The sequence below is a fragment of the Streptomyces sp. NBC_00094 genome, from assembly GCF_026343125.1.
Lineage (GTDB): Bacteria > Actinomycetota > Actinomycetes > Streptomycetales > Streptomycetaceae > Streptomyces.
Genome location: NZ_JAPEMB010000001.1, coordinates 4635078 through 5546385 on the forward strand (window position 1 = coordinate 4635078; position 911308 = coordinate 5546385).

The following is a 911308-nucleotide window of genomic DNA, read 5'->3' on the forward strand; positions in this document are numbered from 1 at the left end:
GCCTTCCAGCCCAGTGGGGCGACGCGGAGGGCGGAGAAGAGGGACGAGGCGAGGAGGATGAGCAGCCAGAGCGGATCGCCGGCGCCGTCGCCGCTCGCCACGGCCTCGCTCACCCAGACGGTCATCCAGCCGAAGCTGTACGCGAAGCCGAGCAGGCCGAGCACGTACTGGACGATGGAGAGCCGGGTGTGCCGGGTCCAGCCGCGCTGCCGCATGATGTCGAGGGTGCCGCGGACCCAGCGTTCCCGCTGGCGCACGAGGTCGCCGAGGCGGGGCATCAAGTCCGTGTAGGCGACGACGTACTGGTTGGCGGTCACGCGCCAGCCCGCTTCCTTCAGGGCGAGCGTGGTCTCGTAGTCCTCGACGAGGTTGCCGCTGTGCTGCCAGAAGACCTCGTCGCGGGCGTCGACGAGTTCCTGGAGGGCGGCGGCGCGGTAGAAGGAGCCGGCGCCCGCCATGGTGTGCACGCCGCGTCGCGCCCGGGTGTGGGCGTACCGGCCGTACTCGATGATCTGCATGCCGGTCAGGAAGCGCTGCCAGGGGTTCCGCCACAGTCCGGTCCTGCCGTAGCAGGTGGCACTCACGCCGCCGAGGGTCGGGTCGGACTCCATGACGTGGCGGGCGCGGGCGACGAAGTCGGGGTGGAGGCTGGTGTCCGCGTCCATGACGAGGACGTACCTCGCGGTGTCGCCGAGCCGTCCGGTCTCCGCGCCGAGCCGGGCGAGCGCGTGGTTGAGGGCGCCGGCCTTCTTGTGCGGGTTGTCGGGGAGGTTCAGGACGCGGGTCGGCGGGGTGCCGGGCCGTGCGGCGAAGTCGAGGGCGGCCCGTTCGGTGCCGTCCGTCGAGTTGTTGACGACGACCACGATCAGGTCGGGCCGGCGGGTCTGGGTCGCGAGGGACTCCAGGGAGGCGAGGATCTCCGCCTCCTCGTTGCGGGCCGGGATCACGACGACGGTGTCGTGGAGGGCGGCTCGCGGGGCGGTGGCGGGGTGGGCGGGTAAGGCCGAAGCAGCCATGGGGAGACTCCAGTTGGTCGTGGATCGAAAGGTCCAGCACACGACGCTGTGCACCTGGTTCACCGGGCTGCATCCATGATCACACACCGGGGTGACTTGGTCCGTACCTGTCCCGGTATGCAGGATGGTGGGGCCATACGGCGTTCTTGTCCCGGCAACTTCCTTGATGGGGCCAGGAGTTCAGGATGGGGAGGAAGGGGTGTTTTCGGGCGTCCCGCACGGGGTGACGCCTGAAAGCTTTCGCTTTCCGTTCACCGGGCGGAATCACGCCCGGCGGTCATGCCCCGCGATCGCACCCGGGGTCACGCCCGGCGATGGCACCCGGGGTCACGCCCGGCGATGGCACCCGGGGTCACGCCCCGCAGTCGCGCCCCGCGATCACGCCCGCAAAATCATGCATGCGTGCTTGATTGTTCTTCGCGGTCCTGACAGGGTCTCCCCAAGTCGCACCGGTATCAGCGATCCTGGCGCTCGCCTTCCACCTCTCCCTCCCACCTCTCAGGGGGCTCGCATGGTGTTCCACAGCGCGTACGAGGACGTTCCGGCCGTATCCCTCGCCATCCACGACGCCGTGCTCGGCCGCGCCGCCGAGTTCGGCGACACCCCGGCCCTCATCGACGGGGCCGGCGAGCTGACCCTCACGTACACCCAGGTCGACGCCTTCCACCGGCTGGTCTCCGCCGGTCTCGCCGAGGCCGGGGTCCGCAAGGGGGACGTACTCGCCCTGCACAGCCCCAACACCGTGCTCTTCCCGATCGCCTTCTACGCCGCCACCCGCGCCGGGGCCTCCGTCACCACCGTCCACCCGCTCGCCACGCCCGAGGAGTTCGCGAAGCAGCTCCGGGACTCCTCCGCGCGCTGGATCGTGACCGTGTCGCCGCTGCTTCCGGCCGCCCGCGCGGCGGCCGAACTCGCGGGCGGCATCGAGGAGATATTCGTCTGCGACCAGGCCCCGGAAGGGGAGGGGATCCGGTCGCTCCAGTCCTTCCTGGCCTCCACCGGACCCGTCCCGGAGCCCTCCATCGACCCCGAGGAGGACATCGCGGCGCTCCCGTACTCCTCCGGCACCACCGGCGTCCCCAAGGGCGTGATGCTCACGCACGCGTCGATCGCCACCAACCTGGCGCAGTTGGTGCCGCTGGTCCCGATGGGCCCCGGTGACCGGATTCTTGCGGTTCTTCCTTTTTTCCACATCTACGGCTTGACGGCTCTCATGAACGCCCCGCTCCGCCAGGGCGCCACCGTCGTCGTCCTGCCCCGCTTCGACCTCGACACCTTCCTCGGCGCGATCCAGAAACACCGCATCAACGGCCTGTACGTGGCTCCACCGATCGTCCTCGCCCTCGCCAAGCACCCGGCCGTCGCCGACTACGACCTGTCCTCCCTGGAGTACATCGTCAGCTCCGCCGCCCCGCTCGACGCCGCTCTCGCCGAGGCCTGTTCGGCCCGGCTCGGGCTGCCGCCCGTCCGCCAGGCGTACGGGATGACGGAGCTCTCCCCGGGCACCCACGTCACCCCGCTCGCCGCCGAGAACCCGCCGCCCGGCACCGTCGGCAAGCTGCTGCCCTCCACCGAGATGCGGATCCTCTCCCTCGACGACCCGGCGAAGGACGCCGCCGCCGGCGAGGCGGGCGAGATCGCCATCCGGGGGCCGCAGGTCATGAAGGGGTACCTCGGCCGCCCCGACGCCACCGCCGCGATGATCGACGGCGACGGCTGGGTCCACACCGGCGACATCGGACGCGTCGACGACGACGGCTGGCTGTTCGTCGTGGACCGGGTCAAGGAGCTGATCAAGTACAAGGGTTTCCAGGTCCCCCCGGCCGAACTCGAAGCGCTCCTCCTCACGCACGACGGCATCGCCGACGCCGCCGTCATCGGCGTCACCGACGCGGAGGGTACCGAGATCCCCAAGGCCTTCGTCGTGCGCCAGCCCTCGGCGCCCGGCCTCACCGCCGAGGACGTCATGGCGCACGTCGCCGCACGGGTCGCCCCGTACAAGAAGGTCCGCAGCGTCGAGTTCATCGACACCGTGCCCCGGGCGGCCTCCGGGAAGATCCTCCGCAGGGAACTGAGGGACCGCGCATGACCACCACACTCGTCACATCGGCCGAGGACCGGGGCGTCACCACCCTCACCCTGAACTCCCCGGCGACCCGCAACGCCCTCTCCACCCACCTCGTCACCGAGCTCGCCGACGCCCTCACCGCCTGCGGCAAGGACCCGGCGGTCCGTGCGGTGGTCCTCACCCACACCGGCACCACGTTCAGCGCGGGCGCCGACCTGAAGGCCCCGCCCAGCCCGTACGCCTTCGTGGACCTGCTCCGGCAGATCGTCGAACTGCCGAAACCGGTCGTCGGCCTCGTCACGGGCCACGCCCGGGCCGGTGGCCTCGGCCTGCTCGGCGCCTGCGACATCGTGCTGGCGGGGGAGGCCGCGGACTTCGCGCTCACCGAGGTGCGGATCGGGGTCGCGCCGGCCGTCATCTCCCTCACCCTCCTCCCGAAGCTCGACCCGCGCGCGGCCGCCCGCTTCTACCTGACGGGGGAGCGGTTCGGCGTCCCCGAGGCGATCGGCATGGGTCTGGTCACGGCTCCCGCCACCGAACTCGACGGCATCCTCGACGCCCTGCGCGCGGGCTCCCCGCAGGGCCTGCGGGAGGCGAAACGGCTGGTCACCGCTAGAGTCCTGGAGACCTTCGAGCGCGACGCGGAGGACCTGGTGCAGAGGTCGGCCACGCTCTTCGCCTCCGCAGAGGCGCGCGAAGGGATGACGGCCTTCCTCGAACGACGGGACCCCGAATGGCGGCAGTGACCGCACCCAAGCAGGACAGGAGCCGCGCCACCCGGCAGCGGCTCCTGGAGGCCGCCGTGGCCTGTCTCGCCGAGCACGGCTGGGCGGGTTCCACGGTCGCCGTCGTCGCCGAACGGGCCGGCGTCTCCCGGGGCGCGGCCCAGCACCACTTCCCCACCCGCGAGGACCTCTTCACGGCGGCCGTCGAGTACGTCGCCGAGGAACGCTCCCAGGCCCTGCGCGCCCTGCCGTCCCGCGACCGCACCGAGGCCGTCGAGGCCCTCGTCGACCTCTACACCGGGCCCCTCTTCCGGGCCGCGCTCCACCTCTGGGTCGCGGCCTCCGACGAGGCCCAGCTGCGGGACCGGGTGACCGAACTGGAGGCCCGCGTCGGCCGCGAGTCCCACCGGATCGCCGTCGAGGTCCTGGGGGCCGACGAGTCCGTCCCGGGCGTCCGCGAAACGGTCCAGGGCCTCCTGGACATGGCCCGCGGCCTGGGCCTCGCCACCCTCCTCACGGACGACCGCGCCCGCCGGGAACGGGTGGTGGCCCAGTGGGCGCGGCTGGTGAACGAGGCCCTGGCGTGACGCCGCCTACAGCCCGGGGATCTCGCGCGCCTTGAAGGCGTTCCGTACCGCGTCCGCCGCGGCCTTGCCGTACATCCGCTCGGCGGTCGCGACCGTCGTCAGCGCCGCGTCCCGGAAGCTGGTGTCGGCGGCGAAGCCGAACTGCGCGTTGACGATGATCCGGTCGGCCGTGCGGGCGCCGAGCGAGGTGCGGATGTCGAGGAGCGCGCGGGACCAGATCTCGCCGTCGGCGTGGACCTCGCCCTCGCGGTCCGCGTACGTCTTGGTCCCGTCGATCCGGCGGAGGCAGTGCGGGGCCTCGCTGTAGCCGGTGGCGTCCCAGTCGGCCACGCAGGCCGCGTCGGCCTTCAGGGGCCAGTCGTACTTGGCGGCGGCGTTGGTGCCGACCGCGACGGCGAGGTAGTCGCCGAAGGCCTCGCCGATCGCGCCGGACTCGGCGTTCGTGCCGAAGCCGGGCACCTGGGCGTCGTGCACGGCGTGGCCGTACTCGTGGACGATCACGTCCGCGTCCTCGGCGTCGTCGACGCCGCCCTTGCCGAAGCGGATCTCGTCCTTCTTGTCGGTGAAGAAGGAGTTGTCGGCGCCCCACTGGTTGAGCCGGACGGGCTGGACGCGGTCGTTGGCGCCGGGCAGCTCGGTGCCGAAGCCGAGGCCCTGGAGGTACTCCTGCGCCTCGTTGACCCAGAAGTACGCCATGACCTGCTCGAACTGGTCGTCGGAGCGGTTGTACGAGCCGGCGTCGGCGACGACGGCGGGCTTGCCCGTCTCGGAGCGGACGGTCGCCCACTTCCCGGACAGGCCGCCGCTCGCGTCGAGGTTCCGCAGGGTGACGGTGGCGTAGGCGGAGGCGGGTACGTCGCTCACCGCGTCCTTGTGGTCGGTGAGGGACTGGTCACCGGAGGACTGCACCGGGTTCACCATGAAGACCCGGGCCTGCGGCGGCGCCAGTACGGCCGCGACGGCTCCCGAGGACGGGAGCAGGGCGGCGGCCGTGCCGGCGACGGCGACCGCGGCGACCAGGCCACGAGGGGTGCGGCGAGTCATGGACATCCTCCTGCGATGGGATGCTGCGACGGGAAGCTTGGCATGCGCGTGACACGCGTGGCGGTGATCTTCGCGCACACCGCCCGTTTTGGCCAGGGCCCCGGGAGTACGGGGGACACCCACGAGACGTGACGCGGACCACACCCTTCCGCGGCCCGCCGCAGTACGCTGTTCGCATGCCTACGCTCGTACGCCGTCGCCACGTGGACTTCGTCCGCGTCACGAGCATGAGCTGTCGCCGCTCCGCCTGACCCTCACGGCACCGGGGCCCCACACCGCGCCCCCGCCCCACGGGTCCCTCGTTCAGAGACCAAGCCGACCGGCTCCCGTGGCCCCCGCCCCACCCCTTGGCGGCCGCCCCGGGCACCCGTAGACCCCGCGGACGCACCCATGACTCGCAGCTCGTACTCCCCGCAGCCGACCCACAGCGCCCAGACCGGCGACACGCAGCCCCGTGACACGCGGCCCCGTGACACGCGGCCCCGCGGCGCGCGGCAGCCGACGCCCGGCTCGGAGATCCGCCCCTCCTACGCCTCGCAGCTCCCGATCGTCGACCTCTCCGCCGCCGACCGCGGCCCCCAGGCCCGGCGCCTGCTCCACGCGCAGCTGCACTCCGCCGCCCACGACGTCGGCTTCTTCCAGCTCGTCGGACACGGCGTGACCGAGGCCGAGACGCGGGCCCTCACCTCCGCCATGCGCGCCTTCTTCGCCCTGCCCGAGGCCGACCGGCTCGCCCTCGACAACATCAACTCCCCGCACTTCCGCGGCTACACCCGCATCGGCGACGAGCGCACCGCCGGCGCCCGCGACTGGCGCGACCAGCTCGACATCGGCGCCGAGCGGACCGCACACGCCCCCGCGCCCTGGGAAGCCCCGTACTGGTGGCTCGAAGGCCCCAACCAGTGGCCGGCCGCGCTCCCCGAGCTGCGGACCGCCGCCCTGCACTGGATCGACCGCCTGAGCGGCGTCGCCGAGCGACTGCTGCACGAACTCCTGACGTCCATCGGCGCGCCCGCGGACTACTACGACGACATCTTCGGCCCGCGCGCCCACCCGCACCTCAAGCTGGTGCGCTACCCGGGCAGCAGCGGCGAGGGCGACGACCAGGGCGTCGGCGCCCACAAGGACTACGGCTTCCTCACCCTGCTGCTGCAGGACCAGGTCGGCGGGCTCCAGGTCCAGCGCGAGGACGGGGAGTTCCACGACGTGCCGCCGCTGCCGGGCGCGTTCGTCGTCAACCTCGGCGAGCTGCTGGAAGTGGCCACGAACGGCTACCTCATCGCGACGAACCACCGGGTGGTCTCACCGCCCGGGGCGACCGAGCGCTACTCCGTGCCGTTCTTCTACAACCCGCGCCTGGACGCCCGGATCGCCCCGCTGACCTTCCCGTACGCCTCCACGGCCCCGGGCGTCACGGCCGACCCGGCGAACCCGCTGTTCGCCGAGTACGGCCGCAACGAGCTGAAGGGCAAGCTCCGGGCCCACCCGCTGGTGGCGGCCCGCCACCACGCGGACCTGCTGCTGCACCCGGAGGCGTACCCCGCGGCCCTGGCCTCCCCGGCTCGGCCGGCTCGGCCGGGTCAGCCGGCGATGTCGGCGTAACCCTCGATCTCGCGCGGGTCCCGCTGGCCGGGACCCGTGTAGCGGGCCGACGGGCGGACGAGCCGACCGGTGCGCTTCTGCTCCAGGATGTGCGCCGACCAGCCGGCCGTACGGGCGCAGCTGAACATCGACGTGAACATGTGCGCCGGGACCTCGGCGAAGTCGAGGACGATGGCCGCCCAGAACTCGACGTTCGTCGCCAGGATCCGGTCGGGGCGACGGTTGTGCAGCTCGTCCAGGGCGGCCTTCTCCAGCGCGGCGGCCACCTCGTAGCGCGGGGCGTCGAGCTCCTTGGCGGTCCGGCGCAGGACGCGGGCGCGCGGGTCCTCGGCGCGGTAGACGCGGTGGCCGAAGCCCATGAGCCGCTCGCCCTTGTCGAGCGCCTGCTTCACGTACGCGGTGGCGTCACCGCTGCGCTCGATCTCCTCGATCATGCCGAGGACGCGGGAGGGCGCGCCGCCGTGCAGCGGGCCCGACATGGCGCCGACGGCACCGGAGAGCGCGGCGGCGACATCCGCACCGGTGGAGGCGATGACGCGCGCGGTGAACGTCGACGCGTTCATGCCGTGCTCGGCGGCGGAGGTCCAGTACGCGTCGACGGCCTTGACGTGCTTCGGGTCGGGCTCGCCGCGCCAGCGGACCATGAACCGCTCGACGACCGTCTCCGCCTTGTCGATCTCGCTCTGCGGGACCATCGGCATGCCCTGGCCGCGCGCGGACTGGGCGACGTACGAGAGGGCCATGACGGCGGCACGGGCGAGGTCGTCGCGGGCCTGCTCGACGGAGATGTCGAGGAGCGGCTTGAGGCCCCACACGGGCGCGAGCATCGCGAGCGCGGACTGCACGTCGACGCGGATGTCACCGGAGTGCACCGGGATCGGGAACGGCTCGGCCGCCGGCAGGCCCGGGTTGAAGGCGCCGTCGACCAGCAGGCCCCAGACGTTGCCGAACGAGACGTGGCCGACGAGGTCCTCGATGTCGACGCCTCGGTAGCGGAGGGCGCCGCCCTCCTTGTCGGGTTCGGCGATCTCCGTCTCGAACGCGACGACTCCCTCGAGCCCGGGTACGAAGTCGGACATCAGGCGGCTCCTCAATCGATGATCGATCAACTGTGGCTGGTCGATGGTGGGAATCAACAGTCATCCAGCGGAAGAGTCTGTACGGTTCCGATGATGCGGGGAAGCGTGACATCCGGCACACTGCGCCGATTCGGCGAGAGAGGATTAGGGCCGGGCGGTGCCGGGCAGACTCAGCCGCTGCGGCAGGATGGCCCCGTGACCGATCCCGTGACGAACGCCGATCCCGCGCCCGACGCGCCCGACGCCGTGACCGACGCCCTGGATCCCGCCGACATGCGCGAGCAGTACCGCACCACGGAGCTGTCCGTGTCGGATCTCGCGCCCGAGCCGATCGCGCAGTTCACCCGCTGGTTCAAGGAGACCGCCGAGAACCCGGCGATCCACGAGCCGAACGCGATGATCGTCTCCACGGCGACCCCCGACGGCCGCCCGTCCTCCCGGACGGTCCTGCTGAAGCACTACGACGTGGCGGGCTTCGTCTTCTTCACCAACTACGCCTCCCGCAAAGGCGAGGAGCTGGCGGCCAACCCCCGGATCTCGCTGCTCTTCCCCTGGCACCCGCTGGCCCGCCAGGTCATCGTCACCGGCCGCGCGGTCCGCACGGGCCGCGACGAGACGGTCGCCTACTTCCGTACGCGCCCGCACGGCTCCCAGCTGGGCGCCTGGGCCAGCCACCAGTCCTCGGTGATCGCCTCCCGCGAGGAACTCCTCGCCCGCTACGAGGAGCTGGAGGCCCGCTACCCCGAGGGCGAGCAGGTCCCGGTCCCGCCGGAGTGGGGCGGCGTCCGGGTGGTCCCGGACACGGTCGAGTTCTGGCAGGGCCACGAGAACCGCCTCCACGACCGCCTGCGCTACGTCCGCGAGGGCGAGAACGGCGAAACCTGGCGCGTGGAACGCCTCGCACCCTGAGGGGCCTTCGCGGGCCCTGAAACCGGCTCCGCCAGGGAAAACGCAGACGACCGTGAGTCTGGTCCCGTCCGCCTAGGTTCGGACGGGAGCCGGCCGGACTTACCGGCGACTCACGGTCGGGTGACTGCGTTGTTCTTCGACAGACAGGCCTGCCGAGGTGCACAGAGTGCGACTGGCAGGCCTTAGCCCGCAGTCACCTCACGAGCCCGAAAAGAAATCATGTTTTCGGATCACCTCCTTTCGCGTGTACCCACACCCTAGGAAGCCTCCGGGATCCCGCTCAACCGATTTATTCGGAGGCCTGAGATCCCTGCGGCCCCGCACGCCCCATGACCCCCTCAACCCCCTCACGCCCCCCTGTCCCCACCCCGCATCCGCAACGATTTCGGGCGAAGGAGATGTGCTCTGCGTCACGTTCCAGTTGAATGGGTGCAGCATGGGGGGTTGCCGGATGACTGCTTTCACGGATGCCGCGAGTGACACCGCTTCCGTTCCGGGGGACGGGGCCGATCTGTTGGCCGCGTTGCTCGACGGGATGGACGCGGCGCTCTGCGCCTTGGACGCCGACGGGACGATCACGCACTGGAACCGCGAGGCCGAGCGGATCCTCGGCTGGTCCGCCGGGGAGGCCGTCGGGCGGCGCGGGTTCGGGGGGTGGGCGGCGCGGAGCGCGGACGCCGAGGAGATCCTCGGGCGGCTGATGGGGGCCATGAAGGGCCCCGGTCGGCAGGTCCACGAGCTGGCGCTGCTGCGCAAGGACGGCGGGCGGGTGCTCGTCCGGAGCCAGGCCGCCGGCGTGCGCGGCGCCGACGGCGGCCCCGCGGGCGTGTACTGCGCCTTCAGCGAGGTCCACGTACAGCTCGATCTGGAGCGTTCGGTCGCCCTGAGCGAGGCCCTGTTCGAGGACGCCTCCTGGGGGGTCGTCCTCGTCGACGCCGACCTGCGCCCGGCCGTCGTCAACGGCCACGCGGCGCGCGCCTTCGGGACGGGTCGTACGGCCCTGCTCGGGCGCCCGCTCGGTGATGTCGTCGTGCACGGCGCGGAGGAGCTGGAGGCCGCCCTCCAGTACGTCCTGGCGGACGGCAGCCCGCCCGCGCCCGCCGAGGTGTGGGTGACGCTGCGGAGCTCCGAGGGCGAGCGCCGCCGGTGCTGGCGCAGCGGTTTCCTGCGGCTGTCCTCGCCGATGGCGGAGGAGCCGGTGCCGCTGGGCGTGGCCTGGCTGTTCCAGGACGTGACGGAGGAGCGGCTCGCGACGCGCGAGGCGGACCGGCTGCGGTTCCGGTGGAGCCAGCTGCACCGGGCGGGCGTGGCGGCCTCGGAGTGCGAGGACCCGGAGGAGGCGGCGACGGTCCTGCTGGACTTCGCCCTGGCGGGCTTCGCGGACCACGCGCTCGTCGACCGGGTGGTGGGGGACCGCCGCCTGACCCGCGCCCTGGCCACCCCGCCGGGTGCCCCCGGCCCGTCCTCCCCGGTCGTGGGCGGCGGCATTCCGCTGCGGTACGGCCCGAGGCATCCGGCGCTCCAGGCCTGGGACCGCGCGGGCACGGTCCGGGCGAGCGCGGGCCGGACCGCAGAGGTGTGGGCGGAGGCCCACCAGTGGCCCGGCGGCGCGGCGCACGCGCTGTGCGTGGTGCTGCGCCTCCGCGGCCGGACGCTGGGCGTGCTGACGTTCCTGCGGGCCGCGTGCCGCGCGGGCTTCGAGCGGGAGGACGTGGTGTACGCGGAGACGGTGGCGTCCCGCGTCGCGGCGGAGCTGGGCCTTCCGCCGGAGGAGTGCGGAGTGAGGGTGAGGCGTGAGGGGTGAGAGTGGCGCAGGGGCCGGCGCCGCCGCGTAGGCCCCGGCGCCGCCGCGTAGCTCTCCGGCCCCGCCGCGTGCGCCCCGCCCCTCCCCGCTCAGTGCCGGAAGAAGATCCGGTCGCCGTACTCCGTCATCACGCGGCCGTTCCACTCGTGCCCGCCGTCCACGTTCCCGGAGCGCAGCAGCGGGGGCTCGATGCCCCGGCGTACGAGCTCCTCGGCGGCGGCCGCCATCGTGGCCTGCATGAGGGCGCTGGTGACGACGGTCGACGCCGGCGCGAACGGGGCCTCGATGCCCTCGTGGGTGAGCTCGGCGTCCCCGATGGCGATCCTGGAGTCGAGGACGATGTCGCAGTGGTCCTTGAGGTACGTCCCCGACACGTGCCGCGACTTCGTCTCCGTCGCGTACGCCACCGAGGTGACGCCGATGACGGTGAGGCCGAGCGCGCGGGCGTTCATGGCCATCTCGACGGGCAGGGCGTTGCGCCCGGAGAGCGAGATGATGATCAGGACGTCCCCGGCCTTGGCGGGGGAGGAGTCCAGGACCGCTCCGGCGAGGCCGTCGACGCGCTCCAGGGCCGAGCCGAGCGTGGCGGGCATGACGTCCACGCCGACGGTACCGGGGACGGCGAGCAGGTTCATGAGCGCGAGGCCGCCGGCCCGGTAGACGACGTCCTGGGCGGCCAGCGAGGAGTGCCCGGCGCCGAAGGCGAAGAGCCGGTTGCCGTTCGCGACGGCCTCCGCGATCGCGGCCCCGGCGGCGGCGATCTCCTCGGAATCCCCGTCGCGGACCTGCTGGAGCAGGTCGATCGCGGCGTCGAAGAACTGTCCGGCCAGCTTGCTCTCGCCCATGGCGGCGGCTCCTTCTCGTCGTGGTCGCGGATCACGGTGCGGTCTGGACCATTGCTCTGTCAATACCGCCTCGCCCCGGTGAGACCCGGTTGTCGGCGCGATGCGTCAGAATTGGGGCAGGGCCAGCGCACGACTCATCGAGGGGCACGTATGTCCGGACTGATCGACACAACGGAGATGTATCTCCGCACCATCCTCGAGCTTGAGGAGGAAGGTGTGGTCCCCATGCGTGCCCGGATCGCCGAGAGGCTCGACCAGAGCGGTCCGACGGTGAGCCAGACGGTGGCCCGGATGGAGCGCGACGGTCTGGTGGCCGTCGCGAGCGACCGGCACCTGGAGCTCACGGACGAGGGTCGCCGCCTGGCCACCCGCGTCATGCGCAAGCACCGGCTGGCCGAGTGTCTGCTCGTCGACGTGATCGGCCTGGAGTGGGAGCAGGTCCACGCGGAGGCGTGCCGCTGGGAGCACGTGATGAGCGAGGCCGTGGAGCGGCGGGTCCTGGAGCTGCTGCGTCACCCGACGGAGTCGCCGTACGGGAACCCGATCCCGGGTCTGGAGGAGCTGGGCGAGAAGGCGGAGGCCGAGGCCTTCCTCGACGACTCGATGGTCTCCCTCGCGGACCTGGACGCGAGCGGCGGCAAGACGGTGATCGTGCGCCGCATCGGCGAGCCGATCCAGACGGACGCCCAGCTGATGTACACGCTGCGGAGGGCGGGCGTGCAGCCCGGCTCCGTGGTCTCGGTGACGGAGTCGCCGGGGGGTGTCCTGGTGGGCAGCAGCGGCGAGGCGGCCGAGCTGAACGCGGAGGTCGCGGCGCACGTGTTCGTCGCGAAGCGCTGAGGCTGTACGGACGGCGAAGCGCGGAGCTCTTCGGAGTACGGAGCTCTGCGGAGCGCTGAGCTCTTCGGAGCGCTGAGCTCTTCGGAGTACGGAGTGAGGGGTGCCCCGCCGGTCGGTGGGGCGGCCCCTCTTCTCGGTTTCCGGGTCAGAGGTAGGGGATGAGCACGCCCAGCAGGCCGAGACCGAGGATCCCCAGCGCGAGGGTGCCGCCGAAGGCGTGCTTCAGCGTGATCATGAAGACCGTCTCGCGGGCGGTGTGGCGGGCCGGTTTCTCCGGGTCGTAGACGACGTGGATGTTCTCCGTCATGCGGTTGGGGGCGTCCTGGTTGTACTCGTTGCCGCTGGTGTCGGTGAACGTGTAGTAGCGGGCCTTCTTCCCGTTCGGGTAGTAGGCCCGCTTGGCCACGACGGTGATGCCCCGCCGGGCGAGGATCACCTTGTCGGTGACGCTCGTGACGACGGCGAAGGTGGCGGCCAGGCCGATGAGCAGCGCGAGCAGCCCGAAGAAGGCGGCGATGCCCATCTCGGCACCGTGGGCCGCGCCGGTCCACCAGACGTAGCCGATGTAGGCGGCCAGGATGGCCGCGCCGCCCGTCCACGCCTGCCACATCTTGAGGACGAACCCGACGTCCTCGGTGGTGACCAGGGCGCTGCCGGCCGGGTCCCGTTCCTCGGGCAGGGCGTTGGCGAGGGCGGTGACGAACGCGGCGGTGGCGTACGCGTTGCCGCCCTCGATCCGGTGGACGGCTCCGTCGGTGAGCACGACTTCCAGGGCCTTGTCGCCGCTCGGGCGGACTTCCCGGACGGCCGCCAGGGGGATGCGCGTGATCAGCCGGTCCCGCGTGACGGTGAGGCGGTCGGAGTCGAGGATCGCGTCGTCGTCGCCTTTGGCGAGGACCTGTGAACTGAGCATGACCAGATTGACCCGCGTCCGTCGGGTTTGGTTGTACGCGCACGGGTCACGGAGCCGGATCGATTCCGGGTCAACACCCCGCCGTGCGCCCCGGTTTACGCCGGAATGGCCACGCCCGCCCCTTCGGCGTGCCACGCTGGTGCGAGCCGGGCGTGGAGGGGGTGAGGTCGTGAGAGCTGCGGACGGCAGAGGGCCCCGGCGCCTTGCGGCGCCGGGGCCTGTCCTCCCCTGTGCTGACCTGGAGCCCCGAGCTCTCAAGGTCAATCCCGTCGGACCACTTTTCCCCGAGAGGTCCGCCTCCCGTTCAAGATCTCCCCTCGGCAGCGCGAGTCAATCCTTGAGTCCTGTCACTCGAACGAGGGGTGTTGGGTGGCAGGAGCGCATTTTCGAATGCGAGTTCGATAGTCTGATGCGGTTCGACGGGAAAGAGGGGGTGCCAGGGACATGGCGCGACGACTCGACGTCACCGGGGCCGACGGCGTACGCCTGGCGGCCTGGGACTACACGCCGCTGACCGGCGGCGACGACCGGAAGGCCACCCCGCGGCCGGGACCGCGCCCACCGGCCCCCCGGTCCGAGCCGGCACATGCCGCACGATCCACCCCGCACGCTCCCGCCCCCGGCGTCTTACTGCTCCACGGCCTCATGGGCCACGCGGCCCACTGGGCCCCCGCCGTCCGCTGCCTCACCGGCCGGCACCGCGTGGTCGCGCTCGACCAGCGCGGCCACGGCCACAGCCGGCAGCCGACCGCCGTCCCCTTCACCCGTGAGGCGTACGTGGCGGACGCGGCGGCCGCCGTCGAGCAGCTGGGCCTCGGCCCGGTCACCCTCATCGGCCACTCCATGGGCGCCCTCACCGCCTGGCAGCTCGCCGCCGAGCGCCCCGACCTGGTCCGCGCCCTCGTCATCTGCGACATGCGGGCCTCGGCCCTCGGGGCCGCCTCGCAGCGCGCGTGGCAGGACTGGTTCCGGGGCTGGCCGGCGCCCTTCGCGTCACTGGACGCCGTCCGCCGCTGGTTCGGCGAGGACGACCCGTGGGTGGAGCGCCCGAACCCCGCGAGGGGCGCCTTCTTCGCCGAGGTGATGGCCGAGCACCCGGACGGCTGGCGCCCGGTCTTCGACCCGGCGCAGATGCTGACGTCCCGCGAGACGTGGGTCCACGACGCCCACTGGGACTCGCTCGCCCAGGTCCGCTGCCCGACACTCGTCGTCCGAGGCCTCGACGGCGAGCTGGGCCGCGCCGAGGCCCAGGAGATGGTCAGGGTCCTGCCCCACGGGGCGTACGCGGAGATCCCCGACGCGGGCCACCTCCTCCACTACGAGCACCCGGAGGCCTGGAGCGAGGCGGTCGAGCCGTTCCTGAACGGCGTCCTGACGCCGTAGAACCCACGAGCCGGTTCGCAGGCCGGCCCCCGCGCCCGGCGGGTCGGCTCGAATTCCGCCCCGCCCACCGGCTCACCCGACAAACCCCCACAGCAAGCGCGTCCCGGACGCGGGGCACCCCGTCCGGTGGCCCGCTCCGGGCGGCGCGGTACGGTCCTCCCCGTGGCGCGTCGAGGCCTCTCCGCGCCACCTCAGGGAGGAAACGAATTGCGTACTTCACTGCTGAAGCGCCTGGCCACGGTGGCCACGGCGCTGGGGCTCACCTCGGCCGGTCTCCTGGGCGCGGGCGCGTCACCCGCGCAGGCCGCGATCAGCGACTGCCCCTCGGGCTACTTCTGCGCCTGGAAGACCGAGAACGGCACCGGCGCGATGTACAAGACGAGCGTGAACACGACGACGCTCGGTACCTGGGACAACACGTTCCGCTCGGTCGTCAACCGCACGTCCAAGTGGGCCTGCCTGTACGACGACCCGAACTACGGCGACGAGCCGGGCGGCAGCGCGCTTCCCTCGGACCCGGCGGGCACCGAGTGGGGCGGCCCCGGCAGCAACTCGGTCAGCTCGCTGAAGTTCGTTCCCACCGAGCGCGAGTGCGTCCTGCCCGCGTACCCGGAGTGGCACGCCTACACCGCTCCCAAGGCCGCCGGCTTCGGCGACATGAACGCCGACAGGAAGTCGGACGTCATCGTCCGCGACAAGGCCGGCCGTCTGTGGTTCCTGCCCGGCGACTTCAGCGGGCGCCTGATCGGCACCGGCGGCTGGAACGCCATGAGCGCCATCGTCCGGCACGGTGACTTCACCGGCGACGCCCGCGAGGACCTCATCGCCCGCGAGGCGGCCACCGGCAAGCTCTGGCTCTACCCGGGCACCGGCACGGGAGGCGTCGGCGCGCGCAAGCTGATCGGCAGCGGCGGCTGGAACGCCATGACCAAGATCACCGCGTTCGGTGACCTGACGGCCGACGGCCGCTCGGACCTGCTCGCCGTCGAGGCGTCCACGGGCAAGCTGTGGCTCTACCCGGGCACCTCGACGGGCACCCTGGGCGCGCGGAAGCTGATCGGCTCCGGCTGGAACGCCATGAACACGCTGGTCGCGCCGGGCGACATGAACGGCAACGGCCGAGCCGACCTGATCGCCCGCGAGCCGGCCACCGGCAAGCTCTGGCTCTACCCGGCCACCGGCACCGGCACCTTCGGCGCGCGTGTGCTCATCGGCTCCGGCTGGAACGTCATGGCCTCGTTCCTCGCGGTCGGCGACTTCAACGCGAGCGGCACCAACGACCTCGCCACGATCACCACCAGCAGCTACGAGGGTGAGGGATGTCGGGGCGTGGGCTGCCTGGTCCTCTACGGAGGCAAGGGCACGGGCGGGCTGAACGCCGGTCTCCCGGAGGCCGCCAACTGGTCGAGCCTGAACGGCGCGTTCTGATGCGGTGACGTGCGAGACGTGCGAGACGTGCGAGACGTGAAGGCCTCCGCCCCAGGGCGGAGGCCTTCACCGTTCGGCTCGCACGGGGTGACTTCCTCCTCCGCCTTGCGACCGCACGCGCCACCCCTAAGCCGGCTGCGGGGCGAGCGCTTCCGGAGCCGCCGTGACGTCGCGGGTCTCGCGCATGATCAGCAGGCCGTTGACCACCATCAGCGTCGCGGTCAGGCCGTGGACGCCGAGTGCGGTGGCCACGGAGCCGTGGTGGGCCAGCACGTTGGCCATGTCGCCGTACGCGGCGAATGCTTCCACCAGCAGCACCCAGCCCAGCGCCCGGCGGTGACCCGTCACCAGCAGGATGCCCAGGACCAGGGCCAGGACGACGTCGCGGATTCCCTTGATGACCAGGAAGCCGCCGCCGTCACCGGACGGCCAACTCGGCAGGCCGTAGCCCGGCGCCGTCGTCTCCGGGCTCAGGATGTACTCCGTCCCGAACCAGAGGATGAAGAGGATGAAGGTGGCGGCCAGGACGGTGTTGATCTTCTTCAGTGACATGGTTCTTCTCCACGCGAGTCTTCGTCGGCTTGGTGAGCTTCGAGCGGCCGTGCATGTCGGTGCGGCGGTGGCCCTCAGACGAGGGCGGTGACCAGCAGGGTGAACGCGGCGACGATGACGGCGACGCGGACGTAGTGGTAGCGCTCCCAGCGGTGCAGCTGCTCTTTCCAGTCGGCGGGCCGGTTCTCGAGGGTCCAGGTCTTGTTCCGGTTGTTGATCGGGACGAGCAGCAGGATCGACATGACCACGCTGAGGATCAGCAGTCCGGCGGCGATGACGACGAGTCCGGTGCCCTGGTCGTGCCATCCGGCGACGGCCCAGATCGCGCAGAGGACGAGCGAGCCGATGTACCAGAACGGCATCAGGGCGCCGAGCATCCGGCCGCCGTGGGCGTGGCCGAGCTGGCGGCTGTCCTCGGGGAGCGCGTCCAGGATCCGGCCCATGATGAAGGCGACGGAGAACTCCACCCCCACCATCAGGCCGACGGTGACGGTGGTGACGACCTCGAGTGCGTCGAGCATGACGATCCCTCCGTGATCTAGCGCTGCTAGGTGATGAGGCAACGCTAGTACTACTAACGCTCGGTTGTCTAGCGGTGCTAGGATCGACTTATGTCGGTAAAGGAACGCAAGGAGCGCGAACGGGCGGAGCGCGAGCGCCTCATCGTGGCGACAGCCCGCGAACTCGCCGAGCAGCAGGGCTGGGACGCAGTCACCACCCGCCGGCTCGCCGAGCGCATCGAATACAGCCAGCCCGTCCTCTACAGCCACTTCCGAGGCAAGCGCGAGATCATCGGCGCCGTCGCCCTGGAAGGCGCCGTCGAGATGGCCGCGGCGGTGCGTGCCGCGGCCTCCGGAGCGAACGGCCCGCGCGAGCGGGCCGCCGCCCTCGCCCGCGCCTACCTCGACTTCGCCGAGCGGAACCCGGCGGTCTACGACGCCTTGTTCCAGCTCGACGGCGGCCTGGCGTACGCGCGGGAGGACACTCCTGAGCAGCTGAAGGACGCCTTCGCCGCTCTGTTCGAGTGCCTCGCCGAGGTCGCCGGCGACGGCGTCCACCCGGGGATGTTCACCGAGGTGTTCTGGGCGTCTCTGCACGGCCTGGCGACCCTGACCCGAGCGGGCCGCCTGCTGCCCGAGGACGCCGAGCCGAGGGTGGAGCTGTTGGTGGACCGGCTCGCCGTGGCCTGACGCACCGACCGCTACAAAACGACTGTGCTGGCCCCCGCCATCGATGAACGGCGGTGACCAGCACAGTCGGAATGTCAGTCGAGGATCGCGTCAGGCGGCGTCTTCGCCGGTACCGGTTCGATCCGCGTACGGGTCAGGCGCCCGCTGCCACGGCCGTCAGCCAGGCGTTCCAGTCGCTCTCGTAGTCCAGCGAGGTGAGGAAGGAGCGCGCGGCGGCCCAGTTGCCGGCGCGGTAGTGGTTGAGCACGGTGGTGACGTCGGCGGGGTGCTTCTCGATCATGTAGCGGGTGGCGAGGTAGCCCCAGTTGTACGTGCGGTTGGAGTCGCTGATGGCGTAGGTGGTGTCGAACAGCGTCTTCAGGGAGTACGTGTGCTTGCCGGCCTCGGCCACCGCGTTGGCGTAGGTGACGCCGCGGTAGGAGTAGGAGACGTACTCCGCGATGCCCTCGCCCCACCACACGGTCGGCGTGGTCTGGCTGGCGCCGAAGTCGCCGTACAGGTCGAAGCGGCCGTCGAGGTAGTGGGTGTACTCGTGGTTGAGGTTCCAGATCTGCCAGCCGGGGCTCACGTCGGTGCGCTCGTAACATATGAACCGCGGCTGGTTGCCCGCCTGGGAGGGGTCGCCCTCCAGGTACATGCCACCGTTGTTGGTGTCGATGCCGTAGATCTTCCTCGCGTAGGACTTGTAGTCCGCGCTCGAGTTGAAGACGTCGACCTCGAGCTTGGTGTTGTAGTCGTTCGCGACCGGTCCCGAGTCCTTGACCACGCTGTGGAAGTAGGCGTCCTGGTTGGCCAGGCTCGCGCAGGTCGCCGTCAGCTGGGCGGCGGTCATCTCCTGGGCCCGGATCCGCAGCGACGGGCTGCAGTCGTGGACGATCGGCAGGATGCGTGACTCCAGCCCGCCGCCGGCGGTCGCGCCGGGGGCGCCGCCCTTGGTGTTGCCGTGGGCCGGGCGCTGGCTCGGGTCCGCGGAGGCGGCCTGCTCCGACTTGAGTGTGGGCTGGGCGGCTTGGGCGGCTTGGAGGGGGGCGGCCGCGATGGCCGTGATCAGCAGGGCGGTGACGAAGGCGCGCAAAATTCACTCCTGGGGATGGGAGCAGACGTCCCGTCGATGACGGGCTCGCAGTAAAATTGCACACGTCACATTGCTTTTCAATACTGTTCACATGTCCGGGGTCTCGACGTTCCGGATCGTGATGCACGCGGCGGGGGCGGTACGAGGCCCGGACGGGGCGGCGCGAGGCCCGCAGGGGGCCGCACAACGGCGACGGCCCCCGCCCACGAAGGGGCGGAGGCCGTCGGTGCGCTGCTGCTCGGGTGCGGTCAGAACAGCAGGTTGTACCGCTGCCAGCCCGCGCCGACCTTCACGCGAGCGGCGTACGGCTTCGACGCGACGCCCGTGCCCGCGTAGAACCAGAGCGTGCCCGAGGAGTCCCGGGCCACCAGGTCCGCCTTGCGGTCGCCGTTCAGATCGCCCGGCGCCACCATCGAGTTGTACCCCTGCCAGCCGTAGCCGACCTGCGTACGGCCTCCGAGGGGCCTCGTCGCCGCACCCGTACCGGCGTACAGCCACTGCCTGCCCGCCGTGTCGCGGGCCACGAGGTCGGCCTTGCCGTCACCGGTCACGTCGGTGCCGCCGACCAGCGAGTTGTAGATGCCCCAGCCGGCGCCGAGCCGCACGCGATTGCCCAGGGGCGTCGTGGTGTTGCCCGTGCCCGGGTACATCCACAGCACGCCGGCGGTGTCCCGCGCGAGCAGGTCCGCCTTCTTGTCGCCGGTCAGGTCCGAGCCGCCGACGATCGCGTTGTAGATGTTCCAGCCGGCGCCGAGCCGCAGCCGGGTCTCGGTGTAGATGCCGCCGTCACCGGACATCCGGTAGAACCACAGCACACCGCTCCTGTCCCGCGCGACGGCGCCGGGACCGGTGCTCTGCACGGTCACCGGGCCGAGCCGGGTCACCGCCGAGTACTGGTTCCAGTCGAAGGAACCGCCGACCGGGTCCGCCGAGTTGAGCACCGGGGAGGCCTTGCCCGTGCCCCGGTAGTCCCACAGCCAGCCCTCCGCGTCGCGGCCCAGGAGCCGGTGGCGCTCGATGACCGGGACGGAGCTGCCGATCGCGAAGTCCGAGGCCTTCTCCGGGTTGCCCGTGCCGAAGGTGAACACCTCGTACGTCGCCAGGTTCCGCACCCGCCACGCGGGCGCGTTCGCCGCGGCGCTCAGCCCGTAGGTGACCGTGTAGTCACCGGGCTGCGTGACGTCGCAGTCGATGCCGCCGCCGCCCCAGCCGATGTAGCCGGTCGAGTGGTCGCACACGGCACCGGCGGCACCGCCCGTGTCGGCGCTGACGATGCTGACCTTCAGCTCGTTCTCGTCCCAGCCGCGGTAGCCGGGCGCCTCGCCCAGGGCCATCGTCAGCCGGCCCTTGTCGACCGCGTGCAGCTTCACGGTGTGCTTCACCGAGCCGCCGGCGGGCAGCGTCGGTGTCGACATCGTGAGGGTGTTCTGCGCGACGTGCGCCCTGGTCTTGACCGTGATCGTCGCGTGCGCGCGACGCGTACCGATGGGCTGCGAGGCGGCGGTCTGCGCCTCCTTGACGCCCGCGTCGATGCTGGCACCGCGCGGCACGTAGACCAGGCTGTAGTAGGCCGTCAGCCCGTTCACCGCGGTGCTCGTCGCCGAGATGTCGGGCGCCGGGTTGCCCCAGCCCCTCAGGTCGCACAGGTACACGCCGGCCAGCCCGGCCTTGAGGGTGCAGCCGTCCGCCCGGTCCACCTTCAGACCGGCCGGCAGACCGCCGGACCAGGTGCTGCCCGTGAGGAGCGGCTTCTTGCTCAGCGCGTAGACGTACGTGCCGTCCGGCTCCCCGCTGTTCTGCCCGGTGGTGCTCGGCGGGGCCAGCCCGGTCCAGCCCTCGCCGGGCATCAGGACCTTGTCCTCGACCGGGGAGAACTCGAACGTCGGATCCCCGGCCGCCACGGCCGTTCCGGCGCCCACGACCCCACCGGTGACGAGCAACGCGGCCGCTATGCCCGCGCCCAAAATCTTGCGCAAAATACCCCCACATGTTCGAACAGTCGGCGGACGCTAACACGCCCGCCGCCGTCCGCCGCAGGCGGGCGAGCCTCCTGCCCGCCCGCCTGCGGAACATCACCCCTTGCTGACCGCCGCCAGGATCTCCGGCAGTCGCCGCGCCGTGCGCGGGGCCGCCAGCTTGAGGCCCGCCCAGACGAGCAGCGCGCCGTAGGCCATACCCGCCGGGAAGAGGAGCCACAACAGGGACCCCTGGTCGGACAGGTGGAGGTAGACCGTCACGCCGATCAGCGGGGCGCACAGCAGCGCGGAGCCGAACATGCCGCCGAGGATCGACATCCAGGCCAGTCCGCCCTGACCCGGCGCCACGTTCTTGTAGCCGCTGTCCTGGGGGATCGAGTACGGGAAGAGCGCCGAGGCCACCGCGCCCGACCCCACCAGCGCGCCGAGCAGCCCGAAGGACAGGCCCAGCGCCTCCGGGAACGCCGACCAGTCGCCGAGGACGGCCGCCGTCGCCACCGTCACCAGCACCGCGAACGGGGCGGTGACGGCCAGCAGGGCCATGGCCCGCGCCCGGAGCTCGGCGTACGCGTCGGCCGGCGTCGAGATGGTCTGCGCGACCATCCAGAACGCCGAGGTGTCCTGGCCGAACTGGTTGTACATCTGGACACCGAGCATGCCCGAGGCGAAGCACGCCCAGTAGATCGTGCCCGTGCCCTGGAAGGCGTTGAACAGCGGCACGATCAGACCCATGGCCAGCGAGGTCACCCACGCCGCCTTCGTCTTCGGGTCGCGCCAGATGTAGCGCAGGCTGCGCTCCATGACCGCGCCCGCGCGCCCGCCCGGCAGGAGCCGGCCGAGCAGCCCCGTACCACCCGACTTCTCCCGTACGTCCGCGCCGGAGGACGCGCCGATCGTGGAGCCGTCCGGTTCGACCATCAGCCGCACCAGGCTCCGCTGCCACCAGTGCACGAGCCCTGCCAGCGCCGCCGCCGTGAGCAGCAGCCGGGCCGCCGCCACCGCGTGGTCGCCGTTGCTCGCCGCGTCGACCGCGCCGATCGCGGCGGCCGGCGGCAGCCAGCCGATGACGGTCGCCGCCGGTTCGAGCGGGCCGAGGCCGCCGGCCTGGCCGAGGCGCTGGGCACCGAAGTTGACCAGCTGCATGCCGACCGCGATCACCAGACCGCTGAGCAGCGCCAGGTCCCGGCCCTTGCGGGAGGTCAGGAGCCGGATGTTGGCGGCGGCCACCGCCCGGGACAGCGCCACGCAGCCGACCGTGACGAGCGGGACCGCGAGGACGGCGACGACCACGCCGGAGGGGCCGTGCGCGACCGACAGGGCCGCGCCGAACGCCAGGAAGAGGGTGATGACCGGCCCGACGCCCACCAGGGACGCCACGAGCAGGGCCCGGACCAGCGGCCGGGGCCGCAGCGGCAGCATCACGAGCCGCGACGGGTCGAGGGTCTCGTCACCGCTCGGCACGAACAGCGGCATCACCGTCCAGGAGAGCGCGAGGGCGCCGATGAGGAGGACCGCGACCGTGTCGGCGTCCGCGCTGCCCCGCAGGAGGACGAAGGACAGCACTATCGCCGCGGCGAAGAGGAGACCGAAGACGATCGAGACGATGTACGCGGCGGTCCGCCCGCCCGACTGCCGCAGCCCGTTCCTCAGCAGCGACAGCTTGAGCCGTACGAAGACCGAGGTGAGCGACGGCACGGGAGGGGTGGGGGAGGTGGAGGAGGGAGGGGAGGGGGGAGAGGTGAGCGTGGCCATCACTTCGCTCCACCCACGGAGCCCGAACCCGAACCCGAACCCGCACCTGAACCGGAGCCCGAACCCGAGCCCGCCCCGCCGCCCAGCCAGTCCAGGGACTCCCCGGCCGCCTCGCGGCCGTTCGCCCCGACCAGCTCCAGGAACGCCGCCTGCAGCGAGGGCCTGTCGCCGCGGACCTCCGCGAGCGGACCCTGCGCGCGGATCCGGCCCGCCGCCATCACGGCGACCCAGTCGCAGAGCGACTCCACCAGCTCCATGACGTGGCTGGAGAAGACGACGGTCGCGCCGGACGCCGTGTATCGCTCCAGGACCCCGCGGATGGTCTGCGCGGAGACCGGGTCGACGCCCTCGAACGGCTCGTCGAGGAAGAGCACTTCGGGGTTGTGGAGGAGGGCGGCGGCGAGGCCGATCTTCTTCCGCATGCCGGTCGAGTAGTCGACGACCAGCTTGTTCTGCGAGCCGGTCAGGTCGAGTACGTCGAGGAGCTGCGCGGCCCGCTTGTCGACCTCGGCACCGGGCAGCCCCCGCAACCGCCCGCTGTAGGCGAGGAGTTCCCGGCCCGAGAGCCGCTCGAAGAGCCGCAGTCCCTCCGGCAGGATCCCGATCCGCGCCTTGACCTCGGCGACCGACTCCGGGTTCGCCCAGACGTCGTGGCCGGCGACCAGGATCCGTCCCTGGTCGGGCCGGAGCAGGCCGGTGATCATGGAGAGCGTGGTGGTCTTGCCCGCCCCGTTGGGCCCCACGAGCCCGATGAACTTCCCCGCGGGCAGGACGAGATCGATCCCGTTCACCGCGATCTGCTGCCCGAAGCGCTTCCACAGCCCCTCGACACGCACAGCGGGCACCGCACCGGTATCCGGTGCGGTGCCCGCTGTGGCGCCCGCCTGCTCGAAAACTTCGTCAAATGCCTGGTCAGGCATGGTCCGTCAACCCTTCGGTTGTCCCCGATTTTCTACGGGGACCACCATACGGGTGAGGCCTGACCCGGCCCCGGGATCACTGAGCCCGGCTCCGTGCCTCCGCGGCCTCCCGCCCGCACGCGTACGCGAGGGCGCTGATCAGCTCCTCCGCGTCCGGCAGCCAGCGGTTCGCCGGGGTGGGGCGCCGTGCCCACTGCACCGCGCCGACGCCGCCGATCCGGGTGGGCGGGGCCGCCACGTAGTGGCCCTCGCCGCGTGTGACGAGGTCGATGGCCGCCGGGACCCAGCCCAACTTCCGTACGAGATCGGGCACCTTGGTGGCGGCACCCGGCAGGACGAAGAAGAACATCCGGCGGTCCGGGGTGCAGGTCACGGGGCCGAGCGTCAGCTCCATGCGCTCCATGCGGGCGAGCGCCAGGAACCCGGCCGACTCCGGCACCTCGATCGCGTCGAAGGTGCGGCCGGTCGGCAGCAGGATCGACGCCTTCGGCGTCTTCGACCACATGCGCCGCGCCCCGACGCCGCTCCCGGTGGCCTGGGTCGACCAGTCGGGTTTGACCGCGTGCGCGCCGGGGACGGCGCACTCCGCGCCGCAGGAGCAGCGCTCCCTGCCCTCGACGGCCTCAAGCCAGGTCCCGGGGAACACGTCCCAGTGCCGCTCTTCCGCGTACCGCACGGCGCTGTCCAGCAGCTGCTCGCCTCGCTGCTGGGGGATCTGTGCGGCTTCCGTGACTCCGATGGTCTCTTCCACGGTGAACACAACTCCCCCCGCCACCTGGGGTTACGGGCGCGGAGGGGAGCGGTGTGACGCATCGATCCTGCACGTGGGGCGCACGGGTGCACCGGCGGGGGCGCGCGGGGGGCCGGGGAGCGGGGATGGGTACGGACAGATGGGGGCGCCGGCGGCAGCGTCGCGGCCGACGTGTCCGGTGTCGACTGTGCGCGCCGCGTATGCCACCGGCCTGTCCGGTTTCGCGTGTTCACATCGGCATTGACCGGATATCCACCGGGCAGTGATCACTTCTCGTGATCACCGCACCCGTGATCACCGCTCTGCCTCAGGGGGTTACTCATGGCAGCCAGGCCACTTGTCGCGCGCCAGCCGAACGAACGGCTCCAGGTACTCATCCAGGAGGCGGCCTGCTCGCACGCCGGCCTCGCCCGCAGGGTCAACATGGTCGGCGCGGAGCGCGGACTCGACCTGCGGTACGACAAGACGTCGGTGGCGCGCTGGCTGCGCGGGCAGCAGCCGCGCGGCCGGGCGCCCGGCATCATCGCGGAGGCGCTGGGCCGCAAGCTCGGCCGTACGGTCACGATCGACGAGATCGGCATGGCCAACGGCCGGAACCTCGCCGCCGGCGTGGGCCTGCAGTTCGCGCCGACCGTGCTCGGGGCGATCGAGCAGGTCTGCGAGCTGTGGCGCAGCGACGTGGGGCGGCGGGACTTCCTGACCGGCTCCACGGTGGCGGCCTCCGCGCTCGTCGAGCCCAGCAGGGACTGGCTGATCACCGGTCCCGACGCGCACGTGGCGCGGCTCGCGGGCGCGCGCGTGGGGGTCGCGGACGTGGCGGCGGTACGGGAGATGACGGCCGCGCTGGTCGACCTCGACCGGCGGTTCGGCAGCGGTCACGTGCGGCCGGTGGTCGTGCACTACCTCAACAGTGTGGTGTCGGGGATGCTCTCGGGCTCGTACCGGGAGGGCGTGGGGCGGCAGCTCTTCGCGGCGGCCGCGCGGCTCACCGAACTCGCCGGGTACATGGCGGTCGACACGGGCGAGCCGAGTCTCGCGCAGCGGTACTACATCCAGGCGCTGCGGCTTGCGCAGGCGGCGGGGGACCGGGGGTACGGCGGGTACGTCCTCGCCGCGTCGATGAGTCACCTCGCCGCGCAGCTGGGGAACCCACGGGAGATCGCCCAGTTGGCGCGGGCGGCGCAGGAGGGGGCGCGGGGGAAGGTGCCGCCACGGGCGGAGGCGATGTTCCTGGCGGCCGAGGCGCGCGGGCACGCGCTGCTCGGGGACGTCAGCGCCTTCGAGACGGCCGCGGGCCGGGCCGTACGGGCGCTCGACCGGGCCGATCCGGAGGCGGGTGACGACCCGGGGTGGATCGCGCACTTCGACCACGCCTATCTCGCGGACGAGCTGGCGCACTGTCATCGGGACCTGGGGCAGGCGGAGGCGGCGGCGCGGGCGGCGCGGGAGGCGGTCGCGGGGCATCCGGAGACGCGGGCGCGGCGCCGGGCGATCGGGCTCGCCCTGCTGGCCTCGGCGCAGGTGCAGCAGCGGGAGGTGGAGCTGGCCTGCCGGACGGGGACGCGGGCGCTCGAACTCCTGGGCACGCTGCGGTCGTCGCGGGGCGCGGAGTACCTGGACGATCTGCGGGAGCGCCTGGAGCCGTACGCGGGGGAGGCGGTGGTGCGGGAGTTCGGTGCGCGGATGGACCTGTCGGCGGCGTAGGCCTGTCCGGTCGGTCGGGGTCGGGGCCGCGGTGTGACCGGCCGGTCGGGCCCGGTTCCGTAGCGAGGTTGTGTAATCGGGCTCACACGTGTGTGCGGAGCCCTGGGCGTACCCGGTAGCGTGAGCCGACGATTCCGTAGGTCCATCAGTAGGAGTCCCGGTGACGCAGAACGGACAGGGTCCGGAGCCGCAGTACCCGGCGGCGCCCCCCGCGCACGACGGTGCCCACGGGGGAGCTCAGCCGTGGGGTGGCGCCTGGGGCCCCGCCGGTGGCCAGCCGGGCGGGCAGCCGCTGCCGCCCGCGCAGCCGCTGCCTCCGGAGGCAGCGCCGGGCGCCGCCGACATGCAGTCCACGCAGTACCTCGCGCCGGTCCCGCCGCAGCAGGGCATGCCGCAGCAGTTCCCGCCGCAGGGCCCGCCGCCGCAGATACCGCAGCAGTTCCCGCCGCAGCCCGGGTACGGCTACCCGGGCCCGGGCGGCGCCGCCGACATGCAGGCGACCCAGCACATCGCGCCGGTCCCGGGCGCGATGCCGCCGGTGCAGGCCCCGCAGCCCGGCTACGGCTACCCGCCGCAGGGCGCCCCGGCCTCCGGGGACATGCAGGCCACGCAGCACATCGCCGCCGTGCCGCCGCACCCCGGCGCGGGCTCCGACACCCGGTTCCTCGGGACGGCGCCGCTTCCGCAGCAGGGGCCCGGGCAGGCCTCGGGCGCCTCCGACGCGACCCAGTACATCGCCCCCGTACCGGCGCAGATGCCCGGCGAGCGGCAGCCGCCCGCCGAGTTCGACAACCTGTTCCGTACGGAGGCGCCGCAGGCCCCCCAGGCCCCGCAGACGCAGGCCTATCAGGCGCACCCCGCCCCGCCCGCGTACCAGCAGCAGCACCAGGCGCCCCCGCAGCAGGGGTACCAGCCGCCGCAGCCGCCGCAGCCGTACGCGTACCAGGACGCCTACTACGACGACGAGCCCGAGCCGCCGCGCCGCAAGTCGCCGGTCGCGCTGATCGCCGCCGTCGTCGTCGGCTGCGCGGTCGTCGGCCTCGGGGCCGGGATGCTGCTCAGCGGCGGGGACGAGGAGAAGGATCCGAAGACGGGCGGCCAGAACGTGGCGGCGAGCTCTGCCGCGCCCTCCGTCACCACCGAGGCGCCCACGGAGAAGCCGGTGGATCCGGCGGAGCCGCAGGCCAAGGAGCTGGACAAGCTCCTCGCGACCAGCAACAACAGCCGTGACACGGTGATCAGCTCGGTCGAGCTGATCAAGCAGTGCAAGAACCTCGACCAGGCGGCGACGGACCTGCGGGGCGCCGCCGACCAGCGCCGGGGCCTGGTGACCAAGCTCCAGACGCTCAAGGTGGACAAGCTTCCGAACAGCCCCGCGCTGACGGCCGCGCTGACGAAGGCCTGGCAGGCCTCGGCCTCGGCCGACGACCACTACGCGGCCTGGGCCGACCAGATGAAGGCCAAGAAGGCCTGCAAGGACGGCAAGGCGAAGACGACCAACCACCTCACCGAGGCGAGCAAGAAGAGCAGCGAGGCCAGCACCGCCAAGCGTCAGGCGGCCGGGTTGTGGAACCCGACCGCCACGAAGTACGGACTGGAGAAGCGGACGCCCACCCAGCTCTAGGGCCTGTCGTCAAAGTCCCGCCTGGGACGCGGCGCCTGGCCCCAGGGCAGGCGCCCCGGTGGTCACGGGGCGCTGAGGACCGTCTCGCCGACGTCGACGAAGCCGGGCTTCTGCGCCACGAGCCGCCCCTCGCGGACCACCTGGAAGGTCACCTCGCGGTTGACGATCCGGGGGTAGCCGGGGGCGCCGAGCAGGTCCTCGTACTTCCAGCGCAGGGCGGGCGTCAGGCCGCCGGTGTCGATGCGGGCGCCCCGGTCGAGGGCCTGGGTGATCTTCTCGGAGCTGATCCGGTCGCTGTCGAGGGACTCGACGACCGCCTTGAGGACCGTGTAGGCGATCCAGGTGGTCTGGACGCCCGCGTCGGCCGGGTCGACCCGGTTGTCGGCGAAGGCGTGCTCCTTGATGACCTTGCGCATCGGGTCCCAGCTCTTGTCGTCGGCCTCCGGGTACCAGCCGGTGACGTAGGCGCCCTCGAAGGGGCTGTGGGCGCCGCCGGTGCGGTCGATGACGGGTTGGCCGACGCTGCCGAGGACCGAGGAGATGCGGACGGCGTCGTTCTTGCGGTCGTCGGAGCCGCCCTTGTCCGTGCCCTTCGCGTCGTCCTTCGGGAGGCGCCGGAAGGAGTCGAAGAAGGTCTGGGTGCGCTCGCCGAGGACGGCGGTGACGCAGCCGTCCTCGTCGCCCGCCTTGTCGCGGGCCCGGCCGGCCTGCTCGGTGTACTCGGCGGCGTCCTCGACCGCCGGGATGTCGATCGCGCTGCGGTGGCTCGCCTTGCGCAGGCCGGAGTTGAGGAGGTCGGGGAGCCGGTCGCCGTCGACGGTGTCGGGCCGGACGAGGGAGACCTTGCGGCAGGACTCGGCGAGCTGCATGCCGTGTCCGGCGATGAGGGAGGCCTGGCCGCCGTTGACGGGGTAGGAGAGCGAGCTGTTGAACTCGTCCTCCGAGATGCCGTAGCCGCCGATGTACGGGATGCCGGCGGCTTCGAGCGGGGCGAGGAAGGCGCCGCCGTGCTGGCTGTACGAGCCGACGACGGCGACGGCGTCCTCGCGGACCGCCCGGCGGGCGCAGGCGGCGGCGCCCGCGGGGGTGTTCTGTTCGTTGCAGGTGAGGACGCGGAGTTCGTGGCCGTCGATGCCGCCCTGGGAGTTGACCCAGCGGGCATAGGCCTGCGCCATTGCAGGCATTCCGGGCATGTTGGTCGCTCGGGTCTGGTCGGGAGCCCACGTCATCACCGTGATGTGCTCCCTGGAGCCCCCCGTGGCCCCAGGGAGCACGCCGCACCCGGTGAGAAGCGACGCTCCGGCCGCGGTGGTCGTGACGTACGCGAGGAGTGAGGTCAGTCGCCTACCGGTCATGAACATGCACGTTTCCGCCTCATGGGTAACGCGGGAGTGAGCGCGGTTCAACGAAGGGTGACGTGAAGGTGAATTACCGGGGCTGGGCGGCGATGAGGAGGGGGCGGGTCCGCTTATGGGGCAAGGGAACGTACGATCGAAACGTGTCCAGTCCAGTCTCCGGTTCGGTGAACTCTTCCCGTCGTGGCCGTCGCTCCTCCACCATGGGCGGCATGCCGCTCAACGACTTGCCCTGGTGGCGCTGGCGCATCAACGTGCGCTCGGCGCTGCACATGCTCTCCGACCCGACGTTCCACGAGACGACCTGGCTGGCCGGCCAGGAGGGGTACGGCGACGTCACCGACGCCGTCTACCGCCTCGTCGAGGACACCTGGCTCGACAACTGGTCCGCCGAGAAGTACGTGGGCGCGGTCTTCCGCGACAGCGGTGAGGCCGCCCTCGTCGACGCCGCCGTGCTCCGCGTGCTGCGGATCATGCACCAGGTGGGCCCGGACGCGCCCGTCTCCGCGTACCTGGAGCACCAGGGCTGGCCCGAGGCCGTACGGGCCGCCCGCGAGGCACACGTACGGATGGCGCACGCCGACGGGGAGGACCCCGACACGCCCCCGCGCTCCCTCGACGTGCTCCGTATCATGACCCGGTCCTGAGCCGTTCCGCCTGCCGGACGGTGGACCTTCCGGGACCCCGGGTTGTGGCAGGCTGACGGGATGACCGACCAGTACGTCCTCACCCTCTCGTGCCCGGACAAGCAGGGCATCGTGCACGCCGTGTCGAGCTACCTGTTCATCACCGGGTGCAACATCGAGGACAGCCAGCAGTTCGGAGACCGGGACACGGGTCTCTTCTTCATGCGGGTCCACTTCTCGGCCGAGGCCCCGGTGAACGTGGAGAAGCTGCGGGCGAGCTTCACGGCGGTCGGTGACTCCTTCGGGATGGACTGGCAGATCAACCGCGCCGACCAGCCCATGCGGGTCGTGCTCATGGTCTCCAAGTTCGGGCACTGCCTGAACGACCTGCTGTTCCGCTCGCGGATCGGCGCGCTGCCGGTGGAGATCGTCGCCGTCGTCTCCAACCACACCGACTTCACCGAGCTCGTCGGCTCCTACGGCATCCCCTTCCGGCACATCCCGGTGACGAAGGAGAACAAGGCGGAGGCCGAGGCGGAGCTCCTCGACCTGGTCCGCGAGCAGAACGTCGAGCTGGTCGTCCTCGCCCGCTACATGCAGGTCCTCTCCGACGACCTGTGCAAGCAGCTCTCCGGCCGGATCATCAACATCCACCACTCCTTCCTGCCGAGCTTCAAGGGCGCCAAGCCCTACCACCAGGCGCACACGCGCGGTGTGAAGCTGATCGGCGCGACCGCGCACTACGTGACCGCGGACCTCGACGAGGGCCCGATCATCGAGCAGGAGGTCGAGCGCGTCGGCCACGAGGTGACCCCGGACCAGCTGGTCGCCGTGGGCCGCGACGTGGAGTGCCAGGCGCTGGCCCGCGCGGTGAAGTGGCACGCGGAACGCCGCATCCTCCTGAACGGCCGCCGCACGGTCGTCTTCGCGTAGCCCCTGGAGCCTTACAGGCGGCTCAGGGACGCGGCGGCCGAGAGGACGTCGCGGATGGCCTCGCGGTCGCCGTCCTGGCCCGCCGCGGCCTCCTCCGGGGAGATGTGGCCGGCCACCAGCTGGCAGAACTCCACCCCGTCCATCGCCACCTGCGCCACGGCCTGCTCCGGGGAGCCGATCGCCGCCGGGGAGTCCAGCGCGATGTACCAGTGGCCGCCGCCCGCGCCCTCGACCTCCAGATGGAGCGAACGGCCGGGCGAGCCCGCCGTGACGAGGTGGCGGGCCGGGGCGGCGAGACCGCTGCGGCGGCGTCCGGCCAGCGCCGCCGGGAGCAGCCGGGCCGCCAGGTCGATCATGCCGTGCAGATGCGCGCCGCTCGGCGGGGCGTACGGGTACGCCACCGCGTTCGCGATGTCGTCCGCGTGCAGCCAGCACTCGAACGCCCGCTCAAGGAGCGAGTCCCGCAGCGGCAGCGCGAAGTCCTTGTAGGTGACCGTGAGGTCGGCCACGCCACGCCCCGCGAACGAGACCGTGCGGATCAGGGTGTGCGTCTGGTCCCGCCAGGGCCCGCGCAGCGCGCGGTTCGGCGGCCGTCCGAGCGCCGACCAGAACGCCTCGGTCCGCTCCGACGGCGACATCTCGGGCACGCCGGTGCCCAGCGGGTCCTTCAGCCCGAGCGCGCCGGAGACCAGGCCGTCCACCGCCAGCAGGTGCCCGATGACCCCGGCGACGGTGGTCTTGCGCCGCACCACGTGGTCGTCCTCGTACCACTTGAGCCGCACGGGCGCGTGCCACTCCGACTCGCCGATGTCCCGCAGCAGCGCGTCGAGCCGGGCGGTCTCGGCGTCGTACGGGGTGACCCACTCGGGCACCGGTACGCGGGCGGGGCGCCGGCCCAGGCAGTTCTCCAGGACGCGGGAACGCAGCAGCGGGTCCAGGTCGAGGTCGCGGTCCTCGTGGAGCAGCGCGACGGCGTCCCGCAGCCGCAGGGCCTCGTCGGCGCAGGGGGCGCACTCGGTGAGGTGGTCCTCGACGGCCTTGGTCTCCCCGGCGGAGCACGCGGAAAGCGCCCAGGCCCCGAGGAGGGACTTGAGCACGCGGTGGGTGAGCTGGGGGACGTCCGGGGTGTCCGGGGCGAGGTCCGGGACGTCCGGGGTGTCCGGGGCGAGGTCCGGGACGTGAGGCGCGTCCGGGACGAGGTCCGGGACATGAAGCGCGTCCGGTGCGTCCGGCTCGGCGGGTTCCGTGTCGGTCTCCGCCGCCCCCGGCGCCACCGGGTACGCCGTCAGGTCCGCGTGGTCGTCCGCCGACCGGCGCGGTCCCGGTATCCACGGGGCGCGTGCGACGTCGTCCGCGTCGCCGTTCGCCCCGGTCACAGCGTGCGTCCGTAGCCGGGCGGCGAGGAGCCCTCCAGGGGGCGGGTGTTGGCCGAGGAGAGCAGCTGCAGCCCGAGCCGGAGGCGGCGCCGGGCCTCGTCCTCGGTGACCCCGAGGTCGGCGGCGGTCTGGCGGTAGTCGCGCCGCTGGAAGTAGGCCAGTTCGAGCGCGGCCCGCAGCGGGGCCGGCATCGAGGTCACGATGTAGTCCGCGCGGGCCGCGACGGAGGCCCGCCGCACCTTCTGCTCCAGCTCCTCGACGGAGCCCTGCCCGGTCTCCGCGTACGCCGTCGCCTCCGCCTGGCGCAGCCGGTACACGGCCTGTCGCTGCGTCAGGCGGGCGACCCACGAGCGCATGTTGCCCTGCTTGGGGTCGTAGTCGTCGGGGTTCTCCCAGATGTAGCCGAAGACCTCTCGGGTGATCTGGTCGGCCGCGGCGTCGTCGTCCAGGACCCGGTGGGCGAGGCTGTGCACGAGCGAGGCGAACCGGTCGTAGAGCTCGCCGAGCGCGGCGGCCTCTCCGCGCGCGAGCCGCTGCTGCATCTTGCGGTCCCAACGCGGTGGTGTCTCCATCGCCATGCGAATCCTCCGTCCCCTGCCGGTCCCCGGGCCCTTCCCGCCTTCTCCAAAGTAATGCGCCGCCTCGACGGCGCACGCCTGTTTGCCGCAAGTACGCCCTTTACCCGGGCTCGGATGGTAAGGAACGCGTCATCCCTCGGCCCGGGGGTTTCGACCCGACGTGTCGGGGCAGGCGGCGTCCGTGACGACGATCGAGGTCGACGAGGACGAGCACGGCCCCTGGACGGTACTGCGTGTCCGGGGGGAACTGGACCTGGTCACCTCCCCCGGGATACGCCGCCGCGTCCACGACGCCGTCGCGGGCGGCCGCCACGACCTGGTGATGGACCTGTCCGCGGTGCGGTTCTGCGACTCCAGCGGCGTCGGCGTCCTGATCGCCGCCCGCCGCCTCCTCCGCTCCTGCGGGGGCCGCCTCCGCCTGATCCTCCCGGGGGACGAGGGCGGCGACGGCCACGTCGACCGGGTCCTCTCCGCGCTCGGCGTCCGGCGTCTCTTCGACGTGTACGAGGACGTGCCGGCGGCGGTCAGCGGGCCGGGCCGAACCGTTCCCTGAGCTGGTACTTGAGCACCTTGCGCAGGGTCTCGTTGCGGGGGAGGGCGGCCACCACCTCCAGCTGCTCCGGGAGCTTGTGGACGGAGAGTCCCGCCTCGCGGAGGAAGCCGGTGACCGCGCCCAGGGTCAGCGGGGCGGCGCCCGGCGGCTGCTCGACGACCGCGCAGACGCGTTCGCCGCGCTCGGGGTCCGGGAGGCCTATGACGGCGGCGTCGCCGACGTCCGGGTGGCCGTGGAGGAGGTCCTCGATCTCCTTGGCCGAGATGTTCTCTCCCTTCCGGATGATGATGTCCTTGATCCGGCCCGTGAGGACGAGGTGGCCGCTCGGGGTCAGGTGCCCCACGTCCCCGGTGATGAGGAAGCCGTCCTCGTCGAAGGCGGCGGCGGTCTGGGCCGGGTCGAGGTAGCCCTGGCAGACGGCCTCGCCGCGGAGCCGGACCTCCCCGTCCCCGGTGCCGGTTCCGCCGCCCGTGCCGAGGCCGTCGCCGATGATCCGGATCTCCATGCCGGCGGGCGGACGGCCCTCGGTCGTGGCGAGGTTCTCCTCGGTGTCGTCGGGGTCGCCCATGGTGATCATCGGGACCTCGGTCATGCCGTACCCGTGCGTGAGCCGGCAGCCCAGCTCCTTCCGTACCGCGTGGTAGATCTCCGGCGGCTTCGGCGCCCCGCCGCCCGCGAGGAGCCGCAGGGTGGGGATGACCGGCTCGTCCGGCCGCTTGCGCTGCTCGGCGAGGAACATCGCGTAGAAGGCGGTGGAGCCGCCGGCGACGGTGACGCCGTGCGCGCGGTACTCGTCCAGCGCCTCGGGCAGCGCGAACTGTTCGAACATGACGGCGGGGAATCCGTACAGCAGGAGCATCACCGTGTAGTCGGGCCCGGCGATGTGCGCGTACGGGAAGGCCATCGAGCCGACGTCCTCGGCCGTCAGGCGCAGGGCGTGGGCGAGGCAGGAGCCGCCGGCCAGGAGTGAGCGGTCGGTGTGCAGGACGCCCTTGGGGTCGGAGGTCGTGCCGGAGGTCCAGTAGATCCAGCGGACGCCGGTGCCGGAGGCGGGCGGCGGCGGCAGGACCTCCGGGTCGCCGTCCGGGAGGGAGTCGTACGCCTCGAAGATCCCGCGCGCGCCGAGCCGCCGGGCCATCTCCGTGTGGTCGAAGCCGCGCCACACCCCGGGGACGGCGAAGTAGTCGGCCTTGGACTCGCGCAGCGCGAAGCCGACCTCCTTGTCCCGGTAGAAGGGGATCACGGGCGTCTGTACGGCTCCGATGCGGGCGAGCGCGAAGGAGAGCACCGCGGTCTCGATACGGGTGGGCAGCTGCCAGGCGACGACCGTGCCCGGTCGCACCCCCATCCCGTACAGCCCGGCGGCGCAGCGCTCGGCGCGCTCGCGCAGGCCGCCGAAGGTGAGGACGCGGTCGCCCTGGAGCAGGACGGGCCGGTCGGGGGTGAGGGCGGCGCGGCGTTCGACGAGCTCCCAGAGCGTGCGGGACTCGCCCAGGGCGTGCGCGGTCTGGTCCAGGGCCGTATCCATGACCGTACTCCTCTTGGCTGACGTTCCGTCAGATCGTGCGGAGAGCGTAGAGGTCCTGCGCTTGTCGGTCCAGGGGTGCGGGGCTAGCCTGATCCCGTCAGATCTGACGGGTCATCAGAAACGGCCCATCGAGTTCGGGAGAGGGTCCCATGAGCTCCAGCGCGGAACTGCCCCGCATCATCAGCGTCGACGACCACGTGATCGAGCCCGCCCACCTCTTCGAGACCTGGCTCCCGAAGAAGTACCGCGACCGCGGCCCCAAGGCCCTCACGGCCGGGATCGGCGAGCTCGCCTACGTCGCCGGCAAGTACCAGATCACGATGGACCCCGAAGGGCCGCCCACCGACTGGTGGATCTACGAGGACCTCAAGTTCCCGTACAAGCGCAACATCGCCGCCGTCGGCTTCGACCGCGACGACATGACCCTCGAAGGCATCACCCGCGCCGAGATGCGCCGCGGCTGCTGGGACCCCAAGGCGCGCCTCGCCGACATGGACCTCAACCACGTCGAGGCCTCGCTCTGCTTCCCCACCTTCCCGCGCTTCTGCGGCCAGACCTTCGCCGAGGCCCACGACAAGGAGGTGGCCCTCGCCTGCGTCCGCGCCTACAACGACTGGATGGTCGAGGAGTGGTGCGGCGACAGCGGCGGCCGGCTGATCCCGCTGTGCATCATCCCCCTGTGGGACATCGACCTCGCCGTCGCCGAGATCCGGCGCAACGCCGCCCGGGGCGTCAAGGCCGTCACCTTCTCCGAGATCCCCACCCACCTCGGACTCCCCTCCATCCACTCCGGCTACTGGGACCCCTTCTTCGCCGTCTGCCAGGAGACGGGGACCGTGGTCAACATGCACATCGGCTCCAGCAGCCAGATGCCCGCCGCCTCCCCCGACGCGCCCCCCGCCGTCCAGGCGTCCCTCAGCTTCAACAACGCCATGGCGTCGATGATGGACTTCCTCTTCTCCGGCGTCCTCGTGAAGTTCCCGCGCCTCAAGCTCGCCTACAGCGAGGGCCAGATGGGCTGGATCCCGTACGCCCTCGAACGCGCCGACGACGTGTGGGAGGAGCACCGCGCCTGGGGCGGCGTCCGCGACCTCATCCCCGAGCCCCCGTCCACGTACTACTACCGGCAGATCTTCTGCTGCTTCTTCCGCGACAAGCACGGCATCGCCTCGCTCGACGTCGTCGGCCGCGACAACGCCACCTTCGAGACCGACTACCCGCACGTCGACTCGACCTTCCCGCACACCAAGGAGGTCGCCCTCGACCACGTCCAGGGCCTCGACGACGAGACGATCTACAAGCTCATGCGCGGCAACGCCATCCGCATGCTGGATCTGGGAATCGTCTGATGGACCTCGCCCACAGCGAAGAGGAGGAGGAGTTCCGGGCCCGGCTGCGCGAGTGGCTGGCCGCGGTGCTGCCCACGCTCCCGGCCCGGCCCGACCCGCTCGACTGGCCGGCCCGGCGGGCGTACGACTGCGGCTGGCAGCGCCGGCTGTACGACGCCGGGTACGCGGACGTCCACTGGGACGCGTCACCGACCCAGCGGCTCATCTTCCTGGAGGAGACCGAGCTCGCCGGGGCGCCCTACGTCGGCGCCAACTTCGTCGGACTGCTCCACGCCGGCCCGACGATCGCCGCCGAGGGCACGGCCGGGCAGCGGGACCGCTGGCTGCCGGGGATCCTGCGCGGCGACGAGGTCTGGTGCCAGGGCTTCAGCGAACCCGAGGCCGGCTCCGACCTGGCCTCGCTCCGCACCCGGGCGGTCCGGGACGGGGACGCGTACGTCGTCAGCGGCCAGAAGATCTGGACCTCGCACGCCGAGGTCGCCGACTGGTGCGAACTCCTCGTCCGTACGGACCCCACGGCGTCCAAGCACCGGGGCATCAGCTGGCTCGCCATGCCCATGGACGCCCCCGGCGTCACCGTACGGCCGCTGCGCACCCTCGCCGGGTCCACCGAGTTCGCCGAGATGTTCCTCGACGAGGTGCGGATCCCCGTCGGGAACCGGGTGGGGGAGGAGAACGACGGCTGGCGCGTCACCATGGTGACCCTCTCCTTCGAACGCGGCACCGCGTTCGTCGGCGAGGTCGTCGCCTGCCGCCGCCTCCTCGGCGAACTCGCCCGTACGGCACGGAGGAACGGCACCTGGGACGACCCCGTCCTGCGGCGGCGGCTCGGCAGGCTCTCCGCCGAGTTCCAGGCCCTGTGGCGGCTCACCCAGGCCAACGTCAGCGAGGCCCAGGCGACGGGCGGGGTGCCCGGCGCCGGCGGCTCCGTCTTCAAGCTGCACTACTCGCACGCCCGCCAGGAGCTGTACGAGGCCGCCGCCGCCGTCCTCGGCCCGGACGCGCTCGACCTCGGCCGCGACTGGACCCTCGACCGGCTGTCCTCGCTCTCGTACACGATCGCCGCCGGCACGTCCCAGATCCAGCGCAACATCGTCGCCGAGCGCATCCTCGGCCTTCCGAAGGGACGGTGACCCCCGCCATGGACTTCCGACTCACCGAGGACCAGCGGGCGCTGCGGAAGGGGGTACGGGAGCTGCTGGCGCGGCTCTTCGGCCGGGAGGCGCTGCGGGCGGCCGTGGACGCGCCTTCGCCTTCCCTGGACCGCGAGCTGTGGCGGGAGCTCGGCGCCGCCGGGTTCTTCGCGCTGCGGCTGCCGGAGGAGGAGGGCGGGGTGGGGCTCGGGCTGCCGGAGGCGGTGCTGGCCTTCGAGGAGGCGGGGCGGTGCCTGGTGCCGGGGCCGTTGGTCGCCACGCATGTGGCGGCGGGGGCTGTGCCGGGGGCGGCGGAGGGTTCCACTGTCGTGACGGAGGTGGACGAGGGGCTGGTCCCGTGGCTGGACGAGGCGGATGTGGTGCTGGGGGATGTGGCCGGTGCCGCACCGATGCGATCGGTCGATCCGCTGACGCCCCTGCACAGGGTGCCGGGGCTCGTGGGCACAACGGGGGTGCCGGACACGGCGGACGTTCTGCCGGCAACGGGGGTCGCCGTCCTCCTCACCGCTGCCGAGCAAGTGGGGAGCGCGGCGGCGACTACCGAGATGGCCGTGCGGTACGCGCGGGAGCGGGAGCAGTTCGGGCAGGTCATCGGGGGGTTCCAGGCGGTGAAGCATCTCTGCGCCGGGATGCTCGTGCGGGTCGAGCTCGCTCGGGCCGCCGTGTGGGCCGCCTCCGTCACCGCCGATCCCGTCGAGATCGCCGGGGCCAAGCTGCTCGCCGACGAGGCCGCCACCGGGAACGCGCGCGACTGTCTCCAGGTGTACGGCGGCATGGGCTTCACGTGGGAGGCGGACGTGCATCTGCACCTGAAGCGGGCCTGGGTGCGGGCGGGACTGCGGCTGCCGGCCGCGCGGGCCGAGGAGGTGGTGGCGGCCGGGCTGTAGCGCTCCGCGTTCGCAGGGTCACGGAATGTTGATACCGGGTTGTGTCCTTCGCCGGGGCCGTCACGGCCCGGAGTCGGTCTCCGGCTCCGGTACTCTCCGTGGGATGCGCGTGCTCGTTGGCCCGGATCGTCCCGGTGTCGCCCCTGAGGTGACTCCGGGCCCGGGAATGCCCGCCGCTCGCGCCCGGCGTTCGACTACCCGCAGAGTGCGTCGCACAGTATGGGCCATGCGTACTCCTTCGCGCTGGAATATGCCCGAAGCGCTTGTTGCGGTGACTGTACGTCAACCATGCTGTCCCATAAGGGAATCACGTTCCGTGAAGGTGTGTCCGCCGGTTCGGATGGTGTGAGCGGTGCAGGTGCTTCAGGTTCAGTTGGAGGTCGGGCCCGACCCGGCGGAAGTGGGGCGAGCCCGGAGGTGGGCGCGGTCGCGGCTCGCCGGGTCGGGCATAGGGGACGACGAGCCGCTGGCGGAGACGCTGGTGCTGCTGATCTCCGAGCTCGTGACCAACGCCGTGGTGCACACCGGCTGCCCGGCCGTGCTGCGGATGCTGTTCGCGGCGGAGGGCGGGGTGCGGGTCGAGGTGGCGGACGCGAGTGACCGCCCGCCGCAGCCCCGGCACGCGGAGGGTGACGACACCAACGGGCGCGGCCTGGAGCTGGTGGACGGCCTCGCGGACCGGTGGGGCTGGCAGCCCGAGGGCGCGGGGAAGAGCATCTGGTGCGAGGTGGACCGGATGCCGGCGGAGGCGTCCGCGGCCGCCCGGAATCCGGGTGTCTCGGTGTCGCCCGGCCGGGTGCACTGTTGACGGTTCGTTCCGTTTTGCCCACTCTGGTGTGAGCGATTCGTGGCGAGGGGAGCCGAGGACCGTGGGTCCTCGGCCTGTGCGGGTCGTGTCCGGGTGGCGGCGGCGCGGCCGTGCCGTGCTCGGGGCGCGCGCGAGCGCGCCGCCGCCCGTGGACGTGGACGTGGACGTTGGCGTGGACGTTGGCGTGGACGTTGGCGTGCAGAGCTCAGAGGATCGCGACCGGGGCCACGGGTGTGCCCGTGCCGCCCACGAAGGGCTCCGGCATCGCGGAGAGCAGGAAGGCGTAGCGCCGCTCCTGCGCACAGGCTGTGGACAGCTCCTCCAGATTCCAGTTCTGCCCCTGGAGCATTCCCATCTCGACCAGGTCGAGGGCGTGGACGGGCAGCCAGAGGTCGTCGATCTCCGGCGGGAAGATCTCGAAGGTGAGCGTGTCGTTGGCGACGGCCGCGACGTCCCGGGCGTGGAACCACTCCGGCGTACGGACCGAGAGGCCCGGTGACGGGAACGCGTACCCGTGCTTGTCCCCGGCGAGGTACACCTGCATCTGTCCCGTCCGTACGAGGACGATGTCGCCGGACCCGACCGTGACCCCGCCGAACTCGGCCGCCTCGTCGAGGTCTTCGGGGGTGACGGCGTGGTCGCCGGGCAGCCGGTCGACGCCCTTGGCGGCGGCCACGTCGAGCAGGACGCCCCGTGAGACGACGTGGCGGGCGGTGTGGATGCCGCTGAACTCGGCCCGACCGTGCGGGGTGATGGTGTCGGCGGGGCGGCCGTTGTAGATCCGCCCGGAGTGCGAGGCGTGGGTCAGGGCGTCCCAGTGGGTGCCGGCCTGGAGGCCGAGGGTCACGGCGTCGTCGCTGGTGGCGACGGTGCCGGGGCCGAAGAGCTCCTGGTTGACCTGGACCATGACGTGGAGCGGGTTGACGCGGCCGGGGATCATGCCGGTCTGGACGCCGTCCTGCTTGAGGTCGACGGCGAGCGGGACGCGGCGGCCGGTGCGGACGGTCGCCACGGCGTTCCGTACGACCTCGTCGGTGACGAGGTTGAGGGTGCCGATCTCGTCGTCCTGGCCCCAACGGCCCCAGTTGTTGACGCGCTTGGCGATCTCGTGAAATGCGGCGGGCAGAGACATCGGGGCCTCCGGGGTCTTGTTTTCGGGTATCTGACGGACCGTAGAATCCTGACGACGAATGAATCTAACGGACCGTCAGAAACTGCGGGAGGGGCCGGACGTGGGGAACTTCTTGGCTGGCAAGGTCGTCGCCGTGACGGGCGCGGGGCGGGGTATCGGCCGCGCCGTCGCGCTCGCCTGTGCGGCGGAGGGCGCGAAGGTCGTCGTCAACGACTACGGGGTGTCGATCGAGGGCGGCGAACCGACCTCGGAGATCGCCCTCTCCGTCGTGAAGGAGATCGAGGCCGCCGGCGGCACGGCCGTCGCCGTTGCCGACGACATCTCGACGATGGCCGGCGGGCAGCGGATCGTGGACGTCGCCCTCGCGGAGTACGGGCGCGTCGACGGGGTCGTGTGCGTCGCCGGCATCCTGCGCGAGCGGATGCTGTTCAACATGTCCGAGGAGGAGTGGGACCCGGTCGTCGCCACCCACCTCAAGGGCACGTTCACCGTGTTCCGCGCCGCCTCGGCGGTGATGCGCAAGCAGGGCACGGGCACACTGATCGGCTTCACCAGCGGCAACCACCAGGGCTCGGTGGCGCAGGCCAACTACTCGGCGGCGAAGGGCGGGATCATCTCGCTGGTACGCAGCGCCGCCCTCGGCCTCCACAAGTACGGGGTCACCGCGAACGCGGTCGCGCCGGTGGCCAGGACCCGGATGTCCGCGAACGTCCCGATGGAGCTGAAGGAGATCGGGGAGCCGGAGGACGTGGCCGCGCTCGTCGTCTACCTGCTCTCGGAGCGGGCCAGGGCCGAGAAGATCACCGGCCAGGTGTACACGATCGCCGGCCCGAAGATCGCGGTGTGGGCCCAGCCGAGGGAGCTCCGGGCCGGGTACGCGGAGGGCGGCGCGTGGACGCCGGAACGGATCGCGGACTTCCTGCCGGGGACGGTGGGCGTGGACCCGATGCCGATGCTGGCACGGCTGGAGGAGATGGCCAGGGCGGCGGCCGAGGGATCCCGCCCGAACGCGTAACACCTGCAGGTTCGTCGCGGGACAGGGGCGCCCGCCCCCGTAGATGAGGAGTTGGCTCGTGCGTGGTGTCGTGTTCGACGGGAAGTCCGTGCAGGTCGTCGACGATCTGGAGGTACGGGACCCCGGGCCCGGGGAAGTGCTCGTCGGCATCGCCGCCGCCGGGCTGTGTCACAGCGATCTGTCCGTCGTCGACGGGACCATCCCGTTCCCGCCGCCCGTCGTCCTCGGCCACGAGGGCGCCGGAGTCGTCGAGGCCGTCGGCCCCGGCGTCACCCATGTCGTCCCCGGCGACCACGTGGCCCTCTCCACCCTCGCGAACTGCGGCGCCTGCGCCGACTGCGACCGGGGCCGGCCCACCATGTGCCGCAAGGCGATCGGAATGCCGGGGCAGCCGTTCTCGCGCGCGTCGACCGGGCAGGCGCTGTTCCAGTTCGCGTCCAACTCGTCCTTCGCGGAGCGGACCGTCGTCAAGGCCGTCCAGGCCGTGAGGATCCCGAAGGACATCCCGCTCACCTCCGCCGCCCTCATGGGCTGCGGCGTCCTCACCGGCGTCGGGGCCGTACTCAACCGCGCGAAGGTCGGCCGGGGCGAGACCGTCGTCGTCATCGGCACCGGCGGCATCGGCCTCAACGTCATCCAGGGCGCCCGGATCGCGGGCGCGCTGACGATCGTGGCCGTCGACACCAACCCGGAGAAGGAGGCGGTGGCCCGGCAGTTCGGCGCCACCCACTTCCTCGCCTCCACCGACGGCGTACGGGAGATCCTGCCCACCGGCGCCGACCACGTCTTCGAGTGCGTCGGACACACGGGCCTCGTCCGTACCGCGATCGACCTCCTCGACCGGCACGGCCAGGCGATCCTCCTCGGCATGACCGCACCGACGGCCGAGGCGAGCTTCCCGCCCGCCGCGATGTTCCTGGACAAGTCGATCCTGGGCTGCCGCTACGGCTCCTCCCGCCCCCAGAAGGACATCGCCCTCTACGCGGAGCTGTACCGCTCCGGCACCCTCCTCCTCGACGAGCTGGTGACCCGGACGTACCCCGTGGAGGACTTCGCACGGGCCGTCGAGGACGCGGAGCGGGGGAAGGTGGCGCGAGGGGTGCTCACTTTCTGAGGCGCGGGGTGTGCGCCTTCTGAGGCCGTACGGATGAGGTGGCGACGGGGACCTCGTCCTGGACCCCCCAGGGCACGTACTCGTTGCTGCCCCACCAGGCCCGGCAGACCCCCGCCCACGGCGCCAGCATCGCGACGAGGCCGAGCAGGAACCCCGTCCCACCGGACGGATGACCGAAGAGGAACGGCAGCAGCGCGGCGGCCCCCAGGCCGAAGGCGACGAGTGAGGGGAGATGGACGCGCCGCTGGTAGCGGCGCGCGTCGTCCACGGTGTCCAGGCCCATGTACATGCCGATGGTCGCGAACACCCCGCCGAAGCCGTTGAGCGCCCAGATCCACACGGTTCCGAAGGCCGAGCCCGCGTCGAACCCGATCGCCTCGGCCGTGCGGACGCCGAGGTCGGGCCGGTCCGGTGCGAAGGCCAGGCGCTCCTTCGTCCCGGGCTCCGGCAGTCCGGTGGTCTCCACCCCGTCGAGGGTGACCTGCCGGGCTCCGGCGGTGAACGGCACCGCGAAGACGATCGTCGACCGGTAGACGGTCACCTCGTTGATGCTCGTCCCCGTGTCGAGGGGGGTGCCGACCACCCGTACCACCGTGGCCGCGCGCAGCCCGCCGCCCGCCTGCGCCAGGGCCTGCTCCCACTCGGCCGTCGCCCGGTCGGGAAGCATGACCTGGGTCATCCCCGCCGCTCCGAGCACGGCCGTGCACCAGGCGAGGGAGAAGGGCAGCAGATACGAGGTCCGCCCGCCCTTCGGTCTCGGATCGCCCACGTACGGACGGGCCTTGTAGTGGGCCACCACCCACAGTCCGGCGGAGGCGACCGCCCCCGCGAGCAGCCCGAGTTCGAGCCATCGCGGCCGGTCGGGGCCGGGGTCGCGGAGCAGCAGCGTCAGGCCGAGCGCCCAGCCGAACGACATGCCGAGCCACCCGGTCAGCCGGGTCCAGCCGGAGCGGGCCGGTCTTCTGCTTCTCTGCCGCTTTTCCATGCGCCCGCCCCCAGGTGTGATGAGGGCGGCAGCATATGCGCCCGGTGGAATCCCCCTGGGCGTCAGGACCGCATGCGGGCTACGGTCATGGCCATGTCCTACCGCGAGCTGCCCGTCCGCCCCGTCCTGGCCTGGTCCGCCGTCACCGTCGCCGGGCGGCTGCCCATCGCCATGGCGCCGCTCGCGCTCGTCTTCCTCGTACGGGAGCGGCCCGGCGGCTACACGCTCGGGGCCGCCCTGGCCGCCGCGTACGTCATCGGCGAGATCGTCGCCGCGCCCGTCCTCGGTCTGCGGCTGAACGCCGAACGGGCCCGGCCGCAGCTCGTCGTCGGGCTCGTCGTCGGTGCCGTCGGGTTCGCCGGGCTCGGCCTCGCGCCCGACGCGCACCCCGTCGTCCTCGCCGCCCTCGCGCTGGTCGCGGGCGCCGGACCCGGGGCCGTACCCGGCGCCCTGCGCGCCCTGCTGACCAGCATGGTCCCGGAGCGGGCCGTCACCCAGGCGATGAGCATGGAGTCGATGCTGACCTTCGTGGTCTGGGCGGCGGCGCCCGCGCTCGCCACCGGTCTGGCGCTCGGCGTCGGCCCCGCCGTACCGCTGCTCCTCCAGGCCGCCCTCCTGGCGCTCTCGGTGGCCGGGATGTGGCTGCTGCCGGCCGGCTGGACCGTCGAGCCGCAGGAGAAGGGGACCTCCGCGCGACGGGCCCTGCTGCGGGCCTGGCCCGTGTACGTCCTCGGGGCCGCCGGGCTCGGCCTGCTCGCGCTCGCCGAACTCATCCTGCCCGCCCTGCTCGAACAGCGCGGGATCGCGATCGGCTGGGCCGGGCCGCTGCTCGCCGGATTCTCGATCGGCTCGGCGGTCGGCGCCTTCGTGTACGGCCTGCGGGGGCACTGGCCGGGCCCGCTGGCCGTCCAGTCGGTCGTCCTGCTCCTCGCGGTGTCCGCCGGCGTCGCCCTCGTCGCCGTCCTGCCCTGGACCGCCGCCATCGGCGTCGCCCTGGTCGCCGCCGGGCTCCTGCAGGCCCCCGCGATGCTCACCCGGAACCTCGCCCTGCGCCGGCTCCTCCCGCCGTCCGCGCTCGCCGCCGGGTACTCGGTCATGTACGCGGCCGTCGGCGCCGGTTACGCGGCGAGCGGCGCCCTCGCGGGCGGGCTGCTGAAGCTGGTGGCCCCGTCGACGGCGATCCTCTACGGCGTCGGCCTGACCGTGCTGCTCGCGGTGATCGGCACCGTGGGGGAGCGGCGGCTGAACCGCCGTACCGAGGCGGAGGCCGCCGCCGCTCAGGCGGAGGGCCCCGCCGTGGACGCGGTGGAGCGGAAGGTGCGCCGGTAGGCGGTCGGGGTCACCCCGATCGCGCTCATCAGGTGCACCCGCAGCGACTGGGACGTACCGAAGCCGGCGTCCTGCGCGACCCGGTCCACGGGCAGCCCGGTCGACTCCAGGAGGTGGCGGGCGCGCTCGACGCGCTGCTGGGTGAGCCACTGGCCGGGGCTGATGCCGACCTCGTCCCGGAAGCGGCGGGTGAACGTCCGTACGCTCATCGCCTCCTTCTCGGCCAGGTTCCGCAGCTGGATCGGCTCGTGGAGGTGGGCGAGCGCCCAGGCCCGCGCCGCGGTCGTGGTGTGGGTGCCGGCCTCGGGCAGGGGCCGCTCGATGTACTGGGCCTGGCCGCCGTCCCGGTGCGGCGGTACGACGGTCCTGCGGGCCACGTCGTTGGCGACGGCCGTGCCGTGGTCGCGGCGCACGATGTGCAGGCACAGGTCGATCCCGGCGGCCACGCCCGCCGAGGTCAGGACGTCGCCGTCGTCGACGAACAGGACGTCGGCGTCGACCCGCACGCTCGGGAAGAGACGCTGGAAGTGCTCGGCGGAGGACCAGTGCGTGGTGGCCGGGCGCCCGTCGAGGAACCCGGCGGCGGCGAGCACGTACCCGCCGGTGCAGATGGAGACGAGCCGGGTGCCCGGGCGGATGTGCGCGAGGGCGGCGGCGAGCTCCGGGGTGAGCCTGCCCTCGTCGTAGACAGGGCCGAGCTCGTACGAGGCGGGGACGACGACGGTGTCGGCGGTGGCGAGGAGCTCGGGGCCGTGCTCCACGTACACCGAGAAGTCGGCGTCGGTGGGGACGGGGCCCGCGACCGGGGCGCAGGTGACGATCTCGTACAGGAGCGTGCCCTCGGAGTCCCGGGCGCGGCCGAAGATGCGGTGCGGGATGCCGAGTTCGAAGGGGAGGAGCCCGGGCAGGGCGAGGACGGCGACGCGGTGCGGGGTCGGCACGGGCGGTGCTCCCTCCGGAAAATGGGTGGTGGTCCAGACCAGCTGCTGATACCTCTTCGTGTCCGTGACGGACAACACGTACAAGTCTGAGGCCGCCGAGCGGATTCCCGCCCCGGCCGAGCCGCCCGCACTGTGGAACCGTAACTTCCGGCTCTTCTTCGTCGCCCGCGCGGTCGCCGTCTTCGGCGAGGGCATGGTCCCGGTCGCCTTCGCCGCCGGACTCCTCGGCGCCGGCCACCCCGGCTCCACCGTCGGCTACGCGCTCGGCGGCTGGACCGCCGCCTTCGCGCTCTTCGTGCTTTTCGGCGGCGTCCTCGCCGACCGGTTCACCGCCCGCCGCATGATGATCCTCGCGGACCTGCTGCGGCTGCCCGCCTCCGGCGTCCTCGCCGTCTCCTTCGCCCTCGGCAGCCCACCCCTCTGGGCCGTCTACGCCCTCTCCGTCCTCAGCGGCATGGGCGCCGCCCTCTTCCAGCCCGGGGTCGCCTCCACGATCCCGCGCATCGCCCCCGACGTGCAGCGCGCCAACGCCGTCCTGCGGGTCGTCGAGGCCCTCATGATCATGGCGGGGCCGGCCGCCGCCGGCCTGCTCGTCGCCGTGTGGAACGCGGGCGCGGCCTTCGCCGTCATCAGCGTGACCTTCGCCGTCAGCGCCCTCTGCCTCGCCCTCATGCGGATCGCCCCCATCCCCTCCGACACCGTCCACCGCGACTCCCTCGGCGCCGAACTCGTCGGCGGCTGGCGTGAGTTCCGCTCCCGCAGCTGGCTGTGGGGGGTCATCGCCATCTGGACGGTGTACGGGCTGACCGTCGCGGGCCCGATGGTGCCGCTCACCGCGAGCCTGGTCACCGGGGAGCACGGCTCCGCCACGTACGGCGTGCTGATGGCGATCAACGGCGCGGGCAGCGCCGTCGGCGGCCTGCTCGCCCTCCGGCTGCGCCCCCGCCGCCCCCTCGCGGCGGGCGCGGTGGCCCTCCTCGGCCTCCCCGTGAACCTCTTCCTGCTCGGTACGGACGCGCCCGTACCGCTGCTCGGCGCGGGCCAGTTCATCGGCGGCGCGGCCTTCGCCTTCTGGCTGGTCATGTGGTCCACCGCCGTCCAGACGCACGTACCGCAGGAGGCCCTCAACCGGATGCACGCGTACGACGTGGCCGGGTCGCTCCTGATGATGGGCGTCGGCCGCGCCCTGTCGGGCCCGGTCGCGGTGGCCGTCGGCACGGAGGCGGTCCTGCTCACGGGGGCCGGGATCGCGGTGCTCGTGGTGGCGGCGCTGCTGGCGGTACGGCCGATCAGGACGCTGCCACGGCTGTAGGGGCTCTCGGGGCCGGCGTGTCCCGATCCGTGTGTCCCGATCGGTGTGTCCCGATCCTTTGGAAACGTGTCGTTCAGGCCAATGGCAGGGGATGCGGGCGCGGCGCGAAGCTCTGTGGCATGGCCCAGACAACCGACCCGCCCGCATCCGAACTCCCGCCCACCACGCGCCGGACGGGGGATGCGGGGGATGCGCCCGGCACCCCGCGTACCCCCCGTGTCCACCGCGCCTGGTTCGTCGCGGCGGTCACCTTCGTCACGATCATCGGCGCCGCGGCCTTCGCATCCCTGCCGGGCCTGCTGATCGAGCCGCTGCACGGGGAGTTCGACTGGTCGCGCGGCACGATCGGCTTCGCCGTCTCGGTGAACCTCGCCCTCTACGGCCTGACGGCCCCGTTCGCCGCCGCGCTCATGGACCGCTTCGGCATCCGCCGGGTCGTCGCCGTCGCGCTGACGATCATCTCCGTCGGCTCCCTCCTCACCGTGTGGATGACGGCCGCCTGGCAGCTCGTCCTCTTCTGGGGCGTCCTCGTGGGCCTGGGCAGCGGCTCCATGGCGCTCGCCTTCGCCGCGACCGTCACCAACCGCTGGTTCGTCGCCCGGCGCGGGCTCGTCACCGGCATCCTCACCGCCGCCGGCGCCTCCGGGCAGCTCGTCTTCCTCCCGCTGCTCTCCTGGCTGGTCGAGCACCACGGCTGGCGCCCGGCCGCCGTCACCGTCGCGCTCGCCGCGCTCGCGGTCGTCCCCTTCGTCTGGCTGCTGCTCCGCGACCACCCGGCGGACGTGGGCCTCGCCCCGTACGGCGGGGAGTACGCCGACAAGCCCGCCCCTGTCACGGGCGCCGCGCGCCGGACCGTCACCGTCCTCCTCAAGGCGGCCCGCACCGGCCCCTTCTGGCTGCTCGCCGGCACCTTCGCGATCTGCGGCGCCTCGACGAACGGCCTGGTCAAGACGCACTTCGTGCCCGCCGCCCACGACCACGGGATGCCCGTGACGGCGGCGGCGGGGCTGCTCGCGGTGATCGGCGTCTTCGACGTCGTCGGCACGGTCGCCTCCGGCTGGTTCACCGACCGCTTCTCCGCGCGCCGGCTCCTCGCCGTCTACTACGCGCTCCGCGGCATCTCCCTCCTCTTCCTGCCGATGCTGCTCGCGCCCACCGTGCACCCGCCGATGCTGTTCTTCATCGTCTTCTACGGCCTGGACTGGGTGGCGACGGTCCCGCCGACGATCGCCCTCTGCCGCGAGCACTACGGCGAGGACTCGGCGATCGTCTTCGGCTGGGTCCTCGCGTCCCACCAGGTCGGCGCGGCCGTCGTCGCCTTCGGGGGCGGAGTCGCGCGCGACGTCTTCGGCTCGTACGACCTGGTCTGGTACGCCTCGGGGGCACTCTGCGCGGCGGCGGCCCTGATGGCCCTGGTCATCCGGCAACCCCGGCCGGAGCCGGGGTCCCTGGCGGGAGCATGAGGGCGCGTGGGGCTCAGCCGGCCTTGTCCAGCGGCTCGAACCCGACGTGCAGGCGCATTCCCAGCGCGACGGCGAGGCGTTCGAGGAGGGGCAGAGTGGGCATGGTCCCGCCGGCCTCGAACCGGGCGACGGCCGGTTGCCGGAGCCCGGCGACACGGGCGAGCTGTGTCTGGGACATGCCGAGTTCCTCCCGGCGCGCCCGCACCGCCCTCCCCAGCTCGAACCGGACCCGGGTCGCCTCGTAGGAGGCTCGGGCCTCGGGATGCTCCAGGATCTCCTCGCGCAGCCTGTCCCATTCCGTACGGTCGCTCATCGAGTCACCCCTCGTCGACGGTGTGTTCCTGCGCGACGCACGCCGCCCACGCCCGCACGGCCCGGTCCAGTTCGGCGGCTTCGTGTTGCCGGGTCTTCCGGAAGACGGTCAGCAGGATGATTCTCCGGCCGGAAGCGATCCAGTACGTGACACGGACCGAGCTGCCGTCCAGATGGAACCGGAGTTCTCGGACCTTGCCGGACAGCTGCCTGGTGTACGGCTCCCCGAGGTGCACGCCGTGATCGGCGAGCAGGTCGACGTAGAACGCGACCGTACCGCGGTGGCTGTGGGTGAGTCCGAGGAACCACTTCTCCACCTCCGGCTCAAGTTCGACATGGCCCCATGACATAACAAGGACGTTATGGCGAGCGTACTCCGTCCGGGCGTCGATCGCCGGGGAGTACCCGAAAGGGTGAGAGTCGCGCCGAAGGGCGGGTGAGGTGTCCCTACGCGCTGAACCGCCCGAACCGCCCCCGGTGGAAGAGCAGGGGGTCCCCGGGCTCCGTCGCGCCGAGTGCGTCGACCCGACCCACCACGATCAGGTGGTCGCCGCCCGTGTGGACGGCGGTGATCGCGCAGTCCAGCCAGGCGGGGGAGCCGGGCAGGAGGGGGGAGCCGGTCGTCGGTGCCGGGGTCCAGTCGACGCCCGCGAACTTGTCGGCCCCGCTGACCGCGAAGGACCGGCACAGCTCGCCCTGGTCGGCCCCGAGGATGTTGACGCAGAACGTGCCCGCGTCCGCGATCCGGGGCCAGGTCGTCGACGTACGGGCGACCATGAAGGCGACCAGGGGTGGGTCGAGGGAGAGCGAGGCGAAGGACTGGCAGGCGAAGCCCGCCGGGCCGTCGGCGTCGAGGGCCGTGACGATCGTGACCCCGCTCGCGAAGTGACCGAGGACGCGGCGGAATTCGGCCGGGTCGACGGGCGGTCGCTCGTCCTCCCGTACCGCGCGCAGTACCGGTCGTGGCAGTGGTTCGACGGCCGTCGGCGAACCGGCCGCTCTCAGGTGTCGGACGGCGGTGGCCGCCATCCCCGCGTGTCCCATCACACCGACCATTGAAGCTGACGGTTCGTCAGATAGGAAGCCCCCGGGGCGACGGACGAGCGTCGCCCCGGGGGCTTCCGGGGTGGAGGGGGCAGGAGGGTCAGCCGAGGACCGCCGAGGTGGCCCGGGTCCACGCGACCCCGGAGTAGTGACCGGTCCGGTGGGCCGTGACCCGCACAGTGATCTTCGCCCCGCGCTGCGCCGACGTCAGCGTGAGCCAGGACTTCGTGGCTCCGCTGACGGCCCGCCCGTTCGCGTACCACTGGTAGGCGTACGAGGTCGGCGCCGGCGTCCAGGTCCCCCGGTTCAGGCTGAGCGTGCGCCCGACCCTGACCGTGCCCGTGGTGTACGGGGCGGCGGTCGCCCGCGGCGCGTAGCCCGTGCCGACGGTGTACCCGGCGGTCGTGTAGGCCCCGCTGTAGTGCCCGGTCCGGTGGGCCGTCACGGTCACCGTGAGCTTCTTGCCGAGGGTGGACGCGACGGGCACGTACGTCGACGAGGTGGCCCCGGAGATCGCCACGCCGTTGGCCCGCCACTGGTACGTGAACGACGTGGGCGCGGGAGACCAGCTCCCCACCACGGCCGTCATCTTGTTGCCGACCCGCGTGGAGCCGGAGACGTACGGCACCTTCGTCGGCTTGGGCGCGACGCCCTTGACCACGGCGGCCCCGCTGGTGGCCGTCACGACGGGGTGACCGGCCTTGCGGGCGGTCACCGCGAGCGACAGCTGCTTGCCCTGGAGCGTGGAGGGGATCGTGTACGTGGAGGCCGTGGCCCCCGCGATCGCGACGCCGTTGGCCCGCCACTGGTACGCGTACGACTCGGCCGCAGGAGTCCAGGAACCGGCGCCCGCCGTCACCTTGCCGCCGACGACGACGGTGCCGGTGATCTTGGGGGCGGCGGTGTTCCGGAGCGGGGCGACGACGGTGACGGTGCCTCGGGGGTACCCGTAGCCGTGATACGGGGACACTGTCACGTTCAGGGGACCGAGCGGGGCGTTCGTCAGGTCCAGGGAGACCTGCATGCTCCGCCGGTCGGGGGCGACGGAGACCGTCGTCGACCACGCGCGGAAACTCGCGGTCGTGTTGGCCAGGAAGACCACGTCCTGCTCGTGCAGGGCGGTGCCGGTGACCGTCATCGTGATCTTGCCCTTGGCGACCGTGGCAGGGCCGACCGTGCCGATGGTCCGCTCCTCGGACCCGCACAGCCCCCGTTCGCAGGTGAACTCGGCCTTCATCGCCGTGGTGGCCTGAGCGGGCGCTTCGGGCAGCCCGATCACGAGCGTGCTCGGCTGGGGCGTCCTCTCCGTGTCGCTCGGCAGGCGGCACGAGTAGCTCTGGCCCGCGCTGGAGAACTGCCCTTGGCAGCCGTTGACCAGGGGTGAGCCGCGGTACAGCCAGGGGGTCGGCATCTGCTCGAAGGTCCCCGCCGGTGTGAGCTTCAGGGCGAACATGTCGCCCGCCGCCGTCGGCAGCACCGCGCACACCGCCGTCTTCTGCTCGGACAGGGTGCCGACCAGCGGCCCGAAGCCGTAGCTGACGTTCGGGACCTTGACGCACTCGGGCGCGGGGCCGGAGGCCGTGCCGATCCGCAGGGCGTCGAGGCGGTAGGCGGGCGCGGGCGTCTCGTCCTCCCGGACCACGACGAGCGCCTGGTAGCGAGTGGAGCCGGTGACCGCGCATCCCTTGGTGAAGTAGCCGCAGAGACCGTCGCCGTTCGCGTCGTACACGCCGAGCCGTGCGGAGCTCCGCACGTCGCGAGCGTTCAGGTGCAGGGTGTCCCGTGCGTCGGCGGTCGTCACCTGGTGGCACAGGAAGGTGCCGGGCGTGGCCGGGACACCGGCCGTGGACGGGCCGCCGACCGCGGTGGCCGGGGTTGTCACGCACCCGAGCGCGGTGGCGGTGACGTCCCGACGGGTCAGGGCGAACTCGGCGGGGACGTCGTCGCCCTGGACGAGCACGGTGTGCGCGAGGCCGGGCGTCAGGTTGCACGTGGTCCAGGAGTTGTAGGTGCCGACCGTGCAGGCCTGCCTGCCGTTCGCGTCGAGGACGCTGACCGTGGCGTTCGACGTGCCCGCGACCCTCTGGATCTGCATGAGCTCGCGCGCCGAATGACCGTCCGCCGGAATGGTCAGGCAGTCGGCGAAGACGCCCTCGCCGGTCCGCACGCTCATGCGGGTCGGCTTCGTCGTGAAGTCGCCGGGCAGGAAGGTTCGGCAGTCGCTCGGGGCGTCCGTGCGATGGACGACGAGCCCGTAGCCGTCGGCCTCCGCGTACGGGTCCCTCTTGGCGACGAGCGCGCGGTACGGGGCGGTGCCGCCCAGAGCGCACGTGCCGTCCGTCAGGTCGCCCTCACAGAAGGCGGTGCCGTTCGCGTCGACGACGGTGACGTCGGCGGCGCGGTCGGTCAGGACGGCGACGTGCGCGTCCTGCGGCACCGGCAGGTGGAGACAGCCCACGGAGCCGGGCGCGCCGAACGTGCTCCGGTGGGTGACGGCGAGCGGGACGCCGCTCACGCAGCCTTCCGGTGAGGCGAGGTCCAGGACGCGCACGGCACGGTCGGTGACGACGGTGTACGGGACGCCCGCGTCGAGCGCGCAGGTCTTCTCGTACGCGCAGGCGGTGGTGCCGTCCGGCGCGTACACCTCGACGCCCTCGGTGGCCATGTCGCCGATCCGTACGTCGTACCGGCCGGTGGCGGCGGGGGTGAACGTCCGGCATCCGGTCTGTGGTGCGGCCTCGGTGGGCGCGGTGCCGTACGCGTTCACGTGCGCGGCCGCGCAGCCGACCGGGTTCGACAGGCGCCGGACCGTGAGGGTGTACGGGGCGGCGGAACCGTCCGAGGCGTGCTTGACGACGGCCAGGACGCGGTAGCCGGCGGAACCCTCGGGCAGGACGCAGCCGACACTGCCGTCGGCGTTCCAGGGCGGGCAGATCCGCTTGCCGGAGTGGTCGGTGATCCAGTACTGGTCGGCACGCGGGAGTTCGGCGGTGATCCGCTCGCCGGGGGCGGCGGTGAAGGCGTGGCAGACGACGCCCAGCGGCCCGACGCCCTGACCGGTCGCCGGGGCCGTGTCGTAGCCGGTGCCAGGGACGCCCGGGCAGCCCGGGGCGGGCATCAGCGGGACGAGGGAGACGCCGCTCTCCTGGGTGCTCCAGTCACTGTTGTAGAGCTTGAGCGTGTACGTCCCGACAGCGAGCTCGCACCAGGAGTCCCGGTAGGCGAAGTTCTCGCACACGACGGGGGTCTCACCGGAGTACAGCGACGGGTACGCGTGCTGGTTGGAGTAGAGCATCCGGTGCAGGCCCGGCTTCTCCACGGTGACCGTGAAGCAGGCGGTGCCGCGCCCCTCGACGGTGGCGCTGCCGGCCGCGTCGCCGGGGTCGCCCAGCGAGGTGAGGGGGAGGGCCGGGCAGGGGGTGGCCGTCTCTGTGGGGTCCGGCGTCGGGTCGACGGTCGGCGTCGGGTCCGGCGTCGGGTCGGTGGTGGCCGACGGCTCGGGCGCGGGCTCGGACGGAGCCTGGGCGACCGGGGTCGACGTCGATGCGGTCGGCGCGGGCGTCGCCGCGAGGGCCGTGCCCGTCGGGACCAGTGTGCCCAGGAGGGCCGTCAGCAGGGCCGGGACCAGAAGAAGGGATCTTCCGGATCTTCCGGATCTTTCGCGCGAGCGCGCGGAGTTGGGCATTCCGTTCCCCCCGGAGCGGCAGTGTGTGGCATATGCACGTCCCACACTACGGGCGGCCCCGGGCTCCGGTCGCGCGACTATTTCCCCTCGTACCGCGCCTCCCTCCGCTCCACGAAACTCGCCACCCCCTCCTGAGCGTCCCGCGTCGTCATGTTGAGCTCCTGGGCCGTCGCCTCCGTCGCGAAGGCGGCCGTGCGGTCCCCGTCCAGGGACGCGTTGACCAGCTGCTTCGTCAGGGCGAGCGCGCGCGTCGGACCCTGGGCCAGGCGCTCCGCCCATTCCCGGGCCGTCTTCTCCAGGTCCTCCGCCGGGACGACCCGGTTCACCAGGCCCATCTCCTTCGCCTCCGCCGCCGGCACCGCGTCGCCGAAGAACATCAACTCCTTCGCCCGCTGCGGCCCGATCAGCCGGGGGAGGAGATACGCGCCGCCGCCGTCCGGGACGAGTCCCCGCCGTACGAACACCTCGATGAAGCGTGCCGAGTCCGCCGCGAGCACCAGGTCGCAGGCGAACGCCAGATGCGCCCCGATCCCCGCCGCCGTGCCGTTGACCGCCGCGATCACCGGCTTCTCGCAGTCCAGTACGGCCCCGATGAACCGCTGCGCGCCGAGCCGGATCATCCGGGCCACGTCCCCCGCCACCCGCTCCGCACCGGACGACGGCGCTCCCCGCAGGTCCGCGCCCGCGCAGAAGCCCCGGCCCGTCGCCGTGACGACCACCGCCCGGACCTCCGGGTCGGCGGAGGCCTCGGCGAGCAGGGCGATGATCCGCTCCCTCTGGTCCCAGGTGACCGCGTTCATCGCCTCGGGGCGGTTGAGCGTGATCCATGAGACGCCGTTCTCGACGGCGTGGAGGACGTCGGTCATCGGTGCTCCTCTCGATTAGCGACAGACCGCGAGCGCGTCCAGGGCCACCGCTCCCTGCCCGCGCGGCAGCACCATCAGCGGGTTGATGTCCAGTTCGGCGAGCTCGCCGTCGAGTTCGAGGGCCATCCGCTGCACCCGCAGCACGACCTCGACGAGTGCGTCGACGTCGGCCGGCGGAGCTCCCCGCACACCGTCGAGCAGGGCCCGGCCCCGCAGTTCGGCGAGCATGGAACGGGCCTCCCGCTCCCCGAAGGGCGGAACGCGGACGGCCGTGTCGTTCAGGACCTCGACCAGGACCCCGCCGAGACCGACGGTGACGGTCGGGCCGAACAGCTCGTCGCGGGTCACGCCCACCACCATCTCGACCCCGCGCCCGACCATCTGGCAGACGAGGATCCCGTCGAGGTCGATCGATTCGAAGCGGGCGATGTCGGTGAGCTCGCGGTACGCGTCCCGGACCTGGCTGGCCGAGGTCAGCCCGACCTTCACGAGTCCCAGCTCCGTCTTGTGCGCGAGCTGCGCACCGGACGCCTTCATCACCACCGGGTAGCCGACGAGCCCCGCGGCCCGGACCGCCGCCGCCGCGCTCGTCACGAGCTGCTCGCGCGGCACCCGTATCCCGTACGCCCGCAGCAGCTGCTTCGCCGCGTGCTCGCTGAGCCGCCGGCCGGGCCGCATGAGGGCCTGGGCCTTGCGGAAGGAGGGGGAGGGGGTGCGGGGGGCCTCGTCGAAGGGGGAGACGTAGCCGGTGGTGAAGCGGTGGTGGTCGAGGTAGGCCTTCACGGCGCCGATGCAGTTGCCGAAGGTACGGAAGGTAGCGACGCGCGAGGAGCCCAGGAGAGTCGAGCGGTACGCGTCCTCCGTCCCCACCGGCGAGCCCCACACCACGCACACCAGTTTGTCGGTGGCCTCGGCGGCGTCGACCAGGTCCTGGGCGAGCTTGTCGCTCATGGGCGGGAACGGGCCGGTGATCGGACAGATGAGGACGCCGACGGAGGGGTCGGCGAGGATCGCGTCGATGATCTTCCGGCCCCGCCAGTCGCCCACCGGGTGCCCGCCGTTGTCGACGGGGTTGGCGACGTTCAGGTACTCCGGGATCCACTGGTGGAGTTCGTCCTGCTTGGCCTGCGGGAGGGCGGGGAGATCGAGCCCCGCCGCCGTGGCCAGGTCGGCGAAGTGGGCACCCGTACCGCCGGAGATCGAGTAGACGACGACTCCGTCGGCGAGCGGGCGGCGGGCGCGGGCGAGCAGCGCCGCGGTGTCCTGGAGCTCGTCGAGCCCGTCGACCCGGATGACTCCGTACTGCCGCATGGCCGCGTCGACGACCTGGTCCGCGCCGGTGAGCTTGCCGGTGTGGGAGGCGGCGGTCCGGGCCCCGGTCTCGGTGCGGCCGACCTTCACGGCGACGACGGGGACGCCCTGGCGTGCGGCCCGGTCGGCGGCGAGGAGGAAGGAACGGCCGTCCTTGAGCCCCTCGACGTAGCAGGCGATGGCCCCGACCTCGGGCAGTCCGGAGAAGTACGAGATGAAGTCGGCGGTCTCCAGGTCGGCCTCGTTGCCGGTGGGGGCCCAGTGGGAGAGCCGGACGCCGAGCTCCTGGAGGGTGAAGACGGGCCGCCCCTGGTGGCCGGACTGGGTGATGAGGGCGATGGCGGGGCCTTCGAGGTCGTCGCGGAAGCGCTCGAAGGCGTTGAGGTTGGTGTTGGGGCCGAGGAGCCGGATGCCGGAGCGGCGCACGGCGTCGGCGAGCCGCTCCTGAGCGGCGGCGCCGGCCTCTCCGGTCTCGGCGAAACCGGAGGCGAAGGCGACCGCGAACCGCACCTTCGTCTCGGCGAGTTCCTCGATGACGGGGAGCGGGTCGGCGACGAGGAGGACGGCGAGGTCGACGGGCTCGGTGAGCGCGCCGACGGACGGTACGCAGTCGATCCCGAACACGCTCGTACGGGTCGGGTGCACGGGCACGAGCCGGGCGCCGACCCGCTCGGCCCAGGCGAGGAGCTGCCGGGTGATCCCGGTGTTGGGCCGCCCCTCGGTGTCGGAGGCACCGACGACGGCGACGGACCCGGGCCGGAAGAACCGGTCGAGATCGGGTACGGGGGCGTGCAGCGGCCGCCCGCTGACGTCCTGGTCGCCGGGGGTGGCGGTGACACCGTGCACGACGACCGGGGGCGCCTCGCCGCAGGCGACCACGCGGGCGCGGAGATCGGTGGTGAAGGTGCCGTGAGTCGATCCAAGCATCGTTCCGCTCCACCTTCCGCCCATGACTACTGACCTGACGCACAGTCAGATTACAGAACTGACGGCCAGTCAGGAATGGTCGTGCGGGGGGATGTTCGGGAAACGGACGGATGGCGGGCGGGAATCGGACGGTTGGCGGTGGGAACTCGGACGCGGAGGGGCTCCGGACGTCCGTCGGGATGGACGGCGTGGAGGGGGCGCGGAGGTCCGCCGGGGCGGACGCGCGGTGGGTCTCCGTACGTCCGCCGGGGCGGACACCCCCTACCGGCCTCGCGCGATCCGCCGCGCGATCTTCTCCGCGTCCATCGCCAGCTCGCGGAACATCCCGCTGATCGGGTTCGTGAACCCCGTGAAGTACAGCCCCGGCGCCTCGCGCGGGCAGCGCGCCCCGTGGACCACCGGCCGCCCGCGCCCGTCGAGCACGCCGTCCAGGTGGCCGAGGAGCGGCTCCAGCGCGCGGAGGTAGCCGGTCGCCGCGATCACCGCGTCCGGGGCGATCCGGGTGCCGTCCGCGAGGAGCACCTCGCCGTCCTCGAAGCCCTCGACGGCGGCGACGACCTCGACCTTCCCCGCCCGTACGGCGTCGATCAGGCCGACGTCCTGCACCGGGACCGCCCCCTCCCGCTGCCGGGTGGCGACGCCCTTCTCCGGCCGGGGCAGCCCGTACGCCGTCAGGTCAGGCAGGGCGACCCGCGCCATCGCGGCGCCCATCCGGTCGACCAGGCCCGTCGGCAGCCGCCGCACCAGGATGCCGGTGCGCTGGGCGGCCCAGCCGGCCGTCGTACGGCGCACGATGTGCGGGACGGTCCGCACCGCGAGCCGCACGCGCCCGGCGCCGCCCTCGGCGAGGTCGGCGGCGATCTCGGCCCCGGTGTTCCCGGCACCCACGACGAGCACGTCCTTGCCCTCGTACGGCCCCGGGTTGCGGTAGGCGCTCGCGTGGACGAGCTCCTTGCCGTCCGCGGAGGTGTACGTGTCGAGGCCGGGCCACTCCGGCAGGCGCGGGGTGTGGTTGTACCCGGTGGCCACGACCACCGCGCCCGCGACGAGCCGCCGCCCGCCGGTCGCGTGCAGCACCCACTCCGTGCCCGCCCGCTCGACGCGGAAGACCTCGACGCCGGTCACGACCTCCAGCTCGTGCTTCTCGGCGTACTTCTCCAGGTAGCGCACGACGTCCGCGCGCGCGACCCAGCGGCCGAAGGCGCGGGGCATCCGCAGGCCGGGGAGGCCGGAGAGCCGGCGGGTGGTGTGGAGCCGCAGCCGGTCGTAGTGGCCGCGCCAGGAGGCGCCGACGGCGTCGGACTTCTCCAGGACGACGACCCGGACGCCGCGCTCGCGCAGGGCGGCGGCGACGGCGAGTCCGCCGGGCCCGCCGCCGACGACGTACACGGGGTGGACCGGCGGACCTTGGGGGGTGGTGGTGGCCATGAATGCTGAGCGTAATGACGTGTACACGCAGTGGGTCTCGACAGAGAGGGATTTCGGTTGCGAATCGGTCACGTCCGCCCACCCCTTGCGCGGGAGGCCCGCCCTGCGCTGAACTGACGTACCGTCAGATCAGACCCGTCGAGGGGACGCGCATGCAGACCGTCTGGCTCACCGGCGCCGAATGGCTCGCCGTCCTCCGCATCGGCCTCGGCCTGTGGTGGCTGGAGAGCTGGCGCCACAAGGACAGGAAGGGCTGGTTCGAGCGCGGCACCGGCATAGCCTGGGCCGCCGACGTCGCAGCCAAGCACAGATGGCCCCAGGTCAAGAAGGGTTTCGACACCGTCGTCGCCCCCCGCCCCAAGGCGATGGCGTATGTCGTCGTCTACGCCGAGCTCGCCCTCGGCCTCGGCCTGGTGGCCGGCTTCCTCACCCCGGTCGCCCTCGTCGGCGGCCTGCTCCTCAACCTCCTCTACCTCGTCCTGATGATCCACGACTGGGCCGAGCAGGGGCAGAACGCGATGATGGCGCTGATCTCCCTGGTCGCGCTCCTCGCGATGTCCTGGCAGACCTGGTCCCTCGACTCCGCGATCGGACTCTTCCTGTGACGGCCGCCGACCCCGACATCGACGCCTTCACCCGCCCCTACTGGGACGCCGCCGCCGACGGACACCTGCTCCTGCGCCACTGCGCGGCCTGCGACAGGACCCACCACTACCCGCGCGAGTTCTGCCCCCACTGCTGGAGCGAGGACGTCCGCTGGGAGCGGGCGAGCGGCCGGGCCACGCTCTACACCTGGTCCGTCGTCCACCGGAACGACCTCCCGCCCTTCGGCGAGCGCGTCCCGTACGTCGCGGCCGTCGTCGACCTCGCGGAGGGCCCGCGCATGATGACGGAGGTCGTGGACGTACCGGAGGCGGAGCTCCGGATCGGGATGGAGCTACGGGTCGCGTTCCGCGCGGAGGGCGAGGCGACGGTCCCGGTCTTCACGGGCGCCGCCTGAAGCCGCCGGGGCGGTCACTCCACGTAGGCCATGGCCAGCGACGGTCCCCGCCCGTCCAGGGTCAGTCCGGCCAGCCCCTCGCGGTACGGCAGCCGGTTCTCGTACCGGCAGACGGGCACCACCACCCCGAGCCGTACGAGCAGATCGTCCACGGCGGCCCACGCCCGCGCCTGTTCGCCGGTGTCCGCCGACTCCAGGGCCCGGTCGATCGCCGCGTGCAGGGCGGGGTCGTCGTACGCGCCGAGCCCGTGGCCCTGAGGCACGCGCGTGTCGAAGAGGCCGCGCAGGAACAGGGCCGGATCCGGCGAGTGCGTGGAGTGCGTCACCAGGCGTAGATCGACGTCGTCGTCGCCGGTACGGGTCGTCCCGGCGAGCGCCGCACTCCCCGGGGCCGTCGTCGCCCGCGCCCGGAACCCGGCCTTGTTCAGGGCGTCGACGACCAGCAGGGCCCGGGCGCGCGCCGCCGGGTCGCTCTGCTCGTACCCGACGACGATCCGGTACCCGGTCCCCCCGGCGTCCGCGAGCATCATGCGGGCAGCCTCGGGATCCCCGTTCCCTGCCGCCCCGGTGTCCTGGTATCCGCGCACCCCGGGCGGCAGGAGACGTGCGGCGGCGACGGCATCAGGAAGGACGACGGCACGGTCGTCCCGACCCGCCCGGACGACGCTCTCCCGCGGGAACGCCCGGACCAGCGCGCGTCGCACGGTCACGTTCTTCACCCGTCGTGTGTCGACGACGTAGAAACTCACGGCGGTGCTCGCGCCCCGCACGGTCCGCAGCGCGGGCGGGACGGCCCCGGCGGGCGCGTCGTGGTCGAGGCTCACCGCCGGACGCTCCGCGGTCGAGGCGGCGACGACCTGCGCCGGCGGCGCCCCCTTCGCGTCCCACTGTTCGAAGAAGAACCGGTCGGGGTAGGCCGCCCGGAGCGGATCGGTGGCCGCGTCCCAGTGCGGGTTCCGGGAGAGGACGGCGGACTGCAGGTCGCCGCCGCCGACGACGCTCCACTCGACCCGGTAGGGACCGCAGGAGGATGAGGTGATCGCCCCCTCTCCCACGTCCTTGGCGGACCGGACGGGCGCACCGGCCGGCCCGGCGAGAAGGTAGGGGAATCCGTGATCGGGCCGATTCAGCCGGTAGACGACCGTCCGGGTGCCGAGCGCCCAGACCCGCTGCACGGCCGTCACGAGCAGGCCGCCGAGGGGGCTCCGGTCCGTGTCCTGGTCCACGAGCCGGTGGGCGAGCACGAAGTCCGCCGCCAGGACGGCGGTGCCGTCCTCGTACCGGAGGTTCTCCTTCAGCGTGAACCCCCACTCCTTGCCGCCGTCCAAGGACAGCCCGGGATCGGTGGCGAGGTCGCCGACGAGCAGGAGCCGGCCGTCCCGGGTGCGCTTGAAGCCGGTGAGATGGCGGGAGACGAGCCGGCGGAGCTCGGCGACGGCCGACGACGACGGGAGGTCCGCCGGGTCGAACGAGTCGCCGAGGAGCGGACTCAGGACGACGACCTCCCCACCCCTGCCCGCCCAGGTGGGACCGAGGGCCGGACCCCGGGAGTCCTCTGCGGAGCCGAGGGGGATGTCGTACGGGCCGGGGCCGGACCCCTTCCCGGTCGGCTCGTCACCACCGGCGTCGTCGAGCATCCCCAGGGCCATGCCGCCACCGCCGAGGACCATGGCGCCGAGGACGGACAGGAAGCCGCGCCGGGAGGGCGGTTCGCCGGGCGGGGGGCCGTCCGCCGACGCCTCCGCGGGCGCCTCCGCCGACACCTCCTCGGACACCTCCTCGTACGCTTCGAACGCTTCCTCGTACGCCTCCGCCGACGCCTCCGCCGACGCCTCAGCGGGCGCCGGAGGGGCGATGCGGTACGAGGTGTCGGCCCGGGGCACGGGCACGGGCACGGATGCGGATGCGGATGCGGGTACGGGTGCGGACGCGACGGCCCCGGTCCCCGAGCCCGCAGCCTCCGACCCCGCGCCCCCAGCCCCTGACCCCCCAGCCCCAGCCCCTGACCCCGCAGCCCCCGCCCCCACCAGTGCATCAAGCCGCTCCGCCGCGGCCTTCGCGTAAGGCCGCCCCTCCGGATCCTTGGCCAGCAGCTCGGCGACCAGCTCCGCCCACCCGTCCGGCAGCCCCGGCCGGAGCCCACCGACCGCCGGAGGCGCCTCGTGCAGGTGGTGGTGGATCAGGGCGGCCGCCGAACCCGAGGTGAACGGCGGCCGCCCGGTGAGGAGTTCGTACAGAACACATCCGAGCGAGTACACGTCCCCGCGAGGGTCCTCGGGCCCGTCCTTGAACCGCTCCGGCGCCATGTAGTGGGCGGTTCCATTCGGCCAGTCGCCCGTGCGCGTGAGCCGGTGAGCGGTGATGTCGAGGAAGGTGGCGACCCCGAAGTCGAGCACCTTGACCAGGTTCTCTTCAGTGAGGAAGACGTTCGCGGGCTTGATGTCCCGGTGGACGACCCCCGCCCGGTGCGCGGTGGCGAGCGCCCGGCAGATCTGGGCGCCGACCCGCGCCACCTCGCCGGGCGGGAGCGGCCCCTCCTCGCGCAGCCGGGCCGCGAGGGTTCGCCCGGTGAGCAGCGGCATCACGAGGTACGGGACGTCCTGTCCGTCCTCCCCGACGGCCGTCCCGTGGTCGTGGATGCCGACGATGTACGCGCTCTCCAGGGCGGCGGCGGCCCGCGCCTCCCGGTGGAAGAGCGCGAGCATCCGCTCCCGGTCGGCGTCGGACGCGCCCTCGGGTGCGGCGAGCACCTTCACGGCGACGCGGCGGCCGAGCCGCGCGTCCTCGGCGCGCCAGACGACGCCCATACCCCCGGCGCCGACCCGCTCGGCGAGCTCGTACCGGCCGTCCAGAACCATGCCCCGCATGGAGTCAACCTAGCGGCGGGGTGGTGGAATTGTCGGATCAGACGGGGGAGACGTTCCTCCAGAGCTGGGTCTTGCTGCTCGCGTCGCAGGTGTACGACATCAGGAACGGCGGCCCGGCGACCATGCACTGGCCGCTGTTCATGTTCTTGATGGTGCTGCCGGCGGACGTCTTGGTGCCGATCTTCCACGACTGGAGGCTGGAGCCGTTGCACGCCTTGGCGGTGTAGCCGGGGGTTCCGCCCGGCTGGAGGCAGTGGCCGGACTGCTTGTTGACCAGTCGGAAGGTGCCGTTCGCGCCGGGGGAGTAGATCCAGGCGTAGGAGATCGTGCCGCCGTTGGAAGGCGGGCTGCCGCACGGGGCGGTGATGGCCAGGATGGTGTACCCGGGGTTGGACTCGGCCAGGCACTCCCCGTTGGAGACGCTCTCGATGGAGTACGTCCCCGAGGGCGCCGAGCCGCCGGTGGGGGGCGGGGGAGCGGGCTGGGTGGTCGTCCGCGAGGGCTGCGGGGCGGGCTGGGTGGTGGTCGACCCGCCGCCACCGCCGGGGCTGGTCGTGGTCGACCCGCCACTGCCCGGACTGGTGGTCGTGGACCCGGACCCGGAACCGGAGTCACTGCCGGAGCCGCTCCCCGACCCACTTCCCGAGCCGCTTCCCGATCCGCCCCCGGGTATCGCACCGGTCCCGCCCGCACCGCCGCCACCCGTGACGGGCGGCGGGACGGCGGTGGCGCCGCCGGGAGGAGCGGAGGAAGGCCCCTTGGAGGGGGAGGCGGGCGTGGAGGTGCCCGGCTTGGCGGACGACGACGTGGGGAGGGGCGCGGGGTTGCCGGGCGCGGGCTGCGAGGCCACCGCCGAGGGCGAAGAGGAGGTGCCGTCGGCCGCGCCGAGGCGGCCGATCTCGTACGGGCCGAGGGCGACGGTCAGGGTGGCGCCGGTCGTCACGACGACCGGCACGGCGAGCATGACGAACCGGTTGCGCCGCACGCGCCGCTTGCCGTCGGCGGCGGCTCCGGTGACCGCGAGGGCGTCGGGGGAGGCGGTCGCCGGCTCGCGCCCGGCCTGTGGGGTGAGGGAGGCGGTCGCGACGTCCTGGGCGGGCTCGATCCGCTCCAGCTCGGCCAGGTGCTCGGCCGTGGGGGCCTCGGCGGCGAAGGCCGCCCGCTCGCCGATGCGTTCGGCGACGGCGGCGGGCCACGCGGCCCCGGAGGCCCGCTCGTCGGCGAGGTCGACGAGGGCGGCGGCGGTCGGCCGGTCGGCCGGGTCCTTGGTGAAACAGGTCCGTACGAGCGCGGCGAGCTCGGGGTCGGTCTCGGTGAGCCGCCCGAAGTCGGGCTCGCCGTGGACGACCCGGTAGAGCAGGTCGGGCCCGGAGCCCTCACCGAACGGGGGCCGCCCGTTCGCCGCGTACAGGAGAAGGCTCCCGAGGGCGAACACATCGGCGGCACCGGTTAGTTCGCGTTCGGCGACGGCCTGCTCGGGGGCCATGTAGGCGGGGGTTCCGATGACCATGCCGGTCCTGGTGAGCCGGCTCTGGTCGGCGGCGCGGGCGACGCCGAAGTCGATGAGGGAGAGCCCGTCGCCGGTGAGCATGACGTTGGAGGGCTTGAGGTCCCGGTGCACCATGTCGGCGCCGTGCACGACCCGCAGCCCGGCGGCGGCGTCCCGCAGCAGCCGCCACAGGGCGTCGCCGGACAGCGGGCCGCCGTTGAGACGGATGGCCTCGCTGAGGGTGATGCCGGGGATGAACTCGGTCGCGAACCACGGGGGTTTGGCGGTGCGGTCGCTCGCGAGGAGCTTGGTGTTGGCGCCGGCGGGCAGCCGGGCGAGGTTGTCGAGCTCGTGCCCGAAGTGGCTCAGGAAGTCGGCGTCCTCGGCGAGTACGGGAAGGACCCGCTTCACCGCCGCGAACTTCCCCGGTACGGCGCCGAGATAGACCCGCCCCATGCCCCCGGACCCGAGTACGCCGAGCAGCCGGAACGCCCCGATCTGCCGGGGGTCCCCCGCTTCCAGTGGCATGGCCCCGCTGCCGTCCAGACCGCCCAGGCCCGTGTGGTCTTCCTGTTCCCCCTGCATGGGCCACACATTAGCTGAGGGTTATTCACATCTGTACGGAGGCCAAGTCGTCGATTCCGTAACGGGGTTGGCGGGTCCGAACGAGGCGTCCTTGGCGTTCACTCCCAAGCCATTGCAACAGCCGGATGTGAGATGTTGCGTTAAGTGTCATGGCGGTTGCAATGAAATAGCGGCTTTGACCTGCGCTAATGTAGATATAACGCAACGAGCATGTTGCTCGATCCTTGAACGCAACGTAGCGTTTGCGTTGTCAGAAACAAGCAGCGAAACGCTTCAGGGAGACACACCATGCAGAAGTTCGCCACCACCGCCGCGATCGCCACCGTCCTCGACATCCCCGCCGGCCGGATCCGGCTCATCGCCGCCGACCGCGCCGACGCCACCGTCGAGGTCCTCCCGGCCAACGCCGCGAAGAGCAGCGACGTGAAGGCCGCCGAGCAGGTCACGGTCGACTACACCGACGGCGTCCTGCGGATCGAGGCCGCACCGGCGAAGAACCGGATCGTGGGCAACTCCGGCTCGGTCGAGGTCACCGTCCAGCTCCCCGCAGGCTCCCGCGTCGAGGCCACGACGGCCGCCGCCGAACTCCGGGGCGTCGGACGCCTGGGCGACGTCACCTTCGAGGGTGCGCAGGGCACGGTCAAGCTGGATGAGACCGCGAGCGCCCGTCTGACCCTGCAGGCCGGTGACATCACCGTCGGCCGCCTGGGCGGCGCGGCGGACATCAGCACCCAGCAGGGCGACATCCACATCACCGAAGCCCACACCGGCACGGTCACCCTGACCACCCAGGCCGGGAACCTGACGATCGGCGCCGCCCGCGGCGTCTCGGCCTCCCTCAACGCCGCCACCACCTTCGGCCGCATCGACAACGCGCTCAAGAACACCGACGGCGCCGACGCCGCCCTGACCATCCACGCCACCACCGCCGCCGGCGACATCACCGCCCGCAGCCTCTAAGCCCCATACCTCCCCCTCCACACACACGGAAAGAAGGCCCACCATGACCGCTCTCACGCAGCCCGCCGCCTGGACCGGCATGGTCCCGGTCGACGACACCGCGCTCGCGGTGACCGACACCGGCGGCACCGGCCGCCCCGTGGTCTACCTCAACGGCTCCTACGCCGACCAGAAGCACTGGCGCCGCGTCATCACCGAACTCGGCGGCGGCGACTACCGCCACATCAGCTACGACGAGCGGGCCCGCGGCAAGTCCGACCTCGCCACGGACTACTCCTTCGAAGCGTGCCTGCGCGACCTGGACGCCGTCCTCACCGCCCGGGGCGTGGAGCGCCCGATCCTGGTCGGCTGGTCCTACGGCGCGATGCTCGCCGTCCACTGGGCCGCACGGAACCCCGGCCGGGTCCTGGGCGTGGTCTCCGTCGACGGCGCCCTGCCCCACGACTGGCTCGACGACGCCGCCAAGGTCCAGATCCGCAAGCTCTTCCGCCGCCTCAGCCCGGTCTTCCCCGTCGCCCGCCGCCTCGGCATGGCCGCCCGGATGAGCGCCGCCGAACACGCCGAGATCAACATCGAGGTCAACGAACTCTGCGCACCCGCCGCCCTCGACCCCGTCTTCGACCAGATCACCGCACCCACCCGCTACGTCCTGGCCACCGGCGGCAACCTCGGCGGCGACCCGGTCCTCATGGAGAAGATCCGCGGCAACCTCACCCCCGTCATCGCCCGCAACCCCCACATCCAGCTCAGCGCCAAGGTCCCCAGCAACCACTCCAAGATCCTCCGCAAGGACTTCCGGGCCGTCGCCACCGCCGTCCGCGAACTCACCACCACCCCCGACCACCAGGCCGGATGACCAGGCCCGTTCGAAGGGTCCCGTCCCTAATTGGTTTGCCGTCGCCGAATCCGGTCGGATAGGAATCCCTCATGCTTAAAGGCACCAAGGTCGGGCTCAGGGCCCGGCACGAGGACGACATCCCGATCCTGCTGACCGAGCTCTACGACGACGCGGTCATCGGCTCGCGGGCGGAAGGCGGGCCGTGGCGGCCGATCACGCCCGGCTCGAAGGATCCGCGGCTCGTGGTGGACGACAAGGACCAGACGAGCGTCCCGTTCTCCGTGGTGGAGCTGGAGGGCGGCACGCTGGTCGGCACCGCGAACTTGTGGGGCATCGACAACCACAACCGGTGCGCGCACATCGGCCTCGGGCTGCTGCCGGCCGCGCGCGGCAAGGGCTACAGCACCGACGTGGTCGCGACGCTGTGCCACTACGGCTTCGTCGTGCGCGGCATGCAGCGACTGCAGATCGAGACGCTGGCGGACAACACCGCGATGCTGCGCTCCGCCGAGCGCAACGGCTTCGTCCGCGAGGGCGTACTGCGCTCCTCGGCCTGGGTGCTGGGCGAGTTCCTCGACGAGGTGCTGCTCGGGCTCCTCGCCCAGGACTGGAAGCCGAACACTCCCTAGAGCGTGCTCCGCACCGGAGCCGCCGCCAGGATGTGCGGGGCCGCCTCCGCCAAAGTCCGGAAGTGCCGGTGGGCGCCGTCCACGAGGGCCGGGCCGTTGACCGACCAGACCGTCATCCCGGCCGCGAGCCCCGAGCGGACCCCGGAGGGCGCGTCCTCGATGACCAGGCAGTCCGCCGGGTCCGCGCCCAGCTTCTCGGCGGCCAGCAGGTACGGGACGGGCGACGGCTTCCCCTCGGCCACGGAGGCCGCGTCCACGATGAGCCCCGGCAGCGGCAGCCCGGTCCGCTCGAACCGCCCCCGCACCCGGTGCTCGTAGTTCGACGTGACCAGCGCCCACCGGTCGGCCGAGAGCCCGGCGAGCAGCTCGGCGGCCCCGTCGTACGCCGCGTACGTCCCCGTACGGACGTCCTCGTCCTCCAGCTCGTGCAGAAGGGCGAGGCACTCGTCCGGGTCCTGCCCCGGGGCGACGGCCGCGAAGGTCTCGACGGGCCGTGTCCGGAGCGCGACGGCGTACACCTCGTCCCCGTCGAGCCCGTACCGCGCGGCCCACTCGTGCCACATGCGGCGCTGGTCGGCGACGGCGTCCATGAGGGTGCCGTCGACGTCGAAGAGGACGAAGGTGCTGGTGGAGGTCACGCCCCGGATGCTACGGCGTGGCATCCGAGGCGCGAACCGGCCGTGACGGTCCTAAGGGGCCGTCACGACACCGACGTGAACTTCGTTCCCTCGCCCGCGTACAGCGACGTCACCGACTTCGTGAACGGAGCCGACCACGACCCCGTCCCCAGGAAGACGTGCGTCCCCGCCGCCCCGTAGGCGACGAGGTCCGGCCGCCCGTCGTTGTTCGTGTCGCCGGCGCCGACGAGCTGGCTGTAACCGCCCCAGCCCGCACCGACCTTGACCCGGGTCGCGAGCGTGCCGTCGCCCTTGCCCTGGTACAGCCACAGCACGCCCGAGGCGTCGCGGGCGAGGAGGTCACCGGCCGGGCCCCCGGCGATGTTCCCGACGGCGGTCAGCTGGTTGTAGATGCCCCAGCCGGGACCGAGCTTCGTACGGCCGGAGTAGGGCGCGCTCCAACTGCCCGTGCCCTTGTAGAGCCACAGCACGCCGGACGTGTCGGTGGCGAGGAGGTCGGCCTTGCCGTCGCCGGTGAGGTCGGAGCCCGCCGCGAGCTTGTTGTAGACGCCCCAGCCCGGACCGACCTTGATACGGGTCGCGAACGTGCCGTCGCCCTTGCCGAGGTAGTTCCACAGCACACCGGCCGTGTCCCGGGCGAGGACGTCACCGGCGGCGGCGCCCGCGTTGTTCCCGGCCGCCTCGATGATGTTGTACGTGTTCCACCCCGCGCCGAGCTTCACGCGCGGCTTCGCCGGCGTCACCTGGCCGCCCACCGGCCAGTCGAGCAGGTCGTCCCGCCACAGGACGCCCGCCGAGTCCCGCGCGAGCAGGTCGGCCGAACCGTTGTCGCTGTAGTCGTGCGGGTTCGTCTTCCGGACCACCTTGAACGTGCCGCTCGTGTACGACGGGGCCCCGATGGCGCTGGCCGACGTCAGGGTGACGTCCCAGGTGTAGTCGCCGTTCGGGGCGCTGATCCCGCCCGTCAGGCCGTCCCAGGTGAGCCGCGCGGGCGCCGAGGGCAGCGCCAGCCGCTTCGCGTACGTCTTCCCGGTCGCGGTGTGCCGCAGCCGGACGTCCATGTTCACGTTGTACCGGGAGAGCTGCCACTCCATGGCCACCTGACCGCCGTTGCGGTCGAGGTCGGCCACGGCGGGGACGGTGCTGCCGAGGAGCGTCGGCGAGGTCGACACGCCGGGCGTGGGCGCGACCAACGAGGCTGTCGGGTAGCCCGCGTTCGCGTCGACCTTGAACAGCCCCTCGCCGTCCACACCCCTCCCGCCCTGGACGAGGATGCTCCCGTCGGGCGCGGTGGACGTGGACGTGAAGTGGTCGAGCAGCGTCACCGTCGCGCCCGTGAGGAGGTTCTGCGCGGTCAGCGCGTGCAGCGGGTCGGGGGAGGTCGCGGTGAGCCCACCGGGCGCCCCGTACAGCATCCACTCCCCGGAGAACCCGACGACGACGCCCCGCGTGCCCCCGGTCACCGGGACGGTCTTGAAGGGCTTGGACTCGGTCCGCCTCTGCACGGCCACCCGAGTGACGCCGTCCACGTACTCCGTCCAGGCCAGGTAGTCCGGGCTGACGGCGGTGGTGACGGTGGCCGGGTCGAAGGGCGCGACGACCGACTCCGGCCTCATGAAGTTGCCCAGGAGGCTCGTCAGGGCGCGGTAGTACGTCGTCCCGCCCAAGGTGCTCGTCTTCCTGAAGAGGACGACCACGTCGGTGCCGGAGTGGGAGACGATCTGGTAGCTGTGGGCGTACGGGACGGTCGAGATCTGCTCCTGCTGCTGTACGCCGTTCACGCGGGTGAGCCGGTAGAGGTACTCGCCCCCGGAGGTGTTGGGCACGCGCAGATAGAGCGTCGAGCCGGCCGCCCCGGCGATCGTGTAGTTCGTGCCGATCCCGATCGGTTCCACGAACGACGTGAACATGCTGACGCTCATGTCGTACACGGAGAAACGGTTCCCCTCGCGGGTGATCACCGTGTCCGAGCGGGTCGGGGCGGCGAGCGTCCCCGGAATGTTCGTCCGGCTGCCGTCGGAGAACCGGATCCACGTCAGCGTGGTCCCACCCGCGCCGTCGTCCTTCTTCGTGAGGAACCCGGTGTTCCCGCCACTGACGAGCTTCTCGCCGGCCGGGAGGGTGACGGCGTCCTGTGCCGTGGCCGGGGCGGCCACTTCGGCGACCGCGGCGGGCGCGGTGACGAGCGTCCCGCCGACGGCGGAGACGGCGAGGACGGCGGTGACGGCCACGGCGAGTCTGCGGCCGCGTATGTGCGCGTGATTCATGGTGCGTGTCCCCCCAGGGAAGCGGGCGTGGTGTTACGCAACACCACGCCCGTTACTCATGATTGCGTTGTAGCCGCAGCGTACGAGACGAACGCCACCCAGGTCGCGGGGGATACGGCGAGCTGGGGTCCGAGGGGGGTCTTGGAGTCGCGGAGGTGGATGGTGGTGGGGTGGAGGGCGACTTCGAGGCAGTTGCCGCCTTCGCCACTGCTGTAGCTGGACTTCTGCCAGTCGTAGGCGACTTCGAGGCACTCGCCGCCCTCAGGGCCGCTGTAGCTGCTCTTGAACCAGGCCAGATCCGCGGTCTTCATCGTTCTCCCAGCCGTTTCTCGATCCAATCCAGGGACTCCCGCTTGGTGAGTGCCTGTGATCGCAGGATCCCATAGCGCTCGGAGTGCTGGCGTACCTCTTCCGGGTCGGTGATCAGCCGGGCGTGACCGTAGACCTCGGTGTAGGCGACCTCGCGTCTACCCTTAGGGGTAAGTAGGGTGAACGGGCTGCCCAGGTACGGGTGTTCCTCGGCGTCCTGGGGGAGGATCTGCAGCTCCACCGTGCGTCGCTGAGCCACCTCCTGGATGCGTAGGAGCTGCTCGCGGTGGACCTTGGGTCCGCCGAACGGTCGGAGCAGAACCGCTGCCTCCAGGACGAAGCTGATGGTCGGCACGGGCCATCGGTCGAAGATCGCCTGCCGTGAAATCCGGTCGGCCATCCGCTTCTCGATGGTCGCCTCGTTCAGCATCGGGCGACTGCGTTCGAAGAGCGATCCGGCATAGGCGGGTGTCTGGAGCATGCCTGGCACAGCCTGCACCGCGTAATAGTGCAGAGCGACTGCCTCCGCCTCCTCCTTCGCGAAGCTCCGGAACCAGTCCGGGTGCCGCACCCGCGCCTTCGCCTGCGCCTCCCGCAGGTCATCCACCGCCGCTACGAGCACCCCGCCCGCGTCGAGCACCGGGTCCGCCCGGAGCAGGAAGTCCGGCTGGGGAATCCGTACGCCCCGTTCGATCGCGGAGATCAGGTCCTCGCTGCAATGCGTGATCTCGGCGAGCTCCGCCTGGCTCAGGCCCGCGTTCTTCCGCAGCACCTTGATGATCTTCCCGAGCGCACGGAAGAGGTGCGCCGTCCCGTCTGCTTCGGACGGCCGTTCCGGCCGTTCCGCCTCGTTCTCCGACATCCGTACCGCCCTCTTGGCGCACCCGTACAGTGACTCAGCGTCGTCGCGTCGCTGCTGTTCAGCGTAGGGCGCGGCGGCCAGGCTCAGGGGCATGAAGTCCGAAACCACCACCCCAACCAGTGAGTTCACGCTCCGGCTCTCGGCGACGCGCCGGGGCGCGCGGCTCGCCCGACTACTCGCCGTGCAGCAGCTCCACGACTGGGGCGTGACCGGCTCCGCCGCCGACGCGGCAGAACTGGTCGTCGCCGAGCTCGCGAGCAACGCCGCCCTGCACGGCCGGGTGCGGGGGAGGGACTTCGAGGTACGGATGGAGCGCGCCGCCGACCACGTACGGATCGAGCTGTCGGACGCGCGCGGCGAGCGGCGGCCGTTACCGGCCCGGGAGCCCGATGAGGGCGGCTACGGGCTGCTGCTCGTAGCCGCCCTCGCCACCGCGTGGGGTGTGAAGGAGCGGTGCGTCGGCAAGACGGTCTGGGCGACCGTGCCGACGGGGGCGTCCGTCAGAAGCGGGTGACGGTACCGGACCCCCCCAGCCCGTAGGCGTTGTTGACGAGGGAGCGCGACGCGTACGGGGCGCGCCAGCTGCCGGTGCCCTTGTAGAGGTACGGCGCGCCGTAGATGTCGTACGCCATCAGGTCGGCGATGCCGTCCCGGTCGGCGTCGCCGAAGCCGAAGACGTCCGCGTACCCCTGCCAGCCGCCGCCGACGCGGATGCGGCTCGCGAAGGTGCCGTTGCCGTTGCCGAGGTACATCCAGAGGACGCCGGCCTTGTCGCGGGCGACGAGGTCCCCGGCGGGTGCTCCGGCGGCGTTGCCGACGGCGGTGACCTGGTTGTAGATGCCCCAGCCGGCCCCGACCCTCGTCCGGTTCGCCAGAGGGGCGGAGGCGTTGCCCGTGCCCTTGTAGAGGTACATGACGCCGGTCTTGTCGGTGGCGACGAGGTCGGGGCGGCCGTCGCCGGTGACGTCGCTGCCGGCCGCCAGCTTGTCGTAGATCTGCCAGCCGGCGCCGATCCTCACGCGGGGCGCGAGGGCGCGCACGGCGCCCGGGTGGAGCCAGAGCACGCCGCTCTTGTCGCGGGCCAGGAGGTCGGCCTGCGGGGAGCCGCCGAGGTTGCCGGGGGCGAGGAGGCGGTCGTAGACCTCCCAGCCGGTGCCGTCAATGCCGTTGCTGAGCAAGGTGGAGTTCAGCTCGGTTCTCGACGGGCCCAGCAGCTGGCTGCTGTCGTAGGCGCGCAGCTGACCGTCACGGTCCCGGATGAGCAGGTCCGAGGTGCCGTTGTCGTTGAAGTCGTGCGGCCTGACCGCGCGGGCCATCGTGAAGCCGCCGGTGCGCACGATGTCGGGGCCGATGCCGTTGGCGGGCTTCGCCGTCATCGTCCAGGTGTAGTCCCCGTTGTACGCGGGGAGGCCGCCGCTGAACGTGCCGTTCCACTCGAAGGCGTAGGGGACGCTCTCCGAGCGCGTCCCCCCGGACGAGGTCCATTGCTTGCCGGACGCGGTGTGCCTGATGGTCAGGAGCACCCTCGCGTTGTGCCGGACGAACGTCCACGACGCCTTCAGCGAGCCGCCGTTGCGGTCGCGGTCGATCACGCCGCTCGGCAGTGGGGTCTCTTCCTTGAGCACGAGGGCCGTGGGGACGCCGGTGGTCACCAGGAGGGATGCGGCGGGCGTGCCCGTCTCGTCGGGGGTGATCCGGTACAGGCCCTCGCCCTGCCCGACCGTGCCGCCGGTGGCGATCAGGCTCCCGTCGGAGGACTGGGTGGTGTTGGTCGCGTGGTCGAGGAGATCGACCGTCTCGCCGCCCTTCAGCGGGCGGGCGGTCAGCGTGTAGTCGGCGGTGCTGATGTTGGAGTCGACACCGCCGGTCACGCCGGAGACGACCCAGTCGCCCATCAGCTGGACGGTCGTCTGGTACGCCTCGCCCAGCGGCGTCCGCTCGACCTCCGTCCCGCCCCGCCGGACGACGGCGAGGGTCGCCTTGTTGTAGTCGGGCCACTCGATCCAGGCCACATGGGTCGGTGACACGGCCGAGGCTGAGTAGAGGGTGGTTTTGAGGGTGTCGTACGTCTCGATGACCGAGGCGGACGCGGTGTCCACGAGCGCCACCCGGAACTGGTCGACGCCGTTCGCCTGGGTGAGGTAGTGGACGATGACGGTGCCCGGCGTGCCGGCCGCGAAACGCAGGTACGTAGCACCCTCGGGCAGGCCGGTCAGCTTGTGATCGACGAGCCGGCCCTGGTCGTCCTGGCTGAACAGGTGCGGTTCTTCCTGGTTGTTCACGTTTGTCAACGCGATGAGCCCGGTGTCCAGGTACAGCTTCGGGGCGTAAGTCCCGCCGAGGGTGCTGGTGTCGTAGGTCATCAGCTCGGTGCCCGTGGACATGTCGATGTGGGTGCGGGTGGTGCCCATGGCCCGGATGACGATGTCCGTGCCGGCGGCTGCCCCGTACGGAGTACCGGGCAGCGTGGTCTGAGCGCCGTCCTGGTGCCGCGTCCAGGTGTAGACGCGGGTCGAGCCCTCCATGAAGGACGACAGGAAGCCCGTGGGCCCGCTGCCGGCGACCCGCACGCCCGCCGGCATGGTCAGGGCGTCCTGCTGGTCCGTCGCTTGGTCCGCACCCGCCGTGACAGAGGCGGGCGGTGCGGCCGCGACGGCGGGGGTGGCCAGTCCGGTGGCGGTGACGGCGAGCACGGCGGTGACGGCTGCGGCGAGCCGGTGCCGGTGCGTACGCGTGTGGAGCAAGAGCGTGCCTTCCTGGAACGAAGGAGGAGGAAAGAGGGAGGTCAGAAAAGGTTCACGGCACCCGTGCCGAGGTCGTCCGGGTTGTAGACCCCCTGGCGGGAGCCGAACGGCGCGCGCCAGTCGCCGGTGCCGTTGTAGAACGCGAGGGTCTCGTAGGTGCCGCCCGCGACGCCCTGCACGACCAGGTCGTTGCGGCCGTCGAGGTTGGTGTCGCCGACGCCGACGATGTCGCTGTACCGGTCCCAGCCGCCGCCGACGCGGATGCGGCCGGCGAAGGTGCCGTTGCCGTTGCCGAGGTACATCCAGAGGACGCCGGCCTTGTCGCGGGCGAGGAGGTCTCCGGCGCGGGCTCCGGCGATGTTGCCGGTGGCGGTGATCTGGTTGTAGATGCCCCAGCCCGCGCCGAGCCGCACGCGGTTGGCGTAGGGGGCGGAGGCCTTGCCGGTGCCCTTGTAGAGGTACATGACGCCGGTCTTGTCGGTGGCGACGAGGTCGGGGCGGCCGTCGCCGTTGAGGTCGGACCCGGCGGCGAGCTTGTCGTAGGTCTGCCAGCCGCCGCCGATCCTCGTGCGCGTGAGGAAGGTCGTGCCGGTGCCCTGGTAGAGCCAGAGCACGCCGGTCTTGTCCCGGCCGAGGATGTCGGCGTGGACGGAGCCCGCGATGTTCCCGGCGGCCGTGACGCGGTCGTAGATGTTCCACCCCGCGCCGTACCCGACCCGCTCCCGCTTGCTCGGGGTGCCCCAGTGCCCTGTCTCGTACAGGGTCTGGCGGGCGTCGTAGCCGACCAGGCGGCCCGCGCTGTCCCGGACGAGGAGGTCGGGGGAGCCGCTGTCGGAGAAGTCGTGCGGGGCGGGCTTGTTGGCGACCGTGAGCGCGCCGGTCTTCTCCAGCGTCGGGCCGATGCCGTCGGTGGGGCGTGCCGTCATCCGCCACGTGTAGGCGCCGTTGTAGGCGGAGGTGCGGTTGTCGAACATGCCGGTCCAGGTGACCCCGCTGACGTACGCCCTGTCCAGGAACGTGGGCTCGGAGTTCCAGCGCTTGCCGGACGCGGTGTGGGTCAGCTGGAGCCGGATCTCGACGTTCCCCCGGTCGACGTCCCACACCCACTCCGCGTCCTGGCCGCCGCTGAAGTCGACGACGGTGGGAACGGTCCGGGCCACCGCCCCGACAGCGGTGGGCTCGCCGGTGCGCGCCACGAGGGTGGCGACCGGGGTGCCGTCCGGGCCGGGGGCGATGCGGTAGATCCCCTCGCCGTGCGCGACGGTGCCGCCCCGTACGAGCTGCTTGCCGTCGGCCTCGCTCAGGACGCGCTGCACGCTGTCCAGGACCTTGACGGTCTTCCCGGTCGTCAGCGAGCGGGCCGTCAGTCCGTGGAGGGGGTTGGGCGGGAAGTTCGGGTTCCAGGTCACGCCTTCCGCGTTCACGCCGTACGTCACCCAGTCGTCGCCCAGCGGTTCGGCCTGGACGCTCCCGGAGCCGAGGGGGATGCGCGTGGGCGCGGTCGTGGTGTCGCCCCGCCGGGCCACGGCGAGGGTCACGGCACCCTGGCCGGAGATCTCGGTCCACACCACGCGGGTGGCGGAGGTGCTCACGTCGCCCTTGTCGGTGAGCAGCGGGAGCGCCCGGTCCTCGACGACGGTGCCGGTGGCGACGTCCACGAGGGCGAGGTGCCTCCCGGGCGTGCCCGGGAGGGTGTACGTGAGGATCAGGGTGTCGGTCGAGGACAGCTCGAACCTCTGGACCGAGGCGTTCGCGGGCAGGCCGGTGACCTTGCGGTTCAGGACCGTGTCTTCCGGCTTGCTCACGAGGTGCACGTCGGTGCCGCCGGTGGCGTTCGGCTTCCGCAGGACGAGGGCCGAACCGATCACCCGGCGGAGTGTCGCGTCCGGGCCGAGAGCGGTGGTGTCGATCACCACGTCGGCGCCCGTGGCCAGGTCGTGCAGCGTGTGGACGCTCCCCGCCGACGTGACGGCGAGGTCCGTCCCCGGGCTGCCGAAGTACGACCCCGGAGGCAGCGGGGTCGTGACGCCGCTCTCGTACCCCGTCCAGCGGAACTCGGGCAGCGCCGGTGACGTCGCCGGCACAACGGTCAGGAACCCCGAGGGGCCGAAGCTGGCCAGGCGCGAGCCGGCAGGCAGTGAGAAGGCGCCCAGGTCCTGCTCCGTCGACGCCGAGGCCGCGGCCACGGTGCCGGAGAGCGGGGCCGCCACGGCCGGGACGGTGATTCCGGCCGAGGTGACGGCGAGAACGGCCGTGACCGCCGCGGCGAGACGCCGTCGGGGTGTACGAACGTGGAGCAAAGGGATCCCTCCCCCAGAGGTACCGGCACGGCGGTGATCCGCCGTTGCGGAGGGGACTCATGGGGAAGGTGAATAGTTGTACGGGAAGGCCGAGGAGCTCCCCCTCTTTTCGGCGTAAGGCCGCCGGAAAGAGGGGGAGTTGTCAGCCGATGGGACGTTCTCAGCCGATCAGGTTGTACGGCGTCGTACCCGGCCGGTAGAGGTCGGTGACCGTCCGCGTGAGCGGCGCCGCCGGGTTGCCCGTACCGACGTACACGTACGTGCCGCTCGGCGCGTACGCCAGCAGGTCGTTGCGGCCGTCGCGGTCGGCGTCGCCGGTGCCGACCAGGTGGGTGAAGCCGCCCCAGCCGCCGCCGAGCCGCACGCGGCTCGCGAAGGTGGCGCCGCCCGTGCTCGGGTACAGCCAGAGGACACCGGCCGTGTCACGGGCGACGAGGTCGCCGTGCGGGGCGCCGGTGAGGTCGCCGACGGCGGTGATCTGGTTGAACGCGCCCCAGCCGCCGCCCACCCTCGTACGGCCGGAGTAGGGCGCCTTCCAGCTGCCCGTGCCCTTGTACATCCAGAGGACGCCGGAGGTGTCGGTCGCGAACAGGTCGGCCCAGCCGTCGCCGGTGACGTCACTGCCGCCGGTGATCTTGTTGTACGCGTTCCAGCCCGCGCTCACCTTCAGGCGGGTCGCGAACGTGCCGTCGCCCTTGCCGAGGTACGCCCAGAGCACGCCCGACGCGTCCCGGGCGACGACGTCGCCCGCCGAGGCCCCGGCGACGTTGCCGACGGCCTCGATCTGGTTGTACGCGTTCCACCCGGCGCCGAGCAGCTGGGGCTGGAGCGAGTGGATGTAGTCGGACATGTCGCCCTTGACGAGGTCGTCCCGCCACAGTCGGCCGGCGGAGTCCCGGAGCAGGAGGTCCGGGGTGCCGTTGTCGGTGTAGTCGTGCCCGGCGGGCTTGCGGACCACCGTGAAGTTGCCGGTCTTCCGCAGCTCCGGACCGATGCCGTTGAGCGGCTTGGCGCGGAACTCCCAGGTGTAGGCGCCGTTGTAGGCGGAGACGCCGACGAGCCTGCCCGACCAGTTGACCGTGACCTTGCTCGTAGTGAAGACAGTGCCGCCCTGGCCCGAGAACGGGAACTGCTCCGTCTTCCCGGTCCGGGTGTGCCGCAGCGTCACCGTGCCGGACACGTTGGGCCGGGACAGGGACCAGGTGAAGGTCGCCTTGCCGTCGTTCTGGTCGAGGTCGACGACCGCGGGGACGTCGGTGCCGGTGAGCGTGACCTCCGTCGGGGCGTCGGTGCCCGCGAGCAGGGTGGCGGCCGGGGTGCCGTCGGCGCCCGGGGCGATCCGGTAGACGCCCTCGCCGTGCTCGATCGTTCCGCCGCGTACGACGAGGGAGCCGTCGGGGGCGTCGGCGACGGTGGTGACGTGCTCCAGGAGCTTGATCGCCGGCCCGCCGGCGAGGGGGCGGGCGGTCAGCGGGTAGAGCACGGACGGGGAGTTGGCGGTGAAGCCGTACGGACGGGAGGAGGTCACCCAGCCGCCCACGAGGCCCGTGTGCATCCCGCCGCCGCCGTCCGGCAGGTATCCCAGATCGGTGTACGTGGGCGTGCCGCCGCTGCCACGCGGGGCCGTGGCGAGGCGGACCCGGTCGGGGGACACGTACTCGACCCAGGACCAGTGGGTGGCCGAGAGGGAGGCGTCGGCGATGGGCCGGGCGTTCGCCGGGAGCGTCTCCAGGACCTCGCCGGTGAACGTGTCCACGGCGGCGACGAAGTTCCGGGAGTCGCCGTAGGGGCCCGTCGCGTAGTGGAGGAGGACCGTGCCCGGGTGGGTCGCGGAGACCTTGCCGAGCCGTGCGTCGGTCGGGATGCCCTTCACGAAAATGGTGTCCGTCGACGTGCCCGACTTACGGAGCAGGATGATGTCGAGCACGCCGTTCTCGGTGGTCGACGCCACCAGCGACGAGCCGGCGACCCCGCGCACGTAGTGCGTGCCCGGGGTCGAGATGCCGGTCAGCATGCTGCTCGGCTGGGCCATGTCGTTGACCCAGTAGGTGGACTGCCCCTCCTTGCGGGAGAAGACGGTGTCCGACCCGTTGCCCAGGTAGGCGGTCTGCGGCTCCTTCAGGACCCGGGTCGAGCCGTCCTCGTAGTTCGTCCAGCGGTACTCGGAGCCGGTCGGGGTCCCGGAGGAGGTCAGGTACCCGGTGACCCCGGCGCTGACGACCTGCGAGTTCTTGGGGAGCGTGACGTCGGCCTGTGCGGTCTGCGGGGCCTGCGGGGCCTGTATGGCAGCGGTGGCCGGGGTCGCGGTCACGGCACCGCCGGCGGTGATGGCCAGGACGGTGACGACGGCGGCGGCGAGCTGCCGTCTGGGGGTGCGGGAGCGAGACAAAGGGATCGGTTCCTCTTCGATTCGTCTGCGATGCGTCACGTGACGTGGTTGATGCCGTAGCCCGAGCTGTTGATGACGAGGGCGTCGGTGGGGACCCGGGTCTGGAAGGGGGTGCGCCAGCTTCCGGTGCCCGGGTAGACGTACGAGGTGTTGTTCGGGCCGTAGACGTAGAGGTCGGCGCGGCCGTCCATGGTGGCGTCGCCGATGCCGACGATCTGGCTGTACTGGTTCCAGCCTCCGCCGACGCGGATGCGGCTGGCGAAGGTGCCGTTGCCGTTGCCGAGGTAGAGCCAGAGGACACCGGCCTTGTCGCGGGCGACGAAGTCCCCTGCGGCCGCTCCGGCGACGTTGCCGACGGCGCTGATCTGGTTGTAGATGTTCCAGCCGGCGCCGACCTTGGTGCGGTTGGCGAGGGGCGCGGAGGCGTTCCCGGTTCCCTTGTAGAGCCACATGACGCCGGCGGTGTCGGTGGCGAGGATGTCGGCGCGCCCGTCGCCGGTGACGTCGCTGCCGGCGGCGAGCTGGGTGTAGATGTTCCAGCCGGCGCCGATGCGGACCCGGTCGGCGAGTTCCTTCGCCTCGTCGCCGGTGCCCTGGTGGAGCCAGAGGACACCCGCGGCATCGCGTCCGACGACGTCGGGCGCGGTCGTCCCGGCGATGTCACCGACCGACTCGATCAGGGAGTAGCCCTGCCAGCCCCCGCCGATGTACTCGGCGCCCTCCCCCGGCACGACCTTGCGGTTCCAGGCGTCGTACATGGTGTCGAGGCGGTACAGGCTCCCCGAGCGGGCGCGGAAGAGCAGGTCCGGCGAGCCGTTGTCGTTGAAGTCGTGGATCTTGGGCTTGCGGACGACCTTGAAGTCGCCGGTCGCGTGCAGGTCCTCGCCGATGCCGTTGTTCGGCTTGGCGGTCAGCTTCCAGGTGTAGTCGCCGTTGAACGCGGCCTTGCCGGGTTCGCCCTCGCTGGTGGCGAAGTTGCCGCGCCAGAGGAAGCCGGTACCGCTGGAGGTGTCCGTCATGGCGTAGCGGTACAGCCGCCCGCTCTTCTTGTGGATCAGTTCCACGGTGACCGAGGCGTGGTCGTGTGACATCTCCCAGTGCAGATGGACCCGATTGTTCCCGGGGTCGAGATCGACGACGGGGCCGACGTTCGTCGAGAGGAGCGTCAGCGCGGTCGACTCTCCTGTTGCGGCGATGAGTTGCGCGGTCGGGAGGCCGTCCGCCCCGAGCGTGATCCGGTAGACGCCCTCGCCCTCGTCGACCGTTCCGCCGCGCGCGAGGAGGGTGCCGTTCGGAGCGGGCACCACGCTCGACACGCGGTCGAGCAGCTTGACCGTCTGGCCGCCGGTGAGCGGACGGGCCGTGAGCGGCAGCAGCGGGTCTCCGGCCACTCCCTCGCCGGTGCCGGTGGACCGGCCGTAGGCGACCCAGTCCCCGAACAGGCTCAGGACCTTGGGGTCGTCGGCCTGGCCGACGGCGATCGTCGTGTCCGTGCCGGACGCCCGGTCGGACACGACCAGGTTCTCGCCGTGCCACCGGACGAGCTTCGTGGCGGAGACGACGACGGGCTCGTACTCACTGGAGCCGCCGGCCGGGGGCGGGTACGTGCCGGTCACCGCGCCCGTGACCAGGTCGATCGCCAGGACGGTCTTGGACCAGTCGGTCCCGACCGGACGGTACGACACGACGGCCGTGCCCGGCGTTCCCGTCGCCGTGATCACGGAGTCGAGGTCGGCGGGGACGCCCTTGACCGTGACGTCGGAGACGGTGGTGCCGCTCTTGGAGACGAGGTGGAGTTCCTGCGACCCGCTCGCGGTCCGCACCTGGACGAGGAGGGTGGAGCCGTACGTGGCCACCACCTTGCGCGTGGAGCCCAGCTGCCTGAGGTCGATGACGACCGGAGCCGCGTCGGGCGCGGTCATGTCTCGCAGCCGGATGACTCCGTAGTCGTACGTGTCGGCGACCGGCACGATGTCGGAGACCAGGGCGTTGGGCAGCGCGGGCCCGGCGGAGTACGCCTCCGAAAGCAGGGTCGAGGTGCCGTCCGGCCGGTACCAGCGGTACTCGTAGCCGTACGTGCCATCGCGGTCGTAGTGCTCGGTCGTGCCGAGGAAGCCGCTCGTCCCCGAGCTGATGACCTCGGTCTTGGTCGGCAGCTTGGGCACGGGCAGGGGGTCTGCGGCCGGGGTCGCGGTGACCGCGCCGGTCGCGGCCGGGGTCGCGGTGGCCGGGACAGCGGTCACGGCGGTACCCGCGGTGACGGCGAGGGCGGTGATGACGGCGGCGGCGAGCCGGCGTCGTGCGGTGGGGGAGGGAGACAAGGGATCGTTTCCTCTCGGATGGGAGCGGCCAGGATCAGTCAGGAGTGGCCGGGAGCCGTCACATGACGTGGTTGATACCGAAGCCGCCGTCGTTGATGAGGACGTCGGTGGGCACCCGTCCCTGCAAGGGCCTGCGCCAGTCGCCGGTCCCCCGGTAGATGTACGAGGTGTTGTTGGGGCCGTAGGCGTAGAGGTCGGCGCGGCCGTCCTTGGTGGCGTCGCCGATGCCGACGATCTGGCTGTACTCGTTCCAGCCGGCGCCGATCCTGACGCGGGTGGCGAAGGTGCCGTTGCCCTTGCTGAGGTAGAGCCAGAGGACGCCGGCCTTGTCGCGGGCGACGAGGTCTCCGGCGGTTGCTCCGGCGAGGTCTCCGACGGCGCTGATCTGGTTGTAGATGTTCCAGCCGGCGCCGACCTTGGTGCGGTTGGCGAGGGGTGCGGTGGCTTTGCCGGTTCCCTTGTAGAGCCACATGACGCCGGCGGTGTCGGTGGCGAGGATGTCGGCGCGGCCGTCGCCGGTGACGTCGCTGCCGGCGGCGAGCTGGGTGTAGATGTTCCAGCCGGCGCCGATGCGGACCCGGCTCGCGAGGAGCCTCGACCACTCGGTTCCGGTGCCCTGGTGGAGCCAGAGGACACCGGCGGCGTCGCGGCTGACGACGTCGGGCGCGTTCGTCCCGGCCACGTCACCCGCGGACTCGATCAGGTTGTAGTTCATCCAGCCCGAGCCGATGTACTCGGGGGCCATCGCCGGCACGACCTTGCCTGCCACGGCGTCGTACGTGGTGTCGACGCGGCGCAGGCCCCCCAGGCGGTCGCGGAGGAGCAGGTCCGGGGAGCCGTTGTCGTTGAAGTCGTGGATCTTGGGCTTGCGGACGACCTTGAACTCGCCGCTCGCGCGCACGTCCTCGCCGGTGCCGTTGTCCGGGGTGGCGGTCAGGTCCCACGTGTAGTCGCCGTTGAACGGGTCCTTGCCTTCCCAGAGGAAGGAGAGCGCGCCGTAGTACCCGCCCTTGCCCGTGTGGACGGACGACCGTCCGCTCTGCTTGTGGACCAGCCTCAGGGTGTACGAGAAGTCGCTGCGCGTCAGCACCCAGTCCAGGCGGAGCCGCCTGTACCCGGCGTCGAGGTCGATGACGGGACCGAAGTCCGTCGAGAGGAGCCACAGGTGGCTCGACTTACCCGTGGAGAAGACCAGCTCGGCGGTCGGGGCGCCGTCCGCCCCGAGCGCGATCCGGTAGACGCCCTCGCCCCTCGCGGCCGACACGCCCTGGACGAGGAGGGTGCCGTCCGGACCGTGCGTGCCGTACGACGCGTGGTCGAGCAGCTTGACGGTCCGGTCGTCGGTGAGAGAGCGGGCCGTGAACGGCACCAGCGGGTCGCCGGGCGTTCCTTCGCCGGGGCGGGTCGCCTTGCCGTAGGCGACCCAGTCCCCGAGCAGGCCGAGCACCGCGGAGCCTTCGGGCCGGCCGACGGTGATCGAGGTGTCCGTGCCGGTGGCCCGGTCGGTCACGACGAGGTTCGCGTCCTGCCACAGGGCGAGCTTCGTCGGGGAGGACGTCCCGCGCCGGGGGGCGTCCTCGTAGGCCACGGGCGGGTACGCGCGGGTCACCGCGCCCGCGACCGGGTCGATCACGACCAAGGCGCGCTTCGCGGAAGCGGCGTCATCCGGCGGGCTGTACGTGACGAGCACCGCGCTGGGCCCACCCGTCGCCGTGAGCGCCTTGCCGAACGTGGCCGGGACGCCGGTGATCGTGCGCTCGGTGACGGTGGTGCCGCTCTTGGAGAGGAGGTGGAGTTCCTTGGGACCGTCATAGGGCCCCACCTCGGCGAGCACGGTGGAGCCGATCGTGGCCACGTAGCGGTAGTCGGAGCCCCGTGTGCCGAGGTCGATGACGACCGGTGCCGTACCGGCGGGCGCGGACATGTCGAGGAGCTCGATCACCCGGCCGCTCGGGTCGACTCTCGGCATGATGTCGGAGAAGGCGAGATTGGTCGGCATGGGGTCTTCGTAGGCGCGCTTCTGAATAAACGTCACGGTGCCGTCCGGCCGGTACCAGTGATAGTCGGTCATGAATCCGTCGTAGTCGCCGCGCGTGGTGGAGCCGAGGAATCCGCTCGGGCCCGAGCTGACGAGCTCGACGTCCGCGGGGTACTTGTACCCCGCTCGTACGTCCATGGCCGAGGCCGCCGAGGCCGCCGAGGTCGCGGAGGCCGTGCCGGCCGTGGTCGCGGTGGCCGTCGGGGCGGCGGTGACGGCAGTACCGGCGGTGAGCGCGAGGACGGCCGTGACGGCGACGGCGAGCCGGCGCCGGGGAGCGGGAGAGGGAGTCAAGAGATCGTTTCCTCTTGGGTCGGAGTCGTCGGGAGCTGTCACGTGACGTGGTTGATGCCGTAGTCGCCGTTGTCGACGAGGACGTCGGTGGGGACCCGGGTCTGGAAGGGGGTGCGCCAGCTTCCGGTGCCGGGGTAGATGTACGAGGTGTTGTTGGGGCCGTAGGCGTAGAGGTCGGCGCGGCCGTCCATGGTGGCGTCGCCGATGCCGACGATCTGGCTGTACTGGTTCCAGCCGCCGCCGACGCGGATGCGGCTGGCGAAGGTGCCGTTGCCGTTGCCGAGGTAGAGCCAGAGGACGCCGGCCTTGTCGCGGGCGACGAAGTCTCCTGCGGCTGCTCCGGCGACGTTGCCGACGGCGCTGATCTGGTTGTAGATGTTCCAGCCGGCGCCGACCTTGGTGCGGTTGGCGAGGGGCGCGGTGGCGTTCCCTGTTCCCTTGTAGAGCCACATGACGCCGGCGGTGTCGGTGGCGAGGACGTCGGCGCGCCCGTCGCCGGTGACGTCGCTGCCGGCGGCGAGCTGGGTGTAGATGTTCCAGCCGGCGCCGATCCGGACCCGGCTCGCGAGGAGCACCGACGACTCGCTGCCGGTGCCCTGGTGGAGCCAGAGGACACCGGCGGCATCGCGTCCGACGACGTCGGGCGCGGTCGTCCCGGCGATGTCACCGACGGACTCGATCAGCTTGTAGCCGTTCCAGCCCTCGCCGACCCACTGGGGGTCCTCCACCGGGACGACCTTGCCCTTCCAGGCGTCGTACATGGTGTCGATGCGCTTGAGGATCCCCCGGTGGTCGCGGAAGAGCAGGTCCGGGGAGCCGTTGTTGTCGAAGTCGTGGATCTTGGGCTTGCGGGCGACCTTGAAGTCACCGGTGGCGTGCAGGTCCTCGCCGATGCCGTTGTGCGGCTTGGCGGTCAGCTTCCAGGTGTAGTCGCCGTTGAACGCGGCCTTGCCCGGATCGGTCTCGCCCTGAGCGAAGTTGCCGCGCCAGAGGAACCTGAAGTTTCCGGCCCCCTGGTTCGACAGGGAGTGGACGTAGCGCCGCCTGCTCTCCTTGTGGATCAGCTCCACGGTGTACGAGAAGTTGTCGTGCGACAGGTCCCAGCTCAGGTAGGCCCGGTTGTTCTGGAGGTCGAGGTCGACGACGGGACCGACGTTCGTCGAGTCGAGGGTCAGCGCGGTCGACTCGCCGGTGGTGGCGACGAGTTCGGCGGTCGGCTCGCCGTCTGCACCGAGTGCGATGCGGTAGACGCCCTCGCCCTTCTCGGCCGTTCCGCCGCGCACGAGGAGAGTGCCGTCGGGTGCGTGCACGAGGCTCGACGCGCGGTCGAGCAGCGTGACCGTCCGGCCGTCGGTGAGCGAACGGAGCGTGAGCGGCAGCAGCGGGTCGCCGGCCGTTCCCCCGCCGGTGTCGGTGGACCGGCTGTAGGCGACCCGGTCCCCGAGCAGACCCAGGACCTTGGAGACGGAGAATCCGACGGTGACCGGCGTGGTCGCGCCGGTGGCCCGGTCGGTCACGAAGAGCTTGTCGCCCACCCACCGGACGACCTCGGTGGGGGAGACGTCGGCGGGCCGGGACTCCGGCCCGCTCTCGGCCGGGGGTGCGTACGTCTCGGTCACCGCGGCCGAGGCCAGGTCGATCACGGCCAGGCCGGCCCTGGATGCGTCGACGCCCTTCGTCTTGTACGAGATGAAGGCCGTGCCGGGCGTTCCCTTCGCCCAGGCCACCGATTCGATGTCGGCCGGGAGACCGGTGATCTTGCGGTCGGAGAGGCCGGTGCCGCTCTTCGAGACGAGGTGGAGCTCCATGGGGCCGCTCGCGGGCGTCACCACCGCGAGGACGGTGGAGCCGTACAAGGCCCGGGCGTAGTGCGTGGAGCCCAGCGTGCGGAGGTCGATGACGACCGGGTCCGCACCGGCGGACGCGGGCGTGGACATGTCGCGGAGCCGGACCACCCGGCTGCCCGTGTCGGCCGTCGCCACGATGTCGGAGACGAGGGCGTTGGGCAGCGTGGAGGAACCGTAGGAGAAGGCCTCGGTGATCAGGGCCGAGGTGCCGTCCGGCCGGAACCAGCGGTACTCGAAGCCCGAGTTGTTCTCCGAGTCGACGTGCTCGATGGAGCCGAGGAACCCGTTCGGGCCCGAGCTGACGACCTCGGTCTTCGCCGGCAGCTTGGGCACGGGCAGGGGGGCTGCGGCCGGGGTGGCGGGGACGGCGCCGGTCGCGGCCGGAGCGGCGGTGGCGGGGACGGCGGTACCGGCGGTGCTCGCGGTGACGGCGAGGGCGGTGATGACGGCGGCGGCGAGCCGACGTCGTGCGGTGGGGGAGGGAGACAAGGGATCGTTTCCTCTCGGATCGGAGTCGTCAGGAGCAGTCAGGGGCGGTCAGGAGCCGTCACGTGACGTGGTTGACGAGGAGCTCGTAGCCGTCGGCGTTGTCGATGAGGAGATCGGTGGGCACCCGTCCCTGCAAGGGCCTGCGCCAGTCGCCGGTGCCGGAGTAGATGTACGAGGTGTTGTTGGGGCCGTAGGCGTAGAGGTCGGCGCGGCCGTCCTTGGTGGCGTCGCCGATGCCGACGAGCTGGGTGTACTCGTTCCAGCCGGCGCCGATCCTGACGCGGGTGGCGAAGGTGCCGTTGCCCTTGCTGAGGTAGAGCCAGAGGACGCCGGCCTTGTCGCGGGCGACGAGGTCTCCGGCGGTTGCTCCGGCGAGGTCTCCGACGGCGCTGATCTGGTTGTAGATGTTCCAGCCGGCGCCGACCTTGGTGCGGTTGGCGAGGGGTGCGGTGGCTTTGCCGGTTCCCTTGTAGAGCCACATGACGCCGGCGGTGTCGGTGGCGAGGATGTCGGCGCGGCCGTCGCCGGTGACGTCGCTGCCGGCGGCGAGCTGGGTGTAGATGTTCCAGCCGGCGCCGATGCGGACCCGGTCGGCGGGGAACTCGTTCTCGCTGCCGGTGCCCTGGTGGAGCCAGAGGACGCCGGCGGTGTCGCGTCCGACGACGTCGGGCGCGGTCGTCCCGGCCACGTCACCGACGGACTCGATGAGCTTGTAGCCGTTCCAGCCCTTGCCGAAGGGCGAGTACTGCCCCGCCGGCACGACCCTCCGGGTCTCGGCGTCGTACGTGGTGTCGAAGGAGCGGAGGTTCCCCTCGATGTCGCGGGCGAGCACGTCCGGGGAGCCGTTGTCGTTGAAGTCGTGGATCTTCGGCTTGCGCACGACCTTGAACTCGCCGGTCGCGTGCACGTCCGGCCCGGTGCCGTTGTCCGGCGTGGCGGTCAGGTCCCACGTGTAGTCGCCGTTGAACGGGTCCTGGCCCAGCGTGCTCCCGGTGGGAGCGGAGGCGGCGTCCCAGGAGAAGGGGATCTTGCCGTCGTACCTGCCCCTACCGGAGTGGACGAACGGCCGGCCGCTCTGCTTGTGGACCAGCCTCAGCGTGTACGAGAAGCGGCGGTGCGACAGCGTCCAGTTCAGCTGGAGCGGCTTGCCCGGGTCGAGGTCGTTGACGGGGGCGATGTCCGTCGAGAGGAGCGACAGCGGAGTCGACTTGCCGGTGGAGGCGACGAGTTCGGTGGTCGGGGTGCCGTCCGCCCCGAGCGCGATCCGGAAGATGCCCTCGCCCTTCGTGGCCGACACGCCCTGGACGAGGAGGGTGCCGTCCGGACCGGACAGGCTCCGCGACGCGTGGTCGAGAAGCGTGACCGTCCGGCCGTCGGCGAGAGAGCGGGCCGTGAACGGCACCAGCGGGTCGCCGGGCGTTCCTCCGTCAGGTTTGGTCGCCTTGCCGTAGGCGACCCAGTCCCCGAGCAGATCGAGTATCGCGGAGCCTTCGTCCCGGCCGACGGTGATCGACGTGTCCGTGCCGGTGGCCCGGTCGGTCACGAGGAGGTTCTCGCCCTGCCACACCGCGAGCTTCGTCGGGGAAACGGCCATGCGCCGGTATCCGTCCTGGCCGTAGGGCAGGGTCGGGTACGCATGGGTCACCGCGCCCGCGGCCAGGTCGATCGCGAGCATGCCGGTCTCGACGCCGTCCGCCGACTCGTACCTGACGATGATCGTCCCGGGTATGCCCGTCACCGCGAACGGACGCCCGAACGTGGCCGGGAGGCCGGTGATCTCACGGTCGACGACGGTGTCTCCGCTCTTGGAGAGGAGGTGGAGTTTCCTGGGGCCGCCATAGGGCCCCACATCGGCGAGCACGGTGGAGCCGACCATGGCCATGTAGCGGTAGTCGGAGCCCAGCCGGTCGAGGTCGATGACGACCGGGGCCGTGCCGGCGGGCGCGGACATGTCGTGGAGCGTGAGCTTCCGACCGTACCTGTCGAGCATCGGCATGATGTCGGAGAAGAGGGCGTTGGGCACCGTGTAGTCGCTCCTGTCGACCCTGCTCAAAAAGGTCGCGGTGCCGTCCGGTCGGTACCAGCGGGTTTCGACCATGGGCCACTCGTCGTAGTCGTTGATGTAGCGGCTGACGATGCCCGCGAATCCGCTCGGACCCGAGCTGACGATGCTGACGTCCTCCGGGACCTTGTACCCCGCCGGGGTGTCCTCGGCCGAGGCCGCGGAGGCCGCGGCGGCCGTGCCGGCCGTGCCTGCCGTGGTCGCGGTGGCCGTCGGGGCGGCGGTGACGGCGGTGCCCGCGGTGATCGCGAGGACGGCCGTGACGGCGGCGGCGAGTCGGCGCCGGGGAGCGCGGGAGGGAGTCAAGGGAACGTTTCCTCCGAGAGATCTGGCGGTACGCACATGTGTACGTACCGCCAGATCAGACACTTCATCAGGAGAAAAGGTTGTACGCCTTGGTCGAGTCGAGCGACGTGATCTCGGGACCGTAGAACGGCGCGGACGCGACGCCCGTGCCGCGGTAGTGGTAGACGTGCTTGTTGACCGCGCTGCGCGTGAGCAGGTCGGGCGTGCCGTCACGGTCGGCGTCGCCGGCGCCGACGATGTCGGACAGGGCGTTCCAGCCGCCGCCGATCTTCGTCCGGGTGCCGAAGCTGCCGCGCCCGTCGCCCTGGTACAGCCACAGCACGCCGGCCTTGTCGCGGGCGACGAGGTCGCCGGGCGCCGTGCCGGCGATGTTCCCGGTGACGGTGATCTGGTTGTAGATGGCCCAGCCGGCGCCGACCTTCTGGCGGGTGGCGTAGGGCGCGGAAACGGAACCCGTGCCCTTGTAGAGGTACATGACGCCCGCCTTGTCGGTGGCGACGAGGTCGGCCCGGCCGTCGCCGGTCAGGTCGCTGCCGCCCGCGAGCTGGTCGTAGACCTGCCAGCCGCCGCCGATCCGCGTACGGCCCGTGAAGCTGCCGCGCCCGTCGCCCTGGTACAGCCACAGCACGCCGGCCGCGTCGCGGGCGACGAGGTCGCCGACCGTGGAACCGGCGATGTTCCCGGTGGCCTCGATCCGGTTGTAGATCCCCCAGCCCGCGCCGATCCGCGTCTGCTGCGAACTGATCTGCTTCGTGTACGGGTTGTCGAAGGTGCTGTCCCGCCACAGCACGCCGCTCGTGTCCCGGGACAGCAGGTCCGGGGACCCGTTGTCGTCGAAGTCGTGCGGATGCGCCTTGCGGGTGACGGTGAACGTGCCCTTGGCCGTCACCGGCGCGCCGATGCCGCTGAGCGGCTTGGCGGTGACCTCCCAGGTGTACTCGCCGTTGTACGCGCTCAGGTCCGGGCCCGTGCCGTTCCCGCTGCTGAGGTCGCCCTTCCACCCGAACCAGGCGACACCGTTCGTGGCCTGGATCTGCGACATCGAGATGCTCTTGCCGGTCCGGACGTGCCGGAGGGTCGCCTTGAAGTCCACGTTCCAGCGGTTCAGGTACCACCGGAAGTCGACGTTGCCGCGGTACCGGTCCAGGTCGGCGGTGACGGGCACGCCGGCGGGCTTCACGAACGCGAGCCCGGTGGTCTGCCCGGCGGTGGCGACGAACTCGGCGGCGGGCTTGGCGTCCTGGCCGAGGGCGATCCGGTAGAGGCCCTCGCCGTCCGCGATCCGGCCGCCGCGCACCAGCTGGCCGCCGTCGGCCGTGGCGACGGCCGAGGTGATGTGGTCGAGCAGCGGGAACTTTTCGGTGCTCGTGAGGCTGTGAGCGGTCAGCGCGTGCAGCGGCGAGGGCTCGACGGAGTCGAGGCCGCCGCGCTGCGAGGAGGTCAGCCAGTCGCCGACGAGACCGAGCTCGACGGCGCCGACCATCCAGGTCTCACCGAGAGGAACGAGGGTGTCCGCCGCGTTCGCGTCGCCGCCCCGGGTGCGGACGACGGCCCGCGCCGTGTGGGTGGCCGTGTCGTACTCGACCCAGGCGATCCGGGTCGCGGAGACGGCGACGTCACCGTACTCGGCGGCCTTGGGCGTCTCGTACGTCTCCGTCACCGAGGCCGTGGCCAGGTCGAGCAGCGCCCGGTGCCGCGCACCCGCGCTCGTGGTGTAGGTGACCAGGGCGTGCTCGGCGGTGCCGGGGCGCACGCTGATCGCCTTCGCGCCGGCGGGCAGGCCGGTGACGGTGGCGGGGCCCGCGTCCTTGCGGTGCCGGACCAGCGCGACGCCGTTGTCGGTCGTCACGGTGCTGAAGACCGCCGTGCCCGCGACCCCGCCGAAGGCGATGGTGGCGCCGCCGACGCCCCCGGGGCCGTCGATGGTCCCCAGCGTGATGCCGAGGACCGTGGCACCGGTCTTCATGTCGCGGAGCGTGGCCTTGTCGGCCTCGACGGAGACCACCAGGTCGCCGTCGAGGGCGCCCGTCGTGGGGACGCGCCCCGGCAGGGCGGTCGGCGCGCTGCCGTCGTACGGCGTCCAGCGGTACTCGGGGATGGCCTTGTCGTAGCTGAGGAAGCCGGTCGTACCGGACGCGATGATCGTGGCGGCGCCCGGGTAGGCGACGACGTCCGCGGTCTGCGCGGTCTGCGCGGTCACGCCGGCCGGGAGCGGCGCGGCCGAGGCCGCGGGAACGGCGAGCGCGCCCGCGCCGAGCGTCACGGCGAGGACGGTGGCGACGGATGCGCTGAGACGCCGCCGGGTGGAGCGTACGGAAGTCAAGGAAGTCTCTCCAGGGATACGGGTGTTCGGCCTCGCGGCCGGAAAGGGGTGCCGGCGTCTCACCGGGCACGGCGGGTGCCGTGCCCGGTGAGACGTGCCTGATCAGGACCAGTGGTTGTACGTGACGCCCTCGGAGCGGTACCCGGTGGCCACGCGGCCCTTGAACGGGGCCTTCCAGCCGCCCGTACCGGAGTACAGGTACACCTTGTCGCCGACCGGGCTGTAGGCGACCAGGTCGTTGCGGCCGTCGCGGTCGGTGTCGCCCACGCCGACGAGCTGGGTGTACTCGTTCCAGCCGGCGCCGACCCGGATGCGCGGCGCGAACGTGCCGTCGCCCTTGCCGAGGTGGAGCCAGAGGACGCCGGCCTTGTCACGGGCGACGAGGTCACCGGCGGCCGCTCCGGCGACGTTGCCGACGGCCGCGATCTCGTTGTAGACGCCCCAGCCGGTCCCGGCGCTCTTGCGCACGGCGGCGAAGGGGGCGGTGTCCTTGCCGGTGCCCTGGTGGACCCAGAGGACACCGGTCTTGTTGACGCCGAGGAGGTCGGGCCGGCCGTCGCCGGTGACGTCGCTGCCGCCCGCGAGGAGGTTGTAGGTGTTCCAGCCCGTACCGACCCGGACGCGGTTCGCGAGCAGGCCGTTGCCCACGCCCTTGTGCAGCCACAGGACGCCGGTCCTGTCACGGCCGACGACGTCGCCGACGGCGGAGCCGCCGAGGTTGCCGGTGGCCTCGATCCGGTCGTACACACCCCAGCCGGTGCCGACCTTCAGGGGGGAGCCGAGGCCCTGGCGGGTCCACAGGGTGCCGCTGCCGTCACGGGCGAGGAGGTCGGCGGAGCCGTTGTCGTCGAAGTCGTGCGGCTTCGTCTTCCGGGTGATCTTGAAGGTGCCGGTCTTCTCCAGGACGGGGCCTGCCCCCTCCTGGACGTGGACCGTCCAGGTGTAGTCGCCGTTGGGCAGCCCGTCCCGGCTCGGATCCTGCAGATCGATCACGGCCGGCATGACACCGCTCCACCCGACGAACACGATTCTCGACGCGCCGGTCTTCACGTGCCGCACCTCGACCCAGCCGTTGACCTCCGCGCTGAACGTCCACGAGATCTTGTACGGGCCGGGGCGGTCCAGGTCGGCCACGGCCGGCACGGTGTGCGCGAGTAGTTGGACCGGCGGGATCGGTGCCAGGGGCGCCACGAGGGTGGAGGCCGGAACCCCGTCGGCGCCGAGCGCGATCCGGTACAGGCCCTCGCCGGCCTTGCCGTTGCCCAGCATGAGCTGGGAGCCGTTCGGGTCGTTGGCGATCGAGGAGATGGAGTCCCAGAAGGCGACGGTGCGGTCGTCGGTCAGGTTGTGGGCGATCATGCGGCCGTGTCCGAGCGACGAGTACGTCACCCAGTCACCCATCAGGCCGACGTGGCTCGGCGAACCGGTCGTGTTGGCCGCGATGCGCCTCTGGGCGCCGGTGGCGCGCGTGGTGACGACCACGTCGCCGCCCTCGGACCAGACGACGACCTTCTCCGAGACGGCGACGTTGCCCGTGGTGGACTGCGGGACCTCGTAGGTCTCGACGACGCCGCCGGCCTCCAGGTCGACGAGACCCCGGTACCGCTTCTCCGTGCCGTCCGTCGTCGCGGAGTAGGTGACCACACCGTACGAGGCGTTGCCCGCCTGGACGGTGATGTCCGAGGCGTCCGCGGGCACGCCCTTCACCACGCGGGTGGTCGTGGTGGTGCCGGCCTTGGTGTGGATCAGAAAGGTGTTGTTCACGTTGACCGTGAAGATCGCGGTGCCGGCGGCGCCCACGAACGCGCGGATGGGCCCCGCGATCTGGCTGTTGACACTGAGCACCGTGGCACCGGTGGCCATGTTGACGAGACTGGACTCGAAGGCGTCGACCGCCTCCATGAGGTCCGGCGCGCCGGTGGCCTGCCAGTCGTGGCCGACGCCGCGCTCTGCCGTGACGCCGTCGTACCCGGTCCAGGTGCCGTTGCTGGCCAGGAAGCCCGTCGTCCCCGCGAGGACGACCTCGGCGTCCCTCGGGAACGTCGGAGTCGCGGCCGCCACCTGAGCCCCCTCAGCCGCCGACACCCCGCCGGCCGGGGCCGCGAACGCGGGGGCGTTCAGGGCGCCGGCGCCGAGGGTGACGGCGAGGGCGACGGTGACGGCCGTGGTGATCCGGCGACGGGATACGGCGGTGTCGATCAAGGTGAAACGTTCCTCCCCCGAGGAGGACGCGCGTGTCGTCAGCGGCGTCCTCTAACTGGTCGGCGGACGGAGACCACCGCACGCCGACCAGTCAGACACACGAGGACGTCGAATGGTTGCACTAGGTTTTCCGCTCCAACACACCTCGTACGTACGCCGCCTGACCCGCGTGCTGGAGGTCGTCCGCGATCACCGACACCAGCCTCACGCCGAGGGTGACCGGCGGGTCCCAGGAGGTGTCGACGACCCGGCCCAGGTCCGCGTTCGTCACCGTCCCGGCCAGCTCCACCGTCCGCGCGTGCACGGCGTCGTGGTAGCCGAGCAGCAGCTCCGCCGACGCGCGCACCGCGGCCACCTGGGCGCTCGACTGGCCGTATCCGGTGGCCCCGTCCGGGAAGGGCAGGGCGAAGCGGGCCGCCCAGCCGTCCGCCGTCCACAGCTGCTCCGTATCGAAGGCGCCCGCGAGGTGGTCGTCCTGGATCCGGGTGAGGTGCCAGACGAGCCAGGCGATCGAGTTGGCGTCCGGGTCGATCCGGGCGCCGAGCTCGTCCTCCGTCAGGCCCTCGACGGCTTCGTGGACGGCCTCGCGGACCCGCCCGAACGCGTCCACCAGCAGACCGGCGCTGTTCACGGGAGTCACGGGAGTCACGGGAGTCACCGGGGTCATGGGAGTCACGGGAGGTTCCTCTCCGCCCTCCAATGTGCCACCGTCGCCTCGACGTCGAAGGGCTTCAGGTTCAGCGGGGGACCGGCCGGCGGACGGAGCAGGGCCTCGGCGATCTTCGTGTTGATCTCGTCGAGGATCCGGCGGACCTGCCGCTCCGAGACGGCCGCGGCCACCGCCTTCTCCGCGTCCTCGGCCTCCTTGCGGAGGGCGAGCGAGGGCGGCAGCACGGACGCGCCCTCGCTGTGCATCTTGCCCTTGATCCACCACAGTTCGTCGTACGGCGCCGAGTCGTCGGCCAGGGGCTTCCCGAAGCCGGGAAGGCTCCGGAACTCCCCGCGCTCCGAGGCCTCGCGGATCTGCCTGTCGATGAACGACTCGAAGCTGACGCCGGGCGGTTTCCGTTCGGTCATGTGTCCAGACTACGTAATCGCCGTCGAACGGGTGTGGTGCTCGCGGTCTACTGCCACACGCGATCTTCCGGCACGCTGTGGTCCGTTCAACGCGCGTCGACCCGTGCGGCGACGCGCTGTCCACCGCTCCCCACATCCCCGTACCGGAGGACGCATGCGTGCCCGCATCACCCCGCTCGGCACCCTGCTCGCGCTCGTCGCGGGTCTGCTCACCGCACTCGTCACGACCACCCCCGCCCAGGCGGCGCCGCTCTTCAAGGCCCCCTACCCCTGCGGCCAGAAGTGGACCTACGGCCACCACTCCGCCGAGGTCCGCCAGGCCCTCGACTTCATCCGCGCCGACGGCGGTACGACGGCCGGCACCCCGGTCCTCGCCTCGGCCTCCGGCACCGCCTACCGCTACTCCCAGCCGACCGGCGCGGGCAACTACATCGTGATCGACCACGGCAGTGGCTGGAAGACGTACTACTTCCACCTCAACGCCTACTCCGTCGCCAACGGCGCCTGGGTCGCCCAGGGGCAGCAGATCGGCACCACCGGCACCACCGGCAACAGCTCCGGCGCCCACATCCACTACGAGCAGCTCTACAACGGCGTCGGCCAGCCCATCGTGATCAACGGCGTCTCCCTCGCGCCCTACCCGGGCTCGTACGGCTCCAAGTACCTGACGAGCGACAACGGCTGCTCGGGCGGCGGAGGCGGGAAGTACTGGGTCGACACCTTCGCCAACGCGACCGGCTACGCGCAGGCGAACACCAACGACGCCCAGGGCGTGCTGAACGCGGGCACGAACTACGTCTACTGCAAGGTCTGGGGCCAGGAGGTCCGGGACGGCTCGGGCAACTACAACCACTGGTGGCTCAGGACCGACCTCGACACCGTCTACGCCGGGAAGAACGGCAACGGAGCGTACGTGTCCGCCTACTACCTGTCGCGCTGGGGCAACGACGAGGCCCGCGACAACAACGGAGCGGTCATCCCCACGTGCTGAGCCCGTGCTGAGCCCGCCCTGAGCCCGTGCCGAGCCCGTCCTGGGCCCGTGCCGAGCCCACCCCGAGCCCGCCCGGAAAAGGGCAGGAGCCCCGCTCGTGCCTTCCGGCACGGAGCGGGGCTCCTTGGGTACTGCTCTAGTCCAGCGCTGACGCCGGCCCGGGCACTTTAGGCCGGGCTGACGTTCTCCGCCTGCGGGCCCTTCGGGCCCTGCGTGACGTCGAAGGTCACGAGCTGGTTCTCCTCGAGCGAACGGAAGCCGTTCGTGTTGATCGCGGAGTAGTGGACGAAGACATCCGGGCCGCCGCCGTCCTGGGCGATGAAGCCGAAGCCCTTTTCAGCGTTGAACCACTTGACGGTTCCGGTAGCCATAAGCCCTCCTTGGGCCAAAGGGTTGCCCTGCTCCAGAACCTGCAAACAAGTCTGAAAACTACAAAAGCCTGCGGGTCACATGCTCCGCAGGCTCTGTACTGCAAGGGAAACCAAACTGCAACTTGCGTTGAGCGTAGCACGCAGGACGCGGCGGGCGGTAGAGGGAAAGATCACGTCACCCGCATGTTTGATCTGCGGTTCCATGCTGACGTCCGACGTGCCCGAGGACGGCCTTGGACACCGTGTCGCGCGCCCCGGCGATGTCCGCCGTACGAGACGGGTCTAGCCTCACTATGTGGACAATGCAACCGATGACCACCAGCGCAGCCGGCCCCGCGTCGGACACATCCAGTTCCTGAACTGCCTGCCCCTCTACTGGGGCCTGGCGAGGACCGGAACGCTCCTCGACGTGGAGCTCACGAAGGACACCCCGGAGAAGCTCAGCGAGCGCCTCGTGCGGGGCGATCTCGACGTCGGCCCCATCACCCTCGTCGAGTACCTCCGCAACGCGCAGGACCTCGTCGCCCTCCCCGACATCGCCGTCGGCTGCGACGGGCCCGTCATGTCCTGCGTGATCGTCTCCCAGCGGCCCCTGCGGGAGCTGGACGGCGCTCGGGTGGCGCTCGGTTCGACCTCCCGTACGTCGGTACGCCTCGCCCAGCTGCTGCTCGCCGAGCAGTACGGCGTACGGCCCGACTACTACACGTGCCCGCCTGACCTGGGCGTGATGATGCAGGAGGCCGAGGCGGCCGTCCTCATCGGCGACGCCGCGCTCCGGGCCTCCCTGCACGACGCTCCCCGCCTCGGGCTCCAGGTCCACGACCTCGGCCTCATGTGGAAGGAGTGGACCGGGCTGCCGTTCGTCTTCGCCGTGTGGGCGGCGCGCAAGGACTACCTGGCGCGCGAGCCGGAGACCGTCCACGAGGTGCACCAGGCCTTCCTGGCCTCCCGGGACCTCTCCCTCGAAGAGGTCGCCAAGGTCGCCGAGCAGGCGGCCCGCTGGGAGACCTTCGACGCGGAACTCCTTGAGCGGTACTTCCGTACGCTCGACTTCCGCTTCGGCCCGGAGCAGCTCGCGGGCGTACGGGAGTTCGCCCGCCGCACGGGCCCGACGACGGGTTTCCCGGCCGATGTCCGGGTCGAACTGCTGGGCCCCCGGGCCCGATAGCCCGCGCCTTAGGCCGTCTCTTAGGCGGCCCCTTAGGCCGCCTCTTAGGGCGCGCCTTAGGGGCCGGGGGCGTCAGGGAATGCGCGCGAACCGAATCACGAGCCCGGCCGCGACCGAATCACGAGCCCGGGCGCGCACGAATCGCGAGCCGAATCCGGTACGCCCCCGATGCTCCCGACGCCCCTTTCAGGACGTTCCCGGAATGCCCCGCGCAATTCACCCGGCATTCGCACCGGGCCCCGCCGACCGACACCCTGCCGAAGCCGCGACAAGCGCTGGCGTACGCTGGTTCGGTCTGTCAGAACCCCCTCCGAAAGGGACGTACCCGGTGACCGAGAAGGCCGAACTCACGTCGCTTGATGTCGCAGCCGTTCTCGACCGCGCAGCCGCGGGTGGCCGGATCACCCCCGAGGAGGCGCTCGACCTCTACCGCTCGGCGCCCCTGCACGCGCTGGGCGCCGCCGCCGACGCCGTCCGCCGGCGCCGGTACGCGGGGACCGAGCACATCGCGACGTACATCATCGAGCGCAACATCAACTACACGAACGTCTGCGTGACGGCGTGCAAGTTCTGCGCGTTCTACGCGGCGCCCAAGGACACCAAGAAGGGCTGGACCCGCGACCTCGACGACATCCTGCGCCGCTGCGCGGAGACCGTGGAGCTCGGCGGCACCCAGATCATGTTCCAGGGCGGCCACCACCCGGACTACGGCGTCGAGTACTACGAGCAGCACTTCGCCGCCATCAAGCAGGCCTTCCCGCAGCTGGTCATCCACTCCCTCGGCGCCTCCGAGGTCGACCACATGGCCCGCATCTCCAAGGTCTCCGTCGAGGAGGCGATCACCCGCATCCACGCGGCCGGTCTCGACTCCTTCGCCGGCGCCGGCGCCGAGCTGCTCCCCGAGCGGCCGCGCAAGGTCATCGCCCCGCTCAAGGAGAGCGGCGAGCGCTGGCTGGAGATCATGGAGATCGCCCACAACCTGGGCGTCGAGTCCACCTCCACGATGCTGATGGGCACCGGCGAGACCAACGCCGAGCGGATCGAGCACCTGCGCATGATCCGTGACGTGCAGGACCGGACGGGCGGCTTCCGGGCCTTCATCCCGTACACGTACCAGCCCGAGAACAACCACCTCAAGGGCCGTACGCAGGCCACGCTCTTCGAGTACCTGCGCATGATCGCGATCGCCCGGCTCTTCCTCGACAACGTCGCCCACATCCAGGGCTCGTGGCTGACCACCGGCAAGGAGGTCGGCCAGCTCTCCCTGCACTACGGCGCCGACGACCTCGGCTCGATCATGCTGGAGGAGAACGTCGTCTCCTCGGCGGGTGCCAGGCACCGCTCGAACCGCCTGGAGATCATCGACCTGATCCGCAAGGCGGGCCGTGTCCCGGCGCAGCGCGCGACCACGTACGAGCACCTCGTCGTCCACGACGACCCGGCGAACGACCCGGTCGACGAGCGCGTCGCCTCGCACATCTCGTCCATCGCGATCGAGGGCGGAACGGCCCACCCGGAGCTGAAGCTCCTCGACGCCAACTGACGCGCCCGTGCTGACGATCCACGTCGCCGAGGCGTCGCCCGAGACCGCCGTCCTGGTCGACGGCGCCGTCATCGCCGCCGTCGGCCCGTACGAGGACCTGGCCGCGGTCCGCCCCGAGGCACGGGTGCGGCAGTGGCCCGGCATCCTCACGCCCGGGCTGCTCAACCCGTACGCGCCCGAGCTGCTCGAAGGCATGTACCACCCGGACCCCCGGGAGGCCGCGGGGTTCGGCACCGAGCCGATCACGGGGGAGCGGGCGCAGCGGATCTTCCGGATGGACGCCTCCCGCCGGGGCGCCTCCGCGCGCCGCGGCGTGCAGCGGATGCTCGCCCACGGGACGGTCGCCATCGCCGGCGAACTGCGCGGCCGGGCCGCCGTGGACGCCGTACGGAGGGCCGGTCTCGCCATCGGCCGCCGCCCCGAGGCGCTCCCCGGCAGTCCGTCCTTCTCGCCGGTGCCGCTGGTGCTCATGCCCGGTCTGGTGCCGGGAGGGCCCGCCCGCTTCGCCGTCTTCGACGTCCCCGACAGGGCGGCCCTGGTCCGCCTCGGCGCCTCGACCTGTGTGGCGACCGTCATCGAGGGGCGTCTCGTCCACCGCAGCCGCTGACGTCGCCACCGACCGGCAAGCCCCCGGTCGGTGGCCCCGCTCCGCCTGCGAGAATGGACGTGCCCGCCCGTACCCCGATTCTGCGAGGCCGAACGCCAGTGACCCGCGCCACTCTGGACAAGCAGCCGCACGAAGTCGCCTCGATGTTCGACGACGTGGCGGCGAACTACGACCTCACCAACGACGTGCTCTCCCTCGGCCAGGACCGACGCTGGCGCAAGGAGGTCGCGAAGGCGGTCGACGCCCGCCCCGCGCAGAAGATCCTCGACCTCGCGGCGGGCACGGCCACCTCCTCCCAGCCCTTCGCCCGGGCCGGCGCGTACGTCGTGCCCTGCGACTTCTCGATCGGGATGCTCCAGGTCGGCAAGAAGCGCCACCCGTGGATGCCCTTCACGGCGGGCGACGGCACGAAGCTGCCCTTCCGCGACGACGTGTTCGACGCCGTCACCATCTCCTTCGGGCTGCGCAACATCCAGGACACCGAGGCGGCGCTGCGCGAGCTGTACCGGGTGACGAAGCCCGGCGGCCGGGTCGTCATCTCGGAGTTCTCGCACCCGACCTGGGCGCCGTTCCGCACGGTGTACGAGGAGTACCTGATGCGCGCGCTGCCGCCGGTGGCCCGCGCCGTCTCCTCCAACCCCGACGCGTACGTGTACCTGGCCGAGTCCATCCAGTCCTGGCCGGACCAGCCGACCCTGGCGGGACTGCTCCAGAAGGCCGGCTGGTCGAAGGTGGCCTGGCGGAACCTCTCCGGGGGGATCGTCGCCCTGCACCGGGGGTTCAAGGCCTGAGGGGTTCCGGCCGGACGCCGGGGTGGCCCCTCGGGCAGGCGTCGGGGCGGCCCTCCGGGCAGGCGTCGGGGTGGCCCTCCGGTCGGCCCGTGACCCGCCCCCATAGACTGCCCCGGTACGTCCGTACCGCCCCCCTACCGTCGAGTCTTCGGGAGAATCCGCCGTGACCGAGCAGCCCCTCTCCGAGCACACCGCAGATGTGATCGTCGTCGGAGCGGGCCCGGCCGGCTCGACCACCGCGTACTACCTCGCCAAGGCCGGACTCGACGTCCTGCTCCTGGAGAAGACCGCGTTCCCCCGCGAGAAGGTCTGCGGCGACGGCCTCACCCCCCGCGCCACCAAGCAGCTCGTCTCCATGGGCATCGACATCTCCGAAGAGGCCGGCTGGCTGCGGAACAAGGGCCTGCGGATCATCGGCGGCGGCGTCCGCCTGGAGCTCGACTGGCCGGAGCTCGCCTCGTACCCGGACTACGGACTCGTCCGCAAGCGCGACGACTTCGACGAGCAGCTCGCCCGGCAGGCGCAGAAGGCCGGTGCCCGGCTGTACGAGCGCTGCAACGTCGGCGCCCCGATCGTCGACGACCGCACGGGCCGGATCACCGGCGTCCACGCCAAGCTCGGCGACGAGAAGCGCGAGGTCACCTTCCACGCCCCGCTCGTCGTCGCGGCCGACGGCAACTCCACCCGGCTCTCCCTCGCCATGGGCCTGCACCGCCGCGAGGACCGGCCGATGGGCGTCGCCGTCCGTACGTACTTCACGTCGCCCCGCCACGACGACGACTACCTGGAGTCCTGGCTGGAGCTGTGGGACCGGCGCGGTCCGCAGGACCGGCTGCTCCCCGGCTACGGCTGGATCTTCGGCATGGGCGACGGCACGTCCAACGTCGGCCTCGGCATCCTCAACTCCTCCTCCGCCTTCAAGGAGCTGGACTGGCGCGAGGTGCTGAAGGCCTGGTGCGCCTCGATGCCCGAGGACTGGGGCTACACCCCGGAGAACATGACGACGCCGATCCGCGGCGCCGCCCTCCCGATGGCCTTCAACCGCCAGCCGCACTACACCAAGGGCCTGCTGCTCGTCGGCGACGCGGGCGGGATGGTCAACCCGTTCAACGGCGAGGGCATCGCGTACGCCATGGAGTCCGGCCAGATCGCGGCCGACGTCATCGTCCAGGCGCACGCCCGTACGACCCCCGCCCAGCGCGAGCTGGACCTGCGGAACTACCCGCAGGTCCTCAAGGACACCTACGGCGGGTACTACACGCTCGGCCGCGCCTTCGTGAAGCTCATCGGCAACCCGAAGGTCATGAAGATCGCGACCCAGCGCGGCCTGACCCACCCGCTCCTGATGAAGTTCACGCTCAAGATGCTGGCGAACCTCACCGACCCGACGGGCGGCGACGCCATGGACCGCATCATCAACGGCCTCTCGAAGGTCGCCCCGAAGTCGTGAGAGAACGACTGTGCCCCCTCCGGAAGGTTCCGGAGGGGGCACAGCCGTGTCCGGGACCTTCCGGGCACAACGCCTGAATCAGGACGAATGCCGAAAGGCCGTCTCTCCCCCGAGGAGTGACGGCCTTTCCGCTGACGTGGTGCGCCGGATCAGAGGATCCGGACGGCGCCCGAGGGGGTGTCCCAGTCGAGGGAGCGCTCGACGACGCCCGTGGACGGGTTCTGCGCGCCGACGTAGTTGCCGCCGCCGACGTAGATGGCGACGTGGTACGAGCCGCTGCGGCTGCCCCAGTACAGGATGTCGCCCGGCTGGAGGTTGCTCAGCGAGACGGAGGTGCCGCGGCTCGACTGGTCGCCGGAGATGCGCGGCAGGTCGATGCCCGCGGCGCGGTAGGCGGCCTGGACGAGGCCGGAGCAGTCCCAGGAGTTGGGGCCGGTGCCACCCATGACGTACGCGTCGCCGATCTGGGCGCGCGCGAAGGCCACGATCGCGGCGGCGGAGCCGGAGGGGGCCTGCGTCTCGGTGCTGCTGCCGGCATTCCCCGAGGAATCAGAGGAACCGCTGTCCGAGGAGGAGGAGCCGGAGGAGCCGGAGACGGTCGACGAGGAGCCGCTGTCGCTCGTGGAGGTGGTGGAGAGCTGGGTGCGCGCGCGGTCGCGGGAGGCGCGCTCCTGGGCCTCCTGGCGCTCCTGCTCGGCCTTCGCCTTGGCCTCGGCCTCGGCGCGGGCCTTCTCGGCGCGCTCGGCCTCGGCCTTGCGGTCCGCCTCGGCCTTGGCCTTCTTGGCCTCCTTGGCGGCCTTCTGCAGGGCCGCGCTCTCCTGGGCCTCCAGGCTCTGGTCGAGGGCCTCCTGCTGGGACGCCTCGGCCGAGGCGGCGACGGCGCTCGCCAGGCCCGCGGTGTCGAGGGATCCGAGCGTGGGCATTTCGATGGTCTCGGTCACCGGCTCGGCATTGGCCGGCCCGGCAGCACCGGCCACCGCGATGGTGCCGAGGACGCCACCGGCAACTCCGGCACGGAGCGCGAGCTTCGAGGCGCTGCGGCGGGGCTTCCGGTGGCTGGGTATGTGAGCGGTGTGGGACATGGGTACAACCGCTATCAGGGCTTTGCGGTTCCCTTCAAGAAACGTGGTCTGCGCCACAGTTGCGCCAGGAGCGGCCGAATCCGCTTCCGTGGCGCCCTTATTGACGCCGTAACGGGCAAATCGGGCACCGTGCATTGAGCCCTTGATCATGGGTTTTCAATGAAACGCCCGAATTGCCCGTCACTTACCACCTCTTCACGTCTGTGGCCAAGCCCCGCTTTCCCGGACCCCTGTGTGGAGTGACGCAGGTCACATCCGAGCTCGTGAACGCGCGCACGTGTCCACCTCCGTACGCCGGACCCCCCGACCGGGCGATGCCGGGATCCTTTATCACCGGTCCGCGTCCATCGCCAATTTGCTTGTATGGGGAAACGCTTGATAGTGCGACACCCCCTCCGAGCAGCGACTTCCGGTACGGATGTCACATCTGGTGATCACCTGGGCGCTTCGCGCAACAAGATCACTGCTCATCCGACTTCATGATCCTTCGTCAGGTGGTGGAGATCACAAACTCGTTGCTGTACCCCGTGTCGCAGATCACAGAGGGGCGGGCATAAGATGCGGGGCAGCCGGGCTTGTGAACTGCCTCACATGGGGGCGATCTTTCACGGTCCGGTCGTGCGATCCAACGGTCAAGGACGACTGGAAGGAGCGAGGAGCGTGAATGCGTACGCGCCCGTCCTCGTGCTCGGTGCCCTGGGTGCGGGGTTTGCGATCTTCTCCGTGGTCATGGCCACGCTCATCGGGCCAAAGCGGTACAACAGGGCAAAACTTGAGGCATACGAGTGCGGCATCGAGCCGACACCCACGCCTGCCGGGGGCGGCCGCTTCCCGATCAAGTACTACCTGACGGCGATGCTCTTCATCGTCTTCGACATCGAGATCGTCTTCCTCTACCCCTGGGCCGTCACCTTCGACGCCCTGGGGCTTTTCGGGCTCGTGGAGATGCTGCTCTTCGTGCTCACCGTCTTCGTCGCCTACGCCTACGTGTGGCGTCGCGGCGGCCTGGAATGGGACTGAGGGGCTGAGGGGCACCTATGGGACTCGAAGAGAAACTCCCGAGCGGCTTTCTGCTGACGACGGTCGAACAGGCCGCGGGCTGGGTGCGCAAGGCGTCCGTGTTCCCCGCGACCTTCGGCCTCGCCTGCTGCGCCATCGAGATGATGACCACCGGCGCCGGCCGGTACGACCTGGCCCGCTTCGGCATGGAGGTCTTCCGCGGCTCACCGCGCCAGGCCGACCTCATGATCGTCGCCGGCCGCGTCAGCCAGAAGATGGCGCCCGTCCTGCGGCAGGTCTACGACCAGATGCCCAACCCCAAGTGGGTCATCTCCATGGGCGTCTGCGCCTCCTCGGGCGGCATGTTCAACAACTACGCGATCGTGCAGGGCGTCGACCACATCGTGCCCGTCGACATCTACCTGCCCGGCTGCCCGCCGCGGCCGGAGATGCTCCTCGACGCGATTCTCAAGCTCCACCAGAAGATCCAGACCTCCAAGCTCGGCGTGAACGCCGAGGAGGCGGCGCGCGAGGCGGAGGAGGCGGCGCTCAAGGCGCTGCCGACCATCGAATTGAAGGGTCTGCTCCGGTGAGTGACGAGACACCCAACCCCGAGAGGGAGCTGAGCGAGCAGAACCTGCCCGGCCAGCGCGGGGAGCACGGCGAGGAGGTACGCCTCCAGCGTGGCATGTTCGGCGCGAACAACGGCGGCGACACGTCCGGATACAGCGGCCTCGTCCGCTCGGTCCGCCTCCCCGGCCCGGCCAACCGCCCGTACGGCGGCTGGTTCGACGAGGTCGCCGACGAACTCGAAGGCGCGCTGGAGGAGCAGGGACTGCTCCCCGACAACGCCATCGAGAGGACCGTCGTCGACCGCGACGAGCTCACGTTCCACATCGAGCGCGAGCACCTCGTCCGGGTCGCCCGGACCCTCCGCGACGACCCGGCGCTCCGCTTCGAGCTCTGCACCGGCGTCTCCGGCGTCCACTACCCGGGCGACAAGGGCCGCGAGCTGCACGCCGTCTACCACCTGCGCTCGCTCACCCACGGCAGGCTGATCCGCCTGGAGGTCTCGGCGCCCGACGCCGACCCGCGCATCCCGTCCCTCGTCGCCGTCTACCCGACGAACGACTGGCACGAGCGCGAGACGTACGACTTCTTCGGCATCGTCTTCGACGGCCACCCCGCCCTCACCCGGATCATGATGCCGGACGACTGGCAGGGCCACCCGCAGCGCAAGGACTACCCCCTCGGTGGCATCGCCATCGAGTACAAGGGCGCCCAGATCCCGGCTCCGGACCAGCGGAGGTCGTACTCGTGAGCACTTCCCACGCGTCTCCCCGCGAGACGACAGAAGGCGCCGTCTACACGGTGACCGGCGGCGACTGGGAAGAGGTCGTCCAGTCCGCCGCCAAGGCCGACGACGAGCGCATCATCGTCAACATGGGCCCGCAGCACCCGTCCACCCACGGCGTGCTCCGCCTCATCCTGGAGATCGACGGCGAGACCGTCACCGAGGCCCGCTGCGGCATCGGCTACCTCCACACCGGCATCGAGAAGAACCTCGAATACCGGACCTGGACGCAGGGCACCACCTTCGTCACGCGCATGGACTACCTCACCTCGTTCTACAACGAGACGGCGTACTGCCTCGGCGTGGAGAAGCTCCTCGGCATCACCGATCAGATCCCGGACCGGGCGAGCATCATCCGCGTCCTGCTCATGGAGCTCAACCGGCTCTCCTCCCACCTGGTGTGCATCGCCACCGGCGGCATGGAGCTCGGCGCCACCACGATCATGATCTACGGCTTCCGGGACCGCGAGATGATCCTGGACCTGTACGAGCTGATCACCGGCCTGCGCATGAACCACGCGTTCATCCGCCCCGGCGGCCTCGCCCAGGACCTGCCGCCCGGCGCCGTCGACGCCGTCCGCGAGTTCGTGAAGACCATGAAGAAGAACCTGCCGGAGTACGACAAGCTCGCCACCGGCAACCCCATCTTCAAGGCCCGCATGCAGGACGTCGGCTACCTCGACCTGACCGGCTGCATGGCCCTCGGCGCCACCGGCCCGATCCTGCGCTCCGCCGGCCTCCCGCACGACCTGCGCAAGACCGACCCGTACTGCGGCTACGAGAACTACGAGTTCGACGTCCCGACCGCCGACACCTGCGACTCCTACGGACGCTTCCTCGTCCGCCTGGAGGAGATGCGACAGTCGCTGCGGATCGTCGAGCAGTGCCTCGACCGGCTCGCACCGGGCCCGGTCATGGTCGGCGACAAGAAGATCGCCTGGCCCGCGCAGCTCGCGCTCGGCCCCGACGGCCTCGGCAACTCCCTCGACCACATCAAGAAGATCATGGGCACCTCCATGGAGGCCCTGATCCACCACTTCAAGCTGGTCACCGAGGGCTTCCGGGTCCCCGCCGGGCAGGCCTACGCGGCCGTCGAGTCGCCCAAGGGCGAGCTCGGCGTGCACGTCGTCTCCGACGGCGGCACGCGTCCCTTCCGGGTCCACTTCCGCGACCCGTCCTTCACCAACCTCCAGGCCATGGCCGCGATGTGCGAGGGCGGCCAGGTCGCCGATGTCATCGTCGCCGTAGCCTCCATCGACCCGGTCATGGGAGGCGTCGACCGATGACGGAGAACGTAAGCCTCGGGATGCCTCAACTTCCCGCCCCCGAGTACCCGGCCGAGGTCCACGCGCGCCTGACCGACGACGCGAAGGCGATCATCGCCCGCTACCCGGACTCCCGCTCCGCGCTCCTGCCGATGCTGCACCTCGTGCAGTCGGAGGAGGGCCACGTGACCCGTACCGGCATGCGGTTCTGCGCCGAACTCCTCGGCCTGACCACCGCCGAGGTCACCGCCGTCGCCACCTTCTACACGATGTACCGGCGCAAGCCCTCCGGCGACTACCAGGTCGGTGTCTGTACGAACACGCTCTGCGCGGTCATGGGCGGCGACGCCATCTTCGAGGAGCTCAAGTCCCACCTCGGCGTCGGCAACGACGAGACGACCGAGGACGGCAAGATCACGCTCGAACACATCGAGTGCAACGCGGCCTGCGACTTCGCGCCCGTCGTGATGGTCAACTGGGAGTTCTTCGACAACCAGACCCCGGAGTCCGCCAAGAGGATGGTGGACGACCTGCGGGCCGGACGGACCGTCGAACCCACGCGTGGCGCCCCCCTCTGCACCTTCAAGGAGACCGCCCGCATCCTCGCGGGCTTCCCCGACGAGCGCCCCGGCGCCGTCGAGGCCACCGGCGGAGCCGGCCCGGCCTCTCTCGTCGGCCTGCGCCTCTCCAAGGGCGAGGCGCCGCACCACCGAATCGTTCACCCGCGCGGTGAGGCAACCCGTCAGGAGGGGGAGTGATGACCTTGGCGGCCGAGATCGACAACAGCAGCCCCGAGAAGCTTCTCGCCCCCGTCCTCTCCGCCTTCTGGGACCAGCCCGACTCCTGGACCCTGGAGACCTACGAGCGGCACGAGGGATACCAGGGCCTCAAGCGGGCCCTCGGGATGAGCCCCGACGACCTCATCGCGTACGTCAAGGAATCCGGGCTCCGCGGTCGCGGCGGCGCCGGCTTCCCCACCGGCATGAAGTGGCAGTTCATCCCGCAGGGCGACGGCAAGCCGCACTACCTCGTCGTCAACGCCGACGAGTCCGAGCCCGGCACCTGCAAGGACATCCCCCTCCTCTTCGCCAACCCGCACTCCCTCATCGAGGGCATCGTGATCGCCTGCTACGCGATCCGCTCGAACCACGCCTTCATCTACCTGCGCGGCGAGGTCGTCCCCGTGCTCCGCCGCCTCCACGAGGCCGTCCGGGAGGCCTACGCGGCCGGCTACCTCGGCAAGAACGTCCTCGGCAGCGGACTCGACCTCGAACTCACCGTGCACGCCGGCGCCGGCGCGTACATCTGCGGCGAGGAGACCGCCCTGCTCGACTCGCTCGAAGGGCGTCGCGGCCAGCCCCGGCTGCGCCCCCCCTTCCCCGCGGTCGCCGGTCTGTACGCCTGCCCCACTGTGGTGAACAACGTCGAGTCCATCGCGTCCGTTCCCGCGATCCTCAACCGGGGCAAGGAGTGGTTCACCTCGATGGGCAGCGAGAAGTCCCCGGGCTTCACGCTCTACTCGCTCAGCGGGCACGTCGTCTCGCCGGGCCAGTACGAGGCGCCCCTCGGCATCACCCTGCGCCAGCTCCTCGACATGAGCGGCGGCATGAGGCCGGGCCACCGGCTCAAGTTCTGGACCCCCGGCGGCTCCTCCACCCCCATGTTCACCGAGGAGCACCTCGACGTGCCCCTCGACTACGAGGGCGTCGGCGCCGCCGGATCCATGCTCGGCACCAAGGCCCTCCAGTGCTTCGACGAGACGACCTGCGTCGTCCGGGCCGTCACCCGCTGGACCGAGTTCTACGCCCACGAGTCCTGCGGCAAGTGCACCCCGTGCCGCGAAGGGACGTACTGGCTGGTCCAGTTGCTCCGTGACATCGAGGCCGGCAAGGGCGTCATGGCCGACCTCGACAAGCTCAACGACATCGCCGACAACATCAACGGCAAGTCGTTCTGCGCCCTCGGCGACGGCGCCGCCTCGCCGATCTTCTCCTCGCTGAAGTACTTCCGCGCGGAGTACGAGCAGCACATCACGGGCAAGGGCTGCCCCTTCGACCCCGCCAGGTCGACCGTCTGGGCCGACCGGCGCGCAGACCACACGGAGGTGAACGCATGACAGTCACCACGTCTGCCCCCTCCGGGGGCGGCGAGGCGGCGCTCCCGCCCCAGGACCTCGTCACGCTGACCATCGACGGCATCGAGATCTCCGTCCCCAAGGGGACGCTGGTCATCCGCGCCGCCGAACAGCTCGGCATCGAGATCCCGCGCTTCTGCGACCACCCGCTCCTCGACCCCGCCGGCGCCTGTCGCCAGTGCATCGTCGAGGTCGAGGGGCAGCGCAAGCCCATGGCCTCCTGCACCATCACCTGCACCGACGGCATGGTGGTGAAGTCGCAGCTGACCAGCCCGGTCGCCGAGAAGGCCCAGCACGGCGTGATGGAGCTGCTGCTCATCAACCACCCGCTGGACTGCCCGGTCTGCGACAAGGGCGGCGAGTGCCCCCTGCAGAACCAGGCCATGTCCCACGGGCAGTCCGAGTCCCGCTTCGAAGGCGTCAAGCGGACCTACGAGAAGCCCGTACCGATCTCCACCCAGGTGCTGCTGGACCGCGAGCGGTGCGTCCTGTGCGCCCGCTGCACCCGCTTCTCCAACCAGGTCGCGGGCGACCCGATGATCGAGCTGATCGAGCGCGGCGCGCTCCAGCAGGTCGGCACCGGCGAGGGCGACCCCTTCGAGTCGTACTTCTCCGGCAACACCATCCAGATCTGCCCGGTCGGCGCCCTCACCTCGGCCGCCTACCGCTTCCGCTCCCGCCCCTTCGACCTGGTCTCCTCGCCGTCGGTCTGCGAGCACTGCGCCGGCGGCTGCGCCACCCGCACCGACCACCGGCGCGGCAAGGTCATGCGGCGGCTCGCCGCCGAGGACCCCGAGGTCAACGAGGAGTGGATCTGCGACAAGGGCCGCTTCGGCTTCCGGTACGCGCAGCAGCGCGACCGGCTCACCACCCCGCTCGTCCGCAACCCCGAGACCGGTGAGCTCGAAGCGGCGTCCTGGCCCGAGGCCCTGGAGGCCGCCGCCCGCGGTCTCGTCCGCGGCCGCACCGGCGTCCTCGCCGGCGGCCGGCTGACCGTCGAGGACTCCTACGCGTACGCGAAGTTCGCCCGGGTCGCCCTCGACACCAACGACGTCGACTTCCGGGCCCGGGTCCACTCCGGCGAGGAGGCCGACTTCCTTGCCTCCGCCGTCGCCGGACGCGGCCGCGACCTGGACGGCCAAGGTGTCACGTACACCTCGCTCGAAGCCGCCCCGGCGGTGCTCCTCGTCGGCCTGGAGTCCGAGGAGGAGGCCCCCGGCGTCTTCCTGCGGCTCCGCAAGGCCTGGCGCAAGCACGGCCAGAGGACGTACGCGATCGCCGCCTTCGCGACCCGCGGCCTGGAGAAGTCGGGCGGCACCCTGCTGCCCGCCGCCCCCGGCACCGAGACCGAGTGGCTCGACGCCCTCACCTCCCGGGTCGGCCTCGAAGGCGACGGACCCGCCGCCGCCGAGGCCCTCCGCAGGGAAGGCTCCGTCATCGCCGTCGGCGAGCGCCTCGCGGGCGTGCCCGGCGCGCTGACCGCCGTCCTGCGGACCGCGGCTGCCACCGGTGCCCGGCTCGTCTGGATCCCGCGCCGCGCCGGCGAGCGCGGAGCGGTGGAGGCGGGCGCGATCCCGACGCTGCTGCCCGGCGGCCGGCCCGCGACCGACCCGCGCGCGCGGGAGGAGGTCGCCGCCGCCTGGGGCGTCCGCGAACTCCCGCACCGCTACGGCCGCGACACCGGCCAGATCCTGGAGGCCGCCGCCACCGGTGAACTGGGCGCGCTGCTCGTCGCCGGCGTCGACGTCGCCGACCTGCCCGACCCGGCACGCGCGCGTGCGGCGCTCGACGAGGCCTTCGTGGTCTCGCTCGAACTGCGGCCGGGCGAGGTCACCGACCGTGCCGACGTGATCCTGCCGGTCGCCGCCGTCGCCGAGAAGCCCGGCACCTTCCTCAACTGGGAGGGCAGGGCCCGGCTGTTCGAGGCCGCGCTCAAGCCCGAGCAGATGACCAGGCCGCTGGCCCCGACCGACGCGCGCGTGCTCCACATGCTCGCCGACGCCATGGACGCCCACCTGGCCCTGCCCGACCTGCGGTCCGTACGCCGGGAGATCGACCGGCTCGGCCGCTGGACCGAGGAGCGGGCCTCCGAGCCCGTCGAGCCCGGCCAGGCCGCGCCCCGGGCCGGCGAAGGGGAGGCCGTCCTCGCCGGACACCGCCTCCTCCTCGACCTCGGCCGCCTCCAGGAAGGCGACACCGCCCTGGCCGGCACCCGCCACGCGGCGGTCGCCCGGCTGTCGGCGGCCACCGCGGCCGACACCGGCGTCAAGGACGGCGACACGCTCGAAGTGACCGGCCCCGCCGGCTCCGTCACCTTCCCCCTCCAGGTCACCGAGATGCCCGACCGCGTGGTCTGGCTCCCGCTGAACTCGACCGGCGGCGGCGTCTACTCCGCCACCGGCGCCCACCCCGGCGACCTGGTCCGCATCGGCGCGGCCACCACGACGGAGGTCCAGGCATGAACACCCTCCTCGCCGCCGAAGACCTGTCCATGTTCGGCACGGACCCCTGGTGGCTCGTCCTGATCAAGGCCGTCTTCTGCTTCGCCTTCCTGATGGTCACCGTGCTCTTCTCCATCGTGTGGGAGCGCAAGGTCGTCGCCTGGATGCAGCTGCGCATCGGCCCCAACCGGCACGGCCCCTGGGGCATGCTCCAGTCCCTCGCGGACGGCATCAAGCTGATGCTGAAAGAGGACCTGATCGTCAAGAAGGCCGACAAGGTCGTCTACGTCCTCGCCCCGATCATCGCCGCGATCCCGGCGTTCATGGCGATCGCCGTGATCCCCTTCGGCCCCGCCGGCAACGAGGTGTCGATCTTCGGCCACCGCACGGCGATGCAGCTCACCGACCTGCCGATCGCGATGCTGTACGTCCTCGCGGTCGCCTCCGTCGGCATCTACGGCATCGTCCTCGCGGGCTGGTCCTCCGGCTCCACGTACCCGCTCCTCGGCGGCCTGCGGTCCTGCGCGCAGATGATCTCGTACGAGATCGCCATGGGCGCGGCCTTCGCCTCCGTCTTCCTCTACTCCGGGTCGATGTCGACCTCGGCGATCGTCGAGGCGCAGGCGGACCGCTGGTTCGTCATCCTGCTGCCGGTCTCGTTCATCATCTACATCGTCACGATGGTCGGCGAGACCAACCGCGCCCCCTTCGACATGCCGGAGTCCGAGGGCGACCTCGTCGGCGGCTTCAACACCGAGTACTCGTCCATCAAGTTCGCGATGTTCATGCTCGCCGAGTACGTGAACATGGTGACGGTCTCGGCCGTGTCGGTGACGCTCTTCCTGGGCGGCTGGCGGGCCCCGTACCCGGTCTCCACCTTCTGGGAGGGCGCGAACCACGGCTGGTGGCCGATGCTCTGGTTCGTCCTCAAGGTGCAGCTGCTCCTCTTCTTCTTCATCTGGCTCCGCGGCACCCTGCCCCGCGTCCGCTACGACCAGTTGATGAAGCTCGGGTGGAAGGTCCTCATCCCGGTCTCCGTGGTCTGGCTCATGCTCGTCGCCACCGTCCGGGCGCTGCGGAACGAGAACATCGCCTTCAGCAACATCGTCCTGTACGTGGCGGGGGCCGTCCTCGGACTGCTGCTGCTCTCCTTCGTCTTCGACGCGTTCCGCGACAGGAAGGCGAGGGCCGAGGCCGAGGCCCCCGAAAGCGCGCGCGCCTTCGACCCGATGGCCGGCGGCTTCCCCGTACCGCCCAAGCCCGGACAGTCCCTGCCGCCCGTGCCGCGGCGCAGGCCGCGGCACGACAAGGACCTCGTCGTCAGTGGCGCCTCCGACGCCGCCGCGGCGAGTGAGCGAAAGGAGACGGACGGTGTCTGACTTCCAGAATCCGGTGGCCGGCTTCGGCGTGACCTTCAAGGCCATGTTCAAGAAGCGGCTGACCGAGCAGTACCCGGAGCAGCCGAAGACGACGGCGCCCCGCTTCCACGGTCGGCACCAGCTCAACCGTCACCCCGACGGCTTGGAGAAGTGCGTCGGCTGCGAGCTGTGCGCCTGGGCCTGTCCCGCCGACGCGATCTACGTCGAAGGCGCGGACAACACGGACGAGGAGCGCTACTCGCCCGGCGAGCGGTACGGCCGCGTCTACCAGATCAACTACGCCCGCTGCATCCTCTGCGGGCTGTGCATCGAGGCCTGCCCCACGCGCGCGCTGACGATGACCAACGAGTTCGAACTGGCCGACTCCTCCCGCGAGAACCTGATCTACACCAAGGAGCAGCTGCTCGCGGGCCTTGAGGACACCATGGTCGACACCCCGCACGCGATCTTCCCCGGCATGACCGAGCAGGACTACTACCAGGGTCTGGTCACCGAGGCCGCGCCGGGGACCGTCCCGCAGGTGGCCGTCTCCAAGGGCGAGAAGGGCGAGCCGGAGGGGGCGGACGCATGAGCGCGAACCTCGCGGCCTACGCCACATCCTCGGGTGAGGCCTTCCAGTTCTGGGTCCTCGGCACCGTCGCCGTCGTCGGCGCCCTCGCCACGATCCTGATGAGGAAGGCCATGCACAGCGCGCTGTCGCTGGCCGGCACGATGATCGTCCTGGCGGTCTTCTACCTCGCCAACGGCGCGTACTTCCTCGGCATCGTCCAGATCGTCGTCTACACCGGCGCGATCATGATGCTCTTCCTCTTCATCGTCATGCTGGTCGGTGTCACGGCCGCGGACTCGCTGAAGGAGACCATCAAGGGGCAGCGTTGGTGGGCCGCGGCCTGCGGCCTCGGCTTCGGCGTCCTGCTGGTCGCCGGCATCGGCCAGGCCTCGCTCACCGAGTTCAACGGCCTCGGTGCGGCCAACTCGGCGCACGGCGGGAACGTCGAGGGCCTCGCCGCCCTCATCTTCACCAAGTACGTCTTCGCCTTCGAGATCACCGGCGCGCTCCTCATCACCGCCGCCGTCGGCGCGATGGTGCTCACCCACCGCGAGCGCACCGACCGGGCCCGCACCCAGCGCGAGCTCGCCGAGCAGCGCGTCCGCGAGGGCGTGCACCTGCCGCCGCTGCCCGCGCCCGGCGTCTACGCCCGGCACAACGCGGTGGACGTCGCCGGTCTGCTGCCCGACGGCACCCCGTCGGAGCTCACCGTCATGCAGACCCTGCGCAAGCGGGGCCAGATCCGGGACGTGTCCAGCGAGGCGCTGGCCGACCTCAAGGCCCTGGAGCAGCGCTCCGAGGAGCGGCTCGGCCGCGACCGGGACGAAGAGGAGGCCACCCGGTGAACCCCGTCAACTACCTGTACCTCGCCGCCCTGTTGTTCACCATCGGTGCGGTGGGGGTGCTGATCCGGCGCAACGCGATCGTGGTCTTCATGTGCGTGGAGCTGATGCTCAACGCCTGCAACCTCGCGTTCGTCACCTTCTCCCGCATGCACGGCAACCTCGACGGCCAGATCATCGCGTTCTTCACGATGGTCGTCGCCGCCGCGGAGGTCGTCGTCGGGCTCGCGATCATCGTGTCCGTCTTCCGTGCCCGCCACTCGGCCTCGGTCGACGACGCCAGCCTGATGAAGCTGTGAGGGGCTGACCCGTGGAAAATCTCATTGCGCTGCTCGTCGGGGCACCCTTGCTCGGCGCGGCTGTCCTGCTCTGCGGCGGACGGCGGCTCGACAAGACCGGGCACTGGCTCGGCACCCTGCTCGCGGCCGTCTCCTTCGCCATCGGCCTGGCGCTCTTCGCCGACATGCTCGGCAAGAGCGCCGACGACCGGGCGCTGCACCAGCGGCTGTTCACCTGGATCCCGGTGGAGGGCTTCCAGGCGGACTTCGCCTTCCAGCTCGACCAGCTGTCGATGACCTTCGTCCTGCTGATCAGCGGGGTCGGCACGCTCATCCACGTGTACTCCATCGGTTACATGGAGCACGACGAGCGCCGCCGCCGGTTCTTCGGCTACCTCAACCTGTTCGTCGCGGCGATGCTCCTGCTGGTCCTCGCCGACAACTACCTGCTCCTGTACTTCGGCTGGGAGGGCGTCGGCCTCGCCTCGTACCTCCTGATCGGGTTCTGGCAGCACAAGCCCAGCGCGGCGACCGCCGCGAAGAAGGCCTTCCTGGTCAACCGGGTCGGCGACATGGGCCTGTCGATCGCCATCATGATCATGTTCACCACCTTCGGGACCTTCGCCTTCGGGCCGGTCCTGGCGGCGACCGGCCAGGCCTCCGAGGGCACGGCGACCGCGATCGGTCTGATGCTGCTCCTCGCGGCCTGCGGCAAGTCGGCCCAGGTGCCGCTGCAGTCCTGGCTCGGGGACGCGATGGAGGGCCCGACCCCGGTCTCGGCCCTCATCCACGCGGCCACGATGGTGACCGCCGGCGTCTACCTGATCGTCCGCTCCGCCGACATCTTCAACGCGGCGCCGGACGCGCAGCTCGTCGTCACCGTCGTCGGCGGGGTCACGCTCCTCTTCGGTGCGATCGTCGGTTGCGCCAAGGACGACATCAAGAAGGCGCTCGCCGGTTCGACGATGTCGCAGATCGGCTACATGATCCTGGCGGCCGGTCTCGGCCCCATCGGATACGTCTTCGCGATCATGCACCTGGTGACGCACGGCTTCTTCAAGGCCGGGCTCTTCCTCGGCGCGGGTTCGGTCATGCACGGCATGAACGACGAGGTCGACATGCGGAGGTACGGCGGCCTGCGGAAGTACATGCCGGTCACCTTCGTGACCTTCGGTCTCGGCTACCTCGCGATCATCGGCTTCCCCGGTCTGTCCGGCTTCTTCTCCAAGGACAAGATCATCGAGGCGGCCTTCGCGAAGGGCGGCACCGAGGGCTGGATCCTCGGCGCGGTCACCCTCCTCGGCGCGGCCATCACCGCGTACTACATGACCCGCGTGATGCTGATGACCTTCTTCGGCGAGAAGCGCTGGCAGCCCGACGCGGAGGGGAACGACCCGCACCCGCACGAGTCGCCCAGGTCCATGACGATCCCGATGATCCTGCTGGCCGTCGGCTCGGTCTTCGCGGGCGGGTTCTTCAGCATCGGCGACCGGTTCGTGAGCTGGCTGGAGCCCGTCACCGGCTTCGAGCACGGCCACCCGCCGATCAGCGCCGCGGCCGTCACCACCGCCACCGTCGCCGTCATGGTGATCGGCGTCGGCGTCGCCTACCTCCAGTACGGGCGCAGGCCCGTCCCGGTGGTCGCCCCGCGCGGCTCGCTCCTCACCCGGGCCGCCCGCCGCGACCTGCTCCAGGACGACTTCAACCACGCCGTCTTCGTCACGGGCGGCACGCACCTCACCCGCTCGCTCGTCTACGTCGACCACTCCCTGGTCGACGGCGTCGTCAACGGCACCGCGGCGTCGGTCGGCGGACTCTCCGGCCGACTGCGCAAGCTCCAGAACGGCTACGCCCGCACGTACGCGGTCTCCATGTTCGGAGGTACTGCGGTGCTGATCGCCGCGACCCTGCTGATGAGGGCGGTGTAACTCCCATGTCCTTCCCGCTCCTTACGCTGACGGCAGCGGTGCCGGCGGTCGGTGCGATCCTCACCGCCGCCGTCCCCGCCGCCCGTCGCACCGCCGCCAAGTGGCTGGCGCTGCTCGTCTCGCTCGCCACGCTGGTGCTCGCCGCCGTCGTCTTCGTACGGTTCGAGCCCGGCGGCGAGCGGTACCAGCTGACCGAGTCCCACGCCTGGATCAAGGACTTCGGGGTCCGCTACGAACTCGGCGTGGACGGCATCGGGGTGGCGCTCATCGCGCTCACCGCGCTGCTGATCCCCTTCATCGTCCTGGCGGGCTGGCACGACGCCGACCCCCTGGAGACGCACTCCTCGCGCTGGCGTCCGACCCAGGGCTTCTTCGCCCTGATCCTCATGGTCGAGGCGATGGTGATCCTCTCCTTCGAGGCCACCGACGTCTTCCTCTTCTACGTCCTGTTCGAAGCCATGCTCATCCCGATGTACTTCCTCATCGGCGGCTTCGGCGACCGGGCGCACGCGGGCTCCGACGAGAACGCGGCGGCCCAGCGCTCGTACGCGGCGGTCAAGTTCCTGCTCTACAACCTGGTCGGCGGCCTCATCATGCTGGCCGCGGTCATCGGGCTCTACGTGGTCGCGGGGAACTTCTCGCTCACCGAGATCGCCGAGGCCAGGGCCAACGGCTCGCTGGAGATGGCGACCAACACCGAGCGGCTGCTCTTCCTCGGCTTCTTCTTCGCCTTCGCGGTGAAGGCGCCGCTCTGGCCGCTGCACACGTGGCTGCCGAACGCGATGGGGGAGGCGACCGCCCCGGTCGCCGTCCTCATCACCGCCGTCGTCGACAAGGTCGGCACCTTCGCGATGCTCCGCTTCTGCCTCGGGCTCTTCCCCGAGGCCTCGAAGTGGGCCACCCCGGCGATCATCGTGCTCGCCCTCATCAGCATCGTGTACGGGGCGCTGCTCGCCGTCGGCCAGCGGGACATCAAGCGACTCGTCGCCTACGCGTCGATCTCGCACTTCGGCTTCATCATCCTGGGCATCTTCGCGATGACCACCCAGGGCCAGTCCGGTGCCACGCTCTACATGGTCAACCACGGCATCTCGACGGCCGCGCTGATGCTCGTCGCCGGCTTCCTGATCTCCCGGCGCGGCTCGCGGCTCATCGCCGACTACGGCGGTGTGCAGAAGGTCGCCCCGGTGCTCGCCGGCACCTTCCTGATCGGCGGCCTCGCGACCCTGTCGCTGCCCGGACTCGCCCCGTTCGTCAGCGAGTTCCTGGTCCTGGTCGGCACCTACGCCCGGTACCCGGTGGCCGGCATCATCGCCACCACCGGCATCGTCCTCGCCGCGCTCTACGTCCTCGTCCTGTACCAGCGGACGATGACCGGACCGGTGAAGGAGGAGGTGCGGGGGCTGCCGGACCTGCGGGTGCGTGAACTGGCGGTGGTCGTCCCGCTGATCGCCGTCCTGATCTTCCTCGGTGTCTTCCCGAAGCCGTTGACGGACGTCGTCAACCCGGCGGTGGAGCACACCATGTCCGACGTCCAGCAGAAGGACCCCCAGCCCACCGTGCCCAACGTGGAGGCCGCCCAGTGAGTACAACGGCTGTCCACAGCCTGTGGACGACAGCGGCGGTCGAGCCGCTGAACAAGATCCCGGCACCGCACATCGAGTACGCGCAGCTCTCGCCCGTACTCATCGTGCTCACCGCGGCGATCCTCAGCGTCCTCGTCGAGGCCTTCGTGCCCCGCAAGGGTCGCTACCTGGGCCAGGTCTTCCTCTCCGTCCTCGGTCTCGCCGCCGCCTTCGCCGCCGTCGTCGGCCTGGCGGCCGGCGGCTACGGCACGACCAAGGCGCAGATCGCGGCCATGGGTGCGATCGCCGTCGACGGGCCCGCCCTCTTCCTCCAGGGCACCATTCTCCTCGCCTCGATCGTCGCGATCTTCACCTTCGCCGAGCGCAGGCTCGACCCGGCCGACCACGGCCACAAGGTCGACTCCTTCGCCGCCGAGGCCGCCGCGGTCCCCGGCAGCGAGCAGGAGAGGGCGGCCGTCAAGGCCGGCTTCACCACCACCGAGGTCTTCCCGCTCGCGCTCTTCGCGATCGCCGGCATGCTGGTCTTCCCCGCGGCCAACGACCTCCTGACGCTCTTCGTCGCCCTGGAGGTCTTCTCCCTCCCGCTGTACCTGCTCTGCGCCGTCGCCCGCCGCAAGCGGCTGATGTCGCAGGAGGCGGCCGTCAAGTACTTCCTGCTCGGCGCCTTCTCCTCGGCCTTCCTGCTCTTCGGGATCGCCCTGCTCTACGGCTACGCGGGCTCCGTCTCGTACGCGACGATCGCCCGGGTCGTCGACGGCGCGGTCGTCTCCGTCGACCCGGCGCTCGCCGACACCATGGGCAACGACGCCCTGCTGCTCATCGGCTTCGCCCTGGTCCTCGCGGGGCTCCTCTTCAAGGTCGGCGCCGTGCCGTTCCACATGTGGACCCCGGACGTCTACCAGGGCGCCCCGACCCCGGTCACCGGCTTCATGGCCGCCGCGACCAAGGTCGCCGCGTTCGGCGCGCTGCTCCGCCTGCTGTACGTGGTGCTGCCGGGCCTCACCTGGGACTGGCGGCCGGTCATGTGGGGCGTCGCGATCGTCACCATGCTGGGCGGTGCGATCGTCGCCATCACCCAGACCGACATCAAGCGGCTCCTGGCCTACTCGTCCATCGCGCACGCCGGGTTCCTGCTGGCCGGTGTCATCGCCGCCACCCCCGAGGGCGTCTCGTCCGTCCTCTTCTACCTGGGGGCGTACTCCTTCGTGACGATCGGTGCGTTCGCCGTCGTCACCCTGGTCCGGGACGCGGGCGGCGAGGCCACCCACCTGTCCAAGTGGGCCGGTCTCGGGCGTCGTTCGCCGCTCGTCGCGGCGGTCTTCGCGGTCTTCCTGCTCGCCTTCGCCGGCATCCCGCTGACCTCCGGCTTCTCCGGGAAGTTCGCGGTCTTCAAGGCGGCGGCGGACGGCGGCGCGGGCGCGCTCGTCGTGGTCGGCGTGCTCTCCTCGGCGATCGCCGCCTTCTTCTACATCCGGGTGATCGTGCTGATGTTCTTCAGCGAGCCGAAGGCGGACGGCCCCACGGTCGCCGTGCCCTCGGCGCTGACGACGCTCACCATCACGGCGGGCGTGGTCGTCACGCTGGTGCTCGGCGTCGCGCCGCAGTACTTCCTGGACCTGGCGAACCAGGCGAGCGTCTTCGTCCGGTAGGCGTCACCGCGCAGGGAGGGGCCCGGCTCGCTTCGAGCCGGGCCCCTCGCGTGTGGTCGGGGGAGCTTCACCCTCGGGTCGCAGCGGCGAAGGCCCGCAGGAGGGGGTGACGCATCGGAGGTGCCCGTGGCATCGTGGAAACCCCCGAATGGTCTGTACCAATCACCGGGAGAGAGGGCCACGATGCGCGGCACGACCGTCTTACCGGGCACTCCCTGCGCCGCCCCCCGGGCGGGCGACCCACCCGTCCACCGCCTGGAGGTGCGCCTGCCCGACGAGGTGCCGTTCGCCGCCGGGACCTTCGACGCCGTCGGCCCCCTCTCCAGGGCCGCCTTCCCGCACCGCCACACCTTCTACGAGGTCGTGCACGTGACCGCCGGGACCGGCACCCACGTCGTCGACCTGGCCCGCTGGGAGCTGCGCCCGCCCCATCTCGCCGTGATCGTGCCCGGACAGGTCCACCACTGGGAGGACGTCCGGGACCTCGACGGCACCGTCGTCCTCTTCACCGAGGACTTCCTCCTCGACCACCCCGGCGACCGCGAGCTGCTGCGCCGCCTCGGCGAGCGCCCCTGGCTCACCCTCGACGCGCCCACCCACGCCCGTACCGCCCGCCTGATGGCCGAACTCGCCGAGGAGTACGGGCACGGGGCCGCCGGCTTCGCGACCGTCCTGCGCTCCCTGTTGCGGGTCCTCCTCGTCCGTACGGCGCGGCTGCCCGGCGCCGTCGAGCCGCCGGCCGGCCGGGCGGGTGCCGTCGCCGAGGAGTTCGCCCGGCTCGTCGCCCGTGCCGGCGCGGACCGGTGGGCGGCGGCCCGGTCCGTACGGGAGTGCGCCGGGCGGATCGGGGTCACCCCCGGCCACCTCACCGAGGCCGTACGGGCCGCAACCGGCCGCACCCCCGGCGCGCTGCTCCGCGAGGCCCGCACCCGCGAGGCCCAACGACTCCTCGTGGGAACGGAGCTGTCGATCCGTCAGGTCGCCGACCGGGTCGGCTTCGACGACCCCGCGTACTTCTGCCGCTTCTTCCGCCGCGAGACGGGACGTAGCCCGGGGGACTTCCGAAAACACCACGACCGCCGTGTTCCGTCCCTCGAAGGCGACGGCGTGCCCGCCTAGGTTCGTTGCGACCCCAGGAGGTGTCCGGCGGATCGGGGTCGGGCGCCGCCCAGCCATCCCGGCACGAGGAGCAGGCAATGGACCACGAGACCAGTACCGGGCACGTCACCCGCAAGGCGGTGCTGCGCGCCGCGCTCGCCGCCGGCATGGCCGCACCCGCGGTGCTCATGGGCGTCCCGGCGCTCGCCCGTACCCTCACCACGGGCGAGGCGGCGCCCGCGCTCACCCCGGAGTGCGACGACGGCGACGACCCGACCCCGCCGCAGACCGAGGGGCCGTACTTCAAGCCCAACTCACCGCTGCGGACGAGCCTGTTGGAGTCCGGCACGGCCGGTGTGCGGCTGACCGTCAGCGGTTACGTCTTCGGACTCGCCTGCCGGCCGATAGCGGGTGTCCTGCTCGACTTCTGGCAGGCCGACACCAACGGCGCCTACGACAACACCGGCTTCCGCTTCCGCGGGCACCAATTCACCGACGCGCAGGGCGCCTTCACGCTCACGACGATCGTGCCCGGCCTCTACCCCGGCCGCACCCGCCACCTCCACGTCAAGCTCCAGGCCCCCGGCCGGCCCGTGCTCACCACCCAGCTGTACTTCCCCGGCGAACCCCGCAACGCCACCGACACGATCTTCGACCCGCGGCTGCTCATGACCGTGCGGGACGCCGGCGGCGCCCGCGAGGGCGTCTTCGACTTCGTCCTGAACGTGCCGCAGGACCCGGGCCCGAGCCCGACCCCCACGGCGACGTCCACGGGTTCTCCCGGCGGCACCTGGGCCGCCGGGACCGCCTACCGGGCAGGGGACGCCGTCACGTACGGCGGCCCGGGCTATGTGTGCCTCCAGGCACACACGGCCCAGGCCGGCTGGGAGCCGCCGAACGTCCCCGCGCTGTGGAAGGCCCGCTGAGGGCTCAGGCCGACGGAGCGATCCGGCCCCGGACCTCGCCGAGCGCCACCCGGGTCCCGTCCGGGCCCGGCGCCCAGGCCGTCAGCACGACCTCGTCGCCGTCCTCCAGGAACGTCCGCTTGCCACCGGCGAGGTCGAGCGCGTCCCGGCCGTTCCAGGTGAGTTCCAGCAGCGAGCCGCGCTGGTTCACCTCGGGCCCGGACACCGTCCCGGAGCCGTACAGGTCACCCGTGCGCAGCGAGGCGCCGTTCACCGTCATATGGGCGAGCTGCTGGGCGGCCGTCCAGTACATGGTGGAGAACGGCGGCTCGGCCACGACCTCGCCGTTGATCTCCACGGTGATCCGCACGTCGAAGCCGCCCGGCTCCTCCTCGGCCGCGTCGTCCAGGTACGGAAGCAGCGGGAAGTCCCGCGCGGGCGGGGCGGTACGGGCCGCGTCCAGCGCCTCCAGGGGCGTCACCCACGCCGAGACCGAGGTCTGGAACGACTTGCCGAGGAACGGGCCGAGCGGCACGTACTCCCAGGCCTGCACGTCCCGCGCCGACCAGTCGTTGAGCAGCGTCAGACCGAAGACGTGCTCCCGGAAGTCGCCGAGCGCGACCGGCCGGCCCAGCTCGGACGGGGTACCGACGAGGAAGCCGACCTCCGCCTCGATGTCCAGCTTCACGGAGGGACCGAAGACCGGGGCCGCGTCCGCCGGCGCCTTGCGCTGCCCGGAGGGGCGTACGACATCGGTGCCGGAGACCACGACCGTGCCCGCGCGACCGTGGTAACCGATCGGCAGGTGCTTCCAGTTGGGGGTGAGCGCGTCGCCGTCCGGGCGGAAGATCCGGCCCACGTTCGTCGCGTGGTGCTCGCTCGCGTAGAAGTCGACGTAGTCCGCGACCTCGTACGGCAGGTGCAGCGTCACCTCGTCCAGCGGGTACAGCAGCGGCTCGATGTCCGCGCGGTGCGCCGGCACCGTCACCCAGGCCGTGAGCGCCCGGCGCACATCGCGCCAGGCGGTCCGCCCGGCCGCGAGCAGCGGGTTCAGGCCGGGCTGCGCGAGCAGCGCCGCGTAGGGCGAGCCGAGCGCGTGCGCCGCGGCTCCCGCGTCCAGTACGTGCCCGCCGATCCGGACGCCGAGCCGGCGCCGCCCGGGCTCGTCGGCGGTGGAGAAGACGCCGTACGGGAGGTTGTGCGGGCCGAAGGGATCGCCCTCGGCCAGGTCGAGCGGGCTGTGCTCGGACATCTGTGCGTGCCTCGCTTTCCACGTGTGTGGGGGACACGTTACGGGGCGGGTCGCCGGGCGCTGATGACATGGATCACAGAGAAAGTGCGGCCTCCGTGGGCAACTGTCCGTATTCAGGCGCTATGTGGCCAAGATCTGTCGGAGGGCCGTCCCGGGCCGCGGAAACAGGGCTCCCGAAGAGGCTCTCCCGAGCCCTACGATCGCCGTGGCGTCGCGCCCGCGTGAAGTCCCCGCGGAGGCACGTCCCACCGTTCTCTCTCGCCTCTCCCTGACCAGGAAAAGGTCCGCATTGTGAAGATCCGACGCATTCTCGCCACCGCCGTGGCCGCCGCCGTGACCACCCCGGCCGTGTTCCTCTCCGCCGCGCCGGCGTTCGCCGACACCCCGACCGTCCCGGGCCAGACCGTCCAGGACACCGCCGGGAACGACGACCCGGACGGCGATGACTTCGCCGAGTACGAGAAGCTCCTCGCCGCCGTCGCCGCGGCGGAGGAGAAGATCGAGGCGCTCAACGCCGAGCGTGACGCCGTCGAGAAGAAGATCGAAGCCAAGGACGTCGGCGAGGCCGTGGCGACCGAGCTGACCGAGGCGAAGGCGGCCCTCGCCGCGGCCAAGGCGGCCAAGACGGCCGCCGACGAGAAGCTGGCCGACGCGAAGGACGCCCTGGCGGCGCTGCCCGAGACCGCCACCCAGGCGGACAAGGACGCCGCCGCGAAGGCCGTCGAGGACGCGGAGAAGGTCGTCGAGGCCGCGGTCGCCGCCCAGGAGTCCGCCCAGGAGCGGCGGGACGCCGCCGACGAGGCGTACGACGACGCCAACGTGGAGCTCTTCCGGCAGCTCTCGCGCATCGACACCAAGCTGGAGAAGGCCGAGCAGGAGCTCGCCGACGCCGAGGACGCCCTGGAGGAGTTCGAGGGCGGCGGTGAGATCTGCGAGGAGGAGGACCCCTCCCTCACGGTCGCGCTGAGCGGCCCGAAGACGATCACCGCCGGTACCAGCGCCGTCTTCTCGATGCGTGTCACCAACACGTCCGACCAGGCCCTGGGCGCGGTCGAGGCCTACGCCAGCGCCCTCCAGCTTCCGGGGCCCGACGAGATCATCGACGAGGAGACGGACTGGGAGAGCCACCTCATCCAGGTCGAGTGGTCCTCCGCCGACAACCTGGAGTGGACGGAGCTCTCCGAGGAGGTCGGCCCCGTCGAGATCGGCACCCTGGTCAAGGGCGGCTCCGCCGACGTGAAGCTGCGTCTCACGGTCGACGCGGACGCCCCCGCCGGCGAGGGCATGGCCTTCGCGGGCGGCGCGTACGAGACCAACGACGACGAGGACTGCGGCATGGGCGAGGACGTCGCGACCGCGTACTTCGACATCCTCGCGGCCAAGGACGACAAGCCGAAGCCGTCCCCGTCGACGTCCACCCCGGCGCCGTCCCCGTCGACCACGACGCCCACCCCGGCGCCGTCCGTCACCACGGGGAACACCCACACCACCCAGCAGGGCGGCTCGTCGAACACCCCGGTGAACAACGGCACCCTCGCCGCCACCGGCGCGAACGACACCCTGCCGCTCGGCCTCGCCGCCGCCGGAGCCGTCGTCCTCGGCGCCGGCGCGCTGGTCGTCGCCCGCCGTCGCAAGGCCGGCGCGAACGCGTAGGTCACGGCGAAGGCGCCCGTACCCCCGGCCGGGTACGGGCGCCTTCGCGCGTCCTCAGCCCGCCGTGCGCGGGATCCGCTTCTCCCACGTGCGGTGGAAGACGATCTCGCCTCCCTCCTTGCACACCACCTCGTTCGACGTGTGGAAGGCGTCCGCGTCGCAGGAGATCTCCGAGCGCGTGTCGACCGTGACGTCCCAGGCGAGCTCGGGCCGGTGCAGCCGGATCGACCACTCGGAGCGGGTCCGCGCGGACAGCGGGTCGCCCTCGTCGATCGTGTACGTCTCCACGGCGTCCTCGGTGAACTCCAGGCCGTCCGGGTACACCCGGGTGCCGCCGTACTTCGGATCGACCTCCAGCTTCCATTCGCCCTTCGCCACGTCCCTCACCACGACCCGCTCGGGGCGCGGCTCCTCCAGGGTCCGCGGGTAGGCGACGCCCAGCGGCTCGGACTGCTCCGGCTCCTCCCACTCGACGGCGTCCTCCGTGTGCCGGCGGACCGGCAGGGTGAGGGAGGAGCCCGCCGGGTCGAGCGTGAAGCCCGCCGCGTCCGGCTGCGGCCAGATCCACGGCCAGTACGCGGAGGAGACCGCGAGCCGCACCCGGTGGCCGGGCGGGAAGGTGTGCCCGATGCCGTTCAGCTCGAAGACGAAGCTCTCCCACTCGCCGACCTGCGCCTCCACGGCCCGGTCGCGGCCGTAGCGGGCGGAGAAGTTCAGCGCGCCGCGCGTGACGAGGGTCGAGGAGCCGTCCGGGGCGATGTCACAGAGCCGGGCGACGACCTGCCCGGTGGGGGCGGCCGCGCGCAGGGCGAGGCTCACGGACGGCCGGCCGAGGATCTCGATGGGGCCGCCGTCCTCGGGGACGGGGAAGTCGAAGCAGGCCGAGTGGGCGTCCTCGTCGCGCTGGTCCGGCGGCAGGTCGGCGTCGTTGCCGAAGGGGAAGAACCGGCCCGCGTCGATGCCGGTCTGCTGCGGCGATTCGACCACGACGGGTGCGCCCTGGAAGGCGTACGTGACGGGGGTGACGTTCGGGGAGGGCCAGGAGGGGTCCGTGACCCAGCGGCCCGGCAGCTCCTCGTACACGGTGGCCGGCGGGTGCGACTCGCTGATCCAGGAGCGGAGCAGCGGCTCGGCCATCACGTCGTTCTCGACGCCCTTGAGGTGGTGGTCCCACCAGCGCAGGGTCTCCTGGAGGAAGCCGATCGCGGGGCCGGGCGGCAGCCCGCGGTCCGGGTACTGGTGGGACCAGGGGCCGATGATGCCGCGCACCCGGTCCTGGGGGAGGTGCTCGGCGAGCCGCAGGACGGTGTCCCGGTACGGGTCGTGCCAGCCGCCGACGGCGAGGACGGCGGCCCCGATGGCGGAGTAGTCCTCGCAGACGCTGCCGTGCTGCCAGTACGCGTCACGGGTCTGGTGGGCGAGCCAGGTGTGGATGAGCGGGTCCACGGCCTCCAGGCGCTTCAGCCACCGCTCGCGCCACTCCTCTCCCACGTACTGCGGGTCGGGCGGCCGGCTGACGAAGGCGAGCATGGTGGCCGCCCAGGCGTGCATGTCGACGCCGAGGACCGAGCCGCCCATGTAGTGGACGTCGTTGTCGTACCGGTCGTCGGTGGAGCAGACGGTGACGATCGCCTTGAGCGGTTCGGGGGCGAGGGCGGCGATCTGGAGCGCGTTGAAGCCGCCCCAGGAGATGCCGAACATGCCGACCTTCCCCGTGCACCAGGGCTGCTCGGCGAGCCAGTTCACGACGGCCACGCCGTCGGCGAGCTCGACGGCGTCGTACTCGTCGCCCGGGAGGCCGTCGCTGTTGCCGTGGCCGCGGACGTCGACCCGTACGGAGGCGTAGCCGTGGCCCGCGTACCAGGGGTGGCGCTGCCAGTCGCGGGGCGCGGTCCAGTCGGTGAGGCGGTACGGCAGGTACTCCAGGAGGGCCGGCACGGGCTCGTCGGTGACCGGGCGCCAGATCCGGGCGTACAGCTGCGTGCCGTCCGGCAGCGGGATGCGGACGTCCTCGTTCCGGGTCTCGTACGGGAAGTCGGTGCGGATCTTCATCGCGGACAGGGCTCCCTAGTGGACGGGGTGCATGGTGCGGCGCAGCCAGGGCGCCAGGGCGATCACGGCGAGGCCGACGGCGACGGCCACGGCGCCGTTGACGCCGAAGTAGACCGGCTTGGAGATGTCGTCGTAGAGCTTCACGGTCTGGGCCTGGATGCCGTTGGCGAGCGCGAGGGACAGGAACCAGAGCGACATCGTCTGGCTGGAGAAGGCCTTCGGGGCGAGCTTGCTGGTGGCGGACATCCCGGAGGTCTCCAGGAGGACGTCGCCGAGGCCGAGGAGCAGATAGGAGCCGACGATCCACCAGGCGGCCATCTGGTACGTGTCGTCGGCGTGCCCGGAGGTCGGCAGGACCATCAGGAGGAAGGAGAGGCCGCCCAGGATCACGCCGAAGGCGATCTTGTTGGAGGCGTGCGGCTGCTTCGGGCCCATCCGGGCCCAGGCGGCGGCCACCACGGGGGCGAGGAGGACCTCGAAGGCGCCGAGGGCGGAGGCGTACCAGCTGGCCGGGAAGTCGAAGCCGAGGATGGTCGTGCGGGCGTTGGTTGAGGCCAGCAGCATCATCGTCGAGTACGCCTGGAAGAGGATGAAGTTGAACGCCACCGAGGCCAGGAAGAGCACGATGTACGGCTTGAGGCGGCCGCGCTCCTCGGCCGTGACCCGGGGGCTGGTGAACATCACCCAGAAGTAGACGACCGGCGCGATCACCGAGACCAGGGTCAGCAGGTCCACGAACCGGTCCATGGTCAGCCAGCCCGCGAGGGCGAGCCCCACGGCGGCGAGGGCCACCGCGACCGTGCCGACGACGATCAGCCGGACCGCCCGGCGCATGGCGTCCGGGGCGAGCGGGAACTCGGCGGCGTGCTTGCGCCCGGCCAGGTGACGGCGGCCCGCCACGTACTGGATCAGGCCGAAGGTCATGCCGATCGCGGCGGCCGAGAAGCCCCAGTGGTAGCCCTTGTGGTCGGCGAGCCAGCCGGTGATCAGCGGGCCGGCGAAGGCGCCGATGTTGATCGCCATGTAGTAGAGCGCGAAACCGGCGTCACGGCGGTCGTCGTCCGTCCGGTACAGCTTGCCGACCATGGTCGCCACGTTCGGCTTCAGGAGGCCCGTGCCGGCGCTGATCAGGCCGAGGCCCACCCAGGTCATGGCGGCGGTCGGCACCGCCATGGCGTAGTGGCCGCAGGCGATCAGGATGCCGCCCCAGAGGACCGCGCGGTACGAGCCGAGGATGCGGTCCGCGAGCCAGCCGCCGGCCACCGAGACGAGGTAGACCAGCGTGCCGTAGGCGGCGGAGACCGAGGCGGCGGTGCCCGAGGCCATGCCGAGGCCGCCCTCGGAGACGCTCGCGGCGAAGTACAGGACGAGGATCGCCTGCATGCCGAGGAACGAGAACCGCTCCCAGACCTCCAGACCCGAAAGGGTCAGCAGACCCCGGGGGTGTCCGAGGAACGCGTGGTCGTCCTCAGGGGGTGGCTGCTCGCCGTTCGTATCCGTGTCGATCGTCGTTCGGGACAATTCGCCTACTCCTGGTCGTATGAGCTGATCACGAACATACCGGGGGTGACGGGAAGGCGCCCACGGTGATCGAAAGGTGACCGGATACGCTGGCTTGAGTGAATCGAGCGACACATCGACAATCCGTGTGATCGTCAGCAGGCGTCAGCAGACAGGAGACCCCCTCGTGACCGTCGTCGGGCCGTTCGGTCTTAGCGTGCGGGACCAGGCTCTCGAAGCCGATGTCCAGACCGGGTTGGCGGCTGTGGAGGCGGGCCTCCTGGCCGCCACCAAGAGCGATGTCCCCTTCATCACGGAGGCCGCGCAGCACCTCGTCCTGGCCGGTGGCAAGCGGTTCCGCCCCCTGCTCGTGATGCTCGCCGCCCAGTTCGGCGACCCCTACGCGCCGGGCGTGGTGCCCTCCGCCGTAGTCGTCGAGCTCACCCACCTGGCCACGCTCTACCACGACGACGTCATGGACGAGGCCGACGTCCGGCGCGGAGTGCCGAGCGCCAACACGCGCTGGGGCAACTCGATCGCCGTCCTGACGGGTGACTTCCTCTTCGCCCGCGCCTCGCACACGCTCGCGGACCTCGGCCCCGATGCCGTACGAATCCAGTCCGAGGCGTTCGAACGGCTCGTGACCGGCCAGATCCTGGAGACCGCCGGTCCCAGCGACGGCCGCGACCCCGTCGACCACTACCTCGACGTCCTCGGCGGCAAGACCGGCTCGCTCGTCGCCGTCTCCTGCCGCTTCGGCGCGATGATGTCCGGCGCCGACGAGGCCGTCGTCGACATCCTCACCCAGTACGGGGAGCGGCTCGGCGTCGCCTTCCAGCTCGCCGACGACGTCCTCGACATCGCCTCCGACTCCCACGAGTCCGGCAAGACCCCCGGCATCGACCTCCGTGAGGGCATCCCGACCCTGCCCGTCCTGCGTCTGCGGGCCGCGGCCGCCGCGCACGGCCGCCCGGAGGACGTCGAGCTCGTCGCCCTCGTCGACGGCGACCTCACCGACGACGACCGGCACGCCGAGGTCCTGCGCCGGCTCCGCGTCCACCCGGCCCTGGAACAGGCCCGGCGGGACACCGTGCGGTACGCGGAGGAGGCGCGCGCGATGCTGGCGCCGCTGCCCGACGGGTACGCGAAGTCGGCGCTCCAGGAGATGTGCGACGCGGTGGTCCACCGCGCGCGCTGAGGGTCCGCCGGGATCGCCGGCCCTCCGCGGGTCCGCCGCGGGGGTGAGGGAATCTCAGGGTGGGGTCATCCCGAAGCAGTACGCGAGGTTGATCCCGGGGGCTGACGCTTCCGCGCCCCCGTTTTGGTCAGATGGAGTCATCGACCACTAGGGCGCACGGAGGAAGCGGAGACCATGGCAGACACCCGTAAGGCGAGCCGGTTCATCGTCCCGGTCGCGGTGGCAGGAGTGGCCGCGGCGACCATCGGGCTCGTCCCGGCACTGGCGGCGTCCGGTGACCCGGACCTGCCGGAGATCACGGCCCAGCAGCTCATCGAGAAGATCGCCGCGTCGGACACCCAGACCCTGTCCGGCACGTTCAGGATCTCCACCGACCTCGGACTGCCCCTCGGGGGCCTGGCCGACCTCGGAGGCCTCGGCGGGGACGGCGGGTCCTCCTCGGCGGACCCCACGGAGAAGCTCACCGAGCTCGTCTCCGGCACGCACACCCTGCGGGTGGCGGCCGACGGCCCCGACCGCCAGAAGCTGACGCTGCTCGACGGCTCCGACGAGTACAGCCTGATCCACAACGGCGACGACGTCTGGGCCTACGACAGCAAGTCGAACGAGGTCTTCCACGAGAAGGCCCCCGAGGGCGAGGGCGTCAAGGGCGAGGGAGCCAAGGGCGAGAAGCCGTCCGCGGAGCTGCCGGGCACGCCCAAGCAGCTCGCGGACGAGGTCCTGAAGGCGGCCGGCGACACCACGTCGATCACCGTCGACGGCACGGCGAAGGTGGCCGGCCGGGACGCGTACCAGCTGGTGATCAAGCCGAAGCAGTCCGGTTCGACGGTCGAGTCGGTGAAGATCGCCGTGGACGCGGCGACCGGCACCCCGCTGAAGTTCACCCTCGCCTCGGTCCAGGGCGGCAAGCCGGTCGTGGACGCGGGCTTCACGAAGGTCGACTTCGGCAAGCCGGCGGCCTCGGACTTCACCTTCAAGGTCCCGGAGGGCGCGAAGGTGACGGAGGGCGCGGCGGAGAAGGAGGCCGGGAAGCCGTTCGGCGACGAGCTCCCCGAGGGCTTCGAGAAGGGCTTCGGCGGCGACCTCGGCGGCTTCGCCGGCCTCGGCGAGGGCGACCTGAACGTCATCGGCGAGGGCTGGACGACGATCGCGAAGCTCGACACGGGCGCCCCGGCCCCGAAGACGGACGAGGCGCCGAAGGAGATCCAGGGTCTCCTGGACTCCTTCGGCGACAAGGTCACCGGGAAGTTCGGCTCGGGCACCGTCTTCAAGACGAAGCTGGTGAACGCGCTGCTCACGGACGACGGCACGGTCTACGTCGGCGCGGTGACGCAGGACGCGCTGGTGAACGCGGCCAACACCGGTAAGTAGCCCTCGGGTTGGGACCCCGGGCGGGTCGGGGGCGATGGTCACCGACCCACCCGGGAGCTTTCCGTGCCTTCCGGGGTTACGGGAAGGTCAGCTTGAAGCCGTTGATGTAGCCGGTGTCGACCGAGGCCTTGTCCTGGACGCGGAGCTTCCAGGCGCCGTTGGCGACCTCCGAGGAGGCGTTCACGGTGAAGGTCTGGACGATGTTGTCGGCGCTGCCGCCGGACCGGTTGCTCAGGCTGTAGACCGAGCCGTCGGGAGCGACCAGGTCGACGACGAGGTCACCGCGGTAGGTGTGGACGATGTCCACGCCGACGGCGAGGTTGGCCGGGGCGTTGCCGGTGATCCCGGTGACGTTGACCGTCGAGGTGACCGCGGCGCCGTTGTCCGGGACGGAGACGTCGGCGGTGTTCTCGAAGACCGTCCCGGTGGGCGGCGTCGTGGTGGTGCCGGACAGCGTCCAGATCGCGTGCGCGACAGCGTCGCTGTTGCGGTCGAGGGCGGTGTCGTTGATGTTCGACGTCGTGTCGCAGGACGAGTGGTAGCAGCGGTCGAAGGCCGTGGCCGTACCGCCCCACTTGGACACCTGGGCGCTGGTCTTGACCCGGCTCGCGCCCGTGAAGAGACCGCCGACGGGTATGCCGACGTTCTTGAACGAGGCGTGGTCCGAGCGGCCGTCGCCCTCGGTCTCGATCTCGGTGGGGACGCCGAGGCCCGCGAAGTAGTCCTTGAAGGTCTGCTCGATGACCGGGTCGTCGTCGTAGACGAAGTAGCCCGGGTTCGGCGAGCCGATCATGTCGAAGTTCAGGTAGCCGGAGACCTTCGCGCGCTCGGTCGTCGGCAGCTGGGCGACGTAGTACTTCGAGCCGACGAGGCCGAGCTCCTCCGCGCCCCACCAGCCGAAGCGCAGGTGCTTGGAGGGCTGGTAGCCGGCGCGGGCGACGGCGAGGGCGGTCTCCAGGACCGCCGCGGAGCCGGAGCCGTTGTCGTTGATGCCGGCGCCTGAGGTCACCGAGTCGAGGTGCGCGCCGGCCATCAGGACCTGGTTCGGGTCGCCGCCCGGCCAGTCGGCGATGAGGTTGTAGCCGGTGGCGCCGCTGGAGGTGAACTGCTGGATGGTGGTGGTGTATCCGGCCGCGTCCAGCTTGGCCTTCACGAAGTCGATGGACGCCTTGTAGCCGGTGCGGCCGTGGGCGCGGTTGCCGCCGTTGGCGGTGGCGATCGACTGGAGGTCCGTCAAGTGCTGCTTGACGTTGGCCAGCGGGATGTCGGGCGCGGCGGCGGCCGTCTGGGAGTCGGCGCCGGCGGTGCCGGTGAGACCGGCGAGTGCGAGGGCCGCGAGAGCGGCGACCGCGGTGACGCGTCTGGGCACGGAGAGAGTCATGTGGGGGCTCCGGATTCCGAACGGGGATGGGACGGAACGTGCGAGACGCCTCGGGCGTGGGTGCCACGAGGCGCTGGAGCTGTGCGAGTGCATGTGCTGTGTTCAGTTGTTCTGTCGTTCTGTTGTGCGTGCTGAATGTTCAGTGAGATTTTGACTCCGCGTCAAGAGCGGAAACCGGTCAGGTGCGTTCGCTCAGCGAACGCACTTCGGACGCAGGGGTGAAGCGGTGGCCTACGCTGCTGCCCGTGAGCGGAATAGACCTCGGAAACGGAATCGTCGGCGCCATCCTCGGAGTCGTCTTCGCGACCCTCTTCCAGCAGTGGACCCAGGAGCTGTGGTTCAAGGCCAGGCGCCGCTCCGCCGGGGTCGTCCGCAGCCTCACCTACCGGCAGGAGCCGGGCCGCGCCTGGACCGCGTTCTCGCTCGGCCCGCTGCACACCCCCGCCCTGATCGTCGAGGGCGACGGCGACCGGGCCATCGCCTCGGAATCCGTCCATGTCCAAGTCCTCGAAGGCGAAGTCGAGTTGCCGGAGGAGATGGCGGAGTGGCGCGCCGAGATCGAGGCCGAGGAGAACCGGGCCGCCGAAACCGGTGAGCGCCGGCCCGTCTGGAACGGGCCCCGGTACGCCGTCGAGTCCGTCGAGGTCTCCCGTACCGCCCTCGACGAGCAGTCCGAGGTCCACCTGCGGCTGCGCCCCACCGACTACTACACCTTCCTCGCCGCCCAGCAGCTCGACCGCCGCCTCCCCGACGGCACCACCCCGCGCGACCGCTACCTCGACCCGGACGCGCCGCTCGCCTCGCCCGCCTTCCTCCAGTGCAGCTTCGCCGTCAACGTCGCCGTGGTCACCGCCGACGACCTGCTCGTCGTCAGCCGTCGCAGCGACCGGGTCCGGATGGCCCCGGGCCTCTGGAACTCCTCGGTCAACGAGGGCCTCTCCCGCCACATCGACTCCGCCGGCCGCAACGCTCCGGAGCTGCACGCGGTCGCCCGCCGAGGCATGCGCGAGGAGCTGGCGATCGAGCCGCACGAGTACGGGCTCACGCTCCTCGCCTTCGTCCTCGACGTCAGCAAGCGCCACTGGAGCGCGCACTTCTACGCCCGGCTCACCGATCTCACCGGGGAGCAGCTGGAGGCCCGTATGGGCCGTGGTGTCGCGGACCGCTGGGAGCACGAGACGATCGAGTACGTCCCCTTCCGCACGGCCGACGTCACCCGCCACCTCCTCGCCCCGGACCGCCGTCACCGTTGGGCGCCGCTGGCCCCGTCCCTCTTCCACCTGGCCCTGGTCCACGTCCACGGCCGCGCGTCGGTGGAACGGACGGAGGCGCAGGTGCTGCGGAGGCTGTAGGGACGGAGCGCGCCGTCCGAATTCCGCCAGCGGGCTTCGCCGTGCCGCGTGACGCTGGCCCCATGAGCATCTACCTCGCACGCGCCATCTCGCCCGCCGCCCTCGCCCGGTTGCGCGTCACCGACGACGCCGGGCGGGCCTGTACGCCGTTCGTCGACGCCGAGGGCGGGAGTCCCCTCCGCTGCTGCCTGCGGCTCTCCGTCGCCGGCGAGCGGATCGCGCTCGTGTCGTACGCCCCGCTGCGGGGCTGGGCCGCCGAGACCGGGGCGGAGCCGGGGGCGTACGACGAGCAGGGGCCCGTCTTCGTCCATGCCGAGGAGTGCGGGGGCCCCGCGCCCTCGGAGGCGTACCCCTTCGAGCGGGCCGGGGCCCTGCGGACCGTCCGGCGATACGACGCGGGGGGCCGGATCGTCGGCGGGCGGCTCCTGGAGCTCCCGGAGGCCCCCGGGGAGGGCTTCGACCGGGCCTTCGCGGAGGCCTTCGCCGACCCGGCCGTCGCCCTCGTGCACGTGCGGGCGGTGGAGTACGGCTGCTTCCACTTCGAGGTGCGGAAGCCCTGACGGGGCGGGACGGTACGGGACGGCGTGGGACGGCACGCGCGTCCGGGGGCGACGTAGGGTCGGGCCGGGCCGTTGGTTTTCGGACATCAAGGAGCGTGCACGCCATGAGGATTGCCGTACTGGGAACGGGCGAGGTCGGCCGTCGACTCGCCACCAAGCTGGTCTCGCTCGGGCACGAGGTCACGATGGGTTCCCGCACCGCGGACAACGCCGAGGCCGTGAAGTGGGCCGAGGAACACGGCGGCGGGCACGGCACCTTCGCCGACGCCGCCCGCCTCGGCGAGCTGGTGGTGAACGCGACCGGCGGCCTCGTCTCCCTCGCCGTCCTGGAGGCCGCCGGCGCCGACAACCTGCGCGGCAAGGTCCTCGTCGACGTGTCCAACGCGCTCGACTTCTCGGGCGGCTTCCCGCCCGCGATCGTCACGCCCGACGGCGGCAGCCTCGCGGAGCAGCTCCAGAAGGCGTTCCCGGAGACCCGTGTCGTCAAGACGCTCAACACCATGACCAACACCGTGATGGTCGACCCCGGCCGGGTCCCGGGCCGGCACGACGTCTTCCTCAGCGGCGACGACGAGGACGCGAAGGCCGTGGTCGCCGACCTGCTCCGGTCCTTCGGCTGGCCCTCCGACCGGATCCTGGACCTCGGCGACCTGTCGAGCGCACGGGCCACCGAGCAGCTGATGCAGCTGTGGCTGCGCCTCTACGGGGTGCTCGGCACCGGCGACTTCAACTTCTCGGTCGTGACCGCCGGTTCCTGAACCAGCAGGTGGTCCAGCAGCCCCGCGGGCGTCGGATACGGCTCTTCCCGGGGCAGCAGCCGGCCGGCGGCGGTCAGGTCGCCGGCCCGGACGAGCGCGTGGACGTCGTGGGCGAGCGCGGTCACGTCGGTGACCGAGACCGTCCACTCGTCGGCGTACCGACGGGAGGCCTCGCCCGACAGGCCGAGCTGGAGCGAGCGGTACGGGAGCGGCCGCAGGCGCAGGTCACGCTCCGGGTCCCACTGGACGCGCGCCGGGGCCTGCCCCAACTGACGCTTCCAGGACGCCTGATCGGGGTGGAACCCGCGCACGTAGTGCGAGAGGCACGCGTGCCGCAGGGCCCACTCGAAGCCCTCGCGGGTGATCTCCACGGCGAGGACCGTCTCCTGGCCCTCCTTCGCGCCCCAGCCGCAGCGGTACATCATCCACAGGAACGACGGCTTGATCCACGTCATCCGGTCCCGTTTCCAGGCGGCCGGGAAGCGCCCGTCGCGGGCCGCGGGCAGGCCGATCCCGGGCGTGTACGCCTGGTAGACGGTGACGGTCTCCGGGGTGTGGACCGCCCGGATCCGGTACGTCGGTTCCTCCCCGGCTTCCCTGTCCGTCATGGCTGTCATCTCTGTCATGACAGGCAGGGTGCGTGAGTTTCCTCGGGGAGGGCCACCGGATATCGCGCCGCCGCACCCCTCAGACGCGCGCCGCCTCCTTCGCGTCGTACTCCTCGCGGGCCGCCGCGATCTCGTTCTGGTGCTGCTCGGTCCAGGTCACCAGGGAGCGGATCGTCGTGTGCAAGGTCCCGCCCAGGGGCGTGAGTTCGTACTCGACCCGGGGCGGGACCACCGGGTGGACGGTGCGCTTCACCAGGCCGTCGCGCTCCAGCTGACGCAGCGTCACGGTCAGCATCCGCTGACTGACGCCGTCGATCTCGCGCTTGAGCTCCGTGAAGCGCAGGACGCGGCGGTCGAGGAGGGCGATGACGAGGAGGGACCACTTGTCGGCGACGCGGTCGAGGATCTGGCGGACATCACAGTCCTCGCGGGTGTCCCACTGGAAGGGATCGGGGTCCCCGCCGGCTCCGTAGGTTCCCGCGCAGTGACTCGGTGACTTCGAAGTGCCTTCTTCCATGGGACCCGATGCTCCCGCAGGATTCAGGTGGTTACAAGAGGGAACCGACCCTCGGATCGGTAACCGGTCCGGTGACCTCACACCCCAACCCACCCTGCCCTGGAGACAGTTGTGTCCCTACGCGCCTGGAGTCTGCTCCTCGTCCTCTGCGGGACGATCTTCCTCGAAGGCATCGACGTCGCCATGCTCGCCGTCGCCGTCCCCACCGTCCGCGCCGACCTCGGCCTCACCACCGGCACCGCCGCCTGGGTCATGTCCGCGTACGTCCTCGGCTACGCCGGCTTCACCCTCCTCGGAGGCCGGGCCGCCGACCTGCTCGGACGGCGCCGGATGTTCCTCGGCTGGCTCACCGTCTTCCTGCTCTTCTCCGGCCTCGGCGGCCTCGCCGACGAGGGCTGGACCCTGATCCTGGCCCGCTTCATGACCGGTGTCGCCGCCGCCTTCATGACCCCGGCCGCCCTGTCGATCATCACCACCTCGTACGAGGAGGGGCCGCAGCGCAACCAGGCGCTCCTCGTCTTCGCCGGCACCGCCGCCGGCGGGTTCTCGCTCGGGCTCGTCATCGGCGGGCTGCTCACCCAGCTCGGCTGGCGCTGGGTCTTCTTCGCCCCCGTCCTGCTCGCCGCCGCGATCCTGGTCGCCGCGGTCAGGCTGATCCCGAAGGAGCCTCGCCCGGCCCGGGCGAAGGGCGGCTTCGACCTGGGCGGCGCGCTCGCCGCCGCCGGGACCATGCTGCTCCTCGCGTACGGGATCGTCCGCCTGGAGCACGGCTTCGACGGCTGGACGGTCACGGCCGCCGCGCTCGCCGCCGGACTCGTCCTCGCCGGGGTCTTCGTCGCCGTCGAGCGCCGGGCCGCCACCCCGCTGGTCCGGCTCGGCATCCTCCGTAAGGCCTCGCTCGTCCGCGCCGACCTGGGCGCCCTGCTCTTCGTGGGCTCCTTCTTCGGCTTCCAGTTCGTGGCTACGCTCTACCTCCAGGAACTGCGCGGCTGGTCGTCGCTCCAGACGGCGCTCGCCCTGCTGGTCATGGGCGTCGACGCGGTCCTCGCGCCGACGCTGACCCCGCGGCTCGTGGCACGCTTCGGCAACGCCCGGGTGATCCTCGGCGGCTTCGTCCTCGCCGTCGTCTCGTACGCGCTGTTCCTGCCGGTCGGCCCGGACTGGTCGTACGCGGCGATGTTCCCGACCCTGCTGCTGACCGGCCTCGCCTTCGCCCTCGCCTACGGACCGCTCACCATCGCCGGCACGGAGGGGATCGCGGAGGAGGAGCAGGGGCTCGCGAGCGGCCTGCTCACGACGGCGACCCAGTTCGGCTCGGCGGTCGGGATCGCGGCGGTGACCGCGGTGTACGGGATCGCCGGCGGCGGCCTCGGCGGCTTCCGGGCGGCGCTCGTCGTCCCGCTGGTGATGGTGGCGCTGGGGGCCGTGGTCACGGCGACGGGGGTGCGGGGGCAGCGGCCGGCGGACGCCGGGGAGGCCCCGGGCGGCACCTCCGAGGTCCCGAGTGGCGTCCCTGAGTCCCCGGGCGGCGTCCCCGAGTCCTCGGGTGGCGTCCCCGAGTCCTCGGGTGGCGTCCAAGGGGCTGCGACCAAGGTCACGGTCTGAACGCCCCGGTCCACCCCTAATGTGGGGGGATGAACGATTCGCCCGGCTGCCCGCTGACCGATGTCGCGACCACGTACATGCCCCGGCTCTCGGAGGTCACCTCCGAGCCGGGGCTCGCGGCCGCCGTCGACCAGCACGCCGCCGCGGTGCGCGACGCGCTCGTCCCGGCCCAGCGGGGCTCGCGGGGCCGGACCGTCCGGCGGGAGGAGCTCGCCGACTACGTCCTCGGGTTCACCGACTGGCTCTCCGAGGTCGACTGGACCGAGCCGGCCGGCCACGACTTCGCGACCCTGCGGCTGACGGCCGTCTGCTGGCTGATCCGGGAGCACGACCTCCTGGACGGGTGACGCGTCAGCGTCCCGGGCGGACCGTCGGCGTGGGGGTCGACTGTGCGGTGGCCGACTGTGCGGTGGCCGACTGTGCCGCCGCCTCGACCGAGGCGACCGCCTCCGCCGCCGCCGCTTCCATCGCCGCCCGGCTGCGGCGGGCCGTGCGCAGGGCGTCCCAGGTGAGGAGCGTCAGCGCCAGCCACACGAGCGAGAAGCCGGCCCAGCGCTCCGGGGGCATCGCCTCGTGGAAGTACAGGACGCCGAGCAGGAACTGGAAGGTCGGCGACAGGTACTGGAGCAGTCCGAGCGTCGACAGCGGTACGCGGATGGCGGCCGCGCCGAAGCAGACCAGCGGCACCGCCGTGACGAGGCCGGTGGAGACGAGCAGGGCCGTATGCCCCGCGCCCCCGGTGCCGAAGGCCAGGGTGCCCTGGGTGCCGAGCCAGATCAGGTAGCCGAGGGCCGGCAGGAACAGGACGGCCGTCTCGGCGGCGAGCGACTCCAGGCCCCCGAGGTTGAGCTTCTTCTTCACCAGGCCGTAGATCGCGAAGGAGGAGGCGAGGGTGAGCGAGACCCACGGCAGCTCCCCGTACCCGATCGCGAGGACGAGGACGGCCGCGAAGCTCACGCCGACCGCAGCCCACTGGGCCGGGCGCAGCCGCTCCTTGAGGACGACGACGCCGAGCGCGATGATGACGAGCGGGTTGATGAAGTAGCCGAGCGAGGCCTCCACGACACGGTCGTTGTTGACCGACCAGATGTAGAGGCCCCAGTTCACGCTGATGAGGGCGGCGGCGACGGTGATCAGGGCGAGCTTGCGCGGGCTGCGGACGAGCTCCCGTATCCAGCCCCAGCGGCGGAGCGCGAGCAGCGCGAGGCCGACGAAGGCGAGGGACCAGACCATGCGGTGGGCGAGGATCTCGACGGCTCCGGCGGGCTTGAGGAGTGGCCAGAAGAGCGGGACCAGCCCCCATATGGCGTAGGCGCCGAACCCGTAGAGCAGTCCTGCTCGTCCTTCGTTCTCGGTCTTCGTCTCCACCGGACCTCCCGCCCGCCCTGCGCCACGCTGTCCTGTCGAAGGTAGCGCCGCGCGAGGCGGGTTGTCATGCCCGTATCGCCATACGGTCATGACAATCAGGGAGGCGGGTCAGGAGGCGTCGAGCGCTTCCTTGATCGTCACCGCGATCGGGGTGGTGGGGCGGCCGATCAGCCGGGCCAGGTCGCCGGTCTGCCGGGCGAGCGCGCCGCGCTCGACGGCCCGGTCGACGTCGACCAGGATCTCGGCGAAGAACGGCGGGACCCCGGCGCCGGTGAGGATCGCGAGGTGGGCCTCGGCGGGGACGCTGGTGTACGCGATCTCCCGGCCCGACAGGGCGGCGACCTCGGCCGCGTACTCGGCGAGGGACCAGGCGGTGTCGCCGCTCAGCTCGTACGCCGTGTTCAGGTGCTCCTCGGCCGGGCCGGTCAGGACGGCGGCCGCGGCGGCGGCGTAGTCGGCGCGGGTGGCGGAGGCGATCCGGCCCTCGCCGGCGTTGGAGACGACGGCGCCGTGGGCCAGGACGGGGGCGAGGTTCGCGGTGTAGTTCTCGGTGTACCAGCCGTTGCGGAGGAAGGTGTACGGCAGCCCCGAGGCGAGGATCAGTACTTCGGTCTCCTTGTGCTCGGCGGCGAGGTCGAAGTCCGCCTCCGGGCCGCCGAGGACGCCGGTGTACGCGAGCTGGGCGACGCCCGCCGCCTTGGCCGCGTCGATCACCGCGGCGTGCTGTGCGACGCGCTGCCCGACCTCGCTGCCCGAGATGAGGAGCACGCGGTCACCGGCCCCGAAGGCCTCCGCCAGGGTCTCCGGCCGGCTGTAGTCGGCGATGCGCAGCTCGACGCCGCGCTCCGCGAGGTCGGCGGCCTTCTCCTTGTTCCGGACGACGGCGGCGACGGACTCCGCGGGGACGGTGGCGAGGAGGGCGTCGATGACGAGACGGCCGAGCTGTCCGGTGGCTCCGGTGACGACGATGCTCATGATTGCTTCCTTTTCCCGTGGGGTGCGGTGGGCGATGCACTCACCGTACGGCGGGCGCTTTCCTTTCGTAAGTACCCACTTTGAAGTAAGGTACTGGTATGGGAGTAAGTGAGGAACCGAAGAGCCTGCTGGCGGACGTCGACGGCGCCATGTGCCCGGCGCGCCTCGTCCTGGAGCACGTCACCAGCCGCTGGGGCGTCCTCATCCTGATCGCGCTGCGCGAGCGCTCGTACCGCTTCAGCGAGCTGCGCCGGCGGGTCGGCGGCGTCAGCGAGAAGATGCTCACCCAGACGCTCCAGACCCTGGAGCGCGACGGCTTCGTCCACCGCGACGCCAAGCCCGTCATCCCGCCCCGCGTCGACTACAGCCTCACCGTCATGGGCGAGGAGGCCGCCCGCCAGGTCGCGGAGCTCGCCCGCTGGACCGACCAGCGGGTCGCGGAGGTCGAGGAGGCCCGGGCGCGGTACGACGAGGCGCGTCGCGAGCGTGCCACGGATCCGTCCCAATGATGTTGTAAGCAGGGCGAGTTGTCGGTGCCGAGTCGTACGATCTGCTCACTGTTCGGGGGAAACCGTGAGGGACCGTGGGGGAACTGTGGCGTACGGGGACCAAAGGCTGCTGCGCGCGTGCTGCGCGGTGCTGGTGAGCGGGCTGATCGCGACCGGCTGCAGTAGCGGCGACGGGGAGAGACCCGACGGCAAGGGGAGTACGGGCACGGCACAGGGACCCACCAAGGCGCCGACCACCGCCCCGGCTCCCACCCCGACCGCCCTCGACTTCACCCCGGACCCGAAGCGCGCGCCGAAGACCGAGGCCGAGGCCCGGCGCCTCGCCCTCGCCGTCGTCGCCGGGCCCGACGCCTGGGCCCCGGGTTACGTCAAGCGCACCCCGTACCTCAGCGACCCGGACTACTGGCCCGTCCTCGGTGCCAACTGCTCCTGGGAGACCGGCAGTCGGCCGGCGGACGTCCTCGCCAGCGTCACCGCCTACAGCGAGATCCCCGCCACCGGCGGCAAGGGCGTTCTGCGGGTCGCCGCCACCGTCACCGTGCACCGCACCGAGTCCGACGCCGACTGGGAGATGGCGTCGACCCTCGAAGAGGCGCTGAACTGCCCCGACCAGAAACTGCGCGAAGGCGAGCGCGTCACCGGACTCATGTCGCTCGGCAACCCCTTCGGCGTCGGCGGCAACGCCACCGCCCACGACGCCCTCCGCGAGGGCGGCTCCTACCTCGACGACGCCGTGAAGGGGACGCAGTTCTACAGCTGGTACCAGTCCCGGCTCGGCCAGGTCACCGTCGCCACCGTCGTCAAGGGCGCCCCCGGCTACCAGGAGATGGGCGACGCCACGACCGTCGGCACGGCCCAGGCACAGGTCCAGGCCCTCGTCACCATGCTCCAACGCGCCGAGGACGAGCTGGAGGTCCAGTCATGAGCCCCACGACCCCCGAGTCCCAGCCCGAGCGGCAGCCCACGCCCCGGCCTGAGCCGCAGGGCCGGCCCGAGCCCGGAGCCCTTCAACCCCTCCTGCCCTCCGACCCGTCCTCGATCGCCGCCTACCGGCTCCTGGGCCGTCTCGGCGCGGGCGGCATGGGCGTCGTCTATCTGGGCCGTACGGCGACCGGCGAACTCGCCGCCGTCAAGGTCACCCACGCCGACCAGGCCGACCAGCCCGACTTCCGGGCCCGCTTCCGCCGCGAGGTCGAGGCCGCCCGCCGGGTCTCCAGCCCCTGGGCCGTCCCCGTCACCGGCGCCGACCCGGACGCCCCCGAACCGTGGATGGCCACCGCCTTCGTCGCCGGCCCCTCGCTCGGCGAGGCCGTCACCGCGCACGGCGCGCTGCCCGAGCGGAGCGTCCGCCTCCTCGGCTGGTCCGTCGCCCGCGCCCTCGCCGCCGTGCACGCGGCCGGACTCGTCCACCGGGACGTCAAGCCCGGCAACGTCCTCCTCGCCGTCGACGGCCCCCGCCTCATCGACTTCGGCATCGCCCGTGCCACCGGGGAGACCGCCCTCACCGCGACCGACATGGTCGTCGGCACCCCCGGTTTCCTCGCCCCCGAGCAGGCCGAGGCCCGCACGGACGCGATTGGCCCGCCCGCCGACGTCTTCGCCCTCGGCTGCCTCCTCGCGTACGCGGCGACCGGACGGCCGCCCTTCGGCACCGGCGCCGTCGACGCCCTGATGTACCGGACCGTCCACGACGAACCCGACCTCGCCGGCGTACCCGAAGGGCTGCTCGACCTCGTCCGGGCCTGCCTCGCCAAGGACCCCGCCGGGCGGCCCACCGCCGCCGAGATCGGCGTCCGGCTCGTCGAGGACAGCCCCGGCGACGGCGCCGAGTGGCTGCCCGCCCCCGTCGTCCGGACCATCGCCGAACGCTCCGCCCGGATGCTCGCCCTCCCCGAGATCGACGTCACCGAGGCCGGCGACACCACCGGGCCGGCAGCCCCCGAGAAGAGCAGGCGGGGCTTCCTTCTGCTCGCCTCGGGCGCCGCCGTGCTGGCCGTCGGCGGCGGCGCGGCGGCCGTCTGGGCGGGACTTGGGGACGACGACGGGGCGGACGGCAAGGGCGGCGGCAAGAAGCCCGCGCCGCCCCGCACCAGCTGGACCATCGGCGTCCTCGCCGACCTGTCCGGGCCCGCCAAGGACATCGGCCGCGCCCAGGAGCAGGGCGCGCGCCTGGCGGTCGAGCAGTTCAACGCCCGCAAGGACAAGCCCTTCACGCTCGACCTCAAGGTCGTCGACGACCGGGGCGACTCCTCCCGCGCCTTGCAGACCGCCAAGACCCTCACCACCGACCCCGGGGTCCTCGCCGTCCTAGGCCCCACCACCGACGCCGTCGGTCAGGCCGTCATGCCCGCCTTCGAGGAGGCCGGCATCCCGCTGATCACGGTCTCGGCCGGATACAACCTGCTCACCCTGCGGGCGGGCAGCGCGCGGAACGAGACGTTCCTGCGCGCCATCCCGAACCACATCAGCGCGGGCACCCACCTCTCCTTCGCCGTCACGCTGCTGCCCGACATCCGCCGCCCCGGAGTCCTGGAGGACCGGACAGAGGACCACTACAGCTGGCAGGCCACCGGCGGCGCGCGCTTCGGCTTCGGACAGGCCGGCATCGCCCCGCACTTCCGGGTCGTCCCCGCCCACGCCGACGCCGGCGCGTACCGCCGCGTGCTCGGCGAGATGATCGACGCCGGCATCGACGCGTACGTCCACTGCGGAGTCACCGAGACCGCCGTCCACGCCGCCCGCGCCCTCACCGAACTGGGCTTCACCGGACCGAGGTTCACCGGCCAGGCAGTCTTCGGCCGGGAATTCCTGCAGAAGGCCGGGGCCGCCGCCGAGGGCTGGTTCGTGTGCGCGCCCGTCGCCGACCCCGCGACCCAGAAGACGGCCGCCGCCTTCACCGCCGCCCATCGCAAGCGGTACGGGGCGGCCCCCGCGTACTACGCGGGCGAGTCGTACGACGTCGTCACCATGACGATCAAGCAGCTGACGGCCCAGGCGAAGGCCGGCGGCAGGCCCGCGCGCAAGGGCCTGTGGGCCGCGCTGCGCAAGCAGAAGTACACCGGCGTGATGGGCGGCTACCACTTCAACGAGTTCGGCGACCTGGGGCTGGGCGGCACCTTCGTCTTCGCGGTGCAGAACGGCGCGTACAAGCCGATCGGTTCCGCGCCCCTGCTGCCGAACAAGCCCGCGAAGAACGACAAGAAGGCCTGACCCGTGCAGCCGCTCCGCAAGGCCGATCCGTCGGCGCTCGCCGGCTACCGGCTCCTCGGGCGGCTCGGCGCCGGCGGCATGGGCGTGGTCTACCTCGCCCGTTCCGCCGGCGGGTCGCTCGCCGCGCTCAAGCTGATCAGGGCCGAGCACGCGGCCGACCCCGGCTTCCGGGAACGGTTCCGCCGCGAGGCCCGCGCCGCCGAGCGCATCACCGGCCGCTGGGTCGTCCGCGTCCTCGGCGCCGACCCGGAGGCCCGTGAACCCTGGCTGGCCACCGAGTACGTCCCCGGCCCCTCGCTCGCCGAGGCCGTCGGCCTGCACGGCGCCCTTCCCGAACCGACCGTACGGGCCCTCGGCGCCCGCCTCGCCGCCGCGCTCGCCGACATGCACGAGGCGGGACTCGTCCACCGGGACGTCAAGCCCGGCAACGTCCTCCTCGCCCTCGACGGGCCGCGCCTCATCGACTTCGGCATCGCCCGCTCCGCCGGGGCGACTGCGCTGACCGCCACGGACGCGATGATCGGCACCCCCGGTTTCCTCGCCCCCGAACAGGCCCGGGTCGCGGGCGCCGGTGAGGTCGGCCCGCCGAGCGACGTCTTCTCGCTCGGCTGCGTCCTCGCGTACGCCCTGACGGGGGAGCGCCCCTTCGGTACGGGCGCGGTGGCGGCCGTCGTCTACCGCACGGTCCACGAGGAGCCCGACCTGGCGGACGTGCCCGACACGCTGCTTCCGCTGGTCACGGCCTGTCTGGCGAAGGACCCGGCGGACCGGCCCACGGCGGCCGAGGTGCGGGCGGCACTGGGCGACGCCGACGGCCCCGCGGGCGACTGGCTCCCACCCGGCCTGCCCGCCCTGATCGCCCAGCGCTCCACCCGCGTCCTCGACCTGCCCGTCGCCGACCCGACCGTGTTCACCCAGGAGGAAAGGCCCGCGGGGGTCTCGCGGCGCCGCATCCTCATGGCCGGATCCGCCGCCGCCGTCGCGGGCGCCGGCGGCCTCACCGCCTGGCTGCTGACCCGCACACCGGGCGGGACGGGCACGGGAACCGGGGGCACCGGCACCCCGCTCGCCACGTACACGATCGGCGTCCTCACCGACCTGAGCGGCCCCACCAAGGCGGACGGGCGGGGGCAGGAGCGCGGCATCCGGCTGGCCGTGGAGGAGTTCAACGCCCGCGCGGACCGGCCCTTCGACGTGCGGCTCCGCGTCGAGGACGACGGGGGGAAGCCGGAGCGGGCCAAGGCCGCCGCCCTCAGCCTGCTCAAGGACCCCGAACTGGTGGGGGTGCTGGGGCCGACGACGGCACCGACCGCATTGGCCGCGGGGAACGAACTCGCCACCCGGCGCATGGGGTTGGCGAGCGTCATCGCCGACGTTCCGGCCACCCAGATCGGCGGCCAGGACACCAAGCAGACCTACTTCCAGCCGCGGTCCCTCCACGACATGATGACCATTCCCTTCGGTCGCTACCTCACCGCTCACGGTGCTGTCCGGACCGCCGTCGTGGAGGACCGGGCCGCCGGCCGGTACAGCTGGTACGCCGTCAAGAGCATGAACGAGTACCCGCCGTCGGGGGACAAGGGCGGGGTGGTGACCTCGCATCCCGTCGAGGCCGACAGTGAGGACTTCGGCCCCGCCGTACGGGCCGCCCTCGCGACCGACCCGCAGGGCGTGATGTTCGCGGGGATGTCGCCGCGCCGGGCCGCGCTGTGCGCCAGGGCCCTGCGCGACCAGGGCTACCGGGGGCCCTGCGGCAGCGTCGAGTACGTGCTTCAGCCGGAGTTCCTCACCGTCGCCGGCCCGGCCGCCGAAGGTTGGTACTTCGGCACGGGCTACGTCGACCCCGACTTGCTGCCGGAGGCGCGGAAGTTCACGGCCGCGTACCGGAAACGCTGGGGCCTGTCCGGCACGACCCCGGTCGAACGGTTCGCGACGGAGATGTACGACGCCACCAACTGGGCGCTCCAGGCACTGCGCACGGCGGCCGCGAACCATGCGGAGTCGGTGGCGTCGGGCGTCATCAACGGGCTGCTGCAGACTCCGTACGAAGGGATCGTCAAGACGTACCTGGCCCGTTCGGCCAGGAGCAGGACCACGGCCCTCTTGGGCCTCTACCTCTGGCAGGTGAAGGGCGGAGTGCCGCGGTTCCTCGGGAAGTTCGACGAGGCGGCGGCGAGGGGCACGTGAAAGGGGCCCGGCCGTTCGCACGGCCGGGCCCCTGACGTCGTGCGGGCGTACTACCCCGCCACCGTCCACGTGTCGTTCCCCGTGAGGAGCTGGCCCAGGTCGCCCTTGCCGTGCTGCTCAAGGGCTGTGTCCAGCTGCTCCGCCATCAGCGTGTCGTAGACCGGTCGCTCCACCGACCGGAACACCCCGATGGGCGTCTGGTGGAGGGTGTCCGGGTCCGCGAGCCGCGAGAGCGCGAAGGCGGTCGTGGGGGTGGCCGCGTGGGCGTCGTGGACGAGGATCCGGGACTCGTTCTCCGGGGTGACCGTGACGACCTGGAGGTCGCCGGTGGCCGGGTCGCGGACGACGCCCTTGTCGAGCTCGGCGCCGAAGCGGATCGGCTGTCCGTGCTGCAGGCGGATGACCGCCTCCTGGGCCTGGTCCTTGTCCTTGAGGACCTCGAAGGCGCCGTCGTTGAAGATGTTGCAGTTCTGGTAGATCTCGACCAGCGCCGTGCCGTTGTGGTCGGCGGCCTGGCGCAGCACCTCGGTGAGGTGCTTGCGGTCGGAGTCGACCGTACGGGCCACGAAGGTGGCCTCCGCGCCGAGCGCCAGCGACACCGGGTTGAAGGGTGCGTCGAGCGAGCCCATCGGGGTCGACTTGGTGATCTTGCCGACCTCGGAGGTCGGCGAGTACTGGCCCTTGGTCAGTCCGTAGATCCGGTTGTTGAAGAGCAGGATCTTCAGGTTGACGTTGCGGCGGAGCGCGTGGATCAGGTGGTTGCCGCCGATGGAGAGCGCGTCGCCGTCGCCCGTGACGACCCAGACGGAGAGGTCGCGGCGGGAGGTGGAGAGGCCGGTGGCGATCGCCGGGGCGCGGCCGTGGATGGAGTGCATCCCGTACGTGTTCATGTAGTACGGGAAGCGGGAGGAGCAGCCGATGCCGGAGACGAAGACGATGTTCTCCTTCGCCAGGCCGAGTTCGGGCATGAAGCCCTGGACGGCGGCGAGGACGGCGTAGTCACCGCAGCCGGGGCACCAGCGGACTTCCTGGTCGGACTTGAAGTCCTTCATCGACTGGACGGCCTCGGCCTTGGGCACGAGGTTGAGCAGCGGCTCACTCATCGATGGCCTCCTTGAGAGCGGCGGCGAGCTGCTCGGCCTTGAACGGCATGCCGTTGACCTGGGTGTGGCTGCGGGCGTCGACGAGGTACTTCGCCCGGACGAGGGTGGCGAGCTGGCCGAGGTTCATCTCGGGGACGACGACCTTCTCGTACCGCTTCAGCACCTCCCCGAGGTTCTTCGGGAAGGGGTTGAGGTGGCGCAGGTGGGCCTGGGCGATGGGCTTGCCCGCGACCCGGAGGCGGCGGACGGCGGCCGTGATCGGCCCGTAGGTGGAGCCCCAGCCGAGGACCAGGGTGCTCGCGCCGTCCGGGTCGTCGACCTCGATGTCCGGGACGTCGATGCCGTCGATCTTGGCCTGGCGGGTGCGGACCATGAACTCGTGGTTGGCGGGGTCGTACGAGATGTTGCCGGTGCCGTCCTGCTTCTCGATGCCGCCGATGCGGTGTTCGAGGCCGGGGGTGCCGGGCACGGCCCAGGGGCGGGCCAGGGTCTCGGGGTCGCGCTTGTACGGCCAGAACACCTCGGTGCCGTCGGCCAGCTCGTGGTTGGGTCCGGTGGCGAACTGCGTCCGCAGGTCGGGGAGTTCCCCGACGTCCGGGACGCGCCAGGGCTCGGAGCCGTTGGCGAGGTAGCCGTCGGAGAGCAGGAAGACGGGGGTGCGGTACGTGAGGGCGATCCGCGCCGCCTCGATCGCCGCGTCGAAGCAGTCGGCGGGCGTCTTCGGGGCCACCACCGGCACCGGGGCCTCGCCGTTGCGGCCGTACATGGCCTGGAGGAGGTCGGCCTGCTCGGTCTTGGTGGGCAGACCGGTGGACGGGCCGCCGCGCTGGATGTCGACGATGAGCAGCGGCAGTTCCAGGGAGACCGCGAGGCCGATCGCCTCCGACTTGAGCGCCACACCGGGGCCGGACGTCGTCGTCACGCCGAGCGAGCCGCCGAAGGCCGCGCCGAGCGCGGCGCCGATGCCGGCGATCTCGTCCTCGGCCTGGAAGGTGCGCACGCCGAAGTTCTTGTGCTTGGACAGCTCGTGGAGGATGTCCGAGGCCGGGGTGATGGGGTACGAGCCCAGGTAGAGCGGCAGGTCCGCCTGGCGGGAGGCGGCGACCAGCCCGTACGAGAGGGCCAGGTTCCCGGAGATGTTCCGGTACGTGCCGGTGGGGAAGGCCCGGGTCGCCGGGGCGACCTCGTAGGAGACGGCGAAGTCCTCGGTGGTCTCGCCGAAGTTCCAGCCGGCCCGGAAGGCGGCCACGTTGGCCTCGGCGATCTGCGGCTTCTTCGCGAACTTCTGGCGCAGGAAGGTCTCGGTGCCCTCGGTCGGCCGGTGGTACATCCAGGAGAGCAGCCCGAGCGCGAACATGTTCTTGCTCCGCTCGGCCTCCTTCCGGGGCAGGCCGAAGTCCTTGAGGGCCTCGAGGGTCAGCGTGGTCAGCGGCACCGGGTGGACCCGGTAGCCGTCCAGCGACCCGTCCTCCAGGGGCGAGACCGCGTAGCCGACCTTGGCCATGGCGCGCTTCGCGAACTCGTCGGTGTTGACGATGATCTCGCCACCGCGCGGTACGTCCCCGATGTTGGCCTTGAGCGCGGCCGGGTTCATCGCGACCAGCACGTTCGGGGCGTCGCCCGGGGTCAGGATGTCGTGGTCGGCGAAGTGCAGCTGGAAGGACGAGACGCCCGGCAGCGTTCCGGCGGGTGCGCGGATCTCGGCCGGGAAGTTCGGCAGCGTGGAGAGGTCGTTCCCGAAGGACGCCGTCTCCGAGGTGAAGCGGTCACCCGTGAGCTGCATGCCGTCACCGGAGTCGCCCGCGAAGCGGATGATCACCCGGTCGAGCCGGCGTACTTCCTTCTCGGTGCCCTGGTGGGCCGCCGGGGCGCTGCGCTGCTCCCCGAGCAGGGCCTCACCGGCCTCGCTACTGACCTGGCTGGTCACTGAACTGGACCTCCCTCGTGGCAAGGGGACTCTCCGCCGGAGGCGGGAGAAAGCTCGGGAGACGGCCGGCCGATCACCGGTCGTCCCGTGGCCCACCCTACGACGGTAAGGGGGGCCCTCCCGGGACTTCTCACATACCGGACCTCTTTTTGAGACGCCCTCTTGCCCTGAATTGTCACGTTCTGTCGCCACCCGGATTGTTCCGGAAGGTCGTCTTGCGCCTCATTCTTTGGATCTAGGACTCCCCGGCCGCCGGATGTCCGGAGGCCGGCCCGGTGTCGCCCTCGTGTCGCTCCGGGTGTGCTCGGGAAGGACTCGCGCCCACTGGATTCTGACAGGGTGTCAGATTTTCAGGACTTCAGATACGTCAACACCGCCAGGACCCGACGGTGGTCGCCGTCGCTCGGGGAGAGCCCCAGTTTCAGGAAGATATTGCTGATGTGCTTCTCCACCGCGCCGTCGCTCACCACCAGCTGCCGTGCGATGGCCGAGTTCGTCCGCCCCTCCGCCATCAGACCGAGGACCTCCCGCTCACGCGGGGTCAGGTTCGCGAGCACGTCCTGCTGACGGCTCCGGCCGAGCAGCTGCTGGACGACCTCGGGATCCAGGGCCGTACCGCCCCCGGCGACCCGGACGACCGCGTCGACGAACTCGCGGACCTCCGCGACCCGGTCCTTCAGCAGATAGCCCACGCCCCGGCTCGAACCGGCCAGCAGTTCGGTGGCGTACTGCTCCTCCACGTACTGCGACAGGACCAGGACACCGAGACCCGGGTACTCCTTGCGCAGCCGCACCGCGGCCCGTACGCCCTCGTCCGTGTGGGTCGGCGGCATCCGTACGTCCGCGACCACCACGTCCGGCAGCGCACCCTCGGCGGCGAGCCCGGCCACCAGCTCGACCAGGGCCTCGCCGTCGCCGACCCCGGCGACGACGTCGTGCCCCCGGTCGGTCAGCAGTCGGGTCAGACCCTCACGGAGCAACACCGAATCCTCGGCGATGACCACCCGCACCCGGTCCGCAACCTCTCGTACGACCACGTTCCGCAGCCCCCATGTCCTCATGTCCTGAGCTCGAATGCGACGCGCACAGCATCGCAGCAAGGAGGACGCGGAAGGAGGGGTACGGGTTCAGAGAGGGGCAAGGCTCGGGTCCGGGCACGGTCGGCGCCCCGGCGGCTTAGGGGACACCCCTGGGGGGTGGCGGGCTCGCGGGGGCGTGGCTGAGTGTGGCCGTGGGGTGGCTGGGTGTGTGGCCGGGCGTGGCCGTGGGGTGGGTGTGTGGCCGGGGTGGCCGAGGTGGCTGTGGGGCGACCGGGCGTGGCCGTGGGGTGGCCGGGCGTGGCCGTGGGGTGGCCGGGCGTGGCCACGCCCGCCCGCCCGGCCCCGTCCCGCCCCGTCCAGGGCTACGCCCGCCAGGGCAGCTCCGCCGTGATCGTCGTCGGGCCGCCGGCGGGGGAGTCGACCGCCAGTACGCCGTCGACCGCGCCGACCCGCTCCACGAGCCCCGCCAGGCTGTGGCCCGCCGCCGCCTCCGCGCCGCCCACCCCGTCGTCCCGCACCTGGAGCATCAGCCGGTCGCCCGCCCGCCACACGTCGACCCAGGCGCGCCGCGCCCGCGCGTGCCGGGAGACGTTCTGGAGCAGCTCCGAGACCGTGAAGTACGCGATGCCCTCGATCGACGCGACCGGCCGGGCCGGCAGGTCCACGTCCACCGACACCGGGACCGCGCACCGGGAGGCCACCGACGACAGCGCCGCGTCCAGGCCCCGGTCGGTCAGGACGGCCGGGTGGATGCCGCGGGCCAGGTCCCGCAGTTCCTGCAGGGCGACCTTCACCTCGCCGTGGGCCTCGTCGACCATCGCCGCCGCCGCCTTCGGGTCCTCCGCCAGCTTCTCCTTCGCGAGCCCCAGGTCCATGGCGAGCGAGGCGAGCCGGGCCTGCGGACCGTCGTGCAGGTCGCGCTCGATGCGCCGCAGGTCGGCCGCGGCCGTGTCGACGACCACACCCCGGTCGGACTCCAGCTCCGTCACCCGGGACGCGAGCCGCGACGGACCGAGCAGTCCGGAGACGAGCAGCCGGTCGACGGCGACGATCCCCCGCAGCACCCACGGCCCGACCAGCACGAACAGCAGCCCGATCAGGCTGGTCACCGCGATCTCGAAGGAGTTGTCGAGGTACATCTGGTGGGTGGCGTCCCCGTACAGCTGGATGCCGTCCTGCCCCACCCACGTGGGGAAGACCCACTGCCACAGCGGGTACGTGAAGAGGCTCCAGCCCCAGGCCCAGAGTGCCACCGTCACGGAGAAGCCGAAGACCGCCCAGGGCATGTGCAGGACCGCGTACAGCAGGTGGCGCCACGACGCCCCGCTCTTCAGCATGGCCCCCATCCAGGAGAACGCCCCGCCGGTCTTGCCGCGCACCGGCTCCGGCGCCTTCACGTCGAGGTCGAGCAGCGCCCGCGCCCGCGCCCGCTCGACCGCGCCGAAGCCCCGGCACATCGCGAGCGCCCCGGCGAGGATCGGCACCCCGAGGAAGGTGATGAGCAGCCCGGCGCCGGTCGCGACGAAGGCGACGGAGAGCGCGAACCAGCAGACGCCGAGCGGGAGCCCGATCAGTACGTAGCCGAGGGCGCGCCAGGTGCGGGCCTCGAACGGCGCGCGGATCGCGGCGGGGAGTCGGGGGGAGGCCATCACGGTCGTCCTTCTCTGCTCAGGGGGTGGGGGAGTGACGTGTTCCAGGTTTCCGTCTCGCCGCGCCCCGGACCATGAGGGGAGTGGGCGTCTCCGGCGGGGGGTTTTCCCTACCTGCGGGCCGGGACGGCCCGGGCGACCGGCTCAGGCGACCGACCGACCGACCGGCCGACCGCATCAGGCTCAGGCTCAGGCGAGCGGCCGACTCAGGATCGGGCTCAGGCGACCGACCGACCGCATCAGGCTCGGGCTCAGGCGACTGGCCGGGAGCGCCACGGCAGCTCCGCCGTGACCGTCGTCGGACCGCCCTCCGGGGAGTCGACGACGAGGAGCCCGTCCACCGCCCCCAGCCGCTCCGTCAGCCCGGCGAGCCCCGTCCCGCCGTCGAGCCGCGCCCCGCCGGCCCCGTCGTCGTGCACCTGGAGCATCAGCCGGTCCTCCGACCGCCACACCTCCACGGACGCGGACCGCGCCCGTGCGTGCTTGGAGACGTTCTGGAGCAGCTCCGAGACCGTGAAGTACGCGATGCCCTCGATCGCCTCGGCCGGCCGCTCCGCCAGGTCCACCGACACCTTCACCGGCACGGTGCAGCGCGCGGAGACCGAGGAGAGCGCGGCGCTGAGCCCCCGGTCCGTGAGGACGGCCGGGTGGATGCCCCGGGCCAGGTCCCGCAGCTCCTGGAGCGCGAGCTTCACCTCGCCGTGGGCCTCGTCGACCATCGCCGCCGCGCCCTCCGGGTCCTCCAGGAGCTTCTCCTTCGCCAGGCCGAGCCCCATCGCGAGGGCGACGAGCCGGGCCTGCGCCCCGTCGTGCAGATCGCGCTCGATGCGCCGCAGGTCGGCCGCGGCCGTGTCGACGACCACGCCCCGGTCCGATTCCAGCTCGGCGATCCGCCGCTCCAGCTCGTCGGAGGGCGAGAGCAGCCCCCGGACCATGCCCCGGTCGGCGTTGGACAGACCGCGGGCGATGAAGGGGAGGACGGGCCAGAGGACGAGGAGCGAGACCAGCGTGACGGTGAACGTCACGATCCCCCAGGGCAGCCGGATCAGCCCGTACAACTGGGTCCGCCAGGCCACCGGGTCCTTCAGCGAGGACCACAGCCAGGCGAAGAAGCCACCCCGTGCCGGCATCCGGGACGGTTCCACGATCCGTACGCCGAGGAGCCCGCGGGCCCGCGCCCGCTCCGACCAGCCGATCCCGCGCGCGCCGCCCAGCCCGAGGGCGAGCAGCGGCAGCCCGATCACGGTGACCGAGAGCCCCACGCCGACCAGGACCGTCACGACCGCGTAGACGAAACCGGCCACGGCCGTGAAGAGATTGGAGAGGAGGAAGGAGACCTCCTTCCACGTCTCCTTCCCGTAGGCGAACCGCACGGGAGGACGCGGGGCGACGGCGGAACCGGCGGAACCGGAGTCGACGGCAGGACCGGGGGATTCATGATCGGCGCTCATGGTCCCCAGACTGCCGGTCGCGGAGCGCGCGACGCCATGGGGGAGGTCGGTGAGCGGCGGTGGGGATATCCCTACCCGGGGACTGCTTACGCCCCTTTAACAGGGCCTAGACTCGCGTGCGTACAGAACAGAAGTGACCCATGAGACACCGAGACCGAGGGGCGGACGTGCGGGAACCGACCGTTGTCGCGGCCGACGCGGCGGACTACTTCCAGGCGTACTCCGTCGTCGGGCTGCTCGCCGTCGTCGGCGTGCTCTTCGTCGCCGTGGCGTTCGGCGCCGGGCGGCTGTTGCGGCCCGTCGTGCCGACACCCGAGAAACTGCTCACCTACGAGTGCGGCGTCGACCCCGTGGGGGAGGGCTGGGCACACACCCAGGTCCGCTACTACGTGTACGCCTTCCTCTACGTGATCTTCGCCGTCGACTCGATCTTCCTCTTCCCCTGGGCGACGGTCTTCGCGGCGCCCGGCTACGGCGCCGCGACCCTGGTCGAGATGTTCGTCTTCCTCGGCTTCCTGGCCGTAGGGCTGCTCTACGCGTACAAGAAGGGCGTCCTGTCATGGACGTAACACCCCTGCCCGCTCCGAAGCTGGGGACGCTCGCCCGTCTCGCCCCCGAGCCGATGAAGGTGGTCCTGAACTGGGGCCGCCGCTACAGCCTCTGGGTCTTCAACTTCGGCCTCGCCTGCTGCGCGATCGAGTTCATCGCGGCGTCGATGGCCCGGCACGACTTCATCCGGCTCGGCGTGATCCCCTTCGCGCCCGGCCCCCGCCAGGCCGACCTGATGATCGTCTCGGGCACGGTGACGGACAAGATGGCGCCGGCCGTGAAGCGCCTGTACGAGCAGATGCCCGAACCGAAGTACGTGATCTCCTTCGGCGCCTGCTCCAACTGCGGCGGGCCCTACTGGGACTCGTACTCCGTCACCAAGGGTGTCGACCAGATCATTCCGGTCGACGTGTACGTACCGGGTTGCCCGCCGCGCCCCGAGGCGCTCCTCCAGGGCATCCTCAAGCTCCAGGAGAAGATCGCGCGCGAGAGCCTGGCGGAGCGGTACGCGACGACCGCGTCGGTCGCGGAACTGACGAGCCCGCTGACGCCGCCGCCGGGAGGCAAGGCATGAGCGCGCAGAACTCCCCCTACGACTCCCTCCCCGGCGCGGTCACGGAGATCTTCGGCGAGGAGGCGACGGCGGAGCAGGCGTACGACCTGCTGACGGTCGACGTCCCGCCGGCCACCTGGATCACGGCCCTCACGACGGCCCGTGACGAGCTCGGCTGCACGTACTTCGACTGGCTGAGCGCGGTCGACGAACCGGGCACGGGCTTCCGGATCTGCGCGCACGTGGTCGCCCTCGCGCCCGGCCACGCCCCTCGCCGCCTCCTCGTCCGTACGACGGTCCCGCACGCGGCCCCCGCCCTCCCGACGGCGATCGGGGTGTACGCGGGCGCCGGCTGGCACGAGCGCGAGACCCACGAGATGTTCGGCGTGGAGTTCACGGGCCACCCGCACCTGGTGCCGCTGCTGCTCCCCGAGAACTTCGAGGGCCACCCGCTCCGCAAGGACTTCGTCCTGGCGGCCCGGGTCGCGAAGGCATGGCCGGGAGCGAAGGAGCCGGGCGAGTCCCACGACGGCGGAGGCCCGAAGCGCCGCCAGATGCTTCCGCCGGGCGTCCCGGACCCCAACGAGTGGGGCCCCCTCAAGGGCCAGCTTCCCCCGGCCCCGGCCCGCCCGGCCCGCGCGGCGGCGGGCGACCGCCCGGCCCGCCGCCCCCGCCCGACACCGGAGGACACGGCAGCCCAGCCGACCCCGGAGGCGGGCGCTCCGGTGCGCCGCTCCCGCTCGGTGACGGAGGGCTCCGCGAGCCAGCCGACCCCGGAGGCGGGCGCCCCGGTGCGCCGCTCCCGCTCGGTGACGGAGGGCTCGGCAAGCCAGACGGCCCCCGAGGCAGCCGCCCCGGCCGCCGCGGCGGAGCCCGGCCCGCCGACCGCCCCTGCGGCCCGCCCGCCGCGCCGCTCCCGCACGACGGCCGACGGCTCGGCGAGCCAGGCGGCCCCGGAGGAGACCGCGGCGACCCCGGAGCCGGGTACGGAGCCGGGCACCCCGGCCGCGCCCACCGCCCGCCCGCCGCGCCGCTCCCGCACGACGGCCGACGGCTCGGCGAGCCAGGCGGCGCCGGAGCAGGACGCGGCGACGGACGGCCCGACGGCCGCCACCCCGCGCACGCGCAGCTCGGACGCCCCCTGGCACCACGCCCGCCCCGCCTTCGACGAGAACCCGCCGGAGCCCGCCGCCCCGGCCACCTCGACACCTCCGGCCGAGCCGGCGGCAGCTCCCGCCGAGCCGGCAACCCCCGCCACCTCCGCGCCTCCGGCCGAGCCGGCAACCCCGGCCACCTCGGCACCTCCGGCTGAACCGGCGGCAGCTCCGGCCGCCCCGGCACCCCCGGCCGCGGCCGAGTCCCCCGAGGCGGGGGGCGACGACCCCGAGAGCGGGCCGCCCGCAGAGCGGGAAGACGCCACCGGCTCTACCGGCGCCACCGGCTCTACCGGCGCCACCGAACCGACCCGCGCGACTGAACCCACCGAACCGACCGACCCCACCGACCCCGCCGGAGGCGACCCCGCGTGAACGACGCACTCGACGTCGCCGTCCGGCTCCTGATCGTCTTCGCCGTGTTCCTCGTCCTGCCCCTCGTCGTCGGGCAGACCGAGCACAAGGTCATGGCGCACATGCAGGGCCGCCTCGGCCCCATGTACGCCGGTGGCTTCCACGGCTGGGCCCAGCTCGTCGCCGACGGCGTGAAGTTCGCGCAGAAGGAGGACGTCGTCCCGGCCGAGGCCGACCGCCGGATCTTCCAGCTCGCGCCGGCCGTCGCCCTCCTCCCGTACCTCCTCGTCCTCGTGGCCATCCCGATCGGCCCGAGCGAGGGCGCCGTCGGCCAGGTCGTCGACGCCGGCATCTTCTTCGTGCTGGCCGTGATGGGCGTCGGCGTGCTCGGCAGCCTCATGGCCGGCTGGGCGTCCGCCAACAAGTTCTCCCTGCTCGGCGGCCTCCGTACCGCCGCCCAGCTGCTCGCCTACGAGCTCCCGATGCTGCTCGCCGCCGCCTCCGTCGCGATGGCCGCCGGCACCGTCTCCCTCCCCGGCATCCTGAACGCCTTCGAGTGGTGGTGGCTGCCCTGGCAGATCGTCGGCGCGCTCGTCTTCTTCGTCGCAGGCCTCGCCGAACTCCAGCGGCCCCCGTTCGACATGCCGGTCGCCGACTCGGAGATCATCTTCGGCGCGTACACCGAGTACACCGGCCTCCGCTTCGCGCTCTTCCTGCTCGCCGAGTACGCGGGCATCGTCGTCCTCTGCGGTCTCACCACCGTCCTCTTCCTCGGCGGCTGGCACGGCCCCTTCGGCGCCGACGGCCTCGGCTGGGTCTGGACCCTCCTCAAGACGGCCGTCCTCGCCTTCGTCGTCATCTGGCTGCGGGTGACCTACCCGCGCCTGCGCGAGGACCAGCTCCAGAAGCTCGCCTGGACGACGCTCGTCCCGCTCGCCCTCGCGCAGATCGCGCTCACCGGCATCGTGAAGGTGGCGATCCAGTAATGCCCATCCCCGGCTCCGGCCTCGCCAAGGGCCTCGCCGTCACGCTCCGCACGATGACGAGGAAGACCGTCACCGCGCAGTACCCGGACGTCCAGCCCGAGCTGCCGCCCCGCTCCCGCGGGGTCATCGGGCTGTTCGAGGAGAACTGCACGGTCTGCATGCTCTGCGCCCGTGAGTGTCCCGACTGGTGCATCTACATCGACTCCCACAAGGAGACGGTGCCGGCCGCCGCCCCCGGCGGCCGCGACCGCAGCCGGAACGTCCTCGACCGCTTCGCCATCGACTTCTCGCTCTGCATGTACTGCGGCATCTGCATCGAGGTGTGTCCCTTCGACGCGCTCTTCTGGTCGCCCGAGTTCGAGTACGCGGAGACCGACATCCACGAGCTCACCCACGAGCGCGACAAGCTCCGCGAGTGGATGTGGACGGTCCCGGAACCGCCCGCGCTCGACCCGATGGCGGAGGAACCGAAGGAGATCGCCGCGGCCCGCAAGGCGGCGGAGAAGGCAGCGGAGAAGGCCGCCGCAGCCGCCGCCGAGGCCCAGGCCGCCGCCGAGGCCCAGGCCGCAGCCGAGGCCCAGGCCGCCGCCGAAGACCCGACCCAGGCCCAGTCCGACGCCGATGCCCAGGAGGAGGAGCAGTGATCCTGGCAGCGCAAGCGACCACCGCACCCCACGGCTTCCTCTCGCCCTCCGGCGTCGAGATCGCCTTCCTCCTCGTCGGCCTCGTCACCCTCGGCGCCGCCGTCGTCACCGTCACCACTCGCCAACTCGTCCACGCCGCGCTCTGGCTGGTCGTGGCGCTGGGCGGGCTCGCCGTCGAGTACCTGCTCCTCACGGCCGAGTTCATCGCCTGGGTCCAGGTCCTGATCTACGTCGGCTCCGTCGTCGTCCTCCTCCTCTTCGGCCTCATGCTCACCAAGGCCCCCATCGGCCGCTCCCCGGACGCCGACTCCGGCAACCGGCCGGTCGCCCTCGCCGTCGCGCTCGCCGCCGCCGTCGCCCTCGTCTGGGTCGTCGTCGACGCGTTCCGTACGACCTGGATCGATCTGGACGGGGCCGTACAGGGCTCCACCGAGGTCACCGGCGCGATCCTCTTCAAGCACTGGGTGCTGCCTTTCGAGGCCCTCTCGGTGCTCCTCCTCGCCGCGCTGGTCGGCGCGATCGTCCTCTCCCGCAAGAAGGAGCAGGAGCGCTGATGCACCTCGCCTACCCCGCGGTCCTCGCGGCCCTCCTCTTCTGTGTCGGCGTGTACGGAGTCCTCGCCCGCCGCAACGCGATCCTGGTCCTGATGTCCGTCGAGCTCATGCTCAACGCCGTCAACCTCAACCTGGTCGCCTTCGACGTCTGGCTCCGCGACGCCCTGCACGCAGGCCAGGCGCTCACCCTCTTCACCATCGCCGTCGCCGCCGCGGAGATCGGCATCGGTCTCGCGATCGTCCTGATGGTCCACCGCAACCGCGGCACCTCGGACGTCGACCGCCTCCGCGACACGGCCGAGCGGCCGGAGTCCCCGGACGACGCACCCGACGCCGACGCACCCGCAGACGACACGCCCCACGGCGAGAAGGCCGAGGCCACCGCGTGACCACCACGACCCTCGCCGTCCTCGTCCCCCTCCTGCCCTTCCTCGGCTCCGTCGCCGGACTCCTCCTGGGCCGCACCGCGCCCGGCTTCGTCCGCCCGCTCGCCGTGCTCCCGACGCTCGCCGCGGCCGTCCTCGCCGTCGTCGTCGCCGCACGCCAGGGCGGCGGCCGGGCGATCGACGCGGCCACCCAGCTCACCCCGACCGGCTCGGTCCCGATCGATCTGAGCCTCTACATCGACGGCTTCGCGGCCCTCGTCGCCGTCCTGGTCGGCGTCGTCGCGACCTGCGTGCAGATCTACTCGACCGGCTACCTCCGCGAGGACCCGCGCTACCCCTCGTACGCCGCGCTCGTCTCGCTCTTCACCTCCGCGATGCTGCTCGTCGTCTACTCCGGCGACCTGATGGTGCTCCTGGTCGGCTGGGAGATCATGGGCATCTGCTCGTACTTCCTCGTCGGCCACTACTGGGAGACCCCCGAGGCGCGGGCCGCCTCCCTCAAGGCCTTCCTCGTCACCAAGCTCGGTGACGTCCCCTTCCTCATCGGGATCTTCGCGCTCGCCACCGACGCCGGCACCTTCCGGATCACCGGCGTCCTCGGCGCCGTCGCGAGCGGCGGCCTCGACCACCCCACCCTGATCGCGCTGCTGCTGCTCGCCGGTGTGGCGGGCAAGTCCGCGCAGTTCCCGCTGCACACCTGGCTCCCGGACGCGATGGCCGGCCCCACCCCCGTCTCCGCGCTCATCCACGCGGCGACGATGGTCGCCGCCGGCATCTACTTCACGGCCCGGCTGCTCCCCGTCTTCGCCGCCTCCGCCGCCGCGATGACCGTCCTCGCCGTCATGGCCGCGATCACGATGGTCGGCTCGGCGCTCGCCGCGCTCGCGCAGGACGACATCAAGCGGGTCCTCGCCTACTCGACGATCGGCCAGCTCGGCTACATGGCCGGCGCCCTCGCCGTCGGCGACCGCGGGGCCGCCGTCTTCCACCTCCTCTCGCACGCCGCCTTCAAGGCGCTGCTCTTCCTCGCCGCCGGCACGGTCATCCACGCCGCCGGGACGAACTCGCTCACCGCGATGTCCCGGATGAGCGGCCTCGCGAAGCGCATCCCGGACGCGTACTGGACGATGACCGTCGCCCTGCTCGCGCTCGCCGCGATCCCGCCCTTCGCCGGCTTCTTCTCCAAGGAGGCCGTCCTGGTGGCCGCCGAGCACACCGCGCTCGGGGACCGGACCGTCGCCCCCGCCGGGGCCGGCTGGACCGTCCTCGTCGCCGGGCTGCTCACCGCCCTCCTCACCGCCGCCTACGCGCTCCGCCTCTGGCTGCGGACCTTCCGGGGCCGCGGCGCCGAAGCCCCCGACCACGGCCGCCAGCCGATCGCCATGACGACCGTCCTGTGGGTCCTCGCGATCCCCTCCCTGGGCTTCGGCCTGACCGTCACGTACCTCGACGACTGGTTCGACGGGCACGCCCTCACCCCGACCGTCACCACGGCCGTCCTCGGCACGGGCCTCGCCACCGCCGGAGCCGTGATCACGTACGCGGTCTGGCGCACTCTCACGGCCCGGACCCCGGTGGCGGGCCCCGCCCCGCACGTCGCCCACCCCGACGCCGACGCGGGTCTCGTCGAGGCCGAGGCGCTGCACCTGCCGCACCCCGCCGAGGACCCGGCCGACCCCGGCCGCGCCCTCCTGGGGCCGCTGCACGGCCCGGCGGCCGACGGCTTCCACCTGGACGCCGTCTACCGGACCGCCTTCGTCCGCCCCGTCCTCGCCGCCGCCTCCCTGGTCCGCTTCCTGGACCGCGAGGTCGTCGACACCTACGTCCGCGGCGCGGGCGAGTCCGTGAAGGGCCTCGGCTGGCTCGTCCGCCGCGCCCAGACCGGCAACGTGCAGACCTACCTGAGCGCCCTGCTCGCCGGCTCCGTCGTCCTGGCGATCGCCGCAGTCGCCTTCGCCAACGCCGTCGCCGGAGCGTGAGACGTGATCGATATCAGCGAATCCGTGATGCAGTTCCTTCTTGCGTCGATCGTCGTCGGCCCGCTCATCGGCGCGGCCGCCGCTCTCCTCCCGGCCCCGCCCGGACTGAAGGGGAAGTCCCCGGACCAGGCCGTGCTCCGCCACGGCGTCACCGTCACCGGCGTGATCCTGCTGGCCGCGATCGTCCTCGCGCTCGGCTTCGACCACGACCAGCCGTCGAGGATGCAGGCCACGACGGACATCCCGTGGATCCCCGCACTCGACGTGCGCATCCACCTCGGCGTCGACGGCATCTCCCTCCCCCTCCTGGTCCTGACCGCGCTGCTGACCTTCCTCTGCGCGCTGTACAGCTACTTCAAGATGCCCACGGGCCCGTCCCCGAAGGCCTTCGTCGCGCTCCTCCTGGTCCTGGAGTCCGGCACCCTCGCGACCTTCGCCGTCCTCGACCTCGTCCTGTTCTTCCTGGCCTTCGAGATGGTCCTCATCCCGATGTACTTCCTCATCGCCCGCTGGGGCGGCGAGGGCAGGCAGGCCGCCGCCTGGAAGTTCATCCTCTACACGCTGCTCGGCTCCGTCGTCATGCTGCTCGGCCTGCTCCTCATCGGCGTACAGGCGGGCACGTTCGACATGGTGGCGCTCGCCACCGACAACGGCCGGGGACTGACCACGTCCGTGCAGGTCACCGCCGCTCTCGCGATCGGTCTCGGGCTCGCGGTGAAGACCCCGATGTGGCCGCTCCACAGCTGGCTCCCGGACGCCCACACCGCCGCCCCGACCGTCGGCTCCGTGCTCCTCGCCGGCGTCCTGCTCAAGATGGGCACGTACGGCTTCGTCCGGATCCTCCTGCCGATCACCCCGGACGGGATGCGGACCTTCGCCCCGTACCTCGCCGCCTTCGCCGTCGCCGGGATCATCTACGGATCACTCGCCTGCCTCGCCCTCGCGCGCCCCGGCGCCAAGGGCGACCTCAAGCGCCTCATCGCGTACTCCTCCGTCGGCCACATGGGCTTCGTCCTCCTCGGCATCGCGACGATGACCCCCACCGGGGTCAACGGCGCGCTCTTCGCCAACATCGCCCACGGCCTCGTCACCGGCCTGCTCTTCTTCCTGGTCGGCGCCCTCAAGGACCGGTACGGCACCGCCGACCTCGACACCCTCGCGGGCGTCACCGGCGCGGCGCTCTACGGCCGCGCCCCGCGCCTCGGCGCCCTCCTCGCCTTCGCCGCCGTCGCCTCCCTCGGACTGCCCGGCCTGGCCGGCTTCTGGGGCGAGATGCTCGCCCTCTTCGGCGCCTTCGAACCGGCCGAGGGCCTCAGCCGCCCCGCCTTCCTCACCTTCATGGCGATCGGCGCCTTCGGCACCCTCCTCACCGCCGCCTACCTCCTCATGGTCGTCCGCCGCGTCTGCATGGGCGGCCCGCGACCCGCGGGGGAGACGCCGATCGCCGACGTCCAGGGCTACGAGTTCGCCGCCTGGACCCCGCTCGTCGCCCTCACCGTCCTCGCCGGACTCTGGCCCGCCGTCCTCCTCGGCCTCACCGACCCGGCCGTCCAGAAGCTCCTCGCCGGAGGCACCCAGTGACGTCGTCGCTCGTCCAGTCCGTCGACTGGCTCACGATCGCGCCCCCGACCCTCACGGCCGTGGTCGCCCTCGTCGTCCTCGTCGCCGACCTCTTCGTCCCCCCGGAGCGCAAGCGGCTCCTCGGCTGGACCGCGATCGGCGGTCTCGTCGCCGCCCTCGCGCTGCTCATCCCGCTGCGGGCCGGCGACCGCTCCACCTTCTGCCTCACCGCCGAGGCCCAGGCCCAGGCCCAGACCCAGTCCGGCGCGTGCAGCTACACCGCCGACCACTTCACCCTCGTCATCCAGCTGCTCGTCCTCGGCGGCGCGCTGCTCACCGCGCTCCTCTCCCTGGACGCGACCCGGGAGAAGCTCCCGGCCGGCGAGTTCTGGTTCCTGCTGCTCTCCTCGGCCGCCGGCGCCGCCCTGCTGCCCGCCTCCCGGGACCTCGCGACCCTCGTCGTCGCCCTCGAAGTGGCCTCGCTGCCGGCCTTCGCGCTCGTCGGTCTCAAGCGCGGCGACCGCATGTCCGGCGAGGCGGCGCTGAAGTTCTTCCTCTCGTCCGTCACCGCGACCGCCGTCACCCTGCTCGGCGTCAGCTTCGTGTACGCGGCGACCGGCACCCTCCACCTCACGGAGATCGCCCAGCGCCTGGACGACGTCCCCGGGCAGCTGGAGACGCTCGCCGAGGCGGGCGTGGCCCTCACCCTCGTCGGCTTCGCCTTCAAGACGGCCGCCGTCCCCTTCCACTTCTGGGTCCCCGACACCTACGTCGGCGCCCCGCTGCCCGTCGCCGCCTACCTCTCGGTGGTCGGCAAGGCCGTCGGCTTCACCGGCCTGATCCTCGTGACGGTCGTCGCCTTCCCCTCGTACGCGGACGTCTGGGGCCCGGCGCTCGCCGTCCTCGCCGCGCTCACCATGACCGCCGGCAACGTCGCCGCCCTCCGCCAGGTCTCCACGCGCGCGTGGAGCGCGGTCCGGCTGCTCGCCTGGTCCTCCGTGGCCCAGGCCGGCTACCTCCTGGTGCCGATCGCCGCCGCCGCGTACGCCGGCGGCGACCGGATCGGCGCCACCGTCGCGTACGCCCTGATGTACGCCGTCGTGAACCTCGGCGCCTTCGCGGTCGTCGCCCTCGTCGCCCGTACCCGCCCCGGGAACCGGATCGCGGACTACCGCGGCCTGTACGCGGCCAGCCCCGCCGCCGCCCTCGTCCTCGGGTTCTTCCTCCTGAATCTGGCCGGTTTGCCCCCGGGTATCATCGGCCTCTTCGCCAAGGTGACCGTCTTCTCGGCGGCCGTCGACGCGGGTCTCGGCTGGCTGGCCGTGGTGATGGGCGTCAACGTCGTGATCGCGCTGTACTACTACCTGCGCTGGACGGCGCTGTTGTTCCGCGCGCCGGAGGGGACCCCCGTCCCCCACAAGGCCACCGTGCCGGTCACCCTGGCGATCGCGCTGACCGCCGGCGCCGGAGTCGTGCTGTCGGGCTACCCGCAGTTCGCCCTCCGCTTCGCCGCGGACAGTCTTTTCTGACGCCCGCAGAGCCCCCATAGAGCCCCCCCCACAGAGCAATACCGAGGAGCAACACCCCGTGCTGAACGGATTCAAGGACTTCATACTTCGCGGGAACGTCATCTCGATGGCCATCGGTCTGGCCGTCGGAACGGCGTTCACGGCCGTCGTCACGGGCTTCAGCAAGGCCTTCATCACCCCGCTCATCGGCCTCGCCACCGGCTCCGTCGGTGACTTCAGCGAGGCGAAGTTCACCCTCGGCAAGACCGTCTTCCCCTACGGCCTCGCCATCTCCGCCGCCATAGCCTTCGTCATCACCGCCGCGGTCCTCTACTTCCTGATCGTCGCCCCGCTGGCGAAGGTCCAGGAGAGGTTCGCGCGGGAGGAGGCCGCCGACCCCAAGTCCGAGAAGCGCGACTGCCCCCGCTGCTTCACCGAGATCCCGGCGATCGCCTCCCGCTGCGCCCACTGCACCAGCGAGGTCGAGCCCATCGCCACCGGCCTGGAGAAGATCGGCGTCCCGGCGGCCCGCTGATCACCCGAACGGCCCACAGCCGCCCCGGTACGGCCGGGGGAACCCGAGCCTCCCGCCTGGCGTTGACCAGTACGGGAGGGTCCACTGGACGAGTGGACCACCACGAAGCAAAGGGTTCCCCTGCCGCACCATTTGGAGGGCGTACCGTGCACCGCCGGCACAACGGGCTGAGGACCGCCGTCCTCCTCGGAGGGCTCTCCGCCCTCATCATCGTCATCGGCAGCTTCTTCGGACGTACGGGGCTGATCGTCGCGCTCTTCGTGGCGCTCGGCACCAACGCGTACGCGTACTGGAACAGCGACAAGCTGGCGCTGCGGGCCATGCGGGCCCGCCCGGTCAGCGAGTTCGAGGCCCCCGCGCTGTACAAGATGGTGCGCGAGCTCTCCACGCAGGCCCGCCAGCCCATGCCGCGGCTCTACATCTCGCCGACCCAGGCGCCCAACGCGTTCGCGACCGGCCGCAACCCGCGCAACGCCGCCGTCTGCTGCACCGAGGGCATCCTCGCGCTCCTCGACGAACGCGAACTGCGCGGGGTCATCGGCCACGAGCTGAGTCACGTCTACAACCGCGACATCCTCATCGCCTCGGTCGCCGGAGCTCTCGCCTCCGTGGTCATGTTCCTGGTCAACTTCGCCTGGCTGATCCCCGTCGGCCGCTCCAACGACGACGACGGCCCGGGACTCCTCGGCTATCTGCTGATCGTCATCCTGGGCCCGATCGCCGCCTCGATCATCCAGCTCTCCATCTCCCGCTCCCGGGAGTACGAGGCCGACGCCTCCGGCGCCCAGCTCACCGGCGACCCGCTCGCCCTGGCCGGCGCCCTGCGGAAGCTGGAGGCGGGCACCAAGCAGCTGCCGCTGCCGGCCGAGCCCAGGATCGAGACGGCGAGCCACATGATGATCGCCAACCCGTTCCGCCCCGGAAAGGGCATGTCCAAGATGTTCTCCACCCATCCGCCGATGGCCGAGCGCATCGCCCGACTCGAACAGATGGCAGGTCGACGCCCGTGAAGACCATCCTCAACGTCATATGGCTGATCCTCTGCGGATTCTGGATGTTCCTGGGCTACATGCTCGCGGGCGTCCTGCTCTGCATCACGATCATCGGCATCCCCTTCGGTCTCGCCGCGTTCCGCATCGGCATCTACGCCCTGTGGCCCTTCGGGTACACGGTCGTCGACCGTCGCGACGCGGGAGCCCCCTCCTGCGTCGGCAACGTGCTGTGGCTGATCCTCGCCGGCTGGTGGCTGGCCCTCGGCCACATCGTCACCGGCGTCGCCCTCTGCATCACGATCATCGGCATCCCGCTCGGCATCGCGAACTTCAAGCTGATCCCGGTCTCGCTGCTGCCTCTCGGCAAGGAGATCGTCCCCACGGACCAGGCGTACGCGGCCCGCTGATGCGGCACCCCCGCTACGCGCTGGTGCCCGACGCGCGGACACCCGGCCCCGGCGCCCCCGGCCGTCACGTCCTGGCCCTCTGCACGGACGTGACGGGCCTCTTCGCCGAGCCCGCCCGCCCCGCCCGCGTCCGCTACGAGCTCCGCGGCTGCGAACCGCGCGGCGATCTCTCCCGGGCCGTCACCCAGGCGGTCGTGGAGGGCACCGCGCCGTTCGGCACGCTCGTCGTGGAGCTCCACGGCACGCCGTGGGCCCTCGCGGACACCCGGGTCCTCGGCATGCGCGGCGACGTCGTCACGGTCGAGGCGGCCGGCGAGCCGTACCGCGTCCACCACCCCGCCGACCCGGTCCCGTGCGGGAACCTGATCCGGGCGACCCCCGCCGTACCCGAGGAGCGGACCCACACCGACGTCACCTTCGTCGGCTGCGAACCGCGCGGCGAGCTCCGCGACGCCCTCGCGGCCGGCGCGGAGGAGTTCGGGGAGGTCCGCTACCAGGGCCTCACCCGGACCGGGAGCCGGCACCACGAGGGCGAGGCGGGCCGGATCACCGGCTGGGACCCCTCCGCCCGCCACCGCGGTCTCGTCGACCTCACCCTGTCCTTCCCCCGTACGCGCCTGGTGCCGCCCGAGACCGGCGCGATATGGGACCTGTTCTGGCACGACCGCCCCGCCGAGCCCGGCACCTGGCGGCGGTTCACCGGCGCGGCGCGCGGCGCGTGGCGGGACCGGGCCGCCGCCCACGGCTCGCACGGCGCCCCGGAGCTCGTCCCCGGTGCCACGTACCACCTCGACGGCACCGACGTGGTCGACGAGGACTCGTTCCACTGCGCGCTGGGGGAGGCCGTGCTCGGCCCCGGCCGCTGCTTCCGCGAGGCATCCGCCGGAGCGATCGGCGAGGAGCTGGCCGGCGCCACCCTCGTCTGGCACCACGCCGATGTGGCCCGCGCCTGTCTCGGGACCCCGCCCTACGCCGCCGGGCACCGCCCGGCGACGTTCCAGGAGATCACCGACGCCCTCACGGCCGCGGGGGTGCGGGTCGTCCTCGGCTGACCGCCCACGCCACGACCCCCACCGCGAGGACCCCCGCCCCCGCGAGGACGGACCCCAGCGGCAGCGCGAAGGCGAGCACGGCGCACCCGGCGAACCCGAGCGCGGTGAGCGCCCTGACCCGCCCTCCCAGGGTCCAGGCGGAGGCGTTCGCGATCCCGTAGTAGACGAGCACACCGAAGGACGAGAAGCCGATCGCGCCCCGCACGTCCGCCGTCGCCGCCACCACGGCCACCAGCGCGCCCACGGCGAGCTCGGCCCGGTGCGGCACCTTGAAGCGGGGGTGCACGGCGGCGAGCCCGCTCGGCAGGTACCCGTCCCGCGCCATCGCCAGGGTCGTACGGGACACCCCGAGGATCAGCGAGAGCAGCGAGCCGAGGGCCGCGACCGCCGCGCCCACCGTGACGAGCGGCACCAGCCACGTCGCGTCCGCCGCGCGGGCCGCGTCGGCGAGCGGCGCGGGGGAGTGGGCCAGGGCGGAGGGCCCCAGAACGCCGAGCACGCTCACCGCGACGGCCGCGTAGACGGCGAGCGTGATCCCGAGGGCCACCGGCACGGCCCGGGGGATCGTGCGGGCCGGATCGCGGACCTCCTCGCCGAGCGTGGCGATGCGCGCGTACCCCGCGAAAGCGAAGAAGAGCAAACCCGCGGCCTGGAAAACCGAGCCCGCGACGACCTCTCCGCCGAGCGTGAGCCGCGTCGCCTCACCGGCCCCGAAGGACACCACGGCCACACAGGCGAGGACGGCCAGGACCGTCGCCACGATGACCCGCGTGAGCAGCGCCGACTTCTGAACTCCCCGGTAGTTGACGGCCGTCAGGGCCACCACGGCGGCCACCGCCACGGCGTGCGCCCGCTCCGGCCACAGGTACGCCCCGACCGTCAGCGCCATCGCCGCGCAGGAGGCCGTCTTGCCGACGACGAACGCCCAGCCGGCCAGATATCCCCAGAACGATCCGAGGCGTTCGCGACCGTACACATAGGTGCCGCCGGAGGCCGGGTAGAGGGCCGCGAGCCGGGCCGAGGCCATGGCGTTGGCGTACGCGACGACGGCGGCGACCCCGAGCGCCAGGAGCAGCCCCGCCCCGGACCCGGCAGCACCGGCCGCCGGTCCGAGCACGACGAAGATCCCGGCCCCGACCATCGAACCGAGCCCGATCACGACCGCGTCGAAGACGCCGAGCGACCGGCGCAGTTCCTCTGCCATACGGGTCAGCCTAGGGGCCTGTCCGCCCACCCGGTCTCCCGCAGGGTGATGTTGAGCCGTCCGACCAGACCGAGCGCCGGATCGGCCGTCCCCGGGTACACGATGGGCACGCCGTGGTGCACCCACCGCGAAGCCCCGCCGAAAACAAAAAGATCACCGGAGGTCAGATCGACGTCCCGATAGGGCCGTCCACGGTTCTCCGCGTTCCCGAACCGGAAGACGCACCGGTCCCCGAGACTCAACGACACGACGGGGGCACCGGACCGCTCCTCCTTGTCCTGGTGCATGCCCATCCGCGCGCCGGGCCCGTAGAAGTTCACCAGCGCCGTGTCCGGCGCGAACCCCCCGAACCCGCCACCCTCCCCGTACGCCTCGACGAGCGCCTCCCGCCCCAACGCGACCAGCCAGCCGGGCAGTTCGACACCGACCGTGTCGAGATAGCGGTACGGCTCCCACTGCCGCCCCAGGCACAGCGACCGCACCGACATGACGCCCCCGCCCGGCAGCACGGTCCGCCGGTACGACACGGGTCCGCGCCCCCACTCCCGGCAGGCGTCCACCAGCTCCCGCTGCCGCGCGAGCGGAAGCCACCCGGGCACATGGACGGCCCCGGGCGCGACGTCGGCCCGCTCGCGCGGAAAGAGCCCCTCGCTCACACGGAACCCGCACGGCCCGCCGGCGCGCCCTCGAGCCCCAGCAGCCGCTCTTTCCGCTCAAGACCGGCGGCGTACCCGCGCAGGCTCCCGTCGGCCCCGATCACCCGGTGACAGGGCCGCACCACGAGCAGCGGATTGCGCCCGATCGCGGTGCCCACGGCCCGCACCCCGGCCCCGGACGAGCCGACGAGCCGGGCGACGTCCCCGTAGGAGACGGTGGTGCCGTACGGGATCTCCTCCAGGGCCCGCCAGACGCGCCGCTGGAACTCCGTACCGACACTCGGGTCGTACGGGACGTCGAACCGGTCCCGCTCACCGGCGAAGTACTCGCCGAGCTGCCGGGCGACCTCCTCGAACGCCCCGGGCGCGCAGGTCCAGCCGTCCTCGACCTCGACGCCGCCCTTCTGTCCCGGCAGGGACAGCGAGCGGAGCACGGCACGGCCCCCTTCGGCGAGCTGTCCGACCAGCAGCATCTCGCCCAGGGGGCCGTCGACGTACGCGTACACGGTCATGGCTGGATCCTCTCCCCGCACGGGTCTTCCACGATCCAGTGTGCGGGGCCCGCCGACACTCGGTCCGGCGGTTTTCGGACGTCGGCCTCGACGGGTCAGCGGTAGTTCACGTACTGGAGGGCGAAGTCGAAGTCCTTGCCCTTGAGCAGCGCCTGCACGGCCTGCAGGTCGTCCCGGCTCTTCGAGCTGACGCGCAGCTCGTCGCCCTGGACCTGCGCCTTGACGCCCTTGGGGCCCTCGTCCCGGATGGCCTTCGCGACCTTCTTGGCGTTCTCCTGCGAGATGCCCTCGACGACCGACGCGAAGAGCTTGTACTCCTTGCCGGACAGCTGCGGCTCACCCTCGACGTCCAGCGACTTCAGCGAGATCCCGCGCTTGATCAGCTTGGACTGGAAGATGTCGAGGATCGCCATGACGCGCTCCTCGCCGTTCGCCTGCATCAGGATCTTCTCGCCGGACCAGGAGATCGAGGCGTTGGTGCCCTTGAAGTCGTAACGCTGGGAGATCTCCTTGACGGCCTGGTTGAGGGCGTTGTCGACCTCCTGCCGCTCGACCTTGGACACGATGTCGAAACTGGAGTCGGCCATGACTCGTGGCTCCTTGTTCGGATGCTGTGGGGTACAGCCCAAAGCCTAGGGGGTTCACCGCGCCCCGAACGGCTGATCAATCCGGTGGCGAAGCACCCCCCGGGATCAGGTATTGTTTACGTCGTTGCCACGGAACACCGCGAAAGCGGCTCCACGGCAGCGATCTCATGGCGATGTGCCCGAGTGGCCAATGGGAGCGGACTGTAAATCCGTCGGCTTAGCCTACCCAGGTTCGAATCCTGGCGTCGCCACGTGAAGAAGGTCCCCGGTGCTTGCACCGGGGACCTTCACTCGTTTCCGGACCTTGTGGCGCCGGGTCAGTTTCCGGCCACGTCCTTCACCGCGACCGAGAGCGGCGTCGAGCCGCTGACCAGCTCCAGGGTCAGGCCCGCGGTCGCCGGCGTGTCGAGGAGTTCCGCGAGGACCGCGGCCACGTCGTCGCGGGGGACCATGCCGCGGCCCGTGTGGGCCTCCAGCCGGACCAGGCCCGTGCCCGCGTCGTTCGTCAGGGAACCCGGGCGCAGGATCGTCCACTCCAGGGCCGTACGGGAGCGGACCGCGTCGTCGGCGGCCCCCTTGGCCCGGAGGTACGCGTCGAAGACCTCGTCGCCCGCGTGCGCCGCGTCCGCGCCCATCGAGGAGACGACCACGTAGCGCCGTACGCCCGCCCGCTCCGCCGCGTCCGCGAAGAGCACCGCGGCCGCGCGGTCCACGGTGTCCTTGCGGCCCACCGAACTCCCCGGCCCGGCGCCCGCCGCGAAGACCGCCGCGTCGGCGCCCTGCAGGACCGCCGCGACCATCTCCACCGACGCCGTCTCCAGGTCCAGGACGACCGGCTCGGCGCCCGCCTCCCGTAGGTCGTCGCCCTGCTCGTGCCGGCGGATGATCCCCGCCACCTCGTGCCCGCCCGCCGAGAGCAGCCTCTCCAGGCGCAGGGCGATCTGTCCGTGTCCTCCAGCGATGACGATGCGCATACTCACGACCGTACGACGGGACCGGCCGGAGGGCTTCCCGGCTCGGGCGGCCGCTCCGGCCGCGCCTGCCTGGGCAGGTCCAGGGCGGCCGCCGAGTCGCAGTACTCCCGCACCGCGCTCGTCCGGGCCACCACCCGCCCCCGGTGCACCACGATCCGGCTGTACGCGAGGGACAGCACGCCCGCGAGCCGCTCGCCGCGCACCGCGAGCAGCTCCGCCGGGAAGCCCGCCTCCACCCGTACCTCCGGCAGCCCCATCGCCGTCCGCGCCTCCGCGCTCACCGCCGCGTACGCCTCCTGGGGCGGCAGGCCGCCGAGCGAGGCGAGCAGGTAGGCCGCCTCCAGCGGGTCCCCCCGCCCGACCGGGTTGGACACGTCCCGCAGCGACCCGCTGCCCGCCGCGACACGCACCCCGGCCGCCCGCAGCAGCCGGACGGGCGCCGCGCCGCGCAGCTCCGTACCGCCGCAGCCGCCCTGCGGCAGGCACATCACCGTCACGCCGGCCGCCGCCAGCTGGTCCGCCGCCCGCCGCGCCACGTCGGCGGGGAGCCGGCCGAGCCCGCCGCACGGCCCGATCGTCACCCCGGGTCGCAGGCCGCCGGCCATCGCCGCGAGCCGGGCGAGCCGGGCCGGGTCGTCCCCGTCGGTGTGCAGGTCGACCGGGCAGCCGTGCTCGGCCGCGACCTCCAGGACCGCCTCCACGTAGCCGGCCGGGTCGGGGTCGAGGTCCGGGCAGCCGCCGACCACACCGGCGCCCATCTTCACCGCGTCCCGCAGCATCGCGAGCCCGTCCGCGCCCGCGACGCCGGTGAGGAGCCGGGGAACGGCGACGGCCGTCAGGTCGGCGAGGCCGCGCAGCGAGCGCCGGGCCTGCAGCACGGCTTCGAGGGGCCCGAGCCCCTGCACGTCGCCGATCCGCACGTGCGCGCGCAGCGCGGTCGCGCCGTGGCCGAGCTGGAGCAGCGCGGCCTCGGTGGCCCGCCGCTGCACCTCCTCGGGGGCGTACGAGACGGGGCCGGGGGTGTCGGCGGAGAGGGCGGTGTCGGCGTGGGCGTGGGGTTCGGCGGCGGCGGGCAGCAGCAGATAGCCGGCGAGGTCGACGCGGGAGCCGCCGACGGCGCCGAGGCTGCCGGCGGTGCCCACGGCCTCGATCCGCCCGCCGACGAGCCGTACGTCCACGGTCCGGCCGTCGGTGAGGCGCGCGTGGGAGAGCAGGAGCGAGGTCGAGTCGGCTGTGGTGGCGGCTCCGTCCTCGGGCGGCTGGGGCTGCTTGCTGTCGGCTGCCATCGGCTCCTCAAGGCTCCTCAAGATCAAGATCGCGCAAGGTGGGGCCGAGCCTAGGGGCGCTCGGACCGACCTTCGAGGAGGAGGGCAATAGTCGTACCGATGAGTCCACGAGTGGCGTACGTGACGCCTGGTGAGGGCCGTCGCGGCGCCCCGGGGAATCGGATTTGGGTGATGGGCGGGAGACCGTGTAATGTCTTCCTCGCTCGCCCCAATAGCTCAGTCGGTAGAGCGTCTCCATGGTAAGGAGAAGGTCTACGGTTCGATTCCGTATTGGGGCTCTGGTGAGAAGGACCCCGCCTTCGGGCGGGATCCAGATCATCAAAGCGGTGTAGCTCAGATGGTAGAGCAAGCGGCTCATAATCGCTGTGTCACCGGTTCAAGTCCGGTCACCGCTACACACGGTAGCCGATTGTGGGGTCGGTCCTTCGATCGGCTACTCTTTTATGCGTTCATCCGTCCCATCCGTCCAAGGAGCACTCACGTGGCTGCCACCGACGTCCGCCCGAAGATCACGCTGGCCTGCGTGGAGTGCAAGGAGCGGAACTACATCACCAAGAAGAACCGGCGTAACAACCCGGATCGTATGGAGATGAAGAAGCACTGCCCCCGCTGCAACTCGCACACTGCGCACCGCGAGACGCGTTAATCAGGCTCGTACACGAGGCCGTCCCCACCAGGGGGCGGCCTCGTGTCGTTTGTCCGCGCGATCGGCGACACCGGCGCGATCGGCAAGACCGGCAACATCGGCAACATCGGCAATGAATCCAGGAGGTATCGAGTCCATGGCGCTCGACCAGTCCTTCGTGGGCCGGACCTATCCGCCCACCACGCCCTACGAGGTCGGCCGCGAGAAGATCCGCGAGTTCGCCGAGGCGATCGGTGACGCCAATACCGCGTACACCGACATCGAGGCGGCCAAGGCGCTCGGGCACTCCGATGTGATCGCCCCGCCCACGTTCGTGTTCGCCATCACGTTCAAGGCGGCGGGCGCCGTCATCGAGGACCCGCAGCTCGGCCTCGACTACAGCCGCGTGGTCCACGGCGACCAGAAGTTCGCCTACACCCGGCCCGTACGCGCCGGGGACCGGCTCTCGGTCACCTCCACCATCGAGGCGATCAAGTCCCTCGCGGGCAACGACATCCTGGACATCCGCGGCGAGGTCCACGACGCCTCCGGCGAGCACGTCGTGACCGCCTGGACGAAGCTCGTCTCCCGCGCACCCGAGGGGGCCTGACCATGACCGCCAAGATCGCCTACGACGAGGTCGAGGTCGGCACCGAGCTGCCCGCGCAGACCTTCCCCGTGACCCGCGCCACGCTCGTGCGGTACGCGGGCGCCTCCGGGGACTTCAACCCGATCCACTGGAACGAGAAGTTCGCGGTGGAGGTCGGGCTCCCGGACGTCATCGCCCACGGCATGTTCACCATGGCCGAGGCGATCCGCGTCGTCACCGACTGGGCCGGCGACCCCGCCTCCGTCGTCGAGTACGGCGTCCGCTTCACCAAGCCGGTCGTCGTCCCCAACGACGACCAGGGCGCCCTCGTCGAGGTCAGCGCCAAGGTCGCCGCGAAGCTGGACGACCGACGGGTGCGGGTCGACATCACCGCGATGAGCGCGGGCCAGAAGGTCCTCGGCATGTCGCGCGCCGTGGTCGAGCTCGCCTGACGGTCGCGTGTGAGCCCCGGTGCCCCACGGTGCCGGGGCTTCCGTGTCTCTCCTGCCGCGGTCGAAGGGGCCCGTACCCTTGAGCCCGTGCAGCCACTCCACGACGCCCCCCTCGCGCCCCTGACCACCTTCCGGCTCGGCGGCCCCGCCACCCGGCTCCTCACCGCCACCACGGACGACGAGGTGGTCGCGGCCGTCCGCGAGGCCGACGGCACGGGCACCCCGCTGCTGATCATCGGCGGCGGCTCCAACCTGGTCATCGGGGACAAGGGATTCGACGGCACGGCGCTGCGCATCGCCACCACCGGCTTCGCCCTGGAGGGCACGCGCCTGGAGCTCGCCGCGGGCGAGGTCTGGACGGACGCCGTGGCCCGCGCCGTCGAGGTCGGGCTCGCCGGGATCGAGTGCCTGGCCGGCATCCCCGGCTCGGCCGGCGCGACCCCGATCCAGAACGTCGGCGCGTACGGGCAGGACGTCTCCGCCACCGTCACCGAGGTCGTCGCCTACGACCGGCGCGCAGGGGAGACCGTCACCCTCACCAACGCCGAGTGCGCCTTCTCGTACCGGCACAGCCTCTTCAAGGACCACCCCGAGCGGTACGTGGTGCTGCGGGTCCGCTTCGAGCTGGAGGACGCCGCCGGGCTCTCCGCGCCGATCAAGTACGCGGAGACCGCCCGCGCCCTCGGCGTCGAGGCGGGGGACCGGGTGCCGCTCGCCCTGGCCCGCGAGACCGTGCTGCGGCTGCGCGCCGGCAAGGGCATGGTCCTGGACCCGGAGGACCACGACACCTGGTCCGCGGGCTCCTTCTTCACCAACCCGATCCTCACGGCGGGGGAGTACGAGACCTTCCTCACGCGCGTCGCCGGACGGCTCGGCCCCGAGGTCACCCCGCCGGCCTTCCCCGCGGGCGAGGACGGCGCCGTGAAGACCTCGGCGGCCTGGCTGATCGACCGGGCCGGATTCACCAAGGGGTACGGCACCGGGCCCGCCCGGATCTCCACCAAGCACACGCTCGCGCTCACCAACCGCGGCGAGGCGACCACCGAGGACCTCCTCGCCCTCGCCCGCGAGGTCGTCGCCGGGGTCCGGGACGCCTTCGGCATCACCCTCGTCAACGAGCCCGTCACGGTCGGCGTCGCGATCTAGGGGTGTCCTGCCGATCAGGCCGGGCTCGCGGGGACTCAGGCGGTGACCCAGTCGTCGATTCCCGCGAGCAGCTTCGCCCGGACGCCCTCCGGGGCCGCCGAGCCCCGGACCGACTGACGGGCCAGCTCCGCCAGCTCCACGTCCGTGAACCCGTGGTGCCGGCGGGCGATCTCGTACTGCGCGGCGAGCCGCGAGCCGAACAGCAGCGGGTCGTCCGCGCCCAGCGCCATCGGCACGCCCGCCTCGAAGAGCGTCCGCAGCGGTACGTCCTCGTGCCGCTCGTACACCCCCAGGGCCACGTTCGACGCCGGGCAGACCTCGCAGGTCACCCCGCGCTCCGCGAGTTTCCGCAGCAGCCGGGGGTCCTCCGCCGCCCGCACTCCGTGGCCGACCCGCGCCGCCCGCAGGTCGTCCAGGCAGTCCCGTACCGAGGCGGGTCCCGTCAGCTCGCCGCCGTGCGGGGCCGCGAGCAGACCGCCGTCCCGGGCGATCGCGAACGCCCGGTCGAAGTCGCGCGCCATGCCGCGCCGCTCGTCGTTGGAGAGCCCGAAGCCGACCACGCCCCGGTCCGCGTACCGCACCGCGAGCCGGGCGAGCGTCCGCGCCTCCAGGGGGTGCTTCATCCGGTTCGCCGCGACGAGCACCCGCATCCCGAGCCCGGTCTCCCGGGAAGCCGAGTCGACCGCGTCCAGGATGATCTCCATGGCCGCGATGAGCCCGCCGAGCAGAGGGGCGTACGAGGTGGGGTCGACCTGGATCTCCAGCCACCCCGAGCCGTCCCTGACGTCCTCCTCGGCCGCCTCGCGGACCAGCCGCCGGATGTCGTCCGGCTCGCGCAGGCAGGAGCGTGCGATGTCGTACAGGCGTTGGAAGCGGAACCAGCCGCGCTCGTCGGTCGCCCGTAGCTTCGGGGGCGTACCGCTGCTCAGCGCCTCGGGGAGGCGGACGCCGTACTTGTCCGCCAGCTCGATGAGTGTCGTGGGCCGCATCGAACCGGTGAAGTGCAGGTGCAGATGGGCCTTGGGCAGCAGGGTGATGTCGCGTGAATCGTGCTCCATCGACCGATCCTGCCGCACCCGAATGGCCGAAGGCACCCTCTTTCCCCGATCGGGACCTTGCTAGAACGCAAAAACGGGCCCCCGCTCCGAAGGGAGCGGGGGCCCGTCCGTCACACGATCAGTCCGTCGCCTCGGCGAGCAGCTTCTGGATCCGGGACACGCCCTCGACCAGGTCCTCGTCACCGAGCGCGTACGACAGACGCAGGTAGCCCGGCGTACCGAAGGCCTCGCCCGGGACGACCGCGACCTCGGCCTCGTCGAGGATCAGGGCCGCGAGCTCGCCCGACGTCGCGGGGCGCTTGCCGCGGATCTCCTTGCCGAGGAGACCCTTCACCGAGGGGTACGCGTAGAACGCGCCCTCCGGCGTCGGGCAGTACACGCCCTCGATCTCGTTCAGCATCCGCACGATCGTCTGGCGGCGACGGTCGAAGGCGGTGCGCATCTCCGCGACGGCGTCCAGGTTGCCCGAGACGGCGGCGAGGGCGGCGATCTGCGCGACGTTGCTCACGTTGGACGTGGCGTGCGACTGGAGGTTCGTCGCGGCCTTCACGACGTCCTTCGGGCCCACGATCCACCCGACGCGCCAGCCCGTCATCGCGTACGTCTTCGCGACGCCGTTGACCACGATGCACTTGTCGCGCAGCTCGGGCACGATCGCCGGCAGCGAGGTGAACTTCGCGTCGCCGTAGACGAGGTGCTCGTAGATCTCGTCCGTCAGGACCCAGAGGCCGTGCTCGACGGCCCAGCGGCCGATCGCCTCGGCGTCGGCCTCGGGGTACACCGCGCCGGTCGGGTTGGACGGCGACACGAAGAGGACGACCTTGGTCTTCTCCGTGCGCGCGGCCTCCAGCTGCTCCACCGAGACCCGGTAGCCGGTGGTCTCGTCGGCCACGACCTCCACCGGGACACCGCCGGCGAGGCGGATCGACTCGGGGTACGTCGTCCAGTACGGCGCCGGGACGATGACCTCGTCGCCCGGGTCGAGGATCGCGGCGAAGGCCTCGTAGATCGCCTGCTTGCCGCCGTTGGTCACCAGGACCTCGGAGGCGTCGACCTCGTAGCCGGAGTCGCGCAGCGTCTTGGCGGCGATCGCGGCCTTCAGCTCGGGCAGACCGCCGGCCGGCGTGTAGCGGTGGTACTTCGGGTTCCTGCAAGCCTCGACGGCCGCCTCGACGATGTAGTCGGGGGTCGGGAAGTCGGGCTCACCGGCGCCGAAGCCGATCACCGGGCGTCCGGCGGCCTTGAGGGCCTTGGCCTTGGCGTCGACGGCGAGGGTGGCGGACTCGGAGATCGCACCGATGCGGGCGGAGACCCGACGCTCGGTGGGAGGGGTAGCAGCGCTCATGCGGCCCATCGTCCCAGACCGGCTCAGGGCCGGGCACACAGGTTTCACGGACCGGACAGGAATGGTCATTCCCGGTCGTACGCGCGTCCTACGGCAGGTCGGCGTGGTTTCTGTTCGACGCGGACCCCCATCACCACGTATGCTCACTGCTCGTTGGCCCGCACAAACCACATCTCACGATGCGGTAGGTTGAGGGACACCAACAAAGGGTCGTAGCTCAATTGGTAGAGCACCGGTCTCCAAAACCGGCGGTTGGGGGTTCAAGTCCCTCCGGCCCTGCTACACACACCGCCAGGTGTTGTGCGCATGTACGTACTTCATTGCACCGCCGTGCGGCTCCACCCGGGCGCGGCACGGCCGACCCGGAATCAGGTGAGAGATCGTGACGGACGCCGTAGGCTCCATCGACATGCCTGATGCCGACGACGAAGCCGCGGACGCGAAGAAGAAGGCCCGCAAGGGCGGCAAGCGCGGAAAGAAGGGCCCTCTGGGCCGTCTCGCGCTCTTCTACCGCCAGATCGTCGCAGAGCTCCGCAAGGTCGTCTGGCCCACGCGCAGCCAGCTGACGTCGTACACCACTGTGGTGATTATCTTCGTCGTCATCATGATCGGCCTTGTCACCGTGATTGACTATGGCTTCCAGGAAGCAGTCAAGTACGTCTTCGGCTGACTTTTTGTTCCACCCCATCTGTATCGCAGGAAGAAGCAGCCACCGTGTCTGACGCGAACCTGAACGACGCCTTCGAGTCCGAGTCCGTCGAGGACGAGCTGGACATCGTCGAGGCCGCCGACGAGGACCAGGCAGACGCTGCTGACGACGCCGCTGACGAGGCCGCCGAAGAAGCCGCTCTCCACGTCGAGGACGAGGACGAGGACGAGCTGGAAGGCGACGAGGCCGAGGAGTCCGACGAGGACGCCGAGGTCGAGGCCGAGGAAGAGGCGTCGGACGAGTCCGACGAGGAGTCCGTCGAGGACGCCGAGGACGAGACCGAGGAGGAGGCCGAGCCGGCCGCCCCGGTCGACCCGGTCGCCGCGCTCCGTGAGGAGCTCCGCACCCTTCCCGGCGAGTGGTACGTCATCCACACCTACGCCGGCTACGAGAAGCGCGTGAAGGCCAACCTCGAGCAGCGTGCCGTCTCGCTCAACGTCGAGGACTTCATCTACCAGGCCGAGGTCCCCGAGGAAGAGATCGTCCAGATCAAGGGCGGCGAGCGGAAGAACGTCAAGCAGAACAAGCTCCCCGGCTACGTTCTCGTCCGCATGGACCTGACGAACGAGTCCTGGGGCGTCGTCCGCAACACCCCCGGCGTCACCGGCTTCGTGGGCAACGCCTACGACCCGTACCCGCTGACCCTGGACGAGATCGTCAAGATGCTCGCCCCGGAGGCCGAGGAGAAGGCCGCCCGCGAGGCCGCCGAGGCCGAGGGCAAGCCGGCTCCGGCCCGCAAGCTGGAGGTCCAGGTCCTGGACTTCGAGGTCGGCGACTCGGTGACGGTCACGGACGGTCCCTTCGCGACCCTCCAGGCCACGATCAACGAGATCAACCCGGACTCGAAGAAGGTCAAGGGCCTCGTCGAGATCTTCGGTCGCGAGACCCCGGTCGAGCTGAGCTTCGACCAGATCCAGAAGAACTGATCTCACCGTCTTCCGACCAGGTCAGAGTGGCTCTCGTAGCCGCTCTGACCTGCTCGGTTTTTAGCCGCACGTCCATACCCGTTATCGTTGTGCGGTATGCCTGCATCCGGATGACCGGAAGGCGGGCTGAACACTCTCACTAGGACCCGGAGAGAGCAATGCCTCCCAAGAAGAAGAAGGTCACGGGGCTTATCAAGCTCCAGATCAACGCCGGTGCGGCGAACCCGGCCCCGCCGGTCGGCCCCGCGCTCGGTCAGCACGGCGTCAACATCATGGAGTTCTGCAAGGCCTACAACGCCGCGACCGAGTCGCAGCGTGGCATGGTCGTGCCGGTGGAGATCACGGTCTACGAAGACCGCACCTTCACCTTCATCACCAAGACTCCGCCGGCCGCGAAGCTGATCCTCAAGGCTGCTGGTGTGGACAAGGGCTCCGGCGAGCCGCACAAGACCAAGGTCGCGAAGCTCACGGCCGCTCAGGTCCGCGAGATCGCCACGGTCAAGCTGCCCGACCTGAACGCCAACGACCTGGACGCCGCGTCGAAGATCATCGCCGGCACCGCCCGTTCCATGGGCATCACGGTCGAGGGCTGATCACCCCCCTCGTGACCTCAGTGGTAGGGCCGGCGCGGCCCGCACCACGACTCCATACCTGAACCAACAGGAGCAGAAGTGAAGCGCAGCAAGGCTCTCCGCAGCGCGGACGCCAAGATCGACCGGGAGCGGAACTACGCCCCCCTCGAGGCCGTCCGTCTTGCCAAGGACACCGCCGCCACCAAGTTCGACGGCACCGTCGAGGTCGCCTTCCGCCTGGGCGTCGACCCGCGCAAGGCCGACCAGATGGTCCGTGGCACCGTGAACCTCCCGCACGGCACCGGTAAGACCGCCCGGGTCCTGGTCTTCGCGACCGGTGACCGTGCCGAGGCCGCGATCGCCGCTGGCGCCGACATCGTCGGTTCCGACGAGCTCATCGACGAGATCTCCAAGGGCAACCGCCTGAACGAGTTCGACGCCGTTGTGGCCACCCCGGACCTCATGGGCAAGGTCGGCCGCCTCGGCCGCGTCCTCGGCCCGCGTGGTCTGATGCCGAACCCCAAGGTCGGCACCGTCACCCCCGATGTCGCCAAGGCTGTCAACGAGATCAAGGGCGGCAAGATCGAGTTCCGCGTCGACAAGCACTCGAACCTGCACTTCATCATCGGCAAGGTCTCCTTCGACGAGACGAAGCTGGTCGAGAACTACGCCGCGGCCCTGGACGAGATCCTTCGTCTGAAGCCGTCCGCCGCCAAGGGCCGCTACATCAAGAAGGCGACCCTGACGACGACCATGGGCCCCGGCATCCCGCTGGACTCCAACCGCACCCGGAACCTCCTCGTCGAGGAGGACCCGGCCGCGGTCTGAACCTCACCGGTTCACTGAGTGGTCGACAGGCCCTCGCCTCTCCTCGGAGAGGCGGGGGCCTGTTCTTTGTTACGGTTCGAAGAACCGTAAAGACGTTGATCAAGGGGTGGGGAACACTCATGAACAGGTCCGCATGGAAGCGCGCGGGAGTCGCGCTGACGGCAGCGGCGGTCGTGACGGGGGTCGCGGGCTGTCAGGACGGCGGCACGAAGGCGGCCGACAAGCCGCAGACGCAGAGCCTCGAAGACGTCACGAAGGTCATCCAGGCCGCGTACACCAAGACCTCGGCGGCCAAGTCCGCGAAGATCCGGATGACGATCGAGATGACGGGCGCCGGTCTGGGCTCCGGCACCACCACGATGACCGGCGTGCAGGGCTGGGACCCGGCCGCGATGGACGTGACGATGTCCGGCGGGATGTTCGCGAGCATGGGTGCCGCCGGGATGCCCGAGAAGATCCGCATGATCATGCGTGACGACGTCATGTACATGGACATGGGCGCCGAGCAGGCCGCCGGCATGGACGGCAAGCGCTGGATGAAGATGGACTTCGCCGCAATGGCGAAGGAGTCCGGCGACGCCGCCCTGCAGAAGCAGATGACGCAGGGCCTGGGCGGCATGAATCAGGACCCGGCCCAGCAGCTCGCGCTTCTCCTGGAGGCCCCGGGCATCAAGCACGTCGGCCCGGAGAAGGTCGAGGGCGTCGAGGCGCAGCACTACAAGGGCACGGTCGCCTTCGAGGACATGCTGAACGCCAACAAGAGCTTCGACGGTATGCCGAAGGCGGACCGCGACAAGCTCGTCGCGACCATGAAGGAATCGGGGATCAAGGGCTACGACACCGAGCTCTGGGTCAACGGCGACGGCTACCCGGTGAAGACGGTCGTCGGCATGAAGATGCCCGAGGGCACGATGGACATGACCGCCTTCTACTCCGACTACGGCACCGAGGCGACGGTCGAGGCCCCGCCGGCCAAGGAGACCTTCGACGTCATGGAGATGCTGGGAGCGCTCGGTCAGGGCTGATTTGCCCGAAGCCGTTGCGGTCGCGTACTCTTCCAGAGAAGCCAAAGACCGCTGGTCGTCACTGTGCCCATCAGGGTGCGGTGGCCGAAGGATTCGCTGAGATGCGGACGACCCGCGCAGGTGACTGTGGAAGAGTTCCCGCGTCCTCGTGATGTGGTCGAGCTAAGCCCCGTGCGCCTGCGCCGGGGCGTTTTGTTTTGTTCAGCCCCTTCGCGCGGTCCCATCACCCGGAAGGAGGCCGACGCTCATGGCAAGGCCCGACAAGGCTGCCGCGGTAGCCGAGCTCAAGGACAAGTTCCAGAGCTCGAGCGCCGTTGTGCTGACCGAGTACCGGGGTCTCACCGTCGCGCAGCTCAAGACGCTGCGTCGTTCGCTCGGTGAGAACGCCCAGTACGCCGTGGTGAAGAACACGCTGACCAAGATTGCGGCCAACGAGGCCGGGATCACCTCGCTCGACGACCAGTTCACCGGTCCGACGGGCGCTGCCTTCATCACCGGTGACCCGGTGGAGTCGGCGAAGGGTCTTCGTGACTTCGCCAAGGAGAACCCGAACCTCATCATCAAGGGCGGTGTCCTTGACGGTAAGGCGCTGACCGCCGATGAGATCAAGAAGCTTGCGGACCTCGAGTCCCGCGAGGTTCTGCTCAGCAAGCTGGCCGGCGCGTTCAAGGGCAAGCAGTCTCAGGCTGCCTCGCTCTTCCAGGCGCTGCCGTCGAAGTTCGTCCGCACCGCGGAGGCGCTTCGCGTCAAGCTCGCCGAGCAGGGCGGTGCCGAGTAATTCGGCTCGCGCATTGATCCGCGCCGCCTAGTGCGCGGGTCGCAGCGGGCCGTTACGCCCGCCTCTACATACATCCGGCACCTGCCGAATTAGTGGAAGGATCGCCCATCATGGCGAAGCTCTCTCAGGACGACCTCCTCGCCCAGTTCGAGGAGATGACCCTCATCGAGCTCTCCGAGTTCGTGAAGGCGTTCGAGGACAAGTTCGACGTCACCGCCGCCGCGGCCGTCGCCGTTGCCGGCCCGGGCGCCCCGGTTGCCGCTGAGGCCGCCGAGGAGCAGGACGAGTTCGACGTCATCCTCGAGGGTGCCGGCGACAAGAAGATCCAGGTCATCAAGGTCGTGCGTGAGCTCACCTCCCTGGGCCTCAAGGAGGCCAAGGACCTCGTCGACGGCACCCCGAAGCCGGTCCTCGAGAAGGTCGCGAAGGAGGCCGCCGAGAAGGCTGCCGAGTCCCTCAAGGCCGCCGGCGCCTCCGTCACGGTCAAGTAAGACCGTTTCGAGTCGCTGAAGCTGACTCCTGCCCCCGTGTAACGCGAGGGCATCGAAAGGCGATCACCCATCTGGGTGGTCGCCTTTCGGCGTTCCCGAGAGCGGGCGTGGCGAGGGTCCCGAGGGCCGTCGGAGGCGGAGTATGGTGATCTTCGCCGTGCGCCCCGCAGACCGGGGGGCCTTGACGAACCGCACGCAGCGCGCAATTCTCAGGACGCGTCGTCACAACGATCCGTATCCGAGGCATGGATCGACGACTGAACGGGCAGTATCGAGGTGCGCCGCATGGCGCGAGGTACCGCGGAGTTGAGAGCAACGAGGGTCGCGAAGAACTCGCCCTGGACATCAGTGAGCCAAGTGGCTACACTGACCCTTTGCGCTGCCTGTTAGCTGCCCCCTGCCCGTCACCAGGGGCATACCTTCGCATCCGCTTCGTGGACCGACCCCGTCTGACCTGGCCTTTTGGTCATTTCAGGAAATGTCTGCCGTGAAGCTTTGCTGGGGACCGGTACGCGCGTAGTGAGTCCGAGCCCTCGGAAGGACCCCCTCTTGGCCGCCTCGCGCAACGCCTCGACCAATACGAACAACGGCGCAAGCACCGCCCCGCTGCGCATCTCCTTTGCAAAGATCAAGGAGCCCCTCGAGGTTCCGAACCTCCTCGCGCTGCAGACCGAGAGCTTTGACTGGCTGCTCGGTAACGCCGCCTGGAAGGCTCGCGTCGAGGCTGCCCTTGAGTCGGGACGCGACGTCCCCACGAAGTCCGGCCTGGAAGAGATCTTCGAGGAGATCTCGCCGATCGAGGACTTCTCCGGGTCGATGTCGCTGACCTTCCGCGACCACCGCTTCGAGCCGCCGAAGAACTCGATCGACGAGTGCAAGGACCGTGACTTCACGTACGGCGCCCCGCTCTTCGTCACCGCCGAGTTCACCAACAACGAGACCGGTGAGATCAAGTCTCAGACGGTCTTCATGGGCGACTTCCCGCTCATGACCAACAAGGGCACCTTCGTCATCAACGGCACCGAGCGTGTCGTGGTGTCGCAGCTGGTCCGATCGCCGGGCGTCTACTTCGACTCCTCGATCGACAAGACGTCCGACAAGGACATCTTCTCCGCCAAGATCATCCCGTCCCGGGGTGCCTGGCTGGAGATGGAGATCGACAAGCGCGACCTCGTCGGTGTCCGCATCGACCGCAAGCGCAAGCAGTCGGTCACCGTGCTGCTGAAGGCTCTGGGCTGGACCACCGAGCAGATCCTGCAGGAGTTCGGCGAGTACGAGTCCATGCGCGCCACCCTGGAGAAGGACCACACCCAGGGCCAGGACGACGCGCTGCTCGACATCTACCGCAAGCTGCGTCCGGGCGAGCCGCCGACCCGTGAGGCCGCTCAGACGCTGCTCGAGAACCTCTACTTCAACCCGAAGCGCTACGACCTCGCGAAGGTCGGCCGCTACAAGGTGAACAAGAAGCTCGGCGCCGACGAGCCGCTGAACGCCGGCGTGCTCACCACCGATGACGTCATCGCCACGATCAAGTACCTGGTCAAGCTCCACGCGGGCGAGACCGAGACGATCGGCGAGAACGGCAACGAGATCGTCGTCGAGACCGACGACATCGACCACTTCGGCAACCGTCGTCTGCGTAACGTCGGCGAGCTCATCCAGAACCAGGTCCGCACGGGTCTGGCTCGTATGGAGCGCGTCGTGCGTGAGCGCATGACCACCCAGGACGTCGAGGCGATCACGCCGCAGACCCTGATCAACATCCGGCCGGTCGTCGCCTCCATCAAGGAGTTCTTCGGCACCAGCCAGCTGTCCCAGTTCATGGACCAGAACAACCCGCTGTCGGGTCTGACGCACAAGCGTCGTCTCTCGGCGCTGGGCCCTGGTGGTCTGTCCCGTGAGCGGGCCGGCTTCGAGGTCCGAGACGTGCACCCGTCCCACTACGGACGCATGTGCCCGATCGAGACCCCCGAAGGCCCGAACATCGGTCTGATCGGTTCGCTCGCCTCGTACGGCCGCGTCAACGCGTTCGGCTTCATCGAGACGCCGTACCGCAAGGTCGTCGACGGTCAGGTCACCGACGACGTCGACTACGTCACCGCCGACGAGGAGGACCGCTTCGTCATCGCGCAGGCCAACGCCGCGCTCAATGACGACATGCAGCTCACCGAGAACCGCGTCCTGGTGCGTAAGCGTGGCGGCGAGGTCGACTACGTCCTGCCGTCCGAGGTCGACTACATGGACGTCTCGCCGCGCCAGATGGTGTCGGTCGCGACGGCCATGATCCCGTTCCTCGAGCACGACGACGCCAACCGTGCCCTCATGGGCGCGAACATGATGCGTCAGGCGGTGCCGCTGATTAAGTCGGAGGCCCCGCTCGTCGGCACCGGCATGGAGTACCGCTGCGCCACCGACGCCGGCGACGTGCTCAAGGCCGAGAAGGACGGTGTCGTCCAGGAGCTGTCGGCCGACTACGTCACGGTCGCCAACGACGACGGCACGTACATCACGTACCGCCTGCACAAGTTCTCGCGCTCGAACCAGGGCACCTCGGTCAACCAGAAGGTCGTCGTCGACGAGGGCGACCGCGTGATCGAGGGCCAGGTCCTCGCCGACGGTCCCGCCACCGAAGACGGCGAGATGGCGCTCGGCAAGAACCTGCTCGTGGCGTTCATGCCGTGGGAGGGCCACAACTACGAGGACGCGATCATCCTGTCGCAGCGCCTCGTGCAGGACGACGTCCTCTCCTCGATCCACATCGAGGAGCACGAGGTCGACGCCCGTGACACCAAGCTCGGCCCGGAGGAGATCACCCGGGACATCCCGAACGTCTCCGAGGAGGTCCTCGCCGACCTCGACGAGCGCGGCATCATCCGTATCGGTGCCGAGGTCGTCGCCGGCGACATCCTCGTCGGCAAGGTCACGCCCAAGGGTGAGACCGAGCTGACGCCGGAGGAGCGCCTGCTCCGCGCGATCTTCGGTGAGAAGGCCCGTGAGGTCCGTGACACCTCGCTGAAGGTGCCGCACGGCGAGATCGGCAAGATCATCGGCGTCCGCGTCTTTGACCGTGAGGAGGGCGACGAGCTTCCCCCGGGCGTGAACCAGCTGGTCCGCGTCTACGTCGCCCAGAAGCGCAAGATCACCGATGGTGACAAGCTCGCCGGCCGTCACGGCAACAAGGGCGTCATCTCGAAGATCCTGCCGATCGAGGACATGCCGTTCCTGGAGGACGGCACCCCGGTCGACATCATCCTCAACCCGCTGGGTGTCCCGTCCCGAATGAACCCGGGACAGGTCCTGGAGATCCACCTCGGCTGGCTCGCCAGCCGCGGCTGGGACGTCTCCGGCCTCGCGGACGAGTGGGCGCAGCGCCTCCAGGTGATCGGTGCCGACAAGGTCGCCCCCGGCACCAACGTCGCCACCCCGGTCTTCGACGGTGCGCGTGAGGACGAGCTCGCGGGCCTGCTGAACCACACCATCCCGAACCGCGACGGCGAGCGCATGGTGCTCCCGACCGGTAAGGCGCGTCTCTTCGACGGCCGCTCCGGCGAGCCGTTCCCGGAGCCGGTCTCCGTCGGGTACATGTACATCCTCAAGCTCCACCACCTGGTCGACGACAAGCTGCACGCTCGGTCGACCGGTCCCTACTCGATGATCACCCAGCAGCCGCTGGGTGGTAAGGCCCAGTTCGGTGGCCAGCGCTTCGGTGAGATGGAGGTGTGGGCGCTGGAGGCATACGGCGCCGCGTACGCCCTCCAGGAGCTGCTGACGATCAAGTCCGACGACGTGACCGGCCGCGTGAAGGTCTACGAGGCCATCGTCAAGGGCGAGAACATCCCTGAGCCCGGCATCCCCGAGTCCTTCAAGGTGCTCATCAAGGAGATGCAGTCCCTGTGCCTCAACGTGGAGGTGCTCTCCTCGGACGGCATGTCCATCGAGATGCGCGACACCGACGAGGACGTCTTCCGCGCAGCGGAGGAGCTCGGTATCGACCTGTCCCGGCGCGAGCCGAGCAGCGTCGAAGAGGTCTGACGGGAGTCCGGTCCGGGGATTCGGTGAAGCATCACTGAATCCCCGGCCGGCCCCAGGACCCCCGTTCCAGACCCCAAGACTTACAACCCTGAGAGGGATTGACGCATAGTGCTCGACGTCAACTTCTTCGACGAGCTCCGGATCGGTCTGGCTACCGCTGACGACATCCGTCAGTGGAGCCACGGCGAGGTCAAGAAGCCGGAGACCATCAACTACCGCACGCTCAAGCCCGAGAAGGACGGACTCTTCTGCGAGAAGATCTTCGGTCCGACCCGGGACTGGGAGTGCTACTGCGGCAAGTACAAGCGTGTCCGCTTCAAGGGCATCATCTGTGAGCGGTGTGGCGTCGAGGTCACCCGCGCCAAGGTGCGCCGTGAGCGGATGGGCCACATCGAGCTCGCCGCTCCCGTCACCCACATCTGGTACTTCAAGGGCGTCCCGTCGCGCCTCGGATACCTGCTCGACCTCGCCCCGAAGGACCTCGAGAAGGTCATCTACTTCGCGGCGTACATGATCACGTTCGTCGACGACGAGCGTCGTACGCGTGACCTGCCCTCCCTCGAGGCGCACGTCTCCGTCGAGCGTCAGCAGATCGAGAACCGTCGCGACTCCGACCTGGAGGCCCGCGCCAAGAAGCTCGAGAACGACCTGGGCGAGCTTGAGGCCGAGGGTGCCAAGGCCGACGTGCGCCGCAAGGTGCGCGAGGGTGCCGAGCGTGAGATGAAGCAGCTGCGCGACCGTGCGCAGCGCGAGATCGACCGTCTCGACGAGGTCTGGGCGCGCTTCAAGAACCTCAAGGTCCAGGACCTGGAGGGCGACGAGCTCCTCTACCGCGAGCTGCGTGACCGCTTCGGCACGTACTTCGACGGTTCGATGGGTGCCGCGGCGCTGCAGAAGCGCCTGGAGTCCTTCGACCTGGAGGAGGAGGCCGAGCGCCTCCGCGAGATCATCCGTACCGGCAAGGGCCAGAAGAAGACCCGTGCGCTCAAGCGCCTCAAGGTCGTCTCCGCGTTCCTGCAGACCAGCAACAAGCCCAACGGCATGGTGCTCGACTGCGTGCCGGTCATCCCGCCGGACCTTCGTCCGATGGTGCAGCTGGACGGTGGCCGCTTCGCGACCTCCGACCTGAACGACCTGTACCGCCGCGTGATCAACCGCAACAACCGTCTGAAGCGTCTGCTCGACCTCGGTGCCCCCGAGATCATCGTGAACAACGAGAAGCGGATGCTCCAGGAGGCGGTCGACGCCCTCTTCGACAACGGCCGTCGTGGTCGCCCGGTCACGGGCCCCGGCAACCGTCCGCTGAAGTCCCTCAGCGACATGCTGAAGGGTAAGCAGGGTCGATTCCGTCAGAACCTGCTCGGTAAGCGTGTGGACTACTCCGCGCGTTCCGTCATCGTCGTCGGTCCGCAGCTGAAGCTGCACCAGTGTGGTCTTCCCAAGGCCATGGCGCTGGAGCTCTTCAAGCCGTTCGTGATGAAGCGCCTGGTCGACCTGAACCACGCGCAGAACATCAAGAGCGCCAAGCGGATGGTCGAGCGCGGCCGCACGGTCGTGTACGACGTCCTCGAAGAGGTCATCGCCGAGCACCCGGTTCTGCTGAACCGTGCGCCCACGCTGCACCGCCTCGGCATCCAGGCCTTCGAGCCCCAGCTGGTCGAGGGCAAGGCCATCCAGATCCACCCGCTCGTCTGCACCGCGTTCAACGCGGACTTCGACGGTGACCAGATGGCCGTGCACCTGCCGCTCTCCGCGGAGGCGCAGGCCGAGGCCCGCATCCTGATGCTGTCCTCGAACAACATCCTGAAGCCGGCCGACGGCCGTCCGGTCACGATGCCGACCCAGGACATGGTCCTCGGTCTGTTCTTCCTGACCACCGACGGTGAGCTCCGCGACACCAAGGGCGAGGGCCGCGCGTTCGGCTCGACGGCCGAGGCGGTCATGGCGTTCGACGCCGGCGAGCTGGCGCTGCAGTCCGAGATCGACATCCGCTTCCCCGTCGGCACCGTCGCCCCGCGTGGCTGGGTTCCCCCGGTCACGGAGGACGGCGAGGACAGCATCGCCGCCGGTGAGTGGCAGCAGGGTGACTCGTTCCGTCTGCGGACGACCCTGGGTCGCGCGCTCTTCAACGAGCTGCTGCCCGAGGACTACCCGTTCGTCGACTACTCCGTCGGCAAGAAGCAGCTCTCCGAGATCGTCAACGACCTCGCCGAGCGCTACCCCAAGGTCATCGTGGCGGCGACGCTCGACAACCTGAAGGCGGCGGGCTTCTACTGGGCGACCCGTTCCGGTGTCACCGTGGCCATCTCCGACGTCGTCGTTCCCGAGGCGAAGAAGGAGATCGTCAAGGGCTACGAGGCGCAGGACGAGAAGGTCCAGAAGCAGTACGAGCGCGGCCTGATCACCAAGGAAGAGCGCACGCAGGAGCTCATCGCGATCTGGACCAAGGCGACCAACGAGGTTGCCGAGGCGATGAACGCGAACTTCCCCAAGACGAACCCCATCTTCATGATGGTTGACTCGGGTGCCCGAGGAAACATGATGCAGATGCGTCAGATCGCCGGTATGCGTGGTCTGGTGTCGAACGCCAAGAACGAGACCATCCCGCGTCCCATCAAGGCGTCGTTCCGCGAGGGCCTCACCGTCCTCGAGTACTTCATCTCCACGCACGGTGCCCGTAAGGGTCTCGCCGACACCGCCCTGCGTACCGCCGACTCGGGTTACCTGACCCGTCGTCTGGTGGACGTCTCGCAGGACGTCATCATCCGCGAGGAGGACTGTGGCACCGAGCGCGGTCTGAAGCTGCGGATCGCGGCCAAGGACGAGACCGGTGTCCTGCGGAAGACGGACGACGTCGAGACCTCCGTGTACGCGCGGATGCTCGCCGAGGACGTCGTCGTCGACGGTAAGGTCATCGCGCCGGCCAACGTCGACCTGGGTGACGTGCTCATCGACGCCCTCGTCAACGCGGGCGTCGAGGAGGTCAAGACCCGTTCGGTCCTGACCTGTGAGTCCGCCGTCGGTACGTGTGCGTTCTGCTACGGCCGTTCGCTCGCCACCGGCAAGCTGGTCGACATCGGTGAGGCGGTCGGCATCATCGCCGCCCAGTCCATCGGTGAGCCCGGTACCCAGCTGACGATGCGTACCTTCCACACCGGTGGTGTGGCCGGTGACGACATCACCCAGGGTCTGCCCCGTGTCGTCGAGCTCTTCGAGGCTCGTCAGCCCAAGGGTGTCGCCCCGATCTCGGAGGCGGCCGGCCGCATCCGTATCGAGGAGACCGAGAAGACCAAGAAGATCGTCGTCACCCCGGACGACGGCACCGACGAGACGGCGTTCCCGATCTCGAAGCGTGCCCGTCTGCTCGTGGGCGAGGGCGACCACGTCGAGGTGGGCCAGAAGCTCACCGTGGGTGCCACCAACCCGCACGACGTGCTGCGCATCCTCGGTCAGCGTGCGGTCCAGATCCACCTGGTCGCCGAAGTCCAGAAGGTCTACAACTCGCAGGGCGTGTCGATCCACGACAAGCACATCGAGATCATCATCCGGCAGATGCTGCGCCGCGTGACGATCATCGAGTCCGGCGACGCGGAGCTCCTGCCGGGCGAGCTCGTCGAGCGCTCGAAGTTCGAGACCGAGAACCGTCGTGTGGTCACCGAGGGCGGTCACCCCGCCTCCGGCCGTCCGCAGCTGATGGGTATCACCAAGGCCTCGCTCGCCACCGAGTCGTGGCTGTCGGCGGCGTCCTTCCAGGAGACCACCCGGGTTCTGACCGACGCGGCGATCAACGCCAAGTCGGACTCCCTGGTCGGCCTCAAGGAGAACGTCATCATCGGTAAGCTCATCCCGGCCGGTACGGGCCTCGCCCGCTACCGCAACATCCGGGTCGAGCCGACCGAAGAGGCCAAGGCCGCGATGTACTCGGCCGTCGGCTACGACGACATCGACTACTCGCCGTTCGGCTCGGGCTCCGGCCAGGCCGTTCCGCTGGAGGACTACGACTACGGTCCGTACAACCAGTAAGTAGTGCGAACCGAAGGGCGGTCACCCCGATTGCGGGGTGGCCGCCCTTCGGCGTTTCAGCGTTGGGCCAGCTCCCAGACCGCGACGAGCACGCCGGCGCTCGCGGTGAGCGCGGCGATGCTGGTCAGCGGCCAGCGGGCGCGCTCAAGGGAGTCGAGCCGGGCCTCGTGGTCGGCCAGCTGCTTGTCGGTCTGGTCGCTGCGCTGTACGAGCAGCGCGAGCGAGCCGTCGACGCGGGCGAAGCCGGCCTCCAGGGTGCCCCGGAGGCGTTCCAGTTCGAGGGCGACGGCGACGGGGTCGTTCGGATCAGACTCGGTCATCGGCACCACCCGGGGTGGATCGGAGCCAGGACGGCAGCAGCTTCTGCGCCGCGTCGAGGGCCATCACCCGGGTCAGTCCGCCGGCGACGGCCAGCGCCCCGGCGACCCAGGGGAGGGTCGCGGGGACACCGGAGGCGTCGACGATCGCGGGGAGCACGACGGCGATGCCGACGGCGGACTGGAGGACGGTGCGGGCCGTGCGCTTGGCGGCATCGGACATCGGGGGTCTCCTCTCGTGCGGGGCTACTTCGTGTACGGGACCTTCAGCGCGCTCCAGGAGGCGGCGCCCGGGGTGCCGTCGGCGTCGGAGCCGCGGAATCCGAGCTTCTGCTGCCACTTGGCGTAGCTGCGCCGGTCGGCCTCGCTCCAGCGGGGGCCGGGGCCGACGACGTACGCGGAGCAGCCCTCGGCGACGAGACGGCGGCCCATCGCGGTGATGACCGGGGAGCTCGTCTCCCTGCGGAAGAACGAGGTGCCCGGGAAGGGCTGCAGGCGGGGCGGTGCGGGCTTCCCGCCGGCGGGCTTTCCGCCCGCGGGGGTGCTCGGGGCGGGGGCCTTGCCGAGGCGGGCCTGGACGCGGTCGCGCATCGCCGGCATGCCGAAGCCCTTGGGGTCGCTCTTCCAGTCGGACCATTCCAGGTGACCGATGACGGACCTGGCGCCCCAGTCGTGGGCCCGGCACAGGGCGGCGGAGACCCGCTCGATCGCGTCGCGCTGGGCGGCCGGCCAGGGGTCGGTGCCGTTGCCGAGGTTGACGCACTCGAAGCCGTAGAAGCGGGAGTTCCCGTCGACGGCGCCGGGGCTGCCCTGGTGGACGCGGGGGGCCGGGGGCCGGTCCCCGTACGTCTCGCTGATCACGGCCTGGAGGACGGACGGGTCGCCGCCGCCGGCGTGGTTGGCGCGGCCGTTGGCGACGAGGTGGACGGTGCCGTCCTTGGCGATGACGCCGTGGCAGAGCGGTCCGGGCAGGCCCTCGTACCCGTTGAAGCAGAGCTCGACGGAGGAGGCGGTCCCGGTGGAGACGGTGTGGTGGATCATCACGCCGGTGACCGGGCCCCAGGCGCCGGTGTGGTTCCGGTTGTGGGTGCGCCAGCCGGGGTGCTCGACGACGGTGACGCCTTCGGCGCGGAGTGCGGCGAGGAGCCGGTCCGCGGGGAGGGGAGTGGCCATCTGGTGTCCTCCGGACATGAAGAAGGCCCGCGCTCGGGCGGGCGTACGGGTGGGGTGCGGGCGGGGCGGCTACGCGGCGGATTCCGGGGTCTGCTCCGGGATCTCCGGTGCGGGAGCGGGGTCCGGCTCGGGCTCCGGTTGCGGCGCGGGGGCCGGGGCCGGGGCCGGCGGCGCCCAGGTCGCGCAGAGCGCGGCGTACGCGTCGCGTCGGCCCGCGAAGTCGGCGAGCGCGGCGGCCACGGCCCGCTCGACGGCGGACGGGTCGGGGACGACGGGGCTGCCGCCCTGCCCGTTGACGACGATCAGCCCGGAGCCGCGCAGGGCCGCGTCGGCGGTGCCGGCCTCGGTGACCTGGGCGGAGACGTAGACCGACGGGTACTCGCCGGTCATCGGGTCCTGTTCCAGGGGGCCGCCGAAGCTGTTGTCGTAGACGCGTACGTCGAGGGTGTGGCCGTTCTCGGTGACGGCGGCGCGGCCCGCGTAGTCGATGGCGACGCCCCAGGGCTGGGTGGGGTCGATGTTCATGGTGTGCTCCTTGCCGGCCTCGGAGGGCGGATCAGGTCTGGGTGCCGTACATCAGGACGGGCTGGGCGTAGACCGTGCCGCCCGAGGCCATGGCCTGGATCTCGACGGTCATGATCTTGCCGAACTTGGTCTGGATGTCGCCGGGCAGCAGGCCGGTGTGGTCGTAGGTCTGGCCGGCGGTGACGGTGGGGCCGAACGGCTGGCCGTCGACGAGGACCTTGACCTGGCCGGTCGCGCCGCTGGAGACCTTCGTGTAGACGGTCAGCCGCATCTTGGGCTGCCAGATGGGGTTGAAGGACTGGGCGATCATGGTGAACGCGGCGCTGGTGGTCGACGGCCACCGGGCCTGGTTCTGGTCCACCGGGGGCAGGAGCTGCAACCACGGCCGGGCGAGGCCGCCGGTCATGATGTCGTCCGCGAAGATCTCGTGACTGTAGCCGTCGAAGATCCGGATGACGGGCCTGACGGTGGTGGGGGAGCTGGCGCCCATCTGGAGGACGGGGGCCGTCGAGCCGTCGGCGTTGGTGCGCCGCACCGTGAGCTGGCCGTCGGCGACCTCGTTCATGGGCGGGCGGGTGTTGACCGCGGTGGAGAGGGCGGTGATCCGGCGTTCCATCTGGTTGAGCCGGTCGATGATGTCCTCGGGCAGCTGGGGCATCAGGCCTCCTCAAGGTAGAGCTCGGCGGTGTCGGGACGGCCGCGCTCGGGGGGTGTGACCTTGACGCCGATGATGCGGTAGCGGGCGTCGAGGCCGTTGGAGTACCACTCGTCCGTGATGCGGATGCGGGCGGTGCGGCCCAGGAGCGCGGGCGGGACGATCCCGCCGAGGTGGATGCTGATCGCCGGGATCACGACGGCGCCGCCGGCCTGGGCGAGTTCGGTGGCGGCGACCTGGTCCAGGGTGAGCTGGTCGGTGATCTCGTTGTGGTCCGAGGAGAGGTCGATCAGCGGCCAGCCGTCGGCGATGAGGTCGGTGGCGATCTGCTGGGTGGAGACGAGCGGCCGGGACTCGGCGGCGGCGTTGCTGTTGGTGGAGGCGCCCCGGGCGACGGCCGTGGTGCCGCCGCGGGTGGCGTCCCAGGGGAAGGAGTACGACAGGATCGTGCCCGGCCGGTCGAAGACCAGGTCGGTGGCGCCGGTACGGATCTGGGGCGCGCCGAGCCGGAGCTGCCGGATGCGCTTCCCGCTGACCGGGTCCCGGTACACCATGATCTGGTGCTCGAAGCCGTCCTGCAGGGCGGCGAGCTGGTCCAGCGCCTCCAGGTAGACGGTCTCGTCGCCGTTCCGCCAGGCGGCGGTCCGCTTGGTCGTGGAGGTCTCCTCGCCGAACTCGACGGTGAAGGCGTCCTCCTTCGTGAGCTCCGTCCACAGTCCGCGGGCGATGGCCAGCTGGTCGGTCGGCTGGTTGTACTCGATCTTGGAGCGGATGCGCCTGCGGCTCGCGTACGAGTCGAAGGTGGCGGCCTGGAGGGAGAGGGTCAGCACCCCGCGGCCGCTCGACTGCAGGGTGGTGGTCCAGACGATGCCGCCCCACCACAGGTCGCCGTCGCGCTCCAGGTAGACCGTGGTGCGGCCCTCGCGGACCTTCTTGACCCGGTCGGCGATCGCCTTGTCCGGGATGGGGATGGTGCCGGAGAGCGAGCCGGCCTTGCCGATGAAGTCGTCGAACTGGACGTCCCGCAGGGGCAGGATGTCGATGGTCTGATCGCTGGTCAGGTCACAGAAGATCGCCCGGTAGGGCGTGTCGAGTGCCATCGCGTTCCTCCTTACAGGACGTAGGTGGCGGTGATGTGCACGATCCGGCCGTTCGGGATGACGGCGGTCGGCGTCCAGGAGCGGAGCGAGACGATCCCGGTGGAGAAGATCGTGGCGCCGCCGGTGGCGAGGTAGTCGCTGGCCGGCGCCTCGTAGTTGGAGACGGGGCGCCAGCCGGTCGGCAGTACGCACATCTGCTGGTCGGGGATGGTGCCGGTGGAGCCCGCGGTGATGTCGGTGCCGGCGCGGGTCATGCTGACCCTGACCGTGGCGACGCCGCGGGTGCGGCGCGCGGTGAAGTTGGAGACCGTCCAGCCGCCGTACGTGTTCAGCGCGCCCGACGCGGTCTCGACTTCCACCGGCGGCTGGTAGTTCGCCCAGGTGGTGCCGTTCCAGCGCTGCAGGACACCGTTCGTCTCGCGGAACTGTCCGATGTAACTCCCCGTGGACAGCATGTTGTTGGGGGCGATGCCGCCGATCTCCCGGGGGTAGGCGACCCAGCTGGTGCCGTCCCAGCGCTGGAGGAAGTGCGAGTTGTCGTTGTCCTGGTACTGCCCCGGGTAGGCGCCCGGCACGGCCGCGTTGTTGTAGACGGGCAGGATGCCGCCGACGGAGGCGATCGTGGTGCGCAGGTCGGTCAGGATGCCGTCGGCCCAGCCGACGCCGCCGGTTCCCGCGGAGGCCCCGGCCTTCACCCTGACGGAGAACAGCGTGAGGGAGACCGGGGGCGGGGTGGGGGCCACCGGGACGGCCGCCGGTTCGCCGCGGACGATCTCGATGGCCGCCTCGTACTTCCCGAGGGCGTCGATGTCGTTGTCGTAGACGCGCAGCACGACGAGGTCGATGCGCGGGTTGAGCGGGTCGCCGTCGCCGAAGGTGATGGTGATGTCCTCGTCGAGGGCGACCGGGTAGGAGCCGTCGGTCGTACCGCCCTGGACGACGGCCCTGCCGTGGTAGACGGTGGCGGTCATCGGGCCGTTGCCGCTCATCCACAGGCCGCCGACGCGGTACTTGCCGTCGTACGTGCCGGGCAGGATGCCGGACCGGGAGGCGAACGGGTTGACGGGGGTGGTGGCGCCGATGCTGGTGATGCGGGTGTTCTGGCGGGTCTGACCGGTGGGCAGCAGCCAGCCGGAGCGTACGGGCATGGGTTCTCCTGGGAATCAGGGCGGCAGGACGGCGGTCCTGGTGGCTCAGTACTGCGGGGTGACCTGGATGAAGGAGTTGTCGAACCAGGCCCGCAGGGTCACGTGGGAGGTGCGGTAGTAGGCGGTGAGGGTGTACGAGGCGCCCGGCGTGAGGTTGCTGAGGCGCTGGATGGTCGCCGCGGACACGCCGTCCGACGGCAGGGCGGGCTTGCCGACCTTCGCGGCCAGCTCGTCCTCCACCTCGCGGACGAGGGTGGCGCCCTGTGTGATGCGCAGGCACATGAAGGCCGTGCCCGGGATGTTCGTCGTCTGGCCGGTGTCGAGGATGGTCTCCATCCGCGAGCCGAAGTTGACCAGCACGTTCTTGGACGGCGGTGCCGTGAACGTCAGCGCCAGCGGGTTCGTGGTGCGCTCGACCAGCGTCGTGACGAAGGTCGTCGAGGTCGTGTAGCCGGCGTCGAGCGAGTCGTTGAAGTACGGCCCCGGGAACGCCGGTGCCCACGCCGAGCCGCTCCAGCGCTGGAGGGAACCGCCGGTGGAGTCGCGGTACTGGCCGGTGTAGCCGCCCTGCGCCATGGAGACGGAGCCGGGGACGACGCCGCCGACCCCAGCCGGGTACGACACCCACTTGCCGCCGTCCCAGCGCTGGAACTCGCCGCCCGGGGTGTCCTGGTACTGGCCCGGGTACGTGCCCCGCTGCGTCGGGCCCTCGACCGGGAGGATGCCGCCGAGGGAGACGACCGGGGTGCGCAGGTCCTTGAGGGCGGTGTTCCACGGGATGCCGCCGTTGCCCGCGCTGGCGCCGGCCGGGACGGTCACCTCCCACAGGGGCAGGCTGAGCGACGGGGCGGCCGGGGCCTGCGGGGTCTGGCCGGGGACGCCCTGGATGACCTCGATCTTCGCCTCGTTGCGGTTCGACGAGTCGTACAGGTTGTCGTAGATCCTGGCGACGACCAGGTCGACGCGGTTGTACTGGGCATCGCCCGCCGCGAAGGTGACCACCTGGGAGGCCGGGAGGGTGACCGGGTAGGCGCCCCGGGAGATCGAGCCCTGGATGACGGCGCGGCCCTCGTGGACGGTCGCCGTCATGGCCGCGGCCTTCTCCATCCACAGACCGGAGAGGCGGTACTGCCCGTCGTACGAGCCGGGCAGGATGCCGGAGCGGACCTGGACGGTGTTGAGCGGCGTGGTCGCGCCGGTCTGGGTCAGACGGGTGTCCTCGCGGGTCTGGCCGGTCTCGGCGGCCCAGCTGCTGCGCAGGTTCATGGGTTCTCCAATGAGGGAGGTGCGGGAGGGGGGAGGGTCAGGACTTGAGCCACTCGGCGGTGAGGGTGCAGGCGTAGCCCGAGCCGCCGAGGGTCTTGATCGCCGCGGAGTGGCTCTGGAAGCCGGCCAGCTGGAGCGTGGTGCCGGCTTCGAGCCGGATCAGGCCCTGGCCGCCGACGCTGATGGCGCCGTTGCCCGCGGGGGTGAGCCAGGTCATCCGGGACTGTCCGACGCCGCCCGCCATGACGCGGGCGCCGCGCATGCCGGTCTGGCCGTCGTTGGCCCAGGTGGCCTGCCCGGAGACCCGCCACCAGCCGGAGCGCGGCACGACGTAGGTGTTGTTGCCGGCCCAGCCGCCGCCGTCGTCGACTTCGACGGTCGGCAGGTTGAGCACGGTCCACGTGCCGGGATCGACGCTCTGCATCTGGGCGGTCGTCCACTGGGTGGCGGCGAAGAGGATCTTCGTCCGGCCCTCGACGTACTGCCAGGCCGAGCCGTCCCAGCGTTCGAGGATCCCGGCGTTGTCCCGGTACTGCCCGGCGTAACTGCCGACGGACAGCAGGCTGCCGGGGGCGATGCCGCCGAGCGGCTTGGGGTACGAGACCCAGGTCGCGCCGTCCCAGCGCTGGAGCATCCCGGCCGCGTCGCGGTACTGGCCGACGTACGCGCCCTTGAAACCGCTCGTGGGGAGGATGCCGCCGAGCGCCACCACCGGCCAGTGCTGGGTGGTGACGCCGGAGCCGGTCCAGGTGATGCCGCCGGTGCCGGCGGAGGTGCCCTTCGGGACCCTGACGGTGTAGAGGGGCATCGTGCTGCCGGGGCCGCTCGCCGGGGCCACCGGCACGGTTGCCGGCACGCCCTTCACGAGGCGGATGACGGCGTCGGTGGTGCCGGTCTTGTCGTAGGCGTCGTCGATGACGGCCAGTTCGATCAGGTCGATCCGGTCGTACTGCGGGTCGCCGTCGGCGAGGGTGATCGTCTCCGGGGACACGGCGCTGACCAGGTAGGCGCCCTGGCGGGTGTCCTTGCCCTGGATGATCGCGCGCCCGGTGCCGATCGCGCACTGCATGGCGCCGGCCCCGGTGAGGACGAAGCCGCCCGGCAGGATGCCGGGCCGGGAGCGCAGCGGGGTCTCGTCGGGGCTCTGTCCGCTGGGGGTGAGCAGGGCGGCCAGCGTGAGGCGGGTGTCCTCACGGGTCTGGCCGGTGGGCAGGAGCCAGGCGGCTCGTACGGTCATGGTTCACCTCTTTCAGGAGGGGCGGGGGAGGCTGCCGGTCACCACTCGGCGCTGCGCCAGCGGACTGTCATCAGGGCTCCCAGGCCGGATCCGTCGGGCCGGAAGGACAGCTCGGTGCGGCCCGGTTCGAGGAGGAACAGCTCCTCGGGGCTGGAGTCGGCCATCGCGGTGTGGCGGCGGGACGCGGTGCTGTTGAGCATCACCGTCCCGTTGGCGGTGTCGACGGTGAGCTCGTCGCCGGCGGCCAGGTCGATCGCGTACCGCAGGCGGCGCATGCTGACCCGCTCGGTGACGGTCGGCATGGAGCACGGCCCGCGGAAGGTGATCACCGGGTGGGTGGCTGCCGAGCCGGTGTTCTCGGCGACGGTGTCGCCGGTGGACGTGGCCCGGCCCCAGTCGAGCGGCCACGTCAGGGGCCAGACCAGCCCGGGCTCGGGCTGCGGGGCGGTGGTGGTGGCGGTCTGCTCGTTGACGACGTACCGGCGGGGGTCGGCGGCCAGCCACTGGACGGACATGCGGGAGCTGCCCTGGGTGGCGAAGCCCTGGTCGGCGGGGACGACGCGCTGGGCGATCCGGGCCCGTACGGCGAGCAGTTCGCCGTGCAGCCGGACGGTGAGCCAGCGCTCCTCGTCGAGGAGGGCGAGCGCCTGGCGCAGCGCGCGGATGGCTTCGGAGGCCTGGTTCCACTCCGGCATCAGCACGATCGTGCCGCCGACCTTGCGCGGCTTGGCGAACCGGGAACCCGGCCAGGCTCCGTGGGAGGTCGGCCGGTCGGCGTCGGAGGAGTCGTACTCGGGCAGGTCCTCCCAGCCCGACAGGCCGGACTTGTCGATGGCGAACGGTGTGCCGGGCCCGATGAGGAGCCCGGCCCACTGGATCTGCCCGTCCTGGGTGATGAGTGAGCCGGGCGCGAGGTCGGCGATGAAGGTGTTTCCGGCGTATGTGGTGGTGGTCTCGGCCATGGGGGCCGTCACCTCACTTCTGGTGGGAGGTCGGCGGGTGTCACGCGCGGGCGGTCGCGAGGAAGAGCAGGTCCTCGGCGGTCGACCGGGGGCCGGCGCCCGGGGCCTCGTGGAAGTCCCGTACGCGGTACGGCTGTCGGGGCGGCTCGGTGAGCGCCGGGATGCGACGGTCCTCCAGGGCGGAGAGCGGGTCGATGCGCGGCGCGTCGGACGCGCCGGGGAAGACGACACCGCCCTCGGCGAGCATCGGGACCTTGTCGAGGTCGACGCCGAACTTCTTGCCGAGGAAGCTGAAGCTGAGCTTGTTGAGGCCGTCGATGATCCAGTTGGCGAAGGCGATCAGGCCGTTGATCGGGCCCTTGACGACGCCGAGGACGGTGTTCAGACCGCCCTTGACCAGGTCGCCGATGCCGCGCAGGGCTCCGGAGAACGCGTCCTTGGCGGTCCGGAAGAACCCGGGGACGGAGTCGGTGATCCAGGAGACGATCGGCTGTACGGCGTTCTTGATGCCGTTCATCGAGCCCGAGGCGATGCCGCGCAGCGCGTTCGAGGCCGAGGAGACGGCGGAGCCGATCTTCGAGATCCCGTTGACGGCGGCGCCGATGCCCTTGATCGCTCCGGTGATCAGGGTCAGGTAGCCCTTGAAGTAGATCCCGACCGCGGTCCCGATCGCCTTCACGAACGGGCTGATGAACTTCCAGACGGCCTGGACGCCCTTGAGGGCCTGGTCGAAGACCTGCTTCATGATCTTCTGGCCGGTCTCGGAGTTCAGCGCGAGCTCGATCAGATACGCCGCGACGGGCACGATGATGCCGACGACGAAGCCGAGCGGGTTGGCCCGCATGGCGACGTTGACGGCGGTCATGACGATCGAGGCGACGGTCATCACCGTGCCGTAGGTGTCCATCAGGCGGGTGACGACGTCGGCGACGGGCAGCAGCGGCAGGAGGAGGGCGAGGATGCCGCCGACCCCGGTGCCGATCTTGCCGGCGGCCGTCCTCGCCTTGTCCGCCGCGGCGCCGATCCGCCGGGTGCGGGCGGGCGCGGTGGACCTGCCGGTCCTGCCGAGGGAGCCGGCGGCCCCGGCGGCGTTGCTGCCGAGGGTCCGCACGGAGGTGCCGACGGTACGGAGGCCGGCGGCGAACTTGTCGATGCCGCCGCCCGCCCGCTGCACGTCCTGCTTGAGCCGCCGCAGCGAGTCGCCCGCCTGACCCACGCCCTGACGCAGGGAGCTCATCACCGGGGCGACGCCCCGGAACGGGTCGGGCATCACTGCCACGGCACTCATCCGCGTGCCTTCGCCAGGTACATGAGGGCGTCGGCGGTGGACTGCGGGTCGCTGTTCCGGGCGGCGTGGTAGTTCTCGATGTGCAGCCCGGGGCCGTTCGCACCGCCCGGGTGGCCCTGGGCCATGCGGGCCCGGCGGGCGGTGAGGGCGAGCAGCCGGTCCAGCTTGGAGAGCGGGAGGACGGCCTCGGCCTCGCCGGCCTCGGCGAGGATCGCCGGGACACCGCCGTGGCGGGGCATGACGACACCACCGGTGGCGAGCATGGGGATGGTCGGCAGGTTGACGCCGAAGGTCTTGCCGCCGACGACCGGAACCCAGCCGGGGACGCTGACCTTGATGGAGTTCAGTCGCCCGATCATCGAGTTGATGAGGCCGATGACGGAGTTGATCGGGCCCTTCACGCCGTTCTTGATGCCGTCGAACGCCCGGGACGCGATGTCCTTGAGGCCGTTCCAGATGGACGACATCTTGTCCTTGACGGCGCTGAACGCCTTGGGGATGGCGGTCTTGATCCAGTCGACGACCGGGGTGATGACGGCCTTGATGCCCTTCCAGACCGCGCCGACGACCGACTTGATCGCGTTCATCACCGTGGTGATGACCGTCTTCCAGATGGTCACGTAGGTCTTGATGACGGTCGCGACGGCCTTGACGACGGTGGAGACGGCCTTCTTGATGCCGTTCCAGACCGTCTTGATCAGGTCGCCCGCCTTCTTCATGATCGGGCCGATGGCCTTCATGACGGAGCTGATCACGGTCTTGATGGCGCCGAACGCCTTCTTCATGATCGTCTGCATCGTCTTCGAGCGGCTCGCCATCTCGACGATCTTCTCGATGAGCGGCATGAAGAGTTCGAGCAGCCGGGCGAGGATGTTGCCCTTCATGGACTTGTTGAGCTTGTCCTGGCCCTTGGCGGCCTTGCCCGCGCCGGACTCGTACTTGCCGAGCTTGCCGCCGGCCGACTGGGCGGTGTCGCCGGCCTTCTTCATGGAGCGCTCGGCCTGGTCCGAGGCGGTCTTGAGGTTCTTGAGCTGGGTGCCGGAACCCTGCGCGTTGGTGCGCAGGTTCTTGAGCTGGTTGGAGGCCGTGTTGCCGGCGTCCCCGACCTTCTTGACCGAGGTCCCGGCACCGGACGCCTGCGTCTTGAGGTTGCGCAGGGAATCGGACGCCTTCTTGGTGGAACTGACGAGACTCATGGGTTACCTCCTTTCGGGGTGGGTGGGGGTCAGGCGAGGGCCTGAGCGGTCTCCTGGGCCTTGAGCTTGAGGTTGTTGAAGGCCTGGGCCACGTCCCCGCCCGCCTTCGCGAGCCGCTCGGCGGCCCTGGCGGCCGACTCCAGGCCACGGGCCTTCGGGAGCTTCTTCGGGTCGAAGTGCCGCTGCGCGCTCGCGAGCTTCCCCGTCGCCGTCGCCATCGCCTTGATCTGCGTCGGGTTGGCGTCGACCATGGCCGCGTTGAGCTTCTCGATCTTCTTGGGGTCCGGGATCTTCTTCGGGTCGTAGTCCTTCACGGCCTCGATGAGCTTGCCGACGGCGGTCGCGACCAGCTCGGTCTTGGGCGGGTCGAAGGCGGCGACGGCCGTCTTGATCCTGTCGATCGCGTCGGCCGCCTTGGTCATGGCGCCGGCCTTCGGCAGGTCCTTGAACTTGGTCCTGAACGGGCCTGCCTGGGTGTTGAACTCCTTCAGGTGCGGGTTCAGCGCCTCGAGCTGCCGACGGAGGGGCTCGAAGTTCGCGTCGGCGGGGATCGAGGCCATTCCGCCGCCGGCGGCTTCCTCGCGCGCCCGGACCTGTTGGGCGTCCTGGAGGCGGGGGAGGGTGTTCCCGTCGTTGATCGCCAGGATGCGGCCCCGGGTGTTCACTCCCGGGATCTTGTCGATCAGGTTGAAGAACAGGCCCTGGACGGCCCGTTGGAAGTTGGTGAAATTCGTCAGCATCATGAGGCCGACCACGGGGACCAGGAAGCTCGCGACGGCTGCTCCGAGGTAGTAGCCCCAGTACTCGCTCTTCTCGTAGTACTTCTCGAGTGCCGCGGCGAAACCGTCCAGGCCCATGCCTTCCAGGAGCTCGGTCTTCTTCGCCTTGGTGAGCTCCTGGTGCATGTCGTCGATCTTCTTCTTGAGCTCCGTGAGGGGCCCGAGCTGTTCCTTCAGCCAGTTGGTGGTGGGCAGCCAGCCGCCGTCCGGTGTCCGCAGGTGATGCCTGAGACTGGCGATCTGGATCGAGAGTTCCTCGTTCGTTACTTCTGCCATGATTGCTCCGCTTCCGGCCGGTGACGGCCAAGCGCCGAAAAGCCCCTGCCGGTTCCGGCAGGGGCTCGTTCGTGCGGGGGCAGCCGGTGGCGGCTAGGCGTCCTCGCCTCGGCGGGGGCCGCGGCGCATCGCCGCGAGCGCGTCGTTCCAGCCCGCGGTGTACGCGAGGGTCTCGTAGCGGGAGACCTCGGCGTACAACGTGCCGAGCAGCGCCCTCTTGTCGAGGGCGACGGGTCCGTCGAGGAGCTGGCGGAGGCGGTCCTGGAGAGGGATCTGCGGTCGCGATGCCTCGGCCTGCTGGGTCATGGACGCCTGCCTTCCGGTTGCTTGCCCGTGCGGGTGTGGCGGCGCCGCGGAGTGAGGGGCGGGGGCACCACGTGTTCGAACTGTTGTGCGAACAGAGTGTGGAACATCTGTTCGATGTTTGTCGAGCGGGAAACGCCTGACGGTGTGTCTTCTTGCGCGTTTCCCGAACGCGTTGGCGGCTGAAACGGCCGTGAGTTCGACCGGGTAACCTGGAGGACGCGCCCTCCGTACCGGACCACCTCGGGGGGTGCGAGGGGCGCGAGGGGCGCGCGGGGACCCCAGGGGGCTGGAAGGCAGTACTGACGCATGGATACGGAGCCGGGCGCTGGTAGCCGGGAACGAGTCGTCGACTGGCTCGCGGCCCACCCCGATCTGCCTCATCTCTTCGCCTACCTCTCGGAGCTCGTCCACGTCTCCGGGTACGCCCCCGAGGAACTCGTCGTGATCCCCCGGGCCGAGGTCGACCGTCGGGAGACGACCGCCTTCACCTCCGGCTGGGCCGAGGCCGTGTCGGACGAACTGCCCCGCATCCGCCGGGAGTACGAGAAGCGCGTCGCCGACGCCTACGCACAGGGTCAGGGTGACGCGCGTGGAATCCGCCGCCCCCAGCGCCGTACGGACGCCGGCCAGGAGGGCGCCCGGGTGATCGCGCTGCCCTTCGCCCGGCTCCTCGAACCGCCCGCGGCCGTCGTCGAGGCCGAGGAGCGCGTACGCAGGGAACGCGAGCTGTTCGAACAGCGAGCCGAACCCGAACAGCGCCCGGCATCCGAGCAGCGCCTGACGCCCGGGCAGCGGTCCGAACCGGTGCAGCGGTCCGAGTCCGGGCAGCGGTCCGAGCCCGGGCCGGAACCCGAGCGGAAGGAGTCCGAGGCCGATCCGGAGCCGGACGTCCTCGTGACCGCCCAGGAGAACCGGGCCCGCCGGAACGCCCAGCCGGTGCGGAAGGTCGTGCGCGGCAAGGGCGGCCGGCCGATCGTCCCGCCGCTGGCCGGGGTGCCCGCCCAGGTCGGACCGCCCGTCGACCGGCGCGACGCCGATTCCGCCGAACCGGACGCGCGCGCGAGCAGAGGGCGGAGACTGTCCGACCGGGCCAGGGCCCTGGAGAAGGACATGACCGCCGAACGGGGACGGGAAGAAGCGCCCCCGGAGCCCGCTCCCTGACGGGAAGGGGCTCCGGGGGCCGCGGGATCACCCGAAGAACCGGGCGATGGCGTGGTGGGACGGCAGCGGGTTCTCCTCGGCGGGCGCGCTCTCCCCGCCCCGGACCGCGTCCGCCGCGTCCTCCGTTCCGTCCTCGTCCTCGGTGGGAACACCCGGACGGGGAACGGGCGTCGGAGCTTCCGGCGGATCGGAGTCCTCACCGGTGTTGACGCAGGCGAACATCCAGTTCGCCATGGCCATGTGGTCCACCGTGGCCGCGAGCAGATGGTCGGTGATCGACCACTCGGCGGCCTCGCCGTGGAGCTCGCGCTGTACGGCGCTGTCCCGCGGCAGGTGCTTGATCAGAGCCATGACCCGGCGGCTGGAGAGCGTGCCGCGGTGCCAGTCGAGCAGATCGGTGGAGTAGTAGCGGAGGAAGTCCGCTTCAAGGGCCTCGGCGTGTTCGTCGACGAACTCGACGAGGCTCAGTCTTCCCCCAGGCCGAGCCCGGTCTCCTTGCCGTAGGCCTCCAGGATGGCGGCGATGTCCTGCATGGTGGTGTCGTGCTGTTCGAAGCGGGAGAACTGCTCCTCACCCATCAGGAGCGCGAGCAGGCCGTCCACGTCGTTGTCGTCGAGCTTGCGCAGCGCCTTCGCGGTGCCACGGCTCAGCTCGGTGGGCAGGGTGTAGCTCTCGCCGTCCAGCTCGAAGGACCAGGCGCGGCCGTGGGCCTCCTGTCGCTGGGCGCGGGCGGCGTTGACGTCGAAACGGGCCATGGTGATGCGTACTCCTTGTTCGAGTGAGTGAAGAGGAGAGGGGTGGGGCGGGACGGCGCTGCGCCGTCCCGCCCCGGGTGGAGAGGGATCAGACGGTGGCGGAGTACTGGCTGTCCTTCATGAGGAAGGTCGCCAGCGGCTTGCCGTCGCCCTTCGACATGGCGGAGAAGGTGACGCCCAGCTGGGACGCCGCCTTGCGGGCCAGCTTGATGTCGTCGGTCGCGGTGACCTGGCCGCGCGGGATGATGAAGCGGTACCGCACCGCGGTCGTGCCACCGGCCTTGACGTCGGTGAACTCCAGGCCGAGGGCACGCACGTCGGCGAACGGACGCTCGGCGATCTCGTAGCGGTAGGTGTCGACGGCCGGCGTCGGCTCCGCCTTGACGGCGTCGCCGCCCATGAAGAAGGGCAGCGTGTCCTCGTTGAACTGGAGCAGCGAGAACTTCAGCGAGAGGTCACGGCTCGAGTAGATGTAGTGGATCGGGGAGACCGACTGCCACGAGTCGATGGCCTCCAGCTTGTCCTTCTTGGAGAAGGTGACGCCGTCGCCGGAGGTGAAGCCGAGATCCTTCCAGCCCGCGCCGGACCAGTCGGCGGCGGAGTCCGTGCCGAAGGTGGCCGGGGCGGAGGTGCCGGCGTCGGCCACGTAGAGCTTGCCGGTGCCTGCGACGCGGATCTCGGCAGAGTTGTTTCCAGCCATGGTGAGGTTCTCCTTGGGTTGGGTGAGGCGCCGCCCCGGGCGTCGGGCCCGGGTACGGCAAAGGCCCCGCCGGACGGCGAGGCCTGGTCTGTGGGGGAGCGCCCGTCAGGGAGCCGGAAGGGCTCGGAGGGCGCTCGGGGGGCGAGCGGCCCGGGAGCCGCTCAGGGGGCGAGCGGCTCAGAAGACGCTCAGGGAGAGACGGATGACGCAGAGGTAGCGGTTGGCGCCTCGGTAGAGGTAGTCGGGCATCCAGCGCGGCCCGTCCTGCTCCTCGACGTCGTGGACGAGGTTGTTGGCGCCGATCTGCTTGCCGATGGTGGCGAGCAGTGCCCGGCGGGCGCCGTTGGCGAGGACGTGGGCGGCGTTCTTGCTCGGCCCGTACACCTCGAACTCGATCAGCGGCATGTCGACGTGCAGGTCGCCGACCCAGGCGCCGCCGCGGCGGTTCACCAGGACGGCGCTCTGTGTGCCGTCGAAGCCGGCCGGCGCGTTGACGGCGACCGTGACGCCGGCGAGGGCGGGATCGGCCTTGAGGACGTCGACGACCAGCTTCTCGACGTCCGGGAAAGCACTCGGGGGAGTGGTCATGACGGTTCTCCTCGGTGGGAGGGACAGCAGGACGGGGTGCCGCCCGGGGCGCTCCGGCGGGAGGGGGCGGGGCGCGGCAGCGCACCCGGACGGCGAACGGCGGAGGCCGCGTCCCGTCCTGCGGGCGCAGCTCCGCCGCTGCACCAACTGTGACAGCGATCGTGCGCGCACGCAACTAGAACGGGAGGGGGATACGCCGGACCTTCCGCCGGACGACCCCCTCGATAGGTTGGCCGTCACCGAACCGAGGGAGCCGCCCGTGTCCGCCGACCGCCCCCACCTGCTCTATGTGACCGACCTGGCCTACCCGGCCCGGGGGCGCCGCTACTGCGACGAGGACATCCACCTCACCGCCCGGCTGCGCGCCGACTTCGACCTCGCCCTCTGCCACCCGCTCGACGCCGCCGCCCTCATGGAGGACTTCGACGCCGTCGTCGTCCGCAACAGCGGCCCGGTCCTCGGGTACCGCAAGGAGTACGAGGCCTTCCGCGAGCGCGCCCTGGTCCTCGGCACCCGCGTCTACAACCCCCTCCACGGGCGCGGCGACATGGCCGGCAAGCAGTACCTGCTCGACCTCACCGCCTCCGGTCACCCCGTCATCCCCACCGCAGACCGCCCCGAGGGCCTCGCCCTCCTGCCCGACGCCCCGGAGTACGCGGTCAAGCCCAAGGCCGGCGCCGACTCCATAGGCCTGCGCTTCGTGCCGCGGGAGGACCTCGCCGGCCTCACGTACGACGACGTCCTCGTCCAGCCGCGCATCGACTTCCGGTACGAGGTCTCCTTCTACTTCGTCGACGACCTCTTCCAGTACGCCCTGTACGCCCCGGACCCCCGGCAGCGCTGGGTCCTCGAACCGTACGAGCCCACCGGCGCCGACCTGCGCTTCGCCCGCCGCTTCGTCGACTGGAACACCCTCGACCACGGCATCCAGCGCGTCGACGCCTGCCGCACCCCGGAGGGCGAGCTGCTCCTCGTCGAGCTGGAGGACCTCAACCCGTACCTCTCCCTCGACCGCGTCCCCGAGCCCGTACGCGAACGCTTCGCCGACACCCTGGTCCGCTCCCTCCACACCTTCCTGACGGCATGACGGCATGACGAAGCGCCCCGATTCCGGATCCGGAATCGGGGCGCTTCGGTGAGGAACGATCAGACGGTACGCGTACGGCGACGGGCCAGCCGCTCCGCCGCGAAGACGTCCTCCAGGCGGAAGAGCTGCGCGCGGCCCGCCTTCCCCGCGGCCCGCAGATGCCCCAGCTGCACCCACTTGCGGATGGTCGCGGGGGCGACCCCGGCCTCCTCGGCGGCGAGCGGCCCGGGAATCAGGGCGGGAAGCGCGGGCAGCGCGGACAGCCCCGGCATCGCGGGTGAGCTCAGCATGCGGTCTCCTTCGTGTCGTCCATCGCCGCCTCGATCTCCTCGGTACGGGTCCCCGAGGCCTCCGTCAGCTCGTCCCACCGGTCCTCCGGCCACAGGTGCCGGTACGCGGGGTCGTCCTGGCAGCCGCAGGCCGCGTCCGTGCAGACGCACGCCGGGTTCACGCACAGCACCGCCCGCCGGTCCGGGAACGCCCGCAGCGACACGGAGTCGCACCAGGGGCAGCGCCCCGACACCCGGACGATCGTCTCGGCGTCGCCCAGCGTCCGGGCGCACCGGCGCGCCATCCGCCGGATCTCGTCCCGTACGTGCCGGGCGAGGTCCGGGTGTGCGGCGACGGCGTCGAGCAGTCCGACGATCCGGCGCAGCCGCTCGATCACCCCGGCCCGGCGCGGCCGCGGCAGGGTGAGCCGGGCACAGACCGCCTCCTCCAGCTCCACCACGCCGTCGGTGATGTCCCGGATGGCGTCGGAGATGTGCAGCCGGATCGGGGCGGCGCCGTGCCCGGGTACGGAGAGGCCGTGCCGCTGTTCGAGGAGCAGCGCCTCGCGCCGCTCCTCGCGGATCAGCTCGTCGCGGCCGGGGTGCGGGGCGGTGGGCGCGGTCCCGGCGGGGGAGCGGCGGCCGGGCGCCAGCTCCTCGGAGAGCTCGGGGAACTGCCGTACGAGGGAGGCGGTCCAGAGGGCGATGTCCCGCAGGACGAGCCGGCCGGTGTGGCCGGCGCCGCCGAGGGCGTCGGCGGTATCGATGCCGTGCGGGGCGCCGGTGCGGTCAGCCACGGCGGACACCTCCCGCCAGGGCGACCGCCTTCGCCACGCGCTGAGCGTCCGCCGGGCGGCCGTTGCGCCAGAGGCGGCCCGCGCAGACGCCGTCGAAGTAGCTCTCGGACGGGGCCACCGTCGCCTCGCACTCGCGGCGTACGGGGCAGTCGGCGCAGGCGCGCAGCGCCGGGGCGGCCTCCTTGGGCCGGCGGGCGAAGACGACGGACGGGGAGAGGCCGGCGCACGCGGCGGAGGCCTGCCAGGGGGATGGGTCGGGCTGGAACAAAAGGTTCTCCACGGTCCGAGGCCACCGGGGCGTCCATGGTGCCGATGGGGCTTCTGGGGCTCAGGGGGCCGACGAGTGCGGCGCCCAGCAGCCTGACACGTTGCGTGCGAGCGCGCAACAAACTTGTGAGGGTGCGCTGATCAGGCCTTCATCGATTCGACACGATTGCGTGCCCGAAAGCACGTAATTCCTTGCGCGCAAGCACGCTAAAGTGAGGCATCCGGAGGGTGGGGGAGCGAGGAGCGGTACACATGAGTAGTCAAGGACTCGACGAGTTCGCGGGCTGGGTCGAGGGTCTGATGAGAGCGCGCGGCTACGACATCGACAGTCCGCGCGGTGGCGGCAAGTCCCGGATCGCGGACGAGGCCGGAGTCCACCGTGCCGCCGTGACGCGTCTGCTGCAGCGGCAGAGCATGCCCGACCTGGAGACGATGCGCCGGATCGCCCCACTGCTCGGGGTCTCCGTCCGCGACATGCTGATCCGGTCCGGCCGGGTCACCCCCGAGGAGCTTCCGCTCGCCGCGGATCTGCTGCCGCCCAACGACTGGCAGCCGACCATGGAGGACTTCGCCCGCTGGCTCGGTGTGCCCGACGAGCGCCTGGGCGTCTTCGTCAAGGTCGTGAACCAGTTCCTGGAGCCCGACGAGGAGGGCGCGGACGCCGAAGGCGCCGTCGAGGCGCGGCGTACCGCGCGCGACTGACCGCGACCGCCTCGCCCGCCCGCCGGCCGACCGGCCAGCCGGGACCGGGTCCGCAGGGCCGCCCGGGGTGACCTTTCCCCGGGCGGGCCTCCCCGGGAGATCTCTCCGGAAGCCCCCAAGGCAGCCCCGCCAAGGGTTTCGACCCGCCCGGCGACGCCCGGGGCTCCATGCGCGTGGCCATTTGTTTTGACCGGAGTCCATGCGATAGGTACGCTCATGCCTTGTGCCTGGGGTGTGCCTGGGCTCGTGTGCGTGTCCTCAACCGCACGGCGAGTCCGCGAAACGGCCACCGTAATCCGCGCCTTTTCCGCCTTCGGCGGAGGTCCGCGAGATTCGACACACCCGACCGCGTGGGTCGGTAAATGTTCCAGGTTAGTTTGACGACGGCACACAGAAACCGGAGAAGTAGTGCCTACGATCCAGCAGCTGGTCCGGAAGGGCCGGCAGGACAAGGTCGAGAAGAACAAGACGCCCGCTCTTGAGGGTTCCCCTCAGCGTCGTGGCGTCTGCACGCGTGTGTTCACGACCACCCCGAAGAAGCCGAACTCGGCCCTCCGTAAGGTCGCGCGTGTGCGTCTGACCTCGGGCATCGAGGTCACGGCCTACATCCCGGGTGAGGGTCACAACCTGCAGGAGCACTCCATCGTGCTCGTGCGTGGTGGCCGTGTGAAGGACCTGCCGGGTGTTCGCTACAAGATCATCCGCGGTTCCCTCGACACGCAGGGCGTCAAGAACCGTAAGCAGGCTCGCAGCCGCTACGGCGCCAAGAAGGAGAAGTAAGAATGCCTCGTAAGGGCCCCGCCCCGAAGCGCCCGGTCATCATCGACCCGGTCTACAGCTCTCCTCTTGTCACCTCGCTGATCAACAAGATCCTGCTTGACGGCAAGCGTTCCACCGCCGAGCGCATCGTGTACGGCGCCATGGAGGGTCTTCGCGAGAAGACCGGCCAGGACCCGGTCATCACGCTGAAGCGCGCTCTCGAGAACGTCAAGCCGTCCCTCGAGGTCAAGTCCCGCCGTGTCGGTGGCGCCACCTACCAGGTGCCGATCGAGGTCAAGCCCGGTCGTGCCTCCACCCTCGCGCTGCGCTGGCTCGTCGGTTACTCCCGCGCCCGTCGCGAGAAGACCATGACCGAGCGCCTCCTGAACGAGCTCCTCGACGCCTCGAACGGCCTCGGAGCTGCGGTCAAGAAGCGTGAGGACACGCACAAGATGGCCGAGTCCAACAAGGCCTTCGCGCACTACCGCTGGTAGTCGCAACCCACATCGAGACCGAGAGAAGACTGAGCCGATATGGCTACCACTTCGCTTGACCTTGCCAAGGTGCGCAACATCGGCATCATGGCGCACATCGACGCGGGCAAGACGACCACCACCGAGCGGATCCTGTTCTACACCGGTGTCTCTTACAAGATCGGTGAAGTCCACGACGGCGCTGCCACGATGGACTGGATGGAGCAGGAGCAGGAGCGCGGCATCACGATCACGTCCGCCGCGACGACCTGCCACTGGCCGCTCGAGAATGTCGATCACACGATCAACATCATCGACACGCCGGGCCACGTCGACTTCACCGTCGAGGTGGAGCGTTCGCTGCGCGTGCTCGACGGTGCTGTCACCGTGTTCGACGGTGTGGCCGGCGTTGAGCCCCAGTCCGAGACTGTTTGGCGTCAGGCGGACCGCTACGGCGTTCCGCGTATCTGCTTCGTCAACAAGCTCGACCGCACCGGCGCCGACTTCCTGCGCTGCGTCGACATGATCGTGAACCGCCTCGGCGCGGTTCCGATCGTCATGCAGCTGCCCATCGGCGCCGAGATGGACTTCCAGGGTGTTGTGGACCTCGTCCGCATGAAGGCCCTGGTCTGGTCCGCGGAAGCCTCCAAGGGCGAGATGTACGACATCGTCGACATCCCGGCCGACCTCGTCGAGCTGGCGGACGAGTACCGCGCCAAGCTCGTCGAGTCCGTCTCCGAGAACGACGAGGAGCTCATGGAGCTCTTCCTCGAGGGCGTCGAGCCCACCGAGGAGCAGCTCTACGCTGCCGTCCGTCGCATCACCATTGCCTCCGGCAAGGGTGGCGGCGAGAAGACGGTCACCCCCGTCTTCTGCGGCACCGCGTTCAAGAACAAGGGCGTCCAGCCCCTGCTCGACGCGGTCGTGCGCTACCTCCCCTCCCCCCTGGACGTCGAGGCCATCGAGGGCCACGACGTCAAGGACGCGGAGCTGGTCGTCAAGCGCAAGCCGTCCGACGAGGAGCCCCTGTCGGCCCTCGCGTTCAAGATCGCGAGCGACCCGCACCTCGGCAAGCTCACCTTCGTCCGGATCTACTCCGGTCGCCTGGAGGCCGGCACCGCGGTGCTGAACTCCGTCAAGGGCAAGAAGGAGCGCATCGGCAAGATCTACCGCATGCACGCGAACAAGCGTGAGGAGATCGACTCGGTGGGCGCCGGCGACATCGTCGCCGTCATGGGCCTGAAGCAGACCACCACCGGTGAGACGCTGTGCGACGAGAAGAACCCGGTCATCCTGGAGTCCATGGACTTCCCGGCGCCGGTCATTCAGGTCGCGATCGAGCCCAAGTCCAAGGGTGACCAGGAGAAGCTGGGTGTTGCCATCCAGCGTCTCGCGGAGGAGGACCCCTCCTTCCAGGTGCACTCGGACGAGGAGACCGGCCAGACCATCATCGGTGGCATGGGCGAGCTCCACCTCGACATCCTCGTCGACCGTATGCGTCGCGAGTTCAAGGTCGAGGCGAACGTCGGCAAGCCGCAGGTCGCGTACCGCGAGACGATCCGTAAGGCCGTCGAGCGTCTTGACTACACCCACAAGAAGCAGACCGGTGGTACCGGTCAGTTCGCCAAGGTGCAGATCGCGATCGAGCCGATCGAGGGCGGCGACGCCTCGTACGAGTTCGTGAACAAGGTCACCGGTGGCCGCATCCCGAAGGAGTACATCCCTTCGGTCGACGCGGGTGCGCAGGAGGCCATGCAGTTCGGCATCCTGGCCGGCTACGAGATGACTGGCGTCCGCGTCATCCTTCTCGACGGTGGCTACCACGAGGTCGACTCCTCCGAGCTCGCGTTCAAGATCGCCGGTTCGCAGGCCTTCAAGGAGGCCGCGCGGAAGGCTTCGCCGGTCATCCTCGAGCCCATGATGTCCGTCGAGGTCACCACGCCCGAGGACTACATGGGTGAGGTCATCGGCGACATCAACTCCCGCCGTGGTCAGATTCAGGCCATGGAGGAGCGCAGCGGCGCTCGCGTCGTGAAGGGCCTCGTGCCCCTCTCGGAGATGTTCGGCTACGTCGGAGACCTCCGCAGCAAGACCTCGGGTCGCGCAAGCTACTCGATGCAGTTCGACTCCTACGCCGAGGTTCCGCGGAACGTCGCCGAGGAGATCATCGCGAAGGCCAAGGGCGAGTAACTCTTCCGAGTTCACGCTTTAGGCTTGACACCAGTCGCCGGGGCTCGACCCCCGAAACCCGAGGAATCGGGCCCCGGTGGATGGCATCCCAGCAAAGATCACCTGGCGCCGATGAAGCAAGGCGTACAGAACCACTCCGCAGGAGGATTCAGTGGCGAAGGCAAAGTTCGAGCGGACTAAGCCGCACGTCAACATCGGTACCATCGGTCACATTGACCACGGTAAGACGACCCTCACGGCCGCCATTACCAAGGTGCTGCACGACGCGTACCCGGACCTGAACGAGGCCTCGGCCTTCGACCAGATCGACAAGGCTCCCGAGGAGCGCCAGCGCGGTATCACGATCTCGATCGCGCACGTCGAGTACCAGACCGAGTCGCGTCACTACGCCCACGTCGACTGCCCCGGTCACGCGGACTACATCAAGAACATGATCACGGGTGCCGCGCAGATGGACGGCGCGATCCTCGTGGTTGCCGCCACCGACGGCCCGATGCCGCAGACCAAGGAGCACGTGCTCCTGGCCCGCCAGGTCGGCGTTCCGTACATCGTCGTCGCCCTGAACAAGGCCGACATGGTGGACGACGAGGAGATCCTGGAGCTCGTCGAGCTCGAGGTCCGTGAGCTCCTCTCCGAGTACGACTTCCCGGGCGACGACCTTCCGGTCGTCCGCGTCTCGGCGCTCAAGGCGCTCGAGGGCGACAAGGAGTGGGGCGAGAAGCTCCTCGGCCTCATGCACGCCGTGGACGAGTCGATCCCGCAGCCCGAGCGTGAGGTCGACAAGCCGTTCCTCATGCCGATCGAGGACGTCTTCACGATCACCGGTCGTGGCACCGTCGTCACCGGTCGTATCGAGCGTGGTGTCCTCAAGGTCAACGAGACCGTCGACATCATCGGCATCAAGACCGAGAAGACCACCACCACGGTCACCGGTATCGAGATGTTCCGCAAGCTGCTCGACGAGGGCCAGGCCGGTGAGAACGTCGGTCTGCTCCTCCGTGGCATCAAGCGTGAGGACGTCGAGCGCGGCCAGGTCATCATCAAGCCGGGCTCGGTCACGCCGCACACCAACTTCGAGGCCCAGGCCTACATCCTGTCGAAGGACGAGGGTGGCCGTCACACCCCGTTCTTCAACAACTACCGCCCGCAGTTCTACTTCCGTACCACGGACGTGACCGGCGTCGTGACCCTCCCCGAGGGCACCGAGATGGTCATGCCGGGCGACAACACCGCCATGAGCGTTGAGCTGATCCAGCCCATCGCCATGGAGGAGGGCCTCAAGTTCGCCATCCGTGAGGGTGGCCGGACCGTCGGCGCCGGCCAGGTCGTCAAGATCACTGCCTGATCTTGATCTGATCTGCCAGCTCCACGAGCTGCAAGAGGGCCCCGCACCGAAAGGTGCGGGGCCCTCTCGCGTTTCCCGGCCTCCTCGTGCTCCCGCCGAGGGATCTTCGAGATGTTCCGGGAATTACTGTCGTCCGATGTCGAGGCCGCGCCGGCGGCTCCGACTCAAGGGTGACGGCACGCCACAGGGGCGCGCAGGACGGGGAGGACACCCACATGAAGTACGTCGCGATGATCTACGGCAACCAGGCGAAGTGGGACTCCTTCCCGGCGGAGGCCTGGCCCGAGGCGATCGCCAAGCAGGAGGCCTTCAACCGGAAGTACCGCGAGAGCGGCGAGCTGATCGGCGCGTACGGACTCGCCGACGCGGCCGCCGCCCAGCTCGTCCGCCGCGAGGCCGGCGTCCCCGCGGTCACCGACGGGCCGTACCTGGAGACCAAGGAGTACGTGGCCAGCTTCTACCTGCTCGACTGCGACAGCCTGGAGCGCGCCCAGCAGATCGCCGCGGACATGCCCTTCGCGGACGTCGACCCCGTCGAGCTCTGGCCGGTCCTGCACGAGTCCGCGGCGGACGTGTGACCCGGCCCCACGACCCGAGGGCGGTCGAGGACCTGCTGCGCGCATGCGCGCCGCAGGTCCTCGCCCGGCTCGTCCGGCGCCACGGCAACTTCGACGCCTGCGAGGACGCCCTCCAGGAGGCGATGATCGTCGCCGCACGCCAGTGGACGGAGGACGGGATCCCCGACCACGAGCGGAGCTGGCTGCTCACCGTCGCGACCCGGAAGTACATCGACCAGCTGCGCAGCGACGTCGCGCGCCGGCGCCGCGAGGACGCCCTCGCGTTCGCCACCCCGGACTCCGAACTCGTGGCCCGGGCCGCGGACGCCCCCGACTCCGGCTGGGACGACTCCCTGGCCCTGCTCTTCCTCTGCTGCCACCCGGCCCTGAGCCCCGCCAGCCGGATCGCGCTGACCCTGCGGGCCGTCGGCGGCCTCACCACCGCGCAGATCGCCGCCGCCTTCCTCGTACCCGAGTCGACGATGGCGCAGCGGATCAGCCGGGCCAAGCAGACCATCAAGGCGACGGGCGGCTCGCTCGCCGTGCCCGAGGGGGAGGACCGGGCGGCCCGCCTCGCCGAGGTGCGGCACGTGCTCTACCTCGTCTTCAACGAGGGCTACACGGCCAGCGGCGGCGACGACCTCACCGTGCCCGAGCTCGCCACGGAGGCGATCCGGCTCACCCGGCTCCTGCACCGGCTGGTCCCGGAGGACACCGAGACGGCCGGCCTGCTCGCCCTGATGCTGCTGACCGACGCCCGCCGCCCTGCCCGTACGGGCCCGCACGGCGAGCTGGTGCCGCTCGCGGAGCAGGACAGGAGGCGGTGGGACGGCCGGCTGATCGCGGAGGGAGTCGAGCTGATCAGCCGCACGCTGCCGAAGGGGCAGGTGGGCCCGTACCAGCTCCAGGCGGCCATCACGGCCGTGCACGACGAGGCCGAGTCCGCGGAGGCCACGGACTGGCCGCAGATCCTCACGCTGTACGAGCTCCTGGAGCGGACCGGGCCGAACCCGATGATCACGCTGAACCGCGCGGTCGCGGTCGCGATGGTGCACGGCCCCGAGGCCGGCCTCGAACTGCTCACCGGTCTCGCGGAGGACAGGCGACTCGCCCACCACCACCGGCTCCTCGCCACGCGAGCCCACCTCCTCGAACTCCTCGGCGACAAGGAGAACGCGGCCGCCGCCTACCGCGAGGCGGCCCGCCACACGACGAGCGTCCCCGAACGGCGCCATCTGACGGAGCGGGCCCGGCGGTTGGGGTGAGCGGCTTCGGGGGTGCCACGGGCGCCCTGAGGCTTGCCCGTACGTGACGTGGGGTACAGTCTTCGCTCCCGATTGGCGGCCGGAAGGTCCCGTATGGCAGACTGTCGGGGTTGCTCGGTTGAGTGCCGATGCTGCGCGCCTCCCGTCGGGAGGACCGGAAGCGAGTCCCACAGTACTCGTCGCTCCTTTTCAGGAGCGGACGTACGGGAATCTTCCGGGAAGCGCCAGCGGGGTGCAGACCAGGCGCTCGGTGGGTGTTTTGCCCCCGACTCGCGGTTCTAGGGACCGCGCCCCCTTGGTTGGGAAATCCTTCGGGATTTCTGCGTAGAGGGAGCGCGACACGCCCGACCGCGTGGGTCGGAGGTGAAGGCCAGGAGAACCCCCGAGTCCAGAGCGTTACGAGAGACAGGACTACTAGTAGCCATGGCGGGACAGAAGATCCGCATCCGGCTCAAGGCCTACGACCACGAGGTCATCGATTCCTCGGCGAAGAAGATCGTCGAGACGGTGACGCGCACTGGTGCGTCGGTCGCGGGCCCGGTGCCGCTGCCCACTGAGAAGAACGTGTACTGCGTCATCAAGTCGCCGCACAAGTACAAGGACTCGCGCGAGCACTTCGAGATGCGCACGCACAAGCGCCTCATCGACATCCTCGACCCCACGCCGAAGACGGTTGACTCGCTTATGCGTCTCGACCTGCCGGCGGGCGTCGACATCGAGATCAAGCTCTGAGGGCGCGCGAGATGGCCAAGAACATCAAGGGCATCCTGGGTGAGAAGCTCGGCATGACGCAGGTCTGGGACGAGAACAACCGGGTCGTCCCGGTGACCGTCGTCAAGGCCGGCCCGAATGTCGTGACCCAGGTCCGTACGAACGACAGCGACGGCTACGAGTCGGTCCAGATCGCCTTCGGCGAGATTGACCCGCGCAAGGTGAACAAGCCCCTCAAGGGTCACTTCGCCAAGGCCGACGTCACCCCGCGCCGCCACCTGGTGGAGCTCCGCACCGCTGACGCCTCCGAGTACACGCTCGGCCAGGAGATCACCGCCGAGCTCTTCGAGGCCGGCGTGAAGGTCGACGTCACCGCGAAGAGCAAGGGCAAGGGCTTCGCCGGCGTCATGAAGCGCCACAACTTCCGTGGTGGCAAGGCGTCGCACGGTGCCCACCGCGTGCACCGTAAGCCCGGTTCCATCGGTGGCTGCGCCACCCCGGGCCGTGTCTTCAAGGGCATGAAGATGGCTGGTCGCATGGGCAACGAGCGTGTGACCACCCAGAACCTGACCGTCCACGCCGTTGACGCCGAGAAGGGTCTGCTGCTCATCAAGGGCGCCGTCCCCGGCCCTAACGGTGGCCTCGTCCTGGTCCGCACCGCGGCCAAGGGGGTTTGAGGAACCGATGAGCACCATTGACATCCTTTCGCCGGCAGGCGACAAGACCGGGACCGTCGAGCTCCCCGAGGAGATCTTCGGCGCCAAGGTCAGCGTTCCGCTGATCCACCAGGTCGTCGTCGCGCAGCTGGCTGCGGCCCGTCAGGGCACGCACAAGACCAAGCGTCGTGGCGAAGTCCGTGGTGGTGGCAAGAAGCCTTACCGCCAGAAGGGCACCGGCCGCGCCCGTCAGGGCTCGACCCGCGCCCCGCAGTTCGTCGGCGGTGGCGTCGTCCACGGCCCGCAGCCGCGTGACTACTCCCAGCGGACCCCGAAGAAGATGAAGGCCGCCGCCCTCCGCGGTGCCCTCTCGGACCGGGCCACCCACTCCCGTATCCACGTCGTCACCGGCGTGGTCGAGGGTGGCGTCTCCACCAAGGCCGCGAAGACGCTGTTCGGCAAGATCTCGGAGCGCAAGAACCTGCTCCTGGTCGTCGAGCGCTCCGACGAGGCCGCGTGGCTGTCCGCTCGTAACCTGCCCCAGGTGCACATCCTGGAGCCGGGCCAGCTCAACACGTACGACGTGATCGTCTCCGACGACGTGGTCTTCACCCAGGCCGCCCTCGAGTCCTTCGTGTCTGGCCCCCAGACCGCTGAGACCGAAGGGAGCGACGCCTGATGACTGAGGCCGTCGTCACCAGCAAGACCTTCTCGGACCCGCGTGACATCCTCGTCAAGCCGGTTGTCTCGGAGAAGAGCTACGCCCTGCTGGACGAGAACAAGTACACGTTCATCGTCGCGCCTGGCTCCAACAAGACCCAGATCAAGCAGGCCGTCGAGGCGGTCTTCTCGGTCAAGGTCACCGGGGTCAACACGATCAACCGCCAGGGCAAGCGCAAGCGCACCAAGGCCGGTTTCGGTAAGCGCAAGGACACCAAGCGCGCCATCGTGACCCTTGCTGAGGGCAACCGTATCGACATCTTCGGCGGTCCGACCGCCTAAGGGCGGTCTGGATCGTCCGGAATCGGACGAGGACTGAGAAATGGGAATCCGCAAGTACAAGCCGACTACGCCGGGCCGTCGTGGCTCTTCCGTAGCCGACTTCGTCGAGATCACGCGGTCCACGCCGGAGAAGTCGCTGGTCCGCCCCCTGCACAGCAAGGGCGGCCGTAACAACACCGGTCGGATCACGGTTCGACACCAGGGTGGCGGCCACAAGCGCGCCTACCGGGTGATCGACTTCCGTCGTCACGACAAGGACGGCGTGCCGGCGAAGGTCGCGCACATCGAGTACGACCCGAACCGCACGGCGCGCATCGCGCTGCTCCACTACGTGGACGGCGAGAAGCGCTACATCATCGCCCCCAAGGGTCTGACGCAGGGTGACCGCGTCGAGAACGGCCCCGGCGCTGACATCAAGCCCGGCAACAACCTGGCTCTCCGCAACATCCCGGTCGGTACCACGATCCACGCGATCGAGCTCCGTCCCGGTGGCGGCGCCAAGTTCGCGCGCTCCGCTGGTGCCTCCGTGCAGCTGCTGGCGAAGGAGGGCACGATGGCCCACCTTCGTATGCCGTCCGGTGAGATCCGTCTCGTCGACGCCCGCTGCCGCGCCACCATCGGCGAGGTCGGCAACGCCGAGCAGTCGAACATCAACTGGGGCAAGGCCGGCCGTAAGCGCTGGCTGGGCGTTCGCCCGACCGTTCGCGGTGTGGCGATGAACCCGGTGGACCACCCGCACGGTGGTGGTGAGGGTAAGACCTCCGGTGGTCGCCACCCGGTCTCCCCGTGGGGTCAGAAGGAGGGTCGTACTCGCTCGCCGAAGAAGGCTTCGAGCAAGTACATCGTCCGCCGCCGCAAGACGAACAAGAAGCGCTAGGAGCGGGTTTAGATGCCGCGCAGTCTCAAGAAGGGACCCTTCGTCGACGGACACCTCGTAAAGAAGGTGGACGTACAGAACGAAGCCGGTACCAAGAACGTCATCAAGACCTGGTCCCGTCGCTCGATGATCATCCCGGCCATGCTCGGCCACACGATCGCGGTGCACAACGGCAAGACCCACATTCCGGTGTTTGTCACCGAGTCGATGGTCGGCCACAAGCTCGGCGAGTTCTCGCCGACGCGCACCTTCCGGGGTCACGTGAAGGACGACCGGAAGTCGAAGCGCCGCTAGTAGCGGGGTGGAATGACCATGACAGACACTGGAAGGACAACCATGGAAGCCAGGGCCCAGGCGCGGTACATCCGCGTCACGCCCATGAAGGCCCGCCGCGTGGTGGACCTTATCCGTGGCATGGACGCCACGGAGGCTCAGGCGGTCCTGCGTTTCGCCCCGCAGGCCGCGAGCGTGCCGGTTGGCAAGGTGCTTGACAGCGCCATTGCCAACGCTGCACACAACTACGACCACACGGACGCCTCTTCGCTGGTCATCAGCGAGGCGTTTGTGGATGAGGGCCCGACCCTGAAGCGGTTCCGTCCGCGTGCTCAGGGCCGTGCCTACCGGATCCGTAAGCGGACCAGCCACATCACCGTGGTCGTCAGCAGCAAGGAAGGAACCCGGTAATGGGCCAGAAGGTTAACCCGCATGGGTTCCGGCTCGGCATTACCACGGACTTCAAGTCCCGTTGGTACGCCGACAAGCTGTACAAGGACTACGTCAAGGAAGACGTCGCCATCCGTCGGATGATGACGTCCGGCATGGAGCGCGCCGGCATCTCGAAGGTTGAGATCGAGCGCACCCGTGACCGCGTGCGGGTGGACATCCACACCGCGCGTCCCGGCATCGTCATCGGCCGCCGTGGCGCCGAGGCCGACCGCATCCGCGGTGACCTCGAGAAGCTCACGGGCAAGCAGGTCCAGCTGAACATCCTCGAGGTCAAGAACCCCGAGATGGACGCTCAGCTGGTTGCTCAGGCCGTTGCCGAGCAGCTCTCCTCCCGCGTCTCCTTCCGTCGCGCCATGCGTAAGAGCATGCAGGGCACGATGAAGGCCGGCGCCAAGGGCATCAAGATCCAGTGCGGCGGTCGCCTCGGCGGCGCCGAGATGTCCCGCTCGGAGTTCTACCGCGAGGGCCGTGTGCCCCTGCACACGCTCCGCGCGAACGTCGACTACGGCTTCTTCGAGGCCAAGACGACCTTCGGTCGCATCGGCGTGAAGGTCTGGATCTACAAGGGCGACGTCAAGAACATCGCCGAGGTCCGCGCCGAGAACGCTGCGGCCCGTGCGGGTAACCGCCCGGCCCGTGGTGCCGGCGCTGGCGACCGTCCCGCCGGCCGTGGTGGCCGCGGTGGCGAGCGTGGCGGCCGCGGCCGCAAGCCGCAGCAGCAGTCCGCGCCGGCTGCCGAGGCCCCCAAGGCCGACGCTCCCGCCGCCGCTGCCGCTCCGGCTGAGAGCACCGGAACGGAGGCCTGACCGAAATGCTGATCCCCCGTAGGGTCAAGCACCGCAAGCAGCACCACCCCAAGCGCTCGGGTATGAGCAAGGGTGGTACGCAGGTTGCGTTCGGCGAGTACGGCATCCAGGCCCTCACGCCGGCGTACGTGACCAACCGCCAGATCGAGGCGGCTCGTATCGCGATGACCCGCCACATCAAGCGTGGCGGCAAGGTCTGGATCAACATCTACCCGGACCGCCCCCTCACGAAGAAGCCTGCCGAGACCCGCATGGGTTCCGGTAAGGGTTCGCCGGAGTGGTGGATCGCGAACGTCAAGCCGGGTCGGGTGATGTTCGAACTGTCCTACCCGAACGAGAAGATCGCGCGCGAGGCCCTGACCCGTGCGGCTCACAAGCTGCCGATGAAGTGCAAGATCGTCAAGCGCGAGGCAGGTGAGCTGTGATGTCGGCCGGTACCAAGGCGTCCGAGCTGCGCGAGCTGGGCAACGAGGAGCTTCTCAACAAGCTCCGCGAGGCCAAGGAAGAGCTGTTCAACCTCCGCTTCCAGGCGGCGACGGGCCAGCTCGAGAACCACGGTCGGCTCAAGTCCGTCCGTAAGGACATCGCCCGGATCTACACCCTGATGCGTGAGCGCGAGCTGGGCATCGAGACGGTGGAGAACGCCTGATGAGCGAGAGCAACGTGACTGAGAAGACCGAGCGCAACGCTCGCAAGGTCCGCGAGGGCCTGGTCGTCAGCGACAAGATGGACAAGACCGTCGTCGTCGCTGTCGAGGACCGCGTCAAGCACGCGCTGTACGGCAAGGTCATCCGCCGTACGAACAAGCTCAAGGCTCACGACGAGCAGAACGCTGCCGGCATCGGTGACCGCGTCCTCCTGATGGAGACCCGGAAGCTGTCGTCGACGAAGCACTGGCGCGTCATCGAGATCCTCGAGAAGGCCAAGTAGGCATTTCGCGCAAGCGAAATCCAGTAACCGCAGCTTGAAGGGGTAACCCTTCGAGTTCGTTCCGCCAGGCTCGGCAGGGGCACTTCGGTGCCCCTGCCGGGAACCGGCAGACAATCAGGAGATAGACGTGATCCAGCAGGAGTCGCGACTGCGTGTCGCCGACAACACTGGTGCCAAGGAGATCCTTTGCATCCGTGTTCTCGGTGGCTCGGGTCGCCGCTACGCGGGCATCGGTGACGTCATCGTCGCCACCGTCAAGGACGCGATCCCCGGTGGCAACGTGAAGAAGGGTGACGTCGTCAAGGCGGTCATCGTTCGCACCGTCAAGGAGCGCCGCCGCCAGGACGGCTCGTACATCCGCTTCGACGAGAACGCCGCTGTCATTCTCAAGAACGACGGCGACCCTCGTGGCACCCGTATCTTCGGCCCGGTCGGCCGTGAGCTGCGCGAGAAGAAGTTCATGAAGATCATCTCGCTCGCGCCGGAGGTGCTGTAAGCATGAAGATCAAGAAGGGCGACCTGGTCCAGGTCATCACCGGTAAGGACAAGGGCAAGCAGGGCAAGGTCATCACGGCCTTCCCGCGCGAGAACCGTGTCCTCGTCGAGGGTGTCAACCGGGTCAAGAAGCACACCAAGGCCGGCCCGTCGCAGGCCGGTGGCATCGTCACGACCGAGGCTCCGGTCCACGTCTCCAACGTCCAGCTGGTCGTGGAGAAGGACGGCCAGAAGGTCGTCACGCGTGTCGGTTTCCGCTTCGACGACGAGGGCAACAAGATCCGCGTTGCCAAGCGGACGGGTGAGGACATCTGATGGCTACCACCACTCCGCGTCTCAAGACGAAGTACCGCGAGGAGATCGCGGGCAAGCTGCGTGAGGAGTTCTCCTACGAGAACGTCATGCAGGTTCCCGGCCTCGTGAAGATCGTGGTCAACATGGGTGTCGGCGACGCCGCCCGTGACTCGAAGCTCATGGACGGTGCCGTCCGTGACCTGACCACGATCACCGGCCAGAAGCCGGCCGTCACCAAGGCCCGTAAGTCCATCGCGCAGTTCAAGCTGCGTGAGGGCCAGCCGATCGGTGCGCACGTCACCCTCCGTGGCGACCGCATGTGGGAGTTCCTGGACCGCACCCTGTCGCTCGCGCTTCCGCGCATCCGCGACTTCCGTGGTCTGTCCCCCAAGCAGTTCGACGGGCGTGGCAACTACACCTTCGGTCTCACGGAGCAGGTCATGTTCCACGAGATCGACCAGGACAAGATCGACCGTGTCCGGGGTATGGACATCACCGTGGTGACCACGGCGACCAACGACGCTGAGGGCCGCGCCCTTCTCCGTCACCTCGGCTTCCCCTTCAAGGAGGCGTAAGCGAGATGGCGAAGAAGGCTCTCATCGCGAAGGCTGCCCGCAAGCCTAAGTTCGGCGTGCGTGGCTACACGCGCTGCCAGCGCTGTGGTCGTCCCCACTCCGTGTACCGCAAGTTCGGCCTGTGCCGCGTGTGCCTCCGTGAGATGGCTCACCGTGGCGAGCTGCCGGGCGTGACCAAGAGCTCCTGGTAATTCCCCACTGCCCTTTGGGCGTTGGGAATGACCAGAGACTCTCGGTAAGCACTGGGTTGGCGGCCGCCCATCTCTCCATGGCTTAGGCTAGGAGGGTTGGGCGTCCGCCGCCCGTACGACTTACTACGCCGTAGGTCCCCGCGCCGCACCCGTCCCGCCCCTGTGTGGGGAGAGGGATGGCGCATACAGGAAACCCCGGCGAGAGAGGCCGAAGGCCAATTCATGACCATGACTGATCCGATCGCGGACATGCTGACTCGTCTGCGTAACGCGAACTCGGCATACCACGACTCCGTGACGATGCCGCACAGCAAGATCAAGTCTCACATCGCGGAAATCCTCCAGCAGGAGGGCTTCATCACGGGCTGGAAGGTCGAGGACGCCGAGGTCGGCAAGAACCTCGTCCTCGAGCTCAAGTTCGGTCCGAACCGTGAGCGCTCCATTGCGGGCATCAAGCGGATCTCGAAGCCCGGTCTCCGGGTTTACGCGAAGTCCACCAACCTGCCGAAGGTTCTCGGCGGCCTGGGCGTGGCGATCATCTCCACGTCCCACGGCCTCCTGACCGGCCAGCAGGCAGGCAAGAAGGGCGTAGGTGGGGAAGTCCTCGCCTACGTCTGGTAGTCGGGAAAGGAAGGAAAGCTCATGTCGCGTATTGGCAAGCTGCCTATCCCGGTTCCCGCCGGCGTGGACGTCACCATCGATGGCCGCACGGTCACGGTGAAGGGTTCCAAGGGCACCCTGAGCCACACCGTCGCCGCTCCGATCGAGATCGTTAAGGGCGAGGATGGCGTGCTCAACGTCAACCGCCCGAACGACGAGCGTCAGAACAAGGCCCTCCACGGCCTGTCCCGCACGCTGGTGGCCAACATGATCACCGGTGTGACCCAGGGTTACGTGAAGGCGCTCGAGATCAGCGGTGTCGGTTACCGCGTTGCCGCGAAGGGCTCCAACCTGGAGTTCCAGCTCGGCTACAGCCACCCGATCCTGATCGAGGCGCCCGAGGGCATCTCGTTCAAGGTCGAGTCGCCGACCAAGTTCTCGGTCGAGGGCATCGACAAGCAGAAGGTCGGCGAGGTCGCCGCCAACATTCGCAAGCTTCGCAAGCCTGACCCTTACAAGGCCAAGGGCGTGAAGTATGCGGGTGAGGTCATCCGCCGCAAGGTCGGAAAGGCTGGTAAGTAAGCCATGGCATACGGTGTGAAGATCGCCAAGGGCGACGCCTACAAGGGCGCCGCCAAGAAGCGCCGCCACATCCGCATCCGCAAGAACGTGTCGGGTACGGCGGAGCGTCCGCGCCTCGTCGTGACGCGTTCCAACCGCGGTATCACCGCTCAGGTCATCGACGACCTCAAGGGTCACACCCTTGCGTCTGCGTCGACCCTGGACGCGTCGATCCGTGGCGGCGAGGGTGACAAGTCCGCGCAGGCCAAGCAGGTCGGTTCCCTGGTCGCCGAGCGCGCCAAGGCCGCCGGTGTCGAGGCTGTCGTGTTCGACCGTGGTGGCAACAGGTACGCCGGGCGCATTGCCGCTCTGGCTGACGCCGCCCGCGAAGCCGGGCTGAAGTTCTAAGCCCCGGTTCCGGGACTAACGGACGTAACAGAGAGAGGTAATCCAATGGCTGGACCCCAGCGCCGCGGTAGCGGTGCCGGTGGCGGCGAGCGGCGGGACCGGAAGGGCCGCGACGGTGGCCCTGCCGCCGAGAAGACCGCGTACGTTGAGCGCGTTGTCGCGATCAACCGCGTCGCCAAGGTTGTCAAGGGTGGTCGCCGCTTCAGCTTCACCGCGCTGGTCGTGGTGGGCGACGGTGACGGCACCGTAGGTGTCGGTTACGGCAAGGCCAAGGAAGTTCCCGCGGCCATCGCCAAGGGTGTCGAGGAAGCCAAGAAGAACTTCTTCAAGGTTCCGCGCATCCAGGGCACCATCCCTCACCCGATCCAGGGCGAGAAGGCCGCGGGCGTCGTCCTGCTCAAGCCGGCTTCCCCCGGTACCGGTGTTATCGCCGGTGGCCCGGTGCGCGCCGTGCTCGAGTGCGCCGGCGTTCACGACATCCTGTCGAAGTCGCTCGGCTCCGACAACGCGATCAACATCGTGCACGCGACCGTGGCGGCCCTCAAGGGCCTGCAGCGTCCCGAGGAGATCGCGGCTCGCCGTGGTCTGCCCCTCGAGGACGTCGCTCCCGCGGCTCTGCTCCGTGCGCGTGCTGGGGCGGGTGCCTAATGGCTCGCCTCAAGGTCACGCAGACGAAGTCGTACATCGGCAGCAAGCAGAACCACCGCGACACCCTGCGCTCGCTTGGCCTCAAGAAGGTCAACGACGTGGTTGTCAAGGAGGATCGTCCCGAGTTCCGCGGCATGGTGCACACCGTCCGCCACCTCGTGACGGTCGAGGAGGTTGACTGACATGGCGGAGAACAGCCCGCTGAAGGCCCACAACCTCCGTCCCGCCCCCGGCGCCAAGACCGCGAAGACCCGTGTGGGTCGTGGTGAGGCGTCGAAGGGTAAGACGGCCGGTCGTGGTACCAAGGGTACGAAGGCCCGTTACCAGGTTCCGCAGCGCTTCGAGGGTGGGCAGATGCCCCTCCACATGCGTCTGCCGAAGCTCAAGGGCTTCAAGAACCCGTTCCGCACCGAGTACCAGGTCGTGAACCTGGACAAGCTCACCGCGCTCTACCCGCAGGGTGGCGAGGTTACGGTGGCCGATCTGGTCGCCAAGGGTGCGGTTCGCAAGAACCAGCTCGTCAAGGTGCTCGGCACCGGCGAGATCACCGTGGCGCTGCAGGTGACGGTTGACGCCGTCTCCGGCTCCGCCAAGGAGAAGATCGCCGCCGCTGGTGGCACCGTCACCGAGCTCGTCTGAGTCTCGGTCGACAGCTAAGAGCCTGGCCGGTTCCCCTTCGGGGGAGCCGGCCAGGCTCTTTTGCGTGCCCGCCCGCGGGACTCGGGCGTACGTGGCCGTCCGCGGGCGCTACGGCGCCCCGGGGAGCTCTCCGACGCCGGAGGTGACGGACTCCGGGGGCTGCGGGGACGCCGGAGCCGCTTCTCCGAACCTCCCGGGAGAGCCGCGGAGACTGATCTGTTTCGGCCGGTCCGTCCGGAACCTTTCGAACAGTCTTCGGGGTGAGGGAAGGGGGATGTCCGATACGCGGAGTTCGCTTGTGACCTTTGCTCTGTTGACGTGCCTCGGAGACGTTTCCCGCTGACAGCAGGGGCGGGTATGGTAGCCGCTGATAGCTTCCCCGGCAGTCTGCGCCTATGGCTTGCGGCTGCCGTGTTCTGTACCTGCTCACATACAAACCGTCACCCTCACGCGCGTAACGCGGGGGTCGCAGGAGGCACCGTGCTCACCGCGTTCGCCCGGGCGTTCAAGACACCCGACCTGCGCAAGAAGCTGCTCTTCACGCTGGCCATCATCGTGCTGTATCGCCTCGGGGCTCACATCCCGGTCCCCGGCGTCAGCTACGAGGCTGTGCAGCAGTGTGTCAAGCAGGCCAGCGAGGGCAACAACAGCCTGTTCGGTCTGGTCAACATGTTCAGCGGCGGCGCGCTGCTGCAGATCACGATCTTCGCGCTCGGCATCATGCCGTACATCACGGCGAGCATCATCCTGCAGCTGTTGACCGTCGTGATCCCGCGCCTGGAGGCCCTCAAGAAGGAGGGGCAGGCGGGTACTGCGAAGATCACGCAGTACACCCGGTACCTGACGATCGCTCTCGCCATCCTCCAGGGCACCGGTCTCGTCGCCACCGCCAAGAGCGGTGCGCTCTTCAGCGGCTGTGTGGTCGCCGACCAGGTCGTACCCGACCAGTCGATCTTCACCATCGCCACCATGGTCCTCACGATGACCGCGGGCACCGCCGTCGTCATGTGGCTCGGTGAGCTCGTCACCGACCGTGGCATCGGTAACGGCATGTCGATCCTGATGTTCATCTCGATCGCCGCCGGCTTCCCGGGCGCGCTGTGGAAGATCAAGGTCGAGGGCGACCTCGCCGACGGCTGGATCGAGTTCGGCACCGTGATCCTCGTCGGATTCGCGATGGTGGCCCTCGTGGTCTTCGTCGAGCAGGCGCAGCGCCGCATCCCGGTGCAGTACGCGAAGCGGATGATCGGCCGACGTTCCTACGGCGGTACGTCCACATACATCCCGCTGAAGGTGAACCAGGCAGGTGTGATTCCTGTCATCTTCGCGTCGTCGCTGCTCTACATCCCGGCCTTGATCGCGCAGTTCTCGAGCTCCACCGCGGGGTGGAAGACCTGGATCGAAGCCCACTTCGTCAAGGGTGACCACCCCTACTACATCGCCACGTACTTCCTCCTGATCGTGTTCTTCGCCTTCTTCTACGTGGCGATCTCGTTCAACCCCGAGGAAGTAGCCGACAACATGAAGAAGTATGGTGGCTTCATCCCGGGTATCCGGGCTGGTCGACCTACTGCCGAGTACCTGAGCTACGTGCTCAACCGGATCACTTGGCCGGGCTCGCTGTACTTGGGTCTGATCGCTCTTGTGCCGACGATGGCGTTGGCAGGCTTCGGTGGCGCCAATGCCAACTTCCCCTTCGGTGGGACGAGCATCCTCATCATCGTGGGTGTGGGGCTGGAGACCGTGAAGCAGATCGAGAGCCAGCTCCAGCAGCGCAATTACGAAGGGTTCCTCCGCTGATGCGAATCGTCCTCGTCGGACCGCCCGGTGCGGGCAAGGGAACGCAGGCCGCGTTCCTTGCCAAGGAACTGAAGATCCCGCACATCTCCACGGGTGACCTGTTCCGCGCCAACATCTCTCAGGGCACGGAGCTGGGTCTGAAGGCCAAGGCCTTCATGGACGCCGGCGACCTGGTGCCCGACGAGGTGACCATCGGGATGGCCAAGGACCGGATGGCCCAGTCGGACGCCGTGAACGGCTTCCTGCTGGACGGGTTCCCCCGCAACGTGGCGCAGGCCGAGGCCCTGGACGTGGTCCTGAAGGCCGAGGACATGCAGCTGGACGCGGTCCTGGACCTGGAGGTCCCCGAGGACGAGGTCGTGAAGCGGATCGCGGGTCGCCGCATCTGCCGCAACGACAGTGCGCACGTCTTCCACGTGACGTACACCCCGCCGAAGACCGAGGGCGTCTGCGACGTCTGCGGCGGCGAGCTCTACCAGCGTGACGACGACTCCGAGGGCACGGTCCGCCGGCGCCTGGAGGTCTACCACACGCAGACCGAGCCGATCATCGACTACTACCGGGCGCAGAACCTGGTCGTGACGATCTCGGCGCTCGGCAAGGTGGACGAGGTCACGGCGAAGGCCATGGCCGCGCTGAAGAAGTAACCCCGGTTCGTTCGATACGGCCGCGGTGCCCTTGAGGGGCGCCGCGGCCGTATCGTTGTTCTGTCCCCGCGTACACGCAAGGAAAGGCCCGCCACGATGGTGCAGATCAAGACCCCGGAGCAGATCGCGAAGATGCGTGAGGCAGGGCTGGTCGTCGCCGCCATCCACGCGGCGACCCGCGAGGCGGCGGTGCCGGGTGCGACGACCCGGGATCTGGACGAGGTCGCGCGGAAGGTCATCGCGGACCACGGGGCGAAGTCGAACTTCCTCGGCTACGGGGGCTTCCCCGCGACCATCTGCACCTCGGTGAACGAGGTCGTCGTCCACGGCATCCCGGACGAGAAGACCGTCCTCAAGGACGGCGACATCATCTCCATCGACGCGGGCGCGATCGTCGACGGCTGGCACGGTGACGCGGCGTACACGGCCTTCGTGGGCACCGGGCACGCGCCCGAGCTCGTGGAGCTCTCCCGGGTGACCGAGGAGTCGATGTGGGCGGGCATCGCGGCGATGAAGCTCGGCAACCGGCTCGTGGACATCTCGAAGGCCATCGAGACGTACATCAAGCGGCAGCCGCGGCCGGCGGTCGGCGACCACAGCCTCGGCCGGTACGGGATCATCGAGGACTACGGCGGCCACGGCATCGGCACCGAGATGCACATGGACCCGCACCTGCTGAACTACGTCTCCCGCAAGCGCGGCAAGGGCCCGAAGCTGGTCCCCGGCCTCTGCCTGGCGATCGAGCCGATGGTCTCCCTGGGTACCCCCGCGACGGAGGTCCTCAAGGACGACTGGACGGTCATCACGACCGACGGCACCTGGTCGTCCCACTGGGAGCACTCGATCGCCCTCACCGAGGAGGGCCCGCTGGTCCTGACCGCGGTCGACGGCGGCAAGGCGAAGCTGGCGGAGCTGGGCGTCGTCGCGGCGCCGGACCCGCTCGCGTAGCCGTTCGCTTAATGATCTTCTACTGTGGGCAAACTTCCCGGATTCGTCTTTTCCAGGGGCCTGACGTAGACTGATGTGTCGGCTCTCGTGTACCCGTGTGTCCGCATACGGCGGCGAGAGTCGATCAAGGTAGCCGATTCGAAAGGCGAAGCGTGGCCAAGAAGCAAGGTGCCATCGAAATCGAGGGCACCGTGATCGAGTCCCTCCCGAACGCCATGTTCAAGGTGGAGCTCCAGAACGGTCACAAGGTCCTCGCGCACATCTCCGGCAAGATGCGGATGCACTACATCCGAATCCTTCCGGACGACCGGGTCGTCGTGGAGCTCTCTCCGTACGACCTGACGCGTGGCCGGATCGTCTACCGGTACAAGTAGATCTTGCCCGCACCTCGCGCCTCGCGCGCGGTGATGGCACTGACCCGGAGAACCTCACATCCCATGAAGGTCAAGCCGAGCGTCAAGAAGATCTGCGACAAGTGCAAGGTGATCCGCCGTCACGGCCGGGTCATGGTCATCTGCGACAACCTGCGCCACAAGCAGCGCCAGGGCTGACGCACGCCGACCGACCTGCATTTCGCAGTTCTTCGCGCGACGCATAGCAGTACGTACATACGCAGAGCCCGTCCGGTCGTGTTCCACGGCTGACGGCACCTCCGGCGGGGGCCGGGGACCCGGTCGTACCACCTCCCTGAATCCAGGGCGGTCGGCGGTCGGGATTGGTTCTGCAGCAGACCCCCGAGAACACAGGAGCCATTGAATGGCACGCGTTTCCGGTGTTGACATCCCGCGCGAAAAGCGTGTGGTGGTCGCACTCACCTACGTCTTCGGCATCGGGCGTACCCGGTCCGAGGAGATCCTCGCCTCCACCGGCGTGGACCCGTCCACCCGTGTCCGTGACCTTGCCGAGGAAGACCTCGTCAAGATCCGTGAGTACGTGGACGCCAACCTCCAGACCGAGGGTGACCTCCGCCGCGAGATCGCCGCCGACATCCGCCGCAAGGTCGAGATCGGCTGCTACCAGGGTCTGCGCCACCGTCGTGGCCTGCCCGTTCGCGGTCAGCGCACCAGCACGAACGCTCGTACCCGCAAGGGCCCGCGTCGCGCCATCGCCGGCAAGAAGAAGCCGGGCAAGAAGTAGTCCTCAGCGGACGCTTGACCAAGCGGTCTTCGCTGTAGGACCGACCACCTCCCGTAGGAGTAATAGATGCCCCCCAAGGGTCGTCAGGGCGCTGCCAAGAAGGTGCGCCGCAAGGAAAAGAAGAACGTCGCTCACGGCCACGCGCACATCAAGAGCACGTTCAACAACACGATCGTCTCGATCACGGACCCCTCGGGCAACGTGATCTCCTGGGCCTCCGCCGGCCACGTCGGCTTCAAGGGCTCGCGCAAGTCGACCCCGTTCGCCGCGCAGATGGCCGCCGAGTCGGCCGCTCGCCGCGCGCAGGAGCACGGCATGCGCAAGGTTGACGTCTTCGTCAAGGGTCCGGGCTCCGGCCGCGAGACCGCGATCCGTTCCCTCCAGGCCACGGGCCTCGAGGTCGGTTCGATCCAGGACGTCACCCCCACGCCGCACAACGGCTGCCGTCCCCCCAAGCGCCGCCGCGTCTGACGCACGGCTGCTTGACACAGGCTTCGGGCGGTACGGCTCTTCGGACCGTGCCGCCCGTACCCTTGTAGGTGCTAGATCCCGTCGGGCGTCAAATAGTGGGCGTCCACGAATGAAGGACATAGAGACATGCTGATCGCTCAGCGTCCGTCGCTGACCGAAGAGGTCGTCGACGAGTTCCGCTCCCGGTTCGTGATCGAGCCGCTGGAGCCGGGCTTCGGTTACACCCTCGGCAACTCCCTCCGCCGTACCCTCCTCTCCTCGATCCCGGGTGCCGCTGTCACCAGCATCCGCATCGACGGCGTCCTGCACGAGTTCACCACCGTGCCGGGTGTCAAGGAGGACGTCACCGACCTCATCCTCAACATCAAGCAGCTGGTCGTCTCCTCGGAGCACGACGAGCCGGTCGTGATGTACCTGCGCAAGCAGGGCCCGGGTCTGGTCACCGCCGCCGACATCGCGCCCCCGGCCGGTGTCGAGGTGCACAACCCCGACCTCGTCCTCGCCACGCTCAACGGCAAGGGCAAGCTGGAGATGGAGCTGACCGTCGAGCGCGGTCGCGGCTACGTCTCCGCCGTGCAGAACAAGCAGGTGGGCCAGGAGATCGGTCGTATTCCGGTCGACTCCATCTACTCGCCGGTGCTCAAGGTCACGTACAAGGTCGAGGCGACCCGTGTCGAGCAGCGCACCGACTTCGACAAGCTGATCGTCGACGTCGAGACCAAGCAGGCCATGCGCCCGCGTGACGCCATGGCGTCCGCCGGCAAGACCCTGGTCGAGCTGTTCGGTCTGGCGCGCGAGCTCAACATCGACGCCGAGGGCATCGACATGGGCCCGTCCCCGACGGACGCCGCGCTCGCCGCCGATCTGGCGCTGCCGATCGAGGAGCTCGAGCTCACCGTTCGTTCGTACAACTGCCTCAAGCGCGAGGGCATCCACTCCGTGGGTGAGCTCGTGGCGCGCTCCGAGGCGGACCTGCTCGACATCCGCAACTTCGGTGCGAAGTCGATCGACGAGGTCAAGGCGAAGCTGGCCGGTATGGGCCTCGCGCTGAAGGACTCGCCGCCCGGATTCGACCCGACCGCCGCCGCGGACGCCTTCGGCGCCGACGACGACGCGGACGCCGGTTTCGTGGAGACCGAGCAGTACTGATCCTCTTCCCGAGGATCGATCGACCTCTGCGGGCCGGTTTCGGCCGGCCGCGCAGTTCCCCGCGCCCCTAGGGGCGCGGGGTCTTCGACGGGCGACCGCCCGCTCGGACACTGACACCGGTACCTCATACGGCCGGTGCAGATCACTAGGAGAAACACCATGCCGCGTCCCGCCAAGGGTGCTCGTCTCGGTGGCAGCGCCGCTCACGAGCGTCTGCTGCTCGCCAACCTGGCGAAGTCCCTCTTCGAGCACGGCCGCATCACGACGACCGAGGCCAAGGCCCGCCGCCTGCGCCCCGTCGCCGAGCGCCTGATCACCAAGGCGAAGAAGGGCGACATCCACAACCGTCGCCTGGTGCTGCAGACGATCACCGACAAGGGCATCGTCCACACCCTCTTCACGGAGATCGCCCCGCGTTACTCGGAGCGTCCCGGTGGCTACACCCGCATCACCAAGATCGGCAACCGTCGTGGCGACAACGCCCCGATGGCCGTGATCGAGCTGGTCGAGGGCGAGATCGCCAAGAAGGCGACCGTCGCCGAGGCCGAGGCCGCCACCGTGCGCGCCGTCAAGGAGGCCGACGCGGCCGCCGTTGAGGCTCCGGCCGAGGAGTCGAAGGACGCGTAAGCGTTTTTCGTTTCTCTTGTGCGGGCCCGTACCCCCTGGGGTGCGGGCCCGCTCCCGTGTGTTTGAGAGGATTCCCGCGTGAGCGATGACGTGCAGGACGGGTTCGTACGAGTACGCCTTGATCTTTCGTACGAGGGCAAGGACTTCTCCGGCTGGGCCAAGCAGCCCCTGGGGCGGCGCACCGTGCAGGGCGAGATCGAGGCCGCGCTGCGGACCGTGACGCGTTCCACGGAGACGTACGAGCTGACCGTCGCCGGCCGGACCGACTCCGGGGTGCACGCCCGTGGCCAGGTCGCCCACGTCGACCTGCCCGTCGAGCTGTGGGAGGAGCACCGGGACAAGCTGCTCAGGCGACTCGCGGGCCGGCTCTCCCACGACGTACGGATCTGGTCCGTCGCCGAGGCCCCCAGCGGCTTCAACGCCCGCTTCTCGGCGATCTGGCGCCGCTACGCCTACCGGGTCACCGACAACCCCGGAGGCGTCGACCCGCTGCTGCGCGGGCACGTCCTGTGGCACGACTGGCCCCTGGACATGGACGCCATGAACGAGGCCGCGACCGCGCTCGTCGGCGAGCACGACTTCGCCGCGTACTGCAAGAAGCGCGAGGGCGCCACGACCATCCGCACCCTGCAGGTGCTGCGCTGGGAGCGGCGGCCCGACGGCATCCTCGAAGCGACCGTGAAGGCGGACGCCTTCTGCCACAACATGGTCCGCTCGCTCGTCGGCGCCCTGCTCTTCGTCGGCGACGGCCACCGGCCGGTCGACTGGCCCGGCAAGGTGCTCGCCGCCGGGGTGCGGGACTCGGCCGTCCACGTCGTACGGCCGCACGGCCTCACCCTCGAAGAGGTCGGCTACCCGGAGGACGCGCTGCTCGCCGCCCGCAGCAAGGAGGCTCGCAACAAGCGGTCACTCCCCGGGAGCGTTGGCTGCTGCTGACGCCTGGGTGCGGCCGCGGGCGTAGATCTGGTTGAAGGCGAAGGTGCCGAGGTCGTCGCTGGCCTGGAAGACGGGCTTGTCGGCCTTGGTGACCTTCTTGCCGTTGGCGAAGCCGGCCTGGGTGAAGTAGGCGTAGCGGCCGACCGAGTTCGCCCGGCGCAGGCAGATCGTGCCGTGACAGAACTCACGCACGCCCGCCCCCGCGAGCGGCGCGATGCCGCCGGTGGCCTGGGCCTTCGCCTTGGTGGCCGCCGCCTCGGAGGGGAAGACGGCCACGCCGACGGTGATCGCCACGCCGTCCTTCACGTAGGTGGCGCGCAGGACCTTCTGGCAGCCGTGCTTCTTGAGGACGGTGCCGAGACCGCCCTGGACGGCCGCCGCGCAGTTCGTGGTGGTGGCGGTCGCGCCCTTCTTGTACAGGCGGCCGTCCATGGTCAGCTTCTTGCCCGGGAAGAGGCCCTCCGCGCTGATCGGGGCCGTGTCCTTCTTCGGGTCCGAGATGTAGTCCTTCGGGTTCGGCGGGGGCGGCGGCGCCACCGAGGAGAACGTCGGCTCGGGGGTGGGGGAGCCGGTGGGGGAGACCGTGACGGTCGGGACCCCGCCGTTCTTCGCCTCGTCGTCCGTCTTGTTCGTGGTCACGACGGCCGTGGCGACGATCGCGCCCACCGCGAGGGTGGCCAGCACCCCGCCGCCGATCATCAGCCAGCGCTTGCGGCGGCCGCGGCTGGCGGAGGCGTCGGCGAGGGCGCCCCAGTCGGGGGTCGGTCCGCCGCCCTGCGCGCCGGGGAAGGGGTTCGGCTGCTGCTGCCCGTACCCGGAAGGCTGCTGCTGTCCGTACGCGGGCTGCTGCTGCTGTCCGTAGCCCGGCTGCCCGCCGTACTGCTGTCCGTATCCCTGCTGACCCTGCTGACCCTGCTGCTGCGGCTCTTGCGGCCACTGCGGTCCCCCGAAGCTCATGCCGCGCATCCTAATCCGGTTGGGCGAAGGGGATGCGTGCGGTGACAATGCACTCCATGGGACATGTCGAGGCCGCACATCTTGAGTACTACCTTCCGGACGGGCGGGTCCTGCTCGGGGACGCCTCCTTCCGCGTGGGGGAGGGCGCGGTCGTCGCCCTCGTCGGGGCCAACGGCGCCGGAAAGACCACGCTGCTCCGGCTGATCTCCGGGGAGCTCCAGCCGCACGGCGGCTCCGTCACCGTCAGCGGCGGCCTCGGTGTGATGCCGCAGTTCGTCGGCTCCGTGCGGGACGAGTCCACCGTCCGTGACCTGCTGGTCTCGGTGGCGCAGCCGCGGATCCGGGAGGCCGCGAAGGCGGTCGACAAGGCCGAGCACCTGATCATGACGGTCGACGACGAGGCCGCGCAGATGGCGTACGCGCAGGCCCTCAGCGACTGGGCCGAGGTGCAGGGGTACGAGGCCGAGACCCTCTGGGACATCTGCACCATGGCGGCGCTCGGCGTCCCGTACGAGAAGGCCCAGTTCCGGGAGGTGCGGACGCTCTCCGGCGGCGAGCAGAAGCGGCTGGTCCTGGAGTACCTGCTGCGCGGCCCCGACGAGGTCCTGCTCCTGGACGAGCCGGACAACTACCTCGACGTGCCCGGCAAGCGGTGGCTGGAGGAGCGGCTGCGGGAGACCCGTAAGACCGTGCTCTTCATCTCCCACGACCGCGAGCTGCTCTCCCGGGGTGCCCAGAAGATCGTCGCGGTCGAGCCCGGCCCGGCCGGCTCGGACGTGTGGGTGCACGGTGGCGGCTTCGCCACCTTCCACGAGGCCCGGCGCGAGCGGTTCGCCCGCTTCGAGGAGCTGAAGCGGCGCTGGGACGAGAAGCACGCCCAGCTGAAGAAGCTCGTGCTCAACCTGCGGCAGGCGGCGTCGGTCAGCCACGACATGGCCTCGCGGTACGCGGCGGCGCAGACCCGGCTGCGGAAGTTCGAGGAGGCGGGGCCGCCGCCGGAGCCGCCGCGCGAGCAGGACATCCGGATGCGGCTGCGCGGCGGCCGGACCGGTGTGCGGGCCGTGACCGTCGAGAACCTTGAGCTGACCGGTCTCATGAAGCCGTTCTCGCTGGAGATCTTCTACGGGGAGCGGGTCGCGGTCCTCGGGTCGAACGGCTCCGGGAAGTCGCACTTCCTGCGGCTGCTCGCGGGGGACCCGTCGGTCGCCCACACGGGCGACTGGAAGCTGGGCGCGCGGGTCGTGCCCGGGCACTTCGCGCAGACCCACGCGCACCCGGAGCTGACCGGGCGGCCGCTCGTCGACATCCTGTGGACGGAGCACGCCAAGGACCGGGGCGGGGCGATGTCGATGCTGCGGCGGTACGAGCTGGAGCGCCAGGGCGACCAGCCCTTCGACAAGCTCTCCGGTGGGCAGCAGGCCCGCTTCCAGATCCTGCTCCTGGAGCTGGCGGGGACGACGGCGCTGCTCCTCGACGAGCCGACGGACAACCTGGACCTGGAGTCGGCCGAGGCGCTCCAGGACGGTCTGGAGACGTATGACGGCACGGTTCTCGCGGTGACGCATGACCGGTGGTTCGCGAAGAGCTTCGACCGGTTCCTGGTGTTCGGGTCGGACGGGGTCGTTCGGGAGACGTCGGAGCCGGTGTGGGACGAGCGGCGGGTCGAGCGGGCGCGCTGACCTGGTGTCTCGCGGCGTTTTGACCCGTCGGGGGTGGCGCGGGTAGTGTTGCGGTTTGTTATGCGTATTGGCTCCGTCGCGCTCACGCGAAGGGCTCTTACGCAGGTTCCCTGGAGCAGTTACCAGTGGCTCGCATACGGGCGGTGTCCCGGCAGTGCAGGCCCCAGCTGCATGATCGCTTCAGGTGTGTCTGGACTCCATCCACTGAAGAAGCGAAGGCTACGAAGTGCGTACGTACAGCCCCAAGCCCGGCGATGTCACTCGCCAGTGGCACATCATCGACGCGCAGGACATCGTCCTGGGCCGTCTCGCGACCACGGCTGCGAACCTCCTCCGAGGCAAGCACAAGCCGGTGTACGCCCCGCACATGGACATGGGCGACTTCGTCATCATCATCAACGCTGACAAGGTCCACCTGTCCGGCAACAAGAAGACCCAGAAGCTGGCGTACCGCCACTCTGGCTTCCCGGGTGGTCTGCGCTCCGTCCGTTACGACGAGCTGCTCTCCAAGAACCCCGAGAAGGCCGTCGAGAAGGCCATCAAGGGCATGATCCCCAAGAACACCCTGGGCCGTCAGATGATCTCGAAGCTGAAGGTCTACGCGGGCGAGAACCACCCGCACGCTGCGCAGCAGCCGGTCCCGTTCGAGATCACCCAGGTCGCGCAGTAGTTCCGGCCACACCCCCTAAGAACGAAAGAAATCTGAGGAGCATCGTGGCCGAGACCACCCCCGAGACCCCCGTCGACGAGTTCGAGGGCGTTGAGGAGTACACCACCGAGACCGAGCTCGTCGAGGGTGAGTACACCTCCGAGTCGCTCGCGTCCCGCTTCGGCGACCCGCAGCCGGCCGCCGGCCTGGGCCGTCGCAAGAACGCCATCGCCCGCGTCCGGATCGTTCCGGGCACCGGCAAGTGGAAGATCAACGGTCGCACCCTTGAGGACTACTTCCCCAACAAGGTGCACCAGCAGGAAGTCAACGAGCCCTTCAAGGTGCTCGAGCTCGACAACCGCTACGACGTCATCGCCCGCATCGCGGGTGGCGGTGTCTCCGGCCAGGCCGGCGCCCTGCGCCTCGGTGTGGCCCGTGCGCTGAACGAGGCGGATGTCGAGAACAACCGCCCGGCGCTGAAGAAGGCCGGCTTCCTCTCCCGCGACGACCGTGCGGTCGAGCGCAAGAAGGCCGGTCTCAAGAAGGCCCGTAAGGCCCCGCAGTACAGCAAGCGTTAATCACGCCTGCTCGGACTGTTCTCGTACGCCCCGGCGGCACTGCCCGTGCCGTCGGGGCGTACGTTTTTTCATAGCCTTTTTCACCTTCACCTTCATCATCACGTTCATCTTTCATCGGCTTGGGCACGTATTTTCGGAGGACAGCTGTGGGACGACTCTTCGGCACGGACGGCGTGCGCGGCGTCGCCAACGCGGACCTGACGGCGGAGCTGGCGCTCGGTCTCTCGGTCGCGGCGGCGCACGTGCTGGCCGAAGCGGGCACCTTCGAGGGCCACCGGCCGACCGCCGTGGTCGGACGGGACCCGCGCGCGTCGGGAGAGTTCCTGGAAGCGGCCGTCGTGGCGGGTCTCGCCAGCGCCGGTGTCGACGTGCTGCGCGTCGGCGTCCTCCCCACCCCCGCCGTGGCCCACCTCACCGGCGTCCTCGGTGCCGACCTCGGCGTGATGCTCTCCGCCAGCCACAACGCGATGCCCGACAACGGCATCAAGTTCTTCGCCCGCGGCGGCCACAAGCTCGCCGACGACCTCGAGGACCGCATCGAGTCCGTGTACGAGGAGCACCGCACCGGCGCTCCCTGGGCGCGCCCGACCGGTGCCGGCGTCGGCCGCGTCCGCGAGTACGACGAGGGCTTCGAGACGTACGTCTCCCACCTCCTCGCCGTCCTGCCCAACCGTCTCGACGGTCTCAAGGTCGTCCTCGACGAGGCCCACGGCGCCGCCGCCCGCGTCTCCCCCGAGGTCTTCGTCCGGGCCGGCGCCGAGGTCGTCACCATCGGTGCCGAGCCCGACGGCCTCAACATCAACGACGGCTGCGGCTCCACCCACCTGGGCCTGCTCCGCGCCGCCGTCGTCGAGCACGGCGCCGACCTCGGCATCGCCCACGACGGCGACGCCGACCGCTGCCTCGCCGTGGACGCCGCGGGCAACGAGGTCGACGGCGACCAGATCCTCGCCGTGCTCGCCCTCGCCATGCGCGAGGCCGGCACGCTGCGCGGTGACACCGTCGTCGCGACCGTCATGTCCAACCTGGGCTTCAAGCTCGCCATGGAGCGCGAGGGCATGAACCTCGTCCAGACCGCGGTCGGCGACCGCTACGTCCTGGAGTCCATGAAGGAGCACGGCTACGCGCTCGGCGGCGAGCAGTCCGGGCACGTCATCGTGCTCGACCACGCCACCACCGGCGACGGCACCCTCACCGGCCTGATGCTGGCCGCCCGGATCGCCGCCACCGGCACGTCCCTCGCGGACCTCGCCGGTGTGATGGAGCGCCTCCCGCAGATCCTCATCAACGTCCCGGACGTCGACAAGTCCCGGGTGACGACCTCCGGCGACCTCGCCGCCGCCGTCACCGCCGCCGAGCAGGAGCTCGGCGCCACCGGCCGTGTCCTGCTGCGCCCCTCCGGCACCGAGCCGCTGGTCCGCGTCATGGTCGAGGCCGCGGACATCGAGCAGGCCCGCGCGGTCGCGCAGCGCCTGGCGGACGTCGTGAAGTCCGCGCTGGGATAGCCTTTCTGAAGCACCGTCATGCACACGGGGGAGGCCCCGTCGCGCCCGGACTCCGGGCGCGACGGGGCCTCCTCGTTCTTCCGGGTGCCGTCAGAGCTTCGGGGCGCGTCGCCAGCGGCCGCGCTGGGTGCGCCACAGCAGCTTCTGCCCGTACAGCGTCAGCACTCCGGCCAGCATGATGCCGAAGAGGTTGAGCGCCAGCTGCTCGATCGAGCCCCACATCTGGCCCACATCGCCGTAGCTGAGCGCCACCGCCGCGTTCGCGCCCGCCGGGATCGTCGTCACCGAGATCGCGACGCCCACCAGGAGGCCCGACTTGGAGGAGGTGAGCGAGAGCGTGCCGGCCACGCCCGCGAGCAGCGCCACGACGAAGGAGAACGGGTCCGGCTGCCAGACGAAGCTGGTGTTGGGGCGGTCCGCGTCCAGTTGGTCCTTGCTGAACAGGCCCAGTGCGTCCATCCCCAGGCTGAACACCGTCGTGGCCGCGATCGCCGCCGCGAAGCCGACCACCAGCGCGATCAACGAGCGCGCCGCCAGTTTCGGCGCGCGCTGCACCACCGCCGTACAGACCCCGGCGAGCGGGCCGAACTCCGGGCCGACCGCCATCGCGCCCACGATCAGGATCGCGTTGTCCAGGACGACACCGCAGGCCGCGATCATCGTCGCCAGGATCATGAAGGCGCTGTACGTGATCGAGAGCGTCGACTCCTCGTGCGTCGCCCCCGCCAGCTGCTCCCAGATCACCGCGTCCGCGGGCTCGCCCGGGGCCTCCTTCTCGGCCGCGTCCGCGCGCTTGGAGAGGGACAGGTCGATGTCCTCGACGGCGATCGAGCCGTCCTGATCGATCTTCAGCCCGCGCAGCCCGTTGAGGAGTTCATGGCCGGCCTCACGGGCCACGTCGCACATGACGACGTCACCGGCCGGGTTCCGGGCCGCGCCCGGCAGTACGACCAGGTGCGTCGTGCCGACCGTCGAGTCGATCAGGTCGACGGCGGCCGGGGTGAGGTCGGGCGGAACGATCATCCGGAGATGCAGCATGCGGAGAGCTTACGGAGGTCAGAGCTTGCGGAGGCTCAGCCGCTGCACCTTGTGGTCCGGGCCCTTGCGGACGACGAGGGTCGCCCGGCCGCGCGTGGGCGCCACGTTCTCCAGGAGGTTGACCTTGTTGATGGTCCGCCACATCGTGCGGGCGTAGTCGAAGGCCTCCTCCTCGGAGACCTGCGTGTACCGCCGGAAGTACGAGGACGGGTCCTGGAACGCGGTGTCGCGCAGCTTGCGGAAGCGGTTGAGGTACCAGCGCTCGATGTCCTCGGGCCGCGCGTCCACGTACACCGAGAAGTCGAAGTAGTCGGCGAGACCGACGCGGGTGCGGCCGTCCTTGCCGGGCAGGGCCGGCTGGAGGACGTTCAGCCCCTCCACGATGAGGATGTCGGGGCGGCGGACGGCGAGCCGCTCGCCGGGCACGCGGTCGTAGATCAGGTGCGAGTAGACCGGGGCCGTGACCTCCTCCTTGCCCGCCTTGATGTCCGCGACGAACCGGGTGAGCGCCCGGCGGTCGTACGACTCGGGGAAGCCCTTGCGGGACATGAGCCCGCGCGCCTTCAGCTCCTCCATCGGGTAGAGGAAGGCGTCCGTGGTCACCAGCTCCACGCGCGGGTGCTCCGGCCAGCGGGCGAGGAGGGCCTGGAGGAGTCGGGAGACCGTCGACTTGCCGACGGCGACCGAACCGGCGACTCCTATGACGAAGGGGGTGCCGCGCTGCTCCGCGCTCTCGCCGAGGAAGGTGTTGAGGGCGCCGCGGAGGCCGCTGGTGGCCTGGACGTACAGGTTGAGCAGCCGGGACAGCGGGAGGTAGACGTCGCGGACCTCGTCGAGGTCGATGACGTCCCCGAGGCCGCGGAGCCGCTCGACCTCGTCGGCGCTGAGGGGGAGCGGAGTCTTGTCGCGGAGCGCACTCCACTCGGCTCGGGTGAAGTCGACGTACGGGGTCGCCTCGGAGGGACGGCGGTGGCCGTTGCCGTTCCGGTGGCCGTCTCCGTTCCGGGGGCCTTCTCCGTTGGTGCTTCGTGGCGGCGAAGTGATCACCCCGCCATTGTCGGGGGTCGAGGGCGTCCGTGGGCCGTGGGGTCGGTCACGCGACAAAAGTCGTTGTCCGATCGCCGCTCTGAGGTGATCATGCTGATGCCGCGTGTTCTCTGATCTTCACGCGGGGGGAGCCGCCGCCTGGCGGCACGAAGAGAAGCAGAGAGTCACCACCGATGCGTACGTCCATGAGAAGCGCCGCCGTCGCCGCCACCGCCGTCTCGCTCGCGCTGCTCGTCACCGCGTGCGGTGGCGGGGAGAAGAGCGACGGCGAGGGCAAGGGCGCCGGGAAGGAGGCCGCTCCCAGCGCCTCCGCCACGAGCAGCGCGCCCGCCGCGAAGGCGCTGTCCGCCGCCGAGCTGGAGAAGCTGCTCGTCGAGCAGGCCGACCTGCCGGGCCACCAGGTCCAGAAGGCCAAGCCCGCGGACGTCGTCCCGGCCGACGCGATCTCCACCGACAAGCCGACCTGCAAGCCGCTCGCCGATGCCATGTCGTTCGTCTCCACCGGGAAGCCGGGCGCGACCGCGACGCGCAAGGCCATCGAGCTGCCGAAGACCGAAGGGGCCACGGCCTCGCCGGAGGAGGCCCTGGGAGCGCTGGCCGCTCCGGTGACGAGCGTGACGCTCGGCTCGTACGAGGGGCAGGGCGCCCAGGAGGCCTTCGCCTCGCTGAAGACGGCCGGCACCGACTGCGCCGGCGGTTTCACGCTGATCGGCGGCGGCGAGAAGACGAAGATCCTCAAGGTCGCCCCGGAGACGCTGGCCGCCGGTGAGGAGTCGCTCGCCTGGACGGTCACCACGGACGTGGACGGGGAGCCGTTCGTCACCAAGCTGGTCGTCCTCCGGCAGGGCAACACCCTGGCGACGTTCTCCACGCTCAGCTTCGGCGGCACGGTCAAGGCCCTGCCGAAGACCATCGTCGACGCGCAGGTCGCCAAGCTCGGCTGACACCACCCTTCGACATCACCCTCCAGGGGCCGGAAGGCCGGAGTTCGGCCGCCGACGCGCGGCCGCCGAACTCCGGCCTTCCGGCCCCCTTCCGCCCTAGGCTTTCCCCATGTGCGGAATCGTGGGATACGTCGGCGGGCAGTCGGCGCTTGATGTGGTGGTCGCGGGCCTCAAGAGGCTCGAATACCGGGGCTACGACTCGGCCGGTGTCGCGGTGCTCTCCGACGGAGGTCTCGCCGCGGCCAAGAAGGCGGGCAAGCTCGTCAACCTGGAGAAGGAGCTCGTGGACCGGCCGCTGGCCGGCGGTTCCGTGGGCATCGGACACACCCGCTGGGCCACCCACGGCGGGCCGACCGACGTCAACGCCCACCCCCACCTGGACAACGCCGGGCGCGTCGCCGTCGTCCACAACGGCATCATCGAGAACTTCGCCGCCCTGCGCGCCGAACTCGCCGAACGCGGCCACGACCTGCTCTCCGAGACCGACACCGAGGTCGTCGCCCACCTCCTCGCCGAGGAGTTCTCCTCCGCCGGGGACCTCGCCGAGGCCATGCGGCTCGTCTGCCGCCGGCTCGACGGGGCCTTCACCCTGGTCGCCGTCCACGCCGACCAGCCCGACGTCGTCGTCGGCGCCCGCCGGAACTCCCCGCTCGTCGTCGGCGTCGGCGAGGGCGAGAACTTCCTCGCCTCCGACGTCTCCGCCTTCATCGCCCACACCCGCTCGGCGATCGAACTCGGCCAGGACCAGGTCGTCGAGCTCACCAGGGACGCCGTCACCGTCACCGACTTCGACGGGGTGCCCGCCGACGTACGGGCCTTCCACGTCGACTGGGACGCCTCCGCCGCCGAGAAGGGCGGCTACGACTACTTCATGCTCAAGGAGATCGCCGAGCAGCCCAAGGCCGTCGCCGACACCCTCCTCGGGCGGATCGACGGAGCCGGCCGGCTCACCCTCGACGAGGTACGCATCCCCGACGCCGTGCTCCGCGAGGCCGACAAGATCGTCATCATCGCCTGCGGCACCGCCTTCCACGCCGGGATGATCGCCAAGTACGCCATCGAGCACTGGACCCGCATCCCCTGCGAGGTCGAGCTCGCCAGCGAGTTCCGCTACCGGGACCCGATCCTCGGCCAGAAGACCCTGGTCATCGCGATCTCCCAGTCCGGCGAGACCATGGACACCCTGATGGCGCTCCGGCACGCCCGCGAGCAGGGCGCCAAGGTGCTCGCCGTCTGCAACACCAACGGGTCGACGATCCCGCGGGAGTCCGACGCCGTGCTCTACACGCACGCCGGGCCCGAGGTCGCCGTCGCGTCGACCAAGGCCTTTCTGACGCAGCTCGTCGCCTGCTATCTGCTCGCCCTCTACCTCGGGCAGGTGCGCGGCACCAAGTGGGGCGACGAGATCCACGCCGTCGTCCGCGAGCTCGCCCGCATCGGCGACGAGGTCGAGCGCGTCCTGGAGACGATGGAGCCCGTCCGGGCCCTCGCCCGCTCGCTCGCCCACAAGGACACCGTCCTCTTCCTCGGCCGGCACGTCGGCTACCCGGTGGCCCTGGAGGGCGCGCTGAAGCTCAAGGAGCTCGCGTACATGCACGCCGAGGGCTTCGCCGCCGGAGAGCTCAAGCACGGGCCGATCGCGCTCATCGAGGAGGACCTGCCGGTCGTCGTCGTGGTGCCCTCGCCCAAGGGCCGCTCGGTCCTCCACGACAAGATCGTCTCCAACATCCAGGAGATCCGGGCGCGCGGTGCCCGGACCATCGTGATCGCGGAGGAGGGCGACGAGGCCGTCGTCCCGTACGCCGACCACCTCATCAGGATCCCGGCGACGCCTACGCTGCTCCAGCCGCTGGTCTCCACGGTGCCGCTCCAGGTCTTCGCCTGCGAGCTCGCCACCGCGCGGGGCAACGAGGTCGACCAGCCGCGCAACCTGGCCAAGTCGGTGACCGTGGAGTGAGTGGGAAATGATCATTGGGGTGGGGATCGACGTGGCGGAGATCGACCGTTTCGCCGCGTCGATCGAGCGCACACCGGGGCTGCTCCAGCGCCTCTTCGTCGAGGGGGAGCTGCTGCTCCCGAGCGGCGATCGGCGCGGGGTGGCCTCGCTCGCGGTGCGGTTCGCCGCGAAGGAGGCGCTGGCGAAGGCGCTCGGCGCGCCGGGCGGACTGCACTGGACGGACGCCGAGGTGTACGTCGAGGGCACCGGGCAGCCGCGCCTGCGGGTGCGCGGGACGGTGGCGGCGCGGGCGGCGGAGCTGGGCGTGAAGCACTGGCACGTCTCGCTGAGCCATGACGCGGGGGTGGCCTCGGCGGTGGTGATCGCCGAGGGGTGAGGTCGATGTGGTGCGTGTGGCCCGGGGCCCGGCCGTTCTCACGGTCGGACCCCGGGCCGTTTCACGCGCGACTGCCGGGGTCGGCTCGGGTGTGGGTGTCGCGCGCGTCTAGGGGGTGTCCTCTGCTGCCGTAGCTGCCGCTGCCGCTGCTCTGCGGCGACGGGAGAGGACGAGGGTCGCGGCGCCGAGGGTGGCGAGGCTCGCTGCCGCGAGGGTGACGGGGAGGGTGCGACTGCCGGTGGTGGCGAGACTTCTGGTGCTGCTGGTGCTACTGGTGGTGTGGGGGGTGGGGTTGGTGGATCCCGTGGATCCCGTGGCGTCGGTGGTGTCCGTGCCTTCTGTGGCTCCTGTGCTGCTCGGGGTGCTCGGGCCGGTGGTCGTCTCCGTGGACTCGTCCGTCGCTCCCGGCGTCGGAGTCGTGGAGTCCGTCGGTGTCGGTTCCGACGGGGGAGAGGCGGTCGCCGTCGGCGTCGGGGGCGTCGGCGCCGTGGTGGTCGGGTCCGTCGGCTCCGGAGTCGGGTCCTGTGTCGGGGTCGGGTCCGTCGGGTCCGTCGGTTCCGGGGACGGTTCCGGGGGTGCCTTCCGTGCCGTCTGGGTGACCGCTCCGCCCGCCACCGTGTAGAGCGTGTGCTCCTGCGGGTCCAGAGCCAGCGCCGCCGGGCGTTCACCCGTCGTGACCGTCTCCGTCACCTTGCCCGCGGCCACGTCGACGACCGCCACCGACGCGGCCCCGGTCCGCGCCGCGTACAGGGTCGCGGTCCCCGGGTCGTACGCGAGGGCCTTCGGGTTGCCGTCGACGGCGATCGTGCCGGTGACCTTCCGCTCCGCCAGGTCGACGACCGATACCGTGCCGGCCGCGAGGTTGGCCACGTACCCCGTGCGGCTCGTCGGGTCGACGGTGACGCCCATGCTGCCGAGGGCGGTCGTGCCGAGGCTGACCGTGCCGGTGAGGCGGCCTGTGGTGCCGTCGACGGCGTTGAGGACGTTGCGGTAGACGACGGAGCCGTTCTCGACGGCGCCGCCCACGTAGGTCGCGTACCCCGTGTGGTGGGTGGTGTCGACGGCGAGTCCGGCCGGGTGGAAGGGGAGGACGACGGGGTCGCCGACGGGCGTGCCGGTGGCCGTGTCGTACACCGTCACCGATGTGGCGGCCTGGTCGCCGACGTACAGCCGTCCCTGCCCCGGGTCGGCGGCGAGGTGCGTGACGCTGCCGTCGACCGGGACACGGTCGTCGGTGAGGGTGCGGCTCGCGGTGTCGTAGACGGCGATACGGGTCGACAGGCCGAGGTACAGCGTGCCGGCGGCGCCGAGGGCCATCACCGTGGCCGGCGCCGGGAGTTCGACCGGGTCGCCGACGGGGGTGCCGGTCGCGGTGTCGTAGGCCGTGAGGCGGTGGGCCGTGCCGTCGCTGCTGCTGACGTAGAGGCGGTCGGCGGCCGGGTCGACCTCGGCGTCGAGGGCGCTGCCGGAGGGCGGGGTGAGGGTGCGGAGGGTCTCGTGGAGAGTCTCGGGGAGGAGTGGTGGCGGCGTCGCCGCCGTGCTCGTGAGGGCGAGCACGGCGGCGGCCGTCAGAAGGGCGGTTCTCACTGGAAGGTCACCGGGACGTACACGTCGTACTTCCGGTCGGAGCTGTCGAAGTGGTCCGCGCGGGTGACGATCGCGCAGGTCACGCCCGCCTGGCCGCAGGTGACGGTGTCGGAGATCTTGGCCTTGACGTGGATCTGGACGGAGAAGGAGCCGAGGCCGCCGGACTCCGTGAACGGGGAGGAGTTGGACGGGGACATCCAGTACCAGTCGCTGTTCACCCAGTGCGAGGCGCCGGTCGTGCCGGTCTCGTCCTGGCCGCCGAGGCACGGGGTCGGCTTGCTGTTCCAGGTGGTGGGGTCGGCGGTGTTCACCCCCGCGGGTACCGCGCAGAGGCCCACGTAGACGCCCTGGTCGGGGTTGTAGCCGGAGCCGCCGACGGTGACGTTGGTGCCGGCGGCGGAGGCGGTGTTCGGGGCGGTGAGGGAGAGGTTGTAGGTGCGGGTGCCGTCGGTGACGGTGCGGCCGGCGGTGGCGGCGGAGGCGGTGGAGGCGAGGCCGACGGTGAGGGCGGCGGCGGAGGCGAGGGTGAGGGCGGTGCGGGCGAGGGTGCGGGTGCGGGGGCTGGTACGCATGGCGAAGCGGCCTTTCCAGGCGGTGGCTAGTTAGGTAAGGCAAACCTAAGTTGATCTATGAGGAGGCGTCAACCCTCGCCTTCGGGCGGGGGCTTGAGGTCTGCGGCAGACTGCTGGACATGCGAACCGCTCACCGCGTGGAGACCGTCAGGGCCGCCGAGGCCGCACTCATGGCCCGCCTCCCGGAAGGCGCCCTCATGCAGCGCGCCGCCGCCGGACTCGCCGCCGCCTGCCGCGGGTTGCTCCCGCGGGTGTACGGGGCGCGGGTCGTGCTCCTCGTCGGCAGCGGCGACAACGGTGGCGACGCCCTGTACGCCGGGGCCCGGCTCGCCCGGCGGGGCGCCGGCGTCACCGCCGTACTCCTCGGGGACCGGGCCCACGAGGGCGGCCTCGCGGCGCTCCGGGCCGCCGGCGGGCGGATCGCCGACGACCCCTTCGAGGCGCTGGCCGTCGCCGACCTCGTCCTCGACGGCATCACCGGCATCGGCGGGCGCGGCGGGCTCCGGCCCGACGCCGTTCCCGTCGCGCGGGCCGCGCGCGGCTCCGACGCGGTCGTCGTCGCCGTCGACCTGCCGAGCGGCGTCGACGCCGACACCGGGGAGGTCACCGGGGAGGCGCTGCGGGCCGACGCGACCGTGACGTTCGGGACGTACAAGCCGGGGCTGCTCGTCGACCCGGCGCGGGAGTACGCGGGGGCGCTGCGGCTCGTCGACATCGGCCTCGGCCCGTACCTCCCCGGGGTCCCGGAGACGGAGGCGCTCCAGCACGAGGACGTCGCGCGGCTGCTGCCCCGGCCGGGGGCCGGGAGCGACAAGTACCGGCGCGGGGTCCTCGGTGTCGTCGCCGGCTCCTCCCGCTACCCCGGTGCGGCGGTCCTCGCGGTGGCGGGAGCGCTGCGGGGCGGGGCGGGGGCCGTGCGGTACGTCGGGCCCGCGGGGGACGCGGTGCTCGCCGAGCACCCCGAGACGCTGGTGTACTCGGGGCGGCCCGAGCAGGCCGGGCGGGTGCAGGCCTGGGTCGTCGGGCCCGGCCTCGGGGAGGGGCCCGGGCCCCTCGTCGCGGTCGCCGAGGTCCTCGCCTCCGACGTGCCGGTCCTCGTCGACGCCGACGGGCTGCGGGGGTTGGACCCGGCGGTCGTACGGGCCCGCCGCCCGGCCGCGACCCTGCTCACCCCGCACGCGGGGGAGGCGGCGGCGCTGCTGGGCGTGGCCCGGGAGGAGGTGGAGGCGGGTCGGCTCGCGGCGGTACGGGAGCTGGCGGAGCGCTTCGGGGCGACGGTGCTGCTCAAGGGGTCGACGACGCTGGTGTACGGGGGGCCGGGGGCCGGGCCCGTACGGGTGAACCCGACGGGGACGCCATGGCTGGCGACGGCGGGGAGCGGCGACGTGCTGTCGGGGCTGGCGGGGTCGCTGCTCGCGGCGGGGCTTTCGGCGGTGGACGCGGGATCGGCTGCGGCGTACCTCCATGGGCTCGCGGCGCGGCGGGCGTCGGTCTCCGGCGGGCCGGGGGCTTCGGGGCCGGTGACGGCGAGCGAGGTGGCGGAGTCCCTGCGGGGGGCGTGGGGAGACGTGGCGGCGCCGGCGTAGGGAGTGGCCGACGGGTTCGCCCGGCGCCCACTCGGGCGAACGCGTTGCCCCGCCCGTGGGACCCGGCGTGCTCGGAGCGTCCGGCGGGGATTGGGTGGGTCGGGTGATCAGTCCGAGAAGTCGTACCGCGCCGCTGTCGTCCGTCCCCGCCGCCGTCCTTGCCGCCGTTCTCGCCCTCGGGTCCACCGCCGCTGCCGCGGACACGCCCGCGCCCGGTGCCGACACGCCCGAGCCTCCCGCCTCCACCGAACCCCTCGTGCCCGGGGTCGTCGGGGGCGGGCGGTCCGAGTATCCGATGGACACGCCCGACCAGGTGCTGCCGCCGCTGCGGACCGAGGGGGACGTGCCCGTGCCCGTGCCGGAGGAGGTGGTGGACGAGCTGGTCGAGTACCTGCCACGGAGTGTCGTCGGGGCCGCCTGCAGCGCGCAGGCCGGGACGTATCAGCGGCAGGTCGAACGGCTGCTGAAGCTGAAGGTGGACGGGAGGCAGTCGGCTGCCGACTGCAAGGCCATCAAGGCCTTCCAGACGAAGGAGAAGATCAAGCCCGCCAACGGATACGCCGGGCCCGTCACCTGGGCCCGTGCCGAGCTGCTCGCCGCGCGGAAGAACCTGGACCCGGGACGGCGCTGCCCCGCGAAGAAGTACGCCGTGGCCTGCGTCGACCTCGACCGGCAGCTCATGTGGGTGCGGAAGGACAAGAAGGTGACCTACGGGGTGGTGAACATCCGGAGCGGGCGGGCCGGGTACGCCACCCGCACCGGCTGGCACACCGTCTACTGGCGCCACAAGGACCACTGGTCGTCCATCTACGACACCCCCATGCCGTTCTCCCAGTTCTTCAGCGGCGGCCAGGCCTTCCACGCCGTCTACGGGCAGATCGCCACGCCCACCGGAAGCCGCGGCTGCGTCAATCTCGGCTACGGCAACGCCCGGAAACTCTGGGATGTCCTCCGCAAGGGTGACCGGGTCTACATCTGGGGGAAGCGGCCCGGTAGCTGACACCTGAGAGACTGGGCGCGATGACTGAGACACCTCCGCCCCGCAGAGCCCGCGCCGAGATCGACCTCGGCGCGCTGCGTGCGAACGTCCGCACGCTGCGCGCCCGCATCGCCCCCCACGTCCGGATCATGGCCGTGGTCAAGGCCGACGCGTACGGACACGGCGCCGTGCGCTGTGCCCGCGCCGCCCTGGAAGCGGGCGCGGACTGGCTCGGTACGGCCACCCCGCACGAGGCGCTCGCCCTGCGCGCCGCGGGGATCACCGACGTCCCCGTCATGTGCTGGCTCTGGACCCCCGGCGACCCCTGGGACCAGGGCATCGAGGCCGGTCTCGACATGTCCGTGAGCGGGATGTGGGCGCTGGAGGAGGTCGTCGAGGCGGCCCGCCGCACCGGTCAGCGGGCCCGTGTCCAGCTCAAGGCCGACACCGGGCTCGGGCGCAACGGCTGTCAGCCCGCCGACTGGCCCCAGCTCGTCGGGGAGGCGCTGAAGGCGGAGGCCGAAGGGCTCGTCAAGGTCACCGGGCTCTGGTCCCACCTCGCCTGCGCCGACGAGCCCCACCATCCCTCCATCGCCGCCCAGCTCGACGTCTTCCGTTCGATGCTCGACCACGCCGAGAAGGCGGGCGTCACGCCCGAGGTCCGGCACATCGCCAACTCGCCGGCCACCCTCACCCTGCCCGAGGCCCACTTCGACCTGGTCCGGCCCGGCATCGCCATCTACGGCGTCTCGCCCAGCCCGGAGCTCGGCACCTCCGCGGAGCTGGGGCTCCGGCCGGTCATGTCGCTCAAGGCGAGCGTCGCCCTGGTGAAGCAGGTCCCGGCCGGGCACGGGGTGAGTTACGGGCACCACTACGTCACCGGCGACGAGACCACCCTCGGTCTCGTCCCGCTGGGCTACGCCGACGGCGTCCCCCGGCACGCCTCGGGCCGCGGACCGGTCCTCGTCGGCGACACGGTCCGTACGGTCGCCGGGCGCGTCGCCATGGACCAGTTCGTCGTCGACCTCGGCGGGGACACCCCCGAGCCGGGCACCGAGGCCGTGCTCTTCGGCCCCGGCGACCGGGGCGAGCCGACGGCCGAGGACTGGGCGGTGGCCGCCGACACCATCGCGTACGAGATCGTCACCCGGATCGGCGCGCGCGTCCCGCGCGTCTACCTGGACGAATAGGGGTTTCCGTGGGCGAGTCCAGCAGTTGGCGGCGTGCCGGGTTCGCCGGGGCCGCGATAGGCGTCCTCGCCGCGGGCGCCGCCGCCGGAGTCGCCGTCGAGCGGCTCACGGTCGGCCGCTCCGTTCGGCAGAAGGCCCGGCTCGCCCTGGACGCCGCCGGCCCGTACGGCAGCCTCCGCGGCACCTCCGGCCGGGCGATCGCCGACGACTCGACCGTCCTCTACTACGAGGTGGACGAGGTCGAGCCGGAGACGCCGGCCGGGCGCCGGCGGCGGCTCTTCGGCCGCAAGGAACCCGCCCCCGTCACCGTCGTCTTCAGCCACGGCTACTGCCTCGGCCAGGACTCCTGGCACTTCCAGCGGGCCGCGCTGCGCGGTCTCGTCCGTACCGTCCACTGGGACCAGCGCAGCCACGGCCGCTCCGGCCACGGCGTCGCCCAGTCCGGTCCCGACGGGGTGCCCGTCTCCATCGACCAGCTCGGCCGCGACCTCAAGGCCGTCCTCGACGCCGCCGCGCCCGAGGGCCCGCTCGTCCTCGTCGGGCACTCGATGGGCGGCATGACGGTGATGGCGCTCGCCGAGCAGTACCCGGAGCTGATCCGCGACCGGGTCGTCGGCGCCGCCTTCGTCGGCACCTCGGCCGGCGGTCTCGGCGAGGTGTCGTACGGGCTGCCGCTCGTCGGCGTCAACGCGGTCCGGCGGGTCCTGCCGGGGGTGCTGCGGGCGCTCGGCTCCCAGGCGGAGCTGGTCGAGCGCGGCCGCCGGGCGACGGCGGACCTCTTCGCCGGCCTGATCAAGAAGTACTCGTTCGCGTCGAAGGACGTCGATCCGGCGGTCGCCCGCTTCGCGGAGCGGATGATCGAGGCGACCCCGATCGACGTGGTGGCCGAGTTCTACCCGGCCTTCGCCGACCACGACAAGGCCGCCGCCCTCGCCGCCTTCGCGGAGCTGCCGGTGCTCGCGCTCGCCGGGGACAACGACCTCGTCACCCCCAGCTCGCACACCGAGGCCATCGCCGATCTCCTCCCCGACGCGGAGCTCGTCATCGTCCCGGACGCCGGCCATCTGGTGATGCTGGAGCACCCCGAGGCCGTCACCGACCGGCTGGCCGATCTGCTCGTCAGGGTGGGGGCCGTCCCGGGGCCGGCGACGGTGAGGGCGGACGCCGACAAGAGTTAGGTTGGCTGCCATGGAAGCAGCGCACCCGCCCGTCTCCGGCGCCACCCTCGCCATCGACTCCCCCGAGCAGATGGGGGACCTCGGCCGCCGGCTCGCGAAACTCCTCCGCCCCGGCGACCTCGTCATGCTCACCGGTGAGCTCGGCGCCGGGAAGACCACGCTGACCCGCGGCCTCGGCGAGGGGCTCGGGGTGCGTGGTGCCGTCACCTCCCCGACCTTCGTCATCGCCCGCGTCCACCCGTCGCTGGTCGGTGGCCCGGCCCTCGTGCACGTCGACGCGTACCGCCTCGGCGGTGGTCTCGACGAGATGGAGGACCTCGATCTGGACGTCTCGCTGCCCGAGTCCGTGGTGGTCGTGGAGTGGGGTGACGGGAAGGTCGAGGAGTTGACCGACGACCGGCTGCACGTCCTCATCCACCGCGTCACCGGCCACACCGACGACGACCGGCGCACGGTCGTGCTGCGCGGGATCGGCTCGCGCTGGGCCGACGAGGACCTCGATCTCGGCTGAACCGTACGTCTGATCGTACGGACCTTCCGACAACGTGTCGGCAAGATGTTGCGTGGGCCGTACGAGCCGTGGTGACATGGATGCACAAGCTGGTTAGGTCTACCTAACCTACGGGAGGCATGCATGGCGACGCCACAGCGCGTGAACGCGGGATACGGCCGGGACCACGTCTCGATGGGCGAGCTCCTGGCCTCCTGCGCCGCGGCCCACACCCTGGCGACCCCGCCGCTCCGGCCCGAGCCCGCGCAGGGCGCGGAGGCCGAGGAGAGCGGCGAGGGGTACGCGGTGTACGAGGTCTATCAGGAGCCGACCGTGCGGCGGGACGCCGCCGCGTAGGCCGTCGGGGCCGCCGTTACGGCGGGCTCGGGTGACGACGGCCTTCGCCGGTCGTCACGGCGGGCTCGGGCGACGACTGCCAGGCGACCACCGATCAGTCGTCGACCGCTCGGGCCTCGGCCGCTCAGGCGTCTACCGCTCAGGCGACGACGACGACCTTCGCGCCGATCACCGCGAACGTCCACAGCGCGTCCCCGTCCGCCCGCTTCATGCGGATGCCGCCGGTCTTCTTCGACGGGTCCGGGGTCGGCGTCGAGCCGTCCACCGCCGCGCTGAAGCCGATCGCCACGTCCTCGGTCGTCGCGAACCGCACCACGTGCTCGATCTGCACCCCGTCCGAGCCGCGTACCGAACCCGACCGCGAGGTCACCGTGTAGGCACCGGGCAGCGGGTGCACCGTGCTCGGCATCACCGTGAACGTCCGGCTCGCCTTGCCCTTCCCGTCCACCAGCCACACCCGGCGGTCGGAGAGCGCGTACACGACCCGCTCACCCGTGCCCGAGCTCGCCGGGACCGCCAGCGGGTTCGGCGCCGGCTGCTTCGGACCGCCGCTCGGCGAGACGGAGGGGGCGACCGCGCCCGGCGTCCGCGGCTTCACCGACAGGTCGGCCGGGGCGCTCGCCGAGGCCTGGTACGCGAGGAAGCCGACCGCGGCGACGGCCGCCGCGGTGAGCCCGGCCACGATTCCCGAGCTGCTCCGTGCCACCGTGCCCACCTCTCGTACGAACGTATCGAAGGGTGACGGTAGCAGCCGGTGCCCCGAGGGGCCGGGCGCCGTGCCCGGTGGTGCCTCCGCCGGGACGGCACCCGCCCCCGGAGCCGTAGGCTGTTCGCGTGCTGTTGCTCGCCATGGATACCGCCACCCCCGCCGTCACCGTCGCCCTCCACGACGGCGAGGCCGTCGTCGCCTCGTCGAGCCAGGTCGACGCCCGCCGTCACGGGGAGCTGCTGCTGCCCGCCGTCGACCGGGTGCTCGAAGAGGCCGGGCTGACCCTCGACGCGCTCACCGGCCTCGTCGTCGGCGTCGGCCCCGGCCCGTACACCGGGCTGCGCGTCGGCCTCGTCACGGCCGCCGCCTTCTCCTCCGTGCTCGGCGTGCCCGTGCACGGCCTGTGCACCCTCGACGGACTCGCGTACGCCTCCGGGATCGACGAGCCCTTCGTCGTCGCCACGGACGCGCGCCGCAAGGAGGTCTACTGGGCGCGGTACGAGGACTCCCGTACGCGCGTGACCGACGCGGCCGTCGACCGGCCCGCCGAGATCGCCGACCGGCTCGCGGGCCTGCCCGTCGTCGGCGCGGGCGCCCGCCTCTACCCCGAGGCCTTCCCCGACGCCCGCGACCCCGAGCACCAGTCGGCCGCCGCGCTCGCCGCGCTCGCCGCGGAGAAGCTGGCGGCAGGTGGCGAGGGGTTCCTGGACCCGCTGCCGATGTACCTGCGCCGCCCCGACGCGCAGGTGCCGAAGAACTACAAGGTGGTCACACCCACGTGACCGGCGGCGTCGAACTGCGCGAGATGCGCTGGTGGGACATCGCCCCGGTGCTGGCCCTCGAAGACGAGCTCTTCCCCGAGGACGCCTGGTCGGAGGGGATGTTCTGGTCGGAGCTCGCGCACGCGCGCGGCCCCCGGGCCACCCGCCGCTACCTCGTCGCGGAGGACGAGCGGGGGCGGCTCGTCGGGTACGCGGGACTGGCCGCGGCCGGCGGGCTCGCCGACGTACAGACGATCGCCGTCGCCCGCGACCAGTGGGGCACGGGCCTCGGCGCCCGGCTCCTCACCGACCTGCTCCAGCACGCCACCGCCTTCGAGTGCGACGAGGTCCTCCTCGAAGTGCGCGTGGACAACACCCGGGCCCAGAAGCTCTACGAGCGCTTCGGCTTCGAGCCCATCGGTTTCCGGCGCGGCTACTACCAGCCGGGAAACGTGGACGCGCTCGTGATGCGACTGACCGTTCAAGGAACTGAGACTGATTCTGATGGCTGCTGACGAACCCCTCGTACTCGGCATCGAGACCTCCTGCGACGAGACCGGCGTCGGCATCGTCCACGGCACCACCCTCCTCGCCGACGCCGTCGCCTCCAGCGTCGACACCCACGCCCGCTTCGGCGGTGTCGTGCCCGAGTTCGCCTCCCGGGCCCACCTGGAGGCGATGGTCCCGACGATCGAGCGCGCCCTGAAGACGGCCGGGATCTCCGCGAAGGACCTCGACGGCATCGCCGTCACGGCGGGCCCCGGCCTCGCGGGCGCGCTGCTCGTCGGCGTCTCGGCCGCCAAGGCCTACGCGTACGCCCTCGGCAAGCCGCTGTACGGCGTCAACCACCTCGCCTCGCACATCTGCGTCGACCAGCTGGAGCACGGCAAGCTGCCCGAGCCGACGATGGCCCTGCTGGTCTCCGGCGGCCACTCCTCGCTGCTGCTCTCCGCCGACATCACCTCCGACGTGCGCCCCCTGGGCGCCACCATCGACGACGCGGCCGGCGAGGCCTTCGACAAGATCGCCCGCGTCCTCGACCTCGGCTTCCCCGGCGGCCCGGTCATCGACCGGCTCGCCAAGGAGGGCGACCCGAAGGCGATCGCCTTCCCGCGCGGACTGAGCGGCTCCCGGGACCCCGCGTACGACTTCTCCTTCTCCGGCCTCAAGACCGCCGTGGCCCGCTGGATCGAGGCCAAGCGGGCGGCCGGCGAGGACGTGCCCGTACGGGACGTGGCCGCGTCCTTCCAGGAGGCGGTCGTCGACGTGCTCACCCGCAAGGCCGTCCGGGCCTGCAAGGACGAGGGCGTCGACCACCTGATGATCGGCGGCGGCGTCGCCGCCAACTCGCGGCTGCGGGCCCTCGCCCAGGAGCGCTGCGAGCGGGCCGGCATCCGACTGCGCGTGCCGCGCCCGGGCCTGTGCACGGACAACGGCGCGATGGTCGCGGCGCTCGGCTCCGAGATGGTCGCCCGCAACCGGCCGGCCTCGGACCTGGAGCTGTCGGCGGACTCGTCCCTGCCGGTGACCGATCCGCACGTGCCGGGCAAGCAGGCCCACGGCCACTCCCACGATCACGATCACGTGCACGAGGTCAGCAAGGAGAACCTGTACCCGTGAGGCTCGCGCTCATGTGGGAGGCGCGGGCCGCCCAGGGCCGCGGCACCGAGCTCCTGGAGTGGGCCAGGGCCCAGGTCCTGGCGCACGAGCCGCTGCGCCGGGAGATCTTCCGCGCCCCGCAGGACCGGGTCCTGGTCCTCACCTGGTGGGAGGCGGAGGCCTTCGACGCCGAACTGCCCGAACTGCCCGAGCCGGAGGCGGACCTCATCACCCGTCCGGTCCATCGCTGGCGCTTCGAGGCGGTTTCCCCGGACTGACGCGCAACCCTCGGGCCCGCTCGCGCATCCCACAGGGCGTGGACAAGAAGATCGTGGTGTGGGCGGCGCTGACCGTCGTCGCTCTGCTGGTGACCGGCTGCACGGCGGAGGGCCCGGCCGCGGCCCCCGCCCCCGGCGGATCCGAGAGCGCCCCCACGGTGGCCCCCACCGCGGAGGGAAGCCGCGTCCCGGGGGACGAGGCCCCGGGCGGGCAGGGCGCCGGGGACACGGCCGCCGACGGGCGGGCCGCCGGAGCGCCGGGGGCCGCCGCGTACCGCGCCTGGGGGCTCAAGCCCTTCGCGGCACCGCCCGCCCCGCCGGCGACGAAGCCGGTCGTCCGGAAGCCCGGCGGCCCCGTCCCCGTCATCAGCGAGATCCCCACCGCCGAGAAGATCGTCTTCATCACGATCGACGACGGGGCCGAGAAGGACCCCGCGTTCGTGCGGATGATGAAGGACCTCAAGGTCCCGGTGACCATGTTCCTCACCGACTCGGCGATCCGCGGCGACTACCGGTACTTCGCCCCGCTCGCCGACCAGGGCCACGGCGTCGCCAACCACACCCTCACCCACCCGAACCTCCGCACGCTCTCCCGTGAGGCCCAGCGCCGGGAGATCTGCGGCCAGCAGACGAAGCTGGCGAAGGAGTACGGCACGACCCCGCGGCTCTTCCGCCCGCCGTACGGGAACTGGAACGAGGACACCCGGGCCGCCGCGGGCACCTGCGGGGTGGACGCGATCGTGCTGTGGCGCGAGTCCATGCAGATCAAGAACATGCAGTACCAGCGCGGGGACGGGAAGTTGCACCCCGGCGACATCATCCTGGCCCACTTCCGCGGCCCCTCCGAGCTCAAGGGCCGGACGATGACCGAGATGACGGCCACGATGCTGCGCCGCATCCAGGACCAGGGCTTCACCGTGGCCCGCCTGGAGGACTACGTCTAGGGCCTGTCCGGCGGCCGGACAGGCCACCGGAAGATTTCCCGGGCGTGGTGTCGATGCGGGCCCGGCCCGTTCGACGTATGTGTGGAAGGCGGGGAAAGGCCCCGCCACCGCACCACCGAGGAGTCGTCATGCCCCGCTTCCTGTCCCTCGTCCGCATCGAGGAGAACACCATCGACATGGAGAGCGCCGACCCCGGCTTCGAGGAGCGGATGGGCGCGCTCTTCGAGGAGATCACCAAGGCCGGCGCCATGGTGGACACGGCCGGGCTCAAGCCGACCGCCGAAGCCACCCGGATCACCTGGTCGGACGGGAAGCTGTCGTACACCGACGGACCGTTCACCGAGACCAAGGAGGTCGTCGGCGGCTACGCCATGCTCCAGTGCAAGGACATGGCGGAGGCGGTCGAGTGGGGGAAGCGCTTCCTGGCCGTCCACCCGCCGCAGTGGAAGGTCGGTCTGGAGGTCCGTGAGGTCGAGGAGATGCCGGAAGGCTGACCCGCGTGTGTGCTGTCATGTGAAGCGTGACGGTGGAGAGCACGTTGGAGACGGTCTTCCGGATGGAGTCGGCACGGATCATCGCCACCGTGGCGCGGATCGTCCGGGACGTCGGCATCGCCGAGGAGATCGCCCAGGACGCGCTCGTCGCCGCCCTTGAGCAGTGGCCGCGGACAGGGGTCCCGGAGCGGCCGGGAGCCTGGCTGACGGCCACCGCCAAGAACCGTGCCGTCGACCTCGTACGGCGTCGGGAGACGTACGCCCGGAAGCTCGCCGAGGTGGGCCGGACGCTCACGGAGGAGTCGTACGACCCCGAGCCGTCCGGCCCGGGCGACATCGACGACGACGTGCTCCGGCTCGTCTTCACCACCTGTCACCCGGTGCTCTCCGCCGAGGCCCGCACGGCGCTCACCTCGCGGCTCGTCGGCGGGCTCCGCACGGACGAGATCGCCCGGGCCTTCCTCGTACCGGAGGCGACGGTCGCGGCGCGGATCACCCGCGCCAAGCGGACGCTCGCGAAGGCGGGCGTGGAGTTCGAGGTGCCGTACGGGGAGGAGAGGGCCGCCCGGCTGGGCTCCGTCCTGGAAGTCGTCTACCTGATCTTCAACGAGGGGTACGCGGCCACCGCGGGCGACGACCTGCTGCGGCCCGGCCTGTGCGAGGACGCGCTGCGGCTGGCCCGTGGCCTCGCCGTGCTCATGCCCGGGGAGGGCGAAGTCCACGGGCTCGCCGCCCTCCTCGAACTCCAGGCCTCCCGTGCGGCGGCCCGTACCGGCCCCGACGGGCAGCCGGTCCTCCTCGCCGACCAGAACAGAAGGCGCTGGAACCGGCTGCTCATCCGGCGCGGGTTCGCCGCCCTGGAGCGGGCCGGGGACGGGCGCTCCTACGGGCCGTACGCCCTCCAGGCAGCGATCGCCGCCTGCCACGCGCGGGCCGCCTCGTACGAGGAGACGGACTGGGCGACCATCGCGGCGCTGTACGGGCGACTCGGCACCCTCGCCCCGTCCCCGGTGGTCGAGCTGAACCGGGCGGTCGCCGTGTCGATGACCGAGGGCCCCGCCGCGGCCCTTTCGATCGTCGACGCCCTCGCCGCCGAGCCGGCCCTGGCGCGCTACCACCTGCTGCCGAGCGTGCGGGGCGACCTGCTGGCCCGGCTGGGGCGGGCGGCGGCGGCCCGGGCGGAGTTCGAGCGGGCGGCCTCGCTCACCCGCAACGCGCGCGAGCGGGCCCTGCTCCTCGGCCGCGCCCGGGAGACCGGGGCTCAGTAGCGCAGGATCTGGCCGGCCGACGTACCGACGAGGACCGTGCCGTCGGGGGCCGCGTGCAGCGAGAGCGGACCGTACGGGGGCAGGGCGCGCCGGTCGAGGAGGGTGCCGTCGGCGGTGTCGACCGAGAGCAGGGTGCCGTCGGTGCACAGGGCGTGCAGGACACTCTCGTGCGCGTCGACGGCGATGACCTCGGAGTCCAGGGGGCGGGTCCAGACGACCTCTCCGGCGGGGAAGGTCCGGCGGACCAGCTCCGTCCGGCCGTGCAGGAGCGCGGGGCCCGCGGCGTCGGAGACGTACACCGCCCGGCCGAGCGGATGGTCGACCCTGAAGGGGTCCAGCGCGAAGAGGACCGTCTCGGCCGCGGAGCGGGGGTCGAGCGCGATCACGTCACGGCGCCGCCGCCCGTACAGCAGCTCGGGGCAGCGGCGGACGTGGATCGGGACGAGGTCGTACCGGTCCGGCTCGTGCACCCCGGCGAGCGGGGTGCCGTCGGCGGCGAAGACCCGGGTGTTCGGCGGGGCGGGGGGCTCGGTCTCGGAGCCGCGGTCGAACGTGTCCCGGATCGCCCAGACCCCGTCCGTACGGGCCGACAGCGCGGCCGGGAACGGCACCGACGGGCAGTCGAGGAGCGTGCCGTCGGAGAGGTCGACGAGCGGGAAGTCGGTCCGGGTACGGGAGTCGGGGCCGGCGACGGCGACGCGCGCCGTCCGCTCGTCGGCGGCGACCTCGATCCGGCTGCCCCCGGTCCCGGACGGCGCGGGAACGCTCCACAGCAGCGATCCGTCGGGGGCCCGGCACTCCACCGTGGCGCCGCCGCGGGTGGCGAGCACCCGGCCGTCGCTCAGCCCGGCCACGGCCCGGACCCCGCCGAGTCCGTCGTAGCTCCGGCCCGCGCGCTCGGCGAGCGCCTGGAGCAGCGGGCGCGTGGGCTCCGTGTCGAGGTACTCGACCAGGGTGTCAGGGGGGAGTGGCTGACGGGGGAGGGTGCGCAGGTCGAGGGCGTCGGGGGTGAGGCCGAGCCAGTCGTCGCGGACGACGGTGGCGCGGGAGCGGAGCTGCGCGCAGTCCGATTCCCAGGTGAAGAAGGTGAGTTCGAGCGTGCGGGCGTCCAGCCAGCGGATCGGCTCGATGCCCCACTCGGGGTCGGCGAAGTCGACGCGGTGTCCCGTGACCGGTTCGAGGAGGGTGAGGCCGCCCTCGCGCTGGTACGCGTCGTAGTTGTCCAGGCCGATGGCGAGGAGCGGGAGCGTGGGGTGGAACGCGATCGACTCGGCGTCCGTCGTGAAGGTCAGCAGGTGCGCGCAGGAGAGGTCGGCGGCGCGGTAGACGGCCACCCGGCTCAGGCCCTGCATCACCGAATTGACCGCGATCCACTGCTCGTCGGCGCTGACGATCACCTGGGAGGCGCATCCGAGCAGCTCGGGGAACGGCTCGTCGTGGAAGGGGGCGGCGCGGAAGGGCGCGTACGGGGTCGCCGTCGGCTCAGGCATGGTGCTCCGTCGTGTGGGTGAACGTCCCTTCGGATTCTGCCGCTTACGGCGCCCCGGTCACCGGCCCCCGCCCGCCGGGCGGCCGATCAGCATCGTCGGGGCCCCCGCGACCCGGGTGAGCAGTACCGTCGCCGCGTTGGGGCCCTTCGGCTTCACCTTGCGCCGGATCTCCTCGGGTTCGACCGCCGAGCCGCGCTTCTTCACGGTGAGGGTGCCGACCTCACGCTCCCGCAGCAGGGCCTTCAACTTCTTGAGATTGAAGGGCAGTTCGTCGGTGATCTCGTAGGCGGCGGCGTACGGGGTGGGGGCGAGCTCGTCGGCCGTGACGTAGGCGATGGTCTCGTCGATCAGCCCGCCGGACAGGTCCTCCGCGACCTCGGCGACGAGGTGCGCGCGGATGACGGCGCCGTCCGGCTCGTAGAGGTAGCGGCCGACCGGCCGGACCGCCGGGTCGGGCAGCCCCCGGCCGATGAGCCCGGCGCCCGAGGGCAGCAGCGTGGCGCGGCGGGCGCCCGGCTCCGTACCGAACCAGAGCACGGCCTCCTTCACGTCCCCGCCGTCCGAGATCCACTCGGCCTCGGCCTCTGCGGGGACGGCCTCGTGCGGGATGCCGGGCGCGACCTTCAGGGCGGCGTGCGGGGCCTTGCGGGCCGCCTCGACGGCCCAGGAGAGCGGCGGGGAGTACGCCTCGGGGTCGAAGATCCTGCCCCGGCCCCCGCGCCGCGCCGGGTCGACGAAGACCGCGTCGTACGGGCTCGTGTCGATCTCGGTGACGTCGGCCTCGCGGACCTCGACGAGCGCGGCGAGGCCGAGCGCCTCGGCGTTGGCGCGGGCGACCTCGGCGGTGAGCGGGTCGCGGTCGACGGCGAGCACGGAGATCCCGGCGCGGGCGAGGGCGATCGCGTCGCCGCCGATCCCGGAGCAGAGGTCCGCGACGCTGCCGACGCCGAGCGCCTTGAGCCGGGCGGCCCGGTACGTGCCGACCGAGGCGCGGGTCGACTGCTCGACGCCGTTGGGCGTGAAGTACATCCGGTACGCGTCCTCGGCGCCGAACTTCGCCACCGCGCGCTGGCGCAGCCGGGCCTGGCCGACCGCCGAGGTGACGAGTTCGGCGGGGTGGTCGCGGCGCAGCCGGGAGACGACCGCCAGCTCCTGTGCGGGGTCGTAGTCGCGCAGGGCGGCGAGGAGCGTCTGGCCCTCGGGGGTGAGCAGGGCGGTGAAGGAGGCGAGGTCGGTCACCCGTCCCATTGTGGGCCCTGTGGGGCTGTGGACCGGTCGGGGGACGGGCTGTGGGCCGGTCGGCGTAAGGGTGCGGGGCCGGTCGGGGGACGGTGGGTGTCGTACGGGGGACGGTGGGCGCCGTGCGGGCGGTTCGCGACTCCGAGGGGCGCCCGCGCTGACAGGATGCGGCGCCATACAGCTTGTACGACAAGAGGAAGAATTTATGGTGATCAGCGCGCACCCTCTCCGGCGGACCCTCGGGGCCGCTCTCGTCGTCGCAGCCCTCGCGTCCGCCGCCACGGCCTGTGGCGGGTCCGGCTCCGAGCCCGGCCCCGCCGCACCGGGGCGCGGCGCGCCCGCCCCCGCAGCCGGCCAGCAAGGCCGGGGGCCGGGCTCGGCCGGTGCGCTCGACGCGTACGTCGAGAAGGTCCGCGGGCAGCGGGCCGCCCGCGCGCTGGCCGCCAAGAAGTGGGGCCTCACCCGGCCTCCGCTCGACGCCCCGGCCCCGCCGAAGACCAAGCCGAGGATCACCACCCGCAAGGGCTTCGAGACGGACGGCGAAGGCCTGCCGCCCGTCTTCACCACCGTGCCGACCAAGGAGAAGATCGTCTTCCTGACGATCGACGACGGCGCCGAGAAGGACCCCCAGCTGCTGCGGATGATGAAGGAGCTGCGCATCCCCTACAGCGCCTTCCTCAGCGACTACGTCGTCAAGGACGACTACGCCTACTTCGCGAGGATGCAGAAGTCGCAGGAGTCCGGGGTCGCCCTGCACAACCACACGCTCAACCACCGCTACCTGCCGGGGCTCTCGTACAGCAAGCAGAAGCGCGAGATCTGCGGGATGCAGGACGTCATCGAGAAGCGGTTCGGCAAGCGGCCCCCGCTCTTCCGCCCGCCGTACGGCAACTACAACGAGGACACGCTGCGCGCGGCGAAGTCCTGCGGGGTCAAGGCGGTTCCGCTCTGGGCCGCGGAGGCCTTCCCCGACCACATGGAGTGGCGCGAGTGGGACCGGGACCTGCACCCCGGCGACATCGTGCTCACCCACTTCCGGGGCAAGGGCGACTGGAAGGGCACCATGCCCGACATGATCCGCCGGGTGATGAACGTGATCACGGCCAAGGGGTACGCGGTCGCCAAGCTCGAGGACTACGTGTGAGAGGACCGCGCGTGAGAGGGCTACGGGTGGGAGGGGCGCGGGTGAGAGGGGTGCGGGCGCGCCGCGTCCCGGCACGCCGGGCCCTGGCGGGCGTGGCGCTCGCCGGGGTGCTCCTCGGCGCCTCCGGGTGCGCGTCGGCGGTGGACCCGATCGAGCGCCTCGGGCGGAAGGCGGTGGAGCGGGGGAGGGGACCGGGGGAGGCGACGACGGTCGCGGACCGGGCGGCACGGCTCCTCCGGGAGGCCGTACGCCAGGAAGCCCGCGCACCGGAACACCGCGACCGGCACCGGGGCTGACGGCGGTTGCCCGGGCCGAGGGGCTGGGGTCGGCTGCCCGTGCCGGGTCGGCCGCCCGGGCCGGGTCGACCTCAGCCCGGGCTGGTGGCGACCGCCCGCACCGACGTCAGCCGCCCGGGCACTCGCAGGGGCCGCCGCCGCTGCGGCACACGCACCGCGCCTCGCCGGGCGTCGGCGAGACCGTCGGTCCCGGGGGCGCGGGGTGCGAGCGCGCCCACTCCTGTGTCCCGAAGGTCAGCGTGGCGATGCCCAGCAGCGCCGCCGCGAGGAACTGGCCTCCGGCCGTCCAGGGCCAACGGCTGCGCACCGACACCCACGCGAGCAGCAGCACGCCCCCCGTGATCCCGCCGAAGACCAGCACCGGCACCCAGTCCATGGGGGGCGGTGCCGAGGGCTGCGGATCGTAGGACTCGGCCCATCTCCGCATCCCCAGAGTGAAAGCGGCGATCGCGGCGAGCACGGTCTCCAGGACGAGGAGCAGAAGTCCGGACAGGAAGTCGGCCCAGGGGCGTACCGGGGGCGGGGAGGTCGGCATGGCCGCACCCTCGTACGGAACCTCGGGGTCCGCCACGGCGTTCGCCATACCGAGACCGGAACGACGCGCGACGGCACGGAATTGGCACTCCGCTTGACCGAGTGCTAATCGCGGTCATAGTCTCAGGTCTGGCACTCCCCCCTGGAGAGTGCCAACACAGCGACAGGCAGGTCCGGCACCCGCGACGACGGATCCACCTGGTCGCCACCTCAGACAGTTGACCCCGTAATCTCCGAAGGGGGAGGTCGGATCGTGACGACCACCAGCTCCAAGGTTGCCATCAAGCCGCTCGAGGACCGCATTGTGGTCCAGCCGCTCGACGCCGAGCAGACCACCGCCTCTGGCCTGGTCATCCCGGACACCGCGAAGGAGAAGCCCCAGGAGGGTGCTGTCCTCGCCGTGGGCCCGGGCCGCTTCGAGAACGGCGAGCGTCTTCCGCTCGACGTTCAGGTCGGCGACATCGTGCTCTACAGCAAGTACGGCGGCACCGAGGTGAAGTACAACGGCGAGGAGTTCCTCGTCCTCTCGGCTCGCGACGTGCTCGCGATCATCGAGAAGTAATTCACCGAAGCATCCGAAGTACCTGAAGTATCTGAAGCAGATGCTTTGAGCTGCGCCCCTTGACCCCGCACTGGGCGTCCGGGGGCGCCGTTCGTTCCACACGATTCCGAGAGGGCTGAACCGCTCCCATGGCGAAGATCCTGAAGTTCGACGAGGACGCCCGTCGCGCCCTTGAGCGCGGCGTCAACAAGCTTGCCGACACGGTGAAGGTGACGATCGGCCCCAAGGGCCGCAACGTCGTCATCGACAAGAAGTTCGGTGCCCCCACCATCACCAACGACGGTGTCACGATCGCCCGTGAGGTCGAGATCGACGACCCGTTCGAGAACCTCGGCGCCCAGCTGGTGAAGGAGGTGGCGACCAAGACCAACGACATCGCGGGTGACGGCACCACCACCGCCACCGTGCTCGCCCAGGCCCTGGTCCGCGAGGGTCTGCGCAACGTCGCCGCCGGCGCCTCCCCGGCCGCCCTGAAGAAGGGCATCGACGCCGCCGTCAAGGCCGTCTCCGAGGAGCTCCTCGCCACCGCGCGCCCGATCGAGGACAAGTCCGACATCGCCGCCGTCGCCGCGCTCTCCGCGCAGGACCAGCAGGTCGGCGAGCTCATCGCCGAGGCGATGGACAAGGTCGGCAAGGACGGTGTCATCACCGTCGAGGAGTCCAACACCTTCGGTCTGGAGCTCGACTTCACCGAGGGCATGGCCTTCGACAAGGGCTACCTGTCCCCGTACATGGTCACCGACCAGGAGCGTATGGAGGCCGTCCTCGACGACCCGTACATCCTGATCAACCAGGGCAAGATCTCCTCGATCCAGGACCTGCTGCCCATCCTGGAGAAGGTCATCCAGGCCGGCGCCAGCAAGCCGCTGCTGATCATCGCCGAGGACGTCGAGGGCGAGGCCCTGTCGACCCTGGTCGTGAACAAGATCCGTGGCACCTTCAACGCCGTGGCCGTCAAGGCCCCGGGCTTCGGCGACCGCCGCAAGGCGATGCTCGGCGACATGGCCACCCTCACCGGTGCCACCGTCATCGCCGAGGAGGTCGGCCTCAAGCTCGACCAGGCCGGCCTTGAGGTGCTGGGCACCGCCCGCCGCGTGACCATCGCCAAGGACGCCACCACCATCGTCGACGGTGGCGGCAACGCCGAGGACATCGCCGGTCGCGTCAGCCAGATCAAGGCCGAGATCGAGTCCACGGACTCCGACTGGGACCGCGAGAAGCTCCAGGAGCGCCTCGCGAAGCTGGCCGGCGGCGTGTGCGTGATCAAGGTCGGCGCCGCCACCGAGGTGGAGCTCAAGGAGAAGAAGCACCGTCTGGAGGACGCCATCTCCGCGACCCGCGCCGCGGTCGAGGAGGGCATCGTCTCCGGTGGTGGCTCCGCTCTGGTCCACGCCGTCAAGGTCCTCGAGGGCAACCTCGACAAGACCGGCGACGAGGCCACGGGTGTCGCGGTCGTCCGCCGCGCCGCCGTCGAGCCGCTGCGCTGGATCGCCGAGAACGCCGGCCTCGAGGGCTACGTCATCACCTCGAAGGTGGCGGAGCTCGACAAGGGCCAGGGCTTCAACGCCGCGACCGGCGAGTACGGCGACCTGGTCAAGGCCGGCGTCATCGACCCGGTGAAGGTGACGCGCTCCGCCCTGGAGAACGCCGCCTCGATCGCCTCCCTCCTCCTCACCACCGAGACCCTCGTGGTGGAGAAGAAGGAAGAGGAGCCGGCGGACGCGGGCCACGGTCACGGCCACTCCCACTGAGGCGTGTCGTAACTGATCACTGAGGCCCGGTGCCCCCGTCGCGGGGGCATCGGGCCTCGTGCTTTCTCCGTTCCGCTCCTACCCCTCCACGGCGCCGAGCTGCCCCATCAGGCCGAGCAGGTCGTACTGCCACCACCCCTCGACGATCTTCCCGTCGTCCCGGAAGCGGTGGATGACCGTGCCGGTCATGGTCACGTCCATGCCCGTCGGCTGGAGCCCCATGAAGTCCCCGGTGTGGCTGCCCTTCCACGTCCAGCGGGTGCAGAGCCGGTCGCCCTCGGCGATCTGGTCGTCGACGGTGAAGGCGAAGTCGAAGCCGCCCCGCCACATCTCCACCTCGCGCTGGACGGCGTCCATGCCGATGACGTCCTGCTCGTTGGTCGGATCGTGGTCGTGGTACCCCTCGGCCAGGATCTCGTCGAGCAGCGCGAGCTCCCGTTCCTGCGCGAACATGTCCAGGAGACGCCGGGCATTGCCCTTGTATAGTGCCTCGTCCCGGACCACGTCGAGATCGGTGAAGGTCGGCATCTCGTCACAGAGCGCGACCATCTCCCGGAAGATCCGGTCGGTCTCGGGGAGCTGCGAGTTCCGCATGGCCACGTCGTAGGAGGGGAACTCGACGATCTCCACGATGTGGGAGGCGTCGGACCGGTCCTTGCCGACGATGCTGTGGGTCGCGGTCCGTTTGCCCTTGGTCTGCTCGACCCACCGGTCCATGAGCAGATTCAGGTCGTCCACCCGACTGGTCTTGCAGTCGATTATCTGTACGAAGGTCATGGCGCCTCCCGACCCCGGTAGGACCCTTCCAGTCTAGGTTGGACGGATGGAGCGGGCAGGGGGAGAACGGTCGGTCACCGTCGACAACGGTTCGGGTGTCGTGGTGATCGGCGACGGAAACCGGATCGGAGTACCGGAACCGATGGCGGTCCGCTCCGGATACCGGGAGCAGGTCCGCCGGATCGCCCCCACGGAACTCGTCGACCGCGAAGTCGAGTTGGCCGAGCTCGCGGCCTTCTGTCTCACCGGCTCCCGTCCCGCGTACGTCTGGTGGCGGGCGGAGGCCTGGGCCGGCAAGACGGCACTGCTCTCCTGGTTCGCCCTCGACCCGCCGCCGGGCGTGCGGATCGTCCCCTTCTTCGTCACGGCCCGTCTCGGCGCCCAGAACGACGTCACCGCGTTCGTGGACGTGGTCCTGGAACAGCTGGCGGAACTGGCCGGCGAAGGGCTCCCGGCCCTCCTGACCGCCGCCACCCGCGAAGCCCACCTGCTGCGTCTGTACGCCACGGCCGCCGCGTCCTGCGCCGCGCGCGGCGAACGGCTGGTCCTCCTCGTCGACGGCCTCGACGAGGACCGGGGTGTGACGACAGGCCCGGACGCCCACTCGATCGCGGCCCTCCTCCCGTACGACCTGCCCGTCATCGTCTCCGGCCGCCTCAACCCGCCGCTGCCGGTCGACGTCCCGGAGGACCACCCGCTCCGCGCCCCGGAGGCCGTACGGCTCCTGGCCCCCTCCCCGAAGGCCCGCGCGATCAGGGCGGAGGCGGAACGCGAGCTGAAGCGGCTCCTGGAGGCGGGCGGACTCCCGTACGACCTCCTCGCCCTCCTCACGGCGGCGGGCGGCGGCCTGACGGCGGACGACCTCGCGGAACTGACGGACGACGTCCCGTACCGGGTCAAGGACGTGCTGCGTACGGGGCCGGGGCGGACGTTCGCGGTACGGGGGGACGCGTACCTGCTGGCGCACGAGGAACTCCGGCTGCAGGCGGGAGAGATGCTCGGTACGCGGGAACTCGGCCGGTACCGGAGCGCGGTGCACTCCTGGGCGGAGGGATGGCGCGCCCGGGGATGGCCCGAGGACACCCCCGACTACCTGCTGCACGGCTGGTTCTCCGAGCTGCGCGCGGCCGGTGATCCGGAGCGGATGACGCGATGCGCCCTGGACGAGGACCGGCACGACCGGCTCCTCGCGCGCACCGGTGGGGACCTGGCGGCGCTGACGGAGATCGAGGAGACGGAGACGGCGGTCATCGACGCGGGTGTGCCGGACTTCCTGGACTTCCTGCGCCTGGTGGTGGCCCGTGAACGACTCGAAGGCAGGAGCGACGGCATTCCGCCGACACTGCCGTGGGCCTGGGCGGTGCTGGGGCGGTACGGCAGGGCGGAGGGTCTCGCCCGGAGCATCAGGAGTCTCGACTGGCGGGCGCAGGCCCTGACGGACATCGCCCTCCGGCTCTTCGAGACCGGTGAGACGGACGAGGCCGTGGCCCTGTTGGCCGAGGCTCAGGACGCCGCGGCGCAGGCGGGGAACATGACGGGCGACGAGCGCGAGAAGGCGTTGGCCGTGGTCTGCCGGGCGTGGTCACGCATCGGACTGCTCGACCGGGCGGCGGCCGTCGCCCTCCTGGTGGAACACCCGCGGACGAGGTCGGAGCTGCTCTGCGAGCTGTCCCGCGCATGGTCGGCGGCCGGTATGCGCGAGCGGGCCGTCGCGCTGTGCCGTGTCGAACCGGACGCGCCGACCCGGGCGCGGGTGCTGGCGGAGACGGCTGTGGGCTACGCCGAGTGCGGGGACGTCGAGCAGGCCGTGAGGCTCGCCGCCGAGGCGGGGCCGGACGGCGAGGTCCTGCCGCTGGTCCGTATCGCGGGGGTCCTTTTGCGCGGCGGCGATGGCAGGGCGGCCGCGATCCTGGACCGGGTGGACGCGATGATCCGGGTGTCGCCGGTTCTCGCCGCCACGGTGGGGGCGCTGGCGGAGGCCGGCGAGTTCGAGCGCGCCATCGCCGCGGTGCGGTTGCTCGACAAGCCCGAATCGCGGGCCTGGGCCCTGCGTGACGTGGTCGGCGCCTTCGTGGCCGCGGGGCGGCGGGACCGCGCACAGGCGCTGGCGGAGACGATCGAGGCCCCGGAGGCCCGGGGGTCCGCCCTGCGTGAGGTCGTGGCCGGCCTGGCCGCCACGGACGACCTGGGGACGGCCGAGGAACTCGCCTGGTCCATCGACGACGAATGGGCGAGGGAACGGGCGCTCCGCGTGGTGGTGAACGCCCTGGTGGCGGCCGGCGCGCTCGACCGGGCCGAGGCCCTGGCACGCCGCGGTGACCCGTGGCGGACCTTGTCCCGGCACCTGCTTGCCGCGGTCGTGGAGGCGCTGGCCGTCTCCGGCGACCTGCGCCGAGCGCATGAGCTCGCCTCTGACGTGCCCTACGGCGAGGGTGGGCTCGCCCTGGTCCGTGGAGTGGTGACGGCCTGCTCCGAGGGCGCCGGGCCCGAGGCCCTCGCCGCGGCGGCGGGGCTGGTCGCGGAGGTGGAGGACCGGATCAGAGCGGAGTCCCGGGGAACGGCGGCCGACCCGTTCCACGCGGCACGGGCGCTGGCGGAGGCGGGGTTCGCCGACCTGGCCCGTGGCCTTCTGCGTGGTGTCGAGGACGGGCCCGAACCGGTGGGGGACGCGGCCGAGGGCGGGGCCGCCCCGATCGGCTGGCAGATCCGGGCGGGTTCGGCGGCCGAGGCCCTGGTCCGGATGGGGGAGTTCGCTCGCGCCGAGGCGCTCATGCGGCGCCTCACCGCCGTGCCCTCGGCCTTCCTCGCGGCGGTGGAGCTGGTGCGACGCCTGTGCGGCGAGGGGTTGTTCGAGGACGCCGAGGCCGTCGGGGAACGGCTGGACGGCCAGGTCGGGGAGCACCTGTGGCTCGTCCTGGCGGAGGGGGCCGCCGAGCACGGTGAGGTGGCGAAGGCGGAGTCGTACGCACGGCGGGTGACCCGCGCGGACGATCGTGTGCGGGCCTGGGCCGCGATCGCGGTGGCGTACGCGAGGGCGGGGGACGGGGAGCGGGCCGACGTCTGTCTGGACGAAGCGCTGTCCCACTTCGAGCAGGGGCTCCTTGTCTTCATGGCCGTCCCCGGCCTGGTTCGGGCGCTCTTCGAGCTCGGTGAGGAGGAGGCGGGGGACAAGCTGCTCGCCGAGGCCGCCGGGGGTGCCGGGTACGGCGCCAGGTGGATCAGCTCCGGGCACGTGTCGGAGATCGTGCGCGCCCTCGTGGCGGGGGGTGAGTACGACCGGGCGCGCGCCTTCGTCCGGTCCCTCCCGGACTCGGGCGACACCCTCCACGTGTGGATCGCTCTGGTCACGGCGCTCGCGGAGGCGGGGGAGCACGCCCGAGCGGCCGCCGAGGTGCGGGTAAGGGGACTGCCGGGCGAGTCGGAGGAGTCCGGGGACATGCCCTTCGGATGGGGCCGGCTGGTCCGGGTCGTCGAGCCCGGGCGGGGGCGGTTGCTGCTCGCGCGGCTGCTGCGGAAGCACAGTCTCGAGGATCTGCTCCCGGACGTCCTGTCCCTCGAACCGGCGGCCGCTCCCTTCGTCTTCGAGGTGTGCGCACGCGGGTCCGCGACGTCGCCGTGACCCGAGAGACCCCGCCCGGGGCCCCCGCCCGGGGCCCCCGGGCGGGGCCTCTCGGCGGGCGCCCTACGCCGAGTGCCGGAGGTCTGACGCCCTGACCTCCTCCGCGAACGGCTCGCCCCGCCCGTAGCGCGCCACCTCCTCGATCGCCTGGTCCGCCATGCGGTGGAGTTCGTTGCCCAGGGAGCCCGCCACATGGGGGGTGAGGAGGACGTTCGGGAGGGTGTAGAGCGGGGAGTCCGGGGGCGGGAGTTCCGGGTCCGTCACGTCGAGGGTCGCGTGGAGGCGGCCCGTGCGGAGGTGGGGGAGGAGGGCCGTCTCGTCGACCAGGGAGCCGCGGGCCGTGTTGATCAGGGTGGCGCCGTCCGGCATGGCGGCCAGCTGGCGGGCGCCGATCATGCGGTACGTGGACGGGAGTTGGGGCGCGTGGACCGAGACGACCGTGGAGCGGGCGCAGAGGTCGTCCAGGTCGGTCAGTTCGGCGCCGGGCGGCGGGACCGTCACGTACGGGTCGTACAGGAGGATCTCGAAGTCGAAGGGGCGGAGGAGTTCGACGACCCGGCGGCCGATGCGGGAGGCGCCGACGATGCCGACCGTGCGGCGGTGGTTGCCCCAGGCCGCGGACTCGGTCAGCCAGGCGTGGTCGGTGCGGAGTTCGGCGTACCGGTGGGCGGAGCGGAGGACCTGTTTGCCGGCGAAGAGGATCGCGGCGAGCGTGTACTCGGCGACCGGCAGCGCGTTGGCGGCGGCCGCCGAGGTGACGCGGAGGCCGCGGTCCCAGCAGGCGTCGGTGATGTGGTGCTTGACGGAGCCGGCCGCGTGGACGACGGCCCTGAGGCGCGGGGCCCGGTCGAGGACCTCGGGGGTGAGCGGGGTCGCGCCCCAGCAGGTGAGGAGGAGTTCGGCCTCGGCGAGGGCTGCGGCGGTCCGCGCGTCGGGGGCGGTGAGGTCGTGGGCGACGAGGTGCGGATCGGTGCGGGTGAGTGCCGCGAGGCGCTGCCGGTGGGCGTCGGTCAGCAGGCGTTCCGCGGTGTCCGGGCCCATCGCGAGGAGGAGCGCGGGGCGGTTGTCAGTGGTGGGGTGCATCGTGGGAGCAGGCCTTCCTCACTTGACGCTGCCGGCGGTCAGGCCGGCCTTCCAGTGGCGCTGGAGGGAGACGAAGGCGACGACGAGGGGGACGACGGCCAGCAGGGATCCGGTGACGACGAGGGGGTAGAAGTCGGGTTCCGCGTGGGCGTTGCTGTTCCACGCGTACAGGCCGAGGCTCAGGGGGTAGAGCTTCTGGTCCGAGAGCATCACCAGGGGGAGGAAGAAGTTGTTCCAGATGGCGGTGAACTGGAAGAGGAAGACGGTCACGAAGCCGGGCATGACCATGCGCAGACCGATGGACCGGAAGACGCGCAGTTCGCCGGCCCCGTCGATGCGGGCGGCCTCCAGGGCCTCGTCGGGGATGTAGCCGGCGCAGAAGACCCGGGAGAGGTAGACGCCGAAGGGGTTGACGAGGACGGGGATCAGGACGGCCCAGTAGGTGTTGACGACGCCGACCTCGCTGGCGAGGAGGTACATCGGCAGGGCGAGCGCGGTGGTGGGGACGAGCACGCCCAGGAGGACGAGGCCGAAGAGCTGCTCCTTGCCCCGGAAGTCGTAGACGTGGAAGGCGTATCCGGCGGCGACGCTCACCAGTGAGCAGGCGAGGGCGCCGAAGCCCGCGTAGAGGAGGCTGTTCAGGTACCAGTGGAAGTAGATGCCGTCGTTGTACTCGGCGAGCCGGGAGAGGTTGCCGCCGAGGTCGAAGCCCTCGAAGGAGAAGGCGTCTCCGGCGAGGAGCCCTCCGGCGTCCTTGGTGGCTGCGGTGATCAGCCACACGAGGGGGAAGAGCATGTAGACGACGGCGAGGAAGAGGGCGCCGTTGACGGCGGTCCCGGAGAGCCAGGCGGAGCGCGTACGGGGCTTGCTCATGCCATCGGCTCCTTCCGGGCGGTACCGGACTTCCGGCGGCCCGTCAGTCGCGTCACCGCGAAGGAGAGCAGCGCCGCCGTCAGGGCCAGGAGGACGGAGGCCGCCGCCGCGAGCCCGTAGTCGTTGCGGTCGAAGGCCGCGGTGTAGGCGTACATGTTGGGCGTCCAGGTGGAGGTGACGGCGGAGCCGGTGCCCTTGTTGAGGATCAGCGGTTCGGTGAAGAGCTGGAGGGAGCCGATGATCGTGAAGAGGCCGACCATCGCGAGCGAGGCCTTGACCAGCGGAATCTTGATGGAGAAGGCGATGCGCCAGGCGCCGGCCCCGTCGACGGTGGCCGCTTCGAGGACGGAGCGGTCGATGGCCTGGAGGGCCGCGTAGAAGATGACCATGTTGTAGCCGAGCCACTCCCACAGGGCGATGTTGACGACGGAGGGCAGGGCGCCTTCGGGGGAGAAGAAGTCGAAGCCGATCCCGCCGGCCTCCATCGCCTTGACGACCGGGCTGAGTTGGGGCGTGTAGAGGTAGACCCAGATCAGGGCGGCGATGATGCCGGGGACGGCGTGCGGCAGGAAGAGCGCGAGCTGGAAGAAGCGGCGGGCGCGGGCGAGCGCCGAGTCGAGCAGGAGGGCGAGGCCGAGGGCTCCGACGAGCAGTAGCGGGATGTAGGACAGGCAGTATCCGAGCAGGACGCCGAAGCCCTCGCGGAAGGCCCGGTCACCCAGCGCCGCGGTGTAGTTGTCGAGGCCGGTGAAGACGGTCTCGGTGCCGCCGAAGCCGAGTCCGGACTGTTTCTCGGTGAAGAGGCTGAGCCAGACCGCGTAACCGATCGGCACCACCATCACCGCGGTGAACAGCAGGAAGAACGGGGTCAGCAGGATCGCGGCGGCGCGGGTGCGGGCCTTCACGCGGTCAGCCCTCGACCTTCAGGCCGCGCTTGGTGAGTTCGGCGACGGTGGCGTCGTGCCCGGCCTTGACGGCCTCCGCGACGGTCGGACCACCCTTGGTGATCTTGCCGAAGTGGTCCTTGATCGTGGTGTTGGTGGTGCCGGTGGTCGGGCCCCAGGCCCAGTTGGGGTTGATGGAGGCGCCGGAGGCCTCGAAGAGGGCGTAGATGTCCTGGCCGCCGTAGTAGCTCGCGTCGAAGGCCTGCTTGGCGACCGGGCGGAGGCTCGCGGCGGCCGGGAAGGCGGAGGAGGTGCCGGAGGCGATGCGGGCCTTCACTCCTTCCTCGGTGGTGGACATCCACTCGGCGAAGGCGACGGCCGCCGCCTTCTGCTTGCTGTCCTTGGTCACGGCGAAGGAGGTGCCGCCGAGCATCCCGCTGGCGGGCTTGCCGTCCCAGCTGGGCATGGGCGCCACGGCCCACTTGCCGCTCTGCTCGGGCAGGGTGCCCTTGAGGACGCCCGCGCCCCAGGAGGCGCCGAGGTAGCCGATGGTGGTGCCGTTCTTGAGGGAGCCGGTCCACTCGGGGCTGAAGGAGGCGTTCTTGTGGACGAGACCGTCGTCGAGGAGGCCCTGCCAGTAGGCGGCGACCTTGGTGGTGGCGGGGTCGGTGGTGTCGATCTTCCAGGTGTCGTCACCGGCCTTGAACCACTGGGCGCCCGCCTGCCAGGCCATGGCCTCGAAGGTGGTCGGGTCGTCGGGGAAGAAGGTGGCGATACGGGTCTTGGCGTCGGCCTTCTTGACCTGCTCCGCGGCCTTCCTGAACTCGTCCCAGGTGGTGGGGGCCTGGACCTTGTACTTCGCGAACAGGTCCTTGCGGTAGAAGAAGGCCTGCGGAGCGGCGTCGAAGGGGACGGCCCAGGACTTGCCGCCGAGGGTGGTGAGTTCGACGCTCTGCGGGAGCAGCTTCGCGCGGTCGGCCTCGGTGAACTCGCCGCCGATGTCCTGGAGGGCGCCGGAGCTCACGAACTCGGGGAGCGAGGAGTACTCGATGGAGACGAGGTCGGGGGCGTTGCCGGCCTTCACGGCGTTGGAGATCTTGGCGTAGCCGCCGGCGGTGCCGGAGGGGATCTCCTCGAAGTTCACCTTGATGTCGGTGTGGGAGGCGTTGAAGGCGTCCACGACGTCCTTGGAGCCCTTGGCCCAGCCCCAGAAGGTGATGGTCACGGGCCCGTTCGGCTTGTTCGCCTTGTCCGGCTGGTTCGCGGTGTCGTCACCGCCGCCGCCGCAGGCCGTGAGGACGGCGAGGGCGGTGGCGGTGCCGGCTATGACGCGGGACGTTCTGCTCCAACTACGGGTCACGGCTCGGCTCCTGGAGGCGGGGCGGCTGGGAGGTTGTGGCCGTGATCCTGTGACCGTTCATGACCGAAGTCAAGAGCGAAAGATTGATTGATCGAAAAAAGATCAGATCGATCGTGCGGGATGCCCCGGGCGCGCTCCGCAGGAGGCCCGCACCCGCAGCGTCGGCAGCAGGCTCAGATGACGCCGCACCACCTCCTCGTCCGGCCCCGCGGCATCCTCGCCGAGTCGCTCCACGAGCAGCTCCGTCGCGTACCGCCCGACCTGCCGCTTGGGCGGGGCGACCGCCGTCAGCGGGGTGTCGGCGAGGGCCGCGACCTCGTCGTCGTACGCGATGAGCGCCAGGTCCTGCGGCACCCGCACGCCCAGCTCGGCCAGGCGCTGCACGATCTCGATCGCGTCCACGTCGTTGTGGACGAGCGCCGCGCCCGCGAGCCCCGAGCGGACCGCCTCGTACAGCGCCCGCACCGCCCGCTCGAAGCCCTCCGGATCCGCCTCCGCCGGTACGGAGTCGATGACCGGCCGGGGCTCCTCGAGGCCCAGCGTCCGCAGCGCCTCGGCGTACCCGGCGCGCACCGCGAGCGCGGTCGGGGAGTCCCCGCGGGCCACGAGCAGCGGCGTCGAGTGGCCGAGCCCGAGCAGGTGGCGCAGGGCGAGCAGGACGCCGTGCCCGTGGTCGGAGACGACCCGGTCCAGGCCGTCGAGCGGGCTGCCGGGCTCGGCCCTGCGCTCCAGGAGCACCGCCGGTACGGGGAGTTCGGCCAGCCAGTCGCCGTACGCGAGCCGGTCCTCGGGCCCGCGCCAGCCGGGCGCGACCAGCACGCCCTCGGCGCCGGCCGCGAGCAGGCCCTCGGTGCGGGCCCGGTCCTCCTCCGGCCGGTAGTCCGAGATGCGCAGCACCAGCCGGGCGCCGGCGCGGGCCGCCGCCTCGTGCGCCCCCCGGATGACCTCGGCGAAGTAGTACGTGGCGGAGGGGGCGAGCAGGCCGAGGACCAGGCCCTCGCCGGACCGCCCCGCCCCCGGGGCACCCTGCGCCCGGGGCCAGGACACCTGGCCGTGCACCCGGTCGAGCAGCCCCTGCGCGGCCAGCGCCTCGACGTCCCGGCGGGCGGTGACGGGGGAGACCCCGAGCCGCTCGGCCAGTTCGGCGACGCGGGCGGTGCCGCGCTCGCGCACCAGGGCCAGCAGTCGGTCGTGTCGTTCGGCAGCTGTCTCGCGCACGGCGCAGTTCCCCCTCGCGGTGGTGGTGGTCCCCCGACCCTAGTCCACGAATGATCGAACGACGGAAGTTTCGATCATTCGCTCCGGATCCCTTGACGTTCGATCGGAGCCTGTCCAGGATTCCGGGCGACGCAACCGTCACCCCAGGGAGCCCTCAGGGAGCATCATGCCCACGCCGCCCGAGAACCGTGAGCTCAGCCCGTACACCGGCTGGACCCGTGTCCACTGGGAGGCCGCGGCCGACCGGCTCCTCCTCGCCGTCCGCCCCCACGCCTCACCGCGCGGCGGCCTCATCGACCTCCCCGGCCCGCGCCCCAGCTGGTCCGGCGCCCGCTCCGACGGCCTGGAGGGCTGGGCCCGCACCTTCCTCCTCGCGGCGCTCCGCGTCGCGGGCGCCCAGGGGGAGGACCCCGCCGGCCATCTCGCCCGGTACGCCGAAGGCCTCGCGGCCGGCCCCGGGAGGCCCGGAGCCCCCGACCCCGACTCCTGGCCCCGCATGGCCGACACCCGCCAGGCGATCGTCGAATCCGCCTCGATCGCCCTCGGTCTCCGTCTCACCCGCCCCTGGCTCTGGGACCGCCTCGACGACCGCACCCGCCACCGGGTCGTCGACTGGCTCCGCCCCGCCCTCGGGCCGTCGCCCGTCGACAACAACTGGTGGCTCTTCGGCCTCACCGTCGCCGGCTTCCTCCAGGACGCCGGCATCGAGACCGACCACGCCGCCGCCACGATCGACCGCTCCCTCGCCCGCGTCGAGGAGTGGTACGTCGGCGACGGCTGGTACAGCGACGGCGACAACCGCGCCTTCGACCACTACAACGCCTGGGCGCTGCACTTCTACCCCGCCCTCCACGCCCACCTCGCCGGCGACCGGACGCTCCTCGACCGCTACGGCCCCCGCCTGCACCGCCACCTCGACGACTACGTCCACCTCTTCGACGCGAGCGGCGCCCCCCTCCCGTACGGGCGTTCCCTGATCTACCGCTTCGCCGCGGCCGCCGCCCCCTGGCTCGGCACCCTCACCGGGCACACCCCGCTCACCCCCGGAGCCACCCGCCGCCTCGCCTCCGGCACCCTGCGGTACTTCCTCGACCGCGGCGCCACCGACGAGCGCGGGCTGCTCACCCTCGGCTGGCACGGCCCGTACCCGCCGCTCGTCCAGGAGTACTCGGGTCCCGGCTCCCCCTACTGGGCGTCCAAGGGATTCCTCGGTCTCCTCCTGCCCGCGGGACACCCGGCCTGGACCGACCCCGAGGAGGCCCTGCCCGCCGAACGGACCGACACCGTCCGCCCCATCGCCCCGACCGGGCTGCTCGTCCAGACGACCGCCGCCGACGGACTCGTACGCCTCCACAACCACGGCAGCAACCACGTCCACAGCGCCGAGGAGGACGAGGACGACCCCGGCTACGCCCGCCACGCCTACTCCACGCGGACCGGCCCCAGTGCCGGTCCGGCCCCGGCCGACAACCACTTCGCCCTGCTGACGGAAGACGGCCGGGCCAGTACGCGCGGCCCCGCCCTCCCGGCGGGCACGGGCCCGGACTGGGCGGCCTCCCTGCACACCCCCCACCCCGGCGTCCGGGTCCTCTCGGCGACCCTCGCCCACGGCCGCGCGGAGGTCCGCGCGCACCTCGTGCTCGGCGCCCCGGAGGGGACTCCCGTACGGCAGACGGGCTGGGCCACGACCCCCGACGGGCCGCACGCGGAACTTCACCCGGTCCACGGCTACCCGGAGGCCGCGACGGCCACCGAACTCCCCACCGGGGAAACCCTTCAGGGTCCCGGCAGCCGGACCCTCGCCCTGGAGGGCGGCACGCACGGCCCCAAAAGCCTCTTCGTCGCCCTCGCCTCCCTCACCGCCGAACCCGCCCCGGCCCCCGCGGCCGGCCTCGCGCACGTCCGGGTCACCGGCCACACCCTGCACGTGACCTGGGGAAACGGCTCCACCGACGGCTCCGTCACCCGACTGGACCTCGCCGCCCTCGCCGCCCTCGTCCCGAACGGTCAGTGATCCCGTACGGGCGTCACTTCGGGCCGTACTTGCGCCCCGCCTTGGAGGAGACACCGCCGAGCAGCCCGCGCGGCGCCAGCTTCACCACACCCATCAGGGCCTTGTAGCGGGGGTCGGGGATCGACAGGGTCTTCCCCCGCTCCAGGTCCCCGAGCGCCGCCGTCACCAGCTTGTCCGCGTCGAGCCACATCCAGCCGGGGATGTTGTCCGTCCCCATCCCGGCCCGCTCGTGGAACTCGGTCCGCACGAAGCCGGGGCAGAGCGCCATCAGCCGCACCCCGCTGCCCGCGAGGTCCCGGGCCGCGCCCTGGGTGAACTGCACGACCCAGGCCTTCGACGCCCCGTACGTGCCGCGGGGCACGAAGGCCGCCACCGAGGCGACGTTCACCACCGCGCCCCGGCCCCGCTCCTTCATCGAGGCGGCGGCGGCGGAGGTCAGCCGCAGCACCGCCTCGCAGTGCACCGTGAGCATCTTCAACTCGTCGGCCATGGAGACTTCGAGGAACCGGCCCTTGTTGCCGAAGCCGGCGTTGTTCACGAGCACGTCGACCGGCTGCTTCGGGTCGGAGAGCCGCGCCTCGACGGCCGCGATGCCCTTCTCCTCGGCCAGGTCCGCCGAGAGGACCTCGGCCTCGATGCCGTGCCGGTCGTGCAGTTCGGTGGCCTGTTCCCGGAGCCGCTTCATGTCCCGGGCCACGAGCACGACATCGTGACCATCCGCCGCCAGCCTGCGTGCGAAGGCGGCCCCGATGCCCGCGGTGGCCCCCGTAATCAGTGCAGTCGTCATACGGGCACGTTAGTGCCCCGCCCGGCCGTACTTGTCCGCGTACTGGCGCGCGAGCGCGAGCAGCTCCGACTCCATCCACTCCGCGGCGACCAACGTGCCGGGCAGCAGCGCGCGTTCGACGGTCGCGGCGCGATGCAGCAGCGCGACGGTCACGGCGTGGTCCGGCCGGTGCACGACCGCGATCGGGTCACCGGCCCGCACCTCGCCCGGCGCGATCACCCGGAGCAGCGCGCCGGGTCCGGCCGTCGACCGCGTGAACCGCTTGACCCAGCCCCGCTCCTCCATGCCCCGCTCCTCCATGAACCCCGCGAACGTCCGGCACGGGATGCGCCCGCCGGTCACTTCGAGGACCACGTCCTCACCGATCCGCCACCGCTCCCCGATCAGGGCGCCGTTCACGTCGAGGCCGAGCGTCGTGAGGTTCTCGCCGAAGGAGCCGTTGCCCAGCTCACGGCCGAGCTCCCGCTCCCACCGGTCCAGGTCCTCCCGGGCGAAGGCGTACGCGGCCCGGTCGTCGCCGCCGTGGAACCGCAGGTCGCAGACCGCGTCCCCGGCGACACCGCTCGCCCCGGCACCGCGCGCCCCCGGGGCCTCGATCCGCACGGGCCCCGTGACGGGCCGCTTGTCGATGCCCGTCATCCCCGACGCGGAATCGGTGTAGTCCACCGCCCTGGCCCGGCCCGCATTCACGCTCAACAAGGTCATGCGGGCACTTTACGGGCGATACATCTCAAAGGATCGCCTACACATACGGCGCTTCACCCAAGATTCGCTTATGCTTGAACGCATGATCGAGGCACGCCATCTCCGCGTCCTGCGCGCCGTCGCCGCCACCGGCTCCTTCTCGGCCGCCGCGCGCGAACTCGGCTGCACCCAGCCCGCCGTCAGTCAGCAGATGAAGGCGCTCGAAACCTCCGCCGGCACCCCGCTGCTGATCCGTACCGGGCGCGAGATGCGCCTCACCCAGGCCGGCGAGGTCCTGGTGCGCCACGCCGCCGGAATCCTCGCGGGGCTCACCGCCGCGGAGGAGGAGGTCGCCGCCATCGCCGGGCTCCGGGCGGGCCGCGTCCGGCTGGTCTCCTTCCCCAGCGGCAGCTCCACCCTCGTACCGACCGCGCTCGCGGCCCTGCGCGCCGCGCACCCCGGCACCCGGGTCTCCCTCGTGGAGGCCGAACCGCCGCGCTCGATCGAGATGCTCCGGGAGGGCGACTGCGACGTGGCCCTCGCCTTCCGGTACGGGGCGGGGCAGGCCGAGTGGGACGACCTCGTCGTCCGCCCGCTCCTCGCGGACCGACTGGTGGGCCTGGTGCCCGAGGGGCACCGGCTCGCCGGAGCCGACTCGGTCGGCATCGCCGAGCTCGCGGAGGAGTCCTGGATCGCGGGCTGCCCGCGCTGCCGCCGCCAGCTCGTGGACGTCTGCGAGGAGGCGGGCTTCACCCCCCGCATCGACTTCGCCACCGACGACTACCCGGCCGTGGTGGGCCTGGTCGGCGCGGGGCTGGGCGTCGCCGTCCTGCCCGAGCTCGCCATCGAGTCCGTACGACCCAAGGGGGCGCGGACCGTGACCGTGGAGCCCGCCGTGGAGCGGGAGATCGTGGCCCTGACCCTGCCGGACCTGGCACAGGTCCCGGCGGTCGCCGCCACGCTCGACGAGCTGATCCGCGCCGCCACGCGCGCGTAGGCACTGCCCCACGTACGTACTGCCACGCGTCGGCATTGCCACGCGCGCGTGGGCGCGGGCTGTCTCGTGTTCCGTCTCAGACTCCGCCGTCTCTTCGGCTGTCTTTGGGGAAACGTTCCTTCACATGCGCTCCACGATCGGGCGGCTCGCTGCCGCCGCCGATGTCGTCATGGACGTCACGGACGTGACGGACGCGGGCGTCGGCGCCGCCGTGATCAGGCGGTTCCGGGCGCGTCCCATGAGCTCTTCGCGTTCGTCCTCGGTGAGGCCGCCCCATACGCCGTAGGGCTCCCGCACGGCGAGTGCGTGAGCCGCGCACTCCGCGCGTACCGGGCACCGCATGCAGACCTCTTTCGCCGAGTTCTCGCGCGCACTCCGTGCCGCGCCGCGCTCTCCCTCGGGGTGGAAGAACAGGGAGCTGTCCACCCCGCGGCAGGCCGCGAGGAGTTGCCAGTCCCACAGATCGGCGTTGGGTCCGGGAAGGCGGGAGAAATCTGCCATTGCGCTAGTCCCCTTGAAACCGTGTCGAACGGATAGGTGGGCGGGTGGATGGCTGATCGACCGGGGCTCCTCGGGCCCCGACGGGTCGGGGTAGTACAACTACTGTCGAAGTAGATGTAAATATGACTCATTGCGAATCTAGCCACAGACACTGCGAAAAGGGAAGAAAACCCGCTAAATGGGGCATAGCTTTTGATCAGGGACGGAAAGGTCGCGTCGCTCTCCTCCGCTTACGGGCCCTCACGTAGAGTGCGGAAGGCTGCCGTCCGACCCGTAACTCTTTCGAGTGACCGTCGTTGAGTGTGCGGAGGCGGTTGAAGGAACAAGCGATCGGGCAGGTGTCCGAGAGCGTCAATCGCACAGGTGACGATACGTACCAGCCCTGGAGGCTCAAGGTGACGCGCAACAGCTGCGAGAGCCACGGAGGTCAGTCATGACATCCGTCCTCGTCTGCGATGACTCCCCGCTTGCCCGAGAGGCGCTTCGCCGCGCGGTCGCGACCGTGCCCGGCGTCGAGCGTGTGACCACCGCGGCCAACGGCGAGGAAGTCCTCCGCCGCTGGGGCGCGGACCGCTCGGACCTCATTCTGATGGACGTGCGCATGCCCGGACTGGGAGGTGTGGAGACCGTTCGCAGGCTGCTCTCCGCGGACCCGGGCGCCCGCATCATCATGCTCACGGTCGCCGAGGACCTCGACGGCGTCGCGCTCGCGGTCGCCGCGGGTGCGCGTGGCTATCTGCACAAGGACGCCTCGCGCGCCGAACTGCGGGCCACCGTCACCCAGGCGCTCGCCGATCCGACCTGGCGGCTCGCCCCGCGCCGGCTCCGTTCGGCCGAGATGGGCGCCGCGCCCACGCTCACCGCGCGCGAGATCCAGGTCCTCGAAGGCATGAGCCACGGCCGGTCCAACGCGGAGATCGGGCGCGAGCTCTTCCTCTCGGAGGACACCGTCAAGACGCACGCCCGGCGCCTCTTCAAGAAGCTGGGCGCCTCGGACCGGGCGCACGCCGTCGCGCTGGGATTCCGCTGGGGCCTGGTGCGCTGAGTCGCAGGTCACCGGCCTTCTCCCCGTCCGCATCCACGTCCGTCGTGGGGTGGACGGGGCGGGCTTGTGTCACTTCCTCGCGGAATGCCGCATCCTTGAGATGTGGAGTTCCTCGGGGACGAGTCGGTCGAGCGGGAGGGGAGGGCGCGGGAGATGAGTTCCGGCGCACCTGCTCATAACGCTTCGGTGCACAACTACGGACGCGGTGCCGCGAACGCAGAGGCGTCGGGGCACCATGGAGCGATGCGCGACGACGAGACCGTGGGTTCCCCCATGCCTGCCGGGCAGGGGGACATCGGCGCGCTCGTGCGCCGCGCGGTCGAGGGCGACGCGCAGGCCACGCACGACCTTCTGGCGCGCGTGCACCCGCTCGCCCTGCGGTACTGCCGCACCCGCCTGAACCGGTTGCCCGGGGACGCCCGCCACTTCGTGGAGGACCTCGCCCAAGAGGTCTGTGTCGCCGTCCTGATGGCGCTGCCGCGCTACAAGGACACGGGCAGGCCCTTCGAGGCCTTCGTCTTCGCCATCGCCGGTCACAAGGTCGCCGACCTCCAGCGCGCCGCCATGCGACACCCGGGGTCCACGGCCGTGCCCTCCGACGAGATGCCGGAGCGGCCGGACGACTCCCTCGGTCCCGAGGAGCGCGCGCTGCTCAGCGACGACGCCGAGTGGGCCAAGAAGCTGCTCGCCAACCTTCCGGAGAACCAGCGCGAGCTGCTCGTGCTGCGGGTCGCCGTCGGGCTGACCGCCGAGGAGACCGGGCAGATGCTCGGCATGTCCCCCGGGGCGGTCCGGGTCGCGCAGCACCGCGCGCTCAGTCGGCTCAGGGCGCTGGCCGAGCAGTAGGTCTTGCGCCGCGAAGTAAGCGTTGCCGGGGCCTGTCGGCCCTTTCGTACACGTACAAACGTCCAAAGCTTCTGGCTGATCTTGATCGTGGAATGAGACACGGCTTCGGCCCGTTAGCATGGACATCCGCACCGATCAAGGCCATTTGGGGAAGGTGTCATGACTGCAAACGTCGACGGAGTGCCCGAGAAATTCGCGACACTCGGGCTGACCTACGACGACGTGCTGCTGCTGCCGGGCGCGTCCGAGGTCCTCCCGAACGCGGTCGACACCTCGTCCCGCATCTCCCGCAACGTGCGCGTGAACATTCCGCTGCTGTCCGCGGCGATGGACAAGGTCACCGAGTCCCGCATGGCGATCGCCATGGCGCGGCAGGGCGGCGTGGGCGTGCTCCACCGCAACCTGTCGATCGAGGACCAGGTCAACCAGGTCGACCTCGTGAAGCGCTCCGAGTCCGGCATGGTGACCGACCCGATCACCGTGCACCCGGACGCGACGCTGGCCGAGGCCGACGCGCTGTGCGCCAAGTTCCGCATCAGCGGTGTCCCGGTGACCGACCCGGCGGGCAAGCTCCTCGGCATCGTCACCAACCGCGACATGGCCTTCGAGTCGGACCGCAGCCGCCAGGTGCGCGAGGTCATGACCCCGATGCCGCTGGTCACGGGCAAGGTCGGCATCTCCGGTGTGGACGCGATGGAGCTGCTCCGCCGCCACAAGATCGAGAAGCTGCCGCTCGTCGACGAGTCCGGCATCCTCAAGGGCCTCATCACGGTCAAGGACTTCGTCAAGGCCGAGAAGTACCCGCACGCGGCCAAGGACGCCGAGGGCCGGCTGCTCGTCGGCGCGGCCGTCGGCGCCAGCCCCGAGGCGCTGGAGCGCGCGCAGGGCCTGGCCGCCGCGGGCGTCGACTTCCTGATCGTCGACACGTCCCACGGCCACAACAGCAACGCCCTGAACTGGATGGCGAAGATCAAGTCCAGCGTCGGTGTCGACGTCATCGGCGGCAACGTCGCGACGCGTGACGGCGCGCAGGCCCTGATCGACGCCGGTGTCGACGGCGTCAAGGTCGGCGTGGGCCCCGGCTCCATCTGCACCACCCGTGTGGTCGCCGGCATCGGCGTCCCGCAGGTCACCGCCATCTACGAGGCGGCGCTCGCCGCCCGCGCGGCCGGCGTCCCGGTCATCGGCGACGGCGGCCTGCAGTACTCCGGCGACATCGGCAAGGCGCTCGCCGCCGGCGCCGACACGGTCATGCTGGGCAGCCTGCTCGCCGGGTGCGAGGAGTCCCCGGGCGAGCTGCAGTTCATCAACGGCAAGCAGTTCAAGTCGTACCGCGGCATGGGCTCGCTCGGCGCGATGCAGTCCCGCGGCCAGGGCCGGTCGTACTCGAAGGACCGCTACTTCCAGGCCGAGGTGGCCTCGGACGACAAGCTCGTCCCCGAGGGCATCGAGGGCCAGGTGCCCTACCGCGGCCCGCTGGCCAACGTCCTGCACCAGCTCGTCGGCGGCCTCCGCCAGACCATGGGCTATGTGGGCGCGGCCACCATCGAGGAGATGGAGTCCAAGGGCCGGTTCGTCCGGATCACGTCCGCGGGCCTCAAGGAGAGCCACCCGCACGACATCCAGATGACGGTCGAGGCACCGAACTACAGCAGGAAGTAACACAGCGCGACGCGTGGGGGCGGTTCCGGCATGTGGCCGGAGCCGCCCCCCACGCTTGTGTCGGGGATACTGGTAGGCGCAGACGTAGAGGGAAAGGCCACACATCGTGACTGAGATCGAGATCGGGCGCGGCAAGCGCGGCCGCAGGGCGTACGCGTTCGACGACATCGCCGTCGTACCGAGCCGGCGCACCCGGGACCCGAAGGAGGTCTCGATCGCCTGGCAGATCGACGCCTACCGCTTCGAGCTCCCCTTCCTGGCCGCTCCGATGGACTCGGTCGTGTCGCCGCAGACCGCCATCCGTATCGGCGAGCTGGGCGGCCTGGGCGTCCTCAACCTCGAGGGCCTCTGGACCCGGTACGAGGACCCGCAGCCGCTGCTCGACGAGATCGCCGAGCTGGACGAGGAGACCGCGACCCGCCGTCTGCAGGAGATCTACTCCGCCCCGATCAAGGAAGAGCTGATCGGGCAGCGCATCAAGGAGGTGCGCGACTCCGGTGTCGTCACCGCCGCCGCGCTCTCCCCGCAGCGCACCGCGCAGTTCTCCAAGGCCGTCGTCGACGCCGGCGTGGACATCTTCGTCATCCGCGGCACGACGGTCTCCGCGGAGCACGTCTCGGGCGCGGCCGAGCCGCTGAACCTGAAGCAGTTCATCTACGAGCTGGACGTCCCGGTCATCGTCGGCGGCTGCGCCACGTACACCGCGGCCCTGCACCTGATGCGCACCGGCGCGGCGGGTGTCCTCGTCGGCTTCGGCGGCGGCGCGGCGCACACCACGCGCAACGTGCTGGGCATCCAGGTCCCGATGGCGACCGCCGTCGCCGACGTGGCCGCGGCCCGTCGCGACTACATGGACGAGTCCGGCGGCCGGTACGTGCACGTCATCGCCGACGGCGGTGTCGGCTGGTCCGGCGACCTGCCGAAGGCGATCGCCTGTGGCGCCGACTCGGTCATGATCGGCTCCCCGCTGGCCCGCGCCACGGACGCGCCCGGCAAGGGCCACCACTGGGGCATGGAGGCCGTCCACGAGGACGTGCCGCGCGGCAAGCTGGTCGACCTGGGCATCGTCGGCACCACCGAGGAGATCCTCGCGGGCCCGTCGCACATCCCGGACGGCTCGATGAACTTCTTCGGCGCCCTGCGCCGGGCGATGGCCACGACGGGCTACACGGAGCTCAAGGAGTTCCAGCGCGTCGAGGTCACGGTCGCGGACGCGCAGCACAAGCGCTGACCCGACGCACACGCGCGAGGGGCCCCGCACCGGGTGGTGCGGGGCCCCTCGCCGTGTGCGCGGCGGATTACCGGGCAGCCTTCTTCGCCCCTCCGGAGGGCGGCGGAACGGGCTGGCTCATGGCGCCGATCCCCCCAGGGACGGGTGAAGTGAGGTCGTACGGGAACGGGCGTCAGCCGATGAGTGCCGCGATGAGCGGCGCGAGGATCATGCCGAGTCCGACCAGGGCCGCCAGCCCGCCGGCCCAGCGGATGCCGTAGGCGGTGGCGATCCTGTCGGGCGGGCCGAGGTCCCCCCGGGCGTGTGCGCGCAGCTGGAGGTTGCTCAGCTGCCGGGCCTCCAGCCGGACGGCGCAGTTCTTGACGTTCAGCGCGAGGCACAGGCCGGCGACTCCTGCCGTCAGGAAGAACGTGACGAGCAGAAGGATGAGGAAGAACACGAAAGCCCCCGGGACGGTGCGCGCGTGGAACGGTGCGCGCGGAGGTCCCGGAGGCTAGCAGTGGTGCATGACGACGGCATAGGGGTTTCCGGGCCGGGGCCGGCCTCAGAGGCGGTGCGCGGCGCCGGCGGGGGTGGCGCCGCGAGTGTCGAGGAGGAGTTGGGCCTTGACCGAGAGGCCCTGGAGGTCGTACGTGCGGTGGTGCTGGAGCAGCACCGTCAGGTCGGCGTGGGCGGCGGCCTCGTAGAGGGAGTCCGCGCGGGGGACGGGGAGCTCCCGGACGCGCCAGTCGGGGACGTGCGGGTCGTGGTAGGCCACGGCCGCGCCGAGGTCCATGAGGCGGCGGGCGATCTCGTCGGCGGGGGAGCCCTGGCGGTCGGGGAGGTCGGGCTTGTACGTGATCCCGAGCAGCAGGATCCGGGCGCCGCGGGCCGACTTGCCGTGCTCGTTGAGGAGGGTGGCGGCGCGCTGGACGACGTACTGGGGCATCCGTTCGTTGACCTGGCCGGCGAGTTCGACGAGGCGGAGCGGGCGGTGGGCGCCGATCGTGTCGACGGAGGCGCCGTGGCCGCCGACGCCGGGGCCGGGCCGGAAGGCCTGGAAGCCGAAGGGCTTGGTCTCCGCGCAGCGGATGACGTCCCAGAGGTCGACGCCGAGCTCGTGGCAGAGGACCGCCATCTCGTTGACGAGGGCGATGTTGACGTGCCGGAAGTTGGTCTCCAGGAGCTTGACCGTCTCGGCCTCGCGCGGGCCGCGCGCACGGACGACCTTGTCGGTGAGCCGGCCGTAGAAGGCGGCGGCGGACTCCGTGCAGGCCGGGGTGAGGCCGCCGATGACCTTGGGGGTGCCGGCGAAGCCGTGCGTACGGCTTCCGGGGTCGAGGCGGCCGGGCGAGTACGCGAGGTGGAAGTCGCGGCCGGCGCGGAGTCCCGAGCCCGCTTCGAGGAGCTCGCGGAGGAGGCCCTCGGTGGTGCCCGGCGGGACGGGGGACTCCAGGAGGACGGTGGTGTGGGGGCGCAGCCGGGCGGCGAGGGCGCGGGCCGCGTCCGTGACGGCGGTGAGGTCGAGGGCGCGGTCGGGGCCGAGGGGGGTCGGCGCGCAGAGGACGGCGGTGCGGACGCGGCCGAGTTCGGCGGTGTTCGTGGTGGGCCGGAAGCCGCCCGCGAGCATCCGGCGGATCTCCGGCGCGGTGAGCGAGCCGTCGACCGGGGACCGGCCGGCGGCGAGTTCGGCGACGGGACGGGGATCGGTGTCGTAGCCGATGGTGTCGACGCCTGCGGCGGTGGCGGCCTGGGCGAGGGGGAGTCCGTGGTGGCCGAGGCCGATGACGGCGAGATCAGCGGGCATGGGGGTGGGCCGTCCTTCCCAGTAGCCGGAGGGAGCGCGACGCGCAACCCCGGTGGACAGAACGAGGTGAGCGCAATGTCAGACTAGGCGTAAATATGACCGATATGCGGCATTGTGGGGCCGAAGGTCATCGAGTGTTATCCACAGGGTGGCGGCGAGGCGGTGGCTGAACTCAACGGACCGGGCCAGAATCGAGGCGGGGGACGACGGGAGGCAGCAGCCGTGAGGACAGCGACACTGGGACCCGCCGAGCGCGCCGAGGCGCTCGCGGCCATGGCGGAGCGCGAGTTGGACGTGCTGGTCGTCGGCGCCGGAGTGGTCGGCGCGGGCACCGCTCTCGACGCCGTCACGAGAGGACTCTCCACCGGCATCGTCGAGGCCCGTGACTGGGCCTCCGGCACGTCGAGCAGGTCGAGCAAGCTCATCCACGGCGGCCTGCGCTACCTGGAGATGCTGGACTTCGCGCTCGTACGGGAGGCACTCAAGGAGCGCGGACTGCTCCTGGAGCGGCTCGCACCCCACCTGGTGAAGCCCGTCCCCTTCCTCTACCCGCTCCAGCACAAGGGCTGGGAGCGGTTCTACGCGGGCTCGGGCGTCGCGCTGTACGACGCGATGTCCCTCTCCTCGGGCCACGGCAGGGGCCTGCCCACCCACCGCCACCTCTCCCGGCGGAACGCCCTGCGGGTCGCGCCCTGCCTCAAGAAGGACGCCCTGGTCGGCGCCCTCCAGTACTACGACGCCCAGATGGACGACGCCCGCTTCGTCACCACCCTCGTGCGCACCGCCGCGGCCTACGGCGCGAAGGCCGCCAGCCGGGCCCGGGTCGTCGGCTTCCTGCGCGAGGGCGAGCGGGTCGTCGGCGCGCGCGTCCAGGACGTCGAGTCCGGAGGCTCGTACGAGATCAGGGCCAAGCAGATCGTCAACGCGACCGGCGTGTGGACGGACGACACCCAGGCCCTCATCGGCGAGCGCGGCCAGTTCCACGTCCGCGCCTCGAAGGGCATCCATCTGGTCGTGCCCAAGGACCGCATCCACTCGACCACCGGGCTCATCCTGCGCACCGAGAAGTCCGTGCTGTTCGTCATCCCCTGGGGCCGGCACTGGATCGTCGGCACCACCGACACCGACTGGGACCTCGACAAGGCCCACCCGGCCGCGTCCAGCGCCGACATCGACTACCTCCTGGAGCACGTGAACACGGTGCTCGCCACCCCGCTCACCCGGGACGACGTCCAGGGCGTCTACGCGGGCCTGCGGCCCCTGCTCGCGGGCGAGTCGGACGCCACGAGCAAGCTCTCGCGCGAGCACACCGTCGCCCACCCGGTCCCCGGCCTGGTCGTGGTGGCCGGCGGCAAGTACACGACGTACCGCGTCATGGCCAAGGACGCGGTCGACGAGGCGGTCCACGGCCTCGACCAGCGCGTGGCCGCCTGTGTCACCGAGGACATCCCGCTCCTCGGCGCGGAGGGCTACCGGGCCCTGTGGAACGCCCGGGCCGGAACGGCGGCCAGGACCGGGCTGCACGTCGTCCGGGTCGAGCATCTCCTCAACCGGTACGGCTCGCTGACGGAGCAGATCCTCGACCTGATCGCCGAGGACCCCGGGCTCGGGGAACCGCTCGCGGCGGCCGACGACTACCTGCGCGCCGAGATCGTGTACGCCGCCTCGCACGAGGGTGCGCGCCACCTCGACGACGTCCTCACCCGGCGGACCAGGATCTCCATCGAGACCTTCGACCGGGGCACGCGCAGCGCACGCGAGTGCGCGGAACTGATGGCGCCCGTCCTGGGCTGGGACGCCCACCAGATCGACAAGGAGGTCGAGCACTACGAGAAGCGGGTCGAGGCCGAACGCGAATCGCAGCGGCAGCCGGACGACCTGACGGCGGACGCCGCACGGCTCGGGGCGCCGGACATCGTGCCGATCTGACGGGACGTCCGTGACGGGGAGCCTTGGCGGGACGTCCGTGTCGTCCGGAATCCTGCGGGAACCTGAGGGGTGTCCGGGGGCGTCGTCATCCCGGAGTGCGGACCCGGGGGAGGCAGTGGTCCCGAGGTGAGGGACAATGGCCTCTCTTCCAGGGCGGGTTACCGCAGCACGCGGGAAGCGGCAGACGCGGCGAAGATCAGGGATCGCAGAGGGGACGCATGTCGGAGTCGGAGCAGTCGCGGGACACGGCGAGGGACCCCCGGCGGGACGCTGCCGTGGGGGCCGCGACCGACGGCGACCGAGGGGTCGTCCCGTCCGCGCGTGAAGCGGAGCGGGACCCGCGGGACGTGACGGACGCGCAGGTCACGGACGACGCGAAGGCCGCGCGGGACACCGTGGGAGCCGAGGGCTCGGGCGGTGCCGGCGGTGCCGGCGACGCCGCCGACGCGAAGGGCGCCACGGGGCCGGACGTCTCCCGGGAGGCCGCGGGCGCGGTGACCGACGGGACGGCGAAGCCGGACGCGGTCGCCGACGCGGTCGCCGACGAGTCCTCCGGCGCCGCGGGCCGGATGCGGGGCACCGAGCCGTCCACCGGCCGGGCCGGATTCGGCGCCGGGGACGGCGACGGCGAGAGCCGGCGCGCCGACGCGGCCGGCGCCGGACGCGTCACGCGGGCGTCCGGCGGCTCTGCCGGATCCGGCGGTGGTCTCGGCGGTGACCGGTTCCGCAAGGACCCGGTGACCGAGGGCCGGCTGCTCGCCGGCCGCTACCGGCTCGGCGTGGTCCTCGGACGCGGCGGCATGGGAACCGTGTGGCGCGCGGTCGACGAGACGCTCGGCCGTACCGTCGCCGTCAAGGAGCTCCGCTTCCCCACCAGCATCGACGACGACGAGAAGCGACGCCTCATCACCCGGACCCTGCGCGAGGCGAAGGCCATCGCCCGGATCCGCAACAACGGCGCCGTGACCGTGTACGACGTCGTCGACGAGGACGACCGCCCGTGGATCGTCATGGAGCTCATCGAGGGCAAGTCCCTCGCCGAGGCGGTGCGCGAGGACGGCACGCTCACGGCCCGCCGCGCCGCCGAGGTCGGCCTCGCCATCCTCGACGTGCTGCGCTCCGCGCACCGCGAGGGCATCCTCCACCGTGACGTGAAGCCGTCCAACGTGCTGATCGCCGAGGACGGCCGGGTTGTCCTGACCGACTTCGGCATCGCCCAGGTCGAGGGCGACCCCTCGATCACCTCCACCGGCATGCTCGTCGGCGCGCCCTCCTACATCTCGCCGGAGCGCGCCCGCGGCCACAAGCCCGGACCGGCCGCCGACCTGTGGTCGCTGGGCGGACTGCTGTACGCGGCGGTCGAGGGCAGCCCGCCGTACGACAAGGGCTCCGCGATCGCCACGCTCACGGCCGTGATGACCGAGCCGGTCGACCCGCCGAAGAACGCGGGACCCGAGCTGGAGCAGGTCATCTACGGCCTGCTCGCCAAGGACCCGGCCCAGCGCCTGGACGACGCCCGCGCGCGCGTCCTGCTGCGGGCCGTGCTCGACGCGCCCGACGCGGCGCCGGAGGTCTCTCCCGAGGTCACCAGGGTCGTACCGCTTCCGCCACACCCCGACCGGGCTCCGACGGGTCCGGCGGCCGACCGTGACAGGACGCCCGACGCCGCCGTCGCCGCCGACCGGGTACGCGGCGCCCTGAAGTCCGTGCGTAACGCGGCGGCCTCCGCGAAGGCCGAGCCGAAGTCGAAGCCGAGGCCGGAGCCGATCCAGGGCGGCGGCCGGCAGGCCCCGGCCCGCGCGCCGCTGACCGACGTCGTACCGCGCCGCACCCTGGTGATCATCGCCGCGGTCGCCGTCCTCGCCCTGCTCGGGACGATCCTCGTGGTCTCCCTCACCGGCGGCGGCGACGAGGGCAACGAGGGCAAGGGGACCGGCGGCACGACGGCCTCGGCCGGCGTGTCCGGCGGCGGTGCCGACGGGTCCGGCGGCTCCGGGGATTCCGGGTCCGGCGGGCAGTCGCCGGGCGGGCCCGGCCAGCAGGGCGGCGTACAGCCCGGGGACACCGGATCCAGCGGATCGACGGGCGCCACGGGCACGACCGGGACGACGACGGGGACCACGACCGGGACCACGACCGGGACGACCACCGGGACGACGGCCGGGCAGGGTGGCACCACGCCGACCGGCAAGCCCGGCGGCGGCACCGGCGCGCAGCTGCCCGCGGGCTACACCCTCGTCACCAACGCCAAGTTCCACTTCTCCATGGCGATGCCCGCCACCTTCAAGCTCCGCTCGATACCGGGATACGCCCTCGGCGGGATATTCAGCGAGAGCGGCGGCTTCCCGCGCGTCCAGGTCGACTTCAACGACAGCCCCAAGGACAACGCGCAGAGCGCCTGGGAGCTGGCCCGGGCCGGTGTGGCCGTCACCAGCGAGGACTACCGGCACATCGGCATCAGGTCGGTCTCGTACAAGGGCTACCCGACCGTCGCCGACTGGGAGTTCACGCGTACGCAGAAGGGCATGACCGTCCGTGTGCTCAACCGCGGCTTCAAGGTGGACGCCACGCACGGCTACTCCATCATGGTCACCTGCAAGGCGGACGAGTGGAACGGCGCGGAGTGCCGGACCCTGCGGGAGACGGCGTTCGCCACGTTCAGCCCCAAGGACTGACCGGCGCCACGTATCGTGAGAGGCCGTGGACCGTTCGCAGCCGACAAATGCCGCTAACTGCACGGTGCCGGACCGGAATTGACGGACTCGCGTGATCCGAAGGATCCGCGGGTCCACGGGGGACAGCGTGCGCGCGTGGGGAGGCGTCGTGGACGACTACGCGGGAAGGGTGCTGGCGGACCGCTACCGCCTGCCGCTGCCGCCGACCGGCACGGACGAGGGCGTCCACGGCTTCGCCGAGACGCGCGCCTTCGACACGTACAGCGGGCAGGAGGTCCTGGTCCGCCAGGTGCCGCTGCCGGAGTTCGTCGACGCCGAGGTGCTCGACGACGGGGACGGTCCCGCCCAGTCCTACGGTGGCGAGGGGCGCGCGACCCGCCGGCCGGCCGAGCCCGTCGTGCGGCGGGCGATCGAGGCCGCCCAGGCCGCCGCGCAGATCCCCGACCACCCGCTCCTCGACCAGGTCTTCGACGTCTTCGCGGAGGCCGGTTCGCTGTGGATAGTGAGTGAGGTCGTGGCCGCCAGGCCACTGGCGGCGCTCCTCGCCGAGCGGCCCCTCAACCCGTACCGTGCGGCCGAGATCGGCGCGGACGTCCTCACCGCCCTGCGCGCGCTCCACGCCCACGGCTGGGTCCACCGGAACATCACTTCCAGGACCGTGCTCGTCTGCGACGACGGCCGGGTGGTCCTCACGGGCCTCGCGGTGGGCGCCGCGGAGGAGGCCCTGTGTGGCTACGCGCCGGTGCCGGAACCGGAGGACGAGGGGCGGGAGTTCGGGTCGAGGTTCGGGGCGGGGACGGAGGCCGGGACGTCGGCCGGCTTCGCGTCCCGCGAGTTCGAGCCCGATTTCCCGCCCGCGCCGGAGCCCGAGTTCGCCGAGGTGTACAGCTCAGACCTCTACGAGGCCGAGGTCTACGGGGAGGCGGGCGTCCACGGGGAGGCGGGCGTCCACGGGGAGGCGGACGCCTATGAAGAGGCGGGCTTCCACGAAGAGGCGGACGTCTACGAAGAGACGGGCGTCTACGAAGAGGCGGTCGTCTACGAGGAGGCGGTCGTCTACGAGGAGGCGGTCGTCTACGAGGAGGCCGACGAGGCCTCGTACGGGGCGGACTCGGGCGAGGAGCCTCTCGGGGAGGTGGCCTACGGTCACGGAACCGATCCCGGGCCGGGCCCCGACGGCGAGACCGACGGATCCGACGCGTACGACGAGCACGAGGGATACGAGGGATACGACGGGTACGGGCGGGACCCCTACGGGGCCGACCCGTACGGAGCCGGGGCGAAGTCCGCTGCCGAGCCCAGGACCGGGGCCGAGCCCCGGGCCGTCGCCCCGCCGCCCACCGCCGACGTACGGGCCGCGCGGGCCGGGGCCATCGCCGCGTACCGGGCCGGGGCGCGCGCCGCGGCGCGGCTCGGCGAGACGGGGGCGCTCCCCGTCCAGCGCCCCGCGCCGACGGAGCCGCCCGAGGCCCCGGCTCCCGCGCCCGCACCGCCGCCCGCCCCCGTGCCCGCGTCCCGTACGCCCGAGCCGCAGTGGTGGTCGCAGGCGGCGGACGACGACGAGGGTGACGACGACGACGGTGACCTGACGTACGGCGGCGGCCCGCAGGCCGGGCCCCCGCCGCGCGTGCACCTCGCCGGCAACTGGAGCGACGGTCCGCATGCCGCGCGCGACGGTTCCGGGCCGATCCCCGCCGGTGGTTCCGGCCCCGGCCGCGGTCCCGTGCTGCCCGGTTCGGGCCGCCCGGCGCTGCCCGCCGGGTACACGGCCGCGACGCCGGACCCCGCGCGCCTCCCGGTCCCGGCCGGCGTCCCCGGGCCCGAGCGGGGCGCCGTACCGGCCCAGGTCCACCGCGGTCCCACCACGCGCCTCGCCGCCGAGCGGGCCCGTCAGACGAGGATCGCGGTCGTCGGAGCCGTCACCGAGCGCTGGGCACCCGAGCAGGCCGGCCCCGTGCACGAGAACTGGCGGCTCGCCCCGCCCATCGGCCCCGCCACCGATCTGTGGGCGCTCGGCGCACTCCTCTACCGGGCCGTCCAGGGCCACGCCCCCTACCCGGAGGACAGCGCCGCCGAGCTCGTCCAACTGGTCTGCGCCGAGCCGCCCGCCTTCGCCGAGGAGTGCGGGCCGCTGCGCCCGGTCGTGGAGTCCCTGCTCCGCCAGGACCCCACCGAGCGGCCCGACTTCGAGGAGCTGCGCGGCTGGCTGCGCTCCCTCGTGCGCTCGGCGCCGGAGCCGGAGGCCGGTGCCGGCGTCGTGCCGCTGCCGTCCTTCGACGAGACGCGGCTGCCGATCGTGCGCCGTCGCGGCGAGCTGGTGCGCAGGCGCCGCAAGGCGGCGGCGGCGGGCGCGGGGGCCGGCCGTCACCGTCACAAGCGGGGCAAGGACCCCCGCCCGGCCGCGGGCACGACGGCCCTCCACGAGAACGGGTACGAGGCCGCGCGGGATGCCGCGTACGAGACCGCGGACCAGGGCGCGTACGAGACCGCGAACCAGGGCGCGTACGCCGACGAGCGCATGGAGTTCCAGGAGGAGGTCCCGCAGCGCGCACCCCGTACGCCCCGGGCCCCTCGCGCACCCCGCACCCCCCGGAGCCCGGCTCGGGCCGAGGGCTCGCCGAGCTCCCTCGGCCGTACCCTGCTGCTCCTCGTCCTGCTCCTGCTCGGCGGGGCCGTGGCGTACGCCGTCTTCTTCCTGCCGGGCGAGGGGAAGGAGCCGGCGGCGGGCGCTCCGACGACCGGCTCGTCCCCCCGTACCACCGCGCCGAGCGCCGTACCCACGGGCGCTCCGTCCGCGACCACCGGGCAGCCCGCGGAACCGTCGGCCGAGCCGTCCACGACCCGGCCCGCGGCCGATCCGCCGGCGCCCGCCCCGGCCGCCGGGTACGCCCTGCGCCAGGACCCGGAGGGCTTCCGGATCGCGGTGCCGACCGGGTGGCGACGCAGCCCGATCAACGACGCCGGGCAAGTGCGCTACACCGACGGCGACTTCACGATGATCGTGGTCCCCGGCCGGGACGCCGTCCGCGACAACGGCTCGGACCCCCTGGAGTACCAGAACACCAAGGAGCGCGAGCTGGAGCCGGTTCGCACGTCCAGCTGGTCGGGCGCGGAGTCGACCCGCCGGGTCGTCATCGGCAACACGGCGACGGCCACGGGCAGCTACTGGTGGCTGGACGGCACCGGGCGTCAGGTCTTCGTCCGCAACCTCGCCCTGATCGACGGCGGCCGGTACCACGTCGTGCTGGTCATCGGCCCGAACAGCGAGCGCGACAAGGTCTCCGAGATCCACGAGGAGGCCACGAAGGCGTTCCGGCCGGGACGCTGAGCCGGACGGGAACGACGCGCTGAGCCGGACGGGAACGACGCGCTGAGCCGGACGGGAACGACGTGCTGAGCCCGACGCGACCGACGCGCTGAGCCGGACGGGTGACGCGCTGATCCGGGCAGGACCGACGCGCTGAGCCGGACGGGTGACGCGCTGATCCGGGCAGGACCGACGCGCTGAGCCGGACGGGTGACACGCCGGAGCAGTCGGGGTCGACACGCGGACCGGGCGGGGTGCCGCGGCGCGGGCGCCGGCCCGTCACCGTCCCCTGGTCACAGTGCTGTTCCTATGCGAGCCCCGAGGTTCCGCCGCCCGTACCCCCCTCCGTAACCTGACATCAGAAGGAACGGGCGGGGGCAAGTGGAACATTCTCAGAGCACAGGGGCGGGGTTGTTGCTCGCGGGTCGTTACCGGCTCGGCGAGTGCATCGGGCGCGGCGGCATGGGCAAGGTCTGGCGCGCGCACGACGAGGTACTGCACCGCGTGGTCGCGGTGAAGGAGCTGACGGCGGGTCGGTTCGTGGCGGAGGCCGACCGCCTCGTGCTGCACGCGCGGACGCAGAAGGAGGCCCGGGCCGCCGCCCGGATCACCCACCCGGGCGTGGTCACCGTCCACGACGTCCTGGAGCACGACAGCCGTCCGTGGATCGTGATGCAGTACGTCGACGGGCCCTCGCTCGCCGACGCCACCAAGGAGACGGGCGCGATCGAGCCCCGCGAGGCGGCCAGGGTCGGGCTGCACGTCCTCGGCGCGCTGCGGGCCGCGCACGCGGCCGGGGTGCTGCACCGGGACGTCAAGCCGGGCAACGTCCTGCTGGCGCGGGACGGACGCGTGCTGATCACCGACTTCGGGATCGCGGCGATCGAGGGGGACTCGACGATCACGCGGACCGGGGAGATCGTCGGTTCCATCGACTATCTGGCACCCGAGCGGGTACGGGGTGGCGATCCCGGTCCCGCCTCCGACCTCTGGTCCCTCGGGGCCACGCTGTACACGGCGGTGGAGGGCACCTCGCCGTTCCGCCGGACCTCGCCGATCAGCACGATGCAGGCCGTGGTGACCGAGGAGCCGCCGTACCCGGAGAAGGCGGGGCCGCTCGCACCCGTCATCGTGGCCCTGCTGCGCAAGGATCCGGATCACCGTCCGCGCGCGGACGAGGCCGAGCGGATGCTGCTCGACGCGATGGAGGGACGGACGCCGCAGGCGGCGCAGGCGTACGTGCCGACCCAGCGCGTGGCCAAGGACGACCTGACGGCGCTGCCGGACGGGAGAGGCGGGACGGCTCCGCACGACGGGGCGGTTGAGGGGCGCACGGCAGGCGAGGGGCGCACGGCCGGTACGGACGGCCCGGCGGGTTCGCACGGGGGGCCGCGTACGTCCACGGCGCAGTGGCCACAGTCGGCCCAGGGGGCGCAGGCATCCCAGGGGGCGCAGACGCCCCAGGGCCCGCAGTCGCCCCCCACCCTGGTGCCCACCACCACCCCCTCGGGCCGGGGCCGCTGGCGCGCCGCCGTCCTCGCGGCCGTGCTCGCCGGTCTCGTCGCGGGCGGTGCCGTCTTCGTCGCCATGAACTACGCGGGCGGCGACCGGAACGGCAACCGCACCTCCGGCACCTCGACCCCCACCTCCGGCACCACCCGGGGCACCGGGAGCGTCATCCCGGACGGCTGGCACCGCGTCGACGACCCGGAGGGCTTCAGCCTCCTCGTACCGAAGGGCTGGAAGCGGCAGACGGAGGGCGACCAGATCGACTACACCCCGGACAACGGCAACCACCGCATCCGGATCAGCATCGACCGGAAACCCGACTTCGAGAACCCGTACATGCACGCCCTCGACCTGGAGCGCGTCCTCGAGAAGCGGATGGACTACGCCCGGAACAAGCTCACCCAGACCACCTACCGCGACCAGGTCCGCTCCTGCCTGTGGGAGTTCACCTGGACCGAGAGGAAGAACTTCCCCGGGCCCCGGCACGCGATCGACCTCATGTACTACGAGGACGACGGCACGGAGTACGCCCTGTACATGTCCTCGCCGGAGTCGAGCTGGGAAACCACCCGGGAACAGTTCGACATCGTCCTCCAGCACTGGCGGGCGCCGGGCGACTGAGCCTTCGGGAAATCTCCGGGGAGGGCCTTCCCTCAGCCGTAAGCCCCTGATCAGGGCTTATGTGCCAGTGATCGCTGGCGCGATGTGTGCACCCGGTGAAAACGCGTTACCGACGGGTACCCAAAGGGCGGATCGCCGCCTACGCTCGCCCGTATGACGGACTCGCAGGCCCCCGTGGCCCTCTCGGTCGCCGACGCCCCCGCCACGCGGGGCGGAGCGGCGCCCGCCGACGCCACCAACCCGGTCGCGCCCGCGCCCGCCGGCGCCCGGACGGCCGCCGACGTCGTGACGCCCGAGGTGGTCGCCCGGCTCACCCGCGGTGTCGCCGGCTCCGGCCGGACCGCCAACCACACCCCCTTCACCGGGGAGCGGCTGGCGGAGCTGCCCGAGGCCACCCCCGAGGACGTCGCCGAGGCCTTCACGCGCGCCCGCGCCGCCCAGTCGGCGTGGGCCGCCACCCCGGTCAGGACCCGCGCCGCCGTCCTCCTCCGCTTCCACGACCTCGTCCTCCAGCGGCAGTCCGAGGTCCTCGACCTCATCCAGCTGGAGACGGGCAAGGCGCGCCTGCACGCCCACGAGGAGGTCCAGGCGGTCTGCGTCGCCGCCCGCCACTACGGCCGCAAGGCCGCCTCGTACCTGCGCGCCAAGCGCCACACCGGAGTCGTACCGACCCTCACCAAGGTCACCGAGCTGCGCCAGCCGCGCGGGGTCGTCGGCCAGATCGCGCCCTGGAACTACCCGCTCGAGCTCTCCGTCGGCGACGCGCTCCCCGCCTTCGTCTCGGGCAACGCCGTCGTCATGAAGCCCGACACGGAGACCGCGCTCACCGCGCTGTGGGCCCGTGATCTGCTCGTCGAGGCGGGACTGCCCGCCGAGGTCTTCCAGATCGTCCTCGGCGAGGGCCCGGTCGTCGGCCCCGAGGTCGTCAAGCACGCCGACTACGTCTCCTTCACCGGCTCGACCCGCACCGGCCGCGAGGTCGCCCAGGGCGCCGCGGCCCGGCTCGTCGGCGTCTCCCTCGAACTCGGCGGCAAGAACGCGATGCTCGTCCTGAAGGACGCCGACATCGAGAAGGCCGCCGCCGGAGCCGTCCGCGCCTGCTTCTCCTCCGCCGGACAGCTCTGCATCTCCATCGAGCGGCTGTACGTGCACGAGTCGATCGCCGACGCCTTCCTCGACCGCTTCGCCGCCCGCACCAAGGCGATGAGGCTCGGCAGTTCCCTCGCGTACGGGGCCGACATGGGCTCCCTCGTCGGCGACCGGCAGCTGGAGACGGTCACGAAGCACGTCGAGGAGGCCGTCGCCAAGGGCGCCCGGCTCGTCGCCGGCGGCGTCGCCCGCCCCGACATCGGCCCCCTCTTCTACGAGCCGACCATCCTCGACGGCGTCGAGGCCCCGATGGCCGTCTGCTCCGAGGAGACCTTCGGGCCGGTCGTCTCCGTCTACCGCTTCACGGACGAGGACGAGGTGATCGACCTCGCCAACGGCACGCCGTACGGCCTCAACTCCTCCGTCTGGACCAAGGACTCGCGCCGCGGCCACGCCGTCGCGGCCCGGCTCCGCACCGGCACCGTCAACATCAACGAGGGGTACGCGCCGGCCTACGGCAGCGTGCAGTCCCCGATGGGCGGCATGAAGGACTCCGGTCTCGGCCGCCGCCACGGCTCGGAGGGCATCCTCAAGTACACCGAGGCCCAGACCGTCGCCCAGCAGCGGGTGATGCCGCTCGCGCCCTCCTTCGGCATGGACGACGAGAAGTACGCCGCCGTGATGAGCCTGTCCCTGAAGGCGATGAAGGCCCTGCGCCTGCGCTGAGCCGCCGCGCCGTCCCCGCACCCCGACCGTCCCCTTTTCGTACGAGGAGAGCCATGACCGCGGTACCCCCTGCCCGGAATCAGGAAGCGAGCGGGACGGACGACGCGTACGACTACGACGTCCTCGTCGTCGGCTCCGGCTTCGGCGGTTCGGTCACCGCCCTCCGGCTCACCGAGAAGGGCTACCGGGTCGGCGTCCTGGAGGCCGGACGCCGCTTCACCCGCGCGACCCTGCCGAAGAACTCCTGGGACGTGAAGAACTTCCTGTGGGCCCCGGCCCTCGGTCTCTACGGCATCCAGCGCATCCACCTGCTGGGCAACGTCATGGTCCTCGCGGGCGCCGGCGTGGGCGGCGGCTCCCTCAACTACGCCAACACCCTCTACGTACCGCCCAAGCCGTTCTTCGACGACCCGCAGTGGAAGGACATCACGGACTGGCAGGACGAGCTGCGGCCCTACTACGACCAGGCGCAGCGGATGCTCGGCGTCCGGCTCAACCCGACGACGACCCCCTCCGACGTCCACCTCAAGGCGGCCGCGGAGGCGATGGGCATCGGCGACACCTTCCACATGGCGCCGGTCGGGGTCTTCTTCGGGGACGGCGAGGACTCCGACGGCACGGCGAAGGCGAAGCCGGGCGGCGAGGTCGCCGACCCGTACTTCGGCGGGGCCGGCCCGGCCCGGCGCGCCTGCACGGAGTGCGGCGAGTGCATGACCGGCTGCCGCCACGGCGCCAAGAACACCCTCAACGAGAACTACCTTCACCTCGCCGAGAAGGCGGGGGCCACCGTCCACCCCATGACCACGGTCGTCACCGTCACCGAGGACTCGCGGGGCGGCTACGCGGTGAAGACCCTCCCCACCGACAACCGCAAGAAGGGGAAGGGGCGGACGTTCCGTGCCCGCCGGGTGGTGATCGCGGCCGGCACGTACGGCACGCAGACCCTGCTGCACCGGATGAAGGACGGCGGCCTGCTGCCCCGGATCTCGCGCCGGCTCGGCGAGCTCACCCGTACCAACTCCGAGGGCCTGGTCGGCGCGCAGACCACCGACCGGCGCTACCGCAAGAAGCACGGCAAGGAGAAGGCCGACTTCACCCGGGGCGTCGCCATCACCTCGTCGGTCCACCCGGACGCGAACACCCACATCGAGCCGGTGCGGTACGGCAAGGGCTCCAACTCCATGGGCGGCCTCACCATCCTCCAGGTGCCCTACGGGGCCCACCGGGTGCGCAACTGGTTCCTCAACCTGCTCAGGCACCCGGCGCTCGCCGCCCGCTCGCTCTCCAACTGGCACTGGTCGGAGCGGACCATCATCGGCCTGGTCATGCAGTCCCTCGACAACTCCCTCACGACCTACCGCAAGCCCGGCGGCCTCGGGAAGGGCCTGCTCACGGCCCGCCAGGGGCACGGGGCGCCGAACCCGGTCCAGATCGAGGAGGCGACCCGGGCCGCCACCCTCCTCGCCGAGGAGATCAACGGCTTCCCCGGCTCCAACGTCGGCGAACTGATGGGCACCCCGCTGACCGCCCACTTCCTGGGCGGCTGCCCGATCGGCGCCGACGCGGAGTCCGGCGTCATCGACCCGTACCACCGGCTCTTCGGCCACCCGGGGATCTCCGTCGTCGACGGGGCGGCCGTCTCCGCCAACCTCGGCGTCAACCCGTCCCTGACGATCACGGCGCAGGCGGAGCGGGCGATGTCCTTCTGGCCGAACAAGGGCGAGGAGGACCCGCGTCCGCAGCAGGGAGAGGCGTACGTACGGCTCTCGGCGGTCGAGCCGAAGTCCCCCGCGGTCCCGGCCGAGGCCTTCGGCGCCCTGCGGCTGCCGTTCCTGGGCATCCCGACGGTCCCGCCGAAGAAGGCATGAGCCGGCCCGAGGCCCAAGAAGCCGAAGAAGGCATGAGCCACCCGAGGCCTGAGAAGGCATGAGCCGGCCCGAGGCATAAGAAAAGGCGCTGCACCCCCCTCCGAGTGCAGCGCCTTTCCTGCTTTTGGTGATGCTGCATAGATGACCAGCGATGGGTGGGATTGGTTGTAGCGGTTGCCCGGGATCTTGGTGTGACGCGCGTCACGTCGGGGGGAGGGTGCGGTCGCCGCACGCGCAAGGGCCCCGTGCCGCGATTCCGGTCGCGGTACGGGGCCCTTGCGTGGAGGGGGAGGAGGGGACGGGTTCGAGGGGTTCTCGTCTGTGCGGGAGGCCGCGGGGGGCCGCGGCCGACTGAGCCGGTTGCGGCCGGCCCCGGGCGTCCCCGGGGCCGACCGCCCTTTCTGGGTGACCGGGCTGCTGTCCCCTGCTGCCCGGTCACACGCGCTGGTGCGAGGTCCCACGGCGCACCAGAGGTGCGCCACACGCCCCAGCGAAGCCACGCGTGGTTTCTACGGGCCCGCCCCTGGCTGGCACGGACACCCGGACCAACGAAGCCGGGTCGCGGCCGGTCACGCGCCGTACGGGTGAGAGCGGGCCCGAACTCAGATCCGGACCCTCGCTCGCATGCGGGCCTTCGCTCAGATGCGGCCCCGGCACAGCTCCAGCATGGTCATCGCGAGGGCCGTGCCGGGCTTGCCCAGCGCGTCACGGTAGTGACCGAGGACCTCCATCTCGCGGGCCAGGTTCACCCGGCGGCCGCCGGAGGAGATCCGGGCCTCCTGGATGACGGCCGAGACGGCCACCCGTTCCTGGATGAGGCCGATGATCCGGTCGTCGAGCGAGTCGATGCGCTCGCGGGCGTCACCGATCAGCGTCGCCGCCTCCTCGGTGCGGGCGCCGGTCTTCTCGGTCGGGGTCATGGCGGTCACGGCGGTCATGTGGGGCTCCTGGTGTTGTCGGGGGTGCGGAGCCCCGGGGCGACACGGCCCGGAAACGACAGAACGCCCCGGGCCTTGTCGGCCCGGGGCGCCTGGGAAGTCGCTTGTCAGTTGCTCAAGCAGCACGACCATGGCAGCCGGACGGGCCGGTGCCATAGGTAAAGACGAAGGTCGGGAGCTTGCGCATGGCGACAGTATGGACCCCGCCGTGGACCCCGGGCCAACCCGGGTTCGGATGGTGAGACGAAAAGTGCTACCGGCGCGCCGGTAGAATCGACAAATAGCACCCCCCCTTCGGGGGACCCCCTCCTACCGCCGGAAGGCCGCCGTAGTGTCATCAGCGACCCCCGCTGCCGCGCCCGACGTCACCAACCCGGACGTAGTCCTCGTTGTCGACTTCGGCGCCCAGTACGCCCAGCTCATCGCCCGCCGCGTCCGTGAGGCCCGGGTCTACAGCGAGATCGTCCCGTCCACCATGCCGGTGGCCGAGATGCTGGCCAAGAACCCGAAGGCGATCATCCTCTCCGGCGGCCCGTCCTCCGTGTACGCGGAAGGCGCCCCCCGCCTCGACCGTGAGATCTTCGAGGCGGGCGTCCCCGTCTTCGGTATGTGCTACGGCTTCCAGCTGATGGCGACGACCCTCGGTGGCACCGTCGACAACACCGGAGCCCGCGAGTACGGCCGCACGGAACTGCACGTCTCCAAGGCCGGCTCGACCCTCTTCGAGGGAACCCCGGTCGAGCAGTCCGTGTGGATGTCGCACGGTGACGCCTGCTCCGCCGCCCCCGAGGGCTTCTCCGTCACCGCGTCCACGGACGTCGTGCCGGTCGCCGCCTTCGAGAACGACGAGAAGAAGCTGTACGGCGTCCAGTACCACCCCGAGGTGCTGCACTCCACGCACGGCCAGCAGATCCTTGAGCACTTCCTCTACCGGGGCGCCGGCATCGAGCCCAGCTGGACCACGGGCAACGTGATCGAGGAGCAGGTCGCGGCCATCCGCGCCCAGGTCGGCGACAAGCGCGCCGTCTGCGGTCTCTCCGGCGGCGTCGACTCCGCCGTGGCCGCCGCGCTCGTGCAGAAGGCCATCGGCTCGCAGCTCACCTGCGTCTACGTCGACCACGGCCTCATGCGCAAGGGCGAGACCGAGCAGGTCGAGAAGGACTTCGTCGCCTCCACCGGCGTCAACCTGAAGGTCGTCGACGCGCAGGAGCGCTTCCTCACCGCCCTCGCCGGCGTCTCCGACCCGGAGACCAAGCGCAAGATCATCGGCCGTGAGTTCATCCGCGTGTTCGAGCAGGCGCAGCTGGAGATCCTCCAGGAGGAGGGCCCCGAGGTCGCGTTCCTCGTCCAGGGCACGCTCTACCCGGACATCGTCGAGTCCGGCGGCGGCACCGGCACCGCGAACATCAAGTCCCACCACAACGTCGGCGGTCTCCCCGACGACATCGAGTTCGAACTCGTCGAGCCGCTCCGCCAGCTCTTCAAGGACGAGGTCCGCATGGTCGGCCAGGAGCTCGGCCTGCCCGAGGAGATCGTCCAGCGGCAGCCCTTCCCCGGCCCCGGCCTCGGCATCCGCATCGTCGGCGAGGTCACCAAGGAGCGCCTGGACCTGCTGCGCGAGGCCGACGCCATCGCCCGCGAGGAGCTCACCGCGGCCGGTCTCGACCGCGAGATCTGGCAGTGCCCGGTCGTCCTGCTCGCCGACGTCCGCTCCGTGGGCGTCCAGGGTGACGGTCGCACCTACGGTCACCCGATCGTGCTGCGCCCCGTCTCCTCCGAGGACGCGATGACGGCCGACTGGTCGCGCCTGCCGTACGACGTGCTCGCCAAGATCTCGACCCGCATCACCAACGAGGTCGCCGACGTGAACCGCGTCGTCCTCGACATCACGAGCAAGCCCCCGGGCACCATCGAGTGGGAGTAGCCCCTCCCGCAGGTGTGAGGCCGCCGTCCCGGGCAACCGGGGCGGCGGCTTCGTCGTGTCCGGGGAACCCGGGGCGGCGGCCTCGTCGTGCCCGGGAAACAGGGGGCGGCGGCTTCGTCGTGTCCGGGCTCTGGTGAGTTGCCCGGCCGGGCGTTACCTTCCGGCGCATGAGCGTGATACCGGACCCCGTCCCCGTCGATCGGCTTCATTTCGCCATGCCTCCCGTCCACGCGACGGCCGAGGAGGAGCGCACCCACCGCAGGCAGCGGCTCGCGGGCGCGCTCCGGCTCTTCGGGCGGCTCGGATACGAGGAGGGCGTCTCGGGCCACATCAGCGCCCGCGACCCGGAGTTCCCCGACTGCTACTGGGTGAACCCCTTCGGCGCGCCCTTCGAGGACCTCACCGCGAGCGACCTCATCCTGGTCAACGGCGAAGGGCAGGTCGTCCGGGGCGGCCAACACGTGAACCAGGCGGCCTTCACCGTCCACGCCCAGGTCCACCGGGCCCGGCCCGACGCCGTGGCCGTCGTCCACACCCACTCCCTTCACGGGCGGGCGCTCGCCGCGCTCGGCGAACTCCTCGACCCCCTCACCCAGGAGTCCTGCGCCTTCTACCAGGACCACGCCCTCTACGACGCGTACACGGGCGTCACCGTCGACGCCGAGGAGGGCCGCCGGATCGCCGTCGCCCTCGGCTCGTTCAAGGCGATCGTGCTGCGCAACCACGGGCTGCTCACCGTCGGCACCTCCGTCGACGCGGCGGCCTGGTGGTTCATCGCCATGGAACGCTGCGCCCAGGTGCAGCTGACCGCGCGGGCGGCCGGCAAGCCGGTGCCGATCGACCACCGGGAGGCGGTCGCCACCCGCGAACAGCTCGGCAGCGACCTCGTCGGCTGGATCAACTACCAGCCGCTCTGGCGCAGGATCAGTCGAGCGGAGCCCGAACTCCTGTCGTAACACCATCGCTTCACCCTTCTGTACGTCAATGCGATGGCGCGGCAATCACTCTCCGGCGGGGCGCACACGGCGACTCCGGGAGCCGCCGGTGCGACACAATTCCGGGGAATCAACGGCTGGTTGACCGTTCGGAACGCATCGGAGCGCACCGGGACGCAACGGAACGGGTCGTGAAGTGAGCTCGGGAAGTGAGCACCGTGGCGGTTCAAGAGGCGAGACAGTACGGCGAACACGCGACGGCCTGTGCCGGCTGCGCCCACTGCGGACAGGCCGGCCACCGACGCGCGGTCGCCGCCTTCCTCGCCCGGCGCGACGAACTCGCTGCCGGGCACGGCGTCCCCGCGGCCGTCGCCCATTCGCCGGTCGCCGCGCGCCAGTGGGTCTCGGACGAGCTGGCCCAGTCCGCCCGCGCGGTGGCCGCACGCGGCCGGGAGGCCGGGGTGGCCTGGCTCGACCGGGTACGGAGCGGGGGCCTCGGCGCCGTGTGGGGCGCCGTCCTGGCCCTCCTCCTCGGTCAGGCCCTCACCGCGATCGGGAGCGGCTGGACCGGTGCCCGTACGGCCGGGCTCTGCGCCGCCGTGGTCCTCGCCGTCCTGCTCAGCGTCGCCGCCCACGCCCACCGGACCCGCGGGGGCCTCCTCGCCCCGCTGATCGGTGAGGACAACCGGCTCTCCACGACCCGGGCCGTCGCCGCCGCCTGGCTCCTTCTCCTCGGCTTCACCCTCCTCTTCCTCGCCTTCCTGGCGTTCCGGTCCCCGGACCCGGGCGCCTTCGGTCTGGCCCGGGGCGCGGGCCTGCTCACCGTCTTCGCCCTCGTGTCGGGGGTCACCGTCACCGCCCGTCTCGTCGTCTCCGTCCGGATCGCGGCGCGCCGCCTCCAGAAGGTCCGCGCCGACCGTCCGCGCGCCGCCGACCTGCTCTGCGACGACAACGGCCGGGCCGGCCTCGCCGACGTCCAGTACCTCCTCGTCTCCTGTGCCGTCCTGGTGCTGACGGCCCTCGGTCTCGCCCGCGACCCCGGCAGGCTCCCCGAGGTGCCCTGGTCCCTCGTGCTCCTCCTCGCCGTCTCCGCGGCCTGGCAGCTCGCCGCGAAGTGCACGGAGGGCGTCCGCCCCACGATCCACTCCGTGGTCCGCTCCCGGGAGGCGGGCGACCTCGACGCCCCGATCCGTACCGGCGACGACATCGAGATCCGCGGCTGCGGCTTCGTCCCGCCCGGCGCCGCCGCTCCCGACCCGCTGACCCGGCTGGTCGTACGCATCGGCCCCGTCCACGCCCACGTCCCCCTGGTCCCGGTCCCCGGCGGTTTCGCCAACCCGACGGACACGGCCCTCACCGTCCCCCTCCCGGCGGACGTGGAGCCGGGCCGGGTGGAGGTCTCGGTCGTGACGGCGGCCGGCGTGGAGACCAATCGGGTCACGATCGACGTCGTCGACTGAGCGTCCGGCCCCCTCCGCGTATCCCCGGGGTGCAGGTCCGAGGAGAATCGTTCCGCGAACAGTCGTACGGGGCGTGGAGAGGTGACCGACGATGACGGGACGAGCGGACCGGCCGAACGACACGACAGGTGCCCCGGCCGACGGCCCGGCCGGGACCGGTGAATCCGGCCGCCGCGCCGAGCGGAAGGCCCGCTTCGCCACCTGGGAGGCCGCCTTCGTCCGATGGAAGGCCGTCGCCTCCCGCTACGCGCTCCTTCCGCTCCGGCTCTTCCTCGGCATCACGTTCGTCTACGCGGGTCTCGACAAGCTCACCGACGCCTCCTTCCTCGCCGACACGGGCAGCGGCTCCATCGGCGAGACGATGCGCGGGGTGCGGGACATCTCCGCGATCCCCGGCCTCGTCGACCTCGCCCTCAAGGACCCCAGCGCCTTCGGGTACGCCATCTCCTTCGGAGAACTCGCCGTCGGGATCGGAACGCTGCTCGGGCTCTACGCGCGCGTGGCGGCGCTCGGCGGCGCGCTGATCTCGCTGAGCCTCTGGCTGACCGTGAGCTGGCAGGTGAGCCCGTACTACCTCGGCAACGACCTCGTCTATCTGATGGCCTGGCTTCCGCTGCTGCTGGCCGGGGCATCCGTGCTGTCGCTGGACACGTTCCTCGCGGATCGGCGGCGCCGTATTCGATAGGCGACCCAGGTCGCGAGGGCGGCGGTGCCCAGACCGCCGCAGAGCACCGGGATCACCGCGTACCAGGGGGTCGTCCAGGCTCCGGCGAGATCGCCCGCGTAGACGGCGGCCAGGGCCAGGGCGGTGAGGCCGGCGAGCAGCCGGCCGGGGCGGAACTCATGGCGCAGCACGGGTGACCTCCACCTGTCCGATGCCGACCTCCAGCTGGAGGTCCAGCGTGCCGGCCGGGGCGGTCCCGGTCGGCGGGGTGATCGTGCGGTCCTCGACACGGTCCGGCGCGATGTCGATGTCCTCCGGCGCCTGCCCGGGCAGCTGCAGGTCACCGAGCCCCACCTCGGCGTGGAGCTTCACGACCGCGTCGTGCGGGACGATCACCTTGAGCTGCCCTGCGCCCACCTCGGCCTGGGTGGTGACGACCGCGCCCGTGGGGAGCGGGACCCCCGACAGGTCGAGCAGGCCGGCGCCGGTACCCAGCTCGTACCGCTCCTGCACCGCGGCGACGGAGGTCGGCTTCCAGGTCTCGCGGACCCACGTCGTGGTGATCCGGTCGGGGAGGGCGACCGCCCCGGCGAGCAGACAGGCGGTGAGGACGACCTGGACGATCGTCCCGAACCCGGTGCGGCCGAGGAAGCTGCTGACGACCAGGCCCAGACCGAACACCGCGAGGGCGGCCACGAGGCCCGTCGCCAGGCTCTTGCCCAGCGGCTGGGACTCCCAGGTCAGGGCGGTGCCGAGGACGGCCGCGACGATGGCGAGCAGATGGACGAGACCACCGATGGACACCGGGCTGCGCCGGACGGAGGGCTCCGGCCGGGCGGCGCGGGCCGAGGGATCCGGTCCCCACTGGCTTCCGGGCGTCGGCACGACGCCGTCCACCCGGCCCTCCGCGTCGACGATGCCGTGCGGCCCCCACAGGTAGCCCATCGCCAGCCTGCCGGTCGACCCGTCCTTGACGATCGGGTCCTTCCACCAGGACGGGAACTCGAGCACCGGCGGGGCCTTCGTCTCGGGCGGGGCCTCCGCGACCACATGGGCCGCCGCATGGTCCGTCCGGCCCTCCGTCTCACCGCCGGCGGCCCGGCGCCGCCGGGACCAGGCCGCCGCGCCGCACACCGCGCACGACAGCAGCAACGTGAAGCCCAGCATGGATCCGCTGCGCAGCATCGAGAGGAAGATCCCGCAGCCGACCATCGCCATGAGTATGGCCGCCAGGGTGGCCCCGGAGACCCGGCCGGTCAGCAGTCTGCGCCCCTCGTTCTCCTCCTCGCCCGCGAGCGGGACGAGCAGCCACGCGAAGCCGTAGAAGACCAGACCGACGCCACCCGTCACGGACAGCACGCCGACCGTGATCCGGAAGATCACCGGGTCGAGGTCGAAGTACCGGCCGAGGCCGGCGCAGACCCCGCCCACGACCTTGCCGCCCCGCGCACGCCGCAGAGGCAGTGAGGAATCGGCCTCCGCCGGCGGCGGGGCCTCGTGGGTCGAAGGCATCGAACTCGTCATGCGTCCATGGTGACGGCCGGTGACCCCGCGCGGCACCGGGATCGACCCTGGCCCGACCCTGATATTCGGAGGGGCGCTCTCCCTGAGGCGGTACCAGGGTCGATATCAGGGCCGACCCTGATGTCCGGGGCGGGCCGTACGTGTGACGATCGGTGCATGTCCGCAGCCGCTCGTGTCACCGAGACCGACGAACCGCCCGTGCGCAGGCTCTACCGGAGCGCCGACGGCCGGTGGCTCGGCGGTGTCGCGCGAGGCCTCGCGGGCCACCTGGGTCTGCCGGTCGTCTGGGTCCGGGCGCTCTTCGCGGTGCTGTTCTTCACGGACGGCCTCGGCGTCCTGCTCTACGCGGTCTTCTGGATAGTCGTCCCGCTCGGCGTCGGCGGCCGGGCCGCTCCCCGCCCCGTCTTCGAGACCACTCCGGACGGTCGACGCCGGCTGCGCAAGCCCGACCGGGGACAGGTCTTCGCCCTGATCGCGCTCCTGATCGGCGGCGCGGCCCTCGTGGGGACGGTCAATGTCGACAACGAGTCCGGGCGGTACGTCTGGCCGGTCCTCCTCATAGCGGTCGGTGTCGTCCTCGTCTGGCGCCAGGCGGACAACGCCCGCCGGGCGAGCTGGACCGACGCCGGGCGCCGAAGACGCGCGCTCCAGCTCGCCCGCGGACTCGTCGGCGTCGCCCTGGTCGGCACGGGCCTCGCGGTGTTCGTGGTGGTCCGCGGTTCCGTCGCCCAGCTCGGCACGGCCCTCACCGCCTCCGTCGCGGTCCTCACCGGGATAACGCTGCTCGCCGGCCCCTGGCTGGTCCGGATGTCGCAGGACCTCACCGAGGAGCGCACCATGCGCATCCGCGCCCAGGAGCGCGCCGAGGTCGCGGCCCACGTCCACGACTCCGTGCTCCACACCCTCACGCTGATCCAGCGGAACGCCGACGACGGGGGAGAGGTGCGCCGGCTCGCCCGTGCGCAGGAGCGGGAGCTGCGGAACTGGCTCTACAAGCCCGAGGGCACCGGCAAGGACGAGGAGCCCGCGACCCTCGCGGAGGCGGTGAAGAAGGCCGCGGCCGAGGTCGAGGACAAGCACGGAGTGCCTCTGGAGGTCGTCGTCGTGGGCGACTGCCCGCTCGACGAGAAACTGACCGCACAGATGCAGGCCGCGCGCGAGGCGATGGTCAACGCCGCCAAGTACGGTGGCGAGGGCGGTGCGGTGCAGGTGTACGCCGAGGTCGAGGGCCGCACGGTCTTCGTCTCGGTGCGGGACCGGGGGCCGGGCTTCGACCTGGACGCCGTGCCCGACGACCGGATGGGCGTACGAGAATCGATCATCGGGCGGATGCAGCGCAACGGCGGTTCGGCCCGGCTGCGGTCCGTGCCGGGCGGGGGCACCGAAGTGGAGCTTGAGATGGAGAGGGCGGACGGATGAGCGACGAGACCGGGGCAGCGACCGGGACCGGTGCGGCGGAGGAGGCGCCGGGCACGGAACGCAGGGTGCGGGTCGTGCTCGTCGACGACCACCGCATGTTCCGTACGGGCGTGCAGGCGGAGATCGGCAGGACCGAGGTCACCGGCGTCGAGGTGGTCGGCGAGGCCGCCGACGTCGACCAGGCGGTCACGGTCATCACCGCGACCCGCCCCGAGGTCGTCCTCCTCGACGTGCACCTGCCGGGCGGTGGCGGCGTCGAGGTGCTGCGCCGCTGCGCGAGCCTGATGGCGGCCGGTGAGGATCCCGTCCGCTTCCTGGCCCTGTCCGTCTCGGACGCGGCCGAGGACGTCATCGGGGTGATCCGGGGCGGCGCCCGCGGCTACGTCACGAAGACGATCACCGGTACCGACCTGGTCGACTCGATCTTCCGGGTCCAGGAGGGCGACGCCGTCTTCTCCCCCCGGCTGGCCGGGTTCGTCCTCGACGCCTTCGCCTCGACGGACGCGCCCCCGGTGGACGAGGACCTGGACCGGCTCACCCAGCGCGAGCGGGAGGTGCTGCGGCTGATCGCCCGGGGATACGCGTACAAGGAGATCGCGAAGCAGCTCTACATCTCGGTGAAGACGGTCGAGTCGCACGTCTCGGCGGTGCTGCGGAAGCTCCAGCTCTCCAACCGCCACGAGCTGACCCGCTGGGCCACCGCCCGCCGCCTGGTCTGACACCGTCCGGGCTGACGCCCTAGCTCACCCGGGTCGCGCCGGCGAAGGGCATCTCGTCGATCGGGGCGATCCGCACCGGGGCGCCGGGGCGGGGGGCGTGGATCATCTGGCCGCCGCCGATGTAGAGACCGACATGGCTGATCCCCGAGTAGAAGAAGACCAGGTCACCGGGGGCGAGCTGGGAGCGGGAGACCCGCTGCCCGGCGTTGATCTGGGTGTACGTGGTGCGCGGAAGGGAGACGCCGGCCGCGCGCCAGGCCGCCTGGGTCAGCCCCGAGCAGTCGTACGCGGACGGGCCCGTCGCGCCCCACACATACGGCTTGCCGAGCTGGGAGCGGGCGAAGGAGATCGCCTCGGCGGCCCGGTTGTTCGGGGCGGTCACCGGGGTGCGATCGCCCCCCGAGGAGCGGTCGGCGCGCGAGGGGGTCGAGACGCCGGTCCCGCCGCTCTCTCCGGACGTGTCCGTGCCGCTCGTACCGCCGGTGCCGCCCGACCCGCTGTTCCCCTGGGAGCCGGTGCCGTTCCGGGCCGCGACGGCGGCGTCGTACCGGGCGCGTTCCTCCGCGGTCAGCCGGGCGAGCAGGGTCCGCGCCGCCTCCAGCTTGCCGAGGACGGCCGTCTTCTGCCGCCGCAGCTCCGTCTCGTGCCCGCGCAGCGCGGCGAGGCTGCTCGCCGACTCGGCGCGCAGCTGCCGGATCGCGCCCAGCTCGCGCCGTACGGCGGTCACGGCCGCCGCCTGCCGGTTCCCGGCCTTCTCCGCGAGCGCGGCCCGCTCCAGGTACTCGTCGGGGTCGGAGGTGAGGGCGAGCTGTACGGCGGGGTCGAGGCCGCCCGAGCGGTACTGCGCGGCGGCCATGGCCCCGAGCCCGTCCCGTGCGGTGTTGAGCCGCTCGGTCCTGCGGGCGGCCTCGTCGCGCAGCCGGTCGAACGCCTCGCGCGCCTCGTCGGCCCGCTCCTTCGCCCCGTTGTACTTCTCCGTCGCGACCTCGGCCTCCTCGTAGAGGCGGTCGACCTTCGCCTTGACCTGGGCGGTGGTGAGCCGGGGGTCCGCGTGCCCGGAGCCCTCGAAGAGCGTCGCGGTCGCCGCGGAGGCGAGGGCGAGCGTGGCGGCGGTGCGGACCGCCTGACCACCGAGGGGGGACTGCCTGGGTTTTCGGTGCGCTGCCACGAGGGCGGGTCACATCCTCTGCCTGCGGGGGGACGGTGCCCGCCGGGCCGACGGCGGTCCGCACAGGGGAGACGGACCGCCGCCGGGTTTTCCTGGCGGGGATGACCGGCAGCCGCCGGGCGACCGGCGGTGGTGGGAGCCGGCCACCTGCTGGAGGACGCTAAACCTCGGGGTCACGCCCCGGCAGTGAGTTGACCGCTACTGGCGGCAGTTGTCGCACATGGACCGATCTCTTTCGCCCGGGACGACGATCCGGGGGACATTGCGGAGGACGACCGACCGAAGCGACGGAGGCGGTGGCCCCGCCCGCAGAGCGGTGCTAGGGGCCCGGTTAGGCTCCGCCCCATGGACGTACTCATCAATGTCTTCGTCGCCCTGCACATCATCGGCATCGCCTCCCTGCTGGGCGGATTCCTCACCCAGATGAAGGCGATGGGCGCCGGTACGGCCCGCTTCACCCCGGCCATGCTGCACGGCGCGCTGACCATGCTGATCACGGGCGTCGCGCTCGTCGGCCTCAACCAGGCCGACGACCAGACCGTGAACAACATCAAGATCGGCATCAAGCTGGCCGTGCTCGTCGTCGTCCTCGGTCTCGTCTACGTCAAGCGCGACGAGGAGACGGTCGACAAGGGCCTCTTCGCCGCCGTCGGCGGTCTGACCACGGCGAACATCTTCATCGCGACCCTCTGGGTGTGACCCGTTCCGCAGGCGGGTGACGAAGGCGGCTCCCCAAGGCGGACCCGGATGTCGGTGGGGCGTCCTAGACTCGTGAGGCGATGAGCAGCCTCTTTGACGACAGCTTCCTGGCCGGCCTCCAGAACCACTCCTCGGGGGAGGCCCCGCCCCCGCCCGAGGACCACGAGCACGGCGCCCCGGCCCCGGAGGAGGTCCCGCACGACCTCTTCGGGGAGCACTTCGACGCGCCCCCGCCCCGGGACGCGTACTACCGCGACGGCGCCGCGCGGCCCGTCGTGGACCCCGCCGCGCTCCTGGACGGGCTGAACGACGAGCAGCGCGCCGCGGTCGTGCACACCGACACCCCGCTGCTCATCGTCGCCGGCGCCGGCTCCGGCAAGACCCGGGTGCTCACCCACCGCATCGCCCACCTCCTGGGCACGCGGCACGTCCACCCCGGCCAGATACTGGCGATCACCTTCACCAACAAGGCCGCCGGCGAGATGAAGGAGCGCGTCGAGCAGCTCGTCGGACCGCGCGCCAACGCCATGTGGGTCATGACCTTCCACAGCGCGTGCGTCCGCATCCTGCGCCGCGAGTCGAAGCGGCTCGGCTTCACCTCCTCCTTCTCGATCTACGACGCCGCCGACTCCAAGCGGCTGATGTCGCTGGTCTGCCGTGATCTGGACCTCGACCCGAAGAAGTTCCCGCCGAAGTCGTTCAGCGCCAAGATCTCGAACCTCAAGAACGAGCTGATCGACGAGGAGTCCTTCGCCGACCAGGCCGTCGACGGCTTCGAGAAGACGCTCGCCGAGGCGTACCGGATGTACCAGGCGCGGCTGCGCGAGGCCAACGCCCTGGACTTCGACGACATCATCATGACGACGGTCCACCTGCTCCAGGCGTTCCCCGACGTCGCCGAGCACTACCGCCGCCGCTTCCGCCACGTCCTCGTCGACGAGTACCAGGACACCAACCACGCCCAGTACACCCTCGTACGGGAGCTCGTCGGCACCGGCTACGAGGACCTCGGCCCGGCCGAGCTGTGCGTCGTCGGCGACGCCGACCAGTCGATCTACGCCTTCCGCGGCGCGACCATCCGCAACATCCTCCAGTTCGAGGAGGACTACCCGGACGCGACGACGATCCTGCTGGAGCAGAACTACCGCTCCACCCAGACGATCCTCTCCGCCGCCAACGCCGTCATCGAGCGCAACGAGTCCCGCCGTCCCAAGAACCTCTGGACGAACGCGGGCGCGGGCGCGCAGATCACCGGCTACGTCGCCGACACCGAGCACGACGAGGCCCAGTTCGTCGCCGACGAGATCGACCGGCTCACGGACACCGGCGAGGCCAAGGCCGGCGACGTCGCCGTCTTCTACCGGACCAACGCCCAGTCCCGTGTCTTCGAAGAGATCTTCATCCGCGTCGGACTGCCCTACAAGGTCGTCGGCGGCGTGCGCTTCTACGAGCGCAAGGAGGTCCGGGACGTCCTCGCGTACCTCCGCGTCCTCGCCAACCCCGAGGACAACGTCCCGCTGCGCCGCATCCTCAACGTCCCCAAGCGGGGCATCGGCGAGCGCGCCGAGGCGATGATCGACGCCCTCGGCCTGCGGGAGAAGATCACCTTCCCGCAGGCGCTCAAGCGGGTCGACGAGGCGTACGGCATGGCCGCGCGCTCCGCGAACGCCGTGAAGCGCTTCAACGCGCTGATGGACGAGCTGCGTACGGTCGTCGAGTCCGGCGCGGGCCCCGCCGTCGTCCTGGAGGCCGTCCTGGAGCGGACGGGCTACCTGGCCGAGCTCCAGGCCTCCACCGACCCGCAGGACGAGACCCGGATCGAGAACCTCCAGGAACTCGCCGCCGTCGCCCTCGAATTCGAGCAGGAGCGCGGCGAGGAGCCCGCGACCCTCGCGGAGTTCCTGGAGAAGGTCGCCCTCGTCGCCGACTCCGACCAGATCCCGGACGAGGACGAGGAAGGCCGGGGCGTCATCACCCTGATGACGCTGCACACCGCCAAGGGCCTCGAGTTCCCGGTGGTGTTCCTCACCGGCATGGAGGACGGCGTCTTCCCGCACATGCGCGCCCTCGGGCAGGCGAAGGAGCTGGAGGAGGAGCGGCGCCTCGCGTACGTCGGCATCACGCGTGCCCGCGAGCGGCTCTACCTCACCCGCTCGTCGATGCGCAGCGCCTGGGGCCAGCCCTCGTACAACCCGGCCTCGCGCTTCCTCGAGGAGATCCCGCCCGCGTACCTGGAGTGGAAGCGGACCGGTCCGATGGCGAAGCCCGCCGGGCCGACCTCGGGCATCACCTCCTCGCTCTCCTCGTCCCGCGCGCGCTCCGGCCCCTCGGGCTTCGCCACCAGGCGCGCCGGTGAGAAGCCGGTGATCTCCCTGCAGATCGGCGACCGCGTGACGCACGACCAGTTCGGTCTGGGCACGGTGACGGCGGTGACGGGGGTCGGCGCGGACGCCCAGGCGACGATCGACTTCGGTGACGAGAAGCCGAAGCGGCTGCTCCTGCGGTACGCGCCGGTCGAGAAGCTGTAGGGGGCGTCCCCCTGGGGGGTGTCTTGCCGATCAGGCCGGGCTCGCCAAGACACCCCCTGGACCCGACGAGAGCGGGGCCCCGGCTGTGGCCGGGGCCCCGCTCTCGTACGGGGGAAGGTCAGCTGGTCGGGTCGAGACCGTGGCTGCGCAGCCAGGCCAGCGGGTCGATGGCGTAACCGCCGCCCGGGCGGACCTCGAAGTGGAGGTGCGGGCCGGTGGAGTTGCCGGTGTCGCCGGAGTACGCGATGACGTCGCCGGCCTTCACGTGACCGGAGCGGATCTTGGCGCTGCTGAGGTGGCAGTACCAGGTCTCGGTGCCGTCGGGGGCGGTCACGATCACCATGTTGCCGTAGGCGCTGTTCAGCTGGGTGCGGACGGTGCCGTCCGTGGCGGCCATCACGGGCGTGCCGGTCTGCACGGGGAAGTCGATGCCGGTGTGCACGGACATCCAGTTGACGCCGGACTGGCCGAAGCGCGCGCTGAGCCGGTGCAGCTCCACCGGCAGCACGAACTTGGGGCGCAGCGCCTCCTTGCGGGCCGCTTCCTTCTCGCGCTTCTTCTTCTCGGCGTCCTGGCGGATCCGGAGGTCGATGCGCTCCTGGGTGCGGCTCGCGCGGTCGCCGAAGTCGCGGGCGTCCTCGCTGAGCGCGGCGAGCTGGGTGTCCAGCGCGTTGTTGGCGGCGACCTGCTTGACGGAGCCGGGGTCGGCCGCGGCGAGGCTGGTGGTGTCGTCCTTCTTGCCGGCGTCGGTGGTGGTGCCGGTGAGGCCGCTGACGGAGGCGGCGGCGATGCCGGCGACGCCCATGACGCAGGCGGAGGGCACGGCGACGGTCAGCAGGGCGGACCGCTTGGCGGGGGTACGGCGCCGGCCGCGGCTGCCGCCGGAGGAGCGACGCACGGGGCGGGCGGCGAGCGGGGACTCCGTACGGAGCTCGTCGGCGGGCTCGTCGTCGGAGGGGGCGTCGGGGAGTTCCTCGGCGACGTCCTCGGTGTACGTGTACGCGGCCTCGGTATCGGCGGCGTCGGCCTCGACGGCGTCCGTGTCCGTGTCCGCCGCCGGCTCCGGGTCGAAGTCGAACGCGAACTCGGCGGTGTGCTCGATCTGCGGGCTGTACTGCTGGGGGACGACCGGCTCGGCCTCCGCGACAGCCTGGTTCCAGGCGGTCGCGTCGTAGGTGCCGGTCTCGGTGGCGAAGGCGGGGGCCGCCCACTGGCCGGTGGCGTCGTAGGACTCGTACCCGAACGTTCCCTGCGCGGCGTACGCGCCGGAGTGGACGGTCTCGTACTGGCCGGTCTGCTGGGCCTCGGTCCAGGCGGAGGCGTCCCACTGGCCGGTGGTGTCGTACGAGGGGGCGGCGTCGTACGGGGTGGTGGTGTCGTACGACGTGGCGGAGGCGTACTGCGTCGCCTGGTCGTACGGCGTTCCCTGGTCGTACTGCGGGGTGGCGCCGGCGTACGGGTCGATGTTCTGCCACTGGCCCGTGGTGTCCCACTGGCCCGTCGTGTCGTACTGCTGCTGCCCGGCGGTGGCGTACTGCTGTCCGCCGGTGTCGTACTGCCCTGTCGTGTCGTACTGACCGGTCATCCCGTACTGGCCGAACTCCCACTGGCCGCTGTGGTCGGCCTGGCCGGCGGCGTAGGCGCCGAACAGCGGGTCGACGGCGAAGCTGCCAGTGGCGTGGGTGCCGTCTCCGACGTACCCGGCGTGGGGGTGCTGGTCGTTCACCAACGTCTCTCTCGCCTCGGCAGCAGGACCAGTCCGGGGCGGGCCCGACGAGGGGTGTCCCGGGGGAAAGCAGTGGCGCGACTGTACCCGGCGGTATACGCAACCGACAATCTTCGGAGGGGTTTGCAGCCGTAGGAAACGGGCAATCGGCTGTGTTTCGCCAGCTCGCGGAGAGAGCTTTGGCCTTGTGTTCGAGAAACGTTCGAAGAACAGGGGGTGGTGCGCCGTCAGGCGACGGAGGCGGCGCCCGGATCCCCGTCCCGAGCCTCCTCTGCGAGCGGCCCGCCGGCGTCCAGGGCCTCCAGGACGCCGGCGACCACGGTCGGGTGGACGGGCAGCGCGAGATGGCCGATGCCGCTGACGCGCACGTTGTGCGCGAGGAGGTCGGGGTGGTCGAGCCGCGCGGTCTCCACCGGCACCATCACCTGGTCGAGATCGCTCCAGAAACTCACGAACCGGGTCCGGCAGCCGGGCGCCGGACCGGCCAGTTCCCGCAGCACCTCCGAGCCGGGGCGCATCTGCCGCACCAGCGGATGCGCGTCCGCGAGGGGGGCCACGGTGGTGCCGGAGTGCGGGGTGCCGAGCATGACCAGGGTGCGCACCCGGGTGTCACCGCCGAGACGCTGTACGTAATAACGGGCGACGAGCCCGCCCAGGCTGTGCCCGACGATGTCGACCTCGGCGTGTCCCGTACGCGCGCGGATCTCCTCCACCCGGCGCCCGAGCAGTTCGGCGGCGCTCCGCAGGTCACAGGTGAGCGGCGAGTAGTTGAGCGACTCGACGCAGTCGCGGCCGCCGTGCCGGGTGAGGGTGCGGCGCAGGAGGACGAACACGGAGCGGTTGTCGACGAAGCCGTGCAGGAGGACGACCGGGCGCGTACCCGGAGTGATCGTCGCGGAGGGGGCGAGGGGATCGCCGGGGTCGGTGCGATCAGCGGGGGAGGGGCGCTCGGCCGTGATTCCGGACGGGTAGAGGACGAGATGCCCGGTGAGGATCGCGAGCTCCAAGGCAGTGGCCTTCATCAGGGCGGTGACCTTGGAGAGCTCCATCGCCGACCTCCCGAGCGGCACGCGGGGCCGGGTGGTGCAGAGGCGCGCCGTACCTCCGCGCCGCACGGACGGCGGCACGGGGATACGGCGACCTCGTCGCGGCTCCCTTGCGACCGGCCCCCGCTTGCGGCTGGTGGGCCCAGGAGGAGGGCCCGAAAGCGGGGAACGGCGCAGAGCGAACATGTCCCACGTGTGATTTCCCCCTCGCTCGCCACCGCGAAACGGCCGCTTGCGGGATGCTGGCGATAACGTTCGTTCACCTCCCCGGCAATCAGGCGCGGGGGTCGCATGTGGAGGCAGTGATGGGTGTGACCGGTCCGATCCGCGTGGTGGTGGCCAAGCCGGGTCTCGACGGCCACGATCGCGGGGCCAAGGTGATCGCGCGGGCTCTGCGCGATGCCGGTATGGAGGTCATCTACACCGGTCTCCACCAGACGCCCGAGCAGATCGTCGACACCGCGATCCAGGAGGATGCCGACGCCATCGGTCTCTCCATCCTCTCGGGCGCGCACAACACGCTGTTCGTGAAGGTGCTGGAGCTTCTGAAGGAGCGCGACGCGGAGGACATCAAGGTCTTCGGCGGCGGCATCATCCCCGACGGGGACATCGCTCCGCTGAAGGAGAAGGGTGTGGCGGAGATCTTCACTCCGGGCGCGACGACCGCGTCCATCGTCGACTGGGTGAACGCGAACGTCCGCGTGGCGGTCTGATCCGCTTCCCGCACGTCGCTTGCCAGGGCCCTCCCTCCGGGGAGGGCCCTTCGCCGTATCGCGGCCCGTCTTCAGAGCGGGGCGATGCCGGGTGCCAAGTGCCCGGTGCCGGTGCCGGTGTCGGTGTCGGTGCCGGTGCCGGTGCACGGTGTCGGGTGCCGGTTTCAGGTGTCGGTTTCAGGTGTCGGTTCCGACGAGTTCGGCGCGCATGGCCGCTCGCAGCCGGAGCGTGGAGACCAGCCGCTGGAACGCCTCGGCCCAGTAGCCGCCCGCGCCCGGGGACGTGTCCGGTTCCTCGTCGGGCAGGGCCGTCAGCGGGTCGAGGCGCGCCGCGGCCTCCGGGGCGAGGCAGCGCTCCGCGAGGCCCATCACCCCGCTGAAGCTCCACGGGTAACTGCCCGCGTCCCGCGCGCTGTCGAGGGCGTCGATCACCGCGGCGCCCAGGGGCTCGGCCCACGGGACGGCGCAGACGCCGAGCAGCTGGAACGCCTCCGACAGGCCGTGCGCCGCGACGAAGTCGGCGACCCAGCGCGCCCGCTCGTCCGCCGGGACCGTCGCCAGGAGCTGGGCGCGCTCGGCCAGCGACGAGGTGCCGGGGCCCGTCGCCGGCGGGGTCGCGGGGGCGCCGAGCAACGCGCGCGACCAGGCCGCGTCCCGCTGCCGTACGGCCGCCCGGCACCAGGCGGCGTGCAGCTCGTCCTGCCAGTCGTCGGCGACCGGCAGCGCCACGATCTCCTCCGGAGCCCGTCCGCCGAACCTGGCCTGCCAGCACGAGAGCGGTGCGGCCTCCACGAGCTGGCCCAGCCACCAGGAACGCTCGCCCCGCCCCGTCGGCGGGGTCGGCGCGAGCCCGTCCCGCTGCATCGCCGCGTCGCACTCGTGCGGCGCCTCGACGGAGATCGTGGGCGACTCCGCCGTCCGGTCGAGGCCGACGCAGGTGGCGGCCCGCCCCGCCATGCGACCCGCGAGCGCCGAGGCCGGCAGGGCGGAGAGCAGCTCGGCGGCGGTGGCGCGGACGTTACGGCTGCGGTCGCCGAGGGCCGCCTCCAGGAACTCCTCGTCCGCGTCGGACAGCCCGGTCCGCAGCGAGTCGAGGAACATCAGCCGGTCCTCCGCCCGCTCGGCGGACCAGGTGGACGTGAGGAGCGCGAGACCGGCGGCCGGGTCCTCGGTCCGTACGGCGGCGAGCAGCGCGATCCGCTCGGCGAACAGGCCCTCGTCCCACAGGGTCCTGACGCCCTCGGTGTCATCGAGGCCCGGGAGCCGCCCGCCCGCGCCCGCCCCGCGCAGGGCGAACCGCCACTCGGGGTTGAGCCCCGCCAGCCACAGACCGCGCGGCCCGGCCAGCCGGAGGGCCAGGGGCCGCAGATCGGTACGGGCCCTGGCCGCGTCGAGCAGGGCGGGCAGGGTGGCGGGCGGCGCCTTGTACCCGCGCTCGTTGGCGAGGGCCAGCCACTGGGGGAGCAGTTCGGTGAGGTCGGGAGCGGCCCCGCGCCTTCCTGCGGGTGAGGGCGCGGCCCGTCCGGCGAGGAGCTGGTCGAGCCGTCTCCGGGCCGCCTCGGGCAGCGGCCGGCGCGGGTCCTCCGGTGCGGGCGCGGGCGGTGGCGCGGCGGGCCCGGGGCGCAGCCCGGCACGGCGCCGCACGGTGTGCAGCGCGGCGGTGTCGAGCAGCGCGGCGGCCCTGTCCGGTCGAGCCCCGTCCGGTCCAGCCCCGTCCGGTCCAGCCCCGTCCGGGCGTCCTGCCTTGTCCGCATCCGGCACGTGCGTGCTCGCTGCCCTGGCGGGCCCCGTGGGCGCTCGCCGGTCCGTGCCGAGCAGCGCGGAGGTGACGAGCTCCTCCCAGATGCGGGCGCCGTCGTCACCGTGGGAGGAGGTGCCGGGTCCGGCATCGGGGCCTGTGGAGTACGGGGTGGGGGTCGTCGCGCGCGTGGTCATCGGGAGCCTCCGTGCGGTCGGGGGAGGTGGCGGGCCGTCATATGAGGGGGACCGTCTCGGTCGGGGCCTCCGGCGACCAGGCGGCGAGGGGCGTGAAGCCCCGGTGGCCGCACTCTCCGAAGACGGTTACGGGCGCGCCGCCGGACAGGGCGACGAGCCGCCAGAGCCCGGGCCGGTTCTGGGCGGCGGGCGTCAGCGGCAGGGCCTCGCGGCCGTCCGCGTCGGCGAGCTGCCAGCCGTACTCCGCCCGTGCCGGTACGACCTGGCTCAGCGTCACGGGCCAGGAGTCCAGCCACGGGTCCTCGCTCAGCACCCGTCCGTACGCGTCGAGGGCCTCGCCCACCGACCCGCCCGGCGGCGGGGATACGCGGCCGTCGACCGGGACGAAGTGCTCGCCCGGCTCCGCGCGCAGCCGGCCGGCGCCCGCGTACGGCGTGAGTTCGCCGTCGAGGAGCGCGCCCACGGGAAGCGCCAGGCCGGGGGGTCTGCCGGCCGCGCCGAAGGAGAGGACGAGCGCCGTGCGGCCGCTCGTGGCGCCGTACAGCCAGACGCGCCGGGTGGTCAGCCGGGCGTCGGCCGTGTCGTACTGCGCGAGGACGAGCCAGTGGTCGCGCACCGGGACGCCGTCGGCCGGGGCGGTGAGGCCGACCCGGGTCCGTACGGTCGCGGCGAGGGCCGGGGGCAGCAGGTCGGCGGTGAGCCAGGCGCGGTCGAGGAGGTGCGTCAGCGCGCACTCCTCCAGGAGGCGCACGGGCCAGCCGGGCCCCGAGCCGGGGATCGCGCCCAGCTCCCGGACCCGGCCCGCGAGCCCCGGTGCCTGGGCGTCGACCATGCGGGCCGCGGTCTCCTCCCACAGGCCGTACCCGGCCTGCTCGGCCGCCGCCAGGCCGCCGCGCATCAGGTCGGCGAGCCGCTGCTCAAGCTCGAGCGCGCCCGCGGTGATCCGTGCCGCTCTGCGCTCGGCCCTGCGCCGCGCGGCCTCGGGGTCCGCCGTGGCCCCGGAGGCCCCGGAGGCCCCGGGGGCTCCGGGGCCTCCGGGGGCTCCGGGGGCTCCGGGGCCGGCAGGCCGGGCCGGGCTCCCGGCCTCTTCCCGCCGTTTCGCGAGCCACGGTCCCGCCCACTCCGGCGGGGTGCCGTCCGTGACCGCCGTCCCGTCGGACGCCTGGAGCAGCAGGAGTCCCAGCGCGTGCTTGCACGGGAACTTCCGGCTGGGGCAAGCGCAGGCGTACGCCGGCCCCGTGGTGTCGACGACCGTCTCGTACGACCGACCGCCGCCGCCCCTGCACCGCCCCCAGACGGCCCCCTCGCCCCGGCCCGTGTCCGACCACGGCCCGGCCGCGCCCAGCGCGCTCCCCGCTTGGCGTGAGGCGTCGTCAGGAGCCAGTGCCAGCACCTGTTCGACCGTCCAGCGCACCCCCATGGCATTCATGTCACCGACCGTAGACGCCGCCACTGACAACGCCCGGACCGTTCGCTCGGCGGACCGGTCGATCCGGAGAACGGACGGTAGGCGACTGGCCGGAACCCCCCGGGTGACCGAAAAAGCAACTTGACTTTACTCTTCCTTTACGGTTCTCTGCGCGGGACCGAAGATCCGCACACCTGTCCAGGGGAACCCCGTCATGAAGCGCACCGTCCGTACCGCCGTCTCGGCCCTGGCCGTCGCAGGGCTCGCCCTCGGCCTCGGCGCCTGCTCGGAGGCGGCCGAGAAGGCCGCCGACCAGGTCGACAAGACCATCTCCGAGTCCTACGAGGTCACGTACGAGGTCAGCGGCAAGGGCGTCGACTCCATCGACTACAACGCCGGTGACGGCACCGCCATGGCGCCGAAGGTCGAGACGGAGAAGAAGCCGGCCCTGCCGTGGAAGAAGACGGTCAAGCTGCAGGGCATCATGCCGCCGGCGGTCATGCCGATCTCGCTCGACCCGGCCGACCTCACCTGCAAGGTCATCTACCAGGGCAAGGTCATCAAGGAGGCCAAGGGCGAGCAGGCGATGGCGGGCGGCTGCGTCGCCGTCTCCCCGATCGTGGGCTGACCCACTCTCACCTCCCGCCCCTCGCGGCGCCCTTGACCAGCGGTGACGGCCGACTGTCAGTGGCATGGTGCACGGTGGATCGCACAACAGGTCGAGCGATCTGGAGGGGGATCCATGACCGTGCCCGAAACTGCCGCGCAGCCCGGTTCCGGTGTCGAGACGGACACCGGACCGGGCCTGCCCCAGGCCGCCGCGCCGACCGCCGCGCCGGCCACACCGGAGGCCGCAGCGAAGGCAGCAGCGGACGACGCCGCGGAGGCCGCCGCGGGCGCCCTGAGGCCGCACGCCGAGCACGCCTTCGCCGCCGAACTCACCGCACTCGCCGCCGCCGACGACCGGCCGCGGCCCGCCCGCTGGCGCCTCTCGCCCTGGGCCGTCGCCACCTATCTCCTCGGCGGCACGCTCCCCGACGGGACGGTGATCACGCCCAAGTACGTGGGACCGCGCCGCATCGTCGAGGTCGCCGTCACCACACTCGCCACCGACCGGGCGCTCCTGCTGCTCGGCGTGCCCGGCACCGCGAAGACCTGGGTGTCCGAGCACCTCGCCGCCGCCGTCAGCGGCGACTCGACCCTCCTCGTCCAGGGCACCGCGGGCACGCCCGAGGAGGCCGTCCGGTACGGCTGGAACTACGCGCGGCTCCTCGCCGAAGGCCCCAGCCGCGACGCCCTCGTGCCGAGTCCGGTGATGCGGGCGATGGCCTTGGGCATGACCGCCCGGGTCGAGGAGCTCACCCGTATGCCCGCCGACGTGCAGGACGCGCTCATCACGATCCTGTCCGAGAAGACCCTGCCGGTCCCCGAGCTGGGCCAGGAGGTGCAGGCCGTCCCCGGCTTCAACCTCATCGCCACCGCCAACGACCGCGACCGGGGCGTCAACGAACTCTCCAGCGCGCTGCGCCGCCGCTTCAACACGGTGGTGCTGCCGCTGCCCGCGACCCCCGAGGCCGAGGTCGACATCGTCGCGCGGCGCGTCGACCAGATCGGACGCTCCCTCGCCCTGCCGTCCGTACCGGAGGGCGCGGAGGAGATCCGGCGGGTCGTCACCGTCTTCCGCGAGCTGCGGGACGGGGTCACCGGCGACGGGCGGACGAAGGTCAAGTCCCCCTCGGGGACGCTCTCCACGGCCGAGGCGATCTCCGTCGTCACGGGCGGCCTCGCGCTCGCCGCCCACTTCGGCGACGGCGTCCTGCGCCCCGGGGACATCGCCGCCGGCATCCTCGGCGCGGTCGTCCGCGACCCGGCGGCCGACCGGGTCGTCTGGCAGGAGTACCTGGAGACGGTGGTCAGGGAGCGGGACGGCTGGAAGGACTTCTACCGCGCCTGCCGCGAGGTGAGCGCATGACACCCACCACCACGGTCCCGGGCCCGTCCCACGCGCCGGGCCCCGCCCCCGCCAGGGGCGCGGCGCCGGCCGTCGGGGGTGGGCGGAGCGGATGGCCCCTGGTGCTCGGGGTGCGGCACCACGGTCCCGGGTCGGCGCGGGCGGTGCGGGCCGCGCTGGAGGCGGAGAAGCCCGCCGCCGTGCTCGTCGAGGGGCCCGCCGAGGCCGACGCCCTCGTGGCGCTCGCCGGGGACGAGGCCATGCGGCCCCCCGTCGCCCTGCTGGCCCACGCCGTGGACGACCCGGGGCGGGCCGCGTTCTGGCCGATGGCCGAGTTCTCGCCCGAGTGGGTCGCGATCCGCTGGGCCCTCGACCGCGGCGCCGCCGTCCGGTTCATCGACCTGCCCGCCGCCCACACCCTCGCCGCCGCCGACCCCATCCGGTCCGACGGCGAGGAGACGGGGGGCGAGGACGCCGGCAGTGGCGGGCTCCGGATCGACCCGCTCGCCGAACTCGCCAGGGCCGCCGGACACGAGGACCCCGAGCGCTGGTGGGAGGACGCCGTCGAACTGCGCGACGACGCCGACCCCATCGCCCCCTTCGAGGCCCTCGCCGAGGCCATGGGGGCCCTGCGCGAGGTGTACGGGCACGGCGGCCACCCCCGCGACCTCGTCCGCGAGGCGTACATGCGGCTCCAGCTGCGCGCCGCCCGCAAGGAGTTCGGTGACGAGGTCGCCGTCGTCTGCGGCGCCTGGCACGTCCCCGCCCTCGTCCGGAAGACCACCGTCGCCGCCGACCGCGCCCTCCTCAAGGGCCTGCCCAAGGTGAGGACCGAGCTGACCTGGGTCCCCTGGACCCACCGCAGGCTCGCCCGCCGCTCCGGTTACGGCGCGGGCATCGACGCGCCCGGCTGGTACGGCCACCTCTTCGCCGCCCCCGACCGGTCGGTCGAGCGCTGGATGGCCAAGGTCGCCGGACTCCTCAGAGCGGAGGACCATCCCGTCTCCACCGCCCACGTCATCGAGGCGGTCCGCCTCGCGGAGAGCCTCGCCGCCCTGCGCGGCCGGCCGTTCCCCGGGCTCGGCGAGACGACGGACGCCGTCCGCGCCGTCCTGTGCGAGGGCTCCGACGTGCCGCTCGACCTCGTCCGCGACCGGCTCGTCGTCGGCGACGTCCTCGGCGAGGTCCCCGCCGGCGCCCCGGCCGTACCGCTCCAGCGCGACCTGAGTCGCCTCCAGCGTTCCCTGCGGCTCAAGCCCGAGGCGCTGGAGCGGGCGCTCGACCTCGATCTCCGCAAGGAGACGGACGGCGCCCGCAGCCGGCTGCTGCACCGGCTGCGGCTGCTCGGCGTCGACTGGGGCGCACCGGCCGCCGGACGGGCCGGCACCGGTACCTTCCGGGAGGCCTGGCGGCTGCGCTGGGAGCCCGAGCTGCACGTCCAGGTGGCCGAGGCCGGCGTCTGGGGCACCACCGTCGAGTCCGCCGCCACCGCCAAGGCCGAGTCACGGGCCAGGGCCGCGACCGCCCTCGCCGACATCACCGCCCTCGCCGAGCAGTGCCTCCTCGCCGGACTCGCCGACGCGCTGCCCGTCGTGATGCGCGCCCTCGCCGACCGGGCCGCGCTCGACACCGACGTCGCCCACCTCGCCCAGGCCCTCCCGGCCCTGGCCCGCTCCCTGCGCTACGGCGACGTCCGCGCCACCGACACGACGGCGCTCGCCGAGGTCGCCGCCGGGCTCGCCGAGCGGATCTGCGTCGGCCTGCCGCCCGCCTGCGCCGGACTCGACGCCGACGCCGCCGCAGCCATGCGCGAGCGGATCGACGAGGTCCACCAGGCGATCGGCCTGCTGCCGGACGCGGCGGCCCTGGCCGACCGCTGGGCGGGCGTCCTGCACCGGCTCGCCACCCGCGACCGGACGCCCGGCATCCTGCGCGGCCGGGCCGCCCGGCTCCTCCTCGACGAGGGACGGCTCGCCGAGGGCGAGGCCGCGCCGCTCATGAGCCGCGCCCTCTCGCCCGGCACCCCGCCGCAGGACGCCGCCGCCTGGATCGACGGCTTCGTCGGCGGGGCCTCCGGCGGCGGTCTGCTCCTCGTCCACGACGAGCGGCTGCTCGGCCTCGTCGACGCCTGGCTCACCTCCGTACCGGCCGGGGCGTTCACCGACGTCCTGCCGCTGCTGCGCCGTACGTTCTCCGGGTACGAGCCGGGCGTCCGCCGCACCCTCGGCGAACTCGTCGCCCGCGGCCCGGAGCGCGGCGGGCCGGGGCGCGCGACGCCCGGAGGCGTACCCGGCTTCGCCACCGGCCTCGACCGGGAACGGGCGGACGGCGTCCTGCCCCTGCTCCATCTCATCCTCGGTACGGAGGCCCGCACGTGAGCCCGCACATGGACAGCACTGCCGCCGCCGGCGCTCACGTCACGGCGGACGACGAGCGGCTGCGCCGCTGGCGCCTGGTCCTCGGCGGCGGGGACGCCGACGGCACCGGACACGCGCTCACCGGCACCGACGCCGCCATGGACGGCGCCCTCACCGCGCTCTACGGCAGCCGGAACCGAGGCCAGGACCGGGGCGACGGCCGGGGACGGGACCGCTCGGGCGGGCTCGGCGGATCCGCGCCCTCCGTCGCCCGCTGGCTCGGCGACATCCGCACGTACTTCCCCAGCTCCGTCGTCCAGGTGATGCAGCGCGACGCGATCGACCGCCTCGGCCTCGCCACGCTCCTCCTGGAGCCGGAGATGCTGGAGGCCGTCGAGGCCGACGTCCACCTCGTCGGCACCCTGCTCTCCCTCGGCAAGGCCATGCCGGAGACGACCAGGGAGACCGCGCGGGCCGTCGTACGCAAGGTCGTCGACGACCTGGAGAAGCGACTCGCCACCCGCACGAGGGCCGCGCTCACCGGTGCGCTCGACCGTTCGGCCCGGATCAGCCGCCCCCGGCACCGGGACATCGACTGGGACCGGACGATCCGCGCCAACCTCAAGAACTACCTGCCCGAATACCGCACCGTCGTCCCGGAGCGGCTCGTCGGCCACGGCCGCTCCTCGCAGGCGGTACGGAAGGAGGTCGTCCTCTGCATCGACCAGTCCGGCTCCATGGCGGCCTCCGTCGTCCACGCCTCCGTCTTCGGCGCGGTCCTCGCCTCCATGCGGTCGATCGCCACCCGGCTCGTCGTCTTCGACACGTCCGTCGTCGATCTGACCGACCGCATCGACGACCCGGTCGACGTCCTCTTCGGCACGCAGCTGGGCGGCGGCACCGACATCAACCGTGCCCTCGCCTACTGCCAGGCGAGGATCACCCGCCCCGCCGACACCGTGGTCGTGCTCATCAGCGACCTGTACGAGGGGGGCATCCGCGACGAGATGCTGAAGCGGGTCGCCGCGATGAAGGCCTCCGGCGTCCAGTTCGTGGCGCTGCTCGCCCTCTCCGACGAGGGCGCCCCCGCCTACGACCGCGACCACGCGGCGGCGCTCGCCGCGCTCGGCGTCCCGGCCTTCGCCTGCACCCCCGACCTGTTCCCGGAGGTCATGGCCGCCGCCCTGGAGAAGCGCCCGCTCCCGATACCCACCGACTGAGCGGGGCCGGCCCGGGGCTCGCACGGGAGAGCGGGCCGTCCCTCCGGCAGGTGCGGAATCCGTCGCCGAGGGACCACCCGCACGGGTGCTCCAGGGTGATTGAGGCCCATATCACATCGGGTTCGAGGAGGCCCTCACCCCGATCCCCGGCGCGTCGTGAGGGGCCGGGAGTCCAGTCCCCGCCTGCCGTGAGCCGCGCGCACCCCCTCCCCGAACCCCCTACGGACCGCCCCGTGGCCCCTACACCCTGTGACCCGTATCACCGCTCCGGGGGTAGCTGCGATTTAGGGACCTACGTCCCTCGGGGATAACCTGCGAGACGGACATGCCGCGTCCACGGACACCGTGTACGCCTCCCTTGTGACAGAGCAGTCACGTTGCCCTCCGCGGCACGCCCACGCAGAAAACGAACCGCGATCATCAGAAAAGGGACGGACGCGCGTGGACCTGTTCGAGTACCAGGCGAGGGACCTCTTCGCCAAGCACGGTGTACCGGTGCTGGCCGGTGAAGTCATCGACACGCCTGAGGCGGCGCGCGAGGCCACCGAGCGTCTTGGCGGCAAGTCGGTCGTCAAGGCGCAGGTGAAGGTCGGTGGCCGCGGCAAGGCCGGCGGCGTCAAGCTGGCCGCGAATCCGGACGAGGCCGTCGCCCGCGCGACGGACATCCTCGGGATGGACATCAAGGGCCACACGGTCCACAAGGTGATGATCGCCGAGCTGTCCCCGGAGATCGAGGCGGAGTACTACGTCTCGTACCTCCTCGACCGCACCAACCGCACCTTCCTGGCCATGGCCTCGGTGCAGGGCGGCATGGACATCGAGGAGGTCGCGGAGAAGACCCCCGAGGCCCTCGCGAAGGTCCCGGTCAACGCCGTCGAAGGCGTGGACATCGTCAAGGCCCGCGAGATCGTGGCCCAGGCGAAGTTCCCGGCCGACGTGGCCGAGGGTGTCGCCGAGGCCATGGTGACCCTGTGGGACACCTTCGTCGCCGAGGACGCGCTCCTCGTCGAGGTCAACCCGCTGGTGAAGACCAAGGACGGCCGCATTCTGGCGCTGGACGGCAAGGTGTCTCTCGACGAGAACGCCGACTTCCGTCAGCCCGAGCACGAGGCGCTCGAGGACAAGGCCGCAGCCAACCCGCTCGAGGCTGCCGCCAAGGCCAAGAACCTCAACTACGTCAAGCTCGAGGGCGAGGTCGGCATCATCGGTAACGGTGCCGGTCTGGTCATGTCGACCCTGGACGTCGTCGCGTACGCCGGTGAGAACCACGGCGGCGTGAAGCCGGCCAACTTCCTCGACATCGGTGGCGGCGCCTCCGCCGAGGTCATGGCGAACGGCCTGGAGATCATCCTGGGCGACCCGGACGTCAAGTCCGTGTTCGTCAACGTCTTCGGTGGCATCACCGCCTGTGACGAGGTCGCCAACGGCATCGTCCAGGCGCTGGAGCTCCTCGCCTCCAAGGGCGAAGAGGTCACCAAGCCGCTGGTCGTGCGCCTCGACGGCAACAACGCGGAGCTGGGTCGCAAGATCCTGTCGGACGCGAACCACCCGCTCGTGCAGCGTGTGGACACCATGGACGGCGCGGCCGACAAGGCCGCCGAGCTCGCGGCTGCGAAGTAAGGGACGAGGTCAGAACACCATGGCTATCTTCCTGACCAAGGACAGCAAGGTCATCGTCCAGGGCATGACCGGTGCCACGGGCATGAAGCACACCAAGCTCATGCTGGCCGACGGCACCAACATCGTCGGTGGCGTGAACCCGCGCAAGGCCGGCACGTCCGTCGACTTCGACGGCACCGAGGTCCCGGTCTTCGGCTCCGTCGCCGAGGCGATGAAGGAGACCGGCGCCAACGTCTCCGTCCTCTTCGTCCCGCCGGCCTTCGCGAAGGCCGCCGTGGTCGAGGCGATCGACGCCGAGATCCCGCTGGCCGTCGTCATCACCGAGGGCATCGCCGTCCACGACTCCGCCGCCTTCTGGGCGTACGCGCAGGCGAAGGGCAACAAGACCCGCATCATCGGCCCGAACTGCCCCGGTCTCATCACCCCGGGCCAGTCCAACGCCGGCATCATCCCGGGCGACATCACGAAGCCGGGCCGCATCGGCCTGGTCTCGAAGTCCGGCACGCTGACGTACCAGATGATGTACGAGCTCCGTGACATCGGCTTCTCGTCGGCCGTCGGCATCGGTGGCGACCCGGTCATCGGCACCACGCACATCGACGCCCTCGCGGCGTTCGAGGCGGACCCCGACACCGACCTGATCGTCATGATCGGTGAGATCGGCGGCGACGCCGAGGAGCGTGCGGCCGACTTCATCAAGGCCAACGTCACCAAGCCGGTCGTCGGCTACGTCGCGGGCTTCACCGCGCCCGAGGGCAAGACCATGGGCCACGCCGGCGCCATCGTCTCCGGCTCCTCCGGCACGGCCCAGGCGAAGAAGGAGGCCCTGGAGGCCGCGGGCGTCAAGGTCGGCAAGACCCCGACCGAGACGGCCAAGCTGGCGCGCGCCATCCTCGCGGGCTGACACCAGCAGTAAGCAGCACGCAGTACGCGAGTGGGCCCCGCCCTCCCGGGAAACCGGGCGGGGGCGGGGCCCACTCGCGTACGTACGATCCCGTCTCCGCCTACTCGGCCGACGGGATCAGCCGCTCAGGGCCCGGGTTCGGCTCGTGGCGGAGCTTCTCGCGGAGTTCGACGTCCTCCGGGCCGAGCTTCTGCGGGCCGCCGCGCACCGGCACACCGTTGACGGTCTCGCCGGGGACCTCCACGGGCAGGTAGCGCGTCGGCGCGGTCGCCGCCGTGAAGGCCGTCACGCAGATCAGGACCGCCGTCGCGCCCAGCACCCTCCGCGTCCACTTGCGGGTCCGCCGCTCGCTGCCCGTCCGGACCGCGCGTGCCGCCGGAAGGGTCGCCGTCGGCGCCTCGGAGACCAGTGAGTGGAGCCGCTGGTGCAGGGCCTCCGGTTCGGCGAGCTCGGGGATCCGCGTCCCGATGACCGTGCGGGCGTGCAGCAGCCGGTTGGCGGCGGCGGGGGTGCTCGCCTCGGTCTCGGCGGCCGTGTCCGGCAGGTCGAGGCCGAGTCCGTCGTAGAGCAGGACGGTACGGCGGTACGGCGGCGGCAGTTCGAGCAGCGCGGCGAGCAGCGCCCGGCGGTTCGCATCGGTCGGCGGCGAGTCGGGGTGCTTGTGGGCGCGCCGCAGCCGGTGCCAGGGGGAGAGGGCGTACTCGTACGCCGCCGCCCGCACCCAGCCCACCGGGTCCGCGTCGACGGCGACCTCGGGCCAGTGCTCCCAGGCGTGGTGGAAGGCGTACTCGACGGACTCGCGGGAGAGCCGGCGGCGCCCGGTGAGCAGATAGGTCTGGTGGACGAGGCCGGGCGCGGCGTACCCGTACAGCGCGTCGAAGGCCTCCGCGGGGGTGAGACCCGGCTCGGCGGCGGGCAGCGCGGGCTTTGCCGCGGGTGCGGGTTCCGGGGCCACGGCCCGGTCGGCGGGATCGGCCGTTCCGGCCCTCGGGGCGACGGTCGCCTCCACCTCCACCTCCACCTCCGCTTCCACCTCCGCCTCCGCCGGTTTCAGGCGTTCCTGAGGCTTCGGGGCGCCTTTGCGGGCGGCGCCGGGGGCGATCCTCGGAGCCGGTGAGGGGGCCTTGGGCGGCTTGGCCGCCCGCTTGACCGCGGCCTTGGGCCGGACGTTGGCGGAGGCCGAGCCGGCGGAGGCCGAGATGGCGGAGGTCGAGCCGACGGAGATCGAGCCGGCGGAGGCGGGGATCGGGGCCGACTGCGCCGCCGGGTCCGGGGCCGGGGCGGACGTGGTCGCGGACGTGGTCGCGGGCGCGGGAGCGGGCGCGGGAGCGGGCGCGGGAGCGGGCGTGGTGGGCTCCGGCGTGCCGGTGGCCGCGTCGGCGCTCCCGTACGAGCCGAGCAGCCTCGCGTACGCCTCGCGCTTGCGGCCGCGCGGCGCCGAGCGCCCGGTCTCCCAGGCCTTGACGGTGGCCTTCGTGACGCCCATGGCCTCGGCGACCTGCTCCTCGCTCAGGGCGAGGGCCTCACGCAACCTGCGCCGCTCCTTCGGTGTCGGCAGGGTGACGGAGGATGCGGAATCTGTGGTGCTCCGGCTCATCGGCGTCGACCTCCCGCAGAGCTGCTATGGGCGGAAAAGTACATAAACGTATCTTGAGCGACACAGCGGAGGTTTGCCTGTTACGCGGCTTAAGCGCGTGTCGTTGGCAGCATGGCCCCGTGACCCATTCGACCGAGTACCCCCTGGTCCAGGGCGGCCGTTCCGCCGCCCTCGCCACCGCCTGCGTCCGTGGCGGCGTCGCCGCCGGGCTCGGTCTCGGCGCCCTCGCCGTCCTGGTGACCGCGGCCTGGATCAGCTCGCCGTACCCCGACAGCGGCCCCGGCGACGCCCTGCACGTCGCCGCCGGGCTCTGGCTCCTCGCCCACGGCGTGGACCTGATCCGTACGGACACCCTGTCCGGCCTGCCCGCGCCCCTCGGCGTCGCACCGATGCTCCTCGCCGCCCTGCCCGTCTGGCTCGTCCACCGGGCCGCCCGCGACACCTTCGACCCGGGGGACGACAGCGACCGGCAGCGCCCCTCCGCGAGCGGCGCCGTCGCCGCGGTGGCCGGTGGATACCTGCTGGTCGCGGCCGTCGTCGTGGTCTACAGCGAGAGCGGCCCGCTGCCCGCCGACCTGATCACCGCCGGGCTCTGGCTGCCCGCCGTCGTCGCCGGCGCGGCGGGGGCGGGTGTCTGGACGGCGCTCGGCCGCCCGGTGCCCGGGCAGCGACAGGCGGCGGCCGCCCTGCGCGCCGTCGGGCTCGGACTCGTGACGCTGTGCGGCGGCGGCGCGGTGCTCGCGGCGGTCTCGCTGGCCTGGCACGCCGACGGGGCGCAGACCGCCTTCGCCGGCCTCGCGGGGGAGTGGTCGGGGCGGGTCGCGGTCCTGCTCCTCGTCCTGGCGCTGCTGCCGAACATGGCCGTGTGGGGAGCGGCGTACGGACTCGGGCCGGGCTTCACCCTCGGCACGGGCGCGCTCGCGACCCCGCTGGGCCTCGTCGGCGACCCGGCGGTGCCGCCCTTCCCGCTCCTGGCGGCGCTGCCCGCCGAAGGGCGCGGCACGTGGGTGCACTGGGCGGCCGCGGCGGTCCCGCTGGCCGCGACCCTGGTCCAGGGCCGGTGCGTGGGCCGCATGGCGCGGGGCTGGCCGGCCCGCGACGCCGCTCTGACGGCGCTGGCGGCCGCCTGGGGATGCGGGGCGGCCGTCGCCGTCCTCGCGGCCGCGGCGGGCGGTCCGCTCGGCTCGGGACGGCTGTCCGCCTTCGGCCCCGTGTGGTGGCAGGCGGGCGCCGCGACGGTGCTGTGGGGTGCCTGCGTCGGGGTGCCGACGGCGCTGGGGGTACGGGCCTGGGGGCGCCGAGCTCTCCGCCCGAAGCCCCTGCCGCTTCCCGTACCGGCACCGGCGCCCGCGACCGTACCGGCGTCGGCCGGAACGGGGGCGGCGCTCGGGGCGCCCTTCAGCGTGGAGGCCCTCTCGGGCACGGCTCAGGGCACGGTTCCGGACGGCCGGGCGCCGAAGGCCGCCGGGACCGAACCCGGCTCCCCGGCCGCCACCACGACCCCGGCGACTCAGGCTCAGGCCAAGGCTTCCACGGAGGCTTCCACACCGGCCTCCACACCGACCACCAAGACCACGCCGACCACCCCGGCTCCCGCCCCGATGCCCACCCAGGCCTCCACCCCGGCCCTGGAACTGGGTCTGGACGACGACCCGGGCTACGAGCCGTACGACTACCTCCCGGCGGCCTGGGAGTCCCAGCCGCCGGGCTCGCCCTAGGGCGGATCAGAGTCGGACAGGCCCTAAGGGGCTACTCCCGGACCCCGAAGCCCGCGCGCAGCGGCTTCGGCAGGAGGTCGTTGCAGGCGAGCTGGCCCGCGTGGGTCAGGGCGTCGTCGCGGCACTCGTAGAAGTCCCGGTAGACGAGCTGCATGGTGAAGCCGACCGCGACGATCATCAGGGACACGGTCGCCGCCACCACACCACTGATCGCGGCCGTCCGCATCGAGCGGACCGGCGCCGTGGCGGGAGCGGAGCCCGAGGCGGCACCGGCGCCGGACGCGCCCGTGTCCGAGGGCTCCGCCCCCGACCGCTCCGGCTGTGACGTCGGCGACACCTCGCCCTCCTGCTTCGGCTTCGTCCGCAGGGAGCTGATGCCCCAGTAGAGCGCGAGGGCGCCGAGCAGCAGCGCCAGCTCCGGGATGTCGAAGATGGCGAAGAAGAAGGCCCACATGCCCGCGAGGATCGCGTACCGCGCCCGTCGCTGCGCGGGGTCCGTCGGGTCCCAGCGCATGCCCTGGCCGCGCCCGGGACCGCCCGGCCCCGGGCCGCCGTCCGGGCCACCCCGGCGGTCGGCACCGCGGCCGAAGCCGTCCGTCGAACGGCCGGGCTGGCGCGGGCTCCAGCGGCCGTCGGCCGGTCCGGAGGAGCCGGACGAGCCGTTCGGTTCCGATCCCGAAGCGTCCGGCGACGCCGGGGAGTCGGAGGCGTCGTCGTCCCCGCCCTCCGGTCGCCGCGGCTGCCACGGCTGATCCGGCCGGCCCTCGGGCGGCGGCGCGAACGGGTTGTTGTCGTTCGTGGACTGGCGCTCCGGCATCTGCTGGACGTCTTCCCTCTGTCGTCGCGACCACGGCCGCACCCGCGGTCTCCGCTGCTGTCTCGTCTGCTGTTCGTCTGGCGTCGGACCCTGACGCTACCGCCCTGCTCCGCCCCCGTCCCGTGGGGGCCGTCCGGTGTGCCGGTATCGTTGCTGACGGTCGAGCCATTCGTAGGGTTCCCCGTATCGAGCGACACGATTCGTTCGTACGACCGTACAAACACCACGGAAAGAGTGACCCAGTGGCTGCCGCCCGCCTCGTCGTCCTGGTCTCCGGTTCCGGTACCAACCTGCAGGCCCTCCTCGACGCCATCGCCGCCGACCCCGAGGGGTACGGGGCGGAGGTCGTCGCCGTCGGCGCGGACCGCGACGACATCGTCGGTCTCGAGCGCGCCGAGCGCGCCGGGCTGCCCACCTACGTCTGCCGCGTCAAGGACCACGCCACCCGCGAGGAGTGGGACCGCGCCCTGACCGAGGCCACCGCCGCCCACGAGCCGGACCTCGTCGTCTCGGCCGGGTTCATGAAGATCGTCGGCAAGGAGTTCCTCGCCCGCTTCGGCGGCCGGGTCGTCAACACCCACCCGGCGCTGCTGCCCAGTTTTCCCGGTGCTCACGGAGTGCGCGACGCCCTCGCGTACGGCGCGAAGGTCACCGGGTGCACCGTCCACTTCGTCGACGACGGTGTCGACACCGGCCCGATCATCGCCCAGGGCGTGGTCGAGGTGCGGGACGAGGACGATGAAGCCGCTCTGCACGAGCGCATCAAGGAAGTCGAGCGCTCGCTGCTCGTCGACGTCGTGGGGCGCCTCGCCCGGCACGGCTATCGCATTGAGGGACGAAAGGTTCATGTCGGTGAACACGGACACCGTTAAGCCCATCCGCCGCGCGCTGGTCAGCGTCTACGACAAGACGGGTCTGGAGGAGCTGGCCCGCGGTCTGCACGAGGCCGGTGTCGAGCTCGTCTCCACCGGCTCCACGGCCGGGAAGATCGCCGCCGCCGGTGTGCCGGTCACCAAGGTCGAGGAGCTGACCGGCTTCCCCGAGTGCCTGGACGGCCGCGTCAAGACCCTGCACCCGCGCGTGCACGCCGGCATCCTCGCCGACCTGCGCCTGGAGTCGCACCGCGCGCAGCTCGCCGAGCTGGGCGTGGAGCCCTTCGACCTGGTCGTCGTGAACCTCTACCCGTTCCGCGAGACGGTCGCCTCCGGCGCCACCCCGGACGAGTGCGTCGAGCAGATCGACATCGGCGGCCCGTCGATGGTCCGCGCCGCGGCGAAGAACCACCCGTCCGTGGCCATCGTCACGAGCCCGGAGCGGTACGCCGACGTGCTCGCCGCGGTCGCGGTCGGCGGCTTCGACCTGACCGCCCGCAAGCGCCTCGCCGGCGAGGCCTTCCAGCACACCGCCGCGTACGACGTGGCCGTGGCCGGCTGGTTCGCCGACGACTACGCCGCCGCCGACGACTCGGGCTTCCCCGACTTCCTGGGCGCCACGTACGCGCGCAAGAACGTCCTGCGCTACGGCGAGAACCCGCACCAGGGCGCGGCGCTCTACGTCGACGGCACGGGCGGCCTCGCCGAGGCCGAGCAGCTGCACGGCAAGGAGATGTCCTACAACAACTTCACGGACACCGACGCCGCGCGCCGGGCCGCGTACGACCACACCGAGCCCTGCGTCGCGATCATCAAGCACGCCAACCCGTGCGGCATCGCGATCGGCGCGGACGTCGCCGAGGCCCACCGCAAGGCGCACGCCTGTGACCCGCTGTCGGCGTTCGGCGGCGTCATCGCCGTCAACCGCCCGGTCTCCGTCGCGATGGCCGAGCAGGTCGCCGAGATCTTCACCGAGGTCATCGTGGCCCCGGCGTACGAGGACGGCGCGGTCGAGGTCCTGGCCAAGAAGAAGAACATCCGCGTGCTCCGCGCCGACGGCGCCCCGGCCAACCCGGTCGAGGTCAAGCCGATCGACGGCGGCGCGCTCCTCCAGGTCACCGACCGCCTCCAGGCCGAGGGCGACGACCCGGCGAACTGGACCCTGGCGACGGGCGACGCCCTGTCCGCCGAGGAGCTGGCCGAGCTCGCGTTCGCCTGGAAGGCGTGCCGCGCGGTCAAGTCCAACGCGATCCTGCTCTCCCGTGACGGCGCCTCGGTCGGCGTCGGCATGGGCCAGGTCAACCGCGTCGACTCGGCGAAGCTGGCCGTCGAGCGGGCGGGCGAGGAGCGGGCGCGCGGCGCGTACGCCGCCTCGGACGCCTTCTTCCCCTTCCCCGACGGCCTGGAGATCCTGACGGCCGCCGGCGTGAAGGCGGTCGTGCAGCCCGGCGGCTCGGTCCGTGACGAGCAGGTCGTCGAGGCCGCGCAGAAGGCGGGCGTGACCATGTACTTCACCGGTACGCGCCACTTCTTCCACTGACACCTGCTCCGGCAGAGCCCTGGTGGGGGCGTACGGGCCGTTCGGTCCGTACGCCCCCACCAGGGTCGTTCCACGCGTCAGCAGTTGCGGCTGGTGACGGACTTCCACTGCTTGTCGGCGCCGGTGTAGGTCTTGCCGTCGAACTTCACCGGCTTGCGGTCCCGCTCGTGCGTGAGGGTGGCGCCCCGCTTGTAGCGCTGTTCGTAGTGCAGATGGGCCCAGCCGCCGGCCTTCCCGGAGGTGCCGATCCGGCCGATCTGCTTGCCCCGCGCGATGCGCTGGCCCTTCCTGACGTACTTGGTGGGGTCGTCCTTGAGGTGGTAGTAGGCGGTGAACCAGCCGTTGCCGTGGTTGATCTGGATCGTGTTGCCGGAACCCCTGTCCTTGTACGTCGCGGCGACCGTCCCCGTGGCGGACGAGAGCACCGCCTTGCCGGCGGACCCCGTGTTCCCCTTCACCACGACGTCCAGGGCAGGGCTGTGGGCCCAGGTGTTGAGCTGCCACTTGGTCCCGCACGTGAAGGGCATCTGGAAGTACGGGGTGCTCACGTAGTCGCCCGGTCCCGGCGGCTGCTCGCTCGCGCCGGCGGGGGAGCCCCCGCCGGCGACGGCGACAAGGACGGCACCGGTGACGAGTGCCGGTACGGTCCGGCGTACGAACGTGGAATTGCGCAGCATCTTCTGCTCCTTCGGAGCCTCGTGACGCCCACCCCCGTGGTGGCGTGAGTCCACTCTCGTGAGAGGGCGGGGCGGCCGGTACCTCGGAACTCCGAGGGTCAGCAGTTCTCCAGCCACCGGTGGGAGCGGGGCAGGACGGGCTTCTCGAAGGTCGTCCTCGTCCCCCGTTCGAGGCAGCCCAGGGGCTCCTTGTGGTTCTTCGCGGCGTAGTAGGCGACGTCGACGAGCCGGGCGCCCTGGGCGGGGCCGTTGCCGTTGTTGTAGGCCGACCGGACCGGCCGTTCGCGGGTCCAGGGGCAGCGGATGCCCCCGTCGAGCCAGGACACCTCGCTGTCGAGCCAGCGGCACATCTCGCCCCGGCCGTCCGGCTCGCTGAAGAAGCAGACCTTCCCCGCGTCGCACCGGTCGTATCCGGAGGCTTCGGCGCTGCCGCCGAGGGCGTTGAGGGTGAAGCCGAGGGCGGTGACCACGGCCGTCGCGGCGGCGGCGACGAGCGGGAGGCGGCGGCGTCTCCCGCGCGAGGCGCCTGAGGCGTAAGGGAAGCGTGGGGTGTACGGGAAGCGCGCGGAGGCGACGTACGGGAAGCGCCGGAGTCGCGGCGGCCGGGCGGTCCCCGCGGCGGCCGTCACGCGCCGCAGCAGCGCGTCCGCGTCGTGCGCCGCCCGTTCCGCGTGCGTACGGCTCAGACAGTCCGCGACGATCTCCCGCCACGCGGGCGGAAGCTCCGGCGACAGGCGCAGATCCTCCTCGCCCCGGGCGTAGCGCACGGCGGCGTCCCGGCGGGCCGCCGGGGTACCGCCGGGGAGGGGCAGGGAACCCGTGAGGACGAGGTGGGCGAGGACGCCGAAGGCCCAGACGTCGGCGGTGGCGCGTACCCGCACGCCCCGCTCGCCGATCTCCGTCCAGAGCAGCTCGGGCGGCGTGTAGTCGGGGGTGGCGAAGCCGGGGGCGTAGGCGTGCGTGCCGTCGAGTTCGCTCGCGGTGCTGAAGTCCCCGAGGCGGACGCTGCCGTCCCGCATCAGCAGGACGTTGCCGGGCTTGAGGTCGCCGTGCACCCAGCCCGCCGTGTGCAGCTGGTGCAGCCCCTCGCAGACCTGGACGAGCAGGGCCGGGCCGGCCGCGGGCGGTGCGGCGCCCGTGAGGAGTGCCTGGAGGGGACGCTCGGCCTCCTCCAGTACGAGGACGGTCGCGCCGTCCAGCTCGGGGAGGTCCGGGTCGTCGACGGTCAGCGTCTCGAACATCCGGATCAGACGGGGCGAGCGCAGTCGGCGCAGCAGCTCCACCTCGCGCTCGGCCAGCTCGCGCAGATGGCACAGCTGGCGCGGGGTGTGGGTGCCGGTCGGCAGGAACTTCAGCGCGACCCGGTCGGGGAGACCCTCCTCCGCGACCTGGTCGGGGAGACCCTCCTCCGCGACCTGGTCGGGGAGACCCTCCTCACCCTCGTGCCCGGGCCGGGACTTCGCGCGCCGGGCCGCGTACACACTGGCGAACGCCCCGGCACCCAGCGGCTGCTCGACCGTCCACGCGCCCACCCGGTAGCCCCGCGGAACGATCAGCGGGAAGGCGGTCACCGGGCGGTCGCCAGAGTCGCCAGATCCTCTTCCCGTACGAGGTCGAAGCGGAGCGCCAGCGAGACCAGGGCCTCCTTCTTGCCGTTGAGGCGCGGGCCCGTGTCGGCGCTGTCGGGGCCGGGCTTGAGCCGTACCTTCACGGCCAGGTAGTCGATGTTCCACTGCACGGAGGCGCGATTCACCGCGGGCCACAGCGGACGGAGCCGGTCCACGATCCGGTCGGCGGTCGGCAGGGGCGCGTGCGGTTCGCCGCGCAGCCGGGGCTCGCAGAGGGCGGCGAGCACGAGGAAGTACCGCTTCGAGCGGTCGAGGGGGAAGGCGAGTGCGGTGGGCTCGCCGTCCTGGGCGGCGTGGGCGCGCTCCACGTAGTCGTGGCGGGGCGCCCAGACCCCGAAGTCGACGAGGTCGTTGCCCGCCGGCAGGACGACCCGGGAGAACTCGAACGGCACCGGGGCGTCGACCCGGCCCGGCGCGATCTTGATGTGCTCCCCGGCGCCCTCGGGGTTCTCGACGACGTAGGTCGAGGCGGTGCTGAAGTTGCTCAGCGCCCAGTAGCTTCCGGTCGCCCTGATCTCCCCCGCGGAGCGGGAGATACCGGGGTGGGGGATGCCCAGGGAAGGGATGCCCGGAGTGGAGAAGTCCGGAGAGGGGAAGTCCGGAGTGGAGAGGTCCGGAGTGGAGAGGTCCGGAGCGGAGAGGTTCGGAGCGGAGAGGTTCGGAGCGGAGAGGTCCGGACAGGGAGCGGTGGCGGAGGAACGGCCGAACCGGAGGCTTTCGCCGGGCGCCAGCCTGACCTGGCTCCCGGGATCCGCGGCGTGTGCGGGCACCACGATGATGCTGAACATGACGCTTCCTTTCCCCGAGGTCTGCGCCGCCAGGTTAGGGAGCTCCGATAAACGAATGCAGAACGTCACGAGAGGCGCCCGGACCGTCACGCCCCCTGGCAGGGTCCTGTCCGGCACCTGTGGATCCGGCGGCGACAGATCCGCCGATCGGGTGGACTCTGGTCTAATGGGTTGCTCTTTTGTCGGCTGCCGGTAGTGGGGGACGTGGTGTTGGACGTACTGAACAGGCCCGCTACGGAAACCACCGACGCGGAGGCGCCGGAAGGGCTCTCCCCGGCGCCGCTCAGGCCCTACCTGATCATCGCTGTCGTCCTCTGCGGTCTGTACTTCCTCTACTCCTGGGTGCAGTACGCGTACTTCCGTACGCCCTCCTGGGACCTCGGGATCTTCGGGCAGTCCGTGCGGGCGTACGCCGAGTTCCGGGCCCCCGTCGTCGACATCAAGGGCCCCGGCTTCCACATACTCGGCGACCACTTCAGCCCGGTCACCGCGCTGCTCGCGCCCTTGTACTGGATCTGGCCCTCGCCCGCCTCCCTGCTCTTCGCGCAGGCCGCGCTCTTCGCCGCGTCCGCGGTCGTCGTCGGCCGCACCACGCAGCAGGTCCTCGGCAGCCGGGCCGCCGGCATCGGACTCACCGTGGCGTACGGGCTCTCCTGGGGGCTCCAGGAAGCCGTCAAGTCCGACTTCCACGAGATCGCCTTCGCCGTCCCGCTGCTCGCCCTGACCTGCCGGGCCCTGCTCCTGGGGCGCTGGACCGCGGCCGTCGCCTGGTCCGCCCCGCTCGTCCTGGTCAAGGAGGACATGGGGCTGACCGTCGCGATGGTCGGCGCGGTCCTCTTCCTGAAGGGACAGAAGCGGCTGGGCGCCGCCCTGGCCGGCTTCGGCGTGGCGGCCTTCGCCCTCACGGTCCTCGTCCTGATCCCGGCGGCGAGCCGGGTCGGCGAGTACGACTACTGGTCCAAGATCGAGAAGACGGGCCAGGGCGCGGAGACCTCCGTCGGGCAGGTCATCGGCGACGCCCTCGTCTCGGGCGAGCGCTGGGAGATGGTGATCTTCCTCCTCGCCGTCACCGGCTTCCTCGCCCTGCGCTCCCCGCTGATCCTGCTCGTCCTGCCGACGCTCGGCTGGCGCTTCCTGTCCCAGGACCCCAACCACTGGGGCATGCACTGGCACTACAGCGCGATCCTCATGCCGGTGGTCTTCCTGGCCCTCGTGGACGCGGTCAGGTCGGTGCGCACGTCGCCGCGCGCCTGGCTCGCCGCGTACGGGAGGGTCGCCGTCCCGGTCGCCACGGCGGTCGCGCTGGTCCTCGCCGCGAACCTGCCGCTGCGGGAGCTGACGAAGCCGGAGACGTACCGTACGGACGCCCGGGCCGAGCAGGCGCAGGCCGCGGTGGACGCGGTGCCGGAGGGCGTGAGCGTGGAGGCGGACGTCTCGCTCCTCGCCCACCTCACGGCGGATCACCGGGTCTACTGGGTGGGCACCTCGAAGGGCGCCACCCCGGACTACCTCGCCTTCGACCTGCGCGGCTGGTCGCAGCAGATCTCGGACCCGGCGCAGCTGGCCTCCCAGCTGCACCCGGAGGCGCGGTACGAGATCACGTACCGCTCGGACGGCTTCGCGGTGCTCAAGAGGGTGTGAGACACCGCCCCCCGGGGTTCGAGACACCGCCCCCGGAGGGTGAGGCACCCGCCCCGGGTGGGACGCACCCCCGGGTGTGAGACGCCGCCCCCGGGAACGGGCGAGGGCCGCCCGGCGGTGTGCCGGACGGCCCTCGGAGCGGCGGGAGGAACCCGCCTGAATCGTTACTTCTTGATGACCAGCGTGCCGGCGGCACGGTCGTGCCAGCCCTGCGTCTTGCCGGTGTTGTCGAAGAACGGCGACAGGTAGACCAGGACCTGGCCGATGCCGCAGAGGAGCGCGCCGGCCATCGGGATGATCCAGCGGATGAAGCCGCCGCCGGCGCCCGGCTTGCCGCCGGTGGTCTCCTTGACGACGCGCAGGCCCACGGCCATCTTGCCGAGGGTGGCGCCGACGAAGGAGATCATCAGCCACTCGTAGAGCATGGTGGCGATGAACATGAGGAAGAGGAAGCCGAAGAAGGCGGCGAAGATGCCACCCGCGGCGGCGGCCTGCTCGTTCACGCAGTCCGTGTAGGCCTGGGTCATCGGGTCCATGTTCGTGCAGTCCTCGATGGACTCGGCCGCACCGACCACGCCCGCCAGACCGATGAACGACAGGATCCAGACGATGGCGCCGATGGCCACACCGTCGATCAGGCGCGCGGCGAACCGCAGACCCATCGAGGCGACCTTCACGGTGCCGAGGCCGTGCACGCTGATGTAGCCGTTGTTGGCCTGAAGGGTGCCCGGAGCCTGCGGGTACGCGCCCGGCTGCTGCTGCGGGTAGCCGTAGCCCTGCTGCGGCACACCCTGCGGGGCCTGCTGCGGGTAGCCGTAGCCGGGCTGCTGCGGCTGCTGGCCCTGGGGCTGGCCGTAAGGGTTGTTCGGGTCGCCGAAGCTCATCGGGGATTTCCTCCGTGAAGATCTCTGTGCGGGGACGTCGCGGCCCGCGCGGAGGACTTTCACGGCATTTGAGCGGACTTCCCCCCGGCAGTTTCCGCGGTGCTGCGCCGGTCATCGTCGTCGCTGCGTCGCTTTCTTGTCCAGTCGGTATGTCCATGAGTTGTGCAAGTGCAATCTGTCCTGCCGCTGTCCTGCCGTATGACGGGCTGCCAGGCGGGAGCGAATTGGAACAAGTCGGGGGTCATCCGGGAGGATGTCTCCATGAGCGCCCAGATTCTCGATGGCAAGGCCACCGCAGCCGCGATCAAGTCCGATCTGACCGTCCGTGTGGCGGCCCTCAAGGAGCAGGGCGTCACGCCCGGCCTCGGTACGGTCCTGGTCGGTGAAGACGCCGCCAGCCAGAAGTACGTGGCGGGAAAGCACCGTGACTGCGCCCAGGTCGGCATCGCCTCCATCCAGCGCCACCTCCCGGCCACCGCCACGCAGGAGGAGATCGAGGCGGTCGTACGGGAGCTGAACGAGGACCCGACCTGCACCGGCTACATCGTCCAACTCCCGCTGCCCAAGGGCATCGACGAGAACCGCATCCTGGAGCTGATGGACCCGGCCAAGGACGCGGACGGTCTGCACCCGACCAACCTCGGCCGCCTCGTGCTCAACGAGCCCGCGCCGCTGCCCTGCACCCCGAACGGCGTCATCACCCTGCTCCGCGCGCACGGCGTGGAGATCGACGGCGCGGAGGTCGTGGTCGTCGGCCGCGGCGTGACCATCGGCCGTCCGATGCCGCTCATCCTCACCCGCCGTTCCGAGAACGCGACCGTGACCCAGTGCCACACCGGCACCCGGGACCTTTCGGCGCACCTGCGCAACGCCGACATCATCGTGGCGGCGGCCGGCGTGCCGCACCTGATCAAGCCGGAGGACGTGAAGCCTGGCGCGGCCGTCCTCGACGTCGGCGTCTCGCGCAACGGCGAGGGCAAGATCCTCGGCGACGTGGACCCCGGTGTCGCCGAGGTGGCCGGCTGGATCTCCCCGAACCCGGGCGGTGTCGGCCCGATGACCCGCGCGCAGCTCCTCGTGAACGTCGTCGAGGCCGCCGAGCGCGCGGCCGCGGCGCTCTGACATGGCCGCCGAGGGTGGGGTCTCCGGGGGCGATGCCATCGAGGGCGAGGCGGCCAAGGTGGCCAAGGCGGCCAAGCGGCGCCGGTTCGGCCTCACCACCGACACGGCGCGGCCCGAGGGCGGCGGCCGGGCGGCGCCCGGCGACGCCTCCGCGCCCGCGCGTCAGTGGCCCCTGCTGACCGTCCTCGTCCTCGCCGGCATCGGACTGGTCGTGGTCGGGGCGGACCCGTTCCCGCAGGCCTTCCGGGTGGGCACGATCCTGGTCGGGGCCGCGCTGCTCGTGGGGGCCGTGATGCGCCGGGTGGTGCCGTCCGTGGGCATGCTGGCCGTCCGGTCCCGTTTCACGGACATGATCACGTACGGGGTCATGGGTGGCCTGATCGTGCTGCTCGCGCTCATGGTGCAGCCGTATCCCTGGCTGCGGATCCCGTTCCTGGAGGACATCCTCCACCTCACGGTGACCTAGGTTCCCTCCGCGTACGGAGCCCGCCCTCTCCCCCGTGGGAGGGCGGGCTCCGCTGCGATCAAGGGTCATGTACGCGCCAATGTGGTTCAAGTTCCGGTGGCCCGCTGTGGCACGGAAGTGACCATTCCGCCACCTCGCCTCCGCATACGGACGCGGAACGCCGCCGGTTCATCCCCTGATCACCCCCGTATGGGCCCCACGTCACGCCCGGAGCTGCCATCCTTCGGGGACGCAGGGGAGGTCGTGGACAAGGGGGGCGCACATGCCTGGCTGGAAGGCGCTGTCGGACGAACTCGACCCGGACGTCCGTGCGTTCACGGAGCGGATCCGTCGGCTGATCGACCGCAGCGGCCTCGCCGTCACGGCCGTCGCCGAACGCACCGGACACGACCGGAGCGCGTGGGACGCGTACCTGAGCGCGCGTCTGCCCGTCCCGAGGAGCGCGGTCGCGGCACTCGCCGAGGTGACGGGCGCCGACCCCGGGGACCTCGCGCAGGCATGGGACCGCGCGGACCGTACGTGGCGACGGAGCGACGCACCGGGGGGCCGCCGCGACGGGGACGGCCCCGGCGGCCCTGACGACGGGGAGGCTCCTGGCGGCTCCGTCGGCCGGGACGGCTCCGAGGGTTCGTACGGCCCCGACGGCTCGTACGACCCCGGCGGCCTCGGTGACGACCGGACCATGCAGATCCGGCGCCTCGAACGGGCACCGTCCCCGCTCCCCGGCCCCCGGCCCTCCGACGGCTCGCTCTCCGACGACCCGCCCTTCGGCCCCCGGCTCTCCGACAGCCCCCACTCCGACGACCCGCCCCCCGGCTCCCCGCCCCCGCCCCGCCGGCGGTCACTGCTCCTCTACGGCGCCGGGGTCCTCGGCGCCCTGCTCGTCGTCACCGCCGCCCTCCTCCTCGTCGACCTGGGCGGTACGGACGGTACGGACGGCGGGGCCGCCGCCCCGCCCTCGTCGACGGCTCCGACCGCCGCGCCCCGCACCAGCCTTCCCGCCGGGGTGCAGTGCACCGGCCCCGGCTGCACCGGCCGGGACCCGGAGGCCATGGGGTGCGGCGGGCCCCTCGCCACCACCGTCGCCCGCACCCGGGTCGGCGCCGCCCTGGTCGAGGTCCGCCACAGTGCGACGTGCGCGGCGGCCTGGGCCCGGATCACCGGCGCGGTGCCGGGGGACGCCGTCGACGTGGAGGTCGCGGGTGCCACCCGGAGCGCCACGGTCTCCGCCGGGGCCGACACCGACGCGTACACCCCGATGCTCGCCGTCACCTCGGGCGCCGACGCGCGGGCCTGCGCCACGCTGGCCGACGGGCGCGAGGCCTGTACCGCGAACTGACGCGCCGTATGCCTCGGACGAGTGGCAGTGAGCCGGACCACAAGGGGGTGGGGGTTCGCGGGCCCCAGGGTCCGATAGCCTGACCGCTGGAAATCTCTTCACGTCGAGACACCGATCGATCACAGTGATCGATCGTCGATCGTCGATCAGGAAGGGGCGTCCAGTACCAGGGGCAGGGACCCCCACCGCCAGCTGTCTTACGGAGATCGCCATGACCCGCACTCCCGTGAATGTCACCGTGACCGGCGCGGCCGGCCAGATCGGCTACGCGCTGCTCTTCCGCATCGCCTCGGGCCACCTGCTCGGCGCGGACGTGCCGGTCAAGCTGCGCCTCCTCGAGATCCCGCAGGGCGTGAAGGCCGCCGAGGGCACCGCCATGGAGCTCGACGACTGCGCGTTCCCGCTGCTCAAGGGCATCGACATCTTCGACGACCCGAGCCAGGGCTTCGCCGGTGCCAACGTCGCGCTGCTCGTCGGCGCCCGCCCCCGCACCAAGGGCATGGAGCGCGGTGACCTGCTCGCCGCCAACGGTGGCATCTTCAAGCCGCAGGGCAAGGCCATCAACGACAACGCCGCGGACGACATCAAGGTCCTCGTCGTCGGCAACCCGGCGAACACCAACGCCCTGATCGCCCAGGCCGCCGCCCCGGACGTGCCGGCCGAGCGCTTCACCGCGATGACCCGCCTGGACCACAACCGCGCGCTGACGCAGCTGGCCCAGAAGACCGGCGCCTCCGTCGAGGACATCAAGCGCCTCACCATCTGGGGCAACCACTCGGCGACCCAGTACCCGGACATCTTCCACGCGGAGATCGCCGGCAAGAACGCCGCCGAGGTCGTCGCCGACGAGGCGTGGCTGGCCGACACCTTCATCCCGACCGTCGCCAAGCGCGGCGCCGCGATCATCGAGGCCCGTGGCGCGTCCTCCGCCGCCTCCGCCGCGAACGCCGCCATCGACCACGTCCACACGTGGGTCAACGGCACCGCCGCGGGCGACTGGGCCTCCATGGGTATCCCGTCGGACGGTTCGTACGGCGTCCCGGAGGGCCTCATCTCCTCCTTCCCCGTCACCTGCGTCGACGGTAAGTACGAGATCGTCCAGGGCCTGGAGATCAACGACTTCTCCCGCTCCCGCATCGACGCCTCCGTGCAGGAGCTGTCGGAGGAGCGCGACGCGGTCCGCGAGCTCGGCCTCATCTGAGCCGTGGCCTGACGGCCTCGCAATGCCCGGCGCCCCCGGCCCGTACGACCGACCGTACGGGCCGGGGGCGCCGTTTTTTCCGCGCCGACACGGAGTCCTCCCCTCCCCTATGCTGTCTCCTCGGTTCTCGGCCAAGTGGACCAAAAACAAGGACAGTTCCGCACATCGGGGGAGTTTTGACGCAGTCGTTCGTGCCTCAGCAGCCAGGGCAGCCACCCGCCACGCCACCGAGTGCGGCGCCCGGCACGCCACCGAACGCCCCGCCGAGCACGCCGCCCGCCGTCGACCCGCGCCGCTTACCTTCCGCCAGCGAGTCGACCCGCCTGCTCTGCGCCGGCACCTACCTCGACGACGGCTTCCGTGACGCCGTCATCGACCAGCTGTACGTCCACGAGGAGCGTTTCGCCGCCCCCTCGCTCGGCTTCGACGCGAGCCGCGTCCTCGCGCACGCGCTGCGCGCCCGCCGCGTCGAACTCGCCTGGGCCGCCGGCATCCTCGCCCTCTGGATCATCGCGATCCCGCTCACCAAGGGCCTGATCACCCTCCTGATCGTGCCGTTCCTGGTCCTCGGCCTCGCCCGCTGGGTCCGCGGCCGGTCCGCCTCCGCACCCGCGTACCGCACCGTCCCCGCCTTCCTCCTGCGCTGGTACGGGCGGATCGTGTTCGTCCAGTCGGCGCTGCTCCTCCTCTTCCTCGCCTTCGGTGACGACGAGTCCGGCTGGGAGTTCCTCGGCGAGGTCTCCGAGGCGGGCGAGTTCCTCGGCCTCGCGACGAGTTTCGCCGCCGAGTCGCTGTGGGGCATCGGCCCGCTGGAGGTGTGGATCACCATCGCCGTGCCGCTGCTCGTGGCCTGGGCGGTGGCGACCCAGCGCGGCCAGTTCGCCCGCGCGCTCACCGAGGAGCTCTCCAGGGAGCGCTTCCCCGACCTCCGCTCCGACCCGGCCGAGCAGACCGAGAGCGCCCGCTCCCGCCGCCTGCGCGACCGGATCCGCATCGAGCAGCACGCGCGCCTGGTCATGTACGGAGCCGACGACCCGTTCTGCGGAGCGGGAACGCCGTACGAGCCCTGGTCGCTCTCCATCGAGCTGCGCCCCCGCAAGAACCTCGACGGCGAGGCGCCCGAGCCGCTCGACAACAGCGCGATCATGCGGCACGTCGTGCCGCTGGTGGAGGCGCTGCGCGTGCCCTCCCCGCACGGTTCGCAGCAGATCCAGGCGGCCGTACGGGACCGGCTGCGCGAACTGGAGATCGACGAGGTCGTCTTCCTGCCGGTCGACGGCCTGCCGGCCCGCACGGCCGCCCCGTACACCCCCGAGGGGTTCGAGCTGCACCGCTCGGGCTCCATCGAGGAGGGCGGCGAGACCCGCCGTCACTTCCTCCGCATCCGGGTCGGCGGCTGGGGCGAGGAGGTCGTCGCCACCGTGTTCGTCCGCGTCCACACGCAGGGCGGCATGCTCATGCTGGAGGTCGCGCCGCACGTCCTGCGGCCGGTGAAGCCGCTCTACCGGTACGCCGACCGGATCGCCCACCGCTACCGGCGCAACCACCACTTCGGGAAGGCCGTCTGGGCCCTCGGCCAGACCCCGCGCTCCGCCTGGCAGGCCGTCGCCACGCTCTGGCGGGCGCTCGGCAACGGCTGGCGACTGCTCACGGCGGGCCACGCGAACGCGCTGCCCGAGGGGCCCGAGCTATCGGTCCGCGAGCTCGGCTCCGACGACGAGGCCTCCCTCTTCCAGGAGATGGACGTCAGCCGCTACCTGAAGAGCATTCAGGACCGGGTCGCGAACGGGGTGACCATCGCGCTGCGCGAAGCCGGTTACGAGACCGCCGAGTTCGAGCAGAAGATCGTCCACGTCGCCGAGGGCGGCACGTTCATCGAGAACACCAAGGGCAACGTCACCCTCGGCAACCACAACACCGTCACCAACAAGACCTTCACCACCTCGACCGGAGGCGACCGTGGCTGACACCGGCAACGACAGCAACGACAGGACCCGCGGCGGCATTCACGTCACCAACACCAGCGGCAACGTCACCATCGGCGACCACAACACCGTCACCACCACGGTGAGCGGCGCGCAGCCGGCCCGTGACCCCCAGCAGGAGGAGCTGCTCCAGGCCGTCCGCCGGCTCAGGGCCGACCTCGGCGGTGTCGTCGCCTCCGAGCAGACGACCGTCCTGGACGGCGAACTCGCCGACGCCGAGGACGAGATCGAGGGCACGGGACGTGCCGGTACGGGCCGGCTGACGCGGCTGCGCCAGGCGCTCGTGGACGCGGGGGCCGTGACCGGGATCCTCGCCTCGGGGGTGGCCGTCGGCCAAGCCGTCGGCGCCCTCCTCGGAGGGTGAGATGAGCACCCGCTGGAACGACGAGACGCAGAGCTGGGAGACGGGCGGGGGCGTCACGGGCCAGGCCCCCGTTCCCGCCCCGCCCCCCGTTCCCGTCGTGCCCCCGCCGCCGCCCTCGTACACACCGGAGTACGTACCGGAGACGGGGGAGTGGCAGTACCCCGTCTCCTCGGCCCCGGCCCCGGCCGGCCGGCCGCGTGCGCGCGGCGCGGTCGTGGCGGGGGTCGCCGTCGCCGTCCTGGCGGCCGGTTCGGTGGGCACGTGGCTGATCTGGGACGGGGGCGAGGGGGACAGGGCCGGGGTGGCGGGAGCGCCGCCGGCCTCGGTCACGGCCTCGCAGGAGACGACGTCCTCGGACGACACGACGGACTCCCCGACGGGCTCCCCGACGGACTATCCGTCGGACACGGAGACCTCGTACGGGACGGACTCCCCGTCGCCCTCCGACTCCGCCACCACCCCGCCCATGGACGACATCCCCCCGCCCGGCTACCACGCCGTCGAGGACATCAAGGGCTTCACGGTCGCGGTCCCCGAGGGCTGGGACCGCACCGAGTCCGACCAGGGCGTCTTCTACAACGCGCCGGACGGACGGAGCCTCCTCCAGATCTTCGTCATCGTCGAGCCGGGCATGACCCCGTACGAGGCCCTGCGCGGGGCCTCCGAGGACGGCAGGGCCAACAAGCCCGGCTACGAGGAGATCAGCCTCGACCGGGTCACCGGCGAGCCGGGCGCCCCGCCCGACGCCGCCGAGCTGGTGTACGCGTACTCCCGTGAGGGCGGCCGTCGCAAGGTCGTCGACCGCGCCTTCACGGCGGCGGACGGCAACCACTACGCCATCCTCTCCGCGGGCCCGGAGGCCGACTGGCCCAAGCAGCGGGAGGTCCTGCGCGTGGCGCTGGACTTCTTCCGCCCGGGCGCGCACTGACGGACCGGCTCCCCGGGGCGGCCCGCGCTCAGCCCATGAGCGCGCCGCCGTCCCGGAGCCCCGCCGCCAGGGCCGTCAGGTCGGCCGTGGCGCGCACGAGCAGGCCGTCGCCGAAGGTGACGCGGCTCGCGCCCAGCAGTCCCAGCTCGGTGCAGGACAGGCCGCCGGGGACGGAGAGGGCGTTGAGCGGCAGGTCGCCGAGCGCGGCGCGCAGGGCCGGCAGGTCGGCGGGCGGGGCCGCGATCGGGTAGACGCAGTCGGCGCCCGCCTCGGCGTAGAGCCGGGCGCGGGCCACCGCCGCGTCCCTCACCACGGTCCCGTCGGGCGCCCGCCGGATGTACACGTCCACGCGCGCGTTGACGAAGAGTCCGGGGCCCGCGGCCTCCCGTACCTCCGCCAGCCACTCCGCATGGGCCCGCGGGTCCCTGAGCCGGCCGGTCGGTCCCGTGTCCTCCAGGTTCACGCCGACGGCGCCGGACTCCCGTACGCGCTCCACCAGTTCGGCGGCCGGCAGTCCGTAGCCGCCCTCCAGGTCCGCCGTGACGGGTACGGAGACGGAGCGGACGATGCGCGCCACGGCGGCGAACATCTCCGCGGCCGGCGTCTCCCCGTCCTCGTACCCCAGTGCGGCGGCGATCCCGGCGCTGGGCGTCGCGAGCGCCGGGAAACCGGCCTCCTCGAAGGCACGGGCGCTCACCGCGTCCCACGGGCCGGGCAGCACCAGCGGATCGTCCGCGGCCCGGCCCCGGTGCAGGGCGCGCAGGACCTCGGCGGTCGCGTCCCCGCTCACGAGGCGCGCGGGGTGTAGTGGCCGGGGGTCATCCGGGTCGTCACGCCGATCCGGTTCCAGGCGTTGATGGTGACGATCGCGGCGATCACCCGGGCGAGCTCGGTCTCGTCGAAGTGCGCGGCGGCCCGCGCGTACACCTCGTCGGGGACGAAGCCGTCGGTGAGGACGGTGACGGCCTCGGTCAGCGCGAGCGCGGCGAGCTCCCGCTCGGTGTAGAAGTGCCGGGACTCCTCCCAGGCGGTGAGCTGCACGATCCGCTCGACGCTCTCGCCCTCCGCCAGCGCGTCCTTGGTGTGCATGTCGAGGCAGAAAGCACAGCGGTTGACCTGCGAGGCCCGGATCTTGATCAGGTGGTACAGGGTCGGGTCGACGTCCTTCGCGGCCGCCGCCTCAAGCCGGATCATCGCCCGGTAGAACTCGGGGACCCGCTCGGCCAGGGGGAGGCGGGGCGGGTGCTCGTGCGCGGTCTTCTCCGCTGCCGTGGTCGTCGTCATGCTTCTCACCGTAGGAGCCGGATGGCGCAGGAGTATGGTCCATTTCCATGCCGAACGACTGGGCCACTTTCGGGGCCGACCTCCATCTGGAGCTGCGCGGACCGCGCCTGCGCGCGGGCCTCATGGACGCGCTCCGGGAGGCGGTGCGGAGCGGGCGGCTGGAGGCGGGCACCCGCCTGCCGTCCTCCCGGTCGCTCGCCGCGGACCTCGGCATGGCCCGCAACACCGTTGCCGACGCGTACGCCGAACTGGTCGCCGAGGGCTGGCTGACGGCCCGGCAGGGCTCGGGCACCCGGGTCGCCCGGAGGGCCGCGCCACGCAGGGCCGCGCCCTCCTCGGCGGCTGCCCGGCCCTCGACGGCGGGACGGCCCCGACCGGACGCTCCGGCGCACAACCTGAAGGCCGGCACCCCCGACCTCGCCTCCTTCCCGCGCGCCGAGTGGCTCAAGGCGTACCGGCGGGCGCTCACCGCCGCCCCGAACGAGGCCTTCGGCTACGGCGATCCGCGCGGCCGGACCGAACTGCGCACCGCGCTCGCCGAGTACCTGGCCCGCGCGCGGGGCGTGCACGCCCGGCCCGAACGGATCGTGATCTGCGCGGGCTTCGTGCACGGACTGATGCTGCTGGGCGAGGTGCTGCGGGACCGCGGAGTGCGGGACGTGGCGGTCGAGTCGTACGGACTGGGCCTCCACGCCGACCTCCTGAGCCGGGCCGGACTCGGAACCCCGCCCCTGCCCTTCGACGGACGCGGCACGCGCGTCGAGGAGCTGACGGGGGAGTCGGGGGAGACCGAGGGGCCGGGGGAGCCGAGGGAGTACGGAGGGGTCGGGGCCGTCCTCATGACGGCGGCGCACCAGTTCCCCCTGGGCGGCGCGCTGCCCCCGGACCGGCGGGCGGCGGTCGTCGACTGGGCGCGCGGCTCGGGGGGCTTCGTCCTGGAGGACGACTACGACGGGGAGTTCCGTTACGACCGGCAGCGGGTGGGTGCGCTGCAGGGTCTGGACCCCGAGCGGGTCGTCTATCTCGGGACCGCGAGCAAGTCCCTGGCGCCCGGGCTGCGGCTGGCGTGGATGGTGGTGCCGGAGGGCCTGGTGGGCGAGGTGGTGGCCGCGAAGGGGGCCGTGGACTCGTCGTCGAGCGCGCCGGACCAGCTGGCGTTCGCGGAGTTCCTGGGCTCGGGGGCGTACGACCGGCACGTACGGGCCATGCGGCTGCGCTACCGGCGGCGCCGGGACCAGCTGGTGGCGGCGGTGGCCGCGCACTCGCCGCGGACCCGGGTCAGCGGGATCGCGGCCGGCCTCCACGCGGTCCTCGCCCTGCCGCCCGGCACCGAACAGGACGTCCTGAGGGCCGCCGCCTGGCACGGTCTCGCGGTCCAGGGCGTGAACCACTTCCGCCGCCCCGCGGTGGAACCGACCCTGGACGGCCTGGTCGTCGGCTACGGCACGCCCCCGGACAGCGGCTGGCAGGGGGCGCTCCAGGCCCTGTGCAGGGTGCTGCCCTGAGCGAAACCGCTGCGCGCGGTCAGGGCGTACGGGGCTCCCGCTCCGGTGCCGGCCCCGTGTCCGGGGTCGCGCCCGAGGTCACGTCCGGGGTCGCGTCCAAGGTCGCGTCCAAGGTCGCGTCCAGGGTCTTCGCCCCGCCGGCCACGTCCTCCGGCGGCGGCTCGCCGAAGCGGGCCAGGGCCAGGGAGCCCGCGACGGCCACGGCGAAGCCGGCGATCGCCAGCCACTCCAGCCCCTCCTTCGTACGGTCCCCGAGCCAGACCACCCCGACCGCCGCGGGTCCGATCGTCTCGCCGAGCACCATGCCCGCCGTCGCCGTGGTCACGGAGCCCCGCTGGAGCGCCGAGGTCATCAACAGGAACGCCGCCCCGCCGCCCAGGAGCAGCGCGTACCAGACCGGATCGGCGAAGTCGACGCCGTCGATCAGCCGGACCGCGACCTCCACCACCCCGAAGCCGAAGCCAGCCCCGAGGCCGAGGACGAGCGCGCGCGGCTTCTCCGGCAGCCGGCCCGCCCCCACACCCAGCAGCAGCACCCCGAAGGCGACGGCGAGGAGCGCCCACCGCAGCGCCTCCGAGCCCTCCCCGTGGCCCTCCTCCCCGGAGGCGAGCGCCAGCATCGCGAGCCCCGCGCACACCACGGCGACGGCCGTCCACTCCACCCGGCTCAGCCGCACGTGCAGCAGTCGCGAGGCGACGACGGCCGTGACCGCCAGGCTCGCGGCGAGCGAAGCCCCCACGGCGTAGATGGGCAGCGTCCGCAGCGCCACGACCTGCAGGGCGAAGCCCAGGGTGTCCATCCCGAGGCCGGCGATGTAGCGCCACTGCCGCAACGCCCGCCACATCAGCGCGACGTCGACACCTCCACCCGTCCCCGGCTCCGCGGCACGGGCCGCCATCGCCTGGAGGACAGAGGCCGTACCGAAGCAGAAGGCCGAAGCAAGCGCGCAAATCATCCCAAGAAGCACGAAGCGACTCTAGAGGTTGAGGCGTGAAACCACCGGCCTACACTGTGCGGTCGCGACTGTCGTGGCCACGACGGCCATGACCGCGAAGGGGAGGCGACGGACATGCGGAGGCTGAGGTCGAGCACGGTGGTGCTCGGCGGGATGGGTGTGCTCGCGGCGACGATCACCGCGTGCGGTTCGGAGCCGGACAAGCGGTGTGTGGACCCGCTGACCCGGGAGGAACTGCCCAGCTACCGGTGCGAGAGCGGCGGCGGCAGCGACGACGACGATGACGGCACCACGACCCGGGGCTCGTACTACTACGGCGGTTCCGTCCGGAGCGGCACGGTGAGCGGTGGCAGCTTCAACAAGACGGCCGTCGACACCGGCGGCTTCGGCTGCTCGGGCTCCGGCGGCGGCTGAGGAGGCCCGGCACATGAAGCGGCACACCATCGAGCCCCGGCCCGACTGGCAGCGGATCGTCGAGGAGCAGGGGGTCGTCTACCCCCTGACCCGCTACCCGGACGGTTCGCTGCGTCCGTACTGGGACGAGAGCGCGTACTACTCCTTCACCCTGCCCGAGGTCGAGGCGCTGGAGGAGGTCGTCGAGGAGCTGCACGCGATGTGCCTGGCGGCCGCCGCGCACATCGTCGAGCACGACCGCTTCGCCGACCTCGGGATCACCGACCCGAAGCTCGCCTCCCTGGTCGCCGAGTCCTGGCGGCGCCGCGCCGAACTCCCCTCCCTCTACGGGCGGTTCGACCTGCGGTACGACGGCACCGGCCCGGCCAAGATGCTGGAGTACAACGCCGACACCCCCACCTCGCTGGTGGAGGCCGCCAGCCCGCAGTGGTTCTGGATGGAGGAGCGGTTCCCCGGCGCCGACCAGTGGAACTCCCTCCACGAGCGGCTCGTCGACGCCTGGAAGAAGCAGGCGCACCTGCTGCCGCCGGGGCCCGTCCACTTCGTCCACTCGGACGGCGACGAGCTCGGCGAGGACCTGATGACGGTCGCGTACCTGCGTGAGACCGCCCAGCAGGCCGGGCTCGACACGGAGGCGCTCTCCGTCGAGGCGATCGGCTGGGACCGGCTCTCGCGCCGGTTCGTCGACGACCGGCTCCGCTTCATCCGCAGCTGCTTCAAGCTCTACCCGTGGGAGTGGCTGACCACCGACCGCTTCGGGAAGCACGTCCTCGACACCCTCGACAACGGCGGCGGGACCGGCACCACCTGCTGGATCGAGCCGGCCTGGAAGATGCTCCTCTCCAACAAGGCGCTGCTCGCGATCCTGTGGGAGCTGAACCCGGGCCACCCGAACCTGCTCCCCGCCTACCTCGACGGCCCGCGCGAACTCGCCTCGACCACGGGGTGGGTCGCCAAGCCGCTGCTCGGCCGCGAGGGCGCGGGCGTCACCCTGCACGAGGCCGGTACGGAGCCCTTCGTACGGGACGGGGAGCCCTGCTGCTACCAGGAGCTGGCCCCGCTGGCCGACTTCGACGGCAACCGGGTGGTGCTCGGCGCGTGGGTCGTCGAGAACGAGGCCGCGGGGCTCGGGATCCGGGAGTCCGCGGGCCTCGTCACCGACGAGTACGCCCGCTTCCTCCCGCACGTGATCCTGTAGGAGGTGTCTCCCCAGGGGCTACTCGGGGACGTACTCCCGCAGTGGCGCGGGCTTGAGTCCGGCCGCCTCGGCCAGGTCCAGGGCCCGCTTCAGGTCCTGCTCCAGGGTCTCGTTGAAGTGGAGCAGGATGATGTCGCCGGCCTTGAGGGCCGGTGTCGGAGGGGTCCACTGGCCCCAGGTGGTGAGGTCGTACGTCCACGTCACCACGGCCTTCGCCCCGCAGGAGCGGGCGGTGGTCCGGGTGGTCGCGTCGTACGTGCCGTACGGCGGGCGCAGCAGCCGCGGGCCGTCGCCGAACTGGGCGAGGTGCTGGTCGCGGGCCCCGCAGACCTCCGCCTTCTGGCCGGCGGCGTCGAGTGTGGTGAGGTCGGGGTGGTTGACCGTGTGGTTCTCGACGCGGGAGCGGCCCTGGTTCAGCAGGGTGTGGAAGTAGCCGGAGTCGTACGAGTAGGCGCCGGGCAGCAGGAAGAGCGAGGCGGGCACCCGGCGGTCGAGCAGCAGCTTCGCCGCCGCGGGGTCGTGGAACCAGCCGTCGTCGATGGTGATGAAGACGACCGGGTCGGTGGTCTCGACGTGCGAGACCACCGGGACGGGCTCGGGCCAGGCCGCCTTCGGGGCGGAGTGCGCGGGTCCCGTGAACGCGCCGAGGAGCGCGACCGGAACGAGGGCGGCGAGCGCGGCACGCAGGGCGTGACGCAGACGGAGTCTCGGCATGGCGGCATCATTGGCCTAGACCAACTGTCGTGTCAATGCCCCGAGTTGTCCCCTGGCCCGGCCCGCGCGGTGGCGCGGGCCGCCCCTACTCAAGTGGACTCGGTCAGTCCGACAGCACCCCCCTCAGCTGTTCGAGGCCCCAGTCCAGGTCCTCCTTCGAGATGACCAGCGGCGGCGCGATCCGGATCGTCGAGCCGTGGGTGTCCTTCACCAGGACCCCCCGCTCCATCAACTTCTCCGAGATCTCCCGGCCCGTGCCCCGGGCCGGGGCGATGTCCACCCCGGCCCACAGGCCGCGTCCGCGCACCGCCTCCACCGCGCCGCCGCCCACCAGCAGCCCCAGCTCGGAGTGGAGGTGCTCGCCCAGCTCCGTCGCCCGCTCCTGGAACTCGCCCGTCCGCAGCATCGCGATCACCTCCAGGGCCACCGCGCAGGCCAGCGGATTCCCGCCGAAGGTCGACCCGTGCTCGCCCGGCCGGAACACCCCGAGCACCGAACGGTCGGCGACCACCGCCGACACCGGCACCACCCCGCCGCCCAGCGCCTTCCCCAGGATGTACACGTCCGGCACCACGCCCTCGTGCTCGCACGCGAACGTCCTGCCCGTCCGGCCGAGGCCCGACTGGATCTCGTCCGCCATGAACAGCACGTTCCGCCGCCGCGTCAGCTCCCGGACGCCCGGCAGATAGCCGGCCGGCGGCACCAGGACACCCGCCTCGCCCTGGATCGGTTCGAGCAGCACCGCCACCGTGTTCTCGGTGACCGCGGCGTCGAGCGCCGTCAGGTCCCCGTACGGAACGATCTCGAACCCCGGCGTGTACGGGCCGAAGTGGTCGCGCGCCTCGTGGTCCGTGGAGAAGCTGACGATCGTCGTCGTCCGGCCGTGGAAGTTGTTCCCCGCGACCACGATCTTCGCGTGCCCGTCCGGCACGCCCTTCACCTCGTACCCCCACTTCCGGGCGGTCTTCACGGCCGTCTCGACCGCCTCCGCCCCCGTGTTCATCGGCAGCACCGCCTCCTTGCCGCACAACTCCGCGAGCTGCGTGCAGAACTCGGCGAAGCGGTCGTGGTGGAAGGCGCGCGAGGTGAGCGTCACGCGCTCCAGCTGCGCCTTCGCGGCCTCGATCAGCCGCCGGTTGCCGTGCCCGAAGTTGAGCGCCGAGTACCCGGCGAGCATGTCCAGATAGCGGCGCCCCTCGACATCGGTCATCCAGGCCCCGTCCGCCGAGGCGACGACGACCGGAAGGGGGTGGTAGTTGTGAGCGCTGTGCGCCTCCGCGGAAGCGATCGCGTCTTGCGTTCTCGACACGGGATCTCCGTTCGTCCTGCGGCTCATGGGGTGGCTCGTGGCTCCCCTTCTTATCGTCGCTCGTATGCCGGACGTGGAAACCTCGACGACGGCGCGCCCGCTAGTCTGGAAACACGCACGGCGACTGGCGTACGGGGAAGCGACCCCGGGGGAGCCGTGCGCGGCAGACCACACGAGGCGCCGCTCGCCTGGGCGTCACGGGACCCGACAGTCCCGCGTGGCGCCGCGCCTCTCACCGCAGTGTCCCGGGACCCGCCGCAACGCCCGGAGGACACCATCGTGACCACGCCCCAGCAGCACCCCGCCCTCGCCACGGCCGACCCCGAACTCGCCGCCCTCGTCGGCGCCGAGGAACGGCTCCAGGGCGAGACCCTCCGCCTCATCCCCAGCGAGAACTACGTCTCCGCCGCCGTCCTCGAAGCCTCCGGCACCGTCCTCCAGAACAAGTACAGCGAGGGCTACCCCGGCCGCCGCTACTACGAGGGCCAGCAGAACATCGACCGGGTCGAGACCCTCGCCGTCGAGCGCGCCAAGGCGCTCTTCGGCGTCGACCACGCCAACGTCCAGCCCTACTCCGGCTCCCCGGCCAACCTCGCCGTCTACCTCGCCTTCGCCGAGCCCGGCGACACCGTCATGGGCATGGCCCTGCCGATGGGCGGTCACCTCACCCACGGCTGGGGCGTCTCCGCCACCGGCAAGTGGTTCCGGGGCGTCCAGTACGGCGTACGCCAGGACACGGGCCTCATCGACCTCGACGAGGTCCGCGAGATCGCCCTCAGGGAACGCCCGAAGGTGATCTTCTGCGGCGGCACCGCGCTGCCCCGCACGATCGACTTCGCCGCCTTCGGCGAGATCGCCCGCGAGGCAGGCGCCGTGCTCGTCGCCGACGTCGCCCACATCGCCGGCCTCATCGCGGGCGGCGCCCACCCGTCCCCGGTCCCGCACGTCGACGTGATCTCCACGACCACCCACAAGACCCTGCGCGGCCCGCGCGGCGCGATGCTGATGTCCCGCGAGGAGCACGCCAAGGCCCTCGACAAGGCCGTCTTCCCCGGCCTCCAGGGCGGCCCGCACAACCAGACCACCGCGGCCATCGCCGTCGCCCTCCGCGAGGCGGCCCAGCCCTCCTTCCGTGACTACGCCCACGCCGTCGTCGCCAACGCCAAGGCCCTCGCCGAGGCACTCCTCGCCCGCGGCTTCGACCTGGTCTCCGGCGGCACCGACAACCACCTGATCCTGATGGACCTCACGCCCAAGCAGGTCCCGGGCAAGATCGCCGCGAAGGCCCTCGACCGGGCGGGGATCGTCGTCAACTACAACACCGTCCCGTACGACCCCCGGAAGCCCTTCGACCCCTCCGGCGTCCGCATCGGCACCCCCTCCCTCACCTCCCGTGGTCTCGGTACGGAGCACATGGCCCAGGTCGCGGAGTGGATCGACCGCGGTGTCGCCGCCGCAGGCACGGGCGACGAGGAAACGCTCGGCCTCATCCGCAAGGAGGTCGCCGACCTCCTCTCCACCTACCCGGCCCCGGGCCTCCCGACCTGACCTGACCCGACCCGACCCGGGCGGACCCGACCCGGGCGGACGCGACCCGGGCGGACGTGACCCGGTCCGGTCCGACGCGGTCCGGTCCGGCGTGACCCGACCCGGTCCGACGTGACCCGGTCCGGGCCCGGCGCGGTCCGGTCCGCGTGACCCGGCCCGTCAGCCGGTCGACTCCGCCGTCCGCCGGGCCTCCTCCGGGTCCGGTATGCCTTCCAGGCGGAAGGTGAGCGCGCCCCCGTTCCTCGTCCAGAGGAGCGTGGGGCCCGCCGTACGGACCTCGTGGGTCCACACCGAGCCCGTCCCGTCCGTCAGCGGGAAGGTCAGCAGGTGCGGCGCCGCGAACCAGTACCCCTGGGCGCCGTCCGGGAGGTCCACCCACCGCGGCTGCGTCCTGACCTCCTTGGCGAAGCCGATGTCGAGACGGGCCGGGAACTCGTCCAGCCGGACCGTCCGCTCCCCGTCGCGCCAGCAGAGGCTGATCACCGCCCGGCCCCCCTCGGCCGACCCGGTCACCGCGACCGCGTCCGGCGAGCCGAGGGAGCGGGGTATCACCGGCTCGAACCCGGCTCTTCGCCCGGCCTCCGTGAGGGCCACCGGGTCGGGGCAGCCCGGCACCACCCCGGCGGCCGGCGCGTGGCCGCCGTCCGCCTCGTACCGCACGGAGACCCCGCCGAAGCCGAACCAGTCCGCCACCGCCGCCCGCACGGGAGGGGTGAGCACCAGCACGATCAGCACCCCGGTCAGGCCCGCCACCAGCGCGCGCCACCGCTCGCGCACCCAGGCCCACCGTCGCCGCCGGACCGGCACGGACGGTGTCGGGACGTGCTCGGCGAGCAGCTGCGCGAGCACCCGCTCGGCCATGGACTCGCCGTCCACGTCCGGCAGTCGCAGCCGCCGCCCGAGCCCCCGCAGCTCCTCCGGCAGCCCCTCGGTGGAAGACCCGCGCTCCTCCACCCCGCGCTCCTCCTCAGCCACGCCCCTCACCTCCCTCCAGCACGCGTCCCAGCTTCTTCAGCGCCCGGCTCAGCCGCGACTTCACCGTCCCTCTCGGCCAGCCCAGGGCCTCCGCGGTCTCCCCCTCGTCCAGCTCCAGCAGATAGCGGTGGATCACCACCCGCCGATGGTCCTCGGAGAGGCCGTCCAACGCGTCGAAGAGCCGCCGGCTCCGCTCCCGCTCCTCCGCCGCGACCGCCGGATCCGCCGACTCCGGTATCCGCGGCTCGCCCCCGAGCAGGTCCGCCTCCCGCCCCGCGACGGCCCGCTGCCGACCCGCCGAGCGCACTGTGTTCCTGGTCTCATTGACGACGATCCGCAGCAGCCACGGCCGGAACGCCGCGCCCTCCTCGAAACGCCCCAGCGCCTGGTACGCCTTGAAGAACGCCTGCTGCACCACGTCCTCGGCCTCCGGGCCCGCGCCGCACGCCACGGCCGCCCTCAGCGCCACCGCCGTGTAGGCGCGGACCAGCTCCGCGTACGCCTCCGGCTCTCCGGCGCGCACCCGTGCGATCACCACGGCCTCGTCGTCGACCAGGCCCCCCTCCCGCGTCCTCACACCTTTGATACACCGGCAGTCGGGGATCGGTTCCCACACCTGAGAGAATGATGTGCATGGCCTCTGATCGTCCTCGCGCGCTCTCCGGAATCCAGCCCACGGCAGGCTCGTTCCACCTCGGCAACTACCTCGGTGCGGTCCGTCAGTACGTCGCACTGCAGGAGACCCACGACGCCTTCTACATGGTCGTCGACCTGCACGCCATCACGGTGCCGCAGGACCCCGCCGAGCTGCGGGCCAACACCCGCCTCGCCGCCGCGCAGCTGCTCGCCGCCGGTCTCGACCCGGACCGCTGCACCCTGTTCGTCCAGAGCCACGTCCCCGAGCACGCGCAGCTCGGCTGGGTCATGAACTGCCTCACCGGGTTCGGCGAGGCCTCCCGGATGACGCAGTTCAAGGACAAGTCCGCGAAGCAGGGCGCCGACCGCGCCACCGTCGGCCTCTTCACGTACCCGATCCTCCAGGTCGCGGACATCCTGCTCTACCAGGCCAACGAGGTCCCGGTCGGCGAGGACCAGCGCCAGCACATCGAGCTGACGCGCGACCTCGCGGAGCGCTTCAACGGCCGCTTCGGCGACACCTTCACGATCCCCAAGCCGTACATCGTCAAGGAGACCGGGAAGATCTACGACCTCCAGGACCCGACGATCAAGATGAGCAAGTCGGCGTCGACGCCGAAGGGCCTGATCAACCTCCTGGACGAGCCGAAGGCGACGGCGAAGAAGGTGAAGAGCGCGGTCACCGACACGGAGACCGTGATCCGCTTCGACCCGGAGAACAAGGCCGGCGTCTCCAACCTCCTCACCATCCTCTCGACCCTCTCCGGCACGAGCATCGCCGACCTGGAGAAGAGCTACGAGGGCAAGATGTACGGCGCGCTGAAGACGGATCTGGCCGAGGTCATGGTGGACTTCGTCACGCCGTTCCGGGCCCGTACCCAGGAATACCTGGACGACCCGGAGACGCTGGACTCTGTCCTGGCCAAGGGTGCGGAGAAGGCCCGCGCGGTCGCGGCGGAGACGCTGGCGCAGACCTACGACCGGATGGGCTTCCTGCCCGCCAAGCACTGAGTCCTAGGGCCCTGGCCACGAGGGTGGTGCAGGACGCACACTGGCGGCTGCACCACCACACAGCACCGACCGACCACTCGACGGACGACGGAGGAGAACGACGTGGGGACCGTAACGCTCGGCGTTTCGATCGCGGTCCCGGAGCCTTACGGCAGCCTGCTCCAGGAGCGGCGCGCGGGCTTCGGTGATCCCGCCGCGCACGGCATCCCCACCCACGTCACCCTCGTCCCGCCGACCGAGGTCGCCGAGGAGCGGCTCCCGGAGATCGAGGCGCACCTCGCCGGTGTCGCCGCCGAGTACCAGCCCTTCCCCCTCCGTCTGAAGGGCACCGGGACCTTCCGTCCGCTCTCCCCGGTCGTCTTCGTGAAGCTCAAGGAGGGCGTCCCCCTCTGCAACCGGCTCCAGCACCAGATCCGGGACGAGGCGGGACCGCTCGCGCGCGAGCTGCAGTTCCCGTACCACCCGCACGTCACCGTGGCGCACGCCATCTCCGAGGAGGGGATGGACCGGGCGTTCGAGGAGCTCGCGGACTACGAGGCGGCCTGGACGTGCCGCGCCTTCTCGCTGTACGAGCAGGGCCCGGACGGCGTGTGGCGGAAGCTGTACGACTACGAGTTCGGCAGCGGCCGCCCGATCTCGGCCGTCCCGACGCAGGGCGGCGCCCCGGTCCACGCACCGAGGGCCACCCCCGCCGGCTGATCCCGCCGGCCGAGCCCGCCCGGCCGCCGTCCGAGCCCGCCGGCCGAGCCCGCCCGGCCGCCGTCCGAGCCTGCCGGCCGAGCCCGCCCGGGCGCCGTCCGAGCCTGCCGGCCGAGCCCGCCCGGGCGCCGTCCGAGCCTGCCGGCCGAGCCCGCCCGGCCGCCGACTGATCCCGCCGGCCGAGCCCGCAGGCCCGCCCGCCGAGCCCGCAGTCCGAGCAAGCCGGCGCCGTACTCTCAGATCGGCAGGAGCCGGAAGAGCGGCCTCGGTACGTGTCGTACCGCCGCCATCACCATCCGCAGCGTCCCCGGCACCCACACCGTCTCCGAGCCGCGCCGCAGCCCCAGCTCGATCGCCGTCGCGACCGCCTCCGGGGTCGTCGCGAGCCGCGCCCCCGCCCGCCTGGCCGCCATCTCCGCCCGCCCGGCCGCCACTTCCGCCCGTCGGGCGACCGCCTTCCCGCGACCGCCCGCCGCCTCCCCGCGCCAGACCGCGGCCGCTCCGTACCCAGGCACGGTCGCTCCGTACCCAGGCACGGCCGCTCCGTGCCCGGCCATGGCGGCCACCCGCCCGGCCGCCGTCTCCTCGCGCCTTCCCGTCACCGCCCCGCGCCCGCCCGCGCCCCTCGCGCGCACCGACCCGGGACGGACGACCATGACGTGCACCCCGGTGCCGTACAGCGCGTCCCCGAGCCCCTGGGCGAAGACGTCGAGCCCCGCCTTCGACGAGCCGTAGAGGAAGTCGGCGCGCCGGGCCCGCTCGCCCGCCACCGAGGAGAGCACCACCAGCGAGCCGTGTCCCTGCGTCTGGAGCGCGCCCGCGCACACGAGCCCGGCCGAGACGGCGCCCGTGTAGTTGGTCTGCGCGACCCGGACGGCGGCGACGGGGTCGGACTCGTCGTGCGCCTGGTCGCCGAGGATCCCGAAGGCGAGAAGCACGATGTCGACGGCGCCCTCCGCGAAGATCTTGCCGAGCCGCTCCTCGTGCGACTCGGTGTCGAGCGCGTCGAAGGGTACGGCGCGCACGTCCGCGCCGAGCGCGCGCAGCGAGTCCGCGGCGGCGGCGAGCGCGGGGGAGGGCCGGCCGGCCAGCCAGACCGTACGGACGCCGCGGACGATCAGCCGTCGCGCGGTGGCGAGCCCGATCTCGGAGGTGCCGCCGAGGACGAGCAGGGACTGCGGGGTGCCGAAGGCGTCCTTCATGGTGGGGGTGCTCCTCAGAGGGCGGTGGGTCTCTTCAGCCTTGAGGGTGACCGTATAGCCGCTTCTGTCGCTTATGTCGTATTGCGTGGCGGTTCGCCGACATGGCCGTACGGGATGTCGGTCACGTACCCGCGCGCGGTGCCGGGGGATTCTCGTAACCGGTCCCTCGCGGACCGGACGGAACGGATCATCTGGATCTCACGGATCAACGGACCAAGGGGTACGCGCACGACATGGACTGGCTGACCAAGCTCCCCGTCATCGGCCCCATGGCCACCCGCCTCATGCGGACCCACGCCTGGCACTCGTACGAGACCCTCGACGAGGTCCACTGGAGCCGGCTCGCCGCCGCGATCACCTTCCTCTCCTTCCTCGCCCTCTTCCCGCTGATCACCGTCGCGGCCGCGATCGGCGCAGCGCTCCTCTCCCAGGAGCAGCTCGACCGGATCGAGGAGAAGGTCTCCGACCAGGTGCCCGGCATCTCCGACCAGCTCGACATCGACGGGCTCGTCGCCAACGCCGGCACCGTCGGACTCATCGCCGGCGTCCTCCTGCTCGTCACCGGCATCGGCTGGATCGGCTCCATGCGGGACTGTCTGCGTGCCGTGTGGGGCCTCGACGGCAAGGACGAGGGCAATCCGGTGGTCCGCAAGGGCAAGGACGCGCTCGTACTCGTCGGACTCGGCGGCGTCGCGCTCTGCTCGCTCGCCGCGTCCTGGCTCGGCTCCACCACCGTCGGCTGGACCGCCGACCGGCTGGGCATCTCCGGCGACGGAGCGGGCGGCTACCTGCTCCAGGGGGCCGCCGTCCTCGTCGGCGTCGTCGCCGACTTCCTGATCCTGCTGTACATCCTGACGCTGCTGCCCGGCGTGCAGCCGCCCCGCCGTCGGCTCGTGGTGGCCGCGCTCATCGGCGCGGTCGGCTTCGAGCTGCTCAAGCTGCTGCTCGGCGGCTACATGCGGGGCGTCGCGTCGAAGTCGATGTACGGGGCGTTCGGCACCCCGATCGCCCTGATGCTGTGGATCAACTTCACCGCGAAACTGCTGCTGTTCTGCGCGGCCTGGACGGCTACGGGTTCACGTCGGGATCCAGCGGCTCCCGGGAACGACGACGACGCGATCCCGGAGCGGACAGCGGCCAACGGCGGTTGACGAGGAAGACGGCGCCGGCGAGCAGGACGAGCACCCCGCCGGCGATGCTCAGCGCGATGCCGACCCCGCCGGACTTCTCCTCGGCCGCGACGGGGGCCGCCGAATCGTCCGGGGCGTTCTTGCCGGGCGCCGGCTCCGAACCGTCCTCGGCCGTCCCCGTCTCCGTACGGGCCGACGTGGGCGGCACCAGATCGCCCACCGGGGTCACCTTCCCGGCCGCCGCGAAGCCCCAGTCGAGCAGCCGGGCGGTCTCCTGGTAGACCGCGTGCTGCTCCTTCGACGACGGGTTCATGACGGTGACGAGCAGCACCTTCCCGCCCCGCTCCGCGACACCCGTGAAGGTGGATCCGGCATGGGTGGTGTTGCCGTTCTTCACCCCCGCGATCCCCTGGTACGGGGCGACGCCGAGGTCACCGGTCAGCAGCCGGTTGGTGTTCTGGATCTCGAAGGTCTCGCGCTTCTTGCCCGGCTTCTGCTCGCCGGGGAAGGCGGCGCGGGGCGTCGCCGCGTACTCCCGGAAGTCCTTGTTCTGCATCCCGCTGCGGGCGATGAGCGTGAGGTCGTACGCGGAGGAGACCTGGCCCGGGGCGTCGTAGCCGTCCGGGGACACCACGTGGGTGTCGAGCGCCTGGAGCTCGGCCGCGCGGTCGTTCATGTCCTTCACGGTCTGGCGGACGCCGTTGTTCATGCTCGACAGGACGTGCACGGCGTCGTTGCCGGAGCGGAGGAAGACGCCGAGCCACAGGTCGTGGACGCTGTAGGTCTGCTTCTCCTTGATGCCGACCAGGCTGGAGCCCGAGCCGATCCCGGCCAGGTCCTGCGGAGTGACGAGGTGGTTCGTCGTCCTGGGGAACTTCGGCAGCAGGGTGTCCGCGAAGAGCATCTTGAGCGTGGACGCCGGGGCGAGCCGCCAGTGCGCGTTGTGCGCCGCGAGGACCTTGCCGCTCTCCGCGTCCGCGACGATCCACGAACGGGCGGACAGCTCCTTCGGCAGGACGGGTGCGCCGAGGCCCAGCTGCACCTGCGTACCGGGCCTGCCCAGCAGCGTGCCGCCGACCGTGGACATGATCGCGGGCGGTTTCGGCTGCTTGTCCTTCTCGTCCTTCTTCCCGTCCTTCCCGTCAGCGTGAGCTGCGGGCGCGACGGTGACGAGCGGCAGGAGTACAGCAGCGGCGACCGCCCAAGCGGTCCTCTTCGAAACAGACACGGTCGAGAACGTACAGGCACGGAACAGGTATCCGAACCCCGCCGGGCGGTTCGTCCGGGCTCGTCCACCCGGACGCGGGGGCCGGGCCCGCTTCTCCTGGTTCCCGCTCGCGTTCGGGGCGTGGAGCTGGTTCATCTGGATCACCTTTTATACGTAAGCAACTGGGCACAGTCGGCGGCTGGCCGGGGGTGGGAGGTGGTTCACCCCTTCAAGACGTCGTCAGGCCCGGTCGGGATCCAAAAACTGTCCGCCCGGCTTTCGACGACTCATGGCCGCCGTGCGCCCGGCACGTACTCCGCCCGTACGGCCCTTACCGCTGCGCCCACCACGTCCCCGCTGCCCCGCCGGCGGTGGTGATCAGGGCGACGAGCCATCCGGGGATGCGCTGGACGGTCAAGTGCAGTCCGCCGACGCGGAGTTCGAGGGCGGGGCGTGTGGGTGTGGACGACATGGCGCTCTCCCTGTTCGACGAGATGAATCGACGCTCTGAGGGTGTGCCCACGTTGCGCTACGGATCATAACTATCCGTGCCAGCGCATGATCCGGTGCCAAGAGCACGGGGGGCGCACAGCCCGCTAGGCGAGGCGCATCCGGCTGGTGGGGCGGCCACAGTCGGCGGTTTTACTCGGAGACAGCACGCGCTCATCTGCTGTGGGCTGGTCGCGGCAACCATCCCCGACGCCCCCCGTACGGGTAGTCCGCTTGGTCGGTTCCCCCTCCGTGGCCGGTAGCCCCTAGCCCAGGTGCGGTGCGGTGCGGTGTTCCAGGAAGTGTCGGATGCGCAGCCGTTGCGTGTGGTGCATGGGAAGCGAGTCGAGTTCTTCGGGCGCCACGAAGCGGAGTTCCGTGCTCTCTTCCGAGATGGCCAGGACGCCGCCGACGACGCGGGCGGTGAAGCAGACGTTGAACTGTCGGCGTACCTCTCCGTCGCTGTACGCGATGACATGCCGGGGGTCGGTGTACGTGCCGACGAGTCCCGTGATCTCGACGTCCAGGCCGGTTTCCTCCTTGACCTCCCGTACGGCCGTGCCGGGCAGGGAGTCGTCCATGTCCATCGCCCCGCCTGGCAGCGCCCACAAGTCGTTGTCCCGGCGTCGTTGGAGGAGTACGCGGCCAAGCTCGTTTGTGACGACGGCAGAGGCTGCCACGACCAGGCTGTTCGGCTGGGGGGCGTCCGGATCGTCGTAGTACTCGGTTCGTGCCACGGCGCTCAGCTTTCCACGGGGCGGGCCGATTCCCATACGGCGTCGAAGCTCCCCGCGCAAGTGTCGAACATGCCCCCGTCGCCGTGGCGCCGAAGGTGCCACACCGGCGCACCGTAGGCGTTGACGCCCCACACATGCGCGTTGACCAGCATCTGATCGTCGGCGCGGTACAGGCTGTTGTAGAGGGTCGTTCCGTGCGTGCGCAGCTCGATTCCCGGCACGTCCGCGAGGGGCCGGTAATGCAGGAGAGCGAGACGGCAGCGGGATTCGATTCCGTGGCCGAACTTCTCTTCCCGTCCGCGCTGGCGGACGTTGGGATCGTCGGCGTCACCCACCGCGATGCGGACCGTACAACCATCACCAGCCCGTTCGCGCAAGAGGTCGTTGAGACGGGGGTACGCCTGGTGCAGGAAGACGGCCGCGTACACCAGCACGTCGATTCGCTTCCGCGCCTGGGAGAGGAGATCCACGAAGACCGACACGGGCAGATCCGCCCGCTGCCCGTAGAGGGCGACGAGTTCGGGGCTGACAGCGCGCGCGGCACGTGCCTGCCGGAGTTCCGGCCACAGGGCATGCACGTCTTCTCCGAGTGCTTCCGCTGCCTCCAGCGCGGTTGCCCGTCGTGGAGTACGCCCGAGATCGACCCACCGTTCCACGGACTTGGGGTCGACACCAGTGGCTTCAGCCAGGGCGGCGTGTGTCCAACCGCCTGCCTCCATGACGGCTCGAAGTCGCTCGTTCGGCACGCTTGCGCCCCTTGGCTTCCGGACGTTCTGAGGGACGTTCTACACGTGACGGGACGTCCCGAAGTGGGAAACGTACGAGGTTCCTCCGTCCTGACGACCGGCGCGACGATCACGCCATGAGTGAGCCCACGCGATACAGCACCCCACCGATCGAGCTGCCGCTGGACCTGGAACGAGAACCGGAGCCTGCCGACGGGTGCGCGGGGTGCGCCGAGCTGGAGGCCGTACGGGCCCGTGCCCGAGTCGTAGGCGACTGGACGACCGTGAGCGACTGCAACGTCTACGTGCGGCGCCACCCCGAGGGGCACTGATGGTCGTCCGCGCGGACATCGGCAAGCCGGTCAGGGACCACGCTGGAAGGGTCGGCATCCTGCGTGACGTGATCCGGGACTACGAGGACCCTGCCGACATGCCCGGAGAGCGCAGGAGGCGGCCGACGGCGTTCGTGTGGCCCGAGGGCGGGGGCCGTGAGTGGTTGGTCCCGCCGGACACCGTGACGCGTATCTGAGACCCCACCCCCGGTGAGGCCCAGTCGTCAGTGGTCCCGTCCAGCCGGGGACGGGTCCACTTCCTCGCGCCCCCCGTGGTGCCGGGGCTTTACTTCTTGCCCGCTCGGACGCCCCGGAAGCCGATCACGCCGACGGCCGTCCCTAGGATGAACGACGTGACAGCGAGGGCGAGGTGGACCCAGAAGTACGCAGTCGGGTTTCCCGCGTCGTCGAAGGCGAGACCGCTGCCGTCCTTCCAGAGGTTCTTCGCGAAGGTCGCCCAGATCACCCAAGACCACACGCCGAACGCGAGCAGGAACCAGGAGACGCGGCGGCTGAGCTTCATGGGGTGTCCTTCGGGGTGGGCTGGGCGTTCCCTGCCAGTATCGAACCGGCCCCGCCGGGCCTTACAGGTGGGGCTCTGTACGCTGGCGGTCAGCTGCGTATGGATCACCTTCATCGAGAACCTCCGGACCGACGCAAGCGGCGTCGCGTTCGACGACGCGGGTGACCCGACGGCCTGTATCCGGGTCCATCTGCCGCTCGCCGTCACGTCCTGTGTCCTGGGGCGGTGATCGGTGTGCTCGGGTTGCGTGGAGTGCGCGCCACGCGCCGCGACTCCGGTCACAGCTCCTAGTCCGCGAGAGAGAAAGAGGGGGTTCGGGGCGTGCTCGCCTTCCTGCTGGTCCTGGTCGTGGTCCTCGCCGTGCTTGTCGGGGTCCACTGGTACGTGTGGCGGCGGCTCGTGCGCGACGTGACGGTGCCGGGTGGCCTGCCCCGTCGGCTGGGTACGGCCGTGCTCGTCGCCCTGCCGTTGTTCTCGCTCGCGGCCCTGACCTCCGGGCGCCTCCGCGCGCCCTTCGGGTTCCAGCAGGCGGTGGCCTGGCCGGGCTTCATGTGGCTCGCCACGCTCCTGTACCTGACCCTCGCCCTGGTCGTCGGGGAGGCCGTGCGCCCCGCCCTGCGCGCCTGGCTCGCCCGCCGCGCGACGGCCGCGGCTCCGGCGGCGGAGGCCCCGGCGCCCGCGCCGGCCCCTGTTCCCGAGCCCGTCTCCGTACCGTCGTCTGCGTCTGCGTCTGCGTCTGCGTCCGCGTCCGAGACCGCGTCCGCGTCCGAGCCCGCGCCCGCCGCGGACACGGTGGCGGCCCCGGCCCCCGCCGACGCCTCCGCGACCCCCGCCGACGTCTCCCGCCGCCTGTTCGTCTCGCGTGTGGTCGGCGGCTCCGCCGCGGCCGTCGCGCTCGGGACCGTCGGGTACGGCACGTACGGCGTGCTGCGCGGCCCCCGGATCAAGCGCGTCACCGTCCCGCTCGCCAAGGTGCCGCGCGCCGCGCACGGCTACCGGATCGCCGTCGTCTCCGACATCCACCTCGGGCCGATCCTCGGCAGGGCCCACAGCCGGCGGATCGTGGACACGATCAACTCCACCCAGCCCGACCTGATCGCGATCGTCGGCGACCTCGTCGACGGCACCGTCGAGGACCTCGGCTCCGCCGCCGAACCGCTCGCCCGGCTCCGCGCCCGCCACGGCTCCTTCTTCGTGACGGGCAACCACGAGTACTTCTCGGGCGCCGACGCCTGGGTCGACCACGTACGCGAACTCGGTCTGCGCCCGCTGCGCAACGAGCGCGTGGAGATCGCGGCCGGCTTCGACCTCGCCGGCGTCGACGACGTCGCGGGGGAGAGCGAGGGCGAGGGCCCCGACTTCGTCCGCGCCCTCGGCGACCGCGACCGGGCCCGCGCCTCCGTCCTCCTCGCGCACCAGCCGATCGTCGTCCACGACGCCGTACGCCACGGCGTGGACCTCCAGCTCTCCGGCCACACCCACGGCGGGCAGCTCTGGCCGGGCAACTACATCGCCGAGCTGGCCAACCCGACGGTCGCGGGTCTCGAACGGTACGGCGACACGCAGCTGTACGTCTCGCGGGGCGCGGGCGCCTGGGGGCCCCCGGTCCGGGTCGGTGCCCCCTCCGACATCACGATCGTCGAACTCGCCTCGAAACAGGCTTAATCGGGAAACGTCACTCCCCGCGCCGAGGTCGATACGTGCTGCTCATCGGCTTAAATTCTCATATCCCGGACATATACCTGCTGTGTGAAAGTTTCCTCTTCCACTTGTGAAAGTCGTGTGATTGGCTGACGCCAATGCGGCGCTTTCGGGGGGCGTCGTGCCCTGGGGTGGTACGAAAAAAGGAAGCACGGCAATGCGGTCGACGGTCCGTCTACGGATCCTCATCACTTGTGGAGTACTGGTGGCCGCCGGAGTCGGGGGCTGGCAACTCCTGCCCTCCGACGACGTCCGGACGGATCCGATCAGCGTCGGCACAACCGACGAAGTCACTTCACTCGACCCGGCCGGCGCGTACGACGCCGGTTCCTGGGCCATGTACAGCAACGTCTTCCAGTCGCTGCTGACGTTCAAGCCGGGATTCACGACTCCGGTGCCGGACGCGGCAGAGAGCTGCAAGTTCGTGGGGACCAGACTCACCACGTACCAGTGCACGCTCCGCGACGACCTCACCTTCGCCAACGGGCGCAAGGTGACGGCCGAGGACGTCAAGTACTCCTTCGAGCGGATGCTGCGCATCAAGACGGACGTCGGTCCGCAGCCGCTCTTCCCGACGCTGAAGAACGTGGTGGCTGAGGGCCGCACCGTCACCTTCAACCTGAGCGGCCGGGACGCCACCTTCCCGCTCAAGGTGGCCACGGGCGCCGGCTCGATCGTCGACAAGGACCAGTACCCGGCCGACGGCCTGCGCACCGGCCTGGCCGTCGACGGCTCGGGCCCGTACGTCCTCAAGGAGTACAAGCCCGGCGAGTCCGCGCTCCTGGAGCCCAACCCGAAGTACAGGGGCGCCATCACCAAGGCCGGTGCACCGGTCCTCGTGAAGTACTTCGGCAAGTCCGAGGACCTCGCGACCGCGTGGAAGTCGAAGCAGGTCGAGGTCACGCACCGGCAGCTGCCGCCGAACTTCCTCTCGACCCTGGAGACCGAGGACGGGACCCGGCTCACCGAGGCGGAGAGCGCGGAGATCCGCAACCTCAACTTCAACGTCCGGCCCGGCTCGCCGATGGCCGACAAGTCCGTACGCCAGGCCGTCGCCGCGGTCATCGACCGCCCCGAGATCACCACGGGCGCCTACAAGGGCACGGTCGAACCGCTGTACTCCCTCATCCCGCAGGGCTTCGTGGGGCACAGCACCGCCTTCTACGACGTCAACCCCGCCCCGAGCGTGAAGAAGGCGCGGAAGCTCCTGAAGGACGCCGGCGTGCAGACGCCGGTGACGTTCACCTTCGGCTTCCGCCAGGACGCGACGTACGCCGCCGAGGCCGCCGAGATCAAGCAGCAGCTGGAGGAGACCGGCCTCTTCAAGGTCAAGGTCGTCGAGGCCGACTGGCAGAGCTTCCAGAAGGCGTACGCGCGCGGCTCCTACGACGCGTACACCGTCGGCTGGCTCCCCGACTTCCCGGACTCCGACAGCTTCACCGCGCCCCTCGTCGGCACGGCCAACACGCTGCACAACGGCTTCTCCAGCAAGCGGATCGACTCGCTGATCGCCTCGACGCAGCAGTACAGCGACCGGTCCCGGGCGACCGGGGACTTCCGGGCGATCCAGTCCGAGGTCGCCGACGACATCCCGCTCATCCCGCTGTGGCAGAAGAAGGACTACGTCCTCTCCACGGAGGCCGTCGGCGGCTCCCAGTACCTCACGGACGGGACCGGCATCTGGCGCCTCTGGGAGCTCGGCTGGATCTAGCGGGCCGGCGGGTGCCGACGGGCCGGCGGGCTTGAGGGCTGGCCGGTCGCCCGGCCGGCCGGCCGGGGCCCGGCCGGCGTCCGGCCGGTCATGGAGTCGGCGGCTTCGGGGTGGCCCGCTTGGGCTTGCCCGAGGCCGCCATCCCGGCCGCCGTCGGCATGAAGTCGGAGAGCAGCTCGTGCGTCTCCTTGACGAGCGGCCGGAGGATCCGGAAGCGGGAGAGCGAGATCGCGCGGGCCGTGACCGGTGCGAGCCGCTCCACGAGCCGCCTGCTGTTCGCGGCGTTCTCCGAGCGGTCGTACACCCAGAACAGCACCAGGCCCATCTGCTGGAGCCACAGCAGCTGCGGGAGCGCCTCGGCGAGCTCCGGGTCGACCTTCACCGAGGCGCCGGAGATGACCCTCCGGTGGACCTCGATCGCCGCCTCGCGCGGGCCCTCGGACTCCGGTGAGAACGGGCTGAGCGGGCTGTCCGGGTCGGCGGCGTTCTTGAAGAACTGGGACGCGAACTCGTGGTACGGCTCCGCGATGTCGAGCCAGCCGAGGTAGACCCCGCGGATCCGGGCCGTCAGGTCCTTCTCGCCGCCGGTCAGGATGGGCTCGACGGCCGCCTGGTGCTCCTCGGCGATCCGGTCGTAGAAGCCCTGGACCAGGTGCTCCTTGGACGAGAAGTAGTAGTACGCGTTGCCGACGGAGACCCCGGCCTCCTGGGCGATGGCCCGCATCGTCGTCTTGTCGTAACCGCGCTCCTTGAACAGCCGGAGCGCGGTCTCGAGGATGAGCGTGCGGGTCTGCTCGCTCTTCGGGGCCTTCTTCTCTTCCTTCACGTCCTTCACGGGGCCGAGCCTAGTCGGGTGGGCGGGGCGCCTCGCAGCGCCCGTCCTCGCAGGTCCCGTCCCCGGGCCCTCCGTCCCCGTGGTCCGGCCCCTTGAGGGCCTCGCGCCACTTCGCGGCGGCGAGGACGGTCACCCGGGCGAAGGGCTGCCCGGCGGGGGTGGCGAGCCAGTGGGCCTTGGCCCGGTGGTCGGCCAGCGCCCAGAGGCAGACGATCCAGGCGCCGGTCTCCCGGTAGACCTGGCCCCGGTCCCCGACCACGGTGATCTCCCGCAGGGTGGCGGAGTGGTCGAGGTCCGGGAAGCGGCGCACGGCCTCCCGTGAGCCGGCCGGGACGAGATCCAGCGGTACGAGCTGCCGCTGTCGCAGCAGCCAGTGCCGGAGGTGCACGCAGAGCGGGCAGTCGGCGTCGTACAGCACGGTCAGACGTCTCACGGGTGTCGTCACGGGGTGCGTCACGGGCCTCGGCCCGATCGGCGCCGGTGTCGCCATGGCCGGGGCCCCTCAGGCCTGCGGCGCGGGCGGGGCCCAAGGGCCGCCCTTGGGGGTGGTGGTCCAGCCCTGCGGGCCGACCGGCGGCACCTGCTCGCGCTCCATCACGCCCCGGCGACGGATCTTGTTGAGCACGTACACGTTGCCCAGGTGCATCACGCCGAGGACGAGCAGGACCACCCCGAGCTTGACGGAGAGGGCCTCGAAGAGCGCGCGGGCGTCGAGGACGGCCTCCTCCTGACCCAGGTAGAGGGCGACGAAGCCGAAGTTGACGAGGTAGAAGCCGACCACGAGGAGGTGGTTGACGGCTTCCGCGAGCTTCTCGTTCCCGTGCAGGACGTCGGCGAGGAAGATCCTTCCGTTGCGGCTGAGCGTGCGGGCGACCCAGACGGTCAGCGCCACGCTGATCAGCAGGTAGACGATGTACGCGATGACAGTGAGGTCCATGCCCCACCCTCCCTTGAACGCGTTCAAAAGCTGTTGGGCATGACTGTAGACCTACTCTTGAACGTGTTCAAGTCGCTTGTTCAAAGCAGTGGCCGCCCCCTGCCCACCCGCCCTAGGATCACCGGGTGACGCTCTCTCATGACCTGGCCGGCCAAGGCCCCTCGACCGTCGTCCTTCTGCACTCCGGGGTCTGCGACCGCCGCATGTGGGACGGGCAGTTCTCCGCACTCGCCGAGGCGGGCCACCGTGTCGTCCGCTGCGACCTCCGCGGCTTCGGCGAGTCCCTCATAGACGCCCCGCACACCCACGCCGACGACGTCCGGGACCTCCTGGACCACCTCGGCGTCGACAGCGCCGCCGTCGTCGGCTCCTCCTTCGGCGGCCGTGTCGCCCTGGAGTTCGCCGTCCGCAACCCCGACCGCGTCTCCGCGCTCGCCCTGCTCGCCTCCGCTGTCCCCGGCATGCAGCCGAGCGACGACCTGCGGGCCTGGGGAGCCCGCGAGGACGTGCTCCTCGAGGCCGGCGACATCGACGGCGCCGTCGAGCTCAACGTCGACACCTGGCTCGGCCCCGAGGCCGACGACGCCGCCCGCGCCCGCGTACGGGAGATGCAGCGCCGCGCCTTCGACATCCAGCTGACCGTCCCCGACGAGTTCTCCCCGATCCACCCCGAGGTCACCCGGGAGGACCTCGCCCGGATCGAGGCGCCCGCCCTCGTCGTCGTCGGCGGCCACGACGTGCCCGACTTCCGGGCGATCGGCGACGACCTCACGAGCCTTCTGCCCGCAGCCCGCCGGGTCGACCTCGACTGGGCCGGGCACCTGCCGGCCCTGGAGCGCCCGGACGAGACCGCCCGACTGCTCGTCGACTTCCTCGCGGAGACCTCCGCCCCGACCCCCTAGGGGGTCCCGGCGTAGGCGCCGCACCGCTCTTCGCGGCGCAGCGCCTGCGCGGCACCCACCGGATCACCGCTGGTGAACACCCTGACGCCACGGCCGAAGGGAACGGGAGCGAGCCCGATCGCCGACGTACGATCCCGTCATGCCGCTCCCCGAGGAACCGCGTGCCCCCCGCGAACCCCGTGACTGGACCGACGAGCACGTCGCCCACTGGCAGCCCGTCCTGCCCGACCTCGACCCCGTGGTCGAGGGCGCCGTCACCCGGATGAAGAAGCTCTCCGTCCACCTCCGCCGGGTCAGGGAGCAGTCCCTCGTCGACTTCGGCCTGGAGCGCCACGAGTTCGACACCCTCCACAGGCTCGCCGGCCGCGGCGGCACCGCCGCCCCCTCCGAGCTCGCCCAGGACCTCGACCTCGGCCCCGCCTCCGTCTCCGGCCGCCTCGACGCGCTGGAGAAGCGCGGACTCGTCCGCCGTACCACCGCCACGACCGACCGCCACAGGGTCGTCGTCGAACTCACCGACTCCGGTCACGGGGCCTGGCTCGGCGCGATGGAGGTCCTCGGCCGTGAGGAGGTCCGCCTCCTCGGCGTCCTCGCTCCCGAGGAGCGGGCTCAGCTCAACGACCTGCTGCGCCGGGTCCTGATCGAGACCGAGCGGACGGAGTGACCGAAGCCGGCGCCCGGCATCGCCGGGGTCGTGAACGGCGGGCTCCGCTCGGCCGCCCCGCCGGACACGACAAAGCCCGCTCCCGCACGCGCGGTGGCGTACGGAAGCGGGCTCTGGCAGCCGGCGGAGACGTCAGAAGCGACGCGTGATCAGCGCACGCTTGACTTCCTGGATCGCCTTCGTGACCTCGATGCCACGCGGGCATGCGTCGGTGCAGTTGAACGTCGTGCGGCAACGCCACACGCCGTCCTTGTCGTTCAGGATCTCCAGGCGCTGCTCGCCCGCCTCGTCACGCGAGTCGAAGATGAAGCGGTGCGCGTTGACGATCGCGGCCGGACCGAAGTACTGGCCGTCGTTCCAGAAGACCGGGCAGGACGACGTGCACGCGGCGCACAGGATGCACTTGGTGGTGTCGTCGAAGCGCTCGCGGTCCTCGGCGGTCTGCAGGCGCTCGCGCGTCGGCTCGTTGCCCTTGGTGACCAGGAACGGCATGACGTCCCGGTACGCCTGGAAGAAGGGCTCCATGTCGACGACAAGGTCCTTCAGCACCGTCAGGCCCTTGATGGCCTCGACCGTGATCGGCTTGTCGGGGTTGAGGTCCTTGATCAGCGTCTTGCAGGCGAGCCTGTTCTTGCCGTTGATCCGCATCGCGTCCGAGCCGCAGATGCCGTGCGCGCACGACCGGCGGAAGGTCAGCGTGCCGTCGACGTCCCACTTGATCTTGTGGAGGGCGTCGAGGACGCGCTCCTTCGGGTCGATCTCGATCTGGAAGTCTTCCCAGACCGAGGCGTCCGAGATCTCGGGGTTGAAGCGGCGGATCCGCATCGTGACCGTGATGTACGGGGAGGCGGCGGACTCCGCCTCGACCTTGTCCAGTACGGGGGTAGCCATCAGTACTTACGCTCCATCGGCTGGTAGCGGGTCTGGACGACCGGCTTGTAGTCGAGACGGACGGTCTCGGAGCCGTCCTCGCCGACCTCGCGGTACGCCATGGTGTGGCGCATGAAGTTGACGTCGTCGCGGTTCGGGTAGTCCTCGCGGTAGTGACCGCCGCGGGACTCCTTGCGCGCCAGGGCCGAGACGGCCATGACCTCGGCCAGTTCGAGCAGGTTGCCCAGCTCGATCGCCTCAAGGAGGTCCGTGTTGAAGCGCTTGCCCTTGTCCTGGATGGACACGTTCTCGTAGCGCTCGCGCAGCTCGGCGATCTTCTCGACGGCCGTCTTGATCGTCTGCTCGGTACGGAACACCATCACGTTGGCGTCCATGGTCTCCTGCAGCTCGCGGCGGATGTCCGCCACGCGCTCGTGACCCGTGGAGTTGCGCAGCTTCTCGATCGTCGCGACGACGAGGGACTCCGGGTTCTCCGGCAGCTCGACGTAGTCGTGCTTGGCGGAGTACTCGGCGGCGGCGATGCCGGAGCGCTTGCCGAAGACGTTGATGTCGAGCAGCGAGTTGGTGCCGAGGCGGTTGGCGCCGTGCACCGACACGCAGGCGACCTCGCCGGCCGCGTACAGACCCGGGACGACGGTGGTGTTGTCCGAGAGGACCTCACCCTCGACGTTGGTCGGGATGCCGCCCATGGCGTAGTGCGCGGTGGGCTGGATCGGGATCGGGTCCGTGTACGGCTCGATGCCGAGGTACGTACGGGCGAACTCGGTGATGTCCGGGAGTTTGGCGTCGAGCTGCTCCGGCGGAAGGTGCGTCAGGTCCAGGTAGACGTGGTCGCCCTCGGGACCGCAGCCGCGGCCCTCGCGGATCTCCGTGTAGATGGAGCGGGAGACGACGTCACGGGACGCGAGGTCCTTCATGACCGGCGCGTACTTCTCCATGAAGCGCTCGCCGTCCTTGTTGCGGAGGATGCCGCCCTCACCGCGGGCGCCCTCCGTCAGCAGGATGCCCATGCGCCAGATGCCCGTCGGGTGGAACTGGAAGAACTCCATGTCCTCCAGGGGCAGACCGCGGCGGTAGCACGCGGCCTGGCCGTCACCGGTCAGGGTGTGGGCGTTGGAGGTCACCTTGAAGAACTTGCCGGTGCCGCCGGACGCGTAGATCACGGCCTTGGCCTGGAAGATGTGGATCTCGCCGGTGGCCAGCTCGTAGGCGACGACGCCCGCGGAGTGCTTCACACCGTCGACCTCGACGATGAGCTGGTCCAGGACGTAGAACTCGTTGAAGAACTCCACACCCTCCTTGACGCAGTTCTGGTACAGCGTCTGGAGGATCATGTGGCCGGTGCGGTCCGCGGCGTAGCAGGACCGGCGGACCGGGGCCTCGCCGTGGTTGCGGGAGTGACCGCCGAAGCGGCGCTGGTCGATGGTGCCGTTCGGGGTCCGGTTGAACGGCAGGCCCATCTTCTCCAGGTCGAGGACGGCGTCGATGGCCTCCTTCGCCAGGATCTCGGCGGCGTCCTGGTCGACCAGGTAGTCACCGCCCTTGACCGTGTCGAAGGTGTGCCACTCCCAGTTGTCCTCCTCCACGTTGGCGAGCGCGGCGGCCATGCCGCCCTGCGCCGCGCCCGTGTGGGAGCGGGTGGGGTAGAGCTTCGTCAGGACGGCGGTGCGGCTGCGCTTCGTCGACTCGATGGCGGCGCGCATGCCGGCGCCGCCGGCGCCGACGATGACGGTGTCGTACTTGTGGATCTTCATGACGTGGATTACCTCAGCCCCGTGCCTAGCGGATGTTCGGGTCGAAGGTGAAGATCACCAGCGTGCCCAGAAGGATGGTGAACACCGTGGCGGTGTACAGCAGGCCCTTGAGCCACAGGCGCGTGTTGGCCCGCTCCGCGTAGTCGTTGATGACCGTACGGAGGCCGTTGGCGCCGTGCAGCATGGCGAGCCAGAGCATCAGCAGGTCCCAGACCTGCCAGAACGGGGACGCCCAACGGCCGGCCACGAAGGCGAAGCCGATCTTGGAGACGCCGCCGTCGAGGAAGAGCTGGATCAGCAGGTGGCCGAGGACCAGGACGACCAGGACCACGCCGGAGAGGCGCATGAAGAGCCACGCGGCCATCTCGAAGTTGCCGCGGGTCGCCTTCGGCGTCTTGCCGGTGCGCTTGCGCGGGGCCTCGATGTACGGCGCGGGGTTGTCCACGTCGTAGTGGGCCCCCTCGACGGGGCCGATCGCGGAGGTGGTGTCAGCAGACATATCTGGCGTCAGCTCCCGAACAGTTCACGTGCGGCGTGGCCGAGGACGGGGTACAACGAGCCCGCCATCAGCACGACCCAGATGCCCACGACGGTCCAGAGCATCTGCTTCTGGTAGCGCGGGCCCTTGGACCAGAAGTCCACGGCGATGACACGGAGACCGTTCAGCGCGTGGAAGAGGATGGCGGCGACGAGGCCGTACTCCAGAAGAGCGACGATCGGCGTCTTGTAGGTCGCGACGACCTCGTCGTACGCCTCGGGGGAGACGCGGACGAGAGCGGTGTCCAGCACGTGTACGAACAGGAAGAAGAAGATGAGGACGCCGGTGACTCGATGAGCCACCCAGCTCCACATTCCTTCCCGGCCGCGGTACAGCGTTCCAGCCGGCACGGAAAAACCCTCCGGGAGCGGGGATCAGGGTCGGCCGGCTTCTCTGTCGGTCTGACCCGGCCGGGTACGGTCCACCGGCCCCGGTCATCGTAGCGACGACTTGTCGGTTCGCTCGCGCGGGGGCCATCGGTGTGATCAAACAGGCACGGACGGGCTATCCCACAAGCCGAAATCGCCCTGTTCCGGTCGGAATCACGCTTCGGAGTGTCGGAGCGTGAGGCCCTCGGACAGACGGAAGGCCAGCCGGGCGCGGGCGAGCCGCCTCAGTTCGTCGGCGGCGATCACGCGCTCTTCCTCCGGTTCGTTGCCGAGACGTGACCGAATGCCTGCCAATACCTGGTCGAGACGCTCCCCGGGCCGCACTCCTTCGAGGCTGATCACGAACGCGTGTCCGAAGCTGCTCTCGTACGCGGCGTGGGCGGCCCGCAGCGCGGTCCGCGCCGCCGACGGGGCGTCGGGGTGCGGCAGGGCGGAGGACTCGGCGGCCAGTGCCCCGTCGAGGTCGGCGCGGGACAGGTCGTAACCGGCCTCGTCGGCGGCGGCGAGCAGGGCGTCGACGGTCGGGTACGGGCGGTGCGCCGCCACCCGTTCGGCCCAGCGGGGGCTGTGGCAGCAGGAGAGGAGCAGGGTCTCGGCCTCGGCGGGCGAGGCCGCGTTGAAACGCGTGAGCCCGTGGGTCGAGGCCTGGGGATTCGGGCCCTTGTTCTGGGCAGGTATGGCAGGCGTGTCCGTGGAGCCCGGTTTCCGGTAGGGGGCGTGGGTGTCGCTGGTCAGCGTGGGCTCCGGTACTCCGGGACGGGTGGGGTGGGCGTAACGCAACGTTATCGACGGGATGAGGGAAGTGTCCGACGGATGCGCGAATTTCACCCGGAAGGGAGAGTTTCGGAACACATGATGGACGATCGCGTTCCGGACCGTCCTGTCCCGCCCGGTTCCGTCCCCCGATTGGCCGGACCGCCATCCGTACGGGAGGATTCCGAATGATGCGGTACTCCATACGGGTGCCCCGCCGGGGCCCCGCACTTCTGGCGACCGCGGTGGCGCTGGCCACCGTGGCGGCCTGTTCGAACGGATCTCCGTCCGGAACGCAGCCGCCCTCCTCTCCCTCCGGCGGTACGTCGACGAGCGCCGCGCCCACCAGCGTGCCCCCGCCCTCGCCGACACCCACGCCGACGCCGACCCGGACGTACCCGCTCTCCTCGGCGCCCCGCACCGTCCCCGCCGTCCGCGACCACGAGGCCGCCCGCGGCCCCGGCTGGAAGCCCGCGCCCGCCGCCGGGATCGTCCTCGGCCCGAACAGCGCGGGCCTCGCCGACGAGGGGAGACTGCTCGCCGGCGAGCTCGGCGTCCCGTACCGCGGCGCCGTCGCCGCCGGACCCGGGGACGTGGAGCTGGCGCTGGGGGCGAAGGGCGCCCCCGAGTCGTACACGCTCGCCGTCCGCGACGGCCGGGTGCGGATCAGCGGGCCCGACGAGGCCGGGGTCTTCTACGGCACCCGCACGCTCAAGCAGTCGGTCAGGGCGACCGGCGCGATGCCCGAGGGGACGGTCACCGACCGGCCCGCGAAGCCGCAGCGCGGGCTCATGGTCGACATCGCCCGCAAGCACTTCACCGCCGCCTGGATCGAGGACCGCATCCGCGAGATGGGCGACCTCAAGCTCAACCAGCTCGGTCTGCACTTCTCCGACGACCAGGGCTTCCGCGTCGCCTCCGACAGCCACCCCGAGGTCGTCTCCGCCCAGCACCTCACCAAGGCGGAGGTGCGGCGGATCCTCGCGCTCGCGGCGAGCCGCCACATCACCGTCATCCCGGAGATCGACTCGCCGGGACACCTCGGCGCCGTCATCGCCGCCCACCCGGACCTCCAGCTCACCAGCGCGAGCGGGCGGGCCCCCCGCGGGGCCGTGGACATCTCCGACCCCGACTCGGCCCGGATCGTCGACGATCTGCTGCGCGAGTACACGCAGCTCTTCCCCGGCGCGTACTGGCACCTCGGCGCCGACGAGTACGTCGCGCTCATGTCCCAGAACCCGGAGGCAAGCTATCCGCAGCTGGCGAGCGCCGCCCGGGCGAAGTACGGGGCGTCCGCCCGCGTGCAGGACCTGGCCACCGGCTGGCTCAACGACCGCGCCGCCGTCGTCCGGCCCACCGGCAAGACCCTCAAGGCGTGGAACGACGGCTTCTTCCCGGGGGGCGTGGTGAGCGCCGACCGGGACATCGAGGTCGAGTACTGGACCGGCAAGGAGATCGGCGCCCGGCCGCCCACCGCGTACCTGAGCGCGGGCCGCAAGCTGGTCAACCTCAACGACGAGTACCTCTACTACGTCCTGGGCCAGCCCAACGACTTCACGTACCCCACCGGCCGCCGCATCTACGAGCAGTGGACCCCGCTCGTCGTCCGCGGCACGACCCCGGTCCCGGCGCGGTACGACCCCCAGATCCTCGGCGCCCGCTTCGCGGTCTGGTGCGACCTGTCGGGCGCCCAGACGCAGGCGCAGGTGGCGGACGGGATCCGGCTGCCGCTGGCGGCGCTGGCGCAGAAGGTGTGGGATCCGGCGAAACCGACGCTGACCTGGGACCAGTTCCGGGCGCTGGCGGCGAAGGTGCGCTGAGGCGACCTGACATTCCCCGTGGACGTGGCCGTTCCGGGTCGCGTACGTTCCCCCGGCGGCGGCCGCGCGGCCGCCGCCGGCGCCTCGGGGAGGGGCGCCGCACGTTCCTGGGGGGAACCGCACACCCATGCAGCTCCGCAATCCGAACGGCCTCTCGTATGCCGTGATCGTCCTGCTCGCGCTCAACATCGTCTTCGACCTGGTGCTCGCCGCCTCCGAGATCCGGGCGCTGTCCGGTCCGGACGAGGCCCTCTGGGCGACGACCTTCGTCGGGATCAACCTGAATCTCGCCTACAGCGTGGCCTTCACCCTGTACGTGGCGACCGGGATCGTCTTCATCGTCTGGTTCCACCGGCTGCGGAAGAACGCCGAGGTCTGGGCCGGTGACCTGCAGAGCCGGAAGCCGGGCTGGGCCATCGGCGGCTGGTTCATCCCCATCGCCAACCTCTGGATCCCGCGGGGAGTCGCCGTCGACATCTGGCGGGCCAGCCGCTGGCAGCCGCACGCCGCCGTCGGCAGGGGTGAGCTGGTGCTCCTCAACAGCTGGTGGACGGTCTGGGTCGCCTGCATGGTCGTGGACCGGATCGCTTCGCAGCTATACAAGCAGGCGGTGACCGCCGACGCCCTCACCACCGCCGCGACCTGGTCCCTCGCCGGTTATCTGCTGGACGCCGCCGCCGCCGTCCTCGCGATCCTCTTCGTCCGGCGTCTGACCTCTATGCAGCAGGCCAAGGCCACTGGCATGATTCCGGCCGCAGTGACGAAAACGCACCCCTCGGCGCAGTAGGGGACGTACTGCGTCCGCATACGGTGGCGAGGAGGCGTCCATGACGTCGGCGACGAGCCGGAGCCTGCTGGAACTGATCGACGGGGCCGACGAGCGAGGTCTGGCCGCGGCCGGTCTCGCCTGCCTCGACCGCTGTCTGCCGCTGCTCGCCGCCGACCGCGGGGACACCCTGCGGCCCGTGTGGGCGGCCGTCGCGCGCGGCGACGGGGGAGCGTGGGGCGAGGCCGCGGCCAAGGCCCTCGCCGAACTGGACGCCGAGGATGGCGAGGACGGCGACGGTACGGGAGGGGACGTACGCGCCATGCTGGCGACCGCCCCGCCCGACTGGACGGTCGAGGCCCTCCGCACCTGGGCCGGTGCCTGCTCCGTCACCGCCCTCGCCCTGCACGGCCGGTTCGACGCCGCCGGGGTGCCGGACGGGCTCGTCGAGCGCTGCCGCGCCGGGGACCCGACCGGTGCGGGCCCGCTGCTCGCCGGGGAGGTCCGCCGCCAGCAGGCCGTCCTCGAATCGGCCGCCCACGGCCCGACCGGTCTGCGCCGGGCCCGTGAACTCTCCGTCGAGGGCGGCCGGGTGCTGCGCGCGGTCGTCTCGCGCAGGGCCCGCACCGCCTGACCGGCGGCATGACAGGCCGACGGCCTGACGGTCCGACCGTCAGGTCGTCAGGTCGTCCGACCGTCAGGTCGACCGTCGGTCTCAGGACTCCTGGGCGGAGTCCGGGGCCGGGGTCTGGATCGTCACCGAGGCGATCGTCTCGGCGATCTCCCGCTCCGCCGTGGCCTTGTCGAGCCCGAGCCCGGTCAGTACGCCCGTGCCGTCCTCGTGCTCCAGGAGCGCCAGCAGGATGTGCTCGGTGCCGACGTAGTTGTGCCCGAGGCGCAGGGCCTCGCGGAACGTCAGCTCCAGGACCTTCTTCGCCGCCGCGTCGTACGGGACGAGCGCGGGCGCCTCGGCGACGGCCGGCGGCAGGGTCGCGGCGGCGGCCTCGCGGACCTGGTCGAGGGTCACGCCCCGCGAGGTGATCCAGTGCGCCGCGAGCCCCTCGGGCTCGGCGAGCAGGCCGAGGGCGAGGTGGGCGGGGAGGATCTCGTCGTTTCCGGCGGCCGTGGCCTCGTTCTGGGAGGCCATGACCACGTTCCGGGCCCGGGGGGTGAAGCGGCTGAACCCCGCGTTCGGGTCCATCTTCTCCGCGTCCGGCTCCTTGGGGACGAAACGCTTCTGGGCCGCCTGGCGGGTGACGCCCATGCTGCGGCCGATGTCGGTCCAGGAGGCGCCGGAGCGGCGGGCCTGGTCCACGAAGTGGCCGATGAGGTGGTCGGCGACATCGCCGAGGTGGTCCGCCGCGATGACCGCTCCGGAGAGCTGATCCAGGGCGTCCGGGTGGACCTTCTTGATCGCTTCGATGAGCTCGTCGAGACGGACGGGAACGTTCAGGCCGGCTGGATTCGTCATGAGGCAACCCTAGGTTGACACCCCCGCACTGTCAACCATCGGTTGACAGTGAAAAGGGTGCAGTGCGCCCAGCCCGTGCAGAGGGAGAAAGGGGGGAGGAGGTGAGGGGGAAAAGGGAGACGACCGGGGCCGCCACCCCCCACAGGAGAGGCCCCGGTCGTCATCCACGGAGCCGCAGCACGGCTCCGTACTCCATACAGCGCCAGGGGTGCGTTTTCTGTCACACCGGCACGTGCACCCGCACGTGCATGCGAGCCCGCCTCCGGAGGTTGCGAGTTGTACAAAGACTCGGGACTGCGTGGACGCGGTGCCGGGGCACGACGTAGCGTGCAGGTGCGCGAGGCAGCGTGGCGGATGTGACCAGCCGCGACGACGCGACGACGCGACCGACGAACAGGGTTTGGGGAGTGCTGGGGGACGACGCGGAGCTGACCGCCGCGGTGCTCGCTGCGCAGGACGGGGACGAGAACGCGTTCCGTACTGTGTATCGCGCCGTGCATCCTCGGTTGGTCGGCTACATACGCACACTGGTCGGCGACGGCGACGCCGAGGATGTCGCCTCGGAGTCCTGGCTCCAGATCGCGCGCGACCTCGACCGCTTCAGCGGTGACGCGGACCGGTTCCGAGGCTGGGCGGCCCGTATCGCCCGCAACCGCGCCCTCGACCACATCCGGATGCGCGGCAGGCGCCCCGCCGTGGGAGCCGACGAGACCGAACTCACCGACAAGCCCTCCGCGTCCGACACCGCGGACGAGGCACTGGAAGCCCTGGCCACCAGCCACACCATGCACCTGATCGCCCAACTCCCACAGGACCAGGCCGAGGCCGTCGTCCTGCGCGTCGTCGTCGGCCTCGACGCCAAGAGCGCCGCCGACACCCTGGGGAAGCGCCCCGGTGCCGTACGGACCGCCGCGCACCGAGGCCTCAAGAAGCTCGCCGAACTGCTCGGGGCCGACGCGGCGGCCGGCGCGGCGGCCGGAACGGCCGTCGGGGCTGCGGGTGGGGCGGCCGAGGAAGCCTCGGAGGGAGTCGCCGGCGGGACCGGCGAAGACGTCGTCCCCCTGGACGCCGTCCCTCCGCAACGCGGGCGCGGGCCGGGGCCCGGGAGCCCCGGCGGTGTGACGCATTCACGTCCGCGTACGCAGAAGGACATGTGATGGCCGACGAGCGCTACCAGTGGCTCGACCAGGAGGCCGCGGAGCGGCTGCTCCGTGGCGAGCCGGTCGACGCCCTCGACGACCCCGCGCGGTCCGAGGCCCGGCGCCTCGCGGAGGCCCTCGACTCGACCCGTACGCGCTCCGTGTCCCAGGCCGCTCTCGCCGCCCGGACCGAGCTGCCCGGCGAGGCGGCCGCGCTGACCGCCTTCCGCGAGGCCACCGCCGCCCGCGCCGCCCGCGCGACGGCCGTGGCCGCGGGCGGGACCGCCCACGCCGAACTGGGACGGGTCCGGCTCGCCCCCGTCACCGCGCCCGCGCGCCGCTGGGGACGTTCCGTCCGGTACGGCCTTGCCGCCGCGGTCGCCGCCGTCACGGTCGGCGGGGTCGCCGTCGCCGCCGGTACGGGCATGCTGCCCCTGACGGGCCCCGAACCCGCGTCCTCCGTCACGGCCGTGGACGGCCCGGACCCGGTCGCCTCCGGCTCGTCCGGCATACGGAAGGACCCCGAGGTGCCTTCCCGGGGACCTGACGGCGACGACGGCTCACCGGGCTCGTCCCCCTCGGCCCCGCACTCCTCCCTCACCTCTCCCTCCTCGACCGCGTCCCCCTCCGTCTCCTCCCCGCCGGACATCCGGCCCACCCCGGACCCGGGCAGGACGACACCGGCCCCGGGTGGCACCAAGGGCGGGTCGGACGTGAAGGAGAAGGCCCTCAAGGCCTGTCAGGACTACCGGGCGGGCCGGCTCGACGCCGAGGGCCGCCGGCAGCTCGCGAGCACCCTGCGCAGTGGCGAGACCCTGCGCAGGTACTGCGACCGCATCGTCTCCGGCGGTACGGGCGGTACGGGCGATTCCGGTACGTCCGCCGAGCCCCGCGAGGGCGGCAAGGACGACGGCAAGGACGACGGGAAGAGCGACGGGGACGGGGACGGGAACGGGAACGGCGGCGGCAGCGGTGACGCGCCGGTCGACGGCAGGCGTTCGCCCGCGGCCGGCGGCGTCGGCGAGCCCACGACCGGCGGCGCGGGCGACACCACGAACGGCACCGGCGAGCGCCGGGACAGCGGCGCCGAGGACCAGGACAAGACCCGCCGCTGAGCCCGTCCCGCTCCAGGTGTGACACTTTTCGGGCCGTCGGCGCAGTACTGAGTGAGCCGACTGGTCATCGGCCGCGCGACGAGCCGGGGTTCCCCCCGTACCTACGGCTCCGCGCACCGGCGCGGGTGGGGCACGTTCCCCCGGTCCCACCCGCGCCCCTTCTCCTTCCAGGGCCTGCCGGCCTCCTCGGACCTACCAGTGGACGACGACCTTGTCGCCGACCTTCACCTGGTCGAAGAGGGCCGAGAGCTTCGCCCGGTCCCGGACGTTGACACAGCCGTGCGAGGCCCCGTTGTAGCCGCGGGCCGCGAAGTCCGCCGAGTAGTGCACCGCCTGGCCGCCGCTGAAGAACATCGCGTACGGCATGGGCGTGTGGTAGATCGTCGACGTCCACGTACGGGCCTTCCAGCCCACGCTGAACGTGCCCTCGCGCGTCGGGGTGTTCTCCGAACCGAAGCGGACGTCCATCGACGAGACGACCTTGCCGTCGATCATCCAGGCGAGGGTCCGGCTCTCCTTGCTGATGCACAGCACCCGGCCGGTCATACAGCGCGCATCCGGGGTGTCCAGCTTGTTCGTGGTCGACGGCTTCAGCTCGTCGGCGGTCGGCTTCCGGCTGGCCGCGAGCAGCCGCTGCCAGGTCGTCTCGTCGACGGAGCCCGTCGGCGGCAGCCCCTGCTTCTTCTGGAACGCCGTGACCGAGCCCGCCGTCATCGTCCCGTAGAAGCCGGTGGGGGCCCGGTCGAAGTGGCCGAGCTGCCGCAGCCGCGCCTGGAGCTCGCGCACCTGCTCGCTCTCGTCGCCGTCGCCCATGAGGGCCTTGGGCGTCGGCGCCCCCGTGGTGGGAGTGGCGGAGGGGGACGGCGGCTTGCCGTCCGTCGTCGGAGTCGGCGCCGTCGTCGGGTCGGCGGTCGGTCCTGTGGACGTCGGGTCGGCCGTCGGGCCGGTCGTCGTCGGCGCCTTCGGCGACGGGCTCGCGCTGCCCCCCGGGTCGGACGCCTGCGGCGTACAGCCCACGGCGATCACCACCGCTGCCGCTGCCAGTACCGCTCTGTGTATGACCGACGAAGACCGCTTCATGGTTGCCCCCCGGGACGAGTCGTGTGTACGTAGGGATGCTTCCCGCGCGCGTGCGGTTGCGCACGGGTGTACGGAAGGCGGAAGCATGTACGCGGAAGGCGCCGGCGCGTACGAGGCAAGGGGAAGCGCGCAGGTTGTGAGCAAGGTCCCAGCGTGCTGCCCTCCACCGGCCGCACGCCCGCCGCTACAGTCCGTCGCGAGGGTCGGTACCGCTGAGCAGCAGGTCTATCGGGAGGCACAACACATGGCGCGCGAGTCGGAGTCGGGGCTGCCCATCGAGCCGGTCTACGGGCCGGAGGCTCTGGAGGGATGGGATCCCGCCGAGAAGCTGGGCGAGCCGGGTTCGTACCCCTTCACTCGCGGCGTGTACCCGTCGATGTACACCGGCCGGCCCTGGACCATGCGCCAGTACGCGGGCTTCGGCACCGCCGTCGAGTCGAACGCCCGCTACAAGCAGCTGATCGCGAACGGCACGATGGGTCTGTCGGTCGCCTTCGACCTGCCGACGCAGATGGGTCACGACTCGGACGCGGCGATCTCCTCGGGCGAGGTCGGCAAGGTGGGTGTCGCGATCGACTCGATCGACGACATGCGGGTCCTGTTCGACGGGATTCCGCTGGACAAGGTCTCGACGTCGATGACCATCAACGCCCCCGGCTCGCTGCTCCTGCTGCTGTACCAGTTGGTCGGTGAGGAGCAGGGCGTCCCGGCGGACAAGCTGACGGGCACGATCCAGAACGACGTGCTGAAGGAGTACATCGCCCGGGGCACGTACATCTTCCCGCCGAAGCCGTCGCTCCGTCTGATCGCGGACATCTTCAAGTACTGCAGGACCGAGATCCCGAAGTGGAACACGATCTCGATCTCGGGCTACCACATGGCGGAGGCGGGGGCCTCGCCCGCGCAGGAGATCGCGTTCACGCTCGCGGACGGCATCGAGTACGTCCGTACGGCCGTCGCGGCCGGCATGGACGTGGACGACTTCGCGCCGCGCCTGTCGTTCTTCTTCGTCGCCCGCACGACGATCCTGGAGGAGGTGGCGAAGTTCCGTGCCGCCCGCCGGATCTGGGCGCGCGTGATGCGGGACGAGTTCGGCGCGAAGAACCCGAAGTCGCTGATGCTGCGCTTCCACACGCAGACCGCCGGTGTCCAGCTCACCGCCCAGCAGCCCGAGGTCAACCTCGTCCGCGTCGCGGTCCAGGGCCTCGCGGCCGTCCTCGGCGGTACGCAGTCGCTGCACACGAACTCGTTCGACGAGGCCATCGCGCTGCCGACCGACAAGTCCGCCCGCCTCGCGCTCCGTACCCAGCAGGTCCTCGCCTACGAGACGGACGTGACGGCGACGGTGGACCCGTTCGCCGGCTCGTACGTCGTCGAGAAGATGACCGACGACGTGGAGGCCTCGGCCCTGGAGCTGATGGCCAAGGTCGAGGAGATGGGCGGAGCGGTCGCCGCGATCGAGCGCGGTTTCCAGAAGGGCGAGATCGAGCGCTCGGCGTACCGGATCGCGCAGGAGACCGACAGCGGCGAGCGGGTCGTCGTCGGCGTCAACCGCTACACGATCGACGTCGAGGAGCCCTACGAGCCCCTGCGCGTCGACCCGGCGATCGAGGCCCAGCAGGCCGAGCGCCTCGCCCGGCTGCGGGCCGAGCGCGACCAGGCGGCCGTGGACGCGGCGCTCGTGGAGCTGAAGAAGGCGGCCGAGGGCACGGACAACGTCCTCTACCCGATGAAGGACGCCCTCAGGGCCCGCGCCACCGTCGGCGAGGTCTGCAACGCCCTCCGCGAGGTCTGGGGCACCTACGTCCCCACCGACGCCTTCTAGGAGCTCTCCAGGCCCCGTAGACGCAGGTCACAGCGGAGTGTCGTACCCATGTGCGACACTCCGCTCCATGCTGGGTGTCATCGATCTGCCGACCTATCTCGCGGGACTCGTCCTCATCATCCTTCTGCCGGGGCCGAACTCGCTGTACGTGCTGTCCGTCGCCGCCCGCAAGGGCAGCCGGACGGCTTACAAGGCCGCCGCCGGGGTGTTCACCGGCGACGCGGTCCTCATGACGCTCGCCGCACTCGGCGCCGCCTCGCTCCTCCAGACCACCCCGCTCCTCTTCATGATCGTGAAGTACGCGGGCGCGGGCTATCTGACCTGGATGGCCATCGGCATGCTGCGGGCCGCCTGGAGCATGTGGCGCACCCGCCACGAGACGACGGACGAGGAGCCGGAGCAGGCCACCGTCGGCGCCCCCGGCGAGAACCCGTACCGCCGCGCGCTGATCATCAGCCTCTTCAACCCGAAGGCGATCCTCTTCCTGATCTCCTTCTTCGTGCAGTTCGTGGACCCGGCGTACGCCTACCCGGCCCTGTCGTTCCTGGTGCTCGGCACGCTGCTCCAGATCGGCAGCTTCCTCTACCTCACGATGCTGATATTCGGCGGGACGCGGCTCGCGGCCGCGTTCCGGAGCCGCCGGCGGCTGTCCGCCGGGGCGACCTCGGCGGCGGGCGCGCTCTTCCTCGGCTTCGCCGCGAAGCTCTCGTTCGGCAGCGCCTGACCCCCGACACGCAGCCTTCGCCTTGACCCTGACACGGTGTGAGGGCGTTCCGTAGGAGTCGTCATGTTCACCATCGGAGACTTCGCCCGGCACGGGCGGGTGTCGGTCCGGATGCTGCGCCACTACGACGCCATCGGACTGCTGCGCCCGACCCGGGTCGACCCGCACACGGGCTACCGCTTCTACACCGCGGAGCAGCTCGCCCGGCTCAACCGTGTCATCGCGCTCAAGGACCTCGGCTTCACCCTCGAACAGGTGGGGGCGATCCTCGACGAGCAGATCGACGCGGACGAGCTGCGGGGAATGCTGCGTCTGCGCCGGGCCGAGCTGGAAGCGGCCCTGGAAGCGGCGCGGGCCCGGCTCGCCCAGGTCGGCGCGCGTCTCCGAGCCATCGAGACGGAGGGACGCATGTCCACCCAGGACGTCGTCGTCAAGAAGATCCCCGCCGTGCGCGTCGCCGAGCTGAGCGCGGTCGTACCGAGCTTCGGCCCGCACGACATCGGCCCGGCCATCGGTCCGCTGTACGAGGAGCTGTGCGGCCGCCTGGAGGCCGCGGGCCTCACCGGCTTCGGTCCCGGGATCGCGTACTACGAGGACGCGGGCAAGGGGGACGGCTCGGTCGTCGTGCACGCCGCCATGACGGTCCCCGAGGGGACGTCCGTGGAGGGCGTCGAGGTGCGCGTCCTGCCCGCCATCGAGGAGGCGGCGACCATCGTCCACCGGGGCTCGATGGACGACATCCTGCCGACCGTGCAGACCCTGGCCCGCTGGATCGAGACGAACGGCTACGCGTCGGAGCACTACGCGCGCGAGCTCTACCTGGAGTGCCCGGACGACCGGTCGCGGTGGGTGACGGAGATCCAGGAGCCGATCGTCCGCGCCTGATCGGAGGCGGCCCCCGGGCCGTGGAGACGTACGGGCGAGCCCGGGACCCCCGCACGGGTCCCGGGCTCGCCGCTGTCGGGCCGCCGGCTCCTACTTCCGCAGTGCCTTGCGCAGCCGCAGGGCGCGGCGCGCCAGGCGGCGGACCCGCGGGTGCCGGGGGACGGGAAGACCGCCCGGCAGGTCGAGGACGGTGAGGCGCCGCCGGGTGAAGTGGTGCCGGGTGCGCTCGACGTGCGGGCCCGACAGGTGCCGTGCCGCGGCCTCCCACAGATCGGCCCGAATCTTCGGCTGCATCGCGAAGCCGACGGCCGCGACCAGGTCGTTCAGCGCGGCCACGTCCGGGTCCGGGCCGCCCGGCTCGTCCGTGCCGCCCTCCTCCAGGGGCGGGACGACCGCGTCCACGACGGTCAGCGGGATCCGGTTGCTGTTCTGGAACGGGGTGAGCCGCTCCAGGAGGGTCCCCGTGCCGACGCGGGCGACCGGCAGCCCGTAGAAGGAGCGTGCCGTGAGCAGCGCCGTCGAGAAGCAGCCGACGACGAGGGCGGGCCGCGCCTCGCGGTAGAGCACCTCGGCGAGGACGGGCCGGTCCTCGACGGTCAGTACGGCACCGAGCCGCTCCGCCTCGCGCACCAGCGTCCGCGACCCGGAGTCCGGGGCCGTCGGGTGTGGCTTGAAGACGAGCCGGCGGTGGCCTCGGGCGACCGCGCCGCGGACCATCCGGAGGTGCAGCTCCTCCTCCTCGGCGGCGGTGAGCAGGTTCAGAGCGGTGAGGTACTGGCCGAGGAGCAGCGCGGGGCCCTCGTCCGACGCCCCCGTGACCGGCCCGGACAGCTCCTCGACGACCTTGGTGAACGCCTCCGCCGGTACGGTCTCGGGCACCGCCCCGAACTCCGCGAGCAGCAGCGGCGTGAGCCCGGGGACGAGGTCGAGGTGGAGCAGTCGGCGCATCCGCCCGCCGATCAGCGGGTCGATCTTGTTACGGGTCGGCCCGTAGCTCATCAGACCGTCGGCGTACACGGTGACGGGCGCCTCGGGCAGCAGCTGCGCGATGGCGAGCGCCGGGGTCACCTGGGGGGACTCCAGGGCGAGTTCGACCCGGTCGTCGCCGAGCTCCCAGAGCCGCCGCAGATGGCGCTGGAGCATCGGCAGGTCGCTCGCGCGGGGGGTCCAGCCCGCGGGGTGGAGCGGGGAGATCGTCTCGTTCCAGGACAGTACGGAGTCGAAGCGGCCGCGCAGCCGCTCGAAGCCCTCGGCCTCCTGGACGGTCGGGGTCGTCTCGGGCACGGCCGCGTTGTCGGTGACGAGGAGGATGCGGCGGTCGGCCGGGCCGAAGCAGCCGCTGTCGAGCGCGGCGGCGAGCGTCGCCACTCCGTAGAAGGTGGAGGCGCAGAAGATCTGGGTGGTCCGACGGGCGCTCATGCCGCCACCTCCGGGGAGGCGTTCGCCGCAGTGGACACGGGGGCGGAGGCGGAAGCGGGGGCGGAGGGCGAGGTGGAGGCCGCCGTCACCGTCACCGAGACCGGCACCGGGTCCGGCGTCGCCGGCGGTGGCGCCGGACGCCTCCTCCGCAGCTTGCGCAGCATCGTCGCGCGGTCCCCGCCCATCGCCTTGAGGGCGTCGTCGAGGACCCCCTGCGGCATCCGTCGCAGCGCGCCCGCACTCATCGCCGTCAGCTGACGTGCCACCTCGGGCTCGAATCGTCCGATGCCGCCGATGTGATGGGAAATCAGCGCGCAATAGGTGCGAACGGCCTTGGGGAGAAGTCGGTCCGCGTCCGGGTCCTTCGATGTCTCCTCGATCACCTGGTCGAATGCGCGGATGAAATCCAATTGCCGGATGTCGCCGATCTGGGTGAGTGAGGTCGCGACCCCGCGCCGATAGAAGACGCCGAGCTCTCCGATCGCCGCGAACGATTCCGCCTCGCGGTGCAGCTTCCAGATCCAGGGCCGGTCCTCGGCGGTCCGCAGCCCGTGCGGGAAGTGGAGCAGCCCGCGTTCCAGGAGCCGCCGGTGGTAGATCCCGGCCCATGCGTACGGATAGTCGACCGAGGTCGTCCGGTGGGCCGGCAGTATCGCGTCGCGGGGGCTGAACACCTCGCCGCGGCGGGGGACCGGAGCCCGGCGGACGGCGCGGTCGCGGCCGGCGACGGAGACGTGGTCGGTGCGCAGGAAGTCGCAGCGCAGCTCGTCCATGGCGGCGACGAGCCGCCCGTAGTAGCCGGGGGAGAGCCAGTCGTCCCCGTCGAGGAAGGTGAGGTACTCGCCGCGGGCCGCGTCGAGCCCGGTGTTACGGGCCGTGGCGAGGCCCTCGTTGCGCTCGTGCCTGAGCAGGACGGCACCCGGGACGTCACGTACGGCCCGTTCGAGGATCTCCGGCGTGCCGTCCGACGAGCAGTCGTCGACCAGCAGGAACTCGAAGTCCTCGCGGGCGTTGGCACGCAGGCTTGCGAGGGTGTCGGGGGCATATGTCTGCACGTTGTAGAACGGCACGACCACGGAGAGCTTGACCACGCGGCCGACGCTAGGTGCCGACCCGGCATTCCCCCCGACCGGTGGGGGGACATTCGGTGAACACCAAGAGGCGGGCCGCTTAACCGCCTTTCGACAAAAGGGAATCGGGCCTTGATCATCGCGATTTCGGCCTTTGATCGACCTGCTTCAGAAGTCGGAGAGACGCTGTTCACCCGTTGTTGTGGCCCAGTTGGCACGGAAAGCGGAATGCCCTTCTAGCGTCCTCGGCGTGCCAGCAAGTACCCATGAAGCAGTACGGGTAGCCGTACTCGCCGACTCCGACACCCGGTGGAAATGGGGCGCCCTCACCGCGCGCCGCATCACCACGGCGACAGCCGAACCCACCGGATTCGTCCTCCGCGGACGGGCCACTCCCACCGCGCGCCAGCTCGCCGAGACCGGGGTGTCCACGACCGCCCCGCGCGAGGTGACGGGCGCGGAGTTCCTGCGCGCGGTACGGGACGCGGAGGCGCGCGGCGAGGGATACGACGTCCTCGTCCTCGCGCTCGTCGGCGGCACCGTCCGGGCCGTCCTCCAGGGTCTCGCCGACCTCGCCCTGGACCGGCGCCCGGTGATCGTCACCGGATACGTCGGGGTGGTCTACGAGAAGCTCACCGACGGGCTCCTCCTGCGCCACGGCGCCGATGTGGTCCTCGCCAACTCCCGTCACGACGCCGAGCGTTTCCGCGCCGTCTACGAGGGCGTGGGCGCCGGTGCCGACTCGGTCGTCGAGGCCGCGCTGCCCTTCCTCGGCGGAGCCCCGTACGCCCCCGAGGCCGGCCGCGACACCCTCGTCTTCGCCGCCCAGCCGTCCGTGCCCGCCACCCGGGCCGAACGGAGCCACGTCCTGGACCGGCTGATCCGGCACGCCCGCCTCCACCCGGGCCGCGAGGTACTCCTCAAGCTCCGCTCCAAGCCGGGCGAACACACCACGCACCTGGAGGAGTTCCCGTTCCAGAAGCTGGTCCGGGAGCTCGACCCGCCGGCCAACTTCCGCCTCGTGTACGGGCACATGGGCGAGGTCCTCGACCGCACCGACCTCCTGGTCACCGTCTCCTCCACGGCCGCGCTCGAAGCCCTCCACCGCCGGATCCCCACCGCGATCCTCACCGACCTCGGGGTCCGCGAGGCGCTCGGCAACCACCACTTCGTCGGCTCCGGCCTGCTGGCCTCCTTCGAGGCGCTCGACAAGGGGCTCGTACCGACGCCGGACGAGACCTGGCTCGCCCGGCAGGGCGTGGCATCCGCCAGTCCGTACGAGGCGGCCTTCGACGCGGCCCGCGACCGGGTCGCCGCACTCCTGGCGCTCCCCGCGCCGCCCCCGATCACCCCCTACTACACAGCGGAGACGGCCCCCGGCTACCTGCCCGGGATCCTCGCCCGCCACCGCCTGGACGTCACCGCGCAGGAGCCCCGCGAGAGCGGCCTCCGCCGGATCGTCCGGGAGGCGGCGCGGGGCGCGTACCGGCACGGCGTGCAGCGCGTGGCCCCCGTCATCCGCCGGCTGGGAGAACTCTGATGACGTCCACCGCCACCGTGCTCGCCGTGATCCCCGCGAGGGGCGGCTCGAAGGGCGTCCCCGCCAAGAACCTCACCCCGGTCGCCGGTGTCCCGCTGGTGGCCCGCGCCGTCCGCGCCTGCCTCGGCGCCCGGCCCGTCACCCACGTCGTGGTCTCCACCGACGACTCCGCCATCGCGGCGGCGGCCCGTACGGCCGGAGCCGAGGCCGTGCGGCGCCCCGCCGAGATCGCGGGCGACACCGCCACCAGCGAGGCGGCCGTCCTGCACGCGATGGACGTCTTCGAGGCCACCCACGGCCGCCCGGCCGACGTCGTCCTCCTCGTCCAGTGCACGAGCCCCTTCCTCACCTCCGCCGAGGTCGCCGAGACCGTCGAGCGCGTCACCTCGGGCGCCGCCGACACGGCCTTCACGGCCGCCCCGTCCCACGGCTTCCTCTGGCGCGACACGGTCACGGACGGCGCCACCGGCGTCAACCACGACAAGGCGCACCGCCCCCGCCGCCAGGACCGCGAACCCGAGTACCTGGAGACCGGGGCCGTCTACGCCATGGACGCGGCAGGCTTCCGTACGCACGGACACCGCTTCTTCGGCCGTACGGCGCTCGTCGTCACCGACCCCGCCCGGGTCCTGGAGATCGACGACCCGCACGACCTCGCCCGCGCCAAGGCCCTCGCGCCCCTGCTCGACGAGCCCGCCACCCCGGGCTTCGCCGACGTCGACGCCGTCGTCCTCGACTTCGACGGCACCCAGACCGACGACCGGGTCCATCTCGACGCGGAGGGACGCGAGTTCGTCTCCGCGCACCGTGGCGACGGCCTCGGCATCGCCGCCCTGCGCCGCGCCGGACTCCCCGTCCTCATCCTCTCCACCGAGCAGAACGCCGTCGTCGCCGCCCGCGCCCGCAAGCTCAAGATCCCCGTCCTGCACGGCATCGACCGCAAGGACCGGGCCCTCAAGGAGTGGTGCGAGGCCGAGGGCATCGACCCGCAGCGCGTGCTCTACGCCGGAAACGACGTCAACGACCTGCCCTGCTTCCGCCTCGTCGGCTGGCCCGTCGCGGTGAGCAGCGCCCACGACTCCGTACGGGCCGCTGCCCGGGCGGTCACCGAAACACCCGGCGGCTTCGGAGCGATCCGCGAGATCGCCGCCTGGCTCCTCGGACCCGAGCTCGACACCCCCGCACTCGACACCCCCGCGCCGGACACGTCCGCACGCGACACGTCCGGGCTCGACACCCCCGCACCTCACACCCCCGCCATCGGCACCCCCGCACTCAGCACCCCCAACGCGTAAGGAAAAGCACCATGAGCACCCGTCTGCGCACCTTCGGCGAGAAGACCGCCGGCCCCGGCCGCCCCGTCTACATCACCGGCGAGATCGGCATCAACCACAACGGCGAGCTCGAGAACGCCCTCGCGCTCGTCGACGTCGCCGCCGAGGCCGGCTGCGACGCCGTCAAGTTCCAGAAGCGCACCCCGGAGATCTGCACCCCGCGCGACCAGTGGGACATCGAGCGAGACACCCCCTGGGGCCGGATGACGTACATCGACTACCGCCACCGCGTGGAGTTCGGCGAGGACGAGTACCGCGCCATCGACGAGCACTGCAGGAAGCGCGGCATCGACTGGTTCGCCTCCCCGTGGGACACCGAGGCCGTCGCCTTCCTGGAGAAGTTCGACGTCCCCGCCCACAAGGTCGCCTCGGCCTCCCTCACCGACGACGAACTGCTCCGCGCCCTGCGCGGCACCGGCCGTACGGTCATCCTCTCCACGGGCATGTCCACCCCGAAGCAGATCCGCCACGCGGTCGAGGTCCTCGGCTCGGACAACATCCTGCTCTGCCACGCCACCTCGACGTACCCGGCCAAGGCCGAGGAGCTCAACCTCCGCGTGATCAACACGCTGAAGGAGGAGTACCCGAACGTCCCGATCGGCTACTCCGGCCACGAGACCGGCCTGCAGACCACCCTCGCCGCCGTCGCCCTCGGCGCCACCTTCGTCGAGCGCCACATCACCCTCGACCGCGCCATGTGGGGCTCCGACCAGGCCGCCTCCGTCGAGCCGCAGGGCCTCCAGCGCCTGGTCCGCGACATCCGCACCATCGAGACCGCCCTCGGTGACGGCGTCAAGAAGGTCTACGAGTCGGAGCTCGGCCCGATGAAGAAGCTGCGCCGGGTCCAGGGGCTCGTCGCCGCATGACCGGGCAGCTGGCGTTCGTCGAGAGCCCGGTCCAGCTCCTCAACGTCCTGGAATGGGCGCACACGCAGGCGCCCGACCGGGCCCCCGGCGAGGCGCCCGCGCCCGCCCTCACGGTCGTCGTCCTCTCGCCGACCGACCCCATGTCGCGGGGCCAGCTGCGCCGGATGGCCCAGCTGGCCCGCGACGAGGGCCTCACCGTCCGCTGGCAGGAGGCCCGCGGCGGCCGGGGCGCGCTCGTCCGCACACTGCGGCAGCTCGCCCGGCCGCTGCGCTCGGCGGAGCGCGTCATCATCGGCGACCCGTTCTCCCGCTACGTACAGCTGCTCCTGACGCTCTTCTCGCCCCGGCACCTGACGGTGGTCGACGACGGCACCGCCACCATGGAGTTCGCCGCCCAGCTCGGCCGCGGCGAGCGCCTGGTGCGCTGGCACCGCAAGGGCAGCCTGGGCCCGCGCGAGCTGGTCCTCGCCCCGGTGACCTCGATGGCCCGGCGGCGCCTCGCCCCGGCCCGGGGCCGTACGGTCGAGGTCTTCACCTCCCTGCCCGTCGAGGCCCCGGCCGGCATCCGGGTCACGGAGAACTCCTACGCCTGGACCCGGACCCGCTTCGGCCCCCCGCTGCTCACCGGCGGCGCGGACCTGGTCGGCACCTCCCTCGTCGAGACGGGTGTGGTCGACGCCGGGCACTACGCCCGGGTCGTCGCCGAACTCGCCCGTACGTACGGGGCGACCCGCTACTTCGCGCACCGCAGGGAGAGCGCCGAGAAGCTGCACGCGATCGCCGTCGAGACCGGCCTCCAGGTGGTCAGGCCCGACCTGCCCCTGGAGCTGATCGCCCGCCGCGGCCCGATCGGCCGCACGGTCGTCAGCTTCCCTTCCACGGTCGTCCACACCCTGCCGCTGGCCCTCGCCGGTACGGGGGTGAAGGTCGCCGTCATCGAGGTCGCGCCCGAGTGGCTGCGGGCGACCGCCTCGCCGCGCGCCCAGGGCTTCCTGTCCGGAGTGGCGGGCACGGCGGCCCACGACGTGGCCCGGCTCGAATTCGGCTGAGCGTACCCACACAGAAGGGGCTTCATGCCTGGCAAACCGAGATTCTTTCCCCTAAGGGGCTGAACTTTTCGTGATCAACGGGCAGTTGATCTCCGAAGGGGCCTACCCTTCAAAAGGTGAACCAGTTGAAGTCCCGTGAGCCAGGCTCCGTCACCCTGCCCGGAACGCTGTCCGCACCCCTGCGCGCCGAACTGATCGCCTTCCGCAGGGACTTGCACATGCACCCCGAGCTGGGCAACCAGGAGTTCCGTACGACCGCCGCGCTCAAGGCCCGCCTGGAGGCGGCCGGCCTCGCGCCGAAGGTCCTGCCGGGCGGCACCGGACTGATCTGTGACATCGGCACCCCGGACCGCCGCCGGCCGATGCTGGCGATCCGCGCCGATCTCGACGCGCTGCCCATCCCCGACGTCAAGACCGTCGCCTACCGCTCCACCGTGGCCAACCGCGCGCACGCCTGCGGACACGATGTCCACACCACCACCGTCCTGGGCGCCGGACTCGTCCTCGCCGACCTCGACCGGCAGGGCCTGCTCCCGAGCGCGGTACGGCTCCTCTTCCAGCCCGCCGAGGAAGTGCTGCCCGGCGGCGCCGCCGACGCGATCGAGGCCGGCGTGCTCGACGGGGTCGGCCGGATCATCGCCGTCCACTGCGACCCCAAGGTGGACGCGGGCAGGATCGGGCTCCGTACCGGCCCCATCACCTCCGCCTGCGACCGGCTCGAAGTGACCCTCGACGGCCCCGGCGGCCACACCGCCCGCCCGCACCTCACCACCGACCTCGTCACCGCCGCCGCCCGGATCGCCACCGACGTCCCCGCCGTCCTGGCCCGGCGCGTCGACGCCCGCTCGGGCCTCTCGGTCACCTGGGGGCGCATCGAGGCCGGTCACGCCTGCAACGTCATCCCGCAGCACGCCGAGCTCTCCGGCACCGTCCGCTGCCTCGACCTGCCGACCTGGCGCGACGCGCCGGACCTGGTCCACGCGGCGATCGACGAGATCGCGACCCTGCACCGGGCGAAGTCGACCGTGAACTACGTCCGGGGCGTCCCCCCGGTCGTCAACGACCCGGTCGTCACCGAACTGCTCGCCGACGCCATGACCGCCCGCCGCGGACCGTATGCGATCGAGGACACCGAGCAGAGCCTCGGCGGCGAGGACTTCTCCTGGTACCTGGAGCACGTCCCCGGCGCCATGGCACGCCTCGGCGTCCGCACCCCTGGCGACACCCGCGTCCGCGACCTGCACGCCGGCGACTTCGACGTGGACGAGCGCTGTGTCGAGGCCGCGGTGGAGCTCTTCACGGCCGCGGCCCTGATCGACGCAGGCTCGCGCCCCTGACCGGCGCAGGCTCGCGCCCTGACCGACGCCGCTCGTGCTCCCGGCCGGCGCCGGCTCGCGCCCTGGCAGGCGGGGCTCGTGTCCCCCCTCCGCGGCCGGATGGATGGCGGGCCCCGTCATCCGTCCGGCCCACAGCCCGGAGTGTCGTCCGTCCGGCCTCTGTCGGGGACCCCGTCCGGGGCGGTATAACCGGCGGTACCGGGCCGAACGCCCCCGGTCGCTTCGGCTGGCCGGTTCGCGACGATCCGATAACGACTCATGAACGGGTCTTTAACTGACATCTACGCGCGTTACGATCGCCGCGAAACCAGCGCCGGAAGAGGCGCTTTCGGTCAGTCTTGAAGGGACCCTCCTCTTGCGCCGGATCACCAGGATCACGACCGTGGGCATCGCCTCCGCGGCGCTCGCGCTCTCGGCCACCGCCTGTGGCAAGTCTTCGAACGACTCGGGCTCCGGCTCGGACTCGGCGTCGAAGGCCGCCATCGCGTACGACATCGGCGGCCGTGGCGACCAGTCGTTCAACGACGCCGCCTACGCGGGCCTGAAGAAGGCCGAGGACGAGCTCGGCGTCAAGGGCTCCGAGGCCGAGCCGTCCGAGGGCGAGGGCGACGCCGACAAGGTGCAGCGCCTCACCGCGCTCGCGCGCGCCGGGAACAACCCGGTCATCGGCGTCGGCTTCGCCTACGCGCCGGCGATCGAGAAGGTCGCCAAGGCCTACCCGAAGATCACCTTCGGCCTCATCGACGACACGTCGAAGACCGGCCCGAACATCGCCAACCTCGTCTTCAACGAGGAGCAGGGCTCCTACCTGGCCGGCGTCGCCGCCGCCAAGGCGTCCAAGACCGGCACGGTCGGCTTCATCGGCGGTGTCGAGGTTCCGCTGATCAAGAAGTTCGAGGCGGGCTTCGCGCAGGGCGTCAAGGACACCAACCCCAAGGCGAAGGTGCTCGTCCAGTACCTGACCCAGCCGCCGAACTTCGACGGCTTCGCCAAGCCCGACCTCGGCAAGGCCGCCGCGCAGGGCCAGCTCGACAAGGGCGCCGACGTGATCTACGCCGCCGCCGGTCTCGCCGGCTCGGGCTCGATCGAGGCCGCCGCGACCGCGGGCAAGTGGGCCATCGGCGTCGACTCGGACCAGTACAACCAGGCGGGTCTGGCCTCGTACAAGGACCACATCCTGACCTCGGTCACGAAGGACGTCTCGGACTCCGTCTTCAACCTGATCAAGTCGGTCAAGGACGGCAAGCCGCAGACCGGTGAGATCCGCTACGGCCTCGCCACGGACGGTGTCGGCCTGGCCGACTCCAACCCGGCGTACCAGAAGATGACCGATGTCACCGCCGCCGTGGAGAAGGCGAAGAAGGACATCGTCGACGGCAAGATCACGGTCAAGACCGCTCCGTAAGGACAGCAGGTCACGATCTGAGCCCGAGGGCCCGACCCCAGTGGCACCCCCACTGGAGCCGGGCCTTCGGGGCCCTCTCGTGCGGGTTCCGATCCGATTCCCGTACGGGTTTTCATTTTCCGGCAGCGCTACGCGTGTAGATGTCTCTCTGGCACGATAACTTCGCCCCGCCCTGCCCTCCCGCTCCCACTCCTTCCGGCCAAGGAGAGTGCGTCATCAACGCGTCCAGCCCCCCTGCCGTAGAACTCCACGGCATCACCAAGCGCTTCCCCGGCGTCGTCGCCAACAAGGACATCGCCATCACGGTCCGCAAGGGCACCGTGCACGCCCTCATCGGCGAGAACGGTGCCGGCAAGTCGACCCTCATGAAGATCCTCTACGGCATGCAGAAGCCGGACGAGGGCACCATCGCCGTCGACGGCGAGCAGGTCACCTTCTCCAGCCCGGGTGACGCCATCGCGCGCGGCATCGGCATGGTGCACCAGCACTTCATGCTCGCCGACAACCTCACCGTCCTGGAGAACGTCGTCCTCGGCGGCGAGAAGCTCTACGGCATCGGCGCCAAGGCGCGGAAGAAGATCCAGGAGATCTCCGACGCGTACGGCCTCGGGGTCCGCCCGGACGCGCTGGTCGAGGACCTCGGGGTCGCCGACCGGCAGCGTGTGGAGATCCTCAAGGTCCTCTACCGCGGCGCCAGGATCCTCATCCTCGACGAGCCGACCGCCGTCCTCGTCCCGCAGGAGGTCGACGCGCTCTTCGACAACCTGCGCGAGCTCAAGTCCGAGGGCCTGACGGTCATCTTCATCTCGCACAAGCTGGGCGAGGTCCTGAAGGTCGCCGACGACATCACCGTCATCCGCCGGGGCACCACGGTCGGCACCGCCGACCCGAAGACCGCCACCACCAAGCAGCTCGCCGAGCTGATGGTCGGCAGCGAGCTGCCCTCGCCGGAGACCCGCGAGTCGACGGTCACCGACGTCCCGATGCTCCAGGTCGAGAACCTGACGCTGGTCGAGAGCGGCGTCGCCGCCGTCCCGCTGACCACCGCCGCCCCGGCGGACCCGTCCCTCTCGGAGACCGTCCACGAGGAGGCCGCGGCGGGCCGCAGGCTCCTCGACGACATCTCCCTCACGATCCACAAGGGCGAGATCCTCGGCATCGCCGGTGTCGAGGGCAACGGACAGACCGAGCTCATCGAGACCCTCATGGGCATGTCCACCCCCGACGCGGGTGTCATCACCCTCGACGGCCGGGACATCTCCAAGGTCTCGGTGCGCAAGCGCCGCGAGGGCGGCATCGGCTACATCCCCGAGGACCGGCACCGCCACGGCCTGCTCCTGGAGGCCCCCCTCTGGGAGAACCGCATCCTCGGCCACGTCACCGAGGCGCCCAACTCCAAGCGAGGCGTCCTCGACCCGAAGGCGGCCCGCAAGGACACCGAGCGGATCGTGCGCGAGTACGACGTCCGCACCCCCGGGATCGAGGTCACCGCGGCCTCCCTCTCCGGCGGCAACCAGCAGAAGCTGATCGTCGGCCGCGAGATGAGCCACGCCCCGAAGTTCCTGATCGCCGCCCACCCCACCCGCGGTGTGGACGTCGGCGCGCAGGCGCAGATCTGGGACGCGATCCGGGACGCCCGCCGCGAGGGCCTGGCGGTGCTGCTGATCTCCGCCGACCTCGACGAGCTGATCGGCCTCTCCGACACCCTCCGGGTGATGTACCGCGGCAAGCTCGTCGCGGACGCCGACCCCGCCACCATCACGCCCGAGGAGCTGGGCTCCGCCATGACCGGCGCGGCCAGCGGTCACCTCGAAGGCAACGAAGAGCAGCCCGAAGACGGTGACGCCCGATGATGAAGATCGACAAGGACAAGCTGATCCTGGGCGCGGCGGGACCGGTGCTCGCCCTGGTCTCCTCGTTCGTGCTCACCGTGCTGGTGCTGCTGGCGACGGGCCTCGACCCGATCGAGCCGATCCAGCTGATGATCGAGAACGCCGGGTTCGCCGACATCCAGGTCCTGATCGTCAACCAGACAGGGATCTACTACCTGGCAGCCCTGGCCGTGGCCATCGGTTTCCGGATGAACCTCTTCAACATCGGTGTCGACGGCCAGTACCGTCTCGCCGCGATGGTCTCGGCCCTCGTCGGCGCCTCGATCGAGCTGCCCGGCCCGCTGCACATCTTCGTGATCGTCGTCGTCGCGATGCTGACCGGTGCCTTCTGGGCCGGCATCGCCGGCATCCTGAAGACCACCCGCGGCGTCTCCGAGGTCGTCTCGACGATCATGCTGAACGCCATCGCGACCTCGCTGGTGGCGTATCTGATCCTGCCGAAGAACTTCGGCGTCCAGCCCGAGGGCTCGAACAACCTCACCACCGGTGAGATCTCCGAGTCCGGCTGGTTCCCCGGCATCGACATGGGCGAGGGCAACGGAGTCATCTACGGCTTCACGTTCGTCGCGCTCGCGCTCGGCGTCGTCTACTGGTTCGTCCTCAACCGCACCCGGTTCGGCTTCGACCTGCGCGCCACCGGCGCCAGCGAGTCCGCCGCCCAGGCCAGCGGCGTCGACGCCAAGCGGATGATCCTCACCTCGATGCTGCTCTCGGGCGCGCTGGCCGGCCTCGCCGGCATGCCGACGCTGCTCGGCGAGTCCCACACGTACAGCCTCGACTTCCCGGTCGGTGTCGGCTTCACCGCCATCACCATCGCCCTGCTGGGCCGGAACCACCCGGTCGGCATCTTCTTCGCGGCGCTGCTCTTCGCGTTCCTCGACAAGGCGTCCTCGTCGCTGGACACCGAGGGTTACCCGAAGGAGATCACCAAGATCATGCAGGGCATCATCGTGATCGCGGTGGTCGTCTCGTACGAACTCGTCCGCCGTTACGGCATCCGCCGTCAGCAGCAGAAGGTCGGCGAGGAACTCGCCGCCGGCGGCGCCATCAAGACCGACAAGGAGGTGGCGGCGTGACCACCAGCACCGTTTCCAAGCCGAGCGCCGCGCCCAAGGGCGGCGGACGCCACAAGCTCACCCTGCCGTGGATCATGCTGATCGTCGCGGCCGGTCTGGTTCTCTTCTCCCTGGTCCGGGTCGTCTCCGGGGCCAACGACCTCACCTCCGTCGGTCAGGTCTCCGGCGCGCTCCAGCTGGCCGTGCCGATCGGCCTCGCCGGTCTCGGCGGTCTGTGGGCCGAGCGCGCGGGCGTCGTCAACATCGGCCTCGAAGGCATGATGGTGCTCGGCACCTGGTTCGGCGCCTGGGCCGGCTACCAGTGGGGCCCCTGGGTGGGTGTCCTCTTCGGTCTGCTCGGCGGCGCGCTGGGCGGCCTGCTGCACGCGATCATCACCGTCACGTTCAACGTGAACCACATCGTCTCCGGTGTGGCGATCAACATCCTCGCGGTGGGCTTCACGCAGTACCTGTCGAACTTCACGTTCGCCGAGGCCGAGGGCGGCTCCTCCAAGCAGTCCCCGCGCATCGAACCGATCACCAAGATCACCATTCCAGGGTTGTCCGACTGGCTGGCGGACCTCCAGGGCAAACACTGGTTCCTGATCTCGGACATCGCCGGCATCCTCGGCGGTCTGGTCACCAACCTGTCGCTGCTGACCGTCGTCGCCGTCCTGCTGATCCCGGCCACCTGGTGGTTGCTCTGGCGCACGGCCTTCGGCCTGCGGCTCCGCTCCTGCGGTGAGAACCCGGTCGCGGCCGAGTCCCTCGGCGTGAACGTGTACAAGTACAAGTACATCGCCGTCACCACCTCGGGCGCCCTCGCCGGCCTCGGCGGCGCGTTCCTCGCGATCGTCGCCACCGGCATCTACCAGGAGGGCCAGACCGGCGGCCGTGGCTACATCGGTCTCGCCGCGATGATCTTCGGTAACTGGATGCCGGGCGGCATGGCGCTCGGCGCGGGTCTCTTCGGCTTCACCGACAGCCTCAAGCTGCGCGGCGGCGCCGAGAACGTCCACGCGCTGCTGCTGCTCGTCGCCGTGCTGCTGGTGCTCGCCGCGGCCTGGCAGCTGTACAAGAAGAAGTACGTGGTCGCCGGGGTCTCCGCCGGCTTCTCCGCCACCTTCTTCCTCTGGTACGCGCTGACCGACGAGGTCCCGAGCCAGTTCGTCGACGCCGCCCCGTACATCACGACCCTGCTGGTGCTCGCCCTGTCGGCGCAGCGCCTGCGCATGCCCAAGGCGGACGGCCTGCCGTACCAGAAGGGCCAGGGCAAGTGACGACGGCCCTTCCGGAGGCCGACTGGGAGGCCCTGCGGGTCACGGCCCGCGAGGCCATGGCCCGCGCGTACGCCCCGTACTCGGACTACCCGGTCGGCGCGGCGGCCCGCGTGGACGACGGACGGACGGTGTCCGGCTGCAACGTGGAGAACGCCTCCTTCGGCCTGGGCCTGTGCGCCGAGTGCGGACTCGTCTCGCAGCTCCAGGCGACCGGCGGCGGCCGCCTGACGCACTTCGTGTGCGTGGACGGCCGGGGCGAGTCCCTGGTCCCGTGCGGCCGGTGCCGGCAGCTCCTGTTCGAGTTCGGCGGCCCCGAACTCATCCTGGAGACGCCCGCCGGGTTCCTGACCCTGGCCGAGATGCTGCCGCAGGCATTCGGCCCGGACCACCTTCGCAAGTAACACCTCGGAGCGGCCCTTCCGGCACGATGGAAGGGTCGCTCTCCCTTTTCCCCTCTATGCGCGTAGAAAGAGGCACCACCTCATGGACGTCATCTCCGTCATCCGCACGAAGCGGGACAAGGGCGAGCTGAGCCCGGAGCAGATCGACTGGGTCATCGACGCGTACACCCGCGGTGTGGTCGCCGATGAGCAGATGTCCGCCCTGGCCATGGCGATCCTTCTGAACGGCATGAACCGCGCGGAGATCGCCCGCTGGACCGCCGCGATGATCGCCAGCGGCGAGCGCATGAACTTCGACGCGCTCTCCCGCCCGACCGCCGACAAGCACTCCACCGGCGGAGTCGGCGACAAGATCACCCTCCCGCTCGCCCCGCTCGTCGCCGCCTGCGGCGCGGCCGTGCCGCAGCTCTCCGGCCGCGGCCTCGGCCACACCGGAGGCACGCTCGACAAGCTGGAGTCGATCCCGGGCTGGCGCGCGCTGCTCTCCAACGAGGAGATGCTGCACGTCCTCGACACCACCGGCGCGGTGATCTGCGCGGCGGGCGACGGCCTCGCCCCGGCCGACAAGAAGCTGTACGCGCTCCGCGACGTCACGGGCACGGTCGAGGCGATCCCCCTGATCGCCTCCTCGATCATGTCGAAGAAGATCGCCGAAGGCACCGGCTCGCTCGTCCTGGACGTCAAGGTCGGCACCGGCGCCTTCATGAAGACCATCGAGGACGCCCGCGAGCTGGCCTCCACCATGGTCCAGCTCGGCACCGACAGCGGCGTGAAGACGGTCGCGCTCCTCACCGACATGTCGACCCCGCTCGGCCTGACCGCGGGCAACGCCCTGGAGGTCCGCGAGTCCGTCGAGGTCCTGGCGGGCGGCGGCCCGGCGGACGTCGTCGAGCTGACGATCGCGCTCGCCCGCGAGATGCTCGACGCGGCCGGCATCAAGGACGCCGACCCGGCGAAGGCCCTCGCCGACGGCTCGGCGATGGACGTCTGGCGCCGGATGATCTCCGCCCAGGGCGGCGACCCGGACGCCACCCTCCCGGTCGCCCGCGAGCAGCACGTCGTCACGGCCCCGTCCTCCGGCGTCCTGACCCGCCTCGACGCGTACGACATCGGCATCGCCGCCTGGCGCCTGGGCGCGGGCCGCGCCCGCAAGGAGGACCCGGTGCAGGCCGGCGCGGGCGTCGAGCTCCACGCGAAGCCGGGCGACACGGTGACGGCGGGCCAGCCCCTGCTGACCCTCCACACGGACACCCCGGAGAAGTTCGACTACGCCCTGAAGTCCCTGACCGGCTCCTGGGACATCGCGGCGGCGGGCACGTCGTTCACGGCGAACCCGATCGTGATGGACCGCATCGCCTGACACCGCGCGCGACGGGAGCCGGTGGGCGCACGACTACACCGGCTCCCCGAGCAGCTTCGGCAGCTCCCGCATGTCGTCGAAGACCACCGTCCGCGGGCCCATCAGGCGATCGGCCCGCGTCAGGCCGCCGCAGTAGCCGAAGGCGCGCATGCCGGCCGCGCGGGCGGCCTGGACGCCGTACGGGCTGTCCTCGACGACCGCGCAGCGCTCCGGGGGAACGCCCATCGTGGCCGCCGCGTGCAGGAAGAGGTCCGGGGCGGGCTTGCCGCGCGCGACGTCGCGGGCGCTGAACATCCGGCCCTCGAAGCGGTCGAGCAGCCCGGTCCTGCCCAGGTTCTTCCTGATACCGGCGTGACTGCTGTTGGAGGCGAGGCAGTACGGGAGCGGCAAGGTGTCCAGGACGTGCGTGATGCCCTCCACGGCCGTCAGCTCGGCGTCCAGCACGTCGTCGTACTGCTGCTTGAAGGGCGTCTGCCAGCCGGGCTCCAGCGGGTGGCCCCGGCGCTCCTCCACGATCGCCGTGAGCATCTCGTGGGAGGAACCGACGAAGTGCTCGACCACCTCCGCCTCGGTGAACTCCGCCCCGAGGGAGGCGAACACCTCCCGGTCCACGCGGCAGTAGAGCCGCTCGCTGTCCACCAGAACACCGTCACAGTCGAAGATCACCAGTTCGACAGGCTCGTGAGTCATGATCCACAGCGTAGAGGCACGTGCGGGGGCGTCGGCGATGAGTTCCGCGTCCCGGGACGGTCTCAAGGCATGTGGATACCAGTCAGCCGCTCGTCCTGACCCTGCCCGCCCGCCCCACCGGGGACGAGGTGGCGCTCCTCTGCGCCGAGCTCGGCGCCGCCCCGCCCGGTGACGTCGTCTGCGAGGTCGGCGCCCTCACGCACGCCGACCTCTCGGCCGTCGACGCCCTCGCCCGCCTCAAGCTCGCGGCCGGCCGCCGGGGCCACCGCATCCGCTTCCACGGAGCAGGGCCCGAGCTACGAGCCCTGCTCCTGCTGACCGGCCTGGACGGAACCCTGGGCGTCTAGCCGCGCCGGCAGGTCGAAGAGCGGGAACCAGCGCTCGGTGTCCAGGAAGAAGTCCATCCCGGCGACCTTCCCGTCCCGCAGCTCCAGGACGATCAGCGCCCACGGGGCGAAGCCGCCCGCCGGGTCCGGGTGGTACTGCGCGAACGCCGGGGAGCCGTTCGCCACGGTCGGCACCAGCTTCGAGCCGGAGCAGACCTCGCCGACGCCCAGCATCCAGCCCACGATGTCGTCGTGACCCTGGAGCCAGAGGTCGTACGGCGGCATGGACATGGTCGCGTCCTCGTGGAGGAGCGCGGTCAGCGCCTTCATGTCGTAGCCCTCGAAGGCGGCGACGTACCGCTCCAGGAGCGCCTTCTGCTCCTCGTCCAGCGGGTTCGCCGGGTCGGAGGTGGCGGGCGCCTGCTCGGCCAGGGTCGCGCGGGCCCGCTGCAGGGCGCTGTTGACCGAGGCGACGGAGGTGTCGAGGAGCTCCGCGACCTCGCTCGCCTTCCAGGCGAGCACCTCGCGGAGGATGAGCACGGCCCGCTGCTTCGGCGGCAGGTGCTGGAGCGCGGCCACGAAGGCGAGCCGCACGGTCTCCCGGTGCACGGCGGTCTCCGCCGGGTCCGCGACGGAGGGCATCACCCGTCCGTCCGGGACCGGCTCCAGCCAGGTGATCTCCGGCTGCTTGACGAGCTGCGCCTGGGCGACCGGCGTCGGGGAGGTCAGGTCCATCGGCCGCGCCCTCTTGTTGCCCGCGTTCAGCGCGTCCAGGCACACGTTGGTCGCGATCCGGTAGAGCCAGGACCGCAGCGAGGAGCGGCCCTCGAAGGTATCGATGGCCTTCCAGGCCCGCACCATCGTGTCCTGTACCGCGTCCTCCGCCTCGAAGGAGGATCCGAGCATCCGGTAGCAGTAACCGGTCAGCTCCCTGCGGTACTTGTCGAGTTCGTCGGTCGTCGCCGTAGCGGCGTCACTCATCGGGTCCACACCCCACTCACCCCTCACCGGCACCCGTTCGGTGCCGGTGAGAGGGAAGCTACCGCAGCCGACTGACAGCCGGGGTCAGGTTCCCGGCTTGCGCCCGTAGACGAACACGTCGTCGCCGTTCCTGAGCAGGTTCCAGTACGCCTTGGCGTCGGCCGGGCGCATGTTGACGCAGCCGCCCGAACCCGGCGGGTTCCACATGGACTTGGTGGTCGAGTGGAAGGCCTGGCCGCCGTCGAAGAACTGCGAGTACGGCATCGAGACGTGGTAGATCGTCGACCAGTGGTTGATGTTCCGCCAGTAGATCTTCTTGGAGCCGGTACGGGTCTCCGTGCCGTCCTTGCCCGTACGCACCGGCACCGGGCCGTACTTGAGGCGCGATCCGTCCTGGATCCAGGTCAGCTGCCGCGTCAGGTCGACGCAGGCGATCCGGCCCCGGTTGGTCGGGCAGGCGCCCGAGCGGTTGGGGGTGGTGCCCGCGGCCTTCTGCTGGAGCATCGTGTTCATCGTGCGCCAGGTGATCGTCCCCGCGTACCCCATCGTCGGGGTGATGCCGTGCTTGCGCTGGAAGGCCTGGATGGCCTGACAGTCGCCGAGCGACTGGCGGCCGTCGACCGTCCTGCCGAGGAACTTCTCCACCTGCTTCTGGTACGGCCCCGTCGTCACGTTGCAGGACGCCGCATGCGCCGGGGCCGCACCGAGCGCGACCGTCATCGGCACCACCAGTGCCGTGAGACCGGTCGCGATTCCCGCTCTCTTCCCTATGCGGCTCGCGATTCTCTTCATGATCCTCAACTCCCCCTAGAGTCCTGTTGGTTAGGACGTCCGGGGGAGCGAGTCAGTTGCAGGCCGCGGAGAGCCGGGGCCGCCGCGCCGCGACCCGGGCGCTGTGGGTCCCGTACAGCGTCACCGAGACGACGCCGAGGACCGCGACCAGGCCGATCAGCACCGTGCCCGCCCAGCCGCCCGCGTGGAAGGCGATCGCGCCGAGCGTGCCACCGATGCTGCTGCCGAGGTAGTACGCGGACTGGTAGAGCGCCGAGGCCTGCGCGCGGCCCGTCTTCGCCGTACGGCTCACCGAGGAGGAGGCGACCGCGTGGCCCGCGAAGAAACCGGCCGTGATGAGGACGAGCCCCGCCAGGACCGAGGCGAGCGAGTCGGCGAGCGACAGCAGCAGCCCCGCCGTGGTGGTGGAGACCGCCAGGTAGAGCGCCCCGCGCCGGCCGAGCCGGCCGACGAGCCGGCCGGCGGCGGCCGAGGAGACCGTGCCGACCAGGTAGACCAGGAAGATCGAGCCGATCACGCCCTGCGGGAGCGAGAACGGAGCCTCGACCAGGCGGTAGCCGATCGCGGTGTACACCGCGCCGAAGACCGTCATGAACAGCGCGCCGATCACGTACAGCCGGACGAGCAGCGGGTCGGACAGATGCGTCCGTACGGAGCTCACCAGCGCCTTCGGGTCGAGCGTGCCCGGAGTGAAGTGCCGCGCCTTCGGCAGCAGCGCCCGGAAGGCGATCACGCAGAGCAGCGAGGTCAGGCCGACGGCGGCCAGACCCGCACGCCAGCCCCACATCTGGGCGACCCAGCCGGTCACGATCCGGCCGCTCATGCCGCCGATCGAGTTGCCCGCCACGAACAGGCCGATCGCCGCGATCAGCGCCTTGGGCCGGACCTCCTCGGCGAGGTACGCCATCGCGGAGGCCGGGAGCCCGGCGAGCGCGGCGCCCTGGATCGCGCGGAGGACGATCAGGGAATCCAGGTCGGGGGCGAACGGCACCAGGAGGGAGACGCCGACGGCGACCGAGAGGGAGGCGGTCATCATCGCGCGCCGGCCGAAACGCTCCGAGAGGGCGCTCAGCGGCAGGACACACAGGGCGAGGGCGCCGGTCGCGGCGGAGACCGTCCAGGAGGCGGCGGAGGCGGTGGCGCCGAACTCGGCCGAGATGGCCGGGAGGAGGGCCTGCGTGGAGTAGAGGAGGGCGAAGGCGGCCAGTCCGGCGGCGAAGAGCGCGAGGCTCGTGCGGCGGTAGCCGGGGGCTCCGGGGGAGAGGCGGGTGTCGGCGGACGCGTGGGTGGCGGCCGCCTTGGTACTGGCGGGAGGCATGTCACGAACGTAGGACGATCCGTTTCATGCGTCCAATGCACGGAACTGCTGTAATCGTTCCCATGGCGCATGAGTACAGGTCACAGCCTCGGCTGTCACCGAACAGTAACGAAGAAGACATGGGACTGCTGCTCGCCCCACGGCTCGCGTACTTCGCCGCCGTCGCCCGGCACGAGCACGTGACCCGGGCCGCGGCCGAGATGGGCGTCCCGCAGTCCACGCTCTCCCGGGCGATGGTCCGGCTCGAACAGGACCTCGGCGTCGCCCTCTTCGCCCGCCGCGGCCGCACCGTCTCGCTCACCCCGGCCGGCCGCCGCTTCCTCACCGCCGCCGACAAGGCGCTCGCCGAGGTGGAGCGCGCCGCCGACACCGTACGGGCCGACGCCGACCCCACCGCCGGCCGCGTCGCCTTCGGCTTCCTCCACACCATGGGCTCCGAGACCGTCCCCGGCCTCATCCGGGCCTTCCGCGTCGACCACCCGCGCGTCCGCTTCACCCTCGTCCAGAACTACGGCGAGGCCATGATCGAGCGGCTCAGGGCCGGCGACCTCGACCTCTGCCTGACCTCCCCGGTGCCGGACGCCCCCGACCTGGTGGCCCGGCGCCTCGACGAACAGCGGCTGCGGCTCGTCGTCCCGGACGACCACCGGCTCGCGGGCCGCCGGAGGGTCCGCCTCGCCGAGGCCGCCGACGAGACCTTCGTGACCCTGGAACCGGGGTACGGGCTCCGCCGCATCACCGACGACCTGTGCGCCGAGGCCGGCTTCACGCCCCGCGTCGCCTTCGAGGGCGAGGAGGCCGAGACCCTGCGCGGCCTGGTCGCCGCGGGCCTCGGCGTCGCCCTGCTGCCGCCGCCCGCGGTCCCGCGCCCCGGCGTCGTCGAACTCACCGTCACCGCCCCGCGCGCGGCCCGCGAGATCGGCGTCGCCTGGCTCGACGGCCACCCGGACACGGCCCCGGTGGCCGCCTTCAAGAAGTTCCTCCTGAGCCGCCGCGGCCATCTCCTGCCCTAGGTTCCGTCCGGCGGATCACGCCCATCACCCCACTCGTCCCGGATTCCGTCCCGGGACGTCCCACGAGCCTCCGGTGCGGAATCCGGCGCGGTTCGGGCCGCAGGATGTCCCCCTGAGGCCGCCCTCGGGCATGGTCCGAGCGATCTCCGAGGCAACGGCTCCTCATCACAGACACGGGGGTAGCAAGTGAAGAAGAACCGAATAGTCCAGGCGATGGTGGCCGCGGTGGCGATCCCGGCCCTGGCGCTGATGACGGCAAGCCCGGCAGCCGCCGATGGCAGGGTGCAGTGGAAGCACGCCCAGAGCGGATACTGCCTGAACGCCGTTCAGGGGGTCAGCGCCGTCCACACCTTCTGGAACTGCAATGCCGCCAACGGCGTGTGGTGGACCGAGATCCAGAACAGTGACGGCAGCTGGAACATGGTCGACCAGTGGGGTCGCTGCCTGACCGCGTACTGGCAGGACCAGGTGTACGTGGAGAACTGCTCGTCCGGTCGCGACCAGACCAACTGGTACCAGCGCTGGTGGGAGGACAGCACCAGCACCGGCTGGAAGCTCACCAACCGCATGACCGGTCGCGTCCTCGACAGCAACGGCAAGGGCGGCGACGTCTACACCCTCGGGAACAACGACAGCATCTACCAGCGCTGGCACTAGGACCGGCCCGGCCGCCGCGACCCAGCCATGATCAGGCCGGGTCGCGGCGCCTGGCACCGCTCCCTGAACCGGCCTGAGGGACACCCCCTAGGAACGCCGGTACGAGTCCCCGAACCCCGCCGCCAGCGGCATCCGCAGCCCCAGCGGCGGGGGAGCCGCCAGCGCGTCCGCCACCGGGCGGGCGACCGGCCGGGCGAAGAGCGCGCCGAGGACGAAGTCCGCGGTGAGGGCCTGGACCTCGGCCGCGTACTGGCGCAGCGCGTGACCGTCCGAGTGGACCTCGAAGCGGCAGGTGTCCCGGTTGGCCTTCTTCGCGCGCGCCGCGAACCGGAACGACAACTCCGGGTCCGTACGGGCGTCGTTGGTGCCGTGCGCGATCAGCACCCGGCGCCCCACCAGCTGCCGTACCGGCTCCGGCTCCGCCGCCACGTCGTCCTCCGGCAGCCACGGGGCCAGCGCGACGACCGTGCCGACCGCCTCGTGCCCGGCCGCCCGCAGCGCCGCCCGCGCCCCCATCCCGTGCCCGACGAGGCAGAGCGGGACGTCGCCGTACCGCCGTACCGCCTCCGCGACCGCCCAGGAGGCGTCCGCCGCGAGCTCCGCGTCCGCGCCGTTCCAGCCGCGCCCCCGGTAGCGCACCACATGGGCGGCGAGCCCCTCGGCCCGGCCGGCTCTCACGAGCGCGCGCCCCAGCGGGAGCAGGGCCGCGTGCGCGCGCGCCGAGGCACGCCGTGCGGACATCGGCTCGCCGTCCGGGAGCAGCAGCACCACACCGCCCACCGCCGACGACCGGGAACCTCCAACAGGGCGGCCGAGCCGGGGTCTCCGGGTCTCGGACGGCCCCACGAGTGCGTAGTGCGCCATGGTGGAACAGTCTCAGAAGCCGAGGTGTACGCCACCCATACGTGCGGTCAAATCGTTGTGAAGGATGCCTGGGTTCGCGGGAGGCGGTTCCCGCGAACGTTCACTCGTTGGTGGGAACGTCAAGACTTCGATCGCAGCATCGGAGGCCGCAAGCCACGTTCGACGGCATGGCGACGACAGTCACCGCTGAAACCGGACTTGCCCGGTGGACGTTTCGGTTACGTGTGTCGTCAACCGCGTTTGCTGCGTTGTCGGTTGAGTGGGACCGGTGTCGGTGGGTGTGGAACGAGTGCGTGGCCAAGTCCAAGACGGTGCACTTGCGCAACCTGGCCACCGGGGAGAAGCAGGAGTGCGGACCTGCACAGCTTGATCGATTACTGACTCAGGCCCGAGCAGGCACGCCGTGGTTGCGTGAGGGGTCGTCGATTCTGCAGCAGCAGATGATTCGGGACTTCGGTAAGTCCCGCGCGAAGGCACAGAAGGACATCAAGGCCCGGTTGCCCGTTGCGCGCAGGGCCGGGATGCCGAAGTACAAGAAGAAGCGCGAGGCACGCCCGAGTCTGAACTACACACGACGCGGCTTCCGGTTGAAGGACGGATGCCTCCATCTGGCCGGTGGCATCGTGCTGGCGGTGGTGTGGTCGCGCGAGCTTCCGGCCGCCCCGTCCAGTGTCCGCGTCTACCGGGACAGTCTCGGGCACTGGTACGCCAGTTTCGTCGTCCAAGCCTCGGTGGAGGCCTTGCCGGAGACCGGCCGGGTGATCGGCATCGACTGGGGTGTGAGGGAAACGGCGACCACCACTGTCGACGCTTACGACCTGCCCCATCCCGAGCACGGGCGGAATGCCGCGCAGCGGCTGGCCCGGTATCAGCGGATGATGGCCCGCCGCAGGCCGACCCAGGGGCAGGCCGAATCGAAGGGCTACCGGCAGGCCAGACACAAGGCCGCGAAGGCGCACAAGAAGGTGGCCCGGCAGCGGCAGGACACTGCCCGTAAGTGGGCCAAGAAGGTCGTCCGCGATCACGACGCGATTGCTGTGGAGGACTTCCGGCCGAAGTTCCTCGCCAAGACGACCATGGCCAGGAAGGCTGCCGACGCCGCCATCGGCGCCACCAAGCAGGCCCTGATCGAGATGGGCCGAAAGCACGGCAGGGCCGTGCATCTGGTCCACCCCGCGCACACCACGATGGACTGCGCGCAGTGCGGAGCGAGAGCCAAGCACGCACTGCCGTTGGGAATGCGCGTCTACACCTGCACCGCATGCGGAGCCTCGTCCCCGAGGGACAAGAACTCCGCACGCGTGATGCTCGTCCGGGCAGGTTTGAACCCGGCTGGTACTGAGGGCGTATGTCTTGTCGGGACGCTGTCCAGTCGAGCAGTCTGAGCCAGAAATCCCCACACCGCCCTGGTGGGGGAGCACTCAATGTTACGTATCGTCGGCGGCCGAACGGCCGCTCTTCCTAAGCCCGTTCGAACCGGGACACGCTCCCGACGACCTCGAAGCCCTTCCGCCGGTACCAGCGGTGCGGCCAGTCGTCCGGGCGTGCCGTCAGGAAACGCGTCGTGCAGCCCGCGTCCGCGGCCATGTGCAGCGCCGTGTCCAGCACGGCCCCGGCGTGGCCCTGTCCGAGGTGGGCCTCGGCCGTGACCAGGTCCTCGATCTGGGCGATCCCGGCCACCGGGTCCATGTAGAGGTCGACCCACGCCGCCACCTCCCCGTCGGCGGAGTGCGCGGCGAGGAACCGCACGAGCTCGGCGCCCCGCCGCCGGGCCGCCCGCCGTTCCACCATGTCGCGGACGTACTCCGGCGACGCCTGCGGTGCGAAGCGGCTCCAGGACGCCGTGGCAGGCTCCCGCAGCACGTCCGGGTCCACCTCCCGCGCGCCGCCGTGGGCGGGCACCGGGCCCCGGTGGCACATGACGAGGGAGGTCGAGTGCCCGTAACCGGCCCGCTGCATCGGCTCCCGGCAGGCCGCGGCGATCTCCTCGCCGAGGACCTGCACATGGCGGTACGGGAGGGAGCCCTGGACCTCGTCCGCGAGACCGGGCAGCGCCTGGGGGTCGACCGGCCCGTCGACCAGCAGGTGGTTGTTCCCCCGCGAGAGCGCGTACGCGTCGTCGAAGACCGCGAAACCACCGGGGAAGTCGACCGTGCGGGCCGCCTGCCGACGGCGGAAGCCGGACAGGAAGGCGTGGACGCAGGGCAGTTCGGGGTCGCTTGCCGGGGAGGTCATCCGGGCAGCCTAGGGGGTGTCTTGTCGATCAGCCCGGATCAGGGGGCGGTGCCAGGCCCCGCGAGCCCGGCCTGATCGGCAGGACACCCCCTGAGGGGTCACCCGGCGGGGACGACGGGCCGGACCTCCCGAGTGGGCAGGGGGCGCAGCCGTTCGGCGAGTCGTTCGCAGCGGGTTCCGAGGGCGACCAGGAAGGCCGTGGGGAGGAACACCGCGTCGCAGACGACCATGGCGAGCGACAGGAAGGGGATGCCCAGGACGACGGCGATTCCCAGGTGTTCGGCGATCATCACGGCCAGCAGGACGTTCTTGACCTTGCGGTTGGCCAGGGTGAAGGGGAAGGCCACCTGCACCATGACGGTGAGGTAGCTGAGTGCCAGGACCGTCAGCGTGCTGCCGGCGAGGAAGCCGGAGAGCGTGGGCCACGGGGTGAAGTAGTCGAGGTGGAGGGCGTAGTAGAGGGCACTGCCCTCCTGCCACCGGCTCCCCTGGATCTTGTACCAGCCGGCGGTCGCGTAGATGAGGCAGACCTGGGCCGCGATCGCGAGCATCGCGCAGTTGTGGAGCATCGAGGCCGCCGCGTCGAGCGCGGCCCGTGCCTCGTGCCGCGGGAACCGGAGCTCCGCCGCGTACCAGACGCCCTGCACCGCCCACAGGGTCCAGAAGACCAGGGACCAGCCCTGGGTGGGGTACGAGGACAGCGGGACGAGCACCGCCACCGCCGCCGCCCACAGGACCAGGCCGACCGGATCGTGGCCCGGACCGTGCGACAGGACCGTCCGGCGGCGCGCGCGGCGGGCGTCGAGCGACCACACCTGGGCGCAGCGGGTGAGGACCAGGTAGATGACCATGATCCGGACCACGTTGTCGCCGCCGTCCCCGACGAGCGTGTTGCGGTTGATGACCGACAGGACGCCCGCCATGAGCAGGACGGAGGCGCCGCGGGTGCGCCAGCCCAGGAGGACGGCGACCGCGGCGGCGATCGTGACGGTGTAGACCGTCTCGAACCAGAGGCCGCCGTCTCCCCACGCCAGCGCGGTGAAGGTGCGCTCCTCGCGGATCAGGACCTGGGCCAGATCGAAGGAGAGCGCGCTGTGGTTCCCGTACAGCACATGGCGGTTCGGCCATTCGTGCAGGAGGAAGGCGAGGACGACGGAGGAGAGGCCGATCCGGAAGAAGGCGGCCTGGTAGGGGGCCCGGACGGTGGTGATCGTGGTGAGGAGCCGGGTGAGGAGCCGGGTGAGGAGCCTGGCGAGGCGTTCGGCGGGGCGCGTGGCCGTGGGGGTGGTCATGTCACAGGCTCCTGTAGTCCTGATCGGTCACCTTCCACCAGGGCAGCAGCCGGTAGTCGGTGGTGTCGGACGGCTGCTCGGAGCTCCACGCCGGCGGGTCCACCATCGTGAACCGGCCTCCGACCTGGAGCGACACGATGCGCTCGCCCTTCCAGGTGCGCCCGAGGCGCTGGAGCACCACGCGCTTGAGGTAGTCGCGGGTCATCGTCCCGGTGGCGCCCTTGGGGCGGTCGTCCGTCACGCTGTGCGTGGCGATGTACGCGTCCCAGGCGCGGCGCAGCATGTTCTGGTCGACGTGGCTGGGGGCCGGGTTGCCGTGGATCGTCTCGATGTCCCGGTCCGTGAGGTTGATCCACTCGCTCGCGTGGGGGCGGCCGTCCGCGGCCAGGGTGTTCACCCGCGCCCCGACGGCTTCGTTGCGCTGCATCGGGTTCGGCGCGAACAGCTTCCAGTCCTGGCCGAACTCCGGCTGGACGTAGGCGTCGATGGTGTCGTGGTGCTCCACGCTCAGGGCGTTGGGCGGGGCGACGCTCAGGAAGATCATGCCCAGGTGCGTCACCAGGGCGCAGACCAGCAGCACGGCGGTCGCGGTCAGCGCGGCGACCGAGGCACGGGACCAGTGGGGGGCCTCGTCACGCGTGGGGGGCGCCGGTTCGCCGCCGTCCGGGCCCGGAGGGGGCGGAGACTGCTGCGGGACCGCGCCGGTCGGACGTACGGCGGTGCGCTCGCTGGAGGTTTCCATCACGTTCCTTCGGGGCGGCGGCCCGTCCCTCGGGCCGCCGCTTCTCGATCAGTTCAGCGGGCAGTTGTTGACGCGCACGCCCTGGTAGTTGATGTCGGGGTGGGCGTCGCTCAGCACGTCGGCGACCGCGTTGGTGTCGTCACCGCCGTACCACTGGGGGTTGTCGACGACCTCGAACAGGGTCGGGTCCACCGGGGCGCCCTGGGAGACCCCCAGGTTGGACCGGGTGGCCGGACGGCCGACCGCGGCCTCGAAGTTGTCGCTCGGGCTGTACCCGGTGGCCACCCACGAGTCCAGGTGCTGGTCCTGGCGCCAGTAGCCGGGCGAGCACCACTCGGCGGGCGGGGGCGGGGTGGTGGTGCCGGTCGTGCCCGTCGTACCGGTGGTGCCCGTGGTGCCGGTCGTGCCCGTCGTACCGGTGGTGCCGGTCGTGCCAGTGGTCCCGGTCTGGCCGGTCAGGCCGATGAGTCCGGTCGTACCGATGAGTGAGACGTCGCCCAGGATCTTCGGCGCGAAGCTCACCTTCTGCGTGCAGTAGCCGAACGTGCCCTTGCAGCTGTGGCTGAGGTTGTGCTTCGACTTGTCGATGACGACATGGTCACCGCCCTTGTCGTGGTCCTCTCCACCGCGCACGGAGGCCACCGTCGGAGCACTGCCGCCGAGGGCCTGCGAAGCACCGACCATGCCGATCGTCAGGGCACCTGCCGAGACTGCGACGAGCAGTCCGCGGATGTATCGCATGCCACGTCCTTCCTTGGTGTCGGCGGGATCGGGCTCCCGCCGTGAAGGCCCCACGTAACCGCGACTCGTCGGGACCGGGAGCATCCCGAGAAGGCGGAGTCGTCTCAACGGCCCAATAAGTCGTATGCGCGAAGGTCTGAACGCGGTTCCCTTACTCCCTGCGGTGTTGACGCGGTACGGGGTGAACCACGCGGCTCGTACCGCCGCGACCGAGGCGCGCTCTACGCGCGTAGGGGCTAGAGTGCGGCAATGACGAGCCAGACCCCCAACGTCCCCACCGCGGACCAGATCCGCCGTGCCCCGAAGGTGCTGCTCCACGACCACCTCGACGGCGGACTGCGCCCCGGCACGGTCATCGAACTCGCCCGTGACCAGGGCTACGAACAGCTTCCCGAGACCGAGCCCGACAAGCTCGGCATCTGGTTCCGCGAGGCCGCCGACTCCGGCTCCCTGGAGCGGTACCTGGAGACCTTCGCGCACACCTGCGCCGTCATGCAGACCCGTGAGGCCCTGGTCCGTGTCGCCGCCGAGTGCGCGGTCGACCTCGCCGAGGACGGCGTCGTGTACGCGGAGGTGCGGTACGCCCCCGAGCAGCACCTGGAGGGCGGCCTCAGCCTCGAAGAGGTCGTGGAGGCCGTCAACGAGGGCTTCCGGGAGGGCGAGCGGCAGGCCAGGGCCGCCGGCCACCGCATCCGGGTCGGCGCCCTGCTGACCGCGATGCGGCACGCGGCCCGCGCCCTGGAGATCGCCGAACTCGCCAACCGCTACCGCGACTCCGGCGTCGTCGGCTTCGACATCGCGGGCGCCGAGGCCGGCTACCCGCCCACCCGCCACCTCGACGCCTTCGAGTACCTCAAGCGGGAGAACAACCACTTCACGATCCACGCGGGCGAGGCCTTCGGGCTCCCCTCGATCTGGCAGGCGCTCCAGTGGTGCGGCGCCGACCGGCTCGGCCACGGCGTCCGGATCATCGACGACATCGAGGTCGCCGAGGACGGCTCGGTCCGCCTCGGCCGCCTCGCCGCCTACGTCCGCGACAAGCGGATCCCGCTGGAGATGTGCCCCACCTCCAACCTCCAGACCGGCGCGGCCGACTCGTACGCCGAGCACCCGATCGGCCTGCTCCGCAAGCTGCACTTCCGCGCCACCGTCAACACCGACAACCGGCTGATGAGCGGTACGAGCATGAGCCGGGAATTCGAGCTGCTGATCGAGGCATTCGGATACACGCTCGACGACATGCAGTGGTTCACGGTCAATGCGATGAAATCAGCGTTCATTCCTTTCGATGAACGCCTGGCCATGATCAATGACGTGATCAAGCCCGGTTATGCCGAGCTGAAGTCCGAATGGCTGTTCCAGCAGACCGCTGCGACCAGCGAAGCTTCCCGTATGGCGGGCTGAACGCCACCCCTGGTGAGGGGATCGGAGCGGCCGGGTGGGCACGACACCCGGCCGCTTTCCGGTGTTTGCGGAGGAACCATTCGCTGGTTAGGTTGCGGAGTCGCTCTGCATTCCCAGGATTTCCCCTCCCGGCTTTCCTCGAAGCCCCCGGATTCCCCAAGGAAGATTCTCAAGATGAAGCAGTCTGCCGCCAAGAAGCTCGGTGTCGCCGCCCTCGGTGCCGCTTTCGCCGCCGCCGCCGCCGGCACGGCCTCCGCAGCGCCGTCCCTGCCCGTCGGCGCCGACGCGCTGGGCACGGTGACCCAGGCCGTCCCGCTGGGCGACGGCCTCACCGAGCTCCCCGACGGCGCCGCCGAGTCCCTCGGCGCCGGCCAGGGCGCTCTCGGCCAGGGCCTCGACCAGGGTGTGAAGACCCTCCCGGCCGCGGCCGGCCAGGCCACCCAGAACCTCCCGCTCGACGCCGCGGCCGGCGGCCTCGGCGCCACGCCGCTCGGCGGCCTCCTCGGCGGCCTGCCGCTCCAGGGCCTCCCGCTCGGCTGATCGCAGCCGTACACGCCGAAGGGGCGCGCACCCGGTCTCCCGGGCACGCGCCCCTTCGGCGTGCGTACGGCCCCTCGCTACCAGGCCGTGCTCGCGGTCTTCTCGGCCGGCAGGAACACCCACAGCGCCAGGTAGAGCAGGAACTGCGGGCCGGGCAGCAGGCACGAGGCCAGGAAGATCACTCGCATCGTCGTCGCGGACGTGCCGAAGCGCCTGGCCAGCGCCGCGCACACTCCGCCGATCACGCGTCCGTCGAGGGGGCGGGCAAGTGCGGCCATGGTGGGCTCCTTCGGAGTCGTCTCCGGGAGCCGCTTCGTCGGGCTCCCGATGACTCCATACTGCTGCCGGGAGGGGTGTCGGGGCGTCGGTCTACCGGGCGATCGGGACCCTGGGAATCGTCGGGGTCGAACCCTGACCCGTCTCGTTCCGCAGCAGGGGAGAACCCTCACCCGGCCTGCTCCCCGCGGAGGACTCCCCCCGCCCCGCCTCCGACCTGCGGCGCAACCGGGCCCGCCCGGCCGGCACCAGGAGGAGATGGGCGAGCGCCACCCCGGCCGTGTTCAGGAGTACGGAGTCCACGTCCACGACCTGACCCGGCACGGCGGTCTGCAACAGCTCCACGGCCAGCGACACGAGCGCGCCGGCGGCGGTCGTCCGGGTGAGGGAGGCCCACCGGGAGACGTCGAGCCGGCCGTCGGCCATCGGCAGCAGTACCCCGAGCGGGGCCAGCAGCAGCAGTCCCTCGCCGATCAGCCGGGCCGCCTCGGCACCGCCCAGGGCCAGATCGGCCCGGAGGCCGGCCAGCGGGATCGTGTTCGGCGCGGTCACCCAGGCCACGTCCCGTGGTCGCAGACTGATCCAGGCGACGAGCAGCAGATGCGCGAGGAGGAGGACGAACCCCACCACGCGGACGACCACGGCGGCACTCCCGCCCGAACCTTGACGCTGCACGCCCCCCAAGACGCCCACCACGGCGGAATCGGTTCCGCCGGACCGGGATCCGGCCCGCGGGACCGCCGCCCGCCGAGCACCGGGCTCAGCCCGAGGGGGAGCCCGCGGGCTGAGCCCGAGGGGGAGCCCGCAGTGGAAGCCGACGGAGCCGACGGAGCCGACGGAGCCGACGGAGCCGACGGAGCCTACGGACCGCTAGGGCCGGCCGTCGGCGGGGCGGACTCCGGGCGTTCCCGCAGTTCGGTCGTGCACGCGTACCGCTTCGGCGGGTAGAGGCCCGGCCCGCCGAGGAGGACCGTGTGGTCACCCGCGCCCACGGAGCTCTCCGCGAAGGTGCAGACGAGCTGCGAGAGCGCGACGGGCGCGAGGTCCTCCGGCTGCCGGCTCAGCCGCAGCGTGCCCGCCGGGTCGCCCTTGCGCCCGCCGCCCACCACCAGCGGACCGCGGACCGCGGTCGTGAAACCGGCCTGCCGCTCGTCGTCCGAGGGCTCGGTGAGGAGCTGCGCGAGCAGCCCCGTGGCCGTCCGGACCGCGTCGCCGCCCGCCTTGTCCTCCGGCAGCAGGGTCCGCCGCTCCAAGGCCTCCAGCTGAGAGCCGCACACCAGGAACACCCGGACGGGCACGCCCCGCGTGACCGACCCCGACGACGACGCCTCCCCGGCCACGCTGCACGGGACCCGGGACGGGGCCGCGCCCGCGTCCACCGGCACGGACGTGGTCCTGATGCCGCAGCCGGTGACGAGCACGGAGACCGCGGCCGCCACCAGGGCGCCCGTACCGACTGATCGCCTACCGGTCGTACGACCGGAGGTGCGGCGCCTCACGCTTCCTCCACCTCACCCTGGCTGCTGCGGGTCTGTACCTCGCGCGTGATCCCCGAGGCGTCCAGGGGCAGCCGCAGCACGAACACCGCGCCGTCCACCGCCCCGTCCTCGCCGACCGAGTTCGCGGCCGTGATCGAACCGCCGTGGATCAGCGCGTTCTCCATGGCGATCGACAGCCCGAGACCGCTGCCGTCCGACTTCGGCCGGGACGCGCTCGCCTTGTAGAAGCGGTCGAAGACGTGCGGCAGCACCTCCTCGGGGATGCCGGGGCCGTGGTCGCGGACCGCGATGACCAGCTCGTCGTCCTCCGTACGGACCGAGACCCGCACCGGCGAACCGCCGTGCTTGAGCGCGTTCCCGATGAGGTTGGCCAGGATCACGTCGAGGCGGCGCGGGTCGAGCGGTGCCACGATCCCGCGCTCGGCGTCCAGATCGACCGCGTCGAGCCAGGCCCGCGCGTCGATGCACGCGGTGATCTGGTCGGCGATGTCCACCTCGTCGAGGACGAGCCGGGCGGTGCCCGCGTCGAAGCGGGTCACCTCCATCAGGTTCTCCACCAGGATGTTGAGCCGCCGGGTCTCGCTCACCACCAGCGCCACCGCCGGGGCGATCATCGGGTCGAGCGAGTCCTGCTCGTCCTCCAGGACCTCGGTGACGGCGGTCAGCGCGGTCAGCGGGGTCCGCAGCTCGTGCGACATGTCGGCCACGAAGCGCCGGCTGGACTCCTCCCGCGCGCTCATGTCCGCGACCTTCTTCTGCAGCGACTCGGCCGCGCTGTTGAACGTCCGGGTCAGATCGGCGAGTTCGTCCGCGCCGGTGACCCGCAGCCGGGTGTCGAGCTTGCCCTCGCCGAGCTGCTTGGCCGCCTCGCCGAGCCGGTGCACAGGACGCAGCACGGTTGTCGCCGCGCCCTGCGCGAGCAGCACGGAGCCGACCACCGCGAGCGCGGTCGCGATCCCCAACGACCAGGCGAGCGAGTTCAGATCGGCCTTCTCCGCGGCCAGCGACTTGAACATGTACCCGGCGGGCCCACCGCCGTCGATCCGCGTCCCGCCGACCAGGTACGGCGTCCCGTCCCGCTCCGTCCGCTGCCAGAACAGGTGGTACGGATACGGGTCGGCCTCCGTCACCGGCCGCTCGGTGTCCACGGCCTCCCGCAGGGAACGGGGCACGTCGGCCAGGGTGAAGTCGTCCGGGTCCGAGGCGCCGACGATCGGCTTGCCCACGGCCCGCTCGCCGAGCAGCAGCACCTGGTAGCCCGCGCTGCCGCCGGCCATCTGCTCGGCGGTCCGCCGCAGGTCCTCCTCGGTGGGCCGCAGCGGCAGCGTCGCCGCCCGGTTCTGCATCTCCTGCCGGAAGTCGTTGAGCGCCCCGTCCTGGGTGCGGGTGAGCACGGCCTCACGGTTGAGCCAGTACGCGATGCCGGAGGCGGCGACGGCCGCGGTGAGCGCGACCAGGGCGAAGACGACGACGAGCCGCAGCCGCAGGCTGGAGAGCCGCAGCCGCGCGAGGATCCCCTTGCTCACGCAGGAACGTCCAGCCGGTAGCCGACACCCCGGACCGTACGGATGAGCGTCGGCGAGGACGGCACGTCCTCCACCTTGGCGCGCAGCCGCTGCACACAGGCGTCGACGAGCCGCGAGTCGCCCAGGTAGTCGTGCTCCCACACGAGCCGCAGCAACTGCTGGCGGGAGAGGGCCTGTCCGGGCCGCCGGCTCAGCTCCAGGAGCAGCCGCAGCTCGGTCGGGGTGAGCTGCAGGTCCTCGCCGTTCTTGGTGACCGTCATCGCCGACCGGTCGATGACGAGCGAGCCGTAGGTCGCCGAGTCCGTCGACTCCCGTTCGCCGCGCCGCAGTACCGCCCGGATGCGGGCGTCGAGGACCCGGCCCTGCACCGGCTTCACGACGTAGTCGTCGGCCCCCGACTCCAGGCCCACGACCACGTCGATGTCGTCGCTGCGCGCGGTCAGCAGGATGATCGGCAACTGGTCGGTGCGGCGGATGCGTCGACAGACCTCGAAGCCGTCGATGCCGGGCAGCATGACGTCGAGCACGACCAGGTCCGGCCGCTGCTCGCGCAGCAGCAGGAGGCCGTCCTCACCGGTCGCGGCGGTGGCCACCCGGTGGCCCTGCCGGGACAGGGAGAGTTCGAGGGCCGTCCGGATGGCGTCGTCGTCCTCGATCAGCAGCAGAAAAGGCACTCGGTCATTCTGTCGCATGCGGCCGTCCGCGTACGACCGCTCGCGGACTCGCTTCTGTCTCGTCTCCTGTGACACGCCTGTGACAGTCGGCGGACACCGCCATGAAGTCCGGCGGGCAGTCTTCTTGGCACACGGACCGAAACACACTCCAACCGACGGGGGGCGCGAGATGAACGCACTGCACAGCACCACCTCAAGCGCAGTTGTCACGCGTCTCCACGACGTCGTACGGAGCACCGAGAAGTCCGGCGCGGACGGGGGCACCTCCCGAATCGGGGGAGGACGGGGGTGCGTCCGCAGCGTCGGGCGTCAGCGCAAGGCGCCGTACATGGTGGCCGTTGCTGACGGGGGAGCGGCGTACGGGGAGGTCACGGGGGAACGCACGGGCTGTTCGGAGGCCGAGTTCACGGCCTACGTCCAGGAGCGTCGTGCCTCCCTGTACGCCACCGCCTACCACCTGACCGGTGACCGTTTCGAGGCCGAGGACCTGCTCCAGAGCGCGCTGTTCTCCACGTACCGCGCCTGGGACCGGATCAGCGACAAGGCCGCGGTCGGCGGGTACCTGCGCCGGACGATGACCAATCTGCACATCAGCGCGTGGCGCCGCCGCAAGCTCAACGAGTACCCGACCGAGGAGCTGCCGGAGACGGTCGGCGAGTCGGACGCGATGCGCGGCACGGAGCTGCGCGCGGTGCTCTGGCAGGCGCTGGCCCGGCTGCCCGAGCTCCAGCGGACGATGCTGGTGCTGCGCTACTACGAGGGCCGGACCGATCCGGAGATCGCGGAGATCCTGGACATCAGTGTCGGCACGGTGAAGTCGAGCATCTGGCGCTCGCTGCGGCGAATGCGCGAGGACGAGGTGCTGAGCTTCGGCCGTGACGAGGAGGAGTCCTTCGGCGAGCTGGTGGCCTGAAGGTCGGGGGGAACGGGGGAAGGACCCACGGGGGCCCACGGGGGAAACGGGGGCCGTACGGGGTACGGGGGAAAAGGCGCGGGTCGAACGAGCCGGGGGGTCTCGTCCGATCCGCGCTTCCGCGTTTCCGCGTCTACGGGCGGGCGGCCGGCGTGCGGTGGCGGCCCGCCGCCGCGGCGGCCAGGCGGCCCAGGGCCTCGTCCCTGGCACAGGGGTGGGCACCCAGCTCCGCCTGATGGGCCACGATCGCCCGCTCGGCGCGCATCAGGCGCCAGCCGCGGCGCAGCAGGAACGGCACGGACTTGCGGCCCTCCCTGAGGTCCCGGGCGAGCCGGCGCCGGAAGGTCGTCGAGGGGCGGCCGCGCAGGCAGAGCGCGTCGGCGAGGACGTCCAGCTCACGGCAGCGGGAGACGATCTCGGCAGCGAAGATGCCCTCCGCCACGAAGAGCGGGGTCCGCTCGATGTCGAGCCGATCGTGGCCCACCCGGGAGCTGGTGGCGATGTCGTACACGGGGACGTCGGTCCGTCCCGTACGGCACAGCTCGACGATGGCGGCGACGGCGGCGTCCGCGTCCCAGGACCGTGGGGAGTCCCAGTCGATGTCCGAGCTGCCGTCGACGAGCGGGAGCGACGGGTCGTCGCACTCCTTGTAGAAGTCGTCGAGGCGCAGGACCGGGAGGCCGGTGACGGCGGCGAGGGACGACTTGCCGGAGCCGGAGGGGCCGGCGAGCAGGACGACGCGGGTCGAAATCGGTAGGGAACTCACGGGACACCAGTGTGAACCATTACCCCGTGCGGTGGACCCCCGAGGAAGGCCGTTGGTATCGAGCATCACACCTCAACTACTGTCGGTGTCCGCCCGATCACCCCCCGGAAGGACCATCATGGCGCGTCACGCAGAACCCCGGACCCCCCGCCGCAACGCCCTGCTCAAGGCCGGGCTGACCGTCACGGCCGCGGGTGCCGCGGTGCTCGGCGCGGGTGCGGCGGCCCAGGCGGTCGCCCCGGTGCCGCTGCCCGTCGACTCGCTGACCCGGACGGACGCCGCCGCGGCCGGGGCGGGCGCGCTGTCGGGCGTGACCCATGGCGTGGGCCCGCTGACCCGACTCCAGCTGGACCCGCTGGCCAAGACGGGCGTCGACCCGCTGGCCAACGGCCTCGGCACCCAGGTCGCCGACTTCAAGCCGGTCGGCACCAACCTGGTGACCGACCACCTGACGCAGGGCGGCGCGATCGCCGATCTGCCGGTGGCCGGTCCGCTGACGCAGGGGCTGCTTCCCGGTTAGGTCCGGAGGCTCAGCGCCGGGCGCGTCGCAGCCAGGCCGTCGCCGCGCTCGGCTGCTTCAGGCGCGCGCGCCACGGGCCGGCCGCCCGCAGCAGATGGACGAGGACCGGGCCCTCGGGCAGTGAAAGGCTCTCCCGGCGCCTGCCGATCTGGTTGATGTACGGCCGCAGGGAGTCCGGGAGGGTCGTGGGGTCGTCGTGCCCCGCCAGGTCGTAGGAGTCGACGATGAAGTTGCTGCTGCCGCGGTAGTGGAAGGCGACGTCGGTCGGCCCTCCCGTGTGCAGCAGGACGTTCGGGCCCCAGGACTCCATCGTCTCTTCCGTCAGGAGCTGGGCCGCCGCCAGCGGCAGGACCCGCGCCTGCCAGGGCCCGTCCGCTCTCAGCTTCATCCGGAGTCGTCCGGTCTCGGGGACGACGTGGAGCAGGCGGCCCCGGAAGTCCTGTTCCGTGCTGTTGACGAGGAGGTCCATCTCCTTGTTCTCCGGGCCGAGGGTCCACACGCCGGTGTAACCGTCGGTCTTGAGGGTGAGTTCGACCATGACCGGGCCCGGCGGGAGGTCCTCGACGTCGAGGACCGCGTTGCCCGGGCCGGAGAGCGTGCGCGGCTCGAAGACGGCCCCGAACGTCCAGCCGGACGGGCCTTGCGCGACGGGCGGGTACGCGTACGGGACGGGGTCCGGGGTCCGGGAAGGGACCTGGAGCTTGGCGGGGGCCGGGAGGGGGGTCGGAACGGGGGCCTGGGCCGGGACCGGGACCTGTGGCGCTTCCGGCGTCCGCGTCTCGGCCTCCGCCGCCTCCGCCTCCGCCGGGGAATCCTCCGGCGGTGCCTCCGCCGCCTCCTCCGCCACGTCCACGCCGTGGTCCGCCGCCAGGCCGACGAGGCCGTCCAGGTAACCCTGGCCCACCGCGCGGAACTTCCAGCCGCCCGCGCGCCGGTACAGCTCCGCGAGGACCATCGCCGTCTCGCCGCCCGCTTCGGTCACCTCGTACCCGACGACCGTCGTGCCGTCCGGCCCGAGGACCCGTACGGACAGGTCGCGTACGTCCCGCAGCGCGCCGCCCTCCGTCGACGCGACCACGAGGACGCGGGAGATCTCCTGCTCGACGCCCGTGAGGTCGGCGTCCACCCAGACCGTGCCGTCCTCGCCGCCGTCCCCACCGTCGGAGAGCCGTACGGCGCCCGACGGGTGGACCGGGGCGCCGTCGAAGACGATGTCCGCGTCCCCCCGGACCCTGCCCCGCTCCGTCACGAGCAGTGCCGCCACGTCGATGTCGTTCCGGACGGCGACGCGCAGCACGGCCGTCGGGACGAAGACGTTGTCTCCCTTGATCAATCCCCTCATCATGAGCGGATCTTGCAGTCGGCCGGGTGCGCGGGGCAAGAGCCGACGGCCCCCGGGTGCGTACACCCGGGGGCCGTCGTCGCGCTGTCGGCGGGAGCCGGACTAGTAGGAGGAGCCCGAGGCTCCCAGGCTGCCCGTCGGGTGCCAGACCGTCTTCGTCTCCAGGAACGCGGTCATGCGGTCCGTGCCGGGGGACTCCGCGAAGTCCTCGGTACGGGGGCGCAGCACGCGCTTCAGGTTGTCCGCCGCCGCGATCTCCAGGTCACGGGCGAGGTCCGCGTCCGCGGCGCCCGTCAGGTCGATCGCGTTGACGTCCTGGTGGGCCGCGAGGTGCGGGCCCATCTCGGAGGCCTTGCCGGAGAGGATGTTGACGACACCGCCCGGCAGGTCGGAGGTGGCGAGCACCTCGCCGAGCGAGAGCGCCGGCAGCGGGGACTTCTCGCTCGCGATCACGACGGCCGTGTTGCCCGTCGCGATCACCGGGGCGATCACCGAGACCAGGCCCAGGAAGGACGAGTCCTGCGGGGCCACGACCGTGACGACACCGGTCGGCTCGGGGGAGGAGAGGTTGAAGTACGGGCCGGCCACCGGGTTGGCACCGCCCACGATCTGGGCGATCTTGTCCGTCCAGCCCGCGTACCAGACCCAGCGGTCGATGGCCGCGTCGACGACCACGGCAGCCTTCGACTTCGACAGGCCCTCCGCGTCCGCGACCTCGCGGACGAACTGCTCCCGGCGGCCCTCCAGCATCTCGGCGACGCGGTAGAGGATCTGGCCGCGGTTGTACGCGGTCGCGCCGGCCCAGCCGCCGAAGGCCTTGCGGGCGGCGACGACCGCGTCACGGGCGTCCTTGCGGGAGGAGAGGGGCACGTTCGCCAGCCACTTGCCCTTGGAGTCCGACACCTCGTACACCCGGCCGCTCTCGGAGCGGGGGAACTTGCCCCCGACGTACAGCTTGTAGGTCTTGAAGACGCTCAGACGCGTGGTCGATTCAGACATCGAGGTAGGCCTCCAGGCCGTGGCGACCGCCCTCGCGGCCGAAGCCCGACTCCTTGTACCCGCCGAAGGGCGAGGTGGGGTCGAACTTGTTGAACGTGTTGGCCCAGACGACACCGGCGCGGAGCTTGGACGCGACCGCCAGGATGCGGGAGCCCTTCTCCGTCCAGATGCCGGCGGAGAGGCCGTACTGGCTGTTGTTGGCCTTCGCGACGGCCTCGTCCGGGGTACGGAACGTCAGCACCGACAGGACCGGGCCGAAGATCTCGTCGCGGGCCACCGTGTGCGCCTGCGTGACGCCCGTGAAGAGCGTCGGGGCGAACCAGTAACCGGCCGACGGCATGTCGCACGCGGCGGTCCAGCGCTCGGCGCCCTCCGCCTCGCCCTGCTCCACCAGCGAGGTGATGCGGGCCAGCTGCTCGGAGGAGTTGATGGCGCCGATGTCGGTGTTCTTGTCCAGCGGGTCGCCGAGGCGGAGCGTGGACAGGCGGCGCTTCAGGCTGTCGAGCAGCTCGTCGTGGATCGACTCCTGGACCAGCAGGCGCGAGCCCGCGCAGCAGACCTGGCCCTGGTTGAAGAAGATGCCCGTGACGATGCCCTCGACGGCCTGGTCGATGGGGGCGTCGTCGAAGACGATGTTGGCGCCCTTGCCGCCGAGCTCCAGGGTCACCTTCTTGTCGGTGCCGGCGATCGAGCGGGCGATGGCCTTGCCGACGGCGGTCGACCCGGTGAAGGCGACCTTGTTGACGTCCGGGTGCTCGACCAGCGCGGCGCCGGTCTCCCCGTACCCGGGAAGGATGTTGACGACGCCCTTCGGCAGCCCGGCCTGGCGGCAGATGTCCGCGAAGAACAGGGCGGTCAGCGGGGTCGTCTCGGCCGGCTTCAGGACGACGGTGTTGCCCGTCGCGAGGGCCGGGGCGATCTTCCACGCCAGCATGAGCAGCGGGAAGTTCCACGGGATGACCTGGCCGGCCACGCCCAGCGGGCGCGGGTTCGCGCCGTAGCCCGCGTGGTCGAGCTTGTCGGCCCAGCCCGCGTAGTAGAAGAAGTGCGCCGCGACCAGCGGGAGGTCCGCGTCGCGGGTCTCCTTGATCGGCTTGCCGTTGTCCAGGGTCTCCAGGACGGCCAGCTCGCGGCTGCGCTCCTGGATGATCCGGGCGATCCGGAAGAGGTACTTGGCGCGCTCGGAGCCGGGCAGCGCCGACCACTTCTCGAAGGCCTTGCGGGCCGCCTTCACCGCGCGGTCCACGTCCTCGGCGCCCGCCTGGGCGATCTCGGACAGGACCTCCTCGGTGGAGGGGGAGACGGTCTTGAAGACCTTGCCGTCGGCCGCCTCGACGAACTCGCCGTCGATGAACAGGCCGTAGGAGGGGGCGATGTCGACGACGGACCGGGACTCGGGCGCCGGCGCGTACTCGAATGCAGATGCCATGTTGATCAGTCCACCGTCACGTAATCGGGGCCGGAGTAACGGCCGGTAGCCAGCTTCTGGCGCTGCATCAGCAGGTCGTTGAGCAGGCTGGAGGCGCCGAAGCGGAACCAGTGGTTATCCAGCCAGTCCTCGCCGACGGTCTCGTTGACGAGCACCAGGAACTTGATCGCTTCCTTGGTGTTGCGGATGCCGCCGGCCGGCTTCACACCGATCTGCACACCGGTCTGCTCGCGGAAGTCGCGCACGGCCTCCAGCATGAGGAGGGTGTTGGCGGGGGTGGCGTTGACCGCGACCTTGCCGGTCGAGGTCTTGATGAAGTCGGCGCCGGCCATCATGCCGAGCCAGGAGGCGCGGCGGATGTTGTCGTACGTGGACAGCTCGCCGGTCTCGAAGATCACCTTGAGGCGGGCGCGGTCGCCGCACTCCGCCTTGATCGCGGCGATCTGCTCGTAGACCTTCAGGTAGTGGCCGGCGAGGAAGGCGCCACGGTCGATGACCATGTCGATCTCGTCGGCGCCGGCCGCGATGGCGTCGGCGGTGTCGGCCAGCTTCACGGGGAGCGCGGCGCGCCCGGCCGGGAAGGCGGTGGCGACCGAGGCGACCTTGACGCCGGAACCCGCGACGGCGGCCTTGGCGGTGGCCACCATGTCGGGGTAGACGCAGACGGCGGCGGTCGTCGGGGTCGTGCGGTCGGTCGGATCGGGACGGACTGCCTTGGCGGCGAGCGCCCGGACCTTGCCCGGGGTGTCCGCGCCTTCGAGCGTCGTCAGGTCGATCATGGAAATGGCCAGGTCGATGGCATAGGCCTTGGCCGTGGTCTTGATCGATCGGGTGCCGAGGGATGCGGCGCGCGCCTCCAGGCCGACGGCGTCGACGCCGGGCAGCCCGTGGAGGAAGCGGCGCAGCGCACTGTCGGACGCGGTCACGTCGGCGAAAGCGGAAGCTGCGGATGCAGTGGTGGGCATGGTCACCAGTCGAGCATATCTACGCGCGTAGCGACCTGTACAGGGGACAGGCTTCGCAGAGCCCGAGGTCACAGGCGGGCCGTCGGCGTGGTGACCCGCACCGGGCGGGTGGGGTGAGCTCCGTCACAGGCCCGTGACATGGAGCGGACAAGTCCTGAATACAAGATCAATAGATTTCTTCTTGCAGCCAGCCAGACCTCACCGGACACCACGACGGACCGAGAAAAAGCGGCATGCGACTCTCCCATCCACCTGCCTGAATCCACAGGAGTCGTTATGCGCACCGCCCTTCGCACCGCCATCGCCACCGCCCTCGTCGCGGGCGTCGCGATCACCGCCCCGGCGCTCGCCGCCGGAGCCGCCTTCGCGGCCGACGGTCCGGCCGCCGTCGCCACCGCCGGTGCGAATCCGTCCGTCCAGCCGTCCGGTCAGCCGTCGGTGGCGCCGTCGGTCCAGCCGTCGGTGGCGCCGACCACCGGGGCTGCCGCTCAGCCGGCCGCCCAGCCCGCCGCCCAGCCCGCCGCCCAGTCGTCCGCCCAGCCCTCCGCGGCGCCGACCGCGACGGCGTCCTCGGCCCCGTCCACGAAGCCGACCGGCACGCCCGCCTCCACGGCGCCCCGGCCCGGCTCGCCGGTGATGCTCGGAGCCTGCACCAGTGAGTGGATCATCCCGTCGGTGTTCGGCCATGGCTGGACGGTGACCCTCACCAACGACGCGAAGAAGGGCCCGAAGGCCGTCCTCCGGGACTCCGAGGGCAAGATCCAGGGCAGCGCCGACCGGGCGCACCCGTTCGACGGCTCCGTCGGTCTCAAGATCACCGGCGTCGACACCCGCACCCCGGGCTTCGGCCAGCGCACCCAGGGGGGCGACACGCCCTTCACGTGGAGCTCCTTCTCGGAGCTCCCCGCCGACTGCTACGGCGGCCCGCTGCCCGAGCTCTCCGGTCCGGTCAAGATCGGCGACTGCACCGTCCAGGAGGTCATCCCCGCGGTCTTCGGCCCGAACTGGCGGGTCGTCCTCACCAACGACCTGAAGTGGGGCCCGAAGGCGGTCCTCTTCGACTCCCACGGCAACATCACGGACTTCGCCAACACCGCCCACCCCGGCCGGAGCCCCTACGGCCTCCGGATCGAGGGCGCGAACACCCCCACCCCCGTCCTCGACCAGCGCACCCAGACCGGTGACACGCCGCAGGAGCGCCGGACCGACTTCCCGAAGCTCCCCGCGGGCTGCGGCGCGAAGGACGCCACCACGGCCCCCACGGGCAACGGCAACACCACCGTCAACACCGGGCAGACCTCGGTCATCCCGAAGGGCGGCGTCGCGGCCGGCGCCGAGTTCGGCGGCCCCGCCGACGACTCCACCGCGCTGATCGCGGCCGGTGCGGGTGCCGCCGCGGTCACCGCCGGCGGGCTCGGCTTCGTCGCCCTGCGCCGCCGGGCCGCCGGCCGCGTCTGAGTCGCCCTGCGCCGCCGGGCCGCCGGTCGCGTCCGATCCGTACCGCACGCTCCGCCCCTTGACCCGAGCGCGAGCGCATCACACCCCGAGGCCGGTCGCCGCATCCCACGCGGCGGCCGGCCGCACCCCGTACATCCCGTAGCCCGCGTACCTGCCGTACCTCTTCTCTGTCCGAAGGCCGCCCGTGAACCGTCGCCGTCACCCCGCCCGTACCGCCACCGCTCCCGCCCTCCTCCTCGCCGCCCTCGTCGCGCTCACCGGCTGTTCCGTCGGGGCCGCGTCCGAGACCCCGCCCGCGCGGATCTCCCAGGCCACCACCGCGCCCGCGCCGGCGCCGGCGAAGAGCGCCGGGCCCGTGACGCCGCTCGCGCGTTCGCTGCCCGTCCGGGTCCGGGTGCCCGCCGCCGGGGTCGACACCGGGCCGGTCCTGCGGCTGGGGCTCGCCGCCGACGGCACCGTCGAGGTGCCCTCGGTCGCGGACGCCGACCGCGTCGGCTGGTACGACAAGGGCGTCACGCCCGGCGAGACCGGCCCCGCCGTCCTCATCGGCCACTTCGACACGGCCCGCGGTCCGGCCGTCCTCAAGAACGTCTCGCGCGTCCGGGTCGGCGACGAGATCGCCGTGACCCGCGCCGACGGCAAGGTCGCCGTCTTCCGGATCAGGGAGCTGGAGCAGGTCGACAAGAAGACCTTCCCGACCGCCAAGGTGTACGGCGACACCACGCGCCCCGAGCTCCGGCTCGTCACCTGCGGCGGGGAGCTCGTCGACGGCCACCGCCCCGACAACATCATTCTGTACGCGGATCTCGTCGCCACGCGGGCCGCCTGAGCCGCCACCGGCCCGCTGAGGCAGAATCGGCGGCATGACGACCCCGGAGCCGACCCCCGAGCCGACCCCCGAGCCGACCCCCGAGCCCACCCCCGGTCAGCCGGCGGCCGAGCCGCAGTTCGCCGACCGTGTCTTCCGTTCGCCCCTCGGGATCGCGAGCGGGGTGTTCCTGCTGGTCCTCGCGGCGCTGTTCGGTGGCGACGCGCTGATCCGCGGTGAGGGCCGGTCGCCCTGGATCGCGCTCGCGGGGTTCATCCTCGCCGTCCCGCTGATCGTCGCCTTCACGATCCGGCCAGCCGTGTACGCCAACGACCACCGGCTCCGGATCCGCAACCCGTTCCGGACGATCACGCTGCCCTGGGCCTCCGTCGCCGACGTCCGCGCCGGGTACTCCAGCGAGGTCCTCACCCAGGACGGCGCCACCTACCAGCTGTGGGCCATCCCCGTCTCGCTGCGGCAGCGGAAGAAGGCGGCGCGACGGGCCGCCCGCGCCTCGCAGGACGACCCCCACGGCCGTACCTCCGCCACCGCCGACGTACGGGACAGCGGCTCCCGGTCCGCGTCGTCCGACCAGACCGTGGCCGATCTGCGCGAGCTCGCCGAGCGCCACGCGGGGAACCCGGGCGCGCAGGGCGAGCCGAAGGTGCGCTGGGCGTACGAGATCGTCGGCCCCGCGGTTGCCGGGCTGCTGCTCCTCGTGATCCTGATCGCGACGGGCTGACGAGCCCTGAGGGCCGTCTCCGTTCCGTGCCCCCGGACGGTGTCTTAGGGGCAACCGTCCGGTGAAGCGTGGAACCGGCAAATGGTTTACTGCCCAACCTTCACCCCTGTCTCATAGATTGCGCTTGCCGAGACTGTGGGGGTGGGGGCGATGACCAAGGACACCGGTGTGTCCGGGACGCGTTGTCTGGTCGACTTAGGGACCGACGGGCGGTACGGGTGGCGACTCGTCGCCCAGAACGGGCGGGTCGTCGCGCGGTCGGGGGGCTGCCACGACGACCATGCCGCATGCCGGGACGCCTTCCTGGCCCTGTGCGCCGGCCACGCGGTCATGGCCGGCGGGGTGCAGCACACCGCCGGCGGCAACGGCTGGGTCTGGCTGCTGCGCGACGCAGAGGGGCGGATCGCCGCCCTCTCCGGCCGCTCCTACGAGCGGCACTCCACCTGCCGGACCGCCTATCAACGCTTCCGGGCGCTGCTGGCCGCCGAAGGGCAGCGCTGGACGGCAACCACCGTATGGTGAACGGAAGTTGCCCCGCGCACTCCCCTCGTTCACGTCTCGTGGCGCGCATGTCAACCGGGCCGGACTTACGTCCTTCCCGTGACGACCGAGACCCTTGAGCCGCCGCCCGGACCGCCGCCGGGCAGACCGCCGTCCGGCAGGCCGGCGGACCCGCCGCCGGACACACCGAGACGGCTCCACGCCGACCCCGGCCTTCCCGACCGGGTCTTCCGCGCCGTCGCCCGAACCGGCGGCGGTCTCGTCCTCGCGGTCATGCTCCTCGTCGGCGGCTTCCTGCTCCACCGCGCCTGGCAGGCCCTCGACCGCGCGGGGCCCTCCTTCCTCACCACCGAGAGCTGGGAGCCGGACGCCGGACGCTTCGGGATCGCCGCCGTCCTGCTCGGCACCGTCCTCATCGCCCTCGTCGCGATCATCGTCGCCGTGCCGCTCGCCACCGGCGCCGCGCTCTACATCTCCGAGTACGCCGCGCCCCGGCTGCGCCGCACGCTCGTCTCCACCGTCGACCTGATGGCCGCCGTGCCGTCTGTCGTCTACGGCCTGTGGGGCGTCTTCTGGCTGGAGGAGTCGATCCTCCCGATCGCCCGCTGGATCTCCGCCCACCTCGGCTGGATCCCGTTCCTCCGGGTCGACGGAGCCGACCCGGACGACCCGCTCGCGCCGCCCACCGTCTACACCTCGTCGACCTTCGTCGCCGGACTCGTCGTCGCGATGATGGTCGCGCCCATCATCTGCTCGATCATGCGAGAGGTCTTCTCCCAGGCCCCGGCCGGCGAACGCGAGGGCGCCTACGCGCTCGGCGCCACCCGCTGGGGAATGATCCGCAGCGTCGTCCTGCCCTTCGGCCGGGGCGGCATGATCGGCGGCACCATGCTCGGCCTCGGTCGTGCCCTCGGCGAGACCATCGCCGTCTACATGGTCATCTCGCAGGTCTTCACCATCCAGTGGCACGTCCTGCAGACCGGTACGAGTTCGGTGTCCTCCCTCATCGCCCTGCGCTACGGCGAGGCCACCCCCTTCGGCATGTCCGCGCTCATGGCCGCCGGCTTCGCGCTCTTCGTCATGACCCTGATCGTCAACTTCGCCGCCTCGTCCATCGTCGCCCGCAGCCGCTCCGGCGCCTCCAGCGACGCGTAAGGGGACAAGAACATGACCATCGCCCCCGAGCGGCCACGGCTGAGCACGCCCGCCGTACCGCCCCCGTCGTCGCCCGGACCCGAGCGGCGGCGCGGCACCGGCGGCCCGCGCGCCACCGACGTGTACGCCCTGCTCGGCGCCGCGGCCGCCTCGCTCGCCCTCACCTGGTTGCTCTTCGCCCGTCTCCTGCCCTTCAGCGGCGCCGTCGGCTTCGTCCTCGTCGCGTACGTCCTCTTCCTCGGGCTCTACGCGCTCCTCGTCTCCTTCGACGAGGACGGGCCCGCCGTACGGGACCGGATCGCCGGCGTCGTCGTGCGGAGCCTGGGGCTCGTCCTGCTCGCCGTCCTCGTCTTCGTCGTCGCCTTCACCCTGTGGGAGGGCCGCGAGGCCCTCGTCCACCTCAACTTCTTCACCGAGGACATGAGCCTCGCGGGCCCCCTCGAGCCCCTCGACGTCGGCGGCATCCTGCACGCCGTGGTCGGCACCCTCGAACAGGTCGGGATCGCGCTCGCGCTCACCGTGCCCGCCGGGATCGTCTGCGCGGTCTTCCTCACCGAGGTACCCGGCCCCTTCGCGCGCCTGGTCCGCACGATCGTCGAGGCCATGACGGCGCTGCCGTCGATCGTCGCCGGCCTGTTCGTCTACGCGACCGTCATCCTCGCCCTGGGCACCGAGCGTTCCGGCTTCGCCGCCTCGCTCGCCCTCTCCGTGATGATGCTCCCGATCATCATCCGCGCCGCCGACGTCGTCATCCGGCTCGTCCCCGGCACGCTGCGGGAGGCCTCGTACGCCATGGGGTCCTCGCGCTGGCGCACGGTCTGGCACGTCGTCCTGCCGACCGCCCGCTCCGGCCTCACCACCGCCGTCATCCTCGGCACCGCGCGCGGGGTGGGGGAGACCTCGCCGGTGCTGCTGACCGCCGGCTTCACCGCCGAGCTGAACGCCCTGCCGACCTCCGGCGCCCAGGTCTCCCTGCCGCTCGCCACCTTCGAGCTCGTCAAGTCACCCGAACCGAACATGATCGCCCGCGGCTTCGGCACCGCCGCCGTCCTCATGCTGCTCGTCCTGTTCCTCTTCGTCCTCGCCCGGATCGCGGGCGGGCGCGGCCAGGGACGGCTGACGAAGCGCCAGGAGCGGCGCCAGGCCGCCGCGTCCCGGAAGGGCGCGGCCCGTGCGGCCGGATCCGTACCCGCACCGTCGAGGAGTACGCCGTGAGACCCGTGACCGCCACCCGCAGCCTCCTGGGGATCGCCGCCGCCCTGTGCGCGCTGCTCGCCCTCCTCGTCCACCCGCCCGCCGCCCAGGCCGCCGGATACACCAAGATCACCGGATCCGGCTCGACCTGGAGCTCCAACGCCGTCGAGCAGTGGCGCCGCAACATCGGCGCCAACATCGGACTGACCGTCAACTTCAACGCCAACGGCTCCTCCCAGGGCCGCGAGCAGTTCAAGAACGGCACCGTCGACTTCGCCGTCTCCGAGATCCCGTACGGCCTCAAGGACGGCAACGCCACCGACGTACCGCCGAGCCGCGGCTACGCCTACATGCCGATCGTCGCCGGCGGCACCGCCTTCATGTACAACCTCCGGATCGGCGGCCGGCAGGTCACCAACCTGCGCCTCTCCGGCTCCGTCCTGGCCCGGATCTTCACCGGGCAGCTGACCATGTGGAACGCGCCCGAGATCAAGGCCGACAACCCCGGCCTCACCCTCCCCGCCCGCCGCATCGTCCCCGTCGTGCGCTCCGACGGCTCCGGCACGACCGCCCAGTTCACCACCTGGCTCGCCAAGGAGCACAGCGCGGTCTGGGACGACCACTGCCGACGCGCGGGCCGCCAGGTGCCCTGCGGCATGACCTCGTACTTCCCCGTCGTGCCAGGCGCCACGGCCGTCGCCAAGTCCGGCTCGCTCGGGGTCTCCGCGCACGTCCGGCAGCCGCAGGGCGAAGGAGCCATCACCTACGTCGAGTACTCGTACGCGGTGAACGCCCACTTCCCGGTCGCCAAGATCCTCAACGCCTCCGGGTACTACGTCGAGCCGACCGCCGCCGGTGTCGCCGTCGCCCTCCTCCGGGCCCGGATCAACGAGGACAGGAGCTCGACCGACTACCTGACCCAGATCCTCGACGACGTCTACCGATCCACCGACCGGCGCGGCTACCCGCTCTCCAGCTACAGCTACATGGTCGTCCCCACCACCGAGACAGCCCCGCACACCACGGAGAAGGGCCGCTCACTCGGCACCTTCGCCCGCTACTTCCTCTGCGAGGGCCAGCAGCAGGCCGAGGAGCTCGGCTACTCGCCGCTGCCCAGGAACCTCGTCCAGGCGGGCTTCGAACAGGTCCGCCGGATACCCGGGGCGCCCACCGGCGCCGTCGACCTCTCCGACTGCCGCAACCCCACCTTCTCGGCGGACGGCACCAACACCCTCGCCAGGAACGCGCCGATGCCGAAGGACTGTGACAAGCGCGGGGCGACCCAGTGCGCCGACGGCACGGGCGGCGCGCGCGGCACGAGCACGCACGTGAACAACGGCGGGACGGGCGGGGCCGGGACGGCCACGGGCGGCTCCGGCTCGGGCTCCTCGACGGGCGGGACCGGCGGTACGGGTTCGGGCTCCGGATCCTCGACCGGCGGAGGCGGCGGTACGGGCTCAGCCACCGGCGGCACCGGCACCGGCAGAGGTACCGGTTCGGGCTCCGGGTCCTCGACGGGCGGGAGCGGTACGGCTTCGGGCTCGGGTTCCGCCACCGGCGGAGGCGGTACGGGTTCGGGCTCCGGCCACGCGGCCGGCGGGGTCGCCACGGCCGGGACCGGCGGCGCGGTCGTCGACCCCGACACCGGCGAGGTCCTCACCGGGGCAGCCGACGGCGGCGGCACGGGCGGCGGCACGGGCACCGGACAGGACTCCGGCGGCGGCATGATCGTCGGCACCCCCGTCACCCTCGCCGCCGACACCGGCGCCGGACTGCGCGGGCTGCTCATGGCCCTCTCCGCCGTTCTGCTGCTCGCCACCGTCATCGCACCCCCGCTCGTCGGCCGTGCCCTCGCGGCCCGCTCCCGGCGCGACGGAGGCACCCGATGAGGGCCGTACAGCTCCGCCGGGTCACGTCCCGGCGGCGTACCGCAGGCCTCGGCGCGCTCGTCGCCGCCGTCGCACTCGCCCTGCTCCCGCTGCCGCGGGACACCGTCGCGGTCGCCGCGGAGACCGAGAACTCGGCCATGACGAAGCGCGGTACGAAGGGCCCGTACGACGACTTCTCCGGCCTGGAGGTGACCGTCCATCAGACGAAGAACCTGCGGGCGCAGGGGCTGAAGGTGACGTGGAAGGGCGGGAAGCCGACCCAGGGGACCGCCACGGACTACCTCCAGATCATGCAGTGCTGGGGCGACGACCCGGCGGGCCCGAAGCGGGAGCAGTGCCAGTTCGGCTCCGCCGCCACCGGCACCGGCAACTACGGCACGCACATCACCCGGCGGGAGCTCGTGGTCGGCACCGACCCCCTGGAGACGGAGTACGACGAGGTGATCCCGGATCCGGAGTACCCGGGACAGACGACCAGCCCGTTCATCCCCTTCACGCCGGTCTCGGGTCCCCCGACGGCCAAGTCCGTCGACTGGACCTACTTCGGTCCCAACGACACCAACGAGGAGTTCTTCCTCAGGACCCAGTCCGACGGCACGGGCGAGGCGGCCGTCAACCTCCAGTCCACCAGGGAGGCCCCGCACCTCGGCTGCGGCGACCCCGTCGGCGCGGGCGGGAACGTGCGCGGCCGGAGCTGCTGGCTCGTCGTCGTGCCCCGAGGCTCACACGAGCCGGACGGCTCGGCCGGCAGCAACCACCGCCCCCACACCTCGCCGCTCTCCGCGACCAACTGGAACCAGCGGCTCGTCTTCCCGCTCGACTTCCTGCCGGTGCGCGAGGCGTGCCCGACCGACAAGGCCGAGCGTCGTATGACCGGCTCCGAGCTCGTCACGGACGCGATCACCTCCTGGCAGTCGGCGCTCTGCGCGGAGGGCACGACCCGCTTCACGTTCACCCAGCGAGGCGAGGACCTGGCCCGCGGCAGCCTGCTCGACCCCACCTCCACCTCACCAGGCCTCGCCTTCACCGTCGAGCCCGTGGAGGGCGGGGAGAAGGCGGGCTTCGTCCACGCGCCGGTCGCCGTCAACGCGCTCGCCGTCGGCCTCTACTGGGAGGCGGACAAGATCGGCCTCGTCAAGGACCTGAAGCTCAGCGCCCGACTGCTGGCGAAGCTGCTCACGTACTCGTATCCGTACGACATCAGGTCTCTCAGCAATACCGCCCCGGCGCCGGAGCATGTCAAGAACAATCCGCAGTCCATCGTCCGGGACCCGGAATTCCTGAAGCTCAATCCGGATTTCGCGGAGTTCCAGCAGTCGGTCATGAGCTATCCCGGCGGAATTCTGCTCTCCGCCGAACGCTCGGACACCACGCGGGTCGTCTGGAACTATCTGCGCGGCGACAAGGACGCACGCGCCTTCCTCGAAGGGAACCCGGACCCCTGGGGGATGAGGATCAACCCCTACTTCAAGGACCTGGGGCTCGCCACCGGCGGTTCCGACGAATTCCCGAAGGCCGATCCCACCGAGACGGAGCTCGAAGCGCTCGGCCACAGGATCAGGTACGGGATCACCGAACGCTCGCCCTACGCGATCGACATGCACGACGCCGCCCGCTGGGTGCGGCGAGGCACCAACAACGCCAAGGACCAGGCCGTGACGGACCACCTGACCGGCGGCCTGAAGCTCGTCGGCGTCGACGTCTCGCCCGGGAGCCGCCGTGCCTACGGCATCACCGACGCGGCCTCGGCGTCCCGCTACCAGCTCCAGGTCGCCGCCCTGCCGAACGCCGACGGCGCGTACGTCCGGCCCACGACCTCGTCCCTGCTCAAGGCCGTCGAGCAGTTCGGGGACTCCGCCGTGCCCGGCGTCCTCGCCCCCGACCCGGCGCGGGCCGAGAGCGGTGCCTACCCGCTGACGGTGGTGACCTACGCGGTGGCTTCCACCGGCCTTCCGGCCGACGCGCGCAAGGACTACGCGCGGGTGATGCGGTATGCGGCCGGTGCAGGGCAGGAGCAGGGCACCGCCCCCGGCGAGCTGCCCTTCGGCTACGCGCCGATGCCCGCGAAGCTGAAACTCCAGGCGGAGGCCGCGGCGGGCCGACTGGAGCGCGGAGTCCCGGCCGGACCGGGCACGACGGCCGGAGGCGCGGGAGCCGCCTCGGGCTCGGGAGCCGACGCGGGAGCCGGCTCCGGCTCCGGCGGTACGACGGGCTCCTCGGGTGCCGGCCTCGGTTCGGGATCCGGCGGTACGGGGGGTGCCTCGGGCTCGGCCACCGGCTCCGGCTCGGGCGGCGGGAGCGCGGCCGGTGGCACGACAGGGGGCTCGACGGCGAGCCCGTCCTCCACCCCGCCGTCCTCCGCGGCGCCGCCACCGGCCTCCGGCGGGGGCGGGAACGGCTCCGGGGGGCCCCCGGGGGAGAAGCTCGCCGACACAGGCAGCACCCCTTCCCAGGTCCTCGGCGTCATCCGCTGGGTCCTGCTCGCGGTCCTCCTCGTCGGCGGGATCGCCGGCCTCGCGGGACCGGCAGTCCTGGGGTTCGCCGGCCGACGCCGAATCCCCTTGGATTCACCTAGGACAGGAATTCGTCACCTGAAGAGCGACTGAACGCGGTGGTTCCCTGAAGCGCCCCTACGGAATTGTTGGTACCCGGCCGATCGACGGGTCGGCCGGGAAAACAATCCGGATTTTCTTGTGCGTCCATTCCATGTCATCCGTTTCCACGGAGGAGAACAGAAGTGAACGTCAAGTCCCGCGCTCGTATCGGTGCCGCCCTCGGCGTGGCCGCCCTCGGTCTCGGTGTCGCCCTCGCCCCGGCCGCACAGGCCGACCCGAACCCGATCACCCAGTACCGCACCCTGGCCGGTGTCGGCTCCGACACGACCCAGGACGTACTGAACGGCCTCGGCGACGTCGTCAAGAACGCCCTCGGTCAGAAGATCATCGCCTCCTGGAACGCCACCGGCACCGCCACGATCAAGACCAAGGCGACCGGCTGTGTGATCAACCGCCCGAACGGCTCCTCGGCCGGCATCGACGCCCTGCGCAACGCCGTGGACACCAACTCCGGCTGCCTCGACTTCGCCCGCTCCTCGCGCGGCCCGGCCGACCTCACTTCCACGGACCTGACCTGGATCCCGTTCGCCAAGGACGCGGTGTCCTGGGTGAAGCGCTCCGACAGCGCCCTGCCGTCCGACCTGACGGCGGCCCAGCTGAAGGACGTCTACGAGTGCAACCTCACCTCCCTCAACGGTGTGGCCCTCACCCCGATCCTGCCGCAGACCAACTCCGGCACCCGCCAGTTCTTCCTCTCCTCCATCGGCGTGACCGCGCCGGGCGCCTGCGTCCAGCAGGGGGTCCAGGAGAACGACGGGACCGTCCTCGACACGGCCGGTGACATCGCCCCGTACTCCGTCGCCCAGTACACGGCGCAGGAGAAGGCCGTCGTCACGGACCGCCGAGGCGCCGCCGTGCTCGGCTCCGTCGGCACCATCGCGCCCCGCAACGCCGACAAGACGCTGAACCTGTCCTTCCCCTTCACCCGTGACGTCTACAACGTCGTCCCGACCGCCAAGCTGACCAACGCCACGATCGCCGCGACCTTCGTCGGCTCCTCCTCCAAGGTCTGCGCGGCCGGCACGACGATCGCCGCCTACGGCTTCGGCACCCTCGGCACGGCCTGCGGCGCCACGACCGTCAAGGGCGAGCGCTGATCACCACGCACACGTCACCGCGCGAAGGCCGGGCACCCCAGGGTGCCCGGCCCCACGGCGTACCCGCGACCACCTGTACGCCACCGACTCGCACCACCGACTCGCACCACCGACTCGCACCACCGACTCGCACCACCGACCACCAGCCACTCGCCTCGGAGGACCCCGCCCCATGAACCGGCTCGCACCCCCCAGATCACCCGTGGCCCTGCTCACGGCACTTGCCCTCCTCTGCGGCACCCTGGCGATCGTCCTGGCCGTGTCCACGCCCGCCGCCGCCGTCACCCGGCACGGCACCTTCACGCTCACACCCGCCTCGGGCACCGTCGCCGCCGGTCCGACGGCCGTCACCGCGGGAGCGGCCTGCCCCGCGCCTGCCGAAGCCGACAAGCCGTACGTCAAGGGCGTCCTCGCCCTCGTCAACCCCGGCGACCCGACCGTCAGCGCGCCGATCGCCGAGGTCGTGCCCGGGGGCCCGCTCGGCACCACCCCGATATCCGGCCCGCTCACGGGCTCGGCCGCCGGTTACGCCACGCTCCGGGAGCGGTTGCTCGACCTCGTGCCCTCCGGGCCCCTCGACGGCCGATACGAGCTGCGGCTCTCCTGCGAGACGGCCGACTCCGAGGCACGCGCCGAGTACTTCTCGCAGATGATCGAGGTCACCGGAGAGGACTGGGCCGCCGTCGGCCAGCAGGCGACCAACCTGACGGTCAGCACCGACAACGAGGCCCCGCCCGTCAGCCGTCCCTTCCGCATCAGGGCCGAGGTCCAGCCGGCGACCGCCGCGGGCACGGTCACCTTCTCCACCCTCGTCGACGAGGAGCTCGTCGAACTCGCCACCGAGGAGCTCGTCGACGGCAAGGCGGAGATCACCGCCACCATGCACGACACGGTCAACGTCAACTTCCCCGTCCTGGCCCAGTACACGCCCGCCGACCCCGCCGCGTACACCGCCTCCCTGTACATCGCCACGTTCGTCGCGGGCCCGGCCGCCACTCCCACTCCCACCGGTACGCCCACAGGCACCGGTACACCCACCCCGAGCGGGACCCCCACCGGCACGCCTTCGGAGACCCCCACGGACGAGCCGACCGAGACCGGGCCCCCGTCCGGCACGCCCAGCGAGACCCCGAGCGGCACCGCAAGCCCGACCGGTACCGGCACGCCCTCCCCGACCGGCACCGCCGGCGACGACACCACGGGCGGATCCTCCGGCGGTTCCGGCGGCTCCGGTACGGGCGGCGGCTCGGGTTCCGGCTCCTCCGGCTCCTCCGGCTCCTCCGGCGGTTCCGGCTCCGGCACCCACACCACCACCAACGGCGGCAGCGGCTCCCTCGCCGCCACCGGTGCCTCCGGCGCCGCCTCCGCCGCGCTCGGCTCGCTCGCGCTCTGCCTCCTCGGCGCCGCGGCCGTCCTGCAGAACCGCCGTCGCCAGGCGAAGGCCCCGCGCCCGTGACGACCGCGCCGCCCCCCGTCGCCGCCCCCCGGGCCGGGCTCGCCCTGGCCGGGGCGGCGCTGTGCGTCCTCGCCGCGCTGCTCATCGGCTTCGCCGCCAACCTGACCGTCGTCGGCCACCTCCAGCACGCCCGCGACCAGGCCACCGCCTACGACGATCTGCGCGAGCAACTCGCCCTCGGCACCGCGCCCGTGGGCCAGTCGACGTACGACGGCAAGCCCCTCGCCCTCGGCGCCCCTGTCGCCCTTCTCCGCATCCCCGCGCTCGGGCTCCGCGAGGTCGTCGTCGAGGGCACCACCTCCGGCGTCCTGATGTCCGGGCCCGGCCACCGCCGGGACACGGCCCTGCCCGGCCAGGCCGGGGCCAGCGTGATCATGGGCCGCCAGTGGGGGTACGGCAGCCCGTTCAACGACGTGCACCTCCTGCCGAACGGCTCCCGCATCGAGGTGCGGACCGGCCAGGGCAAGGCGGTGTACGAGGTGACGGCCGTTCGCCGCCCCGGCGACCCCAACCCCGCACCCCTCGGCGCCGGCGAGGGGCGGCTCACCCTGATGACCGCGAGCGGCGGCGCGTACACCCCCGAGGACGTGCTCCGGGTCGACGCGAAGCTCCTCGGCGACGCGCAGCCCAGCCCCACCCGGCCGCTGCGCCCCGGCTGGATCACCGCCGCCGAGAAGCCACTCGCGGGCGAGTCCGACGTCTGGCCCGGGATCTTCCTCGGCGTCCAGGGGCTGCTCGCCGCCGCCCTCCTCACGGTCCTCGCCCGCCGCCGCTGGGGCGGCCGGCAGACCTGGGTCGCCGCCGTCCCGGTCCTCGTCGCGCTCGGCGCCCTCGTCTCCGGACAGCTGGCCCGGCTCCTCCCCAACCTCCTCTGAACGCAAGGGAGTCACCGCCCGTGACCGATCTCGCCGACACCGACACCGACACAGCCGACACCGTCACCCTCCCGCCCCTGCCGGGGGACGCGGGGGCGGACGCGCCGCTCCCGTCCCGCGCCGCCGCGCTCGAAGCGGATTCCGTCTCCGCCTGGTTCGGCGACCGCAAGGTCCTCGACCGGGTCTCGCTCGCCATGCCCGCCCGCGAGGTCACCGCGCTCATCGGCCCCTCGGGCTGCGGCAAGTCCACCTTCCTGCGCATCCTCAACCGGATGCACGAACTCACCGGCACCGCCTCGCTCGCCGGCCGGGTCCTCCTCGACGGTGCCGACATCTACGACCGGGGCCGCCGCATCACCCACGCCCGCCGCGAGATCGGCATGGTCTTCCAGAAGCCCAACCCGTTCCCCGCGATGTCCCTGTACGAGAACGTCCTCGCCGGCCTGAAGCTGGGCGGCATCCGGGCGGACCGGGACGCCAAGGACGACCTGGTCGAGGAGTGCCTCACCAAGGCCGGGCTCTGGAACGAGGTCAAGGACCGGCTACGGCAGCCCGGCGGGGCGCTCTCCGGCGGCCAGCAGCAGCGCCTCTGCATCGCCCGCTCGCTCGCCGTCCGCCCCCGGGTCCTGCTCATGGACGAGCCCTGCTCTGCGCTCGACCCGACCTCCACCCGGCGTGTCGAGGAGACCATCGCCGAGCTGAAGGCCGAGGTGACCGTCGTGATCGTCACCCACAACATGCAGCAGGCGGCCCGGGTCTCCGACTCCTGCGCCTTCTTCCTCGCCGAGCAGGGCACCCCCGGGGTGATCGTCGAACACGGTCCGACCGAGTCGGTGTTCGACTACCCGAGAGACCCGCGCACCGCGGACTACGTCAACGGCCGCTTCGGCTGACGCCCGGGGAGGTCGCCGATTTCACCCGTACGGACGAAAGGGCCGGTACGGGATCGCTCCCGCACCGGCCCTCCGGAGTACGTCCCTCGGGTCAGAGCCCCGCGGCCGCGCTCAGGTCCCGCTTGATCGCGGCCAGCAGCTCCGCGCCCTTCGCACGCGCCGGCGCCAGCTCGCGCGCGTCGGCGACCGGGACGACGACCTCCAGGTAGCACTTGAGCTTGGGCTCGGTGCCGCTCGGGCGGACGATCACCCGGGCCTTGTAGTCGCCCTCCAGGTGGTAACGCAGGCCGTCCGTCGGCGGCAGCGACTCCGTGCCCTTCGTCAGGTCCTCCGCGGAGACGACCGTCAGACCGGCGAGGGAGACCGGCGGACGCTCGCGCAGCGCGGCCATCGCGTTCGCGATGATCCCCAGGTCCTCGACCCGCACCGACAGCTGGTCGGTGGCGTGCAGCCCGTGGGCCACGGCCAGGTCGTCGAGCAGGTCGAGGAGCGTACGGCCCTGCTCCTTGAGCACCGAGGCCAGTTCGGCGACGAGCAGCGCGGCCGTGATGCCGTCCTTGTCGCGGACGCCCTCCGGGTCGACGCAGTAGCCGAGCGCCTCCTCGTACCCGTACCGCAGTCCTTCGACGCGGGCGATCCACTTGAAGCCGGTCAGCGTCTCCTCGTACCCGACCCCGGCCGCCTCGGCGATCCGGCCGAGCAGCGAGGACGACACGATCGACTCGGCGAAGACGCCGGTCGCGCCCTTGTGCACGAGGTGCGCGGCGAGCAGCGCGCCCACCTCGTCGCCGCGGAGCATCCGCCAGCCGCCCTCGACGGCGGCGTCCGGCACGGCCACGGCGCAGCGGTCGGCGTCGGGGTCGTTGGCGATGACGAGGTCGGGGTCCACGGCCCGGGCCGCCTCGAAGGCGAGGTCCATGGCACCCGGCTCCTCCGGGTTCGGGAAGGCGACCGTCGGGAAGGCCGGGTCGGGCTCGGCCTGCGCGGCGACGAGCGCGGGCGGCGGGAAGCCGGCGCGGCCGAAGGCAGCCGTCAGGACGTCCTTGCCGACGCCGTGCATGGCCGTGTAGACGGTCCGCGCGCTCCGGGGGGACCCGGGGGTCAGGACGGCGTCCGTACGCGCCAGGTAGGCCTCCAGGACCTCGTCGCCGAGGGTCTCCCAGCCGGCCTCCGGGCGGGGCACGTCCGCGAGGGAGCGGACCGCGTCGATCTCGGCGGCGATCTCCGCGTCCGCGGGCGGCACGATCTGCGAGCCGTCGCCCAGGTAGACCTTGTAGCCGTTGTCGCGCGGCGGGTTGTGGCTCGCGGTCACCTCGACGCCGGCGACGGCACCCAGATGCCTTATGGCGTACGCGAGGACGGGCGTCGGCAGCGGGCGGGGGAGGACGGCCGCGCGCAGCCCGGCGCCGATCATCACGGCGGCGGTGTCGCGGGCGAAGTCGGCGGACTTGTAGCGGGCGTCGTAGCCGACGACGACGAGGCCGGCCCCTCCTTCCCTCTGGGAGGCCTCCTTGGCCTTGAGGTACGCGGCGAGGCCGGCGGCCGCGCGGATCACGACCGAGCGGTTCATCCGCATCGGTCCGGCGCCCAGCTCGCCCCGGAGCCCGGCGGTGCCGAACTGCAGCGTGCCGGCGAAGCGGGCGGCGAGCTCGTCGGTGTCGCCGCTCTCGATGAGCTTCGCGAGCTCCTCGCGGGTCTCGGTGTCGGGGTCCTCGGCGAGCCAGGCCTGGGCCCTGGCGAGGAGGTCGTCCTGCGTCACGGTGTGCCTTTCGGGGTGCGGGGCGGTGCGGGAGGGTGCGGGGCGGTGGGGTGCCGCTGCGCGGAGCCTTCCCCCACCCCACCCCTTCCCGAAACCGGGGGCTCTGCCCCCGGGCCCCCGCGCCTCAAACACCGGCGGGGCTGAATCTTTCAGCCCGTCCGGCGTTCGAGGACCGGGGTCCGGGGCGGAGCCCCGGTTACGGGAAGGGGCGGGGCGGGGAAGAAGCCCCGCGCAGCGGCCCCCGCCGACGCTCAGATCCGGTCGAGGACCCGCGTCAGCAGCTCACCCATCCGCGCCGCCGAGTCACGGCCCGCCTGGAGGACCTCCTCGTGGTTCAGCGGCTCGCCCGAGAGCCCCGCCGCCAGGTTGGTGACGAGCGAGATGCCCAGGACCTCGGCGCCGGCCTCGCGGGCCGCGATCGCCTCGAGGGTGGTGGACATGCCGACGAGGTCGCCGCCGAGCACGCGGACCATGTTGATCTCGGCCGGGGTCTCGTAGTGCGGCCCGGGGAACTGGACGTAGACGCCCTCCTCCAGGGTCTCGTCGACCTCCTTGCACAGCGCGCGCAGCCGCGGCGAGTACAGGTCGGTGAGGTCCACGAAGTTCGCGCCGACGATCGGGGAGGCGGCCGTCAGGTTGATGTGGTCGCTGATCAGGACCGGCTGGCCGGGGCGCATGCCCTCGCGGAGGCCGCCGCAGCCGTTGGTCAGGACGACGGTCTTGCAGCCGGCGGCGACGGCGGTACGGACGCCGTGGGCGACGGAGGCGACGCCCCGGCCCTCGTAGAAGTGCGTGCGGCCGAGGAAGACCAGCGCGCGCTTCTCACCGATCTTGTACGAGCGGACGGTGCCGCCGTGGCCCTCGACGGCCGGCGGCGGGAAGCCGGGGAGCTCGGTCACCGGGAACTCGGCCTCGGGCGCGCCGAGCGCGTCGACGGCGGGCGCCCAGCCCGAGCCCATGACCAGGGCGACGTCGTGGTTCTCGACTCCGGTCAGCTCGCGAAGACGTGCGGCAGCGGCCTCGGCGGCCTCGTACGGGGTGGCAGTTGCGTTCACTGACTCTCTCGCCTCGGGGAGGGGGGTCCGAGGGGAGCCCCGGACGGATTTGGTACGCGCAGAAGCGTAGCCGGAGAATTCCTACGCGCGTAGATGACGATGCTGACGGACATGCGATCGTTGTCTTGTCGTTTCCGACGAATGGCGTAGGGGAGCCCCGCCGCCGTCCGTCGGGCGTTCGCACATCCCTGCCCGTCCCTCAGCAGGGACGCTTGCGCAACTCCATCACGTAGTCGTGCGGCGCGCCCGCCGACTCGGCCGCGTCCGCGACCTCGCCCAGGTACCGCGCGGACGGCAGCCCGCCCTCGTACCCGTTGAGGACGTACACCCAGGCCGGCTCCTCGCCGTCGAGCGTGTCCACCCGGACCCGCATCCGCCGGTAGATGTCGAGTCCGACGCCCTCCCAGCGGTCCATCGATTCCTCGTCCATCGGCGCGATGTCGTACAGCGCCACGAAGACCTGCGAGCGGGGAGCCTCCACGATGGTGGCCAGCGCCCCCTCCCAACCCATCTGCTCGCCACCGAAGGTGAGCCGCCAGCCGTTCAGCCAGCCGGTGCCGCGCAGCGGGGAGTGCGGTGCGCGGCGGCTCATCAGCCGCGCGTCGAGGTTGCCGGCGAAAGCGGCGTAGAGCGACATGGGACCGAGAGTACGGGAGGGGGCGGGGTGTACGGCGAACTCCGAGGTGGCGGCGGAGAGGAGGCCCCGGCGCGAGGCCACGCCGGACGTGCGGGAGAATGGGGTACGCACTTGAAGCGTGCGGGACAATGGCGTACGCACTGCACCCCAGCGGGGGGACCCCCCGGCAGAACGAGACGCGAGGCGTAGATCCCAGTGACCCGGATCGTGATCATCGGTGGCGGACCCGGCGGATACGAGGCGGCCCTCGTGGGCGCCCAGCTCGGCGCGGAGGTGACCGTCGTCGACTGCGACGGCCTCGGCGGCGCTTCCGTCCTGACCGACTGCGTCCCCTCGAAGACGCTGATCGCCACGGCGGAGGTGATGACCACCTTCGACTCCTCCTACGAGGAGCTCGGCATCATCGTCGCGGACGACACCCCGCACGTGGAGCAGGCCGCCCGCGTCGTGGGCGTCGACCTCGGCAAGGTCAACCGACGGGTGAAGCGCCTCGCGCTGGCCCAGTCGCACGACATCACCGCCTCCGTCACCCGGGCGGGCGCCCGGGTGCTGCGCGGCCGCGGCCGGCTCTCCGGCCGGCAGGCCGTGGACGGCTCCCGCCAGGTGATCGTCACCGCCGTCGACGGCACGGAGGAGACGCTCACCGCGGACGCCGTGCTCATCGCGACCGGCGGCCACCCGCGCGAGGTGCCGGACGCCAAGCCGGACGGCGAGCGCATCCTGAACTGGACCCAGGTCTACGACCTCAAGGAGCTCCCCGAGGAGCTCATCGTGGTCGGTTCCGGCGTCACCGGCGCCGAGTTCGCCGGCGCCTACCAGGCGCTCGGCTCCCGGGTCACCCTCGTCTCCTCCCGCGACCGCGTCCTGCCCGGCGAGGACCCGGACGCGGCGGCGGTCCTGGAGGACGTCTTCCGGCGCCGCGGCATGAACGTCATGGCCCGCTCCCGCGCCGAGTCCGCCAAGCGGGTCGGCGACCGGGTCGAGGTCACCCTCGCGGACGGCCGGGTCATCTCCGGCACCCACTGCCTGATGGCGGTCGGCGCGATCCCGAACTCGGCAGGCATGGGCCTGGAGGAGGCCGGGATCAAGCTGAAGGACTCCGGTCACATCTGGACCGACCGGGTCTCCCGCACCAGCGCCCCCGGCGTGTACGCGGCCGGCGACGTCACCGGCGTCTTCGCGCTCGCCTCGGTCGCCGCCATGCAGGGCCGCATCGCGATGTACCACTTCCTGGGTGACGCGGTGGCCCCGCTCAACCTGAAGACGGTCTCGTCGAACGTCTTCACGGACCCCGAGATCGCCACCGTCGGCTACACGCAGGCCGACGTGGACGCGGGCAAGATCGACGCCAAGGTCGTCAAGCTGCCGCTGCTCCGTAACCCCCGCGCGAAGATGCAGGGCATCCGGGACGGCTTCGTCAAGATCTTCTGTCGTCCGGGCACCGGCATCGTGGTCGGCGGCTGCATCGTCGCCCCGAAGGCGAGCGAGCTGATCCACCCGATCTCGATCGCGGTCGACAACAATCTGACGGTGGAACAGATCGCAAATGCTTTCACCGTGTACCCCTCCCTGTCGGGATCGATCGCGGAAGTGGCACGGCAGTTGCACACCCGAAAGTCGGCGGGCGAGGCGTAACAACCCCCCGCAGGGGTGCTCCCGCCTGCGGGAACGGTTCACCGACGTGGACAACCCCCGGCAAGGCAGGGCATAGCCCTGGACGGGACGAATCAACGACGGGGTCTCCCTTACCACTTGGAGACCCCGTCCGTGCGCATCTTCTGCAATTCGGCGCATAGTGCTGAAAACTATCGGCCGGTCACGTTACTGTCAGTTTCGTGTTCGCTGCAGAACGTCGCCAGTTGATCCTCGAAATGGTGCGAGCCAATGGGGCCGTGTCGCTCCGCGAGCTCGCCCGCGTCGTCCAGACCTCGGAGGTGACCGTACGGAGGGACGTACGGGCACTGGAGGCAGAAGGACTCCTCGACCGCCGCCACGGCGGTGCGGTGTTGCCGGGTGGATTCACGCGAGAATCCGGCTTCCCGCAGAAATCCCATCTCGCGACCGCGGAGAAGACGGCCATCGCCGACGTCGCCGCGAGCCTCGTCGAAGAAGGCGAGGCCATCGTCGTCGGTGCCGGGACGACCACGCAGGAGCTGGCCCGCCGGCTCGCCCGCGTGCCCGGTCTGACCGTGGTCACCAACTCCCTGCTCGTCGCCCAGGCCCTCGCCCACGCCAACCGGGTCGAGGTCGTCATGACCGGCGGCACCCTGCGCGGCTCCAACTACGCCCTCGTGGGCAGCGGGGCCGAGCAGTCGCTCCAGGGGCTGCGGGTCTCCCGGGCCTTCCTCTCCGGGAGCGGGCTCACCGCCGAGCGTGGTCTGTCCACGTCCAACATGCTCTCCGCGAGCGTGGACCGGGCGCTGGTGCAGGCGGCGGCGGAGGTCGTGGTCCTGGCCGACCACACCAAGCTCGGTGCCGACACCATGTTCCAGACGGTGCCGACGGACGTCATCACCCGGCTGGTGACCGACGAGCCCCCGGCCCATGACGAGCGGGCCGCCTCCGAGCTCCAGGCCCTCGCCGACCAGGGCGTGCAGATCGCCGTCGCGGGCACGGGCGCGGGGCCCGGCGCGGCCGGCGGTGACCAGCTCCCCCCGGGCGTCCGGCCCCGTCGTGACATGCCGCTCCCCGTCCAGCGCGGACGGATGGCGGCCGGTCAGTTCCGGGGGCCGGGTGGCGGGATGGCGGCGGAGACGCTGGAGCGGACGGCCCGGGTCGCGGACATGCGGCGCCGCTGAGCCGCCACGTCACCGGGGCACGCGTTCCGAGGGACCCTCCCCCAGGGGTCCCACGCCGCCGGTACGCCTCGGCCGCCGGTACTTCTCCGCCGTCCGTACGTCCCGACACTCCTCAGCCGCCCGTACGCCGGCACTCCTCAGCCCTTGAGTCCCCGCAGGGTCAGCGCGAGCAGGCGGTCCGCCAGCAGCGCGTCCTCCGGGCACTGTTCGGCTGCCAGCGCGATCGCGTTGGTGAGCTGCATCAGGTCGCCGATCGACACGTCGGCCCGTACCTGCCCCGCCTCCTGGGCGCGCCCGAGCAGCGCCTCGCCCGCCGCGCGCAGCGGCACGCTGCACGGGGCGAGCGCCGAACTCCGGTCGTACGAGGCGGACATCAGCGCGTGCGCGAGCCCCCGGTACTCGCCCGCGTGGGCGATCAGGGCCCGCAGCCACTCCACGAGCGCCCGGCACGGCTCGTCGGCCCCGGCAAGCTCGTGCGAGCGCCGGAGCAGTGCCTCCAGGGCCTCCTGGAAGACCGCGTTCAGCAGATCGGCCCGGGTGGGGAAGTGGCGGTAGAGGGTGCCGATCCCGACGCCCGCGCGGCGGGCGACCTCCTCCAGGGGCGCGTCCGTGCCCTGTTCGGCGAAGACGGCCCTGGCCTCCGTGAGCAGCCGCTCGTGGTTGCGGCGCGCGTCGGCTCGCATGGAGGTCCTCCCCTCGACGGAAGGGCCCGCAGGCTGCTGCCTGCGGGCCCTTCGTACCGTACGTGTGCGGCGGTCAGTCCTTGATGTCGCAGATGGTGGCGCCGGAGGTGACGGAGGCGCCGACCTCGGCGGACAGGCCCTTGACGGTGCCGGAGCGGTGGGCGTTGAGGGGCTGCTCCATCTTCATGGCCTCCAGGACGACGATGAGGTCGCCCTCCTTGACCTCCTGGCCCTCCTCGACCGCGACCTTCACGATCGTGCCCTGCATCGGGGAGGCGAGGGTGTCGCCCGAGGCCGTCGGGCCGGACTTCTTCGCCGCCCGGCGCTTGGGCTTCGCGCCCGCCGCGATGCCCTGACGGGCCAGCGTCATGCCGAGGGAGGACGGCAGGGAGACCTCGAGGCGCTTGCCGCCGACCTCGACGACGATCGTCTCGCGGCCCGACTCGTCCTCGTCCGCGTCCGCACCGGCCGGCGCGAACGGCTTGATCTCGTTGACGAACTCCGTCTCGATCCACCGGGTGTGGACCCGGAACGGGTCCGCGGTGAACGCCGGGTCGACGACGACGGCCTGGTGGAACGGGATGGCCGTGGCCATGCCCTCGACCTTGAACTCGGCCAGAGCGCGGGCGGCGCGCTGGAGCGCCTGCTCGCGGGTCGCGCCGGTGACGATCAGCTTGGCCAGGAGCGAGTCCCAGGCCGGGCCGATGACGGAGCCGGACTCGACGCCCGCGTCCAGACGGACACCGGGGCCCGACGGCGCGTCGAAGACGGTGACGGTGCCGGGGGCGGGCAGGAAGCCGCGGCCCGGGTCCTCGCCGTTGATACGGAACTCGAAGGAGTGGCCGCGCACGGCCGGGTCGCCGTAGCCGAGCTCCTCGCCGTCGGCGATCCGGAACATCTCGCGGACCAGGTCGATGCCGGTGACCTCTTCGGTGACCGGGTGCTCGACCTGCAGGCGGGTGTTGACCTCCAGGAAGGAGATCGTGCCGTCGGTGCCGACGAGGAACTCGACCGTGCCGGCGCCGACGTAGCCGGCCTCCTTCAGGATCGCCTTCGACGCCGCGTACAGCTCCGCGTTCTGAGCCTCGGACAGGAACGGCGCCGGGGCCTCCTCGACCAGCTTCTGGTGACGGCGCTGCAGCGAGCAGTCACGCGTCGAGACGACGACCACGTTGCCGTGGGAGTCGGCCAGGCACTGGGTCTCCACGTGACGCGGCTTGTCGAGGTAGCGCTCCACGAAGCACTCGCCCCGGCCGAAGGCCGCGACGGCCTCGCGGACGGCGGAGTCGTACAGCTCGGGGACCTCTTCCAGGGTCCGCGCGACCTTCAGACCACGACCGCCGCCACCGAAAGCGGCCTTGATCGCGATCGGCAGCCCGTGCTCCCGGGCGAACGCGACGACCTCGTCCGCGCCCGAGACCGGGTCGGGGGTACCGGCGACCAGCGGGGCACCCGCGCGCTGCGCGATGTGACGGGCCGCCACCTTGTCACCCAGGTCACGGATCGCCTGCGGCGGCGGGCCGATCCAGGTCAGACCCGCGTCCAGGACCGCCTGCGCGAACTCGGCGTTCTCGGAGAGGAAGCCGTAACCGGGGTGGATCGCGTCCGCCCCGGAGTCCTGCGCGGCCTGCAACACCTTGGCCATGTCCAGATAACTGGTCGCCGGAGTGTCACCGCCCAGAGCGAACGCCTCGTCAGCCGCCCGGACGTGCAGAGCGTCCCGGTCCGGTTCGGCGTACACGGCCACGCTGCCGATACCTGCGTCCCGGCACGCCCGGGCCACACGGACAGCGATTTCGCCACGGTTGGCGATGAGCACCTTGCGCACGATGGCTCCCTCCTTGAAACAAGCTGAGTTTAGGGACTGCCGACACGGCCTTTCGACCCGTCCCCAGTGGTGAGCTTGCCCACACGGAGCGTGACCCCGGGCCTGCTCGGGTCGTGAATTCCCTTGTCGCACCACGGTACGCAGGGTTCCTTTACGGCACAGTAGCTCCGAGGTGTGGCGCAGGTCTCTGTTAGTGCGGCCAGTCGCCATTCGGGTTTCTTTGTCGGGTCCCTACGAATGGCTCAACGATTCTTTGCCGAACGGCGGGCCGCCGTCTCCCGTGTGCGAACTCTTGTCCGGAGGTTTACCGGCCAGTAGCCTTCGCGCTGTCGATCGTACTGTCGGTAACAGGCGAATCCAGGGGGTGGCCGAGGTGGCCCGCAGACCGATAGCTCTCGTGACGGGAGCGGTGCTCCTTCTCGAGGCGCCCGGCATCGTCGCCGTCAACGCCGTCATGGCGGGCTTCGTGGAGGCCCAGTCGATGTCCCTCGACGGCATGGACCCCGACGCGATGGTCGCCGGTACGTGGGGGCTCGGCATCGGCTCCGGCGTCGCGCTCCTGCTCTGCGGCCTCGTCGCGCTCCTCGCGGGCATCCGCGACCGCCGCCCCGGCCGCGCGGGCCGGGGACTGCTCATCGGGTGCGCGGTCGTGCACGGCGTCCTCGGTGCGGTCGCCGTCGGGCTGATCGGCTGGGGCGCGTTCGCCTTCCTGATGGCGGTGGTCGCGCTCGTCGTCCTCACCCTGGTGGCGTACGGGAAGGATGCCGAGGCCGCCGAGCGGGTCCCCGCGCCCGCGTAACGCCTCGCGGCTCAGGCCCAGAGGTCGGTGATCCGCACGTCCAGCTTCCCGAGCAGGGTGCGCAGCAGCGGCAGCGACAGGCCGATCACGTTGCCCGGGTCGCCGTCGATGCCCTCGATGAACGGTGCCGAGCGCCCGTCCAGCGTGAACGCGCCCGCCACGTGCAGCGGTTCGCCGCTCGCCACGTACGCCGCGATCTCCTCGTCCGTCGGCTCGCCGAAGCGGACCACGGTGGAGGCGGTCGCCGACTCGTAGCGCTTGGCGGCCGTGTCGTACACGCAGTGACCGGTCTGGAGGATGCCGACCCGGCCCCGCATCGCCATCCAGCGGGCGGTGGCCTCCTCGGCGTCGGCCGGCTTGCCGAGCGCCTGCTTGTCGAGCTCCAGGACCGAGTCGCAGCCGATGACGAGCGCGCCGAACACCTCGGGCCGGGCGGCCACATGGGCGGCCTTGGCCTCCGCGAGGGCGAGGGCGAGCTCGGCCGGGGTCGGGGCGTGCACCTTGTCCTCGTCGACGCCGCTCACGATCACCTCGGGGGCGAGTCCGGCCTGCCGGAGCAGCCCGAGCCGGGCGGGGGAGGCGGAGGCGAGGACGACACGGCGCGGATCAGCAGTCATGAGGGCAGCGTAGCCGGGGCGGCACGCCCGGCGCGGGGCTCACCGCGCGCTGACCACGATCATCTCCACGACCATCGCCAGCGCGAGGATCACGCCCGCGCGGCGGAGCATCGTCTGCATCTCGCGCAGGAACTTCGGAGGCTCGTCCTCCGGGTCGGACCACAGCATGCTCCGATCCTCCGGGTGAGGCGGGCGGGGCGCCTGAGTACGGATACTCAAGCGCCCCGTACCGAAGGACTAATCGCGGCGGAACACCCCGGCGCGCGCGGCCGCGAGTGCCGCCGCCGCGGCCCGCTCGGCCACGTCCCCGGTGAGCTCCTCGTGGGTGACGGCGAAGCGGTAGTAGAGCGGCGCGGAGACGGCGCGGAGCAGCTCCACCGGGTCCGTTCCCGCCGGGATCTCGCCGCGCGCCTCGCCCCGGGCGACGACCGGGGCCCATTCGGCGAGCCGGGTGCCGTAGAAGCCGGCGAGCGCGCGGGCGCACTCCTCGTCGCAGGCCGCCGCGGCGATGACCGCTCGGAACACGGCGCCCATCCGGGGGTCGGTCAGGGTGTCCCGTACGAGTTCGGCGTTGGCCCGCAGGTCGCCCGCGAGGCCGCCGGTGTCGGCGGCGGGCAGGGACTGCTCCGCCATGTCGTGCAGGAGGTCGGTGACGAGGCCGACGGGGGAGCCCCAGCGGCGGTACACGGTGGTCTTGCCGACGCCCGCGCTCACGGCGATCCGGTCCATGTTCAGCGCGTGGAAGCCGCTGTCCGCGAGGGCGTCGAGGGTGGCGTCGAGGACGGCCCCGCGGACCTTCGCGGTGCGGCCGCCGGGACGCAGGGTGCCGGGCGAGGCCGGCTGGCTCTCAGTCAAACGGGACTCCTGTTCCATTAATGCCTTCGCCTCTGCTACGGTGCCGTCATCTTAACGGAACCAGCTTCCCATTAAGGGGTCGTCCGCATGGTCTCCCTCGATCTCCCCACCGCCTCCGCTTCCGCCTCCGCTTCCGCCTCCGCTTCCGCCTCCGCCTCCGCCTCCGCCTCCGCTTCCGGCTCCGCCACCGCCCCCGTCCTCCCCGACCGTATGACCGGCCGGATGCGGCTCGTCCTCGTCGTCCTCCTCCTCGCCCAGTTCATGCTGGCCGTCGACTTCTCGATCCTGAACGTCGCCCTGCCCGTCATCGGTCAGGGACTCGGCTTCACCCTCGGCGGTCTCCAGTGGATCGCCACCGCCTTCGCCCTCGCCGCCGCCGGCTTCACCCTCCTCTTCGGGCGTGTCGCCGACCTCGTCGGCCGCCGCCGCCTCTTCCTCGGCGGCATGGCGCTCCTCGGCCTCTCCTCCCTGGTCGGCGGCCTGGCCACCGGACCCGAGATGCTCATGGCCGCCCGGGTCGCCCAGGGCCTCGCCACCGCCGCCGTCACCCCCGCCGGGCTCTCCCTGCTCACCGCCTCCTTCCCGGAGGGCCCGCTGCGCGCCAAGGCGCTCGGCCTCAACGGCGCCCTCATGTCCGCGGGCTTCACCACCGGCGCGATCCTCGGCGGCGTCCTCACCGACCTGCTCTCCTGGCGCTGGGCCTTCCTCGTCAACGTGCCGGTGGCCCTCGCCGTCCTCCTCGTCGCCCCCGCCGTCCTGAGCGAGAGCCGCCCCGCCGTCCGCCCCCGCCTCGACGTCCCCGGCGCGGTCACCGTCACCGGCGGCCTCCTCGCCCTCGTCTACGGCCTCACGGTCGCCGGCGGACACGGCTGGACCGACCCCACCGCGCTTACCGCCCTCGCCGCGGGCGCCGCCCTCCTCACCGCCTTCGTCCTCGTCGAACGCCGGGCGGCCGCACCGCTCGTCCCCGTCCACGTCCTGAGGCGCCGCACCGTCGTCTGGGGCAACCTCGCCGGGCTCGTCGCCTTCGTCACCGAGACCTCGCTGGTCTTCCTGCTGACGCTGTACCTCCAGGACGTCCTCGGCTTCTCGCCGCTCGCCGCCGGGCTCTCCTTCGGCGTCCTCGGCGCCGGCACGGTCCTCGGCGGCGTCCTCGCCTCCCGCTTCATCGGCCGCTTCGGCGCCCGCTCCGCCCTCGTGGCCGGCGGCCTCGTCCAGGCGGCCGCCACCCTCTCCCTGTACGGACTCGGCGACGACCGCGGCAGCCTCGGACTGCTGCTCGCCGCGACCTTCGCCGGCGGCGTCGGCAACATGCTCGCGATCGTCGGCTTCATGGTCACCGCCACCTCGGGGATCCCCGACGGCGAGCAGGGCGCGGCGACCGGGCTCGCGACCATGACCCAGCAGGTCGGCATCACCATGGGCACACCGGTCATGAGCGCCGTCGTCGTCACCGCGCCCGTCCTCCTCGACGGCATCGGCCTCGCGGTCCTCGTCAACGCCGCGATCGTCGCCGTCGGAGCCGTACTCGCCGGCCTCTTCCTCCGCCGTACGTGACGGCGCGCGGCCCGAGGACGGCGCGCGGCCCGAGGACGGCGCGCGGCCCGAGGACGGCGAAAGGCCGGACCCCCCGCACACGGGGTCCGGCCTTTCGCCTTCCGCTCCTACACGGGCCAGTACGACCTGGCCCAGGCCCGCGGGCCCGGACGGTGCCGTACCGCCCGTGCGATACGGGAGGGATCCGACCACCCCTCCGGTACGACCGGGCCGCCGCCCTCGGCGGACGCAGCCGCCACTGCCGCGGCCCGGGCCTGAACCACCGCCAGTGCGGCGGCCAGCTCCTCGGGCGTCGGGTTTCCTCGTACGACCTTGATCACAACGGCTCCTTCAACGCTCGTACGCGGCTACAGCGGGATGTTGCCGTGCTTCTTCGGGGGAAGGGATTCCCGCTTGGTGCGCAGCTGACGCAGGCCCTTCACGATCTGCGGGCGCGTGTCCGACGGCATGACGACGCCGTCGATGTAGCCGCGCTCGGCCGCGATGTACGGGTTGAGCAGGGCGTCCTCGTACTCCTGCATCAGTCGCGCCCGCTCGGCGTCCTGGTCCTCGGCGGCGGCGATCGTCCGGCGGTGCAGGATGTTGACCGCGCCCTGCGCGCCCATGACGGCGATCTGCGCGGTCGGCCAGGCGAGGTTGAGGTCGGCGCCCAGGTGCTTGGAGCCCATGACGTCGTACGCGCCGCCGAAGGCCTTGCGGGTGATGACGGTGATGAGGGGGACGGTGGCTTCGGCGTAGGCGTAGATGAGCTTCGCGCCGCGCCGGATGATGCCGCCGTATTCCTGGTCCACGCCGGGCAGGAAGCCGGGTACGTCGACGAAGGTGAGGACCGGGATGTTGAAGGCGTCGCAGGTGCGGACGAACCGCGCGGCCTTCTCGGAGGCGTTGATGTCGAGGCAGCCGGCGAACTGCATGGGCTGGTTGGCGACGACGCCGACGGGGAAGCCCTCGACGCGGCCGAAGCCGGTCAGGATGTTCGGCGCGAACAGTGCCTGGGTCTCCAGGAACTCGCCGTCGTCCAGGACGTGCTCGATGACCTTGTGCATGTCGTACGGCTGGTTGGCCGAGTCGGGGATCAGCGTGTCGAGCTCGCGGTCCTCGTCGCTCACCTCGGTGTCGGCGACCTCGGGGAAGGCCGGGGCCTCGGAGAGGTTGTTCGACGGCAGGTAGGACAGCAGGGACTTCACGTACTCGATGGCGTCCTTCTCGTCCCCCGCCATGTGGTGGGCCACGCCCGAGGTCGAGTTGTGCGTGCGGGCGCCGCCCAGCTCCTCGAAGCCCACGTCCTCGCCGGTGACCGTCTTGATGACGTCGGGGCCGGTGATGAACATGTGCGAGGTCTGGTCGACCATCACCGTGAAGTCGGTGATCGCGGGGGAGTACACCGCGCCGCCCGCGCAGGGGCCGACGATCAGGGAGATCTGCGGGATCACCCCGGAGGCGTGGGTGTTGCGGCGGAAGATCTCGCCGTACATGCCGAGCGCGCTCACACCCTCCTGGATGCGGGCGCCGCCGGAGTCGTTGATGCCGACGACCGGGCAGCCCGTCTTCAGCGCGAAGTCCATCACCTTGATGATCTTCTGGCCGTACGTCTCGCCGAGCGCGCCGCCGAAGACCGTGAAGTCCTGCGAGAACACGGCGACCGGGCGTCCGTCGACCGTGCCGTAGCCGGTGACGACACCGTCTCCGTACGGCCGGTTGTTCTCCAGGCCGAAGTTGGTCGACCGGTGCCGGGCCAGTTCGTCCAGCTCGACGAACGATCCCTCGTCCAGGAGCAGGGCGATCCGCTCGCGCGCGGTCAGCTTGCCCTTCGCGTGCTGCTTCTCCACCGCACGCTCCGAGCCGGCATGGGTGGCCTCGTCGATACGGCGCTTGAGGTCCGCGATCTTGCCTGCGGTCGTGTGAATGTCGATCTCGTACTGCTCTGCCGGCTCGGACATCGGGATGCGGCTCCCTGCCTGGTCACGGGGGGTTCGTTGACTACGAATGGGCTAGTGCTGAGCTACTGACCCGTAGCGTATCGACGCCGATACGGTTCGGCACTGCGGTGTTTGCCACACCTAGTGTGGCTTGCATGACGACCTCTCAAGGCTCCGGCCGGCCCTGGTCCGACCTCGACCGGCCCCCGCTGAACGCCCCCGCCCTGCGCCGCGCCCTGGTCCGGCCCGAGGAGCTGTGGACCTCGCTCGACGTGGTCACCACCACCGGCTCCACCAACAGCGACCTCGCCGCCCGCGCCGACGAGCTGCCCGAGGGCGCGGTGCTCGTCGCCGAGGAGCAGACCTCCGGCCGCGGCCGCCTCGACCGCAGCTGGACGGCGCCCGCCCGCTCGGGCCTCTTCCTCTCCGTGCTCCTCAAGCCGGACGTGCCCGTGCACCGCTGGGGCTGGCTCCCGCTGCTCACCGGCGTGGCCGCCGCGACCGGCCTCGCGAAGGCCGCCGGCGTCGACGTTTCCCTCAAGTGGCCGAACGACCTGCTGGTTTCCGTCGGCGGCGAGGAGCGGAAGGCCGGCGGCATCCTCGCCGAGCGCGCCGGCGAGGACGCCGTCGTCGTCGGCCTCGGCATCAACGTCACGCTCCGTGAGGACGAGCTGCCCGTCCCGGCGGCCGGCTCCCTCCTCCTCGCCGACGCCGTCTCCACCGACCGCGACACCCTGCTGCGGGCCGTCCTGCGGTCCCTCGCCCACTGGTACGGGGAGTGGGTGCGGGCGGACGGCGACCCCGAGGCCTCGGGCCTCCAGGCGGCGTACGAGGCCGGCTGCGCGACCCTCGGCCGCCGCGTACGGGCCGACCTGCCCGGCGAGCGGATGCTGGAGGGCGAGGCCGTCGCCCTGGACGGCGACGGGCGCCTCGTGGTGGCCACGGAGGGCGGCGGTACGGAGGCGGTCGGCGCGGGCGACATCGTGCACCTGCGGACACCCGCCTGAGGGCCTCCGGCGGTGATCCGGCGGTGACGGGACGGGGTCAGGGGCCGGATCGGGCACGGGTCGGGCCCGGCTCCGGCGCGGTCCCGGGACGGCCACGGACGCCCTGGACCCCGGCCAAGGGACGGAATGGCTCGCCGTTCAGGCGTGAGCCATTCCACACCTGTCGTATCGTGGAGCGCGATCCAGGCGACAGATCGGCAGGACAAGTGGGCAGGGAACGGGCAGGAGGCGGCCGGTGACCGTCGACGACGCGAACGCGGACGGCGGGTCGGAGCCATCCCCGTACCCCGCGGCCGAGCCCTCCGCGTATCCCACGCCCCACCACGAGGTCGACCACACGGCCGAGCCGAGTGACGACCCCCTGGCGATCCGCCTCGAACAGCTCATCCTCGGCGCCGACCGCCGCTACACGCCGTTCCAGGCCGCCCGCACCGCGGGTGTCTCCATGGAGCTCGCCTCCCGCTTCTGGCGCGCGATGGGCTTCGCCGACATCGGCCAGGCCAAGGCGCTCACCGAGGCCGACGTCCTCGCGCTCCGCCGGCTCGCCGGCCTCGTCGAGGCCGGGCTGCTCAGCGAGCCGATGGCGGTCCAGGTCGCCCGCTCCACCGGACAGACCACCGCCCGGCTCGCCGAGTGGCAGATCGACTCCTTCCTGGAGGGCCTCACCGAGCCGCCCGAGCCCGGCATGACCCGCACCGAGGTCACGTACCCCCTCGTCGAGCTGCTCCTGCCCGAGCTGGAGGAGTTCCTCATCTACGTGTGGCGCCGGCAGCTCGCCGCCGCCACCGGCCGCGTCGTCCAGGCCGCCGACGACGAGGAGATGGTCGACCGCCGGCTCGCCGTCGGATTCGCCGACCTCGTCGGCTTCACCCGGCTCACCCGCCGCCTGGAGGAGGAGGAGCTCGGCGAGCTCGTCGAGGCCTTCGAGACGACCTGCGCCGACCTCGTCGCCGCGCACGGCGGCCGGCTCATCAAGACCCTCGGCGACGAGGTGCTCTACTGCGCCGACGACCCCGGCACCGCCGCCGAGATCGCGCTCCGGCTGATCGAGACCCTCGGCCACGACGAGACGATGCCCGCGCTGCGCGTCGGCATCGCCTTCGGCACCGTGACGACCCGCATGGGCGACGTCTTCGGCACCACCGTGAACCTCGCCAGCCGGCTCACCTCGATAGCGCCGAAGGACGCCGTCCTCGTCGACGGCGCGCTCGCGAAGGAGCTGTCCAGGACCGGGGACGCGCCCGTCTCCGAGGCGGAGGCGGCCGAGGAGGCCTCCCGCGCCGAGAAGGAGGGCCGCCCGGTCGCCACGTACCGCTTCGCACTCCAGCCGATGTGGCAGCGGCCCGTGCGAGGCCTCGGTGTCGTGGAGCCCTGGCTCCTGACCCGTCGTCCCACCTAGGATCCCGGTGAACGCCCGTTAACCACCGTTGACGGGCCCAGTCGGTCGGGAGGGCGTACGGCATGTCCGAGCAGCGTTTTGGTGAGTTCGTGGTGGTCCGGCGGGAGGGGCACGTCGCCGAGCTGGTCCTCGACCGGCCCAAGGCCATGAACGCGGTCTCCTCCGAGATGGCCCGCTCCCTCGGCGCGGCCTGCGAGGCGCTCGCCGCCGACGCCTCCGTCCGCGTCACCGTGCTGACCTCCTCGAACGACCGGGCCTTCTGCGTCGGCGCCGACCTCAAGGAGCGCAACTCCTTCACCGACGCCGAGCTCGTCCGCCAGCGCCCGACCGCCCGCGCCGCCTACACCGGCGTCCTGGAGCTGCCGATGCCGACCGTCGCCGCCGTGCACGGCTTCGCCCTCGGCGGCGGCTTCGAGCTGGCGCTCGCCTGCGACGTGATCGTCGCCGACGCGACCGCCGTCGTCGGCCTCCCCGAGGTCTCGGTGGGCGTCATCCCCGGCGGCGGCGGTACGCAGCTGCTCCCGCGCCGGGTGGGCGCGGCGCGCGCCGCCGAGCTGGTCTTCACGGCCCGTCGGGTGGAGGCGGCGGAGGCCCGTGAGCTCGGTCTTGTCGACCTCCTGGAGGAGGACGCGCGGACGGGCGCCCTGGAGCTGGCCGGGCGGATCGCGGTCAACTCGCCGGTCGGGCTGCGCGCCGCCAAGAAGGCGATGCGGCTCGGTCAGGGCCTGGACCTGCGGGCGGGCCTGGAGGTCGAGGACGCGGCATGGCGGTCGGTGGCCTTCTCGGGGGACCGGGCCGAGGGCGTGGCGGCCTTCAACGAGAAGCGGAAGCCGGCGTGGCCGGGGGAGTAGTCGAGTCGGCCATCCGATTTCCCTCCCATGTCACTTTCCGTGTCACTTTCCGTGACGTCTCGCAAGGGAAAACGGACTAATACTCCCTAAGCTGGAGGAATGGGTGAGGATGTGCGGCTGCGGGCCGTAGTGGCGCTGGCGCAGGGGATGGCGGCGGCGCACACACCACGGGAGTTCTGGCGGGCGGCGGCGCTCGGGTCCTGCGAGGGGCTCGACGGCAGCTTCGCGGCCCTCTCCGTCTGGGAGCGGGACCACGGTCGGCTGAAGGTCCTGGTCAACGCCGGGGAGCGGGTCGTGGGCGAGGAGGAGTTCCCGGACTCGGAGACGTATCCCGTGCACGAGTTCCCCGAGATCACCGAGTTCCTGCACGAGCAGTGGGCGGGCGGCGGGGAGCCGGACGCCTGGGTGGAGACCGCCGGTGACCAGGTCCCGACGGGCCGCGTGGCCGGTCTGCGCAGGCGGGGGCGGGGGTGCTGCGTCGTCGCCCCGATCGTGCTGCACGGGCGGGCGTGGGGGGAGCTGTACGTGGCGCGGCCGCCGCAGGCGAAACCTTTCACCCGCGCGGACGCCGACTTCGCGACCGTCCTCGCGGCGGTCGTCGCGGCGGGCATCGCGCAGGCCGAGCGCCTGGAGGAGGTCCGCAAGCTGGCCTTCACCGACCCGCTCACCGGGCTCGCCAACCGGCGGGCCGTCGACACCCGCCTGGACGAGGCCATCGAGCGCTACCGGGTGGACGGCTCCGTCGTGAGCCTCCTCGTGTGCGACCTCAACGGCCTCAAGCGGGTCAACGACACCCACGGCCACGCGGTCGGCGACCGGCTCCTCGAACGCTTCGGCTCCGTGCTCTCCCGCTGCGGGGCCCGGCTCCCCGGGGCGCTCGCGGCCCGCCTGGGCGGCGACGAGTTCTGTCTCCTCACGGTCGGCCCGACGGCGGACGAGGTGGTCGCGGTCGCGGAGGAGCTGTGCGTACGGGCGGCGGAGCTGGAGCTCGGCGAGGGCGTGGCCTGCGGCGTGGCCTCCACCGGCGACCCCATCGGCCCGCTCAGGTCGGCGCGGCGCCTCTTCCGGCTCGCGGACGCGGCCCAGTACCAGGCGAAGGCCGCGCGCTCGGCGAAGCCGGTCGTGGCGGGCCGCGACGGCACCGTCATCCGCCTGGCCGACGCCCCACCGGGCGCCCGCGACCGCCGCCGCTTCCGCGACGCACCACCGGTGGAGCCGCCGAAGGACGCGCTGCCGGTGGAGCCCCTGCCGGAGGGCCCGCCCCGGGAGGCGTGAGGTACGGCTGCGCACTCCGGGGCGCGGGGCCCGGCCCTCGACGCACGGCCGGAACAGCATGGGCCCGCGTGTACCGCCCCTGCTGTACCGGCCGACTCCAGGGCCACTTCGAGCCCGACGCCCGCTCAGTCGCCGAGCAGCCGCCACGCGGTGAGCGCGATCCTGGCCCGGGTCAGGCCGGTGGCTTCGGTGACGTCGATGTCCAGGGTCTTCGAGATCTGTTCGAGCCGGCGGGCGATGCTGCTGTGGTGCAGGTGGAGCAGGTCCGCGGCCCGGCGCAGCGAGCCGGTGGCGCAGTAGGTGTCCAGGGTCTCCAGATCCTCCGGGTTGCCCCCGGCGAGCCGGCCGATGGCGGCCACGTCGGTGTTGTCCCGCGCGGTGTCCTCGGGGACCTCGGCCAGGAGGGCCAGTGCGCCCAGGTCCGGGTAGCGGACGACGGGTTCGCGGGGGGTGGTGAAGCGGAGGGCGGTGCGGGCCTGCCGCCAGGACCGGTCGGGGCTTCCGGCGGCGCCGATGCCCGCGCGCACGCCCGCCGGGAACCGGGCCGGGTCCAGGACCGTGGCCAGGATGACGCCGACGTCGGCGAGGGGCGCCGCCTTCACCGGGCGGCCCGGGCAGACCAGGCCGCCGAGCCGGTCGAGCGGGAGCCGCGTCCGTACGGCGACGACGTGGACCGGCACGTCGGCGGCGAAGCCCAGGAGCCGTAACGCCCGGGCTCTGGCCGGTTCGTCGCTGTCGGAGCTGATGACCAGTTCGACGAGCGCGGGGTCGGCCATGGTGGTGCGCGCCGGGCCGTGCCGCTCGACGATCCCGGCGGCGGCGATGGCCAGCCGGTCGAGGAGCACGTCGTCGAGGGGGTTCGGGGAGCCGGGGCGTTCCAGCCACACCGTGCCGATCTCCTCCTCGTCGAGCGTGATCGGCGTCGTGGTGGACGCGGACGACGGTGGGCCGGACGCGGGCCTGCCGTCGGGTGCGAGGCGGATCACCCGGCCCGTGCCGTGGAGCCTGATCCCGGCCACGCACTCGGCCAGGCCCGCCGAGGCCCGGGTGAGCGCCGCCAGGTCCACACGCCGGCGCATCAGCGTGTCGTAGAACGCGATGATGCGGATCGCACCGTCGACGTACGGATCAAGTCCCGACAGCCGTACGGCCAATGCCTCCATGACCGAAGAGTAGAGGGAGAAGTGCCCGCCGATCGGCGCGAGTTCGGGGTGGGATGCGCGACGGACGGCGGATGACCTCTCCGGGTGCCGGCGCCGAGGATGGTCGTCATGGACCCCGAACTCGAACCGTTCATCCCGTTCCTCCCGCTCATGGACATGAGCGACCCGGTCGCCGGGCGCAAGGACTTCGCCGCTCGTGCCGCCGCCGCGCCGGCTCCGGACACCTCGCGCATGGAGATCGAGGACCATACGGTGTCCGCCCGGCCGGACGTGCCGGTACGGGTCTACCGCCCGGACGGGGCACAGGGCGCCGTCGTCTGGCTGCACGGCGGCGGCGGAGTCTTCGGCGACCTCGACACCGAGCACCCGTGGGCCGCCCGGATCGCCGGTCTCTCCGGGGCGGTGGTGATCTCGGTGGGCTACCGGCTGGCGCCCGAGAACCCGTTCCCGGCCGCCCTGGACGACGCGTACGCCGTACTGGCCTGGGCGGCCGAGCACGCGGGCCGGCTCGGCACCGACGCGGGACGGATCGCGGTCGGCGGTCACAGCGCCGGTGCGAATCTCGCGGCCGCGGTGTCCCTGAGGACGCGTGACGAGCAGGGCCCCGCGATCCGGTTCCAACTGCTCAACCAGCCGGGCCTCGACGACCGTTACGAGACGTGGTCGGCGCGGACCTTCACCGACACGCCCTGGTTCAACAGCGCCCAACGCGCCGCGGCCTGGCGGCACTACCTGGGCACCGAGGCCGCCACCCCGTACGCCGCCCCCGCCCGGGCCACGGATCTGTCCGGCCTGCCTCCGGCCTACATCGCCACTGCGGAGTTCTGCCCGAACCGCGACGAGGGCCTCGCCTACGCGCTGCGTCTGCTGCAGGCGGGTGTGCCGGTCGAACTCCACCAGTGGCCCGGCACCTTCCACGGATCGCAGGCGATCCTCTCCGCCGAGGTCTCACAGCGCCAGAACGCCGAACTCGGGGCGGCCCTGCGCCGCGCGCTCGCCGAGTGAGCCGAGCGCACCGCAACTCCCCATTCATGGACGGCGAAAGGTCGAACATCATGAAGCTCCGAACGGTGTTGTGCGGAACTGTGGCCGTGCTGGCCGCCTGCGCGGGAACGGTGGCCGCCGTTCCCGCGCCCCCCGAGGCGAGGGCCGTCCCGGCCGGCGCGACGAGCCCGTCGGCCGGCCTCGACGGCGGCCTCGGCCTCGACGGCGGCCTCGGCCTCGACCGCGCGGCGCTGCGGTCCGCCCTGGACGGTGTCCACCGCGCGGGGGTTCCGGGCGTGTTCGCCGAGGTGCGCGACACCGGCCGGACCTGGCGCGGCGCCTCCGGGGTCGCCGATCTCGTGACCGGCCGTCCCGTCACGGCGGACATGCGGCAGCGCGTCGGCAGCGTCACCAAGACCTTCACCGCCGCCGCCGTCATGCAGCAGGTCGAGCAGGGCCGGATCCGGCTCGACGCGCCGATCGGTGACTACCTGCCGCAGCTGGTGCCGGGGGAGCGCGGCCAGAGGACCACGGTCCGGATGCTCCTGAACAACACCAGCGGCATCCCCGACTACATCCCCTACGCGTTCCCGTCGCTCGGGGCGTTCCCTTCCCTGCCGGACGTGACGACCGAGAGCCTCGACGACAACCGGTTCAGGGAGTTCCGCCCGGCCGAGCTGATCGAGATGGGGCTCGCGGCGCCGCCCGCGAGTGAGCCCGGAGCTCTTCCGGGGGTGTACTCGAACACCAACTGGCTGATCCTCGGCCAGCTCCTGGAGGAGGTGACCGGCACCCCGGCGGAGGAGTACATCACCCGGAACGTCATCGAGCGCGCCGGACTCCGCGACACCGCGTTCCCGGAAGGGACGCGCATCGAGGGACCGCACTCGCGGATGTACGAGGCCTTCTACGGTCTGATCGATCCGCCGCGCGACTACAGCGTCTACAACATGTCGTGGACGGGGACGGGGGCTTCGCTCGTCTCGACCATGGAGGATCTCAACCGCTTCTACGCGGAGTTGCTGGGCGGCAGGATCGTCAGCCGGTCGTCGCTGGCGGAGATGCAGCGCACGGTCCCGGTCCGGGCGCTGGACGGGTCGATGATCGAGTACGGCTTCGGCCTGCGCAAGGTCGGCACGGACTGCGGCACGTTCTGGGGTCACGACGGCACGGTCTGGGGTGCCGGGACGATCTCCCTGACCCGGGCCGACGGCAAGCGGCAGATGTCCGTCGCGGTCAACCTCCAGCGGTGGAACGAGCCGGACTCCTCCGGGGTGCCGCAGCCCCACCCCATCGACGGCGCGCTGTCGACGCTGTACGGGCGGGCGCTGTGCGGCGGTGAGGCGGCGGGGATCACCCCGTAGCCGGGATCACCCCGTAGCCGGGGTGGGCCCGCCTCAGCAGCTCTGAGACGCGCCTTGCTGGGCCCCCGCGCATTCCGGGCACAGCGTCTGCCACTCGACGACCGGCCGGAACAGCATGGGCTGGGTGTGTCTGCCCGCGCACTCCTGTGCACCTTCGAGGCGCGGGGAGAGGCGGGGCGGCCCGGCCGGCGGCCCGGTCGGCGGGGCGGCCACGCGCAGGGGCGGTACGTGACGCAGCAGGTATCTGACCAGCCCGCCGGGCCGGTGTACGGGAGTCCCGGCACCGGGCAGGCCGCGCAGGACGTGCCCGTGGACGTCGGCGGAGGTGTGCCCGGCGGCGAGCCAGCGGGCGACGAGCAGGGCGAGTTCGTCGTGCATGCCGGGCGGGATGTGCCGGAGGGCGGGACCACGACAATCGGCGCCATCTGCGGAAACACCCGCTCGGCCCCGGCGCGGAAGGGGATGCTGCCGAAGATCTTGGCGGCTTCTTCGGCCCGCAGGGGAATGCTGGAGACGAGCTGTTGGGTGGCCCAGAGGCCTCCCTCTCCCTGGACGCGGCGCTCGTGCACGTACCCCTCGGTCTTGAGCTGCCGTTTGGCCTGGTTGAAGGAACGGGCCCCGATCCGGGCGTGCTCGGCGGTCTCGGAGAGGGTCTGGCGGGAGTGCCCGGGGAGGGAGAGCTGCCAGTTGAGGATCCGTGCGGCGTCGGAGTCGAGGCGCGGATGCCGAATGATGTCGTTGGTGATTTGGGTGAAGTCGCGTTCGGGCGCGATAAAGTTGCGGTAGATCACGGTGGAGTCGCATTCCGCTAGTGATTCAGGCCCTCGACGATGGTTCCAGCCATCGACGGGGGCCGTTTTGTTGCGAACGTACCGCACGGCATATGCCCGCAACGACACGCAGAGTGAAGACCGCCCGTACGAGTGAAGTGCGCCGCGAATTCGCACAGTTGCTCGCTGGAGTGAGACCGGTCAACCCGCCCGCCGACGCTTACGGTTGGGCCGACTCCGGCGTACGAGGCTGTCGAGGGCTCCCACGGACGCGCGGACGTGGGCCGGTTCGCGTGGGGTCCTCCCGCCCGCGCACCACCAAGAGAGTTGCCCGTCGACTTCTCGTGGATGCATGCCGATGCCGTGCTCGCCGCACACGGGCCAGGCCTGCCAGAGAAGCTCGATGACGGTGTCCTGCGCGGCTTCGGCTACGACCGCCAGGGCTCCGGCGGGGTCGTCCACCGAGGTCGAGTCCAGCGGATTACCGTGCCATTCGCCGTTGGGGAGGGCTACGTAGACGTTCTCGACCTCGTCCCCGTCCCACGGGGGAAGTCCCATCAGCGCCAGCGGGCCTTGCTCGGGCAGCGTCACCGCGAGGTCCCGGTTGACGAGGGCGAGAGCCTCGTCCCACAGCGGGTACGTGCCCAGCAGGATGCGGCCGGGCTCGGGAGGACCGAAGAACGCTCTCATGAAGCCATCCTGCACGGCGGCAGGCCCTGGGATGAACAGGACGATGGCCGCGACGGCCAGGACGAAGGCGACGGTGGGCAGCCACACGGTGGTTTTGCCCATCAGGACCAAGAACAACTGACGCAGCGCCGGCGGGCGCCGACGCCGCGATGCGCTTGCGTAGGCGTGGCCCGCCCCCGCGCCCGGCCCGCCGGGATGCGGATGCGCCGCCCGGGCCCTTAACTGGGAATTGCGGTCTCGCACGGAAGTAGCGTGACCGGCGAAGGAACATGCCCTGGGCCACGCGATCGGGAGGCTCCAGCACCGGCGGTTGACGGCAGCCAGCCGCACCGCAGCACCGCGTGCCTTCGCAGTCGCTCCCGGACATCTGGAACCGGCCCAGGCCACCGAACCTGATCCCCGTCCCCGCAAGGAGTGCACGTGAGCGACGCGTCGATCGTGACGTTGGACAACTTCGCCCAGGCGGAGACTGCGCACTACTTTCTCAAGCAGTTGGCGAAGGCACCGGTCAACCGGTACTTCCACGACCGGGAGCCGGTGAACGTCGACAGCCAGGTGGTCATCCGGTCGAACGTCGACCTGATCTACTCCTACGCCGTCGTCGACGTCACCAAGGAAGCCACCTTCCACGTCGCCGAGTCGGCGGAATTCCAGGTCGACCAGATCATCGACGAGAACCACTACACCGTCGGAGTGGTCTACCCGGGCGAGACACTGACCGTGCGCAACTCCGACCTGTCGAGCGGCACGCACGTCTACATCGCGGGCCGCACCGCGATCACCGGCGGCCTCGAGCACGCGCAGCAGCTGCAGGACGCTCGGCAGATCAGCGCCGCCACCGACCACCCCTATCAGCCGGCGGACTACGACACCGCCAGCCTGGACGCGGTGCGCGCGACGCTGGAGGCCCGCGCCGCGGAAGCCGATTTCAGCCAGGCGTTCGGGACACCCGAGAGCACGACACCCGACCAGCACACCCTCGGCGCGGCGCTGGGATGGGGCGGGCTGCCACCGGAGCACGCCCAGTACTTCCAAGCCCGCATCACCGCCTCCGGGCACGACGCCTGGACGTTCCCCGTGCCGCCGCTGGACTTCGACCACAACGGCTACTTCTCCGTCATCAAGTACGACAGCAAAGGATGGCTCGACGTCGCCCGGCCCGGACTGTCCGACAAGGAACTGGTCCGCAACGACGACGGCACGATCACCGTGTGGTTCGGCGACGAACGCACCGCAGGGAAACCGAACGTCATCGCCACCACCGAAGGCCAGGATTACTACTTCGGCATGCGCCTGTACCGGCCCAAAGACGTGGACGATACACGGAAGTTCATCGCCGACCTCAAGGCCACGCCCGTGAAGCCCGTGGCCCCGTAGAGTCCGGTCGGCCTCTGGCGCGCACCGCCAGCGGGTGACCGAGCTCGGGATGCGCGGTGGAAGCCAGCTCCTGCGCCGCCGGCTCGGCCGCGGCGTCCAGGACCGGCCGGGCCAGGATCGCTGTGGGCCGGCTCCACACGGATCAGCGCATCGGCGAACAGCGTGTCGAACTCGGCGATGCGCAGCGGCTGCTCCTCGGTGGGCAGCGTGCACGATTGCGGTACCCAGGTCACGGCCGGCCCTGGGACTCCGCTGTTCCGCCACCAGTTGTACGCGGCGCGGGCGGGCGCGGGGTGGGGTACTGGGGGTGGGCGTGCTTCGTGGGCTTCTGGTGGGACCGCCCTCTTTCCGAGAGTCGCAGCTTCCGCCGCCGCGTCAAGGGCAAGTCGGCGGAGCCGATGGCCTACGGCCACCCTTGACCCGGCGGCGGAAGCTGCGCAACAACTCTCGGAGGGCGGTCCGGGGGCCGGGGTCACACCGGGGCCCGGGCATCGGCCGGGGCGCGTGAGTGCCCTCGGGCCGGTGGGTGGGGGCTTGCCCACCGGCCCCAGCCGCTAGCCAAGCCCCCACCCGCCGGCCCGTCGGCCGCTCACGCGGCCGGAGCGATGCCCGGGCCCCCGCGCGGCCACGCCCCCGGCCGCCACACTCGGAAAGAGGGCGGCCGCACCAGAAGCCCACGAAGCAGGCCCACCCCCAGAGCCCCCCCGCTGCTCCCGTCGCCCCCGCCGGCTGTCGGCGCTGTGCTCTGTCTGTCCGGCTACGGGGTGCGGAGCCAAAGGGCGGCGCAGAGTGCGCCCACGGCGACCGCGATCAGGAAGAGGGCGGCGCGGGCGACGTACTGATGATGCGGACGGCCCCGCGCGGGGTCAGGCTCGCGCGTTCCTCCGGGCTTGCCGACCAGCAATGTTCGACCGCCGCTTCCCAGAGGTATCCGCTGGGGCGCACCAGGGTGAGCAGATTCCCGTGTACGTCCCGTACTTGCCCGGTGAGCGCCCGCTGCGCGTCGGTCACGACGTCGCCGACGCGGTACCTCACGGGGTGGGCCGGGCGGTGCGGAGGAGGGCGGTCAGCCGCTTGGCGCCGCCGAAGCCGATGACCCCGAGCCGTACCGGTGGATGTCTCCGCCGGGCGTGCGCGTCACGTCGCGGTAGAGGCCGTTGGTGGGGAGCCCGGCGGTGTCCATGGCGGCCTTGAGGTCGCGGTACACGCGGGCGGCTTCGGCCTCGGTGACGGGGCGGACGGGGGGTGTGGTGGTGGGCGTACGCATGGAGGTCTCACTTTCTGATGGATCTCCTCCGGAACAACTCCACGATGGCGTGACCAGCCCTACGCTTTGCAGGAGTTGAGTTCCATTGCGCAGGTGAGGAACGGGGCATATGCCAGGAGCGCAAGATCTGGACCCCGGCGACAGCATCGAGCAGTACCTCGGGAATGCCGTCCGCGAGGCGCGGCTGGCGCTGGGGCGAGAGTGGACGCAGGCGTACCTGGCGTCGAAGGTCTTCAGCAGCGGAACCCGGATCTCGGAGATCGAGCGGGGCGAGGAACCCCCGGACCGGGACTTGGCGAAGAAGCTGGAGGTCGTCCTCCAGCTCCCGCCCGACTCGTTGGTGAACCTCGTGAAGATCCTGAGTCAGCAGAGCGTCCGCGACTACGCGAAGACCTAACCTGCGCCGCCAACTCGAAGCCCACGCCATCCACGAGTTCTCGATCGTGGTCCCTGGCCTGCTCCAGACACAGCATCGGCCCGCCGACGGAGCTCACCGACATCCCCGGGTGCCCCGGTCGCGGATGCAGCCGGGTGGTCGTACCCCGATGGGCGGCCAGTTCCGGGAAGAGTGCCTCGACGTCAAGTGGCCGTGGCGGCGTGGTCCTTGTCATGGAAGGACTTTAGAAGTCATCTCCCGGGAGGCCTTCCTTTGCGGCTTGTCGCGACGGCGGTCAGGCCACGGAGTAGAAGCGGATGGCGACTTCGGAGTCGTCGCCGCGGGCGAGGCCGATGAAGAGGGTGCGGGCGAGCCAGAGATGGGCGGGGGCGGCGGTGCGGAAGACGGGGGAGGTTCGGTAGTACACACCTGCCTCGGACACCTGCAGGGCGCCGTCGTGCTGGGCGGGGGCGGTGGGGTCGTCCTCGTGGTAGTAACCGCGGTTGGTGATGTCGATGACTGCGCCGTCATCGGCTTGAAGGAGGTATCGGGCATCGAGCTGGTAGACCCCGCCGCGTCTGTCGCACCAGTCGCCGCCGCCGGCCAGGACAGTGCCGCGCAGGCGGGGGCCATCGACAGTGCCGCCGGTGATGGGGACGTACTCGGTGATTTCGCCGGCACCGTGCCCGATGTGCAGTGAGGGGGCGAGGAAGGCACGGACCTCGAAGGCGAAGTCGAGGGCGGGGGTGAAACCCGGCCCGACGGCGGTCTGCGGCTCTGGGGCAATCACGGCACTCCGTAAGGCTGCGGGGCTGGCGTGGCGGTATGCCGGATCCTAGACACGCCATGCTCAGCCCGGTCAACAGTGTTGACATAGCGTGGCTCTGCACCGTTGCAGCTCAGCGGCCATCGACCCCACAGGGCAGAACCCCCAGACCTCTCCGTCCTGGGCTGGTGCTCCGTACGTTTGAGAAGCCATCTCAATTGGCTCGGCACATCACTGCCTCCCGAATTTCTTGTGGACGGCATGTCGACTGACTCCCAGCTCGGTCGCGATCTCCTGCCGCGACCGGCCCTGGTGGCGCGCACTGGATCGGTCGGCGCCCGCCCCCTCCTGCGCCGCATCCTGCGCCGTCCAGGTTGTCGAGCGGCAGACTGGAATCCCCACCGGTGATCACCGGTCCGACGGTCATCGCCCGGTAAGGGTCCTTACCCCGTCGAGACGGTGACCCATCACCTAGTGACAGGTCGGTCTTCAATCCGTAGGGTGCTGAATATGGATATGCAGACAGTCGTCCTCGGCACGTCCGGCACGACCCCGCAGGACGTCATCGACGTCGCCCGCCACGGCGCCCGCGTCGAGCTGTCGACCGAGGCCGTGCACGCCCTCGCCGCCGCCCGGGCCGTGATCGACGCGCTCGCCGCCAAGCCCGAGCCCGTCTACGGGGTCTCCACCGGCTTCGGCGCGCTCGCCACCCGGCACATCAGCCACGAGCTCCGTGCCCAGCTCCAGCGCAACATCGTCCGCTCGCACGCCGCCGGCATGGGCCCGCGCGTCGAGCGCGAGGTCGTGCGCGCGCTGATGTTCCTGCGGCTCAAGACCGTGGCCTCCGGCCACACCGGCGTCCGCCCCGAGGTCGCGCAGACCATGGCCGACGTCCTCAACGCCGGCATCACCCCGGTCGTCCACGAGTACGGCTCCCTCGGCTGCTCCGGCGACCTCGCCCCGCTCTCCCACTGCGCGCTCGCCCTGATGGGCGAAGGCGACGCCGAGGGCCCCGACGGCGTGCTGAAGCCCGCCGGCGAGCTGCTCGCCGCACACGGCATCGCGCCCGTCGAGCTCAAGGAGAAGGAGGGCCTCGCCCTCCTCAACGGCACCGACGGCATGCTCGGCATGCTGGTCATGGCCCTCGCCGACCTCGACACCCTCTACAAGTCGGCCGACATCACCGCCGCGCTCTCCCTCGAAGCCCTCCTCGGCACCGAGAAGGTCCTCGAACCCGAGCTGCACGCCATCCGCCCGCACCCGGGCCAGGCCGCCGCCGCCGCCAACATGCTGGCCGTGCTCAAGGGCTCCGGCCTCACCGGCCACGCCCTCGCCGGCGAGGCCCCCCGCGTCCAGGACGCCTACTCGGTGCGCTGCGCCCCGCAGGTCGCCGGCGCCGGCCGCGACACCATGGCCCACGCCCGGCTCGTCGCCGAGCGCGAGCTCGCCGCAGCCGTCGACAACCCCGTCGTCCTCTCCGACGGCCGCGTCGCCTCCAACGGCAACTTCCACGGCGCCCCCGTCGCGTACGTCCTCGACTTCCTCGCGATCGCCGCCGCCGACCTCGGCTCGATCGCCGAGCGCCGCACCGACCGCCTCCTCGACAAGAACCGCTCGCACGGACTGCCGCCGTTCCTCGCCGAGGACGCCGGCGTCGACTCGGGCCTGATGATCGCCCAGTACACGCAGGCCGCCCTGGTCAGCGAGATGAAGCGACTGGCCGTCCCGGCCTCCGCCGACTCCATCCCGTCCTCCGCGATGCAGGAGGACCACGTCTCCATGGGCTGGTCCGCCGCCCGCAAGCTGCGCACCGCGATCGGCAACCTCAACCGGATCATCGCGGTCGAGCTGTACGCCGCGACCCGTGGCATCGAGCTCCGTGAGGGCCTCACCCCGGCCCCCGCCTCCCAGGCCGCCATCGACGCGCTGCGCGCGGCCGGCGTCGAGGGCCCCGGCCCGGACCGGTTCCTCGCGCCCGACCTGGCCGCCGCCGACACCTTCGTACGGGAGGGGAAGCTGCTCGCCGCGGTGGAGCCGGTCACCGGCCCGCTGGCGTAACGAGCGACGCGGTACGCGTGAGGGCCCGCCCCCGGATTCCGGGAGCGGGCCCTCACGCACGTACGGAGGACGGGGCGTCAGGACGCCCGGCCACGCCGCGGACGGAGCGTCAGGACGCCCGGCCGCGCCGCTGCATCGCCAGGGCCACGAACCCCGCGCCGACCCCGAGGAACCCCGTCCCGCCGAGCAGGTACGGCGTGGTGTCCGGGTTCCCGGTCTCCGCGAGGCGGGCGTCGCCGCCCGTGCCCGGATCGTCCTCGATGATCCCGACCCCGACCCGCACACCGCCCGGTTCGTCGGTGGCGTTCGCGGACGGTACGAACCACAGGGCGCACAGCAGCGTCCCCGCCGCGGTGGCGGTCAGAAGTGGGCGTCGGGCGGCGGACACGGAAATTTCGATCCCCCTTGCGGAAACCGCGCGTCGGTAGGTGTCCCGATGCTAATGAACACAGCGGGTCGCGGGAAAGCCGAGAGCCCGCCGACCCCTACGCTCCGACTCATGAGTACTTCCGAGACAGCGCGCTATGTACGGCTTCGTGTCGATGTGGTCCTGGAGATCGACGGCCCCGCCGAGCTGACCGAGGCCGCCGAGGGCCGCATCAACGGTGACGAGTTCATGCCCGAGGAGGATCGGGTGCAGGCCCGCGCCGCCGCCCGAGAGGACAGTGCCGAGGCCCTCGCCCATCTCGTCGAGCCCTTCGACCTGATCCGGGACGTCCCCGGGATCGAGATGGTCCAGGCGTCCTGGAGCACCGAGGAGATCGAGTACGACCCCGATGCGTTGGAGTGGGACCTCGGCGAGGAAGATGGGGACGAGGAAGAAGACGACGACGACCGGCCGTAGGGGCGAGGACCAGCCGTAAGGCCGGAAGACACCCTGTTCAAAGGCCTCGGGACACCGTCCCGGGGCCTTTCGCGTGGCCCCGGGAACCGGACGCTCCACCCGTGCGTGTCGATCAGTGGTGTTCCCCACAAACCGCCCGGTTCCGGAACCGGACGGGGTGTCATGGGTATTTAAGTAAGCGTTGGCAGGGAATCGGCGACGATGGAGATGCGTGTGATGACGGACGGCAAGCGCCGCAAGAGCCTGGCGGTCGCGGCCGCGGTGCTCGGCGGCGTATTGGTGCTCTCGGCGTGCAACGACGGCGAAAAGGGCGGCAGCGCCTCCGGTTCCGCGACGCCACAGTCCCAGGCCCAGGTCGACGAGGCGGCGGAGGCGGCGAAGACGTCGAAGGCGCAGATCACCATCGCGCCCAAGGGCGGCGCGCAGAACGTGTCCATCAACAACGACGCCAAGGTCACCGTCACCGACGGCAAGCTCACCGAGGTCACCTTGACCTCCGCCGAAGGCACGAAGGTCAAGGGCGAGATAGCGGCCGACGGCCTCAGCTGGAAGCCGAGCGAGCAGCTCGAGCGCGCCACGGTCTACAAGATCGCGGCCACCGCCACGGACACGGACGGCCTGGAGGCCCACGAGAACTCGTCCTTCACGACGGTCTCGAAGGCCAACAGCTTCATCGGGAACTTCACCCCCGAGGACGGCTCGACCGTCGGCGTCGGCATGCCCGTCTCGATCAACTTCAACAAGGCGATCACCGACAAGGCGGCCGTCCAGGGCGGCATCACCGTCACCTCCAGCACCGGACAGGAGGTCGTCGGGCACTGGTTCAACGCCCAGCGCCTCGACTTCCGCCCCGACGACTACTGGACCGAGGGCTCGACCGTCACGCTCAAGCTGGACCTCGACGGCGTCGAGGGCGCCGACGGCGTCTTCGGCGTCCAGCAGAAGACCGTCACCTTCAAGATCGGCCGCAACCAGGTCTCCACCGTCGACGTCGCCACCAAGACCATGACGGTCACCCAGGACGGCAAGACGATCAAGACCATCCCGATCTCCGCCGGCTCCCCGGAGAACCCGACCTACAACGGTCAGATGGTGATCTCCGAGAAGTTCAAGGAGACCCGGATGAACGGCGCCACCGTCGGCTTCACCGACGACGACGGCAAGGGCGAGTACGACATCAAGGACGTGCCGCACGCCATGCGCCTGTCGACGTCCGGCACCTTCATCCACGGCAACTACTGGGGCGCGGACTCGATCTTCGGCTCGGCCAACACCAGCCACGGCTGCGTCGGCCTGAACGACGCCAAGGGCGCCGGCGACCCGAACCAGCAGGCCGCCTGGCTCTTCGACCACTCGATCGTCGGTGACGTCGTGATCGTCAAGAACTCCAAGGACAAGACGATCGCCCCCGACAACGGCCTCAACGGCTGGAACATGAGCTGGGCGGACTGGAAGGCCGGCTCGGCGGTCTGATCCGCACCCCGGTCGTACGCGAAAGGGCCCCCTCCACGAGGAGGGGGCCCTTTGCGCTACGACCGCCCCTGCCCGCCGCTACGCCTTCCGTACGTCGGAGGGCTCGTCCACACCCCACTGCGCGAGCAGCCGCAGCGCGTCCGCCGAGGCCGACCCCGGCTCCGCGTGGTACGTCACCAGCACCAGGTCGGGATCGTCCCCGGCCACCTTCAGCGACTCGTACGACAGCGTCATCTCACCCACCAGCGGATGCCGCAGCCGCTTCGTGCCGTGCCCCTTGTCGGTCACCGTGTGCGCCGCCCACAGCGAGCGGAACTCCTCGCTCTTCACCGACAGCTCGCCCACGAGCGCGAGCAGCTGCGGATCGTCCGGATAGCAGCCCGCGTACAGCCGCAGCACGCTCACGACCTCGATCGCCTTGCACTCCCAGTCGATGTACAGGTCGCGCGCGTTCGGATCACGGAAGATCATCCGGGCCATGTTCCGCTCGTCCGGCTCCCACGCCGCGAAGTCACCGAGCAGCGCCCGCGCCATCCGGTTCCAGGCCAGGATGTCGAGACGGCGACCCAGGACGAAGGCCGGCACCCCGTCCATCGAGTCGAGAAGGTGCGCGAGCCCCGGCCGGACCCGCTGCGGACGCGCGATCGCCGCCCGCTGCCGCTTCTTCACCGTCGGCTTCGCCAGATGCGTCAGATGCGCCCGCTCGGTGTCGCTGAGCCGCAGCGCCCGCGCGATCGCGTCCAGCACCTCCATGGACACGTTCCGGCCGTTGCCCTGTTCGAGACGCGTGTAGTACGCCACCGACACCCCGGCCAGCTGCGCCAGCTCCTCCCGGCGCAGCCCCGGGACGCGCCGGTGCCGCCCGAACTCGGGCAACCCCACGTCCTGCGGCTTCAGCCGGGCCCGCCGGGAGCGGAGGAATTCGCTGAGTTCGGCACTGAGGTCCATACGACCCCATTATCGGCGCGGAGACGGGCGGACGGACGGACGTTCCTGACCCTGCCAGTGGTAGGCACGCCGGACGTAGGCAGAACAGGTGCCTGGGTGATGTCCGAGACCTCGGGCAGTCTGGGACCCATGACCACGAACGTCACCACCGTCCCCGCCTACGCCGCCCCCTCCGCGAACGCTCCGCTGGAGCGCACCACCGTGCCGCGCCGCCCCGTCGGCGAGCACGACGTCCTCATCGAGATCAAGTACTCCGGCATCTGCCACTCCGACATCCACCAGGCGCGCGACGGCTGGGGCGAGGGCATCTTCCCGATGGTCCCCGGCCACGAGATCGCCGGCATCGTCACGGAGGCCGGCCCGGGGGTCAGCCGCTTCCGGGTCGGTGACCGGGTCGGCGTCGGCTGCTTCGTCGACTCCTGCCGGGAGTGCGCGTACTGCCTGCAGGGCCTGGAGCAGTACTGCACGCAGGGCGGGACGGGGACGTACAACGCGCTCGACAAGAACGGCGAGCCGACCTACGGCGGCTACTCCACCCACATCGTCGTCGACGAGAACTACACCCTGCGCATCCCCGAGGGCATCGGCCTCGACGAGGCCGCGCCCTTGCTCTGCGCGGGCATCACGCTCTACTCGCCGCTCGCCCACTGGCAGGCGGGCCCGGGCAAGAAGGTCGCGATCGTCGGCCTCGGCGGCCTCGGCCACATGGGCGTCAAGATCGCCCACGCGCTCGGCGCCGAGGTGACCGTGCTCAGCCAGTCGCTGAAGAAGCAGGAGGACGGGCTGAAGCTGGGCGCGGACCACTTCCACGCGACGAGCGACCCGGAGACCTTCACCCGGCTCGCCGGCACCTTCGACCTGATCATCTCCACCGTCTCCGCACCGCTGGACTTCGGCGCCTACCTGAGCCTGGTCAAGACGGACGGCGCCCTGATCAACGTCGGCGCCCCCGAGGAGCCCGTCGCGCTCAACCTCTTCTCCCTCATCGGCGGCCGCAAGACCCTGGCCGGCTCGATGATCGGCGGCATAGCCGAGACGCAGGAGATGCTCGACTTCTGCGCCGAGCACGGCCTGGGCGCCGAGATCGAGGTCATCGGCGCGGACCGGATCAACGAGGCGTACGAGCGGGTCATCGCGAGCGACGTCCGCTACCGCTTCGTGATCGACGCGTCGACGATCTGACCCCTGCGTCCGGAGTCCCGGGGCATGACGTCAGGGGTAATCGACCCGCGCGCCGTGCCCCGGCAGGCTGGTCCCATGACCGCATACGCGATGGCCAACCTGCACCCGAAGCCCGTCCTCGACGAGGAGGTCTTCACCTACATGGAGCGCATCCAGGCCACCCTGGACCCCTTCGGCGGCCGCTTCCTCGTCCACGGCGCCCCCGACCGCGAGGTAGTGGAGGGCGCCTGGCCCGGCCGCCTCGTACTCCTCGGCTTCCCGACGTACGAGAACGCCAAGGCCTGGTACGCCTCCGAGGCGTACCAGGCCCTCATCCCGCTCCGCGCCCGCCACATCCCGGGGGACGTCCTCCTGATCGACGGCGTCCCCGAGAACTACGACCCGGCGGCGACGGCGGCCCTGCTGCGCGGGGCGGCGACCGACCAGGTCCGGTAGTCCGGCAGTTCTATTCCAGGTACTGCTGACTACACCAGTTCTCTTTGCGTAGCATTACTGATGCTCTTCGCAAAGGGGTGGGAAATGGACGAAGCGACGCCGGTGATCCCGGTGGTCTCGTACGCGCGTATCTCCGCCGACACGGCCAGAGATGGTCACGGTGTCGAGGACCAGCACAAGGTCAACGAGGAGACGGCGGCCCGCCTCGGCTGGACGATCGTGCGCCGCTACACCGACAACGACTTGTCGGCGGCCAAGGCGGCGGTGGTGCGCCCGGACTTCGAGGCCATGGTGAAGGTGCTCAAGTCGGGACACATGCCGGACGGGCAGCCCGTGCGCGGCGTCATCGTGGTCGCGGACGACCGGCTCACACGCAGGGCGGGCGATTACGAGCGGTTCGTGGACGCGCTCACGTACGAGGAGGGGCGGCTGTACGCAGACGCCAAGGGGTCGAAGAACCTCTACAGCGAGGATGTGGAGTCCATGGGGCTCTTCGGCGTCGTCATCTCCAAGATGGAGGTGCGCAAGATGCAGCGGCGTGCGCGCCGCTCGCACCGCGCTCGCGCCGAGCTGGGCATCCCGGTGGGCGGAAAGCGCCCGTTCGGCTGGAAGGGCGACAAACTCACCCTGGAGCCCGAGGAGGCAGCGTGGCTGGCGAAGGCCGCCCGTGAGGTGATCGCCGGCAAGTCGCTTCACTCGATCCTGCGTGAGTGGCAGGAGGCCGGCGTCCGCACGATCAACGACAAGGAGTGGGCGAGCCGCTCGCTCAAGCTCGCCTTGTGGAACCCGCGCCTCTGCGGCTGGCGGAAACACCATGGCGAGCTGGTGCGCGACGTCAACGGCGTGCCTGTCGTCGGTCTCTGGGAGCCCGTCATCACGCCCAAGGAGTGGATGGCCATCGACGCTGTCTTCTCGGCCCGTATCGGCCCCAACGTCAAGGCTGACGGGACGGTCACGGACTACCGCACCCCGTCGTACCTACTGACGGGAATCCTTCGGTGTGGAAAGCCGGGTTCGGACGGCCGGATCTGTGACTCGCCCCTCCGGGCGACCGCGCGGGCGGACCTCTCCGGGGGGTACCTCTACCAGTGCCCCAGTAAAGAAATGGGCGGATGCGGGGGCATCGGGCGTAACGGCGCCAAGATCGACGAATTCATCGGGGAGGCCGTGCTCGCGAAGCTGGAAGAGAGGGCGGCCAGGGCGACGTGCACCGACGAGAAGTGGGGAGGGGAAGAAGAGCTGGACCGCCTGATGACCAAGCAGCGCAAGTTGCTCCAGGCATGGCAGGAAGACCAGGTCTCGGATGAGCTCTTCTTTCCCGAGAACCGGAATATGGAAGCGCGCGTCAAGGAACTCCGTGCGGACAGGGCGCGTCACGCCCTGAGCCGGCAGCGGGCCGCCGAAGTCACTGGCGACGTACGCGAACACTGGACTTCGGGACGACTGGACCTGACCCAGAAGCGTGCGCTGATCCGGGAAGTGCTGCACGCGGTGATCGTGCTGCCGGTGGGGGGCGGAGGCCGCCGCCCGTTCAATCCTGACCTGCTGGTCCCGAAGTGGCGGGACTGAAGGGGGAGGCGAAACGGAAAGAGGCACCAGCCATCTGGCTGGCGCCCCCTAGTCCCGAGTGCATCGTCCGGCGCGTATGTACCGCGGAACGTGAGGCCGACGGGCGGACCCGTCGGCCGGCGTTCTCGCCACGGCCGCGCCGGCAGCTCGGGGATCAGGTCAGGGTCACTTGCCGTCGGCCGGAGCGACACCGATCGGGCAAGAAACGCCAGTCCCACCGATCCCGCAGTAGCCGTCGACGTTGCGGTCAAGATACTGCTGGTGATACGCCTCCGCCGGATAGAACGGGCGGTCCTCGTCGGCCGGGAGGACGTGGGTGGTGATCTCGCCGTAGCCGGAGCCCGTCAGGACCTTCTGGTAGGCCGCGCGGGAGGCTTCGGCCTTCGTGGCCTGGTCCGGCGTGTGGGTGTAGATCGCCGAGCGGTACTGGGTGCCCACGTCGTTGCCCTGGCGGAAGCCCTGGGTCGGGTCGTGGGACTCCCAGAAGAGCTTCAGGAGGGACTCGTACGAGACCTTCGACGGGTCGAAGACGACCCGGACGGCCTCGGTGTGACCGGTCAGGCCGGAGCACACCTCCTCGTACACCGGGTTCGGCGTGATGCCGCCCTGGTAGCCGACGAGCGTCGTCCAGACGCCCTCGGTCTGCCAGAACTTGCGCTCGGCGCCCCAGAAGCAGCCCAGCGCGAAGTCGGCGGCCTCCAGGCCCTCCGGGTAGGGGCCGAGGAGCGGGTTGCCGAGGACCGTGTGGCGCTCCGGGACGGAGAACTCCGGCTCCGGGCGGCCGCGCAGGGCCTGCTCGGGGGTGGGGAGGACGGGGGTGCGGGACAGGAACATGCTGCATCTCTCCTCGACGGTCGGCGCTTACGCACAACAAGGGAGGGCCGGGAGGGATTCCCCCTCCCGGCCCTCCCCGATGCCGAGCACCGATGCCGAGCTCCGAAAGCCGAGCCCCGAAAGCCGACGCGCAGGCCTCAGCGCGGCAGCGTCACCGGGCTGCCGCCGTTCGCCTCGTACCCCGCCACCGCCAGGTTCCGGAAGACCGTGTACTCCGCCGCCGGGTCCGCGCTCAGCGTCCACGGCACCGCGCCCACGTGCCCGTCGACCCGCACGAGCTGGTGCATGGCCTCGGCCCACCGCTCGCCGCGCACCAGGAACCAGATCAGCAGGTGGCGGACGTGCGCGAGCATCGGGTCGTCGGCCCGGGCCGAGTGGACCGCGTACAGCGCGCCCTCCGTCGCCTTGCTCACCACGGCCGTACGGAAGAAGTCCTGCACCAGCACCACGTCCGGCACGTGCTCGTACACCGCGAACAGGGGCAGCGCCGCGAGCAGCGAGCCCCGCGGGGCGCGCGCCGCGGCCGTCGTCGCGAAGTGGTCGGCCTCCTCGCGCGAACCGTGCCACTTCTCGCACCAGTAGTGCAGGGCCGCCAGATGCGCCCCCATGTGCTGCGGCGCCCGGTCGATGACCTTCGCCCACACCTGGTCGAACTGTTCGTGGCTGTAACCGAGGCCGCGCGCCACGGCCAGCTGCGTGATGTACGGGACGGGGTCGCCGGGCGCGAGCAGCGCCGCCTCGTCGGTGACCTTCCGGGCCTCCTCCAGGATGATCCGGAAGTCGTCGGTCCCGGCCGACGACGAGCGCCACGCCTGCTGCACCAGGAACTCGGCGTGCACGGCCGCGGCACCCGGGTCCTTCGGCGCCTCCGCCCGCCAGGCCCGCAGCCACGCCCCGCCCACGCCGGGCCGCTCCTGCAGTTCGAGGGAGGCGGCGCCCGCGAAGGCCTGGACGCGCTGCCAGCGCGTCTCGCTCTCCTTGTCGGTGTCGCCGAGCAGCCGCGAGGCCGCCCGCCAGTCCTGGGTGGCCTGGACGACGTCCAGGACGTGGAGGAGGTCGTCGTCGGCGCCGGGGAGCCGTACGTCCTGCTCCTCCTGCCGTGCGAAGCCGTACGCCTCCGGGTCCGCCGCGTCCGGTGCGCCGGGCGCGACCTGCCGGATCCCTCCGCCGCCGCGGCGGCGCAGCACGTAGGGGCCGAGGACGCCGAACAGCAGCCCCAGCGCGATCAGGAACCAGAGAATCTCCATGTGTCCATTGTCCAGGACACCCGGTGAGACCAACGAGGCGGCGGGGGGCGCTCAGTACTACGCTCCTGACCCATGAGCGACCAGCACTCTCACCAGAGCTTCGAGACCCGCGCGATCCACGCGGGCAACACCGCCGACCCGCTGACCGGCGCGGTCGTCCCGCCCATCTACCAGGTGTCCACCTACAAGCAGGACGGCGTGGGCGGGCTGCGCGGCGGATACGAGTACAGCCGCAGCGCCAACCCGACCCGTACGGCCCTTGAGGAGAACCTGGCGGCCCTGGAGGGCGGTCGGCGCGGTCTCGCCTTCGCCTCCGGCCTGGCCGCCGAGGACTGCCTGCTGCGCACGCTCCTCGCGCCCGGCGACCACGTGGTCATCCCGAACGACGCCTACGGCGGCACGTTCCGGCTCTTCGCCAAGGTCGTGCAGCGCTGGGGCGTGGACTTCTCGGTGGCGGACACCTCCGACGTCGACGCGGTACGGGACGCCGTCAACGACCGTACGAAGCTGATCTGGGTCGAGACCCCGTCGAACCCGCTCCTCGGCATCACCGACATCGAGGCGGTCGCGGGCGTCGCCCGCCAGGCCGGCGTGAAGCTCGTCGTCGACAACACCTTCGCCTCGCCCTACCTCCAGCAGCCGCTGGCGCTCGGCGCGGACGTCGTCGTGCACTCGCTCACCAAGTACATGGGCGGGCACTCGGACGTCGTCGGCGGCGCCCTCGTCACGGCCGACGAGGCGCTGGGCGAGGAGCTCGCCTACCACCAGAACGCGATGGGCGCGGTCGCCGGGCCCTTCGACTCGTGGATCGTGCTGCGCGGCATCAAGACCCTCGCGGTGCGCATGGACCGGCACAGCGAGAACGCGTCGAAGATCGTCGAGATGCTGACCCAGCACCCGAAGGTCACCCAGGTCCTCTACCCGGGCCTGCCGGAGCACCCGGGGCACGAGGTCGCGGCCAAGCAGATGCGCGGCTTCGGCGGCATGATCTCCTTCCGCGTGCAGGGCGGCGAGGAGGCGGCGGTCGAGGTCTGCAACCGCGCGCAGCTCTTCACCCTCGGTGAGTCGCTGGGCGGCGTCGAGTCCCTCATCGAGCACCCGGGCCGTATGACGCACGCGAGCGTCGTCGGCTCCGCCCTGGAGGTCCCGGCCGACCTGGTCCGTCTGTCGGTGGGCATCGAGAACGTCGAGGACCTGCTCGCGGACCTGCGCCAGGCCCTGGGCTAGTCGCCACCGGTCGGAGGGCCCGGGCGCCGCACGCGGGTGGCGCCCGGGCCCTCCGTCGCTCAGGTCCCGGGCAGCGCGTCCTTCAGCTCGGCCCGTACCTCCGCGCGGAGCTCGGGTGAATCCGTGTGCTCGTGGACGGAGACCATGTGCTCGGCGGCCGCCCGGACCACCTCTTCCTCTTCGCCCGAGATGTAGAGCGAACAGCCCGAGACGCTCGGGGTGTCCCGGCAGTCGGTTGCTTTCCTGGCCATGTCGACCTCCAGTCGGCCCCCACTCCAGGCTAGGCCGGACTTCACCACCCTTCGAGCGGTGGCGTCGTCCGCGTGGGCGGGACCTCCCACGGCCGCTCCGCCGACGCCCACACCGTGAACGCGAGCGCGGCGAGGACGAAGAGGGTCCACAGCACCCGGCGCGCCACCCGGTCGCGGCGGGCCCGCCGGGCCCCGAGTGCCTCGGCCCGTACGGCGAGGTCCGCGGGAACCGGCGGGTGCGGGGTGTCCATCATCCGCCGGACCGCCGCCTCCTTGTCCTCGTGCCGGGTCACGCGGCGCGCTCCCGGCCCGGGGCCCGACCGGGCCCCGGGGAGGTCCCCGTGGAGCGCGCCGAGGCCCGGAGCGCGGCGACCGAGCGCGCGCAGACCGCGCGGACGCGCGCCTCGGAGAGTCCGAGCAGCGCCGCGACCTGTTCCTCGGCCACGCCTTCGTACAGCCGCAGCACGACCACGAGGCGTTCCTGCGGGCCGAGCGCGGCGAGCGGGCCCCGGCCGCCGTGGTACCGCCAGGCCGTGCGGGCGAAGCGGGCGGCGAGGTCGCGGCGCGTGAGCTCGTACGGGTCCTCGTCGCGCAACCGCGTCCACACCGCGTAGGTATGGGCGAGGGCTGCGGTCAACAGGGCCCGGGCGTACGGGTTCGCGGTACGGGACTCGGCGGTCAGCAGGGTCGCGGCATGCAGGAGCCGTCCTGCCGCCCCGGCCACGAACGCCTCGAACTCCCGGGCCCGGTAGGTGTGTTCACCGCCCGGTCCACCACCCGATCCGCTGCCCGGTCCGCTGCCTCCGCTGCCCGTGCCGTTTCCTGAGTCGATCCGACGCTCTCGCACCTCCTCATGGGAGGGCAGCGGGAGCCCGGGGTCAAGAGGTCGGCGCGGACTCCGTCGCCGTGCCTCCGGAAGCTGTCACCGGATGTCCCGCGTGCGCCGACTGCCGTGCGGACAGGGCGGTGTTGAAGCGGGTGAGCAGGGTGCAGAAGGACTCGCGCTCGTCCTGCGTCCAGCCGTCCGTCACCTCCGCCATCAGCTCGCGGCGCGAGGAGCGGACCTCCTCCAGGCGGGCCAGGCCGCGTGGTGACAGCTGGAGGACGACCGCGCGCCCGTCCTCCGGGTGCGAAGTGCGCTTGACCAGACCGGTGTCGACGAGCGGGGCGACCTGTCGCGTGACCGTGGACGAGTCGATCCCCATGCCGGCCGCGAGCGCCTTGACGCCCATCGGGCCTTCCTGGTCGAGCCTGTTGAGGAGGAGATAGGCGGCCCGGTCCATGGAGTTGCGCAGCTGTCCCGTGCCGCCGAGGCGGGTCTGCTCGGCCCGGCGGGCGAAGACGGCCACCTGGTGCTGGAGGGCATCGAGGAGACCGGGGTCGAGCTCAGTCGTCATGTCCTGAGATGTGGGCATGGCTGTGGGTCTCTCTCGTGCGGGGGTCGGTTGGTGGGGGACAGAGTACGCGGCCCCGCCGGGGTCCGTACCGGGGCTGCGCAAACCGGGTTCGACGCCCGCTCGCCGAGCGGCCACGAGGGCCGTGAGCTGCGAGACTTGCTGTCATGACCTTCCGTACGCGAGACCCCTTGCACCACCTCATGCTGGACGACGTGCGCGGGGCGCAGAAGATGCTGTCCGGGGTGGCCCGGGTGACCGCGATGGAGGGCAGCCGTCACCTGTCGTCGCTGGTGGGGGCGCCGGTCCACCTCAAGTGCGAGAACCTCCAGCGGACGGGTTCCTTCAAGCTGCGCGGGGCGTACGTCCGGATCGCCGGGCTGCGGCCCGAGGAGCGGGCCGCCGGGGTCGTCGCCGCCTCCGCGGGCAACCACGCGCAGGGCGTCGCGCTCGCCTCGAAGCTGCTCGGTGTGCACGCGACGGTCTTCATGCCGGTCGGCGCCCCGCTGCCGAAGGTCGCGGCGACCCGGGAGTACGGCGCCGAGGTCCGGATGTACGGCCATGTCGTCGACGAGACGCTGGCGGCGGCGGAGGAGTACGCGCGGGAGACGGGCGCGGTCTTCATCCACCCCTTCGACCACCCCGACATCATCGCCGGACAGGGCACGGTCGGCCTGGAGATCCTGGAGCAGTGCCCGGAGGTCCGGACGATCCTGGTGGGCATCGGCGGCGGTGGCCTCGCGGCCGGCGTGGGGCTCGCGGTGAAGTCGCTGCGCCCGGACGTGAAGGTGATCGGCGTGCAGGCGGAGGGCGCGGCCGCCTACCCGCCCTCGCTGGCGGCCGGACACCCGGTGGTGATCGAGTCGCCGGTGACCATGGCGGACGGGATCAAGGTGGGGCGTCCGGGCGACGTGCCGTTCGCCCTGGTCCGGGAGTACGTCGACGAGGTCCGTACCGTCTCCGAGGACGACCTGTCCTCGGCGCTGCTGCTCTGCCTCGAACGGGCGAAGCTGGTCGTCGAGCCGGCCGGCGCGAGCCCGGTGGCGGCCATCCTCGCCGACCCGAGGGCCTTCCAGGGGCCCGTGGTGGCGATCCTGTCGGGCGGGAACGTCGACCCGCTGCTCCTCCAGCGGATCCTGCGGCACGGCATGGCCGCCGGGGGCCGCTATCTGAGCCTGCGGCTGCGGGTGACGGACCGGCCGGGGGCGCTCGCGACGCTCCTCGCGGTCCTCACGGTCGTCGACGCGAACGTCCTCGACGTGAGCCATGTGCGGACGGATCCGCGCCTCGGTCTGACGGAGGCGGAGGTCGAACTGCACCTGGAGACGAAGGGACCCGAGCACTGCCGGGAGGTGGAGGAGGCGCTGCGGGACGCGGGCTACACGGTCCTCGGCTGACGCGCGCCGCCTTGGTGGAGCCGTACCGCCCGGGCGAGCGTGGCCCCCAGACCGCCGAGCAGGGCGCCGGCCACGACCAGGCCGAGGGGCCGGACGAGGGGCCGGACGAGGGGCCGGACGAGGGGCCGGACGAGGCCCGGCGGGACGAGGTCCGCCCGCCCGGGCCCACGGCGGTTCCGCGCCGCCCCAGGGTGGCGCGGGCCGGGTGCCGGGACGCCGTCCCGCCCGGTCCCGGCCGACTCATGGGCGAGCGAGTGTTCCAGACGGAGCAGGAGCGGACGGGGGTCCTGCCCGGAGGCCGCGGCGAACTGCTCGACCGCGACCCGGGTCGGCAACTGCTTCTGGTTGAGGAACCGTTCCCAGGAGGAGCGGCTGTAGTGCGTGCGCTGTGCGAGCTTGCCGTAGCTGAGGTCCGTGTCGACCTTGATCCGGCGCATCTCGGCCGCCAGCTCCGCCCACGGCGTCGCCTCGCCGCCGACGTACCCCAGGTCACCGTTCGCAGCCATCCCCGTCTCCCCCGTCAGTCGTACCCGTTGCCAGGAACCACAGCCTCGCGCGGAGGTCCAACAGCGCTCCAACGAAACGCCAACGGGCGGGCGGAAGGGTAGGGGGGACGACGTGTTCCCGACACCCTCCCGCGTCCCAGGGACGCCGGCCCACGGCCACGCGGGACACCGGCCGCCGAAGCCGGGCGGACCGTCCACCCCGCCCATGATCATGTGGCGCGGGTCACACATTCACTGGGCGAGGCCCGCCCGACAAACCTAGGATCGGTAGGAAACGCCCGAATCTCTCCGGGAGAATCCCTATGCCAGGCGCGATCTACGCCGAGGGTCTGGTGAAGACCTTCGGTGACGTACGAGCTCTGGACGGCGTCGACCTCGACGTACCCGAAGGCACGGTCCTGGGCCTGCTCGGCCCGAACGGCGCGGGGAAGACCACCGCCGTGCGCGTGCTGACGACCCTCCTCCAGCCCGACAGCGGCCGAGCGGTCGTCGCCGGGGTCGACGTCCTCAAGCATCCCGAACAGGTCCGCCGCTCGATCGGCCTCTCCGGCCAGTTCGCCGCGGTCGACGAGTACCTCACCGGTCGCGAGAACCTCCAGATGGTCGGTCAGCTCTACCAGATGAAGGCCAGGGAGGCGAAGGTACGGGCCGGCGAACTCCTCGAACGCTTCAACCTCGCGGACGCCGCCGACCGCACCGCCAAGACGTACTCGGGAGGCATGCGCCGCCGCCTCGACCTCGCGGCGGCCCTCGTCGTCTCCCCGCCGGTCATGTTCATGGACGAGCCGACGACCGGTCTCGACCCCCGCAACCGGCAGGCCCTGTGGGAGGTCGTCAAGGAACTCGTCGCGGGCGGTACGACCCTGCTCCTCACCACCCAGTACCTGGAGGAGGCCGACCACCTCGCCCACGACATCTGCGTCGTCGACCACGGCAAGGTCATCGCCCGCGGCACCTCCGACCAGCTCAAGGCCCAGACGGGCGGCGAGCGCGTCGAGGTCGTCGTCCACGAGCCCGGAATGATCACGGGCGCGCGCGACGTCCTGGCCCGCTACGGCATCGCCGGCAGAGGGGTCGCCGAGGTCTCCGTCGAGCAGCACACCCGCAGGCTCACCGTCCCCGTCACCGGCGGCGCCAAGCTGCTCGCCGAGGTCATCCGCGACCTGGACGCCGTCGGCGTCGAGATCGACGACATCGGTCTGCGCCGCCCCACCCTCGACGACGTCTTCATCTCCCTGACCGGCCACGCGGCCGCGCTCACGGAGGAGGAGAACGGCGGACCCGCCGACAAGGACGGCCGAGGCCGCACGCGTACGAAGGAGGTGTCGAAGTGAGCAGCATGAACGATTCCCTGGTCATCGCCCGCAGGAACCTGATCCGCATGACCAGGATTCCCGAGATGATCCTGTTCGGGCTCGTGCAGCCGGTGATGTTCGTGGTCCTCTTCACGTACGTCTTCGGCGGCTCCATGAGCATCGGCGGCAGCACCGACCCGGACGTCTACAAGAACTTCCTGATGGCGGGCATCTTCGCGCAGACGGTCACCTTCGCCACGGCCGGCGCGGGCGCGGGCATCGCGGACGACATGCACAAGGGCCTCATCGACCGCTTCCGCTCCCTGCCGATGGCCCGGGGCGCGGTCCTCACCGGCCGTACCCTCGCCGACCTCGTACAGACGGCGCTGACCCTGATGGTCCTCGCGATCGTCGCGCTGCTCATCGGCTGGCGCCCGGGATACGCGGAGCCGACCAACTTCGCCAAGGTCATGGCCGGCTTCGGCCTGCTCCTGCTCCTCGGCTACGCCTTCACCTGGATCGGCGCGCTGATCGGCCTCTCGGTCCGCACCCCGGAGGCGGCGACGTCCGGCGGTCTGATCTGGCTCTTCCCGGTCACGTTCATCTCGAACGCCTTCGTGGACTCCAGCCAGATGCCGTCCTGGCTCCAGCCCATCGCCGAGTGGAACCCGTTCAGCGCCACCGTCCAGGCGTGCCGCAAGCTCTTCGGCGACCCGGGCGTCTCGCCGTCGGACGCCTGGCCGATGCAGAACCCGGTCTGGGCGTCGCTGATCTACTCGATCCTGATCGTCGCGCTCTTCCGCACGCTCTCGGTCCGCAAGTACCGCCGGGCGGACGGCTGACACCGGCCGGAGGTCACGGCAGATAGCCGGAGACGACCAGGCCGTCGGGGAGGGTGAGGAAGACCGCCCCTCCGGCGGCCAGCGCGTCTCCGGACGTCTGCGCCGTGACGCTGTCGGGCAGATTGGGCCGGTACTCCTCCACGTCGTCCCCGCCCCCGGGGCCGGAGGCCGGGTAGGAGACCACGCGCTCCTTGCTGCTGGTCACGACCCGGTCGCCCACGAGGTAGACGCGGTCCGCGGACTCTCCCGCCTCCCACCACCGCTCGCGCCCGCTCTCCAGGTCGTACGTGACGACCGTGCCGCCCCCGCTGACGACGGCGACCAGCCCGTCCGCGTTCACGGCCGGCCCGGCCGAGACCTCGGTGCCCAGGGTGCGGCGCAGCCGGAGCGTCGCAGGGTCGAGGACGCCGACGGTGCCGTCCTGCCGGTGCGTGCAGAGCACGCTGCCGCTCTTCTCGTGGACGACGAACCCGCCGCAGCTCTCCTTGCCGCGCGCCGCCTCCTTGCCCGTACGGGCGTCCAGGGCCACCGGCACGACACCGAGCGGGACGTAGACCCGCCCCGCCGCCGCGACCGGCTGCTCCGGCAGGGCGTCGAGCGGGGTCTGCCACAGCTTCTCGCCGTCGGCGAGCCGCACGGCGGTGACCAGGCCCGTCCGCTCGTCGCGCATGTTGACGTACGAGGAGTAGAGGACCCCGTCCAGCAGGTCGGTGCCCTTCACGGCCCAGTCGGCCCCGGGCCCCGGGATCCTGCCGCGCTCCTTCCCGTCACCGAGCCCGTACGAGACGACCCCGTCCGGCCCCGTCACGTACGCGGTGTCGCCGACGACCGCCGGGTACTGGGCGCCGCTGCGCAGCCCCTCGCCCCGGCCCGGCACCTTCCACAGCTGCTTGCCGTCCGCCGCGCTCAGCCCGGTGACCGCGCCGCCGGACCCGGGGCAGACGAGGACCTTCGGGGAGAGTGCGCAGGTTCCGATGCCCGTCTCCACCTCGGCCGTCCAGGGCGACCAGCCCGCCGGCCGGGAGGAGCGCTCCGTACCGGCCGCGCCGAAGTCGTTGGTACGGCCCGTGCCGCCGTACGGCAGGACGACCCGGCTCAGCGTGGCCGGAGCCGGATCCTCCGACGAGCCGGGTGTGGTGGGCGCCCCCGCGACCCCACCCGCGGACCCGCCGGACCCACCGGACCCACCGGACCCACCGGAATCGTCGGTCCGGTTCAGCAGCACCACCCCCGCCGTCGCGAGCACGGCCACCACCACCGCGCCCGCCACGACCGCGCCCCACGGCCGACGGCGCGGCTCCACGGGCGCGGCGGCCGGAGCGGCAGGCCGGTCCGTCATCGCGGTGGGGGAGTACGGCACGACCGGGCCGAGCGTCGGCAGGTCCGCGACGCCCGCACCGGAGGACGCCGCCTCCCCGACGCTCCGCGCGGCCTCCCCGTACTCGGCGAGCAGCGACAACACCCCACCGGGCCAAGGGAATACGGCGGACCGCTCACCGCCCTCGTCGAGCAGCGACGCCAACTCCCCGGCCGAGGGCCGCTCCGTCGGGTCGAGCCGCAGGCAGCGCTCCACCACGGGCCGTAGCTCCGGCGGAACCCCGGACAGTTCGGCGTCGGCCCGGGTGATCCGATAGATCACCGCGGCCATCTCCTCGTCGTGGAACGGCCCGTGGCCGCTCGCCGCGAACGCGAGCACCGCGCCCAGGCAGAACACGTCCGACGCGGGGACCACCGCCCGGCTGCCCACCAGGTGCTCCGGCGACATGAACCCGGGGGAGCCGACGACCAGGCCGGTCGAGGTGAGGGCCGTCGCCTCGAAGGCCTGGGCGATGCCGAAGTCGATCAGCTTGGGCCCGGCCGCGCCGAGCAGGACGTTCGCGGGCTTCAGGTCCCGGTGCAGCACCTCCACCCCGTGGACGTCCGCGAGCGCCCGGGCGAGCGCGCCCCCCAGGGCCCGTACGGCCGCGACGGGCAGCGCCCCCGACCGTACGACGGCCTCGGCGAGCGAGGGCCCCGGCACGTACTCCGTCGCCAGCCACGGCGAGGGCGCGTCGGCGTCGGCGTCCACGAGCCGCGCCACACCGGGCCCGTCCACGGTCCGCGCCGCCGCGATCTCCCGCCGGAACCGGGTCCGGAAGTCCCCGTCGACCTCCAGGTCCTCCCGGACGGTCTTCACCGCGACCATCCGGTGCGGATCGGCCGTCGGCACGTCGGCCCGGCAGGCGAGATGCACCTCGCCCATCCCGCCCGCGCCGATCCGGGCGAGCAGCCGGTAGGGCCCGACGAGCCGCGGGGGCTGTCCCGGGGGCAGAGCTTCCAGCATCGAACAGGTCCTTCCGGAACGTCACTTGGGGAGTTCGACCGACGCGACGACACCCTTGTCGAAGACGACGTACGCGATCCCGCCCACCGGCAGGACCTCCGGCGGCCGGATCTTCCTGGACTGCAACTCACCGTAGTCCGGGTCGTAGGACTCCTCCTCGGCGCGCGGCCCGGGCGCCCCCGGCACCGCCGTGACCCTGGGCGTGCCCGGCGTGCCGTCGGCGCCGAGCCGCACGGTGTGGAGCGAGGAGTAGTCGGCGTACACGATCCGGTCGCCCGCGAGCAGCGGCGCGGACCAGCTCTGGGCCAGACCGGCCGGAGCCGCCGTGAGCGGGAAGGAGGCGAGCGTCTCGCCGGTGCGCGGGTCGAGGATCCGCAGGCCCTTGTCCCAGGTCAGGACGGACCGCGGGCCGATCGCGGTGGGGACGGCGGTGCCGAGCGCGCCGGGCAGCGACGCCTTCGAGGCGAGGGTGCGGGCGTCGAGCAGGTGCAGGGAGGTTCCGGTGTCGGTGCCGTACAAGGCGTCGGCGCAGTACGCCGACGCGCCCACGATCTTGAGCTCCTTGCAGGCCTCGGCGTCCTGGTCGACCTGTCCGAGCTGGGTGCCCTTCCTGCCGTCGTACGCGACGAGCCCGCCCTGGCTGAGGGCGTAGACGACGCCCCGGGAGTAGGCCACGGGCTCGTACGCCTGGCGCTCGGCGAAGGAGATCTCCGCGTTGGTGAGCTCCTCGGACCAGAGCTGCCGCCCGTCGGCCAGGGCGAACGCCGTCAGGGCGGCCCGGACCTGGATGGAGTCCTCCGTCACCTTCGTCGCCACGAAGACGGTTCCGTCGGCGACGACGGGCCGGGTCTCGAAGCCGCCCTGCGGCCCCTGGGCCGGCTTCTCCCAGCGCACGGCCCCCGTGCGCGCGTCGCGCACCTGGAGGGAGCTCCCGGCGACGAGGACCACGCTCCCGTCGTGGACGGTGGGGCGCGTGGCGCTCCCGGCCGTGTGGGGGAACCCGTGGGAGGTGGTGTAGGTGTCGTGCGGTGTGTCCTCGGCGCGCGGGACGTCCCACAGCTTCGTCCCGCTCGCCGGGTCCAGCGCCTCGTAGCGCCCGTCCGTCGTCCGGCAGACCAGCACCTTCTCGCCGGCCGAGCAGCCGAGCGCCGGCGCGGTCAGCTTCGTCTTCCAGGACTTCCAGCCGGCCGGCCGCTGGGCCGTGTTCTGCGGGACGACGCCCGAGGCGTCGGCGAGGCCCCGGTCGTCGACGCCCGGGACGCGGGGCCCGGCGGGCGGGGCGGCCTTCGGCGGCGCCTGCGGCTCCTTCGCCACGCCCTCCGGCCACAGCAGGTACGCGCCGAGGCCGCCGGCCACGACCGCGAGGGCCAGCGCCGCGGCGAGCACCCGCCGCCTGCGCCCGCGCGCGGGCGGGGCGTCCGGCCGCGCGACCGGCCCCTGCGTCGGTACGGAGTGCAGCCCCGGCACCCCGGAGGTGACCACGGGCCGCCGGGGATCGGCCGCGGGCGCGACCTCCAGGAGCGGCCCGCCCGAGGCCACGAGCTGGGCGAGCTCCGTCCCGTACTCGCCGATGTGGTCCCGGATGCCCTCCGGCCACGGGAAGACCCTCCCCGTCTCCCCGCCGAGCAGCTCCGCGAGCCGCTCGGGCGAGGGCCGCTCCGCGGGATCCAGGGCGAGGCAGGCGGCGACGGTCCCGCGCAGCTCCTCCGGCACCCGGCTCAGATCGGCCTCGGCCTGCGAGACGCGGTACAGGACGGCGGCAAGGGGCCCGTCGCCGAACGGGTCCTCGCCGGTCGCCGCGTAACAGAGCAGCGAGCCGAGGCAGAAGACGTCGGACGCGGCCGTCACGCGCCGGGCGCCCGCCACGTGCTCGGGCGACATGAAGGAGGGCGTGCCGACCATGAGACCGGTGGCGGTCATGGTGGTGGCGGCGCTGCTGCGGGCGATGCCGAAGTCGATGAGGCGGGGCCCGTCGACGGAGAGCATGACGTTCCCGGGCTTGAGGTCCCGGTGCAGGACCCCGGCCGCGTGCAGGTCGGCGAGGGCGCGGGCGATCCCGGCGCCGACCGCGCGGACCGTGGCGACGGGCAGTGCGCCGCCGCGCCGCACGGCCTGGGAGAGGCTGGGTCCGGGGACGTACGCGGTGGCCAGCCACGGCACCTCGGCGTCGGCGTCGCCGCCGACGGGCGCGACGGCGTACGGGCTGGAGACGAGCCCGGCGACCTTGATCTCGCGGCGGAACCGGTCACGGAAGGCGGGATCGCCCGCGACATCACGCCGCACGGTCTTCACGGCCACGAAGACCCCGCGCTCCGAGGAACCGCGCTCCGAGACCCGGCCCTCCGGGGAGCCGCCCTCCGAGGAACCGCCCTCCGGGGAATCACCGCCCGAGGAGTCACCGCCCGGGGAGTCACCCCCCGAACCGCCCCCGGCCCCCCGTCCCAGGAAGACCTCGCCCATGCCGCCGGCGCCGAGCCGGGCCAGCACCTCATAGGGTCCGATCCGTCGTGGCGTGCCTTCACGCAGCGGTCCCAGCACTGTGCCCATCCCCCCTGATGACGCAACGTCAGGGCCGCATCATTGCATGTGCATGCAAGGCGAAGGGCCGGGCCCCGAGGGGGTCCGGCCCTTCACGCGAAGGCGGGGTGAGCGGCGCCTCAGCCGGTGTACGGCTTGGCGCTGAGGATCTTCACCGCGGCCTTCTTGCCGTTCGGCAGCTCGTACTCGGCGTCGTCACCGGCCTTCTTGCCGTTGAGGCCGACGCCGAGCGGCGACTGCGGCGAGTAGATCTCGATGTCACCGCTCGCGTACTCGCGGGAGGCGAGCAGGAAGGTCAGCGTGTCGTCCTCGTCGCCGTCGAAGGCGATCGTGACGACCATGCCGGGCTCGACGACGCCGTCGTCCGCCGGGGCCTCGCCGACCTTGGCGTGCTCGAGCAGCTGGGTGAGCTGGCGGACCCGGAGCTCCTGCTTGCCCTGCTCCTCCTTGGCCGCGTGGTACCCGCCGTTCTCGCGCAGATCGCCCTCTTCGCGTGCGGCGGCGATCTTGGTGGCGATCTCGGTACGCGCGGGACCAGACAGGTACTCAAGCTCTCCCTTGAGCTTGTCGTACGCCTCCTGGGTGAGCCAGGTGACGTTGTCGCTGGTCTGGGTCACAGGTGCTCCTCGTAGGTACTGGGAATACAAAGCATCGCCCTACACGGGAAGCAGGCGCTTCCCGGGTGGGCGAAACCACGAGCCTAACAATGAGTGGCGAAAAGCGGGAGGACATCAGTCATGAAGATGGCGTCACCCCAGGTCACGCTCATGACCCGCCGGGACTCGTCACCCGGTCCCTACCCACCGCTACCGAGCCGTACACCCCACGAGCTCGGCACTGGTCGCGAGCGCGGTCGTACGGAGCGTGAAGACGTCGTCGACCCGGCCGGCGGGGTCATCGATCCGGACGTCCTTGCGGGCCACCTCGGCGCCGTCCTCGGCGCGCGAGCGCAGCGTGCAGACGCCCTTGACGCCCTCGTCCTTGCGGATCTCCAGGTGCACCTGCACCTCGGTGGGGCTCACGACGTCGAACTTGATCATCTCGGCGCTGATCTTGCTGTCGACGACGTAGTGCCAGCCGAACCAGCCCATCATGCCGAGGAAGAGGACCCCGAGCACCGCTCCGGTGACCTTGAGCTTGCGGTCGGCCCGCTCGTCCGCGGAGCGCCCGTAGCGCCCTTCGGGCAGCTGCTCTCGCACCGCGCTCATGGTGGATCCTCTCGAAGCCGGGGGTGGCGGAATTTTCACTCCCCCGATTCCGTCACTATAGAAGCCTCCCTCCGCGTCGAATCACTGAGGATCGAGTCTTGACTGAGCAGCTGCGCCTGATGGCCGTTCACGCCCACCCCGACGACGAGTCGAGCAAGGGTGCGGCCACGATGGCCAAGTACGTGTCCGAGGGGGTGGACGTCATCGTGGTGACGTGCACGGGCGGCGAGCGCGGCTCGGTCCTCAACCCCCAGCTCCAGGGTGACGCCTACATCGAGGCGAACATCCACGAGGTGCGCCGCAAGGAGATGGACGAGGCCCGCGAGATCCTCGGCGTCTCCCAGGAGTGGCTGGGCTTCGTCGACTCGGGTCTGCCCGAGGGCGACCCGCTGCCTCCGCTCCCCGAGGGCTGCTTCGCCCTCCAGGACGTGGACGTGGCCGCCGGCGAGCTGGTCCGGAAGATCCGCTCCTTCCGTCCGCAGGTCATCACGACCTACGACGAGAACGGCGGCTACCCGCACCCCGACCACATCATGACCCACAAGATCACGATGGTGGCCTTCGACGGCGCGACGGACACCGAGAAGTACCCGGAGGCCGAGTTCGGCCCGTCGTGGCAGCCCCTGAAGCTCTACTACAACCAGGGCTTCAACCGTCCCCGCACGGTCGCCCTGCACGAGGCGCTGCTCGCCCGCGGGATGGAGTCCCCGTACGGCGAGTGGCTGGAGCGCTGGAAGGAGTTCCAGCGCTCGGAGCGGACGCTGACCACCTTCGTGCCCTGCGCCGACTTCTTCGAGACCCGCGACAAGGCCCTGATCGCCCACCGCACCCAGATCGACCCCGACGGCGGCTGGTTCCGGGTCCCGATGGAGATCCAGAAGGAGGTCTGGCCGACGGAGGAGTACGAGCTCAGCAAGGCGCTGGTCCCGACCTCCCTCCCCGAGGAAGATCTCTTCGCGGGCATCCGCGACAATGCCTGACATGAGCGCACACCTGGCACTGACCCAGCTTGTCCCCTTCGCCGCCGAAGAGCTGGACAAGAACAAGGTGACCCCCGGCGTCCTCGGCTTCGTCGTCTTCGCGGTCCTGGCCGTCGCGGTCTGGCTGCTGATGAAGTCGATGAACCGCCACATGGGCAAGGTCTCCTTCGAGGAGGCCCCGGACCCGGACGCCACCCCGGACACCCCGGCCGCCAAGGCCGGCGCCGCCGGGAAGTAGCCGGAGCGGCCGGAAGCAGCCGGAAAGCCGCCACAGGGCGGCGGACCGGCAGGTCACGCGACGCCCCGACGGCCCGCACCCCCGTGGTGCGGGCCGTCTGCGGCAGGATGGGCCCATGGCGAACCGACTGGCCCACGAGACCTCCCCGTACCTCCTTCAGCACGCCGACAACCCGGTCGACTGGTGGCCCTGGTCGGCCGAGGCCTTCGAGGAGGCCCGCCGCCGCGGCGTCCCGGTGCTGCTCAGCGTCGGCTACAGCTCCTGCCACTGGTGCCACGTGATGGCGCACGAGTCCTTCGAGGACGACGCCACCGCCGCCCTGGTCAACGAGCACTTCGTCGCCGTCAAGGTCGACCGCGAGGAGCGCCCCGACGTCGACGCCGTCTACATGGAGGCCGTCCAGGCCGCCACGGGCCAGGGCGGCTGGCCGATGACCGTCTTCCTCACCCCGGACGCCGCCCCCTTCTACTTCGGTACGTACTTCCCGCCGGAGCCCCGCCACGGCATGCCCTCCTTCTCCGACGTCCTGGAAGGCGTCCGCGACGCCTGGGCCGACCGCCGCGACGAGGTCGGCGAGGTCGCCGACCGCATCGTCAAGGACCTCGCGGGCCGCTCCCTCGCCTACGGCGGCGACGGAGTCCCCGGCCAGGAGGAACTCGCTCAGGCACTCCTCGGTCTCGTACGCGAGTACGACGCCACCCGCGGCGGCTTCGGCGGCGCTCCCAAGTTCCCGCCGTCGATGGCCCTGGAGTTCCTGCTCCGCCACCACGCCCGCACGGGCTCCGAGGGCGCCCTCCAGATGGCCGCCGACACCTGCGAGGCCATGGCCCGCGGCGGCATCTACGACCAGCTCGGCGGCGGCTTCGCCCGCTACGCCGTCGACCGCGCCTGGGTCGTGCCCCACTTCGAGAAGATGCTGTACGACAACGCCCTGTTGTGCCGGGTGTACGCACACCTGTGGAAGGCCACCGGCAGCGACCTGGCCCGCCGGGTCGCCCTGGAGACCGCCGACTTCATGGTCCGCGAACTGCGCACCCCCGAGGGCGGCTTCGCCTCGGCCCTCGACGCCGACAGCGACGACTCCACGGGCAGGCACGTGGAGGGCGCCTACTACGTCTGGACCCCGGAGCAGCTCGCCGCCGTCCTCGGCGAGGACGACGCCGCCCTCGCCGCCGCCCACTACGGCGTCACCGAGGACGGCACCTTCGAGCACGGCAGCTCCGTCCTCCAGCTCCCGCAGGGCGGCGGAGTCGCCGACGCCGACCGGATCGCCTCGATCGCGGCCCGCCTCCTCGCCGCCCGCGAGGAGCGCGAGCGCCCCGGCCGCGACGACAAGGTCGTCGCCGCCTGGAACGGCCTCGCGATCGCCGCCCTGGCCGAGACCGGCGCCCTCTTCGACCGCCCCGACCTCGTCGAGCGCGCGACCGAGGCGGCCGACCTGCTCGTCCGGGTCCACATGGACGAGACCGCCCGCCTGACCCGCACCTCCAAGGACGGCCGGGCCGGCACGAACGCGGGTGTCCTGGAGGACTACGCCGACGTCGCCGAGGGCTTCCTCGCCCTCGCCTCCGTCACCGGCGAGGGCGCCTGGCTCGAGTTCGCCGGCTTCCTCCTGGACATCGTCCTCGACCGCTTCACCGGCGAGGGCGGCGCGCTCTACGACACCGCCCACGACGCCGAGGCCCTCATCCGCCGCCCGCAGGACCCCACCGACAACGCCACCCCCTCGGGCTGGACCGCCGCCGCCGGCGCACTCCTCTCGTACGCCGCCCACACCGGCTCCGAGGCCCACCGCGCCGCCGCCGAAGGGGCCCTCGGCGTCGTCAAGGCCCTCGGCCCGCGCGCGCCCCGCTTCATCGGCTGGGGCCTGGCGGTCGCCGAGGCCCTCGTCGACGGACCCCGTGAGATCGCCGTCGTGGGCGCCCCCGGCGACGAGACCTTCCGGGAGCTGCGCCGTACCGCGCTCCTGTCCGCCGCCCCCGGCGCGGTGCTCGCGGCCGGCACCCCCGACAGCGAGGAGTTCCCGCTCCTGAAGGACCGGCCGCTGGTGGCCGGTGGGGCCGCAGCGTACGTCTGCCGTCACTTCGTGTGCGAGGCCCCGGTCACCGACCCGGCCGCGCTCGGCGAGCAGCTCCTCGGCTGAGTCCCGGCCGGAACGGGGACGGCCCCGCCACCCCTCCGAGGAGGGGCGGCGGGGCCGCCGTCGCCGAGCGTCGTCGCTCAGCTGTTGCCGGCGCCGTTGCCGGACAGCACGGGGATGTCGCTGAGGATGTGCGACAGCGGCTCGTCACCCTTGGCCTGGGTGGAGTTCTCGACGCACTGCTGGTTCTGCGGGGAGGACAGGACGTTGATGTCCTGGACCGCGATCGGGATGAGACCGACGATCGAACCGGCGTTGACCTTGGCCGGCAGGCCGACGCACGGCTTGTTCAGGGAACCCTGGACGAGCGCGAACTGCGGGCTCATGTTGCCGTACGTGGCGGAGTTGCCGAACTCCTGGTGGGCACCGTTGCCGCTCAGCGAGGTGGTGCCACCGTCGTCGGCGATCGCGAGCGCCTGTCCGGCACCCGCCGCCGTCGCGCCGACGACCGACGCGGCCACAGCAGCCGTAGCCAACAGCTTCTTCATTGTTCAGGCCTTTCGGATACTGGCTCGCTCAGTGCCGAGCCGTGCTGATCAACTGGTCAGAGGCCCGGAGGTTCCGGGAAGTCCACCGGACGGCCTACGGGCAGATGAGCGAAGACCCCGTGGCGGGCCGGTACGTGGCCGCCGGGATCAGGCTGGGCGCGACGTCCCCGGCGACCGGCAGCGGCCGGTCCTCCCGCAGCCGCCCGAAGACCTCCGCCGCCCCCTCCTCGTCCCAGGCGACCGTGGACCCGACGCCCTCGATGGCCGGGTTGAAGTCCCGTACGGGCACGGTCGCGAACTCCGTACGGTCCGGGGGCAGCTCCCGCAGCCGCGCGGCGAGGGTCAGCAGCTCCGCCGTCGAGATCGCGCGCTCGCCCTCCGCCGTCCCGCGCAGGGTCGCGGCGAACTCCCTCAGCCGCGCCGGATCGTCGAGGACACCTTCGTGGAGCTGCCGCAGCGTGTTGACGACGAACTTCTGCTGCTTCTGGATCCGGCCGAAGTCCATCTGCCCGTCCGCCTTTCGCGAGCGGACGTACTGGAGTGCCTCGCCGCCCCCGACGCGCTTGGTCCCGGGCTGCAGGTCGATGCCGGTGGCGGGGTCCTTGAGCGGCTGCGCCGTACAGACGGGGACCCCACCGTCGACACGGTCCACGGTGTCCATGAACCGCCGGAAGTCGATCTCCAGATAGCGGTGGACCGGGAGGCCGGTCATCGACTCGACGGTCTCCACGGCGAAGGAGGGACCGCCCTCCGCCCAGGCGCTGTTGATCTTCGCGGGATGGGCGCCGTGGACCTTGCCGGTCCGTCGGTCGCGGTGGTCGGCGGGGAAGGCGGTGAGCGAGTCGCGCGGCAGCCCCACGACGTCGACGCGGTCGTTCTCCGCGGAGACGTGGACCAGCATGATCACGTCCGTGCAGTCGCACTCCTGCCCGCCGAGCCGGAAGCGCTCCTTCTCCTCCTCGGTGACGCCCTTGCGGGTGTCGAGGCCGACCACCAGGAGGTTCAGCCCCTTCTCCGGGGAGGGGAGTTCGGTCGGGACGGCGGTCGCGGCGACGGCGAGGGCACCGGGAACGAGAGCGGCGAGAGCGGCGAGTGCCGCCGGGACGAGCAGCGGCCGACGGGGCCGCTTCGGGCGCGCGAATTTCATGCCCGCACGCTATTTCGACCTCTCTCGTACACAGATCCGCGACGCGACATGTGCAGAGCGAATCACTCTCCTGCGGCGCCTGTGTAATGATGCGTGAATCGCAGCGGAAGGAGCGAGGATGGCGCCGGATTCCGGGAAATGGGAACGGATGGCCTTCATTCCGAAGAGCCGTTATGTAAGTGACCCGACCCCCGCCGACCGCACGCCATTCCCGGTCTATTCCGCACTCGTGACGCAGTGGGTGCAGGCGGGGCGCACGGTGCCGGGAATGCCGGACCGGGAGTGGGAGCGGCTCGTCAACACCCCCGTCTGGCCGCACAGGTAGGACCGAAACGAAAGAGGCCGCCCCGGAGGGCGGCCCCTGACGTGTGAGCGGGACGTCAGTTGTTGCCGACGCCGTTGCCCGAGAGGACCGGGATGTCGTCGAGGATGTGCGACAGGGCCTCGTCACCCTTGGCCTGGGTCGAGTTCTCGACGCACTGCTGGTTCTGCGGGGAGGACAGCACGTTGATGTCCTGGACGGAGATCGGGATCGCGCCGACGATCGAACCGGCGTTGAGCTTGGCCGGCAGGCCGATGCACGGCTTGTTCAGCGAGCCCTGGACGAGCGCGAACTGCGGGCTCATGTTGCCGTACGTGGCGGAGTTTCCGTACTCCTGGTGAGCGTGGTTGCCGCTCAGCGAGGTGGTGCCGCCGTCGTTGGCGATGGCGAGCGCCGGGGTCGCCACCGCGGCGGACGCGCCGACGATGGAGACGGCTGCGGCCGCAGTGGCCATAACCTTCTTGATCACGGGAGTTCCCTTCTAGAACCGGCTCCGTGCAGGGAGCGCCCTGATCAACTGGCCCCGGACGTTTGGGTTCCGCCGTGTCACCCCCTTGGCGGAGCGCACTCGGCAGCGCGAAACGAGGTCCCAGTCGAACGAGTGAAGGGCCGGAACCAAAGCCCCCGGGCGCAGTTGATCCCGTCGCATCAATCAGGTCGATTGGTGGGAACAGGAACGGAATCACCGTGATCAAGAAGATTATGGCGGCTGCGGCTGTTACGGCCTCTGTTGTCGGCGCTTCCGCTGCGGCGGCCTCCCCGGCGCTCGCCATCGCCAACGACGGCGGCACCACCTCGCTGAGCGGCAACGGCGCCCACCAGTCGTTCGGCAACTCCAAGACCGCCGGTGACATGAGCCCCCAGTTCTCGGCCGTCCAGGGCTCGCTGAACAAGCTCTGCCTCGGCGCCCCGGTCAAGGGCAACGTGGGTTCCGTCGTCGGCATCCTCGTCCCCGTCGCCGTCCAGGACGTCAACGTGCTGTCCTCCCCGCAGAACCAGCAGTGCGCGGAGAACTCCACCCAGGCCAAGGGTGACGAGCCGCTGTCGCACATCCTGGAGGACATCCCGGTCCTCTCCGGGAACGGCGCCTACAACGGCTGATCCGCACCGCGCACGACAGGGCCGGAGAGAACGTTCCCGTTCTCTCCGGCCCTGCCGCGTACGGGCAATGGAGTGAAATGGGAGAGGCCGTCGTTGTTTCGGTTTCCTTTGTGAGGCGTGTTCGTTGTGTGGTGTGCAGCGGAAACGTATTCCGCCGAGGAAAGGATCCAGACGCAATGAACTGTAAGAAGGCTGCGGCCATCGTCGCCGGAATCGTCATGGCCATGGGTGTGGCGTCGCCCGCCTTCGCGGACGCGGACGCGCACGGTGCGGCCATCGGTTCGCCGGGCGTCCTGTCCGGCAACGTGGTCCAGGTCCCGATCCACATCCCGATCAACGCCTGCGGCAACAGCGTGAACGTCATCGGCGTGCTGAACCCGACCGTCGGCAACTTCTGCGGCAACTTCTGAGTCTACAGAGGCACGTAGGCGCAGGGGCCGGCCCCGGAGAGCACCCGCTCCCCGGGGCCGGCCCTCGGCTATGCCCCGACAGGGGCCTTCTCGCCCGTACGGGGCCTGCCCACCGTGCCGCCGCGTGCGCCCGCCCGCAGCCGCTGCCGCACTCCCTTCACCAGCCGGCCCGCCGTGTACTCGGCACCGAGGACGAACCGCATCGACGGCCCGTACGACGGCGCCGTGAGCAGCCCGGCGAGGAAGAGGCCGGGCCAGGAGGACTCGAAGAGGCCGTCGACCTCCGGGGCGCCGACCGCGCCGACCGTCCGCAGCGCACCACGCAGCGCCGGGTCGAGCATCCCGGCCCGGTCCAGGCCCGGGGTGAAACCGGTGGCGGCGACGACGTGGTCGGTCTCCAGGACCGTCGTCCCCTCGGGGCCTGCGACGTCGAGCCGGAGCCGCCCGTCCCCGGTCACGGTCGCCGAGGTGATCCGCTGCCCGAGCCGTACGTCCCCGACCGCCGCGAACCGCTCCCGTAGCCACCACGCGCCCGCCGGGCCCAGCGCCGAGTCGAAGATCCGCTCGCGGGTGGCGGCCGGCAGCCGCCGGAAGATCCCCGGGGTGTCCGCGTACAGCTTGTTGTGCCAGCCGCAGCCGAGGCCCGTGTGCGGGGCGCGCAGCGAGAGCCACGGGCCGCGGTCGAGGGCCGGTGGCGGGGTGTTCCAGTTCAGGCGGTCCGCGCGGGCGACGATCCGGACGGTGGCGGCGCCCTGCTCGGTGAGGAGCACGGCCGTCTCCAGGGCCGCCTGACCGGCTCCGACGACGGTCACGTCCTGCCCGGCGAAGCGGTCGAGCTCGCCGTGGTGGCTGGAGTGCGTGACGTACCGCCGGGGCAGCCCCCGCAGAGGTCCGGGGATCTCCATGAAGGGCAGGACCCCGACGGCGAGGGCCACCGTCCGGGCACGGAGGCACTCGCCGTCCTCGGTCAGCAGCTCGAAGCCCTCCGTGGCGGGGGCGACCGAGGCGATCAGGCGTCCGTCGAGGTCGGGCACCGCCTGGCGGGCGAACCAGTCGCCGTACGCGGCGAAGAAGTCGACCGGGAGGGGCACGCCGTGCTCGGCGCGGACGCCCCTCGTCACGGCGTACGCGTCGAGTCCGTACGCCCCCTCCGGGTCGGAGAGGTGGGAGGCCCACGGCTCCGACTTGAGGAACATGCCCGAGGGCATGGCGTGCCAGGACTCCATCGAGCGGCCGAAGGTCCGCAGGCGCAGCCCGTGGGCCGCCGCGTGCGCGGCCACGGACAGGCCGTAGGGTCCGGCTCCGACGACCACCAGGTCGTCCATCGACTTCGACTTCGACATCGCGCCTTCCGCCTTCTTCGTCTTCATCGTTCGCATCGCTGGGTGAGCTGGTCGCGGGAGGTGCGGGCCGGCGCCGGCAGGGTGGCCGGGTGCCGGACCCGGCCGGTCCCGAGCCGCCGGGCGGCCGCGCCGAGGGCCTTGCGCAGCAGGTGCGCCAGCCAGACGCGGCCCATCGCGAGCGCCGGCGCCGGGTCGTCGGCCGCGAACCAGGCGCGCTCGGTCCGCCGCTCCCACACGGTGTCCGGCCCGGCCGTGTACCGGCGGCGCGGGGAGGTGAGGAGCGACAGCGCCGCGTAGTTCTCCACGACGAACCGGCGGCCGTACGCGGGGGAGTGCGGCGGTACGGGACGGCCGGTGAGGTCCAGGTGCATGGCCCGGACGACGTCAAGACCGTCGGGATCGGTGAAGAGCCGGAACTGCGCGCCGGGCCGGGGGTTGAAGTCGAGCAGGTGGTACGCGCCCGTCGACCGGTCGAGCCGGAAGTCCAGGTCGCACACGCCCCGGTAGCCGAGAGCGTCGAGCAGCTCGCGCGCCGCGCGGTCCACGGCCGGGTTCGCCGTCCAGCGGCCCACGGCGGTGAGCCCCGCCCCGTCGGGCCAGGAGCGCTCCTTCAGCCCGGTGGCCCCGGTCACGCAGCGGCCGGCGGAGTCCACGTACCCGTGGAAGAACCAGTCCAGGTCCCGTCCCGCGGGCAGGAGTTCCTGGAGCAGCAGCCGGCTGCCGGCCTCCGGGGTCCGGGCGTACAGCTCCCGCACCTCGGCGAGGGACCGCACGATCGCGGTGCTGCGCAGTCCGCGGCCGGCCGGCAGCAGCCAGGGCCTGCTCCACTTGGCGACCACCGGGAGGCCGAGCGACCAGGCCATCGCGGCGGCCTCGTCGGCGCCGGTGGGGAGTTCGGTACGCGGATGGGGCAGGCCCAGGGCCGCGCAGGTGGTGGAGAGCGCGGCCTTGTCCGCGACCCGCAGCAGCTGCTCCTCGGTCTGCTCGGGCAGCAGGAAGCGGGGGGAGAGCTCGGCGCGCCGACGGGCCAGCGCGAGGGCGCTGACGTCGTCCAGAGGGATGGCCAGCACGGGATGTGAGGCCCCGTCGGGTACCCGGCCGTCGATGTCGTGGCTGATCTCGTCGGCGATTCGGACCAGCAGTTCCGTGAGCGCGACGGAGGACGGCGTGGGCGGGCCCGTGCGGGCCGAGCGGAGATATCGGGATCGGGAGACCGGGCTGGTGGTCGATTCGATGACGGCGTGGACCGGAATTCCCGCTCTTCCCAGCGAGCGCGCGGCGCCGAGAGTGCCGTGATGGAAGGGGTTCCGGTCGAGCCGTACGAGGACGGTGGGGACGCGGGTGTCGAAACTCTGACGGCGCGGCACGGCATGCCCTTCATCTCGGGTGCCCCAACTGGGCGATGAAATCCTCTAATGGACTACTGATCAGAGGGAAGCCGAGTCCACGGTCGGCTCATTAGGAATACTTTCGGAGTATCGGATTGACGGATCATCAAAAGGTGTACGACGCGAAGGAGCGGCCATGGCAGCTGCACATCGGAGAACATCGAGAACATGGCTGGGGGTGTTCACCGCCGGTCTCCTCGCCTCGGGCTCAGTCGTTCTCTCGTCCCCCGCGCATGCCACCGACTCCGTAACGACGAAGGACCCCGCGCCGTCTCTCTCCAGCGCCATGGGCGCGTTCCTCGACTCGGGCGCGCTCGGGGTCGCCCGCATCGGGCAGCTGCAGCGGTGGCTCGGTGGCCGTGAACTCCGCGTCGGCCACACCTACCTGCCGGGCGACCTCTGGAAGAACATCGAGGGCCCGCCCGGCTTCCTCGACGCCTGGGCGGACTGGCGCAACGAGAAGGACGACCGGCTCTTCGTCCTCAACGTCCCCATGCTGGAGCGGAACGAGGCCGGCGTCTCCGACTACGAGGTCCGCCGTCAGCTCCAGCTGGGCGCGGCCGGGTACTACGACCACCACTTCAAGACCCTCGCCGAACGCCTGGTCGAGCTCCGGGCGACCGACACCGTCGTCGTCCTCGGCTGGGAGATGAACGGCACGACGTACACCCACCGGTGCGCGCCGGACCCGACTGCCTGGAAGAAGTACTGGAACCGCATCGTCACCGCGATGCGTTCCGTGCCGGGTCAGGAGTTCCGCTTCGACTTCAACCCGAGCCGCGGCCGGGACGCCGTTCCGTGGACCGAGTGCTACCCGGGCGACGACGTCGTCGACATCATCGGCATGGACTCGTACGACCAGCCGCCGGGAATGAGTTTCGACCAGCACGTGAGCGAGCCGTACGGGCTCCAGAAGCAGGTCGATTTCGCCGCCGAGCACGGAAAGCAGATCTCCTATCCCGAATGGGGGCTCTTCCGGAACGGCGACAATCCTGTCTACATGCAGCGCATGCTGGAGTGGATGAAACAGCACAAGCCGCTGTACCACACGATCACGGATTACTGTCCGCACGGCGTCTGGCAGTGCGACGACAATCCGCGGTCGTCGCAGGTGTTCCGGCAGATGCTGTTCGGGGTGGAACCGGAAGTGCCGGAAGTGCCGGTGGATCCCGTGGACCCGGTGGATCCTGTCGACCCGGTGGATCCGGTGGATCCGGTGGATCCTGTTGATCCGGTTGATCCGGTTGATCCGGTGGATCCGGTGGATCCGGTGGATCCGGTGGATCCGGTGGATCCCGTCGACCCCGTGGACCCGGTGGACCCCGTGGACCCGGTGGACCCGGTGGACCCGGTGGACCCGGTTGATCCTGTCGACCCCGTGGATCCGGTGGATCCGGTGGATCCGGTTGACCCGACGGTCCCAGTGCCCAAGCCCGAACCGAAGCCCGAGCCGAAGCCCGAGCCGAAGCCCGAGCCGAAGCCTGAGCCCAAGCCGGAACCGAAGCCCGAGCCGAAGCCTGAGCCGAAGCCTGAGCCGAAGCCTGAGCCGAAGCCTGAGCCGAAGCCCGAGCCTGAGCCGAAGCCGAAGCCGAAGCCGAAGCCGGAACCGAAGCCGGAACCGAAGCCTGAGCCGAAGCCCGAGCCGAAGCCCGAGCCCGAGCCGAAGCCCGAGCCCGAGCCGGAACCGAAGCCCGAGCCCGAGCCCGTGCCCACACCCGTGCCCAAGCCCGACTGCTGGACCGTGAACCTCGGTTCGTGGGTCGAGAGTTGGATCGGCGGGCCCGTCTGTGTCCCGAAGGACTCCTGGAAGGACGAGGTCGACCTCGACTGGAAGGACGCGCTGCAGGGCGTCTGGCCCTTCTGACCGGACCCGGGCCGGACCGGATCCGAACGGCGGCGGCGGAGATCAACCGCCGCCGTTCGGTGTCCGGCCCGGGAGGCGGGTGAGTGCCCGTCCGACCCAGGCCCGTTCCCGGGCCTGGCGGGCCACCCAGCGGCGCCCGTCGGCCGCGCCCGCGCGCAGCCAGAGGAGCGGGGCCGTGGCGCGCCCCGCGAGCATCAGCCGCTGGTTGCGGACGGTCTCGGGCCGCCAGTGCTGCTTGTACGCCTCGGTGCCGCGCAGCATGCTCAGCGTGGCCCGCCCGCCGGTGCTGGTCTCGCGGGCCCCGTGGCGCAGCAGCATCGTCGCCACGTCGACCTTGCGGGCCCGCAGCTCCGGGTCGGCGCCGTACAGGTAGCCGCCGGCGAGCCGGGGGGACATCAGGGTCAGGTCGGCGGCCACCACGTCCCCGGCGAGCCGGAACTCGGTGACCATCGCGTCCCCGCGCTCCACCATGGGGCGTACCGCCCGCGCGAGGTGCTGGGCGAACCGCCGGCTCGTGTGCTCGGCGGTCACTCCCCGTCCCTGCCACTGGAGTTGATGGAGCTTCAGGAGCCGGTCGAGGGCGGCGGGGACCTCGTCCCCCGAGACGACGTGCGAGTCGATGCCGAGGGCGTCGAGCTTGCGGAGCTTGGCGCGGACCCGCTGGGCCTTCCCGGAGGGGATCCGTTCGAGCAGCCCCTCCATGGGGACGGCCGGCAGCTCCAGGCACAGCGAGTCGGGCAGCCGTCGGCGCGGACCGCGCCAGCGGGCGAGGACCCGCTCGGTGGCTGCCCCGGGCCGCACCTCCCGCAGGTCGATCACCGCGCTCCGGGCCGCCCTGGCGAGCGCGTGGGCCAGGGCGGGCGCCGCCTCGGGGCAGTCGTCGTCGAGCAGCACGTCCGTGAAGTCGGTGATCGTGCCGCCGAGCTGGGTGAGGACGGGCAGCGGCCCGCGGGCCCGCATCAGGGGTGCGGCGGCGACGAGTTCGCCGCTGTCCCGTCGTACGAGCACCACCCGCAGCGCACCCGGGCGGCCGTACGAGAGCCACCAGGAGTGCAGCCAGGAGTGGGACTGGAAGGGGGTCGCGGAGGAGCAGCGCCCGTACAGCGCCGTCCACTCGGCCGCCAGGCGCCCGAACCGCTCCTCGTCACGGCAGATCTCGGTCCGCAGGGCTCTCGGGGTCACACCGCCTCCGGTTCCGGCTGGTGCGAGGCGGCCGCGGGGGCGGGCACGGCGGCGGGCGGGGTGGAGGCGCCGGAGGCCGGTGCGGCGGTCTGCCGGGAGTGGCGGGCCTCGCCGCGCGCGGCGGAGCGCTTCGGGCGGACCAGCAGGACCAGGCCGCCGAGCAGCCCGCCGGCACAGGCGCCGACGAGCGCGGAGAGCGGCGCGGAGGGGGAGACCGGGGTGACCGGCTTGGTGGCGCGGGAGAACTGGACGACCTTCACGCCCGTGCTGCCGGCGACGTGCGTGCTGTTGAGGACGAGCGCGCGGGCCACCCCGTCGGCCATGGACACCGCCTTCGCGGGCTGTTCGGCCCGGGCGGTGATCGAGATCATCGGGGCGTCCGGGGAGGTCGCGGCCTGCACGCTCCTGCGCAGGGTGTCGGCGGTGACGCCCGCCCACACCTGGGCGTCGCCGGTCACCGCGATGTCGGTGGCGACCCGCCCGTAGGCCTGCGCGAAGCCGAGCGCCGCCGCGGGGTCGGACTTCTCGGCCGGTACGACGATGACGTAGCTGATCGCCGCGTACTGCGGGGTCTTCAGCGCTCCGTATCCGCCGCCGAGGGCCGCCCCGGCGAGGACGGCGGCGGGCAGCACCGCCCAGCGGCCGGGGCGGCGCAGACCGGCGGGCGGGAAGGTGCGGGATGGGGTGGTGTTCATGGTGCGGGCCTCACTTCGCGGGGGAGGGGGTGCCGTGGACGGCCTGGTCGTAGAGGGACATCAACTGCCCCGCGCTGTGCGCGATGTCGTAGCGGCGGGCGGCCGCCGGCTGGGGGAGCCGGGTGAGCCGGGCGTCCCGGATGCCGCGCAGCGCGGAGATCAGCTCGGGCACGGACTCGCCGATCCGGCGCGCACCCGGGGCCGCGTCCGGCGGCAGGTCGTCGATCGCCGGGCAGGCCACGTACAGCACGGGAAGGCCCGCGGCCAGCGCCTCGACGACCGCGAGTCCGAAGGTCTCGTCGGGGGAGGTCGAGACGAAGACGTCCATGGCGGAGAGCAGTTCGGGCAGCGAGGGTCCGATGGAGGCGACGGACGGCGGGTCCTCGCAGGCCCCGACGAGCAGCACCCGGTCGACGGCCCCGCACTCCCGGGCGACCCGCAGCAGTTCCTCGCGGTGCTCGCCCTCGCCGACGAGGAGCAGCCGGGCCTCCGGCACCGAGGCCACGGCCCGGACGAGCCGGTCGAACCGCTTCCCGGGCGTGAGCCGCCCCACCCCGCCGACGACATGGGCGTCCTCGGGGATGCCGAGGACGCCCCGGGTGAGGCGGCGGGCGCGGGCGTCGAAGGTGAACCGGTCGGTCTCGATGCCGTTGGGCACGACCCTGATACGGGCCGGGGGCACTCCCCAGTCGGCCAGCCGGCGGGCCACGCTCGGGGAGACGGCGACCGTGGAGGTGCCGAGCCGCTCGGACGCCAGGTACAGGGCACGGGTCCCCGCGGAGAGCGGGCGGCCCTCGATCTGGGCCTCGCCGAGCGAGTGCTCGGTGGCGATGACCCGGCGGACCCCGGCGAGCCGGGCCGCCAGCCTGCCGTACACGCACGCCCGGTAGAGGTGGGTGTGGACGAGGTCGTAGCGGCCCTGGCGGACGATCCGCGCGAGCCGGGGCAGCGCGCCGAGGTCGCGGTTGCCGGCCATGCCGAGATGGGTGACGGCGGTGCCGTCGGCCTCGATGCCCGCGGCGACCGCGCCGGGGTTGGTGAGGGTGACCACCCCGTGCTGGACGGGGAGATGGCGCAGCAGGAGCCGCAGCTGTTGCTCGGCGCCGCCGATGCCGAGCCCGGTGATGACGTGCAGGACCCTCATGGCGCACCGACCACGGCGGGTCCGGCCTGGGCCTGCGAGGGGAACACGTCGACGGGGTGGCGGCGGCGCAGCGGGTGCAGGACGCGCTTGGCGGTGAGCCGCCAGGAGGTGTCGTCCTCGCCGATGTGGACGCGGGGCAGGGCGTACGCGCCGGTGTGCGGGCCCGGGTCGATGGCGCAGGCGTGGCGGTAGCCGGCCTTCCGCACGGCGTGGATCACGCGCGGGTCGACCTTCCCGTACGGATAGCAGAAGCCGTCCACGGTGTCGCCGGTGATCTCCTCCAGGAGCTCCCGGCTGCGCCGGGTCTCGTCGGCGAGCGCCGCGTCGTCGGCCTCGGTGAGCGCGACGTGCGTGAGGCCGTGGGAGCCGATCTCCATGCCGGCCTCCGCGATCCGCAGGATGCCGTCCTCGTCGAGGAGCCGTTTGCGCGGGCCTTCGGTGTCCCAGGCGTTCTCGCCGCCGAGCCGGCCGGGCAGGACGTAGACGGTGGCCGTGAAGCCGTGGCGGCGCAGCAGTGGCAGCGCCGATTCGTGGAAGTCGGCGTAGCCGTCGTCGAAGGTGAGGCCGACGAGCCCTTTGGCGCGCCCGGCGGCGGTGGCGGCCAGCAGCTCCCGTACCGAGACCCCGCGCAGCCCACGGTCGCCGAGCCAGTGCAGTTGCCGGGCGAAGCGGACGGGGGAGACGGTCACGTGGTACGGGTCGTCACCGGGGTCCGTGATCGAGTGGTACATCGCCACCCACAGGGGCGGTTTCACCCACAGGGGCGGCTTCGGCAGCAGTCGGCGCAGCGCGGTGGGGGCGGGCATGGTCGGTCCTTCGGGAGGCGGAGCGGGGCAGGGGCGGAATCTCCGGCGCCTTGGCGGCGCAGGCGATGAAGATCAGGAAGATGCCGATGACGACCAGGCTCGCGACGGCGACGGAGAGGGCGGCGTGGTCGATGCCGACCGAGCAGATCCAGCCGGCGCCGGTGGCCCAGGCTCCGGCGGTGGCGAGCCGGAGGAGGCCCTCGCCGAGCCGGTCGACCTGGACGGGGACGGTCTGGCGGTGGGCGCCGCGCAGCAGCAGGACGGCGCTGCAGGTGATGCCGAGGGCGTTGGCCGCGGCGATGCCGACGGCGCCCCAGTAGTGGGCGCCGGGGATGCCGGCGACGGTCGTCGTGGCGAGGCCCGCGGCCATGGCGGCGGCCGGGTACCAGAGCGGGCGGGCGGCGGAGAAGTAGCAGCGGACGAGGGCGCCGACCATGGTCTGGCCGAGCAGGCCGAGGGCGTAGACCCGCATGACGGCGGCGGTGGAGACGGTGTCCGTGCGGTCGAACTCACCACGCTCGAAGAGGAGTTCGATGATCTTGGGGGCGGCGGCGATCACCGTCGAGGCACCGACGAGTACGACGACGGCGGCGAGCAGCAGGTCCCGCTCCACCCGGCGGCGGGCCGCCTCGGTATCGCCCGCTGCGAGCGCCCGGGCGACCACCGGGAAGCTGACCGTGCACAGCATCAGCGAGAGGATCATCGGCATCTGCGCGACCTTCTGCGCGTAGTTCAGATGCGAGATGGCCCCGGCGGGCAGCGGCGAGGCGAGGAACCGCTCGATCAGGGTCTGCGACTGGCGGCAGAGCGAGAAGGCGACCACGGGCGCGATCAGGCCGAGGACCAGGATGCGGCCCTCCTGCCCGCCCTCGGGGGCGAGCGCCGTCGGCTCCTCCTTCGGCACCGGACGGACGCGCAGCTCACGGAGGAGCGAAGGGGCCTGTACGAGCACCATCAGGACTCCGCCGACCGCGACCCCGGCCGCGGCGGACCGCACGCCCCACGGCTCGCGCAGCACCAGGATCGTGCCGATGATGCCCACGTTGTACGCCACGTAGATCGCGGCCGGCGGCAGGAAGCAGCCATGGGCGCGGAGCGCGGCGGAGCAGTACCCCACCAGGGCGAAGGACAGCACGCAGGTCGCGGTCAGCCGGGTGCAGTCGACGGCCAGCTGCGGGTCGGGCAGGCCGGGCGCGAGCGCGGAGACGAGCAGCGGTGCCGCGAGGACGAGCAGGGCGGCGGCGACGGCGACGCCCAGGGTCAGCCGGGGGAGCGTGCCGCGCACGAGGGCCCGCACCGGATCCCCGAACAGGCTGCCGGAACGGCGGGCCAGGGCCCGGGAGAAGGCGGGCACCAGGATCAGCGCCAGGGCGTCCTCGATGAGCAGCGTCGAGGCGAACTCCGGCACCGTCCACGCGACCAGGAACGCGTCGGTCTCGGCGCCGGCCCCGAAGTACCCGGCCAGGATCTGGTCCCGTACGAGCCCGAGCAGGGCCCCGACGGCGGTGAGCCCGGCGGTCACGGCGGCGGCCCTCGCGAGGAAGCCCCGCCCCTGCACCCGGTCGGCGCCCGCCCGCATCCGCGCCCGGGCGTGCGCCCGGCGGCCGCGTGGTGCCTGCCCGGCGGCACGGGGGGTGCTCGCGGCGTGCCGCGGGCCGGCCGGCCGCGGAGCCCCGCCGTACACGCCGGCGCTCGCGGGCGCCTGCGTCCGCACCCCGCCCGCCGACACGGCCGTCTCCGCACCCCGTACGGCGGTCTCCGTCCCCAGTACGGCCGTCTCCGTCCCCAGCACGGCCGTCTCCGTACCCCGCACGGCCGACGTCGTCCCCGCGCCCGCCCCCGGCAGCGCAGCGGCCTCCGGGGCCCACGGAGAGTCCGTGGGGCCCGGAGGCGCGGTCTGCCAGGGGTCGGCGAGCGGGGTGCCGCAGGGCGGCCGGGACGCGGAGCGCGGGGCGCCGGGCCACGGGGTGTCCGTGGGCTCCGGCTCCCCGGCCCACGGGTCACGCACGCCGCACCTCCGCCAGCGACCACCAGGCCGCCAGGCCGAGCACGACGGACATCAGCACCGTCGAGGGGCCGCCGATGTCCGCGTAGAAGAAGTCGATGAGCTGCCAGGCCAGCAGGCCCGTCGCGACGAACGCGCAGTCCGCGCCGAGGCGCCGCCGCCGCAGCGCGCCGACGAGCAGCGCCACCCAGCTGCCCGCCAGGGCGAGCAGCCCCACGAGGCCCTGCTCGCTGAGGACCAGGAGGTACATGTTGTGCGGGGACAGCAGCGGCTGCCGCTGGAAGGCGGCGCCCGCGCCCGCCGTGTCGCTGCCGGAGGAGAGCGCCAGCGAGGCGTTCGAGTCGCGGTACGCGGGGAAGCCCTTGAGCCCGACGCCCGTGACCGGCTCCGTGCTCCACATCCGCCCGGCCGCCGCCCACATCGTGTACCGGTCGGTGACCGACTGGTCCGGCGCGGCCGCCACCTGCGTGATGCTGGCGACCCGCTCCTTCACCATCGCCGAACCGATGCCGAGACCGCCGACCAGGACGACCCCGAGCGCCCCCGCGGCGAGCGCCACCCGGGCCGCCCGGCGCGGCCCCGAAAGCAGCAGCTGGATCCCACAGGCCAGCACGGTCGCGATCCACGCGCCCCGGCTGAAGGACAGCACCAGCGGCAGGAAGAGCAGGCCCGCGCAGACCAGCGCCGCCGTCCGGGTCCGGCCCGGCCCGCTGCCGAGCGCGATCCCGGTGACGACGACGAGCCCGTACGACACGACCGTCGCCATGCCCATCACGTCCGTGGGCCCGAAGGTGCCGACGGCCCGGATGTCCTCCCCCATGTACGAGGCGCCCGTCCCGGTCAGGTACTGGAGCACCCCCACCGCGCCCTGGAGCAGCGCGAGCCCGACGAGACCCCAGGCGACCACGGCGAAGTCCCGCCGGTCGCGGATCATCAGGAGCACGGCCGCCGGGACGAGGACGAAGATCTGTACGTAGCGGGCGACGCCCGGCAGGCTCGCCGCCGGGTCGTTCGAGGTGATCGCGGCCAGGCAGATCCCGAGGACGGGCAGGCCGAGGACGACGGCCGCCGTCCGGGTCAGCGGCCGGGCCGCGCCGCGCAGCACCCGGACGAGACAGATGACGACGAGGAGTCCGGAGGCCGCGTCCGCGACCGTGCCCGTACCGCCGGTGCCGCCCTGCGCGCCCCCGCCGCCGGGGACGAGGAGCAGCGCGATCACGACGAGGACCGGGGACAGCGCCCCGGCCCTGCGGACCCAGTCCCGTACGTCCTCGCCGACCCGGTCCCGTACGTCCTCGCGGGCCCGGTTCCCGACGTCCGGATCGACCGCCGGCACCGGTGTCACGGCCGTGGCCATCCTCAGCTCCCTGTGGGTCGGACGAGCCCGGCCGCCGTACGCAGCAGGATGCAGACGTCCTGCCAGAGCGACCAGTGGTCGATGTAGTGGTTGTCGAAGCGGCAGCGGTCCTCGATCGAGGTGTCGCCGCGCAGCCCGTGCACCTGCGCCAGACCGGTGAGTCCCACCGGCATCCGGTGCCGGGCCGCGTAACCGGCGTGGATCTTGCTGAACTGGGCGACGAAGTACGGGCGTTCGGGCCGCGGCCCGACCAGGCTCATGTCGCCGCGCAGGATGTTCCACAGCTGCGGCAGCTCGTCCAGCGAGCTCTTGCGCAGGAAGCTGCCGGCCGCGCTCATCCGCCGGTCGCCCGCCACGTTCCAGCGGGTCGCCGACTCGGTGTCGTCGGTCGGGCGCAGCGTACGGAACTTGAGGAGCGTGAAGTGACGGCCGTGCTGGCCCACCCGCTCCTGCCGGAAGAGCACCCCCGGACCGTCCGACAGACGGACGGCGAGCGCGCAGAGCAACAGCACCGGCAGCGCGAGCGCGAGCGCGGGCGCGGCGAGCGCGATGTCGAGCGCCCGCTTGGCCGTCAGCCCGCGCCGCTCGCCCAGCGGGACGATCCGGTGCCGGGCGTACCCCCACAGGTGCTCGCCCATCGGCCCGCCCGACCGCTCGCCGCCCACCCGCCAGGTGGTGCAGCCGTAGTGCTGGAAGAGCGTCACCAGACCCGGGTCGTCGTCGAGGAACACCGCCTCGCACACGCTGTTCTGGATGACGGCCCGGTGGATCTCCTCGGTCGTCGTGAGCACCGGGATCGCGGCCTCCCCGACGGGCCGGGGAGCACCGCCCTGCTCCGGCACGCCGACGATCCCGACCGGCCGCACCCCGTACTCCGGGTGCTGGGCGGCCGCGGCGGCGAACCGGCGCGCGGCCCCCGCTCCGCCGACGACCAGCGCGGAGCGCGGACGCTCCCGCGCCACCCGCCGCCTGCGGGCCAGCAGCAGCGCGCGGACCAGGCACGCCACGGCGACGTGCGTGGCGTACGCGGCGCAGAGCCGCAGTGGCCCGATCGCCAGGGTGGGGGAGTACGCGGCGACCCCGGCCGCCGCCAGACACCAGGCGACCCCGGCGCGGGAGGCCAGTGCCGGCAGCTCGTCGAGCGCCCGGGTGTGCGCGGCCGGCCGGTACAGCCCGCCGTGCCCGTCGAGGACGAGGACGAGCGCCGCCACCGGCAGCAGCAGTCGGGCGTCGTGGTGCACCACGCTGAGCAGCGAGGCGGCGGCCAGGACCGCGAGGCAGTCGACGACGACGAGCGGGCCGGTACCGGACCGCCGGTGGGCGGGACGGCGCGGCAGCGCGAGCCGGTCGGTCGTGCCGCGGCGCGGCGCGAGGGAGGCGAGGCCGAAGGCCTGGCCCGCCGTGGGCCAGGGGCCCGGCGAGGAGGGAACGCTGGTACTTTCCGTGGTCACTGCGCAATCGGCTCTCTGTGTTCGGCCTCCCGCACGCCGGCCAGCTCGCGGTAGACGTCCGCGACGGCCGCGCCCGTGCGCCGGACATCGAAACTGCTGAGTACGTGCTCGTGGGCCTCGCGGCCCAGGCGGTGCCGCAGCTCCGGCCTGCCGAGGAGGCGGCCCAGAGCGGCGGCGAGCGCGGCCGGGTCCTCGGGCGGGACCAGGCACAGGGGTTGGTGGGCGGGCGGCAGGCTCTCGCGGGCCCCGTCCACATCGCTGACGACGACCGGCCGGCCGCTCGCCATGGCTTCGAGGGGCGCGAGCGCCATGCCCTCCCAGCGGGACGGCAGGACGACGACGTCCGCGGCCCGGTACCAGGGGACGGTGTCGTCGACGGCGCCGGTGAAGCGCACCGAGGGCCCCGCGGCCGCCCGCAGCCGTTCGCCGTCCGGGCCGTCGCCGACCAGGACGAGCCGGGCCGTGGGCACCTCCGCGAGGACGGCGGGCCAGGCCGCGAGCAGCACGTCCTGTCCCTTCTGGCGGCAGAGCCGGCCCACACAGACGACGGTGGGTACGGGGTTGCCCGGCGGGCCCTCGGTCGCGAACCGGGCCACGTCCACACCGTTGTGGACGACGGACCACGGCGCCACGACCCCGGCGGCCTCACCGGTACGCCGCTCGGCCTCGCTCACACAGAGGATCCGGTCCGCCCAGCGGGCGCCGAACCGCTCCCAGCGGCGGGCGAGCGAGGCGGTCGTCCCGGTGACCGCCTCGAAGGACCAGGCGTGCGGCTGATACACCGTCGGAACCCGTCCCCTCAGGGCGAGTCGGGCGCACAGACCGGCCTTGGCGCTGTGCGCGTGGACGAGGGCGGGCCGGACGGTACGGATCACCCGGGCCAACTCCCTCGTCTCGCGGACCAGTCGGGGGCCGGGGTCCCGGCCGGCATGCCAGTCGTGGGTCTCCACGCCCTCGGCGCGGACAGCGGCGGAGAGGGCGGTGCCGGGCGGGCAGGCGACCGCGACCCGCAGGCCGGCGGCGCGTTGCGCGCGGACCAGGTCGACGACGACGCGGGCGACCCCGCCGTCCCCGGGCTGGACCGCGTGCAGGACGGCTACGGCGGCGGACACGGGGTCCGGCGCCTCCGATGCTCGTGGCGGCCGCACGTCAGCGCCGGACGTCAGCCTGGAGGAAGAGCGCACCGAGCCAGACGGTGTCCTTCCGGCTGCCGAACCGGACGTGGACACGATCGGCCCCCTCGCGCAGCGCCCCCCGCAGGTCGAAGACGTCGGAGTCGTATCCCAGAGTGTTCGTACCATCGGGAAAACGGACGGTCCGACCGGTGCCGAATTCGGTGATGCTGGAGTTCATCACGTCGTCCGCGGAATTGGCGGAATCGGCCATGAGGATGCTCTTCGAGCTGCTCGTTTCCACTGCCAGGTAATCACCGGAAGTACCGCGGTCGCCGTCATAGGCGATCACGCCGAGCTGCCCGCCCGTGTCCTTCGGATAACTGTTTTCGTCGACCGGCACGCGCAGCTCACCGTCCCCCGGTCCGACCGTTTCGAAACCGTCCCAGACGCCCAGTCGGCGCAGTGGTTCCGAGTCCTTCTCGTACGCGGCGACGAGCGTCCAGCCTCCCCAGCCGCCGACCCTCGAGCTCCCCATGGCCACATTGACCTGGGCGACGGTCCACTGGCCCGACCGGGCCGAGCGGACCAGCTCGGTGACGTCGGCGGAGGCCTGGAAGGCGTCGGCGCCGACGGCGGTGCGGTGGCCGATCAGGGTGTCGGCGAGGAGCGCCTTGTACTGCCCGCCGGGCTCGGCGATCAGGACGCGCCCGTTGTCCTTCGGGGGCTTCTGCTCGCCCACGCGCAGGTTTCCGCCCCAGTAGAGACGGGCCCAGCTCACCCGGGCACCCTCGGGCACCCGGAGCTCGGCGCGGCTGGAGTTGTACGTGTTCGGGTCGCTGTCCACGTCGACGTAGGTGATCGAGGAGCCGTCGTTGACCGACTCCGTGCCCTCCACGCCCTTCGCCGAGGTGTTGGCGGCCCGCACGATCCCGCCGTGCTGCTCGGCCTGGTAGCGCGGGAGGAAGGGGACGCGGGCGGCCTCACCGGGCTGGGGTGCGACGGCGGAGGCGACCGGCAGCGCGGCGGACAGGGCCGCACACGAGAGGGCGCACAACACGCTGCGACGCACAGCAGGAAACGCTGAATTCCGCATACAGGTTCTCCGCTTTGATGAGAGGAGGAGGGGAAGACCCGAGAAGGCCGGGAGAGGGGAAGGTGTCGTCCGCACGAAATGGGTGAACGCGCGGCCGGCCCGGAAGCAACGTTCGGGAACGTTATAACCCCGACGCGGGGCGATAGTAAGCATTAGATGCCCGGAAACGCTAACTCCCGTATCTGTGCGGCAGGTTCCTCGTTGAGCGTGTTGCGCCATTCCACGCCCAGTCGCTCGAATGGCCCTCTTATGGCCCAAAGATCGGTTGAACGTCACCCGTTCGGGAGAGCAACCGATGAAAGGTCGATGCGTTGTTGAGGGAGCCGGGCCGAACAGTCCGCGCAGTCCGAGTTGGATGAATTCGATCGAGGAGTACTTCTCCATGTCCCGTATCGCCAAGGCCGTTGTCCTGACCGTGGGTGCCGCCGCCGCGGTCGCCGGTGCCGCCGGTGTCGCCGCCGCCGACTCCATCGCCGAGGGTGCGGCCGTGAAGTCCCCGGGTGTCGGTTCCGGCAACGTCGTCCAGGTCCCGGTCCACATCCCGGTCAACCTCTGCGGCAACACCGTCAGCGTCATCGGCGCGCTGAACCCGACCTTCGGCAACGCCTGCGTCAACGCCTGATCTCGCACAGCGGATCGGTCCTTCCGAAGCCGGTGCGCCCATCCCCGACGGGGTGGGCGCACCGGCTTTTTCCTTGCTGGGACTGGTGCGGTACTCGTTCGGCCGCACCCTCGTGCGCCGTTCGGTGCAACGGCGTACGCCCCTTCGGGGGGCAGGTCGGGGCGGGGGATTCACTCGAACGGAGACGTGGCGCTCAGTAGTTCCCCGGTTGCGGAGGGCTATACCCGCAGGCACGGTGGGAGAGAAGTTGTCCGACGCATAAGGAAAAGGAACACATATGCGTCCCCTGGCTACACGCCGCCTCACCGCCCTGGCGATATCCGCCGTCATCACCCTCGGCGCGGCGGGACCCGCCGCCGCCGGCGAACACCATCCGTCCTCCGCGGCCGACCGGGCCGCCCGCGCCCCCCTCCCCGAAGCCGCCGCCCTGCTGACTCAGGCTCAGGCGCTCGGCGGGCTCGGCGCCGTGACGACCCCCGTGACCGAACTCGTCACGGCCGCGCTCAAGGCCGACGCGGGCCAGCTGCCCGCCGCCGACGCCGACGCCCTCAAGGCGAAGATCGCGGCCGCTGTCGAGCAGGCCAAGGGCGTGGCCCCGGCCCCCCTGCCGGAGACACCCGCCCCGGACCTCCCGGCCCCGGATCTTCCCGCGCCGGACCTCCCGGCCCCCGAGCTTCCCGCCCCCGAGCTTCCCGCGCCGGACCTTCCCGCGCCGGATCTCCCGGCCCCCGAGCTTCCCGCGCCGGATCTCCCGGCCCCGGATCTTCCCGCGCCGGACCTTCCTGTCACGCCGCCCGCGGTCGAGACGCCGGTGGGCCTTCCCGTGAAGCCGCCGGTCACCCTGCCCGTCACGGCCGGGGCGAAGGCCGCCGACACCGGCCGGGCCGCGCCCGCGGACATCGTGGACGACGCCCTCGCCACGGTCGAGAAGGCGGTCGCCGGCCTGCTCGCCGCCGTCACCTCGGGTGACGCCGGCGGAGTCGTACCGCAGGTGACCGCGACCCTGACCTCGCTGGTCAACCTGGCCGTCGCCACCGTGCTCGGCAGCGGGCTGCCCGCACCGGACCTGGCCGGCCTGCCCGCGCTCCCGGCGCTCCCGGTCGCCGTGCCGGAGCTGCCCGTCGACCCGCCCGAGCTGCCCGTCGAGCCGCCGGCGCTGCCCGTCGACCCGCCGGCGCTCCCGGTCGACCCGCCCGTGAAGCCGCCCGTCGACGTCCCCGAGCTGCCGGTCAAGCCCCCGCTGCCCGTCAGGTAATCCCCGCGAAGGCCCGCACCGGCCCGGCGTCCGCCGAGTCGGTGCGGGCCTTCGCGCGCGACAAATAGCACCGGTCGACTTCGATCGGGTGCAGTGTCGAGAAATCCTTCCTCCCGGAGTTTCCGGGGAGCGCACTTCTCGTTACAGAAGGCAGAACAACACGCGGGATTCAGCCAAGAACCCTGTGTGGCACGTGACTTGAAAGTTCAGAGGAAGGATTCTCCCCATGAAGTCCACCAAGGTCGCCGCGCTCGTCGCCGGTTCGCTCGTGGCGCTGGGTGCCGCCGCGCCCGCCATGGCCACGGAGGCGCTGACCCCCACCAGTCTGAATGGTGGGCTTGAGGCGATCGCCGCCAATGGACTGAAGACGGACGTCCTGAGCAGCACCACGGACGGCTCTCCGGTGAAGACCGCCACGGACACCCTGGGGCAGCTCAACGAGGCCGGGAAGGGCGGCTCCGCGCTGCTCGGCGGCCTCCCGGTCGCAGGTCCGGTCGGTAGCCCGCTGGGCGGCTGATCGAATGATTTTCTGATCGGCCGCCGTGTGGCCCCCGCTCGACGCGGGGCCTCGCTCCCTACTCTCTGGTCCATCCCACGCGAACGTCGGCGTGGACTGGCCGGTCGGAGCGAGGGGGGATCCTCGCCGGTCTCTCCCTTTCTCCAGAGGAAGAGCGGTATGCGGTCCATCATCAGCAGGAAAGTACTCACCGCAGCAGCAGCGACCGGCATTCTGTCGCTGACCGGCGGATTCGCCATTGCCGCCAACTCCCATGCCGGTACGGGTGATTCACCCGGTCCCGGTGCGGCAGGTCATGTGCAGGCGCCCCTGCCGGCCGATGTCTGCGGCAAGAGCATGGAACTCGGCGATCTCGTCGCGGCGGCCGTCGGCGACCTCTGCGCCCAGGCGGGGGAACCCGGCGGCTACGGCGACGAGCCGGGCGAGCCGACCGAGCCCCCGACGAATCCGCCGCACACCGAGCCGCCGACGACACCGCCGCATACAGAGCCGCCGACGACGCCGCCGCATACAGAGCCGCCCACCACTCCGCCGCACACCACCCCTCCGCCGACCAACCCGGACGAGCCCGGTGAGTGCGAGGCCCCCGCCCCCGGTGAGGAGCCGGAGCCGGGTTGTGAGGAGCCGACGACTCCGCCGACCACTCCGCCGACGTCCCCGCCGTGGACGCCTCCGACCAACCCGGATGAGCCCGGTGAGTGCGAGGCCCCCGCCCCGGGCGAGGAGCCGGAGCCCGGTTGTGAGGAGCCGACCACTCCGCCGACTTCCCCGCCGCACACCACCCCTCCGCCGACCAACCCGGACGAGCCGGGTGAGTGCGAGGCCCCCGCTCCCGGTGAGGAGCCGGAGCCCGGTTGTGAGGAGCCGACCACTCCGCCGACGACTCCGCCCACCACTCCGCCGACGTCCCCGCCGTGGACGCCGCCGACCAACCCGGACGAGCCCGGTGAGTGCGAGGAGCCCGCCCCGGGTGAGGAGCCGGAGCCCGGTTGCGAGGAGCCGACCACTCCGCCGACCACTCCGCCCACCTCCCCGCCGTGGACGCCTCCGACCAACCCGGACGAGCCGAGCAACCCGACCACCCCGCCGGGCGGCCCCGAACTCCCCGACACCGGCAGCGACCCCGCGCTCATGGGCGCGGCCGCGATCAGCGCCGCGCTGATCATCGGCGGCACCGTCGTCTACCTCCGAGGCGGACGGATCTCCCGCCGTCACTGACGCCACAGGCTGACGGAACGTCAATCAAGGCCCCCGCCTTCACCGGTGGGGGCCTCCGACGTTGCTGCACACAGGGGAATTCCGCCACGTTTCCCCCGAACGCCTCGTTCTCCAGAGCATGACTCTGCGCTCTCACGCCGGCATGGGAATCCTCATGACCGCACTCGCCTCCGCCGCCCTGGCCGCCCCGGCCTCCGCCGTCGAGGCACCGGTGATCGTCCCGCTCCAGGGCCTGGAGCCGGTGCTCCCGATGGACGCCCCGACGGTGGCCACCGGTGTGCCCGTCCCGATGCCCGGCGCACCCACCGGCTTCCAGAAGGGCCTCGGTGCCCTGCCGGATGTCACCCTGCCCAGCGTGCCGCTCGCCGGCACCCTGCCGAAGACCGTCGTGGACGCGCCGCTGCCCGAGCTCCTGGACGGCAGCGACCCCGGCCGGGCCCTCCTCAGCAGCCCGCACTCGGAGATGAGGGCGGCCACGCCCGGCGCCGTCGTCGGCAACCCGGTGGAGGCCCCGCGCGGGAACGGACTCGCCGGCCTCCCGGACCTGGCGAAGCCTCAGGTCGGCCTCCTCACCCCCGTACTCAGCGGAGCCCTCGACCCCCAGCTGGGCCTGGCGCCGACCTCGCACTGACGCGACCGCGCACCCCGGGCGGGTGAAGACACGATTCTTCCCCGCCACCCCGGGGATCGTTGATCGTTATAGGCGAAGGCTCGTCGCATGGCCGCGGCCCGTGGACCGAGGCCCGTCCCGCCGTAACCGGCGGCGGGCGTCCTCCGGTCCACGGGCCATTCTTTTCGGATCTTTTCGGTTTTTCCCCGTCTCGTTCGGCTCAATGACCGTGACCAGCTCCGTTGACGGGCGTTGTAGGGGAGTCGGCCGTGATTCCTGCGGTCGCTTTCCACGTCCAAGGAGTTCTTGATGTCTCGCATCGCGAAGGCTGCCGCTGTTCTCGCCGGCACGGGTGCCGTGGCCCTCAGCGGAGCCGGCCTGGCCGTCGCCGACTCGGGCGCCGAGGCCGTCGCCGCCCACTCGCCCGGTGTCGCCTCCGGCAACGTCGTCCAGGTCCCGGTCCACGTCCCGGTCAACCTCTGCGGCAACACCGTCAGCGTCATCGGCCTGCTCAACCCGGCCTTCGGCAACACCTGCGTCAACGCCGACGGTCACGACAACGGTCACGACAACGGTGACGGCGGCTACGGCGGCTGATCCCCCTCCGTTTCGCTCGGGTGTCCCCCCGGCCCGCCAGGCCGGGGGGACACCCGTCTGTGCGGGGTCAGGCGTACCGGTAGATCCGGCTGTGGTCGAACAGCTCCGCCGGGGTGACCCCCCACGGCTCCATCGGCTGGTGCCGGGCGACGACCTTGCGGTACTGCGCGTCCCCGAGCGGCGGCGGCTCCGCCGGCAGGTACGCGGCACCGGGGTTGCGCTGCTGCCACCGCGACCAGACCAGGTCGACGAAGGAGTGGTGCAGCCAGAAGACCGGGTCGTTGACGGAGCCGCCGCCGAGCATCAGCCCGCCGACCCAGCGGTGGACCCGGTTGTGGATCCGGAACCTCTCGTTGCCCCGGCCCGGGGCCCAGCCCTCCAGCCGGTTGCGGAAGCCGGAGACGCTCGTGGAGTTCCAGGGCGCCACGTCGTACACCCGCTCCCGCATCACCTCGTCCAGCTGGGCCTGGGTGGGGAGCGCGATCGGGTCGCGAGGCCGGCCGAAGTCCCTGGTCAGGAAGCGGGTCTCGGTCATCCCGTACGTGACGTTCCACCGCCCGGCGGAGTGGGCGAAGGGGCCGGTCATGACCTGGAGGTCGGCGCGGCGCCCGTTGCCGCCCAGGAAGTCCTCGCCCCAGATCGAGGAGGCCGGACTGTTGTCCCGGGTCCAGTCCCAGTACGGGACGGAGACCGTCGGATCGAGCCGGCGCAGCGCCTTCTCGAACTCCAGCAGGAACCTGCGGTGCCAGGGCAGGAAGCTCGGGGCCATGTGGGCCGTCCTGAGCCGCCCCTCCCCGTCGGCCGTGTAGTGGTCGATGTGGGTGCGGACGAACTCGTCGTACGCGCCGGTCCGCTTGAGCTCCAGGACGGCGGCGACGAACTTCCGGCGCTCGGCGCCGGTCAGGTCGCGCTGGTTCTTACGCGTGTACACCACGCGGGCTCCCTCCCGTCGGGTCGGTGTGGACGCCGTGGGCCGCGGCGAGCCGGGACAGCGGCGCCGCCCCCAGCTCGTCGACGGCGGCGCGGGTGGCCGCCAGCGGCGTCGGGCAGGACTCGTAGTGGTCGATCGGCGATACGTAGCCGCCGTCGGCGCACCGCATCAGGTGCAGCGGCCGGCCGTCGACGAGGGCCACCGGGGCGCCGTCGGGGCCGGAGAGGCCCCGGATGCGGCGGCCCCCGTACATCTCGTCGAAGGCGAGCGGGTCGCGCGCCGTCCCGGACGGCTCTCCCGGCGGGGTGCGGGTCGCGATGCGGCCGAGCGCACCGCCGGTGAAGGCGGTGACGGCCAGAGCGAAGAGGGACCGCAGTGCGACGCGGCGCGGGACGATCATGAGTGATCTCCTCGGGTCGGCAATTGCCCTCAGGGCACAACGATGAAAACCCGGGTTCGTTGCGCCGGAAATGCCGGAGGCGTGAATATCGACCGTTCGGGTGAAATTGGCGCGGGGAAAGGGTGGTTGGGCCACTAGCATCCGTATTCATGACCACTTCCAATGTCGTTTCCTCGGCGCGCAGCGCCTCTCCGCTGGGAACTCTCACGGTGATTCCGTGGTCCAGCGAGCCCTCCGCCGACTCGGCCGGCACGCCGTTCCTGATGGCGTATTCGCTCGGCGACGGCCGGGACGGCCCGGAGGCCGGTCAGCAGGCGATGCGGACGGCTCTGGAGTCCATGGGGCTGTCGGTCGGCGACCGGCTCTTCGACCTGGAGAAGGACGCGGGGATCAACGCGACGCTCCTCGTGGAGGGCGGCTCCGCCGTCCTCAACCTGCCCTTCCTCAAGGTGCAGTGCCCGGTGCCGGACGAATGGCAGGCGGCCGCCCGCGAGCGCGGCCAGGTCTACCTCATCTGCTCCGTCCGGCCCTGGCCCGAGGCGGTCCCCGGCCGGCCGGTCGACGAGGCGCGGCTGCGCTCCTTCGTCTCCGACGAGGAGATGCTCGCGGAGAGCGCCCACGTCCTGATGCCGATCAGGCGCCTGCAGGGCTGAGCGGGAGAACGGAAGGGGGTCACGGCATGGCGACGGTGGACGTACGGGGCGGGGTGCCGGGGCAGCGGCAGGAGGAGTCCGCGCGGGGGGCCGCGGGGACGGGGATCGGCGCGAGCCGGGCCTTCGCCTGGATGCTGATGATCACCGGGGCGGCGGGCGTGCTCTCCGGCTGGGTGATCACGATCGACAAGTTCAAGCTCCTGGAGGACCCCGGCTTCCAGCCCGGGTGCAGCCTGAACCCGGTCGTCTCCTGCGGCAACATCATGAAGAGCGAGCAGGCGGGGGTCTTCGGCTTCCCTAATCCGATGCTCGGGCTCGTGACGTACGCCGTCGTCGTCGCCGTCGGTGCCGGGCTCCTCGCCGGGGCCCGTTACCGGGGCTGGCTCTGGCTCGGCCTCAACGCCGGGATGCTCTTCGGGGTCGGCTTCTGCACCTGGCTCATGTACCAGTCGCTGTACGAGATCAACTCGCTCTGTCTGTGGTGCTGCCTGGCCTGGGTCGCGACCATCGTCATGTTCTGGCACGTGACCGCGCACAACGTCGGGGCCGGGCTGCTGCCCGCGCCGGCCGGGGTGCGGACCTTCCTCGGCGAGTTCGCCTTCGCCCTGCCCGTCCTGCACATCGGGATCATCGGGATGCTGATCCTGACCCGCTGGTGGGACTTCTGGACGAGCTGACGTGAGCCGACCTCCCGTCGGGATTCCCCGGCTCTCCTGGCCGCGGGCCGCACTGACCGTGCTGCTCGCGGCCGTTCTCGTGTTCCTGCTGGCGCCCGAGCGGCTCGCGCCCGGCGGGCGCCATACCGGGAGCGGGGGAACGGCCGAGCGGCAGCCGTTGCCGGAGCCGCTGCCCGGGGTGCCCTCGGGCTTCTTCACCGGCTCCGACGAGGCCGGGGTGCGGCGGATCGCGCAGGTGCAGGCCTGGCTCGGTGGCGAGACACTGACCGTCGGCCACACCTACCTGCCGGGGGACCGCTGGTCCAACATCGAGGGGCATCCGGCGCTCTTCGAGCCCTGGGCGCGGTGGAAGGAGGAGCGGCCCGGGCGGCTCTTCGTCCTGAACGTGCCGCTGCTCGACCGCAACGAGGCGGGGCTGCCGGACGCGGAGGTGCGGGCGGGGCTGCGGAGCGGCGCGGGCGGTGCCTTCGACGGGCACTTCCGGGTGCTGGGGGAGCGGCTGGTGGAGCACGGGCTGGGGGACGCGGTCCTGGTGCTGGGCTGGGAGATGAACGGCACCACGTACAGCCATCGCTGTGGACCGGACCCGACGGCCTGGAAGGCGTACTGGCGGCGGGTCGTGGAGGTGCTGCGCGGGGTGGGGGGGCAGCGGTTCCGCTTCGACTTCACGCCGAGCCGGGGGCTCGACGCCGTGGCGTGGCCGCTCTGCTACCCGGGTGACGACGTCGTCGACATCATCGGGATGGACGCCTACGACCAGCCGGCGGGGCTCTCCTTCGAGGAGCAGGTGACCGAGGAGTACGGGCTCGAACACCACGTGCGGTTCGCGGCGACGCACGGGAAGCCGGTCTCGTACCCGGAGTGGGGGCTCTTCCGGAACGGGGACAACCCGGTGTACGTGCGGGGGATGCTCGACTGGTTCGCGGCGCACCGGCCGGTCTACCAGACGGTCACGGACTACTGCCCGCACGGGGTGTGGGAGTGCGCGGACAATCCGGAGTCGGCGCGGATCGTCCGGGGAGCGCTGGGGGCTGCGGCGAGCCGGTAGGGCGGCCTGATCGACAGGCCCCCCTCGGCCTTCCGGGTCGCCGCGCCCGCCGAGCGTCAGGCGTGCTGGTAGGCGACCAGCGAGATGCCGACGTAGTGGACGATGAAGGCCGCGAGGGTCAGCGAGTGGAAGACCTCGTGGAAGCCGAACCAGCGGGGTGAGGGGTTCGGGCGCTTCATGCCGTAGATGACGCCGCCCGCGCTGTAGAGCAGACCGCCGACGACGACGAGCACGAGGACGGCGATGCCGCCGGTGCGCATGAAGTCCGGCAGGAAGAAGACCGCTGCCCAGCCCATCGCGATGTAGCAGGGCGTGTACAGCCAGCGGGGCGCGCCGACCCAGAAGACGCGGAAGGCGATGCCGGCCGTCGCTGCCGCCCAGACCGCCCACATGAGCGGCTTCGCCGTCGAGTCGGGGAGCAGGAGCAGGGTCAGCGGGGTGTAGGTGCCCGCGATGATCAGGAAGATGTTGGCGTGGTCGAGGCGCCGCAGCACGGCCTCGCCGCGCGGTCCCCATTCGCCGCGGTGGTAGAGCGCGCTGATGCCGAAGAGCAGGCAGGCGGTGAGGACGTAGATCCCGCAGGCGATCCGGGCGCGGGGCGAGTCGGCGAGGGCCACGAGGACGACGCCCGCGACGATCACGGCGGGGAACATGCCGGCGTGCAGCCATCCTCTGAGCCGCGGCTTCGGCGGGAGCGACGAGGGGCTATCGATCGACGGCGGATTCTCGATCGGGGTCACTTCCGGTGTGGCTGCAGTCATGAGACCGCATGGTACCTACGCCCCCGTAGGTTCCGGATACGAGTGGCGATGCTCACGTGGGCGGCCCCCTGGACATATGGGCGCTAACATCGGATGATCAAATGAGTGCGGTCGGCACCGGATGAGCAGCTACGAAGCATCCGGGTCGCGGCCCCCACGGGGCATACACCAAAAAAACCCCTCAACAAGGAGCAATCGTGGCGCGCGACAACGCGGCTCCCACCACCGTCCCGACCCAGCACCAGGAGCTCGTCTCCTGGGTGAACGACATCGCCGAGATCACCCAGCCGGACAACATCGTCTGGTGCGACGGGTCCGAGGCCGAGTACGAGCGCCTGTGCGAGGAGCTCGTCGCCAAGGGGACCTTCACGAAGCTCGACCCGGTCAAGCGCCCGAACTCGTACTACGCGGCCTCCGACCCCTCCGACGTCGCGCGTGTCGAGGACCGGACGTACATCTGCTCCGAGAAGGAGGAGGACGCGGGCCCGACGAACCACTGGAAGGCCCCGGCCGAGATGAAGGAGCTCTTCGCGGGCTCCGAGGGCATCTTCCGCGGCTCCATGCGCGGCCGCACCATGTACGTCGTGCCCTTCTGCATGGGCCCGGTCGGCTCCCCGCTCTCCGCCATCGGCGTCGAGATCACGGACTCCGCGTACGTCGCCGTCTCCATGCGCACCATGACCCGCATGGGACAGGCCGTCCTGGACGAGCTCGGCACCGACGGCTTCTTCGTCAAGGCCGTCCACACCCTCGGCGCTCCGCTGGAGGAGGGCCAGGAGGACGTGCCGTGGCCCTGCAACACCACCAAGTACATCTCGCACTTCCCCGAGAGCCGCGAGATCTGGTCGTACGGCTCGGGCTACGGCGGCAACGCCCTGCTCGGCAAGAAGTGCTACGCGCTCCGCATCGCCTCCGTCATGGCGCGTGACGAGGGCTGGCTCGCCGAGCACATGCTGATCCTCAAGCTCACCCCGCCGCAGGGCGAGTCGAAGTACGTCGCCGCCGCGTTCCCGTCCGCCTGTGGCAAGACCAACCTCGCCATGCTGGAGCCCACGATCTCCGGCTGGACGGTCGAGACCATCGGCGACGACATCGCCTGGATGCGCTTCGGCGAGGACGGCCGCCTCTACGCGATCAACCCCGAGGCCGGCTTCTTCGGCGTCGCGCCCGGCACCGGCGAGCACACCAACGCCAACGCCATGAAGACCATGTGGGGCAACTCCGTCTTCACCAACGTCGCCCTCACGGACGACGGCGACGTGTGGTGGGAGGGGATGACCGAGACGGCCCCCGCGCACCTCACGGACTGGAAGGGCAACGACTGGACGCCCGCGTCCGAGACGCCCGCCGCCCACCCGAACGCCCGCTTCACCGTCCCGGCCGGGCAGTGCCCGATCATCGCGCCGGAGTGGGAGGACCCGAAGGGCGTGCCGATCTCGGCGATCCTCTTCGGTGGCCGCCGCGCCTCCGCCGTCCCGCTGGTGACCGAGTCCTTCGACTGGAACCACGGCGTCTTCCTCGGTGCGAACGTCGCCTCCGAGAAGACCGCCGCCGCCGAGGGCAAGGTCGGCGAGCTGCGCCGCGACCCCTTCGCCATGCTGCCGTTCTGCGGCTACAACATGGGCGACTACATGGCCCACTGGGTCAAGGTCGGCGCGAACGCGGACGCCGCGAAGCTCCCGAAGATCTACTACGTGAACTGGTTCCGCAAGAACGACGCGGGCAAGTTCGTGTGGCCCGGCTTCGGCGAGAACAGCCGCGTCCTGAAGTGGATCGTCGAGCGCCTGGAGGGCAAGGCCGAGGGCGTCGAGACCCCGATCGGCATCCTGCCGACCCCGGAGTCCCTCGACACCGAGGGCCTGGACCTGCCGGCCGAGGACCTGGAGTTCCTCCTCAAGGTCGACCGTGACGTGTGGCGCGAAGAGGCCGCCCTCGTCCCCGACCACCTGAACACCTTCGGCGACCACACGCCGAAGGAACTGTGGGACCAGTACAACGCGCTCGTGGAGCGCCTGGGCTAGTCCCCCCTGAAACTCGTGGTGGGTTGCCCCGAAACACCGCCCTGACCAGTGGGGTCACGACGGCCCACCACGACGCAACCGGCCCCCGGAGCCCCCTCAGGCTCCGGGGGCCGGCGCATGTCCCGGGCCGGTGCCCGTCAGTTGCCGCGGCCCTCCACGTACTCCGTGTGGGTGTGCTGGCGGATCTCCTCCGCCTCCTGGAGGGCGGTGGCGATCCGCGTCGCCTCCTCGTGGAGCGCGGCCAGCTGCCGTTCGAGGTGACTCTCCGGCGCCTCGGCGCCCGCGGTGAACCGCGACCACCACCGCGTCCGTACGAAGGTGTCGACGGACTCCGGGATGTCCTGGCGGACCGCCCGGGCCAGGACGTGCAGGTGGTCCGGGTCGCTCACCCAGCCCGGTTCGAGGAGCGCCTCGACCAGGGCGTCGAGCGCGGTGAGCCGCTCGCGCGGGGCCGGTGGCAGCTCCACCTCGGCCAGGTACGCGCGCAGGGCCGTGAAGTCGGTGCGCAGCGCTTCGAGCTGCTCGCCCGCGTCCGGGAAGTGCGGGGTGTCCGGGCGCTCGGGCGGGGCGATCAGCGCCCCCGCCGCGTACAGACCGACGACCACCAGCGGCCACAGCGCGCCCGCGGCGCCGGTGAGGGTGAGTGCGAGACCGGCCAGGCCGGCGGCGCTGCCCGTCAGGTTCTTGCGGGACTCGGCGTACCGCAGGAATCGGTTACTGGTAGCCACGGATCTCCTCGAAGGCGCCGTCGAGCGACCCCTGCTGGGCGTCGAAGAGCTTGCCGCCGGTCAGGCTCGCGATGTGGTCGAGCTCGCCGCGGTCGGAGTCCCCGAAGAGGATCGGGAAGACCGGGGTGCGCTGCTGCTCGGCGGGGAGCGAGCGGTAGAAGGCGTCGAAGGCGGAGGCCGGATCGCCGTCGGTGTTCTCGCCGTCCGTCATCAGCACGATCGAGGTGAACGTGTCACCGGGGGTCGTGCCGAGGAAGCGGTACGCCTCCTGGACGCTGGAGTAGATCGCGGTGCCGCCGGACGCCGAGAGCTTTCCGGCGTCGGTCCGGATCGCGTCGAGCGCCGCCCGGGGCGAGGCCGGGTCGACCGTGTGCGTACGGACCTCGTGCTGCTTCACCGTGGAGCCGAAGGGCATCAGGGTGACCTCCTCCCGGTCCCGGAAGTCGCCGGTGAGCTCGGCGAGCGCCGTCTTGAGCCGTTCGAGGCGCCCGCCCGCCATGGAGCCGGAGGTGTCGAGGACGTAGACCGTGCGGGAGGGCCTGCGCAGGGTGTTGTCGTACGCGTCGAGCAGACCGTCCGCGACGGCCCGGCTGCCGGGGAACGGCAGCTCGCGCCGCTGGTCCCGGGCGAGCGCGGCGGCCGGGTGGACGCCCGGGACGACCGGGCGGCGCAGGGTCGTCTCCGTGATCCGCCGCTGGGCGTCCGGGGTGCGCAGATAGGTGGTGAGCCGGCCCGCCGCCTCCTTCGCCTCGGCGCGGGCCGAGGTGAGCAGGGTGAACGGGTAGTCGGCGGTCACGACCCCGTCGGACGGCCGGATCACGGTGAGCTTCCCGGGCGCCGACAGCAGCACCGACTCGTAGTTGACCAGCGCGTCGACGTCGGTGCGGCGGCCGTAGGCGGTGGCGAGCCAGCCGGAGGATCCGGAGGTCAGCGTCTGCCCCGCGAAGAATTCCTTCAGCCGGGGCGTGGCCCGGGTGACGTCCTGAGCGGTGAGCGCGGACTGGGCGCCGGAGAGCCCCGAGGCCACCGAGACCAGCGCGGAGAAACCGGAGTTGGAGCGCATCGGGTCCGTCATGCCGTACGTCAGCTTCTTCTCGGCGACCGCCTTGTGCAGCTGCGACCAGGTGACCTTCGCCGGATCCCAGCCCAGGCGGGTGACGGCGGCGGGCCGTATGCCGACAGCGACCGGCGAGGTCATGATCGGGGTCTCGCCGGTGATCCGCGCGGCCGTGTCCGGGCGGAGCCGCAGATAGTCGTTGGAGGAGAGCCAGATCGCGTCGTACGCCTTCTCCGCCTCGCCCGAGGCGATCTGCTCGACGGCGTCGAGGGTGCCGGCGTAGGTGGGACGGACGGTGACCCCGGTCGCCTTGCGGGCCTCTTCCAGTACGGGGGCCATGTCGGCCAGCTCGGAGGAGGCGAGGACCCGGAGGGTGCCGGACCAGTACCCCTTGCCGTACCGGTCGGGATCGGGGCCGCCCTGGCCGCCGACGGTGCTGTTGTCGATGGTGGAGCAGGCGCTGCCGGTCGCCGTGACGATCAGCGTGAGGGCCAGACCGGCGATCGTCCGGGCCAGGAGACGGGCGCGGCGGTGGGCGGCGGTGCGGAGGCGGGTGCCGGGGTGGGCGCCGGTGCGGGGCGCGGTGCCGGGTGTCGTGCGCGTGCGGGTCGTCATGCGAGGCCGCCACCCTCCAGGGCGCCGGTGCGGCGGCTGCGGTCCAGATGCGTGCTCGCCTGCTGGAGTTCCGAGGTCAGGGACCGGACCGTGGCCGCCATCGACTCCGTGGCCTGGACCTTGTACGTGTCGATGGCGTCGAGGGTCGAGTAGATCTGCTGGAACGCCGCCCGGAGCGCCTCCGTGCCCACCGCCGGGTTCTCCGCGATCCGCTGGATCTCGACGGCCTGCTCGGACAGCATCGAGGCGTTGGTGCGGATCAGATGGTCCGTCGTCGCCCGCAACACGTTCACCTGCTCCGTGACCGTCCGCTGGTGGTCCAGGGCGGTGGCGAGCATGACGGAGATCCGCAGCGCCGACAGTGTGGTGGTCGCCGCCCGTTCCACGCCCTTGATCAGCTCGTCGTTGTTCCGGCGGACCACGTCCATCGCCATGTACCCCTGCGCGCAGACGGCGAGTTGGGTCAGCAGGTCCTGGTGCTTCTGCCGGACCGGGAAGAGGACGTCGGCGCGCAGCGCGTCCGCCTGGGCCTGGTCCGGGGTGAGGGTGACGCGCTCCTCGACGGCCGCGTCGAGGGCCTCGGTGAGCACCACGTACTCCTGGAGCTTGCCCATGGTCTCCCACAGGCGGGCCCGCTCGGTGAGCAACGCGGCGTTGTCGCGCTCCAGTTCGTCCTGGCCGCCGCGCAGCGAGCCGACGATCCGGTTCAGAGTGGCCTGGGACGAGGCGTACTTGGCGACGTGGTCGCGCAGCTTGTTGCCGCCGGGGAGCTTGGCGAGCAGTCCCTTGATGCCCTTGCCGGGGGTGTCCCGGGGGTCCAGGTCCTCGACCGTGCGCCGGAGTTCGACGAGCGAGGAGCCGACCCGGTTCTGGGCGCTGCCGCCGGGAGTACCGCTGCCGAGCGAGCGGACCGTGCGGTCGAGCATCCGGTTCGACTGGTTGGCGGCGGAGCGCATCTCGCCCGCGCCGAGCGCGGCGATCTCGCCGATGCGGCCCGAGAACTCGGGGGAGCGCGGGTCGAGTCCGGCGAGTGAGCCGACGTACTCGACGGCCCGCCGGGACATCTCCGTACGGGTGACCTCGTCCAGCGGGACGACGCCGGAGACCTGCTCGGCGCGGACGGGCGGCACCGGCTCGGGCGGGGTGAGGACGAGCGGGCTGTCGTTCCCGGGCGGTGTCAGGGCCATCGTTCTGGGGTCCTCGGGCTGCCTGGTCATGCGGTGTCCCCCTGGTCGCGGGCCCGCAGCGCCATCTCGTGCAGCACCTTGCCGGTGGGCACGGGCGCCTGGCGGACGCCGGTCAGTGTCTGGTTGAGGTAGGCGGTGTGCTGGGCGGTGGCGGTGGTGAACTCGTTCGCCGCGCCCTGCGGCCGGAAGCCGTGGCGGACCGCGAGCTTGCGCAACTCGGGGTCGGTGGAGAGGAGTTCGCCGAGCGCCCGGCCGTTCTCGGTGAGCGGTACGAGGGTGTGGTCGCTGTTGACGGTGGTGTCCGGGTAGAGGACGACGAGGTCTCCCATGGGCCGGCCGGCGAGGAGCTGGGCGGCGACCTGGGACTCGTACACCAGGACGAGCGGGTTGCCGACGCCGCTGACGAAGTCCCGGAACGGGGCGTCAGAGCCTGCCTGTTGGGCGCCCTGCACCTGGATCAGCTTGCGCATCAGGGGCGCGGTGCGGGCCACGGCGGCCGTGTCGCCCGCGACCCGTCCGCCGTCGGCGACGTAGCTCGCGGCGGCCAGGTAGAGGGCGCCGGAGTTGGAGGCGACCGGATCGGTGGAGGTGATGAAGAGGGTGCCGCTCAGCTCCGCGTGGCCTGCGGAGCCCTTCAGTTGCTGCCAGGTCCGGTCCGCGCGGGCGGCGGCCAGGTAGGCGTCCATCTTCAGGGTGCCGGTCGTCCCGCGCGCGCCGAGGGTCGCGAGGCCGTTGCCGGCCAGGATCCGGGCGGCGGCGCTGTGGGCGACGACGACGAGCGGCGAGTAGAAGGGCCGCAGCGGGGCGGTGGTCGCCTTGTCCTTCGCCGTCGCCTTCGCGCGGAGCCCGTCGGCGGGCCCCTTGGAGGAAGGGAAGGCGAAGTCGTAGCCCCCGAGGGGCAGTTCGTCCATGTCCCAGGACCCGGAGGTCTCGGTGCCCACGGTGAACCCCTTGGCGGCCAGCGCCTTCACCACCTGCGGGTCGGCGAAGAACTCCGCCTTCTCCGACCCGATGACTCCTCGCACGGTCTTCGTTGCCGTGCCTGTGTCCTTGTCGCCGCCCGTCACGAGGACGGCGGCCACGCCGCCGAGGAGCAGGACGGCCAGGACGATTCCCAGGATGCGTCTCACGCGGGCAGCGTGCTCGCGGAAACCCACATTCCAGGGGGAGTTGGGTGTACGGGAGGTGAAGTGACGATCCCGGTACCGAACCGGAGCAGGGGGTGCCGGATGGGGGTCCTGCGGGGGGCGACGGAGACCCGCGGTGGGTGGCGGAGACCCCGCGGTGGTTGGCGGCCTTGCCCGCGTTGGGTGGCGCCCGGTCCGTGGGGGGTTGGCGGCCTTGCCCGCGGTGGGTTGGTGCCCGGTCCGCGGTGGGTGGCGCCCGGTCCGCGCGGTTCGTGCCGCGCGGACCGGGGCCGTCAGGGGGCGCCGACTGCCGCCAGGGTGGGTTCCCCGGCCAGCGCCGCGGTGTGCGCGTCCATGCGCTCGGCGGCGAGGATCGCGGCGGCCGTGTCGGCCCGGGAGGCGGCGACGACCAGCGCGCGGCCCGCGAGGGTGTGTGCCCTGCCGTGCAGCTCCCGGGCGGACGAGCCGCTCAGACCGGCGTGGCGGGCGGGCGGTGCGCCGCGCAGCCGTGCCACCTGGCGGGCGATGAGCTCGCCCGCCTCCGTGTCGCCGAGCTCGTCGGTGACGGCGAGCAGGGCGGAGAGGTGTCCGGCGAGCTGGATGTCCAGCTCCTCCTCGCGGGAGCGGTGCGGGTACGCGTGGGCGTCGTCGGCCATCCGGTGGACCGACTTGGTGCGGATCGGTTCGTACATGGGATGGCCTCCTGAGTGCTCTGGAACCATCCTAGCTTAGATTCGGTCTAAAGTTGAGCCACGTCCGGCCAAGATAGGGGGGTGGGTCGGGCCTCAGGGCTGGCTGTAGCCGTCCAGGAACCGGCCGATCCGGGTCACCGCGTCCGCCAGGTCCGCCGCCGCCGGCAGCGTGACGATCCGGAAGTGATCCGGCTCGTGCCAGTTGAAGCCCGTACCGTGCACGACCATGATCTTCTCGGCCCGCAGCAGGTCCAGGACCATCTGCCGGTCGTCCTTGATCTTGTAGACGTTCGGATCGAGCCGCGGGAACAGGTACAGCGCGCCCTTCGGCTTCACGCACGTCACACCCGGGATCTGGGTCAGCAGCTCGTACGCCGTGTCCCGCTGCTCCAGGAGCCGCCCGCCCGGCAGGACCAGGTCCTCGATCGACTGCCGGCCCTGGAGGGCGGCGGCCACCGCGTGCTGCGCCGGCATGTTCGCGCACAGGCGCATGTTGGCGAGGATCGTGAGGCCCTCGATGTACGAGGTCGCGTGGTGCTTCGGACCGCAGACCGCGAGCCAGCCGGAGCGGAAGCCCGCCACCCGGTAGTTCTTGCTCATCCCGTTGAAGGTGAGGCAGAGCAGGTCGGGGGCGATCGCGGCGGTCGGCGTGTGCGTCGTGCCGTCGTAGAGGATCTTGTCGTAGATCTCGTCCGAGCAGACGACCAGGTTGTGGCGGCGGGCGATCTCCGTCAGGGAGCGGAGCATCTCGTCGTCGTAGACCGCACCCGTCGGGTTGTTCGGGTTGATGATCACGATCGCCTTGGTGCGGTCGGTGATCTTCCGCTCGATGTCGGCGAGGTCCGGCATCCAGTCCGCCTGCTCGTCGCAGCGGTAGTGCACGGCCGTACCGCCCGCGAGCGAGACCGAGGCGGTCCACAGGGGGTAGTCGGGGGCCGGGACGAGGACCTCGTCGCCGTCGTCGAGCAGCGCCTGCATCGACATCTGGATCAGCTCCGAGACGCCGTTGCCGAGGTAGATGTCCTCGACGGAGAGCGGGATGCCCTTGGTCTCGTAGTGGCTCATCACCGCGCGGCGGGCCGAAAGCAGCCCCTTCGCGTCGCCGTAGCCGTGCGCCTCGGAGAGGTTGCGCAGCACGTCTTCGAGGATGGCGGGCGGGCACTCGAAGCCGAAGGCGGCCGGGTTGCCCGTGTTGAGCTTGAGGATGCGATGACCCGCAGCCTCAAGCCGCATCGCCTCTTCGAGCACCGGACCCCGGATTTCGTAACAGACGTTGGCGAGCTTCGTGGACTGGATCACCTGCATGACGAGAGCTTACGGCGGGGTGAGGCGGGGCGCCTCGTGTTTTGGGACACGTCGGACACCCTGATGTGACCCCCGTCGCACCCGCGGTGTCGTGCTCCCTACAATTCGGGCCCATGAGCCAGCACGACCCCGGAGCCGCCGGACCCCGGCGCGCCCGCCGCCGTCACGCCCCCGCACGCCGAGGGCGCGGTCCGGTGTGGCTGATCGCCGCCGGCGGGGTCGTGGTCCTCGGGGCCGCCGCCGCGCTGCTCTCGGGCGGCTCCGGCACGAAGGGCGGTACGGGTTCCCCCGGCGGCGGCTCCGACGGGCCGCCCGCGCTGATCCAGGCGGACCCCTCGGACCCCTCCGGCCCGTCGGCCCCCGACGGCGGCGAGGCCGGTTCCTCCGGTCCGCCCGACGCGGCGGGCGCCGGCGGTGGCGCGTCCGCGTCCCCCGGGGGGCGTACGAGCCCGTCCGCCACGGCCGGCGCCAAGGAACCGACGGCTGCTCCGTCCGGGTCCGGGGCTGCCGCTACGGACGCCGGCGCCGCGACGGAGGCAACCCCCAGCGGCGGCCAGTCGACCAAGCCGGGCAAGGGGCGGGGCGCAACCAAGCGGCCGCGGTAGGGCTTCGGGTGTCTGCGGATCGGGGCGAGGGGGGCTTTCGGCCACCAGGGCGGGCTGCCGCTCCGGTCGGCCGGTTTGGGTTTCACTGACCGTCGGGCTAGTTTGTGAGCATGCCTTTGAGCCCTGTGAAGCGGGCGTTCAAGTTCCGCTTCCATCCGACTGATGCGCAGGCAGTTGAGCTGGCGCGCACGTTCGGGTGTGTGCGGAAGGTCTACAACCTGGCGCTCGCGGCACGTACGGAGGCGTGGGCGCGTCAGGAGCGGGTCAACTACAACGCCACCTCGGCGATGCTGACCGCGTGGAAGAAGACCGAGGAGCTGGCGTTCCTCAACGACGTGTCGTCGGTACCGTTGCAGCAGACGCTGCGGCACTTGCAGTCCGCGTTCACCCATTTCTTCGGCAAGCGGGCCAAGTATCCGCGGTTCAAGTCGCGCAAAAGGTCGCGGAAGTCCGCCGAGTACACCACGTCCGGTTTTCGGTTCCGGGACGGTCGGCTGACTCTGGCGAAGATGACGGAGCCGCTGGACATCGTGTGGTCCCGGCCCCTTCCGAAGGGCGCGGAGCCGTCGACGGTGACGGTCTCGCAGGATGCGGCGGGGCGCTGGTTCGTCTCGATGCTGTGCGAGGACCCGTCCGTACAGCCGCTTCCCGCCACGGACTCGGCGGTCGGCATCGACGTCGGCCTGGACCACCTCCTCACCCTGTCCACGGGGGAGAAGATCGCCAACCCGAGGCATGAGCGCCGTGACCGTGCCGCTCTGGCCAGGGCCCAGCGGTGCCTTGCCCGCAAGGCTCCGGGCAACGGAGCCAACCGGGCCAAGGCCCGGCGCAAGGTCGCGAAGATCCATGCCCGCATCGCGGACCGGCGGCGTGATGGCCTGCACAAGCTGACGACTCGACTCGTGCGTGAGAACCAAACGCTCGTGATCGAGGACCTGACCGTGCGCACCATGGTCAAGAACCGGAGCCTGGCGCGCGCCATCAGTGATGCGGCGTGGTCGGAGTTCCGGAGCATGCTGGAGTACAAGGCCTCCTGGTACGGACGGGAAGTGATCGCGGTCGACCGCTTCTTCCCCTCCTCCAAGCTGTGCTCCCACTGCGGCAAGCTCGCCCAGAGCATGCCGCTGCACGTCCGCACCTGGACGTGCGAGGGTTGCGGCACGATCCACGATCGGGACGTGAACGCGGCGAAGAACCTCAAGGCCGCCGGGCTGGCGGTATCGGTCTGTGGAGCCGGCGTAAGACCCCAACGGAGAACTCCGGGCGGGCAGCCGACGACGAAGCAGAAAACCCTGCGGCGCGAGCCGTGAGAATCTCCCTTCTCCAGAGGGGAGAGGAAGCCAAGTGGGTTTTCAGTGCCTCCGGATGCCGGTGGCTGGGTGCTGCCGGATCGCTCGCCGTCGCCGTGGGCGGGTGGGCCGCCGGGACGCTGCCCGTACGCGGCGGCTGGGGGCTGTGGGAGCCGCGCGGCTCCTCGCTGACCGTGGCCGGCGCGGTCCTCGCGTACCTCGGTCTGACCCTGCTCGTGGCCGCGTGGTGGCGGTACGGGGTGCTGCTCGCCCGGGGCGTACGGGAGAGGGTGATCGCGACCCTGGCCCTCTGGACCGTGCCGCTGCTCCTCGCTCCGCCGCTCTACAGCGCCGACGTCTACAGCTACGTCGCGCAGGGCGCGATGGTCCTCGAAGGCCACGACGTCTACGGCGGCGGGCCCTCCGTCCTCGGGCCCGGCGACCTCGGGGCGGACGCGGCGGCGAGCGTCGGCGGCCACTGGACCGACACCCCCGCGCCGTACGGGCCGGTCTTCCTGCTCCTCGCCGAGGTGGTCGTGAAGGCGACCGGCGGGGCGGTCGTGCCCGCCGTGCTCGGGATGCGGCTGATCGCCCTGGGCGCGCTCGCGCTGATCGTCCGGGCCGTACGGGGGCTGGGCGGCGGACCCGGCGGCCGGGACGGCGCTCTGTGGCTGGCCGCGCTCAACCCGCTGCTGCTGATCCATGTCGTCGGCGGCATGCACAACGACGGGCTGATGATCGGCCTCATGCTGAGCGGCGTGCTGCTCGCGGTGCGCGGGCGATGGGTGCTCGGCTGCGTCCTCGTCGGCCTCGCGATGATGGTGAAGTCTCCGGCGGCGGTGGCCCTGCTGTTCATCGGCGTGCTGGTCGCGCGCCGGGACGGGGGCGGCGCCCGGGGTGTGGTGAAGGGGCTCGTGCTGCCCGGTCTTGTGGCGGCCGGGGTCGCCGTGGGGGCGACTCTGGCGGCCGGGACCGGGTTCGGATGGCTGCGGACGCAGAGTGTCGCCGGGGCCATTCACACGGCGCTGTCGGTGACGAGTGATCTCGGGCTCGGGCTCGGGCTGCTCGTCGCGGACGATCCCGATCCGGTGAAGGGCGTCGTCCAGAAGCTGGGGTTGGTCGTCGCCGTCGGCGTGATCCTGGCGCTCGCGTGGCGGTCCTGGCGCGGGGTGCTGGATCCCGTGCTCGGGCTCGGGCTTTCGCTGGTCGCGCTCGTGGCGCTCTCGCCGATGGTGCAGCCCTGGTACCTGCTGTGGGGGACGGTCGTCGTCGCGGCGGTTGCCTGGCGGAGCCGGGTGGGGCAGGTGCTGGTGGTGCTGTCGGCGGCGCTCGTGTACGAAACGGCGCCGTCGGGACGTACGCCCTGGTACGGGTTCGTGGTGGCGGGCGTCGTGCTGGCCGTGGGGCTGGTGTGGATGCGGCGGGAGCGGTGGCCGGGGGCCGTACCCGACGACGCCGGCACCGCCCGGGGTGCCGACCCGGTGGGCCGGGGGGCGTAGGAGCGGACGCGCCCGCGGAGGGCGCCCGCGTGGGTCAGCGTGCCGGGGTCCGGCGGATGGCGCGGCCCGCCAAGGCGTCCGTGCGGTGTCCGTCCTCCATGACGAAGGCGCCGGCGATCAGGACGTGGGGGATGCCCCTCGGGAGCGTGCGGGGGGACGCGTACGTCGCGCCCGCCGCGACCGTCTCCGGGTCGAAGAGGACCAGGTCCGCCGCATAGCCCTCGCGGATCAGGCCGCGGTCCGGGAGACGGAGGCGGGCTGCCGGGCGGGACGTCAGATGGGCGACGCACTCCTCCAGGGAGAGGACGCCGAGCTCGCGTACGTACCGGCCGAGATAGTGCGGGAACGTGCCGTACGCGCGCGGGTGCGGCTTGAGGCCCTGCAGGATGCCGTCCGAGCCGCCCGTGTGCACCCGGTGCCGCATGATCGTCCGGACGTTCTCCTCGTGGCCCACGTGCTGGAGGATCGTCGTCCCGAGCCGGTCGTCGAGCAGGAGGCGCCGGGCCGTCGTCCAGCCGTCGAGGCGGCGGCCCACGAGCTCCGTGAGGCGGGGGTCGGTCACGCCCGCGACCTCGATCGTGTTCCAGTCGACCGGCACTCCGTGGCAGCCGTCCGAGCCGACCTCTTCGAGGTGGTGGCGGATCCGCTCCGCCGTCTCCGCGTCCCCGAGGCGGGTCAGTACCGCCTCCGGGCCGCCCTCGCTCGCCCAGCTCGGGAGGACGGCGAGCAGCGTCGTACTGCCGGGGGTGTACGGGTACGTGTCGAGGCTGATGTCCGCGCCTCCGGCGAGGGCCTCGTCCAGGAGGGCCAGGAGCTCGGGCGCCCGGCCCTCGTTCACGCCGAAGTTCATGGTGGCGTGGGCCAGATGGAGCGCGCAGCCGGCCTCGCGGGTCAGGGCGACCATCTCCTCGTACGCCTGGAGCGCACCCGCGCCGTACGAGCGGTGATGCGGGCAGTAGTAGCCCCCGTACCGCGCCACGACCCGGCAGAGTTCGGTGAGTTCGCTGTCCGGCGCGTACATGCCGGGGGTGTAGGTCAGGCCGGAGGACATGCCGACCGCGCCCTGTTCCAGGCCCTCGGCGACGAGCTGTCGCATCCGGTTCAGCTCGGAGTCGGTGGCGGGCCGGTTCTCCCAGCCCATCGCGTACATCCGGACCGTGCCCTGGGGGATCAGGTAGGCCGCGTTCACCGCGATCCCCCGGCCGCCGTGCGCGTGGTCGAGGCGGTCCAGGTACGCGCCGACCGTGCGCCAGTCGAGGTCCAGGTCGGATCCGTCGCCGTTCCAGCCGGTGATCGCCCGCCGGACCTCCGCGAGCGTGCGGTCGTCGACGGGCGCGTACGACAGGCCGTCCTGGCCCAGGACTTCGAGCGTCACGCCCTGCGCGGCCTTCGCGCTGTGGTCCGGGTCGCGGAGCAGCGCGAGGTCGCTGTGGGCGTGCATGTCGACGAAGCCGGGGGAGAGCACCAGGCCCTCGGCGTCCACGACGCGGCGGGCGGAGGGGCGTTGGCAGCCGGCGGCGGCGCCCTCCTTGACGATCGCGGCGATCCGGCCGCCGTCGACCGCCACGTCGGCCCGGTAGGACGGGCCGCCGCTGCCGTCGACGACGTCCGCGTCGCGGAAGACGAGTTCCATGCCGATTCCTTCTAGAAGAACGTGCGGATGTAGTCGACCACCGTGCCGTCCGCCTCGACCAGCGGGATCAGCTGCCACTTGTCGAAGGACGTGCAGGGGTGCGACAGGCCCATGCCGATCCAGTCCCCGACCTCCAGATCGGCGCCCTCCTCCGTCCGTACCCAGGCGTGCTGGTCGGAGAGGCCGGTGACGGTCATGCCGTCGGCGGGACGGATCTCGCCGGTGCGGGCGTCACGGACCACCTGCGCCTCGGGGAGGTGCAGGTCGTGGGCGGCGTCGCGCTTGCCGGCGTTGGTGAAGGCCTGCTCGGGGGTGGGGCGGGAGACGACCTGCGACCAGAGGCGGAACGCGGGCTGGAGCGCGCCCTCCTCGGGGACGCGGTTGAAGGGGGTCTTCTCGCGGTACTGCCCGTCGTCGTGCGAGACGTACGCGCCGGAGCGCAGCAGCTTCAGGACGGGGAGGGAGAGTGCGGGGATCTCCGCGAAGACGTCCGCGACCGCGTCGAACCACTCGCTTCCGCCCGCGCTCACCACGATCTCGCCGATGGCGGTGTCGAAGCGGCCGGCCTTGTCGAAGTCGGCCGCGAGCCCGACCAGCCGGTGCAGCCACTTCCTGACCCGCTCGCCGTCGGCCCCGGGCATGGTGCCCTCGTACCCGGCGACGCCGACGAGCCGCAGCGTGGCGACGGCCGCGACCGCGTCGGCGACGGCCGCGCACTCCGCCTCGGTGCGTACGCCCGTCCGACCGGTCGCGCCCGCGGCCAGCTCGACGACGACGTCCACGGGGCGGGCGGCTCCCGCCGCGCGCAGCGCCTCGTCCATCAGCTCGACGCCACGGACCGAGTCGACGTAGCAGACGAAGCGGAACTCCGGGTCGGCGTCGAGTTCGGCGGCGAGCCAGCGCAGGGCGACGGCGTCGACGAGTTCGTTGGCGAGGAAGATCCTGGTGATGCCGTGGGCGCGGTAGACGCGGGCCTGGTGGGGCACGGCGGCGGTGATGCCCCAGGCGCCGTGCTCCAGCTGGCGGTCGAAGAGCCGGGGCGCCATGGACGTCTTGCCGTGCGGGGCGAAGGCGAGGCCGTGGCGTTCGGCGTAGACCTCCAGGAGGCGGAGGTTGTGCTCGACGGACTCGGCGGAGAGCGCGAGGACGGGGGTGGTGAAGCCTCCCGTGAAGAGGGAGCGGCGCTCGGCCGCCAGCTCGCCGACGGTCAGGCCGTCGGCGTCCGGGGGCAGCCCCTTGAAACGGTGGTCGACTCGCTCGTTCGCCAGGTCGGGCACGGGGCCTCCTCGTCGTGCGTTGCAGTATCTGCAACAGTCGTTGCGCATTGTGCTCATTGCTGTCTAACATCCGGGCCAAGGCCGGGTCAATGGACCCGTCACAGTCACAGGGAGCCCGAGAGTGAGCGGACACGCGCCCCCGGACGTCGTGTGCCTCGGCGAGTCCATGGTCACCTTTCTTCCCTCCCGGCCCGGCCGCCTCGCCGACGTCCCCTCCTTCGCCCGCGCGATCGGCGGCGCCGAGTCCAACGTCGCCTGCGCCCTCGCCGCCGCGGGACACCGCACCCGATGGGTCGGCAGGGTCGGCCGCGACGGCTTCGGCGACCACCTGGTCGAGGCCATCGGCGCCTACGGTGTCGACGTCACCGCCGTCGGCCGCGACCCACACCGGCCGACCGGCGTCTACTTCCGCACCGACGACGACCGCGCCACCGACGCCCACGAGGTCGTCTACTACCGGGCAGGATCGGCCGCCTCGGCCATGTCGCCCGCCACCGTCCCGTACGCCTCCGTCGCCGACGCCCGCATCCTCCACCTCACCGGCATCACCGCGGCGCTCTCCGAGGACTGCCTGGCCCTCATGCGGAAACTCACCGCCCCGCGCCCCGGCCGCCCGCTCGTCTCCTTCGACGTCAACCACCGGCCGGGCCTGTGGCGCGACGGCAGCGCCCCCGAGGTGCTCCTCGAACTCGCCCGCCGCGCCGACCTCGTCTTCGTCGGCGCCGACGAGGCGAAGACGCTGTGGGGCCTGAAGGGCACCAGGACCGTCACCGAACTCATCGACGGACCCGAGACCCTCGTCCTCAAGCTCGGCAAGGGCGGCGCCCACGCCGTCGACCGCCGGCCCGAGTCCTTCGCGGACATCGAGGATGCCGACGGCGTCAGTCACCTCGTACGGCCGCCCCGCGTCGACGTCGTCTCCACCGTCGGCGCCGGGGACGCCTTCGCCGCCGGGTTCCTCTCCGCCACCCTCCGCGGGCTCGACATGACCGCGCGGCTCCGCCACGGCCACCTCATGGCCGCCGCCGCCCTCACCGTCCCCGGCGATCTCGCCGTCCCTCCCCGCCGCGCCCACGCGGACCGGCTCGCCGCCCTCGACGCCAGGGCCTGGGGGACACTTCACCTCGGCCCCGGCTGGACGGGGGACGACCAGGAGGTACGTACGCCATGAGCCAGACCGTCGACCGGGCGCTCAGCATCCTGCCGCTGCTCGCACAGGGCCCCGCCGACCTCGGGCAGGTCGCCGACCGGCTCGGTGTCCACAAGTCGACCGCCCTGCGCCTGCTGCGCACCCTCCACGAGCACGGCCTCGTCCACCGGCAGCAGGACCAGCGCTACCGCCTCGGCGCCCGCCTCTTCGCCCTCGCCCAGGAGGCCGTCGAGAACCTCGACGTCCGCGAGATCGCCCACCCCTACCTCGCCGCCCTCAACGAGCAGATCGGGCACACCGTCCACCTCGCCGTGTACGAGGAGGGCGAGGTCCTCTACATCGACAAGGTCGAGAGCCGCTACCCGGTCCGCATGTACTCCCGCATCGGCAAGCCGGTCGCGATCACCGTCGCCGCCGTCGCCAAGCTGCTCCTCGCCGACCTGCCCGAGGCGGAGCGCCGTACCATCGCCGCGAAGCTCGACTACCCCCCGTACACGCCCCGTTCGACCCCGAACGCCGCCGCCTTCCTCAAGGAGCTGGCGACCGTACGCGAACAGGGCTGGGCCACGGACCTCGGCGGCCATGAGGAGTCCATCAACTGTGTCGGCGCCCCGATCCGCGGCGCCGACGGCCGTGTCGTCGCCGCCATGTCGGTCTCGGCGCCCAACGTGGTCGTCACGGCCGAGGAACTCCTCGGCCTCCTCCCGCTGGTGCGCCGCACCGCGGACGACATCAGCCGGGAGTACTCCGGCACCGCCCCGACGAAGGAAGCCAGCGCATGACCGAGAAGACCGCCCTCACCCCCGCCACCCACACCACCCCGCCCGCGAAGTTCTCGCACGGCGTGCGGAAGGGCAACATCCTCCAGGTCGCAGGCCAGGTCGGCTTCCTCCCCGCCGTCGAGGGGCAGGCCCCGACGGTCGCGGGCCCGACCCTGCGCGAGCAGACCCTCCAGACCTTCGCGAACGTCAAGGCGATCCTGGAGGAGGGCGGCGCGAGCTGGGACGACGTCATGATGATGCGGGTCTACCTCACCGACGTGGACCACTTCGCCGAGATGAACGCGATCTACAACCAGTACTTCCAGGAGGAGGGCCTCAAGGCCCCCGCCTCCGCCCGGACGACCGTGTACGTCGGCCTCCCGGCCGGCCTCCTCATCGAGATCGACGCGCTCGCCGTCCTCGGCTGACCTGGTTTCCGGACCGGAACACGACGGAGCGGGCCGCCCCTGGAGAGGAGCGGCCCGCTTGTGTGTGGTGCTGTGCTGTGTGGTGCCGGTGGTGCCGGTGGTGCCGGTGGTGCCGGTGGTGCGGTGCCGTGCGGTGCGTCATGACGTGCCGCACGGCGCCGTACCGGTCAGGCGCCGTTTGGCGTCAGAAGATGCCGGTGATGATGTTGGCCCAGCCGGCGTTGCCGGCGAGGTGCGGCGGGCGCCCGCTCGCGGGGCCGCCGGGGTAGGTGAGGAGGCAGCCGGTCGGGCAGAGGGTGCTCGTCCAGTTGCCCGACCCGTCCACGTAGTCGACGGGGGTGTCGGCGTCGGCGCTGGTGGTGGCCCACCAGTCGCCGTACTCCTCACCGGGCGTGGGCGCGAACTGCTTGAAGTTGTACGTCTTGTTCGTTCCCTCGTCGTTCACCGTGACCGAGGTGCTCTTCACGGTGCCCTGGATGTTGCCGGGGGAGGTGAGGTACGGGCGGGCGTTCCAGCCGCCGGAGCCGTAGATCGAACGCGTGCCCAGCGCGTAGCTGGTCGGGCACTCGGGCTTGTTGAGGCAGCCCGGGTAGAGGTAGAGCTTCCCGTCGCCGGGGTAGCGGCCGACGAGGTCGCCGACGCCGTCGCCGTTGAGGTCGTCCATGGCGAGGTTGGTGAAGTCGCGCCAGCCGCCGGAGCCGATGACGGTCGGGTTGGCGAAGTCGAACGGCTCGGTCTGGTCCTGACCGCCGCCGGCGATGGCGCGGCCGCTGTAGAGCAGCAGCTCGGCGTTGACGCAGTTCTGCGAGGCGTCCCAGATGCACTCGACGGTGATCAGGTCGTTGCCGGACTTGCCGTCGATGTTGCCGGGCATCACGATCTGCCGCAGGCCCTTCCAGTCCGCCTGGGACGGGTGGGCGAGCTCCTGGCGGGAGTAGACCCACGGGGCGCCGAGACCGTTGCCGGGGTACAGGTAGAGCCGGTTGTTCGACAGGCGGACGAGGACGTCCTCGTAACCGTCCGGGGTGGCCGTCGGGCTGCCGAAGCCCTGGAGGTCACCGCGGTGGCCGACGAGCGCGCCGCCCCAGCCGCCGGTGCCCACCTTGACGGCGGCGGCGGGCGTCGTGAGCGTGCCGTTGCCCTTGTAGACCAGCAGCTCGCCGTCGGCGTTGGTGGCGAGGAAGTCGGCGAAGCCGTCACCGTTCAGGTCGCCCCGGCGGTCCTGCGGGTAGGTGCCCGCGGTGACCGGGGTGACGCCGGCGTCGTAGACGAACTCGGACTTCACCGTGGAGAGCACGACGGTCTCGTCGCCGCCGTCCACTGGCGAGTGGTTGTCGGCGGCGTCGTAGGCGACGACGTACAGGGTGCTGGACGGGTAGCCGGACGGCGTCACCGTGACGGTGGCGCTGTTGGCGGCGTCCGAACCGGCGTTGACCCAGGTGCCGTTGGCGCAACGGGTGCTGGAGACGGACACCGAGTGGTCCATGGCCCAGCAGTAACCGACCACGTCGGAGACGGTGTTGGAGAACTTGAGCTGGACCGACTTGCGGGCCGTGTACTTGTCCGTCTCCTGGCCCGCCGCCGAGCCGTCCGACACGTCGAAGACCGAGACCGGGAGGTTGGGGCCGATGCGGTCGACGGTGAAGGAGCAGGCCGCGGTCGGGGCCGAGGCGCTGCCGGTGGCCTCGTAGTCGGCCGCGTAGACGGACCAGGTGTAGGTGCCGTTGGGCAGGTTCTTTGCGGGCATGGTCACCGAGGCCCACTGGCCGCTTGTGACCCGCTTCCAGTGGCTGTTCGGCGTGAAGGAGATCGCCGTACCGCTGGAGTTCTTGATCGAGAAGATGGCGTCGACGTTGCCGCCGTCCGGGTCCCGGACCTTCGCGGTCAGGGCGATGCCGCTGTTGCCGATGGCCGTGGCGCAGGGGACGGGCTTGTTGCCGTCACCGGACGGGTTCCAGGTGCCCTCGTAGGCGGCGTGGCTGTCCACGACCGGCTTGTAGTTGAAGGTGACTTCGAGCTTCGGGTTGTTGCGGAACCTCTTGAACGTGTTCACGTCGCCGAGGGTCGGGGTCCGCAGGCCGAAGACCGTGGTCCCCCAGCCGCCGTTGGCGGCCTGCTGGACGAAGTTCGTCAGCGCCGTGCTCTTGAAGTCGTGACCGAGGTCGCCGGGGCAGAAGGTGTCGTTGCCACCGGCGAAGGAGTCGGAGTCGAGCTTGCTGCCCCAGTAGCCGCTCTGGTTGCCCCAGGTCGGGGTGTTGGCGATGCCGCCCGCGGACCACAGCTCGGTCGGACCGGCGTCGGTCGCGTTGCAGGTCCAGGTGTGGGTCTCGATGACGGCGAAGGTGGCGTCGAGGATGGTGGCGCCGCTCAGCCCGTCGGTGTTCATGGCGAAGAACGAGCGGGTGTTGCCGTCGCCGTTGTAGCCGACCCGCGGCTCGTCGGCCGGGTTGGACGAGTTCCAGCCCGAACCGTCGGGGTAGGCGGCGTTCGGCGTCGCGTCGTAGATGACCGCCCACTTCTCGCGGTCGCCGTCGCCGAAGATCGGGTCGATGACCAGCGGGAACTGGTCCGCCGTCGCCAGGAGCCTCGCGTCCGGCGTGAGCGTGAGCGTGTCGCCGGAGACGTCGGCGGTGACGGGGGCGCTGTCGGGCTGCGCGGCGGCGGGGGCGGTGTCGGCGGACGACGAGGCCGTCGTCTTGCCCTTCGCCTTCGTGCCGGCGTTCCGCTTCTCCTCGGGACCGACCGCGGGCTGCTCCCACATCTTCGGCCCGGGGGCGCTGAAGACGGTACGGCCGCTCTTGTCCTTGGCCACGAGCTCGTTGCCGGCACCCTCGGTGAGGGTGACGCCGTCCGCCTTGACGCCGAGCTTGATGCTGCGCAGGGCGGGGTTGGCGGCGGCCTGGGCGTTGTTGACGACCAGGTGCTGGGCGAAGCCGTCGACATCGGCGATCAGCTTCAGGTCCACGCCCGGGAGGACCGAGGGGTACGTGGCCGTGTCGCCCTCGACGATCGGCGCCGGCAGGGCGGTGGGCCAGGTCAGGGCGAGCTTCTTGCCCTGCTTGACCATCATGGCCAGCGGCTGGGCGCCGCCGCCGGAGAAGGCGATGGGGAAGGTGGGGGCGGCCGGCGCCACCGAGCCGTCGGCCCGCTTGACGAGCCGCGCGTCGGCGAGACGCCACCGGCCCTCGGACCGGCTCCACTTGGGCTCGCCGTAGGTGGCGCGGGTCGTCGTGCCGTCCGGGTTGGCGAAGTACTCGGCCGCCTCCTCGCGACGGTCGAGGATCTCCACCCGCTTCCCGGTCCGCTTGGCCTCCGCGAACGCCGCCTTCTCGAACCGGGCCCCGGGCTCCTGGCCCGCTTCCTGGACGCCGGCCGCCGCCGTCTCGGCGACGGCCACGGCCGCGCTGCCGGGCAGGACCGCCGAGAGGGGCAGGGCCATGGACGCGGCTATTGCCAGAGCGATTGCTCTCCGGCCGCGTCTGGGTCTCTTGGTGCTCATGCTCTGGAATGCCTTTCCGGAGGACGCAGGCGACTTTTCAGTGTTAACGGAATTCTGGTCGCTCCTGGCGCCGGACTCTATCTCGACGGGCGGCTCGTTGGCACAGCCCTTTGTGGCGCAATTGCACACCCTCGGATCCGTTCGCGTCCGGGACGGAAAGCGGAATTCTTTCCTCCGCGACGAGAGAGGGCGACGCAGAGTGGATCATGTCCCGTGATGGGTGTCATCGGGCCTGGTTGGGGCATTGGTCCTACTTGCGGTCAGCCGTCACGGCTTGGTGGCCCGACCTGACAGATCCTGCCTCCGTTTACCTGCCATTCCTTGCCAAGGGGATATGCCTGGGTGTTGGGTGGGCGCGCTCAGCTGTTTTCGTGTGCGTATTGGGGTGGGGATTTAATTGAGATCCGGCCGTGGCTTTGCCATGCCATTTTTCAGAATTTCTCAGAGGCGAATGGCAAAGCGTGCGCGGACGGGTCTCGTCGGCGCTCTCGCCGCGGGTCTGAGCGTTTCGCTGCTGTCGGCGCCCTCGTGGGCGGTGCAGGCGGAGGTCAAGGTTCCAGGCCCGCCGGCCGTACCGAAGACGGAGTCGGTGGACGGGACGGACTTCTTCCCGGGAGGCCTCCGGCAGAAGCCCAGGCAGTCGCCGCCGTGGCAGGCGCCCCCCGTGACATGGCCGGCGCCCAGCGCGCGAGAGGTCGCCCTGCGGGCCGACGCTGCACAGGGCGTGAACGTCGGCGGGGTTCCTGTCCAGCTCGCCGTGCCCACCTCGCGTACGCGCAAGTCCGCGGCCGCCCCCGGCCGGCTGGAGGTGGCGGTCAAGGACCGCGCCACCGCCCGCAAGGCGGGCATCGAGGGCCTGCTGCTGAGCCTGCGCCCCACGGACGCCGCGACCGCCTCCGGTGCGCCGCTTGACGTCGAGGTCGACTACAACGCCATCCGCGGTGCGTTCGGAGCCGGTTGGGCCTCGCGCCTCCGCCTGGTGACGCTCCCGGCCTGCGCGCTGACGACCCCCGACAAGGCGGAGTGCCGCAAGCAGACGCCGCTGGCGACGGAGAACAACACCACCGACGGCACGCTGAGCGCGACCGTCACGACGGCCGCTCCGGCGGCGCCGCTGAAGACAGACGGCGCGAAGGCCTCGTCCTCTTCCCTCTCCTCGCTCGCCGTGAGCGCCATGGGTGCGACGGTACTGGCGGCGACGGCGGGCGCGGAGGGCGCCGACGGTTCCTTCAAGGCGACGTCGCTGTCGCCGTCGGGCTCGTGGTCGGCGGGCGGGAACTCGGGTGGGTTCGGCTGGAACGTTCCCCTCGGGGTCCCGACGGTTCCCGGCGGTCTGGTGCCCAAGGTGGAGCTGTCGTACAACTCGTCGTCCATCGACGGACGTACGGCCTCCACGAACAACCAGTCCTCGTGGATCGGTGAGGGTTGGGAGTACTCGCCCGGCTACGTCGAACGCAGCTACGCCTCGTGCGAGAACGACAAGCAGGGCGGCAACAACACCGCCAAGACCGGCGACATGTGCTGGAAGTCCGAGAACGCGACCCTGTCGCTGAACGGTTCCTCCAGCACGCTCGTCTGGGACGCGACGAAGCAGACCTGGAAGCTCGAGGGCGACGACGGCTCGCGTATCGAGCGGATCTACGACACCGCCCCCAACAACTCCGGTGACGAGGACTCCGAGTACTGGAGGGTCACCACTCTCGACGGTACGCAGTACTGGTTCGGCAAGAACCACCTTCCGGGCTGGGTTGACGGCAAGACGGAGACGAACTCCGTCTTCACCGTCCCTGTCTACGGCAACCACGCCGGTGAGCAGGGGAACGGCGCGGACTACGCCTCCTCCGCGGAGGTGCAGGGCTGGCGCTGGAACCTGGACTACGTCGTCGACCCGCACGGCAACGCGATGGCCCTCTACTACACGAAGGAGCAGGGCTACTACGCGCAGAACGGCAAGTTCGACGACTCCAAGCCGTACACGCGCGGCGGCTACCTGAACCGGATCGACTACGGTCTGCGCGCCGGTGCCGTGTACTCGACGCCGAACCCGGCCGGCCGGGTCACCTTCACCACCGGCAACCGCTGCACGGCCACGGACTGCGCGTTCACCGAGGCGAACGCGACCAACTGGCCCGACACCCCGGTCGACCTCGACTGCACCGCGGGCACCCAGTGCCTCCAGGGATCGCCGTCGTACTGGTCGAAGCAGCGTCTGACCAGCGTCAACACCTTCTCCCTCGTCGGCACGACGCTGCAGCCGGTCGACACCTGGGCGATGGCCCAGTCGTTCCCTGCGACGGGTGACACCTCGACGCCCGCGATGTGGCTGGACTCGGTGCAGCGCACCGGCAAGGCCGGTGCGCTGGCGGACATCACGCTGCCGAAGACGGTGTTCTCCGGTGAGCTGATGGCGAACCGCGTGGACGCGGCCGAAGGCCGGCCGGCACTGAACCGTAAGCGCATCACCGCCGTGACGAACGAGACCGGCGGTCAGACGCTGGTCACCTACAGCGCGAAGGAGTGCACGTCGACGTCGCTGCCCGCGGCGCCGGACACGAACAACAAGCGCTGCTACCCGTCCTGGTGGACCCCGGACGGCTACGTCGAGCCGGTCAAGGACTGGTTCCACAAGTACCTGGTCACGCGGATCGACGAGAACGACACCACGGCCGGCAGCGGTTCGCCGTCGAAGGTGACGACGTACGAGTACGCCAACGGTCCGCACTACCGCCGTGACACCGGCGAGTTCACCCTTGAGAAGAACCGCACGTGGAACGGCTTCCGTGGCTACGGGACCGTGCGGACGTATGTCGGTTCGACGAACCGGGTGAAGACCGAGAAGACGTACTACCTCGGTATGGCCGGGGATACTCTCGCCGACGGCAGCCCGCGTCCCGGCATGGCGATCAACGGGGTGACCGACAGCGAGGACTTCGCCGGTCGCGTCGCCTCCAGCGCCACGTACGACAAGGACGGCACCGGCGGAAAGATCGTCGCGAAGGCCACCTACGTCCCCTGGGAGTCCGCCGCGACGGCCACTCAGGCGGTCAAGGGCATCACCGACCCCGACAAGCCGAACGACCCCGCGCCCACGCTTCCGGCGAAGACCGCCCACCTCTCCGGCACGGTGGAGGAGGAGGCGAGCACCCTCCTCGACAGCGGCACCTGGCGCACCCTGACCACGACCCGCGCATACGACACCACCTACGGTCTGGTGCTCAGCGAGACCGACGACGGTGGCGGCACCGTGGAGGCCAGGAGCGCCTGCACCAGCTACGTCACGCCGGACACGGTCAACTGGCTCATCAAGTACCCGAGCGAGGTCGTCACCACCAGTCAGGGCGGCTGCGCGACCTTCGGGGACAACGTCACGAGCCGTTCGCGGAGTTACTACGACGGCAAGCAGCTCGGCGAGGCCCCGGTTCCCGGTGCCGCCGTCGTGACGAAGATCGAGCAGGCTTCGGCCAGCAGCACCCAGGGCGGTACCACCTGGGAGACGACCGCACAGACCACGTACGACCAGTACGGCCGTGCGGTGACGGTGAAGGGCCAGGACGGCCAGCCGGTCACCACGACGTACGAACCTGCCGTCGATGCACAGCCGACGAAGGTGACCGTCACGAACGTCAAGGGCCACGCGACGTCCACGACGTTCGACGGCCTGCGCGGCCTCGCTCTCACCACGACCGATGCCAACAGCCGGACCGCGACCAGCGAGTACGACGCGCTCGGCCGCCTCACGAAGGGCTGGAGCACGGGCCGGTCGAAGACCCTGAACCCGAACGCGACGTTCACCTACAACCTGTCCGGCACTGTCCCCTCCACCGTCGTCTCCAAGAAGCTCTACGAGAACGGGACCTGGGGCACCAGCACCGCCTTCTTCGACTCCTTGTTGAGGGAGCGTCAGACGCAGTCCGACGCGATCGCCACGACCGGCCGTCTCGTCAGTGACACGTTCTACGACAGCCACGGTCGGGCCTACCTCACCAACGCGCCCTTCCACAACGCCAGCGCGGTGTCGACGTCGACCATGTTCGTGGTCACGCCGAACCAGGTCCCCCAGGCCGTCGAGACGCAGTACGACGGCCGTGGCCGGGTCACCGCGAGCATCCAGCTGTCGCTGAACGTGGAGAAGTGGCGGACCAGCACCACCTACGGTGACTACTGGTCCGCGGTCGTTCCGCCGGCCGGCGGCACGGCGACCCTGAGCGTGTCCGACGCGCGCGGACGCCCGGTCGAGCAGCGGTTGTACAAGGACCGCAACCCGCTCGTCGGCGCGGCGCCGACCCAGTACGAGAAGATCACCCGTACGTACAACGACGCGGGTCTGCTCGCCTCGCTGACGGACACATCGGGCCGCAACACCTGGGCGTACACCTACGACCTGCGTGGTCGCCAGGTGACGATGAAGGACCCCGACAAGGGCGAGAGCACCACCCGCTACGACACCAAGGGTCGCGTCGACCAGGTCACCGACCCGCGGGGCGCGCTGGTGACCGCCTACGACGAGCTCGGACGGAAGACCAGCCTGCGTGCCGGTTCGACGTCCGGCGCGCTGCTGGCGGAGTGGACCTACGACACCGCCACCGGCGGCAAGGGCATGCCCCACAAGTCCATCCGCCACGACCTCGACAACGGGGGCGCCGCCTACGTCACCGAGACGCTGGGCTACGACACCGCGGGCCGTTCGACCGGCACCAAGGCGACGGTGCCGAGCGTGCCGGGTGAGGAGATGCTGGCCGGCACGTACACGGTGGCCGCCACCTCCACGCCGGTGAGCGGTCTGCCGGAGACGAGCACGTACAGCACCGGCAACCTCAACGCGACCACCGCCCTGCCCGGCGAGACGGTCACGAACCACTACGGCTCGCAGGACCTGCTCGGCGTCGTCGACGGCACGCTGGACCACGCCTACCTGCGCGGGGCCAGCTACACGCCCTTCGGCGAGCTCGCCCAGGCGCAGCTCGGCAACATCGGCAAGCTCGTGACCTCGACCCTCTCCTACGAGGCGTCGACCCGGCGCCTGCTCGGGAACACGGTCAACCGTGAGGCGACGGGCCCGGCGACACCGTCGAACATCACCTACGGCTACGACCAGGCCGGCAACATCACCACCATCCGGGACGCGCAGACCGACGGCACCGTCGTCGACCAGCAGTGCTTCGGCTACGACTGGGCCCGCCGTCTGGCCGAGGCGTGGACCTCGGGTGACGCCTGCGCCACCAAGCCCGTCAACGGCACCGGCACCCCGAACCTGGGCACGGTCGACCCGTACTGGACGAGCTGGACGTTCACGGACACCGGGCAGCGCAAGACGGAGACCCTCCACAAGGCGGGCCCGATCACGGCCAACACCACCCGTACCTACGCCTACCCGACCACGGCCGGCGCGGTCCGGCCGCACGCCGTCACCTCGGTGACCGCGACCGGCGGAGTGACCGGCACCGACAACTACAGCTACGACGACACCGGCAACCTCCAGAAGAAGACCCCGGCCAACGCCGGCCCGGTCCAGGACCTGACCTGGACCGAAGAGGGCAAGCTCAAGAGCTCCACGATCTCCGCCAAGACGACGTCGTTCCTGTACGACGCCGAGGGCACCCGGATCGTCAAGCGTGAGCCGGCCAACACCACGCTCTACCTGCCCGGCGGCCAGGAACTCGAGCTGATCCGCAAGACCGGGACGACCCCGGCCAGCATCAAGAACGGAACCCGCTACTACTCGGTCCCCGGCGGTTCGGCGATCCGTACCAGCAGCGACGCCAAGGTCCGTCTGCTGGTGGCCGACCACCACAACACCAACACGCTCTCGTTCTCCTCGACCACGCTCACCTTCAACCGCCGCAAGACCCTGCCCTTCGGCGGGCAGCGCGGCGCCGCCCCCGCCTTCTGGCCGGGCACGAAGGGCTTCGTCGGCGGCGACATCGACGCCACCACCGGGTTCACCCACATCGGAGCCCGCGACTACGACCCCACTCTGGGGCAGTTCATCAGCGTCGACCCGATCCTGAGCCTGGACTTCCCTCAGTCTCTCAACGGGTACAGCTACGCCAGCAACACGCCCATCACCTCCTCCGACCCCACGGGTCTCGCGGAGATGTGCGGTGCTTCAGGAGGGGCCTGCTTCCCCGACGACTGGAACAACGACGGCACGGCGAACCTCGACAACGACCGGACCACCAACAACGACAACGACGGCACGAACGGTGACGGCGATGACGGTGATGACGGTGGCGACGACGGTGGCAACAGCGGTGGCGGTGGCGGCGGCGGCGGTGGCGGCGGTGGCGGCGGCGGTGGCGGTGGCGGTGGCGGCGGGAACGACTGCGGATGGGCCGGCTTCCTGTGCGATGCCTGGGACTCCACGGGTGACTTCCTCGTCGAGAACCGCGAGATAGTCAGCTTCGGTACCGAACTCGTCGCAGGACTCGCCTGTGGCTCCGCAGCCGTCTCCGCCGGCTTCGTCACCGGAGGCGTCGGCTTCGCCGCCGTCGCAGGGTGTGGAGCGGTGGCCGCGGCTGCCGGAGCGGCGGTCAACAACGCGCTCGACCCGGGCGCGGACCACAGCCTCAGCGGTCAGTTGGCCGGCCAGGGCGAAGCTGCTGTGTGGGGTGCGGCCACCGGTGTGGCGACGGCGGGCCTCGGTAAGGCGCTCATCGGCTGTCACTCCTTCCTGCCGGGGACGCAGGTACTCCTGGCGGACGGCTCCACCAAGAGCATCGAGGACGTGGAGCTCGGTGACGTCGTTCTCACGACCGACACCGAGACCGGGAAGAACGAGAAGAAGCCGGTCCTCGAGGTCTTCACGACCGAGTACGACAAGCAGTTCACCAACATCGATGTGGCGACCGACTCCGGCACGGCCCGCATCGTCGCCACCAACACGCACCCCTTCTGGGTTCCTGCGGCGGGCGAATGGCTCGAGGCCGGCGAACTCCGTGCGGGTCAGTGGCTCCGTACCAGTGCCGGCACCCAGGTGCAGATCAAGGCGATCAGCTACTTCACGAAGCAGCAGCGCACGCATGACCTCACGGTCAAGGACATCCACGCGTACTATGTGCTCGCGGGCGCCACGCCGGTACTCGTTCACAACTGCGGTCCAGGTACACCGTTTGGCGAGCCTTGTACGTGCAGCCTTGATCAGGGATTCTCTCGGTTCGGTATCTCTCCCGAAAGCACTGGCCGCCTCACCGCCAAATCGGCAGAGGCGGAAGGGAGAGGGTTTGGGCACGGAGTCTCGGTGAGTCCGGCTGATGGTCCGGTGGAGGGCGCGTCGATAGCTACCCGGGCGCAATTGGAGGCGGCAGGGATGAATCTTGTGTTCACCCCGACGAGGAACATTCCCATGCATCACACCGTGATCCTTCCGAAACCGGTGGACGCGACGGTTCGAAAGTCGTTCAATACTGCCTTTGGCCGGGGGACAAGGTGACTTCGGACGAGGATCTGAGTCAGAGGCGGATGCATGTCCTCCTCATCTTCGGCTGGCTCGACGGGCCGACGGAGGGAATCTTTCGATACGTGGACGGCGACGAGTGTTGGCATTTCAAACTCTTCGCAGAACGGCGGGAGAGTTCTCACTCTGATGACAGGCTGTTCGAGCTCTGGCCAATTCTGGGATCGGATGCCTCAGTGCTCTGTGCAGAATTTGGGGGGAGTGGTGACGTCCCGCACGTTTGGCCGGTGTCCGGTGGGCTTGGATCGGTGGAAGCGCGCGGAATCGTCGAGCGCATCCTGTCAGGCGACCCGAGGCCGCCACAGACGGTGATCCAGACTCAGGATTTCTCTACGGTGCTCGAATGCTGGGACGTCGTGTCCGACTGATCCTTTCCCCCGAGTAGTAAGGAGTTCCACCGGTTTCCCGTCCGGTGGAACCAGGGTCATGTGTCGGACCTTCCGGGGCCGGCGGGAGAGATCCCGTCGGCCCCATCCGTCGTTTGCGGGGTCAGGCCGTGCAGTACTGGGACTGCTTGCCGATCGAGCGGTACATGCAGTCCGCGTTCTCCAGGAGCTGGAGGACGGCGTCGCGGTTGCGGCTCGTCTCGCGTTCGATGACCTCGTCGGGCGGGTAGAAGCCGCCGCCGCCGGACGATGCCGGGTACATCTCGAAGGTGTACCCGAAGATCCGGTGCACGCCCCACAGGTAGTCGTCGATCGAGCCGTCCGTGATGTAGAGGTCGCTGGACTGCTCGGGGGTGTAGCCGTTGCTCGCGGCCATCTTCCCGCCGACGGTCGCGAAGGCGTCGCGGTCGTCCTGGGTCATGCCGGGGGCGGTGTTCGCGGTGGTCCAGCCGAAGGGCCAGAGGACCAGCTCGCTGTAGGTGTGGAAGTCGATGGCCGCGGTGATCTGCTGCTTGCCGCCGACGATCCGCGAGCGGACGAAGTCGGCGACGACCTTCACCTCGGGGGCGGACTCGGGGGCCGTGCCGCGGTACGTCTCGGAGCTCTTGGTACCGGAAGAGCCGCCGCAGCAGCCCCACTTGTAGTTCCAGTTCCGGTTCATGTCCGTACCGATGTACGAGGAGCCGGAGTTGGGCTGCCGGTTCTTGCGCCAGCTGCGGTACGAGCCGGAGGCGATGTCGTACTCGCCGCCGTCCGGGTTGAGGTCCGGGATGATCCAGATCTCGCGCCCGTTCACGGCGTTGGTCACGCGGGAGTCCGTGCCGTATCCGGCACCGAGCTCGCGCAGCAGGTAGAGCGCCATCTCGACCGTGAGGTGTTCACGGGCGTGCTGGTGGTGGGTGAAGAGGACCTCGGGCTCGTTCTCGTCGGTGGCGACGTTGTCGCTGATCTTGATCGCGACGATGTCCCGGCCCTGGTAGGTCTTGCCGATGACCTGCTTGCGCATGATCGACGGGTAGGCGGCGAGCCGCTGGTCGATCTCCGCGTTCATCTCCGCGTAGTTGTGGTACTTCGCGTCGGCGGAGGGGAAGTCGAGCGGGCCGGCGGCCAGGCCCTCGTCCGCGTCGTGTGTGTGGCCCTCGGCGGTCTCCGCGGTGCTGCGGTTCGGCGGCCCGGGGAGGGCCACCGGCTTGTAGCCGAGCGCCTTGAGGCGCGCGAGCTGCTCGGTGTTGGCGCTGACGACGACCGAGCGGGCATCGACCTCGTCGATCGAGACGCCGGTGGCGGTCAGTGCGGTGCGGGCCGCCTGGGTGGACGGTCCGGCGATCTCGTACTGCCGGATCACCTCCTCGGCGCCGGAGGCGATGCGGGCGGCGGTCGGCGCCGGGTCGGCCCCGGCGGGTGAGGAGAGTGCGGAGAGGGGCGCCGCGAGGGCGAGCGCCACGAGGGCCGCGAGGGTGGCGGACCTTCTGCCGCGGGTGGGACGTCGCATGGTGTCTCCTGGGTGGGGAGTGTGGGGGAGTGCGACAAACTCGTGCGGGTGTCCGGCCACATGGTGAAGCCATGTCATGGACCGGTCAAGATGGTGAGTTCGGCCATACTGTCCCGCGTGGGGACCCTCATCGGCAGATACGTCATCGAGCACAAGCTAGGCGAAGGCGGCATGGGAACCGTCTACCTGGCCCGATCCCGCGGCGGGCGTGCCGTCGCCGTCAAAGTCGCGCGGCCGGAACTCGCCTCCGACCCGTCCTTCCGCGCGCGCTTCCGCGCCGAGGTCGAGGCAGCCCGACAGGTCGGCGGCTTCCATACCGCCCAGGTCGTGGACGCCGACCCCGATGCCGAGGCGCCGTGGCTCGCCACCGCCTACATCCCGGGCCCGACCCTCGCGGGACTCCTCACCGCCGAGGGCCCGATGGGCGAGGAGCGGCTGCGGACGCTCGGGGCCGCGCTGGCGGAGGCCCTGGAGGCCATCCACGCCTGCGGGCTCGTCCACCGGGACCTCAAGCCCGGCAACATCGTCATGGCCCCCGATGGCCCGCGGGTGCTGGACTTCGGGATCGCCCGCGCCCTGGAGTCGACCCGGCTCACCGCCACCGGTTCCGCCTTCGGCACCCCCGGCTACCTCGCCCCCGAGCAGGCGCTCGGCGAGGAGGTGACGGGCGCCGCGGACGTCTTCGCGCTCGGCGCCGTGCTCGTCGCCGCGGCCGGCGGGCGGCCCTTCGGCGAGGGCACGCCGATGGGGCTGATGTACCGGTCGGTGCACGAGGCCCCGGACCTCGGCACCGTACCGGAGGGGCTGCGGGGGCTGGTGGGGCGTTGCCTCGCCAAGGACCCGGCCGAACGGCCTACGCCGGACGAGGTTCTGGATGCGTTGGGGTCGGGGTCGGGAGTGGCGTTGGGCTCGGGGTCGGGGTCGGGGTCGGGTTCCGGCTCGGGGGTGGTGTCCGTGCAGGCCGGGGAGGCCGTGTCCGCGGCGGTTCCTGCGCCCCCCGTGACGCCCGCCGACGCGGTGCCGGAGCCCGTGGACGCGGTGCCGGCGCCCGTCCATGCGCTGCCGACGCAGACGGCCGGCGTCCAGGACGCCGTCCCCGCCCCCGTACCGCACCCCGCCACCCTCTTCGTACCCCCGCGGCCCTCCGTGCCGCCGCTGCCCGCGCCGGACTTCGTCGCCGCCGACCGGAGCTCCGGGATCGTCGTCGACGCGAGCGGGGTGTCCTTGCACTTCCTCGACGAGGAGGCCGACTTCGTCTGGGCCGAGATCGGGGCCGTGCGGTACGAGCGCGTCCGGCGCGGCCGGGTGTTGCGCGTCGCCGTCACCCTCCACGACGGGGCGGTCTACGACTGCGAGGTCGACGGCCGCCGCGCCGCCCGGGTCGACGAGTGGATCCTCCGGCTCGACCCGGTGCTCGCCCGGTACCTGCCCGCGTGAGGACACGGCGCCGTGCCGTCTCCTCACGCGCACGTCGGCGCCGCGCCGCCGGGGGAGCGGCGACGCGGCGCGGTCGACTCGCCTGCCGTTACGGCAGGTTGTGCACGTGCGGGCCCACCGCGTTCGACCAGGCGTTGCCGGCCGTCGCGTCCCAGTTGGTGGACCAGGTCATGGCGCCGCGCAGCGTCGGCCAGGCCTGGGCCGGCTTGTAGGTGCCGCAGCCGGTGAGCTTGGTCAGGCAGTCGAGCGCGTTCTTCACGATCTGCGGGTCGACGTATCCGCTGCCCGCGCCCCGCGTGGACGCCGGGACGCCCAGGCCGACCTGGGACGGGTCGAGTCCGCCCTGGATCTGGATGCAGGCGAGCGCGGTGAGGAAGTCCACCGAGCCCTGGCTGTAGACCTTGCCGTCGCAGCCGAGCATCGAACCGCTGTTGTAGTACTGCATGTTGACGACCGTGAGGATGTCCTTCACGGCGAGCGCCGTCTTGAAGTACTCGGTGCCGGTGCTCTGCATGTCGATGGTCTGCGGGGCCATCGTGAGGACCATCGACGAACCGGCCTTGGCGGAGAGCTGGCGCAGCGCCTTGGTCAGGTACGTGGAGTTGATGCCGTGCTCCAGGTCGATGTCGACCCCGCTGAAGCCGTACTCCTGCATCAGCGCGTACGCGCTGTCGGCGAAGGCGGTCGCGCTCGCGTCACTGTTGATCGTGACGTTGCCCTTCTCGCCGCCGACCGAGATGATCACGGACTTGCCGGCCGTCTTCTTGGCCGCGATGTCGGCCTTGAAGTCGGCGGTGGAGGCGTAGCCGACGGCCGGGTCGAGGTTGAAGACGATCTGGCCGGGCGTGGCGGTCGAGTCGGCGAAGGAGACGGCGATGATGTCGTACTGCGCCTGGACGTCCCGCAGCTTCTGGACGGTCGCGCCGTTGTTGAAGTTCTGCCAGTAGCCGGTCAGGGCGTGCTTGGGCACGGCCGGGCCGGGGCCCGGGTCGGTCGCCTTGGCGGTGCGGGCCGACACGGCGGTGGACTTCGCGGACTCGCCCGCGGAGTTCGTCGCGGAGACCTGGAACTGGTAGGCGGTGTCGGCGGTGAGGCCGGTGACCGTGGTCGACGTGCCGGTCACCGTCTGGGGGTTGGCGCCGTCGCGGTACACCTTGTAGCCGGTGGCGCCGGAGACCGCGCCCCAGTTGAGGGCGACGGACGTCGTGGTGACGGTGCCGGCGGCGAGGCCCGCGGGGGTGGCCGGGACGACCGGGTCGGGGTCCTGGCCGCCGCCCCCGTCGGGCCCGAAGACGCTCACGTCGTCGACGAGGTAGGGGGAGGTGCCGTACCAGCCGTGGGTGTAGATCTGGACCGAGGTGGTGCTCGCGCCGGTCGTGAAGGTGGTGGTGAGCTGCTTCCAGGCGGCGCTGTCCGGCGTCCAGGTGGAGACCGAGCCGGAGCCCGTCCCGGTGCCGGTCGCGCCGAGGTAGGCGTACCCGCCCTGGACCCAGGCGCTCAGCGTGTACGTGGAGTTGGGCTTGACGGCCACGGTCTGCACACACTTGGCGTTGTCGAGACCGGCCGGGGTCGCCTTGAGGGCGCCGGCCCCGGTGCGTACCGGCGAGGAGACGGCGGCGCCGCTTCCCGCGGAACAGGACCAGTTGGTGAGGCCGTTCTCGAACCCGGCGTTCTTGGCGACGTTGACGTCGGCCGCCTGGGCGGTGCCGGCTCCGCCGACGAGGACGAGCCCGGAGCCGACGGCGAGCGCGAGGGCTCCGCCGAGCCATCGACGTCCGTGCGGGCGGGTGGTGGTGCGGTCCACGTGCATCCTCCGATGGGGGAGTTGGGGATGTGGAGGTGCCGTACGTCGTCGTACGGAGGGGCTCGTACGGGGGGTACGAGGCTGATGCGGGGGTGCGGACGGTGGCCACCGTTGTCGGAACAAGTTGGTCCAGACCAATCGCGTTGTCAAGACCTCTGGCAGTAAGGGGCGTTCGGCGGAGTCGAAGTCGGGGTGAGGGTGGGGTGGGAGGGGCGGGGGGTTCGGTTGTCGGACCCGGCCGCCGGGTCGAGCGCCGGACTCGGCCGTCGGGTCGACCGCGTGGCCGGTCGCCGGGCCGACTTCCGGGCTGATCGCCGGGCCCGCCGCCAGGCCGACCGCCGGGCCCGCCGCCAGGCCGACCGCCGGGCTCGCCGCCGGGCCGGTCGCCGGGCTCGAAGAAATGGCGGGAGCTTGGCGGATTGTGTGTTCACCACCCCGGGGGACGTGGATAAAGTGCAGAGGCGGCGGCGCCCGCGGTGACGCCGCGAGCGCGGTAAGTGATCTGCGACCCCCGGTGCTCCGGAGGCCGGAGTGGACGGGGGTCTGACGTGTCGACAGCGATCGCGGTCACCAGCGCCGACCTGGTGCTGCCGCCGACCGACCCGCGAACACCGGACGCCGCGGTGCTCCTGCCCCCCGAGGCGCGGTCCCTCGAAGCCTCGATCGCCGACATGCAGCAGCTCCTCATGCGGTACGGGAGCGTGGTCGTCGTCTGCCCCGCCTCCGCACCCGCCGCCGTCGAGCAGCGCCTGTACGCGGTCCGCGGCCTGCTCGAAAGCGACCGGATCGCGGTGGTCAGGACCGACCTCCCGCCCCTCGGCGCGGCCGTACTCGTCCGGCAGTTACGGCAGCTGGCCTCCTGCGACTTCAGCCCCGGAGTGCTCGCCTCCGCCGCCAGACTGCTCGCCCACTACATCTACGCGGGGGCCGTACTCGGCTCGGTCTCCCGGCTCGACCGCGTACCCGTCAGCCTGTCGTCCCACCTCAAGGGGTGGCTGCCCGGGGCCCACTTCGCGGTCCTCGCCGGGCCCACGCCGCAGATCGTCCGGATCGGCGGATCCTCGGAACAGCCCCTCACCGGACCGGAGTTCGGCACTCAGCTCCTCGTCGCCCGTGGTCAGCTCCAGACCGACTGGCCCGCCACCGCCCTCGTCCCCGCGTGGCGGATCCAGGGCGCCGTCCAGGAGGCGGCGCTGCCCGAGGCGTCGCCCGGCTGGTGGGGCACCGGCAAGCTCGTCGAGTTCGCCGCGCACCTGCCCGATCTGCCCGTCCTCTACCAGCTCGTCTCCTCCGTACGGCGCGAGACCTGCCACTGGTGCGGCATGGAGCTCATCGGCGACCGCTGCGGCTTCTGCGCGGCCCCGCTGACGGTGCTCGCGGCCCCGGCGCCCGTGCCCGCGCCCCGCCGTACGACCCCGGCGCTCGACGCGGCCCACGCCCACGGCGGCGCCCACGCCCACGGCGGTGCCCACGCCCTGGGCCCGGCTCCGGCCCACGGGATCACGCGGGCCCTCGGCCCCGCACCGACGCACGCCGCGGACCTGCAGGTCGCGGGCCCTCAGGGCGCCGGACCGCACCCCGCAGGCGCTCACGCCGCAGGTCCGAACCCCACGGGCCCGCACCCCGCAGGTCCGAACCCCACGGCCCCGAACCCCGCAGCCCCCCACCCCGCAGGCCCGCTCGACCCGCGCGCCGTCCCGTGAGCGGAGCCTCGTACCGCCCCCGTCCGACCAGACCCACGTCTCCGATCGAGGAAGTCCGGCCATGAACTCCCGCCAGCGCCGCGGCGTGATCCTGTTGCTGCTCTCCGTCCTGTGCGCCCTCGGCGCCTTCGCCGGCGTCCTCACGGTCATCAGCGACGTGAACTCGAAGGTCGGCCCGGAGGTCACCGCGTACCGGCTCAAGGAGGACGTGGCTCCCTACAAGCCCCTGAGCGCCGGCCAGTTCGAGAAGATCTCCATGCCCAAGCGCTGGCTCTCCGCCACCGCCGTCACCGATCTCCGCCAGATCGAGGGCAGGATCGCCGTCACCCGGCTGAAGGCCGGCTCCCTCCTCCAGAACGACATGATCGTCCAGCGCCCGGAACTCAAGCCCGGCGAGCAGGAGATCGCGATCATGATCGACGCGGCCACCGGCGTCGCCGGAAAGATCACCGCCGGTGCCACCGTCAACATCTACGCCACCTTCGCCGGTGAGAAGAAGGGCGATCCCTCCCAGTCACGGATGATCGTTGCCGGCGCCCGCGTCCTCTCCGTCGGCAAGCTCACCCCCATCGGCGACAGCAACGGCCGCGCCGGCCGGTCCGCCGCCGAGGCCGTCCCGATCAGCTTCGCGCTCTCCACCCTCGACACCCAGCGCGTCGCGTACGCCGAGTCCTTCGCCGAGCACGTACGCCTCGCCCTCGTCGCCCCGACCACGGGCGGCGCCCCGGCCGACCAGCGCGACCGCACCTACACGCTCGACAAGGACAATTGAATCCTCCCCTCCCTAAAGGGAGGGGATTCCTGGCTCACGTTGGCTGCGGACCGGCGGTCCGGCAGCTCTTGCACGATCAGCACCAGCCGGGTTGAGACCAGCCCGGGTCAGCATCACGAGGGCGGAGTTCTTGTCCCTGGGGGACACGGCTCCACACGCGGTGCAGGTATAGGTACGTTCCGAGAGAGGTAGCGCGTGCTTGGTTCTCGCTCCGCACCGTGCGCAGTCCATGGTGGTGTGCGCGGGGTGCACGAGGCGGATGTCCCGCCCGTGTTTGCGGCCCATCTCGATCAGGGCCGTCTTGGTGGCGCCGATCGCGGCGTCCGCCGCCTTGCGTGCCATGGTCGTCTTCGCGAGAAACTTCGGCCGGAAGTCCTCGACGGCCAGGACGTCATGGTCGGTCACCACGCGCTTGGCCCACTTGCGGCCGGTGTCCTGCCGCTGTCGGGCGATCTTCTTGTGGATCTTCGCGGTCTGCCGTCCGGCTTCCCGGTAGCCCTTCGACGCGGGCCGGCCGGGCTTGGGCTTACGGCGGGCCATCATCCGCTGGTAGCCGGCCAGGCGCTGCGCAGCGTTCCTGCCGTGCTGTGCGTGGGGGAGGTCGTGGGCGTCCGAGGTGGTGGTGGCGGTTTCCCTGACGCCCCAGTCGATGCCGATCACGCGCCCGGTGGTGGGCAGAGCCTCGACGGTTGTCGCCACGACGAACGAGGCATACCAGTGGCCGAGGCTGTCGCGGTAGACGCGGACGGAGGACGGCGGCTTGGGCAGCTTGCGGGACCACACCACCGTCAGGCTGATTCCGCCTGCGAGACACAGGCGTCCGTCGTTCAGTCGGAACCCGCGCTGTGTGTAGTTCAGCGACGGAGCGGCGGTGCGCTTCTTCTTGTGCTTCGGCATCCCCGCGCGCTGGCGCTGTGGCACCAGGGCTTTGATGTCCTTCAGCGCCTTCGCGCGAGCCTTGGCGAAGTCGCGGACGGTCTGCTGTTGAGGTACCGAACTTCCCTCGCGCAGCCATGCGTTCAAGCCGCGGGCCTCGGTCAGCATCTTGTCCAGCCCGGCCGGGCCGCACGCTTCCCCGATGGCGTAGGCCTTCTTCGAGCGGGCGCAGCACTCGTTCCAGATCCACCGGCACCGCGCCCACTCCGCAAGCAGTGCGGCGCGGGCGGTCGACGACACGCGGAGCCGGTAGGTGTACCGGGCGAGCCCGGCATCCACGCCCGTTCCCCGCAGTGTCGCCATGGTGTCATTATGCCACCGTCAAGCCGTCAAGTGGCATCTACAGTGGAGTCATGGATGAAGAGAAGCGCATCACTCTCCGCCTGCCTGCCGATCTCCACGCGTGGCTGGCAGGCGAAGCAAAGTCCGCCCGCAGGTCCCTCAACTCCGAGATCATCCATCGGCTGGAGGTCGAGCGCGACGCAGCCCTGTCGGGCGGTGAATCGCCCTGACGGCGATTCACCTACTCCCGCCCTGCTCCGCAGGAGCCCGACTCCTCCCCGACCTGCAGGCCGGGGCATCTTCGGAGGAACCCGGTGATGCCGGTATGACCACCAGGATCCTGCCGGCCGTCGGGGACCCCGACGCGGCCCGGTCCGTCGTCACCCTGCTCAGCCAGCTGCCCGACGCCGAACCCGCCGCGCCCGTCACCGACTCCACCCAGCTCGTCGACACCCTCGCCCGGCTCGCCGCCGAATCCCTCGACGAGCTCCCCGAGGTCGTCCTCGTCCACGAGCGCATCGGACCCGTCCCCGCGCTCGACGTCGTCCGCGAGGTCGCCCTCCGCTTCCCGGCCGTCGGCGTCGTCCTCATCACCGCCGACGCCAGCCCCGTCCTCTTCTCCGCCGCCATGGACTCCGGCGCCCGCGGTCTGGTCACCCTCCCCCTCGGGTACGAGGAGCTCGCCAGCCGCGTCCAGGCCGCCGCCCAGTGGTCCGCCGGGGTCCGCCGTCACCTCGGCGCCGGCGCCGAACTCGCCACCGGTCCCGGCGGCACCGTCGTCACCGTCAGCGGCGCCAAGGGCGGCGTCGGCACCACCGTCACCGCCGTCCACCTCGCCCTCGCCGCCCGCGCCTCCGGCCGGACCGTCGCCCTCCTCGACCTCGACCTCCAGGGCGGCGACATCGCCTCCTACCTCGACGTCCAGTTCCGGCGCTCGGCCGCCGACCTCGCGGCGATCACCGACATCTCGCCCCGCGTCCTCCAGGACGCCGTGTACGTCCACGAGACCGGCCTCGCGCTGCTCCTCGCACCGGCGGAGGGCGAGCGCGGCGAGGAGGTCACCGACCGCGCCGCCCGCCAGATCGTCAGCGCCCTGCGCGCCCGCCACGAGGTCGTCGTCGTCGACTGCGGCTCCCAGCTCACCGGGGCCAACGCCGCCGCGATCGAGATGGCCGACACCGCGCTGCTCGTCACCACCCCGGACGTGGTCGCGGTACGGGCCGCCAAGCGCACCGTACGGATGTGGGAACGCCTCCAGGTCCGGAAGGCCGAGGAGACGATCGCCCTGGTCAACCGCCACCACCGGTCCACCGAGATCCAGCCGCCGCTCGTCCAGAAGATCACCGGCACCCGTACGGCGGGCGTCTCCGTCCCCGCCAACTTCAAGGAGCTCCAGGCCGTCGTCGACGCGGGACGGCTGCACGACCTCGACGCCAAGTCGACGGTCAAGCAGGCCCTGTGGTCCCTCGCGGGCGAACTGGGCCTGGTCCAGCCCGCCGCCGTGCCCGGGCAGCAGGGCAGGACCGGCAAGCCCGGCAAGCAGCTCGCCCGGGCCGGCGACCGCGGCTCGCTCGGGCTGCGCCGCCGCACCGGAGGACGCTGAGCCATGCGGGCGGCGTACCGGGACGACGACAGGGGGCGGGGTGACAGCGGACAGGTGGCCATCGAGTTCCTCGGCATGGTCCCGCTCATCCTGCTCACCCTGGCCCTGCTCTGGCAGGTCGTCCTGGTCGGCTACACGTACACCCTCGCCGCGAACGCGGCGGACGAGGGGGCGCGCGCGTGCGCGGTCGACGGCGACTACAGCGAAGCCGCGCTACGGCACCTGGACGGGGCGTGGAGGGGCGGCACGACGGTGGGCGGCTGCTCCCCGAGCGGCGGCATGGCGACCCTGACCGTGACGGTCCAGGTCCCCGCCATCGCCCCGGGCACCTTCGGCCTCTTCCCGGTGTCGGCCACGGCGGGCGCGATCTCGGAGGAGGGCCTCAAGCCGTGAGGATCCGTACGAGGGCCCGCGACCGGGGCCAGGCCGCCATCGAGTACCTCGGCTTCCTCCCCATCCTGCTCATCGTCGGCTTCGCCGGCCTCCAGCTCGGCATCGCCGCGTACGCGGCCCAGCAGGCGGGCACGGCGGCCCGCGCCGCCGCCCGGGCGGCGACCACCGACGAGGAGGACGCGCCCGACTACCAGGCGGCGGCCGACGCGGCCGTGAGCGGCTGGATCAACCCCGCCGCCACATCCCAGGTCAGCGACGAGGCGGTCACCGTCACGGTCACCGTACGCATCCCCCAGGTCATCCCCTTCTGGAGCTTCGACCCCGTCGTGAAGACCGCCACCATGCCCCGCACCCCGCCCACCGAGGACGACGAATGAGAAGGAGGGACGACACGTCATGAGTCTGCGTGCCCGGATCAACGCCCCCGAGGACAAGGGCGCCGGAGCAGGCAGGGAGGACGGCCATCTCGTCGCCGCCTTCCGCGCCAAGCTCCTGGAGGAGATCGACCTCACCGAGATGTCCGCGCTCGCGGCCGCCGAACGGCGCGCCCGCCTGGAGCGCGTCCTCGGCCACATCATCAGCCGCGAGGGCCCCGTGCTCTCCACCGCCGAGCGCGGCCAGCTGATCCGCCGCGTCGTCGACGAGGCGCTCGGTCTCGGCGTCCTCGAACCGCTCCTCGAAGACGCCTCGATCACCGAGATCATGGTCAACGGACCCGACCAGATCTTCATCGAGCGCGCCGGCCGCGTCGAACTCCTGCCGCTCCGCTTCGCCTCCCACGACCAGCTGATGCAGACCATCGAGCGGATCGTCTCGACGGTCAACCGTCGCGTCGACGAGTCGAACCCGATGGTCGACGCCCGGCTCCCGTCCGGCGAGCGCGTCAACGTCATCATCCCGCCGCTCTCCCTCACCGGGGCGACGCTCACCATCCGCCGCTTCCCCCGTGCGTACACGCTCCACGAGATGATCGGCCTCGGCTCGCTCGACGAGCAGATGCTGCTCCTGCTCTCCGGTCTCGTACAGGCCAAGTTCAACCTGATCGTCTCCGGCGCCACCGGCACCGGGAAGACCACCCTCCTCAACGCCCTCTCCGGGCTCGTCCCGGAGGGCGAGCGGATCATCACCATCGAGGACTCGGCGGAGCTCCAGCTCCAGCAGGCCCACGTCATCCGCCTCGAAGCCCGCCCGCCGAACATCGAGGGCCGCGGCCAGATCTCCATCCGCGACCTCGTCCGCAACTCCCTGCGCATGCGCCCTGACCGGATCATCGTGGGAGAGGTCCGCGGCGGTGAGACGCTCGACATGCTCCAGGCGATGTCCACCGGCCACGACGGCTCGCTCGCCACCGTCCACGCCAACTCCGCCGAGGACGCGCTGATGCGCCTCCAGACGCTCGCCTCGATGTCCGAGGTGAAGGTGCCCTTCGAGGCGCTCCGCGACCAGATCAACAGCGCGGTCGACGTCCTCGTCCAGCTGACCCGGCACCCGGACGGCACCCGTCGGATCACCGAGATCGCCGTCCTCGCCTCCCACGGGCGCGAGCGGTTCCTCCTCGCCACGATCTGCCGCTTCCAGGCGCAGCCGGTCGCCGCCGACGGCCGGGTGTACGGGCAGTTCACGTACCACCCGCTGCCCCGGCGGGTCGCGGAGCGGCTCTACATGGCAGGTCAGCCGATCCCGCAGGCCTTCGGCGTGGCCGCGACCGACGCCGGACTCGCCACCCGAGAAGCGAACTAGAAGCAGAGGTGCAGAGGTCCATGACCGATCCCGTGTGGCTGACGCTCGGCGTGGCGCTGCTCTGCTGCGTCCTCGCCGTGACGGGCCTCCAGGTGTACGCGAGCGGGGCCCGCCGCCACGCGGCGCTGATCGCCCGGCTCGACGAGACGGGTGAGCCCGAGACCACCGGCCGACGCAGACGTCACTTCCGCGGCATCGACCGGCGCGTCCGCCGGACGTCCCTCGGCCGGAAGCTGGAACTGCGCATCGCGGCGACCGGACTCGACGTCACCCCGGGCGAGTTCACCGTCGCCCTCGCGGCGACCGTGGCCGTCCTGTGGGCGGTGGGGCAGTCGGCGCTCTCCCCGTTCTTCGGCCCGATCTGCGGACTCCTCGGCGTGTGGGTGGCGTTGGGGTTCCTCGGCTGGCAGCGCCAGAAGCGCATCGAGAAGTTCATCAACCAACTCCCCGAACTCTCCCGCATCCTGGCCAACGCCACGCAGGCCGGACTCGCCCTGCGCATGGCGCTGAGCCTCGCCGCCGACGAGCTGGAGTCCCCGGCCGGAGACGAACTGGAGAAGGTGGCGCAGCAGCTGGCCGTCGGCACCTCCCTCGACGACGCGCTCGGAGAGCTCGCCGAACGCCTCCCCTCCCGCGAACTCGTCGTCCTCGTCACCACCCTCGTCCTCGCCAACCGGGCGGGCGGCACCGTCGTCTCCTCCCTCCGGAACCTCACCGAGACCCTGGAGGAACGCAAGGAGACCCGGCGCGAGGTCCGCACCCAGCTCTCCCAGGTGAGCATGACCGCGTACGCCGTCCCCGTCATCGGCGTCGGCTCCCTCCTGCTCATCGACAACATGCAGCCCGGCGCCCTCGACCGCATGACCAGCTCGACCATCGGACAGTTCGCGGTGGTCGCCGCCTGCGCCCTGTACGTGGTCGGCTTCGCCGCCATCCGCCGCTTCTCCAAGATCGACGTATAGGACGGCGCTGCGCCATGGACCTCCTCCTCGCACTCCTCGCCGGCCTCGCCGTCGCCGGCATCGCCTACGGCCTGCGCCTCTACCGGGCCGACGCCCGCCTCCCCGACGACCTCAAGCTGGCCCTGGAGGTCGGCGCCACCCGTACCGGCGCCGTCGACTCCGCCGTCGACCGGCTCGGTATGCGGTGGTCACCCGCCGTCCTGCGCCTCATGGGCCCCAAGCGGGTCAACGCCGTACGCCGCCGCATCGACCTCGCCGGAAACCCCGGCGGACTCACCATCGACCGGTACGGGGCGAGGCGGGCCGTCTACGGCTTCCTCGGTGTCCTCGGCGGCCTGCTCATGCTGGGCAAGGGCTCGGTCCTCGTCGCGCTGCTCCTCTTCGCGTTCGGCGCGTTCTGGACGGAGGTCGGCATCTGGTCGGCCGTCCGCATCCGCAAGGACCAGATCGAACGCACCCTCCCCGACTTCCTCGACGTCCTGGCCGTCGTCGTCTCGGCCGGCCTCGGCTTCCGCCAGGCCCTGGAACGGGTCGCGGAGCAGTACGCGGGCCCCTGGTCCGACGAGCTCCGCATCACCCTGCGCCAGATGGACATGGGCGTCAGCCGCCGCCAGGCCTTCGACGAACTGCGCCGCCGCAACGACTCCGAGCAGGTGGCCCAGTTCGTCACGGCGCTCCAGCAGGGCGAGGAGCTGGGCGCCCCGATCGTGGACACGCTCATCCAGATCGCCAACGACATGCGGCGAACGGACGCCCAGAACGCCCGCCGCAAGGCCGCCAAGGCGGTCCCGAAGGCCACCATGGTCATCACGACGCTGATGGTCCCGGCGACGATGATCCTCCTCGGTGCGGGCCTCTTCCTGGGCACGGGCACCGACTTCGGCTCGGTCACGGGGGAGTAGACCCCGGTGGCGGCAACTGTCTCAATCTCACCGCAGGTTGACGATCCCGCTTCGCGCGCGCAACCGCATGTGACAGAGTGCGGACTGGGTGTGAGAGAGGTGGGAGTGATGGACCTGAGCGCCGCTGGCCTGAACGACCGGCAGATTGCCGCGACTTGCTCCATCACCGAGAAGACGGTCACGGGTCACGTCGACCGCGTCTTCGCCCAACTCCACCCCACCACGCGCGCCGAGGCCATAGCCTCCTGGCTGGGCACCAGGCCGACCCGATGACCGGCACCCACAGACGGCCCTCCGGGCCCTGTGAGCCGACACGACCACCGGCCTACCGTGCCGGTGCGCAGGCGTCTGAACGCGGAGGGGACGACGATGAACGACGCGATGCTGAAGGCCATGACCAAGGCCAAGGTACGGGCATGGAGTTGGACGGCAAGGTCTTCGAGGGACCGCGGGCAGACGGCGGTGGAGTACCTGGGGATCATCGTGGTGGTGGTGGCGATCGTGGTGGCGATCACGGGTACGGATATCGGTCAGTCGATCAAGAATGCGATCGCTCAGAAGATCACCGAACTCACCGGAGGCGGTGGCGAGTAGGCGCTCATCGTCGTTGGGGAGACGAGGGGCAGGCTTTTCCCATCTATGTCGCCATCGTGGCGGGCCTCTTGTTTCTAGCCTTCGCCTACTTTGCGGTGGGGCAGGCCGCATTCACTCGGAACAGCGCACAGACGGCGGCGGATGCAGCGGCTCTAGCGGCTGCGCAGGATGCGCGGGAGCAGCTGCGAGAGGACTGGCTCGAAGTGATCCTCGACCCTGAACAGTGGGATGGATTCCTTCAAGGTGCAGCCTACGTCGACCTGTCCCCGTGTCTGCAGGCCGGCGAGTTCGCGTCCCGGAACCAGGCAGTGCTCGCGGGGGGCGGCTGTGAGCGTCTCGACTCGTGGGGTTTCCGTGTGACGGTGCGTACGAATGGCACGGAGTCGCATCCTGCGACGGCGTCTGCTTCAGCAGTGATCGAACCGCTCTGTCAGTTCAAAGGGCAGGAGCCCACCTCGGAGCCGCCCCCACCTACGCCGACGCCATCCGGCGAGGGTGAAGAGGAGGAAGAGAGCCCGATCGTGGGGCTCATGTGCGACGGGGGCGCCTGGGAGATTGACCCGGAGAACCCGACCTTGCCCGACGCCGTCGACCTTTTTGCGGTCCGACTGTCCGAATGACCTGCGACGACGAGTAAAGGAAGCGCGCTCCATGAACGTTCATCAGGCACGCAGGGGGTTGGCCTCCCTCGTGGTCGCGGCAATGGGTCTCCTCGCGGTCGGCTGCGCAGCAGAGGAGAAGCCCAAGACGGACAAGCCGGCTGCCACGACCACGGTTGCCCCTCAGGAGACACAAGGCACTCAGGAGCAGCCAGCTGCGGAGGAGCCCACGGAGACGTTGGCGACCCTCAAGGGGCAGAAGGGTCTGGAGCTCGTGATCAACTCGGTGGAGCGAGATGCGGGCGGATTCATTACCGTCAAGGGTCGTCTCAGGAACACGTCCGAAACGGCCAGCATCATCCCCGCGCAGATGAGTGGCAATGAGACCGAGGTCGTAAAGCACGGCAACTCGCTGGGAGGTGCAGCGCTGGTCGACTCCGTCGGCAAGAAGCGGTACTACGTCCTACGGGACACGGACGGTCGACCGCTCACCACCTCCGCGCTCGACAGCCTCGGGCCCGGCAAGTCGACCGCCGTCTTCATGCAATTCCCCGCCCCCCCCACCTCCACCACCGAGGTCTCCTTCCAGCTCCCCACCTTCGAACCCGCCACCCTCAAACTCTCCTGAGGCGACGCCATGACGACGACGAACCGCCGCCTGGCCGCCCTGGCCCTCGTCTCCGTGGCCATGTGGCCGCTCACCGTGCCCACCGCGCACGCCGACGACCCGCCCGGCTCCGCCGGCTCCGCATCCCCGCCCCCCGCCATCGACGCCAACGCGCCCGGCCTCATGCTTCCGGACGGGGCCACCCTCGCGCCCGCGAAGGTCCTCGACATCAAGCAGATCGTCGAGGAGGAGGGCGGCGAGCAGCGGCGGCAGGACACCAACGTGGACGTGACGTTCGCGCTCCAGGCCGAGGTGCTGTTCCCGAAGAACAGCGCCAAGCTGAGCCCCGCTGCCACCTCCCGCATCGCCGCCATCGCCGCCGAGGTCAACAAGCTCGGTTCCGGACGGGTCCGGGTCTTCGGGTTCACCGACAACCTCGGGACGTACGAGCACGGGCTCAAGCTCTCGAAGGAGCGCGCCGTCGCCGTGCAGCAGGTCCTCGCCCGGGGGCTCGACCCCGGTACGGCCTTCGACATCCGGGGCTACAGCGAGGACTACCCGATCGCGGACAACGCCACCGAGGAGGGCCGGAAGAAGAACCGGCGCGTCGAGGTGTCCTTCCCCCGGACGACGGTCATCCCGCCCTCGCCCTGACCTGCAGGGCCAGGGCCGCCCGGATCGTCGCGATCACGTGATCCGGGCGGGCGAAGACGTCCCGGGCCGTGAAGCGGAGGACGCGGCGGACCTCCGGGCAGGACTGGAGCGCGTTGAAGCGGGTGACGTCCCGTTCGTGGGCCCGGCGCGTGCCGTGGAAGGCATAGCCCTCCACCTCCACCGCCAGGCCCGCCTCGCGGAAGAGGAAGTCGGGGCGCAGCGTCCGGCCCTCCGCCGTCCGGAGCGGCGGCTGCGACTCGGGGAACAGGCCGGCGTCCCGCATCCGGAGCCGGGCCACCGACTCCGCCGGGGAGCCCGAGGCCGCCTCGGTCAGCGGTAGCCAGGCCCGGGCCCGGGGCGCGCCGGGCCGGGGCGCGGCGAGTTCGGCGGCCAGTTCCTCGTACCGGACGAGGGCCTCGCGCCGTACGCCCCCGACCGCTCTCCGCGCCAGCGCCGAGTCCGCCGCCACGACCGCCTCCTCCCGGCTGCCGCAGCTCCGTATGAGGTCGCCGACCGTCCGCGCCGGGGTGGTCACCCGCAGCCCTCGTCGTACGGACCGGTCCCCGTCCGTGAGGGAGGACGTGGAGCGGATCCGTATCAGGGCGTCGTGTGTCGAACGGGACGTCGCCGGCGCCGTGAAGTCGAGGAACCCCTCGTCGACGGCCCCGCCCAGGAGCTCGATGCGGTGCAGCCGCGCCGCCGTCCCGTGGCTGCAGACCAGCTCCGGGCGCAGGAACTGCAGCGCCGTCGCCCGCACCCGCCAGTCCACGTCCTTCCCCGGGGCCGCCCACGCGCCCCGGCAGATCCCCTGCCAGCCGTCCCGGCGCAGGCAGCCCGCCAGCCGGCCCCGGGACCAGCCCGCCGCGACCGCCCAGACCGTCAGGAGTACCCCGCCCCTCGCGAGGATCGCCAACTCGTACATACGCCCAACGATCCACGGAAGAGGGACAGTTCGCACCCCCTGTGGAAAACCTGGCGAAAGTCGGCGTCAGGAAAGTGCAAAAGTGACGGGACGTCTGCGCCGGCGAGGAGCATTCTGGAGCGGAGTACCCGACACCGCAGGGACCGTTTCGAAGTGGGCTGCTGATGACGTCGACGCCGAGTGTCCAGCTGGTCAGTGATCTCGTCACCCGGATTCCCGAGTTCCGGGGCGTGTACGAGACCCATGTCTTCACCCAGGGCGGTGTCCTGCCGCACGTCTTCTTCTGGGACGTCGTCCAGGGCACCGTCCGCTCCTTCCTCGGCGAGGACCCGTCCGCCGCCGACTGGCGCCGCACGCTCGACTTCCTGGAGGAGCAGTGCTGTCGTGGAGTCATCGGCATCGACGAGGTCATCATCACCTCGTTCCTCGGTGACCTGCCCTCCCCGCAGGAGCCCGGCCACGCCATCGTCCACCAGCTCGGTCCCGTCCTGTCCGCGAAGTTCGTCCGCATAAGGCCCCTCGGGTGAGGGGGGTGGGGGCGCCGGGATAATCGAGCGCATGCCCCCGCCCCGCCGCCCCCTCAGCCTCACGCGCCCCACCCTCACCGCCCTCGGCGGTTACGCCGCCACCCGCCTCATCGGCCTCGCCGTCCTCGCGATCGCCGCCGCCGCGACCGGCAAGGACGGGCTGCACCGGCTCAAGGGACGCTGGGACTCCGTCTGGTACGTCCGCGTCGCCGAGCACGGTTACGGGTACGAGGTCACCCTGCCGAACGGCGACGTCCACTCCGACCTGGCCTTCTTCCCGCTCCTCCCGGCCCTGGAGCGGGGCCTGGCGACCGTCCTCCCCGTCGACGCGGCGACCGCCGGGCTGCTCGTCTCCTGGACCGCCGCGCTCGCCGCCGCCTGGGGCATCTACCGGTGCGGCGCCCATGTCGCGGGGGAGCGCGCGGGCGTGCTGCTCGCGGTCCTCTGGGGCGTGTACCCGACCGCGTTCGTCCAGTCGATGGCGTACACGGAGACGCTGTTCACCGCCCTCGCCGCCTGGTCGCTGTACGCCGTCCTGCGCGGGCGGTGGATCCTCGCCGGTCTCCTGTGCGCCGTCGCCGGGCTCACCCGGCCGACGGCCGCCGCGCTGATCGCCGCCCTCGGGATCACGGCCCTCGTGACGCTCGTACGGGATCGGAGGCTGCCCCTGCGGACGGTGGCCGGGGTGCTGCTCGCACCGCTGGGCTGGCTCGCGTACGTCGCCTACGTCGGGGTCCGCGAGGGCGGCCCGACCGCCTACTTCGACGTCCAGGCCGCCTGGGGCAACTCCATCGACGGCGGCGTCGCCCTCGCCCGGTTCATCCTGGGCCTGCCCTGGCCCGCCGCCCTCGGGCTGTGCGCGGCGCTCGCGCTCCTCGGCTGGCTCGTCGCCCTCTGCGTACGGCAGAAGCAGCCGCTGCCCCTGCTCGTCTACACGATCGGCGTCGTCTTCGTCTCCCTCGTCGGCGCCGCCTACTTCGGCTCCCGGCCGCGCCTGATGATGCCCGCCTTCGGTCTGCTCCTGCCGCCCGCCGTGGCCCTCGCGCGCCTGCGCACGCGTGCCGCCGTGCCGGTCCTCGCGGGACTCGCGCTCGCCTCCGCCGTGTACGGGGCGTTCACCCTGCTCGGCTCGGGCCCGCCGTGACGTCCGGACGCACGTCCACCCGGACACCCCGCCGCAGCCCCCACCCCGCCATCGCGCCCGCCTCCGCCTCCAGGACGTGCCGGCCGCGCGGCCTGACCATGCCGAGGCGCCCCGGCCGCATCGTCACCACGGACAGGACCCGGAGCTCGCGGTCCAGGTAGGCCACGTCGATCGCGAACCGCATGCCGAAGGTGTGCACGCTGTTCGTCGGGGTGATCAGCATCGCCCCCGCGATCCCGTCCCGGCCGAGCAGCCCCCGCCGCCGCGCCCGGTACGACGCCGCCACCTCCAGGGGCACGACGACCCCGTCCGGCAGCGCCACCGTCCCCGTCCCGTCCACCCATTTCCCCATGCGCCAGACCGTAGCGGTACGGCCCTCTAGGGTCGGGTCCGTGTACGCCACGCTGATCACCGTCGCCGCTCTGTGGGGGGCCGTCGCCGGACTGCTCGTACCGCGCGCCGCGTACCGGCTCTCCGTGCCGGCCGAGGAGCCGTGGCGGGACCTCTGCCCCGTCGGGCACCCCCTCGCGGGCCCCGCGCGCGGCTGGGTCGGCGGGCCCGGGCGGCAGGCCTGCGCGACCACCCCCACCCCGCTCGCCGCACCGCTGCTCACCGCCCTGACCTGCGCCGCGCTCGCCGCCGCGACCGGCGGGCCCCGGCCCGAGCTGGCGGTCTGGCTGCTCGGCGCACCCTTCGCCGTCCTCCTGGCCTGCGTCGACGCCCGCGTCCACCGGCTGCCGGACGGGCTCACCCTGCCGCTCGCCGTCGGCGTCCCGCTGCTCCTCGGCGGCGCCGAGCTCCTGCCGTACGACGCGGGCTCCTGGATCCACGCGCTGCTCGGCGCGCTCGCGCTCGGCGGGTCCTATCTGGTCCTGTTCCTGGTCAACCCGGCCGGTCTCGGCTTCGGCGACGTCAAGCTGGCGCTCCCGCTGGGCGCCGCCCTCGGCTGGTACGGCTGGGGAATCCTCTTCACCGGGGCCTTCGCGGGCTTCCTCCTCGGCGCGGTGTACGGCCTCGGGCTCGTCCTGCTGCGCCGCGCGGGCCGCTCCTCGGCGATCCCCTTCGGACCGTTCATGCTGGCCGGAGCCCTGATCGGGCTTCTCCTGGGCGCGTTCTCCGCACTCCCCTGAAGCGCCCCCTGAAGCGCCCCCGCAAGCGCCCCCGCATCACCCCGGGCCCGGATCGGCGGCCTCCGTACGTCAACGCCGCGCCTCGGCCGGCAGGTCCCCCTTGGGAGGGACGGAACTCCGCCGCCACGCCGGGGCACAAACCCGCCACAGGGCCCTCCACCCCTTGTCCCGTCAGGGATCCCATGGATTCAGGGGGGTCCGTTCCCTGCACGTGGCGCGCAACACGACTAACGAAGGGTTATGGTGGAAACCCCCCCTCGGGCCGGTCCGTATCCCCCCCCCCACGGACCGGCCCGTTTTTTCTTTCCGGGTTTCCCTCCGGGTACTTTCCGGGCCGCTGTGCGATCCGGAAAGCAGGCGTCAGCCCCGACCGGCCCAGATGTTCACGCCCTCCGTGTCGACGGCGAACGAGTCGATCTCCTTGAGCTCCTGGTCGGTCAGCGGAGCGCCCGCGAGCGCGGCCACGTTCTCCTCCAGCTGGGCGACGCTGGACGCGCCGATCAGCGCCGACGTCATCCGCTCGTCGCGCAGCACCCACGACAGCGCCAGCTGCGCCAGCGACTGCCCGCGCCGCTCCGCGATGCCCGCGAGGCCGCGCAGGCGACGCAGGACCTCGTCGGAGAGCAGGTTCGGGTCGAGGGACTTGCCCTGGGTGGCCCGCGAGCCCTCCGGGATGCCCTTCAGGTACTTGTTGGTGAGCAGCCCCTGCGCCAGCGGCACGAAGGAGATGCAGCCCATGCCGGCCGCCTCCAGCGTGTCGAGGAGGCCGTCGTCCTCCGTCCAGCGGTTGATCATGGAGTACGAGGGCTGGTGGATCAGGGCCGGGACGCCCATCTCGCGCAGGATCCGGGCCGCCTCGGCGGTCTGCTCCGCGGTGTACGAGGAGACGCCGACGTACAGCGCCTTGCCCTGCTGCACGGCGGAGGCCAGGGCCCCCATCGTCTCCTCCAGCGGGGTGTCCGGGTCGAAGCGGTGCGAGTAGAAGATGTCGACGTAGTCGAGGCCCATCCGCTTGAGGGAGGCGTCGAGCGAGGACATCAGGTACTTGCGGGAGCCCCACTCGCCGTACGGGCCGGGGTGCATCTCGTAGCCGGCCTTGGTGGAGACGATCAGCTCGTCCCGGTAGGGCGCGAAGTCCTGGGCGAAGAGCTTGCCGAAGTTCAGCTCGGCGGAGCCGGGCGGCGGCCCGTAGTTGTTCGCCAGGTCGAAGTGGGTGACGCCGAGGTCGAAGGCGCGGCGCAGGATCGCGCGCTGCGAGTCGAGCGCGCGGTCGTCGCCGAAGTTGTGCCACAGGCCGAGGGAGACCGCCGGGAGCTTGAGGCCGCTGCGGCCCGAGCGGCGGTACTCCATGGCGTCATAGCGGTCCGCGGAGGCGCGGTACAGGGGGGAATCAGTCACGTATCTCTGCTTATCACGGACTTGTGACAGTCCCGGGCTGGGAGCCTGTCGCCCGTGCGCAGTAGTGTGGCGGCTTGCGGACCGCCGCTGCCGGGCGGACCCGCCGCTGCATGGAGAGGTAAAGAACAGTGAACCTGCGCGACCTGGTGTACGGGCTCTACGCACGCCGGGTGGAAGGCCGCCTCGACCATGCCCAGGTGCCCAAGCACATCGGTGTCATCCTCGACGGGAACCGGCGCTGGGCGAAGGCGTCCGGCGGGACCCCCGAGCAGGGGCACAAGGCGGGCGCGGACAAGATCCAGGAGCTGCTCGGCTGGTGCGCCGAGACCGACGTCGAGGTCGTCACGCTCTGGATGCTCTCCACGGACAACCTGAACCGGCCCGAGGAACAGCTCGTCCCGCTGCTCGGCATCATCGAGAACGCCGTGCGCGCGCTCGCCGCCGACGGCCGCTGGCGGGTCAACCACGTCGGCACGATGGACCTGCTGCCCGACCGTACGCAGTCCGTGCTGAAGGAGGCCGAGCAGTCCACCCGCGCCAACACGGGGATACTCGTGAACGTGGCGGTGGGCTACGGCGGCCGGCAGGAGATCGCGGACGCGGTCCGCTCGCTGCTCCTGGAGCACGCGGAGCGGGGGACGAGCTTCGAGGAGCTCGCCGAGATCGTCGACGTCGAGCACATCTCGGAGCACCTGTACACGCGCGGCCAGCCCGACCCGGACCTGGTGATCCGTACGAGCGGCGAGCAGCGGCTGTCCGGATTCATGCTGTGGCAGAGCGCCCATTCCGAGTACTACTTCTGCGAGGTCCACTGGCCGGCCTTCCGCAAGGTCGACTTCCTGCGGGCGCTGCGCGACTACGCGGCGCGGCACCGGCGCTACGGCACCTGACGGACCCCGGCGCTCCGCCGGGAGCGCCTGACGGAACCGATCATCTCGTGTTCATGAACACGTCGTCATATGCCATGGCATGGCAAGCGGTGTTCGAGGGCATATCCCTGGTGAAGTGAGCGGCACGGAGACCGCCACCCGGGAGGCCCCTTGCACCAGGACGACCGTGCGGGACACGTACGGGAGAAGCGGAGGGCCGTGGTTCGGCCCGTGCATCGCGGCCTGAGCCCGGTCCCATTCCGTAGCGACACCGGTTCCGTCGCGCCCCGACCTCACAGGGGTCTTCAGAGGGGGTCTGTCCTTCCGTGGTGACCAGCACGAAGCGCCGACTTAACGACCGGCGCACCTATGTTCTCGACACCAGCGTCCTGCTGGCCGACCCCAACGCGATGTCCCGGTTCGACGAGCACGAAGTCGTGCTCCCGATCGTCGTGGTCACCGAGTTGGAGGCCAAGCGGCATCACCCCGAGCTCGGCTACTTCGCCCGGCAGGCCCTGCGCCTGCTGGACGACTTCCGGGTCACGTACGGACGCCTCGACGCCCCGCTCCCCATCGGGGAGCTCGGCGGCACCCTGCGTGTCGAACTCAACCATTCCGACCCCGGCGTACTGCCCGCCGGCTACAGGTTGGGGGACAACGACTCACGGATCCTCGCGGTCGCGCGCAACCTCCAGGCGGAGGGGTACGACGTCACGGTCGTCTCCAAGGACCTGCCGCTGCGCATCAAGGCCTCCTCGGTCGGTCTCCTGGCGGAGGAGTACCGCGCCGAGCTGGCCATCACGGACGCCAACGGCTGGACCGGGATGTCCGAACTGGCGCTCTCCGGGGAGCAGGTCGACCTGCTCTACGACCAGGACTCGCTGTACGTGCCGGAGGCCGCCGCGCTCCCGGTCCACACGGGCCTGGTGCTCCAGTCCGAGCGGGGCAAGGCGCTCGGCCGGGTCACCTCCGAGGGCAACGTCCGGCTGGTCCGCGGCGACCGGGAGGCCTTCGGGCTCCGCGGCCGCAGCGCCGAGCAGCGGATCGCGCTCGATCTGCTGCTCGATCCGGACGTCGGCATCATCTCGATGGGCGGCCGGGCCGGTACGGGCAAGTCCGCGCTGGCGCTCTGCGCGGGCCTGGAGGCGGTCCTGGAGCGCCGGCAGCACCAGAAGGTGATGGTCTTCCGTCCGCTGTACGCGGTCGGCGGCCAGGAGCTCGGCTACCTGCCGGGCAGCGAGGCGGAGAAGATGAGCCCCTGGGCTCAGGCGGTCTTCGACACGCTGTCCTCGGTCGCGAGCCGCGAGGTCATCGAGGAGGTGCTCGGGCGCGGGATGCTGGAGGTCCTGCCGCTCACCCACATCCGGGGCCGCTCCCTCCATGACGCCTTCGTCATCGTGGACGAGGCCCAGTCCCTGGAGCGGAACGTCCTGTTGACCGTTCTGTCCCGGATCGGGGCGAATTCACGGGTCGTGCTGACCCATGACGTCGCCCAGCGCGACAACCTCCGGGTCGGCCGGTACGACGGAGTCGTCGCCGTGGTCGAGAAGCTGAAGGGGCATCCGCTCTTCGCCCATGTCACCCTCACCCGCTCCGAGCGCTCCCAGATTGCCGCGCTCGTGACGGAGATGCTGGAGGACGGTCAGATCTGACCCGATTGGTACGGGTCTGCACCCGTACGGCAGTTGGCGCCGCCCGGCGAAGCGCAGGAGCTTAGCCGGGCGGCGCCCTGCTGTCCGCCGTATCTTCCAAAACACCTGTGACTGCAGAGGTGTGAGCTTTCACACGTAGGACGGAATTGCCTTGCGGTATCGCCGTCCGGCAAAGTCTTGCTTCCGTCAGGCCCCGCATACGGCACACGTGCACCCTCAGGGGTGCGCAACCCACGCACAACTCAACAGCCGTCAGCCGTATGCCGCCCACAGCACCACGGGCCCGTGTCTTCAGTGACCCAGTACGTCGGAGACCAGCGCCAGGGGCACGATTTCGCCCGCGTGGTCACCTATGCGGGCGATGCTGGAAGGAAACCGTGTGAGCCGGATCTCGGTCCGGGGATTCGCGGTGGCTTCGGCCACTGCGGTCACCACCGTCGGCGCCGTCGTCGGCGTTGCCTCAGGCAACGCCGTCCAGGCTTCGGATGACAACTTCGAGGCCACCGCGGCGGACACCACGCTGCTCGCGGACATCCCCGCGGGCGAGCAGGCCCAGGTACAGGTCTCCTCGCTCGTGGAGCAGGCCGACGTCCAGGCCGCCGCCGCGGACGCCACCCTGCGCAAGACCGCGGAGGAGAACGCCCGCTACCGCGCCGCCAAGGACGCCGAGGCCAAGAAGGAAGCGGCCGACAAGGCCGCCGCCGAGGCCAAGGCCGAGGAGGAGCGCAAGGAGCGCGAGAAGGAAGAGGCCGAGCGCGCCAGCCGGTCCTCCGTGCGCGACGCCTCCACCTTCTCCGCCCAGGGGTCGTACAGCATCTCCGACGTCAAGGCGATCGCCCGCCAGATGGTGCCGTCCTCGCAGTTCCAGTGCTTCAGCACGATCGTGGACCACGAGTCCGGCTGGAACTACCGCGCGGTCAACCAGTCTTCGGGCGCCTACGGCCTCATGCAGGCCCTGCCCGGCTACAAGATGAGCTCGGCCGGCGCCGACTGGCAGACCAACCCCGCCACCCAGATCAAGTGGGGCCTCAGCTACATGAACGAGCGCTACGGCAGCCCCTGCGACGCCTGGTCGTTCTGGCAGGCCAACCGCTGGTACTAGTACCGGCGTGCTCAACCTCCGGGAGCCCCTCACCGTCCTACGGTGGGGGGCTCCCGCGTGTAGGTTGCGAAGGCCCAGGAGTCTCCGGGGGAGCGGACGGGCCGAAGAACGAACGGGGGGACGAGGAAGCGATGTCGAGACTGCCGGGATGGCTGGGACGGCTGGGCGAGAGCCTGAGCCGCATGGGCGAACGCCTGGACGAGCGCAGGGCCGAGGCGGAGCGAGAGGATCCGCTCGGACCTCCGTACGAGAGCGAGGACGACCGCGAGGTCGACCGCCCGCTCGGCCGGCCCGCCGGCAGCCCGGTCGGTCGTGAGACGGTCGACGGAACGGATCCCTCCGGCAACGGAGGCCGTGTGGCCGGTTCCGGAGGGCAGGACGCCGCCCCTCACCAGGGCGTGATCGCCCCGGCTCCCGAGCGGCTCGCCGGCCCCGTCGCGTCCCTCCCGTACGACCCGACCGCCGCCGCGGCCGAGGAGGCCCCGGACGGGCACGGCCGTTCCGTCCCCGCACCCCCCTCGTACGCCCCGGCCGTGGCCGCCCGCCCCGATCCCGTCGCCGCGATCCCCTGGGGCATGCGCGTCGCGGCGGAGGCGAGTTGGCGGCTCCTCGTCTTCGCCGGCACGGTCTGGGTGCTGATGAAGGTGATCAGCTCCGTCCAGCTGGTCGTCCTCGCCTTCGTCGCCGCGCTCCTCGTCACCGCCCTGCTCCAGCCCACCGTCGCCCGGCTCCGGGTGATGGGCCTGCCGCGCGGGCTCGCCACCGCCGTCACCGCCGTCTCCGGCTTCGTCGTGATGGGCCTGGTCGGCTGGTTCGTGGTCTGGCAGGTCATGGACAACATCGACAACCTGTCCGACCAGGTCAGGGACGGCATCGAGGAGCTCAAGCGGGGCCTCCTCAACAGCCCCTTCCACGTGACCGAGCAGCAGATCAACGGGATCGCGAAGAACCTCAGCGACTCCATCGGCGCCAACGCCGAGCAGATCACCTCCGTCGGCCTCCAGGGCGTGACCGTCGTCGTCGAGGCGATGACCGGCATCCTGCTCTCCATGTTCTCGACGCTCTTCCTGCTCTACGACGGGAAGAAGGTCTGGGAGTGGACGCTCAAGCTGGTCCCCGCCCAGGCCCGGCCGGGCGTCGCCGGCGCCGGCCCGCGCGCCTGGCGCACCCTCACCGCCTATGTGCGCGGCACGGTGCTCGTCGCCCTGATCGACGCGGTCTTCATCGGCCTGGGCCTCTACTTCCTCGACGTGCCGATGGCCGTCCCGCTCGCCGTCTTCATCTTCCTGTTCGCCTTCATCCCGCTGGTCGGCGCCGTCATCTCCGGCGCCCTGGCGGTCGTCGTCGCGCTCGTCACCAACGGCCTGTTCACCGCGCTCATGGTGCTCGTCGTCGTGCTGGCCGTGCAGCAGATCGAGGGCCATGTGCTGCAGCCGTTCATCCTCGGCCGGGCGGTACGCGTCCACCCGCTGGCCGTCGTCCTCGCGGTCGCGGCCGGCGGTCTGACCGCGGGCATCGGCGGCGCCGTGGTCGCCGTCCCGCTGGTGGCCGTGTCCAACACGGTGGTCGGCTACCTCCGCGCGTACAGCACCGAACAGGCCTTGCGCAGCACACCGGAACCGCGCGGCGCGACCGCGTTCGAAGTGGCCCCGACCCCGGCACCGGGCTCGGCGGCCGTCAAGGGGGAGATCAGCTCGTGATTTCAGAGCCGGAACTGGACGGCGGGGACGTCTTCGTCACCTCCGAGGTCCTCACCGAGACCCCGCCGCCCCGCCCGCCCCGCGCCCGCCGCCCCTGGCTGTGGGCGCTCGGCGGCGCGGTGGTGGCGTCGGCGGTGTGGGGCGGGGGGCTCTACGCGTACGAGAAGCGCCAGGACCGGGGTCCGGACATGCTCGGGTACAAGAGCGTGGAGAACGTCTGCGAGGCGGCGGAGCTGAAGGCACTCGTCGGGGTCCTCGGGAAGCGTTCGTCGGACAGCGGATCGGACAACGGATCCGACAGTGGAGCGGACAGCGGATCCGACAGCGGATCCGACAGCGGATCCGACAGCGGATCCGACAGCGGATCCGACAGTGGAGCGGACGGCGGAGAGGACGGAGCCAAGGATCCGGCTCTGGACATCGAGAGCTGCTCGCTGACCTTCGGGGCGCCGGCGACCGGCTACAGCGGGGAGGTCACGTACACCCGGCATCTGGTGACCGATCCCGGGCCCGAGTTCGGCGCGCGGGCGCGGCGCTACGGCGACGTGGAGCCGTACGAGGGGCTGGGGGAGAAGGCGTACGTCCAGGTCTACGACGACCAGGCGGCGGAGCTGATGGTGCTCGACGGTCAGGTGGAGATCTCGATCAGCATCAGCTGGATGGCCGGTTGGAACGAGGATGCCGGCGAGCCGATCCGGGAGACCAAGCCGATCGACCTCTCCGGGATCGAGGTCCCGATGACGCAGGACATGCTCGCCCTCATGGCCGCGCTGAAGAAGTAGCCGGACCGGCATGACGGAAGGGCCCCGGGGCACGAAGCCCCGGGGCCCTTCTCGTACGACGGACACGCCCTACTCGGCGAGTACGGCCTCCGCGTCCAGCGTGACGCCGACCGCCTGGATCACCGCGGCGATCTTCACGGCCTCCTGGATCGTCTCGCGGTCGACACCGGCCTCGCGCAGGACCTGCTCGTGCGAGTCCAGGCACTGGCCGCAGCCGTTGATCGCGGAGACGGCCAGCGACCAGAGCTCGAAGTCGACCTTCTCGACGCCCGGCTTGCCGATGACGTTCATCCGCAGACCGGCGCGCATCGTCCCGTACTCGGGGTCCGACAGCAGGTGCCGGGTCCGGTAGAAGACGTTGTTCATCGCCATGATCGCGGCGGCGGACTTGGCCGCCTGGTACGCCTCGGGCTTCAGGTTGGCCTGGGCCTCGGGCTCCAGCTCCTTGAGGACCTTCGGCGAGCGCGAGGCGATCGCGCAGGCGAGGACGGTGCCCCAGAGCTGCTGCTGCGGGAGCTCGCTGTTGCCGATGACCGAACCGAGGTTCAGCTTCAGGTCCTTGGCGAAGTCCGGTATGGCGGCCTTGAGTTCGTCGAGAGCCATCTCAGATCACTCGCCCGAGAGCAGCGAGGCCGCGTCGAGGGTGTTCTCGCCCTTGTTCCAGTTGCACGGGCACAGCTCGTCGGTCTGCAGGGCGTCGAGCACCCGCAGGACCTCCTTGGGGTTACGGCCGACGGAGCCGGCGGTCACCATGGTGAACTGGATCTCGTTGTTCGGGTCCACGATGAAGACGGCGCGCTGCGCGAAGCCGTCCTCGCCCCGGACGCCGCAGTCGCTCATGAGCTCGTGCTTCGAGTCGGCGAGCATCGGGAAGGGCAGGTCACGCAGGTCGGCGTGGTCCTTGCGCCAGGCGTGGTGCACGAACTCGGAGTCGCCGGAGACGCCGAGGATCTGGGCGTCGCGGTCCGCGAACTCGTCGTTCAGCTTGCCGAACGCGGCGATCTCGGTCGGGCAGACGAAGGTGAAGTCCTTCGGCCAGAAGAACACCACGCGCCACTTGCCCTCGTAGGCCTTGTGGTCGATCTGCTCGAACTCCTTGCCGCTCTCCAGCGACACGCAGGCGGTCAGGTCGTAGGTGGGGAACTTGTCACCGACAGTGAGCACGCGCTCTCCTAGCGAAACGGGAAGGATCCCTTTTGAGGTCTTCCGTGGGGGTTGGACGTGTTCACAGCATGGCACGGAGTGCATTGATCAGTGAAATAGCTAGAGTGGGTCGCGTTGATCGAAGGTGGTTATCAGTGGCGTCCCCGTACAGCCCCCCGTACAGCCCGCACCGAGGCAAGCAGCCGAGCCTTTCGCAGCTCAGAGCGTTCGCTGCGGTCGCCGAGCATCTGCACTTCCGCGATGCGGCGGCGGCCATCGGCATGAGCCAGCCCGCGCTCTCGGGCGCGGTTTCGGCTCTCGAAGAGGCACTCGGTGTCCAGCTCCTCGAGCGTACGACGAGAAAGGTGCTGCTCTCGCCCGCCGGGGAGCGGCTCGCGGTGCGCGCCCGGGCCGTCCTCGACGCGGTCGCGGAGCTGATGGAGGAGGCGGAGGCGGCGCAGGCGCCGTTCACCGGGGTGCTGCGGCTCGGCGTGATCCCGACCGTCGCCCCGTATCTGCTGCCCACGGTCCTGCGCCTGGTCCACCGCCGCTACCCGGACCTCGACCTCCAGGTCCACGAGGAGCAGACCTCCTCCCTCCTGGAGGGGCTCGCGGCCGGACGGCTCGACCTGCTGCTGCTGGCCGTGCCGCTCGGGGTGCCGGGCGTCACCGAACTGCCCCTCTTCGACGAGGACTTCGTCCTGGTCACCCCGCAGGGGCATCCGCTGGCCGGGCGCGACGACATCCCGCGCGAGGCCCTCAAGGAGCTCAGGCTGCTGCTCCTGGACGAGGGGCACTGCCTGCGCGACCAGGCCCTCGACATCTGCCGCGAGGCCGGCCGCACCGACGGCGCCGAGGTCACCACCACCGCCGCCGGGCTCTCCACGCTGGTCCAGCTCGTGGCCGGCGGCCTCGGCGTGACCCTGCTGCCGCGCACCGCCGTGACGGTCGAGACCGCCCGGAACAGCGCCCTGTGGACAGGGCTGTTCGTCGAACCGGCGCCCTCGCGGCGGATCGCCCTCGCGATGCGGACGGGCGCGGCCCGGCACGCCGAGTTCGAGGAGCTGGCGGAGGCGCTGCGGGGTGCGATGAAGGGGCTGCCGGTACGGGTGCTCGGCACCGGTTCCTGACGCGGGTACGGAGGAGGGGGCGCCGCTCCTGAAACCCCCCGGCGTCAGGAACCGCGCCCACCCCCCCTCGTACATCCGCTCGGCGGGTTACTCCGTGCGCAGCCCGTCCGCGCGCATCAGCCTCCACAGGACCGGCATGCTCAGCAGCGACACGGCCGCGATCAGCGCGGCTCCGATCCCGACGACGGGCAGGAAGACCCACCAGTCCTGGACGCGCTGCCCGCCCATCCTCAGCAGGACGACCCCGAGGCCGAGCCCGCCCGCCACGGAGAGGGCGAGACCGACGGCGATCGGCACCGCCGTCTGCCACAGCACCGACCAGCTCAGGGTGGAGCGCCGGGTGCCGAAGGCGACCAGCGAGGAGAGCAGCCGCTTGCGGTCCCTGAGCTGCTCCAGGGTCGTGACCAGGAGCGAGGCCGCCACCAGCAGCATCGTCAGGGTCGAGCCGACCAGGATGCCGGTGCGGACGCTGCTGAACGCCGCGTCCCGCTGGGTGTCCTTCAGGTCGCGGACCCAGGACGTCGGATCGATGGCCGCCGCCGTGTTCCGTACGTGGTCGGCGGCGTCCGGCACCGCAGGGTCGAGCCGGACCATGGCCTGCGCGTCGGGATCGTCGAGCCGGGCGGCGTCGATCGCCGACGGGGTGGCGAGGATGCCGTACTGGTACATGCCCGTCGGGTCGGGGCGGGAGTCCACGACGCGGGCGGTGGTGGGAACGCGCCACTGCGGCAGCGGGGCGCCCTTGGGGGGCTGCGGCGCGCTCGGGTGCGGAGACGGGTCGCGCAGGGCGACCGTGGCGCCGGGTCGTGCCGTCCTGGTGACGAAGGAGTCGTCCGGGTTGCCCTGCGCGCCGTGCGCGAGGAAGACGAACACGTCGCCGTCCGCGCAGGAGGGCAGTGTGGCGAACTCCTTGAGGGAGGCGCAGTCGCCGACCCTGATCGAGGCCGTCGGGGAGAACTCCTCGCCTCCCTTCAGGGGCCCGGGCCGCCACACCTGCGATTCGACGGTGCCGATCACGCCGGTGACGCCCTCGGTCCGCTCGACACGGGCGATCATCCCGCGGGCTTCGTCGGCGGTCCTGGCATGGGCGCCGATCGCGATCTGGGCGCGGGACGTGTCCTCGCCCGTGAGCTCCGTGAAGTCGTTCTCCATGGCCTGGAAGAGCATCTGGAGCGCGATCGCCCCGGTCGCCGCGACGACGATGCCGCTGACCGCGCGGGCGGCCGTGCCGCTGCTCAGCTGGAGCCTGCGGACGGCGAGCTGCCAGGCCACCGGACCGGCGTGCAGCCGCTTCACACCGGCCTCGACGAGCCACGGCAGGAGAGTGGTGAGGCCGATCAGGGCGAGGGTGGTGCCGGTCGCGACTCCCAGGGTGTCGATGCTGGTCTCGGCCACCCGGACCTCGCCCATGAGCGGGACGAGGAGGGCCGAGCCGGCGGCGAGGAGCAGGAGACGCCACCACAGCCGGCGGCGCCGCGGCACGGAGGTCCGGACGACGCCGAGCGGTTCGATCGCGACCCCGCGCAGCGCGAAGAGGGTGACGACGACCGAGGAGACGGGGACGGCGACGAGGACGAGCACGGCGAGCGCGGACATCGGCACGACGTCGGACGGATAGGCGTTGACGTCCCAGATGGTGAAGGAGCCGGCGAACTGCCGTGCCGCGGCGAAGAGTCCGACGCCCATCAGGAGGCCGAGGAGTGCGCCCGCGAGGGACTCGCCGGCCGCGATCCGCCGGGTCATGGCGGTGTCGGCGCCGACGAGCCGGAGCGCGGCGAGCCGCCGGTCACGCTGTTCGCCGCCGAAGCGGACGGCGGTCGCGATGAAGACGAGCACGGGCAGGAGCAGGACGACGCAGGCGACGACGACGAGGAGGATGAGGAACGCGTTCATCGGTTCCTCGGGCACGGACCAGCCGTAGCGCGTCCCGCGCCCGTCGAGGTTCTCGGTGGTGAGGAAGTCGACGTGGGCGACGTACCGCAGCTCGGCCGGGCCGATGAGTCCGGCCTGCCCGATCGTCCCGGCCACCTTGTAGGGGAGCCGTTCCTTGAGCAGGGCTCCGTCGGGGGAGTCGAGCAGCTCGCGGAGCGCGGGGGAGACCAGCATCTCGCCGAGCGCGGGGAACGCGTCCGCGCCCGGGGGGACCGGGGGCGCGTCGCCTTCGGGGCGCAGCAGCGTGCCGCTGACGACGTCGTCCCGGTAGACGGTGGTCCGGCCGAGGTGGAGGAAGGAGTCGGGCCGGGGCGCGTCGATCTGCTCGCTGCCGTCGACGGCGCGGACCGACTCCCGTACCTCCCGCTGGAAGAGCATGTTCGGCAGGGACGAGGCGACCAGGAGCAGCGCCACCCCGAAGCCGACGCCCGTCGCGGTCAGGAGCGTGCGGAACAGTCCGGCGCGGCCGCCGGCGACCGCGAACCGGGCGCCGAGCGCCAGGTCGCGGGTCCAGCCGGCGAGGCTCATGCCGCCCACTCCGCGTCCCGTACCGAGCCGTCCCGTACGACGATCTCCCGGTCGGAGTAGGCGGCGACGCGGGCCTCGTGGGTGACGAGGACGACGGCGGCGCCGGTGTCCCGGGAGGCGTCGGTGAGCAGGCTCATGACCCGCTCGCCGTTGAGGGAGTCGAGGGCGCCGGTCGGCTCGTCGGCGAAGATCACCCGGGGCGCGGTGACGAGCGCGCGGGCGACGGCGACGCGCTGGCCCTGACCGCCGGATATCTCGCCGGGGCGCTGGCCCGCGACGGTGTCGACCTCCAGACGGGCCAGCCACTCCGCGGCCCTGGCCTCGGCGGACTTCCGCCGCTCGCCGTTGAGGCGGAGCGGGAGGGCGACGTTCTCGACGCAGGTCAGCTCGGGGACGAGCTGGCCGAACTGGAAGACGAAGCCGAAGTCGGTACGGCGCAGGGCGCTGCGCGCGCCGTCGGAGAGCGCGGTGAGCTCGCGTCCGTCGTAGGTGATCGTGCCCGCGTCGGGGCGCACGATTCCGGCCAGGCAGTGCAGCAGTGTGGACTTGCCGGAGCCGGAGGGGCCCATGACGGCGACGACCTCGCCGGCCCGGAGGGAGAAGTCGGCGCCCGCGAGCGCCGGGGTCGGCCCGTAGGCCTTGCCGAGGCCGGTGGCCCGGAGGAGCGGGGCGGGGTTCATCGGCGGACCTCCGCGGCGAGGCCGTCGAGGCGGGCGGCGGTCAGTTCCAGCCAGCGCAGGTCCGCCTCCAGGTGGAAGAGGGCGTGGTCGCAGATGAGCTGGTCGGCGAGGTCGCCGTCCTTCTTGCGCCGGGTCAGCTCGCGCATCAGCCGCAGGTGTTCGGCGCGCTGGGTGTCCAGGAGCTCGTCGGCGCCGCGGCCGGTCAGCAGGGCCAGGACGACCTTGGTGTAGAGCGTGGACTGGAGGTACGGCTCCGGCTTCTCGGGGGTGGCGAGCCACTGGGCGACATCGGTGATGCCGGCCTCGGTGATCGCGTACCGCTTCCGCTCGGGTCCGCCGCCGGCCTCGATGCCGTCGACGACGACCAGGCCGTTCTTCAGGAGCCTGGACATGGTCGAGTAGACCTGCCCGTAGTGCAGGGGCCGGTCGTGGCCGAACCGTTCGTCGAACGCGCGCTTGAGGTCGTAGCCGTGGCGCGGTCCGGATTCCAGGAGCCCCAGAAGGGTGTGACCGATGGACATGCGCGTCACTGTACACGGGGTGTATACCCGGGGTGAATAGTGACCCGACCGGGGACGGGACCCCCGCCCCTGTCTCGCCAACCGGCCCCGGCAGCGCAACCATCGGGCCCGTTCGAGCGTCGGTTCCTCTGGGGGTGGGTGCTGATTCTCACGTCCTGAAAAGGCGTGATCGGTTGCCGTTTGTCTGCATCGTCGGTGTTAGCTTGCTGAGCTGATCCGGCGTGGACGGAGACAGCGCCGAGGCGCCGAGACACACGACGAGTGGAGCGACAGGACCCATGGGCCGACCGGACAAGAGCAAGGCGAAGAAACGCGGCATACGCCGCTTCTTCTCCTGGAAGAAGCTCCTGGGCACCTTCTTCGTGTTCTGCCTGCTCGCCATGGGCGCCCTGTACGTCGTCTACCTCATGGTCCCCGTGCCGACGGCCAACGCCGAGGCGACCATGCAGAGCAACATCTACAAGTACGCCAACGGCAAGATCCTCGCGCGCACCGGCGAGATCAACCGCGAGATCGTCGGCCTGGAGAAGATCCCCGAGCCGGTCCAGAAGGCCTTCGTCGCCGCCGAGAACAAGAGCTTCTACAGGGACAACGGCGTCGACATCAAGGGCACCACGCGCGCCGCCTGGTCGACGCTCACCGGCCAGGGCAAGCAGGGTGGTTCGACCATCACCCAGCAGTACGTCAAGAACTTCTACCTGAGCCAGGACCAGACGGCGACCCGCAAGCTCAAGGAAATGGTCATCGCCGTCAAGGTCGACCGGCAGACCAGCAAGAGCGAGATCCTCGCCGGGTACATGAACACGAGCTACTACGGCCGCAGCGCCTACGGCATACAGGCCGCCGCCCGCTCGTACTACGGCGTCGACGCCACCCAGCTCACCACCGCCCAGGGCGCCTACCTCGCCTCGCTGCTCCAGGCGCCCAACCAGTACGACTGGACGTCCGCCAGCACCACCGGCCGCAAGCTCGTCGAGGAGCGCTGGAACTACGTCCTCGACAACATGGTCGGCGAGGGCTGGCTCTCGTCCACCGAGCGCGCCGGCCTGAAGTTCCCCGTGCCCCAGAAGCCCAAGCCCGCCCCCGGCATGGAGGGCCAGACCGGATACATCGTCGAGGCCGCCAACCAGGAGCTGATGCGCCAGGGCGTCAGCGAGGAGGACATCAAGGCCGGCGGCTGGACGATCACCCTCAACATCGACGAGAAGCGGCAGAAGGACCTCGTCAAGGCCGTCGACCGGCAGCTGGAGGCCAAGCTCGACCGCAAGGGCGACAAGAAGGACGCCACCGTCCAGGCCGGCGCCACCTCCGTCGACCCGAAGACCGGCGCGGTCGTCGCCATGTACGGCGGCGTCGGCGCCACCGAGCACTGGATGTCCAACGCGACCCGCCGCGACTACCAGCCCGCCTCGACCTTCAAGCCGATCGTCCTGGCCTCCGCCATCGACAACCGGACGGTCACCCAGGACGGGCGGCGGATCGGCCTCGGCACGATCTACGACGGCACCAGCCAGCGTGAGGTCGTCGGCAGCGACATCGCCTTCGCGCCGGAGAACGAGGACGACCGCAGTTACGGCCCCGTCACCGTCCAGACGGCCACCAACAAGTCCATCAACTCGGTCTTCGCCCAGATGATCGTCGACGTCGGCGAGGCCGAGACCAAGAAAACCGCCCTCGCCCTCGGCATGAAGGACGGCCAGGACTTCGGTCTGAGCCCCGCCATGTCCCTCGGCACCATGGGCGCCTCGACCCTGGACATGGCCGGTGTCTACGCCACGCTCGACAACCACGGCAAGAAGGTCACCCCGACCCTCGTGAAGGCCGCCTCGCACAAGGACCGCAAGGTCGAGACCGTGAAGCCGATCGGCGACCAGGTCATCAGCCGCGAGGCCGCCGACACCGCCACCAAGGCCATGACCGGCGTCGTGCAGAACGGTTCCGGCTTCCGCGCCGCCGGTGACTACGAGGCCGCCGGCAAGACCGGCACCTCCGAGAACAACCGTTCCGCCTGGTTCGTGGGCTACACCCCCGAACTCGTCACCGCCGTCGGCCTCTTCGGCGAGGACGCCAAGGGCAACCAGGTCACCCTGACCGACACCATCAACCCCGGCCGCGCCAACGGTGGCCGCACCCCCGCCCAGATCTGGGGCGACTACACCGAAGGCGCCCTCGACGGCGGCTCCGACGCCCGCTTCGACCTGGAGACCGACAGCTCGGCCCCGGTCGACACGTCCCCCGAGCCCAGCGGGACCACCGAGACCTCGGAGGAGCCGACCGAGGAGCCGACCACGCGCTCCCCGGACCCGACGCCCCCGCCGGCCTCCACGGCCACCACGCCGCCGGAGCCGACCCGGGACCCGGTCACCACGCCGCCGGAGCCCACCCGGGAGCCGACGCCGCCGACCGAGGAGCCGTCCCCGCCGCCCTCGATCCAGCCGCCGGACATCCTCCCGACGACCGACCCGGCGACCGACCCGGACCCGGGGCAGACCGGTGACACCGACACCCGGCGAGTCGATCGGTGAGGCCGTGAGGCCGTGAGGCCCTGAGACGGTGAGGCCGTGAGGCCGTGACATGACGATGGCCGGACCCCGCGGGGGTCCGGCCATCGTCATGTCACCGTCGTGCTCAGCCGGGCGTGGACAGCTCGAACCAGACCACCTTGCCGCCCGAGAGCCGGGTCGCGCCCCACCGGCGGGCCAGCCGGTTCACCAGGAACAGGCCGCGCCCGCCCTCGTCCGTGTCGCGCGCCCGCCGCTGCCGGGGCAGCTGAGGCGAGTCGTCGCCGACCTCGCAGCGCAGCACGTCCGTCTTGAGCAGCCGCAGGGTCACCGGCCGCTCCGCGTACCGCACGGCGTTCGTCACGACCTCGCTGATCAGCAGCTCGACCGAGTCCGTCAGCTCCTCCAGGTCCCAGCGGGCCAGCGCCCGCCGGGCGAGCCGCCGGGCCCGCCCGGGGGCCGCGTCCTCCGGCTCCAGGAACCAGTACGCCACGTCGCTCGGCGCGATCCCCTCGAAGCGGGCCGCGAGCAGCGCGATGTCGTCGTCCCGGTCGCCGGGACCCAGCATGTCGAGGACGTCGTCGCAGAGCGCCTCAAGGGGCGGCGAGTGGTCCGGACCGGTCAGCTGCGCGGTCGCCGCGAGGCGCTCCCGCAGCTGCTCGATCCCCGTCCACACGTCCCGCAGCCGGGACTCCACCAGGCCGTCCGTGTAGAGCAGCAGCGTCGCGCCGGCCGGGGCGTCCAGCTCCACCGCCTCGAAGTCGACCCCGCCGACCCCGATCGGGGCGCCGGGCGGCACCCGCAGCACCTCGGCGCGACCGCCGAGGTGGAGCAGTATCGGCGGCGGATGGCCGGCGTTGGCCACGGTGATCCGGTGCGAGACCGGGTCGTACACCGCGTACATGCACGTGGCCATCCGGTTCTCGCCGAGCCGCTGCGCCTGCTCGTCCAGGTGGTGCAGGACCTCCTGCGGCGGCAGGTCGAGGCCGGCCAGGGTCTGGGCGGTGGTGCGCAGCTGGCCCATGATCGCCGCCGAGGTCATGGAGTGGCCCATGACGTCGCCGACGACCAGGGCGACCCTGCTGCCGGGCAGCGGGATCGCGTCGTACCAGTCGCCGCCGACCCGGGCCGTCTCGGCGGCCGGGAGGTAGCGCGAGGCGAGCCGGACGCCGGTCGGCTGCGGGAGGGAGTCCGGCAGCATCGTCCGCTGGAGCTCGTCCGCGATGTACGCCTCACGCCCGTACAGGACGGCCTTGTCGATGCCGAGCGCGGTGTGCGTGGCCAGCTGCGCCGCGACGAGGAGGTCGTTCGGCTCGAAACCGGCCCGCTCGGGGCGGCGCAGGAAGACGGCCGCGCCGATCACCCGGCGCCGGCCGCGCAGCGGGGCGAGTATTGCCCGCAGCCCGCCCGGCAGTGGATGGTCGGAGCCGAGGAGCTCGGTCAGCGCGGTCTTGGCGGCGGCGGAGTCGCCGAACACCGGCCGCACGCCGCGCAGCACCTCGGCGAGCGCCCCACCGGACCGCACCTCGCAGAGTTCGGCCGCGGGGGTCGGATCCGGATCGGGTACGAGGACGAGCTCCTCGCCCTCCAGTTCGCTTAACCGGAGCCGGTCGGTGCGGCGCAGCCGCAGCATGAACGGCGCCACCGGGCGCTCGTCGCCCACCGGCAGCGGATCACGGAGGTAGACCAGGATCTCGTCGGAGAAGGTGGGCACGGTGGCCCGGCACAGGCCGAGCACGATCTCGTCGAGGTCGAGCCCGCGCGCGATCCGGCGGGTCGCGGCCCCGACGAACCGCAGTCGCTCGCCCTCGCGCCGCGCGGCGCCCTCGGGACCGCCCCGGCCGCCGCCGGGGCTCTGCGCGGCCACGGCGACGGCCACGGCTCCGGGTGGCGCGCCGCCCGAGCCGCCGGGGCCGGCCGTACCGCCCGTACCGCCCGTGGCGCCCGGGGTGTCAGCCCCTGCGGGCGTGTCCTTGGCGGAGGCCGCCTTGCCCGCCGGGCCGCCCTGCTGGGCGGGTACGTCGGAGGGCAGGCCGGCGGCCGCCGCCGCCTCCTGGCGAGGGCGCGCGCGTTCCTGCGGCCGGGCAGCCAGCGGCTGTCGGCCTTCGTGGGAGGTGGGATGCTCCGTCACGCGTGGGGTTCCGTCCGTCCGGGCCGGTGGTGCGATGCACTCGCTCTTCTCGCCGATGCCGCGCCTTCGGCAGGGATAAACCCCTCGTATGCAGCGGATGCGGAGACTCCGCGAGCGGCGGCCACGGCAGGGGTCGGAACACCCGGGCGCAGGTCCGGCACTGCTCTCCCCCTCGTGGATGACTTCTGGTCAGGTCCTGTGCTGTGCTCGGTCTTTGACGTGCTGTCCGATCGGTCTGACGTGGTGTCCGTTCCGCTTCTGCCGTGCGGAGGACGATCCTACGTTTGAACCCCGGGGGCGCATCAAGGGTCTCACGGGGCCGTGTGCACCGGAGTGCGGTCCCAGTCCAGGGGCAGTTCCGGTACCGGCCAGCCCGGATCGGGCCGCCAGTCCTCCCAGCCGTCCGCGAACGGCGTCCCCCAGGAGTGGATCTGCTCCACCGCCCGCTGCCCTGCGGCCCGCACCCGCGCGGCCTGCTCGGGGCCCATCAGTCCGGACCGCTGGGCCTGCGCGAACTCGTCCTCGTCCCGCCACAGCCAGCTCCGGTCGGGGTAGACGGAGATGTCGAGGAAATGGTCCTCCGAATCGACGCCGCCGGACCAGCGGGTCCGCGGCTCCTCCAGGTTCACGTACCAGCTGCGGAAGCGCCAGCCGCGCTCCCAGAACAGCCACACCGACCAGGGATCGCCCGGCCGGGCCAGCTTGAGCACCCCGCTGCCGAACCACTGGGAGCGTTCCGTGGTGCGCGGCGCGGTGTACCGGGTGGCGAGCGGCTCCTCGTGCACGGACGTGCCGTCGACGAGCACGGGCCGTACGCACTCGGTGCCGGGCGCCATCCAGACCGCGAGCAGCTCGGGGGTGTCCTGGACGACGGTCACCGGCCGGCAGATGTGCACGGCTCCGGTGCCGTTGTCGCGGTAGCGCCAGAGGACCTGGTCCCCCGGCGCCCAGTGCTGAGGGCCGCCCGAGTCTGTCATGCGCAGATCCTAGGGCCTGTCCGGCGGATCATGGCCGGGGTCGCGGGGCCTGGCACGGCACCTCGCCGCGTTGCCGAAACGCCCCCATAACTCCGTTATGAGGGCGCTCCGGCGCCTTGCGATGCACCGCACCAGACCCCGCGACCTATCCGACCCTGATCCGCCGGACAGGCCCTAGGGGCGCGCTCCCACGACCGCTGCGGTACGGGTCACGGATGAGTCAGCCGCGTACGACGGCACACCGCGGCTACGGGTGGGTCATCCGCAGGACGTCGAGCGCCTCGTCCAGCTGTTCGACCGTGAGGTCGCCGCGCTCGACGTAGCCGGAGGCGAGCACCACCTCGCGGATGGTCTTGCGCTCCGCGAGGGACTTCTTGGCCACCTTGGCGGCCTCCTCGTAGCCGATGTACTTGTTCAGCGGGGTGACCACGGACGGCGAGGACTCGGCGTACTCGCGGGCGCGCTCGACGTTGGCGGTGATCCCGTCGACCGTGCGGTCCGCGAGCAGCCGGGAGGCGTTGGCGAGCAGCCGTACCGACTCCAGGAGGTTCTTGGCCATCACCGGCAGCATCACGTTGAGCTCGAAGTTCCCCGCTGCGCCCGCCACCGCGACCGTCGTGTCGTTTCCGGTCACCTGCGCGGCGACCATCAGGACGGCCTCGGGGACCACCGGGTTCACCTTGCCCGGCATGATCGACGAGCCGGGCTGGAGGTCGGGGAGGTTGATCTCCGCAAGGCCCGTGCGCGGGCCGCTGGCCATCCAGCGCAGATCGTTGGCGATCTTGGTGAGGGAGACGGCGACGGTCCTGAGCTGTCCGGACGTCTCCACGAGGGCGTCGCGGGCGCCCTGCGCCTCGAAGTGGTCGCGGGCCTCGGTCAGCGGCAGTCCCGTCGCCCGCGCGACCTCCGCGATGACGGCCGCCGAGAAGCCGGCCGGGGTGTTGATGCCGGTGCCCACCGCCGTACCGCCGAGGGGGAGTTCGGCGAGCCGGGGGAGTGCGGAGCGGAGCCGCTCGACGCCGTACCGGACCTGGGCCGCGTAGCCGCCGAACTCCTGGCCGAGGGTGACCGGGGTGGCGTCCATCAGATGCGTGCGGCCGGACTTCACCACCGTCGCGAATTCGGCCGATTTTCGCTCCAGGGCGGTGGCCAGATGTTCGAGCGCGGGGATCAGGTCGTGGGTCACGGCGCCGGTGGCCGCGATGTGGATGGAGGAGGGGAAGACGTCGTTGGAGGACTGCGAGGCGTTCACGTGGTCGTTGGGGTGGACGTCCCGGCCCTCGGGGAGCCGCTCGCCGGCGAGGGTGGCGATCACCTCGTTGGCGTTCATGTTGGACGAGGTGCCGGAGCCGGTCTGGAAGACGTCCACGGGGAAGTGCTCGTCCCAGCGCCCCTCGGCGACCTCCTCCGCCGCCGAGACGATCGCCCCGGCGCGGTCCGCCTCGATCACCCCGAGTTCGGCGTTGACCGTGGCCGCGGCGGCCTTGATCCGGGCCAGGGCCTCGATGTGGGCGCGCTCCAGACGCTGCCCCGAGACCGGGAAGTTCTCCACCGCCCGCTGGGTCTGCGCCCGCCACTTGGCGTGCGCGGGAACCCGCACCTCACCCATGGAGTCGTGCTCGATCCGGTATGCCTCGGCCTCGTTCATCATCGTCAACCTCCCAGTAAAGATGAGCACTTGTCTTGTTCGATGTATTCCCAACCGGCGTACCGACCAGTAAAAACCGTGGGTAACCCCACTTCCAGGAGGCGCAATGACGCGCACCAGGTACAGACTCCGCTGGCCCATCGCGGCCGTCGCCGCGGCCGCCGCCGCGCTCGGCACGATGACCGCGGCGGCCCCCGCCGGAGCAGCCGCCGACACCCTCACGACGACGGTCACCGCTTCCGTACCGCTCCCGCCCGAGCTGGAGGCGATCCGGGCAGCCGAGGCCACCAGGATCTACGGTGATCCGGCCGAGCGCCCGCTCGCCCAGCGCAAGACCGGCCTGATCTCCCTCGGCGACAGCGAGATCTCCGGCGAGGGCGTCGGCAGCTACGAGTCCCCCACCAACGGCCCGACCAACTGGTGCCACCGCTCGCCGGACGCCGCCATCCACCGCACCGGCATCCCCGCGGACCTCACCTTCAACGTGGCCTGCTCCGGCGCGTACACCGGCAACATCCGGATCGGCGGCTCGAAGCAGTACGCCGACGAACTCGTCCAGAGCGACAACCTCGCCGTGAAGGCCCGCAACACCCGCATCAAGATGGTCCTGCTCGTCGCCGGGGCCAACGACGACCTGCAGTTCGGTCCGGTCATGACCGACTGCGTCCAGCGCTACCTGCTGCTCCAGGGCACCTGCGAGCCCAAGTACGCCCCCGGCTGGCAGGCCCGCGTCGACGGACTCGTCCCCAAGGTCGAGCAGACCGTCCGCGACCTGAAGACCGTCATGCGCGACGCCGGGTACGCCGACACCGACTACAAGCTCGTCGTCATGGGCTACCCCAGCCCCATCGGCCCCGACTTCCACGACAACCCCGACTTCCCCGGGAAGCTGTCGTGCGGCGGACTCGGCTACGACTCCGACACCGTCTGGGGCCGTAACACCGCCGTCCCCGCCTTCGAGCGCGGCATGCGCAAGGCCGCCGCCTCGACCGGGGCCGTCTACCTCGACAACTCGCGGCTCTTCCACGGCCACGAGGTCTGCATGGAGGACACCTGGGCCCGCGGGCTCTACATCGACCTCTCCAAGCCCGGCACCCCGGACGAGAACTCGGTCCGGCAGTCCTTCCACCCCAACGCGCGCGGCCACGCCGCCTTCGCCTCCTGCCTCACGCAGATCTACGGCTCCGGGCTCCGCGAGGCCGGCTGCTCCGACGTCGACTCCTCGGGCACGCCGACCCTCTTCCCGCTCGCCTGGGACGACGCGTACGGGCCGCTGAGGAACGAGGCGACCGGCAACTGCCTGGACGTCGAGGCGGCCACCTCGTCCAACGGCACCGGCGTCCTCGGCTGGGACTGCCACGGCGGCCGTAACCAGGGCTGGTGGTACGACTCCACCCGCCGGACCGTCCACACCCAGCTCACCCAGGACCGCTGCCTGGACGTGCCCGCCTCCGTCTACCAGGCGGGCAAGGCGCTCGTCCTCTGGAACTGCCACGGCGGCGCCAACCAGAAGTTCGTCCGCGACGGCGCCACGATCCGGCCCGCCGCCGCGACCGGCCTCTGCCTCACCCAGGGCGCGGCGAGGGAGCCGGTCAGGCTCCAGAGCTGCAACGGCTCCGCGAACCAGAAGTTCGTGTAGCCGTACCCCCACCAGGAACGCCGTGGCCCCCGTCCGGTGCGGGGCGGGGGCCACGGCTTTGGCAGCGGTCACGGCTTTGGCAGCGGTCACGGCTCCGGCAGCGTCACGGCTCCGGTAGCGGTCACGGCTCCGGCCGGGAGGCTCAGCCCACCTTCAGTGTCGTCCTGGCCAGCTCGTACGCCGGGAGCATCGCCCGGTGCTCCTCCGTGTCGAGCCCGCCGAGGTGGACGATCACCGTCCCCTTCGGGGTGGCGACGGCGAAGGCCCGCTCCTCCTTGGACTCCTCCATCAGCTTGTTGTGGACCGTGTACGACACCTCGGTGGCGGACAGCGCACCGGCCTTCGTCTCCCGGTAGGAGACGGCCGAGGTCTCCTTCTCCGCCGTGACGAAACCTTCGAGCGCGGCCCGTGCGGAACCCTTCCCGGCCGTCGTCCAGACCCGCAGGTAGCCGACGTGCCCGGCCGGCTTGGCGTCCACCTCGCAGCGGACCGTGGCCGGCCCCTGCCGCGTCAGCGCCGCGAACTCGGGGTCCTCGGGATCCTTGATCGCCTCCGGCTCCCACTCCTCCGCCAGCGCGAAGGAGACGGGCAGCGCACAGGCCGTCCCCGGCCCGCCGAGCCTCGCGCCCGAGGCGGCCGCCGTGGCCTCGGCGCCGGCCGCGGCCGTGGTCGGCGGGGTGGCCGTGGGCCGTGCGCCCCCGGTGACCTCGGGCAGCGGCTCGGGGCCCCCGCAGCCGGTCAGCAGGCCGCCCACCAGGAGTGCGGCGGCCGGGACCATGATCCGTATCGGGTGTTCCATGTGCGTGAGCGTAGTACCGGCCGGGGTTCCGCCGAACGGGCGAATCCGGGGTGGCCGTCGGACAATGAAGCGAGCCGAGGGGGAGATCCACCACCCACAAGGAGGCAGGACATGTCCCGAAGCTTCAGGAGGATCGGTGCGCTCGGCGCCTGCACGGTCGCGGTCGTCGCCTTCGGCGCGGCCGCCCCGGTCGCCGCCGACACCACCAGGGCCGTCGACCTCGAGTTCACCCTCTACGCCAAGGAGATCCCCGGCGAGCAGGGCGACGAGAGCGCCCCCGCACCCGAGGTCGGGGAATCCTTCGCCTTCGCCGACGACCTGTTCCGCTCCAAGGGCGGCGACAAGGTCGGCCGGGACGGGGTGACCTGCACCGTGGTGCGCGCCGGAAACCCGGGCGACCTGCAGTGCGTGGGCACCTTCGCCCTGACCGGCGGCCCGGGCGGGCAGATCGCCGGTCAGACGCTCCTCTCGGTCGACCCGACGGACGAGCAGCCCGCCGCGTTCGACATCGCCGTCACCGGCGGGACCGGCGACTTCAAGGACGTGCGCGGCTACATCCGCTCGACCCCGGACGGGGACTTCTCACGGATGGAGTTCCACCTCACGCGCTGATCGCGCCGATAGTGCGGATCGCGCGGATCGCAGGGACCGCAGGGATCGCACGGATCGCAGGGATCGCACGGATCGGGTGGATCGGGCGGATCGGCGTCAGGACAGCTTGCCGTCGTAGTCCGGCAGCTTGAAGGCGCGCTCGGCGTGGCCGCCGACGATGTCGGTGGTGTTGTTGCCGATGTTCGCGATGATCGTGTAGCCCTTGGCCTCGATCTCCGCGCGCTTCTCCGTCTTGTACGTGCTGACCTCGACGAACAGGTCGGGCAGCGACCGCACGTACAGGCCGTCGACCGGGTATCCGGCCCGCTTCAGGTTCCAGTCCGTCAGGGAGTGGATGATCCCCGGCCGGGCGGTGACGAAGAAGACCGCCACTCCCTTGTCGTGGGCGTCCCGGACCAGCTCCCGTACGTCCGCGATCGCCGGGGTCGGCAGCTCCCAGAACGGGTGGAAGTCGGTCTCCAGGGAGGAGTTGTCGATGTCGAGCACGATCGCCTGCTTCTCGCGGCCGGCGTCCTTCGCGCGCTCCTCGACGTACGGCCGGGCCTCGGCGACGACGGCGGCGACGTCCTTGAGCCAGGTCGTGTAGTCCACGTCCGCGAGGGCGGCGGCCGAGGTGCTGTGGGTGTCCGGGTCGGCGGCGAGGGCGGCGGGCGCGGGGCCGACGACGAGGAAGGCCGTCAGTGCCAGCGCGGCCGTGGTGCCGGCGACGGCACGACGGCGGGCGGGCGTGGAGGAAGAGGTGGAGGAGGTGGAGGAGGTGGGGGGTGCGGAGGGCATGGGGGGCTCCCGAGTGGTCTACCGGCTCTTGGTTGACATGCTCGCGGCCAATACTGACCGGTAGGTAACGGGAGGTCTACCGGTCGGTAGCGAGTTTCTGATCGGAGATCGACAACGCCCCCGGTCCGTACCGCGAAGGTACGGACCGGGGGCGCTGCCGGAAGAGCCGGACGGATCAGCCGAGGCCGGGACCCCGCACCGGGATGTGCGTGAAGGTCGGCTCGGGCGCCGGGTTCTGGAAGAAGTCGTTCGACTTGTTCATCTAACAGGGACCCTCGTACGATCCGGCGCATGATCTCTAACCCGAGGGTCCTGGGTGCCGTCCGACTGTCGATCCTGAAGGACGACACGACCAGCCCCGAGAAGCAGCGTCACGCCGTGGAGCACTGGACGGTTGGCCCCGCCGTCGGCGGGCGGATCGTGGGCTGGGCGGAAGACCTGGACGTGTCCGGAGCGATGCACCCCTTCAAGCGCCCCGGTCTCGGCCCCTGGTTCAACGAGCGTGCAGACGAGTGGGACGTATTGGCGGTGTGGAAGCTGGACCGCCTCAGCAGGAAAGCCGGGCACTTCGCCGAGGTCTTCGAGTGGTGCCAGAAGCACGGCAAGACCATCGTGTCTGTGACCGAGGGCATCGACATGTCCACCCCTATGGGGAAGATGTTCGCCCAGATCATCGCGGCCTTCGCCGAAGGCGAGTTGGACACCATCCGCGCCCGCGCGCTCTCCGGGTCGGCCGCGCGCAAGGCGAAGGGGGTGTGGATCGGCGGAGTGGAGCCGTACGGCTACCACTTCGAGCGGCAGGAAAACGGCGGTAAGAAGCTCGTTCAGGACGACACCTATGCGGAGCTCTTCCGGGAAATCATCGAGCGTCTGAAGGGCGACTGGACGGCCTACAAGATCGCGATTGATCTCAATAAGCGCGGAGTTCCGACGTGGCGGGATCACCTTCGGATCGTGAAGGGAGAAGAACCGAGGGGAGTTTCTTGGACCGCCAATGCCATTCGAGCCATCATCATGAACCCCACGGTCGCCGGCATCTACACGCACAAGGGTGAGAACGTCGTCGACGAGAACGGCGAGCACGTCCGGATCACCGACCGCCCCCTGATGGATTTTGCGGAGTGGTCGGAATTCGTGGCCGCTCTGAAGAGCGACCGCCCTGTGCGACGGGCTACGCCGTCGCGGTCCATGCTGGGAGGTGTAGCCATCTGTAATAACTGCGGTGGCCGCATGTCGTCGAACAAGAAGATCAAGACCAACGGGCAAGTGCATCATTACTACAGCTGTAACAACGTGAACATGGGTACGTGTCCCTATCCCAGCCGTATTCGGCGGGACCTTCTGGACATGGCCGTTAATCAGTTCGTGAACGTGACTCTCGGTCCATTGCCCGTCATGGAACGGGTGGGGAATTCGATCAGCCAGGCCAAGACCGAGCTTGCCGAATCCGAGGCCACGCTAGACAGGCTGGAAGCGGATTACCTGGCCGGGCGATTCAAGACTGATGTTCAGATCGAACGGTACTGGAGTCAGCACGAATTCCAGTCGGCCAAGGTGGAGCGCTTGAGGGAGGAAATCAAGGCCGCCGAGTCTGCCCCGGCCTGGAAGGAAACTGGGCGGTCCTATGCCGAGGAGTGGGCGGCTAAGGATGATGAGCAGAAGCGCGTGTTCGTGCAGCGACATGGGATGACGATTACCGTCGGAATCGCTGAGGATGGAAGCCGTCGAGTTACTTGCAAAATGCCTGAGTTGGCGGAGATCGCCGAGGAAACCGGACTTCACGTTCCTGAGGGGTACGTGTGGACTGAGCCCATTTCCGAATACACCTTCCCGGCGCGAATTAGCTATACGCGAAAGTAGAACTTGAGCCGAGTCAAGTAATGTCCCCACTGCGTGAGTGCACAGTGGGGGCATTTTCATGTCAGCCTTCGAATTTCATCCAGCCATATTTCGGATACAGGGAAGCGTTTAAACGCTCTTCTTGAAACCGCCAGGGGCTCGGCTGTAGACAGGAAACGAAAGTGACGACCTTAAGGACATTGATTGATTGGCTTTGGCCCCGGCGCCCCATGGGGGGCGGTCTCTCAGCTCGACTGCCGGGCGAAAGCCCGAGACCCCCGGATGCGCCCCTTGGCGTTCCGGGTCTACTTCGCTGCCCTCGGATGGGGAAACCGCCTGGGGCACGCTGAGTTCGCCGAGGGCGCCCTAGCGTCCATCCTGGGCGCCGAGGTGCCCCACTGACCAGACAGGCCGTACAGAAGGGCGTGACGGCCGCCAAGGCCCTGGGGTTGGTCGCGGCCGACTCTGGGGCGCGCTGCCTGGTTCTGCCACAGCAGCACTTCCAGAAGAACGGGGCAGGCTCCGCATCCTGCCGAGTGCACGCCCTACGTACTGCCGCGTAACCCTGTCCGGGTCACCGCGTACCCCTGGCGGGATTACCGATCCTTCTCTGACCTGCGGATACCTTCGCTCCCTCTCTATCTCTTTTAGTCATCCCCTGGCCGAACAACGGGAGGCCAGGCAGAGACGTAGCAACATCACGCCCTGGCGGTCGAGCCAGGGCTATTGAGGTCAGTAGTAGAACCTTGCTCGCTCCGGCTCTTACGGCCGGAGCGTTCTTAGCCATCCTTGGCCGATGCTGAAAGCCGAGGAGAGACAGGCTCATGGAAGGCACCCGAGTGAGGGTGCCTTTATAGAAGCGGGACCTTAGGCCGCGCTTCGGTGGCCTTCTTCTCTCTACCTGCTATCCGAGGCCGGCGACAGCCGACCACGGAGTTTCAACCAGCCAAGGCAACAGAGCGGCCCAGGAAGGCCGCTATCAGCCCTTTAGGCTTCGAGGGGCCCCGATCTCCCGTTCGGTGTTCACGGCGCCGCTCAGGGCTTTCTCTCAGCCCAGGCATGCCCCGACCGAGGGGAGGGGGAAGTTCAAACTATCCGGGCGCCCTTCTCCGCACCCGCCGTCTTCCCTCTACGTGAGCGCGCGGGGGTTAGCCCAAAGTCGTGGGACCGAAACTCTGCCGAGGCTCGACCCCGATAGTGACCGTCGTCACTATCGTTTTGGTGGGGGAATCTCGCGAATAACGCGTCTATAGGGGATGTAGAAACGAAAACTTCGGTTCCCTTCGGGTCGGGATCGAAGAGAGCGGCACGGGCGGTGTTGCTGAGGGCGATAGCCCCCATGGTCCCACTCCAAAGGCCATGGGGGCTCATCTCTCTCGCTTCGGGGCAACACTGGCTCTCTTCAATGAGCGAAGGGAATGGAAAACATGAACGAAGCTGTCACGCTTCGATGCTGGGCTTGTTACAAGGAATTCAGCACAGAGTACGGGCCGGGGCGCCCCCGGCGGTACTGCGACGCTCGCTGCAAGTCGGTGGCGCGCATGGCAACGCGCAAGCTCCGGTATATGGCGAACGCGGAAAAGCAGCGTCGGCCCCATGTCGCTGCAAAGTGAACGTCCCCAATTCACATCGGCCTGCGATCTGATGTGCGCGTGGCGGTCTCCGAGGACTACGCCTTCGACGAGGACGCCACGGCTTTCCGCGCTACCTATCGCGTGGGCGGCCTCGCCGTGGATTCTCCGGCCGCTGTACAGGTAATCCGAGCCGCTGTCAGCTAAGGCCGGCTGAGCTTATGCCCCCGCCCCCGAAAGGGGAGCGGGGGCCTTTTCGCATTTCCCTCCATGGGGCATGAGAAGGCCCCGGCTATCTGCCACGGGGGAAGCAGACAGCCGGGGCCGATCGGGGAGGTTCCGTGCCGTAGTGCCCGTCCCCTGCCTCACCGACGAACTCCCCATCGGCGCGAGGGGAATTCAGGCAGGGGGCGGGAGTCTCAGGACTTGTGAGAGCCGTGGCCGCCCAGGTCGTTTCTTGTCGATCAGGCCAAACGGTCCCTAGTCCGCTGTCACCCCCCAGTAGCCGATCTCCGACGGCTCGCCGTTCTCGTAGAGGACCGTGCAGCGGCCGAGGCCGCGACGGGGGAAGAGTTCGTGGTCGGCGTGAAGGGCCGCCTCCCACTCTGCGAAAGTGGGCTTGCCGTGAGGACACCAGGTGCGAAGCTCTTCCTCCGTCACCGGGCGCATGTAGGGGCCGTGTTCGGGTTCCGTCGCATCGACCGTGTGGATCTGGTCCAGGATGGTGGCGGTGCCACCGGTGAAGATGTACTCGGCCCAGTCCTCGCTCTCCCAAAGCTCCGCGACGGTGCGGCCCGGGAAGCCGTGATCGTCCTTGGCCAGTTCCGCCTCTTGGGCTCGGCGGAACGCGACCTCTAGGTCGCTGTCGTACGGTCCCGTCTGCCACCAACTATTGCCGCCCACTGTCCTGCCTTCCCCTCGCTCTTCCGTTTGAGGCGAAGCCTAAAGCCTGTTCCAGAAGATGATGTCTGGGCAGCTCAGGACCGTCCTAGGGGTGGTCTGGTCATGTCGCAAGGTCGAGGCTGTGCACGCGGGCGACGTTGGGCTGAGGGCGTTGCCGCGCTGGCGGCAGTCGCAGTGAGCCGACACGGCGGCCGCGCCGACCAGGCAGCGACCGCCGACAAGCTTTTGCCAGGAGTGTTTACCATCCGACGGCCTTTACCTTTCCGGTCACGCACTGCGGACATGACACCTTTCCCGTGTGCTTGCACTCTTCGCATCCCTTGAAGCCGAGGCATTCGGCGCACCAAACGGAGCGGTGGCCGAAGCAGGTTCCGCAGACCGTAGAGATGTCGTTCAGCCATTCGACTAACCCCGGTCGTCCGAAGTCGGTGAAGCCGGTACGGCCCGCCCGTTTCTTCGGGCGATCGGGGGCCCTCGTCACTGGTCCGCCCGGTGCGGGTGAGCGCGAACCTTGCGGGAGGCTTCAAACCGCTTGGTGGCGTCGCCGGCCTCCTTTGCGCGGTTCAACTCGCCCATGGCGTGGGCGCATTGGGAGCAGCCTGGGGCGGGTTTAGCTTCGTACAGCCATCCGTCTATGGGCAGATCGATGGGCGGTTCCGGGTAACGCTGTTGGGTGCTCACACGACCACCCCCCACACGGCCGTGGCCGGGAGTCTGCGGCCCTTTCCCGCGACGCAGTGCGGGTGATTGCTGATCTCCCGATTCGCGCCCGCCACGGCCTGAGGAACGCCCGCTTCACGGGCCGTCTCGCGGGATTGGGTGAGAGCGGCGCACGTCATGCACCCCTCGACGCCGACCGGTTCCAACCCGCTCTGGGTTACCAGCCCGGTCCCTGATTCAGCGTGCGGCTTACGTTCAAGCATCGATCGCCCCTCGGCTCCGTGACGGTCGTGTCAGGGTGCCGAAGGGTTGGGCTGAAGGGCGAGGATTATTGGTGTGGTCGGGTAAATGCGGCTGACCACTCGGCGAGGAGCGTTCGACACTCGTCACCGAAGAGCGCGTGTTCCTCGTATCGATCGAAGTCTTCCCGGTAAGCAGTCACATCGCGGTGATCTCGAAGGATCAATGCGCCCGTCCCGGTCTCGACAGTGGCGAGTCGCCTGTCGTAGACCGTGAATGTGTTCAATGAGCTCTTTCAGAGTGGCCACTGATCGGGTGACGGGCCAGCGTCCCGCAACGCACGAGGCTCCTGTGCCGTTGAGAGAGGTGTTCGACGTCTCAACTCATCAGCGCAGGAGCCTCGTTGGTTCCCTATCCTGCCGCACTCGACCTGCCTCATGCTCTGGTCGAGTGGGTATCCATGCTCATCGTCACCCGTGAGGGTGACCGCCGCTGCAAGCTGCCGCCCCACCAGCGTGCTCTTGTGGGCCTGGTCTACCTTCGCCGGCACGACACGCTCGCGCAGATCGCCGCCGGCTTCGGCATATCCGTCGGCACCGCCCACGCCTACGTCACGGCCGTCGTCGAGCATCTGTCCGGCCGGGCGCCCGGTCTCCTGCGGGTCCTGCGCGAGGCCGATCCGGACTACGTCCTGCTCGACGGGACGCTCGCTGAGTGTGACCGGGTCGGCGACAGCCGGGCGGACTTCTCGCAGAAGCACCGCCGTCACGGCGTGAACGTGCAGGTCGTGGCGGATGCCGCGGGCAAGCTGCTGTGGATCTCGCCCGCGCTGCCCGGCCGCACGCACGACCTGACCGCGGCCCGTACCCACCGCATCATCCGGATCTGCGAACGCCAGGGCGTCCCCGTCCTCGCCGACCGCGCCTACATCGGCGCCGGCCCCTGGGTGACCACACCGATCAGACGGCTTCCCGGCCGGGACCTCACCACGACCCAGCAGACGATCAACCGGGCCCTGTCGGCGGCACGGGCGCCGGTCGAACGAAGCATCGCAAGGCTGAAGTCCTGGCGAATCTTCCGCCGGGCCCGCTGCAGCCCCAACCGCATGACCGCCATCGCCGCAGCCATCCTCACCCTTGAGCGTCAACGCTGAAAATGCTCAATGGTCTCTCCGGCACATACCCACTTAGGGGAATTGCACCTAGGCGAACATTGGGCAGGCGAGAGACGGACACAAGCCGGTCAAGCTGCATAGCCATTGCCATGGGGGGAAGCAGCGGCCATCGTGCTGCCTGCTCGGTAAGAATGAAGGTAAATGACTTCGTGGCGTCGTAGAGAACCTGTTGCCGTTCTAGCTTTCTCGCGATGGTCTTCGACTGATCTCCGGGAACATCGGCGATGCTTGCACGCACATATTCAGGTGTAGCCAGGAGTCCGGTAATCATCGAAAGCAGGAAGAAGCGGAATTCTGTGGAAACTGCTTCGAGTCTCGCTAGCTCATTCTGTTTCTTGTCCAAGCCTCTGCGGCGAGATGACCAGTGGTCTTGCCACTCAGTGTTTGCCGTACGGGCCAAAGCTAGGAGCTTTTCGGCTTCAGGGCCCGTAGCTTCAAGTGCTTCTAGGATCAACTCTATATCGACCACGGCGGGCGTGAGCTTCCCGCCCTCGATGTTGCTGATCTTGGTTTGTGACATGTTGCAGCGGCGGGCGAGCCAGGTTTGCGTCTTCCCGGCTCGCTTCCGCTCCCTGCGAAGTGCTTCCGCTAGGTCTGATCTGGACTGACCTAGCCTCTCAGGCTCAAACGTCAAGGCCCTTCACGTACTCCTCGAAGGGTACCGATTCCTCTACGGCGATCCGCTGGTACTCGATGAAGGGGGAAACGTCTCCCTCGTATACCTCGCGGCTGATCTGCCCCCCATCCGCGTGGTAGTTCATGAGAACCACTTCGGTTCGGTCGAACATCCAGAAGTCTTGAACTCCTTCCAGTGGGTTCGTTCGCTCGGTCACGTCAAGAATTCTGATTTTCTCCCCTGCCAGGGAATGTGCCGCGTAGTACTGGTGGAACTCGAATCGCAGATACTCGGAGAGTGGCCGTTTGACGATGTGTACGCGGCCCTGCGTGCGCCCCTCGGCTGCCTGCCGGCGAAGCCTTTCGGTGTATTCGTTCGACACCGTGTGGGGGTCTACGCGGGCACCATTGCGCCACGCCTCGATTTCCTCGACCTCTTGCGGCATAAGGTATTGAGGAAGAGTTTCGAGACGCCATGCTTCCCGCCGGAAGCTCTCAAATCGAGCCGCCCACGATTCACCAGCCAAGAGCACGAATGGCCTCCCTCAGGATGTGCTCGGGGATCTCAACGAGCCCTTCGCCGTCCGGCGGCGTGAAGGCGTTGGATACGTCGCCCTGGACCACGAACGAACCGGATGCGGTCCGGTAGACGTTCGGGCAGTCGTCCTTCCCGCAGTTGCCGTTTCCGTTGCCGGTGAGTCGGGTCAGTTCCTCGCGCGCCATGCTGAAACCCCCTTGTGTCTGGCCCCTGTTGGGACCTTCGGGGACGACGGTACGGACGTGCACGCTATGGGTCTACGCGGTCACGCGAATATTCGTGTAGTCGGGTAGACCGGTGGCACTGCTGCCGACCGCCCGGTGATCGGCGGGGGCGCGTCGGGGCCTCGCGGGCGTCCTCCGCCCTCTGTGGCAAGGGGGAGAGCCCCCGACGTTGGCCGGGGGCTCTGGAGGGATCAGGGGCGTCTCAGGCGAGACCAGGGCCCCGAACCGGGATGGTGGTGAAGGTCGGCTGAACGGGTTCCTGCGAAGTGAAGAAGTCGTTGCCCTTGTCGTCCACGACGATGAACGCCGGGAAGTCCTCGACCTCGATCTTCCAGACCGCCTCCATGCCGAGCTCCTCGTACTCGACGACCTCGACCTTCTTGATGCAGTCCTGTGCGAGACGGGCCGCCGGGCCGCCGATCGAGCCGAGGTAGAAGCCGCCGTGGCTGCCGCACGCGTTCGTGACCTGCTGCGAGCGGTTGCCCTTGGCCAGCATGACCTTCGAGCCGCCCGCCGCCTGGAACTGCTCCACGTACGAGTCCATGCGGCCGGCCGTCGTCGGGCCGAAGGAACCGGAGGCGTACCCCTCGGGGGTCTTCGCCGGACCCGCGTAGTAGACCGGGTGGTCCTTCAGGTACTGCGGCATCTCCTCGCCCGCGTCGAGCCGCTCCTTGATCTTGGCGTGCGCGATGTCGCGCGCCACGACCAGCGGGCCGTTGAGGGAGAGGCGGGTCTTGACCGGGTACTTGGTCAGCTCGGCGAGGATGTCGTCCATCGGCTGGTTCAGGTCGATGGTGACGACGTCGCTCTCCTCGGAGAGGTGCTCGTCCGTGGTGTCCGGCAGGAAGCGCGCCGGGTCGGTCTCCAGCTGCTCCAGGAACACGCCCTCGGCGGTGATCTTCGCGACGGCCTGGCGGTCGGCCGAGCAGGAGACGGCGATCGCGACGGGCAGCGAGGCGCCGTGGCGGGGGAGGCGGACGACGCGGACGTCGTGGCAGAAGTACTTGCCGCCGAACTGCGCGCCGATGCCGATCTTCTGCGTCAGCTCGAAGACCTTCTCCTCCAGCTCCTTGTCGCGGAAGCCGTGGCCGGTCACGGCCGAGCCCTCGGTGGGCAGCTCGTCCAGGTAGTGCGCGGAGGCGTACTTCGCGGTCTTGAGCGCGAACTCGGCGCTCGTGCCGCCGACGACGATCGCCAGGTGGTACGGCGGGCAGGCGGCCGTGCCGAGCGAGCGGATCTTCTCCTCCAGGAACTTCATCATGCTCGCCTCGTTGAGGACGGCCTTCGTCTCCTGGTAGAGGAAGGACTTGTTGGCGGAGCCGCCGCCCTTGGCCATGAAGAGGAACTTGTACGCGCCGCCGTCGGTCGCGTACAGCTCGATCTGCGCGGGCAGGTTCGAGCCGGTGTTCTTCTCCTCCCACATGGTGACGGGGGCCATCTGCGAGTACCGCAGGTTGAGCTTGGTGTACGCGTCGTAGATGCCCTTGGACAGGGCCTCCTCGTCGCGGCCCGGGGTCAGCACGTTCTGGCCGCGCTTGCCCATGACGATCGCGGTGCCGGTGTCCTGGCACATGGGCAGGACGCCGGCGGCGGCGATGTTCGCGTTCTTCAGGAGGTCGAGCGCGACGAACTTGTCGTTGCTCGACGCCTCGGGGTCGTCGATGATCCGGCGCAGCTGGGCCAGGTGGGCCGGGCGCAGGAAGTGCTGGATGTCGTGGATCGCCTCGGCGGCGAGCGTGCGCAGCGCCTCGGGCTCGACCTTGAGGAACGTACGGCCGTCGGCCTCGAAGGTGGAGACACCTTCGGAGGTCACCAGGCGGTAGGGCGTGGTGTCCTCTCCCAGGGGGAGCAGATCGGAGTACGCAAACTCTGGCATGACGGCAGCCATTCCTTACTCGGCAGACAGCGACGCCGCCTCCATTGGCCGCGCGCCCTCCAGCGTAGAGCGACGGCGCGGCGCCGATCCTGTGAGGTAAGGCTCACTGGCGACCGGGACCGCGCCGATGTGGCGGGTTTCCGCTCCCGGGTTCCTCGCGGAAGGTCCGGTGTGCCGGGCGTCCGAAGGGAGGCGGTTTCCCGCCCCGGCGTCAACCGGCCATTTCCGTATGCGCGTTCGTCTGGTTTTCCACAGGCCCACCCCTTCCCCCTAGTCGCGATCTATCGCGTTTCGCTAGGCTGACGCCGTGGACCTCGAAAAGCAGCCCGAACCCGAAAAGCAGCCGCGGACGCCGGCCGAGACCGTGTTCGCCGACCCGCAGGGCTCGTTGCGGGCGTCCGACGCGGACCGGGACCGGATCGCGGACATCCTGGGGGACGCCCTGGCCGAGGGGCGGATCGATCCCGAGGAGCACTCGGACCGGATCGACGCGGTCTACCGGGCCAAGACGGTCGGGGAGCTGGAGCCGATCGTCAGTGACCTGCCGGGTTCCCGGACCCGCCGCGAGCCCGAGCCGGCGTACGTGCCCGTGCCGGACGACGACCCCGAGGGCGTCGCGGACAGCCTCGTCGCGATCTTCTCCAGCACCACCCGCAAGGGCCGCTGGAGGGTGAGCCGCCGGACGAACGCCTTCGCGCTCTTCGGCAACATCGAGATCGACCTGACCGAGGCGATCTTCGCGCAGCGGCTGACCACCATCAACGCGACCTCGATCTTCGGGAACGTCGAGGTGCGGGTCCCGGAGAACATCACGCTGCGCGGCAACGGCAGCGGAGTCTTCGGCAACTTCGAGGTCGTGACCCTGGAAGGCGTCGATCCGCAGGCCCCGGTCGTCGTCGTCAACGGCTACTCGGTCTTCGGCAACGTCGAGGCGAGACCCAAGCGCGGGAAGTGGATCACCGACCTCCAGGGCAAGCTGCGCAAACACCTCGGCCACTGACCTCCGGTGCCGCCTCCGGTGCCGCTCCCGGTGCCTCGGTGATCACCGAGGCCGCGCGCTGACCGGAATTCGCCCTCGGGTATCCGCAGTGCGGAACGGGACGGCACGCAGTGCATAGGCGCGCGCACAGCGGGTAGGGCTGCTCCATCGCCGCTCGCTCGCGAAGCCGTCGTCAGGAGTAGACCGTGCTGCAACTGCCGCATCAGCCCCTCCAGGTCGCCGCCGTTCCCCCTCAGCGCACCCCTGCTCGGGAGGACGAGGCCGGCCCCTGGCACGCGGAGGCGGTGTGCCGCCGGGACGAGGCCGGGTTGTTCTTCGCCCCCTCCAAGGAGCCGACCGCCGCGCGGCTCGCCCGGGAGGAGGCGGCCAAGCGGGTCTGCGCCCGCTGTCCCGTGATGGTCGAGTGCCGGGAGCACGCGCTGCTGCAGCCCGAGCCGTACGGGGTGTGGGGCGGACTCACCGCCGCGGAGCGCCGTGTGGTCCTGGCCCGCCGCCGGCGCCGTGAGGTGGAGCTGAAGAAGGCGTCCGCGACCGATCGGATCGCCCAGGCCGGCTGACGGGGGAGCGGACGCCGTCGCGACCCGTACGGGAAGGGGCGCCCCCACCGCACATGGGGGCGCCCCTCTTCGTACCGTTCAGCCTCGTGCCGCCGCTCGGCGTCGTACCGCTCGGCGTCGTACCGTTCGGCTTCGAACCCTTCGGTTCACACCGCCCGGTTCACACCGCCCGGTTCACACCGCTCGGTTCACGCGGCCTACTTGGCGCGGTCGAAGTCGATCTTGCTGTACGCGCGCAGCTTCGAGAGCCGGTGCGTGGAGTCGATCTGGCGGATCGTGCCGGACTTCGAGCGCATGACCAGCGACTGCGTGGTCGCCGTCTCGGCGCGGTAGCGCACCCCGCGCAGCAGCTCGCCGTCGGTGATGCCGGTCGCGACGAAGAACACGTTGTCGCCGCTGACCAGGTCGTTCGTGGAGAGCACCCGGTCCAGGTCGTGGCCCGCGTCGAGCGCCTTCTGCCGCTCGGCCTCGTCCTTCGGCCACAGCTTGCCCTGGATCACACCGCCGAGGCACTTGATGGCGCAGGCGGAGATGATGCCCTCGGGCGTGCCGCCGACGCCCATGAGCATGTCGACGCCGGTGCCCTCGCGGACGGCCATGATCGAACCGGCGACGTCGCCGTCCGAGATGAACTTGATCCGGGCCCCGGTCTCGCGGATCTCCTTGACGATGCCCTCGTGACGGGGGCGGTCCAGGATCATGACCGTGATGTCCTCGGGCGAGGAGTTCTTCGCCTTGGCGACCCGGCGGATGTTGACCGAGACGGGGGCGTTGATGTCGACGAAGTCGGCGGCCTCGGGGCCGGTGACCAGCTTGTCCATGTAGAACACCGCGGACGGGTCGAACATGGTGCCGCGGTCGGCGGCGGCCAGGACGGCGATCGCGTTCGGCATGCCCTTGGCGTTGAGCGTGGTGCCGTCGATCGGGTCGACCGCGATGTCGACCTCGGCGCCGGTGCCGTCGCCGACCCGCTCCCCGTTGAAGAGCATCGGGGCTTCGTCCTTCTCGCCCTCGCCGATGACGACGACGCCGTTCATCGAGACGGTGGAGATCAGGGTCCGCATGGCGTTGACCGCCGCGCCGTCCGCGCCGATCTTGTCGCCGCGACCGACCCAGCGGCCGGCGGCCATGGCGGCGGCCTCGGTGACGCGTACCAGCTCAAGGGCGAGGTTGCGGTCGGGGGCCTCGGGGGAGACGACGAGCTCGGGCGGCAGGTGATGGCTCTCGGTCATCGAAGCGCACCTTTCTGTACGGCGACGGCCGGGAACGGCGACGGCCGGAAAAACGAGGGTGATCCGACTCTATCGGTACGTCGACAAAATGAGCAGAGGGGCCCACGTTTGAGCGCGACACCATGATGCGACCATGTGGGGCGTGGCAGGTATGCGAGGTAGGCAGACGGTACGAGGGATGTTCCAGTCCCTCGGGGTGATCATGGTCGCTGCGGGAGTGATGTATCTCTTCATCCCGCACGACGAGGACGCGGCGCCGGTCAAGGCGAAGGACTACCGCGTCGAGCTCCTGACGGCCCAGCGGGCGGCACCGTATCCGGTGCTGGCCCCCGAGGGTCTCGGCGCGGACTGGAAGGCGACGGTCGTCTCGTACAAGCGCGAGAAGGCCGACGCCTGGCAGCTCGGTTTCCTCTCCCCGGACACGCAGTACGTGGCGATCCACCAGTCGACGGCGGCGCCGGGCAAGTACGTGCCCGAGGTCACCCATGAGGCGAAGGACACAGGGAAGACCCAGACGGTGGGCGGCCAGGTCTGGCACCGCTGGGAGGGACCGAAGTACGACGCGCTCGTCCGGACGGAGGGCGGCGCGACGACCGTCGTGACCGGCACGGCCTCCTTCGAGCGGCTGGCCGAGATGGCGGGCTCGCTCCGGTCGCAGAAGGCCTGAGGTCGTACGAGAAGGGCCCCGCACTCCATGAGTGCGGGGCCCTTCTCGTATGCGCGGGTGTCACGGGCGCGCCGTCAGCCGTCAGCCGTCAGTCATCGGGCGTCAGCCGTGGACCGTCGGGCTCAGACGGTCGCGACGACCTCGTCGTAGGACAGGCGCGGGGAGCGCGGGAACCACGCGTTCTCGCCGGGCTTGCCGATGTTGATGACCATCAGCGGGGTGTGGTCGGCGTCCAGGAACTCCTTCTGGATGCCGGCGAAGTCGATACCGGTCATCGGGCCGGCGGCGAGGCCGGCGGCGCGGATGCCCATGATGAAGTAGCCGGCCTGGAGGGAGGCGTTCACCGTGGCGGCCTGCTCGCGGACCGGGCGCTCGGAGAAGAAGATCTCCTTGGCCTGCGGGAAGTGCGGGAACAGGACCGGGAGCTCCTCGTGGAACTCGTTGTCCGCGGAGAGGATCGCGACCAGCGGGGCGGCGGCGGTCTTCGCCTGGTTGCCCTCGGCCATGTGCTTGACCAGGCGCTCGCGGGCCTCGGGGGAGCGGACCAGGGTGATGCGGAGCGGGGTCTGGTTGAAGGCGGTCGGACCGTACTGCATCAGGTCGTAGATCGCCTGGACCTGCTCGTCGGTCACCGGCTCGTCGGTGAACGTGTTGGCGGTGCGGGCCTCACGGAAAAGGAGGTCCTGGGCGGCGGGGTCAAGGGCGAGAGACATGCTGCGTACCTTCCGGACTGCACGAGGGGGTCGCTCGTACGGGGTTCAAGCGATGTCACGACAGTACGCCGATGATTGGTGAAAGTTCAACCAATCCATCCGGATAGTGATCCGCTTCACTCGGAGTCTACGCCAGGCCCCGGCGCCACGGGGCCGAATCGGGACTACTCCTCCCCGTCCGCCGCCAGCGAGGCGTCCAGCCGGGCCCGCGCCCCTTCCAGCCGCCGCCGGCAGACCTTCGCCAGCTCCTCGCCGCGCTCCCAGAGCGCGAGGGACTCCTCCAGGGACGTCCCGCCCGCTTCGAGCCGCCGAACGACCTCGATCAGCTCGTCCCGCGCCTGCTCGTACCCGAGCGCCGCCTCTTCCTCCGTGCCTGCTGCCATCTGCTCCACCCTTCGTGTCCGCTTCTCTCTCGTTCTCTCCGACGGCCGACGGCCGACAGCCGACGGCCTCAGGCCGGGTCGGCCACGCGCCGCACCGCGAACTCGCCCTCGGCGACCCGGGCCCGCAGCTCCTCGCCCTCCGCGACCTCCTCGGGGGAGCGGACCACCGCGCCGTCCGCCCGCTGGAGCACCGCGTACCCCCGCTCCATCGTCGCCGCCGGCGACAGCGCCCGGACTCGCGCCCGGGTGTGCGACAGCTCGGAGTCCGCGCGGTCCAGGAGGTGCCCCAGGACCCGTCTGCTCCGCGCCAGCAGCGCCTCGATCTCGGCCTCGCGGACCTCGACCATCCGCTGCGGATGCTCCATGACGGGCCGCGCGAGGGTGTGCGCGAGGCCGCGCTCCTCCCGCTCCAGGAGTCCCCGAACGGTCCGCAGGGCCCGGTCGCGCAGCCCGCGCACCCGGTCGAGCTCCTCCCCGACGTCCGGGACGACCTTCTTCGCCGCGTCCGTCGGCGTCGAGGCCCGCAGGTCCGCCACCAGGTCGAGGAGGGGCGAGTCCGGCTCGTGCCCGATCGCGGAGACCACCGGCGTACGGCAGTCGGCGACGGCCCGGACGAGCTGCTCGTCCGAGAACGGCAGCAGGTCCTCGACGCTGCCGCCGCCCCGGGCGACGATGATCACGTCCACGTCCTCGTGGGCGTCGAGCTCCTGCACCGCCTGGATCACCTGCGGGACCGCCTTCACGCCCTGCACCGGCACGTTCCGCACCTCGAAGCGGACGGCCGGCCAGCGGCGACGCGCGTTCTCCAGGACGTCACGCTCCGCCGCCGAGGCGCGTCCGCAGACGAGACCGACGAGACGTGGCAGGAACGGCAGCGGCTTCTTCCGGTCGAGCGCGAAGAGCCCCTCGGCCGCCAGGCTCCGCTTCAGCTGCTCCAGCCGGGCCAGCAGCTCGCCGATCCCGACCGGCTTGATCTCCACGGCCCGCAGCGACAGCTGCCCGCGCGGCGCGTACCACTCGGGCTTGGCGTGCACGACGACCCGGGCGCCCTCGGACACCAGGTCGGCGACCGAGTCGAAGACCTGGCGGTAGCAGGTGACGCCGATCGAGATGTCGTACGAGGGATCCCGCAGCGTCAGGAAGACGACCCCGGCGCCGGGCCGCCGCGACAGCTGCGTGATCTGCCCCTCGACCCAGATCGCCCCGAGCCGGTCGATCCAGCCCCCGATCAGACGGGAAACCTCACCGACGGGAATCGGTGCTTCGGCGGACGTAGTCAGAGCCATGGACTGAGCGTAACGGCGCGGTACGACAACGTCAGGGCCGCGCGGGGGTCCGCGTCGTGCCCTGGAGGGCCAGGACGACGAGCCCGACACCCAGCCACACCACGCCCACGACCTGCGCCGCGACCGAGGCCTCCACGATCACCGCGACGAGGATCGCCGCCCCGGTCACCGGCATCACGACGTGCTTCAGCCAGTTCGGCGGCCCCTCCGCCCTCCGTACCGCGAACCAGCCCACCACGCTCGCGTGCAGCAGGACGAACGCCGTCAGCGCGCCGACGTCGACCACCGACACCAGGTGGTCGAGCCCGTCGTCCCGCCGCGCCGCCCACAGCGCCGCGACCATCGTCACCGTCGCCGACACGAGAAGCGCCACCCGCGGCACGCCCGAGTCCGTCCGGGCGAGCACGTGCGGCAGCCGCCGCTCGCGGCCCATCGCGAAGAGCAGGCGGCCGCCTGCCGCCTGCCCCGCGAGGGCGGCGAAGGCCGCGCCGATCGCCTTCGAGACGGCCACCAGATCGTGCAGCCAGCTCCCGACGGAGACTTCCACGGCGTCGTAGAAGGCGGAGCCCTGCCTTGCGGGATCCGCCGCGAGCTCGGCCGACGAGACCGGTTCCAGCAGGGCCACCAGCCAGGTCTGCGCCACGAACAGCGCGCCCGCGAGCGCCAGACAGAACAGCAGCGCCCGCGCGACCTTCGCCGAACCGCCCGTGACCTCCTCCGCGAAGGAGGCGATCGCGTCGAAGCCCAGGTAGGAGAGGACGGCCACCGACACGGCGCCGAGCACCGCCGCGGCCGAGAACCCGCCGTCCCCGGTGAGCGGCGACCACCAGTCGCGCTGCGCCCCGTCCCGTACGAGCACCACCACCGCCGACACGACGAAGACCAGCAGGACGACGATCTCCATGGTCAGCACGGCGAAGCCGACCCGGGCCGCCGCCCGGACGCCCCACAGGTTGAGGAGGGTGGTGAGCACCACGGCGATCCCCGTCCACACCCACCGGTCCACCTCCGGGACCAGCGCCTCCATCGCGATGCCCGCGAAGAGATAGGCGACGGCGGGGATCAGCAGGTAGTCGAGCAGCGCCATCCACCCGGCGACGAACCCGGGCCCCTCGCCCAGCCCCTTGCGGGCGTACGTGAAGACGGAGCCGGCCTGCGGTGCGACCCGCACCATCTGGGCGTAACTGAAGGCCGTGAACGCCATGGCGACGGTGGCCACGACGTACACCAGTGCGACGGCCCCGTGGGACTTGGCGTCGAGCGTGCCGAAGACACCGACCGGCGCCATGGGCGCGATGAAGAGGAGCCCGTACACGACCAGGTCGCGGAAGCCGAGGCTCCGACGGAGATCCGCATGTCCCTCGCGCGCAGCCACCTGTGATTCCTCGGCCATGCGGTCAGTCTCGGACACCGTGCGGATCAAAGCGCTGACCGACGCGGCCTTACGATGGGACGCATGACTGCAACGCCCGCGTCGACGCCCGAGTCCGCCCCCGCGACGAACCGCCCGAAGCGTGTCCTGCTCGCCGCTCCCCGCGGTTACTGCGCGGGCGTGGACCGTGCCGTGATCGCGGTGGAGAAGGCCCTGGAGCAGTACGGGGCGCCGATCTACGTACGCCACGAGATCGTCCACAACAAGTACGTGGTCCAGACGCTGGAGCGGAAGGGCGCGATCTTCGTCGACCAGGCGACCGAGGTGCCGCCGGGCAACATCGTGATGTTCTCCGCGCACGGCGTCGCCCCGACCGTCCACGAGGAGGCCCGCCAGGGCCGGCTCGCGACGATCGACGCGACCTGCCCGCTGGTCACCAAGGTCCACAAGGAAGCCGTCCGCTTCGCCAACGAGGACTTCGACATCCTCCTCATCGGCCACGAGGGTCACGAGGAGGTCATCGGCACCTCCGGCGAGGCCCCCGACCACATCCAGCTGGTCGACGGCCCCGGGGACGTCGCCAAGATCGAGGTCCGCGACCCCTCCCGGGTCGTCTGGCTCTCCCAGACCACGCTCTCGGTCGACGAGACGATGGAGACGGTCGACGCGCTGAAGGAGAAGTTCCCGCAGCTGATCTCCCCGCCGTCCGACGACATCTGCTACGCCACGCAGAACCGTCAGATCGCGATCAAGGAGCTCGCCGGCCAGGCCGAGCTGGTGATCGTCGTCGGCTCGAAGAACTCCTCGAACTCGATCCGCATGGTCGAGGTCGCCAAGCAGGCCGGCGTCCCCGCCGCGTACCTGGTCGACTTCGCGAGCGAGATCGACGAGGCCTGGCTGGAGGGCGTGACCAGCGTCGGCCTCTCCTCCGGCGCCTCCGTCCCGGACATCCTGGTCCAGGAGGTCCTGGAATGGCTGGGCGAGCGCGGCTACGCGGACGTCGAGATCGTCAAGACGGCGGACGAGTCCCTGACGTTCTCGCTCCCCAAGGAGCTCCGCAACAAGGACCTGCGGGCCGTGGCGGAGCAGCTGGCGGCGAGCGCTCCCGGCGCTTCGGTCGCCTCCGCCACGGAGTAACTCCACAAGGAGTCAGTCCGCGCCACAGCCCTTACCGTGGGTTCATGAACGTCTTCGGAGTGGACATCGGCGGCTCGGGCATCAAGGGCGCCCCCGTGGATCTGGAGCGCGGCACGCTTGCCGAGGAGCGCCACAAGGTACTGACCCCGCAGCCCGCCACACCCGACGGTGTGGCGGGCTGCGTCGTGGAGGTCGTGGAGCACTTCGGCTGGACGGGACCGGTCGGGGTGACCTTCCCGGGCGTGGTGACGGGCTCCACGGTCCGTACCGCCGCCAACGTCGACAAGGCCTGGATCGGCGTCGACGCGGGCACGCTGCTGAGCGAGCGGCTCGGCGGCCTCCCGGTGACCGTCCTGAACGACGCGGACGCGGCCGGGGTCGCGGAGATGACCTTCGGCGCGGGCCGGGGCCGCAAGGGCACGGTGATCCTGCTGACCCTCGGTACGGGCATCGGCTCGGCCCTCTTCGTCGACGGCCGGCTCGTCCCGAACACGGAGCTGGGCCACCTGGAGCTGAAGGGCCACGACGCGGAGACGCGGGCCTCGACGAAGGCCAAGGAGGACGAGGACCTCAGCTGGGAGCACTGGGCGAAGCGCCGGCTGACGAAGTACCTCGCGCACGTGGAGATGCTGTTCTCGCCGGAGCTGTTCATCATCGGCGGCGGGGTGAGCCGCAAGGCGGACAAGTTCCTCCCGTTCGTCGAGGGCATCCGCGCGGAGATCGTCCCGGCGGAGCTCCAGAACAACGCGGGCATCGTGGGCGCGGCGATGGCGGCGGGCGAGGCCTGAGGAATGGGGTTTCGGGCGACGGGCGGGGCGCCTTCGGGCGACGGGCTCCCCAGCCGGAACGGGGCGGCGCTTCAGGCGACAGGACCGGTCGGGCCGGTGCGTCAGGCCACAGGACCGGTCGGGCCGGTGCGTCAGGCGAGGGGACGGGCCGGTGCCTCAGGCGAGGGGACGGGCCGGTGCGTCAGGCGACCGGTCGGCGTCCCGGTGCCGAGGGGCGCCCGCCCGCCTTCTCGCCCGGGGCCACCCGGCCCCCGGGGGCGGTCGCCGCACGCTGCTGCCGCCTCCCCATGTCCCGCACCTTCCGCACGCTCGTGATGAGCCCGGCGACGAGGGTGCCGCCGTAGAGCCACCCGGCGTGCACGGCGAGCGCGGTCACGACGGCCATGGCCTGGCCGCCGAGCCCTCCCGTACCGCCCGCGATGGGGACGACACCGACGGCGAAGGCGATGGGCACGCTGATCGGCGCGGTCACGAGGTCGGCGGCCCGGACCCAGAGCGCGGTCAGGGCGCTGACCGGCAGGAACAGCAGCCCGAAAGCGAGCGGGGAGCCGTCGAGGATCAGCCGGTCGAGGAATCCGATCACCAGCATCGCGGCGGCGGCGAAGAGCCCGGCGCCGAGTCCGGTGAGCCGGGGCGAGGGGAGCCGCCGCAGGGCGAGGACGACGGGCGGTACGGGGCGTGCGCCCGGCGGCCGCCCGGGAGCGGCGGCGCCCACGACGCCGGCCCGCTCCACGCGCGCGCCACCGGCTCCCCGCCCGGCCCTGCCGTTCACGCGGTACACGGCCGCGCCCTCCACGACCGCGCCCTCCACGAGCGCGCCGGGCGGTGCCACGGACGGCGGCGTGGCGGGGTTCTGCGGCCGTCGGCGGCCTTGCGGCTGACTTGTCCTGTGCTGCTCCACACGACCAACGTAGGTCGGGAGGGGGCGGGAACCAGGTCCGGGACACGCCCTTTGGGTGACCTTGCCCCCGAGATCGACCGAAGGTCGGCGTCACTGGCCGGTTCGCCCCGCCCGTAAACTGGGGGATCGGCCCCCCATCCACACTTCAGGAAGTCGCCACCGTGTCGCTCACGATCGGAATCGTCGGTCTGCCGAATGTCGGCAAGTCGACCCTGTTCAACGCCCTGACCAAGAACGACGTGCTGGCGGCCAACTACCCGTTCGCCACGATCGAGCCCAACGTCGGAGTCGTCGGTGTCCCCGACGCCCGCCTGGCGGTCCTCGCGGGCATCTTCGGCTCGCAGAAGATCCTCCCCGCGACGGTGGACTTCGTCGACATCGCCGGCATCGTGCGCGGTGCCTCGGAGGGCGAGGGCCTCGGCAACAAGTTCCTCGCGAACATCCGCGAGTCGGACGCGATCTGCCAGGTCATCCGCGCCTTCAAGGACGAGAACGTCGTCCACGTCGACGGCAAGGTCTCGCCGAAGGACGACATCGAGACGATCAACACGGAGCTGATCCTCGCGGACCTCCAGTCGATCGAGAAGGCGGAGCCCCGCCTGACGAAGGAGTCCCGCCTCCAGAAGGAGAAGGTCGCGGTCCTCGCGGCCGTCCTCGAGGCCAAGAAGATCCTCGAAGCGGGCGACACCCTCTTCTCGAAGGGCATCGCCAAGGGCACGGAGCAGGGCGACCTCCTCCACGAACTGCACCTCCTCACCACGAAGCCCTTCCTCTACGTCTTCAACGTGGACGAGGACGAGCTGACGGACGAGGCCTTCAAGGAGGAGCAGCGCGCCCTGGTCGCCCCCGCCGAGGCCATCTTCCTGAACGCGAAGCTGGAGCAGGAGCTCATCGAGCTGGAGGACGACGAGGCCCTCGAGCTTCTCCAGTCGGTCGGCCAGGAAGAGCCGGGCATGGCCACCCTGGGCCGCGTCGGCTTCGCGACCCTGGGCCTCCAGACCTACCTGACGGCAGGCCCGAAGGAAACCCGCGCCTGGACGATCAAGAAGGGCGCCACCGCCCCCGAGGCCGCCGGCGTCATCCACACCGACTTCCAGCGCGGCTTCATCAAGGCGGAGATCATCTCCTTCGCCGACCTCGTCGAATGCGGCTCGGTCGCCGAGGCCCGCGCGAAGGGCAAGGCCCGCATGGAGGGCAAGGAGTACGTCATGCAGGACGGCGACGTGGTGGAGTTCCGCTTCAACGTCTGATCGACCGCGGAAGGGGCCGGACTCCGACGAGTCCGGCCCCTTCCGTGTGCCCGGGGCGCCCTTCAGGCGCTGCGGGCCGGTGTGAGCGTGTCGAGATCCAGGTTGATCTCGAAGGGGACCGGGCGCTGGAGGGTGCCGCGGAAGATGCCGGCGGGTGCGTAGGCGCCGGTGGGTCCGTCGAGCTCGTAGACGCGGACGACGGGGGCCCCGTCCTCGTCCTCGACGCACCAGTAGTGCGGGATGCCTGCCTCCGCGTACTTGCGGAGCTTTACTGTGCGATCCCGATGGGCGGATTCGGGGGAGACGACCTCGATGACGAGCTGGACGTCCTCGGGCGCGAACCAGGTGCAGTCCGGGTCATAGGCGGCCGTGGTCACCACGAGATCGGGTTCGGGGCGGTTGCGCGCGTCCAGGCGGATGGTCATCTCTCGGCCGACCCTGTAACCCGTGGGGGCGTGGGTCCTGAGCGCCAGCGTGAGGTCGGTGACGATCTCTCCGTGCCACCAACGCTGCGGCGACATCATGAAAACCAGCGCTCCGTCGATCAGCTCGGTATGGCGGGGCGCCTCGGGGAGGCGGTCGAGGTCCTCCGCGAACCAGCCTTCCGCGCGCGGCGGGCGCATCCAGTCGGGCAGTGCGGTCATGAATCAACCCTAGCGGCGGCCGACATGCTTCGGGCCGATCGTCGTCACGGAGGCGTGCGCAAGCCGTGGGTCGACGATCGTGTGCAGATTCGGACGACGAGGGTGGGATCGGGGAACTCCACGTCGCGGTCGTCCCTCTTACCCCACGTATCCTCGACTGCTGGGGAGTGGGGGACGGGGGGACAAGGGATCGCGGAGGTATCAGGTGGAGTTCCGGCTGCTCGGCTCCGTTGCGCTCGTGACGGAGGACGGCGACGTAGCCCTGGGGCCCGCCAAGCGGTCCAGTCTGCTCGCCATGCTCCTCCTGCGGCCCAACGGCGCCGTGAACGTGGGGCAACTGATCGACGCCCTGTGGGAGGACGAACCACCCACGCACGCCAAGACCGTTCTCCAGGGGCACGTCTCGCGGCTGCGGGCGCTGCTCGCCGAGCACGGGGCCGAGGCGTACGGGGTCGAGCTCGCCACCCAGGGTTCGGCGTACGTGCTGCGCATCCCGGAGTCGCTGGTCGACGCCCACCGCTTCGAGGAGCTCGTCGGGCTCGCCGGGGTGCAGCGCCATCCCGGCGACGCCGTGCGGATGCTGCGCGAGGCGCTGTCGTACTGGCAGGGGCCCGCGCTCACCGGGACCGTGCACAGCCGGCCGCTGGAGGCCGCCGCCGGGGGCCTCGAAGAGCTGCGGTTGTCGTCGGTGGAGGCCCTGGCCGCGGCGTACGGAGCGCTCGGTGAGCACGGGCGGGCCGCCGCCGTGCTGCGTACCGAGGCCGTCGCGCACCCCCTGCGCGAGTCCCTGGCCGCCGCGCTGATGCTGGCGCTCGGCCGTGCGGGGCGCCAGTCGGACGCCATCGACTGGTACCACCGGACCCGGCGGCTGCTCGCCGAGGAGCTCGGGGTGGACCCCGGCGAGGCCCTCTCCGAGGCGTACGCGACGCTCCTCCGCTCCGCCGAGCCCGCCGCCCGCGTCCCCCGCCCCGCCCTCCCGGTCGAGGCCTCCGTCGCGGTCGTGGTGCCCGAGCAACTGCCGCGCGCACCACGCGGCTTCACCGGTCGCGGGCCCGAACTGGTCGCGCTGGACCGGGTCGTCGGCGGTGCGGACGCCCCCGTCTGTCTCGTCACCGGGCCCGCCGGCGTGGGCAAGTCGGCCTTCGCCGTGCACTGGGCGTACGAGCGCCGCACGAGCTTCCCCGACGGGCGACTTTTCGCCGATCTGCGCGGCTTCAGCGACACCCCGGCGCCCGAGACCGCCACCGTACTCCGCGACTTCCTTCTCGCACTCGGCGTCCCGGCGCTACGGATCCCGGAAGCCGCCGACGCGCGCGGCGCACTGTTCCGCTCGCTCACCGCGGCCCGCCGGCTGCTCGTCGTCCTCGACAACGCGCGCTCCTCCGAGCAGGTCAGGCCGCTGCTGCCGGGCGGCGACCTCTGCGCGACGGTCGTCACCAGCCGTGACCGGCTCAGCGGCCTCATCGCCTCCGACGCCGCCCGGCCGCTGCCCCTCGGGCAGCTGCCGCCCGCCGACTCCGCCGCCCTGCTCGCCACCGTGCTCGGCGAGCGGCGGGTCGCCGCCGAACCCGAGGCCGCCGAGCGCCTCGCCGGGCTCTGCGACGGGCTGCCGCTCGCGCTGCGCGTCACGGCGGCCCGGCTCGCCGAGCGGCCGCAGTGGACGCTCGACGCGATGGTCGGTGAACTCGCCGACGAACAGATCCGGTTGACGCTCCTCGACGTCGAGGACGTCGGGGTGTCCGCCGCGTTGCGGCTCACCGTGCAGCAACTGCCCGAGTCCGCCGCCCGGATGTTCCGCTCGCTGGGTCTGCACACCGGCTCCGACCTGGACCGCTTCGCGGCGGGCGCGCTCGTCGGCACGTCCCCCGCGCACGCCTCCGCGGACCTGGACCGGCTCGCCGCCGCCCACCTCCTCGCCGAGCCCGCCCCCGGCCGCTGGACCCCGCACGACCTGGTGCGGCTGTACGCCCGGCACCTCGCTCCGGAGGCCGACCCCGAAGGCCTGCCCCGCCTCCTGGACCACTACCTCTACACGGGGCTCGCGGCCGACGCCGCCGCCGAACCGGGCTCCCAGCCCTGCTACTCGCTGCCTTCCGACGCCCGACGGCCCGCCGCCACGCGGGAGTTCGAGGACCGCACGGCCGCACTCGACTGGTACGCCGCCGAGCGCTCCGCCCTGGAGGGCGCGGTGGCCGCCGCCGCGTCACTCGGCCTCCACGACCGGGCCTGGCGGCTCGCCCTCGTGCAGTGGCCGCTGATGCTCATGCGGATCGGCGACGGCTGGACGCCGCTCCTGGAGGCCGGTCTGGCCTCGGCGGAGCACGTGGGCGACCTCGACGCGCAGTCGCGGACCCGGGCGCTCCTCGGCTGGGTGCTGCACGAGGAGGGGCGGGACGCCGAGGCGCTCGTCCACCTGGAGAAGGCGCCGATCCTCGCCGCCCGGGCCGGGGACGCGGTCAGCGAGGCCATCGCGTACGTCAACTACGCCGCCGTACTCGACGCGGTCGGCGAGCACGAGCGCGCCGGCCTGCTCATGGTCCACGCGGTCTCGCTAGCCGACCGCACCGGCCATCCGTCCACCCAGGTGCTGACCCTCCACCACCTCGCGACGCACCTCCTGAAGGCGGAGGCGTACGACGAGGCGCTCGCGCACACTGTTCGCGCCGGGGAACTGGTCGCCCCCGACGCGGTCGTCGTCCAGGCCCAGCTGCAGATCGTCCGGGGCGAGGCGCTGGCCGGCATAGGCCGCCTGGAAGAGGCGACTGACCAGCTCAAACGGGCGATCGTGGCGGCCGAGGCCGCCGGGTTCACCGAGGGTTCGGCCCGCGCCGCGGAGCGGCTCTCGCGGCTGTCAGCGGATCGTTAGCGGTACGCAAGCGGGACGGCAGCGCGGAGCCGGAAGCTGGATACAGCACACGGTACGGATCTGCGTACCGCGTCGACCGACAGCTTCACGGGGGAGAATCACCATGCGTACGCACCACAAGACCACCGTCCTGGCCGCCGCCGCCCTCACCGCCCTCTCGCTGGGCCTGACCGCCTGCGGCGGCGAGACCGGCACCGGCGCCAAGGACGCGGGGAGCGCGAGCAGCTCGCAGCAGGCCGCCGGCACGGCGGACACGACCACGGGTACGGACACGGGCGCGACCGGCGGCGAAGCCGGTTCGGGTGACACCGCCGGTTCGGCGGGCCAGGCCTCGGCGAAGGGTTCGACCACGGGCGGCTCCACGTCCGGTGGCGCCGGCGAGACCGGCACCACCGGTTCCTCCGGCGGCAAGGCCTCCGCCGAGGCCCCGGCCTGTGCCCACGGCGACATCAAGATCACCGCGGCGAAGGCGGACGAGGTCCCCACCGAGCACATCGTCCTCACCGCCACCAACACCTCCGGCGGCTCCTGCACCCTCCTGCAGTACCCGCTGATCGCCTTCGGCGACATCCAGACCGCCAAGGACGTCCCGGCCGTCGCGAAGAGCAAGCCGGCCGCCCCGGTCGTCCTGCAGCCCGGCACCCCGGCGTACGCCAACGTGCGCGTCGCGCTCGGCGGTGTCGACGAGGAGAACAAGGTCGTGAAGAGCTTCAACGTCAACCTCTTCGCCGCCGACGGCCCGGCCGAGGGCAGCATCGTCGTCGACGCCCCCGCGGGCGGCCTCGCGGTCGACGAGGCCGCCGCCAAGACGGGCTACTGGACGCACGAACTGCGCAACGGCGCCGACGAGTTCTGATCCACAGAACAGGCCCTCTAGGGCGCCGGGCCTGCGGATCGAGGCCGGACAGGCCCCAGGGCCCGTCCGGCCGATCAGCGCCGGACGGGCCCTATCGCGCCAAGCCCGTCTTCGCCCCCGCTCCGCACAGCGGCACCACCGTGAGGCCCGGGCGCGGTGGGGCCGTGCGGACCGCCGCCCAGCAGGCCACCCCGGTCGGCTCCACGAAGAGGCCGCGGCCCGCCAGGTCCCGCTGGGCGGTCCGGATCTGGTCCTCGGTCACGGTCAGGAACGTGCCGCCCGTCTCGCGTACCGCCCGGAGGATCCGGCGGGCGCGGGGCGGCGCGGTGATCGCGATGCCCTCGGCGAGGGTGGCGCGGGCGGGGGCGGGGGCCCCGATGTCGTCCGCGCCCGCGTGGAAGGCGGCGGCCAGCGGGGAGACGGCCTCGGCCTGGACGGCGACGAGGGCGGGCCGGGTGTCGACGAGGCCCTGCCGGTGGAGTTCGTCGATCGCGAGGGCGGCGCCGAGGAGCAGCGTGCCGTTGCCGACGGGGACGACGATCGTGTCGGGGAGCCTGCCGCCGAGCTCCTCCCAGAGCTCGTACGCGTACGTCTTGGTGCCGTGCAGGAAGTACGGGTTGTACACGTGCGAGGCGTAGAAGGTGCCGGGCGCGTCGGCCGCCTCCCGGGCCGCCCGGGCGGTGGCCTCACGGTCGCCGGGCACCTCGACGACGCGGGCCCCGTGCGCCCGGATCTGCTCCAGCTTCTTCGGGGACGTGCCCTCGGGTACGTACACGAGGGTGTCGAGCCCGGCCCGGGCGCCGTACGCGGCGATCGCCGTGCCCGCGTTGCCGCTGCTGTCGGCCACGACCCGGTCGAGGGTCCCGGCGCGGGCCAGTCGCAGGGCGTGGGCGGCGAGCATCACCGCGCCCCGGTCCTTGAAGGAGAGCGTCGGCATGAGGAAGTCGAGTTTGGCCGAGACCGTGTCGGTGAGGGGTACGAGGGGCGTGCGGCCCTCGCCGAGGGTCACCTCGGGCCCGTACGGCATCGGCGGCAGCATCTCCTCGTACCGCCACAAGGAATTCACACGTGACGCGAGGGCCGTGAGTGACGGGAGTGACGACGGGGCCGGGGTGAACTCCAGGTCCCAGGGGCCGCGGCACGTCGGACAACACCAGGTGAGCGCGGACGTGGGCGAGTGGACCTGGCAACGGGAGCACACGTAGGCGGTCATGAGGGTCAGCATGTCAGCCGTGTGACACGGGTGTGTCGGCTCCGTCGTGACCCTTGTGTGATTCCTATGGATCCGCCAATCTTTCGCTCGGCAGCCGGACATGGGAACGGCGCGGAGGTCTCGTGTCGCCTTGTCATGTCCATGCCGTACCCCCACAGCAACGCACCACCAATGAGGAGGACCCCTCACATGTCAGTGATGCGTGACTCACGTCGCCGAATAGCCACCGCCGCGGCCATCGCCGTCGCCGCCCTCGCCCTCGGCTCCGCCTCCACCCTCCCGGCCGCCGCCTCACCGGCCGCACCCGAGGGCGTCATCGAGAACGCCGGAGCCGAAGGCGCCATCGCGGGCAGCTACATCGTCACCCTCGACGAGTCCGCCCAGGCGGAGACCGCCGAGGGCCGGGCGGTCGCCGCCAGATTCGGCGCGAAGATCAAGCGGACCTACACCTCGGCGATCAACGGCTACTCCGTCGAACTCTCCGAGGCGCAGGCGAAGAAGCTCGCGGCCGACCCCGCCGTGAAGTCCGTCGTGCAGAACCGGACCTTCACGATCGACGGTACGCAGCCCTCCCCGCCGTCCTGGGGCCTCGACCGGATCGACCAGAAGGCCCTCCCGCTGAACCAGAGTTACAGCTACCCGGACACCGCGGGCCAGGGTGTCACCGCGTACATCATCGACACCGGTGTCCGCATCAGCCACAGCGACTTCGGCGGCCGCGCCTTCAACGGCTACGACGCCATCGACAACGACAACACCGCGCAGGACGGCCACGGCCACGGCACCCACGTCGCCGGCACCGTCGCCGGCACGTCCTACGGCGTCGCCAAGAAGGCGAAGATCGTCGGCGTCCGCGTCCTCGACAACTCCGGTTCCGGCACGACCGAGCAGGTCGTCGCGGGCATCGACTGGGTGACGCAGAACGCCGTCAAGCCGGCCGTCGCCAACATGAGCCTCGGCGGCGGGGTCGACACCGTCCTCGACCAGGCCGTCCGGAACTCGATCGCCTCCGGCGTCACGTACGCCGTGGCCGCGGGCAACGACAACTCCAACGCGTCCAACTACTCGCCGGCGCGCGTCTCCGAGGCCATCACGGTCGGCTCCACGACCAGCACCGACGCCCGCTCCAGCTTCTCCAACTACGGCACGGTCCTGGACATCTTCGCCCCGGGCTCCTCCATCAAGTCGTCCTGGAACACCAGCGACACCGCCACCAACACCATCTCCGGTACGTCGATGGCGACCCCGCACGTCGCGGGCGCCGCGGCCGTCTACCTCGCCGGCAACCCGACGGCCACCCCGGCGCAGGTCTCCACGGCCCTGACGACCGCCGCCACCCCGAACGTCGTCACCAGCCCCGGCACCGGCTCCCCGAACCGGCTGCTCTTCGTCGGCGGCGGCACCACCCCGCCGCCGACCGGCCCGAAGTTCGAGAACACCGCGGACTACGCCATCGCCGACAACGCGACCGTCGAGTCCCCGGTCACCGTCAGCGGCGTCACGGGCAACGCCCCCTCCGCCCTCCAGGTGCCGGTGAACATCGTCCACACCTACATCGGTGACCTCCAGGTCCAGCTGATCGCCCCCGACGGCTCGGCGTACACGCTGAAGGCCTTCGGCACCGGCGGCAGCGCGGACAACATCAACACCACGTACACCGTGAACGCCTCCTCGGAGGTCGCCAACGGCACGTGGAAGCTGCGGGTCACGGACAACGCGAACGCCGACATCGGCAAGATCGACACCTGGGCCCTGCAGTTCTGAGCAGCCCCCGGTAGCCGAACGGTGAGGGGCGGTCGCCTTCGGGCGGCCGCCCCTTCGGCGTACGCCGCGCCCCGTGCCGCGCACCTCGTGCCCCGTACCCCGGGGCGCAGGGCGCGGGGGTCGACCACGTACGATGCGCGCTCGTTCGCCCGTTCGCATCGCCCGCCCCAACAGGAGCACCTCACCCGTGGAGCCGACCCAGCCGCCCCAGCCGCCCCCGACACCTCAGGGGGCCCCGCAGCAGCAGGGCTGGCCCGCCCCCGGCCCGTACACCTCCCCAGGGATGCCGTACGCGGCCGGTCCCTACGGCCCGCCCGGCGCGCCCGGCGTCGGCCCGTACGGGCAGCCGATCCGCTCGACCAACGGGCTCGCCATCGGCTCGCTCGTCTCCGGCATCGTCTGCTGCCTCCCGCCCCTCGGCCTCGTCCTCGGCCTGATCGCCCTGCCGCAGATCAGGAAGAAGGACCAGGCGGGCAAGGGGCTCGCGATCGCCGGCATCATCCTCTCCGTCACCAGCTGCCTGCTGGTCCTCATCGGCTTCGTCACCGGTGGTTTCGGCTCGGTCGTGAACGGCTTCAAGGAGGGCATGGACGAGGCGGCGCGCACGAAGTCCCCGTTCTCGCTGCGTACGGGACAGTGCTTCCTCGACGACGGCAAGCTGGAGGAGTACGCGACGGACGTCGAGATCGTCGACTGCGCGAAGCCGCACGACGGCGAGGTCACCGGCAGCTTCGAGCTCACCGGCATCGCCAAGTGGCCCGGCGAGTCCGCGATCGACGAGCTCGCGGAGAAGCGCTGCGACGCGATCAACTCCGCGTACGCGCTGGACACCTGGGCCGTCCCGGTGGACGTCTGGGTCTTCTACTACATGCCGAGCAGCCAGAGCTGGCGCGGCGACGACCGGACCGTGACCTGTGCGTTCGCCAGTGAGGACCGGACCTTCTCCGGTTCGGTGCGGTCCGACGCGCCCATGCTGACCGCCGACCAGGAGCGCTTCCTGGAGGCCGTCAACCCGATCGAGACGGTCAGCTACCGGGAGCCGGACGAGGACCCGGACGAGGACTTCGCGGCCAACCAGGCGTGGGCCGTGGAGATGCTGGCGGCGGTCGACGAGGCGCGGGCGGAGCTGGGCAGGGACCCGTGGACCGGCGTCACGAAGGCCCCGGTCGCGGCGCTCGTCAAGCAGCTCGACGCGGCCTCGAAGCAGTGGCGGAAGCTGGCCGGGGCGGCCGACGCGGAGGCCTACTGGGAGGCGTACGACGTGGCCTGGGAGGCCCTGCCCGAGGACCTGGGCGCGGACGCGCGCACCGCGCTCGACCTGACGGACACGCCGCCGGTGGGCGAGGACGCGAGCGGCTCGGTCTGAGCCGCGGGCCGGAGGGCGCGAGTAGCTGGCTGTACGGGAACGGGGCCAGCTGTACGGGAACGGGGCCGGGTGTACGGGAACGGGGCCGGTGTACGGGAACGGGGCCGGGTCTCCTGAGGGAGGCCCGGCCCCGTCGTGCGCGGACCGGACGCGGTGGCCCGGGAGCGGCGGCCCGTGACCGGCCGCCGCGCCCAGGGCGCACCACGGGCGGCGGGGGCCGGTCCGCGGGTCAGGAGCGCCTCGGCGCCGGGTGGGGCGCTACCGCGCTCGGTGGGGCGCCTCAGCGCCGGGTCAGGCCCCGGTCGATCGCGGTGATCAGCTCACCGTCGGGGGTGTCGCCGTCGAGGGACCAGACCATGGCGCCGCCGAGGCCCCGCTGGCGGACGTAGTTCGCCTTGGTGCGCAGCACGGTGGGGTCGTCGTAGGTCCAGAGCGTGGTGCCGTCGAAGAGCCAGGCATGGCCGTTCTTGTGGCCGCGGTGGAGCGTGTACGTGCCGGAGTCGGCGAGCTTCTTGAGGTGCTTGTAGTCCTCGGAGCCGGCCGCCCAGGTGGCGGGCGCGGGGGCCGCCGCCGGCTGTCCGAGGCCGTCGCCGCCGCCGGTGACGCCGGTCCAGCCCTGTCCGTAGAACGGCATGCCGACCACGAGCTTGTGCGCCGGGGCCCCGCGCCGCAGCCAGGACTTCACGGTCCCGTCGACGCTCCAGTCGTTCTTGGCGAAGAGCGCGGACTGCTGGGCGGTCGTCGTCTCGCCGGAGACGTGGAAGTCGTAGCCCTGGAGGTTCACGAAGTCGAAGTCCCGCATGATCGCGGGGACTTCGAAGCCCGCGTCGATCTTGGCGGGGGCGGTGGGCACGTACGCGCTGAGGTCGTAGCGCTTGCGCTGGGGCAGCGAGCGGCCGTAGGCGTCGAGCTGCGTGCGGAACTCCCGTACGAGCTTGGTGAAGTTGGGCTTGTCCTCGGGGCGGATCACGTTCCCGGGGGCGCCGTCCGAGCCGGGCCACTCCCAGTCCAGGTCGATGCCGTCGAAGATCCCCGCGGCGGCTCCGGCGCCGCCGCGGGCGCCGTCGGCGGGGAGGTCGCCCTTGATGTACGTGTCGATGCAGGAGGCGACCAGGGTCTTGCGGCCGGCGTCGGTGCGCACGGCGTCGGAGAAGTGGGCCGAACCGCTCCAACCACCCAGCGAGATCATGACTTTGAGGCCGGGGTTCGCCGCCTTCAGTTCGCGCAGCTGGTTGAAGTTTCCGGCGAGGGGCTGCTCGGCGGTGTCGGCGACGCCGTCCACCGAGTCGGCCGCGTCGACGGGGCGCGCGTAGTCGGCCCACGGGTCGGAGCCCGGCACGTTGCCCATGAGGCACTTGCCGTTCGAACCGACGGTCCCGAAGGCGTAGTTGATGTGACTGAGCTTGCCTGCCGTGCCGCTCGTCTCCAGGTCCTTGACCTGGAAGTCCCGTCCGTAGATGCCCCATTGGGTGAAGTACCCGATGCGCTTCAGGGCGTGGGTCTTGGTGGGGGAGGGGGCGGGGGGCTGGTGGGCGTCGGCGGTGGGGGCCAGGGTGGCGAGGAGGCCGAGGGTGGCCGCGGCGGCGGCGCCGAAGGTCAGCTTGGTCAGGGCTCTGGGGCGCATGGGCTCGTTCCTGTGCGAGGCGGGATGGCGCGTGCGAGGTGGAGCGTGCGAGGTGGAGCGTGCGGGGTGGAGCGCGTACGCGATGGAGCGCGTGCACGCAGGAACGTATTGGTCTGGACCAATAGAGGTCAAGGGGTGCGGCGCCGTCTACTCGGGGTGACCGTGGGTAGCAAGCCCTGCCACCGGCCTGTCATCACTTCGGGTGAAACTTTGGCCTACGCTTGCGGAGCGCGACCCTCGGTTGTCACTCTGTAGCTGTCAGTCAACCTGAGGGGAGTGTCCAGTGACATTCGGTGAGCAGCCCGCCTATTTGCGCGTGGCGAGCGATCTGCGGGAGAAGATCGCCAACGGCTCGCTTCCGCCGCACACCCGTCTCCCGTCGCAGGCTCGCATCCGCGAGGAGTACGGGGTCTCGGACACCGTCGCGCTGGAGGCCCGCAAGGTGCTCATGGCCGAGGGGCTCGTGGAGGGCCGGTCCGGCTCGGGGACGTACGTGCGGGAGCGCCCGGTGCCGCGCAGGATCGCCCGCTCCGGGTATCGCCCGGTGTCCGGCGCCACCCCGTTCCGGCAGGAGCAGGCGGCCGAAGGGGCCCGGGGGACCTGGGAGTCGAGCAGCGAGCAGGAGCCGGCGAGCGCCGAGGTGGCCGCCCGGCTGGACATCGAGCCGGGTGAGCGCGTGATGCGCACGAGGTACGTGTACCGGGACGGCGGCGAGCCCATGATGGTCTCCACCTCCTGGGAGCCCCTCACGATCACCGGCCGGACGCCCGTGATGCTGCCCGAGGAGGGCCCGTTGGGCGGCTGCGGTGTCGTCGAGCGGATGGCGGCCATCGACGTCGTCGTGGACAACGTGGTGGAGGAGGTCGGCGCCCGCCCCGGGCTCGCCGAGGAGCTCCTGGCGCTCGGCGGGGTGCCGGGTCATGTGGTCATGGTCGTCGAGCGGACGTACTACGCCTCGGGGCGGGCCGTCGAGACGGCGGACGTGGTGGTTCCGGCCGACCGGTACCGCATCGCGTACCACCTGCCGGTCCGGTGACCGACGGGCCGAGCCCCGGACGGTGTCCCTGACGGCGCATCACGCGCCGGTCCGGCGGCCGTCGGGCCCGTGCCCCGGGTCGTAGCCCTGTCCGTGCCCCTGACGGTGTCCACGGCCCCGCCCTGGGCGGTGCCGCGTTCCCCGGGCCCCGGGGCGTGCCCCGACCGGTGAGCGGGTCCGGCCGTCCGGGCGGTGTGACCGCGAGTTAACGGCGCGTCAGGCCGTGTAACCGCCCGGCAATCGCGGGCCGCGACGGGACGTCATGCCCGGCTCCTACCTTCCTGGTCCGTACCCGCGATCAGGTCGGACGACAGGAACCCTCATGACGGACACGGTCACCACGCCCACCCCGGAGCCGGGTGGGGACACCTCCCAGGCCCTCGCGGCCCCGGGGGAGGTCGCAGCGCCGCCCGGGCCCCGGCGAAGCTACGCCAAGCTGGCCGCGGACGAGAGCCGCGAGGACTACTCGCTGCGCTACGCGCCGCACTCCTTCCGGCGCTGGTCGCCCGGCACCGTGGCCGGTACCGCCCTCGGTGGTATCGCCTACCTCGCGGACTTCGCGATCGGCGCCTCGATCGTCTTCACCTACGGCTTCGGCAGCGGCCTCGCCTCGATCCTCACCGCCGCCGCGATCATCTTCCTCACCGGCATCCCCATCGCCCGGGCCTGCGCGACGTACGGCCTGGACATGGACCTGATCACGCGGGGCGCCGGCTTCGGCTACTTCGGCTCCACTCTGACCTCCCTGATCTACGCCTCCTTCACCTTCATCTTCTTCGCGCTCGAAGGCTCGATCATGGCCCAGGCCATGCACCAGGCCGTCGGCCTCCCGGTCGAGGTCGGCTACCTGGTCACGACGCTGATCGTCATCCCGATCGTCTTCCGCGGGATGGGCGCGCTGGCCAAGGTGCAGGCCTGGACGCAGCCGGTCTGGATCGTCGGCATGGTGCTGCCCTTCGTCGTCCTCGCCTTCGAGGCCCCCGATGCCTGGGGCGCCTTCGGCTCCTTCGGCGGTACGGAGGGTGCCGGCGCGGGCTTCTCGTGGATCGGCTTCGGGCTCGGCACGGGCGTCGCGCTCTCCCTGATCGCACAGATCGGCGAGCAGGCCGACTACCTGCGCTTCATGCCCGCGAAGACGGAGGCCACCAGGCGCCGATGGAACCTCGCCGTGCTCGCCGCCGGCCCCGGCTGGGTCGTCATCGGCGCGGCCAAGCAGCTCGGCGGCGCCTTCCTCGCCTTCGTCGCCCTGGAGGCCGTCGGCAAGACCCACGCCCTGGAGCCGATCGCTCCGCAGATCGAGGCGCTCAAGCCCTGGCTGGGCACGTTCGCCCTGCCCGCCGCCGCGCTCTTCGTGATCGTCTCCCAGGTGAAGATCAACGTCACCAACGCCTACAGCGGCTCGCTGTCCTGGTCGAACTTCTTCTCCCGCGTCACCCACCGCCACCCCGGCCGCGTCTGGTACATCTTCCTCAACCTCGCCATCGCGCTGACGTTGATGGAGATGAACATGTTCGCGGCCCTCAACAAGCTGCTCGGGTTCTACTCCAACGTCGGCATCGCCTGGATCGTGGCCGTCGCCGCCGACCTCGTCATCAACAAGCGGGCCGGCTGGAGCCCCCCGTACATCGAGTTCAAGCGCGCCTACCTGTACGCCGTGAACCCGGCCGGCTTCGGGGCCATGGCCATCGCCTCGGTCGTCTCGATCCTCGCCTTCTTCGGTCTCTTCGGCAGATACGCGGAGGCGTTCTCCACCTTCATCGCCGCCGGTCTCGCCCTCGTCCTCTGCCCGCTGATCGCCTGGGCGACCAAGGGCCGCTACTACCTCGCCCGCCCGAACCCGGTCACCGGACCCGGAGCGGATGTGGTCGACGAGCGGGCGACCCACACCTGCGCGGAGTGCGAGACGGCGTACGAGCTGCCCGACATCGCCGACTGCCCGGTGCGGTCCGGGCCCGTCTGCTCCCTCTGCTGCTCGCTCGACGCCGACTGCGGCGACGTCTGCCGCAAGGACCCCCGCGGTGCCGGCGCCCCCGTCCTGATGCCGCTGCCGACCGTCCCCAAGGCCACCCCCAAGGCTGTCTCCGAGGCCCTGCCCGGGGCGTGAGCTTCGGCCTCCCTCCGTCGGTTACCGGCCGATCCGTATCTCTTTGTGAAAACACATATCCGCTGTGTAAAGGTCAGGCGTAAGCTCCGGCATATGCGGATTGCGGTTTCCCGGAGAGCGTTGGAGACGCCCGGACCGGCGGAGGGAGAAGCCTGATGAGCGACAGCGGCGCCGTTCTTCCCTGGCTTGTCATACGGCAGGACGACAACGGCAACCGCTACCGCGTGGGGCGGTACGCGACCAGGGACGAGGCCCAGAAGATCGCGGACAGCCTCGACGACAGCGGTCACCAGCAGCTCTACTGGATCGAGCGCGTCGGCAGCCCGGCCCTCTGAGCCCGGTGGGCACCGCCCGGCGCGGACTACGCTCGCGCCCATGACGGAACGCACCACCGACCCCACCGCACCCCACGAGCACCACCACGCCGACGACCCCGGTGTCGTGGTCGTCGTCGCGGGAGCCGTGTACGACCGGGGGCGCCTGCTTGCCGCGCGCCGCAGCGCCCCCGTCGAGCTCGCCGGCCGCTGGGAGCTGCCCGGCGGCAAGCTCGAACCGGGCGAGATCCCCGAAGAGGCCCTGGTCAGAGAGTTGCGCGAGGAGCTCGGCGTCGAGGCCGAACCGGGGGAGCGCATCCCCGGCGAGTGGCCATTGAAGCCCGGGTACGTGCTCCGGGTGTGGACCGTCCGGCTGCTCTCCGGCGAGCCGCGCCCCCTGGAGGACCACGACGAACTCCGCTGGCTCTCCCGGCACGAGCTGGACTCGGTCGACTGGCTCGATCAGGACCGCCCCGCCGTCGCCGAGGCCGCGCTGAGGCTGCCGGCGGCGCCCGCCGACGGAGCGCGCGGCTGAGTCTCTACGCCGTTCGCGCCACCGTGCGCCCGCTGCTGCGCCCGACACGATATCCCGCGCCAATTATCGGGTATGTCCTGATTGTGCCCCTGGAAGGGGACGTGCGCCTTCCTGCTTTCACACGGCTGGGGAAGTGATCGGGTGTGATCGACACCGACGGCGACTGTGCCGAGTGGAACTTCCCGGCAGAGGCCAATGCCGTGCGCGCCGCCCGCCACGCGGTGCGCGAGACCCTGAGGGTCTGGGAGCTCGACGCCGCCCTCGTCGATGTGACCGTCCTGCTGGTCAGCGAGCTGGTGACCAACTCCCTGCGGTACGCCTCCGGGCCCATCGGCGTCCGCCTGGTCCGCCCCCGCCGCGACGGCGCCGCCCCCGTCCCGCACCCGGCGCTGCTCGTGGAGGTTTCGGATCCGCTTCCGGATCCTCCGACGGAGAGGCCCGCGGGACCGGAGGACGAAGGGGGGCGCGGACTCGGTCTCGTGGCCTGTTCTGCACGGCGCTGGGGGACCCGTAAAGGAAGTACGGGCAAAACCGTATGGTTCGAGCTGGCTCTCCCTGGTGAGTAAACAGGGTGGGACAACGATCACCGGTACTCGGGCCGCAACGAACGAGACCACCCTGTGATCGGGAACGTCGTGCCGTCGGGGCCTGCCGTATTGAATACTGCGGGCATGGCCGGTCCGGTGCGGTGAGCTGGAGGGGACGGTCGCGTGAGCGAGATATCCGAGACGGCGAGCGGCGTCGTGTGGCAGAGCAGCCCGCCCGGCTCCCTCTATGACTACATCCGGGTCGCGTCCTTCTCGATCGGGCCCGACGGCCTCGTCGAGCAGTGGAGCAGGCGGGCCGTCGACCTCTTCGGCGTCACCGCCGAGGAGGCCAGGGGCAAGGACCCGGTCGAGGCCTTCATGCCCGCCGACCTGCGAGAGCGCGGTCACCGGCGGGTCAGGGAGATCCTCGACGGCAAGGAATGGACGGGCCTCGTCCCCTTCCGAATGCCGGGCGAGGAGCAGCCCCGCGGCGTCGCCGAGATGTACGTCATGCCGAGCGAGACCGAGTCCGGGGAGCGGGCCGCGCTGTGCATCGTCGTCGATGTGCGCGCCCTCCGCCGGATCGAGACCGACCTCGCCGCCTCGCAGGCGATTTTCGGTCAATCTCCCTTCGGCTTTCTCCTCTTCGGCACCGATCTCACCGTGCAGCGGGCCAATCAGCGCTTCGCCACCGTCTTCGGCGGCACCGCCGACGACCACCGGGGCCGGACCGTCCACGACTACCTCGCCCGGTCCGAGGCCGACCGGATGACCGCCGCCCTCCGGCGGGTACTGGAGACCGGGGAGTCCGTCACCGACCTCCAGATCGTCGGCGCCGCGCCCGGCGCCAGGGACCGCCGTCACTGGTCGATCAACCTCTACCGGGTGCACAGCGGAACGGGCCGCCCGATCGGCGTCGCGGGCCTCGGCATCGACGTCACCCGCCGCCACAACGCGGCCCGCGAAGCAGCCAGCGCCCGCCGCAACCTCGCCCTCCTCAACGAGGCCGGCGCCCGCATCGGCAACTCCCTCGACCTGGAGGCCACCGCCCGCGAGCTCCTCGACGTCGCCGTCCCCGGCTTCTGCGACCTCGCCTCCGTCGACCTCTACCAAGGCCTGCTGACCGGCGACGAGGCACCGCCCGGCCGCTGGGGGAACTCCCACGACGTCGGCTACGGGGCGGGCAGCGCCGAGCTCCGCAGGGTCGCCTTCGCCAGCGCCGTCTCGGACACCCCCCTCAGAACCGACGAGGGGCACGCGCCGGGCGGCGGCTGTTGCGGACCCGTACCGATCGAGGTCGGGGCCGTCCACCGCTACCCCTTCAACTCGCCGTGCGCCGGGGCCCTGCGGACCGGCCGCATCCGGACGGTGCCGGGCGCCGAGGGCGAGCTCGTCCGATCCACCCTGGTCGTCCCGATGGTCGCCCACGACACCGTCGTCGGCCTCGTCCAGTTCTCCCGCACCAAGGGCAGCGAGCCCTTCGGAGAGCGGGACCGGGCCCTCGCCGTCGAACTCGCGGCCCGCGCCGCCGTCTGCATCGACAACGCACGCCTCTACCGCCGCGAGCACGAGCGGGCCCTCATCCTCCAGCGCAGCCTGCTCCCGCCCGGCGACCCCGAGGCCGCGGGCCTCGACATCGCCTGCCGCTACCTCCCCGGCGCCGCCGCCACCGAGGTCGGCGGCGACTGGTTCGACGTCATCGAACTGCCCGGGCACCGCACCGCCCTCGTCATCGGGGACGTCATGGGGCGCGGCCTGCGCGCCGCCGTCGCCATGGGTGAACTGCGCACCGCCGTCCGCACCCTCGCCCAACTCGACCTGGAGCCGGCCGAGGTCCTCTCCCACCTCGACGAGATCGCCCGCGGCCTCGGCGCCCCCATCGGCACCCAGCAGTCCCGCACGCACAAGTCCCGCGGCCCCGAACTCTCCGAGGTCTACCTCGCCACCTGCGTCTACGCGGTGTACGACCCGGTCACCCGCCGCTGCACCTTCGCCAACGCGGGCCACCTCCCGCCCGTCCTCGTCGAACCCGGCGAGGAGGCCCTGCTGCTCGACGTACCCCCCGGGATGCCGCTCGGGGTCGGCGGCGAACCCTTCGAGGAGGTCGAGGTCGAACTCCCCGAGGGCGCCCTCCTCGCCCTCTACACCGACGGGCTCGTCGAATCCCGCGACCATCCCCTGGACGAGGGGCTCAGCGCCTTCCGGCGCGCCCTCACCGATCCGGCGCGCCCGCTCGAAGACGTCTGCGACCGGGTCCTGACCAGCCTGGACACCGGACACGGCGAGGACGACATCGCCCTCCTCATGGCCAGGATCCAGGGCCTGCCCAGCGAGGCCGTGGGCGACTGGCGGCTGCCCAGGGAGCCCCGCTCGGTCGGCAAGGCCCGCGAACTGGCCCGCACCCAGCTGAAGGAGTGGGACCTCGAACCGCTCGTCGACACCGTCGAACTCCTCGTCAGCGAGCTCGTCACCAACGCGCTGCGCTACGGCGAGGGAGAGATCCGGCTGCGCCTGCTGCGCGACCGCACCCTCGTCTGCGAGGTCTGGGACGCGGGCCTGGTCCAGCCCCGGCGCCGACGTGCCCGGGACACCGACGAGGGAGGACGGGGCCTCCAACTGGTCGGGCTGCTCAGCTCCTCCTGGGGATCCCGCCGCACCCCGCGCGGCAAGACCGTCTGGTTCGAACTGGCCCTGCCGGACGGCGAGGGGACGGCGGAACCCACGGTGGAACAGCTCCTCAGCATGTTCTGACCGCCGCCACCCGCCGAGAACCGACCACCGGAGCCCGGCCAGGACCAAGCGCGCGAGCCAGGACCCGCTCAGCCCTTGAGCGCGGCCAGCCTGGCCTCGATCTCCGCGCTGTCGCCCAGGGCGTCCAACTGCTCGAACTGGGCGTCCAGCGAGGAGGCGGCGAGCTCCTGCTTGCCCAGCGCCTTCGCCTCCTCGCGGCGCACCTTGTCCTCGAAGCGGCTCAGCTCGCTGGTCGGGTCGAGCACGTCGATGCCCTTCACCGCGTCCATCATGCGGTTCTGCGCCTGCGCCGACTTGGCCCGCGCGACCAGCTCGTCGCGCTTCGCCCGCAACTCGCCGAGCTTGCCCTTCATCTGGTCGAGGCCGGTCCTGAGCTTGTCCACCACCTCGGTCTGCGAGGCGATCGTCGGCTCCGCCGTCCGCGCCTCCTTCTCCGACTGGAGCTGGCGGCCCAGCGCCACCTTCGCCAGGTTGTCGAAGCGGTCCGCCTCCGCCGCCTGCCCGCCGGCCCGCAGTTCGTCCGCCTTCCGGCTGGCGGCCAGCGCCTTGCCGCCCCACTCCTTCGCCGCGTCCACGTCCTCCTGGTGGTCCTGCTCCATCAGCCGGAGGTTGCCGATGGTCGCGGCCACCGCCTCCTCCGCCTCCGAGATGTTGGACGAGTAGTCGCGGATCAGCTGGTCCAGCATCTTCTGCGGATCCTCCGCCTGGTCCAGCAGCGCGTTGATGTTGGCCTTCGCCAGCTGGGTGACCCGGCCGAGGATGGTCTGCTTGCTCATGGCTCTTCTCCTTGAGAGGGACAGAAAAAGGGACACGGACCGTGCGGTCCTCAGAACCGGCCGCCGCCGCCCCGCCGGCCGCGCGTCCCGCTGCCGCCGAAGCTGCCGGGCCCGCCGCCGAAGCCTCCGCCCCCGAAACCGCCACCCCCACCGGAACCCCCACCGAATCCCCCATGTCCGCCTCCCCTTCCCCCGCCGAACAGTCCGCCGAGGATGATGCCGCCGAGCACGGCCCCGCCGAGCCCGCCACCACCGCTTCCTCCTACCCCTGTTACACCGCCCAGGCCGTTCGGGTTCCCATACGTCCGGACGTCCTGCTCGGCGAGGTCCTGCGCACGCCGGGCGAGGGCGTCCGCCTGCTGGGCCTCCGCGAGGGCGGCCTGCGGGTCGTCGGCCTCGGCCAGCGCGCGCGCCTTCTCCCAGCGCCGCTGGGCCTCGGCCAGACGCGTCCGGGCCTCGCTTCCCACGGCGCCCCGGTGGGTGGTGATGTAGTCCGAGGCCGCGCCGATCGCCGAGCGGGCCGTCAGCATCGCCTGATCGAGGAGCGCACGGGCGCGCCGACTGCCCGATTCGCGCTCCCGCGCACCCTCCAGAGCCTCGTCGAGCGCCGCATCGGCCTCCTCGACCCGGCGCAGCGCGTCGATCGGGTCGTACCGCCCCGCCTCCACCCCGCGCCGGACCTCCGCGACCACGGACTCGGCGCGGGCGATCCGGCCCTGGAGGTCGGCCGTGGAGACGCCCTCGGCCGTCCCCTTCAACAGGCCGCGGGCCTCCGCGAGGTCCGCGTCCGTCTCGGAGAGCGCGCCCGGCAGTTTGCCCACCGCCTCGGCCAGGTCCTGCGCCCGCCGGTCCACGGCCTCGACGAGCCGGGCCGCCTGGTCCACGGCGCCCTCGGCCGCCCGGATGTGCACGGCGGCCCCGCCGTTGTCCCCGTCGTCGATCTGCTGGCGGGCCTGGTTGATGTGGGTCGTCGCGAACACGAGCCGGTCCTTCGCCTGCTCGACGTCGCCCGCGACGGGGGAGGAGGCCGAGTCCGCGTACCGCTCGCGCATCGCGGTCAGCGCGGCCTCGGCCATACCCATGCGCCCGGTCTGCTCCCGGAAGGCGGTCTCGACCGTGGCCAGCGCCTCGGGAGCGGTCCGCTCCAGGGCCCGGAGCCGGTCGAAGTCCTCGCTCTCGGCGTCGAGGCGCGCGTCGGCCTCGGCGCAGCGGCGGAGGATCTCGTCGAGCATGGCCCGCCGGGTCGCGTCGTCCTCGGGAAAGGAGTCGTCGAGCTTCTGGCGCAGCCGGAACGAGGCCGTCAGCTGCTCTTTGGCGAAGGCGATCGCCTCGGTGAAGGGCCGTGCCGCCTCCTCGCCGAACTGGGCGGACGCGAAGCCGAGCTCCTCCTGGCTGGTGCGGACGGCGTCGTCGGTGGCGACCAGCGTCAGCCGGGCCTGCCCGTCGAGCTCGTCCAGGGACGGCGGCGCGGGCTCCTTCGGCGCGCCCCAGCCCTGGCCGCCCTGCGGGGTGGTGCGGGTCTCGTTCCGCCGGCGCCGCTTGCTGTACGCGTACGCCGCCACGGCTCCCGCGCCGCCGACCAGCACCACCGGCAGGAGCAGGTCGGTCGCCGAGGTGCCGTCGTCGGCCGAGGCGCCGGGGTCGGCGGGACCGGGGGTGATCGCCGGGACGGGGACGGGCAGGCCGGCGAGGACGGCGTTGTAGCCGTTCGCCGCGCCGATGGCGGCTCCGGCCCAGTCGTTCTGCCGCAGCGCGGGTTCGATCGCGGTCCGGGCCACCTCGTCGAGCTGGTCCTGGGTGAAGGGGGAGGCCGGGTCGGCGGAGTAGCCGTACTGCCGGTCGTGGGTGGCGACGGCGAGCAGCAGGTCGTCGACTCCGAGACCGTTGCGCTCCGCGGTGGCGTCGGCCCAGCTCTGCGCGGAACGGCCGGAGAAGTCCCGTACGTAGACGACGAAGAGCTGCACCCGCCGGTCGTCGTAGAGGCGGTCGAGGGCCTGGGTCACCGAGGCGCGGCGGTCGCCGAGGGCTCCGACCCGGTCGGTGATCTGTCCCTCGCGGGACAGCACGACGGGGTCGTCGGCGTGGGCGCCGTGAGCGGCGGGCACGAGAAGCCACCACGCCGCCACCAGTATCGCGAGAAGGGATCGGGTGGCTGTTCGCGTCACAAAGTGGAGGCTATGTCCGGGTATGCGGCTCCGCGACCGGACCGATGCCGTCCGGAAACCGTTCGAGGGCGTTCGGCGTCACTGTCAGTGGCCACCTTTACGGTGGCACCAGTGGCACGACGGCTCATGGGGGGCTCGGGTGAACGGACGGCTGAGAGGCATGTGGAGGCGGGGGCGCTGGTTCGTCCTCGGGCTGGTCCTGGCGCTCGTCGTGCCCCTGCTCACCGGAGCGGTCGCGCTGCGCCTCACCTACACGGGCGACGTCAGGGAGGACGCGCGGACCCGGGGCAAGGACGCCATCTGGCTCGGACACGCCTGGGTCGACGGGCGGAAGAAGGACGCCGACCTCGCGGCCTTCGCCGCCCGGATCAAGGGCACCGGGATACGCGACCTGTACGTCCACGCCGGACCGCTGAGGCACGACGGCACCCTGCCTGCGGCCAAGTACCCCCGGGCGAAGTGGCTGATCGACGGGGTGCACCGCACGATGCCCGGGATACGGGTGCAGGCCTGGCTGGGCGACGTCCTCGCCACCGAGGGCCCCGACGGGCTGCGCCTGGACAAGGCCGAGTCCCGGGCGGCGGTGGTCACCTCGGCCCGGCAGATCCTGGACGCCGGTTTCGACGGGGTCCACTTCGACCTGGAGCCGCTGCTCTCCGACGACACGAACTACCTGTCGCTCCTCGACGACCTCGGGGAGCTGACCCGGGCCCGGAAGGTGCCGCTGTCGGTCGCCGCCCACCAGATCGACCCGGTGCCGGCCGCGCACTCGGTGAACGGCGCGCTCAGCGGCAGCGAGAAGTGGTGGTCGCAGGAGTTCTTCGGACAGGTCGCCCGCCGCGTCGACCAGATCGCCGTCATGTCGTACGACACGTGGATGCCACTGGAAGGCATGTACGGCGGCTATGTCGCCCAGCAGACCAGCCTCGCCCTCGAAGTGACGCCCGAGTCCACCGACCTGCTGATGGGGCTGCCCTTCTTCCACGAGGACGACCTCGGCCACCACGAGAACGCGGAGACCGTCGCCGCGGCGATCCGCGGCACGAGACTCGGCCTCGGGCGTACGGACCACGACCGCGAGCGGTTCGGGGTCGCGCTGTACGTCGACTTCGCCGCGGAGGAGGGGGACTGGGCGGCCTACCGGGAGGGCTGGCACTGAGCACCGGGGCTCAGGGCGCGCGCCGGCGACGGCCGTGCCCCGGGCGCGCGGGGCCGCCCGCCGCGGAGGAGGATGGGGCGGTCGGCCCACGCGCCGACGTACCGAGGGGGAGTACGTCATGACCAGCCGCCTGCTGATGCCCGTCAGGACCGCGGGCACGGGCCCCGCGCCGTCATCGGAGGCCGCCGGGTCCACCCGGCCCACCCCGATCCTGGACCTGGAGCACCCGCGGGTCGTCGCGTTCGTCGCGAGGGTCCTGCGGGAGGCGGACGAGCGGGGCGCGGTGACGGACCGCGACCGGCTCCGGACGGCCCACGGGATCATCGTCCCGACCGTCCGGCCCGTGTACTCCGTGGAGGACCGGCGCCGCGTCTCCCGGACCCTGCGGCTCGGCCGCGGCTCGTGCAGCCAGCGCATGGCGGTCCTGGAATCGGTGGCCCGTTCGCTCGGCGTGCCGACCCGGGTGCGGGGCCTGCTCGTCGACGGCTCCTTCTGGTACCCGCGCTTCCCGAAGCTGCGCCCGTTCGTGCCCGAGGAGGTGCTGCTGGCCTGGCCGGAGTTCCTGCTCGACGGCGCCTGGGTGCCGGTGGCGGACCTCTTCGCCGACGAGGGCACGCGCACGGACGGGAGCCGGGCCACGCGTACGGACGCGGCCGAGGGCACTCGTACGGACGCGGCCGAGGGCACTCGTACGGACGCGGGCGAAGGCGCTCGTACGGACGCGGCGGGCGCCCGTACGGACCCGGCCGGAGGCTCCCGTACGGCCGATGTCCCGCGCGGCGGCTTCACCAATTCCGGCCCGGAGACGCTCTTCGAGGCCGTGGCCCGCACCTCGGTGGACTGGGACGCGCCGGCCGCGTGCGCGGGCTCCGTCGCCTCCTGCGACCTCTCCGCCCACCTCCGTACGGACCTCGGCCGCTTCGACTCGCGCGACGACCTGTTCGCGCGTCACGGCCAGACACTGTGCCGCCCCGCCCGCACCCTCGCCGAGCCCGTCCTCGGCCGGTGGAGCGCGGGCGCGGCACCCCTGCCGCCCGCCGCTACCCCTTCCGCCGCCTGATGGTGTTGCCGAGCCAGACCAGCGGGTCGTACTTCCGGTCCACGACCCGCTCCTTCAGCGGGATCAGCGCGTTGTCGGTGATCCGGATGGACTCGGGACACACCTCCGTACAGCACTTGGTGATGTTGCAGTAGCCGAGCCCGTGCTGCTCCTGCGCGCTCCGCCGCCGGTCGATCCCGGCCTCCTCCGCCGCGTCGAGCGGGTGCATGTCGAGCTCCGCGATCCGCATGAGGAAGCGGGGCCCGGCGAAGGCCTCCTTGTTCTCCTCGTGGTCGCGCACCACATGGCAGGTGTCCTGGCACAGGAAGCACTCGATGCACTTCCTGAACTCCTGGGAGCGGTCCACGTCCTCCTGCCGCATCCGGTACTCGCCGGGGCCGACGCCCTCCGGCGGGACGAAGGCCGGGATCTCCCGGGCCTTCGCGTAGTTGAAGGAGACGTCCGTGACCAGGTCGCGGACGATCGGGAAGGCGCGCATCGGGGTCACGGTGATCACCTCGTCCCGCGCGAAGACCGACATCCGGGTCATGCAGAGCAGCCGTGGCCGTCCGTTGATCTCGGCCGAGCACGAGCCGCACTTGCCCGCCTTGCAGTTCCAGCGCACCGCGAGGTCCGGCGCCTGGGTGGCCTGCAGACGGTGCACGACGTCGAGGACGACCTCCCCGTCGTGCACCTCGACCGTGTAGTCGGTCAGCGCGCCGCCGTCGGTGTCGCCCCGCCACACCCGGAACCGCGCGTCGTAGGTACTCATGAGCCCAGCTCCCCGTCCAGCTCCAGCTCGCCGTCGGCGAGGTACTTGGCCAGCTCCTCCCGCTCGAAGAGCGCGAGGAGATCCGGGCGGACGGGCTCGGTACGGATCCGTTCGAGCGCGATGCCCTCGCACCCGCTCTCCACGTGACACAGCAGGTTCACCGGCCGCCACTCCCGCACCATCGTCGGGTGGTCCTCGCGGGTGTGCCCGCCCCGGGACTCGGTGCGCTCCAGGGCCGCCCGGGCCACGCACTCGCCGACGAGCAGCATGTTCCGCAGGTCGAGGGCGAGGTGCCAGCCGGGATTGAACTGCCGGTGCCCCTCGACCGTGACCCGGCGGGCCCGCTCCCGCAGTGCGGCGATCCGCTCCAGGGCCTCGGCCATCTCGCCCTCCCGCCGGATGATCCCGACGAGGTCGTTCATCGTCTGCTGCAGTTCCTGGTGGAGCGTGTACGGGTTCTCCGGCGGCGTCCCGTCCGAGCCGGCGCTCGGGGCCGCGCCGCCGAACGGCGCCAGCGCCTCCGCCTCCGCGGCCTCGACCTCGGACGGTACGACTCCGCCGCCCGCCCCGGACACCGCGTACTGCGCCGCGTACAGACCGGCCCGCCGGCCGAAGACGAGCAGGTCGGAGAGCGAGTTGCCGCCGAGCCGGTTGGAGCCGTGCATACCGCCCGCGACCTCGCCGGCCGCGAAGAGTCCGGGCACGCCGACCGTCGCCGCCGTCTCCGAGTCGACGGCGATCCCGCCCATCACGTAGTGACAGGTCGGCCCGACCTCCATCGCCTCCGCCGTGATGTCGACGTCGGCCAGCTCCTTGAACTGGTGGTACATCGAGGGGAGCCGCCGCCGGATCACCTCCGCCGGCATCCGCGTCGACACGTCGAGGAACACCCCGCCGTGCGGGGAGCCGCGGCCCGCCTTCACCTCGGAGTTGATGGCCCGCGCCACCTCGTCGCGCGGCAGCAGCTCGGGAGGGCGCCGGTTGCGGTCGGGATCCTCGTACCAGCGGTCGCCCTCCTCCTCCGTCTGCGCGTACTTCTCCTTGAAGACGTCGGGGACGTAGTCGAACATGAACCGCCGGCCCTCGGAGTTCCGCAGGACCCCGCCGTCGCCGCGCACGGACTCGGTGACGAGGATCCCCTTCACCGAGGGTGGCCAGACCATCCCGGTCGGATGGAACTGCACGAACTCCATGTTCACCAGCGGCGCCCCCGCGAGCAGGGCCAGCGCCTGCCCGTCGCCCGTGTACTCCCACGAGTTCGAGGTCACCTTGAAGGACTTGCCGATGCCGCCGGTCGCGAGGACGACCGCGGGCGCCTCCAGAACGAGGAAGCGCCCGCTCTCCCGCTCGTAACAGAAGACCCCGGCGACCTGCCCGTCCCGGTCCTTCAGGATCCGGGTGACCGTGAACTCCTGGAAGACCTTCAGCCGTGCCTCGTGGTCACCGGTCTCGCGGTGGTCCTCCTGCTGGAGGCCGACGATCTTCTGCTGCAGGGTCCGGAGGAGTTCGAGGCCGGTCCGGTCGCCGACGTGCGCGAGCCGCGGGTACTCGTGGCCGCCGAAGTTGCGCTGCGAGATCCGGCCGTCCGGGGTGCGGTCGAAGAGGGCGCCCCAGGTCTCCAGCTCCCAGACCCGCTCGGGGGCCTCCTGGGCGTGCAGCTCGGCCATCCGCCACTGGTTGAGGAACTTCCCGCCGCGCATGGTGTCGCGGAAGTGCACCTTCCAGTCGTCGTGCTCGTTGGCGTTGGCCATCGAGGCGGCGATGCCGCCCTCGGCCATGACGGTGTGGGCCTTGCCGAACAGGGACTTGCAGATCACTGCGGTCCGCGCGCCCGCCCGGCGCGCCTCGATCGCGGCCCGCAGCCCGGCCCCGCCGGCGCCGACCACGACCACGTCCCACCGTTGCCGCTCCACCACTGCCATCTCAGAAGAACCTCGGGTCGTCGAAGGTGCCGGTCGCGAGCAGGTACACGTACAGGTCACAGACGGCGACGCTGATCAGCGAGGCCCACGCGAGCTGCATGTGCCATCGGTTCAGCCGTCCGGTCCAGGTCCACAGCCGGTAGCGGACGGGGTGCTTCGAGAAGTGCCGCAGCCGCCCGCCGACGATGTGCCGGCAGGAGTGGCAGGAGAGGGTGTACGCCCAGATGAGGACGATGTTCACGAGGAAGACGAGCGTCCCGAGCCCCGCGTGCCCCCAGGCGTACGAGGCGTCGCGGAAGGTCAGCACGGTGTCGTACGTGAGGATCCCGGCGACCGGCAGCGCCGCGTAGAAGAAGTACCGGTGGACGTTCTGCAGGATGAGCGGGAAGCGGGTCTCGCCCGTGTACGTACGGTGGGGCTCGGCGACCGCGCAGGCCGGGGGAGACGCCCAGAAGCCCCGGTAGTACGCCTTGCGGTAGTAGTAGCAGGTCAGCCGGAAGCCGAGCGGGAAGACCAGGATCAGCAGGGCGGGGGAGAGGCCCCACCAACTGCCGAAGAGCGCCCAGTTCGGGCCGCCCTCCATGGGGACGCAGTTCGACGCCAGGCAGGGCGAGTAGAACGGCGAGACGTAGGGGGCGGCGTAGTAGTCGGCGGCGGCGAACGCCCGCCAGGTCGAGTACGCGACGAAGGCGATCAGCCCGGCCGCGGTGACCGCGGGGGAGAGCCACCAGCGGTCGGTGCGCAGATGGCGGTCGGCGATGGCGGCGCGCCCCGGGGAGCGCACCCCCGTCGCCGATCCGTGGCTCGTCGGGGGTTCTGTGCCTGTGGCCAACAGGGCCTCCTGCGGTCGGCTCTACGGTCGGCTGCCGCCCTTGCCACCGGTCACGGCGCGTGGCGGTCGCGTGCTCCCAGTCCCTCGTCGTCCACGTCCTTCCACAGCCCGCTGTCGTACGGGGCGTCGGGGACGGTCACCATGCTCTCGGCGCGGCCGGTGGTCGTGGGCGCGCCCCGCTCTCCGGTGATGCTGCGCTCCAGCTGCCCGACCGTGCGGACCAGGTCTTCGAGGCAGTGCTTGACGGCTGCCAGATCGTCCTGAACGGACATGGGTTGCCCTCACTTCCGCGAGTGACTTCCTGGGCGACTTCCGTGGGCGAACACCGGAGAGTGTCGCGCGTCACATAGCGCTTGGGAAGCCGTGCGTACGGGATTCCGCAGGGATTCCACCCGTCCGGAGCGCTCCGCTTCCGGGGGTTGGGCCGCACGAGTGGGGTTTCCCGGACGTGCCGCCGTGTCGCCGTGGCCGGATCCGCTCCGTCCTTTTCAGTGTATGAGCAATAGGTGTGATCATCTCCAAATGGAATGAATCTGGACGAAGGGGTACAAGTCATGTCCCAGTTCGGCGCCCCTCGCGGGAGGACATGCTCCAGGAGCCCCCGCTCCCGCACGCTCCGCTCCGTCGCCACCCTCACGAGTGCGGTCCTCGCCGTCACCGTGCTCGCGGGCTGCAGTTCCGACGACGAAACCGGCCAGGCCCAGGCCGCCGCCCAGGACAACGCCCCGGCCGCGCGCGACGACGTCGCCGACGGAGGCACCCTGCGCTGGGCCGTCGACGCGGCGCCCACCACCCTCAACAGCTTCCAGGCCGACGCCGACGCCACCACCGCCCGCGTCGCCGGGGCCGTACTCCCCTCGCTCTACACGATCGACGAGCGGGGCCGGCCGCAGCGGAACCCGGACTACCTGGAGTCCTCGCAGGTCGTCGAGACCGAGCCCAAGCAGGTCGTCCTCTACAAGCTCAACCAGCAGGCGGTGTGGAGCGACGGGCGCGAGATCGGGGCCTCCGACTTCGTGGCGCAGTGGCGGGCGCTGAGCGGCCGCGACACCGCGTACTGGACCGCCCGGAACTCCGGCTACGAGCGGATCGAGAAGATCGAGCGGGGCAGGAACGACCTGGAGGTGCGGGTCACCTTCTCCAAGCCGTACGCCGACTGGCAGTCCCTCTTCACCCCGCTCTACCCGAAGCAGGTGATGGGGTCCCCGAACGCCTTCAACGACGGGGCGCGCACCACCCTCAAGGCCACCGCAGGACCGTTCCTGCTGAAGTCGGCCGACCGGAAGACCGGCGACGTCACCCTCGTCCGCAACCCCCGCTGGTGGGGTCAGCCCGCCAAGCTCGACAGCATCGTCCTCAAGGCCGTCCCGCGGGCCGAGCGGTCCGCCGCCCTCGCCGCGGGCACGCTCGACCTGGCCGAGATCGACCGGTCCACGGCCGAACGGATCGCCGTCGCGCTCCGGGACGCCCGCGCCGGCCGGAACGGCGCGCAGGCCGCCCTCGCCCACGGGCCCGGCTCCGCGATCACCCCCTCCAAGGCCCTGAAGTCCTGGGCCCTCGCGTACGGCTCCGACGAGGAGAAGGCGGAGGAGGTCCAGGCCGCACGCAAGAAGAACAAGGAAGCCGTCGCCCGGTACGCGCGCCAGCAGGACGGCCTCGCCGGCTTCGCGGTCCGCAAGTCCCTGGAGCCCGCCTACACCCAGCTCTCGCTGAACGGCGAGTCCGGCGCACTCGCCGACGAGCGGGTGCGACGCGCGGTGGCCCGTGCCATCAACCGCCAGGAGCTGGCCGAATCCGTACTCAAGCCGCTCGGCCTCCCGGCGTCGCCCCCCGGCAGCCACCTGGCCCTCGCCGGCCAGGCGGCGTACGCGGACAGCAGCGACGCGCTCGGCGAGCAGGACACCAAGGAGGCGCGGGCACTCCTCGCCGACGCGGGCTGGGTCCCGGGCGGGGCGCTCCGGAAGCCGGCCGGCGCGAAGGAGGCCACCAAGGCCGGTGGCGAGGCCGACAAGGCCGGGAAGCGGTCCGTCGGCAAGGCCGACAGCTCCTCCACCGACGCCAAGAAGAGGGCCGGCGACACCGCCTCCGACGAGGGCCTCTACATCGTCGGCGACGACAAGCCGGGCGACCGCAGGGCCGTTCCCGTCCCCGTCATCGGCGCCGCGGGCCCCGAGAACGGCACCGACGTCCTCGCCCCGGCCGCGGCCGCCGCGGGCCAGAGCGCCGCGCTCCTCGCCCGGGCCGAGGCGCTCGACAACGGCACGGGCTCCGGCGCCCGGGCCGCCCAGTCGGTCGCCAAGCCGGACCAGGGCGTGGCCGGGGCCTACGCCCCGCGCGGCACCGCGGCCCCCGTGACCGTGCCCGAGGCCGCGCGGGCCCTCGGCAAGGACGGCAAGCCGCTCAGCCTCCGCTTCGTCCTGCCGTCCGGGCCCGGCTCCGAGTCGCTGCGGGCGGTCGGCGACCGGATCGTCCGGATGCTCGACGCCGTGGGGATCCGTACGGAGGTCACCAAGGTCTCCGACGACAGCTTCTTCAAGGACCACGTCGCCGCCGGCGACTACGACCTGGCCCTCTACTCCTGGCCGGCCTCCGCCTTCCCGGCGACCGACGCCCGGCCGATCTTCGCCAAGCCCGAGCCCGCCTCGGACGGCTCACTCCTGGTCGAGCAGAACTACTCGCGGGTCGGCACCGACCGAATCGACCAGTTGTTCGATCAGGCGGCGGGGACGCTCGACGAGGAGGAGGCCCGCGAACTGGTCCGCCAGGCCGACGCCCGCATCTGGGCCGCCGCCGGCTCCATCCCCCTCTACCAGCGCCCCCAGCTCGTCGCCGCCAAGGCCGATCTCGTGAACGCGGGGGCCTGGGGCCTCGCTGCTCCCCGCTACCAGGACATCGGCTTCAGGAAGCCCGAATCCTCCAAGGGAGCAGAGCGAAACAGCTGAAAGCTCCAAAGTCTCCGAAACCGCAGGTCACAACCTCAGAAGCAGCTCAAGTTCCTTGCCCGCCGGTGATCCCGGCGGGCAGGATCGCGACGGCCGCTTGACCCGGCCCGTCCACTGTCACACCGCAGTCGCACCGCAGCCGTACCGCGCCCCCAGCGCACCCCCGCCGCACCCCGAAATCCCTTAGTAGACCTCCCGGATCGCGGGCGGGGAAGCCCCTTGCGTGGCAGCCCCGTACCATGGGAGGTAGCCGTGGCGCGTCCGCCCGGTGGGCGTACGAGGAACTGACGCCGCATCCCACGATCCGAGAGAAGCGCAAGCACCCATGCCCACGCGCCACGACATCCGTAACGTCGCCATCGTCGCCCACGTCGACCATGGCAAGACGACCATCGTCGACGCCATGCTCAAGCAGGCCGGTGCCTTCGCCGCCCACCAGCAGCTCGACGACCGCATGATGGACTCGAACGACCTGGAACGTGAGAAGGGCATCACGATCCTCGCCAAGAACACGGCGGTGAAGTATCACCCCAAGGACGGCGGGGCCCCGATCACGATCAACATCATCGACACCCCCGGCCACGCCGACTTCGGTGGCGAGGTCGAGCGCGGTCTGTCGATGGTGGACGCGGTCGTCCTCCTCGTGGACGCCTCCGAGGGTCCGCTCCCGCAGACCCGCTTCGTGCTGCGCAAGGCCCTCCAGCAGCGCAAGCCCGTCATCCTCTGCATCAACAAGACGGACCGCCCGGACTCCCGGATCGACGAGGTCGTCAACGAGACCTACGACCTCTTCCTGGACCTGGACGCCGACGAGGACCAGATCGAGTTCCCGATCGTCTACGCCTGCGGCCGTGACGGCATCGCCTCGCTGACCAAGCCGGAGAACGGCACCGTTCCCGCGGACAGCGACAGCCTGGAGCCGTTCTTCTCCGCCATCCTGGAGCACGTCCCGGCCCCGGTGTACGACGAGGAGGCCCCGCTCCAGGCCCACGTCACCAACCTGGACGCCGACAACTTCCTCGGCCGCATCGCGCTCCTCCGCGTCGAGCAGGGCGAGCTGCGCAAGGGCCAGACGGTCGCGTGGATCAAGCGGGACGGCACGATCTCCAACGTCCGCATCACCGAGCTGATGATGACCGAGGCGCTCACCCGCAAGCCCGCCGAGGTCGCCGGCCCCGGTGACATCTGCGCCGTCGCCGGTATCCCCGACATCATGATCGGCGAGACCCTGGCGGACCCGGAGAACCCGATCGCGCTGCCGCTGATCACGGTCGACCAGCCGGCCATCTCCATGACCATCGGTACGAACACCTCGCCGCTCGTCGGCCGTGGTGGCACCGGCAAGGGCGCGGAGGCCAAGTCCGCGGTCAAGCAGCGCAAGGTCACCGCCCGCCAGGTCAAGGACCGTCTGGACCGCGAGCTGATCGGTAACGTCTCGCTCCGCGTCCTCGACACCGAGCGCCCCGACGCCTGGGAGGTCCAGGGCCGTGGTGAGCTCGCGCTCGCCATCCTGGTCGAGCAGATGCGCCGCGAGGGCTTCGAGCTCACCATCGGCAAGCCGCAGGTCGTCACCAAGGAGGTCGACGGCAAGACGCACGAGCCCGTCGAGCGCCTCACGGTCGACGTGCCCGAGGAGCACATGGGCGCCGTCACGCAGCTCATGGGTGTCCGCAAGGGCCGCATGGACAACATGTCGAACCACGGCTCCGGCTGGGTCCGCATGGAGTTCGTCGTTCCGTCCCGTGGCCTCATCGGCTTCCGTACGGAGTTCCTGACCAACACCCGTGGTACGGGCATCGCCCACTCGATCCACGAGGGCCACGAGCCGTGGTTCGGCACGCTGACGACCCGTAACAACGGTTCGCTGGTCGCCGACCGCGCCGGTGCCGTCACCGCCTTCGCGATGACGAACCTCCAGGAGCGCGGCGTCCTGTTCACCGACCCCGGCACCGAGGTGTACGAGGGCATGATCGTCGGCGAGAACTCCCGCTCCGACGACATGGACGTGAACATCACCAAGGAGAAGAAGCTCACCAACATGCGCTCCGCCTCCGCCGACTCCTTCGAGGCGATCGTCCCGCCGCGGAAGCTCTCCCTGGAGCAGTCCCTGGAGTTCTGCCGCGACGACGAGTGCGTCGAGGTCACCCCGGAGGCCGTGCGTATCCGCAAGGTCGTCCTGGACCAGAACCAGCGTGGCCGCACCGCCTCCCGCGCCAAGAACAACTGACGCGCGCCGACTGACGAGCGCCGAGTGACGTCGGGTTTCCCCGAAGTCGTCGCTCGGTGATCAAGGCCCCGCTAGTGTGACCGAGCCCCGCCGAAGCTTCGGCGGGGCTCGGTCGCGTCCGGGTGCCGGGCTTCCGGCCGATGTGGGGTCCGTGTGGCGTCCGGTGTGACGTTCCCGTGGCGTCGGTGTGGCGTCCGGTGTGGCGTTCCCGTGGCGTCCGGTGTGACGTTCGCGTGACGCCCGTGTGACGTCCGACCTGACGTCCCGTATGGTGCCCGGTGTGACGTCCGACACTCCGTCAGGTGAACGTGGCCGGCGAGTCCTCCGTCAAGTCGAATACGACAGCCCGACGTCCGGATACCGGGCATCGCTCTCCGGAACGTGTATTAACAGTCCGTTTCGGGGGTGTCTGTCTGGACTCACTTTGTCCGGATTTCGGTATCTCGGGCGCCGGTGATGTTGTCAAAACGAGACCGCTTAAGTGTGGTTTACAGCCCGGACGTACTTAATAGTTGGCTCCATTGAGCTCGGGTCAATGGGTCACGCACTGTGGGGAGTGCCGACTCGCGAGCACACTCGGGGTACGTGAGTGAAACGCCGTCAGGGGTGTCGGCGACACTCGGGATACCTCTCTTGTAGTGACAAAGTGGACTCATGAGGAGGAACCCATGCGCGGTGCCAAGAGCGCCAAGTGGGTAACGGGCGCGATCATCGTCGCCCTGGCTGCGACCGCCTGTGGCGGGGGTAAGGACGACAACGCCGGCGGTGCCGGTGCCGTGGACCCGAACGGGATCTTCACCACGGACCTCGGCGAGCCGGAGAAGCTTCTTTACACCGGCGACACGATGGAGTCGAACGGCGCCGGCGTGATGAAGGCCGTCTACTCGAACCTCGTCGGCTACAAGGCCGATGGTTCGCTGGAGATGCTCAACGCCGAGTCGCTCACCACGACGGACTCGAAGAAGTGGACCGTCAAGCTGAAGGCCGGCTGGACCTTCCACGACGGCACCCCGGTGACCTCGAAGTCCTACGTGGACGCGTGGAACTGGAACGCGAGCCTCAAGAACGCCATGGGTCTCTCCTCGTGGTTCTCCGACATCGTCGGTTACGACAAGGTGCACCCGGACGCCGAAGGCGCCAAGCAGACCGCCGAGACGCTGGCCGGTCTGAAGGTCGTCGACGACACCACCTTCACCATCGAGCTGACCCAGCCGGTTCCGTACTTCGGCCACAAGCTCGCGTACACGCCGTTCGCGCCGCTCGCCGCGTCCTTCTACGCGAACCCGAAGGCCGCCGCCGAGAAGCCGGTCGGCAACGGTCCCTACAAGTTCAAGAGCTGGGACCACAAGAAGCAGATCGAGATCGTTCGCTTCGACGCCTACAAGGGCCCGAACAAGGCGAAGAACGGTGGTGTGATCTTCAAGAACTACACCACCCTCGAGACCGCGTACGAGGACCTGAAGTCGGGCAACCTCGACGTCATCCGCCAGATCGGTCCGAAGGACCTCCCGGTCTACCACGACGACCTGGGCGACCGCGCCGTCGACGCCGACCACGCCGCCATCCAGTCCATCGGTGTCGCGTTCTACGCGGAGCAGTGGAAGAAGCCCAAGAAGGTCGACGTTCGCGTCATCCAGGGCCTCTCGATGGCGATCGACCGCGCCACCATCACGAAGACGGTGCTCCAGGGCACCCGTGAGCCGGCGACCGGTTGGGTCCCCAAGGGCATCCTGGGCTACCAGGAGAACGCCGCGGGCGACGTCACCAAGTACGACCCGGCCAAGGCCAAGGACCTGATCAAGGCCGGCGGCGGCGTCCCCGGTAACAAGATCTTCATCCAGTTCAACGCCGATGGTGGCCACAAGGAATGGGTCGACGCTGTCTGCAACAGCATCACCCAGGCCACCAGCGTCGCGTGTGTCGGCGACAGCAAGACCGACTTCCAGGCGGACCTCACGGCCCGCAAGGAGAAGCAGGTCAAGTCCCTGTACCGGTCCGCCTGGTCGCTCGACTACCCGGTGAACTCGAACTTCATCAAGGACCTGTTCCACACCAACGCGGCCGGCAACCAGGGCGACTTCTCCGTCAAGGAGCTGGACGCGAAGATCGAGGCCGCGGACTCCGCCGCCTCGCTGGAGCAGTCGGTGAAGCAGTACCAGGCCGTTGAGAAGGAACTGGTCAAGTACATGCCGTCGATCCCGCTCTGGTACTACAAGGTCAACGCGGGCTACTCGGAGAAGGTCTCCGGCGTGACGTACGGCCAGGACGGCGACCCGATCCTGGACACCGTCGAGGTCAAGAAGTAATCACCCAAGCGTAGTCCGCACGCCGTCTCGGGACTGACGGAACGTCAGTCCCGTCTCGGTGCCTTACGCAGCGGCCGGGGGGCCCTTCCACGACATCGCCATGCTCGATATCCGGGCATGCGGTGCGGGGGAGGGCCCGTCGGTTGCCGCTGTCACATCTCAACGGAGGCATGATGGGGCGTTATGTCGCACGACGACTGCTCCAGATGATCCCGGTATTCCTCGGGACGACCCTGCTGATCTTCCTCATGGTGCACAGCCTGCCCGGTGACCCCGTGCTGGCGATGTTCGGCGACAAGGGCGCCGACCCGGCGACCATCGCCGCGAAGCGCCATGAACTGGGTCTCGACAAGCCGGAATGGCAGCAATACCTGCTCTATATGCGGGACATGCTCCTGCACGCGGACTTCGGCACCCAGATCCGCAACGGACTTCCGGTCACCGAGGTGCTGGGCGACGCGTTCCCCATCACCCTCCAGCTGGCCGCCCTGGCGTTCGCCATCGAGCTGATCTTCGGTATCGGCCTTGGCATCATCGGCGGTCTGCGCGCCGGCCGTATGGCCGACAACATGATCCTGGTCTTCACCCTGCTGATCATCTCGATCCCGGTGTTCGTCCTCGGCTTCATCATCAAGATGGTCTTCGCCTTCAACCTGGGCTGGATCAAGCCGAACGTCAGCCCCGTCCCCGCGTGGGACGAGCTGATCGCGCCGGCCATCGTGCTCGGTGGTCTCTCCCTCGCGTACGTGGCGCGTCTGACCCGTACGTCCATGGCGGAGAACCTGCGCGCCGACTACATGCGTACGGCCGTCGCCAAGGGCCTCCCGCGGCGCCGCGTCATCGGCGTCCACCTGATGCGCAACTCGATGATCCCCGTGATCACCTTCCTCGGCACCGACATCGGTGCGCTCATGGGCGGTGCGATCGTCACCGAGTCGATCTTCAACATCAAGGGTGTCGGTGGTGTCATCGCCGAGTCGATCTCCCGTCGTGAAGGCGCAACCCTGGTCGGCCTCGTCACCATCCTGGTGATCGTCTACCTCGTCACCAGCCTGCTCATCGACCTGCTGTACGCGGTCCTGGACCCGAGGATCCGGTATGCCTGACGTGACCAAGACCGCTGCCGCAGTGGAGGAGGCCGTCGCCACCCCCTCGGTGGACGCGCCCGCTCCCGCGGCGCAGCAGGAGAAGGCCCGCAGCCTCTGGGGCGACGCCTGGGCCGACCTCCGCCGCAACCCGTACTTCATCGTCTCGTCGGTGCTGATCTCGGTCCTGCTGCTGATCTCGGCGTGGCCGACCCTCTTCACCAGCGCGTCCCCGACCGTCGGTGACCTGGTCCACCACTTCCTGAGCAAGCCCGAGCTGGGCAGCATAGGTTCGCCGGACTGGCTGGGCTACGACCAGCAGGGCCGCTCCGTCTACGCCCGACTGATCCACGGCACCCGTGCCTCGATCATCGTCGGCGTCTGCGTCACCGCGATCGTCACCGTCCTCGGCGGCATCATGGGCATGATCTCCGGCTACTTCGGCGGCAAGATCGACGCGGTCCTCTCCCGGGTCACCGACATCTTCTTCGGTATCCCCTTCCTGCTCGGCGCCATGGTCGTCCTGCAGGCGTTCGTCGAGCGGACCGTCTGGGTCGTCGTCTTCGCCCTCGCGTTCCTCGGCTGGACCCAGATCACCCGCGTCATGCGCGGTTCCGTGATCACGGTCAAGCAGGCCGACTACGTCCACGCGGCCAAGGCCCTCGGCGCGGGTACGACCCGGATCCTCTTCCGGCACATCCTGCCCAACGCCATGGCCCCCGTGATCGTCGTCGCGACCATCGCGCTTGGCGGCTACATCTCGGCCGAGGCCACCCTGTCCTACCTCGGTCTGGGCCTCGCCGCCCCGACCGTCTCGTGGGGTGTGGACATCTCCGCGGGTGTCGCCCAGATCCGAGTGGCCCCGCACGTCCTGCTCTGGCCCTCGATCATGCTGAGCATCACCGTTCTGGCGTTCATCATGCTCGGCGAAGCCGTCCGCAACGCCCTCGACCCCAAGCTGCGCTGAGGAGGGCGTAAAAGATGAGCATCATCGACAAGACCGCGGCCGTCCCCGCGCCGCGCGACGGAGCCGACTTCAACGGTCCGCTGCTCGAAGTACGTGACCTGCACGTCGAGTTCCACACCCGTGACGGTGTGGCCAAGGCGGTCAACGGTGTCAACTACTCGGTGAACGCCGGCGAGACCCTCGCCGTCCTCGGCGAGTCCGGCTCCGGCAAGTCCGTCACCGCGCAGGCCATCATGGGCATCCTCGACATGCCGCCGGGCAAGATCCCGCAGGGCGAGATCCTGTTCCGCGGCGAGGACATGCTGAAGATGTCCGAGGAGGAGCGCCGCAAGATCCGCGGCCGGAAGATCGCCATGATCTTCCAGGACGCGCTGTCCTCCCTCAACCCGGTCCTGACCGTCGGCTACCAGCTCGGCGAGATGTACCGCGTGCACCACGGCATGTCCAAGAAGGACGCCAAGGTCAAGGCCATCGAGCTGATGGACAAGGTCAAGATCCCCGCCGCCAAGGCGCGGATCTCCGACTACCCCCACCAGTTCTCCGGCGGTATGCGCCAGCGCATCATGATCGCCATGGCGCTCGCCCTGGAGCCGGACCTGATCATCGCCGACGAGCCGACCACGGCTCTCGACGTGACCGTCCAGGCCCAGGTCATGGACCTCCTCGCGGAGCTCCAGCAGGAATACAACATGGGTCTGATCCTGATCACCCACGACCTCGGCGTCGTCGCCGACGTCGCGGACAAGATCGCCGTGATGTACGCCGGCCGGATCGTCGAGCAGGCTCCGGTGCACGAGCTGTACGGCCGCCCCGCGCACCCGTACACCCGTGGCCTCCTGGACTCGATCCCGCGTCTGGACCAGAAGGGCCAGGAGCTCTACGCGATCAAGGGCCTGCCGCCCAACCTGCTCCGCGTGCCGAGCGGTTGCGCCTTCAACCCGCGCTGCCCGAAGGCCGACGACATCTGCCGTACGGAGATCCCGGCCCTGGCGCCGGTCACCGAGCAGGACGGCTCGGATCTCCCGGGCCGTAAGAGCGCCTGCCACTTCTGGAAGGAGACGATCCATGGCTGACCTCAGCAACAACGACGAGGCCGTGGCCGCCTTCGAGGCCCCCGCGGGCCGCGGCGAGCCGATCCTCCAGGTGCGCAACCTGAAGAAGCACTTCCCGCTGACGCAGGGCATCCTCTTCAAGAAGCAGGTCGGCGCGGTCAAGGCCGTGGACGGGGTCTCCTTCGACCTCTACCAGGGCGAGACCCTCGGCATCGTGGGCGAGTCCGGCTGTGGCAAGTCCACGGTCGCCAAGCTCCTGATGAACCTGGAGCGGGCCACCGCCGGCGAGGTCTTCTACAAGGGCCAGGACATCACCAAGCTGTCCGGGCGCGCGCTGAAGGTCGTCCGCCGCAACATCCAGATGGTGTTCCAGGACCCGTACACCTCGCTCAACCCGCGGATGACGGTCGGCGACATCATCGGCGAGCCCTTCGACATCCACCCCGAGGTGGCTCCGAAGGGTGACCGACGCGCCAAGGTGCAGGAGCTCCTCGATGTCGTCGGTCTGAACCCCGAGTACATCAACCGGTACCCGCACCAGTTCTCCGGCGGTCAGCGCCAGCGCATCGGCATCGCCCGAGGCCTCGCGCTCAACCCGGAGATCATCATCTGCGACGAGCCGGTCTCGGCCCTGGACGTCTCCGTCCAGGCGCAGGTCATCAACCTGATGGGGAAGCTCCAGGACGAGTTCAACCTCTCCTACCTCTTCATCGCGCACGACCTGTCGATCGTCCGGCACATCTCGGACCGCGTCGGCGTCATGTACCTCGGCAAGATGGCCGAGATCGGTACGGACGAGCAGATCTACGAGCACCCGACGCACCCGTACACGCAGGCGCTGCTCTCCGCGGTGCCGGTGCCGGACCCGCAGGCCCGCGCCAACCGCGAGCGGATCATCCTCACCGGTGACGTCCCCTCGCCGGCGAACCCGCCGTCGGGCTGCAGCTTCCGCACCCGTTGCTGGAAGGCGCAGGAGAAGTGCTCCCAGGAGGCTCCGATCCTCGCGATCCCGGAGCGCTTCAAGGGCCAGGACACCCCGGCCGCCCACTTCTCGGCGTGCCACTTCGCCGAGGAGAAGCAGGTCGTCCCGGTGCACTGACGCACCGTCCGACGCACACGGCCGGTCCCCGGCGCCATCAGGCGCCGGGGACCGGCCGTTCCCGTACCCTCGTCCCCCCTTCGGGTGCCGACAACATGCATGCCTCCTGTTTCCGGGTCATATTGGGCTCTAAGTCACACTTAGGGACATATGGGAGGCACTCCATGCGCGGAGCCACGCACGCCAAGTGGGCCGCTCTGGCCACCGCAGTAGCCCTCGCGGCGACTGCCTGTGGCGGCGGCGACGACAGTGGCGGCGGAGGCGGAGGGGCCGACGGCATCGTGACCTCCTCGTGGGGAGACCCGCAGAACCCACTGGAGCCCGCCAACACCAACGAGGTGCAGGGCGGCAAGGTCCTCTCCATGATCTTCCGGGGGCTCAAGGAGTACGACCCCAAGACCGGCGAGGCCAAGGACATGCTCGCCGAGAAGATCGAGACCACCGACTCGACCAACTTCACCATCACGGTCAAGGACGGCTGGACCTTCTCCAACGGCGAGAAGGTCACCGCCAAGTCCTTCGTCGACGCCTGGAACTACGGCGCCCATCTGAAGAACAACCAGAAGAACGCGTACTTCTTCGGTCAGATCGAGGGATACGACCAGGTCCACCCCGAGAAGGGCGAGCCCACCGCCGAGACCATGTCCGGCCTCAAGGTCACCGGCGGCCAGACCTTCACGGTCAAGCTCACCCAGAAGTTCTCCACCTGGCCCATCACCCTGGGCTACGCGGCCTTCTCGCCGCTTCCCCAGGCCTTCTACGACGACCACGCCGCCTGGCTCTCGAAGCCCGTCGGCAACGGCCCGTACACCGTCGACTCCTACGCCAAGGGCTCCGAGATGGCCCTCAAGCGGTGGGACGCCTACCCGGGCACCGACAAGGCACAGAACGGCGGCGTGACCCTGAAGGTCTACACCGACAACAACACCGCCTACACCGACCTGACGGCCGGAAACCTCGACCTCGTCGACGACATCCCCGCCGCCCAGCTGAAGAACGTCTCCGCCGACCTCGGCGACCGGTACATCAACGTCCCCGCCGGCATCATCCAGACCCTGTCGTTCCCGTTCTACGACCCCGAATGGAACAAGCCGGGCCAGGAGAAGCTCCGTACGGGCATCTCCATGGCGATCGACCGGGACCAGATCACCGAGACGATCTTCCAGAAGACCCGCACCCCGGCCAAGGACTGGACCTCCCCGGTCCTCGGCGAGGAGGGCGGCTACAAGGACATCTGCGGCGACGCCTGCACGTACAACCCCACCGAGGCGAAGAAGCTGGTCGCCGAGGGCGGCGGCATCCCCGGCGGCACCATGAAGATCTCGTACAACGCCGACACCGGCTCCCACAAGGAGTGGGTGGACGCCGTGTGCAACTCCATCAACCGCGCCCTCGGCAACAACAACGCCTGTGTCGGCAACCCGGTCGGCACCTTCGCCGACTACCGCAACCAGGTCACCACCCAGAAGCTCGAGGGCCCCTTCCGGGCCGGCTGGCAGATGGACTACCCGCTCATCCAGAACTTCCTGCAGCCGCTGTACTACACCAACGCCTCGTCCAACGACGGCAAGTACACCGACCCGCAGTTCGACAAGCTGGTCGACCAGGCCAACGCCGAGGCCGACACCGCGAAGGCCGTCGGGCTCTTCCAGCAGGCCGAGGAAGTCCTCCGCGACGACATGGGCGCCATCCCGCTCTGGTACCAGAACGGCAGCGCCGGCTACTCGGACAAGGTGTCCAACGTGTCGCTGAACCCCTTCAGCGTCCCGGTCTACGACCAGATCAAGGTCAACTGACGCCGTTCGTGGGGGCCGGTCGGCCCGGAGGGCAGCGCAGCGACGCCGCCCGCCGGGCCGGCTCGCTGTCCGGGTCGTGGTCCCGGGGCCCGGCGCAGTCGACGAGACCGACCGTGAGGGAGTCCGTCTCCCAGGTCAGGACACCGCCCTCGCCCCGGACCGTCCGGTCCCCGGCGCAGCGGTAGCGGAACGAGGCGGTCACGAAGCGCAGCCCGGCGTAGTACACGGGCCGTGCGGCGGACTCGAACCGGATGTCCGTGTCCCGGGCCACCTCGGAGGTCTCGCGGCCCGGTCCCGCGAGGGGCGCGCGCACGGCCCGGCTCAGGGAGTCCATCACCTCCGCGGCGGTGGGTGCGCCGTGGAGGGCCGGGACGGTGACGGCGGCGGTACGAGGACGGTACGGAGCGGCCCCGGTGCGCAGGACACCGCCCGGTACGACGGAGGCCGGGCCGTCCAGCACCGCGAGGTCCCAGCGCCTGTCCGTGGTCCAGTCGAAGACCGGATCGCACGCGGAGGCCGCCCGGCCGGTCTCGCGGCCCTGAGGCCCGGGGCCGGCGGCGCATCCCCCCGCGGCGCCGGCCAGCAGCAGCGCCGCCGCCAGCCGGCAGGCCCGTCGAGGCCCTCTCAGGTGACGCCCCCGTTGTCCACGCAGCCGCCCTTCGAGGGCTGCCAGAGGGTCACTTCGAGCTGGACCTTCTGCCCGCGCGGCTGGTCGAAGCGGTGGGTGTAGTCGGGTTGCCGGCCCTCCAGGTTCCAGCGCCAGGTCGTCACGATCCGGTTCCCCGCGTAGAAGCGGCCGAAGTAGTCGGCGGTGTCGTCGCTGCGGTTCCACTGCGTGATGCGCTGGTCGGCCGCGGTGAAGTTCATGCCCACGCGGTCGCCGTTGTCGGGGTCCGTGTGGGTGACGTACGCGTCGCGGCTTCCCTGGCCGCGCGAACTGGGGCTGCTGCCGTGGGTGCAGCGCCACGGGTCACCGTCCTCGGCGGGCGCCGCCGCCGCCAGAAGGGGCAGGACCGCCAGCGCGGCCAGACCCAGTGCCGTTCTCCGGCGCTTCGGAACCGTCATCCCAGGAGCCTTTCGTGTGATCGACACGGCGAACACGCCGAACATAGCGGGATCTGATGCGCATTCACCTCTATTGGCCTCTAAAGGTGCGTGGTTAGTCCAAGTGCGTTCTATTAGGACGAGATGACTTTAAGGACGGAGGAGATGTGGGCCGGTATGTGATTCGACGGCTGCTACAGATGATCCCCGTGTTCTTCGGGGCGACCCTGCTGCTGTTCCTCATGGTCAACGTGATGGGCGACCCGATCGCCGGCCTCTGCGGCGACCGGGCGTGCGACCCCGCGACCGCCGCCCAGCTGCGCGAGGAGTACGGGCTCGACAAGCCGGTGTGGCAGCAGTACCTGACGTACATGGGGCACGTGTTCACCGGTGACTTCGGCACCGCCTTCAACGGCCAGGAGGTCACGGAGCTCCTCGCCGAGGCCTACCCGGTCACCCTCCGCCTGACGATCGTGGCGATCCTCTTCGAGATCATCGTGGGCATCACGCTCGGTGTGGTCAGCGGACTTCGCCGGGGCCGCGCGGTGGACACCGGCGTGCTCGTGACGACGCTCGTCGTGATCTCCATCCCGACGTTCGTGACGGGCTACGTGCTCCAGTACCTGTTCGGCGTCAAATGGGGCTGGGTCAGCCCGACCGTCTCCGCGGACGCCCCCTTCAACGAGCTGATCCTCCCCGGGATCGTCCTCGCCTCCGTCTCCCTGGCCTACGTGACGAGGCTGACCCGCACCTCGGTCGCCGAGAACGCCCGCGCCGACTACGTCCGCACGGCCGTGGCCAAGGGGCTGCCGCGCCACCGTGTCGTCACGCGACACCTGCTCCGCAACTCGCTGATCCCGGTGGTGACCTTCATCGGCACCGACATCGGCGCGCTCATGGGCGGGGCGATCGTCACCGAGCGGATCTTCAACATCCACGGGGTGGGGTACCAGCTCTACCAGGGAATCCTCCGGCAGAGCACGCAGACGGTCGTCGGCTTCGCCACGATCCTCGTGATCGTCTTCCTGGTGGCGAACCTGATCGTCGACCTCCTGTACTCCGTCCTCGACCCCAGGATCCGCTATGCCTGAGCCCGACCCGTTCGAGAACCAGGGCGCCATCGCGGGGACAGGCGCCGGCGCCACCATGGACCTCGCCTCGAGCGAGGCGATCGAGGTGGGCCACGAGCCCGACGGCCCCCTGGGGCAGGGCGTCGGCCCCAAGGAGAAGCCCCGCAGCCTGTGGTCGGACGCCTGGCGAGACCTGCGGCGCAACCCGGTCTTCATCATCTCCGCGCTGATCATCGCCTTCCTGGTGGTCATCTCCATCTGGCCGTCCCTGATCGCCTCCGGAGACCCCCTCGACTGCGATCTCTCCAAGGCCCAGGAGGGATCCCAGCCGGGCCACCCGTTCGGCTACGACTCCCAGGGCTGCGACGTGTACACCCGTACCGTCTACGGCGCCCGGACCTCCATCACCGTCGGCGTGTGCTCCACCCTCGGTGTGGCGCTCCTCGGCGGCCTGCTCGGCGGTCTCGCCGGGTTCTTCGGCGGCGCGTGGGACGCGTTCCTGTCCCGGGCCACGGACATCTTCTTCGCCATCCCCGTGATCCTGGGCGGCCTGGTGCTGCTGTCGGTCATCACCAGCAACACCGTCTGGCCGGTCATCGGCTTCATGGTCCTGCTCGGCTGGCCACAGATCTCCCGCATCGCGCGCGGCTCCGTCATCACGGCCAAACAACACGACTACGTCCAGGCGGCACGCGCCCTCGGCGCCTCCAACACCCGGATGATGCTGCGCCACGTGACGCCCAACGCCATCGCGCCCGTCATCGTGGTGGCGACCATCGCCCTCGGCACGTACATCTCGCTGGAGGCCACGCTGTCGTACCTCGGCGTCGGCCTGCGGCCGCCGACCGTCAGCTGGGGCATCGACATCTCCGCGGCGTCGCAGAACATCCGCAACGCCCCGCACATGCTGCTCTGGCCGGCCGGCGCGCTCGCCGTCACCGTGCTCGCCTTCATCATGCTCGGCGACGCGGTGCGCGACGCCCTCGACCCGAAGCTGAGGTAGCGCCCATGCTGCTCGAAGTGCGCGACCTGCACGTGGAGTTCCACACCCGCGACGGGGTCGCCAAGGCCGTCAACGGCGTCGACTACTCCGTCGACGCCGGGGAGACCCTCGCCGTCCTCGGCGAGTCCGGCTCCGGCAAGTCCGTCACCGCCCAGGCGGTCATGGGCATCCTCGACATGCCCCCGGGAAAGATCACCCAGGGCGAGATCCTCTTCCAGGGCCAGGACCTCCTGAAGCTCAAGGAGGAGGAGCGGCGCAAGATCCGGGGCGCCAAGATGGCGATGGTCTTCCAGGACGCGCTCTCCTCGCTCAACCCCGTCGTCAGCGTCGGCGACCAGCTCGGCGAGATGTTCCAGGTCCACAAGGGGATGTCGAGGAAGGACTCCAAGGCCAAGGCCGTCGAACTGATGGACCGGGTCCGCATCCCCGCCGCCAAGGAACGCGTCGGCCAGTACCCGCACCAGTTCTCCGGCGGTATGCGCCAGCGCATCATGATCGCGATGGCGCTCGCCCTCGAACCCGAGCTGATCATCGCCGACGAGCCGACCACCGCCCTCGACGTCACCGTCCAGGCCCAGGTCATGGACCTCCTCGCCGAGCTGCAGCGCGAACTCCACATGGGCCTCATCCTCATCACCCACGACCTCGGCGTCGTCGCCGACGTCGCCGACAAGATCGCCGTCATGTACGCGGGCCGGATCGTCGAACGGGCCCCCGTCCACGAGATCTACAAGGCCCCCGCCCACCCCTACACCAAGGGCCTCCTCGAATCGATCCCGCGCCTGGACCAGAAGGGCCAGGAGCTGTACGCGATCAAGGGCCTGCCGCCCAACCTCCTCAACATCCCGCCCGGCTGCGCCTTCAACCCCCGCTGCCCCATGGCCCAGGACGTCTGCCGGACCGACGTACCCCCGCTGTACGACGTGACCGAGTCCCCGGTGCCCCGCTCCAGCGCCTGCCACTTCTGGAAGGAGTGCCTCCATGGCTGAGGCGATTCTCGAAGTCCGGGACCTGCACAAGCACTACCCGCTGACCCAGGGCATCCTCTTCAAGAAGCAGATCGGCGCCGTCAGGGCCGTCGACGGCGTCGACTTCGACCTCTCCGCCGGCGAGACCCTCGGCATCGTCGGCGAGTCCGGCTGCGGCAAGTCGACCGTCGCGAAGATGCTGGTCAACCTGGAGCGGCCGACCTCCGGGGAGATCCGCTACAAGGGCGAGGACATCACCAAGCTGTCCCCCCGCGCCCTCAAGGCCGTCCGCCGCAACATCCAGATGGTGTTCCAGGACCCGTACACCTCGCTCAACCCGCGTATGACGGTCGGCGACATCATCGGCGAGCCGTACGAGATCCACCCCGAGGTCGCCCCCAAGGGCTCCCGACGCCAGAAGGTCCAGGACCTCCTGGACGTCGTCGGCCTCAACCCCGAGTACATCAACCGCTATCCGCACCAGTTCTCCGGCGGTCAGCGCCAGCGCATCGGCATCGCCCGGGGCCTGGCCCTCCAGCCCGAGATCATCGTGGCCGACGAACCGGTCTCGGCCCTCGACGTCTCCGTCCAGGCGCAGGTCGTCAACCTCCTGGACCGTCTCCAGTCCGAGTTCTCCCTCTCGTACGTGTTCATCGCCCACGACCTCTCGATCGTGCGGCACATCTCCGACCGGGTCGGCGTCATGTACCTCGGCCGGATCGTCGAGATCGGCAGCGACGCCCAGATCTACGACCACCCCACCCACCCGTACACGCAGGCGCTGCTCTCCGCCGTCCCCGTCCCCGACCCGGACGCGCGCGCCCACCGCGAGCGCATCATCCTCCACGGCGACGTCCCCTCCCCGGCCAACATCCCCTCCGGCTGCCGCTTCCGCACCCGCTGCTGGAAGGCGCAGGAGCGCTGCACCCTGGAGGTCCCCCTGCTGGCCGTCCCGGCGGTCTTCCGTCTCACGGACAGCCCGGCGAAGCACGACTCGGCCTGCCACTTCGCGGAGGAGAAGCAGGTGGTCCCCCCGGAGAGCGGCGCGGAGGACATCCGTGTGGTTCCCCCGGAGAGCGGCGCGGAGGACATCCGCGTGGTTCCCCCGGAGAACGGGGCGGAGGAGAAGCGTGTGGTTCCCCCGGGGAACGGGGCGGAGGAGAAGCGCGCGGCCCCGCCGGAGAACGGCGGAGAGGGCAGTGAAACTCCTTAACGCGCAGGCAACTTGACGGAATCCACTCCGATATACGGACACGCCAGGATCGTCAGCGTACGGCCGTGCGGGTGCCGTGAACCGGCCGGGGCGCGCCATGTCGCCCCGGCCGGATGCACGTCGGCGGAACCGCTTGTTTCGGTCGCCCGCGACCGTGAGTATCGGGTCCGTGACTGTGACACGACCGGCACGTCTCACGGGCGCCGCGCTCTGCGCCGCGCTCGCCCTCCTCGCCGCCGTGTGGATCCTCAAGGACCTCGCCGCGCTCGGCTCACCCGCCGGCCTCGCCTGGTCCTGGAGCGGGGACCACTACCTCCCGGCGAGGGGGCCGGCCGTCACGTCCCTCGTCGACCCCCTGCTCCTCGCCGTCTCCGTGGCCACCGCCGTCGCCGCCCTGCGCTCCCGCCACGCGGCCTCCGCGCTCGTCGCCACCGGAGTCGTCACCCTCGCCTTACGCCTGCCCGGCCTCTGGGCGCTCGGGACCGGCGCGCTCGTCACCGCCCTCCTCGACGTCGCCCTCGCCGCCGGACTCGTCATCACCGCGGCCGCCGGCCGCCGCCGGGCCGACCGCCCCCACGAACAGCTCCCCACCCGCCCCCGCGCCGGACGTGCCGTCGCCGCCGGAATCCTCCTCGCGGTCGCCGCGCTCACCGTCGTCCTGTGGGAGGCGCACTGGGCCGGCGAACTGCGCCTGCAGCTCACCGTCGACCGGTTCGTCGGCGGCCGGTCCGCCTTCACGCCGGTCCTCGCACCCCCGCCGGCCTGGCTGTCGCTGGTCCTCGTCGGGCTGTACGGCGCCGCCGCCGTCTCCGCCTTCGCGCGGGCCCGTCACACCCGGGCCTTCGGCCTGCTCGCCGGGGCGTTCCTGACGGCCTGCGGCTTCGCCGCGTTCGCCCGGGTCGTACGGGTCGGACTGCTCCCGCACCTCACCGACGCCCCCACCTTCGAGCAGCTGTACGTCCTCACCGCGGCCTTCGGGCTGTTCGGCGGCATCGCGGTGCTCGCCCTCCTCGCCGGGCGCGGCGCCCCCGTCGCCGCACCCGCTCCCTACGGCCCGTACGGCTCGTACGGGCCGCCCCCGGCCCCGCCCTACCCGCCGCCGCCCGGCTGGTGACTCACCGCGCCAAGCCGAGGGACCTCTTCAGGAAGTCGACCTGGAGCAGCAGCAGGTTCTCCGCCACCTGCTCCTGCGGCGTCATGTGCGTGACCCCGGTCAGCGGCAGCACCTCGTGCGGCCGGCCCGCAGCGAGCAGCGCCGAGGAGAGCCGCAGCGCGTGCGCGACCACCACGTTGTCGTCGGCGAGACCGTGCACCACCATCAGCGGCCGCGCCGGCTCCTCCGGCGCCGTCAGACCGTCGTCGGTGAGCAGCGACTGCGCCGCGTACGCCTCCGGGTCGTCCTGCGGGGTGCCGAGGTACCGCTCCGTGTAGTGCGTGTCGTACAGCCGCCAGTCCGCCACCGGCGCCCCGGCGACGGCCGCGTGGAAGACGTCCGGCCGCTGCAGCACCGCCCGGGCGGCGAGGTAGCCGCCGTACGACCAGCCGCGGATCGCCACCCGCCCCAGGTCCAGCGGGAAGCGCCCGGCCAGCGCCCGCACCGCGTCCACCTGGTCGTCGAGCGTCGGCGTCAGGTCGCGCAGGATCGACTTCTCCCAGGCGGGGGAGCGGCCCGGCATCCCCCGGCCGTCCGCCACGATCACCGCGAAGCCCTGGTCGGCGAACCACTGGGACGTCAGGTACGGGTTGTGCGCGGCGAACACCCGCTGCCCGTGCGGGCCGCCGTACGGATCCATCAGGACCGGCAGCGGCCCGTCCTCCTCCGCGTACCCCGAGGGAAGCAGCACCGCGCACGGGATCCGCCGGGCACCCGCCTCCGTGAGCCGCACCCGGGCGGAGATCACCGGCTCCTGCGCGTACGAGGCCACCACCGCGACCTCCTCGCCGTCCCGCAGCACCCGCGCCACGCTCCCCGGCGCGTCCGGCCGCGCGGAGACCAGGACGGTCACCGCCCCCGAGCGCACCGCCCCGTGCACCCCGACGCCCTCGGAGATCCGCTCCGCGCCCCGGTCGGTCACCCGGTACACATGGATCTCGCCGGTCTCCGGCTCCGCCGCGTCCTCCCCGGCCGAGGCCGTGACGAGGACGTCGTCCTCACCGACGCCGAGAACCGACCGGACGTGCAGTGACCCGTCCGTGAGGAGCCGCTCCCCGACGGCGAGGGCCCGCGCCCCGCTCTCGTCGGTGACGCGGACGAGCCGCCCGTCCGGCGCCCACGCCGGCACCCCCGGCAGCAGTTCCAGCCACGCCGGGTCCTCCTCCGCCCGCACGGTCGTGGTCCTCCCGGACTCCGGGTCCACCGCCAGGTTCAGCTGGGACCGCTGGTCCCGCGCCTGCACGAGCAGCAGCGGCGCCCCGGCCGCCGACCAGTGCACCCGCGACACGTACGGATACCGCTCCCGGTCCCACACCACTTCCGTACGGTCCCCGTCGAGGCCCACGACGAAGAGCCGCACCTCCGCGTTGGCCGTCCCCGCCGCCGGGTACGCGACCGTCTGCGGCTCCTGCTCCGGGTGGGCCGGATCGGCGATCCACCACCGCCGCACGGCCCGGTCGTCCGCACGGGCGACGAGCAGCCGGTCCGAGTCGGGGGACCACCAGTACCCACGGTCCCTTCCGATGTCCTCCGAGGCGATGAATTCGGCCAATCCGTAGGAGACGTGCCCGTCCTCCGGCGCGGCGAGCTCCCGATCGCCGGAACCGTCCGCTCCGACCACCCGCAGCGCGCCCTCCGCCACGTACGCCACCAGCCGCCCGTCCGGCGACGGCCGGGGGTCGATCACCGGCCCCGGCACCGCGAGCTCCCGAGCCGTCCCCGCCCGCAGCTCCGCCGCGAACAGCCGCCCCGACAGGGCGAAGACCGCCAGCTCGACGGCCGCGTCCACCGCGTACGCCACGATCCCGCCGGAGCCCTCCCGGCTCCGCTCCCGGCGCGCCCGCTCCTGCGGCGACAGCTCCTCCGCCGCGCCCGCGAGCAGCGTCTGGGGATCGGCGGCCGGCCGCTCCGCGGGCACACCGCCCGGCGGCAGGTCGAGAACCCAGAGCCGGTGCGAACGGTCCGTCCCCGAACCGGATCTGACGAAGACGACGCGCTCCCCGTCGGGGGAGACCGAGAAACCACGCGGAACACCCAGGGTGAACCGCTGTGTCCGGGCGTGCTGGCGGGGGAAGGAGAGTGCGGCCTGGGGTGTGGCCGACGACTGTCGAGACGAGATCATGCGGCTGAAACTAGTGCCGTGCGCCCCCCTCGTGCCTCCGTCCGCCGATCGATGCGATCGCACGGATAGTTATGATCCGTAGCGCTAGGTGGGTATGTATCCGACTGGCACATGCTCGCTGCCCGAACCATTTCGAATATCCGACCGAAGAAGTGTGGAGGTGAACCGCCGTGGCACTCTCGATTTCGGTGGTGGTGCTGCTGGCGATCGTCGTCTTCCTGCTGATCCGGAAATCCGGGCTGAAGGCGGGACATGCGGCGATCTGCGCGCTCCTGGGCTTCTACCTGGCGAGCTCGTCCATCGCCCCGTCCATCAGCACCCTGACCACCAACGTGGCGGGCATGATCGGCGGCCTCAAGTTCTGACCGCGCAGGGCTCGGCGGGTCGCGCGCGGAGGTCTCGTAGGCTGGGGCCATGACCGATCTCCCCGCCCGTCGTCTGCTCCTCGTGCACGCGCACCCGGACGACGAGTCGATCAACAACGGCGCCACGATGGCCAGGTACGCGGCCGAGGGCGCCCTTGTCACCCTGGTCACCTGCACGCTCGGCGAGGAGGGCGAGGTCATCCCGCCCGAGCTGGCCCACCTGGCCCCCGACCGGGAGGACCGACTGGGCCCCCACCGCGTCGGCGAACTCGCCGCCGCGATGACCGTGCTGGGCGTCACCGACCACCGCTTCCTCGGCGGCCCGGGACGCTTCCGCGACTCCGGGATGATGGGCGCCGAGCAGAACAAGCGCGACAACGCGTTCTGGAACACGGACGTCGACACCGCCGCCCCCCACCTCGTCGAGGTGATCCGCGAGACCCGCCCGCAGGTCCTGATCACCTACGACCCCGACGGCGGCTACGGCCACCCCGACCACATCCAGGCCCACCGGGTCGCCACCCGCGCCGCCGAACTCGCCGCCGACCCGGCCTACCGCCCCGACCTCGGCCCCGGCCACACGATCACCAAGATCTACTGGAACCGCGTCCCGCGCCCGGTCGCCGAAGCCGGCTTCGCCCGGCTGCACGCCGAGGGCTCCGCCTTCCCCGCCGTCGCCGAACTCGCCGACGTCCCCGGAGTCGTCGACGAGGACCGGATCACCACCGAGATCGACCCCGGCCCGGAGCACGCGGCCCGCAAGAGCGCCGCCATGGCCGCGCACGCCACCCAAGTCGCGGTCGACGGACCCTTCTTCGCCCTCTCCAACGACCTGGGCCAGCCGATCTTCACCACCGAGTACTACGAGTTGGCCCAGGGCCCCTCGGGCGCCCCCGCCGGCGTCCGCGAGACCGACCTCTTCGCCGGGGTGACGGCATGAGCGCCGCCCCGCGGGCCTCGTCGGGAGCCTCGCCCCGCCCGACCGCCCCGACCGCCCCGACCGCCGCACCGGCCCCCCTGGGCTCCCGCGCCGGCCGGTACGCCTGGTACGGCGTCCTGCTCGTCCTCGGAGCCCTCGTCGGGACCGCCGGAGCCCTCGTCCAAGCCGCCTGGTTCCCCGGCGGCTTGCTCGTCGCGCTCCTCGCCACCGCGAGCCTCTTCTACGGAGGGCTGCGCGCCACCGGCACCCAGGTCGGCGTCGTCGCCGCCGGCTGTGGCTGGCTCCTCGCCGTCATCCTGCTCAGCTTCGGACGCCCCGAGGGCGACGGGGTGTTCGGCGGAGGCGCCGGGGAGCTGCTGTTTCTCTTCGGCGGCATGGGCATCGCTGTGATGTGCGCCACGCTGTCCCGGCTCCCGCGACCGACCCCGTGAACAGGACGACTTGAGACCGGGGACGTCCTGACTTCGGCCGGAATGCACGTCGTCCGCCGCCCATCGGTCGGGTATGCGGCGGCGCTGCCCAGTATGGTGGTGCGCGCCGCCGAACCGCCCGGGTTACACGAGCCTCAGCAAGAGCGGGCGGTGGAGCCAACCGGGAGATCCTGCTTTGAGTCGTGAAACTGGTCGAGAGACTGACAGTTCGTCCTCCGGCGCCCAGGGGCGCGGTGGAGCCGCGTACCCCTCGGGTACACCGCCGTACGGATCCCGCCAGTATCCGTCGCTCCACCCCTCGCAGGACGCGCCGGAGGAGACCCCCGCCGCCGCGCCCGCACCGCCGGAGGAGCCGAAGACCGAGACGACGCTGACGACCCGGATCCGGATCAACATTCCGGGTTCGCGTCCGATCCCGCCGGTCGTGGTCCGCAAGACGGTCGCGGAGGCGCCCGCGCCGGAGCCGGAGCCGGAGCCGGAGCCGACGTCGGCGCCCGCGCCGGCCGTGGAGCCGACGCCCGAGCCGGTGGCGGCCGCTCCGGAGCCCGGCAGGGCCGAGGAGACGCCCAAGACCAAGGAGACGAGCGACTGGTTCGCCCCGCGCAAGGCGGCGCCGGCCCCCGCTCCGACCCCGGCCCCGGCCCCCGCCCCGACGGCGCCCGCGCCGCTCACCACCACGCCGGACGGCCCCGGCACGGGCTTCGCGGGCTCCGCGACCTCCGGCGTCCCGACGGTCGGCACGACCCCGTCGAGCCGCCCGGTGACCTCGGCCCAGGGCGCCGCCCCCGGCAACCCGCTGTACGAGAGCGGCACGCCGGGGTACGACGGAACGCCTTCGGGCGGGATGCCGATGTACGGCGGGACACCGGCGGGGGGCACGCCGATGTACGACGGGACGCCGGCCGCCGGCACGCCGATGTACGACGGGACGCCGGCCGCCGGCACGCCGATGTACGACGGCACGCCCGCGTACGACGGGACGCCCGCGGCGGGCACGCCGATGTACCAGGGCCAGGGCCAGGGCCAGGGCCCGGGTCCTGCCGCCACGCCGCCCACCGGTCCGACCACCGGCCCGGCCGCCGGCACCGCCTCGCTCGGCGGTCCGGCGGGCGCCTCGCCGTTCCCCGGAGGGGCGGGCGCGGCCCCGCGGATGTCCGACGACACGGCGATCCTCACCCCGCAGCAGCACGCCCCGACGCCCGGCCTGGGACAGAAGCCCGGTCAGGGCCAGGGACCGATGCGTCCGCACGCGTCCGGCCAGGGCGGCCCGGCGGCCGACGGCCCCGGCGGCCACGTCTCCGGGGACACCCTCACGAGCGGCATCCCGGTGGTCCCGCCGGGCGCGGCCCGCCCGAACCCCACCCCGCGCAACGGGGAGACCGCCCCGCGCCCGGCCCCCGCGCCGGCCGCCCCGCGCCCCGCACCGGCCCCCGCGCCGAGCCGCGCCCAGGCGAAGAAGGGCCGCTCCAAGCTGGTCCTCGCCGCCATCGGCGTCGTCGGCCTCGCGGGCGTCGCCTACGGCGCCGGACTGCTCCTCAACCACTCCGACGTCCCCAAGGGGACGACGGTCCTCGGCGTGGACATCGGCGGTGGTACGAAGGAGGAGGCCGTCAACAAGCTGGAGGCGGCCCTCGGCAAGCGCGCCCACACGCCGCTCCAGCTCGGCGTCGGCGACAAGAAGGTCCAGCTGCCGCCGGAGAAGGCGGGCCTGGCCCTCGACAGCCAGGAGACCGTCCGCGCGGCGGCCGGCAGCGACTACAACCCCGTCTCGGTCATCGGCTCCCTCTTCGGCGGCGAGCGGATCGCCAAGCCGGTCTTCCCGGTCGACGAGGAGAAGCTGGCCGTCGCCCTGACCGACCTGGCCGGCACCTCCGCCTCGGCGACCGAGGCCACGATCCGGTTCGCGCCGAACAAGGTGACCGCGATCGAGGGCAAGCCCGGCAGCGGTCTCGACGTCCGCCGCTCGATGATCTCGGTCAGGGACGCCTTCCGCGCCCAGGTCGAGACGGGCCAGAACAAGCTCGTCGAGCTCCCGGTCACCACGCTCCGCCCGTCGGTCACGAAGACCGAGCTGGACCGGGCGATGAAGGAGTTCGCCAAGCCCGCCATGTCCGACGTGATCAGGATCTACGCGGGACCGAAGTACATCGACTTCGGCCCGGCGCGGTCGCTGCCGCAGATCCTCTCCATGAAGGCCGTCGACGGCCGACTGGTCGAGGTCTACGACAAGAAGGCGATCGAGCGACTCCTCGACGGCGCCTTCGACGGCATCATGATCACCAAGGGCGACGGCACCAAGCACGAGGTCTCGGCCGACGACGTGGCCTTCGTGATGCGCGACGCCCTGATGGGCAAGACGAAGGCCGAACGCACCAAGGTCATCGACCTGACCGGCAAGGGCTGACCCCCGAGCCGTACGCGGCGCCCCACGTCCCCGCACCCCCGTCCGACGACCGTCGGGCGGGGGTGCGCGCGTGGCGACGCGACCGGCACGCAGGGGAGTCGCCCGGGCGCGGTTCGTGCACGGCCTGAGCCAGGCCCGTGGTCAGCCCGCGACGAGGACGGCCGAGAGGGCGAGCGCGCCGGGCAGGGCCTGGGCGAAGAGGATGCGGCGGTTGGCGGTGGCGGCGCCGTAGATACCGGCGATGACGACGCAGCCGAGGAAGAAGATCTTGGCGCGGAAGCCGGTCGGGTCGTCGGCGACGAGGCCCCAGACGAGCCCGGCGGCGAGGAAGCCGTTGTAGAGGCCCTGGTTGGCGGCCATGGGGGCCGTGAGGCGGGCCATCTCGGCGTCGAAGCCGGAGAAGTTGCGGCCGGTCTCCTTCTGCCACAGGAACATCTCCATCACCAGGATGTAGAAGTGCAGCAGGGCGATCAGGGCGACGAGGATGTCGGCGGTCAGGTCCATGGGCGCATTCTGCCGCCGGGCCGGGGGATGAGGGCGCGTGACGCGGGGCCCCGGTAATCGATCGACACCCTGATGCCGCTCGGGTTGACTGGACGGCATGTCAGAACTGCGAACGGACCGTCTGCTGCTCCGGCGCTGGCGGGAGTCCGACCTCGAACCGTGGGCGGCGATGAACGCCGATCCCGAGGTCCGCAAGTACCTGGGGGAGTTGCTGACGCGGGAGCGGAGTGACGCCGCCGTGGCGTGGATGCGGGCCGCGTACGACGAGCGGGGTTTCGGGTGGTGGGCGCTCGAGGTGCGGGAGACCGGCGAGTTCATCGGCCGCGTGGGCCTGGACGTGATCGGCGAGGACATGCCGCACCCGGGGGTGGACATCGGCTGGCGGCTGACGCGTTCGGCGTGGGGGCACGGGTACGCCACCGAGGCCGCCGTGGCCGGCCTGGCCTTCGCCTTCGAGACGCTCGGGCTGACGGAAGTGCTGGCGTCGACGACCGTCGACAACCTTCGTTCGCAGGCGGTGATGCGCAGGATCGGCATGACCCGCGACCCGGCGGACGACTTCGACGACCCGAGCGTGCCCGAGGGCCCGCTCCGCCGCTGCGTGCTGTACAGGGCGCACCGACCCCGGGCGTGAACGGCGAGGCCCGCCCCCTCGCACCCAGGGCCTGTCCGGCGGATCAGGGTCGGATAGGTCCTGGCCGCGGACGTGGTCAGTTCAGGCGGGCCCTCGCCGCCATGGCCCGGCGGCGGATGGTCGTCGCCGACTCCGGGTCCACCGCGTCCATCACCCGTGCGTACGCCTCCATCTCCGCCGCCCCCGAAAGGAACTCGCCGCGCTGGACGAGCAGTTCCGCGCGCTCGTAGCGGAGGCGGGCGGGGTGGGACGGGAGCAGCAGCGCGAGCTCCACGGCCCACAGGCCCACGTCGGAGCGCTCGGGGCGGGGGGCCGCCCAGGCGCGGATGTTGTTGAGGACGCGGAGCACGATCGCGCCGGGCTCGGCGGGCCGCAGCATGGAGCGGTCCAGGGCCTCGCCCGTCGCGCTCGTCACGAGGAGCTCGGCGTCCGCGCCGGTCATGGCCCGCCCGCCCGCGAAGGGGTCGGCGAGGTTCAGGTCGGCCGGGTCGCCGAAGCCGACGACGAAGTGGCCGGGGAGCCCGAGCCCGTACACGGGGGCGCCGGCCCGGCGGGCGACCTCCATCCAGACGACGGAGAGCAGGATCGGCAGGCCCCGGCGGCGGCGCAGCACCTCGTGCAGGAGCGAGGACTCCAGACGCTGGTAGTCGGCGGGCACACCCACGAAGCCCTCGCGGTGGCCGAGCAGCGCGGCGAGCTCGGTGGTCCAGTCGCCGGTGGTGCGGGTCGCGTACGGGACGAGCCCGGCGAGGCGGTCGAGCTCGATCTCGGCCTCGTCGATGGTGTGCCGGGTGACGGTGGGGTCGGCGACCGCGCCGACGAGCAGACAGAGCCGGGCGAGGTCGGGCCGCTCGCCCCGGGCCTCCTCCGCGAACTCCCGCCGCCAGTCGGGCACGTCCTCCACGGGCCCCTCCGCCGCCGCCGGTACCTCGTCCTCCGCCGCGGGCCCTTCGTCCTCCGGCCCGCCCGCTCCGGCTCCGTCCTCGGTCACGCCTCCGTCACGCCTCCGCCCATCGGTAGTGGTGGTAGTGGTGGTGGGCCGCGAAGCCCATCCCGTCGTACAACGCCCGGGCGCCGTCGTTCTCCGCCTCCACCTGGAGCCAGGCCGCCGACGCGCCCTCGTCGAGCGCCTGCCGGGCGAGCGCCGTCATGACGGTCGTCGCCAGACCCTGCCGCCGGCGGGCGGGATCGACTTCGACGGCCATGAAGCCCGCCCAGCGGCCGTCGACGACACAGCGCCCGATCGCCGCCGGTACCTCTCCCGTGCCCCCCACGGAGGCGAACCACACACTCGGGCCGGAGGCGAGAACCGAGCGGACCGCCGGGCTCGCCACCTCGAAGCGCTGGTAGCGGCGCAGCCACGGCTCGTCGACCGTGCGGGAGAGGCGTACCACGGACACGTCGGCGTCCAGGTCGCCGATCGGGGCGAGCGCTGCGATCCGGACCTCGGCGGAGACCTCGCGCCGCCAGCCGTGCCGGTCGAGCGCCGCGCCCAGCAGCTCCTGGGTGCCCTCGGCGCCGGTGGCGGTCTGGACGAACGCGGGGAGCCCCCGGGCCGCGTACCACTCCCGTACGCGGGTCAGCGCCTCCGCCACCGGGAGCCCCGGATCGCCGAGCGGCAGCGCGGAGTTGGCGCGGCGGGTGAACCCGTCGGCGGCCCGCAGGGTCCACTCGCCGAGCGCCTCGCTCTCGACCGGCTGCCAGGCGCGCGCGGTCGCCCGGGCCAGCTCGGCGAAGGTGGCCGAAGGACCCCTGCGGCGGGCGGGTGCGGGCGGCACGACCTTGCCGGCGACCAGCGCGGTTTCCGCGATCCGGACGCTCTCACCGCTCTTTCGTGTGATCAGTAGCACACCGGAGTCCCACGATGTGAGAACACCGACCGCGTCGGTGAACTTCGCACCCGCCTCGACCGAGTCCGTCACGTACCGAACGGAGACACGTTTTCCCACGTCAGCGCCGGTGATTCGGACCTCAAGGAGCCCTCCGTCGGTGAATTCCACAGCTTCTCTGCCCCTCCTGTTCGGATCGCCCTCAAGAACGGAGATACTAGGTGCGGGCATCGACGACGCCGCGCTCCCGCGCAGACCAGCCCTATCGAGGAGGAACGACAGCGTGACCTACGTCATCGCGCAGCCTTGTGTCGACGTCAAGGACAAGGCGTGCATCGAGGAGTGCCCCGTCGACTGCATCTACGAGGGCAAGCGGTCCTTGTACATCCACCCGGACGAATGCGTCGACTGCGGGGCCTGTGAGCCGGTCTGCCCGGTTGAGGCGATCTTCTACGAGGACGACACCCCGGAGGAGTGGAAGGACTACTACAAGGCGAACGTCGAGTTCTTCGACGAGCTCGGTTCGCCCGGTGGTGCCTCCAAGCTCGGCGAGATCGAGCGCGACCACCCCTTCATCGCCGCCCTGCCGCCGCAGAACGGCTGATCGACCGCATCCGGTCCCGTACGGCGTGGGTCGCCGTACGGGGCCGAGGCGTTTTCCCGTACGTACAGGAAGTGAGAGCCAACCCGTGAGCGCAGTCTCTTCGCGCCTGCCCGTCTTCCCCTGGGACAAGCTGGAGCCGTACAAGAAGACGGCCCTGGCCCACCCGGACGGAATCGTGGACCTCTCGGTCGGCACGCCCGTCGACCCGGTCCCCGCGCTGATCCAGGAGGCCCTGGTCGCGGCGGCGGACTCGCCGGGCTATCCCACGGTGTGGGGGACGAAAGAGCTGCGGGACGCGCTCACCGGCTGGTGCGAACGCCGTCTCGGCGCGGTGGACTTCGCCCACGAGAACGTGCTCCCGGTGGTCGGCTCCAAGGAGCTCGTCGCCTGGCTGCCGACGCAGCTGGGGCTCGGCGCCGGCGACCGGGTCGCGTACCCGCGGCTGGCCTACCCGACGTACGAGGTCGGCGCGCGGCTCTGCGGCGCGACGCCCGTCGTCTACGACACGGAGGCATTCGCGGGTGACCCCGCGGGTACGGAGCTCGACCCGGCCGGTCTGAAGCTGCTCTGGCTCAACTCCCCGTCCAACCCGACCGGCAAGGTCCTCGGCAAGGACGAGCTGACCCGGATCGTGGCCTGGGCGCGCGAGCACGGCGTCCTCGTCTTCTCCGACGAGTGCTACCTGGAGCTGGGCTGGGAGGCCGACCCGGTCTCCGTCCTGCACCCGGACGTCTGCGGCGGCTCGTACGAGGGGATCGTCGCCGTCCACTCGCTCTCCAAGCGCTCCAACCTGGCCGGCTACCGCGCCGCGTTCATCGCGGGCGACGCAGCCGTCCTCGGCGAGCTGCTCCAGATCCGCAAGCACGGCGGCATGATGACCGCGGCCCCCGTGCAGGCGGCGACGGTCGCGGCGCTCGGCGACGACGCGCACGTGGCCGAGCAGCGGGAGCGGTACGCGGCCCGCCGGGCGGCGCTGCGGGCGGCCCTGGAGGCGCACGGCTTCCGGATCGAGCACAGCGAGGCGAGCCTGTACCTGTGGGCGACCCGGGACGAGCCGTGCTGGGAGACCGTGGCGTACCTCGCGGAGAAGGGCGTCCTGGTGGCGCCCGGCGACTTCTACGGCGAGGCCGGGGAGCGGTTCGTGCGGGTCGCTTTCACGGCGACGGACGAGCGCGTCGCGGCCGCGGTCAAGCGGCTCGGTGAGGGCGTGTCCGGCGGATCGCGGTCGGACAGGCCCTAGCCGGACGCGGAACGGCGGACGGCCGCGCGGCCGGACACACGCGGGAGGGCCCGGGGAGCAGGTGATGCTCCCCGGGCCCTCCGTGGTTCCCGTGCCGGGTCAGCCGATCGGCAGACCACCCAGGGACGGGGCGGCCGGCAGGCTGCCGAGGCCGCCGCCCAGGGCGCCGGAGGCCGGGCCCTTCGCGCTGTCGCCGGCGGCGCCGGCGGTCTTGCCGACGACCTCGCCCGCGCTGCCGGCGGCCTCGCCGGTGACCTTCTGGGCGGCCGGGGCAGCGGTCTTGCCCGCCGCGCCCGCGGTCTTGCCGACGGCCGGGACGGCGGTGCCGACGGCCTGGCTGCCGGTCGCGCCGACGACGCCGGTGGCGGACTGCGAGGCGCTGTCGACGGCGGTGCCCGCGCCGGCGGCGTCCATGGCGGTGAGGCCGCCGAGGGCGGGCGCGACGCTGTGGTCAAGGGCGCTCGCGGAACCGGCCGCACCGACCACGGGGGCTGCTCCGGCCGCGATGAGGAGGGCGGCGCGGGCGATCCGACGGGTCAGGGGGAGGGACATGGTGCTCCTTCGACGTGGTGCGACGTGGTGTTCGGACGCAGTGACAACCGGCCCTGGGGCGGGAGAGGTTGCGGAGGTCGAAGGTAAAGAATTGGTAATGCGTCGTATTGTCGGGTGGGGAGGAAAACGGACGAACGTGTCATTGTGCGAGTGTCTGCCGAACCGTCACTTCCCTTGCGCCGCAAGGGGATTGGCGTGACGTGACATGTCAGGGGAAGGCTCGCCCGAAGTGCGGGAGAAATCCCTGGTGTTCGGGCCGGGCGATGCCACGGCCGGGTGAATCCCCGTACGGGTGATCGGCTACTGCGCGAGCCGGATACGCACCGATTCCCCGCCGGAAGAAGCACCGGGGGTGGTATCGGAAGCAGTGTCGGACGGGGTGCCGGAAGTGCTGTCGGACGCCGTCTCGCGCGTCGGGGGAGAGGACTTCTCCCACTCCCCGGACGCGTTGTCCGCGCGCCAGACCCTGCCCCCGTACGCGACCTCCGTGACGCGCAGCTCGTCCGCCCGCGCCACCGCCCACTGCGCCAGCTCCCAGCCGCGCTGCTCGTCCGACCCGGCCCCCGCCGACGCCCCCGCGACCGCGCGCACCGGCACCACGAGCGCCGGCGCCTCGGTCGCCTGCCGGCCCGCGTTCGGCCCGCCCGTGACCGCCTTCGGCGCCGCCTTCTCGCCGAAGGCCCGTACCAGCTCCGTACGGACCCGCTCCGGATCGCCCGGCTCGGTCTTCACGTCGCTCGCCGTACAGGCCAGCGCGGCCGGCGCCCGGCCCGTCAGCGCCGCGGAGAGGAGGGTGGCGTCCGGCTCGTGCTTCGCGTACGCCTGCGGGAAACCGCTGCGCTGCACCTTCTGCGCCGCCACCGTCAGCGGCAGCCGCGAGTACCCCGGGACCTTCTCCAGGCCCTCGTAGAACTTCCCCGCCGAGTACACCGGGTCCATGATCTGCGCCGGCGTCCCCCAGCCCTGCGAGGGCCGCTGCTGGAACAGGCCGAGCGAGTCCCGGTCGCCGTGCTCGATGTTGCGCAGCGCCGACTCCTGCAGCGCCGTCGCGAGCGCGATCGTCACCGCCCGCTCCGGCAGGCCCCGGGTGGTGCCGACCGCCGAGATCGTCGCCGCGTTCGACGCCTGCTCGGGAGTGAACTCGTACCGGTTCTCGCCGGTGCCCACAGTGCACCGCGGAGTGCCCTTGCTGCCGGTCACCTGGTGGAAGACCACGTACGAGGCGAGGCCGAGGAGCGCGACGAAGGCGGCCGCGGAACGGGCGAGGCGGCCGCGACGCGCGGGGCGGTCGCGGCGGGCGGGGCGGGTGGGCTCGGACACGGGGCCCACCGTACTGGAGGCCGGGTTAGGGTCGGCACATGGCTGACATCACTCCGTACGAGACCCGGCTGGACCTCTCCCAGGACGGTGCCGTGCTCACCGCCGCCCTCGTCGACTTCCCGTCCGTGAGCGGTACGGAGAAGCCGCTCGCGGACGCCATCGAGCAGGCCCTGCGCGCGCTGCCGCACCTCACCGTCGACCGCCTCGGCAACAACGTCGTCGCCCGTACGTCCCTCGGCCGCACCGAGCGCGTCGTGCTCGCCGGCCACATCGACACCGTGCCGATCGCCGACAACGTGCCCTCGCGGCTCGACGAGGACGGCATCCTGTGGGGCTGCGGCACCACGGACATGAAGTCCGGCGTCGCCGTCCAGCTCCGGATCGCCGCCACGGTTCCCGAGCCCAACCGCGACCTCACCTTCGTCTTCTACGACAACGAGGAGGTCGCCGCCGACCTCAACGGCCTCGGGAAGATCGCCGCCGCGCACCCCGACTGGATGGAGGGCGACTTCGCCGTCCTCCTGGAGCCCTCCGACGCACAGGTCGAGGGCGGCTGCCAGGGCACCCTGCGGGTCATCCTGCACACCGCGGGCGAGCGGGCCCACTCCGCGCGCTCCTGGATGGGCTCCAACGCCATCCACACCGCCGCCCCGATCCTCGCCCGCCTCGCCGCCTACGAGCCGCGCAAGCCGGTCATCGACGGCCTGGAGTACCACGAGGGCCTCAACGCGGTCGCGATCCAGGGCGGCGTCGCCACCAACGTCATCCCCGACGCGTGCACCGTCACGGTCAACTACCGGTACGCCCCCGACCGCTCCCCGGCCGAGGCGCTGGCGTACGTGCGCGAGTTCTTCGCCGACTGCGACATCGCCGACTTCGTCGTCGACGACGAGAGCCCCGGCGCGCTGCCCGGCCTCTCCCACCCGGCCGCCGAGGCCTTCATGAAGGCCGTCGGCGGCAGCGCCCAGCCCAAGTTCGGCTGGACCGACGTGTCCCGCTTCAGCGCCCTCGGCGTGCCCGCGGTCAACTACGGCCCCGGCGACCCGATCTACGCGCACAAGCGCGACGAGCACGTCGTCGTCGACAGGATCCACCACTGTGAGGCACGACTCCGCGACTGGCTGACTGCCTGACTTCCGTAATTTCGCGTTTCGTCACCTCTGTCGTCCTACGCTGACCGGACCAGAAGATCAGTGGATCGGCGGAGGGAGCAGGCCATGGGCATTCCCGAGGGAATGGCGAAGCCCGAGGAGCAGCGTCTGGGGCCGGTGCTGAGGCGTAGGGACCAGGTCCAGCCGGGCACCACGGACCAGCGGCTGCTCGACACCGAGGGCGACTCGGAGTGGGTGCACACGGACCCCTGGCGGGTCATGCGCATCCAGTCCGAGTTCGTCGAGGGCTTCGGCGCCCTCGCCGAACTGCCGAGCGCGATCAGCGTCTTCGGTTCGGCCCGCACGAAGCCGGACTCGCCCGAGTACGAGGCGGGCGTACGGATCGGCCGGGCGCTCGTCGACGCCGGTTTCGCGGTCATCACGGGCGGCGGCCCGGGCGCGATGGAAGCGGCCAACAAGGGGGCCCGGGAGGCCAAGGGCGTCTCGGTCGGCCTCGGTATCGAGCTCCCCTTCGAGCAGGGGCTCAACCCGCACGTCGACATCGGCGTGAACTTCCGCTACTTCTTCGTCCGCAAGACGATGTTCGTGAAGTACGCGCAGGGCTTCGTCGTCCTGCCCGGCGGCCTCGGCACCCTCGACGAGCTCTTCGAGGCGCTGACCCTGGTCCAGACCCGCAAGGTCACCCGCTTCCCGATCGTCCTCTTCGGTACGGAGTACTGGAAGGGCCTCGTCGACTGGCTGCGCGACTCGGTCGTCGCGGGCGGCAAGGCGTCGGAACGCGACCTGCTGCTCTTCCACGTCACGGACGACGTGGAGGAGGCGGTGGCGCTGGTGACCAAGGAGACGGGCAAGTAGGAGAGATCAGCCCGTCCGGCGTTTGAGGACCGGGGTCCGGGGCGGAGCCCCGGTTCCGGGAAGGGGCGGGGTGGGGGAAAGCCCGCCGCAGGTACCCCGCCCCTTCCCGCACCCGACCGGCTACGCCAGACCTCGCCGCGCGACGGCCGGCGGTCGATGCCCGGCAATGGACGCCACCATGTCGAGCACCTGCCGGGTCTCCGCCACCTCGTGGACCCGGTACACCTGGGCCCCCAGCCACGCCGAGACGGCCGTCGTCGCCAAGGTGCCGAGCACCCGCTCCTTGACCGGCCGGTCCAGCGTCTCGCCGACGAAGTCCTTGTTCGACAGGGACACGAGCACCGGCCAGCCGGTCTCCGCCATCTCGCCGAGCCGCCGCGTCGCCTCCAGGCTGTGCCGGGTGTTCTTCCCGAAGTCGTGCCCCGGGTCGATCATGATCCCGTCGCGCCGCACTCCCAGGGCCACCGCCCGCTCCGCGAGCCCCACGGTGACCCGCAGGATGTCGGCCATCACGTCCTCGTACGCGACCCGGTGCGGCCGCGTCCGCGGCTCCGCACCGCCCGCGTGCGTACAGACGAGGCCCGCGCCGTACTTCGCGGCGACCTCGGCGAGCCCGGGGTCGACACCGCCCCACGCGTCGTTCAGGACGTCCGCACCGGCCTCGCAGACCGCCGCGCCGACGTCCGCCCGCCAGGTGTCCACGCTGATCACCACGTCGGGGTGGCGCCTGCGGACCTCGGCGACGAAGCCGACCGTCCGACGGGCCTCCTCCTCGGCCGTCACCTCCTCGCCGGGGCCCGCCTTGACCCCGCCGATGTCGATGATCGACGCGCCCTCGGCCACCGCCTGCTCGACCCGGGCGAGCGCCGGCTCGTCCCGGAAGGTGGCGCCCTGGTCGTAGAAGGAATCCGGGGTCCGGTTCACGATCGCCATGATCACCGGCTCGTGCGGCCCGAATTCACGCCGTCCCAAGCGCAGCATCCCTTTTGTCCTCCCTCGCGTCCGTTCGCCTGCGACCCTAACCGTCAGTGGCGCATGGCACGATCGGCACGGGACGGTTTCCACTCCGGGAAGAGGCGCGCAGGTGTTCTGGTTTCTGCTCATCACGATGGTCGTGGTCGTGGCCGCGGTGACTCTGGCGGTGGTCGGCGGAGGGGACAGCGAGGTGCTGCCCGAGGTGGCGCCCGAGCAGCTCGTCGACCCCCTCCCGGCGGCCCGCCCGGTCGACCGCGCCGACGTCGAGGCCCTCCGTCTCCCCGTCGCGGTCCGCGGCTACCGGATGGCGGACGTGGACGACGTCCTGGTCCGCCTCGGCGCCGAACTCGCCGAGCGGGACTCCCGGATCGCCGAGCTGGAGGAGGCGCTCGCGGGCGCGCCCGCCGGCGACGGCGAGGACGACCGCTCGTGACGGCGGGCGGGGCGGTCCCCGGCCCGGACGGGCGGCTGCGCTGCCCCTGGGGCCTGTCGACCGAGGACTACGTCGCGTACCACGACGAGGAGTGGGGCCGCCCGGTCCACGGCGACGACGAGCTCTTCGAGCGGCTCTGCCTCGAGGCCTTCCAGTCGGGCCTGTCGTGGATCACGATCCTGCGCCGCCGCGAGACCTTCCGGCAGGCCTTCGACGGCTTCCGCATCGCCTCCGTCGCCGCGTTCGGCGAGGCGGACCGGGAGCGGCTCCTCGCCGACGAGGGCATCATCCGCAACCGTGCCAAGGTCGACGCGACCCTGGCCAACGCGAAGCTGCTCGCCACCTGGTCCCCGGGCGAGCTCGACGCCCTGATCTGGTCCTACGCCCCCGACCCGACCGGCCGCCCCGTGCCGCGCACGGTCTCCGACGTCCCGGCGGTCACGGACGAGTCCACGGCCCTCTCCAAGGCCCTCAAGAAGCGCGGCCTCCGCTTCATCGGCCCCACCACCGCCTACGCCCTGATGCAGGCCTGCGGCCTGGTCGACGACCACGTGCAGGGGTGCGTGGCCCGGGGCGACCGCTAGGGCCTGTCCGGCTCCAGGGGGCGTCTTGCCGATCAGGCCGGGGTCCGACCCTGATCCGCAAGGACAGGCCCCGGGTCTCCCCGGGCGACACCGCCTAGCGGCCCAGGTAGCGGGGCTTCTCCTTGGCGATGAAGGCGCGGACCGCGATCGTGTGGTCCTCCGACGCGCCCGCGAGGGACTGGAGCTCGTCCTCCTTCTCCAGGGCCTCGGCGAGGGAGTGGTCGGCGCCGTACGCCAGGGACTCCTTCAGGGCCGCGTACGCCACCGTCGGGCCCTGGGCGAGGGTGCGGGCCACCTTCTCGGCCTCGGCGGCGAGGTCGGCGGCCGGGACGAGACGGTTCACGATGCCGAGCTCGTACGCCTCCTGGGCGGTGATCGAGCGCGGGAAGAGCAGCAGGTCCGACGCCCGGCTCGCGCCGATCAGCCGGGGCAGGGTCCAGGACATGCCCGAGTCGGAGGTGAGCGCGACCCCCGCGAAGGACGTGTTGAACGCGGCCGTGTCCGCGACGACCCGGTAGTCCGCCGCGAGCGCGAAGCCGAAGCCCGCCCCCGCCGCGACACCGTTCACGCCCGCGACGACCGGCTTCCGCATGCCGGTGAGGGCCCTGACGATCGGGTTGTAGTGGTCGCGGACCGTGTTCATGGTCTCGCGGGTGCCGGACTCCTGGTCCGCCATGAGCAGGCCCACGTGCTCCTTGAGGTCCTGGCCGACACAGAACGCCCGGTCACCGGCCGCGGTGAGCAGCACGGCCCGTACGGCGGTGTCCGCCGCGGCGGTTTCCGCGGCGTCCCGGAGGGCGACCTTCGCCGCGACATTCATCGCGTTCATGGCCTCGGGCCGGTTGAGCGTGATGGTGGCGAGCCCGTCGCTCACCTCGTACAGCACCGTGTCGGCCATGGGGTTCCCTTCGCCTCTTTGCGTGGTTGACCCGCCCAGCATGGCGGAGATCACCCGCACCGCCCATGTGAGCTGCGTCAAACATTTCTGGGCTCCGATGGGATCCAGGGCGGCGCAGTATCGCAGCCCGATCGCCGAAATGTGGGGTTTTGAGAGAGCGCGTTGCGCAAGCGATGCAGATCGATGTTGGTCATCGGGTCCTGCGATGCGGGATAATGACCTGGAAGCAATGTGTTCGAAGCCGGTGAAGCGTGCTCCGCATCAAAGAGCTGCCCGGCTGACGATGAGCTGGTTTCAGGAAGGGGAACAAGCATGGCGGCCATGAAGCCGCGGACGGGTGACGGCCCGCTCGAGGTGACCAAGGAGGGGCGGGGCATCGTCATGCGCGTTCCGCTCGAAGGCGGCGGTCGGCTTGTCGTCGAGCTGACCCCGGGTGAGGCCGAGGCGCTGGGCGATGCCCTGAAGAAGGTCGTCGGCTGACCTGATCCTCCTCGATTCCTCGCCACTGCCCCGGACGGTTTCCACCGTGCCGGGGCAGTGGTGCGTCCGGGGAGGGTCCGCGGAGGCGGAGGCGGAGGCGGAGGCGGAGGGGAAGGCGGGAGTGTGGGGTCCGGGGCCCGGGTGGGCCCGGAGAGGGTGGTCGGGCTCCCGGGACGCGCTCCCCGGGGCCCTACGGGGCCACTGAGGCCTCCTGAGGGCCTTCCTGGGCCCGGGGGCGGCCGTCAGCCCCGGCGTACCGCGCAGAGCAGGCCGTCGCCCACCGGGAGCAGCGAGGGCACCAGCTCCTGGCTCTCGCGCACCGCGCGCAGCAGCTCGCGGACCCGCAGGACCTCCGGCGGCTGGGCCGCCGAGTCGACCGTGCGGCCGTCCGCGAAGACTCCCTCGAAGCAGACAAGACCCCCCGGTCGCAGCAGGCGCAACGATTCAGCGAGGTAGTCCAGGTACTCCAGGCGGTCGCCGTCGCAGAAGACGAGGTCGTATCCGCCGTCCGCGAGGCGCGGCAGGACGTCGAGGGCGCGGCCGGGGATGAACCGGGCCCGGTTGCCGGCGAAGCCCGCCGCGCGGAACGCCGTCTTCGCGAACTGCTGACGCTCCGGCTGCAGGTCCACCGTCGTCAGGACCCCGTCCGGCCGCATCCCGAGCAGCAGATAGATGCCCGACACGCCGGTGCCGGTACCGATCTCCGCCACCGCCTTGGCGTCCGCCGTCGCCGCGAGCAGGCGCAGCGCGCCACCGGTGCCGGGCGACACCGAGGGCAGCCCTGCCTCCCGGGCCCGGTCCCGGGCCCAGCGCAGAGCTTCGTCCTCGGCGACAAAGGCGTCGGCGAACGACCAGCTCGTCTGCCGGTTGGCGGTAATGGCCCTCTCCTGTCCCCGTAGTTGACGCAACGGTGACTGTATCCGCTGTCAGCGGGAACCCGCAGATGGGACCGGGCGTTCATAGGAGGCAGGGAGCGACTGGAGACGGCCGGGCGAGCCGGTTCCAAATTCGCGTAAAGATTCTTATCCGGAGCTAACGGGCGAGGTGGCTATGGTAGGGGCTCCACTGGACACCACCAGAGCCGACAGGGGAGGTGCGGCTGCGCCTGAGGATCGGGGAGGAGTGCTTCGGCGTCTTCTCAGGTCGGCGGGTGAGCCGAAATCCGTGACCGACACCGCTGACCGAATCCGCTCCACCGACTCCGCTCCCACCACCGCGACCTTCGCATCGGATGCGGAATCGCAGGCGTGGACTCCGCCCACCTGGGAGGAGATCGTCAGCACGCACAGTGGCCGGGTCTACCGCCTCGCCTACCGCCTCACGGGAAACCAGCACGACGCCGAGGACCTGACACAAGAGGTCTTCGTCCGCGTCTTCCGCTCGCTGTCGACGTACACGCCGGGCACCTTCGAGGGCTGGCTGCACCGCATCACCACCAATCTCTTCCTCGACATGGTCCGTCGCAAGCAGCGCATCCGTTTCGACGCGCTCGCCGACGACGCCGCCGAGCGGCTGCCCAGCCGTGAGCCGTCGCCGCAGCAGGTGTTCAACGACACCCACTTCGACGCCGACGTCCAGCAGGCCCTCGACACCCTCGCGCCCGAGTTCCGTGCCGCGGTCGTCCTCTGCGACATCGAAGGACTGTCGTACGAGGAGATCGCCGCGACCCTCGGCGTGAAGCTCGGCACCGTCCGCAGCCGGATCCACCGTGGGCGCTCCCACCTGCGCAAGGCTCTCAAGCACCGCTCGCCCGAGGCTCGGGCGGAGCGTGCCCTCGCCTCCGTCGGATGGGAGGCAGGGACAGCGTGAGCGGCACACGCCCCTCCTCGCAGACCCCCGCGGAACACCACCTCGGGGACCGGCTCGCCGCGCTCGTCGACGGCGAGCTCGGCCACGACGCCCGGGAGCGGGTGCTCGCGCACCTCGCGACCTGTCCGCGCTGCAAGGCCGAAGCCGACGCGCAGCGCACCGTCAAGAGCGTCTTCGCCTCCACGGCGCCCCCGCCGCCCTCGGAGGGCTTCCTCGCCCGGCTCCAGGGGTTGCCCGGGGGACCAGGTGAGCCGTCGGGCGGTCCCGGCGGCCCCGGAGTACCGCGCGGACCCCTCGAAGAGCTGCTCTCCGGAGGGCTGCTCTCCGGAGGGCTGAAGTCCGACGGCTTCGCCACCGCGGCGGTCGTCACCCCGCGCTCTCCGCACCCCGGCACCGGCTTCCGTATCGCCGAGGTCGGCGACCGCGCCTCCGGCACGTCCGGGCGGGGGCGGCGCTTCGCCTTCGCGGCGGCCAGCGCCGTCTCGTTCGCGGCGATCGCCCTCGGCGGCACGCTGCCGGCGGAGACCTCGCTGACCGCGAGCGGACGCGGCGGCCAGGGCACGGGCAGCGCGGTCACCCCGCTGCGCGCCACGGCCACCGGCGGCGTCCAGGGCACGGGTGCCGTTCGCGGCACGCGCTCCGGCGAGCGTTCGGGCGGCGCGCAGTCCGTCGCCGAGGAACTGCTCACCCCGCTCGGGGCCCGCGCCGACACCCCCGTCGGCCGGTCTCCCGTGGGCGCCGCGTCCTCGCACGCGGTTCCGCCGGCGGCGGCACGGCTCCAGTACCCGGCCATGCAGTCGTACCTCGCCCTCTCGCCGTTCATACGACCGACGGGTCCGGCCCTCGAACTGGCCTTCGCCCCCGGGCCCAGGCCGGCGGTCGGCCCGACGATCGGACCGCTCGGCTCCCACCGCTGACGCGCGACCTGGTTGAATCCATGGACAGGGGCGCCCGAGCCAGGGGCGCGGACGGGTCAGCGGTTGCGGGGAGAGCATGAACGACGGGAAGCCGAACTGGTGGAGCCGGCCTTCGACGGAACCGGAGGCGGCGCGGATACCCACGCCGCCTTCGACCGACGGCGGTGACGGCGACGGTGACTTCCCCCTGCCCGCGCCCCACCCCCCGGTCGAGGCCGGGGACGGGGCCGAGCTCACGGACAGCGCCGCCGGGCCCGAGGCCGGGACGGCGACGGGAGCGGTGACCGGGGCGGAGCCTCGCTCCGAGGCCGTACCCCCCGTCCTGCTGACCAAGGGCGAGGCCGCCGAGACGGGCCCCGCGCCCGCCGCCCCGGTGGCCGACGCCCCGCAGGCCCCGGCCGAGCCCGCGCAGCTCGCTCCCCAGGCCCAGACCCAGCCCCTGCACGCGCCCGACGAGTACCGGACGCCGCCCTACGGCGAGCCCGGCCCGTGGGCGCCTGCGCCGCCCGTGCAGCACCCCGCGGGCCCCGTACCGCCGCAGCCGCAGCCGCAGGCCGCCGTGCCGCCCGTACCGCCGCAGCCCCAGCCGCAGGCCGCCGTGCCGCCCGTACCGCCGCAGCAGGGCGGCACCGCCCCCTGGATGCAGTACGACCCCTGGGGCGCGGGTGTCGGCCTCGCGCCGGCGCCCGCGAAGAAGTCCCGGAAGGGGCTCGCGCTCACGGGGGCGCTCGTCTTCGCCCTCGTCACCGGCGTCATCGGCGGCGGCATCGGCGCCTACGTCGAGCGGAACGGCGGGCTCACCACGGTCGAGCTGCCCCAGGCCGACGCAGGCGACACCGACCGCGCCCCCGAGAGCATCGCCGGGATCGCCGCAGGCGCCCTGCCCGGCGTCGTCACCCTGCACGTCAGCGGCGGCGGCTCCTCCGGCACCGGGACCGGCTTCGTCCTGGACACCAAGGGCCACATCCTCACCAACAACCACGTGGTCGACGCGGCCGAGTCCTCCGGGAACATCTCCGTGACGTTCTCCAGCGGCGAGACCGCCCGCGCCAAGATCGTCGGCAAGGACGCCGGATACGACCTCGCCGTCGTCCAGGTCACGGGCGTCTCCGGCCTCAAGGCGCTGCCCCTCGGCAACTCCGACAACGTCCGCGTCGGCGACCCCGTCGTCGCGATCGGCGCCCCCTTCGACCTCTCCAACACCGTGACCTCCGGGATCATCAGCGCCAAGGAGCGCCCGATCACCGCCGGCGGCGAGAAGGGCGATGGCACGGACGTCAGCTACGTCGACGCCCTGCAGACCGACGCCCCCATCAACCCGGGCAACTCCGGCGGCCCGCTGCTCGACTCCAAGGGCCGGGTCATCGGCATCAACAGCGCGATCCGTGCCGCCGGCGGCTCCGGTGACGGCGACGGGGGCGGAGGCGCCCAGGCAGGCTCCATCGGCCTCGGCTTCGCCATACCGATCAACCAGGGCAAGCGCGTCGCCGAGGAGCTCATCAACACCGGCAAGGCCACCCACCCCGTCATCGGTGTGAGCCTCGACATGCAGTTCAACGGCGACGGCGCCCGCGTCGGCGACAAGGGCAAGGACGGCGCCGCCTCCGTCACCCCCGGCGGTCCGGCGGCCCAGGCGGGGCTCCGGCCCGGTGACGTCATCACCAAGGTCGACGGCCAGCGGGTGCACAACGGCGAGGAGCTGATCGTGAAGATCCGCGCCCACCGTCCCGGCGACAAGCTGCGGCTCACCCTGACCCGTGACGGCAAAGAGCTGACAAAGACGTTGACCCTCGGTTCCTCACAGGGCACCTGAGTGCCATGTGGTGGACGTCGCAAGGTACCCGTCCGACAGTTTCGGCGGGTACCGTGGACCGGGCCCTGGACCGGCATGAAGGAGCTACTAGGTGTTCAGCGACATAGGCGCACTCGAGCTGGTGGCCCTCGTGGTCCTCGCCGTGCTCGTCTTCGGGCCGGACAAGCTCCCGAAGGTGATCCAGGACGTCTCGCGTTTCGTCCGGAAGGTCCGTGACTTCTCGGACAGCGCGAAGGAGGACATCCGCAGCGAGCTGGGACCGGAGTTCAAGGACTTCGAGTTCGAGGACCTCAACCCCAAGACGTTCCTCCGCAAGCAGCTGGACGGGAACGAGGACCTCAAGGAGCTCAAGGAGCTGCGGGGCACGTTCGACCTCAAGAAGGAGATCGACGAGGTCGCCGACGCGGTCCACGGCCGCGAGCCCCAGCCCTCGGCCGTCAACGGCTCCGCCAACGGCAGCTCCGGCGGCGGCACCCCCGAGCTCCTCAAGAAGCAGGACAAGCCGGACACCGGCGAGCGCCCTCCGTACGACTCCGACGCGACCTGACGACGGGCTGTCACCGACCGGACGCGTCCGGGTGGCTATCCTCCCTCTGTTGACGGAACGAGGAGGCGGCCGAGTTGGAGACCACGAGTCGGGTGGAGGGCGTACCCACTGCCCGGCGGACCCCCGAGGGCTATCTGCGCGCGCCCTTCGCCTGGTACGGCCTCGACGAGGCGTTCACCGGGCCGCGTTGGCTGATGCAGGTCGGCACGGCGGCGGACGGCAGCGTGCAGCACGGATCGACGGGGCACGGTGACGCGCCGTCCATAAAGTCGGACGCCGGCAGCGCGGAGAAGGAGCGTTTCGCGGTCGTCGTGACCGTCGCGGCGAGCCCGGTGCGGCGGACCGGCGACGGTACGGGCGTCCTCGACGCCACCACGGTCTCCTCCGCCGCCTGGCTGGCGGGCTCCGGACTCCTCGTCCGCACCTGGCCGGCCTCGCTGGACCACGGGATGCGCGACAACTGGCTGGACCAGCAGACGGAGACGGCCTTCGAGCTGGCCGACGACCTCGACGGGCCCGCCTGGTCGACGCTGTCGCTGCCCGTGGACGGAGTCCCGATGCCGTTCCACTACCGCGAGTCCGAGTTCGGCTGGGTACTCGCCGGATCGGCCGCGGGGGTGCACATCGGGGCCTACGGGCGGGGGATGAGCGCGTACGGGCTCGGGTTCTCGCAGATCAAGGATCTTGAGGCGTACGCCTGACGGCACGAAAAGGGCGCCCTCGCTCGGGGGCGCCCTTCACGCTGTGCGGCCACTGCGGGCCCGGTGGTGGGTTGTGCCCACCCGTTCCGCCCCCGGCGGAACGCATGCCCACAACCCGGTCTCAGAACTTGTTGCGCGGGGTGATGCCCAGGCTCATGCCCGAGAGGCCGCGTGCCCGGCCGCCCAGCTTGCCCGCGATCGCGCGGAGCGCCGCGCCCGCCGGGGAGTCCGGGTCGGACAGGACGACCGGCTTGCCCTCGTCGCCGCCCTCGCGCAGGCGGACGTCGATCGGGATCGAGCCGAGGACGGGGACCGTCGCGCCCGTGGTCCGCGTCAGACCGTCCGCGACCCGCTGGCCGCCGCCCGTGCCGAACACGTCGACCATCTCGTCGCAGTGCGGACACGGCAGGCCCGCCATGTTCTCGACGACACCGACGATCTTCTGGTGCGTCTGCACCGCGATCGAGCCGGCGCGCTCGGCGACCTCGGCCGCCGCCTGCTGCGGGGTGGTGACGACCAGGATCTCCGCGTTCGGGACGAGCTGCGCCACCGAGATCGCGATGTCGCCGGTGCCCGGGGGCAGGTCGAGCAGGAGGACGTCGAGGTCACCCCAGTACACGTCCGCGAGGAACTGCTGGAGGGCGCGGTGCAGCATCGGGCCGCGCCACACCACCGGGGCGTTGCCCGGGGTGAACATGCCGATGGAGATGACCTTCACGCCGTGCGCCGACGGCGGCATGATCATGTTCTCGACCTGGGTCGGACGGCCGTCCGCGCCCAGCATCCGCGGCACGCTGTGGCCGTAGATGTCGGCGTCGACGACGCCGACCTTCAGACCGTCCGCGGCCATCGCCGCGGCCAGGTTCACGGTCACGGACGACTTGCCGACACCGCCCTTGCCGGAGGCGACCGCGTACACCCGGGTCAGCGAGCCCGGCTTCGCGAACGGCACCTCGCGCTCCGCGCCGGTCCCGCGCAGCGCCGCAGCCAGCTCCTTGCGCTGCTCGTCGCTCATCACGTCCAGCGTGACGTCGACGGCGGTGACGCCCTCGACCCGGGACACGGCCTCGGTCACGCGCTGCGTGATGGTGTCGCGCATCGGGCAGCCGGAGACGGTCAGGTAGACCGTGACGGCGACCCTGCCGTCCGGTTCGATCTCCACCGACTTGACCATGCCGAGCTCAGTGATGGGCTTGTTGATCTCGGGGTCGTTCACCGTCGCCAGTGCTTCGCGCACCGCGTCTTCCATAGCCATACCGACGATGGTACGGCGCCGACCACCGGCTCATGAAAGGGCTGTCAACGGTCGGGTACGTCACTTCCGTGACCGTCGGCGGAAGGGAATAGATCCCGCCGCTCCTCCAGCTCCTTCATCAGGTCCTGGATCTCGGAGCGGATCCAGTCGCGCGTCGCGACTTCGCCCAGGCCCATGCGGAGCGCCGCGATCTCCCGGGTCAGGTATTCGGTGTCCGCGATCGACCGCTCGTTCTGCTTCCGGTCCTGCTCGAGGTTGACCCGGTCCCGGTCGTCCTGGCGGTTCTGCGCGAGCAGGATCAGCGGGGCCGCGTACGAGGCCTGCAGGGACAGGGCGAGCGTCAGGAAGATGAACGGGTACTCGTCGAACTTCAGCGACGCCGGGGCGAAGATGTTCCACATGACCCAGACGATGATCGTCAGGGTCATCCAGACGAGGAAGCGCCCCGTCCCCAGGAACCGCGCGATCCGCTCCGACATCCGTCCGAACGCCTCGGGGTCGTACTCCGGCAGCAGCCTGGCCCGGCGCTCGCGCGGCAGGTCGAGCCGGATGCGGGCCATCGGCCGGTCCCGGTCGCGATCCCTGTCCCGTTCCCGCTCCTGCGTCCGCTCAGCGGCCATGCGGGGTCCCCTCCTCGTCGTGGAACTCGGTCTCCCGCCAGTCCTCCGGCAGCAGGTGGTCGAGCACGTCGTCGACGGTGACCGCGCCGAGCAGCGAACCCCCCTCGTCGACGACGGGCGCGGCGACCATGTTGTACGCGGCGAGATAGCTGGTGACGGCGGGCAGCGGGGTGTCCGGGCCGAGCGGCGGCAGGTCGCTGTCGACGAGCGAGCTGACCAGCGTGAACGGCGGGTCCCGCAGCAGCCGCTGGAAGTGGACCGTGCCCAGGTACTTCCCGGTCGGCGTCTCGTCCGGCGGCCGGCACACGTACACCTGCGCGGCGAGCGCCGGCGACAGGTCCTGCTGGCGCACCCGGGCCAGTGCGTCCGCGACGGTGGCGTCCGGCCGCAGCACGATCGGCTCGGTCGTCATCAGACCGCCCGCCGTGCGCTCCTCGTACGCCAGCAGCCGGCGTACGTCGGCGGCGTCGTCCGGCCGCATCAGCGTCAGCAGCCGCTCCTGGTCCTCCTCCGGCAGCTCGGACAGCAGGTCGGCCGCGTCGTCCGGGTCCATCGCCTCCAGGACGTCGGCGGCGCGCTCCTCCTTCAGCTTGCCGAGGATCTCGACCTGGTCGTCCTCCGGCAGCTCTTCGAGGACGTCGGCGAGCCGGTCGTCGTCGAGGGCCGCGGCGACCTCGGCGCGCCGCTTGGGGGAGAGGTGGTGCAGGACGTTGGCGAGGTCGGCGGGGCGCAGCTTCTCGAAGGTGGCGACCAGGCTCTCCGCGCCCTGCCCCTCCTCCTCCAGGGAGAAGCCGGTGACGGCAGACCACTCGACGGTCAGCGTCTCGCCCTTGCGGCTCAGCACCCCGCCCTTCCCCTTGCGGACGAAGACCTTGTCGATCTCCCAGTCGCGGCGGGCGGGCAGCTGCTGGATGGCGATGTCGAGGACGGTGACCTCCTCGCCCTCCCGCCCGTCGCTCTCCACGAGCCGGACGCGCCGGTCGAGGAGCTCGCCGAGCACGAGCCGCTCGGTGGGGCGCTGTTCGAAGCGGCGCATGTTGACCACGCCCGTGGTGATGACCTGGCCGGACTCGACGCCCGTGATGCGGGTCATGGGGACGAAGACCCGGCGGCGGCTCAGCACCTCCACGACCATGCCGAGGAGCCGGGGCGGCCTGCGGCCCACCCGGAGCATGGCCACGAGGTCGCTGACCCGGCCGACCTGGTCGCCGACGGGGTCGAAGACGGGGACTCCCGCCAGGTGGGAGACGAAGATCCGGGGGGCGCCTGCCGCCATGCCACGCGCCTCCTCGGTGCCGCACGATTCGAGTCGTCGGCAGAGCTTTGCCGGGGATTGCAGAGCTTTGCCGGGTTCAGGCTAGCCCGTGCTGATCCGCCCCGCTCCGGCAGCGCCGCCGTACGGCTGCCTGCGGAGCCCGTCATCCGGCCCGGGTACGCTGCGGTCTGCCGTCCCCCCACTCGGCCCCGACACCGGACCCGGCCCTTCCGCCCGTCCCGGCCGGCGGTCGTCCCACGGCACCCGGTACGGGCCGCGGCCCGTCGTCCCCCCCCACGACACGAGAGGCAGCGCAGATGGCCGTTCGTCCCCCGTCATCGCGTATCCGCAGGGCCGTCGCGCCCCTGGCACTCTGCGCCGGGCTGACGGTCGGACTCACCGCCTGCGCGGCCGACCCGGACGAGGGAACCAACGGGGTGGGGAAGCTCTCCGCGCCCGAGATCGAGCAGAAGGCGCAGGCCGCGGCGGACACGGCGAAGGCCGTACGGCTCTCCGGCACGCTCGTCAGCAAGGGCGGCACGTTCAAGCTCAACATGCGCCTCAAACAGGACGGCGCGACCGGCTCGGTGACGACGAAGAACAGCACCTTCGAGCTGCTGCGGGTCGGCGACGCGCTCTACCTGAAGGCGGACGCGGACTTCTGGGCCCACGAGGACACGTCGACCGACGAGCCCACCGAGGCGGACACCGAGGCCGCCGACACGCTCGACGACATGTACGTGAAGGTGCCGCAGGGCGACCCCTCGTACAAGCAGTTCCGCGGCTTCACCGACATGGACGTGCTCCTCGCCGGACTGATCGGCCTGCACGGGGAGCGGGCCAAGGGCGACCGCGACCGGATCGGCGGGATCCGTACGGTCAAGGTCAAGGGCGGCCCGGAGGGTGAGGGCGGCACGCTCGACGTGGCCCTGGAGGGCTCCCCGTACCCGCTGCAGTTCGCGCGGGGCGGGGGAGCGGGGGTCGTGGTGCTCTCCGAGTGGAACAAGGACTTCCCGCTCGAGGCGCCGTCGAAGGAGGAGACCCTCGACTACGGCAAGCAGCTGCCCCGTACGTAGAGGACGGGGGGCTACTTCCGGCGGCGCTTGAAGAGCAGCTTCGGGAGCGCGGCCGGCACGGGCCGGCGGGTCGTGGCCTCCGAGGGCAGCGGTACGGCGGCCAGGGAGCCGTCCGGCAGCTCCGTCGTCGAGGTGAGCGGTTCGAGCCGCAGCACCCGGCACTCGCGCGCCCAGCGCCCGGGCATCGCCTCGCCGTCGGAGGCGTTCAGCCGCTTGCCCTTCAACTCGGCGACGGCCGCGTCCCACTCCTCCGAACCGGGGGAGAGCTCGCGTACGGCGGCGGTCCAGGCGACGAGCCGGCCGCCCTTGTCCTTGCTGCGGACCGTGACCTCGGCCGTCGCGCCGTCCGCGAGGCCGGGCAGCGGCTGCTCGCCGGGGCCGTCGCCGACGACGTGCGCGGCGCCGTCGTGCCAGACGTGCCAGAGCGCGCGGGCGGGGCCGGTGCCCCGCACCCAGACGAGGCCGGACTTCTTGGTGGCCTCCTCGACGAGGGCGGACCCGAGCAGCTCTTCAGTCATGGCCCGAAGCCTAGCGGGAGCCCCGCCGGGGCCCCGCTACAGCCAGCCGTTGCGCTTGAGCGTGCGGTGGATGGTGAAGCAGACCGCGATGATGCCGGTGAGCACCATCGGGTAGCCGTACTTCCAGTGCAGCTCGGGCATGTGGTCGAAGTTCATGCCGTACACGCCGCAGACCGCCGTGGGGACGGCGACGATCGCCGCCCACGAGGTGATCTTGCGCATGTCCTCGTTCTGCGCGACGGTCGCCTGCGCCAGGTTGGCCTGGAGGATCGAGTTGAGGAGTTCGTCGAAGCCGACGACCTGCTCCTGGACGCGGGCGAGGTGGTCGGCGACGTCCCGGAAGTACTTCTGGATGTCGGGGTCGACGAGCCGCATCGGGCGCTCGCTCAGCAGGGCCAGCGGGCGCAGGAGCGGGGTGACGGCCCGCTTGAACTCCAGTACCTCACGCTTGAGCTGGTAGATCCGGCCCGTGTCCGTACCGCGCGTGGAGCCTTTCGCGGCGGGCGAGAAGACGTCGATCTCCAGCTGGTCGATGTCCAGCTCGACGGCGTCGGCGACCGCGATGTAGCCGTCGACGACGTGGTCGGCGATGGCGTGGAGGACGGCCGAGGGGCCCTTGGCGAGGAGTTCCGGCTCGCCCTGGAGGCGGTGGCGGAGGTTGCGCAGGGAGCCCTGGCCGCCGTGCCGGACGGTGATGACGAAGTCGGGGCCGGTGAAGCACATGACCTCGCCGGTCTCGACGACCTCGCTGGTCGCGGTGAGCGCGGCGTGCTCGACGTAGTGGATCGTCTTGAAGACGGTGAAGAGGGTGTCGTCGTACCGCTCCAGCTTGGGTCGCTGGTGGGCGTGGACGGCGTCCTCGACGGCGAGCGGGTGGAGCCCGAACTCGGCGGCGATACCGGCGAATTCGGCTTCGGTCGGCTCGTGGAGCCCGATCCAGGCGAAGCCGCCGCTCTCCCGCACCTGACTCATCGCCCCGCGGGGCGTGAGGCAGTCGCGGTCGTCGACCCGGCGCCCGTCGCGGTAGACGGCGCAGTCGACGACGGCGCTGGAGGCCGAGTGGTCGCGGGTGGGGTCGTACGAGGTGTACGTGGTCGGGGTCTTGCGCAGGCTGGGCCGCAGGCTCGGACGGACGGCGGCGCGCAGGTCACGGATCATCGACATGGGCATGCTCCTTCACGGAGAGGCCGTCGGGGCGATGCGTGGCACAGCCCGGAATGGGGACGTGGAGCTACGTCGTCCACAAAGCGGGCGGCACCGGGGGATCGCGGTGACGGCGTTCGCTACAGACAGGCAAAGGCGAGATGCTCTTCCGTCGTGCGAGATGCCGGAGAAGGCAGGTCCGAACGGGACCCTGGGATCACCGGAGGGAGAAGCGCACCGGGCTCGGGTGCGGGGCGGAAGAGCGGCTGGTACTGCCCGACCGACTTCGGTCCATCGCAGCCCCACCTCCTCCGGCCGGTCCCTCGTGAGGGATGACGTGTGACGAGTAATCAGGAGTTCGGGACTCCCGACCAGCGGCCAAGACTATCAGCCGACAGAGGGTCAATCCTTGACTTTGCCCGTTCCATACGCGCTTTATGCTCAACCCATGGGAGAAGTTCTTGCTCTGGTCGAGGCCCGGCTGCGGACGGCGCTCGGTGAACCGGACGCGCGGGCCGCGGTGACGTTTCTCGGTACCGAGCGGATCGAGGTGCTCCGCTTCGTCGACGGCGACGTCGTGCGGTACGCGACCCTCGGCATGTCCGCCTCGCCGATGGCCGACCCGACCGCCGCCCTCGCGGACCCCGTGAAGGGCCCGCGCGCGGAGCTCGTCCTCACCGTACGGGCCGGCCTCGCCGACACCGACAAGGTGCTGCGCCCGCTCGCCGTGCTCGCCTCCACCCCTCAGGTCGAGGGTGTGATCGTCGCCCCCGGCGCCTCGCTCGACGTGGGCGAGCCCCTCTGGACCGGCGCCCCCTTCAGCTCGGTCCTCGTCGCCGAGTCCGGCGGCCTGGTGGAGGACCTGGAGCTCGACGAGCCGATGGACCCGGTCCGCTTCCTGCCGCTGCTCCCCATGACCTCGAACGAGGCCGCGTGGAAGCGGGTGCACGGGGCGCAGGCCCTGGAGGAGCGCTGGCTGGCGCGGGGGACGGATCTGCGCGATCCGCTGCGCAGGTCCGTGAACCTGGACTGACGCCCGGCATCGTGGCTGACCACCCCGGGTGAACGCCTCGGGCCGGACGGGTGATCGTCCGCCGCCGTCCTTGACGCGGGGCGCGAGGGGTAGGACCGTTGAGCCCTATGAGGGGCGAACCCAGTTGTCCGAAGTGTGGTGGCAGGGTCAGAGCGCCCGGTCTCTTCGCCGACTCCTGGCAGTGTGACGCGCACGGCCCGGTGCATCCGCTCCAGCCCGTGATCCCACCCAGCGTCGAGGCTCTCGGTGTCGTGGTGCACCGGTCCCAGGTACCGGTGTGGATGCCGTGGCCCCTGCCCGTCGGCTGGCTCTTCACCGGTGTCGCGTACGCCGGGGACGATCGCAGCGGCGGTCGCGCGACGGCCGTCGCGTGCTCGGGGCCCGGCCCGCTCGGCGGGATCGGCGAGCTGCTCCTGATCGCCGAGGAGCTCGGCGTCGGCCTCGGTGCGCGGTACGCCGGCATCGACGGCCCCGATCCCGGCTCCGGCATGGCCATCGACAAACCACCCCAGGCGAAGGTGCTCGCCGCCGGGCGTCCCACCCCGCTGTGGCACGTCACCGGCACCCCGCAGGACCGCGCGGTCTTCGCGGGCGAGGCACGCGGCCTCTGGCTGTGGGCGATCGTCTGGCCCGAGCAGTCGGGCCTGCTGATGTACGACGAGCTGGTCCTCACGGACCTGCGGGACGCGGGCGCCGAGGTCGAGCTCCTGCCGTGCGGCGCGCTCACCCCGAGGCTCCTGAGCTAGGGGTGTCTTGGGTGCGCCGCGGCCGCGGGACTTCGACGACAGGTCCCCGGGGCCTGTCCGGTAGGCGATGCGCGTGGTGACGTTCCGTGCGGACGTGTTCGATTCGCCCGTTATGCTGGAGCGTCCCTCGTCCGTGCCGAGCCCCCGGAGTACCGCGTCGTGCGCATCGACCTGCACACCCACTCCACGGCCTCCGACGGTACGGACTCGCCGGCCGAACTCGTCAGGAACGCGGCCGCGGCCGGGCTCGACGTCGTCGCGCTGACGGACCACGACACCACCCGCGGCCACGCCGAGGCGATCGCCGCGCTGCCCGAGGGGCTGACCCTCGTCACCGGGGCCGAGCTGTCCTGTCGGCTCGACGGCGTCGGTCTGCACATGCTCGCGTACCTCTTCGACCCGGAGGAGCCGGCGCTCCTCGCCGAGCGCGAGCTCGTCCGGGACGACCGCGTGCCGCGCGCCCGGGCCATGGTCGGCAAGCTCCAGGAGCTCGGCGTCCCCGTCACCTGGGAGCAGGTCGCCCGGATCGCCGGCGACGGTTCCGTCGGCCGCCCGCACGTCGCCGAGGCGCTCGTCGAGCTCGGAGTCGTCGCGGACGTGTCCGGGGCGTTCACGCCCGAGTGGCTCGCCGACGGCGGCCGGGCGTACGTCGGGAAGCACGAGCTGGATCCCTTCGAGGCGATCCGTCTGGTCAAGGCCGCCGGCGGCGTCACCGTCTTCGCGCACCCGCTCGCCGTCAAGCGCGGCGAGGTCGTGCCGGAGGCCGCGATAGCCCGGCTTGCCGACGCCGGACTCGACGGCATCGAGGTCGACCACATGGACCACGACGAGGCGACGCGCGCACGGCTGCGCGGACTCGCGAAGGAGCTCGGGCTGCTGGCCACGGGCTCCAGCGACTACCACGGCAGCCGCAAGACCTGTCGCCTCGGCGAGTACACGACCGATCCCGAGATCTACGGCGAGATCACCCGCCGTGCCGCAGGGGCCTTCCCGGTCCCCGGCGCCGGGGGAGCCTTCTAGGCCCTGTCCGGCGGATCACGTCGGGGGCCGCGGCCGTCCGCACGGCACCTCGCCGCATTGCCGTAACGCCCCATGGCTCCGCTGTGAGGGCGCTCCGGCGCCTTGCGACGCGCCACACCGGACGCCGGGGCGACCTGTCCGACCCCGATCCGACGGCCAGGCCCTGGCCAGGGGTGCGCGCCCGCAGGCCTGTGGCGGTCGTCCGGCGGTTCGGTGGTTCGCGGCCTGTCGGTCGAGGCCGGTCTCCGTACGAAGGACCTCGCGTCCGTCGTACGGGCCGGTGGTCCGAGGACGCCCGCACGCGAGGCCCGTCGGCCGCCGCCGCTACCGGCTTCCCGCGCCCGTACGCCCGCCCCACCCGTACACGTCCACGTCACCCCGCGCGGCCCCGCGCCCCGCGGAGACGTACTCACGCCGTCCTGCTGCCGGAATCTCGTATTCCGGCGGTGGGCGGCGACACCCCACTGTTCGACCTCTCCCGCAAGGCACCCCACCGTGTTCGACGTCGCCGTCTTCGGCTCGCTGTTCCTGACCCTCTTCGTGATCATGGATCCCCCCGGGATCACACCGATCTTCCTCGCCCTCACCTCCGGCCGACCGGCCAAGGTCCAGCGCCGGATGGCCTGGCAGGCCGTCACGGTGGCCTTCGGCGTCATCACCGTCTTCGGCATCCTGGGGCAGCAGATCCTCGCGTATCTGCACGTCTCCGTCCCCGCGCTGATGATCGCGGGCGGTCTGCTCCTGCTGCTCATCGCGCTCGACCTGCTCACGGGTAAGACCGACGAGCCCAAGCAGACCAAGGACGTGAACGTCGCCCTGGTCCCGCTCGGCATGCCGCTGCTCGCCGGGCCGGGTGCGATCGTCTCGGTGATCCTCGCCGTGCAGCACGCCGACAGCGTCGCCTCGCAGGTCTCCGTCTGGACCGCCATCGTCGCCATGCACGTCGTGCTCTGGCTGACCATGCGCTACTCGCTGCTGATCATCCGCGTCATCAAGGACGGCGGCGTCGTCCTCGTGACCCGCCTCGCCGGCATGATGCTCTCCGCCATCGCCGTCCAGCAGATCATCAACGGCGTCACCCAGGTGATCCAGAGCTCCTGACCCCCCAGGTCCCGCCCCGGGAGCTCCCGGCTCCGGACACCACTGCGCCCCCGTACGGATTCCGCTCTGCGAAGTCCATGCGGGGGCGCGGTGCGTGGTGTGGACCCCTGGCCTGTTACGAGGCCGAGGTCTCGGCGGGGCGGATCCAGATGCGCTGGCCGATCGCGGCGGCCTGCTGCACGATCCGATTGACGGAGGCGGCGTCCACGACCGTGCGGTCGACGGGCGTTCCGTCGATGTCGTCGAGGCGCAGGATTTCGAAGCGCATGGGCTTCTCCCTTCGTCTGAGTTGATCCTCCTGAAGGAGAACTGGGTTACACAGCGGTTCAACGGATTGCATCCTGCAAACATTCCTTACGCTAAGGAAAATTTTCGGATGTCTAACTACTAGCGGGTAGGGGGTGTGGCGGCCGGGCCGTCAGCGGCGGAGAATGAGCCCCGTATGAACGACGCAGAGACCACCGAAGCCCCCACTGCCGCACCCGCCGAAGCGCCGCAGCTGATCGACGCCCGCCTGAGCGCGCTCGACGCCCGCGTGGAGCGCACCAACGAGCTCCTCCAGCGGATGCTGGCCGAGGTAGCCAAAACCCCTTCCACCCACGCCATCTTCGTCGACGCAGGTTACGTCCATGCTGCGGCCGGGTTGCTGGTTGCGGGAACCGAGGACCGGCGCTCCTTCGACCTCGACGCCGAGGGCCTGATCGAGGCCTTCATCGACAAGGCCCGCACGATCTTCGCGGACAGCAGACTGCTCCGGGTCTACTGGTACGACGGCGCCAGGCGCCGGATCCACACCCCCGAGCAGCAGGCCATCGCCGAGCTTCCCGACGTCAAGGTGCGCCTCGGCAACCTCAACGCCAACAACCAGCAGAAGGGCGTCGACTCCCTGATCCGCACCGATCTGGAGTCCCTCGCCCGCCACCGCGCCATCAGCGACGCCGCCCTCGTCGGCGGCGACGAGGACCTCGTCTCGGCCGTCGAGGCCGCCCAGGGGTACGGGGCCCGCGTCCACCTCTGGGGCATCGAGGCCGCCGAGGGCCGCAACCAGGCCGAGGCGCTCCTCTGGGAGGTCGACAGCCAGCGCACCTTCGAGCTCGACTTCTGCAGCCCCTATGTCACGCGCCGCCCCGTCACCACGTACGAGAACGAGGGCGAGCCGCCGCCCTCCCGCGAGGAGGTCCGCTTCGTCGGCGCCCAGATCGCCGCGACCTGGCTCGGCGAGCGCGGCCGGGACCGGCTCGCCGAGCTCCTGCCCGGCGCCCCCTACCTCCCGGGGCCGGTCGACCAGGACCTGCTCGTCGAGGCGGAGCGCCTGCTCAGCCGCTCCCTGCGCGGGCACGCCTCGCTGCGGCGGGCGCTGCGGGACGGCTTCTGGCAGCACCTGAAGACGCAGTTCCAGCTCTGAGCGCCTGAGGGAAGGGGAGGGGGCGGGTCAGCGGGCCGCGGTACGGACTTCCGCCCGGGCCGCGGTCCTCTCCCAGAAGCCGGTCAGCCGGTCGGCGAGCTCGCGCGGGTGCGAGACGTTGGGGGAGTGGCCCGCGCCCTCGACCACCGTGTGGTGCGCGCCGGTGCGGGCCGCCGCCGCGGCCAGCTCCGCCGGCGGCCAGATCATCTCCTCGGCCCCGTACGCGATGTGCAGCGGCATCCGCAGGTCCAGCAGCTCCGCCGTACCGTCCGGATCGCTCAGCAGCAGCCGTCCGGCGCCCGCGAGTTGCGCGATCCGGGTCCGCATCCAGCGCCGTCGCAGGAAGCCCGCGATCTCCGGGGCGTCGACCGCGCCCGGCTGCTCGCCGCGGCTGTCCAGCCAGCACATCGCCTGCCAGACCCGCTCCTTCGGCAGCAGCGCCAGCGCGCTCCGCAGCGCCCGGACCCGGATCCGCTGCGGCCTCGCGACCCGGCCGGGGCCCGAGGAGAGCAGGGTGAGGGAGCGGAAGGCGTCCGGCGCGCGGGTCGCCGCCGCGCGGGCCACCAGGCCGCCGAAGGAATGGCCGAGCAGATGGACGGGCCCGTCGCCGAGGGCGGCGGCCTGCGCGACCGCGTCGAGGGCGAGGGCCTTGCGGCGGTAGGCGGCCCGGCCCCGGGGGCCCGGGGTCTCGTGCTGGCCGCGCCCGTCCACCGCCACCGCGCGGTACCCGGCCTCGCTCAGCGGCCCGAGCAGCGCCAGGAAGTCCTCCTTGCTGCCGGTGTACCCCGGCAGCAGCAGCACCGTCCCGCGCGACTCGCCGTCGGGCGCCGCGTCGAGGACGGCGAAGTCGCCGCGCGCGGTCACGAGACGACGGGCACGGGTCCGGGGCGGCAACGCGAGGGAACGGGGCTTGCTCATGTCTGGACTGTAACCGCGCGGCGAGGCCGGGGCTTGTCGGCCCCTGGCCTGGCCGGACGGTGGAGACGGCCGTGCGGCCCGTCCCCTGGAGAGGGACGCTGTTGGTTAATTCGGGCCCGTGCGTGACGTCGGCCTTCCAGACCTGGTTGTGGTCTGGAAGGCCGACGTTGTCGTATGGGGTGGGTTCGGGTGTCGTTGCAGTCGAAGGGGTCGGGGGAGATCCCGGCGGAGACGGTGCGGGTGGCGCGGGCCGCGTTCCCGAAGGGCAGTCTTGCGATCCGGGTGAGGGACGAGCTGGGGCCGCTGTTCACGGACGAGGAGTTCGCGGACCTGTTCCCGGCACGGGGCAGGCCTGCGTGGTCACCGGGCCGGCTCGCGCTGGTGCTGGTGTTGCAGTTCGTCGAGGGCCTGACCGACCGGCAGGCCGCGGAAGCCGTGCGGGCCAGGATCGACTACAAGTACGCCCTCGGTCTGGACCTGGGTGATCCGGGTTTCGATTTCTCGGTGCTCTCGGAGTTCAGGGACCGTCTGACCGGTGCGGATGCCGGGCGCCGGGTGCTGGACGGCATCCTCGCCGGATGCCGTGAGAAGGGACTGCTGAAGAGTTCCGGCCGCGCTCGCACCGACTCCACCCACGTGGAATCCTCAGCCCGGGCCCTGAACTGGCTGGAGCTGGTCACCGAGACACTGAGGTCGGCGCTGAACGCCATGGCCGAGGCCGCTCCCGACTGGCTGACCGGGGTCAGTGATCCGGAGTGGTTCAAGCACTACGCCACCCGGGCGGAGGATTCCCGCTTCCCCAAGGCCCGGGCGGCGAGAGATGCCGTGGGCCGTCGCGTCGGCATCGACGGGACGCGTCTGCTGGAAGCAGTCCTCTCCGCCGACACTCCTCCTGGGCTGGTGGTTCTGCCGGAGGTCGAGATCCTGCGCCAGGTCTGGGTCCAGCACTTCCACCTGGTCGAAGGCGAGGTGCAGCGGCGTGCCCCAAAAGACCGCCCGCCAGGCGCGTTACGCCTGGTCACCCCCTATGACATCGAAGCCAGGGCCAGCGGGAAACGCGACATCCTCTGGGACGGCTACAAGGTCCACCTGACGGAAACCTGCGAGCCCGACAGCCCGAACCTGATCACGAACGTCACCACCACCATGGCCACCGTTCCCGACAACGCGATAGCCGGCGCCATCCACGCCGACCTCTCCCGCCGGGACTGCCTTCCGGCCGAGCACTGGGTCGATGCCGGATATCCCACGGCGTCACAGATCGTCGCCGCCCAGCAGGACCACGGTGTCGCGCTGCACGGCCCGGTCCAGGCCAACACCAGTGCCCAGACCAGCGCCAAGGGCGGCTACGACCAGGAGGCATTCACCATCGACTGGGACGCCAAGCAGGTCACCTGCCCCAGTGGACAGACCAGCCGAACCTGGAGCAACCGGCTCTCCCAGCAAGGGCTCCCCGTCATCAGAGTGATGTTCTCGGCGAAGGACTGCCGCCCCTGCCCCGAGCGGACCCAGTGCATCAGCTCACCCACTCGCGAACGGCGCGAACTACGCCTGCGCCACCACGACGAACACCACGTCCTGCGAGCCGCCAGAACCGAGCAGCAGACCGACCAGTGGAAGAACCGCTACCAGATCCGTGCCGGCGTCGAGGGCACCATCTCCCAAGGCATCCTGCGCTGCGGCCTGCGCAGATCCCGCTACCGAGGTCTGACCAAGACCAGTCTCCAGCACCAGCTCACCGGTGCCGCCATTAACCTCGCCCGCATCGACGCCCACCTCACCGGCCAACGCAGAGCCCCCACCCGGATCAGCCCCTTCGCAGCACTCCGCCCCGCTGGATGACATCCAGCGGGGCGGAATTGACCAACAGCGTCCCTGGAGAGGGAACGGGCCGCACGGTGGTGACGCGGTGAGGCTCAGGCCTCGGTCGTGGCCGCCGCCTTCTTGGTGGTGCGGCGACGCGGGGCCTTCGGGGCCTCCTCGACGGCCGGGGCCTCGACGGCCTCGGCGGCCGCGGCCTTCTTCGTCGTACGGCGACGCGTCGGCGTCTTCGGCTCCGAAGCGTCCGGCGCCTCGGCGGCGACGGCCTTCTTCGTGGCGCGACGACGGGGAGCCTTGGGGGCCTCCTCGACAGCGGCCTCGACGACGACCTCGGCGGCCGCGGCCTTCTTGGTCGTACGGCGACGCGGGGCGGCCTTGGGGGCCTCCTCGGCGACGGGCTCGGCGGGGGCTTCGGCCACGGGGGCTTCGGCCGGGGCTTCGGCGGTCACCGGGGAGCCTGCGGGCCTGCGGGCCGTGCGGCGGGCGCGAGGGGCCTTGGGGGCTTCCTCGGCGATCGGCTCGGCGGGGGCTTCGGCCACGGGGGCTTCGGCCGGGGCTTCGGCGGTCACCGGGGAGCCTGCGGGCCTGCGGGCCGTGCGGCGGGCGCGAGGGGCCTTGGGGGCTTCCTCGGCGACCGGCTCGGCGGGGGCCTCGGCCACCGGGGCCTCGACAGCAGCTTCGGCGGTCACCGGGGAGCCTGCGGGCCTGCGGGCCGTGCGGCGGGCGCGAGGAGCCTTGGGAGCCTCCTCGGCGACCGGCTCGGCGGGGGCCTCGGCCACCGGGGCCTCGACCGCAGCCTCGGCGGTCACCGGGGAACCGGCAGCCTTGCGGACCGTGCGGCGACGGCGCGGGGCGGGAACCTCGGCCGTGACCTCGGCGGTGGCGGCGACGGCCTCGACGACCGGGGCGGCGACGGCCTCGACGACCGGCTCCGCCACGGCCTTCTTGGCCGTACGGCGACGGGGGGCCTTCTTCGGCTCCGCCGGGGCCTCCGCGGGGGCCTCGACGACCGGGGCGGCAGGCGCCTCGGCGACCGGAGCGTTCCGCAGGGCGGCCGCGGCGGTCTCGACCGTCTGGAAGGAACCGGTGTCCTCGACCGGACGCAGCACACGGGGACGACGACGGCGCGGGGCCGGGGCGGTCTCCTGGGCGACGGGGGCCGGAGCGACGGGCGCGGCCGTCACGGCCTCCGGGCGGGCGACGCGGGCACGGCGACGGGGAGCCTTCGGCTCCGCCACCGGCACCTCGGCGACGACGGCCGGAGCGGTTGCGACAGCCGGAGCCGCCGGAGCGGCCTTGGCCACCGGCGCGGCCTGAGCGACCGGCGCGGTCTGGACCGGCTGGGCGGCGACCGGAGCGGTGCCCGGGCCACCGGGACGGGTGCGGCGACGGCGACGCGGGGTGCGCGGGCCGGACTCGGCCGCCGCGTCCTCGGTCACCGAGGCGACGGAAGCGGCCGGAGCGGCCGACACGGTGACCGGAGCCGTCGACGCCGGGGCGTCGCCGGAGTCGCCGCCACCACGGGTGCGCCGACGCTGACGCGGGGTCCGCGTCCGGGCCGGGAGCTCTTCGACCTTCTCGACCTTGTCGGTCTTCGGGCCGCGCCCACGGCGTCCGCCGGGCTCGCCCAGGTCCTCCAGCTCCTCCGCGCCCAGACCCGCACGGGTCCGCTCGGTGCGGGGCAGGATGCCCTTGGTGCCCGCCGGGATGTCCAGCTCCTCGTAGAGGTGCGGGGACGAGGAGTACGTCTCGACCGGGTCGTGGAAGTCCAGCTCCAGCGCCTTGTTGATGAGCTGCCAGCGCGGGATATCGTCCCAGTCGACCAGCGTCACCGCCGTGCCCTTGTTGCCCGCGCGGCCGGTGCGGCCCACGCGGTGGAGGAAGGTCTTCTCGTCCTCGGGGGACTGGTAGTTGATGACGTGGGTGACACCCTCGACGTCGATGCCGCGCGCGGCGACGTCGGTGCAGACGAGGACGTCGACCTTGCCGTTGCGGAAGGCGCGCAGCGCCTGCTCGCGGGCGCCCTGGCCGAGGTCGCCGTGGACCGCGCCGGACGCGAAGCCGCGACGCTCCAGCTGCTCGGCGATGTCGGCCGCCGTGCGCTTGGTGCGGCAGAAGATCATCGCGAGCCCGCGGCCGTTGGCCTGCAGGATGCGGGAGACCATCTCCGGCTTGTCCATGTTGTGCGCGCGGTAGACGTGCTGCTTGATGTTGGCGACGGTCACGCCCTCGCCGTCGGGCGAGGTGGCCCGGATGTGCGTGGGCTGCGACATGTAGCGGCGGGCCAGGCCGATGACCGCGCCCGGCATGGTCGCCGAGAACAGCATGGTCTGACGCTTCGGCGGCAGCATGTTCATGATCTTCTCGACGTCGGGCAGGAAGCCCAGGTCGAGCATCTCGTCGGCCTCGTCCAGGACGAGGACCTTGACGTGCGACAGGTCGAGCTTGCGCTGGCCGGCCAGGTCGAGCAGACGGCCGGGGGTGCCGACGATGACGTCGACGCCCTTCTTCAGTGCCTCGACCTGGGGCTCGTACGCGCGGCCGCCGTAGATGGCGAGCACGCGGACGTTGCGCACCTTGCCGGCGGTCAGGAGGTCGTTCGTGACCTGCTGGCACAGCTCGCGGGTGGGGACGACGACGAGCGCCTGCGGGGCGTCGGTCAGCTGCTCGGGCTTCGCCCGGCCGGCCTCGACGTCCGCGGGAACGGTCACGCGCTCCAGGATCGGAAGGCCGAAACCGAGGGTCTTGCCCGTACCGGTCTTGGCCTGGCCGATGACATCGGTGCCGGTGAGGGCGACCGGGAGGGTCATCTCCTGGATGGGGAAGGGGGTGACGATGCCGACGGCCTCAAGCGCCTCGGCCGTCTCGGGAAGGATTCCGAGCTCTCGGAAAGTCGTAGTCAGGGTGCTGCCTCTTCTGTGGACGCGGTGCGAGGCGAACGAAGGGGGTCGTACCGTGCCGGGATACTTCCGGCCGGATCGTGAAGATCACAGCCAGGTGGCACGGGACCACTGCCGTCGCTCGAGCGTCGAACCGCTGAGGTGACCCTTCCGCGGGTCCGCCGGAAGGGCTGTCGGGCCGGAGCCGATCGGGCCACCGACCGGGCATCCTCATTCATGAGTCGGCCCACCGGATACGTCCGAACGTGCGAAAGCATGTCCGCATACTCAGCAGGCGCTTTATCACTGTACCCCGGAATCGCGCATGTGTGTTGGGAGAAAACGTGATGAGGGCACGGTCACACTGACTGACCAGGCCCTTCCCGGTGCCGCGAGCGGGCTATTGTGCGCTCCATGGAGACGCCTGACAACGCCACACCGACCGGGATCGCCGCCGAGGACTGGGCCACCGCATCCGCCGACCCCCAGTACCGCGCCGCCGTGATCGACCTCCTCGGCGCGCTCGCCTACGGAGAGCTGGCGGCCTTCGAGCGGCTCGCCGAGGACGCCAAGCTGGCGCCGACCCTCGCGGACAAGGCGGAGCTGGCGAAGATGGCCTCGGCCGAGTTCCACCACTTCGAGCAGCTGCGGAACCGGCTCGCGGCCGTCGACGCCGAGCCGACCGCCGCGATGGAGCCCTTCGCCAAGGCGCTCGACGACTTCCACCGCCAGACCGCGCCGTCGGACTGGCTGGAGGGCCTGGTCAAGGCGTACGTCGGCGACTCGATCGCCAGCGACTTCTACCGGGAGGTCGCGGCCCGGCTCGACTCGGACACGCGCGGGCTCGTCCTGTCGGTCCTCGACGACACCGGCCACGGCAACTTCGCCGTGGAGAAGGTCCGTGCGGCCATCGACGCCGACCCCCGCGTCGGCGGCCGGCTCGCGCTCTGGGCGCGCCGCCTGATGGGCGAGGCGCTCTCGCAGGCCCAGCGCGTGGTCGCCGAGCGCGACGCGCTGTCGACGATGCTGGTCGGCGGTGTCGCGGACGGCTTCGACCTCGCCGAGGTCGGCCGCATGTTCTCCCGGATCACCGAGGCCCACACCAAGCGCATGGCAGCGCTCGGCCTGGCCGCGTAACACCTGCCGTCACGCCTGTCGTCACACCTGTCGTCACACCTGTCGTACGTCGTCGGGCGGCGCTGTTCACGCCGCCGCTGATCGTCGCAGCCGGCGCGCCGCCGGGCGGATCAGCAGCGAGAGCAGCACCGCCGCGACCGCCACCGCACCGATCAGTGTGGCGAGGAAGTGGCCGGGGCCCAGGGCCCCGTGGGTGACGAGCGCGCCGAACACTCCGCCCAGCGCGCCCGAGGCGAGGACGGTCCCCCGAGAGGGGAGGCGGTCGGCCAGCCGGTGCACGGCTGCCCATGCCAGGGCGAAACCGAGCAGTGCGGAACCGAGGGCTTCCAGGAACACGGCGGATCACCTCGCGGGTGCTGCGGGGCGGGTGGTGCGGTCGTAGCCCTCCTACCCCCGGCCTCCGGAACGCAATCCTTCCGTACCGCCTGACGTGGCCGTTCGGGCACGTCAGGCGGTACGGAAGGACAGACGAGAGGCCCGGCGGACCGAAACGGTCCGCCGGGCCTCTCTCATGGATCCGGGACTCAGAGGGCGCCGAAGCCCACCCGACGCACGGCGGGCTCGCCGAGCTCCACGTACGCGATCTTCTCGGCCGGAATGAGGATCTTGCGACCCTTCTCGTCCGAGAGGCTGAGCAGCTGCGCCTTGCCGGCGAGTGCGTCGGCCACCGCGCGCTCCACCTCCTCGGCGGACTGCCCGCTCTCCAGAACGATCTCCCGGGGTGCGTGCTGCACGCCGATCTTGACCTCCACGGCTATGTCCCTCCGAACGGTCAGCGTTGCGCGAATTACCCGCGCCGTACGCTGCACACATTAGCCCGGTGAGGGGACGCGCACGGCTCAGCCGGAGCACGCCAGGAGCGAACAGCCCACGGGAATGCCCCGGGACGGGCCTCAGTGACCCTCGGCGCTCAGCTGACCGTCGACCGCGTGCAGCGGGAAGCCGGCGATACCGCGCCATGCGAGCGAGGTCAGCAGCCCGACCGCCTTCTCGCGGGGGATCTTGGACTCGCTGGACAGCCAGTAGCGGGCCACGACCTGGGAGACGCCGCCGAGACCCACGGCGAGCAGCATCGACTCGTCCTTGGAGAGACCGGTGTCCTCGGCGATCACATCGGAGATCGCCTCGGCGCACTGCAGGCTCACCCGGTCCACGCGCTCACGCACGGCGGGCTCGTTGGTGAGGTCGGACTCGAAGACCAGCCGGAAGGCGCCGCCCTCGTCCTCCACGTAGGCGAAGTACGCGTCCATCGTCGCCGCGACCCGGAGCTTGTTGTCCGTGGTCGAGGCCAGCGCGGTGCGCACCGCCAGGAGGAGGGACTCGCAGTGCTGGTCCAGCAGGGCGAGGTAGAGCTCCAGCTTCCCGGGGAAGTGCTGGTAGAGCACCGGCTTGCTGACGCCGGCCCGTTCGGCGATGTCGTCCATCGCGGCCGAGTGGTACCCCTGGGCGACGAAGACCTCCTGGGCCGCGCCGAGCAGCTGGTTCCGTCGGGCACGTCGCGGCAGGCGCGTGCCCCGAGGGCGTGCTGCCTCTGTCTGCTCGATGGCGCTCACGCGGCCTCCCAAGATTCGATCCATGCGCGCTGTCGCGCCGCGCCGCCATCGTACTTTTGGGTAACCCGGCTGTGCGCGGTGCGAACGCAGAATTTCACGGACCGGACGCCCTGGTCGACAGTCGATTCAAGATTAAACCGAACAAATCAACGGTAGTCGTCCTCGTCGAGGGCGACGACACGGGCCTGATCGGACGCGTCGGCCTCGTCAGCGGACTCGTGCTCGACGTGTGTGGGGTGCTCGTCCTCCCGTTGCTGCAGTTCCGTGTGCTGCTCAGCCGCGTCGGCCTCGGGGATTTCCTGGTCGAGCACGACGACCTCTTCCTCGGTGAATGTGTCCGGCTCGGTCGGATCGACAGTCATGAGGTTCCTTCCGGCGCGCGGGGTCCGCGGTCCTCTCCGATGGCCCTCCCTTCGAGCGTAGGAGCACACTCGGCCCGCCGCACACGGACCTGTGACCCCACCCACACGCGCCGCCGCGTGATCGTCTCGTAATATTGCGGCCATGTCCTCGACCGAGCTGCCGGAAACCCGGACCGCTGCCGCACCTCAGGCGTCGCGGATCCGCGACGTACGGGTCGCCGACGGCGAGGAGCTCCGCTCCGTCGCCCTCCCCGGACTCACCCTGACCGTCCGCGCCCGGCCCGGCACCCGGCCCGGCCTGCCGCCCGCGCTGTACGTCCACGGCCTCGGCGGTTCCTCGCAGAACTGGTCGGCGCTCATGCCGCTGCTCGCGGACCTCGTCGACGGCGAGGCCGTCGACCTGCCCGGCTTCGGCGACTCCCCGCCGCCCGACGACGGCAACTACTCGGTCACCGGGCACGCCCGGGCCGTCATCCGGCTCCTCGACGCCGGCGGACGCGGACCGGTCCACCTCTTCGGCAACTCGCTGGGCGGCGCCGTCGCCACCCGTGTCGCCGCCGTGCGACCCGACCTGGTCCGCACCCTCACCCTCATCGCACCGGCCCTGCCCGAGCTGCGCGCCCAGCGCACCGCCTGGCCCACCGTGATGCTCGCGGTGCCCGGCGTCGCCTCGCTCTTCGCGAAGCTCTCCAAGGACTGGACGCCCGAGCAGCGGGTCCGCGGGGTGCTGTCGCTCTGTTACGGAGACCCCGACCGGGTCACCGAGGAGGGCTTCCGGCACGCCGTCGAGGAGATGGAGCGGCGCCTGGAGCTCCCGTACTTCTGGGACGCGATGGCCCGCTCCTCGCGCGGCATCGTCGACGCGTACACGCTCGGCGGGCAGCACGGGCTGTGGCGGCAGGCGGAGCGGGTGCTCGCCCCGACGCTCCTCGTCTACGGCGGGCGCGACCAGCTCGTCGCGTACCGGATGGCCCGGAAGGCGGCCGCCGCCTTCCGTGGATCGCGCCTGCTGACCCTGCCGGACGCGGGGCACGTGGCGATGATGGAGTATCCCGAGACGGTCGCCCAGGCCGCGCGGGAACTGATCGCCGACCACGGTGGGAGCTGATCCGGGACCGTGGGACGACATAGTCGCAAGGGCTCCGCGCCCTCGGTGAGTGACACCGGGCAGCGCGCGGCGGCCGGACGGACGACGGGGACGGCTGCGCAGGGCGCGGCCGGGCAGACCCGGGGAGCGCCCGGGGAGGACCCGGGGGCCACGGGACAGGCCTCGGGGACGGGGCGTCGACGCAGGGCACCGGGCGGCGGGCAGGACTCCGCAGGGACCCCGGCGCACGGCACACCCCAGTACGGGACGCCCTCGCACGGCACACCTCAATACGGGGCTCCGGCATACGGCACACCGCAGTACGGGACTCCCGCGCACGGCACCCCTCAGTACGGGGCAGCGCCGTACGGGACGCCTCCCTACGGGGCGCAGGCGTACGGCGGCGGGGGCTACGACACTCCCGCGCACGGCACCCCCGGCACCCCCGCGTACGGCATCCCCGCCTATCGGACCGTCTCCGTACGGGGCGGACATCCGCAGCACGACGAGGACGTCGTCCCGCACCCCGAGGGGTACGGTCACCGGCGCGGCGCCCACCGGGCCGCTCCGCCCGGGCAGGGCGAGTCCCCGCAGTCCGATTCCCCGCGGTCCGCGCCCGAACAGGCCGCGTCCCGGGCGCCGTTCGTCCCCGGACCCCGGCGTGAGAGCGCGTCCGCCGCGGAGGCACCCGCCGACGGCCAGGCCGGCCGGGCCTTCAAGGGCCGCACTCTGACGGGTATCGCGGCCGCCGCCGTCACCACCGTCCTCGCCGTCGTCGTCGCCGGACAGGTCGCCGACCGGGGGGACGCGCCGAGCGTCACCCGGGCCGCCGACGGGCAGGCCGAGCGCGCCTCGGGCGACACCTCCGCCTCCCGCTCCGACGACCGGATCACCCCGACGCGCCCGGCGGCCGCGGCCCCCTCGGCGGCCCCCTCGGCCCCGGCGCCGACGTACGAGCAGCTGATGACCCGCCAGTTCCCGATCGACCCGAAGCTGGACGGCTCCGGTGTGTTCGAGGCCGTGCCGGGCCTGCAGAAGGCGCCCGGCAAGGGGCGGCTGGTCCGCTACCGGATCGACGTCGAGAAGGGCATCGGTCTCGACCCGCGGCTCTTCGCCGAGGCCGTGCACAAGACCCTCAACGACGAACGCAGTTGGGCCGGTCAGGGGGCGATGGCCTTCGAGCGGATCTCCAGCGGGGAGCCCGAGTTCGTCATCACGCTCGCGAGCCCCGGCACCACCGGGGAGTGGTGTCGCAAGTCCGGACTCGACACGACCGTGGACAACGTGTCCTGCGATTCCGCCAACACCGAGCGCGTGATGATCAACGCCTTCCGCTGGGCGCAGGGCTCGGAGACCTTCGGTCCCAAGGCCATGTACGCCTATCGCCAGATGCTCATCAACCACGAGGTCGGGCACCGGCTCGGGCACGGTCACGTGAGCTGTGACACCCCCGGCGCGCTCGCTCCCGTGATGCAGCAGCAGACGAAGTCCCTGCGGGTCAACGGAATCACCTGCCGCCCCAACCCGTGGGTGTATCCCGGGAGTTGATGTTCCGCCCCTCTCGATGATGTCCACATGGCGAGACTCGTGTCTCGGGAAACCCGGAATGCGCGTTGACATCACTCGTGCGTTCGTTCATATTTCTCGGCATGTCACACCGCCACGTCACCTTCGATCGCGCCGCCATTGAGCTGGCGCTCATCGGCGTGACCGGGCACGCGGTGTCCGACGTTCTCTGTAGCTGACGCCAGCCCGAGCGCCCGTCGGCCTTTTCTCTTCTTCGTACCGCCGACGCCTTTCCGCGCCCGGGTGTTCCCTCCCCGCAGGCGTGGCTTTCTCCTGTGCCGTTCCGGTGCCCGGTCCTTTTCCGGATGTCGACGCTCGCCGCTGCCTGCGCGGAATTCCCTTTTCCCTGCCCGCAGTTCTCCGAGAGGTCTTCTCCGATGCGTCAATCGTCCGTCATTTCCCGCCGTGTGGCAGCGGCCGCCGTCAGTCTCGTCCTGGCCACGGGCGCCGCCGCCTGCGCGGGGCCCGAGGACGCAGGCGCCGAGGGAGGAACCGCCGGAAAGGCGGCCGACGGCCCGCAGAAGGGCGGCACCCTCACCGTTCTCAACGGTGACGCCCAGACCGACTTCGACCCGGCCCGCCTCTACACCTCCGGCGGCGGCAACGTCCCCTCCCTCGTCTTCCGTACGCTCACCACCCGCAACCGCGAGGCGGGCGCCGCCGGCAGCAAGGTCGTCCCCGACCTCGCCACCGACCTCGGCCGCCCCAACAAGGACGCCACGGAGTGGACGTACACCCTCAAGGAGGGGCTGAAGTTCGAGGACGGCACGCCGATCACCAGCGCCGACGTCAAGTACGGCATCGAGCGGTCCTTCGCCGCCGAACTCTCCGGCGGCGCCCCCTACTTGCGCGACTGGCTCATCGGCGGCGACACGTACCAGGGGCCCTACAAGGACAAGAAGGGCCTCGCCTCCGTCGTCACCCCGGACGCCCGGACCATCGTCTTCAAGCTGAGGAAGCCCGAGGGCGAGTTCCCCTTCGTCGCCACGCAGACCCAGTTCGCCCCCGTCCCCCAGGCCAAGGACACCGGCGCGACGTACGAGGAGCACCCCGTCTCCTCCGGCCCGTACAAGGTCGTGAAGAACGAGAACGACGGCGAGCGCCTCGTCCTGGAGCGCAACGAGCACTGGGACCCGAAGACCGACGAGGAGCGCAAGGCCTACCCGGACAAGATCGACGTCCGGTCCGGGCTCGACGAGGCCGTCATCAACCAGCGCCTCGCCACCTCCTCCGGCGCCGACTCCGCCGCCGTCACCACCGACACCAACCTCGGACCGGCCGAACTCGCCCAGGTCGGCTCCGACAAGGCACTCGCCGCCCGCGTCGGCACCGGCCACTTCGGCTTCACCAACTACCTCGCCTTCAACCCGAAGGTGAAGCCCTTCGACAACCCCAAGGTCCGACAGGCGATCTCGTACGCGGTCAACCGCACCAGCGTCGTCAACGCGGCCGGCGGCTCCGCGCTCGCCGAACCCGCCACCACCTTCCTGCCCGAGCAGAAGTCCTTCGGCTTCACGCCGTACGACCACTTCCCGGCCGGCAAGACCGGTGACCCGGCCAAGGCGAAGCAGCTGCTCAAGGAGGCCGGATTCCCGAACGGCCTCACCGTCACCCTGCTGCACTCCACCGCCCAGAACCGCGCCACCAGCCCCGAGATCGCCACCGCCGTCCAGGAGGCCCTCGGCAAGGCCGGCATCACGGTGAAGCTGGACGGCCAGGAGCCCAACTCCTTCAACGAGAAGCGCTGGAGCGTCAAGGACGCGCCCGGCTTCTTCCTCTCCCGCTGGGGCGCCGACTGGCCCGCCGGCGGCCCGTTCCTCGCGCCGATCTTCGACGGCCGGCAGATCGTCGCCGACGGCTCCAACTACAACCACGCCCAGCTGAACGACCCGGCAGTCAACAAGGAGATCGACGAGATCAACAAGCTGACCGACCTGCAGGCCGCCGCCGCCCGCTGGGGAGCCCTCGACAAGAAGATCGGCGAGCAGGCGCTCGACGTGCCGCTCTTCCACCCCGTCTACAAGCGGCTCGTCGGCAAGAGCGTCAAGAACGTCGTCATCAGCGACTGGACCGGCGTCCTCGACATCTCGCAGGTCGCGGTCAAGTGACCGTTCTGACCGACACACCGCTCGCCGACACGACGGCGCCCGTGGCGGGCACCCCCGCCCCGGGCGCCGCCCGGCAGACCTGGCGGCGGCTCCGTACCCGCCCCGCCGCCCTCGTCTCCGCCGGTGTCCTCCTCCTGCTCGTCACCCTCGCCCTCGCCGCGCCGCTGCTCGCCGCCCTGGAGGGCCAGGACCCGTACGCGTACCACGACGACCTCGTCGACTCGGCGCGCGGCGGCGTCCCGTACGGCTCCTTCGGCGGGGTGAGCGCCGACCACTGGCTCGGCGTCGAACCCGGCACCGGCCGCGACCTGTTCGTCCGCCTCCTGTACGGCGCCCGGATCTCGCTCCTCGTCGCCGTCGGCGCCACCGCCGTCCAGGTCCTGCTCGGCGTCCTCGTCGGGCTGGCCGCCGGGCTCGGCAGCCGCTGGGTCGACGGGCTCCTCGGCCGGATCACCGACGTCCTCGTCGCCCTGCCGATGCTGGTCCTCGCCATCGCGCTGACCGCCGTCGTCCCGCGCGGCTTCCCCCGCCCGCTGCTGCTGATCCTCGTCATCGGCTTCCTCGGCTGGGCCGGCACCTCCCGGATCGTGCGCGCGCAGACCCTCGCCCTCAGGAGCCTCGACTTCGTCGCCGCCTCCCGCCTCGCGGGTTCCGGACGGTGGCGGACCGCCCGCCGCGAAATGCTGCCCTCGCTCGCCGCACCCGTCATCACCTACGCGGCCATCCTCGTCCCCACCAACATCGTCGTCGAGGCCTCCCTCTCCTTCCTCGGCGTGGGCGTCACCCCGCCCACCCCGTCCTGGGGGCAGATGCTGTCGACCGCGCAGACCTGGTTCCGCGCCGACCCCGCGTACGTCCTGCTGCCCGCCGGACTCCTCTTCGTCACCGTGCTCGCCTTCACCGTCCTCGGCGACGCGGTCCGCACGGCCCTCGACCCGCGCGAGGCCAGCCGGCTGCGCGTGGGCAGCCGTAAGGAGACCTCCCGATGACCCGCTACGTCCTCAAGCGGCTCGCGGGTGCCGCACTCGTCCTCCTGGCGCTCTCGGTCCTCGTGTACGCCCTCTTCTACCTGGCGCCCGGCGACCCCGCGCGGCTCGCCTGCGGAGAGCGCTGCAACCCCCAGCAGGTGGCCCAGGTGCGTGAGCAACTCGGTCTGAACGAGAGCGTGTTCGCGCAGTACCTGCACTTCCTCCAGGGCGTGTTCACCGGCCGCGACTACTCCACAGGCACCTCCGTCGTGCACTGCGACGCGCCCTGCCTCGGACTCTCGTACCAGAGCGATCAGCAGGTCACCCGGCTCGTCCTGGAACGGCTCCCCGCCACCGCCTCGCTCGCCCTCGGCGCGCTCGTCGTCTGGCTCGTCGTCGGCGTCGGTACGGGGCTGCTCTCGGCGCTGCGCCGGGGCGGCCCGACCGAGCGGATCCTCACCGTGCTGACCCTCGCCGGGACCGGCACGCCCGTCTTCATCCTCGGGCTGATGCTCCTCATGGTCGTCTGCGCCCACCTTCAGTGGCTGCCCTTCCCGAGCTATGTGCCGCTCGGCGAGGACCCGGAGCAGTGGGCCTGGAACATGCTGCTTCCCTGGCTCACCCTCGGCTTCTTCGAGTCCGCCAAATACGCGCGGCTCACGAGGAGTTCGACCCTGGAGACGCTCGCCGAGGACCACATCCGCACCTTCCGGGCCTACGGCGTGGGGGAGCGGGCCGTCGTCACCCGCCACGCGCTGCGCGGCGCCGTCCCGTCCGTCGTCGCGATCAGCGCCGTCGACGTCGGCTCGATGTTCGGCGGAGCCGTGCTCACCGAATCCCTCTTCGGCATCCCGGGACTCGGCAAGACCCTCATCGACGGGGTCCGCGACATCGACCTGCCGGTGGTGGTGGGCGTGGTCATGGTGATGGGCGCCGCCGTCGTCCTCGCGGGCGTCGTCGCCGACCTGCTGTACGCCGCCGCCGACCGAAGGGTGGTCCTGACGTGACCCCGCACAGCGAAGGTCCCCTGGTGGAAGTCCGGGACCTCACCGTCGAGTTCGACCGCGAAGGCGACCCCGTACGGGCCGTGGACCGCCTCTCCTTCACCCTCGGCGAAGGCCGCGCCCTCGCCCTCGTCGGCGAGTCCGGCAGTGGCAAGTCGACCGTCGCGGGCGCCCTCCTCGGCCTCCACCGGGGGACGGGCGCGCGGGTCACCGGCTCCGTACGGGTCGGCGGCATCGACGTCGGCTCCGCCGGCCCGGGCGAGCTGCGGAGACTGCGCGGCGGCGTCGCCGCGATGGTCTTCCAGGACCCGCTGTCCGCCCTCGACCCCTACTACGCCGTCGGCGACCAGATCGCCGAGGTCTACCGGGTCCACGCCGGAGGCTCCCGCCGGGACGCCCGGGCCCGCGCCGTGGAGGTCCTCGACCGGGTCGGCATCCCCGACGCGGCCCGCCGCTCCCGCTCCCGCCCGCACGAGTTCAGCGGCGGCATGCGCCAGCGCGCCCTCCTCGCGATGGCCCTCGCCTGCGAGCCCCGTCTCCTCGTCGCCGACGAGCCGACCACCGCCCTCGACGTCACCGTGCAGGCCCAGATCCTCGACCTGCTGCACGAGGTGCGGCGCGAGACGGGCACGGCGCTGCTCCTCGTCACCCACGACGTGGGCGTCGCCGCCGAGAGCGTCGACGAGGTGCTCGTCATGCGCGGCGGCCGCGAAGTCGAACGTGGACCCGTCGGCGGGGTGTTGGGCGCCCCCTCGGAGCCGTACACGCGAAGGCTGCTCGGCGCCGTGCCCCGGCTCGACGGGCCGGTGCGGCCCGCCGCCCCCGCGCCCACGGGCGAGCCACTCCTCGAAGCGCTCGACCTGCGCCGGGAGTTCGGGCGCGGCAAACGTGCCGTGACCGCCGTCGACGGCGTCTCCCTCACCGTCCACGCGGGCGAGACCCTCGGCGTCGTCGGGGAGTCCGGCAGCGGCAAGACCACCCTCGGCCGCATGCTGGTGCGGATCCTCGACCCGACAGGGGGCCGGCTCCGTTACGGGGGTGCGGAGATCGGCACCCTGTCGGAACGGGAGCTGCGCCCGTACCGCCGCGAGCTCCAGATGGTCTTCCAGGACCCCGTCGCCTCCCTCAACCCGCGCCGTTCCGTCGGCGAGTCCATCGCCGACCCGCTGCGCGTGGCGGGGGAGCGCGACGAGACCCGGATCCGCGCCCGGGTGCGGGAGCTGCTCGACCGGGTGGGGCTCGAACCGGACCGGGACGGGGCCTACCCGCACGAGTTCAGCGGCGGCCAGCGCCAGCGCGTCGGCATCGCCCGCGCGCTCGCCGCCGAGCCCCGCGTCATCGTCTGCGACGAACCCGTCTCCGCGCTCGACGTCACCACCCAGGCCCAGATCACCGCGCTCCTCGCCGAGCTCCAGGCCGAACTCGGTCTCGGGCTCGTCTTCATCGCCCACGACCTCGCCGTCGTCCGGCAGGTCAGCGACCGCGTCGCGGTCATGCGCGGCGGCCGGATCGTCGAACAGGGCACGGTCGAGGCGGTGTACGGGGCGCCCAGGGATCCGTACACGCGCCGGCTCCTCGCCGCCGTCCCCTCGCTCGACCCGGTCCTCGCCGCGGAGCTCCGGGTGCGGCGCCAGGAACTGGCCGCCGCCTGACCCTCCGTAACCTTCCCGACGCGTACCGCGACAGAACGCGACCGGGGTGGGAAAGTTACGTGCATTCACCCCTTCCGGTGGTGCGACGGACAACCGTCCGTCGCACCACCGGGATCTCCGCTTACGTTCTTCCCGCTGCGAGTCGCCGGACCAACGGTGGCCGCCGTCAAGGGAGATCGGGGGTGTGCTCGTGCGGATCGGACTACTCACGGAGGGTGGCTACCCGTACGCCACCGGTGAGGCCGGACTCTGGCGCGAACGGCTCGTACACGGGCTCGGGCAGCACCAGTTCGACCTCTACGCCCTCGGCCCCACCGGCACCCGGCGGCCGCTGCCGCCGAACGCCCGGATCGTCCGTACGGGAGACATGGGCGCCGCCGCCCCGGACGGCGGCGCGCCGACGAGCCGCATCCGGCGCGCCGCGTTCGGCGAGGGCCGCGCCTCCCGCCGGGCCTACGGACGGCGCGAGCGCCGCCGCTTCACCGAAGGCTTCCACGCCCTCGCCACCGGCCTCTGCGCCGAACACGACGAGACCTCCTTCGCCACCGGGCTCCACGCCCTCGCCGACCTCGCCCGAGAGCGCGGCGGACTGCCCGGCGCGCTCCGCTCCGACGACGCCGTCCGCGCCCTCGAATCCGCCTGCCGCGCCCCCGGCGCCCGCCGGGCGGCCGCCGGGGCCGGCCTCCCCGACCACCTCGCCTTCGCCGACCACCTGGAGCGCGCCCTGCGCCCGCTCTCCCTCGACTGGTACGCGGAGGAGGCGCTCGGCACCGTCGACCTCTGCCACGCCACCGCGGGAGGCGCGGTCGCCCTTCCCGGGCTCCTGGCCAAACGCTTCTTCGGGACCCCGCTCCTCGTCACCGAGTACGGCGTCCAGCTCCGCGCCCACTACCTCTCCGCGACCGTCGCCGACCACTCCACCCCCCTGCGCGCCCTCCTCGCCGCCCTTCACGGCAGGCTCGCCGCCGAGACCTACCGGCAGGCCGCCGTCCTCACCCCCGGCAACGCCCACTCCCGCCGCTGGCAGGAGAGATGCGGCGCCGACCGGGCCCGGATCCGCACCGTCCATCCCGGCCTGGCCGCCGACCGCTTCGCCGAGGTCGGCGAGGACGAGGAGAGCGGCGACCCGGCCACCCTCGTCTGGGTCGGCCGGGTGGAACCCGCCAAGGACCTCGTCGCCCTGCTGCACGCCTTCGCCGAGGTCAGAGCCCGCCAGCCCGACGCCCGGCTGAGGATCGTCGCCGTACCCGCCGGTGAGCCCGGCGCCGACGCGTACCTCACGCACTGCAAGGGATTCGCGGCCCAGCTCTTCCCCGACGAGGCCGCCGGGGCGCACGCCGTCGGCGAGAACCCCGTCACCTTCGAGGAGCTCGGCGGCCCCGAGGCGCCCACCCTGGAGGACACCTACGCCTCCGCCGCGGTCGTGGTCCTCTCCAGCGTCGTCGAGGGCTTCCCGACCAGCCTCGTCGAGGCGATGTTCTGCGCCAGGGCCACGGTCTCGACCGACGTCGGCGCGGTCGTCGAGGTCATCGGCGGCACCGGCCTCGTCGTCCCGCCGCGCAACCCGCGCGCGCTCGCCGACGCGTGCCTCGCACTGCTCCGGGACCCCGAGCGGCGCCACCGGCTGGGCGCCGCGGCCCGTGCCCGCGCGCTCGAACTCTTCACCGTCGAACAGAACCTCGCCGCGTTCCGCGGCATCTACCTGGAGCTTCTCTCCCACGCGCCGGTGCGCCACCGTCCCGGCGACGGCGTGCCCTTCGCCCACCCGGCCGAGGCCCATGTGCCCGGCAGCTGGACGCACCAGGCCGTGACCGCGGGCACAGGAGCCCCTGATGCCTGAAGGAGACACCCCCATGCGCGGCCCCGCCGCCCCCACGAGCCCCGGAGCCTGGGACGCCCGCTCCGAAGCCCTCCTCGGCACCCCGGCCCTGACCACGCTCGACCCCGAGACCCGTGACCTCCGCACCTCCGAGGACCCGCTCGACGCCGCACCGCCCGGGATAGCCCCGACGGGAGAGCCCGCCCCGGCCGACGCCCCCGAGACGGGCGACACGGAGCCGCCCTGCGGGCTGCCCGTGGGCAGGGACGAGGATGGTTCCGCGTGCGAGGACGAGGACCGCGCCGAGTTCGAGGTCGCCGACCGTCCTGTGTACGAGGGCGAGGACCGCGCCGAGTTCGAGGTCGCCGACCGTCCTGTGTACGAGGGCGAGGACCGCGCCGAGTTCGAGGTCGCCGACCGCCCTGCGTACGAGGGCGAGGACCGCGCCGAGTTCGAGGGCGCCGACCGCCCCGTGTACGAGGGCGAGGACCGCGCCGAGTTCGAGGGCGCCGACCGCCCCGTGTACGAGGACGAGGACCCCGCCGAGTTCGAGGGCGCCGACCGCCCTGCGTACGAGGACGAAGACCGTCCCGCGTACGACAGCCCCGACCGCCCCCCGGCCGGCCGCGTCGACCTGCCCGAGGCTCCGGAGCGCGGTCTCGCCTGGATGGCCGGGGTCCAGGAGCCGGCCCCGGCCGCGGACGGGCCGGCCGTCGAGGCCCCCGTGTCGCTCCCGGCGCCGGGCCCCGTCCCGGCGGCCGCCCCCCAGCCGGCCGGGGGGCCGGGTGCGCCGGCACCCGGTTCCCCGGCCTCCGCCTCCGCCCCGCGCCCCCGGCGAGGGAACGCCGACCCCGTCAAGGTCCTCATGCACCGGCACCGCGAGCTGTGCGAGCGGGCCGTCGACCCGCTGGAGATCGCCGCCGGGCTGGAAGCGCAGGGGTTCACCGACCGGACCGCCGCCCGCTTCCGGCACCGGGACGTGTTCGCGCTCGCCGAGGAGCTGTACGCGCGCGTGCCCCGGGGACGCGAGACCGCACCGCCCCCGGCGCCGACTGAACGCGTCCGCGCGCCCTGGATGCTCGCCGCCCTCGCGCCCGGCGCCGCCGCCGGGCTCGCCGGGATCGGGCTCGCCCTCACCCACGGGTCCGTACGCCTCGCCGTCGGAGCCGCCGGCGCCCTCGCGCTCACCGCCGCCCTCCTCCTCGCCGTACGGCGAGGACCGCTCCGCGCCCCCGGAGGCCGGACCGTGCCCGCCGCCCGCCTCTGGACCCTCTGGCTCCTCGCGTACGCGGTCGGCGGCGACGGTCTCCTGACGCAGGTGCTCACGGGCGGGCCCGACGGGCCCTGGGAGCTCACCCCCGGCCCCCTCCTCGCCCTCGCCCTCGCCGTCGCCCCCGCCGCCTGGGGCGCCCACCTCTTCGCGAGCCGGGCCCGCCGCAGGATCGCCGACAGCAGGGGACTGGCCGACTTCGCGGCCGGCGCCCGGCCGCTCCTCCTCGGCACCGTGGCCCTCCAGCTCCTCGCCCTCACCGTCCTTCTGGTCCTCACCGGGTTCAGCCCCGGGGCCCTCGCCCTCGGCGCGGTCCTGCTGCTCGCCCGCCTCCTCACCGTGCACGGCTTCCCCGAGACGGCCTCCGCCGCGCTCGCCGCCGCCTGCGCCGCCGAGGCCCTCGCCCTCGCGAGCGTCCTCGCGGCCCGTATCCCCGCCCCCGGCTTCGACGCACTCGCCGCCCCCGTGCGCGCCCTCGTCGACGCCGCGGGACCCGGGGCCGTACCCACCCTCGTCTGCGGCGCCGCCGCGCTCGGCCTGCTGGCCCACGCGACCGGCGCCCTCGCCCGGGCCTCGGCCCACACAGCCACTCCGTGAGAGCCCGAGCGAAGGCCCGGCGACCACCGCAACCACCACCCCGCCGAGCCTCTCGCCGAGACACCTTTCACACCCGCGGAGCCGACGCCGCGGGCGTGCCCCGCCACCTTTCTCATCACCCCGCAAGGAGACCGAAGACCATGACCCCTCAATCCCAAGGACCGGCCGGTCGGCACGTAGGGGCCGCACGATGAGGGTGCTACTGCTCGGAGCCAACGGCTTCATCGGCCGCTTCGTCGCCGATCGGCTGCTCGCCGACCCGGCCGTCCACCTCACCGCCCTCGGCCGGGGCGACGACGCCGACGTCCGGTTCGACCTCGCCTCCGGCAGCCCGGGCGCGCTGACCCGCTTCCTCGACGCCGTCCACCCCGGGGTCGTCGTCAACTGCGCGGGCGCCACGCGCGGCGGCGCCCGCGAGCTGACCCGGCACAACACCATCGCCGTCGCCACCGTCTGCGAGGCCCTGCGCCGCAGCGGCTGCGGCGCCCGGCTCGTCCAGGTCGGCTGCGCCGCGGAGTACGGCCCGAGCCAGCCCGGCTCCTCCACGGCCGAGGACGCCGTACCGCGCCCCGGCGGCCCGTACGGGGTGTCGAAGCTGGCCGCGACGGAACTCGTCCTCGGCTCGGGGCTCGACGCCGTCGTCCTGCGGGTGTTCTCGCCCGTCGGCCCCGGCACGCCCGCCGGCTCCCCGCTCGGCCGGCTCGCCGAGGCGATGCGCCGCGCGATGCAGGCGGGGGACGGCGAGCTCAAGCTCAGCGGCCTCGGCGTGCAGCGGGACTTCGTCGACGTACGGGACGTCGCCAGGGCCGTCCACGCGGCCTCGCTCTCCGCCGCGCAGGGCGTCGTCAACATCGGCACCGGCCGCGCGATCCGGCTCCGCGACGCCGCCGCCGTGCTCGCCCGGGTCGCCGGCTACAGCGGCAACCTGCACGAGCTGGACGCCCCGCACGGCATGTCGCAGCGCCCGATGATCGGCGCCCCCCGTACCGAGGGGACCATCGCCGACCAGCTGGCCGCCGCCCCGTACCCGTACCCCGACGGCTGCGGACCCTGGCAGCAGGCCGACGTCAGGACCGCCCGCGACCGGCTCGGCTGGCGGCCCCGGATCAACCTGGAGGAGTCGCTGGCCGACATCTGGATGGAGGCCGCGTGTCGCATCTGACGACGACCACGGGGGCGGTCCAGGCGCTGGGGGTGGGCGTGCCCGGTTACGCCCACCCGCTGCTCGCCCCCGTGGAGTGGGGCGAGCTGACCCGCCCGGGGACACCGCTGCACTGGGCCGTGCTCAACGTCGCGGACGGCCCCGGGAGCCGTCCGGACCCGCACTGTCTGGAGGCGGCGGGGAAGCTCCGTAACGCCGGGGTCAGGGTCCTCGGCCACCTGGACCTGGCCCACGGCTCCCGGCCCTTCGGGGAGCTGGTCTCGGACGCCCACCGCTTTCTCGACTGGTACAAGGTGGACGGTTTCTACCTGGACCGCTGCCCCTCGGACCGGGCCGACCTGCCCGGGACGCGGCGGCTCACGGCGACCCTGGAGGCCGTCCTCGGCGGCGAGGCGCACCTCGTCCTCGGGCACGGCACCCACCCCCATCCGGGGTTCGCGGAGACGGCCGACCAGCTGGTCACCTTCTCCGGCTCCTGGGTGGACTACCGCTGGTCACAGGTGGCGGAGTGGACCGCCGACTACCCGGAGGCGAAGTTCGTCCACCTCGTGCACGGCGTCCCGCGCACGCACCTCGACGAGGCGCTGCGGATCGCCCGCTGGCAGGGGGCCGGGACGATCTTCTTCACCGACCGCGCGGGTGGCCCGGGACAAAGCACGCCATTTCACTCGCTGCCCGGCTACTGGGACGAAATCGTCTCGCGGATCGGACCGGGTGTCTCGGAATGAGGAGGGGCGTGGCAGTGTTACGGGGAGAACAACCGTACTGACATACCGACCAGCTGTATTGATGAGGTCTCCGTGACGCTGCCACCCCTGGTCGAGCCGGCTGCCGAGCTCACCGTAGACGAGGTCCGCAGGTACTCCCGCCACCTGATCATCCCGGACGTCGGGATGGACGGGCAGAAGCGGCTGAAGAACGCCAAGGTGCTGTGTGTCGGCGCCGGAGGCCTCGGCTCGCCGGCGCTGATGTACCTGGCCGCCGCCGGCGTGGGCACGCTCGGCATCGTGGAGTTCGACGAGGTCGACGAGTCGAACCTCCAGCGCCAGATCATCCACAGCCAGGCCGACATCGGCCGCTCCAAGGCCGCCTCGGCGCGCGACAGCGTGCTCGGCATCAACCCGTACGTGAACGTGATCCTTCACGAGGAGCGGCTTGAGGCCGACAACGTGCTGGACATCTTCAGCCAGTACGACCTGATCGTCGACGGCACGGACAACTTCGCGACGCGCTACCTCGTCAACGACGCGGCCGTGCTGCTGAACAAGCCGTACGTCTGGGGTTCCATCTACCGCTTCGACGGCCAGGCGTCCGTCTTCTGGTCCGAGCACGGTCCCTGCTACCGCTGCCTCTACCCGGAGCCCCCGCCGCCGGGCATGGTCCCGTCCTGCGCCGAGGGCGGCGTCCTGGGCGTGCTCTGCGCGTCCATCGGCTCCATCCAGGTCACCGAGGCCATCAAGCTCCTGGCCGGCGTGGGCGACCCGCTGGTCGGCCGCCTGATGATCTACGACGCCCTGGAGATGCAGTACCGCCAGGTCAAGGTCCGCAAGGACCCGAACTGTGCGGTCTGCGGCGAGAACCCGACCGTCACCGAGCTCATCGACTACGAGGCCTTCTGCGGCGTCGTGTCCGAGGAGGCCCAGGAGGCGGCGCTCGGCTCGACGATCACTCCCAAGCAGCTCAAGGAGTGGATCGACGAGGACGAGAACATCGACATCATCGACGTCCGCGAGCCGAACGAGTACGAGATCGTCTCGATCCCCGGCGCGCGACTGATCCCGAAGAACGAGTTCCTGATGGGCACCGCCCTCCAGGACCTCCCGCAGGACAAGCGGATCGTCCTGCACTGCAAGACGGGTGTCCGCAGTGCGGAGGTCCTCGCGGTGCTCAAGTCCGCGGGCTTCGCGGACGCGGTGCACGTCGGCGGCGGCGTGATCGGCTGGGTCCACCAGATCGAGCCCGAGAAGCCGGTCTACTAAGCCGGTCTCGTAGTTCGTACGCGGAAGGGCCCGGACCTCGTGACGAGGTCCGGGCCCTTCCCCGTGCTCACCCGCAGGTCGTGCCGTACGCCGGGACCGTGCCCTTCAGGAAGTACGCGTCGACCTTCTTCGTCACGCACGGCGAGGTGCCGTAGGCCCCGTGTCCCTCGCCCTTGTTCGTGACCAGGACGCCGACGCCCTCGCCGAGCTCCTTCGCCATCTTCTCCGCGCCCTCGTACGGGGTCGCCGGGTCGCCGGTCGTGCCGACGACCAGGATCGGGGCCGCGCCCGGCGCGCTCGCCTGCGGCGTCGACCGCTCGCCCTTCACCGGCCAGTCCGCGCACCAGCCGGCCGTGTCCCAGGCGAGGAACGCCCCGAAGACGGGGGAGAGCCCGCGGAACTCGGGGATCAGCGCCTTCGCCTGCGCGGCGGTCGGCCGCTCGCTGGAGTCGGCACAGGAGATCGCCCGCTGGGAGTGCGACTGGGTCGCGTAATGGCCCTTCTCGTCGCGGTCGTTGTACCAGTCGGCGAGCTGGAGCAGGGTGCGGCCGCTGCCCCGCTCGGCCTCCTCGAGGGCCTGGGTGAGCAGGGACCAGTTGGCCTGCCCGTACAGCGTGACCGCGATGCCCGTGAGCGCGAGGCCCTCGGTCAGCCGGCGCTCGCCGACGGTCAGCGGCTCGCGGTCCAGCTTCCGCAGCAGGCGCGTGATCCGCTCCGTCCCGGCCTTCGGGTCCTGGCCGGTGCTCTTCAGGTAGTTGTCCAGGGCCCGCTGGAAGCCGATCGTCTGGTGGCGGGCGTGCCCGGCGGTGTCCGCTGTCGGGTCGACGACCGCGTCGAGGACGAGCCGGCCCACGTTCTTCGGGAACAGATGGGCGTACGTGCCGCCGAGCTGCGTCCCGTACGACATGCCGAAGTAGTGCAGCTTCTCGTCCCCGAGGACCTGTCGGATCAGGTCCAGGTCGCGGGCGGTGGCGCTGGTCGTGGTGTACGGGAGGACCGTGCCGGAGCGGCGGGCGCAGCCGGCGCCGAAGGCGGCACTGTCCTTGAGGTACGCGGCCTCCTCGGCGGCCGTGTCCGGCGTGAGGTCCACGGAGGCCTCGGCGGCGGCCTGTTCGGCGTCGTCCCGGCAGACCACGCCGGCGCTGCCGCCGACGCCCCGCGGGTCGAAGCCGACGAGGTCGTAGCGCTCGCCGAGCTTCCCGTACTCCTCGGCGGCCCGGGGCAGGATGTCGACGCCGGAGGCGCCGGGGCCGCCGAAGTTGAAGAGGAGCGAGCCGACGCGGGAGCTCCGGTCGGTCGCCTCCTTGCGGACCAGCGCGACCGGGATCGTCGCGCCGTCGGGCTTCGCGTGGTCGAGCGGCACCTTCACCGTCGCGCAGCGCCACTCGGAGCCGGGCCGCTGACCCGACTCCGGGGCGGGGCAGCGCTTCCAGTCGGGGCGCTGGCCCGTGAGGGCGGCCGGCAGCGCGGGGGGCGCGGCGGGCGCGGAAGGCTCCGGGGGCTTGGCGTCGGTGGTCGTCGGCGGGGTGGAGGTGGGGGCGGCCGTCGGGGCCCCGCTCCCACCGCTCGTACAGCCCGCGACGAGGAGTCCGGTCACGGCCAGCACCGTCATGCGTACACGTATGGACATGTGTTCCCCCAGGAGCCCGGCAAGGCCGCCCATCTTAGGGGTGTCCTGGCGGTGTTCACTTGCAGACGGTTCCGGAGGTCGGCGCCTTCCCGGCCAGGAGGTACGCGTCCACGGCCTTCTTCACGCAGGCGTTGCCGCTGTTGTAGGCGCCGTGGCCCTCGCCCTCGTACGTCAGCTCCACGCCGACGCCCTTGCCGAGCGCGTTCACCATCGCCCGCGTGCCCTCGTACGGCGTGGCCGGGTCCCCGGTGGTGCCGACGACCAGGATCGGGGCCGAGCCGGGCGCGGACACGTCCGGGTGGTCCCAGGTGCCCGGCACCGGCCACTGCGAGCAGCTCGACAGCGCCCAGCCCATGAAGTCGCCGAAGACGGGAGAGGCCTCGCGGAACTCGCCGAGCCGCTCCTTCGCCTGACCGAGCGTGTAGCGCTCCTTGAAGTCCACGCAGTTGATGGCGGCGTTGGCGGCCTGGATGTTGCTGTACGAGCCGGTCTGGCCGCGGCCGTTCATCGAGTCGGAGAGCGAGAGGAGCAGTGCGCCGTCGCCGCCGTCGGCCGCCTCGAGACCCTGCTCCAGGTAGGGCCAGAAGTCCTTGGAGTACAGGGTCTGCGCGATGCCGTTGGTGGCCTGCGTCTGGGTCAGCTCGCGGCTCCCGATGCCCGGGATCGGCTTCTTGTCGAGCTCGGCCAGCAGGTCGGTGATGAAGGACTCGACCTCGGCGACGCTCGTACCGGGCAGGGCGCACTCGTCGCCCCGGTCCACGCAGTCCTGGGCGAAGTTGTCGAGGGCGAGCTGGAAGCCCTTCGCCTGGCCGAGCGCGCCCTCCTCGACGCCCGCGTCGGGGTCGACGACGGCGTCCAGGACGGCCCGGCCCACGTTCTGCGGGAAGAGGTGGGCGTAGACGCCGCCGAGCTCGGTGCCGTACGAGATGCCGAAGTAGTGCAGCTTGTCGTCGCCGAGGACCTGGCGCATCAGGTCCATGTCCCGGGCGGCGTTCTCGGTGCCGACGTGCGGCAGGGCCGCGCCGGCGTCCTTCTCGCACCCGGCCGCGTACCGCTTCTGCGCGTCGGAGAGGGTCCGCTCCTCGGCCTCGTCGTCGGGCGTGAAGTCGAGGGCGTAGTAGGCGTCGAGCTCCTTGTCGGTGGCGCACTCGACGGGGTCGCTGCGGCCGACCCCGCGCGGGTCGAAGGAGACCAGGTCGTAGCGGGAGCGCAGGCTCTCGTACTCCTCGGCGAAGCCCGGCAGGCCGGTGATGCCGGAGCCGCCGGGCCCGCCGAAGTTGAAGACGAGCGAGCCGATCCGGGCGTCGCCGCCGGCGCGTGCCCGGGCCCGGATGAGGGCCAGCTCGATGGTCTCGCCCTCCGGCACCGACCAGTCCAGCGGTGCCTGGAGGAAGGAGCACTCCCAGGCGGTGCCGTCGGGCAGCGGCGAGGGCGCGGTCCCGCCGCCCTCGGCGGCGGACGGCGCCGTGCAGGGAGCCCAGACCAGCTTCTGCGCCGCGAGCGACGAGAGTCCGGCCGAGCCGCTCGGCTTCGTCGCCTCCGTGGCGTCCCCGCCCCCGTCCGAACAGCCGGCGGCGAGCAGCACGGTCGTGGCGGTGATCAGGGCGGCGCGCTGGGCGGCGGAGATCGGCATAGGCCCATGGTGGGCCGCTGTCCGGACCTCCGCGCGGGGCGGAGGTCCGGACGGGTGGCCAGGGCGCTGTGCGGCCCGGGCCGGAGCGCTATGTGGCCGGGGTTGTGGCGCTGCGCGGCCCGGGCCGGAGTGCCCTGCGGCCCGGGCTACAGCGCTTCGCGCTTCGTCAGCCAGTTGAAGCAGATCCAGCCGGGGAGCACCGGGATCCACAGGGTGAGCAGGCGGTAGAGCAGGACCGCCGGGGTGGCGACCTCCAGGGGCAGGCCGACGGCGACCAGGCCGAAGGTGAGCGCACCCTCGACCGCGCCGACACCGCCCGGGGTGGGCGCCGCCGAGCCGAGCGCGTTGCCCGCGAGGAAGACGACGGCCACGCTCGCGTAGCTGACCGTCTGGTTCCCGTGGCTGAAGGCCCGGATCGAGGCGTCCAGGCAGAGGACGAACACACCGGTCAGGAGGAGCATCCCGCCGATGCCGGTCAGCAGCTTCATCGGCCGCTGGAGGACGTCCAGCATGCGCGGCACCACACCGGCGAAGAGCGAGCGCAGCCGCGTCGACACGAACTTCCGCATGAACGGGATGGCGGTCACGACCAGGACGAGCACCGCGACCGTCAGCAGTCCGGCGATGACCGTCCTCGACGGCGTGAACGACTGCGACTTCTCCGTCCCCGTCAGATAGCCGAAGGAGAGCAGGAGCAGGATGTGCGCCCCGAGCCCGAAGAGCTGCGAGGCGCCGACGCTCGCGACCGCGAGCCCCGGTCGCACACCCGCGCGCTGGAGGAAGCGGGTGTTCAGGGCGACACCGCCGACCGCCGCCGGGGCGACGATCTTCACGAACGAGCCGGCGACCTGGGCCACCACCGTCCGCCAGAACCCGACCCGCTCCGGTACGAAGCCCAGCAGGCTCATCGCCGCCGCCACGTAGCTGACCGCCGAGAACAGGACGGCCGCCGCCACCCACCGCCAGTCCGCCTGGCTGATCGTCGACAGCGGCGTACGCGCGATCTGCGACAGCAGGAAGTAGGCGGCGACGGCGCCCGCGATCAGACTGACCAGCGTCCGCGGCTTGATCCGCTCCAGACGGACCGGCTCCACCGGCGCCTGCGGACGGATCAGCAGCACCTGCCGGCGGATCTGCGCGAGCAGGTCCTCCTCGCGGGCCTCGTCGAGCGCCGTGTCGAGGGCCCGCTTCTCGGCCTTCTTGTCCGCCTTCTTCTCGGCCCTCTCGGCCTTCTCGGCCCGTACGTTCTCGGTCCGCCCGTCCGTCCGGTCCACCGCGGTCGTGGTCGCGGCCTCGGCCTTCGCGAGCTCCCGCTCGCGCTTGGCCGCCTCGGACGCCGCGAGCACGGCCTCGCGCTCGCGCTTCGACCGCTCCCGCGCCAGCCTCCGCAGCGTCGCGCGCGTGGAGCGGCTCAGCGCGATCGGCTGGAGCAGCGGCATGCAGCCGGCGACGCTGTCGGGTCCGAGGACCTCCACGGCCGCCGCGACCGCCCGCTCCGCCCCGACGCGCAGGCCGAGGGTGGTGAGCAGCTGGGCGATGTCCATCCGCAGGACCAGGTCCCCGGCCGCGATCTCACCGCCCCGCAGGTCGGTCAGGAACACCCTGCCGGAACGATCCACCAGAATCGCGTCACCCGCGAGCCTGCGGTGCGCGATCCGGCGCGACTGGAGCGCCCGCACCTGCCGCCAGGCGCTGCGCACCAGCTCGTCGGTGATCTCCTTGTCGTCCAGCGAGTCCAGGCTCCGGCCGCCGATGTGCTCGTAGACGAGCATCACGGCGTCCGGCCCGAGCTCCGAGGTCGCGATCAGCTTCGGCGCGTTCGCCCCGGCGGCGATGGCCGCGTAGGCGAGGAGCGCCTCCTGCTCCAGGGCCTGGCGCAGCGAGACGATCGACCGGCGGGTGGTGATCGTCCGCAGCGTGATCCGCCGCCACACCCGGTAGAAGAAGCCGTGCGCCTGCTGCTCACGGTCGACGACGGTGACGTCGAGCGGCGGCCCGTCCTCCAGGGTCACGATGTACCGGCGGCCCCGGTCCCCGATGTCCGAGGAGTCGGGCACGCCCTCGGCGCGCAGCGCGGTCACGGGACGGAAGCCGACCCTGCGCAGGCCGGCGAGGAGGGTCTGCCCGGTGGGCCGGACGTTGGGGGAGCCGACGGCGTACAGCGTCCCGTACGCGACCGTCCAGCCGATCAGCACGGTCAGGACGATCGAGAGCGCGGTGGTGTAGCCGGCCACCAGCATCGTGAACGCGTCGAGCAGCAGCACCGCCCAGAGCGACACCCGCCAGCGGGGCCTGCGGGCCATGCCGACGGCGGTCATGTACGCGATGACCGGGGCGAGGTAGTTGTGTACGGGGTCGGTGAGCCCGCCGCCGGACTGCGGCTGGGTCAGCGCGTCCTGGATCGTGCCGGGCGCCGCCTGGGCGACCCAGAGGTCGGTGGCGAGGGTGACGCCGTGCGCGAGGACGGCGGCGAGGACGCCGTCGGCGATGCGCAGTCCGTCCCGTTTGATCAGCCGTTCGATGGCGAAGGCGACCGGGACCAGCAGGACCGCGATGGAGGAGACGAGACCGGCGATCTTGACGAAGACGTCCGGGGCGCCGACGGCACCCTTGTTGATGTCCTCTTCCAGGCCCGACGTCGTGGCGTGGGCGAAGGCGGCGACGGCGATGACGAGACCGATGGCGAGGAGACCGGCGAGCAGCCGCATCAGGTCGGAGGGCCGGTGGACGCGGGCGGCGAGCAGGGGTTCGTCCCCGGAGACCCGCTCGGGCATGTCGGGGTGGGCCTCCTCGGGAGGCTGTGTGTCCTGCCCCATCACCATGTCCGTCTCTGCATGCGCTTCGTGTGGCTCTCGTTCTTTTTCCGGTTCTCGTACGTGCTCGTGCCCGTGTTCTCGACCGTGTATCTGTCGCTCTTGATCTCGTATCACCAGTCACCGCCCGCACGATGGTGGCACGAAGAGCCGCCGCGCGGAGGCAGCAGGGCCATGTCGGTGGGGTGAGGCAGGATGGGGCGGATGAGCGTGGAGGAACCCGTGGGGGAGACCGGAGAACTGCCCGAGTACGCGGAGCGGGTGCTCGACGTGGCCGACGGGATCCCGCCCGGCCGGGTGATGACCTATGGCGACGTGGCCGAATGGCTGGGCGAGGGGGGACCCCGTCAGGTCGGCCGTGTGATGGCCCTGTACGGCGGGTCGGCGCCGTGGTGGCGCGTGGTCCGCGCGGACGGCACGCTCCTGCCCGGACACGAGCTGAGGGCCCTCGACCACTACCGCGAGGAGGGCACCCCGCTGCGCGCGGCGGGCCCGGCGGCCGAGGGACACGTACCGAGGATCGACATGCGGCGGGCGCGCTGGGACGGAACTCACACCTGAGGGCCGAGCCCCGGGGGACGGGAGTCCGCCGCGCCGGGCAGCGGTGGGCGTGGGGCGGCCGCGGTACGGAGTACGGGGCGTGGGGCGGCGGGAGTACGGAGTACGGGGCGTCGCGCGGTCGTGCGTACCGCCCGGCGTACGGCCCGGGGTGCGCCTCCGAGTACGGCTCGTCGGCCGTCCGTTTCGCGTAACGTCGACGTTCGCGTCTTCCGCGGCGACGGCCGCCGCACCCGGGCGCCTCACCCGCACCACCACACCCCCCAGGACCGGCGAACCACGTGAGCTCCTCCTCCACCACCCGGCACACGCCGCACCAGGGACAGCCGTACCCGGGTCCGGGCCGGCAGCGGACCCCGGGCGCGTACCGACTGGTGCGTACCGCGCCGGCCCCGCTGGATCCCCCTCAGCTGGACGCATCCCAGCGGGAAGTGGTTGACCACACCGGCGGACCTCTTCTCGTCCTCGCCGGACCCGGCACCGGAAAGACGACGACGCTCGTGGAGTCGGTCGCCGCCCGGATGGAGCGGGGCGCCGACCCCGAACGCCTCCTCGTCCTCACCTTCAGCCGCAAGGCCGCCGTCGAACTCCGCGACCGGATGGCCACCCGGCTCGGCGGCCGCCGCCCGCCGCAGGCGACGACCTTCCACTCGTACTGCTACGCCCTGATCCGCGCCCACCAGGACGCCGAGCTCTTCGCCGAACCGCTGCGCCTGCTCTCCGGACCCGAGCAGGACCTCGCGGTGCGCGAGCTGCTCGCCGGCCAGATCGACCTGGAGAAGGCGGGCCTCGGGCGGGTCGGATGGCCCGACGAACTGCGCGCCTGCCTCACCACCCGCGGCTTCGCCGACGAGGTACGGGCCGTCCTCGCGCGCTCGCGTGAGCTGGGCCTCGGGCCGGACGCCCTGGCCCGCTTCGCCGAGCGGGTCGGCCGCCCGGACTGGAAGGCGGCGGCCGGCTTCCTCGCCGAGTACCTCGACGTCCTCGACCTCCAGGGCGTCCTCGACTACACGGAGCTCGTCCACCGGGCCGTCCTGCTCGCCGGGAGCGTCACGCTGCCCGCGTACGACGCGGTGTACGTCGACGAGTACCAGGACACCGACCCCGCGCAGGTCCGGCTCCTGCACGCGCTCACGGGGGGCGGCCGGGGGACGGTCGTCGCCTTCGGCGACCCGGACCAGTCCATCTACGCCTTCCGCGGCGCCGACGTGAACGGCATCCTCGACTTCCCGGCCGCTTTCGGCGGCGACGACGTGCGCGTCCTGCGCACCTCGCGCCGCGCGGGCGCGGAGCTGCTCGGGGCGACCCGGCTGCTCACCCAGCGGATGCCGCTGACCCGGCTCCCCGCCGACAAGGTCCGGGCGCACCGCGAGCTCGCGGCGGCGCGGGACGGGGGCCTGGCGGAGGCGTACACGTACCCCACGGCCTCGGCGGAGGCGGAGAACATCGCCGACCTGCTGCGCCGGGCGCATCTGGAGGACGGCGTCCCCTGGCAGGACATGGCGGTCCTCACCCGCGCCGCCGCCTCCCTCCCGTCCCTGCGCCGCGCCCTCACCTCGGCGGGAGTCCCGGTCGAAACGGACGCCGCGGACACCCCCCTCCGCCACGAACCCGCCGTGGCCCCGCTGCTGCTCGCGCTTCGCGCGGTGGCGAAGCAGGGGGGTGCGCCCCCGGACACCCGGGCCACGGCCGAGCCCGGAGCCGGGCCGACCCTGGCCGCGGGCGAGCCCGCGCCTACGGCGGACCTGGTTGTGGTTGAGCCTGTGCCTACGCCGGACCTGGTTGTGGGCGAGGCCGCGTCTACGCCGGACCTGGTTGTGGGCATGCGTTCCGCCGGGGCTGGGGGTACCTCCCAGGCGGAGCTCTGGGGGAGGGTGGGCACAACCCACGACGGCGCCGCACTGTCGGCCCGCCCCTCCGGTCGTATCGCCGCCACGTCTGACGCGGGCGAGCCCGGTTCGCCCCTGCCCACGGGCGCGGCCGACGAGGCCCCGTCCCCGGAGACGGCCGCCGGCACTGGCACCGCCACCGACACCGCCGGCTGGCTCACCGTCGAGACCGCGCTCGAACTGCTCGCCTCCCCCCTCGCCGGAGTGGACCCCGCCGACCTCCGCCGCCTCGGCCGCGCCCTGCGCGACGAGGAACGCGCCGCCGGCAACAAGGTCCCGCCCCCCTCCGACGTCCTGCTCGCCCGCGCCCTCGCCGAGCCCGAGCGCCTCGTCGCGCACGACCCCGCCTACGCCCGCGGCGCCCAGCGGCTCGGGAAGCTCCTCCAGGAGACCCGGGCGCTCCTCGAAGCGGGCGGCACCGCCGAGGAGGCCCTCTGGGTGCTCTGGAACGGCACCCCATGGCCCGGGCGCCTGGAGCGCTCCGCCCTGCGCGGCGGCCCCGCCGGCCGCAACGCCGACAGGGACCTCGACGCCGTCTGCGCCCTCTTCGAGACCGCCGCCCGCGCCGAGGAACGCGTCGGTGGCCGCGGTGTCCTCAACTTCCTCGAAGAGCTCGACGCCCAGGACATCGCCGCCGACACCCTCACCCGCCGCCACACCCGCCCCGACGCCGTCCGCCTCATGACCGCCCACCGTTCCAAGGGCCTCGAATGGGGCGTCGTGGTCGTCGCCGGCGTCCAGGAGGGCCTCTGGCCCGACCTGCGCCGCCGCGGCTCCCTCCTCGAAGCCGACCGCATCGGCCGCGACGGCCTCGCCGAGCCCCTCACCCCCGGCGCCCTCCTCGCCGAGGAGCGCCGCCTCTTCTACGTCGCCGCCACCCGCGCCCGCGACCGCCTCGTCGTCACCGCCGTGAAGGCACCGGCGGAGGACGGCGACCAGCCCTCCCGTTTCCTCGCCGAGTTCGGCGTCGAGCCGAAGGAGGTGCCCGGCCGCCCCCGCCGCCCCCTCGCCGTCTCCGCCCTCGTCGCGGAGCTCCGCGCGACGACCGTCGACCCGGCCGTCTCGCCCGCGCTCCGCGACGCCGCCGCCCACCGCCTCGCCTCCCTCGCCGCGCTCGCCGACGAGGAGGGCCAGCCGCTGGTGCCCGCCGCGCACCCGGACCGCTGGTGGGGCCTGTTCGAACCGACGCACAGCACGGTGCCGCTGCGCGACCGCGACCGGCCCGTCGCCCTCTCGCCGAGCGCCCTGGAGAACCTCGCCACCACCTGCTCCCTCCAGTGGTTCCTGGGCCGCGAGGTCAAGGCCGCGGCCCCCGCCACCGCCGCCCAGGGCTTCGGCAACGTCGTGCACGTCCTCGCCGACGAGGTCGCCTCCGGCCGCACCCCCGCCGACCTCGACGTCCTCATGACCCGCCTGGACTCCGTGTGGGACGCCCTCGCCTTCGACGCGCCCTGGAAGTCGGCCCAGGAGAAGGCCCACGCGCGCGTGGCGCTGGAGCGCTTCCTGCGGTGGCACGTCATGGACCGCGGCGGCCGCACTCCCGCCGCCTCCGAGCACGGTTTCGACGTGACCCTGGAGGCGGGGGAGTACGAGGTCCGGATCCGCGGCTCCATGGACCGCGTCGAGACCGACGAGCACGGCCGTGCGTACGTCGTCGACTTCAAGACCGGCAAGTCCGCCCCCACCAAGGACGAGGTCACCCACCACCCGCAGCTCGCCGTCTACCAGCTGGCGGTCCGCGAGGGCGCGCTCGACGAGGTCTTCGACGGGCACAGGCCGGAGCCGGGCGGCGCCGAACTCGTACAGCTGCGGCAGCCCGCCCCCAAGAAGGAGGGCGGGGACGCCCTGCCGAAGGTCCAGGCCCAGGAGCCCCTGGCCGGGGAGTGGGTCGGCGACCTGCTGGCGACCGCCGCCGGCCGGGTCCTCGACGAGCGCTTCACCCCCACCACGGGCCAGCACTGCACGAACTGCGCCTTCCGCGCCTCGTGCAGCGCCCAGCCGGAGGGCCGCCAGATCGTCGAATGACGGCCGCGCCGAATGTCCCACTGTGCGGAGGGTCACGTTCCGGCCCGTACATCCTTTGTTCGTCCTCGCAGGTCACTCTCTTCGCGACACCCCATAAGGGCGTCGTGAAGACACGCTGTGAATGAACGCTGAGGAGTACGCATGAAGGCCAATCGGAAGCTCTGGGTGGCGGCGACGGTCTGTGTGGCCGTGGTCGCGGGTGTCACGGGCTGTTCCCAGGGCGACGACAAGGCCGCGGACCCCTTCGCGGGCCTCACCGCCGACGCCATCGCCGACAAGGCCGTCGAGACGACGAAGGCGGCCACCGCCTTCCGCATGAACGGCACCGGCACGACCGACGGCGAAGAGATGACGGTCGACTTCTCCGTCGACTCCAAGGGCACCTGCAAGGGCACGATGCAGGCCGTCAAGGGCGGCAAGGCCGAGCTCATCGGCACGGGCGATGTCAGCTACATGAAGGGCGACGACGCCTTCTGGCGCTCCAGCGGCGGCGAGGAGGGCGCCTCGGCGGACGAGGCCGGTGCCATGTCCGCGATGCTCAAGGGCCGCTGGCTGAAGATGCCCGCCGGGAGCGACGAGGACGCCGCCGCCTTCTGCGACCTCAAGACCATCGTCAAGGACATGGAGGAGGACACCCCGCGCAAGGGCATGACCCGCGGCGCCGACGCCGATGTCGACGGCAAGTCCGCCGCCACCCTGACGAAGAAGGGGGAGAAGGGCGAGACCACCACGTTCTACGTGGCCAAGGACGCCGCCAAGCCGTACATCCTCCGCGTCGTGGAGGCCGGCGGCAAGGAGCCCGGCACGGTCACCCTGAGCGACTTCGACAAGCCGGTCACCGTCACCGCCCCGCCGGCCGCGGACACCGTCGACATGGAGCAGCTCATGAAGGGCGCTTCCTGACGCACGGCCCACGGCAGGAGTAGCGGCCGCGGGCGCGTGGGGCGACCCTGGTGGACAGGGGTCGGGGAATCCGCGAGGAGGCTCGCATGGCGTCCCACCGAAAGCTCCGCGCCGCGGCCGTCGTCTGTGCCGCCGTCGCCGTCGCGGGCCCCGCGCCGGCGGTGGCCTGGGCGGCGCCCCCGGCGGCGGCCTGGGCCTCGGCACCGGCTCCCGCCCCTTCCCCCGACCCGTTCGCGAACCTCACCGCCGACGAGATCGGCGAGCGGGCGGTCACCGCCACCCAGTCCGCGACCTCGCTCCGTATGACGGGCCGGGTCGCCGCGGACGGGCAGCCGCTCGACATCGACTTCGCCGTCAACGACCGCGACGAGTGCACCGGCCTGATGAAGATCGACGGCGGCACCGCGGAACTGCGCCGGATCGACGACATCACGTACATGAAGGGCGACGAGGCCTTCTGGCGGGTCTCCATGAGCTCCCAGGGGGTGCCCGAGGCACAGATCGACGCCACGATCGAGCTCGTCAAGGGCCGCTGGCTGAAGATCGCCCCGGGGCAGGCGGGCAGCAGCGACCTCAGCGGCGTCTGCGACCTGAAGAGCCTCCTCGCCGACCTGGACAAGGACAAGGCGGAGCGCAGCGGACTGGTCCGGGGACCCGAGGGCGAGGTGGACGGCACGCCCGTGGCGACGCTGGTGAAGAAGACGACCGACGGTGAGAAGACCGGCGGTGAGCCGACCGGCGGTGAGACGACCACCGTCTCCGTCTCCGAGGAGGGCAAGCCCTACATCCTCAAGATGGTCAAGGCGGGAGGCGACTCCCCCGGCTCCCTGGTGTTCTCGGAGTACGACAAGCCGGTCGACGTGGTCGTCCCGCCGGCCGACGAGACGGTGGACCTGTCGAAGCTCGACCCCGGCACGCCCGCGTGAGGCGGTTCGGGACGACGTGACCTCGGCGACAGCCCGGACGCACCGCCCTCGTCCGCGCCGGGGTCACCGACCCCGACGTCATCGACCCGGACGCACCCCCTCCCGCACCGGGCCGGGCCGCACTGTCGGTCGGTCGCGTTAGCCTCTTTGAGGTGACCGCACGTATCAGCGACCCCGAGCAGCTCAAGGAGCTCCTCGGCATCCCGTTCACCCCGGAGCAGACGGCCTGCATCACCGCGCCGCTCGCCCCGCAGGTCGTCGTGGCCGGAGCCGGCTCCGGCAAGACGACGGTGATGGCCGCCCGCGTGGTCTGGCTGGTCGGCACGGGCCAGGTCGCCCCCGAGCAGGTCCTCGGCCTCACCTTCACCAACAAGGCCGCGGGCGAACTCGCCGAGCGCGTCCGCACCGCCCTCGTCCGCGCCGGGGTCACCGACCCCGACGTCATCGACCCGGACGAGCCCCCCGGCGAGCCCCGCATCTCCACGTACCACGCCTTCGCCGGGCAGCTCCTCACCGACCACGGCCTCCGCATCGGCCTGGAGCCCACGTCCCGGCTCCTCGCCGACGCCACCCGCTACCAGCTCGCCGCGCGCGTGCTGCGCGAGGCCCCCGGCCCGTACCCGGCCCTGACCAAGTCGTTCCCGACCCTGATCACCGACCTCCTCGCCCTCGACGGCGAGCTCGCCGAGCACCTCGTACGCCCCCGGGACCTCGCCGCGTACGACGCCGGGCTCCTCACCGCGCTCGCCGACGCCAAGCTCACCAACGCCGAGCTGCGCAAGATCCCCGAGGCCACCGCCGCCCGCCGCGAGCTGCTCGACCTCGTCGTCCGCTACCGGGCCGCCAAGCGCTCCCGCGACCTGCTCGACTTCGGCGACCAGATCGCCCTCTCCGCCGAGCTCGCCACCACCCGGCCCGAGGTCGGCGGCCTGCTGCGCGAGGAGTTCCGGGTCGTCCTGCTCGACGAGTACCAGGACACCTCCGTCGCCCAGCGACTCCTGCTCTCCGGCCTCTTCGGCCAGGGCACCGGACACGCCGTGACCGCCGTCGGCGACCCCTGCCAGGCCATCTACGGCTGGCGCGGCGCCTCCGTCGCCAACCTCGACGACTTCCCCGAGCACTTCCCGGGCGCCGACGGCGGCCCCGCGAGCCGCTACTCGCTCTCCGAGAACCGGCGCAGCGGCGGCCGCCTCCTCGAACTCGCCAACACCCTCGCCGTCCCCCTGCGCGCCATGCACGCGGGCGTGGAGGCGCTGCGCCCCGCACCGGGCGCCGAGCGCGACGGCAGTGTCCGCATCGCCCTGCTGCCCACCCACGCCGAGGAGATCGACTGGCTGGCCGACTCCCTCGCCCACCTCGTCCGCACCGGCCGCGAGCCCGGCGAGATCGCCGTCCTGTGCCGGACCGCCACCGACTTCCCCGCGATCCACGCGGCCCTCGTCGCCCGTGACGTGCCCGTCGAGGTCGTCGGCCTCTCCGGCCTCCTCCACCTGCCCGAGATCGCCGACCTCGTCGCCGTCTGCGAGGTCCTCCAGGACCCGGGGGCCAACGCCTCCCTGGTCCGCCTCCTCACCGGCCCCCGCTGGCGGATCGGCCCCCGCGACCTGGCCCTCCTGGGCCGCCGCGCCCGGCTCCTCGTCCACCGGGGCGGCGACGAACCCGACCCGGAGCAGCGGCTCGCCGCAGCCGTCGAGGGCGTCGACCCGGCGGAGGTGGTCTCGCTCGCCGACGCGCTCGACACCTTCCTGGACTCCGGCGGCGCCGCCGACGACGGCCTGCCGTTCTCCGCCGAGGCCCGGGTCCGTTTCGCACGGCTCGCCGCCGAGCTGCGCTCCCTGCGCACCTCGCTCGCCGACCCGCTCATGGACGTGCTGCACCGGATCCTCACCGCGACCGGCCTGGAGGTCGAGCTCTCGGCCTCCCCGCACGCGCTGGCGGCCCGCCGCCGCGAGACCCTCTCGAACTTCCTGGACGTCGCCGCCGGCTTCGCCTCCCTCGACGGCGAGGCGAGCCTGCTCGCCTTCCTCGGCTTCCTGCGGACGGCCGTCCAGTTCGAGAAGGGCCTCGACAACGCCCTCCCGGGCGGCGAGAACACGGTGAAGGTCCTCACCGCCCACAAGTCCAAGGGCCTGGAGTGGGACGTCGTCGCCGTCCCCGGCCTGGTCGCGGGCGCGTTCCCGAGCGCCCGCGCCCGCGAGGCGTGGACCTCCCAGCCCCAGGTACTCCCGCACGCCCTGCGCGGCGACGCCGGCACGCTGCCCGCGATCGACACCTGGGACGCCAAGTCCCTCGCGTCCTTCAAGAACGAGATGCGGGACCACCAGCACACCGAGGAGCTCCGCCTCGGCTACGTCACCTTCACCCGCCCCCGCTCCCTCCTGCTCGGCTCCGCCCACTGGTGGGGCCCGTCCCAGAAGAAGCCCCGCGGCCCCTCGGACTTCCTCCGGTCCCTCTACGACCATTGCGAGGCCGGCCACGGCGACATCGAGGCCTGGGCGGACACCCCGGAGGAAGACGCCGAGAACCCGTCCCTGACGGAGAACGCCACGGATAAGGCCTGGCCGCTCCCGCTGGGCTCGGAGGCTCTGAAGTGGCGCCGCGACGCGGCGGAGGCGGTGCGGACCAAGCTGTGGGCATACGTTCCGCAGGGCTGGGGGCACCTCCCAGGCGAAGCTCTGGGGGAGGGTGGGCACAGCCCCCCCAGCGCAGCGCCCGACCTCTTGGACCTCGCCCCCGAGGGCCTGGACCTCGACCCCGAGGCCCCCTGGCCCGACGAGGAACCCGCTTGGGACGAGGAGGGCCTCCCCGAGGACGCCCACCACGATGCGGTCCCGGCTCCCCGGGAACCCGAACGAGTGCCCACCCTCACTCCGGAGGAGCTCCGCACCATCGCCTCCTGGGACCGCGACCTCACCGCCCTCACCACCGAACTCCGCCGCGCCCGCGCGACGACCAGAGACGTCCTGCTGCCCCCGTACCTCTCCGCCTCCCAGGTGCTCCGCCTCGCCGCCGACCCCGACGGCTTCGCCCAGGACCTGGCCCGCCCCATGCCCAGGCCGCCACAGCCCGCGGCCCGCCGGGGCACGCGCTTCCACGCCTGGGTGGAGTCCCGCTTCGAGGAGCTGCCGCTGCCGTTCCTCGGCCCCGAGGAGCTGCCCGGCGGCGAGGACTTCGCGGGGGAGCCGGAGATCCTCGACGAGCGGGACCTCGACTCCCTCAAGGAGGCCTTCGCCCGCACCCCGTACGCCCACCGCACCCCGTACCGCGTCGAGGTCCCCGTCCACCTCACCCTCGGGGGCCGGGTCGTCCGGGGCCGGATCGACGCCGTCTACCGGGACCCGGACACCGGTGCGTACGAGATCGTCGACTGGAAGACCAGTCACCACCGCACCGCCGACCCCCTGCAGCTCGCGATCTACCGGCTCGCCTGGGCCGAGCAGCACGGCCTCGCACCCGACGAGGTGGCCACCGCCTTCGTCTACGTCCGTACGGGTGAGGTCGCCCGCCCCTCCCGCCTGCCCGGTCGTGCCGAGCTGGAGGCCATCCTGCTTGCCGGAGCACCCCCGGACGCCGGATAGGGTCGTGGGCATGAGCGAGACCCCGGACAGCGTCGTCCACGCCGTGCGTACGTACATCGAGCAGCACCGCGCCACCTTCCTCGGCGACCTCGCCGAGTGGCTGCGCATCCCCTCCGTGTCGGCGCAGCCGGACCGGGCCGGGGACGTACGGCGCAGTGCCGAGTGGCTCGCCGCCAAGCTCAAGGAGACCGGCTTCACGACGGTCGAGGTGTGGGAGACCCCCGGTGCCCCCGCGGTCTTCGCCGAGTGGCCCTCCGAGGACCCGGACGCCCCGACGGTCCTCGTCTACGGCCACCACGACGTGCAGCCCGCGGCCCGCGAGGACGGCTGGCACACGGAGCCCTTCGAGCCGACGGTGATCGACGGCCGGATGTACGCGCGAGGGGCCGCCGACGACAAGGGCCAGGTGTTCTTCCACACACTCGGCGTCCGCGCCCACCTCGCCGCGACCGGCCGCACGGCCCCCGCCGTCCACCTCAAGCTGATCGTCGAGGGCGAGGAGGAGTCCGGCTCCCCGCACTTCCGCGAGCTCGTCGAGACCCACGCCGAGCGGCTCGCCGCCGATGCCGTGATCGTCTCCGACACCGGCATGTGGTCCGAGACCACCCCCACCGTCTGCACCGGCATGCGCGGGGTCGCCGACTGCGAGATCGAGCTGTACGGCCCCGACCAGGACATCCACTCCGGTTCCTTCGGCGGCGCCGTGCCGAACCCGGCCACCGTCGCGGGCCGGATCGTCGCCGCCCTGCACGACGCGGACGAGCGCGTCGCGATCCCCGGTTTCTACGAGGGCGTGACCGAGCTCTCCGACGCCGAGCGGGCCCTCGTCGCCGAGCTCCCCTTCGACGAGTCGGCCTGGCTGCGTACGGCCAAGTCCCACGGCACCCTCGGGGAGGCCGGCTTCTCCACCCTGGAGCGCGTCTGGGCCCGCCCGACCGCCGAGGTCAACGGCATCGGCGGCGGCTACCAGGGCCCCGGCGGCAAGACGATCGTCCCCGCCTCCGCCCAGCTCAAGCTGTCGTTCCGGCTCGTCGCGGGCCAGGACCCGGCCACGATCGAACAGTGCGTACGGGACTGGCTCGCCGGGCTCGTCCCGGCCGGCATCCGGTACGAGATCGTCTTCGGCGCCCCGACCCGCCCCTGCCTCACCCCCCTCGACCACCCCGCTCTCACGGCGGTGGCCGGGGCCATGAGCAGGGCCTTCGACGGCGCCAAGGTCCGCTACACCCGCGAGGGCGGCTCCGGACCGGCCGCCGACCTCCAGGACGTCCTGGAGGCGCCCGTGCTGTTCCTGGGCATCTCCGTCCCGTCCGACGGCTGGCACGCCCCCAACGAGAAGATCGAGCTGGATCTCCTCATGAAGGGCGTCGAGACCACGGCTCACCTGTGGGGCGACCTGCCCGCCGCACTCGGGCCCGTCCGACCCTGATCCGCCGGACAGGCCCACGCCACCGCGCGCTGAACCCACACACCGATCCGGGGGAGCTGGAAGCACCTGTGAGCACCTTGAAGCACGCGTCAACGGACCGACCGGACCGCCCGATCTCGCTCACCGCACCGAGCGGCATCGACCGGGCCGCACACCACCGCCTCGACGAGGCGTGGCTGGCGGCCGCCTGGAGCCACCCCACGACCCGGGTCTTCGTGGTCTCCGGGGGGCAGGTGCTGATCGACGACCGGCCCGACGGCACCACCGAGCTCGTCATGACCCCGGCGTTCGAGGCCCCGGTCACCGAGACCCACCGCTACTTCCTGGGTACCGACGCCGACGGGGTGTCCTACTTCGCGCTCCAGAAGGACTCCCTGCCCGGCCGCATGGACCAGTCCGCGCGCCCGGCGGGGCTGCGCGAGGCCGGACTGCTGCTCTCGGACCGGGACGCGGGCCTCATGGTGCACGCCGTCGCCCTGGAGAACTGGCAGCGTCTCCACCGCTTCTGCTCGCGCTGCGGCGACCGCACGGTCATCGCCGCGGCCGGCCACATCCGCCGCTGTCAGGCCTGCGGCGCCGAGCACTACCCGCGTACCGACCCGGCGGTCATCATGCTGGTCACGGACGACCAGGACCGGGCTCTGCTGGGCCGCCAGGTGCACTGGCCGGAGGGCCGCTTCTCGACCCTCGCGGGCTTCGTCGAGCCCGGCGAGTCCATCGAGCAGTCGGTGGTCCGCGAGGTCTTCGAGGAGGCCGGCGTCACCGTCGGCGAGGTCGAGTACGTCGCCAGCCAGCCCTGGCCGTTCCCGTCCAGCCTCATGCTGGGCTTCGTCGCCCGCGCGACCTCCTCGGAGATCACCGTGGACGGCGAGGAGATCCACGAGGCCCGCTGGTTCTCCCGCGAGGAGATCGCCGCCGCCTTCGAGTCCGGCGAGGTCCTGCCCCCGTACGGCATCTCGATCGCCTCCCGCCTGATCGAACTCTGGTACGGCAAGCCGCTCCCGAAGCCGGGCGACGTCATCTGACGACCCCCGCCCGCCGACCCCTGTCTGTCGAACCGCCTACCGAACCGCCCACTGACCCCCGTCCGACGGACACCGACGGACACCGACGGACACAGCAGAGCCCCCGGCCGTCGTGGTCGGGGGCTCTCTGCCGCAGAGGCAGGGAATCAGACGGCCAGCGCCTGCTTGACCTGGGCGAGGGAAGGGTTGGTCATGACCGACTCGCTTCCCTGCGGGGAAACCACCAGGACGGTCGGGACGGTCTGGTTGCCGCCGTTGGCCTTCTCGACGAACGCGGCCGACTCCGGGTCCTGCTCGATGTTGATCTCCGAGTACGCGATGCCCTCGCGGTCCATCTGGCTCTTCAGCCGACGGCAGTAGCCGCACCACGTGGTGCTGTACATCGTCACAGTGCCCTGCATGGCCTGGCGCTCCTCTTCTTCGCTGACGGGTGCCGAGAAGGAGAACGTACGGTCAGGCCGTCCCATTCCCGGGATTCGTATGACCGGCACCTCCGGCCTGTGGACAAGCCGCCGCACCGAGCTCGCGGGACCTGGCAGCATGGACAGGTGACAGCAGCAACGCACTCCACTCTCTTCCCGCAGGTCCCGGAGACGGCCGACGCGGTGCTCGACGGGCTCGACCCCGAGCAGCGCGAGGTCGCGCTCGCCCTGAGCGGGCCCGTGTGCGTGCTGGCGGGAGCCGGCACGGGCAAGACACGGGCCATCACGCACCGGATCGCGTACGGGGTGCGGGCGGGCATACTGCAGCCCGCCAGTGTGCTGGCCGTCACCTTCACCAACCGCGCCGCCGGCGAGATGCGCGGCCGGCTCCGGCAGCTCGGCGCGGGTGGCGTCCAGGCCCGTACGTTCCACTCCGCGGCCCTCCGCCAGCTCCAGTTCTTCTGGCCGAAAGCCGTCGGTGGCGATCTGCCCCGGCTCCTGGAGCGGAAGGTCCAGCTCGTCGCCGAGGCCGGGGCGCGCTGCCGGATCCGGCTCGACCGGAACGAGCTGCGCGACGTCACCAGCGAGATCGAGTGGGCCAAGGTCACCCAGACGGTCCCCGCCGACTATCCGGCCGCGGTCGCCAAGTCCGTCAGGGACGCCCCGCGCGACCCGGCGGAAATCGGCCAGATCTATGCGATGTACGAGCAGCTCAAGCGCGACCGCGCGGTGATCGACTTCGAGGACGTGTTGCTGCTCACTGTCGGCATCCTCCAGGACCGCCACGACATCGCCGAGCAGATCCGCCGCCAGTACCAGCACTTCGTCGTGGACGAGTACCAGGACGTCTCCCCGCTCCAGCAGCGCCTGCTCGACCTGTGGCTCGGCGACCGCGACAACCTCTGCGTCGTCGGCGACGCCAGCCAGACGATCTACTCCTTCACCGGAGCCACCCCCGACCACCTGCTGAACTTCCGCAACCGCCATCCGCAGGCCACGGTGGTCAAGCTCGTCCGTGACTACCGCTCCACCCCGCAGGTCGTGCACCTCGCCAACGGGCTGCTCAACCAGGCCAGTGGCCGGGCCGCCGAGCACCGCCTGGAGCTGATCTCCCAGCGCGACCCCGGCCCCGAGCCGGTCTACACGGAGTACGCCGACGAACCGGCCGAGGCCGAGGGCACCGCCCGCCGTATCCGGGACCTCATCGCCGCCGGCGTCCCGGCCGGCGAGATCGCCGTCCTCTACCGGATCAACGCCCAGTCCGAGGTCTACGAGCAGGCCCTCGCCGACGCCGGAGTGCCCTACCAGCTCCGTGGCGCCGAGCGGTTCTTCGAGCGCCAGGAGGTACGGGAGGCGGGCATCGCCCTGCGCGGCGCGGCCCGCGCCGGGGGCAACGACTCCCTGCTCGACGACGCCGAGGACCTGCCCTCGCAGGTCAGGGCCGTCCTCTCCACCAAGGGCTGGACCGCACAGCCGCCCGCCGGCTCCGGAGCGGTCCGTGACCGCTGGGAGTCGCTCGCCGCGCTCGTCCGGCTCGCCGAGGACTTCGCCCGCGCCAAGTCCGGGGCCACCCTCTCCGACCTGGTCGCCGAGCTCGACGAGCGGGCCGCCGCCCAGCACGCCCCGACCGTCCAGGGCGTCACCCTCGCCTCGCTCCACGCGGCGAAGGGCCTCGAATGGGACGCCGTGTTCCTGGTCGGCCTCACCGAGGGCATGATGCCGATCACCTACGCCAAGACCGACGAGCAGGTCGAGGAGGAGCGCCGCCTGCTGTACGTCGGCGTCACCCGGGCCCGGCTCCACGTCTCGCTCTCCTGGGCGCTCTCCCGCGCCCCCGGCGGCCGCGCCTCCCGGCGCCCCACCCGTTTCCTCAAGGGCCTGCGACCGGGCTCCGGCTCCGGCTCCGGTTCCCGTGGTTCGTTCGGCGCCTTCGGCTCCGTCGGGGCCGGGGCCGCCGGAGGCGTCGAGCGGGCCGTCGGCGGCGGTCGGCGCAAGCCGCGCGGCCCGGTCCTGTGCCGGGTCTGCGGCGCGACCCTCACCGAGGCGGGCGCGATGAAGCTGATGCGCTGTGAGGACTGTCCCTCGGACATGGACGAGGCGCTCTACGAGCGGCTCCGCGACTGGCGCTCCGGGCAGGCGAAGGAACTGGGCCAGCCCCCGTACTGCGTCTTCACCGACAAGACGCTCATGGCCATCGCCGAGCGCGTACCCGCCACCGACGGGGAGCTCTCCTCGATCTCCGGCGTCGGCGTCCGCAAGCTGGATCGCTTCGGAGCCGATGTCCTGGCCATCTGCGCAGGTGGGGAGGGAGGGGCGGGTGAGGATGAGAACTGAGGAAAACTCGTGGGAAAAATAGTTTGCGCCTGCCCCGTCAAGCGCCATAGGTTCTTAACCACGGAAACAAGCGGCTTCTTCGAAGCCCTGTCTTCGTGCTGTACTTGTCCAAATAAACATGAGGGTCCGGCTCGCACCCGAGCCCTCCGAGACGCCGAGAGGAGGCGATTCCCCGTGATCAGCAACTGCATCAAGACCCGCACTGCCAGCTTCGTCAGCACCGCCAAAATGACCGATCGCTCGATCGTCTCCGCCTGCTCGCTCGGCCTCTCCGGCTCTGCGTTCCTTGGCAGCGGTCTGCCCGTCACCGGTCTCTCCGGCCTCGGCATGCCCGCCATCGAGCGCAATGAGCGACCGACCAAGGCACTGGAAGCAGTAGCAGCCGGCAAGGCCAAGGCCTTTGCCTTCGCCGCGACCGGTGCCGGAGTCGAGCAGCGGCAGAAGACGACGTACCACCACACGATGTGGGCCTTCCGTGGGCTCGAACCCTGGAGTGATCCAGTCTGATCCATGATCAGACCGGCGCCTTCAGGGCCGCGGAACCCCACCCGGGATCCGCGGCCCTTCTGTTTGTCCCCGAACGGGGATGACGGAGCGAAGGGGCCTCGGGCAGAACACCCGGTACCAGCCGAAACCCCGGCCAAACAGGCCGGAACGACCAGACGAGGAAAAACCACCGTGCAACTCGAAGCGCACGCCCCGTCCGTACCGCCTTCCGATTCGATCTCCCTGCCCGGCCTCACGGAGGACCCCGCTTTGACCCCCCTCACCGCGCTCACCGCGCTCGACGACGCCATCGAGAACCTCGGCGTCCCCGTCCCCTGTCGCACCTACGACCCCGAGGTCTTCTTCGCGGAGTCCCCGGCCGACGTCGAGTACGCGAAGTCCCTCTGCCAGACCTGTCCGCTCATGGCCGCCTGCCTGGCCGGTGCCAAGGAGCGGCGCGAGCCGTGGGGCGTCTGGGGCGGCGAGCTCTTCGTCCAGGGCGTGGTCGTCGCCCGGAAGCGGCCCCGTGGCCGTCCGCGCAAGAACCCGGTCGCGGCATGAGCGCCACCGGAACCATCGACCGTCCCCTCACGCACGATCCCCAGAAGCAGGCTCCGATGACCTCTTCCGCCAGCGAGCCCCTCGGCTCCGCGACCCCAGACTTCTCCACCGCCGGCGCGCACACCGCTCGCCAGAACAGGACCCGCGAAATGCAACTCATCCCAGAAGCCCTGGCCCGTGCCCATATGCACGAGCGACACCGTGAGGCCGACGCGGAACGCCAGGCCGTGCGCCTGGTTGCCGCCCGGCGCATGCAGCGCCGCGCCGAGCGCGTCTCGCTGCGCGCCCGCCGCGCGCTCGCCATGGCTGTCATGAACTGAGGCAGTACCGGAAACACCTCGCGCCCCTCCGGGGGCGCGTCCCCCGGGGGTCGGTCCGAACGGACCGGCCCCCGCGGTGCGTTGCCCGGTCAGTGGCGTCCCGCCGGGCTATCGTCACCAGGGTGAACGACGCCCGTACTCCCGAGGCACCCCTCGCCTGCGCGCGCTGCGGCAAGACCGCCGACACCCTTCCGGTGACCTGGACCTGTTCGGTGGAGAACGGCCGACGCGAGTACTTCTGCGAGGACTGCGCCCGCGCCAACATCCGTGCGATCGAGGGCCGTCTCGACTCCGCCTGGTGGTGACCCGCCTTCTCCGCCGGGCTAGGGCCTGCCCGGCGGATCACGGCCTGCCCGGCGGATCACGGCCGGGCTCAGTCGGGCCGGCTCAGTCGGTGTCCGGCGCGACGAAGCCCGGCAGCCACTCCTCCAGCTCGTCCCGGAGCCGTACCGTCGCGTTGAGCTGGCACAGCACCCCGATCGTGCTCAACGTCACGCGGTGTATCAACAGGTACGAGGGTGGCAGGTTCAGCTGCTTGCCCAGCTGGTGGGCGGGGGAGCGGGGATCGGCGATCCGGGCCGCCTGGGTCCGCAGCCAGCCGCGGGTGAAGAGGAAGGTCTCCGCCTCGGCCGGTTCGATGATCGGCAGCAGGTACCCCAGGACCTCGTCGGGGTCGAGGGCGACGGACTCCTTGACGAAGCCCTCCGCGCGGAGCAGTTCGTAGACGGTCTCGGCCTCGCCGGTGAGCGCCATCCGCAGACAGACGCCGATCGTCTCGGGCAGCCCGCCCGGGAGCCGGTCCACGGTCCCGAAGTCGAGGACGCCGAGGCGCCAGTCCGCCGGATCCCCGTCCTCCTCGGTGCCGGGCAGCAGCCGGAAGTTGCCCGGGTGCGGATCGGCGTGCAGCAGGCCGGTGCGGGCGGGGCCGGAGAAGAGGAAACGGGCCAGGAGCTGACCCGCCCGGTCCCGCTGGGCCTCCGTGCCGTCCGCGATCACCTCCGAGAGCGGGATCCCGTCCATCCACTCGGTCACGAGTACCTGCTCCGACTGGTGCACCACCGCCGGCACCACCACGTCGGGATCGTCCGCGAACACCTCCGCGTGCTCCCGCTGGGCCGTCGCCTCCAGCGCGTAGTCCAGCTCCTCGGAGACCCGGTCCCGCATCTCGGTGATCAGCGGCTTGATGTCCATACCGGGGACGAGGGGGCCGAGGAGCCGGGCGAAGCGGCTCAACTGGGTCAGGTCCGAGAGCAGTGCCTCCCCGGCGCCCGGGTACTGCACCTTCACCGCGACCTCGCGCCCGTCGTGCCACACGGCCCGGTGTACCTGTCCGATCGAGGCGGCGGCCGCGGGCTTGTCCTCGAACTCCAGGAACAGCTCCCGCCAGTTCTCGCCGAGCCGCTCTTCCAGTACGGCGTGCACCCTGGCCGTCGGCATCGGAGGAGCCGCTTCCTGAAGCTTCGTCAAGGCCGCCCGGTAGGGCCCGGCGACCTCCTCCGGAAGGGCCGACTCGAAGACGGACAGCGCCTGTCCGAGTTTCATCGCGCCGCCTTTCAGCTCGCCGAGAACCTTGAACAGCTGCTCGGCCGTGCGCTGCTGGAGCTCCTTGGCGACGAGCTCGGCGGACCTGCCGCCGATCCGTTTGCCCAGGCCCCAAGTGGCCCGGCCGGCGAAGCCGAGCGGCAACGCGGCCAACTTGGCGGTCCGAGTGACCGCCTTCCGGGGAAGATCAGACATGCGCCCCTCCAATTCCCAGACTGCCGTGTCACGCAGGGCCGTTACCCCGCCATTGTGTCCTGTGCGCTTCCGGCTGCCGAGGCGCACTCCCCTTCTCTGTCGCGCGCTGCCCCGCACGGGCAGCCGGGATGCGGTCGCAGGCGCTCCGACCGCCACTCCAGCAGCGGTAGTGACACCTCCCAGCGGGCGCCCGTGCTCGCCGGGAGATCCCCGTCCAGGAAGGTGAGCGCGTGCGCGGCGGCGAGGCCCGCGACGGCCGTGGCCAGCGCCAGGTCACAGGCGGGCAGCGGGTGCGGGGCGCCCGAACGCCACTGGGCGAGGAGCCGGGGGCGGACGGGATCCCGGTCCGTCGACTCCTCCTGGAGGCAGCGGGCACAGGCCGTCCCGCCGGGCAGGACGAGCGGCCCGACCGTCCCCGTCGCCTCCAGCACGCCCGCGTACAGATGGGGTGTGCCGGTCGAGATCCACGGCTCGGCCGGCAGTGGATCGGGGACGTACGCCCCGAGACCGTCCCGCGGTGTCACCACGACGAGTGACAACCCGGGCTCACCACGCCCGTCACCCGTCGTTCCGTCCATCCGGCCGGCGCGGGTGGAGCCGCGTGCCCAGCGGCCCACCAGGCGCCGGGCCGCCGTCGCCCGGCGTTCGCCGACGGCCTCGGCCGGCAGGCCGCCCGGGGCGGTCTCCCACGGCTCGACCCGGCCGGAGTCGAGCACCTCGACCGTGCCCACGCCCGCCGCGGACAGCAGGGCCGCCACCGTCGCCCCCACCCGCCCCGCGCCCCGGACCTGGACGCGCAGGGCCCGCCGGGCGGCCAGTGTCCGCAGCGCCCGGTCCGGCTCGCGGTGGACGACGGAGAGCGAGGCCAGGTCCGCGCGCTGCGGATCGAGCGCCGTGTCCACCGCGCCGGCTGCGGGACCCGTCCTCCCCGGCCGTCCGGTCGCGGCGTCCGCGAGGAGCCCGGCCGCCGCCAACCGGCCGAGGAACGCCTCCAGATGCCCGTCCGGCAGACCGAGCGCCCGCGCCTCGGCCCGCAGCAACTCCGTCCCCCGGGTGCCGTCGAGGAGCGCCAACAGCGCTCCCGTGCCCGGGGCGACCGGGCTCATCACCACCGCGTGGGCGGGGGTGACGCCGAACTGGACGCGCTGGAGACTCCGCCAGGCGCGTCGCAGCGCCGGTTTCACCATCGGATGCATTTCCCCGCCCCCGCCCGTGACCGCATTCATGATCGACAACGGCTCTTCCGTCGTCCTGAAGCGAGAATGCCCCGTCGCCGTGACGGTCGCCGAAAGTTGTCCACAGGGCAGGGGGAATAGTCATTCAAATGGTGCGCGTTGGGGTCGGATCGTTCTCGAAACCACTCCGGAGGCGGGACTTCCCCCGCCGGCAACGGGTAACGTCGGGGCCGTGCCCGCCGACCCACAGCGCAGCGTGACCAGCCAGCCGCCCAGCGGCTCGGGGACGAGCGCGGTCGAGGTCCGCAGAAGCCCACGGCGCAGCAGAACCGTCTCGGCCTACCGCGAGGGTGACCGGACCATCGTGCTCATCCCGGCCCGGATGTCGGAGGCGGAGGAGCGGCGCTGGGTCACCGTCATGCTCGACAAACTCGCCGCCAAGGAGAACCGGAGCGTCCTCGGTGACCGCGAGCTCACCGAGCGGGCGCTGAGCCTGTCCGAGCAGTACTTCGGCGGCCGGGCCCGCCCCGACTCCGTCCGCTGGGTCACCAACCAGAACACCCGCTGGGGCTCCTGCACCCCCTCGGAGGGCAGCATCCGCCTCTCCCACCGGCTCCAGGGCATGCCCGAGTACGTCGTCGACTACGTCCTCCTGCACGAGCTGGCCCACCTCCTGATCCCCGGTCACGGCCCCAGGTTCTGGCGTCTTCTCGAGGCGTACCCGCGCACCGAGCGGGCCCGCGGCTACCTGGAGGGCGTGGTCGCCGCCGACCGTCTCCCGCACTTCCCGGTCGCTCGCGAGGAGTGACGCCCCGGATACGCGGCTGTGCGGTTGTTTCCCGATTCCGTACCGAAAACGACCTGCCCTGTCTCAATGTCGTACGCAGCCGTTAGCCTGGCGCGAGCATTCGCCATTCGGGATGGGGGACGGTCGTTACGCATGGCCAGGGAATTCCAACGCGGCCACAAGGCCAAGATCAGTGATCTGACCTCGGGAACCGATCTGTACGTGGGTGTGCAGATCGCGGCACCCGGACTCAGTTTCGACATCAGCTGCTTCGGACTCGACGCGGACGAGCGGCTCTCCGACGACCGCTACTTCGTCTTCTTCAACCAGCCGAAGTCGCCCGAGGAGTCCATCCAGCTGCTCGGGTCCCAGTCCGGTGACACGGAGTCCTTCCGCATCACCCTCGACCGCATCCCCGCGAACATCCAGAAGCTGTCGTTCACCGCGACGATCGACGGCGACGGCCAGATGTCCCAGGTCGGACCCGGTCACCTGCGGATCGTGGCGGGTGGCGAGGAGGTCGCCCGGTACGCCTTCACGGGCGCGGAGTTCTCCACCGAGCGCGCGGTGATGCTGGGCGACTTCTACCTCAAGGACGTGTGGCGGTTCGCCGCCGTCGGCCAGGGCTTCGACGGAGGTCTGGAGGCGCTCCTGCGGAACTTCGGCGGCGAGGTCGCCGAAGAGGAGCCCGCGGCTCCGCAGGCGCAGGCCCCGGCCCCCGGATTCGCCCCGCCGCAGCAGGCGACGGCACCCCCGGCCTTCGGCGCGCCCGCCCCGCAGCCGCCGGCCCCGGCGCCCGCGTTCGGCGCACCGCCCGGGCCCCCGCAGCCGGTCCACACGGCGCCCACGATGGTGGCGCCGATGGCCCCCGCCCAGGTCCCGCCGCCCGCGCCGGCCCCCGCCCCGTACGGGCAGCTGCAGCAGCAGCCCCAGTACGGCCAGGTCCCGGGACAGGCTCCTGGGCAGTACGGCGGCCAGATCCCGGGCCAGGCCCCGGGTCAGTACCCCGGCCAGGGCCAGCCGCCGCAGCAGCCTCCCTACGGGCAGGCCGCCCCCGCCCCGTACGGGCAGCAGCCGCAGTTCGGGCAGCAGCCCGCAGGCGTTCCGCAGGGCGTCCCGGCCACCGGCGCGGGGCTCGCCGCCGCGCTCGCGCCGTACAAGGAGACCGCCACCGGCGCCCGCTGGACCCCGCAGAACCAGCAGCTCATGCGGGTCGACCTCGCCATGGGCGGCACCCCCGTCCTCGCCCGCCAGGGCTCCATGGTCATGTACCAGGGCAAGGTCGACTTCTCCCACAAGGGCGCGGGCTTCGCCGGCCGGGTCGTCGGCAACGCCACCGGCCAGGAGATGCAGCTGATGCGCTGCACCGGCCGCGGCCAGGTCTTCCTCGCCGAGGAAGGCGCCCATCTGCACCCGATCGAGCTCCAGGGCGACGGCATCTGCGTCTCCGCCGAGGCCGTCCTCGCGTTCGACGAGTCCCTCCAGTACGAGGTCCGCCGCATCGAGGGCCACGGCATCCCCGGCGGCGCCCTGTTCACCATGCAGTTCCAGGGCACCGGCACGGTCATCGTGAAGACCCACGGCATCCCCGTGGTCCTGCCCGTCACACCGACCACGTTCGCCGACTGCAACGCGGTGGTCGCCTGGTCGTCCGCGTCCCAGGTCATCCTCTCCAGCCAGGTGCGGCTCCGCCGCAACGCCTACCCGGGCCACAGCGGAGAGACCGTGAACCTCCAGTTCCGGGGCGCCCCCGGCAACTTCATCGTCGTCCAGCCCTACGAGGTCTGAGGGAGCCCGAAGTCATGAACCAGCAACTCGCGGGCTACGCCCCGACCCCCGTCGCGGCCCGGATGGAGAACCACGGCCGCACCATGCTGAAGGTCGCCATGGCCTCCGGCCAGGACCTGTACGCCCGCAGCGGCTCGATGGTCGCCTACGAGGGCTTCATCACCTACGAGCCCAACCCGCCCGCCGTCCGCCAGGTCGCCAAGGAGTGGGCCACGGGCGAGGGCGCGCCGATCATGAAGTGCTCCGGTGACGGACTGCTCTACCTCGCCGACTACGGCGCCGACGTCGTCGTGATCAACCTCCAGAACGACTCGCTGTCCGTCAACGGCTCCAACCTGCTCGCCTTCGACGCACACCTCCAGTGGGGCGTCGAGCGGGTCAAGGGACTCGCCAAGTTCGCCGGCCAGGGCCTGTTCAACGTGGAGATCGCCGGTACGGGCTGGGTCGCGCTCACCTCGCGCGGCACGCCGATCGTCGTCGACTGCGGCCGCGGCGAGGACGAGACCTACGTCGACCCCGACGCGCTCGTCGCCTGGTCGCCGGCGCTCAAGGTCAAGGGCAAGCGCAGCTTCAAGGCCTCCTCCCTCATCGGGCGGGGCAGCGGCGAGGCCTTCCAGATGGCCTTCTCCGGCCAGGGCATCGTCGTCGTACAGCCGAGCGAGGACAGCACCGACCGCCTGCGGGTCCGGGGCTGAGGGGGAGCGAGAACACACCATGCAGAGCCCGCTTTTCAACCACGCCGAACAGCAGAGCCAGGAGCGGTACGTCATCCAGAACCCGCAGCTCCTGCGGGTCAGCCTGACCGGGCAGGACGACATCCTCGCCCGCAAGGGCGCCATGGTCGCGTACCAGGGGCTCGTCGACTTCGACGGCGAGTACCAGACCCCGAACCAGCGACGGGCCCGTGCCCGCACCGGCGAGGGCCTCGACCTGATGCGCTGCTCCGGCCAGGGCACGGTCTACTTCGCCAACCTCGCCCAGTACGTCCACGTCGTGGAGGTCGACCAGGAGGGCCTGACCGTCGACAGCGCCTACGTCCTGGCGCTCGACTCGACGCTCCACACCGAGGTCATCGCCGTCGACAGCCAGTACGGCATCTCCGGCTCCGGCAAGTACCAGCTCAACATCTCCGGCCGCGGCAAGGTCGCCCTGATGACCTCGGGGCAGCCGCTGATGATGCAGGTCACGCCCGAGAAGTACGTCAGCGTCGACGCGGACGCGATCGTCGCCTGGTCCACCGGGCTGCGCGTCCAGATGCAGGCGCAGACGCACAACTCCAGCGTCCGCAGCCGCCGCGGCAACACGGGCGAGGGCTGGGAGCTCAGCTTCCTCGGCCAGGGCTTCGCGCTCGTCCAGCCCAGCGAGGTCATGCCCCCGCAGAACGCGGCCATCGGCCAGGGCATCGCCGCCCAGTTCGGCGCCGGGCAGCAGGGCGCCCACGCCCAGAACCAGAACAACGCCTGGAACTGAGCACGACGCACCACACGTGAGGAGGGCGGTCGCCATGGCGACCGCCCTCTCTCATGCCGTCCGGGCGAGCCGCGCGAGCGTCCCCTCCAGGAGACGGACCACCGACGTGTCGGCGACCTCCGCCACCTCCCCGTACGAGAACCAGCGCAGATCCAGCGACTCCTCGCTGATCTCCGCCACCGCGCCGGCCGGAGCCAGCGCCGCGTACTGCACGTCCAGGTGCCAGTGGCACGGCGCCGGGATCGGATGCCGGTCGAGCCGCACCGGACCGCCCGGCAGCAGGGTCAGCCCCGCGATGCCGGACTCCTCCGTCGCCTCGCGCAGCGCGGCGGCCTCGACCGTCGCGTCACCGTCCTCGCAGTGGCCACCCATCTGCAGCCACATGCCCAGCTTCTTGTGCAGCGTCAGGAGGACCCGCTCCCGCGAGGGGTCGACCACCAGCGCGCTGCTGGTGAGGTGACCCGCCCCGCAGGGCTTGTACATGCCGTCCGGGTGGGCCGCGAGATGGTCCAGATAGACGTCACGAAGCTCCGGCTGGTCCTCGTACCGCTTCAGCACCAGGACCGCGTCGTCATGGAGACTCACGCCTTCTCGTCCCCGTCCTCCGTGTCGCCCTTGGCCGCCTCGCCCAGCATCTTGTCGAGCTCGGAGAAGTCGAGGTGCTCGCGGTGGACGAAGCCGTCCGGGTCGTCCAGGTCGGTAGCCGTCGGCAGCATGTCCGGGTGCTCCCACAGCCCGTCCCGGCCGTCGACCCCGCGCGCGTCCGTGAGCGAGGCCCACAGGCGCGCCGCGTCCCGCAGCCGCCGCGGACGCAGCTCCAGGCCGATCAGTGTGGCGAAGGTCTGCTCGGCGGGACCGCCCGACGCCCGGCGCCGGCGCAGCGTCTCGCGCAGCGCGTCCGCCGAGGTCAGCCGGGACTTGGCGGCCTCGTGCACCACCGCGTCCACCCAACCCTCGACCAGCGCGAGCGCCGTCTCCAGACGGGCCAGGGCCGCCTTCTGCTCCGGGGTGTCCTCCGGCTGGAACATGCCCTGCTGGAGAGCCTCCTGAAGCTGCTCCGGGTGCGTCGGGTCGAGCTGGCCGACCGCCTCCTCCAGCTTCGAGGTGTCGACCTTGATCCCGCGCGCGTAACCCTCGACCGCGCCGAACAGATGCGCGCGCAGCCACGGCACGTGCGCGAAGAGCCGCTGGTGGGCGGCCTCGCGCAGGGCCAGGTAGAGCCGCACCTCGTCCGAGGGCACGCCCAGGTCCTTGCCGAAGGCCTCGATGTTCAGCGGGAGCAGCGCCGCGCGACCGGCCGGGCCGAGCGGCAGACCGACGTCGGTCGAGCCGACGACCTCACCGGCGAGCGCGCCCACGGCCTGCCCGATCTGCTGGCCGAACATGGCGCCGCCCATGGAGCGCATCATGCCGATCAGCGGGCCGGCCATGGCCTGCATCTCCTCCGGCAGGACGTCGCCCATCGCCGCGCCGACACGCTCGGCGACCGGGTCCACGAGCTGCTGCCAGGCCGGCAGCGTCGCCTCGACCCACTCCGCGCGGCTCCACGCCACGGCCGTCCCCGCGCCCGAAGGCAGCGAGGTGACCTGGTCCAGCCACAGGTCGGCCAGGCGCACGGCCTCCTCGACGGCGGACTGCTCGGCCGGACCCACGCTGGCGTCCTTGGTGCCGTCGGCGGTGCCCTGGGCCACCACCTGGCGGGCGATCTGCTTGGCCATGTCCCAGTTCACGGGACCGCCCTCGTAGCTCAGCATCTGCCCGAGCTGCTGGAAGGCCGCACCCAGATCGTTGGGGTTCAGCGAGCCGAACATCGCCGCGAACGGGTTGTCCGCGCCACCGGGGCCACCGATGCCCGGCAGCCCGCCGAATCCGAACGGGTTCGCCCCGAACGGGTTGCCGCCCTGGCCACCGGACCCCTGGCCACCTCCGGCGGGGTCCTTCTTCTTGCCCTCGTCGCCGTTCTCCGGCTCCTCCGGCGGAAGGCCGAATCCGAATGGGGTGTCGCTCACAGGTTTCCTCGGCTCGTAGGGCCGCCGGCCTTCTGCCGACGGCGACTGCCCGACCAGGGCCTGTCCAGACAGACCCCGCACACCACCAGCGTAGGTGGTGTACCGCCGACAGGGCCGGGCTCGCGACGCCCGGCACGCGCGTTCCCTGATCCGGTCCGATCGGCGGGACACCACCTGCCATCCGGGCCGGAAACGGGCTCGGTGCTCCGCCGGGCCGTGCCCTGCGGCAGGATGGACGCCACCTGGTACGTACGCGTCATGCGTGTACGTACTGAAGACAACCGCTGGAGACGCCCGGTGAGTTCCCCAGATCCTCAGGTTCGCGGAGCGCGAAACCACTCAACCCGGTCCGCCGCGCGCGGCCCCGTCGTCGCGGTCACCGGTGCCGCTTCCGGCGTCGGTGACCTGCTGACCAGGCGCCTTGCCGCCTCCGACGAGATCAGGCAGGTCGTCGCGATCGACGAGCGCCGCGGCGAGGTCGCCGAGGCGCAGTGGCACATCCTCGACGTGCGCGATCCGGCCATCGCCGAGAAGCTGCGCGGTGCGGACGTCGTCGTGCACCTCGCCGTCGATCTCGACCTGGAGACCGACCCCGCCGCCCGAACGGCCTACAACGTGCGGGGCACGCAGACGGTGCTGACCGCCGCCGCGGCCGCCGGCGTGCACCGCGTCGTGCTCTGCACGTCCGCGATGGTCTACGGGGCCCTGCCCGACAACGACATCCCGCTCTCCGAGGACGCCGAACTGCGGGCGACGGCCGAGGCCACCGGCGTGGGCGACATGCTGGAGATCGAGCGCCTCGGCCGCCGTGCCCCCCGCGCGCACCCCGGACTCAACGTCACCGTCGTCCGCCCGGCCGTCCTCGTCGGCGGTACGGACACGGCGCTGACCCGCTACTTCGAGTCGCCCCGGCTGCTCGTCGTCGCCGGCTCCCGGCCCACCTGGCAGTTCTGCCACGTCGACGACCTGGTGAGCGCGCTGGAGTACGCGGCCCTGGAGAAGGTCGACGGCGAGTTCGCGGTCGGCTGCGAGGGCTGGCTGGAGCAGGAGGAGGTCGAGGAGCTCTCCGGCATCCGGCGCATGGAGCTTCCCTCGGCCGTCGCCCTCGGCGCGGCGGCCCGCCTCCACCGGATCGGGCTCACGCCGTCCCCCGCGGGTGATCTGGCGTACACCATGCATCCCTGGGTGGTCAGCGTCGGACGGCTGCACGACGCCGGCTGGCGCCCGAAGTGGACGAACGAGGAGGTCCTCGCCGCGCTCCTGGAGGAGGTCGAGGGCCGCCACACGGTCGCCGGCCGGCGGCTGGGCCGCAAGGACGCGACCGCGGCCGGCGCGGCCGGCGCGACGGTGGCCCTGCTCGGCACGGCGGCGCTCGTACGGCAGATGCGGAAGCGGCGCGGGATCTGACCCGCGCCGGGCGGCGACCGGGAGCCCGTGCGGCGACCGGGACCCCGGCCGGTCTGTAGAACCCTCCTACGGAGGGTTCCGACGACCGGTCGAAACCGCTATTCCGGGATGTCGGCGGCGTACGGCACCATGGGCGCATGGCACGCACCCACGACCACCCCGGCGAGCAGGCCGCCGCCGACCCGATCAAGCTCCTGGCGATCCGGGAGACCCCGCTCTCCGTGGACGAGGTCTTCCGGGCCGTCGGCGACGACGCCTCCGGCGGCACGACCCTCTTCGTGGGCACCGTGCGCAACCACGACGGAGGCGCGGACGTCGAGGGGCTCGGCTACTCCTGCCACCCCACCGCCGAGGCGGAGCTGCGCCGCGTCGCCGAGAAGGTCGTCGCGAACTACCCGGTCCGCGCGCTGGCCGCCGTCCACCGTGTCGGCGACCTCCGGATCGGTGACATCGCGGTCGTCGTCGCCGTCTCCTGCCCCCACCGCGGCGAGGCCTTCGAGGCCTGCCGCAAGCTCATCGACGACCTCAAGCACGAGGTCCCGATCTGGAAGCACCAGACCTTCTCCGACGGCACGGAGGAGTGGGTGGGCGCCTGCTGAGCCGCTGCTCGGAGCGGTTTCGGTCGGCAAGGCGACGCGCCGACAGCGCGTAGCCGAACGCCCGATTTGCGTAACCGGCCCCCAGGCACGAGCGTTGAAGCCACAGATGAATAATCTGCTGATCAACTCTCTGGGGATGGGAGGTCGGGATGGCAGCGCTGGCCTGGTTGCTGATTCCGCTTTTCGCAGTCGTCGGCGCGGCGATATGGGGAAGCTGGGCTTCGAGGAACAAGACGATAGGTGACGTGGCCGAGCTCGCGGGCTACGCACGTTTCCGGGACGCGATGGAGCGGTCCCACCCCACCACCGCGGACTCCGTCCGCCCGGAGCGCGAGACGGCCACGGCGGCGGCTCCCGTCTCCACGTCGCCGTCCGGCTGACGCGGCCCTCAGGCCGCCTCGTACGGCCCGCCCCAGGGGTGCACCCACAGGCGAGTCCCGTACTGTCGTTCCATGCCACGCCGCACCGCGACGATGCTCGCCTCCACCCTGGTGTTGATCTGTCTGCTCATCGCAGGCGTCCTGATCCCGGTGCCGTACGCGGAGATGAGTCCCGGTCCCACGGTCAACACCCTCGGAGAGGCCAGGGGAGAGCCCGTCCTCCGGATCTCCGGACGCAAGACCTACCCGACCGACGGTCACCTCAACATGACGACGGTCCGCGTCACCAGCGCGGACTACAAGATGAACACCGTCGAGGCCGTCTACGGCTGGCTCGCCCACGACAACGTGGTGGTCCCGCACGACACGCTCTACCCGGACGGCAAGACCGAGGAGCAGTCGAGCCAGGAGAACGCCGAGGAGTTCAGCCAGTCCCAGGAGAGCGCCAAGGTGGCCGCCCTCGGGGAGCTGGGCATCCCGGTGACCAGCCGTGTCGTCGTCGCCACCGTCGTCAAGGACTCCCCGGCGGAAGGCAAGCTGCACGCCGGTGACGTCATCAAGGCCGTCGACGGCGTGACCGTCACCGAGCCCGGTGACGTCGCCAAGCAGGTCACGAAGCGCAAGCCCGGCCAGGACGTCGTGTTCACGATCGTCCCCGCGAAGGAGGCGGCCGAGGCCGAGAAGGCGGGCAAGGAGCCGACCGTCACCCGGAAGGTGGTCATCACGACCGCCACCTCGGAGGAGGGCGACCGGGCGATCGTCGGCATCCAGGCCGGGACCGACCACGTCTTCCCGTTCACCATCGACATCAACCTCGCCGACGTCGGCGGCCCCAGCGCCGGTCTGATGTTCGCCCTCGGCATCGTCGACAAGCTGACTCCGGAGAGCCTCACCGGCGGCGCGTTCATCGCCGGCACCGGAACCATCGACGACAAGGGGAAGGTCGGCCCGATCGGCGGCATCGAGATGAAGCTCGTCGGCGCGCGCGAGGCGGGCGCCGAGTACTTCCTCACACCGGCCGACAACTGCGAGTCCGCCGCCTCCGACACGCCCAGCGGGCTGACCCTGATCAAGGTCGACACCATCGACGACGCCACGAAGTCGCTGGAGAAGCTCCGCAAGGGCGAGACGACGAACCTGCCGAGCTGCTCGAAGGGCTGACAGGCCCGGACGAGGGCAGGGGCCACCAGGCCCTGAGGCGAACGAGACGCCGACGAAGCCCTGACACGGACGAGGGGCGCCCGGTCTGCCGACCGGGCCCCCCTCTTCGTACCGTCGCCGTGTACCGGCGCGGCTCGGCGCGTCCGGCGGATCAGCGCCGGACACGCACCTGTCCGACCTTGATCCGCCGGACAGGCCTGCCCTAGGACTCGAAGGTCGCCGCCAGCGCCTCGGCGAGTCCCGGCACCAGGTCGGGGCCGGTCAGGACCTCGGTCGCCGAGTCCTTCTCGCGCAGCCGGATCGCCGCCTCGCGGGCGCCGCCGCGCAGCACCGCCACGGTCATCCGGACCTCCTGGCGGTCCGGATGCGCGGCCACCCACTTGGCGAGCTGCTTCTCGCTCAGCCCCTGCGGGACCTGGGCCTCCGCTGACGGGGGCAGCATCAGCCGCTCCACCGTCATCGCGCAGCCCGCGACACCGGCGGGCCAGGCGATCGTGCCGAGGAAGTCGTCGAGCGGCTTCCCGCGCGGCAGCTTGTCCTGCTCGATGGGGGTGTAGGCGGTGGCGTCGTCGCCCAGGCCGAGCTGGGAGGCGAGCTTGGGTTCCTGGGCGCGCAGCCGTGCGGTGTCGACCAGGGCGAACAGGCGGGCAGGCTGGTCCCAGCCGAGGCCCGCCGCGTACTCGTCGATCTCGAGCACCGCGCGGGTGAGGGGGCTCGCGGCCATCGCCGGGCCTGAGGGGGAAACGTTGGACATGACCAATATCCTGCCTCCTCTTCCCCCGAAGACGGGAACTAGGTAAAGCCTCAGTAAGTTGCATCAGTGGGCTCTACGATCGCGGGGCCTGCTTTCAGACGCATCAACATCGAGGGGCGCACGTTGGCTTTCCAGATGCCGGACCGCGGCGGTAGCCCGTCCGGGCCAAGGATGAGAGTCGGCCGGCCGTCCCGGCGGGCCCGCACCCTGCTCATGACACTCGGGGTGCTGGCCGTCCTGGCCATGGCGTTCGTGATGTTCGCCGGGTTCTGGACGGACTGGCTCTGGTACCGCTCGGTCAAGTACTCGTCCGTGTTCACCACCACGCTGTGGACCAAGATCGGCCTCTTCGCGGTCTTCGGTCTGCTCATGGGGCTCGCCGTCGGCTTCAACATCTGGCTGGCGTACCGGCTGCGGCCGCCGCTCAGCGCGATGTCGCTGGAGCAGCAGAGCCTCGACCGGTACCGGATGGGTGTCGCCCCCTTCAGGAAGTGGGTGCTCCTCGCGGTCGCCGTCCTGGTGGCGCTGATCGCCGGTGCCTCCGCCTCCGGCCAGTGGCGCACCTGGCTGATGTGGGTCAACGGCGTGAAGTTCGGCCAGAAGGACCCGCAGTTCGGGCTCGACGTGTCGTTCTACGCGTTCGACCTGCCCTGGTACCGCTTCCTGCTGGCCTTCGGCTTCGCCGCCGCCGTCCTGTCGCTGATCGCGGCCGCGCTCACGCACTACCTGTACGGCGGGCTGAGGATCACCAGCCCGGGCGCCCGCGCGACCGCCGCCGCGACCGGTCACCTCTCGGTGCTGCTCGGCGTCTTCGTCTCGCTCAAGGCCGTGGCGTACTGGCTCGACCGGTACGGCCTGGCGGTGAAGTCCAGCGACTTCAAGGCCACCGGCAACTGGACGGGCCTGCGGTACGTCGACGCCAACGCGTACCTGCCGGCGAAGACCATCCTGTTCTGCATCGCCGCGATCTGCGCCGTGCTGTTCTTCGCGACGCTCTGGCGCCGCACCTGGCAGCTTCCGGTGATCGGCTTCGGCCTGATGGTCCTCTCCGCGATCCTCATCGGCGGGCTGTACCCGGCCATCGTGCAGAAGTTCCAGGTCCAGCCGAACGAGCAGGCCAAGGAAGCGCCGTACATCCAGAAGAACATCGACGCGACCCGTAAGGCGTACGCGATCGACTCGACGAAGCCCGAGAACTACTCGGGCAAGTCGACGGTCAAGGCGAAGGACCAGCTCCGCACGGACGCCGACTCGGCGGCCAGCTACCGCGTCCTCGACCCGAACATCGTCTCGCCGACGTTCCAGCAGCTGGAGCAGAAGCGGAAGTACTACCAGTTCCCGACGACCCTGGACGTGGACCGCTACCAGGGCAAGGACACGGTCATCGGTCTGCGGGAGCTCAACATCAAGGGCATCCCGAAGCGGAACTGGATCAACGACCACTTCACCTACACCCACGGCTACGGCGCGATCATGGCCATGGGTACGCAGACGGACGCCAACGGCTCCCCGGTCTTCACCGAGGCGGGGCTGCCGACGACCGGCAGCATCGTCGGCCCGTACCAGCAGCGGATCTACTACGGCGAGAAGACCGACCAGTACTCGATCGTGGGCGGCCCGCAGAAGGAGCTGGACTACGAGGAGAACGGCGAGAAGACCACCAGCTACAAGGAGAAGAGCGGCGTCAGCCTCTCCGGCGCGTTCAACCGCGCCGCCTACGCGGTGGCCTTCAGCGAGCCGCAGATCCTCTACTCGGGGGCCATCGGCGAGGGCTCGCGGATCCTCTACAACCGCACGCCCAAGGAGCGCGTCGAGGCGGTCGCACCCTGGCTGACCATCGACGGCGACGCCTACCCGGCGGTCGTCGACGGGCGGATCCAGTGGATCGTCGACGCCTACACGACGACCAACGGCTACCCGTACGCCTCGCGCACCACGCTCGGCGACACCACCGCCGACTCCCTGACCGTCGGCAACCAGCAGCGCGCGGTCGTCGCCCAGCAGAACCAGGTCAACTACATCCGCAACTCGGTGAAGGCCACCGTCGACGCCTACGACGGCACGGTGAACCTCTACGAGTGGGACACCCAGGACCCGGTCCTGAAGACCTGGATGAAGGCGTTCCCGGACACCGTGAAGGCGAAGTCCGAGATCGACGGCGACCTGATGCAGCACCTGCGCTACCCGCAGGACATGTTCAAGGTCCAGCGCGAGCTGCTGACCCGCTATCACGTCACCGACCCGGCGCAGTTCTACAGCGGCTCGGACGCCTGGCAGGTGCCGGACGACCCGACCAACAAGGACGGCAACGCGGTCCCGCCGTACTACCTGAGCATGAAGATGCCCGGGGACACGGCCCAGCGCTTCTCGCTGACGACCACGTTCACGCCGAACGGCCGGCCCAACCTGGGCGGCTTCATGGCGGTCGACGCCGACGCCACCAGCAAGGAGTACGGCCGGCTGAGACTGCTGAGGGTCACCGAGGACGTGCCGGGCCCTGCCCAGGTGCAGAGCAAGCTCAACGGTCTCCCGGACGTCGCCCAGTTCGTCCGGGACATGAAGGGCGCCGACTCCGACATCCAGTACGGCAACCTGCTGACCGTGCCTCTCGACGGCGGCTTCCTGTACGTGGAGCCGGTGTACGCCCAGGGGCGGAACGCGCTCTACCCGCTCCTGAAGAAGGTCGCGGTGTCCTACGTGGACGCGGACCAGCCGGACGGTGACACGACCAAGGACACCACGGTGTTCGAGGACAACCTCACCGATGCGCTGAACGCGGTCTTCGGGGTGGAGGCGCCGACCACGCCCACGACCCCGCCGCCCGGCACCACACCCCCGCCGCCGGCGTCGAACGACGCCGCGCTGAAGCAGGCGATCGCCGACGCGCAGAAGGCGTACGACGCCGGTGAGGCGGCGCTGCAGAAGGGTGACTGGACGGCGTACGGCAAGGCGCAGGAGGACCTCCAGGGGGCCCTGCAGCGCGCGGCGGACGCCGGGGCGAAGCTCAAGACGACCGGAACAAGCGGCTGACCTGAGGTTTTCCATCCCCGCGTCGTGATACTGTGGTTTCACCGACGCGGGGTGGAGCAGCTCGGTAGCTCGCTGGGCTCATAACCCAGAGGTCGCAGGTTCAAATCCTGTCCCCGCTACTCAGAACGAGGGCCCGGATCCATAAGGATCCGGGCCCTCGTCGTGTGTCGACTTGGCGGAGGGGGCCGAAGAGCGGTACGGAGGGGGCGAGTTGATGTGAGGCGTGTTTGACTTGTCTCTCTGTGGGCATGTCGACAAAACGCTGAGTGACCTCACTGGCTGCGGTATACCAGGTGTGCTCGGGTTGCGGGTGGTGCGACGATGGTATTTATGGGGGACAGGGCAACTCTGTTGGAGACAGGGCGGTTTGTGCAGCGGCACGCCAGAAACGCCGCGGACGAGATCATCGAGGCAGTGGGGGCCGTCGATGCGGCCGTCGACACCACCGCCGAGACCGATGCCGACACCGAGACCGAGACGGAAACCGAGAGCGAGGCGCGCCACCGACGCGCGGCCGAGCGCGGAGACCTCGCCTCGATGAGCGCGCTCGGCGCGCTGCTGCTGCGCCGCGGTGACCTCGACGGCGCGGAGCCCTACCTGCGGGGCGCCACCGCCGAGGGGGACCGGGCCGCCGCCAACAACCTGGGCGTCCTGCTGCACCAGCGGGGGTACGCCGACGAGGCCGCCGGCTGGTGGCGGGTCGCCGCCGTCGCCGGCTCCGCTCCCGCCGCCCACGCCCTCGGCCGCCACCACCGCGAGCGCGGGGACGAGCCGGCCGCCGAGTACTGGCTGCGCCAGGCCGCCGAGCAGGGCCACGCCCTGGGCGCGTACGCCCTCGCCGACCTCCTCGAACACCGCAGCGACGTCGGCGCCGAGCGCTGGCTGCGCGCCGCCGCCGAGCAGGGGCACCGCGAGGCCGCCTACCGCCTTGCCCTCGTCCTGGAGCTCCGCGCGGCCGAGCCGGGCCGCGGACCCCACGAGACCGGCCGCGGGCCGCACGACACCGGCGCCCGGCTCAGGGCGCCCGGTGGCGCCGTGGGCACGGTTCCTCCGGCGGGCGCCGGACCCGGCGGTGCGCCGGACCCCGACGCGCCGAAGGGGCAGTCCGCCGAGGCCGAGCAGTGGTTCCGGCAGGCCGCCGCCCGGGGGCACCGGCGTGCCGCGCTGCACCTCGGCGCGATCCTGGAGAAGCGCGGCGACCTCAAGGAGGCCGGCCGCTGGTACCTCAGCTCCGCCAAGGAGGGCGAGGCCAAGGCCGCCTGTGCGCTCGGCTTCCTGCTCCGCGACGCGGGTGACCAGGAGAGCGCCGCCGTGTGGTGGCTGCGCGCCGCCCAGGACGGCGACGGCAACGCCGCCAACGCCCTCGGCGCGCTGCACGCCGCCCGGGGCGAGCAGCAGACCGCCGAGCGCTGGTACCGCGCCGCCATGGACGCGGGCGACGTGAACGGGGCCTACAACCTCGGGCTGCTCTGCGCCGCCCAGGACCGGATCCCGCAGGCCGAGCAGTGGTACCGCCGCGCCGCCTACGCGGGCCACCGGGAGGCCGCCAACGCGCTCGCTGTGCTGCTCCTCCAGGCCGGCGACGCGAACGGCGCCGAGCCGTGGTTCTCCAAGGCCGCCGAGGCCGGCAGCGTGGACGCCGCCTTCAACCTGGGCATCCTCCACGCGGGCCGCGACGACGACCGTACGGCCCTGGTCTGGTACGAGCGGGCCGCCGCCGCCGGGCACACCGAGGCCGCCCTCCAGGTCGGCATCGCCGCCCTGCGCGACGGTGACGAGCGGACCGCCGAGCGGCACCTGCGGTGCGCGGCCGGCGGTGGCAGCGCCGAGGCCGCCTTCCGGCTGGCCACGGTGCTCGACGCGCGCCGCCCCGAGCCCGGTCCCGCCGTGCTCGGTGCGCCCCGGGAAGAGAAGACCGAGTGCGAGGAGTGGTACGAGCGGGCCGCCCAGCAGGGGCACCGGCGCGCTCAGGTGCGGGTCGGGATGCTCGCCGCAGGGCGCGGCGACCTGGCGGAGGCCGACCGCTGGTACCGCGAGGCGGCGGAGGCGGGCAGCCGTAACGGCGCCTTCAACCTCGGGCTGCTCCTCGCCCGCGAGGGCAGCGAGCGCGAGGCCGCCCTCTGGTGGACCCGGGCCGCCCGGGCCGGCCACGGCCGCGCCGCGCTCCGGCTCGCGCTGCTCGCGGCGCGCCGGGGCGAGCTCACCGAGGGGCGCCACTGGTGCGCCCGCGCGGTGGAGCTGGGACCGGCGGAGGTCGCCGAGCGCGCGGCCCGGCTGAGCGAGGCGCTGCACCAGGAGCTCACCGCGTAACCCCCGGTCACTATGGATTTGCGCTGGTCGGGGGGCGTCCCGTAGAGTCGGGTTTACCGACGCGGGGTGGAGCAGCTCGGTAGCTCGCTGGGCTCATAACCCAGAGGTCGCAGGTTCAAATCCTGTCCCCGCTACTCAGTAGCAACGAAGGCCCGGATCCGATCGATATCGGATCCGGGCCTTCGTCGTGTCCGGAGATCTGTCCGGGGGTCTGTGCAGAGGCCTGTCCGGAGATCTGTCCGGGGGGCACATTCAAGACCTCCCCCCCCTTGGGGTACGAGAAAGGCCCCCGCCGGAAGCGGGGGCCTTTCTCGTGACGCCGTCAGGCCGTCGTCGCGCAGTTCGGGCAGGTGCCCCGGTACGTGACCTCGACGTTGGAGATCGTGAAGCCGAAGCGCTCCGTGGTCGGGAGGTCGGCCAGCGGGTCGCCCGCCGGGTGGACGTCGCGGATCGCGCCGCAGCGGCCGCAGACCAGGTGCTGGTGCGGGCGGTGGGCGTTGGGGTCGTACCGCTTGGCGCGACCGTCCGTCGCGACCTCGATGACCTCGCCGAGGGTGACCATCTCGCCCAGCGTGTTGTACACGGTCGCGCGGGAGATCTCGGGCAGCCTCGTCACGGCGCGCGCGTGGACCTCGTCGGCGGTCAGGTGTACGTGATCTCCGTCGAGGACCTCGGCCACGACACGCCGCTGCGCGGTCATCCGCCAGCCGCGTCCGCGCAGTCGTTCCAACAGGTCACTCATGGGGGCCAGCCTAACAGTCGGGGGACCCTGGTCCCGAACGGGTGTGACTTTAGAGCATCACTTGACTTGGACAATGTCTATTGTAGGATCGAACTCGGCATCGGCCAAGGGCCTGACAGGGCTCGGGCCGAAGGACAGGACGAGCAGGACATGACGCAGGAGGCGCACGTGACGCAGGGACCGCTCACCACGGAGGCCGGCGCGCCGGTCGCCGACAACCAGAACAGCGAGACGGCGGGCGTCGGCGGTCCGGTCCTCGTGCAGGACCAGCTCCTCCTGGAGAAGCTCGCCCACTTCAACCGCGAGCGCATCCCGGAGCGCGTGGTCCACGCGCGCGGTGCGGGCGCCTACGGCACCTTCACGCTCACCCGTGACGTCTCGCAGTGGACGCGTGCCGCGTTCCTCTCCGAGGTCGGCAAGGAGACCGAGACGTTCCTGCGCTTCTCCACCGTCGCGGGCAACCTCGGCGCGGCCGACGCGGTCCGTGACCCGCGCGGCTGGGCGCTGAAGTTCTACACCGAAGAGGGCAACTACGACCTCGTCGGCAACAACACCCCGGTGTTCTTCATCAAGGACGCCATCAAGTTCCCCGACTTCATCCACACCCAGAAGCGCGACCCGTACACGGGCTCGCAGGAGGCGGACAACGTCTGGGACTTCTGGGGCCTCTCCCCGGAGTCGACCCACCAGGTGACCTGGCTCTTCGGTGACCGTGGCATCCCCGCCTCGTACCGTCACATGAACGGCTACGGCTCGCACACGTTCCAGTGGAACAACGAGGCCGGCGAGGTCTTCTGGGTCAAGTACCACTTCAAGACCGACCAGGGCATCAAGAACCTCACCCAGGACGAGGCCAACCGCCTCGCCGGCGAGGACCCGGACTCGCACCAGCGCGACCTGCGCGAGGCCATCGAGCGCGGCGACTTCCCGACCTGGACCGTGCAGGTCCAGATCATGCCCGCGGCCGAGGCGGCGGAGTACCGCTTCAACCCGTTCGACCTCACCAAGGTGTGGCCGCACGAGGACTACCCGCCGATCGAGATCGGCAAGCTGGAGCTCAACCGCAACCCGGAGAACGTCTTCGCCGAGGTCGAGCAGTCGATCTTCAGCCCCGCGCACTTCGTGCCGGGCATCGGTCCGTCCCCGGACAAGATGCTCCAGGGCCGCCTCTTCGCCTACGGCGACGCCCACCGCTACCGCGTCGGCATCAACGCCGACCACCTGCCGGTGAACCGCCCGCACGCCACCGAGGCGCGTACCAACTCCCGCGACGGCCACCTCTACGACGGCCGCCACAAGGGTGCGAAGAACTACGAGCCGAACAGCTTCGGCGGCCCGTCCCAGACGGACCGGCCGCTGTGGCAGCCGCTCCCCGTCACCGGTCTCACCGGTGACCACGCGGCCCCCTCGCACGCCGAGGACAGCGACTTCGTCCAGGCGGGCAACCTCTACCGCCTGATGTCGGAGGACGAGAAGGGCCGTCTCGTCGGGAACCTGGCGGGCTTCATCGCCAAGGTCTCGCGTGACGACCTCGCCGAGCGGGCGATCGACAACTTCCGCCAGGCGGACGGTGACTTCGGCAAGCGGCTCGACGCCGCGGTCCAGGCCCTGCGTGGCTGAGGGCGCTTGTCGTCGGTAGACCGGGCCGGACTCCGTACGGAGTCCGGCCCGGTCTCGTTTCTCATCCGGCGACGCTGTGCACCGGGATCCAGCAGCGGATGATGTCCCGTACGGAGACGATGCCGACGGGTCCCCGGTCGTCGAGGACGACGAGGTGACGGAAGCCGCCGTGCGTCATCGCCTCGGCCGCCTCCGCCAGGGTCCAGGTGGGGGCGGCGAAGACGACATCGTGGGTGGTGTGGGAGCCGGCGGTCTCGACGTCGGGGTCCTGGTCCCCGGCGAGCGAGTTGAGTATGTCGCGCTCGGTCAGGATGCCGAGCCCGCCGGCATCGGAGTCGAGGACGACGGCGGCGCCGACGCGGCGCGCCGACATCAGCCGGGCCGCTTGGCGGAGGGTGTGGGCGGGGCCGATGGTGAGGATCACCGTGCTCATGGCGTCACGGACGAGCATGAAGAGAGCCACCTCCTCGGTGAACCGTTCCCGTCTCAACGAGAACCGATTCACAAGTTCACAAGTGGGGGGACTCTCAGAGTGACACCGGGGGAGGGGGCCGACAAGGGGGCGCGCGAGGCGCCCCCGGGGAGTGACGGCGGCGCGCACCCCGCCCGTCGGGCCGGGAGCCCGCAGGCTCAGGCCTCCGCGTTCTCCTGGTTCAGGTAGCTCAGCAGCTCGCCGTGGAGGAGGCCGTTGGAGGCCGCCGCGTTGCCGCTGTGGGGGCCGTGCCGGCCGTCCAGACCCGTGTACGTGCCGCCCGCCTCCTGGACGACGATCGCCACCGCCGCCATGTCCCACAGGGACAGCTCCGGCTCGGCGCAGATGTCCACGGAACCCTCGGCGACCATCATGTACGGCCAGAAGTCGCCGTACGCGCGGGTCCGCCAGCACGCGCGCGTGAGGTCGAGGAAGCCGTCGAGCCGCCCCTGCTCCTCCCAGCCGCTGATCGAGGAGTACGCGAAGGAGGCGTCCTCCAGGGTCGCCACCTTCGACACCCCGAGCCGGCTCGCCGAGGTGAGGCTGCGGCCCGTGAACGCGCCACTGCCCTTCGCGGCCCACCAGCGGCGGCCCAGAGCCGGGGCCGACACCACGCCCACCACCGGCTGGAAGCCGGTCTCCCCGGCCTCCATCAGCGCGATCAGGGTCGCCCAGACGGGCACCCCGCGCACGTAGTTCTTGGTGCCGTCGATCGGGTCGATCACCCAGCGGCGCGGGCCCGTGCCCTCCACGCCGTACTCCTCGCCCAGGATCGCGTCACGCGGCCTGGCCCGCTGGAGCTGGCCGCGGATCAGCTCCTCGGCGGCCTTGTCGGCCTCGCTCACCGGGGTCATGTCCGGCTTCGTCTCGACCTTGAGGTCGAGTGCCTGGAATCGGTCCATGGTGGCCGCGTCGGCGGCATCCGCGAGGACGTGGGCGAGACGCAGATCATCGTGGTAATCGGCCATGGTCGGCACTCTATCCTCGCGTGATCCCCCGGCGGAGAACCGTCCACCGGGGCCCTTGACAGTGCGTGGACGCCTGTCGACGCTGGGCACGGAAACGTTTCGGTCCGGTCCGGCCCGTCCGGGAGGCAAGGATGCCGACTGCCCGCGAGGCCCTGCTCGACGCCGCGCTCGCCGCGCTCACGCACCGGTCCTGGTCCGCCGTCCGGATGGTCGACCTCGCGACCGCCGCAGGGGTCTCCCGGCAGACGCTCTACAACGAGTTCGGCAGCAAGGAAGGGCTCGCCCGCGCGCTCGTACGCGAGGAGGCCGACGCCTATCTCCAGGGCGTCAGACGGCTGCTCGCCACCCCCGCCCCGCCCGAGCGGAACCTCGTCGCCGTCGCCGAGTGGACCGTCACCCGGGCCGCCGCCCGCCCGGTCCTGCGGGCCCTGCTCACCGGTGCCTGGAACGAGCGGCTGCCCGCGCCCCGGCCCGTCCGGCCGGGCGCCCGCCTCGCCCCCGTACCCGCCCAGCGTCGTGCCGACGCGGGACCGCCCGCACCGGGCGAGCTCGTGGCGGCGACCGCGGCCTGCGCGGGCGAGCGGTGGGCGGCCGGCTGCGAGCTCGCCGTCCGGCTCGCGCTCAGTCACGTCGTGGCGCCCGCGGTGCCCACCGGTCGTCCGGAAGGTCAGTGCGAGGAGCCGGAGAGCTGGAGGCCGATGACGCCCGCGATCACCAGCGTGATCGAGACGATCTTGAGGGTGGAGACCACGTCGCCGAGGAAGATCATTCCGTAGATCGCCGTCCCGGCCGCGCCGATCCCCGTCCACACCGCGTACGCCGGACCCACGTCCAGCTTCCGCAGCGCGAGGGTGAGCAGTCCGAAGCTGCCCAGGGCGAAGGCCGCGAACGCGATCGTCGGCCAGAGTCGGGTGAACCCGTGCGACAGCTTCAGACAGACCGCGAAGCCCGTCTCCAGGACACCGGCCACCACCACCAGCAGCCACGCCATCGTCCGTGCCTCCCACGCGCTCGCTGACTGCTTCGTCGCACTTGGTGCGATTATGCCCTTACCAGGAGCGGTCGACCGTAAACGCCGACGGCTCAGTCGCCCTCGCGTCGCTCGCGGGTCGAGAGGAGCCGCCGCAGCGAGTAGAGGCGCGCGGGATCCGCGTGCCCCTCCGCCACATAGGCGTCGAGCGCGCAGTCCGGCTCGTCGTGGCTGCACGCGCGCGGGCAGTTCTCCGTACCCGGTACGAGATCGGGGAAGGCCAGGATCACCCGGGACGGGTCGACGTGGTGCAGTCCGAAGGAGCGCACGCCGGGCGTGTCGATGACCCAGCCGCCCTCCTTGTCGTTGAGCGGCAGGGCGAGCGCCGAGGTCGTCGTGTGCCGGCCGCGGCCCGTGACCGCGTTGACCACGCCCGTGGTCCGCCGCCGGTCCGCCGGGACCAGGGCGTTGACCAGCGTCGTCTTGCCGACACCCGAGTGTCCGACGAACGCGGTGGTGCGGCCCTTGAGGTGCTCGTGGACCCGCTCGGCGGCGACGCCGTCCACGAACTCGTCCCGGGTGGTGACCACGTGCGGGACGCCGAGCGCGCCGTACATCTCCAGGAGCGCGTCCGCCGGTGCCAGGTCCGACTTGGTGAGGACGAGGAGCGGGGAGAGCCCGCCGTCGTACGCCGCGACCAGACACCGGTCGATCAGCCGGGGGCGCGGCTCGGGGTCGGCGAGCGCGGTCACGATCGCGAGCTGGTCGGCGTTGGCGACGACCACGCGCTCGTACGGATCGTCGTCGTCGGCCGTGCGCCGGAGCACCGAGCTGCGCTCACCGATCCGGACGATCCGGGCCAGCGTGTCCTTCTCGCCGGAGAGGTCGCCGACGATCTGGACCCGGTCGCCGACCACGGCGGCCTTGCGGCCCAGTTCGCGCGCCTTCATCGCGGTGATGAACCGGTCGCCGACCAGACAGGTCAGCCTGCCCCGGTCGACGGTGAGGACCATGCCCTCGACGGCGTCCTCGTGCTTCGGGCGGATGGAGGTACGGGGACGGGTGCCCTTGCGGTTGGGCCGCTGGCGGATGTCGTCCTCGTCGGTGTTCTTGCCGTAGCGCCGCATGGTTCAGACCCCGAGCATTTCGGTCCACATCCCCGGGAAGTCCGGCAAGGTCTTCGCCGTCGTGGCGACGTCCTCGATCTCCACGCCCTCGACCGCCAGGCCGATGATCGCGCCCGCCGTCGCCATGCGGTGGTCGTGGTACGTGTGGAAGACGCCGCCGCGCAGCGGGCGCGGGCGGATGTGGAGACCGTCCTCGGTCTCCGTCACGTCGCCGCCCAGCTCGTTGATCTCCTTGGTGAGGGCCGCGAGCCGGTCCGTCTCGTGCAGCCGCAGATGGGCGACGCCGCGCAGGGTGGAGGGGGAGTCGGCGAGCGCCGCGACCGCCGCGATGCCGGGGGTCAGCTCGCCGACCTCGCCGAGGTCCACGTCGATGCCGTGGATCCGGCCCGTACCGGTGAAGGTCAGCCCCGCCGCGGTCAGCTCGCAGGAGCCGCCCATCGCGGTGAAGATCTCCCGCAGCGCGTCACCGGGCTGGGTGGTCCGCTCGGGCCAGTCCCGCACGGTCACCCGGCCGCCGGTCACGAGGGCCGCCGCCAGGAACGGCTGCGCGTTCGACAGGTCCGGCTCGACGACCAGGTCGCGGCCGCGCAGCGCGGAGGGCGCCACCCGCCAGACGTTCGGCTCGCCGCCGTGCTCCGGCTCGTCGACCTGGGCGCCGACCGCGCGCAGCATCTCGACCGTCATCCGGATGTGCGGCAGCGAGGGCAGCGTCGCGCCCACGTGCCGTACCTCGACGCCCTGGTTGAAGCGGGGCGCGGAGAGCAGCAGGGCGCTGACGAACTGGGAGGACGAGGAGGCGTCGATCTCGACGGTGCCGCCGTCCAGACCACCGGTGCCGTTCACCGTCAGGGGGAGCGCGCCCCGGCCGTCGTCCTCGATCCGGGCGCCGAGCGCGCGCAGCGCGTCGATCACACCGTGCAGCGGACGCTCGTGGGAGCGGGGGTCCCCGTCGAAGCGCACGGGGCCGTCGGTGAGCGCCGCGACCGGGGGCAGGAAGCGCATGACCGTGCCCGCGTTGCCGACGTCGACGGCGGCCGGGCCGCGCAGCGGGGACGGGATGATCCGCCAGGCCTCGCCGGTGCCGTCGGGGCCGACGCCCTCCTCGATCTTCACGCCGAGGGTACGCAGCGCCTCGGCCATCAGGACGGTGTCGCGGGAGCGCAGGGGGCGGCGCAGCCAGCCGGGTTCGGCGGCGAGCGCCGCGAGGACCAGAGCACGGTTGGTGACCGACTTCGAGCCGGGCACGGTGACGGTCGCGTCGACGGCGCCGCGGGCGTACGGGGCGGGCCAGAGGTCGGTGGGCGGGTCGGCGTGCACGGAAGCTGCTGCGGTCATGGACTCACTGTACGGGGGAGTCAGAAGCGCAGGAGCCAGCGCCCGCCGCCGATCAGGCAGCAGATCGAGACCGTGTGGAAGAAGAGGAGCCACACCCCGGGACGGACGTGGGTGAGGCGCGCGAGCTGGTCCGCGTCCGAGTCGGGGGCGCCGCCGTGGCGCCGTTTCGCCTGGAGCTCGAAGGCCGGTCGGACACCGCCGAGGAGCAGGAACCACACCACCGCGTAGGCGAAGAGCGACTGGACGTCGGGGCCGGTCAGCCAGGACACGAGGAGGAAGGCGGCACCCGTCAGGAGGACGGTGAGGATCCCGTACGCGTTGCGGACCATCACGAGCATCGCGAGCAGCAGCGCGGTCGCGAGCCAGAGGAGCAGGGTGACCATGCCCGCGCCGAGCAGGGCGGCGCCGCCGAGGCCGAGCAGCGGGGCGGCGGTGTACCCGGCCGCCAGGGTGAGGACCACGCCGATGCCGGTCGGGCGGCCCCGGGTCACGGTCAGTCCGCTGGTGTCCGAGTGCAGCCGGATCGCTTCGAGGCGGCGGCCGGCCGCGAGGGCGACGAGTCCGTGGCCGCCCTCGTGGGCGATGGTGATCGCGTTGCGTGCGAGGAGCCAGACACGGCGGGGCACGGTGACGGCGAGGGCGGCGACCGCGGTGGCGATCACCAGCCATTCGGCAGGGGCGGCCTTCGGGCTGAAGAGGTCCATCGTTCGGGCCGCTCCTCGGGAGCTCGGGGATCGTGGCAGTGTGGCACGTATGTGCGGACGGTATGCAGCGAGTCGGCGGCCGGAGGACCTCGTCGACTCCTTCGGAGTGGAGAAGTGGGAGCCGGAGGAGACCCTGGCCCCGGACTGGAACGTGGCTCCCACCAAGGAGGTCTGGGCGGTTCTGGAGCGCCCTCTGAAAGACGCCGAATCACGGCGTCCGGTTCGCCAGCTGCGCGCGCTGAAGTGGGGGCTCGTCCCGTCCTGGGCGAAGACGCCGGAGGGCGCCGCCCGGATGATCAACGCGCGCGCGGAGACCCTGCACGAGAAGCCCTCCTTCAAACGCGCGTTCTCCGCCCGCCGCTGCATCCTCCCCGCCGACGGTTACTACGAGTGGGTGACGGGCACGGGGGAGCGGGACCTGGAGGTCGAGGGAAAGAAGAAGCGGCCGCGCAAGCAGCCGTACTTCGTGACCCCGGCGGACGGCTCGGTCTTCGCGATGGCCGGACTGTACGAGTTCTGGCGTGACCGCACCCTCCCCGACGCGCACCCCTCCGCGTGGTGGGTGACCTGCTCGGTCGTCACCACGGAGGCCGAGACGGGCCCGCTGGGCGTGGCGCCGGCCGAGGGGCCGCGCTCGCTCGCCGACATCCACCCCCGGATGCCGCTGATGCTGACGGAGGAGCGCTGGGACGCCTGGCTCGACCCGGCGCGCACCGACCCGGAGGAGCTGCGCGGGCTGCTCGTCCCGCCGCCGGAGGGGCTGATGCGGGCCTATCCGGTGTCGACGGCGGTCAGCAACGTACGGAACAACGGCCCGGAGCTGCTGACGGAGCTGGAGGCCCCGGAGGAGGGCACGCTGTTCTGAGCCGTACGGGAGCGCCTGCCGTCCCCACGGGCCACGGACGGCAGGATGGTGACGTGACACAGTCCGAGACCACTTCCGCCGGGCACGAGCAGGCCGCCCCCACGTACGAGACCGTCCCCACCGGCGCCGGCGAGGCCCGTGTCGCCTGGTACGCCGGTACGGAGCCGTGGGCCGTCCTCGCCCTCGGTCACGGCGCCGGCGGCGGCGTCGAGGCCCGGGACCTCCAGGCCCTGGCCCGCGCGCTGCCCGCCCACGGCGTGACCACGGCCCTCGTCGAGCAGCCCTGGCGGGTCGCGGGGAAGAAGGTCGCGCCCGCGCCGAAGACCCTCGACACCGGCTGGCGCGGCCTCTGGCCGGCCCTCGCGGAGCCCCGCCTCCCGGTGATCGCGGGCGGTCGCAGCGCCGGCGCCCGGGTCGCCTGCAGGACCGGACGGGAACTGGGCGCCCTCGCCGTCCTCGCGCTGAGCTTCCCCCTCCACCCGCCGGGGAAGCCGGAGCGCTCCCGAGCCGAGGAACTCCTCGGCGCCGGGCTGCCCACCCTCGTCGTGCAGGGCGGCAACGACCCCTTCGGACGCCCCGGGGAGTTCCCCGCGGGCCCGCACGGTCTCGTCGAGGTGCCGTACGGCGACCACGGCTTCGCGGTCCCCAAGCGCGCGCCGCTCACCCAGGACGAGGCCCTCGCCGTGCTCGTGGGCGCCGTCACCGAGTGGCTCGTCACACTGCGCTGACATCCACCCCCGTACCGGGAATGTCGAGCGGGGGAGCTCTGTTGTGCAGAACGTCGGTGTGAGAGCAAGGAAGAGGGAGTCCGTCGCATGGGTTCGATCATCTGCCCGGAGCGTGCGCAGGCCGCTGACCTCGACTGGACAGTGCTTCCGGCGCCCAAGGTCGCCCCGATTCGGGCGGCGGGCGGAGCGGTTCCTCGTCTATCCTCCGAAACGAGCGGGTCCGCCTTCGGGCTCGCCGCCGCGCTGGAGGAGGTGGGTCCGGTCACTGGGACCGACACAGGGACCGACGACGGCCCCGAGGAGACGACCGCGGAGCGCAACGCGCGCTTCGAGCGGGACGCACTCGGATTCCTCGACCAGATGTACTCGGCCGCGCTGCGCATGACGCGCAACCCCGCGGACGCGGAGGACCTCGTGCAGGAGACGTACGCCAAGGCGTACGGATCCTTCCACCAGTTCCGCGAGGGCACGAACCTCAAGGCGTGGCTGTACCGCATTCTCACGAACACCTTCATCAACTCGTACCGCAAGAAGCAGCGTGAACCCCAGCGCAGCGCTGCCGAGGAGATCGAGGACTGGCAGCTCGCCCGCGCCGAGTCGCACATGTCGACCGGGCTGCGCTCCGCCGAGTCGCAGGCGCTCGACCACCTCCCCGACTCCGATGTGAAGGAAGCGCTGCAGGCGATCCCCGAGGAGTTCCGCATCGCCGTCTATCTGGCGGACGTCGAGGGCTTTGCGTACAAGGAGATCGCGGACATCATGGGGACACCCATCGGTACGGTGATGTCCCGACTGCACCGGGGCCGCCGCCAGCTGCGCGGCATGCTCGAGGACTACGCCCGCGACCGCGGGCTGGTTCCCGCGGGCGCCGGAGAGTCGTCGAACGATCTGAAAGGCTCGGGCTCATGAGCTGCGGAGAGCCGCACGAGACGGATTGCTCTGAGGTCCTGGATCATCTCTACGAGTTCCTCGACAGAGAGATGCCCGACAGCGACTGCACCAAGTTCGAGGTGCACTTCGAGGAGTGCTCCCCGTGCCTGGAGAAGTACGGCCTGGAGCAGGCGGTGAAGAAGCTCGTCAAGCGCTGCTGCGGCAGTGACGACGTCCCCACCGACCTGCGGTCGAAGGTGATGGGCCGGATCGACCTGATCCGCTCGGGCCACGTGGTGCCCGAGCAGGACATCACGCTGGGCGCCCCGGTGACGCCGGCGCAGGCGCCGACACCCACGCCGACCCCGGCCTCGGCTCCGCAGGAGTAGGCGGGCAGTGCCCCTGAGCGTCCGGGGACGAAGGCCGCCGCGAGAACATCGCGGCGGTCCCGCGCATATATCAGCTTGTATCACCCGATGGTGCGAATCAGCCGCAGCGCCGCCTCCGGAACCGCCCAACTCGCTAGCGTGACAGATGTGATGGGCGTGAAGGTCATTCCGCGAGCTGCCCGCGTGTACATCGGCTGCGCCGTACTCGCCGCCGGTGCGTCCGCTCTGCCCGCACTGCGCCCCGGCGCGGCCACCCCCTGGGGCACGGTCGCGATCCTCGCCGCCCTGTACGCGTTCTGCGAGCTGCCCGCCCGCTGCCGGCTCCTCGGCCGCGCGCTCGGCGCCTCCGTACCGGTCGGCACCGGCTCCTTCTTCCCCGTCCTGCTCGCCTCCGCGCTGCTCCTGCCGCCCGCGGCCGCCGCGCTCACCGCGCTGCCCGGCAGCCTCCTCGCCCGCGTCGACGAGCCGCCGGCCGGTCCGCGCCGCGCCTGGCGGGCCGCCGCCACCGCCCTCGCCGTCTGGGCCGCCGCCGTCTCCGCCGCCGCCCTGCGCGGCTCGACCGCCCTCGGACAGGGCCCGGACGCCCCCGACTTCCCGTACGTCCTCCTGCCCGCCGCCGCTGCCGCGCTCACCTTCTGCCTGGTCCTGACCGCCCTCGACGGCGGCATCCGGGCCACCGCCGACGGGCTGCCGGTCGGAGCCGCCTGGCGCGGACTCCTCGGGCGGGCCCTCGCCCCGCACGCGGTGCACGGACTCGCCGGGCTGATGATGGCCGTGCTCTGGCGCAGCTCGTACGGACCCGCCGCGGCCCTCTTCGTCCTGCTGCCGATGTACATCTCCTGCTGGGTCTTCGCCCAGTACCACCGCGAGCGGGCCGCCCACCAGGCCACCATCCGCGCCCTCGTCCAGGCCGTCGACATCAAGGACCGGTACACCCGCGGCCACAGCGAACGGGTCGGGCACGCCTCCGTCCTGATCGCCCGTGAGCTCGGCATGGCGGAGGAACGGCTCGACGTCGTGCGGTTCGCCGGCATCCTCCACGACGTCGGCAAGCTGGGCGTACCCACGCGGGTGCTGCGCAAGGACGGACCGCTGACGCCGGAGGAGCGCCGGGTCATCGAGCTCCACCCGGAGTACGGACACGAGATGGTCCGCGGCATCGGCTTCCTCGGCGAGGCCCGGTCCGCGATCCTCCACCACCACGAACGCATGGACGGCAGCGGCTACCCGTACGGGCTCCAAGGCGAGCAGATTCCCGAGTTCGCCCGGGTGGTCGCCGTCGCCGACTCCTTCGACGCCATGACCTCCACCCGCTCCTACAGCCGGGCCCGCCCGGTCCCGACGGCCGTCGCGGAACTGGAGCGGTGCGCGGGCACCCAGTTCGACCCCCGGATGGTCGCCGCCCTCGTCCGGGCCCTGGAGCGGCACGGCTGGCAGACCGACGTCACCGCCGACGAGGTCCTGCCGGCGCCACCGCCACAGACCACCCGGCCACCGGACGGGCAACCGGCGCGTACGCAGGGAGCGCCGGAGCCCGCCGGGGGGAACGTGCCGCCGCCCCGCGAGACGGAGACCCCCGTGACCGCCCGGCCGAAGGAGCGCGCGTGAAGCGGCCCGGCGCCCTCACCGTCGGAGCCGTGTACGGGGCGGCCCTGCTGCTGAGCCTCGCCGGCTTCGGCGCCACCCTCTGGTACGGAGTCGCCGAACCCGGCAACGCCCTCGCCTTCGGCATCCTCATCGCCCTCGGCGAGCTCGCCCGCTGGGGCGCTCCACGAAACCCGGGGGCACCTCCCGTGATCGAAGAGCTACGGGGGAGGGAGCCCGCACCGCTCGGTGCCGCGGGAGCCCTCGCGTACGCCCTGCTCGGTACGGACGCCGGGACCGCCACCACCCACGGCGTCCTCCAGATCGTCGCCGTCGTCGTCGCCGGCGGCCTCGTCGGGATCGTCCCCCATCTGGCCAGGGGCCGCGGCCCCCGCGCCGACCACCTCGCCCGCCGCGTCCTCACCGTCACCTTCGCCGCGCTCTGCTTCCAGCCCCTCTACAACTCGGGCGCCGTCGTCGAGCACCTCGGCAAGGGACCCTCGTACGCCGTCTTCCTGCTGCTCCTGCTCGTCCTCACCGCCCTGTGCGACGCCGTGCTCGCCGCCGTCGTGCTCCGCGCCCGCACCGGATACCCGTACGGTCCCCTCCTCCACGACGAACTGCGCGCCCTCCTCGGCATCGGCTCCGCCGTCTGCGCCACCGGCGCCGTCATGGCGATCGGCGTCGCCGCCGCCGGGCTCTGGGCGCTGCCCGTGCTCGCCGTACCGCTCCTGCTCACCCAGGTCTCCTTCCGGCGGTACGCGGCCGTGCGGACGGTCAACCGGCAGACCATCGCCTCGCTCGCCCGTGCCACCGAGATCGCCGGCTACACCTCGCCCGGCCACGCCCACCGGGTCGCGGCCCTCAGCGCGGCCGTCGGGCGCGAGCTCCGGCTCTCCGGGGCCGAGCTGTCCGTCCTGGAGTACGCGGCGCTCATGCACGACATCGGACAGCTCTCCCTCGTCGACCCGGTCGAGGGCGGTGCCACGGCCCTCCTCCCGGCCGAGGAGCAGCGCCGGATCGCCCTCCTGGGCGGCGCGGTCGTCCGCAGGACCGGGGTCCCCGCGGCCGTCGCCGTGGTCGTCGAGCGGCAGGCCGACCCGTACCGCGACCAGCCGCTTCCGGCCAGGATCGTCCGGGTCGTGAACGCCTACGACGACCTCGCGGGCGACGGCCCGGGCGCGGCGCTCGGCGCCCTGGAGCGGCTCCGCCTCGGCAGCGCACGCGACTTTCACCCGGATGTCGTCGAAGGCCTGGCCAGGGTCCTGGCACGGGGCGGAGTCACTGGGGTGACCCCTGCCGTCGCTGGGTAACCCATGGGTAATGAGCGCGCCTCCGACCGGGCATGGTTGGATGCGAACAAGAGGGTGAAGGCGACCGGCAGGCGGGAATCGTGAGGATCTTCGGGAAGGTACGGCATCGGCCCTCCGCCTCGTGGCGGCAGGCCACCGACCGCGCGTTCACGCTGATCGGCGACGGGCGGTACGAGGACGCGGGCGCGCTGCTGACACGTGCGGCGGATCTGGAGCCCTGGCTCTCGGAGTCCTGGTTCAACCTGGCCCTGCTGCACAAGTTCCGGCACGACTGGGAGCAGGCCAGGGCCGCCGGGCTCCGCGCGGTCGCGCTGCTCGACAAGGAGACCGGCGCCCCCGACTGGTGGAACGTCGGCATCGCCGCCACCGCGCTCCAGGACTGGCCGCTGGCCCGCCGCGCCTGGCAGGCGTACGGACTCAAGGTGCCCGGGGCCTCCGCCGGCACCGGCGAGCCCGCCGGCATGGAGCTGGGCAGCGCAGCCGTCCGTCTCTCGCCCGAGGGCGAGGCCGAGGTCGTGTGGGGCCGCAGGCTCGACCCGGCCCGCATCGAGGTCCTCTCCATCCCGCTGCCCTCCTCGGGGCGCCGCTGGGGCGAGGTCGTCCTCCACGACGGCGTGCCGAACGGCGAGCGCACCACCACCGCGGGCCCGTCCTACCCGGTCTTCGACGAGATCGAGCTGTGGGCGCCGTCCCCCGTCCCCACCTGGGTGGTCCTCCTGGAGGCCGCCACCGAGGCCGACCGGGACGCCCTGGAGCAGCTCGCCTCCGACGCGGGCTTCGCCGCCGAGGACTGGTCGTCCTCCGTGCGGCTGCTCTGCCGCGCCTGCTCGGAGTCGACCATGCCGAGCGCCGAGGGCGAGGGCGAGCACTCCGACCCGCACGATCACAGCGAGCCCGGGCACCCCGGGCCGCTCGGCCACCGCTCGCCCGGCGAGCTGTGGGTCCCGGAGCGTGAGTGCGGCATCGCGGCCCCGCCGGGGCTGGTGCGCGGGCTCCTCGACGGCTGGGTGGCGGACAGCCCGGACAGCCGTGAGTGGCGTGATCTGGAAGAGGTCTGCTGACGACTGCCCGTAGGCTGTACGGGATCGTTTACTGGGGTTCCGAGGAAGGCACGCGCCGGACATGACGCAGCAGGAAACTGACGAGCAGACCAACGAAGGGTTCGTCGTCGACACGGAGGACTGCGAGGCGCGTGAGCTCGCGTACCGCGAGCGGGGCACGGCCCGCCCGATCACCGTCGTCGGCAACCCGGTGCTCCACAAGGAGTGCAAGGACGTCACCGAGTTCGGCGATGAGCTCGCGGCGCTGATCGACGACATGTTCGCCAGCCAGAAGGCCGCCGAGGGCGTGGGCCTCGCCGCGAACCAGATCGGTGTGGACCTCAAGGTCTTCGTCTACGACTGCCCGGACGACGAGGGCGCCCGGCACACCGGCGTCGTGGTCAACCCGGTCCTCCAGGAGCTCCCGGCCGAGCTGCGCGTCCTCGACGAGTCCAACGAGGGCTGCCTGTCCGTGCCGACCGCCTACGCCGAGCTGGCCCGCCCCGACTACGCGGAGGTCCACGGCCAGGACGCCCAGGGCAACCCGATCAAGGTGCGCGGCACGGGCTACTTCGCCCGCTGCCTCCAGCACGAGACGGACCACCTGTACGGCTACCTGTACATCGACCGGCTCTCCAAGCGCGACCGCAAGGACGCCCTGCGCCAGATGGCCGAGAACACCCCGCGGTACGAGACCGTCCCGAACGTCTGACCCGGCCTACGAGGAAGGGCCCCGCACTCCTGGAGTGCGGGGCCCTTCCTCGTATCCGTACGGACTAGAAGTCCTCGTCGAGGTCCACCGAGCCCTCGACCGCCACCTGGTAGGCGGACGGGCGGCGCTCGAAGAAGTTGGTCAGCTCCTGGACGCCCTGGAGCTCCATGAACGCGAACGGGTTCTCGGAGCCGTACACCGGGGCGAAGCCGAGGCGCTGGAGGCGCTGGTCGGCGACGCACTGGAGGTACTCGCGCATCGACTCGGTGTTCATGCCGGGCAGCCCGTCGCCGCACAGGTCGCGGCCGAACTGCAGCTCCGCCTCCACGGCCTCCTTCAGCATGTCCGTGACCTGCTGCTGGAGCGCGTCGTCGAAGAGCTCCGGCTCCTCCTTGCGGACGGTGTCCACGACCTCGAAGGCGAAGTTCATGTGCATCGTCTCGTCACGGAACACCCAGTTGGTGCCGGTGGCCAGGCCGTGCAGCAGGCCGCGGGACCGGAACCAGTACACGTACGCGAAGGCGCCGTAGAAGAACAGGCCCTCGATGCACGCCGCGAAGCAGATCAGGTTCAGCAGGAAGCGACGACGGTCGGCCTGGGTCTCCAGGCGGTCGATCTTCTCCACCGAGTCCATCCAGCGGAAGCAGAACTGCGCCTTCTCGCGGATGGAAGGGATCTCCTCGACCGCGTCGAACGCGGCGGCGCGGTCGTCCGGGTCGGGCAGGTAGGTGTCGAGCAGCGTCAGATAGAACTGGACGTGCACGGCCTCCTCGAACAGCTGGCGCGACAGGTACAGGCGCGCCTCCGGGGAGTTGATGTGCTTGTAGAGCGTCAGGACCAGGTTGTTCGAGACGATCGAGTCGCCCGTCGCGAAGAACGCGACCAGACGGCCGATCATGTGCTGCTCACCGGGGGTGAGCTTGGCGAGGTCGGCGACGTCCGAGTGGAGGTCGACCTCCTCCACCGTCCACGTGTTCTTGATGGCGTCCCGGTAGCGCTCGTAGAAGTCCGGGTAGCGCATCGGACGGAGGGTCAGTTCGAAGCCCGGGTCGAGCAGGTTCTTGTTGTCGCTGGACATTACTGGCAGGCCTCGCAGGACTCGGGGTTCTCGAGAGAGCAGGCGAGGGCGTCCGCGTCGGGGGTCGCCTGCTGGAGGGGGATGGGAGCGGCGGCCGCGGTCGACGCCTGCGCGGCGCGGGCGATCCGGGTCGCCGGGCGGGAGCGCAGGTAGTACGTCGTCTTCAGACCCTGCTTCCAGGCGTACGCGTACATCGACGACAGCTTGCCGATCGTCGGCGTCTCCAGGAACAGGTTCAGGGACTGCGACTGGTCCAGGAACGGGGTGCGGGCGGCGGCCATGTCGATCAGACCGCGCTGCGGGATCTCCCACGCCGTGCGGTACAGCTCGCGCACCTCGGCCGGGATCCAGGTGAAGCCCGCCACCGAGCCGCTGGCGTCGCGCAGCGCGTCCCGGGTCTGGGCGTCCCACACGCCGAGCCGCTTCAGCTCGTCGACCAGGTACGAGTTGACCTGGAGGAACTCGCCCGACAGCGTCTCGCGCTTGAAGAGGTTGGAGACCTGCGGCTCGATGCACTCGTAGACGCCGGCGATCGAGGCGATGGTCGCCGTCGGCGCGATCGCCAGGAGCAGGCTGTTGCGCATGCCGACCGCGGCGATCCGCTCGCGCAGGGCCGCCCAGCGCTCCGGCCAGTTCAGCTCGACGTCGTAGTGGTCCGGGTGCAGGACACCGCGGGCCGTACGGGTCTTCTCCCAGGCCGGGAGCGGGCCGCTGCGCTCGGCGAGGTCGGCGGAGGCCTCGTACGCGGCGAGCATGATCCGCTCCGCGATACGGGTGGACAGCGCGCGCGCCTCGGGGGAGTCGAAGGGCAGCTTCAGCTGGAAGAAGACGTCCTGGAGGCCCATCGCGCCCAGGCCCACCGGCCGCCAGCGGGCGTTGGAACGCCCGGCCTGCTCGGTCGGGTAGAAGTTGATGTCGACGACCCGGTCGAGGAAGGTGACGGCCGTACGGACGGTCGCGTCGAGCCGCTCCCAGTCGATGTCCCCGCCGACCACGAACGAACCCAGGTTCACCGAACCGAGGTTGCAGACGGCCGTCTCGCCGTCGTTCGTGACCTCGATGATCTCGGTGCACAGGTTCGAGGAGTGGACGACCGTGCCGGGCTCGGCGGTCTGGTTGGCCGTCCGGTTCGAGGCGTCCTTGAAGGTCATCCAGCCGTTGCCGGTCTGGGCCAGGGTCCGCATCATCCGGCCGTAGAGGTCGCGGGCCGGCATCGTCTTGCGGGCCAGGCCCTTGGCCTCGGCGGCGCGGTAGGCCGCGTCGAACTCCTCGCCCCACAGGTCGACGAGCTCGGGCACGTCCGCCGGGGAGAAGAGCGACCACTTGGCGTCGGCGTTGACCCGGCGCATGAACTCGTCCGGGATCCAGTGCGCCAGGTTGAGGTTGTGCGTACGGCGCTGGTCCTCGCCCGTGTTGTCGCGGAGCTCCAGGAACTCCTCGATGTCCGCGTGCCAGGTCTCCAGGTAGACGGCGGCGGCGCCCTTGCGTCGGCCGCCCTGGTTCACGGCGGCGACGGAGGCGTCGAGGGTCTTGAGGAACGGGACGATGCCGTTGGAGTGCCCGTTGGTGCCCCGGATCAGCGAACCGCGCGCGCGGATGCGGGAGTAGGAGAGCCCGATGCCGCCGGCGTGCTTGGAGAGGCGCGCGACCTGGTGGTAGCGGTCGTAGATGGAGTCCAGCTCGTCCTGCGGGGAGTCGAGGAGGTAGCAGGAGGACATCTGCGGGTGGCGGGTGCCGGAGTTGAACAGCGTGGGGGAGGACGGCAGGTAGTCCAGACGGCTCATCAGGCCGTACAGCGCGCCGACCTCGTCGAGCGCGCGGACGCTCTCGTCCTCGGCCAGGCCGCAGGCCACGCGCAGCATGAAGTGCTGCGGGGTCTCGATCACCTTGCGGGTGATCGGGTGACGCAGCAGGTAGCGCGAGAAGAGGGTGCGCAGACCGAAGTAGCCGAAGCGGTCGTCGGCGGCGCCGTCGACGGTCGCGTCGAGCCGGTCCGCGTGCAGCGCCACGAAGTCGGCGGTGCGGTCGGCGATCAGGCCCTCGCGGTGGCCGACGGCCACGGAGGCCGAGAAGGAGACCGCGCCCTGGCCGGCCGCCTCGTCGGCGATCGTGATCGTCAGGAGCCGGGCCGCGAGCCGGGAGTAGGCCGGGTCCTCGGAGATGAGCCCCGCGGCCGCCTCGGTGGCCAGCTCGCGCAGTTCCGCCTCGTCCGCCGTGGCGCTGCGGCCGCGGAGGGCGGCGGCGGCGACCTTGCCGGGGTCGGTGTCGGGGAGGTCGGCGGTGAGATCGGTCAGGGTCCGCAGCAGCACGGTGCCGGGTCCGTCGCTCTCGATCGCCGTGGCCGGATCGGCGGGCGCGATGGTCACGTGGGGGCTCTCCCTCGCTCGGCTCGGGGCCGCGGCGGGGGAAGGCGGGCAGGCGGCCGTCCGTACGCCGGACGCGCCGCGTCCACCGGCCCACTCCGCGAGGCCCGGACGTCAGTGACACCCGGAACGGACGGACCGGGCGCGCTGTCGGCAGGTCCTCGGACTCACCTCGTACGCGCGTATGGGTACGAAGCACACCGTTGCGGGACAGTTCCGGATTCGCGCCGGATTTCCCTGCGTCGACAGCGAGGTCGAGCATACATGTGGGGGGCGCCGCTCATCGCACCCCCCACATGTTGTGTCGTCCCGTGGGTCAGAACTCCAGGGCGTACGTCCGCAGACTGTGCCCGGGAACCGGATCCCAGTCCCGCTCGGGGGTGCGCACGAAGCCCATCCGCTCGTAGATCCGGTGCGCCGCGACCATCTTCGGGTCCGTGGAGAGCACGAGCCGCGCGCAGCCCGGCAGAGCCCGCGCCCGGTCCGCGCAGAAGCGTACGAGCGCCTCTCCGACGCCCCTGCCGCGGGCCTTCGGGGAGACCACCAGCATCCGGAACTCGGCCTCGCCGGCGACGGCGATGTCCGCCCAGGTGGTGGCGCCGGGGGCGAAGGTCACCCCGCCGATGATCCCGTCCTCCGCGTCGACGGCGACGAGCACCTCGGCCTCGCGGGCCCGCCGGGCCGTGTCCCGGAGCACGTCCAGGTAGAAGTCGTCGGCCCCGTGCAGCAGCAGCCCGTCGTTCAGGTAGGTCAGCCCGGTGAGTTCGCCGAGCTCCTCGTACTCCTCGGGCCGTACCGCCCTGATCGTGAAGTCCATGGGAGCAGTCTGCCTCGGGGCACGGGAAAGGGGCCCGGGATTTCCTGTCGGAGATCCCGGGCCCCTTCCTGCAGGTCGTACGGTCAGTGCACTCCGGCGTCGACCTTCGGGGCCTCCTTGCGGGCCGGAGCGTCGCCCGCGTCGGCCGTGTAGTCCTCGGGGGAGGTCTCGTCGACGCCCTCGGGGGCCTTGACGGCCTTGAGGACGAAGGTCAGGACGACCGTGACGACGAGGTTGAGGACGAAGGCGGTGAGGCCGATGTAGCCGATCTCGCCGATACCCGGGATCTCGGCGGAGGATCCGCCGAAGTGCTTCTGCGTCGGGCTGGCGACGCCGTACGCGGCGACCGTGCCGTAGACCATGCCGACGGCCCAGCCGGCGAGCAGCGCCCAGCGGTGGAACCAGCGGGTGAAGAGGCCGCCGACCAGCGCCGGGAAGGTCTGGAGGATCCAGATGCCGCCGAGCAGCTGGAAGTTGATCGCGACCGTCTTGTCCATGGTGAGGACGAAGGCGAGCGCGCCGACCTTCACCAGCAGCGAGACGAGCTTGGAGACCTTGGTCTCCTGGGCCGGGGTCGCGTCGGGCTTGATGAAGTCCTTGTAGATGTTGCGGGTGAAGAGGTTGGCCGCGGCGATCGACATGATCGCGGCCGGGACGAGCGCGCCGATGCCGATCGCGGCGAAGGCGACGCCCGCGAACCAGTCCGGGAACATGGTCTCGAAGAGCTGCGGGATGGCGAGCTGGCCGTTCTTGACCTGGATCCCGGCGGCGATCGCCATGAAGCCGAGCAGCGCGAGCAGGCCCAGCATCAGCGAGTACAGCGGCAGGATCGTGGTGTTGCGGCGGATCACCTCACGGCTGCGCGAGGACAGCGTCGCCGTGATCGAGTGCGGGTACATGAAGAGCGCGAGCGCCGAGCCGAGCGCCAGCGTCGCGTACGTCCACTGGCCCGCCTCGCCGGGGACCAGCGTGCCGCGCGGCTTGCCGGTCGCCGGGTTGGTCTGCGCGTAGGCCTCGCCGGCCTTGGCGAAGATCTCGTCGAAGCCGCCGAGCTTGATCGGGATGTAGATGATCGCCACGGCGATGACGATGTAGATCAGGGTGTCCTTGACGAAGGCGATGAGCGCGGGCGCGCGCAGCCCCGAGGAGTACGTGTACGCCGCGAGGACGCCGAAGGCGATGAGCAGCGGCAGGTCCTTGATGAACCAGTGGGTGGTCTCGCCGCCGCCGACGCCCATCACGTCCAGGACGGCCTGGATGCCGACGAGCTGGAGCGCGATGTACGGCATGGTGGCGAGGATGCCGGTGACCGCCACCGCGAGCGACAGGCCCTTGGAGCCGAAGCGGCCGCGCACGAAGTCGGAGGTGGTGACGTATCCGTGCTTGTGCGAGACCGACCAGAGGCGCGGCAGGAAGGTGAAGATCAGCGGGTAGACCAGGATCGTGTACGGGACGGCGAAGAAGCCGGCCGCGCCCGCCGCGTAGATGGCCGCGGGAACGGCCACGAAGGTGTAGGCCGTGTAGAGGTCGCCGCCGAGCAGGAACCAGGTCACCCAGGTGCCGAACGACCGGCCGCCCAGGCCCCATTCGTCGAGGCTGTTCTCGTTCTCGGCCTTGCGCCAGCGCGAGGCCAGGAAGCCCATGACCGTGACGCCCAGGAAGAACAGGATGAAGACGGCGAGTGCCACGCCGTTCACGCCGGTCACGTCCTTCATCGCGCGTCACCTCCCTTACGGGCACGCTGGTCCAGCTGCCACAGCTTGTACGCGATCATGGTGAGAACGGTGGAGATCAGCACCCAGAGCATCTGGTACCAGTAGAAGAACGGGATGCCGGCGAAGAGCGGCTCCGTCTTCGCGTAGGAACTCACCCAGAGCATCGCCACGAACGGCGCGAACAGACAGAGCGCGATCACCACCCGTAGGGGGGTGATGGTCGGTTGTTTCCCTTGTGTCGCTTCTGACATGGCGATTCGTCCCCTCGCTGATCACCTCGGTAATGGTGGGGAAATCTAGGGGACGCCTACGCTCCACGGAACCCCTGTCCGCATAACGGAAGCGTTTTCCTTGGGTGATGGCGCCGGGAACGCCGAACGGCCGCACCCCCGCCGGGTGCGGCCGTTCATGTCGTACGAGAGCGTTCGCCCGGCATCGGCCGGGCGCGGTCGGCCTCGCTCAGTCGGTGGGCCGCTTCAGACGCGCCACGAACTTGTACCGGTCGCCTCGGTAGACGGACCGCACCCACTCCACCGGCTCGCCCTGGGCGTCCAGCGAGTGCCGGGAGAGCATCAGCATCGGCAGGCCCACGTCCGTGCCGAGCAGACCGGCCTCGCGCGGGGTGGCGAGGGAGGTCTCGATGGTCTCCTCGGCCTCGGCGAGGTGCACGTCGTAGACCTCGGCCAGCGCCGTGTACAGCGAGGTGTACTTCACCAGCGAGCGGCGCAGCGCGGGGAAGCGCTTCGCCGACAGGTGGGTGGTCTCGATCGCCATCGGCTCGCCGCTCGCGAGGCGCAGCCGCTCGATGCGCAGCACCCGGCCGCCGGCCGAGATGTCGAGCAGACCGGCCAGCGTGTCGTCGGCGGTCACGTACCCGATGTCGAGGAGCTGCGAGGTGGGCTCCAGGCCCTGGGCGCGCATGTCCTCGGTGTACGAGGTGAGCTGCAGGGCCTGGGAGACCTTGGGCTTCGCCACGAAGGTGCCCTTGCCCTGGATGCGCTCCAGGCGGCCCTCGACGACCAGCTCCTGCAGTGCCTGGCGCACGGTCGTGCGCGAGGTGTCGAACTCGGCGGCGAGTGTTCGCTCCGGCGGGACCGGCGTGCCGGGCGGCAGGGTCTCCGTCATGTCGAGCAAGTGCCGCTTCAGTCGGTAGTACTTGGGCACGCGCGCGGTGCGGGTGGCGACCCCGCTCTCTGACTCCGTGCTGCCCGCGTCCGTGGCCATGGCCTGCCTTCCCGACTCCTGTGCTGCTGCCGTCACCGGCTCCTCCGTCTGTAGCGGCTCACATGGTGGCACGGACCGGTCACGGGTCGTCGCCCTCCCTCAGGTGTCGGTCCGATAACGGACGCGACTGCCCTTCTTATACACCCTTGACACCCCTAAAGGTCTAGGCCAAGCTCCGGGTACTGGTCTAAACCATTAAAGACCAGGTCCCAGCCCCACGAGCACTACCCGACGTATGTCTTCGCGCGGTGGGCAGGGGTTGCAGCATCCCTGAGGAGGGTGGCGTGAAGCGCAAGCTCATCGCGGCGATCGGCGTCGCGGGCATGATGGTCTCTATCGCTGCGTGTGGTTCTGACAGCGACAAGAAGGAGACCACCGGCGGCAAGCCGGCGGCCGGTGGCGACAAGTCCCTGACCGTCTGGGTCATGGACGGCTCCGCTCCGGACGCCTGGATGGCCGAGGTCAACAAGGCGTTCGAGGCCAAGCACCCGGGCGTCAAGGTCAAGGTCGAGAAGCAGATCTGGAACGGCATCCAGGAGAAGGTCACCACCGCTCTCTCCGAGGACACCCCGCCGGACGTTCTGGAGCTCGGCAACACCCAGACCGCCGGTTACGCGGTCACCGGCGGTCTCGCCGACCTGACGGCCGACAAGGCCGCGCTCGGCTACGACGGCTGGAACAAGGGCATGACCGCCTCCAGCGAGCTGGACGGCAAGCTCTACTCCGCCCCGTGGTACGCCGCCAACCGCGTCGTCATCTACGACAAGGCCGCTTACAAGAAGGCCGGCGTCACCCCGCCCAAGACCCGCGCCGAGTGGATCGAGGGTCTGAAGAAGCTCAAGGCGTCCGACCCCAAGGGCCAGGCGATCTACCTGCCCGGTCAGAGCTGGTACGTCCTCGCCGGTCTCATCTGGGACGAGGGCAGCGACCTGGCGGTCAAGGACGGCGACAAGTGGAAGGGCAACCTGTCCTCCCCCGAGGCCGTCAACGCCATGAACTTCTACAAGGAGCTGGCGTCCTACTCCACCGCTCCGAAGGACAAGGACGAGGCGACCCCGCAGCAGTCCACCGACGTCATCCCCAAGGGTGGCGTGGCGTCCTGGATCGGTCTCGGCTGGGAGGCCGGTGGCGCGATCGACGCCATGAAGAAGGCCGGCAAGACGGCCGACTTCGGCTACTTCCCGATCCCGGGCAAGACCGCTGACAAGCCGGGCTCCGTCTTCTTCGGTGGCTCGAACCTCGCCATCTCCGAGCGTTCCAAGAACAAGGACCTCGCGAAGGAGTGGCTGGCCCTCGCCGCCGGCAAGGACTTCATGGCGAAGTACGCCACCGCCACCGAGGGTGCGCTGCTTCCCAACAACGACGCCGCGCAGTTCAAGCCGGCCGCCGGGTCCTTCGCCGAGTCCATGGCCCTCGCGGCCCCGGTCGGCAAGATCACCCCGGTGACCCCGGGCTGGGCGAACGTCGAGACCGCTCCGAACCCGATCAAGGACTTCATGACCAAGGTCCTGAAGGGCGAGGACGCGAAGACCGCCGGCGAGGCGGCCGACAAGGTCATCAACGAGCGCATCAACCAGCAGTAATTCCCAGCCCGGTGGTGCGGCCGGTTCGCACCGGCCGCACCACCGGCGCTTTGCAGTGATGCACCGATGCGGTGACGCGTGGGTGCAGTGGTGCAGCGATGCAATGACGCGGCGATGCGATGACGCAGCGAAGCGGAGATGCAGTGATCAGCGGCCCGCTCCCCCGGGCCGTGCCCCGGTGGGCGCGGGAGCCCCAGAACCGCGAGGAATAAGACCATGACCGTGGACTCCCAGGGGACGGCCAGCGCCGCTCCTCAGGACGCGCCCGGGAGGGCGGCAGGGAAGTCTCAGACTCCGCCATCCCCTTCCGGCTCGAAGGAAGTCCTTCAGCCCTCGCGCGGCAGACGCTCCCTGCCGAGTGGGCTGCTGCCCTATCTGCTTGTCGCGCCGGCCCTGCTGTCCATGGCGGTGCTCCTGCTCTACCCGCTGGTCCGCAATGTGATCCTCTCCTTCCAGTCGATCAACCGGAAGGAATTCATCACCCGCGAGACGGTCTGGACCGGCTTCGACAACTACACGGACCTCCTGAGCGACCCGGAGTTCTGGACGGTCGTCGTCCGAAGCATCGTCTTCACCGCCGTCAACGTGGCCCTGATCATGGCCATCGGCACGGGCATCGGCCTCCTGCTGAACCGCCTCGGCAAGAAGATGCGACTGGTCCTCTCGCTGGCCCTGATGTTCGCCTGGGCCATGCCGATCGTCGCCTCGGTCACCGTCTTCCGCTGGCTCTTCGACGAGCAGTTCGGCGTCGTCAACTGGCTCATGCGCACGCTCGGCTTCTCGGGCTACGAGCAGCACAACTGGTTCGAGACGGGCTTCTCCACCCTCGTCATCATCCTGATCCTGCTCGTCTGGGGCTCCGTCCCCTTCGTCGCCCTCAACATGTACGCCGCCCTGACCACCGTCGGGTCCGAGCTGTACGAGGCCGCCAAGATGGACGGCGCGAGCGGCTGGCGGACCTTCTGGGCCGTCGTCTTCCCGAACCTGAAGTCCTTCTTCATGATCACCACGTTCCTGGAGATCATCTGGATCTTCAAGGCGTTCGCCCAGGTCTACGCCATGAACCAGGGCGGCCCCGACCGCGGCTCCGAGACCCTCCCGGTCTTCGCCTACATCGAGGGTGTCGGCCAGTTCCACTACGGTGTCGCCGCCGCCATCTCCGTCCTGACGATCGTGATGCTCATCGCGGTCATGTCCTTCTACTTCCGCCTGATCCTGAAGCAGGAGGAGGAGCTGTGAGCACCACCACCCAGACTCCGCAGAAGCTGCGTACCAGGAAGCCGCTCACGGTCGGCACGGTCGCCAAGAACGTCAGCGCCCTCGTGATCGCGGTGGTGTTCGTCTTCCCCGTGTACTGGATGTTCTCGTCCTCGCTGAAGCCGCAGCACGAGATCATGACGAAGGACCCTGTCTTCGTCTTCTCCCCGACGTTCGAGAACTACACGACCGCGACGGGCGTCGACCTGTTCTGGACGTACGTCCAGAACAGCCTCCTCGTCACCGTCGGCGCCGTGCTGCTCGCCCTCGTCGTGGCCCTGGCCGCGAGCTTCGCGATCGCCCGCATGAAGTTCAAGGGACGCAAGGGCATCGTCCTGATCGTGATGCTGGCGCAGATGGCCCCCTGGGAGGTCATGGTCATCGCGATGTACATGATCTCGCGTGAGAACGACATGCTGAACAGCATCCCGATGCTCACGCTCGTCTACTTCGTGATGGTCCTTCCCTTCACCATCTGGACCCTGCGCGGCTTCATCGCCGCCGTCCCGGTCGAGCTGGAGGAAGCCGCCCAGATCGACGGCTGCACCCGGGGCCAGGCCTTCCGCAAGGTGATCTTCCCGCTCCTCGCCCCCGGCCTGATGTCGACCTCGCTCTTCGGCTTCATCACGGCGTGGAACGAGTTCGCGATGATCCTCATGCTGAACAAGGACAAGGAGTCGCAGACCCTGACGCTCTGGCTGACCCAGTTCCAGACCGCGTTCGGCAGCGACTGGGGCGCCACCATGGCCGCCTCCACGCTCTTCGCCCTGCCCGTGCTCATCGTGTTCCTCTTCCTCCAGCGCAAGGCCGTCGGCGGCATGACCGCCGGCGCGGTGAAGGGATAACGGCGTCTCATGACCACTCTCGTACACGGCTCGGACACCCTGACCCGGGACGCGCTCACGGTGCTGCAGCCCGGCTTCGTCGGCACCACCGCCCCCGACTGGCTGCGCCGCCACATCGGCGAGGGGCTGTCGTCGGTCGGTCTCTTCGGCCGGAACATCGTCAGCCCGGATCAGCTCGCCGCGCTCACCGCGCAGCTGCGCGCCGAGCGGGACGACGTCCTCGTCGCCATCGACGAGGAGGGCGGTGACGTCACCCGCCTGGAGGTCAAGGAGGGCTCGTCCTTCCCCGGCAGCTACGCGCTCGGCAGCGTCGACGACGTCGAGCTCACCCGGGCCGTGGCCCGCGAGCTCGGCCGCCGGCTGGCCCGGTGCGGCGTCGACCTCAACTGGGCGCCCTCGGCGGACGTCAACTCCAACGCCGAGAACCCGGTCATCGGCGTCCGGTCCTTCGGACCGGACCCGGACCTGGTCGCCCGGCACACCGTGGCGTACGTCGACGGCCTCCAGGGCGTCGGGGTCGCGGCCTGCACGAAGCACTTCCCGGGACACGGCGACACCAACGTCGACTCGCACGACGCGCTGCCCCGGATCGATGTGGACCTCGCCACACTGCACGCCCGTGAGCTGGTACCTTTCCGCGCCGCCATCGCCGCGGGTACCAAAGCGGTCATGAGTGCGCATATTCTGCTTTCCGCGCTCGACCCGCACCGCCCGGCCACCCTGAGCCCGCAGATCCTCACCGGTCTGCTGCGCCAGGAGCTGGGCTTCGACGGGCTGATCGTCACCGACGGCATGGAGATGCAGGCCGTCGCGGCGACGTACGGCATCGAGCGTGGATCCGTCCTCGCGATCGCCGCGGGCGCCGACGCCATCTGCGTCGGCGGCGGGCTGTGCGACGAGGACACCGTACTGCGACTGCGCGACGCGCTGGTCGACGCGGTACGGACCGGTGAACTGCCCGAGGAGCGGCTGGCCGACGCCGCGGCGCGCGTGCGCGCCCTGGCGGCCTGGACCCAGTCGCACCGGGCCAGGGGGGCTGAATCGGTGTCGGGCGCGGCAGTGCAGGAGGGGACCGCGCCCGGCGCCGACATCGGACTCGTGGCGGCCCGCCGGGCCCTGAAGGTGACCCGGGGAGAGCGGCCGTACGCACCGGTGGCCAGCGCTCCCTACGTGGCCTCCTTCACCCCGGTCGCGAACTTCGCGGTCGGCGACGAGACGCCCTGGGGCATCGCGGCGGAGCTGGAGCGCCTGCTGCCCGGCACGGAGACCGGCTCCTACGCCGAGGCCTCCGTGGACGCCGTCCTCGCGGCGGCGGGGGAGCGCCGGATCGTCGCGGTCGTACGCGACGCCCACCGCCACCCGTGGATGACCGAGGCCCTGGACGGCCTCCTCGCGGCCCGCCCCGACACCGTCGTGGTCGAGATGGGCCTCAACGAGGCGGAGCCCCGTGGGGCCCTGCACATCGCCACGCACGGTGCGGCCCGCGTCTGCGGCCGCGCGGCCGCCGAGGCCGTGGTCGGCACCGGCTCCTGACCGCCGTCTCCGACGCCCGTATACGAAGGGGCCCGGCACCTGAACCAGGTGCCGGGCCCCTTCGCTGTCACCGGACCGTCACCGGGCGGCCGGTGTGGGGTCAGATGCCCTGCCAGGCCGGCTTGGCGGCGAAGGTGTGGCGGAAGTAGTCCGCGAGCTTCAGCTTGGAGGCGGCGGCCTCGTCCACGACGACCGTGGCGTGCGGGTGCAGCTGGAGCGCGGAGGCCGGCACGAGGGCCGCGACCGGACCCTCGACGGTCTGCGCCACTGCCTCGGCCTTGCCCTCGCCGGTGGCGAGCAGCACCAGGTGGCGGGCCTCCAGGATGGTGCCGATGCCCTGGGTGATGACGTGGTGCGGCACCTGCTCGATGTCGTTGTCGAAGAAGCGCGCGTTGTCCACCCGGGTCTGCTCGGTGAGCGTCTTGATCCGGGTGCGGGAGGCGAGCGAGGAGCACGGCTCGTTGAAGCCGATGTGCCCGTCGGTGCCGATGCCGAGGATCTGCAGGTCCACACCGCCGGCCTCGGTCAGCGCCTTGTCGTACGCCTCGCAGGCCGCCTGGACGTCCTCGGCGGAGCCGTCGGGGCCCATGAAGGCCTCCGGGGAGAGCCCGAGCGGCTCGACGACCTGGCGGAGCACGGTGGAGCGGTACGACTCCGGGTGCCCGGCCGGCAGGCCGACGTACTCGTCCAGCTGCGCGATGCGGGCCCGCGAGGCGTCCACGGAACCGGCCGCGACCTGGGCGATCAGGGCGTCGTAGATCGGGATCGGAGTCGAACCCGTGGCCACGCCGAGCAGCGCGTCGGGCTTGCGGCGCAGGAGGCCGGCGATGCCGTCCGCGATGAGCTCGCCGCCCGCCTTGGCGTCCTTGACGATGACAACTTCCACGCTGTGCCTGCCGATCTGGTGAGGGGCCGGTGAAGGGCCATGTGGTATAGACCAATCTAAGTGCAAATCTAGCAGAGGGGAGGCCTTCTCCTCATGCTGTTCCGCCTTGCGGACGGCACCGTCCCCATCGTCGGCCGCACCCGTGGCCCCAGCCACTCGAACCCCGGCGCGGACCCCCTGATCGCAGCCCGGACAACGCCCTTCGAGGACCGGATCCACGGGGCGTCGAGGCGGGGGAGCTGTCACCCGGCACCGATGCCCGCGCGTCCGCTTCGGCGGCGCCGTACTCCAGGGCATGTCCCGGCAGGTCGGGGGCGGGGCGACGGCCCCTGGGGAGCAGTGCGTGAAAACGGCCCCGGAAACACCCGCGGGCCGCGGCGCCTGACGGGACCCTCAACCCGTCCGGCACCGCAGCCCGGAGTTGCTCGGCCGGGGGTGTGCGGTCCCTCGGCCGTGGTGGGAGGTCTCGACGCAGTCAGGGCAGAGAGCGTCGGGTACCTCGTTCCATCCTCCTGTGCGGGGAGGATGGAGGCTTGTAGCGCCATTGTGGACTAGACCATTCTTGTCTGTCCATCCACATGAGCGCGGTCCTTCCCGGCCCATCCTCCAACACGGAGGCCCGGAGATCCAGGTTCACCGCCCCTGCAATTCCGCAGGTACCCTCGCAGCGTGCCCTCCATGAACGACCTCGTGCGCCAGCACACAGCCCTGAGCGACTCCGACCTCGAGTGGCTCCACCTGCTGGTGTCGGAGTGGCAGCTGCTCTCCGACCTCTCCTTCGCCGACCTCGTCCTGTGGGTTCCGACCCTCGACGGCACGCGATACGTCTCCGTCGCCCAGATGCGGCCCAACACCGGCCCCACCTCCTACCAGGACGACATGGTCGGCCATCTGGTGCCGCGTGGCCGTCGCCCCCTGCTCGACGCCGCCCTCGACGAGGGCCGGATCGTCCGCGAGGGCGACCCGGAGTGGCGCGAGGAGGTCCCGGTGCGGGTCGAGTCCATCCCCGTACGCCGCGAGGGCCGGGTCCTCGGCGTCATCGCGCGCAACACCAACCTGCTCACCGTCCGCACCCCCTCCCGGCTGGAGCTCACCTACCTCCAGTCCGCCTCCGACCTCGCCCAGATGATCGCGGCCGGAACGTTTCCCTTCCCCGGCGAGCAGGTCGACATGGACTCCTCGCCCCGGGCCGGCGACGGCCTCGTCCGCCTGGACGCGGAAGGCACCGTCCAGTACGCCTCGCCCAACGCCCTCTCCGCCTACCACCGGCTCGGGCTCGCCGCCGACCTCGTCGGCCAGCACCTCGGCCAGATCACGGCCGAGCTCGCCCCCTCCCGCGGTCCCGTGGACGAGGCCCTGGTCAAGCTGGCCTCGGGGTACGCGCCGCGCGAGTTCGAGGTCGAGGGCAGCGGCGGGGTGATCCAGCTGCGGGCGATCCCGCTCAGCCCCAAGGGCACCCGGATCGGTTCGCTCGTCCTGCTCCGCGACGTCACCGAACTGCGTCGCCGCGAGCGCGAGTTGATCACCAAGGACGCCACCATCCGGGAGATCCACCACCGGGTGAAGAACAACCTCCAGACGGTGGCCGCCCTGTTGCGCCTCCAGGCCCGCCGGATGGACTCGGAGGGTGGCCGCGAGGCGCTCAACGAGGCCGTGCGGAGGGTCGGTTCGATCGCCATCGTCCATGAGACGCTGTCCCAGAATCTGGACGAGCGGGTCGAGTTCGACGAGATCGCCGACCGGGTGATCGCGATGGTCGCCGAGATCTCCCCGGGCAAGGTCACCTGCCGGCGCAACGGCCGCTTCGGCATTCTGGACGCCGAGGTCGCGACCCCGCTCTCGATGGTCCTCACGGAGATCCTCCAGAACGCCCTGGAACACGCGTTCACCCAGGGTGAGCAGGGCACGGTCGAGGTCACCGCCGTCCGTGGCGAGCCCCGTCTCGACGCCCGGCTCCTGATCACGGTCCAGGACGACGGCTGCGGCCTCCCCGAGGGCTTCGACCCGCAGCGGGCCGGAAACCTCGGCCTGCAGATCGTACGGACGCTGGTGGAGGGGGAGTTGGGCGGAAGCTTCGACATGGTCCCCGGTACCGAGCGCGGTACGAAGGTCATCCTCGACGTCCCCGTGAAGCCGCAGAAGTAATGCCGCGGGAGTAGAGGATCGGGAGTAATTCCGCGGAAGTGGAGCCGCAGAAGCAATGCCGCGGAACTGGAGCCGTACATACAGCAGCGAGCCCCGGACCGAGGAGATCGGTCCGGGGCTCGAATGCTGTGGGTTACTGCTGCGCGCTGCGACTCGAGGGCGGTGATTGCATACGCGATGTATGCGCCGCTGGCTCAGGCTGTCGGCGGGGGGTCAGGCGCTGGCGTTACGCGCCCGGTTGCGAGCGGCACGGCGCTTCATTGCGCGGCGCTCGTCCTCGCTGAGGCCACCCCAGACGCCGGAGTCCTGGCCGGACTCGAGCGCCCACTGCAGGCACTGCTCCATGACGGGGCAGCGGCGGCAGACGGCCTTGGCTTCCTCGATCTGCAGCAGCGCAGGACCGGTGTTGCCGATGGGGAAGAACAGCTCGGGGTCTTCCTCACGACAAACGGCGTTGTGACGCCAGTCCATGGCTGCTACCTCTCTAGGGTGTTACAAGCTGGTTGCTTGTGAATGTGAACGCTTTCACGAATCCCCCCGCAAGGGAAGGGCCGACTGCCAGATGAACTGGTGTGGTCCAGGTGCTGAGGAGGGGTTCTGGCTCTCAGTGGAGGCCGGTGTTGCGGGCCGTCCCGATCGCCAAGAAGAGACTCCCAAACCCCAGCAACGGATACAACCCCTTCCGGAAAGTTTTTTTTGATTCCTCGGTGTCGGCTAGGTCACAGCCGTACTTCTAAGGGGTGGATGCCAGCCTAAACGTTCGAGTGAAAGGACTTTGGGCCCTTCCACTCACACAATCACACGCAGTGCACGACGTACGCCTGTGAACGTCACGCTCGTACGCAGTCCGAGGTGGTCTCCGTCCATCTGGAGGGGGAGGGGAACCTTGGAATGCAAGGTGAAGTCGGTCAGGTCGTGCAGAGTTACGGCGTGCTTGCCGCGGGGCCCTCGCTCCGGCGTGGAAGTGAGCAGCTGAGTGGCGTATCGGGCCACCGCCGGGGTGGAGAGACGGCTCAGTCCGAGCACGTCGAGAGCGGTCTCGAAGGACGCCTCCGGGGACGCGTACACCGGACGATTGCCCAGGTAGGTCCAGGGGGAGGTGTTGCAGATTATGGAGAGGACGAGGTCCTCGACCGGCTCGGCGCCGGGGCGTTGCAGGGTGATCGTGCCGTGCCGCCGGTTCGGTTCCTCCAGGAACTGTCGGAACACCTGGCGCAGATAGAGGGCGTGCGTGGATCTCTTTCCGCGCTCCCTCTGCTGTTCGACTCGGCCGATGACGCTCGCGTCGAATCCGAGGCCGGCGCAGAAGGTGAACCAGCGTGACGGCACCGCTTCGTCCTCGGTGCCCGGCGTTCCCGCCGCGAGCCCGAGGCTCACTGTGCGTGCCCGCCGCTCACGGAGCGCGTCGAGCAGGGCGCCGGTCGCCTCCACGGCGTCGTTCGGCAGTCCGAGCGCGCGGGCGAAGACGTTGGTCGAACCGCCGGGCACGACCGCGAGCCCCGGAAGCCGGTCCGGATCGGGGCCGCCGTGCAGCAGTCCGTTGACGACCTCGTTGACCGTGCCGTCGCCGCCGAGGGCCACGACGAGGTCGATGTTCCCCGAGTCGGCGGCGCGCCGCCCCAGGTCACGTGCGTGCCCGCGGTACTCGGTGGTGACCGCCTCCAGCTTCATCTCGCTCGCCAGCGCGTGGATGAGCACGTCACGGGTGCGGGCACTGGTGGTGGTGGCTGCCGGATTGACCACGAGAAGTGCGCGCATGAGCGCCAGCGTACCTACCCGGCGGTACCGATCCCAGCCCAGGCCACGGACCGGACACTCCCGCCGGGGCCTCCGGGCGGGCGCCCGGTTCGGTCCACCCCGGCCTGTCCGGCCCGGTCGGCGCCCCGGCTACCCTGCCCTTTATGAGCAGCAGTACGGAGCAGACCTCCCGCCCCACCCGCCTCGCCGCCGCGGCGGCCGTGGCCGGCATCGAGGCCCTCGGGCTCGTCGCCGGCGGCGTGTACATGCTGGTGAACTCGCTCACGGGCGAGACCGGCGACCTCACCGGCGCCCTGACCGGCGCGGTGACGCTCGTCGCCCTCGGTCTGATCCCGCTCGCCGCCGCCCGCGGCCTGTGGCTGCGGCGCGCCTGGAGCCGCGGCCCGGCCGTCATCACCCAGATCCTGGCGCTGCCGGTGGCCTGGCAGATGCTGCAGGCGAACAGCGCGATGATCCCGGCCGGCATCGCCCTCGGCGTCCTCGCCGTCTCCGGGCTCGTCCTCCTGGTGAACCCGGCCACGACCGAGGCGCTCGGCATCCGGCGCCCCGGCCAGGACACTCCGTAGGGCCTCGGCCCTACTCCTCCACCAGAAGTTTCTCCCGAAGCGACGCCAGGGTCCGAGCCAGCAGCCGAGAAACGTGCATCTGCGAGATGCCGACCTCCTGCGCGATCTGCGACTGCGTCATGTTCCCGAAGAAACGCAGCAGCAGGATCCGCTTCTCGCGGGGCGGCAGGTCCTCCAGGAGCGGCTTGAGGGACTCGCGGTACTCGACCCCCTCCAGGGCCTCGTCCTCCGCGCCCAGCGTGTCCGCCACGGCCGGCGACTCGTCGTCCGTGTCCGGGACGTCCAGGGAGAGCGTCGAGTAGGCGTTCGCCGACTCCAGACCCTCCAGGACCTCCTCCTCCGAGATCCCGAGCCGCTCTGCCAGCTCGTGCACGGTCGGGGAGCGGCCGTGCTGCTGGGAGAGCTCCGCCGTCGCCGTGGTCAGCGAGAGCCGCAGCTCCTGGAGGCGGCGCGGCACGCGGACCGCCCACCCCTTGTCGCGGAAGTGGCGCTTGATCTCGCCGACGACCGTCGGGGTCGCGTACGTCGAGAACTCGACCCCGCGCTCCGGGTCGAACCGGTCCACCGACTTGATGAGACCGATCGTCGCGACCTGCGTCAGGTCGTCCAGCGGCTCGCCGCGGTTGCGGAAGCGCCGGGCCAGGTGCTCCACCAGCGGCAGGTGCATCCGGACCAGCCGGTTGCGCAGCTCCGCCTTCTCCGCGGAGCCTTCCGGCAGCTCGCGCAGTTCCACGAAGAGGGCGCGGGCGCCGCTCCGGTCGTTCGGGGCCGGGACGTGGGCTTCCGGGGCGTCGTCGGCTTCGTCGCCCTGGTCGGTCTCCGCCGCGGCCTCGACCGCGTCGGCCGCGTCGGCCGCCTTGGTCTCCTCGGAGATCCCGGTGACCTCGTTGGCTTCAGCGGCCTCAGCGGCCTCAGCTGCCTCAGTGACCCCGGGAGTCTCGGTGCCCCCGGCTGCCTCGGCGGTCTCGGGGCCCTCCGAGGCGCCGCGTGTCCCGGGAACCGCGTGGTGCTGCTCGTGCTCGCTCATCTGGTCCGCCTGCTCCGTAGCGACCTCATGCGGCCGCGCCTGCTGCTCAGGGATGCCGGCCGTCGCGTCCCCGCTCCTCACGCCGGGCCTGGCCCCGCGCCGCGCTGTTTGTACAGGCTGATCGAGACCGTACGGTCATCGGCCACCGACGACTCCACCTTCCCGGCCAGTGCCGACAGCACCGTCCAGGCGAAGGTGTCCCGCTCCGGCGCCCGGCCGTCGGTCGTTGGAGCGGAGACCGTCACGTCCAGCGAGTCGTCGACCAGCCGGAAGACACAGCTGAGGACGGATCCCGGCACGGCCTGCTGGAGCAGGATGGCGCAGGCCTCGTCGACCGCGATCCGCAAGTCCTCGATCTCGTCGAGGGTGAAGTCCAAGCGCGCCGCGAGGCCGGCCGTGGCCGTACGCAGCACGGACAGATAGGCACCCGCAGCGGGCAGCCGGACTTCCACGAAGTCCTGGGTCCCGGGCTCGCCTGTGATCTGGGACACCCTCACCTCCAAGGTGGCACAAGCTCATTCGGGGTCCGGGGGGAGAGGCCCCGAACCGGGCGGTACGCAGGGGGCTGCGCAGTCCGCCGTGACGCTATCGCGATCCGTCCCGCCGTGTCGCCGCGAGCCCCCAGGGCCCCCGTCCACCGCTCGTCACCCATGGTAGGCCCACGGGTGCGGACGGTGGGTAGAGGTCTGCGGGGGCCGGAATCGCGCGACCGGCGGAGGGGTGACGTACCCAACCGTGAGCCGGTCGAACCGTCGGACGTACAGATGGACGGACAGGCTGTGCGGAAGGGCCGACCGAACGGAAGGGGGCGACCGTACGGAAGGGCCCGGCCGTCAGACGATCGAGGCGTCCACGAAGCACCAGCGCCAGGCCTCGCCCGGCTCGAAGGTGCGCATCACCGGGTGCCCGGTCGAGGAGAAGTGCCCCGTCGCGTGCTGCCCCGCCGACGAGTCGCAGCAGCCGACGTGCCCGCAGCTCAGGCAGAGCCGCAGCTGGACCGGATGCGTCCCGTCCGCCAGGCACTCCGGGCAGGTGACGGCCAGCGGCGCCGGTTCGGGGCGCGGCATTTCGGCAACGTGTGGGCACTCGCTCATGATGGCCAGGTTACGTTGCGCCACGAGACGGGGACGGGCATGGACGCACTGCAGCTGGTGGCACTGGTGGCGGCGAGCGCCGCGATCGCGGGGCTCGCCCGAAGGACCCCGGTGCCGGCCCCGCTGCTCCTGGTCGCCGCCGGACTCGCCGCCTCGTACGTCCCCGGCGTACCGGACTACACGCTCGACCCGCACATCGTGCTGCCGCTGATCCTGCCCCCGCTCCTCTACACGGCCGCCGTCGACTCCTCCTACCTCGACCTGCGGGCCAACATCCGGCCCGTCGCACTGCTCTCCGTCGGCTACGTCCTCTTCGCCACCGTGGCCGTGGGCTGGCTCGCGTACGTGATCGTCCCCGACCTGCCGCTCACCGCCGCCCTCGTGCTCGGCGCCGTGGTGGCCCCACCGGACGCGGTCGCCGCCACCGCCATCGCCCGCAAGCTCGGCCTGCCGAACCGGATCACCACGATCCTCCAGGGCGAGTCCCTCGTGAACGACGCCACCGCCATCACCGCGTACAAGGTCGCCCTCGCGGCGGCCGTCGGCGAGGGCATCAGCTGGGCCGGCGGCATCGGGGAGTTCGCCCTCGCGGCCCTCGGCGGGATCGGGGTCGGCCTGATCCTCATGGTCCCCATCCACTGGCTCCGCCGCAGCCTCGGTGACTCCCTCCTCCAGAACACCCTCTCCCTCCTCATCCCCTTCGTCGCCTACGCGGCCGCCGAGGAGGTCCACGCCTCCGGCGTCCTCGCCGTCGTCGTGGTCGGCCTCTTCCTCGGCCATCGCGCCTGGCAGGTCGACTTCGCGACCCGGCTCCAGGAGGAGGCCGTCTGGAAGATGGTCGCCTTCGTCCTGGAGTCCGCCGTCTTCGCCCTGATCGGCCTCCAGCTGCCGTACGTCGTCCAGGGCCTCGGCCAGTACGGCATCGGTGAGGCGGTCTGGTACGCGGTCGGGGTCTTCGTGGCCGTGGTCGTCGTCCGGTTCGTCTGGGTCTACCCGGCGACGTTCCTGCCCCGCTGGCTCTCCACACGCGTGCGGGAGCGCGAGCCGGGGGTGGACTGGAAGGCGCCGCTCGTCGTCGGCTGGGCCGGTATGCGCGGAGTGGTCTCCCTCGCCATCGCCTTCTCCATCCCCGTCGTCACGGACGGTGTGGAGTTCCCCGCCCGCAACCTCGTCCTCTTCCTCACCTTCACCACCGTCATCGGCACGCTGGTGGTGCAGGGCCTCACCCTGCCCCCGCTCATCCGGGTCCTGAAGCTCCCCCGTCGCGACCGGTACGCCGAGACCCTCGCCGAGGCGCAGGCCCAGAGCGAGGCCTCCCGGGCCGCCGAGGAACGCCTCGACGCACTCCTCGCGGACGAGCGCAACGCCCTACCGCAGCCCCTCGCCGACCGGCTGCGCACGGTCCTGGAGCGGCGCCGGAACTCCGTGTGGGAGCGGCTCGGGGCGGTCAACGAGGCCACCGGGGAGACCGCGGACGACACCTACCGGCGGCTCTCCCGCGAGATGATCGAAGCCGAGCGCGAGGTCTTCGTGCGGCTGCGTGACGCCCGCCGGATCGACGACGAGATGATGCGAACGCTGCTCCGCCGCCTCGACCTGGAGGAGGCCGCCGCGTACCGCGAGGAGGCGGCGGACTAAGGGGTGTCTTGTCGATCAGGCCGGATCACGGTCGGGGTCGCGGCGTCGATCCGTCGGACAGGACCTATTCCGGCGGCTCCGGGGCGCCCGTCACCACCGCCGCGAGCCGGGTGCCCGCCGGGAACGCGCCCTCCTCCGCGAGGGTGACGAGTCCGTAGAGCATTTTGGCGACATACAGCCGCTCGATGGCGAGTCCATGCCGCGCCTCGAAGTCCTGTGCGAACGTCTCCAGAGCCGGGCCCGTACGGGCGTAACCGCCGCAGTGGAAGCGCTCGTCGAGGGCCCAGTCGCCGCGCGGCCCGCCGAACGCCGCCTCCTGGAGCGCGCGGACCTCCCCGCCCAGGAAGCCGCCCTTGAGGACCGGGACGCCCAGCGCCCGCTGTCCCGGGGCGAGGCCGGCCGCGAGGCCCGCGAGGGTGCCGCCCGTGCCGCAGGCGACGGCCACCACGTCCGCCGCCCCGGCGAGCTCGCGGCCGAGCTCCACGCAGCCGTGCACGGCGAGCGCGTTGCTGCCGCCCTCCGGGACCACGTACGTGCCCTCGGGGGCCCGGGCCAGGAGCACGGCCAGCGTGCCGGGGTCGCTCTTCGCGCGGTACGTGGCCCGGTCCACGAACTCCAGCCGCATCCCGTCCGCCGCGCACCGCGCGAGCGAGGGGTTGAGCGGGCGTCCGGCCAGCTCGTCACCGCGGACGATTCCGATCGTCGGGAAGCCGAGGAGCCGGCCGGCGGCGGCCGTCGCGCGCAGGTGGTTCGAGTAGGCGCCGCCGAAGGTGAGCACGGGCCGGCCGTCCGCCGCCCGCAGGTTGAGCCCGAGCTTCCGCCACTTGTTGCCCGGCAGGTCGGGATGGATGAGGTCGTCGCGCTTGAGGAGCAGCGTGAGACCGCGCCGGGCGAAGCGCTCGTCCTCCACCGGCTCCAGGGGCGAGGGGAGCCGGGGCCGCAGACGGGAGAGGGCGAGGTCGAACGCGTTCACCCGGCCATTGTCCCGGCCGCACTCGGCGCCGCCGTCCCGCGTCGCCGCTCAGCGCAGCCGGTCGGCCACGCGTTCCCGCATCGAGGCCATCGTGAAGCCGCGCGGGTCCACCTTCCCCGGCTGCCATTCCAGGTGCCCGATGACCGAGCGCTGGGTCCAGCCGTGCACCCGGCACACCGCGGCCGCCGCCCTCGCGATGGCGTCCAGCTGGACCTTCGGCCACGGGTCCTCGCCGTCCCCGAGGTTCTCGCACTCGAAGCCGTAGAAGTGCCGGTTGCCGTCCGTCCTGGCCTCGTCGTCCGTCGGCAGGCGCTGCTCGGCGACGACCGCCCGGAGCACCTCGTCGTCGCCGAGGCCCGCGTGGTTGGCGCGGCCGTAGCCGACGAGGTGGACCGTCCCGTCCTTGGCGATGACACCGTGGCAGAGCGGCCCCGGCAGGGCCTCGTAGCCGTCCCTGCAGATCCGGACGGTGCTCGCGGTGCCCCGGGTCACGGTGTGGTGGATCATCACGCCGTGCACCGGGCCCCACGGGCCCTTGTGGTTGCGGTTGTGGGTGGACCAGTCGCCGACCTGGACGACCGCGAGGCCCTCGTCGCGCAGCGCGTCGAGGAACCTGCTCGCGGACATGGGTGAGGCCATGACCGACTCCCTTCAGAGGACGGAGTGAGGTTCCGGAGTACCGGAGTCCGCAACTCCGCCGCCATCCGTTCGGACCGTGTGCGAGCCGATCCGGACACCGCCGTGTGGGGTCCGTGGTGCTCCGCTGTTCGGGGGGAAATCACGTGACATGCCCCGAAGATCGTCGAACAGTCCCACCCGATTGTGTAATGGCGCCGACACGCTCCGTGCTGAAAGGCTTCGTCTCGCAACTCAGTCATACGAGAGGGAGTTCCATGTCCGTTGGTTCGGTTGGCGACGAGGTCCGTGTGGACCAGGCACCGCAGCAGAGTCTCGGTACCGCCGCCGCGCGGAACCTCGCCACGACCACCAAGTCCGCCCCGCAGATGCAGGAGATCACCTCACGGTGGCTGCTGCGCATGATGCCGTGGGTGCAGGTGCAGGGCGGTACGTACCGGGTGAACCGCAGGCTCAGCTACTCCGTGGGTGACGGGCGGGTCACCTTCGTCCAGACGGGGCAGCGTGTCGCGGTCATCCCCGCGGAGCTCGGCGAGCTCCCCGCCCTCCGTGGGTACGAGGACGAGGACGCCCTGACCGAGCTCGCGTCCCGCTGCACGCAGCGGGAGTACGCGGCGGGCGAGATCATCGCGACCACCGGCGCCGCCGCCGACCGCGTGTACCTCCTCGCGCACGGCAGGATCGAGCAGATCGGCGAGGGGCCGTACGGGGACGAGGCCGTCCTCGGTGTCCTCGCCGACGGCGCCTACCTCGGCGAGTCCGCGCTGATCCGCGACGACGCCGTCTGGGAGTGGACCGCCCGCGCCGCCACCGCCTGTACCGTCCTGGAGCTCACGCGGGACGACGTACGGAACCTCGCGGACCGGGCCGGCTCGCTCGCCGCCCACCTCGCGGGTGTGGCCGCACTGCCCGATCAGCGCACCAACACCTACGGCGAGGCCGCGATCGACCTCTCCGCCGGCCACGTCGGCGAGGCGATCGTCCCGCACACCTACGTCGACTACGACGCCTCGCCCCGCGAGTACGAGCTCAGCGTCGCCCAGACCGTGCTGAAGGTGCACAGCCGCGTCGCCGACCTCTACAACCAGCCGATGAACCAGACCGAGCAGCAGTTGCGGCTCACGGTCGAGGCGCTCCGCGAGCGCCAGGAACACGAGCTCATCAACAACAAGGAGTTCGGCCTCCTCTCCAACTGCGACTACGGCCAGCGGATCCAGCCCCACGACGGAGCCCCCAGCCCGGACGACATGGACGAGCTGCTCTCCCGCCGCCGGGGCTCGAAGCTCTTCCTCGCCCACCCGCGCGCCATCGCCGCCTTCGGCCGCGAGTGCAACAAGCGGGGACTCGTGCCCGAGTCGATCGATGTCAACGGCAACCGCATCCCGACCTGGCGCGGTGTGCCGATCTTCCCGTGCAACAAGATCCCGGTCTCGGACGCCCGGACCACCTCGATCATCTGCATGCGTACCGGCGAGGCCGACCAGGGCGTGATCGGTCTGCACCAGACCGGCCTCCCCGACGAGATCGAGCCGAGCCTCTCGGTCCGCTTCATGGGCATCGACGAGCAGGCGATCATCTCCTACCTGGTCACGGCCTACTACTCGGCGGCCATCCTCGTCCCGGACGCGCTCGGCGTCCTGGAGAACGTCGAGGTCAGCCGCTGGCGCTGAGCCGGTGACGCCCGGGGGCGGGGACCGAACCGCCCGCCCCCGGGCGCTTCCCGACGCTCGCGCCGCGACGCATCGCCGCGAAGGATCGCCGCGAAGGACATGAAGGAAGTGACCGTGACCATGACCAGCGCGGATGCCGTCGCCGACGGGCAGGGGGCCGTGATGCTCCTGGACCAGACACGGACCGCTGTCAATCCCCAACTGCGCTCGACCGTCGAGTCCCTGCCGGGCTCCATACGACGGGTGGCGATGTACCACTTCGGCTGGGAACACGCCGACGGAACCCCGGCCGCGGGACAGGCGGGCAAGGCGATCCGGCCGGCCCTCGTGCTCGCGGCGGCCCGCGCCCTCGGAGCCGAGTCCGCCCCGGCCGTGAAGGCCGCCGCGGCGGTCGAGCTCGCGCACAACTTCACCCTGCTCCACGACGACATCGTCGACGAGGACTCGACCCGGCGGCACCGGCCCACCGCCTGGACCGTCTTCGGCATCCCGGAGGCGCTCATCGCCGGTGACGCGATGAGCGCGCTCGCCCTGCGGCTGCTCGCCGAGGACCCGCACCCCGCGTCCGGGGCCGCCTCGGCGCGGCTCGCCGCCTGCATCATCGAGCTCTGCGCCGGCCAGGCCGCGGACTGCGCCTTCGAGCAGCGCGCCCCGCGCGACGTCTCGCTCGACGAGTGCCTGGCCATGGCCACCGCCAAGACGGGAGCCCTGCTCGGCTGCTCCTGCGCCCTCGGCGCGCTCTACGCGGGCGCGGGTGACGAGGAGGTCGCGGCGATGGACGCCTTCGGCCGGGAGGCCGGGCTGGCGTTCCAGCTGATCGACGACCTCATCGGGATCTGGGGCGACCCGGACCGTACGGGCAAGCCCGCGGGTGCCGACCTCGCCGCCCACAAGAAGTCGCTTCCCGTGGTGGCGGCGCTCGCCTCGGGGACCCCGGCGGGGGAGGAGCTGGCCGAGCTCTACGCCCGTCCGACGCTCGACGCGGCGGCGGTACGGGCCGCGGCGGACGCGGTCGAGCGGGCCGGCGGCCGGGACTGGGCGCAGGCCCAGGCGGCCGAGCGGATGGGCCGCGCCGTCGAGTACCTCGCACAGGCGGTGCCGGACCTGACGGCGGCGGGGGACCTGCTCGCCCTGGCGGAGTTCGTCACGCGGCGTACGCGCTGACGCCCGCGCCCGGACCCCGCGGGGTGGTCACGCCTCGGGGACGATCCGGTTGACCACGATCTCGACCAGCTCGTCCAGGTCCCGTTCGCCGTGGAGGCCCGGGACGGTGAAGTGGTCGAGCAGCAGGCCGGTGAGGGCGAAGTAGAGCACCCGGACGGTGTCTCCGTCGCCGGGCATCCCCGAGTCGACGTGGAGCCGGATGTTCATGGCGAGGTCGGCGCGGAGCACCTCGGTGAAACGGTTCTGGAGCTCGGGGCGGCGCGCGGCCTCCAGGCGCAGTTCGAAGAGCCCCAGGTAGCAGGTGCGCTCGGCGTTCAAGCGCCGGGCGAGCCAGCGCATCAGCTCGACGACGAGGGCGCGGCTGGGTTCCGGGAGCAGGGCGGCGTCGATGGCGCCGGGTTCGGGGGTGAGCCGGACGAAGATCCGGTCGGCGACCTCGGAGAGCAGTCGGTCCCGGTCGCTGAAGTAGTTGGTCGAGGTGCCCGTGGGGACCCCCGCCCGGGCGTCGACTGCCCGGAAGGTCAGCCCGCGGGCTCCTTCGTCCGCCAGCACCTCGATCGCGGCGTCGAGCAGGGCCGTACGGCGTTCAGGATTTCTGGCCACTTCCGACTCCTTCGTGAAGAGGGCTTGCATAACCACTACAAGTGAAGCACTATAACCGTCGTGGTTGCGACTGCAGCCCGCTTCCCGAAGACGAAGAGGACCGGTTTGCGCAAGCTCACCTATTACATCGCCTGCACCATCGACGGCTTCATCGGTGACCCCGAGGGCGATGCCACGTCCATGTACAAGTACGTGGACGCGCCGTACCTGCAGTACATGAACGCCGAGTACCCGGAGACCATCCCGACGCAGGCTCGGGCAGCGGTCGGGATCGACGGCGACAACAAGCGGTTCGACACCGTCATCCAGGGGCTGAAGTCGTACCGGCTCGCCCTGGACATCAACGTCACCAGCCCGTACAGCCACCTGCGCGAGTTCGTCGCCACCCGGTCGCTGACCGTGTCGCCCGACCCCAACGTCGAGCTGATCGCCGACGACCTGGTCGGCCGCGTCCGCGAGCTCAAGGCCGAGGACAGCCCCCTGGACATCTGGCTCTGCGGCGGATCCACCATTGCCGGCGAGCTCATCGAGGAGATCGACGAGCTGGTCATCAAGACGTACCCGCAGGTCTACGGCTCCGGCATGCCGATGTTCGGCGCCGGCTTCGAGCCCCGCGACTTCGTCCTGGACGGCGTGCAGACCTTCGACAACGGCGTGCTCGTCCGCAAGTACACCAGGCAGCGGTAACGGCGGGGAGCGGGTCCGTGCGAGGCGTCCTACCCTGGAACCATGGGTGACGAGGTGCCTCGCACGACGCGTGACCCCTTGGCCGTGAGGAAGTGCCCGGCCTGTGGTCGACCGCGCGACAAGATGGCCGCCCGGCACAAGGTCCTCGGGGCCTGGGTGCCGGAGTGGGAAGTGCAGCCGTGCCGCAATCCGGACTGCTCGCTGTACGAGGGCGCGGAGGCGCGCGCCGAAGACGGTCCGGGCCCGGATGCGGAAGCAACCGGCACGCAGGCGACCGGCAAGAACGGCGAGATCGGGAGAAGTCCGACCATCGGGTGACCGGCCGCGCGCCGGAGCCAGTCATACCGCTACAGTCCGCGCATGTCATCGGAGTCGACAGAAGTCTGGACCGGCTGGTACCGGGACCGCAGCGGCGCGGAAGCGATCGTCATCACGGCCGACGGGCGGCACGTCGCCACCCGGATCAGGGGGGTCGAGTACACGGGCGCGACCTTCGCCGCGCTCAGCGCGGCCGAAGAGGGCGGGCAGGCCCTCGGCGGCTGCGTACTGGAGTGGGACCTGCCGCTCCCCGTCGTCACGGACGGAGTCTCCCAGCAGGCCACCCTGAGCTGTCTGCTGACGCTCGGTGAGCGCTCGGACCTCAGTCTGACGCTCCACTACGGAGGCGCCGCCTTCGAATCGTGCGTCGCCGGGGGTGACTTCGACGGGGCGCTCGACCGGGTCCGGCGCCAGCTTCCGCCCGGCGCGGACTTCGGCCGCCGTCTCCTCCAGGCGGCCTGACCCCCCCCGGGGCCCGGACCCCGGACCCCGAACCGAACGCCGGACGGCGGCGCCCCGAGCGGGGCGCCGCCGTCCTCTTCGTACCGGGGTACGGGTGGACCCTGTGGGGTCAGGGGGTCTTGAACGCGGAGGCGAGCCCGTACCGCCACAACTGGTCGACGCGGGAGCGCTCCTGGGCGTTCGGCTGGGCGTTCTGGCAGGACGTGCCGGGGCCGCCGCCCGACATCAGCTCGCTGCACGGGCCGCTGTAGTGGTCCGGCAGACCGAGGACGTGCCCGGTCTCGTGGGCGGTCACGCGGGTGGAGTTGTACTGCTGGTTCTGCCGGTAGTCGAGGAAGATGTAGCCGCCGCCGTGACCGTCGGTGCTCGCGTACGAACCGCGGGAGTCGTTCCCCTCGTAGTAACGGAAGTCGGGGTTGCTGCCCTCGACGAGCCGGACGTTCACCACCGAGCTGTTCCATATCTGGGTGGAGCGCGCGATCTGGGTGCGGAAGGTCGGCGCGTTGGCGGCGCTGTAGACGACGGTGACGGCGACCGCGCCCGGGGTGGCGGCGCGCTTCTTCGCCACCGACTTCACGACGGCCTCGAAGAAGGCCTGGTTGGCCTTGGCCTCCTCGGCCGAACCGGCGTACGCGGCGGTGGCGATGCCCTGGGTGCGGGCGGCGCCGGTGGTGTCGGCGTCCACGGCCGCCGCCGGAGCCGCACCGAGCGAGACGGCGAGGCCGATGCCGAGGGCGGCGGTCAGTACGGAGTCGAGGACCTTGGGGTGACGCATGGGGGGCTCCTCCTGTAGGGGGTCGGAGTGAGTCTCGGGGGAGCCGGGGCGCGTGGGGATGATGTCAACCGCCGATAGCCCACTCACATCACCCCGGAGGGAGCATCCAACTACCTTGAAAAGCAAGGCATTTGGCGCCCTCCGGCTGTCTGGTGCGACGCAGGCCGCCGCCCTACCCTCGGGGCATGGAGCTGGAGGTCAGGCATCTGCGCGCGCTCTGCGCCATCGCGGACGCGGGCAGTCTGCACAAGGCGGCTCGGCAACTGGGCATGAGTCAGCCCTCGTTGACCACCCAACTGCGTCGCATCGAGAACTCCCTGGGTGCCGAGCTCTTCTCCCGCGGCCGCACCGGCTGCCTGCCCACCCCGCTCGGCCGCTCCGTACTCAGCCGGGCCCGCCCCCTCGTCGCGGACATGGCCGCGCTGGTCATCGAGACCCGGGCCGCGGTCGCCCGCACCGAGGGCCCCGGACTCCGCGTCGGCTCCACCGCCAGCAGGGCGCTCCCCGGCTGGCTGCGCCGGCTCCGCGAGCGGCTGCCCGGCACGGACGTCGGCCTCCGGGTGGACGTCTCCGCCAACGCGTTGCTGCGCACGGTCGCCTCCGGCCAGCTCGACGTGGCCTTCGTCCACGAGGTCGAGGGCTGCCCGTTACGGGTCCCCGAGGGGCTGCAGCGGCGGGTCCTGGTCGCCCGCGAGCCGCAGTTCATCTCCATGGCCCGCGACCATCCGGCCGCCGCCCGGCCCGTCGTGGACCTCGCCGATCTCGCCGACGACCACTGGATGGTCGACCCGACGGTGGACGGCGAATGGGACGGCCTCCGGCGGGTCCTGGATGCCGCCGGCATCGACCCGCCGCTGCTGCACGGCGACTACCACACGGCCGCGTCCCTGATCGTCCTCGGTGAGGCCGTCGCACCCTGCCAGCCGACCTCGGGCCCGCGCGAGGACATGGCGATCAGACCCCTGCGCGGCGATCCGCTGGCGGTCAGGCTCCTGCTGTACGGGCGCCCCGGGACGGCCCTGGACACGCTGTACGCGGACCTGGCCGCCGCCTATCGCGAGGCGGCCTTGCGCGCCGCGCCGTACCGCGAGTGGCTGCGCGGCCAGGGAGCGGCCGCCGGGCTGTCGGTGGGGCCGTGCATGATGACCGTATGAGCGATCGTGAGGGTGGGAGCGGTACGGCCCTGGTGCGGCACGCCCGTGCCGAGGACCTGGGGCGGGTCGCCGAACTCGTCGCCGAGCACGCCGCGTACGAGAAGGCCGCACCTCCGGCCCCGGACCTGGCGGCCCGTCTGGCGGGCCTGCTGTTCGGCGTGGAGGGCCCGGGTCCCGTACCGGCCCCGGACCGCACGCGGCCGCGCCTGCGCTGTCTCGTCGCCGAGCTCCCGGACGGGAGTCTCGCGGGGTACGCCACCTGCGCCCCCGAACTCTCCACGTGGGACGGCGCCGAGTACCTCCACATGGACTGCCTCTACCTCACCGCCACGGCCCGGGGGCACGGCCTCGGACCGCTCCTGATCGCCGCGGTCCGCGAGGAGGCACGGGTCCTGGGCCTGACGGAGATCCAGTGGCAGACACCCGTCTGGAACGAGGGCGCGATCCGCTTCTACGACCGCCTCGGCGCCACCTCGAAGGAGAAGCGCCGCTACAGCCTTCCGTCGCAACCGGCGTAGGGCCGGGCCTCAGGCAAGCGTCCCTCCTCCTCCATCTCCGCTGTCTCCGCTGTCTCCGCGCAGGCCGTCGATGACGCGCGCCGCGTGGGCCGGCCCGTCGGCGGGGTCCAGTGCGGCGTGGCCGACGAGCAGGCGGTACCAGAACGTGCCGAGGACCTGGTCGGTCGCGAGCTCCAGGTCGGCGCCGGGGGGCAGCTCGCCGCGGTCGACACCCTGGGCCAGCAGGTGTCCGACGACGGCGCGACGGCTCTCCACCCACTGCCGGAAGGGTTCCTCGAAGGAGGGATCGAGCTGTGCCTCGGCCATGAGGCCGCGTAGCGCCTTGACCCGCAGGGGATGTTCGGACACCCGGTAGAGCTCGGTGACGAACAGGGTCAGATCGTCGGTGACGCTGCCGGTGTCCGGTGCGGGCATGCGGAGTTCGATGGTCTGCCTGTAGGCGTCCATGACGAGCGTGGGCTTGGACTTCCACCAGCGGTAGATGGTGCTCTTCGCGACGTCGGCGCGCTTGGCCACGCCCTCGATGGTCACGCCCTGGTAGCCGACCTCCTCCAGGAGTGAGGCGGCGGCGGCCAGGACGGCGTCGTGCGCGTCCTGGCTGCGTACGCGGCCTCCGGTGCGGGGGGTGGTGGCACGGGGGGTGGGGGGATTCTCTGCGGACACCCGAGCACCGTAGCAGTGTGATACGTTCTTATCGAAACGCGACGTCGCGTTTCGATAAGAACGCAAGCAAGCATCTGACGCATGGGGGAAAGTCATGAGCACGATCGTCGTTTCGCACGGCCTGGGGATGAGCAGCACCGACCACTGGTACCCGTACCTGCGGAGCGAGCTGGGCGCGGCCGGTCACGAGGTGCGTGTCCCGCAGCTGCCGGATGCGGACGCGCCCCAGGCGGACGCCTGGCTCAAGGCGCTGACCGCCGAGACGTCGGAGGCGCCGGCCGCAGGGACCGTCCTCGTGGGCCACAGCCTCGGCGGGGTCAACGTGCTGCGGCTCCTCCAGCAGCACGACACCGAGGCCGAAGGCCCGTACGCCGGAGTCGTCCTCGTCGCCTCCATGGCCGGCGAGGTCGGTTACGACGCCCTCGCGCCCTTCTTCGAGCCGGAGTTCGACTGGGCCCGCATCCGGGCCGCGGCCACGTCCTTCCGCATCCTGCACGCGGCGAACGACCCGGTCACCGGGGAGGCGACGGGCGAGCACATCATGACGTTCGTGACCGAACTGGGCGCCACGGCCACGGTCCCGGCCGAGGGAGGCCACTTCCCGAGCCTGGACGAGACCCGAACCGAGCTCCCGGAGGCCCTCCGCCTGGTGACGGAGCTCCTGCGGGGCTGACGGGACACCGAGGAACCGGACCGGCCTGGTCGGTCCGCCTGGCTCCCGAGAACAGGAACGGCCCGCACCGGGGTGACCGGGCGGGCCGTTCCTTTTGCCCTCTGACCTGGGATGGGGCAGGGGGCGGGAGAGTCGAAGGTCAGGCCTTCTTGGTCTCCCAGAAGATGCGGTCGATCTCGGCGATGAGCTCCAGCGCCTTCTCGCCCGTCTTCGGGTCGGTCGACGCCTTGGCGGCCGAGAGGGCCTTCAGGGTGTCGTTGACGAGCTGGTTGAGCTCGGGGTACTTCTCGAAGTGCGGGGCCTTGAAGTAGTCGCTCCAGAGCACGGAGACGTGGTGCTTCGCGAGCTCCGCGCGCTGCTCCTTGATGACCGTGGCGCGGGCACGGAAGTGCGCGTCCTCGTTCGCCAGGTACTTCTCCTGGACAGCCTTGACCGACTCGGCCTCGATGCGGGCCTGGGCGGGGTCGTACACGCCGCAGGGGAGGTCGCAGTGGGCGCTGACCTTCACCTTGGGGGCAAACAGGCGGGAGAGCATTGAGCCGTCCTTCCTCGTGATCGTCTTCTCAGGTGGGACATTACTCGGTGAGAAGGGCGATTTCGCGGGCGCCCCCTGGGGCTTAGGTCAAAAGTCCAGGGTTGGGATGGGACTCGTGGACGAGTGGACGAGTGGGCGCCGGGACGAGTCGGTGCGGTGGTCGGGAGTGTGGATGAGGGAATCAGGGGCGGAGCGCGTGGAGGCGGCGGGGGCGCCGTTCGGGATCGCCGAGGTCACGGGGGTGTCCATGGTGCCCACGCTGCTGCACGGCGATCAGTTGCTCGTGCGGTACGGCGGGCGGTTGCGGCCCGGTGCCGTCGTCGTGCTGCGGCATCCGCTCCAGCAGGATCTGCTCATCGTGAAGCGGCTGGTCGAGCGACGTGACGGCGGCTGGTGGGTGCTGGGGGACAACCCGGACGCCGAGGGCGACAGCCGGGTCTTCGGAGCCGTACCGCCCGAGCTGGTCCTCGGGCGGGTGCGGGCTCGGTACCGGCCGGTGACGCCGGGACGTCAGCGGTCGGCCGGGGTGGTGCTCTCCTGGCTGTTCTCCTCGGTCAGGCCCGTATGGTCGGACCGCTCGGCCTCCAGGCGCTTGCGGGCCCGGTAGGCGGCCACGTTGGCCCGGGTCGCGCAGCGGTCCGAGCAGTAGCGGCGGGAGCGGTTGGTGGAGGTGTCCAGGTAGGCGTTGCGGCAGGGCGGCGCCTGGCACAGGCCCAGCCGGTCCGCGCCGAACTCGGTCAGGTGGAAGGCGAGCCCCATCGCCGCGATGGCCGCGTATCCCGCGGTCGCGTTCGAGGGGTGGTCGGCGAGGTGCATGTGCCACCGTGGGCGGCCCTCCTCGTCGAGGGTGTCGTGGCCGGAGATCTGCGGGCTGACCGGGAACTCCAGGAGCAGGGAGTTCAGCAGGTCGACGGCCCCGGTGTGGTCGCCCTCGTCCGCCGCGGTGAAGACCGCCCGCAGGCGGGCGCGTACGGAGCGGAAGCGCGTCACGTCGGAGTCGGTCGCCCGCCGGGCCATCTGGGTCGCAGGGCCGAAGAGCTCCCGGATCACCTCGACGGAGGTCAGGGCGTCCTTGTTGCGGGCCGGCTCCTCGGTGTTGACCAGACGCACGGCGTAATCCGAGTAATAGGCCAGTTCCACTTGTAGTCCTTACTCCGGCGGGCTAGGGTCTCGGTCGGTAGGGGTAACGGTTGTTTCCCCTACGAGGGTATTACGAAGAGGGGGAGGAGCGGCGATGACCGGAACCGACTGGGCGGCCTGGCAGCAGAGCTGGGACCGTCAGCAGGAGTGGTACATGCCGGACCGTGAGGAGCGGTTCCGGGTGATGCTCGACATGGTCGAGGCCGTCGTGGGGCCGAAGCCCCGCGTGCTCGACCTCGCGTGCGGTACGGGAAGTATCACGGATCGGCTCCTCCGGAGGTTCCCGGAGGCGACCAGTACCGGTGTCGATCTGGATCCCGCCCTCCTCGCCATCGCCGAGGGGTACTTCTCCGGCGACGAGCGCGTCACCTTCGTGACCGCCGACCTCAAGGACCCCGCGTGGACCGCGCGGCTGCCCCACGACTCGTACGACGCCGTCCTCACCGCCACCGCGCTCCACTGGCTCCACAGCGAGCCGCTGACCGCCCTCTACGGGCAGGTCGCCGGGCTCGTCCGCGACGGCGGCGTCTTCATGAACGCCGACCACATGATCGACGAGAGCACGCCCCGTATCAACGCCGCCGAGCGGGCCCACCGGCATGCCGTCATGGACCGGGCCAAGGCCGACGGCGCCCTGGACTGGGCCGCGTGGTGGGCCGTCGCCGCCGCGGACCCGGCCCTCGCCGAGCCCACCGCCCGCCGCTTCGAGATCTACGGCGAGCACGCCGACGGCGACATGCCCTCCGCGCGCTGGCACGCCGACACCCTCCGCGCCGCCGGCTTCGCCGAGGCCCGGCCGGTGTGGGCCTCGCCCTCCGACACCCTGCTCCTCGCCGTGAAGTAGCCCGGGCATGGGAGAGGGCGGTACGGGGTCGCCCGTACCGCCCTCTCCCTCTGCCGTGCGCCCTACAGCACCTTGGACAGGAACGCCTTCGTCCGGTCGTGCTGCGGGTTGCCCAGGACGTCCCGCGGGTTGCCCGACTCGACCACCACGCCGCCGTCCATGAAGACCAGCGAGTCGCCGACCTCACGGGCGAAGCCCATCTCGTGCGTGACGACGATCATCGTCATGCCCGACTCGGCGAGGTCACGCATGACGTCCAGGACGTCACCCACGAGCTCCGGGTCGAGCGCCGACGTCGGCTCGTCGAAGAGCATCAGCTTCGGCTCCATCGCCAGCGCACGGGCGATGGCGACGCGCTGCTGCTGACCGCCGGAGAGCTGCGTGGGGTAGTTCCCGGCCTTGTCGGCCAGGCCGACCCGGTCCAGCAGCCGCTCGGCCCGCTCGCGGGCCACGGCCTTGGACTCGCCCTTCACCTGGATCGGCGCTTCCATGACATTGCCCAGGGCCGTCATGTGCGGGAACAGGTTGAAGCGCTGGAAGACCATGCCGATGTCCCGGCGCTGGGTCGCGACCTCGCTGTCCTTCAGCTCGTAGAGCTTGCCGTTCTTCTCCCGGTAGCCGACCAGCTGGCCGTCGACCGAGAGCCGGCCGCCGTCGACCCGCTCCAGGTGGTTGATGCACCGGAGGAAGGTCGACTTGCCGGAGCCGGACGGGCCGACGAGGCAGAAGACCTCGCCGTTCTGCACCTCCAGGTCGATGCCCCGGAGGATGTGGGCGGCGCCGTAGGACTTGTGGACGCCCTCTGCCTTGACCATGGGCTGACCGGTCATGCCGATCCCTCCGGAGAACGCTTGAACGTGAGCAGGTTCGTCTTGACCCGCTGCAGCGGGGTGGGCGGCAGGTTACGGGTCGAACCGCGGGCGAAGCGGCGCTCCAGGTAGTACTGGCCGACGCTGAACACGCTGGTCAGTGCCAGGTACCAGATCGAGGCGACGAAGAGCATCTCCATCACGGCACCGGCCGTGTTGCCCTCGTTCGAGGAGGCCCGCAGCAGCTCGGTGTACTGCACGGCCGAGACCAGCGACGAGGTCTTCAGCATGTTGATGAACTCGTTGCCCGTCGGCGGCACGATCACCCGCATGGCCTGCGGGAGGACGATGCGACGCATGGTCTTCGTCTGGGACATGCCGAGCGCGTGCGCCGCCTCGGTCTGCCCCTCGTCGACCGACTGGATGCCCGCGCGGACGATCTCCGCCATGTAGGCGCCCTCGTTGAGGCCGAGGCCGAGCAGCGCCACCATGAACGGCGTCATGACGTCCACGGTCTCGTTCTTGTAGATCGGCCCGAGGTCGATGTACTCGAAGATCAGCGACAGGTTGAACCAGACGAGCAGCTGGACGTAGACCGGGGTGCCGCGGAAGAACCAGATGTAGAGCCAGGCGACCGCGCCGGTCACCGGGTTCTTGGACAGCCGCATCACGGCGAAGACGACGCCGAGGACGAGGCCCAGCGCCATGGACGCGACGCTGATGATGATCGTGTTCCACAGGCCGCTGATGACCGACGGGTCGAACACCTTGTCCCACACCGTGTCCCAGATGATGTTGCCCTGGGAGAAGGCGTAGACGAGCCAGCCGAGCAGTGCGACGACCACGACGGCGCTGATCCAGCGCCCGTAGTGCCGCACGGGGATGGCCTTGATCGCCTCGTACGGGGAGCCCGAGGCGCCGGACCCGGCCGGAGCGGCGGCCGGGTCCTTGCTGATCTTGTCAGTCATGACGACTGCCCTTCAGTGGAGCGGGGAGGTCACTTGCCGGCGTTGACGGTGGCCGACTTCACGGCGCTGTCCTCGACGTCCCACTTCTTCAGGGCATCGGCGTAGGTGCCGTCCTTGATGATCGCGTCGAGCGCTTCCTTGACGGCGTCGCGCAGCTGCGTGTTCTCCTTCGAGACGCCGATGCCGAAGAGGCCGACGTCGCTCTGGCTGCCGACGACCTCGAAGTCGTTGCCGCCGCCCGAGGTCTTCGCGATGTACGCGGCCACCGGGTAGTCGTTGAGGTCGGCCACGGCGCCGCCGGCCTTGACGCGGGTCTGCGCCTCGGCGTCGGAGTCGAACGCCTGGATCGTCAGCTTGTTCGCGCCGCACTTCGTGGCCTGGGCCTTGAAGGTGTCCTCGTAGATCGTGCCGCGCTGGACGGCCACGGTCTTGCCGCAGAGGTCGTCGAGGGAGTTGATGCCCTGCGGGTTGCCCTTCTTGACCAGCAGGGAGACGCCGGAGCTGAAGTAGTCGACGAAGTCGATGCCCTTGCCGATCTTCTTCCCGTCGTCGTCCAGACCCTCCTGGCGCTTCTTGTTGTCCGTCATCGAGGACATGATCAGGTCCTGGCGGCCGGTGTAGACCGAGGTGATCAGACCGTCGAAGGTGCCCGAGGTGAACTGGAACTCGACGCCGAGCTGCTTGCCCAGGGCCGCGGCGATGTCGGGGTCGACGCCGACGATCTTGCCGCCCTCGGTGAACTCCATCGGAGCGTACGAGGCGTCCGTGCCGACCTTGATGACGCCGGCCTTCTGGATGTCGGCCGGGAGCTTGGAGAAGAGCGGGGCGGCGTTGGTGGACGGAGTGTCGCCCGCCTTCGTCGGGGTCGGCGAGCCACCCTCGGTCTGGTCGCCACAGGCGGTCAGCAGCATCGAGCCGGCGACCGCGATGGCGGCGACGGCGGCAAGACGGGACGTGCGGGTCTTGGCGACGGTCGTACAGCGCGTGGAGCGTGCGGTCATGGTCGGGTTCCTCCGGCGTGTGAGGGAGCTGCCAGGCAGGTCGCGTACGCGTCTTCGAGTGCCGCGACCTCGTGTGATTAGGGCATCTTGCCATTCGGACTGCCTCAAACCGACGGCCATGGATGTCAAAATCGGGTAACGGGTGACCTCCGAATCGCGACAGGCCGGTACATCAAGGCCGGATCTTCTCCGGAATCCCTTCCCCATCACCGGAAAATCTCCGGTTGATCTCGCCATTCGGACGACTCGAACACGGCCAATCGGGTGCGGTGAGTATCTATCGGGACATGGGGTGACGTGTCGCTCTCCGTCCGTGTCCGGATGCACTCGGTATGAGTCGCGTCACCGAGCGGTTATGGACTCGTCTGCGGTGCCGTCCGTCCGGTAAGAAGGATCCTTACACCCCTCATCCGGGGCTCAGGGCGCGTTGTGCGGCGCGCCCGAGCGGCTGCCAGACAAGGCGGCCGCGGTGCCTCCCACCCCTCCTCAACCAGGAGTGGCCACCCTCAAATGAAACAGACTTAAGGGGTCAACCCAATGGCAGCGGAGATCGTCAATCCTCGCAATGACAGCGGTACGGAAGGAGCTCCGGAGGAGCCCTTCGACGCTGTCTTCGCCCTCCACCGGGGCGGCAAGATGGCCGTGCAGGCCACCGTTCCCCTCCGGGACAAGGACGACCTGTCCCTCGCGTACACGCCCGGCGTCGCCAAGGTGTGCACCGCGATCGCCGAGCGGCCCGAGCTGGTCAACGACTACACCTGGAAGTCCCAGGTCGTGGCCGTCGTGACCGACGGTACGGCAGTGCTCGGCCTCGGCGACATCGGCCCGGAGGCCTCCCTCCCGGTCATGGAGGGGAAGGCCATCCTCTTCAAGCAGTTCGGCGGCGTGGACGCGGTCCCGATCGCCCTCGCCACCACCGACGCCGACGAGATCGTCGAGACGGTCGTCCGGCTCGCCCCGTCCTTCGGCGGAGTGAACCTGGAGGACATCTCGGCGCCGCGGTGCTTCGAGATCGAGCGGAAGCTCCAGGAGCGCCTCGACATCCCGGTCTTCCACGACGACCAGCACGGCACCGCGATCGTCACCCTCGCGGCGCTGCGCAACGCGGCGAAGCTGACCGACCGGACGCTGGGCGACCTGCGCGCGGTCATCTCCGGCGCCGGTGCGGCCGGTGTCGCGATCGCCAAGTTCCTGCTGGAGGCCGGCCTCGGTGACGTCGCCGTCGCCGACCGCAAGGGCATCGTCAGCCGTGACCGCGAGGACCTCACCGAGGTCAAGCGCGAGCTCGCCGAGATCACCAACAAGGCGGGCCTGTCCGGCTCCCTGGAGAGCGCCCTGGCCGGCGCGGACGTCTTCATCGGCGTCTCCGGCGGTACGGTCCCCGAGGAGGCCGTCGCCTCCATGGCCCCGAACGCCTTCGTGTTCGCCATGGCCAACCCGAACCCCGAGGTCCACCCCGACATCGCGCACAAGTACGCGGCCGTCGTGGCGACCGGGCGTTCGGACTACCCGAACCAGATCAACAACGTCCTCGCGTTCCCCGGCATCTTCGCCGGCGCGCTCCAGGTCCGGGCCTCCCGGATCACCGAGGGCATGAAGATCGCCGCGGCGAACGCGCTCGCGGACGTGGTCGGCGACAAGCTCGCCGCCGACTACGTGATCCCGTCGCCGTTCGACGAGCGGGTCGCCCCGGCCGTCACGGCCGCTGTGGCCGCCGCCGCCCGTGCGGAGGGCGTCGCGCGCCGCTGAGCTCGTACCTGAGCCGCTGAGAGGGCCCCGTTCCGGTCACCGGGACGGGGCCCTTTCGTATGCCGGATCCCCGTCGGCCGGGGTGTCCCCGGCGCGTACGAGGACCCGTGACGACGTCGTCCCCGCCCTGTGACGGCGCGACCATGGGGTATTCGGCCGGGCGGGTCCCGCGGAGGCATGTGTCACACGTGTGCGTGGTTCCGCCATGCACACGTCGGACCCTAGGGTCGAGGCCATGTTCGCTGCCTACGCTGCCCGAATCGACCGCGACCAGCCCCTGAACGGGCTCGAATTGGGCGAACGCCCCGAGCCCGAGGTCCGGCCCGGCTGGACCACCGTCACCGTCAAGGCCGCCTCGCTCAACCACCACGACCTGTGGTCGCTGCGCGGGGTCGGACTGCCCGAGGGGAGGCTGCCGATGATCCTCGGCTGCGACGCCGCCGGCATCGACGAGGACGGCAACGAGGTCGTCCTGCACTCCGTGATCGGACAGACCGGCCACGGCGTCGGGCCGGACGAGCCCCGCTCCATCCTCACCGAGCGGTACCAGGGCACCTTCGCCGAGCGCGTCACCGTGCCCCGCTGGAACGTGCTGCCCAAGCCGAAGGAGCTTTCCTTCGAGGAGGCCGCCTGTCTGCCCACCGCCTGGCTCACCGCGTACCGGATGCTCTTCACCAACGCCGGTGTACGGCCCGGGGACTCGGTGCTCGTGCAGGGCGCGGGCGGCGGCGTGGCCACCGCCGCGATCGCCCTCGGCAAGGCGGCGGGCCTGCGGGTCTTCGCCACCAGCCGCGACGAGGCCAAGCGCAAGCGCGCCGTCGAACTCGGAGCCGTCGAGGCGTACGAGCCGGGGGCACGGCTCCCGCAGCGCGTGGACGCGGTCATCGAGACCGTCGGCGCCGCGACCTGGTCGCACTCGGTCAAGTCGCTGCGCCCGGGCGGGACCCTGGTCATCTCGGGCGCCACGAGCGGCGACCGGCCCGCGCACGCCGAGCTGACCCGGATCTTCTTCCTGGAGCTGAAGGTCGTCGGCTCGACGATGGGCTCCAAGGACGAGCTGGAGGACCTGCTGTCCTTCTGCGCGGCGACGGGCGTCCGGCCGGTCATCGACGAGGTCCTGCCGCTGGACCGGGCGCGGGAGGGCTTCGAGAAGATGGCCTCCGGCGAACTCTTCGGAAAGATCGTCCTCACGACCTCTTGATGACTCGCCAGTCATGCTGATGGGATCTCCGGCACGCAAAACATGAACATCTCTCACTTCCTCGTGCCGGAGGTCTTCCTTGTTGCGAACCACCCTTGTGGCGAGTGCCGTCGTCGCCGCGCTGATCACCCCGACGACCGCCCATGCCGAGACCGGGCGCGTGGGCGGTGACGGCATACCCGCCCTCACCGACGCGTACGGCCGTACCCTCACCCTGCGCGGCTGGAACCTCGCGGACAAGGCGAACAGCGGCGACGCGGCCCTCTCCGCGATCACCGAGAAGCACATCCGCGACATGCGTGCCAAGGGGTTCAACTTCGCCCGCCTCCTCGTCTTCTGGGACGACCTGGAGCCCCGGCCCGGCCAGTACAGCCAGACCTATCTGCGCACGATCGAACGGATCCTGGGCTGGGCCGAGAAGCACGACGTCAAGGTGCTCCTCGACGCCCACCAGGACGTCTTCGGACCGGCCTTCGGCCATCGGGGCATCCCTGAGTGGGCGACCAGGACCGACGGCCTGCCCTTCACCCCGCACCCCGACGACTGGTTCTCCGAGTACTTCGAGCCGGCCGTCCAGCGCGCCTTCACCCACCTGTACGAGGACGAGGACCTCCAGCGCGCCCAGGCCGGCACGTGGCGGGTGCTCGCCAACCGCTGACGCTTTGTGCGTTCGGAGCGTTGCGCACTGCTACCGTTTGGGGGTCGTCGACGATAGCCAAGTTGGCGACTTCAGGGAGGTCGTTGACCTGCCCGGCGGTCGGGAGGATCGTCGTCTGGACGGACGCAAGCGCCGTCAAACCCTTCGGAGCGATCCAGAAGGGAGTCTCACGCTCTCGGGCGGGAGAGAGCTCCAAGCCCCGCACTTCTACAACTCTGGTTGGGGGCGGGCGCCGATGACGATCCAGCCACCGACTGGGTCGAGGTGCACGAGGTGGCGGTGAGCCTGCGCCTGTACAGGTGCAGGCCTCCAGCGGGGAGTGGGGCCCGCTCAACAACTCCCTGCCGAACATGAACCGCTTCTACCGCGAGGCGATGTCCTCCCTCGGCCGCTACAGCTCGGGCTGGGAGTGGTGCTACGGCGGCGGGTACTGCGCGGTGGACGGCACCGGGGCCTTCCGTACGAACAAGGAGCTGACCGCCGAGCCGTACGCGGAGGCGGTCGCGGGCACGGTCCGCTCCACGGCCTACGACCCGGCGACGGGGGTCTACCGCCTGTCGTACGACTCCGCGGGGCGCCGCGGCCCGCGCGTCACCGAGCTCTCGCTCCCGCCCGGCGACTGGCGGGTGACGGCCCGGGGCGGGGCGCTCGTGCTCCGCAAGGACCGGGGGAGGGCCTGGATCCTCGCGGCCCCGGGCGCCCGGGTGACGGTCACCGCCACCCGGGGCTGACCCCGGCCCGTCCCGCGCTCAGCTCGTGCGTCGGGGGTGCAGCAGCCCCGTGATCCGGACCGCCGCCGTCGACAGATGGCGGCGGGTCTCGGTCAGCTGCTCCTGGCTCACCCCGTGGTCCCGGGCCGCGTCCCGGATCTCGTCCCGGAAGCGGTCGAGCAGCCGGTCGAGATCGCGGCCCGGATCGCCCGAACCTCCCGTGTCGTACGCCCACTCCGGCGACCACCCGGCCTCGTCGGCGACACCGGACACCTCGGCTTTCCCGGTGGCTCCTGTAGCTCCTGTAGCTCCGGTGGTTCCGGTCGCGCCCGTCGCCTCGGCCGTGCTGGCCATGCCGGCCGCGTCAGTCGTGTCAGTCGCTTCGGCCGACGTGGCCGACGCCTTCGGGTGGGTCGTGCCCGCCACCAGGCCGCCGAGCTGGGCGGTGATGTCCGAGAGGCCCTCCCAGACCCCCTTGGGCCACTCGCCCCGCGCGAACCGGTCCTGGACCTCCTCCTGGACCTGCTGGGCGATCCGCTGGAACTCCTTCGCCTGGTGGCGCGCCGACTGGGCCTCCGCCTTGGCCTGGCGGGCCTGTTCCTTCCACTCCTGCTTGGCCCGGCGCAGCTCCTCCTTGGCGTCGGCGAACGACGAGGCCTCCGCCGCCCGGGTCCGGCCCGCCGCCGCGCGCATCTCGTTGCGCACCCGGCCGGCCGCGCCACGCACGTCATCGCGGATCTCCGCCGCCAGCTCCGAGACCGAGTCGCGGATCTCCCGCTCGAGGTCGGTCAGCTCGGCCCCGCGCCCGGCGAGTTCGGCGCGGCCCGCGTCCGTGATCGAGTAGACCTTCCGGCCTCCCTCGCTGGCGTGGGTGACGAGGCCCTCGGCCTCCAGCTTGGCCAGTCTCGGGTAGACCGTGCCGGCCGAGGGGGCGTAGAGCCCCTGGAAGCGCTCCTCCAGGAGCCTGATCACCTCGTAGCCGTGGCGGGGGGCCTCGTCGAGCAGCTTGAGGAGGTAGAGGCGGAGGCGGCCATGGGCGAAGACGGGCGGCATCTCAGAGCACCTTTCCGGTCGCGGCGGGGGAGGGGGTGGACCCGGCGTCCTCGTCCGCCTCGGGGCGGCGGAGCAGGGCGATGGAGCCGGAGACGGTGGTCGCCTTGAGCGTGCCCCGGCCGGAGCCGAGCGTGCCGGTGATGGACTTGGTGCCCCACTGGCCGTCCACCCGCAGGTCCGAGAAGGCGTTCGACAGGGCACCGCTCGTGGTGCTCGCCTGGACCTGGGCGTCGGCCGGGTGCGGCAGCCGGATGGCGACCTCGCCGGAGACACTGCTGAGCCGGATGTCGGCCGGCGGTCCGTCGAGCTCGGCCGGGTCGAGGTCGATGACCATGTCACCGCTGACGGTGTCGGCCTTCACCGAGCCGCCCGCGCCCTCGATCACGGTGACGGCGCCGGTCACGGAGGTGATCCGCAGCGCGCCGGTCACGGACTGGGCCTCCAGGTTCCCCGAGACGCTCTCGGCGCGGACCGGACCCGAGAGCCCCACGAGGGTCGTGTCGCCGGTGACGCCACGCACCTCCGTACGCCCTCTGATGCCGGAGACGACCGCCTCGGCGCCGACCGCGCCCACCTCGACGTCGACGCCGGCGGGGACGGCGACGGAGACGACGGCCCTGCGTCGGTGCCCCTTGCGGTCGAGCCACTTGAGGAGGCTCTTCCAGTGCAGGTCCTCGTAGGTCACGGTCAGGGTGGAGCCGTCCTGCGTCACGATCAGCGGCGGACCCTCGATCTCCGAGATCTCGACACGGGTGGAACTCTCGTCCGTCCCCACCACGTTCACCGTGCCGTTGACGATGCGGACCTGCAGGCGCGTCACAGGATCGGCGGGCGCCAGTTTCGTCGGCTCGGTGACGGACCACTCTGTCATGGTGCTGACCTCCCGTTTCGGCAACGCAACATATCGCGACTCTCGATAGACACGATATATCGCGGAAAGGGGAAGTCAACCCTGACTCTTCCCCGATACGTAGGGGGCAATCACCGCCGTACACGGACAAATTGGCTAGCGTGGGGCCATGAACGCGACAACCGGATCGAGCCCCTCAGGGGCGCTGCTGCTCTGCCGTGCCGAGCCCCCGACGGTCAGGCCGCCGGCCCAGCTGCTGCGGGAACAGCTGCTCCTCGCTCCCGCGGGCGACGACTGGAGCGTGCTCGTACCGGAGGGGAAGCCCTGGCTCCACGGCGGGGAACCCGTCGAACAGGTCGTCACCGGCTGGGCCACCGCCCTCGCCGTCTCCGCGGCGACCTGGCCCGTCCTCGCGCTCTGGTGGGACCGCGACCGGGCCGGGATCACGCTCGCCGCGGGCTTCCGCCGTACCGTCGGCTACACCTGGCTCGCGGACGGCACCCCCGTCGGCGAGGACGAGGCCATGCGGACCTTCGCCGCCCGGCTCTCCCTCGACCCCGTCCTGGACGTCCAGGCCCTGGAACCGCTCACCGAGCCCGACCCGGGCGCCGACGCCCACAGCCGGCTCGTCGGCGTCGTCGCGGTCCTCGCCCGCACCGGCCTCGCCCTGCCGACCGGCCTCACCCCCGGCGACAGCGCAGACCGGCTCCGTTCCGTGGCCCTGGCCCAGGGCGCCGAGGAACTCGCATGGCCCGGCTGGCTCGACGCCGTACGCGCCGAGCTGGACGTGATGGAGGAGGGGCCCCTCGGCCCGTACCTGCGCGGCCCCAAGGCGCGCGCACTGGGCGGGGCGCAACTCGCGGTGGGTCTGCCGCTGCTGATCTGGGGCATCGGCCGGCGCAGCGGCGGCTGGGCGACGGCGGGGGCCCTGCTCGTCGCGCACGGCGGGTTCGGACTCGCCTACGACCGGCTGCGGGACCGCTGACGCACGGCGGGTTCGGGACTCTCGTACGACTGGCTGCGGGACCGCTGACGCACGGCGGGTTCGGGACTCTCGTACGACTGGCTGCGGGACCGCTGACGCACGGCGGGGCCGCTGACCGCACCGCCGGGATCGCCGCCCCCACGGCGGGTGCCGCGATTCGCGCCACCGGGATCGGCCGACCCCCAGGGCCGGGCCCACCGGCCCCGCAGCCGGGACCGCGTCCTACTCGTCGTCGTCCTCGTCGTCGTCCAGACGGGCCAGCCAGGTCGCGAGGCGCTCTACCGGCACCTCGAAGTCGGGGTTGAGATCGACGAAGGTCCGCAGCTGCTCGGCGAGCCACTCGAAGGTGACTTCCTCCTCGCCGCGCCGCTTCTCCAGTTCCTCGATGCCACGGTCGGTGAAGTACATGCGATCAGGATAGGCGGTGCCCCGGAGGCCCACGGAACGCCGGAGGCCCGGCACCCCCGAGGGGGTGCCGGGCCTCCGTACGTGGAACTCACGCAGGACGAGATCAGGCGTCGAAGACCTCGTTGACCAGCTGCTGCTGCTCCGCCTGGTGGCGCTTGGCCGAGCCGACCGCCGGGGAGGAGGAGTGCGGACGCGAGATCCGGCGCAGGCGCTCGCCCGCCGGGATGTCCGCACCGACCGCCAGGTCCAGGTGGTCGATCAGGTTGAGCGCGATGAACGGCCACGCACCCTGGTTCGCCGGCTCCTCCTGCGCCCAGATGTACTTCGCGGCGTTCGGGTACTTGGCGATCTCGGCCTGGAGCTCGGCACCCGGCAGCGGGTACAGGCGCTCCAGACGGATGATCGCGGTCTCCGTGTCGCCCCGCTTCTGACGCTCGGCCTCCAGGTCGTAGTAGACCTTGCCGGCGCAGAAGACGACCTTGCGGACGTCCGCCGCGTTGCCGGCTCCGGAGGAGATGAGCGTGTCGCCGATCACCGGGCGGAAGCCGCCGGTGGTGAACTCCTCCACCTTCGACGCCGCGGCCTTCAGGCGCAGCATCGACTTCGGGGTGAAGACGATGAGCGGCTTGTGGTGCGGGTTGTGCACCTGCCAGCGCAGCAGGTGGAAGTAGTTCGACGGCAGCGTCGGCATCGCGATCGTCATGTTGTCCTGGGCGCACATCTGGAGGAAGCGCTCCGGGCGCGCGGACGAGTGGTCCGGGCCCTGGCCCTCGTAGCCGTGCGGCAGGAGCAGCGTGACGCCGGAGGTCTGGCCCCACTTCTGCTCGGCCGAGGAGATGAACTCGTCGACGACGGTCTGCGCGCCGTTGACGAAGTCACCGAACTGGGCCTCCCAGACGACCAGTGCCTCGGGGCGGGCCAGCGAGTAGCCGTACTCGAAGCCCATCGCCGCGTACTCGCTGAGCAGCGAGTCGTAGACGTTGTAGTGGGCCTGGTCCTCGGCCAGGTAGAGCAGCGGGGTGAAGTCCTCGCCGGTCTCCTGGTCCACCAGGACCGCGTGGCGCTGGCCGAACGTGCCGCGGCGGGAGTCCTGGCCCGAGAGGCGGACCGGGGTGCCCTCCATCAGCAGGGAGCCGATGGCGAGGGTCTCGCCGAAGCCCCAGTCGATGGTGCCGTCGTCGATGGAGGCGGCGCGGCGCTGCATCTGCGGCATCAGTCGCGGGTGGACCGTGATCCGCTCCGGGACGTTGACCTGCGACTCGGCGATCCGCTTCACGACCTCGGCGGAGACCGCGGTGGTGACGGAGACCGGGAACTCGGCGCGGGCGTCCGGGACGTGCGCCGGGGTCGGGGCCGCGGTGGCCTCGCGGACCTCCGCGAACACCTTCTCCAGCTGGCCCTGGAAGTCCTGGAGCGCCTGCTCCGCCTCTTCGAGGGTGATGTCGCCGCGACCGATGAGCGACTCGGTGTACAGCTTGCGCACCGAGCGCTTCTTGTCGATCAGGTTGTACATCTGCGGGTTGGTGAACTGCGGGTTGTCGCCCTCGTTGTGACCGCGGCGGCGGTAGCAGATGAGGTCGATCACGACGTCCTTGTTGAACGTCTGGCGGAACTCGAAGGCCAGCCGCGCGACGCGGACCACGGCCTCCGGGTCGTCGCCGTTCACGTGGAAGATCGGCGCCTCGATCATGCGGGCCACGTCGGTCGCGTACATGGAGGAACGCGAGGACTCCGGGGCGGCGGTGAAGCCGACCTGGTTGTTGATGACGATGTGGACCGTGCCGCCGGTGCGGTAGCCGCGCAGCTGGGACATGTTCAGCGTCTCGGCCACGACGCCCTGGCCGGCGAAGGCCGCGTCACCGTGGAGGGCGACCGGCAGGACCGTGAAGTCCGTGCCGCCCTTGTTGATGACGTCCTGCTTGGCGCGGACGATGCCTTCCAGGACCGGGTCGACCGCCTCCAGGTGCGAGGGGTTGGCGGCCAGGGAGACCGTGATCTCCTCGCCGTCGAGACCGGTGAAGGTGCCCTGGGCGCCCAGGTGGTACTTGACGTCGCCGGAGCCGTGCATCGACTTCGGGTCGAGGTTGCCCTCGAACTCGCGGAAGATCTGCGCGTACGACTTGCCGACGATGTTCGCGAGGACGTTCAGGCGGCCGCGGTGGGCCATGCCGATGACGACCTCGTCGAGGCGCGACTCGGCGGCCGAGTCGATGACCGCGTCGAGCAGCGGGATGACGGACTCGCCGCCCTCCAGGGAGAAGCGCTTCTGGCCGACGTACTTCGTCTGCAGGAAGGTCTCGAAGGCCTCCGCCGCGTTCAGCCGGCGCAGGATCCGCAGCTGCTCCTCGCGCTCCACACGGGCGTGCGGGCGCTCGACGCGGTCCTGGATCCACTTGCGCTGCTTCGGGTCCTGGATGTGCATGAACTCGACGCCGGTGGTGCGGCAGTACGAGTCGCGCAGGACGCCGAGGATGTCGCGGAGCTTCATCATCGACTTGCCGGCGAAGCCACCGACCGCGAACTCCCGCTCCAGGTCCCACAGGGTGAGGCCGTGCTCGGTGATGTCCAGGTCGGGGTGCTTGCGCTGCTTGTACTCCAGCGGGTCGGTGTCGGCCATGACGTGGCCGCGGACCCGGTAGGAGTGGATGAGCTCGAAGACGCGCGCGGCCTTGGTGACGTCGTCGTCGTGCGACGCGTCGATGTCCTTGAGCCAGCGGACCGGCTCGTAGGGGATGCGCAGGGCCTTGAAGATGTCGTCGTAGAAGCCCTCCTCGCCGAGGAGGTAGTTCGCGACGACGCGCAGGAACTCGCCGGAGGCGGCGCCCTGGATGACGCGGTGGTCGTACGTCGAGGTCAGGGTCATGACCTTCGAGATGCCCAGCTTGTTCAGGGTGTCCTGGGAGGTGCCCTGGAACTCGGCCGGGTAGTCCATCGAGCCGACGCCCATGATGACCGACTGTCCGGGCATCAGACGCGGCACGGAGTGGACGGTGCCGAGGCCGCCGGGGTTGGTCAGGGAGACCGTGACGCCGGAGAAGTCGTCCATCGTCAGCTTGCCCACGCGGGCCCGCTTGACGATGTCCTCGTACGCCTGCCAGAACTCGAAGAAGTTGAGCGTCTCGGCCTTCTTGATGCCCGCGACGACGAGCTGGCGGTCGCCGTTGGGCTTCACCAGGTCGATCGCGAGACCGAAGTTCACGTGCTCCGGCTTGACCAGGGTCGGCTTGCCGTCCTTCTCCGCGAAGGAGTGGTTCATCGACGGCATGGCCTTGATCGCCTGCACCATCGCGTAGCCGATGAGGTGCGTGAAGGAGATCTTCCCGCCCCGGGCGCGCTTCAGGTGGTTGTTGATCACGATCCGGTTGTCGAAGAGCAGCTTCACCGGGACGGCGCGGACGGACGTGGCCGTCGGCACCTCCAGCGAGGCGTTCATGTTCTTCGCGACCGCGGCGGCGGGGCCGCGCAGCGTGATCAGCTCGGGACCGGCGGGAGCCACCGTGGCCTCCTTGGCCTTGACCGGGGCGGGAGCGGCTGCGGGCTTCGCGGCGACCGGGGCGGCGGGAGCCGCGACCGGCGTGACCGGGGCCGGAGCCGGAGCAGCGGCGGGAGCCGGAGCCGGAGCGGGCACGGAGGCCTGAGCGGCCGCCGGAGCGGCAGGCGCGGCCTGTGCGGGGCCCGTCTGCGGCACGGCCGGCGCGCTCGGAGTGGTGGGGGCCGGGGCGGTCGGGGTGTCCGACGCTCCCGGCTTGTAGTCGGCGAAGAAGTCCCACCAGGCACGATCGACCGAATTCGGGTCCTGGAGGTACTGCTGGTAGATCTCGTCGACGAGCCACTCATTGGCACCGAAGGCGGTGGCAGGGTTCTGACCCTGCCCGTCTTGGTCGGTCGGGGAGCTCGGGGTACTGGGGGACTGAGACGACACGGCGGCAACCGCCCTCTTCCGCTTCACAAGGTGATGGACAGCGGAAATAAAGGCTACGCCTGTCCGGCCGGGAGGTGCAGGCCGGGCACTCCAACGTCGCGCAAGTCACACTTGACGAGGTGTTTCGGAGCTGTGAATGGCGGGAAACAACCGTGGTTCCGTACGTGTGAGGGTACGGAAAAGCGCGGGCGCGGCCCTCTTCGACCGCATCCCTGATCGCACCCCGTTCACGTGCGCGCAGGTCCCGCCCACGTACACGCAGAACGTGCTCTTCCGGTTCGAACCCTACGTCAATCTCTCGGCGGAAGGCTGCCCGGAAGAGTGACTCTGATGCGGCAGCCGCGTGATGATTCGGCCACGCCGATCCCGCCACCGTGCAGATCCACCGCCCAGCGGGCGATCGCGAGCCCGAGCCCCGTGCCGCCGTCGCTGCCCGGACCCTGCCGGTGCGGCGTCGTGCCCCGGTTGAACCGCTCGAAGACCTTGTGCCGCTCCGACTCCGGGATGCCGGGACCCTCGTCCTCGACCTCCAGCTCCAGCGCGCCGGGGTACGGGCCGCGCCGGGCCCGGACCGTGACCCGGCCGTGCGGCGGCGAGTGCTTCACCGCGTTGTCGATCAGATTGGCCATCACCTGATGGAGCCGCTCCGCGTCGGCGTTCGCGACCAGCTCGGGCGGCGACACGTCCAGGTGCAGATGGACGTCCGTACGGTTGTGCAGCCCCGAGGTGGAGAAGAGACCGCGCTGGGACGCGGCGAGGTTCGCCTCCCGCAGCACCCCCGACAGGTACGGCCAGACCTCGAAACGGCTTGCCTTCAGCGTGACGACACCGTTGTCAAGACGTGACAGGTCCAGCAGCGTCTCCACCAGCCGGCCGAGCCGCTCCGTCTGTTTCAGCGCCGAGCGCATCGTCTCCGGATCGGCCTCCGACACCCCGTCCACGACGTTCTCCAGGACGGCCCGGAGCGCGGCGATCGGGGTGCGGAGCTCGTGCGAGACGTTGGCGACCAGCTCCTTGCGGTGCCGGTCGACGGCCTCCAGGTCGTCCGCCATGCGGTTGATCGTCGCGGCGAGACCGCCCAGCTCGTCCCGCCGGTCCGCGCCCCGCACCCGGCGGCTGAAGTCGCCGCGCGAGATCGCCCCGGCCACCGTGGTCATCTCGTCGAGCGGAGCCGTCAGGGACTGGGCCACGAACTGGGTGATCAGCAGGGTCGCGATCATCGCGAAGATCGTGATGTACCGGAACTCCGTGGAGGTGCGGATCGCCACCAGCGCGAGGCACGAGGTCAGCAGGACCGCGCCGACGACCAGGGCGCCCAGCTTGGTCTTGACCGAGATGACGATCCGGCGCCGGCCGCGGGACCCGGTGGTGCCGGCGGTCCCGGTGGTCCCACCGGTCCCGGTGTCCTTGGTGCGCCTCCCCGGCCGGTTCACGGCGCCGGGGTCTCCAGCGCGTACCCCACACCGTGCACCGTACGGATCCGCTCGGCCCCGATCTTCCGGCGCAGCGCCTTGATGTGGCTGTCCACGGTCCGGGTGCCGGAGGCGTCCGCCCAGTCCCACACCTCGGCGAGGAGCTGCTCGCGCGAGAGGACCGCCCGCGGGGTGCCCGCCAGGCAGACCAGCAGGTCGAACTCGGTCGGGGTCAGGTGCACGTCCTCGGAGCGCACCCGGACCCGGCGCTGCGCGTGGTCGATCTCCAGCTCGCCCAGGCGCAGGATCCCGCTGCGCGGGGTGACCGCCGCCAGCGCGGCCCGCTCGACCCGGCGCAGCAGGACGTGCACCCGGGCGGCGAGCTCGCGCATCGAGAACGGCTTGGTCATGTAGTCGTCCGCGCCGACGCCGAGCCCGACCAGCATGTCGGTCTCGTCGTCCCGGGCGGTGAGCATGAGGACCGGGACCGGGCGCCGGGCCTGGACCCGGCGGCACACCTCCAGGCCGTCGAAGCCGGGAAGCATCACGTCGAGGACCATCAGGTCCGGTTGCCAGGTCTCGGCGGCGTCGACGGCCGCGGGGCCGTCCGTCGCGGTCTGTACGACGAAGCCCTCGGCGCGCAGCCGGGCGGAGATCGCCTCCACGATCGTGGCGTCGTCCTCGACGACGAGCACCCGCCGCTGGGCCCCGGGAGTGGCCGCCGCACCGTGGTGAGTGGTGTGTGTCTGGTCCATTGCCCCGCCTCGCGTCGCTGATGTCGGTGCAGCAGCCTAGAGGTACGGGCAGCGTCCCGGCTATCCAGGAGTTGTCCGAGAGCCGTCAGGGACGTACGGCGAGGTGGACCACGTCGGGGACGCCCCGGGCAACGGGGATCTCTTCGGTCCGTACCCCGCTGAATCCGGCATTCCGCAACGAGGCTTCGAAATCGGCCGAGGGCCGCGCGGACCAGACGGCGAGGACGCCGCCGGGGTTGAGCCGGGCCGCGCAGGCCGCCAACCCCTCTGCCGCGTACAGGCTTTCGTTGTCCTCGGTGACCGTCCAGTCCGGTCCGTTGTCGATGTCGAGACAGAGGGCGTCGTACGTGTCGGAGGAGGTGTGGAGGTAGGCCACCAGGTCCGTGTGCAGGATCACGGTCCTCGGATCGGCCAGCGCGCTCCCGGAGATCGCGGAGAGCGGGCCCTCCCGGTGCCAGTCGATGATCGCCCCCTCCCGCTCCGCGACGGCGATCCGGCCCCAGCGCGGGTCGGCCGCGGCGTGCGCGAGGGAGAAGCCGACCCCGAGGCCGCCGACGAGGACGGAGGCGCCGGAGCGGGTCTCCTCGGGCAGGGCGCCCAGGGCCGCGTCGACGAGCAGCCGCTCGGAGCGCCCGTCCGAGGTGTCCATCAGGAAGGTCCCGTTGGCGATGATCTCGAAGTGCTCGGCGCGGCGGCGCAGCACCACTTCTCCGTACGGTCCTTCACGGCGGTCGAGGGTCACGGGGGAGGACATCGTCGCTGTATCCGCTCTCGTCTCGGCAGTCGGTCCCGGCCATCCTCGTGGGGCGGGGACGGCCGGGGTAAACACCCGACGGAGTCGAGGGGTTACTCGGTGCAGCGGTAGGGGTGCCGTGGGAACGCACGGCGCCGGGTCACGGGCGCGGGGCCTCGTGCTTCACGAACCACTCGATCCGGTTCAGCTCGCGGCGGGCGTCGACCGGCGTGCCGTACGTACGGTCCCAGGTGACGGGAGCGATCGTGACGTGGCCCTTGTCGAGCAGCCAGGTGGAGTCGGCGTCCTTCCGGCCCTCGGCGCACTCGCCCTCGCCGCTGCCGTCCACGGGGCAGAGACCGAGGGCGATGTCGAAGGAGTCACCGGTCCCGCGCTGCTCGAAGGCGTGGTAGACGATCGCGCCGTCGCCGACACGGGTCCAGACCGGGGCCTTCGCCGGGACACCGGTGCTGACGTCGGGGTAGTCGACCTTGAGGGCGAACTTCGCGGTCAGCAGCCCGCGCTGCGTGAGGCCGGCGACGAGGCGGGCGCCGAACTCGGCGTGGGCGCGGTAGTTGACGCGCGGGAAGGAGGTGTTGGTGGCGTCGCCGGAGGAGGAGAAGGCGACGGCCGGGACCTCCTGGTCGATGGCGGCGACGGCGGCACCGACGGTGCCGGAGTCGTTGACGCTCGCGGAGATGTTGGGGCCGGAGTTGATGCCGGTGAGGACGAGGTCGGGGGCCTCGGTCCAGCCGGCCTTGGCTCTGAGGCCGCCGCGCAGGGCGAGCTTGACGGTGTCGGCGGGGGTGGCGCTCGGGGAGTCCTTGACGCAGGGGCCGTCGGAGAGGCAGACGCCGTAGACCGCGCCCTGCGCGGGGGCGCCGGCGCAGTCGTTCTCGTATCCGGCGGGCAGGGCGGTGCGGCGCTGGGCGGTGACGACGCCGCCGTTGGTGACGGCGGTGCCCTTGCCGGACTGGACCTGCCAGGGGGCCATGACGACGACGTCGGCGCCGGCGGCGCACATCGCGCGGCGGAGCTCGTACAGGCCGAGCCCGTCGGAGTTGCTCGCCTTCGCGGCCTGCATCGAGTCGTCGTTGGAGATCAGGATCCGCATGCCGGCGAGCGGTCGGGAGGAGGCGGAGGGGGCGGAGGTGGTGTCCGCGGTGGTGGCGTAGGCGGTGGCGCCCAGGCTGAGGAGCATGGCGGCGGCTGCGGACAGCGCGAGGTACTTACGCATGGAGAACCCTTCAGGTGCATGACATGCGGGCAGGGAGAGATCCGGGGCCCGGCCCCCCACGGGCAGGCCCCGGATCGTGCGCGGGGTCGTTCAGGTACCCCGCGGTCCATGGGTGTTCCGGCGGGTGTCCCGCCGGGTGATCCGGCCTGGAGCCGGGTGGGTCCGGCGGCTGTTCCGCCGGGTCCCCCGGCCCGAAGCCGGGGATTCCCGGGCCTACGGCTCCAGGCCGTGGCCGTGCGCGAACACCGGGTCCACCGTGTCGTTCGGCACGTCCGGGCGGGCCGCCTCCACCGCCGCCATCGAGCGCGGCAGCTCGAAGGGCAGCCGCCCCCCGGCCTTCGCGCGCCCGAAGGCCACGTCGAGCAGGGCGTCGTCGCTCGCGCCGAAGTCGGCGATCAGGGCCGCCGCGTGCTCGGCGATCTCCGGCAGGACCGCCGGTCGCTCCAGGTTGACGCAGACGACCGTCGGGACGGTGGCGAGCAGGTCCAGGATCCGGGTCAGCTCGGGCTCCGCGAAGGCGAGGGAGCCGGAGTGGAAGAAGGCCTCGAAGCGGTTCGGCCGCTCCTCGTACGGGGTGCGCAGCCGCAGCACCGCGAGGTCGGCCTCGGCCGGGTCGGCGACGACCTCGCCGTACGCCGCCGCGACCGCCGGGTCGACGTTCTCCACGTACAGCTTCGGCCGTCCGGACAGGGGGAGCGGGCCGTCGGTGAGGACGGTGAGGGAGCGGCGCTGGGCGGCGGCGCCGGCGGCCGTGAAGTCGGCGCGGCCGACGGTCTCCGCGGCCTCGTCGGGGTCGACGTACCGGCGCTCGTCGAAGAGTCCGAGGAGGAACTTCTCGCGCAGCAGACGGCGTACGGACACGTCGACGCGGGCCTCGGAGATCCGGCCCGAGGCCATCAGCTCCACGATCACCGCGGGGCACTGCTCTCCGCCGAACTGGTCCACGCCGGCGTCCAGCGCCTTCGCCGTCCGCTCGGCCACGCTCAGGTGCTCGACGCCCCAGGCCCGCGCCTCGTGCGTCTCGCCGAAGATGTCCGCGTCCGTGAGCAGGCCCCAGTCGGTGCAGACGATGCCGGTGAAGCCGAGCTCCTCGCGGAGCAGCCCCGTGATGACGCCCTTGTTGAACCCGAAGCCGACCTCTTCCCAGTCCGTGCCGATCGGCTGGCCGTAGTACGGCATCATCTGCGAGCAGCCGGCGGCGATCGCGTGCCGGAACGGCTCCAGGTGGTGGTCGCGCATGCCGCCCGGGTAGACCTGCTCCTTGCCGTGCGGGAAGTGCGGGTCCTCGCCGTCCTTCTGCGGGCCGCCGCCGGGGAAGTGCTTGACCATCGCGGCCACCGAGTCCTTGCCGAGGCTTTCGCCCTGGAGGCCGCGGACGTACGCCTCCACCAGCTCGCCCGTCAGCTTCGCGTCGGAGCCGAAGGTGCCGGACTGGCGGGACCAGCGGGGCTCGGTCGCGAGGTCGATCTGCGGGTGGAGCGCCGTACGGAAGCCGACGGAGAGGTACTCGCGGCGGACGGTGTCGGCGAAGGCGAAGACCAGCTCGGGGTCGCCGATCGCGGCGAGGCCGAGCGCCTCCGGCCAGGCGGAGAAGGCGCCGGAGTTGAAGGAGGCGCCGATGTTGTCGGTGAAGGCGTGGCGGGGGTCGGTGGAGAGTGAGACCGGGATGCCGAGGCGGGTGGCCGCGGCCATCTCCTGGATCGCGTTGTGCCAGAGCGCCATCTCGCGGGCGCCGTAGGTGCCGAGGAGGTTGAAGTGGGTGAGCTGCCGGTCCTCGATGAGCTCCGGGGTGGTGAACGGCAGCATCGAGCCGTCCGTCTCGGTCACCGGGGTGCCGTCGGGGTTCATCATCAGCATGGAGTGGAAGAGCTGGCCGGCCTTCTCCTCCGGGGTCATCCGGGCGAGGAGGTCCTCCACGCGCTCGTCTACGGGGCGGGTGGCGTCCTGGTAGGGGTGCATGTCAGGGCTCCTGGGTTGCCGGGTACTCCGTCGTTCACGGGACGACAGCGGTGTCGGCCTTCGACGGCGTCAGGCTAAGCGTGAAAACCGAGTGACCACTAGGTTTCTGGAATGTGACCTGGATCACGCGCAGAAAGTCCCTCTCCGGGGGCGGAATCGGCCCCGGTTAGGGTGGGGCGCATGCCGGAGAAGAAGGACCCGAAGCCCCGCACATCCGCAGGCCGGGGCAGTTACGCGGTCGGGGACGCGCGCCGCCGGAAGATCCTGGACACCGCCGTCGACCACTTCGGGCGCTGGGGCTTCCATGCCTCCTCGCTCGCCCGGATCGCCAACGACTGCGGGATCACGCAGGGCGGCCTGCTGCACCACTTCCGCAGCAAGGAGGACCTGCTCCTGTCGGTCCTCGGGCAGAGCGAACAGCACGACGTGGAGCGCCTGTTCAGCAGTGAGCCCGCGTCGTTCTCGGCCTATCTGGAGACCCTCGTCGCCCTGATCGAGGAGAACACCCGGCGCCCCGGCATCGTCCGGATGTACAACGTCCTGGTGGGTGAGTCCGGAAACGTCGGCCACCCCGCCCACCAGTACTTCAAGGAGCGCTACGCGCGCGTGCTCCAGCACACGGTCGACCTCCTGGAGGAGGCGGTGAGGCGCGGCGAGCTGCGCGCCGACATCGACTGCCGGGCCGTCGGCCAGGAGCACATCGCCGTCATGGACGGTCTGCAGATCCAGTGGGCCCTCGACCCGGAGTCGATGGACATGCCCGCGCGCGTCCGGTCCTTCCTGGAGCGGCAGTACGCGGAGATCGCGGCGCCGCGCGGCTGACGGGGCCGGCTCGCGCGGTTGACGCGACGGGTCCCGCGTGACCGGCCGGACGGGTCCCGCGCGGCCGGCTGGCTGACGGGTGGGGACTCCTCCGTCAGGCGGCCGCCTTCCCCGCCTCTCCGGCCTTCCCTGGCTTCCCCGCCTCCCCTGACTTCCCCGCCTCCCACTCGCGGCCGATCGCGCCCAGCAGCTTCGGGTACACGCCCAGATACCGGAAGGGCTTGATCCCGGCCATGTAGACCGCGCCGAGCAGGCCGTTGGGCTTCACCAGGACGGCCATCCGGGCGCGGTGGCGGCCCGGGGCGCCGGGGGCGGGGTCCGGGACCCAGGCGATGTGCATCACCGCGTGCACGGTCCGGTTGGCGCTCTCCGCCACCCACTCGTCGCGCGTCTGGTAGACGGACGTGAACGGCACCGCCTGCAGATCGGGCCCACGTGTCCCCGCGCACAGGTCCTCGGGCAGCCGTTCCCGGAGGGAGCCCACGCGCCCGTCGAGGCCGGCGTCGGCCTTGTCCCAGCCGAGTAGCGCCCCCAGCTTCCAGCGGATCGCGAAGAGCGTGCGGACCACGGGGGCGGAGAGCGCGGTTCCGTCGCTGTTCGTGAACTGTCGTACCAGGCGGTCGAGTTCCTCCGGGCCGCCCGTGACGGGCAGCTCCCACACGTCCTCGACCTGGAAGTCCCGGGCGACCTCGTGGATCCGCCATGGGCGGGAGGTGTGCGCGGTGCGGGGAAGTCTCATGGTCGTACCCCTGTTCCTCCGTCTGTCCCACCGTCTGGCCCACGTCTATACGGTGGCGTATAGATCAAGCGTAGACCCGTCTGTACGGGACCGTATAGTCGGGTCGGGAAGTGGCGAGGTGAGGAGGGACACACCATGGGCGCGATCCGTACACCACGGGGCCGGTGGATCGAGGAGGGCCTCCGCGCGCTCGCCGAGGGCGGTCCGGAGGCCGTACGGATCGAACCGCTGGCTCAGGCCCTCGGGGTCAGCAAGGGCGGCTTCTACGGGTACTTCGCCAACCGCGACGCCCTGCTCGCCGAGATGCTCGACACCTGGGAGCGCGAGGTCTCCGAAGCCGTCATCGAGCGGATCGAGAGCGGCGGGGGCGAGGGCCGCGCCAAACTCGGCCGGCTCTTCGACTTCGTCCAGGACGTCGCCGAAGGCCCGGTGACCGGCCTCGCCGTCGACCTCGCCGTCCGCGACTGGGCCCGGCGCGACGAGGCCGTCGCCGCACGCCTCCGCCGCACCGACAACCGGCGCATGGAGTACCTGCGGTCGCTCTTCCGGGACTTCTGCGCCGACGAGGACGACGTCGAAGTCCGCTGCCTGCTCGTCTTCTCGCTGCGCGTGGCCGACCACTTCATCGCGGTCGACCACGGCGGGCGCACGCGGGCGGAGATGGCGGAACTGACGAGGGACTGGCTGCTCAGATAGGCGCGGCGGCGCTCTCGCGCCGCGGCTCAGGCCTCGCCGGACACATGCCGGGCGCCCCGCCAGGCGTACAGGGCCGTACCGGCCGCGAGGCAGAGGGCGGCGACCGCCCAGGCCCCGTCCTCCGGGCCGGGTCGTGTCGCCCAGCCCCACCAGACCGCGCCGCCGCCCGCGTCCGAGGGGGCCGCGAGATAGACGACGCCCACGTAGAAGGTGGGCGGCAGCCAGCTCAGCCGGGCCCCGACGAGGGTGGCGGCAGCCGCCGTCACGCCCACCAGGCCCAGGGTGTTGCGCACGGCGGCGGGCGCGCCGAACGCCTCCGCGTGGCCCGGCACCGCGAGGGCCAGCAGGGCCACGGCGAGCGCGGTCGGGGCGAGGAGATGGGCGAGGCGCCGGGGCCACCAGGGTCGTACCGCCGTACGGTCCAGCTCGTCGCTCGGCGTGTGCAGACTGGTGCCGATCGCGCCCGCCGCCAGCAGGGGGCCGAGGATGACGACCGGCAGCCGTGCCGTGTGGTCGAAGTCCGGCAGCGACACCAGCCACCGGGCCGCCCAGGCGGCGGCCGCCGCCGTGCCGAGCAGGGCGGCCAGCGCGCCGGGCAGGCCGCGGGAGCGCAGGTAGAGCCTCCGGGCAGACGGTTTCACGGGATCGGCACCTCGTCCGGGTGGCAGGTGTTCGCGGCCAGGAAACGGGTGAGGTAATCGCGCTGCTCGGCCGGTGACTTGGCTTGCAGCCGGTCGATATAGGGCTGTGCCGCCGTGGTGTCGGGGCCGTAGTCGTCCGGTGTCGGCGCCAGCCACTCGATGACGGCGAGCTGGACGGTGCTCGCCCGCTCGGCGTTCGGGCCCAGGCCGTCGCCGGGTCGGCAGGAGTCCGAGAACAGCCAGTTCACGGCCGAGTTCAGATAGAGATCGGGGCGCGTCAGCCGGTTGCGCACCGCGTCCTGCCGGGCGCTGGGCAGCTCGACGTCGCCGGGGAGGGCCGGTCCGCTCCCGCCGCCCACCCAGCGGACCGGGGCGCCGGGCACCCCTTCGAGGTGGGCGCTCAGAGGGGCGAGCGCCGCCGACACCTCGGGCAGCAGCCCCTCGTCCACGGCCGTCAGACACACCTGCGGAGTGCCCTCGTCGCAGACCTGCCGCGCCAGGGCCGGGTCCGGGCGCCACGGGCCCTCATCCGCCGGCAGCCGCAGGATCAGCGCGGCGGCGCCGACCGCGACCGCCAGCGGGATCAGGGCGAGCGGCCGGAGGCGGGCCGTGCGCAGCCCGTACGCGAGGAGTGCGGCGAGCGCGAGCCCCGCCGTCCACGCCATCGCCACCGGCCCGTACCACCAGACCGGCCGGTCCCAGAAGAACTGGTGCTCGCCGGCCGGACCGAGCCAGCGCACGGGGCCTTCCCGGTACGCGGCGAGGCCCAGCGCGACGTACCCGACGATCCCCAGGAGCGGGGCCGCCAACCTCCAGCGGACCACCCGGCCGACGAGATGGCCGAGCGTGCCGAGGGCGGCGACGGCGACTGCGTCGGCGGCGAGGAGTTCGAGGAAGGGGCGCCCGGCGGAGACGTACGGCCAGGTGGCGAGGGCGCAGACGGCGTCGGCGAGGAGCAGTCCGGCGGCGGGCCAGAGCGCGGACGGGGCGACCGCGACCAGGAGGCGGCGCAGCGGGGAACGGGAGACGGAATCCCACAGCTCCGTCGTCCCGCGCCGCCGGTCCCGGCCGCCCTGCCAGCAGCCGGCGGCGAGCGCGAGCGGGCCGCAGAGCAGACCGGCGACGACGTGCAGCAGGTTCGTCGCGTCGGCCCAGCGCCCCTGCCAGCCGAGCCCCTTGCCGTACATCGTGACCAGGACGGTGAGGAGGACGGCGGCGCCGGTCCACGGTCCGAGCCCACGGCGCAGCTCGGTGCGGAGCGGGGACACCGTACGGACGGACGCGGCGGGCTCCGTACGGGGCGGAGCGAGGGTGCCGGTCACCGCAGCGCCTCCTTCGCGCGCGCCGCGCCGGCTCCGGAGCGCTCGCGGTGGGCGCGCAGGGCGGCCGTGTAGCCGCGCTCGATCGCATGGGTCGTCGAGTCGCCGGGATCGGCCGACTCGCCGCCGAGCGCGGCGAGTTCGGCGGTCGTGCCACGGAAGGCGAGCCGTCCCGCCTCGATCAGGGCGACGTCGGTGCAGGCCGCGGCCACGTCCTCCACCAGGTGCGTGGAGACCGCCACCGTCGCCTCCTTGCCGAGCTCCCGCAGCAGCGCGCGGAAGTCCACCCGCTGCTCCGGGTCGAGGCCGGCCGTCGGCTCGTCGAGGAGCAGCAACTCCGGCTCGTTCACGATGGCCTGGGCGATGCCGGCCCGCCGGACCATGCCGCCCGACAGGGTCTTCATCCGGGCGTCGATCCGGTCGGCGAGCCCGACCCGCTCGACGGCCCGCTCCACGGCCGCCGGGGCCCGGTCCGCCGGCACCTCCTTGAGCCAGGCCACGTACGCGACGAACTCCCGGACGGTGAAGGCGGGGTAGTAGCCGAACTCCTGCGGCAGATAGCCGAGCCGGCGCCGGATCCCGGTGCGTTCGCGGGGGCTCGCGGCGTCCTCGCCGAGCAGCTCCACCCGCCCGGAGGCGGGCGCGGCGACGGTCGCCAGGACCCGGATGAGCGAGGTCTTCCCGGCGCCGTTCGGGCCGAGCAGGCCGTGGACGCCGGGGGAGAGGGACAGGTCGAGCGCGTCGAGGGCGACGGTGCGGCGGTGCCGGACGGTCAGTCCGGTCACCGCGACCGTGGCGGGCTTGTTCACCGGGTCTCCAGGTGGTCGAAGGAGCGGCGCCGCAGCACGAGGAGGGCGGCGCAGGCGAGTGCAGCGGCGGCCCAACTCCCTTGTGCCACAGGGCCGGAGAAGTAGCGCACGAGCGCGGCGGCGCTGTCCGGGCCCGCGGTCGGCGGCGCGAGGAGCGGGCCCGTCACGGCGAGCAGCCACCCGCCGGCGAGCGTCGCGGCCGCAGCCCGGCAGCCGACGAACGAGCCGAGGGCGAGGGTCGCCAGGGTCAGCGCGAGCCCCGGCAGCAGCCAGGCGGCCGCCCCCGGGAACCCGGCCACCGGCGGCAGCAGCGCCCCGCCGACGGTCAACAGCGGGACACAGACGGCGAGTACGGCGGCGGTGCGGGTGAGCAGGAGCCGCAGCCCGCCGGAGGGCGTGGCGGCGGTGATCTCGTACAGCGGATCGGCGTGGCGCCCGTACGAGACGGCGACCCCGCCCAGCGGGAGGACCGGGGAGAGCGCGAGCAGCCAGCTCCGGGCGCCGTGGAACCCGGCCCCGTAGGCCAGGCCGAAGGCTCCGCCCAGGACGAGCGCCACGGCCACCACCCAGGACCCGCGCAGGGCGGGCCCGGCGGCCCACCAGAGCCGCGCCCACCGCCCGAGGGGGCTTGCGACGGTGGTCACCGGGGCGGGGTGATGCCCCACGGAGGCCAGGAGCTCCGCCCGTACGGAGGCGAGGGCCGGGCCCGCCGCGCCGGCGCGGACGGCGGCCGAGACGCGGCCCGCGCAGGGCGAGCAGGACTCGACGTGCTTCTCCAGGGACCAGGCGTCCGTCTCGGGAGCGGCGCCCTCCGCGTACCGGAGCGCCAGCGCATCGGTGACGTGCCAGTCGGCGGCGGGTCGGGGGGACGTCATGCGGTGCCTCCCAGGGGATACGGGCCGCCGGCGCCGAGGGCGGCGCGCAGTTCGCGGCGGGCGCGCAGGGCGCGGGTCTTGACCGTGCCCTCGGGTATGCCGAGGAGCCGGGCGGTCTCGCGGGTCGTCAGCCCGTCGACGACGGTCGCCCGCAGGACCTCGGCCAGCTCGGGCGAGATCCGGTCGAGGGCGGCGCCCACCTCCCCGTACTCCAGGCCCGCGAGCACGCGTTCCTCGGCGGAGGGCGCGGGGGCGGCGGGTTCTGGGGGTGCGGCGGCGGCCCGTTCGGTGCGTTCGGCGCGGGCCCGGGCGCGCTGGGCGTCCACGAGCCGCCGGGCGGCTATCACCCAGAGCCAGCCCCCGGCCTCGCCCCGGCCGCGGTGGCCGCCGGCCGAGCGCCAGACCGTGACGAAGGTGTCCTGGAGGACCTCCCGTACGGTCTCCTCGTCCGGGCAGCGCCGGGTGAGCCGGGCGTGCAGCCAGCCCGCGTGCCGGTCGTAGAGGACGGCGAGCGCCTCGGAGTCCCCCCGGGCGACCGCGCGCAGCAGCGCCGCGTCGTCGTCCTCGTCTCCCCCAGTGGGGCCTGCCCCTGAGGGGCGCAACAGTCTCACGCCCTCTCTATCGCGTGCGGACCCCGGTTCGGTTCACGGCGGGTCCGACGCCCGGTTCAGGGGCTCGTCGGCGGGCCGCCCTCCGGGAGGGCGGCGAAGACGCGCTGGAGGGCGGGCGGGCGTTCGCCGTCGCCCGCGACGACGAGGCGGTGGCGGTACGTGACGAAGTACTGGAACCCGTCGGCGATCGGGCTGCCGGTGGGCCGCTCCGGGACCCTCGCGAACGCCGGGTCCTCCAGCGCGGCGCGCAGCTCGGCGACCTCCGCGGGGGTCTGCTGCCCGGTACGGGGCGGCTTCGTGCCGGAGCGGCTGGTCCAGCTGCCGTCGTAGTGGACGACGAGCTGGTTGCGTACCCCGGCGAGGCCGCCGTTGACGACGACCTCGACGAGGACCTCGCCGGGCTGGGGCTCCTGGGAGGGGGCGGTGGCCGTCGGATCCGCCGCGCCGCTCGGTGCGCTTGCCGTCGGGGGTTCGGGGGGCACGCTCACGCCCGGTGCCGGGCCGCCCGGCGCGGGCGGCACCTCGGGCCCGCAGGCGCTCGCGCCACCGACCAGGACCGCCGCAAGCAGCAGGGTCCCGCACCACTTGCCCCGTACGCCTCGCACCATGGATCGAGCATGCCTCGTACGGGGTCCCCCGCGCAGCCGGACGGTCAGGTTCCCGACCGGACGATCCCGGTGACGGGCCCGCGGTAGCGCCAGTCCAGGGAGTCGTACAGCGCGAGGCCGTCCGTGGTCGCGGCCAGCACCCCGGTCTCGGCGCCCGCCTGCGCGGCGGCGGCCTCCAGGGTGCGCATGACGTTCGCGCCGAGGCCGCGCCGCCGGTGCGCGGGGTCGGTCTCGATCTGGTCGGCGACGGCCGTGGAACCGGTCGGGGCGATCTGGCCGCGCGCGGCGAGGGCGCCGTCCGGGGCGAGGACGCGGACCCGGATGACCCCGTCCCGTACCTCGGTCGTCCGCGCGTATCCCTCCGGCGGCGCGGGCCGGACGGCCGGGTCCAGGGGCTTGACCATCATGAAGCCCGGGTCGTCGGGGACCGTCCACCCCTCGGTGATCCACGGCGCCACCTCCTCCGGCGTGGCCATCACCTTGAGCCAGCTGTACGGCTCGGTGAGCCGGGCGCAGAGCGCGCCGACGGAGGCCGCGTCCGGGGCGGGCAGCACATGGCGTACGACGTGCCGGGGCAGTCCGACGTCGATCCGGTAGCCCCAGGGCTCGGCGACGGGGGGCGGGGTGTCCCGGGAGACGGCCCAGCCGGCCACCCAAGCAGAAGTAATAGCTGAGATATCCATGCAGTCATTACATCTGCCGTTCATGACCCGGCGGGAGGGTGATCGCTCAGAGCGAACGGCCCGAGGGGAACATTCCTGGGCTCACGTGCATTGAGTCCGTACAGCTCAACTTGAGTGCCGAAGGGGAGATCATGGCTTCTGAGTCCAAGGCGTCCGCGCCGCTCACCCTGCCTGTGCTGCCGCTCGACGACGAGGTCGTGCTGCCCGGGATGGTGGTGCCGCTGGACCTGTCCGACAACGACGTACGGGCCGCCGTCGAGGCCGCCCAGGCCGCCGCGCGCAACGGCACCGGCAAGCCGCGGGTGCTGCTCGTGCCCCGCGTCGACGGGACCTACGCCGCGACCGGCGTCCTCGGCACCGTCGAGCAGGTCGGACGGCTGTCCGACGGCGACCCCGGCGCGCTGATCCGCGGCCGCGACCGCGTGCGCATCGGCGCCGGTACGACCGGACCCGGCGGTGCCCTCTGGGTCGAGGGCACCGCCGTCGAGGAGGCCCTGCCCGACCCGCTGCCCGGCTCCGTGACCGAGCTGGTCAGGGAGTACAAGGCGCTGGCCACCAGCTGGCTCAAGAAGCGCGGCGCCTGGCAGGTCGTCGACCGTGTCCAGCAGATCGACGGCGTCGGCGCCCTCGCCGACAACTCCGGCTACTCGCCCTTCCTCACCGTCGAGCAGAAGGTCGAGCTCCTGGAGACCGCCGACCCGGTCGCCCGCCTCAGGCTCGCCACCGCCCAGCTCCGCGAGCACCTCGCCGAGCAGGACGTCGCCGAGACCATCGCCAAGGACGTCCAGGAGGGCGTCGACAAGCAGCAGCGCGAGTTCCTCCTCCGCCGCCAGCTCGAAGCCGTCCGCAAGGAACTCCGCGAGCTGGGCGGCGAGAGCGAGGGCGACGAGACCGACGACTACCGCGCCCGCGTCGAGGCCGCCGACCTGCCCGAGAAGGTCCGCGAGGCGGCCCTCAAGGAGGTCGACAAACTGGAGCGGTCCAGCGACCAGTCCCCGGAGGGCTCCTGGATCCGCACCTGGCTCGACACCGTCCTCGAACTGCCCTGGAGCGAGCGCACCGAGGACCAGTACGACATCCCGGGCGCCCAGGCGATCCTCGACGCCGAACACGCGGGCCTCGAGGACGTGAAGGAGCGCATCACCGAGTACCTCGCCGTGCGCAAGCGCCGCGCCGAGCGCGGCCTCGGCGTCGTCGGCGGCCGCCGCGGCGGAGCCGTCCTCGCCCTCGTCGGCCCGCCCGGCGTCGGCAAGACCTCGCTCGGCGAGTCCGTCGCCCACGCCATGGGCCGGAAGTTCGTCCGCGTCGCCCTCGGCGGCGTCCGCGACGAGGCCGAGATCCGCGGCCACCGGCGGACCTACGTCGGAGCCCTGCCCGGCCGGATCGTCCGGGCGATCAAGGAGGCCGGGTCCATGAACCCCGTGGTCCTCCTCGACGAGATCGACAAGGTCGGCTCCGACTTCCGGGGCGACCCGGCGGCGGCCCTCCTCGAAGTCCTCGACCCCGCCCAGAACCACACCTTCCGTGACCACTACCTGGAGGTCGAACTCGACCTCTCCGACGTCGTCTTCCTCGCCACCGCCAACGTGCTCGAAGCCATCCCGGAGGCCTTGCTCGACCGCATGGAGCTGGTCAGGCTCGACGGGTACACCGAGGACGAGAAGGTCGTCATCGCCCGCGACCACCTGCTCCCGCGCCAGCTGGAGCGGGCCGGCCTGGAGCCGGGCGAGGTCGTCCTGGAGGACGCCTCCCTGCGGAAGCTCGCAGGGGAGTACACCCGGGAGGCGGGCGTCCGCACCCTGGAGCGGGCCGTCGCACGGCTGCTCCGCAAGGTCACGGCCCAGCACGAACTGGGCGGCCGCGAGCTGCCGTTCACGGTCACCCCGGAGGACCTGCGGGACCTGATCGGACGGCCGCACCACGTACCGGAGTCGGCGCAGGACCCGGCGGAGCGGCGTACGGCGGTGCCGGGCGTCGCCACCGGACTCGCGGTCACCGGCGCGGGCGGTGACGTCCTCTTCGTGGAGGCGTCCCTCGCCGACCCGGAGACCGGCGCGGCCGGCCTGACCCTCACCGGCCAGCTGGGCGACGTGATGAAGGAGTCCGCGCAGATCGCGCTCTCCTTCCTCCGCTCGCACGGCGCGGAGCTGGAACTGCCCGTCACCGGCCTCAAGGACCGGGGCGTGCACATCCACTTCCCGGCGGGTTCGGTCCCGAAGGACGGACCGAGCGCGGGCGTCACGATGACGACCGCCCTCGCCTCCCTCCTGAGCGGCCGGCTGGTCCGTACGGACGTGGCCATGACCGGCGAGGTCTCCCTCACCGGCCGGGTCCTCCCGATCGGCGGTGTGAAGCAGAAGCTGCTCGCGGCGCACCGGGCGGGCATCACGACGGTCGTGATCCCCAAGCGGAACGAGGCCGACCTGGACGACGTCCCGGCCGAGATCCTGGAGAAGCTGGAGGTCCACCCCGTGACGGACGTCCGGCAGGTCCTGGAGATCGCGCTGGCACCGGCGGCGGTGCGGGTGGGCGTGGCCGCGTAACTCCCCGGGGCGGCGAGCGGGGTGTCCTGATCGGGGACACCCCGCTCCGGCGTGCCCGGACCCGTGCCCGGAGCGGTACCCGGATCCGTACCCGATGTCCGTGCCTGGATCCGTACCCGGATCCGTGCCGATGTCCGTGCCTGATGCCCGTGCCTGATGCCCGTGTCGCCCGTGCCGGACGTCCGCGTCCGAATGTCCTTACCCGGATGTCAGAGAAGGCTGGCATCCTCGTACGCATGAACGAAGACGCCTTCTGGGCTCTCATCGACGAGTTGAGCCGCCGCCCCGGTGACCGGGACGAGCGGCTGGAGTGGCTGCGGGCGGAGCTGACACGGCGTCCGGAGACCGAGAGCGTGGCGTTCCAGGTACGGCTCGAGGCGGCCTGCGACGCGGCCGCGACCCGCGCGGTCTGGTCCGCCGCTAACCGCGTCGAGGGCGGCGACTGCACGGACGACGGCCTCCACTACTTCACGCTCTGGCTGGTGGGCCAGGGGCGGAAGGTGTACGACTCGGTCGTCGCCGACCCGGACGCCCTGGCCGACGTGGCCGGGATCCGGGCCCTCGTGGGGCGCCACCGCGACGAGTGGGCCGACTGCGAGTGGCCCGAGTGGGAGGAGCTCGACTACGTCGCCCAGGACGTGTTCGACGAGCTGACCGGCCAGGAGGACGACGAGGGGGAGGCGTTCCTCGACGCCGTCGAGGAGGCCGAGGAGGAGCTCGCTGACGAGCTCGACGACGAGTTCGGCGAAGGGCGCGGCGAGGAGTTCGCGGAGGAGTGGGAAGAGGGTGGCGAGCTCCAGGGAGCCCGGCCGGAGGGGGTGGCCCTACCCCGGCTCACCGCCCTCTTCCCGCTCGGGCCGTCCGGCTCCTAGGAGGCGGACGGGTTCCGGCGCCGGCCCAGGAGCAGCGTGCCCGCCGCGAAGGCGGCGAGGGCGCCCGCGCCCGCGAGGGCCAGGGGGAGCGGCGAGGCGGGGGTCCCGGCGGTCTCGGCGGAGAGCGCCGGGGCCTGCTCGTCGCCGCCGTGGCCCGCGTGGCTCACGGTGGAGAGGTCGGCGCCCGCCTCGATCTTCGCCTCGGTCGGGGCCTGGGCCGTCACCTGGGTCTGCGTCGCCGCCGCACCGCCGAAGGTGACGTCCGAGCAGCTGTAGAAGGCCTCGGGGCTGTCGTTGCGCTGCCACACCTTGTAGACGATGTGGCGGCCGGTGCGGGCCGGCAGGGTGCCCGTGAAGTTGTAGTAGCCGTCGGTCGCGGTGCGGGTGGTGTTGTAGACGGCGACCGGGGTCGTGTCCAGGTCGGACCACTTCAGGGGCTGCGTCGGGTCGAAGCCCGCCTTGGTGATGTAGACGGTCATCGTGCCCGAGTGGGCCGCCGTCACCCGGACCTTGAAGTCGAAGGAGCCCGCGGCGACCGCCGTCGCCGGCCAGTCGGTGCGCGCCCAGTCCAGCGCGCGGTACTTGGCGCGGTTCGCCGAGCAGAGCCTGCCGTCCGGGATGAGGGCCTGGTGCTGCCCGTCGGCGTTGGCGATGTTGACCTCGTTCCAGTCGTAGAGCGGCTGGGTGCCGGAGTCGGCGACGAGGTCCTTGCACACCTGCGACTTGGGCGTCTCGGGGCCCTCGGCGTAACAGGCGGCCACCCGGCTCACGGGGTTGAAGACGGCGCCGTGGGCACCGGCCGTGGCGGGGGTGAGGCCGACGAGGGCGGCGGCGGACAGGGCCGAGGCGGCGACGGCGGACGTGCGGCGGTACGAGGGCATGCGGGGGCTCTCTCTCGTGCGTGGGGGAGGACGGAACGAGCAACGCGCGCTGGGTGCCCGGAAGTTGAATTCCGGGCGACCGCCGTAGAGCGTCGCATTGGTCCATACCAATGGGCAAGGGGGGCGCGGGGAAAAAGCCCGAGCGGCTCCCCGGGGTGCCGCACACCCGAAGAGCCGCCGTCGTACGAGGAGAGTGAAGAAGGCCAGGTCGGACCGGGTCGGACCAGGCCGCAGTGGGGCGGGCCGGGTCGGACGGGGGTGGGCCGGGTCAGCCGTTGGCGAGCGCCTGGACGCGTGAGAGGTCGCCGTTGAAGTGGTTGTGGTCGCCGACCGTGGGGCCGGAGGAGGTGTACTGCCACATCGTGTAGTACAGCCAGCCGGCCGGGAGTTCGCCGACCTCGGAGGCGTACCGCGCGATCCACAGCGGGTTGGTGGAGGCGAAGCCCCCGTAGTTGCCGGTGCACTGCTTCCACCAGCTCGTCGCCGTGTAGATGACGGGGTCCCGCCCGGTCCGGTACTTGTACCGGTTCACGAAGTCCCGGATCCAGGTGACCATCCCGGACTGGGTCTTGCCGTAGCAGGTCGCGCCGTACGGGTTCCACTCGATGTCGAGGACGCCCGGCAGGGTCTTGCCGTCCTTCGACCAGCCGCCGCCGTTGTTGACGAAGTAGTCGGCCTGGGCCGTGCCGGTCGTCGTGTCGGGGGTGGCGAAGTGGTACGTGCCCCGGATCATGCCGACGTTGTACGAGCCGTTGTACTGCTGCGTGAAGTAGGTGTTCTTGTAGTACGTGCCTTCCGTCGCCTTGACGTAGGCCCACTTGACCCCGCTGTTCCACAGGGTGGACCAGGCGACGTTGCCCTGATGGCCGGAGACGTCCACGCCCTCCGTCTGGGTGGCCAGGGTCGAGACGTCGCCGGGGGCGGCGCCGCGGCCGTCGTGCTTGAGGACGCCCATGCCCATGGAGGCGGTCCCTCGGGCGGGCACCTGCCGGGCACCCGGATCCTGGGCGGCACCGGCGGGGCCGGCGAGGGGGAGGAGGAGGGCCAGGGCCGCGAGGGCGACGCCGGCGAGGGTCGTTCCGGATCTGTGCACACGCATTGCGTGCCTCCGAAAGTCTCGGTGGGGGAGAAGTCGACAGGTCCTGGTGTGGACATGTCAGAGGCGACGCTACGCACGTAGACCCGTCCGGCGGAAGGGGGTCTGGATACCGCCGTTGGTCTACGCCTGCGAAACTCTGGAGGAGCTGCGGCGATGGCCGCGGCGGGGGGAAACTTTCAGCGGCCGGAGAATCGCCGGGTGTCCGCCGGAGAGCGTTCGGGAGGTGCTGACGTGCACGGAAGCGGTACGGGAAGTGAGGGCCGGGCCGTTCCGCCCGCCGGGGTGGATGCGGAATTCCTCGCCCTCGAACGCGAACTGGCGGTCTTCCTTCGGCGCGCCCGCGCCCAGTCCGGCGAGATGGCCCGCGAGGTCCACCCCGAACTGGAGCCCGCCGCCTACGGACTCTTCGTACGGCTGGAGGACGCCGGCCCCCAGCGGGCCACCGAACTCGCCGGGTACTTCGGCGTCGGCAAGGCCACCATGAGCCGCCAGCTGCGGGCGCTCGAGATGCTCGGGCTCGTCGTCCGCGACCCCGACCCCGCCGACGGGCGCGCCTCGCTGGTGCGGCTCACGGAGGAGGGCCGGGTCCGCTTCCGGCACGTTCGGGGCGCCCGGCGCGAGCGGTACGTCCGCAAACTCGCCGACTGGGACCGCGCCGAGGTCGCCGAACTGGCGAGGCTCCTCCACCACTTCAACGTGCGCTCCGAGGGCTGAGCCCCGCGCCGCCCACGACCTCCGCGCCGCTCACGGCCTCCGCGCCGACCGCAGCCCCCGCGCCACCCACGACCCCCGCGCCACCCACGACTTCCGCGCCGCCCGCAGCCCCCGCGCCGCTCACAGCTCCGCGTAGACCGCCGTCGCGTCGTCGTGGAGCTTCCAGCGGCGCGCCCCGCCCGCCCGCGCGTCCGCCGTCTCCAGCGCCCTGACCCGTCGCAGCAGGCCCGACGGGCCCTCCTCGCGCAGGACGCCGAAGCAGGCCGTCCAGTCGCCCGCGCCGAACAGCTCCACCCAGCGGCTCGCCCCGTCCGTGAGCGCCGCCAGCGCCCGTACCTCCGCGCGCGGGGTCGTCCCCGTCACCGCCCGCTCCGCGACCGCCGGGTCGGCCGCCGCCGTGAAGAAGCCGCCCTCCCGGTTCCGCAGTCGGTCCGTGGCCTCCAGGGAGCGCAGGATCTCGTCCGGCACCCGGTCGAGCCGGTCGTCGAGCACCGCCCGGACCGTCCCGTCCGGCGCCTCCAGGAGGAGGGCGGAGTCGGAGAGGACGAGATGTTCGACCGCGGCCTCGTCCCAGCGGGCCAGCACCACGGTCGCTTGGGGCGTACGTACGTGAGAAAGGTCACAGGTGTCCCGGTGGGCGTCCGCGGTGCGCCGGATTGCCCGCGCCAGGATCTCGGAGAGGGGCATGTCCGGGCGGGAAGCGGACAGTTCGGTCAAAGCTCCGCCGAGGCGAGCGGTGAACCAGGGCACGGTGTGCACACAACCGTCATCACCGGCGGGTGGTGTGACGCCGTCGAGGACGACGACCGTTCCCCCGGTGCCCGAGGCGGGCAGAGCTGCGGCTGCCCAGTCCTCGTTGGGGCGTTCGGGTCTGCCGGGGAGCGTGGTGACGTCGCTGCGCATGTCGTCCAGTGTGCCCGGCCCACCACGCTCCTTCACGGCGTCTCCAAACGGCCGGAAATGGCCTGTACCAACCCGCCGGGGGTGGTTCCGGAGGCGGAATGGAGAGCTCCGTCGAGCTGCGGGCGGGCATCCTGCCAAAGCCCGAGCGGAAGATCCAACCGGCGGTCAGCGGAGGCTCGCGGGCCCCACCCCGGGGAGTTGTTCGCCAACTCATGAGTGTTGTTCACTCGTTCGGGTGGCGGAGCGGTCGATGCGCGCCCCCTTCGCAGAAGCGCTGGAATGGTCGGAAGCCGTACCAGGGGTGGGGGCGCTCCACGTGACCGGTCGTCACCTCTGCTTTATGGGCGGACGAGTCAAGGATGCGAGCACCGGTGGAGAAGAAGCGGCCTCGGAGCAAGAACGGCGCGCGGAGCCAGACCCCCGGTGCAGAGCCGACCCCGGTCGGCACCGGAGCGGCGCTTCCCGCGCAGCCCCCCGCCGGCCGCGCCAAGCGCGTACGTAACCGACTGGTCGCCGGTGTCGCCCTCGTCGGCGTGACCGTGCTCGCCGCCGGAGCCCCCGCGATCCTCGCCGCCTCCGCCGACCTCACCGACTCCCAGCGCCTGGTCACCCTCGCCGAGCTGGACCGGCAGGCCGTCACCCTCGCGCACTCTCTCGCCGACGAGCGCGACGAGGTCGTCGCGTACATCGCCGCGGGCCGCGACGGCCAGACCGGCGACGCCGAGGACAGGCGTCAGATCACCGACACCCGGTCCACCCGGGTCGACCGCCAGATCGACGAGATCCGGCCCGCCGCGGCCGCCGAGCTCCGCCGCGACCTCGCCGGCGTCCCCTCCATCCGCCGCACCGCCCTCACCGGCAAGGGCACGGCCCTGGAGGCCCACAAGGCGTACTCGGACGTCATCGCCAAACTCCAGGCGCTCGCCGACGAACTCGCCGAGCAGACCCCGGCCCGCGCCGCCGACACCGCGCTCACCGAGGCCACCCGCGCCCCCGCCGCCCTCGGCCGCGCCGTCGAGCAGGCCTCCGCCGCGCGCGGGCTGCTCCTCGCCGCGCTCGCCGTACCGCAGCCCGAGCCCACCGGGGACGTCCACTACGACCCCGAGACCGACACCTACGTCCCCGACGTACCCGAGGGCGCCGACGAGGCCCAGCGGGCCCGTGACGCCCTCACCGCCGCCGCCCAGCAGGCCCGCGTCCGCGAACTCGCCGCCCTCGGCGACTTCGACCAGGCCGCCGGTGCCGCCGCCCGCGACTCGCTCGCCGCCACCGTCGCCGGACCCGACGTCAAGAGCGCCGAGCGCTCGCTCGCCATCCTCACCGACCAGCCCCGGCTGACCGAGGCCGAGCGGCGGACCGACCCGGCCGCCCTGGAAGCGGCGCTGTCCGCCCGCGTCGAGCAGATGCGCGGCGTCGAGTCCGCCCTCGCCGCCGAGCGGGTCGAACGCCTCGGCGCGCTCAGGGACGACGACGTCACCGCCCTCGAAGTGCGCATCGCCTTCCTCGGCGGCTGCCTCCTCGTCGCGATCGGCATCTCCACGTACGTCGCCCGCTCCCTCACGCGGCCGCTCGCCGTGCTCCGTATCGGCGCCGCACGGCTCGCCGGGGCGCCCGAGCCGCACACCGAGGAGCCGGTCCGCTTCACCGGCCGCAACGACGAGTTCGCCCAGGTCGTCCGCTCGCTCAACACCCTGCACGGCAAGCTCCACGGCCTCGCGGCCCGCAGCGAGCGGCTCACCGGCGAGCACGCGGACCTCGCTGCCGCCAAGGAGGTCCTCAGCGCGGAGATCGCCACCCAGCGCGCCGAACTCCAGGGCCGGGTCGCACTCCTCACCGCCGACCTGGAACGCCTCCGCGGCACCGTCCATCACACCTTCGTCAACCTCTCGCTGCGCAGCCTCGGGCTCGTCGAGCGCCAGCTCGGCGTCATCGAGAAGCTGGAGGAGCGCGAGCAGGACCCGGACCGCCTCGCGACGCTCTTCAAGCTCGACCACCTGGCGACGGTCATGCGCCGCCACAGCGAGAACCTCCTCGTCCTCGCCGGCCACGAGCACGTCCACGGCCACGCGGGTCCCGTCCCGCTCGTCGACGTGCTGCGCGCCGCCGTCAGCGAGATCGAGCGGTACGAGCGGGTCACCATCCAGTCCCTGCCGCCGCACGCCCAGATCGCCGGCTTCGCCGCGGACGACCTGAGCCACCTGATCGCGGAACTCCTGGAGAACGCCACCTCGTTCTCGCCGCCCGACGCGGAGGTCCAGCTCTCCGGCTGGCTCCTGGAGACCGGCGAGGTGATGCTCTCCGTCCAGGACGCGGGCATCGGCATGACCGACTCCCGGCTCACCGAGCTCAACGCGCGCCTCACCGAGGCCGACCCGGACGCCTTCGAGGGCGAGGGGCTCGGGATGCGGGTGACCGCCCTGCTCGCCGCCCGCCACGGCGTCCGCGTCCAGCTGCGCGAGCAGAAGCCGGGCGGTATCGCGGCCGTCGTGGTCCTGCCGCTGCCCCTGCTGCCCACGACCCCTCCGACGGCCGTGTCGCCGCCGGTACGGGTGGCGGGCGCGGCTCCCACGCTCCACCTGCCCGGCTCGGCGGCGGAGGCCAACTCCAACACCCTGCCGTCCCGGACCCGGGACCCGCTGGTGGAGGCCGCGGAACGCGCGTTCCTCGCGGCGGAGGCGGAGAAGGCGGCGACGGCAGGAGCGACGCCGGGGGCGGAAGCGACCGGCGCCCAGGCCCGGCCCGAGGCCCCGGCCCCGGAGCCCGAGCCTCAGCAGCAGGACGAGCACGAGCCCGCACCCGAGCAGTCGTACGAGCCCGAGCCCACGCCCGCGTACGAGCCCACGCCCGCGTACGAGCCCACGCCCGCGTACGAGCCCACGCCCGCGTACGAGCCCGAGCAGTCGTACGAGCCCGCGACGCAGGCCACCGCGCCCGCCGCCCCCTTCGCGGAGTCCGTCTCCGAGACCACGCTCCAGGTCCGGCTGCCCGACCCGCCGCCGGAGCCGGACAGCCACGAGCGCGCCGCAGACGAGGACACCGTCACCGGCGACCACGTCGCGCCCCCGGCCCCGACCGCCCCCGAGCCGGACTCCGGCCTGCCGGTGCCCGGACCCCGCCCCGCCCAGTGGGAGCGGGTCACCGACAAGGGCCTTCCCAAGCGCACCCCGCAGGTGGTCCGCCAGCCCGGCGCCGCCACCACCCCCCGTAAGGGCGGCGTGGACGCCGAGGCCCTGCGCCGCCGGCTCGGCGGCTTCCACCAGGGCGCCAAGGCCGGACGCCGTGACGTGGAGGCGGAGATGGAGAGGGACCCGGCGCGGATAGACGCCGTAAGGCCTGCACGGACAGAGGAGATGACGGGGGACACAGTCGAGGAGGCACGCAGTTGACTGCGACGGGAACGTTCGGACTGAGCACGGAGGCCCGCAACCTGCAATGGCTGCTGGGCAATCTCGTGGAGGAGGTACCGGGAGTCCGCTCGGTCACCGTCGTCTCCTCCGACGGGTTGATGCTGCTCTCGTCCGACCCGGCCGCCCAGCAGGCCACGACGGCCGCCGCCGACGCCGGCCGTCCCGACGGGCCGCGCGGCTCCAGCGCCGACCTGGCCACCATCGTCTCGGGCATCGGCAGCCTCACCATCGGCGCGGCCCGGCTGATGGACGGCGGCGGGGTCAAGCAGACCATGGTGGCGATGGAGGAGGGCAGCGTCTTCGTCATGTCGATCAGCGACGGCTCGCTGCTCGGCGTGCACGCCACCCCCGACTGCGACATGAGCGTCGTGGCGTACCACATGGCGCTCTTCGTGGGCCGCGCCGGACACGTACTCACCCCCGAAGTCCGCAGTGAGCTGCGCAAATCGTTGGAGAGCCCCCAGTGACGTCTGCGACCGCGTCCGCGTACCCCGCCTTTCACGGCCACAAGCTGCCGGTACGGGGAGACGGACGGCGCCCCTCGCGCGTACGCCCGTACTCGCTGACCGGCGGCCGTACCCGCTTCGGCCACGTCCTGCTCGTCGAGACCTTCGTGGCCGCGCTCGAAGCGGCGCCCGCCCGCAAGGTCCTGACGGACGGCGGGCCCGCCGCCCGCGGTCTGATGCCGGAGATGCGGGCCATCGTCGAGATCTGCCGCCGGATGCGGACGGTCGCGGAGATCTCGGCGCTCCTGAAGATGCCGTTGGGGGTCGTCCGGGTGCTGCTCAGCGACCTGGCCGACCAGGGAAAGATCCGTGTGTACGGGACCGGTCACGGCACCGGCCAGCCCGACCGCGCGCTCCTCGAAAGGGTGCTGAGTGGACTCCGTCGTCTCTGACGCCACCGCTGTCTCCGAATCACCGGTGGGATCTCCGGCGGCCGCCGGTATCCCCGCCCAGGCGCGGGCAGCGGATCCCCTGCTCGATACCGAGGACGGCGACCAGGACTGGCAGCTCGACCACACCAGGGCCCCGATCGCGACGAAGATCGTGGTCGCGGGCGGCTTCGGCGTCGGCAAGACCACCTTCGTCCGCGCGGTCTCGGAGATCACCCCGCTCCAGACCGAGGCGCTGATGACCCGGGCGAGCGAGGACACCGACGACCTCACGTCCACGCCGGACAAGCTCACCACCACGGTGGCGATGGACTTCGGCCGGATCACCCTCGACAACGACCTCGTGCTGTACGTCTTCGGTACGCCGGGACAGCAGCGCTTCTGGTTCATGTGGGACGACCTGGTGCGCGGGGCGATCGGGGCGGTCGTGCTCGCCGACACGCGCCGGCTGACCGACTGCTTCCCGGCCCTGGACTACTTCGAGAGCTGCGGCCTCCCGTACATCGTGGCCGTCAACCATTTCGAGGGCACCGAGCGCTTCGAGCCGGAGGACGTCAGGGAGGCCCTGACCGTCTCCCCGGACGTACCCGTGGTGATCATGGACGCGCGCAAGCGCTACAGCGTCGTCGAGACCCTGCTCTCCATGGTCGCGCACGCGCTCGAAGCCACCCCCGAATAGTTCACACGAGCAGTCCTCACAGTCGCCAGGAGCACCACCCATGCGGAAGATACTCATAGTCGGCGCCGGTCAGTCCGGTCTGCAGCTCGCCCTCGGACTGCAGACGCAGGGGTACGAGGTCACCCTCATGTCGAACCGGACGGCGGACGAGATCCGCGCCGGCAGGGTCATGTCCACCCAGTGCATGTTCGACACGGCCCTCCAGCACGAGCGGGACCTCGGCCTCAACTTCTGGGAGTCCCAGGCTCCCCGGACCGAGGGCCTCGGCGTCTCCGTCGCCGCCCCCGACTCGAGCCGCGCGATCGACTGGGTCGGCAAGCTGGACGGTTACGCCCAGTCCGTCGACCAGCGCGTGAAGATGGCCGGCTGGATGGAGACCTTCGCCCAGCGCGGCGGCCAGCTCGTCATCCACGGCGTGGCCGTGGGCGACCTGGACTACTTCTCCCGCAACTACGACCTGGTGCTGGTCGCGGCGGGCAAGGGCGAGCTGGTCTCCATGTTCGGCCGGGACGTGTCCCGTTCGCCGTACGCGGAGCCGCAGCGGGCGCTTGCCGTGGCGTACGTCCACGGGCTCGGTCCGCGTCCGGAGCACCCGGAGTTCGACGCGGTCCGCTGCAACCTGGTCCCGGGCGTCGGCGAGCTCTTCGTGATGCCGACCCTGACGACCGGCGGCCGCGCCGACATCCTCTTCTGGGAGGGCGTCCCCGGCGGCCCGCTCGACGTCTTCCAGGGCGTCAAGGACCCCTCGGAGCACCTGGCGCTGACGCTGGGCCTGATGGAGAAGTTCACGCCCTGGGAGTACGCGCGGGCCACCAAGGTCGAGCTGACCGACGCGGGCGGCACCCTCGCCGGCCGGTACGCGCCGACCGTCCGCAACCCGATCGGCCGGCTGCCCGGCGGCGGCCTCGTCCTCGGTGTCGCCGACGTCGTCGTCGCCAACGACCCGATCACCGGACAGGGCTCCAACTCGGCGGCCAAGTGCGCCGCCGCGTACCTGGCGGCCATCGTCGAGCACGGCGACAAGCCCTTCGACGAGGCCTGGATGCAGGCCACCTTCGACCGCTACTGGGACACGGCGCAGCACGTCACCAAGTGGACGAACGCGATGCTGGGCGTCCCGCCGGAGCACGTCCTCAACCTGATCGGCGCGGCGGGTGGGCTCCAGCCGGTCGCCGACCGCTTCGCGAACGGCTTCAACGACCCGTCCGACTTCGAGAACTTCTTCTTCGACCCGGAGAAGACGTCCGCGTACCTGGCCGAGGTCGCCGGCGCCTGACGGCGTGAACCGGCCGGGTCGATCCGGTCGGGTCGATCCGGTCGGGTCGATCCGGTCGGCGAAATCCGTTCGAGACACCGCACCAGGGTGTTCGACAATGAGGCATGCCCCTGTCGAACACCCTGGACCGCGTGGACGCGGACCTTGCCGCCGGCCGTGTGCCGATGGCGCGCCAGCGCCTGCGCGGCCTCGTCTCGTCCTACCCGTACGACCTGACCCTCCGCCGCCGCCTGGCCGAGGTGTACCGGATGTACGGCGACGCGGCGGAGGCCGGGCGCTGGATGTACCTCGAAGAGGACCGGGACGCCGAGGAGACCGCCGCCTTCGAGCAGCGGTACGGGTCTCCCGGGTGGCGGATGAAGGCCCTCGCGTGGCGCGGCCCCGAGGCGTTGGCCGCCTCGGCCGTGGCCGAGGAGCGGCTGGTGGCGGTGCGGACGGCCTGCGCCGAGGAGCTGGGACACCCGGTCGACTGGGACGACCCGGCTTCCTACGACGAGGAGGCCGCCGAGGCGTACGGGGGCGGCCCCGACGGGTCGTGGACGCTCAGCGGTGTGCTCGCGGGCGTCGGCTGCGGTGTGGGGGTCATCGGCTTCGTGACGGTCTGGGTGCTGGGCGTCATCTCGCTCTTCGACTGAGCGACCCCCGGACGCGCGGCCTCCGCCCGGCGGACCGCGAGCGGGGTCAGCAGGCCGGTGAGCGCGAAGAGGGCGCCGACGACGAACCAGCCGGGGCGGCCCCAGGTGATGCAGAGGGCGATGAGGAGTCCGGGGCCGAGGGCCTCGGAGAGGCCCGCGCCCAGGCCGAAGACGCCGAGGTACTGGCCGGTGGCGTGCGGCGGGGCGAGGGCGAAGGACACCTCGAAGCCGCCCGCGGAGTGCCACAGTTCGCCGACCGTGTGGACCACCACGGCGGTCAGGAGCAGGACGACGGCCGCCCATGCCGGGACCCCCGCGGAGAGCGAGACCAGACCGCACGAGGCCAGGAAGGCGGCTCCGGCGCGACGGTAGGCGCGGCCGCCCGCCCGGGGTGAGTCGATGCCGCGGCTCGCCCTGACCTGGAGTGCGACGACGAGGACCGTGTTGGCGAGCATCGCGCCCGAGACCAGCCAGTGCGGGGCGGTGGTGGACCCGACCAGCCAGAGCGGGATCGCGACGGTGAGCACCTTGAACTGGATGGCCATGACGCCGTCGAGCGCGGTGAGCAGCAGGTACGGCCGGTCCCGCAGCGCGATCCAGCGGGGTCCTGCGGCGGCGGGCGCGGGTGCGACGGGCGGCAGGAGGAGCAGGACGGCCGCCGCGGCGGCGAACGCGAGCGCGTTGCCGACGACCAGGATCCGGTACGCGTCGAGGGTGCCGACCTGGACGGCCCAGCCCGCGAGCAGCGCTCCGAGCGAGATCCCGACGTTGGTCACGGCCCGCAGATAGGAGCGGAACTCCTGCGGCCGGTCCCCTCCGTAGTGCCGGATCAGCGGCGCGCGGGCGGCGAGCCCGGCCGCCTTGGCTCCGGTGGCCGTCGAGACGGCGAGGACGAACGGCCAGAAGCCGTCCGCGAGGACGAAGCCCGCCGTGGCCACCGCCTGGACGAGCAGTGTCGCCGCGTAGACGGAGCGGGCTCCGTGCCGGTCCGCGAGATGGCCGACGGCGATCCCCACGGCCAGCGAGAGGAGCCCGGCGATGCCGAGTCCGAGACCCACGGTGGCGGCGGGCAGGTGCACGGCCTGGGTGAAGTACAGGAGCCCGGCGGTCAGGAAGAGGCCGCTGCCGACGGTGTAGACGAAGTTCGAGGCGGCGAGGGTGCGTTGGGGTCCGGTGTCCGGCAGCAGTTCGGGCATGGCGGGGCTCCGAGTCCAGACGGAGGGATGTAAGGACCCGTAAAGCTTTGCGCTTATTACGTTCGAGGGCAAGGGGCCTACGGGGAGCGGGAGTTCACGAGCGGTCGTACCCCTCGTCCTCGCCGTCCTTCGCCCCCGCCGGCAGCGTCGGCGGCGCGTACGCGTCCAGGGCCTCCCCGCCCGGATCGGGCCGGACGGCCCCGAGCAGCGGGTTCGCCGCGACGGGGGAGACCTTCACCTTCCCGCCGGGCCGCGGCGCCTGCACCACCAGGCCCTCGCCGAGGTAGAGCGCCACATGCGTGGCGCCCGGGAAGTAGATCACCAGGTCACCCGGGCGGAGCTCGGACAGTGACACCCGGGGCAGCGTCGCCCACTGCTCCTGACTCGTCCGGGGGATCTCCCGCCCCGCCGCCGCCCAGGCGCTCTGGGTCAGCCCCGAGCAGTCGTACGACTCCGGGCCCTCGGCCCCCCACACGTACGGCTTGCCGATCTGGCCCACCGCGAAGCGCAGCGCCTCCGCGCCCGCCCGGGACGGGGTGCGGAGGCCGTTCAGGACGCCGGAGTCGAGGAGTTCGCGCTGCGCGCCGGCCGTCTGGACGCGCTCCAGTTCGGTGAGCCGGGTGAGTTGCTCGGGGGAGAGGGACGCGAGCAGCTTCTCCACCTCGCGCAGCTTCGCCGTCACCTCGTCCCGTCGCGTGCGCTGCGTGGCGGCGAGGGTCTGTTGCCGGTCGAGCGCCTTGCGGGACGCGGTCGCGAGCGTGTCGGCCTGCCGCGCGGCCCCTTCGAGCCGTGACACGGTGCCGGCCCGGTCCCGGGCCGCCCGGGCCAGCAGATGCCCCTGCTCCATGGCCGACTGCGGGTCCTCCGCGAAGAGCATCCGGAGGTACGAGGGGAGCTCCGTCCTGCCCTGGTACTGCTCCCTGGCGAGCCGCCCGGCCTCGGCCCGGCTCCGGTCGAGCGAGGTGCGGGCGGCGGTGAGCCGGGCCGTGACCTTCTTGGTGTCGGCGGCCTGGACCTTGAGCGCCTCCTCGACGGAGTTGAACCGCTCGGTGGCCTCCTCGGCCTGCCGGTAGAGCGTGCGCAGCCGGGTGAGCAGCGCGGCGACGGAGTCGCCCCCGGGCGGCGGAAGCGCGGCGGCGTCGTCGTCGGGGGGGAGGGGGGCGGTGGGGTCGACGGGGTCGGCCAAGAGGTCGGCCAAGGGGTCGACCGGATCGACCGGATCGACCGGATCGGCGACTCCGACGGTCGGGTCGGTCGGGTCGGTGGGATCGGCCAGGCCGGCCAGGTCGACCGGATCGGCCGGGTCGGTGGAACCGGCCGTGGTCTCCGGGGTGACCGTCGCCGACGGGTCCACCGGGCCGACCGGTTCCGCCGCCGGGTCCGCCCAGGCGATCGGGGCCTCCACCGGCGGGTCCACGGGCGGGTCGGACGGTCCCGCGCCCGCCGCGGGCACCACCCCCGCGAGGGCCGTCGCCGCGGCCAGTGCCCCCGTGCAGACCGTGCGCAGCAGCCTTCGCGACACGTCACCACCTCCACGGGGATGATGACGTGTCACTTCATCCGATTACCGTACGAATCGGGGCGCGTCCGGTGTGCTCACCCGTTCGGCTCAGCGCCCTTGGGCCCCGTCCCACCGCTCGCCCCGCCGCTCGGCTTGGACCACGGCCACTTCAGCTCGCGCCGCTCACGCCCCTCGGGGGCGTACTCGTAGACCCAGCCGCGCTGGAGGCGGAGCCGTTTCGTGTACCCCGCGGGCTCGCGCCGGTACGCGTACAGGGCCGGTGGGCGTCCGTCGCGGGCGGGGACCGGCACCTCGTACCACTTCGGCGGGTGGCCGGTCGGGCCGAGCAGGATCGGCAGGACCCGGCCGTCGAGGGGGCCGCCACGGAAGGACGTGTTCTCGCTTCTCACCCCTCCAGTCTCTCCCGGCTCCCCGGTTCACAGCAGATGGGCCGCCTCGCCCACCACCGGCAGCACCCTGCGGGCGAGCGTCGCCACCGGCCCCTCGGGCGTCTCCTGGGCGAGGAGTCGCTTCACGACCGCGGCCGTCTCCTCGTCGCTCGCCGTGGTCGCCGCGAGGAGGGCGACGAGATGGTCGACCAGCCACTCCCGCAGCTCGCGCGCCGGGGGCTGCTTCTCCTCGTCGAGCCAGATGAGCGAGGCCGCCTCCACGGCCGCGATCCACGTCCGGACCATCATGGCGAGCCGGGGGCCGGGCCGCTCCGCCCCGAGGTGGACGAGGATCTGCTCGGCGGCGGCCCGCCGCACCTCGTCCACGATCGCGGTGGTCCGGGACGTCTCGGCGACGCTGCCGCCCCGCAGCAGGGCGCTGAACCCGGCGTCGTGCTCGTCGACGAAGGTCAGATAGCGGTCGAGCACCCGGCCGAGCCGCTCCGTGGGGGGACCGACCGGAGGCTCGGCGAAGCAGTGGTTCAGGGCGTCGGCCGAGGAGCGCAGGGCGGCCTCGTACAGCTGCTGCTTTCCGCCGGGGAAGTAGCGGTAGACGAGGGGCCGCGAGACGCCGGCCGCCTCGGCGACGTCGTCGAGCGAGACGTCGTCGGGTGTCCGGTGGGCGAAGAGCCCCAGGGCGGCGTCGATGAGCTGCCCGCGCCGCTGCTCGACACTGAGCCTGCGGTACGCGGGCGTGGCGGCACTCGTCATGCTCCGCAGCGTAACCGGGGAACGCGGCGGCCAGGCGGGGGTGTCCCGAACCGGCTCCTGTAAGGCCGGTCGGCGAGTCGACCGGTCGGGCCAGGCAGCCAGCCAGACAGGCGGCCCGTCAGGCGGCCCGTCAGGCGGCCCGTCAGGCGGCCCGTCAGTCGGTCAGGCCGGTCACGCCAGCAGTCCCGAGGACCGCCAGAGCCGCCGCCCCGCCCCGCGCAGCACGCCGATGTCGTCGAGGAAGTCCGTCAGCCGCTTGGCGCCGGACTGCATGACCTCCCGCCGGTGCCCGCTCGCCCTCACCTGGGCGACGGCCTCGCGCCGGTCCAGGCCCACGGCCTCGTACACCTTCGGGTTCACGAAGCAGGTGGAGAAGACCCGGGCCGCCTCGCCGCAGCTCAGCCGGGTGAACTCCTGCTCCCAGCGCGGGGCGGTCACCATCTGGCGGCGCAGCTCCTCGCGGGCGTACCGGACGTGGCGGGCCTCCTCGACCACATGGATCCGGGTCACCCCGCGGACGAGGGTCTGCACCCGCTCGTCCGGGAAGGTCAGCCGCTGCATCCAGTCGAGGATCTCCTCCCCGAGCAGGGTGGAGGCGAACGAACCGGGGGTGGTGGAGACGGTCTTCAGGACGCGCGCGAGGTTGTGGTACATCCGCGGGACCGGGTACGCGGGGGTGCCGCCGCGCTGGATCAGTCGGGCGAACATCATCGAGTGCCGGCACTCGTCGGCGATCTCGGTGAGTGCGTACCGGACGTGATGGCTGGTCAGGGACTTGTCGTAGATGTGCCGCACGAGCAGCTGCATCAGGATGATCTCGAACCAGATCCCGAGCGAGGCGAGCGAGGCCGCCTCGTGCCGTGAGAGCGCGATCCGCTGCTCCTCGGACATCCGGCGCCACAGCGGGGTGTCGTAGAGGGAGAGGAGCTCCGGCGGCCAGAACCACTTGCCGTCCTCGAAGGGGGAGTCCCAGTCGAGCTCGGTGTCCGGGTCGTGCGCGTGCTTGCGGGAGGACTCCAGGAGCCGCTCGGCGACCTGTTCACGGTCGCGCAGCGGCCCCAGGGCGTCCCGGAGGAGGCTGAAGTCGGGCTCGGTGAAGGGGGTCATGGTGGGGGCACCTCGCTGCGCTCGCCGTCGCGTTACCGGGGGTCACTCTTATCAGACTGCCCGTCAGCAGTGCCGTCAATCCCTCGTGCGCGACTTGTTGACGATCCGTCTACCGCCGTGTGAACTGACGGTGGACTCGTCATGGGAATCGCACCACGGGAACGGCCATCCGACCCCCGAAGGAGGCGTCAGTGTCGACGCGCGACCTCTACACCACGGCCCCGCCCACCCTCGCCTGGCAGGTGCCGGCCACCGGCGCCGCCCGCTTCACCTGGGAATACGACATGGAGGCCGTCGGCAGCGAGCGCCTCCTCGCCCTCTACCAGAAGGGCAAGGACAAGCAGTGGGACGGCGCCACCCGGATCGACTGGTCCCTGGAGGTCGACCCGTACGACCCGCTCGGCACCCCCGACGAGGTCCTGAACCTCTACGGCACCCGCCACTGGGCGAAGATGACCGAGAAGGACAAGGGCGAGCTGCGCCGGCACTACACCTCCTGGCAGTTCAGCCAGTTCCTCCACGGTGAGCAGGGCGCCATGATCTGCGCCGCCCGGATCGTCGAGTCCGTCCCCGACCTGGACGCCAAGTTCTACTCGGCCACCCAGACCATGGACGAGGCCCGGCACGCCGAGATCTACGGCCGCTTCCTCCAGGAGAAGATCGGGATGCTCTACCCGATCAACGACAACCTCAAGGGCCTGCTCGACGACACCCTGCGGGACTCCCGCTGGGACATGCCCTACCTCGGCATGCAGGTCCTCATCGAGGGGCTCGCCCTCGCCGCCTTCGGCATGATCCGCGACACCACCGACAAGCCGCTGCCCAAGCAGATCCTCGCGTACGTGATGCAGGACGAGGCCCGGCACGTGGCCTTCGGGCGGATGGCCCTGCGCGACTACTACCGGCAGCTGTCGGACGCGGAGCTCCGCGAGCGCGAGGAGTTCGTCATCGAGGGCTGCTACCTGATGCGCGACCGGCTGCGCGGCGTCGAGGTCCTGGAGAACTTCGGCATCCCGAGGAAGGAGGCCGAGGAGCTGAGCGAGCAGAGCGAGTTCCTGCACCTCTTCCGCAAGCTCCTCTTCAGCCGGATCGTGCCCTGCGTCAAGGACATCGGCCTCTGGGGCGAACGCCTCCAGAAGGCCTATCTGGACATGGGCGTCTTCGACCTCGGCGACTCCAACCTGGACCTGCTGATGACCCAGGACGAGGAGATCGCGGAGCGCCTCGACGCGGAGCGCTTCGCGGCGGAGGAGCGGGCGCGGGTGGCGGAGGTGGAGCGCGCGATCGCCGAGGGCGCGGGGGACGGGGAAGCGGCGGAATAGGGCCGGTCGGGGAGCCCGCTGAGCGGGGGTGCCCGGGGAAGCGGCGGAATGGGGCTGCCGGGAGCAGCGGAACGCGGGGTGCCCGGGGAAGCCGCGGAACACGGGCGGTCGGGCAGGCGCGTCCCGGGCTACCTCCGAGCCTCCGCCTCCAGCCGCAGCGCCTCCGTCATCACGGCCCTCGCGATCGGGGCCGCGCTGCCGCCCCCGCTGATGTCCGTACGGGACGCCTCCGCGTCCTCGACGACGACCGCCACCGCGACCGCCGGCTGGGCGGTGTCCTCCGCCTGCGCCCAGGCGATGAACCAGGCGTACGGGGTGCCCGTGTTGCCGAAGCCGTGCTGCGCGGTGCCGGTCTTGCCGCCGACACGTGCCCCCGGGATCGCCGCGTTCGTCCCCGTCCCCTCCTCTACCGCCTTCACCATCAGCTGCTGCAGCCGGAGCGCCGTCGAGGGGTTCATCGCCTGCCGGTAGCTGCGGCGTCCCGTGCGGTCCACCGTCGTCCCGCCGGAGGTCGTGGCGCGGTCGACGAGGTACGGCCGGGCGATCTCCCCGTTGTTGGCCACGGCCGCCGCGACCATCGCCATCTGGAGCGGGGTCGCCGTCGTGTCGAACTGCCCGATCGAGGAGAGCGCCAGCTGGTCCGGGCTCATCTCCCGGTCGAAGTTGGACTTCGCGACCCAGGACGGCACCCGGAGACCGGTGTCGTTGAAGCCGAACCGCTCCACCGCCTCGACCATCCCGGTCAGCCCGACCTCCACCCCGAGCCCGGCCATCACGGTGTTGCACGACCACTGGATCGCGTACGCGAGGGACGCGTCCCCGCACCCCCGCGCCTCGTTCGGCAGCACCTGGCGGGTGCCGGGCAGCACGAACGGGTCCGGGGTGTCCGTCGGCGCGTCCACGTCCCGTACCACCCCCGCGTCCAGGGCTGCCGCGGCCGTCACGATCTTGAAGGTGGAGCCGGGCGGGTACGTCTGGCGCAGGGCCCGGTTCAGCATCGGTTGGTTCGGCGAGGAGTTCAGCCGTTTCCACGCGTCCTTGACCGGCTTGCCCGTCCCGGCGAGGACCCCGGGGTCGTACGAGGGCGAGCTGACGAGCGCCAGGATGCGGCCGCTGGACGGCTCGACCGCGACGACCGCGCCCCGCTTCCCGTCGAGCCCCCGGTAGGCCGCCTCCTGCATCGGGGCGCGGACCGTCGTCAGGACGTCGCCGCCCGGCTGCCGGCCCCGGGTGAGGTCGTTCCAGAGGGGCAGCGGCGCGAGCATCGGGTCGGTGCCCGCGAGGACCGCGTCCTCGGCGTGCTCGACGAGCGTCGTGCCGTACGTCTGGGAGGCGTAGCCGGTCACCGGCGCGTACAACGGCCCCTGCCGGTAGGTCCGTTCCCAGCGCAGCTGCTGTCCGCTGTCCCGGGAGCCGGTCACCGGCTTCCCGTCGACGACGATCTCGCCGCGCGGCTCCGCGTACCGCTCGATGGAGATCCGCCGGTTGGCCGGGTTGTCGTCGAGCTCCTCGGCCTCGAAGACCATGACACGGGCCGCGTTGACGAGCAGCGCGACCAGGAGGACGAGGCAGAGGGCGGCGGCCCGCCGGATGTACCGGATCACGGGGCGTCCTCCCTGACCGGGGCGAGCGTCCCGGTGTCGGCGGATTCCGGCTGCGGCGCGCGGGCCGAGTCGCTGACCCGGATGAGGAGCGCCACGATCACCCAGTTGGTGACCACCGAGGAACCGCCCTGGGCCAGGAACGGCATCGCCATGCCGGTGAGCGGGATCAGCCCCATCACCCCGCCCGCGATCACGAAGACCTGGAGCGCCACGATCGAGGCGAGCCCGATCGCGAGCAGCCGCCCGAAGGGGTCGCGCAGGGAGAGGCCGGCGCGGTAGCCGCGGGCGACGAGGAGCGCGTACAGGAGGAAGAGCGCGGTGAGGCCGACGAGCCCCAGTTCCTCGCCCGCCGTCGCCAGGATGAAGTCCGACTTCACGGCGAAGCCGATGAGGACGGAATGGCCGAGACCGAGCCCCGTGCCGAGCATCCCGCCGGCGGCGAAGGCGAAGAGCGACTGGGCGAGCTGCCCCGGTCCCTCGCCCGCCCGGATCGAGGCGAAGGGGTCGAGCCAGTCCTCCACCCTGCTGTGCACGTGGGGTTCGAGCGAGCCGACGAGGAAGGCTCCGGCGGAGGCCAGGACGAGCCCGACGGCGATCCAGCCGGTCCGGCCGGTCGCCACGTACAGCATGATCACGAAGAGGCCGAAGAAGAGCAGCGAGGTGCCGAGGTCGCGCTCCAGGACGAGGACGCCGACGCTCAGCAGCCAGATCGCCACGATCGGCCCGAGCACCCGGCCCGTGGGGAACTGGAACTTCCAGATCCGGCGGCCGGTGTACGCGAGGGCGTTGCGGTTGGCGGAGAGGTACGCGGCGAAGAAGACCGCGAGCAGGATCTTGGCGAACTCGCCGGGCTGGAAGGAGAGCCCGCCGAGCCTGATCCAGATCTTGGCGCCGTTCACGGCGGGGAAGAAGATCGGCAGGATCATCAGGGCGAGCGCGGCGGCCACGGAGACGTACGCGTACCCCTGGAGCGTGCGGTGGTCGCGCAGCAGCAGGACGACCGCGATGAAGAGCGCGACCCCGAGCGTCGACCAGACGAGCTGCGTCGCCGCCGCCTGGTCGTTCGGCGTCTCCAGGTCGAGCCGGTAGATCAGTACGAGGCCGAGCCCGTTGAGCAGGACGGCGATCGGCAGCAGCAGCGGATCGGCGTACGGGGCGCGGAAGCGGACCGCGAGGTGGGCGACGAGCGCGAGCAGCCCGAGGCCGGCGCCGTAGCGGGCGGCGTCCGGCGGCACGGCGCCGCTGCGGGCGAGGCCGACCGCGGCGTAGCCGTAGACGGAGATGAGGACGGCGCAGACGAGGAGGGAGAGTTCCACGCCGCGGCGCTTCGGGAGGCGTACCCCGGGCGGGGGAGCGTCCGAGCGCGGTGTGGTCATGGTCCGCAACGTAGCAAGCGGTATGCCCTATGTCCCTTTTGTGTGACGGTGTGCCGTGTGGTGCCGTTCAGTCCTCCGGCGTCAGTCCTCCGGTACGGAGTCGGCGAGGCTCACGTATTCGGGCAGCCGCAACCGGGCGACGGCGCCCCCGGCTTCCGCGCTGACAGAGTCGGCGTCGGCGTTCGCGAACTCCGCGCTGTCGGCGTCGGCGTTCGTGAACACCAGCTCCGCGCCGATCACCTCCGCCTGCCCCACGGCGATCGTCAGCCCGAGCCCGTGCCCCTTGCCCCCGCTCTCGGTGCGGAAGCGCTGCGGCCCCGACTCCAGCAGGTACCCGGGATAGCCGGGGCCGTGGTCCCGTACGGTCACCGTCGGCCCGTCCACCGTCACGGTCACCGGAGGGGCCCCGTGCTTGTGGGCGTTGGCGACCAGATTGCCGAGCACCCGCTCCAGGCGCCGCCGGTCCGTCTCCACCGTGGCGTCCCGGACGACCCGTACCTCCGTCTCCGTGCCCGAGGCGCGCACCACCCGCTCGGCGAGCGGGCCGAGCTCGTGCACCGCCAGGTCCACGGTCTCGTTGCGGGCGTCGAGCCGGGAGATCTCCAGGAGGTCCTCGGTGAGGTCCCGCATCGCCTTCACCCGGTCCTGGACGAGTTCCGAGGGCCGTCCGTCCGGCAGCAGTTCGGCCGCGGCCGAGAGCCCGGTGAGCGGGGTCCGCAGCTCGTGCGCCACGTCGGCGGTGAACCGCTGCTCGCTCTGCAGCTTGCGCTGGAGCGAGGAGGCCATCGTGTCGAGCGCCCCGGAGACCGTCGCGACCTCGTCCTGGGGGCGTGAGGGGTCCCCGGTACGGGGGTCGTCGACGCGCGCGTCGAGGTCGCCGGCGCTGATCCGGCGGGCCACCTGCGCGGTGAGGTGCAGCCGGCGCGTGACCCGGGTGACGGCGAAGGCGCCGACGGCCAGGGTCACCCCGATCGCGAGGACGGAGGAGCCGAGGATCGACCTGTCGAGCGCGTCGATGGTCTCGGCGCTCTGCGTGTAGTCGACGTGTACGGCGAGGGCGCGGCCGTCCGCCGGGCCCGCCGCCCACATCGTCGGCCGGCCCTCGTGTTCGGCGACCATCGTGCCGCGCTCCCCCCGGGCGGCGAGCGCCCGCAGCGAGGCGGGCAGCCCCTTCGGGTCGATGCCGGAGAACCGGGGGAGCGGCTCGCCCGCCTCGTAGAGCCGGCTGACCTCGGTGAGCCGTGTGAGGGCCTTCTCCCGGGAGTCGTGCACGGTCTGGCCTGCCACCGAGACGTGGACGAGGACGCCGAGCAGCGCGGCGAGGGCGCAGCACATGACGGTGATGAAGACCGCGGCCTTCCAGGTGAGGGTCGCCGTCCAGGCGGGCAGCCGGGGCGCTCTCACGGGGCCGGTTCCACGGGGAGGGGGACGGGCGCGGGCACCGGCGCCGGTCCGGGAGGCGTGGGCGTCGGACTCACGAGGCGGGGCGCGGGCACGGTCGATGCCCCGGGGGGCTTCACACGGACGATCTCGTCCCGGGTGGGCAGCATGCTGTGCTGCCCCTCGTCCCAGGACCACGCCGTGCGGTACTCGTACCCGGGGATGCCCGCCGAGGCGACCCGCATGATGAGGTCACGGCCGGCCAGCTCGACGCTGATGACCTGGTCGACCGTGGACATGATCCGGGTGAGCCCGCCGTTCTCGGCGAGGTAGACCCGCACCCCGACCTGCTGGTCGGGCATCCGGATGCCGACGATCAGCTCGTCACGGCCGTTGCCGGTGAGGTCGCGGTAGTACGGCCGCAGGACGGGGCAGGCGCCGGGCTTCGCGGTGCACGCCTCGATCGCCCGGGCGGTCTCCTCGTAGAGGCCGTCCGCGCCGGAGTACGTGTCGGGGTGCGCCCGCACCTCGGCGAGGACGACGGTGGCGGGGGCGACGCGACGGACGTCGTTGTCCGGGAGCGCCACGCCGGGGACGCGCTGGGTGTCCGACTCGCCGTAGTCGATCGGCGGATCGGTGGCGGGCGGCAGGTCGGGCCAGAGCCGGACGGGCCCGACGGCGGTGGGCGTCGGCCCGGCGCTCTTGAGCTCGCCCTCGCCACCGCAACCGGTGAGCAGGAGGGCGCCGAGCACGCCGAGGACGGCGGCGAGCTGCACGCAGTGCGGTCTCACGCGGCTCCTCGGGGCGGACGGCGGCACGATGGGTCTCCCCATGGAGCCTATTCAACGGGACGCCCCTTTTGTCCACCCGTCGGGGGTCGCCCCTGCCGCTCCCGCAGGTCCCGCCTACCGGCCTGCCCCCACCCCGCTTCTGGGCCCCCGCGACCCCGGCCATGATCCGGCCTGATCGACAAGACACCCCCTAGAGAGCCCCGCGCTCCATCCGCGCCAGGGCGGCCCTGCACAGGGTCAGGAGCTTCTCGTCCTGGTGGATGTCGTGGCTGCCGGAGCCGCCCTCGCGGGCGTTGTGGCGGCGTCTTCGGGTGAGCTCGGTGAGGATCGCGAGCTGGGCGGCCGAGGCCGCCGGGCCCATCTCCGCCAGGCACTCCGCGATGTCCACGCGCGCGTGACGGTTCTCCTCCCAGGCCGCGAGCAGCACGGGAAGGGCCTGCTCCGCGCGGCCGGAGACCCGCCACAGGGCCGTCGCGCTGCGGACCCGTACCCACAGGTCCCGCGAGGTCAGGCCGGGCATGAGGGCGGGAGCCGTCACGGCCGCCGCCGGGCCGATCTCGCCCAGGGCCAGGGCCGCGCAGCACCACTCGGGGCCCGAGGAGCCCGGCCGCAGCCACCGCTCCAGGGCCGGCAGCACATCCCCCCTGTCCCCTTCGGCCGCCCACAGGGCCCGCGCCGCCGCCGTGGCGACCGAGGCCGACTCGGCGGCCAGGAGTCTTCGCAGCTCCGGTACGGCCTCCCGGGCCGCGGGACCGAAGGCCGCCAGGGTCCGCAGGGCCGACTCCCGCACCCAGTCGCGCCGGAACTCCGGCGCGCCGTGCAGCACCCGCAACACCTCGGGCACCGCCTGACCGCCCCGTACGGCCGCGAGGGCGAACAGCAGCGGCGACGCCCGGTCGAACAGCTGCTCGTCGAGCTCGACCTCGGCGAGCCGGCGCCGCAGCAGCGGGGTGAGGGTCGCGGCGGCGGGCCCGAGGCCGTCGACCGCGTACAGCAGCTCGCGCCGCACCTCGCGCTCCTCCAGGGCGCGGGCGAGCAGCGGGACCGCCCGGGTGTCCCCGGCCCGGGCCAGCGCGAGGAGTGCCGTGTCCCGCCCGGACCGCCCGACGAACCCACTGGGCGCGCCGGAGCCACCGGAGCCGCTTGGGCTGCCGGAGCCACCGGAGCCACCGGGTCCGTCGAGTCCGCCGGGAATCGCGGGTCCGTCGAGCCTGCCGGGTCCGTCGAGTCCGCCCGGCTCGCCCTGTGCGGCGCCCGGCCCGTCGGGGCCCGTCGTCAGCCGGGCCACGAGCGCGTCGGCGGCGGGGCCGCCCACGTCGAAGAGCCGCTCCAGGAAATTGGCGGCGGCCTCCCGGAGCCGCGGGTCCGGGTCGTGGAGCTGCTCGCCGATGAGCCGGACGACCTCCTCGTACCGCCCGCGCCACACCCTTATCAGCCCACCGCACAGCCAGATCCCGTCCGACCGCTGCCACCGGTCGGGGCTGCGCAGCTGGGTGAGGATCAGCGCGATCCGGTCGTCGACGCGGTCGTCGAGCGCGGAGTGCAGGGTCCGGAGCAGCTCCTCGGTCCAGGGGGCGGGCCGCCCGGCCGAGTGCTCCTCCAGGAGCTCCCGGACCTGTCCGATGAGCGTGGGCGGAAGAGCCCGCCCGCAGTCGGCACCGGCATCGCCCCCGGCACCGCCGTCGACCTCCGCGCCGGCGTCGCCCGCGACACCGGTGGACCCGCACGCCGCCGCCCTGATCTCCTCCAGCAGCTCCGTCACCCACGGCACGACGTCGTCCGGGATCGCGGCGGGCGCGCAGCGCGCCAGCTGGGCGAGGGCCGCGAGCCGGAGCCCCGGGTCCTGCGCGGCGCGGGCGAGCCAGGCGAGCCACTCGACGGTCTCGGAGCGCAGCCCCGCGTGCCGCAGCGCGATCCGCCCGACCGAGGCCACCAGGGCGAGCCGCACCTCGGTGTCCCGCTCGACGGTGAGCCGCTCCCGCAGCAGCGTCAGTACGCGCGCGGGCTCGGGATGCAGCGAGGCGAGCGCGCAGGGCGCCGCGAGCCGCACCTCGGGGTCGGTGTCCTCGACGAGCCCGAGGAACACGTCGGCCCCGGCGGCGATGGCGGCCGCGGCCATGGCGTAGTTGGCGGCCGGGATGAACTCCTCGTCGTCCGGGTCGAGTTCGTCCAGCTCGTCGTCGGCGTCCAGCTCGATCCCGCCGATGCTGGTGAGCAGCTCGACGATGCCGCCCCGGTCCTGGACGGCGGGGTCGGCGACGAGTTCGAGGAGGAAGGGGATGCAGGCGAGCGTCGAGTCGTAGACGTCACCCTGGTGGTGCACCGCGCCGTACATGCCGTCGAGGGCGGTCTCCCGTTCGGCGGGATCGTCGGAGGCGAGTCCGCGGAGCAGAGCCGGCACGTCGTCGGCGGGGCCGTAGGCGTGCCCCAGCGAGGCCCAGTCGACCTCCTCGATCCCCGTCAGCATTGCCAGGCCGCCTTCCCCGTGAGCGCTGTACCAGTGAGCAAGTGTGCACCACAGGACGGACAACAAGGCCTAGCTGACAGCACCGGCCGCGCGCGGGGCCACGGTTGCGCTCTCTTTGCGCCATGTACGGGGCGGAGCAGGGCGGTTGCTCTCGGTGCACGGCCCGTCGGGGCCCGTACGGCCGCCGGTCCGCGACCGCTCGCGACCGGCCCGTCCGGCCGGGCCTCAGCCCTCCGACCGGACCCGGACGAACGCCACGTTCTCGTGCCGCCCGGCGACCTGGCGCAGCTCGACGGGGACCGGCGGGTCCACCCGCCGTACCGGCCCGTGCTCCGGGTCCTCGGCGAGCGGTCCCGCGCGGTCGCCCACCAGTGCGCCGACCTGGCGCGACTGCGCGGGGGACAGCCGGGGCGAGGTGGTCACGGTGCGGCCGTCGGGGAGCCGTACGAGCAGGGCGCGGGGCTGCTCGGCCGGGCCGATCACGCCGAGCAGCACGCCGTCGCTCGTGTCGGCGTGCCGGATCTTGCGCCAGGCCCAGGTGGGGCCCGCCCGGTAGGTGGAGCCCATCGCCTTCGCCACGACCCCCTCGACGCCCGAGGGCCGCAGCTCGCGGAACCACTCGCGGGCCGTCGCCTCGTCCCCGGTGGCCAGGACGCGCTGGAGCGGCGGCTCGGCCTCCCGCAGGGCGGCCCCGAGCAGCTCCCACCGGTCACGGAGAGGCAATCCCCGCACGTCCCGGCCCGGTACGGCGAGGAGGTCGAAGGCGATGTACGAGACGGGGACCCCGGCCCGTACCCGGTCCGCGTGCGAGCGGAGCAGGTCGGTGAAGCTCAGCCGCCCCTCCCGGTAGGCGCACAGCTCGCCGTCGAGCACGATCCCGGGCGGCAACTGCGTGCGCAGGTGGGCGGCGATCTCGGGGAACTCCGGCGCGAGGTCCCGGTGGGAGCGGGACTGGAGCACGACCTTCCCGTCGGCGAGGACGAAGGCGAGGGCGCGGAAACCGTCCAGCTTGAGGGAGTACTGGAGCTCCCGGGGCGGCTCGGCCTGGCCCGGGACGGAGTCGGCGGACCGCGGCCGCATGACGTCGACGGGCGGCGGAAGCGCGACGCCGCCACCCGCGTCGGCTCCGCCGCTCATGGCACGCCACCCGCCCGCTCGGGCGCGAAGAGGGGCGCCAGGAGCTCTCCGTACCGCTCCAGACGTGGCGCGATGTCGTCCATCAGCAGAACGAGCTCCTCCGGATCGGCCGTGGGGGACGCGCAGCCCTCCACCTCCTCCCACGTGACGGGCGCCGAGACGGCGGGCAGGGCCCGGGCCCGCAGGGTGTAGGGGGTGGCGGTGGTCTTGGCGGCGGCGTTCTGGCTGTGGTCGACGAAGACCTTGCCGGGGCGCAGGGCCCGCGCCATCCGGTGCACGACCAGTTCGGGCAGGGCGGCCTCCGCCTCGACGGCGAGCTGCCTCGCGTACACGGAGGCCTGCTCGGAGGGCGTCGGCGCGATCGGGACCAGCAGGTGCAGCCCCTTGGCGCCGGAGGTCTTGGCGAAGGCCTCCAGGCCGTCCGCCGCGAGCCGCTCGCGCAGGTGGAGCGCGACCCGGCAGCACTCGGCGACCGTCGCGGGCGGCCCGGGGTCGAGGTCGAGGACGAGCCGGTCGGCGACGCCGGGGGAGGGGGTCCGCCATTGGGGCGTGTGGAACTCGACGACGAGGTTCGCGGCCCACATGAGCGAGGCCAGGTCCTGGATCACGACCTGCCGGGCGCGGGGGTCGTCGGAGCGGGGCACGGGGGTGGTGGTCACCCAGGAGGGTGTGCCGGGCGGCGGATTCTTGGTGAAGAAGAGCTGCCCGTCCGGACCGTCGGGGTAGCGCAGGAAGGAGACGGGCCGGTCGCGCAGATGCGGCAGGATCGCGGCCCCGACGGTGGCGTAGTAGTGCAGCACCTCGCCCTTCGTCGTGCCGGTGAGCGGGTGGAGCACCTTGCCCAGGTTGCTGAGCGCCAGGCGCCGCCCCTCCACCTCCGTGATGGGCGTCATACGATGAGAATCCCACGATCCGGACATCCCTGTGTGAAAGGGAAGAACCGTGCGATCCATCTGGAACGGCGCTATTTCCTTCGGGCTGGTCAGCATCCCGATCAAGCTGGTGAACGCCACCGAGAGCCGGTCCGTCTCGTTCCGCCAGATCCACACCGAGGACGGCGGCCGGGTCCGCTACAAGAAGGTGTGCGAGCTCGACGGCGAGGAGGTCTCCGGCGCGGAGATCGGCAAGGCGTACGAGGAGGCCGACGGGACCATGATCCCGATCACCGACGAGGACCTGGCCGCGCTGCCGCTCCCCACGGCGAAGACGATCGAGATCATGGCCTTCGTGCCGGCCGGGGAGATCGACGCGCTCCAGATGGAGGCGGCGTACTACCTCTCGGCGAACGGGGTGCCCGCGGCCAAGCCGTACACGCTGCTCCGGGAGGCGCTCAAGCGGAGCGACAAGGTGGCGGTGGCGAAGTTCGCGCTGCGGGGGCGGGAGCGGCTCGGCATGCTCCGGGTCGTGGGCGACGTGATCGCGATGCACGGTCTGCTCTGGCCGGACGAGATCCGGGCCCCGGAGGGTGTGGCGCCGGAGACGCCGGTGACGGTGCGGGAGGCCGAACTGGACCTGGCGGACGCCCTGATGGCCACGCTCGGGGAGGTCGACATCGACACACTGCACGACGACTACCGCACGGCGGTGGAGGAGATGATCGCGGCCAAGGCGGAGGGCGGCGAGGCGGTGGCGCCGCCGGAGCCGGGCGAGGAGGGTGGCGGACAGGTCATCGACCTGATGGCGGCCCTGGAGAACAGTGTGCGGGCGGCGAAGGAGGCGCGGGGTGGGGTCGCGGAGGTGACCGAGCTGAAGCCGCGGGGGACGGCGGCGAAGAAGGCGCAGCCGAAGAAAGCGGCGGCGAAGAAAGCGGCGGCGAAGAAAGCGGCGGCGAAGAAGGCGGCGACCGCAAAGACGTCGGCCGCGAAGAAGTCCACAGCCGAAACACCGGCGAAGAAGGCCCCGCGCAAGCGCACGGCCTGAGCGGCGCATAGGCCACGAAAGCCCTGAAGAGGCCCCCGGACCACGGTCCGGGGGCCTCTTCTCCGTCTGTCCTCCGTGCCCGTTGTGCCAGGCCCAACTCACCGCACACCGGACAGAAGTGACCGACCTTCGGACAACAGCTGGTCAAATTCTTGTTGCAGACCTGTCAAACATTCGACTTCGCTGGCACGCTCGCACCCGCATCACCCCCGCCACCCCCCCCCACACGATCCCCACGTGCTTCAGCGAAGGAGCCCGCGTGATCCGCCAGCAGTCCTCGCACCGTCGGACCGTCACCACCACGGTCCGTGCCGCCGCCCTGATCGCCTCGGCCGCCATGGTCGTCGTCGGAGTCCAGTCGGGCGCCGCCAGCGCCGATTCCCAGCGCGAGGCGGGCGCCACCGCGCTCGTCCTCACCGGCACGCAGCGCGCCGCCGCCGTCCAGGAGGCGCAGGCGGGGGCCGCCGCCACCGCCAAGGCCATCGGCCTCTCGGACCAGGAGAAGCTGGTCGTCCGCGACGTCGTCAAGGACGCCGACGGCACCGTCCACACGCGTTACGAGCGCACCTACGAGGGCCTGCCGGTCCTCGGCGGCGACCTGGTCGTGCACCAGAAGAAGAACGGCTCCCGCGCGACGACCAAGGCGACCACCGCCCGGATATCCGTCCCGAGCACCGAGGCCAAGGCCCCGGCCGCGACGGCGAAGAGCACGGCCCGCAAGGTGATCTGGGCTGCCACCGGCAAGCCGGCCCTGGCCTGGGAGACCGTCGTCACCGGCGTCCAGCACGACGGCACGCCGAGCGAGCGCCACGTGATCACCGACGCCGCCACGGGCAAGGAGCTGTACGCCTACGAGGCGATCGAGACGGGCGTCGGCAACACCCAGTACAGCGGCCAGGTCACGCTCGGCACGTCGCCCTCGTTCACCCTCACGGACGCGGCACGCGGCGGCCACAAGACGTACGACCTGAACGGTGGCACCAACGGCACCGGTTCGCTCTTCACCAACGGCACCGACACGTGGGGCAACGGCCTGGCGACGAACCGCGAGACCGCCGCCGCGGACGCCCACTACGGCGCGGCCGTCACGTGGGACTTCTACAAGAACGAGCTCGGCCGCAACGGCATCCGCGGAGACGGCGTCGCCGCCTACTCGCGCGTCCACTACGGCAACGCGTACGTCAACGCCTTCTGGTCGGACTCCTGCTTCTGCATGACGTACGGAGACGGCGCGGGCAACCTCAAGCCGCTCACCTCCCTCGACGTCGCGGGCCACGAGATGTCCCACGGCCTGACCGCCGCCACCGCGGGCCTGCGCTACAGCAAGGAGTCGGGCGGCCTCAACGAAGCCACCTCCGACATCCTGGGCACCTCGGTCGAGTTCTACGCGGGCAGCACGGCCGACGCGGGCGACTACCTCATCGGCGAGAAGATCGACATCCGCGGCAACGGCACCCCGCTCCGCTACATGGACAAGCCCAGCAAGGACGGCAACTCCGCCGACTACTGGTCCAGCTCGGTCGGCCGCCTCGACGTCCACTACTCCTCGGGCCCGGCCAACCACTTCTTCTACCTGCTCTCCGAGGGCAGCGGCACGAAGACGATCAACGGTGTGGTCCACAGCTCCGCGACCTACGACGGCTCCACCCTCACGGGCATCGGCCGCGCCAAGGCCTACAAGATCTGGTACAAGGCCCTCTCCACCTACATGACCTCCTCCACCAACTACGCGGGCGCCCGCACGGCCACCCTCCAGGCCACCGCCGACCTGTACGGCGCCACGAGCGCGGAGTACACCGCGGTCGCCAACACCTGGACCGCGATCAACGTCAAGTAACAGGCCGAGCCATCGGCTTCCCACGCCGGCTTCCCCCACCTGACAGCTTCCCTCAGGGACGGTTGACGATCACGCAACCGCCTTGATGTGATGGTCTGTTACATCGTTTGATCGAAGGTGGGGGAAGCCGGCGTGGCGCTCGACAACCCGGATCTCAAGGACGTGCTCAAGGATGTCGCCTCCGGCGTCCTCCAGCTCCCGGACTTCCAGCGCGACTGGAAGTGGGACGACGAGCGGATCAGGGCGCTCATCGCGACCGTCACCCTGAAATACCCGCTCGGCGTCGTCATGTCCCTGCACACGGGCGGCGCGAGCCCGTTCAAGGCGCGCACGCTCAAGGGCGCCGAGAGCGGCGAGGGCAAGACCCCCGACCTGCTGCTCCTCGACGGGCAGCAGCGACTCACCTCGCTCTTCCAGGCGCTGCACCAGGACGCCCCGGTCGAGACGCGGGACGGCCGCGGCAAGGACATGACGTGCTGGTACTACGTCGACATCGCCAAGGCGGTCGGGTCGCCGGCGGACCGGGACGACGCGATCGTGTCCGTTCCCGAGGGCAAGGTCCTGAAGCGGGACTTCGCCCGCACGGTCGTCCTCGACCTCACGACGACCGAACGCGAGTGCGCGGCCGGCCACTTCCCGCTGCACTTCGTCTTCGACACCCACCGGGTGGGGGCCTGGCAGCAGGAGTTCGTGCGCAACCCGGAGAACTGGCCGCTCTGGATGAAGTTCCAGGAGCAGGTCCTGAACAACATGCTGTCGTTCGACGTGCCGATGATCAAACTGGCGGCCACGACCACCACGGACGCCGTGTGCGCGGTGTTCGAGCGGGTCAACTCCGGTGGCGTGCCGCTGAACGTCTTCGAACTGCTCACCGCGACCTACGCGGGAAACCGGGAGTACGTCGCCGCGCACGGTGACTACTACCGGCTGCCCGACGAGTGGCGCGGGATCAAGCAGGACCTCACCCTGGCGTACCCGGTGCTCGGCCGGCCGGAGAGCGGCCCGGACGACGGACTCAGCAGCAGCGACTTCCTCCAGGCGGTCTCCCTCGTGCGCACCTGGGAGGCGAAGCAGGAGGGGTCCGGCACGGTCGTGTCCTGCAAGCGCAGGGACCTGCTCAACCTGCCGCTGGAGGACTTCCGCCGCCTGGCGCCCAGGGTGGCCGAGGCCTTCCGGTGGGTGGGCGGCTTCCTGGAGCGCCAGTCCATCGTCCGCACGGCGGACCTTCCGTACCGCACGCAGCTGGTGCCGCTCGCCGCCGTACGCGCGCTGCTCGGCAGGGAGGCGGACGCGCCCGCCGCCCGGGAGCGCATCGCCCAGTGGTACTGGTGCGGCGTCCTCGGCGAGATGTACGGAGGATCGCTGGAGACCCGCTTCACACGCGACGTCGAGCAGCTGATCGACTGGATCCGGGACGAGGACGCCCCCCAGCCCGACACGGTCGCGGAGGCGACGTTCCACGAAGTCCGCCTGGACACCCTCTCCACCCGCAACAGCGCCGCCTACAAGGGGATCTACGCCCTGCTCATCAGGCAGGGGGCGGTGGACTGGCACTACACCGAAGACGCGCTGACCCCCGGGCAGCTGGTGGAGCGGTCCGTCGACGTGCGGCTGATCTACCCCAAGTCGTGGATCGCCAAGAACCTCGCCGACTGGCCCGCACACGTGGACTGGGCGGCGCGCGCGAGCTCGATCGTCAACAAGACGCCCCTGTCCCTCAGGGCCGCCAAGAGCATGTCCGGGCCGCCGACGGCCTACCTCAAGACGCTCTCGCTGGAGTCGGGGATGCGCCCCGAGTGGTTCGAGGACGTCCTCGCCACCCACCTCGTCGACGTGGACGCCCTGCGCGAGGACGACTTCGTCCGCTTCTACGAGACCCGCGCCAGGCGACTCGCGGAGCTGGTCATGCTGGCCATGGGCAAGCGCACCGTCGGCCGCGACACGACGGAGTGGTGAACCCGGCCATGGCACAGAACCCCAGCGAGGAGGAGCTGCTCGCCCTGAAGGGCCGGCAGATCCCGGTGCAGGACCTGCTCTCGCTCTTCGGCACCCGGCTCCGCAACGGCCTGACGGTGCCCCGGATCGAGCAGGCGCTCAAGGACGTGGGCCTCACCACCCTGCCGTACTTCGGCACCTGCAACCACGGCGCCGACGTCCACGTGGTCACCTGGCAGCCGCAGCCGCAGGCCGCCCCGGAGGAGACCGGCGGCGAGGGCGAGGACGACGGCGAGGGTGACCAGGAGGAGCCGGGGGCGGGCGGCCTGCCCGCCCGGCCGCTGCGGATCGGCGACATCCCGTCCGCGACGGGCGGACTGTTCTCCGTCGAACCGGACACGCCGCTCACCCAGGTCACCTGGCTCATGCGGACGAAGGGGTACTCCCAGATCCCCGTGATCGAGCGGGGCGCGACCCTCTGCGGTGTCGTCACCTGGAGCTCGGTGGCGAAGGTGTACGAGACGACCGCCTCCGCCGTCCTCGCCGAGGCGATGGTCGAGGACCCGCCCGTCGTCGAGGCGCACCACGACTTCTTCCAGCTGCTCCCGCGCGTCAGCGACGACGGCTACCTGCTCGTCCGGGCCAGCGACGGCAGCTTCTGCGGGATCGTGACCACGGCCGACATCACCCAGCGGTTCGACGCGACGGCCTGGCCGTTCTTCGTCGTCGGGGAGATCGAGTCCCGGCTGCGGAAGTGCCTGGGCGCGCGGATCGGCGAGGACGCCATCCGGGCGGTGCAGCTGAGCAACAAGCGCACCGGCCTGATCACGGACCTGATGTTCGGCGGCTACGTGAAGCTCCTCGACGGCGACCAGCAGAACCCCGCACTCCGAACCCGCTCGGACGAGAACTGGCAGGCGCTCGGCTGGCCCGGCGTCGACCGGGTCCAGTTCGTGCGCCAGCTCGACCGGGTACGCGTCATCCGGAACGGCATCGCCCACTTCGACGCCGAGCCGCTGTCCCCGCGGTCGGCCAAGGAACTGCGGGAGTTCGTCGGGCTGCTCCGCCAGCTCACCTGACGCGGTACTCGCGGCCGGGACCGGGACCGGGGCCTGGGCCACGACGCCGGCCGGGCGCCCGGCTCGCGGCGCCCGGCTTGCGGCCCCCGGCTCGTCCCGACTGCTCGCGGCCTCCGGCTCGTGCCGACTAGGAGTGGAGGCTGCGCAGGAACCGGGCGGCCACGGGCCCGGCGTCCTTGCCGCCCGACCCGCCGTCCTCGATGATCACGGCCCAGGCGAGGGCCATGTCCTCCTGGTAGCCGATCATCCAGGCGTGCGTCTGCGGCGGGTTCGCCGCACCGAACTCGGCCGTGCCCGTCTTGGCGTGCGGGCTGCCGGGGATGTCCTTGAGGGCCCAGCCGGCTCCGTACGTGACGGTGGCGCGGGACATGTCCCGCAGCGCCTCGACGACGGCGCCGGGCAGCTTCGGCGCGGTGGCCTCCTTCTTCACGTGGCCGGGCACGAGGACGGGCTGCCTGAACTCGCCCTCCTTGATCGTCGCGGCCACGGCGGCCATCACCAGGGGAGAGGCGAGCACCTTGCCCTGGCCGATGGTGGAGGCGGCCAGCTCGTTGTCCGACTCGGGCACGGGCACCGAGCCGTCGTACGAGACCGCGCCGATGTCCCACTCCTCGCCGATGCCGTAGTAGCGGGCCGCGTCCTTGATGGCGGAGCCGGCGACCCTGGCGCGTTCGCCGACGAAGAAGGTGTTGCAGGACTTCGCGAAGGAGTCGCGGAACGTCGAGCCGGCCGGCAGGGCGAACTGCTTCTGGTTCTCGAACCGCTGGCCGTTGACCTGCCGGAACTTCGGGCAGGCGGCCTCGTCGTCCGGCTTCATGCCGTTCAGCAGCAGGGCGGTCGCGGTCACGGCCTTGAAGGTGGAGCCCGGGGGATAGCGCCCCTCCAGGGCCCGGTTCATGCCGCCGGGGCGGTTCGCGGCGGCGAGGATGTAACCGGTCGACGGGTCGATGGCGACGAGGGAGGCGTTCTTGTCCGTGCCCTGGAGGGCCTCGGCGGCCGCCTCCTGGACCCTCGGATCGATCGTCGTCCGTACGTCCTCGCCGGGCTTCGTCCCGGACTTCGTGAGCGCCTTGACCGCCTCGCCGGAGGTGCGGTCGACCACCACGACGGAGCGGGGGTGCGTCGCGTCGCCGGCGAGCACCTTCTCGTAGCGCGCCTGGAGGCCCGAGACGCCCTTGCCGTTCTCGTCGACGGTCCCGACGAGCGAGGGGGCGGTCAGCTCGCGGCCGTACGTGTCGAGGACGGTGCCGCGGGTGCCGTTGGTCTTCAGTGCGAGCGTCTGACCGGCCTCCATCAGCGGATGGATGATCGGAGTGGAGAATTCCACCCGCCATTCGCCGTTCTTGAGCGCTTTCGCCGTGGACTTGTATGTGATCTTTCCTGCCGAGGCGATATCCATCTCGACGGTGAAGGGGATCTGAACTTTTCCCCCGTCGATCTTCCGGGCCTCGGAGGGCACCGCCGTGATGATCGTCTTCGTCGGCTTGAGGTTCGTCATGACCGACTGGACGAGCGATTCGGCGTTCTTCGGCGAATCGGTCAGGTTACCGGCCTCGACGGGCTTGTTCTGCGCCCAGGCGTCGAGGAACTCCTGTATCCGCGCGGTGGCTTCCCTTACGTCCTTGTCGGGCCCTTCCGGCGCCACCAGCGACGTGTATCCCCAGTACCCCAAGCCGCCCAGTACGGAGAGGGTGACGACCGTGCCGACGATCGGCTTCACCCGGCTGCGCCGCCGCCGATGGCCGTGGTTGCTTTGGTTGCTGTAGCGAGACATGGTCATGAGCTTAGAACGTCCCTGTCGCTTAACGTCCTTTGTTTACAGGCGCGTTGACCAGGGCCCTGTGCTGCTTGTCGTACCATTCGCCGGTACGTTCACCGGTCTGGACCTATGGCGGCGTGAAGCTTCCGAGGTCAGGCGGCCGGCGTGCCCTGTCGATGACCGGAGCCATCCGGGATTCCGGTTTCCTTCGCCTTCTCTCCGCGTACTCTCCGGCGGCCATACGGGAGATTTCTGCGCGATCCGCCGAATTCCCGGTCCCGCGCAATCAGCGGGTTCTGGCGGGAATCGTTATCTCTTCGCACCGCCGAGGTCCGGTCCGCTCCCCGGAACCGTACGACCCGCCCCGACCCGCCCGCCCACTCCCGTCGCCCCACCCCACCGCACCCCCCACCCCGCCTACCCCACCCCCTCTGACCGGATCCGAACGGAGGTCTGTGCGAACTCTCTCGGCCAAGGGGCGTGATTAAGCCATCCCGGAGGGCTCTCGACAGGGGCACCCGCACGCTCCCGATGTCTCGATTGATGGCGAGTTACCGCGAAAAGCCCGCCACCGCTTTCGGTGGCGCTTCACCATTCCGCCGCCCATTGGCCCGATATTTGGCGGAATGGAACCACGGCCGAGTGTGAACTTTCGGCCGTGCGCCGGGCGAACTAGCGTGCTTCTCACCCGCGGTCGCATCCTGCTTCGGGAATACGCGCCGTCCACGGGTACACGGGTTCACGGGGGAGGATCTGCGTCATGCAGTCGTGCGTCACAAGGAGTGTCCGAGGTCATCGGCCGTCCCGGAGGCGTCCGGGAACGCGCACGGACTCCGCCGCCTGAACCACCGGTCACCGTTCTCTCCGTCGTCGACGCCCGGTCCTGGAGTGATGGCGCATGTCCGAACCGAAGCACCGCCTTGCCCTGCACCTGCTCGGCCCCCTCCGCGTCTGGCGGGGCGACCGGGAACTCGCCGTGGGACCGCCCAAACAACGGGCCGTCCTCGCTCTCCTCGCCGGCCGGCGAGGAGCCGTGGTCAGCCGCGCCCAGATCGTGGACGCGCTCTGGGGCACCGACGCCCCGGCCTCGGCCGCCAACGCCGTGCACACCTACGTCGCCGCACTGCGCCGGACCCTCGAACCGGACCGCGGCAGCCGCGAGTCCGGCGTCTTCATCGTCTCCCGCACCGGCGGCTACGAGCTGCGCGTGCCTGCCGACGCCGTGGACTCCGCCGTCTTCGTCCGCCGCTACGAGGAGGCGCGCCACCTGGTGTCGACCGGCGAGACCGCGGCCGCCTTCGAGCGCTTCGAGTCGGCGCTCGGTCTGTGGCGCGACGAGGCGCTCAGCGGCATCCCCGGCCCGTACGCGGCCCTCGAACGCACCCGGCTGCGCGAGATGCGGTTCGCGGCGACCGAGGGCTGGATCGCCGGGCTGATCGCCGCCGACCGCCTCGACGCGGCCGTCGTCGCCTCCTCCGAGGCCATCGCCCAGGAGCCGTTGCGCGAACGGCTGCGCCACCTCCACATGCTGGCCCTGTCCCGGTGCGGCCGACAGGCCCACGCCATCCAGGCGTACGACGAGACACGGACCCTGCTCCGGGAGGAACTCGGCATCGACCCCGGGCGGGAACTGCGGGAACTGTACGAGCGGATACTGGTGGGCGAGGTCCCCGCCGAACGCCGGCGCCGGACGACGACACCCCCCGCGAACCCCTCGCCCCGGCTGTCCCGGCCCGCGCCCCTCCGGCCCGCGCCCCTCCGTACCGCCCCGCACCGGATCACCCGGCTCCGCGCGGCCTCTCCGGAGATCTCGACGTCCCGACGTAACGCCCGCTCCGCAAGCGGCGGTTCACCGCTGAATCAGCTCCCCGCCACACCCCGAGTCTTCATCGGCCGGGAAGCGGAACTCCAGCAGGCCAGACAGAAGCTCGACCAGGACATCTCCCTGTACGGGAGTACGGCCCCGATCCTCACCGTCGACGGACCCGCCGGCGTCGGCAAGACCGCGTTCGCGCTGGAACTCTCCCACGAATACGCGGACATGTTCCCCGACGGCCAGCTGTACGTCGATCTCCGGGGTACGGGCGAGACCGGCCCCCGCTCCGCCTGCGACGCACTCGCCCGCCTCCTCCAGGGAGTCGGCGTCGCACACGACCGGCTGCCCCACGACCTCGAAGGACGCGCCACCCTCTACCGCACCCTGATGCGCGGCCGACGCATGCTCCTCCTCCTCGACGACGCGGCCGACGCCGACCAGCTGCGCCCGCTCGTCCCGCCCGGCCCCTCGGTCGTGATCGTCACCAGCCGCCGCCTCCAGCGCGGACTCGTCGCCCGCGAGGGCGCCCAACGCGTCGGACTGCGCCCGCTGAACCGGGGGGCCGCCGCCGACCTCTTCGTCGCTCTCCTCGGTCCCGAGCGCTGCGCCGGACAACGGGCCACGGTGGAGCGGCTCGCCGAGTACTGCGGGCGGCTCCCGCTGAGCGTCCGGATCGCCGCAGGGACCATGGCCGCCGACCCGTACCTGTGCCCGCGGGACCTGGCGGACCGGTACGAGGACCCGCGCACCCGGCTCGACCACCTCAGCGTCGAGGGCGACGGCGAGGCCAGCGTGCGCCACGCGCTGGAGGCGAGCTACCTCTCCCTCACCTCCGAGGCGGCCCGACTCTTCCGGGCCCTCGGCAGGACCGGGGCCGGGACGGTCGGGCCCGTGGACGCGGCCGCCCACACGGGCGGCGACGCGGCGGCCGCCCGGCGAAGGCTCGACGCCCTGGCCGACGTGGGGCTGCTCGAACGCAGCGGTTCCGACGCGTACCGCTTCGACGAACTCGTCGGCATCTACGCGTCCGAACGCGCGGCCGCCACCGACCGGACCACCGCCCGCTCGACGCTTCTGCTGACCCCGATCCACGGCGAGGGCGTCCAGGACTACTACTGCCGCCCGGAAGTCCTGGCCAGACACTAGGGGGTGTCTTGCCGATCAGGCCGGGGGGGAGCCCTTTCGATCGGTCCGGGCACCCCCAGGTGCTGGAAGAACCCCACCTCCGGGGCCCCGGAGCCTGAAGAACCCGGGCGCCGAAGTACGTGGACCAGACACTTTTCAGTTCTTCTTCAGTGCCCCCTGCGCACAATCGCCTGCGTCACCACGCCTGTCGCTGTGGAGCAACGGAGGGGCACGACCACGATGACCACGAGCACCAGCCCGGAAAGCGCCTTCGGCAACCTGACCGAGGAGAGCGTCCGGTACAGCCGTTCCTCGCAGTTCCGCTCGACCAGCGAACTGTTCATCAGGGACAACCCGTACCACCGCCCCATGAACCCCGAGCGCATCGCCGGGATCGACTGGAGCACACCCCTCGTCGAGGAGACCTTCGCCTCCGACCGGAGCCTGCTCGCGAACCGTCTCCTGATGAACGTCTACGAGAGCGACGCGCTGTTCCTGCCCGCCGCGGGACTGCGCAAGTTCGAGGACGACTTCAACGCCTTCTACCACTCCGACAGCCGGCTCGCCGGCGAGCGGATCCGCCCCCAAGCGGAACGATTCGCCTTCGGTTTCCTGGAGGACTCCGTCGGCGTCTCCGGACAGTGGGACGAGGACACCCTCCGCGCCCACCTGCGCCGCTCCGTCGACCTGGCCAACAGCCCCGGCTCCCGCCCCGTCTTCGACGCGATCCGCTCCGCGAAGTCGCCCAGGACCGCCGCGGGCACCCAGATCGTGCAGATGGCACTCGACGGCCTGACCGAGGCCACCGCCATGTCGCAGAACCTGGGCGGCGCCTTCGGGCCGGAGCAGAGCGAGCTCTTCAAGATCTTCGTCGACGAGTTCGGCTACGGGGTCTTCCCGGCCAAGCACAGCACGCTCTTCATGGAGCTCTGTTCCAGCGTCGACATGGCGACGACCTCGCACCACTACTGGTTCTTCTACCTGCCCAGCTCGATCGCGATCAACAACTACTTCTACTGGGCGACCCGCAACCGCACCGGCTTCTTCCGCTACATCGGCGCCATGGCCTTCCTCGAGGCCACGTTCGCCTCCTGGTTCGGCGACCTCACCAAGGTCTTCCGCGACGTGTACGGCAAGGACGTCGACACCCGGTACTGCGACGAGCACGCCCACATCGACCAGCACCACGGCCGGATGGCCATCGACGATCTGCTCATCCCGCTCGCCCGCAAGCACGGCCCCGTCGCCGTCAAGGGCCTGCTCCAGGGCGTCGAGGAGATCCAGCTGCTCGACCGCCTCGCGGGCGCCGACCTGCTCTCCCAGCTCACCTGGGACCCGGCGCTCTCCGACGCCCCCGCCGAAGGACCCGCCGGCGAGGTCGTGGAGCTCGACAGCGACAGCCCCTTCGACACCCAGGTCGCCCCGGTCGCCACCCGCCTCCACGTCCTCGGCGGCGAGGCCCTGCTGTACACCTCCGCCACCGGCGACCCGCTGCGCGTGCCCCAGGGCACGTCCGTCCTCGTCCCGGCCGGCCGGCTCTACGGCGTACGGGCCGAGTCCCGCACCCAGCTCGCCACCGGACCGGAAGCGTGAGCGCCCGCACGAAGGGGGCGGCCGCCGCCCCCGCGCAGCCCCGCACCCGGGCGGAGTTCGACCGCACCGAGCACAACGCGCTCGTCGCCGGCGACGAGATCTACTTCGTCATGGAACGCGACAACGCCCTCCACGTCCTGAGCAGCCGGTGCCCCCACCGGGGGGGCCCGCTCCACCTCGGCGACGTCGAGGACGGAAGGCTCGTCTGCCCCTGGCACGGCGGCTCGTTCCCCGTCGCCCGGCTCTGCGACCGCTCCCACCCCTCCGTACGCGTCGGGAACACCGTCACCGTGTACCTCCCGGCCGGAGACGTACCCCCCGTCCCCGTCCACACCATGGTCCGAGCGTCCGAAGCGGGAGCGAACGCGGCATGAAACTCACCACCACACAGGACGCCCCGATCGATCTCCTCGCCCCCCGCAGCCCGGCGCGCGCCGCCGACCCCTGCCGGACGCTGCTCGCGCTCGGCGAGGAGGCCATGGCGCAGCGGCAGTACGAGCGTGCCTACGACCTGTTCAGCTCCGCGGCCGGCTGCGACGCGAGCGATGCCGGCGGGGAGCGCTACCGCCGCGAGATCAACCGCGCGGTCCGTGCCCTCGTCCCCCGCTGGCACTTCGGCATGATGAACGACGTCGAGCGCAACCAGGCCTACGCCAAGGCGATCCAACAGGTGGTCGGTGAGGGGCAGCTGGTGCTCGACATCGGCACCGGCGGCGGCCTCCTCGCGCTGCTCGCGGCCCGCTCGGGCGCCGAACGGGTCGTCACCGTCGAGGCCGTCGACGTCGTCGCCGCGACCGCCCGCGAGATCGTCGGCAAGAACGGGTACGCGGACGTCGTCAACGTCGTCTCCGGCTTCTCCACCGACCTGCGCGTCGGCGTGGACCTGCCGCGCCGGGCCGACGTCCTGGTCACCGAGATCTTCGACTGCGCGCTGCTCGGCGAGTTCGCCGTACCCGCCCTGAAGCACGCCCGGCGGGAACTCCTCACGCCCGACGCGGTCGTCCTGCCCCGCTCGGGCCGCCTCTTCGCGCAGTTCGTGGAGAGCCCCGAGCTGCACTCGCTCAACCACGTCGGCGAGGTCGAGGGCTTCGACTTCAGCCCCTTCGCCTCACTCACCTCGCTCGAGTACTTCTCCACCACCCTCACCAACTACCGCCACCGCCCGCTCACCGACCCGGTGGAGGTCTTCCGCTTCGACTTCGCCGAGGACATCGAACCGGCCGCGCAGCAGTTCGAGATCACCCCGGTGGAGAGCGGCGCCGCGCACGCCGTCGTGATGTGGTTCGAGCTCGACCTCGCCGAGGGCATCACCCTCTCCAACAGTCCTTCGGACAGCGGCTCCCACTGGAAACAAGCCATTCAGACCCTTCCGGAGCCCTGGCGGCTCAAGAAGGACTCCCCTCACCGGTTCCGTGCCGCGCATGATGGCCAGCGCGTGCTGGTCGGGCCCGCGAGCAAGGTCCCACACACCCAGGTGAGGTAATGGCAGTCACGAATGAGGGACACACGTCCGAGGAGCACAAGCCGGGCGCCGGTCCGACCGGCTCCCCGGAGAACAGTTCGGAAACGGCGAGTTCGGAGCTGCACAAGACCCTGACCGTCCCCAAGGGCGTCGGTGTCGCGACCGGAATGATCATAGGCAGCGGACTCCTCGTCCTGCCGGGCCTCGCCTACGACCAGGTCGGCCCCAGCGCCGTGTACGCCTGGCTGGCGGCGGCCGTCGTGGTCCTTCCGCTTCTCGTCGTCTTCGCACGGCTCGGGGCCCGCTATCCGACCGCCGGCGGCGTCCAGGGCTTCGCCCAGGCCGCGTTCGGCGCACCCGGCTCCACGGCCGCGTCGGTCATCCTCATCGGCGCCTGCGCGTTCGGCGGGGCGGCGATGGCGATCAGCGGCGGCAACTACGTCGCCGCGCTCCTCGGCAACGCGGGCGCCGGCGGCTGGGTGGCCCTCGGCTACCTGGTGGTCATCGGCCTGCTCCAGGCCGCCGGCTCCCGACTGGCCGGCGGCATCCAGTCCGCGGTCACCATCGGCCTGCTGCTGCTCCTCGCCCTGGTCGCCTTCGCCCCGGCGATGGTCGACTCGGGCTCCCTGCACGGCGAGTTGGCACCGCCGACCGAGTGGCTGACCGCACTGCCCGCCGTGGGCCTGGTGTTCTTCGCGTACACCGGCTGGGAACTGGTCGCCTCGACCGCCGAGGAGTACCGCAACCCGAAGCGGGACTTCCCCCTCGTCATCGGCATCACCTTCGTCATCGTCGTCGCGCTCTACCTGGGCATCTCCCTCGCCGTGCAGCTCGTCGTCGCGCCCGACGACCCGCTGCTCTCCGAGGCGCCCGTGGTCGCCGTACTGGAGCAGGTCCTCGGCGACGCCAGCGGCCGGATCGCGGCCGCCCTCGGTGCGGCGATCATCTTCGCCACGCTGATGGGCGGCACCTGGGCGACCTCCCGGATCGTCTTCGCCACCGCCCGCGACGGCCTGCTGCCGTCCACCCTGGCCAAGGTCGACGCCCGCTCCGGCGCGCCCCGGCCCGCCGTACTGCTGGCGGTGCTCATGTTCGGCGGGGTGGTGCTCGTCCACGCGCTGGACCTGATCAGCCTGACGATGGTCTTCCAGCTGTCGACGGTGAACTTCGTCATCGGTTACGCGATCTCGGTACTCAGCTACGCCAAGCTGTACACGCGCCCCGCACAACGACTCCTGGCCCTGGTGGCCGGAGCCCCGGTCCTGGTCATGCTGGCCGGCTTCGGCTGGGTACTCCTGTACCCGACGGCCCTCCTGGCCTTCGCGGTCCTGGTCCACACGACCAGACGGCGACGGGCGGAAGCGGAATCGAACGTCTGACGCCAAGGACACACGGAAGGGCCGGGCACTCGCCCGGCCCTTCCGCACGCGGGTGTCACGGGGGCGGCGGCGACATTCCACGCACCCCGTCCAACTCGGCTCCGTCGAACCGCGCTCCGGCGACCTTGGCACCGGTGAGGTCCGCGTTCGTGAGGTCCGCACCACTCAGATCGGCGCCGGTCAGATCGGCATGGGCCAGATCGGCGTCGGTCAAGTCGGCCCCCCTCAGGATCGCCTCCGAAAGATAGACACCCTTCAGATTCGCCCCACTCAGCGCCGCGCCGACAAGCGTCGCGCAGCCGTGCCGAGGCTCACTCGCACTCTCGACGCACAACTCCGTCGTGCGGAGATCCGCGCGGGTGAGGTCCGCGCCGGTCAGGTTCGCGCGGATCAGATGCGCTCCGGCAAGGTCGGCGCACTCGTGAGAGGGCTCTTCGTCGAGGATGGCGGCGCAGAACCGGGCATTCGTGAGGTCGGCGTCGTACATGTCGGCGTCGCTGAGGTTGGTGCTCCACAGGTACGCCCTCGCCAGCTTCGCCTCGGTCAGCCACGAGGACTGGAAGTCCACGTTGAACAGGGTCGCGCCACTGAGATCCGCTCCGCCCAGGTCCGCCCATCCGAAGTCCGCCCCCTCCAGGTGCAGCCCACGCAGGTCGGTGCCGCTCAGGTCGATCTGCACGGCCTGGTCGCGATCGGAGCGGCGGTCGCCCAGCAGCGTCACGATCGCCTGGATGTCGGCACTCGGCGAGGGTTCCTCATCACCTACGGAAGGTGGCTTCTCCGCGACCGGGGCATGCTCGCGCGCGTACGCGGAGAGGACCGAGATGACCGTGGGCTGGTCGTCGGCGGAGTCGTGCATGATCCGCCCCAGCGCATAGATCCCACCAAGACGCGTGTCCAAGGACGACGACCCCAGATGCTCGATCGCGGCACTGAACCGGCCGGTGATCTGCCCCCGCTCGGCAATGGCCAGTTCCTTGTTGGTCTGCGCGACCTGCATCCACGTGAACAACAGAGCGAGCAGCGCGGCCAGCCCCGGCAGGCTCGCGGCGATCAACCCCCAGGGAGCCCGCCCGCGCCCGGAACCCCCACCCGCCTCAGGCCCCGGTCCAGGACGCTGCCCCCGTCGCGTACCGCGCCGCTGCACGATCCGACGAAGCCGCTCGGTGCCCTGGTTCCACCTCACCTATCCCATGGCATCCCGAAAGAAAGAAGCCCGCCACTCACGACGTCACACACCGTACGGGTGGTCGAGCGAGGGGGCTTGTCAGTGCGATCGCCTACGCTGCGCTTCCGATGGGACGGTTCGAAGGGGGAGGAGAGACGGATGGGCGGCAACGCGTGGACGCAGACGGGCCCGTACCAGCCTGATCTGGCGGCTGCGTTCCGGCAGGCCAGGGAAGAGGAGCTTGCGCGGGACGACAACGGCTTCGAAGGGCGATCCATCGAGGAGCTGTGGCGGGACCCTGCATGGCACGAGTACATCTTCACCGGTGGCACGGCCACCGTGCTGGACTTCCCCCGCATGATCGATGCCACGGACACGGACGACGGTCCGTTCATGCGTCCGCTGACCGATGACGAGGTGCGCGTCTGGTCTCCCGCCGGCCAACCCACCTACGAGGAATGGGACGAGGCTCTCGACTCAGGGCGGTTGGACTTCCCCGACCGCGCCCAGGGCAACTGCACCGTGCTCTATCGCGACGGCGAGCCCGCTCAGATCGGCTACTGGGGAGTGACTGCCGACTAGGCACTGTCCTGGCGATCTTCGATTTCAGTACGCTTTCGATGAAGCCGGGGTCTGACGCCCCAGGCAGGCGGACGGCGGGGAGGGCCAGCGGTGCGGGTCGAATACGACGCCTCGGTAGATATGGCGTACATCTACCTCGTCGACAGGATCGCCCCAGGAGAGGCTGTCCGACAGGTACCTGCCGAGGACAACACGGCGATACTCGACTATGACTCGGACGGACGACTGCTGGGCATCGAACTGTTCAGCGCCAGACGCCGGCTGCACCCCGATCTGATGAGCGCTGCCGAGAGGATCGACCGCGAGCCGAGTCCGCCGACCGAATGAGTCGTTGCCAGGGCTATGGGGGAGCAGGGGTGATCTGACAGATGCCCAATGGGAACGGCTTGAGCCGCTTCTGCCTGTGAGTAATCGCCGTTGTGGCAGGTGGCGCGACCATCGGCAGATGATCAACGGGGTGTCGTATCGCATCCGGACCGGTGTGCAGTGGCGGGATCTGCCGGATCGGTACGGGCCGTGGAAGACAGTCCACGAAAGACATCGTCGCTGGTCGGCGGACGGCACCTGGGAACAGCTATTGCAGCGGATCCAAGCCGAGGCGGACGCGGTCGGTGACATCGACTGGGACATCTCCGTCGACTCCACGACGGTGCGCGCGCACCACCATGCCGCCGGGGCCCGCAACACTCCGCCACCCCTCAAAAGGGGCTCCGCGCAAGTGGTCAGGACCGCTCGGATCTGGGCCGAGCTGATCGACCTGCTGGCGGAGGTGGCGCGGGTGGTGAAGCGCTCGGCCGCTCGCGTGGAGGCTTCACCACCAAGCTTCACCTGAGTGCGGACGGCCACTGCCGAGTGCTGTCGCTGGTCATCACGCCTGGCCAGCGTGCCGACTGTACCCAGTTCAAGTCGGTCATGGACAAGATCCGCGTTCCTCGACTGATCACCGGACGGCCTCGCACGAAGCCCGACAGTGTCAGCGCGGACAAGGGCTACAGCAACCGCCAGACACGACGCCACCTGCGCAAACGGTCGATCCGGCACGTCATCCCAGAGAAGGCTGACCAGGCGGCCCACCGTGTCAGACGCGGCAGCTCCGGCGGCAGGGCACCCGGCTTCGACAAAGAGCGCTACAAGAAACGCAACACCGTTGAGCGAGCGATTAACCGGCTGAAGAACTTCCGCGCGGTCGCGACTCGGTATGACAAACGCGCCTACATCTTCCTCGGCACGGTCACCACCGCGGCTCTTGCGGTCTGACTCCGCTCATGATCGCCAGGACAGTGCCTAGGGGTGGGGCACCCCACGCGAGGCCCCTGGGGACCCGTCCCGGGCCTTTCCGCCTTCTCACCCGCGGCTTCGCCCCACGACCCAGGCTGCGAACAGTCCGCGGCCCCCCGTCATACGGCCTCCCATCCCGGCACCCGCCTGCACATACAACAAGACCCCGCACTCAGCGTTTCCGCTGATCACGGGGTCTGTGTGGCACTTCCTGCGAAGTGCCCCCGGCAGGATTCGAACCTGCGCACACGGCTCCGGAGGCCGTTGCTCTATCCCCTGAGCTACGGGGGCGTCCGCCGCGTTCGGCGGCGACGGGTTGAACACTACCAGCTCGTGGGGCGTGCCTGTGAACAGGTATTTCCATGGCGTCACCAGGGGCTGGGTCCCCCGCACGGGTCGGAAGTGGGCAAAACCCGGACGCAGCCCCTCGGGGCGTCCTACTCTCGTTCGTGTGTCAGGCATGTCCGGTCGGGTGCTCGTTGTCGATGACAACAAGGTGATCCGGCAGTTGATCAGGGTCAATCTCGAACTCGAGGGGTTCGAGGTCGTGACCGCGGCCGATGGTGCCGAGTGTCTGGATGTCGTACATCAGGTCTGTCCTGATGTCGTCACCCTCGATGTCGTCATGCCCCGCTTGGACGGGATCAAGACGGCCGAGCGGCTGCGGGCCGACCCGCGGACCAGGGATCTGCCGGTGGCGATCATCAGTGCCTGCGGCGAACACGAGGTGGTCGGCGGGGTCGGTGCCGGGATCGGTGCCGGTGTCGACGCCTTCCTCGCCAAGCCTTTCGAGCCCGCCGAGCTCGTACGCGTCGTGCGTCAGTTGATGCACCGCGAGCGGCGGGAGCGCCGGGAGGCCACCGGGCAGGACGGGGGAGAGGAACCACCCGCAGCCGAGGGGTTGCCGGAAATCCGACGTGCCGGGAGCGCGCCGGGCGCCCTCTGAGGAGGATGCCGCCGGGGCCGTGGTGCCCGCATGGCGAAACCGGTTCGCGTTCGGACCCCCCTCCTCCCCTAGGCTTGTCCCGTGACCCCCGCGGACCTCTCCCTCACCGTGCTGCACGCCGTGCGCCGTGCGGTCGACGACGGTGCGCTGCGGGTCGAGGTACCCCCGCGGATCAAGGTCGAGCGGGCCCGCCCCGGCGGTACCGGGGAGTACGCCAGCAACGTGGCCCTCACCCTCGCCCGGTCCGCCGGGCGCAGCGCGCGCGAAGTCGCCGGGATCATCGAAGAACGCCTCCGTGACGCGCCCGGGCTCCGCGGCGTCGAGATCACCGGGCCCGGGTTCCTGAACTTCACCCTCCGGAGCGATGCGGGAAGCGAGCTCGTCCGGGCCGTCCTCGCCGCCGGACCCGCGTACGGGCACGGCACCGCCCTCGCCGGGACCACCGTCCGCTTCGCCGAGGTGACGGAGCCGCGCGCCGTGATCGTCGCCGAGACCGTGGTGGGGCTGCTGCGTTCGCAGGGCGCGGAGGCCGGCCGCCTCGGTGGCGACGACCCGCTGGGCGAGCGCAAGGGCGACCGGCCGGGCCGGCGCATCGGCGAGCGTATGGGCGAGCGCATCGGCGACTCACTGGGCGAGCGGATCCACGTACGGCCCGGGGCCTACGACGTCGAGGCCCTCGGTGTCGACGCCGCGCGCTGGTCCCTGCTGCGGGCCGCGCCGCACGACCGGCCCCTCGACGGGCCGCCGCTCCTCGCCCAGCACGAGCGCAACTCCCTCTTCCGGGTGCGGTACGCGTACTCCCGGGTGCGCAGGCTCCTCGTCAACGGGGAGCAGCTCCGGATCACTCCCTCGTACGAGACGTCCGTCGACGCACACGAACTCCTCGGCGCTCTCGGCGACCACCCCACCGTCCTGCTCGCTGCCGCCCGCCACCGGGCCCCCGACCGGGTCGCCCGGCACCTGGAAGCCACCGCCGACGCGCTGCTCGCGTTCCAGCACACCGTTCTGCCGCTCGGTGACGAGAAACCCTCGGCCGCCCATCGTTCCCGGCTGGCGCTCGCCGAAGCCGCCGGGACGGTGCTCGCCGGTGGCCTCTCCGTGCTCGGCATCAGCGCACCCGACCGGATCTGAAAGAGTAGAAGAACAGACATGAGTCGTTCCGCCCACCCCGCAGGGCCCCGCCACGCAGACGTCCTCACCGAGGGCCACTACACCGCCCCGCCCGCCGACCTCAATGCCCTCGACCCCAAGGTCTGGGCGCGGACCGTCACGCGGGACGAGCAGGGCGTCGCCACCGTCGGAGGCCTGAGCGTCACCGACCTCGCCGAGGAGTTCGGCACCCCGGCCTACTTCCTCGACGAGAGCGACTTCCGCGCCCGCTGCCGCGCCTGGGCCGAGGCCTTCGGCGAGGACGCCGACGTGTTCTACGCGGGCAAGGCGTTCCTCTCCCGGGCCGTCGTGCGGTGGCTCAAGGAGGAGGGGCTGAACCTCGACGTCTGCTCCGGTGGCGAGCTCACCACCGCGCTCTCGGCCGGGATGCCCGCCGAGCGCATCGCCTTCCACGGCAACAACAAGAGCGAGGACGAGATCCGCACGGCCGTCGAGGCCGGAGTCGGGCGCATCGTCCTCGACTCCTTCCAGGAGATCGTCCGCGTCGCCCACATCGCCCAGTCGCTCGGCAGGCGCCAGCGCGTGCAGATCCGCGTGACCGTCGGCGTCGAGGCCCACACCCACGAGTTCATCGCCACCGCGCACGAGGACCAGAAGTTCGGCATCGCGCTGGCCGGCGGGCAGGCCGCCGAGGCCGTCCGGCGGGCCCTCAAGCTCGACGGTCTCGAACTCATCGGGATCCACTCGCACATCGGCTCCCAGATCTTCGACATGGCCGGCTTCGAGGTCTCCGCCCGCCGCGTCGTGCAGCTGCTCGCCGAGGTGCGTGACGAGCACGGGGTCGAGCTGCCCGAGATCGACCTGGGCGGCGGCCTCGGCATCGCGTACACCTCCGAGGACGACCCGCGCGAGCCGCACGAGATCGCCAAGGCGCTCGGCGAGATCGTGACGAGGGAGTGCGAGGCCGCCGGTCTCGCCACGCCGCGCATCTCCGTCGAGCCGGGCCGCGCCATCGTCGGGCCGACCGCCTTCACGCTCTACCGGGTCGGCACCATCAAGCCCCTCGAAGGGCTGCGGACGTACGTGAGCGTCGACGGCGGCATGTCGGACAACATCCGCACCGCCCTCTACGACGCCGAGTACAGCGTCAGCCTCGTCTCGCGGACCAGCGACGCCGAGCCGATGCTCTCGCGGGTCGTCGGCAAGCACTGCGAGAGCGGTGACATCGTCGTACGGGACGCCTTCCTGCCGTCCGACCTGGCGCCCGGCGACCTCATCGCCGTCCCGGCCACCGGCGCGTACTGCCGCTCCATGGCCAGCAACTACAACCACGCTCTCCGGCCGCCCGTCGTCGCCGTGCGCGACGGCGAGGCCCGGGTGATCGTCCGGCGTGAGACGGAGGAAGATCTCCTGCGCCTCGACGTCGGATGATGAAATAGTCGAGCAATAGCCAAGTGATGAAATAGATGTCTCAGGATCCGGACAAGGGGCGGAAACGCCCGTCCGGTGAGTGAGACTGGTTCCCACCGTAGAAATACGAAGCAGAAGTACGAGAAACGAGGTCGGATGATGCGTACGCGTCCGCTGAAGGTGGCGCTGCTGGGCTGCGGAGTGGTCGGCTCAGAGGTGGCGCGCATCATGACGACGCACGCCGACGACCTCGCCGCGCGCATCGGCGCGCCGGTCGAGCTCGCCGGCGTGGCCGTCCGCCGCCCGGACAAGGTCCGCGGCGGTGTCCCGGCCGAGCTGATCACCACCGACGCGACCGCCCTCGTCAAACGCGGCGACATCGACGTCGTCGTCGAGGTCATCGGCGGGATCGAGCCGGCCCGCACCCTCATCACCACCGCGTTCGAGCACGGCGCCTCCGTGGTCTCCGCGAACAAGGCGCTCCTCGCCCAGGACGGCGCGACGCTCTACGCCGCCGCCGAGCAGCACGGGCAGGACCTGTACTACGAGGCCGCGGTCGCCGGGGCCATCCCCCTCATCCGGCCGCTGCGCGAGTCCCTCGCCGGCGACAAGATCAACCGCGTGATGGGCATCGTCAACGGCACGACGAACTTCATCCTCGACAAGATGGACAGCTCGGGCGCCGGCTACTCCGAGGCGCTCGACGAGGCCACCGCCCTCGGGTACGCGGAGGCCGACCCGACCGCCGACGTCGAGGGCTTCGACGCCGCCGCCAAGGCCGCCATCCTCGCCGGGATCGCCTTCCACACGCGTGTGCGTCTCGACGACGTCTACCGCGAGGGCATGACCGAGGTCACCGCCGCCGACTTCGCCTCGGCGAAGCAGATGGGCTGTACCGTCAAGCTCCTCGCCATCTGCGAGCGGGCCGCCGACGGCGAGTCCGTCACCGCGCGCGTGCATCCGGCGATGATCCCGCTGAGCCACCCGCTCGCCTCCGTCCGCGAGGCGTACAACGCGGTCTTCGTCGAGGCCGAGGCCGCCGGGCAGCTCATGTTCTACGGCCCCGGCGCCGGCGGTGCGCCGACCGCCTCGGCCGTCCTCGGCGACCTCGTCGCCGTGTGCCGCAACAAGCTCAACGAGGCCAACGGCCCCGGTGAGTCCGCGTACACCCAGCTGCCCGTGAGCCCCATGGGCGACGTGGTGACGCGGTACCACATCAGCCTCGACGTGGCCGACAAGCCGGGCGTCCTCGCCCAGGTCGCGACGGTCTTCGCCGAGCACGGGGTGTCGATCGACACCGTCCGCCAGCAGGGAAAGGACGGCGAGGCCTCTCTCGTCGTCGTCACCCACCGCGCGCCCGACGCCGCCCTCTCCGGGACCGTCGACGCGCTGCGGAAGCTCGACACCGTGCGCGGTGTCGCCAGCATCATGCGTGTTGAAGGGGAGTAAAGGACCCATGACCAGCAAGGGCACCCACCAGTGGCGCGGCATCATCGAGGAGTACCGGGACCGCCTTCCGGTCACGGACACGACGCCGGTCGTCACGCTCCGTGAGGGCGGTACGCCGCTCGTCCCCGCTCAGGTCCTCTCCGAGCGCACGGGCTGCGAGGTGCACCTCAAGGTCGAGGGCGCCAACCCCACCGGCTCCTTCAAGGACCGGGGCATGACCATGGCCATCTCCAAGGCCAAGGAGGAGGGCGCGCAGGCCGTCATCTGCGCGTCCACCGGCAACACCTCCGCCTCGGCCGCGGCGTACGCGGTACGGGCCGGCATGGTGTCGGCCGTCCTCGTGCCCCAGGGCAAGATCGCGCTCGGCAAGATGGGCCAGGCCCTCGTGCACGGCGCGAAGATCCTCCAGGTCGACGGCAACTTCGACGACTGCCTGACGCTGGCCCGCAGCCTCTCCGAGAACTACCCGGTGGCGCTGGTCAATTCGGTCAACCCGGTCCGCATCGAGGGCCAGAAGACCGCCGCGTTCGAGATCGTGGACATGCTGGGCGACGCCCCCGACATCCACGTGCTGCCCGTGGGCAACGCCGGCAACATCACGGCGTACTGGAAGGGGTACTCCGAGTACGCCGCCGACGCCATGTCCACGCACCGGCCGCGCATGTGGGGCTTCCAGGCCTCCGGTTCGGCGCCGCTCGTGCGCGGCGAGGTCGTCAAGGACCCGTCGACGATCGCCACCGCGATCCGTATCGGCAACCCGGCCTCGTGGGACTACGCGATCGCCGCGCGCGACGAGTCGGGCGGCTTCATCGACGAGGTGACGGACCGTGAGATCCTGCGCGCCTACCGCCTGTTGGCCGCGCAGGAGGGTGTCTTCGTCGAGCCCGCATCGGCCGCCTCGGTCGCCGGTCTGCTGAAGGCCGCCGAGCAGGGCAAGGTCGACCCGGGCCAGACGATCGTCTGCACCGTCACGGGCAACGGCCTGAAGGACCCCGACTGGGCCGTCGCCGGCGCGCCGCAGCCGGTCACCGTCCCGGTCGACGCCGCGGCCGCCGCCGAGCGTCTCGGTCTGGCCTGATCCCACCCCCTGCGCGGGGTGAAGCACTGATCGAAACCCGATCAGGAACGTACATAGGCGCACAGGTTGGCTCGCGACACGCATCGTGCGCCTCCTGTGCGCCCTATGTCGCCACAGAACCTTCCTTCGATAGGCTGTACCGAACCCGCCCCGACGCATATGCGCGGTGTCGTTGCCGTTGTCGCCTTCGTGGCCGAAACGGCCCCCGGGTCCCCGAGTACCTCCCAAGCCATACCTGTTGTGTGAACCACCCGTTGTCGCAATCAAGGAGAGTCATCGAGCGATGGCCGGTCCAGCGTTCCGCGCCGCCGCCGTACGGGTGCGCGTCCCCGCCACCAGCGCCAATCTCGGCCCGGGCTTCGATGCCTTCGGCCTGTCGCTGGGCCTCTACGACGACGTCGTCGTCCGCGTAGCCGACTCGGGGCTGCACGTCGACATCGCCGGCGAAGGGGCGGAGACCCTCCCGCGCGACGAGAGCCACCTGCTCGTACGTTCCCTGCGCACGGCCTTCGACCTGCTCGGCGGACAGCCGCGCGGCCTCGAGGTCGTCTGCGCCAACCGCATCCCGCACGGCCGCGGCCTCGGCTCCTCCTCCGCCGCCATCTGCGCCGGCATCGTCGCCGCCCGCGCCGTGACCATAGGCGGGGACGCGAAGCTCGACGACGCGGCCCTGCTCGAACTCGCCACCGAGATCGAGGGGCACCCCGACAACGTCGCCGCCTGTCTGCTCGGCGGCTTCACCCTCGCGTGGACCGAGTCCGGTGCCGCGCGGGCGATCAGGATGGATCCCTCGGATTCCATCGTTCCGGTGGTTTTCGTTCCCGGAAAGCCCGTACTGACCGAGACCGCCCGCGGCCTGCTGCCGCGCACCGTCCCGCACGTGGACGCCGCGGCCAACGCCGGGCGCGCCGCCCTCCTCGTCGAGGCCCTGACCCGTCGCCCCGAGCTGCTGCTCGCGGCCACCGAGGACCGGCTGCACCAGGAGTACCGGGCCCCCGCGATGCCCGAGAGCATCGCCCTTGTGAACCGACTGCGCGCGGACGGCGTCCCCGCGGTCATCTCCGGCGCGGGCCCCACGGTGCTCGCGCTGGCCGAACACGGGACGGCCGACAAGGTCGCCCGACTGGCGGGCGAGGGCTGGGCCGCCAACCGGCTCGACCTCGACGCGTCCGGAGCGAGCGTGCTGCCGCTGGCGCCCTAGGGGCGCGGCGGCGGGGGCGCCGGGCAGCGCCCCCGCACCGTGCTCCGGACACGAGATTGCCGGTGAGGGAGAGGGGGAATGTTTGTTGGAGCCGGTAGTGTTAACCTCAAGTCAGCATCTGGCGCCTTTGTGGCGCGGTGCTGAGTGTCCCCATCAGGGACCACCGATTCTTCCGGGAGCCTCCTCAACTGCCTGAGCAGCCTGCCTGAGCAGTTTTGAGCACGCACCGGAACCGGCGCGACACCCCTCGCTTTTTCCTGTGAGGGCCGAGCAGGGGGCCTCGGGCCGGACCCACAGCACGTTTCTCTCTCCGCCGTACCCGGCGGGACCACCGCCCCGGACACGGTCCACAAGCCAGGACCCTGCCGGACAGCACAACCGGTCGCCGAGCCAGATGGCCGACGTCCGCTCCAGGGAAGGACCCTTCGTGAGCGACACCACCGATCTGATGGGCGTGACTGCCGACAACAGTGTCGACACCGCCGCGCCCGCCGCAGGTGCTGCCACCGGCGGCACCGCACGGCGCCGCCGCTCCGGCACCGGCCTCGACGGCATGGTCCTGGCCGAGCTGCAGCAGGTCGCGTCCGGCCTCGGCATCAGGGGCACTGCGCGGATGCGCAAGAGCCAGCTGATCGAGGTCATCAAGGAGGCGCAGGCCGGCGGTGGATCCGCCGCCCCCGCCAAGGCCGCCGACGCCGCCGAGACCAAGCCGAAGCGCCGCGCCACCTCCAAGGCCCGTACGGGCGAGACCGCTGCCGAGGCCGCCGCGCCCAAGGTCGAGAAGGCCGAGAAGGCCGTCGCCCAGCAGCAGATCGACATCCCGGGCCAGCCCGCCAGTGACGACCAGCCGGCCGGTGAGCGCCGTCGCCGTCGTGCCACCGCCCCCGCCGGTTCGCCGGAGGGCGAGGTCAAGGCCGAGGCCGCCCAGGTCGTCAAGACCGAGGCCCGTACCGAGGCCAAGACCGACACGCAGACCGACGCCAAGGCCGAGGCGGCCGTCGACGGCGCCGAGGGCCGCGGCCGCCGTGACCGCGGCGAGCGGGGCGAGCGCGGGGAGCGCGGCGACCGCCGTGACCGCCGTGACCGTCAGCGCGACCGCGCCAAGGGCGACGAGCAGCAGGGCGGTGGCCAGGGCGGCCAGCGTCAGCGCCAGGGCGGCCAGGGCCAGGGCCAGGGTCAGCAGAGCCAGGGTCAGAGCCAGAGCCAGGGCCAGAGCCAGAGCCAGCAGGGCGGCCCGCAGGTCGGTCCGCAGGACGACTACGACGACGAGGCGGGTGGCCGTCGTGGCCGTCGCGGTCGCTACCGCGACCGTCGTGGCCGTCGTGGCCGTGACGACTTCCAGGCCGGCGAGCCGCAGGTCTCCGACGACGACGTCCTGATCCCCGTCGCGGGCATCCTGGACATCCTCGACAACTACGCGTTCATCCGGACCTCCGGCTACCTGCCCGGTCCGAACGACGTGTACGTCTCCCTCGCCCAGGTCCGCAAGAACGGCCTGCGCAAGGGTGACCACGTCACCGGCGCCGTGCGCCAGCCGAAGGACGGCGAGCGCCGCGAGAAGTTCAACGCGCTGGTCCGCCTCGACTCCGCCAACGGCATGGCCGCCGACTCCGGCCGCGGCCGCCCGGAGTTCAACAAGCTGACCCCGCTCTACCCGCAGGACCGGCTCCGTCTGGAGACCGACCCGGGCGTGCTGACCACGCGGATCATCGACCTCGTGTCGCCGATCGGCAAGGGCCAGCGCGGTCTGATCGTGGCCCCGCCGAAGACCGGCAAGACCATGATCATGCAGGCGATCGCCAACGCGATCACGCACAACAACCCCGAGTGCCACCTGATGGTCGTCCTGGTCGACGAGCGTCCGGAAGAGGTCACCGACATGCAGCGGTCGGTCAAGGGCGAGGTCATCTCCTCGACCTTCGACCGTCCGGCCGAGGACCACACCACCGTCGCCGAGCTGGCCATCGAGCGCGCCAAGCGTCTCGTGGAGCTGGGTCACGACGTGGTCGTCCTGCTCGACTCGATCACCCGCCTGGGCCGCGCGTACAACCTCGCGGCGCCGGCCTCCGGCCGCATCCTGTCCGGTGGTGTCGACTCGACCGCGCTCTACCCGCCGAAGCGCTTCTTCGGTGCCGCGCGCAACATCGAGGACGGCGGCTCGCTGACCATCCTCGCCACGGCGCTCGTCGACACCGGTTCGCGCATGGACGAGGTGATCTTCGAGGAGTTCAAGGGCACCGGCAACATGGAGCTCAAGCTCGACCGGAAGCTCGCCGACAAGCGCATCTTCCCGGCGGTGGACGTCGACGCGTCCGGCACCCGTAAGGAAGAGATCCTGCTCGGCGCCGACGAGCTCGCCGTCACCTGGAAGCTGCGTCGCGTGCTGCACGCGCTCGACCAGCAGCAGGCGATCGAGCTGCTTCTCGACAAGATGAAGCAGACGAAGTCGAACGGTGAGTTCCTGCTGCAGATCCAGAAGACGACGCCTGGCGGCAAGAACGACGACTGACGTGTGACCTCCGTCATGCGACGGTCACACGACGAGGGTGAGGCTTCGGTCTCGTAACCTGGTCGTGACCTGCGGAAACCACTGCGCCCACCGTGCTCGCACGGTGGGCGCAGTGTGTTGCTCACCGAAACCTCACAGGTCCGTATGCAACCCTTTTGGGTGCTTCGCCGTCACACATGGTGAACCGAGGGCCCGAGGGATGACGATGACCGAGCAGAACAACAGCGGCCGAATAAGCGGCGCGGGACGCGGCCGCCGCCGCAAGCCGCCCACCAAGCGCAGCCGCCGCCTGACGATCCTCCTGTCGGGGGCCGTGGCGGTGCTCGTCCTGGGCGGGGCCGGTCTGGGGTACGTGTACGTCAAGCTCGACGGCAACATCAAGGGCGTCGACATCAACGCGCAGCTCGGCGCCGAGCGCCCCGACGACGTCGACAACGGCTCCATGGACATCCTGGTCCTCGGCTCCGACTCCCGCTCCGGCGACAACGCCGAGTACGGCGAGGACGAGGGCGGCGCCCGCTCCGACACCGCGATGGTCGTCCACGTCTACGAGGGCCACAAGAAGGCAAGCGTCGTCTCCATACCGCGCGACACCCTCGTCGACCGCCCGCAGTGCGCCGACGGCAAGGGCACCTCTGTCGCCGGCGAGACGCGGGCCATGTTCAACACCGCGTACGAGGTCGGCGGCCCGGCCTGCGCCGTCAAGACCGTCGAGGCGATGTCCGGCATCCGCATGGACCACTACATCGAGGTCGACTTCACCGGCTTCAAGAAGCTCATCGACGAACTCGGCGGCGTGGAGATCACCACCACCCAGGCCATCAAGGACACCAAGAGTCACCTCGACCTCGCCCCGGGCACCCACACCCTCGACGGCGAGCAGTCCCTCGGCCTGGTCCGCACGCGCAAGAGCGTCGGCGACGGCAGCGACCTCGGCCGCATCCAGCTCCAGCAGGCCTTCATGAAGGCCTTCATCGACCAGGTCAAGGACATCGGCGTCCTCACCAACCCGACGAAGCTCCTCGACCTCGCCGACGCGGCCACCAAGGCCATCACCCCGGACTCCGAACTCGACTCCGTCCAGGAGCTGATGGGCTTCGCCCAGGGCCTCTCCGGCATCAGCCCGCAGAACGCCCACATGATCACGCTGCCGGTCGAGTACGACCCCGCCGACCCCAACCGCGTCATCCCGCTGGAGGCCCAGTCCCAGCAGGTCTGGACGGCCCTCAAGGCGGACGCCCCGATCCCCGCGTCGGCCACGCTGGACGCCGCCACCGGCAAGGCCGAGGGTGTCGTGAAATAGCCCCCCGTGGGAGGCGGTCCCGGCCGGGTCCGCCCCGCGAGTCGCTCAGGAATACTTTCGGCCCGACCCCGGTTTGGGCAGATGCGGCCAGTCCTGGCAGACTGGTACGTCGGCCCCGGTTCACGTCTGTCGCAATCCGCGGCGGCGACCCGGCGCCCTCCCGAAACTAGGAGACACCTTGAAGCGCGAAATTCACCCCGAGTACGTCGAGACCCAGGTCAGCTGCACCTGTGGCGCGTCGTTCACCACTCGTAGCACCCTGACCGAGGGCACCATCCGTGCCGAGGTCTGCTCCGAGTGCCACCCGTTCTACACGGGCAAGCAGAAGATCCTCGACACCGGCGGCCGCGTGGCCCGCTTCGAGGCCCGCTTCGGCAAGGCCGGCTCCGCCGCGAAGTAGCGAGCCCCTGCGCCGGTCCACGGTCGCCCCGCGCGGGTGGCCGGGACCGGCGCTTTGCCGTCCCCGTAGCAACTGACGAAAACCCCAGGAGCCCCCGATGTTCGAGGCGGTCGAGGAACTGGTCGGCGAACACGCCGATCTCGAGACGAAGCTCGCGGACCCTTCGGTCCACGCCGATCAGGCGAACGCGCGCAAGCTGAACAAGCGCTACGCCGAGCTGACCCCGATCGTCGCCACCTACCGCTCCTGGAAGCAGACCGGTGACGACATCGAGACCGCCCGTGAGTTCGCGCACGACGACCCCGACTTCGCCGCCGAGCTCAAGCTGCTGGACAAGCAGCGGGAGGAGCTCACCGACAAGCTCCGGCTCCTGCTCGTCCCGCGCGACCCCAGCGACGACAAGGACGTCATCCTGGAGATCAAGGCGGGCGCCGGCGGTGACGAGTCCGCCCTCTTCGCGGGCGACCTGCTCCGCATGTACCTCCGGTACGCCGAGCGCGTCGGCTGGAAGACCGAGATCATCGACGCCACCGAGTCCGAGCTGGGCGGCTACAAGGACGTCCAGGTCGCGGTGAAGACCAAGGGCGGCAACGGCGCCACCGAGCCCGGCCAGGGCGTCTGGGCGCGCCTCAAGTACGAGGGCGGCGTCCACCGCGTGCAGCGCGTGCCCGCCACCGAGTCGCAGGGCCGCATCCACACCTCCGCCGCCGGCGTGCTCGTCACGCCCGAGGCCGAGGAGGTCGAGGTCGAGATCGTCGCCAACGACCTGCGCATCGACGTCTACCGCTCGTCGGGCCCCGGCGGCCAGTCGGTCAACACCACCGACTCCGCCGTCCGCATCACCCACCTGCCGACCGGCATCGTCGCCTCCTGCCAGAACGAGAAGAGCCAGCTCCAGAACAAGGAGCAGGCCATGCGTATCCTGCGCTCCCGGCTGCTCGCCGCCGCGCAGGAGGAGGCCGAGTCCAAGGCCGCCGACGCCCGTCGCAGCCAGGTCCGCACGGTCGACCGGTCCGAGAAGATCCGGACGTACAACTTCCCGGAGAACCGCATCTCGGACCACCGCGTCGGTTTCAAGGCGTACAACTTGGACCAGGTGCTCGACGGCGATCTGGACGCCATGATCCAGGCGTGCGTCGACGCCGACTCGGCCGCCAAGCTCGCCGCGGCGTAAGACGGGTCGGTCTGACGCCGCGGCGTGAGACCGGTCGGTCGAAGTTCCGTAAGCCCCACCCCGCACCACGGAGGACCAGCGTGAACCTGCTGCTTGCCGAGGTGGCCCAGGCCACCCAGCGGCTGGCCGACGCCGGCGTTCCCTCACCGCGTTTCGACGCGGAGGAGCTCGCCGCGTTCGTGCACGGCGTCAAGCGGGGGGAGCTGCACAACGTCAAGGACGCGGACTTCGACGCCCGCTACTGGGAGACGATCGCCCGCCGCGAGGCCCGCGAACCGCTCCAGCACATCACCGGACGGGCGTTCTTCCGCTACCTGGAGCTCCAGGTGGGCCCCGGCGTCTTCGTGCCCCGCCCGGAGACCGAGTCGGTCGTCGGCTGGGCCATAGACGCCGTACGCGCGATGGACGTCGTCGAACCGCTCATCGTCGACCTCTGCACCGGCTCCGGCGCCATCGCCCTCGCCATGGCGCAGGAGGTGCCGCGCTCGCGCGTGCACGCCGTGGAGCTCTCCGACAACGCCCTCGTGTGGACCAGGAAGAACGCCGAGGGCTCCCGCGTCACCGTCCACCAGGGCAACGCGCTGACCGCCCTGCCGGAGCTGGACGGCCAGGTCGACCTGGTCATCTCCAACCCGCCGTACATCCCGCTCACCGAGTGGGAGTACGTGGCGCCCGAGGCCCGTGACCACGACCCGGAGATGGCCCTCTTCTCCGGCGAGGACGGCCTCGACACCATCCGCGGCATCGAGCGCACCGCTCACCGTCTGCTGCGCCCCGGCGGCCTCGTCGTCATCGAGCACGCGGACACCCAGGGCGGGCAGGTGCCGTGGATCTTCAACGAAGAGGCCGGCTGGGCCGACGCCGCCGACCACCCGGACCTGAACAACCGGCCGCGCTTCGCGACCGCCCGCAAGGCAATGCCATGACGAACCACGCGTACGAGGAGGCCGGGAACTGATGGCACGGCGATACGACTGCAACGAGGCCACCGATCGTCTGACCGGTCTGCGCGAGGCCGCGTCCGCCGTCCGCCGGGGCGAGCTGGTCGTGCTGCCCACCGACACCGTGTACGGGATCGGGGCGGACGCCTTCAGCAGCGAGGCCGTCGCGGACCTCCTGGCCGCCAAGGGCCGGGGCCGCAACATGCCCACGCCCGTGCTCATCGGCTCCCCGAACACCCTCCACGGCCTGGTCACGGACTTCTCCGAGCACGCCTGGGAGCTCGTCGACGCCTTCTGGCCCGGCGCGCTGACCCTCGTCGCCCGGCACCAGCCCTCCCTCCAGTGGGACCTGGGCGACACCCGCGGGACCGTCGCCATCCGCATGCCGCTGCACCCGGTCGCGATCGAGCTCCTCACCGAGGTCGGTCCCATGGCCGTGTCCTCGGCCAACCTGACCGGCCACCCGTCGCCGGAGGACTGTGACGCGGCCCAGCAGATGCTGGGGGACTCCGTCTCCGTCTACCTCGACGGCGGGCCCACGCCCGGCATCGTCCCGTCCTCCATCGTCGACGTCACGGGCAAGGTGCCGGTGCTGCTGCGCGAGGGCGCGCTGTCCCCGGAGGAGCTCCGGAAGGTCGTACCCGACCTCGAGGTGGCACATTGACCGCCCCTGAGGGGCGTGGCATAGCGGGGTTCGACGACAGCAGCACCTTCCGCATCCTCCACGTCAGCACCGGCAACGTCTGCCGCTCGCCGATCACCGAGCGGCTGACCCGCCACGCCCTGTGCGACCGCCTCGGCGACCCTCTCGGCGGCGGCCTGATCGTGGAGAGCGCGGGCACCTGGGGCCACGAGGGCGCCCCCATGGAGGCCAACGCCGAACTGGTCCTCGCCGACTTCGGCGCGGACTACAGCGGCTTCGTGGGCCGCGAGCTCCTCGACGAGCACGTCATCCGCGCGGACCTGGTCCTCACGGCGACCCGCGACCACCGCGCCCAGGTCATCTCGATGGGCCACTCGGCGGGCCTGCGCACCTTCACCCTGAAGGAGTTCACCCGCCTGGTCCGCGCGATCGACCCCGCCACGCTCCCGGACCCGCGCGACGAGGGCATGGTCGAACGCGCCCGCGCCCTGGTCCGTGCCGCCGCGGCTCTACGCGGGTGGCTCCTCGCCCCCTCGGTGGACGCGGACGAGGTCAACGACCCGTACGGCGCTCCGATCACCTTCTTCCGTTCGATCGGCGACGAGATCAACCAGGCGCTGGACCCGGTGGTGACGGCGCTGACGGGCGTCTCGTCCCGAGACTGACGCGCGTCGGCCCGCGCGCCCTCGCCAGGCCCGACGCCCGGGAGGCCCTTCGGGGCCGAGCGGTGCGAGGTGCGCGGCGGAAGGCGCCGTCGACGCGCGCCGTCGGGAGTGCGTGCCTACATTGGTGCCATGCCGGTCACCGCGCCCCCCGATGAGGATCTCGACGTCCTGCGCCGGCAGGACCCGGAGATCGCCGACGTGCTGCTCGGCGAGATGCGCCGGCAGAGCGACAGCCTGCAGCTGATCGCGGCCGAGAACTTCACCTCGGCCGCCGTCCTCGCCGCACTCGGCTCCCCGCTCGCCAACAAGTACGCCGAGGGCTACCCCGGCGCCCGCCACCACGGCGGCTGCGAGTACGCCGACGCCGCCGAGCGGATCGCCGTGGAACGGGCCACCGCGCTCTTCGGAGCCGACCACGCGAACGTCCAGGCGCACTCGGGCTCCGCGGCCGTCCTGGCGGCCTACGCGGCCCTCCTGAGGCCCGGTGACACGGTCCTGGCCATGGGCTTGGAGCACGGCGGCCACCTCACCCACGGTTCGCCCGCCAACTTCTCGGGCCGCTGGTTCGACTTCGTCCCGTACGGCGTCGACGCCGAGACCGGCCTCGTCGACTACGAGCAGGTCGCCGCCCTCGCCCGGCACCACCGCCCGAAGGCGATCGTCTGCGGCTCCATCTCCTACCCCCGCCACCTCGACTACCGGATCTTCCGCGAGATCGCCGACGAGGTGGGCGCCTACCTGATCGCCGACGCGGCCCACCCCATCGGTCTGGTCGCCGGGGGAGCGGCCCCCAACCCCGTCCCGTACGCCGACGTCGTCTGCGCGACCACCCACAAGGTCCTGCGCGGTCCGCGCGGCGGGATGATCCTGTGCGGCGCCGAGCTCGCGGGCCGGATCGACCGGGCGGTGTTCCCGTTCACCCAGGGCGGCGCCCAGATGCACACGATCGCGGCGAAGGCGGTGGCCTTCGGCGAGGCGTCCACCCCGGCGTACGCCACGTACGCCCATCAGGTGGTGGAACACGCGCAGGTCCTCGCCGCCGCCCTCGCCGCCGAGGGCTTCGCGCTCATCACCGGCGGGACCGACACCCACCTCATCACCGCCGACCCCGCGCCCCTCGGCGTCGACGGCCGCACGGCCCGCGCCCGGCTCGCCGCCGCCGGCATCGTGCTCGACACCTGCGCCCTGCCCCACGGCGGAGCCGCGTACGTCACGGCAGGGGAGGGGCGCGGCATCCGGCTCGGCACGGCAGCCGTCACCACCCAGGGCATGGGTGCCCCGGAGATGGCGAGGATCGCCGCGCTGTTCTCCTCCGCACTCCGTGACGACCCCGCGGAAACGGCTCGTGTACGAGCGGAAGTACGTGCCCTGACCGGCCGATTTCCCCCGTATGGACGCTGAGTAGGACCCGAGCGCAACCGTTCGGGGGGCCCGCGTGTCTCCAAGCACATGGACGGCACGGCTAGGGTGTGGGGCTGAGATGGCCAGCGATTCCTGTGGGGCAGCCCGTGCGTGATTACCTGCTGACGCTCTGTGTCACGGCCGCGGTGACCTATCTGCTCACCGGTCCGGTGCGGAAGTTCGCCATCGCGACCGGGGCGATGCCGGAGATCCGTGCCCGAGACGTACACCGAGAACCGACACCGCGGCTCGGTGGCATCGCCATGTTCTTCGGGCTGTGCGCCGGACTGCTCGTCGCCGACCACCTGCAGAACCTGAGCAGCGTCTTCGAACTGTCCAACGAACCGCGCGCGCTGCTCTCCGGCGCCGCGCTGATCTGGCTGATCGGCGTCCTCGACGACAAGTTCGAGCTGGACGCGCTCATCAAGCTGGGCGCGCAGATGATCTCGGCGGGCGTGATGGTCGCGCAGGGTCTGACGATCCTGTGGCTGCCGATCCCCGGCGTCGGCGTGGTCTCCCTGACCCCCGGGCAGGGCACGCTCCTCACGGTCGCCCTCGTCGTCGTCACCATCAACGCCGTCAACTTCGTCGACGGTCTCGACGGCCTCGCCGCCGGCATGGTCTGCATCGCCGCCGCGGCCTTCTTCCTGTACGCCTACCGGCTCTGGTACGGCTACACGATCGAGGCCGCCGCCCCCGCGACGCTCTTCACCGCCATCCTCATGGGCATGTGCCTGGGCTTCCTGCCGCACAACATGCATCCGGCGCGGATCTTCATGGGTGACTCGGGCTCGATGCTGATCGGTCTGATCCTGGCCGCCTCGGCCATCTCGATCACCGGTCAGGTCGACCCGGACGCGCTGAAGATCTTCGAGGGCTCGACCCGACAGGCCACGCACGCCGCCCTGCCCGTCTTCATCCCGCTGGTGCTGCCGCTGACGATCATCGCGATCCCGATGGCGGACCTGGTCCTCGCGATCGTGCGCCGTACGTGGAAGGGCCAGTCGCCGTTCGCGGCCGACCGCGGGCACCTCCACCACCGGCTCCTGGAGATCGGGCACTCGCACAGCCGCGCGGTGCTGATCATGTACTTCTGGTCGGCGCTGATCGCCTTCGGGACGCTGGCGTACTCGGTCCACTCGGCCTCGATGTGGATCGTCCTCGGCATCACCGTGCTGAGCGCGATCGGTCTGGTGCTGCTCCTGCTGCCGCGGTTTACGCCGCGTGCCCCGCGCTGGGCGGAGGCCGTCGTGCCGCCGCGCTACCGGCGTCGCAAGCCGGCCGCCACGATGCCGGAGACGGCCGTGGAGGAGGACGTGGAGAGGCGTGACGAGGACGCCGTCGACGCGGAGGAGCGGGTTCCGGTGCCCGCGGGGCTCCACGGGGCCACCGCCATCGGCAACCGAGGGCGCTTCACCGATCGACGGAAGGCCGGAACGCCGAGTTGACGAAAGCCGCAACCGCGGTCATTAGCAGACAAGGCGCCCTTCTGTCGCGCACACACGCGCGGACTAGCCCTCATGTGTGACAGTTGGCACACCTAACGGGTAAAGACCTATTCAAATAGTTTGTGATACCGTTCACGAGACCCGGCGACAGTGCCGAAAGACCGTAGTGCGACGGTCCGTTGGCCCCGAGACCCACCTCGGACCGGGCTTACGCTCGTCCTTGACGACACCATCGCCCCCTCCAGCAAGCGGAGACACCGCCATGCCGTCCAACGACGCACGCATCCTTCTGCACACCGCCGTTCCCACCGCTGTCGTCGGCGTTATCGCCACGGTCGTCAGCGGAGTGGTCGCCGGTGGGAAGGGCGCGATCGGCGCCGTCGTCGGCACCCTGGTCGTCCTTCTCTTCATGGGTATCGGGCAGGTTGTTCTGCAGCGGACGGCGAAGTCGCTGCCGCACCTCTTCCAGGCCATGGGGCTCATGCTCTACACGGCCCAGTTGCTGGTGCTCTTCATCTTCCTGGCCTTGCTCAAGAACACCACGCTGTTCGACTTCAAGGCCTTCGCCTTCACGCTGCTCGCGACGACCGTGGTGTGGGTCGCCGCACAGGCCCGGGCCTACATGAAGGCCAAGATCACGTACATCGACCCCGGAAACACGGGGTCGAAGTCGTGAAGGGTAGGGCCGGGATAAAGCCACGTTCGGCTTCCTGCTATCGTCCGGTGCCAACTGCGGCACTGCGGGCGCGGGCATCCGAGACGCCTGTCCCAGCGCGAGGCTCGATGCCGAACCGCCGCCCCCTTATCCGTAAGACCAGTCCAGTGCCGACCCGCGGCTGCGTGCCGCGCCGACACAACGAGGTTGCCGTACCTATGCGCCACGCTGAAGGAGCCCGCGGTGAGTGCTGACCAGACGCTTGCCTTCGACCCGGATTGCCACATCTTCAGTGGATGCGGCTTCCCGGCGCCGGGCCTGCACACGTTCATGTACGAGCCCCTGTTCTCCGTGGGTGGCTTCGACTTCACCAAGCCGATGCTGCTCGCCATCCTGGGCTCGATCGTGGTCGTCGGGTTCTTCTGGGCCGCCTTCAACAAGCCCAAGCTGATCCCCGGCAAGATGCAGATGGTCGGCGAGGCCGGTTACGACTTCGTGCGCCGCGGCATCGTCTACGAGATCATCGGCAAGAAGGACGGCGAGAAGTACGTCCCCTTCATGGTGTCGTTGTTCTTCTTCGTCTGGATCATGAACCTCTGGTCGATCATTCCGCTCGCCCAGTTCCCGGTCACCTCGCTGATCGCCTTCCCGGCCGGTCTCGCGCTGATCGTGTACGTCATGTGGATCTCGCTCACCTTCAAGAAGCACGGCTTCGTGGGCGGCTGGAAGAACATCGTCGGCTACGACAAGTCCCTCGGTGCCATCCTCCCGATGGTCGTCGTCCTCGAGTTCTTCTCGAACCTCTTGATCCGGCCCTTCACGCACGCGGTGCGACTGTTCGCGAACATGTTCGCCGGTCACCTGCTGATCGTGATGTTCTCGCTGGCCACCTGGTACCTCATGAACGGCCTGGGCTTCGTCTACGCCGGTGCCTCGTTCGTGATGGTCCTCGTGATGACCGCCTTCGAGCTCTTCATCCAGGCCGTCCAGGCGTACGTCTTCGTGCTCCTGGCCTGCAGCTACATCCAGGGCGCGCTCTCCGAGCACCACTGAGCCGTCCCGGCCCGTAGCTCCACCCCGAATCCATCAGTCGTCCGGTGGCCAACCCCCACCGGGTCATTGAAAGAGAAGGAAGTAACGGCATGTCCGCTGCTCTCGACATGATCAACCTTGCCGCCGAAGGTGGCAGCGCCAAGACCAACGTCGTCGGCAACGTCGCCTCGATCGGTTACGGCCTCGCCGCGATCGGCCCCGGCGTCGGCGTCGGCATCATCTTCGGTAACGGCACCCAGGCCCTCGCCCGTCAGCCTGAGGCGGCCGGCCTGATCCGTACCAACCAGATCATGGGCTTCGCCTTCTGTGAGGCGCTCGCCCTCATCGGCATCGTCATGGGCTTCGTCTACCAGTAAGCCGGACCGACTGCCCGATTCTTTTACGGAAGGCACTGATGTGAACGCGCTTCTTCTTGCGCAGGCGGAGGAGCCCCAGCCTCCTCTGATCCCGCATCTCGACGAGCTCGTCATCGGCCTGATCGCCTTCGTCATCGTCTTCGGCTTCCTCGCCAAGAAGCTCCTCCCGAACATCAACAAGGTTCTGGAGCAGCGTCGCGAGGCCATCGAGGGTGGCATCGAGAAGGCCGAGTCGGCCCAGATCGAGGCTCAGAGCGTGCTGGAGCAGTACAAGGCCCAGCTCGCCGAGGCCCGCCACGAGGCCGCGCGTCTTCGCCAGGAGGCGACGGAGCAGGGCACCGCGATCATCCAGGAGATGAAGGCGGAAGGCCAGCGCCAGCGCGAGGAGATCATCGCGGCCGGCCACACGCAGATCGAGGCCGACCGCAAGTCCGCGTCCGCCTCGCTGCGTCAGGACGTGGGCAAGCTCGCCACCGACCTGGCCGGCAAGCTGGTCGGCGAGTCCCTTGAGGACGCCGCCCGCCAGAGCCGGACGATCGACCGATTCCTCGAAGAGCTCGAGGAGAAGGCCGAGGCCGTCCGATGAACGGAGCGAGCCGCGAGGCACTGTCCGCCGCCCGCGAGTCCCTCGACGCGCTGACCGACAACACCTCGGTCGACGCGACGAAGCTCTCGGACGAGCTGGCCGCCGTCACCGTTCTGCTCAACCGCGAGGTGTCGCTGCGCCGGGTC

The 911308-nt window shown here is 71.6% G+C and carries 828 protein-coding genes, 7 tRNA genes, 11 pseudogenes and 2 riboswitches (2 of these 848 only partly in view); of the genes and pseudogenes, 494 read left to right on the forward strand and 352 right to left on the reverse strand.

Annotated elements, in window-relative coordinates; translation table 11 throughout:
• On the reverse strand, nt 1–1016 hold the 5' portion of the coding sequence (locus OG580_RS20570; RefSeq protein WP_267045143.1) for a glycosyltransferase. Its footprint begins 115 nt before the window's first position; the window shows 1016 of its 1131 coding nt (coding positions 1–1016); its start codon is at nt 1014–1016; its stop codon lies off the left edge, out of view.
• Nucleotides 1017–1527: 511 nt separating this feature from the next.
• Between OG580_RS20570 and OG580_RS20575 the strand changes: the two genes are divergently transcribed.
• Genes OG580_RS20575 through OG580_RS20585 form a run of 3 tightly spaced genes read left to right on the forward strand, consistent with a single transcriptional unit; the run spans nt 1528 to nt 4396 of the window.
• On the forward strand, nt 1528–3105 hold the full coding sequence (locus tag OG580_RS20575; protein ID WP_267045144.1) for a 4-coumarate--CoA ligase family protein: 1578 nt from the start codon (nt 1528–1530) through the stop codon (nt 3103–3105).
• Nucleotides 3102–3830, forward strand: a complete 729-nt coding sequence (locus OG580_RS20580; RefSeq protein WP_267045145.1) for an enoyl-CoA hydratase family protein — start codon at nt 3102–3104, stop codon at nt 3828–3830. The genes OG580_RS20575 and OG580_RS20580 overlap by 4 nt, the downstream gene beginning before the upstream one ends.
• Nucleotides 3818–4396, forward strand: coding sequence for a TetR/AcrR family transcriptional regulator (locus OG580_RS20585; RefSeq protein ID WP_267045146.1), 579 nt, complete (start codon nt 3818–3820; stop codon nt 4394–4396). Before OG580_RS20580 ends, OG580_RS20585 begins: the two co-directional genes overlap by 13 nt.
• Nucleotides 4397–4402: 6 nt before the next feature.
• Here the strand turns inward: OG580_RS20585 and OG580_RS20590 are convergent, their stop codons facing one another.
• Nucleotides 4403–5440 (reverse strand): M4 family metallopeptidase, encoded by a 1038-nt coding sequence (locus tag OG580_RS20590; protein ID WP_267045147.1) that lies wholly within the window; start codon nt 5438–5440, stop codon nt 4403–4405.
• Between the two features lie 390 nt (nt 5441–5830).
• On the opposite strand from OG580_RS20590, the gene OG580_RS20595 reads away from it, so the two are divergent.
• Complete coding sequence (locus tag OG580_RS20595; RefSeq protein ID WP_267045148.1) at nt 5831–7042, forward strand: isopenicillin N synthase family oxygenase; 1212 nt, start codon at nt 5831–5833, stop codon at nt 7040–7042.
• On the opposite strand, the gene OG580_RS20600 is transcribed toward OG580_RS20595, so the two are convergent.
• Complete coding sequence (locus tag OG580_RS20600) at nt 7021–8121, reverse strand: citrate synthase 2 (protein WP_267045149.1); 1101 nt, start codon at nt 8119–8121, stop codon at nt 7021–7023. The genes OG580_RS20595 and OG580_RS20600 overlap by 22 nt on opposite strands.
• A gap of 273 nt (nt 8122–8394) precedes the next feature.
• Between OG580_RS20600 and pdxH the strand changes: the two genes are divergently transcribed.
• The gene (gene pdxH / locus OG580_RS20605) at nt 8395–9030 is read left to right on the forward strand and encodes a pyridoxamine 5'-phosphate oxidase (RefSeq protein ID WP_267048064.1); all 636 of its coding nucleotides are present in this window, start codon (nt 8395–8397) and stop codon (nt 9028–9030) included.
• Between the two features lie 451 nt (nt 9031–9481).
• The gene (locus OG580_RS20610) at nt 9482–10834 is read left to right on the forward strand and encodes a PAS domain-containing protein (protein ID WP_267045150.1); all 1353 of its coding nucleotides are present in this window, start codon (nt 9482–9484) and stop codon (nt 10832–10834) included.
• Between the two features lie 89 nt (nt 10835–10923).
• Here OG580_RS20610 and OG580_RS20615 read toward each other — a convergent pair whose 3' ends face one another.
• Entirely contained in the window at nt 10924–11679 is a 756-nt protein-coding gene (locus OG580_RS20615; protein WP_267045151.1) for an SIS domain-containing protein, read from the reverse strand.
• Between the two features lie 150 nt (nt 11680–11829).
• Here OG580_RS20615 and OG580_RS20620 point away from each other — a divergent pair, with 150 nt between their 5' ends.
• Nucleotides 11830–12519 carry a metal-dependent transcriptional regulator gene (locus OG580_RS20620; protein WP_267045152.1) on the forward strand — a complete coding sequence of 230 codons (690 nt, stop codon included), beginning with the start codon at nt 11830–11832 and terminating at the stop codon, nt 12517–12519.
• 145 nt (nt 12520–12664) lie between these two features.
• Here OG580_RS20620 and OG580_RS20625 read toward each other — a convergent pair whose 3' ends face one another.
• Nucleotides 12665–13432 (reverse strand): hypothetical protein, encoded by a 768-nt coding sequence (locus OG580_RS20625; RefSeq protein ID WP_267045153.1) that lies wholly within the window; start codon nt 13430–13432, stop codon nt 12665–12667.
• 444 nt (nt 13433–13876) lie between these two features.
• On the opposite strand from OG580_RS20625, the gene OG580_RS20630 reads away from it, so the two are divergent.
• Both OG580_RS20630 and OG580_RS20635 read left to right on the forward strand, forming a co-directional pair.
• Nucleotides 13877–14815: an alpha/beta fold hydrolase gene (locus OG580_RS20630; RefSeq protein ID WP_267045154.1), complete on the forward strand. Its 939-nt coding sequence runs from the start codon at nt 13877–13879 to the stop codon at nt 14813–14815.
• Nucleotides 14816–15022: 207 nt separating this feature from the next.
• Nucleotides 15023–16243, forward strand: a complete 1221-nt coding sequence (locus tag OG580_RS20635) for an FG-GAP-like repeat-containing protein (RefSeq protein WP_267045155.1) — start codon at nt 15023–15025, stop codon at nt 16241–16243.
• Nucleotides 16244–16369: 126 nt separating this feature from the next.
• On the opposite strand, the gene OG580_RS20640 is transcribed toward OG580_RS20635, so the two are convergent.
• Both OG580_RS20640 and OG580_RS20645 read right to left on the reverse strand, forming a co-directional pair.
• Nucleotides 16370–16795 carry a DUF4267 domain-containing protein gene (locus OG580_RS20640; protein ID WP_267045156.1) on the reverse strand — a complete coding sequence of 142 codons (426 nt, stop codon included), beginning with the start codon at nt 16793–16795 and terminating at the stop codon, nt 16370–16372.
• A 74-nt stretch (nt 16796–16869) separates the two neighbouring features.
• Nucleotides 16870–17316, reverse strand: coding sequence for a DUF1772 domain-containing protein (locus tag OG580_RS20645; protein ID WP_267045157.1), 447 nt, complete (start codon nt 17314–17316; stop codon nt 16870–16872).
• 90 nt (nt 17317–17406) lie between these two features.
• Between OG580_RS20645 and OG580_RS20650 the strand changes: the two genes are divergently transcribed.
• Nucleotides 17407–17985: a TetR/AcrR family transcriptional regulator gene (locus OG580_RS20650; protein ID WP_267045158.1), complete on the forward strand. Its 579-nt coding sequence runs from the start codon at nt 17407–17409 to the stop codon at nt 17983–17985.
• Between the two features lie 139 nt (nt 17986–18124).
• Here the strand turns inward: OG580_RS20650 and OG580_RS20655 are convergent.
• The 5 genes and pseudogenes from OG580_RS20655 to OG580_RS20675 form a co-directional block, all read right to left on the reverse strand.
• A pseudogene (locus tag OG580_RS20655) lies at nt 18125–18871 on the reverse strand (collagenase); the annotation flags it as partial.
• Nucleotides 18872–19308: 437 nt separating this feature from the next.
• On the reverse strand, nt 19309–21036 hold the full coding sequence (locus tag OG580_RS20660) for a VCBS repeat-containing protein (RefSeq protein ID WP_267045159.1): 1728 nt from the start codon (nt 21034–21036) through the stop codon (nt 19309–19311).
• Nucleotides 21037–21132: 96 nt separating this feature from the next.
• Nucleotides 21133–22788 (reverse strand): transporter, encoded by a 1656-nt coding sequence (locus OG580_RS20665; RefSeq protein ID WP_267045160.1) that lies wholly within the window; start codon nt 22786–22788, stop codon nt 21133–21135.
• Nucleotides 22788–23708, reverse strand: a complete 921-nt coding sequence (locus OG580_RS20670) for an ABC transporter ATP-binding protein (RefSeq protein ID WP_267045161.1) — start codon at nt 23706–23708, stop codon at nt 22788–22790. The genes OG580_RS20665 and OG580_RS20670 overlap by 1 nt, the downstream gene beginning before the upstream one ends.
• A gap of 76 nt (nt 23709–23784) precedes the next feature.
• Nucleotides 23785–24468 (reverse strand): bifunctional DNA primase/polymerase, encoded by a 684-nt coding sequence (locus tag OG580_RS20675; RefSeq protein ID WP_267045162.1) that lies wholly within the window; start codon nt 24466–24468, stop codon nt 23785–23787.
• A gap of 312 nt (nt 24469–24780) precedes the next feature.
• Here OG580_RS20675 and OG580_RS20680 point away from each other — a divergent pair, with 312 nt between their 5' ends.
• Both OG580_RS20680 and OG580_RS20685 read left to right on the forward strand, forming a co-directional pair.
• Nucleotides 24781–26163 carry a transcriptional regulator gene (locus OG580_RS20680; RefSeq protein WP_267045163.1) on the forward strand — a complete coding sequence of 461 codons (1383 nt, stop codon included), beginning with the start codon at nt 24781–24783 and terminating at the stop codon, nt 26161–26163.
• Nucleotides 26164–26323: 160 nt separating this feature from the next.
• Complete coding sequence (locus tag OG580_RS20685; protein ID WP_267045164.1) at nt 26324–27787, forward strand: hypothetical protein; 1464 nt, start codon at nt 26324–26326, stop codon at nt 27785–27787.
• A gap of 62 nt (nt 27788–27849) precedes the next feature.
• On the opposite strand, the gene OG580_RS20690 is transcribed toward OG580_RS20685, so the two are convergent.
• Nucleotides 27850–29142: an ABC transporter substrate-binding protein gene (locus OG580_RS20690; RefSeq protein WP_267045165.1), complete on the reverse strand. Its 1293-nt coding sequence runs from the start codon at nt 29140–29142 to the stop codon at nt 27850–27852.
• 203 nt (nt 29143–29345) lie between these two features.
• On the opposite strand from OG580_RS20690, the gene OG580_RS20695 reads away from it, so the two are divergent.
• Together OG580_RS20695 and purU are read left to right on the forward strand one after the other, a co-directional pair.
• The gene (locus OG580_RS20695) at nt 29346–29789 is read left to right on the forward strand and encodes a hypothetical protein (protein ID WP_267048065.1); all 444 of its coding nucleotides are present in this window, start codon (nt 29346–29348) and stop codon (nt 29787–29789) included.
• A gap of 60 nt (nt 29790–29849) precedes the next feature.
• Nucleotides 29850–30701, forward strand: coding sequence for a formyltetrahydrofolate deformylase (purU, locus tag OG580_RS20700; protein WP_267045166.1), 852 nt, complete (start codon nt 29850–29852; stop codon nt 30699–30701).
• A gap of 11 nt (nt 30702–30712) precedes the next feature.
• Here the strand turns inward: purU and OG580_RS20705 are convergent, their stop codons facing one another.
• Together OG580_RS20705 and OG580_RS20710 are read right to left on the reverse strand one after the other, a co-directional pair.
• Nucleotides 30713–32077 (reverse strand): maleylpyruvate isomerase N-terminal domain-containing protein, encoded by a 1365-nt coding sequence (locus OG580_RS20705; RefSeq protein WP_267045167.1) that lies wholly within the window; start codon nt 32075–32077, stop codon nt 30713–30715.
• Nucleotides 32074–32655 carry a sigma-70 family RNA polymerase sigma factor gene (locus OG580_RS20710; protein ID WP_267045168.1) on the reverse strand — a complete coding sequence of 194 codons (582 nt, stop codon included), beginning with the start codon at nt 32653–32655 and terminating at the stop codon, nt 32074–32076. The genes OG580_RS20705 and OG580_RS20710 overlap by 4 nt, the downstream gene beginning before the upstream one ends.
• Before the next feature lie 181 nt (nt 32656–32836).
• Between OG580_RS20710 and OG580_RS20715 the strand changes: the two genes are divergently transcribed.
• Nucleotides 32837–33208: an STAS domain-containing protein gene (locus tag OG580_RS20715; protein ID WP_267045169.1), complete on the forward strand. Its 372-nt coding sequence runs from the start codon at nt 32837–32839 to the stop codon at nt 33206–33208.
• Here OG580_RS20715 and OG580_RS20720 read toward each other — a convergent pair.
• Nucleotides 33180–34724 (reverse strand): class I adenylate-forming enzyme family protein, encoded by a 1545-nt coding sequence (locus tag OG580_RS20720; RefSeq protein ID WP_267048066.1) that lies wholly within the window; start codon nt 34722–34724, stop codon nt 33180–33182. The genes OG580_RS20715 and OG580_RS20720 overlap by 29 nt on opposite strands.
• A gap of 161 nt (nt 34725–34885) precedes the next feature.
• On the opposite strand from OG580_RS20720, the gene OG580_RS20725 reads away from it, so the two are divergent.
• From OG580_RS20725 to OG580_RS20740, 4 genes are all read left to right on the forward strand, one after another.
• Nucleotides 34886–36085, forward strand: a complete 1200-nt coding sequence (locus tag OG580_RS20725) for an amidohydrolase family protein (protein WP_267045170.1) — start codon at nt 34886–34888, stop codon at nt 36083–36085.
• Nucleotides 36085–37218, forward strand: a complete 1134-nt coding sequence (locus tag OG580_RS20730) for an acyl-CoA dehydrogenase family protein (protein WP_267045171.1) — start codon at nt 36085–36087, stop codon at nt 37216–37218. The genes OG580_RS20725 and OG580_RS20730 overlap by 1 nt, the downstream gene beginning before the upstream one ends.
• 8 nt (nt 37219–37226) lie before the next feature.
• The gene (locus OG580_RS20735) at nt 37227–38126 is read left to right on the forward strand and encodes an acyl-CoA dehydrogenase family protein (protein WP_267045172.1); all 900 of its coding nucleotides are present in this window, start codon (nt 37227–37229) and stop codon (nt 38124–38126) included.
• A gap of 352 nt (nt 38127–38478) precedes the next feature.
• Nucleotides 38479–38934, forward strand: a complete 456-nt coding sequence (locus tag OG580_RS20740; RefSeq protein ID WP_267045173.1) for an ATP-binding protein — start codon at nt 38479–38481, stop codon at nt 38932–38934.
• A 205-nt stretch (nt 38935–39139) separates the two neighbouring features.
• Here the strand turns inward: OG580_RS20740 and OG580_RS20745 are convergent, their stop codons facing one another.
• Nucleotides 39140–40066 (reverse strand): cyclase family protein, encoded by a 927-nt coding sequence (locus tag OG580_RS20745; protein ID WP_267045174.1) that lies wholly within the window; start codon nt 40064–40066, stop codon nt 39140–39142.
• 100 nt (nt 40067–40166) lie between these two features.
• On the opposite strand from OG580_RS20745, the gene OG580_RS20750 reads away from it, so the two are divergent.
• A complete protein-coding gene (locus tag OG580_RS20750; RefSeq protein ID WP_267045175.1) occupies nt 40167–41081 on the forward strand; it encodes an SDR family oxidoreductase in 915 nt (304 codons plus the stop codon).
• Between the two features lie 58 nt (nt 41082–41139).
• Entirely contained in the window at nt 41140–42195 is a 1056-nt protein-coding gene (locus tag OG580_RS20755; protein ID WP_267045176.1) for a Zn-dependent alcohol dehydrogenase, read from the forward strand.
• Here the strand turns inward: OG580_RS20755 and OG580_RS20760 are convergent.
• Entirely contained in the window at nt 42185–43180 is a 996-nt protein-coding gene (locus OG580_RS20760; RefSeq protein WP_267045177.1) for a hypothetical protein, read from the reverse strand. The genes OG580_RS20755 and OG580_RS20760 overlap by 11 nt on opposite strands.
• Nucleotides 43181–43273: 93 nt before the next feature.
• Here OG580_RS20760 and OG580_RS20765 point away from each other — a divergent pair, with 93 nt between their 5' ends.
• Entirely contained in the window at nt 43274–44509 is a 1236-nt protein-coding gene (locus OG580_RS20765) for an MFS transporter (protein WP_267045178.1), read from the forward strand.
• On the opposite strand, the gene OG580_RS20770 is transcribed toward OG580_RS20765, so the two are convergent.
• Nucleotides 44458–45450 carry a GlxA family transcriptional regulator gene (locus tag OG580_RS20770; RefSeq protein WP_267045179.1) on the reverse strand — a complete coding sequence of 331 codons (993 nt, stop codon included), beginning with the start codon at nt 45448–45450 and terminating at the stop codon, nt 44458–44460. The genes OG580_RS20765 and OG580_RS20770 overlap by 52 nt on opposite strands.
• A 58-nt stretch (nt 45451–45508) precedes the next feature.
• Between OG580_RS20770 and OG580_RS20775 the strand changes: the two genes are divergently transcribed.
• Together OG580_RS20775 and OG580_RS20780 are read left to right on the forward strand one after the other, a co-directional pair.
• Nucleotides 45509–46762 (forward strand): MFS transporter, encoded by a 1254-nt coding sequence (locus OG580_RS20775; RefSeq protein WP_267045180.1) that lies wholly within the window; start codon nt 45509–45511, stop codon nt 46760–46762.
• Nucleotides 46763–46881: 119 nt separating this feature from the next.
• The gene (locus tag OG580_RS20780; RefSeq protein ID WP_267045181.1) at nt 46882–48225 is read left to right on the forward strand and encodes an MFS transporter; all 1344 of its coding nucleotides are present in this window, start codon (nt 46882–46884) and stop codon (nt 48223–48225) included.
• A 13-nt stretch (nt 48226–48238) separates the two neighbouring features.
• Here the strand turns inward: OG580_RS20780 and OG580_RS20785 are convergent, their stop codons facing one another.
• From OG580_RS20785 to OG580_RS20815, 7 genes are all read right to left on the reverse strand, one after another.
• Nucleotides 48239–48538, reverse strand: coding sequence for a helix-turn-helix domain-containing protein (locus OG580_RS20785; protein ID WP_267045182.1), 300 nt, complete (start codon nt 48536–48538; stop codon nt 48239–48241).
• Between the two features lie 4 nt (nt 48539–48542).
• Entirely contained in the window at nt 48543–48887 is a 345-nt protein-coding gene (locus OG580_RS20790; RefSeq protein WP_267045183.1) for a type II toxin-antitoxin system RelE/ParE family toxin, read from the reverse strand.
• Nucleotides 48888–48984: 97 nt separating this feature from the next.
• On the reverse strand, nt 48985–49566 hold the full coding sequence (locus OG580_RS20795) for a flavin reductase family protein (protein WP_267048067.1): 582 nt from the start codon (nt 49564–49566) through the stop codon (nt 48985–48987).
• 115 nt (nt 49567–49681) lie between these two features.
• Entirely contained in the window at nt 49682–53266 is a 3585-nt protein-coding gene (locus OG580_RS20800) for a hypothetical protein (protein WP_267045184.1), read from the reverse strand.
• 77 nt (nt 53267–53343) lie between these two features.
• The gene (locus tag OG580_RS20805; protein WP_267045185.1) at nt 53344–54132 is read right to left on the reverse strand and encodes an enoyl-CoA hydratase/isomerase family protein; all 789 of its coding nucleotides are present in this window, start codon (nt 54130–54132) and stop codon (nt 53344–53346) included.
• Between the two features lie 15 nt (nt 54133–54147).
• Nucleotides 54148–56370, reverse strand: coding sequence for an acetate--CoA ligase family protein (locus OG580_RS20810; RefSeq protein WP_267045186.1), 2223 nt, complete (start codon nt 56368–56370; stop codon nt 54148–54150).
• 261 nt (nt 56371–56631) lie between these two features.
• The gene (locus tag OG580_RS20815) at nt 56632–57798 is read right to left on the reverse strand and encodes an NAD(P)/FAD-dependent oxidoreductase (protein ID WP_267045187.1); all 1167 of its coding nucleotides are present in this window, start codon (nt 57796–57798) and stop codon (nt 56632–56634) included.
• 152 nt (nt 57799–57950) lie between these two features.
• On the opposite strand from OG580_RS20815, the gene OG580_RS20820 reads away from it, so the two are divergent.
• Both OG580_RS20820 and OG580_RS20825 read left to right on the forward strand, forming a co-directional pair.
• The gene (locus tag OG580_RS20820) at nt 57951–58403 is read left to right on the forward strand and encodes a DoxX family protein (protein ID WP_267045188.1); all 453 of its coding nucleotides are present in this window, start codon (nt 57951–57953) and stop codon (nt 58401–58403) included.
• Nucleotides 58400–58798: a Zn-ribbon domain-containing OB-fold protein gene (locus OG580_RS20825; protein WP_267045189.1), complete on the forward strand. Its 399-nt coding sequence runs from the start codon at nt 58400–58402 to the stop codon at nt 58796–58798. Before OG580_RS20820 ends, OG580_RS20825 begins: the two co-directional genes overlap by 4 nt.
• A 14-nt stretch (nt 58799–58812) precedes the next feature.
• Here the strand turns inward: OG580_RS20825 and OG580_RS20830 are convergent, their stop codons facing one another.
• Together OG580_RS20830 and OG580_RS20835 are read right to left on the reverse strand one after the other, a co-directional pair.
• A complete protein-coding gene (locus OG580_RS20830) occupies nt 58813–61665 on the reverse strand; it encodes an ABC transporter substrate-binding protein (protein ID WP_267045190.1) in 2853 nt (950 codons plus the stop codon).
• Between the two features lie 37 nt (nt 61666–61702).
• The gene (locus OG580_RS20835; RefSeq protein ID WP_267045191.1) at nt 61703–63739 is read right to left on the reverse strand and encodes a protein kinase; all 2037 of its coding nucleotides are present in this window, start codon (nt 63737–63739) and stop codon (nt 61703–61705) included.
• A 288-nt stretch (nt 63740–64027) separates the two neighbouring features.
• Between OG580_RS20835 and OG580_RS20840 the strand changes: the two genes are divergently transcribed.
• The 3 genes from OG580_RS20840 to OG580_RS20850 all read left to right on the forward strand — a co-directional run bounded on the left by OG580_RS20840 (nt 64028) and on the right by OG580_RS20850 (nt 66166).
• The gene (locus OG580_RS20840; protein ID WP_267045192.1) at nt 64028–64699 is read left to right on the forward strand and encodes a DUF4097 family beta strand repeat-containing protein; all 672 of its coding nucleotides are present in this window, start codon (nt 64028–64030) and stop codon (nt 64697–64699) included.
• A 43-nt stretch (nt 64700–64742) separates the two neighbouring features.
• Nucleotides 64743–65555, forward strand: a complete 813-nt coding sequence (locus tag OG580_RS20845; protein ID WP_267045193.1) for an alpha/beta fold hydrolase — start codon at nt 64743–64745, stop codon at nt 65553–65555.
• A gap of 71 nt (nt 65556–65626) precedes the next feature.
• Nucleotides 65627–66166, forward strand: coding sequence for a GNAT family N-acetyltransferase (locus OG580_RS20850; protein WP_267045194.1), 540 nt, complete (start codon nt 65627–65629; stop codon nt 66164–66166).
• Here the strand turns inward: OG580_RS20850 and OG580_RS20855 are convergent.
• The 4 genes from OG580_RS20855 to OG580_RS20870 all read right to left on the reverse strand — a co-directional run bounded on the left by OG580_RS20855 (nt 66163) and on the right by OG580_RS20870 (nt 70242).
• Nucleotides 66163–66804, reverse strand: a complete 642-nt coding sequence (locus tag OG580_RS20855) for an HAD family phosphatase (protein WP_267045195.1) — start codon at nt 66802–66804, stop codon at nt 66163–66165. The two genes, OG580_RS20850 and OG580_RS20855, sit on opposite strands and share 4 nt — an antisense overlap.
• Nucleotides 66805–66866: 62 nt before the next feature.
• Entirely contained in the window at nt 66867–69071 is a 2205-nt protein-coding gene (locus tag OG580_RS20860; protein ID WP_267045196.1) for a VCBS repeat-containing protein, read from the reverse strand.
• A 56-nt stretch (nt 69072–69127) separates the two neighbouring features.
• Nucleotides 69128–69382: a DUF397 domain-containing protein gene (locus tag OG580_RS20865; protein ID WP_267045197.1), complete on the reverse strand. Its 255-nt coding sequence runs from the start codon at nt 69380–69382 to the stop codon at nt 69128–69130.
• Complete coding sequence (locus OG580_RS20870) at nt 69379–70242, reverse strand: helix-turn-helix transcriptional regulator (protein ID WP_267048068.1); 864 nt, start codon at nt 70240–70242, stop codon at nt 69379–69381. The genes OG580_RS20865 and OG580_RS20870 overlap by 4 nt, the downstream gene beginning before the upstream one ends.
• Nucleotides 70243–70333: 91 nt before the next feature.
• Here OG580_RS20870 and OG580_RS20875 point away from each other — a divergent pair, with 91 nt between their 5' ends.
• A complete protein-coding gene (locus tag OG580_RS20875; protein WP_267045198.1) occupies nt 70334–70756 on the forward strand; it encodes an ATP-binding protein in 423 nt (140 codons plus the stop codon).
• On the opposite strand, the gene OG580_RS20880 is transcribed toward OG580_RS20875, so the two are convergent.
• The 11 genes from OG580_RS20880 to OG580_RS20930 all read right to left on the reverse strand — a co-directional run bounded on the left by OG580_RS20880 (nt 70743) and on the right by OG580_RS20930 (nt 92634).
• Nucleotides 70743–72986 carry a VCBS repeat-containing protein gene (locus tag OG580_RS20880; RefSeq protein ID WP_267045199.1) on the reverse strand — a complete coding sequence of 748 codons (2244 nt, stop codon included), beginning with the start codon at nt 72984–72986 and terminating at the stop codon, nt 70743–70745. The two genes, OG580_RS20875 and OG580_RS20880, sit on opposite strands and share 14 nt — an antisense overlap.
• Nucleotides 72987–73027: 41 nt before the next feature.
• A complete protein-coding gene (locus OG580_RS20885) occupies nt 73028–75286 on the reverse strand; it encodes a VCBS repeat-containing protein (protein ID WP_267045200.1) in 2259 nt (752 codons plus the stop codon).
• Between the two features lie 160 nt (nt 75287–75446).
• Nucleotides 75447–77675 carry a VCBS repeat-containing protein gene (locus OG580_RS20890; protein WP_267045201.1) on the reverse strand — a complete coding sequence of 743 codons (2229 nt, stop codon included), beginning with the start codon at nt 77673–77675 and terminating at the stop codon, nt 75447–75449.
• A gap of 35 nt (nt 77676–77710) precedes the next feature.
• On the reverse strand, nt 77711–79996 hold the full coding sequence (locus tag OG580_RS20895) for a VCBS repeat-containing protein (protein WP_267045202.1): 2286 nt from the start codon (nt 79994–79996) through the stop codon (nt 77711–77713).
• 58 nt (nt 79997–80054) lie between these two features.
• Complete coding sequence (locus tag OG580_RS20900; protein WP_267045203.1) at nt 80055–82328, reverse strand: VCBS repeat-containing protein; 2274 nt, start codon at nt 82326–82328, stop codon at nt 80055–80057.
• A 38-nt stretch (nt 82329–82366) separates the two neighbouring features.
• Nucleotides 82367–84664, reverse strand: a complete 2298-nt coding sequence (locus tag OG580_RS20905) for a VCBS repeat-containing protein (protein WP_267045204.1) — start codon at nt 84662–84664, stop codon at nt 82367–82369.
• A gap of 58 nt (nt 84665–84722) precedes the next feature.
• The gene (locus OG580_RS20910; protein ID WP_267045205.1) at nt 84723–87032 is read right to left on the reverse strand and encodes a hypothetical protein; all 2310 of its coding nucleotides are present in this window, start codon (nt 87030–87032) and stop codon (nt 84723–84725) included.
• Between the two features lie 67 nt (nt 87033–87099).
• Nucleotides 87100–89355 carry a VCBS repeat-containing protein gene (locus OG580_RS20915; protein WP_267045206.1) on the reverse strand — a complete coding sequence of 752 codons (2256 nt, stop codon included), beginning with the start codon at nt 89353–89355 and terminating at the stop codon, nt 87100–87102.
• Between the two features lie 102 nt (nt 89356–89457).
• The gene (locus OG580_RS20920) at nt 89458–91557 is read right to left on the reverse strand and encodes a VCBS repeat-containing protein (protein ID WP_267045207.1); all 2100 of its coding nucleotides are present in this window, start codon (nt 91555–91557) and stop codon (nt 89458–89460) included.
• Nucleotides 91558–91678: 121 nt separating this feature from the next.
• Complete coding sequence (locus OG580_RS20925) at nt 91679–92188, reverse strand: DUF664 domain-containing protein (protein WP_267048069.1); 510 nt, start codon at nt 92186–92188, stop codon at nt 91679–91681.
• A gap of 41 nt (nt 92189–92229) precedes the next feature.
• The gene (locus OG580_RS20930; protein ID WP_267045208.1) at nt 92230–92634 is read right to left on the reverse strand and encodes a DUF1992 domain-containing protein; all 405 of its coding nucleotides are present in this window, start codon (nt 92632–92634) and stop codon (nt 92230–92232) included.
• Between the two features lie 154 nt (nt 92635–92788).
• Between OG580_RS20930 and OG580_RS20935 the strand changes: the two genes are divergently transcribed.
• The gene (locus OG580_RS20935) at nt 92789–93625 is read left to right on the forward strand and encodes a M23 family metallopeptidase (RefSeq protein ID WP_267045209.1); all 837 of its coding nucleotides are present in this window, start codon (nt 92789–92791) and stop codon (nt 93623–93625) included.
• 167 nt (nt 93626–93792) lie between these two features.
• Here the strand turns inward: OG580_RS20935 and OG580_RS20940 are convergent, their stop codons facing one another.
• Complete coding sequence (locus tag OG580_RS20940; RefSeq protein ID WP_267045210.1) at nt 93793–93996, reverse strand: cold-shock protein; 204 nt, start codon at nt 93994–93996, stop codon at nt 93793–93795.
• Between the two features lie 295 nt (nt 93997–94291).
• Between OG580_RS20940 and OG580_RS20945 the strand changes: the two genes are divergently transcribed.
• The 5 genes from OG580_RS20945 (at nt 94292) to OG580_RS20965 (ending at nt 99555) form a co-directional block, all read left to right on the forward strand.
• Nucleotides 94292–95164, forward strand: coding sequence for a menaquinone biosynthetic enzyme MqnA/MqnD family protein (locus tag OG580_RS20945; protein WP_267045211.1), 873 nt, complete (start codon nt 94292–94294; stop codon nt 95162–95164).
• A 328-nt stretch (nt 95165–95492) separates the two neighbouring features.
• Entirely contained in the window at nt 95493–96707 is a 1215-nt protein-coding gene (gene mqnC, locus OG580_RS20950; RefSeq protein ID WP_267045212.1) for a cyclic dehypoxanthinyl futalosine synthase, read from the forward strand.
• Between the two features lie 7 nt (nt 96708–96714).
• Entirely contained in the window at nt 96715–97314 is a 600-nt protein-coding gene (locus tag OG580_RS20955) for a hypothetical protein (protein ID WP_267045213.1), read from the forward strand.
• Nucleotides 97315–97412: 98 nt separating this feature from the next.
• Nucleotides 97413–98105, forward strand: a complete 693-nt coding sequence (locus OG580_RS20960) for a demethylmenaquinone methyltransferase (RefSeq protein ID WP_267045214.1) — start codon at nt 97413–97415, stop codon at nt 98103–98105.
• A 163-nt stretch (nt 98106–98268) separates the two neighbouring features.
• Nucleotides 98269–99555, forward strand: coding sequence for a geranylgeranyl reductase family protein (locus OG580_RS20965; protein ID WP_267045215.1), 1287 nt, complete (start codon nt 98269–98271; stop codon nt 99553–99555).
• Nucleotides 99556–99704: 149 nt separating this feature from the next.
• Here OG580_RS20965 and OG580_RS20970 read toward each other — a convergent pair whose 3' ends face one another.
• Nucleotides 99705–100637, reverse strand: coding sequence for a C40 family peptidase (locus tag OG580_RS20970; RefSeq protein ID WP_267045216.1), 933 nt, complete (start codon nt 100635–100637; stop codon nt 99705–99707).
• A 660-nt stretch (nt 100638–101297) separates the two neighbouring features.
• Between OG580_RS20970 and OG580_RS20975 the strand changes: the two genes are divergently transcribed.
• The 16 genes from OG580_RS20975 (at nt 101298) to OG580_RS21050 (ending at nt 119066) form a co-directional block, all read left to right on the forward strand.
• On the forward strand, nt 101298–101657 hold the full coding sequence (locus tag OG580_RS20975; RefSeq protein ID WP_019888619.1) for an NADH-quinone oxidoreductase subunit A: 360 nt from the start codon (nt 101298–101300) through the stop codon (nt 101655–101657).
• Between the two features lie 17 nt (nt 101658–101674).
• Nucleotides 101675–102229: an NADH-quinone oxidoreductase subunit B family protein gene (locus OG580_RS20980; protein WP_024756031.1), complete on the forward strand. Its 555-nt coding sequence runs from the start codon at nt 101675–101677 to the stop codon at nt 102227–102229.
• A complete protein-coding gene (locus tag OG580_RS20985) occupies nt 102226–102957 on the forward strand; it encodes an NADH-quinone oxidoreductase subunit C (protein ID WP_267045217.1) in 732 nt (243 codons plus the stop codon). The genes OG580_RS20980 and OG580_RS20985 overlap by 4 nt, the downstream gene beginning before the upstream one ends.
• Nucleotides 102954–104276, forward strand: a complete 1323-nt coding sequence (locus OG580_RS20990) for an NADH-quinone oxidoreductase subunit D (RefSeq protein ID WP_024756029.1) — start codon at nt 102954–102956, stop codon at nt 104274–104276. The genes OG580_RS20985 and OG580_RS20990 overlap by 4 nt, the downstream gene beginning before the upstream one ends.
• Nucleotides 104273–105013, forward strand: a complete 741-nt coding sequence (gene nuoE / locus OG580_RS20995; RefSeq protein WP_267045218.1) for an NADH-quinone oxidoreductase subunit NuoE — start codon at nt 104273–104275, stop codon at nt 105011–105013. Before OG580_RS20990 ends, nuoE begins: the two co-directional genes overlap by 4 nt.
• Nucleotides 105013–106371 (forward strand): NADH-quinone oxidoreductase subunit NuoF, encoded by a 1359-nt coding sequence (nuoF, locus tag OG580_RS21000; protein ID WP_267045219.1) that lies wholly within the window; start codon nt 105013–105015, stop codon nt 106369–106371. Before nuoE ends, nuoF begins: the two co-directional genes overlap by 1 nt.
• Nucleotides 106368–108851 carry an NADH-quinone oxidoreductase subunit G gene (locus OG580_RS21005; RefSeq protein ID WP_267045220.1) on the forward strand — a complete coding sequence of 828 codons (2484 nt, stop codon included), beginning with the start codon at nt 106368–106370 and terminating at the stop codon, nt 108849–108851. The genes nuoF and OG580_RS21005 overlap by 4 nt, the downstream gene beginning before the upstream one ends.
• Nucleotides 108848–110209 carry an NADH-quinone oxidoreductase subunit NuoH gene (nuoH, locus tag OG580_RS21010; RefSeq protein ID WP_267045221.1) on the forward strand — a complete coding sequence of 454 codons (1362 nt, stop codon included), beginning with the start codon at nt 108848–108850 and terminating at the stop codon, nt 110207–110209. Before OG580_RS21005 ends, nuoH begins: the two co-directional genes overlap by 4 nt.
• Nucleotides 110202–110780: an NADH-quinone oxidoreductase subunit NuoI gene (gene nuoI / locus OG580_RS21015; RefSeq protein WP_267045222.1), complete on the forward strand. Its 579-nt coding sequence runs from the start codon at nt 110202–110204 to the stop codon at nt 110778–110780. Before nuoH ends, nuoI begins: the two co-directional genes overlap by 8 nt.
• Nucleotides 110777–111604 carry an NADH-quinone oxidoreductase subunit J gene (locus OG580_RS21020; protein WP_267045223.1) on the forward strand — a complete coding sequence of 276 codons (828 nt, stop codon included), beginning with the start codon at nt 110777–110779 and terminating at the stop codon, nt 111602–111604. Before nuoI ends, OG580_RS21020 begins: the two co-directional genes overlap by 4 nt.
• The gene (nuoK, locus tag OG580_RS21025) at nt 111601–111900 is read left to right on the forward strand and encodes an NADH-quinone oxidoreductase subunit NuoK (protein WP_189800457.1); all 300 of its coding nucleotides are present in this window, start codon (nt 111601–111603) and stop codon (nt 111898–111900) included. Before OG580_RS21020 ends, nuoK (OG580_RS21025) begins: the two co-directional genes overlap by 4 nt.
• Before the next feature lie 11 nt (nt 111901–111911).
• Nucleotides 111912–113807, forward strand: a complete 1896-nt coding sequence (gene nuoL, locus OG580_RS21030) for an NADH-quinone oxidoreductase subunit L (RefSeq protein ID WP_267045224.1) — start codon at nt 111912–111914, stop codon at nt 113805–113807.
• Between the two features lie 5 nt (nt 113808–113812).
• Nucleotides 113813–115393 carry an NADH-quinone oxidoreductase subunit M gene (locus OG580_RS21035; protein WP_267045225.1) on the forward strand — a complete coding sequence of 527 codons (1581 nt, stop codon included), beginning with the start codon at nt 113813–113815 and terminating at the stop codon, nt 115391–115393.
• On the forward strand, nt 115390–117042 hold the full coding sequence (gene nuoN, locus OG580_RS21040; protein WP_267045226.1) for an NADH-quinone oxidoreductase subunit NuoN: 1653 nt from the start codon (nt 115390–115392) through the stop codon (nt 117040–117042). Before OG580_RS21035 ends, nuoN begins: the two co-directional genes overlap by 4 nt.
• A gap of 183 nt (nt 117043–117225) precedes the next feature.
• The gene (locus tag OG580_RS21045) at nt 117226–118161 is read left to right on the forward strand and encodes an AraC family transcriptional regulator (protein ID WP_267045227.1); all 936 of its coding nucleotides are present in this window, start codon (nt 117226–117228) and stop codon (nt 118159–118161) included.
• 77 nt (nt 118162–118238) lie between these two features.
• On the forward strand, nt 118239–119066 hold the full coding sequence (locus OG580_RS21050; RefSeq protein ID WP_267045228.1) for a carbohydrate-binding protein: 828 nt from the start codon (nt 118239–118241) through the stop codon (nt 119064–119066).
• 4 nt (nt 119067–119070) lie between these two features.
• Here the strand turns inward: OG580_RS21050 and fahA are convergent, their stop codons facing one another.
• Complete coding sequence (gene fahA / locus OG580_RS21055; RefSeq protein WP_267045229.1) at nt 119071–120297, reverse strand: fumarylacetoacetase; 1227 nt, start codon at nt 120295–120297, stop codon at nt 119071–119073.
• A 291-nt stretch (nt 120298–120588) separates the two neighbouring features.
• Between fahA and OG580_RS21060 the strand changes: the two genes are divergently transcribed.
• A complete protein-coding gene (locus OG580_RS21060) occupies nt 120589–121950 on the forward strand; it encodes an LPXTG cell wall anchor domain-containing protein (protein ID WP_267045230.1) in 1362 nt (453 codons plus the stop codon).
• Nucleotides 121951–122004: 54 nt separating this feature from the next.
• Here the strand turns inward: OG580_RS21060 and OG580_RS21065 are convergent, their stop codons facing one another.
• Together OG580_RS21065 and OG580_RS21070 are read right to left on the reverse strand one after the other, a co-directional pair.
• Nucleotides 122005–124002, reverse strand: coding sequence for a CocE/NonD family hydrolase (locus OG580_RS21065; protein ID WP_267045231.1), 1998 nt, complete (start codon nt 124000–124002; stop codon nt 122005–122007).
• Nucleotides 124003–124017: 15 nt separating this feature from the next.
• Nucleotides 124018–125523, reverse strand: coding sequence for a peptide MFS transporter (locus tag OG580_RS21070; protein WP_267045232.1), 1506 nt, complete (start codon nt 125521–125523; stop codon nt 124018–124020).
• Between the two features lie 166 nt (nt 125524–125689).
• Here OG580_RS21070 and OG580_RS21075 point away from each other — a divergent pair, with 166 nt between their 5' ends.
• Both OG580_RS21075 and OG580_RS21080 read left to right on the forward strand, forming a co-directional pair.
• Nucleotides 125690–126700, forward strand: a complete 1011-nt coding sequence (locus OG580_RS21075; RefSeq protein WP_267045233.1) for a polyprenyl synthetase family protein — start codon at nt 125690–125692, stop codon at nt 126698–126700.
• Nucleotides 126701–126874: 174 nt separating this feature from the next.
• Nucleotides 126875–128071 carry a DUF2092 domain-containing protein gene (locus tag OG580_RS21080; RefSeq protein WP_267045234.1) on the forward strand — a complete coding sequence of 399 codons (1197 nt, stop codon included), beginning with the start codon at nt 126875–126877 and terminating at the stop codon, nt 128069–128071.
• Between the two features lie 76 nt (nt 128072–128147).
• On the opposite strand, the gene OG580_RS21085 is transcribed toward OG580_RS21080, so the two are convergent.
• Complete coding sequence (locus OG580_RS21085) at nt 128148–129452, reverse strand: M28 family metallopeptidase (protein ID WP_267045235.1); 1305 nt, start codon at nt 129450–129452, stop codon at nt 128148–128150.
• Nucleotides 129453–129697: 245 nt separating this feature from the next.
• On the opposite strand from OG580_RS21085, the gene OG580_RS21090 reads away from it, so the two are divergent.
• The 3 genes from OG580_RS21090 (at nt 129698) to OG580_RS21100 (ending at nt 132122) form a co-directional block, all read left to right on the forward strand.
• Entirely contained in the window at nt 129698–130804 is a 1107-nt protein-coding gene (locus tag OG580_RS21090; protein ID WP_267045236.1) for a hypothetical protein, read from the forward strand.
• Between the two features lie 62 nt (nt 130805–130866).
• On the forward strand, nt 130867–131364 hold the full coding sequence (locus tag OG580_RS21095; protein ID WP_267045237.1) for a DUF1203 domain-containing protein: 498 nt from the start codon (nt 130867–130869) through the stop codon (nt 131362–131364).
• Nucleotides 131365–131468: 104 nt separating this feature from the next.
• Entirely contained in the window at nt 131469–132122 is a 654-nt protein-coding gene (locus tag OG580_RS21100) for an NADPH-dependent F420 reductase (protein ID WP_267045238.1), read from the forward strand.
• On the opposite strand, the gene OG580_RS21105 is transcribed toward OG580_RS21100, so the two are convergent.
• Together OG580_RS21105 and OG580_RS21110 are read right to left on the reverse strand one after the other, a co-directional pair.
• Nucleotides 132065–132748, reverse strand: coding sequence for a DUF4291 domain-containing protein (locus OG580_RS21105; protein ID WP_267045239.1), 684 nt, complete (start codon nt 132746–132748; stop codon nt 132065–132067). The two genes, OG580_RS21100 and OG580_RS21105, sit on opposite strands and share 58 nt — an antisense overlap.
• Nucleotides 132749–132809: 61 nt before the next feature.
• Nucleotides 132810–133247, reverse strand: coding sequence for a helix-turn-helix domain-containing protein (locus tag OG580_RS21110; RefSeq protein ID WP_267045240.1), 438 nt, complete (start codon nt 133245–133247; stop codon nt 132810–132812).
• A gap of 111 nt (nt 133248–133358) precedes the next feature.
• Here OG580_RS21110 and OG580_RS21115 point away from each other — a divergent pair, with 111 nt between their 5' ends.
• Both OG580_RS21115 and OG580_RS21120 read left to right on the forward strand, forming a co-directional pair.
• Nucleotides 133359–134852, forward strand: coding sequence for an MFS transporter (locus OG580_RS21115; RefSeq protein WP_267045241.1), 1494 nt, complete (start codon nt 133359–133361; stop codon nt 134850–134852).
• Nucleotides 134853–134881: 29 nt separating this feature from the next.
• On the forward strand, nt 134882–135199 hold the full coding sequence (locus tag OG580_RS21120; RefSeq protein ID WP_267045242.1) for a DUF6401 family natural product biosynthesis protein: 318 nt from the start codon (nt 134882–134884) through the stop codon (nt 135197–135199).
• A gap of 4 nt (nt 135200–135203) precedes the next feature.
• Here the strand turns inward: OG580_RS21120 and rarD are convergent, their stop codons facing one another.
• Nucleotides 135204–136220, reverse strand: a complete 1017-nt coding sequence (gene rarD / locus OG580_RS21125; protein WP_267045243.1) for an EamA family transporter RarD — start codon at nt 136218–136220, stop codon at nt 135204–135206.
• A 108-nt stretch (nt 136221–136328) separates the two neighbouring features.
• The gene (locus OG580_RS21130; RefSeq protein ID WP_267045244.1) at nt 136329–137195 is read right to left on the reverse strand and encodes an NAD(P)H-binding protein; all 867 of its coding nucleotides are present in this window, start codon (nt 137193–137195) and stop codon (nt 136329–136331) included.
• A 98-nt stretch (nt 137196–137293) separates the two neighbouring features.
• Here OG580_RS21130 and OG580_RS21135 point away from each other — a divergent pair, with 98 nt between their 5' ends.
• The 4 genes from OG580_RS21135 to OG580_RS21150 all read left to right on the forward strand — a co-directional run bounded on the left by OG580_RS21135 (nt 137294) and on the right by OG580_RS21150 (nt 143101).
• The gene (locus OG580_RS21135; RefSeq protein ID WP_267045245.1) at nt 137294–137704 is read left to right on the forward strand and encodes a helix-turn-helix domain-containing protein; all 411 of its coding nucleotides are present in this window, start codon (nt 137294–137296) and stop codon (nt 137702–137704) included.
• Nucleotides 137705–137837: 133 nt separating this feature from the next.
• Nucleotides 137838–138629: a hypothetical protein gene (locus OG580_RS21140; protein WP_267045246.1), complete on the forward strand. Its 792-nt coding sequence runs from the start codon at nt 137838–137840 to the stop codon at nt 138627–138629.
• Complete coding sequence (locus tag OG580_RS21145; protein WP_267045247.1) at nt 138626–140914, forward strand: ABC transporter substrate-binding protein; 2289 nt, start codon at nt 138626–138628, stop codon at nt 140912–140914. The genes OG580_RS21140 and OG580_RS21145 overlap by 4 nt, the downstream gene beginning before the upstream one ends.
• Nucleotides 140915–140917: 3 nt before the next feature.
• Nucleotides 140918–143101, forward strand: coding sequence for a bifunctional serine/threonine-protein kinase/ABC transporter substrate-binding protein (locus tag OG580_RS21150; RefSeq protein ID WP_267045248.1), 2184 nt, complete (start codon nt 140918–140920; stop codon nt 143099–143101).
• A 50-nt stretch (nt 143102–143151) separates the two neighbouring features.
• On the opposite strand, the gene OG580_RS21155 is transcribed toward OG580_RS21150, so the two are convergent.
• The 5 genes from OG580_RS21155 to OG580_RS21175 all read right to left on the reverse strand — a co-directional run bounded on the left by OG580_RS21155 (nt 143152) and on the right by OG580_RS21175 (nt 150271).
• A complete protein-coding gene (locus OG580_RS21155; protein WP_267045249.1) occupies nt 143152–144204 on the reverse strand; it encodes a 2-oxoacid:ferredoxin oxidoreductase subunit beta in 1053 nt (350 codons plus the stop codon).
• Complete coding sequence (locus OG580_RS21160) at nt 144197–146131, reverse strand: 2-oxoacid:acceptor oxidoreductase subunit alpha (RefSeq protein WP_267045250.1); 1935 nt, start codon at nt 146129–146131, stop codon at nt 144197–144199. The genes OG580_RS21155 and OG580_RS21160 overlap by 8 nt, the downstream gene beginning before the upstream one ends.
• Before the next feature lie 350 nt (nt 146132–146481).
• A complete protein-coding gene (locus tag OG580_RS21165; RefSeq protein WP_267045251.1) occupies nt 146482–147192 on the reverse strand; it encodes a response regulator transcription factor in 711 nt (236 codons plus the stop codon).
• 341 nt (nt 147193–147533) lie between these two features.
• Nucleotides 147534–148820 (reverse strand): sensor histidine kinase, encoded by a 1287-nt coding sequence (locus OG580_RS21170; protein ID WP_267045252.1) that lies wholly within the window; start codon nt 148818–148820, stop codon nt 147534–147536.
• Nucleotides 148821–149071: 251 nt separating this feature from the next.
• Nucleotides 149072–150271 (reverse strand): sensor histidine kinase, encoded by a 1200-nt coding sequence (locus tag OG580_RS21175; protein WP_267045253.1) that lies wholly within the window; start codon nt 150269–150271, stop codon nt 149072–149074.
• 140 nt (nt 150272–150411) lie between these two features.
• Between OG580_RS21175 and OG580_RS21180 the strand changes: the two genes are divergently transcribed.
• The 14 genes from OG580_RS21180 to OG580_RS21245 all read left to right on the forward strand — a co-directional run bounded on the left by OG580_RS21180 (nt 150412) and on the right by OG580_RS21245 (nt 163484).
• On the forward strand, nt 150412–150840 hold the full coding sequence (locus OG580_RS21180) for an NADH-quinone oxidoreductase subunit A (RefSeq protein WP_267045254.1): 429 nt from the start codon (nt 150412–150414) through the stop codon (nt 150838–150840).
• The gene (locus tag OG580_RS21185; protein WP_267045255.1) at nt 150831–151394 is read left to right on the forward strand and encodes an NADH-quinone oxidoreductase subunit B; all 564 of its coding nucleotides are present in this window, start codon (nt 150831–150833) and stop codon (nt 151392–151394) included. Before OG580_RS21180 ends, OG580_RS21185 begins: the two co-directional genes overlap by 10 nt.
• Complete coding sequence (locus OG580_RS21190; protein WP_267045256.1) at nt 151391–152902, forward strand: NADH-quinone oxidoreductase subunit C; 1512 nt, start codon at nt 151391–151393, stop codon at nt 152900–152902. The genes OG580_RS21185 and OG580_RS21190 overlap by 4 nt, the downstream gene beginning before the upstream one ends.
• Nucleotides 152899–153867, forward strand: a complete 969-nt coding sequence (locus tag OG580_RS21195) for a complex I subunit 1 family protein (RefSeq protein ID WP_267045257.1) — start codon at nt 152899–152901, stop codon at nt 153865–153867. The genes OG580_RS21190 and OG580_RS21195 overlap by 4 nt, the downstream gene beginning before the upstream one ends.
• Nucleotides 153867–154511, forward strand: a complete 645-nt coding sequence (locus OG580_RS21200; RefSeq protein WP_267045258.1) for an NADH-quinone oxidoreductase subunit I — start codon at nt 153867–153869, stop codon at nt 154509–154511. Before OG580_RS21195 ends, OG580_RS21200 begins: the two co-directional genes overlap by 1 nt.
• A complete protein-coding gene (locus tag OG580_RS21205) occupies nt 154511–155065 on the forward strand; it encodes an NADH-quinone oxidoreductase subunit J (RefSeq protein ID WP_267048070.1) in 555 nt (184 codons plus the stop codon). The genes OG580_RS21200 and OG580_RS21205 overlap by 1 nt, the downstream gene beginning before the upstream one ends.
• Nucleotides 155065–155454, forward strand: a complete 390-nt coding sequence (gene nuoK, locus OG580_RS21210; protein ID WP_267045259.1) for an NADH-quinone oxidoreductase subunit NuoK — start codon at nt 155065–155067, stop codon at nt 155452–155454. Before OG580_RS21205 ends, nuoK (OG580_RS21210) begins: the two co-directional genes overlap by 1 nt.
• Complete coding sequence (locus OG580_RS21215) at nt 155451–157430, forward strand: NADH-quinone oxidoreductase subunit L (RefSeq protein WP_267045260.1); 1980 nt, start codon at nt 155451–155453, stop codon at nt 157428–157430. Before nuoK (OG580_RS21210) ends, OG580_RS21215 begins: the two co-directional genes overlap by 4 nt.
• A 27-nt stretch (nt 157431–157457) precedes the next feature.
• Complete coding sequence (locus tag OG580_RS21220; protein WP_267048071.1) at nt 157458–159011, forward strand: NuoM family protein; 1554 nt, start codon at nt 157458–157460, stop codon at nt 159009–159011.
• Entirely contained in the window at nt 159008–160519 is a 1512-nt protein-coding gene (locus OG580_RS21225) for an NADH-quinone oxidoreductase subunit N (protein ID WP_267045261.1), read from the forward strand. Before OG580_RS21220 ends, OG580_RS21225 begins: the two co-directional genes overlap by 4 nt.
• Before the next feature lie 58 nt (nt 160520–160577).
• The gene (gene mscL, locus OG580_RS21230; RefSeq protein WP_267045262.1) at nt 160578–161033 is read left to right on the forward strand and encodes a large conductance mechanosensitive channel protein MscL; all 456 of its coding nucleotides are present in this window, start codon (nt 160578–160580) and stop codon (nt 161031–161033) included.
• Nucleotides 161034–161179: 146 nt separating this feature from the next.
• Entirely contained in the window at nt 161180–162043 is an 864-nt protein-coding gene (gene htpX / locus OG580_RS21235; RefSeq protein ID WP_267045263.1) for a zinc metalloprotease HtpX, read from the forward strand.
• Nucleotides 162040–162432 (forward strand): YccF domain-containing protein, encoded by a 393-nt coding sequence (locus OG580_RS21240; protein WP_267045264.1) that lies wholly within the window; start codon nt 162040–162042, stop codon nt 162430–162432. The genes htpX and OG580_RS21240 overlap by 4 nt, the downstream gene beginning before the upstream one ends.
• Complete coding sequence (locus OG580_RS21245) at nt 162432–163484, forward strand: hypothetical protein (RefSeq protein ID WP_267045265.1); 1053 nt, start codon at nt 162432–162434, stop codon at nt 163482–163484. The genes OG580_RS21240 and OG580_RS21245 overlap by 1 nt, the downstream gene beginning before the upstream one ends.
• Here the strand turns inward: OG580_RS21245 and OG580_RS21250 are convergent.
• The 4 genes from OG580_RS21250 to OG580_RS21265 all read right to left on the reverse strand — a co-directional run bounded on the left by OG580_RS21250 (nt 163450) and on the right by OG580_RS21265 (nt 166443).
• On the reverse strand, nt 163450–164688 hold the full coding sequence (locus OG580_RS21250) for an APC family permease (RefSeq protein ID WP_267045266.1): 1239 nt from the start codon (nt 164686–164688) through the stop codon (nt 163450–163452). The two genes, OG580_RS21245 and OG580_RS21250, sit on opposite strands and share 35 nt — an antisense overlap.
• Nucleotides 164689–164693: 5 nt before the next feature.
• On the reverse strand, nt 164694–165344 hold the full coding sequence (locus OG580_RS21255; RefSeq protein WP_267045267.1) for an alpha-ketoglutarate-dependent dioxygenase AlkB: 651 nt from the start codon (nt 165342–165344) through the stop codon (nt 164694–164696).
• Nucleotides 165341–165856 (reverse strand): methylated-DNA--[protein]-cysteine S-methyltransferase, encoded by a 516-nt coding sequence (locus OG580_RS21260; protein WP_267045268.1) that lies wholly within the window; start codon nt 165854–165856, stop codon nt 165341–165343. Before OG580_RS21260 ends, OG580_RS21255 begins: the two co-directional genes overlap by 4 nt.
• A 95-nt stretch (nt 165857–165951) precedes the next feature.
• Nucleotides 165952–166443, reverse strand: coding sequence for a YajQ family cyclic di-GMP-binding protein (locus OG580_RS21265; protein WP_267045269.1), 492 nt, complete (start codon nt 166441–166443; stop codon nt 165952–165954).
• A 169-nt stretch (nt 166444–166612) separates the two neighbouring features.
• On the opposite strand from OG580_RS21265, the gene OG580_RS21270 reads away from it, so the two are divergent.
• Nucleotides 166613–166694 (forward strand) — tRNA-Tyr (locus OG580_RS21270).
• 66 nt (nt 166695–166760) lie between these two features.
• Here the strand turns inward: OG580_RS21270 and OG580_RS21275 are convergent.
• Nucleotides 166761–167417 carry an NAD(P)H-binding protein gene (locus OG580_RS21275; protein WP_267045270.1) on the reverse strand — a complete coding sequence of 219 codons (657 nt, stop codon included), beginning with the start codon at nt 167415–167417 and terminating at the stop codon, nt 166761–166763.
• Between the two features lie 2 nt (nt 167418–167419).
• Nucleotides 167420–168703: an amidohydrolase family protein gene (locus tag OG580_RS21280; RefSeq protein ID WP_267045271.1), complete on the reverse strand. Its 1284-nt coding sequence runs from the start codon at nt 168701–168703 to the stop codon at nt 167420–167422.
• Nucleotides 168704–168908: 205 nt separating this feature from the next.
• On the opposite strand from OG580_RS21280, the gene OG580_RS21285 reads away from it, so the two are divergent.
• The 6 genes from OG580_RS21285 (at nt 168909) to OG580_RS21310 (ending at nt 171515) form a co-directional block, all read left to right on the forward strand.
• Nucleotides 168909–168981: transfer RNA gene (locus OG580_RS21285), tRNA-Thr, on the forward strand.
• A gap of 44 nt (nt 168982–169025) precedes the next feature.
• Nucleotides 169026–169098 (forward strand) — tRNA-Met (locus tag OG580_RS21290).
• A gap of 86 nt (nt 169099–169184) precedes the next feature.
• The gene (gene rpmG / locus OG580_RS21295; protein ID WP_007265873.1) at nt 169185–169349 is read left to right on the forward strand and encodes a 50S ribosomal protein L33; all 165 of its coding nucleotides are present in this window, start codon (nt 169185–169187) and stop codon (nt 169347–169349) included.
• A 136-nt stretch (nt 169350–169485) separates the two neighbouring features.
• Nucleotides 169486–169938, forward strand: coding sequence for a MaoC family dehydratase N-terminal domain-containing protein (locus OG580_RS21300; protein ID WP_267045272.1), 453 nt, complete (start codon nt 169486–169488; stop codon nt 169936–169938).
• A 2-nt stretch (nt 169939–169940) separates the two neighbouring features.
• Entirely contained in the window at nt 169941–170369 is a 429-nt protein-coding gene (locus OG580_RS21305; protein ID WP_267045273.1) for a MaoC family dehydratase, read from the forward strand.
• An 87-nt stretch (nt 170370–170456) separates the two neighbouring features.
• The gene (locus tag OG580_RS21310) at nt 170457–171515 is read left to right on the forward strand and encodes a UDP-N-acetylmuramate dehydrogenase (protein WP_267045274.1); all 1059 of its coding nucleotides are present in this window, start codon (nt 170457–170459) and stop codon (nt 171513–171515) included.
• A gap of 35 nt (nt 171516–171550) precedes the next feature.
• Here the strand turns inward: OG580_RS21310 and OG580_RS21315 are convergent, their stop codons facing one another.
• Complete coding sequence (locus tag OG580_RS21315) at nt 171551–172573, reverse strand: adenosine deaminase (protein WP_267045275.1); 1023 nt, start codon at nt 172571–172573, stop codon at nt 171551–171553.
• Nucleotides 172574–172691: 118 nt separating this feature from the next.
• The gene (locus tag OG580_RS21320) at nt 172692–173918 is read right to left on the reverse strand and encodes a pyridoxal phosphate-dependent aminotransferase (RefSeq protein WP_267045276.1); all 1227 of its coding nucleotides are present in this window, start codon (nt 173916–173918) and stop codon (nt 172692–172694) included.
• A 206-nt stretch (nt 173919–174124) separates the two neighbouring features.
• On the opposite strand from OG580_RS21320, the gene OG580_RS21325 reads away from it, so the two are divergent.
• The 10 genes from OG580_RS21325 (at nt 174125) to OG580_RS21370 (ending at nt 187302) form a co-directional block, all read left to right on the forward strand.
• Nucleotides 174125–174197: transfer RNA gene (locus tag OG580_RS21325), tRNA-Trp, on the forward strand.
• Nucleotides 174198–174300: 103 nt separating this feature from the next.
• Complete coding sequence (secE, locus tag OG580_RS21330; RefSeq protein WP_267045277.1) at nt 174301–174588, forward strand: preprotein translocase subunit SecE; 288 nt, start codon at nt 174301–174303, stop codon at nt 174586–174588.
• 44 nt (nt 174589–174632) lie between these two features.
• Nucleotides 174633–175553, forward strand: a complete 921-nt coding sequence (gene nusG / locus OG580_RS21335) for a transcription termination/antitermination protein NusG (RefSeq protein ID WP_267045278.1) — start codon at nt 174633–174635, stop codon at nt 175551–175553.
• Between the two features lie 158 nt (nt 175554–175711).
• The gene (gene rplK / locus OG580_RS21340; RefSeq protein WP_015035536.1) at nt 175712–176146 is read left to right on the forward strand and encodes a 50S ribosomal protein L11; all 435 of its coding nucleotides are present in this window, start codon (nt 175712–175714) and stop codon (nt 176144–176146) included.
• 78 nt (nt 176147–176224) lie between these two features.
• The gene (gene rplA, locus OG580_RS21345) at nt 176225–176953 is read left to right on the forward strand and encodes a 50S ribosomal protein L1 (protein WP_267045279.1); all 729 of its coding nucleotides are present in this window, start codon (nt 176225–176227) and stop codon (nt 176951–176953) included.
• A gap of 119 nt (nt 176954–177072) precedes the next feature.
• A complete protein-coding gene (locus OG580_RS21350; RefSeq protein WP_267045280.1) occupies nt 177073–177978 on the forward strand; it encodes a hypothetical protein in 906 nt (301 codons plus the stop codon).
• 247 nt (nt 177979–178225) lie between these two features.
• Entirely contained in the window at nt 178226–178756 is a 531-nt protein-coding gene (rplJ, locus tag OG580_RS21355; protein ID WP_024755372.1) for a 50S ribosomal protein L10, read from the forward strand.
• Nucleotides 178757–178866: 110 nt separating this feature from the next.
• Nucleotides 178867–179247, forward strand: coding sequence for a 50S ribosomal protein L7/L12 (gene rplL, locus OG580_RS21360; protein WP_267045281.1), 381 nt, complete (start codon nt 178867–178869; stop codon nt 179245–179247).
• Nucleotides 179248–179796: 549 nt separating this feature from the next.
• Nucleotides 179797–183279 (forward strand): DNA-directed RNA polymerase subunit beta, encoded by a 3483-nt coding sequence (gene rpoB / locus OG580_RS21365; RefSeq protein WP_267045282.1) that lies wholly within the window; start codon nt 179797–179799, stop codon nt 183277–183279.
• Between the two features lie 108 nt (nt 183280–183387).
• A complete protein-coding gene (locus OG580_RS21370; RefSeq protein WP_267045283.1) occupies nt 183388–187302 on the forward strand; it encodes a DNA-directed RNA polymerase subunit beta' in 3915 nt (1304 codons plus the stop codon).
• Nucleotides 187303–187358: 56 nt separating this feature from the next.
• Here OG580_RS21370 and OG580_RS21375 read toward each other — a convergent pair whose 3' ends face one another.
• The 14 genes from OG580_RS21375 to OG580_RS21440 all read right to left on the reverse strand — a co-directional run bounded on the left by OG580_RS21375 (nt 187359) and on the right by OG580_RS21440 (nt 199530).
• Nucleotides 187359–187622, reverse strand: coding sequence for a hypothetical protein (locus OG580_RS21375; RefSeq protein WP_267045284.1), 264 nt, complete (start codon nt 187620–187622; stop codon nt 187359–187361).
• Nucleotides 187609–187842 carry a hypothetical protein gene (locus OG580_RS21380; protein WP_267045285.1) on the reverse strand — a complete coding sequence of 78 codons (234 nt, stop codon included), beginning with the start codon at nt 187840–187842 and terminating at the stop codon, nt 187609–187611. The genes OG580_RS21375 and OG580_RS21380 overlap by 14 nt, the downstream gene beginning before the upstream one ends.
• A 23-nt stretch (nt 187843–187865) precedes the next feature.
• On the reverse strand, nt 187866–188792 hold the full coding sequence (locus OG580_RS21385; protein ID WP_267045286.1) for a peptidoglycan-binding protein: 927 nt from the start codon (nt 188790–188792) through the stop codon (nt 187866–187868).
• Between the two features lie 69 nt (nt 188793–188861).
• Nucleotides 188862–189317, reverse strand: coding sequence for an ATP-binding protein (locus OG580_RS21390; protein ID WP_267045287.1), 456 nt, complete (start codon nt 189315–189317; stop codon nt 188862–188864).
• A 31-nt stretch (nt 189318–189348) separates the two neighbouring features.
• On the reverse strand, nt 189349–189975 hold the full coding sequence (locus tag OG580_RS21395) for a hypothetical protein (RefSeq protein ID WP_267045288.1): 627 nt from the start codon (nt 189973–189975) through the stop codon (nt 189349–189351).
• Nucleotides 189975–191072: a hypothetical protein gene (locus OG580_RS21400; protein ID WP_267045289.1), complete on the reverse strand. Its 1098-nt coding sequence runs from the start codon at nt 191070–191072 to the stop codon at nt 189975–189977. Before OG580_RS21400 ends, OG580_RS21395 begins: the two co-directional genes overlap by 1 nt.
• Before the next feature lie 11 nt (nt 191073–191083).
• Complete coding sequence (locus OG580_RS21405) at nt 191084–192220, reverse strand: hypothetical protein (RefSeq protein WP_267045290.1); 1137 nt, start codon at nt 192218–192220, stop codon at nt 191084–191086.
• A gap of 45 nt (nt 192221–192265) precedes the next feature.
• A complete protein-coding gene (locus OG580_RS21410; protein WP_267045291.1) occupies nt 192266–193486 on the reverse strand; it encodes a hypothetical protein in 1221 nt (406 codons plus the stop codon).
• Between the two features lie 37 nt (nt 193487–193523).
• Nucleotides 193524–194723 carry a hypothetical protein gene (locus OG580_RS21415; RefSeq protein ID WP_267045292.1) on the reverse strand — a complete coding sequence of 400 codons (1200 nt, stop codon included), beginning with the start codon at nt 194721–194723 and terminating at the stop codon, nt 193524–193526.
• 38 nt (nt 194724–194761) lie between these two features.
• Nucleotides 194762–195685, reverse strand: coding sequence for a phage tail protein (locus tag OG580_RS21420; RefSeq protein WP_267045293.1), 924 nt, complete (start codon nt 195683–195685; stop codon nt 194762–194764).
• A 40-nt stretch (nt 195686–195725) separates the two neighbouring features.
• Nucleotides 195726–196973: a tape-measure protein gene (locus OG580_RS21425; RefSeq protein WP_267045294.1), complete on the reverse strand. Its 1248-nt coding sequence runs from the start codon at nt 196971–196973 to the stop codon at nt 195726–195728.
• Nucleotides 196970–198169, reverse strand: coding sequence for a phage tail protein (locus tag OG580_RS21430; RefSeq protein WP_267045295.1), 1200 nt, complete (start codon nt 198167–198169; stop codon nt 196970–196972). Before OG580_RS21430 ends, OG580_RS21425 begins: the two co-directional genes overlap by 4 nt.
• Before the next feature lie 29 nt (nt 198170–198198).
• Complete coding sequence (locus tag OG580_RS21435) at nt 198199–199224, reverse strand: hypothetical protein (RefSeq protein WP_267045296.1); 1026 nt, start codon at nt 199222–199224, stop codon at nt 198199–198201.
• Nucleotides 199225–199317: 93 nt separating this feature from the next.
• Entirely contained in the window at nt 199318–199530 is a 213-nt protein-coding gene (locus OG580_RS21440) for a hypothetical protein (RefSeq protein WP_267045297.1), read from the reverse strand.
• 306 nt (nt 199531–199836) lie between these two features.
• Between OG580_RS21440 and OG580_RS21445 the strand changes: the two genes are divergently transcribed.
• On the forward strand, nt 199837–200691 hold the full coding sequence (locus OG580_RS21445; RefSeq protein ID WP_267045298.1) for a hypothetical protein: 855 nt from the start codon (nt 199837–199839) through the stop codon (nt 200689–200691).
• Nucleotides 200692–200718: 27 nt separating this feature from the next.
• Here the strand turns inward: OG580_RS21445 and OG580_RS21450 are convergent, their stop codons facing one another.
• From OG580_RS21450 to OG580_RS21465, 4 genes are all read right to left on the reverse strand, one after another.
• Entirely contained in the window at nt 200719–201042 is a 324-nt protein-coding gene (locus tag OG580_RS21450) for a hypothetical protein (RefSeq protein ID WP_267045299.1), read from the reverse strand.
• 113 nt (nt 201043–201155) lie between these two features.
• Nucleotides 201156–201446 carry a hypothetical protein gene (locus OG580_RS21455; RefSeq protein WP_267045300.1) on the reverse strand — a complete coding sequence of 97 codons (291 nt, stop codon included), beginning with the start codon at nt 201444–201446 and terminating at the stop codon, nt 201156–201158.
• Nucleotides 201447–201534: 88 nt separating this feature from the next.
• The gene (locus OG580_RS21460; protein WP_267045301.1) at nt 201535–202146 is read right to left on the reverse strand and encodes a phage tail protein; all 612 of its coding nucleotides are present in this window, start codon (nt 202144–202146) and stop codon (nt 201535–201537) included.
• A gap of 177 nt (nt 202147–202323) precedes the next feature.
• Nucleotides 202324–202734 carry a hypothetical protein gene (locus tag OG580_RS21465; RefSeq protein ID WP_267045302.1) on the reverse strand — a complete coding sequence of 137 codons (411 nt, stop codon included), beginning with the start codon at nt 202732–202734 and terminating at the stop codon, nt 202324–202326.
• Between the two features lie 259 nt (nt 202735–202993).
• On the opposite strand from OG580_RS21465, the gene OG580_RS21470 reads away from it, so the two are divergent.
• Nucleotides 202994–203821: a hypothetical protein gene (locus OG580_RS21470; protein WP_267045303.1), complete on the forward strand. Its 828-nt coding sequence runs from the start codon at nt 202994–202996 to the stop codon at nt 203819–203821.
• A 59-nt stretch (nt 203822–203880) separates the two neighbouring features.
• Here OG580_RS21470 and OG580_RS21475 read toward each other — a convergent pair whose 3' ends face one another.
• From OG580_RS21475 to OG580_RS21485, 3 genes are all read right to left on the reverse strand, one after another.
• Nucleotides 203881–204111, reverse strand: a complete 231-nt coding sequence (locus tag OG580_RS21475; RefSeq protein ID WP_267045304.1) for a hypothetical protein — start codon at nt 204109–204111, stop codon at nt 203881–203883.
• The gene (locus OG580_RS21480; RefSeq protein ID WP_267048072.1) at nt 204105–204806 is read right to left on the reverse strand and encodes a hypothetical protein; all 702 of its coding nucleotides are present in this window, start codon (nt 204804–204806) and stop codon (nt 204105–204107) included. The genes OG580_RS21475 and OG580_RS21480 overlap by 7 nt, the downstream gene beginning before the upstream one ends.
• 73 nt (nt 204807–204879) lie before the next feature.
• The gene (locus OG580_RS21485; RefSeq protein ID WP_267045305.1) at nt 204880–205167 is read right to left on the reverse strand and encodes a WhiB family transcriptional regulator; all 288 of its coding nucleotides are present in this window, start codon (nt 205165–205167) and stop codon (nt 204880–204882) included.
• A gap of 239 nt (nt 205168–205406) precedes the next feature.
• On the opposite strand from OG580_RS21485, the gene OG580_RS21490 reads away from it, so the two are divergent.
• From OG580_RS21490 to truA, 38 genes are all read left to right on the forward strand, one after another.
• Entirely contained in the window at nt 205407–205856 is a 450-nt protein-coding gene (locus tag OG580_RS21490) for a helix-turn-helix transcriptional regulator (protein WP_267045306.1), read from the forward strand.
• Nucleotides 205857–206264: 408 nt separating this feature from the next.
• Entirely contained in the window at nt 206265–206636 is a 372-nt protein-coding gene (rpsL, locus tag OG580_RS21495; RefSeq protein ID WP_003948652.1) for a 30S ribosomal protein S12, read from the forward strand.
• 2 nt (nt 206637–206638) lie between these two features.
• Entirely contained in the window at nt 206639–207109 is a 471-nt protein-coding gene (gene rpsG / locus OG580_RS21500) for a 30S ribosomal protein S7 (RefSeq protein ID WP_024755400.1), read from the forward strand.
• A gap of 39 nt (nt 207110–207148) precedes the next feature.
• Nucleotides 207149–209278 carry an elongation factor G gene (gene fusA, locus OG580_RS21505; RefSeq protein WP_267045307.1) on the forward strand — a complete coding sequence of 710 codons (2130 nt, stop codon included), beginning with the start codon at nt 207149–207151 and terminating at the stop codon, nt 209276–209278.
• Nucleotides 209279–209429: 151 nt separating this feature from the next.
• Nucleotides 209430–210623: an elongation factor Tu gene (gene tuf / locus OG580_RS21510; RefSeq protein ID WP_266895417.1), complete on the forward strand. Its 1194-nt coding sequence runs from the start codon at nt 209430–209432 to the stop codon at nt 210621–210623.
• Nucleotides 210624–210838: 215 nt separating this feature from the next.
• Nucleotides 210839–211201 carry a YciI family protein gene (locus OG580_RS21515; RefSeq protein ID WP_267045308.1) on the forward strand — a complete coding sequence of 121 codons (363 nt, stop codon included), beginning with the start codon at nt 210839–210841 and terminating at the stop codon, nt 211199–211201.
• Nucleotides 211198–212445, forward strand: a complete 1248-nt coding sequence (locus tag OG580_RS21520) for an RNA polymerase sigma factor (protein WP_267045309.1) — start codon at nt 211198–211200, stop codon at nt 212443–212445. The genes OG580_RS21515 and OG580_RS21520 overlap by 4 nt, the downstream gene beginning before the upstream one ends.
• 423 nt (nt 212446–212868) lie before the next feature.
• Entirely contained in the window at nt 212869–213177 is a 309-nt protein-coding gene (gene rpsJ / locus OG580_RS21525; RefSeq protein WP_003948644.1) for a 30S ribosomal protein S10, read from the forward strand.
• An 11-nt stretch (nt 213178–213188) separates the two neighbouring features.
• A complete protein-coding gene (gene rplC / locus OG580_RS21530) occupies nt 213189–213833 on the forward strand; it encodes a 50S ribosomal protein L3 (protein ID WP_267045310.1) in 645 nt (214 codons plus the stop codon).
• 7 nt (nt 213834–213840) lie between these two features.
• Entirely contained in the window at nt 213841–214491 is a 651-nt protein-coding gene (gene rplD / locus OG580_RS21535) for a 50S ribosomal protein L4 (protein WP_267045311.1), read from the forward strand.
• Complete coding sequence (gene rplW / locus OG580_RS21540) at nt 214491–214814, forward strand: 50S ribosomal protein L23 (RefSeq protein WP_024755407.1); 324 nt, start codon at nt 214491–214493, stop codon at nt 214812–214814. Before rplD ends, rplW begins: the two co-directional genes overlap by 1 nt.
• 40 nt (nt 214815–214854) lie before the next feature.
• Nucleotides 214855–215691, forward strand: coding sequence for a 50S ribosomal protein L2 (rplB, locus tag OG580_RS21545; RefSeq protein ID WP_030318653.1), 837 nt, complete (start codon nt 214855–214857; stop codon nt 215689–215691).
• Nucleotides 215692–215703: 12 nt separating this feature from the next.
• Complete coding sequence (gene rpsS / locus OG580_RS21550) at nt 215704–215985, forward strand: 30S ribosomal protein S19 (RefSeq protein WP_024755409.1); 282 nt, start codon at nt 215704–215706, stop codon at nt 215983–215985.
• 42 nt (nt 215986–216027) lie between these two features.
• Nucleotides 216028–216375 carry a 50S ribosomal protein L22 gene (rplV, locus tag OG580_RS21555; RefSeq protein WP_056552397.1) on the forward strand — a complete coding sequence of 116 codons (348 nt, stop codon included), beginning with the start codon at nt 216028–216030 and terminating at the stop codon, nt 216373–216375.
• Entirely contained in the window at nt 216375–217223 is an 849-nt protein-coding gene (gene rpsC / locus OG580_RS21560; RefSeq protein WP_017239578.1) for a 30S ribosomal protein S3, read from the forward strand. The genes rplV and rpsC overlap by 1 nt, the downstream gene beginning before the upstream one ends.
• A gap of 5 nt (nt 217224–217228) precedes the next feature.
• Nucleotides 217229–217648 (forward strand): 50S ribosomal protein L16, encoded by a 420-nt coding sequence (rplP, locus tag OG580_RS21565; protein WP_015035580.1) that lies wholly within the window; start codon nt 217229–217231, stop codon nt 217646–217648.
• Nucleotides 217648–217872: a 50S ribosomal protein L29 gene (gene rpmC, locus OG580_RS21570; RefSeq protein WP_017239580.1), complete on the forward strand. Its 225-nt coding sequence runs from the start codon at nt 217648–217650 to the stop codon at nt 217870–217872. The genes rplP and rpmC overlap by 1 nt, the downstream gene beginning before the upstream one ends.
• Entirely contained in the window at nt 217872–218153 is a 282-nt protein-coding gene (gene rpsQ / locus OG580_RS21575; RefSeq protein ID WP_030318650.1) for a 30S ribosomal protein S17, read from the forward strand. Before rpmC ends, rpsQ begins: the two co-directional genes overlap by 1 nt.
• Nucleotides 218154–218280: 127 nt before the next feature.
• Nucleotides 218281–218649 carry a 50S ribosomal protein L14 gene (rplN, locus tag OG580_RS21580; RefSeq protein ID WP_003956455.1) on the forward strand — a complete coding sequence of 123 codons (369 nt, stop codon included), beginning with the start codon at nt 218281–218283 and terminating at the stop codon, nt 218647–218649.
• 2 nt (nt 218650–218651) lie between these two features.
• Nucleotides 218652–218963: a 50S ribosomal protein L24 gene (gene rplX / locus OG580_RS21585; protein ID WP_267045312.1), complete on the forward strand. Its 312-nt coding sequence runs from the start codon at nt 218652–218654 to the stop codon at nt 218961–218963.
• Nucleotides 218960–219517 (forward strand): 50S ribosomal protein L5, encoded by a 558-nt coding sequence (gene rplE / locus OG580_RS21590; protein ID WP_267048073.1) that lies wholly within the window; start codon nt 218960–218962, stop codon nt 219515–219517. The genes rplX and rplE overlap by 4 nt, the downstream gene beginning before the upstream one ends.
• 5 nt (nt 219518–219522) lie before the next feature.
• Entirely contained in the window at nt 219523–219708 is a 186-nt protein-coding gene (locus OG580_RS21595) for a type Z 30S ribosomal protein S14 (protein WP_003948630.1), read from the forward strand.
• 222 nt (nt 219709–219930) lie between these two features.
• Nucleotides 219931–220329, forward strand: a complete 399-nt coding sequence (gene rpsH / locus OG580_RS21600) for a 30S ribosomal protein S8 (protein ID WP_015035585.1) — start codon at nt 219931–219933, stop codon at nt 220327–220329.
• A gap of 21 nt (nt 220330–220350) precedes the next feature.
• The gene (gene rplF, locus OG580_RS21605) at nt 220351–220890 is read left to right on the forward strand and encodes a 50S ribosomal protein L6 (RefSeq protein ID WP_267045313.1); all 540 of its coding nucleotides are present in this window, start codon (nt 220351–220353) and stop codon (nt 220888–220890) included.
• Nucleotides 220891–220893: 3 nt separating this feature from the next.
• Entirely contained in the window at nt 220894–221277 is a 384-nt protein-coding gene (rplR, locus tag OG580_RS21610; RefSeq protein WP_056651228.1) for a 50S ribosomal protein L18, read from the forward strand.
• A gap of 45 nt (nt 221278–221322) precedes the next feature.
• Nucleotides 221323–221925: a 30S ribosomal protein S5 gene (gene rpsE / locus OG580_RS21615; protein WP_254372698.1), complete on the forward strand. Its 603-nt coding sequence runs from the start codon at nt 221323–221325 to the stop codon at nt 221923–221925.
• Complete coding sequence (gene rpmD, locus OG580_RS21620; protein WP_015035589.1) at nt 221925–222107, forward strand: 50S ribosomal protein L30; 183 nt, start codon at nt 221925–221927, stop codon at nt 222105–222107. The genes rpsE and rpmD overlap by 1 nt, the downstream gene beginning before the upstream one ends.
• 1 nt (nt 222108) lies before the next feature.
• Nucleotides 222109–222564, forward strand: coding sequence for a 50S ribosomal protein L15 (rplO, locus tag OG580_RS21625; RefSeq protein ID WP_030214036.1), 456 nt, complete (start codon nt 222109–222111; stop codon nt 222562–222564).
• Between the two features lie 480 nt (nt 222565–223044).
• Nucleotides 223045–224364 carry a preprotein translocase subunit SecY gene (gene secY, locus OG580_RS21630; protein ID WP_267045314.1) on the forward strand — a complete coding sequence of 440 codons (1320 nt, stop codon included), beginning with the start codon at nt 223045–223047 and terminating at the stop codon, nt 224362–224364.
• Complete coding sequence (locus OG580_RS21635) at nt 224364–225011, forward strand: adenylate kinase (RefSeq protein WP_267045315.1); 648 nt, start codon at nt 224364–224366, stop codon at nt 225009–225011. The genes secY and OG580_RS21635 overlap by 1 nt, the downstream gene beginning before the upstream one ends.
• 96 nt (nt 225012–225107) lie before the next feature.
• Nucleotides 225108–225959: a type I methionyl aminopeptidase gene (map, locus tag OG580_RS21640; RefSeq protein ID WP_267045316.1), complete on the forward strand. Its 852-nt coding sequence runs from the start codon at nt 225108–225110 to the stop codon at nt 225957–225959.
• A gap of 152 nt (nt 225960–226111) precedes the next feature.
• Nucleotides 226112–226333: a translation initiation factor IF-1 gene (gene infA / locus OG580_RS21645; RefSeq protein ID WP_003956442.1), complete on the forward strand. Its 222-nt coding sequence runs from the start codon at nt 226112–226114 to the stop codon at nt 226331–226333.
• Between the two features lie 63 nt (nt 226334–226396).
• Nucleotides 226397–226510 (forward strand): 50S ribosomal protein L36, encoded by a 114-nt coding sequence (gene rpmJ / locus OG580_RS21650; RefSeq protein ID WP_003956441.1) that lies wholly within the window; start codon nt 226397–226399, stop codon nt 226508–226510.
• A 205-nt stretch (nt 226511–226715) separates the two neighbouring features.
• Nucleotides 226716–227096 carry a 30S ribosomal protein S13 gene (gene rpsM, locus OG580_RS21655; RefSeq protein ID WP_148005769.1) on the forward strand — a complete coding sequence of 127 codons (381 nt, stop codon included), beginning with the start codon at nt 226716–226718 and terminating at the stop codon, nt 227094–227096.
• Between the two features lie 66 nt (nt 227097–227162).
• Nucleotides 227163–227567, forward strand: coding sequence for a 30S ribosomal protein S11 (rpsK, locus tag OG580_RS21660; protein ID WP_003956432.1), 405 nt, complete (start codon nt 227163–227165; stop codon nt 227565–227567).
• Between the two features lie 126 nt (nt 227568–227693).
• Complete coding sequence (locus OG580_RS21665) at nt 227694–228716, forward strand: DNA-directed RNA polymerase subunit alpha (protein ID WP_003966937.1); 1023 nt, start codon at nt 227694–227696, stop codon at nt 228714–228716.
• A 159-nt stretch (nt 228717–228875) separates the two neighbouring features.
• Nucleotides 228876–229343, forward strand: a complete 468-nt coding sequence (rplQ, locus tag OG580_RS21670) for a 50S ribosomal protein L17 (RefSeq protein WP_267045317.1) — start codon at nt 228876–228878, stop codon at nt 229341–229343.
• A gap of 78 nt (nt 229344–229421) precedes the next feature.
• Nucleotides 229422–230279 carry a tRNA pseudouridine(38-40) synthase TruA gene (truA, locus tag OG580_RS21675; protein WP_267045318.1) on the forward strand — a complete coding sequence of 286 codons (858 nt, stop codon included), beginning with the start codon at nt 229422–229424 and terminating at the stop codon, nt 230277–230279.
• Here truA and OG580_RS21680 read toward each other — a convergent pair.
• The gene (locus OG580_RS21680) at nt 230250–231236 is read right to left on the reverse strand and encodes a hypothetical protein (RefSeq protein ID WP_267045319.1); all 987 of its coding nucleotides are present in this window, start codon (nt 231234–231236) and stop codon (nt 230250–230252) included. The genes truA and OG580_RS21680 overlap by 30 nt on opposite strands.
• A 56-nt stretch (nt 231237–231292) precedes the next feature.
• Here OG580_RS21680 and OG580_RS21685 point away from each other — a divergent pair, with 56 nt between their 5' ends.
• From OG580_RS21685 to glmM, 4 genes are all read left to right on the forward strand, one after another.
• On the forward strand, nt 231293–232915 hold the full coding sequence (locus OG580_RS21685) for an ABC-F family ATP-binding cassette domain-containing protein (RefSeq protein WP_267045320.1): 1623 nt from the start codon (nt 231293–231295) through the stop codon (nt 232913–232915).
• A gap of 226 nt (nt 232916–233141) precedes the next feature.
• On the forward strand, nt 233142–233585 hold the full coding sequence (gene rplM / locus OG580_RS21690; protein WP_030318630.1) for a 50S ribosomal protein L13: 444 nt from the start codon (nt 233142–233144) through the stop codon (nt 233583–233585).
• Between the two features lie 44 nt (nt 233586–233629).
• Nucleotides 233630–234142, forward strand: a complete 513-nt coding sequence (gene rpsI / locus OG580_RS21695) for a 30S ribosomal protein S9 (protein WP_015035601.1) — start codon at nt 233630–233632, stop codon at nt 234140–234142.
• A 146-nt stretch (nt 234143–234288) separates the two neighbouring features.
• A complete protein-coding gene (gene glmM / locus OG580_RS21700) occupies nt 234289–235647 on the forward strand; it encodes a phosphoglucosamine mutase (protein WP_267045321.1) in 1359 nt (452 codons plus the stop codon).
• 90 nt (nt 235648–235737) lie between these two features.
• Here glmM and OG580_RS21705 read toward each other — a convergent pair whose 3' ends face one another.
• Together OG580_RS21705 and coaA are read right to left on the reverse strand one after the other, a co-directional pair.
• Nucleotides 235738–236685 carry a DUF389 domain-containing protein gene (locus tag OG580_RS21705; protein WP_267045322.1) on the reverse strand — a complete coding sequence of 316 codons (948 nt, stop codon included), beginning with the start codon at nt 236683–236685 and terminating at the stop codon, nt 235738–235740.
• A gap of 18 nt (nt 236686–236703) precedes the next feature.
• Nucleotides 236704–237732: a type I pantothenate kinase gene (coaA, locus tag OG580_RS21710; protein ID WP_267045323.1), complete on the reverse strand. Its 1029-nt coding sequence runs from the start codon at nt 237730–237732 to the stop codon at nt 236704–236706.
• 185 nt (nt 237733–237917) lie between these two features.
• Between coaA and OG580_RS21715 the strand changes: the two genes are divergently transcribed.
• From OG580_RS21715 to OG580_RS21725, 3 genes are all read left to right on the forward strand, one after another.
• A complete protein-coding gene (locus OG580_RS21715; RefSeq protein ID WP_267045324.1) occupies nt 237918–238676 on the forward strand; it encodes a hypothetical protein in 759 nt (252 codons plus the stop codon).
• Between the two features lie 109 nt (nt 238677–238785).
• Nucleotides 238786–240633, forward strand: a complete 1848-nt coding sequence (gene glmS / locus OG580_RS21720) for a glutamine--fructose-6-phosphate transaminase (isomerizing) (protein WP_267045325.1) — start codon at nt 238786–238788, stop codon at nt 240631–240633.
• A gap of 7 nt (nt 240634–240640) precedes the next feature.
• Nucleotides 240641–241009: a holo-ACP synthase gene (locus OG580_RS21725; protein WP_267045326.1), complete on the forward strand. Its 369-nt coding sequence runs from the start codon at nt 240641–240643 to the stop codon at nt 241007–241009.
• Between the two features lie 108 nt (nt 241010–241117).
• Here the strand turns inward: OG580_RS21725 and OG580_RS21730 are convergent, their stop codons facing one another.
• Both OG580_RS21730 and OG580_RS21735 read right to left on the reverse strand, forming a co-directional pair.
• Nucleotides 241118–242596, reverse strand: a complete 1479-nt coding sequence (locus tag OG580_RS21730) for a YncE family protein (protein WP_267045327.1) — start codon at nt 242594–242596, stop codon at nt 241118–241120.
• Nucleotides 242593–243168: a hypothetical protein gene (locus tag OG580_RS21735; protein WP_267045328.1), complete on the reverse strand. Its 576-nt coding sequence runs from the start codon at nt 243166–243168 to the stop codon at nt 242593–242595. The genes OG580_RS21730 and OG580_RS21735 overlap by 4 nt, the downstream gene beginning before the upstream one ends.
• A 119-nt stretch (nt 243169–243287) precedes the next feature.
• Between OG580_RS21735 and OG580_RS21740 the strand changes: the two genes are divergently transcribed.
• The 6 genes from OG580_RS21740 to OG580_RS21765 all read left to right on the forward strand — a co-directional run bounded on the left by OG580_RS21740 (nt 243288) and on the right by OG580_RS21765 (nt 248948).
• A complete protein-coding gene (locus tag OG580_RS21740; protein WP_267045329.1) occupies nt 243288–244754 on the forward strand; it encodes an NAD(P)H-hydrate dehydratase in 1467 nt (488 codons plus the stop codon).
• Nucleotides 244755–244857: 103 nt separating this feature from the next.
• On the forward strand, nt 244858–245754 hold the full coding sequence (locus OG580_RS21745; RefSeq protein WP_267045330.1) for a L,D-transpeptidase family protein: 897 nt from the start codon (nt 244858–244860) through the stop codon (nt 245752–245754).
• A 20-nt stretch (nt 245755–245774) separates the two neighbouring features.
• On the forward strand, nt 245775–246923 hold the full coding sequence (gene alr, locus OG580_RS21750) for an alanine racemase (RefSeq protein WP_267045331.1): 1149 nt from the start codon (nt 245775–245777) through the stop codon (nt 246921–246923).
• An 8-nt stretch (nt 246924–246931) separates the two neighbouring features.
• Nucleotides 246932–248101, forward strand: a complete 1170-nt coding sequence (locus tag OG580_RS21755) for an alpha/beta fold hydrolase (protein WP_267045332.1) — start codon at nt 246932–246934, stop codon at nt 248099–248101.
• Between the two features lie 10 nt (nt 248102–248111).
• Nucleotides 248112–248612: a tRNA (adenosine(37)-N6)-threonylcarbamoyltransferase complex ATPase subunit type 1 TsaE gene (gene tsaE, locus OG580_RS21760; RefSeq protein ID WP_267045333.1), complete on the forward strand. Its 501-nt coding sequence runs from the start codon at nt 248112–248114 to the stop codon at nt 248610–248612.
• A gap of 123 nt (nt 248613–248735) precedes the next feature.
• Nucleotides 248736–248948, forward strand: a complete 213-nt coding sequence (locus tag OG580_RS21765) for a hypothetical protein (RefSeq protein WP_267045334.1) — start codon at nt 248736–248738, stop codon at nt 248946–248948.
• Nucleotides 248949–249087: 139 nt separating this feature from the next.
• Here the strand turns inward: OG580_RS21765 and OG580_RS21770 are convergent, their stop codons facing one another.
• On the reverse strand, nt 249088–249630 hold the full coding sequence (locus OG580_RS21770; protein WP_267048074.1) for a hypothetical protein: 543 nt from the start codon (nt 249628–249630) through the stop codon (nt 249088–249090).
• Between the two features lie 152 nt (nt 249631–249782).
• Between OG580_RS21770 and tsaB the strand changes: the two genes are divergently transcribed.
• From tsaB to OG580_RS21805, 7 genes are all read left to right on the forward strand, one after another.
• Nucleotides 249783–250439 (forward strand): tRNA (adenosine(37)-N6)-threonylcarbamoyltransferase complex dimerization subunit type 1 TsaB, encoded by a 657-nt coding sequence (gene tsaB / locus OG580_RS21775; RefSeq protein WP_267045335.1) that lies wholly within the window; start codon nt 249783–249785, stop codon nt 250437–250439.
• 23 nt (nt 250440–250462) lie between these two features.
• Complete coding sequence (rimI, locus tag OG580_RS21780) at nt 250463–250933, forward strand: ribosomal protein S18-alanine N-acetyltransferase (RefSeq protein ID WP_267048075.1); 471 nt, start codon at nt 250463–250465, stop codon at nt 250931–250933.
• Nucleotides 250923–252038 (forward strand): tRNA (adenosine(37)-N6)-threonylcarbamoyltransferase complex transferase subunit TsaD, encoded by a 1116-nt coding sequence (tsaD, locus tag OG580_RS21785; protein ID WP_267045336.1) that lies wholly within the window; start codon nt 250923–250925, stop codon nt 252036–252038. The genes rimI and tsaD overlap by 11 nt, the downstream gene beginning before the upstream one ends.
• A complete protein-coding gene (locus tag OG580_RS21790; RefSeq protein WP_267045337.1) occupies nt 252035–252295 on the forward strand; it encodes a hypothetical protein in 261 nt (86 codons plus the stop codon). Before tsaD ends, OG580_RS21790 begins: the two co-directional genes overlap by 4 nt.
• Nucleotides 252296–252333: 38 nt before the next feature.
• Entirely contained in the window at nt 252334–253239 is a 906-nt protein-coding gene (locus OG580_RS21795; protein WP_267045338.1) for a polysaccharide deacetylase family protein, read from the forward strand.
• Between the two features lie 128 nt (nt 253240–253367).
• Nucleotides 253368–253733 carry a YciI family protein gene (locus OG580_RS21800; protein ID WP_267045339.1) on the forward strand — a complete coding sequence of 122 codons (366 nt, stop codon included), beginning with the start codon at nt 253368–253370 and terminating at the stop codon, nt 253731–253733.
• A 26-nt stretch (nt 253734–253759) separates the two neighbouring features.
• On the forward strand, nt 253760–255001 hold the full coding sequence (locus OG580_RS21805; protein WP_267045340.1) for an RNA polymerase sigma factor: 1242 nt from the start codon (nt 253760–253762) through the stop codon (nt 254999–255001).
• On the opposite strand, the gene OG580_RS21810 is transcribed toward OG580_RS21805, so the two are convergent.
• A complete protein-coding gene (locus OG580_RS21810; RefSeq protein WP_267045341.1) occupies nt 254995–256491 on the reverse strand; it encodes a hypothetical protein in 1497 nt (498 codons plus the stop codon). The genes OG580_RS21805 and OG580_RS21810 overlap by 7 nt on opposite strands.
• Nucleotides 256492–256548: 57 nt before the next feature.
• Nucleotides 256549–257739: a methyltransferase domain-containing protein gene (locus OG580_RS21815; RefSeq protein ID WP_267045342.1), complete on the reverse strand. Its 1191-nt coding sequence runs from the start codon at nt 257737–257739 to the stop codon at nt 256549–256551.
• Between the two features lie 196 nt (nt 257740–257935).
• On the opposite strand from OG580_RS21815, the gene OG580_RS21820 reads away from it, so the two are divergent.
• Together OG580_RS21820 and OG580_RS21825 are read left to right on the forward strand one after the other, a co-directional pair.
• On the forward strand, nt 257936–258874 hold the full coding sequence (locus OG580_RS21820; protein ID WP_267045343.1) for a polysaccharide deacetylase family protein: 939 nt from the start codon (nt 257936–257938) through the stop codon (nt 258872–258874).
• A gap of 41 nt (nt 258875–258915) precedes the next feature.
• Nucleotides 258916–259170 (forward strand): hypothetical protein, encoded by a 255-nt coding sequence (locus OG580_RS21825; RefSeq protein WP_267045344.1) that lies wholly within the window; start codon nt 258916–258918, stop codon nt 259168–259170.
• Between the two features lie 106 nt (nt 259171–259276).
• Here OG580_RS21825 and OG580_RS21830 read toward each other — a convergent pair whose 3' ends face one another.
• Nucleotides 259277–259753: a DUF6234 family protein gene (locus OG580_RS21830; protein WP_267045345.1), complete on the reverse strand. Its 477-nt coding sequence runs from the start codon at nt 259751–259753 to the stop codon at nt 259277–259279.
• A 204-nt stretch (nt 259754–259957) separates the two neighbouring features.
• Between OG580_RS21830 and groES the strand changes: the two genes are divergently transcribed.
• Together groES and groL are read left to right on the forward strand one after the other, a co-directional pair.
• Nucleotides 259958–260266, forward strand: a complete 309-nt coding sequence (groES, locus tag OG580_RS21835) for a co-chaperone GroES (protein ID WP_267045346.1) — start codon at nt 259958–259960, stop codon at nt 260264–260266.
• Between the two features lie 128 nt (nt 260267–260394).
• Nucleotides 260395–262017 (forward strand): chaperonin GroEL, encoded by a 1623-nt coding sequence (gene groL / locus OG580_RS21840; protein ID WP_267045347.1) that lies wholly within the window; start codon nt 260395–260397, stop codon nt 262015–262017.
• A 78-nt stretch (nt 262018–262095) separates the two neighbouring features.
• Here groL and OG580_RS21845 read toward each other — a convergent pair whose 3' ends face one another.
• Complete coding sequence (locus OG580_RS21845; protein WP_267045348.1) at nt 262096–262794, reverse strand: ester cyclase; 699 nt, start codon at nt 262792–262794, stop codon at nt 262096–262098.
• 46 nt (nt 262795–262840) lie between these two features.
• Here OG580_RS21845 and OG580_RS21850 point away from each other — a divergent pair, with 46 nt between their 5' ends.
• Complete coding sequence (locus tag OG580_RS21850) at nt 262841–266413, forward strand: hypothetical protein (protein ID WP_267045349.1); 3573 nt, start codon at nt 262841–262843, stop codon at nt 266411–266413.
• Nucleotides 266414–266476: 63 nt separating this feature from the next.
• Here the strand turns inward: OG580_RS21850 and OG580_RS21855 are convergent, their stop codons facing one another.
• The 5 genes from OG580_RS21855 to OG580_RS21875 all read right to left on the reverse strand — a co-directional run bounded on the left by OG580_RS21855 (nt 266477) and on the right by OG580_RS21875 (nt 271831).
• Entirely contained in the window at nt 266477–267496 is a 1020-nt protein-coding gene (locus OG580_RS21855) for a hydroxyacid dehydrogenase (protein ID WP_267045350.1), read from the reverse strand.
• Nucleotides 267497–267514: 18 nt separating this feature from the next.
• The gene (locus OG580_RS21860; protein WP_267045351.1) at nt 267515–268369 is read right to left on the reverse strand and encodes a carbohydrate ABC transporter permease; all 855 of its coding nucleotides are present in this window, start codon (nt 268367–268369) and stop codon (nt 267515–267517) included.
• Nucleotides 268366–269274: a carbohydrate ABC transporter permease gene (locus OG580_RS21865; protein ID WP_267045352.1), complete on the reverse strand. Its 909-nt coding sequence runs from the start codon at nt 269272–269274 to the stop codon at nt 268366–268368. Before OG580_RS21865 ends, OG580_RS21860 begins: the two co-directional genes overlap by 4 nt.
• Before the next feature lie 4 nt (nt 269275–269278).
• A complete protein-coding gene (locus tag OG580_RS21870) occupies nt 269279–270613 on the reverse strand; it encodes an ABC transporter substrate-binding protein (RefSeq protein WP_267045353.1) in 1335 nt (444 codons plus the stop codon).
• A gap of 102 nt (nt 270614–270715) precedes the next feature.
• Complete coding sequence (locus OG580_RS21875) at nt 270716–271831, reverse strand: LacI family DNA-binding transcriptional regulator (protein ID WP_267045354.1); 1116 nt, start codon at nt 271829–271831, stop codon at nt 270716–270718.
• 166 nt (nt 271832–271997) lie between these two features.
• Here OG580_RS21875 and OG580_RS21880 point away from each other — a divergent pair, with 166 nt between their 5' ends.
• A complete protein-coding gene (locus tag OG580_RS21880; RefSeq protein WP_267045355.1) occupies nt 271998–273845 on the forward strand; it encodes a DUF2264 domain-containing protein in 1848 nt (615 codons plus the stop codon).
• Between the two features lie 13 nt (nt 273846–273858).
• On the opposite strand, the gene OG580_RS21885 is transcribed toward OG580_RS21880, so the two are convergent.
• Both OG580_RS21885 and OG580_RS21890 read right to left on the reverse strand, forming a co-directional pair.
• Nucleotides 273859–274632 carry an SDR family oxidoreductase gene (locus OG580_RS21885; RefSeq protein ID WP_267045356.1) on the reverse strand — a complete coding sequence of 258 codons (774 nt, stop codon included), beginning with the start codon at nt 274630–274632 and terminating at the stop codon, nt 273859–273861.
• Between the two features lie 9 nt (nt 274633–274641).
• Nucleotides 274642–275337 carry an MOSC domain-containing protein gene (locus OG580_RS21890; RefSeq protein ID WP_267045357.1) on the reverse strand — a complete coding sequence of 232 codons (696 nt, stop codon included), beginning with the start codon at nt 275335–275337 and terminating at the stop codon, nt 274642–274644.
• Nucleotides 275338–275419: 82 nt separating this feature from the next.
• On the opposite strand from OG580_RS21890, the gene OG580_RS21895 reads away from it, so the two are divergent.
• The gene (locus tag OG580_RS21895) at nt 275420–276313 is read left to right on the forward strand and encodes a LysR family transcriptional regulator (RefSeq protein WP_267045358.1); all 894 of its coding nucleotides are present in this window, start codon (nt 275420–275422) and stop codon (nt 276311–276313) included.
• A gap of 120 nt (nt 276314–276433) precedes the next feature.
• On the opposite strand, the gene OG580_RS21900 is transcribed toward OG580_RS21895, so the two are convergent.
• A complete protein-coding gene (locus OG580_RS21900; RefSeq protein ID WP_267045359.1) occupies nt 276434–276814 on the reverse strand; it encodes a WhiB family transcriptional regulator in 381 nt (126 codons plus the stop codon).
• Nucleotides 276815–277247: 433 nt separating this feature from the next.
• Between OG580_RS21900 and OG580_RS21905 the strand changes: the two genes are divergently transcribed.
• From OG580_RS21905 to OG580_RS21920, 4 genes are all read left to right on the forward strand, one after another.
• On the forward strand, nt 277248–277859 hold the full coding sequence (locus OG580_RS21905; protein ID WP_003948568.1) for a response regulator transcription factor: 612 nt from the start codon (nt 277248–277250) through the stop codon (nt 277857–277859).
• A gap of 243 nt (nt 277860–278102) precedes the next feature.
• The gene (locus OG580_RS21910) at nt 278103–278705 is read left to right on the forward strand and encodes a sigma-70 family RNA polymerase sigma factor (protein WP_267045360.1); all 603 of its coding nucleotides are present in this window, start codon (nt 278103–278105) and stop codon (nt 278703–278705) included.
• 159 nt (nt 278706–278864) lie between these two features.
• Nucleotides 278865–280367, forward strand: a complete 1503-nt coding sequence (gene guaB, locus OG580_RS21915; protein ID WP_267045361.1) for an IMP dehydrogenase — start codon at nt 278865–278867, stop codon at nt 280365–280367.
• A 106-nt stretch (nt 280368–280473) separates the two neighbouring features.
• Nucleotides 280474–281598: a GuaB3 family IMP dehydrogenase-related protein gene (locus tag OG580_RS21920; RefSeq protein WP_267045362.1), complete on the forward strand. Its 1125-nt coding sequence runs from the start codon at nt 280474–280476 to the stop codon at nt 281596–281598.
• Between the two features lie 172 nt (nt 281599–281770).
• Here OG580_RS21920 and OG580_RS21925 read toward each other — a convergent pair whose 3' ends face one another.
• Nucleotides 281771–282037 (reverse strand): hypothetical protein, encoded by a 267-nt coding sequence (locus tag OG580_RS21925; RefSeq protein WP_267045363.1) that lies wholly within the window; start codon nt 282035–282037, stop codon nt 281771–281773.
• Between the two features lie 105 nt (nt 282038–282142).
• Entirely contained in the window at nt 282143–283384 is a 1242-nt protein-coding gene (locus OG580_RS21930) for a nucleotide sugar dehydrogenase (protein ID WP_267045364.1), read from the reverse strand.
• A 222-nt stretch (nt 283385–283606) separates the two neighbouring features.
• Here OG580_RS21930 and OG580_RS21935 point away from each other — a divergent pair, with 222 nt between their 5' ends.
• From OG580_RS21935 to OG580_RS21960, 6 genes are all read left to right on the forward strand, one after another.
• Nucleotides 283607–285313, forward strand: a complete 1707-nt coding sequence (locus OG580_RS21935) for a glycerol-3-phosphate dehydrogenase/oxidase (RefSeq protein WP_267045365.1) — start codon at nt 283607–283609, stop codon at nt 285311–285313.
• Nucleotides 285314–285531: 218 nt separating this feature from the next.
• Nucleotides 285532–287988: a serine/threonine-protein kinase gene (locus tag OG580_RS21940; RefSeq protein WP_267045366.1), complete on the forward strand. Its 2457-nt coding sequence runs from the start codon at nt 285532–285534 to the stop codon at nt 287986–287988.
• A 148-nt stretch (nt 287989–288136) separates the two neighbouring features.
• Complete coding sequence (locus OG580_RS21945; RefSeq protein ID WP_267045367.1) at nt 288137–291316, forward strand: protein kinase; 3180 nt, start codon at nt 288137–288139, stop codon at nt 291314–291316.
• Between the two features lie 360 nt (nt 291317–291676).
• Entirely contained in the window at nt 291677–293425 is a 1749-nt protein-coding gene (locus OG580_RS21950; protein WP_267045368.1) for a serine/threonine-protein kinase, read from the forward strand.
• A 153-nt stretch (nt 293426–293578) separates the two neighbouring features.
• On the forward strand, nt 293579–295240 hold the full coding sequence (locus OG580_RS21955; RefSeq protein ID WP_267045369.1) for a succinic semialdehyde dehydrogenase: 1662 nt from the start codon (nt 293579–293581) through the stop codon (nt 295238–295240).
• 53 nt (nt 295241–295293) lie between these two features.
• Nucleotides 295294–297108, forward strand: coding sequence for a GMC oxidoreductase (locus OG580_RS21960; protein WP_267045370.1), 1815 nt, complete (start codon nt 295294–295296; stop codon nt 297106–297108).
• Between the two features lie 638 nt (nt 297109–297746).
• Here OG580_RS21960 and OG580_RS21965 read toward each other — a convergent pair.
• Entirely contained in the window at nt 297747–298046 is a 300-nt protein-coding gene (locus tag OG580_RS21965; RefSeq protein WP_267045371.1) for a chorismate mutase, read from the reverse strand.
• A 331-nt stretch (nt 298047–298377) separates the two neighbouring features.
• Between OG580_RS21965 and guaA the strand changes: the two genes are divergently transcribed.
• The 4 genes from guaA (at nt 298378) to OG580_RS21985 (ending at nt 303050) form a co-directional block, all read left to right on the forward strand.
• Nucleotides 298378–299970 (forward strand): glutamine-hydrolyzing GMP synthase, encoded by a 1593-nt coding sequence (guaA, locus tag OG580_RS21970; RefSeq protein ID WP_267045372.1) that lies wholly within the window; start codon nt 298378–298380, stop codon nt 299968–299970.
• 167 nt (nt 299971–300137) lie between these two features.
• Nucleotides 300138–300926, forward strand: a complete 789-nt coding sequence (locus OG580_RS21975; RefSeq protein WP_267045373.1) for a class II aldolase/adducin family protein — start codon at nt 300138–300140, stop codon at nt 300924–300926.
• Nucleotides 300927–301114: 188 nt separating this feature from the next.
• Nucleotides 301115–302365, forward strand: coding sequence for a hypothetical protein (locus tag OG580_RS21980; RefSeq protein ID WP_267045374.1), 1251 nt, complete (start codon nt 301115–301117; stop codon nt 302363–302365).
• 91 nt (nt 302366–302456) lie between these two features.
• Nucleotides 302457–303050, forward strand: coding sequence for a DoxX family protein (locus OG580_RS21985; protein ID WP_267045375.1), 594 nt, complete (start codon nt 302457–302459; stop codon nt 303048–303050).
• A gap of 156 nt (nt 303051–303206) precedes the next feature.
• On the opposite strand, the gene OG580_RS21995 is transcribed toward OG580_RS21985, so the two are convergent.
• Nucleotides 303207–304553, reverse strand: coding sequence for a PspC domain-containing protein (locus OG580_RS21995; protein ID WP_267045377.1), 1347 nt, complete (start codon nt 304551–304553; stop codon nt 303207–303209).
• Between the two features lie 156 nt (nt 304554–304709).
• Between OG580_RS21995 and OG580_RS22000 the strand changes: the two genes are divergently transcribed.
• Complete coding sequence (locus OG580_RS22000; RefSeq protein WP_267045378.1) at nt 304710–305972, forward strand: ATP-binding protein; 1263 nt, start codon at nt 304710–304712, stop codon at nt 305970–305972.
• Complete coding sequence (locus OG580_RS22005; RefSeq protein ID WP_267045379.1) at nt 305969–306691, forward strand: response regulator transcription factor; 723 nt, start codon at nt 305969–305971, stop codon at nt 306689–306691. The genes OG580_RS22000 and OG580_RS22005 overlap by 4 nt, the downstream gene beginning before the upstream one ends.
• A 19-nt stretch (nt 306692–306710) precedes the next feature.
• Here the strand turns inward: OG580_RS22005 and OG580_RS22010 are convergent, their stop codons facing one another.
• Nucleotides 306711–307859 carry an NlpC/P60 family protein gene (locus tag OG580_RS22010; protein WP_267045380.1) on the reverse strand — a complete coding sequence of 383 codons (1149 nt, stop codon included), beginning with the start codon at nt 307857–307859 and terminating at the stop codon, nt 306711–306713.
• Nucleotides 307860–308204: 345 nt separating this feature from the next.
• Between OG580_RS22010 and OG580_RS22015 the strand changes: the two genes are divergently transcribed.
• Both OG580_RS22015 and pcrA read left to right on the forward strand, forming a co-directional pair.
• Complete coding sequence (locus OG580_RS22015; RefSeq protein WP_267045381.1) at nt 308205–308558, forward strand: hypothetical protein; 354 nt, start codon at nt 308205–308207, stop codon at nt 308556–308558.
• 80 nt (nt 308559–308638) lie between these two features.
• The gene (gene pcrA, locus OG580_RS22020) at nt 308639–311086 is read left to right on the forward strand and encodes a DNA helicase PcrA (RefSeq protein ID WP_267045382.1); all 2448 of its coding nucleotides are present in this window, start codon (nt 308639–308641) and stop codon (nt 311084–311086) included.
• A gap of 118 nt (nt 311087–311204) precedes the next feature.
• On the opposite strand, the gene OG580_RS22025 is transcribed toward pcrA, so the two are convergent.
• Together OG580_RS22025 and OG580_RS22030 are read right to left on the reverse strand one after the other, a co-directional pair.
• On the reverse strand, nt 311205–312812 hold the full coding sequence (locus tag OG580_RS22025; RefSeq protein WP_267045383.1) for a M23 family metallopeptidase: 1608 nt from the start codon (nt 312810–312812) through the stop codon (nt 311205–311207).
• Between the two features lie 227 nt (nt 312813–313039).
• On the reverse strand, nt 313040–313861 hold the full coding sequence (locus OG580_RS22030) for a triacylglycerol lipase (protein ID WP_267045384.1): 822 nt from the start codon (nt 313859–313861) through the stop codon (nt 313040–313042).
• 302 nt (nt 313862–314163) lie between these two features.
• Between OG580_RS22030 and OG580_RS22035 the strand changes: the two genes are divergently transcribed.
• A complete protein-coding gene (locus OG580_RS22035) occupies nt 314164–314571 on the forward strand; it encodes a cobalamin B12-binding domain-containing protein (protein WP_267048076.1) in 408 nt (135 codons plus the stop codon).
• A gap of 177 nt (nt 314572–314748) precedes the next feature.
• Here the strand turns inward: OG580_RS22035 and OG580_RS22040 are convergent, their stop codons facing one another.
• Nucleotides 314749–316506: a DUF5691 domain-containing protein gene (locus OG580_RS22040; protein ID WP_267045385.1), complete on the reverse strand. Its 1758-nt coding sequence runs from the start codon at nt 316504–316506 to the stop codon at nt 314749–314751.
• A gap of 37 nt (nt 316507–316543) precedes the next feature.
• Entirely contained in the window at nt 316544–317935 is a 1392-nt protein-coding gene (locus tag OG580_RS22045) for an SWIM zinc finger family protein (RefSeq protein ID WP_267045386.1), read from the reverse strand.
• A gap of 193 nt (nt 317936–318128) precedes the next feature.
• On the opposite strand from OG580_RS22045, the gene OG580_RS22050 reads away from it, so the two are divergent.
• From OG580_RS22050 to sucD, 6 genes are all read left to right on the forward strand, one after another.
• A complete protein-coding gene (locus OG580_RS22050; protein ID WP_267045387.1) occupies nt 318129–318542 on the forward strand; it encodes a hypothetical protein in 414 nt (137 codons plus the stop codon).
• Nucleotides 318543–318656: 114 nt separating this feature from the next.
• The gene (locus tag OG580_RS22055; protein ID WP_267045388.1) at nt 318657–319886 is read left to right on the forward strand and encodes an AAA family ATPase; all 1230 of its coding nucleotides are present in this window, start codon (nt 318657–318659) and stop codon (nt 319884–319886) included.
• Nucleotides 319883–322243 (forward strand): DUF5682 family protein, encoded by a 2361-nt coding sequence (locus OG580_RS22060; protein WP_267045389.1) that lies wholly within the window; start codon nt 319883–319885, stop codon nt 322241–322243. The genes OG580_RS22055 and OG580_RS22060 overlap by 4 nt, the downstream gene beginning before the upstream one ends.
• 8 nt (nt 322244–322251) lie before the next feature.
• Nucleotides 322252–323442 (forward strand): VWA domain-containing protein, encoded by a 1191-nt coding sequence (locus OG580_RS22065; protein ID WP_267045390.1) that lies wholly within the window; start codon nt 322252–322254, stop codon nt 323440–323442.
• Nucleotides 323443–323883: 441 nt separating this feature from the next.
• Nucleotides 323884–325062: an ADP-forming succinate--CoA ligase subunit beta gene (sucC, locus tag OG580_RS22070; RefSeq protein WP_267045391.1), complete on the forward strand. Its 1179-nt coding sequence runs from the start codon at nt 323884–323886 to the stop codon at nt 325060–325062.
• Nucleotides 325063–325081: 19 nt separating this feature from the next.
• On the forward strand, nt 325082–325966 hold the full coding sequence (gene sucD, locus OG580_RS22075) for a succinate--CoA ligase subunit alpha (protein ID WP_266895617.1): 885 nt from the start codon (nt 325082–325084) through the stop codon (nt 325964–325966).
• A 100-nt stretch (nt 325967–326066) separates the two neighbouring features.
• On the opposite strand, the gene OG580_RS22080 is transcribed toward sucD, so the two are convergent.
• Entirely contained in the window at nt 326067–327563 is a 1497-nt protein-coding gene (locus tag OG580_RS22080; protein ID WP_267045392.1) for a transcriptional regulator, read from the reverse strand.
• 119 nt (nt 327564–327682) lie between these two features.
• Here OG580_RS22080 and OG580_RS22085 point away from each other — a divergent pair, with 119 nt between their 5' ends.
• A complete protein-coding gene (locus OG580_RS22085; RefSeq protein WP_267045393.1) occupies nt 327683–329281 on the forward strand; it encodes a DUF6350 family protein in 1599 nt (532 codons plus the stop codon).
• Nucleotides 329282–329312: 31 nt separating this feature from the next.
• Here OG580_RS22085 and OG580_RS22090 read toward each other — a convergent pair whose 3' ends face one another.
• Nucleotides 329313–330098, reverse strand: a complete 786-nt coding sequence (locus tag OG580_RS22090) for a hypothetical protein (RefSeq protein ID WP_267045394.1) — start codon at nt 330096–330098, stop codon at nt 329313–329315.
• A 242-nt stretch (nt 330099–330340) separates the two neighbouring features.
• Here OG580_RS22090 and purN point away from each other — a divergent pair, with 242 nt between their 5' ends.
• Nucleotides 330341–330970 (forward strand): phosphoribosylglycinamide formyltransferase, encoded by a 630-nt coding sequence (gene purN / locus OG580_RS22095; protein ID WP_267045395.1) that lies wholly within the window; start codon nt 330341–330343, stop codon nt 330968–330970.
• Complete coding sequence (purH, locus tag OG580_RS22100; protein ID WP_267045396.1) at nt 330945–332510, forward strand: bifunctional phosphoribosylaminoimidazolecarboxamide formyltransferase/IMP cyclohydrolase; 1566 nt, start codon at nt 330945–330947, stop codon at nt 332508–332510. The genes purN and purH overlap by 26 nt, the downstream gene beginning before the upstream one ends.
• A gap of 77 nt (nt 332511–332587) precedes the next feature.
• On the opposite strand, the gene OG580_RS22105 is transcribed toward purH, so the two are convergent.
• From OG580_RS22105 to OG580_RS22115, 3 genes are all read right to left on the reverse strand, one after another.
• A complete protein-coding gene (locus OG580_RS22105; RefSeq protein ID WP_267045397.1) occupies nt 332588–333187 on the reverse strand; it encodes a M23 family metallopeptidase in 600 nt (199 codons plus the stop codon).
• 98 nt (nt 333188–333285) lie between these two features.
• Entirely contained in the window at nt 333286–334758 is a 1473-nt protein-coding gene (locus OG580_RS22110; RefSeq protein ID WP_267045398.1) for a protein kinase, read from the reverse strand.
• The gene (locus tag OG580_RS22115) at nt 334755–335603 is read right to left on the reverse strand and encodes an FHA domain-containing protein (protein WP_267045399.1); all 849 of its coding nucleotides are present in this window, start codon (nt 335601–335603) and stop codon (nt 334755–334757) included. Before OG580_RS22115 ends, OG580_RS22110 begins: the two co-directional genes overlap by 4 nt.
• A 219-nt stretch (nt 335604–335822) precedes the next feature.
• Here OG580_RS22115 and OG580_RS22120 point away from each other — a divergent pair, with 219 nt between their 5' ends.
• Nucleotides 335823–337244, forward strand: coding sequence for a DUF2079 domain-containing protein (locus OG580_RS22120; protein ID WP_267048077.1), 1422 nt, complete (start codon nt 335823–335825; stop codon nt 337242–337244).
• 164 nt (nt 337245–337408) lie between these two features.
• Here OG580_RS22120 and OG580_RS22125 read toward each other — a convergent pair whose 3' ends face one another.
• The gene (locus OG580_RS22125; protein ID WP_267045400.1) at nt 337409–338128 is read right to left on the reverse strand and encodes an RDD family protein; all 720 of its coding nucleotides are present in this window, start codon (nt 338126–338128) and stop codon (nt 337409–337411) included.
• A 261-nt stretch (nt 338129–338389) separates the two neighbouring features.
• Here OG580_RS22125 and OG580_RS22130 point away from each other — a divergent pair, with 261 nt between their 5' ends.
• From OG580_RS22130 to OG580_RS22160, 7 genes are all read left to right on the forward strand, one after another.
• Nucleotides 338390–339250, forward strand: a complete 861-nt coding sequence (locus OG580_RS22130) for a bifunctional methylenetetrahydrofolate dehydrogenase/methenyltetrahydrofolate cyclohydrolase (protein ID WP_267045401.1) — start codon at nt 338390–338392, stop codon at nt 339248–339250.
• Between the two features lies 1 nt (nt 339251).
• Nucleotides 339252–339716 carry a DUF3017 domain-containing protein gene (locus tag OG580_RS22135; protein WP_267045402.1) on the forward strand — a complete coding sequence of 155 codons (465 nt, stop codon included), beginning with the start codon at nt 339252–339254 and terminating at the stop codon, nt 339714–339716.
• 262 nt (nt 339717–339978) lie between these two features.
• Entirely contained in the window at nt 339979–341055 is a 1077-nt protein-coding gene (locus OG580_RS22140; RefSeq protein ID WP_267045403.1) for an XRE family transcriptional regulator, read from the forward strand.
• A gap of 211 nt (nt 341056–341266) precedes the next feature.
• Nucleotides 341267–342256, forward strand: coding sequence for a malate dehydrogenase (locus OG580_RS22145; protein ID WP_267045404.1), 990 nt, complete (start codon nt 341267–341269; stop codon nt 342254–342256).
• Nucleotides 342257–342447: 191 nt separating this feature from the next.
• A complete protein-coding gene (locus OG580_RS22150; RefSeq protein WP_267045405.1) occupies nt 342448–344223 on the forward strand; it encodes a hypothetical protein in 1776 nt (591 codons plus the stop codon).
• Nucleotides 344216–344605 (forward strand): hypothetical protein, encoded by a 390-nt coding sequence (locus tag OG580_RS22155; RefSeq protein WP_267045406.1) that lies wholly within the window; start codon nt 344216–344218, stop codon nt 344603–344605. Before OG580_RS22150 ends, OG580_RS22155 begins: the two co-directional genes overlap by 8 nt.
• A 1-nt stretch (nt 344606) precedes the next feature.
• The gene (locus tag OG580_RS22160) at nt 344607–345533 is read left to right on the forward strand and encodes a serine/arginine repetitive matrix protein 2 (protein WP_267045407.1); all 927 of its coding nucleotides are present in this window, start codon (nt 344607–344609) and stop codon (nt 345531–345533) included.
• Nucleotides 345534–345561: 28 nt separating this feature from the next.
• On the opposite strand, the gene OG580_RS22165 is transcribed toward OG580_RS22160, so the two are convergent.
• Together OG580_RS22165 and OG580_RS22170 are read right to left on the reverse strand one after the other, a co-directional pair.
• On the reverse strand, nt 345562–346323 hold the full coding sequence (locus tag OG580_RS22165; protein ID WP_267045408.1) for an isocitrate lyase/phosphoenolpyruvate mutase family protein: 762 nt from the start codon (nt 346321–346323) through the stop codon (nt 345562–345564).
• Nucleotides 346320–346817, reverse strand: a complete 498-nt coding sequence (locus OG580_RS22170; protein WP_267045409.1) for a carboxymuconolactone decarboxylase family protein — start codon at nt 346815–346817, stop codon at nt 346320–346322. The genes OG580_RS22165 and OG580_RS22170 overlap by 4 nt, the downstream gene beginning before the upstream one ends.
• A gap of 47 nt (nt 346818–346864) precedes the next feature.
• Here OG580_RS22170 and OG580_RS22175 point away from each other — a divergent pair, with 47 nt between their 5' ends.
• A complete protein-coding gene (locus OG580_RS22175) occupies nt 346865–348322 on the forward strand; it encodes a PLP-dependent aminotransferase family protein (RefSeq protein WP_267045410.1) in 1458 nt (485 codons plus the stop codon).
• 19 nt (nt 348323–348341) lie between these two features.
• Here OG580_RS22175 and OG580_RS22180 read toward each other — a convergent pair whose 3' ends face one another.
• Entirely contained in the window at nt 348342–349277 is a 936-nt protein-coding gene (locus OG580_RS22180; protein ID WP_267048078.1) for a hypothetical protein, read from the reverse strand.
• A 114-nt stretch (nt 349278–349391) separates the two neighbouring features.
• Between OG580_RS22180 and OG580_RS22185 the strand changes: the two genes are divergently transcribed.
• Both OG580_RS22185 and OG580_RS22190 read left to right on the forward strand, forming a co-directional pair.
• The gene (locus OG580_RS22185) at nt 349392–349691 is read left to right on the forward strand and encodes a hypothetical protein (protein WP_267045411.1); all 300 of its coding nucleotides are present in this window, start codon (nt 349392–349394) and stop codon (nt 349689–349691) included.
• Nucleotides 349692–349704: 13 nt separating this feature from the next.
• A complete protein-coding gene (locus tag OG580_RS22190) occupies nt 349705–350889 on the forward strand; it encodes a glutathionylspermidine synthase family protein (RefSeq protein ID WP_267045412.1) in 1185 nt (394 codons plus the stop codon).
• Between the two features lie 18 nt (nt 350890–350907).
• Here OG580_RS22190 and OG580_RS22195 read toward each other — a convergent pair whose 3' ends face one another.
• Complete coding sequence (locus tag OG580_RS22195) at nt 350908–351603, reverse strand: polysaccharide deacetylase family protein (protein ID WP_267045413.1); 696 nt, start codon at nt 351601–351603, stop codon at nt 350908–350910.
• A gap of 103 nt (nt 351604–351706) precedes the next feature.
• Complete coding sequence (gene rocD, locus OG580_RS22200; protein WP_267045414.1) at nt 351707–352912, reverse strand: ornithine--oxo-acid transaminase; 1206 nt, start codon at nt 352910–352912, stop codon at nt 351707–351709.
• Nucleotides 352913–353022: 110 nt separating this feature from the next.
• Nucleotides 353023–353113: riboswitch (ZMP/ZTP riboswitch) on the forward strand.
• A gap of 78 nt (nt 353114–353191) precedes the next feature.
• On the opposite strand from rocD, the gene glyA (OG580_RS22205) reads away from it, so the two are divergent.
• Complete coding sequence (gene glyA, locus OG580_RS22205; protein ID WP_267045415.1) at nt 353192–354460, forward strand: serine hydroxymethyltransferase; 1269 nt, start codon at nt 353192–353194, stop codon at nt 354458–354460.
• Between the two features lie 159 nt (nt 354461–354619).
• Here the strand turns inward: glyA (OG580_RS22205) and OG580_RS22210 are convergent, their stop codons facing one another.
• Complete coding sequence (locus OG580_RS22210; RefSeq protein WP_267045416.1) at nt 354620–355435, reverse strand: hypothetical protein; 816 nt, start codon at nt 355433–355435, stop codon at nt 354620–354622.
• Nucleotides 355428–356012 (reverse strand): RNA polymerase sigma factor, encoded by a 585-nt coding sequence (locus tag OG580_RS22215; RefSeq protein ID WP_267045417.1) that lies wholly within the window; start codon nt 356010–356012, stop codon nt 355428–355430. Before OG580_RS22215 ends, OG580_RS22210 begins: the two co-directional genes overlap by 8 nt.
• Before the next feature lie 56 nt (nt 356013–356068).
• Between OG580_RS22215 and trpS the strand changes: the two genes are divergently transcribed.
• Together trpS and OG580_RS22225 are read left to right on the forward strand one after the other, a co-directional pair.
• Nucleotides 356069–357082, forward strand: a complete 1014-nt coding sequence (gene trpS, locus OG580_RS22220; RefSeq protein WP_267045418.1) for a tryptophan--tRNA ligase — start codon at nt 356069–356071, stop codon at nt 357080–357082.
• A 102-nt stretch (nt 357083–357184) separates the two neighbouring features.
• Nucleotides 357185–357781 carry a 2'-5' RNA ligase family protein gene (locus tag OG580_RS22225; RefSeq protein WP_267045419.1) on the forward strand — a complete coding sequence of 199 codons (597 nt, stop codon included), beginning with the start codon at nt 357185–357187 and terminating at the stop codon, nt 357779–357781.
• A gap of 608 nt (nt 357782–358389) precedes the next feature.
• Here the strand turns inward: OG580_RS22225 and OG580_RS36165 are convergent.
• Nucleotides 358390–358983: pseudogene (locus OG580_RS36165) on the reverse strand (SDR family NAD(P)-dependent oxidoreductase); the annotation flags it as partial.
• Nucleotides 358984–359216: 233 nt separating this feature from the next.
• Here OG580_RS36165 and OG580_RS22235 point away from each other — a divergent pair.
• Nucleotides 359217–360134: a YihY/virulence factor BrkB family protein gene (locus tag OG580_RS22235; RefSeq protein WP_267045421.1), complete on the forward strand. Its 918-nt coding sequence runs from the start codon at nt 359217–359219 to the stop codon at nt 360132–360134.
• On the opposite strand, the gene OG580_RS22240 is transcribed toward OG580_RS22235, so the two are convergent.
• The 4 genes from OG580_RS22240 to OG580_RS22255 all read right to left on the reverse strand — a co-directional run bounded on the left by OG580_RS22240 (nt 360052) and on the right by OG580_RS22255 (nt 363292).
• On the reverse strand, nt 360052–361341 hold the full coding sequence (locus OG580_RS22240; protein WP_267045422.1) for a D-alanyl-D-alanine carboxypeptidase family protein: 1290 nt from the start codon (nt 361339–361341) through the stop codon (nt 360052–360054). The two genes, OG580_RS22235 and OG580_RS22240, sit on opposite strands and share 83 nt — an antisense overlap.
• A gap of 310 nt (nt 361342–361651) precedes the next feature.
• The gene (locus tag OG580_RS22245) at nt 361652–361792 is read right to left on the reverse strand and encodes a hypothetical protein (RefSeq protein ID WP_267045423.1); all 141 of its coding nucleotides are present in this window, start codon (nt 361790–361792) and stop codon (nt 361652–361654) included.
• Between the two features lie 283 nt (nt 361793–362075).
• Nucleotides 362076–362546 carry an NUDIX domain-containing protein gene (locus tag OG580_RS22250; RefSeq protein ID WP_267045424.1) on the reverse strand — a complete coding sequence of 157 codons (471 nt, stop codon included), beginning with the start codon at nt 362544–362546 and terminating at the stop codon, nt 362076–362078.
• A gap of 5 nt (nt 362547–362551) precedes the next feature.
• Nucleotides 362552–363292, reverse strand: coding sequence for a helix-turn-helix transcriptional regulator (locus OG580_RS22255; RefSeq protein WP_267045425.1), 741 nt, complete (start codon nt 363290–363292; stop codon nt 362552–362554).
• 116 nt (nt 363293–363408) lie between these two features.
• On the opposite strand from OG580_RS22255, the gene OG580_RS22260 reads away from it, so the two are divergent.
• Nucleotides 363409–363603, forward strand: coding sequence for a hypothetical protein (locus tag OG580_RS22260; RefSeq protein WP_267045426.1), 195 nt, complete (start codon nt 363409–363411; stop codon nt 363601–363603).
• A complete protein-coding gene (locus tag OG580_RS22265; protein ID WP_267045427.1) occupies nt 363603–363800 on the forward strand; it encodes a hypothetical protein in 198 nt (65 codons plus the stop codon). Before OG580_RS22260 ends, OG580_RS22265 begins: the two co-directional genes overlap by 1 nt.
• A gap of 89 nt (nt 363801–363889) precedes the next feature.
• Here OG580_RS22265 and OG580_RS22270 read toward each other — a convergent pair whose 3' ends face one another.
• Nucleotides 363890–364126 (reverse strand): SCO4848 family membrane protein, encoded by a 237-nt coding sequence (locus OG580_RS22270; RefSeq protein ID WP_267045428.1) that lies wholly within the window; start codon nt 364124–364126, stop codon nt 363890–363892.
• A 67-nt stretch (nt 364127–364193) separates the two neighbouring features.
• Between OG580_RS22270 and OG580_RS22275 the strand changes: the two are divergent.
• From OG580_RS22275 to OG580_RS22285, 3 genes and pseudogenes are all read left to right on the forward strand, one after another.
• Nucleotides 364194–364417: pseudogene (locus OG580_RS22275) on the forward strand (SCO4848 family membrane protein).
• Nucleotides 364418–364447: 30 nt separating this feature from the next.
• The gene (locus OG580_RS22280) at nt 364448–365791 is read left to right on the forward strand and encodes a metallophosphoesterase (RefSeq protein ID WP_267045429.1); all 1344 of its coding nucleotides are present in this window, start codon (nt 364448–364450) and stop codon (nt 365789–365791) included.
• Nucleotides 365792–365984: 193 nt separating this feature from the next.
• Nucleotides 365985–367538, forward strand: coding sequence for an ABC transporter substrate-binding protein (locus OG580_RS22285; RefSeq protein ID WP_267048079.1), 1554 nt, complete (start codon nt 365985–365987; stop codon nt 367536–367538).
• 88 nt (nt 367539–367626) lie between these two features.
• On the opposite strand, the gene OG580_RS22290 is transcribed toward OG580_RS22285, so the two are convergent.
• The 3 genes from OG580_RS22290 to OG580_RS22300 are packed head-to-tail and all read right to left on the reverse strand — an operon-like array spanning nt 367627 to nt 369310.
• Nucleotides 367627–368373, reverse strand: a complete 747-nt coding sequence (locus OG580_RS22290) for a TetR/AcrR family transcriptional regulator (RefSeq protein WP_267045430.1) — start codon at nt 368371–368373, stop codon at nt 367627–367629.
• Between the two features lie 10 nt (nt 368374–368383).
• Nucleotides 368384–368863 carry a thiol-disulfide oxidoreductase DCC family protein gene (locus tag OG580_RS22295; protein ID WP_267045431.1) on the reverse strand — a complete coding sequence of 160 codons (480 nt, stop codon included), beginning with the start codon at nt 368861–368863 and terminating at the stop codon, nt 368384–368386.
• Nucleotides 368864–368875: 12 nt separating this feature from the next.
• Nucleotides 368876–369310 carry a hypothetical protein gene (locus tag OG580_RS22300; RefSeq protein WP_267045432.1) on the reverse strand — a complete coding sequence of 145 codons (435 nt, stop codon included), beginning with the start codon at nt 369308–369310 and terminating at the stop codon, nt 368876–368878.
• Between the two features lie 125 nt (nt 369311–369435).
• Between OG580_RS22300 and OG580_RS22305 the strand changes: the two genes are divergently transcribed.
• On the forward strand, nt 369436–370212 hold the full coding sequence (locus OG580_RS22305; RefSeq protein ID WP_267045433.1) for an alpha/beta fold hydrolase: 777 nt from the start codon (nt 369436–369438) through the stop codon (nt 370210–370212).
• Nucleotides 370213–370351: 139 nt separating this feature from the next.
• The gene (locus OG580_RS22310) at nt 370352–370876 is read left to right on the forward strand and encodes a MarR family winged helix-turn-helix transcriptional regulator (RefSeq protein WP_267045434.1); all 525 of its coding nucleotides are present in this window, start codon (nt 370352–370354) and stop codon (nt 370874–370876) included.
• Nucleotides 370877–371008: 132 nt separating this feature from the next.
• On the opposite strand, the gene OG580_RS22315 is transcribed toward OG580_RS22310, so the two are convergent.
• The 5 genes from OG580_RS22315 to OG580_RS22335 all read right to left on the reverse strand — a co-directional run bounded on the left by OG580_RS22315 (nt 371009) and on the right by OG580_RS22335 (nt 375228).
• Nucleotides 371009–371767 (reverse strand): succinate dehydrogenase iron-sulfur subunit, encoded by a 759-nt coding sequence (locus OG580_RS22315; protein ID WP_267045435.1) that lies wholly within the window; start codon nt 371765–371767, stop codon nt 371009–371011.
• Entirely contained in the window at nt 371767–373521 is a 1755-nt protein-coding gene (gene sdhA / locus OG580_RS22320; protein WP_125744985.1) for a succinate dehydrogenase flavoprotein subunit, read from the reverse strand. The genes OG580_RS22315 and sdhA overlap by 1 nt, the downstream gene beginning before the upstream one ends.
• Before the next feature lie 25 nt (nt 373522–373546).
• Nucleotides 373547–374020 (reverse strand): succinate dehydrogenase hydrophobic membrane anchor subunit, encoded by a 474-nt coding sequence (locus tag OG580_RS22325; RefSeq protein WP_267045436.1) that lies wholly within the window; start codon nt 374018–374020, stop codon nt 373547–373549.
• An 8-nt stretch (nt 374021–374028) separates the two neighbouring features.
• The gene (sdhC, locus tag OG580_RS22330) at nt 374029–374409 is read right to left on the reverse strand and encodes a succinate dehydrogenase, cytochrome b556 subunit (RefSeq protein WP_015035721.1); all 381 of its coding nucleotides are present in this window, start codon (nt 374407–374409) and stop codon (nt 374029–374031) included.
• A 192-nt stretch (nt 374410–374601) separates the two neighbouring features.
• Entirely contained in the window at nt 374602–375228 is a 627-nt protein-coding gene (locus tag OG580_RS22335; protein WP_267045437.1) for a 2-oxo-4-hydroxy-4-carboxy-5-ureidoimidazoline decarboxylase, read from the reverse strand.
• 161 nt (nt 375229–375389) lie between these two features.
• On the opposite strand from OG580_RS22335, the gene OG580_RS22340 reads away from it, so the two are divergent.
• The 3 genes from OG580_RS22340 (at nt 375390) to OG580_RS22350 (ending at nt 378421) form a co-directional block, all read left to right on the forward strand.
• On the forward strand, nt 375390–377021 hold the full coding sequence (locus tag OG580_RS22340) for a glycoside hydrolase family 20 protein (protein ID WP_267045438.1): 1632 nt from the start codon (nt 375390–375392) through the stop codon (nt 377019–377021).
• A 127-nt stretch (nt 377022–377148) separates the two neighbouring features.
• A complete protein-coding gene (locus OG580_RS22345) occupies nt 377149–377808 on the forward strand; it encodes a DUF4328 domain-containing protein (RefSeq protein ID WP_267045439.1) in 660 nt (219 codons plus the stop codon).
• A gap of 40 nt (nt 377809–377848) precedes the next feature.
• A complete protein-coding gene (locus tag OG580_RS22350; protein WP_267045440.1) occupies nt 377849–378421 on the forward strand; it encodes a hypothetical protein in 573 nt (190 codons plus the stop codon).
• Nucleotides 378422–378502: 81 nt separating this feature from the next.
• Here the strand turns inward: OG580_RS22350 and OG580_RS22355 are convergent, their stop codons facing one another.
• Complete coding sequence (locus OG580_RS22355) at nt 378503–379258, reverse strand: Clp protease N-terminal domain-containing protein (RefSeq protein WP_267045441.1); 756 nt, start codon at nt 379256–379258, stop codon at nt 378503–378505.
• Nucleotides 379259–379665: 407 nt separating this feature from the next.
• Between OG580_RS22355 and OG580_RS22360 the strand changes: the two genes are divergently transcribed.
• Together OG580_RS22360 and OG580_RS22365 are read left to right on the forward strand one after the other, a co-directional pair.
• The gene (locus tag OG580_RS22360) at nt 379666–380415 is read left to right on the forward strand and encodes an RNA polymerase sigma factor (RefSeq protein ID WP_267045442.1); all 750 of its coding nucleotides are present in this window, start codon (nt 379666–379668) and stop codon (nt 380413–380415) included.
• The gene (locus tag OG580_RS22365; RefSeq protein ID WP_267045443.1) at nt 380415–381512 is read left to right on the forward strand and encodes a hypothetical protein; all 1098 of its coding nucleotides are present in this window, start codon (nt 380415–380417) and stop codon (nt 381510–381512) included. Before OG580_RS22360 ends, OG580_RS22365 begins: the two co-directional genes overlap by 1 nt.
• Nucleotides 381513–381704: 192 nt before the next feature.
• On the opposite strand, the gene OG580_RS22370 is transcribed toward OG580_RS22365, so the two are convergent.
• Nucleotides 381705–382592, reverse strand: coding sequence for a L,D-transpeptidase family protein (locus OG580_RS22370; protein WP_267045444.1), 888 nt, complete (start codon nt 382590–382592; stop codon nt 381705–381707).
• 244 nt (nt 382593–382836) lie between these two features.
• Between OG580_RS22370 and OG580_RS22375 the strand changes: the two genes are divergently transcribed.
• The 3 genes from OG580_RS22375 to OG580_RS22385 all read left to right on the forward strand — a co-directional run bounded on the left by OG580_RS22375 (nt 382837) and on the right by OG580_RS22385 (nt 386026).
• Entirely contained in the window at nt 382837–384417 is a 1581-nt protein-coding gene (locus tag OG580_RS22375) for a methylmalonyl-CoA mutase (protein WP_267045445.1), read from the forward strand.
• 67 nt (nt 384418–384484) lie between these two features.
• Nucleotides 384485–385141 carry a leucine efflux protein LeuE gene (leuE, locus tag OG580_RS22380; RefSeq protein ID WP_267045446.1) on the forward strand — a complete coding sequence of 219 codons (657 nt, stop codon included), beginning with the start codon at nt 384485–384487 and terminating at the stop codon, nt 385139–385141.
• A gap of 63 nt (nt 385142–385204) precedes the next feature.
• Nucleotides 385205–386026, forward strand: coding sequence for a MerR family transcriptional regulator (locus tag OG580_RS22385; RefSeq protein WP_267045447.1), 822 nt, complete (start codon nt 385205–385207; stop codon nt 386024–386026).
• Nucleotides 386027–386116: 90 nt separating this feature from the next.
• Here OG580_RS22385 and OG580_RS22390 read toward each other — a convergent pair whose 3' ends face one another.
• Both OG580_RS22390 and OG580_RS22395 read right to left on the reverse strand, forming a co-directional pair.
• Nucleotides 386117–387445 (reverse strand): alpha-2,8-polysialyltransferase family protein, encoded by a 1329-nt coding sequence (locus OG580_RS22390; protein WP_267045448.1) that lies wholly within the window; start codon nt 387443–387445, stop codon nt 386117–386119.
• Nucleotides 387442–388536, reverse strand: a complete 1095-nt coding sequence (locus OG580_RS22395) for a glycosyltransferase family 2 protein (protein WP_267045449.1) — start codon at nt 388534–388536, stop codon at nt 387442–387444. Before OG580_RS22395 ends, OG580_RS22390 begins: the two co-directional genes overlap by 4 nt.
• A gap of 229 nt (nt 388537–388765) precedes the next feature.
• Here OG580_RS22395 and OG580_RS22400 point away from each other — a divergent pair, with 229 nt between their 5' ends.
• The 11 genes from OG580_RS22400 to OG580_RS22450 all read left to right on the forward strand — a co-directional run bounded on the left by OG580_RS22400 (nt 388766) and on the right by OG580_RS22450 (nt 402034).
• The gene (locus OG580_RS22400) at nt 388766–390055 is read left to right on the forward strand and encodes a DUF6716 putative glycosyltransferase (RefSeq protein WP_267045450.1); all 1290 of its coding nucleotides are present in this window, start codon (nt 388766–388768) and stop codon (nt 390053–390055) included.
• Nucleotides 390055–391350: an acylneuraminate cytidylyltransferase gene (locus tag OG580_RS22405; RefSeq protein WP_267045451.1), complete on the forward strand. Its 1296-nt coding sequence runs from the start codon at nt 390055–390057 to the stop codon at nt 391348–391350. Before OG580_RS22400 ends, OG580_RS22405 begins: the two co-directional genes overlap by 1 nt.
• 11 nt (nt 391351–391361) lie before the next feature.
• The gene (locus OG580_RS22410) at nt 391362–392255 is read left to right on the forward strand and encodes an N-acetylneuraminate synthase family protein (RefSeq protein WP_267045452.1); all 894 of its coding nucleotides are present in this window, start codon (nt 391362–391364) and stop codon (nt 392253–392255) included.
• Nucleotides 392252–393304, forward strand: coding sequence for a hypothetical protein (locus OG580_RS22415; protein ID WP_267045453.1), 1053 nt, complete (start codon nt 392252–392254; stop codon nt 393302–393304). The genes OG580_RS22410 and OG580_RS22415 overlap by 4 nt, the downstream gene beginning before the upstream one ends.
• A 116-nt stretch (nt 393305–393420) precedes the next feature.
• Nucleotides 393421–394641 (forward strand): amidohydrolase, encoded by a 1221-nt coding sequence (locus OG580_RS22420; protein ID WP_267045454.1) that lies wholly within the window; start codon nt 393421–393423, stop codon nt 394639–394641.
• 355 nt (nt 394642–394996) lie between these two features.
• Nucleotides 394997–396046, forward strand: a complete 1050-nt coding sequence (locus tag OG580_RS22425; protein ID WP_267045455.1) for a BMP family protein — start codon at nt 394997–394999, stop codon at nt 396044–396046.
• A 140-nt stretch (nt 396047–396186) separates the two neighbouring features.
• Nucleotides 396187–397899, forward strand: coding sequence for an ABC transporter ATP-binding protein (locus OG580_RS22430; RefSeq protein WP_267045456.1), 1713 nt, complete (start codon nt 396187–396189; stop codon nt 397897–397899).
• Nucleotides 397896–399014, forward strand: coding sequence for an ABC transporter permease (locus OG580_RS22435; RefSeq protein ID WP_267045457.1), 1119 nt, complete (start codon nt 397896–397898; stop codon nt 399012–399014). Before OG580_RS22430 ends, OG580_RS22435 begins: the two co-directional genes overlap by 4 nt.
• Nucleotides 399011–400273, forward strand: coding sequence for an ABC transporter permease (locus OG580_RS22440; RefSeq protein WP_267045458.1), 1263 nt, complete (start codon nt 399011–399013; stop codon nt 400271–400273). The genes OG580_RS22435 and OG580_RS22440 overlap by 4 nt, the downstream gene beginning before the upstream one ends.
• Entirely contained in the window at nt 400270–400674 is a 405-nt protein-coding gene (locus tag OG580_RS22445) for a cytidine deaminase (protein WP_267045459.1), read from the forward strand. The genes OG580_RS22440 and OG580_RS22445 overlap by 4 nt, the downstream gene beginning before the upstream one ends.
• A gap of 82 nt (nt 400675–400756) precedes the next feature.
• A complete protein-coding gene (locus OG580_RS22450) occupies nt 400757–402034 on the forward strand; it encodes a thymidine phosphorylase (protein ID WP_267045460.1) in 1278 nt (425 codons plus the stop codon).
• Nucleotides 402035–402067: 33 nt separating this feature from the next.
• Here OG580_RS22450 and OG580_RS22455 read toward each other — a convergent pair whose 3' ends face one another.
• Nucleotides 402068–402724: an HAD family phosphatase gene (locus tag OG580_RS22455; RefSeq protein ID WP_267045461.1), complete on the reverse strand. Its 657-nt coding sequence runs from the start codon at nt 402722–402724 to the stop codon at nt 402068–402070.
• A gap of 71 nt (nt 402725–402795) precedes the next feature.
• Here OG580_RS22455 and OG580_RS22460 point away from each other — a divergent pair, with 71 nt between their 5' ends.
• Complete coding sequence (locus OG580_RS22460) at nt 402796–403071, forward strand: STAS domain-containing protein (RefSeq protein ID WP_267045462.1); 276 nt, start codon at nt 402796–402798, stop codon at nt 403069–403071.
• On the opposite strand, the gene OG580_RS22465 is transcribed toward OG580_RS22460, so the two are convergent.
• The 3 genes from OG580_RS22465 to OG580_RS22475 form a co-directional block, all read right to left on the reverse strand.
• Nucleotides 403021–404031, reverse strand: coding sequence for a sigma-70 family RNA polymerase sigma factor (locus OG580_RS22465; protein WP_267045463.1), 1011 nt, complete (start codon nt 404029–404031; stop codon nt 403021–403023). The genes OG580_RS22460 and OG580_RS22465 overlap by 51 nt on opposite strands.
• Before the next feature lie 84 nt (nt 404032–404115).
• Complete coding sequence (locus tag OG580_RS22470) at nt 404116–404823, reverse strand: L,D-transpeptidase family protein (RefSeq protein ID WP_267045464.1); 708 nt, start codon at nt 404821–404823, stop codon at nt 404116–404118.
• Between the two features lie 52 nt (nt 404824–404875).
• The gene (locus OG580_RS22475) at nt 404876–406141 is read right to left on the reverse strand and encodes an MFS transporter (RefSeq protein WP_267045465.1); all 1266 of its coding nucleotides are present in this window, start codon (nt 406139–406141) and stop codon (nt 404876–404878) included.
• A 62-nt stretch (nt 406142–406203) separates the two neighbouring features.
• On the opposite strand from OG580_RS22475, the gene OG580_RS22480 reads away from it, so the two are divergent.
• Nucleotides 406204–407154 (forward strand): LysR family transcriptional regulator, encoded by a 951-nt coding sequence (locus tag OG580_RS22480; RefSeq protein WP_267045466.1) that lies wholly within the window; start codon nt 406204–406206, stop codon nt 407152–407154.
• 186 nt (nt 407155–407340) lie between these two features.
• Complete coding sequence (locus OG580_RS22485; protein WP_267045467.1) at nt 407341–407811, forward strand: hypothetical protein; 471 nt, start codon at nt 407341–407343, stop codon at nt 407809–407811.
• An 87-nt stretch (nt 407812–407898) separates the two neighbouring features.
• Here OG580_RS22485 and OG580_RS22490 read toward each other — a convergent pair whose 3' ends face one another.
• Nucleotides 407899–408675, reverse strand: a complete 777-nt coding sequence (locus OG580_RS22490) for an alpha/beta hydrolase (RefSeq protein ID WP_267045468.1) — start codon at nt 408673–408675, stop codon at nt 407899–407901.
• Nucleotides 408676–408842: 167 nt separating this feature from the next.
• Between OG580_RS22490 and OG580_RS22495 the strand changes: the two genes are divergently transcribed.
• Nucleotides 408843–410060: a transposase gene (locus tag OG580_RS22495; protein ID WP_267045469.1), complete on the forward strand. Its 1218-nt coding sequence runs from the start codon at nt 408843–408845 to the stop codon at nt 410058–410060.
• A gap of 76 nt (nt 410061–410136) precedes the next feature.
• Here the strand turns inward: OG580_RS22495 and OG580_RS22500 are convergent, their stop codons facing one another.
• From OG580_RS22500 to OG580_RS22515, 4 genes are all read right to left on the reverse strand, one after another.
• Nucleotides 410137–410910, reverse strand: coding sequence for a GNAT family N-acetyltransferase (locus OG580_RS22500; RefSeq protein WP_267045470.1), 774 nt, complete (start codon nt 410908–410910; stop codon nt 410137–410139).
• A gap of 98 nt (nt 410911–411008) precedes the next feature.
• On the reverse strand, nt 411009–412202 hold the full coding sequence (locus OG580_RS22505) for an HTTM domain-containing protein (protein ID WP_267045471.1): 1194 nt from the start codon (nt 412200–412202) through the stop codon (nt 411009–411011).
• Between the two features lies 1 nt (nt 412203).
• On the reverse strand, nt 412204–412944 hold the full coding sequence (locus OG580_RS22510) for a DUF5819 family protein (protein WP_267045472.1): 741 nt from the start codon (nt 412942–412944) through the stop codon (nt 412204–412206).
• 48 nt (nt 412945–412992) lie between these two features.
• Entirely contained in the window at nt 412993–413685 is a 693-nt protein-coding gene (locus OG580_RS22515; RefSeq protein WP_267045473.1) for a hypothetical protein, read from the reverse strand.
• A 249-nt stretch (nt 413686–413934) separates the two neighbouring features.
• Between OG580_RS22515 and OG580_RS22520 the strand changes: the two genes are divergently transcribed.
• Nucleotides 413935–415089, forward strand: a complete 1155-nt coding sequence (locus OG580_RS22520) for an adenosine deaminase (protein ID WP_267045474.1) — start codon at nt 413935–413937, stop codon at nt 415087–415089.
• A 174-nt stretch (nt 415090–415263) separates the two neighbouring features.
• Nucleotides 415264–415629: a hypothetical protein gene (locus OG580_RS22525; RefSeq protein ID WP_267045475.1), complete on the forward strand. Its 366-nt coding sequence runs from the start codon at nt 415264–415266 to the stop codon at nt 415627–415629.
• Between the two features lie 77 nt (nt 415630–415706).
• Here the strand turns inward: OG580_RS22525 and OG580_RS22530 are convergent, their stop codons facing one another.
• The 5 genes from OG580_RS22530 to afsQ1 all read right to left on the reverse strand — a co-directional run bounded on the left by OG580_RS22530 (nt 415707) and on the right by afsQ1 (nt 419604).
• Nucleotides 415707–415907, reverse strand: coding sequence for a PspC domain-containing protein (locus OG580_RS22530; protein WP_267045476.1), 201 nt, complete (start codon nt 415905–415907; stop codon nt 415707–415709).
• Between the two features lie 91 nt (nt 415908–415998).
• Nucleotides 415999–416547 carry a VanZ family protein gene (locus tag OG580_RS22535; RefSeq protein ID WP_267045477.1) on the reverse strand — a complete coding sequence of 183 codons (549 nt, stop codon included), beginning with the start codon at nt 416545–416547 and terminating at the stop codon, nt 415999–416001.
• Nucleotides 416548–416765: 218 nt separating this feature from the next.
• Nucleotides 416766–417404: a hypothetical protein gene (locus OG580_RS22540; protein WP_267045478.1), complete on the reverse strand. Its 639-nt coding sequence runs from the start codon at nt 417402–417404 to the stop codon at nt 416766–416768.
• Nucleotides 417401–418930, reverse strand: coding sequence for a HAMP domain-containing sensor histidine kinase (locus tag OG580_RS22545; protein ID WP_267045479.1), 1530 nt, complete (start codon nt 418928–418930; stop codon nt 417401–417403). The genes OG580_RS22540 and OG580_RS22545 overlap by 4 nt, the downstream gene beginning before the upstream one ends.
• Entirely contained in the window at nt 418927–419604 is a 678-nt protein-coding gene (gene afsQ1, locus OG580_RS22550) for a two-component system response regulator AfsQ1 (RefSeq protein ID WP_267045480.1), read from the reverse strand. The genes OG580_RS22545 and afsQ1 overlap by 4 nt, the downstream gene beginning before the upstream one ends.
• 169 nt (nt 419605–419773) lie before the next feature.
• Between afsQ1 and OG580_RS22555 the strand changes: the two genes are divergently transcribed.
• Nucleotides 419774–420517 (forward strand): SigE family RNA polymerase sigma factor, encoded by a 744-nt coding sequence (locus tag OG580_RS22555; RefSeq protein ID WP_267045481.1) that lies wholly within the window; start codon nt 419774–419776, stop codon nt 420515–420517.
• Between the two features lie 133 nt (nt 420518–420650).
• On the opposite strand, the gene OG580_RS22560 is transcribed toward OG580_RS22555, so the two are convergent.
• Nucleotides 420651–421349, reverse strand: coding sequence for a uridine kinase (locus OG580_RS22560; RefSeq protein WP_267045482.1), 699 nt, complete (start codon nt 421347–421349; stop codon nt 420651–420653).
• 52 nt (nt 421350–421401) lie between these two features.
• Between OG580_RS22560 and OG580_RS22565 the strand changes: the two genes are divergently transcribed.
• Nucleotides 421402–421803 carry a hypothetical protein gene (locus tag OG580_RS22565; RefSeq protein ID WP_267045483.1) on the forward strand — a complete coding sequence of 134 codons (402 nt, stop codon included), beginning with the start codon at nt 421402–421404 and terminating at the stop codon, nt 421801–421803.
• A 10-nt stretch (nt 421804–421813) separates the two neighbouring features.
• Here the strand turns inward: OG580_RS22565 and OG580_RS22570 are convergent, their stop codons facing one another.
• The 4 genes from OG580_RS22570 to deoC form a co-directional block, all read right to left on the reverse strand.
• On the reverse strand, nt 421814–423145 hold the full coding sequence (locus tag OG580_RS22570) for a TerD family protein (RefSeq protein ID WP_267048080.1): 1332 nt from the start codon (nt 423143–423145) through the stop codon (nt 421814–421816).
• A 102-nt stretch (nt 423146–423247) separates the two neighbouring features.
• Nucleotides 423248–424144 (reverse strand): aldehyde dehydrogenase, encoded by an 897-nt coding sequence (locus OG580_RS22575; protein WP_267045484.1) that lies wholly within the window; start codon nt 424142–424144, stop codon nt 423248–423250.
• Nucleotides 424137–425573 (reverse strand): aldehyde dehydrogenase family protein, encoded by a 1437-nt coding sequence (locus tag OG580_RS22580; RefSeq protein WP_267045485.1) that lies wholly within the window; start codon nt 425571–425573, stop codon nt 424137–424139. Before OG580_RS22580 ends, OG580_RS22575 begins: the two co-directional genes overlap by 8 nt.
• Before the next feature lie 5 nt (nt 425574–425578).
• The gene (deoC, locus tag OG580_RS22585; protein WP_267045486.1) at nt 425579–426538 is read right to left on the reverse strand and encodes a deoxyribose-phosphate aldolase; all 960 of its coding nucleotides are present in this window, start codon (nt 426536–426538) and stop codon (nt 425579–425581) included.
• A gap of 276 nt (nt 426539–426814) precedes the next feature.
• Between deoC and OG580_RS22590 the strand changes: the two genes are divergently transcribed.
• The 12 genes from OG580_RS22590 to OG580_RS22645 all read left to right on the forward strand — a co-directional run bounded on the left by OG580_RS22590 (nt 426815) and on the right by OG580_RS22645 (nt 441221).
• Nucleotides 426815–427996, forward strand: coding sequence for a hypothetical protein (locus OG580_RS22590; protein ID WP_267045487.1), 1182 nt, complete (start codon nt 426815–426817; stop codon nt 427994–427996).
• A 184-nt stretch (nt 427997–428180) separates the two neighbouring features.
• Nucleotides 428181–428825 carry a class F sortase gene (locus OG580_RS22595; protein ID WP_267045488.1) on the forward strand — a complete coding sequence of 215 codons (645 nt, stop codon included), beginning with the start codon at nt 428181–428183 and terminating at the stop codon, nt 428823–428825.
• 34 nt (nt 428826–428859) lie between these two features.
• The gene (locus OG580_RS22600) at nt 428860–429546 is read left to right on the forward strand and encodes a PH domain-containing protein (RefSeq protein ID WP_267045489.1); all 687 of its coding nucleotides are present in this window, start codon (nt 428860–428862) and stop codon (nt 429544–429546) included.
• Between the two features lie 150 nt (nt 429547–429696).
• A complete protein-coding gene (locus tag OG580_RS22605; protein WP_267045490.1) occupies nt 429697–430068 on the forward strand; it encodes a DUF1508 domain-containing protein in 372 nt (123 codons plus the stop codon).
• A gap of 78 nt (nt 430069–430146) precedes the next feature.
• A complete protein-coding gene (gene pstC, locus OG580_RS22610; protein WP_267045491.1) occupies nt 430147–431202 on the forward strand; it encodes a phosphate ABC transporter permease subunit PstC in 1056 nt (351 codons plus the stop codon).
• Nucleotides 431203–431214: 12 nt separating this feature from the next.
• Nucleotides 431215–432417, forward strand: coding sequence for a phosphate ABC transporter permease PstA (pstA, locus tag OG580_RS22615; protein ID WP_267045492.1), 1203 nt, complete (start codon nt 431215–431217; stop codon nt 432415–432417).
• Nucleotides 432414–434285, forward strand: a complete 1872-nt coding sequence (gene pstS, locus OG580_RS22620; protein ID WP_267045493.1) for a phosphate ABC transporter substrate-binding protein PstS — start codon at nt 432414–432416, stop codon at nt 434283–434285. The genes pstA and pstS overlap by 4 nt, the downstream gene beginning before the upstream one ends.
• Nucleotides 434282–436891, forward strand: coding sequence for a hypothetical protein (locus tag OG580_RS22625; RefSeq protein WP_267045494.1), 2610 nt, complete (start codon nt 434282–434284; stop codon nt 436889–436891). The genes pstS and OG580_RS22625 overlap by 4 nt, the downstream gene beginning before the upstream one ends.
• A gap of 131 nt (nt 436892–437022) precedes the next feature.
• Nucleotides 437023–437997: a substrate-binding domain-containing protein gene (locus OG580_RS22630; RefSeq protein WP_267045495.1), complete on the forward strand. Its 975-nt coding sequence runs from the start codon at nt 437023–437025 to the stop codon at nt 437995–437997.
• A 172-nt stretch (nt 437998–438169) separates the two neighbouring features.
• Nucleotides 438170–439453 (forward strand): hypothetical protein, encoded by a 1284-nt coding sequence (locus OG580_RS22635; RefSeq protein ID WP_267045496.1) that lies wholly within the window; start codon nt 438170–438172, stop codon nt 439451–439453.
• On the forward strand, nt 439450–440328 hold the full coding sequence (locus OG580_RS22640) for a sortase (RefSeq protein ID WP_267045497.1): 879 nt from the start codon (nt 439450–439452) through the stop codon (nt 440326–440328). Before OG580_RS22635 ends, OG580_RS22640 begins: the two co-directional genes overlap by 4 nt.
• Before the next feature lie 20 nt (nt 440329–440348).
• Nucleotides 440349–441221, forward strand: a complete 873-nt coding sequence (locus OG580_RS22645) for a phosphate ABC transporter ATP-binding protein (protein WP_267045498.1) — start codon at nt 440349–440351, stop codon at nt 441219–441221.
• Between the two features lie 91 nt (nt 441222–441312).
• On the opposite strand, the gene OG580_RS22650 is transcribed toward OG580_RS22645, so the two are convergent.
• The 3 genes from OG580_RS22650 to OG580_RS22660 all read right to left on the reverse strand — a co-directional run bounded on the left by OG580_RS22650 (nt 441313) and on the right by OG580_RS22660 (nt 444672).
• Nucleotides 441313–442980: a phospho-sugar mutase gene (locus OG580_RS22650; protein ID WP_267045499.1), complete on the reverse strand. Its 1668-nt coding sequence runs from the start codon at nt 442978–442980 to the stop codon at nt 441313–441315.
• A gap of 251 nt (nt 442981–443231) precedes the next feature.
• Nucleotides 443232–444035, reverse strand: coding sequence for a purine-nucleoside phosphorylase (locus tag OG580_RS22655; protein WP_267045500.1), 804 nt, complete (start codon nt 444033–444035; stop codon nt 443232–443234).
• Between the two features lie 199 nt (nt 444036–444234).
• A complete protein-coding gene (locus OG580_RS22660) occupies nt 444235–444672 on the reverse strand; it encodes a gamma-glutamylcyclotransferase (protein ID WP_125745095.1) in 438 nt (145 codons plus the stop codon).
• A gap of 195 nt (nt 444673–444867) precedes the next feature.
• Here OG580_RS22660 and OG580_RS22665 point away from each other — a divergent pair, with 195 nt between their 5' ends.
• Nucleotides 444868–446307, forward strand: a complete 1440-nt coding sequence (locus tag OG580_RS22665; protein ID WP_267045501.1) for an NAD(P)H-quinone dehydrogenase — start codon at nt 444868–444870, stop codon at nt 446305–446307.
• Between the two features lie 200 nt (nt 446308–446507).
• On the forward strand, nt 446508–447470 hold the full coding sequence (locus OG580_RS22670; RefSeq protein ID WP_267045502.1) for a DeoR/GlpR family DNA-binding transcription regulator: 963 nt from the start codon (nt 446508–446510) through the stop codon (nt 447468–447470).
• A gap of 137 nt (nt 447471–447607) precedes the next feature.
• Here the strand turns inward: OG580_RS22670 and OG580_RS22675 are convergent, their stop codons facing one another.
• Complete coding sequence (locus tag OG580_RS22675; protein WP_267045503.1) at nt 447608–448153, reverse strand: TetR/AcrR family transcriptional regulator; 546 nt, start codon at nt 448151–448153, stop codon at nt 447608–447610.
• Nucleotides 448154–448226: 73 nt separating this feature from the next.
• The gene (locus tag OG580_RS22680; RefSeq protein ID WP_267045505.1) at nt 448227–449981 is read right to left on the reverse strand and encodes a biotin carboxylase N-terminal domain-containing protein; all 1755 of its coding nucleotides are present in this window, start codon (nt 449979–449981) and stop codon (nt 448227–448229) included.
• A 373-nt stretch (nt 449982–450354) separates the two neighbouring features.
• Between OG580_RS22680 and OG580_RS22685 the strand changes: the two genes are divergently transcribed.
• The gene (locus OG580_RS22685) at nt 450355–450780 is read left to right on the forward strand and encodes a hypothetical protein (protein ID WP_267045506.1); all 426 of its coding nucleotides are present in this window, start codon (nt 450355–450357) and stop codon (nt 450778–450780) included.
• Nucleotides 450781–450791: 11 nt separating this feature from the next.
• On the opposite strand, the gene OG580_RS22690 is transcribed toward OG580_RS22685, so the two are convergent.
• The 3 genes from OG580_RS22690 to OG580_RS22700 form a co-directional block, all read right to left on the reverse strand.
• Nucleotides 450792–451397, reverse strand: coding sequence for a nucleoside triphosphate pyrophosphatase (locus tag OG580_RS22690; protein WP_267045507.1), 606 nt, complete (start codon nt 451395–451397; stop codon nt 450792–450794).
• A gap of 39 nt (nt 451398–451436) precedes the next feature.
• A complete protein-coding gene (gene mmpB / locus OG580_RS22695) occupies nt 451437–451565 on the reverse strand; it encodes a morphogenic membrane protein MmpB (protein WP_267045508.1) in 129 nt (42 codons plus the stop codon).
• A 69-nt stretch (nt 451566–451634) separates the two neighbouring features.
• Entirely contained in the window at nt 451635–452270 is a 636-nt protein-coding gene (locus OG580_RS22700) for a TetR/AcrR family transcriptional regulator (RefSeq protein ID WP_267045509.1), read from the reverse strand.
• Between the two features lie 192 nt (nt 452271–452462).
• Here OG580_RS22700 and OG580_RS22705 point away from each other — a divergent pair, with 192 nt between their 5' ends.
• A complete protein-coding gene (locus OG580_RS22705; protein ID WP_267048081.1) occupies nt 452463–453809 on the forward strand; it encodes an MFS transporter in 1347 nt (448 codons plus the stop codon).
• 107 nt (nt 453810–453916) lie between these two features.
• Here the strand turns inward: OG580_RS22705 and OG580_RS22710 are convergent, their stop codons facing one another.
• Nucleotides 453917–454129, reverse strand: coding sequence for an acyl-CoA carboxylase subunit epsilon (locus OG580_RS22710; RefSeq protein ID WP_267045510.1), 213 nt, complete (start codon nt 454127–454129; stop codon nt 453917–453919).
• A gap of 27 nt (nt 454130–454156) precedes the next feature.
• On the reverse strand, nt 454157–455749 hold the full coding sequence (locus tag OG580_RS22715) for an acyl-CoA carboxylase subunit beta (protein ID WP_267045511.1): 1593 nt from the start codon (nt 455747–455749) through the stop codon (nt 454157–454159).
• 134 nt (nt 455750–455883) lie between these two features.
• Here OG580_RS22715 and OG580_RS22720 point away from each other — a divergent pair, with 134 nt between their 5' ends.
• The 4 genes from OG580_RS22720 (at nt 455884) to OG580_RS22735 (ending at nt 460260) form a co-directional block, all read left to right on the forward strand.
• A complete protein-coding gene (locus OG580_RS22720; protein WP_267045512.1) occupies nt 455884–456735 on the forward strand; it encodes a biotin--[acetyl-CoA-carboxylase] ligase in 852 nt (283 codons plus the stop codon).
• Nucleotides 456736–456970: 235 nt separating this feature from the next.
• The gene (locus OG580_RS22725; protein WP_267045513.1) at nt 456971–458134 is read left to right on the forward strand and encodes an adenylate/guanylate cyclase domain-containing protein; all 1164 of its coding nucleotides are present in this window, start codon (nt 456971–456973) and stop codon (nt 458132–458134) included.
• Nucleotides 458135–458196: 62 nt separating this feature from the next.
• A complete protein-coding gene (locus OG580_RS22730) occupies nt 458197–458985 on the forward strand; it encodes an enoyl-CoA hydratase/isomerase family protein (RefSeq protein ID WP_267045514.1) in 789 nt (262 codons plus the stop codon).
• A gap of 99 nt (nt 458986–459084) precedes the next feature.
• Nucleotides 459085–460260, forward strand: coding sequence for a GGDEF domain-containing protein (locus OG580_RS22735; RefSeq protein WP_267045515.1), 1176 nt, complete (start codon nt 459085–459087; stop codon nt 460258–460260).
• A gap of 125 nt (nt 460261–460385) precedes the next feature.
• On the opposite strand, the gene OG580_RS22740 is transcribed toward OG580_RS22735, so the two are convergent.
• Complete coding sequence (locus OG580_RS22740; RefSeq protein WP_267045516.1) at nt 460386–461423, reverse strand: CdaR family transcriptional regulator; 1038 nt, start codon at nt 461421–461423, stop codon at nt 460386–460388.
• A 108-nt stretch (nt 461424–461531) separates the two neighbouring features.
• On the opposite strand from OG580_RS22740, the gene OG580_RS22745 reads away from it, so the two are divergent.
• Nucleotides 461532–462428 (forward strand): alpha/beta hydrolase, encoded by an 897-nt coding sequence (locus OG580_RS22745; RefSeq protein ID WP_267045517.1) that lies wholly within the window; start codon nt 461532–461534, stop codon nt 462426–462428.
• Between the two features lie 50 nt (nt 462429–462478).
• Complete coding sequence (locus OG580_RS22750; protein ID WP_267045518.1) at nt 462479–463771, forward strand: serine hydrolase; 1293 nt, start codon at nt 462479–462481, stop codon at nt 463769–463771.
• 33 nt (nt 463772–463804) lie between these two features.
• On the opposite strand, the gene OG580_RS22755 is transcribed toward OG580_RS22750, so the two are convergent.
• Both OG580_RS22755 and OG580_RS22760 read right to left on the reverse strand, forming a co-directional pair.
• Complete coding sequence (locus OG580_RS22755) at nt 463805–464149, reverse strand: hypothetical protein (protein WP_267045519.1); 345 nt, start codon at nt 464147–464149, stop codon at nt 463805–463807.
• Nucleotides 464150–464742: 593 nt separating this feature from the next.
• The gene (locus tag OG580_RS22760; RefSeq protein WP_267045520.1) at nt 464743–465333 is read right to left on the reverse strand and encodes a hypothetical protein; all 591 of its coding nucleotides are present in this window, start codon (nt 465331–465333) and stop codon (nt 464743–464745) included.
• A 318-nt stretch (nt 465334–465651) separates the two neighbouring features.
• Between OG580_RS22760 and OG580_RS22765 the strand changes: the two genes are divergently transcribed.
• The gene (locus OG580_RS22765) at nt 465652–466608 is read left to right on the forward strand and encodes a DUF1214 domain-containing protein (RefSeq protein ID WP_267045522.1); all 957 of its coding nucleotides are present in this window, start codon (nt 465652–465654) and stop codon (nt 466606–466608) included.
• A 1066-nt stretch (nt 466609–467674) separates the two neighbouring features.
• On the opposite strand, the gene OG580_RS22770 is transcribed toward OG580_RS22765, so the two are convergent.
• Nucleotides 467675–467875, reverse strand: a complete 201-nt coding sequence (locus tag OG580_RS22770) for a hypothetical protein (protein ID WP_267045523.1) — start codon at nt 467873–467875, stop codon at nt 467675–467677.
• Between the two features lie 109 nt (nt 467876–467984).
• Here OG580_RS22770 and OG580_RS22775 point away from each other — a divergent pair, with 109 nt between their 5' ends.
• On the forward strand, nt 467985–468272 hold the full coding sequence (locus tag OG580_RS22775; protein ID WP_267045524.1) for a helix-turn-helix transcriptional regulator: 288 nt from the start codon (nt 467985–467987) through the stop codon (nt 468270–468272).
• 274 nt (nt 468273–468546) lie between these two features.
• On the opposite strand, the gene OG580_RS22780 is transcribed toward OG580_RS22775, so the two are convergent.
• Nucleotides 468547–469041, reverse strand: coding sequence for a DUF3237 domain-containing protein (locus OG580_RS22780; RefSeq protein WP_267045525.1), 495 nt, complete (start codon nt 469039–469041; stop codon nt 468547–468549).
• Between the two features lie 207 nt (nt 469042–469248).
• A pseudogene (locus OG580_RS22785) lies at nt 469249–469341 on the reverse strand (helix-turn-helix domain-containing protein); the annotation flags it as partial.
• 192 nt (nt 469342–469533) lie between these two features.
• On the opposite strand from OG580_RS22785, the gene hutH reads away from it, so the two are divergent.
• The gene (hutH, locus tag OG580_RS22790; RefSeq protein ID WP_267048082.1) at nt 469534–471075 is read left to right on the forward strand and encodes a histidine ammonia-lyase; all 1542 of its coding nucleotides are present in this window, start codon (nt 469534–469536) and stop codon (nt 471073–471075) included.
• A gap of 109 nt (nt 471076–471184) precedes the next feature.
• Here the strand turns inward: hutH and OG580_RS22795 are convergent, their stop codons facing one another.
• Nucleotides 471185–471463: a hypothetical protein gene (locus OG580_RS22795; RefSeq protein WP_267045526.1), complete on the reverse strand. Its 279-nt coding sequence runs from the start codon at nt 471461–471463 to the stop codon at nt 471185–471187.
• Nucleotides 471464–471574: 111 nt separating this feature from the next.
• Between OG580_RS22795 and OG580_RS22800 the strand changes: the two genes are divergently transcribed.
• Both OG580_RS22800 and OG580_RS22805 read left to right on the forward strand, forming a co-directional pair.
• On the forward strand, nt 471575–471919 hold the full coding sequence (locus OG580_RS22800) for a hypothetical protein (RefSeq protein ID WP_267045527.1): 345 nt from the start codon (nt 471575–471577) through the stop codon (nt 471917–471919).
• Between the two features lie 201 nt (nt 471920–472120).
• Complete coding sequence (locus OG580_RS22805) at nt 472121–473392, forward strand: Ig-like domain-containing protein (protein WP_267045528.1); 1272 nt, start codon at nt 472121–472123, stop codon at nt 473390–473392.
• A 78-nt stretch (nt 473393–473470) separates the two neighbouring features.
• Here the strand turns inward: OG580_RS22805 and OG580_RS22810 are convergent, their stop codons facing one another.
• On the reverse strand, nt 473471–474340 hold the full coding sequence (locus OG580_RS22810; RefSeq protein ID WP_267045529.1) for a helix-turn-helix domain-containing protein: 870 nt from the start codon (nt 474338–474340) through the stop codon (nt 473471–473473).
• Between the two features lie 129 nt (nt 474341–474469).
• Here OG580_RS22810 and OG580_RS22815 point away from each other — a divergent pair, with 129 nt between their 5' ends.
• The 3 genes from OG580_RS22815 (at nt 474470) to OG580_RS22825 (ending at nt 477526) form a co-directional block, all read left to right on the forward strand.
• Nucleotides 474470–475522, forward strand: coding sequence for an NAD(P)-dependent alcohol dehydrogenase (locus OG580_RS22815; protein WP_267045530.1), 1053 nt, complete (start codon nt 474470–474472; stop codon nt 475520–475522).
• Between the two features lie 75 nt (nt 475523–475597).
• Nucleotides 475598–475957 carry a DUF1330 domain-containing protein gene (locus tag OG580_RS22820; RefSeq protein ID WP_267045531.1) on the forward strand — a complete coding sequence of 120 codons (360 nt, stop codon included), beginning with the start codon at nt 475598–475600 and terminating at the stop codon, nt 475955–475957.
• A gap of 84 nt (nt 475958–476041) precedes the next feature.
• Complete coding sequence (locus OG580_RS22825) at nt 476042–477526, forward strand: recombinase family protein (RefSeq protein ID WP_267045532.1); 1485 nt, start codon at nt 476042–476044, stop codon at nt 477524–477526.
• 165 nt (nt 477527–477691) lie between these two features.
• Here the strand turns inward: OG580_RS22825 and msrA are convergent, their stop codons facing one another.
• Both msrA and OG580_RS22835 read right to left on the reverse strand, forming a co-directional pair.
• Entirely contained in the window at nt 477692–478360 is a 669-nt protein-coding gene (gene msrA / locus OG580_RS22830) for a peptide-methionine (S)-S-oxide reductase MsrA (RefSeq protein WP_267045533.1), read from the reverse strand.
• A gap of 137 nt (nt 478361–478497) precedes the next feature.
• Nucleotides 478498–479607 (reverse strand): hypothetical protein, encoded by a 1110-nt coding sequence (locus OG580_RS22835; RefSeq protein WP_267045534.1) that lies wholly within the window; start codon nt 479605–479607, stop codon nt 478498–478500.
• Nucleotides 479608–479679: 72 nt separating this feature from the next.
• Between OG580_RS22835 and OG580_RS22840 the strand changes: the two genes are divergently transcribed.
• Entirely contained in the window at nt 479680–480834 is a 1155-nt protein-coding gene (locus OG580_RS22840) for a cystathionine gamma-synthase (protein WP_267045535.1), read from the forward strand.
• A 59-nt stretch (nt 480835–480893) separates the two neighbouring features.
• On the opposite strand, the gene OG580_RS22845 is transcribed toward OG580_RS22840, so the two are convergent.
• The 4 genes from OG580_RS22845 to OG580_RS22860 all read right to left on the reverse strand — a co-directional run bounded on the left by OG580_RS22845 (nt 480894) and on the right by OG580_RS22860 (nt 482500).
• Nucleotides 480894–481085: a DUF1059 domain-containing protein gene (locus OG580_RS22845; protein WP_267045536.1), complete on the reverse strand. Its 192-nt coding sequence runs from the start codon at nt 481083–481085 to the stop codon at nt 480894–480896.
• A gap of 41 nt (nt 481086–481126) precedes the next feature.
• Complete coding sequence (locus OG580_RS22850; protein ID WP_267045537.1) at nt 481127–481378, reverse strand: hypothetical protein; 252 nt, start codon at nt 481376–481378, stop codon at nt 481127–481129.
• Nucleotides 481375–481809 carry a sigma factor-like helix-turn-helix DNA-binding protein gene (locus OG580_RS22855; protein ID WP_267048083.1) on the reverse strand — a complete coding sequence of 145 codons (435 nt, stop codon included), beginning with the start codon at nt 481807–481809 and terminating at the stop codon, nt 481375–481377. Before OG580_RS22855 ends, OG580_RS22850 begins: the two co-directional genes overlap by 4 nt.
• A gap of 154 nt (nt 481810–481963) precedes the next feature.
• Nucleotides 481964–482500, reverse strand: coding sequence for a MarR family winged helix-turn-helix transcriptional regulator (locus OG580_RS22860; protein WP_267045538.1), 537 nt, complete (start codon nt 482498–482500; stop codon nt 481964–481966).
• Between the two features lie 146 nt (nt 482501–482646).
• On the opposite strand from OG580_RS22860, the gene ilvA reads away from it, so the two are divergent.
• Nucleotides 482647–483876: a threonine ammonia-lyase gene (ilvA, locus tag OG580_RS22865; RefSeq protein WP_267045539.1), complete on the forward strand. Its 1230-nt coding sequence runs from the start codon at nt 482647–482649 to the stop codon at nt 483874–483876.
• Here ilvA and OG580_RS22870 read toward each other — a convergent pair.
• Nucleotides 483858–484382 (reverse strand): helix-turn-helix transcriptional regulator, encoded by a 525-nt coding sequence (locus tag OG580_RS22870; RefSeq protein WP_267045540.1) that lies wholly within the window; start codon nt 484380–484382, stop codon nt 483858–483860. The two genes, ilvA and OG580_RS22870, sit on opposite strands and share 19 nt — an antisense overlap.
• 302 nt (nt 484383–484684) lie before the next feature.
• Between OG580_RS22870 and OG580_RS22875 the strand changes: the two genes are divergently transcribed.
• The gene (locus tag OG580_RS22875; RefSeq protein ID WP_267045541.1) at nt 484685–485716 is read left to right on the forward strand and encodes an ATP-binding cassette domain-containing protein; all 1032 of its coding nucleotides are present in this window, start codon (nt 484685–484687) and stop codon (nt 485714–485716) included.
• Between the two features lie 5 nt (nt 485717–485721).
• The gene (locus OG580_RS22880; protein ID WP_267048084.1) at nt 485722–486519 is read left to right on the forward strand and encodes an ABC transporter permease; all 798 of its coding nucleotides are present in this window, start codon (nt 485722–485724) and stop codon (nt 486517–486519) included.
• A 13-nt stretch (nt 486520–486532) separates the two neighbouring features.
• On the opposite strand, the gene OG580_RS22885 is transcribed toward OG580_RS22880, so the two are convergent.
• The 4 genes from OG580_RS22885 to OG580_RS22900 all read right to left on the reverse strand — a co-directional run bounded on the left by OG580_RS22885 (nt 486533) and on the right by OG580_RS22900 (nt 492588).
• Nucleotides 486533–488842, reverse strand: coding sequence for a protein kinase (locus tag OG580_RS22885; RefSeq protein WP_267045542.1), 2310 nt, complete (start codon nt 488840–488842; stop codon nt 486533–486535).
• 21 nt (nt 488843–488863) lie between these two features.
• A complete protein-coding gene (locus tag OG580_RS22890) occupies nt 488864–491389 on the reverse strand; it encodes a PQQ-binding-like beta-propeller repeat protein (RefSeq protein WP_267045543.1) in 2526 nt (841 codons plus the stop codon).
• A gap of 110 nt (nt 491390–491499) precedes the next feature.
• Nucleotides 491500–491997, reverse strand: coding sequence for a transcription elongation factor GreA (gene greA / locus OG580_RS22895; protein WP_267045544.1), 498 nt, complete (start codon nt 491995–491997; stop codon nt 491500–491502).
• A 189-nt stretch (nt 491998–492186) separates the two neighbouring features.
• On the reverse strand, nt 492187–492588 hold the full coding sequence (locus tag OG580_RS22900; protein WP_267045545.1) for a DUF4307 domain-containing protein: 402 nt from the start codon (nt 492586–492588) through the stop codon (nt 492187–492189).
• A 98-nt stretch (nt 492589–492686) separates the two neighbouring features.
• Between OG580_RS22900 and mca the strand changes: the two genes are divergently transcribed.
• From mca to OG580_RS22915, 3 genes are all read left to right on the forward strand, one after another.
• Nucleotides 492687–493568, forward strand: coding sequence for a mycothiol conjugate amidase Mca (gene mca, locus OG580_RS22905; RefSeq protein ID WP_267045546.1), 882 nt, complete (start codon nt 492687–492689; stop codon nt 493566–493568).
• Between the two features lies 1 nt (nt 493569).
• On the forward strand, nt 493570–493806 hold the full coding sequence (locus OG580_RS22910; RefSeq protein WP_267045547.1) for a hypothetical protein: 237 nt from the start codon (nt 493570–493572) through the stop codon (nt 493804–493806).
• 115 nt (nt 493807–493921) lie between these two features.
• Nucleotides 493922–495949, forward strand: a complete 2028-nt coding sequence (locus tag OG580_RS22915; RefSeq protein ID WP_267045548.1) for a thioredoxin domain-containing protein — start codon at nt 493922–493924, stop codon at nt 495947–495949.
• 77 nt (nt 495950–496026) lie between these two features.
• On the opposite strand, the gene OG580_RS22920 is transcribed toward OG580_RS22915, so the two are convergent.
• From OG580_RS22920 to OG580_RS22930, 3 genes are all read right to left on the reverse strand, one after another.
• Nucleotides 496027–496434: a rodlin gene (locus tag OG580_RS22920; protein WP_267045549.1), complete on the reverse strand. Its 408-nt coding sequence runs from the start codon at nt 496432–496434 to the stop codon at nt 496027–496029.
• A gap of 94 nt (nt 496435–496528) precedes the next feature.
• The gene (locus tag OG580_RS22925; RefSeq protein WP_267045550.1) at nt 496529–497581 is read right to left on the reverse strand and encodes an LCP family protein; all 1053 of its coding nucleotides are present in this window, start codon (nt 497579–497581) and stop codon (nt 496529–496531) included.
• A gap of 380 nt (nt 497582–497961) precedes the next feature.
• Nucleotides 497962–498372 carry a rodlin gene (locus tag OG580_RS22930; protein ID WP_267045551.1) on the reverse strand — a complete coding sequence of 137 codons (411 nt, stop codon included), beginning with the start codon at nt 498370–498372 and terminating at the stop codon, nt 497962–497964.
• Between the two features lie 218 nt (nt 498373–498590).
• On the opposite strand from OG580_RS22930, the gene OG580_RS22935 reads away from it, so the two are divergent.
• The gene (locus OG580_RS22935) at nt 498591–499004 is read left to right on the forward strand and encodes a rodlin (protein ID WP_267045552.1); all 414 of its coding nucleotides are present in this window, start codon (nt 498591–498593) and stop codon (nt 499002–499004) included.
• 176 nt (nt 499005–499180) lie between these two features.
• Nucleotides 499181–499414, forward strand: coding sequence for a chaplin (locus tag OG580_RS22940; RefSeq protein WP_323182590.1), 234 nt, complete (start codon nt 499181–499183; stop codon nt 499412–499414).
• Between the two features lie 68 nt (nt 499415–499482).
• Here the strand turns inward: OG580_RS22940 and OG580_RS22945 are convergent, their stop codons facing one another.
• On the reverse strand, nt 499483–500739 hold the full coding sequence (locus tag OG580_RS22945; protein ID WP_267048086.1) for an FAD-dependent oxidoreductase: 1257 nt from the start codon (nt 500737–500739) through the stop codon (nt 499483–499485).
• Between the two features lie 41 nt (nt 500740–500780).
• Nucleotides 500781–502124 (reverse strand): ATP-grasp domain-containing protein, encoded by a 1344-nt coding sequence (locus tag OG580_RS22950; RefSeq protein WP_267045553.1) that lies wholly within the window; start codon nt 502122–502124, stop codon nt 500781–500783.
• A 157-nt stretch (nt 502125–502281) separates the two neighbouring features.
• Between OG580_RS22950 and OG580_RS22955 the strand changes: the two are divergent.
• Nucleotides 502282–503274 (forward strand): annotated as a pseudogene (locus tag OG580_RS22955) (glycoside hydrolase family 26 protein); the annotation flags it as partial.
• 777 nt (nt 503275–504051) lie between these two features.
• Here the strand turns inward: OG580_RS22955 and OG580_RS22960 are convergent.
• The 9 genes from OG580_RS22960 to OG580_RS23000 form a co-directional block, all read right to left on the reverse strand.
• Entirely contained in the window at nt 504052–505191 is a 1140-nt protein-coding gene (locus tag OG580_RS22960; protein WP_267045554.1) for a GNAT family N-acetyltransferase, read from the reverse strand.
• On the reverse strand, nt 505188–505886 hold the full coding sequence (locus OG580_RS22965) for a lipopolysaccharide biosynthesis protein (RefSeq protein WP_267045555.1): 699 nt from the start codon (nt 505884–505886) through the stop codon (nt 505188–505190). Before OG580_RS22965 ends, OG580_RS22960 begins: the two co-directional genes overlap by 4 nt.
• Nucleotides 505887–505896: 10 nt before the next feature.
• On the reverse strand, nt 505897–507030 hold the full coding sequence (locus OG580_RS22970; RefSeq protein WP_267045556.1) for a glycosyltransferase: 1134 nt from the start codon (nt 507028–507030) through the stop codon (nt 505897–505899).
• Nucleotides 507027–507836 carry a polysaccharide deacetylase family protein gene (locus tag OG580_RS22975; protein WP_267045557.1) on the reverse strand — a complete coding sequence of 270 codons (810 nt, stop codon included), beginning with the start codon at nt 507834–507836 and terminating at the stop codon, nt 507027–507029. Before OG580_RS22975 ends, OG580_RS22970 begins: the two co-directional genes overlap by 4 nt.
• Nucleotides 507733–509415, reverse strand: coding sequence for a lipid II flippase MurJ (locus OG580_RS22980; RefSeq protein WP_267048087.1), 1683 nt, complete (start codon nt 509413–509415; stop codon nt 507733–507735). The genes OG580_RS22975 and OG580_RS22980 overlap by 104 nt, the downstream gene beginning before the upstream one ends.
• Before the next feature lie 421 nt (nt 509416–509836).
• Nucleotides 509837–511198 carry an O-antigen ligase gene (locus OG580_RS22985; RefSeq protein ID WP_267045558.1) on the reverse strand — a complete coding sequence of 454 codons (1362 nt, stop codon included), beginning with the start codon at nt 511196–511198 and terminating at the stop codon, nt 509837–509839.
• 2 nt (nt 511199–511200) lie between these two features.
• The gene (locus OG580_RS22990; protein WP_267045559.1) at nt 511201–512649 is read right to left on the reverse strand and encodes a sugar transferase; all 1449 of its coding nucleotides are present in this window, start codon (nt 512647–512649) and stop codon (nt 511201–511203) included.
• On the reverse strand, nt 512646–513761 hold the full coding sequence (locus OG580_RS22995; protein ID WP_267045560.1) for a glycosyltransferase: 1116 nt from the start codon (nt 513759–513761) through the stop codon (nt 512646–512648). The genes OG580_RS22990 and OG580_RS22995 overlap by 4 nt, the downstream gene beginning before the upstream one ends.
• A gap of 37 nt (nt 513762–513798) precedes the next feature.
• Nucleotides 513799–514833, reverse strand: coding sequence for a DUF3344 domain-containing protein (locus OG580_RS23000; RefSeq protein ID WP_323182591.1), 1035 nt, complete (start codon nt 514831–514833; stop codon nt 513799–513801).
• A gap of 406 nt (nt 514834–515239) precedes the next feature.
• Here OG580_RS23000 and OG580_RS23005 point away from each other — a divergent pair, with 406 nt between their 5' ends.
• From OG580_RS23005 to OG580_RS23030, 6 genes are all read left to right on the forward strand, one after another.
• A complete protein-coding gene (locus tag OG580_RS23005) occupies nt 515240–515479 on the forward strand; it encodes a chaplin (protein ID WP_267048088.1) in 240 nt (79 codons plus the stop codon).
• Between the two features lie 277 nt (nt 515480–515756).
• Nucleotides 515757–516734 carry a hypothetical protein gene (locus OG580_RS23010; protein WP_267045562.1) on the forward strand — a complete coding sequence of 326 codons (978 nt, stop codon included), beginning with the start codon at nt 515757–515759 and terminating at the stop codon, nt 516732–516734.
• A 226-nt stretch (nt 516735–516960) separates the two neighbouring features.
• Nucleotides 516961–517251 (forward strand): hypothetical protein, encoded by a 291-nt coding sequence (locus OG580_RS23015; RefSeq protein WP_267045563.1) that lies wholly within the window; start codon nt 516961–516963, stop codon nt 517249–517251.
• Nucleotides 517252–517410: 159 nt separating this feature from the next.
• Nucleotides 517411–518469, forward strand: coding sequence for a hypothetical protein (locus OG580_RS23020; RefSeq protein WP_267045564.1), 1059 nt, complete (start codon nt 517411–517413; stop codon nt 518467–518469).
• A 154-nt stretch (nt 518470–518623) separates the two neighbouring features.
• The gene (locus OG580_RS23025) at nt 518624–519100 is read left to right on the forward strand and encodes a hypothetical protein (RefSeq protein ID WP_267045565.1); all 477 of its coding nucleotides are present in this window, start codon (nt 518624–518626) and stop codon (nt 519098–519100) included.
• Nucleotides 519101–519388: 288 nt separating this feature from the next.
• Nucleotides 519389–519676, forward strand: coding sequence for a chaplin (locus tag OG580_RS23030; RefSeq protein ID WP_267045566.1), 288 nt, complete (start codon nt 519389–519391; stop codon nt 519674–519676).
• A 67-nt stretch (nt 519677–519743) separates the two neighbouring features.
• Here the strand turns inward: OG580_RS23030 and OG580_RS23035 are convergent, their stop codons facing one another.
• Nucleotides 519744–520610 carry a tyrosinase family protein gene (locus OG580_RS23035; protein WP_267045567.1) on the reverse strand — a complete coding sequence of 289 codons (867 nt, stop codon included), beginning with the start codon at nt 520608–520610 and terminating at the stop codon, nt 519744–519746.
• Nucleotides 520594–521007, reverse strand: coding sequence for a tyrosinase family oxidase copper chaperone (locus tag OG580_RS23040; protein ID WP_267045568.1), 414 nt, complete (start codon nt 521005–521007; stop codon nt 520594–520596). The genes OG580_RS23035 and OG580_RS23040 overlap by 17 nt, the downstream gene beginning before the upstream one ends.
• A gap of 149 nt (nt 521008–521156) precedes the next feature.
• On the opposite strand from OG580_RS23040, the gene OG580_RS23045 reads away from it, so the two are divergent.
• From OG580_RS23045 to OG580_RS23055, 3 genes are read left to right on the forward strand one after another with little or no spacing between them, the layout of a single operon-like run.
• Complete coding sequence (locus tag OG580_RS23045) at nt 521157–521660, forward strand: DUF5949 family protein (protein WP_267045569.1); 504 nt, start codon at nt 521157–521159, stop codon at nt 521658–521660.
• Nucleotides 521661–521686: 26 nt separating this feature from the next.
• Entirely contained in the window at nt 521687–522337 is a 651-nt protein-coding gene (locus OG580_RS23050) for a vitamin K epoxide reductase family protein (protein WP_267045570.1), read from the forward strand.
• 1 nt (nt 522338) lies between these two features.
• Nucleotides 522339–523385: a glycoside hydrolase family 26 protein gene (locus OG580_RS23055; RefSeq protein WP_267045571.1), complete on the forward strand. Its 1047-nt coding sequence runs from the start codon at nt 522339–522341 to the stop codon at nt 523383–523385.
• A 56-nt stretch (nt 523386–523441) separates the two neighbouring features.
• On the opposite strand, the gene OG580_RS23060 is transcribed toward OG580_RS23055, so the two are convergent.
• Nucleotides 523442–524146, reverse strand: a complete 705-nt coding sequence (locus OG580_RS23060; protein WP_267045572.1) for a hemolysin III family protein — start codon at nt 524144–524146, stop codon at nt 523442–523444.
• A gap of 197 nt (nt 524147–524343) precedes the next feature.
• Here OG580_RS23060 and OG580_RS23065 point away from each other — a divergent pair, with 197 nt between their 5' ends.
• Nucleotides 524344–526167 (forward strand): phosphoenolpyruvate carboxykinase (GTP), encoded by a 1824-nt coding sequence (locus OG580_RS23065; protein WP_267045573.1) that lies wholly within the window; start codon nt 524344–524346, stop codon nt 526165–526167.
• Between the two features lie 137 nt (nt 526168–526304).
• Here the strand turns inward: OG580_RS23065 and OG580_RS23070 are convergent, their stop codons facing one another.
• The 6 genes from OG580_RS23070 to OG580_RS23095 all read right to left on the reverse strand — a co-directional run bounded on the left by OG580_RS23070 (nt 526305) and on the right by OG580_RS23095 (nt 532878).
• Entirely contained in the window at nt 526305–526895 is a 591-nt protein-coding gene (locus OG580_RS23070; protein ID WP_267045574.1) for a hypothetical protein, read from the reverse strand.
• The gene (locus OG580_RS23075; RefSeq protein ID WP_267045575.1) at nt 526882–528567 is read right to left on the reverse strand and encodes a substrate-binding and VWA domain-containing protein; all 1686 of its coding nucleotides are present in this window, start codon (nt 528565–528567) and stop codon (nt 526882–526884) included. The genes OG580_RS23070 and OG580_RS23075 overlap by 14 nt, the downstream gene beginning before the upstream one ends.
• Entirely contained in the window at nt 528564–529784 is a 1221-nt protein-coding gene (locus OG580_RS23080) for a toxic anion resistance protein (protein WP_267045576.1), read from the reverse strand. The genes OG580_RS23075 and OG580_RS23080 overlap by 4 nt, the downstream gene beginning before the upstream one ends.
• A complete protein-coding gene (locus tag OG580_RS23085; protein ID WP_267045577.1) occupies nt 529781–530911 on the reverse strand; it encodes a hypothetical protein in 1131 nt (376 codons plus the stop codon). Before OG580_RS23085 ends, OG580_RS23080 begins: the two co-directional genes overlap by 4 nt.
• 263 nt (nt 530912–531174) lie before the next feature.
• Nucleotides 531175–531573: a hypothetical protein gene (locus OG580_RS23090; RefSeq protein WP_267045578.1), complete on the reverse strand. Its 399-nt coding sequence runs from the start codon at nt 531571–531573 to the stop codon at nt 531175–531177.
• A 93-nt stretch (nt 531574–531666) separates the two neighbouring features.
• Nucleotides 531667–532878 (reverse strand): pyridoxal phosphate-dependent aminotransferase, encoded by a 1212-nt coding sequence (locus OG580_RS23095; protein ID WP_267045579.1) that lies wholly within the window; start codon nt 532876–532878, stop codon nt 531667–531669.
• Between the two features lie 113 nt (nt 532879–532991).
• On the opposite strand from OG580_RS23095, the gene OG580_RS23100 reads away from it, so the two are divergent.
• From OG580_RS23100 to mptB, 3 genes are all read left to right on the forward strand, one after another.
• Nucleotides 532992–533483, forward strand: a complete 492-nt coding sequence (locus tag OG580_RS23100) for a hypothetical protein (protein WP_267045580.1) — start codon at nt 532992–532994, stop codon at nt 533481–533483.
• 110 nt (nt 533484–533593) lie between these two features.
• Nucleotides 533594–534793, forward strand: coding sequence for an RNA-guided endonuclease TnpB family protein (locus OG580_RS23105; RefSeq protein WP_267045581.1), 1200 nt, complete (start codon nt 533594–533596; stop codon nt 534791–534793).
• A gap of 2 nt (nt 534794–534795) precedes the next feature.
• Nucleotides 534796–536271, forward strand: coding sequence for a polyprenol phosphomannose-dependent alpha 1,6 mannosyltransferase MptB (gene mptB / locus OG580_RS23110; RefSeq protein ID WP_267048089.1), 1476 nt, complete (start codon nt 534796–534798; stop codon nt 536269–536271).
• A gap of 34 nt (nt 536272–536305) precedes the next feature.
• Here mptB and OG580_RS23115 read toward each other — a convergent pair whose 3' ends face one another.
• Together OG580_RS23115 and OG580_RS23120 are read right to left on the reverse strand one after the other, a co-directional pair.
• The gene (locus tag OG580_RS23115; protein WP_267045582.1) at nt 536306–537904 is read right to left on the reverse strand and encodes an amidohydrolase family protein; all 1599 of its coding nucleotides are present in this window, start codon (nt 537902–537904) and stop codon (nt 536306–536308) included.
• Nucleotides 537905–537915: 11 nt separating this feature from the next.
• Nucleotides 537916–539229, reverse strand: a complete 1314-nt coding sequence (locus tag OG580_RS23120) for an alanine racemase (protein WP_267048090.1) — start codon at nt 539227–539229, stop codon at nt 537916–537918.
• A gap of 73 nt (nt 539230–539302) precedes the next feature.
• Here OG580_RS23120 and OG580_RS23125 point away from each other — a divergent pair, with 73 nt between their 5' ends.
• Genes OG580_RS23125 through OG580_RS23135 form a run of 3 tightly spaced genes read left to right on the forward strand, consistent with a single transcriptional unit; the run spans nt 539303 to nt 541520 of the window.
• Nucleotides 539303–540352, forward strand: a complete 1050-nt coding sequence (locus tag OG580_RS23125; RefSeq protein ID WP_267045583.1) for a sugar kinase — start codon at nt 539303–539305, stop codon at nt 540350–540352.
• Nucleotides 540349–541113 carry an IclR family transcriptional regulator gene (locus OG580_RS23130; protein ID WP_267045584.1) on the forward strand — a complete coding sequence of 255 codons (765 nt, stop codon included), beginning with the start codon at nt 540349–540351 and terminating at the stop codon, nt 541111–541113. Before OG580_RS23125 ends, OG580_RS23130 begins: the two co-directional genes overlap by 4 nt.
• Nucleotides 541110–541520 carry a RidA family protein gene (locus tag OG580_RS23135; RefSeq protein WP_267045585.1) on the forward strand — a complete coding sequence of 137 codons (411 nt, stop codon included), beginning with the start codon at nt 541110–541112 and terminating at the stop codon, nt 541518–541520. Before OG580_RS23130 ends, OG580_RS23135 begins: the two co-directional genes overlap by 4 nt.
• Before the next feature lie 184 nt (nt 541521–541704).
• Here the strand turns inward: OG580_RS23135 and OG580_RS23140 are convergent, their stop codons facing one another.
• Nucleotides 541705–544959: a VCBS repeat-containing protein gene (locus tag OG580_RS23140; protein WP_267045586.1), complete on the reverse strand. Its 3255-nt coding sequence runs from the start codon at nt 544957–544959 to the stop codon at nt 541705–541707.
• Nucleotides 544960–545470: 511 nt separating this feature from the next.
• Here OG580_RS23140 and OG580_RS23145 point away from each other — a divergent pair.
• Complete coding sequence (locus OG580_RS23145) at nt 545471–552448, forward strand: polymorphic toxin-type HINT domain-containing protein (protein ID WP_267045587.1); 6978 nt, start codon at nt 545471–545473, stop codon at nt 552446–552448.
• Between the two features lie 89 nt (nt 552449–552537).
• On the forward strand, nt 552538–552840 hold the full coding sequence (locus OG580_RS23150) for a hypothetical protein (protein ID WP_267045588.1): 303 nt from the start codon (nt 552538–552540) through the stop codon (nt 552838–552840).
• A gap of 121 nt (nt 552841–552961) precedes the next feature.
• On the opposite strand, the gene OG580_RS23155 is transcribed toward OG580_RS23150, so the two are convergent.
• Nucleotides 552962–554350 carry a M14 family metallopeptidase gene (locus tag OG580_RS23155; protein WP_267045589.1) on the reverse strand — a complete coding sequence of 463 codons (1389 nt, stop codon included), beginning with the start codon at nt 554348–554350 and terminating at the stop codon, nt 552962–552964.
• A 90-nt stretch (nt 554351–554440) separates the two neighbouring features.
• On the opposite strand from OG580_RS23155, the gene OG580_RS23160 reads away from it, so the two are divergent.
• Nucleotides 554441–555787, forward strand: coding sequence for a serine/threonine-protein kinase (locus OG580_RS23160; protein WP_267045590.1), 1347 nt, complete (start codon nt 554441–554443; stop codon nt 555785–555787).
• Nucleotides 555788–555875: 88 nt separating this feature from the next.
• Here the strand turns inward: OG580_RS23160 and OG580_RS23165 are convergent, their stop codons facing one another.
• Nucleotides 555876–557591, reverse strand: coding sequence for a glycosyl hydrolase family 18 protein (locus tag OG580_RS23165; protein WP_323182592.1), 1716 nt, complete (start codon nt 557589–557591; stop codon nt 555876–555878).
• A gap of 548 nt (nt 557592–558139) precedes the next feature.
• On the opposite strand from OG580_RS23165, the pseudogene OG580_RS23170 reads away from it, so the two are divergent.
• Nucleotides 558140–558958, forward strand: a pseudogene (locus OG580_RS23170) (hypothetical protein); the annotation flags it as partial.
• A 397-nt stretch (nt 558959–559355) separates the two neighbouring features.
• Nucleotides 559356–560066 (forward strand): Flp pilus assembly protein CpaB, encoded by a 711-nt coding sequence (gene cpaB / locus OG580_RS23175; protein WP_267045592.1) that lies wholly within the window; start codon nt 559356–559358, stop codon nt 560064–560066.
• Nucleotides 560067–560078: 12 nt separating this feature from the next.
• On the opposite strand, the gene OG580_RS23180 is transcribed toward cpaB, so the two are convergent.
• Entirely contained in the window at nt 560079–561305 is a 1227-nt protein-coding gene (locus OG580_RS23180) for a transposase (RefSeq protein ID WP_267045593.1), read from the reverse strand.
• Between the two features lie 50 nt (nt 561306–561355).
• On the opposite strand from OG580_RS23180, the gene OG580_RS23185 reads away from it, so the two are divergent.
• From OG580_RS23185 to OG580_RS23240, 12 genes and pseudogenes are all read left to right on the forward strand, one after another.
• A complete protein-coding gene (locus tag OG580_RS23185) occupies nt 561356–561514 on the forward strand; it encodes an Arc family DNA-binding protein (protein WP_267045594.1) in 159 nt (52 codons plus the stop codon).
• Between the two features lie 95 nt (nt 561515–561609).
• Nucleotides 561610–562887, forward strand: coding sequence for a P-loop NTPase (locus OG580_RS23190; RefSeq protein ID WP_267045595.1), 1278 nt, complete (start codon nt 561610–561612; stop codon nt 562885–562887).
• 3 nt (nt 562888–562890) lie between these two features.
• Nucleotides 562891–563280: a TadE/TadG family type IV pilus assembly protein gene (locus OG580_RS23195; protein ID WP_267045596.1), complete on the forward strand. Its 390-nt coding sequence runs from the start codon at nt 562891–562893 to the stop codon at nt 563278–563280.
• Entirely contained in the window at nt 563277–563657 is a 381-nt protein-coding gene (locus OG580_RS23200) for a TadE/TadG family type IV pilus assembly protein (protein ID WP_267045597.1), read from the forward strand. The genes OG580_RS23195 and OG580_RS23200 overlap by 4 nt, the downstream gene beginning before the upstream one ends.
• Nucleotides 563658–563676: 19 nt before the next feature.
• Nucleotides 563677–565020, forward strand: a complete 1344-nt coding sequence (locus tag OG580_RS23205) for a CpaF family protein (protein WP_267045598.1) — start codon at nt 563677–563679, stop codon at nt 565018–565020.
• 20 nt (nt 565021–565040) lie between these two features.
• On the forward strand, nt 565041–565982 hold the full coding sequence (locus tag OG580_RS23210) for a type II secretion system F family protein (RefSeq protein WP_267045599.1): 942 nt from the start codon (nt 565041–565043) through the stop codon (nt 565980–565982).
• Between the two features lie 14 nt (nt 565983–565996).
• The gene (locus tag OG580_RS23215; RefSeq protein WP_267045600.1) at nt 565997–566884 is read left to right on the forward strand and encodes a DUF5936 domain-containing protein; all 888 of its coding nucleotides are present in this window, start codon (nt 565997–565999) and stop codon (nt 566882–566884) included.
• A 108-nt stretch (nt 566885–566992) separates the two neighbouring features.
• Complete coding sequence (locus OG580_RS23220) at nt 566993–567157, forward strand: LuxR C-terminal-related transcriptional regulator (RefSeq protein ID WP_323182593.1); 165 nt, start codon at nt 566993–566995, stop codon at nt 567155–567157.
• A 120-nt stretch (nt 567158–567277) separates the two neighbouring features.
• Complete coding sequence (locus OG580_RS23225) at nt 567278–567478, forward strand: Flp family type IVb pilin (protein WP_267048091.1); 201 nt, start codon at nt 567278–567280, stop codon at nt 567476–567478.
• 38 nt (nt 567479–567516) lie between these two features.
• Nucleotides 567517–568098: pseudogene (locus OG580_RS23230) on the forward strand (pilus assembly protein TadG-related protein); the annotation flags it as partial.
• A gap of 31 nt (nt 568099–568129) precedes the next feature.
• Nucleotides 568130–568705, forward strand: coding sequence for a hypothetical protein (locus tag OG580_RS23235; protein ID WP_267045601.1), 576 nt, complete (start codon nt 568130–568132; stop codon nt 568703–568705).
• A 9-nt stretch (nt 568706–568714) separates the two neighbouring features.
• Complete coding sequence (locus tag OG580_RS23240) at nt 568715–569338, forward strand: OmpA family protein (RefSeq protein WP_267045602.1); 624 nt, start codon at nt 568715–568717, stop codon at nt 569336–569338.
• On the opposite strand, the gene OG580_RS23245 is transcribed toward OG580_RS23240, so the two are convergent.
• Nucleotides 569319–570260, reverse strand: coding sequence for a hypothetical protein (locus OG580_RS23245; protein WP_267045603.1), 942 nt, complete (start codon nt 570258–570260; stop codon nt 569319–569321). The two genes, OG580_RS23240 and OG580_RS23245, sit on opposite strands and share 20 nt — an antisense overlap.
• A 164-nt stretch (nt 570261–570424) precedes the next feature.
• Between OG580_RS23245 and OG580_RS23250 the strand changes: the two genes are divergently transcribed.
• Both OG580_RS23250 and OG580_RS23255 read left to right on the forward strand, forming a co-directional pair.
• Nucleotides 570425–570787, forward strand: coding sequence for a hypothetical protein (locus OG580_RS23250; RefSeq protein WP_267045604.1), 363 nt, complete (start codon nt 570425–570427; stop codon nt 570785–570787).
• Nucleotides 570788–570818: 31 nt separating this feature from the next.
• A complete protein-coding gene (locus OG580_RS23255) occupies nt 570819–571931 on the forward strand; it encodes a mannosyltransferase family protein (RefSeq protein WP_267045605.1) in 1113 nt (370 codons plus the stop codon).
• Here the strand turns inward: OG580_RS23255 and OG580_RS23260 are convergent.
• A complete protein-coding gene (locus tag OG580_RS23260) occupies nt 571903–572283 on the reverse strand; it encodes a DUF192 domain-containing protein (protein ID WP_267045606.1) in 381 nt (126 codons plus the stop codon). The two genes, OG580_RS23255 and OG580_RS23260, sit on opposite strands and share 29 nt — an antisense overlap.
• 40 nt (nt 572284–572323) lie before the next feature.
• Here OG580_RS23260 and OG580_RS23265 point away from each other — a divergent pair, with 40 nt between their 5' ends.
• On the forward strand, nt 572324–573061 hold the full coding sequence (locus tag OG580_RS23265; protein WP_267045607.1) for an A24 family peptidase: 738 nt from the start codon (nt 572324–572326) through the stop codon (nt 573059–573061).
• 360 nt (nt 573062–573421) lie between these two features.
• On the opposite strand, the gene mgrA is transcribed toward OG580_RS23265, so the two are convergent.
• A complete protein-coding gene (gene mgrA / locus OG580_RS23270) occupies nt 573422–574459 on the reverse strand; it encodes an L-glyceraldehyde 3-phosphate reductase (RefSeq protein WP_267045608.1) in 1038 nt (345 codons plus the stop codon).
• Nucleotides 574460–574587: 128 nt separating this feature from the next.
• Here mgrA and OG580_RS23275 point away from each other — a divergent pair, with 128 nt between their 5' ends.
• The 5 genes from OG580_RS23275 (at nt 574588) to OG580_RS23295 (ending at nt 580564) form a co-directional block, all read left to right on the forward strand.
• Nucleotides 574588–575349, forward strand: coding sequence for an isoprenyl transferase (locus OG580_RS23275; RefSeq protein ID WP_267045609.1), 762 nt, complete (start codon nt 574588–574590; stop codon nt 575347–575349).
• 305 nt (nt 575350–575654) lie between these two features.
• The gene (locus OG580_RS23280) at nt 575655–576980 is read left to right on the forward strand and encodes a PhoH family protein (protein WP_267045610.1); all 1326 of its coding nucleotides are present in this window, start codon (nt 575655–575657) and stop codon (nt 576978–576980) included.
• A 379-nt stretch (nt 576981–577359) separates the two neighbouring features.
• Nucleotides 577360–578082 carry a transglycosylase SLT domain-containing protein gene (locus OG580_RS23285; protein WP_267045611.1) on the forward strand — a complete coding sequence of 241 codons (723 nt, stop codon included), beginning with the start codon at nt 577360–577362 and terminating at the stop codon, nt 578080–578082.
• A 131-nt stretch (nt 578083–578213) separates the two neighbouring features.
• Nucleotides 578214–579782: an AI-2E family transporter gene (locus tag OG580_RS23290; protein WP_267045612.1), complete on the forward strand. Its 1569-nt coding sequence runs from the start codon at nt 578214–578216 to the stop codon at nt 579780–579782.
• Nucleotides 579779–580564: a hypothetical protein gene (locus OG580_RS23295; RefSeq protein ID WP_267045613.1), complete on the forward strand. Its 786-nt coding sequence runs from the start codon at nt 579779–579781 to the stop codon at nt 580562–580564. The genes OG580_RS23290 and OG580_RS23295 overlap by 4 nt, the downstream gene beginning before the upstream one ends.
• A gap of 69 nt (nt 580565–580633) precedes the next feature.
• Here the strand turns inward: OG580_RS23295 and OG580_RS23300 are convergent, their stop codons facing one another.
• Both OG580_RS23300 and OG580_RS23305 read right to left on the reverse strand, forming a co-directional pair.
• Complete coding sequence (locus OG580_RS23300; RefSeq protein WP_024758659.1) at nt 580634–581167, reverse strand: alkyl hydroperoxide reductase; 534 nt, start codon at nt 581165–581167, stop codon at nt 580634–580636.
• Nucleotides 581168–581173: 6 nt separating this feature from the next.
• Entirely contained in the window at nt 581174–581728 is a 555-nt protein-coding gene (locus OG580_RS23305) for a peroxiredoxin (protein WP_267045614.1), read from the reverse strand.
• Between the two features lie 134 nt (nt 581729–581862).
• Between OG580_RS23305 and OG580_RS23310 the strand changes: the two genes are divergently transcribed.
• Entirely contained in the window at nt 581863–582837 is a 975-nt protein-coding gene (locus tag OG580_RS23310; protein WP_267045615.1) for a LysR substrate-binding domain-containing protein, read from the forward strand.
• Nucleotides 582838–582924: 87 nt separating this feature from the next.
• On the opposite strand, the gene OG580_RS23315 is transcribed toward OG580_RS23310, so the two are convergent.
• From OG580_RS23315 to OG580_RS23325, 3 genes are read right to left on the reverse strand one after another with little or no spacing between them, the layout of a single operon-like run.
• Nucleotides 582925–585297: an FtsX-like permease family protein gene (locus OG580_RS23315; RefSeq protein WP_267045616.1), complete on the reverse strand. Its 2373-nt coding sequence runs from the start codon at nt 585295–585297 to the stop codon at nt 582925–582927.
• Nucleotides 585294–585977, reverse strand: coding sequence for an ABC transporter ATP-binding protein (locus tag OG580_RS23320; protein WP_267045617.1), 684 nt, complete (start codon nt 585975–585977; stop codon nt 585294–585296). The genes OG580_RS23315 and OG580_RS23320 overlap by 4 nt, the downstream gene beginning before the upstream one ends.
• The gene (locus OG580_RS23325) at nt 585974–586498 is read right to left on the reverse strand and encodes a PadR family transcriptional regulator (RefSeq protein ID WP_267045618.1); all 525 of its coding nucleotides are present in this window, start codon (nt 586496–586498) and stop codon (nt 585974–585976) included. Before OG580_RS23325 ends, OG580_RS23320 begins: the two co-directional genes overlap by 4 nt.
• Nucleotides 586499–586776: 278 nt before the next feature.
• Here OG580_RS23325 and OG580_RS23330 point away from each other — a divergent pair, with 278 nt between their 5' ends.
• Nucleotides 586777–589023, forward strand: a complete 2247-nt coding sequence (locus OG580_RS23330; protein ID WP_267045619.1) for a transglycosylase domain-containing protein — start codon at nt 586777–586779, stop codon at nt 589021–589023.
• A gap of 103 nt (nt 589024–589126) precedes the next feature.
• Here the strand turns inward: OG580_RS23330 and OG580_RS23335 are convergent, their stop codons facing one another.
• The 3 genes from OG580_RS23335 to OG580_RS23345 form a co-directional block, all read right to left on the reverse strand.
• Nucleotides 589127–591130: an ATP-binding SpoIIE family protein phosphatase gene (locus OG580_RS23335; protein ID WP_267045620.1), complete on the reverse strand. Its 2004-nt coding sequence runs from the start codon at nt 591128–591130 to the stop codon at nt 589127–589129.
• 311 nt (nt 591131–591441) lie between these two features.
• Nucleotides 591442–592107, reverse strand: a complete 666-nt coding sequence (locus OG580_RS23340) for a DUF402 domain-containing protein (protein ID WP_267045621.1) — start codon at nt 592105–592107, stop codon at nt 591442–591444.
• A gap of 247 nt (nt 592108–592354) precedes the next feature.
• Nucleotides 592355–593755: an aspartate ammonia-lyase gene (locus tag OG580_RS23345; protein ID WP_267048092.1), complete on the reverse strand. Its 1401-nt coding sequence runs from the start codon at nt 593753–593755 to the stop codon at nt 592355–592357.
• A gap of 106 nt (nt 593756–593861) precedes the next feature.
• Here OG580_RS23345 and OG580_RS23350 point away from each other — a divergent pair, with 106 nt between their 5' ends.
• On the forward strand, nt 593862–595394 hold the full coding sequence (locus tag OG580_RS23350) for a ricin-type beta-trefoil lectin domain protein (protein WP_267045622.1): 1533 nt from the start codon (nt 593862–593864) through the stop codon (nt 595392–595394).
• 142 nt (nt 595395–595536) lie between these two features.
• Here the strand turns inward: OG580_RS23350 and OG580_RS23355 are convergent, their stop codons facing one another.
• Complete coding sequence (locus tag OG580_RS23355) at nt 595537–596193, reverse strand: lipoprotein (protein ID WP_267045623.1); 657 nt, start codon at nt 596191–596193, stop codon at nt 595537–595539.
• A 111-nt stretch (nt 596194–596304) separates the two neighbouring features.
• On the opposite strand from OG580_RS23355, the gene OG580_RS23360 reads away from it, so the two are divergent.
• Nucleotides 596305–596805 carry a hypothetical protein gene (locus OG580_RS23360; RefSeq protein ID WP_267045625.1) on the forward strand — a complete coding sequence of 167 codons (501 nt, stop codon included), beginning with the start codon at nt 596305–596307 and terminating at the stop codon, nt 596803–596805.
• A gap of 96 nt (nt 596806–596901) precedes the next feature.
• On the opposite strand, the gene OG580_RS23365 is transcribed toward OG580_RS23360, so the two are convergent.
• Nucleotides 596902–597582 carry an HAD family acid phosphatase gene (locus tag OG580_RS23365; protein WP_267045626.1) on the reverse strand — a complete coding sequence of 227 codons (681 nt, stop codon included), beginning with the start codon at nt 597580–597582 and terminating at the stop codon, nt 596902–596904.
• 291 nt (nt 597583–597873) lie between these two features.
• Between OG580_RS23365 and OG580_RS23370 the strand changes: the two genes are divergently transcribed.
• Nucleotides 597874–599442 carry a recombinase family protein gene (locus OG580_RS23370; protein ID WP_267045627.1) on the forward strand — a complete coding sequence of 523 codons (1569 nt, stop codon included), beginning with the start codon at nt 597874–597876 and terminating at the stop codon, nt 599440–599442.
• A gap of 2030 nt (nt 599443–601472) precedes the next feature.
• Here OG580_RS23370 and OG580_RS23375 read toward each other — a convergent pair.
• Both OG580_RS23375 and OG580_RS23380 read right to left on the reverse strand, forming a co-directional pair.
• Nucleotides 601473–601895, reverse strand: a complete 423-nt coding sequence (locus OG580_RS23375) for a hypothetical protein (RefSeq protein ID WP_267045628.1) — start codon at nt 601893–601895, stop codon at nt 601473–601475.
• Between the two features lie 988 nt (nt 601896–602883).
• Nucleotides 602884–603081 carry a Scr1 family TA system antitoxin-like transcriptional regulator gene (locus OG580_RS23380; protein ID WP_323182594.1) on the reverse strand — a complete coding sequence of 66 codons (198 nt, stop codon included), beginning with the start codon at nt 603079–603081 and terminating at the stop codon, nt 602884–602886.
• A 117-nt stretch (nt 603082–603198) separates the two neighbouring features.
• Here OG580_RS23380 and OG580_RS23385 point away from each other — a divergent pair, with 117 nt between their 5' ends.
• Nucleotides 603199–603948, forward strand: coding sequence for a transposase (locus tag OG580_RS23385; protein ID WP_267041591.1), 750 nt, complete (start codon nt 603199–603201; stop codon nt 603946–603948).
• Here OG580_RS23385 and OG580_RS23390 read toward each other — a convergent pair.
• The 4 genes and pseudogenes from OG580_RS23390 to OG580_RS23405 all read right to left on the reverse strand — a co-directional run.
• Nucleotides 603941–604603 (reverse strand): annotated as a pseudogene (locus OG580_RS23390) (Scr1 family TA system antitoxin-like transcriptional regulator); the annotation flags it as partial. The gene OG580_RS23385 and the pseudogene OG580_RS23390 overlap by 8 nt on opposite strands.
• Nucleotides 604593–605117, reverse strand: coding sequence for a DUF6879 family protein (locus OG580_RS23395; protein WP_267045629.1), 525 nt, complete (start codon nt 605115–605117; stop codon nt 604593–604595). The pseudogene OG580_RS23390 and the gene OG580_RS23395, both read right to left, overlap by 11 nt.
• Nucleotides 605101–605307, reverse strand: coding sequence for a hypothetical protein (locus OG580_RS23400; RefSeq protein ID WP_267045630.1), 207 nt, complete (start codon nt 605305–605307; stop codon nt 605101–605103). Before OG580_RS23400 ends, OG580_RS23395 begins: the two co-directional genes overlap by 17 nt.
• 241 nt (nt 605308–605548) lie before the next feature.
• Nucleotides 605549–607222 carry a fumarate hydratase gene (locus tag OG580_RS23405; protein ID WP_267045631.1) on the reverse strand — a complete coding sequence of 558 codons (1674 nt, stop codon included), beginning with the start codon at nt 607220–607222 and terminating at the stop codon, nt 605549–605551.
• 307 nt (nt 607223–607529) lie between these two features.
• On the opposite strand from OG580_RS23405, the gene OG580_RS23410 reads away from it, so the two are divergent.
• Nucleotides 607530–608222 carry a DUF1707 domain-containing protein gene (locus OG580_RS23410; RefSeq protein WP_267045632.1) on the forward strand — a complete coding sequence of 231 codons (693 nt, stop codon included), beginning with the start codon at nt 607530–607532 and terminating at the stop codon, nt 608220–608222.
• Between the two features lie 185 nt (nt 608223–608407).
• Complete coding sequence (locus tag OG580_RS23415) at nt 608408–608779, forward strand: WhiB family transcriptional regulator (protein WP_267045633.1); 372 nt, start codon at nt 608408–608410, stop codon at nt 608777–608779.
• Nucleotides 608780–608976: 197 nt separating this feature from the next.
• Here the strand turns inward: OG580_RS23415 and glpX are convergent, their stop codons facing one another.
• Nucleotides 608977–610011, reverse strand: a complete 1035-nt coding sequence (gene glpX, locus OG580_RS23420) for a class II fructose-bisphosphatase (RefSeq protein ID WP_024760872.1) — start codon at nt 610009–610011, stop codon at nt 608977–608979.
• 133 nt (nt 610012–610144) lie between these two features.
• On the opposite strand from glpX, the gene OG580_RS23425 reads away from it, so the two are divergent.
• Nucleotides 610145–610678 (forward strand): DUF4245 domain-containing protein, encoded by a 534-nt coding sequence (locus OG580_RS23425; protein WP_267045634.1) that lies wholly within the window; start codon nt 610145–610147, stop codon nt 610676–610678.
• A gap of 122 nt (nt 610679–610800) precedes the next feature.
• Here OG580_RS23425 and OG580_RS23430 read toward each other — a convergent pair whose 3' ends face one another.
• From OG580_RS23430 to OG580_RS23445, 4 genes are all read right to left on the reverse strand, one after another.
• On the reverse strand, nt 610801–611391 hold the full coding sequence (locus OG580_RS23430) for a malonic semialdehyde reductase (RefSeq protein WP_267045635.1): 591 nt from the start codon (nt 611389–611391) through the stop codon (nt 610801–610803).
• A 164-nt stretch (nt 611392–611555) separates the two neighbouring features.
• Entirely contained in the window at nt 611556–611774 is a 219-nt protein-coding gene (locus OG580_RS23435) for an exodeoxyribonuclease VII small subunit (RefSeq protein WP_267045636.1), read from the reverse strand.
• Nucleotides 611775–611842: 68 nt separating this feature from the next.
• Nucleotides 611843–613060, reverse strand: coding sequence for an exodeoxyribonuclease VII large subunit (gene xseA / locus OG580_RS23440; RefSeq protein WP_267045637.1), 1218 nt, complete (start codon nt 613058–613060; stop codon nt 611843–611845).
• A gap of 31 nt (nt 613061–613091) precedes the next feature.
• Entirely contained in the window at nt 613092–614453 is a 1362-nt protein-coding gene (locus tag OG580_RS23445) for an APC family permease (RefSeq protein WP_267045638.1), read from the reverse strand.
• Between the two features lie 63 nt (nt 614454–614516).
• Here OG580_RS23445 and OG580_RS23450 point away from each other — a divergent pair, with 63 nt between their 5' ends.
• Together OG580_RS23450 and ppgK are read left to right on the forward strand one after the other, a co-directional pair.
• Nucleotides 614517–615569, forward strand: coding sequence for a 4-hydroxy-3-methylbut-2-enyl diphosphate reductase (locus tag OG580_RS23450; protein WP_267045639.1), 1053 nt, complete (start codon nt 614517–614519; stop codon nt 615567–615569).
• 44 nt (nt 615570–615613) lie between these two features.
• The gene (gene ppgK / locus OG580_RS23455) at nt 615614–616357 is read left to right on the forward strand and encodes a polyphosphate--glucose phosphotransferase (protein WP_267045640.1); all 744 of its coding nucleotides are present in this window, start codon (nt 615614–615616) and stop codon (nt 616355–616357) included.
• A 181-nt stretch (nt 616358–616538) separates the two neighbouring features.
• Here the strand turns inward: ppgK and OG580_RS23460 are convergent, their stop codons facing one another.
• Nucleotides 616539–617072, reverse strand: coding sequence for a DUF6542 domain-containing protein (locus OG580_RS23460; RefSeq protein ID WP_323182687.1), 534 nt, complete (start codon nt 617070–617072; stop codon nt 616539–616541).
• 347 nt (nt 617073–617419) lie between these two features.
• Here OG580_RS23460 and ychF point away from each other — a divergent pair, with 347 nt between their 5' ends.
• Nucleotides 617420–618508 (forward strand): redox-regulated ATPase YchF, encoded by a 1089-nt coding sequence (gene ychF, locus OG580_RS23465; protein ID WP_024760863.1) that lies wholly within the window; start codon nt 617420–617422, stop codon nt 618506–618508.
• A gap of 62 nt (nt 618509–618570) precedes the next feature.
• Here ychF and OG580_RS23470 read toward each other — a convergent pair whose 3' ends face one another.
• Entirely contained in the window at nt 618571–619152 is a 582-nt protein-coding gene (locus tag OG580_RS23470) for a Uma2 family endonuclease (protein ID WP_267045642.1), read from the reverse strand.
• Between the two features lie 205 nt (nt 619153–619357).
• Here OG580_RS23470 and OG580_RS23475 point away from each other — a divergent pair, with 205 nt between their 5' ends.
• Together OG580_RS23475 and OG580_RS23480 are read left to right on the forward strand one after the other, a co-directional pair.
• Nucleotides 619358–622018 carry a BTAD domain-containing putative transcriptional regulator gene (locus OG580_RS23475; RefSeq protein WP_267045643.1) on the forward strand — a complete coding sequence of 887 codons (2661 nt, stop codon included), beginning with the start codon at nt 619358–619360 and terminating at the stop codon, nt 622016–622018.
• Nucleotides 622019–622121: 103 nt separating this feature from the next.
• Nucleotides 622122–622874, forward strand: coding sequence for a DUF4232 domain-containing protein (locus OG580_RS23480; protein ID WP_267045644.1), 753 nt, complete (start codon nt 622122–622124; stop codon nt 622872–622874).
• Between the two features lie 91 nt (nt 622875–622965).
• On the opposite strand, the gene OG580_RS23485 is transcribed toward OG580_RS23480, so the two are convergent.
• A complete protein-coding gene (locus OG580_RS23485; RefSeq protein ID WP_267045645.1) occupies nt 622966–624099 on the reverse strand; it encodes a threonine synthase in 1134 nt (377 codons plus the stop codon).
• 177 nt (nt 624100–624276) lie between these two features.
• On the opposite strand from OG580_RS23485, the gene OG580_RS23490 reads away from it, so the two are divergent.
• The gene (locus OG580_RS23490) at nt 624277–625851 is read left to right on the forward strand and encodes a S8 family peptidase (protein WP_267045646.1); all 1575 of its coding nucleotides are present in this window, start codon (nt 624277–624279) and stop codon (nt 625849–625851) included.
• Between the two features lie 187 nt (nt 625852–626038).
• Nucleotides 626039–627217 carry a DUF4190 domain-containing protein gene (locus OG580_RS23495; protein ID WP_267045648.1) on the forward strand — a complete coding sequence of 393 codons (1179 nt, stop codon included), beginning with the start codon at nt 626039–626041 and terminating at the stop codon, nt 627215–627217.
• Nucleotides 627218–627497: 280 nt separating this feature from the next.
• On the opposite strand, the gene OG580_RS23500 is transcribed toward OG580_RS23495, so the two are convergent.
• Entirely contained in the window at nt 627498–628841 is a 1344-nt protein-coding gene (locus tag OG580_RS23500) for a glycoside hydrolase family 18 protein (protein WP_267045649.1), read from the reverse strand.
• A gap of 283 nt (nt 628842–629124) precedes the next feature.
• Here OG580_RS23500 and OG580_RS23505 point away from each other — a divergent pair, with 283 nt between their 5' ends.
• The 6 genes from OG580_RS23505 (at nt 629125) to OG580_RS23530 (ending at nt 636108) form a co-directional block, all read left to right on the forward strand.
• Complete coding sequence (locus tag OG580_RS23505; protein ID WP_267045650.1) at nt 629125–629877, forward strand: GntR family transcriptional regulator; 753 nt, start codon at nt 629125–629127, stop codon at nt 629875–629877.
• Between the two features lie 322 nt (nt 629878–630199).
• On the forward strand, nt 630200–631981 hold the full coding sequence (locus tag OG580_RS23510) for a cytosine permease (protein ID WP_267045651.1): 1782 nt from the start codon (nt 630200–630202) through the stop codon (nt 631979–631981).
• Nucleotides 631982–632136: 155 nt separating this feature from the next.
• On the forward strand, nt 632137–632316 hold the full coding sequence (locus OG580_RS23515) for an SPOR domain-containing protein (protein WP_267045652.1): 180 nt from the start codon (nt 632137–632139) through the stop codon (nt 632314–632316).
• Nucleotides 632317–632356: 40 nt separating this feature from the next.
• Entirely contained in the window at nt 632357–632830 is a 474-nt protein-coding gene (locus OG580_RS23520; protein ID WP_267045653.1) for a (deoxy)nucleoside triphosphate pyrophosphohydrolase, read from the forward strand.
• 143 nt (nt 632831–632973) lie between these two features.
• Nucleotides 632974–633396 carry an ATP-binding protein gene (locus OG580_RS23525; RefSeq protein WP_267045654.1) on the forward strand — a complete coding sequence of 141 codons (423 nt, stop codon included), beginning with the start codon at nt 632974–632976 and terminating at the stop codon, nt 633394–633396.
• Between the two features lie 144 nt (nt 633397–633540).
• A complete protein-coding gene (locus OG580_RS23530; RefSeq protein WP_267045655.1) occupies nt 633541–636108 on the forward strand; it encodes a SpoIIE family protein phosphatase in 2568 nt (855 codons plus the stop codon).
• A 68-nt stretch (nt 636109–636176) separates the two neighbouring features.
• On the opposite strand, the gene OG580_RS23535 is transcribed toward OG580_RS23530, so the two are convergent.
• Nucleotides 636177–636884, reverse strand: a complete 708-nt coding sequence (locus OG580_RS23535; RefSeq protein WP_267045656.1) for a PspA/IM30 family protein — start codon at nt 636882–636884, stop codon at nt 636177–636179.
• Nucleotides 636885–636934: 50 nt separating this feature from the next.
• Nucleotides 636935–639049 (reverse strand): YgcG family protein, encoded by a 2115-nt coding sequence (locus tag OG580_RS23540; RefSeq protein ID WP_267045657.1) that lies wholly within the window; start codon nt 639047–639049, stop codon nt 636935–636937.
• A gap of 160 nt (nt 639050–639209) precedes the next feature.
• On the opposite strand from OG580_RS23540, the gene OG580_RS23545 reads away from it, so the two are divergent.
• Together OG580_RS23545 and OG580_RS23550 are read left to right on the forward strand one after the other, a co-directional pair.
• Complete coding sequence (locus OG580_RS23545) at nt 639210–640208, forward strand: hypothetical protein (protein ID WP_267048094.1); 999 nt, start codon at nt 639210–639212, stop codon at nt 640206–640208.
• A 118-nt stretch (nt 640209–640326) separates the two neighbouring features.
• Nucleotides 640327–641268, forward strand: coding sequence for a transglutaminase domain-containing protein (locus OG580_RS23550; RefSeq protein WP_267045658.1), 942 nt, complete (start codon nt 640327–640329; stop codon nt 641266–641268).
• Here OG580_RS23550 and OG580_RS23555 read toward each other — a convergent pair.
• The 4 genes from OG580_RS23555 to OG580_RS23570 are packed head-to-tail and all read right to left on the reverse strand — an operon-like array spanning nt 641249 to nt 645045.
• Nucleotides 641249–642019: a succinate dehydrogenase/fumarate reductase iron-sulfur subunit gene (locus OG580_RS23555; RefSeq protein ID WP_267045659.1), complete on the reverse strand. Its 771-nt coding sequence runs from the start codon at nt 642017–642019 to the stop codon at nt 641249–641251. The genes OG580_RS23550 and OG580_RS23555 overlap by 20 nt on opposite strands.
• Nucleotides 642016–643941, reverse strand: coding sequence for a fumarate reductase/succinate dehydrogenase flavoprotein subunit (locus OG580_RS23560; protein WP_267045660.1), 1926 nt, complete (start codon nt 643939–643941; stop codon nt 642016–642018). Before OG580_RS23560 ends, OG580_RS23555 begins: the two co-directional genes overlap by 4 nt.
• Nucleotide 643942: 1 nt before the next feature.
• Complete coding sequence (locus tag OG580_RS23565; RefSeq protein ID WP_267045661.1) at nt 643943–644773, reverse strand: hypothetical protein; 831 nt, start codon at nt 644771–644773, stop codon at nt 643943–643945.
• 50 nt (nt 644774–644823) lie between these two features.
• Nucleotides 644824–645045 (reverse strand): hypothetical protein, encoded by a 222-nt coding sequence (locus tag OG580_RS23570; protein ID WP_267045662.1) that lies wholly within the window; start codon nt 645043–645045, stop codon nt 644824–644826.
• 282 nt (nt 645046–645327) lie between these two features.
• On the opposite strand from OG580_RS23570, the gene OG580_RS23575 reads away from it, so the two are divergent.
• The 8 genes from OG580_RS23575 to OG580_RS23610 all read left to right on the forward strand — a co-directional run bounded on the left by OG580_RS23575 (nt 645328) and on the right by OG580_RS23610 (nt 658247).
• A complete protein-coding gene (locus OG580_RS23575) occupies nt 645328–647715 on the forward strand; it encodes an ABC transporter family substrate-binding protein (RefSeq protein WP_267045663.1) in 2388 nt (795 codons plus the stop codon).
• Nucleotides 647716–648040: 325 nt separating this feature from the next.
• Nucleotides 648041–649942 carry a translational GTPase TypA gene (gene typA, locus OG580_RS23580; protein WP_267045664.1) on the forward strand — a complete coding sequence of 634 codons (1902 nt, stop codon included), beginning with the start codon at nt 648041–648043 and terminating at the stop codon, nt 649940–649942.
• 668 nt (nt 649943–650610) lie between these two features.
• Complete coding sequence (locus OG580_RS23585; RefSeq protein ID WP_267045665.1) at nt 650611–652248, forward strand: ABC transporter substrate-binding protein; 1638 nt, start codon at nt 650611–650613, stop codon at nt 652246–652248.
• A 173-nt stretch (nt 652249–652421) separates the two neighbouring features.
• Nucleotides 652422–653354 carry an ABC transporter permease gene (locus OG580_RS23590; protein ID WP_267048095.1) on the forward strand — a complete coding sequence of 311 codons (933 nt, stop codon included), beginning with the start codon at nt 652422–652424 and terminating at the stop codon, nt 653352–653354.
• A complete protein-coding gene (locus OG580_RS23595; RefSeq protein ID WP_267045666.1) occupies nt 653347–654300 on the forward strand; it encodes an ABC transporter permease in 954 nt (317 codons plus the stop codon). The genes OG580_RS23590 and OG580_RS23595 overlap by 8 nt, the downstream gene beginning before the upstream one ends.
• Nucleotides 654301–654314: 14 nt before the next feature.
• Nucleotides 654315–655373 (forward strand): ABC transporter ATP-binding protein, encoded by a 1059-nt coding sequence (locus tag OG580_RS23600; protein ID WP_267045667.1) that lies wholly within the window; start codon nt 654315–654317, stop codon nt 655371–655373.
• Complete coding sequence (locus tag OG580_RS23605; RefSeq protein WP_267045668.1) at nt 655366–656451, forward strand: ABC transporter ATP-binding protein; 1086 nt, start codon at nt 655366–655368, stop codon at nt 656449–656451. Before OG580_RS23600 ends, OG580_RS23605 begins: the two co-directional genes overlap by 8 nt.
• 164 nt (nt 656452–656615) lie before the next feature.
• Nucleotides 656616–658247, forward strand: a complete 1632-nt coding sequence (locus OG580_RS23610) for an ABC transporter substrate-binding protein (protein ID WP_267045669.1) — start codon at nt 656616–656618, stop codon at nt 658245–658247.
• On the opposite strand, the gene OG580_RS23615 is transcribed toward OG580_RS23610, so the two are convergent.
• Together OG580_RS23615 and OG580_RS23620 are read right to left on the reverse strand one after the other, a co-directional pair.
• On the reverse strand, nt 658240–658707 hold the full coding sequence (locus OG580_RS23615; protein WP_267045670.1) for a hypothetical protein: 468 nt from the start codon (nt 658705–658707) through the stop codon (nt 658240–658242). The genes OG580_RS23610 and OG580_RS23615 overlap by 8 nt on opposite strands.
• A gap of 164 nt (nt 658708–658871) precedes the next feature.
• Nucleotides 658872–659312: a hypothetical protein gene (locus tag OG580_RS23620; protein WP_267045671.1), complete on the reverse strand. Its 441-nt coding sequence runs from the start codon at nt 659310–659312 to the stop codon at nt 658872–658874.
• Between the two features lie 146 nt (nt 659313–659458).
• Here OG580_RS23620 and OG580_RS23625 point away from each other — a divergent pair, with 146 nt between their 5' ends.
• The 5 genes from OG580_RS23625 to OG580_RS23645 all read left to right on the forward strand — a co-directional run bounded on the left by OG580_RS23625 (nt 659459) and on the right by OG580_RS23645 (nt 664659).
• Nucleotides 659459–660382, forward strand: coding sequence for an ABC transporter permease (locus OG580_RS23625; RefSeq protein ID WP_267045672.1), 924 nt, complete (start codon nt 659459–659461; stop codon nt 660380–660382).
• Nucleotides 660375–661364, forward strand: a complete 990-nt coding sequence (locus OG580_RS23630; RefSeq protein ID WP_267045673.1) for an ABC transporter permease — start codon at nt 660375–660377, stop codon at nt 661362–661364. The genes OG580_RS23625 and OG580_RS23630 overlap by 8 nt, the downstream gene beginning before the upstream one ends.
• Before the next feature lie 5 nt (nt 661365–661369).
• Nucleotides 661370–662353: an ABC transporter ATP-binding protein gene (locus tag OG580_RS23635; protein WP_267045674.1), complete on the forward strand. Its 984-nt coding sequence runs from the start codon at nt 661370–661372 to the stop codon at nt 662351–662353.
• Entirely contained in the window at nt 662346–663545 is a 1200-nt protein-coding gene (locus tag OG580_RS23640; protein ID WP_267045675.1) for an ABC transporter ATP-binding protein, read from the forward strand. Before OG580_RS23635 ends, OG580_RS23640 begins: the two co-directional genes overlap by 8 nt.
• Nucleotides 663546–663714: 169 nt before the next feature.
• On the forward strand, nt 663715–664659 hold the full coding sequence (locus OG580_RS23645; protein ID WP_267045676.1) for a hypothetical protein: 945 nt from the start codon (nt 663715–663717) through the stop codon (nt 664657–664659).
• Between the two features lies 1 nt (nt 664660).
• Here the strand turns inward: OG580_RS23645 and OG580_RS23650 are convergent, their stop codons facing one another.
• Complete coding sequence (locus OG580_RS23650; protein ID WP_267045677.1) at nt 664661–666820, reverse strand: alpha/beta fold hydrolase; 2160 nt, start codon at nt 666818–666820, stop codon at nt 664661–664663.
• A gap of 170 nt (nt 666821–666990) precedes the next feature.
• On the opposite strand from OG580_RS23650, the gene OG580_RS23655 reads away from it, so the two are divergent.
• The 4 genes from OG580_RS23655 (at nt 666991) to OG580_RS23670 (ending at nt 670960) form a co-directional block, all read left to right on the forward strand.
• Complete coding sequence (locus OG580_RS23655; RefSeq protein WP_053640878.1) at nt 666991–667185, forward strand: hypothetical protein; 195 nt, start codon at nt 666991–666993, stop codon at nt 667183–667185.
• Between the two features lie 49 nt (nt 667186–667234).
• Nucleotides 667235–668125, forward strand: a complete 891-nt coding sequence (gene mshB, locus OG580_RS23660) for an N-acetyl-1-D-myo-inositol-2-amino-2-deoxy-alpha-D-glucopyranoside deacetylase (protein ID WP_267045678.1) — start codon at nt 667235–667237, stop codon at nt 668123–668125.
• The gene (locus tag OG580_RS23665) at nt 668122–668556 is read left to right on the forward strand and encodes a DUF6113 family protein (protein ID WP_267045679.1); all 435 of its coding nucleotides are present in this window, start codon (nt 668122–668124) and stop codon (nt 668554–668556) included. The genes mshB and OG580_RS23665 overlap by 4 nt, the downstream gene beginning before the upstream one ends.
• A 73-nt stretch (nt 668557–668629) precedes the next feature.
• Entirely contained in the window at nt 668630–670960 is a 2331-nt protein-coding gene (locus OG580_RS23670) for a hypothetical protein (protein WP_267045680.1), read from the forward strand.
• A gap of 141 nt (nt 670961–671101) precedes the next feature.
• Here the strand turns inward: OG580_RS23670 and OG580_RS23675 are convergent, their stop codons facing one another.
• Entirely contained in the window at nt 671102–671464 is a 363-nt protein-coding gene (locus tag OG580_RS23675) for a DUF1304 domain-containing protein (RefSeq protein WP_267045681.1), read from the reverse strand.
• A 97-nt stretch (nt 671465–671561) separates the two neighbouring features.
• On the opposite strand from OG580_RS23675, the gene OG580_RS23680 reads away from it, so the two are divergent.
• Nucleotides 671562–672098 carry a GNAT family N-acetyltransferase gene (locus OG580_RS23680; protein ID WP_267045682.1) on the forward strand — a complete coding sequence of 179 codons (537 nt, stop codon included), beginning with the start codon at nt 671562–671564 and terminating at the stop codon, nt 672096–672098.
• 76 nt (nt 672099–672174) lie between these two features.
• Here OG580_RS23680 and OG580_RS23685 read toward each other — a convergent pair whose 3' ends face one another.
• Both OG580_RS23685 and OG580_RS23690 read right to left on the reverse strand, forming a co-directional pair.
• Entirely contained in the window at nt 672175–673002 is an 828-nt protein-coding gene (locus OG580_RS23685; protein ID WP_267048096.1) for a transglutaminase-like domain-containing protein, read from the reverse strand.
• Between the two features lie 94 nt (nt 673003–673096).
• Entirely contained in the window at nt 673097–674098 is a 1002-nt protein-coding gene (locus OG580_RS23690) for a GNAT family N-acetyltransferase (protein ID WP_267045683.1), read from the reverse strand.
• Nucleotides 674099–674210: 112 nt separating this feature from the next.
• Between OG580_RS23690 and fdxA the strand changes: the two genes are divergently transcribed.
• On the forward strand, nt 674211–674531 hold the full coding sequence (fdxA, locus tag OG580_RS23695; protein ID WP_015035968.1) for a ferredoxin: 321 nt from the start codon (nt 674211–674213) through the stop codon (nt 674529–674531).
• An 85-nt stretch (nt 674532–674616) separates the two neighbouring features.
• Nucleotides 674617–675771 (forward strand): succinyldiaminopimelate transaminase, encoded by a 1155-nt coding sequence (gene dapC / locus OG580_RS23700; RefSeq protein WP_267045684.1) that lies wholly within the window; start codon nt 674617–674619, stop codon nt 675769–675771.
• Between the two features lie 99 nt (nt 675772–675870).
• Here the strand turns inward: dapC and OG580_RS23705 are convergent, their stop codons facing one another.
• Both OG580_RS23705 and OG580_RS23710 read right to left on the reverse strand, forming a co-directional pair.
• On the reverse strand, nt 675871–676323 hold the full coding sequence (locus OG580_RS23705; RefSeq protein ID WP_267045685.1) for an ATP-binding protein: 453 nt from the start codon (nt 676321–676323) through the stop codon (nt 675871–675873).
• Between the two features lie 300 nt (nt 676324–676623).
• The gene (locus tag OG580_RS23710) at nt 676624–677643 is read right to left on the reverse strand and encodes a hypothetical protein (RefSeq protein ID WP_267045686.1); all 1020 of its coding nucleotides are present in this window, start codon (nt 677641–677643) and stop codon (nt 676624–676626) included.
• A 38-nt stretch (nt 677644–677681) separates the two neighbouring features.
• Between OG580_RS23710 and dapE the strand changes: the two genes are divergently transcribed.
• On the forward strand, nt 677682–678776 hold the full coding sequence (gene dapE, locus OG580_RS23715) for a succinyl-diaminopimelate desuccinylase (protein ID WP_267045687.1): 1095 nt from the start codon (nt 677682–677684) through the stop codon (nt 678774–678776).
• Between the two features lie 84 nt (nt 678777–678860).
• Nucleotides 678861–679610 (forward strand): TIGR00730 family Rossman fold protein, encoded by a 750-nt coding sequence (locus OG580_RS23720; RefSeq protein WP_267045688.1) that lies wholly within the window; start codon nt 678861–678863, stop codon nt 679608–679610.
• 120 nt (nt 679611–679730) lie between these two features.
• On the opposite strand, the gene folP is transcribed toward OG580_RS23720, so the two are convergent.
• Nucleotides 679731–680591 carry a dihydropteroate synthase gene (gene folP / locus OG580_RS23725; protein WP_267045689.1) on the reverse strand — a complete coding sequence of 287 codons (861 nt, stop codon included), beginning with the start codon at nt 680589–680591 and terminating at the stop codon, nt 679731–679733.
• A gap of 103 nt (nt 680592–680694) precedes the next feature.
• Here folP and OG580_RS23730 point away from each other — a divergent pair, with 103 nt between their 5' ends.
• Together OG580_RS23730 and OG580_RS23735 are read left to right on the forward strand one after the other, a co-directional pair.
• The gene (locus OG580_RS23730; protein ID WP_267045690.1) at nt 680695–681018 is read left to right on the forward strand and encodes a hypothetical protein; all 324 of its coding nucleotides are present in this window, start codon (nt 680695–680697) and stop codon (nt 681016–681018) included.
• Nucleotides 681015–681602: a DNA-3-methyladenine glycosylase I gene (locus OG580_RS23735; protein WP_323182596.1), complete on the forward strand. Its 588-nt coding sequence runs from the start codon at nt 681015–681017 to the stop codon at nt 681600–681602. The genes OG580_RS23730 and OG580_RS23735 overlap by 4 nt, the downstream gene beginning before the upstream one ends.
• Before the next feature lie 94 nt (nt 681603–681696).
• Here the strand turns inward: OG580_RS23735 and OG580_RS23740 are convergent, their stop codons facing one another.
• Nucleotides 681697–682500: an enoyl-CoA hydratase/isomerase family protein gene (locus tag OG580_RS23740; RefSeq protein ID WP_267045691.1), complete on the reverse strand. Its 804-nt coding sequence runs from the start codon at nt 682498–682500 to the stop codon at nt 681697–681699.
• 312 nt (nt 682501–682812) lie between these two features.
• Between OG580_RS23740 and OG580_RS23745 the strand changes: the two genes are divergently transcribed.
• A complete protein-coding gene (locus tag OG580_RS23745; protein WP_017239934.1) occupies nt 682813–682980 on the forward strand; it encodes a DUF3117 domain-containing protein in 168 nt (55 codons plus the stop codon).
• Nucleotides 682981–683222: 242 nt separating this feature from the next.
• On the opposite strand, the gene OG580_RS23750 is transcribed toward OG580_RS23745, so the two are convergent.
• Nucleotides 683223–683888: an O-methyltransferase gene (locus tag OG580_RS23750; RefSeq protein ID WP_267045692.1), complete on the reverse strand. Its 666-nt coding sequence runs from the start codon at nt 683886–683888 to the stop codon at nt 683223–683225.
• A 142-nt stretch (nt 683889–684030) separates the two neighbouring features.
• Here OG580_RS23750 and sigE point away from each other — a divergent pair, with 142 nt between their 5' ends.
• The 5 genes from sigE to OG580_RS23775 all read left to right on the forward strand — a co-directional run bounded on the left by sigE (nt 684031) and on the right by OG580_RS23775 (nt 688767).
• Complete coding sequence (gene sigE / locus OG580_RS23755) at nt 684031–684789, forward strand: RNA polymerase sigma factor SigE (RefSeq protein ID WP_267045693.1); 759 nt, start codon at nt 684031–684033, stop codon at nt 684787–684789.
• Nucleotides 684786–685706, forward strand: a complete 921-nt coding sequence (locus OG580_RS23760; protein ID WP_267045694.1) for an anti-sigma factor — start codon at nt 684786–684788, stop codon at nt 685704–685706. The genes sigE and OG580_RS23760 overlap by 4 nt, the downstream gene beginning before the upstream one ends.
• Before the next feature lie 76 nt (nt 685707–685782).
• Entirely contained in the window at nt 685783–687519 is a 1737-nt protein-coding gene (locus OG580_RS23765) for a S1C family serine protease (RefSeq protein WP_267045695.1), read from the forward strand.
• Nucleotides 687520–687610: 91 nt separating this feature from the next.
• Nucleotides 687611–688066 (forward strand): sec-independent translocase, encoded by a 456-nt coding sequence (locus OG580_RS23770; protein ID WP_267045696.1) that lies wholly within the window; start codon nt 687611–687613, stop codon nt 688064–688066.
• A gap of 74 nt (nt 688067–688140) precedes the next feature.
• Nucleotides 688141–688767, forward strand: a complete 627-nt coding sequence (locus OG580_RS23775; protein WP_267045697.1) for a hypothetical protein — start codon at nt 688141–688143, stop codon at nt 688765–688767.
• A 121-nt stretch (nt 688768–688888) separates the two neighbouring features.
• On the opposite strand, the gene OG580_RS23780 is transcribed toward OG580_RS23775, so the two are convergent.
• Genes OG580_RS23780 through OG580_RS23790 form a run of 3 tightly spaced genes read right to left on the reverse strand, consistent with a single transcriptional unit; the run spans nt 688889 to nt 691918 of the window.
• Entirely contained in the window at nt 688889–690022 is a 1134-nt protein-coding gene (locus tag OG580_RS23780) for an Mrp/NBP35 family ATP-binding protein (RefSeq protein ID WP_267045698.1), read from the reverse strand.
• Between the two features lie 44 nt (nt 690023–690066).
• Entirely contained in the window at nt 690067–690642 is a 576-nt protein-coding gene (locus OG580_RS23785) for a DUF1003 domain-containing protein (protein ID WP_267045699.1), read from the reverse strand.
• Nucleotides 690632–691918, reverse strand: a complete 1287-nt coding sequence (locus OG580_RS23790) for a CBS domain-containing protein (protein WP_267045700.1) — start codon at nt 691916–691918, stop codon at nt 690632–690634. Before OG580_RS23790 ends, OG580_RS23785 begins: the two co-directional genes overlap by 11 nt.
• Nucleotides 691919–692214: 296 nt before the next feature.
• Between OG580_RS23790 and OG580_RS23795 the strand changes: the two genes are divergently transcribed.
• Nucleotides 692215–692973, forward strand: a complete 759-nt coding sequence (locus OG580_RS23795; protein WP_267045701.1) for a hypothetical protein — start codon at nt 692215–692217, stop codon at nt 692971–692973.
• Nucleotides 692974–692984: 11 nt separating this feature from the next.
• Here the strand turns inward: OG580_RS23795 and OG580_RS23800 are convergent, their stop codons facing one another.
• Complete coding sequence (locus tag OG580_RS23800; protein WP_267045702.1) at nt 692985–693491, reverse strand: hypothetical protein; 507 nt, start codon at nt 693489–693491, stop codon at nt 692985–692987.
• Between the two features lie 36 nt (nt 693492–693527).
• Nucleotides 693528–694655: a magnesium and cobalt transport protein CorA gene (locus OG580_RS23805; RefSeq protein ID WP_267045703.1), complete on the reverse strand. Its 1128-nt coding sequence runs from the start codon at nt 694653–694655 to the stop codon at nt 693528–693530.
• 427 nt (nt 694656–695082) lie between these two features.
• Between OG580_RS23805 and OG580_RS23810 the strand changes: the two genes are divergently transcribed.
• The 4 genes from OG580_RS23810 (at nt 695083) to OG580_RS23825 (ending at nt 698534) form a co-directional block, all read left to right on the forward strand.
• The gene (locus OG580_RS23810; protein WP_267045704.1) at nt 695083–695667 is read left to right on the forward strand and encodes a suppressor of fused domain protein; all 585 of its coding nucleotides are present in this window, start codon (nt 695083–695085) and stop codon (nt 695665–695667) included.
• Between the two features lie 107 nt (nt 695668–695774).
• A complete protein-coding gene (locus OG580_RS23815; RefSeq protein ID WP_267045705.1) occupies nt 695775–696413 on the forward strand; it encodes a DUF6758 family protein in 639 nt (212 codons plus the stop codon).
• A 159-nt stretch (nt 696414–696572) separates the two neighbouring features.
• Nucleotides 696573–697433, forward strand: a complete 861-nt coding sequence (locus tag OG580_RS23820) for a PHP domain-containing protein (protein ID WP_267045706.1) — start codon at nt 696573–696575, stop codon at nt 697431–697433.
• A gap of 495 nt (nt 697434–697928) precedes the next feature.
• Entirely contained in the window at nt 697929–698534 is a 606-nt protein-coding gene (locus tag OG580_RS23825) for a MarC family protein (RefSeq protein WP_267045707.1), read from the forward strand.
• 115 nt (nt 698535–698649) lie between these two features.
• Here the strand turns inward: OG580_RS23825 and OG580_RS23830 are convergent, their stop codons facing one another.
• A complete protein-coding gene (locus OG580_RS23830) occupies nt 698650–698802 on the reverse strand; it encodes a hypothetical protein (protein ID WP_086823662.1) in 153 nt (50 codons plus the stop codon).
• Between the two features lie 297 nt (nt 698803–699099).
• Between OG580_RS23830 and OG580_RS23835 the strand changes: the two genes are divergently transcribed.
• Nucleotides 699100–699939: an NYN domain-containing protein gene (locus tag OG580_RS23835; protein WP_267048098.1), complete on the forward strand. Its 840-nt coding sequence runs from the start codon at nt 699100–699102 to the stop codon at nt 699937–699939.
• A 27-nt stretch (nt 699940–699966) separates the two neighbouring features.
• On the opposite strand, the gene OG580_RS23840 is transcribed toward OG580_RS23835, so the two are convergent.
• Nucleotides 699967–700857: an alpha/beta fold hydrolase gene (locus OG580_RS23840; RefSeq protein WP_267045708.1), complete on the reverse strand. Its 891-nt coding sequence runs from the start codon at nt 700855–700857 to the stop codon at nt 699967–699969.
• 189 nt (nt 700858–701046) lie between these two features.
• Here OG580_RS23840 and OG580_RS23845 point away from each other — a divergent pair, with 189 nt between their 5' ends.
• A complete protein-coding gene (locus OG580_RS23845) occupies nt 701047–702699 on the forward strand; it encodes an IS1182 family transposase (RefSeq protein WP_267042466.1) in 1653 nt (550 codons plus the stop codon).
• Nucleotides 702700–702773: 74 nt separating this feature from the next.
• Here OG580_RS23845 and OG580_RS23850 read toward each other — a convergent pair whose 3' ends face one another.
• Nucleotides 702774–705488, reverse strand: coding sequence for a DEAD/DEAH box helicase (locus tag OG580_RS23850; protein ID WP_267045709.1), 2715 nt, complete (start codon nt 705486–705488; stop codon nt 702774–702776).
• A 483-nt stretch (nt 705489–705971) separates the two neighbouring features.
• On the opposite strand from OG580_RS23850, the gene OG580_RS23855 reads away from it, so the two are divergent.
• Nucleotides 705972–706694: a ferritin-like fold-containing protein gene (locus tag OG580_RS23855; protein WP_267045710.1), complete on the forward strand. Its 723-nt coding sequence runs from the start codon at nt 705972–705974 to the stop codon at nt 706692–706694.
• A gap of 66 nt (nt 706695–706760) precedes the next feature.
• Here OG580_RS23855 and OG580_RS23860 read toward each other — a convergent pair whose 3' ends face one another.
• The 4 genes from OG580_RS23860 to OG580_RS23875 form a co-directional block, all read right to left on the reverse strand.
• On the reverse strand, nt 706761–707030 hold the full coding sequence (locus OG580_RS23860; RefSeq protein WP_267045711.1) for a hypothetical protein: 270 nt from the start codon (nt 707028–707030) through the stop codon (nt 706761–706763).
• Nucleotides 707031–707218: 188 nt separating this feature from the next.
• Nucleotides 707219–707446, reverse strand: a complete 228-nt coding sequence (locus OG580_RS23865) for a DUF3107 domain-containing protein (RefSeq protein ID WP_030207540.1) — start codon at nt 707444–707446, stop codon at nt 707219–707221.
• Nucleotides 707447–707587: 141 nt separating this feature from the next.
• Nucleotides 707588–708247, reverse strand: coding sequence for a TetR/AcrR family transcriptional regulator (locus tag OG580_RS23870; protein WP_267045712.1), 660 nt, complete (start codon nt 708245–708247; stop codon nt 707588–707590).
• 146 nt (nt 708248–708393) lie between these two features.
• Nucleotides 708394–708609: a hypothetical protein gene (locus tag OG580_RS23875; RefSeq protein ID WP_267045713.1), complete on the reverse strand. Its 216-nt coding sequence runs from the start codon at nt 708607–708609 to the stop codon at nt 708394–708396.
• Nucleotides 708610–708751: 142 nt separating this feature from the next.
• Here OG580_RS23875 and OG580_RS23880 point away from each other — a divergent pair, with 142 nt between their 5' ends.
• The 12 genes from OG580_RS23880 (at nt 708752) to moeZ (ending at nt 723821) form a co-directional block, all read left to right on the forward strand.
• On the forward strand, nt 708752–709717 hold the full coding sequence (locus OG580_RS23880) for an alpha/beta fold hydrolase (RefSeq protein ID WP_267045714.1): 966 nt from the start codon (nt 708752–708754) through the stop codon (nt 709715–709717).
• A gap of 9 nt (nt 709718–709726) precedes the next feature.
• On the forward strand, nt 709727–711244 hold the full coding sequence (locus tag OG580_RS23885; RefSeq protein ID WP_267045715.1) for a DUF3152 domain-containing protein: 1518 nt from the start codon (nt 709727–709729) through the stop codon (nt 711242–711244).
• A gap of 101 nt (nt 711245–711345) precedes the next feature.
• Complete coding sequence (locus OG580_RS36170) at nt 711346–711441, forward strand: Ms4533A family Cys-rich leader peptide (RefSeq protein WP_323182597.1); 96 nt, start codon at nt 711346–711348, stop codon at nt 711439–711441.
• A 198-nt stretch (nt 711442–711639) separates the two neighbouring features.
• On the forward strand, nt 711640–713370 hold the full coding sequence (locus OG580_RS23890) for an ABC transporter substrate-binding protein (protein ID WP_267045716.1): 1731 nt from the start codon (nt 711640–711642) through the stop codon (nt 713368–713370).
• 41 nt (nt 713371–713411) lie between these two features.
• A complete protein-coding gene (locus tag OG580_RS23895; protein ID WP_267048099.1) occupies nt 713412–714359 on the forward strand; it encodes an ABC transporter permease in 948 nt (315 codons plus the stop codon).
• Nucleotides 714356–715345: an ABC transporter permease gene (locus OG580_RS23900; RefSeq protein WP_267045717.1), complete on the forward strand. Its 990-nt coding sequence runs from the start codon at nt 714356–714358 to the stop codon at nt 715343–715345. Before OG580_RS23895 ends, OG580_RS23900 begins: the two co-directional genes overlap by 4 nt.
• A complete protein-coding gene (locus OG580_RS23905) occupies nt 715342–716994 on the forward strand; it encodes an ABC transporter ATP-binding protein (protein ID WP_267045718.1) in 1653 nt (550 codons plus the stop codon). Before OG580_RS23900 ends, OG580_RS23905 begins: the two co-directional genes overlap by 4 nt.
• A 190-nt stretch (nt 716995–717184) precedes the next feature.
• Nucleotides 717185–718834, forward strand: a complete 1650-nt coding sequence (locus OG580_RS23910; protein ID WP_267048100.1) for a glycosyltransferase — start codon at nt 717185–717187, stop codon at nt 718832–718834.
• A 646-nt stretch (nt 718835–719480) separates the two neighbouring features.
• Nucleotides 719481–720680, forward strand: coding sequence for a hypothetical protein (locus OG580_RS23915; protein ID WP_267048101.1), 1200 nt, complete (start codon nt 719481–719483; stop codon nt 720678–720680).
• 190 nt (nt 720681–720870) lie between these two features.
• The gene (locus OG580_RS23920; protein ID WP_267045719.1) at nt 720871–721842 is read left to right on the forward strand and encodes an NAD(P)-dependent oxidoreductase; all 972 of its coding nucleotides are present in this window, start codon (nt 720871–720873) and stop codon (nt 721840–721842) included.
• The gene (locus OG580_RS23925; RefSeq protein WP_267045720.1) at nt 721830–722570 is read left to right on the forward strand and encodes a spherulation-specific family 4 protein; all 741 of its coding nucleotides are present in this window, start codon (nt 721830–721832) and stop codon (nt 722568–722570) included. Before OG580_RS23920 ends, OG580_RS23925 begins: the two co-directional genes overlap by 13 nt.
• Before the next feature lie 72 nt (nt 722571–722642).
• On the forward strand, nt 722643–723821 hold the full coding sequence (gene moeZ / locus OG580_RS23930) for an adenylyltransferase/sulfurtransferase MoeZ (RefSeq protein WP_267045721.1): 1179 nt from the start codon (nt 722643–722645) through the stop codon (nt 723819–723821).
• 67 nt (nt 723822–723888) lie between these two features.
• Here moeZ and OG580_RS23935 read toward each other — a convergent pair whose 3' ends face one another.
• The 3 genes from OG580_RS23935 to OG580_RS23945 all read right to left on the reverse strand — a co-directional run bounded on the left by OG580_RS23935 (nt 723889) and on the right by OG580_RS23945 (nt 729900).
• Nucleotides 723889–725451: an alpha/beta hydrolase gene (locus OG580_RS23935; RefSeq protein WP_267045722.1), complete on the reverse strand. Its 1563-nt coding sequence runs from the start codon at nt 725449–725451 to the stop codon at nt 723889–723891.
• 55 nt (nt 725452–725506) lie between these two features.
• Entirely contained in the window at nt 725507–727084 is a 1578-nt protein-coding gene (locus tag OG580_RS23940; RefSeq protein WP_267045723.1) for an alpha/beta hydrolase, read from the reverse strand.
• 146 nt (nt 727085–727230) lie between these two features.
• A complete protein-coding gene (locus OG580_RS23945) occupies nt 727231–729900 on the reverse strand; it encodes a lysylphosphatidylglycerol synthase transmembrane domain-containing protein (RefSeq protein WP_267045724.1) in 2670 nt (889 codons plus the stop codon).
• Nucleotides 729901–730092: 192 nt separating this feature from the next.
• Between OG580_RS23945 and OG580_RS23950 the strand changes: the two genes are divergently transcribed.
• The 7 genes from OG580_RS23950 to nudC all read left to right on the forward strand — a co-directional run bounded on the left by OG580_RS23950 (nt 730093) and on the right by nudC (nt 742230).
• A complete protein-coding gene (locus tag OG580_RS23950; RefSeq protein ID WP_323182598.1) occupies nt 730093–730458 on the forward strand; it encodes an MGMT family protein in 366 nt (121 codons plus the stop codon).
• Nucleotides 730459–730736: 278 nt separating this feature from the next.
• A complete protein-coding gene (locus OG580_RS23955; RefSeq protein WP_267045726.1) occupies nt 730737–734369 on the forward strand; it encodes an ATP-dependent DNA helicase in 3633 nt (1210 codons plus the stop codon).
• Nucleotides 734370–734510: 141 nt separating this feature from the next.
• Nucleotides 734511–735272 carry a hypothetical protein gene (locus OG580_RS23960; RefSeq protein WP_267045727.1) on the forward strand — a complete coding sequence of 254 codons (762 nt, stop codon included), beginning with the start codon at nt 734511–734513 and terminating at the stop codon, nt 735270–735272.
• 86 nt (nt 735273–735358) lie between these two features.
• Nucleotides 735359–736198 carry a hypothetical protein gene (locus tag OG580_RS23965; RefSeq protein WP_267045728.1) on the forward strand — a complete coding sequence of 280 codons (840 nt, stop codon included), beginning with the start codon at nt 735359–735361 and terminating at the stop codon, nt 736196–736198.
• A 152-nt stretch (nt 736199–736350) separates the two neighbouring features.
• Nucleotides 736351–739776 (forward strand): ATP-dependent DNA helicase, encoded by a 3426-nt coding sequence (locus OG580_RS23970; RefSeq protein WP_267045729.1) that lies wholly within the window; start codon nt 736351–736353, stop codon nt 739774–739776.
• A gap of 10 nt (nt 739777–739786) precedes the next feature.
• Nucleotides 739787–741205 (forward strand): dipeptidase, encoded by a 1419-nt coding sequence (locus OG580_RS23975; RefSeq protein WP_267045730.1) that lies wholly within the window; start codon nt 739787–739789, stop codon nt 741203–741205.
• A gap of 68 nt (nt 741206–741273) precedes the next feature.
• Nucleotides 741274–742230 carry an NAD(+) diphosphatase gene (gene nudC / locus OG580_RS23980; RefSeq protein ID WP_267045731.1) on the forward strand — a complete coding sequence of 319 codons (957 nt, stop codon included), beginning with the start codon at nt 741274–741276 and terminating at the stop codon, nt 742228–742230.
• A 146-nt stretch (nt 742231–742376) separates the two neighbouring features.
• On the opposite strand, the gene OG580_RS23985 is transcribed toward nudC, so the two are convergent.
• Nucleotides 742377–742631, reverse strand: a complete 255-nt coding sequence (locus tag OG580_RS23985) for a mycoredoxin (protein WP_267045732.1) — start codon at nt 742629–742631, stop codon at nt 742377–742379.
• A 147-nt stretch (nt 742632–742778) separates the two neighbouring features.
• Here OG580_RS23985 and OG580_RS23990 point away from each other — a divergent pair, with 147 nt between their 5' ends.
• From OG580_RS23990 to OG580_RS24010, 5 genes are all read left to right on the forward strand, one after another.
• On the forward strand, nt 742779–744986 hold the full coding sequence (locus OG580_RS23990) for an ATP-dependent DNA helicase UvrD2 (RefSeq protein ID WP_267045733.1): 2208 nt from the start codon (nt 742779–742781) through the stop codon (nt 744984–744986).
• 228 nt (nt 744987–745214) lie between these two features.
• Nucleotides 745215–745493 carry a hypothetical protein gene (locus tag OG580_RS23995; protein ID WP_267048102.1) on the forward strand — a complete coding sequence of 93 codons (279 nt, stop codon included), beginning with the start codon at nt 745215–745217 and terminating at the stop codon, nt 745491–745493.
• Between the two features lie 171 nt (nt 745494–745664).
• On the forward strand, nt 745665–746033 hold the full coding sequence (locus OG580_RS24000; RefSeq protein WP_267045734.1) for a WhiB family transcriptional regulator: 369 nt from the start codon (nt 745665–745667) through the stop codon (nt 746031–746033).
• Nucleotides 746030–746353 (forward strand): hypothetical protein, encoded by a 324-nt coding sequence (locus OG580_RS24005; protein WP_267045735.1) that lies wholly within the window; start codon nt 746030–746032, stop codon nt 746351–746353. The genes OG580_RS24000 and OG580_RS24005 overlap by 4 nt, the downstream gene beginning before the upstream one ends.
• A gap of 122 nt (nt 746354–746475) precedes the next feature.
• Nucleotides 746476–746658, forward strand: a complete 183-nt coding sequence (locus tag OG580_RS24010; RefSeq protein WP_267045736.1) for a hypothetical protein — start codon at nt 746476–746478, stop codon at nt 746656–746658.
• 82 nt (nt 746659–746740) lie between these two features.
• Here OG580_RS24010 and OG580_RS24015 read toward each other — a convergent pair whose 3' ends face one another.
• Both OG580_RS24015 and OG580_RS24020 read right to left on the reverse strand, forming a co-directional pair.
• Nucleotides 746741–748090: an AarF/ABC1/UbiB kinase family protein gene (locus OG580_RS24015; RefSeq protein WP_267045737.1), complete on the reverse strand. Its 1350-nt coding sequence runs from the start codon at nt 748088–748090 to the stop codon at nt 746741–746743.
• A 41-nt stretch (nt 748091–748131) separates the two neighbouring features.
• Nucleotides 748132–749286 carry a TOMM precursor leader peptide-binding protein gene (locus OG580_RS24020; protein WP_267045738.1) on the reverse strand — a complete coding sequence of 385 codons (1155 nt, stop codon included), beginning with the start codon at nt 749284–749286 and terminating at the stop codon, nt 748132–748134.
• Nucleotides 749287–749497: 211 nt separating this feature from the next.
• On the opposite strand from OG580_RS24020, the gene OG580_RS24025 reads away from it, so the two are divergent.
• From OG580_RS24025 to OG580_RS24040, 4 genes are all read left to right on the forward strand, one after another.
• Nucleotides 749498–750073: a M48 family metallopeptidase gene (locus OG580_RS24025; RefSeq protein ID WP_267045739.1), complete on the forward strand. Its 576-nt coding sequence runs from the start codon at nt 749498–749500 to the stop codon at nt 750071–750073.
• A gap of 132 nt (nt 750074–750205) precedes the next feature.
• Nucleotides 750206–751840 (forward strand): TerD family protein, encoded by a 1635-nt coding sequence (locus OG580_RS24030; RefSeq protein ID WP_267045740.1) that lies wholly within the window; start codon nt 750206–750208, stop codon nt 751838–751840.
• A 14-nt stretch (nt 751841–751854) separates the two neighbouring features.
• Nucleotides 751855–752535, forward strand: coding sequence for an AIM24 family protein (locus OG580_RS24035; RefSeq protein ID WP_267045741.1), 681 nt, complete (start codon nt 751855–751857; stop codon nt 752533–752535).
• A 19-nt stretch (nt 752536–752554) separates the two neighbouring features.
• Nucleotides 752555–753310 carry an AIM24 family protein gene (locus tag OG580_RS24040; RefSeq protein ID WP_267045742.1) on the forward strand — a complete coding sequence of 252 codons (756 nt, stop codon included), beginning with the start codon at nt 752555–752557 and terminating at the stop codon, nt 753308–753310.
• 51 nt (nt 753311–753361) lie between these two features.
• Here the strand turns inward: OG580_RS24040 and OG580_RS24045 are convergent, their stop codons facing one another.
• Nucleotides 753362–753895 (reverse strand): NUDIX hydrolase, encoded by a 534-nt coding sequence (locus tag OG580_RS24045; RefSeq protein WP_267045743.1) that lies wholly within the window; start codon nt 753893–753895, stop codon nt 753362–753364.
• Nucleotides 753892–755319: a zinc-dependent metalloprotease gene (locus OG580_RS24050; RefSeq protein WP_267045744.1), complete on the reverse strand. Its 1428-nt coding sequence runs from the start codon at nt 755317–755319 to the stop codon at nt 753892–753894. The genes OG580_RS24045 and OG580_RS24050 overlap by 4 nt, the downstream gene beginning before the upstream one ends.
• Before the next feature lie 297 nt (nt 755320–755616).
• On the opposite strand from OG580_RS24050, the gene OG580_RS24055 reads away from it, so the two are divergent.
• The 4 genes from OG580_RS24055 (at nt 755617) to OG580_RS24070 (ending at nt 758866) form a co-directional block, all read left to right on the forward strand.
• Entirely contained in the window at nt 755617–756726 is a 1110-nt protein-coding gene (locus tag OG580_RS24055) for an SDR family oxidoreductase (protein ID WP_267045745.1), read from the forward strand.
• 137 nt (nt 756727–756863) lie between these two features.
• A complete protein-coding gene (locus OG580_RS24060) occupies nt 756864–757325 on the forward strand; it encodes a molybdenum cofactor biosynthesis protein MoaE (protein ID WP_267045746.1) in 462 nt (153 codons plus the stop codon).
• Between the two features lie 245 nt (nt 757326–757570).
• Nucleotides 757571–757705, forward strand: coding sequence for a hypothetical protein (locus OG580_RS24065; RefSeq protein WP_267045747.1), 135 nt, complete (start codon nt 757571–757573; stop codon nt 757703–757705).
• A gap of 72 nt (nt 757706–757777) precedes the next feature.
• On the forward strand, nt 757778–758866 hold the full coding sequence (locus OG580_RS24070) for a PDZ domain-containing protein (RefSeq protein WP_267045748.1): 1089 nt from the start codon (nt 757778–757780) through the stop codon (nt 758864–758866).
• 202 nt (nt 758867–759068) lie between these two features.
• Here OG580_RS24070 and OG580_RS24075 read toward each other — a convergent pair whose 3' ends face one another.
• Nucleotides 759069–759620, reverse strand: coding sequence for a PPA1309 family protein (locus OG580_RS24075; protein ID WP_267045749.1), 552 nt, complete (start codon nt 759618–759620; stop codon nt 759069–759071).
• 135 nt (nt 759621–759755) lie between these two features.
• Between OG580_RS24075 and OG580_RS24080 the strand changes: the two genes are divergently transcribed.
• The 4 genes from OG580_RS24080 to OG580_RS24095 all read left to right on the forward strand — a co-directional run bounded on the left by OG580_RS24080 (nt 759756) and on the right by OG580_RS24095 (nt 765094).
• Nucleotides 759756–762650 (forward strand): UPF0182 family protein, encoded by a 2895-nt coding sequence (locus OG580_RS24080; protein WP_267048103.1) that lies wholly within the window; start codon nt 759756–759758, stop codon nt 762648–762650.
• A 45-nt stretch (nt 762651–762695) separates the two neighbouring features.
• Nucleotides 762696–762769: transfer RNA gene (locus OG580_RS24085), tRNA-Met, on the forward strand.
• A 202-nt stretch (nt 762770–762971) separates the two neighbouring features.
• Nucleotides 762972–764960 (forward strand): tetratricopeptide repeat protein, encoded by a 1989-nt coding sequence (locus OG580_RS24090; RefSeq protein WP_267045750.1) that lies wholly within the window; start codon nt 762972–762974, stop codon nt 764958–764960.
• Between the two features lie 60 nt (nt 764961–765020).
• A tRNA-Met gene (locus OG580_RS24095) sits at nt 765021–765094 on the forward strand.
• A gap of 188 nt (nt 765095–765282) precedes the next feature.
• Here OG580_RS24095 and OG580_RS24100 read toward each other — a convergent pair.
• Nucleotides 765283–765702 carry a Fur family transcriptional regulator gene (locus OG580_RS24100; protein ID WP_267045751.1) on the reverse strand — a complete coding sequence of 140 codons (420 nt, stop codon included), beginning with the start codon at nt 765700–765702 and terminating at the stop codon, nt 765283–765285.
• Nucleotides 765703–765852: 150 nt separating this feature from the next.
• Between OG580_RS24100 and OG580_RS24105 the strand changes: the two genes are divergently transcribed.
• Nucleotides 765853–767322: a catalase gene (locus OG580_RS24105; RefSeq protein ID WP_323182599.1), complete on the forward strand. Its 1470-nt coding sequence runs from the start codon at nt 765853–765855 to the stop codon at nt 767320–767322.
• 61 nt (nt 767323–767383) lie between these two features.
• Here OG580_RS24105 and OG580_RS24110 read toward each other — a convergent pair whose 3' ends face one another.
• Nucleotides 767384–767773: a cyclic nucleotide-binding/CBS domain-containing protein gene (locus OG580_RS24110; RefSeq protein WP_267045753.1), complete on the reverse strand. Its 390-nt coding sequence runs from the start codon at nt 767771–767773 to the stop codon at nt 767384–767386.
• Nucleotides 767774–767952: 179 nt separating this feature from the next.
• Nucleotides 767953–768762 carry a histidinol-phosphatase gene (gene hisN, locus OG580_RS24115; RefSeq protein ID WP_267045754.1) on the reverse strand — a complete coding sequence of 270 codons (810 nt, stop codon included), beginning with the start codon at nt 768760–768762 and terminating at the stop codon, nt 767953–767955.
• A 131-nt stretch (nt 768763–768893) separates the two neighbouring features.
• Here hisN and OG580_RS24120 point away from each other — a divergent pair, with 131 nt between their 5' ends.
• Nucleotides 768894–769538 (forward strand): TetR/AcrR family transcriptional regulator, encoded by a 645-nt coding sequence (locus tag OG580_RS24120; protein ID WP_267045755.1) that lies wholly within the window; start codon nt 768894–768896, stop codon nt 769536–769538.
• Here OG580_RS24120 and OG580_RS24125 read toward each other — a convergent pair.
• The 4 genes from OG580_RS24125 to OG580_RS24140 form a co-directional block, all read right to left on the reverse strand.
• Entirely contained in the window at nt 769430–769753 is a 324-nt protein-coding gene (locus tag OG580_RS24125; RefSeq protein WP_267045756.1) for a multidrug efflux SMR transporter, read from the reverse strand. The two genes, OG580_RS24120 and OG580_RS24125, sit on opposite strands and share 109 nt — an antisense overlap.
• 92 nt (nt 769754–769845) lie before the next feature.
• Nucleotides 769846–770859 carry a ribosome small subunit-dependent GTPase A gene (rsgA, locus tag OG580_RS24130; RefSeq protein WP_267045757.1) on the reverse strand — a complete coding sequence of 338 codons (1014 nt, stop codon included), beginning with the start codon at nt 770857–770859 and terminating at the stop codon, nt 769846–769848.
• Nucleotides 770860–770862: 3 nt separating this feature from the next.
• On the reverse strand, nt 770863–772194 hold the full coding sequence (aroA, locus tag OG580_RS24135; RefSeq protein ID WP_267045758.1) for a 3-phosphoshikimate 1-carboxyvinyltransferase: 1332 nt from the start codon (nt 772192–772194) through the stop codon (nt 770863–770865).
• A gap of 20 nt (nt 772195–772214) precedes the next feature.
• Nucleotides 772215–772898 (reverse strand): M50 family metallopeptidase, encoded by a 684-nt coding sequence (locus OG580_RS24140; RefSeq protein WP_267045759.1) that lies wholly within the window; start codon nt 772896–772898, stop codon nt 772215–772217.
• Between the two features lie 49 nt (nt 772899–772947).
• Between OG580_RS24140 and OG580_RS24145 the strand changes: the two genes are divergently transcribed.
• The 8 genes from OG580_RS24145 to def all read left to right on the forward strand — a co-directional run bounded on the left by OG580_RS24145 (nt 772948) and on the right by def (nt 780399).
• On the forward strand, nt 772948–773763 hold the full coding sequence (locus OG580_RS24145; RefSeq protein ID WP_267045760.1) for an SOS response-associated peptidase: 816 nt from the start codon (nt 772948–772950) through the stop codon (nt 773761–773763).
• Nucleotides 773764–773816: 53 nt separating this feature from the next.
• Complete coding sequence (locus tag OG580_RS24150) at nt 773817–774491, forward strand: alpha/beta family hydrolase (RefSeq protein WP_267045761.1); 675 nt, start codon at nt 773817–773819, stop codon at nt 774489–774491.
• 252 nt (nt 774492–774743) lie between these two features.
• Nucleotides 774744–775400 (forward strand): sigma-70 family RNA polymerase sigma factor, encoded by a 657-nt coding sequence (locus OG580_RS24155; RefSeq protein WP_055641410.1) that lies wholly within the window; start codon nt 774744–774746, stop codon nt 775398–775400.
• Entirely contained in the window at nt 775397–775750 is a 354-nt protein-coding gene (gene rsrA, locus OG580_RS24160) for a mycothiol system anti-sigma-R factor (RefSeq protein ID WP_267045762.1), read from the forward strand. The genes OG580_RS24155 and rsrA overlap by 4 nt, the downstream gene beginning before the upstream one ends.
• Nucleotides 775751–775906: 156 nt before the next feature.
• Nucleotides 775907–777358, forward strand: a complete 1452-nt coding sequence (locus tag OG580_RS24165) for an HD-GYP domain-containing protein (RefSeq protein ID WP_267048104.1) — start codon at nt 775907–775909, stop codon at nt 777356–777358.
• The gene (locus OG580_RS24170; RefSeq protein WP_267045763.1) at nt 777355–778647 is read left to right on the forward strand and encodes an HD-GYP domain-containing protein; all 1293 of its coding nucleotides are present in this window, start codon (nt 777355–777357) and stop codon (nt 778645–778647) included. The genes OG580_RS24165 and OG580_RS24170 overlap by 4 nt, the downstream gene beginning before the upstream one ends.
• Nucleotides 778648–778727: 80 nt before the next feature.
• Entirely contained in the window at nt 778728–779708 is a 981-nt protein-coding gene (locus OG580_RS24175) for a hypothetical protein (RefSeq protein WP_267045764.1), read from the forward strand.
• Between the two features lie 61 nt (nt 779709–779769).
• Nucleotides 779770–780399 carry a peptide deformylase gene (gene def, locus OG580_RS24180; RefSeq protein ID WP_267045765.1) on the forward strand — a complete coding sequence of 210 codons (630 nt, stop codon included), beginning with the start codon at nt 779770–779772 and terminating at the stop codon, nt 780397–780399.
• Nucleotides 780400–780463: 64 nt separating this feature from the next.
• On the opposite strand, the gene OG580_RS24185 is transcribed toward def, so the two are convergent.
• The 6 genes from OG580_RS24185 to OG580_RS24210 form a co-directional block, all read right to left on the reverse strand.
• Nucleotides 780464–781477 (reverse strand): ribonucleotide-diphosphate reductase subunit beta, encoded by a 1014-nt coding sequence (locus OG580_RS24185; protein WP_267045766.1) that lies wholly within the window; start codon nt 781475–781477, stop codon nt 780464–780466.
• The gene (locus tag OG580_RS24190) at nt 781477–783843 is read right to left on the reverse strand and encodes a ribonucleoside-diphosphate reductase subunit alpha (RefSeq protein ID WP_267045767.1); all 2367 of its coding nucleotides are present in this window, start codon (nt 783841–783843) and stop codon (nt 781477–781479) included. The genes OG580_RS24185 and OG580_RS24190 overlap by 1 nt, the downstream gene beginning before the upstream one ends.
• 131 nt (nt 783844–783974) lie before the next feature.
• Nucleotides 783975–784119, reverse strand: a riboswitch (cobalamin riboswitch).
• Nucleotides 784120–784156: 37 nt separating this feature from the next.
• Nucleotides 784157–784657 (reverse strand): GNAT family N-acetyltransferase, encoded by a 501-nt coding sequence (locus tag OG580_RS24195; protein WP_267045768.1) that lies wholly within the window; start codon nt 784655–784657, stop codon nt 784157–784159.
• A gap of 83 nt (nt 784658–784740) precedes the next feature.
• Nucleotides 784741–786372 (reverse strand): monocarboxylate uptake permease MctP, encoded by a 1632-nt coding sequence (gene mctP, locus OG580_RS24200; RefSeq protein WP_267045769.1) that lies wholly within the window; start codon nt 786370–786372, stop codon nt 784741–784743.
• A complete protein-coding gene (locus OG580_RS24205; RefSeq protein WP_267045770.1) occupies nt 786369–786623 on the reverse strand; it encodes a DUF3311 domain-containing protein in 255 nt (84 codons plus the stop codon). The genes mctP and OG580_RS24205 overlap by 4 nt, the downstream gene beginning before the upstream one ends.
• Before the next feature lie 208 nt (nt 786624–786831).
• Complete coding sequence (locus tag OG580_RS24210) at nt 786832–787596, reverse strand: GntR family transcriptional regulator (protein ID WP_267048105.1); 765 nt, start codon at nt 787594–787596, stop codon at nt 786832–786834.
• A 284-nt stretch (nt 787597–787880) separates the two neighbouring features.
• On the opposite strand from OG580_RS24210, the gene OG580_RS24215 reads away from it, so the two are divergent.
• From OG580_RS24215 to OG580_RS24230, 4 genes are all read left to right on the forward strand, one after another.
• Complete coding sequence (locus OG580_RS24215) at nt 787881–789179, forward strand: extracellular solute-binding protein (protein ID WP_267045771.1); 1299 nt, start codon at nt 787881–787883, stop codon at nt 789177–789179.
• A 216-nt stretch (nt 789180–789395) separates the two neighbouring features.
• The gene (locus OG580_RS24220) at nt 789396–790418 is read left to right on the forward strand and encodes a carbohydrate ABC transporter permease (protein ID WP_267045772.1); all 1023 of its coding nucleotides are present in this window, start codon (nt 789396–789398) and stop codon (nt 790416–790418) included.
• A gap of 26 nt (nt 790419–790444) precedes the next feature.
• Nucleotides 790445–791281 carry a carbohydrate ABC transporter permease gene (locus OG580_RS24225; protein WP_267048106.1) on the forward strand — a complete coding sequence of 279 codons (837 nt, stop codon included), beginning with the start codon at nt 790445–790447 and terminating at the stop codon, nt 791279–791281.
• Between the two features lie 9 nt (nt 791282–791290).
• Nucleotides 791291–792814, forward strand: coding sequence for a glycoside hydrolase family 3 protein (locus OG580_RS24230; protein WP_267045773.1), 1524 nt, complete (start codon nt 791291–791293; stop codon nt 792812–792814).
• Between the two features lie 100 nt (nt 792815–792914).
• On the opposite strand, the gene nagB is transcribed toward OG580_RS24230, so the two are convergent.
• Nucleotides 792915–793700: a glucosamine-6-phosphate deaminase gene (nagB, locus tag OG580_RS24235; RefSeq protein WP_267045774.1), complete on the reverse strand. Its 786-nt coding sequence runs from the start codon at nt 793698–793700 to the stop codon at nt 792915–792917.
• A gap of 678 nt (nt 793701–794378) precedes the next feature.
• Between nagB and OG580_RS24240 the strand changes: the two genes are divergently transcribed.
• Nucleotides 794379–795845, forward strand: coding sequence for a sensor histidine kinase (locus OG580_RS24240; RefSeq protein ID WP_267045775.1), 1467 nt, complete (start codon nt 794379–794381; stop codon nt 795843–795845).
• A gap of 213 nt (nt 795846–796058) precedes the next feature.
• Here OG580_RS24240 and OG580_RS24245 read toward each other — a convergent pair whose 3' ends face one another.
• Both OG580_RS24245 and OG580_RS24250 read right to left on the reverse strand, forming a co-directional pair.
• Nucleotides 796059–796316 carry a WhiB family transcriptional regulator gene (locus tag OG580_RS24245; RefSeq protein ID WP_003953983.1) on the reverse strand — a complete coding sequence of 86 codons (258 nt, stop codon included), beginning with the start codon at nt 796314–796316 and terminating at the stop codon, nt 796059–796061.
• Between the two features lie 318 nt (nt 796317–796634).
• Nucleotides 796635–797603 carry a diacylglycerol kinase family protein gene (locus OG580_RS24250; RefSeq protein WP_267045776.1) on the reverse strand — a complete coding sequence of 323 codons (969 nt, stop codon included), beginning with the start codon at nt 797601–797603 and terminating at the stop codon, nt 796635–796637.
• Between the two features lie 143 nt (nt 797604–797746).
• Between OG580_RS24250 and OG580_RS24255 the strand changes: the two genes are divergently transcribed.
• On the forward strand, nt 797747–798169 hold the full coding sequence (locus OG580_RS24255; protein ID WP_267045777.1) for a hypothetical protein: 423 nt from the start codon (nt 797747–797749) through the stop codon (nt 798167–798169).
• 10 nt (nt 798170–798179) lie between these two features.
• Here OG580_RS24255 and OG580_RS24260 read toward each other — a convergent pair whose 3' ends face one another.
• From OG580_RS24260 to OG580_RS24270, 3 genes are all read right to left on the reverse strand, one after another.
• Complete coding sequence (locus OG580_RS24260) at nt 798180–799277, reverse strand: RNA polymerase sigma factor SigF (protein ID WP_267045778.1); 1098 nt, start codon at nt 799275–799277, stop codon at nt 798180–798182.
• Nucleotides 799274–799687 carry an anti-sigma regulatory factor gene (locus OG580_RS24265; RefSeq protein WP_024761155.1) on the reverse strand — a complete coding sequence of 138 codons (414 nt, stop codon included), beginning with the start codon at nt 799685–799687 and terminating at the stop codon, nt 799274–799276. The genes OG580_RS24260 and OG580_RS24265 overlap by 4 nt, the downstream gene beginning before the upstream one ends.
• A gap of 342 nt (nt 799688–800029) precedes the next feature.
• A complete protein-coding gene (locus OG580_RS24270; RefSeq protein ID WP_267045779.1) occupies nt 800030–800290 on the reverse strand; it encodes a UBP-type zinc finger domain-containing protein in 261 nt (86 codons plus the stop codon).
• A 39-nt stretch (nt 800291–800329) separates the two neighbouring features.
• Here OG580_RS24270 and OG580_RS24275 point away from each other — a divergent pair, with 39 nt between their 5' ends.
• Nucleotides 800330–801928, forward strand: a complete 1599-nt coding sequence (locus OG580_RS24275) for a Na+/H+ antiporter (protein WP_267045780.1) — start codon at nt 800330–800332, stop codon at nt 801926–801928.
• Between the two features lie 64 nt (nt 801929–801992).
• Here the strand turns inward: OG580_RS24275 and OG580_RS24280 are convergent, their stop codons facing one another.
• Both OG580_RS24280 and OG580_RS24285 read right to left on the reverse strand, forming a co-directional pair.
• Nucleotides 801993–802901, reverse strand: a complete 909-nt coding sequence (locus OG580_RS24280; RefSeq protein WP_267045781.1) for a 1-aminocyclopropane-1-carboxylate deaminase/D-cysteine desulfhydrase — start codon at nt 802899–802901, stop codon at nt 801993–801995.
• A gap of 48 nt (nt 802902–802949) precedes the next feature.
• A complete protein-coding gene (locus OG580_RS24285; protein ID WP_267045782.1) occupies nt 802950–803540 on the reverse strand; it encodes an N-acetylmuramoyl-L-alanine amidase in 591 nt (196 codons plus the stop codon).
• A 254-nt stretch (nt 803541–803794) separates the two neighbouring features.
• Between OG580_RS24285 and OG580_RS24290 the strand changes: the two genes are divergently transcribed.
• Together OG580_RS24290 and OG580_RS24295 are read left to right on the forward strand one after the other, a co-directional pair.
• The gene (locus OG580_RS24290) at nt 803795–805207 is read left to right on the forward strand and encodes a family 2B encapsulin nanocompartment shell protein (protein ID WP_267045783.1); all 1413 of its coding nucleotides are present in this window, start codon (nt 803795–803797) and stop codon (nt 805205–805207) included.
• A gap of 120 nt (nt 805208–805327) precedes the next feature.
• Nucleotides 805328–806371 (forward strand): family 2 encapsulin nanocompartment cargo protein polyprenyl transferase, encoded by a 1044-nt coding sequence (locus OG580_RS24295; protein WP_267048107.1) that lies wholly within the window; start codon nt 805328–805330, stop codon nt 806369–806371.
• Between the two features lie 27 nt (nt 806372–806398).
• Here OG580_RS24295 and OG580_RS24300 read toward each other — a convergent pair whose 3' ends face one another.
• Nucleotides 806399–806974, reverse strand: a complete 576-nt coding sequence (locus OG580_RS24300) for a TetR/AcrR family transcriptional regulator (protein ID WP_267045784.1) — start codon at nt 806972–806974, stop codon at nt 806399–806401.
• A 105-nt stretch (nt 806975–807079) separates the two neighbouring features.
• Here OG580_RS24300 and OG580_RS24305 point away from each other — a divergent pair, with 105 nt between their 5' ends.
• From OG580_RS24305 to OG580_RS24315, 3 genes are read left to right on the forward strand one after another with little or no spacing between them, the layout of a single operon-like run.
• Nucleotides 807080–807661 carry a dihydrofolate reductase family protein gene (locus tag OG580_RS24305; RefSeq protein ID WP_267048108.1) on the forward strand — a complete coding sequence of 194 codons (582 nt, stop codon included), beginning with the start codon at nt 807080–807082 and terminating at the stop codon, nt 807659–807661.
• A gap of 42 nt (nt 807662–807703) precedes the next feature.
• Nucleotides 807704–807979 (forward strand): hypothetical protein, encoded by a 276-nt coding sequence (locus OG580_RS24310; protein WP_267045785.1) that lies wholly within the window; start codon nt 807704–807706, stop codon nt 807977–807979.
• Nucleotides 807980–808021: 42 nt separating this feature from the next.
• Nucleotides 808022–808441, forward strand: coding sequence for a DUF6304 family protein (locus OG580_RS24315; RefSeq protein WP_267045786.1), 420 nt, complete (start codon nt 808022–808024; stop codon nt 808439–808441).
• 109 nt (nt 808442–808550) lie between these two features.
• On the opposite strand, the gene snpA is transcribed toward OG580_RS24315, so the two are convergent.
• Nucleotides 808551–809216, reverse strand: a complete 666-nt coding sequence (gene snpA / locus OG580_RS24320) for a snapalysin (protein ID WP_267045787.1) — start codon at nt 809214–809216, stop codon at nt 808551–808553.
• Between the two features lie 185 nt (nt 809217–809401).
• On the opposite strand from snpA, the gene OG580_RS24325 reads away from it, so the two are divergent.
• Nucleotides 809402–810370, forward strand: coding sequence for a LysR family transcriptional regulator (locus tag OG580_RS24325; protein WP_267045788.1), 969 nt, complete (start codon nt 809402–809404; stop codon nt 810368–810370).
• Nucleotides 810367–810888: a GNAT family N-acetyltransferase gene (locus tag OG580_RS24330; protein WP_267045789.1), complete on the forward strand. Its 522-nt coding sequence runs from the start codon at nt 810367–810369 to the stop codon at nt 810886–810888. The genes OG580_RS24325 and OG580_RS24330 overlap by 4 nt, the downstream gene beginning before the upstream one ends.
• Nucleotides 810889–810897: 9 nt before the next feature.
• On the opposite strand, the gene OG580_RS24335 is transcribed toward OG580_RS24330, so the two are convergent.
• Nucleotides 810898–811551, reverse strand: coding sequence for a TetR/AcrR family transcriptional regulator (locus OG580_RS24335; protein ID WP_267045790.1), 654 nt, complete (start codon nt 811549–811551; stop codon nt 810898–810900).
• A 94-nt stretch (nt 811552–811645) separates the two neighbouring features.
• Here OG580_RS24335 and OG580_RS24340 point away from each other — a divergent pair, with 94 nt between their 5' ends.
• A complete protein-coding gene (locus OG580_RS24340) occupies nt 811646–812224 on the forward strand; it encodes an alpha/beta hydrolase (protein WP_267045791.1) in 579 nt (192 codons plus the stop codon).
• A gap of 139 nt (nt 812225–812363) precedes the next feature.
• Here the strand turns inward: OG580_RS24340 and sodN are convergent, their stop codons facing one another.
• Nucleotides 812364–812759 carry a superoxide dismutase, Ni gene (gene sodN / locus OG580_RS24345; RefSeq protein WP_015036129.1) on the reverse strand — a complete coding sequence of 132 codons (396 nt, stop codon included), beginning with the start codon at nt 812757–812759 and terminating at the stop codon, nt 812364–812366.
• A 106-nt stretch (nt 812760–812865) separates the two neighbouring features.
• Between sodN and sodX the strand changes: the two genes are divergently transcribed.
• Nucleotides 812866–813366 carry a nickel-type superoxide dismutase maturation protease gene (sodX, locus tag OG580_RS24350; protein ID WP_267045792.1) on the forward strand — a complete coding sequence of 167 codons (501 nt, stop codon included), beginning with the start codon at nt 812866–812868 and terminating at the stop codon, nt 813364–813366.
• Here sodX and OG580_RS24355 read toward each other — a convergent pair.
• Nucleotides 813270–813899 (reverse strand): CGNR zinc finger domain-containing protein, encoded by a 630-nt coding sequence (locus OG580_RS24355; protein WP_056643975.1) that lies wholly within the window; start codon nt 813897–813899, stop codon nt 813270–813272. The two genes, sodX and OG580_RS24355, sit on opposite strands and share 97 nt — an antisense overlap.
• A 94-nt stretch (nt 813900–813993) precedes the next feature.
• Between OG580_RS24355 and OG580_RS24360 the strand changes: the two genes are divergently transcribed.
• The gene (locus tag OG580_RS24360; RefSeq protein WP_267045793.1) at nt 813994–814743 is read left to right on the forward strand and encodes a trans-aconitate 2-methyltransferase; all 750 of its coding nucleotides are present in this window, start codon (nt 813994–813996) and stop codon (nt 814741–814743) included.
• Between the two features lie 62 nt (nt 814744–814805).
• Here the strand turns inward: OG580_RS24360 and OG580_RS24365 are convergent, their stop codons facing one another.
• The 3 genes from OG580_RS24365 to OG580_RS24375 are packed head-to-tail and all read right to left on the reverse strand — an operon-like array spanning nt 814806 to nt 817521.
• Nucleotides 814806–815573 (reverse strand): amino acid ABC transporter ATP-binding protein, encoded by a 768-nt coding sequence (locus OG580_RS24365; protein ID WP_323182600.1) that lies wholly within the window; start codon nt 815571–815573, stop codon nt 814806–814808.
• On the reverse strand, nt 815570–816520 hold the full coding sequence (locus OG580_RS24370) for an amino acid ABC transporter permease (protein ID WP_267045794.1): 951 nt from the start codon (nt 816518–816520) through the stop codon (nt 815570–815572). Before OG580_RS24370 ends, OG580_RS24365 begins: the two co-directional genes overlap by 4 nt.
• 29 nt (nt 816521–816549) lie before the next feature.
• Complete coding sequence (locus tag OG580_RS24375; RefSeq protein ID WP_267045795.1) at nt 816550–817521, reverse strand: ABC transporter substrate-binding protein; 972 nt, start codon at nt 817519–817521, stop codon at nt 816550–816552.
• A 537-nt stretch (nt 817522–818058) separates the two neighbouring features.
• On the opposite strand from OG580_RS24375, the gene OG580_RS24380 reads away from it, so the two are divergent.
• From OG580_RS24380 to OG580_RS24395, 4 genes and pseudogenes are all read left to right on the forward strand, one after another.
• Nucleotides 818059–819270: an NADP-dependent malic enzyme gene (locus OG580_RS24380; RefSeq protein ID WP_267045796.1), complete on the forward strand. Its 1212-nt coding sequence runs from the start codon at nt 818059–818061 to the stop codon at nt 819268–819270.
• A gap of 235 nt (nt 819271–819505) precedes the next feature.
• Complete coding sequence (locus tag OG580_RS24385; RefSeq protein WP_267045797.1) at nt 819506–820471, forward strand: zinc-binding dehydrogenase; 966 nt, start codon at nt 819506–819508, stop codon at nt 820469–820471.
• 121 nt (nt 820472–820592) lie between these two features.
• Nucleotides 820593–821123 (forward strand): annotated as a pseudogene (locus OG580_RS24390) (cellulase family glycosylhydrolase); the annotation flags it as partial.
• A 305-nt stretch (nt 821124–821428) separates the two neighbouring features.
• Nucleotides 821429–821860 carry a hypothetical protein gene (locus OG580_RS24395; protein ID WP_323182601.1) on the forward strand — a complete coding sequence of 144 codons (432 nt, stop codon included), beginning with the start codon at nt 821429–821431 and terminating at the stop codon, nt 821858–821860.
• 18 nt (nt 821861–821878) lie between these two features.
• Here OG580_RS24395 and OG580_RS24400 read toward each other — a convergent pair whose 3' ends face one another.
• The gene (locus tag OG580_RS24400) at nt 821879–822892 is read right to left on the reverse strand and encodes a helix-turn-helix transcriptional regulator (protein WP_267045798.1); all 1014 of its coding nucleotides are present in this window, start codon (nt 822890–822892) and stop codon (nt 821879–821881) included.
• Between the two features lies 1 nt (nt 822893).
• The gene (locus OG580_RS24405; protein ID WP_267045799.1) at nt 822894–823763 is read right to left on the reverse strand and encodes a DUF4097 family beta strand repeat-containing protein; all 870 of its coding nucleotides are present in this window, start codon (nt 823761–823763) and stop codon (nt 822894–822896) included.
• 148 nt (nt 823764–823911) lie between these two features.
• Here OG580_RS24405 and OG580_RS24410 point away from each other — a divergent pair, with 148 nt between their 5' ends.
• The gene (locus OG580_RS24410) at nt 823912–824727 is read left to right on the forward strand and encodes a hypothetical protein (RefSeq protein WP_267045800.1); all 816 of its coding nucleotides are present in this window, start codon (nt 823912–823914) and stop codon (nt 824725–824727) included.
• A gap of 222 nt (nt 824728–824949) precedes the next feature.
• On the opposite strand, the gene OG580_RS24415 is transcribed toward OG580_RS24410, so the two are convergent.
• The 7 genes from OG580_RS24415 to OG580_RS24445 form a co-directional block, all read right to left on the reverse strand.
• Nucleotides 824950–825135 (reverse strand): DUF6104 family protein, encoded by a 186-nt coding sequence (locus tag OG580_RS24415; RefSeq protein WP_024761804.1) that lies wholly within the window; start codon nt 825133–825135, stop codon nt 824950–824952.
• Between the two features lie 103 nt (nt 825136–825238).
• Nucleotides 825239–829057: a multifunctional oxoglutarate decarboxylase/oxoglutarate dehydrogenase thiamine pyrophosphate-binding subunit/dihydrolipoyllysine-residue succinyltransferase subunit gene (locus tag OG580_RS24420; RefSeq protein WP_267045801.1), complete on the reverse strand. Its 3819-nt coding sequence runs from the start codon at nt 829055–829057 to the stop codon at nt 825239–825241.
• A 290-nt stretch (nt 829058–829347) separates the two neighbouring features.
• Entirely contained in the window at nt 829348–830400 is a 1053-nt protein-coding gene (locus OG580_RS24425) for a HAMP domain-containing sensor histidine kinase (protein WP_267048110.1), read from the reverse strand.
• 86 nt (nt 830401–830486) lie between these two features.
• Complete coding sequence (locus tag OG580_RS24430; protein ID WP_267045802.1) at nt 830487–831224, reverse strand: response regulator transcription factor; 738 nt, start codon at nt 831222–831224, stop codon at nt 830487–830489.
• 85 nt (nt 831225–831309) lie between these two features.
• On the reverse strand, nt 831310–831978 hold the full coding sequence (locus tag OG580_RS24435; protein ID WP_267045803.1) for a spermidine synthase: 669 nt from the start codon (nt 831976–831978) through the stop codon (nt 831310–831312).
• Between the two features lie 139 nt (nt 831979–832117).
• Nucleotides 832118–833194, reverse strand: a complete 1077-nt coding sequence (gene surE, locus OG580_RS24440; protein ID WP_267045804.1) for a 5'/3'-nucleotidase SurE — start codon at nt 833192–833194, stop codon at nt 832118–832120.
• 213 nt (nt 833195–833407) lie between these two features.
• A complete protein-coding gene (locus OG580_RS24445) occupies nt 833408–835153 on the reverse strand; it encodes a glycoside hydrolase family 3 protein (protein WP_267045805.1) in 1746 nt (581 codons plus the stop codon).
• A 180-nt stretch (nt 835154–835333) separates the two neighbouring features.
• On the opposite strand from OG580_RS24445, the gene OG580_RS24450 reads away from it, so the two are divergent.
• Complete coding sequence (locus tag OG580_RS24450) at nt 835334–835975, forward strand: TetR/AcrR family transcriptional regulator (protein ID WP_267045806.1); 642 nt, start codon at nt 835334–835336, stop codon at nt 835973–835975.
• 94 nt (nt 835976–836069) lie between these two features.
• Here the strand turns inward: OG580_RS24450 and OG580_RS24455 are convergent, their stop codons facing one another.
• The gene (locus OG580_RS24455; protein ID WP_267045807.1) at nt 836070–836714 is read right to left on the reverse strand and encodes a DUF2867 domain-containing protein; all 645 of its coding nucleotides are present in this window, start codon (nt 836712–836714) and stop codon (nt 836070–836072) included.
• A gap of 135 nt (nt 836715–836849) precedes the next feature.
• Here OG580_RS24455 and OG580_RS24460 point away from each other — a divergent pair, with 135 nt between their 5' ends.
• A complete protein-coding gene (locus OG580_RS24460; protein WP_267045808.1) occupies nt 836850–837410 on the forward strand; it encodes a TetR/AcrR family transcriptional regulator in 561 nt (186 codons plus the stop codon).
• 26 nt (nt 837411–837436) lie between these two features.
• Here the strand turns inward: OG580_RS24460 and OG580_RS24465 are convergent, their stop codons facing one another.
• From OG580_RS24465 to OG580_RS24495, 7 genes are read right to left on the reverse strand one after another with little or no spacing between them, the layout of a single operon-like run.
• A complete protein-coding gene (locus OG580_RS24465; protein WP_267045809.1) occupies nt 837437–838051 on the reverse strand; it encodes a hypothetical protein in 615 nt (204 codons plus the stop codon).
• Entirely contained in the window at nt 838048–839373 is a 1326-nt protein-coding gene (locus OG580_RS24470) for a hypothetical protein (protein WP_267045810.1), read from the reverse strand. The genes OG580_RS24465 and OG580_RS24470 overlap by 4 nt, the downstream gene beginning before the upstream one ends.
• A complete protein-coding gene (locus OG580_RS24475; protein ID WP_267045811.1) occupies nt 839370–840179 on the reverse strand; it encodes an ABC transporter ATP-binding protein in 810 nt (269 codons plus the stop codon). Before OG580_RS24475 ends, OG580_RS24470 begins: the two co-directional genes overlap by 4 nt.
• A complete protein-coding gene (locus OG580_RS24480) occupies nt 840176–841054 on the reverse strand; it encodes a zf-HC2 domain-containing protein (RefSeq protein WP_267045812.1) in 879 nt (292 codons plus the stop codon). Before OG580_RS24480 ends, OG580_RS24475 begins: the two co-directional genes overlap by 4 nt.
• Nucleotides 841051–841665, reverse strand: a complete 615-nt coding sequence (locus OG580_RS24485) for an RNA polymerase sigma factor (RefSeq protein WP_267045813.1) — start codon at nt 841663–841665, stop codon at nt 841051–841053. The genes OG580_RS24480 and OG580_RS24485 overlap by 4 nt, the downstream gene beginning before the upstream one ends.
• Before the next feature lie 56 nt (nt 841666–841721).
• On the reverse strand, nt 841722–842273 hold the full coding sequence (locus tag OG580_RS24490; RefSeq protein WP_267045814.1) for a hypothetical protein: 552 nt from the start codon (nt 842271–842273) through the stop codon (nt 841722–841724).
• Between the two features lie 44 nt (nt 842274–842317).
• Nucleotides 842318–842956 carry a GNAT family N-acetyltransferase gene (locus OG580_RS24495; protein WP_267045815.1) on the reverse strand — a complete coding sequence of 213 codons (639 nt, stop codon included), beginning with the start codon at nt 842954–842956 and terminating at the stop codon, nt 842318–842320.
• A 131-nt stretch (nt 842957–843087) separates the two neighbouring features.
• On the opposite strand from OG580_RS24495, the gene lon reads away from it, so the two are divergent.
• Both lon and OG580_RS24505 read left to right on the forward strand, forming a co-directional pair.
• A complete protein-coding gene (gene lon, locus OG580_RS24500; RefSeq protein ID WP_267045816.1) occupies nt 843088–845499 on the forward strand; it encodes an endopeptidase La in 2412 nt (803 codons plus the stop codon).
• 236 nt (nt 845500–845735) lie between these two features.
• Nucleotides 845736–846371: a DUF4240 domain-containing protein gene (locus OG580_RS24505; protein WP_267045817.1), complete on the forward strand. Its 636-nt coding sequence runs from the start codon at nt 845736–845738 to the stop codon at nt 846369–846371.
• Here OG580_RS24505 and OG580_RS24510 read toward each other — a convergent pair.
• Both OG580_RS24510 and OG580_RS24515 read right to left on the reverse strand, forming a co-directional pair.
• Nucleotides 846368–847252 carry a lytic polysaccharide monooxygenase gene (locus tag OG580_RS24510; RefSeq protein WP_267045818.1) on the reverse strand — a complete coding sequence of 295 codons (885 nt, stop codon included), beginning with the start codon at nt 847250–847252 and terminating at the stop codon, nt 846368–846370. The two genes, OG580_RS24505 and OG580_RS24510, sit on opposite strands and share 4 nt — an antisense overlap.
• Nucleotides 847253–847520: 268 nt before the next feature.
• Nucleotides 847521–848351, reverse strand: coding sequence for a lysozyme (locus tag OG580_RS24515; RefSeq protein WP_267045819.1), 831 nt, complete (start codon nt 848349–848351; stop codon nt 847521–847523).
• Nucleotides 848352–848582: 231 nt separating this feature from the next.
• Between OG580_RS24515 and OG580_RS24520 the strand changes: the two genes are divergently transcribed.
• Entirely contained in the window at nt 848583–849065 is a 483-nt protein-coding gene (locus tag OG580_RS24520; RefSeq protein WP_267045820.1) for a MarR family winged helix-turn-helix transcriptional regulator, read from the forward strand.
• A 120-nt stretch (nt 849066–849185) separates the two neighbouring features.
• Here the strand turns inward: OG580_RS24520 and OG580_RS24525 are convergent, their stop codons facing one another.
• The gene (locus tag OG580_RS24525; protein ID WP_267045821.1) at nt 849186–849968 is read right to left on the reverse strand and encodes a protein phosphatase 2C domain-containing protein; all 783 of its coding nucleotides are present in this window, start codon (nt 849966–849968) and stop codon (nt 849186–849188) included.
• 359 nt (nt 849969–850327) lie between these two features.
• Between OG580_RS24525 and OG580_RS24530 the strand changes: the two genes are divergently transcribed.
• The 6 genes from OG580_RS24530 (at nt 850328) to OG580_RS24555 (ending at nt 856860) form a co-directional block, all read left to right on the forward strand.
• Nucleotides 850328–853354 (forward strand): nitrate- and nitrite sensing domain-containing protein, encoded by a 3027-nt coding sequence (locus tag OG580_RS24530; protein ID WP_267045822.1) that lies wholly within the window; start codon nt 850328–850330, stop codon nt 853352–853354.
• Entirely contained in the window at nt 853351–853842 is a 492-nt protein-coding gene (locus tag OG580_RS24535) for a roadblock/LC7 domain-containing protein (protein ID WP_267045823.1), read from the forward strand. Before OG580_RS24530 ends, OG580_RS24535 begins: the two co-directional genes overlap by 4 nt.
• Nucleotides 853839–854273, forward strand: a complete 435-nt coding sequence (locus OG580_RS24540; protein WP_267045824.1) for a DUF742 domain-containing protein — start codon at nt 853839–853841, stop codon at nt 854271–854273. The genes OG580_RS24535 and OG580_RS24540 overlap by 4 nt, the downstream gene beginning before the upstream one ends.
• Nucleotides 854254–854949 carry an ATP/GTP-binding protein gene (locus tag OG580_RS24545; RefSeq protein ID WP_267045825.1) on the forward strand — a complete coding sequence of 232 codons (696 nt, stop codon included), beginning with the start codon at nt 854254–854256 and terminating at the stop codon, nt 854947–854949. Before OG580_RS24540 ends, OG580_RS24545 begins: the two co-directional genes overlap by 20 nt.
• 40 nt (nt 854950–854989) lie before the next feature.
• Nucleotides 854990–856225: a styrene monooxygenase/indole monooxygenase family protein gene (locus tag OG580_RS24550; protein WP_267045826.1), complete on the forward strand. Its 1236-nt coding sequence runs from the start codon at nt 854990–854992 to the stop codon at nt 856223–856225.
• Between the two features lie 104 nt (nt 856226–856329).
• Nucleotides 856330–856860, forward strand: coding sequence for a DUF6584 family protein (locus OG580_RS24555; protein WP_267045827.1), 531 nt, complete (start codon nt 856330–856332; stop codon nt 856858–856860).
• Nucleotides 856861–857144: 284 nt separating this feature from the next.
• Here the strand turns inward: OG580_RS24555 and OG580_RS24560 are convergent.
• From OG580_RS24560 to OG580_RS24580, 5 genes and pseudogenes are all read right to left on the reverse strand, one after another.
• Nucleotides 857145–858056, reverse strand: a pseudogene (locus tag OG580_RS24560) (MFS transporter); the annotation flags it as partial.
• A gap of 94 nt (nt 858057–858150) precedes the next feature.
• Nucleotides 858151–859578, reverse strand: a complete 1428-nt coding sequence (locus OG580_RS24565; protein ID WP_267045828.1) for an NlpC/P60 family protein — start codon at nt 859576–859578, stop codon at nt 858151–858153.
• 74 nt (nt 859579–859652) lie between these two features.
• Entirely contained in the window at nt 859653–859967 is a 315-nt protein-coding gene (locus OG580_RS24570; protein ID WP_267045829.1) for a hypothetical protein, read from the reverse strand.
• A 27-nt stretch (nt 859968–859994) separates the two neighbouring features.
• Nucleotides 859995–860717 (reverse strand): TetR/AcrR family transcriptional regulator, encoded by a 723-nt coding sequence (locus tag OG580_RS24575; RefSeq protein WP_267045830.1) that lies wholly within the window; start codon nt 860715–860717, stop codon nt 859995–859997.
• Between the two features lie 171 nt (nt 860718–860888).
• Nucleotides 860889–861824: a diiron oxygenase gene (locus OG580_RS24580; RefSeq protein ID WP_267045831.1), complete on the reverse strand. Its 936-nt coding sequence runs from the start codon at nt 861822–861824 to the stop codon at nt 860889–860891.
• Nucleotides 861825–862015: 191 nt separating this feature from the next.
• Here OG580_RS24580 and OG580_RS24585 point away from each other — a divergent pair, with 191 nt between their 5' ends.
• A complete protein-coding gene (locus OG580_RS24585; RefSeq protein WP_267045832.1) occupies nt 862016–863146 on the forward strand; it encodes a ferritin-like domain-containing protein in 1131 nt (376 codons plus the stop codon).
• Between the two features lie 128 nt (nt 863147–863274).
• On the opposite strand, the gene OG580_RS24590 is transcribed toward OG580_RS24585, so the two are convergent.
• The 7 genes from OG580_RS24590 to ligD all read right to left on the reverse strand — a co-directional run bounded on the left by OG580_RS24590 (nt 863275) and on the right by ligD (nt 872794).
• Nucleotides 863275–864750: a penicillin-binding transpeptidase domain-containing protein gene (locus tag OG580_RS24590; protein WP_267045833.1), complete on the reverse strand. Its 1476-nt coding sequence runs from the start codon at nt 864748–864750 to the stop codon at nt 863275–863277.
• Entirely contained in the window at nt 864747–866126 is a 1380-nt protein-coding gene (locus tag OG580_RS24595; protein WP_267045834.1) for an FtsW/RodA/SpoVE family cell cycle protein, read from the reverse strand. Before OG580_RS24595 ends, OG580_RS24590 begins: the two co-directional genes overlap by 4 nt.
• Before the next feature lie 81 nt (nt 866127–866207).
• Nucleotides 866208–867530: a HAMP domain-containing sensor histidine kinase gene (locus OG580_RS24600; protein ID WP_267045835.1), complete on the reverse strand. Its 1323-nt coding sequence runs from the start codon at nt 867528–867530 to the stop codon at nt 866208–866210.
• On the reverse strand, nt 867527–868297 hold the full coding sequence (locus tag OG580_RS24605; protein WP_267045836.1) for a hypothetical protein: 771 nt from the start codon (nt 868295–868297) through the stop codon (nt 867527–867529). Before OG580_RS24605 ends, OG580_RS24600 begins: the two co-directional genes overlap by 4 nt.
• A 190-nt stretch (nt 868298–868487) precedes the next feature.
• The gene (locus OG580_RS24610) at nt 868488–870764 is read right to left on the reverse strand and encodes a PBS lyase (protein ID WP_267045837.1); all 2277 of its coding nucleotides are present in this window, start codon (nt 870762–870764) and stop codon (nt 868488–868490) included.
• A 225-nt stretch (nt 870765–870989) separates the two neighbouring features.
• Nucleotides 870990–871901: a DNA ligase gene (locus OG580_RS24615; protein WP_267045838.1), complete on the reverse strand. Its 912-nt coding sequence runs from the start codon at nt 871899–871901 to the stop codon at nt 870990–870992.
• On the reverse strand, nt 871898–872794 hold the full coding sequence (gene ligD, locus OG580_RS24620) for a non-homologous end-joining DNA ligase (RefSeq protein ID WP_267045839.1): 897 nt from the start codon (nt 872792–872794) through the stop codon (nt 871898–871900). Before ligD ends, OG580_RS24615 begins: the two co-directional genes overlap by 4 nt.
• 49 nt (nt 872795–872843) lie before the next feature.
• Here ligD and OG580_RS24625 point away from each other — a divergent pair, with 49 nt between their 5' ends.
• The 4 genes from OG580_RS24625 to OG580_RS24640 all read left to right on the forward strand — a co-directional run bounded on the left by OG580_RS24625 (nt 872844) and on the right by OG580_RS24640 (nt 878672).
• Nucleotides 872844–873821, forward strand: coding sequence for a Ku protein (locus tag OG580_RS24625; RefSeq protein WP_267045840.1), 978 nt, complete (start codon nt 872844–872846; stop codon nt 873819–873821).
• 337 nt (nt 873822–874158) lie between these two features.
• A complete protein-coding gene (locus tag OG580_RS24630; protein WP_267048111.1) occupies nt 874159–875658 on the forward strand; it encodes a M4 family metallopeptidase in 1500 nt (499 codons plus the stop codon).
• Nucleotides 875659–875790: 132 nt separating this feature from the next.
• Nucleotides 875791–877614, forward strand: coding sequence for a DUF262 domain-containing protein (locus tag OG580_RS24635; RefSeq protein ID WP_267045841.1), 1824 nt, complete (start codon nt 875791–875793; stop codon nt 877612–877614).
• A gap of 8 nt (nt 877615–877622) precedes the next feature.
• Entirely contained in the window at nt 877623–878672 is a 1050-nt protein-coding gene (locus OG580_RS24640) for an HPP family protein (RefSeq protein WP_267045842.1), read from the forward strand.
• Between the two features lie 127 nt (nt 878673–878799).
• Here the strand turns inward: OG580_RS24640 and OG580_RS24645 are convergent, their stop codons facing one another.
• Nucleotides 878800–880446: a penicillin-binding transpeptidase domain-containing protein gene (locus tag OG580_RS24645; RefSeq protein WP_267045843.1), complete on the reverse strand. Its 1647-nt coding sequence runs from the start codon at nt 880444–880446 to the stop codon at nt 878800–878802.
• An 883-nt stretch (nt 880447–881329) separates the two neighbouring features.
• On the opposite strand from OG580_RS24645, the gene OG580_RS24650 reads away from it, so the two are divergent.
• The 5 genes from OG580_RS24650 to OG580_RS24670 all read left to right on the forward strand — a co-directional run bounded on the left by OG580_RS24650 (nt 881330) and on the right by OG580_RS24670 (nt 887806).
• The gene (locus tag OG580_RS24650) at nt 881330–883393 is read left to right on the forward strand and encodes a BTAD domain-containing putative transcriptional regulator (RefSeq protein WP_267045844.1); all 2064 of its coding nucleotides are present in this window, start codon (nt 881330–881332) and stop codon (nt 883391–883393) included.
• Nucleotides 883394–883612: 219 nt separating this feature from the next.
• Entirely contained in the window at nt 883613–884965 is a 1353-nt protein-coding gene (locus tag OG580_RS24655; RefSeq protein WP_267045845.1) for an iron-containing redox enzyme family protein, read from the forward strand.
• Nucleotides 884962–885339 carry a Rieske (2Fe-2S) protein gene (locus OG580_RS24660; protein ID WP_267045846.1) on the forward strand — a complete coding sequence of 126 codons (378 nt, stop codon included), beginning with the start codon at nt 884962–884964 and terminating at the stop codon, nt 885337–885339. Before OG580_RS24655 ends, OG580_RS24660 begins: the two co-directional genes overlap by 4 nt.
• On the forward strand, nt 885336–886448 hold the full coding sequence (locus OG580_RS24665) for a 50S ribosomal protein L11 methyltransferase (RefSeq protein ID WP_267045847.1): 1113 nt from the start codon (nt 885336–885338) through the stop codon (nt 886446–886448). The genes OG580_RS24660 and OG580_RS24665 overlap by 4 nt, the downstream gene beginning before the upstream one ends.
• Nucleotides 886448–887806, forward strand: coding sequence for an APC family permease (locus OG580_RS24670; RefSeq protein ID WP_267045848.1), 1359 nt, complete (start codon nt 886448–886450; stop codon nt 887804–887806). Before OG580_RS24665 ends, OG580_RS24670 begins: the two co-directional genes overlap by 1 nt.
• 55 nt (nt 887807–887861) lie before the next feature.
• Here OG580_RS24670 and OG580_RS24675 read toward each other — a convergent pair whose 3' ends face one another.
• The gene (locus tag OG580_RS24675) at nt 887862–888863 is read right to left on the reverse strand and encodes a pentapeptide repeat-containing protein (RefSeq protein ID WP_267045849.1); all 1002 of its coding nucleotides are present in this window, start codon (nt 888861–888863) and stop codon (nt 887862–887864) included.
• Nucleotides 888864–889133: 270 nt separating this feature from the next.
• Between OG580_RS24675 and OG580_RS24680 the strand changes: the two genes are divergently transcribed.
• The 3 genes and pseudogenes from OG580_RS24680 to OG580_RS24690 all read left to right on the forward strand — a co-directional run bounded on the left by OG580_RS24680 (nt 889134) and on the right by OG580_RS24690 (nt 890813).
• On the forward strand, nt 889134–889556 hold the full coding sequence (locus OG580_RS24680) for a hypothetical protein (RefSeq protein WP_267045850.1): 423 nt from the start codon (nt 889134–889136) through the stop codon (nt 889554–889556).
• A gap of 90 nt (nt 889557–889646) precedes the next feature.
• A complete protein-coding gene (locus OG580_RS24685) occupies nt 889647–889883 on the forward strand; it encodes a DUF2283 domain-containing protein (protein WP_267045851.1) in 237 nt (78 codons plus the stop codon).
• Nucleotides 889884–889887: 4 nt separating this feature from the next.
• A pseudogene (locus OG580_RS24690) lies at nt 889888–890813 on the forward strand (IS5 family transposase).
• A 240-nt stretch (nt 890814–891053) separates the two neighbouring features.
• Here OG580_RS24690 and OG580_RS24695 read toward each other — a convergent pair.
• Nucleotides 891054–891125 (reverse strand) — tRNA-Arg (locus OG580_RS24695).
• A gap of 169 nt (nt 891126–891294) precedes the next feature.
• Here OG580_RS24695 and OG580_RS24700 point away from each other — a divergent pair.
• The 20 genes from OG580_RS24700 to OG580_RS24795 form a co-directional block, all read left to right on the forward strand.
• Nucleotides 891295–891780, forward strand: coding sequence for a response regulator (locus tag OG580_RS24700; protein ID WP_267048112.1), 486 nt, complete (start codon nt 891295–891297; stop codon nt 891778–891780).
• Between the two features lie 81 nt (nt 891781–891861).
• Nucleotides 891862–892911, forward strand: coding sequence for an ArgS-related anticodon-binding protein NrtL (gene nrtL / locus OG580_RS24705; protein WP_267045852.1), 1050 nt, complete (start codon nt 891862–891864; stop codon nt 892909–892911).
• Nucleotides 892912–892929: 18 nt separating this feature from the next.
• Nucleotides 892930–894321 (forward strand): diaminopimelate decarboxylase, encoded by a 1392-nt coding sequence (gene lysA / locus OG580_RS24710; protein ID WP_267045853.1) that lies wholly within the window; start codon nt 892930–892932, stop codon nt 894319–894321.
• A 135-nt stretch (nt 894322–894456) separates the two neighbouring features.
• Nucleotides 894457–895749, forward strand: a complete 1293-nt coding sequence (locus tag OG580_RS24715) for a homoserine dehydrogenase (RefSeq protein ID WP_267045854.1) — start codon at nt 894457–894459, stop codon at nt 895747–895749.
• A 7-nt stretch (nt 895750–895756) separates the two neighbouring features.
• Nucleotides 895757–896827: a threonine synthase gene (gene thrC, locus OG580_RS24720; protein ID WP_267045855.1), complete on the forward strand. Its 1071-nt coding sequence runs from the start codon at nt 895757–895759 to the stop codon at nt 896825–896827.
• Between the two features lie 283 nt (nt 896828–897110).
• Nucleotides 897111–898028: a homoserine kinase gene (gene thrB, locus OG580_RS24725; RefSeq protein WP_267045856.1), complete on the forward strand. Its 918-nt coding sequence runs from the start codon at nt 897111–897113 to the stop codon at nt 898026–898028.
• 394 nt (nt 898029–898422) lie between these two features.
• Complete coding sequence (gene rho / locus OG580_RS24730) at nt 898423–900537, forward strand: transcription termination factor Rho (protein WP_267045857.1); 2115 nt, start codon at nt 898423–898425, stop codon at nt 900535–900537.
• A gap of 205 nt (nt 900538–900742) precedes the next feature.
• The gene (locus OG580_RS24735) at nt 900743–901840 is read left to right on the forward strand and encodes an LCP family protein (protein WP_267045858.1); all 1098 of its coding nucleotides are present in this window, start codon (nt 900743–900745) and stop codon (nt 901838–901840) included.
• 178 nt (nt 901841–902018) lie between these two features.
• Entirely contained in the window at nt 902019–902240 is a 222-nt protein-coding gene (gene rpmE, locus OG580_RS24740) for a 50S ribosomal protein L31 (protein WP_030210647.1), read from the forward strand.
• Nucleotides 902241–902337: 97 nt separating this feature from the next.
• The gene (gene prfA / locus OG580_RS24745) at nt 902338–903414 is read left to right on the forward strand and encodes a peptide chain release factor 1 (RefSeq protein WP_267045859.1); all 1077 of its coding nucleotides are present in this window, start codon (nt 902338–902340) and stop codon (nt 903412–903414) included.
• An 80-nt stretch (nt 903415–903494) separates the two neighbouring features.
• Nucleotides 903495–904340, forward strand: coding sequence for a peptide chain release factor N(5)-glutamine methyltransferase (prmC, locus tag OG580_RS24750; protein ID WP_267045860.1), 846 nt, complete (start codon nt 903495–903497; stop codon nt 904338–904340).
• Between the two features lie 31 nt (nt 904341–904371).
• Nucleotides 904372–905019 carry an L-threonylcarbamoyladenylate synthase gene (locus tag OG580_RS24755; protein ID WP_267045861.1) on the forward strand — a complete coding sequence of 216 codons (648 nt, stop codon included), beginning with the start codon at nt 904372–904374 and terminating at the stop codon, nt 905017–905019.
• Nucleotides 905016–905663 carry a protein-tyrosine-phosphatase gene (locus OG580_RS24760; protein WP_267045862.1) on the forward strand — a complete coding sequence of 216 codons (648 nt, stop codon included), beginning with the start codon at nt 905016–905018 and terminating at the stop codon, nt 905661–905663. The genes OG580_RS24755 and OG580_RS24760 overlap by 4 nt, the downstream gene beginning before the upstream one ends.
• Before the next feature lie 129 nt (nt 905664–905792).
• Nucleotides 905793–907064: a serine hydroxymethyltransferase gene (gene glyA, locus OG580_RS24765; protein WP_267045863.1), complete on the forward strand. Its 1272-nt coding sequence runs from the start codon at nt 905793–905795 to the stop codon at nt 907062–907064.
• 107 nt (nt 907065–907171) lie between these two features.
• Complete coding sequence (locus OG580_RS24770; RefSeq protein ID WP_267045864.1) at nt 907172–908512, forward strand: MraY family glycosyltransferase; 1341 nt, start codon at nt 907172–907174, stop codon at nt 908510–908512.
• A 262-nt stretch (nt 908513–908774) separates the two neighbouring features.
• Nucleotides 908775–909188 (forward strand): hypothetical protein, encoded by a 414-nt coding sequence (locus tag OG580_RS24775; protein WP_267045865.1) that lies wholly within the window; start codon nt 908775–908777, stop codon nt 909186–909188.
• A 222-nt stretch (nt 909189–909410) separates the two neighbouring features.
• Nucleotides 909411–910220, forward strand: a complete 810-nt coding sequence (gene atpB / locus OG580_RS24780) for a F0F1 ATP synthase subunit A (protein WP_267045866.1) — start codon at nt 909411–909413, stop codon at nt 910218–910220.
• 89 nt (nt 910221–910309) lie between these two features.
• Nucleotides 910310–910576, forward strand: a complete 267-nt coding sequence (atpE, locus tag OG580_RS24785; protein WP_024761915.1) for an ATP synthase F0 subunit C — start codon at nt 910310–910312, stop codon at nt 910574–910576.
• A 40-nt stretch (nt 910577–910616) separates the two neighbouring features.
• A complete protein-coding gene (locus OG580_RS24790) occupies nt 910617–911162 on the forward strand; it encodes a F0F1 ATP synthase subunit B (protein WP_267045867.1) in 546 nt (181 codons plus the stop codon).
• Nucleotides 911159–911308 carry the 5' portion of a F0F1 ATP synthase subunit delta gene (locus tag OG580_RS24795; protein ID WP_267045868.1) on the forward strand. Its footprint extends 666 nt past the window's final position, so only the first 150 of its 816 coding nucleotides appear in the window; it begins with the start codon at nt 911159–911161; the stop codon falls past the right edge of the window. The genes OG580_RS24790 and OG580_RS24795 overlap by 4 nt, the downstream gene beginning before the upstream one ends.

Bases quoted from the DNA above. Each gene is read 5' to 3' on its own strand.
- OG580_RS20575 (WP_267045144.1), top strand. From the start codon at position 1,528: ATGGTGTTCCACAGCGCGTACGAGGACGTTCCGGCCGTATCCCTCGCC.
- OG580_RS20580 (WP_267045145.1), top strand. From the start codon at position 3,102: ATGACCACCACACTCGTCACATCGGCCGAGGACCGGGGCGTCACCACC.
- OG580_RS20585 (WP_267045146.1), top strand. From the start codon at position 3,818: ATGGCGGCAGTGACCGCACCCAAGCAGGACAGGAGCCGCGCCACCCGG.
- OG580_RS20590 (WP_267045147.1), bottom strand. From the start codon at position 5,440: ATGACTCGCCGCACCCCTCGTGGCCTGGTCGCCGCGGTCGCCGTCGCC.
- OG580_RS20595 (WP_267045148.1), top strand. From the start codon at position 5,831: ATGACTCGCAGCTCGTACTCCCCGCAGCCGACCCACAGCGCCCAGACC.
- OG580_RS20600 (WP_267045149.1), bottom strand. From the start codon at position 8,121: ATGTCCGACTTCGTACCCGGGCTCGAGGGAGTCGTCGCGTTCGAGACG.
- pdxH (WP_267048064.1), top strand. From the start codon at position 8,395: ATGCGCGAGCAGTACCGCACCACGGAGCTGTCCGTGTCGGATCTCGCG.
- OG580_RS20610 (WP_267045150.1), top strand. From the start codon at position 9,482: ATGACTGCTTTCACGGATGCCGCGAGTGACACCGCTTCCGTTCCGGGG.
- OG580_RS20615 (WP_267045151.1), bottom strand. From the start codon at position 11,679: ATGGGCGAGAGCAAGCTGGCCGGACAGTTCTTCGACGCCGCGATCGAC.
- OG580_RS20620 (WP_267045152.1), top strand. From the start codon at position 11,830: ATGTCCGGACTGATCGACACAACGGAGATGTATCTCCGCACCATCCTC.
- OG580_RS20625 (WP_267045153.1), bottom strand. From the start codon at position 13,432: ATGCTCAGTTCACAGGTCCTCGCCAAAGGCGACGACGACGCGATCCTC.
- OG580_RS20630 (WP_267045154.1), top strand. From the start codon at position 13,877: ATGGCGCGACGACTCGACGTCACCGGGGCCGACGGCGTACGCCTGGCG.
- OG580_RS20640 (WP_267045156.1), bottom strand. From the start codon at position 16,795: ATGTCACTGAAGAAGATCAACACCGTCCTGGCCGCCACCTTCATCCTC.
- OG580_RS20645 (WP_267045157.1), bottom strand. From the start codon at position 17,316: ATGCTCGACGCACTCGAGGTCGTCACCACCGTCACCGTCGGCCTGATG.
- OG580_RS20650 (WP_267045158.1), top strand. From the start codon at position 17,407: ATGTCGGTAAAGGAACGCAAGGAGCGCGAACGGGCGGAGCGCGAGCGC.
- OG580_RS20665 (WP_267045160.1), bottom strand. From the start codon at position 22,788: ATGGCCACGCTCACCTCTCCCCCCTCCCCTCCCTCCTCCACCTCCCCC.
- OG580_RS20670 (WP_267045161.1), bottom strand. From the start codon at position 23,708: ATGCCTGACCAGGCATTTGACGAAGTTTTCGAGCAGGCGGGCGCCACA.
- OG580_RS20680 (WP_267045163.1), top strand. From the start codon at position 24,781: ATGGCAGCCAGGCCACTTGTCGCGCGCCAGCCGAACGAACGGCTCCAG.
- OG580_RS20690 (WP_267045165.1), bottom strand. From the start codon at position 29,142: ATGACCGGTAGGCGACTGACCTCACTCCTCGCGTACGTCACGACCACC.
- OG580_RS20695 (WP_267048065.1), top strand. From the start codon at position 29,346: ATGGGCGGCATGCCGCTCAACGACTTGCCCTGGTGGCGCTGGCGCATC.
- purU (WP_267045166.1), top strand. From the start codon at position 29,850: ATGACCGACCAGTACGTCCTCACCCTCTCGTGCCCGGACAAGCAGGGC.
- OG580_RS20710 (WP_267045168.1), bottom strand. From the start codon at position 32,655: ATGGCGATGGAGACACCACCGCGTTGGGACCGCAAGATGCAGCAGCGG.
- OG580_RS20725 (WP_267045170.1), top strand. From the start codon at position 34,886: ATGAGCTCCAGCGCGGAACTGCCCCGCATCATCAGCGTCGACGACCAC.
- OG580_RS20730 (WP_267045171.1), top strand. From the start codon at position 36,085: ATGGACCTCGCCCACAGCGAAGAGGAGGAGGAGTTCCGGGCCCGGCTG.
- OG580_RS20735 (WP_267045172.1), top strand. From the start codon at position 37,227: ATGGACTTCCGACTCACCGAGGACCAGCGGGCGCTGCGGAAGGGGGTA.
- OG580_RS20745 (WP_267045174.1), bottom strand. From the start codon at position 40,066: ATGTCTCTGCCCGCCGCATTTCACGAGATCGCCAAGCGCGTCAACAAC.
- OG580_RS20760 (WP_267045177.1), bottom strand. From the start codon at position 43,180: ATGGAAAAGCGGCAGAGAAGCAGAAGACCGGCCCGCTCCGGCTGGACC.
- OG580_RS20765 (WP_267045178.1), top strand. From the start codon at position 43,274: ATGTCCTACCGCGAGCTGCCCGTCCGCCCCGTCCTGGCCTGGTCCGCC.
- OG580_RS20780 (WP_267045181.1), top strand. From the start codon at position 46,882: ATGGCCCAGACAACCGACCCGCCCGCATCCGAACTCCCGCCCACCACG.
- OG580_RS20785 (WP_267045182.1), bottom strand. From the start codon at position 48,538: ATGAGCGACCGTACGGAATGGGACAGGCTGCGCGAGGAGATCCTGGAG.
- OG580_RS20790 (WP_267045183.1), bottom strand. From the start codon at position 48,887: ATGTCATGGGGCCATGTCGAACTTGAGCCGGAGGTGGAGAAGTGGTTC.
- OG580_RS20795 (WP_267048067.1), bottom strand. From the start codon at position 49,566: ATGGCGGCCACCGCCGTCCGACACCTGAGAGCGGCCGGTTCGCCGACG.
- OG580_RS20800 (WP_267045184.1), bottom strand. From the start codon at position 53,266: ATGCCCAACTCCGCGCGCTCGCGCGAAAGATCCGGAAGATCCGGAAGA.
- OG580_RS20805 (WP_267045185.1), bottom strand. From the start codon at position 54,132: ATGACCGACGTCCTCCACGCCGTCGAGAACGGCGTCTCATGGATCACG.
- OG580_RS20810 (WP_267045186.1), bottom strand. From the start codon at position 56,370: ATGCTTGGATCGACTCACGGCACCTTCACCACCGATCTCCGCGCCCGC.
- OG580_RS20815 (WP_267045187.1), bottom strand. From the start codon at position 57,798: ATGGCCACCACCACCCCCCAAGGTCCGCCGGTCCACCCCGTGTACGTC.
- OG580_RS20820 (WP_267045188.1), top strand. From the start codon at position 57,951: ATGCAGACCGTCTGGCTCACCGGCGCCGAATGGCTCGCCGTCCTCCGC.
- OG580_RS20830 (WP_267045190.1), bottom strand. From the start codon at position 61,665: ATGCGGGGCATGGTTCTGGACGGCCGGTACGAGCTCGCCGAGCGGGTC.
- OG580_RS20835 (WP_267045191.1), bottom strand. From the start codon at position 63,739: ATGCAGGGGGAACAGGAAGACCACACGGGCCTGGGCGGTCTGGACGGC.
- OG580_RS20840 (WP_267045192.1), top strand. From the start codon at position 64,028: ATGCAGAAGTTCGCCACCACCGCCGCGATCGCCACCGTCCTCGACATC.
- OG580_RS20845 (WP_267045193.1), top strand. From the start codon at position 64,743: ATGACCGCTCTCACGCAGCCCGCCGCCTGGACCGGCATGGTCCCGGTC.
- OG580_RS20850 (WP_267045194.1), top strand. From the start codon at position 65,627: ATGCTTAAAGGCACCAAGGTCGGGCTCAGGGCCCGGCACGAGGACGAC.
- OG580_RS20860 (WP_267045196.1), bottom strand. From the start codon at position 69,071: ATGAATCACGCGCACATACGCGGCCGCAGACTCGCCGTGGCCGTCACC.
- OG580_RS20865 (WP_267045197.1), bottom strand. From the start codon at position 69,382: ATGAAGACCGCGGATCTGGCCTGGTTCAAGAGCAGCTACAGCGGCCCT.
- OG580_RS20870 (WP_267048068.1), bottom strand. From the start codon at position 70,242: ATGTCGGAGAACGAGGCGGAACGGCCGGAACGGCCGTCCGAAGCAGAC.
- OG580_RS20875 (WP_267045198.1), top strand. From the start codon at position 70,334: ATGAAGTCCGAAACCACCACCCCAACCAGTGAGTTCACGCTCCGGCTC.
- OG580_RS20930 (WP_267045208.1), bottom strand. From the start codon at position 92,634: ATGACCGAACGGAAACCGCCCGGCGTCAGCTTCGAGTCGTTCATCGAC.
- OG580_RS20935 (WP_267045209.1), top strand. From the start codon at position 92,789: ATGCGTGCCCGCATCACCCCGCTCGGCACCCTGCTCGCGCTCGTCGCG.
- OG580_RS20940 (WP_267045210.1), bottom strand. From the start codon at position 93,996: ATGGCTACCGGAACCGTCAAGTGGTTCAACGCTGAAAAGGGCTTCGGC.
- OG580_RS20970 (WP_267045216.1), bottom strand. From the start codon at position 100,637: ATGTCCCACACCGCTCACATACCCAGCCACCGGAAGCCCCGCCGCAGC.
- OG580_RS20980 (WP_024756031.1), top strand. From the start codon at position 101,675: ATGGGACTCGAAGAGAAACTCCCGAGCGGCTTTCTGCTGACGACGGTC.
- nuoE (WP_267045218.1), top strand. From the start codon at position 104,273: ATGACGGAGAACGTAAGCCTCGGGATGCCTCAACTTCCCGCCCCCGAG.
- nuoF (WP_267045219.1), top strand. From the start codon at position 105,013: ATGACCTTGGCGGCCGAGATCGACAACAGCAGCCCCGAGAAGCTTCTC.
- OG580_RS21005 (WP_267045220.1), top strand. From the start codon at position 106,368: ATGACAGTCACCACGTCTGCCCCCTCCGGGGGCGGCGAGGCGGCGCTC.
- nuoH (WP_267045221.1), top strand. From the start codon at position 108,848: ATGAACACCCTCCTCGCCGCCGAAGACCTGTCCATGTTCGGCACGGAC.
- OG580_RS21020 (WP_267045223.1), top strand. From the start codon at position 110,777: ATGAGCGCGAACCTCGCGGCCTACGCCACATCCTCGGGTGAGGCCTTC.
- OG580_RS21035 (WP_267045225.1), top strand. From the start codon at position 113,813: ATGTCCTTCCCGCTCCTTACGCTGACGGCAGCGGTGCCGGCGGTCGGT.
- OG580_RS21045 (WP_267045227.1), top strand. From the start codon at position 117,226: ATGCGCGGCACGACCGTCTTACCGGGCACTCCCTGCGCCGCCCCCCGG.
- OG580_RS21050 (WP_267045228.1), top strand. From the start codon at position 118,239: ATGGACCACGAGACCAGTACCGGGCACGTCACCCGCAAGGCGGTGCTG.
- fahA (WP_267045229.1), bottom strand. From the start codon at position 120,297: ATGTCCGAGCACAGCCCGCTCGACCTGGCCGAGGGCGATCCCTTCGGC.
- OG580_RS21065 (WP_267045231.1), bottom strand. From the start codon at position 124,002: ATGAAGATCCGCACCGACTTCCCGTACGAGACCCGGAACGAGGACGTC.
- OG580_RS21080 (WP_267045234.1), top strand. From the start codon at position 126,875: ATGGCAGACACCCGTAAGGCGAGCCGGTTCATCGTCCCGGTCGCGGTG.
- OG580_RS21085 (WP_267045235.1), bottom strand. From the start codon at position 129,452: ATGACTCTCTCCGTGCCCAGACGCGTCACCGCGGTCGCCGCTCTCGCG.
- OG580_RS21095 (WP_267045237.1), top strand. From the start codon at position 130,867: ATGAGCATCTACCTCGCACGCGCCATCTCGCCCGCCGCCCTCGCCCGG.
- OG580_RS21100 (WP_267045238.1), top strand. From the start codon at position 131,469: ATGAGGATTGCCGTACTGGGAACGGGCGAGGTCGGCCGTCGACTCGCC.
- OG580_RS21105 (WP_267045239.1), bottom strand. From the start codon at position 132,748: ATGACAGAGATGACAGCCATGACGGACAGGGAAGCCGGGGAGGAACCG.
- OG580_RS21110 (WP_267045240.1), bottom strand. From the start codon at position 133,247: ATGGAAGAAGGCACTTCGAAGTCACCGAGTCACTGCGCGGGAACCTAC.
- OG580_RS21120 (WP_267045242.1), top strand. From the start codon at position 134,882: ATGAACGATTCGCCCGGCTGCCCGCTGACCGATGTCGCGACCACGTAC.
- OG580_RS21130 (WP_267045244.1), bottom strand. From the start codon at position 137,195: ATGAGCATCGTCGTCACCGGAGCCACCGGACAGCTCGGCCGTCTCGTC.
- OG580_RS21135 (WP_267045245.1), top strand. From the start codon at position 137,294: ATGGGAGTAAGTGAGGAACCGAAGAGCCTGCTGGCGGACGTCGACGGC.
- OG580_RS21145 (WP_267045247.1), top strand. From the start codon at position 138,626: ATGAGCCCCACGACCCCCGAGTCCCAGCCCGAGCGGCAGCCCACGCCC.
- OG580_RS21155 (WP_267045249.1), bottom strand. From the start codon at position 144,204: ATGAGTGAGCCGCTGCTCAACCTCGTGCCCAAGGCCGAGGCCGTCCAG.
- OG580_RS21165 (WP_267045251.1), bottom strand. From the start codon at position 147,192: ATGAGGACATGGGGGCTGCGGAACGTGGTCGTACGAGAGGTTGCGGAC.
- OG580_RS21170 (WP_267045252.1), bottom strand. From the start codon at position 148,820: ATGGCCTCCCCCCGACTCCCCGCCGCGATCCGCGCGCCGTTCGAGGCC.
- OG580_RS21175 (WP_267045253.1), bottom strand. From the start codon at position 150,271: ATGAGCGCCGATCATGAATCCCCCGGTCCTGCCGTCGACTCCGGTTCC.
- OG580_RS21180 (WP_267045254.1), top strand. From the start codon at position 150,412: ATGAGACACCGAGACCGAGGGGCGGACGTGCGGGAACCGACCGTTGTC.
- OG580_RS21185 (WP_267045255.1), top strand. From the start codon at position 150,831: ATGGACGTAACACCCCTGCCCGCTCCGAAGCTGGGGACGCTCGCCCGT.
- OG580_RS21190 (WP_267045256.1), top strand. From the start codon at position 151,391: ATGAGCGCGCAGAACTCCCCCTACGACTCCCTCCCCGGCGCGGTCACG.
- OG580_RS21200 (WP_267045258.1), top strand. From the start codon at position 153,867: ATGCCCATCCCCGGCTCCGGCCTCGCCAAGGGCCTCGCCGTCACGCTC.
- nuoK (WP_267045259.1), top strand. From the start codon at position 155,065: ATGCACCTCGCCTACCCCGCGGTCCTCGCGGCCCTCCTCTTCTGTGTC.
- OG580_RS21220 (WP_267048071.1), top strand. From the start codon at position 157,458: ATGCAGTTCCTTCTTGCGTCGATCGTCGTCGGCCCGCTCATCGGCGCG.
- OG580_RS21245 (WP_267045265.1), top strand. From the start codon at position 162,432: ATGCGGCACCCCCGCTACGCGCTGGTGCCCGACGCGCGGACACCCGGC.
- OG580_RS21250 (WP_267045266.1), bottom strand. From the start codon at position 164,688: ATGGCAGAGGAACTGCGCCGGTCGCTCGGCGTCTTCGACGCGGTCGTG.
- OG580_RS21260 (WP_267045268.1), bottom strand. From the start codon at position 165,856: ATGACCGTGTACGCGTACGTCGACGGCCCCCTGGGCGAGATGCTGCTG.
- OG580_RS21265 (WP_267045269.1), bottom strand. From the start codon at position 166,443: ATGGCCGACTCCAGTTTCGACATCGTGTCCAAGGTCGAGCGGCAGGAG.
- OG580_RS21275 (WP_267045270.1), bottom strand. From the start codon at position 167,417: ATGCGCATCGTCATCGCTGGAGGACACGGACAGATCGCCCTGCGCCTG.
- OG580_RS21280 (WP_267045271.1), bottom strand. From the start codon at position 168,703: ATGGCAGCCGACAGCAAGCAGCCCCAGCCGCCCGAGGACGGAGCCGCC.
- OG580_RS21300 (WP_267045272.1), top strand. From the start codon at position 169,486: ATGGCGCTCGACCAGTCCTTCGTGGGCCGGACCTATCCGCCCACCACG.
- OG580_RS21305 (WP_267045273.1), top strand. From the start codon at position 169,941: ATGACCGCCAAGATCGCCTACGACGAGGTCGAGGTCGGCACCGAGCTG.
- OG580_RS21315 (WP_267045275.1), bottom strand. From the start codon at position 172,573: ATGGAGCACGATTCACGCGACATCACCCTGCTGCCCAAGGCCCATCTG.
- OG580_RS21320 (WP_267045276.1), bottom strand. From the start codon at position 173,918: ATGAGCGCTGCTACCCCTCCCACCGAGCGTCGGGTCTCCGCCCGCATC.
- rplK (WP_015035536.1), top strand. From the start codon at position 175,712: ATGCCTCCCAAGAAGAAGAAGGTCACGGGGCTTATCAAGCTCCAGATC.
- OG580_RS21350 (WP_267045280.1), top strand. From the start codon at position 177,073: ATGAACAGGTCCGCATGGAAGCGCGCGGGAGTCGCGCTGACGGCAGCG.
- rplJ (WP_024755372.1), top strand. From the start codon at position 178,226: ATGGCAAGGCCCGACAAGGCTGCCGCGGTAGCCGAGCTCAAGGACAAG.
- rplL (WP_267045281.1), top strand. From the start codon at position 178,867: ATGGCGAAGCTCTCTCAGGACGACCTCCTCGCCCAGTTCGAGGAGATG.
- OG580_RS21375 (WP_267045284.1), bottom strand. From the start codon at position 187,622: ATGACCGAGTCTGATCCGAACGACCCCGTCGCCGTCGCCCTCGAACTG.
- OG580_RS21380 (WP_267045285.1), bottom strand. From the start codon at position 187,842: ATGTCCGATGCCGCCAAGCGCACGGCCCGCACCGTCCTCCAGTCCGCC.
- OG580_RS21385 (WP_267045286.1), bottom strand. From the start codon at position 188,792: ATGGCCACTCCCCTCCCCGCGGACCGGCTCCTCGCCGCACTCCGCGCC.
- OG580_RS21390 (WP_267045287.1), bottom strand. From the start codon at position 189,317: ATGAACATCGACCCCACCCAGCCCTGGGGCGTCGCCATCGACTACGCG.
- OG580_RS21395 (WP_267045288.1), bottom strand. From the start codon at position 189,975: ATGCCCCAGCTGCCCGAGGACATCATCGACCGGCTCAACCAGATGGAA.
- OG580_RS21400 (WP_267045289.1), bottom strand. From the start codon at position 191,072: ATGGCACTCGACACGCCCTACCGGGCGATCTTCTGTGACCTGACCAGC.
- OG580_RS21405 (WP_267045290.1), bottom strand. From the start codon at position 192,220: ATGCCCGTACGCTCCGGCTGGCTGCTGCCCACCGGTCAGACCCGCCAG.
- OG580_RS21410 (WP_267045291.1), bottom strand. From the start codon at position 193,486: ATGAACCTGCGCAGCAGCTGGGCCGCCGAGACCGGCCAGACCCGCGAG.
- OG580_RS21415 (WP_267045292.1), bottom strand. From the start codon at position 194,723: ATGACCGTACGAGCCGCCTGGCTCCTGCCCACCGGCCAGACCCGTGAG.
- OG580_RS21420 (WP_267045293.1), bottom strand. From the start codon at position 195,685: ATGGCCGAGACCACCACCACATACGCCGGAAACACCTTCATCGCCGAC.
- OG580_RS21425 (WP_267045294.1), bottom strand. From the start codon at position 196,973: ATGAGTGCCGTGGCAGTGATGCCCGACCCGTTCCGGGGCGTCGCCCCG.
- OG580_RS21430 (WP_267045295.1), bottom strand. From the start codon at position 198,169: ATGAGTCTCGTCAGTTCCACCAAGAAGGCGTCCGATTCCCTGCGCAAC.
- OG580_RS21435 (WP_267045296.1), bottom strand. From the start codon at position 199,224: ATGGCAGAAGTAACGAACGAGGAACTCTCGATCCAGATCGCCAGTCTC.
- OG580_RS21440 (WP_267045297.1), bottom strand. From the start codon at position 199,530: ATGACCCAGCAGGCCGAGGCATCGCGACCGCAGATCCCTCTCCAGGAC.
- OG580_RS21445 (WP_267045298.1), top strand. From the start codon at position 199,837: ATGGATACGGAGCCGGGCGCTGGTAGCCGGGAACGAGTCGTCGACTGG.
- OG580_RS21450 (WP_267045299.1), bottom strand. From the start codon at position 201,042: ATGGCTCTGATCAAGCACCTGCCGCGGGACAGCGCCGTACAGCGCGAG.
- OG580_RS21455 (WP_267045300.1), bottom strand. From the start codon at position 201,446: ATGGCCCGTTTCGACGTCAACGCCGCCCGCGCCCAGCGACAGGAGGCC.
- OG580_RS21460 (WP_267045301.1), bottom strand. From the start codon at position 202,146: ATGGCTGGAAACAACTCTGCCGAGATCCGCGTCGCAGGCACCGGCAAG.
- OG580_RS21465 (WP_267045302.1), bottom strand. From the start codon at position 202,734: ATGACCACTCCCCCGAGTGCTTTCCCGGACGTCGAGAAGCTGGTCGTC.
- OG580_RS21475 (WP_267045304.1), bottom strand. From the start codon at position 204,111: ATGCTGAGCTCACCCGCGATGCCGGGGCTGTCCGCGCTGCCCGCGCTT.
- OG580_RS21490 (WP_267045306.1), top strand. From the start codon at position 205,407: ATGAGTAGTCAAGGACTCGACGAGTTCGCGGGCTGGGTCGAGGGTCTG.
- rpsG (WP_024755400.1), top strand. From the start codon at position 206,639: ATGCCTCGTAAGGGCCCCGCCCCGAAGCGCCCGGTCATCATCGACCCG.
- fusA (WP_267045307.1), top strand. From the start codon at position 207,149: ATGGCTACCACTTCGCTTGACCTTGCCAAGGTGCGCAACATCGGCATC.
- OG580_RS21515 (WP_267045308.1), top strand. From the start codon at position 210,839: ATGAAGTACGTCGCGATGATCTACGGCAACCAGGCGAAGTGGGACTCC.
- rpsJ (WP_003948644.1), top strand. From the start codon at position 212,869: ATGGCGGGACAGAAGATCCGCATCCGGCTCAAGGCCTACGACCACGAG.
- rplC (WP_267045310.1), top strand. From the start codon at position 213,189: ATGGCCAAGAACATCAAGGGCATCCTGGGTGAGAAGCTCGGCATGACG.
- rplD (WP_267045311.1), top strand. From the start codon at position 213,841: ATGAGCACCATTGACATCCTTTCGCCGGCAGGCGACAAGACCGGGACC.
- rplW (WP_024755407.1), top strand. From the start codon at position 214,491: ATGACTGAGGCCGTCGTCACCAGCAAGACCTTCTCGGACCCGCGTGAC.
- rplB (WP_030318653.1), top strand. From the start codon at position 214,855: ATGGGAATCCGCAAGTACAAGCCGACTACGCCGGGCCGTCGTGGCTCT.
- rpsS (WP_024755409.1), top strand. From the start codon at position 215,704: ATGCCGCGCAGTCTCAAGAAGGGACCCTTCGTCGACGGACACCTCGTA.
- rplV (WP_056552397.1), top strand. From the start codon at position 216,028: ATGGAAGCCAGGGCCCAGGCGCGGTACATCCGCGTCACGCCCATGAAG.
- rpsC (WP_017239578.1), top strand. From the start codon at position 216,375: ATGGGCCAGAAGGTTAACCCGCATGGGTTCCGGCTCGGCATTACCACG.
- rplP (WP_015035580.1), top strand. From the start codon at position 217,229: ATGCTGATCCCCCGTAGGGTCAAGCACCGCAAGCAGCACCACCCCAAG.
- rpmC (WP_017239580.1), top strand. From the start codon at position 217,648: ATGTCGGCCGGTACCAAGGCGTCCGAGCTGCGCGAGCTGGGCAACGAG.
- rpsQ (WP_030318650.1), top strand. From the start codon at position 217,872: ATGAGCGAGAGCAACGTGACTGAGAAGACCGAGCGCAACGCTCGCAAG.
- rplX (WP_267045312.1), top strand. From the start codon at position 218,652: ATGAAGATCAAGAAGGGCGACCTGGTCCAGGTCATCACCGGTAAGGAC.
- OG580_RS21595 (WP_003948630.1), top strand. From the start codon at position 219,523: ATGGCGAAGAAGGCTCTCATCGCGAAGGCTGCCCGCAAGCCTAAGTTC.
- rpsH (WP_015035585.1), top strand. From the start codon at position 219,931: ATGACCATGACTGATCCGATCGCGGACATGCTGACTCGTCTGCGTAAC.
- rplF (WP_267045313.1), top strand. From the start codon at position 220,351: ATGTCGCGTATTGGCAAGCTGCCTATCCCGGTTCCCGCCGGCGTGGAC.
- rplR (WP_056651228.1), top strand. From the start codon at position 220,894: ATGGCATACGGTGTGAAGATCGCCAAGGGCGACGCCTACAAGGGCGCC.
- rpsE (WP_254372698.1), top strand. From the start codon at position 221,323: ATGGCTGGACCCCAGCGCCGCGGTAGCGGTGCCGGTGGCGGCGAGCGG.
- rpmD (WP_015035589.1), top strand. From the start codon at position 221,925: ATGGCTCGCCTCAAGGTCACGCAGACGAAGTCGTACATCGGCAGCAAG.
- rplO (WP_030214036.1), top strand. From the start codon at position 222,109: ATGGCGGAGAACAGCCCGCTGAAGGCCCACAACCTCCGTCCCGCCCCC.
- OG580_RS21635 (WP_267045315.1), top strand. From the start codon at position 224,364: ATGCGAATCGTCCTCGTCGGACCGCCCGGTGCGGGCAAGGGAACGCAG.
- map (WP_267045316.1), top strand. From the start codon at position 225,108: ATGGTGCAGATCAAGACCCCGGAGCAGATCGCGAAGATGCGTGAGGCA.
- rpmJ (WP_003956441.1), top strand. From the start codon at position 226,397: ATGAAGGTCAAGCCGAGCGTCAAGAAGATCTGCGACAAGTGCAAGGTG.
- rpsM (WP_148005769.1), top strand. From the start codon at position 226,716: ATGGCACGCGTTTCCGGTGTTGACATCCCGCGCGAAAAGCGTGTGGTG.
- rpsK (WP_003956432.1), top strand. From the start codon at position 227,163: ATGCCCCCCAAGGGTCGTCAGGGCGCTGCCAAGAAGGTGCGCCGCAAG.
- OG580_RS21665 (WP_003966937.1), top strand. From the start codon at position 227,694: ATGCTGATCGCTCAGCGTCCGTCGCTGACCGAAGAGGTCGTCGACGAG.
- rplQ (WP_267045317.1), top strand. From the start codon at position 228,876: ATGCCGCGTCCCGCCAAGGGTGCTCGTCTCGGTGGCAGCGCCGCTCAC.
- OG580_RS21680 (WP_267045319.1), bottom strand. From the start codon at position 231,236: ATGAGCTTCGGGGGACCGCAGTGGCCGCAAGAGCCGCAGCAGCAGGGT.
- OG580_RS21685 (WP_267045320.1), top strand. From the start codon at position 231,293: ATGGGACATGTCGAGGCCGCACATCTTGAGTACTACCTTCCGGACGGG.
- OG580_RS21705 (WP_267045322.1), bottom strand. From the start codon at position 236,685: ATGCTGCATCTCCGGATGATCGTTCCGCCCGACCTCACCCCGGCCGCC.
- OG580_RS21715 (WP_267045324.1), top strand. From the start codon at position 237,918: ATGAGAAGCGCCGCCGTCGCCGCCACCGCCGTCTCGCTCGCGCTGCTC.
- glmS (WP_267045325.1), top strand. From the start codon at position 238,786: ATGTGCGGAATCGTGGGATACGTCGGCGGGCAGTCGGCGCTTGATGTG.
- OG580_RS21725 (WP_267045326.1), top strand. From the start codon at position 240,641: ATGATCATTGGGGTGGGGATCGACGTGGCGGAGATCGACCGTTTCGCC.
- OG580_RS21735 (WP_267045328.1), bottom strand. From the start codon at position 243,168: ATGCGTACCAGCCCCCGCACCCGCACCCTCGCCCGCACCGCCCTCACC.
- OG580_RS21740 (WP_267045329.1), top strand. From the start codon at position 243,288: ATGCGAACCGCTCACCGCGTGGAGACCGTCAGGGCCGCCGAGGCCGCA.
- alr (WP_267045331.1), top strand. From the start codon at position 245,775: ATGACTGAGACACCTCCGCCCCGCAGAGCCCGCGCCGAGATCGACCTC.
- tsaE (WP_267045333.1), top strand. From the start codon at position 248,112: ATGGAAGCAGCGCACCCGCCCGTCTCCGGCGCCACCCTCGCCATCGAC.
- OG580_RS21765 (WP_267045334.1), top strand. From the start codon at position 248,736: ATGGCGACGCCACAGCGCGTGAACGCGGGATACGGCCGGGACCACGTC.
- rimI (WP_267048075.1), top strand. From the start codon at position 250,463: ATGCGCTGGTGGGACATCGCCCCGGTGCTGGCCCTCGAAGACGAGCTC.
- tsaD (WP_267045336.1), top strand. From the start codon at position 250,923: ATGGCTGCTGACGAACCCCTCGTACTCGGCATCGAGACCTCCTGCGAC.
- OG580_RS21800 (WP_267045339.1), top strand. From the start codon at position 253,368: ATGCCCCGCTTCCTGTCCCTCGTCCGCATCGAGGAGAACACCATCGAC.
- OG580_RS21810 (WP_267045341.1), bottom strand. From the start codon at position 256,491: ATGCCTGAGCCGACGGCGACCCCGTACGCGCCCTTCCGCGCCGCCCCC.
- OG580_RS21815 (WP_267045342.1), bottom strand. From the start codon at position 257,739: ATGGGACGGGTGACCGACCTCGCCTCCTTCACCGCCCTGCTCACCCCC.
- OG580_RS21820 (WP_267045343.1), top strand. From the start codon at position 257,936: ATGGTGATCAGCGCGCACCCTCTCCGGCGGACCCTCGGGGCCGCTCTC.
- OG580_RS21830 (WP_267045345.1), bottom strand. From the start codon at position 259,753: ATGGCGAACGCCGTGGCGGACCCCGAGGTTCCGTACGAGGGTGCGGCC.
- groL (WP_267045347.1), top strand. From the start codon at position 260,395: ATGGCGAAGATCCTGAAGTTCGACGAGGACGCCCGTCGCGCCCTTGAG.
- OG580_RS21845 (WP_267045348.1), bottom strand. From the start codon at position 262,794: ATGACCTTCGTACAGATAATCGACTGCAAGACCAGTCGGGTGGACGAC.
- OG580_RS21850 (WP_267045349.1), top strand. From the start codon at position 262,841: ATGGAGCGGGCAGGGGGAGAACGGTCGGTCACCGTCGACAACGGTTCG.
- OG580_RS21855 (WP_267045350.1), bottom strand. From the start codon at position 267,496: ATGCACCCCACCACTGACAACCGCCCCGCGCTCCTCCTCGCGATGGGC.
- OG580_RS21860 (WP_267045351.1), bottom strand. From the start codon at position 268,369: ATGAGCAAGCCCCGTACGCGCTCCGCCTGGCTCTCCGGGACCGCCGTC.
- OG580_RS21880 (WP_267045355.1), top strand. From the start codon at position 271,998: ATGCCCACGCCGCCCGAGAACCGTGAGCTCAGCCCGTACACCGGCTGG.
- OG580_RS21885 (WP_267045356.1), bottom strand. From the start codon at position 274,632: ATGACGACTGCACTGATTACGGGGGCCACCGCGGGCATCGGGGCCGCC.
- OG580_RS21890 (WP_267045357.1), bottom strand. From the start codon at position 275,337: ATGACCTTGTTGAGCGTGAATGCGGGCCGGGCCAGGGCGGTGGACTAC.
- OG580_RS21895 (WP_267045358.1), top strand. From the start codon at position 275,420: ATGATCGAGGCACGCCATCTCCGCGTCCTGCGCGCCGTCGCCGCCACC.
- OG580_RS21900 (WP_267045359.1), bottom strand. From the start codon at position 276,814: ATGGCAGATTTCTCCCGCCTTCCCGGACCCAACGCCGATCTGTGGGAC.
- OG580_RS21905 (WP_003948568.1), top strand. From the start codon at position 277,248: ATGACATCCGTCCTCGTCTGCGATGACTCCCCGCTTGCCCGAGAGGCG.
- OG580_RS21910 (WP_267045360.1), top strand. From the start codon at position 278,103: ATGCGCGACGACGAGACCGTGGGTTCCCCCATGCCTGCCGGGCAGGGG.
- guaB (WP_267045361.1), top strand. From the start codon at position 278,865: ATGACTGCAAACGTCGACGGAGTGCCCGAGAAATTCGCGACACTCGGG.
- OG580_RS21930 (WP_267045364.1), bottom strand. From the start codon at position 283,384: ATGCCCGCTGATCTCGCCGTCATCGGCCTCGGCCACCACGGACTCCCC.
- OG580_RS21940 (WP_267045366.1), top strand. From the start codon at position 285,532: ATGTCGGAGTCGGAGCAGTCGCGGGACACGGCGAGGGACCCCCGGCGG.
- OG580_RS21955 (WP_267045369.1), top strand. From the start codon at position 293,579: ATGACGGACTCGCAGGCCCCCGTGGCCCTCTCGGTCGCCGACGCCCCC.
- OG580_RS21960 (WP_267045370.1), top strand. From the start codon at position 295,294: ATGACCGCGGTACCCCCTGCCCGGAATCAGGAAGCGAGCGGGACGGAC.
- OG580_RS21965 (WP_267045371.1), bottom strand. From the start codon at position 298,046: ATGACCGCCGTGACCGCCATGACCCCGACCGAGAAGACCGGCGCCCGC.
- OG580_RS21975 (WP_267045373.1), top strand. From the start codon at position 300,138: ATGAGCGTGATACCGGACCCCGTCCCCGTCGATCGGCTTCATTTCGCC.
- OG580_RS21985 (WP_267045375.1), top strand. From the start codon at position 302,457: ATGACGGGACGAGCGGACCGGCCGAACGACACGACAGGTGCCCCGGCC.
- OG580_RS21995 (WP_267045377.1), bottom strand. From the start codon at position 304,553: ATGACGAGTTCGATGCCTTCGACCCACGAGGCCCCGCCGCCGGCGGAG.
- OG580_RS22000 (WP_267045378.1), top strand. From the start codon at position 304,710: ATGTCCGCAGCCGCTCGTGTCACCGAGACCGACGAACCGCCCGTGCGC.
- OG580_RS22005 (WP_267045379.1), top strand. From the start codon at position 305,969: ATGAGCGACGAGACCGGGGCAGCGACCGGGACCGGTGCGGCGGAGGAG.
- OG580_RS22015 (WP_267045381.1), top strand. From the start codon at position 308,205: ATGGACGTACTCATCAATGTCTTCGTCGCCCTGCACATCATCGGCATC.
- pcrA (WP_267045382.1), top strand. From the start codon at position 308,639: ATGAGCAGCCTCTTTGACGACAGCTTCCTGGCCGGCCTCCAGAACCAC.
- OG580_RS22030 (WP_267045384.1), bottom strand. From the start codon at position 313,861: ATGGAGCTCTCCAAGGTCACCGCCCTGATGAAGGCCACTGCCTTGGAG.
- OG580_RS22035 (WP_267048076.1), top strand. From the start codon at position 314,164: ATGGGTGTGACCGGTCCGATCCGCGTGGTGGTGGCCAAGCCGGGTCTC.
- OG580_RS22040 (WP_267045385.1), bottom strand. From the start codon at position 316,506: ATGACCACGCGCGCGACGACCCCCACCCCGTACTCCACAGGCCCCGAT.
- OG580_RS22045 (WP_267045386.1), bottom strand. From the start codon at position 317,935: ATGAATGCCATGGGGGTGCGCTGGACGGTCGAACAGGTGCTGGCACTG.
- OG580_RS22050 (WP_267045387.1), top strand. From the start codon at position 318,129: ATGAAGCGCACCGTCCGTACCGCCGTCTCGGCCCTGGCCGTCGCAGGG.
- OG580_RS22055 (WP_267045388.1), top strand. From the start codon at position 318,657: ATGACCGTGCCCGAAACTGCCGCGCAGCCCGGTTCCGGTGTCGAGACG.
- OG580_RS22060 (WP_267045389.1), top strand. From the start codon at position 319,883: ATGACACCCACCACCACGGTCCCGGGCCCGTCCCACGCGCCGGGCCCC.
- OG580_RS22065 (WP_267045390.1), top strand. From the start codon at position 322,252: ATGGACAGCACTGCCGCCGCCGGCGCTCACGTCACGGCGGACGACGAG.
- sucD (WP_266895617.1), top strand. From the start codon at position 325,082: ATGGCTATCTTCCTGACCAAGGACAGCAAGGTCATCGTCCAGGGCATG.
- OG580_RS22080 (WP_267045392.1), bottom strand. From the start codon at position 327,563: ATGAGCCGGAGCACCACAGATTCCGCATCCTCCGTCACCCTGCCGACA.
- OG580_RS22090 (WP_267045394.1), bottom strand. From the start codon at position 330,098: ATGCCGGAGCGCCAGTCCACGAACGACAACAACCCGTTCGCGCCGCCG.
- purH (WP_267045396.1), top strand. From the start codon at position 330,945: ATGTCGGTGAACACGGACACCGTTAAGCCCATCCGCCGCGCGCTGGTC.
- OG580_RS22105 (WP_267045397.1), bottom strand. From the start codon at position 333,187: ATGCTGCGCAATTCCACGTTCGTACGCCGGACCGTACCGGCACTCGTC.
- OG580_RS22115 (WP_267045399.1), bottom strand. From the start codon at position 335,603: ATGTTCAGCATCATCGTGGTGCCCGCACACGCCGCGGATCCCGGGAGC.
- OG580_RS22125 (WP_267045400.1), bottom strand. From the start codon at position 338,128: ATGAGCTTCGGCGACCCGAACAACCCTTACGGCCAGCCCCAGGGCCAG.
- OG580_RS22130 (WP_267045401.1), top strand. From the start codon at position 338,390: ATGAGCGCCCAGATTCTCGATGGCAAGGCCACCGCAGCCGCGATCAAG.
- OG580_RS22135 (WP_267045402.1), top strand. From the start codon at position 339,252: ATGGCCGCCGAGGGTGGGGTCTCCGGGGGCGATGCCATCGAGGGCGAG.
- OG580_RS22140 (WP_267045403.1), top strand. From the start codon at position 339,979: ATGCCTGGCTGGAAGGCGCTGTCGGACGAACTCGACCCGGACGTCCGT.
- OG580_RS22145 (WP_267045404.1), top strand. From the start codon at position 341,267: ATGACCCGCACTCCCGTGAATGTCACCGTGACCGGCGCGGCCGGCCAG.
- OG580_RS22160 (WP_267045407.1), top strand. From the start codon at position 344,607: ATGAGCACCCGCTGGAACGACGAGACGCAGAGCTGGGAGACGGGCGGG.
- OG580_RS22170 (WP_267045409.1), bottom strand. From the start codon at position 346,817: ATGACGACGACCACGGCAGCGGAGAAGACCGCGCACGAGCACCCGCCC.
- OG580_RS22175 (WP_267045410.1), top strand. From the start codon at position 346,865: ATGCCGAACGACTGGGCCACTTTCGGGGCCGACCTCCATCTGGAGCTG.
- OG580_RS22180 (WP_267048078.1), bottom strand. From the start codon at position 349,277: ATGATTTGCGCGCTTGCTTCGGCCTTCTGCTTCGGTACGGCCTCTGTC.
- OG580_RS22185 (WP_267045411.1), top strand. From the start codon at position 349,392: ATGCGGAGGCTGAGGTCGAGCACGGTGGTGCTCGGCGGGATGGGTGTG.
- OG580_RS22190 (WP_267045412.1), top strand. From the start codon at position 349,705: ATGAAGCGGCACACCATCGAGCCCCGGCCCGACTGGCAGCGGATCGTC.
- OG580_RS22195 (WP_267045413.1), bottom strand. From the start codon at position 351,603: ATGCCGAGACTCCGTCTGCGTCACGCCCTGCGTGCCGCGCTCGCCGCC.
- trpS (WP_267045418.1), top strand. From the start codon at position 356,069: ATGGCCTCTGATCGTCCTCGCGCGCTCTCCGGAATCCAGCCCACGGCA.
- OG580_RS22235 (WP_267045421.1), top strand. From the start codon at position 359,217: ATGGACTGGCTGACCAAGCTCCCCGTCATCGGCCCCATGGCCACCCGC.
- OG580_RS22245 (WP_267045423.1), bottom strand. From the start codon at position 361,792: ATGTCGTCCACACCCACACGCCCCGCCCTCGAACTCCGCGTCGGCGGA.
- OG580_RS22260 (WP_267045426.1), top strand. From the start codon at position 363,409: ATGAGTGAGCCCACGCGATACAGCACCCCACCGATCGAGCTGCCGCTG.
- OG580_RS22265 (WP_267045427.1), top strand. From the start codon at position 363,603: ATGGTCGTCCGCGCGGACATCGGCAAGCCGGTCAGGGACCACGCTGGA.
- OG580_RS22270 (WP_267045428.1), bottom strand. From the start codon at position 364,126: ATGAAGCTCAGCCGCCGCGTCTCCTGGTTCCTGCTCGCGTTCGGCGTG.
- OG580_RS22285 (WP_267048079.1), top strand. From the start codon at position 365,985: ATGCGGTCGACGGTCCGTCTACGGATCCTCATCACTTGTGGAGTACTG.
- OG580_RS22295 (WP_267045431.1), bottom strand. From the start codon at position 368,863: ATGGCGACACCGGCGCCGATCGGGCCGAGGCCCGTGACGCACCCCGTG.
- OG580_RS22300 (WP_267045432.1), bottom strand. From the start codon at position 369,310: ATGGACCTCACTGTCATCGCGTACATCGTCTACCTGCTGATCAGCGTG.
- OG580_RS22310 (WP_267045434.1), top strand. From the start codon at position 370,352: ATGCCGCTCCCCGAGGAACCGCGTGCCCCCCGCGAACCCCGTGACTGG.
- OG580_RS22315 (WP_267045435.1), bottom strand. From the start codon at position 371,767: ATGGCTACCCCCGTACTGGACAAGGTCGAGGCGGAGTCCGCCGCCTCC.
- sdhA (WP_125744985.1), bottom strand. From the start codon at position 373,521: ATGAAGATCCACAAGTACGACACCGTCATCGTCGGCGCCGGCGGCGCC.
- OG580_RS22325 (WP_267045436.1), bottom strand. From the start codon at position 374,020: ATGTCTGCTGACACCACCTCCGCGATCGGCCCCGTCGAGGGGGCCCAC.
- OG580_RS22340 (WP_267045438.1), top strand. From the start codon at position 375,390: ATGATGCGGTACTCCATACGGGTGCCCCGCCGGGGCCCCGCACTTCTG.
- OG580_RS22345 (WP_267045439.1), top strand. From the start codon at position 377,149: ATGCAGCTCCGCAATCCGAACGGCCTCTCGTATGCCGTGATCGTCCTG.
- OG580_RS22350 (WP_267045440.1), top strand. From the start codon at position 377,849: ATGACGTCGGCGACGAGCCGGAGCCTGCTGGAACTGATCGACGGGGCC.
- OG580_RS22355 (WP_267045441.1), bottom strand. From the start codon at position 379,258: ATGACGAATCCAGCCGGCCTGAACGTTCCCGTCCGTCTCGACGAGCTC.
- OG580_RS22365 (WP_267045443.1), top strand. From the start codon at position 380,415: ATGGCCGACGAGCGCTACCAGTGGCTCGACCAGGAGGCCGCGGAGCGG.
- OG580_RS22370 (WP_267045444.1), bottom strand. From the start codon at position 382,592: ATGAAGCGGTCTTCGTCGGTCATACACAGAGCGGTACTGGCAGCGGCA.
- OG580_RS22375 (WP_267045445.1), top strand. From the start codon at position 382,837: ATGGCGCGCGAGTCGGAGTCGGGGCTGCCCATCGAGCCGGTCTACGGG.
- leuE (WP_267045446.1), top strand. From the start codon at position 384,485: ATGCTGGGTGTCATCGATCTGCCGACCTATCTCGCGGGACTCGTCCTC.
- OG580_RS22385 (WP_267045447.1), top strand. From the start codon at position 385,205: ATGTTCACCATCGGAGACTTCGCCCGGCACGGGCGGGTGTCGGTCCGG.
- OG580_RS22390 (WP_267045448.1), bottom strand. From the start codon at position 387,445: ATGAGCGCCCGTCGGACCACCCAGATCTTCTGCGCCTCCACCTTCTAC.
- OG580_RS22405 (WP_267045451.1), top strand. From the start codon at position 390,055: ATGACGTCCACCGCCACCGTGCTCGCCGTGATCCCCGCGAGGGGCGGC.
- OG580_RS22410 (WP_267045452.1), top strand. From the start codon at position 391,362: ATGAGCACCCGTCTGCGCACCTTCGGCGAGAAGACCGCCGGCCCCGGC.
- OG580_RS22415 (WP_267045453.1), top strand. From the start codon at position 392,252: ATGACCGGGCAGCTGGCGTTCGTCGAGAGCCCGGTCCAGCTCCTCAAC.
- OG580_RS22430 (WP_267045456.1), top strand. From the start codon at position 396,187: ATGTCTCTCTGGCACGATAACTTCGCCCCGCCCTGCCCTCCCGCTCCC.
- OG580_RS22435 (WP_267045457.1), top strand. From the start codon at position 397,896: ATGATGAAGATCGACAAGGACAAGCTGATCCTGGGCGCGGCGGGACCG.
- OG580_RS22450 (WP_267045460.1), top strand. From the start codon at position 400,757: ATGGACGTCATCTCCGTCATCCGCACGAAGCGGGACAAGGGCGAGCTG.
- OG580_RS22455 (WP_267045461.1), bottom strand. From the start codon at position 402,724: ATGACTCACGAGCCTGTCGAACTGGTGATCTTCGACTGTGACGGTGTT.
- OG580_RS22465 (WP_267045463.1), bottom strand. From the start codon at position 404,031: ATGAGTGACGCCGCTACGGCGACGACCGACGAACTCGACAAGTACCGC.
- OG580_RS22470 (WP_267045464.1), bottom strand. From the start codon at position 404,823: ATGAAGAGAATCGCGAGCCGCATAGGGAAGAGAGCGGGAATCGCGACC.
- OG580_RS22475 (WP_267045465.1), bottom strand. From the start codon at position 406,141: ATGCCTCCCGCCAGTACCAAGGCGGCCGCCACCCACGCGTCCGCCGAC.
- OG580_RS22480 (WP_267045466.1), top strand. From the start codon at position 406,204: ATGGCGCATGAGTACAGGTCACAGCCTCGGCTGTCACCGAACAGTAAC.
- OG580_RS22490 (WP_267045468.1), bottom strand. From the start codon at position 408,675: ATGGCGCACTACGCACTCGTGGGGCCGTCCGAGACCCGGAGACCCCGG.
- OG580_RS22495 (WP_267045469.1), top strand. From the start codon at position 408,843: ATGGCGACGACAGTCACCGCTGAAACCGGACTTGCCCGGTGGACGTTT.
- OG580_RS22500 (WP_267045470.1), bottom strand. From the start codon at position 410,910: ATGACCTCCCCGGCAAGCGACCCCGAACTGCCCTGCGTCCACGCCTTC.
- OG580_RS22505 (WP_267045471.1), bottom strand. From the start codon at position 412,202: ATGACCACCCCCACGGCCACGCGCCCCGCCGAACGCCTCGCCAGGCTC.
- OG580_RS22510 (WP_267045472.1), bottom strand. From the start codon at position 412,944: ATGGAAACCTCCAGCGAGCGCACCGCCGTACGTCCGACCGGCGCGGTC.
- OG580_RS22515 (WP_267045473.1), bottom strand. From the start codon at position 413,685: ATGCGATACATCCGCGGACTGCTCGTCGCAGTCTCGGCAGGTGCCCTG.
- OG580_RS22520 (WP_267045474.1), top strand. From the start codon at position 413,935: ATGACGAGCCAGACCCCCAACGTCCCCACCGCGGACCAGATCCGCCGT.
- OG580_RS22525 (WP_267045475.1), top strand. From the start codon at position 415,264: ATGAAGCAGTCTGCCGCCAAGAAGCTCGGTGTCGCCGCCCTCGGTGCC.
- OG580_RS22530 (WP_267045476.1), bottom strand. From the start codon at position 415,907: ATGGCCGCACTTGCCCGCCCCCTCGACGGACGCGTGATCGGCGGAGTG.
- OG580_RS22555 (WP_267045481.1), top strand. From the start codon at position 419,774: ATGAACGCACTGCACAGCACCACCTCAAGCGCAGTTGTCACGCGTCTC.
- OG580_RS22560 (WP_267045482.1), bottom strand. From the start codon at position 421,349: ATGCTCGATACCAACGGCCTTCCTCGGGGGTCCACCGCACGGGGTAAT.
- OG580_RS22565 (WP_267045483.1), top strand. From the start codon at position 421,402: ATGGCGCGTCACGCAGAACCCCGGACCCCCCGCCGCAACGCCCTGCTC.
- OG580_RS22570 (WP_267048080.1), bottom strand. From the start codon at position 423,145: ATGAGGGGATTGATCAAGGGAGACAACGTCTTCGTCCCGACGGCCGTG.
- OG580_RS22575 (WP_267045484.1), bottom strand. From the start codon at position 424,144: ATGTCTGAATCGACCACGCGTCTGAGCGTCTTCAAGACCTACAAGCTG.
- OG580_RS22580 (WP_267045485.1), bottom strand. From the start codon at position 425,573: ATGGCATCTGCATTCGAGTACGCGCCGGCGCCCGAGTCCCGGTCCGTC.
- deoC (WP_267045486.1), bottom strand. From the start codon at position 426,538: ATGCCCACCACTGCATCCGCAGCTTCCGCTTTCGCCGACGTGACCGCG.
- OG580_RS22590 (WP_267045487.1), top strand. From the start codon at position 426,815: ATGCGCACCGCCCTTCGCACCGCCATCGCCACCGCCCTCGTCGCGGGC.
- OG580_RS22600 (WP_267045489.1), top strand. From the start codon at position 428,860: ATGACGACCCCGGAGCCGACCCCCGAGCCGACCCCCGAGCCGACCCCC.
- OG580_RS22605 (WP_267045490.1), top strand. From the start codon at position 429,697: ATGACCAAGGACACCGGTGTGTCCGGGACGCGTTGTCTGGTCGACTTA.
- pstA (WP_267045492.1), top strand. From the start codon at position 431,215: ATGACCATCGCCCCCGAGCGGCCACGGCTGAGCACGCCCGCCGTACCG.
- OG580_RS22625 (WP_267045494.1), top strand. From the start codon at position 434,282: ATGAGGGCCGTACAGCTCCGCCGGGTCACGTCCCGGCGGCGTACCGCA.
- OG580_RS22635 (WP_267045496.1), top strand. From the start codon at position 438,170: ATGAACCGGCTCGCACCCCCCAGATCACCCGTGGCCCTGCTCACGGCA.
- OG580_RS22660 (WP_125745095.1), bottom strand. From the start codon at position 444,672: ATGTCGCTCTACGCCGCTTTCGCCGGCAACCTCGACGCGCGGCTGATG.
- OG580_RS22675 (WP_267045503.1), bottom strand. From the start codon at position 448,153: ATGCGAGCCGACGCGCGCCGCAACCACGAGCGGCTGCTCACGGAGGCC.
- OG580_RS22690 (WP_267045507.1), bottom strand. From the start codon at position 451,397: ATGACTGCTGATCCGCGCCGTGTCGTCCTCGCCTCCGCCTCCCCCGCC.
- mmpB (WP_267045508.1), bottom strand. From the start codon at position 451,565: ATGCTGTGGTCCGACCCGGAGGACGAGCCTCCGAAGTTCCTGCGCGAG.
- OG580_RS22700 (WP_267045509.1), bottom strand. From the start codon at position 452,270: ATGGAACAGGAGTCCCGTTTGACTGAGAGCCAGCCGGCCTCGCCCGGC.
- OG580_RS22705 (WP_267048081.1), top strand. From the start codon at position 452,463: ATGACCGGCCGGATGCGGCTCGTCCTCGTCGTCCTCCTCCTCGCCCAG.
- OG580_RS22715 (WP_267045511.1), bottom strand. From the start codon at position 455,749: ATGTCCGAGCCGGCAGAGCAGTACGAGATCGACATTCACACGACCGCA.
- OG580_RS22720 (WP_267045512.1), top strand. From the start codon at position 455,884: ATGACGACCTCTCAAGGCTCCGGCCGGCCCTGGTCCGACCTCGACCGG.
- OG580_RS22730 (WP_267045514.1), top strand. From the start codon at position 458,197: ATGTCCGAGCAGCGTTTTGGTGAGTTCGTGGTGGTCCGGCGGGAGGGG.
- OG580_RS22735 (WP_267045515.1), top strand. From the start codon at position 459,085: ATGGGTGAGGATGTGCGGCTGCGGGCCGTAGTGGCGCTGGCGCAGGGG.
- OG580_RS22740 (WP_267045516.1), bottom strand. From the start codon at position 461,423: ATGGAGGCATTGGCCGTACGGCTGTCGGGACTTGATCCGTACGTCGAC.
- OG580_RS22745 (WP_267045517.1), top strand. From the start codon at position 461,532: ATGGACCCCGAACTCGAACCGTTCATCCCGTTCCTCCCGCTCATGGAC.
- OG580_RS22750 (WP_267045518.1), top strand. From the start codon at position 462,479: ATGAAGCTCCGAACGGTGTTGTGCGGAACTGTGGCCGTGCTGGCCGCC.
- OG580_RS22755 (WP_267045519.1), bottom strand. From the start codon at position 464,149: ATGCACGACGAACTCGCCCTGCTCGTCGCCCGCTGGCTCGCCGCCGGG.
- OG580_RS22760 (WP_267045520.1), bottom strand. From the start codon at position 465,333: ATGGGCAAAACCACCGTGTGGCTGCCCACCGTCGCCTTCGTCCTGGCC.
- OG580_RS22770 (WP_267045523.1), bottom strand. From the start codon at position 467,875: ATGCGTACGCCCACCACCACACCCCCCGTCCGCCCCGTCACCGAGGCC.
- OG580_RS22775 (WP_267045524.1), top strand. From the start codon at position 467,985: ATGCCAGGAGCGCAAGATCTGGACCCCGGCGACAGCATCGAGCAGTAC.
- hutH (WP_267048082.1), top strand. From the start codon at position 469,534: ATGCAGACAGTCGTCCTCGGCACGTCCGGCACGACCCCGCAGGACGTC.
- OG580_RS22800 (WP_267045527.1), top strand. From the start codon at position 471,575: ATGAGTACTTCCGAGACAGCGCGCTATGTACGGCTTCGTGTCGATGTG.
- OG580_RS22805 (WP_267045528.1), top strand. From the start codon at position 472,121: ATGGAGATGCGTGTGATGACGGACGGCAAGCGCCGCAAGAGCCTGGCG.
- OG580_RS22810 (WP_267045529.1), bottom strand. From the start codon at position 474,340: ATGGACCTCAGTGCCGAACTCAGCGAATTCCTCCGCTCCCGGCGGGCC.
- OG580_RS22815 (WP_267045530.1), top strand. From the start codon at position 474,470: ATGACCACGAACGTCACCACCGTCCCCGCCTACGCCGCCCCCTCCGCG.
- OG580_RS22820 (WP_267045531.1), top strand. From the start codon at position 475,598: ATGACCGCATACGCGATGGCCAACCTGCACCCGAAGCCCGTCCTCGAC.
- OG580_RS22825 (WP_267045532.1), top strand. From the start codon at position 476,042: ATGGACGAAGCGACGCCGGTGATCCCGGTGGTCTCGTACGCGCGTATC.
- msrA (WP_267045533.1), bottom strand. From the start codon at position 478,360: ATGTTCCTGTCCCGCACCCCCGTCCTCCCCACCCCCGAGCAGGCCCTG.
- OG580_RS22835 (WP_267045534.1), bottom strand. From the start codon at position 479,607: ATGGAGATTCTCTGGTTCCTGATCGCGCTGGGGCTGCTGTTCGGCGTC.
- OG580_RS22840 (WP_267045535.1), top strand. From the start codon at position 479,680: ATGAGCGACCAGCACTCTCACCAGAGCTTCGAGACCCGCGCGATCCAC.
- OG580_RS22845 (WP_267045536.1), bottom strand. From the start codon at position 481,085: ATGGCCAGGAAAGCAACCGACTGCCGGGACACCCCGAGCGTCTCGGGC.
- OG580_RS22860 (WP_267045538.1), bottom strand. From the start codon at position 482,500: ATGCCCACATCTCAGGACATGACGACTGAGCTCGACCCCGGTCTCCTC.
- ilvA (WP_267045539.1), top strand. From the start codon at position 482,647: ATGACCTTCCGTACGCGAGACCCCTTGCACCACCTCATGCTGGACGAC.
- OG580_RS22870 (WP_267045540.1), bottom strand. From the start codon at position 484,382: ATGGCTGCGAACGGTGACCTGGGGTACGTCGGCGGCGAGGCGACGCCG.
- OG580_RS22875 (WP_267045541.1), top strand. From the start codon at position 484,685: ATGCCAGGCGCGATCTACGCCGAGGGTCTGGTGAAGACCTTCGGTGAC.
- OG580_RS22880 (WP_267048084.1), top strand. From the start codon at position 485,722: ATGAACGATTCCCTGGTCATCGCCCGCAGGAACCTGATCCGCATGACC.
- OG580_RS22885 (WP_267045542.1), bottom strand. From the start codon at position 488,842: ATGCTGGAAGCTCTGCCCCCGGGACAGCCCCCGCGGCTCGTCGGGCCC.
- OG580_RS22890 (WP_267045543.1), bottom strand. From the start codon at position 491,389: ATGGGCACAGTGCTGGGACCGCTGCGTGAAGGCACGCCACGACGGATC.
- OG580_RS22900 (WP_267045545.1), bottom strand. From the start codon at position 492,588: ATGAGCGCGGTGCGAGAGCAGCTGCCCGAAGGGCGCTACGGGCGCTCC.
- OG580_RS22910 (WP_267045547.1), top strand. From the start codon at position 493,570: ATGAGCGCACACCTGGCACTGACCCAGCTTGTCCCCTTCGCCGCCGAA.
- OG580_RS22915 (WP_267045548.1), top strand. From the start codon at position 493,922: ATGGCGAACCGACTGGCCCACGAGACCTCCCCGTACCTCCTTCAGCAC.
- OG580_RS22920 (WP_267045549.1), bottom strand. From the start codon at position 496,434: ATGAAGAAGCTGTTGGCTACGGCTGCTGTGGCCGCGTCGGTCGTCGGC.
- OG580_RS22925 (WP_267045550.1), bottom strand. From the start codon at position 497,581: ATGAAATTCGCGCGCCCGAAGCGGCCCCGTCGGCCGCTGCTCGTCCCG.
- OG580_RS22940 (WP_323182590.1), top strand. From the start codon at position 499,181: ATGAACTGTAAGAAGGCTGCGGCCATCGTCGCCGGAATCGTCATGGCC.
- OG580_RS22945 (WP_267048086.1), bottom strand. From the start codon at position 500,739: ATGGACGACCTGGTGGTCGTCGGAGCCGGACCCTACGGCCTGTCCGTG.
- OG580_RS22965 (WP_267045555.1), bottom strand. From the start codon at position 505,886: ATGAACACCACCCCATCCCGCACCTTCCCGCCCGCCGGTCTGCGCCGC.
- OG580_RS22970 (WP_267045556.1), bottom strand. From the start codon at position 507,030: ATGAGGGTCCTGCACGTCATCACCGGGCTCGGCATCGGCGGCGCCGAG.
- OG580_RS22975 (WP_267045557.1), bottom strand. From the start codon at position 507,836: ATGCCCGCCCCCACCGCGCTGCGCCGACTGCTGCCGAAGCCGCCCCTG.
- OG580_RS22980 (WP_267048087.1), bottom strand. From the start codon at position 509,415: ATGCGGGCGGGCGCCGACCGGGTGCAGGGGCGGGGCTTCCTCGCGAGG.
- OG580_RS22985 (WP_267045558.1), bottom strand. From the start codon at position 511,198: ATGGCCACGGCCGTGACACCGGTGCCGGCGGTCGATCCGGACGTCGGG.
- OG580_RS23005 (WP_267048088.1), top strand. From the start codon at position 515,240: ATGTCCCGTATCGCCAAGGCCGTTGTCCTGACCGTGGGTGCCGCCGCC.
- OG580_RS23010 (WP_267045562.1), top strand. From the start codon at position 515,757: ATGCGTCCCCTGGCTACACGCCGCCTCACCGCCCTGGCGATATCCGCC.
- OG580_RS23015 (WP_267045563.1), top strand. From the start codon at position 516,961: ATGAAGTCCACCAAGGTCGCCGCGCTCGTCGCCGGTTCGCTCGTGGCG.
- OG580_RS23020 (WP_267045564.1), top strand. From the start codon at position 517,411: ATGCGGTCCATCATCAGCAGGAAAGTACTCACCGCAGCAGCAGCGACC.
- OG580_RS23025 (WP_267045565.1), top strand. From the start codon at position 518,624: ATGACCGCACTCGCCTCCGCCGCCCTGGCCGCCCCGGCCTCCGCCGTC.
- OG580_RS23030 (WP_267045566.1), top strand. From the start codon at position 519,389: ATGTCTCGCATCGCGAAGGCTGCCGCTGTTCTCGCCGGCACGGGTGCC.
- OG580_RS23040 (WP_267045568.1), bottom strand. From the start codon at position 521,007: ATGATCGTCCCGCGCCGCGTCGCACTGCGGTCCCTCTTCGCTCTGGCC.
- OG580_RS23045 (WP_267045569.1), top strand. From the start codon at position 521,157: ATGACCACTTCCAATGTCGTTTCCTCGGCGCGCAGCGCCTCTCCGCTG.
- OG580_RS23050 (WP_267045570.1), top strand. From the start codon at position 521,687: ATGGCGACGGTGGACGTACGGGGCGGGGTGCCGGGGCAGCGGCAGGAG.
- OG580_RS23060 (WP_267045572.1), bottom strand. From the start codon at position 524,146: ATGACTGCAGCCACACCGGAAGTGACCCCGATCGAGAATCCGCCGTCG.
- OG580_RS23075 (WP_267045575.1), bottom strand. From the start codon at position 528,567: ATGACGACCCGCACGCGCACGACACCCGGCACCGCGCCCCGCACCGGC.
- OG580_RS23080 (WP_267045576.1), bottom strand. From the start codon at position 529,784: ATGACCAGGCAGCCCGAGGACCCCAGAACGATGGCCCTGACACCGCCC.
- OG580_RS23090 (WP_267045578.1), bottom strand. From the start codon at position 531,573: ATGTACGAACCGATCCGCACCAAGTCGGTCCACCGGATGGCCGACGAC.
- OG580_RS23095 (WP_267045579.1), bottom strand. From the start codon at position 532,878: ATGCAGGTGATCCAGTCCACGAAGCTCGCCAACGTCTGTTACGAAATC.
- OG580_RS23100 (WP_267045580.1), top strand. From the start codon at position 532,992: ATGAGCCAGCACGACCCCGGAGCCGCCGGACCCCGGCGCGCCCGCCGC.
- OG580_RS23105 (WP_267045581.1), top strand. From the start codon at position 533,594: ATGCCTTTGAGCCCTGTGAAGCGGGCGTTCAAGTTCCGCTTCCATCCG.
- OG580_RS23115 (WP_267045582.1), bottom strand. From the start codon at position 537,904: ATGGAACTCGTCTTCCGCGACGCGGACGTCGTCGACGGCAGCGGCGGC.
- OG580_RS23120 (WP_267048090.1), bottom strand. From the start codon at position 539,229: ATGCGCAACGACTGTTGCAGATACTGCAACGCACGACGAGGAGGCCCC.
- OG580_RS23130 (WP_267045584.1), top strand. From the start codon at position 540,349: ATGAGCCAGACCGTCGACCGGGCGCTCAGCATCCTGCCGCTGCTCGCA.
- OG580_RS23135 (WP_267045585.1), top strand. From the start codon at position 541,110: ATGACCGAGAAGACCGCCCTCACCCCCGCCACCCACACCACCCCGCCC.
- OG580_RS23140 (WP_267045586.1), bottom strand. From the start codon at position 544,959: ATGGCCCTGCCCCTCTCGGCGGTCCTGCCCGGCAGCGCGGCCGTGGCC.
- OG580_RS23145 (WP_267045587.1), top strand. From the start codon at position 545,471: ATGGCAAAGCGTGCGCGGACGGGTCTCGTCGGCGCTCTCGCCGCGGGT.
- OG580_RS23155 (WP_267045589.1), bottom strand. From the start codon at position 554,350: ATGCGACGTCCCACCCGCGGCAGAAGGTCCGCCACCCTCGCGGCCCTC.
- OG580_RS23160 (WP_267045590.1), top strand. From the start codon at position 554,441: ATGGTGAGTTCGGCCATACTGTCCCGCGTGGGGACCCTCATCGGCAGA.
- cpaB (WP_267045592.1), top strand. From the start codon at position 559,356: ATGAACTCCCGCCAGCGCCGCGGCGTGATCCTGTTGCTGCTCTCCGTC.
- OG580_RS23180 (WP_267045593.1), bottom strand. From the start codon at position 561,305: ATGGCGACACTGCGGGGAACGGGCGTGGATGCCGGGCTCGCCCGGTAC.
- OG580_RS23185 (WP_267045594.1), top strand. From the start codon at position 561,356: ATGGATGAAGAGAAGCGCATCACTCTCCGCCTGCCTGCCGATCTCCAC.
- OG580_RS23190 (WP_267045595.1), top strand. From the start codon at position 561,610: ATGACCACCAGGATCCTGCCGGCCGTCGGGGACCCCGACGCGGCCCGG.
- OG580_RS23195 (WP_267045596.1), top strand. From the start codon at position 562,891: ATGCGGGCGGCGTACCGGGACGACGACAGGGGGCGGGGTGACAGCGGA.
- OG580_RS23205 (WP_267045598.1), top strand. From the start codon at position 563,677: ATGAGTCTGCGTGCCCGGATCAACGCCCCCGAGGACAAGGGCGCCGGA.
- OG580_RS23210 (WP_267045599.1), top strand. From the start codon at position 565,041: ATGACCGATCCCGTGTGGCTGACGCTCGGCGTGGCGCTGCTCTGCTGC.
- OG580_RS23215 (WP_267045600.1), top strand. From the start codon at position 565,997: ATGGACCTCCTCCTCGCACTCCTCGCCGGCCTCGCCGTCGCCGGCATC.
- OG580_RS23220 (WP_323182593.1), top strand. From the start codon at position 566,993: ATGGACCTGAGCGCCGCTGGCCTGAACGACCGGCAGATTGCCGCGACT.
- OG580_RS23225 (WP_267048091.1), top strand. From the start codon at position 567,278: ATGACCAAGGCCAAGGTACGGGCATGGAGTTGGACGGCAAGGTCTTCG.
- OG580_RS23235 (WP_267045601.1), top strand. From the start codon at position 568,130: ATGAACGTTCATCAGGCACGCAGGGGGTTGGCCTCCCTCGTGGTCGCG.
- OG580_RS23240 (WP_267045602.1), top strand. From the start codon at position 568,715: ATGACGACGACGAACCGCCGCCTGGCCGCCCTGGCCCTCGTCTCCGTG.
- OG580_RS23245 (WP_267045603.1), bottom strand. From the start codon at position 570,260: ATGTACGAGTTGGCGATCCTCGCGAGGGGCGGGGTACTCCTGACGGTC.
- OG580_RS23250 (WP_267045604.1), top strand. From the start codon at position 570,425: ATGACGTCGACGCCGAGTGTCCAGCTGGTCAGTGATCTCGTCACCCGG.
- OG580_RS23255 (WP_267045605.1), top strand. From the start codon at position 570,819: ATGCCCCCGCCCCGCCGCCCCCTCAGCCTCACGCGCCCCACCCTCACC.
- OG580_RS23260 (WP_267045606.1), bottom strand. From the start codon at position 572,283: ATGGGGAAATGGGTGGACGGGACGGGGACGGTGGCGCTGCCGGACGGG.
- OG580_RS23290 (WP_267045612.1), top strand. From the start codon at position 578,214: ATGTCGAGACTGCCGGGATGGCTGGGACGGCTGGGCGAGAGCCTGAGC.
- OG580_RS23300 (WP_024758659.1), bottom strand. From the start codon at position 581,167: ATGGCTCTCGACGAACTCAAGGCCGCCATACCGGACTTCGCCAAGGAC.
- OG580_RS23315 (WP_267045616.1), bottom strand. From the start codon at position 585,297: ATGAGCCTCGCCGGCTGGACCCGCGACCTGGCGCTCGGCGCCCGGTTC.
- OG580_RS23320 (WP_267045617.1), bottom strand. From the start codon at position 585,977: ATGAACCCCGCCCCGCTCCTCCGGGCCACCGGCCTCGGCAAGGCCTAC.
- OG580_RS23325 (WP_267045618.1), bottom strand. From the start codon at position 586,498: ATGTCCATCGGTCACACCCTTCTGGGGCTCCTGGAATCCGGACCGCGC.
- OG580_RS23330 (WP_267045619.1), top strand. From the start codon at position 586,777: ATGGGCCGACCGGACAAGAGCAAGGCGAAGAAACGCGGCATACGCCGC.
- OG580_RS23340 (WP_267045621.1), bottom strand. From the start codon at position 592,107: ATGACAGACTCGGGCGGCCCTCAGCACTGGGCGCCGGGGGACCAGGTC.
- OG580_RS23345 (WP_267048092.1), bottom strand. From the start codon at position 593,755: ATGAACGAGGCCGAGGCATACCGGATCGAGCACGACTCCATGGGTGAG.
- OG580_RS23350 (WP_267045622.1), top strand. From the start codon at position 593,862: ATGACGCGCACCAGGTACAGACTCCGCTGGCCCATCGCGGCCGTCGCC.
- OG580_RS23355 (WP_267045623.1), bottom strand. From the start codon at position 596,193: ATGGAACACCCGATACGGATCATGGTCCCGGCCGCCGCACTCCTGGTG.
- OG580_RS23360 (WP_267045625.1), top strand. From the start codon at position 596,305: ATGTCCCGAAGCTTCAGGAGGATCGGTGCGCTCGGCGCCTGCACGGTC.
- OG580_RS23365 (WP_267045626.1), bottom strand. From the start codon at position 597,582: ATGCCCTCCGCACCCCCCACCTCCTCCACCTCCTCCACCTCTTCCTCC.
- OG580_RS23370 (WP_267045627.1), top strand. From the start codon at position 597,874: ATGATCTCTAACCCGAGGGTCCTGGGTGCCGTCCGACTGTCGATCCTG.
- OG580_RS23400 (WP_267045630.1), bottom strand. From the start codon at position 605,307: ATGGCGCGCGAGGAACTGACCCGACTCACCGGCAACGGAAACGGCAAC.
- OG580_RS23405 (WP_267045631.1), bottom strand. From the start codon at position 607,222: ATGCCAGAGTTTGCGTACTCCGATCTGCTCCCCCTGGGAGAGGACACC.
- glpX (WP_024760872.1), bottom strand. From the start codon at position 610,011: ATGACCGAGAGCCATCACCTGCCGCCCGAGCTCGTCGTCTCCCCCGAG.
- OG580_RS23425 (WP_267045634.1), top strand. From the start codon at position 610,145: ATGTGGGGCGTGGCAGGTATGCGAGGTAGGCAGACGGTACGAGGGATG.
- OG580_RS23430 (WP_267045635.1), bottom strand. From the start codon at position 611,391: ATGTCTCTCGCCCTTGACCCCGCCGCCCAGGACCTCCTTTTCCGTGAG.
- OG580_RS23435 (WP_267045636.1), bottom strand. From the start codon at position 611,774: ATGGCAGCAGGCACGGAGGAAGAGGCGGCGCTCGGGTACGAGCAGGCG.
- xseA (WP_267045637.1), bottom strand. From the start codon at position 613,060: ATGGCTCTGACTACGTCCGCCGAAGCACCGATTCCCGTCGGTGAGGTT.
- OG580_RS23445 (WP_267045638.1), bottom strand. From the start codon at position 614,453: ATGGCCGAGGAATCACAGGTGGCTGCGCGCGAGGGACATGCGGATCTC.
- OG580_RS23450 (WP_267045639.1), top strand. From the start codon at position 614,517: ATGACTGCAACGCCCGCGTCGACGCCCGAGTCCGCCCCCGCGACGAAC.
- ppgK (WP_267045640.1), top strand. From the start codon at position 615,614: ATGAACGTCTTCGGAGTGGACATCGGCGGCTCGGGCATCAAGGGCGCC.
- OG580_RS23470 (WP_267045642.1), bottom strand. From the start codon at position 619,152: ATGACCGCACTGCCCGACTGGATGCGCCCGCCGCGCGCGGAAGGCTGG.
- OG580_RS23480 (WP_267045644.1), top strand. From the start codon at position 622,122: ATGCGTACGCACCACAAGACCACCGTCCTGGCCGCCGCCGCCCTCACC.
- OG580_RS23485 (WP_267045645.1), bottom strand. From the start codon at position 624,099: ATGCTGACCCTCATGACCGCCTACGTGTGCTCCCGTTGCCAGGTCCAC.
- OG580_RS23490 (WP_267045646.1), top strand. From the start codon at position 624,277: ATGTCAGTGATGCGTGACTCACGTCGCCGAATAGCCACCGCCGCGGCC.
- OG580_RS23500 (WP_267045649.1), bottom strand. From the start codon at position 628,841: ATGCGCCCCAGAGCCCTGACCAAGCTGACCTTCGGCGCCGCCGCCGCG.
- OG580_RS23510 (WP_267045651.1), top strand. From the start codon at position 630,200: ATGACGGACACGGTCACCACGCCCACCCCGGAGCCGGGTGGGGACACC.
- OG580_RS23515 (WP_267045652.1), top strand. From the start codon at position 632,137: ATGAGCGACAGCGGCGCCGTTCTTCCCTGGCTTGTCATACGGCAGGAC.
- OG580_RS23520 (WP_267045653.1), top strand. From the start codon at position 632,357: ATGACGGAACGCACCACCGACCCCACCGCACCCCACGAGCACCACCAC.
- OG580_RS23535 (WP_267045656.1), bottom strand. From the start codon at position 636,884: ATGAGCAAGCAGACCATCCTCGGCCGGGTCACCCAGCTGGCGAAGGCC.
- OG580_RS23545 (WP_267048094.1), top strand. From the start codon at position 639,210: ATGTGGAGGCGGGGGCGCTGGTTCGTCCTCGGGCTGGTCCTGGCGCTC.
- OG580_RS23550 (WP_267045658.1), top strand. From the start codon at position 640,327: ATGACCAGCCGCCTGCTGATGCCCGTCAGGACCGCGGGCACGGGCCCC.
- OG580_RS23555 (WP_267045659.1), bottom strand. From the start codon at position 642,019: ATGAGTACCTACGACGCGCGGTTCCGGGTGTGGCGGGGCGACACCGAC.
- OG580_RS23560 (WP_267045660.1), bottom strand. From the start codon at position 643,941: ATGGCAGTGGTGGAGCGGCAACGGTGGGACGTGGTCGTGGTCGGCGCC.
- OG580_RS23570 (WP_267045662.1), bottom strand. From the start codon at position 645,045: ATGTCCGTTCAGGACGATCTGGCAGCCGTCAAGCACTGCCTCGAAGAC.
- OG580_RS23575 (WP_267045663.1), top strand. From the start codon at position 645,328: ATGTCCCAGTTCGGCGCCCCTCGCGGGAGGACATGCTCCAGGAGCCCC.
- typA (WP_267045664.1), top strand. From the start codon at position 648,041: ATGCCCACGCGCCACGACATCCGTAACGTCGCCATCGTCGCCCACGTC.
- OG580_RS23585 (WP_267045665.1), top strand. From the start codon at position 650,611: ATGCGCGGTGCCAAGAGCGCCAAGTGGGTAACGGGCGCGATCATCGTC.
- OG580_RS23590 (WP_267048095.1), top strand. From the start codon at position 652,422: ATGGGGCGTTATGTCGCACGACGACTGCTCCAGATGATCCCGGTATTC.
- OG580_RS23595 (WP_267045666.1), top strand. From the start codon at position 653,347: ATGCCTGACGTGACCAAGACCGCTGCCGCAGTGGAGGAGGCCGTCGCC.
- OG580_RS23600 (WP_267045667.1), top strand. From the start codon at position 654,315: ATGAGCATCATCGACAAGACCGCGGCCGTCCCCGCGCCGCGCGACGGA.
- OG580_RS23605 (WP_267045668.1), top strand. From the start codon at position 655,366: ATGGCTGACCTCAGCAACAACGACGAGGCCGTGGCCGCCTTCGAGGCC.
- OG580_RS23610 (WP_267045669.1), top strand. From the start codon at position 656,616: ATGCGCGGAGCCACGCACGCCAAGTGGGCCGCTCTGGCCACCGCAGTA.
- OG580_RS23620 (WP_267045671.1), bottom strand. From the start codon at position 659,312: ATGACGGTTCCGAAGCGCCGGAGAACGGCACTGGGTCTGGCCGCGCTG.
- OG580_RS23630 (WP_267045673.1), top strand. From the start codon at position 660,375: ATGCCTGAGCCCGACCCGTTCGAGAACCAGGGCGCCATCGCGGGGACA.
- OG580_RS23635 (WP_267045674.1), top strand. From the start codon at position 661,370: ATGCTGCTCGAAGTGCGCGACCTGCACGTGGAGTTCCACACCCGCGAC.
- OG580_RS23640 (WP_267045675.1), top strand. From the start codon at position 662,346: ATGGCTGAGGCGATTCTCGAAGTCCGGGACCTGCACAAGCACTACCCG.
- OG580_RS23650 (WP_267045677.1), bottom strand. From the start codon at position 666,820: ATGATCTCGTCTCGACAGTCGTCGGCCACACCCCAGGCCGCACTCTCC.
- mshB (WP_267045678.1), top strand. From the start codon at position 667,235: ATGACCGATCTCCCCGCCCGTCGTCTGCTCCTCGTGCACGCGCACCCG.
- OG580_RS23665 (WP_267045679.1), top strand. From the start codon at position 668,122: ATGAGCGCCGCCCCGCGGGCCTCGTCGGGAGCCTCGCCCCGCCCGACC.
- OG580_RS23670 (WP_267045680.1), top strand. From the start codon at position 668,630: ATGCGGCGGCGCTGCCCAGTATGGTGGTGCGCGCCGCCGAACCGCCCG.
- OG580_RS23675 (WP_267045681.1), bottom strand. From the start codon at position 671,464: ATGGACCTGACCGCCGACATCCTCGTCGCCCTGATCGCCCTGCTGCAC.
- OG580_RS23680 (WP_267045682.1), top strand. From the start codon at position 671,562: ATGTCAGAACTGCGAACGGACCGTCTGCTGCTCCGGCGCTGGCGGGAG.
- OG580_RS23705 (WP_267045685.1), bottom strand. From the start codon at position 676,323: ATGTCCCTCCCCCTGACCCGTCGGATCGCCCGCGCCGCCCTCCTCATC.
- dapE (WP_267045687.1), top strand. From the start codon at position 677,682: ATGGCTGACATCACTCCGTACGAGACCCGGCTGGACCTCTCCCAGGAC.
- OG580_RS23720 (WP_267045688.1), top strand. From the start codon at position 678,861: ATGGGCATTCCCGAGGGAATGGCGAAGCCCGAGGAGCAGCGTCTGGGG.
- folP (WP_267045689.1), bottom strand. From the start codon at position 680,591: ATGCTGCGCTTGGGACGGCGTGAATTCGGGCCGCACGAGCCGGTGATC.
- OG580_RS23740 (WP_267045691.1), bottom strand. From the start codon at position 682,500: ATGGCCGACACGGTGCTGTACGAGGTGAGCGACGGGCTCGCCACCATC.
- OG580_RS23745 (WP_017239934.1), top strand. From the start codon at position 682,813: ATGGCGGCCATGAAGCCGCGGACGGGTGACGGCCCGCTCGAGGTGACC.
- sigE (WP_267045693.1), top strand. From the start codon at position 684,031: ATGGTAGGGGCTCCACTGGACACCACCAGAGCCGACAGGGGAGGTGCG.
- OG580_RS23765 (WP_267045695.1), top strand. From the start codon at position 685,783: ATGAACGACGGGAAGCCGAACTGGTGGAGCCGGCCTTCGACGGAACCG.
- OG580_RS23780 (WP_267045698.1), bottom strand. From the start codon at position 690,022: ATGGCTATGGAAGACGCGGTGCGCGAAGCACTGGCGACGGTGAACGAC.
- OG580_RS23785 (WP_267045699.1), bottom strand. From the start codon at position 690,642: ATGGCCGCTGAGCGGACGCAGGAGCGGGAACGGGACAGGGATCGCGAC.
- OG580_RS23790 (WP_267045700.1), bottom strand. From the start codon at position 691,918: ATGGCGGCAGGCGCCCCCCGGATCTTCGTCTCCCACCTGGCGGGAGTC.
- OG580_RS23795 (WP_267045701.1), top strand. From the start codon at position 692,215: ATGGCCGTTCGTCCCCCGTCATCGCGTATCCGCAGGGCCGTCGCGCCC.
- OG580_RS23800 (WP_267045702.1), bottom strand. From the start codon at position 693,491: ATGACTGAAGAGCTGCTCGGGTCCGCCCTCGTCGAGGAGGCCACCAAG.
- OG580_RS23805 (WP_267045703.1), bottom strand. From the start codon at position 694,655: ATGTCGATGATCCGTGACCTGCGCGCCGCCGTCCGTCCGAGCCTGCGG.
- OG580_RS23810 (WP_267045704.1), top strand. From the start codon at position 695,083: ATGGGAGAAGTTCTTGCTCTGGTCGAGGCCCGGCTGCGGACGGCGCTC.
- OG580_RS23815 (WP_267045705.1), top strand. From the start codon at position 695,775: ATGAGGGGCGAACCCAGTTGTCCGAAGTGTGGTGGCAGGGTCAGAGCG.
- OG580_RS23830 (WP_086823662.1), bottom strand. From the start codon at position 698,802: ATGCGCTTCGAAATCCTGCGCCTCGACGACATCGACGGAACGCCCGTC.
- OG580_RS23835 (WP_267048098.1), top strand. From the start codon at position 699,100: ATGCTGGCCGAGGTAGCCAAAACCCCTTCCACCCACGCCATCTTCGTC.
- OG580_RS23840 (WP_267045708.1), bottom strand. From the start codon at position 700,857: ATGAGCAAGCCCCGTTCCCTCGCGTTGCCGCCCCGGACCCGTGCCCGT.
- OG580_RS23850 (WP_267045709.1), bottom strand. From the start codon at position 705,488: ATGACCCTCCCGGTCGCCCTCACCGGCACCGATGTCATCGGCCAGGCC.
- OG580_RS23855 (WP_267045710.1), top strand. From the start codon at position 705,972: ATGGAGACGCCTGACAACGCCACACCGACCGGGATCGCCGCCGAGGAC.
- OG580_RS23875 (WP_267045713.1), bottom strand. From the start codon at position 708,609: ATGACTGTCGATCCGACCGAGCCGGACACATTCACCGAGGAAGAGGTC.
- OG580_RS23880 (WP_267045714.1), top strand. From the start codon at position 708,752: ATGTCCTCGACCGAGCTGCCGGAAACCCGGACCGCTGCCGCACCTCAG.
- OG580_RS36170 (WP_323182597.1), top strand. From the start codon at position 711,346: ATGTCACACCGCCACGTCACCTTCGATCGCGCCGCCATTGAGCTGGCG.
- OG580_RS23890 (WP_267045716.1), top strand. From the start codon at position 711,640: ATGCGTCAATCGTCCGTCATTTCCCGCCGTGTGGCAGCGGCCGCCGTC.
- OG580_RS23900 (WP_267045717.1), top strand. From the start codon at position 714,356: ATGACCCGCTACGTCCTCAAGCGGCTCGCGGGTGCCGCACTCGTCCTC.
- OG580_RS23915 (WP_267048101.1), top strand. From the start codon at position 719,481: ATGGCCGGGGTCCAGGAGCCGGCCCCGGCCGCGGACGGGCCGGCCGTC.
- OG580_RS23920 (WP_267045719.1), top strand. From the start codon at position 720,871: ATGAGGGTGCTACTGCTCGGAGCCAACGGCTTCATCGGCCGCTTCGTC.
- OG580_RS23935 (WP_267045722.1), bottom strand. From the start codon at position 725,451: ATGTCCATACGTGTACGCATGACGGTGCTGGCCGTGACCGGACTCCTC.
- OG580_RS23940 (WP_267045723.1), bottom strand. From the start codon at position 727,084: ATGCCGATCTCCGCCGCCCAGCGCGCCGCCCTGATCACCGCCACGACC.
- OG580_RS23945 (WP_267045724.1), bottom strand. From the start codon at position 729,900: ATGGGGCAGGACACACAGCCTCCCGAGGAGGCCCACCCCGACATGCCC.
- OG580_RS23950 (WP_323182598.1), top strand. From the start codon at position 730,093: ATGGGGCGGATGAGCGTGGAGGAACCCGTGGGGGAGACCGGAGAACTG.
- OG580_RS23960 (WP_267045727.1), top strand. From the start codon at position 734,511: ATGAAGGCCAATCGGAAGCTCTGGGTGGCGGCGACGGTCTGTGTGGCC.
- OG580_RS23965 (WP_267045728.1), top strand. From the start codon at position 735,359: ATGGCGTCCCACCGAAAGCTCCGCGCCGCGGCCGTCGTCTGTGCCGCC.
- OG580_RS23975 (WP_267045730.1), top strand. From the start codon at position 739,787: ATGAGCGAGACCCCGGACAGCGTCGTCCACGCCGTGCGTACGTACATC.
- OG580_RS23985 (WP_267045732.1), bottom strand. From the start codon at position 742,631: ATGCAGGGCACTGTGACGATGTACAGCACCACGTGGTGCGGCTACTGC.
- OG580_RS23995 (WP_267048102.1), top strand. From the start codon at position 745,215: ATGACCGATCGCTCGATCGTCTCCGCCTGCTCGCTCGGCCTCTCCGGC.
- OG580_RS24005 (WP_267045735.1), top strand. From the start codon at position 746,030: ATGAGCGCCACCGGAACCATCGACCGTCCCCTCACGCACGATCCCCAG.
- OG580_RS24015 (WP_267045737.1), bottom strand. From the start codon at position 748,090: ATGTCTGATCTTCCCCGGAAGGCGGTCACTCGGACCGCCAAGTTGGCC.
- OG580_RS24020 (WP_267045738.1), bottom strand. From the start codon at position 749,286: ATGCATCCGATGGTGAAACCGGCGCTGCGACGCGCCTGGCGGAGTCTC.
- OG580_RS24030 (WP_267045740.1), top strand. From the start codon at position 750,206: ATGGCCAGGGAATTCCAACGCGGCCACAAGGCCAAGATCAGTGATCTG.
- OG580_RS24035 (WP_267045741.1), top strand. From the start codon at position 751,855: ATGAACCAGCAACTCGCGGGCTACGCCCCGACCCCCGTCGCGGCCCGG.
- OG580_RS24040 (WP_267045742.1), top strand. From the start codon at position 752,555: ATGCAGAGCCCGCTTTTCAACCACGCCGAACAGCAGAGCCAGGAGCGG.
- OG580_RS24060 (WP_267045746.1), top strand. From the start codon at position 756,864: ATGGCACGCACCCACGACCACCCCGGCGAGCAGGCCGCCGCCGACCCG.
- OG580_RS24070 (WP_267045748.1), top strand. From the start codon at position 757,778: ATGCCACGCCGCACCGCGACGATGCTCGCCTCCACCCTGGTGTTGATC.
- OG580_RS24075 (WP_267045749.1), bottom strand. From the start codon at position 759,620: ATGTCCAACGTTTCCCCCTCAGGCCCGGCGATGGCCGCGAGCCCCCTC.
- OG580_RS24080 (WP_267048103.1), top strand. From the start codon at position 759,756: ATGCCGGACCGCGGCGGTAGCCCGTCCGGGCCAAGGATGAGAGTCGGC.
- OG580_RS24090 (WP_267045750.1), top strand. From the start codon at position 762,972: ATGGTATTTATGGGGGACAGGGCAACTCTGTTGGAGACAGGGCGGTTT.
- OG580_RS24100 (WP_267045751.1), bottom strand. From the start codon at position 765,702: ATGAGTGACCTGTTGGAACGACTGCGCGGACGCGGCTGGCGGATGACC.
- OG580_RS24105 (WP_323182599.1), top strand. From the start codon at position 765,853: ATGACGCAGGAGGCGCACGTGACGCAGGGACCGCTCACCACGGAGGCC.
- OG580_RS24110 (WP_267045753.1), bottom strand. From the start codon at position 767,773: ATGCTCGTCCGTGACGCCATGAGCACGGTGATCCTCACCATCGGCCCC.
- hisN (WP_267045754.1), bottom strand. From the start codon at position 768,762: ATGGCCGATTACCACGATGATCTGCGTCTCGCCCACGTCCTCGCGGAT.
- OG580_RS24120 (WP_267045755.1), top strand. From the start codon at position 768,894: ATGCCGACTGCCCGCGAGGCCCTGCTCGACGCCGCGCTCGCCGCGCTC.
- OG580_RS24125 (WP_267045756.1), bottom strand. From the start codon at position 769,753: ATGGCGTGGCTGCTGGTGGTGGTGGCCGGTGTCCTGGAGACGGGCTTC.
- rsgA (WP_267045757.1), bottom strand. From the start codon at position 770,859: ATGCGGCGCTACGGCAAGAACACCGACGAGGACGACATCCGCCAGCGG.
- aroA (WP_267045758.1), bottom strand. From the start codon at position 772,194: ATGACCGCAGCAGCTTCCGTGCACGCCGACCCGCCCACCGACCTCTGG.
- OG580_RS24140 (WP_267045759.1), bottom strand. From the start codon at position 772,898: ATGGACCTCTTCAGCCCGAAGGCCGCCCCTGCCGAATGGCTGGTGATC.
- OG580_RS24145 (WP_267045760.1), top strand. From the start codon at position 772,948: ATGTGCGGACGGTATGCAGCGAGTCGGCGGCCGGAGGACCTCGTCGAC.
- rsrA (WP_267045762.1), top strand. From the start codon at position 775,397: ATGAGCTGCGGAGAGCCGCACGAGACGGATTGCTCTGAGGTCCTGGAT.
- def (WP_267045765.1), top strand. From the start codon at position 779,770: ATGACGCAGCAGGAAACTGACGAGCAGACCAACGAAGGGTTCGTCGTC.
- OG580_RS24185 (WP_267045766.1), bottom strand. From the start codon at position 781,477: ATGTCCAGCGACAACAAGAACCTGCTCGACCCGGGCTTCGAACTGACC.
- OG580_RS24195 (WP_267045768.1), bottom strand. From the start codon at position 784,657: ATGGACTTCACGATCAGGGCGGTACGGCCCGAGGAGTACGAGGAGCTC.
- mctP (WP_267045769.1), bottom strand. From the start codon at position 786,372: ATGAAGGACGTGACCGGCGTGAACGGCGTGGCACTCGCCGTCTTCATC.
- OG580_RS24205 (WP_267045770.1), bottom strand. From the start codon at position 786,623: ATGTCAGAAGCGACACAAGGGAAACAACCGACCATCACCCCCCTACGG.
- OG580_RS24210 (WP_267048105.1), bottom strand. From the start codon at position 787,596: ATGGCCACGGACGCGGGCAGCACGGAGTCAGAGAGCGGGGTCGCCACC.
- OG580_RS24220 (WP_267045772.1), top strand. From the start codon at position 789,396: ATGACCGTGGACTCCCAGGGGACGGCCAGCGCCGCTCCTCAGGACGCG.
- OG580_RS24230 (WP_267045773.1), top strand. From the start codon at position 791,291: ATGACCACTCTCGTACACGGCTCGGACACCCTGACCCGGGACGCGCTC.
- OG580_RS24240 (WP_267045775.1), top strand. From the start codon at position 794,379: ATGAACGACCTCGTGCGCCAGCACACAGCCCTGAGCGACTCCGACCTC.
- OG580_RS24245 (WP_003953983.1), bottom strand. From the start codon at position 796,316: ATGGACTGGCGTCACAACGCCGTTTGTCGTGAGGAAGACCCCGAGCTG.
- OG580_RS24250 (WP_267045776.1), bottom strand. From the start codon at position 797,603: ATGCGCGCACTTCTCGTGGTCAATCCGGCAGCCACCACCACCAGTGCC.
- OG580_RS24255 (WP_267045777.1), top strand. From the start codon at position 797,747: ATGAGCAGCAGTACGGAGCAGACCTCCCGCCCCACCCGCCTCGCCGCC.
- OG580_RS24270 (WP_267045779.1), bottom strand. From the start codon at position 800,290: ATGAGCGAGTGCCCACACGTTGCCGAAATGCCGCGCCCCGAACCGGCG.
- OG580_RS24275 (WP_267045780.1), top strand. From the start codon at position 800,330: ATGGACGCACTGCAGCTGGTGGCACTGGTGGCGGCGAGCGCCGCGATC.
- OG580_RS24285 (WP_267045782.1), bottom strand. From the start codon at position 803,540: ATGGCCTCACCCATGTCCGCGAGCAGGTTCCTCGACGCGCTGCGCGAC.
- OG580_RS24290 (WP_267045783.1), top strand. From the start codon at position 803,795: ATGTCCGTTGGTTCGGTTGGCGACGAGGTCCGTGTGGACCAGGCACCG.
- OG580_RS24295 (WP_267048107.1), top strand. From the start codon at position 805,328: ATGACCAGCGCGGATGCCGTCGCCGACGGGCAGGGGGCCGTGATGCTC.
- OG580_RS24310 (WP_267045785.1), top strand. From the start codon at position 807,704: ATGGGTGACGAGGTGCCTCGCACGACGCGTGACCCCTTGGCCGTGAGG.
- OG580_RS24315 (WP_267045786.1), top strand. From the start codon at position 808,022: ATGTCATCGGAGTCGACAGAAGTCTGGACCGGCTGGTACCGGGACCGC.
- snpA (WP_267045787.1), bottom strand. From the start codon at position 809,216: ATGCGTCACCCCAAGGTCCTCGACTCCGTACTGACCGCCGCCCTCGGC.
- OG580_RS24325 (WP_267045788.1), top strand. From the start codon at position 809,402: ATGGAGCTGGAGGTCAGGCATCTGCGCGCGCTCTGCGCCATCGCGGAC.
- OG580_RS24330 (WP_267045789.1), top strand. From the start codon at position 810,367: ATGAGCGATCGTGAGGGTGGGAGCGGTACGGCCCTGGTGCGGCACGCC.
- OG580_RS24340 (WP_267045791.1), top strand. From the start codon at position 811,646: ATGAGCACGATCGTCGTTTCGCACGGCCTGGGGATGAGCAGCACCGAC.
- sodN (WP_015036129.1), bottom strand. From the start codon at position 812,759: ATGCTCTCCCGCCTGTTTGCCCCCAAGGTGAAGGTCAGCGCCCACTGC.
- sodX (WP_267045792.1), top strand. From the start codon at position 812,866: ATGGGACTCGTGGACGAGTGGACGAGTGGGCGCCGGGACGAGTCGGTG.
- OG580_RS24360 (WP_267045793.1), top strand. From the start codon at position 813,994: ATGACCGGAACCGACTGGGCGGCCTGGCAGCAGAGCTGGGACCGTCAG.
- OG580_RS24365 (WP_323182600.1), bottom strand. From the start codon at position 815,573: ATGACCGGTCAGCCCATGGTCAAGGCAGAGGGCGTCCACAAGTCCTAC.
- OG580_RS24370 (WP_267045794.1), bottom strand. From the start codon at position 816,520: ATGACTGACAAGATCAGCAAGGACCCGGCCGCCGCTCCGGCCGGGTCC.
- OG580_RS24375 (WP_267045795.1), bottom strand. From the start codon at position 817,521: ATGACCGCACGCTCCACGCGCTGTACGACCGTCGCCAAGACCCGCACG.
- OG580_RS24380 (WP_267045796.1), top strand. From the start codon at position 818,059: ATGGCAGCGGAGATCGTCAATCCTCGCAATGACAGCGGTACGGAAGGA.
- OG580_RS24385 (WP_267045797.1), top strand. From the start codon at position 819,506: ATGTTCGCTGCCTACGCTGCCCGAATCGACCGCGACCAGCCCCTGAAC.
- OG580_RS24400 (WP_267045798.1), bottom strand. From the start codon at position 822,892: ATGCCGCCCGTCTTCGCCCATGGCCGCCTCCGCCTCTACCTCCTCAAG.
- OG580_RS24405 (WP_267045799.1), bottom strand. From the start codon at position 823,763: ATGACAGAGTGGTCCGTCACCGAGCCGACGAAACTGGCGCCCGCCGAT.
- OG580_RS24410 (WP_267045800.1), top strand. From the start codon at position 823,912: ATGAACGCGACAACCGGATCGAGCCCCTCAGGGGCGCTGCTGCTCTGC.
- OG580_RS24415 (WP_024761804.1), bottom strand. From the start codon at position 825,135: ATGTACTTCACCGACCGTGGCATCGAGGAACTGGAGAAGCGGCGCGGC.
- OG580_RS24430 (WP_267045802.1), bottom strand. From the start codon at position 831,224: ATGGACCAGACACACACCACTCACCACGGTGCGGCGGCCACTCCCGGG.
- OG580_RS24435 (WP_267045803.1), bottom strand. From the start codon at position 831,978: ATGTCCTCCCCCGTGACCCTCGACCGCCGTGAAGGACCGTACGGAGAA.
- surE (WP_267045804.1), bottom strand. From the start codon at position 833,194: ATGCGTAAGTACCTCGCGCTGTCCGCAGCCGCCGCCATGCTCCTCAGC.
- OG580_RS24445 (WP_267045805.1), bottom strand. From the start codon at position 835,153: ATGCACCCCTACCAGGACGCCACCCGCCCCGTAGACGAGCGCGTGGAG.
- OG580_RS24450 (WP_267045806.1), top strand. From the start codon at position 835,334: ATGCCGGAGAAGAAGGACCCGAAGCCCCGCACATCCGCAGGCCGGGGC.
- OG580_RS24455 (WP_267045807.1), bottom strand. From the start codon at position 836,714: ATGAGACTTCCCCGCACCGCGCACACCTCCCGCCCATGGCGGATCCAC.
- OG580_RS24460 (WP_267045808.1), top strand. From the start codon at position 836,850: ATGGGCGCGATCCGTACACCACGGGGCCGGTGGATCGAGGAGGGCCTC.
- OG580_RS24480 (WP_267045812.1), bottom strand. From the start codon at position 841,054: ATGACGTCCCCCCGACCCGCCGCCGACTGGCACGTCACCGATGCGCTG.
- OG580_RS24490 (WP_267045814.1), bottom strand. From the start codon at position 842,273: ATGGTGCGAGGCGTACGGGGCAAGTGGTGCGGGACCCTGCTGCTTGCG.
- OG580_RS24495 (WP_267045815.1), bottom strand. From the start codon at position 842,956: ATGGATATCTCAGCTATTACTTCTGCTTGGGTGGCCGGCTGGGCCGTC.
- lon (WP_267045816.1), top strand. From the start codon at position 843,088: ATGGCTTCTGAGTCCAAGGCGTCCGCGCCGCTCACCCTGCCTGTGCTG.
- OG580_RS24505 (WP_267045817.1), top strand. From the start codon at position 845,736: ATGAACGAAGACGCCTTCTGGGCTCTCATCGACGAGTTGAGCCGCCGC.
- OG580_RS24510 (WP_267045818.1), bottom strand. From the start codon at position 847,252: ATGCCCTCGTACCGCCGCACGTCCGCCGTCGCCGCCTCGGCCCTGTCC.
- OG580_RS24515 (WP_267045819.1), bottom strand. From the start codon at position 848,351: ATGCGTGTGCACAGATCCGGAACGACCCTCGCCGGCGTCGCCCTCGCG.
- OG580_RS24525 (WP_267045821.1), bottom strand. From the start codon at position 849,968: ATGCGCAGCGACGTCACCACGCTCCCCGGCAGACCCGAACGCCCCAAC.
- OG580_RS24530 (WP_267045822.1), top strand. From the start codon at position 850,328: ATGCGAGCACCGGTGGAGAAGAAGCGGCCTCGGAGCAAGAACGGCGCG.
- OG580_RS24550 (WP_267045826.1), top strand. From the start codon at position 854,990: ATGCGGAAGATACTCATAGTCGGCGCCGGTCAGTCCGGTCTGCAGCTC.
- OG580_RS24555 (WP_267045827.1), top strand. From the start codon at position 856,330: ATGCCCCTGTCGAACACCCTGGACCGCGTGGACGCGGACCTTGCCGCC.
- OG580_RS24575 (WP_267045830.1), bottom strand. From the start codon at position 860,717: ATGACGAGTGCCGCCACGCCCGCGTACCGCAGGCTCAGTGTCGAGCAG.
- OG580_RS24580 (WP_267045831.1), bottom strand. From the start codon at position 861,824: ATGACCCCCTTCACCGAGCCCGACTTCAGCCTCCTCCGGGACGCCCTG.
- OG580_RS24595 (WP_267045834.1), bottom strand. From the start codon at position 866,126: ATGACCACACCGCGCTCGGACGCTCCCCCGCCCGGGGTACGCCTCCCG.
- OG580_RS24610 (WP_267045837.1), bottom strand. From the start codon at position 870,764: ATGCTGACGGGGATCGAGGAGGTCGACTGGGCCTCGCTGGGGCACGCC.
- OG580_RS24615 (WP_267045838.1), bottom strand. From the start codon at position 871,901: ATGAGCGGCGGAGCCGACGCGGGTGGCGGCGTCGCGCTTCCGCCGCCC.
- ligD (WP_267045839.1), bottom strand. From the start codon at position 872,794: ATGACGCCCATCACGGAGGTGGAGGGGCGGCGCCTGGCGCTCAGCAAC.
- OG580_RS24630 (WP_267048111.1), top strand. From the start codon at position 874,159: ATGGTCGTCGTCGGAGTCCAGTCGGGCGCCGCCAGCGCCGATTCCCAG.
- OG580_RS24640 (WP_267045842.1), top strand. From the start codon at position 877,623: ATGGCACAGAACCCCAGCGAGGAGGAGCTGCTCGCCCTGAAGGGCCGG.
- OG580_RS24645 (WP_267045843.1), bottom strand. From the start codon at position 880,446: ATGTCTCGCTACAGCAACCAAAGCAACCACGGCCATCGGCGGCGGCGC.
- OG580_RS24650 (WP_267045844.1), top strand. From the start codon at position 881,330: ATGTCCGAACCGAAGCACCGCCTTGCCCTGCACCTGCTCGGCCCCCTC.
- OG580_RS24655 (WP_267045845.1), top strand. From the start codon at position 883,613: ATGACCACGAGCACCAGCCCGGAAAGCGCCTTCGGCAACCTGACCGAG.
- OG580_RS24665 (WP_267045847.1), top strand. From the start codon at position 885,336: ATGAAACTCACCACCACACAGGACGCCCCGATCGATCTCCTCGCCCCC.
- OG580_RS24670 (WP_267045848.1), top strand. From the start codon at position 886,448: ATGGCAGTCACGAATGAGGGACACACGTCCGAGGAGCACAAGCCGGGC.
- OG580_RS24680 (WP_267045850.1), top strand. From the start codon at position 889,134: ATGGGCGGCAACGCGTGGACGCAGACGGGCCCGTACCAGCCTGATCTG.
- OG580_RS24700 (WP_267048112.1), top strand. From the start codon at position 891,295: ATGTCCGGTCGGGTGCTCGTTGTCGATGACAACAAGGTGATCCGGCAG.
- lysA (WP_267045853.1), top strand. From the start codon at position 892,930: ATGAGTCGTTCCGCCCACCCCGCAGGGCCCCGCCACGCAGACGTCCTC.
- OG580_RS24715 (WP_267045854.1), top strand. From the start codon at position 894,457: ATGATGCGTACGCGTCCGCTGAAGGTGGCGCTGCTGGGCTGCGGAGTG.
- thrC (WP_267045855.1), top strand. From the start codon at position 895,757: ATGACCAGCAAGGGCACCCACCAGTGGCGCGGCATCATCGAGGAGTAC.
- thrB (WP_267045856.1), top strand. From the start codon at position 897,111: ATGGCCGGTCCAGCGTTCCGCGCCGCCGCCGTACGGGTGCGCGTCCCC.
- rho (WP_267045857.1), top strand. From the start codon at position 898,423: ATGGCCGACGTCCGCTCCAGGGAAGGACCCTTCGTGAGCGACACCACC.
- OG580_RS24735 (WP_267045858.1), top strand. From the start codon at position 900,743: ATGACCGAGCAGAACAACAGCGGCCGAATAAGCGGCGCGGGACGCGGC.
- prfA (WP_267045859.1), top strand. From the start codon at position 902,338: ATGTTCGAGGCGGTCGAGGAACTGGTCGGCGAACACGCCGATCTCGAG.
- OG580_RS24755 (WP_267045861.1), top strand. From the start codon at position 904,372: ATGGCACGGCGATACGACTGCAACGAGGCCACCGATCGTCTGACCGGT.
- glyA (WP_267045863.1), top strand. From the start codon at position 905,793: ATGCCGGTCACCGCGCCCCCCGATGAGGATCTCGACGTCCTGCGCCGG.
- OG580_RS24775 (WP_267045865.1), top strand. From the start codon at position 908,775: ATGCCGTCCAACGACGCACGCATCCTTCTGCACACCGCCGTTCCCACC.
- atpE (WP_024761915.1), top strand. From the start codon at position 910,310: ATGTCCGCTGCTCTCGACATGATCAACCTTGCCGCCGAAGGTGGCAGC.